Annotated in this window: 793 protein-coding genes, 9 tRNA genes, 3 rRNA genes, 6 pseudogenes and 2 riboswitches (2 of these 813 only partly in view); of the genes and pseudogenes, 311 read left to right on the forward strand and 500 right to left on the reverse strand. The window is 71.4% G+C overall.

Annotation, left to right across the window (positions count from 1 at the left end):
• Positions 1-1,203 carry the 3' portion of a RecQ family ATP-dependent DNA helicase gene (locus R2B67_RS07295; RefSeq protein ID WP_317816988.1) on the forward strand. Its footprint begins 969 nt before the window's first position, so 1,203 of the gene's 2,172 nt are visible here — the last part of the coding sequence; the start codon falls outside the window, past its left edge; its stop codon occupies positions 1,201-1,203.
• 216 nt (positions 1,204-1,419) lie between these two features.
• Positions 1,420-2,070, forward strand: a complete 651-nt coding sequence (locus R2B67_RS07300; RefSeq protein ID WP_237328277.1) for a hypothetical protein — start codon at positions 1,420-1,422, stop codon at positions 2,068-2,070.
• Between the two features lie 97 nt (positions 2,071-2,167).
• Here R2B67_RS07300 and R2B67_RS07305 read toward each other — a convergent pair whose 3' ends face one another.
• The 6 genes from R2B67_RS07305 to R2B67_RS07330 all read right to left on the reverse strand — a co-directional run bounded on the left by R2B67_RS07305 (position 2,168) and on the right by R2B67_RS07330 (position 8,022).
• Positions 2,168-2,809 (reverse strand): hypothetical protein, encoded by a 642-nt coding sequence (locus R2B67_RS07305; protein WP_317824793.1) that lies wholly within the window; start codon positions 2,807-2,809, stop codon positions 2,168-2,170.
• An 84-nt stretch (positions 2,810-2,893) separates the two neighbouring features.
• Positions 2,894-3,604 (reverse strand): ribonuclease HII, encoded by a 711-nt coding sequence (locus tag R2B67_RS07310; RefSeq protein WP_317816991.1) that lies wholly within the window; start codon positions 3,602-3,604, stop codon positions 2,894-2,896.
• A gap of 106 nt (positions 3,605-3,710) precedes the next feature.
• The gene (locus tag R2B67_RS07315) at positions 3,711-5,471 is read right to left on the reverse strand and encodes a DUF4153 domain-containing protein (protein WP_317816992.1); all 1,761 of its coding nucleotides are present in this window, start codon (positions 5,469-5,471) and stop codon (positions 3,711-3,713) included.
• 199 nt (positions 5,472-5,670) lie between these two features.
• Complete coding sequence (locus R2B67_RS07320) at positions 5,671-6,579, reverse strand: ADP-ribosylglycohydrolase family protein (RefSeq protein ID WP_018516302.1); 909 nt, start codon at positions 6,577-6,579, stop codon at positions 5,671-5,673.
• Between the two features lie 12 nt (positions 6,580-6,591).
• A complete protein-coding gene (locus R2B67_RS07325; RefSeq protein ID WP_317816994.1) occupies positions 6,592-7,251 on the reverse strand; it encodes a histidine phosphatase family protein in 660 nt (219 codons plus the stop codon).
• Positions 7,252-7,416: 165 nt separating this feature from the next.
• Positions 7,417-8,022, reverse strand: a complete 606-nt coding sequence (locus tag R2B67_RS07330; RefSeq protein WP_317816995.1) for a YdbC family protein — start codon at positions 8,020-8,022, stop codon at positions 7,417-7,419.
• Positions 8,023-8,207: 185 nt separating this feature from the next.
• Here R2B67_RS07330 and R2B67_RS07335 point away from each other — a divergent pair, with 185 nt between their 5' ends.
• Positions 8,208-8,744, forward strand: a complete 537-nt coding sequence (locus R2B67_RS07335) for a TerD family protein (RefSeq protein ID WP_317816996.1) — start codon at positions 8,208-8,210, stop codon at positions 8,742-8,744.
• Between the two features lie 122 nt (positions 8,745-8,866).
• On the opposite strand, the gene R2B67_RS07340 is transcribed toward R2B67_RS07335, so the two are convergent.
• The gene (locus tag R2B67_RS07340) at positions 8,867-11,761 is read right to left on the reverse strand and encodes a vitamin B12-dependent ribonucleotide reductase (RefSeq protein WP_317816998.1); all 2,895 of its coding nucleotides are present in this window, start codon (positions 11,759-11,761) and stop codon (positions 8,867-8,869) included.
• Positions 11,762-11,926: 165 nt separating this feature from the next.
• Entirely contained in the window at positions 11,927-12,439 is a 513-nt protein-coding gene (nrdR, locus tag R2B67_RS07345; RefSeq protein WP_237328270.1) for a transcriptional regulator NrdR, read from the reverse strand.
• 467 nt (positions 12,440-12,906) lie between these two features.
• Here nrdR and lexA point away from each other — a divergent pair, with 467 nt between their 5' ends.
• On the forward strand, positions 12,907-13,704 hold the full coding sequence (lexA, locus tag R2B67_RS07350) for a transcriptional repressor LexA (protein WP_026242273.1): 798 nt from the start codon (positions 12,907-12,909) through the stop codon (positions 13,702-13,704).
• Positions 13,705-13,784: 80 nt separating this feature from the next.
• On the opposite strand, the gene R2B67_RS07355 is transcribed toward lexA, so the two are convergent.
• The 5 genes from R2B67_RS07355 to R2B67_RS07375 form a co-directional block, all read right to left on the reverse strand.
• On the reverse strand, positions 13,785-15,755 hold the full coding sequence (locus R2B67_RS07355; protein WP_018516310.1) for an ATP-dependent DNA helicase: 1,971 nt from the start codon (positions 15,753-15,755) through the stop codon (positions 13,785-13,787).
• Between the two features lie 38 nt (positions 15,756-15,793).
• A complete protein-coding gene (locus R2B67_RS07360) occupies positions 15,794-17,695 on the reverse strand; it encodes an IucA/IucC family protein (RefSeq protein WP_317817002.1) in 1,902 nt (633 codons plus the stop codon).
• 60 nt (positions 17,696-17,755) lie between these two features.
• Positions 17,756-18,517: a GNAT family N-acetyltransferase gene (locus tag R2B67_RS07365; RefSeq protein WP_317817004.1), complete on the reverse strand. Its 762-nt coding sequence runs from the start codon at positions 18,515-18,517 to the stop codon at positions 17,756-17,758.
• Positions 18,518-18,584: 67 nt separating this feature from the next.
• Positions 18,585-20,465: an IucA/IucC family protein gene (locus R2B67_RS07370; protein ID WP_317817006.1), complete on the reverse strand. Its 1,881-nt coding sequence runs from the start codon at positions 20,463-20,465 to the stop codon at positions 18,585-18,587.
• A 29-nt stretch (positions 20,466-20,494) separates the two neighbouring features.
• A complete protein-coding gene (locus tag R2B67_RS07375; RefSeq protein WP_317817007.1) occupies positions 20,495-21,898 on the reverse strand; it encodes a diaminobutyrate--2-oxoglutarate transaminase family protein in 1,404 nt (467 codons plus the stop codon).
• 356 nt (positions 21,899-22,254) lie between these two features.
• Between R2B67_RS07375 and R2B67_RS07380 the strand changes: the two genes are divergently transcribed.
• Complete coding sequence (locus R2B67_RS07380; RefSeq protein WP_317817008.1) at positions 22,255-23,424, forward strand: trypsin-like serine peptidase; 1,170 nt, start codon at positions 22,255-22,257, stop codon at positions 23,422-23,424.
• 48 nt (positions 23,425-23,472) lie between these two features.
• Here R2B67_RS07380 and R2B67_RS07385 read toward each other — a convergent pair whose 3' ends face one another.
• Positions 23,473-23,823 carry a hypothetical protein gene (locus R2B67_RS07385; RefSeq protein ID WP_317817009.1) on the reverse strand — a complete coding sequence of 117 codons (351 nt, stop codon included), beginning with the start codon at positions 23,821-23,823 and terminating at the stop codon, positions 23,473-23,475.
• Between the two features lie 58 nt (positions 23,824-23,881).
• A complete protein-coding gene (locus R2B67_RS07390; protein ID WP_018516317.1) occupies positions 23,882-24,124 on the reverse strand; it encodes a DUF6411 family protein in 243 nt (80 codons plus the stop codon).
• 177 nt (positions 24,125-24,301) lie between these two features.
• Between R2B67_RS07390 and R2B67_RS07395 the strand changes: the two genes are divergently transcribed.
• Positions 24,302-24,751 carry an ATP-binding protein gene (locus R2B67_RS07395; protein WP_317817012.1) on the forward strand — a complete coding sequence of 150 codons (450 nt, stop codon included), beginning with the start codon at positions 24,302-24,304 and terminating at the stop codon, positions 24,749-24,751.
• A gap of 56 nt (positions 24,752-24,807) precedes the next feature.
• Here R2B67_RS07395 and hflX read toward each other — a convergent pair whose 3' ends face one another.
• The 6 genes from hflX to miaA form a co-directional block, all read right to left on the reverse strand.
• On the reverse strand, positions 24,808-26,328 hold the full coding sequence (hflX, locus tag R2B67_RS07400; protein WP_317817013.1) for a GTPase HflX: 1,521 nt from the start codon (positions 26,326-26,328) through the stop codon (positions 24,808-24,810).
• Positions 26,329-26,490: 162 nt separating this feature from the next.
• The gene (locus R2B67_RS07405) at positions 26,491-27,945 is read right to left on the reverse strand and encodes a M1 family metallopeptidase (RefSeq protein ID WP_317817014.1); all 1,455 of its coding nucleotides are present in this window, start codon (positions 27,943-27,945) and stop codon (positions 26,491-26,493) included.
• A gap of 85 nt (positions 27,946-28,030) precedes the next feature.
• Positions 28,031-30,163: a RelA/SpoT family protein gene (locus R2B67_RS07410; RefSeq protein ID WP_317817016.1), complete on the reverse strand. Its 2,133-nt coding sequence runs from the start codon at positions 30,161-30,163 to the stop codon at positions 28,031-28,033.
• A 188-nt stretch (positions 30,164-30,351) separates the two neighbouring features.
• On the reverse strand, positions 30,352-31,224 hold the full coding sequence (dapF, locus tag R2B67_RS07415) for a diaminopimelate epimerase (protein ID WP_317817018.1): 873 nt from the start codon (positions 31,222-31,224) through the stop codon (positions 30,352-30,354).
• Positions 31,225-31,306: 82 nt separating this feature from the next.
• The gene (locus tag R2B67_RS07420) at positions 31,307-31,747 is read right to left on the reverse strand and encodes a hypothetical protein (RefSeq protein WP_109979856.1); all 441 of its coding nucleotides are present in this window, start codon (positions 31,745-31,747) and stop codon (positions 31,307-31,309) included.
• A gap of 107 nt (positions 31,748-31,854) precedes the next feature.
• A complete protein-coding gene (gene miaA / locus R2B67_RS07425) occupies positions 31,855-32,793 on the reverse strand; it encodes a tRNA (adenosine(37)-N6)-dimethylallyltransferase MiaA (RefSeq protein ID WP_109979855.1) in 939 nt (312 codons plus the stop codon).
• A gap of 170 nt (positions 32,794-32,963) precedes the next feature.
• Between miaA and R2B67_RS07430 the strand changes: the two genes are divergently transcribed.
• Positions 32,964-33,230, forward strand: coding sequence for an antitoxin (locus R2B67_RS07430; RefSeq protein ID WP_018516325.1), 267 nt, complete (start codon positions 32,964-32,966; stop codon positions 33,228-33,230).
• Positions 33,231-33,295: 65 nt separating this feature from the next.
• Here R2B67_RS07430 and R2B67_RS07435 read toward each other — a convergent pair whose 3' ends face one another.
• Positions 33,296-34,009 carry a class III extradiol dioxygenase subunit B-like domain-containing protein gene (locus R2B67_RS07435; RefSeq protein WP_317817023.1) on the reverse strand — a complete coding sequence of 238 codons (714 nt, stop codon included), beginning with the start codon at positions 34,007-34,009 and terminating at the stop codon, positions 33,296-33,298.
• A gap of 178 nt (positions 34,010-34,187) precedes the next feature.
• A complete protein-coding gene (miaB, locus tag R2B67_RS07440; RefSeq protein ID WP_317817025.1) occupies positions 34,188-35,711 on the reverse strand; it encodes a tRNA (N6-isopentenyl adenosine(37)-C2)-methylthiotransferase MiaB in 1,524 nt (507 codons plus the stop codon).
• Positions 35,712-35,800: 89 nt separating this feature from the next.
• On the opposite strand from miaB, the gene R2B67_RS07445 reads away from it, so the two are divergent.
• A complete protein-coding gene (locus tag R2B67_RS07445; protein WP_317817026.1) occupies positions 35,801-36,799 on the forward strand; it encodes a TAXI family TRAP transporter solute-binding subunit in 999 nt (332 codons plus the stop codon).
• Between the two features lie 30 nt (positions 36,800-36,829).
• On the opposite strand, the gene R2B67_RS07450 is transcribed toward R2B67_RS07445, so the two are convergent.
• Both R2B67_RS07450 and R2B67_RS07455 read right to left on the reverse strand, forming a co-directional pair.
• Positions 36,830-38,227 carry a sensor histidine kinase gene (locus tag R2B67_RS07450; protein ID WP_237328256.1) on the reverse strand — a complete coding sequence of 466 codons (1,398 nt, stop codon included), beginning with the start codon at positions 38,225-38,227 and terminating at the stop codon, positions 36,830-36,832.
• Between the two features lie 18 nt (positions 38,228-38,245).
• Positions 38,246-38,938, reverse strand: a complete 693-nt coding sequence (locus R2B67_RS07455; protein ID WP_317817028.1) for a response regulator transcription factor — start codon at positions 38,936-38,938, stop codon at positions 38,246-38,248.
• A 329-nt stretch (positions 38,939-39,267) separates the two neighbouring features.
• Here R2B67_RS07455 and R2B67_RS07460 point away from each other — a divergent pair, with 329 nt between their 5' ends.
• The 9 genes from R2B67_RS07460 to R2B67_RS07500 all read left to right on the forward strand — a co-directional run bounded on the left by R2B67_RS07460 (position 39,268) and on the right by R2B67_RS07500 (position 46,869).
• Positions 39,268-40,053 carry an amino acid ABC transporter ATP-binding protein gene (locus R2B67_RS07460; protein ID WP_030571273.1) on the forward strand — a complete coding sequence of 262 codons (786 nt, stop codon included), beginning with the start codon at positions 39,268-39,270 and terminating at the stop codon, positions 40,051-40,053.
• Positions 40,054-40,099: 46 nt separating this feature from the next.
• Positions 40,100-41,023, forward strand: coding sequence for a glutamate ABC transporter substrate-binding protein (locus R2B67_RS07465; protein ID WP_018516332.1), 924 nt, complete (start codon positions 40,100-40,102; stop codon positions 41,021-41,023).
• Positions 41,024-41,178: 155 nt separating this feature from the next.
• The gene (locus R2B67_RS07470) at positions 41,179-41,826 is read left to right on the forward strand and encodes an amino acid ABC transporter permease (protein ID WP_317817031.1); all 648 of its coding nucleotides are present in this window, start codon (positions 41,179-41,181) and stop codon (positions 41,824-41,826) included.
• Positions 41,823-42,767, forward strand: a complete 945-nt coding sequence (locus R2B67_RS07475; protein ID WP_018516334.1) for an amino acid ABC transporter permease — start codon at positions 41,823-41,825, stop codon at positions 42,765-42,767. Before R2B67_RS07470 ends, R2B67_RS07475 begins: the two co-directional genes overlap by 4 nt.
• A gap of 166 nt (positions 42,768-42,933) precedes the next feature.
• Complete coding sequence (locus R2B67_RS07480) at positions 42,934-44,706, forward strand: FAD-dependent monooxygenase (protein ID WP_317817033.1); 1,773 nt, start codon at positions 42,934-42,936, stop codon at positions 44,704-44,706.
• Between the two features lie 32 nt (positions 44,707-44,738).
• The gene (locus R2B67_RS07485) at positions 44,739-44,825 is read left to right on the forward strand and encodes a putative leader peptide (RefSeq protein ID WP_311307652.1); all 87 of its coding nucleotides are present in this window, start codon (positions 44,739-44,741) and stop codon (positions 44,823-44,825) included.
• A gap of 73 nt (positions 44,826-44,898) precedes the next feature.
• A complete protein-coding gene (locus R2B67_RS07490; protein ID WP_317817035.1) occupies positions 44,899-45,525 on the forward strand; it encodes a cupin domain-containing protein in 627 nt (208 codons plus the stop codon).
• Positions 45,526-45,581: 56 nt separating this feature from the next.
• Positions 45,582-46,025, forward strand: coding sequence for a rhodanese-like domain-containing protein (locus tag R2B67_RS07495; RefSeq protein ID WP_317824794.1), 444 nt, complete (start codon positions 45,582-45,584; stop codon positions 46,023-46,025).
• A 190-nt stretch (positions 46,026-46,215) separates the two neighbouring features.
• Entirely contained in the window at positions 46,216-46,869 is a 654-nt protein-coding gene (locus R2B67_RS07500; protein ID WP_317817037.1) for a DUF6197 family protein, read from the forward strand.
• Between the two features lie 116 nt (positions 46,870-46,985).
• Here the strand turns inward: R2B67_RS07500 and recX are convergent, their stop codons facing one another.
• From recX to R2B67_RS07515, 3 genes are all read right to left on the reverse strand, one after another.
• Complete coding sequence (gene recX, locus R2B67_RS07505) at positions 46,986-47,756, reverse strand: recombination regulator RecX (RefSeq protein ID WP_317817039.1); 771 nt, start codon at positions 47,754-47,756, stop codon at positions 46,986-46,988.
• Between the two features lie 3 nt (positions 47,757-47,759).
• Positions 47,760-48,893 carry a recombinase RecA gene (gene recA / locus R2B67_RS07510; protein ID WP_237328250.1) on the reverse strand — a complete coding sequence of 378 codons (1,134 nt, stop codon included), beginning with the start codon at positions 48,891-48,893 and terminating at the stop codon, positions 47,760-47,762.
• Between the two features lie 296 nt (positions 48,894-49,189).
• Entirely contained in the window at positions 49,190-49,840 is a 651-nt protein-coding gene (locus R2B67_RS07515; protein WP_317817041.1) for a DUF6461 domain-containing protein, read from the reverse strand.
• Positions 49,841-50,166: 326 nt separating this feature from the next.
• Here R2B67_RS07515 and R2B67_RS07520 point away from each other — a divergent pair, with 326 nt between their 5' ends.
• The 7 genes from R2B67_RS07520 to R2B67_RS07550 all read left to right on the forward strand — a co-directional run bounded on the left by R2B67_RS07520 (position 50,167) and on the right by R2B67_RS07550 (position 60,179).
• Complete coding sequence (locus R2B67_RS07520) at positions 50,167-51,756, forward strand: S8 family peptidase (RefSeq protein ID WP_317817043.1); 1,590 nt, start codon at positions 50,167-50,169, stop codon at positions 51,754-51,756.
• A 336-nt stretch (positions 51,757-52,092) separates the two neighbouring features.
• Entirely contained in the window at positions 52,093-55,023 is a 2,931-nt protein-coding gene (locus R2B67_RS07525; protein WP_317817044.1) for an ATP-binding protein, read from the forward strand.
• A 28-nt stretch (positions 55,024-55,051) separates the two neighbouring features.
• The gene (locus R2B67_RS07530) at positions 55,052-56,023 is read left to right on the forward strand and encodes an SDR family oxidoreductase (RefSeq protein ID WP_317817046.1); all 972 of its coding nucleotides are present in this window, start codon (positions 55,052-55,054) and stop codon (positions 56,021-56,023) included.
• A gap of 54 nt (positions 56,024-56,077) precedes the next feature.
• Positions 56,078-57,274: a sensor histidine kinase gene (locus R2B67_RS07535; protein WP_317817048.1), complete on the forward strand. Its 1,197-nt coding sequence runs from the start codon at positions 56,078-56,080 to the stop codon at positions 57,272-57,274.
• Positions 57,271-57,936: a response regulator gene (locus tag R2B67_RS07540; protein ID WP_317817050.1), complete on the forward strand. Its 666-nt coding sequence runs from the start codon at positions 57,271-57,273 to the stop codon at positions 57,934-57,936. Before R2B67_RS07535 ends, R2B67_RS07540 begins: the two co-directional genes overlap by 4 nt.
• 167 nt (positions 57,937-58,103) lie before the next feature.
• Positions 58,104-59,393: a cytochrome ubiquinol oxidase subunit I gene (locus R2B67_RS07545; RefSeq protein ID WP_317817053.1), complete on the forward strand. Its 1,290-nt coding sequence runs from the start codon at positions 58,104-58,106 to the stop codon at positions 59,391-59,393.
• A 9-nt stretch (positions 59,394-59,402) separates the two neighbouring features.
• Complete coding sequence (locus tag R2B67_RS07550; protein WP_317817055.1) at positions 59,403-60,179, forward strand: cytochrome d ubiquinol oxidase subunit II; 777 nt, start codon at positions 59,403-59,405, stop codon at positions 60,177-60,179.
• 92 nt (positions 60,180-60,271) lie between these two features.
• Here R2B67_RS07550 and R2B67_RS07555 read toward each other — a convergent pair whose 3' ends face one another.
• Together R2B67_RS07555 and R2B67_RS07560 are read right to left on the reverse strand one after the other, a co-directional pair.
• Entirely contained in the window at positions 60,272-61,420 is a 1,149-nt protein-coding gene (locus R2B67_RS07555; protein ID WP_237329605.1) for an AI-2E family transporter, read from the reverse strand.
• Between the two features lie 194 nt (positions 61,421-61,614).
• Positions 61,615-61,809 carry a DUF3046 domain-containing protein gene (locus tag R2B67_RS07560; RefSeq protein ID WP_018516350.1) on the reverse strand — a complete coding sequence of 65 codons (195 nt, stop codon included), beginning with the start codon at positions 61,807-61,809 and terminating at the stop codon, positions 61,615-61,617.
• 80 nt (positions 61,810-61,889) lie between these two features.
• Between R2B67_RS07560 and R2B67_RS07565 the strand changes: the two genes are divergently transcribed.
• Positions 61,890-62,804: a hypothetical protein gene (locus R2B67_RS07565; RefSeq protein WP_317817056.1), complete on the forward strand. Its 915-nt coding sequence runs from the start codon at positions 61,890-61,892 to the stop codon at positions 62,802-62,804.
• A gap of 14 nt (positions 62,805-62,818) precedes the next feature.
• Here R2B67_RS07565 and R2B67_RS07570 read toward each other — a convergent pair whose 3' ends face one another.
• From R2B67_RS07570 to R2B67_RS07580, 3 genes are all read right to left on the reverse strand, one after another.
• Complete coding sequence (locus R2B67_RS07570) at positions 62,819-63,124, reverse strand: AzlD domain-containing protein (RefSeq protein WP_109163274.1); 306 nt, start codon at positions 63,122-63,124, stop codon at positions 62,819-62,821.
• On the reverse strand, positions 63,121-63,963 hold the full coding sequence (locus R2B67_RS07575; protein ID WP_317817059.1) for an AzlC family ABC transporter permease: 843 nt from the start codon (positions 63,961-63,963) through the stop codon (positions 63,121-63,123). The genes R2B67_RS07570 and R2B67_RS07575 overlap by 4 nt, the downstream gene beginning before the upstream one ends.
• 145 nt (positions 63,964-64,108) lie before the next feature.
• Positions 64,109-64,966, reverse strand: coding sequence for an AraC family transcriptional regulator (locus R2B67_RS07580; protein WP_317817061.1), 858 nt, complete (start codon positions 64,964-64,966; stop codon positions 64,109-64,111).
• A 102-nt stretch (positions 64,967-65,068) separates the two neighbouring features.
• On the opposite strand from R2B67_RS07580, the gene R2B67_RS07585 reads away from it, so the two are divergent.
• From R2B67_RS07585 to R2B67_RS07595, 3 genes are all read left to right on the forward strand, one after another.
• Positions 65,069-69,772, forward strand: coding sequence for an Lhr family ATP-dependent helicase (locus R2B67_RS07585; RefSeq protein WP_317817063.1), 4,704 nt, complete (start codon positions 65,069-65,071; stop codon positions 69,770-69,772).
• A 107-nt stretch (positions 69,773-69,879) separates the two neighbouring features.
• Positions 69,880-70,731: an Fpg/Nei family DNA glycosylase gene (locus R2B67_RS07590; protein ID WP_317817065.1), complete on the forward strand. Its 852-nt coding sequence runs from the start codon at positions 69,880-69,882 to the stop codon at positions 70,729-70,731.
• Positions 70,732-70,790: 59 nt separating this feature from the next.
• Complete coding sequence (locus R2B67_RS07595) at positions 70,791-71,564, forward strand: SDR family NAD(P)-dependent oxidoreductase (protein WP_317817067.1); 774 nt, start codon at positions 70,791-70,793, stop codon at positions 71,562-71,564.
• Here R2B67_RS07595 and R2B67_RS07600 read toward each other — a convergent pair.
• The 11 genes from R2B67_RS07600 to R2B67_RS07650 form a co-directional block, all read right to left on the reverse strand.
• Positions 71,512-71,853 (reverse strand): hypothetical protein, encoded by a 342-nt coding sequence (locus R2B67_RS07600; protein WP_317817068.1) that lies wholly within the window; start codon positions 71,851-71,853, stop codon positions 71,512-71,514. The two genes, R2B67_RS07595 and R2B67_RS07600, sit on opposite strands and share 53 nt — an antisense overlap.
• A gap of 166 nt (positions 71,854-72,019) precedes the next feature.
• Positions 72,020-72,190 (reverse strand): CsbD family protein, encoded by a 171-nt coding sequence (locus R2B67_RS07605; protein WP_018516358.1) that lies wholly within the window; start codon positions 72,188-72,190, stop codon positions 72,020-72,022.
• A gap of 36 nt (positions 72,191-72,226) precedes the next feature.
• A complete protein-coding gene (locus tag R2B67_RS07610) occupies positions 72,227-72,697 on the reverse strand; it encodes a Dps family protein (RefSeq protein ID WP_026242283.1) in 471 nt (156 codons plus the stop codon).
• A 269-nt stretch (positions 72,698-72,966) separates the two neighbouring features.
• Positions 72,967-73,350: a helix-turn-helix domain-containing protein gene (locus R2B67_RS07615; RefSeq protein WP_003965837.1), complete on the reverse strand. Its 384-nt coding sequence runs from the start codon at positions 73,348-73,350 to the stop codon at positions 72,967-72,969.
• 109 nt (positions 73,351-73,459) lie between these two features.
• Positions 73,460-73,951: a CinA family protein gene (locus tag R2B67_RS07620; RefSeq protein WP_317824795.1), complete on the reverse strand. Its 492-nt coding sequence runs from the start codon at positions 73,949-73,951 to the stop codon at positions 73,460-73,462.
• 23 nt (positions 73,952-73,974) lie between these two features.
• Positions 73,975-74,832: a CDP-diacylglycerol--glycerol-3-phosphate 3-phosphatidyltransferase gene (gene pgsA / locus R2B67_RS07625; RefSeq protein WP_317817069.1), complete on the reverse strand. Its 858-nt coding sequence runs from the start codon at positions 74,830-74,832 to the stop codon at positions 73,975-73,977.
• Entirely contained in the window at positions 74,829-76,310 is a 1,482-nt protein-coding gene (gene rimO, locus R2B67_RS07630; protein ID WP_317817070.1) for a 30S ribosomal protein S12 methylthiotransferase RimO, read from the reverse strand. The genes pgsA and rimO overlap by 4 nt, the downstream gene beginning before the upstream one ends.
• A gap of 158 nt (positions 76,311-76,468) precedes the next feature.
• The gene (locus R2B67_RS07635) at positions 76,469-77,272 is read right to left on the reverse strand and encodes a helix-turn-helix domain-containing protein (RefSeq protein ID WP_317817071.1); all 804 of its coding nucleotides are present in this window, start codon (positions 77,270-77,272) and stop codon (positions 76,469-76,471) included.
• A gap of 302 nt (positions 77,273-77,574) precedes the next feature.
• On the reverse strand, positions 77,575-80,415 hold the full coding sequence (locus R2B67_RS07640; RefSeq protein WP_317817072.1) for a DNA translocase FtsK: 2,841 nt from the start codon (positions 80,413-80,415) through the stop codon (positions 77,575-77,577).
• A 175-nt stretch (positions 80,416-80,590) separates the two neighbouring features.
• Positions 80,591-81,274 (reverse strand): response regulator, encoded by a 684-nt coding sequence (locus R2B67_RS07645; protein ID WP_018516365.1) that lies wholly within the window; start codon positions 81,272-81,274, stop codon positions 80,591-80,593.
• Between the two features lie 244 nt (positions 81,275-81,518).
• Positions 81,519-86,951, reverse strand: a complete 5,433-nt coding sequence (locus R2B67_RS07650; RefSeq protein ID WP_317817073.1) for a HAMP domain-containing protein — start codon at positions 86,949-86,951, stop codon at positions 81,519-81,521.
• A 400-nt stretch (positions 86,952-87,351) separates the two neighbouring features.
• On the opposite strand from R2B67_RS07650, the gene R2B67_RS07655 reads away from it, so the two are divergent.
• The gene (locus R2B67_RS07655; protein WP_317817074.1) at positions 87,352-89,979 is read left to right on the forward strand and encodes a SpoIIE family protein phosphatase; all 2,628 of its coding nucleotides are present in this window, start codon (positions 87,352-87,354) and stop codon (positions 89,977-89,979) included.
• A gap of 71 nt (positions 89,980-90,050) precedes the next feature.
• Here the strand turns inward: R2B67_RS07655 and R2B67_RS07660 are convergent.
• From R2B67_RS07660 to thyX, 7 genes are all read right to left on the reverse strand, one after another.
• Positions 90,051-90,123: transfer RNA gene (locus R2B67_RS07660), tRNA-Thr, on the reverse strand.
• Between the two features lie 185 nt (positions 90,124-90,308).
• Positions 90,309-90,425, reverse strand: a 5S ribosomal RNA gene (rrf, locus tag R2B67_RS07665).
• Between the two features lie 84 nt (positions 90,426-90,509).
• Positions 90,510-93,635: ribosomal RNA gene (locus tag R2B67_RS07670) — 23S ribosomal RNA — on the reverse strand.
• A gap of 297 nt (positions 93,636-93,932) precedes the next feature.
• Positions 93,933-95,458: ribosomal RNA gene (locus R2B67_RS07675) — 16S ribosomal RNA — on the reverse strand.
• Together the 16S, 23S and 5S rRNA genes with 1 tRNA gene alongside form the textbook arrangement of a ribosomal RNA operon.
• 649 nt (positions 95,459-96,107) lie before the next feature.
• The gene (locus R2B67_RS07680) at positions 96,108-97,793 is read right to left on the reverse strand and encodes a ribonuclease J (protein ID WP_317817075.1); all 1,686 of its coding nucleotides are present in this window, start codon (positions 97,791-97,793) and stop codon (positions 96,108-96,110) included.
• 139 nt (positions 97,794-97,932) lie between these two features.
• On the reverse strand, positions 97,933-98,832 hold the full coding sequence (gene dapA / locus R2B67_RS07685; RefSeq protein ID WP_317817076.1) for a 4-hydroxy-tetrahydrodipicolinate synthase: 900 nt from the start codon (positions 98,830-98,832) through the stop codon (positions 97,933-97,935).
• A 152-nt stretch (positions 98,833-98,984) separates the two neighbouring features.
• Positions 98,985-99,722 (reverse strand): FAD-dependent thymidylate synthase, encoded by a 738-nt coding sequence (gene thyX / locus R2B67_RS07690; RefSeq protein WP_018512716.1) that lies wholly within the window; start codon positions 99,720-99,722, stop codon positions 98,985-98,987.
• A gap of 198 nt (positions 99,723-99,920) precedes the next feature.
• Here thyX and R2B67_RS07695 point away from each other — a divergent pair, with 198 nt between their 5' ends.
• Positions 99,921-100,160: a hypothetical protein gene (locus R2B67_RS07695; RefSeq protein WP_018512717.1), complete on the forward strand. Its 240-nt coding sequence runs from the start codon at positions 99,921-99,923 to the stop codon at positions 100,158-100,160.
• Between the two features lie 139 nt (positions 100,161-100,299).
• Positions 100,300-100,851, forward strand: coding sequence for an SCO5741 family PH domain-containing membrane protein (locus R2B67_RS07700; protein ID WP_018512718.1), 552 nt, complete (start codon positions 100,300-100,302; stop codon positions 100,849-100,851).
• A gap of 113 nt (positions 100,852-100,964) precedes the next feature.
• Here R2B67_RS07700 and R2B67_RS07705 read toward each other — a convergent pair whose 3' ends face one another.
• From R2B67_RS07705 to eccD, 6 genes are all read right to left on the reverse strand, one after another.
• Entirely contained in the window at positions 100,965-101,429 is a 465-nt protein-coding gene (locus tag R2B67_RS07705; RefSeq protein ID WP_018512719.1) for a tetratricopeptide repeat protein, read from the reverse strand.
• 11 nt (positions 101,430-101,440) lie between these two features.
• Positions 101,441-102,193 carry a 4-hydroxy-tetrahydrodipicolinate reductase gene (gene dapB / locus R2B67_RS07710; RefSeq protein ID WP_109979829.1) on the reverse strand — a complete coding sequence of 251 codons (753 nt, stop codon included), beginning with the start codon at positions 102,191-102,193 and terminating at the stop codon, positions 101,441-101,443.
• 17 nt (positions 102,194-102,210) lie between these two features.
• Positions 102,211-103,590: a M16 family metallopeptidase gene (locus R2B67_RS07715; protein WP_317817077.1), complete on the reverse strand. Its 1,380-nt coding sequence runs from the start codon at positions 103,588-103,590 to the stop codon at positions 102,211-102,213.
• Positions 103,587-105,800, reverse strand: a complete 2,214-nt coding sequence (locus tag R2B67_RS07720; protein ID WP_317824796.1) for a polyribonucleotide nucleotidyltransferase — start codon at positions 105,798-105,800, stop codon at positions 103,587-103,589. Before R2B67_RS07720 ends, R2B67_RS07715 begins: the two co-directional genes overlap by 4 nt.
• Positions 105,801-106,113: 313 nt before the next feature.
• Complete coding sequence (gene rpsO, locus R2B67_RS07725; RefSeq protein WP_003965855.1) at positions 106,114-106,404, reverse strand: 30S ribosomal protein S15; 291 nt, start codon at positions 106,402-106,404, stop codon at positions 106,114-106,116.
• 195 nt (positions 106,405-106,599) lie between these two features.
• Entirely contained in the window at positions 106,600-108,102 is a 1,503-nt protein-coding gene (eccD, locus tag R2B67_RS07730; protein ID WP_317817078.1) for a type VII secretion integral membrane protein EccD, read from the reverse strand.
• A 350-nt stretch (positions 108,103-108,452) separates the two neighbouring features.
• On the opposite strand from eccD, the gene eccCa reads away from it, so the two are divergent.
• Positions 108,453-112,427 (forward strand): type VII secretion protein EccCa, encoded by a 3,975-nt coding sequence (eccCa, locus tag R2B67_RS07735; protein ID WP_317817079.1) that lies wholly within the window; start codon positions 108,453-108,455, stop codon positions 112,425-112,427.
• A 219-nt stretch (positions 112,428-112,646) separates the two neighbouring features.
• Here the strand turns inward: eccCa and R2B67_RS07740 are convergent, their stop codons facing one another.
• The 7 genes from R2B67_RS07740 to eccB all read right to left on the reverse strand — a co-directional run bounded on the left by R2B67_RS07740 (position 112,647) and on the right by eccB (position 119,762).
• Positions 112,647-112,946, reverse strand: coding sequence for a WXG100 family type VII secretion target (locus R2B67_RS07740; protein WP_018509534.1), 300 nt, complete (start codon positions 112,944-112,946; stop codon positions 112,647-112,649).
• Positions 112,947-112,980: 34 nt separating this feature from the next.
• Complete coding sequence (locus R2B67_RS07745; RefSeq protein WP_018509535.1) at positions 112,981-113,343, reverse strand: WXG100 family type VII secretion target; 363 nt, start codon at positions 113,341-113,343, stop codon at positions 112,981-112,983.
• A 73-nt stretch (positions 113,344-113,416) separates the two neighbouring features.
• Positions 113,417-114,664 carry a S8 family serine peptidase gene (locus R2B67_RS07750; protein WP_317817080.1) on the reverse strand — a complete coding sequence of 416 codons (1,248 nt, stop codon included), beginning with the start codon at positions 114,662-114,664 and terminating at the stop codon, positions 113,417-113,419.
• A gap of 28 nt (positions 114,665-114,692) precedes the next feature.
• Positions 114,693-116,366: a hypothetical protein gene (locus R2B67_RS07755; RefSeq protein WP_317817081.1), complete on the reverse strand. Its 1,674-nt coding sequence runs from the start codon at positions 116,364-116,366 to the stop codon at positions 114,693-114,695.
• Positions 116,363-116,812: a DUF2563 family protein gene (locus tag R2B67_RS07760; protein WP_317817082.1), complete on the reverse strand. Its 450-nt coding sequence runs from the start codon at positions 116,810-116,812 to the stop codon at positions 116,363-116,365. The genes R2B67_RS07755 and R2B67_RS07760 overlap by 4 nt, the downstream gene beginning before the upstream one ends.
• A gap of 149 nt (positions 116,813-116,961) precedes the next feature.
• Positions 116,962-118,221, reverse strand: a complete 1,260-nt coding sequence (gene mycP / locus R2B67_RS07765) for a type VII secretion-associated serine protease mycosin (RefSeq protein ID WP_317817083.1) — start codon at positions 118,219-118,221, stop codon at positions 116,962-116,964.
• A 14-nt stretch (positions 118,222-118,235) separates the two neighbouring features.
• Positions 118,236-119,762, reverse strand: a complete 1,527-nt coding sequence (gene eccB, locus R2B67_RS07770; protein WP_317817084.1) for a type VII secretion protein EccB — start codon at positions 119,760-119,762, stop codon at positions 118,236-118,238.
• Positions 119,763-119,945: 183 nt separating this feature from the next.
• On the opposite strand from eccB, the gene eccE reads away from it, so the two are divergent.
• The 9 genes from eccE to R2B67_RS07815 all read left to right on the forward strand — a co-directional run bounded on the left by eccE (position 119,946) and on the right by R2B67_RS07815 (position 131,837).
• On the forward strand, positions 119,946-121,283 hold the full coding sequence (gene eccE, locus R2B67_RS07775) for a type VII secretion protein EccE (protein ID WP_317817085.1): 1,338 nt from the start codon (positions 119,946-119,948) through the stop codon (positions 121,281-121,283).
• Positions 121,284-121,324: 41 nt separating this feature from the next.
• Positions 121,325-122,035 carry a hypothetical protein gene (locus R2B67_RS07780; protein ID WP_018509541.1) on the forward strand — a complete coding sequence of 237 codons (711 nt, stop codon included), beginning with the start codon at positions 121,325-121,327 and terminating at the stop codon, positions 122,033-122,035.
• A 97-nt stretch (positions 122,036-122,132) separates the two neighbouring features.
• Complete coding sequence (locus R2B67_RS07785) at positions 122,133-122,366, forward strand: DUF397 domain-containing protein (RefSeq protein WP_015611831.1); 234 nt, start codon at positions 122,133-122,135, stop codon at positions 122,364-122,366.
• 239 nt (positions 122,367-122,605) lie between these two features.
• Positions 122,606-125,680: an SCO5717 family growth-regulating ATPase gene (locus R2B67_RS07790; protein ID WP_317817086.1), complete on the forward strand. Its 3,075-nt coding sequence runs from the start codon at positions 122,606-122,608 to the stop codon at positions 125,678-125,680.
• A gap of 196 nt (positions 125,681-125,876) precedes the next feature.
• A complete protein-coding gene (locus R2B67_RS07795; protein ID WP_317817087.1) occupies positions 125,877-127,754 on the forward strand; it encodes an ABC transporter substrate-binding protein in 1,878 nt (625 codons plus the stop codon).
• Positions 127,755-127,757: 3 nt separating this feature from the next.
• Positions 127,758-128,849 carry an ABC transporter permease gene (locus R2B67_RS07800; protein WP_317817088.1) on the forward strand — a complete coding sequence of 364 codons (1,092 nt, stop codon included), beginning with the start codon at positions 127,758-127,760 and terminating at the stop codon, positions 128,847-128,849.
• Positions 128,846-129,775, forward strand: a complete 930-nt coding sequence (locus R2B67_RS07805) for an ABC transporter permease (protein ID WP_128852060.1) — start codon at positions 128,846-128,848, stop codon at positions 129,773-129,775. Before R2B67_RS07800 ends, R2B67_RS07805 begins: the two co-directional genes overlap by 4 nt.
• Positions 129,772-130,833, forward strand: a complete 1,062-nt coding sequence (locus tag R2B67_RS07810; RefSeq protein WP_317817089.1) for an ABC transporter ATP-binding protein — start codon at positions 129,772-129,774, stop codon at positions 130,831-130,833. Before R2B67_RS07805 ends, R2B67_RS07810 begins: the two co-directional genes overlap by 4 nt.
• Positions 130,830-131,837 carry an oligopeptide/dipeptide ABC transporter ATP-binding protein gene (locus R2B67_RS07815; protein WP_317817090.1) on the forward strand — a complete coding sequence of 336 codons (1,008 nt, stop codon included), beginning with the start codon at positions 130,830-130,832 and terminating at the stop codon, positions 131,835-131,837. Before R2B67_RS07810 ends, R2B67_RS07815 begins: the two co-directional genes overlap by 4 nt.
• Here the strand turns inward: R2B67_RS07815 and R2B67_RS07820 are convergent.
• From R2B67_RS07820 to rimP, 10 genes are all read right to left on the reverse strand, one after another.
• The gene (locus R2B67_RS07820) at positions 131,827-132,939 is read right to left on the reverse strand and encodes an XdhC family protein (protein ID WP_317817091.1); all 1,113 of its coding nucleotides are present in this window, start codon (positions 132,937-132,939) and stop codon (positions 131,827-131,829) included. The genes R2B67_RS07815 and R2B67_RS07820 overlap by 11 nt on opposite strands.
• Before the next feature lie 49 nt (positions 132,940-132,988).
• Positions 132,989-133,945, reverse strand: coding sequence for a bifunctional riboflavin kinase/FAD synthetase (locus tag R2B67_RS07825; protein WP_161265097.1), 957 nt, complete (start codon positions 133,943-133,945; stop codon positions 132,989-132,991).
• A 47-nt stretch (positions 133,946-133,992) separates the two neighbouring features.
• Positions 133,993-137,637, reverse strand: coding sequence for a serine protease (locus tag R2B67_RS07830; RefSeq protein ID WP_317817092.1), 3,645 nt, complete (start codon positions 137,635-137,637; stop codon positions 133,993-133,995).
• A 203-nt stretch (positions 137,638-137,840) separates the two neighbouring features.
• A complete protein-coding gene (gene truB, locus R2B67_RS07835) occupies positions 137,841-138,740 on the reverse strand; it encodes a tRNA pseudouridine(55) synthase TruB (protein WP_018509551.1) in 900 nt (299 codons plus the stop codon).
• Positions 138,737-139,219 (reverse strand): 30S ribosome-binding factor RbfA, encoded by a 483-nt coding sequence (rbfA, locus tag R2B67_RS07840; RefSeq protein ID WP_018509552.1) that lies wholly within the window; start codon positions 139,217-139,219, stop codon positions 138,737-138,739. The genes truB and rbfA overlap by 4 nt, the downstream gene beginning before the upstream one ends.
• Before the next feature lie 36 nt (positions 139,220-139,255).
• A complete protein-coding gene (locus tag R2B67_RS07845; RefSeq protein ID WP_015611818.1) occupies positions 139,256-139,549 on the reverse strand; it encodes a DUF503 domain-containing protein in 294 nt (97 codons plus the stop codon).
• 198 nt (positions 139,550-139,747) lie between these two features.
• Entirely contained in the window at positions 139,748-142,867 is a 3,120-nt protein-coding gene (gene infB / locus R2B67_RS07850; RefSeq protein ID WP_078533050.1) for a translation initiation factor IF-2, read from the reverse strand.
• A 152-nt stretch (positions 142,868-143,019) separates the two neighbouring features.
• Entirely contained in the window at positions 143,020-143,298 is a 279-nt protein-coding gene (locus R2B67_RS07855; protein ID WP_237328206.1) for a YlxR family protein, read from the reverse strand.
• Between the two features lie 113 nt (positions 143,299-143,411).
• Positions 143,412-144,452: a transcription termination factor NusA gene (gene nusA, locus R2B67_RS07860; RefSeq protein WP_317817094.1), complete on the reverse strand. Its 1,041-nt coding sequence runs from the start codon at positions 144,450-144,452 to the stop codon at positions 143,412-143,414.
• Positions 144,453-144,454: 2 nt separating this feature from the next.
• Positions 144,455-144,958: a ribosome maturation factor RimP gene (rimP, locus tag R2B67_RS07865; RefSeq protein WP_317817095.1), complete on the reverse strand. Its 504-nt coding sequence runs from the start codon at positions 144,956-144,958 to the stop codon at positions 144,455-144,457.
• Positions 144,959-145,134: 176 nt separating this feature from the next.
• Between rimP and R2B67_RS07870 the strand changes: the two genes are divergently transcribed.
• Genes R2B67_RS07870 through R2B67_RS07880 form a run of 3 tightly spaced genes read left to right on the forward strand, consistent with a single transcriptional unit; the run spans position 145,135 to position 147,105 of the window.
• On the forward strand, positions 145,135-145,653 hold the full coding sequence (locus R2B67_RS07870) for a hypothetical protein (protein WP_317817096.1): 519 nt from the start codon (positions 145,135-145,137) through the stop codon (positions 145,651-145,653).
• Positions 145,650-146,159, forward strand: coding sequence for a ferritin-like domain-containing protein (locus tag R2B67_RS07875; protein WP_317817097.1), 510 nt, complete (start codon positions 145,650-145,652; stop codon positions 146,157-146,159). The genes R2B67_RS07870 and R2B67_RS07875 overlap by 4 nt, the downstream gene beginning before the upstream one ends.
• 28 nt (positions 146,160-146,187) lie before the next feature.
• Positions 146,188-147,105 carry an aminoglycoside phosphotransferase family protein gene (locus R2B67_RS07880; protein WP_317817098.1) on the forward strand — a complete coding sequence of 306 codons (918 nt, stop codon included), beginning with the start codon at positions 146,188-146,190 and terminating at the stop codon, positions 147,103-147,105.
• A 62-nt stretch (positions 147,106-147,167) separates the two neighbouring features.
• Here the strand turns inward: R2B67_RS07880 and R2B67_RS07885 are convergent, their stop codons facing one another.
• The 7 genes from R2B67_RS07885 to R2B67_RS07915 all read right to left on the reverse strand — a co-directional run bounded on the left by R2B67_RS07885 (position 147,168) and on the right by R2B67_RS07915 (position 156,635).
• Positions 147,168-148,871, reverse strand: a complete 1,704-nt coding sequence (locus R2B67_RS07885; protein WP_317817099.1) for a proline--tRNA ligase — start codon at positions 148,869-148,871, stop codon at positions 147,168-147,170.
• A 69-nt stretch (positions 148,872-148,940) separates the two neighbouring features.
• Positions 148,941-149,516 (reverse strand): GNAT family N-acetyltransferase, encoded by a 576-nt coding sequence (locus R2B67_RS07890; RefSeq protein WP_076968451.1) that lies wholly within the window; start codon positions 149,514-149,516, stop codon positions 148,941-148,943.
• Positions 149,517-149,629: 113 nt separating this feature from the next.
• On the reverse strand, positions 149,630-150,472 hold the full coding sequence (locus tag R2B67_RS07895; protein ID WP_317824797.1) for a GNAT family N-acetyltransferase: 843 nt from the start codon (positions 150,470-150,472) through the stop codon (positions 149,630-149,632).
• Between the two features lie 188 nt (positions 150,473-150,660).
• Positions 150,661-151,818: a flavodoxin-dependent (E)-4-hydroxy-3-methylbut-2-enyl-diphosphate synthase gene (gene ispG / locus R2B67_RS07900; protein ID WP_026241002.1), complete on the reverse strand. Its 1,158-nt coding sequence runs from the start codon at positions 151,816-151,818 to the stop codon at positions 150,661-150,663.
• Between the two features lie 176 nt (positions 151,819-151,994).
• A complete protein-coding gene (locus R2B67_RS07905) occupies positions 151,995-153,305 on the reverse strand; it encodes a M50 family metallopeptidase (RefSeq protein ID WP_018509564.1) in 1,311 nt (436 codons plus the stop codon).
• Entirely contained in the window at positions 153,302-154,555 is a 1,254-nt protein-coding gene (gene dxr / locus R2B67_RS07910; protein ID WP_317817100.1) for a 1-deoxy-D-xylulose-5-phosphate reductoisomerase, read from the reverse strand. Before dxr ends, R2B67_RS07905 begins: the two co-directional genes overlap by 4 nt.
• A 124-nt stretch (positions 154,556-154,679) precedes the next feature.
• Positions 154,680-156,635 (reverse strand): acyl-CoA dehydrogenase family protein, encoded by a 1,956-nt coding sequence (locus tag R2B67_RS07915; RefSeq protein ID WP_317817101.1) that lies wholly within the window; start codon positions 156,633-156,635, stop codon positions 154,680-154,682.
• Positions 156,636-156,977: 342 nt separating this feature from the next.
• Here R2B67_RS07915 and R2B67_RS07920 point away from each other — a divergent pair, with 342 nt between their 5' ends.
• Positions 156,978-157,952, forward strand: a complete 975-nt coding sequence (locus R2B67_RS07920) for a D-cysteine desulfhydrase family protein (RefSeq protein WP_317817102.1) — start codon at positions 156,978-156,980, stop codon at positions 157,950-157,952.
• Between the two features lie 213 nt (positions 157,953-158,165).
• Here R2B67_RS07920 and R2B67_RS07925 read toward each other — a convergent pair whose 3' ends face one another.
• The 3 genes from R2B67_RS07925 to R2B67_RS07935 all read right to left on the reverse strand — a co-directional run bounded on the left by R2B67_RS07925 (position 158,166) and on the right by R2B67_RS07935 (position 164,084).
• A complete protein-coding gene (locus R2B67_RS07925) occupies positions 158,166-159,611 on the reverse strand; it encodes an aldehyde dehydrogenase family protein (protein ID WP_317817103.1) in 1,446 nt (481 codons plus the stop codon).
• Positions 159,612-159,796: 185 nt separating this feature from the next.
• Positions 159,797-161,371: a PucR family transcriptional regulator gene (locus R2B67_RS07930; RefSeq protein ID WP_237328194.1), complete on the reverse strand. Its 1,575-nt coding sequence runs from the start codon at positions 161,369-161,371 to the stop codon at positions 159,797-159,799.
• Between the two features lie 214 nt (positions 161,372-161,585).
• A complete protein-coding gene (locus tag R2B67_RS07935; RefSeq protein WP_317817104.1) occupies positions 161,586-164,084 on the reverse strand; it encodes an ATP/GTP-binding protein in 2,499 nt (832 codons plus the stop codon).
• Positions 164,085-164,354: 270 nt separating this feature from the next.
• Between R2B67_RS07935 and gabT the strand changes: the two genes are divergently transcribed.
• Together gabT and R2B67_RS07945 are read left to right on the forward strand one after the other, a co-directional pair.
• Entirely contained in the window at positions 164,355-165,695 is a 1,341-nt protein-coding gene (gabT, locus tag R2B67_RS07940) for a 4-aminobutyrate--2-oxoglutarate transaminase (RefSeq protein WP_076968459.1), read from the forward strand.
• 192 nt (positions 165,696-165,887) lie between these two features.
• Positions 165,888-166,730: a phosphatase PAP2 family protein gene (locus R2B67_RS07945; RefSeq protein WP_237328191.1), complete on the forward strand. Its 843-nt coding sequence runs from the start codon at positions 165,888-165,890 to the stop codon at positions 166,728-166,730.
• Here the strand turns inward: R2B67_RS07945 and R2B67_RS07950 are convergent.
• The 10 genes from R2B67_RS07950 to R2B67_RS07995 form a co-directional block, all read right to left on the reverse strand.
• Entirely contained in the window at positions 166,681-167,433 is a 753-nt protein-coding gene (locus R2B67_RS07950) for an alpha/beta fold hydrolase (RefSeq protein ID WP_317817105.1), read from the reverse strand. The genes R2B67_RS07945 and R2B67_RS07950 overlap by 50 nt on opposite strands.
• On the reverse strand, positions 167,412-167,909 hold the full coding sequence (locus R2B67_RS07955; protein WP_317817106.1) for a hypothetical protein: 498 nt from the start codon (positions 167,907-167,909) through the stop codon (positions 167,412-167,414). The genes R2B67_RS07950 and R2B67_RS07955 overlap by 22 nt, the downstream gene beginning before the upstream one ends.
• A 163-nt stretch (positions 167,910-168,072) precedes the next feature.
• Complete coding sequence (locus tag R2B67_RS07960) at positions 168,073-169,896, reverse strand: chitinase (protein ID WP_317817107.1); 1,824 nt, start codon at positions 169,894-169,896, stop codon at positions 168,073-168,075.
• Between the two features lie 117 nt (positions 169,897-170,013).
• A complete protein-coding gene (locus R2B67_RS07965; protein WP_128851337.1) occupies positions 170,014-170,478 on the reverse strand; it encodes a hypothetical protein in 465 nt (154 codons plus the stop codon).
• A 136-nt stretch (positions 170,479-170,614) separates the two neighbouring features.
• Positions 170,615-172,030, reverse strand: coding sequence for an NAD(P)/FAD-dependent oxidoreductase (locus tag R2B67_RS07970; protein WP_317817108.1), 1,416 nt, complete (start codon positions 172,028-172,030; stop codon positions 170,615-170,617).
• 23 nt (positions 172,031-172,053) lie between these two features.
• Positions 172,054-172,857: an ABC transporter permease gene (locus R2B67_RS07975; protein WP_317817109.1), complete on the reverse strand. Its 804-nt coding sequence runs from the start codon at positions 172,855-172,857 to the stop codon at positions 172,054-172,056.
• Positions 172,857-173,798, reverse strand: coding sequence for an ABC transporter permease (locus R2B67_RS07980; RefSeq protein ID WP_317817110.1), 942 nt, complete (start codon positions 173,796-173,798; stop codon positions 172,857-172,859). The genes R2B67_RS07975 and R2B67_RS07980 overlap by 1 nt, the downstream gene beginning before the upstream one ends.
• On the reverse strand, positions 173,795-174,949 hold the full coding sequence (locus R2B67_RS07985; RefSeq protein ID WP_109979791.1) for an ABC transporter ATP-binding protein: 1,155 nt from the start codon (positions 174,947-174,949) through the stop codon (positions 173,795-173,797). Before R2B67_RS07985 ends, R2B67_RS07980 begins: the two co-directional genes overlap by 4 nt.
• 83 nt (positions 174,950-175,032) lie before the next feature.
• Positions 175,033-176,280 carry an ABC transporter substrate-binding protein gene (locus tag R2B67_RS07990; protein ID WP_317817111.1) on the reverse strand — a complete coding sequence of 416 codons (1,248 nt, stop codon included), beginning with the start codon at positions 176,278-176,280 and terminating at the stop codon, positions 175,033-175,035.
• Positions 176,281-176,350: 70 nt separating this feature from the next.
• Positions 176,351-177,865, reverse strand: coding sequence for a gamma-aminobutyraldehyde dehydrogenase (locus R2B67_RS07995; RefSeq protein WP_317817112.1), 1,515 nt, complete (start codon positions 177,863-177,865; stop codon positions 176,351-176,353).
• A gap of 207 nt (positions 177,866-178,072) precedes the next feature.
• On the opposite strand from R2B67_RS07995, the gene R2B67_RS08000 reads away from it, so the two are divergent.
• On the forward strand, positions 178,073-178,621 hold the full coding sequence (locus R2B67_RS08000; protein WP_317817113.1) for a riboflavin biosynthesis intermediates N-glycosidase: 549 nt from the start codon (positions 178,073-178,075) through the stop codon (positions 178,619-178,621).
• A 97-nt stretch (positions 178,622-178,718) separates the two neighbouring features.
• Here R2B67_RS08000 and R2B67_RS08005 read toward each other — a convergent pair whose 3' ends face one another.
• Entirely contained in the window at positions 178,719-179,414 is a 696-nt protein-coding gene (locus R2B67_RS08005) for a DUF4190 domain-containing protein (protein ID WP_317817114.1), read from the reverse strand.
• A gap of 139 nt (positions 179,415-179,553) precedes the next feature.
• Between R2B67_RS08005 and R2B67_RS08010 the strand changes: the two genes are divergently transcribed.
• The 3 genes from R2B67_RS08010 (at position 179,554) to R2B67_RS08020 (ending at position 182,262) form a co-directional block, all read left to right on the forward strand.
• Positions 179,554-180,588: an adenosine deaminase gene (locus tag R2B67_RS08010; RefSeq protein ID WP_317817115.1), complete on the forward strand. Its 1,035-nt coding sequence runs from the start codon at positions 179,554-179,556 to the stop codon at positions 180,586-180,588.
• Between the two features lie 93 nt (positions 180,589-180,681).
• Positions 180,682-181,395, forward strand: coding sequence for a glycerophosphodiester phosphodiesterase (locus R2B67_RS08015; protein WP_317817116.1), 714 nt, complete (start codon positions 180,682-180,684; stop codon positions 181,393-181,395).
• Positions 181,396-181,455: 60 nt separating this feature from the next.
• Positions 181,456-182,262 (forward strand): SAM-dependent methyltransferase, encoded by an 807-nt coding sequence (locus R2B67_RS08020; RefSeq protein WP_317817117.1) that lies wholly within the window; start codon positions 181,456-181,458, stop codon positions 182,260-182,262.
• A 62-nt stretch (positions 182,263-182,324) separates the two neighbouring features.
• Here the strand turns inward: R2B67_RS08020 and R2B67_RS08025 are convergent, their stop codons facing one another.
• The 3 genes from R2B67_RS08025 to R2B67_RS08035 all read right to left on the reverse strand — a co-directional run bounded on the left by R2B67_RS08025 (position 182,325) and on the right by R2B67_RS08035 (position 185,686).
• On the reverse strand, positions 182,325-182,864 hold the full coding sequence (locus tag R2B67_RS08025; protein ID WP_317817118.1) for a hypothetical protein: 540 nt from the start codon (positions 182,862-182,864) through the stop codon (positions 182,325-182,327).
• A 54-nt stretch (positions 182,865-182,918) separates the two neighbouring features.
• Positions 182,919-184,082, reverse strand: coding sequence for a polyamine ABC transporter substrate-binding protein (locus tag R2B67_RS08030; RefSeq protein ID WP_317817119.1), 1,164 nt, complete (start codon positions 184,080-184,082; stop codon positions 182,919-182,921).
• A 164-nt stretch (positions 184,083-184,246) separates the two neighbouring features.
• Entirely contained in the window at positions 184,247-185,686 is a 1,440-nt protein-coding gene (locus tag R2B67_RS08035) for a gamma-aminobutyraldehyde dehydrogenase (RefSeq protein ID WP_317817120.1), read from the reverse strand.
• A gap of 176 nt (positions 185,687-185,862) precedes the next feature.
• On the opposite strand from R2B67_RS08035, the gene R2B67_RS08040 reads away from it, so the two are divergent.
• From R2B67_RS08040 to R2B67_RS08055, 4 genes are all read left to right on the forward strand, one after another.
• Complete coding sequence (locus tag R2B67_RS08040) at positions 185,863-186,354, forward strand: Lrp/AsnC family transcriptional regulator (RefSeq protein WP_012378816.1); 492 nt, start codon at positions 185,863-185,865, stop codon at positions 186,352-186,354.
• Entirely contained in the window at positions 186,339-187,718 is a 1,380-nt protein-coding gene (locus R2B67_RS08045) for an aspartate aminotransferase family protein (RefSeq protein WP_317817121.1), read from the forward strand. Before R2B67_RS08040 ends, R2B67_RS08045 begins: the two co-directional genes overlap by 16 nt.
• 217 nt (positions 187,719-187,935) lie before the next feature.
• Complete coding sequence (locus tag R2B67_RS08050) at positions 187,936-188,676, forward strand: ABC transporter ATP-binding protein (RefSeq protein ID WP_317817122.1); 741 nt, start codon at positions 187,936-187,938, stop codon at positions 188,674-188,676.
• Positions 188,658-189,818: a hypothetical protein gene (locus R2B67_RS08055; protein ID WP_317817123.1), complete on the forward strand. Its 1,161-nt coding sequence runs from the start codon at positions 188,658-188,660 to the stop codon at positions 189,816-189,818. The genes R2B67_RS08050 and R2B67_RS08055 overlap by 19 nt, the downstream gene beginning before the upstream one ends.
• Before the next feature lie 82 nt (positions 189,819-189,900).
• Here the strand turns inward: R2B67_RS08055 and R2B67_RS08060 are convergent, their stop codons facing one another.
• The 3 genes from R2B67_RS08060 to R2B67_RS08070 all read right to left on the reverse strand — a co-directional run bounded on the left by R2B67_RS08060 (position 189,901) and on the right by R2B67_RS08070 (position 192,763).
• Positions 189,901-190,356, reverse strand: coding sequence for an SRPBCC family protein (locus R2B67_RS08060; protein ID WP_128848210.1), 456 nt, complete (start codon positions 190,354-190,356; stop codon positions 189,901-189,903).
• An 83-nt stretch (positions 190,357-190,439) separates the two neighbouring features.
• The gene (locus tag R2B67_RS08065; RefSeq protein WP_317817124.1) at positions 190,440-191,570 is read right to left on the reverse strand and encodes a glycosyltransferase family 4 protein; all 1,131 of its coding nucleotides are present in this window, start codon (positions 191,568-191,570) and stop codon (positions 190,440-190,442) included.
• Positions 191,567-192,763 carry a glycosyltransferase 87 family protein gene (locus tag R2B67_RS08070; protein ID WP_317817125.1) on the reverse strand — a complete coding sequence of 399 codons (1,197 nt, stop codon included), beginning with the start codon at positions 192,761-192,763 and terminating at the stop codon, positions 191,567-191,569. Before R2B67_RS08070 ends, R2B67_RS08065 begins: the two co-directional genes overlap by 4 nt.
• A gap of 142 nt (positions 192,764-192,905) precedes the next feature.
• Here R2B67_RS08070 and R2B67_RS08075 point away from each other — a divergent pair, with 142 nt between their 5' ends.
• Both R2B67_RS08075 and R2B67_RS08080 read left to right on the forward strand, forming a co-directional pair.
• The gene (locus tag R2B67_RS08075; RefSeq protein ID WP_317817126.1) at positions 192,906-194,171 is read left to right on the forward strand and encodes a sensor histidine kinase; all 1,266 of its coding nucleotides are present in this window, start codon (positions 192,906-192,908) and stop codon (positions 194,169-194,171) included.
• Entirely contained in the window at positions 194,165-194,833 is a 669-nt protein-coding gene (locus R2B67_RS08080; protein WP_317817127.1) for a response regulator, read from the forward strand. The genes R2B67_RS08075 and R2B67_RS08080 overlap by 7 nt, the downstream gene beginning before the upstream one ends.
• Here R2B67_RS08080 and R2B67_RS08085 read toward each other — a convergent pair.
• From R2B67_RS08085 to rpsB, 9 genes are all read right to left on the reverse strand, one after another.
• Positions 194,830-195,879 carry an ABC transporter ATP-binding protein gene (locus R2B67_RS08085; RefSeq protein ID WP_317817128.1) on the reverse strand — a complete coding sequence of 350 codons (1,050 nt, stop codon included), beginning with the start codon at positions 195,877-195,879 and terminating at the stop codon, positions 194,830-194,832. The two genes, R2B67_RS08080 and R2B67_RS08085, sit on opposite strands and share 4 nt — an antisense overlap.
• 5 nt (positions 195,880-195,884) lie before the next feature.
• Positions 195,885-197,498: an ABC transporter permease gene (locus tag R2B67_RS08090; RefSeq protein ID WP_317824798.1), complete on the reverse strand. Its 1,614-nt coding sequence runs from the start codon at positions 197,496-197,498 to the stop codon at positions 195,885-195,887.
• 104 nt (positions 197,499-197,602) lie between these two features.
• Positions 197,603-198,703: a thiamine ABC transporter substrate-binding protein gene (locus tag R2B67_RS08095; protein WP_317817129.1), complete on the reverse strand. Its 1,101-nt coding sequence runs from the start codon at positions 198,701-198,703 to the stop codon at positions 197,603-197,605.
• A 275-nt stretch (positions 198,704-198,978) separates the two neighbouring features.
• On the reverse strand, positions 198,979-200,085 hold the full coding sequence (rlmN, locus tag R2B67_RS08100; RefSeq protein WP_018509600.1) for a dual-specificity RNA methyltransferase RlmN: 1,107 nt from the start codon (positions 200,083-200,085) through the stop codon (positions 198,979-198,981).
• A 111-nt stretch (positions 200,086-200,196) separates the two neighbouring features.
• Positions 200,197-201,282 (reverse strand): phosphatidate cytidylyltransferase, encoded by a 1,086-nt coding sequence (locus tag R2B67_RS08105; RefSeq protein ID WP_317817130.1) that lies wholly within the window; start codon positions 201,280-201,282, stop codon positions 200,197-200,199.
• Positions 201,282-201,839, reverse strand: coding sequence for a ribosome recycling factor (frr, locus tag R2B67_RS08110; protein WP_018509617.1), 558 nt, complete (start codon positions 201,837-201,839; stop codon positions 201,282-201,284). The genes R2B67_RS08105 and frr overlap by 1 nt, the downstream gene beginning before the upstream one ends.
• Before the next feature lie 116 nt (positions 201,840-201,955).
• The gene (pyrH, locus tag R2B67_RS08115) at positions 201,956-202,729 is read right to left on the reverse strand and encodes a UMP kinase (protein ID WP_018509618.1); all 774 of its coding nucleotides are present in this window, start codon (positions 202,727-202,729) and stop codon (positions 201,956-201,958) included.
• Positions 202,730-202,890: 161 nt separating this feature from the next.
• Positions 202,891-203,727 carry a translation elongation factor Ts gene (gene tsf / locus R2B67_RS08120; RefSeq protein ID WP_018509619.1) on the reverse strand — a complete coding sequence of 279 codons (837 nt, stop codon included), beginning with the start codon at positions 203,725-203,727 and terminating at the stop codon, positions 202,891-202,893.
• A 99-nt stretch (positions 203,728-203,826) separates the two neighbouring features.
• The gene (gene rpsB / locus R2B67_RS08125; RefSeq protein ID WP_006127913.1) at positions 203,827-204,741 is read right to left on the reverse strand and encodes a 30S ribosomal protein S2; all 915 of its coding nucleotides are present in this window, start codon (positions 204,739-204,741) and stop codon (positions 203,827-203,829) included.
• A 277-nt stretch (positions 204,742-205,018) separates the two neighbouring features.
• On the opposite strand from rpsB, the gene R2B67_RS08130 reads away from it, so the two are divergent.
• Positions 205,019-205,849 (forward strand): murein hydrolase activator EnvC family protein, encoded by an 831-nt coding sequence (locus R2B67_RS08130; protein ID WP_317817131.1) that lies wholly within the window; start codon positions 205,019-205,021, stop codon positions 205,847-205,849.
• Here the strand turns inward: R2B67_RS08130 and R2B67_RS08135 are convergent.
• The 17 genes from R2B67_RS08135 to R2B67_RS08215 all read right to left on the reverse strand — a co-directional run bounded on the left by R2B67_RS08135 (position 205,800) and on the right by R2B67_RS08215 (position 218,803).
• Positions 205,800-206,357: a TetR/AcrR family transcriptional regulator gene (locus R2B67_RS08135; RefSeq protein WP_018509621.1), complete on the reverse strand. Its 558-nt coding sequence runs from the start codon at positions 206,355-206,357 to the stop codon at positions 205,800-205,802. The two genes, R2B67_RS08130 and R2B67_RS08135, sit on opposite strands and share 50 nt — an antisense overlap.
• A 128-nt stretch (positions 206,358-206,485) precedes the next feature.
• Complete coding sequence (gene whiG / locus R2B67_RS08140; RefSeq protein WP_026241016.1) at positions 206,486-207,322, reverse strand: RNA polymerase sigma factor WhiG; 837 nt, start codon at positions 207,320-207,322, stop codon at positions 206,486-206,488.
• A gap of 253 nt (positions 207,323-207,575) precedes the next feature.
• Complete coding sequence (gene dprA, locus R2B67_RS08145) at positions 207,576-208,712, reverse strand: DNA-processing protein DprA (RefSeq protein ID WP_398869584.1); 1,137 nt, start codon at positions 208,710-208,712, stop codon at positions 207,576-207,578.
• A gap of 140 nt (positions 208,713-208,852) precedes the next feature.
• Positions 208,853-210,475 (reverse strand): YifB family Mg chelatase-like AAA ATPase, encoded by a 1,623-nt coding sequence (locus R2B67_RS08150; RefSeq protein ID WP_317817132.1) that lies wholly within the window; start codon positions 210,473-210,475, stop codon positions 208,853-208,855.
• The gene (locus R2B67_RS08155) at positions 210,475-210,834 is read right to left on the reverse strand and encodes a YraN family protein (RefSeq protein WP_317817133.1); all 360 of its coding nucleotides are present in this window, start codon (positions 210,832-210,834) and stop codon (positions 210,475-210,477) included. The genes R2B67_RS08150 and R2B67_RS08155 overlap by 1 nt, the downstream gene beginning before the upstream one ends.
• 139 nt (positions 210,835-210,973) lie before the next feature.
• Positions 210,974-211,282 (reverse strand): DUF2469 domain-containing protein, encoded by a 309-nt coding sequence (locus R2B67_RS08160; protein WP_003965949.1) that lies wholly within the window; start codon positions 211,280-211,282, stop codon positions 210,974-210,976.
• Between the two features lie 64 nt (positions 211,283-211,346).
• Positions 211,347-211,835, reverse strand: a complete 489-nt coding sequence (locus R2B67_RS08165; RefSeq protein WP_317817134.1) for an NUDIX hydrolase — start codon at positions 211,833-211,835, stop codon at positions 211,347-211,349.
• Positions 211,832-212,575 carry a signal peptidase I gene (gene lepB / locus R2B67_RS08170; RefSeq protein ID WP_317817135.1) on the reverse strand — a complete coding sequence of 248 codons (744 nt, stop codon included), beginning with the start codon at positions 212,573-212,575 and terminating at the stop codon, positions 211,832-211,834. Before lepB (R2B67_RS08170) ends, R2B67_RS08165 begins: the two co-directional genes overlap by 4 nt.
• A gap of 50 nt (positions 212,576-212,625) precedes the next feature.
• A complete protein-coding gene (lepB, locus tag R2B67_RS08175; protein WP_109979765.1) occupies positions 212,626-213,537 on the reverse strand; it encodes a signal peptidase I in 912 nt (303 codons plus the stop codon).
• A complete protein-coding gene (gene lepB / locus R2B67_RS08180) occupies positions 213,440-214,516 on the reverse strand; it encodes a signal peptidase I (protein ID WP_018509628.1) in 1,077 nt (358 codons plus the stop codon). The genes lepB (R2B67_RS08175) and lepB (R2B67_RS08180) overlap by 98 nt, the downstream gene beginning before the upstream one ends.
• Positions 214,509-215,282, reverse strand: coding sequence for a signal peptidase I (lepB, locus tag R2B67_RS08185; RefSeq protein WP_317817136.1), 774 nt, complete (start codon positions 215,280-215,282; stop codon positions 214,509-214,511). The genes lepB (R2B67_RS08180) and lepB (R2B67_RS08185) overlap by 8 nt, the downstream gene beginning before the upstream one ends.
• 71 nt (positions 215,283-215,353) lie before the next feature.
• The gene (rplS, locus tag R2B67_RS08190) at positions 215,354-215,704 is read right to left on the reverse strand and encodes a 50S ribosomal protein L19 (protein WP_018509630.1); all 351 of its coding nucleotides are present in this window, start codon (positions 215,702-215,704) and stop codon (positions 215,354-215,356) included.
• A gap of 130 nt (positions 215,705-215,834) precedes the next feature.
• Positions 215,835-216,656: a tRNA (guanosine(37)-N1)-methyltransferase TrmD gene (trmD, locus tag R2B67_RS08195; protein ID WP_317817137.1), complete on the reverse strand. Its 822-nt coding sequence runs from the start codon at positions 216,654-216,656 to the stop codon at positions 215,835-215,837.
• A complete protein-coding gene (rimM, locus tag R2B67_RS08200) occupies positions 216,656-217,252 on the reverse strand; it encodes a ribosome maturation factor RimM (RefSeq protein ID WP_237328157.1) in 597 nt (198 codons plus the stop codon). Before rimM ends, trmD begins: the two co-directional genes overlap by 1 nt.
• Before the next feature lie 117 nt (positions 217,253-217,369).
• Positions 217,370-217,609, reverse strand: a complete 240-nt coding sequence (locus tag R2B67_RS08205) for an RNA-binding protein (protein ID WP_003965959.1) — start codon at positions 217,607-217,609, stop codon at positions 217,370-217,372.
• Positions 217,610-217,611: 2 nt separating this feature from the next.
• On the reverse strand, positions 217,612-218,052 hold the full coding sequence (rpsP, locus tag R2B67_RS08210; RefSeq protein WP_317817138.1) for a 30S ribosomal protein S16: 441 nt from the start codon (positions 218,050-218,052) through the stop codon (positions 217,612-217,614).
• A gap of 157 nt (positions 218,053-218,209) precedes the next feature.
• On the reverse strand, positions 218,210-218,803 hold the full coding sequence (locus R2B67_RS08215) for a hypothetical protein (RefSeq protein ID WP_018509633.1): 594 nt from the start codon (positions 218,801-218,803) through the stop codon (positions 218,210-218,212).
• A gap of 450 nt (positions 218,804-219,253) precedes the next feature.
• On the opposite strand from R2B67_RS08215, the gene R2B67_RS08220 reads away from it, so the two are divergent.
• Positions 219,254-220,111, forward strand: a complete 858-nt coding sequence (locus R2B67_RS08220) for a class I SAM-dependent methyltransferase (RefSeq protein ID WP_317817139.1) — start codon at positions 219,254-219,256, stop codon at positions 220,109-220,111.
• Positions 220,112-220,192: 81 nt separating this feature from the next.
• On the opposite strand, the gene ffh is transcribed toward R2B67_RS08220, so the two are convergent.
• From ffh to nsdA, 5 genes are all read right to left on the reverse strand, one after another.
• Positions 220,193-221,746, reverse strand: a complete 1,554-nt coding sequence (ffh, locus tag R2B67_RS08225; protein ID WP_317817140.1) for a signal recognition particle protein — start codon at positions 221,744-221,746, stop codon at positions 220,193-220,195.
• Between the two features lie 345 nt (positions 221,747-222,091).
• Positions 222,092-224,554, reverse strand: coding sequence for a [protein-PII] uridylyltransferase (locus R2B67_RS08230; protein WP_317817141.1), 2,463 nt, complete (start codon positions 224,552-224,554; stop codon positions 222,092-222,094).
• A 31-nt stretch (positions 224,555-224,585) separates the two neighbouring features.
• A complete protein-coding gene (locus R2B67_RS08235) occupies positions 224,586-224,924 on the reverse strand; it encodes a P-II family nitrogen regulator (protein WP_006127894.1) in 339 nt (112 codons plus the stop codon).
• On the reverse strand, positions 224,921-226,273 hold the full coding sequence (locus R2B67_RS08240; protein WP_317817142.1) for an ammonium transporter: 1,353 nt from the start codon (positions 226,271-226,273) through the stop codon (positions 224,921-224,923). Before R2B67_RS08240 ends, R2B67_RS08235 begins: the two co-directional genes overlap by 4 nt.
• 404 nt (positions 226,274-226,677) lie before the next feature.
• The gene (gene nsdA / locus R2B67_RS08245; protein ID WP_317824800.1) at positions 226,678-228,153 is read right to left on the reverse strand and encodes a transcriptional repressor NsdA; all 1,476 of its coding nucleotides are present in this window, start codon (positions 228,151-228,153) and stop codon (positions 226,678-226,680) included.
• Between the two features lie 440 nt (positions 228,154-228,593).
• Here nsdA and R2B67_RS08250 point away from each other — a divergent pair, with 440 nt between their 5' ends.
• Positions 228,594-229,241 (forward strand): bifunctional DNA primase/polymerase, encoded by a 648-nt coding sequence (locus tag R2B67_RS08250; protein ID WP_128850756.1) that lies wholly within the window; start codon positions 228,594-228,596, stop codon positions 229,239-229,241.
• 144 nt (positions 229,242-229,385) lie between these two features.
• Here R2B67_RS08250 and ftsY read toward each other — a convergent pair whose 3' ends face one another.
• Positions 229,386-230,597 carry a signal recognition particle-docking protein FtsY gene (gene ftsY / locus R2B67_RS08255; RefSeq protein ID WP_317817143.1) on the reverse strand — a complete coding sequence of 404 codons (1,212 nt, stop codon included), beginning with the start codon at positions 230,595-230,597 and terminating at the stop codon, positions 229,386-229,388.
• Positions 230,598-230,793: 196 nt separating this feature from the next.
• On the opposite strand from ftsY, the gene R2B67_RS08260 reads away from it, so the two are divergent.
• Positions 230,794-231,774, forward strand: coding sequence for an LLM class flavin-dependent oxidoreductase (locus tag R2B67_RS08260; RefSeq protein ID WP_317817144.1), 981 nt, complete (start codon positions 230,794-230,796; stop codon positions 231,772-231,774).
• A 33-nt stretch (positions 231,775-231,807) separates the two neighbouring features.
• Here the strand turns inward: R2B67_RS08260 and R2B67_RS08265 are convergent, their stop codons facing one another.
• From R2B67_RS08265 to R2B67_RS08280, 4 genes are all read right to left on the reverse strand, one after another.
• Complete coding sequence (locus R2B67_RS08265; RefSeq protein ID WP_237328151.1) at positions 231,808-233,226, reverse strand: sugar porter family MFS transporter; 1,419 nt, start codon at positions 233,224-233,226, stop codon at positions 231,808-231,810.
• Positions 233,227-233,452: 226 nt separating this feature from the next.
• Positions 233,453-237,175, reverse strand: a complete 3,723-nt coding sequence (locus R2B67_RS08270) for a chromosome segregation SMC family protein (RefSeq protein ID WP_317817145.1) — start codon at positions 237,173-237,175, stop codon at positions 233,453-233,455.
• A gap of 394 nt (positions 237,176-237,569) precedes the next feature.
• The gene (locus tag R2B67_RS08275) at positions 237,570-237,782 is read right to left on the reverse strand and encodes a hypothetical protein (RefSeq protein WP_003965973.1); all 213 of its coding nucleotides are present in this window, start codon (positions 237,780-237,782) and stop codon (positions 237,570-237,572) included.
• Positions 237,783-238,220: 438 nt separating this feature from the next.
• Positions 238,221-238,502, reverse strand: coding sequence for an acylphosphatase (locus R2B67_RS08280; RefSeq protein ID WP_317817148.1), 282 nt, complete (start codon positions 238,500-238,502; stop codon positions 238,221-238,223).
• Between the two features lie 181 nt (positions 238,503-238,683).
• Between R2B67_RS08280 and R2B67_RS08285 the strand changes: the two genes are divergently transcribed.
• Both R2B67_RS08285 and R2B67_RS08290 read left to right on the forward strand, forming a co-directional pair.
• Positions 238,684-239,664 carry a CAP domain-containing protein gene (locus tag R2B67_RS08285; RefSeq protein ID WP_317817149.1) on the forward strand — a complete coding sequence of 327 codons (981 nt, stop codon included), beginning with the start codon at positions 238,684-238,686 and terminating at the stop codon, positions 239,662-239,664.
• An 84-nt stretch (positions 239,665-239,748) separates the two neighbouring features.
• Entirely contained in the window at positions 239,749-240,135 is a 387-nt protein-coding gene (locus R2B67_RS08290) for a winged helix-turn-helix transcriptional regulator (RefSeq protein ID WP_317817150.1), read from the forward strand.
• Here R2B67_RS08290 and mutM read toward each other — a convergent pair.
• The 9 genes from mutM to R2B67_RS08335 all read right to left on the reverse strand — a co-directional run bounded on the left by mutM (position 240,108) and on the right by R2B67_RS08335 (position 249,448).
• Positions 240,108-240,968, reverse strand: coding sequence for a bifunctional DNA-formamidopyrimidine glycosylase/DNA-(apurinic or apyrimidinic site) lyase (gene mutM / locus R2B67_RS08295; RefSeq protein WP_164238654.1), 861 nt, complete (start codon positions 240,966-240,968; stop codon positions 240,108-240,110). The genes R2B67_RS08290 and mutM overlap by 28 nt on opposite strands.
• Positions 240,969-241,085: 117 nt before the next feature.
• Entirely contained in the window at positions 241,086-241,910 is an 825-nt protein-coding gene (rnc, locus tag R2B67_RS08300; protein WP_026241021.1) for a ribonuclease III, read from the reverse strand.
• 19 nt (positions 241,911-241,929) lie between these two features.
• Positions 241,930-242,103, reverse strand: coding sequence for a 50S ribosomal protein L32 (gene rpmF, locus R2B67_RS08305; RefSeq protein WP_003965982.1), 174 nt, complete (start codon positions 242,101-242,103; stop codon positions 241,930-241,932).
• 2 nt (positions 242,104-242,105) lie between these two features.
• Positions 242,106-242,714, reverse strand: a complete 609-nt coding sequence (locus R2B67_RS08310) for a YceD family protein (protein ID WP_051104565.1) — start codon at positions 242,712-242,714, stop codon at positions 242,106-242,108.
• Positions 242,715-242,949: 235 nt separating this feature from the next.
• Positions 242,950-244,104: a F0F1 ATP synthase subunit B gene (locus tag R2B67_RS08315; RefSeq protein ID WP_317817152.1), complete on the reverse strand. Its 1,155-nt coding sequence runs from the start codon at positions 244,102-244,104 to the stop codon at positions 242,950-242,952.
• Between the two features lie 133 nt (positions 244,105-244,237).
• Entirely contained in the window at positions 244,238-244,717 is a 480-nt protein-coding gene (gene coaD, locus R2B67_RS08320) for a pantetheine-phosphate adenylyltransferase (RefSeq protein ID WP_018509651.1), read from the reverse strand.
• A 26-nt stretch (positions 244,718-244,743) separates the two neighbouring features.
• Positions 244,744-245,328 carry a 16S rRNA (guanine(966)-N(2))-methyltransferase RsmD gene (rsmD, locus tag R2B67_RS08325; protein WP_317817153.1) on the reverse strand — a complete coding sequence of 195 codons (585 nt, stop codon included), beginning with the start codon at positions 245,326-245,328 and terminating at the stop codon, positions 244,744-244,746.
• A gap of 135 nt (positions 245,329-245,463) precedes the next feature.
• Complete coding sequence (gene recG / locus R2B67_RS08330) at positions 245,464-247,677, reverse strand: ATP-dependent DNA helicase RecG (protein WP_317817154.1); 2,214 nt, start codon at positions 247,675-247,677, stop codon at positions 245,464-245,466.
• A gap of 49 nt (positions 247,678-247,726) precedes the next feature.
• The gene (locus R2B67_RS08335; protein ID WP_317817155.1) at positions 247,727-249,448 is read right to left on the reverse strand and encodes a fatty acid kinase ATP-binding subunit FakA; all 1,722 of its coding nucleotides are present in this window, start codon (positions 249,446-249,448) and stop codon (positions 247,727-247,729) included.
• Between the two features lie 255 nt (positions 249,449-249,703).
• On the opposite strand from R2B67_RS08335, the gene rpmB reads away from it, so the two are divergent.
• Entirely contained in the window at positions 249,704-249,889 is a 186-nt protein-coding gene (gene rpmB / locus R2B67_RS08340; protein ID WP_003965989.1) for a 50S ribosomal protein L28, read from the forward strand.
• 88 nt (positions 249,890-249,977) lie between these two features.
• Here rpmB and thiD read toward each other — a convergent pair whose 3' ends face one another.
• Positions 249,978-250,787, reverse strand: coding sequence for a bifunctional hydroxymethylpyrimidine kinase/phosphomethylpyrimidine kinase (gene thiD / locus R2B67_RS08345; RefSeq protein ID WP_317817156.1), 810 nt, complete (start codon positions 250,785-250,787; stop codon positions 249,978-249,980).
• Positions 250,788-250,845: 58 nt separating this feature from the next.
• Positions 250,846-251,817 carry a thiamine-phosphate kinase gene (locus tag R2B67_RS08350; protein ID WP_015611653.1) on the reverse strand — a complete coding sequence of 324 codons (972 nt, stop codon included), beginning with the start codon at positions 251,815-251,817 and terminating at the stop codon, positions 250,846-250,848.
• A gap of 240 nt (positions 251,818-252,057) precedes the next feature.
• Here R2B67_RS08350 and R2B67_RS08355 point away from each other — a divergent pair, with 240 nt between their 5' ends.
• Positions 252,058-252,291, forward strand: a complete 234-nt coding sequence (locus R2B67_RS08355; RefSeq protein ID WP_015611652.1) for an Lrp/AsnC family transcriptional regulator — start codon at positions 252,058-252,060, stop codon at positions 252,289-252,291.
• Positions 252,292-252,469: 178 nt separating this feature from the next.
• On the opposite strand, the gene R2B67_RS08360 is transcribed toward R2B67_RS08355, so the two are convergent.
• The 3 genes from R2B67_RS08360 to R2B67_RS08370 are packed head-to-tail and all read right to left on the reverse strand — an operon-like array spanning position 252,470 to position 255,439.
• On the reverse strand, positions 252,470-253,645 hold the full coding sequence (locus R2B67_RS08360) for a D-alanine--D-alanine ligase family protein (protein ID WP_026241024.1): 1,176 nt from the start codon (positions 253,643-253,645) through the stop codon (positions 252,470-252,472).
• 34 nt (positions 253,646-253,679) lie between these two features.
• On the reverse strand, positions 253,680-254,690 hold the full coding sequence (locus R2B67_RS08365) for an NAD(P)H-dependent glycerol-3-phosphate dehydrogenase (RefSeq protein WP_109979748.1): 1,011 nt from the start codon (positions 254,688-254,690) through the stop codon (positions 253,680-253,682).
• On the reverse strand, positions 254,687-255,439 hold the full coding sequence (locus R2B67_RS08370; protein ID WP_317817157.1) for a lysophospholipid acyltransferase family protein: 753 nt from the start codon (positions 255,437-255,439) through the stop codon (positions 254,687-254,689). The genes R2B67_RS08365 and R2B67_RS08370 overlap by 4 nt, the downstream gene beginning before the upstream one ends.
• A gap of 162 nt (positions 255,440-255,601) precedes the next feature.
• Between R2B67_RS08370 and cofC the strand changes: the two genes are divergently transcribed.
• Together cofC and R2B67_RS08380 are read left to right on the forward strand one after the other, a co-directional pair.
• Entirely contained in the window at positions 255,602-256,285 is a 684-nt protein-coding gene (cofC, locus tag R2B67_RS08375) for a 2-phospho-L-lactate guanylyltransferase (RefSeq protein ID WP_317817158.1), read from the forward strand.
• Positions 256,286-256,295: 10 nt separating this feature from the next.
• Positions 256,296-256,499, forward strand: coding sequence for a hypothetical protein (locus tag R2B67_RS08380; protein WP_018509660.1), 204 nt, complete (start codon positions 256,296-256,298; stop codon positions 256,497-256,499).
• A 102-nt stretch (positions 256,500-256,601) separates the two neighbouring features.
• On the opposite strand, the gene R2B67_RS08385 is transcribed toward R2B67_RS08380, so the two are convergent.
• The 4 genes from R2B67_RS08385 to leuC form a co-directional block, all read right to left on the reverse strand.
• Positions 256,602-257,264 (reverse strand): HU family DNA-binding protein, encoded by a 663-nt coding sequence (locus R2B67_RS08385; protein WP_151510409.1) that lies wholly within the window; start codon positions 257,262-257,264, stop codon positions 256,602-256,604.
• Between the two features lie 142 nt (positions 257,265-257,406).
• Entirely contained in the window at positions 257,407-257,634 is a 228-nt protein-coding gene (locus tag R2B67_RS08390) for an SCO5555 family protein (RefSeq protein ID WP_015611645.1), read from the reverse strand.
• Between the two features lie 104 nt (positions 257,635-257,738).
• Positions 257,739-258,332 carry a 3-isopropylmalate dehydratase small subunit gene (gene leuD / locus R2B67_RS08395; RefSeq protein WP_018509662.1) on the reverse strand — a complete coding sequence of 198 codons (594 nt, stop codon included), beginning with the start codon at positions 258,330-258,332 and terminating at the stop codon, positions 257,739-257,741.
• 2 nt (positions 258,333-258,334) lie between these two features.
• Complete coding sequence (gene leuC, locus R2B67_RS08400; protein ID WP_317817159.1) at positions 258,335-259,762, reverse strand: 3-isopropylmalate dehydratase large subunit; 1,428 nt, start codon at positions 259,760-259,762, stop codon at positions 258,335-258,337.
• 173 nt (positions 259,763-259,935) lie between these two features.
• Between leuC and ndgR the strand changes: the two genes are divergently transcribed.
• Entirely contained in the window at positions 259,936-260,652 is a 717-nt protein-coding gene (ndgR, locus tag R2B67_RS08405; protein WP_003966003.1) for an IclR family transcriptional regulator NdgR, read from the forward strand.
• A 98-nt stretch (positions 260,653-260,750) separates the two neighbouring features.
• On the opposite strand, the gene R2B67_RS08410 is transcribed toward ndgR, so the two are convergent.
• Positions 260,751-261,122 (reverse strand): monooxygenase family protein, encoded by a 372-nt coding sequence (locus tag R2B67_RS08410; RefSeq protein ID WP_317817160.1) that lies wholly within the window; start codon positions 261,120-261,122, stop codon positions 260,751-260,753.
• Here R2B67_RS08410 and R2B67_RS08415 point away from each other — a divergent pair.
• A pseudogene (locus tag R2B67_RS08415) lies at positions 261,121-261,582 on the forward strand (MerR family transcriptional regulator); the annotation flags it as partial. The gene R2B67_RS08410 and the pseudogene R2B67_RS08415 overlap by 2 nt on opposite strands.
• A 95-nt stretch (positions 261,583-261,677) precedes the next feature.
• Here the strand turns inward: R2B67_RS08415 and R2B67_RS08420 are convergent.
• The 9 genes from R2B67_RS08420 to R2B67_RS08460 form a co-directional block, all read right to left on the reverse strand.
• A tRNA-Glu gene (locus R2B67_RS08420) sits at positions 261,678-261,750 on the reverse strand.
• Positions 261,751-261,770: 20 nt separating this feature from the next.
• A tRNA-Gln gene (locus tag R2B67_RS08425) sits at positions 261,771-261,842 on the reverse strand.
• A gap of 12 nt (positions 261,843-261,854) precedes the next feature.
• Positions 261,855-261,927, reverse strand: a tRNA-Glu gene (locus tag R2B67_RS08430).
• 60 nt (positions 261,928-261,987) lie between these two features.
• Positions 261,988-262,060 (reverse strand) — tRNA-Glu (locus tag R2B67_RS08435).
• A 39-nt stretch (positions 262,061-262,099) separates the two neighbouring features.
• Positions 262,100-262,171: transfer RNA gene (locus tag R2B67_RS08440), tRNA-Gln, on the reverse strand.
• Between the two features lie 88 nt (positions 262,172-262,259).
• Positions 262,260-262,979 carry an HAD family hydrolase gene (locus R2B67_RS08445; protein WP_317817161.1) on the reverse strand — a complete coding sequence of 240 codons (720 nt, stop codon included), beginning with the start codon at positions 262,977-262,979 and terminating at the stop codon, positions 262,260-262,262.
• Between the two features lie 100 nt (positions 262,980-263,079).
• On the reverse strand, positions 263,080-264,555 hold the full coding sequence (gltX, locus tag R2B67_RS08450) for a glutamate--tRNA ligase (protein WP_317817162.1): 1,476 nt from the start codon (positions 264,553-264,555) through the stop codon (positions 263,080-263,082).
• On the reverse strand, positions 264,548-265,333 hold the full coding sequence (locus R2B67_RS08455) for a fumarylacetoacetate hydrolase family protein (protein ID WP_317817163.1): 786 nt from the start codon (positions 265,331-265,333) through the stop codon (positions 264,548-264,550). The genes gltX and R2B67_RS08455 overlap by 8 nt, the downstream gene beginning before the upstream one ends.
• A 94-nt stretch (positions 265,334-265,427) precedes the next feature.
• On the reverse strand, positions 265,428-265,607 hold the full coding sequence (locus R2B67_RS08460; protein WP_317817164.1) for a hypothetical protein: 180 nt from the start codon (positions 265,605-265,607) through the stop codon (positions 265,428-265,430).
• 579 nt (positions 265,608-266,186) lie between these two features.
• Here R2B67_RS08460 and R2B67_RS08465 point away from each other — a divergent pair.
• From R2B67_RS08465 to R2B67_RS08500, 8 genes are all read left to right on the forward strand, one after another.
• The gene (locus tag R2B67_RS08465) at positions 266,187-269,918 is read left to right on the forward strand and encodes a sensor histidine kinase (protein WP_317817165.1); all 3,732 of its coding nucleotides are present in this window, start codon (positions 266,187-266,189) and stop codon (positions 269,916-269,918) included.
• A gap of 9 nt (positions 269,919-269,927) precedes the next feature.
• Positions 269,928-270,341, forward strand: coding sequence for a roadblock/LC7 domain-containing protein (locus R2B67_RS08470; protein ID WP_006127850.1), 414 nt, complete (start codon positions 269,928-269,930; stop codon positions 270,339-270,341).
• Positions 270,342-270,476: 135 nt separating this feature from the next.
• Complete coding sequence (locus tag R2B67_RS08475) at positions 270,477-270,884, forward strand: DUF742 domain-containing protein (RefSeq protein WP_015611637.1); 408 nt, start codon at positions 270,477-270,479, stop codon at positions 270,882-270,884.
• The gene (locus R2B67_RS08480) at positions 270,865-271,446 is read left to right on the forward strand and encodes a GTP-binding protein (protein ID WP_015611636.1); all 582 of its coding nucleotides are present in this window, start codon (positions 270,865-270,867) and stop codon (positions 271,444-271,446) included. Before R2B67_RS08475 ends, R2B67_RS08480 begins: the two co-directional genes overlap by 20 nt.
• Positions 271,447-271,809: 363 nt before the next feature.
• Positions 271,810-275,067, forward strand: coding sequence for a sensor histidine kinase (locus tag R2B67_RS08485; protein WP_317817166.1), 3,258 nt, complete (start codon positions 271,810-271,812; stop codon positions 275,065-275,067).
• Between the two features lie 10 nt (positions 275,068-275,077).
• Positions 275,078-275,491: a roadblock/LC7 domain-containing protein gene (locus tag R2B67_RS08490; RefSeq protein ID WP_006127847.1), complete on the forward strand. Its 414-nt coding sequence runs from the start codon at positions 275,078-275,080 to the stop codon at positions 275,489-275,491.
• A gap of 90 nt (positions 275,492-275,581) precedes the next feature.
• The gene (locus R2B67_RS08495) at positions 275,582-276,232 is read left to right on the forward strand and encodes a DUF742 domain-containing protein (RefSeq protein WP_317817167.1); all 651 of its coding nucleotides are present in this window, start codon (positions 275,582-275,584) and stop codon (positions 276,230-276,232) included.
• The gene (locus R2B67_RS08500; protein WP_014048542.1) at positions 276,213-276,794 is read left to right on the forward strand and encodes a GTP-binding protein; all 582 of its coding nucleotides are present in this window, start codon (positions 276,213-276,215) and stop codon (positions 276,792-276,794) included. Before R2B67_RS08495 ends, R2B67_RS08500 begins: the two co-directional genes overlap by 20 nt.
• Before the next feature lie 274 nt (positions 276,795-277,068).
• Here the strand turns inward: R2B67_RS08500 and R2B67_RS08505 are convergent, their stop codons facing one another.
• From R2B67_RS08505 to R2B67_RS08515, 3 genes are all read right to left on the reverse strand, one after another.
• Positions 277,069-277,272: an acyl-CoA carboxylase subunit epsilon gene (locus R2B67_RS08505; RefSeq protein WP_018509673.1), complete on the reverse strand. Its 204-nt coding sequence runs from the start codon at positions 277,270-277,272 to the stop codon at positions 277,069-277,071.
• 70 nt (positions 277,273-277,342) lie between these two features.
• Complete coding sequence (locus R2B67_RS08510; protein WP_026241027.1) at positions 277,343-278,929, reverse strand: acyl-CoA carboxylase subunit beta; 1,587 nt, start codon at positions 278,927-278,929, stop codon at positions 277,343-277,345.
• 263 nt (positions 278,930-279,192) lie between these two features.
• A complete protein-coding gene (locus tag R2B67_RS08515; protein ID WP_317817168.1) occupies positions 279,193-283,071 on the reverse strand; it encodes an endo-alpha-N-acetylgalactosaminidase family protein in 3,879 nt (1,292 codons plus the stop codon).
• A gap of 400 nt (positions 283,072-283,471) precedes the next feature.
• Here R2B67_RS08515 and R2B67_RS08520 point away from each other — a divergent pair, with 400 nt between their 5' ends.
• The 3 genes from R2B67_RS08520 to R2B67_RS08530 all read left to right on the forward strand — a co-directional run bounded on the left by R2B67_RS08520 (position 283,472) and on the right by R2B67_RS08530 (position 286,355).
• The gene (locus R2B67_RS08520; protein ID WP_317824801.1) at positions 283,472-284,683 is read left to right on the forward strand and encodes a glycoside hydrolase family 64 protein; all 1,212 of its coding nucleotides are present in this window, start codon (positions 283,472-283,474) and stop codon (positions 284,681-284,683) included.
• Between the two features lie 187 nt (positions 284,684-284,870).
• Complete coding sequence (locus R2B67_RS08525) at positions 284,871-285,548, forward strand: peptidoglycan-binding domain-containing protein (protein WP_317817169.1); 678 nt, start codon at positions 284,871-284,873, stop codon at positions 285,546-285,548.
• A gap of 180 nt (positions 285,549-285,728) precedes the next feature.
• On the forward strand, positions 285,729-286,355 hold the full coding sequence (locus tag R2B67_RS08530) for a YceI family protein (RefSeq protein WP_030574777.1): 627 nt from the start codon (positions 285,729-285,731) through the stop codon (positions 286,353-286,355).
• A gap of 110 nt (positions 286,356-286,465) precedes the next feature.
• Here the strand turns inward: R2B67_RS08530 and R2B67_RS08535 are convergent, their stop codons facing one another.
• The 7 genes from R2B67_RS08535 to R2B67_RS08565 form a co-directional block, all read right to left on the reverse strand.
• Positions 286,466-287,485 carry an ABC-2 membrane transporter-related protein gene (locus tag R2B67_RS08535; protein WP_317817170.1) on the reverse strand — a complete coding sequence of 340 codons (1,020 nt, stop codon included), beginning with the start codon at positions 287,483-287,485 and terminating at the stop codon, positions 286,466-286,468.
• The gene (locus R2B67_RS08540) at positions 287,482-288,375 is read right to left on the reverse strand and encodes an ABC transporter ATP-binding protein (RefSeq protein ID WP_317817171.1); all 894 of its coding nucleotides are present in this window, start codon (positions 288,373-288,375) and stop codon (positions 287,482-287,484) included. Before R2B67_RS08540 ends, R2B67_RS08535 begins: the two co-directional genes overlap by 4 nt.
• Before the next feature lie 7 nt (positions 288,376-288,382).
• Positions 288,383-288,787, reverse strand: a complete 405-nt coding sequence (locus R2B67_RS08545) for a GntR family transcriptional regulator (RefSeq protein ID WP_317817172.1) — start codon at positions 288,785-288,787, stop codon at positions 288,383-288,385.
• Positions 288,788-289,143: 356 nt separating this feature from the next.
• Positions 289,144-290,169: an iron-siderophore ABC transporter substrate-binding protein gene (locus R2B67_RS08550; RefSeq protein WP_317817173.1), complete on the reverse strand. Its 1,026-nt coding sequence runs from the start codon at positions 290,167-290,169 to the stop codon at positions 289,144-289,146.
• Positions 290,170-290,226: 57 nt separating this feature from the next.
• The gene (locus tag R2B67_RS08555) at positions 290,227-291,084 is read right to left on the reverse strand and encodes an ABC transporter ATP-binding protein (RefSeq protein WP_317817174.1); all 858 of its coding nucleotides are present in this window, start codon (positions 291,082-291,084) and stop codon (positions 290,227-290,229) included.
• 1 nt (position 291,085) lies between these two features.
• Positions 291,086-292,156 carry a FecCD family ABC transporter permease gene (locus R2B67_RS08560; protein WP_317817175.1) on the reverse strand — a complete coding sequence of 357 codons (1,071 nt, stop codon included), beginning with the start codon at positions 292,154-292,156 and terminating at the stop codon, positions 291,086-291,088.
• Positions 292,153-293,223, reverse strand: coding sequence for a FecCD family ABC transporter permease (locus tag R2B67_RS08565; protein ID WP_317817176.1), 1,071 nt, complete (start codon positions 293,221-293,223; stop codon positions 292,153-292,155). Before R2B67_RS08565 ends, R2B67_RS08560 begins: the two co-directional genes overlap by 4 nt.
• A 213-nt stretch (positions 293,224-293,436) precedes the next feature.
• On the opposite strand from R2B67_RS08565, the gene R2B67_RS08570 reads away from it, so the two are divergent.
• On the forward strand, positions 293,437-294,033 hold the full coding sequence (locus tag R2B67_RS08570) for an MSMEG_1061 family FMN-dependent PPOX-type flavoprotein (protein ID WP_317817177.1): 597 nt from the start codon (positions 293,437-293,439) through the stop codon (positions 294,031-294,033).
• A 177-nt stretch (positions 294,034-294,210) separates the two neighbouring features.
• On the opposite strand, the gene R2B67_RS08575 is transcribed toward R2B67_RS08570, so the two are convergent.
• Positions 294,211-297,300 (reverse strand): VCBS repeat-containing protein, encoded by a 3,090-nt coding sequence (locus tag R2B67_RS08575; protein WP_317817178.1) that lies wholly within the window; start codon positions 297,298-297,300, stop codon positions 294,211-294,213.
• Between the two features lie 271 nt (positions 297,301-297,571).
• Here R2B67_RS08575 and R2B67_RS08580 point away from each other — a divergent pair, with 271 nt between their 5' ends.
• The 3 genes from R2B67_RS08580 (at position 297,572) to R2B67_RS08590 (ending at position 304,780) form a co-directional block, all read left to right on the forward strand.
• A complete protein-coding gene (locus tag R2B67_RS08580) occupies positions 297,572-303,988 on the forward strand; it encodes an RHS repeat-associated core domain-containing protein (RefSeq protein ID WP_317817179.1) in 6,417 nt (2,138 codons plus the stop codon).
• A 25-nt stretch (positions 303,989-304,013) separates the two neighbouring features.
• Positions 304,014-304,505 (forward strand): hypothetical protein, encoded by a 492-nt coding sequence (locus tag R2B67_RS08585; protein ID WP_317817180.1) that lies wholly within the window; start codon positions 304,014-304,016, stop codon positions 304,503-304,505.
• A gap of 86 nt (positions 304,506-304,591) precedes the next feature.
• On the forward strand, positions 304,592-304,780 hold the full coding sequence (locus R2B67_RS08590; protein ID WP_317817181.1) for a DUF6191 domain-containing protein: 189 nt from the start codon (positions 304,592-304,594) through the stop codon (positions 304,778-304,780).
• Positions 304,781-304,868: 88 nt separating this feature from the next.
• On the opposite strand, the gene R2B67_RS08595 is transcribed toward R2B67_RS08590, so the two are convergent.
• The 3 genes from R2B67_RS08595 to R2B67_RS08605 all read right to left on the reverse strand — a co-directional run bounded on the left by R2B67_RS08595 (position 304,869) and on the right by R2B67_RS08605 (position 307,465).
• On the reverse strand, positions 304,869-306,392 hold the full coding sequence (locus R2B67_RS08595; protein ID WP_317817182.1) for a catalase: 1,524 nt from the start codon (positions 306,390-306,392) through the stop codon (positions 304,869-304,871).
• Between the two features lie 172 nt (positions 306,393-306,564).
• Positions 306,565-306,831, reverse strand: coding sequence for a GlsB/YeaQ/YmgE family stress response membrane protein (locus R2B67_RS08600; protein WP_151510430.1), 267 nt, complete (start codon positions 306,829-306,831; stop codon positions 306,565-306,567).
• A 226-nt stretch (positions 306,832-307,057) separates the two neighbouring features.
• Entirely contained in the window at positions 307,058-307,465 is a 408-nt protein-coding gene (locus R2B67_RS08605) for a RidA family protein (protein WP_018509689.1), read from the reverse strand.
• A gap of 111 nt (positions 307,466-307,576) precedes the next feature.
• On the opposite strand from R2B67_RS08605, the gene R2B67_RS08610 reads away from it, so the two are divergent.
• Positions 307,577-308,023 carry a winged helix-turn-helix transcriptional regulator gene (locus R2B67_RS08610; RefSeq protein WP_317817183.1) on the forward strand — a complete coding sequence of 149 codons (447 nt, stop codon included), beginning with the start codon at positions 307,577-307,579 and terminating at the stop codon, positions 308,021-308,023.
• Complete coding sequence (locus R2B67_RS08615; RefSeq protein WP_317824802.1) at positions 308,023-308,499, forward strand: hypothetical protein; 477 nt, start codon at positions 308,023-308,025, stop codon at positions 308,497-308,499. The genes R2B67_RS08610 and R2B67_RS08615 overlap by 1 nt, the downstream gene beginning before the upstream one ends.
• Positions 308,500-308,514: 15 nt before the next feature.
• Here R2B67_RS08615 and R2B67_RS08620 read toward each other — a convergent pair whose 3' ends face one another.
• Positions 308,515-309,000, reverse strand: coding sequence for an RICIN domain-containing protein (locus tag R2B67_RS08620; RefSeq protein WP_317817184.1), 486 nt, complete (start codon positions 308,998-309,000; stop codon positions 308,515-308,517).
• A gap of 177 nt (positions 309,001-309,177) precedes the next feature.
• On the opposite strand from R2B67_RS08620, the gene R2B67_RS08625 reads away from it, so the two are divergent.
• Positions 309,178-309,777 carry a GNAT family N-acetyltransferase gene (locus R2B67_RS08625; RefSeq protein ID WP_317817185.1) on the forward strand — a complete coding sequence of 200 codons (600 nt, stop codon included), beginning with the start codon at positions 309,178-309,180 and terminating at the stop codon, positions 309,775-309,777.
• 31 nt (positions 309,778-309,808) lie between these two features.
• Here R2B67_RS08625 and R2B67_RS08630 read toward each other — a convergent pair whose 3' ends face one another.
• Positions 309,809-310,738 carry a S66 family peptidase gene (locus R2B67_RS08630; protein ID WP_317817186.1) on the reverse strand — a complete coding sequence of 310 codons (930 nt, stop codon included), beginning with the start codon at positions 310,736-310,738 and terminating at the stop codon, positions 309,809-309,811.
• A 305-nt stretch (positions 310,739-311,043) separates the two neighbouring features.
• Between R2B67_RS08630 and R2B67_RS08635 the strand changes: the two genes are divergently transcribed.
• Together R2B67_RS08635 and R2B67_RS08640 are read left to right on the forward strand one after the other, a co-directional pair.
• On the forward strand, positions 311,044-311,649 hold the full coding sequence (locus tag R2B67_RS08635) for a hypothetical protein (RefSeq protein ID WP_317817187.1): 606 nt from the start codon (positions 311,044-311,046) through the stop codon (positions 311,647-311,649).
• Between the two features lie 173 nt (positions 311,650-311,822).
• A complete protein-coding gene (locus R2B67_RS08640) occupies positions 311,823-312,011 on the forward strand; it encodes a hypothetical protein (protein WP_237329677.1) in 189 nt (62 codons plus the stop codon).
• A 38-nt stretch (positions 312,012-312,049) separates the two neighbouring features.
• Here the strand turns inward: R2B67_RS08640 and R2B67_RS08645 are convergent, their stop codons facing one another.
• Complete coding sequence (locus tag R2B67_RS08645; protein WP_317824803.1) at positions 312,050-313,024, reverse strand: NAD(P)/FAD-dependent oxidoreductase; 975 nt, start codon at positions 313,022-313,024, stop codon at positions 312,050-312,052.
• Positions 313,025-313,110: 86 nt separating this feature from the next.
• The gene (locus tag R2B67_RS08650) at positions 313,111-313,524 is read right to left on the reverse strand and encodes an ATP-binding protein (protein ID WP_317817188.1); all 414 of its coding nucleotides are present in this window, start codon (positions 313,522-313,524) and stop codon (positions 313,111-313,113) included.
• Between the two features lie 112 nt (positions 313,525-313,636).
• Between R2B67_RS08650 and R2B67_RS08655 the strand changes: the two genes are divergently transcribed.
• Complete coding sequence (locus tag R2B67_RS08655; protein WP_317817189.1) at positions 313,637-314,470, forward strand: helix-turn-helix domain-containing protein; 834 nt, start codon at positions 313,637-313,639, stop codon at positions 314,468-314,470.
• A complete protein-coding gene (locus R2B67_RS08660; protein ID WP_030574833.1) occupies positions 314,467-314,679 on the forward strand; it encodes a DUF397 domain-containing protein in 213 nt (70 codons plus the stop codon). The genes R2B67_RS08655 and R2B67_RS08660 overlap by 4 nt, the downstream gene beginning before the upstream one ends.
• Before the next feature lie 87 nt (positions 314,680-314,766).
• Here the strand turns inward: R2B67_RS08660 and R2B67_RS08665 are convergent, their stop codons facing one another.
• From R2B67_RS08665 to R2B67_RS08675, 3 genes are all read right to left on the reverse strand, one after another.
• Positions 314,767-315,009 carry a hypothetical protein gene (locus R2B67_RS08665; protein ID WP_109979716.1) on the reverse strand — a complete coding sequence of 81 codons (243 nt, stop codon included), beginning with the start codon at positions 315,007-315,009 and terminating at the stop codon, positions 314,767-314,769.
• A 176-nt stretch (positions 315,010-315,185) separates the two neighbouring features.
• The gene (locus tag R2B67_RS08670; protein ID WP_317817190.1) at positions 315,186-316,070 is read right to left on the reverse strand and encodes an AraC family transcriptional regulator; all 885 of its coding nucleotides are present in this window, start codon (positions 316,068-316,070) and stop codon (positions 315,186-315,188) included.
• A 169-nt stretch (positions 316,071-316,239) separates the two neighbouring features.
• On the reverse strand, positions 316,240-316,473 hold the full coding sequence (locus R2B67_RS08675; RefSeq protein ID WP_030574839.1) for a hypothetical protein: 234 nt from the start codon (positions 316,471-316,473) through the stop codon (positions 316,240-316,242).
• A gap of 158 nt (positions 316,474-316,631) precedes the next feature.
• Here R2B67_RS08675 and R2B67_RS08680 point away from each other — a divergent pair, with 158 nt between their 5' ends.
• Positions 316,632-317,639, forward strand: coding sequence for a YdcF family protein (locus tag R2B67_RS08680; RefSeq protein WP_317817191.1), 1,008 nt, complete (start codon positions 316,632-316,634; stop codon positions 317,637-317,639).
• A 44-nt stretch (positions 317,640-317,683) separates the two neighbouring features.
• On the opposite strand, the gene R2B67_RS08685 is transcribed toward R2B67_RS08680, so the two are convergent.
• The 16 genes from R2B67_RS08685 to R2B67_RS08760 form a co-directional block, all read right to left on the reverse strand.
• Positions 317,684-319,072: a hypothetical protein gene (locus tag R2B67_RS08685; RefSeq protein WP_317817192.1), complete on the reverse strand. Its 1,389-nt coding sequence runs from the start codon at positions 319,070-319,072 to the stop codon at positions 317,684-317,686.
• A 58-nt stretch (positions 319,073-319,130) separates the two neighbouring features.
• The gene (locus R2B67_RS08690) at positions 319,131-322,229 is read right to left on the reverse strand and encodes a glycoside hydrolase family 3 N-terminal domain-containing protein (protein ID WP_317817193.1); all 3,099 of its coding nucleotides are present in this window, start codon (positions 322,227-322,229) and stop codon (positions 319,131-319,133) included.
• 100 nt (positions 322,230-322,329) lie between these two features.
• Positions 322,330-323,742: a GH1 family beta-glucosidase gene (locus R2B67_RS08695; RefSeq protein ID WP_317817194.1), complete on the reverse strand. Its 1,413-nt coding sequence runs from the start codon at positions 323,740-323,742 to the stop codon at positions 322,330-322,332.
• 67 nt (positions 323,743-323,809) lie between these two features.
• The gene (locus tag R2B67_RS08700; protein ID WP_317817195.1) at positions 323,810-324,805 is read right to left on the reverse strand and encodes an ABC transporter ATP-binding protein; all 996 of its coding nucleotides are present in this window, start codon (positions 324,803-324,805) and stop codon (positions 323,810-323,812) included.
• Positions 324,802-325,809: an ABC transporter permease gene (locus R2B67_RS08705; protein WP_317817196.1), complete on the reverse strand. Its 1,008-nt coding sequence runs from the start codon at positions 325,807-325,809 to the stop codon at positions 324,802-324,804. The genes R2B67_RS08700 and R2B67_RS08705 overlap by 4 nt, the downstream gene beginning before the upstream one ends.
• A gap of 6 nt (positions 325,810-325,815) precedes the next feature.
• Positions 325,816-326,796 carry an ABC transporter permease gene (locus R2B67_RS08710; RefSeq protein WP_018509710.1) on the reverse strand — a complete coding sequence of 327 codons (981 nt, stop codon included), beginning with the start codon at positions 326,794-326,796 and terminating at the stop codon, positions 325,816-325,818.
• Complete coding sequence (locus R2B67_RS08715; RefSeq protein WP_317817197.1) at positions 326,793-327,878, reverse strand: ABC transporter ATP-binding protein; 1,086 nt, start codon at positions 327,876-327,878, stop codon at positions 326,793-326,795. Before R2B67_RS08715 ends, R2B67_RS08710 begins: the two co-directional genes overlap by 4 nt.
• Before the next feature lie 19 nt (positions 327,879-327,897).
• Positions 327,898-329,577, reverse strand: coding sequence for an ABC transporter substrate-binding protein (locus tag R2B67_RS08720; protein WP_109979709.1), 1,680 nt, complete (start codon positions 329,575-329,577; stop codon positions 327,898-327,900).
• 88 nt (positions 329,578-329,665) lie between these two features.
• The gene (locus tag R2B67_RS08725) at positions 329,666-330,640 is read right to left on the reverse strand and encodes a LacI family DNA-binding transcriptional regulator (protein WP_018509713.1); all 975 of its coding nucleotides are present in this window, start codon (positions 330,638-330,640) and stop codon (positions 329,666-329,668) included.
• Between the two features lie 310 nt (positions 330,641-330,950).
• Positions 330,951-332,558, reverse strand: coding sequence for a citramalate synthase (gene cimA, locus R2B67_RS08730; protein WP_237328107.1), 1,608 nt, complete (start codon positions 332,556-332,558; stop codon positions 330,951-330,953).
• Positions 332,559-332,865: 307 nt separating this feature from the next.
• On the reverse strand, positions 332,866-333,513 hold the full coding sequence (locus R2B67_RS08735; RefSeq protein ID WP_317817198.1) for a TetR/AcrR family transcriptional regulator: 648 nt from the start codon (positions 333,511-333,513) through the stop codon (positions 332,866-332,868).
• A 51-nt stretch (positions 333,514-333,564) separates the two neighbouring features.
• Positions 333,565-334,611 carry an agmatine deiminase family protein gene (locus R2B67_RS08740; RefSeq protein WP_317824804.1) on the reverse strand — a complete coding sequence of 349 codons (1,047 nt, stop codon included), beginning with the start codon at positions 334,609-334,611 and terminating at the stop codon, positions 333,565-333,567.
• A 170-nt stretch (positions 334,612-334,781) separates the two neighbouring features.
• Entirely contained in the window at positions 334,782-335,885 is a 1,104-nt protein-coding gene (locus R2B67_RS08745) for a branched-chain amino acid aminotransferase (protein ID WP_317817199.1), read from the reverse strand.
• 257 nt (positions 335,886-336,142) lie between these two features.
• Positions 336,143-337,186, reverse strand: a complete 1,044-nt coding sequence (locus R2B67_RS08750; RefSeq protein ID WP_317817200.1) for a 3-isopropylmalate dehydrogenase — start codon at positions 337,184-337,186, stop codon at positions 336,143-336,145.
• A 137-nt stretch (positions 337,187-337,323) separates the two neighbouring features.
• A complete protein-coding gene (locus R2B67_RS08755; protein ID WP_018509719.1) occupies positions 337,324-337,452 on the reverse strand; it encodes a hypothetical protein in 129 nt (42 codons plus the stop codon).
• Positions 337,453-337,683: 231 nt separating this feature from the next.
• The gene (locus R2B67_RS08760) at positions 337,684-338,601 is read right to left on the reverse strand and encodes a LysR family transcriptional regulator (RefSeq protein WP_317817201.1); all 918 of its coding nucleotides are present in this window, start codon (positions 338,599-338,601) and stop codon (positions 337,684-337,686) included.
• 129 nt (positions 338,602-338,730) lie between these two features.
• Between R2B67_RS08760 and R2B67_RS08765 the strand changes: the two genes are divergently transcribed.
• Positions 338,731-339,744: an NADP-dependent oxidoreductase gene (locus tag R2B67_RS08765; RefSeq protein WP_317817202.1), complete on the forward strand. Its 1,014-nt coding sequence runs from the start codon at positions 338,731-338,733 to the stop codon at positions 339,742-339,744.
• A gap of 67 nt (positions 339,745-339,811) precedes the next feature.
• Here the strand turns inward: R2B67_RS08765 and R2B67_RS08770 are convergent, their stop codons facing one another.
• Positions 339,812-340,363, reverse strand: a complete 552-nt coding sequence (locus tag R2B67_RS08770) for a GNAT family N-acetyltransferase (RefSeq protein WP_317817203.1) — start codon at positions 340,361-340,363, stop codon at positions 339,812-339,814.
• 98 nt (positions 340,364-340,461) lie between these two features.
• Positions 340,462-341,535 (reverse strand): S1 family peptidase, encoded by a 1,074-nt coding sequence (locus tag R2B67_RS08775; RefSeq protein ID WP_317817204.1) that lies wholly within the window; start codon positions 341,533-341,535, stop codon positions 340,462-340,464.
• 227 nt (positions 341,536-341,762) lie between these two features.
• On the opposite strand from R2B67_RS08775, the gene R2B67_RS08780 reads away from it, so the two are divergent.
• The gene (locus R2B67_RS08780) at positions 341,763-342,473 is read left to right on the forward strand and encodes a nitroreductase family protein (protein WP_317817205.1); all 711 of its coding nucleotides are present in this window, start codon (positions 341,763-341,765) and stop codon (positions 342,471-342,473) included.
• 180 nt (positions 342,474-342,653) lie between these two features.
• On the opposite strand, the gene pruA is transcribed toward R2B67_RS08780, so the two are convergent.
• Together pruA and R2B67_RS08790 are read right to left on the reverse strand one after the other, a co-directional pair.
• Positions 342,654-344,285, reverse strand: a complete 1,632-nt coding sequence (pruA, locus tag R2B67_RS08785; protein ID WP_317817206.1) for an L-glutamate gamma-semialdehyde dehydrogenase — start codon at positions 344,283-344,285, stop codon at positions 342,654-342,656.
• Positions 344,286-344,338: 53 nt separating this feature from the next.
• Positions 344,339-345,265: a proline dehydrogenase family protein gene (locus R2B67_RS08790; protein ID WP_317817207.1), complete on the reverse strand. Its 927-nt coding sequence runs from the start codon at positions 345,263-345,265 to the stop codon at positions 344,339-344,341.
• Between the two features lie 192 nt (positions 345,266-345,457).
• On the opposite strand from R2B67_RS08790, the gene R2B67_RS08795 reads away from it, so the two are divergent.
• Entirely contained in the window at positions 345,458-346,615 is a 1,158-nt protein-coding gene (locus R2B67_RS08795) for a PucR family transcriptional regulator (protein WP_317817208.1), read from the forward strand.
• Positions 346,616-346,661: 46 nt separating this feature from the next.
• Here the strand turns inward: R2B67_RS08795 and R2B67_RS08800 are convergent, their stop codons facing one another.
• From R2B67_RS08800 to R2B67_RS08845, 10 genes are all read right to left on the reverse strand, one after another.
• Complete coding sequence (locus R2B67_RS08800) at positions 346,662-347,444, reverse strand: isoprenyl transferase (protein ID WP_030573379.1); 783 nt, start codon at positions 347,442-347,444, stop codon at positions 346,662-346,664.
• Between the two features lie 77 nt (positions 347,445-347,521).
• Positions 347,522-348,067 (reverse strand): hypothetical protein, encoded by a 546-nt coding sequence (locus R2B67_RS08805; RefSeq protein WP_317817209.1) that lies wholly within the window; start codon positions 348,065-348,067, stop codon positions 347,522-347,524.
• 37 nt (positions 348,068-348,104) lie between these two features.
• A complete protein-coding gene (locus R2B67_RS08810; RefSeq protein ID WP_317817210.1) occupies positions 348,105-348,803 on the reverse strand; it encodes a serine/threonine-protein kinase in 699 nt (232 codons plus the stop codon).
• A gap of 80 nt (positions 348,804-348,883) precedes the next feature.
• Positions 348,884-351,343, reverse strand: coding sequence for a Tox-REase-5 domain-containing protein (locus tag R2B67_RS08815; protein ID WP_317817211.1), 2,460 nt, complete (start codon positions 351,341-351,343; stop codon positions 348,884-348,886).
• A gap of 205 nt (positions 351,344-351,548) precedes the next feature.
• Positions 351,549-353,141, reverse strand: a complete 1,593-nt coding sequence (gene serA / locus R2B67_RS08820; RefSeq protein WP_109979694.1) for a phosphoglycerate dehydrogenase — start codon at positions 353,139-353,141, stop codon at positions 351,549-351,551.
• A gap of 263 nt (positions 353,142-353,404) precedes the next feature.
• Positions 353,405-354,406: a ketol-acid reductoisomerase gene (gene ilvC / locus R2B67_RS08825; protein ID WP_003966071.1), complete on the reverse strand. Its 1,002-nt coding sequence runs from the start codon at positions 354,404-354,406 to the stop codon at positions 353,405-353,407.
• Between the two features lie 110 nt (positions 354,407-354,516).
• Positions 354,517-355,044 carry an acetolactate synthase small subunit gene (gene ilvN, locus R2B67_RS08830; RefSeq protein WP_018509735.1) on the reverse strand — a complete coding sequence of 176 codons (528 nt, stop codon included), beginning with the start codon at positions 355,042-355,044 and terminating at the stop codon, positions 354,517-354,519.
• A gap of 23 nt (positions 355,045-355,067) precedes the next feature.
• Positions 355,068-356,924, reverse strand: coding sequence for an acetolactate synthase large subunit (locus R2B67_RS08835; protein ID WP_026241039.1), 1,857 nt, complete (start codon positions 356,922-356,924; stop codon positions 355,068-355,070).
• A 232-nt stretch (positions 356,925-357,156) separates the two neighbouring features.
• The gene (locus R2B67_RS08840) at positions 357,157-359,976 is read right to left on the reverse strand and encodes a putative bifunctional diguanylate cyclase/phosphodiesterase (protein WP_317817212.1); all 2,820 of its coding nucleotides are present in this window, start codon (positions 359,974-359,976) and stop codon (positions 357,157-357,159) included.
• Between the two features lie 362 nt (positions 359,977-360,338).
• A complete protein-coding gene (locus R2B67_RS08845; protein WP_317817213.1) occupies positions 360,339-361,301 on the reverse strand; it encodes a 2-hydroxyacid dehydrogenase in 963 nt (320 codons plus the stop codon).
• A gap of 152 nt (positions 361,302-361,453) precedes the next feature.
• Between R2B67_RS08845 and R2B67_RS08850 the strand changes: the two genes are divergently transcribed.
• From R2B67_RS08850 to R2B67_RS08860, 3 genes are all read left to right on the forward strand, one after another.
• On the forward strand, positions 361,454-362,410 hold the full coding sequence (locus R2B67_RS08850) for an aldo/keto reductase (protein ID WP_018509739.1): 957 nt from the start codon (positions 361,454-361,456) through the stop codon (positions 362,408-362,410).
• 123 nt (positions 362,411-362,533) lie between these two features.
• Entirely contained in the window at positions 362,534-363,742 is a 1,209-nt protein-coding gene (locus R2B67_RS08855) for a PQQ-dependent sugar dehydrogenase (RefSeq protein ID WP_317817214.1), read from the forward strand.
• Positions 363,743-363,799: 57 nt separating this feature from the next.
• Complete coding sequence (locus R2B67_RS08860) at positions 363,800-364,009, forward strand: DUF6191 domain-containing protein (protein ID WP_317817215.1); 210 nt, start codon at positions 363,800-363,802, stop codon at positions 364,007-364,009.
• A 53-nt stretch (positions 364,010-364,062) separates the two neighbouring features.
• On the opposite strand, the gene R2B67_RS08865 is transcribed toward R2B67_RS08860, so the two are convergent.
• The gene (locus R2B67_RS08865) at positions 364,063-364,422 is read right to left on the reverse strand and encodes a DoxX family protein (RefSeq protein ID WP_317817216.1); all 360 of its coding nucleotides are present in this window, start codon (positions 364,420-364,422) and stop codon (positions 364,063-364,065) included.
• Positions 364,423-364,469: 47 nt separating this feature from the next.
• Between R2B67_RS08865 and R2B67_RS08870 the strand changes: the two genes are divergently transcribed.
• Positions 364,470-365,396 carry a sigma-70 family RNA polymerase sigma factor gene (locus R2B67_RS08870; protein WP_381074135.1) on the forward strand — a complete coding sequence of 309 codons (927 nt, stop codon included), beginning with the start codon at positions 364,470-364,472 and terminating at the stop codon, positions 365,394-365,396.
• Here the strand turns inward: R2B67_RS08870 and R2B67_RS08875 are convergent.
• From R2B67_RS08875 to R2B67_RS08950, 16 genes are all read right to left on the reverse strand, one after another.
• Positions 365,381-368,452: a helix-turn-helix transcriptional regulator gene (locus R2B67_RS08875; RefSeq protein WP_317817217.1), complete on the reverse strand. Its 3,072-nt coding sequence runs from the start codon at positions 368,450-368,452 to the stop codon at positions 365,381-365,383. The two genes, R2B67_RS08870 and R2B67_RS08875, sit on opposite strands and share 16 nt — an antisense overlap.
• Positions 368,449-368,646 carry a hypothetical protein gene (locus R2B67_RS08880; RefSeq protein ID WP_018509745.1) on the reverse strand — a complete coding sequence of 66 codons (198 nt, stop codon included), beginning with the start codon at positions 368,644-368,646 and terminating at the stop codon, positions 368,449-368,451. The genes R2B67_RS08875 and R2B67_RS08880 overlap by 4 nt, the downstream gene beginning before the upstream one ends.
• 266 nt (positions 368,647-368,912) lie before the next feature.
• Positions 368,913-369,593 carry a hypothetical protein gene (locus R2B67_RS08885; RefSeq protein WP_317817218.1) on the reverse strand — a complete coding sequence of 227 codons (681 nt, stop codon included), beginning with the start codon at positions 369,591-369,593 and terminating at the stop codon, positions 368,913-368,915.
• Positions 369,594-369,641: 48 nt separating this feature from the next.
• Positions 369,642-370,199: a GNAT family N-acetyltransferase gene (locus tag R2B67_RS08890; protein ID WP_317817219.1), complete on the reverse strand. Its 558-nt coding sequence runs from the start codon at positions 370,197-370,199 to the stop codon at positions 369,642-369,644.
• Complete coding sequence (locus R2B67_RS08895; protein ID WP_317817220.1) at positions 370,177-372,417, reverse strand: MMPL family transporter; 2,241 nt, start codon at positions 372,415-372,417, stop codon at positions 370,177-370,179. The genes R2B67_RS08890 and R2B67_RS08895 overlap by 23 nt, the downstream gene beginning before the upstream one ends.
• Before the next feature lie 192 nt (positions 372,418-372,609).
• Positions 372,610-374,721, reverse strand: a complete 2,112-nt coding sequence (locus tag R2B67_RS08900) for a phosphocholine-specific phospholipase C (RefSeq protein ID WP_317817221.1) — start codon at positions 374,719-374,721, stop codon at positions 372,610-372,612.
• Between the two features lie 123 nt (positions 374,722-374,844).
• Positions 374,845-376,104: an arsenic transporter gene (locus R2B67_RS08905; RefSeq protein WP_317824806.1), complete on the reverse strand. Its 1,260-nt coding sequence runs from the start codon at positions 376,102-376,104 to the stop codon at positions 374,845-374,847.
• Positions 376,105-376,190: 86 nt separating this feature from the next.
• Complete coding sequence (gatB, locus tag R2B67_RS08910; protein WP_317817223.1) at positions 376,191-377,699, reverse strand: Asp-tRNA(Asn)/Glu-tRNA(Gln) amidotransferase subunit GatB; 1,509 nt, start codon at positions 377,697-377,699, stop codon at positions 376,191-376,193.
• A gap of 17 nt (positions 377,700-377,716) precedes the next feature.
• Positions 377,717-377,950, reverse strand: coding sequence for a hypothetical protein (locus R2B67_RS08915; protein ID WP_317824807.1), 234 nt, complete (start codon positions 377,948-377,950; stop codon positions 377,717-377,719).
• A gap of 5 nt (positions 377,951-377,955) precedes the next feature.
• The gene (gatA, locus tag R2B67_RS08920) at positions 377,956-379,458 is read right to left on the reverse strand and encodes an Asp-tRNA(Asn)/Glu-tRNA(Gln) amidotransferase subunit GatA (protein WP_317817224.1); all 1,503 of its coding nucleotides are present in this window, start codon (positions 379,456-379,458) and stop codon (positions 377,956-377,958) included.
• Positions 379,459-379,463: 5 nt separating this feature from the next.
• On the reverse strand, positions 379,464-379,760 hold the full coding sequence (gene gatC / locus R2B67_RS08925) for an Asp-tRNA(Asn)/Glu-tRNA(Gln) amidotransferase subunit GatC (RefSeq protein ID WP_003966094.1): 297 nt from the start codon (positions 379,758-379,760) through the stop codon (positions 379,464-379,466).
• Between the two features lie 135 nt (positions 379,761-379,895).
• Positions 379,896-382,046, reverse strand: coding sequence for a putative bifunctional diguanylate cyclase/phosphodiesterase (locus R2B67_RS08930; RefSeq protein WP_317817225.1), 2,151 nt, complete (start codon positions 382,044-382,046; stop codon positions 379,896-379,898).
• A 366-nt stretch (positions 382,047-382,412) separates the two neighbouring features.
• A complete protein-coding gene (gene ligA, locus R2B67_RS08935; RefSeq protein WP_317817226.1) occupies positions 382,413-384,677 on the reverse strand; it encodes an NAD-dependent DNA ligase LigA in 2,265 nt (754 codons plus the stop codon).
• Between the two features lie 32 nt (positions 384,678-384,709).
• Positions 384,710-385,738 (reverse strand): methionine synthase, encoded by a 1,029-nt coding sequence (locus R2B67_RS08940; protein ID WP_317817227.1) that lies wholly within the window; start codon positions 385,736-385,738, stop codon positions 384,710-384,712.
• Positions 385,739-385,783: 45 nt separating this feature from the next.
• Positions 385,784-386,473, reverse strand: coding sequence for an SDR family oxidoreductase (locus tag R2B67_RS08945; RefSeq protein WP_317817228.1), 690 nt, complete (start codon positions 386,471-386,473; stop codon positions 385,784-385,786).
• 25 nt (positions 386,474-386,498) lie between these two features.
• Positions 386,499-387,038 carry an LOG family protein gene (locus tag R2B67_RS08950; RefSeq protein WP_109979677.1) on the reverse strand — a complete coding sequence of 180 codons (540 nt, stop codon included), beginning with the start codon at positions 387,036-387,038 and terminating at the stop codon, positions 386,499-386,501.
• A 106-nt stretch (positions 387,039-387,144) separates the two neighbouring features.
• Here R2B67_RS08950 and R2B67_RS08955 point away from each other — a divergent pair, with 106 nt between their 5' ends.
• The gene (locus R2B67_RS08955) at positions 387,145-387,480 is read left to right on the forward strand and encodes a DUF427 domain-containing protein (protein WP_109979676.1); all 336 of its coding nucleotides are present in this window, start codon (positions 387,145-387,147) and stop codon (positions 387,478-387,480) included.
• Positions 387,481-387,545: 65 nt separating this feature from the next.
• Positions 387,546-388,343: an alpha/beta fold hydrolase gene (locus tag R2B67_RS08960; RefSeq protein ID WP_317817229.1), complete on the forward strand. Its 798-nt coding sequence runs from the start codon at positions 387,546-387,548 to the stop codon at positions 388,341-388,343.
• A gap of 84 nt (positions 388,344-388,427) precedes the next feature.
• On the opposite strand, the gene mnmA is transcribed toward R2B67_RS08960, so the two are convergent.
• Complete coding sequence (mnmA, locus tag R2B67_RS08965; protein ID WP_161267537.1) at positions 388,428-389,561, reverse strand: tRNA 2-thiouridine(34) synthase MnmA; 1,134 nt, start codon at positions 389,559-389,561, stop codon at positions 388,428-388,430.
• Positions 389,562-389,622: 61 nt separating this feature from the next.
• Here mnmA and R2B67_RS08970 point away from each other — a divergent pair, with 61 nt between their 5' ends.
• Positions 389,623-390,390 carry an N-acetylmuramoyl-L-alanine amidase gene (locus R2B67_RS08970; RefSeq protein ID WP_317817230.1) on the forward strand — a complete coding sequence of 256 codons (768 nt, stop codon included), beginning with the start codon at positions 389,623-389,625 and terminating at the stop codon, positions 390,388-390,390.
• 9 nt (positions 390,391-390,399) lie between these two features.
• Here the strand turns inward: R2B67_RS08970 and R2B67_RS08975 are convergent, their stop codons facing one another.
• From R2B67_RS08975 to R2B67_RS08985, 3 genes are all read right to left on the reverse strand, one after another.
• The gene (locus R2B67_RS08975; protein WP_317817231.1) at positions 390,400-391,569 is read right to left on the reverse strand and encodes a cysteine desulfurase family protein; all 1,170 of its coding nucleotides are present in this window, start codon (positions 391,567-391,569) and stop codon (positions 390,400-390,402) included.
• Positions 391,570-391,721: 152 nt separating this feature from the next.
• Positions 391,722-392,096 carry a hypothetical protein gene (locus tag R2B67_RS08980; protein WP_317817232.1) on the reverse strand — a complete coding sequence of 125 codons (375 nt, stop codon included), beginning with the start codon at positions 392,094-392,096 and terminating at the stop codon, positions 391,722-391,724.
• 93 nt (positions 392,097-392,189) lie between these two features.
• A complete protein-coding gene (locus tag R2B67_RS08985; protein ID WP_203612196.1) occupies positions 392,190-392,345 on the reverse strand; it encodes a hypothetical protein in 156 nt (51 codons plus the stop codon).
• A gap of 122 nt (positions 392,346-392,467) precedes the next feature.
• On the opposite strand from R2B67_RS08985, the gene R2B67_RS08990 reads away from it, so the two are divergent.
• On the forward strand, positions 392,468-393,133 hold the full coding sequence (locus R2B67_RS08990; protein ID WP_018509765.1) for a TetR family transcriptional regulator: 666 nt from the start codon (positions 392,468-392,470) through the stop codon (positions 393,131-393,133).
• A 36-nt stretch (positions 393,134-393,169) separates the two neighbouring features.
• On the opposite strand, the gene R2B67_RS08995 is transcribed toward R2B67_RS08990, so the two are convergent.
• The 10 genes from R2B67_RS08995 to R2B67_RS09040 all read right to left on the reverse strand — a co-directional run bounded on the left by R2B67_RS08995 (position 393,170) and on the right by R2B67_RS09040 (position 403,466).
• A complete protein-coding gene (locus R2B67_RS08995) occupies positions 393,170-394,042 on the reverse strand; it encodes a thioesterase family protein (protein WP_317817233.1) in 873 nt (290 codons plus the stop codon).
• Between the two features lie 63 nt (positions 394,043-394,105).
• Complete coding sequence (locus tag R2B67_RS09000; protein ID WP_018509767.1) at positions 394,106-394,765, reverse strand: trimeric intracellular cation channel family protein; 660 nt, start codon at positions 394,763-394,765, stop codon at positions 394,106-394,108.
• Between the two features lie 18 nt (positions 394,766-394,783).
• The gene (locus tag R2B67_RS09005) at positions 394,784-395,944 is read right to left on the reverse strand and encodes an ABC transporter ATP-binding protein (RefSeq protein ID WP_317817234.1); all 1,161 of its coding nucleotides are present in this window, start codon (positions 395,942-395,944) and stop codon (positions 394,784-394,786) included.
• On the reverse strand, positions 395,941-396,933 hold the full coding sequence (locus R2B67_RS09010; RefSeq protein ID WP_018509769.1) for an ABC transporter ATP-binding protein: 993 nt from the start codon (positions 396,931-396,933) through the stop codon (positions 395,941-395,943). The genes R2B67_RS09005 and R2B67_RS09010 overlap by 4 nt, the downstream gene beginning before the upstream one ends.
• Before the next feature lie 6 nt (positions 396,934-396,939).
• Positions 396,940-397,902 carry an ABC transporter permease gene (locus R2B67_RS09015; RefSeq protein ID WP_018509770.1) on the reverse strand — a complete coding sequence of 321 codons (963 nt, stop codon included), beginning with the start codon at positions 397,900-397,902 and terminating at the stop codon, positions 396,940-396,942.
• Position 397,903: 1 nt separating this feature from the next.
• Positions 397,904-398,908 (reverse strand): ABC transporter permease, encoded by a 1,005-nt coding sequence (locus tag R2B67_RS09020; protein WP_018509771.1) that lies wholly within the window; start codon positions 398,906-398,908, stop codon positions 397,904-397,906.
• Positions 398,909-398,993: 85 nt separating this feature from the next.
• Positions 398,994-400,664 (reverse strand): ABC transporter substrate-binding protein, encoded by a 1,671-nt coding sequence (locus R2B67_RS09025; protein WP_317817235.1) that lies wholly within the window; start codon positions 400,662-400,664, stop codon positions 398,994-398,996.
• A gap of 255 nt (positions 400,665-400,919) precedes the next feature.
• On the reverse strand, positions 400,920-401,669 hold the full coding sequence (locus R2B67_RS09030; RefSeq protein ID WP_317824808.1) for an enhanced serine sensitivity protein SseB C-terminal domain-containing protein: 750 nt from the start codon (positions 401,667-401,669) through the stop codon (positions 400,920-400,922).
• A gap of 257 nt (positions 401,670-401,926) precedes the next feature.
• Complete coding sequence (locus tag R2B67_RS09035) at positions 401,927-402,697, reverse strand: enhanced serine sensitivity protein SseB (protein ID WP_317817236.1); 771 nt, start codon at positions 402,695-402,697, stop codon at positions 401,927-401,929.
• Between the two features lie 70 nt (positions 402,698-402,767).
• Positions 402,768-403,466: an AAA family ATPase gene (locus R2B67_RS09040; RefSeq protein WP_317817237.1), complete on the reverse strand. Its 699-nt coding sequence runs from the start codon at positions 403,464-403,466 to the stop codon at positions 402,768-402,770.
• Positions 403,467-403,630: 164 nt separating this feature from the next.
• Positions 403,631-403,728: riboswitch (glycine riboswitch) on the forward strand.
• A gap of 180 nt (positions 403,729-403,908) precedes the next feature.
• On the opposite strand from R2B67_RS09040, the gene gcvT reads away from it, so the two are divergent.
• The 4 genes from gcvT to R2B67_RS09060 all read left to right on the forward strand — a co-directional run bounded on the left by gcvT (position 403,909) and on the right by R2B67_RS09060 (position 408,367).
• Complete coding sequence (gcvT, locus tag R2B67_RS09045; RefSeq protein ID WP_317817238.1) at positions 403,909-405,024, forward strand: glycine cleavage system aminomethyltransferase GcvT; 1,116 nt, start codon at positions 403,909-403,911, stop codon at positions 405,022-405,024.
• 120 nt (positions 405,025-405,144) lie between these two features.
• Positions 405,145-405,522, forward strand: coding sequence for a glycine cleavage system protein GcvH (gcvH, locus tag R2B67_RS09050; protein ID WP_317817239.1), 378 nt, complete (start codon positions 405,145-405,147; stop codon positions 405,520-405,522).
• Between the two features lie 26 nt (positions 405,523-405,548).
• On the forward strand, positions 405,549-406,808 hold the full coding sequence (gene glyA / locus R2B67_RS09055; RefSeq protein WP_018509778.1) for a serine hydroxymethyltransferase: 1,260 nt from the start codon (positions 405,549-405,551) through the stop codon (positions 406,806-406,808).
• Between the two features lie 173 nt (positions 406,809-406,981).
• A complete protein-coding gene (locus R2B67_RS09060; protein ID WP_237328061.1) occupies positions 406,982-408,367 on the forward strand; it encodes an L-serine ammonia-lyase in 1,386 nt (461 codons plus the stop codon).
• A 907-nt stretch (positions 408,368-409,274) separates the two neighbouring features.
• Here the strand turns inward: R2B67_RS09060 and R2B67_RS09065 are convergent.
• Complete coding sequence (locus R2B67_RS09065) at positions 409,275-409,445, reverse strand: hypothetical protein (protein ID WP_317817240.1); 171 nt, start codon at positions 409,443-409,445, stop codon at positions 409,275-409,277.
• Positions 409,446-410,224: 779 nt separating this feature from the next.
• On the opposite strand from R2B67_RS09065, the gene R2B67_RS09070 reads away from it, so the two are divergent.
• On the forward strand, positions 410,225-412,552 hold the full coding sequence (locus R2B67_RS09070) for a tetratricopeptide repeat protein (protein ID WP_317817241.1): 2,328 nt from the start codon (positions 410,225-410,227) through the stop codon (positions 412,550-412,552).
• A gap of 43 nt (positions 412,553-412,595) precedes the next feature.
• On the opposite strand, the gene R2B67_RS09075 is transcribed toward R2B67_RS09070, so the two are convergent.
• From R2B67_RS09075 to R2B67_RS09085, 3 genes are all read right to left on the reverse strand, one after another.
• Positions 412,596-412,871, reverse strand: coding sequence for a hypothetical protein (locus tag R2B67_RS09075; protein WP_317817242.1), 276 nt, complete (start codon positions 412,869-412,871; stop codon positions 412,596-412,598).
• A 1,047-nt stretch (positions 412,872-413,918) separates the two neighbouring features.
• Positions 413,919-414,566, reverse strand: a complete 648-nt coding sequence (locus R2B67_RS09080; protein WP_317817243.1) for a hypothetical protein — start codon at positions 414,564-414,566, stop codon at positions 413,919-413,921.
• Between the two features lie 181 nt (positions 414,567-414,747).
• Positions 414,748-415,626, reverse strand: coding sequence for a glycosyltransferase family 2 protein (locus R2B67_RS09085; protein ID WP_317817244.1), 879 nt, complete (start codon positions 415,624-415,626; stop codon positions 414,748-414,750).
• 186 nt (positions 415,627-415,812) lie between these two features.
• Here R2B67_RS09085 and R2B67_RS09090 point away from each other — a divergent pair, with 186 nt between their 5' ends.
• Positions 415,813-416,688, forward strand: coding sequence for a DUF4394 domain-containing protein (locus R2B67_RS09090; protein WP_317817245.1), 876 nt, complete (start codon positions 415,813-415,815; stop codon positions 416,686-416,688).
• A gap of 16 nt (positions 416,689-416,704) precedes the next feature.
• Here R2B67_RS09090 and R2B67_RS09095 read toward each other — a convergent pair whose 3' ends face one another.
• The 14 genes and pseudogenes from R2B67_RS09095 to R2B67_RS09160 all read right to left on the reverse strand — a co-directional run bounded on the left by R2B67_RS09095 (position 416,705) and on the right by R2B67_RS09160 (position 434,897).
• Positions 416,705-417,397, reverse strand: coding sequence for a class F sortase (locus R2B67_RS09095; protein ID WP_317817246.1), 693 nt, complete (start codon positions 417,395-417,397; stop codon positions 416,705-416,707).
• Between the two features lie 79 nt (positions 417,398-417,476).
• Positions 417,477-418,301, reverse strand: a complete 825-nt coding sequence (locus tag R2B67_RS09100; RefSeq protein ID WP_317817247.1) for a GVDTG sorting domain-containing protein — start codon at positions 418,299-418,301, stop codon at positions 417,477-417,479.
• 229 nt (positions 418,302-418,530) lie between these two features.
• A pseudogene (locus R2B67_RS09105) lies at positions 418,531-418,728 on the reverse strand (TOBE domain-containing protein); the annotation flags it as partial.
• A 170-nt stretch (positions 418,729-418,898) separates the two neighbouring features.
• Positions 418,899-420,803 carry a helix-turn-helix domain-containing protein gene (locus tag R2B67_RS09110; protein WP_317817248.1) on the reverse strand — a complete coding sequence of 635 codons (1,905 nt, stop codon included), beginning with the start codon at positions 420,801-420,803 and terminating at the stop codon, positions 418,899-418,901.
• A 79-nt stretch (positions 420,804-420,882) separates the two neighbouring features.
• Positions 420,883-422,292, reverse strand: coding sequence for an MFS transporter (locus R2B67_RS09115; protein ID WP_317817249.1), 1,410 nt, complete (start codon positions 422,290-422,292; stop codon positions 420,883-420,885).
• A gap of 158 nt (positions 422,293-422,450) precedes the next feature.
• Positions 422,451-423,248, reverse strand: coding sequence for a 3-hydroxybutyrate dehydrogenase (locus R2B67_RS09120; RefSeq protein WP_051104567.1), 798 nt, complete (start codon positions 423,246-423,248; stop codon positions 422,451-422,453).
• A gap of 89 nt (positions 423,249-423,337) precedes the next feature.
• Positions 423,338-424,777 (reverse strand): 3-hydroxybutyrate oligomer hydrolase family protein, encoded by a 1,440-nt coding sequence (locus R2B67_RS09125; RefSeq protein ID WP_317817250.1) that lies wholly within the window; start codon positions 424,775-424,777, stop codon positions 423,338-423,340.
• Between the two features lie 27 nt (positions 424,778-424,804).
• Positions 424,805-426,118 carry an extracellular catalytic domain type 1 short-chain-length polyhydroxyalkanoate depolymerase gene (locus R2B67_RS09130; RefSeq protein ID WP_317817251.1) on the reverse strand — a complete coding sequence of 438 codons (1,314 nt, stop codon included), beginning with the start codon at positions 426,116-426,118 and terminating at the stop codon, positions 424,805-424,807.
• A 186-nt stretch (positions 426,119-426,304) separates the two neighbouring features.
• A complete protein-coding gene (locus R2B67_RS09135; RefSeq protein ID WP_317817252.1) occupies positions 426,305-426,967 on the reverse strand; it encodes a 3-oxoacid CoA-transferase subunit B in 663 nt (220 codons plus the stop codon).
• 1 nt (position 426,968) lies between these two features.
• Entirely contained in the window at positions 426,969-427,739 is a 771-nt protein-coding gene (locus tag R2B67_RS09140; RefSeq protein WP_317817253.1) for a CoA transferase subunit A, read from the reverse strand.
• 128 nt (positions 427,740-427,867) lie between these two features.
• Positions 427,868-430,027 (reverse strand): ATP-binding protein, encoded by a 2,160-nt coding sequence (locus R2B67_RS09145; protein WP_317817254.1) that lies wholly within the window; start codon positions 430,025-430,027, stop codon positions 427,868-427,870.
• A complete protein-coding gene (locus R2B67_RS09150; RefSeq protein ID WP_317817255.1) occupies positions 430,024-430,731 on the reverse strand; it encodes a Pvc16 family protein in 708 nt (235 codons plus the stop codon). Before R2B67_RS09150 ends, R2B67_RS09145 begins: the two co-directional genes overlap by 4 nt.
• Positions 430,728-433,940 (reverse strand): hypothetical protein, encoded by a 3,213-nt coding sequence (locus R2B67_RS09155; protein ID WP_317824809.1) that lies wholly within the window; start codon positions 433,938-433,940, stop codon positions 430,728-430,730. The genes R2B67_RS09150 and R2B67_RS09155 overlap by 4 nt, the downstream gene beginning before the upstream one ends.
• Positions 433,941-434,168: 228 nt before the next feature.
• Positions 434,169-434,897 (reverse strand): helix-turn-helix transcriptional regulator, encoded by a 729-nt coding sequence (locus R2B67_RS09160; RefSeq protein ID WP_317817256.1) that lies wholly within the window; start codon positions 434,895-434,897, stop codon positions 434,169-434,171.
• A gap of 219 nt (positions 434,898-435,116) precedes the next feature.
• On the opposite strand from R2B67_RS09160, the gene R2B67_RS09165 reads away from it, so the two are divergent.
• From R2B67_RS09165 to R2B67_RS09185, 5 genes are all read left to right on the forward strand, one after another.
• Positions 435,117-436,529, forward strand: a complete 1,413-nt coding sequence (locus R2B67_RS09165) for a COG1470 family protein (protein WP_317817257.1) — start codon at positions 435,117-435,119, stop codon at positions 436,527-436,529.
• 717 nt (positions 436,530-437,246) lie between these two features.
• The gene (locus tag R2B67_RS09170) at positions 437,247-438,794 is read left to right on the forward strand and encodes a phage tail sheath family protein (protein WP_317817258.1); all 1,548 of its coding nucleotides are present in this window, start codon (positions 437,247-437,249) and stop codon (positions 438,792-438,794) included.
• A gap of 65 nt (positions 438,795-438,859) precedes the next feature.
• On the forward strand, positions 438,860-439,300 hold the full coding sequence (locus R2B67_RS09175; RefSeq protein WP_007457189.1) for a phage tail protein: 441 nt from the start codon (positions 438,860-438,862) through the stop codon (positions 439,298-439,300).
• A complete protein-coding gene (locus R2B67_RS09180) occupies positions 439,297-439,806 on the forward strand; it encodes a hypothetical protein (protein ID WP_018509799.1) in 510 nt (169 codons plus the stop codon). Before R2B67_RS09175 ends, R2B67_RS09180 begins: the two co-directional genes overlap by 4 nt.
• Complete coding sequence (locus tag R2B67_RS09185) at positions 439,803-439,961, forward strand: DUF6760 family protein (protein WP_317817259.1); 159 nt, start codon at positions 439,803-439,805, stop codon at positions 439,959-439,961. The genes R2B67_RS09180 and R2B67_RS09185 overlap by 4 nt, the downstream gene beginning before the upstream one ends.
• A gap of 1,206 nt (positions 439,962-441,167) precedes the next feature.
• Here R2B67_RS09185 and R2B67_RS09190 read toward each other — a convergent pair.
• Positions 441,168-441,347: a hypothetical protein gene (locus tag R2B67_RS09190; protein ID WP_317817260.1), complete on the reverse strand. Its 180-nt coding sequence runs from the start codon at positions 441,345-441,347 to the stop codon at positions 441,168-441,170.
• Positions 441,348-441,516: 169 nt separating this feature from the next.
• Here R2B67_RS09190 and R2B67_RS09195 point away from each other — a divergent pair, with 169 nt between their 5' ends.
• The 13 genes and pseudogenes from R2B67_RS09195 to R2B67_RS09250 all read left to right on the forward strand — a co-directional run bounded on the left by R2B67_RS09195 (position 441,517) and on the right by R2B67_RS09250 (position 456,315).
• Positions 441,517-443,100: a hypothetical protein gene (locus R2B67_RS09195; RefSeq protein WP_317817261.1), complete on the forward strand. Its 1,584-nt coding sequence runs from the start codon at positions 441,517-441,519 to the stop codon at positions 443,098-443,100.
• A gap of 81 nt (positions 443,101-443,181) precedes the next feature.
• The gene (locus R2B67_RS09200; protein WP_018509801.1) at positions 443,182-443,607 is read left to right on the forward strand and encodes a phage tail protein; all 426 of its coding nucleotides are present in this window, start codon (positions 443,182-443,184) and stop codon (positions 443,605-443,607) included.
• Between the two features lie 46 nt (positions 443,608-443,653).
• A complete protein-coding gene (locus R2B67_RS09205) occupies positions 443,654-444,376 on the forward strand; it encodes a CIS tube protein (RefSeq protein WP_018509802.1) in 723 nt (240 codons plus the stop codon).
• Positions 444,373-446,142, forward strand: a complete 1,770-nt coding sequence (locus tag R2B67_RS09210) for a VgrG-related protein (RefSeq protein ID WP_317817262.1) — start codon at positions 444,373-444,375, stop codon at positions 446,140-446,142. The genes R2B67_RS09205 and R2B67_RS09210 overlap by 4 nt, the downstream gene beginning before the upstream one ends.
• Positions 446,143-446,195: 53 nt before the next feature.
• Entirely contained in the window at positions 446,196-446,513 is a 318-nt protein-coding gene (locus R2B67_RS09215; protein ID WP_018509804.1) for a PAAR domain-containing protein, read from the forward strand.
• Positions 446,510-446,977, forward strand: a complete 468-nt coding sequence (locus R2B67_RS09220; RefSeq protein WP_317817263.1) for a gp25 family contractile injection system sheath assembly initiator — start codon at positions 446,510-446,512, stop codon at positions 446,975-446,977. The genes R2B67_RS09215 and R2B67_RS09220 overlap by 4 nt, the downstream gene beginning before the upstream one ends.
• A complete protein-coding gene (locus R2B67_RS09225; RefSeq protein WP_317817264.1) occupies positions 446,977-448,938 on the forward strand; it encodes a putative baseplate assembly protein in 1,962 nt (653 codons plus the stop codon). Before R2B67_RS09220 ends, R2B67_RS09225 begins: the two co-directional genes overlap by 1 nt.
• Positions 448,935-449,525 carry a phage tail protein gene (locus tag R2B67_RS09230; RefSeq protein WP_018509807.1) on the forward strand — a complete coding sequence of 197 codons (591 nt, stop codon included), beginning with the start codon at positions 448,935-448,937 and terminating at the stop codon, positions 449,523-449,525. Before R2B67_RS09225 ends, R2B67_RS09230 begins: the two co-directional genes overlap by 4 nt.
• A 4-nt stretch (positions 449,526-449,529) precedes the next feature.
• Positions 449,530-449,592: pseudogene (locus tag R2B67_RS35985) on the forward strand (zinc ribbon domain-containing protein); the annotation flags it as partial.
• 372 nt (positions 449,593-449,964) lie between these two features.
• Positions 449,965-450,711, forward strand: a complete 747-nt coding sequence (locus R2B67_RS09235) for a zinc ribbon domain-containing protein (protein ID WP_317817265.1) — start codon at positions 449,965-449,967, stop codon at positions 450,709-450,711.
• A gap of 396 nt (positions 450,712-451,107) precedes the next feature.
• Entirely contained in the window at positions 451,108-452,115 is a 1,008-nt protein-coding gene (locus R2B67_RS09240; protein WP_411200868.1) for a terpene synthase family protein, read from the forward strand.
• 318 nt (positions 452,116-452,433) lie between these two features.
• The gene (locus R2B67_RS09245) at positions 452,434-454,785 is read left to right on the forward strand and encodes an N-acetylmuramoyl-L-alanine amidase (RefSeq protein WP_317817266.1); all 2,352 of its coding nucleotides are present in this window, start codon (positions 452,434-452,436) and stop codon (positions 454,783-454,785) included.
• A 42-nt stretch (positions 454,786-454,827) separates the two neighbouring features.
• Positions 454,828-456,315, forward strand: a complete 1,488-nt coding sequence (locus tag R2B67_RS09250; RefSeq protein ID WP_317817267.1) for a carboxylesterase/lipase family protein — start codon at positions 454,828-454,830, stop codon at positions 456,313-456,315.
• On the opposite strand, the gene R2B67_RS09255 is transcribed toward R2B67_RS09250, so the two are convergent.
• From R2B67_RS09255 to R2B67_RS09275, 5 genes are all read right to left on the reverse strand, one after another.
• Positions 456,312-457,427, reverse strand: a complete 1,116-nt coding sequence (locus R2B67_RS09255) for a CopD family protein (protein WP_317824810.1) — start codon at positions 457,425-457,427, stop codon at positions 456,312-456,314. The genes R2B67_RS09250 and R2B67_RS09255 overlap by 4 nt on opposite strands.
• Before the next feature lie 89 nt (positions 457,428-457,516).
• Positions 457,517-457,732, reverse strand: coding sequence for an EF-hand domain-containing protein (locus R2B67_RS09260; RefSeq protein ID WP_018509815.1), 216 nt, complete (start codon positions 457,730-457,732; stop codon positions 457,517-457,519).
• 126 nt (positions 457,733-457,858) lie between these two features.
• The gene (locus R2B67_RS09265; protein ID WP_317817268.1) at positions 457,859-458,659 is read right to left on the reverse strand and encodes a polysaccharide deacetylase family protein; all 801 of its coding nucleotides are present in this window, start codon (positions 458,657-458,659) and stop codon (positions 457,859-457,861) included.
• 435 nt (positions 458,660-459,094) lie between these two features.
• On the reverse strand, positions 459,095-459,610 hold the full coding sequence (locus R2B67_RS09270) for an ATP-binding protein (RefSeq protein ID WP_018509817.1): 516 nt from the start codon (positions 459,608-459,610) through the stop codon (positions 459,095-459,097).
• 260 nt (positions 459,611-459,870) lie between these two features.
• Complete coding sequence (locus R2B67_RS09275) at positions 459,871-460,638, reverse strand: enoyl-CoA hydratase/isomerase family protein (RefSeq protein WP_026241053.1); 768 nt, start codon at positions 460,636-460,638, stop codon at positions 459,871-459,873.
• Positions 460,639-460,892: 254 nt separating this feature from the next.
• On the opposite strand from R2B67_RS09275, the gene R2B67_RS09280 reads away from it, so the two are divergent.
• On the forward strand, positions 460,893-462,362 hold the full coding sequence (locus tag R2B67_RS09280) for a hypothetical protein (RefSeq protein WP_317817269.1): 1,470 nt from the start codon (positions 460,893-460,895) through the stop codon (positions 462,360-462,362).
• Between the two features lie 85 nt (positions 462,363-462,447).
• Here R2B67_RS09280 and R2B67_RS09285 read toward each other — a convergent pair whose 3' ends face one another.
• A complete protein-coding gene (locus R2B67_RS09285) occupies positions 462,448-463,692 on the reverse strand; it encodes a L,D-transpeptidase (RefSeq protein ID WP_317817270.1) in 1,245 nt (414 codons plus the stop codon).
• A 274-nt stretch (positions 463,693-463,966) separates the two neighbouring features.
• Complete coding sequence (locus R2B67_RS09290; RefSeq protein WP_317817271.1) at positions 463,967-465,208, reverse strand: L,D-transpeptidase; 1,242 nt, start codon at positions 465,206-465,208, stop codon at positions 463,967-463,969.
• A gap of 277 nt (positions 465,209-465,485) precedes the next feature.
• Here R2B67_RS09290 and glgX point away from each other — a divergent pair, with 277 nt between their 5' ends.
• On the forward strand, positions 465,486-467,651 hold the full coding sequence (gene glgX / locus R2B67_RS09295; protein ID WP_381074154.1) for a glycogen debranching protein GlgX: 2,166 nt from the start codon (positions 465,486-465,488) through the stop codon (positions 467,649-467,651).
• Between the two features lie 137 nt (positions 467,652-467,788).
• On the opposite strand, the gene R2B67_RS09300 is transcribed toward glgX, so the two are convergent.
• Positions 467,789-468,097, reverse strand: coding sequence for a hypothetical protein (locus R2B67_RS09300; protein WP_317817273.1), 309 nt, complete (start codon positions 468,095-468,097; stop codon positions 467,789-467,791).
• Positions 468,098-468,164: 67 nt separating this feature from the next.
• On the opposite strand from R2B67_RS09300, the gene R2B67_RS09305 reads away from it, so the two are divergent.
• From R2B67_RS09305 to R2B67_RS09330, 6 genes are read left to right on the forward strand one after another with little or no spacing between them, the layout of a single operon-like run.
• Positions 468,165-470,855, forward strand: a complete 2,691-nt coding sequence (locus R2B67_RS09305; RefSeq protein ID WP_317817274.1) for a type II toxin-antitoxin system RelB family anti-toxin — start codon at positions 468,165-468,167, stop codon at positions 470,853-470,855.
• The gene (locus R2B67_RS09310) at positions 470,852-471,952 is read left to right on the forward strand and encodes an alpha/beta hydrolase (protein ID WP_317817275.1); all 1,101 of its coding nucleotides are present in this window, start codon (positions 470,852-470,854) and stop codon (positions 471,950-471,952) included. The genes R2B67_RS09305 and R2B67_RS09310 overlap by 4 nt, the downstream gene beginning before the upstream one ends.
• A 21-nt stretch (positions 471,953-471,973) precedes the next feature.
• Positions 471,974-474,346: a hypothetical protein gene (locus R2B67_RS09315; RefSeq protein WP_317817276.1), complete on the forward strand. Its 2,373-nt coding sequence runs from the start codon at positions 471,974-471,976 to the stop codon at positions 474,344-474,346.
• Complete coding sequence (locus tag R2B67_RS09320) at positions 474,343-474,792, forward strand: hypothetical protein (RefSeq protein WP_317817277.1); 450 nt, start codon at positions 474,343-474,345, stop codon at positions 474,790-474,792. The genes R2B67_RS09315 and R2B67_RS09320 overlap by 4 nt, the downstream gene beginning before the upstream one ends.
• Positions 474,789-476,231 (forward strand): PrsW family glutamic-type intramembrane protease, encoded by a 1,443-nt coding sequence (locus R2B67_RS09325; RefSeq protein ID WP_317817278.1) that lies wholly within the window; start codon positions 474,789-474,791, stop codon positions 476,229-476,231. Before R2B67_RS09320 ends, R2B67_RS09325 begins: the two co-directional genes overlap by 4 nt.
• Positions 476,228-476,593 carry a hypothetical protein gene (locus tag R2B67_RS09330; protein ID WP_317817279.1) on the forward strand — a complete coding sequence of 122 codons (366 nt, stop codon included), beginning with the start codon at positions 476,228-476,230 and terminating at the stop codon, positions 476,591-476,593. Before R2B67_RS09325 ends, R2B67_RS09330 begins: the two co-directional genes overlap by 4 nt.
• On the opposite strand, the gene R2B67_RS09335 is transcribed toward R2B67_RS09330, so the two are convergent.
• From R2B67_RS09335 to R2B67_RS09350, 4 genes are all read right to left on the reverse strand, one after another.
• On the reverse strand, positions 476,569-477,231 hold the full coding sequence (locus R2B67_RS09335) for a response regulator (protein ID WP_317817280.1): 663 nt from the start codon (positions 477,229-477,231) through the stop codon (positions 476,569-476,571). The two genes, R2B67_RS09330 and R2B67_RS09335, sit on opposite strands and share 25 nt — an antisense overlap.
• 58 nt (positions 477,232-477,289) lie before the next feature.
• Entirely contained in the window at positions 477,290-478,582 is a 1,293-nt protein-coding gene (locus tag R2B67_RS09340) for a sensor histidine kinase (protein WP_317824811.1), read from the reverse strand.
• Between the two features lie 107 nt (positions 478,583-478,689).
• Positions 478,690-479,490 (reverse strand): ABC transporter permease, encoded by an 801-nt coding sequence (locus R2B67_RS09345; protein ID WP_317817281.1) that lies wholly within the window; start codon positions 479,488-479,490, stop codon positions 478,690-478,692.
• Position 479,491: 1 nt separating this feature from the next.
• Positions 479,492-480,409, reverse strand: coding sequence for an ABC transporter ATP-binding protein (locus R2B67_RS09350; RefSeq protein WP_317817282.1), 918 nt, complete (start codon positions 480,407-480,409; stop codon positions 479,492-479,494).
• 160 nt (positions 480,410-480,569) lie between these two features.
• On the opposite strand from R2B67_RS09350, the gene R2B67_RS09355 reads away from it, so the two are divergent.
• From R2B67_RS09355 to R2B67_RS09365, 3 genes are all read left to right on the forward strand, one after another.
• Positions 480,570-482,402 carry an ABC transporter ATP-binding protein gene (locus R2B67_RS09355; RefSeq protein WP_317817283.1) on the forward strand — a complete coding sequence of 611 codons (1,833 nt, stop codon included), beginning with the start codon at positions 480,570-480,572 and terminating at the stop codon, positions 482,400-482,402.
• On the forward strand, positions 482,399-484,294 hold the full coding sequence (locus tag R2B67_RS09360) for an ABC transporter ATP-binding protein (protein WP_317817284.1): 1,896 nt from the start codon (positions 482,399-482,401) through the stop codon (positions 484,292-484,294). Before R2B67_RS09355 ends, R2B67_RS09360 begins: the two co-directional genes overlap by 4 nt.
• Positions 484,295-484,389: 95 nt before the next feature.
• Entirely contained in the window at positions 484,390-485,916 is a 1,527-nt protein-coding gene (locus R2B67_RS09365; protein WP_317817285.1) for a serine/threonine-protein kinase, read from the forward strand.
• On the opposite strand, the gene R2B67_RS09370 is transcribed toward R2B67_RS09365, so the two are convergent.
• The 4 genes from R2B67_RS09370 to R2B67_RS09385 all read right to left on the reverse strand — a co-directional run bounded on the left by R2B67_RS09370 (position 485,833) and on the right by R2B67_RS09385 (position 491,702).
• Complete coding sequence (locus R2B67_RS09370) at positions 485,833-488,760, reverse strand: tetratricopeptide repeat protein (protein ID WP_317817286.1); 2,928 nt, start codon at positions 488,758-488,760, stop codon at positions 485,833-485,835. The genes R2B67_RS09365 and R2B67_RS09370 overlap by 84 nt on opposite strands.
• Before the next feature lie 6 nt (positions 488,761-488,766).
• The gene (locus tag R2B67_RS09375; protein WP_317817287.1) at positions 488,767-489,186 is read right to left on the reverse strand and encodes a hypothetical protein; all 420 of its coding nucleotides are present in this window, start codon (positions 489,184-489,186) and stop codon (positions 488,767-488,769) included.
• Positions 489,187-489,296: 110 nt separating this feature from the next.
• The gene (locus R2B67_RS09380; RefSeq protein WP_317817288.1) at positions 489,297-490,367 is read right to left on the reverse strand and encodes an LPXTG cell wall anchor domain-containing protein; all 1,071 of its coding nucleotides are present in this window, start codon (positions 490,365-490,367) and stop codon (positions 489,297-489,299) included.
• 258 nt (positions 490,368-490,625) lie between these two features.
• The gene (locus R2B67_RS09385) at positions 490,626-491,702 is read right to left on the reverse strand and encodes an FAD-dependent oxidoreductase (RefSeq protein ID WP_317824812.1); all 1,077 of its coding nucleotides are present in this window, start codon (positions 491,700-491,702) and stop codon (positions 490,626-490,628) included.
• A 152-nt stretch (positions 491,703-491,854) separates the two neighbouring features.
• Here R2B67_RS09385 and R2B67_RS09390 point away from each other — a divergent pair, with 152 nt between their 5' ends.
• Both R2B67_RS09390 and R2B67_RS09395 read left to right on the forward strand, forming a co-directional pair.
• Positions 491,855-492,448 (forward strand): TetR/AcrR family transcriptional regulator, encoded by a 594-nt coding sequence (locus R2B67_RS09390; RefSeq protein ID WP_317817289.1) that lies wholly within the window; start codon positions 491,855-491,857, stop codon positions 492,446-492,448.
• Positions 492,449-492,861: 413 nt separating this feature from the next.
• Positions 492,862-494,904 (forward strand): M4 family metallopeptidase, encoded by a 2,043-nt coding sequence (locus tag R2B67_RS09395; protein ID WP_317817290.1) that lies wholly within the window; start codon positions 492,862-492,864, stop codon positions 494,902-494,904.
• A gap of 110 nt (positions 494,905-495,014) precedes the next feature.
• Here R2B67_RS09395 and R2B67_RS09400 read toward each other — a convergent pair whose 3' ends face one another.
• A complete protein-coding gene (locus R2B67_RS09400) occupies positions 495,015-496,235 on the reverse strand; it encodes an alginate lyase family protein (protein ID WP_317817291.1) in 1,221 nt (406 codons plus the stop codon).
• Between the two features lie 223 nt (positions 496,236-496,458).
• Entirely contained in the window at positions 496,459-499,134 is a 2,676-nt protein-coding gene (gene glgP, locus R2B67_RS09405) for an alpha-glucan family phosphorylase (protein WP_317817292.1), read from the reverse strand.
• A gap of 726 nt (positions 499,135-499,860) precedes the next feature.
• Here glgP and R2B67_RS09410 point away from each other — a divergent pair.
• The 4 genes from R2B67_RS09410 (at position 499,861) to glgB (ending at position 507,658) form a co-directional block, all read left to right on the forward strand.
• Positions 499,861-501,879: an alpha-1,4-glucan--maltose-1-phosphate maltosyltransferase gene (locus R2B67_RS09410; protein WP_317817293.1), complete on the forward strand. Its 2,019-nt coding sequence runs from the start codon at positions 499,861-499,863 to the stop codon at positions 501,877-501,879.
• Positions 501,876-503,582, forward strand: a complete 1,707-nt coding sequence (gene treS, locus R2B67_RS09415) for a maltose alpha-D-glucosyltransferase (protein WP_018509845.1) — start codon at positions 501,876-501,878, stop codon at positions 503,580-503,582. Before R2B67_RS09410 ends, treS begins: the two co-directional genes overlap by 4 nt.
• A gap of 199 nt (positions 503,583-503,781) precedes the next feature.
• Positions 503,782-505,203: a maltokinase N-terminal cap-like domain-containing protein gene (locus R2B67_RS09420; RefSeq protein ID WP_317817294.1), complete on the forward strand. Its 1,422-nt coding sequence runs from the start codon at positions 503,782-503,784 to the stop codon at positions 505,201-505,203.
• A 58-nt stretch (positions 505,204-505,261) separates the two neighbouring features.
• Positions 505,262-507,658 (forward strand): 1,4-alpha-glucan branching enzyme, encoded by a 2,397-nt coding sequence (glgB, locus tag R2B67_RS09425; RefSeq protein ID WP_317817295.1) that lies wholly within the window; start codon positions 505,262-505,264, stop codon positions 507,656-507,658.
• 72 nt (positions 507,659-507,730) lie between these two features.
• On the opposite strand, the pseudogene R2B67_RS09430 reads toward glgB, so the two are convergent.
• The 3 genes and pseudogenes from R2B67_RS09430 to R2B67_RS09440 form a co-directional block, all read right to left on the reverse strand.
• Positions 507,731-507,838 (reverse strand): annotated as a pseudogene (locus tag R2B67_RS09430) (thiol reductase thioredoxin); the annotation flags it as partial.
• Positions 507,839-507,870: 32 nt separating this feature from the next.
• A complete protein-coding gene (locus R2B67_RS09435) occupies positions 507,871-509,217 on the reverse strand; it encodes an LPXTG cell wall anchor domain-containing protein (protein WP_317817296.1) in 1,347 nt (448 codons plus the stop codon).
• A 173-nt stretch (positions 509,218-509,390) separates the two neighbouring features.
• Positions 509,391-510,758, reverse strand: a complete 1,368-nt coding sequence (locus tag R2B67_RS09440; RefSeq protein ID WP_317817297.1) for a cation:dicarboxylate symporter family transporter — start codon at positions 510,756-510,758, stop codon at positions 509,391-509,393.
• Between the two features lie 182 nt (positions 510,759-510,940).
• Here R2B67_RS09440 and R2B67_RS09445 point away from each other — a divergent pair, with 182 nt between their 5' ends.
• The 3 genes from R2B67_RS09445 (at position 510,941) to R2B67_RS09455 (ending at position 514,173) form a co-directional block, all read left to right on the forward strand.
• The gene (locus R2B67_RS09445; RefSeq protein ID WP_317817298.1) at positions 510,941-512,614 is read left to right on the forward strand and encodes a sensor histidine kinase; all 1,674 of its coding nucleotides are present in this window, start codon (positions 510,941-510,943) and stop codon (positions 512,612-512,614) included.
• Positions 512,611-513,285 carry a response regulator gene (locus R2B67_RS09450; RefSeq protein ID WP_018509853.1) on the forward strand — a complete coding sequence of 225 codons (675 nt, stop codon included), beginning with the start codon at positions 512,611-512,613 and terminating at the stop codon, positions 513,283-513,285. Before R2B67_RS09445 ends, R2B67_RS09450 begins: the two co-directional genes overlap by 4 nt.
• A 183-nt stretch (positions 513,286-513,468) precedes the next feature.
• Entirely contained in the window at positions 513,469-514,173 is a 705-nt protein-coding gene (locus R2B67_RS09455) for a helix-turn-helix domain-containing protein (protein ID WP_317817299.1), read from the forward strand.
• Between the two features lie 27 nt (positions 514,174-514,200).
• On the opposite strand, the gene R2B67_RS09460 is transcribed toward R2B67_RS09455, so the two are convergent.
• Positions 514,201-515,226 (reverse strand): ATP-dependent 6-phosphofructokinase, encoded by a 1,026-nt coding sequence (locus tag R2B67_RS09460; RefSeq protein WP_018509855.1) that lies wholly within the window; start codon positions 515,224-515,226, stop codon positions 514,201-514,203.
• Between the two features lie 323 nt (positions 515,227-515,549).
• Here R2B67_RS09460 and pta point away from each other — a divergent pair, with 323 nt between their 5' ends.
• From pta to R2B67_RS09485, 5 genes are all read left to right on the forward strand, one after another.
• On the forward strand, positions 515,550-517,631 hold the full coding sequence (gene pta / locus R2B67_RS09465; RefSeq protein ID WP_317817300.1) for a phosphate acetyltransferase: 2,082 nt from the start codon (positions 515,550-515,552) through the stop codon (positions 517,629-517,631).
• Positions 517,628-518,899: an acetate kinase gene (locus R2B67_RS09470; RefSeq protein WP_317817301.1), complete on the forward strand. Its 1,272-nt coding sequence runs from the start codon at positions 517,628-517,630 to the stop codon at positions 518,897-518,899. The genes pta and R2B67_RS09470 overlap by 4 nt, the downstream gene beginning before the upstream one ends.
• 74 nt (positions 518,900-518,973) lie before the next feature.
• Positions 518,974-520,401, forward strand: a complete 1,428-nt coding sequence (gene pyk, locus R2B67_RS09475) for a pyruvate kinase (RefSeq protein WP_317817302.1) — start codon at positions 518,974-518,976, stop codon at positions 520,399-520,401.
• Between the two features lie 154 nt (positions 520,402-520,555).
• Positions 520,556-520,825 carry a type II toxin-antitoxin system Phd/YefM family antitoxin gene (locus R2B67_RS09480; RefSeq protein ID WP_202547486.1) on the forward strand — a complete coding sequence of 90 codons (270 nt, stop codon included), beginning with the start codon at positions 520,556-520,558 and terminating at the stop codon, positions 520,823-520,825.
• Complete coding sequence (locus R2B67_RS09485) at positions 520,815-521,297, forward strand: type II toxin-antitoxin system VapC family toxin (RefSeq protein ID WP_317817303.1); 483 nt, start codon at positions 520,815-520,817, stop codon at positions 521,295-521,297. The genes R2B67_RS09480 and R2B67_RS09485 overlap by 11 nt, the downstream gene beginning before the upstream one ends.
• A 77-nt stretch (positions 521,298-521,374) precedes the next feature.
• Here the strand turns inward: R2B67_RS09485 and R2B67_RS09490 are convergent, their stop codons facing one another.
• The 4 genes from R2B67_RS09490 to R2B67_RS09505 form a co-directional block, all read right to left on the reverse strand.
• Positions 521,375-522,748, reverse strand: coding sequence for a hypothetical protein (locus tag R2B67_RS09490; RefSeq protein WP_317817304.1), 1,374 nt, complete (start codon positions 522,746-522,748; stop codon positions 521,375-521,377).
• A complete protein-coding gene (locus tag R2B67_RS09495; RefSeq protein WP_317817305.1) occupies positions 522,738-523,307 on the reverse strand; it encodes a DUF6114 domain-containing protein in 570 nt (189 codons plus the stop codon). The genes R2B67_RS09490 and R2B67_RS09495 overlap by 11 nt, the downstream gene beginning before the upstream one ends.
• 97 nt (positions 523,308-523,404) lie before the next feature.
• Positions 523,405-524,016: a DUF6230 family protein gene (locus R2B67_RS09500; RefSeq protein ID WP_317817306.1), complete on the reverse strand. Its 612-nt coding sequence runs from the start codon at positions 524,014-524,016 to the stop codon at positions 523,405-523,407.
• 717 nt (positions 524,017-524,733) lie between these two features.
• On the reverse strand, positions 524,734-525,702 hold the full coding sequence (locus tag R2B67_RS09505) for a tetratricopeptide repeat protein (RefSeq protein ID WP_317817307.1): 969 nt from the start codon (positions 525,700-525,702) through the stop codon (positions 524,734-524,736).
• A 434-nt stretch (positions 525,703-526,136) separates the two neighbouring features.
• On the opposite strand from R2B67_RS09505, the gene R2B67_RS09510 reads away from it, so the two are divergent.
• On the forward strand, positions 526,137-526,778 hold the full coding sequence (locus R2B67_RS09510) for a TetR/AcrR family transcriptional regulator (RefSeq protein WP_317817308.1): 642 nt from the start codon (positions 526,137-526,139) through the stop codon (positions 526,776-526,778).
• 446 nt (positions 526,779-527,224) lie between these two features.
• On the opposite strand, the gene R2B67_RS09515 is transcribed toward R2B67_RS09510, so the two are convergent.
• Entirely contained in the window at positions 527,225-528,232 is a 1,008-nt protein-coding gene (locus R2B67_RS09515) for a GDP-mannose 4,6-dehydratase (RefSeq protein WP_317817309.1), read from the reverse strand.
• Positions 528,229-529,431, reverse strand: a complete 1,203-nt coding sequence (locus tag R2B67_RS09520; protein ID WP_317817310.1) for a UDP-N-acetylglucosamine--N-acetylmuramyl-(pentapeptide) pyrophosphoryl-undecaprenol N-acetylglucosamine transferase — start codon at positions 529,429-529,431, stop codon at positions 528,229-528,231. The genes R2B67_RS09515 and R2B67_RS09520 overlap by 4 nt, the downstream gene beginning before the upstream one ends.
• 64 nt (positions 529,432-529,495) lie before the next feature.
• On the opposite strand from R2B67_RS09520, the gene R2B67_RS09525 reads away from it, so the two are divergent.
• Together R2B67_RS09525 and R2B67_RS09530 are read left to right on the forward strand one after the other, a co-directional pair.
• On the forward strand, positions 529,496-530,173 hold the full coding sequence (locus R2B67_RS09525; RefSeq protein WP_203611630.1) for a response regulator transcription factor: 678 nt from the start codon (positions 529,496-529,498) through the stop codon (positions 530,171-530,173).
• Positions 530,170-531,582, forward strand: a complete 1,413-nt coding sequence (locus R2B67_RS09530) for a sensor histidine kinase (protein WP_317817311.1) — start codon at positions 530,170-530,172, stop codon at positions 531,580-531,582. Before R2B67_RS09525 ends, R2B67_RS09530 begins: the two co-directional genes overlap by 4 nt.
• Before the next feature lie 39 nt (positions 531,583-531,621).
• Here the strand turns inward: R2B67_RS09530 and R2B67_RS09535 are convergent, their stop codons facing one another.
• From R2B67_RS09535 to R2B67_RS09550, 4 genes are all read right to left on the reverse strand, one after another.
• Entirely contained in the window at positions 531,622-533,322 is a 1,701-nt protein-coding gene (locus R2B67_RS09535; protein WP_317817312.1) for a coenzyme B12-dependent isobutyryl-CoA mutase large subunit, read from the reverse strand.
• Positions 533,323-533,406: 84 nt separating this feature from the next.
• Complete coding sequence (locus R2B67_RS09540; protein WP_026241066.1) at positions 533,407-533,733, reverse strand: DUF3817 domain-containing protein; 327 nt, start codon at positions 533,731-533,733, stop codon at positions 533,407-533,409.
• A gap of 56 nt (positions 533,734-533,789) precedes the next feature.
• Positions 533,790-534,299 carry a MarR family winged helix-turn-helix transcriptional regulator gene (locus R2B67_RS09545; protein ID WP_161268193.1) on the reverse strand — a complete coding sequence of 170 codons (510 nt, stop codon included), beginning with the start codon at positions 534,297-534,299 and terminating at the stop codon, positions 533,790-533,792.
• Positions 534,300-534,309: 10 nt separating this feature from the next.
• A complete protein-coding gene (locus R2B67_RS09550) occupies positions 534,310-535,584 on the reverse strand; it encodes an MFS transporter (protein ID WP_317817313.1) in 1,275 nt (424 codons plus the stop codon).
• 82 nt (positions 535,585-535,666) lie between these two features.
• Here R2B67_RS09550 and R2B67_RS09555 point away from each other — a divergent pair, with 82 nt between their 5' ends.
• From R2B67_RS09555 to R2B67_RS09565, 3 genes are all read left to right on the forward strand, one after another.
• Complete coding sequence (locus tag R2B67_RS09555; protein WP_317817314.1) at positions 535,667-536,650, forward strand: ArsR/SmtB family transcription factor; 984 nt, start codon at positions 535,667-535,669, stop codon at positions 536,648-536,650.
• Positions 536,651-536,823: 173 nt separating this feature from the next.
• Complete coding sequence (locus R2B67_RS09560) at positions 536,824-537,876, forward strand: glycoside hydrolase family 6 protein (protein WP_317817315.1); 1,053 nt, start codon at positions 536,824-536,826, stop codon at positions 537,874-537,876.
• 88 nt (positions 537,877-537,964) lie between these two features.
• Entirely contained in the window at positions 537,965-538,255 is a 291-nt protein-coding gene (locus R2B67_RS09565; protein ID WP_317817316.1) for a hypothetical protein, read from the forward strand.
• A gap of 81 nt (positions 538,256-538,336) precedes the next feature.
• Here the strand turns inward: R2B67_RS09565 and R2B67_RS09570 are convergent, their stop codons facing one another.
• From R2B67_RS09570 to R2B67_RS09590, 5 genes are all read right to left on the reverse strand, one after another.
• Positions 538,337-538,966 carry an SMI1/KNR4 family protein gene (locus tag R2B67_RS09570; protein ID WP_317817317.1) on the reverse strand — a complete coding sequence of 210 codons (630 nt, stop codon included), beginning with the start codon at positions 538,964-538,966 and terminating at the stop codon, positions 538,337-538,339.
• Between the two features lie 57 nt (positions 538,967-539,023).
• Positions 539,024-540,979: a radical copper oxidase GlxA gene (gene glxA / locus R2B67_RS09575; protein ID WP_317817318.1), complete on the reverse strand. Its 1,956-nt coding sequence runs from the start codon at positions 540,977-540,979 to the stop codon at positions 539,024-539,026.
• 3 nt (positions 540,980-540,982) lie between these two features.
• On the reverse strand, positions 540,983-542,809 hold the full coding sequence (locus R2B67_RS09580) for a glycosyltransferase family 2 protein (protein ID WP_317817319.1): 1,827 nt from the start codon (positions 542,807-542,809) through the stop codon (positions 540,983-540,985).
• 174 nt (positions 542,810-542,983) lie between these two features.
• Complete coding sequence (locus R2B67_RS09585; protein ID WP_015611413.1) at positions 542,984-543,277, reverse strand: MTH1187 family thiamine-binding protein; 294 nt, start codon at positions 543,275-543,277, stop codon at positions 542,984-542,986.
• Positions 543,274-543,624, reverse strand: a complete 351-nt coding sequence (locus R2B67_RS09590) for a DUF3817 domain-containing protein (protein WP_018509878.1) — start codon at positions 543,622-543,624, stop codon at positions 543,274-543,276. Before R2B67_RS09590 ends, R2B67_RS09585 begins: the two co-directional genes overlap by 4 nt.
• 275 nt (positions 543,625-543,899) lie before the next feature.
• On the opposite strand from R2B67_RS09590, the gene R2B67_RS09595 reads away from it, so the two are divergent.
• The 4 genes from R2B67_RS09595 to R2B67_RS09610 all read left to right on the forward strand — a co-directional run bounded on the left by R2B67_RS09595 (position 543,900) and on the right by R2B67_RS09610 (position 546,557).
• Positions 543,900-544,532, forward strand: coding sequence for an AIM24 family protein (locus R2B67_RS09595; RefSeq protein WP_317824813.1), 633 nt, complete (start codon positions 543,900-543,902; stop codon positions 544,530-544,532).
• The gene (locus R2B67_RS09600) at positions 544,532-545,182 is read left to right on the forward strand and encodes an AIM24 family protein (RefSeq protein WP_202591728.1); all 651 of its coding nucleotides are present in this window, start codon (positions 544,532-544,534) and stop codon (positions 545,180-545,182) included. The genes R2B67_RS09595 and R2B67_RS09600 overlap by 1 nt, the downstream gene beginning before the upstream one ends.
• The gene (locus R2B67_RS09605; RefSeq protein WP_161267296.1) at positions 545,179-545,931 is read left to right on the forward strand and encodes an AIM24 family protein; all 753 of its coding nucleotides are present in this window, start codon (positions 545,179-545,181) and stop codon (positions 545,929-545,931) included. Before R2B67_RS09600 ends, R2B67_RS09605 begins: the two co-directional genes overlap by 4 nt.
• 149 nt (positions 545,932-546,080) lie before the next feature.
• Positions 546,081-546,557, forward strand: a complete 477-nt coding sequence (locus tag R2B67_RS09610) for a MarR family winged helix-turn-helix transcriptional regulator (protein WP_317817320.1) — start codon at positions 546,081-546,083, stop codon at positions 546,555-546,557.
• 74 nt (positions 546,558-546,631) lie between these two features.
• Here the strand turns inward: R2B67_RS09610 and R2B67_RS09615 are convergent, their stop codons facing one another.
• Both R2B67_RS09615 and R2B67_RS09620 read right to left on the reverse strand, forming a co-directional pair.
• On the reverse strand, positions 546,632-548,083 hold the full coding sequence (locus tag R2B67_RS09615; protein ID WP_317817321.1) for a sensor histidine kinase: 1,452 nt from the start codon (positions 548,081-548,083) through the stop codon (positions 546,632-546,634).
• Positions 548,080-548,742 (reverse strand): response regulator transcription factor, encoded by a 663-nt coding sequence (locus R2B67_RS09620; RefSeq protein ID WP_317817322.1) that lies wholly within the window; start codon positions 548,740-548,742, stop codon positions 548,080-548,082. The genes R2B67_RS09615 and R2B67_RS09620 overlap by 4 nt, the downstream gene beginning before the upstream one ends.
• A 119-nt stretch (positions 548,743-548,861) precedes the next feature.
• Between R2B67_RS09620 and R2B67_RS09625 the strand changes: the two genes are divergently transcribed.
• Positions 548,862-549,617: a PepSY domain-containing protein gene (locus R2B67_RS09625; RefSeq protein ID WP_317817323.1), complete on the forward strand. Its 756-nt coding sequence runs from the start codon at positions 548,862-548,864 to the stop codon at positions 549,615-549,617.
• Positions 549,618-549,700: 83 nt separating this feature from the next.
• On the opposite strand, the gene meaB is transcribed toward R2B67_RS09625, so the two are convergent.
• Positions 549,701-550,669: a methylmalonyl Co-A mutase-associated GTPase MeaB gene (gene meaB, locus R2B67_RS09630; RefSeq protein WP_199784449.1), complete on the reverse strand. Its 969-nt coding sequence runs from the start codon at positions 550,667-550,669 to the stop codon at positions 549,701-549,703.
• Between the two features lie 37 nt (positions 550,670-550,706).
• Positions 550,707-551,912, reverse strand: coding sequence for an acetyl-CoA C-acetyltransferase (locus R2B67_RS09635; RefSeq protein ID WP_317817324.1), 1,206 nt, complete (start codon positions 551,910-551,912; stop codon positions 550,707-550,709).
• Positions 551,913-552,057: 145 nt separating this feature from the next.
• On the opposite strand from R2B67_RS09635, the gene mce reads away from it, so the two are divergent.
• From mce to R2B67_RS09670, 7 genes are all read left to right on the forward strand, one after another.
• A complete protein-coding gene (mce, locus tag R2B67_RS09640) occupies positions 552,058-552,486 on the forward strand; it encodes a methylmalonyl-CoA epimerase (protein WP_015611400.1) in 429 nt (142 codons plus the stop codon).
• 201 nt (positions 552,487-552,687) lie between these two features.
• Positions 552,688-556,581, forward strand: a complete 3,894-nt coding sequence (gene scy, locus R2B67_RS09645) for a polarized growth protein Scy (protein ID WP_317817325.1) — start codon at positions 552,688-552,690, stop codon at positions 556,579-556,581.
• Positions 556,582-556,871: 290 nt separating this feature from the next.
• Positions 556,872-557,810, forward strand: coding sequence for a coiled-coil domain-containing protein (locus tag R2B67_RS09650; protein ID WP_018509889.1), 939 nt, complete (start codon positions 556,872-556,874; stop codon positions 557,808-557,810).
• A gap of 82 nt (positions 557,811-557,892) precedes the next feature.
• Positions 557,893-558,957, forward strand: coding sequence for an ABC transporter ATP-binding protein (locus R2B67_RS09655; RefSeq protein WP_317817326.1), 1,065 nt, complete (start codon positions 557,893-557,895; stop codon positions 558,955-558,957).
• Between the two features lie 5 nt (positions 558,958-558,962).
• Entirely contained in the window at positions 558,963-559,742 is a 780-nt protein-coding gene (locus R2B67_RS09660; protein WP_018509891.1) for an ABC transporter permease, read from the forward strand.
• 163 nt (positions 559,743-559,905) lie between these two features.
• On the forward strand, positions 559,906-561,147 hold the full coding sequence (locus R2B67_RS09665; protein WP_317817327.1) for an ABC transporter ATP-binding protein: 1,242 nt from the start codon (positions 559,906-559,908) through the stop codon (positions 561,145-561,147).
• Positions 561,144-562,007: an ABC transporter permease gene (locus R2B67_RS09670; RefSeq protein WP_317817328.1), complete on the forward strand. Its 864-nt coding sequence runs from the start codon at positions 561,144-561,146 to the stop codon at positions 562,005-562,007. Before R2B67_RS09665 ends, R2B67_RS09670 begins: the two co-directional genes overlap by 4 nt.
• Before the next feature lie 19 nt (positions 562,008-562,026).
• On the opposite strand, the gene R2B67_RS09675 is transcribed toward R2B67_RS09670, so the two are convergent.
• On the reverse strand, positions 562,027-562,356 hold the full coding sequence (locus R2B67_RS09675) for an Rv1322 family protein (protein ID WP_018509894.1): 330 nt from the start codon (positions 562,354-562,356) through the stop codon (positions 562,027-562,029).
• Positions 562,357-562,593: 237 nt separating this feature from the next.
• On the opposite strand from R2B67_RS09675, the gene R2B67_RS09680 reads away from it, so the two are divergent.
• Complete coding sequence (locus tag R2B67_RS09680; RefSeq protein WP_317817329.1) at positions 562,594-563,628, forward strand: LLM class flavin-dependent oxidoreductase; 1,035 nt, start codon at positions 562,594-562,596, stop codon at positions 563,626-563,628.
• A gap of 150 nt (positions 563,629-563,778) precedes the next feature.
• Here R2B67_RS09680 and R2B67_RS09685 read toward each other — a convergent pair whose 3' ends face one another.
• Entirely contained in the window at positions 563,779-564,171 is a 393-nt protein-coding gene (locus R2B67_RS09685) for an SCO5389 family protein (protein WP_003966234.1), read from the reverse strand.
• A 272-nt stretch (positions 564,172-564,443) separates the two neighbouring features.
• Between R2B67_RS09685 and nucS the strand changes: the two genes are divergently transcribed.
• Positions 564,444-565,115 (forward strand): endonuclease NucS, encoded by a 672-nt coding sequence (gene nucS / locus R2B67_RS09690; RefSeq protein ID WP_026241073.1) that lies wholly within the window; start codon positions 564,444-564,446, stop codon positions 565,113-565,115.
• A 52-nt stretch (positions 565,116-565,167) separates the two neighbouring features.
• On the opposite strand, the gene R2B67_RS09695 is transcribed toward nucS, so the two are convergent.
• The 3 genes from R2B67_RS09695 to R2B67_RS09705 form a co-directional block, all read right to left on the reverse strand.
• Entirely contained in the window at positions 565,168-567,723 is a 2,556-nt protein-coding gene (locus R2B67_RS09695; RefSeq protein ID WP_317817330.1) for an ATP-binding protein, read from the reverse strand.
• Between the two features lie 248 nt (positions 567,724-567,971).
• Entirely contained in the window at positions 567,972-568,295 is a 324-nt protein-coding gene (locus tag R2B67_RS09700; protein ID WP_018492200.1) for an STAS domain-containing protein, read from the reverse strand.
• Between the two features lie 223 nt (positions 568,296-568,518).
• Complete coding sequence (locus tag R2B67_RS09705; protein ID WP_018509898.1) at positions 568,519-569,367, reverse strand: 3-hydroxyacyl-CoA dehydrogenase family protein; 849 nt, start codon at positions 569,365-569,367, stop codon at positions 568,519-568,521.
• A gap of 208 nt (positions 569,368-569,575) precedes the next feature.
• On the opposite strand from R2B67_RS09705, the gene R2B67_RS09710 reads away from it, so the two are divergent.
• The gene (locus R2B67_RS09710; RefSeq protein ID WP_018509899.1) at positions 569,576-570,148 is read left to right on the forward strand and encodes a cob(I)yrinic acid a,c-diamide adenosyltransferase; all 573 of its coding nucleotides are present in this window, start codon (positions 569,576-569,578) and stop codon (positions 570,146-570,148) included.
• 11 nt (positions 570,149-570,159) lie between these two features.
• Here the strand turns inward: R2B67_RS09710 and R2B67_RS09715 are convergent, their stop codons facing one another.
• The gene (locus R2B67_RS09715) at positions 570,160-570,738 is read right to left on the reverse strand and encodes a hypothetical protein (protein ID WP_317817331.1); all 579 of its coding nucleotides are present in this window, start codon (positions 570,736-570,738) and stop codon (positions 570,160-570,162) included.
• A gap of 151 nt (positions 570,739-570,889) precedes the next feature.
• Here R2B67_RS09715 and R2B67_RS09720 point away from each other — a divergent pair, with 151 nt between their 5' ends.
• The 3 genes from R2B67_RS09720 (at position 570,890) to R2B67_RS09730 (ending at position 574,833) form a co-directional block, all read left to right on the forward strand.
• Positions 570,890-572,077 (forward strand): sensor histidine kinase, encoded by a 1,188-nt coding sequence (locus R2B67_RS09720; protein WP_317817332.1) that lies wholly within the window; start codon positions 570,890-570,892, stop codon positions 572,075-572,077.
• Positions 572,074-572,724: a response regulator gene (locus R2B67_RS09725; protein WP_109979588.1), complete on the forward strand. Its 651-nt coding sequence runs from the start codon at positions 572,074-572,076 to the stop codon at positions 572,722-572,724. Before R2B67_RS09720 ends, R2B67_RS09725 begins: the two co-directional genes overlap by 4 nt.
• A 234-nt stretch (positions 572,725-572,958) precedes the next feature.
• The gene (locus R2B67_RS09730; protein ID WP_317817333.1) at positions 572,959-574,833 is read left to right on the forward strand and encodes a glycosyl hydrolase family 18 protein; all 1,875 of its coding nucleotides are present in this window, start codon (positions 572,959-572,961) and stop codon (positions 574,831-574,833) included.
• 165 nt (positions 574,834-574,998) lie between these two features.
• Here R2B67_RS09730 and R2B67_RS09735 read toward each other — a convergent pair whose 3' ends face one another.
• From R2B67_RS09735 to R2B67_RS09860, 26 genes are all read right to left on the reverse strand, one after another.
• Complete coding sequence (locus R2B67_RS09735; protein ID WP_030569125.1) at positions 574,999-575,445, reverse strand: DUF2550 domain-containing protein; 447 nt, start codon at positions 575,443-575,445, stop codon at positions 574,999-575,001.
• Positions 575,446-575,608: 163 nt separating this feature from the next.
• Entirely contained in the window at positions 575,609-575,983 is a 375-nt protein-coding gene (locus tag R2B67_RS09740) for a F0F1 ATP synthase subunit epsilon (RefSeq protein ID WP_015611381.1), read from the reverse strand.
• A gap of 109 nt (positions 575,984-576,092) precedes the next feature.
• Positions 576,093-577,535, reverse strand: a complete 1,443-nt coding sequence (gene atpD / locus R2B67_RS09745) for a F0F1 ATP synthase subunit beta (RefSeq protein WP_109979586.1) — start codon at positions 577,533-577,535, stop codon at positions 576,093-576,095.
• Complete coding sequence (locus R2B67_RS09750; RefSeq protein WP_317817334.1) at positions 577,535-578,452, reverse strand: F0F1 ATP synthase subunit gamma; 918 nt, start codon at positions 578,450-578,452, stop codon at positions 577,535-577,537. The genes atpD and R2B67_RS09750 overlap by 1 nt, the downstream gene beginning before the upstream one ends.
• Positions 578,453-578,455: 3 nt before the next feature.
• Positions 578,456-580,027, reverse strand: a complete 1,572-nt coding sequence (gene atpA, locus R2B67_RS09755) for a F0F1 ATP synthase subunit alpha (protein ID WP_015611378.1) — start codon at positions 580,025-580,027, stop codon at positions 578,456-578,458.
• 143 nt (positions 580,028-580,170) lie between these two features.
• On the reverse strand, positions 580,171-580,986 hold the full coding sequence (locus tag R2B67_RS09760; protein ID WP_317817335.1) for a F0F1 ATP synthase subunit delta: 816 nt from the start codon (positions 580,984-580,986) through the stop codon (positions 580,171-580,173).
• Positions 580,983-581,519 (reverse strand): F0F1 ATP synthase subunit B, encoded by a 537-nt coding sequence (locus tag R2B67_RS09765; RefSeq protein WP_161265984.1) that lies wholly within the window; start codon positions 581,517-581,519, stop codon positions 580,983-580,985. The genes R2B67_RS09760 and R2B67_RS09765 overlap by 4 nt, the downstream gene beginning before the upstream one ends.
• Positions 581,520-581,556: 37 nt before the next feature.
• Entirely contained in the window at positions 581,557-581,793 is a 237-nt protein-coding gene (atpE, locus tag R2B67_RS09770; protein WP_109979583.1) for an ATP synthase F0 subunit C, read from the reverse strand.
• A gap of 94 nt (positions 581,794-581,887) precedes the next feature.
• On the reverse strand, positions 581,888-582,715 hold the full coding sequence (gene atpB / locus R2B67_RS09775; RefSeq protein ID WP_317817336.1) for a F0F1 ATP synthase subunit A: 828 nt from the start codon (positions 582,713-582,715) through the stop codon (positions 581,888-581,890).
• 200 nt (positions 582,716-582,915) lie between these two features.
• On the reverse strand, positions 582,916-583,356 hold the full coding sequence (locus R2B67_RS09780) for a Cg1360 family ATP-synthase-associated protein (RefSeq protein ID WP_018509912.1): 441 nt from the start codon (positions 583,354-583,356) through the stop codon (positions 582,916-582,918).
• Positions 583,357-583,744: 388 nt separating this feature from the next.
• Positions 583,745-584,158 (reverse strand): hypothetical protein, encoded by a 414-nt coding sequence (locus tag R2B67_RS09785; protein ID WP_317817337.1) that lies wholly within the window; start codon positions 584,156-584,158, stop codon positions 583,745-583,747.
• A 289-nt stretch (positions 584,159-584,447) separates the two neighbouring features.
• Positions 584,448-585,797, reverse strand: coding sequence for an MraY family glycosyltransferase (locus R2B67_RS09790; RefSeq protein WP_317817338.1), 1,350 nt, complete (start codon positions 585,795-585,797; stop codon positions 584,448-584,450).
• 180 nt (positions 585,798-585,977) lie between these two features.
• Positions 585,978-587,276 carry a serine hydroxymethyltransferase gene (locus R2B67_RS09795; RefSeq protein ID WP_317817339.1) on the reverse strand — a complete coding sequence of 433 codons (1,299 nt, stop codon included), beginning with the start codon at positions 587,274-587,276 and terminating at the stop codon, positions 585,978-585,980.
• Positions 587,277-587,453: 177 nt separating this feature from the next.
• Entirely contained in the window at positions 587,454-588,095 is a 642-nt protein-coding gene (locus R2B67_RS09800) for an arsenate reductase/protein-tyrosine-phosphatase family protein (protein WP_073878323.1), read from the reverse strand.
• Positions 588,092-588,739, reverse strand: coding sequence for an L-threonylcarbamoyladenylate synthase (locus R2B67_RS09805; protein ID WP_018509916.1), 648 nt, complete (start codon positions 588,737-588,739; stop codon positions 588,092-588,094). The genes R2B67_RS09800 and R2B67_RS09805 overlap by 4 nt, the downstream gene beginning before the upstream one ends.
• Before the next feature lie 52 nt (positions 588,740-588,791).
• The gene (prmC, locus tag R2B67_RS09810) at positions 588,792-589,637 is read right to left on the reverse strand and encodes a peptide chain release factor N(5)-glutamine methyltransferase (protein WP_030569164.1); all 846 of its coding nucleotides are present in this window, start codon (positions 589,635-589,637) and stop codon (positions 588,792-588,794) included.
• A 52-nt stretch (positions 589,638-589,689) separates the two neighbouring features.
• Positions 589,690-590,766: a peptide chain release factor 1 gene (gene prfA, locus R2B67_RS09815; RefSeq protein ID WP_109979578.1), complete on the reverse strand. Its 1,077-nt coding sequence runs from the start codon at positions 590,764-590,766 to the stop codon at positions 589,690-589,692.
• Between the two features lie 177 nt (positions 590,767-590,943).
• Positions 590,944-591,168 (reverse strand): 50S ribosomal protein L31, encoded by a 225-nt coding sequence (gene rpmE / locus R2B67_RS09820; RefSeq protein ID WP_003966263.1) that lies wholly within the window; start codon positions 591,166-591,168, stop codon positions 590,944-590,946.
• A 160-nt stretch (positions 591,169-591,328) separates the two neighbouring features.
• Positions 591,329-592,432 (reverse strand): LCP family protein, encoded by a 1,104-nt coding sequence (locus tag R2B67_RS09825; protein ID WP_317817340.1) that lies wholly within the window; start codon positions 592,430-592,432, stop codon positions 591,329-591,331.
• Between the two features lie 334 nt (positions 592,433-592,766).
• Positions 592,767-594,821 carry a transcription termination factor Rho gene (gene rho / locus R2B67_RS09830; RefSeq protein ID WP_317817341.1) on the reverse strand — a complete coding sequence of 685 codons (2,055 nt, stop codon included), beginning with the start codon at positions 594,819-594,821 and terminating at the stop codon, positions 592,767-592,769.
• 387 nt (positions 594,822-595,208) lie between these two features.
• Positions 595,209-596,126, reverse strand: a complete 918-nt coding sequence (gene thrB, locus R2B67_RS09835) for a homoserine kinase (protein ID WP_317817342.1) — start codon at positions 596,124-596,126, stop codon at positions 595,209-595,211.
• Between the two features lie 325 nt (positions 596,127-596,451).
• Positions 596,452-597,522, reverse strand: a complete 1,071-nt coding sequence (gene thrC / locus R2B67_RS09840; protein WP_018509922.1) for a threonine synthase — start codon at positions 597,520-597,522, stop codon at positions 596,452-596,454.
• Between the two features lie 7 nt (positions 597,523-597,529).
• A complete protein-coding gene (locus R2B67_RS09845; protein WP_317824814.1) occupies positions 597,530-598,819 on the reverse strand; it encodes a homoserine dehydrogenase in 1,290 nt (429 codons plus the stop codon).
• Between the two features lie 98 nt (positions 598,820-598,917).
• Positions 598,918-600,309, reverse strand: coding sequence for a diaminopimelate decarboxylase (gene lysA, locus R2B67_RS09850; protein WP_317817343.1), 1,392 nt, complete (start codon positions 600,307-600,309; stop codon positions 598,918-598,920).
• Between the two features lie 29 nt (positions 600,310-600,338).
• The gene (gene nrtL, locus R2B67_RS09855; RefSeq protein WP_317817344.1) at positions 600,339-601,451 is read right to left on the reverse strand and encodes an ArgS-related anticodon-binding protein NrtL; all 1,113 of its coding nucleotides are present in this window, start codon (positions 601,449-601,451) and stop codon (positions 600,339-600,341) included.
• Between the two features lie 113 nt (positions 601,452-601,564).
• A complete protein-coding gene (locus R2B67_RS09860) occupies positions 601,565-601,999 on the reverse strand; it encodes a response regulator (RefSeq protein ID WP_317817345.1) in 435 nt (144 codons plus the stop codon).
• A gap of 152 nt (positions 602,000-602,151) precedes the next feature.
• Here R2B67_RS09860 and R2B67_RS09865 point away from each other — a divergent pair.
• Positions 602,152-602,223 (forward strand) — tRNA-Arg (locus R2B67_RS09865).
• Between the two features lie 85 nt (positions 602,224-602,308).
• Here the strand turns inward: R2B67_RS09865 and R2B67_RS09870 are convergent.
• Complete coding sequence (locus R2B67_RS09870) at positions 602,309-603,202, reverse strand: phosphorothioated DNA-binding restriction endonuclease family protein (protein WP_317817346.1); 894 nt, start codon at positions 603,200-603,202, stop codon at positions 602,309-602,311.
• 216 nt (positions 603,203-603,418) lie between these two features.
• Here R2B67_RS09870 and R2B67_RS09875 point away from each other — a divergent pair, with 216 nt between their 5' ends.
• On the forward strand, positions 603,419-605,629 hold the full coding sequence (locus R2B67_RS09875; protein ID WP_317817347.1) for an ATP-binding protein: 2,211 nt from the start codon (positions 603,419-603,421) through the stop codon (positions 605,627-605,629).
• Between the two features lie 445 nt (positions 605,630-606,074).
• Here the strand turns inward: R2B67_RS09875 and R2B67_RS09880 are convergent, their stop codons facing one another.
• Positions 606,075-607,325 (reverse strand): hypothetical protein, encoded by a 1,251-nt coding sequence (locus R2B67_RS09880; RefSeq protein WP_109979571.1) that lies wholly within the window; start codon positions 607,323-607,325, stop codon positions 606,075-606,077.
• A 330-nt stretch (positions 607,326-607,655) separates the two neighbouring features.
• On the opposite strand from R2B67_RS09880, the gene R2B67_RS09885 reads away from it, so the two are divergent.
• Positions 607,656-610,844 carry an AfsR/SARP family transcriptional regulator gene (locus R2B67_RS09885; RefSeq protein ID WP_317817348.1) on the forward strand — a complete coding sequence of 1,063 codons (3,189 nt, stop codon included), beginning with the start codon at positions 607,656-607,658 and terminating at the stop codon, positions 610,842-610,844.
• Between the two features lie 404 nt (positions 610,845-611,248).
• A complete protein-coding gene (locus tag R2B67_RS09890; RefSeq protein WP_317817349.1) occupies positions 611,249-612,916 on the forward strand; it encodes a hypothetical protein in 1,668 nt (555 codons plus the stop codon).
• Here R2B67_RS09890 and R2B67_RS09895 read toward each other — a convergent pair.
• Both R2B67_RS09895 and ku read right to left on the reverse strand, forming a co-directional pair.
• Positions 612,885-614,792: a serine/threonine-protein kinase gene (locus R2B67_RS09895; protein WP_317817350.1), complete on the reverse strand. Its 1,908-nt coding sequence runs from the start codon at positions 614,790-614,792 to the stop codon at positions 612,885-612,887. The genes R2B67_RS09890 and R2B67_RS09895 overlap by 32 nt on opposite strands.
• Positions 614,793-614,869: 77 nt before the next feature.
• A complete protein-coding gene (ku, locus tag R2B67_RS09900) occupies positions 614,870-615,943 on the reverse strand; it encodes a non-homologous end joining protein Ku (RefSeq protein ID WP_317817352.1) in 1,074 nt (357 codons plus the stop codon).
• Positions 615,944-616,020: 77 nt separating this feature from the next.
• On the opposite strand from ku, the gene ligD reads away from it, so the two are divergent.
• From ligD to R2B67_RS09950, 10 genes are all read left to right on the forward strand, one after another.
• The gene (gene ligD, locus R2B67_RS09905; RefSeq protein WP_317817353.1) at positions 616,021-616,920 is read left to right on the forward strand and encodes a non-homologous end-joining DNA ligase; all 900 of its coding nucleotides are present in this window, start codon (positions 616,021-616,023) and stop codon (positions 616,918-616,920) included.
• 325 nt (positions 616,921-617,245) lie between these two features.
• Entirely contained in the window at positions 617,246-619,405 is a 2,160-nt protein-coding gene (locus R2B67_RS09910) for a PBS lyase (RefSeq protein ID WP_317817354.1), read from the forward strand.
• Positions 619,402-619,716: a zinc-ribbon domain-containing protein gene (locus R2B67_RS09915; RefSeq protein ID WP_018509936.1), complete on the forward strand. Its 315-nt coding sequence runs from the start codon at positions 619,402-619,404 to the stop codon at positions 619,714-619,716. Before R2B67_RS09910 ends, R2B67_RS09915 begins: the two co-directional genes overlap by 4 nt.
• A 94-nt stretch (positions 619,717-619,810) precedes the next feature.
• Positions 619,811-620,596: a hypothetical protein gene (locus tag R2B67_RS09920; protein ID WP_317817355.1), complete on the forward strand. Its 786-nt coding sequence runs from the start codon at positions 619,811-619,813 to the stop codon at positions 620,594-620,596.
• The gene (locus tag R2B67_RS09925) at positions 620,593-621,936 is read left to right on the forward strand and encodes a histidine kinase dimerization/phospho-acceptor domain-containing protein (protein ID WP_317817356.1); all 1,344 of its coding nucleotides are present in this window, start codon (positions 620,593-620,595) and stop codon (positions 621,934-621,936) included. Before R2B67_RS09920 ends, R2B67_RS09925 begins: the two co-directional genes overlap by 4 nt.
• A gap of 108 nt (positions 621,937-622,044) precedes the next feature.
• Positions 622,045-622,542, forward strand: a complete 498-nt coding sequence (locus R2B67_RS09930) for an SH3 domain-containing protein (RefSeq protein ID WP_018509939.1) — start codon at positions 622,045-622,047, stop codon at positions 622,540-622,542.
• A 104-nt stretch (positions 622,543-622,646) separates the two neighbouring features.
• Positions 622,647-624,038: an FtsW/RodA/SpoVE family cell cycle protein gene (locus R2B67_RS09935; protein ID WP_317817357.1), complete on the forward strand. Its 1,392-nt coding sequence runs from the start codon at positions 622,647-622,649 to the stop codon at positions 624,036-624,038.
• On the forward strand, positions 624,035-625,492 hold the full coding sequence (locus R2B67_RS09940) for a penicillin-binding transpeptidase domain-containing protein (RefSeq protein ID WP_317817358.1): 1,458 nt from the start codon (positions 624,035-624,037) through the stop codon (positions 625,490-625,492). The genes R2B67_RS09935 and R2B67_RS09940 overlap by 4 nt, the downstream gene beginning before the upstream one ends.
• A gap of 34 nt (positions 625,493-625,526) precedes the next feature.
• Positions 625,527-626,615: an amidase family protein gene (locus R2B67_RS09945; RefSeq protein ID WP_317817359.1), complete on the forward strand. Its 1,089-nt coding sequence runs from the start codon at positions 625,527-625,529 to the stop codon at positions 626,613-626,615.
• Positions 626,612-627,097 (forward strand): DUF3291 domain-containing protein, encoded by a 486-nt coding sequence (locus R2B67_RS09950; protein WP_317817360.1) that lies wholly within the window; start codon positions 626,612-626,614, stop codon positions 627,095-627,097. Before R2B67_RS09945 ends, R2B67_RS09950 begins: the two co-directional genes overlap by 4 nt.
• A gap of 68 nt (positions 627,098-627,165) precedes the next feature.
• Here the strand turns inward: R2B67_RS09950 and R2B67_RS09955 are convergent, their stop codons facing one another.
• Positions 627,166-628,059 (reverse strand): hypothetical protein, encoded by an 894-nt coding sequence (locus tag R2B67_RS09955; protein WP_317817361.1) that lies wholly within the window; start codon positions 628,057-628,059, stop codon positions 627,166-627,168.
• Between the two features lie 126 nt (positions 628,060-628,185).
• Entirely contained in the window at positions 628,186-629,091 is a 906-nt protein-coding gene (locus tag R2B67_RS09960) for an ADP-ribosylglycohydrolase family protein (protein ID WP_317817362.1), read from the reverse strand.
• 324 nt (positions 629,092-629,415) lie between these two features.
• Between R2B67_RS09960 and R2B67_RS09965 the strand changes: the two genes are divergently transcribed.
• Genes R2B67_RS09965 through R2B67_RS09975 form a run of 3 tightly spaced genes read left to right on the forward strand, consistent with a single transcriptional unit; the run spans position 629,416 to position 631,986 of the window.
• Positions 629,416-629,796, forward strand: a complete 381-nt coding sequence (locus R2B67_RS09965; protein WP_317817363.1) for a BatC protein — start codon at positions 629,416-629,418, stop codon at positions 629,794-629,796.
• A complete protein-coding gene (locus R2B67_RS09970) occupies positions 629,793-631,007 on the forward strand; it encodes a cupin domain-containing protein (protein WP_317817364.1) in 1,215 nt (404 codons plus the stop codon). The genes R2B67_RS09965 and R2B67_RS09970 overlap by 4 nt, the downstream gene beginning before the upstream one ends.
• Positions 631,008-631,047: 40 nt before the next feature.
• Complete coding sequence (locus R2B67_RS09975) at positions 631,048-631,986, forward strand: sucrase ferredoxin (RefSeq protein ID WP_317824815.1); 939 nt, start codon at positions 631,048-631,050, stop codon at positions 631,984-631,986.
• Positions 631,987-632,011: 25 nt separating this feature from the next.
• Here R2B67_RS09975 and R2B67_RS09980 read toward each other — a convergent pair whose 3' ends face one another.
• Positions 632,012-633,133: a ferritin-like domain-containing protein gene (locus R2B67_RS09980; protein ID WP_237327931.1), complete on the reverse strand. Its 1,122-nt coding sequence runs from the start codon at positions 633,131-633,133 to the stop codon at positions 632,012-632,014.
• A gap of 257 nt (positions 633,134-633,390) precedes the next feature.
• Here R2B67_RS09980 and R2B67_RS09985 point away from each other — a divergent pair, with 257 nt between their 5' ends.
• The 5 genes from R2B67_RS09985 (at position 633,391) to R2B67_RS10005 (ending at position 639,682) form a co-directional block, all read left to right on the forward strand.
• Entirely contained in the window at positions 633,391-634,353 is a 963-nt protein-coding gene (locus R2B67_RS09985) for an AurF N-oxygenase family protein (RefSeq protein WP_317817365.1), read from the forward strand.
• Positions 634,354-634,387: 34 nt separating this feature from the next.
• Complete coding sequence (locus R2B67_RS09990) at positions 634,388-635,164, forward strand: TetR/AcrR family transcriptional regulator (protein ID WP_317817366.1); 777 nt, start codon at positions 634,388-634,390, stop codon at positions 635,162-635,164.
• Between the two features lie 4 nt (positions 635,165-635,168).
• Positions 635,169-635,432: a DUF8847 domain-containing protein gene (locus R2B67_RS09995; RefSeq protein WP_018509952.1), complete on the forward strand. Its 264-nt coding sequence runs from the start codon at positions 635,169-635,171 to the stop codon at positions 635,430-635,432.
• A 97-nt stretch (positions 635,433-635,529) separates the two neighbouring features.
• Positions 635,530-638,271 carry a BamB-related PQQ repeat family beta-propellar protein gene (locus R2B67_RS10000; protein ID WP_317817367.1) on the forward strand — a complete coding sequence of 914 codons (2,742 nt, stop codon included), beginning with the start codon at positions 635,530-635,532 and terminating at the stop codon, positions 638,269-638,271.
• A 169-nt stretch (positions 638,272-638,440) separates the two neighbouring features.
• Positions 638,441-639,682, forward strand: a complete 1,242-nt coding sequence (locus tag R2B67_RS10005) for a C40 family peptidase (protein ID WP_317817368.1) — start codon at positions 638,441-638,443, stop codon at positions 639,680-639,682.
• A 40-nt stretch (positions 639,683-639,722) separates the two neighbouring features.
• Here R2B67_RS10005 and R2B67_RS10010 read toward each other — a convergent pair whose 3' ends face one another.
• Genes R2B67_RS10010 through R2B67_RS10030 form a run of 5 tightly spaced genes read right to left on the reverse strand, consistent with a single transcriptional unit; the run spans position 639,723 to position 645,702 of the window.
• Positions 639,723-640,958: a styrene monooxygenase/indole monooxygenase family protein gene (locus tag R2B67_RS10010; RefSeq protein ID WP_317817369.1), complete on the reverse strand. Its 1,236-nt coding sequence runs from the start codon at positions 640,956-640,958 to the stop codon at positions 639,723-639,725.
• A gap of 38 nt (positions 640,959-640,996) precedes the next feature.
• Positions 640,997-641,689, reverse strand: a complete 693-nt coding sequence (locus tag R2B67_RS10015; protein ID WP_317817370.1) for a GTP-binding protein — start codon at positions 641,687-641,689, stop codon at positions 640,997-640,999.
• The gene (locus R2B67_RS10020; protein ID WP_015611323.1) at positions 641,670-642,086 is read right to left on the reverse strand and encodes a DUF742 domain-containing protein; all 417 of its coding nucleotides are present in this window, start codon (positions 642,084-642,086) and stop codon (positions 641,670-641,672) included. The genes R2B67_RS10015 and R2B67_RS10020 overlap by 20 nt, the downstream gene beginning before the upstream one ends.
• Complete coding sequence (locus R2B67_RS10025; protein WP_026241085.1) at positions 642,083-642,562, reverse strand: roadblock/LC7 domain-containing protein; 480 nt, start codon at positions 642,560-642,562, stop codon at positions 642,083-642,085. The genes R2B67_RS10020 and R2B67_RS10025 overlap by 4 nt, the downstream gene beginning before the upstream one ends.
• Entirely contained in the window at positions 642,559-645,702 is a 3,144-nt protein-coding gene (locus tag R2B67_RS10030) for a sensor histidine kinase (protein ID WP_317817371.1), read from the reverse strand. The genes R2B67_RS10025 and R2B67_RS10030 overlap by 4 nt, the downstream gene beginning before the upstream one ends.
• Positions 645,703-646,065: 363 nt before the next feature.
• On the opposite strand from R2B67_RS10030, the gene R2B67_RS10035 reads away from it, so the two are divergent.
• Positions 646,066-646,857, forward strand: a complete 792-nt coding sequence (locus R2B67_RS10035; RefSeq protein WP_317817372.1) for a protein phosphatase 2C domain-containing protein — start codon at positions 646,066-646,068, stop codon at positions 646,855-646,857.
• Between the two features lie 23 nt (positions 646,858-646,880).
• Here the strand turns inward: R2B67_RS10035 and R2B67_RS10040 are convergent, their stop codons facing one another.
• Positions 646,881-647,363: a MarR family winged helix-turn-helix transcriptional regulator gene (locus R2B67_RS10040; protein WP_026241087.1), complete on the reverse strand. Its 483-nt coding sequence runs from the start codon at positions 647,361-647,363 to the stop codon at positions 646,881-646,883.
• Between the two features lie 218 nt (positions 647,364-647,581).
• Between R2B67_RS10040 and R2B67_RS10045 the strand changes: the two genes are divergently transcribed.
• On the forward strand, positions 647,582-648,448 hold the full coding sequence (locus R2B67_RS10045) for a lysozyme (RefSeq protein WP_317817373.1): 867 nt from the start codon (positions 647,582-647,584) through the stop codon (positions 648,446-648,448).
• A gap of 167 nt (positions 648,449-648,615) precedes the next feature.
• Positions 648,616-649,368, forward strand: a complete 753-nt coding sequence (locus R2B67_RS10050; protein ID WP_381074811.1) for a polysaccharide deacetylase family protein — start codon at positions 648,616-648,618, stop codon at positions 649,366-649,368.
• Between the two features lie 105 nt (positions 649,369-649,473).
• Here the strand turns inward: R2B67_RS10050 and lon are convergent, their stop codons facing one another.
• Complete coding sequence (gene lon, locus R2B67_RS10055) at positions 649,474-651,891, reverse strand: endopeptidase La (protein WP_317817375.1); 2,418 nt, start codon at positions 651,889-651,891, stop codon at positions 649,474-649,476.
• 243 nt (positions 651,892-652,134) lie between these two features.
• Here lon and R2B67_RS10060 point away from each other — a divergent pair, with 243 nt between their 5' ends.
• From R2B67_RS10060 to R2B67_RS10105, 10 genes are all read left to right on the forward strand, one after another.
• A complete protein-coding gene (locus R2B67_RS10060) occupies positions 652,135-652,743 on the forward strand; it encodes an RNA polymerase sigma factor (protein WP_317817376.1) in 609 nt (202 codons plus the stop codon).
• Positions 652,740-653,726, forward strand: a complete 987-nt coding sequence (locus R2B67_RS10065) for a zf-HC2 domain-containing protein (protein WP_317817377.1) — start codon at positions 652,740-652,742, stop codon at positions 653,724-653,726. The genes R2B67_RS10060 and R2B67_RS10065 overlap by 4 nt, the downstream gene beginning before the upstream one ends.
• On the forward strand, positions 653,723-654,490 hold the full coding sequence (locus tag R2B67_RS10070; protein ID WP_317817378.1) for an ABC transporter ATP-binding protein: 768 nt from the start codon (positions 653,723-653,725) through the stop codon (positions 654,488-654,490). Before R2B67_RS10065 ends, R2B67_RS10070 begins: the two co-directional genes overlap by 4 nt.
• Positions 654,487-655,836: a hypothetical protein gene (locus tag R2B67_RS10075; protein ID WP_317817379.1), complete on the forward strand. Its 1,350-nt coding sequence runs from the start codon at positions 654,487-654,489 to the stop codon at positions 655,834-655,836. The genes R2B67_RS10070 and R2B67_RS10075 overlap by 4 nt, the downstream gene beginning before the upstream one ends.
• Positions 655,833-656,471 carry a hypothetical protein gene (locus R2B67_RS10080; RefSeq protein ID WP_317817380.1) on the forward strand — a complete coding sequence of 213 codons (639 nt, stop codon included), beginning with the start codon at positions 655,833-655,835 and terminating at the stop codon, positions 656,469-656,471. The genes R2B67_RS10075 and R2B67_RS10080 overlap by 4 nt, the downstream gene beginning before the upstream one ends.
• A 10-nt stretch (positions 656,472-656,481) precedes the next feature.
• On the forward strand, positions 656,482-657,189 hold the full coding sequence (locus tag R2B67_RS10085; protein ID WP_317817381.1) for a spermidine synthase family protein: 708 nt from the start codon (positions 656,482-656,484) through the stop codon (positions 657,187-657,189).
• A gap of 258 nt (positions 657,190-657,447) precedes the next feature.
• Complete coding sequence (locus R2B67_RS10090) at positions 657,448-658,185, forward strand: response regulator transcription factor (protein ID WP_018509977.1); 738 nt, start codon at positions 657,448-657,450, stop codon at positions 658,183-658,185.
• Positions 658,182-659,258 carry a HAMP domain-containing sensor histidine kinase gene (locus R2B67_RS10095; RefSeq protein ID WP_317817382.1) on the forward strand — a complete coding sequence of 359 codons (1,077 nt, stop codon included), beginning with the start codon at positions 658,182-658,184 and terminating at the stop codon, positions 659,256-659,258. Before R2B67_RS10090 ends, R2B67_RS10095 begins: the two co-directional genes overlap by 4 nt.
• Before the next feature lie 291 nt (positions 659,259-659,549).
• The gene (locus R2B67_RS10100; RefSeq protein WP_317817383.1) at positions 659,550-663,374 is read left to right on the forward strand and encodes a multifunctional oxoglutarate decarboxylase/oxoglutarate dehydrogenase thiamine pyrophosphate-binding subunit/dihydrolipoyllysine-residue succinyltransferase subunit; all 3,825 of its coding nucleotides are present in this window, start codon (positions 659,550-659,552) and stop codon (positions 663,372-663,374) included.
• Positions 663,375-663,489: 115 nt separating this feature from the next.
• Positions 663,490-663,675, forward strand: a complete 186-nt coding sequence (locus R2B67_RS10105; RefSeq protein WP_003966321.1) for a DUF6104 family protein — start codon at positions 663,490-663,492, stop codon at positions 663,673-663,675.
• Between the two features lie 5 nt (positions 663,676-663,680).
• Here the strand turns inward: R2B67_RS10105 and R2B67_RS10110 are convergent, their stop codons facing one another.
• A complete protein-coding gene (locus R2B67_RS10110; RefSeq protein ID WP_317817384.1) occupies positions 663,681-664,517 on the reverse strand; it encodes a hypothetical protein in 837 nt (278 codons plus the stop codon).
• Between the two features lie 175 nt (positions 664,518-664,692).
• Here R2B67_RS10110 and R2B67_RS10115 point away from each other — a divergent pair, with 175 nt between their 5' ends.
• Both R2B67_RS10115 and R2B67_RS10120 read left to right on the forward strand, forming a co-directional pair.
• Positions 664,693-665,550: a DUF4097 family beta strand repeat-containing protein gene (locus tag R2B67_RS10115; protein ID WP_317817385.1), complete on the forward strand. Its 858-nt coding sequence runs from the start codon at positions 664,693-664,695 to the stop codon at positions 665,548-665,550.
• 1 nt (position 665,551) lies between these two features.
• Entirely contained in the window at positions 665,552-666,595 is a 1,044-nt protein-coding gene (locus R2B67_RS10120) for a PadR family transcriptional regulator (protein WP_317817386.1), read from the forward strand.
• Between the two features lie 60 nt (positions 666,596-666,655).
• Here the strand turns inward: R2B67_RS10120 and R2B67_RS10125 are convergent, their stop codons facing one another.
• The 6 genes from R2B67_RS10125 to R2B67_RS10150 all read right to left on the reverse strand — a co-directional run bounded on the left by R2B67_RS10125 (position 666,656) and on the right by R2B67_RS10150 (position 671,949).
• Positions 666,656-667,234, reverse strand: coding sequence for a Clp protease N-terminal domain-containing protein (locus R2B67_RS10125; RefSeq protein ID WP_317817387.1), 579 nt, complete (start codon positions 667,232-667,234; stop codon positions 666,656-666,658).
• A complete protein-coding gene (locus R2B67_RS10130; protein WP_006127526.1) occupies positions 667,234-667,443 on the reverse strand; it encodes a sigma factor-like helix-turn-helix DNA-binding protein in 210 nt (69 codons plus the stop codon). The genes R2B67_RS10125 and R2B67_RS10130 overlap by 1 nt, the downstream gene beginning before the upstream one ends.
• A gap of 31 nt (positions 667,444-667,474) precedes the next feature.
• Positions 667,475-668,014, reverse strand: a complete 540-nt coding sequence (locus tag R2B67_RS10135) for a GNAT family N-acetyltransferase (protein WP_317817388.1) — start codon at positions 668,012-668,014, stop codon at positions 667,475-667,477.
• Positions 667,992-669,440, reverse strand: a complete 1,449-nt coding sequence (locus R2B67_RS10140; RefSeq protein ID WP_317817389.1) for a cellulase family glycosylhydrolase — start codon at positions 669,438-669,440, stop codon at positions 667,992-667,994. The genes R2B67_RS10135 and R2B67_RS10140 overlap by 23 nt, the downstream gene beginning before the upstream one ends.
• Positions 669,441-669,505: 65 nt before the next feature.
• A complete protein-coding gene (locus tag R2B67_RS10145) occupies positions 669,506-670,474 on the reverse strand; it encodes a zinc-binding dehydrogenase (protein ID WP_317817390.1) in 969 nt (322 codons plus the stop codon).
• Positions 670,475-670,707: 233 nt separating this feature from the next.
• Positions 670,708-671,949, reverse strand: a complete 1,242-nt coding sequence (locus R2B67_RS10150) for an NAD(P)-dependent malic enzyme (RefSeq protein WP_317817391.1) — start codon at positions 671,947-671,949, stop codon at positions 670,708-670,710.
• Positions 671,950-672,474: 525 nt separating this feature from the next.
• Between R2B67_RS10150 and R2B67_RS10155 the strand changes: the two genes are divergently transcribed.
• From R2B67_RS10155 to R2B67_RS10165, 3 genes are read left to right on the forward strand one after another with little or no spacing between them, the layout of a single operon-like run.
• A complete protein-coding gene (locus R2B67_RS10155; protein WP_317817392.1) occupies positions 672,475-673,437 on the forward strand; it encodes an ABC transporter substrate-binding protein in 963 nt (320 codons plus the stop codon).
• Between the two features lie 28 nt (positions 673,438-673,465).
• Positions 673,466-674,434, forward strand: a complete 969-nt coding sequence (locus R2B67_RS10160) for an amino acid ABC transporter permease (protein WP_018509990.1) — start codon at positions 673,466-673,468, stop codon at positions 674,432-674,434.
• Positions 674,431-675,195, forward strand: coding sequence for an amino acid ABC transporter ATP-binding protein (locus tag R2B67_RS10165; RefSeq protein WP_018509991.1), 765 nt, complete (start codon positions 674,431-674,433; stop codon positions 675,193-675,195). The genes R2B67_RS10160 and R2B67_RS10165 overlap by 4 nt, the downstream gene beginning before the upstream one ends.
• 159 nt (positions 675,196-675,354) lie before the next feature.
• On the opposite strand, the gene R2B67_RS10170 is transcribed toward R2B67_RS10165, so the two are convergent.
• From R2B67_RS10170 to R2B67_RS10180, 3 genes are all read right to left on the reverse strand, one after another.
• Positions 675,355-676,164: a hypothetical protein gene (locus tag R2B67_RS10170; RefSeq protein WP_317817393.1), complete on the reverse strand. Its 810-nt coding sequence runs from the start codon at positions 676,162-676,164 to the stop codon at positions 675,355-675,357.
• Positions 676,161-676,649 (reverse strand): SigE family RNA polymerase sigma factor, encoded by a 489-nt coding sequence (locus tag R2B67_RS10175; protein ID WP_018509993.1) that lies wholly within the window; start codon positions 676,647-676,649, stop codon positions 676,161-676,163. Before R2B67_RS10175 ends, R2B67_RS10170 begins: the two co-directional genes overlap by 4 nt.
• 203 nt (positions 676,650-676,852) lie before the next feature.
• Positions 676,853-677,614, reverse strand: a complete 762-nt coding sequence (locus R2B67_RS10180; protein ID WP_317817394.1) for a class I SAM-dependent methyltransferase — start codon at positions 677,612-677,614, stop codon at positions 676,853-676,855.
• A gap of 88 nt (positions 677,615-677,702) precedes the next feature.
• Here R2B67_RS10180 and R2B67_RS10185 point away from each other — a divergent pair, with 88 nt between their 5' ends.
• Positions 677,703-678,323 carry a CGNR zinc finger domain-containing protein gene (locus R2B67_RS10185; protein ID WP_030560896.1) on the forward strand — a complete coding sequence of 207 codons (621 nt, stop codon included), beginning with the start codon at positions 677,703-677,705 and terminating at the stop codon, positions 678,321-678,323.
• On the opposite strand, the gene sodX is transcribed toward R2B67_RS10185, so the two are convergent.
• The gene (gene sodX, locus R2B67_RS10190) at positions 678,236-678,739 is read right to left on the reverse strand and encodes a nickel-type superoxide dismutase maturation protease (protein ID WP_317817395.1); all 504 of its coding nucleotides are present in this window, start codon (positions 678,737-678,739) and stop codon (positions 678,236-678,238) included. The genes R2B67_RS10185 and sodX overlap by 88 nt on opposite strands.
• Before the next feature lie 121 nt (positions 678,740-678,860).
• Between sodX and sodN the strand changes: the two genes are divergently transcribed.
• The gene (gene sodN, locus R2B67_RS10195) at positions 678,861-679,256 is read left to right on the forward strand and encodes a superoxide dismutase, Ni (protein ID WP_003966342.1); all 396 of its coding nucleotides are present in this window, start codon (positions 678,861-678,863) and stop codon (positions 679,254-679,256) included.
• A 188-nt stretch (positions 679,257-679,444) separates the two neighbouring features.
• On the opposite strand, the gene R2B67_RS10200 is transcribed toward sodN, so the two are convergent.
• A complete protein-coding gene (locus tag R2B67_RS10200) occupies positions 679,445-680,494 on the reverse strand; it encodes an aldo/keto reductase (protein ID WP_317817396.1) in 1,050 nt (349 codons plus the stop codon).
• 116 nt (positions 680,495-680,610) lie between these two features.
• Between R2B67_RS10200 and R2B67_RS10205 the strand changes: the two genes are divergently transcribed.
• The 8 genes from R2B67_RS10205 to R2B67_RS10240 all read left to right on the forward strand — a co-directional run bounded on the left by R2B67_RS10205 (position 680,611) and on the right by R2B67_RS10240 (position 688,993).
• Complete coding sequence (locus R2B67_RS10205; protein WP_317817397.1) at positions 680,611-681,084, forward strand: MerR family transcriptional regulator; 474 nt, start codon at positions 680,611-680,613, stop codon at positions 681,082-681,084.
• Positions 681,085-681,187: 103 nt separating this feature from the next.
• The gene (locus R2B67_RS10210; protein ID WP_317817398.1) at positions 681,188-682,150 is read left to right on the forward strand and encodes an alpha/beta fold hydrolase; all 963 of its coding nucleotides are present in this window, start codon (positions 681,188-681,190) and stop codon (positions 682,148-682,150) included.
• A gap of 109 nt (positions 682,151-682,259) precedes the next feature.
• A complete protein-coding gene (locus R2B67_RS10215; RefSeq protein WP_317817399.1) occupies positions 682,260-683,228 on the forward strand; it encodes an alpha/beta hydrolase in 969 nt (322 codons plus the stop codon).
• Positions 683,221-684,414 (forward strand): acyltransferase family protein, encoded by a 1,194-nt coding sequence (locus R2B67_RS10220; RefSeq protein WP_317817400.1) that lies wholly within the window; start codon positions 683,221-683,223, stop codon positions 684,412-684,414. The genes R2B67_RS10215 and R2B67_RS10220 overlap by 8 nt, the downstream gene beginning before the upstream one ends.
• A gap of 28 nt (positions 684,415-684,442) precedes the next feature.
• Positions 684,443-685,759, forward strand: coding sequence for a sensor histidine kinase (locus tag R2B67_RS10225; protein ID WP_317824816.1), 1,317 nt, complete (start codon positions 684,443-684,445; stop codon positions 685,757-685,759).
• A complete protein-coding gene (locus R2B67_RS10230) occupies positions 685,756-686,430 on the forward strand; it encodes a response regulator (protein WP_317817401.1) in 675 nt (224 codons plus the stop codon). The genes R2B67_RS10225 and R2B67_RS10230 overlap by 4 nt, the downstream gene beginning before the upstream one ends.
• A gap of 254 nt (positions 686,431-686,684) precedes the next feature.
• Positions 686,685-687,806, forward strand: coding sequence for a DUF1266 domain-containing protein (locus R2B67_RS10235; protein ID WP_381074813.1), 1,122 nt, complete (start codon positions 686,685-686,687; stop codon positions 687,804-687,806).
• Entirely contained in the window at positions 687,803-688,993 is a 1,191-nt protein-coding gene (locus R2B67_RS10240; protein WP_317817403.1) for a DUF1266 domain-containing protein, read from the forward strand. The genes R2B67_RS10235 and R2B67_RS10240 overlap by 4 nt, the downstream gene beginning before the upstream one ends.
• 49 nt (positions 688,994-689,042) lie before the next feature.
• On the opposite strand, the gene R2B67_RS10245 is transcribed toward R2B67_RS10240, so the two are convergent.
• From R2B67_RS10245 to R2B67_RS10265, 5 genes are all read right to left on the reverse strand, one after another.
• On the reverse strand, positions 689,043-689,924 hold the full coding sequence (locus R2B67_RS10245) for an NAD(P)H-binding protein (protein ID WP_317817404.1): 882 nt from the start codon (positions 689,922-689,924) through the stop codon (positions 689,043-689,045).
• Complete coding sequence (locus tag R2B67_RS10250) at positions 689,921-690,340, reverse strand: DUF952 domain-containing protein (RefSeq protein ID WP_317817405.1); 420 nt, start codon at positions 690,338-690,340, stop codon at positions 689,921-689,923. The genes R2B67_RS10245 and R2B67_RS10250 overlap by 4 nt, the downstream gene beginning before the upstream one ends.
• Before the next feature lie 22 nt (positions 690,341-690,362).
• Positions 690,363-691,946 carry a choice-of-anchor A family protein gene (locus R2B67_RS10255; RefSeq protein WP_317817406.1) on the reverse strand — a complete coding sequence of 528 codons (1,584 nt, stop codon included), beginning with the start codon at positions 691,944-691,946 and terminating at the stop codon, positions 690,363-690,365.
• Positions 691,947-692,063: 117 nt separating this feature from the next.
• Complete coding sequence (locus R2B67_RS10260) at positions 692,064-693,062, reverse strand: NAD-dependent epimerase/dehydratase family protein (RefSeq protein ID WP_317817407.1); 999 nt, start codon at positions 693,060-693,062, stop codon at positions 692,064-692,066.
• Positions 693,063-693,196: 134 nt separating this feature from the next.
• Positions 693,197-694,144 (reverse strand): LysR family transcriptional regulator, encoded by a 948-nt coding sequence (locus R2B67_RS10265; RefSeq protein ID WP_317817408.1) that lies wholly within the window; start codon positions 694,142-694,144, stop codon positions 693,197-693,199.
• 286 nt (positions 694,145-694,430) lie between these two features.
• Here R2B67_RS10265 and snpA point away from each other — a divergent pair, with 286 nt between their 5' ends.
• A complete protein-coding gene (snpA, locus tag R2B67_RS10270; RefSeq protein ID WP_018510022.1) occupies positions 694,431-695,087 on the forward strand; it encodes a snapalysin in 657 nt (218 codons plus the stop codon).
• 145 nt (positions 695,088-695,232) lie between these two features.
• On the opposite strand, the gene R2B67_RS10275 is transcribed toward snpA, so the two are convergent.
• From R2B67_RS10275 to R2B67_RS10300, 6 genes are all read right to left on the reverse strand, one after another.
• Positions 695,233-695,589: a GntR family transcriptional regulator gene (locus R2B67_RS10275; protein ID WP_109979519.1), complete on the reverse strand. Its 357-nt coding sequence runs from the start codon at positions 695,587-695,589 to the stop codon at positions 695,233-695,235.
• A 2-nt stretch (positions 695,590-695,591) separates the two neighbouring features.
• Positions 695,592-696,563 carry a DUF1648 domain-containing protein gene (locus tag R2B67_RS10280; RefSeq protein WP_317817409.1) on the reverse strand — a complete coding sequence of 324 codons (972 nt, stop codon included), beginning with the start codon at positions 696,561-696,563 and terminating at the stop codon, positions 695,592-695,594.
• 144 nt (positions 696,564-696,707) lie between these two features.
• Positions 696,708-697,448: a DUF6304 family protein gene (locus tag R2B67_RS10285; protein ID WP_317817410.1), complete on the reverse strand. Its 741-nt coding sequence runs from the start codon at positions 697,446-697,448 to the stop codon at positions 696,708-696,710.
• A 77-nt stretch (positions 697,449-697,525) separates the two neighbouring features.
• Positions 697,526-698,122 carry a GNAT family N-acetyltransferase gene (locus R2B67_RS10290; RefSeq protein WP_317817411.1) on the reverse strand — a complete coding sequence of 199 codons (597 nt, stop codon included), beginning with the start codon at positions 698,120-698,122 and terminating at the stop codon, positions 697,526-697,528.
• A 101-nt stretch (positions 698,123-698,223) separates the two neighbouring features.
• A complete protein-coding gene (locus tag R2B67_RS10295; protein WP_317817412.1) occupies positions 698,224-699,267 on the reverse strand; it encodes a family 2 encapsulin nanocompartment cargo protein polyprenyl transferase in 1,044 nt (347 codons plus the stop codon).
• Between the two features lie 92 nt (positions 699,268-699,359).
• Entirely contained in the window at positions 699,360-700,766 is a 1,407-nt protein-coding gene (locus R2B67_RS10300; protein WP_317817413.1) for a family 2B encapsulin nanocompartment shell protein, read from the reverse strand.
• A 175-nt stretch (positions 700,767-700,941) separates the two neighbouring features.
• Between R2B67_RS10300 and R2B67_RS10305 the strand changes: the two genes are divergently transcribed.
• From R2B67_RS10305 to R2B67_RS10315, 3 genes are all read left to right on the forward strand, one after another.
• Positions 700,942-701,388, forward strand: coding sequence for an RrF2 family transcriptional regulator (locus R2B67_RS10305; RefSeq protein WP_317817414.1), 447 nt, complete (start codon positions 700,942-700,944; stop codon positions 701,386-701,388).
• Positions 701,389-701,494: 106 nt separating this feature from the next.
• Positions 701,495-702,691 carry a globin domain-containing protein gene (locus R2B67_RS10310; protein ID WP_317817415.1) on the forward strand — a complete coding sequence of 399 codons (1,197 nt, stop codon included), beginning with the start codon at positions 701,495-701,497 and terminating at the stop codon, positions 702,689-702,691.
• A 34-nt stretch (positions 702,692-702,725) separates the two neighbouring features.
• Positions 702,726-703,646, forward strand: coding sequence for a 1-aminocyclopropane-1-carboxylate deaminase/D-cysteine desulfhydrase (locus R2B67_RS10315; protein WP_317817416.1), 921 nt, complete (start codon positions 702,726-702,728; stop codon positions 703,644-703,646).
• Here R2B67_RS10315 and R2B67_RS10320 read toward each other — a convergent pair.
• Positions 703,622-705,223 (reverse strand): Na+/H+ antiporter, encoded by a 1,602-nt coding sequence (locus R2B67_RS10320; RefSeq protein ID WP_317817417.1) that lies wholly within the window; start codon positions 705,221-705,223, stop codon positions 703,622-703,624. The genes R2B67_RS10315 and R2B67_RS10320 overlap by 25 nt on opposite strands.
• A 35-nt stretch (positions 705,224-705,258) precedes the next feature.
• Between R2B67_RS10320 and R2B67_RS10325 the strand changes: the two genes are divergently transcribed.
• The 3 genes from R2B67_RS10325 (at position 705,259) to R2B67_RS10335 (ending at position 707,111) form a co-directional block, all read left to right on the forward strand.
• A complete protein-coding gene (locus tag R2B67_RS10325; protein WP_030560950.1) occupies positions 705,259-705,519 on the forward strand; it encodes a UBP-type zinc finger domain-containing protein in 261 nt (86 codons plus the stop codon).
• 231 nt (positions 705,520-705,750) lie between these two features.
• The gene (locus R2B67_RS10330) at positions 705,751-706,164 is read left to right on the forward strand and encodes an ATP-binding protein (protein ID WP_018510034.1); all 414 of its coding nucleotides are present in this window, start codon (positions 705,751-705,753) and stop codon (positions 706,162-706,164) included.
• 23 nt (positions 706,165-706,187) lie between these two features.
• Entirely contained in the window at positions 706,188-707,111 is a 924-nt protein-coding gene (locus R2B67_RS10335) for an RNA polymerase sigma factor SigF (protein WP_026241107.1), read from the forward strand.
• A gap of 93 nt (positions 707,112-707,204) precedes the next feature.
• On the opposite strand, the gene R2B67_RS10340 is transcribed toward R2B67_RS10335, so the two are convergent.
• The gene (locus R2B67_RS10340; protein ID WP_018510036.1) at positions 707,205-707,654 is read right to left on the reverse strand and encodes a hypothetical protein; all 450 of its coding nucleotides are present in this window, start codon (positions 707,652-707,654) and stop codon (positions 707,205-707,207) included.
• 143 nt (positions 707,655-707,797) lie between these two features.
• Here R2B67_RS10340 and R2B67_RS10345 point away from each other — a divergent pair, with 143 nt between their 5' ends.
• On the forward strand, positions 707,798-708,766 hold the full coding sequence (locus R2B67_RS10345; RefSeq protein ID WP_018510037.1) for a diacylglycerol/lipid kinase family protein: 969 nt from the start codon (positions 707,798-707,800) through the stop codon (positions 708,764-708,766).
• 320 nt (positions 708,767-709,086) lie between these two features.
• Positions 709,087-709,344, forward strand: coding sequence for a WhiB family transcriptional regulator (locus R2B67_RS10350; protein WP_003953983.1), 258 nt, complete (start codon positions 709,087-709,089; stop codon positions 709,342-709,344).
• Positions 709,345-709,542: 198 nt separating this feature from the next.
• Here the strand turns inward: R2B67_RS10350 and R2B67_RS10355 are convergent, their stop codons facing one another.
• Together R2B67_RS10355 and R2B67_RS10360 are read right to left on the reverse strand one after the other, a co-directional pair.
• Positions 709,543-711,009, reverse strand: a complete 1,467-nt coding sequence (locus R2B67_RS10355) for a sensor histidine kinase (RefSeq protein ID WP_317817418.1) — start codon at positions 711,007-711,009, stop codon at positions 709,543-709,545.
• Positions 711,010-711,395: 386 nt separating this feature from the next.
• Complete coding sequence (locus R2B67_RS10360; RefSeq protein ID WP_018510039.1) at positions 711,396-712,478, reverse strand: SIS domain-containing protein; 1,083 nt, start codon at positions 712,476-712,478, stop codon at positions 711,396-711,398.
• A 196-nt stretch (positions 712,479-712,674) separates the two neighbouring features.
• On the opposite strand from R2B67_RS10360, the gene nagB reads away from it, so the two are divergent.
• Positions 712,675-713,460, forward strand: coding sequence for a glucosamine-6-phosphate deaminase (nagB, locus tag R2B67_RS10365; protein ID WP_030560960.1), 786 nt, complete (start codon positions 712,675-712,677; stop codon positions 713,458-713,460).
• Positions 713,461-713,688: 228 nt separating this feature from the next.
• Here nagB and R2B67_RS10370 read toward each other — a convergent pair whose 3' ends face one another.
• The 4 genes from R2B67_RS10370 to R2B67_RS10385 all read right to left on the reverse strand — a co-directional run bounded on the left by R2B67_RS10370 (position 713,689) and on the right by R2B67_RS10385 (position 718,518).
• On the reverse strand, positions 713,689-715,230 hold the full coding sequence (locus R2B67_RS10370) for a glycoside hydrolase family 3 protein (protein WP_317817419.1): 1,542 nt from the start codon (positions 715,228-715,230) through the stop codon (positions 713,689-713,691).
• A gap of 9 nt (positions 715,231-715,239) precedes the next feature.
• Positions 715,240-716,100, reverse strand: a complete 861-nt coding sequence (locus R2B67_RS10375; protein WP_018510042.1) for a carbohydrate ABC transporter permease — start codon at positions 716,098-716,100, stop codon at positions 715,240-715,242.
• Positions 716,097-717,104, reverse strand: coding sequence for a carbohydrate ABC transporter permease (locus tag R2B67_RS10380; protein WP_317817420.1), 1,008 nt, complete (start codon positions 717,102-717,104; stop codon positions 716,097-716,099). Before R2B67_RS10380 ends, R2B67_RS10375 begins: the two co-directional genes overlap by 4 nt.
• Before the next feature lie 115 nt (positions 717,105-717,219).
• Positions 717,220-718,518, reverse strand: a complete 1,299-nt coding sequence (locus R2B67_RS10385) for a sugar ABC transporter substrate-binding protein (protein ID WP_317817421.1) — start codon at positions 718,516-718,518, stop codon at positions 717,220-717,222.
• A gap of 279 nt (positions 718,519-718,797) precedes the next feature.
• On the opposite strand from R2B67_RS10385, the gene R2B67_RS10390 reads away from it, so the two are divergent.
• Positions 718,798-719,562 (forward strand): GntR family transcriptional regulator, encoded by a 765-nt coding sequence (locus R2B67_RS10390; RefSeq protein ID WP_018510045.1) that lies wholly within the window; start codon positions 718,798-718,800, stop codon positions 719,560-719,562.
• 181 nt (positions 719,563-719,743) lie between these two features.
• Here the strand turns inward: R2B67_RS10390 and R2B67_RS10395 are convergent, their stop codons facing one another.
• From R2B67_RS10395 to R2B67_RS10445, 11 genes are all read right to left on the reverse strand, one after another.
• The gene (locus R2B67_RS10395; RefSeq protein WP_317817422.1) at positions 719,744-720,754 is read right to left on the reverse strand and encodes an aldo/keto reductase; all 1,011 of its coding nucleotides are present in this window, start codon (positions 720,752-720,754) and stop codon (positions 719,744-719,746) included.
• Positions 720,755-720,756: 2 nt separating this feature from the next.
• On the reverse strand, positions 720,757-721,806 hold the full coding sequence (locus R2B67_RS10400; protein ID WP_317817423.1) for an endonuclease/exonuclease/phosphatase family protein: 1,050 nt from the start codon (positions 721,804-721,806) through the stop codon (positions 720,757-720,759).
• On the reverse strand, positions 721,803-722,960 hold the full coding sequence (locus tag R2B67_RS10405; protein WP_317817424.1) for a glycosyltransferase family 4 protein: 1,158 nt from the start codon (positions 722,958-722,960) through the stop codon (positions 721,803-721,805). The genes R2B67_RS10400 and R2B67_RS10405 overlap by 4 nt, the downstream gene beginning before the upstream one ends.
• Complete coding sequence (locus R2B67_RS10410; RefSeq protein ID WP_018510049.1) at positions 722,957-724,063, reverse strand: endonuclease/exonuclease/phosphatase family protein; 1,107 nt, start codon at positions 724,061-724,063, stop codon at positions 722,957-722,959. Before R2B67_RS10410 ends, R2B67_RS10405 begins: the two co-directional genes overlap by 4 nt.
• Positions 724,060-725,130: a glycosyltransferase family 2 protein gene (locus R2B67_RS10415; protein ID WP_317817425.1), complete on the reverse strand. Its 1,071-nt coding sequence runs from the start codon at positions 725,128-725,130 to the stop codon at positions 724,060-724,062. The genes R2B67_RS10410 and R2B67_RS10415 overlap by 4 nt, the downstream gene beginning before the upstream one ends.
• A gap of 49 nt (positions 725,131-725,179) precedes the next feature.
• A complete protein-coding gene (locus R2B67_RS10420; protein ID WP_317817426.1) occupies positions 725,180-726,301 on the reverse strand; it encodes a UbiA prenyltransferase family protein in 1,122 nt (373 codons plus the stop codon).
• 17 nt (positions 726,302-726,318) lie between these two features.
• Entirely contained in the window at positions 726,319-727,365 is a 1,047-nt protein-coding gene (locus tag R2B67_RS10425; protein WP_237327873.1) for an NAD-dependent epimerase/dehydratase family protein, read from the reverse strand.
• Entirely contained in the window at positions 727,353-728,753 is a 1,401-nt protein-coding gene (locus tag R2B67_RS10430; protein WP_051883863.1) for an aspartate aminotransferase family protein, read from the reverse strand. The genes R2B67_RS10425 and R2B67_RS10430 overlap by 13 nt, the downstream gene beginning before the upstream one ends.
• Before the next feature lie 149 nt (positions 728,754-728,902).
• Positions 728,903-730,024, reverse strand: coding sequence for a lysylphosphatidylglycerol synthase domain-containing protein (locus tag R2B67_RS10435; protein ID WP_317817427.1), 1,122 nt, complete (start codon positions 730,022-730,024; stop codon positions 728,903-728,905).
• Complete coding sequence (locus R2B67_RS10440) at positions 730,021-731,049, reverse strand: glycosyltransferase family 2 protein (protein WP_317817428.1); 1,029 nt, start codon at positions 731,047-731,049, stop codon at positions 730,021-730,023. Before R2B67_RS10440 ends, R2B67_RS10435 begins: the two co-directional genes overlap by 4 nt.
• Positions 731,019-731,399 carry a hypothetical protein gene (locus R2B67_RS10445; protein ID WP_018510056.1) on the reverse strand — a complete coding sequence of 127 codons (381 nt, stop codon included), beginning with the start codon at positions 731,397-731,399 and terminating at the stop codon, positions 731,019-731,021. Before R2B67_RS10445 ends, R2B67_RS10440 begins: the two co-directional genes overlap by 31 nt.
• A 516-nt stretch (positions 731,400-731,915) precedes the next feature.
• Between R2B67_RS10445 and R2B67_RS10450 the strand changes: the two genes are divergently transcribed.
• The 8 genes from R2B67_RS10450 (at position 731,916) to R2B67_RS10485 (ending at position 742,271) form a co-directional block, all read left to right on the forward strand.
• A complete protein-coding gene (locus R2B67_RS10450; protein WP_018510058.1) occupies positions 731,916-732,911 on the forward strand; it encodes a helix-turn-helix transcriptional regulator in 996 nt (331 codons plus the stop codon).
• A gap of 244 nt (positions 732,912-733,155) precedes the next feature.
• Complete coding sequence (locus R2B67_RS10455; RefSeq protein ID WP_317817429.1) at positions 733,156-735,381, forward strand: carbon starvation CstA family protein; 2,226 nt, start codon at positions 733,156-733,158, stop codon at positions 735,379-735,381.
• Entirely contained in the window at positions 735,378-735,581 is a 204-nt protein-coding gene (locus R2B67_RS10460; protein ID WP_018510060.1) for a YbdD/YjiX family protein, read from the forward strand. The genes R2B67_RS10455 and R2B67_RS10460 overlap by 4 nt, the downstream gene beginning before the upstream one ends.
• Before the next feature lie 191 nt (positions 735,582-735,772).
• Positions 735,773-735,895: riboswitch (cobalamin riboswitch) on the forward strand.
• Between the two features lie 134 nt (positions 735,896-736,029).
• Positions 736,030-738,444, forward strand: coding sequence for a ribonucleoside-diphosphate reductase subunit alpha (locus R2B67_RS10465; RefSeq protein ID WP_317817430.1), 2,415 nt, complete (start codon positions 736,030-736,032; stop codon positions 738,442-738,444).
• Positions 738,444-739,463, forward strand: coding sequence for a ribonucleotide-diphosphate reductase subunit beta (locus R2B67_RS10470; protein WP_018510062.1), 1,020 nt, complete (start codon positions 738,444-738,446; stop codon positions 739,461-739,463). Before R2B67_RS10465 ends, R2B67_RS10470 begins: the two co-directional genes overlap by 1 nt.
• Positions 739,464-739,644: 181 nt before the next feature.
• A complete protein-coding gene (locus tag R2B67_RS10475; protein ID WP_317817431.1) occupies positions 739,645-740,616 on the forward strand; it encodes an ABC transporter ATP-binding protein in 972 nt (323 codons plus the stop codon).
• On the forward strand, positions 740,613-741,464 hold the full coding sequence (locus R2B67_RS10480) for an ABC transporter permease (RefSeq protein WP_317817432.1): 852 nt from the start codon (positions 740,613-740,615) through the stop codon (positions 741,462-741,464). Before R2B67_RS10475 ends, R2B67_RS10480 begins: the two co-directional genes overlap by 4 nt.
• 6 nt (positions 741,465-741,470) lie before the next feature.
• A complete protein-coding gene (locus R2B67_RS10485; protein WP_317817433.1) occupies positions 741,471-742,271 on the forward strand; it encodes an ABC transporter permease in 801 nt (266 codons plus the stop codon).
• 136 nt (positions 742,272-742,407) lie between these two features.
• Here R2B67_RS10485 and R2B67_RS10490 read toward each other — a convergent pair.
• Together R2B67_RS10490 and R2B67_RS10495 are read right to left on the reverse strand one after the other, a co-directional pair.
• Positions 742,408-742,947: pseudogene (locus R2B67_RS10490) on the reverse strand (GntR family transcriptional regulator); the annotation flags it as partial.
• Between the two features lie 38 nt (positions 742,948-742,985).
• Positions 742,986-744,326 (reverse strand): NsdA family TPR-like regulatory protein, encoded by a 1,341-nt coding sequence (locus R2B67_RS10495; protein WP_317817434.1) that lies wholly within the window; start codon positions 744,324-744,326, stop codon positions 742,986-742,988.
• Between the two features lie 142 nt (positions 744,327-744,468).
• Between R2B67_RS10495 and R2B67_RS10500 the strand changes: the two genes are divergently transcribed.
• From R2B67_RS10500 to R2B67_RS10525, 6 genes are read left to right on the forward strand one after another with little or no spacing between them, the layout of a single operon-like run.
• Positions 744,469-744,702, forward strand: a complete 234-nt coding sequence (locus tag R2B67_RS10500) for a hypothetical protein (RefSeq protein ID WP_317817435.1) — start codon at positions 744,469-744,471, stop codon at positions 744,700-744,702.
• The gene (locus R2B67_RS10505; RefSeq protein WP_317817436.1) at positions 744,699-745,010 is read left to right on the forward strand and encodes a hypothetical protein; all 312 of its coding nucleotides are present in this window, start codon (positions 744,699-744,701) and stop codon (positions 745,008-745,010) included. The genes R2B67_RS10500 and R2B67_RS10505 overlap by 4 nt, the downstream gene beginning before the upstream one ends.
• The gene (locus R2B67_RS10510; protein WP_317817437.1) at positions 745,007-745,375 is read left to right on the forward strand and encodes a hypothetical protein; all 369 of its coding nucleotides are present in this window, start codon (positions 745,007-745,009) and stop codon (positions 745,373-745,375) included. The genes R2B67_RS10505 and R2B67_RS10510 overlap by 4 nt, the downstream gene beginning before the upstream one ends.
• A 42-nt stretch (positions 745,376-745,417) precedes the next feature.
• Positions 745,418-745,834: a hypothetical protein gene (locus R2B67_RS10515; protein ID WP_317817438.1), complete on the forward strand. Its 417-nt coding sequence runs from the start codon at positions 745,418-745,420 to the stop codon at positions 745,832-745,834.
• Complete coding sequence (locus R2B67_RS10520; RefSeq protein ID WP_317817440.1) at positions 745,831-746,220, forward strand: hypothetical protein; 390 nt, start codon at positions 745,831-745,833, stop codon at positions 746,218-746,220. The genes R2B67_RS10515 and R2B67_RS10520 overlap by 4 nt, the downstream gene beginning before the upstream one ends.
• Positions 746,221-746,242: 22 nt before the next feature.
• Positions 746,243-746,896 (forward strand): DUF7691 family protein, encoded by a 654-nt coding sequence (locus R2B67_RS10525; protein WP_317817441.1) that lies wholly within the window; start codon positions 746,243-746,245, stop codon positions 746,894-746,896.
• A 42-nt stretch (positions 746,897-746,938) separates the two neighbouring features.
• On the opposite strand, the gene R2B67_RS10530 is transcribed toward R2B67_RS10525, so the two are convergent.
• Positions 746,939-747,148 carry a hypothetical protein gene (locus R2B67_RS10530; protein ID WP_317817442.1) on the reverse strand — a complete coding sequence of 70 codons (210 nt, stop codon included), beginning with the start codon at positions 747,146-747,148 and terminating at the stop codon, positions 746,939-746,941.
• Between the two features lie 92 nt (positions 747,149-747,240).
• On the opposite strand from R2B67_RS10530, the gene R2B67_RS10535 reads away from it, so the two are divergent.
• Entirely contained in the window at positions 747,241-748,218 is a 978-nt protein-coding gene (locus R2B67_RS10535) for a GlxA family transcriptional regulator (RefSeq protein WP_317817443.1), read from the forward strand.
• Positions 748,219-748,254: 36 nt separating this feature from the next.
• On the opposite strand, the gene R2B67_RS10540 is transcribed toward R2B67_RS10535, so the two are convergent.
• The 7 genes from R2B67_RS10540 to R2B67_RS10570 all read right to left on the reverse strand — a co-directional run bounded on the left by R2B67_RS10540 (position 748,255) and on the right by R2B67_RS10570 (position 753,818).
• Entirely contained in the window at positions 748,255-748,992 is a 738-nt protein-coding gene (locus R2B67_RS10540) for a D-Ala-D-Ala carboxypeptidase family metallohydrolase (RefSeq protein WP_317817445.1), read from the reverse strand.
• A 156-nt stretch (positions 748,993-749,148) separates the two neighbouring features.
• The gene (gene def / locus R2B67_RS10545; protein WP_237327853.1) at positions 749,149-749,787 is read right to left on the reverse strand and encodes a peptide deformylase; all 639 of its coding nucleotides are present in this window, start codon (positions 749,785-749,787) and stop codon (positions 749,149-749,151) included.
• Between the two features lie 74 nt (positions 749,788-749,861).
• Positions 749,862-750,857, reverse strand: a complete 996-nt coding sequence (locus tag R2B67_RS10550) for a tetratricopeptide repeat protein (protein WP_317817453.1) — start codon at positions 750,855-750,857, stop codon at positions 749,862-749,864.
• A 231-nt stretch (positions 750,858-751,088) separates the two neighbouring features.
• Entirely contained in the window at positions 751,089-751,409 is a 321-nt protein-coding gene (gene rsrA / locus R2B67_RS10555) for a mycothiol system anti-sigma-R factor (protein ID WP_018510074.1), read from the reverse strand.
• Positions 751,406-752,062, reverse strand: a complete 657-nt coding sequence (locus R2B67_RS10560) for a sigma-70 family RNA polymerase sigma factor (RefSeq protein ID WP_018510075.1) — start codon at positions 752,060-752,062, stop codon at positions 751,406-751,408. Before R2B67_RS10560 ends, rsrA begins: the two co-directional genes overlap by 4 nt.
• A gap of 273 nt (positions 752,063-752,335) precedes the next feature.
• A complete protein-coding gene (locus R2B67_RS10565; protein ID WP_317817457.1) occupies positions 752,336-752,977 on the reverse strand; it encodes an alpha/beta hydrolase family protein in 642 nt (213 codons plus the stop codon).
• Positions 752,978-753,002: 25 nt separating this feature from the next.
• Positions 753,003-753,818 carry an SOS response-associated peptidase gene (locus R2B67_RS10570; protein WP_317817459.1) on the reverse strand — a complete coding sequence of 272 codons (816 nt, stop codon included), beginning with the start codon at positions 753,816-753,818 and terminating at the stop codon, positions 753,003-753,005.
• 53 nt (positions 753,819-753,871) lie between these two features.
• Between R2B67_RS10570 and R2B67_RS10575 the strand changes: the two genes are divergently transcribed.
• The 4 genes from R2B67_RS10575 (at position 753,872) to R2B67_RS10590 (ending at position 757,431) form a co-directional block, all read left to right on the forward strand.
• Positions 753,872-754,585 carry a M50 family metallopeptidase gene (locus R2B67_RS10575; RefSeq protein WP_018510078.1) on the forward strand — a complete coding sequence of 238 codons (714 nt, stop codon included), beginning with the start codon at positions 753,872-753,874 and terminating at the stop codon, positions 754,583-754,585.
• Between the two features lie 37 nt (positions 754,586-754,622).
• A complete protein-coding gene (gene aroA, locus R2B67_RS10580) occupies positions 754,623-755,963 on the forward strand; it encodes a 3-phosphoshikimate 1-carboxyvinyltransferase (RefSeq protein WP_018510079.1) in 1,341 nt (446 codons plus the stop codon).
• A 3-nt stretch (positions 755,964-755,966) separates the two neighbouring features.
• Positions 755,967-756,983 carry a ribosome small subunit-dependent GTPase A gene (gene rsgA / locus R2B67_RS10585; RefSeq protein ID WP_018510080.1) on the forward strand — a complete coding sequence of 339 codons (1,017 nt, stop codon included), beginning with the start codon at positions 755,967-755,969 and terminating at the stop codon, positions 756,981-756,983.
• Between the two features lie 124 nt (positions 756,984-757,107).
• Positions 757,108-757,431: a DMT family transporter gene (locus R2B67_RS10590; protein WP_018510081.1), complete on the forward strand. Its 324-nt coding sequence runs from the start codon at positions 757,108-757,110 to the stop codon at positions 757,429-757,431.
• Here the strand turns inward: R2B67_RS10590 and R2B67_RS10595 are convergent.
• The gene (locus tag R2B67_RS10595) at positions 757,407-757,931 is read right to left on the reverse strand and encodes a TetR family transcriptional regulator (RefSeq protein WP_317817463.1); all 525 of its coding nucleotides are present in this window, start codon (positions 757,929-757,931) and stop codon (positions 757,407-757,409) included. The genes R2B67_RS10590 and R2B67_RS10595 overlap by 25 nt on opposite strands.
• A 144-nt stretch (positions 757,932-758,075) precedes the next feature.
• On the opposite strand from R2B67_RS10595, the gene hisN reads away from it, so the two are divergent.
• Both hisN and R2B67_RS10605 read left to right on the forward strand, forming a co-directional pair.
• The gene (gene hisN / locus R2B67_RS10600; protein WP_030561033.1) at positions 758,076-758,876 is read left to right on the forward strand and encodes a histidinol-phosphatase; all 801 of its coding nucleotides are present in this window, start codon (positions 758,076-758,078) and stop codon (positions 758,874-758,876) included.
• Between the two features lie 167 nt (positions 758,877-759,043).
• Positions 759,044-759,451 (forward strand): CBS domain-containing protein, encoded by a 408-nt coding sequence (locus tag R2B67_RS10605; protein WP_018510084.1) that lies wholly within the window; start codon positions 759,044-759,046, stop codon positions 759,449-759,451.
• 71 nt (positions 759,452-759,522) lie between these two features.
• Here the strand turns inward: R2B67_RS10605 and R2B67_RS10610 are convergent, their stop codons facing one another.
• Entirely contained in the window at positions 759,523-760,992 is a 1,470-nt protein-coding gene (locus R2B67_RS10610; RefSeq protein ID WP_317824817.1) for a catalase, read from the reverse strand.
• Between the two features lie 146 nt (positions 760,993-761,138).
• On the opposite strand from R2B67_RS10610, the gene R2B67_RS10615 reads away from it, so the two are divergent.
• A complete protein-coding gene (locus R2B67_RS10615) occupies positions 761,139-761,558 on the forward strand; it encodes a Fur family transcriptional regulator (RefSeq protein WP_109979471.1) in 420 nt (139 codons plus the stop codon).
• A 132-nt stretch (positions 761,559-761,690) separates the two neighbouring features.
• On the opposite strand, the gene R2B67_RS10620 is transcribed toward R2B67_RS10615, so the two are convergent.
• The 4 genes from R2B67_RS10620 to R2B67_RS10635 form a co-directional block, all read right to left on the reverse strand.
• A tRNA-Met gene (locus R2B67_RS10620) sits at positions 761,691-761,764 on the reverse strand.
• 79 nt (positions 761,765-761,843) lie between these two features.
• Positions 761,844-763,994: a tetratricopeptide repeat protein gene (locus R2B67_RS10625; protein ID WP_317817467.1), complete on the reverse strand. Its 2,151-nt coding sequence runs from the start codon at positions 763,992-763,994 to the stop codon at positions 761,844-761,846.
• A 211-nt stretch (positions 763,995-764,205) separates the two neighbouring features.
• Positions 764,206-764,279 (reverse strand) — tRNA-Met (locus R2B67_RS10630).
• A 42-nt stretch (positions 764,280-764,321) separates the two neighbouring features.
• Complete coding sequence (locus R2B67_RS10635; protein WP_317824818.1) at positions 764,322-767,309, reverse strand: UPF0182 family membrane protein; 2,988 nt, start codon at positions 767,307-767,309, stop codon at positions 764,322-764,324.
• A gap of 136 nt (positions 767,310-767,445) precedes the next feature.
• On the opposite strand from R2B67_RS10635, the gene R2B67_RS10640 reads away from it, so the two are divergent.
• Positions 767,446-768,006 (forward strand): PPA1309 family protein, encoded by a 561-nt coding sequence (locus R2B67_RS10640; protein ID WP_234017725.1) that lies wholly within the window; start codon positions 767,446-767,448, stop codon positions 768,004-768,006.
• A gap of 80 nt (positions 768,007-768,086) precedes the next feature.
• Here R2B67_RS10640 and R2B67_RS10645 read toward each other — a convergent pair whose 3' ends face one another.
• From R2B67_RS10645 to R2B67_RS10655, 3 genes are all read right to left on the reverse strand, one after another.
• The gene (locus R2B67_RS10645) at positions 768,087-769,190 is read right to left on the reverse strand and encodes a YlbL family protein (protein ID WP_317817471.1); all 1,104 of its coding nucleotides are present in this window, start codon (positions 769,188-769,190) and stop codon (positions 768,087-768,089) included.
• Positions 769,191-769,591: 401 nt separating this feature from the next.
• Positions 769,592-770,053, reverse strand: a complete 462-nt coding sequence (locus R2B67_RS10650) for a molybdenum cofactor biosynthesis protein MoaE (protein WP_018510091.1) — start codon at positions 770,051-770,053, stop codon at positions 769,592-769,594.
• A 111-nt stretch (positions 770,054-770,164) separates the two neighbouring features.
• Complete coding sequence (locus R2B67_RS10655; protein WP_317817474.1) at positions 770,165-771,322, reverse strand: SDR family oxidoreductase; 1,158 nt, start codon at positions 771,320-771,322, stop codon at positions 770,165-770,167.
• Between the two features lie 190 nt (positions 771,323-771,512).
• On the opposite strand from R2B67_RS10655, the gene R2B67_RS10660 reads away from it, so the two are divergent.
• Positions 771,513-772,961, forward strand: coding sequence for a zinc-dependent metalloprotease (locus R2B67_RS10660; RefSeq protein ID WP_317817475.1), 1,449 nt, complete (start codon positions 771,513-771,515; stop codon positions 772,959-772,961).
• Complete coding sequence (locus R2B67_RS10665; RefSeq protein ID WP_317817479.1) at positions 772,958-773,506, forward strand: NUDIX hydrolase; 549 nt, start codon at positions 772,958-772,960, stop codon at positions 773,504-773,506. Before R2B67_RS10660 ends, R2B67_RS10665 begins: the two co-directional genes overlap by 4 nt.
• 69 nt (positions 773,507-773,575) lie before the next feature.
• Here R2B67_RS10665 and R2B67_RS10670 read toward each other — a convergent pair whose 3' ends face one another.
• The 4 genes from R2B67_RS10670 to R2B67_RS10685 form a co-directional block, all read right to left on the reverse strand.
• Complete coding sequence (locus tag R2B67_RS10670) at positions 773,576-774,331, reverse strand: AIM24 family protein (protein ID WP_317817481.1); 756 nt, start codon at positions 774,329-774,331, stop codon at positions 773,576-773,578.
• 17 nt (positions 774,332-774,348) lie between these two features.
• Complete coding sequence (locus R2B67_RS10675; RefSeq protein WP_018510096.1) at positions 774,349-775,029, reverse strand: AIM24 family protein; 681 nt, start codon at positions 775,027-775,029, stop codon at positions 774,349-774,351.
• An 11-nt stretch (positions 775,030-775,040) separates the two neighbouring features.
• Positions 775,041-776,657, reverse strand: coding sequence for a TerD family protein (locus tag R2B67_RS10680; RefSeq protein ID WP_317817484.1), 1,617 nt, complete (start codon positions 776,655-776,657; stop codon positions 775,041-775,043).
• Between the two features lie 120 nt (positions 776,658-776,777).
• On the reverse strand, positions 776,778-777,359 hold the full coding sequence (locus R2B67_RS10685) for a M48 metallopeptidase family protein (protein ID WP_204164301.1): 582 nt from the start codon (positions 777,357-777,359) through the stop codon (positions 776,778-776,780).
• Positions 777,360-777,697: 338 nt separating this feature from the next.
• Here R2B67_RS10685 and R2B67_RS10690 point away from each other — a divergent pair, with 338 nt between their 5' ends.
• Both R2B67_RS10690 and R2B67_RS10695 read left to right on the forward strand, forming a co-directional pair.
• Positions 777,698-778,843, forward strand: a complete 1,146-nt coding sequence (locus R2B67_RS10690) for a ThiF family adenylyltransferase (RefSeq protein WP_317824819.1) — start codon at positions 777,698-777,700, stop codon at positions 778,841-778,843.
• 64 nt (positions 778,844-778,907) lie between these two features.
• Positions 778,908-780,416 (forward strand): ABC1 kinase family protein, encoded by a 1,509-nt coding sequence (locus tag R2B67_RS10695; RefSeq protein ID WP_317817490.1) that lies wholly within the window; start codon positions 778,908-778,910, stop codon positions 780,414-780,416.
• A gap of 6 nt (positions 780,417-780,422) precedes the next feature.
• Here R2B67_RS10695 and R2B67_RS10700 read toward each other — a convergent pair whose 3' ends face one another.
• The 5 genes from R2B67_RS10700 to R2B67_RS10720 all read right to left on the reverse strand — a co-directional run bounded on the left by R2B67_RS10700 (position 780,423) and on the right by R2B67_RS10720 (position 784,372).
• Positions 780,423-780,626 carry a hypothetical protein gene (locus tag R2B67_RS10700; protein WP_018510101.1) on the reverse strand — a complete coding sequence of 68 codons (204 nt, stop codon included), beginning with the start codon at positions 780,624-780,626 and terminating at the stop codon, positions 780,423-780,425.
• Between the two features lie 138 nt (positions 780,627-780,764).
• Complete coding sequence (locus tag R2B67_RS10705) at positions 780,765-781,124, reverse strand: putative WhiB-interacting protein (RefSeq protein WP_237327842.1); 360 nt, start codon at positions 781,122-781,124, stop codon at positions 780,765-780,767.
• On the reverse strand, positions 781,121-781,489 hold the full coding sequence (locus tag R2B67_RS10710) for a WhiB family transcriptional regulator (protein ID WP_015611216.1): 369 nt from the start codon (positions 781,487-781,489) through the stop codon (positions 781,121-781,123). The genes R2B67_RS10705 and R2B67_RS10710 overlap by 4 nt, the downstream gene beginning before the upstream one ends.
• A gap of 164 nt (positions 781,490-781,653) precedes the next feature.
• Entirely contained in the window at positions 781,654-781,983 is a 330-nt protein-coding gene (locus R2B67_RS10715) for a hypothetical protein (RefSeq protein WP_018510103.1), read from the reverse strand.
• 166 nt (positions 781,984-782,149) lie between these two features.
• On the reverse strand, positions 782,150-784,372 hold the full coding sequence (locus R2B67_RS10720; protein ID WP_317817494.1) for an ATP-dependent DNA helicase UvrD2: 2,223 nt from the start codon (positions 784,370-784,372) through the stop codon (positions 782,150-782,152).
• Positions 784,373-784,650: 278 nt separating this feature from the next.
• Between R2B67_RS10720 and R2B67_RS10725 the strand changes: the two genes are divergently transcribed.
• The gene (locus tag R2B67_RS10725) at positions 784,651-784,905 is read left to right on the forward strand and encodes a glutaredoxin domain-containing protein (protein ID WP_317817495.1); all 255 of its coding nucleotides are present in this window, start codon (positions 784,651-784,653) and stop codon (positions 784,903-784,905) included.
• A gap of 70 nt (positions 784,906-784,975) precedes the next feature.
• On the opposite strand, the gene nudC is transcribed toward R2B67_RS10725, so the two are convergent.
• The 5 genes from nudC to R2B67_RS10750 form a co-directional block, all read right to left on the reverse strand.
• Entirely contained in the window at positions 784,976-785,932 is a 957-nt protein-coding gene (nudC, locus tag R2B67_RS10730; protein WP_317817496.1) for an NAD(+) diphosphatase, read from the reverse strand.
• 88 nt (positions 785,933-786,020) lie between these two features.
• Positions 786,021-787,415, reverse strand: a complete 1,395-nt coding sequence (locus R2B67_RS10735) for a dipeptidase (RefSeq protein WP_317817498.1) — start codon at positions 787,413-787,415, stop codon at positions 786,021-786,023.
• A 10-nt stretch (positions 787,416-787,425) separates the two neighbouring features.
• On the reverse strand, positions 787,426-790,893 hold the full coding sequence (locus R2B67_RS10740; RefSeq protein WP_317817500.1) for an ATP-dependent helicase: 3,468 nt from the start codon (positions 790,891-790,893) through the stop codon (positions 787,426-787,428).
• Positions 790,894-790,947: 54 nt separating this feature from the next.
• Positions 790,948-794,346 carry an ATP-dependent helicase gene (locus tag R2B67_RS10745; RefSeq protein WP_317817501.1) on the reverse strand — a complete coding sequence of 1,133 codons (3,399 nt, stop codon included), beginning with the start codon at positions 794,344-794,346 and terminating at the stop codon, positions 790,948-790,950.
• A gap of 204 nt (positions 794,347-794,550) precedes the next feature.
• Entirely contained in the window at positions 794,551-794,967 is a 417-nt protein-coding gene (locus R2B67_RS10750) for an MGMT family protein (protein WP_317817503.1), read from the reverse strand.
• A 221-nt stretch (positions 794,968-795,188) separates the two neighbouring features.
• On the opposite strand from R2B67_RS10750, the gene R2B67_RS10755 reads away from it, so the two are divergent.
• The 3 genes from R2B67_RS10755 (at position 795,189) to R2B67_RS10765 (ending at position 801,496) form a co-directional block, all read left to right on the forward strand.
• Positions 795,189-798,092 carry a lysylphosphatidylglycerol synthase domain-containing protein gene (locus R2B67_RS10755; RefSeq protein WP_317817505.1) on the forward strand — a complete coding sequence of 968 codons (2,904 nt, stop codon included), beginning with the start codon at positions 795,189-795,191 and terminating at the stop codon, positions 798,090-798,092.
• A gap of 123 nt (positions 798,093-798,215) precedes the next feature.
• Positions 798,216-799,817, forward strand: a complete 1,602-nt coding sequence (locus R2B67_RS10760; protein WP_317817507.1) for an alpha/beta hydrolase — start codon at positions 798,216-798,218, stop codon at positions 799,815-799,817.
• A gap of 98 nt (positions 799,818-799,915) precedes the next feature.
• On the forward strand, positions 799,916-801,496 hold the full coding sequence (locus R2B67_RS10765) for an alpha/beta hydrolase (RefSeq protein ID WP_317817509.1): 1,581 nt from the start codon (positions 799,916-799,918) through the stop codon (positions 801,494-801,496).
• An 81-nt stretch (positions 801,497-801,577) separates the two neighbouring features.
• Here the strand turns inward: R2B67_RS10765 and moeZ are convergent, their stop codons facing one another.
• The 12 genes from moeZ to R2B67_RS10825 all read right to left on the reverse strand — a co-directional run bounded on the left by moeZ (position 801,578) and on the right by R2B67_RS10825 (position 816,344).
• Entirely contained in the window at positions 801,578-802,756 is a 1,179-nt protein-coding gene (gene moeZ / locus R2B67_RS10770; protein WP_030561087.1) for an adenylyltransferase/sulfurtransferase MoeZ, read from the reverse strand.
• Between the two features lie 99 nt (positions 802,757-802,855).
• On the reverse strand, positions 802,856-803,710 hold the full coding sequence (locus R2B67_RS10775; RefSeq protein ID WP_317817511.1) for a spherulation-specific family 4 protein: 855 nt from the start codon (positions 803,708-803,710) through the stop codon (positions 802,856-802,858).
• A complete protein-coding gene (locus R2B67_RS10780; protein WP_018510116.1) occupies positions 803,698-804,663 on the reverse strand; it encodes an NAD-dependent epimerase/dehydratase family protein in 966 nt (321 codons plus the stop codon). The genes R2B67_RS10775 and R2B67_RS10780 overlap by 13 nt, the downstream gene beginning before the upstream one ends.
• Before the next feature lie 204 nt (positions 804,664-804,867).
• Positions 804,868-806,016, reverse strand: a complete 1,149-nt coding sequence (locus R2B67_RS10785; protein ID WP_317817513.1) for a hypothetical protein — start codon at positions 806,014-806,016, stop codon at positions 804,868-804,870.
• 37 nt (positions 806,017-806,053) lie between these two features.
• The gene (locus R2B67_RS10790; RefSeq protein WP_317817516.1) at positions 806,054-807,865 is read right to left on the reverse strand and encodes a DUF3492 domain-containing protein; all 1,812 of its coding nucleotides are present in this window, start codon (positions 807,863-807,865) and stop codon (positions 806,054-806,056) included.
• 190 nt (positions 807,866-808,055) lie between these two features.
• The gene (locus tag R2B67_RS10795) at positions 808,056-809,723 is read right to left on the reverse strand and encodes a dipeptide ABC transporter ATP-binding protein (RefSeq protein ID WP_317817519.1); all 1,668 of its coding nucleotides are present in this window, start codon (positions 809,721-809,723) and stop codon (positions 808,056-808,058) included.
• A complete protein-coding gene (locus tag R2B67_RS10800) occupies positions 809,720-810,709 on the reverse strand; it encodes an ABC transporter permease (RefSeq protein WP_018510120.1) in 990 nt (329 codons plus the stop codon). The genes R2B67_RS10795 and R2B67_RS10800 overlap by 4 nt, the downstream gene beginning before the upstream one ends.
• A complete protein-coding gene (locus R2B67_RS10805) occupies positions 810,706-811,716 on the reverse strand; it encodes an ABC transporter permease (RefSeq protein WP_317817521.1) in 1,011 nt (336 codons plus the stop codon). The genes R2B67_RS10800 and R2B67_RS10805 overlap by 4 nt, the downstream gene beginning before the upstream one ends.
• A gap of 20 nt (positions 811,717-811,736) precedes the next feature.
• Positions 811,737-813,461: an ABC transporter substrate-binding protein gene (locus R2B67_RS10810; protein ID WP_317817523.1), complete on the reverse strand. Its 1,725-nt coding sequence runs from the start codon at positions 813,459-813,461 to the stop codon at positions 811,737-811,739.
• Between the two features lie 259 nt (positions 813,462-813,720).
• Positions 813,721-813,816: an Ms4533A family Cys-rich leader peptide gene (locus R2B67_RS10815; protein WP_309544399.1), complete on the reverse strand. Its 96-nt coding sequence runs from the start codon at positions 813,814-813,816 to the stop codon at positions 813,721-813,723.
• A gap of 78 nt (positions 813,817-813,894) precedes the next feature.
• Positions 813,895-815,370 carry a DUF3152 domain-containing protein gene (locus R2B67_RS10820; protein ID WP_317817525.1) on the reverse strand — a complete coding sequence of 492 codons (1,476 nt, stop codon included), beginning with the start codon at positions 815,368-815,370 and terminating at the stop codon, positions 813,895-813,897.
• Between the two features lie 8 nt (positions 815,371-815,378).
• Positions 815,379-816,344: an alpha/beta fold hydrolase gene (locus R2B67_RS10825; protein WP_317817526.1), complete on the reverse strand. Its 966-nt coding sequence runs from the start codon at positions 816,342-816,344 to the stop codon at positions 815,379-815,381.
• A 137-nt stretch (positions 816,345-816,481) separates the two neighbouring features.
• On the opposite strand from R2B67_RS10825, the gene R2B67_RS10830 reads away from it, so the two are divergent.
• From R2B67_RS10830 to R2B67_RS10845, 4 genes are all read left to right on the forward strand, one after another.
• Positions 816,482-816,697, forward strand: coding sequence for an Rv3202a family protein (locus R2B67_RS10830; RefSeq protein WP_317817528.1), 216 nt, complete (start codon positions 816,482-816,484; stop codon positions 816,695-816,697).
• Positions 816,698-816,864: 167 nt separating this feature from the next.
• Positions 816,865-817,509, forward strand: coding sequence for a TetR/AcrR family transcriptional regulator (locus R2B67_RS10835; protein ID WP_317817530.1), 645 nt, complete (start codon positions 816,865-816,867; stop codon positions 817,507-817,509).
• Positions 817,510-817,690: 181 nt separating this feature from the next.
• Positions 817,691-817,918 (forward strand): DUF3107 domain-containing protein, encoded by a 228-nt coding sequence (locus tag R2B67_RS10840; protein ID WP_010061602.1) that lies wholly within the window; start codon positions 817,691-817,693, stop codon positions 817,916-817,918.
• 190 nt (positions 817,919-818,108) lie between these two features.
• The gene (locus tag R2B67_RS10845; protein WP_317817537.1) at positions 818,109-818,381 is read left to right on the forward strand and encodes a hypothetical protein; all 273 of its coding nucleotides are present in this window, start codon (positions 818,109-818,111) and stop codon (positions 818,379-818,381) included.
• Between the two features lie 25 nt (positions 818,382-818,406).
• Here R2B67_RS10845 and R2B67_RS10850 read toward each other — a convergent pair whose 3' ends face one another.
• Entirely contained in the window at positions 818,407-819,153 is a 747-nt protein-coding gene (locus R2B67_RS10850) for a ferritin-like fold-containing protein (RefSeq protein ID WP_317817538.1), read from the reverse strand.
• A gap of 451 nt (positions 819,154-819,604) precedes the next feature.
• On the opposite strand from R2B67_RS10850, the gene R2B67_RS10855 reads away from it, so the two are divergent.
• Entirely contained in the window at positions 819,605-821,827 is a 2,223-nt protein-coding gene (locus R2B67_RS10855; RefSeq protein WP_317817539.1) for a DEAD/DEAH box helicase, read from the forward strand.
• Between the two features lie 106 nt (positions 821,828-821,933).
• A complete protein-coding gene (locus R2B67_RS10860) occupies positions 821,934-822,791 on the forward strand; it encodes an alpha/beta fold hydrolase (RefSeq protein ID WP_317817540.1) in 858 nt (285 codons plus the stop codon).
• Positions 822,792-822,794: 3 nt separating this feature from the next.
• Here R2B67_RS10860 and R2B67_RS10865 read toward each other — a convergent pair whose 3' ends face one another.
• Positions 822,795-823,688: an NYN domain-containing protein gene (locus R2B67_RS10865; protein ID WP_018510131.1), complete on the reverse strand. Its 894-nt coding sequence runs from the start codon at positions 823,686-823,688 to the stop codon at positions 822,795-822,797.
• Positions 823,689-823,774: 86 nt separating this feature from the next.
• On the opposite strand from R2B67_RS10865, the gene R2B67_RS10870 reads away from it, so the two are divergent.
• Entirely contained in the window at positions 823,775-823,927 is a 153-nt protein-coding gene (locus tag R2B67_RS10870) for a DUF8834 family protein (RefSeq protein WP_317817542.1), read from the forward strand.
• Positions 823,928-824,015: 88 nt separating this feature from the next.
• Here the strand turns inward: R2B67_RS10870 and R2B67_RS10875 are convergent, their stop codons facing one another.
• From R2B67_RS10875 to R2B67_RS10885, 3 genes are all read right to left on the reverse strand, one after another.
• Positions 824,016-824,621: a MarC family protein gene (locus tag R2B67_RS10875; protein ID WP_026241124.1), complete on the reverse strand. Its 606-nt coding sequence runs from the start codon at positions 824,619-824,621 to the stop codon at positions 824,016-824,018.
• Between the two features lie 129 nt (positions 824,622-824,750).
• Complete coding sequence (locus tag R2B67_RS10880) at positions 824,751-825,617, reverse strand: PHP domain-containing protein (RefSeq protein ID WP_317817543.1); 867 nt, start codon at positions 825,615-825,617, stop codon at positions 824,751-824,753.
• 99 nt (positions 825,618-825,716) lie between these two features.
• Positions 825,717-826,394 carry a DUF6758 family protein gene (locus tag R2B67_RS10885; protein ID WP_030561109.1) on the reverse strand — a complete coding sequence of 226 codons (678 nt, stop codon included), beginning with the start codon at positions 826,392-826,394 and terminating at the stop codon, positions 825,717-825,719.
• A 170-nt stretch (positions 826,395-826,564) separates the two neighbouring features.
• Between R2B67_RS10885 and R2B67_RS10890 the strand changes: the two genes are divergently transcribed.
• Complete coding sequence (locus R2B67_RS10890) at positions 826,565-827,818, forward strand: MFS transporter (RefSeq protein ID WP_317817545.1); 1,254 nt, start codon at positions 826,565-826,567, stop codon at positions 827,816-827,818.
• Between the two features lie 14 nt (positions 827,819-827,832).
• Here R2B67_RS10890 and R2B67_RS10895 read toward each other — a convergent pair whose 3' ends face one another.
• On the reverse strand, positions 827,833-828,417 hold the full coding sequence (locus R2B67_RS10895; protein WP_030561113.1) for a suppressor of fused domain protein: 585 nt from the start codon (positions 828,415-828,417) through the stop codon (positions 827,833-827,835).
• A gap of 479 nt (positions 828,418-828,896) precedes the next feature.
• Here R2B67_RS10895 and R2B67_RS10900 point away from each other — a divergent pair, with 479 nt between their 5' ends.
• Together R2B67_RS10900 and R2B67_RS10905 are read left to right on the forward strand one after the other, a co-directional pair.
• Complete coding sequence (locus R2B67_RS10900; protein ID WP_018510138.1) at positions 828,897-830,024, forward strand: magnesium and cobalt transport protein CorA; 1,128 nt, start codon at positions 828,897-828,899, stop codon at positions 830,022-830,024.
• A 29-nt stretch (positions 830,025-830,053) separates the two neighbouring features.
• A complete protein-coding gene (locus R2B67_RS10905) occupies positions 830,054-830,575 on the forward strand; it encodes a hypothetical protein (protein WP_317817546.1) in 522 nt (173 codons plus the stop codon).
• A 17-nt stretch (positions 830,576-830,592) separates the two neighbouring features.
• On the opposite strand, the gene R2B67_RS10910 is transcribed toward R2B67_RS10905, so the two are convergent.
• Positions 830,593-831,354 carry a hypothetical protein gene (locus tag R2B67_RS10910; RefSeq protein ID WP_026241127.1) on the reverse strand — a complete coding sequence of 254 codons (762 nt, stop codon included), beginning with the start codon at positions 831,352-831,354 and terminating at the stop codon, positions 830,593-830,595.
• 163 nt (positions 831,355-831,517) lie between these two features.
• On the opposite strand from R2B67_RS10910, the gene R2B67_RS10915 reads away from it, so the two are divergent.
• Genes R2B67_RS10915 through R2B67_RS10925 form a run of 3 tightly spaced genes read left to right on the forward strand, consistent with a single transcriptional unit; the run spans position 831,518 to position 834,522 of the window.
• Positions 831,518-832,795: a magnesium transporter MgtE N-terminal domain-containing protein gene (locus R2B67_RS10915; RefSeq protein ID WP_317817548.1), complete on the forward strand. Its 1,278-nt coding sequence runs from the start codon at positions 831,518-831,520 to the stop codon at positions 832,793-832,795.
• A complete protein-coding gene (locus R2B67_RS10920; RefSeq protein ID WP_018510142.1) occupies positions 832,782-833,345 on the forward strand; it encodes a DUF1003 domain-containing protein in 564 nt (187 codons plus the stop codon). The genes R2B67_RS10915 and R2B67_RS10920 overlap by 14 nt, the downstream gene beginning before the upstream one ends.
• A gap of 43 nt (positions 833,346-833,388) precedes the next feature.
• On the forward strand, positions 833,389-834,522 hold the full coding sequence (locus tag R2B67_RS10925) for an Mrp/NBP35 family ATP-binding protein (RefSeq protein ID WP_078533073.1): 1,134 nt from the start codon (positions 833,389-833,391) through the stop codon (positions 834,520-834,522).
• Between the two features lie 60 nt (positions 834,523-834,582).
• On the opposite strand, the gene R2B67_RS10930 is transcribed toward R2B67_RS10925, so the two are convergent.
• The 5 genes from R2B67_RS10930 to sigE all read right to left on the reverse strand — a co-directional run bounded on the left by R2B67_RS10930 (position 834,583) and on the right by sigE (position 839,662).
• On the reverse strand, positions 834,583-835,248 hold the full coding sequence (locus R2B67_RS10930; RefSeq protein ID WP_030561127.1) for a hypothetical protein: 666 nt from the start codon (positions 835,246-835,248) through the stop codon (positions 834,583-834,585).
• A gap of 126 nt (positions 835,249-835,374) precedes the next feature.
• Positions 835,375-835,872 carry a sec-independent translocase gene (locus tag R2B67_RS10935; RefSeq protein WP_317817549.1) on the reverse strand — a complete coding sequence of 166 codons (498 nt, stop codon included), beginning with the start codon at positions 835,870-835,872 and terminating at the stop codon, positions 835,375-835,377.
• Between the two features lie 188 nt (positions 835,873-836,060).
• Positions 836,061-837,677 carry a S1C family serine protease gene (locus tag R2B67_RS10940; RefSeq protein ID WP_317817551.1) on the reverse strand — a complete coding sequence of 539 codons (1,617 nt, stop codon included), beginning with the start codon at positions 837,675-837,677 and terminating at the stop codon, positions 836,061-836,063.
• Positions 837,678-837,842: 165 nt separating this feature from the next.
• A complete protein-coding gene (locus tag R2B67_RS10945; RefSeq protein WP_317817552.1) occupies positions 837,843-838,907 on the reverse strand; it encodes an anti-sigma factor family protein in 1,065 nt (354 codons plus the stop codon).
• A complete protein-coding gene (sigE, locus tag R2B67_RS10950; RefSeq protein ID WP_199784463.1) occupies positions 838,904-839,662 on the reverse strand; it encodes an RNA polymerase sigma factor SigE in 759 nt (252 codons plus the stop codon). The genes R2B67_RS10945 and sigE overlap by 4 nt, the downstream gene beginning before the upstream one ends.
• A gap of 177 nt (positions 839,663-839,839) precedes the next feature.
• Between sigE and R2B67_RS10955 the strand changes: the two genes are divergently transcribed.
• Positions 839,840-840,505, forward strand: coding sequence for an O-methyltransferase (locus R2B67_RS10955; RefSeq protein WP_317817554.1), 666 nt, complete (start codon positions 839,840-839,842; stop codon positions 840,503-840,505).
• An 89-nt stretch (positions 840,506-840,594) separates the two neighbouring features.
• Here the strand turns inward: R2B67_RS10955 and R2B67_RS10960 are convergent, their stop codons facing one another.
• On the reverse strand, positions 840,595-840,762 hold the full coding sequence (locus R2B67_RS10960) for a DUF3117 domain-containing protein (RefSeq protein WP_003966491.1): 168 nt from the start codon (positions 840,760-840,762) through the stop codon (positions 840,595-840,597).
• A 316-nt stretch (positions 840,763-841,078) separates the two neighbouring features.
• On the opposite strand from R2B67_RS10960, the gene chcB reads away from it, so the two are divergent.
• Positions 841,079-841,891, forward strand: coding sequence for a 2-cyclohexenylcarbonyl CoA isomerase (gene chcB / locus R2B67_RS10965; protein ID WP_317817555.1), 813 nt, complete (start codon positions 841,079-841,081; stop codon positions 841,889-841,891).
• A 4-nt stretch (positions 841,892-841,895) separates the two neighbouring features.
• Here chcB and R2B67_RS10970 read toward each other — a convergent pair whose 3' ends face one another.
• Positions 841,896-842,489 (reverse strand): DNA-3-methyladenine glycosylase I, encoded by a 594-nt coding sequence (locus R2B67_RS10970; protein ID WP_018510152.1) that lies wholly within the window; start codon positions 842,487-842,489, stop codon positions 841,896-841,898.
• Positions 842,486-842,941: a cell division protein DivIVA gene (locus R2B67_RS10975; protein WP_076965822.1), complete on the reverse strand. Its 456-nt coding sequence runs from the start codon at positions 842,939-842,941 to the stop codon at positions 842,486-842,488. The genes R2B67_RS10970 and R2B67_RS10975 overlap by 4 nt, the downstream gene beginning before the upstream one ends.
• Before the next feature lie 65 nt (positions 842,942-843,006).
• Here R2B67_RS10975 and folP point away from each other — a divergent pair, with 65 nt between their 5' ends.
• The gene (gene folP, locus R2B67_RS10980; protein WP_317817557.1) at positions 843,007-843,879 is read left to right on the forward strand and encodes a dihydropteroate synthase; all 873 of its coding nucleotides are present in this window, start codon (positions 843,007-843,009) and stop codon (positions 843,877-843,879) included.
• Positions 843,880-844,028: 149 nt separating this feature from the next.
• Here the strand turns inward: folP and R2B67_RS10985 are convergent, their stop codons facing one another.
• A complete protein-coding gene (locus R2B67_RS10985) occupies positions 844,029-844,814 on the reverse strand; it encodes an LOG family protein (protein ID WP_076965821.1) in 786 nt (261 codons plus the stop codon).
• A 120-nt stretch (positions 844,815-844,934) separates the two neighbouring features.
• Entirely contained in the window at positions 844,935-846,014 is a 1,080-nt protein-coding gene (gene dapE, locus R2B67_RS10990; RefSeq protein WP_237327803.1) for a succinyl-diaminopimelate desuccinylase, read from the reverse strand.
• A gap of 185 nt (positions 846,015-846,199) precedes the next feature.
• Between dapE and R2B67_RS10995 the strand changes: the two genes are divergently transcribed.
• Both R2B67_RS10995 and R2B67_RS11000 read left to right on the forward strand, forming a co-directional pair.
• The gene (locus tag R2B67_RS10995; RefSeq protein ID WP_317817558.1) at positions 846,200-847,123 is read left to right on the forward strand and encodes a hypothetical protein; all 924 of its coding nucleotides are present in this window, start codon (positions 846,200-846,202) and stop codon (positions 847,121-847,123) included.
• 289 nt (positions 847,124-847,412) lie between these two features.
• On the forward strand, positions 847,413-847,850 hold the full coding sequence (locus R2B67_RS11000; RefSeq protein ID WP_317817559.1) for an ATP-binding protein: 438 nt from the start codon (positions 847,413-847,415) through the stop codon (positions 847,848-847,850).
• 75 nt (positions 847,851-847,925) lie between these two features.
• On the opposite strand, the gene dapC is transcribed toward R2B67_RS11000, so the two are convergent.
• Both dapC and fdxA read right to left on the reverse strand, forming a co-directional pair.
• Positions 847,926-849,020: a succinyldiaminopimelate transaminase gene (dapC, locus tag R2B67_RS11005; protein WP_317817560.1), complete on the reverse strand. Its 1,095-nt coding sequence runs from the start codon at positions 849,018-849,020 to the stop codon at positions 847,926-847,928.
• A gap of 115 nt (positions 849,021-849,135) precedes the next feature.
• Positions 849,136-849,456 (reverse strand): ferredoxin, encoded by a 321-nt coding sequence (gene fdxA / locus R2B67_RS11010; RefSeq protein WP_003966501.1) that lies wholly within the window; start codon positions 849,454-849,456, stop codon positions 849,136-849,138.
• Positions 849,457-849,573: 117 nt separating this feature from the next.
• Between fdxA and R2B67_RS11015 the strand changes: the two genes are divergently transcribed.
• The 3 genes from R2B67_RS11015 to R2B67_RS11025 all read left to right on the forward strand — a co-directional run bounded on the left by R2B67_RS11015 (position 849,574) and on the right by R2B67_RS11025 (position 852,366).
• On the forward strand, positions 849,574-850,584 hold the full coding sequence (locus R2B67_RS11015) for a GNAT family N-acetyltransferase (RefSeq protein ID WP_317817563.1): 1,011 nt from the start codon (positions 849,574-849,576) through the stop codon (positions 850,582-850,584).
• A 68-nt stretch (positions 850,585-850,652) separates the two neighbouring features.
• Entirely contained in the window at positions 850,653-851,534 is an 882-nt protein-coding gene (locus tag R2B67_RS11020) for a transglutaminase family protein (protein WP_317817565.1), read from the forward strand.
• Positions 851,535-851,748: 214 nt separating this feature from the next.
• Positions 851,749-852,366 carry a response regulator transcription factor gene (locus R2B67_RS11025; protein ID WP_030561164.1) on the forward strand — a complete coding sequence of 206 codons (618 nt, stop codon included), beginning with the start codon at positions 851,749-851,751 and terminating at the stop codon, positions 852,364-852,366.
• Here the strand turns inward: R2B67_RS11025 and R2B67_RS11030 are convergent.
• From R2B67_RS11030 to R2B67_RS11050, 5 genes are all read right to left on the reverse strand, one after another.
• Positions 852,335-854,179 carry an ATP-binding cassette domain-containing protein gene (locus R2B67_RS11030; protein WP_317817567.1) on the reverse strand — a complete coding sequence of 615 codons (1,845 nt, stop codon included), beginning with the start codon at positions 854,177-854,179 and terminating at the stop codon, positions 852,335-852,337. The two genes, R2B67_RS11025 and R2B67_RS11030, sit on opposite strands and share 32 nt — an antisense overlap.
• Positions 854,176-855,939, reverse strand: coding sequence for an ABC transporter ATP-binding protein (locus tag R2B67_RS11035; protein WP_317817568.1), 1,764 nt, complete (start codon positions 855,937-855,939; stop codon positions 854,176-854,178). The genes R2B67_RS11030 and R2B67_RS11035 overlap by 4 nt, the downstream gene beginning before the upstream one ends.
• 139 nt (positions 855,940-856,078) lie before the next feature.
• Complete coding sequence (locus tag R2B67_RS11040) at positions 856,079-856,210, reverse strand: SapB/AmfS family lanthipeptide (protein ID WP_031123116.1); 132 nt, start codon at positions 856,208-856,210, stop codon at positions 856,079-856,081.
• Between the two features lie 69 nt (positions 856,211-856,279).
• On the reverse strand, positions 856,280-858,940 hold the full coding sequence (gene lanKC, locus R2B67_RS11045) for a class III lanthionine synthetase LanKC (protein ID WP_317817572.1): 2,661 nt from the start codon (positions 858,938-858,940) through the stop codon (positions 856,280-856,282).
• Positions 858,941-859,194: 254 nt separating this feature from the next.
• Entirely contained in the window at positions 859,195-860,172 is a 978-nt protein-coding gene (locus tag R2B67_RS11050; RefSeq protein WP_317817573.1) for an ArsR/SmtB family transcription factor, read from the reverse strand.
• Between the two features lie 106 nt (positions 860,173-860,278).
• On the opposite strand from R2B67_RS11050, the gene R2B67_RS11055 reads away from it, so the two are divergent.
• Together R2B67_RS11055 and R2B67_RS11060 are read left to right on the forward strand one after the other, a co-directional pair.
• Positions 860,279-861,553 carry an MFS transporter gene (locus tag R2B67_RS11055; RefSeq protein WP_317817574.1) on the forward strand — a complete coding sequence of 425 codons (1,275 nt, stop codon included), beginning with the start codon at positions 860,279-860,281 and terminating at the stop codon, positions 861,551-861,553.
• 86 nt (positions 861,554-861,639) lie between these two features.
• Positions 861,640-862,206 carry a sugar O-acetyltransferase gene (locus R2B67_RS11060; RefSeq protein ID WP_317824820.1) on the forward strand — a complete coding sequence of 189 codons (567 nt, stop codon included), beginning with the start codon at positions 861,640-861,642 and terminating at the stop codon, positions 862,204-862,206.
• Positions 862,207-862,261: 55 nt separating this feature from the next.
• On the opposite strand, the gene R2B67_RS11065 is transcribed toward R2B67_RS11060, so the two are convergent.
• On the reverse strand, positions 862,262-862,825 hold the full coding sequence (locus R2B67_RS11065; RefSeq protein ID WP_317817576.1) for a DUF4265 domain-containing protein: 564 nt from the start codon (positions 862,823-862,825) through the stop codon (positions 862,262-862,264).
• Positions 862,826-863,145: 320 nt separating this feature from the next.
• Here R2B67_RS11065 and R2B67_RS11070 point away from each other — a divergent pair, with 320 nt between their 5' ends.
• Positions 863,146-864,966 carry a pectate lyase-like domain-containing protein gene (locus R2B67_RS11070; RefSeq protein ID WP_317817578.1) on the forward strand — a complete coding sequence of 607 codons (1,821 nt, stop codon included), beginning with the start codon at positions 863,146-863,148 and terminating at the stop codon, positions 864,964-864,966.
• Between the two features lie 297 nt (positions 864,967-865,263).
• Here the strand turns inward: R2B67_RS11070 and R2B67_RS11075 are convergent, their stop codons facing one another.
• The 4 genes from R2B67_RS11075 to R2B67_RS11090 all read right to left on the reverse strand — a co-directional run bounded on the left by R2B67_RS11075 (position 865,264) and on the right by R2B67_RS11090 (position 869,393).
• Positions 865,264-867,465 (reverse strand): hypothetical protein, encoded by a 2,202-nt coding sequence (locus R2B67_RS11075; RefSeq protein ID WP_317817579.1) that lies wholly within the window; start codon positions 867,463-867,465, stop codon positions 865,264-865,266.
• 175 nt (positions 867,466-867,640) lie between these two features.
• Entirely contained in the window at positions 867,641-868,162 is a 522-nt protein-coding gene (locus R2B67_RS11080) for a DUF6113 family protein (RefSeq protein ID WP_317817581.1), read from the reverse strand.
• Positions 868,159-869,058, reverse strand: coding sequence for an N-acetyl-1-D-myo-inositol-2-amino-2-deoxy-alpha-D-glucopyranoside deacetylase (gene mshB / locus R2B67_RS11085; RefSeq protein WP_317817582.1), 900 nt, complete (start codon positions 869,056-869,058; stop codon positions 868,159-868,161). The genes R2B67_RS11080 and mshB overlap by 4 nt, the downstream gene beginning before the upstream one ends.
• Positions 869,059-869,198: 140 nt before the next feature.
• Positions 869,199-869,393: a hypothetical protein gene (locus tag R2B67_RS11090; RefSeq protein ID WP_015611142.1), complete on the reverse strand. Its 195-nt coding sequence runs from the start codon at positions 869,391-869,393 to the stop codon at positions 869,199-869,201.
• Positions 869,394-869,575: 182 nt separating this feature from the next.
• Here R2B67_RS11090 and R2B67_RS11095 point away from each other — a divergent pair, with 182 nt between their 5' ends.
• Both R2B67_RS11095 and R2B67_RS11100 read left to right on the forward strand, forming a co-directional pair.
• Positions 869,576-871,702 carry a S9 family peptidase gene (locus R2B67_RS11095; protein ID WP_317817585.1) on the forward strand — a complete coding sequence of 709 codons (2,127 nt, stop codon included), beginning with the start codon at positions 869,576-869,578 and terminating at the stop codon, positions 871,700-871,702.
• Between the two features lie 218 nt (positions 871,703-871,920).
• Complete coding sequence (locus R2B67_RS11100; RefSeq protein WP_317817587.1) at positions 871,921-872,394, forward strand: DUF3515 family protein; 474 nt, start codon at positions 871,921-871,923, stop codon at positions 872,392-872,394.
• Between the two features lie 43 nt (positions 872,395-872,437).
• On the opposite strand, the gene R2B67_RS11105 is transcribed toward R2B67_RS11100, so the two are convergent.
• The 5 genes from R2B67_RS11105 to R2B67_RS11125 all read right to left on the reverse strand — a co-directional run bounded on the left by R2B67_RS11105 (position 872,438) and on the right by R2B67_RS11125 (position 878,312).
• The gene (locus tag R2B67_RS11105) at positions 872,438-873,694 is read right to left on the reverse strand and encodes an ABC transporter ATP-binding protein (protein WP_317817588.1); all 1,257 of its coding nucleotides are present in this window, start codon (positions 873,692-873,694) and stop codon (positions 872,438-872,440) included.
• A complete protein-coding gene (locus R2B67_RS11110; protein ID WP_018510180.1) occupies positions 873,684-874,661 on the reverse strand; it encodes an ABC transporter ATP-binding protein in 978 nt (325 codons plus the stop codon). The genes R2B67_RS11105 and R2B67_RS11110 overlap by 11 nt, the downstream gene beginning before the upstream one ends.
• Positions 874,662-874,674: 13 nt before the next feature.
• A complete protein-coding gene (locus tag R2B67_RS11115) occupies positions 874,675-875,652 on the reverse strand; it encodes an ABC transporter permease (protein WP_018510181.1) in 978 nt (325 codons plus the stop codon).
• Positions 875,645-876,568, reverse strand: coding sequence for an ABC transporter permease (locus tag R2B67_RS11120; RefSeq protein ID WP_018490251.1), 924 nt, complete (start codon positions 876,566-876,568; stop codon positions 875,645-875,647). The genes R2B67_RS11115 and R2B67_RS11120 overlap by 8 nt, the downstream gene beginning before the upstream one ends.
• Before the next feature lie 112 nt (positions 876,569-876,680).
• Positions 876,681-878,312 (reverse strand): peptide ABC transporter substrate-binding protein, encoded by a 1,632-nt coding sequence (locus R2B67_RS11125; protein ID WP_317817590.1) that lies wholly within the window; start codon positions 878,310-878,312, stop codon positions 876,681-876,683.
• 366 nt (positions 878,313-878,678) lie between these two features.
• On the opposite strand from R2B67_RS11125, the gene R2B67_RS11130 reads away from it, so the two are divergent.
• Complete coding sequence (locus R2B67_RS11130) at positions 878,679-879,209, forward strand: hypothetical protein (protein WP_109979418.1); 531 nt, start codon at positions 878,679-878,681, stop codon at positions 879,207-879,209.
• 267 nt (positions 879,210-879,476) lie between these two features.
• Here R2B67_RS11130 and R2B67_RS11135 read toward each other — a convergent pair whose 3' ends face one another.
• From R2B67_RS11135 to R2B67_RS11170, 8 genes are all read right to left on the reverse strand, one after another.
• Positions 879,477-880,598 carry an ABC transporter ATP-binding protein gene (locus R2B67_RS11135; protein WP_018510184.1) on the reverse strand — a complete coding sequence of 374 codons (1,122 nt, stop codon included), beginning with the start codon at positions 880,596-880,598 and terminating at the stop codon, positions 879,477-879,479.
• A 14-nt stretch (positions 880,599-880,612) separates the two neighbouring features.
• Entirely contained in the window at positions 880,613-881,674 is a 1,062-nt protein-coding gene (locus tag R2B67_RS11140) for an ABC transporter ATP-binding protein (RefSeq protein WP_317817591.1), read from the reverse strand.
• Positions 881,675-881,684: 10 nt separating this feature from the next.
• Positions 881,685-882,662, reverse strand: coding sequence for an ABC transporter permease (locus tag R2B67_RS11145; protein ID WP_317817593.1), 978 nt, complete (start codon positions 882,660-882,662; stop codon positions 881,685-881,687).
• Between the two features lie 106 nt (positions 882,663-882,768).
• On the reverse strand, positions 882,769-884,568 hold the full coding sequence (locus tag R2B67_RS11150; protein WP_109979414.1) for an ABC transporter substrate-binding protein: 1,800 nt from the start codon (positions 884,566-884,568) through the stop codon (positions 882,769-882,771).
• 97 nt (positions 884,569-884,665) lie between these two features.
• Positions 884,666-885,703, reverse strand: coding sequence for an ABC transporter permease (locus tag R2B67_RS11155; RefSeq protein WP_317817595.1), 1,038 nt, complete (start codon positions 885,701-885,703; stop codon positions 884,666-884,668).
• Between the two features lie 871 nt (positions 885,704-886,574).
• On the reverse strand, positions 886,575-886,697 hold the full coding sequence (locus R2B67_RS11160) for a hypothetical protein (RefSeq protein ID WP_317817597.1): 123 nt from the start codon (positions 886,695-886,697) through the stop codon (positions 886,575-886,577).
• Positions 886,698-886,757: 60 nt separating this feature from the next.
• Entirely contained in the window at positions 886,758-888,629 is a 1,872-nt protein-coding gene (gene typA, locus R2B67_RS11165) for a translational GTPase TypA (RefSeq protein ID WP_018510189.1), read from the reverse strand.
• Positions 888,630-889,142: 513 nt separating this feature from the next.
• Positions 889,143-891,596 carry an ABC transporter family substrate-binding protein gene (locus R2B67_RS11170; RefSeq protein ID WP_317817598.1) on the reverse strand — a complete coding sequence of 818 codons (2,454 nt, stop codon included), beginning with the start codon at positions 891,594-891,596 and terminating at the stop codon, positions 889,143-889,145.
• Between the two features lie 328 nt (positions 891,597-891,924).
• On the opposite strand from R2B67_RS11170, the gene R2B67_RS11175 reads away from it, so the two are divergent.
• Positions 891,925-892,995: a LacI family DNA-binding transcriptional regulator gene (locus tag R2B67_RS11175; RefSeq protein ID WP_317817599.1), complete on the forward strand. Its 1,071-nt coding sequence runs from the start codon at positions 891,925-891,927 to the stop codon at positions 892,993-892,995.
• Between the two features lie 143 nt (positions 892,996-893,138).
• The gene (locus tag R2B67_RS11180; RefSeq protein ID WP_317817601.1) at positions 893,139-894,332 is read left to right on the forward strand and encodes a PP2C family protein-serine/threonine phosphatase; all 1,194 of its coding nucleotides are present in this window, start codon (positions 893,139-893,141) and stop codon (positions 894,330-894,332) included.
• A gap of 18 nt (positions 894,333-894,350) precedes the next feature.
• Here the strand turns inward: R2B67_RS11180 and R2B67_RS11185 are convergent, their stop codons facing one another.
• Positions 894,351-895,364, reverse strand: coding sequence for an acetylxylan esterase (locus R2B67_RS11185; RefSeq protein WP_317817603.1), 1,014 nt, complete (start codon positions 895,362-895,364; stop codon positions 894,351-894,353).
• A gap of 329 nt (positions 895,365-895,693) precedes the next feature.
• Between R2B67_RS11185 and R2B67_RS11190 the strand changes: the two genes are divergently transcribed.
• From R2B67_RS11190 to R2B67_RS11210, 5 genes are all read left to right on the forward strand, one after another.
• A complete protein-coding gene (locus R2B67_RS11190; RefSeq protein ID WP_317817604.1) occupies positions 895,694-896,938 on the forward strand; it encodes a sugar ABC transporter substrate-binding protein in 1,245 nt (414 codons plus the stop codon).
• Positions 896,939-896,940: 2 nt separating this feature from the next.
• Positions 896,941-897,891 carry a carbohydrate ABC transporter permease gene (locus tag R2B67_RS11195; protein ID WP_317817605.1) on the forward strand — a complete coding sequence of 317 codons (951 nt, stop codon included), beginning with the start codon at positions 896,941-896,943 and terminating at the stop codon, positions 897,889-897,891.
• Positions 897,888-898,784, forward strand: coding sequence for a carbohydrate ABC transporter permease (locus tag R2B67_RS11200; protein ID WP_317817606.1), 897 nt, complete (start codon positions 897,888-897,890; stop codon positions 898,782-898,784). Before R2B67_RS11195 ends, R2B67_RS11200 begins: the two co-directional genes overlap by 4 nt.
• 96 nt (positions 898,785-898,880) lie before the next feature.
• Entirely contained in the window at positions 898,881-900,104 is a 1,224-nt protein-coding gene (locus R2B67_RS11205; RefSeq protein ID WP_317817607.1) for a glycoside hydrolase family 1 protein, read from the forward strand.
• 160 nt (positions 900,105-900,264) lie between these two features.
• The gene (locus R2B67_RS11210; RefSeq protein ID WP_317817608.1) at positions 900,265-901,728 is read left to right on the forward strand and encodes a glucoamylase family protein; all 1,464 of its coding nucleotides are present in this window, start codon (positions 900,265-900,267) and stop codon (positions 901,726-901,728) included.
• Positions 901,729-901,783: 55 nt separating this feature from the next.
• Here R2B67_RS11210 and R2B67_RS11215 read toward each other — a convergent pair whose 3' ends face one another.
• The gene (locus tag R2B67_RS11215) at positions 901,784-902,170 is read right to left on the reverse strand and encodes a hypothetical protein (protein WP_317825059.1); all 387 of its coding nucleotides are present in this window, start codon (positions 902,168-902,170) and stop codon (positions 901,784-901,786) included.
• A 185-nt stretch (positions 902,171-902,355) separates the two neighbouring features.
• Here R2B67_RS11215 and R2B67_RS11220 point away from each other — a divergent pair, with 185 nt between their 5' ends.
• Positions 902,356-902,547, forward strand: a complete 192-nt coding sequence (locus R2B67_RS11220) for a hypothetical protein (protein ID WP_317825060.1) — start codon at positions 902,356-902,358, stop codon at positions 902,545-902,547.
• Here the strand turns inward: R2B67_RS11220 and R2B67_RS11225 are convergent.
• Both R2B67_RS11225 and R2B67_RS11230 read right to left on the reverse strand, forming a co-directional pair.
• A pseudogene (locus R2B67_RS11225) lies at positions 902,514-902,774 on the reverse strand (methyltransferase domain-containing protein); the annotation flags it as partial. The gene R2B67_RS11220 and the pseudogene R2B67_RS11225 sit on opposite strands and share 34 nt — an antisense overlap.
• 54 nt (positions 902,775-902,828) lie before the next feature.
• On the reverse strand, positions 902,829-903,092 hold the full coding sequence (locus tag R2B67_RS11230; RefSeq protein ID WP_317817609.1) for a hypothetical protein: 264 nt from the start codon (positions 903,090-903,092) through the stop codon (positions 902,829-902,831).
• A 383-nt stretch (positions 903,093-903,475) separates the two neighbouring features.
• Here R2B67_RS11230 and R2B67_RS11235 point away from each other — a divergent pair, with 383 nt between their 5' ends.
• From R2B67_RS11235 to R2B67_RS11250, 4 genes are all read left to right on the forward strand, one after another.
• Positions 903,476-903,742, forward strand: a complete 267-nt coding sequence (locus tag R2B67_RS11235) for a hypothetical protein (RefSeq protein WP_317817611.1) — start codon at positions 903,476-903,478, stop codon at positions 903,740-903,742.
• On the forward strand, positions 903,723-904,241 hold the full coding sequence (locus tag R2B67_RS11240; RefSeq protein ID WP_381075154.1) for a DUF6879 family protein: 519 nt from the start codon (positions 903,723-903,725) through the stop codon (positions 904,239-904,241). Before R2B67_RS11235 ends, R2B67_RS11240 begins: the two co-directional genes overlap by 20 nt.
• Positions 904,242-904,256: 15 nt before the next feature.
• Positions 904,257-905,108, forward strand: a complete 852-nt coding sequence (locus R2B67_RS11245) for a helix-turn-helix domain-containing protein (protein ID WP_317817612.1) — start codon at positions 904,257-904,259, stop codon at positions 905,106-905,108.
• Positions 905,109-905,220: 112 nt separating this feature from the next.
• Positions 905,221-906,015, forward strand: coding sequence for a helix-turn-helix domain-containing protein (locus tag R2B67_RS11250; RefSeq protein ID WP_317824822.1), 795 nt, complete (start codon positions 905,221-905,223; stop codon positions 906,013-906,015).
• On the opposite strand, the gene R2B67_RS11255 is transcribed toward R2B67_RS11250, so the two are convergent.
• The 5 genes from R2B67_RS11255 to R2B67_RS11275 all read right to left on the reverse strand — a co-directional run bounded on the left by R2B67_RS11255 (position 906,012) and on the right by R2B67_RS11275 (position 910,677).
• Positions 906,012-906,542, reverse strand: a complete 531-nt coding sequence (locus R2B67_RS11255; protein WP_317817614.1) for a hypothetical protein — start codon at positions 906,540-906,542, stop codon at positions 906,012-906,014. The genes R2B67_RS11250 and R2B67_RS11255 overlap by 4 nt on opposite strands.
• 43 nt (positions 906,543-906,585) lie before the next feature.
• Positions 906,586-909,078 carry an ATP-binding protein gene (locus tag R2B67_RS11260; RefSeq protein ID WP_317817615.1) on the reverse strand — a complete coding sequence of 831 codons (2,493 nt, stop codon included), beginning with the start codon at positions 909,076-909,078 and terminating at the stop codon, positions 906,586-906,588.
• A 9-nt stretch (positions 909,079-909,087) separates the two neighbouring features.
• The gene (locus R2B67_RS11265; protein ID WP_317817617.1) at positions 909,088-909,528 is read right to left on the reverse strand and encodes a hypothetical protein; all 441 of its coding nucleotides are present in this window, start codon (positions 909,526-909,528) and stop codon (positions 909,088-909,090) included.
• 92 nt (positions 909,529-909,620) lie between these two features.
• Positions 909,621-910,145, reverse strand: a complete 525-nt coding sequence (locus R2B67_RS11270; RefSeq protein ID WP_317817619.1) for a hypothetical protein — start codon at positions 910,143-910,145, stop codon at positions 909,621-909,623.
• A gap of 109 nt (positions 910,146-910,254) precedes the next feature.
• Positions 910,255-910,677, reverse strand: a complete 423-nt coding sequence (locus R2B67_RS11275; protein WP_317817621.1) for a MarR family winged helix-turn-helix transcriptional regulator — start codon at positions 910,675-910,677, stop codon at positions 910,255-910,257.
• A gap of 188 nt (positions 910,678-910,865) precedes the next feature.
• Here R2B67_RS11275 and eno point away from each other — a divergent pair, with 188 nt between their 5' ends.
• Entirely contained in the window at positions 910,866-912,158 is a 1,293-nt protein-coding gene (gene eno, locus R2B67_RS11280) for a phosphopyruvate hydratase (RefSeq protein WP_317817623.1), read from the forward strand.
• 59 nt (positions 912,159-912,217) lie between these two features.
• Here eno and R2B67_RS11285 read toward each other — a convergent pair whose 3' ends face one another.
• The 5 genes from R2B67_RS11285 to R2B67_RS11305 form a co-directional block, all read right to left on the reverse strand.
• Entirely contained in the window at positions 912,218-912,604 is a 387-nt protein-coding gene (locus tag R2B67_RS11285; RefSeq protein ID WP_030561236.1) for a hypothetical protein, read from the reverse strand.
• A 114-nt stretch (positions 912,605-912,718) separates the two neighbouring features.
• On the reverse strand, positions 912,719-913,105 hold the full coding sequence (locus R2B67_RS11290; RefSeq protein WP_317817625.1) for a hypothetical protein: 387 nt from the start codon (positions 913,103-913,105) through the stop codon (positions 912,719-912,721).
• 18 nt (positions 913,106-913,123) lie between these two features.
• The gene (locus tag R2B67_RS11295; protein WP_317817626.1) at positions 913,124-913,531 is read right to left on the reverse strand and encodes a hypothetical protein; all 408 of its coding nucleotides are present in this window, start codon (positions 913,529-913,531) and stop codon (positions 913,124-913,126) included.
• Positions 913,510-913,965 (reverse strand): hypothetical protein, encoded by a 456-nt coding sequence (locus R2B67_RS11300; protein ID WP_317817627.1) that lies wholly within the window; start codon positions 913,963-913,965, stop codon positions 913,510-913,512. The genes R2B67_RS11295 and R2B67_RS11300 overlap by 22 nt, the downstream gene beginning before the upstream one ends.
• 106 nt (positions 913,966-914,071) lie before the next feature.
• Positions 914,072-914,332, reverse strand: coding sequence for a hypothetical protein (locus R2B67_RS11305; protein WP_317817628.1), 261 nt, complete (start codon positions 914,330-914,332; stop codon positions 914,072-914,074).
• Positions 914,333-914,425: 93 nt separating this feature from the next.
• On the opposite strand from R2B67_RS11305, the gene R2B67_RS11310 reads away from it, so the two are divergent.
• Both R2B67_RS11310 and R2B67_RS11315 read left to right on the forward strand, forming a co-directional pair.
• Positions 914,426-915,265 (forward strand): helix-turn-helix domain-containing protein, encoded by an 840-nt coding sequence (locus R2B67_RS11310; RefSeq protein WP_317817630.1) that lies wholly within the window; start codon positions 914,426-914,428, stop codon positions 915,263-915,265.
• Positions 915,262-915,477 (forward strand): DUF397 domain-containing protein, encoded by a 216-nt coding sequence (locus R2B67_RS11315; RefSeq protein WP_317817631.1) that lies wholly within the window; start codon positions 915,262-915,264, stop codon positions 915,475-915,477. The genes R2B67_RS11310 and R2B67_RS11315 overlap by 4 nt, the downstream gene beginning before the upstream one ends.
• A 94-nt stretch (positions 915,478-915,571) precedes the next feature.
• Here the strand turns inward: R2B67_RS11315 and R2B67_RS11320 are convergent, their stop codons facing one another.
• The 3 genes from R2B67_RS11320 to R2B67_RS11330 form a co-directional block, all read right to left on the reverse strand.
• A complete protein-coding gene (locus tag R2B67_RS11320) occupies positions 915,572-916,567 on the reverse strand; it encodes a quinone oxidoreductase family protein (RefSeq protein ID WP_317817632.1) in 996 nt (331 codons plus the stop codon).
• Positions 916,568-916,756: 189 nt separating this feature from the next.
• Complete coding sequence (locus tag R2B67_RS11325) at positions 916,757-917,146, reverse strand: hypothetical protein (RefSeq protein ID WP_317817633.1); 390 nt, start codon at positions 917,144-917,146, stop codon at positions 916,757-916,759.
• A complete protein-coding gene (locus R2B67_RS11330) occupies positions 917,143-920,910 on the reverse strand; it encodes a tetratricopeptide repeat protein (protein WP_317817634.1) in 3,768 nt (1,255 codons plus the stop codon). The genes R2B67_RS11325 and R2B67_RS11330 overlap by 4 nt, the downstream gene beginning before the upstream one ends.
• A 231-nt stretch (positions 920,911-921,141) precedes the next feature.
• Here R2B67_RS11330 and R2B67_RS11335 point away from each other — a divergent pair, with 231 nt between their 5' ends.
• Positions 921,142-921,939, forward strand: coding sequence for a D-Ala-D-Ala carboxypeptidase family metallohydrolase (locus tag R2B67_RS11335; RefSeq protein WP_317817635.1), 798 nt, complete (start codon positions 921,142-921,144; stop codon positions 921,937-921,939).
• A 115-nt stretch (positions 921,940-922,054) separates the two neighbouring features.
• On the opposite strand, the gene R2B67_RS11340 is transcribed toward R2B67_RS11335, so the two are convergent.
• Positions 922,055-922,746, reverse strand: the 3' portion of a protein-coding gene (locus R2B67_RS11340) for a YdcF family protein (protein ID WP_317817636.1). 319 nt of this gene lie beyond the right edge of the window; the window shows 692 of its 1,011 coding nt (coding positions 320-1,011); the start codon falls outside the window, past its right edge; it ends in the stop codon at positions 922,055-922,057.

Raw genomic sequence — 922,746 nt, forward strand, 5'->3', positions numbered from 1 at the left:
TTCGTCGTGCACCTGGGCTCGCCCTCCTCCCCCATCGCGTACTACCAGCAGGTCGGGCGCGCGGGGCGCGGGGTCGAGCACGCCGAGGTGCTGCTGCTCCCCGGCAAGGAGGACGAGGCGATCTGGCAGTACTTCGCCTCGGTCGCCTTCCCTCCCGAGGAGCAGGTGCGCCGCACCCTGGACGTCCTGGCCCGGTCGGAGCGGCCGCTCTCCTTGCCCGCGCTGGAACCCCTGGTCGACCTCCGGCGGACCCGCCTGGAGACGATGCTCAAGGTGCTGGACGTCGACGGCGCGGTGAAGCGGGTCAAGGGCGGCTGGATCTCCACCGGCGAGCCGTGGGTCTACGACTCCGAGCGCTACGCCTGGGTCGCCCGGCAGCGGGCCGCCGAGCAGCAGGCCATGCGCGACTACGCCACGACGACGGCGTGCCGGATGGAGTTCCTGCGGCTGCGGCTCGACGACGAGGAGGCCACCGCCTGCGGGCGCTGTGACAACTGCGCGGGCGCCCGCTTCGACGACAAGGTCTCCACCGCGGCCCTGGACGGCGCCCGTAGCGAGCTGGGCCGGCCGGGGGTGGAGGTGGCTCCCCGCAAGATGTGGCCCACCGGTCTCTCCGCGGTGGGCGTCGACCTCAAGGGACGTATCCCCGCCGGTGAACTCTCCTCCGCCGGAAGGGCGCTGGGCAGGCTCTCCGACATCGGCTGGGGCAACCGGCTGCGCCCCATGCTGGCGGCGCAGGCACCGGACGCGCCCGTTCCGGACGATGTCACGGACGCCGTGGTCACCGTGCTCACGGACTGGGCCAGGGGCCCGGGCGGCTGGGCCTCCGGGGCACCCGACGCCGCTCCCCGGCCGGTCGGCGTGGTCACCGTCGCCTCGCGCCGCCGGCCGCAGTTGGTGGAATCGCTCGGCCGGCGCATCGCCGAGATCGGCCGGATGCCGCTGCTCGGGACGGTGACCTACGCGCCGGGCACCGAGGAGCTGACGATGTCGCAGACCAACAGCGCCCAGCGGGTGCGGGCGCTGCACGAGGCCCTGACCGTCGAGCCGGAGCTGGCGCAGGCGCTGCGGTCCGCCGACGGCCCGGTCCTGCTCGTGGACGACCTGTCCGACACCGGCTGGACGCTGGCCGTCGCCGCGCGGCTGCTGCGGCGGGCCGGAGCCCAGGGGGTGTGCCCGCTGGTCCTCGCGGTTCAGGGGTGACGGGACGCGTCATCCGGGCCGGGGCTGGGCAGGGATATCAGTGTCATTCCGGCTGATTCCCGTCAGCCGCGCCAATTGCTCGTTGCCGCCTGCCGATACGCCAGGAAGAATTGGGACTGCTCCCCGCACAGTTCTCGTCGGGCCCGGAAGGGCTGTGCCGCGGCGCGCCCTCACTCGACCCTGCCCGCACCATGGGCGCGTAGCGAAGGGAGGACCATGACCTTCGGATTCGCCCCGTCCTCAGCCACTTCGATATCGGCGTTCTCGACCCCACCGGGTGGAGCGGACTCCGTCAACCGCCTTGCCCGGATGCTCGAACCCGCCGAGTGGGCCTCGGCGGGGATACCGCTGCTGCGCAGTCCGCGCGAGGTCGTCAGCGGGCTGCACTCCCGGCACCGGCCGACGCCCGCCACCGCCGTCGTCGCGGTCCTCGACCATGAGGAACGGCTCACGGCGAGCGCCTCGTTCACGCGCCGGGACACGGTGGCGGCGGACGGCTGGGACTTCCGCAACGCCCTGCTCGCCCATCTGCGGCGCGTGATCCCGCACGATCTGCGCCGGCGTACTCCGGTGCGTACGGCCGTGCTTCTCTACTGCCGCGACGGCGACGAGCGGTGGACCGAGGAGGACGGCGCGTGGATGTGGGGCCTGCGGGATGCCTGCACCCTGCACGGTCTCCGGTGCGGTGCGTACATCACGCTGACCGGCGGGGGCTGGCAGGTGCTCGGTGAGGGGCGGGGCGGGCGGCGGCCCAGCTCCCTGTCGGAGCCGGCCCCGCTGTCCGACCTCGTCACCGAGCAGCAGCCCGCGCTGACGCGGACCGGTGGCGGCTCGGCCCAGGCGCTGCGCCGCTCGGCCGCCCGGTGACCGCAGAGCACCCCGGAAGCTGAGCCCCGGCCGCCCGTGACGGCGACCGGGGCTCCTTCGTACGACTGGGTACGACGGTGACGACCGGTAGGACGGTTCAGACGCCCGCGCCGAGTGCGGAGTTGATCGTCTGCGGCTCTCCGCAGACGATCAACAGCGCGGCGGCGCGGTCACGGGCGACGGGCAGCGCACGGGCGACGGTGTCACCGGCGTCCCCGTTGACGGCCACGACGACGACGGGCCGGGGCTTGGCCCGGTCGACCGCGGAGGCGTCCGCGAAGAAGACGTCGTCACCGGCGTCCTGCTGGGCCCAGTACGCGGCGTCGCCGAAGGACAGCTCGTGGGCGGCCCACGGGTGCTGCTCGCCGGTGGTGAGCACCAGGATGTCGCCCGGCGCGCGGCCGGACTCCAGCAGCAGGTCGACCGCTTCCTCGGCCGCGTCGAGGGCTCCGCCGGCCGGGGCCGGGATCAGCTGGAGCTGGGGCGCGGAACGATTCTCCGGCCGGCTCGGAGCGCTCGTCGGCGCTACGGGAGCCGGTGCGGGCGCGGGTACGGGTGCGGGGTGTGCGCGCTGTGCCGGAGGCGTGGGGCGCGCGGGGCCGGGCACCGGACGACCGGGACGCGGCGTGGCCGCGGAACGCGGACCTGGTACGGGGCGGGGGGTCGGCGCGGTACGGCCGGCGGCCGGGGCGACGCGGGGACCCTGGGCACTCTCGGGAATCTGAGGCTCCTGAAGGATGAAGGATGAAGGAAGAGAGGCAGGAAGGTGATGGGGCGGGGCCGACGTGCTCGGTCGGCATCGCTGGTGGGCGCCTGCGCGCGATCAGAATTCGAAGCCGAGCTGGCCCCCGCTTTCGAGTGCGGCCGCCTCGGCGGAAAAACGGACCTTCTTCAGGTGCTGCCACCGGGGCAGCGCGTCGAGGTACGCCCAGGAGAGGCGGTGATGGGGCGTGGGCCCCCGCTCCTCCAGTGCGGCCCGGTGCACCGGCGAGGGATACCCGGCGTTGGCACCGAAGGCGAAGTCCGTGTACTCCTCGGACTCCCCGCCCAGTTCGGCCATCATCCGGTCGCGGTACACCTTGGCGATGACCGAGGCCGCCGCCACCGCGATGCAGGACTGGTCGCCCTTGATGACCGTACGGACCTTCCAGGGGACGCCCAGGTAGTCGTGCTTGCCGTCGAGTATCACCGCGTCGGGCCGCACCGGCAGCCCCTCCAGGGCCCGTACGGCGGCCAGCCGCAGCGCCGCGGTCATGCCGAGGTCGTCGATCTCCTGCGGGGAGGCGTGGCCCAGGGCGTGGGCGGTGACCCAGCTCTCCAGCACGGGGGCGAGCTGGGCACGCCGCAGCGGCGTCAAGAGCTTGGAATCGGTGAGGCCTTCGGGCGGCCGGCGCAGGCCGGTGACCGCGGCACACACGGTGACGGGTCCGGCCCACGCCCCGCGTCCGACCTCGTCGACACCGGCAACGGTCCTGGCACCGGTGGTAGCGCGAAGCGAGCGCTCGACGGTGTGCGTGGGTGGTTCGTACGGCATGGCGCCAGCCAGCGTACGCCGAGAGCGACGGCAGCGACACCCCGGGGCACCGTGCACACCGAGTTTCGGCCGAGGGGCGTCGCTCCGGGGTGGGATCAGCGGGGGATCAGTAGGGGTCGTAGTCGTCGTGGTCCTGCTCGTAGCCGTCCCGCTCGCCTTCCCGTACGCCGTCCGTGCCCAGGCCGTAGCAGGTGCGGTGGTCGGCGGTGGCCGGGCGCTCGCGGAGGATCTCCTTCGCCCGCGCCTCGCCCCAGCTGGTGGCGTACCAGGGGGAGTCGGAGGTGTGCAGGTCGCGCTGGATGACCCGGAGCGCGCAGGAGCGCTGCGGCTCCGGCAGCTTGTCGAGAGCCGGTACGGCGTCGGCGGAGAGGTCCTTCAGATAGTCGATGTCGATCGAGGTGCGGTCGTCCTCGAAGCGCTGGACGTTCTGCTCGGCGACCACCGCGTCCGGGGAGATCGCCCCGAAGGCCAGCACGGCGGCCGCGGCACTGACCGCGATCGCGCGCGGCAGGAACCTGGCGCCGAACACCCCGGCGGCCAGGATCAGGACGAAGACGACGCCGAGCCAGAGTTCCATCGCGGCCACGGAGATCCGGAGCCGGGTCAGCCCGTACTCCGCGACGTACAGGTCCATGCGGCGCAGCGCCGAGGCGACGACGACCAGGGTGAGCACGCAGAGGGTGCCCAGCACGGCGCGTACCAGCGTCCGGTCCCGGCTGCCGCCGCGCGGCGCCCAGCGCAGGGCCAGGGCGATCACGACGAGGGTGAGCAGGGTGGCCCAGAGCAGCTGCCAGAAGCCCTGGCGGGCGTACTCGGCGTGGTCGAGCCCGGTCTTCTCCCGCACCTTGTCGTAACCCCCGAGGAGGACGACGAGCTGGAGGGTGATGAACGCGGCGAAGAGCAGGTCGAGCACGATGAGCGGGAGCGCCCACTCCGTACGTCCCCGGGGCTTGCCCGTCTTGACGGTGAGCCCGTCCCAGCGGACGGGGGCGGCGGCGGTGCGGGCGGCGGCCAGCGCGCCCACGAGGCCGACGAGGAAGAGGAACGTCCGCAACGGGCCGTCGACGATCGACACATCGGGGGTGAGCCTGCCCAGCAGGTCGGCGAAGGCGGCGTCGGCGCTGGCGAAGAGCGTCCCGAACACCACGAGGAGCCCGACGGCAACTGCCGTGCTGCGTACGGCGGTGCCCCAGCGCCCCCGGGAGTCGTCGGCCCGCTCCCGTACCCCGCGCCAGCCCCACCGGACCCCGGCAGCGACCGAGTCCACGATGCCCACGGAGCCGATCAGCACGCCGAGCCAGCTCCGGCTGCCGTGCAGCGCGAGCGAGCCCAGGGCGAAGGCCGACACGACGGCCAGGAAGGTCGGCCAGCCCGCGTCCCGGAGCGCGGGCACCGCGAGCAGGGCGAGACCGCCGAGGGCCCAGGTGGCGGTCCAGGGGCGCAGCCGGCGCCCCGCCGCCCGGGCGGCGAAAGCGGCGGCCAGGGCGGCGGGCACCGCCACGATCAGGAGGTTCACCCCGAGGCCGTCGCCGAGCAGGAGCGCGCTCAGTACGGCGGTGGCCAGGGCGGCCCAGAGAACGGCGGGCGGGATCAGCGGGGGTGCGGCCGGGCGCAACTTGGCCGTCGCGCCGGGGCGCTTGACGGGGGGCTGCCAGGGGCGGCCGGGCTGCCAGGTCTGCTGCGCCCCCTGGGCCCGCTGCCGCTGGGCGTGAAGGTACGCGGGGGTGACCGGCGGCTCGATGCCCTGCGCCGGAGACGGCGAGGGGGACTGCGGCTGCGACGGCGTCTGCGACTGCGGCTGCGGAGTCGGTGAGGCGTCGGCCGGCGGGCCTGACGCCTTGGTCGACTCGGGCGGTTGTTCGGACATGGGACCCCTCCCCCACCGAGCATCCGCGCACACCAAGGGGGCGCGTGGTCCCGGCATCTCATTCGGCGCACGCCCATGGAGGCCGACCGTGAAGATCGACGAGGGGACGGCGTGGCCGAAAGATTAATCCCGAACCGGTGTTCGCGAACACTCAGAGTGAGGCCTGTGGCAGGACCGTGACAGACCCCCCGTCAAACGGTCAGTGCCGCGCCGGGAGCAGCCAGCCGGGCGGCTCCTCCGTCTGCGCCAGCCAGTCGGCGGGCGGCGCCCCGGCCGTACCGGCGGCGACGACTCCCCCGACGATCGCGCAGGTCGTGTCGACGTCGCCGCCCGCCTGAGCCGTCAGCCAGAAGGCCTCCTCGAAGTCTCCGAGGCTCCTGGCCGCCGACCAGAGGGCGAACGGCACGGTGTCGTGGGCGCTGGTCCGGCGGCCGTTGCCGAGGACCGCGGCGACCGTCCCGGCGTCCTGGTAGTCGAGCATGTCGCGGGCCCGGCGCAGCCCGGCGCCGACCGCGCTGCGGGGCACGAGCGCGATGACGCCGTCGAGGAGCTCCTCGGGCTTCGGCGGCCCGCCCGGGGCTGCGGCCAGCGAGGCGGCCGCCGCGACGGCCATCGCGCCGACGACGGCCTCGCGGTGCTGGTGGGTGGTGTACGAGGAGATCTCGGCCTGGTGGGTGGCCTGCTCCGGGTCGTCCGCGTACCAGGCACCGAGCGGAGCGATCCGCATGGCCGAACCGTTGCCCCACGACCCCTGCCCCTTGAAGAGCCCCGACGCCAGCTCGCGCCAGTCGCCGCCCTCCCGTACGAGCCGGAGCAGCCGGTTCACGGCGGGGCCGTAGCCCCGGTCGAAGTCGTGGTGCTCGGCGAAGGAGTGCGCGAGCGCGTCCTGGTCCACGCGGCCGTGGGCGGCGAGCACGGCCAGGACCGAGGAGGCCATCTCGGTGTCGTCGGTCCACTGCCAGGGGCCGGGCGGCAGGAGGCGCTGTTTGAGCAGCGGGTAGTTGACCGGGACGAAGAACTGGGAGCCCAGGGCGTCTCCCACGGACAGGCCACGCAGGCTGGCCAGGGCGCGTTCGAAGCGCCGCTCGGAAGCAGAATCAACGGTCATCGCCCTGCCACTCTATCCGGTACGGCCGTACGGCTCAGGGGTGCGCCAGCGCTGGAAGGGCCGGTCCAGGGTGTAGCGGCCGTTCTCGCCGAGGAGCAGGGTCCGCGCCTCGCCGTTGCCCGGGTTGGAGAGCGATTCGAACTCGGCGACCGACCAGTGGAACCAGCGCATGCAGAAGAGCCGCATCGTCAGCCCGTGGGTGACCAGCAGGACGTTCTCCGGGTGGTCCGGCTCCTCGAAGCTGCGGTGCAGGCTCTCCAGGAACGCGCCGACCCGGTCGTAGACGTCGGCGCCGGACTCACCCTGGGCGAAGCGGTAGAAGAAGTGCCCGTAGGCGTCCCGGTAGGCCTTCTGGAGCCGTACGTCGTCCCGGTCCTGCCAGTTGCCCCAGTCCTGCTCGCGCAGCCGGGGCTCCTCGCGGACCCGGACCAGGGCGGGGTCGAGACCGAAGGCCCGGAAGGTCTCGTGGGTGCGCCGGTAGGGGGAGATGTAGACGCTCACCCGCTCCCCGCCGAACTGCTCACGCAGCCGCGCCCCGGTCTCCTCCGCCTGCCGCAGGCCCGTCTCGGTGAGCCGGAGCGCGTGGTCGGGCTCCCGCTCGTAAACCGTGTCGTCGGCGTTGCCCTCGGACTCGCCGTGCCGGACGAGGACGATGCGCTGCGGTCGTGCCATGCAACGACCCTAGGGGGTGCGCGACGAATCCGCGTGATCCGTAAAGACCACGCGTGATCTGCAAAGGTCGCGCGGTGATCTACAAAGGTCGCGCGTGACCCACAGGAACCGGTGTCACACCGTCCAGGAGGGACCGGTGTCAGACCGTCCAGGAGGGACCCGGTGTCAGACCGTCCAGGAGGGTTCCAGCTCGACCACGTCCCCCGTCAGCGCCGCCACGTCCGTCTCGGTCTGCGCGCGGGCCGCCAGGCGCTCCGCCCCGTCGGCGCGGTACTTGCCCCGCTCGGCGGCCGACTTCCACATGGACAGCACGAGGAACTCGTTGCCGGGCGCCTCCCCGAAGACCCCGCGCACCATCCCGGGGGAACCGGCCATCGCCGGGTTCCACACCTGCTTCTGCATCAGCACGAAGTGCTCGGCCCGGTCCTCGTGCACGCTGCTGTGCGCGACCCTGACGACATCCGCGTCCCCGAACTCCGGCTCGAAACCGGTCTTCACATCGAACCGGCGCTCGAAGAGCATGACCTGCATGTCACGGAAGGTGCCGGCCTGCCCGGTAGCCGGGCGGTCGTGTCCGCGGGCCATGAACGAGTCGTAGAAGACGCGGTTCTCCCAGAACGCGAAGACATGGGCGACATCGGGGCGCGTTCGGCTCCACCCGCCGCTCTGCCCCCTGAACCCCGGCTCGCCGAGCAGTCCCGCCCACTTCCGCTGTCCCCGCTCGAAACCATGACGGTCCACCACGGAACAGCGAATCCACTTCACCAGCACCGCGCCATCGTACGGCGCGCAACGTGGCCGGGGTCACGGTCGCCTGCAAGGCCGTTCCCGAGCGCATGGCCCGAATCAGCCGTCCGTCCTCGGGGCAGTTGGCGGCGCGGGCCGTTCCGTACATGATCGGGTGAATCGGATGATGAGAACGGTCTCATGGACCGTCGGCCAGGAGGGGAAGTCCGGTGAGCACTCCGAACAAGGACATCGAGAAGGTCGAAGTACGGATCAAGTGGGACCCCAGCCCGCACGGTGAACCGGACGTCGACCTCGACATCATCGCGGCCACCTACCCGGCCGACGCGCCGTACGGCAGCCCCGCGTACCTGGTGCACTTCGACAGCCGCTCACCGGACGGGACCATCACGCTGAACCGGGACAGCAGGACCGGCCAGGGGTTCGGCTTCGACGAGGTGATGACGATCGAGCTGGCCCGGCTGGCGGGCCGGTACGGCCGGGTCGTGGTCGGCGTCGCCATCCAGCAGCGCGAGGGCCGCAAGACCTTCGGCCAGGTCGGCAGCACGTTGGTGGAGATCCGGGAGGGCTACACGAGCCTGGTCCAGGACGACTTCGCGAGGGTGGCGTCGTCGACGGCGGCCGTGGTCGGGGAGTTCTCCCGTACGGGGTCGGGGACGTGGGTGTTCCGCTCGGACGTACGCGGCTTCGACGCCGATCCCGACGCGTTCGCCGCGGTGATGGGTGACCGCGACGCCGGGACCTGACCCGCATCGACGAGTTCCGGCCAATGCGTGCCGGGCATACCGAAGGGGACCGGCCTCAGGCCGGTCCCCTTCGTCACTCAGCGCTCAGCGCTCAGCGCTCAGCCGGGCGTCAGCTGCACGGGTCAGCTGCAACCGCTGGTCGAGCCGCAGCCCTCGCAGATGTAGCAGGAGCCGGCGCGCTGCATCTTCGTCCCGCAGGAGAAGCAGAGCGGGGCGTCCGCGCTGATCCCGAGCTGCATCTCGACCAGCTCGGCCGAGGTGTGGGCCGTCGCCGGAGCCGGCTTCTCGGCGGACTCGCGGGGAGCCGCCACCGCCTTCAGCTCGGGCTGCACCGGGGCCGACTGGGCGAGGCTCTCGGAGTCCACGCCGTCCGCCTCGAAGGTCGGCTCGTACGAACCGGTGTCGAGGTGGCGCTGGCGCTCCTCGGCGGAGTGGATGCCGAGGGCGGAGCGGGTCTCGAAGGGCAGGAAGTCGAGCGCCAGGCGGCGGAAGATGTAGTCGACGATCGACTGCGCCATCCGCACGTCCGGGTCGTCCGTCATACCGGCCGGCTCGAAGCGCATGTTGGTGAACTTCGAGACGTACGTCTCCAGCGGGACGCCGTACTGCAGGCCGACCGAGACGGCGATGGAGAAGGCGTCCATCATGCCCGCGAGGGTCGAGCCCTGCTTGGACATCTTCAGGAAGACCTCACCGAGACCGTCGTCCGGGTAGGAGTTGGCGGTCATGTAGCCCTCGGCGCCGCCCACCGTGAAGGAGGTGGTGATGCCGGGACGGCCCTTGGGGAGGCGCTTGCGGACCGGGCGGTACTCGATGACCTTCTCGACCGCCGTACGGATGGTCTCCTCGGCCTTCGCGGTGACCTCTTCCTTCTCCTTGTCCTTGGTCTTGGCGGAGAGGGGCTGGCCGACCTTGCAGTTGTCGCGGTAGATCGCGAGCGCCTTGACGCCCATCTTCCACGCCTCGAAGTAGACCTCTTCGACGTCCTCGACGGTGGCCGTCTCGGGCAGGTTCACGGTCTTGGAGAGCGCGCCGGAGATCCACGGCTGGATGGCCGCCATCATCCGGACGTGGCCCATCGCGGAGATGGAACGCTCGCCCATCGCGCAGTCGAAGACCTCGTAGTGCTCGGGCTTGAGGCCCGGCGCGTCGATCACGTTGCCGTTCTCGGCGATGTGGGCGACGATCGCCTCGATCTGCTCCGGCTGGTAGCCGAGACGGCGCAGCGCCTGCGGCACCGTGCCGTTGACGATCTGCATCGAGCCGCCGCCGACCAGCTTCTTGAACTTGACCAGGGCGAGGTCGGGCTCCAGTCCTGTGGTGTCGCAGGACATCGCGAGACCGATGGTGCCGGTGGGCGCGATGACCGAGGCCTGCGCGTTGCGGAAACCGTTCTTCGCTCCGAGCCGGATCACGTCCTGCCAGGCCTCCGTCGCGGCGGCCCAGACCGGCGAGTCCAGGTCGTCGACGTGGATCGCCTTGGCGTTGGCGTCGGTGTGCTGCTTCATGACGCGCTGGTGCGGCTCGGCGTTACGGGCGTAGCCGTCGTACGGGCCGACGACCGCGGCGAGCTCGGCGGAGCGCTTGTACGAGGTGCCGGTCATCAGCGAGGTGATGGCACCGGCGAGCGCGCGGCCGCCGTCGCTGTCGTACGCGTGGCCGGTCGCCATGAGGAGGGCGCCGAGGTTGGCGTAACCGATGCCCAGCTGACGGAAGGCGCGAGTGTTCTCTCCGATCTTCTGCGTCGGGAAGTCCGCGAAGCAGATCGAGATGTCCATCGCGGTGATGACCAGCTCGACGACCTGGGCGAAGCGCTCGGACTCGAAGGACTGGTTGCCCAGGCCGTCGTCCTTGAGGAACTTCATCAGGTTGAGGGAGGCGAGGTTGCACGAGGTGTTGTCCAGGTGCATGTACTCGCTGCACGGGTTCGAGCCGTTGATCCGGCCGGACTCCGGGCAGGTGTGCCAGGCGTTGATGGTGTCGTCGTACTGGATGCCCGGGTCGGCGCAGGCCCAGGCGGCCTCGGCCATCTTGCGGAAGAGGGACTTGGCCTCGACCTCTTCGATGACGTCGCCGGTCATCCGGGCGCGCAGCCCGAACTTGCCGCCCGCCTCGACGGCCTTCATGAACTCGTCGTTCACGCGGACCGAGTTGTTGGCGTTCTGGTACTGGACGGACGTGATGTCGTCGCCGCCCAGGTCCATGTCGAAGCCCGCGTCACGCAGGGCGCGGATCTTCTCCTCCTCCTTCACCTTGGTCTCGATGAAGGCCTCGATGTCGGGGTGGTCGACGTCGAGGATGACCATCTTGGCCGCACGGCGGGTGGCGCCACCGGACTTGATGGTTCCGGCGGACGCGTCGGCGCCGCGCATGAAGGAGACCGGTCCCGAGGCGTTGCCGCCGGAGGAGAGGAGCTCCTTGGAGGAGCGGATACGGGAGAGGTTCAGGCCGGCGCCGGAGCCGCCCTTGAAGATCATGCCCTCTTCCTTGTACCAGTCGAGGATCGACTCCATGGAGTCGTCGACGGCCAGGATGAAGCAGGCGGAGACCTGCTGCGGCTGGGGCGTTCCGACGTTGAACCAGACCGGGGAGTTGAAGCTGAAGACCTGGTGCAGGAGGGCGTACGCCAGCTCGTGCTCGAAGATCTCGGCGTCCGCGGGAGAGGCGAAGTAGCTGTTCTCCTCGCCGGCCTTCCGGTACGTCTTCACGATCCGGTCGATCAGCTGCTTGAGACCGGTCTCGCGCTGCGGCGTACCGACCGCGCCGCGGAAGTACTTGCTGGTGACGATGTTGACCGCGTTCACCGACCAGAAGTCGGGGAACTCGACGCCACGCTGCTCGAAGTTGATCGAGCCGTCGCGCCAATTGGTCATGACGACGTCACGGCGCTCCCACGCCACCTCGTCGTACGGATGCACGCCGGGGGTGGTGTGGATGCGCTCGATACGCAGACCCTTGCTCGCCTTGGTGCCCTTGGTGCGGGAACCTCGTGCCGGGCCGCTCGCCGTCTCTGTCATGCCGCCTCCCATATGTGGGCAAAAACGCCCTGAAGTGCCCAGTTCTTCCCAGGCACAGTGTGTGTCCGTCGCCCCGCGGGCCACGTCGGGCCGCGGGAACAGGTTCTGAATCGCCCGGTCACCGGCCGGAGGACATGACTCCGGAAGGTGACGGGCAGGTGCCGCTCAGTCGGCGGCAATGGCAGGGACGGGGACCTCAAGGGTCTCGCCGCTCCCGCAGTCCTCTGCGGTGGGCCGCTGCGCGCGCAATTCCACGATGGCGGCCTCGAAGTCTTCCAAAGAATCGAACGCCCGGTAGACGGACGCGAAGCGCAGGTACGCGACGAGGTCGAGTTCCTGCAGGGGGCCGAGTATGGCCAGACCCACGTCGTGGGTGGTCAGCTCGGCGCTGCCGGTGGCACGCACCGCCTCCTCGACCCGCTGGCCGAGTTTGGCGAGGGCGTCCTCCGTGACGGGCCGGCCCTGGCATGCCTTGCGAACGCCGGAGATGACCTTGGTGCGACTGAAGGGTTCGGTCACGCCGCTGCGCTTGACCACCATCAGCGAGCACGTCTCCACCGTGGTGAAGCGGCGGGAGCAGTCGGGGCACTGGCGGCGGCGGCGGATCGACGTCCCGTCGTCGGTGGTGCGACTGTCGACGACCCGGCTGTCGGGGTGCCTGCAGAAGGGGCAGTGCATGGCTCCCAACCCTCCTTCACAGCGCGACTGAATAGCCTCTTCGGCAAGCCCTTGCGGGCCCCTCGGAGGCAGTCCCCAGCATAGGCGATGGCCCTGGTCCGAATGAACCCGGGACCACAACTTCTGGGCGGCCGGGACGATCCAACCACTAGATCTAGGGTTGAGTCGCAATTTCGGCCCGACCGCGTGTCGCGCGCCGGGCTCCGCCCGGGGGAAGCGCGGCCAGGGAAGAGGGTACGGGAATCGCGCGGTCCGCAAACCGCCGGGGCGGGAGGGCGCATGCGGGATGAAAGACTGGGCGAGGGCCCCGGCCGGACCCCGTAGGAGCCTTCCGCCCCGTGCTCATACACCTGCGGGAAGCATCGCGGCAGCCCTTTATTCGTTTTTCACTCGAACGTGTGTTTGGCGCAACCTTTCGAAAGCTACTACCGTTGTCCAGCTAGGGAGAACATTCGAGAGGGGCCGACGTGACCACGACCGCAGACAGTGCCACCATCACCGCCCGGGACCACCGCTCCCAGAGCCGACTTGAGCCGGTGCATGCCATGAATGACTCAGTCACGAACACGGACGGGCCCGAGCCCGCGCGACCCGGGCGCTCCTTGCCCGGGAGGCCGCCAGGGATCAGGGCGGACAGCTCGGGACTCACGGACCGGCAGCGGCGGGTCATCGAGGTCATCCGCGACTCCGTGCAGCGCCGGGGGTACCCGCCCTCCATGCGGGAGATCGGTCAGGCGGTGGGCCTGTCCAGCACGTCGTCCGTCGCCCATCAGCTGATGGCTCTGGAGCGCAAGGGGTTCCTCCGGCGGGACCCGCACCGGCCCCGCGCCTACGAGGTGCGCGGATCGGACCAGCCCAGCACCCAGCCGACCGACACGACGGGGAAGCCCGCCGCGTCGTACGTCCCGCTGGTGGGCCGGATCGCCGCCGGTGGGCCGATCCTCGCCGAGGAGTCGGTCGAGGACGTCTTCCCGCTGCCGCGCCAGCTCGTCGGTGACGGCGAGCTGTTCGTCCTGAAGGTCGTCGGTGACTCGATGATCGAAGCGGCGATCTGTGACGGCGACTGGGTCACCGTGCGCCGCCAGCCGGTCGCGGAGAACGGTGACATCGTCGCCGCGATGCTGGACGGCGAGGCGACGGTCAAGCGCTTCCGCCGCGAGGACGGCCATGTGTGGCTGCTCCCGCACAACGCCGCGTACCAGCCGATCCCCGGTGACGAGGCGACGATCCTCGGCAAGGTGGTGGCGGTGCTGCGGCGGGTGTGAAGAGCACCGGTCCTCGACCTCACGGACACGACGAAGCCCCGGGACGCTTTACGGCGGTCCCGGGGCTTCGTCGTGGTGACCTACTTGCCGTCCGCCTTGGCGAGCGCGTCGATCGCGGCGAGTGAGCGGCGCGCCTGGTTGCGGTCCGTGGTGTACCAGAAGTCCGGCAGGGAGGCGCGCAGATAGCTGCCGTATCGCGCGTTGGCGAGGCGCGGGTCCAGCACGGCTACGACGCCCTTGTCGCCCGTGGCCCGGACGAGACGGCCCGCGCCCTGGGCCATCAGCAGCGCGGAGTGCGTCGCGGCCACCGCCATGAACCCGTTGCCGCCGGCCTCCTCGACCGCCTTCTGGCGGGCGCTCATCAGCGGGTCGTCGGGGCGGGGGAACGGGATCCGGTCCATGACCACCAGCTGGCAGCTCGGCCCCGGCACGTCCACGCCCTGCCAGAGCGAGAGGGTGCCGAAGAGGCAGGTCTCCGGGTCGGCGGCGAAGTTCTTGATCAGCTCGCCGAGGGTCTCCTCGCCCTGGAGCAGGATCGGCTTGTCCAGCCGGCCCCGTAGCTCCTCGGCGGCCGCCTTGGCTCCCCGCATGGAGGAGAACAGCCCCAGCGTGCGGCCGCCCGCCGCCTCCACCAGCTCCGCCAGCTCGTCGAGCATGTCCGTACGGGAGCCTTCGCGGCCCGGGGTGTTCAGATGGCGGGCGACATAGAGGATGCCCTGCTTCGGGTAGTCGAACGGGGAGCCGACGTCCAGCCCCTTCCACGACGGGATGTCGTCGCCCGCCGTGCCCTCGGGGGCGAGCCCCAGGGAGGCGCCCACCCCGTTGAAGTCCCCGCCGAGCTTCAGCGTGGCCGAGGTCAGGATCACCGAGCGCTCGGTGAAGAGCTTCTCGCGCAGCAGCCCGGAGACGGAGAGCGGGGCCACCCGCACGGAGGCGCCGAACCGGTCGTGCTGCTCGTACCAGACGACGTCGTACTCCGAGCCCTGGGTGATGCGCTCGGCGACCCCGTGGATCGACTCGACCGAGGCCAGGGCCTGCTTGCGGACGGCGTTCTCGTCCTCGACCGACTTGTCCCGGGTGGCGCCGATCGCGGAGATCACCGTACGAGCCGCGTCCCGCAGCGCCATCAGCGCGTACCCCAGGTCCTCGGGCACCTCCTCAAGACGCCCCGGGAGCGCCAGCTCCATCACCCGCTCGAACCCCTCGGCGGCACTCTGGAGCGCGTCGGCGGCCTTCTCGTTGACCAGCTTCGCCGCGCGGCGAACCGCCCGGTTGACCTGGGCCGGGGTCAGCTCGCCGGTGGCGACCCCGGTGACCCGGGAGACCAGCTCGTGCGCCTCGTCCACGATCAGCACCTCGTGCGAGGGCAGCACCGGGGCGCCCTCGATGGCGTCGATCGCGAGCAGCGCGTGGTTGGTGACGACCACATCGGCGAGCTTGGCGCGCTCGCGGGCCGCCTCCGCGAAGCACTCCGCCCCGTACGCGCACTTCGACGCCCCGAGGCACTCGCGCGAGGAGACCGAGATCTGCGCCCAGGCCCGGTCCGAGACGCCGGGGGTGAGGTCGTCCCGGTCGCCGGTCTCCGTATCGCTCGACCACTCCCGCAGCCGCAGCAGGTCCTGGCCCAGCTTGCTGGAGGGCGCCGCCGCCTCGAACTGGTCGAACAGCCCCTCCTCCTCGTCCTGCGGGACCCCTTCGTGGAGCCGGTGCAGGCAGAGGTAGTTCGACCGGCCCTTGAGCATCGCGTACTGCGGGCGCCGGCGCAGCAGCGGGTGCAGGGCGTCCACCGTGCGCGGAAGGTCCCGCTCCACCAGCTGGCGCTGGAGGGCGAGGGTGGCCGTGGCCACGACGACCCGCTCCCCGTGCGCCAGCGCGGGCACCAGGTAGCCGAGGGACTTGCCCGTGCCGGTGCCGGCCTGGACGAGCAGGTGGGATTGGTCGTCGACCGCCTCGGCGACGGCCTCGGCCATGGCGGCCTGGCCGGGGCGCTCCGTACCGCCGACGGCGGTGACGGCGGCGTGCAGGAGCTCGGGGAGGAGTGGCTTCGTCATAGCCCGACCACCCTACGGCGCGCCACTGACAACGGCGGTCACTCCCGGACCCGGGCGGAGGGGTGCAGCGGATTGGGAACCGTGCCGTGGATCGCCGCGTGCGGGCGGCTGGAGCGGTCGCGGTAGCCGTCCACGTGCAGCCGGTTGCGGTTGAGACAGAGCCGTTCGATCTCGGGGGTGAGCATGTCGAACAGCTCGAACCGCTCCTTGAGCTCGGGGAAGCGGGCGTGGTGGCGGACGATCTCCGCCCGGACGAGTGACCAGAACGCGTCCTCGCTCACCCCCAGCTGCTCCTCGCAGAGCGGGGAGAGATAGCGGAAGACGCCGACGAAGAGGCCGGAGTGGATGAACTGGGTGAGGAAGGACGGCGCCTCGGTGAGGAGGACCGTGCGGACCTCCTCGGGCATGGTGTCGTGCTCCGGCAGCGGGTGGGCGCTGACGTTGACGTCGTCGACGAAGTCCTTGATCGCGAGGCGTACGGGCACGTCGTTCTCGTCGAAGACGACGATGGCGTTCTCGCCGTGCGGGGAGAACACCGTGCCGTAGCGGTAGAGGAAGTGCAGCAGGGGCGGCAGCAGGGCGGCGAAGAGGCGGGTGAGCCAGGCCTCCGGGGCGAGCCCGGAGCGCTCGACGAGTTCGGCGGTGAACGCGCGGCCCGCCGGATCCGTATGGAGGAGGGAGGCGAGCGTGCGGGCGCGTTCGCCCGGTGCGAGGCGGGGCGGCAGGGGCTCCCGCCAGATCGCGCCGAGGATTTCCTTGTACTGGTACGGGGCTTCGGGGAGGTGGTCGTAGAGCGGGTGTTCCACAGCGACGGAGGCGACCTCGCCGAGGAGGATGACCCGACAGGTGTCGCGCAGGAACGGATCGGCCTCGCACAGGCCCTGGACCCAGGCGGTGACGGCGGGGGCGGCGAGGGTCCGCTCGGTGGGCAGACCGCGCCAGACCAGGGTGTTGAGGATGGAGAGCGGCAGCTTCACCGTGTGCCGGTCGGAGCGGGACACGTTGGCGAACGTACGGACGGACTGCTGGGCGAGGCGGGCGTCGCCGTCGGTGTGGAGCGCCACGATGTCGCCGTCGGCGATGGCGGGGGCGAAGAGCGGCACGATCCATTCGTCCCACTGCCAGGGGTGTACGGGGAGGAAGAGGTAGCTCTCCGGGTCGAGTCCGCGACCGCGCAGCTCGGCGGCGAACGAGGCGCGTACGGAGGGGTCGAGCTCCTGGGCGTAGAGGTGCTCGGGGGTGGTGAGGCGGCCGACGCCCCGGTACTGCGCGATGCGGGTGCTCACGGCGATCCACGGCAGCCGGAGGGGGCTGCGGGTCTCAGGGGTGAAGCGGGCCGCGTCGGCGGCGGAGAAGCCGAGCCGTCCCTTGCTCGCGACCAGCCAGGGGTGGCCGGTCTGGTGGCCTTCGAGCTCGGCGTAGCCGACGTCGGCGAGCTCGCGCGCGGTGAGGGCGGTGTGGTCGAGCCGGGCGTCGGCGGAGAGCGTGAGGGTCAGCTCCCGGATGAGGTGGCCGAGGGTGGCACCGTCGAGGCCGAGGAGGCCGCGGGCGCGGGCGAGGAACCGCAGCGGGTCGCGGAACGGGCGGGCCGTGCCGTCCGACGTGCCGTTGGCGGCGGCGTGGCTGGAGGAAGCGCCGTTGGAGAGGGGGCTTGCGGGCGGATGGGCCGTCTCGATGGAGTCGGGGTCGACGCGCCAGCTCCCGTAGACGCCGCGGTGGGCCGAGAAGCGGAGCTCCGTACCGTCGTCGAGCGACAGCGAGTGCAGGTGGCTGTCGCCGGGCCGGCGTTCGGGCTCGATGATCTCCTCGTACGCGAACTCGCCGAGCATCTTGGCGAGCAGCCGCGCTGCGGCCCGGTCCCAGACCTGCCGGTTCAGCTCCGGGGGGCTGAGGAGCGGGTGGGGCTCGACGGAATCAGGGCTCGCGGGATATGTCGGCACGGGGACTCCTCCGGGTGGGACCGATGGGGTTCGAGCGGTGTGTACGGTGCGGCGCGATGTTCACAGGTGATCACGGTACGTTCGGTCGCGGATCATGAGGGCGGCACGTTTGTCGGGGAGGTCCACTTCCGCGGAGAAGCGGAACCCGGCGCTCAGGAATGCCGATACGGACGGGGTGTTGCGCAGGTCCGGCTCGGCGACGACCCGGCCGCAGCGCGGAAGGTTGTCCAGCACGAGATCGGCGACGGCGCGCAGCAGCGTCGTGCCCACGCCCCTCCCCCGGTTGCCCACGCCCCCGATGAGGAGGTGGATGCCGGTGTCGTGGAGGCGGGCGGGGTAGTGGCGGGCCAGCGGGTCCAGGTCGGCGCGGTAGATCTCCCAGTAGCTCATGGGTGTTCCGTCGAGGACGCCGAGGCAGGGGAGGGAGCGGCCGTCCCCTTCGAGCTGCGGCCGGAGGTGGTCGGCGGTGACGGATGCGGGCCCGGCGAGCTCCCAGAAGGCGGCGACGGCGGGGTCGTTCATCCAGCGGCTGAGGACGGCGAGATCGCGCTCCAGGACCACCGGGACCAGGTGGAAGACCCCGGCCTCGGTGGTCGCGCCAGGCCAGGTGGCCGGGTCCCCGAGCAGCTCGCCGGCGGGGTCGCGCCGACGAGCTGCCTTGTTCCGGTCCTCCGCGATGAGGGCGAAAAGTTCCTCGGTGAGTTTCAGGTCGAGAGTGTCTTCCGTGCCGGCGGGCGCGGCGGGGGTTTCCCGGTCGCCTGGCCCGGAGCCCGGTTCCTCGGGCGCCGCGTCGGGTTCGGCGGGCGCGTCGGCGGGAGGCACGGTGACACTCTCCTCTCTGGACCGGGGGCCGGGCCCCTCAGGTCTCCGGACCGGGGGCCGGGGCCCCTCAGGCGTGCAGCGGGTTGGCGATGGTGACGTAGACGGACTGGGTGTCGACCGGGCCGACCAGCTCGTCCAGGCCGTGCAGCCGGGTCAGCAGGTTGGCCTTGCAGCGCAGTTGGCGGTTCTGGAGAAGATACGCGGGCAGGGGCGAGCCCAGTTCCGCGTTCTCGGTGAGGAATTGGCGGAGGACGGTGAGGAGGGCCTGTTCGTCGGCGAGGCGCTGCGCGCCGAACGCGCCGATGAGGCCGAGGACGTTGTTGATGCCCAGGTAGTAGGCGAACCGCTCGTCGGTGACCGGGTCGGAGACGAAGGTGTCGCTGACGGTGGAGATGCCCGGGAGCCGCCGCTCCAGCTCGTCGCGGCGGGAGTCGCGGAAGTAGTAGCCCTGGTTGTCGCGGTAGCGTCCGCCGACCGGCCATCCGTCCGGGTCGAGCAGGACCAGGGTGTTCTGCTGGTGGGCCTCCAGGGCGACGCCGGCGTGGGCGTCGAGCCAGAGGACGGGGCGTACGACACGGTCCAGATAGCGCCGGAACCACTCGGCCGAGACGTCGGTGACCGGGCGCCCGGTCCGGGCGGCCAGGGCGGCGACGGCCTCCGCGAGCCGGGAGCGCATCAGGGGCTGCCCGGGCCGGGGCCGCTGTGCGGTGAGCCCGGCGATGCATACGGCGTCGTCGCCCGGGCCGAAGGGGTTCTGCCGGAGCATCACGTCGAGGCCGGTGACGGGGGTGCCCTCGGGGTCGTCGACGGCGAGCCAGGCGGGGTCGCGGACGATGTCGAAACCGGGGTGGACCCGCTGCCAGCTGTCGGCGAGGCCGGTGTTCAGGAGTCGGTGGACCTCGACGCCCCGGTGCAGCTCCTTGCGGAGGTTCTCGCGGCGGGAGTTGGTGATGCGTACGCCGAGGGAGAGCTTGAGCATCACCCGGGCGCCGGGGCGGTGGACGGTGCGGATGGACGAGGTGGGGTGCCAGTGCTCGCCGTACGGGCCGAGGTCGTGCAGCAGGCCGGTCTCCTGGAGGGCGGCGACCTGCGGGCGGCTCAGCAGGTCGGCGGCCTGCCAGGGGTGGAGCGGGAGGGCGACGGTGCCGGGCGGCAGGCGCAGCCCGTCGCGGTGCGGGGCGAGGAGTTCCTCGGCGGAGGCCGGGCCGCCGTCGCTCCAGGCGGAGTCGGTGGCGGTGAGGGTGCGGTCCACGGCGAACCAGTGGAGCGGGAAGGAGCCGTGGAGCTCGGGCGAGTAGCGCCGGGACTCCGCCTCGGAGAGCCCTTCGCGGCTCTTGGGGGTGGGGTGGAGCGGGTGGCCGAGGATGAGGGACTGCTCGGCGGTGAGGAAGAGGTCGGCACCGGCCGGGTCGGCGGGGCGGCGGCGGCGCTGTTCGACGAAGCCGGCGGTGTGGCGTACGGAGTCGGCGACCCGGGCGACCAGGTCGGCGGAGCCGTTGCGGTCGGCTTCCCGGCCGATGAGGACGGCGACGGTGACGGCGTCGGCGGCCGGGGCCTTCTCGGGGGCGCCTTCCAGGACCGGGGCGCCGAAGCGGTGGGCGCCGGTGGCGGACCAGTAGTGCACGGGGACGAGCAGGGCGGTGCCGGTGGCGGGGAAGGCGATGCGCAGGGTGTCGTCTTCGGGGCGGGGCAGGTCGTTCTCCCGGGTCCAGCACCGCAGGAGGCTCTCGGTGCCGGCGGCGTCGGCGGCCCGCAGCGGGTCCGGGTGGTCCAACGGGTCGTGCTCGCCGATGACTTCGTCGTACGAGGCGTCCAAGCCGCCTTCGTGTGCCGCTTTCTGACGGGGCACGGTCGTCGCCTCGACCGTGCCGGGGGCGGCCGGTCCGTCCTGCCCTCGGTGCTGGGGGGTTCCGGGGCCGTCGGCCTCGGAGGCGGGGGTGGGGTTCACGGCGGTCTTCCTTGTGGTGGTTCCGGGGATCAGGTGGTCGGCCCGGCCGCGGCCCTGCGGTGCGGGAGACGCTCTGCGGCTGCCAGCGCGTCGGCCAGACGGTCGACGACGGCGCTCGCCTGCTCGTCGGTGAGGGTGAGTGGGGGCAGGAGGCGGACCACGGCGCTGTGCCGGCCGCCCAGTTCGACGATGAGGCCGCGGTCCAGGCACTGCTGCTGGACGGCGCGGGCGAGGGCCGGGTCCGGCGGCGGGGCCGGGGCGTGGTCGTCGGCCTCGGCCGGCAGGGGCGCGGCCTCGGGGTCCACCAGCTCCAGGCCGATCATCAGTCCGCGCCCCCGTACGTCGCCGATCCCCGGATGGTCCGCCCGCAACTTCCGCAGGCTGTCGAGCATTCGGGCGCCCAAGGCCGCCGCCCGCTCCGCCAGCCTGTTCTCCCGGACGTACGCGAGGGTGGCCGCGCCCGCCGCCATGGCGAGCTGGTTGCCACGAAACGTACCCGCGTGGGCGCCCGGCTGCCAGAGGTCCAGCTCAGAGCGGTAGACGATGACCGCGAGCGGGAGGGAACCGCCGATCGCCTTGGAGAGGACCATGACGTCCGGGACGATGCCGCTGTGCTCGACCGCCCAGAAGGCGCCGGTCCTGCCGACGCCGGTCTGCACCTCGTCGGCGATCAGCGGGATACCCCGGGCCCGGGTGATCTCGCGCATCCTGCGCAGCCAGGCGTCCGGGGCGGGGTTGACGCCGCCCTCGCCCTGGACCGGCTCCACGATCATCCCCGCCGGGGCCGGGACGCCGCCCTTCTCGTCGTCCAGCAGGTGCTCCGTCCACCGCGCGCCGAGGGCGGCCCCGCGCTCGCCGCCGATCCCGAACGGGCAGCGGTAGTCCTGCGGGAAGGGCAGCCGGGTCACCCGCACGTCCCGGGCGCCGCCGGAGGCCTCCAGCGCCCCGGCCGTCATGCCGTGGTAGGCGCCGGTGAAGGTCAGCAGGCCGTCGCGGCCGGTCGCGGCGCGGACCAGCTTGAACGCGGCCTCGACGGCGTCCGTACCGGCGGGGCCGCAGAACTGGATGCGGGCGTTGTCGGCGAACTCGCGCGGCAGGGTGGCGAACAGCTCGGTGGTGAAGGCGTCCTTGACCGGGGTGGCGAGGTCGAGCACGTGCAGGGGGGCGCCGGAGTCGATGACCTTCCGGATGGCTTCGAGCACCACCGGGTGGTTGTGGCCGAGCGCCAGAGTCCCCGCGCCCGACAGACAGTCCAGATACCGGCGTCCGTCCGCACCCTCGATGGTGAGCCCGCGCGCCCTGACCGGGACGATCGGCAGGGACCTCGCATAGGTGCGGGCGGCCGACTCGCGCAGCGACTGGCGGCGGAGGATGCCCTCGTGCACGAGAGGCGCGGGAGGCGGTGCCACCGGAGCGGGTTCGGTCACGGACACGTCTCTTGATCCTCCTGCGGTAACAGTTGCGTTGCACGTCGGTACGTTTGCGCGCGGACGGAGTGCGGGGGTGAACGCTGTCCTGGTGTCCCCCGTACGTACCAACGACGCCGGCCGCAAGGGATCACGGGTACACCGGAACGTCCTTGCGGGAACGGAACCGTGGACCTGCCGCGAACCGTCCCCAACGGCACCGGCATAGTGGGGGCCGCGCCGAGCGCCGGAAAAGGTTGTTCCGCCGCCCCGGAGTGTCCGAAAGCTGCACGGAGTACCGAGTGACGAAGTCCCAGGGGGATCACCAGATGCGACCCATTCGCCCGACCGACACCGCACGCCGCGGCAGGCGCGTACGGCGCATGCCTTCCGGAGTGCTCGCCGCGACGGCGGCCGTCGCCGTCCTGGCGCTCACCGCCACCGCCTGCGGTCCGGAGGAGGACAACGCGGGCGGTACGACGCCCAGCGCCTCGGCCGACCGGGCCGACGGCAAGATCACGATTCCGGACGATCTCAAGGACCGGCTCAAGGAGCACGGGATCGACCCGGACAAGTGGCGGGACGGCGAGTGGAAGAACTGGGACAAGGACCAGTGGCTGCGCGAGGCCCAGGACTTCGTCAACCCGATCATCGAGGACCTCTGGGACCCGGACCGGATGCGGGAGGCCGACAAGCCCCCGGAGAACCCGGTCGACAACGACATCTCCGGTGACGACGGCGTGACGGACCCGACGCCCGCCCCCGTCCAGGCGGCCGATGTGGCGACGCCGTACCACGACAACGCGCCGGAGGCCGGGAAGCTCCTCTTCGACGGCCCCAAGGGCCCGATGGTCTGCTCCGCGACCGTGGTGAAGGACCCGGCGAACCCGGGCAAGTCCAACATGGTGTGGACCGCCGGGCACTGTGTGCACGCCGGCAAGGCGGGCGGCTGGTACCGCAACATCGCCTTCGTCCCGTCGTACAACAACGACAACCTCTCCGCGGCGGAGCTGGAGACCGCCCCCAAGGAGAAGGTCGCGCCCTACGGCCTGTGGTGGGGCAAGTGGGCCCAGACCTCCGAGCAGTGGATCGCCCAGGGTGCGGCGACCGGCGGGCAGGGCGCCCCGTACGACTTCGCGGTGCTGCATGTGACGCCGGAGAAGGGGTCGACGGGCAAGTCGCTGGAGGAGACGGTCGGTTCGGCGCTGGCGGTCGACTTCGACGCCCCCGCCGTACCGCAGATCGCGGACATGACGGCCACCGGCTACCCGGCCGCGCCGCCGTACGACGGTCAGAAGCTCCTCCAGTGCAAGGACAAGCCGGGCCGCCTCTCGGTCCGCCAGAACGAGCCGACGATGTACCGCATCGGCTGCACGATGACCGGTGGCTCCTCCGGTGGTGGCTGGGTCGCGACCGGCTCGGACGGGCAGCCCGCCCTGGTGTCGAACACCTCGATCGGCCCGGTCTCGGCGGGCTGGCTGGCCGGTCCCCGGCTCGGCAAGGAGGCCGAGGGCGTCTACCGCGCGGTCAGTGAGAAGTACGCGGGCCAGTAGGACGTCGTACGAGGTCCGGCAAGGCTCTTACCCGCCCGGGCGGCCGACTCATCCGTCGGCCGGCCGGGCGGTTCGCCGTCCGGGCTCCCCGGCGGCGTCGAGTTCCGCGGCCCCGGCCTCCCAGCGGCGGCGCCGCTCGGCGAGGGACTGCTCCCACCAGGGGGTGCCGCGTTCGCCGAGGGCCACCTTGGCCGTGTGCACCCGGCTCCGGGCCAGCTTCTCGGCCGACGGGTCCTGGTTCCGGTGCGAGGCGGCCACCCCTCGCCGGGCCGCCATGAGGTGACGGCGCAGACCGGCGGCGACGTCTTCGGGGATCTCCGGATCGGTGGCCCGCCAACGGCGGCCCTTCACCACGATGTACCGGCCGTCGGGGGTCCGCTCCGGCTGATCGGCTTCCATCCGGTCATGGTGCCCGACGGGCACGGCCACCGGCGTGAGGGCATACGGGCGCACGCCGTCAGAACGGCATGTGGCCACGGGCACGCCGACCGGCCGAGCCGCTGCGGCCGACCGCCTTGGAGCTGCTGCGGAACGGCTTGCTGAAGAGCCGTCCCAGCGGCCCCGGCGCCTTGCTGCCCGCGCGGGAGCCCAGGCCGAGCGTGCGCTGGGTGCCGCGCTCCGGATGACGCGAGAACCTGGGGACCAGGAAGGCCAGTACGGCCAGGACGACACAGACAGCGACTATTCCGACGATCATCATGATTTCCTCCTTGTGGGATGGGTGCTGCCGTCGTGTGCCCGGTGCCCGGCCCTCCAATCACCGCCACGTCCCGGACGGGCCGCGGCTCGGGCGGGACGGTGTTCTGCGTTCCGGCGGGTACACGGAGGAGAACCGAGCGCCGGACCCCCGTACGGCCACGAACCGAGAGGCACGGCGATGACCGATTCCACATTGAGGGCGGTGGGCTGGGCACAGTCCTTCCCCATCTCCGAGGGAGTGCGAGCGGGGCGCCACTGGGCGCGCGAGCACCTACAGAGCCTGGAGTGGGCCAAGAACGACCCCGACACCGTGGACTCGGTGCTCATCGCCGTCTCCGAGCTCATCACCAACGCGCACAAGCACGCGCACAGTGACGCCCAGCTCGTCCTGACGTGGGACAGCACGTGCCTGCACGTCAGCGTCCACGACTCCAGTCCGCAGCCGCCCACACCGCGCGACGCGGAGCCGGACGCGCTCGGCGGCCGCGGTATGGCCATCGTGGACGCGCTGGCCGACAGCTGGCAGCACCATCCCCAGCGGGAGGGCAAGACCGTGACCGCCTGCTTCGTGCCCCCGGGGTACGAGCAGTCCGCCGCGGCAGGGCATGAGAACCCCGGAAACGGCTGACGCCCGGCCGGGAGTCCCGGTCGGGCGTCTGCGTCACGGCCTGCGCCGTGCGGTGATCAGTGCGCGGCGGGGACGAACGTCCCCAGCTCCGCCGCCAGTTCCTCGTGGACCTGGGCCTTGAGCAGGGTGCCCTCGGCGGTGTGCTCCTCGGAGAGGACCTCACCCTCGGCGTGCACGCGGGAGACCAGCGCCCCCTGGATGTACGGCACGAGCACCTCGATCTCGACGGACGGGCGCGGCAGCTCGGCGTCGATGAGCGCGAGCAGCTCGTCGATCCCGGCGCCGGTCCGGGCCGAGACGGCGATCGCGTACTTCTCGTTGCGCAGCAGCCGCTGGAGGACCAGCGGGTCCGCCGCGTCCGCCTTGTTGATCACGACGATCTCGCGCACGTTCACCGCGCCGACGTCCCGGATGACCTCGCGCACCGCGGCCAGCTGCTCCTCGGGCACCGGGTGCGAGCCGTCCACCACGTGCAGGATGAGATCGGACTCGCCGACCTCCTCCATGGTGGAGCGGAACGCCTCGACGAGGTGGTGCGGCAGGTGCCGTACGAACCCGACGGTGTCGGCGAGGGTGTAGATCCGGCCGCTCGGTGTCTCGGCCCGGCGCACGGTCGGGTCCAGGGTGGCGAACAGGGCGTTCTCCACCAGGACACCGGCTCCGGTGAGGCGGTTGAGCAGCGAGGACTTTCCGGCGTTGGTGTATCCGGCGATGGCGACGGAGGGCACCTTGTTGCGCTTGCGCTCCTGGCGCTTGATCTCGCGGCCGGTCTTCATCTCCGCGATCTCCCGGCGCATCTTCGCCATCTTCTCGCGGATCCGCCGCCGGTCCGTCTCGATCTTGGTCTCACCGGGACCACGGGTGGCCATGCCGCCACCGCCGCCGGAACCGGCGCCGCCCATCTGCCGGGAGAGCGACTGGCCCCAGCCGCGCAGGCGCGGCAGCATGTACTGCATCTGCGCCAGCGAGACCTGCGCCTTGCCCTCACGGGACTTGGCGTGCTGGGCGAAGATGTCGAGGATGAGGGCGGTCCGGTCGACCACCTTCACCTTGACGACGTCTTCCAGGTGGATCAGCTGGCCCGGGCTGAGCTCACCGTCGCAGATGACGGTGTCCGCGCCGGATTCGAGGACGATGTCCCGCAGCTCCAGCGCCTTGCCGGAACCGATGTAGGTCGCCGGGTCGGGCTTGTCGCGCCGCTGGTACACCGCGTCCAGGACCTGTGCGCCCGCCGTCTCGGCGAGGGCGGCGAGCTCCGCGAGGGAGATCTCCGCGTCACGCACCGTCCCCGAGGTCCAGACACCGACCAGCACGACGCGCTCCAGGCGCAGCTGTCGGTACTCGACCTCGGTGACGTCCTCGAGCTCCGTGGAGAGACCGGCGACACGCCGCAGGGCGGCACGCTCGGAGCGGTCCAGCTGGTCGCCGTCGCGCGCTCCGTCGATCTCCTGGCTCCAGGCGACGTCCTCTTCCATCAGGGCGTCGGCCCGAAGGCTCTCGGTGAGGCTCTCGGGGATGTTCTCCGTGGCGCTCTGCGCGTCCTGCGCGTCCTGGGGAAGGGAAGAAGAGGAGGTCATTGGATCCTTACGTCGATAGAGGTCTTTACGTCAGTCACAACGTGTGACCTGTCCGGATGATTCCCGATCATTCCCGCCGGGAGTCCGGTGCGGTCCGCCGTGAAGACGTATCGATAGTGGCACGGCCCCACCGGGCCCGTCACCGGGGTTTTCCCCCCGCCCTCAGGGGGTGGCAGCGGTCTCGGCCGCACGCCAGTCGGGGTGGCCGGGCATCGCCGGGGTCTTCGTCCCGTACAGCCACTCCTCGAAGAAGGCGGTCAGGTCCCGTCCCGCGATGCCGGACGCCAGCCGGGTGAAGTCCGCGGTGGTCGCCGTACCGTCCCGGTGGATGCGGACCCAGGCCCGCTGCAGCCGGTCGAAGGCGGCCGCACCGATCTCCTGGCGCAGGGCGTAGAGGACCAGGGCGCTGCCGTCGTAGACGACCGGGCGGAAGAGGCTCAGCTTCTCGCCCTCGGCGGGGGTGTCCGGGCGCGCCGGGGGGCCGCCGTCCGCCCGCCAGCCGTCGGAGAGCTTGTACGCCTCGCGCATCCGCCGCTCCAGCGTCCCTCCGCCGTTCTCCTCCGCGTACATGGCCTCGTACCAGCTGGCGTGGCCCTCGTTGAGCCAGAGGTCGGACCAGGAGGCGGGCGAGACGCTGTTGCCGAACCACTGGTGGGCCAGCTCGTGGACCATCACGGAGTCGACGTACCACTCGGGGTAGGCGGGCTCGGTGAAGAGGGACCGGCCGAAGAGGGAGATGGTCTGAGTCTCCAGCGCGAAGCCGATGCGGCTGTCGGCGACGAGGACTCCGTACGTCTCGAAGGGGTAGCGGCCGACGCGCCGCTCCATCCATTCCAGCTGGGCGGGGGTCTTCTTCAGCCAGGGTTCCAGCTTCTCGCGGTCGGCGGCGGGGACGACGTCGCGCAGCGGCAGGCCGTGCGGTCCGGTGTGGTGGTGGACGTGGGAGCGGCCGATGGAGACCTGGGCGAGCTCGGTGGCCATGGGGTGCTGGGTGCGGTAGGTCCAGGTGGTGGTGGCGCCGTTACGGGTGTGGCCTGCGGGCAGCCCGGCCGCGACGGCTGTGAGGTCCTTGGGCGCGGTGATGCGGAAGGTGAAGTGCGCCTTGTCCGAGGGGTGGTCGTTGCTGGGGAAGACGCGGTGGGCGGCGTCGGCCTGGTTGGCCATGGCGAGGCCGTCGGCGGTACGGATCCAGCCGCCGTTGCCCGAGGTCCCGGACGGGTCGCTGGTGTGCCGGACGGTGATGTTCAGGGGGGTGCCTGCGGGGAGGCGGCGGGGGGCCCGGATCACCAGGTCCTCGTTCTTGCTGCCGAAGTCGGCGGCCTGCCCGTCGACCTCGACGCCCTGCACGGTGCCCCGGGCGAAGTCGAGGTTGATCCGCTCCAGCGGTGCGGTGGTACGGGCCCTGATCTTGGTGACGGCGTCCAGGGGCTTGGTGTTGCTGCCCTGGTACGTGAAGGCGATGTCGTACGAGAGGACGTCGTAGCCGGGGTTGCCCAGCTCGGGGAAGAGCCGGTCACCGATGCCGAGCGGCTCGGGGTCGGGCAGGGCGGCGGCGACGAGGGTGAGCGACGCGGTGGCCAGGAGGGCGGCCCGCAGGCGGCGGGAGAGGTGCGGCATGGACTACGGCTATCAGCGCCGGGCGCTCTCCGGGTGGTGCCGCGCGCCGCACCACCCGAACGGGGCGCTCTCCCCGGGGCGGCCCTCAGCCGGTGGCGGCCGGGTGCTGGGCGCGGCTGACGTCGTAGACCCCGGCGACATCGCGCATGGCCCGCATCAGGGCGGGCAGTCCGGCGGCGTCGGGGAGCTGGAGGGTGTAGGTGTGCCGGACGCGCTGTTCGCTGGGGGGCTCCACGGTGGCGGAGACGATGGCCGCGTCGGCCGTGGCGATCGCCTCGGTGAGGTCGGCGAGGAGCCGGGGGCGCCCGAAGGACTCGGCGACGAGCGTGACGCGGCAGGCGGCGGTGTCGCGTCCGCCGTCCTCGTCGCGCCAGCGGGCCGCGACGGGGGCGCGGCCGATCTCCCGCATCCGGGCGACGGCGGGACACTCCTGGCGGTGCACGGTGACGGCGCCGCCCCGGACCACGATGCCGACCACCTCGTCCGGGGGCACCGGCGTACAGCAGCCGGCCAGGCGGGTGGGGCTGTCCGGGCCGTCGACGACGACATTGGCGGCGCGTCCGCCGGACCGGGTGCGGGCGGGTGCGGTGGGCTGCGGGCCGTCGGCCGCCGGTTCAGCGGGGCCCTCGGCCTCGGGGCCCGGGGCGTCGGGGTGGGCGGAGAGCCAGCCGGTGATCGCGATGCGGGCGGCGGGGGTGCGGGCGTGGTCCAGCCACTCGGGTGACGGGCCGGAGGCGGTGTCCTGGGCGAGCAGCAGCTGCACGGTGTCGCCGTCGCTGAGGACGGTGGAGAGGGTGGCGAGGCGGCCGTTGACCCGGGCTCCGATGCAGGTGTGCGCCCGCTCCCCGTGCTGGGCGTACGCGGCGTCGACGCAGCTGGCCCCGGCGGGCAGGCCGAGGGTCCTGCCGTCGGTGCCGAACACGGTGATCTCGCGGTCCTGGGCGAGGTCGGCGCGCAGGGTGGTCCAGAAGGTGTCGGGGTCGGTGGCGGACTCCTGCCAGTCCAGCAGCCGGGAGAGCCAGCCGGGCCGGGTCGGGTCGGCGCGCTCGTCGGACGGTTCGGCCTGCTGGGCTGCGGTGGGGTCGGGGGCGTACGGGTTGCCCAGGGCGACGACGCCCGCCTCGGCGACCTTGTGCATCCGGTGCGTACGGATGAGGACTTCGGCGACGGCGCCCTCGGGGCCGACGACGGCGGTGTGCAGCGACTGGTACAGGTTGAACTTGGGGGCGGCGATGAAGTCCTTGAACTCGGAGATCACCGGGGTGAAGCAGGTGTGCAGCTCACCGAGGACCGCGTAGCAGTCGGCGTCCTCGCCGACCAGGACGAGCAGCCGGCCGAAGTCGGTGGGGCGCAGCTCGCCGCGTTTCCTGCGGACCCGGTGCACGGAGACGAAGTGGCGCGGCCTGATGAGGACTTCGGCGCTGATGCCCGCTTCCCGGAGCGTCGCCCGGACACAGTCGGCGATGGGGGCCAGGGGGTCGCTCCCGCCGGTCACCCCGGCGATGAGGGCGCGGGTGTCCTCGTACTCCTCGGGGTTCAGGATCGCGAAGACCAGGTCCTCCAGCTCGGTCTTGAGCGCCTGGACGCCGAGCCGTTCGGCCAGCGGGATGAGGACGTCGCGGGTGACCTTGGCGATCCGGGCCTGCTTCTCGGGGCGCATCACGGTGAGGGTGCGCATGTTGTGCAGCCGGTCCGCGAGCTTGATCGACATGACCCGGACGTCGTTGCCGGTGGCGACGAGCATCTTGCGGAAGGTCTCGGGCTCGGCGGCGGCGCCGTAGTCGACCTTTTCGAGTTTGGTGACGCCGTCGACGAGATAGCAGACCTCTTCGCCGAACTGCTCCCGGACCTGATCGAGGGTCACCTCGGTGTCCTCCACGGTGTCGTGGAGGAGGGAGGCGGTCAGCGTGGTGGTCTCGGCGCCGAGCTCGGCGAGGATCAGGGTGACGGCGAGCGGGTGCGTGATGTACGGCTCGCCGCTCTTGCGCATCTGGCCCCGGTGCGAGGACTCCGCGAGGACGTAGGCGCGGTGGAGGATGGTCAGGTCGGCGTCGGGATGGTGGGCGCGGTGCGCCTCGGCGACATGGCCGATGGCGTCGGGCAGCCGGTCGCGGGGGACGGGGCCGAGCAGCGCCACCCGGCCCAGCCTGCGCAGATCGATCCGGGGCCGGCTCCGCCTGCGCGGCACAGCGGCGGGATCGGCGGCCTCTGCACTCATGGGGCACCTCCGGCGGCGTCGACCGGCGGTGGGGAGAGGCGGTCGCTTCTCCGGGCCGGTGCTTGATGCTATCGACCCCACCACGTGGCGCAGTCCGCCTCTCGCCCAGCGTGAAACGGATCACCCATTCGAGCGAAGCCCGGACCGATCACCGTTTCGAGGAGGGGACCCTGGAGCGTGCTTGCCGGTCAGCCGGCGACCGTTTCCAGCCAGGCCGGGTCGATGGTGCCCTCGGCGACGATCACGGCGGCGCCGGTCATGTCGACCGAACCGTCCGGGTGCTCGGTGATGGTCAGGGTGCCGCCGGGGAGGTCCACCCGGTACGTCGCGGGGAGCCCGGTCACCGCCGGGTCCCTGCCGTCCCGGCGGGCGGTGGCGACGGCCACCGCGCAGGCGCCGGTGCCGCAGGAGCGGGTCTCGCCGGAGCCGCGCTCGTGGACGCGCATGGCGACGTGGCGGGGGCCCCGGTCGACGACGAACTCGACGTTGACGCCGTCGGGGTAGACCGCGGCGGGCGTGACCGGAGGGGCGGAGAGCAGGTCGCCGGCGTGGGCGAGGTCGTCGACGAAGGCGACGGCGTGCGGGTTGCCCATGTTGACGTTGCGGGAGGGCCAGCTGCGCTCCCCGACGGCGACCGTGGCGCTCGCCTCGGGCAGCAGGGCGCGCCCCATGGAGACGGTGATGTCGCCGTCCTTGGCGAGGTGGACCTGCTTGACGCCGCCCCGGGTGGCGACGGCGAGGCCGCCCCGCTCGACGAGGCCTTCGCGCTGGAGGTAGTGGGCGAAGACGCGCACCCCGTTGCCGCACATCTCGGCGATCGAGCCGTCCGCGTTGCGGTAGTCCATGAACCACTCGGCCTCGGCGGCCATGTCCTGGGCCTCGGGGTGGGCCGCGGAGCGGACGACGTGCAGCAGGCCGTCCCCGCCGATACCGGCCCGGCGGTCGCAGATCCGGGCGACGACGGACGCGGGCAGCGCGAGGGCGTTGTCCGGGTCGGGGACGATCACGAAGTCGTTCTCGGTGCCGTGACCCTTGAGGAAGGTGATCTGCGAAGTGCTCACAGGGCAACTGTACGAGCCACCACCGACACTCCGCGAAGCCGGACCCGCCGGACGTCCCCCGGGCGGCGTCCCCCGGGTGGCGTCAGCGCAGGCGGGCCACGCGCCACACGGCGAGCGCGACCAGTCCGGTGCCCATGACGACGTACAGGGCGATCACACGCCAGTCGGGGCGGTCGCCCGAGCCCCTGGCCGGCAGGCCGGGCCAGGTGTGGCCGACGCGGCGGGCCGCCATCATGGCCCAGCCGGCCGCGCAGCAGCTGATCAGGAGCCCCAGCATGGCGACCACGGCACCGCCGTCACCGAACTCGAAGGCGAGCGGGAAGGCGAACATCAGGGAGCCGACGGCGGCCAGCATGACGATGGGCGCGAGCTGCCAGATCCGCAGTTTGCGGGTGGGTCGCAGCTCGACCTCGACCTCGGGGGCCACGTCCTGCTCGTCGGGCCCGTCGGGACTCAGCCGCCCCGGGATCTCCCGCGGTGGCGGTACGTCGTGCTGCTCCGTGTCGCGAGGGCCGGCCTCCATCGCCACGCGCCCTCCCTACTCGGACTCCGCTGGTGGATCGATGCTCGATGATGGCACGGGCGCGGGTGCCGAATTGACGGCCGGAGCGTCCCGATGCCATCACGTGATCAGGCTGTGACCGCTCGTTCGACCAACGTCAGCGTCCGGTGCGGGAGTTCTTCCCGGTCACGGTGTCCGCCGGCGAGCCAGTGGACGCGCGGGTCGCGGCGGAACCAGGAGTCCTGCCGGCGCGCGAAGCGCTTGGTGGCGCGTACGGTCTCGGCTCGCGCCTCCTCCTCGGTGCACTCCCCCGCGAGCGCCGCGAGGACCTGCTGATAGCCGAGCGCCCGTGAGGCGGTGAGTCCTTCGCGGAGTCCGGACGCCTCCAGGGCGCGCACCTCGTCCACGAGGCCGGCCTCCCACATCCGGTCGACACGCCGGGCGATGCGCTCGTCCAGTTCGGGGCGCTCGACGTCGACGCCGATCTGCACGGCGTCGTAGACCGGCTCGTCGCCGGGGAGGTTGGCGGTGAAGGGCTTGCCGGTGATCTCGATGACTTCGAGGGCGCGGACGATACGGCGGCCGTTGCTCGGGAGGATGGACCGGGCGGCGCCGGGGTCCGCGGCGGCGAGCCGCTGGTGCAGGAGGCCGGAGCCGCGCTCGGCCAGCTCCGCTTCGAGCCGGGCACGCACCTCGGGGTCCGTACCGGGGAACTCCAGGGCGTCGATGGCGCCCTTCACGTACAGCCCGGAGCCGCCCACGAGGATCGGCGTACGGCCTTCGGCGAGCAGCCGGTCGATCTCCAGCCGGGCCAGCCGCTGGTACTCGGCGACGCTGGCGGCCTCGGTGACGTCCCAGATGTCCAGCAGGTGGTGCGGGACGCCCGCGCGCTCGGCGGGCGTCATCTTCGCCGTACCGATGTCCATGCCCCGGTAGAGCTGCATGGAGTCGGCGTTGACCACCTCGCCGCCGAGCTCCTGGGCGAGGAAGACCCCCAGATCGGATTTTCCGGCCGCGGTGGGGCCGACGACGGTGATGACACGGGGGGCTGAAGCGGGACGGTTCACCGGGACAGTCTCCCAAATATCCGGGGCCTTCCCGCACACCGCCGAAAGCGTGGAAGGGCATCAGGGAAACGCTAAAGGGCGAGTAAAGTCGGCAGGAAGGGACAGGTGACGGACAATGGGGGCGGGAGAACGCTCCCGCAGACCGTCCTCACTGCACGGAAGGTGACCCAATGGGGTTCCTGGACAACCTGAAGGCCAAGCTGGGACCGGCCAAGGAAAAGGTCGGCGACCTCGCGCAGCAGCACGGGGGCAAGATCGAGCAGGGCCTCGACAAGGCGGCGCGCACGGTCGACCAGAAGACCAAGGGCAAGTACAGCGACAAGATCGACACGGGTACGCGCAAGGCCAAGGAGGCCGTGGACAAGCTGGGCCAGAAGGACGGGGGCACCCCGGGGACACCCGGCACCACCCCGCCCCCTCCGCCGCCCGCCTCCTGACCTGACAGCGGCAGTCCCCGACGGCGGCACCGGTTCTCTCCGGTGCCGCCGTCGGGCTGTGCGGGTCAGGACCAGGCGGCGACGGTGTAGCCCACCCCGTAGGGCGCGTCCTCGTACAGCAGCCGGCCGCCGAGGCCCGCGCCCCGTGCGGCGCCGCTGAGCAGCTGCCAGGGGGCCCGGCCGGCCGCCTGGAGCTCGTACGCGAGTGTCTCGTCCAGCGCGTCCAGTGCGGCGAGGTCCGCGGAGGCCAGCGCCTCGGTCGCCCGGGCGTCGAAGGCCTCGGCCCGCTCGTCGAGATAGCCGGGCGCCTTGAGGGTGCGGCAGGCGCTCCCGTCGCCCATCACGAGGAGCGCGACGCGGCCGGCGCGGGCGGCCAGCTCCTGTCCGGCCCGGGCGCACTCGGCGGCGGGGTTGCGCCCGTCCACCGCGAGCCCCTCGACCGGTGCGCCGGCCCACCGGGCCCGGTCCAGCAGCCACGCGCCGACGGCGAGGGAGTCCGCGAGCGCCGGTCCCTGCGCGGCCGGGTCCGGCGCGCCCAGGGTGACGTCGAGGGCGACGCCGAAGCCCCGGAAGGAGCCGTGCCCGCCCGCCGGGTAGGCGGCGGCGGTCCGGGCGTCCGCCGGACCCACCACCACGAGCAGGTCGGGCCGGGAGGCAGCGAGCACCCCCACGGCATCCAGGCACGCGGCGCGCGCGGGGTCGAGTTCGGGTGCGGCCCCGGCGGCGACCTCGGGCACCAGGAGCGGCGGGCAGGGGCACACGGCGGCGGCGACAAGCATGCCGGTCAGCGTACTTGCCGGGCGCGGAACCCCTCGTACGGACCGGTCGGCCGGAACCGACACCGGAACCGGCACCGGAGCCGTCGGCCGGAACCGGGGCCGAAGCCGTCGGACCGAGCCGTCAGCCAGAGCCAGAGCCGGAGCCGTCAGCCGGAGCCGATGCCGTCGGCCGGAGCCGTCAGCCGATGCCGCAGGCCGGGACCGCGGCGGCCGGGAGCGGGTCCGGGGCGCCGATGGACGGGAGGCCGAGCATCACGCCGGCCGGCTTGGCGGCCGGCGCCGTGGTGCGCTTCTCCCAGGCGTCGCCCGCGCGGGTGCCCCGTACCGCGAGCGGGATGCCCTCGGCGAGCAGGTGGTGCGGGGCGGCGTAGGTGATCTCCACGGTCACCACGTCGCCGGGGCGCACGTCCTGGGCGGGCTTGGTGAAGTGGACCAGGCGGTTGTCGGGGGCTCGGCCAGAGAGACGGTGGGTGGCGCCGTCCTTGCGGCCCTCGCCCTCGGCCACCATGACCTCCAGGGTGCGGCCGACCTGTTTCTTGTTCTCGTCCCAGGAGATCTGCTCCTGGAGGGCGGACAGGCGCATGTACCGCTCCTGCACGACCTCCTTGGGGATCTGGCCGTCCATGTCGGCGGCCGGGGTCCCGGGGCGCTTCGAATACTGGAAGGTGAACGCGTTGGCGAAACGGGCCTCGCGGACCGCGTGCATGGTCTGCTCGAAGTCCTCCTCGGTCTCGCCGGGGAAGCCCACGATGATGTCGGTGGAGATGGCGGCGTCCGGCATCGCGGCGCGCACCTTCTCGATGATGCCGAGGAAGCGCTCCTGACGGTAGGAGCGGCGCATCGCCTTCAGGATGCTGTCCGAGCCGGACTGCATCGGCATGTGGAGCTGCGGCATCACGTTCGGCGTCTCGGCCATGGCGGCGATGACGTCGTCGGTGAAGTCGCGGGGGTGCGGGGAGGTGAAGCGGACGCGCTCCAGGCCCTCGATCTTCCCGCAGGCGCGCAGCAGCTTGGAGAAGGCCTCGCGGTCGCCGATGTCGGAGCCGTACGCGTTGACGTTCTGGCCGAGCAGGGTGATCTCGGACACGCCCTCGGCGACCAGGGCCTCGATCTCGGCCAGGATGTCGCCGGTGCGGCGGTCCTTCTCCTTGCCGCGCAGCGCCGGGACGATGCAGAAGGTGCAGGTGTTGTTGCAGCCGACGGAGATGGAGACCCACGCGGCGTAGGCGGACTCGCGGCGGGTGGGGAGCGTGGAGGGGAAGGCCTCCAGGGATTCGGCGATCTCGATCTGCGCCTCCTCCTGGATCCGGGCGCGCTCCAGCAGCACGGGCAGCTTGCCGATGTTGTGCGTACCGAAGACGACGTCCACCCAGGGGGCCCGCTTGACGATGGTGTCGCGGTCCTTCTGGGCGAGGCAGCCGCCGACGGCGATCTGCATGCCGGGGCGCTTGGTCTTCATCGGGGCGAGCCGGCCGAGGTTGCCGTAGAGCTTGTTGTCGGCGTTCTCGCGCACCGCGCAGGTGTTGAAGACGACGACGTCGGCGTCGCCGTCGGCGCCCTCGGGGGCCCGTACGTAACCGGCGTCCTCCAGGAGACCCGACAGCCGTTCGGAGTCGTGGACGTTCATCTGGCACCCGTAGGTGCGCACCTCGTAGCTCTTCTGGACGTCCACTGCTTCTTCGCTCCGGTTGCCGCTGCTCATGTGACCAGGGTAGGCGGTAGCCGGGCGCGCCCCGGTCCCTGCCCGGCCGGGCCTGGTCAGGGGGGCGGTGAGCTGGCAGGATCGCGCGCATGTTCCACGCTCTGTCCCGATTCGGCCGACGACGCACCCTTCAGACGGGCGCCGTGCTCGCGGTCGTGCTCGGGCTGCTCGCGTGGTGGCTCCTCCCCCTGGGCGAGCGGACGCCGAGCGGGACGCTGACCTTCTCCACGGGGGTGCCGAGCGGTGTCTACCAGCGGTACGGGGAACGGCTGGAAGGCGCCCTTGCCAAGGACATGCCCGAGGTGTCGATAAAGCTCCTCACCAGCGAGGGGTCCCAGCAGAACCTCGCGCGGGTGGCGACGGGCAAGGCCGACTTCACCATCGCCACCGCCGACGCCGTGGCCACCTACGTACGCGACGGCAGGCCCGGCGCCCACCTGCTCCGGGGCTGTGTGCGGCTCTACGACGACTACGTCCAGCTGGTCGTCCCGCGCGACTCCGACATCGCGAGCGTGGCCGATCTGCGGGGCAAGCGGGTCGGCGTCGGCCAGGAGGGCTCCGGTGTCCGGCTGGTCGCGAACCGGCTGCTGAACGCGGCGGACATCCATCCGACGCAGGACCTGACCGCAGTGTCGGCGGGGATCAACACCATGCCGAACCGGCTGGTCACCGGGGACCTCGACGCCTTCTTCTGGTCCGGCGGGCTGCCGACCGGGGCGGTGCAGGAGCTCTCGGAGCGGTTCGCGATCAAGCTGGTCCCGCTGAACCAGAACCTGATCAAGAAGTTGCAGTCGAAGGGCGGCTCCGCCCGCTACTACCGGTCGGCCACGATGCCCGCCGACGCGTACCGCTTCGCCCAGCGCGGTGTCTCGGTCCCCACGGTCGCCGTCGCCAATCTGCTCATCACCACGGACCGTACGGATCCGGCCATGACCGAGGCGTTCACCCGTACCGTGATCAACAGCCGGGACCGGATCGGCCGCGAGGTGCACGCCGCGCAGCTGGTGGACCTGCGGACGGCGATCTACACGGACCCGCTGGAAGTGCACGAGGGCGCCAAGCGCTACTACCGCTCGGTCAAGCCCTGAGCCGGGCCCTCCGGCAGGTGCTGGAGGACTTCAGGGCGCGTGCGGCAGTTCGCGCGGCACCGAGACGGTGACCCGCAGGCCGTGCGGCTCGTGGCGCTCGTACGTGATGGAGCTCCCGCCCGCCGCGAGCAGCACGCGCGAGATGGACAGGCCGAGTCCCGACCCGCTCACGTTCTGGTGGCGGGCGCTGCGCCAGAAGCGGTCACCGACGCGCTCCAGCTCCTGATCGGTGAGCCCGGGTCCCCGGTCGGCGACCACGACGGTCGTCGCGGTGGCTCCCGGGGTGACCGTGACCCGTACGTCCTCACCGGCCGGGGTGAACTTCAAAGCGTTGTCGATGACGGCGTCCAGCGCGCTGGAGAGGGCCACCGGGTCGGCCCAGGCGGTGGCGGCCGGGGCCCCGTCCTGGATGAGGCGCACGCCCTTCCCGTCCGCCATCGGGCGCCAGGAGGCGACGCGCTCGGCGGTGAGCGGGACGATGTCGGTCAGCTGGAGGTCGGCCTCGGCGTGTTCGGCCAGGGCCAGGTCGAGCAGGTCGTCCAGGACCCGGGCCAGCCGCTTGCCCTCGGTGCGTACGGCGGCGATCTCCTCGTTGCCCTCGGGCAGTTCCAGGGCGAGGAGCTCGATGCGCAGCAGGAGCGCGGCGAGCGGGTTGCGCAGCTGGTGCGAGGCGTCGGCGACGAAGGCGCGCTGCTGTTCCAGGACGTCCTCGACGTTGTCGGCCATCTCGTTGAAGGACCGGGCCAGCCGCCGCAGCTCCGGGGGGCCTCCGGCGGCGGCGACCCGTGAGCGCATCCGGCCGACGGCGATGTCGTGGGTGGCCGCGTCCAGGACCCGTACCGGCAGCAGGACCCAGCCGGTGAGCCGGACGGCGGCGCCGACCGCGACCAGCATGGCCAGGGCCTCGCCGACCGCGATCAGCAGCCAGGTCCGCAGGATCCGGGAGCGCATCTCGTCGGTGGGCGAGTCGATGACGACCACGGCCACCACGTCCCCGTCGCGCACGACGGGCGAGGCGACGACGACGCGGCCGTCCTGCCAGGGCCAGACCTGCGGGGGGTCGTGCGAACGGCGGCCGAGCAGCGCCTCGCTGAAGGCCGTGCGCCCCTCTCCCTCGGCGGGCAGCATCCAGGTGCCCGGGGCCTTCGCCAGGGCCAGGTCGTTGCGGTAGAAGACGCCGGCCCGGATCCCGTACACGGAGGCGTAGACCTCCAGGTCGGTGGCGAGCGTCAGGCGGCGCTCGTCGTGGGCCGGGACGGTGTCCGTGATGGGCTGGGCGAGGGCCGCGAAGCGGGCGGTGTCGTCGATCCGGTCGATGACCAGGCGCTGCTGCTCGGCGGCGGCCACGCTCACCGCGAGCGGAAAGCCGAGGGTGAGCAGGACGGCCGCCATGAGGGTGATGAGCAGCGGAAGGAGACGGGTGCGCACCGGGGACGTACCGGCCCGTTACGCGGACGGCGCGACGAGCCGGTAGCCGACGCCCCGCACGGTCTCGATGAGGGCGGGCAGCCGCAGCTTGGAGCGCAGGGATGCCACGTGCACCTCCAGGGTGCGTCCGGTCCCCTCCCAGCTGGTGCGCCAGACCTCGCTGATGATCTGCTCGCGGCGGAAGACCACGCCGGGCCGCTGCGCGAGGAGGGCCAGGAGGTCGAACTCCTTGCGGGTGAGCTGGACTTCGGTGCCGTCGACGCTGACGCGGCGGGTGGGCAGCTCGATCGCGACGGGCCCCAGGCGCAGGGCGGCGACCGGCGTCGGGGCGGTGTCCTCGCCGCTGGTGGTGCGCCGGGCGACCGCGTGGATACGGGCGAGCAGCTCGCCGGTGTCGTAGGGCTTGGTGACGTAGTCGTCGGCGCCGAGGTTGAGCCCGTGGATGCGGGAGCGGACGTCGGCCCGGGCGGTCACCATGATCACCGGGGTGGCGGTGCGCTTGCGGATCTTGCCGCACACCTCGTAGCCGTCCTGGTCGGGCAGGCCGAGGTCGAGGAGGATGACCCCGAAGGACTCCTTCTCCGCGGGCAGCAGCGCGCGCAGCGCCTCTTCGCCGTTGCGGGCGTGCGCGACCTGGAACCCGTGCCGGGCGAGCACGGCGGACAGGGCCGCCGCGACGTGGTCGTCGTCCTCGACGAGCAGCAGTCTCATGACCCTCCTCTCCGTCTCCCTGGCTCTTCGGGCCGTCCCCCTCGATCTTCGGGGTTTGGCCGAAACATTCCGTTCAGCGGCGCTTCACGTTCTTCTGCCGCACAGGGCATCCACTCCGATGACAGGTATGTCAGTCAAGAGGTTGCCGGTTACAGCAGGGTTTCCGTTATGCACCCGGTACGCCCCGGCGCTGCGCGTGGCGTCCCCTTCACGCGGAGTGTCCGGTTGCCGCCGGATCGTTATGCTCAATTTCCGCTCAGATGTAATGACGCTGGTCGCACCGCGTCATTAGTGTCCTTGGCACCCGAGGAGGACGGAGCAAGAAGCCGATGAGCGGAGTTTCAGTGACCAAGGCCGCCGAGAATGCCGCGCCTGCGGGCGACGACCTTGTCGTACTGAGCGACGTCAACAAGCACTTCGGCGCGCTGCATGTGCTCCAGGACATCGACCTGACCATCGCCCGTGGCGAGGTCGTGGTCGTCATCGGGCCCTCCGGGTCCGGGAAGTCCACGCTGTGCCGCACGATCAACCGCTTGGAGACGATCGATTCGGGTGCGATCTCGATCGACGGCAAGCCCCTGCCCCAGGAGGGCAAGGAGCTGGCGCGGCTGCGCGCCGACGTGGGCATGGTCTTCCAGTCGTTCAATCTCTTCGCACACAAGACGGTGCTGGAGAACGTCATGCTGGGCCAGACCAAGGTCCGCAAGACAGACAAGAAGGCCGCCGAGGAGAAGGCCCGGACCCTTCTCGACCGGGTCGGCGTCGGCGTGCAGGCCGACAAGTACCCGGCACAGCTCTCCGGTGGCCAGCAGCAACGTGTCGCGATCGCACGGGCGTTGGCGATGGACCCGAAGGTCATGCTCTTCGACGAGCCCACGTCGGCTCTCGACCCGGAGATGATCAACGAGGTCCTCGAAGTCATGCAGCAGCTGGCCCGGGACGGGATGACGATGATCGTCGTCACCCACGAGATGGGCTTCGCCCGCTCGGCCGCCAACCGCGTGGTGTTCATGGCGGACGGCAAGATCGTCGAAGAGGCCACGCCCGAGCAGTTCTTCAGCAACCCGCGCAGCGACCGGGCCAAGGACTTCCTGTCGAAGATCCTTCACCACTGACGTCCGACGACTGACGACAACGACCTACGGCATAAGGAAAACTCACATGAAGCTCCGCAAGTCGGCCGCCGTCGCGGCCATCGCCGTCCTCGCGCTGACCGCGACCGCGTGTGGTGGCAAGGAGGGTTCCGCCGGTGACAAACCGGGCGGAACCAAGCCCGGCGCCTCCGAGGCTCCCGCGCTGCCCACGTACGAGGTCGCCAAGGACGTCGCCCTGGACTCGCCGGTCTTCAAGAAGGCGAAGCAGCGCGGCAAGCTGATCATCGGTGCCAAGGCCGACCAGCCCTACCTCGGATTCGAGGACCAGTCGACCAAGGAGCGCTCCGGCTTCGACATCGAGATCGCCAAGATGATCGCGGCGGACCTCGGCTTCACGGACAAGCAGATCGAGTGGAAGACCGTCGACTCCGGCATCCGTGAGACGGCGATCTCCAAGGGCCAGGTCGACTACTTCGTCGGCACGTACACGATCAACGACGAGCGCAAGAAGCAGGTCGGCTTCGCCGGTCCGTACTACAAGGCCGGCGCCGACCTCCTGGTCCGCAAGGACGACGACTCCATCACCGGCAAGGATTCGGTGAAGGGCAAGAAGGTCTGCTCGATCGTCGGCTCCACGCCGCTCCAGGAGATCAAGAAGCCGGAGTACGGCGCGAACGTCGTCGAGCTGGCCAAGTACTCCGACTGCGTGCAGCAGGTGCTGACCAAGCAGGTCGACGCCCTGACCACGGACGACTCGATCCTCAAGGGCTACGCGGCCGCCAACCCCGGCAAGCTCAAGGTCGTCGGCAAGCCGTTCACCGACGAGCCCTACGGTGTCGGCCTGAACAAGGACGACAAGGTCCTGCGCGACGCGATCAACGACTCGCTGGACAAGCACGTCAAGGACGGCACGTACAAGAAGATCTACGAGGCCACGCTGGGCCTGTCCGGTTCGGCCTACACCGAGCCGCCGGCGCTCGAGCGCTACTGACACCGTCCGCCGTCCGACGGCTGACGCCCCGTCACTGACGCACCTCGTGTGACTCAGGCGTCCCGTACGCCGCCACCGCCCCTCAGGGGCACGGCAGGCGTACGGGGCGCCCCTTCCCCTGCCCTGATGCCGCTGACCGCCGACGCGGAGACCTCATGAACGTACTGCTCGACAATTTCCCAGAGTTCCGCGACGGCTTCATAGGAACCGTGTCGATCACCGCCGTCAGCTCGGTTATCGCCCTGGTCCTCGGTGTCGTCATCGCCGGGTTCCGGGTCTCGCCGGTGCCACCGCTGCGGTTCTTCGGCACCGCCTGGGTGACGCTGATGCGCAACACGCCGCTGACGCTGCTCTTCCTGATCTTCTTCTTCGTCGTCCCGGAGATCCTCTTCCCGGGGATGAGCCCCTTCGTCCTCGGCTCGCTGGCCCTCGGCTTCTACACCTCCTCGTTCGTCTGCGAAGCGGTCCGCTCCGGTATCAACACCGTGCCGCTGGGCCAGGCCGAGGCCGCGCGCTCGATCGGCATGACGTTCTCCCAGACCCTGAGCATCGTGGTGCTCCCGCAGGCGACGCGTACCGTCATCCCGCCGCTGAGCAGCATCTTCATCGCACTCACCAAGAACTCCGCGATCGCCGGAGCCTTCAGCGTCGCCGAGCTCTTCGGCTGGCAGAAGCTGATGAGCGACAAGGGTTACGACATCGTCCCCGTCTTCATCTGGGTGGCCCTCGGCTACCTGGTGGTCACGTTTACCATCAGCGGCCTCTTCCGGCTGCTGGAGCGTCGCATGGAGGTCGCCCGATGAGCGCCAGCGTTCTCTACGACGCCCCGGGGCCCAAGGCTCGCGTCCGCAACCGGATCTACGCCGTCGTCGGCACCCTCGCCATCGTGGGCCTGATCGCCGTCAGTCTGATACGCCTCGCCGACAAGGGCCATCTGGCCCCGGCGATGTGGGACATCTTCAACTACGCGGGCATCCGGCAGAACATCGCCGACGCCCTCGTCGCCACCCTCAAGGCCTTCGGCCTGGCGGCGGTCGGCTCGCTCGTCCTCGGTGTACTGCTCGCGGTGGGACGCCTCTCCGACCACAAGCCGGTCCGCTGGGCGGCGACCACCTTCATCGAGCTGTTCCGCTCGCTCCCGCTGCTGATCACGATCTACGCCATCTGGGTCGGCTTCCTCACCGACTACTCGATGTGGGCGCTGGCGGCCGGTCTGTCCGTCTACAACGGCTGCGTCCAGGCCGAGGTGCTGCGCGCCGGCGTCAACGCCGTCCCGCGCGGCCAGAGCGAGGCCGCGTACGCGCTCGGCATGCGCAAGACGCAGGTCATGGTCACCGTGCTGATGCCGCAGGCCGTCCGGTCGATGCTGCCGACGATCATCAGCCAGCTGGTGGTGACGCTCAAGGACACCTCGCTCGGCTTCATCATCCTGTACCCGGAGCTGCTCCAGACCGCGCGTCTGATCGCCTCCAACACGCTGGTGAACGGCCAGTACCCGTACGTCTCGACGATCGCCGTCATCGGCACGATCTACATCGTGCTCTGTCTGCTGCTCTCGTCGCTGGCGACCTGGATCGAGAAGCGCGGCCGCCGCGCGAAGACCGGCATCGCGGTGGCGCCGGCCGTCCAGGCCCCCGGAACCATCGACGCGACGGCCGGCACGTTCGGCCCGGATGCGGGGGGCGCAGGGGGCGCGGGCACCGGGTTCGACGGTGCCGGTGGGGCCGGAGTGACGAAGGACTGACCTCCACCGGTCTTTCCCGGCAGAAGCATTCGAGGCAGCGGCGCACGCGTCGCTGCCTCGGTCACTTGACGCAAGCACCCCCAGTGGGTTGCATACGTTCTGTGATCACGCACCCGGCTTCCACTGCCACGTTCCGCATGACCGTACGGGCCGGAGGACACGCGCCGTGGACCCGGTGATCGTCGTCGGCGCCGGACCGGTCGGTCTGACGCTGTCGCTGGCCCTCGCCGCCCAGGGCGTCCCGAGCGTGCTCCTGGACGAGGGACCGGGCACCGAGGAGGTCCGTCTCGCCCGCACGGTCGTGCTGCGTGAGGACACCGCCGACCTGGTCGAACGCCTCGGCGCCGCCCACCTGGAGAAGGACGGGCTGCGGTGGAGCGGGTGGCGCTCGATGCGCCGGAAGCAGCTGGTCCGCGATGTGCCGCTGGGCCCGGGGCACGACGGTCCCCATGACACGGGAACCTCCGGGGACGTCCGTGACTTCGGTGACGCCGGTGACTCTGACGCCCGGAGCGGGCCGTCCCTGCCGGCCCCTCTGCACATTCCGCAGCATGCGCTGGCCTCCGCCCTGCGCGCGGCGGTCGCGGCGGAGCCGCTGGTGAAGCTGGTACCGCAGAGCCGCGTCGACACCCTGGAGCAGGACCGGGACGGCGTCACGGTGCACACCAAGGGGCCCGGCACTACCTGGTGGCGCGGCAGCTATCTGGTCGGCTGCGACGGCGCCCGCTCGACGGTGCGCAAGCTCCTGGACATCAGGTTTCCCGGTCGTACGGCGGTGGAACGGCACGCCGTCGCCGCACTCCGGGCCGAACTGCCCTGGCCGGGCGAGGCCGTGCTGCACCGGCAGCCGCCGTGGCGCGGTGGGGGTGCCGAGGTCAGCGCGCGGCCGTTGCCGGACGGGGTCTGGCGGCTGGACTGGCTGCTCCCGCCGCGCGGCGAGCTGGTCACCCCGGAGGCCCTGATCGCCCGCATCCGGGAGACCCTGGCCGGCTGGTGCGGCAAGACCCCTCCGTACGAGCTGCTCGACACCGGCGTCCACACGCTCCACCACCGCCTCGCCCGGCGCTGGCGGGTGCGGCGGGCCTTCCTGGCGGGCGACGCGGCACATCTGCTGGGGGCGCTCGGCACCCAGGGCCTGGACGAGGGGATCCGGGACGCCGAGAACCTGGCCTGGAAGCTCGCCCACGCCTGGCACCACCGTGGCGGCGACCTGCTGCTCGACAGCTACCAGGCCGAGCGCCGGGCCGCGGTCGCCGCCCGGCTGCGCGCCGCCGACCAGTCCCTGCCGATACTGCGGGGCGGCGGCGGGCTGCGGACCCTCGTACCGGGCACGGTCCGCGGCCACGACACCCTGCTCGCCGACGGGCACCTGGGCCGTGGAGCCCTCGGTGCGCCCCCCTCGTACTCGCACTCCCCCCTTGCACCACCGCACGCGGAGGCGCACACCACGGTGGGTACGCCCCCCGGTGCGCCGGTCGCCGATGTAGGGGTGACGGCACCGGACGGGACGGCCGTACGGCTCCGGGAGCGGCTCGGGCAGGGGCATCCGCTGGTGATCCTGGTGGCGCCCGGGACCGGTGTGTGGGACCGGCGGCACTGGCTGACCGCCGGCATCATGCCGCGCCTGGTCGAGGCCGTGGAGGCGCTGCCGTCCCCGGCGGAACTGCTGGTCACGGAGAGCTATCCGCAGGCGTCGGCCCACACCGTGCTGCTGGTCCGGCCCGACGGCCACCTGGTGGCCGCCTTCGCCGGCGTCCGGCCCGCGGAGCTGCTGGCCGCGGCGCGGGCGGCGCTGGGCGGGACGCCGGGGGCCGGGGGCGGGGACGAGGACGGGGAAAGCGACGAGAACGGCGAGAGCGGCGGCGGCGAGCGGAGGGCGGCGCGCGCGCCGGGGCCTCGCGAGCGGGTTCACGCCGACCGGTCCGCCAGGATCAATTGACCGTCACGGGCGCACATGGTGTACTCCAGATCATGACCGACACCGATGTGCGCCTGTGGCGGAGGGTCCATATGGACCTCCTCCGTTACGCGGGCTGCGTGTGTCGCCCGTCCTGCTGAATCGCCTTCCTCTGCCGGTCCGTGCCGCTTTCCGCACGGCCGGCACCTCGCGCGAACTTCCAGGACGGTCCCTGTGTCTTCCCCCTCGCCCGCCGTGCCCACGGCTGCCTCCGTACCCTCTCCCGCCACCGCTCCTTCTCCTGTCGCGGCTGTGGCCTCCGCTCCCGCTGTCTCCGCGCGGGTCGGCTCGGCCCGTGCCGTCTCCGCCGGCCCGACGGTCGCCGAGCTGCTCGACTTCGTGCGCCGCGCCGCCGAGGACGAGGCGCTCATCGCCTCCCTCCCCCTCGACCCGGAGGGCCGCACCTGGGTCCGGCTCGACGGGCCCGGTGGCAGCGAGGCCTGGCTGATCGGCTGGCCGCCGGGGACCGGAACGGGCTGGCACGACCACGCCGACTCGGTCGGCGCCTTCACCACCGCGTCCGGCACCCTCAAGGAGCACTCGCTGGCCGTACGGCTGCCCACCGATGGCTGGAAGACCCTGGAGCTGAACGAAGGCGTGGACCGGTCACGGGAGCTGGCGGCCGGTCAGGGCCGGGCCTTCGGCCAGAACCACGTGCATGAGGTCCTCAACGAGTCCGACAGCGTGCATGCCGTCTCCGTCCACGCGTACTACCCGCCGCTGCCGCGGATCCGCCGGTTCAGCCGCATCGGGGCGGTGCTCCGGCTGGAGCAGACCGAGAGCCCGGAGGACTGGCAGTGAGCGGGGACGTGGCCGAGCGCGGAGACGGGGCCGAGCGCGTGGGCGGGACTGAGCTCCTGGGCGGGGCCGAGCCCGTGGGCGGGACTCAGCGCGTGGCCGCTTCGGAGCGGGTGGGCATAGACGAGCTGCTGGAGCGGGTCCGGGCCGGTTACGACCGGGTCGGCCCGCAGGAGGCGGCCGCGGCGGCGACGGACGGGGCGCTGCTGGTGGACATCCGGTACGCGGCCCTCCGGGACCGGGACGGGCTCATCCCCGGCGCGCTGGTCGTGGAGCGCAACGAGCTGGAGTGGCGGCTCGATCCGCAGGGCAGCCACCGCGCCGCCGAGGCGGTGAGCCACGACCTCCCGGTGGTCGTCATCTGCAACGAGGGGTACGCGTCGAGCCTCGCGGTGGCGTCGCTGCGGCAACTCGGGCTGCACCGGACCACCGATCTGATCGGCGGCTTCCAGGCGTGGCGCGCGGCAGGCCTCCCCGTCACTCCGGGCGCCGCCGACGGCTGATGCCGAGCTGGTGAGCCGGTGAGCCGGCGAGGGAGGGGGCGGCCACGGGCGTGACGTGGCCGCCCCCTCCCTCACTCGTGTCTGATCTCCGGGCGGGACACACCCGAACGCCACACTCCGGTGGAGCCATCACCGTGCGCGACCGACATTCGCTTCACACAGAGGCGAAATGTACGGAGATGACGCACTTATGGCGATCCTTGTTCTCACCCCCGACCAGCTGGACGCCCAGGCCTCCCAGCTGCACGACACACAGGCATGGCAGAGCATCGTCTCGGGGTGGGAGCTCACCGCCCCCGAACCCGGGCCGCCCCCGGCACCTGCACCTGCATCTGCACCCGCACCCGCACCCGCACCGGGCCGACAGCCTTCCGACTGGCGGAGCCTGCTCTCCGTCCCCGTGGACCGGCTCATCGACGACGCACTGCGGACACTGCCGGCGGCGCCCCCGCCCGAGCGCCCGCTCCCCGGCCGGCTGGGGGCGGTCCTGCCCGATCGTGTCCACGCCTGGCGACGGGTGGGCCAGGGGGATCTGCGGCCGTCCGTCCACCTCGGCTACGCACGGCAGATCCTGGTCGAGTGGGGCTGGCAGAACACCCCGTACCGGCTGCGCAACGCCCGTGGAGCCCGCTGTGTCTGTGGTGCGCTGCTCACCGCGCACCGGCTCGGCTACGGCTCCCCCACCACCGTGAACCGGGCCGGCGCCTGGCTGATCACCGAGCTCCGCTCCCAGGGGTGGCCCGGGCTGATCGGCCCGTGGAACCGCGCGCCGGGCCGCACCGCCGCGGACGCGCTGGCCCTCGTCGACGCGGCCGCCCGGCGGGCAGCCGCAGCCGGACACTGACCGCCTGACGGATCCTGCCCCCATCTCCGTGTACCTCGTCCCCCGTCCCCGGTCGCCTCGGAACGGCCACTCCTCTCAGGAAGTCCGCTCAGGGAGTCAGCCCCCCAAGGAAGCCCTCAGAAAGGCTCGTCCAGCCCCTCCGCGTCCTCGCCCTCCTCCTCCAGCGCCTGGCGCACCACCCGCAGGGCCATACCCTCCCCGTATCCCTTGCGGGCGAGCATGCCCGCGAGGCGGCGCAGCCGCTTGTCGCGGTCCAGGCCGCGGGTGGAGCGGAGCTTGCGGGCCACCAGCTCCCGGGCCGTCTCCTCCTCCTGGTCCGCGTCGAGCCGGCCGACCGCCTCGTCGATCACGGAGGAGTCGACGCCCTTCGTGCGCAGCTCGCGGACGAGGGCGCGGCGGGCGAGCCCCCGGCCGTGGTGCCGGGACTCCACCCATGCCCCGGCGAAGGCGGCGTCGTCGATCAGTCCGACGTCCTCGAAGCGCGCGAGGACTTCCTCGGCGGCCTCGTCCGGGATCTCCCGCTTGCGCAGGGCGTCCGCGAGCTGCTTGCGCGTCCTCGGCGTCCCGGTGAGCAGGCGCAGGCAGATGTTGCGCGCCTGCTCGACCGGGTCGCGCGGCTCCCCCTTGTCCCGCTGATCACGCGGCTCCCCCCGCTCGGCCCTCGACGAGGAGGGGGAGCCGCTGCTCCTGGTGCCGGAGCGGGCGCGCCGGCCCGCCCCTTCGCCGAACCCGGCGCCCGCGTCCGCTCCCCCGCGTGAGCGGCGCCCGGACCGGGCCCCGCGGCCGGTCCCCGGCTCGTAGGCGGACCCGTCCGTGGGTCCGCCGACGAATTCGGGGCCGTCTCCGGGCTCGGCGGGGCCTCCCGGCCACTCCGTACGACGTGTCACGGCCTAGCTCTTGGCCGCCGCGGTCTTGGCCGGCTTCGCCTTGGTGGCCGCGGCGGCGGTCACCGGCTTCGCCGCACCGTCGGCCGCCGCTCCCGCGGTCGCCGCTCCTTCCGCACCCGGCTCGGCGGACTCGGCCTCCGGCCGGACACCGACACCCAGCTTCTCCAGGATCTTCTTCTCGATCTCGTCGGCGAGGTCGGGGTTGTCCTTGAGGAAGTTGCGGGCGTTCTCCTTGCCCTGGCCGAGCTGGTCGCCCTCGTACGTGTACCAGGCGCCGGCCTTGCGGACGAAGCCGTGCTCCACGCCCATGTCGATCAGCCCGCCCTCACGGCTGATGCCCTGGCCGTAGAGGATGTCGAACTCGGCCTGCTTGAACGGCGGGGCCACCTTGTTCTTGACGACCTTGACGCGGGTCCGGTTGCCGACCGCGTCGGTGCCGTCCTTGAGCGTCTCGATCCGGCGGATGTCCAGGCGCACCGAGGCGTAGAACTTCAGCGCCCGGCCACCGGTCGTGGTCTCCGGCGAGCCGAACATCACACCGATCTTCTCGCGGAGCTGGTTGATGAAGATCGCCGTGGTCTTGGACTGGTTGAGCGCACTGGTGATCTTGCGGAGGGCCTGGCTCATCAGTCGGGCCTGGAGACCCACGTGCGAGTCACCCATCTCGCCCTCGATCTCCGCACGGGGCACCAGGGCCGCGACGGAGTCGATGACGATCAGGTCCAGGGCGCCGGAGCGGACCAGCATGTCGACGATCTCGAGCGCCTGCTCACCGTTGTCCGGCTGGGACAGGATGAGGTTCTCGATGTCGACGCCGAGCTTCTTGGCGTACTCCGGGTCCAGGGCGTGCTCGGCGTCGATGAACGCCACCGAACCGCCGAGCTTCTGCGCGTTGGCCACGGCGTGCAGCGTCAGCGTCGTCTTACCGGAGGACTCCGGCCCGTACACCTCCACCACACGGCCACGCGGCAGACCGCCGACGCCGAGCGCGACGTCGAGGGCGGTCGATCCCGTCGGGATGACCTCGACGGGCTCGTTGGGCCGCTCACCGAGGCGCATCACCGCGCCCTTGCCGAACTGTCGTTCAATCTGTGCGAGTGCGGCGTCCAGCGCCTTCTCGCGGTCGGTTCCTGCCATGGGTTCCACCCGATTTGCTTGAGTCGATCGCTTCACGTCAAAGACGCTAACCCCTGCCACTGACAATGGGCCTCGACGTCCTCCCGACCTGTGGACAACTCCACGGTCGGGCCCCGGAAAAACCCGGCCGAAATCCATGAGAATGGATGTTCGATTTTGGTGTCAAGCGCACCACGCGGGGCCCGGCAGGCCGGGATGCGGCTCGCCGTCGCCGGGCAGCGTCGGTGATCAGCCTCGGGCGGTGTCGGTGATCAGCCCTGGGCGGTGTCGGTAATCAGCCCCGAGCAGCACGGTAGTCAGCCCCGGGCGGTGTCGGTGATCGCCGCCGCCGGCAGCTCGGCCTCTGTCTCCTCGTAGGGGAGGTAGATGCCGAGCTCGTCCTCCAGGAACCGCAGGAACGCCACGTCGCCCACCCCGGTGTCAGGGGGGAGAAAGCCGAGCGCCGCCTCCGCCGGGACACCGTCCGTCAGGTCCGGCAGGCCCGGCTCGAACGACGTCACCGCCTTGCCGTGGAGGCCGTGGTCGACGCGGCTGAAGCCCTTCGCGTTGCGGTGCACGACGAACGCCCGGCCCCGCTCGGACAGCGCCGCGATGTAGGTGCCCGTATGGCAGCCGAACTCCTCCAGCGCGTACGCCCAGCCCGCCACCGAGCCCGCCCGCACGATGGTCTCCGGCGGAGCGGGCAGGAAGCCCGCACTCGTCAGCCGGGCCACCTCCGCCTCGTCCTCCCAGTCCAGGAAGCCGAGGTCGCTGAGGTGGCCGTCCTCGTCCCTGACCAGCAGTTCGTACGCCGCGGAGCGGGTCAGCGGGACGATGTGCCGTTCTTCGGCACCCACGCTGCGCAGCAGTTCCTCCGGTGAAAGTCCTTCGGCGAGCGTGAGGGTGAAGGTGATGTCGTAGGCGTCCGCTATCCAGCGCAGCCCGTTCTCCCCAGGTCCCCGGTTCATGAAGCCCCCCTTGCCCAGCGGTTCGCCACGGTGGCGCCCTCGCGAGCAGAACCTATCCCCACGCCGGGCCCGGACGGCCGGAACGGTTGGGTACACCTACGCATTGTTCGACCTGCCCCCAGGGATCGATTCTTCCTGAGGCGGCGGTGGCTCCGCCTCTCGTGCATCTGCCGGCCCCCCAAGTTCGGCATCCGCCGTACGAGGCCGACGTCCCCATCGTCCGGAGCCTCCGCCGTGTCCCTTCCTTCCGCCCGTACCCGGTGTTCGCCGTGCGCGGGCCCAGCCCGGACCGAGCCGGTCCGGGCCAACCCCTCAGGAGGAATCGCATGGTGTCTCAAGCTGTGGTGTGGCGTGTCGCCGCTGCCGCGTGTGCCGTCGGCGCATTGATAGCCGGCGCCGGAACGGCCGGGGCCGCACCCACGCCCCCGCCCTCCGAAGGCCGCATCCTGGGCGCCGACCGGGCCGGCGCGGTGAAGGGCTCGTACATCGTCACGTTCAAGGACTCGGTGGCGCGGACCGACGTCGACAGGACGGCGAAATTCCTCACCGGACGGCACGGCGGCACGATAGGCCACACCTACACCGCCGCCCTGCGCGGCTTCTCCGTGAAGGTGGACGAGGAGCAGGCCCGGAAGCTGGCCGCCGATCCCTCCGTCGCCCGGGTGGAGGCCGACGGAGTCGCGTACGCCCTGGGCACCCAGAACGACCCGACCTGGGGCCTGGACCGCATCGACCAGCGTGACCTGCCGGGCGACCGGAAGTTCACCTATCCGAACACCGCCTCCAACGTGACGGCCTATGTCCTCGACACCGGGATACGCACCTCGCACCAGGAGTTCGGCGGCCGGGCGGTCAGCGGCTACGACTTCATAGACAACGATTCCGTCGCCCAGGACTGCAACGGCCACGGCACGCATGTGGCGGGCACGGTCGGCGGCGCGACGTACGGTGTCGCCAAAGCGGTGAAGCTGGTGGGCGTACGGGTCCTGAACTGCCAGGGCTCCTCCGGCTCCACCTGGGCCCCGGTGCTGGCCGGCATCGACTGGGTGACGAAGAACGCGGTCAAGCCGGCCGTCGCCAACATGAGCATCGGCGGCGGGCGCACCTCCTCGGTCGACGACGCGCTGGCCGCGTCGATCGCCTCCGGCGTCAGCTACGTCGTCGCCGCGGGCAACGACGGGGCCAACGCCTGCAACACCTCCCCGGCCGCCGTGCCGAGCGCGGTGACCGTCGGCGCCACCGACAGCCGTGACGCCCGGTCGATCTGGCCGAGCGGCAAGTCCTCCAACCACGGCACCTGCCTGGACCTGTTCGGCCCCGGCTCCGACATCGTCTCGGCCTCCCACCTCAACGACACCGGCTCCCGCTCCGACGGCGGCACCTCCATGGCCTCCCCGCACGTGGCGGGCGCGGCGGCCCTCATCCTCTCCGCCAACCCGTCCTGGACGCCCAAGCAGGTCCACGACCGGCTGATCGCCGACGCCACCCCGAACAAGGTCACCGACGCGAAGACCGGTTCGCCCAACCGCCTGCTGTACGTCCCGAACGACGGCACCACGCCGCCGCCCACCGGCAAGACCTTCGAGAACACGACCGCCTACCCGATCCGCGACAACGCGACCGTCGAGTCCCCGGTCACCGTGAGCGGCATCACGGGCAACGCGCCCGCGGCGCTCTCCGTCACGGTCGACATCCGGCACACCTTCCGCGGTGACCTGCGGGTCGACCTCGTCGCCCCCGACGGCGGTGTCTTCCGGCTCAAGGACTACAACGCCAACGACAGCGCCGACGACGTACGCGGCACCTTCACCGTGAACGCCGCGTCCAAGCCCGCCAACGGGTCCTGGAAGCTGCGGGTGAGCGACAACTGGGTCAACGACACCGGCACGCTGAACTCCTGGTCGCTGAAGTTCTGACCGCCCCCCTCGGTAGCACCGGTGCCACCGGTGGCACCCCACCGAACTGCCGGTGATCCATGTCCCGAACCCTGCTGGATCCCGGCACACCTGGCCGGTGAGACCTCTCCGCGAACCTCACCGGCCGGACGGGGAGTGACGTCCGCGGCGCCCGCACATGCGCCGCGGGCGTCGCTCCCCTTTTCCAGCACCTCGCGTTCCAGCACCCTCACGCCCCTTTTCACCACCCTCACGAGGGGCCATCATGCGCGGAGAGCCATCACGAGGCCGCCGGGCGGCCGGGGGGGAACCGCCCGCCCGTCAGGCCCATGCTGCCCACGGGTGCGGAAGGAAGCCGTGAACGCCGACCCGCCGATCCCGCCTGTCCCCCTCCCCGCCGCCCTGACCGGGCGCTCCGCGCTCCTCGACGGCCTCGGCCCGGTGCTCGGCCGACGACCCTCCGTCGTGGTGATCACCGGTGAGGCGGGGGTGGGGAAGAGCCGGCTGGTCCGTGAACTCCTCACGCGGACCCGGTCGTCGGGCACCCCCACCCTGGCCGCCCGCTGCCGGGAGCCGGACGCCTCCCTCCCGTACGCACCGCTCCCGGACGCCGCCTTCCCGTACACACAACTCCCGTACACACCACTCCCGTACGCACCACTCATCGAGGCGCTGAGCCGCTGCCGGCCCCGTCCGGAAGACCTGCCGCCGGTGACCGGGGCGCTGCGCGGGCTGCTGCCCGAACTAGCGGACCTCCTGCCGCCCGCACCGCCTCCCGCGGACGATCCGCTCGCCGGACAGCACCGCGTCCTGCGGGCCCTGTGCGCGTTGACCGCATCCCTGGGGAGGGTGGTTCTGGCCGTGGAGGACCTCCAGTGGGCCGACGGGTCCACGGCCGCCTTCCTCCATGCGATCGTCGCCGACCCGCCACCGGGGCTGGGACTCGTGCTCACCGCGCGCCGCCACACCCTTCCTCACACCGGCACGGAGGGAGGCGACGGGCTCCCCTTCCCGCTGCGCCCACCGGCCCATGTGGCGGTGGCCGAACGGCACCTCGCGCCGCTGTCGGTGGCGGAGACGGGCGCGATGGCCGCCGGGCTGCTCGGTGCGCGGACGGTGCCGGAGGAGTTCGCCGAGCGTCTGCACCGGTGGACGGGCGGCCTCCCCTACGTGGTCGAAGAGGTGCTGCGGGAGTGGTCCGACTCCACGGAGTGCCCTGTCGGGACGGCGGGGCAGCCGGAACCGCCCCTGCCCGCGTCCGTGCGCCGTGCGGTGGTGGAGCGGCTGCGTCACCTTCCTTTGGACGCGCGGCGGGTGGTCACCGCGGCAGCGGTTCTCGGTGACCCCGCGCCCGTACACCTGCTGGGGGCGGTGGCGGGGCTGGCCGAGCAGGCGACCCGTCGTGCGCTCGCCGCGGCGCTGAAAGAAGGCGTCGTCCGCGCCGGGGACGGCACCTACGCCTTCCCTTACGAGCTGGCGCGCCGAGCCGCGTACGAGGCGGTCGCCGAACCGGAGCGGCCCGTACTGCACCTGCGCGCGGCCCGCGCCCTCACCCGATGTACCGGCCCCCTCCCCCTGGTCCGGGTCGCCGAGCACTACCGGTGCGCCGGCCTCCGTACCCAGGCGGTGCGATGCCTGGAGGCGGCCGCGGACCGCGCCGCCCGGGGCGGGGACGCCGGTACGGCCACGGACCGCTACCTCGACGCTCTGCGCGTGGGCCCCTCCGCCGTCGTCCGCGACCGGGTCGCGCTGAAGCTGGCCCGCGTCGCGCTGAACGCCCGCACCGGCCCGCAGGTGCCCGCCGCCCTGCGGGAGGTGCTCGACCGAAGCTCCCTGGGCCCCGGGCCGAGCGGCGAGATCCGGCTCCTCCTGGGCCTGCTGCTGCGCAACCAGTCGGGTTCCGGTCTTGAGGCGCTGGAGGAGATAGCGCGTGCCGTTCCCGATCTTCTCGCCGTCTCGACGGGACAGGCCGCGCGGGCGCTGGCGATCATCGCGATCCCCTCCCTCAAGGGCTGGCCGGTCGGTGAGCACCGGCGGCTGCTGGCCGAGGCGGAACGGCTGCTGCCCCAGGTCGACGAGGAGGACCTGCGCTCGGCCGTGCTGGCCAACCGCGCCACCGCCCTGGCGCTGATGGGCGACCCGTCGGCGTGGGGCGCGGTGGCCGATCTGCCCGAGGCCATCACCGTCGAGGCGGCGGCGAGGGTGCACGCCAACCTGGCGGGCGCCGCGACCGCCCTCGGCCATCCGGAACGCGCCCGCGCCTTCCAGGATCGGGCGTGGCAGGCCGTCCGGACGAACCAGGCCCCGTATCTCGAAGCGTTCGTCGAGACCACGGACATGCTCGCCGCCTTTACGAGCGGCCGGTGGGCGGGGTTGCTGGAGCGGGCCGAACGCGCCGAGGAGCAGTACCAGGACGTGCCCGACTTCCACGCGGAGGCCCTCCTGGTCTGCGGCCTGCTGCGCCTGCACACCAAGGGGCAGACCGATGTGGCGCGTCGCCTCCTGGACCGGGCCGTCGGCACCACCGCACTGGACACCGGCATCGTGCTGACCTCCGCCGCGGCCGCCGTGGTGCGGGTCCACCTGGCCGCCGACCGCCCCGCGCAGGCCGTCCAGGCGGTGGAGGGGGTGCTGCACCACGTCCGCCGTACCGGTGCGTGGGTGTGGGCGAGCGCCCTCGCGCCGCCGGCCGTCCAGGCGCTGATCCGGGACGGCCGGGACGGGGAGGCCCACCGCCTCGTCGCGGAGCTGGCCGACGGCATCACCCGCCGGGACGCGCCGGCCGCCCGGGCCGCCCTGCTGACCTGCCGGGCGCTGCTCACCGCGACGGACGGCCCCCAGACCGGGGCCGGCGGGTCCGACGCCCAGCACGCGGCCGCAGCGGACGCCTGGGCGGCTCTGGAGCGGCCCTACGAGGCCGCGTACGTCAGGGAGGCGTGGGGGCTGCGGCTGCTGGCCGCCGGCGCTGCGGGCGGCCGCACGCTGCTGCACGAGGCCATCGCGGCCTATCAGGACATCGACGCCGTATGGGATGTGCTGCGCTGTCAGCGCGGGCTGCGGGAACACGGTCAGGTCACCGTCCGCAGGCCCGGCGCCCTGGGGTACGGCGACCATCTCTCGCCCCGGGAGCGAGCGGTGGCCCGGCTGGCCTCGCTCGGCCTCTCGAACCGCGAGATCGCCCGCGAGCTGGTCCTCTCGCACCGGACGGTGGAGCACCACGTGGCGCGTGCCCTGCGGAAGCTGGGGGTGTCGTCCCGTACCGAGATCGGCTCGCAGCTCGGGCCCTGACGGAACGGGTGCCCTACATTAGGGCGATATGGGTCCCTCTTCGCCACCGGAAGCGCCGGACAGCTCCCCTGTACCGGACAGCGCCCCTCTTACGGGCTCCGATCTCACCGGCCGGGTGGCACTCGTCGCCGGAGGCACCCGCGGGGCGGGCCGCGGGATCGCCGTACAGCTCGGCGCCGCCGGGGCGACCGTCTATGTCACCGGGCGTACGAGCGGCTCCGAGCGCTCCGAGATGGACCGGCCCGAGACGATCGAGGAGACCGCGGCCCTGGTCGACGCGGCGGGCGGCCGCGGGATCGCCGTCCAGGTCGACCATCTGGTCCCCGACCAGGTCAGCGCGCTCGTCGCCCGCATCTCCGGCGAGCAGGGGGCCCTGCATCTCCTGGTGAACGACATCTGGGGCGCCGAGATCGAGTGGAACAAGTCGGTCTGGGAATCGTCCCTCGACACCGGGCTGCACACCCTGCGGCTGGCCGTCGACACACACGCGATCACCAGTCACTTCGCGCTGCCGCTGCTGATCGAGACCCCGGGCGGCCTGGTCGTCGAGATGACCGACGGAACGGACGAGTACAACGCGGACAACTACCGCGTCTCCTTCTTCTACGACCTGGCGAAGGCGGCCGTGAACCGGATGGCCTTCGCGCTCGCCCATGAGCTCGCGCCGCACAGTGCGACCGCCGTGGCGCTCACCCCCGGCTGGCTGCGCTCCGAGGCGATGCTCCAGGCCCACGGCGTCACCGAGGCCACCTGGCGCGACGCGATCGCGCACGCGCCGCACTTCGCGATCTCCGAGTCCCCGGCCTACGTGGGCCGGGCCGTCGCCGCCCTCGCCCGCGACCCGGAGGTGGCGCGCTGGAACGGCAGGTCGCTCTCCAGCGGGCAGCTGGCCCAGGTGTACGGCTTCACCGACGTGGACGGCAGCCGCCCCGACGCCTGGCGGTATCTGACCGAGGTCCAGGACCCGGGGCTGCCCGCCGACGTCACGGGCTACCGCTGACCGCTGACCGCCGCCCGCGTCGTCGTCCCGCGCTCCGCGCCTATCCTTCCTGACATGTCCCTCCCTTCCGGTCCACGCGGTGGCGGCCTGTCCGCGCGTACGGCCGACATCGGGGTGGCCGCAGCCGTCACGCTGCTGGTGGTCGTCTGGACGCTGCTGACCATGCGGTACGAGAACGAGCCGCTGAACCGTACGGTGATCGGCTGGGCCCTCATCGCGGTGGGCTGCGGCGCCCTGTACTTCCGCCGCCGCGCTCCCGTCGCCGTGGCCGTCGTGACGCTGGCCGTCTGCGTCGTCTATTACCCGCTGTCCGTGTACGACGGTCCTCTTATGGTCACGTTCGCGCTCGCGCTCTATACAGCGGCCGCCGAGGGGCGGTTCACCGCCGCGGTCGCCCTCGGCGTGGTCACCCTGATCGCCGTCGGCTTCGGCGAGGCGCGCCAGCACAACGGCAACCGGCAGATCGACGACATGTCGCTGTTCATGCTCGCGGGCTGGCTGGTCAGCCTGGTCGCCGTGGGCCGGGCCCAGTGGACCCGTAGCGCCTATCTCGGCGAGGTGGAGCAGCGGGCGCTGGCCGCCGAGCGGGAGCAGGAGGCGCGGGCCGAGCAGAGCGCGACCGAGGAGCGGCTGCGGATCGCCCGGGAGCTGCACGACGTCCTGGGGCACAGCATTTCGCTGATCAACGTCCAGTCGGGCGCGGTCCTGCACAAGCTGAGCAAGAAGCCGGAGCCCGCCGCGGCCCTGTCCGCCGCCGAGGAGGCCCTGGAGGCGGTCAAGGCCACCAGCAAGGACGCGCTGCGCGAGCTGCGCTCCACCCTCGGCGCGCTGCGCAAGCCCGACGAGACGGCCCCGACCTCGCCCGTCTCAGGACTCGGCCGGCTGGACGAACTCGTCGCAGGCGCCCGCTCCACCGGCATCGAGGTCCGCCTCCGCACCGAGGGCGAACGGCGCCCCCTGCCGCCCCCGGTCGACCTGGCGGCGTACCGAATCGTGCAGGAGTCGCTCACGAACGTCACCCGGCACGCCCGGGCGACCTGCGCGGTGGTGACGGTCGACTACACCGACGAACGAGCCGTACGGGTACGGGTCGACGACGACGGAGAGGGCTCACCGGAGGGCTCACCGGCCGGCAGCGGCATCCGGGGCATGGCCGAGCGGGCCAGGGCCTTCGGCGGCGAGCTGACGGCGCAGAACACCGCAGAGGGCTTCGGCGTGAGCGCCCGGCTGCCGACCGAGGGGACCGCATGATCCGCGTAGTGCTGGCCGACGATCAGACGCTGGTACGGGCGGGCTTCCGCTCGATCCTGTCCGGCGAGGACGACATCGAGGTCGTCGGCGAGGCGGCCGACGGCGAACAGGCGGTCGCGCTGGCCCACGAACAGCGCCCGGACGTGGTCCTGATGGACATCCGGATGCCCGGCACCGACGGCCTGGAGGCCACCCGCCGCATCACCACCGACCCGCGCCTGACGGCCGTCCGGGTGGTCATCCTGACGACCTTCGACATGGATGACCACGTCTACGGCGCACTCCGCGCCGGAGCCTCCGGTTTCCTGGTCAAGGACACCGAGCCGATGGAACTCCTGCACGGCGTACGGGTAGTGGCGCGGGGCGACGCCCTGATCGCCCCGGCCGTGACCCGGCGGCTGATCTCGGAGTTCGCGAACCGCCGGAAGCAGCCCGCGCCGAGCCCGCGCCTGAACGCCCTCACCGAGCGGGAGCGTGAGGTCATGGGGCTGGTCGGCGCCGGGCTCTCCAACGACGAGATCGCCGCCCGGCTCGTGCTCAGCCCCGCCACCTCCAAGACCCACGTCAGCCGGATCATGACGAAGCTCGGCGTGCGCGACCGGGCCCAGCTGGTGATCCTCGCCTACGAGTCGGGCATGATCACGCCCGGCTGGATGGCCTGAGCGACGTTCCGGGCGTGACCCTGGGCCCGGCCTGAGGCGTCAACTTCCGTAGCCTGAGGCGTCAACTTCCGTAGTACGCGGACGGCTGTGCCCACAACTCCCGTAGTAGGCCCGTTGTCCTCCCCGGACCGACGCGCACCACCGGACCGTGCACCGAGGCTCCTGGGGTGGATCCGGAGACCCTCGACCTCGCGCGGCTGCAGTTCGCCCTCACGGCGGGCGGCCACTTCCTCTTCGTCGCCCTGACGCTGGGGATGGCCCTCGTCGTGGCCTGCCTCCAGACAGCTGCCACGGTCACCGACAGGGAGCCGCATCACCGTATGGTGCGCTTCTGGGGCCAGCTGTACGTCATCAACTACGCGGTCGGCATCATCACCGGGCTGGTGATGGAGTTCCAGTTCGGGCTGAGCTGGAGCGGGCTGACGCACTACGCGGGCAATGTCTTCGGCGCCTCGCTGGCCGTCGAGACGATCGTCGCGTTCTTCGTGGAGTCGACGTTCCTGGGGCTGTGGATCTTCGGCTGGCACCGGTTCAACCGCTGGGTCCATCTGGCGACTATCTGGGTCGTCGCCCTGACCGCCTGCGTGTCCGCGTACTGGATCCTCGTCTCCAACGGCTTCCTCAACCACCCCGTGGGCCACCGCACCGAGAATGGCAAGCTGGTCCTCGCGGACACCGGGGCGCTGCTGACCAACCCCAGTGCACTGCTCGCCTTCGGGCACATCCTGGGCGGTGCGCTGCTGACGGCCGGCTTCTTCATGGCGGGCGTCAGCGCCTACCACCTCTTCCGGCGCACTCCCGAAGTGGCGTTCTTCGTACGGAGTCTGCGCATCGGGGTGTTCGTCTCCTTCCCGGCCCTGTGGGTCACGGCGGGGTTCGGCGGAGTCCAGCTCGCCTCACTGACGGATCTGCAGCCGATGAAATCCGCTGTCTTCAGTGGGAAGAGGGCGGAGATCGCCGAGCTCCAGGCGGAGATGGTCACCCGGTTCGGCCCCGGCGGCTACGTCCCGTCCGAGGTGTGGACACGGGGCGGTGCCCTGGTGATGCTGATCGCGTTCGCGCTGATGATGTACCTCGGCCTGGCGGGGGTCGTGCTCGCCTGCTTCCGCAAGGCGGTTCAGCGCTTCCGGCTCTGGCACGTGGTGCTGATGGCCGCCGTGCCGCTGCCCTACCTGGCGATGATCAGCGGCTGGGTCTTCCGGGAGGCCGGGCGGCAGCCCTGGGTGGTGTACGGGCTGCTGAAGACCGAGGACGCCGTCTCCGGCCACTCCCCCGGCCCCATGCTCGCCTCGCTGATCACCTTCACCGTGCTGTTCGCGGCGCTGGCCGTCCTCAACGGATGGCTGCTCCTGCGGCACGCGCGTCTCGGGCCGGTGGAGACGGGGCTCGGCCACGACGAGCGGGCCGCTGCGGAACCCGTCACCGCCGGACCGCCGCCCTTCACCCCCCGCTACTGAGGAGCCGTCGTGGACACGCTGGCCGTCTGCCTGCTCGCCTTCTTCGCCACCGGCTACTTCGTCCTCGCCGGTGCGGACATCGGCACCGGCATGCTGCTGCCGTACCTGGGCGGGGACGACGGCGAACGGCGCCTGGTGATCGCCGCCTTCGCCCCGTTCTTCCTGGGCAACGAGGTCTGGCTGGTCGCCACCGCGGGCGTGCTCGTGGGCTGCTTCCCGGTCCTGGAGGGCGAGCTGCTGAGCGCCCAGCTCACCGTGGTCGTGCCGCTGATCGCCGGGTGGATGGTGCGTGACGCCGGGCTGTGGCTGCGCGGTCGGGGCGGCGGGCGGCGGTGGCGGGCGGCGTGCGACGGCGCGGTGGTGTGCGGGAGCTGGGCGGTGGCGCTGGCCTGGGGCTGGCTGCTGGCCGCGCTCTTCTCGGGTACGCCGGAGCGCACGGCCGCCGCCCCGGTCGGGGCCGTGACCGCGCTCGCCGTCGCCGCGCTGTTCGCCGCACACGGTCTCGGCTTCGCGGGCCTGCGTCTGACCGGGCGGCCCTGGGAACGGGCGCGCCGGCTCGTCGGGCGTACCGGCGCGGGCAGGTCCTTCGCCCTGACGGCCGTCCTGATGGGCGCCCTGCCGCTGTTCGCGGGTCCGGCGCTCCATCCGGCGGCGCACGCGGCGGACCGGGCGACGCTCACCCTGCTCGTCCCCGTCCTGCTCGCGTTCTGCCCGCTGCTGCTCGCGGCCCAGGCGTGGACCTGGCACACCTTCCGGCACCGGGTGACGCACCCCTCGTACCTCTGACCCAGGCCGCACCTCTGACCAGGACGTACCCACGACCCAGGCCGTACCCCACGACCCAGGCCGTACCCCACGACCCAGCCCGTGGCTCCGGTTCAGCTCGGTCCGCCCGCTCCTCCGCCGCCCGTCCGGCCGGATCCGCCCAGCGCCCGGCGTATCCGGGAGAGGGCGGGCCCCCCGCGCCGCGGTCGGTGGCCGCCGTGCACCCGGGGGTCGTCGGTGACGTCGTACCGCTTCACATAGGCCCCCAGGAACGCCTGGAGCGTGGCCACGGCGGGGATGGCGATCAGCGCGCCGACGGCTCCCAGCAGGGCCGTCCCCGCGACCACCGAGCCGAATGCGACCGCCGGGTGGATGTCGACGGTCTTGGCGGTCAGCTTGGGCTGGAGGACGTAGTTCTCGAACTGCTGGTAGACCACGACGAAGCCCAGCACCCACAGCGCGTACCAGGGGTTGACCGTGAAGGCGATCAGCATCGGCAGGGCGCCCGCCAGATACGTACCGATGGTGGGGATGAACTGGGAGACGAGACCCACCCAGACCGCGAGCGCCGGAGCGTAGGGCACACCGAGGACGACCAGCAGGATGTAGTGCGCGACACCGGAGATCAGTGCCATCAGGCCGCGCGAGTAGATGTAGCCGCCGGTCTTGTCGACCGCGATCTCCCAGGCGCGCAGCACCTCGGTCTGCCGGGCCGGCGGCAGTACGGAGCAGAGCGCGCGGCGCAGCCGGGGCCCGTCGGCCGCGAAGTAGAACGAGAACAGGAAGATCGTCAGGAGCCGGAACAGCCCGCCGAGGACCGTGGTGGAGACGTCGAGCACCCCCGTGGCGCTGTTCTGGACGTACTTCTGCAGCCAGTCGGAGTGCAGGAGGCTGTCCTGGACCTGGACCCGGGAGAGCTCGGTGTGGAAGGTCTGGTTGACCCAGTTGATCACCGAGTCGATGTACTCGGGGAAGTCGTCGACCATGTCCACGATCTGGCCAGCCAGCATCGACCCCAGGAGGACGACGAACCCGGCACTGAAGATCATCAGGCCGATGAAGACGAGGAACGTGGCCAGCCCCCGGCGCATCCCGCGCGCCGACATCCGGCCCACCGCGGGCTCGATGGCGAGCGCGAGGAAGAAGGCGATCAGCACATTGGTCAGCAAACCGATGACCTGGTCGAACGCCCAGCTGCCGAGCTGGAAGCAGGCGTAGAGCGCCAGAGCCAGGACCATCGCGCGCGGCAGCCAGCCCGGCATACGGGCGGGCCCCGGGCCGGACGGTGGCGCGGGGGGCCCGGCGGGCGGGGCGTCGGGTGGCTGGGGCGGAACGGTCTCGTCTGTCGATGACACGGGACAAGTCTCGCCTACGCCACCGACAGCCGGTCCCCCGGCCGGGAAACGCCCGGGGAACGGCCGAGGTCAGCGCCGGCCGCCGAGGACGTCCGCAGGCCTCAGCGCTTGTCCGCGGGCACGTCCATCGACGCGCAGACCGCGCGCCAGACGTCCTTCGCGTCCCAGCCCGCGTCCAGCGCCTGATGCACCGTACGGCCGCCGAGTTCGGCCATCACATGGTCACGGGCGAAGGAGTCCGCGTACACGGCACCGAAGTGGTCCGCCATCCGCTCCCAGAAAATCGTCAACCGCATGCCCTCAGTATCGCGCTCCTGAGAGTGCAGCCGGTCCGCCGGGCATGTGCCGGGGCCCCTTTCCCCTCTACGGTCGGTCCATGGCTGGAACCGGAGCACATCCCCTCGTCCGCGCCGAGCACTTCATCTGGCTCACCGCCCGCGTCCTCGAACAGCGGAGGTTCGCCCACCGCTTCCTCGACGGCGCCCCGGACCCCGTCGAAACGGCCCTCGCCGCCTACCGCAACGAGGACGGCGGCTACGCCCACGCGCTGGAACCCGATCTTCGCGGTCCGGTCAGCCAGCCGCTCCACACCGCCCACGCGCTCAGCGTCCTCGACTCCATCGGCCGCTGCGACGGCCTGCGGGTGGAGCGGATCTGCCGCTATCTGAGCGACGTGTCGACCAAAGAAGGCGCGCTTCCCGCGCTGCTCCCCACCCAGCGTGGATATCCCGCCGCACCGTTCGTCCCCGTGGTCGACGACCCGCCCGCCGAACTGCTCGCGACCGGTCCGATCGTCGGACTGCTGCACCGCAACGAGGTGTGGCACGCCTGGCTGTTCCGGGCGACGGACTTCTGCTGGAGGGCCGTCGACGCCCTGGAGCAGTCGCACCCCTACGAGATCGAGGCCGCGATCGCCTTCCTGGACGGGGTGCCGGACCGGGCCCGCGCCGAACGGGCGGCGGACCGACTGGGCCGGCTGGTGCGCGGGCAGCGGCTCGCGGTGCTCGATCCGGCCCGGCGGGCGGAGTACCCGGTGGCGCCGGGCTACGCACCGGACGAGCACCACTTCCCGCACGACTACGCCCATACACCCGGATCACTGGCCCGCCGCTGGTTCACCGACGAGGAGCTGGAGCGCTCGCTCGACCATCTGGCGGCCGAGCAGCAGGAGGACGGCGGCTGGCCGGTGAACTGGCGGCAATGGGCACCGGGCACCGCCCTGGAGGGACGGCCCCTGGTGACGCTCAGAGCCCTGGAGACGTTACGGGCCTACGGCCGTCCCCCGGGCTAGGACCGGAGCCCCGCTCACCCCAGAGCACGGACGCCCGCCGTGACGACCACGGCCGCGCCCACGACCACCAGGAAGGGGGCGCGCAGGACCAGCGCGAGCGCGGCGGCGGCGAGTCCGGCGGCCCGGGCGTCCAGGACGAGCTGCTGCCCGTCGCCGAAGGTCTGCTGGGCGGTGAGGGCCGCCAGGAGCGCCACGGGCAGCAGGACCGCCATCCGCCGCACGAGCGGTCGCTCCAGCACTCCGGCGGGGACCAGCAGGCCCGCGTACTTGGCGAGGTAGCAGCTCGCCGCGGTCAGTCCGATCGCTATCCAGACGTTCATGCGTCCCGTCCGCCCTTCTTCTCCGTCGTCGCCTTCTGTGCGGCCGTCGCCTCTCCCCGCTTGCGCCGTCCCATCAGGAAGAGGACGACGGGGGCCGCGAGCGCGGACAGCAGGACCGGCACGCCGGCCGGCAGGACGGGCAGCAGCGTCAGGGCCAGCAGCACGGCGAGACCGGCGGTGACGCGTTCGGTGGTGCTCCTGAGCATCGGGGCGAGCAGGGCGAGGAAGACGGCGGGGCTCGCCGCGTCCAGGCCCCAGGCCTCGGTGTCGCCCAGCGCCTCGGCCCCCATCGCACCCACCAGGGTGGTGAGGTTCCACAGCACGTAGAGGGTGAGCCCGGTGACGGTGAATCCCAGGCGCGCGGACCGCCGGTCGGGCTGGGCCACGGTGACCGCGGTCGTCTCGTCGATCACCCAGTGGGCGGCGAAAGGGCGCGCCGCGCGCGGAAGGGCCAGCAGTTGGGAGAGCCGCAGGCCGTAGAAGGCATTTCGGACGCCCAGGAAGAACGCTCCGGCCGCCGCCGTGTACGGGTTGCCGCCCGCGGCCAACGCGCCGACCAGGGCGAACTGCGAGGCGCCGGTGAAGACGAAGAGGCTCAGGGCGCAGATCTGGAGCAGGCTGAGCCCGGAGCCGGCGGCGGTGACGCCGAAGGCGAAACCGGAGAGCCCCACGGCGATGCCGACGGCGAGCGCGTCCCGGACGACGGCCGCGTCGGGCTTGACCGGTGAGGTGCCGGGCGGCCCGTCCGGCAGGGCTCCTGGCGCCGTCGGGCCGGGCGGCCCGACGGATATGGCACCGATCGCGCCGGTGCTCTCTGGGGGTGCTGTCTGTTCTGCCACGCGCCGCACGTTACGGGGACAGCAGGGGCGCGGTCTTGTACGTTCTTGCGCACTCGCACCACCCCTAGGACACGTGCCGCGCTTCTAGGAACACGTCCGCACCCCCTAAAGACACGTCCGCACCCCCAGGGACCGTCCCGCACGCCTAGGACACGTCCCGCCCGCGCCGGTACACACCGCGCTCGCGCTGGTACGCGCCGGGCGGCACCCCCACGATCCGGGTGAAATGCCGGTTGAGGTGCGGCTGGTCGGTGAAGCCGACGGCGACCGCGGCCTCGGCGGGGGCGATGCCCTCGTCGAGGAGGCGGCGGGCGCGCCGCACCCGGGCGTCGGTGAGCCAGGTGTGCGGTGGCATCCCGTACTCCTTCTTGAAGGCCCTCAGGAGCGCGAACGGGCTGGTGCCCAGCTCGGCCGCGAGCGTCTCCAGGGTGGGCGGCGCGTCCATCCGCCCCTCCAGCGCACGGCGGGCGCGTTCGGCGTCCCGCACGCCCCCGGCCCGGGGCGTCACGCCGGGGAGCGAGCTGCCGTGCCGGGTGAGCAGGCGGACGACGAGGACCCGCAGCAGGGTGTCGGCGGCCAGCGCGTTGCCCTCCTCCGCGGCCCGGTGCACCTGGGTGATCAGCCGGGCGGCGTACGGGTCGGTCACCCGCGTCTCGGCGAACCCCACCGTGCCGCGCAGGGGCGTCACCTCGGCCGCGATGTCGTTGATCACCTGGGCGGAGGGGTAGAGCGTGTCGTACGCCCAGCCCTCGGGCTGCCCGGGGCGGGCGGTGTGCGGCACCTCCGGGTTGATCATCACGACGGTGCCGGGGATCGCGTGGACCGTGCCGCCCGGCAGCCCCACGTCCTCCACCCCGCCGGTGACCGCGCCGAAGACGTACCCCTCGTGGCTGTGCCGGGGGAAGGTGTGGCGGACGTACCGGGCGCGCAGGAGGTCGAGGTCGGGCAGCTCCGCGTACGTCCAGTGGCGTGCCCACTCCTTCGCCCGATCCGCTCCCGCCATGGCCACATTCTCGCAGGTCCCGGCGGTGCGCCGCAGGGTGAGGGGGCGGCTCCGGGCGGTGTCGCGGGCCCGTTGTCAGTGGCGGGGTGCACGATGGGGGACATGACCGGCTCCGCTCTCGACGCCTTCTCGCCCGCGACCCGCAGCTGGTTCGCCGGCGCCTTCAGCGCGCCCACCGCCGCGCAGGAGGGTGCCTGGCGTGCCATCGGCGAAGGCAGCGATGTGCTGGTGGTCGCACCGACCGGCTCCGGCAAGACGCTGGCCGCCTTCCTCGCCTCGCTGGACCGGCTGGCCTCCGGTCCGCCGCCCGCCGAGGCGAAGAAGCGCTGCCGCGTGCTGTACGTATCGCCCCTCAAGGCGCTCGCGGTCGATGTGGAGCGCAACCTCCGCTCCCCGCTGACCGGCATCCGCCAGGAGTCGGTGCGGCTCGGCCTCCCGGAGCCGGAGGTGCGGGTGGGTATCCGTTCCGGTGACACCCCGCCCGCCGAGCGGCGCTCCCTGGTGACCCGGCCGCCGGACATCCTGATCACCACACCCGAATCGCTGTTCCTGATGCTCACGTCCTCCGCCCGGGACGCGCTCGCGGGCGTCGAGACGGTGATCCTGGACGAGGTCCACGCGGTCGCCGGTACGAAGCGGGGCGCCCATCTCGCGCTGTCCCTGGAGCGCCTGGACGAGCTGCTGCCCCGGCCCGCCCGCCGGATCGGGCTCTCCGCGACGGTCCGGCCGGTCGACGAGGTGGCCCGGTTCCTGTCGCCGCAGCGCAAGGTGGAGATCGTCCAGCCGCCGTCCACCAAGGAGTTCGACCTCTCGGTGGTGGTCCCGGTCGAGGATCTGGGCGAGCTGGGCGGCTCCCCCGCCACCGACGGGGACGCCGCGCAGGCGGAGAAGCCCTCGATCTGGCCGCATGTCGAGGAGCGCATCGCCGACCTCGTCCAGTCGCACCGCTCCACCATCGTCTTCGCCAACTCACGCCGGCTGGCCGAGCGGCTGTGCAACCGGCTCAACGAGATCGCGTACGAGCGGGCCACCGGCACCGCCTTCGACCCCGACAACCCGGACAACCCCGCTCTCGACCTGCCGGAGGCGCACGCCCCCGCCGAGGTCATGGCCCAGTCCGGCGCGGCCCGGGGCGCCCCCGCGCTGCTGGCCCGCGCCCACCACGGGTCGGTCTCCAAGGAGCAGCGGGCCCAGGTAGAGGAGGACCTGAAGGCGGGGCGGCTGCCCGCCGTGGTGGCCACCTCCAGTCTGGAGCTCGGCATCGACATGGGCGCGGTCGACCTGGTGGTCCAGGTCGAGTCCCCGCCCTCCGTCGCCTCCGGTCTCCAGCGGGTCGGCCGGGCCGGGCACCAGGTCGGCGCGGTCTCCACCGGCGTGGTCTTTCCGAAGTACCGCGGCGACCTGGTGCAGGCCGCCGTCGTCACCGAGCGGATGCGGACCGGGGCGATCGAGGCGCTCCGCATCCCGTCCAACCCGCTGGACGTCCTGGCCCAGCAGCTGGTCGCCATGGTGGCGCTGGACAGCTGGCAGGCGGACGACCTGCTGGCCCTGGTCCGCCGGGCCGCCCCCTTCGCCTCACTTCCCGAGTCGGCGTTCACGGCCGTCCTCGACATGCTCGCCGGCCGCTATCCCTCCGACGCCTTCGCGGAGCTGCGCCCCCGGGTCGTCTGGGACCGGGTCGGCGGTACGGTCACCGGCCGCCCCGGCGCGCAGCGGCTCGCCGTCACCTCGGGCGGCACCATTCCGGACCGCGGCCTCTTCGGGGTCTTCCTGGCCGGCGCGGACCCGAAGAAGGGCGGCGGCCGGGTCGGCGAGCTGGACGAGGAGATGGTCTACGAGTCCCGCGTCGGCGACGTCTTCACCCTGGGCACCACGTCCTGGCGGATCGAGGACATCACTCGGGACCGGGTCCTCGTCTCCCCCGCCCCGGGCGTCCCGGGAAGGCTGCCGTTCTGGAAGGGCGACCAGCTGGGCCGCCCCCTGGAGCTCGGCCGCGCCCTGGGGGCGTTCCTCCGCGAGATCGGCGGCCTCTCCGAGGAGGACGCCCGGCTCCGGCTGCTCGCCGCCGGGCTGGATGCCTGGGCGGCGGACAACATCCTGGCCTACCTGGACGAGCAGCGCCGGGCCTGCGGCCACGTCCCGGACGACCGGACGATCCTGGTCGAGCGGTTCCGCGACGAGCTGGGCGACTGGCGGGTCGTCGTCCACTCCCCCTTCGGCGCCCAGGTGCACGCCCCCTGGGCGCTCGCCCTCTCCGCCCGCCTCGGTGAGCGGTACGGGATGGACGCGCAGGTCATGCACGCCGATGACGGGATCGTGCTGCGGCTCCCCGACGCGGACATGATGGGCCTGGACCTGCTCGACTTCGACGCCCCACCCACCGGGGACGCGACGGACGCGGCGGACGACCGACCGGCCCCGCAGACCTTTTCGTACGACAGCGAGCAGCCCCCGGTCGGTGCCACCGACGTCGTCTTCGACCAGGGCGAGGTGCAGCAGATCGTCACCGACCAGGTCGGCGGCTCCGCCCTGTTCGCCGCCCGTTTCCGGGAGTGCGCCGCCCGCGCCCTGCTGCTGCCCCGCCGCTCCCCCGGCAAGCGCACCCCGCTCTGGCAGCAGCGCCAGCGCGCCTCGCAGCTACTCCAGGTGGCCTCCGAGTTCGGTTCGTTCCCGATCGTCCTGGAAGCCGTCCGCGAGTGCCTCCAGGACGTCTTCGACGTCCCCGGGCTCACCGAGCTGATGGGTGACCTGGAGGCGCGCCGGGTCCGCCTGGTCGAGGTCACCACCCAGGAACCCTCCCCGTTCGCCCGCTCCCTCCTCTTCGGTTACGTCGCCCAGTTCCTGTACGAGGGCGACTCACCGCTCGCCGAGCGGCGGGCCGCCGCACTCTCCCTGGACTCCCACCTCCTGGCCGAGCTGCTGGGCCAGGCGGAGCTGCGCGAGCTGCTCGACCCCGAGGTCCTCACCGAGCTGGAGCAGGAGCTCCAGTGGCTCACCCAGGACCGCCGGATCAAGGACGTCGAAGGCGTCGCCGACCTGCTGCGCGTCCTCGGCCCCCTGACCGACGCCGAGCTGGCCGAGCGGGGTGCCGAGCCCTCCTGGGCGCCGGAGCTGGCCACGACCCGCCGGGCCATCCAGGTCCGGATCGCCGGGGCGGACCACTGGGCGGCGATCGAGGACGCGGGGCGGCTGCGGGACGCGCTGGGCACCGCACTCCCGGTCGGTGTCCCCGAGGCGTTCACCGAGCCGGTGAAGGACCCCCTCGGCGATCTCCTCGCCCGCTTCGCCCGGACCCACGGCCCGTTCACCGCCGCCCGGGCCGCCGAGCGGTTCGGCCTCGGCACCGCCGTCACGGACGGCGCGCTGCAACGGCTCGCCGCCTCCGGCCGGACGGTCCAGGGCGAGTTCCACCCGGCGGGTATCGGCCAGGAGTGGTGCGACGCCACCGTGCTGCGCCGGCTCCGCCGCCGTTCGCTGGCCGCGCTCCGCCAGGAGCTGGAGCCGGTGGAGCCCGCCGCGCTCGCCTCCTTCCTCCCCCAGTGGCAGCACTTCGGCTCCCACCGCCTGCGCGGCATCGACGGGCTGGCCCGCGCCGTCGAACAGCTCCAGGGGGCGCCCGTCCCCGCCTCGGCCCTGGAGAAGCTGATCCTGCCGAGCCGGGTGATGGGCTACACCCCGGCGATGCTCGACGAGCTGACGACCACGGGCGAGGTCGTCTGGGCCGGAGCGGGAGCACTGCCCGGCAAGGACGGCTGGCTCTCCCTCTACCCCGCCGACAGCGCACCCCTGCTCCTGCCAGCCCCGCACCCCTTGGAGCTGTCGGCGCTCCACGAGTCCCTGCTCACCACCCTCTCCGGCGGGTACGGCCTCTTCTTCCGGCAGATCGCCGACCAGGTCCGGGCCACCACCCACCCGGACGCCTCCGACCAGCAGCTCGCCGACGCCCTCTGGGAGCTGGCCTGGTCGGGCAGGCTCACCAACGACACCCTCGCCCCGCTGCGCTCCCTCCTCGGCTCCGGCCGGACAGCGGGCTCCACCGCCCATCGGGCCAGACGCAACGTGCCCCGCGGGCGGTACGGATCCCTCACCGCGGCCGCCCGGCCCGCCTCCCGCACCGGCCCCCCGACGGTCTCGGGCCGCTGGTCCCTGCTGCCCCCGCGCGAGCCGGAGCCGACCCACCGCGCCCACGCCCTGGCCCGCACCCTCCTCGACAGGCACGGCGTGGTGACCCGCGGCGCGGTGCAGGCGGAAGGGGTGGAGGGCGGCTTCTCCGCGACGTACCGCATCCTGGCCGCCTTCGAGGACAGCGGGCAGGCCCGGCGGGGCTATGTGGTGGAGGGCCTCGGGGCCGCCCAGTTCGCGATGGACGGGGCGGTGGACCGGGTGCGGGCAGCAGCCACGGCCCGCGACCGCCGGGACCCGGGCACCGCCCCCCAGGCCCTGGTGCTCGCCGCCGCCGACCCGGCCAACGCGTACGGCGCCGCCCTGCCGTGGCCGGAGTCCCCGGACGGCGCAGGCCATAAGCCGGGGCGCAAGGCGGGGGCCCTGGTGGTCCTCGTCGACGGAGAGCTCACGCTCTACATGGAGCGCGGCGGCAAGTCCCTGCTCGCCTGGCCCACCGACCCCGAGTCCCCGGCGCTCCTGGCGGCGGCCGAGGCCCTGGCCGCGTCCGCCCGCGCCGGAGCACTCGGCACCGTGACGGTGGAGCGGACCAACGGGGCCTCCTCCCTCACCTCCCCGCTGGGCCGGACCCTGGAGGCGGCCGGCTTCCTCGCCACCCCGAGAGGCCTGCGCCTGAGGGCATGAGAGGTCTGAGACACGTCGTCTGAGACATGAGGTCTGAGGTCTGAGGGTCCGAGAGCCTGACCCGGCAGGCGGGAGCCCAACAGGCCCGCCGGGCCCATCATGGAGGTATGCCCGAAGGAGACACCGTCCTCCAGACCGCCGCCCGGCTGCACGCAGCGCTGGCGGGGCGGGTCCTGACCCACGCCGACCTGCGCGTTCCCCGGTTCGCCACCGCCGACCTCAGCGGCCGCACCGTCCTCGACGTCACGGCACGCGGCAAGCACCTGCTGACCCGGGTCGAGGGCGGGCTGACCCTGCACAGCCACCTCCGGATGGACGGGGCCTGGCGGATCTACGCACCGGGCGAGCGCTGGCGCGGCGGCCCCGGCCACCAGATCCGCGCGGTCCTGACCAACACCGACCACACCGCCGTCGGCTACCGCCTCCCCGTCCTCGAACTGCTGCGCACCAGCGAGGAGAGCAAGGCCGTCGGCCACCTCGGACCGGACCTGCTGGGCCCGGACTGGGACCCCGGCCTCGCCGTGGAACGCCTCCTCGCCGCACCCGACCGCCCCCTCGGCGAGGCCCTCCTGGACCAGCGCAACCTGGCGGGCATCGGCAATGTCTACAAATGCGAGCTGTGCTTCCTCGCCCGCGTCACCCCCTGGCTCCCCGTCGGCGGCCTCCCCGGCGGAACGCTCCCCCGGCTGGTCGCCCTGGCCCACCGCCTCCTCGACGCCAACCGCGACCGCCCCACCCGCACCACCACCATCCGAGCCGAGCGCCGCCCCCGCCCGGGCACGCCGCCCCCCGCACCCGCCGGAAGGCCTCTCCCGCCCCTCCGGGTGCAGAACCCCCTCTACGTCTACGGCCGGGGAGGCCGCCCCTGCCTGCGCTGCGGCACCCCGATCCGGAAGTTCGACCAGGAGGACCGGCCCACGTACTGGTGCCCGGCCTGCCAAGCGGGCCCGACGCCCTGAACAGCTCAAGGCCCGCACGCTAGTTGACGCCCCGTCAGATCCGGTCGTACGGTCGCGTCATGCCCCTCTCCGCGCACGACGCTTACGACCTCACGGGCCGCTCCGCGTTCATCACCGGCGCCGCCGGCGGTATCGGCCGGGCCAGCGCCGTCCTGCTGGCCGAGGCCGGAGCGACGGTCCACTGCGCCGACCGCGACGAGACCGGCCTGCGGAGGACGTACGAGGTGATCACGAGCGCGGGCGGCTCGGCCCGCACCCACCCGCTCGACGTCACCGACCGGGACGGGGTCCGCGCGGCTGTCCGGGCGGCGGACGAGGTGGACATCCTGGTCGCCGTGGCCGGGATCATGCACACCAGCAGCGTCCTGGAGACGGAGGACGACGACCTGGACCGGGTACTGGCGGTCAATTTCAAAGGAGTGCTGTACGCCTGCCAGGAGGTCGCCCACTCCATGATCGCCCGCTCCGCGCCCGGTTCGCTGATCACGATGGCGTCCGGCGCCGTGGACTCCGCGAGCGCGGGCCTGCTCTGCTACAGCGCGGCGAAGGCTGCCGTGGTCCAGCTCACGAAGACGCTCGCCACCGAGCTGGGCCCGCACGCCATACGGGTGAACGCGGTGGCCCCGGGCTGGATCCGTACGCCGATGACCGACCGGCACGGAGCCGGACAGCAGCAACGGACGGAGGCCACGATGGCCCGGATCTCGCCGCTGGGCCGGGTCGGCGAACCCGAGGACGTCGCCCACACCGTGCTGCACCTGGCGTCCGACGCGTCGGCCTTCATGACCGGCCAGATCCTCCGCCCGAACGGCGGCGTCGCCATGCCCTGGTGAGCCCCGCCACAAGCCGTCCAGGGGCCGCCTCAAACCGCCGTGGCCCGCCCCGTGAAGCCTCCCCCTCCGGCCCCGCACACCCGACCGGCTCCCCCACACCCCCCGACGAACCCCCAAGGACCCCCGAGCCCCCCGACGCCACATGGACCGGCAGCAGGCTCAGCCCCCAGCCCCCCGCCGCCACCGCCCCCTCCACCGCACCGGCCTGCTCCGGCTGGAGCACCAGCCGCAGCACCGCCCACCACCACAACCCGCCGAGGACCAGCGCCGGTATCCACCGCCGTATCATCGCTGCCCTCCTGCGGCCGACGTCCTTTCGGGCAGTTTCCCCTGGCAGCGGCACCACTGCATCCAGAACGGACGGCCGAAGGGGCACCCGGCCCGAAACCCCGAGTGCCCCCGCCGATGACCGGCGGGGGCACTCGGGGCAGGGGGGCGCGAGGCGCCACCGGCCGCTACTTGTCGTCGCGGAGCGAGTCCGTGACGCCCTTCGCGCGGTCGCCGGCCTCGTCGACCTTGTCCTTGGCCGTGGCCTTGGCCTGGTCGGCCTTGCCCTCGGACTCCTTGCGGCGGTCGCCGGTCAGCTTGCCGACGGCCTCCTTGCCCTTGCCCTTGAGCTTGTCCATGGCGTTGTCACCAGTCACGATGTCGGTTCCTTCCGCTCAGGCACTTTCGGCCTGGAACATCCAGGCGTGCTTTTCGAGGTCTGCTGTCAGTGAGATCAGGATGTCCTGGGTGACGGGATCCGGCGCGTCGGTCACCTCGATGCGCTCCCGCATCCGGCCGATAACCACACCCAGGGCGTCCACGAGCGCCTTCACGGCGTCGGTGTCCTTGATCCAGCCTTCGGGGACGGACCGGATGGCGGTCTCCTTGGCCACGGTCGCGGAGCGGCCGTCCGGGTTGACCCCGATCGCGGAGGCTCGCTCGGCGACCGTGTCGGAGTGCTGCCGGGCTGTGACGACCACGTCGTCGAGCTGGAGGTGCACGGACCGGAAGCGCGGGCCGACCACGTTCCAGTGGATCTGCTTCGCCACGAGGGAGAGGTCGACCAGATCGACCAGCGCGCCTTGCAGCGCTTCTCCGACGAGCTTGAGATCGCTCTCGGACAGTGGGCTCTTCACCACAGACATGCACAACTCCCATCCGTCAGGCGTACTGCTGACCGTCGTCAGGCGTTTCGCTGACCGTTTCGGCGCACCACTCACGATGACACAAAAGAAACAAAACAGTCATGTTGGCCTCAACCTCCGTCTGCCCGCTCCCTCGCTCCTCACACACGAAAGCCGCACACGAAAGCCGCACACGAAGGGACACGGAAAAGCCGCACACGCGAAAGTCCCGGCCGGCCCCTGGGGGGGGCCGACCGGGACTCCGGTCGAGCGCTGTTGCCGCGCGCGGGTCAGGCGGCGACGACGTCCACCGCTTCCGCGGGCGCCTTGATGGTCACCCGTCCCGACGGCACTCCTGCGACCGACGACACGGAGACGGAATTGAGCATGGGACGAACCGGTACTGGGACCGGATCACTGGCAGCTGCCGACTCGGCCAGCTCGGCGAGCGAGAGCTCGTCGCTCACTTCCCGCATGAGCTCGGACATCCGTACGTCAAGCGCGTCGCAAATCGCGGAGAGCAGCTCGGAGGATGCCTCCTTCTGCCCCCGCTCCACCTCGGACAGATAACCGAGCGAGACCCGGGCGGACGAGGAGACTTCGCGCAGAGTACGGCCTTGGCGCTGGCGCTGCCGACGCAGCACGTCACCCAGCAGGCGACGGAGCAGAATCATCGGTGGCTCCCTCCTCGGACCGCGTAGCCGCATCCTTCACGCCCTACCGTACCGCCTTGTGCTGCGGCCGTGCGGGGAGCGATGTCGTGTTCACTCAGGGCTGCAAACATCAATTCCCCCCGATCTGTTCCGTATCCTGTGCCCGCGCATTCTCTCCGAGTTCGCCGGCCAGCAGATCGAGGGCGCTTCGTACACTCTCTCTACGGATGTCCGCCCTCGAACCATTCAATCGCAGAGCGGACACTTTCTCGACGCCGGAAGGTCCCGCGACAGCCACGTAGACCGTCCCGACGGGCTGCCCGTCCTGCGGTTCCGGGCCCGCGACGCCGGTCGTGGAGACGCCCCAGTCCGCACCGAGGGCACGGCGCACCCCCGCCGCCATCTGCCCCGCGACCTCGGAATCGACCGCCCCGCGCTCCGCCAGCAGGGTCCCGTCCACACCGAGGATCTCGCCCTTGAGGGCCGTGGCGTACGCCGTGACCGATCCCCGGAAGGACCGGGAGGCACCGGGTACGGAGGTGAGCTCGGCCGCCACCAGGCCGCCCGTCAGCGATTCGGCGACGGCGAGCGTCTCACCGCGCTCCACGAGCAGCTCCAGCACCCGGGCAGCAACGGCAGCGGCTGTCACCGCTCGGCCTCCGCGCCGTCACGCGCGCGCACGGCGGGCTCCACAGCCGTCGAACCACCGGAGACCCGCACCGCCGCCCCGGAAACACCGGCATCCGTCACACCGGCCGACCCGGCATCCGTCACACCGGAGGCACCGGCGTCCGCCGCAACGGCACCAGGAGACCCGGCCGCCTCGTTCAGCGCTTCCGCGGTCCGGCCCACGGCGGCCCGCTCGGCGGCGAGGCTCCTGCGGCGCAGGACGACGGCCTGGCGTACGTAGTCGAGACCGGTGACGACCGTCAGCACGACGGCCACCATCATCATCCAGAAGCGCAGGGTGGCCAGGGGGCCGGTGAGCACCAGGACGTACATCCCGGCCGCCGTCCCCTGCGCCAGGGTCTTGAGCTTGCCGCCTCTGCTGGCCGGGATCACCGCGTGCCGGATCACCCAGAACCGCATCAGCGTGATGCCCAGCTCACGGGCGAGGATCACCCCGGTGATCCACCACGGCAGATCGCCCAGGATCGACAGCGAGATCAGCGCGGCGCCCATGATCGCTTTGTCGGCGATCGGGTCGGCGATCTTCCCGAAGTCCGTGACCAGGTTGTACGCCCGCGCCAGATGACCGTCGAACAGGTCGGTGATCATGGCGATGGCGAAGGCCGCCCAGGCGAAGGAGCGCCAGACCGGGTCGTACCCGCCGTTGTGGAACAGCAGCAGTACGAAGCCGGGGACGAGCAGCAGCCGCACCATGGTCAGGATGTTGGCGATGTTCCACAGGCTGGCCTGGTTGACGGCCGCGGTGCCCAGCTTGCCGCCGCGGACCGGCTTCGCGCCGGAACCGCCTGCCGCGGATGCCGGGGCTCCCGTCATCTGGCCGCCTCCGCAAGCTCGTGGTGTTCGGCCACCAGGTCGACGCCCTCGGTGCCCACTGCCTTTGCCTCGACCATACGGCCCGGCACGAGTCCCTCGCGTGTGGTGAAGACCACCTGGCCGTCCGTTTCCGGGGCCTGGTGCGCGGCGCGGCCGATCGCGACCTCGCCGTCCTCGTCCGACTCGATGGACTCCACGAGCACCTGGAGGGTCTCGCCGACGCGCTCCTCGGCCCGCTGCGAGGTCAGCTCCTCGGCCAGCTGCGAGATGTGGGCGAGCCGCTCGGCGATGGTGTCGGCGTCCAGCTTGTTCGCGTAGCCGACGGCCTCGGTGCCCTCCTCGTCGGAGTAGCCGAAGACGCCGATGGCGTCGAGGCGGGCGCCGGTGAGGAAGCGTTCCAGCTCGGCGAGGTCGGCCTCGGTCTCACCGGGGAACCCGACGATGAAGTTGGACCGGGCGCCGGCCTCGGGGGCCTTGCTCCGAATGGTGTCCAGGAGCTCCAGGAAGCGGTCGGTGTCGCCGAAGCGGCGCATCGTGCGCAGCACGCTCGGGGAGGAGTGCTGGAAGGAGAGGTCGAAGTACGGGGCGACCTTCGGCGTCGAGGTGAGGACGTCGATGAGACCGGGGCGCATCTCGGCGGGCTGGAGGTAGCTGACCCGGATGCGCTCGATGCCGTCCACGTCGGCCAGCTCGGGCAGCAGGGTCTCCAGCAGGCGGATGTCGCCGAGGTCCTTGCCGTACGAGGTGTTGTTCTCGGAGACGAGCATGACCTCCTTGACGCCCTGCTCGGCCAGCCAGCGGGTCTCCTGGAGCACGTCCGAGGGACGGCGGGAGATGAAGGAGCCGCGGAAAGAGGGGATGGCGCAGAAGGAGCAGCGGCGGTCGCAGCCAGAGGCGAGCTTCACCGAGGCGACGGGGCTGGTGCCGAGCCGGCGGCGCAGCGGGGCGCGCGGCCCGGAGACCGGAGCGACGCCTTCCGGGAGGTCCTCGGGGGCCGGGGCGGGCGTCTCCTGGGCGTGGCCGGGCAGCGCCACGGCGGCGTCCTGCCGCTCGGCGGGGCTGATCGGGAGCAGCTTGCGGCGGTCGCGCGGGGTGTGCGAGGCGTGGATGCCGCCGTTGAGGATGGTCTGGAGCCGGTCGGAGATGTCGGCGTAGTCGTCGAATCCGAGGACGCCGTCCGCCTCCGGCAGGGCCTCGGCGAGGTCCTTGCCGTAGCGCTCGGCCATGCAGCCGACGGCGACGACGGCCTGGGTGCGGCCGTGGTCCTTGAGATCGTTGGCTTCGAGCAGGGCGTCGACGGAGTCCTTCTTGGCGGCTTCGACGAACCCACAGGTGTTGACGACTGCGACATCCGCGTCCGAGGCGTCCTCGACGAGGTCCCAGCCGTCCGCTGCCAAGCGGCCTGCAAGCTCCTCCGAGTCCACCTCGTTACGGGCGCAGCCAAGAGTGACAAGGGCGACGGTACGGCGTTCGGGCATGGACTCAAGACTACTTCGTCCCGGCGGCCCTCCCGCCGAGCAGGGTTGCCTGGCCCTCCGCCTGTTACTCCCCGTAGCAGGCGCGCAAGGCGGGAGAGACGCCGACGGGCGCCCGGCACGAGGCCGGACGCCCGTCGAAGGGGTGGGAAGGCGCGGGGTCAGCCGGCCTCGGGGTCACCCTTGGTGTACGTGAGCCGTTCGACCTGACCCGGCTCGAATCGGTCCTGGAGCTTCTTCCCGTTCACGAAGAGCTCGATCGCCCCGGCGTTGCCGAGGACGAGGTCGATGCGCTCCTTGTCCTGGAAGGTCTTGGACTCACCTTCGAGCAGCAGCCCGTCGAAGAGCAGCCGGCCGTTGTGGTCCTTGACGGAGATCCAGCTCTTGCCCTGGCTCGCGCCGAGCTTGACCGTCACCTTGTCCCGGGGGGCGGCGGCGATGGCACTCTCGGACGGCACGGGCGGGGGGTCGGCCGGCTTGGTGGTGGTGGGTTTGGCCGCAGTCTTGTCGGGCTTGGAGCCCTCCGCGACCGTGGCGGTGTTCGAGGGCTTGTCGTCCCCACCGTTGAAGAGGGTGAAGCCGACGAAGCCGATGACGGCGACGATGGCCGCGACCATGGCCGCGGTCCAGTTGGGCCGCCGCGGTTCGGAACGGATGCGCTCCGCTTCGAACAGCGGAGCCGCCGGGGTCGGTGCGGGACGGCCGCCGTGATCACCGTCGTAACGCTCGACCAGAGGTTCCGGGTCGATACCGACGGCACGGGCGATGTTGCGGATGTGGCCGCGTGCGTAGACGTCGCCGCCACAGCGCGAGAAGTCGTCCTCCTCGATCGCGTGCACGATGGGGATGCGCACCCGGGTGGAGCTGCTGACTTCCTCGACCGTCAGACCTGCGGCGATACGAGCCTGCTGAAGGGCACGACCGATCGAAGGCCGGTCGTCTTCGGGGGAGTTGCCGATGGACACGGGGGCGCCTTTCGAGCGTGAGCCACCTGCTGGATGTTCAGTCTAGGGGGGGTACGAAAGGGAGGGGCAACCGGGAGGGACGGCTTTGTACGCCATCGGGTTCGCCGGACGGCCCCGCGGACCGCTCCACGGACGGAGCGGGGACGGGACCGTGCCCCGATCGAGGACTGGGCAACCTGGAGTGGGCCGAACAGGGTGGGGGACAACGGGCTGGGCGGGAGGGAGGAGCATCGTTCCTCCCCTCCCTCCAACTTGACGTACGACCGCACGAAACGGTTGCCCACGAAACCTTTACGGGTGGATTACCCCTCTGGAGCGGATTCCCCGCGGATGACGGCCAACACCGCGTCGAGCTCGTCCGGTTTCACCATGACGTCGCGCGCCTTGGATCCCTCGCTGGGGCCGACGATGTTCCGGGACTCCATCAGGTCCATCAGCCGCCCCGCCTTCGCGAAGCCGACGCGCAGCTTGCGCTGGAGCATCGAGGTCGACCCGAACTGGGTGGAGACGACCAGCTCGGCTGCCTGGCAGAGCAGGTCCAGGTCGTCGCCGATGTCCTCGTCGATCTCCTTCTTCTGCTTCGTACCGACCACGACGTCGTCCCGGAAGACCGGGGCCATCTGGTCCTTGCAGTGCTGGACGACGGCCGCGACCTCGTCCTCGGTGACGAAGGCGCCCTGCATACGGGTCGGCTTGTTGGCGCCCATCGGGAGGAAGAGCCCGTCGCCCTTGCCGATGAGCTTCTCGGCGCCGGGCTGGTCGAGGATGACCCGGCTGTCGGCGAGGGATGAGGTGGCGAAGGCGAGCCGGGAGGGCACGTTCGCCTTGATCAGACCGGTCACCACGTCGACCGAGGGGCGCTGGGTGGCGAGCACCAGGTGGATTCCGGCGGCGCGGGCCAGCTGGGTGATGCGGACGATGGAGTCCTCGACGTCGCGCGGCGCGACCATCATCAGGTCGGCCAGCTCGTCGACGATCACCAGGAGGTACGGGTACGGGGACAGCTCCCGCTCGCTGCCCTCAGGCGTCTTGCACTTGCCGGTGCGCACGGCGTGGTTGAAGTCGTCGATGTGCCGGTAGCCGAAGGCGGCCAGGTCGTCGTAGCGCAGGTCCATCTCCCGCACGACCCACTGGAGCGCCTCGGCGGCCTTCTTGGGGTTGGTGATGATCGGCGTGATCAGGTGCGGGATGCCCTCGTACGCGGTGAGCTCGACGCGCTTGGGGTCGACGAGGACCATCCGGACGTCCTCCGGGGTGGCCCGCACCATGATCGAGGTGATCAGGCAGTTGATGCAGGAGGACTTACCCGATCCGGTGGCGCCGGCGACCAGGACGTGCGGCATCTTCGCCAGGTTGGCCATCTCGTAGCCGCCCTCGACGTTCTTGCCGAGCGCCACCAGCATGGGGTGGTCGTCCTCGGCCGCGTCCGCGAGGCGCAGCACGTCACCGAGGTTGACCATCTCCCGGTCGGAGTTGGGGATCTCGATACCGACGGCGGACTTCCCCGGGATGGGCGAGATGATCCGCACGTCCGGACTGGCGACGGCGTACGCGATGTTCTTGGCGAGCGCCGTGATCTTCTCGACCTTCACGGCGGGGCCGAGCTCGATCTCGTACCGGGTGACCGTCGGACCCCGGGTGAAGCCGGTGACGACGGCGTCGACCTTGAACTCGGTGAACACGTTGGTCAGCGAGGCGACGACGGCGTGGTTGGCCGCGCTGCGGGTCTTGCCGGGCCCGCCGCGCTCCAACAGGTCGAGCGAGGGCAGCGAGTACGTGATGTCGCCGGAGAGCTGGAGCTGCTCGGCACGGGCGGGCAGGTCCCCGGTCCGCTCGGGAGCGGGCTTGGTCAGATCCGGTACGCCACCGGGGTCGACGGGCCCGGAGGCGGAAGCCCCTGCCTTGCCCGTGTCCCCCCGGTCGTTGCCCGCGCCTGCCCGGTCCTTGCCCGCGGCGCCGTGCTGTCCGGCCTCCCGGGCTCCGGGCACGGGGGTGGAGCCGGTACGGTCCCGGTCCACCGAGACGCCCTGGGTCAGGTCGGCGACGACCGGCGAGGGCGAAATGCCGTTGAGCACGGCCCCGTCGAGTGCGGCGGCCGCGGCCGCGGCGACGTCCACCGCGTCCATGGTCCGGTTCATCGCGGGCTGAGCGGCGGGCCGGCGGGGCCGCCTGCGCTTGGTGAGTGCCTCGGCCTCGGCGCTGTCGTGGTCGTAGACGGCGTCGTCGTCAGGGGCCTGTCGGCGTCCGGAGCCGCGCCGCGTCCCGGCGGGCAGCGCCTCGCGCCACTGCTCGTCGTACCGCTCGTCGTCGTCCTCGTACACCTCGCCGGGCTCGTACGCGGGCTCCACGATGCCGAGGCGGACGCCGAGCTGGCGCAGCCGGCGCGGGATGGCGTTGACCGGGGTCGCGGTGACGACGAGCAGGCCGAAGACGGTGAGCAGCACCAGCAGCGGTACGGCGAGGACCTCGCCCATCATGAAGATCAGCGGCTTCGACGCGGCCCAGCCCACCAGCCCGCCCGCGTCCTGCATCGCCTCCGTGCCGTCCTCGCGGCCCGGCGACCCGCAGGCGATGTGGACCTGGCCGAGGATGCCGACGACGAGGGCGGAGAGCCCGATGACGATGCGGCCGTTGGCGTCGGGCCGCTCCGGATACAGGATCAGCCGTACGGCCATGGCGCCGAGCAGTATCGGCGCGAGCAGATCGAGCCGGCCGAACGCCCCGGTCACCAGCATCTCCACCAGATCGCCGACCGGCCCCTGGAGGTTGGACCAGGTGCCCGCGGCCACGATCAGCGCGAGGCCGAGGAGCAGGAGGGCGAGGCCGTCCTTGCGGTGGGCGGGGTCAAGTCCCTTCGCACCGCGCCCTATGGAGCGGAACACCGCGCCGACGCCGTGGGCCGTGCCGAGCCAGATGGCGCGCACCAACCGGTAGACGCCGTTGGTGGGGGACGGTGCGGGTTTGGGCGCGGGCCTCTTGGCCGGCGCCTTCTTCGCGGGTGCCTTCTTCGCGGGCGCGGTCGACTTCTTGGGGGCGGTCTTCCTGGCGGGCGCGGCTTTCTTCGCCGGCCCCGGTGTACGGCCGACGCGCTTCGCGGTGCCCGCCGTGCCCTGGGAACCCTTGCCGGACGTACGTGAGGCCATGGTGCCGAGGTTACCGTTGTCGACGCCCGTGAACACGTTCGCCTACTGGTTCACCCGACCGTGTCGCCTCCGCATGACCGGGAACTGACGCGCCCTCATGGCGAGGAGCGCTCCGGACACGGTCCGAAGCACTCCTGATCCGTACGGATGCCCCTGGTTCTCCTGCTGCGCGGCCCTAGTTCTGAGCGGGCAGGATTCCGGCGCCGCCGCCCGTGCCCGGCTCCAGCGCGTCGAGCGCGCGGCGCAGGCCGGTCAGCTTGCGTTCGAGATGGGCCGCCGTGGCGACGGCCGCGGCGTCGGCGGACTCGTCGTCGAGCTGCTTGGAGAGGGCTTCCGCCTGCTCCTCGACCGCCGCGAGCCGCGCGGAGAGTTCGGCCAGCAGACCGGCCGGCTCCTTCTCGTGCTCGCCGCCCGCGTGGCCGTCGCCCTCCAGCTGGAGCCGCAGGAGCGCGGCCTGCTCGCGGAGCTTGCAGTTCTTCATGTACAGCTCGACGAAGACCGAGACCTTCGCCCGCAGCACCCACGGGTCGAACGGCTTGGAGATGTAGTCCACCGCGCCGGCCGCATACCCGCGGAAGGTGTGGTGCGGGCCGTGGTTGATCGCGGTGAGGAAGATGATCGGGATGTCCCGCGTCCGCTCCCGCCGCTTGATGTGGGCGGCGGTCTCGAAACCGTCCATGCCCGGCATCTGGACGTCCAGCAGAATGACCGCGAAGTCGTCCGTGAGCAGCGCTTTGAGCGCCTCCTCCCCTGACGATGCCCGGACCAGTGTCTGATCGAGCGCAGAGAGGATGGCCTCCAGCGCCAGCAGATTCTCCGGCCGGTCATCGACCAGGAGGATCTTGGCCTTCTGCACCATGGCCCGTCCTCCTCGCCCCGGAAATGCACCGGGTGCCGCCCCAGAGGACGACTCCCTTACGCCGTCCGTCCTTGTGCCGGTCATGGTAGCCGCACCCCGCCCGTCACCACACCCTGTCACCGCGATGTCACTGTGCACATACCGCAAACGCGGTGGGAGACCAGAAGGTTCCCCGGATACAGGGCGTTCACACCCGTTCGCGCACAGCCGATCAACAACTCACGCCGATTCGCTCAGTATCCCATCACTCTCCGTGCATCCACTGCTCCATCACCGCCAGCAGGTGATCAGGATCGACCGGCTTCGTCACATAGTCGGAAGCTCCGCAGTCGATCGCCTTCTCCCGGTCGCCCTTCATCGCCTTCGCGGTGAGCGCGACGATCGGCAGCCCGGCGAACTGCGGCATCCGCCGGATCGCGGTCGTGGTCGCGTACCCGTCCATCTCGGGCATCATGATGTCCATCAGCACGACCGTCACATCGTCGTGCTGCTCCAGGACTTCGATCCCCTCGCGGCCGTTCTCCGCGTACAGCACGGCGAGACCGTGCTGCTCCAGCACGCTGGTGAGCGCGAAGACGTTACGGATGTCGTCGTCGACGATGAGCACCTTCTCGCCGCGGAACCGGAACGTCCGCCGGGGCGCCGGAGCCTCCTCCGTACCGGCCGGGCTCGCCTGCACCCACTCCTCCTGCGGAACGCTCTCACCGGCCGGCCGCCCGGCGGGCAGTGCGGGCCGTCGGGCCGCGTCCCCGAGGGCCTTGCGCCGCCGCCGGAACACCCCGGCGGAGTTGGCCGGGTCCCCCAGCGGGGCCGAGTCGCCGTTGGGCGACCCCTGCCCGTTCTCGGACCCGCCGCCCAGCCCCTCACTCGAACCGGAACCCACCTGCGGGTAGCCCTGGGGCGGCAGTTCGGCGCGGTGCAGCGGCAGGTACAGCGTGAAGGTGGAGCCCCGGCCCGGCTCGCTCGCCGCGTGGATCTCGCCGCCGAGCAGCCGCGCGATCTCCCGGCTGATGGAGAGCCCGAGGCCGGTGCCGCCGTACTTGCGGCTCGTCGTACCGTCCGCCTGCTTGAACGCCTCGAAGATCACCAGCATCTTGCTGGAGGCGATCCCGATCCCGGTGTCGGTGACCGAGAAGGCGATCAGATCGGCGTCCGCGTCCCGCAGCGACCCCGCCTCCAGCAGGTGCTCCCGGATCGCGTTCGGCACATCGGCGCCGGCCGGGCGGATCACCAGCTCCACCGCCCCGCTGTCGGTGAACTTCACCGCGTTCGACAGCAGGTTGCGCAGCACCTGGAGGAGCCGCTGCTCGTCGGTGTGCAGCGTCGCGGGAAGCTCCGGCGACACCCGTACGGAGAAGTCGAGGCCCTTCTCCGCGGTGAGCGGGCGGAAGGTCGCCTCCACGTAGTCCACCAGCTGGACCAGCGCGATCCGGGTCGGGCTGACGTCCATCTTGCCCGCCTCGACCTTCGACAGGTCCAGGATGTCGTTGATCAGCTGGAGCAGGTCGGAACCGGCTCCGTGGATCGTCTCGGCGAACTCGACCTGCTTGGGCGAGAGGTTGCCCTCGGCGTTGTCCGCCAGCAGCTTGGCGAGGATCAGCAGCGAGTTGAGCGGCGTGCGCAGCTCGTGCGACATGTTCGCCAGGAACTCGGACTTGTAGCGCATCGAGACCGCGAGCTGCTCGGCGCGCTCCTCCAGGACCTGCCGCGCCTCCTCGATCTCGGTGTTCTTGACCTCGATGTCGCGGTTCTGCTGGGCCAGCAGCTCGGCCTTCTCCTCCAGTTCGGCGTTGGACGCCTGGAGGGCCTTCTGCCGGTTCTCCAACTCCTGCGAGCGGTCCCGCAGTTGCTCGGTCAACTCCTGGGACTGCTCAAGAAGCTTCTCCGTCTTGGTGTTGACGCTGATCGTGTTGACGCTCGTCGCGATCATCTCGGCGAGCTGGTTGAGGAAGTCCCGCTGGATGTGCGTGAACGGCTGGAACGAGGCCAGTTCGATCACACCGAGCACCTTGCCCTCGAAGAGCACCGGCAGCACGATCACATGCGCGGGCGGCGCCTCGCCGAGCCCGGAGGAGATCTTCAGATACCCCGGCGGAACGTTGTCGACCTGGATCGTCCGCTTCTCCTCGGCCGCCGTCCCGATGAGCGTCTCACCGGGCCGGAACGAGGTCGGCATCGAACCGGCGGAGTAGCCGTAACTCCCCCGCATCCGCAGCTCGTACGCGTTGTCGTCGGCGTTGTCCGGACCCACCTCGTCCGAGTCGCCCGGCGACATGGCCAGGAAGAACGCGCCGTGCTGCGCCGAGACCACCGGCGTCAGCTCGCTCATGATCAGCGAGGCCACGTCGTCCAGATCGCGGCGGCCCTGCATCAGACCGGAGATCCGGGCCAGGTTGCCCTTCAGCCAGTCCTGCTCCTTGTTGGCGAGGGTGGTGTCGCGCAGGTTGGCGATCATCGTGTTGATGTTGTCCTGGAGGACCTGGATCTCGCCGGCCGCGTCCACATCGATCTTCAGGTTGAGATCGCCGCGGGTCACCGCGGTGGCGACGGCCGCGATGGCGCGCACCTGACGGGTCAGGTTCCCGGCCATCTCGTTCACCGACTCGGTGAGGTCGCGCCAGGTGCCGTCCACGTCCCGCACCCGCGCCTGACCGCCCAGCTGCCCTTCCGTGCCCACCTCGCGGGCGACCCGGGTCACCTGGTCGGCGAACGAGGAGAGCTGGTCGACCATCGTGTTGATGGTGTTCTTCAGCTCCAGGATCTCGCCCCGGGCGTCGATGTCGATCTTCTTCGTCAGGTCGCCCTTGGCGATGGCCGTGGTGACCGTGGCGATCTGCCGCACCTGGCCGGTCAGGTTGGAGGCCATCGAGTTCACGGACTCGGTGAGGTCCTTCCACGTCCCCGAGACTCCCGGCACCCGTGCCTGGCCGCCCAGCTCACCTTCCGTACCCACCTCACGGGCCACACGCGTGACCTCATCGGCGAAAGAAGACAGCGTCGTCACCATGGTGTTGACGGTGTCGGCCAGCTCCGCGACCTCGCCGCGCGCCTCCACGGTGACCTTCTTGGTCAGGTCGCCGTTGGCGACGGCGGAGGAGACCCGGGAGATGTTCCGCACCTGGCTGGTCAGGTTGTTGGCCATCAGGTTGACGTTGTCGCTGAGGTCCTTCCAGATGCCGGTCGCCCCGCGCACCCGCGCCTGGCCGCCGAGGATGCCCTCGGTACCCACCTCACGGGCCACACGCGTGACCTCGTCGGCGAAGTTGAGCAGCTGGTCGACCATCGTGTTGACGGTCGTGACCAGTTCGAGGATCTCGCCCTTGGCGTCGACGGTGATCTTCTTGGAGAGATCGCCCTTGGCGACCGCGGTGGTGACCTCGGCGATGTTGCGGACCTGGAGGGTCAGGTTGTTCGCCATGCCGTTGACGGACTGGGTGAGGTCCTTCCACGTACCGGACACGCCCTGCACCTCGGCCTGTCCGCCGAGGATGCCCTCCGTACCCACCTCGCGGGCGACCCGCGTCACCTGCTCGGCGAAGTTGGAGAGCTGGTCCACCATCGTGTTGAGGGTGTTCTTCAGCTCCAGGATCTCGCCGCGCGCGTCCACGTCGATCTTCTGCGACAGGTCGCCGCGCGCCACCGCCGTGGCGACCTGCGCGATGTTACGGACCTGGGCGGTGAGGTTCCCCGCCATGCCGTTCACCGAGTCGGTGAGATCGCGCCATACTCCGGCCACACCGGGCACCTGCGCCTGGCCGCCGAGCCGGCCGTCCGTACCCACCTCACGGGCTACGCGGGTCACCTGGTCGGCGAAGGCGGAGAGCTGGTCGACCATCGTGTTGATCGTGTTCTTGAGCTCCAGGATCTCGCCCCGGGCGTCCACGTCGATCTTCTGCGACAGGTCGCCCCGCGCCACCGCCGTCGTCACCTGGGCGATCTGCCGCACCTGGGAGGTGAGGTTCCCGGCCATGAAGTTGACGGAGTCCGTGAGCTCCTTCCACGTACCCGAGACGCCGTCCACCCGCGCCTGACCGCCGAGGCGGCCCTCGGTGCCCACGTCCCGGGCCATCCGCGTCACCTGGTCGGCGAAGCTGGACAGCTGCGCCACCATCGTGTTGACGGTGTTCTTCAGCTCCAGCATCTCCCCGGCCACGTCCACGGTGACCTTCTGCGACAGATCGCCGTTGGCGACCGCCGTGGTGACCTGGGCGATGTCCCGGACCTGGCCGGTCAGGTTGCGGAAGGCGGTGTTCACCGAGTCGGTGAGGTCCTTCCACGTCCCCGCGGCCCCCGGCACCTCGGCCTGCCCGCCTAGCCGGCCCTCGACGCCGACCTCCCGGGCCACGCGCGTCACCTCGGAACCGAAGGACTGGAGCTGGTCCACCATCGTGTTGACGGTGTTCTTCAGCTCCAGCATCTCGCCGGCCACGTCGACCGTGACCTTCTGCGACATGTCACCGCTGGCCACCGCGGTCGTCACCTGCGCGATGTCACGCACCTGGGTCGTCAGGTTCCGGAAGACCGTGTTCACCGAGTCGGTGAGGTCCTTCCACGTTCCCGCGGCGCCCGGCACCTGCGCCTGGCCGCCGAGGAGCCCCTCGCCACCGACCTCGCTCGCCACACGTGTCACTTCGTCCGCGAAGGTGCGCAGCGTCTCGGTCATCTGGTTGATCGTCTCGGCGAGCTGGGCGACCTCGCCGCGCGCGCTCACCGTGACCTTCTGCGTCAGGTCACCGCTGGCGACCGCCGTCGTCACCTCGGCGATGCCGCGCACCTGGGAGGTGAGGTTGCCGGCCATCGTGTTGACGGAGTCGGTGAGGTCCTTCCACACCCCGGCCACACCCGGCACGGTCGCCTGACCGCCCAGCTCACCCTCCGTACCCACCTCACGGGCAACGCGCGTCACCTCGGAGGAGAACGAGGACAGCTGGTCGACCATCGTGTTGACGGTGTTCTTCAGCTGGAGCATCTCGCCGGCCACATGGACGGTGACCTTCCGCGACAGATCGCCCTTGGCGACCGCCGTCGTCACCAGCGCGATGTCACGGACCTGGGCGGTGAGGCGGTACGCCATGGTGTTGACGGAGTCCGTCAGGTCCTTCCAGGACCCGGACATCCCGCGCACCTGCGCCTGGCCCCCGAGCTTGCCCTCGGTACCCACCTCGACGGCGACCCGGGTCACCTGCTCGGTGAAGACCGACAGCTGGTCGACGAGGTTGTTGACCGTACGGGCGACCTTCAGGAACTCGCCGCGCAGCGGCCGTACCGTCTCGTCCTGTGTGTGCGACCGCAGCTCCATCCGCTGCTCCAGGTCACCGTCGGCGACCGCCGACAGCACCCGGCCCACTTCGGACACCGGCCGCGCGAGATCGTCGACGAGCTCGTTGGAGGCGTCGATAGCGGCGGCCCAGGAGCCCTCGCAGGCCCCCGTCTCCAGCCGCTCGGTCAGCTTGCCCTCACGCCCGACCACCCGCCGTACCCGCGCCAGCTCACCCGTGAGGTGGAGATTGCGGTCGGCGACCTCGTTGAAGACCGCCGCGATCTCCGTCATCACGCCGTCGCCGGAGACGGTGAGCCGCCTGCGGAAATTGCCGTCGCGCATCGCGACGAGTCCCGCCAGCAGTCTGTTCAGAGCTGCCGCGTCGACCTCGACGGTGCCATTGCGCTGCTTTTTCACGGACTGCCCGCCTTTTGTACGCGTTTCTGAACCCCGCGCCGCCACGCCAGACTCCACCGTGTCCCTCCCGCAGGGGTTGACCGTTTCGCTCGGGCCTATCCGGAAGCTTGCCCAGCTCCACTGTGGACCACCGCCACAGCACACCGTCAACGGGTGACCGTGCGGACGTCAAATCGTTGCAACGTACCAGGCCGGAACAGGTCGGCGGGCAACCTCCCCCGCTTGCACCCCGTCACTCCTACCGGAAGACATACTCGTGCGCCCGCGCACAACTCCTGCGGCGTCCTGTCCCGATCTCGGCCCTCGTGTACCCGGCACCCATGAGATACGTCTAGCCTGGCAAGCGAATCGAAGCGGCGAGAAACGGGCACAGGACTCGGGGAAGCGACGAGACACCAATATGGGGAGTGCTGTGATCACCGCGCGCGCGGCCGCCACCTTCGAACCGGTCGGGCGCTCGGTCGCGACCGCCCGCGCCTTTGTCCGGGACACCCTCCAGGGGTGGGGATACAACGATGTCGTCGACGACGCCGTTGTCCTCACCAGCGAGCTCGTCACCAACGCCGTCATCCACGCGGGAACGGCGGCCGACGTCCTCTGCCTCCGCACCGAGGACGGCGTACGCGTCGAGGTCGCCGACCACTATCCGGAGCGTGAGGTCCCGCTCCAGAGCAACGGACTCGACTTCGGCTCCCCGGACCGCGAGAACGGCCGGGGCCTGCTGCTCTGCGCCGCCCTGGCCTCCCGCTGGGGCGTCGAGTACACCCCCACCCGCAAACATGTCTGGTTTCAGCTGGACCTCCCCGAGCGCCCGGTCGGCATCCGGTCCGCGGGACCGCTGCTGCCCACCCCACTGCTGCCCGTGGCGGACCAGCGCGTACGGGTCGCGGTCGTCCAGATCGACCACTCCGGCTCGATCGCCGCGTGGAACGACGACGCGGCGTTCCTCTTCGGGCACGGGGCGGACGAGGTATCCGGCAAGCAGCTCACCGACTTCGTGGCCTGGCCGCACACCCCCGGCACCAACACCGGCATCGCGGACGCGCTCCGGCTCTCCCGCTGGGAGGGCAGCTACGGGATCCGCTGCGCCGACGGCCGGGTCACCCCCGTCTACGCCTCGCACCTGCGGGTCCGCGACACCGACGGCGAGCCCTCCACGGTCTGCCTCCTCGTCCGCGACTACGAACGCGCGGTCCTCCAGTCCCCGGTCCGGGCCCCGGTCTCCGACTCCTCGTCCGAGAACCGCTCCACGGACCCGTTCGAGGTCTTCATCGGCTCCCCCGCCCCCGACGACCTGGACGGCCTGCTCCAGCGGACGGTGGAGCGCGCCCGCGACATGCTCGACGCCGACGCGGCGTTCCTCCTCCTCGCCACCGACGACGAGACGGAGCTGGAGGTCCGCGCCACGACGGGCCTCCCCTCGGCCCGCCAGCGCTTCGCGAGAGTCCCCGTCGAAGCCGGAACAGGACGGTACGGCTCCGCCCGGATGCCGGCGGTCCACGAGGACCTGACCGCCGTCCCCGGCGCCGTCCCGCTCCTCACCGACACCGGGATGCGCTCGGTCGTCACGGTCCCGCTGAAGGTCGAAGGCCGCCTCACGGGCTCCCTGGGCGTCGCGGCCGAGGCCCGCGGCCGCTACTCGAACGAGGAGGCCCTGCGCCTCCAGTTCGCCGCCGACCGCATCGCCCTGGCGGTGGAGTCCGCCCGCCTCGGTGAGCTGGAACGCCTGCGCCGCGGCTCCCTCTCCTTCCTCGTCGAGGCCTCCGACCTGCTGGCCGGCACGCTCGACCGCGACCAGACGCTGGCGCTGATGGCCCAGATGACGGTCCCGACCCTGGCCACCTGGTGCGCGGTCTACACGATCGCGGACCAGTCCTCGGACCCGTACCTCTCGTACGTGCTCCACGAGGACGAGGACCTCATCGACGGCCTCAAGGCCCTGCTCTCCAAGATCGACCCGCCCGACCCTGTCCCGACGCCGGGCGCCCGCATCTGGGCCGCCCCGTCCGAGGCCGGTCACCGCGCGGCGCTGTCCACCTCCAGCCGCAGCCTGGCCCACGACGCGCCGCTGAGCATGTCCACGGCCACCCGCACCATCCTCGCCACGGCCCAGGCGGTCGGCGGCGAGACGGTGGTGCTGCCGCTGGTCGCCCGCAACCGCGTGATCGGCATGCTGACGCTCGGGAAGCCCTCGGACGACCACTTCCGCCAGGAGATCCTGGAACTGGCCGAGGACCTCTCCCGCAGGGCCGCCCTGGCCCTGGACAACGCCCGCCTGTACTCGGAACGCATGGCGATCAGCCAGTCCCTCCAGCGCAGCCTGCTGCCCCCGGGCCTCCCCGACGTCCCGAACGTCGAGATCGAGGTCATCTACCGCGCCGCCGGCGAGGGCAACGAGGTCGGCGGCGACTTCTACGACGTCTTCCCGATCCACGACGGTGCGTACGGCTTCGCCATCGGCGACGTCTGCGGTACGGGCCCGGAGGCGGCCGCCGTCACGGGTCTCGCCCGCCACGCGCTGCGCCTGCTGGCCCGCGAGGGCTTCCCCGGCCCGGCGGTCCTGGAGCGCCTCAACGCGGCGATCCTCGACGAAGGCGCCCGCAGCCGCTTCCTCACGCTCCTGTACGGCGAGCTGTGGCCCCAGGAGGACGGCAGCGCCCTCCTGAAGGTGGTCTGCGCCGGCCACCCGCTGCCGCTGCGCCTGCGCCAGGACGGCTCCGTGGAGTCGGCGGCCGAACCGCAGCCCCTGCTCGGCGTCCTGGAGGACCTGGAGCTGTACGAGCAGGAGGTCACCCTGAACCCGGGCGACGTCCTCCTCTGCGTCACCGACGGCGTCACCGAACGCCGCGAGGGCACCCGCATGCTCGGCGACGACGGCCTCGCGGACGTCCTGTCGACCTGTACGGGCCTGACGGCCGGAGCCGTCGCCGCACGCATCCTGCGAGCCGTGGAACGCTTCGCCGCGGAGCCCGCCTCGGACGACATGGCCATCCTGGCCATGCGCGTCCCGGAGCCGCCCCGCGCCTGATGTCCCGCGCCTGATAGACCACGAACGCGAAAGGCCCCCGCCAGTGGCGGGGGCCTTTCGCTTTCTCTCTGAGCCCCAATGCGGAATCGAACCGCAGACCTTCTCCTTACCATGGAGACGCTCTACCGACTGAGCTATTGGGGCCTCGCTGCGCTGTGGCAACGAGGTAAACCATACACGGGATCCGGGGATGTTCATAATCGCGGCCGGCGCGACTTTTGCGGGCCTGCGGGCCCTGCCTCCGGCCGGGAGGGAGGGGCCCGGTCGCCTGGGCCTGGAACGCAGAAAAGCCCCGCACCACAAGGGTGCGGGGCTTTCCCACAAAAATTGTTCGGCGGCGTCCTACTCTCCCACAGGGTCCCCCCTGCAGTACCATCGGCGCTGAAAGGCTTAGCTTCCGGGTTCGGAATGTAACCGGGCGTTTCCCTAACGCAATGACCACCGAAACACTATGAAATTAACCAACACCGGGCCGGGCAAAAACACGGCCGTTCGTTATTTCAGAACTAACACAGTGGACGCGAGCAACTGAGGACAAGCCCTCGGCCTATTAGTACCAGTCAGCTCCACCCCTTACAGGGCTTCCACATCTGGCCTATCAACCCAGTCGTCTACTGGGAGCCTTAACCAATCAAGTTGGTGGGAATACTCATCTCGAAGCAGGCTTCCCGCTTAGATGCTTTCAGCGGTTATCCTTTCCGAACGTAGCCAACCAGCCATGCCCTTGGCAGGACAACTGGCACACCAGAGGTTCGTCCGTCCCGGTCCTCTCGTACTAGGGACAGCCCTTCTCAATATTCCTACGCGCGCAGCGGATAGGGACCGAACTGTCTCACGACGTTCTAAACCCAGCTCGCGTACCGCTTTAATGGGCGAACAGCCCAACCCTTGGGACCGACTCCAGCCCCAGGATGCGACGAGCCGACATCGAGGTGCCAAACCATCCCGTCGATATGGACTCTTGGGGAAGATCAGCCTGTTATCCCCGGGGTACCTTTTATCCGTTGAGCGACAGCGCTTCCACAAGCCACTGCCGGATCACTAGTCCCGACTTTCGTCCCTGCTCGACCCGTCGGTCTCACAGTCAAGCTCCCTTGTGCACTTACACTCAACACCTGATTGCCAACCAGGCTGAGGGAACCTTTGGGCGCCTCCGTTACTCTTTAGGAGGCAACCGCCCCAGTTAAACTACCCATCAGACACTGTCCCTGATCCGGATCACGGACCCAGGTTAGACATCCAGCACGACCAGAGTGGTATTTCAACGACGACTCCACAACCACTGGCGTGGCCGCTTCAAAGTCTCCCACCTATCCTACACAAGCCGAACCGAACACCAATATCAAACTATAGTAAAGGTCCCGGGGTCTTTCCGTCCTGCTGCGCGAAACGAGCATCTTTACTCGTAGTGCAATTTCACCGGGCCTATGGTTGAGACAGTCGAGAAGTCGTTACGCCATTCGTGCAGGTCGGAACTTACCCGACAAGGAATTTCGCTACCTTAGGATGGTTATAGTTACCACCGCCGTTTACTGGCGCTTAAGTTCTCAGCTTCGCACACCCGAAAGTGCACTAACCGGTCCCCTTAACGTTCCAGCACCGGGCAGGCGTCAGTCCGTATACATCGCCTTACGGCTTCGCACGGACCTGTGTTTTTAGTAAACAGTCGCTTCTCGCTGGTCTCTGCGGCCACCCCCAGCTCACCGAGTAAATCGGATCACCAGTGATGGCCCCCCTTCTCCCGAAGTTACGGGGGCATTTTGCCGAGTTCCTTAACCATAGTTCACCCGAACGCCTCGGTATTCTCTACCTGACCACCTGAGTCGGTTTAGGGTACGGGCCGCCATGAAACTCGCTAGAGGCTTTTCTCGACAGCATAGGATCATCCACTTCACCACAATCGGCTCGGCATCAGGTCTCAGACTTATATGCACGACGGATTTGCCTACCGTGCGTCCTACACCCTTACCCCGGGACAACCACCGCCCGGGCTGGACTACCTTCCTGCGTCACCCCATCGCTTACCTACTACAAGTCTGGTTCATCGGCTCCACCACTACCCTCAACTCCGAAGAGATCGGGCCGGCTTCACGGACTTAGCATCGCCTGATTCAGTACTGGGCGTTTCAAAGCGGGTACCGGAATATCAACCGGTTGTCCATCGACTACGCCTGTCGGCCTCGCCTTAGGTCCCGACTTACCCTGGGCAGATCAGCTTGACCCAGGAACCCTTAGTCAATCGGCGCACACGTTTCTCACGTGTGTATCGCTACTCATGCCTGCATTCTCACTCGTGAACCGTCCACAACTCGCTTCCGCGGCTGCTTCACCCGGCACACGACGCTCCCCTACCCATCCATACTCCCGTTGGGGATATGTGTATGAATGACACGACTTCGGCGGTACGCTTGAGCCCCGCTACATTGTCGGCGCGGAATCACTTGACCAGTGAGCTATTACGCACTCTTTCAAGGGTGGCTGCTTCTAAGCCAACCTCCTGGTTGTCTCTGCGACTCCACATCCTTTCCCACTTAGCGTACGCTTAGGGGCCTTAGTCGATGCTCTGGGCTGTTTCCCTCTCGACCATGGAGCTTATCCCCCACAGTCTCACTGCCGCGCTCTCACTTACCGGCATTCGGAGTTTGGCTAAGGTCAGTAACCCGGTAGGGCCCATCGCCTATCCAGTGCTCTACCTCCGGCAAGAAACACACGACGCTGCACCTAAATGCATTTCGGGGAGAACCAGCTATCACGGAGTTTGATTGGCCTTTCACCCCTAACCACAGGTCATCCCCCAGGTTTTCAACCCTGGTGGGTTCGGTCCTCCACGAAGTCTTACCTCCGCTTCAACCTGCCCATGGCTAGATCACTCCGCTTCGGGTCTAGAGCGTGCAACTCAAACGCCCTGTTCGGACTCGCTTTCGCTACGGCTTCCCCACACGGGTTAACCTCGCTACACACCGCTAACTCGCAGGCTCATTCTTCAAAAGGCACGCAGTCACGACTGCATGTGCAAGCACATACAGCGACGCTCCCACGGCTTGTAGGCACACGGTTTCAGGTACTATTTCACTCCGCTCCCGCGGTACTTTTCACCATTCCCTCACGGTACTATCCGCTATCGGTCACCAGGGAATATTTAGGCTTAGCGGGTGGTCCCGCCAGATTCACACGGGATTTCTCGGGCCCCGTGCTACTTGGGTGATTCTCAAACGAGCCGTTGATGTTTCAGCTACGGGGGTCTTACCCTCTACGCCGGACCTTTCGCATGTCCTTCGCCTACACCAACGGTTTCTGACTCGTCTCACAGCCGGCAGACTATGAAAGAGAACTCCCACAACCCCGCATGCGCAACCCCTGCCGGGTATCACACGCATACGGTTTGGCCTCATCCAGTTTCGCTCGCCACTACTCCCGGAATCACGGTTGTTTTCTCTTCCTGAGGGTACTGAGATGTTTCACTTCCCCTCGTTCCCTCCACACTGCCTATGTGTTCAGCAGCGGGTGACAGCCCATGACGACTGCCGGGTTTCCCCATTCGGAAACCCCCGGATCAAAGCTTGGTTGACAGCTCCCCGGGGACTATCGTGGCCTCCCACGTCCTTCATCGGTTCCTGGTGCCAAGGCATCCACCGTGCGCCCTTAAAAACTTGGCCACAGATGCTCGCGTCCACTGTGCAGTTCTCAAACAACGACCAGCCACCCATCACCCCGTCCGGAGACGAGTTCACTGGGGCCGGATCAGAAGGCTGCCTTACGGCCGTACCCTCAGATACCCAACAACGTGCCCGACACGATCAACCCGATTCCGTTTTCCACGCCGAAGCAGTACTCACGAAACCGTGCTCATCGTGCCGAATAGTCAACGTTCCACCCATGAGCAACCAGCACCGAACATTCGCCGGTGTACTGGCCTCTGACCAAACCGAGGCTTGGTAAGAAGTGCTCCTTAGAAAGGAGGTGATCCAGCCGCACCTTCCGGTACGGCTACCTTGTTACGACTTCGTCCCAATCGCCAGTCCCACCTTCGACAGCTCCCTCCCACAAGGGGTTGGGCCACCGGCTTCGGGTGTTACCGACTTTCGTGACGTGACGGGCGGTGTGTACAAGGCCCGGGAACGTATTCACCGCAGCAATGCTGATCTGCGATTACTAGCAACTCCGACTTCATGGGGTCGAGTTGCAGACCCCAATCCGAACTGAGACCGGCTTTTTGAGATTCGCTCCGCCTCACGGCATCGCAGCTCATTGTACCGGCCATTGTAGCACGTGTGCAGCCCAAGACATAAGGGGCATGATGACTTGACGTCGTCCCCACCTTCCTCCGAGTTGACCCCGGCAGTCTCCTGTGAGTCCCCATCACCCCGAAGGGCATGCTGGCAACACAGAACAAGGGTTGCGCTCGTTGCGGGACTTAACCCAACATCTCACGACACGAGCTGACGACAGCCATGCACCACCTGTATACCGACCACAAGGGGGGCACCATCTCTGATGCTTTCCGGTATATGTCAAGCCTTGGTAAGGTTCTTCGCGTTGCGTCGAATTAAGCCACATGCTCCGCTGCTTGTGCGGGCCCCCGTCAATTCCTTTGAGTTTTAGCCTTGCGGCCGTACTCCCCAGGCGGGGAACTTAATGCGTTAGCTGCGGCACCGACGACGTGGAATGTCGCCAACACCTAGTTCCCAACGTTTACGGCGTGGACTACCAGGGTATCTAATCCTGTTCGCTCCCCACGCTTTCGCTCCTCAGCGTCAGTAATGGCCCAGAGATCCGCCTTCGCCACCGGTGTTCCTCCTGATATCTGCGCATTTCACCGCTACACCAGGAATTCCGATCTCCCCTACCACACTCTAGCTAGCCCGTATCGAATGCAGACCCGGGGTTAAGCCCCGGGCTTTCACATCCGACGTGACAAGCCGCCTACGAGCTCTTTACGCCCAATAATTCCGGACAACGCTTGCGCCCTACGTATTACCGCGGCTGCTGGCACGTAGTTAGCCGGCGCTTCTTCTGCAGGTACCGTCACTTTCGCTTCTTCCCTGCTGAAAGAGGTTTACAACCCGAAGGCCGTCATCCCTCACGCGGCGTCGCTGCATCAGGCTTTCGCCCATTGTGCAATATTCCCCACTGCTGCCTCCCGTAGGAGTCTGGGCCGTGTCTCAGTCCCAGTGTGGCCGGTCGCCCTCTCAGGCCGGCTACCCGTCGTCGCCTTGGTAGGCCATTACCCCACCAACAAGCTGATAGGCCGCGGGCTCATCCTTCACCGCCGGAGCTTTTAACCCCGTCCCATGCGGGACAGAGTGTTATCCGGTATTAGACCCCGTTTCCAGGGCTTGTCCCAGAGTGAAGGGCAGATTGCCCACGTGTTACTCACCCGTTCGCCACTAATCCACCCCGAAAGGCTTCATCGTTCGACTTGCATGTGTTAAGCACGCCGCCAGCGTTCGTCCTGAGCCAGGATCAAACTCTCCGTGAATGTTTACCCGTAATCGGGTGCACACATCACGAGAGCGGAACAACCGGTCGGAATAAGACCCGTTGTTCACAGCGTCCTCGCTGTGTATCGCCTACCGTCACCGAAGTGAACCAGTAGGACTTTTCAAAGGAACCACCAACCTACACCAAGTGCAGGCCGGGGTATCAACATATCTGGCGTTGACTTTTGGCACGCTGTTGAGTTCTCAAGGAACGGACGCTTCCTTCGGTCCCGTTTCACCGGGGCCCTCCGTGCGCTTCCCTTCGTGTTTCTTTGTCTTGCTGTCCTGCGTTTCCGACTCTATCAGACTCTTTCGTGTCCGATTCCCGGTCGAAGCGGGCCGTGCAGTTTCGCTTTCCAGGTTCTTCGCTTTCGCGCTTTCCCTTTCCGGCGGTTCCAACTTTACCAGACTCTTTTTCGTTCCGTTTCCGGTCCGAATTTGAATTCCGGTGGCCTGTGGAGTGGCCTTGCCTTTCGGCGGATCCGACTTTATCAGAGATTCTGAGTCGGAATTCCCGCCCCGGTGGGGTGTCCCCGGCGCACGAGTGCGCGCGGTGCTTCCCGGTCGGGCGGAGCCGTAAACGTACTGGAGCGGGGCGCCCCGATGCAAATCGAGGGGCCCCGCTCCCGTACGGGCTGGTCAGGAGGGTCAGACCTCGACGACGACCGGGAGGATCATCGGGCGCCGGCGGTAGGTGTCGGAGACCCACTTGCCGACGACGCGGCGGACCATCTGCTGGAGCTGGTGGGGCTCCATGACGCCGTCCTGGGCCGACTTGTCCAGGGCTTCCTGGATCTTCGGGGTGACCCCGGTGAACGCGCTGTCGTCGATGCCGGAGCCCCGGGCCTGGATGTGGGGGCCGCCCACGATCTTGCCGGAGGAGCTGTCGACCACGATGAAGACCGAGATGATGCCCTCGTCGCCGAGGATGCGGCGGTCCTTGAGGGAGGTCTCGGTGACGTCGCCGACGGAGAGGCCGTCGACGTACACGTAACCGGCCTGGACCTTGCCGACGATCTTCGCCTTGCCGTCGATCAGGTCGACGACCACGCCGTCCTCGGCGATGACGATGTGGTCCTTGGGCACGCCCGTGAGGGCTCCCAGCTCGGCGTTGGCCCGCAGGTGGCGCCACTCGCCGTGGACCGGCATCAGGTTCTTCGGCTTGCAGATGTTGTAGAAGTACAGCAGCTCGCCGGCCGAGGCGTGGCCCGAGACGTGGACCTTGGCGTTGCCCTTGTGGACGACGTTGGCGCCCCAGCGGGTCAGGCCGTTGATCACGCGGTAGACCGCGTTCTCGTTGCCGGGGATGAGGGACGACGCCAGGATCACCGTGTCGCCGGGGACGATCCGGATCTGGTGGTCGCGGTTGGCCATCCGGGAGAGGGCGGCCATCGGCTCGCCCTGCGAGCCCGTGCAGACCAGCACGACCTCGTCGTCCGGCAGGTCGTCGAGGGCCTTCACGTCGACGACCAGGCCCGCGGGGACCTTCAGGTATCCGAGGTCACGGGCGATGCCCATGTTGCGGACCATCGAGCGGCCGACGAAGGCGACCCTGCGGCCGTACTCGTGGGCGGCGTCCAGGATCTGCTGGATGCGGTGCACGTGGCTGGCGAAGCTCGCCACGATGATGCGCTTCTGCGCGTTGGCGAAGACCGTGCGCAGGACGTTGGAGATGTCCCGCTCGGGCGGTACGAAGCCGGGGACCTCGGCGTTCGTGGAGTCCGAGAGGAGGAGGTCGATGCCCTCCTCGCTGAGACGCGCGAACGCGTGCAGGTCGGTGAGACGGCCGTCCAGCGGGAGCTGGTCCATCTTGAAGTCACCGGTGGCCACGGCCATGCCCGCGGGGGTGCGGATGGCGACCGCGAGGGCGTCCGGGATCGAGTGGTTGACCGCGATGAACTCGCAGTCGAAGACGCCGATGCGCTCGCGCTGGCCCTCGGTGACTTCGAGGGTGTACGGGCGGATGCGGTGCTCCTGGAGCTTCGCCTCGATGAGCGCGAGGGTCAGCTTCGAGCCGATGAGGGGGATGTCCGGCTTCAGGCGCAGGAGGTAGGGCACGCCGCCGATGTGGTCCTCGTGGCCGTGCGTGAGGACGATGCCCTCGATGTCGTCCAGGCGGTCCCGGATCGTGGTGAAGTCCGGCAGGATCAGGTCGATGCCCGGCTGCTCCTCCTCGGGGAAGAGGACGCCGCAGTCGACGATGAGCAGGCGGCCGCCGTACTCGAAGACCGTCATGTTGCGGCCGATCTCGCCCAGGCCGCCGAGCGGGGTGACCCGCAGGGCGCCCTTCGGGAGCTTCGGGGGGGTGCCGAGTTCAGGGTGCGGATGGCTCAAAAGACTCTCCTTAACCACACGCGCCACGTACCGCTGAGGCACGTGGCGCGCATGTCATTCGTGCACTTGCTGTTGTCTTGGGGTCGTGCTCTCGCGAGGTGCCTCGCTCGTTCTCTTCATTCAGTTGTGAAGTCTGTGGTTACAGCTGTACCCCGCCGGCGGCCAGGTCGATCTTGAGCTGGGCCGTCTCCTGGGCGGTGAGTTCCACCAGGGGCAGGCGCAGCGGTCCGGCCGGGAGGCCCTGGAGCGTCAGCGCGGCCTTGGTGGTGATGACGCCCTGGGTGCGGAACATGCCGGTGAAGACCGGGAGCAGCTTCTGGTGGATCTCGGTGGCCTTCTGGACGTCGCCGCCCAGGTGCGCCTCGACCAGGGCCCGCAGGTCCGGGGTGACGACGTGGCCGACGACGGAGACGAAGCCGACCGCGCCGACGGAGAGGAGCGGGAGGTTGAGCATGTCGTCGCCGGAGTACCAGGCGAGGCCGGACTGGGCGATGGCCCAGCTGGCGCGGCCCAGGTCTCCCTTGGCGTCCTTGTTGGCGACGATCCGCGGGTGGTCGGCCAGCCGTACGAGGGTCTCGGTGTCGATCGGGACCCCGCTGCGGCCGGGGATGTCGTACAGCATCACGGGCAGGTCCGTGGAGTCGGCGATGGCCGTGAAGTGACGCAGGAGGCCTTCCTGCGGCGGCTTGTTGTAGTACGGCGTGACGGCGAGGAGCCCGTGGGCGCCGGTGCGCTCGGCGGTGCGGGCCAGGTCGACGCTGTGGCGGGTGTCATTGGTGCCGATGCCGGCGACGACGTGCGCCCGGTCTCCGACCGCTTCGAGCACCGCCCGTACGAGCTGGTCCTTCTCCGCGTCACTGGTCGTCGGGGACTCACCGGTGGTGCCGTTGACGATCAGTCCGTCGTTGCCTGCGTCCACCAGATGGGCGGCGAGCCGCTGGGCGCCGTCGAGGTCGAGAGCGCCGTCCGCCGTGAAGGGCGTGACCATAGCGGTGAGGACCCGCCCGAAGGGGGTCTGCGGAGTGGAGATCGGAGCCATGGGTAACACGCTACTCGCTGCTCAGCGCGTGGTCCCCTCTAGGGGGACCGGGAAAGAGGAGCCCGGCACTGCCTGCTCGGGGGTTCAAGCAGTGCCGGGTCCGTTTGATCAGCCTAGATGAACTTCTCGAAACGCCGCAATACGGACACCGCTTACGGGGCTACTCGTCCATTTTTGTTGAAGGCCGCATGAGTGAGCGGCATCAGCTGCTGCCAGTGGGCTTCCATCTGCTCGCCGACCATCTCGATCTCGCGCTGCGGGAAGGACGGGACCTTCGCCAGCTCGTGCTGGGTGCGCAGGCCGAGGAAGTGCATCAGGGAGCGTGCGTTGCACGTGGCGTACATCGAGGAGAAGAGGCCGACCGGCAGGACCGCGCGGGCCACCTCGCGGGCCACGCCCTCCGCCAGCATCTCCTGGTACGCGGCGTAGGAGGCCCTGTAGGAGTCCTCCATGGCGCGGGTGGTGACGTCGTACTGCTCCTCGGTGCCCTCGACGAACTCGTACTTGCCGGGGCGGCCCTGCTGGACGAGCTTGCGGGAGGTTCCGGGGACGTAGAAGACCGGCTCCAGCTCCCTGTAGCGGCCCGATTCCTCGTTGTACGACCAGCCCACGCGGTGCCGCATGAACTCGCGGAACACGAAGATCGGGGCGCTGATGAAGAAGGTCATCGAGTTGTGCTCGAACGGGCTGCCGTGCCGGTCCCGCATGAGGTAGTTGATCAGACCCTTGGACCGCTCCGGGTCCTTGGTGACCTCTTCCAGCGACTGCTCGCCGGCGGTGGAGACCCGGGCGGCGAACAGCACGTCCGCGTCGCCCGCGGCACTTTTCACCAGCTCGACGGTGACATCGCTGCGGAAATGGGGCTTTGCGGGTTCGGGGGTGTCGGTCACCGGCGGGGGTCCTTCCAGGGGCGGCGCTCGGGGCGGCGACCACTTTACGGGCCGGGTGGGTGACGCATGCACGCGGCGGCGTCGGGCAGCCGTTCGTGGAGTCCGTCCAAGAAGTACGGCGATTCGGGCACCGATCCGGCCGTTCGTACGTCTGACTCATTAGCAGCACCCGCCACTGAGATCAAGGAGAGTTTCCTCATGTTCCGCCGGCGTGAATCCGTCCCGTTCTCGTTCGTCGCCGAGGCCGACCGATTCCGCAGTAATGTCACTCCCCCGCCCTCCCCCCGTGCCAGCGTCCCTGAGCTGCTGGGGCGCTCCCTCGTCGGGCTGACCGTGGTCGCCGGGCTCGTGGGGTCGCTGCTGCTGGGTCTTCCGGCGCTCGACTCCGGGCAGTCCGCCTCGCACGGCAAGCAGTCCGAGGCGTCGCAGGGCCGCTGAGTCACGCCCCGGGCGCGCTGAAGCAGTCCCGGAGGCGCTGAACTACTCGTACGGACCCCCTGGGGTGGTCTGTTCGGGGGCCGCCTCGGTAGCCTCACCGGGCACAGCAATCGAGCGTGCTTGTGAGTGAGGATGAGTCGTGCCCCTGCCCTTTCTGACGGCCGACCGCGCATTCGATGCGAGCGCGGAGGACGTTGCGCTGCCGTTCGACGACCACGACAGCTGGCGGCGGCCCTACCGCCCCGGTCCGTGGCGGGTCGCGGCGGCGGCCGGCCAGCTGCTGCTGGCCTCGTTCGTTCTGCTCGCGGCGATGATCATCGCTTTCGCCGGAGCGCCCTCCGGGGCCCTGGTCTGTCTGCTGCTGGCCGGCGCGCTGATCGGTGCCGCCCTGCGGCTCCTGCGGGTCGGCGCGTGGGTGAGCCGGCACGGTGTGCGGCGCGTGGGGTTCTTCCGGACCACCACGGTGCCGTGGGGGGCCACGGCCTCCGTCCGTACGGTCCAGCAGCCGGTCAAGTGGCTGGGGCTGCCCCGTACGGTGCAGGGCCAGGCGCTGATCGTGGTCCGGCAGAACGGGGAGACGCTGCCGCCGCTGGCCTCCGACCACAACGCGGACTTCCTCGGGCGCGAGGAGGCGTTCGAGCGGGCCACGGATGCGGTGGAGGCCTGGGCGGATGAGTATCGGCACGGGTGAGCCGTTGCCGGTCGGCAGTACGTGAGTGAGCCCGGGGCCGTTGGTCGGTCCCGGGCTCATCTGCGTACGGCGTGAAAGATGTCCTCAAGCGCCGGACGGGCTTGATTCTGCCCTCAAGCGCCGGACGGGCTGGATTGGGGCTTGCTCGCACGCAGCGCGATCGCCCTCTGCATGGCCTTGCGGGCCCGTGGGGTGTCCCTTGCGTCCTGGTAGGCCACCGCCAGCCGGAACCAGGCGCGCCAGTCGTCCGGGGCGTCCTCCGTCTCCTCGCGGCGCTTGGTGAAGACCGCGTCGGCGGCGTCCCGGTCGATGCGGCCGGACGGGGTGCGGGCCAGGTCGTCGACCGGGAGGCCGCCCTCCGCGTCCAGCTCGGCGGCGAGCGCGTTGGCGCGGCGGGCGAACTGGGTGTTCTTCCAGAGGAACCAGACGCCGATCACCGGCAGGATCAGCACGGCCACGCCGAACGTGACCGTGAGCAGCGTGCCGTGGCGGATGAGCATCAGGCCGCGGCCGCCGACCAGGACGAAGTAGAAGACCAGGACGGCGGCGGTGACGAAGTAGGTGATCTTTGCGCGCATGGTGGGCTCAGTCAGTTCAGGTCGAGGAAGTGTTCCAGGCCGAACGTGAGGCCGGGAGTGGTCACCACGCGGCGGGTGCCGAGCAGGATGCCCGGCATGAAGCTGCTGTGGTGGAGGGAGTCGTGGCGGATGGTGAGGGTCTCGCCCTCGCCGCCGAGCAGCACTTCCTGGTGGGCCAGCAGTCCGCGGAGGCGGATCGCGTGGACCGGGACGCCGTCGACGTCCGCGCCGCGCGCGCCGTCCAGGGCGGTGGTGGTGGCGTCCGGCTGGGGGGCGCTGCCCGCCTTGGCGCGGGCAGCCGCGATGAGCTGGGCGGTGCGGGTGGCGGTGCCGGAGGGGGCGTCGACCTTGTTGGGGTGGTGGAGCTCGACGACCTCGACGGATTCGAAGTAGCGGGCGGCCTGCTCCGCGAACTTCATGGTCAGGACCGCTCCGATGGAGAAGTTCGGGGCGATGAGGACGCCGGTCTCCGGGGAGTTCTCCAGCCAGGCGGTGAGCTGCGCGAGCCGTTCGTCGGTCCAGCCGGTGGTGCCGACGACGGCGTGGATGCCGTGCCGGACGCAGAAGTCGAGGTTGCCCATCACCGATGCGGGGGTGGTCAGCTCGACGGCGACCTGGGCGCCCGCCTCGGCGAGGGCCTCCAGCTTGTCGCCCCGGCCCAGGGCCGCCACCAGCTCCAGGTCGTCGGCGGCCTCGACGGCCCGTACGGCCTCGGAGCCGATCCGGCCGTTCGCACCGAGAACGGCTACGCGCAGCTTGCTCATCTTCATTCCTTAAGGGGTTAGGAGACCGCTTCGTGGAGACGGTCCGCCTGCTTGTCCTTGAGCGGGCCGATGACCGAGAGCGAGGGCCGGTGGGTGAGGAGCTCGCCCGCCACCTCCCGTACGTCGTCGGGGGTGACCTCCGCGATGCGGGCCAGCATGTCGTCGACCGACATCTGCTCGCCCCAGCACAGCTCGCTCTTGCCGATACGGTTCATCAGCGCGCCGGTGTCCTCCAGGCCGAGGACGGTGGAGCCGGAGAGCTGGCCGATGGCGCGGGTGATCTCGTCGTCGTCCAGGCCGTGGGTGGCGACCCGGTCCAGTTCGTCGCGGCAGATCTTCAGGACGTCGTGGACCTGGCTGGGCCGGCAGCCCGCGTAGACGCCGAAGAGGCCGCAGTCGGCGAAGCCCGAGGTGTACGAGTACACGCTGTAGGCCAGTCCACGCTTTTCTCGGACCTCCTGGAAGAGGCGCGAGCTCATACCGCCGCCGAGGGCCGTGTTGAGGACGCCGAGCGCCCAGCGGCGGTCGTCGGTGCGGGCGAGGCCGGGCATGCCGAGGACCACGTGGGCCTGCTCGGTCTTGCGGTTGAGCAGCTCGACCTTGCCGGCGGTGCGCAGGGTGCGGGAGCCCTCTCGGGGCGCCATGGGGACGGCATCCGTACGGGAGAGGGCGCCGGCCTTTTCGAAGGCGCGGCGGACCTGGCGTACGACCGTGGCGTGGTCGACGTTGCCGGCGGCGGCGACGACCAGGTGCGTGGGGTCGTAGTGCTTCTTGTAGAAGCGGGCGATCTGGCCGCGGTTCAGGTCGTTGATCGTGTCGACGGTGCCGAGGACGGGGCGGCCGAGGGGGGTGTCGCCGAGCATGGTGTGCGCGAACAGGTCGTGCACGCAGTCGCCCGGGTCGTCCTCGGTCATCGCGATCTCTTCGAGGATGACGCCGCGCTCGGCGTCGACGTCCTCGGGGGCGATCAGCGAGCCGGTCAGCATGTCGCAGACCACGTCGATGGCGAGCGGCAGGTCGGTGTCCAGGACCCGCGCGTAGTAGCAGGTGTACTCCTTCGCCGTGAAGGCGTTCATCTCGCCGCCAACCGCGTCGATGGCGGAGGAGATGTCGAGGGCGGTGCGCTTGGCGGTGCCCTTGAAGAGGAGGTGTTCGAGGTAGTGGGTCGCGCCGTTCAGAGTGGGCGTCTCGTCGCGTGAACCGACGTTGGCCCAGATGCCGAAGGTGGCGGACCGGACGGAGGGCAGGGTCTCGGTGACGATCCGCAGACCGCCGGGGAGGACGGTGCGGCGGACGGTGCCGATGCCGCCTGTGCCCTTGAGAAGCGTTTGGGTACGGGCGACGGCCCGCGCCTCCGAGGAGGTGCGGGCCGTCGTCGCGGAACTACGGGACGTCACTTGTCGGTGTCGTCCTTCTTCTCGTCTTCTTCACCCTCGATGACGGGGATGAGGGAGAGCTTGCCGCGGGAGTCGATCTCGGCGATCTCGACCTGGACCTTGGCGCCGACGCCGAGCACGTCCTCGACGTTCTCCACGCGCTTGCCACCGGCGAGCTTGCGGATCTGCGAGATGTGCAGCAGGCCGTCCTTGCCCGGCATGAGCGAGACGAACGCGCCGAAGGTGGTCGTCTTGACGACCGTACCCAGGTAGCGCTCGCCGACCTCCGGCATGGTCGGGTTGGCGATGGCGTTGATCGTGGCGCGGGCGGCCTCGGCCTGCGAGCCCTGCTGCGCACCGATGTAGATCGTGCCGTCGTCCTCGATCGTGATGTCGGCGCCGGTGTCCTCCTGGATCTGGTTGATCATCTTGCCCTTGGGGCCGATGACCTCACCGATCTTGTCCACGGGGATCTTGACGGTGATGATCCGCGGGGCGTTCGGGGACATCTCGTCCGGGACGTCGATGGCCTCGTTCATGACGTCCAGGATGTGCAGACGCGCGTCACGGGCCTGCTTCAGCGCGGCGGCCAGGACCGAGGCGGGGATGCCGTCGAGCTTGGTGTCGAGCTGGAGCGCGGTCACGAACTGCTTCGTACCGGCGACCTTGAAGTCCATGTCGCCGAAGGCGTCCTCCGCACCGAGGATGTCGGTGAGGGCGACGTAGTGGGTCTTGCCGTCGATCTCCTGGGAGATCAGGCCCATGGCGATACCGGCGACGGCGGCCTTGAGGGGCACACCGGCGTTCAGCAGGGACATGGTGGAGGCGCAGACCGAGCCCATGGACGTCGAGCCGTTGGAGCCCAGCGCCTCGGAGACCTGGCGGATCGCGTAGGGGAACTCCTCGCGCGACGGCAGCACCGGCACGATGGCGCGCTCGGCGAGCGCTCCGTGGCCGATCTCGCGGCGCTTGGGCGAGCCCACGCGGCCGGTCTCACCGACGGAGTACGGCGGGAAGTTGTAGTTGTGCATGTAGCGCTTGCGGGTCACCGGGGAAAGGGTGTCCAGCTGCTGCTCCATACGGAGCATGTTGAGGGTGGTGACGCCCAGGATCTGGGTCTCGCCACGCTCGAACAGCGCCGAGCCGTGCACGCGCGGGATGGCCTCGACCTCGGCGGCGAGCGTACGGATGTCCGTGACGCCACGGCCGTCGATGCGGACCTTGTCCTTGATGACGCGCTCGCGGACGAGCTGCTTGGTCAGCGAGCGGTACGCGGCGGAGATCTCCTTCTCGCGGCCTTCGAAGGCCGGGAGGAGCTTCTCCGCGGCGAGCTCCTTGACACGGTCCAGCTCGGCCTCGCGGTCCTGCTTGCCGGCGATGGTGAGCGCCTGCTTCAGCTCCGGCGTGACGGCCTTGGCCAGGGCGTCCAGCACGTCGTCCTGGTAGTCCAGGAAGACCGGGAACTCGCCCTCGGGCTTGGCGGCCTTGGACGCCAGGTCCGACTGGGCCTTGCAGAGGGACTTGATGAAGGGCTTCGCGGCTTCCAGACCGGCGGCGACGATCTCCTCGGTGGGAGCCTCGGCGCCGTCCTTGACGAGCTGGATGGTCTTCTCGGTGGCCTCGGCCTCGACCATCATGATCGCGACGTCGCCGTCCTCCAGGACGCGACCGGCGACGACCATGTCGAAGACGGCGTCCTCGAGCTCGGTGTGCGTCGGGAAGGCGACCCACTGGCCCTTGATCAGGGCGACGCGGGTGGCGCCGATCGGGCCGGAGAAGGGCAGGCCCGCGAGCTGGGTGGAGCAGGAGGCGGCGTTGATCGCGACCACGTCGTACAGGTGGTCGGGGTTGAGCGCCATGACCGTCTCGACGATCTGGATCTCGTTGCGCAGGCCCTTCTTGAAGGACGGGCGCAGCGGGCGGTCGATCAGGCGGCAGGTGAGGATCGCGTCCTCGGAGGGCCGGCCCTCACGGCGGAAGAAGGAGCCGGGGATCTTTCCGGCCGCGTACTGCCGCTCCTCGACGTCCACCGTGAGGGGGAAGAAGTCGAGGTTGTCCTTGGGCCGCTTGGAAGCGGTGGTGGCCGACAGCACCATGGTGTCGTCGTCCAGGTACGCGACGGCGGAGCCTGCGGCCTGCTTGGCCAGGCGGCCCGTCTCGAAGCGGATGGTGCGGGTGCCGAAGGTTCCGTTGTCGATGACGGCCTCGGCGTAGTGGGTCTCGTTCTCCACTAGTGATTTCTCCATACTCGTCGTCTTTCGTCCTGCCGCCCGTATGGCGGAGGACGGTGCGGGAGAAGCGCACCGTGTGTGCGGGCCGGTCTTCGATCGAAGCTCCCGGGCATGTTCCCGGGGGCCACTACCGAGGACCGGCGGCGGCGTCGCTGCGCCTCTCCCTCGTGTGCTGCGGTGGTGCGGTGTGACAGGTGGTGCGGTGTTACTGGTGTTCCGGTGTCCAGGTTACTGAGCTTGACACCGGTCGCGCACGTACAGAAAAGGGAGCGGTCCCCTCAGACTCGGGAACCGCTCCCTCTCCACGGCGTACTTACTTGGCGCCGCCGGCCGCACCGCGGCGGATGCCGAGGCGGTCGACCAGCGCACGGAAGCGCTGGATGTCCTTCTTGGCCAGGTACTGCAGGAGGCGGCGACGCTGGCCGACCAGGATCAGCAGACCACGACGGGAGTGGTGGTCGTGCTTGTGCGTCTTGAGGTGCTCCGTCAGGTCCGAGATCCGGCGGGAGAGCATGGCGACCTGGACCTCGGGGGATCCGGTGTCACCCTCCTTCTGGGCGAACTCGGACATGATCTGCTTCTTCGTAGCGGCGTCGAGCGGCACGCGTACTCCTCTTGATGTTCGAAGCGCCCACGAGTGCCCCTGGTCTTGTTCTCAGGGGAGCTTCCGTGACTCGGAGGCGAAGGTCCGATGAGCGCAGTCCCCAGGATGATCCGGAGAGGCGTACACAAACGGCCACTGGACAGACTACCAGCCATTCGGGTCACGCCCGGACGGTGGCCGCCTGAGGTCCGGGGGTCAGCTGGTGAGGGCGCGGATCGAGCGGTAGACGTCGAAGACCGCGAGGCAGAGCGGCAGCAGGGTGAGCAGGACGGCCGTCTCGGCGATCTCCAGGAAGCGGCCCCAGAACGGGGTCACCCCCTTGCGCGGCACGATCAGGCCGATGGCGGTGATCAGGGCCGCGACGCCCGCGACGGCGGCGGCGAGCCACACCGTACGGATGTCCAGGGCGGAGCCGTCGCCCCGCAGCGCGTCGCGCACCAGGGTGAGCGGCGGGTTGAGGGAGAGGCCGAGGCCCAGGAACACGAGGGAGCCGAGGCCCGCGGCGAGGGTGCAGCCGACCTGGGCGGTGTAGCGGAACAGGTGGGCCCGCATCAGCATGGCGACCCCGGTGGCCAGGGCGAGCAGCTGGCCCCAGACGTTGTCCGAGAAGCCGAGCACCGCGGCGGCAGCCACGGCCACCAGGGCGCAGCCGCCGACCAGGCCGAGGAGCAGCTCGTGGCCGCGGCGCGCCTGGGCGGCGATCCGTACGGCGTCGACCGGACCCTGGGGCGCCGGCTCGGCGGTGCCGTAGTCGCCGACGGCGGAGCGGGGCGGTTCGAAGCCGATGGGGAGGCGGGCGAAGCGGGTGGAGAGGCCGGGCAGGAAGGCCAGGGCGCCGACGGCGAAGGGGGCGCAGACGGCGGCGGCCTCGATGGGCGCCAGCTCCGCCGAGATCGCGATGAAGGTGACGACGAGGCCGGTGGCGCTCGCGAAGACGAACGCGACGAACGGTCCGTCGCCGCCGGGTGCGGTGATCATGAGGATGACCGCGACCACCAGCACGGCGGCGCAGGCGAGCAGGAACTGCAGCCGTCCCACGCCCTGGCCCGTGCTGAGCGAGAGCAGCCCGGAACCGGCGACCGCGGCGTTCACCATCGCGCCGGTGCCGAGCGCGATGGACGAAGCCCGGTCGTCGTAGACGCGTGCGCGGACGCAGGCGAGGGCGAGCAGGAGTACGGCGGTGACCGCGGCCAGGATGCCGGGCAGTCCGTGCATGTCGTGCCGGGGGTCGGCGGTCCAGAGCACGAAGGCGAGCAGGGTCAGCAGGACGGACCCGCCGAAGAGGCCGGCGCCGCGCATGAGGGAGTCGCCCCAGAGCGTGCGGTCCTTGGCCACGGCGGTGGCGACGGCGTCGGAGACGTCGTCGAAGACGGCGGGCGGCAGCGACTCGGCGAAGGGCCGCAGGGAGAGCAGCTCGCCGTCGAGGATGCGGTGACCGGCCAGCGTACGGGCGCTGTCCAGGACGGTGCCGTCGCGGCGTACGAGGTGGTAGCCGACGGGGGCGCCGGGGGCGGGGCTCTGTCCGGAGAGCCGGAGGATCTCGGGGTAGAGGTCCGCGACGGGCACGTCCTCGGGCAACGCCACGTCGACCCGGCTGTCGGGTGCGACGACCGTGACCCGGCAGAAGCCCGTGCCGTTGCCGGACGGAACTCCGTGACTCGGCCGGCCGGTCGTGGTGGCTGCCGCTTGGGCCGTCATTGTCACCTGCTGCTCCCCCTGTTTGTCCTGCTGTTCGTCCTGGACTTCGGCGGCGGCGCTCCGAGGTGACCGCGGCCGCTGTTCACGGCTGTTCCGGAACCTCTGTGTGCCGTTCTGGAACTTCTGCCGGAAACACCCCTGAGGGCGGCGGATCCCGCCCCGCGTCCCGAATGACCGTCTTCTTGCGGTAGTTAGCGTTCTTGCGGTAGTTAGCGGATGCGTATACGCATCGCGACACCCTACCGCCAAGCGGCCCCCGCTCCGCCAGTAGGATCCATCCCGCGGATGGAGCCCGTCGCCACGGGGGCGCCGATAGGAACACTTCCGTCCGGCAAGGGAATTGGTGAGCTGTGAGCCAGATCGTCGTCAAGCGCCCACCGCGGGCCCTGCCCTCCGAAGTGCCGGTCGAGCAGGTGCAGTTGCAACCTCCGCCGGAGCTCCCGCGGGGCCAGCAGGAGGGCATGCTCATGCAGCTCCTGCCGATGCTGGGCATGGGTGGTTCGGTCGTCTTCTTCTTCATGACGGACAAACCGATCATGCGGATCATGGGCGTGATCATGATCGCCTCCACGGTGGCCATGGCCATCGCCATGATGGTGCGCTACCGGCGGGGCACCCAGGGCCAGCTCGCGGACATGCGGCGGGACTATCTGAAGTACCTGACGCAGACCCGGCGCACGGTGCTGAAGACGGCGCGCAAGCAGCGTGACGCACAGTTCTATCTGCACCCTTCGCCCGAGCAGCTGTGGGCGCTCGTCGCCGAGGGCAGCCGGGTGTGGGAGCGGCGGGTCGCCGACGCCGACTTCGCGCAGGTGCGCATCGGTCTGGGCAGCCAGGAGCTGGCGACGCCGCTCATCGCCCCCGAGACGGCGCCGGTGGATGAGCTGGAGCCGCTGACGGCCGGGGCGATGCAGCAGTTCCTGACGACGCACTCGACGCTGGACGGCCTGCCGATGGCCGTGTCGCTGCGGGCGTTCTACCACCTGACGATCGGCGGCCACGCGGAGTCCGCGCGTTCCTCGGCGCGGGCGATGGTCGGCGCTCTGGCCTCGCTGCACTCCCCCGAGGACCTGGTGATCGGGATCGCGGCGGGCGCCGAGGCGGCCCCGCAGTGGGAGTGGGCGAAATGGCTCCCCCACGTACAGGACCGGAATGCGACCGACGGGGCCGGCAGCCGGCGTCTGATCACCGGCAGTGTCCTGGAGCTGGAGCAGCAGCTCGCGGCCCGGCTCGACGGCCGCCCCCGCTTCCAGCCCGGCGGTCAGCCGCTCCTGGAGCAGCCGCACATCGTCATCGTCCTGGACGGTGATTCGGTGCCCCCGATGTCGGTGCTCGCCTCGGCCGAGGGGCTGCAGGGCGTGACGGTCATCGAGGTCGTGCCGGGCGAGATGCAGGGGGCACGTGGCGGCCTCTCCGTCGTGGTGCAGCCGCAGTCGTTGCAGCTGGAGTCGGGGCAGGGGCTCGTCTACGAGGGGGTGCCCGACCTGCTGAGTTACGAGGCGGCGGAGGCGCTCGCCCGTCAGCTGGCCCCGCTGCACATGGCGACGGGCGGGGACGACGACGAGCCGCTGCTGGCCAACCTGGAGTTCACGGATCTGCTGAACCTGGGGGACGCGGCCTCCATCGAGGTGAGCCGGACCTGGCGCCCCCGCTCGCAGGCGGAGCGGCTGCGCGTACCGATCGGTGTCGGTGAGGGCGGCGCGCCGGTGATGCTGGACCTCAAGGAGGCGGCGCAGGAGGGGATGGGCCCGCACGGGCTGTGCGTGGGGGCGACGGGTTCCGGAAAGTCGGAGCTGCTGCGCACGCTGGTGCTGGGGCTCGCCGTCACGCACACCTCGGAGACCCTCAACTTCGTCCTCGCGGACTTCAAGGGCGGCGCGACCTTCGCCGGTATGGCGCAGATGCCGCACGTGGCCGCGGTGATCACCAACCTGGCGGACGACCTGACGCTGGTGGACCGCATGGGCGACTCCATCAGCGGTGAGCTCAACCGCCGCCAGGAGATGCTGCGCGACGCGGGCAACTACGCCAACATCCACGACTACGAGAAGGCGCGCGCGGCGGGTGCGCCGCTGCAGCCGATCCCTTCCCTCGTCCTGGTGATCGACGAGTTCAGCGAGCTGCTGACGGCGAAGCCCGACTTCATCGACATGTTCGTGCAGATCGGGCGCATCGGCCGGTCGCTGGGCGTGCATCTGCTGCTGGCCTCGCAGCGCCTGGAGGAGGGGCGGCTGCGCGGCCTGGAGACGTACCTCTCGTACCGCATCGGTCTGCGCACCTTCTCGGCGGCGGAATCCCGGGCGGCGATCGGGGTGCCCGACGCGTACCACCTGCCCAATGTGCCGGGTTCCGGGCTGCTCAAGTTCGGTACGGAGGAGATGGTGCGGTTCAAGGCCGCGTACGTCTCCGGGGTGTACCGGGCGGGGGGTCAGCCGGTCGCGTCCGGGGGGCCGCTGCCGGTGGACCGCCGGCCGGTTCCGTTCACGGCGGCGCCGGTGCCGGTGCGGTACGTGCAGCCGAGCCCGCAGGCCGCGGCCGGGGTGCCGGACCAGCGGGCGGGAGACGACGACGCGCTGGCGGACACGGTGCTGGACGTGATCGTGCGGCGGCTGGAGGGGCGGGGTGCATCGGCCCACCAGGTGTGGCTGCCGCCGCTGGACAACCCGCCGTCGCTGGACGAGATCCTGCCGGGGCTGACGGCCGTACCGGGGCGCGGGCTGACGCAGCCCGGGTTCGAGGGGGCGGGGCGTCTCGTCGTACCGCTGGGCGTGATCGACAAGCCGTTCGAGCAGCGGCGCGACACGTTGTACCGGGACTTCTCCGGGGCGGCGGGCCACATGCAGATCACCGGTGGTCCGCAGTCCGGCAAGTCGACCCTGCTCCGTACGCTCATCGCGGGCTTCGCGCTCACGCACACGCCGCAGGAAGTCCAGTTCTACGGGCTCGACTTCGGCGGTGGCGGCATGTCGTCCATCGCGGGCCTCCCGCACGTCGGCGGGGTCGCCTCGCGGCTGGACCCCGAGCGGGTGCGCCGTACGGTCGCCGAGGTGTACGGCATCCTGTCGCGGCGCGAGGAGTACTTCCGCAGCGCCGGTATCGACTCCATCGCCACCTTCCGCCGGATGCGGGCGCGCGGCGAGATCTCGGTGACGGACCAGCCGTGGGGCGACGTCTTCCTGATCATCGACGGCTGGGGCAACTTCCGTTCGGATTACGAGGCGTTGGAGAACGCCGCCGTGGACATCGCGGCGCGGGGCCTCGGTTACGGCATCCACCTGATCGTCACCGCGTCACGGTCCATGGAGGTCCGGGCCAGCCTGAAGGACCACCTCATGAACCGTCTGGAGCTGCGGCTCGGCGACGTCATGGACTCCGAGCTGGACCGCAAGGTCGCGGTCAACGTACCGGCGGGGGTGCCGGGTCGCGGACTGACACCGGAGAAGCTGCACTTCATGGCGGCTGTGCCGCGGATCGACGGCATCAACTCCGACAGCGACCTCTCCGAGGCGACGGCCGCGATGAACGCGGAGGTCGCCCGCCACTGGACGGCTCCGCCCGCGCCGCAGGTACGCCTGCTGCCGCGCTCCCTGCCGGCCAGCGAACTGCCGGCGGGCTACGCCGCTCCGGAGCGCGGTATCGCCTTCGGCATCGACGAGAACAACCTCGCGCCGGTCTTCGTCGACTTCGACCACGACCCGTTCTTCCTCATCTTCGGCGAGAGCGAGTCCGGCAAGTCCAACCTGCTGCGGCTGATCATCAAGCAGCTCACCGAGCGGTACGACGGCGACACCTGCAAGCTCTTCGTCATCGACAACCGGCGCTCCCTGCTGGACGTGACCCCGGCGTCGCACCTGGCGGAGTACATCCCCATGTCCAACAACATGGACCACCACATGGTCGCGCTGCACGACCTCATGAAGCGCCGCACGCCCTCGGCCGACGTCACGGCCCAGGAACTGCGGGACCGCAGCTGGTGGCGCGGCCCGACGGTCTACGTGATCATCGACGACTTCGACCTGGTCGCCACGTCGAGCGGCAACCCGCTGTCGTCCCTGACGGAGCTGCTGCCGTTCGCCCGCGACGTGGGCGTCCGCTTCATCATCGCCCGCAACACGGCGGGCGCGAGCCGGGCTCTGTACGACTCGTTCCTCCAGCGCATGACGGAGCTGGGCGCGCAGGGCGTGCTGCTGTCGGGCGACCCGATGGAGGGCGACATCCTCGGCGGCGTACGCCCGCGGCCGATGCCGGCGGGGCGGGGCCTGTTCGTCACCCGGCGGCGGGGGAACCCGCTGGTGCAGACGGGGTTGGTGGACGGGGGGCGGTAGGCGGTAGGCGGTAGACGGTCGGCGGTCGGCGGTCGGCGGGGAGGACGCGACGCCGAGTACGTGGAAGGGGGGCGCTGGGTGTCCGGCGCCCCCCTTCCGCATCGCTCTTCATCGCCCCTGATGATGTGCAGCGGACATGCGCCAGGGTGGACACCTCCCGCGCGTGTCCACCCTGATGTGCTGCTGAGCAGCCTGAGCCTGCTTCTCCAGCCGGATCGGCTAGTGGAAGTTGGCCGCCGCACGCTTGTCGCCACTGCGGTAGGCCGTCTCCGCGTCGCGCACGGCGCGGGAGATCTGGGCGAGGTTCTCCTTGATCCCCGTCGCCTGCGTGTCCCAGCGGCCCTGCGCGTCGCGGTAGGCCGTCTTGGCTTCGCCCTCCCACAGCTCCGAGACCGAGGCGATCATGGTCTTGATCGCCCGGAGGTCCTGGTCGAGCTGCTTGGCCTGGCGATCGATCGACGCGGCCGCGAGATCGAGGCTGGCATAAGTGACGACCGTCGTACCGTCGTTGGTGGCCATGTGGTCCTCCTTCAGTCGAGTTACGGAATACGGGTCAGAAGTTGTTCAGGTTCGAGGTACGGGCCGTGGCCGCGGCGTCGCCCGAGTAGCCGTCGACGACGTCGACGCCCTGGAGGGCAGCCTTGATCTCTTCCTCGTTGTTGCCCGAGATCGTACGGGCGGCCTTGATGGCCTCCTGGAAGCGCAGCAGCTCGTTGCCGATGCCGACCATGTTGTTGTTGATCTGAACCTGCTTCTGGTTGAACGCTCCGGCGCCGATACCCTTCCAGGCACCTTCCAGGCTGTCGATCGTCGCGTTCAGCTGCTTGAGCTGACCCTTCACCGACTCGAACCTCTCGGTGAGCTCGCCCTCGAGCCTGAGTAGGGCTGCAGCTGAGACTTTCTGGTCTGCCGACATGGCTTTCCTTTCTTTCCGGTGGATCGTGCGAGCCGACATGGTTCGCCGGCCGGTACATGTGAGGAACCTGCGGTCAGGCTGCGCCGCGTCTGCGGACGACGGCGAAGACCACTGCCCCGAGGACGGCCACGCCTGCGATGCCGCCGACGATCAGGCTCAGGGGGACGCCGCCGTCCGACGCCGCCGCCTCGGTGTCGTCGGCTGCGACGGTCTCGTCGACCTTGTCGGCGTTCTCGTTCTGGGCGGGCTGCTGGGATTCGGAGGCGGAGGGTGTGGAGTTGGGGGCCGGGGAGCTGCCGGTCCGCTCCTCGGTGAGGGGGCTGATGTCCGGGTCTCCGGGGTCGCCCTTGCCCTTGAGGATGTTCATCGCGGGGCGGATGAGGCCGTGGCCGAGGTACTTGCTGAGAGTGCCCTTCTCCCAGTCCCTTCCGGCCGTGTCGAAGAGGACGTTGAGGACCTGATTGGCGGTCCAGTCGGGGTGGGCGGACCAGACCAGGGCGGCAGAGGCCGAGGCGATGGCGGTGGCGGCGCTGGTTCCGCCGTCTCCGTCGCAGTAGCTTTGGAAGGAGTTATCGCACCAATACGGAATACTGTCCCCTGGGGCAGCAATATCCACAGAGTTACCATTCTGCGAATACTTGGAAACCTTGCCACTCTGATCCGCTGAGGCGACGCCGACAACTTGAGGATAGGATGCAGGGTAGTGATCCTTGTTGTCCGATTCCGCATTATTTCCTACGCTGGCAAAGAAAATCTTCCCTTTGCTTTCCGCGTATTTAGCGGCCTCACGCTCACGGGGCGTGGAGAACTCGCTGCTGACGGACATGCTGATGATCTTTGCATCGCTGTCAGCTGCGGCCCGGATGGCATCGGCGGTTTCGTTGGCATTCACGGAATGCTTCTTCTGAAACGCAGTGTCACTGACACGCAAGGGAATGATCTTAGCTCCTGGGGCAAGGCCTTTCAGCCCGCCCCCCTTGCCCGTACCTGCGATCAGCTCAGCCATGGTCGTGCCATGTCCGTCGTAATCGTCGGTTTCTTCTCCTGGCGCGCCCGTCGCATCCATTCCCTGAAGCACTTGCCCCTTCAGCGACGCGGTTGACGGATTCACACCCGAGTCGATGACAGCAATTTTGACGCCTTCGCCCGCCGCGACCTTCCACATTTCCTCAGCCTGCAACGCACTGAGGTACCACTGTTTGGACTGCACGCCCGCAGCTGCGGCAGGCTGTGCCGCACCAACAAAGACCACGCTCCACGAAGCGGCCACAGCCAGTGCGCTGAGTACACGCTTCTGGGAGCGGCCCATTCCTGCTGTCATCCCGACTTCCGAACCTTCCCTGGGGCTGCTACTCGACCACCGGCGGCACGGCTCCGCGCCGTCGGGCTGCCCATGTTTCTTCGTCTTCCGTCAGGTAGTCCGGACGAGTCGACCCGGTGTTCTCCTCGTCTTTCCGGTCAGTTTTCCGCCGACCGGCAGGGCCGCGGACCAGTCCTGCGCCACCGGCCGTGAAGCCCTTGGAGCCGGAGCCCGACGTCCCTCGGGCGGCGCCGACCACTCCATTGGCGCCCGAGACAGGCCCACCGCGCTGGCCGGAGCGCGGCGCATTTCCACTCGCGCCGGGTCCGCCGATCACCGTTCCTCGCGACACTCCACGAGCCCCGCCGGCCCCGGACGCCGCAGAGGTGGCCCGCTGCGGCGTACCGCCCACGATGCCGTTGCCCTGTCCCGCACGAGAGGTGCCCGGTGCCGCTGTGCCGCCGTGGGCGGCGATGGGGCGGCCGCCCGTCACGCCGGACTGACCGGCCGTTGGCAGTTGTACACCTCCGCCGGAACGCCCCGTGGCTGATGGCCCACCGGCCATCGGACTCGGGCGGCCGACAGGCGCGCCAGTGCCGCCCCTAGCGGTGGCGCTGGCACCGGTGGGGGATGCCTTTCCCAGTCCTCCCCCAGCCTGGTTCACGGACCGGGGCCCACCTACGGGGCCCGTGGCCCGCGAATAGCTTGCCGATGCCGGGTTCCCGAGACTGGGCGCCATAGGCGGCATCGGTGTGTTGACCGGGCCTGGGCCGCTGGTGGCCGGTGGCGTGAGAGGGGTACCGGTGGCCGTATTCGGAACGGTCGGGGTCGCAACACTGTTGATCTCTGTGGACGTGCTCTTGTCCAGCACCGGGGCCTGACCGAGAGCCTCAACGGGATGCTGGACAGTGGAAGTTCTGTCGCCACCCAAGGCAGATGCGGTTGCACGCTCCGGCGAGCTCTGCTCTGTCGACTGGTTACTCAAAGTCTCACCGCGCTGAGGCACGGCTCCAGGCGCTGAACGGTCAAGCCCCTGGGGCTTCGGCATGTCGACACCAAGCCGCTGATCGAACCGCGGCGGTTCCTGCCCCGCCAGCACCTCCTCCGACACCGCGTAGTATGACGCCAGCCGGTTGATCTGGTTGATGGCCTCCTGACGGTTCTTCTCCACCGTGAGAGCAGCCGCGTACTGCGGGTTCGTCTCGGTCCGGGCCGGGAACAGGATGTCGTCCACGTCCGTCTGGATCATCCGGCGGTCGCGCGGCGGCATGGAGTTGCGGACCGATGCCAGGCCGGTGCCGGCCACCGTGATCTGGGTGCCCGCCGCGTCCGCGAAGTCGCCGAGCTTCTCGGCGTGGGTGGCCAGGCTCAGGCCCCACTTACGGAACGCCTCACCGGACTCGCCCTGCCAGTCGACCCCGTTGATGTGGTCGCTCAGCTCCTTCGACGCACTCCGGATCGCGTCCCTGGCCTCCCAGAGCGCCTTGCCCGCGTTCTCCATGTCCGCCGGGTTGGCGTGCTCCACCAGGTCGATGATGGCGTTGAGTTCGTGTCCCTCGAACGAGGTACGGCCGGCTCTGCCGCCGCCTCCGAAGGGAAAGAGGCTCAGGACCTCGCGGCCCAGCTCCGTCATATCGGTGACGACCAGCTGGGTATTGACGCGGCCCTCGTCCTGCTTCTGCTGTTCGGCAGGGGTCAGTTCCGGCTGCTTCTCGTCGCTCACTTCGCTCCCCACCCGGACTCGAACTCGTCGTCGTCGCTGCGCTGCTTCTGCTTGACGGCTTCCTCGCGCTCCCGGTCCATCCGCGTCTGGATCTCGTGGAAGCGACGCCGCGTCTCGTCGTCCACGTTGTCGAAGCCGACCGCCGCCGCGTGCACGCCCAGGCTCAGGTACTCGATCTGGTCGCCCAGCGACTTCGAGAGGGAGATCAGGGACTCGTGAACGCGGTTGTACTGGGTGTAGAGGCCGTCCGCCTCTGCGAAGCGGGCGTTCGGGCCGCTCAAGGAGGCGCGCGACACCTTCTGGGCCGCCACCTTCGACTTGCCTGCGGCCGAGCCCTCCAGGTCTGCGAGCAGGGCGTCCACCCGCTTCTTGAATGTCTCCAGCGCACCTACGCCGCGCCTGAGGTCACCTGGACCGGTCCCCATGCCGTCCTCCCCGTTGTGCATCCCCGTTTGCTCGGATCGTTCCGCGTTGCTATCGCATCGATGCGATCCGAGCCCATCTCATCCGGTAACTCTAGTCACTGCGTGGCGCCGGGCCAATTGGGTTGGCGGCCACGTGACTTGTCTCATGCCTCGGCCGAGACTCTCCTCCGTCAGGCGCCGCCCGCGAGCCGCCTCTTGCGGCGTCTCGTGTCCCGTACGGCCACTGCCGCACCGGCGATCGCGGCCACCAGGACGCCGCCGCCCACGACGACGTACGTCGCGAGGCGGGCGTTGCGTTCGTCGGGCGTTTCGCCCAGGTGGAGCTGGGCCGTGGTCGGTGCTTCGCCTTTGCTCATGCCCTCGCTCGCGACCGGGCGCTCGATGGGCTTGTCGTCCTCGGTGAGGGCGCGTACCGGGTCGACGACGCCCCAGCCCACGTGGCGGTCGTGGCCCGCCACCGAGCGCTCCGCCGTCTGCTGCATCTGGGCCACGATCTGCCGCGGCGTCCAGCGGGGGTGCTTCGCCTTGATCAGCGCGGCGACTCCGGCGACGTACGGGGCGGAGAAGCTGGTGCCGTTGTCGGCGCAATGGCCGCCGCCGGGGACGGTGGAGACCATGTCCACGCCGGGGGCGGCGATACCGACGAACGGGCCGCCCTGGGAGAAGTAGGCGCGTTCGTTGTTCCGGTCCGAGGAGGCGACGGCGAGGACGCCCTCGTACGAAGCGGGGTAGGTCAGCTTCGCCTTGCCGTCCATGCCGTCGTTGCCCGCCGAGGCGATGACCACGACGTTCTCGGCCAGGGCGTGGTCGACCGCCTGCTTCAGGCGCGGTGTCGGCGCGACGGCGTCGGCGGTGTCCTGGGAGATGTTGATGATGTGGGCGCCCGCGTCGTCGGTGGCGTAGCGGATGGCCCGGGCCAGGGAGTCCGCCGTTCCGTTGCCGTCGGCGTCGTTCTGCTGGATCGGGATGATCGTCGCGTCCGGGGCGAGGCCGGCGAAGCCCGTGCCCTTCGCCTCGCGCGCGGCGATGATGCCGGCGACCTTGGTGCCGTGGCCCACCGTGTCCGTGGTGCCGTCCTCCTTGCCGCGTTCGATCTCGCGGCCGTCCTCGGTCTTGAGCTTCTTCGGCAGGAAGTTCTTGCCCGCCTTGACGTCCACGGCGGGGGTCAGCTGGGGGTTCCTCACGTCGACGCCGGTGTCGATGACCGCCACGCGTACCCCCTTCCCGGTGGACTGCTTCCACAGCTCGTCCATGAGGACGCGCTGCAACGACCAGGGGCGGCCCGGGTACTTCTTCCCGTCGAACGTGCACTGGGTCGAGTCGTCCGCCGCCGCCTGAGGGGCCGGCAGGGCGACGAGAAGGAAGCCGGTGGCCGCCGCTGTCGTCAGAAGGTGCCTGGTCGTACGAGGCAGAGGGGTGGGGCGCTTCATCGGTCCGGCGCTCCTCACGAACCCTGCGGCTGGCTCGCCGCGCCCGTCGACAGTCGCGGACCCGTCGGCAGGAACGTGGACCAGGCCGCCGGTACGGGGGTGGGGTCGACGTCCTTGTAGCCGAGGAGGTTCTGGGCCTGCTGGGCCTCCTGCCGGCGCGCCTCCCGCTCCTTCTTCGAGCCGGACGCGCCGATGCCGGAGTCGTCCTGGCCGCTGTCGCTGTTGGACTGCATCGCGTAGCGCAGTCCGGTGTCGGTGACCAGGAAGAGGAAGCCGACATCGGTCTGGGAGCCCTGGAACTGGCGGAAGAACTCGCCGGATCCGGGGGTGACGTAGGCGCTGGAGGAGCCGGTGGGGAGCGTCGCAGGGAAGCCCGTACCCACCCAGGTGGAGAGGGTGGTGGCGCCGTTGTCGGCGTCGACGTCGCGCAGGACGTTGCACACGGTGTTCCGGCTTCCCTTCGTGACGTCGGGGGAGTTGACGGCCTTCGCCTCGTTGACGGGCCAGTCCAGCTCCGCGCCGAAGGCCCGGCCCGGCGAGAACGCCGAGGCGCCCACCGGCTTCACCTGGCCGGCCTGGCCGAGCTTGTCCAGGTCCCGGCTGCTGAGCAGGAGCTTGGCGATGAAGTCCGAGACCGGGGCGACCCTGCCGGGGAGGACGACGTACTGCTGGGTCCTGGTTCCGGCGGTGGCGGCCAGGACCATGCCGACCTTGTTCGTGTCTTTGTCGAGCGTGCCGGGGACGTTCGCGGGGGTGCCGGGGACGCCGTCCAGCGTCGGGAAGGTGATCCGGTCGCCCTGGTGCAGCGTCGCCAGCCACGCGGCGGAGACCCGCTGGGGCTTGGCGCCCGGGTCGACCAGGGTGCGCAGTAGCAGTTCGTCGGCGGGGACCGGGTAGGCCTTGCCCGTGGCGTCCACGAGGTAGCGGGTCCGGTCGGGGCCCTCGACGTACATCACCTCGCCGCCGCGCAGCTTCGCCTTGCCCTCGGTCTTCTTCTCCTCGCGCTCGGCGAGGACGAAGGCGGCCTTCTGGATGGCCCGGCCGCCCTCTCCGGGCTGTTCGCAGACCGCCCAGCGCTTGGCGGCTCCGGCGTCCTTGGGGTCGGGCAGCCGGTCGGGGGCGTACGGGATGCCGAGCGTCGCGCCGTGCGGGATCGTGCCGTTGTCCAGCACCGATTCGTCGACGTTGACGACCTTGCCCTTGTCCTGGGCGAGCAGGAGCTTGGCCGAGGACATGTTCAGGACGGGGTGGAGCTGCTTCTTGCCGTCGGTCGTCAACACCACATAACGGGTGGTGGACTTGCTGGCGATAATGACGTTCTCGTTGGGGGTGTCCCAGCCCTTGGGGGCCACCGGCTTGAACATGCCCCAGGCGCCGAAGACGGCCAGGACGACGACGCCGATGATCGCCCCGGGGACGACCGCGCGCAGGGGGCGCGGTGCGCCTTCCTCGGAGCCGGTCGGGTTGGGTTGCAGGAACTGTGCGATCAACCTCCGCTTCGCAAAGGTGTAGGCGTTGAGCTCATCCCGCCGTGATGCCATGTTCCGCTGCCCCTTCTCCCCGATGGTCGACCAGGGTGCCACACACACCGTCGGCCCCTGGTGTCGCACCGGGCCCCTACTATGCCCCCAGGGGCTCGGCCCCCACTGCTCAGGTAGGGTGACCAACCGATCAACACCCGTACGGAAAACGGCGAATACGGGACACGAGGGGGCAACGCGGCAATGGGTGCAGCTACGCGCGAGCGTACCGGGCGGTCCGGCCGCCGGGCCTCCGGTCCTTCCCGTCGGCAACGCAGCAACGAGCCGGCCGCCACCGCCCCCGCCACCACGTCGAGCGCCCCCGCGGCCACCACCCTGCGCGCCACCGCGCGGACCGGCCGGGTCCGGCCGCTGCGACGGCAGCTGGTGATCATCGAGGCGGCGCTCGCGGTGGGCGTGGTGGGTGCGGCGCTCGGCGGTGCCTGGCTGGTGCCCGCCGGGGTGCTCGTCGTGCTGCTGGTGCTGCTCGCGGTGGTACGCCGCCGGGGCCGCGCGCTCCAGGACTGGCTGGCCGGCGCCCTCCTGCTCAAGGCCCGGCGGCGGGCGGCGGCGCCGGGCGCCGACGCGGAGCCGATGCTGGCCCCGGTCACGGAGAACGTGCCCGGCTTCGGCCCCCACATCTACGTCGACCGGGACCACCGCACGGTGGGCATGCTCGGCGACGGCACGTTCCTGACCGCCGCGGTGCGGGTGGAGGCGAGCGGCGAGGCGCTGCGGCCCGCGTTCGGCGCCCGCTCGCTCCCGCTGTCGCTGCTCGGCGACGCCCTCCAGGTCGACGACATCGTCCTGGAATCCGCGCAGTTGGTGCAGCAGGTACGGGCCGCTCCCGCGCCCCATCTGCCGCAGCAGTCGGTGGCCCGCCTGTCGTACGGACCGCTCCAGGACAAGACCGGGGCGCCCGCGCTCCGCATGACCTGGGTGGCGGTGAAGCTGGACCCGGAGCTGTGCCGGGAGGCCATCGAGGCGCGCGGCGGCGGGCTCGAAGGGGCCCAGCGCGCTCTGGTGCGGGTCGCGGACCATGTGGCGAGCCGGATCACGGGGGCCGGGTTCCGGGCCGTGGTGCTGGACCAGGACGAGCTGAACTCGGCGGTCGCCACGTCCGCCTGCGCCAACCCCCTGCTCTCGGGGCGCGCCGGGCGCCCGGACGCCGCACCGCAGCGGCGCACCATGGAGACCTCGCGGGTCTGGCGGTGCGACGACCGGTGGCACACCACGTACGCCGTGGACCGCTGGCCCGAGTTGGGCCGGGGGGCGACGCCGCTCCCGCAGCTGGTCGCGCTGCTGACGTCGGTCCCCGCGTACGCCACGACCTTCAGCCTGACGGTGCGGCGCGGAGCCCGGCAGGGCGAGACGAGCGTCAGCGGCCATGTCCGCGTGACCGGCGGGTCGGACACCGAACTCGTCGGCGTACGAAGGACCTTGGAGCAGGCCGCCCGGCACGCGAAGGTGGGTCTGGCGCGGCTGGACCGCGAACAGCTGCCCGGTGTACTGGCGACGCTCCCCCTCGGAGGGGCCCAGTGAGAAGCGGATCGCGGAGAGGCGGAGCGGCAGTGGCGCGTGGTGTGACGGAGCGGACCGGGGCCAGGCGCGGGCTGCTCGGCCCCCGCCACGCGGGGCACACCGTGCCCACCGACGACCTCGGCGCCCTGTCGCTCCCGGTCGGCGACGACGGCGTGATCATCGGCGACGACGCGGAGGGGCGCCCGCAGCTGATCGGGTTCCACCGCCCGGTCCCGTACGACGTCACGCTGATCGGCGGGCTGTGGACGGCGCAGGTGCTGGCGCTGCGCGCCGCGGGCACCGGTGCGCGGGTGGCGGTCGAGACCGGCCGGGTGCAGGCCTGGACCACGCTGGCGCAGGCGGCGGGCGCCGGTCTCGAGTGCGTCTCCCTGTACGACGTGGGGCGGGTCCCGCCCACCGGTGCCACGGTCGGCAGCCCCGTGGTGGTCATCCGCGACTGCGGTATGCGACCGCCGCGCGGCCGGGTGATCTCCTCCCCCTGGCAGTCCGTGCTGACGCTGCTCCCCTATCTCAGCCCCGTGGCACCCCGGTTGATGCGTTCCTCGGCGCTCGTGGGCATCCAGCGGGTCTCGCCCGACGAGGCGCGGCAGATCGGCCGGATCCTGGGGCTCGCACCGGCCGAGAGCGAGGCGCTGCCGACGCTGGCGGACGGGGTGACGCTCTGGGTGGCGGGCCGCGACCACCACTGGGTGATGACGAGTGCGACGGACGCGGAGACCGGTCTGCTGGGTACAGCTCGCCGGATGGACTGATTCCTCTCCCGTTCGCCCCTCATGCGCCCCTTTCACCAGGGAGCATGGACCCCGCAACGACACACGGTTCGACAGTTCGATCGGAAGGGACGCCGGCATGGGCACCCAGCAGGAAAAGGACGAGCTCTACGCTCTCGACATCTCGGGCGTGGAGTGGCTGAGCGCGCCCGGCACCGAGGACGTCGAGGAGCGGGTCGAGATCGCGCATCTGCCCGGGGGCGCGGTCGCGATGCGCTCCTCCCTGGACCCGGACACCGTCCTGCGGTACACGGAGGCGGAGTGGCGGGCCTTCGTCCTGGGTGCCCGCGACGGTGAGTTCGACCTCAAGTAGGCGACGCATGCGGTACGAGGGTGGCGGCCGGGCCCGGCCGCCACCCTTCGCCGTTCTTTGCCGGGCGATACGGCCTGCCGGAGTTCGCCCCATGGCGATTAGGGTGGGTGGGGCGCGGCAGAAACCTGCGAGCGGGTTGTGCGCGTCGCAAGGGGGAGAGCCGGGCGTACCGGGCCCGATGAGACCGGTCGCCCCCACCCACCACGGCACAAGGGTGCTCGACCACACCAGGAGGCATAGTGAACAGCGATCGGGACGAGATCCGCGGCGGATGGAACACGCCCGTCGACGAGTCGTCCGACGCGGATCCCGCCGAGATGACGGGTGAGTTCACCATCGACTACACCCCTCCCGCCTGGTATACGCAGAACGCGGCAGGGGACTCGTCGGGAGGCGCGGGCTCCCACCTGGCACCGCCTCCGCCACCGCACGGGGCCCCGGTGTCCGTGCCGGAGCAGCCGTCCCAGGGCGGGTTCGACCCCAACTGGGCGCCTGTTCCTCCGGCGCCGCCCGCCCAGGCGGATGCCCCCGCCCACGCGGATGCCCCCGTCGGGCCGGCCGCCCCGGAGGCGCCCGCTCCCGTCGCCGATCCGGTCGGGCCCGTCGTTCCCGGTGTGCCGGCCGTTCCGGCCGCCTCCGCCGATACCTCCGGTGACCCGGGGCCGTTCGGTGGCGGGGATGTGGAGAGCGGCGCCACGATGCGGTTCTCCCCGGCCGCCCTGAAGCGCGAGATCGCCGAGCGCGAGGCGGCAGCGGCTTCCGCGGCTGAGGGGGAGGCGGGTAAGGGTACGGACTCCGGCCTGTCCGGTACGGAGCCGGGTTCGGCTTCCTCCCGTACGGAGTCGAGCTCCACGGACGCCGACGGTACGGACGCGGACCCGCGCACGGGCGCGGACGCGGACGGCGACTCGGACGCGTCGGCCACGGCTGATGCCCCGAAGCCCGCGGACTCCGCCGACGCGGCGGACCCGGCCGACGCGGACGACCACGGGGACGCCGGTGGGGACGGTGACCGCTCCCCCGGCGCCGAGGCAGACCTCCAGGCCGACGCCGTCCCGCAGGACGCCTCTCCCCAGGGCGCCCCGCCCGCCGCCCTGCCCGGACCGCAGCCCTCCGCCGCGCCGGTCCCGTGGTCCGCGCCCGCCGAGGGCGGCGCGCTGCCGCCGCTGCCGCCCGCCTTCCAGCCGGCGGCCCCGCAGCCCAGCGCCCCGCAGCCCGCGGCACAGTGGCCCGCCCCCGTGCCGCCCCAGGAGGCCCCCGGCGGTTACGGCTTCCCGCAGGCGCATCAGCAGCCCCAGCAGTTCCCCGGACAGGGCCCCCAGGGCGCGCCCCTGCCTCCCCAGGTCCCCCAGGGCGCGGGCGGCTACGGCTTCCCGCAGCAACAGCCGCACCAGCAGCTGCCCCCGCAGGGCGCCCCAGGCGGCTACGGCTTCCCGCAGGGCCAGCCGCACCAGCAGCCCGCCCCCAACCTGCCCGCGCCCGTCACCCCGGCCACCCCCCAACAGCCGCAGCCGTACCAGCAGCAGGGCCAGCAGCCGGGCCACCCCCAGCCGCCCCACGCCCAGCAGCCGGGACAGCAGCAAGGCCACCAGCGAGGCCACCAGCCGACCCACCAAGGCAGCCCGGACCAGCCCGTCGACCCCCGTGCCGGCGGCGCCTGGCCCACCCCGGTCACCCACGACCAGCGCGAGCGTTCCGTACCGGGCGCACCGCTCGGGTACACGGCGGCGGTCGAGCTCTCCTCCGACCGGCTCGTCCGGGGCAAGCAGAAGGCGAAGAGCAGCCGCAACCCCTCCGCCGCCTCCCGGTTCAAGCTGGGCGGCAAGAAGGAGGAGGCCGAGCGGCTGCGCAAGCTGGAGCTGATCCGTACGCCGGTGCTCTCCTGCTACCGCATCGCCGTCATCAGCCTCAAGGGCGGCGTCGGCAAGACCACCACGACCACCGCGCTGGGCTCGACCCTGGCCACCGAGCGGCAGGACAAGATCCTCGCCATCGACGCCAACCCGGACGCGGGCACGCTCGGGCGCCGGGTGCGGCGCGAGACCGGGGCCACGATCCGCGACCTCGTCCAGGCGATCCCGTACCTCAACTCGTACATGGACATCCGCCGGTTCACCTCGCAGGCCCCCTCCGGGCTGGAGATCATCGCCAACGACGTGGACCCGGCCGTCTCCACGGCGTTCAACGACGAGGACTACCGGCGCGCGATCGACGTACTCGGCAAGCAGTACCCGATCATCCTCACCGACTCGGGCACCGGCCTCCTCTACAGCGCCATGCGCGGCGTGCTGGACCTCGCCGATCAGCTGATCATCATCTCCACGCCCTCGGTCGACGGTGCCTCCAGCGCCTCCACCACGCTGGACTGGCTCTCGGCGCACGGGTACGCGGACCTGGTGCAGCGTTCGCTCACCGTCATCTCGGGCGTCCGTGAGACCGGCAAGATGATCAAGGTCGACGACATCGTGCAGCATTTCGAGACGCGCTGCCGGGGTGTCGTCGTCGTCCCGTTCGACGAGCACCTGGCGGCGGGCGCCGAGGTCGACCTGGACATGATGCGGCCGAAGACCCGTGAGGCGTACTTCAACCTCTCGGCCCTGGTCGCGGAGGACTTCGCGCGCGCCCAGCAGCAGCAGGGGCTGTGGACGGCGGACGGGCAGAACCCGCCCCCGCAGTACGCCCCGCCGATGCCGGGCCAGCAGGGCTACCCGGCACAGGGCCAGCCGTTCCCCGGCCAGCAAGGTCAGCAAGGCCAGCAGAGCCAGCAGCCCCACGCCCCACAACAGCACCAGCACCCCCAGGCCCCGCACCAGCAGCCCTACCCGCCGCAGCAGCAGCCGAGCGGCCCCGGCGGCCAGCAGCCGTACGCGCCCCAGCAGCCCGCCCCCGGCCAGCCCTACCCGCCGCAGCAGCCGTACCCCGGCCAGCAGGGTCACCCCGGCCACCCCGGTCAGCAGGGTCACCCCGGTCAGCAAGCTCACCAGGCCCAGCCGATCCCGGGTCAGCAGCCTTACCCCGGACAGCAGCAGCCCCAGCCGCCGTACGGGGGATATCAGCCGAGCACTCCCCAGCCCCCGCAGCAGCCCTACCCCCCGCAGCCCGGCCCGGCCGGACAGCAGAACGGGTGGCAGCAGGCGCCCCCCGCGCAGGCCCAGTCGGGTGGGCCGGCCCCCGCCGCGCCTCCGCAGGGACAGCCGGGCGGTCAGCCGGGTGGCCAGGACAACCCGGCAGGCCAGCCCGATCTGCAGGGTCCGGTGGATCCGGCCGGGTGGCAGCAGAGGCCTCCGCAGCCGCCGCAGGCTCCTCACCAGTAAGGCGTTAGAGGTCTCGACCAATGAGGGCCCGTACCGCTCGCGCGGTGCGGGCCCTCATCGCTGTTTTCCCAGCCCACACGCGGTTTGACGGACCGTTGACCAGCCTCGCGACCGCTGATAGACCTTCGCTTCACCAGCTGGCGAACCAGAGATCAACCCGCCCTCTCAAGCGAGTGATGACGCGAGGTCCCCGTCCATGGTCACAAGAGTCTCCTCCCGCACCCCCCGGCCCGGCAGGCGCCTGCGTACCCTGCTGGCCTCGGGCGCGGCCGCCCTGGCCCTCACCGCCGGCGCCGTCGTCCCGGGAAACCCGCTCGCGCCCGCGCCCTCCGAGGCCCGCGCCGACGACGGGAGGACGACGCTCACGGTCGCCGTCGCGCAGAGCGTCGACTCGCTGAGCCCGTTCCTCGCCCAGCGGCTGCTGAGCACGAGCATCCACCGGCTCATGTACGACTACCTGACCAACTACGACGCCAAGGACAACAAGGCGATCCCGGGGCTGGCCACCGCCTGGGAGCCGTCCGCGGACAAGCTGACGTGGACGTACACGATCCGGCCGGACTCGCAGTGGTCCGACGGGCAGCAGGCCACCGCCGAGGACGCGGCCTGGACGTTCAACAAGATGATGACCGACGAGGGCGCCGCCACCTCCAACGGCAGCTTCGTCGGCAACTTCGAGAAGGTGACCGCGCCCAGCAAGGACAAGCTGGTCATCCGGCTCAAGGAGCCGCAGGCCACCATGGCCGCGCTCGATGTCCCGATCGTGCCCCGGCACGTCTGGGAGAAGGTCGAGGACTTCTCCAAGTTCAACAACGACAAGGACTTCCCCGTCGTGGGGAACGGCCCGTTCATCCTGACGGACTACAAGGTCGACAGCTTCGTGAAGCTCAAGGCCAACAAGGACTTCTGGCGCGGCTCGCCCAAGTTCGACGAGCTGGTCTTCCGCTACTACAAGGACCAGGACGCGGCCGTCGCCGCCCTGCGCAAGGGTGAGGTCTCCTTCGTCGCGGGCAGCCCCAGCCTGACCCCGGCTCAGTCCGCCTCGCTGGAGAACGCCCCGGACATCAAGGTGAACGACGCCCCGGGCCGCCGCTTCTTCGCGATCGCCGTCAACCCCGGTGCCCGTACCAAGGACGGGAAGAAGTTCGGCGACGGCCACCCGGCGCTGCTGGACCAGAAGGTGCGGCACGCGCTGTTCATGGCGGTCGACCGCAAGACGATCATCGACAAGGTCTTCCAGGGCCACGCCGTCGAGGGCGAGGGGTACATCCCGCCACGCTTCTCCGACTACTTCTGGAAGCCCTCGGACAGCCAGAAGCTCGCCTACGACCCGGCGAAGGCCGCCGCCCTGCTGGACGAGGCCGGGTACCGGAAGAACAGCGCGGGCAAGCGCGTCGGCAAGGACGGCAAGCCGCTGGACTTCCGTATCCTCTGCCACGCCACCGACCCCAACGACAAGGCGATCGGCAAGTACCTCCAGGAGTGGTGGGGCGCGCAGGGCATCGGGCTGAAGGTCGACTGCCTCGACAACGTCTCCGACCCCTGGTACGCGGGTGAGTACGACCTCGCCTTCGACGGTTGGTCCGTCAATCCGGACCCCGACTTCGTCCTCTCGATCCACACCTGCGCCGCGCTGCCGTCGAAGGCGAAGGAGTCGGCCGCGACCGACAACTTCATCTGCGACAAGCAGTACGACGAGCTCTACAAGAAGCAACTGGCGGAGTACGACCCCGCCAAGCGGGCGGATCTTGTGCGGCAACTGGAGTCGCGGCTGTACGACACCGGGTACATGAACGTCATGGCGTACCCGAATGCCGTCGAGGCCTACCGCACCGACCACATCAGGTCCATCACCACCATGCCGGCGGCCGCGGGCAACATCTACGGCCAGGACGGCTACTGGAGCTGGTGGTCGGCGGTCCCTGCCGCAGGGGCCTCCTCGTCGTCCTCGTCCGACTCCGGTGGGTCCTCCACCGGGGTGCTCATCGGGGTCGGGATCGCCGTCGTCGTCCTCGCCGGTGGCGGACTGCTGTTCGCCATGCGTCGCCGCTCCACCGCGGAAGACCGTGAATAGTCCATGAGCTCAGAATCCACTCCCGCGCTGGTCAAAGGCGCGGCGGGCGTGGAGAGCACCGCATCCGGCGGCCCGGCTCCGGCCGGGCCGCCGGCCCGCTCGCCGCGCTCCCGCTCGACGGCCGCCTACCTCCGCTATGCGGCGGGCAAGCTGGCCGGGGCGGCCGTCTCCCTCTTCGCCGTCCTCGTCACCAGCTTCTTCCTCTTCCGGCTGATCCCGGGCGACCCGGTCAAGCAGATGACCGGCGGCCGCCAGGTGTCGACCGAACAGATCGCGGCGATGCGCCGCGAGTTCGGCCTCGACCTGCCTCTCTGGCAGCAGTTCACCCAGTACTGCGGCAAGGCCCTGACCGGCGACTTCGGGACGTCGTACCAGTTCCGGGCCCCCGTCATCGACAAGATCGCCGAGGCGCTGCCCGCAACGCTCCTGCTCACCGGCACGGCGTTCGTCATCTACACGCTGCTCGGCATCTGGCTCGGCGCCCGCTCCGCCTGGCGCAACGGCTCCGCCGGGGACCGGACCAACACCGCGTTCGCGCTGACGCTGTACTCGGTGCCCTCGTTCTGGCTAGGCCTGCTCCTCATCATCACCCTGTCGGTCGGCATCGGCCCGATCCCCGGGCTCTTCCCGACCGGCGGTATGGAATCCGGCTCCACCACCGGCTTCGACCGCGTCCTCGACGTCGCCCACCACATGGTGCTGCCCGTCATCACGCTCGTCGCGGTGGAGTACGCGCGCACGCTGCTGGTGATGCGTTCCTCGCTGCTGGACGAGATGGGCAGCGACTACCTGACGACAGCCAGGGCGAAGGGGCTGCGCGACGACCTCGTACGCCGGAAGCACGCCGTGCCGAACGCGATGCTGCCGACGGTGACGCTGCTCTTCGTGAACCTCGGTACGACAGTGGCGGGGGCGATCCTCGTGGAGACGGTCTTCTCCTGGCCGGGGCTCGGCGGCCTCTTCTACCAGGCGCTCAGCGTGCCCGACCTGCCGTTGGTGCAGGCGCTGTTCTTCGTGTTCGCCTCCGCGGTGATCCTGATGAACACGCTCGCCGATGTGATCTATCCGCTGCTGGATCCCCGGGTGGGCCGATGACTGTCACGACCGACAAAGCCGCGTCCTCACCGACGGACAGCCCGCGCGCCCTCGCCCGGGCCCGGCGGCGGCAGGCCGCCCTCCGCTTCTGGCGGCAGTACCGCACGCACCGGGCCGGACTCGTCGGCCTCGCCGTGCTGGCGGTGATCGCCCTCCTCGCGCTGACCGCACCCCTGCTGGTGGGGGCCGACTCGCAGAGCGTGACCAACGCCCCGGGCGGCCCGATGGAGGCGCCGAGCGGGGAATTCCCGCTCGGCACGGACCAGTTCGGGCGCAGCCTGCTCGCCCTGATGCTCTGGGGCACGCGGGTGTCGCTCACCGTCGGCCTGCTGGCCGCCTTCCTCTCCGTGGCCATCGGCACCCTGATCGGGATCACCGCAGGCCACTTCAAGGGCTGGTACGCCACCGTCATCATGCGGGTCACCGACTGGTTCCTGGTGATGCCGACCCTCGTTCTGGCCATCGCCCTGGCCACGGTCCTCTCCCGGTCCATCTGGACGACGATCCTGGCGATCGGCGTGACGACCTGGCCGACCACGGCCCGCCTGGTCCGGGCGCAGACGCTCTCGGTCGAGTCCCGCCCGTACATCGAACGCTCGCGGGCGCTCGGCGGCGGACACGGCCACATCATGTCCCGCCACGTCCTGCCGAACGTCATGCCCCTGGTGCTGGCCCAGACCACGCTGGTGATCTCCACCGCCATCCTCACCGAGGCGACCCTCGCCTTCCTCGGGCTCAGCGATCCGACGATCGTCTCCTGGGGCGGGCTGCTCCAGGACGCCCGTGAGGCCGGGGCGGTCAGCTCCGGCAACTGGTGGTACCTCGCCCCGCCCGGACTCGCCATCGCCGTGGTCGCGCTCGCCTTCACGCTCTGCGGCCGCGCCATCGAGTCCGTGCTCAACCCCAAGCTGGGGGTGTCCCGTTGACGGCAACAACCACGACCACTCCGCCGAACCCCGATCCTTCCGCCGCGCCAGACCTCTCGAAGCCCGTCGGTGACCCGCCGCTCCTGGAGGTGCGGAACCTGACGGTGACGTACGGCGGTGGGGCCGGCGCCGTCCCGGCCGTACGGGGGGTCGATCTGCGGGTGGAGGCCGGGCAGAAGCTCGGCATCGCCGGGGAGTCCGGCTGCGGCAAGTCCACGCTGGCCCTCGCCCTGCTCCGCCTCCTCCCCGCATCGGCCGAGCTGTCCGGGGAGATCCTGCTCGACGGCGAGGACATCCTCACCATGAAGTGGGGGCGGCTGCGGGCGGTCCGCTGGGCGGGCGCCTCCATCGTCTTCCAGGGCGCGATGCACTCGCTCAACGCGGTCCACCGGGTCGGGGACCAGATCGCCGAACCGATCCTGCTGCACAGCAAGGCCACCCCGGCAGCCGCCCGCAAGCGCGCCGGGGAGCTGCTGGAGCAGGTGGGTCTGCCCGCCGCCCGGGCCCAGGCGTACCCGCACGAGCTGTCCGGCGGTCAGCGGCAGCGCGTGATGATCGCGATGGCGCTCGCCTGCGATCCGCGCCTGATCGTCGCGGACGAGCCGACGACGGCCCTGGACGTGATGATCCAGGCCCAGATCCTGCGCCTGATCGAACAACTGGTGGCCGACCAGGACGTCGGGCTCATCATGATCAGCCACGACCTCGCGGTGCTCGCCGACACCTGCGACCGGCTCTCGGTGATGTACGCGGGCCGGGTCGTCGAGGAGGGCCCGGCCCGGGAGGTGTACGCGGAGGCCCGCCACCCGTACGGCCGGGCGCTCTCCGCCGCCTTCCCGAAGATCGGGGACCTCGCCTCCCGGCGCGCCCCACGCGGACTGCCGGGCGACCCGCCGGACCCGGCGGCGCTGCCGGACGGCTGTACGTTCCACCCGCGCTGCCCGGTGGCGCTGGACTCCTGCGCCACGGAGGACCAAGAGCTGCGCGAGGCCGGCGGCGAACGGCGGGCGGCGTGTGTGCTGGTGGACACGGACGGCAAGGCTAGGAGCACCTCATGAGCACGGCCCCCCTCGTCACCACCACCCCCCTCCTCAGCGCCGAAGCCCTGAAGGTCACCTTCCCGGGCCGGCGCGGGGCCGCCACCGCCCGCGCCGTCGACGGCGTCGACCTCGACATCCGGCCCGGCGAGATCGTCGCGCTGGTCGGGGAGTCGGGGTGCGGCAAGACGACACTGGCCCGCTCGCTGCTCGGCCTGGTCCCGCCCACCGCCGGCCGGGTCACCTTCGCGGGTGCGCCGCTGGACTACGCGGGCCGGGCGCTCAAGGCGTACCGGAAGCGCGTGCAGCTGGTGCTCCAGGACCCGAGCGGCTCGCTCAACCCGCGGCACACGGTGTACGACGCGGTGGCCGAGGGCCTGCGCATCCACGGGTACGCCGGGGACGAGCGGGCGGCCGTCTCGGAGGCCCTGTCCCGGGCCGGGCTGCGCCCCCCGGAGCGGTTCTTCCTCCGCTACCCGCACGAGCTGTCGGGCGGCCAGCGCCAGCGCGTCGTGATCGCCGGGGCGCTGGTCCTGGAGCCGGAGCTGATCGTGGCCGACGAGCCGGTGGCCTCCCTGGACGCGTCGGTACGGGGCGAGATCCTGGCCCTCATGCTGCGCCTCCGCGACGAACTGGGCCTCTCGGCCCTGGTCGTCACCCATGACCTCGGCCTCGCCTGGAACATCGCGGACCGGGTGGCGGTCATGTACCTCGGCCGGATCGTCGAGACGGGCCCGGTCGAGCAATTACTGACGGCCCCTCAACACCCGTACACGCAAGCCCTGCTGTCCGTCCTTCCCGAGGCGGAGGGCGAACCGGTCGTCCTGACCGGCGAGCCCCCGGACCCCTCGAAGCTCCCGTCCGGCTGCCGCTTCCACGTCCGCTGCCAGGTCCTCGCCTCGGGCGAGGCGGAGCGGGCCGGGGTGGCGGAGGCCTGCCGCACGGTGGACCTGCCGGTGCTGAACGGCGGGGCGGACACCCAGGTGGCGTGCCACTGGGCGGCGGCGTGCGGCGCTAAGGCGTGATGCCGTGGTGGATCGCCCCCGTCAGCTCGCCGAGCGGACGCCCCGTGCCGCCCCAGCGGTGCTGAATGATCTCGGCCGCGATGGAGACCGCTGTCTCCTCCGGCGTACGGGCTCCGAGGTCGAGGCCCACGGGTGAGGCGAGGCGGGCGAGTGCCGCCTCGTCCACCCCGGCCTCGCGCAGCCGGGCGAGGCGCTCGTGGTGGGTGCGGCGGCTGCCCATGACCCCGATGTACGCGGCCGGAGTACGCAACGCGGCGACCAGCAGCGGCACATCGAACTTCGGGTCGTGGGTGAGGACGCAGATCACCGTACGGGCGTCGACGTCGGTCGCCTCCAGATAGTCGTGCGGCCAGGCGCGGACGACCTCGTCGGCGACCGGGAAGCGTTCCCGGGTGGCGAAGGCGGGGCGGGCGTCGCAGACGGTGACCCGGTAGCCGAGGAACGAGCCGATGCGGGCGGTGGCCGCCGCGTGGTCGATGGCGCCGAAGACGAGCATGCGGGGCGGCGGGGCGTACGTCCGGACGAAGACGGACACCTCGGCCATCCGGCGCTGACCGTGCGCCCCGTACCACTGGATGCCGGTGAGGCCCTGCTCCAGCAGCCCGCGGGCGTCGTCCGTGACGGCCGCGTCCAGCCCCTCCGTACCGAGCGTGCCGGAGACATCGGTGGCGCGGACGACCAGGCGGGCGCCGGTCCCGGCCGCGCCGCCGGACAGGACCGTGGCCTCCGCGACCGGCACATCGGCGGCGATCAGGTCCAGCAGCGCCGCGAGCTCCGCCAGCTCGGTTTCCGACGCGTACGCGCGCACCAGCACCTCGATCGTGCCGCCGCATGTCAGCCCGACGCCGAACGCCTCGTCGTCGCTGATCCCGTACGACACCACGCGCGGCGCCGCCCCGGCGAGCGCCTCGCGGGCGACCTCGTACACATCGCCCTCGACGCAGCCCCCGGAGACGCTGCCGAGCACCGTGCCCGCCGCGTCGACCGCCATGACGGCGCCCGGGTCGCGGGGCGCGCTGCCGTGCACGGCGACGACGGTCGCCAGGGCGAGGGGGACGCCGTCGGCGCACCGGGCACGGAGGTCGGGCAGGATGTCGCGCACCCTGTCAGCATCCGTCGTCCCGGGGCAGTCCGCACGCCCCCGGCGTACGTCAGTGGGTGCGGTCGTACGCGGCGATCAGCTCGCTGCACCGCTTCACGTCGCCGGCCATCGCCACCAGGAGGTCGTCGATCGTGTCGAACTTCAGCATGCCGCGTACGTACGCGAGGAAGTCGACAGCCACGTGCAGCCCGTACAGGTCCAGGCCGACGCGGTCGATCGCGTACGCCTCCACCGTCCGCTCGGTGCCGTCGAACTGCGGGTTGGTGCCGACCGAGATCGCGGCGGGCATCGACTCACCCGCCACCTCCAGCCAGCCCGCGTAGACGCCGTCGGCGGGGATCGCGGTGTGCGGGAGGGTCTCCACGTTGGCCGTGGGGAAGCCCAGTTCGCGGCCGCGCTGTGCGCCGCGGACCACGATGCCCTCGACGCGGTGCGGGCGGCCGAGGATCTCGGCGGCGCCCGCGACATCGCCCTCGGAGACGAGGCGGCGGGTCAGGGTGGAGGAGAACGGCTGGCCGCCGCCCGCCTCGCCGGTCACGAACAGGTCGATGACCTCGACGGTGTAGTCGTAGGTGGCGCCCAGCTCGGTCAGCAGCGCGACGTTCCCGGCGGCCTTGTGGCCGAAGCGGAAGTTGGGGCCCTCGATGACGGCCTTGGCGTGCAGCTTGTCGACGAGGACCTTCACGATGAAGTCGGCGGGCGACAGCTTCGAGAACTCCGCGGTGAACGGCAGGATCAGCACCGCGTCCACTCCCAGCTCCGCCATGAGTTCGGCGCGGCGGTGGTGCGGGGCGAGCAGCGGCGGGTGGCTGCCGGGGCGGACGACCTCGCTGGGGTGCGGGTCGAAGGTCACGACGACCGACGGAACGCCCAGCTCACGGGCGCGCTCGACGGCCCGGCCGATGATCAGCTGGTGTCCGCGGTGCACGCCGTCGTAGGAGCCGATGGTGACGACGCTGCGTCCCCAGTCCTGGGGGATGTCCTCCAAGCCACGCCAGCGCTGCACTGTGACCGCTCCTCGCCCGAACCTGTGTACGTGTGTATGTATGCCGATTACGCAGGTCTAAGACTGCCATGCTCACGCCCCGCCGCCTGCATCGGCATCGGCATCGCCCGACGTGATGTCTCCAACGCCTCCACCGTGCGCCGGGCGCTGGGGCCCACCACCGCCGCCCACTCCTGCGGGGCGTCGGCGAGCCAGCGGATCACGAGGGCGCCGAATCCGGGCACGTCCCGGGCGAGCTCGACCAGGCGGCGGTCGAAGCGGGCGGCGCCTTCGGGGGTGCGGACGAGGAGCATGCCGGCGCGGTGGACGAGGGCGCGTGTACGGATCTCCGGGCGGGCCCCCGCTCCGGCCGCGGCGGCCTGGAGGAGGGCGTCCAGGACGTCCGGGTCCCGTCCGGTGGTCTGCTCGAACTCCAGCAGGACCTCCAGCAGCTCGGCCCGCAGCGGCCGGGAGGCGGTGGACCCGGCCCCGGCGAGCACCCGGGCCAGGGCGGCGCGGACCGGCGGCGGGGCGGGACGGTCCCGCAGCAGCCCGGTGACCAGGGGGAGGAGCAGGGCGCGGGCGGCGGGGCCGTGTTCGAGGCGGAGGTCGACGTACTCGGCGGCGTGGGTGCCGTCCTCGGGGTGGGCGTCGATGTACTCGCGTACGAGCCCGGCGACGTGCAGCGCGAGTGCGGGCGTGTCGAGTCCGGCGAGGGCCCGCAGGACCGCCGCCGCGCCGTCGCCGGGGCGGGCCAGGCGGGCGCGGAGGGCGGCGAGCACCGGCTCGGGGTGGAGGGGGAAGACCTCGGCGAGCAGTTCCACGGGGAGGCGGGGGTCGCCGTGGGCGAAGAGGCGGAGCGCCTGCGGGAGGTGGCGGCCCCGGCTCTTCGGGTCCCGGACGAGGAGGGTGAGGGCGGCGGCGTGCAGCTCCCTGTCCTCGGGGCGCGCCAGCAGGATCCCGGCGGCGGACCTGAGCAGCGCCCGGTCGCCGTCGGCGGTGATCCGGGGCTGGAGGAGTCCGGCGTACCGAGCGGCGGCGGAGCGGCGGGCCGGGCGGTCCTCGTCGCGGGCCCAGCGCTCGACGGCCCGGCAGAGCGCGGTGGGCTCGTCCTCGGCAAGGGCGGCGAGCAGCTCCCCGGCCCGGGTGTGCGGGGTGGCGACCAGGGCGTCGGTCAGGTCGTCGACGGCCAGGTCGCGGCGGGCGTGGAGCAGGGCCTGCGCGGCGGCGGCCACGGTGGGGCGCAGTTCCTCGTCCGGCGCGTCGGGGCCGCCGATCAGCAGCGGGCGCTCGTCGGTGAACCAGCGGCAGAGCAGCGGCAGGACCACGGGCGCGTTGAGCGTGAGGCGGCGGGCCACGGCGTCCAGGTACCGCTCGTCGCCGTCGGTGCGGGGCACCCCGTCGGCGGGGACGAGGCGGCGCAGGAGGTCGATCCGGTCCTCCTCGGGCAGCCGGAGCCGCCGCCAGAACCAGGGCCCGAACTCGCTGTACGCCCCCGGGCCCACCGGTCCCCCGGCGGCGTCGGCCGAGCGGCGGGTGATGCGCCCGGCGAGGACCCGCAGGACACCGAGGTACGGGCGGGCGTCGGGCACCCGGAGCAGGCTGCCGCCGAGGAGGTGGGCGGCCCACCAGGCGGCGTCCTCGTCGCAGGGGCGTCGGGGACGGTGCCCTTCGCCGTGTCGCGCCTCCTCACGCTGGCCTGCGCCGTGCCGCCCCTCGTCGCGGGGGCCTTCGCCGTGGTGTCCGTCCGCCCACAGCCGGTCCAGCGCCTCGATCAGGTCGGCCATCCGGTGCGCGAGCGCGGCGGTCCCCTGGCGGCGGCCGAGGAGCACCATCGCCTGGATCACCGGCCCGATCCGGTGCCGGGGCACGGGCAGGGAGCGCGGCTCCCCCTCGGTGGGGCCGCTCGGCAGGCGCACCACCGCCCCGCTCCCCCGGTGCCAGCGGTGCACCAGGGAGCGCAGCGCCGCGTCCAGGTCCAGATGCGCGCCCTGCACCCAGTCACCCAGCTCCTCGTGGGCGAAGCGATAACCGGCCCCGGCGGGCACCAGGAGCCCCTCCGTCAGCACGGCCGAGGCCCACCCGGTGCGCCAGGGGAAGACCTCCTCGAACGCCTCCCGGTCCAGCTCCCCCTGCCCCGGGCCCAGACAGCGCCGGGCCGCCTCGTGGACCTGTCCCGCGACCCAGGCGGCCAGCCGACGGACGGCGGTGCCCCGGGGCTGTTCACCGGCGGCGGCCGCGATCCGGACCGCGATGCGCACGCACATGAGGTCCAGGTGGGCGCCGAAGACGTCCTCGGTGTCGGGGCGGCCCGGAACGCCGGGCGGCAGGGCCTCGCGGACCTCGGCGAGCAGCCGCAGGGTGAGCGGGTGCCGGTCGTGGCCGGGCGCGAGAGCGTGCGGCGGGATACCGAGGCGCTCCTTGGCCCGGTCGGCCTGGTCGGGGGTGAGGTCGGCCAGGCGCAGGGAGGGGGGCAGCGCCCGGGCGGGGCGGTGGGGGCGGTGCAGGGCGCCGGGCGGATAGAGGGCGCCCGCTGTCTCCCAGTGCTCGGGGCGGCAGGCGACGACGAGCCGGACGCCGTGCTCGCGCAGCCAGCCGGCGGTGTTCGCGGTCCATTCGGGGAGTCGGTGGGCCAGCAGCGGCGGCATCTCCTCGGGGCCGTCCAGGACCACGAGGAGGGGGTGGCCGGCGTCGGCGGCGAGCGCGGCGATCCGGTCCGCGGTGGCCGTCGCCATGTCGCCGAGGGCCCCGGCCGCGGTGACGATCCGGGCCGAGCGGGTCAGCGTACGGTCCGCCGCTTCGGCGACCGAGGTGTCGTCGGCGAGCAGGTCGGCACCGCGCAGCCAGAGCGTGGGGGCGGGCGCCGCGCCGTCGGCCCGGCGGGCGGCGAGGGCGGCCAGCTCGGTGGTGCGGCCGGTACCGGGTCCGCCGACGAGGCCCAGGACCGTGCCCGTACCGGTGGCGAAGGCGGCCAGCTCGGCGTGGATGTCCTCGCGCTCTACCGGGGCGGTGCGTGCCTTGGGCCCGTCCGCCGAGCCGACGGAGGTGGCGGTGAGCTGGAGGGCCCCGGCGAGGTTGAGGTCGGGGCCGTAGGCGGGGGCGGCGGTGGCGTTGCGCGCGAGGAGGGCGTCGAGGGCGGGGTCGGCGCCGCGCGGGATGGGGAGGGCGAGCCCGGCGGCCTCGTACGGGGTGGTGAGGGCGGTGCACAGGAGGCCGAGGACCGCGCCCGTGGCCGGGTCGGTGACCGGTCCCCCGATGGCCGCGCCGCCGGAGCGCAGGGCGTCGCGCCCGTCGGTGCCGAGGGCCAGTTCCAGGGCGGCCGGAACGGGGTGGCCGCAGCCGTCCGGGGCGGTGTAGGTGGCGGGGGCCGTGCCGAGGACCCGGGCCTCACGGCGACCGTGGGCGGCGATCCCGACGTAACTGCCGGGCTCAATCCGCTCCCGTACGGCGATGGGCAGCGGCTCCACGTCGAGGGTTCCGGAGCCGCCCGTACGCAGGAGGGCGAGGCCGAGGGCGGGGAGCGCGGTGATGTCGTCGGGGCCGACGGAACAGGTGCGGCCGTCGGTGCCGTGGAGGACGTACGGGCCGGAGGCGGCGGTGGCCTGGTGGGCGGTGACCACCGTGCCGCGGTCGTCCGCGACGAAGCCCGTCCCGCGCGGCCGGCCGGCCTGATCACAGATTCTCACCAGCGTCGACCGGTCCCCACTGCCCATGGTCCGACGGTAGGCCGCCGGTGATCTCCAGGAGCGCGCGGACGGGGAACGCGCCCCCCGCGCCCCTGGTATTCACTCCGAGCGCCCGTCCGATGGGGTGAATAGCCGTGTCCTGGCGGAGCAGAGATGGTCCCGGGGTGGGGAAGGTGGAGCGGGCACCGGGTGGGGGGTGGTGCCCGCTCCACACACCGAGCGGGAGCGGTTCAGGCGAAGACGGCGAGGCTCTTGGCCTTGCCCTTCTCCTCCTCCACGAGCACGAGGAACGTCCCGTCGGGCCCGAAGACCGCGACCGGTCCCGGGGGGTACGCGGGCATGTCCAGCCGTACGCCGTTGAGGAGCAGCTTGGCGCGCTTCTCGTCCACGTCCCAGCGGGAGAAGGCGGAGGCGGCCGCGTCCGCGACGGGCATCACCGTCAGCTCCTCCTGGTGCTGGTCCAGGGTGCGGGCCGCGTCCAGTCCGTACGGGCCGACCCGGGTGCGGCGCAGGGCCGTCAGATGGCCGCCGACACCGAGCCCGGCACCGAGGTCCCGGGCCAGTGCGCGGATGTACGTCCCCGAGGAGCAGACGACGGAGACGACCAGGTCCATGACCGGGGTGCCGTCCTCGGCGACGGCCTCGCGGACGTCGTAGACGCGGAAGGAGGAGACGGTCACCGGGCGGGCCGGGATCTCGAACTCCTCGCCGCCGCGCACCCGCGCGTAGGACCGCTTGCCGTCGATCTTGATGGCGCTGACCTTGGACGGGACCTGCATGATCGCGCCGGTCAGGGCCGCCACGCCTGCGTCGATGGACTCGCGGGTCACGCCGGACGCGTCGGTGGAGGAGGTGATCTCACCCTCGGCGTCGTCGGTGACGGTGTCCTGGCCGAGCCGGATCGTGCCCAGGTACTCCTTCTCGGTCAGCGCGAGGTGGCCGAGCAGCTTGGTGGCCCGCTGGACGCCGAGCACGAGGACTCCGGTCGCCATCGGGTCGAGCGTTCCGGCGTGGCCGACGCGGCGGGTCCGGGCGATGCCGCGCATCTTGGCCACGACGTCGTGCGAAGTGAAGCCGGACGGCTTGTCGACGATGACAAGGCCGTCCGGCGTGGTGGTCTGCTCGGTCATGCGGAGGCGGGGCCCTCGTTCTTGTCGGTCGAGCCGGGGGTCTCCGCCTCGTCGTCCTCGTCCTCGGGCTTGCGGTACGGGTCGGCGTCGCCAGCGTACTTCGCGCCCGTGGAGACCTCGCGCACCTCGGCGTCCTTGGCGCGCGCCTTGTCGAGGAGGTCCTCGATGGTGCGGGCGTTGTCCGGGAGGGCGTCCGGGACGAAGGCCAGGCTCGGCGTGAACCGGACCCCGGTCTGCCGGCCGACCTCGGAGCGGAGGACGCCCTTGGCGCTCTCCAGCGCCGCGGCGGAGGCCGCGCGCTCCTCGTCGTCGCCGTAGACCGTGTAGAAGACCGTGGCCTCCCGCAGGTCGCCGGTGACCCGGGCGTCCGTGATCGTCACGAATCCCAGCCGCGGATCCTTGATTCGCCGGTCCAGGGTCTCCGCGACCACGACCTGGATGCGATCGGCCAGCTTGCGGGCCCGCGCGTTGTCGGTCACCGGTCCGTCACTCTTCCTTCTGATTTCGCTTGCGTGTCAGTCTTCGTCACTGTGCAGCCGCCGTCTCACCGAGAGCAGCTCCACCTCGGGGCGGGCGGCCACCAGCCGCTCGCACCGGTCCAGCACGTCCGTCAGGTGTCCGGTGTCACCGGAGACCACGGCGAGGCCGATCTCGGCCCTGCGGTGGAGATCCTGCCCGCCGGTCTCCGCCGCACTCACCGCGTACTTGCGCTGGAGTTCGGCGACGATCGGACGGACGACGGAGCGTTTCTCCTTCAACGACCGTACGTCGCCGAGGAGCAGATCGAAGGACAGGGTCCCCACATACATGTGTGTCCGGATGTCCCGCCGGTTCGGGTTCGTGCCCCGCCAGAGCTTGGCGGGAACATCAGAACCGTACCGGAACGGCCGGGGCCGATCGACGGAAATACGACCCGTCGACCGGCCCCGACCGTGGTGGCCGGGCTCCGGGGGCGAACCCCCGGAACCCCGCCGAATCCCAGCGGATCCTTGCGGACCCGAGGTGGATCAGCCTCGCGGCTTCTCGCGCATCTCGTACGTCGCGATGACGTCGTCGATCTTGATGTCGTTGAAGTTTCCGAGGTTGATACCGCCCTCGAAGCCTTCGCGGATCTCGGTGACGTCGTCCTTGAAGCGGCGCAGACCGGAGATGTTGAGGTTCTCCGCGATGACCTTGCCATCGCGCAGCAGGCGCGCCTTGGTGTTGCGCTTGACCTCGCCGGAGCGGACCAGCACACCGGCGATGTTGCCCAGCTTGGACGAGCGGAAGATCTCGCGGATCTCCGCCGTGCCGAGCTCGACCTCTTCGTACTCCGGCTTGAGCATGCCCTTGAGGGCCGCTTCGATCTCTTCGATCGCCTGGTAGATGACCGAGTAGTACCGGACGTCCACGCCTTCGCGCTCGGCCATCTGCTCGGCACGCCCTGCGGCGCGCACGTTGAAGCCGATCACGATGGCGTCGGAACCCGTCGCCAGGTTGATGTCCGACTCGGTGACCGCACCCACACCGCGGTGCAGGACCCGGATGTCGACCTCTTCACCGACGTCGAGCTGGAGCAGCGAGGACTCGAGAGCCTCCACCGAACCGGACGCGTCGCCCTTGATGATGAGGTTGAGCTCCTGGACCAGACCGGCCTTGAGCGCCTCGTCCAGGTTCTCCAGGGAGAACCGGACACCCTTGCGGGCGAAGTTGGCGTTGCGCTCGCGGGCGGCACGCTTCTCGGCGATCTGACGGGCCGTACGGTCCTCGTCGACGACCAGGAAGTTGTCGCCGGCGCCCGGGACGTTGGTGAGACCGAGCACCAGGACGGGGGTCGAGGGACCCGCTTCCTGCACGTTCTGACCGTTGTCGTCGAGCATGGCGCGCACGCGGCCGTAGGCGTCGCCCACGACCATCGTGTCGCCGATGCGCAGCGTTCCGCGCTGGACCAGGACGGTCGAGACGGCACCGCGACCGCGGTCGAGGTGGGACTCGATCGCAATACCCTGCGCGTCCTGGTTCGGGTTGGCCCGCAGGTCGAGCGAGGCGTCGGCGGTGAGGACGACGGCCTCCAGCAGCGCCTCGATGTTGAGGCCCTGCTTGGCGGAGATGTCGACGAACATGGTGTCGCCGCCGTACTCCTCGGCCACCAGACCGAACTCGGTGAGCTGACCGCGCACCTTGGTCGGGTCGGCACCCTCGACGTCGATCTTGTTGACCGCGACCACGATCGGCACCTCGGCCGCCTTGGCGTGGTTCAGCGCCTCGATCGTCTGGGGCATCACACCGTCGTTGGCCGCCACCACGAGGATCGCGATGTCGGTCGACTTCGCACCACGGGCACGCATGGCGGTGAACGCCTCGTGACCCGGGGTGTCGATGAAGGTGATCTTGCGCTCTTCGTCGTTGACGTCGGTCGTGACCTGGTAGGCACCGATGTGCTGGGTGATGCCACCGGCCTCGCCCGCGACCACGTTGGTCTTGCGGATCGCGTCGAGGAGTCGGGTCTTACCGTGGTCGACGTGACCCATGACGGTCACGACCGGCGGACGGGAGACCAGGGCCTCTTCGCCGCCCTCGTCCTCGCCGAACTCGATGTCGAAGGACTCGAGCAGCTCGCGGTCCTCCTCCTCGGGGCTGACGATCTCCAGGACGTAGTTCATCTCGTCCGCGAGAAGCCGGAGCGTCTCGTCGGAGACGGACTGCGTCGCCGTGACCATCTCGCCGAGGTTCATCATCACGGCGACGAGCGACGCCGGGTTGGCGTTGATCTTCTCCGCGAAGTCGGTGAGCGAGGCACCGCGCGACAGCCGGACAGCCTGTCCGTTGCCGCGAGGCAGCATGACGCCGCCGACGGACGGGGCCTGCATGGCCTCGTACTCCTGGCGCCTCTGCCGCTTCGACTTACGGCCACGACGCGCCGGACCGCCGGGACGGCCGAACGCACCCTGCGTGCCACCACGGCCACCGGGACCACCCGGACGACCGCCGAAGCCGGGACGACCGCCGAAGCCGCCGCCGCCACCGGGACGACCGGCACCGCCGCCGCCACCGCCGGGACCGGCCGGACGGCCGGCGAAGCCGCCGCCACCGCCACCGCCGGGACGACCGGCGAAGCCGCCGCCGCCACCGGGACGACCGGCACCGCCGCCGGGACGACCGCCCGCACCGGGACCACGGCCACCGCCGGGGCCACCACCGGGACGCGGGCCGGCAGCGGGACGCTGCGGCATCATGCCCGGGTTGGGACGGTTACCGGCGGGACCGCCGCCGGGACGCGGGGCCTGCGGGCGGGGCATGCCGCCCGGAGTGGGACGGGCACCGCCCTGACCCTGACCGCCCTGGGGGCGCGGGGCGCCGCCGGGGCCGCCCTGGGGACGCGGGGCGCCGGGGCGCTCCTGGCCGCCACCGGGGCGCGGGGCACCGCCGGGACGGGGCGCCGAGGGGCGCGCCATGCCGGTGGAGCCGCCGGAGGTGAAGGGGTTGTTGCCCGGACGGGGACCGGCCGGACGGGCGCCGCCGGGGCGCGGGGCGCCCTGGCCGGCGGGACGCGCGGGGCGGTCGCCGCCACGCTGGCCGCCCTCGCGGGCTCCACCGTCACGCTGGCCGGCGTCGCGCTGACCGCCGGCCGGAGCCGGACGGGCCGGACGCGGGCCGGGGGTGGCACCCGCGGGACGCGGGGCCTGGGGCTGCTGGGGGGCGGCCGGCTGGGCCGGAGCCGGAGCCGAGAACTCGGCGGCCGGGACCGGGGTCACCGGGGCCGCCTTCGGCGCGGGCTTCGGGCCCGGACGGGGGCCCGCCGACGGCGCGGAAGGCGCCGCGGGGGTGCTGGTCTCCGGGGCCTCGGCGGCGGCCGGCTTGGGGGCCGGTGCGCCGGGCTTCGGGGCAGCGGGACGTGCCGCAGCGGCCGGGGAGGGCGCTGCGGGCTTTGCGGGCGTCGCCTTGCGGGGCGCGCCAGGCTTGGCAGCGGACTTGCCGGCGTTGCCGCCGGGCCCCTGCAGTGCGTCGGTCAACTTACGTACAACCGGCGCCTCGATCGTCGAGGACGCCGAACGGACGAATTCACCGAGTTCTTGGAGCTTGGCCATGACGACCTTGCTCTCGACGCCGAACTCCTTGGCGAGTTCGTATACCCGGACCTTAGCCACTTCGCTCCTTTTAGGTCCGGGTTACCGCCGGACCGTCGCTACTTCATGGGCGTACTCATCGCGTACTCATCGAGTGCTCATCGCAATCTCGACCTACTTCCAACTCGCGAGGTACCTGACCGCACGGGGACCCGTGCCGTTCACGTTCTTTCTTACGGTGTCACCCGCTCGACGAACCGCGTGAGTGCCGCGGTGTCGAACGGCCCCTTGGCCTTGAAGGCCCGGGGGAACGCCCGGCGGCGAACCGCCAGGTCGAGACAGACAGAGGTGGGGTGCACATAAGCACCCCGGCCGGGCAGCGTACCGCGTGGATCAGGGGCGCAGGCGCCCTCGTCCACCACGATGCGCAGCAGCTCGCTCTTGGCCACTCGCTCCCGGCATCCCACACAGGTTCGCTCGGGACAAGCGCCAGCTTGCGTCCGGCCAGACACGTTTAAGTCTACCTCCCCGCACCGACCTCACCCCTTTGGGGCAAAAATCGAACGGATGTTGTCGTGATCTCAGCGGCGTACGGCCAAGATCTATTCCCTGGAGCGGCTCCGGGTCAACGCCTTTCCGAGCGCTCCCGGGCCCGCTCGGCCCGCTCGCGGTCGGCGTTCTCGCGCTCCTCGTCCGTCTCGGTGTCGGGACGGATGTCGATACGCCAGCCGGTGAGGCGGGCGGCGAGGCGGGCGTTCTGGCCCTCCTTGCCGATCGCCAGAGACAGCTGGTAGTCCGGCACGGTGACGCGGGCGGAGCGGGCGCCGAGGTCGACGACCTCGACCTTGCTCACCCGAGCGGGCGAGAGCGCGTTGGCGACCATCTCGGCCGGGTCGTCCGACCAGTCCACGATGTCGATCTTCTCGCCGTGCAGCTCGGCCATGACATTGCGCACCCGGCTGCCCATCGGGCCGATGCAGGCGCCCTTGGGGTTCAGTCCCGCACGGGTGGAGCGAACGGCGATCTTCGTGCGGTGTCCGGCCTCGCGGGCGATGGCCTCGATGACCACCGAGCCGTCCGCGATCTCCGGGACCTCCAGCGCGAAGAGCTTCTTCACCAGGTTGGGGTGGGTGCGCGAGAGCGTCACCGACGGGCCGCGGACGCCCTTGGCGACCCGGACGACGTACGTACGCAGACGCAGGCCGTGGGTGTACTCCTCGCCCGGGACCTGCTCCTGCACCGGCAGGATGGCTTCCAGCTTGCCGATGTCGACCAGGACGTTCTTGGGGTCCTTGCCCTGCTGGACGACGCCGGTGACGACATCGCCCTCGTGTCCGGCGTACTCGCCGAAGGTCTTGTCGTCCTCGGCGTCGCGCAGCCGCTGCAGGATGACCTGCTTGGCGGTGGTCGCGGCGATACGGCCGAATCCGGAGGGGGTGTCGTCGAACTCCTTGGGCTCCTGGCCCTCTTCGAGGTCGGCCGGGTCCTCCTTGGCCCACACGGTGACGTGGCCGTTCGCGTCCAGTTCGACGCGCGCCCGGCGGTGGCTGCCGTCGGTGCGGTGGTACGCGATGAGGAGGGCCGACTCGATCGCCCCGACGAGCACGTCGAAGGGGATCTCCTTGTCCTGCGCCAAGCCCTTCAGAAGCTTCACATCGATGTCCACGGCTACGCCTCCTCTTCCTTCTTGTCCTTGCGGTTGAATTCGATCTCCACGCGCGCCTTGGCGATCTCGTCGAAGGCGAGGCGGCGGGACGTGGGCTTGCGGCCCTTGACGCCGGGCACTTCGAGGTCCAGCCCGTCCTCGTCGACGGCGAGGATGCGGGCGACCAGCTCACCGGATCCGTCGGCGGCGAGGTGGAAGCGGGCCAGCCGGCCGGTGGCGCGTACGTAGTGGCGGGGCTCGGAGAGCGGGCGCTCGGCGCCCGGGGAGCTGACTTCGAGGACGTACTCGCCCTCGCCCATCGCGTCGGTCTCGTCCAGCTTCTCGGAGATCGCGCGGCTCAGCTCCGCGCAGGTGTCCAGCTCGACGCCCTGGTCGGAGTCCACGATGACCCGCAGCACTCCACGTCGGCCGGCCCGGGACACCTCGATCTCCTCGAGGTCCAGCTGCTGCGCGCTGACGAGCGGTTCCAGCAGCCCGCGCAGCCTCTCGCTCTGGGTGGTGCTCATCCGGGTGACTCCTCGGCCGCGTGTGCTGTTGTGGGGATCGTGGTGTGTCAGGTCAAAGGGTATCCGGTCGCCAGGGGTGTTGCCGTCCGCCTGCCCTGTCACCGCGGGTACGCTCGCCTGCGGTGATCAGTTCAGGACAGATCCTGTCAGGATCGGTCCCGGCCCGAAGGAGAAACGTGCGGCGCACGGGGACGACCCGCAGGGGGGCGCTCACCGCGACGGGGGCTTTCGCACTGGGTGCGGTGCTGACCGGCTGCGGGGGCGACGAGGAGACCAAGGGCCGGAGCGGCCCCGTCCGCACCGAGGCCGAGGCGGTCCGGGTGGAGAAGGCCCTGCGGACGGCGGCGGCGCGCACCGCCGCCCTGACGCTCGCCCAATACGACCTGGCGGCCGAGGCCCATCCGGCGCTCGCGGAGGGCCTGGCGCCCTTGCGGACCGCCGTACGGGAGCACACCAAGGCCCTGTCGGCGGGTGCCCGGAAGGCCGCGGCCCCGCCCGCGCCCGGTCCGGTGTCGGCCGACGCGCGGACCGCGGTGAAGGAGCTGGCCGCCGCCGAGCGCCGCCGAGCCGACGACCACGCCGAGGCCCTGCTCACCGCGGAACCGGAGCTGGCCCGGCTGCTGGCCTCGGTGGCCGCGGCCGCGGCGGTCCACGCGTACCTGCTGACCGAGCTGGCCAAGGAGACCGCGTCATGACCCTTCCCGCCGAGGACGAAGCCCCCTCCCCCGCCCTCACCGCCACGCAGACCGCGCTGGCCGCCGAACACGCGGCCGTCTACGGGTACGGCGTGCTCGGCGGCCGGGTCGCCGGGAAGCGGCGCACCGAGGCGAACGCGGCGTACGACGGGCACCGCGCGCGCCGGGACGCGCTGATGCGCACCGTGCGCGACCTGGGCGGTGCGCCGGTCGCCGCCGACGCCGCGTACGCTCTGCCCTTCGCGGTTACCGACACCGCGTCGGCACTGCGCCTCGCCGCCGTCCTGGAGGACCGGGTGGCGGGCGTGTACTCCGATCTCGTACGGGCCACCGAAGGGCCCGCGCGCGCCGACGCGGCGGGCGCACTGCGGGAGGCGGCCGTGCGGGCGGCCCGCTGGCGGGGCGGCAACGTAGCCTTTCCGGGGCTCGCCGAGCGGGCTCCGGGCGCCGGTCCGGCCGAGAAGACGGGTCCGGTAGGGGCCGCGGGAGCCGACGGCACGGGCTGACGAAGGACGGAAAGGGAACAACGGACGTATGGGTTTCGAACCGCCGCAGCGCCTGGTGCGCGCGCTCGGCGAGATGTACGGGGACGGTGCGGCGGCCGCGTGGCTGGACCGCCTCCCCACGCTCACCGAACAGGCGATCGACGCCGCCGGGCCGGACCTCACCGTGGAGCGGGTGGCCGCCCCCGGCGGGCGCAGCGCCTTGGTGCTCCTGGTCCGGCAGGCCGACGGGACCCCGGCCGCGCTGAAGATCGCCCCGCCGCCCGCCGAACCGGAGCAGGAGCGGGCGGCGCTGGCGCACTGGAACGGCTGGGGCGCGGTGAAGCTGCTGGAGGCCCCGGAGAACGACGCGTCGGGGGCCCTGCTGCTGGAGCGTCTGCACCATGAGGTGTCGCTGCGTTCGCTGCCGGAGGCCAAGGCGCTCCTGGAGGCGGCGGGCACGGTCCGGCGGCTCTGGGTGGAGCCGCCCGCCGGGCACCCCTTCGAGACCGTGGCCGAGCGGACGGGGCGGCAGAGTGAGGGCATGCGGGCGGCGGCCGCGGCCGATCCGGAGCTGACCCCGCTGGTGGACGCGGCCCTCGCGGCCCGTACGGAACTGGTCGAGGGCTCTCCCGAACTCCTGCTCCTGCACGGCAACTTCCGCCAGAGCAAGGTGCTCTCCGGCGAGCGCGCGCCGTGGCTGACGGTGGGTCCGGAGCCGCTGGTGGGCGAGCGCGCCTACGACCTGGCGCGGCTGGTGCGGGACCGGGTGGAGGATCTGATCGCCTCGCCGGGCGGGCCGGTGACGGCGCGGCGGCGGGTCAAGAAGCTGGCGGAGTCGCTGGAGGTGGACCAGGCGCGGCTGCACGGCTGGACGCTGTTCCGGGCGGTCGAGTCGGGGACGCGTGCGCTGGCCGAGGGGCGGCGGCAGATGGGCGAGGTCAACCTGGAGTTCGCGGGCTGGCTGTAACGGTTCGCCGTACGGCGAAGGCCCCCGCGCGATCGTGCGCGGGGGCCTTTCCCATCGGCTGATCAGGCCAGGTCGGCTGTGAGGCGGGCGATCGCCTCGTCGACCGTGAGCTCCTCGCGCTCGCCGGTGCGGCGGTCCTTCAGCTCCAGGACGCCGTCGGCGGAGCGGCGGCCGGCGACCAGGATCTTGGGCACGCCGATCAGCTCGGAGTCGGTGAACTTCACGCCGGGCGAGACGCCGGGGCGGTCGTCGACCAGGACGCGCAGGCCGGCCGCGTTGAGCTTCTCCGAGACGTCGAGGGCCAGCTCCGTCTGGAGGGCCTTGCCCGCGGCGACGACGTGGACGTCGGCCGGCGCGACCTCGCGGGGCCAGCACAGCCCCTTGTCGTCGGCGGACTGCTCGGCCAGGGCGGCGACGGCGCGGGAGACGCCGATGCCGTACGAGCCCATCGTGACGCGGACCGGCTTGCCCTGCTGGCCGAGCACGTCGAGCTGGAAGGTGTCGGCGTACTTGCGGCCGAGCTGGAAGATGTGGCCGATCTCGATGGCGCGGTCCAGGGTGAGGCCGGTGGAGCACTTGGGGCAGGGGTCGCCCTCCTCGACCACGACGACGTCCAGGTACTGGTCGACCTCGAAGTCACGGCCCGCGACGACGTTCTTGGCGTGCTTGCCGTCCTGGTTGGCGCCGGTGATCCAGGCGGTGCCGGGGGCGACGCGGGGGTCGGCGAGGTAGCGGACCTTCTCCAGGCCCTGGGGGCCGACGTAGCCGCGTACGAGATCGTCACGGCCGACGAAGTCCTCGGCGGTGACCAGCTCGACGACGGCGGGGGCCAGGTGCTCGCCGAGCTTGCCGAGGTCAACCTCGCGGTGGCCGGGGACGCCGACGGCGACGATCTCGCCGTCCACCTTGACCAGCAGGTTCTTCAGGGTGGCCGAGGCGGGGACGCCCAGGTGCGCGGCGAGGGTCTCGATGGTCGGGGTGTCGGGGGTGTCCAGCTCCTCGACCGCGCCGTGCGCCGAGCCGTCGACCGGGGCGAGCGCGAAGGTCACGGCCTCGGTGTTGGCGGCGTAGTCGCAGTTCGGGCAGTCCGCGAAGGTGTCCTCACCGGCGGCGGCGGGCGCCAGGAACTCCTCGGAGGCCGAGCCGCCCATCGCGCCGGAGACGGCGGAGACGACGCGGTGGTCGAGGCCCAGGCGCTCGAAGATCTTGATGTACGCGGCCCGGTGCAGCGCGTAGGAGTGCGCGAGGCCCTCGTCGGTGGTGTCGAAGCTGTACGAGTCCTTCATCTGGAACTCACGGCCGCGGAGCACACCGGAGCGGGGGCGCGCCTCGTCGCGGTACTTCGTCTGGATCTGGTAGAGCATCACCGGCAGATCCTTGTAGGACGTGCACTGGTCCTTGACGGTCTGGGTGAAGATCTCCTCGTGGGTCGGGCCGAGGAGGTAGTCGCCACCCTTGCGGTCCTGGAGGCGGAAGAGCAGGTCGCCGTACTCCTCCCAGCGGCCGGACGCCTCGTAGGGCTCCTTGGGCAGCAGGGCCGGGAGCAGGACCTCCTGGGCGCCGATGGCGTCCATCTCCTCGCGCACGACGCCTGAGATGTTGTCCAGGACCTTCTTGCCGAGCGGCAGCCAGGACCAGATGCCGGCCGCGTTGCGGCGCACGTACCCGGCGCGGACCAGCAGCTTGTGGCTGAGCGTCTCGGCGTCCGCCGGGTCGTCGCGCAGTGTCTTGATCATCAATCGGGACATGCGCTGGACCTGGGCCATGATGAACTCCTGCTCGCAAGGGTGGTGAGCCCGAGGTTAGCCGGGGGGTGCGGGCAGGCGGAAATCCATTCAGCCCTGGGGCCGCTGGAGCGGGAGGGGCGCGCCCATGACCGCGTACGGGAGCGGGGCGCTGGGGAAGACCACCTGGCGGGCCAGGTCGCGGTAGCCGAGCGCGCGGTAGAGGGCGCGGGCGGGGCTGTCCCGGTCGATCGCGGAGAGGATCGACCGGGGGTGCGGGACGGCGTCGGTGATGCCGGTGATCAGGGTGCGGCCGATGCCGTGCTGCTGGTGGTCGGGGTGGACGTGGAGCTCGGTGATGACGAAGGAGTCGTCGAGCCAGCCGTCGGAGCCGGTGGCCCGGAGGTAGGGCTCGACGACGGTGGACCACCAGTGGGCGCGGTCGTTGGGCAGCCCGTAGACGAAGCCGACGAGCCGCCCGTCGGGGGTGAGGGCGCCGAGCGCGCGGGCCTCGGGGTGGTCGAGGTGGCGCAGGACGATGTGGCGGCGTACGTCGATCTCGTCCTGGCTGAGTCCGAAGGCCGCCGCCTGGACGTGGAGGGCTTCGTCGACGCGTGTGGCCAGGTCGATGGGGCCGACCTCGATGCCGGGGTTCGCGGGGCCGTTCCCGGTGACTGCTGGTGCCATGCGCGAACCCTACTGGCCGGGGTGGGCGGGCCGGTACGGGCGGCGGCCGGGAAGCCACCTCCGTACAGGCGACCTTGGGCACGGGCGGTACGGAAGCCTTCCGTACGCGCGGGTCAGAACAGGACGCTCATGAAGGTGCCCGTCTCGCGGAAGCCCACGCGCCGGTAGGCCTTGCGGGCGGGGGCGTTGTAGTCGTTCACGTACAGGCTGACGACGGGGGCGACATCGGCCAGGGCGTAGCGCAGGACGGCGGCCATGCCGGTCTCGGAGAGGCCCTTGCCGCGGTGTTCGGGGGCGACCCAGACGCCCTGGATCTGGCAGGCCTGGGTGGTGGCGGCGCCGATCTCCGCCTTGAAGACGACCTTGCCGTCGTCGATCCGGGCGAAGGAGCGTCCGGCGCCGATGAGTTCGGCGACCCGGGCCTGGTAGAGGAGTCCGCCGTCCCCGGCGAGCGGGGAGATGCCGACCTCCTCGGTGAACATCGCCACGCAGGCCGGCATCAGGATCTCGGTCTCGTCCTTGCGGATTCGGCGGACGAGCGGGTCGGGGGCGATATCGGCGGAGGGGCTCTCGGTGACCATGAGGGGCTGGTTGGCGCGGACCTCGCGGGCGGGGCCCCAGCCCGGCTCCAGGAGCCGCCAGAGCAGGGCGGTGGGTTCGGCGGGGCCGACGATCGAGGAGCAGCGGCGGCCGGCCCGGCGGGCCCGGTCGGCGAAGGCGCGTACGGCTTCGGGCCCGGCGCAGATGGGGACCAGGTTGGCCCCGGCGTAACAGAGGGAGCGGAGCCTTCCGTCGGCGTACCAGCCCCACATCTCGCCGCCGAGGCGCCAGGGGTCGAGCCCCGCGACCTGCACGCGGGACGTGACGAATGCGTTGGCCACGGGTTCGCTCTCCAGGATGGCGAGCGCTGCGCCGAGGTCGCTGGGTTCGAGGACCCGGGTGGTGGTCTGCGTCAACACGAGGGGGCCTCACCATGCGGTCTGCTGATTTCCGCACTGTACCCAACAAGCCTGGAGAACGCTGCCCGGGCCGGGAAGCGGACTTCTGGACAGGCCACGGACCGGCCCTGGACCGGCCCTGGATACGCCGCCGCCCCACCGGGCGCGGGGCCCGGCGGGGCGGTGAGGACGAGGAGAAGCGCGGGTCAGGCGCCGATGGAGACCTGGGGCTCGCCGGAGGCGATGCCGTCCTTCTCCATCTGCTCGGCGATCTTCAGGGCTTCCTCGATGAGGGTCTCGACGATCTTCGACTCGGGCACGGTCTTGATGACCTCGCCCTTGACGAAGATCTGGCCCTTGCCGTTGCCGGAGGCGACCCCGAGGTCGGCCTCGCGGGCCTCGCCGGGGCCGTTGACGACGCAGCCCATGACCGCGACGCGCAGCGGGACCTCCATGCCCTCCAGTCCGGCGCTGACCTGGTCGGCGAGCTTGTAGACGTCGACCTGGGCGCGGCCGCAGGAGGGGCAGGAGACGATCTCCAGGCGGCGCTGCTTGAGGTTGAGCGCCTCCAGGATCTGGAGGCCCACCTTGACCTCCTCGGCCGGCGGGGCCGAGAGGGAGACGCGGATGGTGTCGCCGATGCCCTCGGAGAGCAGGGCGCCGAACGCGACGGCCGACTTGATCGTGCCCTGGAACGCCGGTCCGGCCTCGGTGACGCCGAGGTGGAGCGGGTAGTCGCTCTGGGCGGCGAGCTGGCGGTAGGCGTTGACCATCACGACCGGGTCGTTGTGCTTGACCGAGATCTTGATGTCGCCGAAGCCGTGCTCCTCGAAGAGGGACGCCTCCCACAGGGCGGACTCGACGAGGGCCTCGGGGGTGGCCTTGCCGTACTTCTTCAGGAGCCGCGCGTCCAGGGAGCCGGCGTTGACGCCGATCCGGATCGGGGTGCGGGTCTCGGAGGCCGCCTTCGCGATCTCCTTGACCTTGTCGTCGAACTGCTTGATGTTGCCGGGGTTCACGCGGACCGCCGCGCAGCCCGCGTCGATCGCGGCGAAGACGTACTTCGGCTGGAAGTGGATGTCGGCGATCACCGGGATCTGCGACTTGCGCGCGATCGTGGCGAGGGCGTCGGCGTCGTCCTGGGTCGGGCAGGCCACCCGGACGATCTGGCAGCCGGAGGCCGTCAGCTCGGCGATCTGCTGGAGGGTGGCACCGATGTCCGACGTACGCGTCGTCGTCATCGACTGCACGGAAACGGGCGCGTCGCCGCCGACCGCGACCGAGCCGACCTGGATCTGTCGGCTGACCCGTCGGTCGGCGAGCTTGGTCGGAACGGCCGGCATTCCGAGAGAAATCGCAGTCATGCGCTGTGCATCCCCAAGGTGTGGATCAAGGTCCCGATGTCGGCGGGCTCCAGGCTTCGAGGTTACGGCACCGGAGGCGGGACGCACGCACCGTGTGGACAAGTCAACCGGATGGTGACCGACCGGACACAACGCGTGTGTCCGGTGGTCACGTCCGGGGCTCCTGTTGCGGAGGCTCAGCTGATCTTGACCGGGTTCACGATGTCGGCCACCAGGACCAGCAGCGTGAAGCAGATGAAGAGTCCGGCGACCACATAGGCGACCGGCATCAGCTTCGCCACGTCGAACGGGCCCGGGTCCGGGCGCCGGAAGACCTTGGCCAGATTGCGCCGCAGCGACTCCCAGAGCGCACCCGCGATGTGCCCCCCGTCGAGTGGGAGCAACGGCAGCATGTTGAAGAGGAACAGCGACAGGTTGAACCCCGCCAGCAGGAACAGCATCATCGCGACCTGGTTCTGGGCCGGGATGTCGAGGTTCATCACCTCGCCGCCGATCCGGGCCGCGCCCACCACACCCACCGGCGAGTCGTCGGCGCGTTCGCCGTCGCTGAAGGCGGCGTCCCACAGGGCCGGGATCTTGGAGGGCAGCGCGATGATCGCGTCGACGCCGTTCTCGATCATGTCGCCCATGCGCACGACGGAGTCGCCGAAGGAGAGCGGCACGATCTCGGTCTGGGCGGCGAAGCCGAGGTAGCCGGCCTTGACGAACTTGTTGGGGATGACCTCGCCGTTGCCGTCCTTCTCCGCCACGTCGTTCTTGAGCAGGACGGCGTTGAGGGTCAGTTCCTGGCCGCCGCGCTCGACGGTGATGGTGGCGGGTCCGATGGTCTTGCGGATGCGGTCCGAGAGGGCCGCCCAGTCGTCCACCTTCTCCCCGTCGAAGGCGACGATCTTGTCGCCCTCCTTCAGGCCCGCCGCCTTGGCCGGGGAGACCTTGTCGGTGGCCTTGCAGGTGTCGCGCTTCTCGCTCTGCGCGATCACGCACTTCTGTACGCCCGCGACCTCGGTGGTCTGCGTCTGGAAGCCGAAGGTCATCGCGACACCCATGAAGATCGCGACCGCGAGGATGAGGTTCATGAAGGGGCCGGCGAACATCACGATGACGCGCTTCCACGGCTTGCGCGTGTAGAAGAGCCGCTTCTCGTCGCCGGGCTCCAGTTCCTCGTACGCGGCGGAGCGGGCGTCCTCGATCATGCCGCGCCACGGTGAGGTGGAGCGGGCTTCGAGGCGGCCGTCGGCGCCGGGCGGGAACATCCCGATCATGCGGATGTAGCCGCCGGCCGGGATGGCCTTGATGCCGTACTCGGTGTCGCCCTTCTGCTTCGACCAGAGCGTCGGGCCGAATCCGACCATGTACTGCGGGACCCGGATGCCGAACATCTTGGCCGTGGAGAGGTGGCCCAGCTCGTGCCAGGCGATGGAGAACAGCAGGCCCACGACGAAGACGGCGATCCCCAGGACCGTCAGCAGGATCGAGGTCAGACTCATGCGCGCGCCTCCGCTGTCGCTTTCGCCGAGAGTTCCCGGGCCCGTGCGCGGGCCCAGGTTTCCGCTTCGAGGACGTCCGCGACGCTGAGCGGGGTTCCCGGGGCGGGGGTGCCGTGTTCGGACACCACAGCGGTGACCGTATCCATGATTCCGTTGAAGGGCAGCTGTCCGGCGAGGAAGGCGTCGACGCACTCCTCGTTGGCCGCGTTGAAGACGGCGGGTGCCGTGGAGCCGAGCGTACCGACATGGCGGGCGAGGCCGACCGACGGGAAGGCCTCGGTGTCCAGCGGGAAGAACTCCCACGTGGACGCCTTCGACCAGTCGAAGGCGGGGGCGGCGTCCGGGACCCGCTCGGGCCAGCCGAGGCCGATGGCGATGGGGCCGCCCATGTCGGGCGGGGTGGCCTGGGCGAGCGTGGAGCCGTCGGTGAACTCGACCATGGAGTGCACGTAGGACTGCGGGTGGACCACGACCTCGATGCGGTCGAAGGGGATGTCGTAGAGGAGGTGCGCCTCGATGACCTCAAGACCCTTGTTGACCAGCGTCGCGGAGTTGATCGTGATGACCGGGCCCATCGCCCAGGTGGGGTGGGTCAGGGCCTGCTCGCGGGTGACGTCGGCCAGCTCCTCGCGCGTACGGCCCCGGAAGGGCCCGCCGGAGGCGGTGACGACGAGTTTGCGGACATCGGAGCGCTTGCCGGCCGCCAGGGCCTGGAAGAGCGCGGCGTGCTCGGAGTCGACCGGGATGATCTGGCCGGGGGCGGCGATCGCCTTCACCAGCGGGCCGCCGACGATCAGCGACTCCTTGTTGGCGAGGGCGAGCGTGCGGCCCGCCTTCAGCGCGGCCAGCGTCGGGGCGAGCCCGATGGAGCCGGTGATCCCGTTGAGCACGGTGTGGCAGTCGCTCGCGGCGAGCGTGGCCGCCGCGTCGGGTCCGGCGAGGATCTCGGGGAGCGGCTCCCCGGCCCCGTACCGCTCACGCAGCGCCTCGCGCAGGGCGGGGACCGCGCCCGGGTCGGCGACGGCGACCGTGCTCACCCGCAGCCGGTGGGCCTGCTCGGCGAGGAGGGCGGTCCGGCCGCCGGCGGCCGAGAGCGCGGTGACCCGGAAGCGGTCGGGGTTGCGCAGGACCAGGTCGATGGCCTGGGTGCCGATGGACCCGGTGGAGCCGAGGATCACCAGATCCCGGCGGCCGTCCGCGGTGTCGAAGAGGAGATGCGGATCGGCGAGGGGGGCGGGGCTGTCGCTCATACCCCCCATTGTTGCCGCTCCGGCTGTGCGCGGGGACAGCGCGTCCCGGTGGGGCGGGGATTCGGTACGGAGGGGGCGCGCCGGGTGTACGGACGCGCCCCCTTGACGGGTTACGGGTGGTGGCTCAGCGGACCGGCCGGTGCCGGTTCTCCTCGGCGGAGGGTCCGGGGGTGGCGTCCGCGATCCAGGGGCCTTCGCCGCTGGGGTCGATGACGCCCTCCTCCAGCCACGTGTACGTACCGGACAGCACGCCGTCCACCACGCGCCGGTCCAGATCGTCGGTGTTGGACCACAGCCGCCCGAACAGCTCCTCCACCCGGACGCGGGACTGATGGCAGAAGGCGTCGGCGAGCTGGTAGGCCTCGCGGCCGTGCTCCCCGGAGCCCCGCAGATGCTCGGCGCGGACGCAGGCAGCGCTCATCGCGAAGAGCTCGGCGCCGATGTCGACGATCCGGCCGAGGAACCCTTGCTTGGTCTCCATCCGCCCCTGCCACCGGGACATGGCGTAGAAGGTGGACCGGGCGAGCTTGCGCGAGGAGCGTTCGACGTACCGGAGGTGCCCGGAGAGGTCGCGATGCCCGGCCGGGTTGAACTCACCGTACGTCAGCGGAAGTTGTCCCGCTCCGGTCACCAGCTGCGGCAGCCAGCGGGCATAGAACCCGGCGGCGTTGGCACCGGCCTTCGCCTTGTCGGCCAGTGCCTTCTCCGGATCGATGATGTCGCCGGCGACCTTGAGGTGGGCGTCGACGGCCTCGCGGGCGATCAGCAGGTGCATGATCTCGGTGGAGCCCTCGAAGATCCGGTTGATCCGCATGTCGCGGAGCATCTGCTCGGCCGGGACGGCCCGCTCCCCACGGGCGGCGAGCGACTCGGCGGTCTCGAAGCCACGCCCGCCGCGGATCTGGACCAGTTCGTCGGCGATCAGCCAGCCCATCTCGGAGCCGTACAGCTTGGCGAGGGCGGCCTCGATACGGATGTCGTTGCGGTCCTCGTCGGCCATCTGCGAGGAGAGGTCGACGATCGCCTCCAGGGCGAAGGTGGTGGCCGCGATGAAGGAGATCTTCGCGCCGACCGCCTCGTGCCTGGCGACGGGCCGCCCCCACTGCTCCCGTACGGCGGACCACTCGCGGGCGATCTTCAGGCACCACTTACCGGCCCCCACGCACATGGCGGGCAGCGAGAGGCGCCCGGTGTTGAGGGTGGTCAGGGCGATCTTGAGCCCGGCCCCCTCGGGCCCGATGCGGTTCACGGCGGGCACCCGGACCTGGTGGAAGCGGGTGACGCCGTTCTCGATGCCGCGCAGCCCCATGAAGGCGTTGCGGTGCTCCACGGTGACGCCGGGGGCGTCGGCCTCGACGACGAAGGCGGTGATGCCGCCGGGGTGCCCCTCGGAGGCAGGCACCCGAGCCATGACGACGAGCAGATCGGCGACGACCCCGTTCGTCGTCCAGAGCTTCACACCGTCCAGGAGGTAGTCGTTCCCGTCGGGCACGGCGGTGGTGGCGAGGCGGGCCGGGTCGGAGCCGACGTCGGGCTCGGTGAGCAGGAACGCGGAGATGTCGGTGGTGGCGAGCCGGGGAAGGAAGGCGTCCTTCTGCTCCTGGGTGCCGAAAATCTTGAGAGGCTGCGGTACGCCGATCGACTGATGCGCGGAAAGCAGCGCACCGATGGCGGGGCTCGCGGAGCCGACGAGGGCGAGCGCCTTGTTGTAGTAGACCTGGGTGAGCCCGAGACCTCCGTACTTGGTCTCGATCTTCATGCCCAGGGCGCCGAGCTCCTTGAGCCCGTTGACCACCTCGTCGGGGATCTTCGCCTCGCGCTCGATCCGCGCACTGTCGATATGCGTCTCGCAGAAGGCCCGCAGCCGCGCGAGGAACTCCTCGCCGCGCCGGATGTCGTCGGGCGGCGGCAGGGGGTGCGGATGGATCAGGTCGAGCCGGAAGCGCCCGAGGAACAGCTCCTTGGCGAAGCTGGGCTTGCGCCAGTCCTGCTCCCGGGCGGCCTCGGCGACCTTGCGCGCCTCACGCTCGGTGACCTTGGGTGCTTTGGGGACCTGGGGGGTGTTGTGTGGTGCGGACATGGGGGCCTCACCTCGCCGCGCATCACCAGGACGGACGGGCACCTGGGCACACGGACTGCTAGTCGCTGCCTACTGATCCGTATGTAACCCGTGTACCCGCACTTCGGCACCCGCACCAGCCCGCGCGTACGGGACGGGGCACCGGCCGCCTCAGCCGAGCCGGCCGCTCGGCTCACTGCGCACCCGCTGGTCGAGCAGCGGGCGGCAGGCCCGGGTCCGCGTGGAGACCGTCGGCGTTCGTCGCCAGCTTCGGTCCCGATGAGGGACCGGATAAGGCGGCCGGGACGACCTATCCTGAGTGATCCTTGCGATTATTTGGGCGATGCCTGCTGGAGGATCCGCGTGACCCCTGACTCGTCTGTTTCTCTTGCGAGTTGGCCGACGCCGTTGGAGGCGGCGCCGCGTCTGGCCGCTGCACTCGGTCTGCGGGAGAACGATCTATGGATCAAGCGGGATGACCTGATCGGCCTGGGGGCTGGCGGGAACAAGGTCCGCAAGCTTGAGTACACGATCGGCACAGCCCTGGCTGCCGGAGCTGACACTCTGGTCACGGTCGGGGCTCCCCAGTCCAACCATGCGAGGCTGACCGCTGCGGCCGGAGCGAAGCTCGGCCTTGACGTGGTTCTGGTGTTTCCCGGCGTGCCAGGTCGGCCGGGATCGGGGAATCTGACTCTGGACGCTCTCTTCGGGGCTCAGGTTCACTGGGCAGGCGAGGCAGATCTGCGGCAGCTCGTCGAAGTCGCGGAGGATGTCGTCGGGGTACTGCGTGGCAGAGGGGCGCGCCCGGAGCTGATCCCGTTCGGAGGATCGAACACCGCGGGTGCCCGGGGGTATGAGCAGGCCGGCAGGGAACTGCTTTCCCAGGTTCCCTCACTGGACCTGGCCGTCGTGGCGTTGGGCTCGGGCGGCACCATGGCCGGGCTGGTCGCCGCGCTGGGCGCCGACCGCGTCCTGGGTGTGGATACCGGTGCGATGGATGAGCCCGCCGCTGCTGTCGCCGCCATGGCCGACGAACTCACCGGCTCCGAGCTGCGGGACCGGCTTCGCATCCGTTCCGACCAGGTCGGTTCCGGCTACAGCCGGCTCACCGAGTCCGCTGCGGAGGCTCTGCGACTCGCGGCCCGCACGGAAGGTATCGCGCTGGACCCTGTCTACACCGCAAGGGCCATGGCAGGACTCCTCGCGGCGGTCGAAGATGGCACCATCACACCCGGTCAGACGACTGTTTTCTGGCACACGGGCGGCCTGCCCGGACTCTTCGGCCACACAGAGGCCGTCAACCATTTCGACGCCGCACTGCAGAGGTTCCCGGCATAGCCCACCGATCGGCGCGCTCCGACTGACCCCGGCTCAGCGGGATGGGCGTCCGGGAATCCGCGCCTGGTCCCCACGGGCTTCGCCCTGTGAGCAGGACCCTGGGCAGCAGGACAACGGCCGGAGCCCCCGCACAGTGGGCTCCGGCCGTTGTCTTGTGCGCCCCGCCCGCGCTCGCTGTCCAGGCGGGAGGCGCGGGTGGGGTCGTCCGGGGTGTTACAGGGCCAGGCCCGTGAGGACCAGGACGCGCTCGTAGGTGTAGTCGTCCATCGCGTAGCGGACGCCCTCGCGGCCGACGCCGGACTGCTTGGCGCCGCCGTACGGCATCTGGTCGGCGCGGTACGAGGGGACGTCGCCGATGATCACGCCGCCGACCTCCAGGGCCCGGTGGGCGCGGAAGGCGGTCTGGAGGTCGTGGGTGAAGACGCCTGCCTGGAGGCCGTACTTGGAGGAGTTGACGGCGGCGAACGCCTCCGCCTCGCCGTCGACCTTCTGGAGGGACATGACCGGGCCGAAGACCTCTTCGCAGGAGAGCTGCACGTCGTCCGGGAGGTCCGCCAGGACCGTGGGGGCGTAGGTGGCGCCGTCGCGCTTGCCGCCCGTGAGGAGTTCGGCGCCACCCTGGACGGCCTCGTCGACCCAGGACTCGACGCGCTTCGCCGCGTCCTCGCTGACCAGCGGGCCGACATCCGTGGTGGCGTCGGCCGGGTCGCCGGTGACCAGGGCCTCGACGGCGGCGACGATCTTCGGGACGAGCCGGTCGTAGACCGACGCGTCGGCGATGACGCGCTGCACCGAGATGCAGGACTGGCCGCCCTGGTAGTTGGAGAACGTGGCGATCCGGGTGGCCGCCCAGTCCAGGTCCTCGTCCGAGGCGTAGTCGGACAGGACGACCGCCGCGCCGTTGCCGCCCAGCTCCAGGGTGCAGTGCTTGCGCGGCACCGACTCCATGATCGCGTAACCGACCGGGCCCGAGCCGGTGAACGAGATGACCGGAAGGCGCTCGTCCTGGACCAGGGCGGGCATCTTGTCGTTCGGGACCGTCAGGACGGACCAGGAACCCGCCGGGAGGTCCGTCTCGGCCAGCAGCTCGCCGAGGATGAGCGAGGAGATCGGGGTCGCCGGGGCCGGCTTCAGGATGATCGGGGCGCCTACGGCGATGGCCGGGGCCACCTTGTGGGCGCTGAGGTTGAGGGGGAAGTTGAACGGCGCGATGCCGAGGACCGCCCCGCGCGGGAAGCGGCGGGTCAGGCCGAGGCGGCCGGTGCCGCCGAGGTCGGTGTCGAGGCGCTGGGCCTCGCCGCCGTTGAAGCGGCGGGCCTCCTCCGCCGCGAACCGGAACACCGAGACCGCCCGGCCGACCTCGCCGCGCGCCCACTTGATCGGCTTGCCGTTCTCCGCCGAGATCAGCTGCGCGATCTCCTCGGTGCGCTCCCCCAGCCGCCGTACGACGTGGTCGAGGGCGGCCGCCCGTACGTGCGCCGGGGTCGCGGCGAACTCGTCGCGTACGGCGTGGGCGGCGGCGACGGCCTCCTCGACCTGGGCGTCGGTCGGCACGCTGACGGTGCCGACGAGGCGTCCGTCGTACGGGTTGGTGACGTCGAAGCTGTCGGCACCGGTGGCCTGGCGGCCGGCCACCCAGAAGGCGTGGGGCGAAGTCATGGAGGTTCCGGCCCTTCGGAGGTCGTGAGGAGGAGGTACCTACGTCGTGATGTCGTAGGTCGTGGGTGCCCCCGGGAGGCTCCCGTCCGTTGTCCCACGGTAGGGCGGGGCGGCCACGATCGCGTTTAGCCGGGGTGGAGTGAGCGCGGCCTTCGCTGCTACGGATTGGCGAAGGGCACCGCGGCCTACTCCTCCGCCGGAGCCGCCGCCTCCGTCGCCTTCAGCGCCAGCCACAGCTCCATCCGGACGTCCGGGTCGTCCAGCGAGCGGCCCAGGATCTCCTCCACCCGGCGCATCCGGTAGCGCAGGGTGTGCCGGTGTACGCCCAGGTCGGCGGCGGCCGCGTCCCACTGGCCGTGGCGGGAGAGCCAGGCGCGCAGGGAGGCCACGAGGTCGCCGCGGCCCTTGGCGTCGTGCTCGTACAGGGCGCGGAGCATGCCGTCGGCGAAGGCCCGTACGGCGTCGTCCGCAAGCAGCGGCAGGACCGAACCGGCCGCCAGCTCCTCGTGCTCGACCAGGGCCCTGCCCCTGCGGCGGGCGACCGAGAGGGCCTGCTCGGCCTGCTTGTACGCGGCGGAGACCGCGATCGGGCCGCAGGGGGCGGAGAGGCCCACCACGACGTCGCTGTCCTCGGCGCCGCCCTCGCGCGGGGCGCGGTCGTCCTGGGCCTCCGCGTAGGACGCGCAGGCGGCGACCGCCGTGCCGCCGTCGGCCGCCAGGACGACGACGCGTTCGCCCTCGGGGACCATGAGCAGCGCCTCGCCGGAGCGGGCTGCGGCGGCCTCCATCGTCTCCGTGAGCAGGTCGAACCCGGCGGGCGCGGCCGCCTCCGCGATCAGCAGCCGGAAGGGGGCGTCGAGCAGTCCGCCGTACAGGTCTCCGGCGACCGCCCGGGCGTGGTCCGGCTGCCCGGCCAGCAGCATGCGCAGGACGGCGGCGCCCAGGCGCTGTTCGGCGCCCTGGAGGGAGCGGGAGCGGGCGGTGGTGAGGGTGAGCAGGGCGACGGCGGAGTGGACCGCGTACCGCTCGGCGGTGCCCAGGGCCGCTCCCGTACCGACGGCCAGTGCGCCGCGTGCCCGGCGGCCGGTGCCCAGCGACTGGAGTTCGACCCGGTCCTCGCTGTCGCCGACGACGACGCTGGCGGGCGCGGGTCTGTCCCGGAGGCGTTCGACGTCGGGGGTGAGGCGGGCGGCCCGGCGCGCGGCCCAGTCGGGGGCGGCGGCGAGCACCGCGCCGGAGGTGTCGTACAGCGCGGCCCAGCCGTCGATGTGGGCGGCGAGGCGGGCGAGGAGGTCGGCGGGGCCGTCCCCGGCGAGCGCGGCCTTCGTCAGCTCGCGCTGGGCCTCGAAGCCGGCGGTGACCGCGCGGTACTGGTCGGCGGCGATGGCGGCGGAGACGGCCTTGCTGATGGCGAGGAACGGGGTGCGGCGGGGCACTTCGAGGAGGGGCAGGCCCGCTTCCTCGGCGGCGTCGAGGAGGGCGGCCGGGATGTCCTCGTAGTTCACGCCGACCGCGAAGCCGACCCCCGCGACGCCCGCTCCGGCCAGCCGCCGTACGTACCGGCGCATCGACTCGGCGTTCTCGGCGTCCAGGTTGGTGGCGGTCACCAGGAGCAGTTCGCCGCCGTCCATGTACGGGACGGGGTCGGCGAGCTCGCTGGCGTGGGCCCAGCGCACCGGGGTGTCGAGCCGGTCCGCGCCCGCCCGCACCGTGAGCTTGAGCGCCGAGTGCTGGACGAGCGAGGCGAGCGTGGGGGGCATGGGACCGGGAACCCTCGGTGTCGGGGACGCCTGGCCGACGAAGGGATTCGCCGGCCGGATCGGTGGTGAGTGGTCGGTGATTACGCCGTCCCGTATGAACGGCTGCCACCGATTCTGCCAGGGCGGCAGAGTTCCTGTAACCGCTCTCAGTCGCCCCCGGTTCCGCAAGGGCGCTTCTCAGCCGTCACCGGTCTCCCCCACGGAGGCCCCTTCCTCAGCTGCCCAGCTCCACCAGCAGCGGCGGCGCGTGCTCGCCCTCCACCGTGGCCAGCCGGATCACCGCGTGCCCGGCCGGGACCGCGTACGCCAGCTCCGAGGCCGACCAGCGCTCCCGCTCCACCTGCCGTACGGTCACCGCGTCCGTGGTCACCGCCTTGCCGGTCACCAGCTTCCGCAGCGCGTGCAGGGCGCGGGTGAACGGCTGGTCGGCGAAGACCGTGTGCTGGGCGACCTCGCGGGTCTCCACCCACTCCTTGCCCCAGGCCTCCGCGAACCGCTTGCCGTCCCACGTGGTGATGCCGGAGAAGGCGGCCGTGCAGCCGACCGCGCCGAGCAGCGGGGTGTGCAGGGCTTCGGGCACGTCGTCGACGGTACGGAGGGTGAGGACGGCCCCCGCGTTGACCGAGCGCAGCCGGCGGATGCCGCGTACGGTCTCGGCGGTCACCGCGTGGGTCGCGTCGTCCAGGACCAGCCCGACGAAGAGCGTGGTGTCGGTGCGGGCGGCGGTGATCGCGGTGAACTGCGCGAGCAGGAGCCGGGTGAGGAGGCGGGACGCCTCGGCGTGGCCGCGCTCCGGCAGGTCGATACGGACCCGCAGCGGGTACTGGCCGAGCGAGCGCAGCGCGAAGGGGCGGGCGTCCGGGCCGGTGGCGAAGAACCCGGCGAACGCGGGCCGGTCCAGCAGCGCCACCCGGTCCGCGAGGGCCGGCGCGGGGTCGCCGGGGCCGCCCGCCTGCCGGGCCCTGGCCTCCAGCTCACGGAGCATCGCCTGCTGCCCGGCGGCTTCGAGGGCGGTGCGCAGGGCGGTGAGCGCGGCCGGGGTCCCGTCGAGGAGTTCGCGCAGTTCCGGTACGGAGGGGAAGTGGCCGTGGGCCGTCCGGTACGGGCCCAGCAGCTGCGCGAGGACGGTGGCGGCGCGGCGGCTGTCCAGGCTGCCGACATCGCCGACGAGCCCCTCCGCGAGGACGGCGGCGGCCTCGTCGGGGTCGGTGGTGCCGCCGTACAGGTCGAGGTCGTGGGCGGAGGCGGGGTTGCCGACGCGTACGACGACGTCGAAGGCCTCGTCCGGGCCGACGGGCGCGCCCGTGCCGCCGACGGCGAGGACGGCCGCCTGGCCGGCCAGGGCACGCAGCCCGAGGGCCTCCACGACGGGCCGCACCAGCCGGTCGGACTTCCCGGAGCCGGGCGGGCCGACGGCCAGCAGCGAGGTGCCGAGCAGGGTGGGGTCCAGGGCGATACCGGTGGACCGGCGGGCGTAGGGGTTGTGGGGGTCGTCCGCGCAGCGGCCGATGCGGACCTGGCCGGTGAGCACGTCGTGGCGGGCGGTGCGGCGGGGCAGGTCGCGGTCGCCGGAGGGGTGCAGGGCGGCCGCTCCCCCGGTGCGCAGGACGGCCTCGGCGAGGGGGGCGAGGCGGTCGGGGCTGCGGGTGGCCTGGGTCCAGGCGTGGCGGAGGCGGGCCACGTCCACGTCGTTCATCCGGCCGGTGCGGACCTCGGCGGTGAGGGTGTCCGCCGCGTCGGTCCAGCCGGCCGCGCGCAGTTCGGGCCACTGGTCGGCGGAGGTCGCGGTGGTGGGGGCGGGGGTGTCGTCGGCCGTCGCCGGTGCGGAGCCGCTCCGGCGGGCGGCGATCAGCTCGCGCCAGCGGCCCAGGCGGGCGAAGGGGTACAGGACGGCGGCGGCGATCAGCGCGTAGATGACGTTGACGACGGTCTGGCTCTGGTAGATCTCGCCGCCCGCGACGGCGGCGACCAGGACCAGCACCGGGCGGACGACCGGCAGGGTCTCCTTCCAGACCAGGAGCTGGGTGAGGCCCGCCGCCACGGCCGCGGCGAGGGCGAGGAAGGGCTGCCCGCGCTGGACGACATGGCGGCGAAAGAGCTCGGAGAAGTTGCCGATCCGGCCGCAGCCGTAGGCGAGCAGCCCGAAGAGGAGGGCCTCGTACACGGTGAGGGCGTCGGAGCCCTCGATGGTGCGGGGGCCGCCGGAGGTGCCCGGGTTCCACCACTCGCCCGGGGTGAAGAGCTTGAGGGGGACGAGGCGGTACGGGAGGTAGCCGTTGCGCCAGAGCGACCAGAGGAGGAGGGCGGAGAGCAGGGTGATGACGGCGCCCACGAGGAGGGAGCGGTCGGAGACCTCCTCGCCCTGCTCGGCCGGACGCGGTGTGAACCCGAACCGCCAGACGCCGGGGGCCTGCGGGGGGCGGGGCGTACGGAGCCAGGCGGCCAGGGACGGGGCCCCGGCGGATGGCTGCTCGACGGGGGGCGGCGGGGCGGCGGGACGGGCGGGGGGCGGCCCGGGCGGAGGCGGCGGGGTGGTCCACGCGGAGGGCTGCCCGAACTGTGGCGCGCCGGGCTCCCCGGCCGGAGCCCGCCCCGGCGAGGGCTGCCCTGACCAAGGCTGCCGCGGCGGCCCCGACGGCGGTGGTGGCACGGCCGGGCCGGGCACCCTGTCCGCACTCGTGCCCCGTACGCCGCGCGTGCCCTCGTCCTCCATGAACCACTGCCCCCTTGACCTGCCGGGTCCATCCGCTGCCCCGGTCAATCTAGTGCGCGCGCACGGGGAGTTCAGCAACCCGCCCGAAGAGTGACCGTCCCGGACCGGCCTGTGACCTCATCGCACCAGGTCGGCAGGGAGGTACACCGCCTTCTGTCCGCGACGGACAACGACACGCGCCCATCACTCCCGATCGGAGCATGCCCGGGTGGGGCGCCCGCCCCTAGCCTGCGAGGAGAAGCGCGTCCGAAACACCCCCAGGAGCCCCTCATGACCGCAATCCCGCAGGAGCGCCGCGTCGTCACTGCCATCCCCGGCCCGAAGTCGGTCGAGCTGCAGGCTCGCCGTGTCGCCGCCGTCGCCGCAGGTGTGGGCTCCACCCTGCCGGTCTTCACCGCCCGCGCGGGCGGCGGGATCATCGAGGACGTGGACGGCAACCGGCTGATCGACTTCGGCTCCGGCATCGCCGTGACCTCGGTCGGCGCCTCCGCCGAGGCCGTCGTACGCCGCGCCTCCGCGCAGCTCGCGAACTTCACCCACACCTGTTTCATGGTCACGCCGTACGAGGGGTACGTCGAGGTCTGCGAGCAACTCGCCGAGCTGACGCCGGGCGACCACGCGAAGAAGTCCGCGCTGTTCAACTCGGGCGCCGAGGCCGTCGAGAACGCGGTGAAGATCGCCCGCGCCTACACCAAGCGCACCGCCGTCGTCGTCTTCGACCACGGCTACCACGGCCGGACCAACCTCACCATGGGCATGACGGCGAAGAACATGCCGTACAAGCAGGGCTTCGGTCCGTTCGCGCCCGAGGTCTACCGCGTCCCGGTCGCCTACGGCTACCGCTGGCCGACCGGTGCCGAGAACGCCGGTGCCGAGGCCTCGGCCCAGGCCATCGACGCGATCACCAAGCAGATCGGGGCGGAGAACGTCGCCGCGATCATCATCGAGCCGGTGCTCGGCGAGGGCGGCTTCATCGAGCCGGCCAAGGGCTTCCTCCCGGCGATCGCGCAGTTCGCCAAGGACAACGGCATCGTCTTCGTCGCGGACGAGATCCAGTCCGGCTTCTGCCGCACCGGCCAGTGGTTCGCCTGTGAGGACGAGGGCATCGTCCCGGACCTGATCACCACCGCCAAGGGCATCGCGGGCGGTCTGCCGCTCTCCGCCGTGACCGGCCGCGCCGAGATCATGGACGCCGCGCACGCCGGCGGTCTGGGCGGTACGTACGGCGGGAACCCGGTCGCCTGCGCGGGTGCGCTCGGCGCCATCGAGACGATGCGCGAGCTGGACCTCAACGGGAAGGCCAAGCGGATCGAGGAGGTCATGAAGGACCGCCTCGCGCAGATGCAGGCCAAGCTCCCCAACGGCGACATCATCGGCGACATCCGCGGCCGCGGCGCCATGATCGCCATCGAGCTGGTGAAGTCCGGCACGAAGGACCCGAACCCGGAGGCGGCCGGCGCGCTCGCCAAGGCCTGCCACGCCGAGGGCGTCATGGTCCTGACCTGCGGCACCTACGGCAACGTGCTGCGCTTCCTGCCGCCGCTGGTGATCGGTGAGGACCTGCTGAACGAGGGCCTCGACGTGATCGAGCAGGCATTCGGCACGCTCTGACCCGTCGAGGATCCATCGAGGATCCTTCGATGGCCCTTCGATGGCCCTTCGAACTCGGGAACGTACGGCGGCGGTTCCTCGACGCCGCCGTACGGCATCCGGGTGAGGGCCTGTGAAGAAGGTGTGCGGGGGCGATGGCGGGTGGCGGCTGCGGCTGTCGGCCGCCCCTTCGCTGCCGTACGGTTTCTGCAGATGAGAGAAACACATCGCCCACGGGAAACCGCGGGTGATTCCGGGTCGGGGCTTCCCCAGCACCGTCCCGGGCGTGCCTTCGTGCACGACTCCGGAGCCTCTGGCTCCGGTACTCCTCACCGATCGGACGGCCGCCCGCCCCACACCCCCCGGGGCGCGCGGCGACCCGGTCCCGCCGGCCATCCCGGAACAACCCCCCCTGTTCCCGGGTGGCCGGCCTCTCTTTCTCTCCCCGTCTCTCTCTTTCTCGGCTCCCTGCTCGCGCTGTTCGCGCTGATCACCTGGCAGGTCGCGGCCGACGGACCGCTGCTCCGGCTGGACGAACGCGTCGGCGAGAGCCTGTTCCGGCGCGGCCCGGCCGGACTGACCCAGCTCTTCTCGGATCTCGGCGGGGTGCCGGTGGCGCTCCCGGTGCTCGTCTGCGCGATCGCGTACGCGCTGTGGCGCGGTGCGCGGCGGCTGCCGGTGTACGCGGCCCTCACCATGGCGGCCGTACCCGCGCTGGTGATCCCGCTGAAGGTGGCCACCGCCCGGCAGGGTCCGCTGACCGAGGCCGTCAACTACTACCCGTCGGGCCATACGGCGACGGCGGCGGTGGCGTACGGGGCTTCGGCGCTGCTCCTCCTCGCCGTTGCCCGGCCGACGTGGCTGCGGGCATGGGTCCCGCCCGCCGCCGCTGTGCTGCTGACGGCGGCGACGGGCGTCGGTCTGGTGCTGCACGGCTACCACTGGCCGCTGGACGTGCTGGCGAGCTGGTGCCTGGGGCCGGTGCTGCTGGCGCCGCTGTGGTGGGTCAGCCGCGGGGCCCGGCTGCGGTCAGGAGAGCCGCGAGCCACTCGGTGAGCTCCGGGGTGTCATGGCCGATCGTCGCGAAGTGAATGCCGAGCGGCTCGTCGGCGCGGACGGTGCCGGGCTCGTAACGCCGGTAGTGGATGTTCCCGCGTTCGCTGTTCGTCGCGGTGAGTTCCTCGACCAGTGCGTCGGTGCCCAGGAGCGGTGCGGGGTCGGCGCGGACGCGCTCGTCGTCGGCGGCCTGGGTGATGCGGACAGGGACGGTGAGGGGGAGGTCCGGGTTCATCGCCTCCAGTTGGCGGTCGAACTTCTGCTGGTCGAGAGTGGGCTTGGCCGGGTAGCCGGGCCGGAACTGCTCGGTGCCCTTGATGCCGCCCCAGGAGTCGGGGCGGCTCAGCCCGGCGCGGGAGCGGTCCCGTACGTGGGGCCAGAGCTCCTGGAACGCACGGGGCGAGAGAACCTGTTCCGGGTCGATCGTGGGGTCGCCGCCGAGGGCGCCGGCGAGGAGGAGCGGGGTGAACGCGAAGCCGGAGTTCACCTGGTCGAGGGTGGCGCCGCCCCGCACCAGGCCCAGGAGGTGGTTGGCGGGGGCGATCGCGGCGACGCCGGTCAGCCCTTCGACCCGTCCCGGGGCATGGTGCGCCGCGAACAGGGCCGCCTGGCCGCCCTGCGAGTGCCCGACGATCGCGAACCGCTCCCCGATCTCCCCGGGGAACAGCCTGCGGGCGGCCGTCACGATGTCGAGTACCCCCATGGCCTCGGAACGGCCGCAGAGGTACGGGTGCGCTGCGGCGTACCCGTGCCGAGCGCCTCGTAATCCGTCATCGCCACGGCCCAGCCCTGGTCCAGGAAGTGGCCGAGCAGCGTGAGCGGATAGGCGTTCATGGGCGAGGCCCCCGTGTCGCCCCGGTCCCGTGAGGGCGCGCAGCGGTTGGCCACGCCCACCGTGCCGTGGGCCCAGCTGATCAGCGGGTAGCCGCCCGCGGGGACGGGGTGGGCGGCGCGGTCCGGCAGGGCGATGATGCCGGAGGTGGCGACCGGGCTGCCGTCGGCGCCCTCCGACCGGTGCAGGACCAGCCAGTTCTCCCCGCCGGGTACGGCGGCGGCCGGGTTGTCCAGGGGGCGGGCGTGGATCGGGTCGCCGGGGGCGCCGTCGGGGAGCGGTATCGGCGGGGTGTAGAACGCGTCCCCGGCCGGGGCGTCCGTCGCGAGGTATGTACTGGTGGCCACACGCTGTCCCTTCTCGGACGCGGCGGGCTGCCGTGCCCCTCCGCGTGGTCAGACCTCGCGATCACCTTAGGACGGCATGGATGATGCCCGTCGCCGCGATCCTCTTCACCCCGGCGACGGGCATCGGTCTGATGGGCTGCCTCAGCGGTACCTCAGGGGTACCTCAGCGGCCGAAGTAGGAGTTGAAGTTCCGGCTGAACTCCCAGTTGTTGAACCGGTCCCAGTTGATCGACCAGGTCATCAGGCCACGGAGATCGGTCCAGGTCCCGTGGGTCTGGTAGGAGCCGCAGTCGGTCTTCTTGATCAGGCAGTTGAGCGCCTTGTTGACCTCGGCCGGTGAGGTGTGGCCGTTGCCCGCCTGGGTGGAGGCCGGGAGGCCGATGGCGACCTGGTCGGGGCGCAGGCCCGGGAAGACGCGGCTGGTGTTGCCCGCGACCGGGAAGCCGGCGAGCAGCATGTCGGTCATCGCGATGTGGAAGTCCGCGCCGCCCATCGAGTGGTACTGGTTGTCCAGGCCCATGATCGGGCCCGAGTTGTAGTCCTGGACGTGGAGCAGGGTCAGGTCGTCGCGCAGGGCGTGGATGACCGGCAGGTAGGCGCCGGCGCGCGGGTCCTGGCCGCCCCAGGGGCCGGAGCCGTAGAACTGGTAGCCGAGCTGGACGAAGAAGGTCTCGGGCGCCATCGTCAGGACGAAGTCGGAGCCGTACTTCGCCTTGAGGGTCTTCACGGCCGAGATCAGGTTGACGATCACCGGTGAGGTCGGGGCGCGGAAGTCGGTGTCCCCGGTGTTCAGCGAGAGGGAGTGGCCCTCGAAGTCGATGTCCAGGCCGTCCAGGCCGTAGGTGTCGATGATCTTCGAGACCGAGGTGACGAAGGCGTCCCGGGCGGCGGTGGAGGCGAGCTGCACCTGGCCGTTCTGGCCGCCGATGGAGATCAGGACCTTCTTGCCCGCGGCCTGCTTGGCCTTGATGGCGGCCTTGAACTCCGCATCGGACTCGACGTTCGGGCACTCGGCGACCGGGCAGAGCGAGAAGCGGATGTCGCCGGAGGTGACGGAGGTGGGCTCACCGAAGGCGAGGTTGATGACGTCCCAGGAGTCGGGCACGTCCGCCATGCGGGTGTAGCCGGAGCCGTTGGCGAAGCTGGAGTGCAGATAGCCGACGAGCGCGCGGGCCGGGAGCTGCCCGCCGCCGCCCCCGCCGCCCGCCGTGGTGGTCGCGGTGACGGCGGCCGACTTCGCGGACTCGCCGGCCGCGTTGGTGGCGGTGACCTGGAAGCTGTACGCGGTGGAGGCGGTCAGCCCGGTCACGGTGGCGGAGGGGCCGGTGACCGAGGCCACCTTCGTACCGCCTCGGTAGACGTTGTAGCCGGTGGCGCCGGAGACGGCGTTCCAGGAGAGGGCGACCGAGGAGGAGGTGATCGCGGTGGTGCGCAGGCCCGCGGGGACTGCGGGGACGACCACCGGGTCGCCGCCGGGGCCGACGAGGGTGAGGTCGTCGACGTAGTGGGCCGGGGTGCCGTACCAGCCGTGGGTGTAGACGCTCACGGAGGTGGTGGAGGGGCCGGTGGTGAAGCTGGTGGTGAGCTGCTTCCAGGCGCCGGTGGACTGGGTCCAGGTGGAGACGTCGGTGGTGCCGGTGCCGGTGGCGCCGAGGTAGACGGGGCTGCCCTGCACCCAGGCGCTCAGCGTGTAGCGGGAGTTGGGCTTGACCGTGACAGCCTGGGAGCACTTGGCGTTGTCGTTGCCCGCCGGGGTCCCCTTCAGCGCCTTCGTACCGCCGTGCACCGGGGTGGAGACGACCGAGCCGCTGCCTGCGGTGCAGCTCCAGCCGTCGAGCCCCGCCTCGAAGGTGCCGTTGCGCGCCACGTCCACGTCCGCCGCGCTCGCCGCCGGTGCCGTGGCGACCAGGGCACCGGCAGCGAGCACTGCGGCCGTACAGGTGGCCAGAAGTCCGGAAAATCTGACGGTTGGTCCGGTGCGTTCCACAACAGCCTCCGTGCAGGGGGGAATTGGGTGTGGCGTGCGCACAACATGGTCCAGACCAATCAGGTTGTCAAGACCTCTGGCAGTGGGGCCACCCCCTGCATGGCCTCCGAGCTGCGGTCACCCTCCTTCGCGGTCGTCCTGGGCCGCGGCTCCGGCCGCCTCGTGCATCGCCAGCTCCAGCAGCGCCGCGTCCGTGAGCGTCCCCGAACCGTCCGGCGGGATCAGCCAGCGCACTCCCCCGGCCGCCCGGCCTGGATGGGGAACGACGATCCAGGTGCCGGGGCCCGCGCCCCGGATACCGGTGCCGAGCCAGCGGGACGCCGTGCCCGGCGGGACGAAGAAGCCCATACGGGACTCGCCGAAGTCGGCGAGGACCGGGCCGGGCCGGTCGATGAGGCGGGTGAGCACGTCGAGCGTCGGATAGCCGAGCTCACCGGGGAGGATCAGCACATCCCAGCGCCTGCCGGCGGGAAGAAGAGCGATCCCCTGCGGGTTGCGCTCCCATTCCCACCGGCAGGCGCTGGGGTCCGGTGCCACCGATGTGAGCCACTCGATCGCGGCTTTCGTTTCCGGTCCCGTCATGACCAGCCTCCCGTTGACGTGAACACCGGCAGGGTCCTACCGGTGGGTACACGTGCGAGAGAGCGCTCGGCCCCGACTATGACGCGGGTTGGGGCCATGAGTGGCCGTGACGTGAGTCACATTGTTGGACAGGGTGTCAGCTGTCGAAGCCGAGCCCCAGCTTGTCCATGGTCTTCAGCCAGAGATTGCGGTGCCCGCCGTTGCTGTCGGCGCGGGCGAGCGACCGCTTGGTGATCTCGATCCCGGCCCAGGCGAACGGCTCCGGCGGGAACGGCATCGGCTTCGAGCGGACCATTTCCAGCCGGGTCCGCTCGGTCTCCTCGCCGGCGAGGAGATCGAGCATCACATCGGCCCCGAAACGCGTCGAGCCGACGCCGAGACCCGTATATCCGGCGGCGTACGCGACCCGTCCCTGATGGGCCGTCCCGAAGAAAGCGGTGAAGCGGGAACAGGTGTCGATCGCGCCGCCCCAGGCGTGGGAGAAATTCAGTCCGGAAAGCTGCGGGAAACAGTCGAGGAACTGCTCCGCGAGCTTCAGGAATGTCTCGGGACGCTGGTCCAGATCGGCGCTGAGACGGCCCCCGTACGGATAGATCGCGTCGTATCCGCCCCACAGGATCCGGTTGTCCGCGGAGAGCCGGAAGTAATGGAACTGGTTGGCGCTGTCGCCGAGTCCCTGGCGTCCCTTCCAGCCGATGGATTCCAGCTGCTCGGGCGTGAGCGGTTCGGTCATCAGCGCGTAGTCGTAGACCGGCACGGTGTACGGGCGGACCCGCTTGACGAGCGACGGGAAGATGTTGGTGCCGAGCGCGACCCGGCGGGCGAACACGCGACCGTACGGTGTACGCACCGCCATCCCGGAGCCGGAGCGCACGAGGTCGAGGCCCCGGGTGTGCTCGTAGATCCGTACGCCCAGCTCCAGGCAGGCCCGCTTCAGGCCCCAGGCGAGCTTGGCCGGGTGCAGCATCGCGACGCCGTCCCGGTCCCAGAGGCCGCCGAGGAAGGTGGGCGAGTCGACCTCGGCGCGCAAGGCGTCGCGGTCCAGGAAGTCGACACCCGTGATGCCGAGCTTCACCAGCTCCTCGTGCCATTCCCGCAGCTCTTCGAGCTGGTGGGGCTCGGTGGCGACGTCGATCTCACCGGTTCGCTCGAACTCGCAGTCGATTCCGTAGCGGGCGACGGCGGCCTCGATGGCGTCGAGGTTCCGCTCCCCCAGCTCCTCCAGCTTCGCGATCTCGTCCGGCCACCGCTCGACGCCGTTGGCCAGGCCGTGGGTGAGGGAGGCGGCGCAGAAGCCGCCGTTGCGGCCCGAGGCGGCCCAGCCCACCTCGTGCCCCTCGATGAGGACGACGTCCCGGCCGGGGTCGCGCTCCTTGGCGATGAGCGCGGTCCACAGTCCGCTGTAGCCGCCGCCGATGACCAGGAGGTCGGCGTGCTCGTCGCCGGTGAGGGCGGGGAGCGCATCGGGTTTGGCCGGGTCGTCCAGCCAGTAGGAGACCGGCTTGGCGCCGGAGAGTGATTGGGCAGCGATACTCATGGCAGCTGGGGCCATGGTTTCCAACTCCTTCAGGACTTTCAGGATCGAGCGTTGCTCTTTCGGCGGCTGGCGATGAACTGGCCGACGAGGACCATCGTTACCGCAATGATGAACATGGCGGTGCCGATGACGTTGATCTGCACGGGCGTGCCGCGCTGGGCCGATCCCCAGACGAACATGGGGAAGGTGACGGTGGAGCCCGCGTTGAAATTCGTGATGATGAAATCATCGAACGAGAGCGCGAAGGCGAGCAGGGCTCCCGCCGCGATTCCCGGGGCGGCGATGGGAAGGGTCACTCGTACGAAAGTCTGCACGGGTCCCGCGTAAAGGTCGCGGGCGGCTTCCTCCAGTCTCGGGTCCATCGACATGACGCGCGCCTTGACGGCCGTCACCACGAAGCTGAGGCAGAACATGATGTGCGCGATCAGCACGGTCCAGAAGCCGAGCTGGGCGCCCATGTTCAGGAAGAGCGTGAGCAGCGACGCGGCCATGACGACCTCGGGCATCGCCATCGGCAGGAAGATCAGCGAGCTGATCGCGCCGCGCGCCCGGAAGCGGTAGCGGACCAGCGCGAAGGCGACCGCCGTACCGAGCGCGGTGGCCCCGAGCGTCGCCCAGAAGGCGATCTGGAGCGAGAGGGAAAGGGATCCGCAGAGGTCGGCGACGCCGCAGGGGTCCTTCCAGGCGTCCAGCGAGAACCGCTGCCACGCGTAGTTGAAGCGCCCGTTGGGCTTGTTGAACGAGAACACCATCACGACGATGTTCGGCAGGATCATGTACGCGAGGGTCAGCAGACCCGCGATGACGATCAGGTTCCGGCGTATCCAGCGCAGTACGGGCATCAGACCAGGTCCTCCGTCCCGGAGCGGCGGATGTAGAAGGTGACCGTCAGCAGGACGATCGCCATGAGGATGAACGAGAGCGCGGCGGCCGTCGGATAGTCCAGGACCCGCAGGAACTGGCTCTGGATGACGCTGCCGACCATCTTGGTGTCGGTGGATCCGAGCAGCTCGGCGTTGACGTAGTCACCGCTGGCCGGGATGAAGGTCAGCAGGGTGCCGGAGACGACGCCGGGCATGGAGAGCGGGAACGTCACCTTGCGGAAGGTGGTGGCGGGCGTGGCGTAGAGGTCGCCCGCCGCCTCGTGCAGCCGGCCGTCGATCCGCTCCAGCGAGGTGTAGAGCGGCAGGATCATGAACGGCAGGAAGTTGTACGTCAGACCGCAGACGACGGCCATCGGGGTGGCGAGGACCCGGTTGGACTCGGTCCAGCCGAGCCAGCTGGTGACGTCCAGGACGTGCAGCGTGTTGAGCACGTCCACGACCGCGCCGCCGTCGGCGAGGATCGTCTTCCACGCCAGCGTACGGATGAGGAAGCTGGTGAAGAACGGGGCGATGACCAGCACCAGCACCAGGTTCCGCCAGCGGCCCGCCTTGAAGGCGATGAGGTAGGCGAGCGGGTAGCCGAGCAGCAGGCAGAGGATCGTGGCGGTGCCCGCGTACAGCAGGGACCGGATGAACTGCGGGTAGTAGTCGCGCAGCGCGTCCACGTACGTCTGGAAGTGCCAGGTGACCTCGAAGCCCTGCTCCAGGGAGCCGGTCTGTACGGAGGTGGAGGCCTGGTAGACCAGCGGCAGCGCGAAGAAGACGAGCAGCCACAGGATGCCGGGGAGCAGCAGCCAGTACGGGATGAGCCGTTTACGGGTGGAGGGCTTGCGGAGCGTGAGCTTCCGGGGCTCCTCGGGCTGTGCGGGGGGCGCGGGCGGCGCTTCGGTGAGGCTCACTCCGCGTCCTCCACGCTGGTGGCGCCCGCGTCGATGTCCTGGGCGGCGTCGAGGCCGAAGGTGTGGGCCGGGTTCCAGTGCAGGACGACCTCGGCGCCGGGGACGAGTCGCGTGTCCCTCTCGATGTTCTGCTCGTAGACCTGGAGGGCGGTCCCGGCCGGGCTCTCGACGACGTACTGCGTCGAGACGCCGATGAAGCTGGAGTCGGTGATGCGGCCGGTGACGCGGTTACGGCCTGCGGCGATGTCATCGGCGTCGTCCGCGTGGGCCAGGGATATCTTCTCGGGCCGGATGCCGAGGAGGAGCCGGCCGCCGCTGGTGGTCGGCGCCGAACATCGCTCGCGGGGCAGGGTGAGCTTCCCGCCGCCCGCGGCCACCACCAGGTCCTCGCCGGTCGACACGATCTCGCCCGCGATGAGGTTGGAGGTGCCGAGGAAGTTGGCGACGAAGGTGGTGCGCGGGTTCTCGTAGAGGTCGGCGGGGGCGCCGAGCTGCTCGACACGGCCGCCGTTCATCACCGCGACGGTGTCGGCCATGGTCATGGCCTCCTCCTGGTCGTGGGTGACGTGCACGAAGGTGATGCCGACCTCGGTCTGGATCCGCTTGAGCTCCAGCTGCATCTGACGGCGCAGCTTGAGGTCGAGGGCGCCGAGGGGCTCGTCCAGCAGCAGGACCTGCGGGTGGTTGATGAGCGCGCGGGCGACGGCGACGCGCTGCTGCTGGCCACCGGAGAGCTGGTGCGGTTTGCGGCGGGCGAAGTCGCCGAGCTGGACCAGCTCCAGCATGTCGTCGACCTGCTTCTTCACCGACTTGATGCCGCGACGGCGCAGCCCGAAGGCGACGTTCTCGGTGATGTCCAGGTGCGGGAAGAGGGCGTAGCTCTGGAAGACGGTGTTGACCGGCCGCTTGTACGGGGGCAGGTCGGTGATGTCCTTGCCGCCGAGGTAGACCGTGCCGGTGGTGGCCTCCTCCAGCCCCGCGATCATCCGCAGGGTGGTGGTCTTGCCACAGCCGGAGGCGCCGAGCAGGGCGAAGAAGGAGCCCTGCGGGACGGTCAGGTCGAGCGGCTGTACGGCGGTGAAGGAGCCGTAGGTCTTGCTGATCCCGACGAGGCGGACATCGCCGCCCGCCGTCTGCTGCTGCTGTGTCATGGGTCGCGGTCCCAGTGTGTTCGGGGGAGTTCGGAGAGAGGCGGAGGCCGGTGGGGTACCGGCGGATACCGGCAGTTACCGGGTCAGGCGCCGATGAGTTTGGCGAACTTCTCTTCGTACGCCGTCTCTTCCTCCGTGCTCAGGGAGCGGAAGGAGCGGGACTTCGCCGCCATCTCCCGGTCGGGGAGGATCAGCGTGTTGGAGGCCATCGACTCGTCGATCTTGGCGAGTTCGTCGCGTACGCCGTCGACCGGGCAGACGTAGTTGATGTAGGCGGCGAGCTGGGCAGCGACCGGCGGCTCGTAGTAGTAGTCGATGAGCTTCTCGGCGTTGGTCTTGTGCCGGGCCTGCGCGGGGACCAGGAGGTTGTCGCTGGAGGTGATGTAACCGGCGGCCGGGATCGCGAACTTGATGTCCGGGTTGTCGGCCTGGAGCTGGATGATGTCCCCGGCCCAGCCGACGCAGGCCGCGATGTCGCCCTTGCTGAGGTCGGCGGTGTAGTCGTTGCCGGTGAAGCGGCGGATCTGCTTCTTGTCGACGGCCTTCTGGAGCCGGCCGATCGCCCCGTCGAAGTCGGCGTCGGTGAACTTCCCCGGGTCCTTGCCCTGGTCGAGGAGGGTCATGCCGATGGTGTCGCGCATCTCGGAGAGGAAGGAGACGCGGCCCTTGAGCTTCGGGTCGTCGAGGAGCTGGGTGACCGAGTCGACCTTCCGGCCGCCGGTCGCCTTCGCGTTGTACGCGATGACCGTGGGGATGCCGGTCCAGGGGTAGGAGTAGGCGCGGCCGGGGTCCCAGTCGGGGGTGCGGAACTGGGCGGAGACGTTGGCGAAGGCGTGCGGGAGGTTCGAGGGGTCGAGCTTCTGCGCCCAGCCGAGCCGGATGATGCGGGCGGCCAGCCAGTCGGTGACGCAGATGAGGTCGCGTCCGGTGTTCTGGCCGGCGGCGAGCTGCGGTTTGATCTTCCCGAAGAACTCGACGTTGTCGTTGATGTCCTCGGTGTACTTGACCCTGATCCCGGTGCGCTTGGTGAACGCCTCCAGGGTGGGCCGGCTCTTCTCGTCGTCGCTGACGTCCATGTACTCGGTCCAGTTGGAGAAGGTGACTTCCTTCTCCTTCTCCGAGTGGTCGTCGGCGGCGGCCGCTCCCTCGGCGCGTCCGGCGGGCGGGATGCCGCAGGCGCCGAGGGTGGCTATCCCGCCCAGCGCGAGGGCGCCCATACCGGAGGCGCGCAGCAGGGAGCGGCGGGTGAGGGCTCCCCGGCCGCTGGTCAGGGAACGCCTCATGGCCGCCAGCTGGACCGGCGAGAGGCGCTCGGGCTCGTAACTCTCCATACGCGTATGCCCTTTCGGGTGGGAGGCCGCGGGGGCCCGTCATGGACGGGCCCCGATCGTGCGGCAGCTGCTATCGGTCCCCGAAGATCGTGCGGTGCCAGTCCTTGCGGGCGACCGCGGTGTTGTCGTACATGACGTGCTTGACCTGCGTGTACTCCTCGAAGGAGTACGCCGACATGTCCTTGCCGAAGCCGCTGGCCTTGTATCCGCCGTGCGGCATCTCGGAGAGGATCGGGATGTGGTCGTTCACCCACACACAGCCCGCCTGGATCTCGCGGGTGGCGCGGTTCGCGCGGTACAGGTCGCGGGTCCAGGCGGAGGCGGCCAGTCCGTACGGGGTGTCGTTGGCGAGGGCGATGCCCTCGTCGTCGGTGTCGAAGGGGAGGACCACGAGGACCGGGCCGAAGATCTCCGACTGGACGATCTCGCTGTCCTGGGCGGCGCCCGCGACGAGGGTGGGCCGGTAGTACGCGCCGTCGGCGAGGTCCCCGCCGGGGGCCTCGCCGCCGGTGACGACCTGGGCGTAGCCGCGGGCCCGCTCGACGAAGGCGGCGACGCGGTCGCGCTGGGCGTGGCTGATGAGGGGGCCGAGGTCGGTGGTGGCAGCGAAGGGGTCGCCGAGGCGGACGGTCTCCATGAGGGCGGCGACGTCGCGGACGAAGGCGTCGTAGAGGGGGCGCTGGACGTAGGCGCGGGTGGCGGCGGTGCAGTCCTGGCCGGTGTTGATGAGCGATCCGGCGACCGCGCCGTGCACGGCGGCCTCCAGGTCGGCGTCATCGAAGACCACGAAGGGGGCCTTGCCGCCGAGCTCCAGGTGGAGCCGCTTGACGGTGGCGGTGGCGATCTCGGCGACCCGCTTGCCGACGGCGGTGGAGCCGGTGAAGGAGGTCATCACGACATCGGGGTGGCCGACGAGGTGCTCGCCAGCCTCCTTGCCCGCGCCGGTGACGATGTTGATGACGCCGTCGGGGATGCCCGCCTCGGTGGCGGCCTGGGCGAACATCAGCGAGGTCAGCGGGGTCAGCTCGGCGGGCTTGAGGACGATGGTGTTACCCGCGGCGACGGCCGGGAGGATCTTCCAGGCGGCCATCTGGAGCGGGTAGTTCCAGGGGGCGATGGAGCCGACGACACCGATCGCCTCGCGCCGTACGTACGAGGTGTGGTCACCGTCGTACTCGGCGGCGGCCTTGCCCTCCAGGTGGCGGGCGGCGCCCGCGAAGAAGGCGGCGTTGTCGACAGTGCCGGGCACGTCGAACTCGGTGGAGAGCTTGACCGGCTTGCCGCACTGGAGGGACTCGGCGTACGCGAAGTCGTCGGCCTGCTCGGCGAGGACGGCGGCGAACCGGTGCAGGACCTCCGAGCGCTCGCCGGGGGTGGCGCTCGACCAGCCGGGGAAGGCGGCCTTGGCTGCGGCGACGGCCGCGTCCACGTCGTCGGTGCCCGCCAGCTCGTACCGCAGGACGCTCTCGCCGGTCGCGGGGTTCACCACGTCGTGGTGGCGGCCGGACGTGCCGGGGAGCAGCTTGCCGCCGATGTACTGCGCACCTTCCGCGAAGCGGTCCTGAACCTGGAAGCCGTTGCTCATGACGCTCTCCTCCGCCGCTGTACCCGCTGCGCGGGGTCGGCGTAGCCTCTTCGTGAATTGAGTGCCGATCCTGACAGAGGGGTCCAGGCCCAACAAGTGATTCCGTTGTTGCCTTTTGGTTACGCGACGGAATCTGTCGACCATGTGTCGTGTCGGTGCGGAAATCCCCGTACGGAGTGTCAGTGGCGGATGCCACACTCACATGCCATGGGACCGATCGATGAGCTTGTGGCGGACGTGGCGCGGGGCAAGCGGGTGAAGTATCTGCCGTTCTGGGGCCACCGCCCGCGCCCGGACGGCCGGCTGGGGCCGAGCTGCCTGAGCCAGTGGTGGCCGTCGCCCTTCACGGTGGACGGGGTCGCTTACGCCAGCGCGGAGCACTGGATGATGGCCGGCAAGGCCCGCCTCTTCGGTGATACGGAGGCGGAGCGGGCGGCCGTGGCGGCGAACAGCCCGGCGGCGGCGAAGCAGGCGGGGCGGCTGGTGCGCGGCTTCGACGAGGACGTGTGGATACGGGAGCGGTTCGCCCTGGTCGTGGAGGGCAGCACACACAAGTTCGGGCAGAGCCCTGAGCTGGCCGGCTATCTGCTGGGCACGGGCGACCGGGTGCTGGTGGAGGCGTCCCCGCTGGACCGGATCTGGGGCATCGGGCTGGCGGCGGACGACGAGCGGGTGGAGCGGCCGCAGGAGTGGCGGGGGCTGAATCTGCTGGGGTTCGCGCTGATGGAGGCGCGGGAGCGGCTGCGGGCGGCTTAGACCGGGTCGCATGCCTTCCGGGTACGACAGCGCCGCCCGGTCCGGCGGGGAGTGGTTCCCTGCCGGACCGGGCGGCGGATGCGGTACGTCCCGGTGGCTAGCCCCGGCCCTCGATGACCAGCGACGTGGCGAACGGGTCGTCGTCGTAGGTGTCGTCGAAGCTGGAGTCACCGTTGGCGATGGCCCAGATGATGAAGCCGAGGAGCACGGACCCGATCACGATGCCGACCGAGCCCGTGATGATCCCGGCGAGCGCCATGCCCCGGTTGGTCGCCTCGCCGCGCTTGGCCCGGCCGAGGCCGATGATGCCGAAGATCAGCGCGAGGATGCCGAGGATGATGTTCACCCCGTACATGCAGAAGCCGACGATCGAGATGATGCCGAGCACCAGCGCGGCCGTGCCGAGGCCGTTCGAGGGCTGCGGCCCCCACGGCTGCTGGCCGCCGTAGGCGTCGTAGCCCGGGTAGCCGCCGTACGGCTGCGCCGGCGGGGCCGGGTAGCCGTAGTGACCGGTGGTCGGGGGCGGCGGTGGCTGGTGGCCGGGGCCGCCCGGGCCGATCGGCGGCGGCGGTACGGCCGAGGGCGGCGGGCCGAAGCCACCGCCCGACGGTATCGGTCCGGTGGATTCCGGGGCCGGGCCCGCACTCGGCATCGACGTCACGGTCTGCTGGTCGTGGACGGCGGGCGGCGGCGGTGCCGCGTCCTGCTTGCCCAGCTCCACCCTGCTGTCCGGCGGTGCCCACGGATCGCGCGGCGCGGCCCCGCCCCCGGGCTGCTCTGTGTTGTCTGACATGGGCCTCCCCCATCGTGGTCCCGTCATGCTACGGCCCGGTTCCGCGCCGCCTCACCCCGCCTACGATGATCGGTGCAGCCGGCCGGGACCACCCCTGGGGCTCCGCCGACGTACACGCCGAACTGTGGGAGACAGACACATGACCGATCCGCACCCCTTCATCGCCGGGCTGCCCAAGGCCGAACTCCACGTCCACCATGTCGGGTCCGCCTCGCCCCGGATCGTCGCCGAACTGGCCGCCCGGCACCCGGACTCGAAGGTCCCCACGGACCCGGAGGCGCTGGCCGACTACTTCACCTTCACCGACTTCGCGCACTTCATCGAGGTCTACCTCTCGGTGGTGGACCTGATCCGCACCCCCGAGGACGTCCGCCTGCTCACCTTCGAGGTGGCGCGGGACATGGCCCGGCAGAACATCCGGTACGCGGAGCTGACGGTGACCCCGTTCAGCTCGACCCGGCGCGGCATCCCGGAGGTGGCCTTCATGGAGGCCATCGAGGACGCCCGCAAGTCGGCCGAGGCCGAACTGGGCGTCATCCTGCGCTGGTGCTTCGACATCCCGGGTGAGGCCGGGCTCCAGGCCGCCGAGGAGACGGCCCGGCTCGCGGTGGAGCGGCGGCCCGACGGGCTCGTCTCCTTCGGGCTCGGCGGGCCGGAGATCGGGGTGGAGCGCCCGCAGTTCAAGCCCTACTTCGACCGGGCCATCGCCGAGGGCCTCCACTCGGTGCCGCATGCCGGGGAGACCACCGGACCGCAGACCATCTGGGACGCGCTCACCGAGTTGCGGGCCGAGCGCATCGGCCACGGCACCAGCTCCGTCCAGGACCCGAAGCTGCTGGAGCACCTCGCCGAGCACCGGATCGCCCTGGAGGTCTGCCCGACGTCGAACATCGCCACCCGCGCGGTCACCGACATCGAGCTCCACCCGATCCGGGAGATGGTCCAGGCGGGCGTCCTGGTCACCGTCAACAGCGACGACCCGCCCATGTTCGGCACCGACCTGAACAACGAGTACGGGGTCGCCGCCCGGCTGTTGAAGCTGGACGAGCAGGGCATCGCCGGCCTCGCGAAGAACGCGGTGGAGGCCTCGTTCCTGGACCCGGCCGGCAAGCGCCGGCTGGCCGAGGAGATCGACACGTACACGGCGAACTGGCTCCGGGGCCCCGCCCGCTGACCCCGACACGTAACCGTCCCGCTGACCCGGACACGTACGCGGAAAACCGCCTCCGGCGCCCCGCCCGCCGACCCCGGTCGTCACAATGGCCCCATGGCCGACACCACCTCCCGCCTCACCGCCGTCGCGCATCGCGGCGACCCGTACCGGGCCCGCGAGAACACGCTGCCCTCGATCCGCTCCGCCCTCGACCGGGGGGCGGACGCGGTCGAGATCGACGTACGCGTGACCCGCGACGGGGTGCCCGTCCTGCTCCACGACGAGACGCTGGACCGGCTGTGGGGCCATGACCGGCGCGTCGACCGGCTGACTCACCAGGAGGTGCTGGAGCTGACCGGCGGCGGGGTGCCGACGCTGCGCGAGGCGCTGGACGTCACCGAGGGGCACCGGGTGATGGTGGACCTGCCCGGCTCCACGGACGCCTCGGTGAAGAAGGTCGTGGGTACGGTCCTGGAGTGCGGGGCGGGCGAGCGGGCGTACTACTGCGCGGGCGCGGACGCGATGCTGCGGGTGCGCGCCGTGGACCCGGCGGCGGAGATCGCGCTGACCTGGAACACGCTCGCCCCGCCGCGTCCGGTCCTGCTGGAGGCGGTGAAGCCGCGCTGGCTGAACTACCGCTTCGGGCTCGTCAGCCGCGAACTGGCCGACCGGGCGCACCGAGACGGGTTCCTCGTCTCCGCCTGGACGGCCGACACCAAGCGCACGATGCGTCGGCTGATCGAGCGGGGCGTCGACTCGATCACCACCAACCGGATCGACGCCCTGCACAAGCTGCGGTCCAACTCCCCTACGCCGAGCGGCTCTTGATCCGTCCGGCATGATGGTCGGTGCCGTGAAGAGCCGGACGGGTACCGAGGAGCAGCAGACGTGAGTGAGAGCCGACCGCAGGCAGCCGAGGCCCTGACGCGGATACGTTCCGACGTCGCGCACAACGCCCGGGTCTGGAACTACTGGCTGGGCGGCAAGGACCACTACCCGGTGGACCGGGCGGTGGGTGACCAGGTGACCGGGATGTATCCGAGCATCGGTGAAGTGGCCCGCGCGGACCGGGCGTTCCTCGGCCGGGTGGTGCGGCATCTGGCCGGGGACGTGGGCGTCGACCAGTTCCTGGACATCGGCACCGGTCTGCCGACGGCCGACAACACCCACGAGATCGCCCAGCACACCGCCCCGCACGCGCGGGTCGTCTACGTGGACAACGATCCGATCGTGCTGGCCCATGCGCGAGCCCTGCTCAGCGGTTCGCTGGAGGGCGCCACCGAGTACGTCGACGCCGACGCGCACCACCCGGAGCGGATCCTGAAGGCGGCGGAGCCCACCCTGGACCTGGGGCGGCCCGTGGCGGTGATGATGCTCGGCATCCTCAACTTCGTACTGGACACGGACGAGGCGAGGTCCATCGTCCGCACGCTGATGGCGGCCGTCCCGTCCGGCAGCCACCTGGTGCTGACCCACCCGACGCTGGAGCTGGGCGGCGAGGGCAACGAGGCGGCGATGCGCTTCTGGAACGAGACCGCCACCCCGCCGATCACCGCCCGCAGCCGGGAGGAGGTCGCGTCCTTCCTGGACGGGCTGGACCTGCTGGAACCGGGGATCGTCTCCTGCTCCCGCTGGTGTACGAACCCGCGGGAGCCGGAGGTGGCGCAGTTCGGCGTGGTGGCCCGGAAGCCGTGATGACCGGGCTCGGTGGCCTGGAAGCCGCGATGCCCGGCGTCGTGGCCCGGAAGCCGTGAGACTCAGGCGCTCGCCGGGACGGGAGCCGCAGGGGCCGGTGCCTGCTCCAGCGCCTCCAGCCGCTTGATCATGCGCCGCACGATCAGCAGCGGGATGACGCCGAAGACACCGAAGGACATGTCGATCACGGACCACCAGAACGGGATGCCCCGGATCGGGCCGCAGATCAGCGCGAGCGGGATGATCCCGGCGCAGGCGATCATGCCGAACTCGATGACCCAGATGTTGCGGACCGGGTCGCGGTAGGGCCCGTAGAAGGCGACGGCGATGACCAGGTGGGCGAAGGCCAGCCAGTCGGTGCCGTACAGCATGAAGGGCTGGTCCCGCTCGATGGTGTCGAGCCCTTCGCGGACCCGGGTGATCCACTCCATCAGGCCCGGGAGGTGTTCGGGGACCGGGGAGGCGGAGGCGCTCAGGAGGTCCTCGGCCCAGCGGAGTTCGGTGACGAGCGGGAAGGCCGTGATGCCGCTCAGCACCAGACAGACGATTAAGAAGACCAGCCACCTGCGTATACGCCGCGTGAGGGCGTGTCGCTCGCTCATATCCGCAGCGTACGCCCGCCTTTACGCCCTCTTCACGCCGCCCCTGTTACAGGCTCACAAGCCGACGATGGAGTTCCACTTCTTGGCGAAGTCCGTCCGCTCCTCGGAGGTGATGTCACGGGCGATGGCGAGCCGCTGACGCATCGTGTCGTCGGGGAAGATCAGCGGATCCTCGGCGAGCGCGGCCGTCTCCTCGTCCTTCGAGGAGGCGAGGATGTCACGGGCGGCGGGGACCGGGCAGGCGTAGTTGACCCAGGTGGCGAGTTCGGCGGCGATCTCGGGATCGTAGTAATGGTCGATCAGCCGCTCGGCGTTGCGCTTGTGGCGGGCGAGGTTGGGGATCATCAGGGACTCGGCCCACAGCTCGGCGCCCTCCTCGGGGACGACGAACTCGATGTCGGGGTTGTCGGCCTGGAGCTGGATGACATCGCCGGAGTACGCCTGGCAGGCCAGCACATCGCCGGTGGCGAGGTCCTTGATGTAGTCGTTGCCGGTGAAGCGGCGGATGTGCTTGGAGCGGACCCGGCGCTCCGTCTGCTCGCAGATCTCGTGGAAGTCGTCGGACGTCCAGCGGGTGATGTCGACGCCGTTGCCCTGCATCAGCAGCGCGAACGACTCGTCGAGGCCGGAGAGCAGCGTGACCCGGCCGCGCAGGTCGTCCGCCCACAGGTCACCGGTGGAGCGGATCTCGCGGCCGAGCCGCTTCCGGTTGTACGCGATGCCGGTGATCCCGGACTGCCAGGGGACGCTGTGGAGCCGCCCCTCGTCGAAGGCGGGCGAACGCAGCTGCGGATCCAGGTACTTGGCCACGTTGGGCTGCTTGGCCCGGTCCATCTCCTGGACCCAGCCGAGCCGGACGAAGCGGGCCGCCATCCAGTCGCTGATGACGATCAGGTCCCGGCCGGTCTGCTGGCGGTTCATCAGCGCGGGGCTGATCTTCCCGAAGAACTCGTCGTTGTCGTTGATCTCCTCGGTGTACGTGACGGAGATCCCGGTCCGCTTCGAGAAGGCGTCCAGGGTGGGCCGCTTCGACTCGTTGTCGTCGTCGGTGTCGATGTAGAGCGGCCAGTTGGCGAAGTGCAGGGTGTGGTCGGTGGCGGAGCTGTCGTGTCCGGCCCGGTCCCCCGGCTCGACGAAGGCCGCGGGCACCCCGCAGCCGGCCAGGGTGGCGCCGGCCGCTCCCGCCCCGAGGGCGCGCAGCAGGGAACGGCGGGACATGGGGTTCTTCCTGATCGCTCGCACCCGCGCAGAATGCCCGTCGGCGGTCACGCGGACAATGGACCAAGCGTCCAGCGGGACGGCCCCGCCCCGCACACGTTGTCCAGATACGCGTACGGCCCCGGGCGCGGAGCCCGGGGCCGTACACCTCAACAGCGCGGCGGTCAGTCCTCGATGGACGTCATGACGTGCTTGATGCGCGTGTAGTCCTCGAAGCCGTACGCGGAGAGGTCCTTGCCGTAGCCGGACTTCTTGAATCCGCCGTGCGGCATCTCGGCGACGAGCGGGATGTGGGTGTTGATCCACACGCAGCCGAAGTCGAGGTTCTTGGACATGCGCATGGCGCGGGAGTGGTTGGTGGTCCAGACCGAGGAGGCGAGCGCGTAGTCGACGCCGTTGGCGTACGAGACGGCCTGCTGCTCGTCGCTGAACGACTGGACCGTGATGACGGGCCCGAAGACCTCGTTCTGGATGATCTCGTCGTCCTGCTTGAGGCCGGAGACGACGGTCGGGGCGTAGAAGTAGCCCTTGTCGCCGACCCGGTGGCCGCCCGCCTCGACCTTGGCGTGGGCGGGGAGCCGCTCGATGAAGCCGCTGACCTGCTTCAGCTGGTTGGCGTTGTTGAGCGGGCCGTACGCCACGTCCTCGTCGTCCGGCTGCCCGGTCTTCGTGTCGGCGGCGGCCTTGGCGAGCGCGGTGACGAACTCGTCGTGGATGGACTCGTGGACCAGGACGCGGGTCGCGGCCGTACAGTCCTGGCCCGCGTTGAAGAAGCCCGCCTCGGAGACGCCCGAGACGGTCTTGGCGATGTCGGCGTCATCGAAGACCACGACGGGCGCCTTGCCGCCCAGCTCCAGGTGGACGCGCTTGACGTCCTTGGCGGCGGACTCGGCGACCTGGATGCCGGCCCGGACGGAACCGGTGATGGAGGCCATCGCCGGGGTCGGGTGCTCGACCATCGCGCGGCCGGTGTCCCGGTCGCCGCACAGGACGTTGAAGACGCCCTTGGGCAGGATCTGGCCGATGATCTCGGCCATCAGCACGGTCGACGCCGGGGTGGTGTCGGACGGCTTGAGCACGACGGTGTTGCCCGCGGCGAGCGCCGGGGCGAACTTCCAGACGGCCATCATCATCGGGTAGTTCCACGGCGCGACCTGCGCGCATACGCCGACGGGCTCGCGGCGCACGATGGAGGTCAGGCCCTCCATGTACTCGCCGGCCGAGCGGCCCTCCAGGAGACGGGCGGCGCCCGCGAAGAAGCGGATCTGGTCCACCATCGGCGGGATCTCTTCGCTGCGGGTCAGCCCGATCGGCTTGCCGGTGTTCTCCGACTCGGCCGCGATCAGGTCCTCCGCGCGCTCCTCGAAGGCGTCCGCGATCTTCAGCAGGGCCTTCTGGCGCTCGGCGGGCGTCGTGTCGCGCCAGGCCGGGAAGGCGGCCGCGGCGGCTTCCATGGCGGCATCGACGTCGGCCTGGCCGGAGAGCGGCGAGGTCGCGTAGACCTCTTCCGTCACCGGGCTGACCACATCGATGGTCCGCCCGTCCGCGGCGTCCCGGAACTCCCCGTTGATGTAGTTGCGCAGACGGCGCACCTCGGTGGTCATGACCACCCCTCCTGTCGGCTGTCCGATGGGTGAGACACCCACCCTAATCGTTCCGGTGACGCTTTCGACATAGGCAACCACCCCCAGCTTCGGATTCAGTCGGTTCCCCACACTCACTCAACGAATTTCATCGATCTGGGGTTGCGAGACAGACGAGTGCGGTGCAGAGTGGATGTGTGGCCAGTCGCAGCGCAGACTCCAGGACCGGGAACGGATCACCGCCAGCGGTCGATGCCGTCTCCCTCGCAATCATCGAGCAGCTCCAGGAGGACGGGCGGCGTCCGTACGCCGCGATCGGCAAGGCCGTCGGCCTCTCCGAAGCGGCTGTGCGCCAGCGCGTCCAGAAGCTGCTCGACCAAGGCGTGATGCAGATCGTCGCCGTCACGGACCCGCTCACCGTGGGTTTCCGGCGCCAGGCGATGGTCGGCATCAATGTCGAGGGCGACCTCGACCCGGTGGCCGAAGCCCTGTCGGCCATGGCCGAGTGCGAGTACGTGGTGATGACCGCGGGCTCCTTCGACCTGATGGTGGAGATCGTCTGCGAGGACGACGACCACCTGCTGGAGACGATCAACAAACGCATCCGGACCCTTCCCGGCGTGCGCTCCACCGAGAGCTTTGTTTACCTCAAGCTCAAGAAGCAGACCTATATGTGGGGAACCCGATAGCCGTGAGCAAGGACCTCAGCCGAACCGCGTACGACCACCTGTGGATGCACTTCACCCGCATGTCGGACTACGAGAACGCGCCCGTTCCCACCATCGTGCGTGGCGAGGGAACGTACATCTTCGACGACAAGGGCAAGCGCTACCTGGACGGTCTCTCCGGCCTGTTCGTGGTCAACGCCGGCCATGGTCGTCATGAGCTCGCCGAGACGGCGTACAAGCAGGGCCAGGAGCTCGCCTTCTTCCCGGTGTGGTCCTACGCCCACCCGAAGGCCGTCGAGCTGGCCGAGCGTCTCGCCGACTACGCCCCGGGCGACCTCAACAAGGTCTTCTTCACCACCGGTGGCGGCGAGGCCGTCGAGACCGCCTGGAAGCTGGCCAAGCAGTACTTCAAGCTCAAGGGCCAGCCGACCAAGTACAAGGTCATCTCGCGTGCGGTCGCCTACCACGGCACGCCGCAGGGCGCCCTGTCCATCACCGGCCTCCCGGCCCTGAAGGCCCCCTTCGAGCCGCTGGTCCCCGGCGCGCACAAGGTGCCGAACACCAACATCTACCGCGCCCCGCTCTTCGGCGACGACCCGGAGGCCTTCGGCCGCTGGGCCGCCGACCAGATCGAGCAGGAGATCCTCTTCGAGGGCCCCGAGACCGTCGCGGCCGTCTTCCTGGAGCCCGTGCAGAACGCGGGCGGCTGTTTCCCGCCGCCGCCCGGGTACTTCCAGCGGGTCCGCGAGATCTGCGACCAGTACGACGTGCTGCTCGTCTCCGACGAGGTCATCTGCGCCTTCGGCCGCCTCGGCACGATCTTCGCCTGCGACAAGTTCGGCTACGTGCCGGACATGATCACCTGCGCGAAGGGCATGACCTCCGGCTACTCCCCGATCGGTGCCTGCATCGTCTCGGACCGCGTCGCCGAGCCGTTCTACCAGGGCGGCAACACCTTCCTGCACGGCTACACCTTCGGCGGCCACCCGGTCTCCGCGGCGGTCGGCCTCGCCAACCTGGACATCTTCGAGCGCGAGAACCTCACGCAGCACGTCCTGGACAACGAGAACGCCTTCCTCACCACGCTGCAGAAGCTGCACGACCTGCCGATCGTCGGCGACGTCCGCGGCAACGGCTTCTTCTACGGCATCGAGCTGGTGAAGGACAAGGCCACCAAGGAGACGTTCACCGACGAGGAGACCGAGCGCGTCCTGTACGGCTTCCTCTCCAAGGCGCTGTACGACAACGGCCTCTACTGCCGGGCCGACGACCGCGGCGACCCGGTCATCCAGCTCGCGCCGCCGCTGATCTCGGACCAGTCGACGTTCGACGAGATCGAGGGCATCCTGCGGGCCGTGCTGACGGAGGCGTGGACGAAGCTCTGACCGTCCCCACGCCCCCTGGAAGATCATCATCCAGAGGTCATTTCATACGGTCCACCCGGCCCGGATGCGCCCTTTCGAGTGAGAAGGGGAGCGTCCGGGCCGTGTGCTGTGCGTACTCACCGGTCCGACTATCTACGGTGCCCAGTGACCGATCGGCCGCGTCCTCGTTCCCCCATACGGGGGAACGGGAAAACTCATCCGAACCGAGGTGTACGCCATGGTGGCCCCGCCGGACAACGACGTGATCTGGGCGCGTTCCCTGCACCACTCCCACAACGGATCGCCCGGTCTCGGCGGTGTCTCCGTCTCCGTCCGCGACGCCGAGATCCTGGCCGTGACCGGCCCGCGCGGCAGCGGGAAGACCACCCTGCTGCACTGCCTGTCGGGTCGGCTGGTGCCCGAGCAGGGCGAGGTCTGGTTCAACAGCGTCCCCGTACACACGATGGCTCCCCGGGTGCGCGAGCAGCTGCGGAGGGAACGGTTCGGCTGGATCGGCGCCGATCCGGAGCTCGTCCCCGAGCTGACCACCTGGGAGAACGCGGCGCTGCCGCTGCTGCTGCGCGGCGCCTCGCACCGGGTCGCGAAGAAGGCCGCCACGGAGTGGCTGGAGCGCCTGGACATCGCCGCCCTCGCCAGGAAGCGCCCGCACGCCCTGCTCCAGGCCGAGCGCCAGCGGGTCTCCGTCGCCCGGGCCCTGTGCGGGCAGCCGACGGTGCTCTTCGCCGACGAGCCCACCGCGACCCTGCACCGGGCCGAGCGCTCCCAGCTCCTGCGCACCCTGACCGCCGCGGCCCGCTCGCACGGCATCACGGTGGTCCTGGCCACCCATGACGCCGAGGTCGCCGCGCTCGCCGACCGGACCGTGCCCCTGCTGGACGGCCGCCGCGTCGCCACCGTCGCCCTGCCCGGCGTCCCCGCCGATACGGAGGGCAGCGCGGCGTGCTCGCTCTCCGTCTGACCCGCGGTACGCATCCCCTCGTCCTGGTCCGGCGGCTGCTCGTCGCCGCCGCCTCCGCCGGTGTCGGCTTCCTCCTCCTGTGCTCCCTGGGGTACGCCTCCGCGCACCCCGCGTCCGCCGGTTCGGTGCTGCGGCTGCTGTGGTGCTTCGTTCCGCTCGCCGCCACCGTGATGTTCGCCGTGGCGGTGGCCCGTACGGATCCGAGCACGCGGCCCCGTCCCGGCCTCTCCTCGGTGGGCCTCGGCCCGGTGCGGCTCTCGGTGCTGGCGGCGGTCTCGACGGCCGTCTCCACCACGCTCGGCTCGATGGTGGCGCTGCTGTTCTTCCTGCATCTGCGGGGCGATCTGACCGGGATGCCGTTCGACGGCGGAGCGGCGGAGTTCCTCGGGGCGGGCACTCCGTTGCCGCTGGCGGCGGCGCTGATGCTGCTGGCTCTCGTACCGGTCCTCTCGGCGACGGCGAGCGCGGTGGCACTGCGGTCGCGGCCCGACCCGGCGCGGGACACCTTCGGCTCCGAGGAGCTGCCGGAGCCCGCCCCGGCGCCGAGCGGCCTCCCCTGGGGCGTGGCGCTGGTGGCCCTGGGGCTGGCGGTCGAGGCGTACGCGTCCCGGGACGCGGCCGGGAGTGCTTTCCCGTTGCCGGGCCGGTTCGAGGCGACCCCGGTGGCGATGCTGGCCGGCTGGACGCTGGCGGCGGCAGGCCTGGCCGTGGCCGGTCCCGGTCTGACGTATCTGTGCGGGCGGGCGCTCCAGGCGGTGCGCCCGGGTGCCGCACGGCTGCTGGCGGGCCGGGTCCTGATGGACGAGGCGCGCAGGATCGGCCGCCCGCTCGGGATCGTCTGCGCGGTGTTCGCCGCGGTGATCGCCGCGTCGGCGCTGTACGGGGGCGACGAGCGCCCCTGGGGACCGCTCACCGCGCTCGGTGCGGTGGTGGTCCTCGGGTGCACGGTGGCGACGCTGCTGACCTCGGCTCTGGAGGCGAAGCAGGCCCGCGCCCACACCGCCGAGGCACTGCTGCGGATGGGCGCCCCCGCTTCCGTACTGCGCGCCGCGACCGCGCTGCGGGCTGCGGCGCTGCTGGCCCTGTTCGCCCCCCTGACCTGGGTGATCGCGGAGCTGGCGGCCCTGCCGCTGGCGAAGTAGGCCGCGGCGAGGCGGGCAGGGGGGCTCAGGGGTGGGTGGCGAGGGGGGCGGGGGGGCTCAAGGATGGGTGGCGGGCTGGGGCTCAGGGGTGGGTGGCGAGGCGGGCGGCGAGCGCGTCGAAGAATGCCTCCCAGCCGTCCTCGGCCGCCGCGTACTGCTCCGGTGTGAGGTTGCCGCCGCGCTGCTGGAAGGCCAGCTCGGTGGTTCCGTGGCCGAGGTCGGTAAAGGTGACGGTGATGGTCTCGCCCTCCGCCTCCTTCGGCGCGGAACCATCCTTGAGGGTGAGGACGAGACCGTCGGGCTCGCTCACCTCGCGGTAGACCCCGTGGAACGGCATCTCGACGCCCGGCATCACGATGACCAGGCTCCACGCCCCGCCCGGCCGTACGTCCATCGACACCCGGTCCAGCGGAACCTCGGCCTCGCCGCCGTACCAGGCGGCGAAGTCCTCCGGTGACGTCCAGGCCGCGAAGACCCGCCGCTGCGGGGCGTTCAGCACACGGGTGAGGTCGATGCCCTGGCGGGTGCCACCGTTCATGGTCGGGGTCCTCGTCTCGTGGTCATGCTTCGGGGTGCGCCTTCAGCTTGCCCGGCCCGCCCCGTCCTGTCCTGTCACGCCGGTCAGGGGCGCAGCAGCCTCTCCAGCGTCGCGTACGCACTGCCCCACGCCTCGCGGACCCAGGCCCGCCCCTTCTCCCCCATCGCTGCGGCGGCTTCCCGGTCCCGCAGCAGCCCGACGAGCCGGTCCGCGACGGCCTCCACGTCCCGGCCGTCCACCACATGGCCCGTCTCCCCGTCCCGTACGGCGTCGGGCGCACCGCCCGAGTCCCCCACCAGCACGGGCAGCCCGGCGGCCGCCGCCTCCAGAAAGACGATCCCGAGCCCCTCCACCTCCAGGCCCCTCCTGCGGGTCCGGCACGGCATGGCGAACACGTCGGCGGCGGCGTAGTGGCCGGGCATCTCGGCGTGCGGCTGCCCACCGGCGAGGATCACGTGGTCCGCCACCCCGGTGTCCTCGGCGAGCCGGCGCAGGGTGCGCGCGTACGGCCCGTCGCCGGTCAGCAGGAGTACGGCGCCGGGCACCGCACGCCGTACGGCGGGGAGCGCCCGGATCAGGGTGTCCTGGCCCTTGCGGGGGACGAGCCGCGCCGCGCAGAGGATCACCGGCCGCGCGCCCAGCCCGTACCGCTCGCGGATCTCCTGGTGCCCGGCCCGTACGCGGAAGGCCTCCGCGTCCACCCCCGGCGCGAGCCGCACCATCCGGCGGGCGGCGGCCGGGCCGAGCGCTGCGGCGATGGGGGCGCGGGTGGCGGCGCCGAGGTAGGTCACCGCGTCGGTACGGTCCCCGATCCGCCGGAGCAGCGCCCTGGCCCCCGGCGTACGGGCCCACCACACCTCGTGCCCGTGCGTCGTGGCGACGGCCCGCCGTATCCCGGCCTCGCGCCGGAGCCTCGCGCCCATCAGCCCGAGCGGCGCGGCGGCCCCGAACCACACGCTGTCGCAGCCGTGGCGCCGGGCCAGCTCCACGGCCCGCTCGGTGGTTCGCGGCGTCGGCAGCAGCATCCGCGCGGGGTCGCGGACCACCGGGTAGGGCAGCGCGGCGTCATGGGCGGCCGCCCCCGGTTCGGCGGAGGTGTACACGACGACGGAACCGGCGGGAAAGCGTCCGGCCATGGCGTAGACGAAGGTCTCGATGCCTCCCTGGCGCGGCGGGAAGTCGTTGGTGACGACGAGGGTGCGGCGGCGGGTCATCGTGTTGCCTGCTTCTGGATGCGTACGAACACAGGTGCGTCGACGGGGCGTTGCCGGACCACGGTCGCCCACACGGCGAGGACCAGCGGGTGCACCAGGTACCCGAACCGGGTCGCGGGCAGGAACGCGATGGCGAGGAGCAGCCCGACCGCGAGCCGCAGCGCGGCGTCCGGGGCCGTGGCCGGAGGGCGTACGAGCAGGTAGACGGCGACCAGGAGGGCACTGGCCCCGAGCAGCCCCAGGGCCAGGGTCCGGCCGCCCGGGACATGGGTGGCCAGCAGATGGCCGGGGAGCGGGCTGGCGGCGGAGGACACCGTGTCGGTCAGGCCGAGGGGGAAGGCGATGACGTGGGCGTGGAAGGCCCCGGGATCACGCCAGGCGGCGGGCAGCACCAGCGCGGCGGCGGTGAGGAGAGCGACGAACGCGCAGCGCAGGCCGGCCCGGCGACGGTCCCCGGCAGAGCCCGCCGCGAGCAGCGCGAGCGCCCCCGGCAGCGCGGGCCACGCCGTCCACTTGAGCGCGGCGGCGAGCCCGAGCCAGAGCCCCGCACGCCCGCCCCTCCCCCGGCCCGCCTCCGCCAGCCCCAGGCACATCAGGCCGACCACCGGCAGGTCCACCCCGCCGACCGCGAGCGGCAGGGCGACCAGCGGGCACGCGGCGACCCACAGCAGCGGCTCGCGCCGGGACCCCGTGGGAAGGGCGTACGCGAACGCGGCGAGGAAGGCCGCGCCCATCCAGAGCCGGGGGTCGGTGAGCGGCCCGGCCCCGGCCACCGCTTCCGGGAGCCCGAAGGCCGCCATGCCGGGCAGATACGGGTTGAAGTCCTCGGGTATCAAGGGGTGCGCGGCATACGGGGTGCCGTCCGCCAGCAGGAGCGCGGCCGACCGGGCCACCACCTCCACCTCCAACTGCGCCCGGTCCACGGCCAGGAGCACCACGAGCGGCAGCACGACCGCGCCCGTGACGGCGGCCGCGCCCACGATCAGGGCGGGGCGTCCACGTACGGCGAGGACGGCGGCCACGTAACCGAGTGCGCCAACTGTGCCCCAGACGCGGTGCGGGCCGAGCGAGGTGAAGGCGGCCAGGGCCAGGGACGCCGCCGCGCAGAACGTCCACCACCCGGGACCGCCGGGCAGCGCGAAGCGGGTCCTTCGGTGCTGGTCAAGAGGGGTGGGAAGAGCAGTCGTCGCCATGGATCCGAGGCTAGGAACCGGCCGCTGACAGGTCGTCACACCACGGTGCGGTCCTGCGGCTCAACCCGCGGTATGACACGGCCCCGCGAATTGGCCCTGTGGTCCGATGCGCCCGCCGGGGGCCGCGTTGAAGAATCGCCGTATGACACGCACCATCGAGGCGAGCGGAACAGCAGCGGCCGCCGCCGAACGCCCGCCACCGGAACGGACCCTGCGGCAGCGGCTGCGACGCTGGACATCGGCGCCCGCGTCCGCGGGGCTGACCGGTGGCGCGCTGACGCTCTTCGCCGCCGTGGAGCTGCTCCTCGTACCGGGTTCGGCGATCACAGCCTTCGCCGTGCTCGTGTGCACGGCCTCGCTGACCCTGCGGGCCGCCCACCCCGCCGTCGGGCTCCTGACCGTCGGCGCGGCGCTGCTCGGCTTCGCCACCGACGGGAACATGGCGTACGCGACGGTGGCCGGTCTGCTGATGGGCTGCTACACGCTGGGGCGGCACCGGGTGCAGCATCCGGCGGTGCTCGTGACGGCGGGTTCGCTCGCCGCGCTGACGGTCAATCTGGTGCACATCGACCGCTGGGCCCGGGACGGCTCGCCCGGCCTTCCGGTGCTCCAGGGCACGGACAGGTTCAGCCTCGGGCTGTACGCGGAGACGCTGGTGCTGACCGTGGCGATCATGGGTGCGGTGAGCGCCGGGGACGCGGTCCGGGCGCGCGAGGAGACCCGGCGCACCCGGGCCGCCGCCCAGTCCCGGCTGCTGGCGATGGAGCGGCGGCAGGCGGCCCAGGCGGAACGGGCGGCGATCGCCCGGGAGTTGCACGACATGATCGCGCACTCGGTCTCGATGATCGCGGTGCGGGCCGAGAGCGCAACGTACACGACACCGGACCTCTCCCCACCGGCCCGGGACGCGTTCCAGGAGATCGCGGGCACGGCGCGGTCCTCGATGGCGGAGCTGCGCCGGCTGCTCGGGGTGCTGCGTACGGGCACCGACACACCACCCGCCCTCACCGCTCCGCAGCCGTCGACGGCCGCGCTCGGTGAACTCCTGGACCAGCACCGGGCGGTGGACGGCTCGGCCGAACTGCGGATCAGCGGGGAGGAGATACGCCTGCCGGCGTCCTGGGAGTTGTCGGCGTACCGGATCGTGCAGGAGGCCCTGACCAATGTCCGCCGGCACGCCCCCGGCGCGCATGCGGTCGTCGAGATCGACCACCGGCCGGGGCTGTTGCGGGTCCGGGTCGGTGACGACGGGCCGGGGCCGCCCGCCACGCCGGCGCCGGAGCCCGCCGGGCGCCCCGGTCACGGTCTCGTGGGCATGCGCGAACGGGCCGCCCTGCTGGGCGGCAGGCTCACCACCGGCCGAGGCCCGGCCGGTGGCTATCTCGTGGAGGCGGAACTCCCGTGGTGATCCGCGTGATCGTCGCCGACGACCAGGCGGTCGTGAGGACGGCGTTCTCCCGGCTGCTGGACACCCAGGAGGACATCGAGGTGGTCGGCGAGGCGGAGGACGGCGAGCAGGCGATCCGGGTCGCGGCCGAACTACGGCCGGACGTAGCCCTGCTGGACATCCGGATGCCGAAGCTCGGCGGGATCGGCGCGGCCCGCGAGATCGTCGCCGCGTCGGACGGGGCGACGAAGGCGCTGATGCTGACGACGTTCGGCCTGGACGAGTATGTGTACGACGCCCTGACGGCGGGGGCCAGCGGCTTCCTGCTCAAGGACGCGACCTTCCCCGAACTGCTGCACGCGGTAAGGGTGGTGGCCGGTGGGCACGCACTGCTGGCGCCCGAGATCACGGGGCGGCTGATCGCGGAGTTCACCCGGCAGCGGGTCAGCGCGCCGCCGGCCCGCTCGGTCGAGGGGCTGACCGCGTGTGAGGCGGAGGTGCTCGTCCTCATCGCGCAGGGCCTGTCCAACGCGGACATCGCCGCCCGGCTGACCATCACCGACCACACGGTCAAGACCCACATCAACCGGCTCTTCGCGAAGATGGAGCTGCGGGACCGGGCTCAGGCGGTGATCCTGGCGTACGAGTTGGGTCTGGTGGTGGCGGGCAGGCACCCGCCCTAGGAGCCTTCGGGGTGGCGGTAGCGCTCGCCCTCCGCCAGCACCACCGTCTCCGCCGCGTCGAACCGGACGCCCACCACCGCGCCTTCGTCCGGAGTGTCCCGCAGCGCGCACTCGGCCTCCAGCACCGGCGCGTTCTCGGGGGTCAGCCGCACGGTCACATGGTTGCCGCGGAACGTGCGGACGCCGACCGTGCAGCGCAGCCCGTCCTTCTCGGCCCCGATGAGCACCCCGGCGGGCCGCACGAGCAGGTCGACCTCGCCCTGGGGGGAGCCCTCGGGGACCGGCACCTTGCCCCAGGCGGTCACCGCGGCCTGGCCGGTCACCGTCGCCGGGGTCACGTTGTCGAAGCCGAGGAAACGGGCGACGAACGCGGAGGCGGGGCGCTGCCACACGTCCAGCGGGCTGCCCTCCTGGGCGATCCGGCCGTCCTGCATCACCACCACCCGGTCGGCGAGCGCGAACGCCTCGCCCTGGTCGTGGGTGACGGCGAGCACCGTCGTACCCAGCTCCTGGAACAGGGTGCGCAGTTCGATGACGAGCCGTTCGCGCAGGCTGCGGTCGAGCTGGCCGAGGGGTTCGTCCAGCATCAGGAGCTTGGGGCGCGGGGCGAGGGCGCGGGCCAGGGCGACGCGCTGCTGCTCCCCGCCGGAGAGGGCGGCGACCGCGCGGCGTTCGGCGCCGGGGAGGCCCACCAGATCGAGGAGCTCACGGACCCGGCGCTCGGACTCCGCCCGCCCGGTGCCGTGCATCCGCAGCCCGAAGGCGACGTTGGCGCCGACATCACGGTGCGGGAAGAGCTGGTGGTCCTGGAACATGAGGCCGAGTCCGCGCCGGTGCACCGGGACGCCGCTCTGGTCCTGGCCGGCCAGCAGCACCCGGCCGCCGTCCATGGGCTGGAGCCCGGCGACGGCCCGGAGCAGGGTGGACTTGCCGCTGCCGCTGGGGCCGAGCACGCAGACGATCCGGTGGTCGGCGACCTCCAGGTCGACCGCGTCGAGGGCCGTCCGCTTCCCGAACCGTACGGTGGCTGCCTGCAAGCTCAGCATGGTGGTCAGAACTCCCCGGATCGGTCGGTACGGATGCGTTCGAGAAGCAGCAGCGACACCGCGCACACGAACATCAGGATCGTGCTGAGGGCCATCGCCTGCCCGTAGTTGAGCTCCCCGGACCGGCCCAGCAGCCGGGCGACCGCGACCGGCAGGGTCGGGTTGTCGGGCCGGGCGATGAACACGGTGGCGCCGAACTCCCCGAGCGACACGGCGAACGCGAAGCCCGCGGCGACGAGCACCGCCCGCCGCACCAGCGGCAGATCGACCTCACGCCAGGCCCGCAGCGGGGATGCTCCGAGCACCGCGGCCGCCTCGCGCAGCCGGTCGTCCACCGCGCGGAGCACGGGGAGCATGGTCCGTACGACGAAGGGGACGCCCACCAGCGCCTGGGCGAGCGGGACCAGGATCCAGGAGGTGCGCAGGTCGAGCGGCGGCTTGTCGAGGGTGATGAGGAAGCCGAAGCCTACGGTGACGGCGGAGACCCCGAGCGGCAGCATCAGCAGCGCGTCGAAGCCTCGTACGAGCCGCCCCGCCCGCCGGGTCAGGGCCGCCGCCGCGAGGCTGCCGACGACGAGCGCGATGAGGGTGGCGACGAACGCGTACTGGAGGGAGTTGCCGACCGCCTCCAGCGGCGGTACGAGGAAGGTGGAGCCACTGCCTCCGGCGGACTGGAGGGCCTCGTAGTAGCCGAGGCCGTACCCCTCCGGTCCGTCGAACGACCGCTCCACCAGCACGCCGAGCGGCAGCAGGATCAGCAGCAGCGCGGTGAGGAGCACGGCGCCGAGCAGCGCCCACTGCCCGGCGCCGTGCGGGCGGCGGGAGGTCTGCGCGGGGTCGACGAGCTTCAGCGCCCGTTCCCGGCGGCGTACGGTCACGGCGTGCAGGGCGAGGATCGCGCCGACCGCCACGAACTGGACCATGGTCAGCACGGCGGCCGTCGGCAGGTCGAGCAGCTGGGCGGTCTGGCGGTAGACCTCCACCTCCAGGGTGGAGTAGGACGGGCCGCCGAGGATCTGCACGACACCGAACGAGGTGAACGTGAAGAGGAAGACCATCAGCGCCGCTGCGGCCACCGCCGGGCCGAGCGCGGGCAGCGTCACCCGCCGCCAGGCGGTGAACCGTCCGGCGCCGAGCACCCGGGCGGCCTCCTCCTGGCGCGGGTCGAGCTGCGACCAGAGACCGCCGACCGTCCGGACGACCACCGCGTAGTTGAAGAAGACGTGTGCCAGGAGGATCGCCCACACCGTGGTGTCGAGCCGTACGCCCCACAGCTCGTCCAGAAAGCCGCCGCGCCCGAGCAGGGCCAGGAACGCGGTGCCGACGACGACGGTGGGCAGCACGAACGGCACGGTGACGACCGCGCGCAGCACCTGCTTCCCGGGGAAGTCGAAGCGGGCGAAGACGTACGCGCCGGGCAGGGCGATCAGCAGGGTGAGCGCGGTGGAGGCGAGCGCCTGCCAGGTGGTGAACCAGAGGACGTCGAGGATGTCCGGGCGGGACAGCACGTCGCCGATCCGCCCGAACTGCCAGACGCCGTCCGTCTTCAGCCCTCGTCCGACGATCGCGGAGACGGGGTAGGCGAAGAAGACGGCGAAGAACGCGACGGGCACGGCCATCAGCCCGAGCCGCACCGCCGCTCCACGCCGCCCGCCTCCGGACCGTGCGCCGCCGGACCGGGGTCCGGCGGCGGGATCGGCTTCGGCGGCCTTGGTGGGGCCGTCTACTTCACGGCGATCGAGTGCCACGCCTGGACCCACTGCTCACGGTTGGCGGCGATCTTCTCCGGGGCCACGGTGGCCGGCTTCTCGACGGTCTCACCGAACTCGGTGAAGATCTCCGGCAGCTTCGCGTCCGTCACGACCGGGTTGACGAACATGTTCAGCGGTACGTCCTCCTGGAACGTCTTGCTGATCAGGAAGTCCAGCAGCGCCTTGCCGCCCGCCTCGTTCTTCGCACCCTTCAGCAGCCCGGCGTACTCGGTCTGCCGGAAGCAGGTCCCGGTGGAGACGCCGGTGGGGGCCTCCTTGGGCTGCGGGTCGGCGTAGAAGACCTCGACGGGCGGGCTGGAGGCGTAGCTGACGACCAGCGGCCGGTCCGCCTTGGCCTTCTTGCCGCCCGCGGAGCCGGAGAACTCCTCGTTGTAGGCCTGCTCCCAGCCGTCGACGACCTTGACTCCGTTGGCCTTGAGCTTCTTCCAGTAGTCCTGGTAGCCGTCCTCGCCCTGGGAGGCGATGGTGCCGAGGAGGAAGCCGAGGCCGGGCGAGGAGTTGGCCGCGTTCTCGGTGACGAGGAGGTTCTTGTACGCGGGCTTGAGCAGGTCCTCGAAGGTCTGCGGCGGCGCGAGCTTCTTGTCGGCGAAGAACTTCTTGTCGTAGTTGACGCAGATGTCACCGGTGTCGACGGGCGTGACGCGGTGCTCGTCGTCCTGCTCGGTGCCCTTCGCGACCCGCTCCAGGCCCTTGGCCTCGTACGCCGTGAAGAGGCCGTTGTCGAGGGCGCGGGAGAGCAGGGTGTTGTCGACGCCGAAGAAGACGTCGCCGCGCGGGGAGCCCTTGGTCAGGATCTCCTGGTTGAGGGCGGCACCGGCGTCGCCGCTCTTGAGGAGTTCGACGGTGTAGCCGCTCTCCTTGGTGAACTGCTTCAGCACGTCTTCCGAGGCGTTGAAGGAGTCGTGGGTGACCAGGGTGACGGTCTTGGAGCCGCTGCCCTTGGACGCACCGGATCCGGCCGATGTGCCGTCGGAGCCGCCGCAGCCCGCGAGGACGGTGACGCCGAGCGCCGCGGCGAGCGCGGTCGAGGCGTACTTCTTGGTGGTGTTCATGTGATTCCTCCTGGAGGTGACCAGGAAGAGACGCGGCCCCGCCCGCCCCCGGAGACGTATCAGACGTACCGGAAGCGGGCAGGGCGCAACAGCTTGAGTAAGGTCCGAACTTCCTACCCGGAATGACCCGGGCGAGGTTCAGAGGGTCTGCGGCCAACCTGTCCTTGGTGCCGCACTCTCAGCGCTGTGGCGCTCCCCTGTCGGAATATGAAGTTGATTTCGCGCCCAGGCTACACCGGCGGTTTTCGGCCGGTCCGGCTAAGGTCCCCAGCGCCTCAGCGCTCGGAGGCTGCCAGCTGCCCGCAGGCCCCGTCGATCTCCTGGCCGCGGGTGTCCCGGACCGTGACCGGCACGCCGTGGGCTGCGATGGCCTCGACGAACGCCTTCTCGTCCTCGGGCCGCGAGGCGGTCCACTTGGAGCCGGGCGTCGGGTTCAGCGGGATCAGGTTGACGTGCACCCGCTTGCCCTTGAGCAGCCGACCGAGGAGGTCGCCGCGCCAGGCCTGGTCGTTGATGTCCCGGATGAGGGCGTACTCGATGGAGATGCGGCGGCCGGACTTCTCCGCGTACTCCCAGGCGGCGTCCAGCACCTCGCGGACGTTCCACCGGGTGTTGACGGGGACGAGGGTGTCGCGCAGCTCGTCGTCCGGGGCGTGCAGCGAGACGGCGAGGCGGCACTTGAAGCCCTCGTCGGCGAAGCGCAGCATCGCCGGGACGAGGCCGACCGTGGAGACGGTGATCCCGCGCTGGGAGAGGCCGAGGCCGTCCGGCTCGGGGTCGGTGAGCCGGCGGATCGCGCCGACGACACGGTTGTAGTTGGCGAGCGGCTCGCCCATGCCCATGAAGACGATGTTGGAGAGCCGGGCCGGACCGCCGGGCACCTCCCCGTCACGCAGGGCACGCATGCCGTCGACGATCTGGTGCACGATCTCGGCGGTCGACAGGTTGCGGTCGAGCCCGGCCTGTCCGGTGGCGCAGAACGGGCAGTTCATCCCGCAGCCGGCCTGGGAGGAGATGCACATCGTGACGCGCTCGGGGTAGCGCATCAGGACGGACTCGACGAGCGTCCCGTCGTGCAGCTTCCACAGCGTCTTACGGGTGGTGTCGTCGTCGCAGCTGATGTGACGGACCACGGACATCAGGTCGGGGAACAGCGCCTCGGCGAGCTTCTCACGGGACCCGGCGGGGATGTTGGTCCACTGCTCCGGGTCGTGCGCGTACCGCGCGAAGTAGTGCTGCGAGAGCTGCTGGGCGCGGAACGGCTTCTCGCCGGTCGCGGCGACCGCTTCCTTGCGCTCGGCGGGCGTGAGGTCGGCGAGGTGCCGCGGCGGCTTCTTGGCTCCGCGGGGCGCGACGAAAGTGAGTTCTCCGGGCTTAGGCATGGTTCATCCAGTGTCGCAGACATACGGGTGAGGGCCCGCCGCCCTGTGGACGACGGACCCTCGCTCGTGGAACGTGCAGGTGGGACGTGGTGCGCGCCCTCGGAAAGGCGCTCAGCCTGAGCCGACGAACAGCACCAGCAGCAGCCAGAAGACCGGCGCGGTCGGCAGGAGCGAGTCCAGCCGGTCCATGATGCCGCCGTGGCCGGGGAGCAGGGTTCCCATGTCCTTGATCCCGAGGTCCCGCTTGATCATGGACTCACCCAGGTCCCCGAGGGTGGCGCTGACGGCGACCGCGAGACCGAGCAGCAGACCCTGCCACCAGGCGCCGCCGCCGATCAGGAACTCCATGCACAGCGCACCGGCGACCATCGCGAAGGCCACGGCACCGAGCAGGCCCTCGCGGGTCTTGCCAGGGCTGATGCGCGGGGCCAGCTTGTGGGTGCCGTAGCGCCAGCCCACCGCGTACGCCCCGGTGTCGCTGACGACCGTGAGGACGAGGAAGACGAGAACCCGCCAGTGCCCGTCGTCCGCCGTCAGCATCATCGCGACGAAGGTGGCCAGGAACGGGACGTAGAACGCGGCGAACACCCCCGCCGTGACGTCCTTGAGGTAGCCGTCCGGCGGCTCGGTCATCCGCCAGACCAGTACCGCCAGGGCGGTCAGCGCCATGGCGACCCAGGCGCCCTCCGCGCCGCGTGCGTAGCCGGCGACGACCATCGCGGCCCCGCCGACGGCCAGCGGGATCAGGGGCGCCTTGATGCCCTTCTGCTCCTGGAGTCGGGAGGTGAGCTCCCAGAGGCCGACGACGACGGCGAGCGCGATCACGCCGACGAAGACGGCCTTCACGATGAACAGCGAGGCGACGATGACGGCGCCGAGCCCCACGCCGACCCCTATGGCGGCGCGCAGATCACGCCCCGCACGCTTCTTCTGCGGCGGGGACGGCAGCGGGGTGGACATGGGCTCCTGCGGCATCTCGTCACGGAACAGGGGGCCGCCGACGTGCGCGGCGTCCCCATCCCGGTTGGCGCGGCTCTGTGCGTCTCTACCTGCGTCGGGATCGTCCGGCACGTTGGGCATGGGCCGAGTCTGCTGGGCTTCATGCGCATCGTAGGCGGGACCCGCCGGAGCGACCCCCATCTCGGGGGCACCCCGGTAACCGGCTCCCTGCGGTGCACCCCAGGAAGAGTCGTTCATCAGACTTCGAGCAGCTCGGCTTCCTTGTGCTTGAGCAGCTCGTCCACCTGCGCGACGTACTTCGCGGTGGTGTCGTCGAGCTCCTTCTCGGCGCGGCGCACCTCGTCCTCGCCGGACTCCTTGTCCTTGACGAGCTTGTCGAGCGCTTCCTTGGCCTTGCGGCGGATGGAGCGGATCGAGATCTTGGAGTCCTCGGCCTTGGTCTTGGCGACCTTGATGTACTCCTTGCGGCGGTCCTGGGTGAGCTCGGGGAAGGTCACCCGGATGATATTGCCGTCGTTGCTCGGGTTGACGCCGAGGTCGGAGTCGCGGATCGCCTGCTCGATGTTGCGCAGCGCGGTCTTGTCGAACGGTGTCACGACGGCCATCCGCGGCTCGGGAACCGAGAACGAGGCCAGCTGGTTGATCGGGGTCAGCGCGCCGTAGTAGTCGGCGACGATCTTGTTGAACATCGCCGGGTGCGCGCGGCCGGTACGGATCGCGGCGAAGTCCTCTTTCGCGACGACAACGGCCTTCTCCATCTTCTCCTCGGCCTCGAGGAGGATTTCTTCGATCACCACGTGCTCCTGCGTGTCTTGAGCGGACCCGTCACCGACGGGCCCTGCGGGTCCTGCGTCGCGTCCTCACCTGCACGGTGTCCGACCGGCAGGCCGTTGTCCATCCTGGGGGGCCGTCAGGCCCGGGTGCTCTCGTCGCTGACGAGCGTGCCGATCTTCTCACCCTTGACCGCGCGGGCGATATTGCCCTCGGCGGTCAGCTCGAAGACGAGGATCGGGAGCTTGTTGTCACGGCAGAGCGTGATGGCGGTGGCGTCGGCGACCTTCAGGTCGCGCGTGATCACCTCGCCGTACTCCAGCGCGTCGAACTTCACCGCGTCGGGGTTGGTCTTCGGGTCGGAGTCGTAGACCCCGTCCACGCCGTTCTTCCCCATGAGCAGCGCCTCGGCGTCGATCTCCAGGGCGCGCTGGGCGGCGGTGGTGTCGGTGGAGAAGTACGGCATGCCCATGCCGGCGCCGAAGATGACGACGCGCCCCTTCTCCAGGTGCCGTACGGCCCGGAGGGGGATGTACGGCTCGGCGACCTGGCCCATGGTGATGGCGGTCTGGACGCGCGAGTCGATGCCCTCCTTCTCCAGGAAGTCCTGGAGCGCCAGGCAGTTCATGACGGTGCCGAGCATGCCCATGTAGTCGGACCGGGCCCGGTCCATGCCGCGCTGCTGGAGCTCGGCACCGCGGAAGAAGTTGCCTCCCCCGATGACCACCGCGATCTCCGCGCCGTCGCGAACGACGGCGGCGATCTCGCGGGCGATGGTGTGCACGACGTCGGGGTCGACGCCGAGACCGCCGCCACCGGCGAAGGCCTCACCGGAGAGCTTCAGCATGAAGCGCCCGGAAAACGTGTCGTCGCGCTTGTCGTCGGCCTGAGTGGCGTCCGCGCCCTTGTCCATGGAATTTCTCCTCGTGCACATACGAAGAAGGCCATTGCCGGTGGGTCTGGTGTCCCTACAGCGGCAATGGCCTCCTCGTCAGATCTGCGGTCGTCCGGCGTGGGTGCGGCCGTCGACTGCACCAGACCCTATCGGGTCCGGCGCTGTTCGCCCGGACGGACTCAGATGCCGACCTTGATGCGCGAGAAGCGCTTCAGGGTGACACCGGCCTCGTCCAGGACCTTCTGGACAGACTTCTTGGCGTCCAGCGCGTACGGCTGGCCGAGAAGCGTGGCCTCCTTGAAGAAGCCGTTGACGCGACCCTCGACGATCTTCGGGAGGGCGGCCTCGGGCTTGCCCTCGGCGCGCGTGGTCTCCTCGGCGACGCGGCGCTCGGCCTCGACGACCTCGGCCGGGACGTCCTCGCGGGAGAGGTACTTCGGGGCGAAGGCGGCGATGTGCTGGGCGATGCCCTTGGCCAGGTCGGCGTCGGCCTTGTCCAGCTCGACCAGGACACCGATCTGCGGGGGCAGGTCGGGCATGGTGCGGTGCATGTACACGGAGACGAAGTCGCCGGTGAACTGCGCGAAGCGGTCCAGGACGATCTTCTCGCCGAGGTTGGCGTTGGCCTCGTCCACGTACGCCTGGACGGTCTTGCCGGGCTCGATCTCGGAGGCGAGGAGCGCGGCGATGTCCGCCGGGGAGGTGGCGGCGACGTGGGCGGCGAGCGTGTTGGCGACGGCCTGGAACTTGTCACCCTTGGCGACGAAGTCCGTCTCGCACTTCAGCTCCAGGAGGACGCCGGACGTCTTGTCCTCGGAGATGAGGGAGACGACGGCACCGTTCTCGGCGGAGCGGCCCTCGCGCTTGGCGACGCCCTTCTGGCCCTTGATACGGAGCGCCTCGACGGCCTTGTCGACGTTGCCGTCGGCCTCGTCGAGCGCCTTCTTGCAGTCCATCATGCCGGCGCCGGTGAGCTCACGGAGCTTCTTGACGTCAGCGGCGGTGTAGTTCGCCATGAGTCTGTATGTCTCTCTCGAAGTCTGAAAGATCTACGGGTGAACGGCGGGGGCCGCGCTTGTGGCGCCGGCCCCCGCCGTCAGCAGCCGTGACGGGTGTCAGGCCTGCTCGGCGTCCGCGTCGGCGGCCGGAGCCTCGGCCTCGGCGACGGCCTCGGCCGGCTTCTCGGCGTCGGCGACCTTCTCGGTCTCGGCGGAGGACTGGACCTCGGCGGCAGCCGCGGTCTCGTCCTTCTTGTCGCCCTCGAGCAGGTCGCGCTCCCACTCGGCGAGCGGCTCGCCGGCGGCCTTCTCGCCCGGCTTCGAGTCACCGGTGGCGGCACCGGAGCGGGCGATGAGGCCCTCGGCGACGGCGTCGGCGATCACGCGGGTGAGCAGGGTGACGGAGCGGATCGCGTCGTCGTTGCCCGGGATCTTGTAGTCGACCTCGTCGGGGTCGCAGTTGGTGTCGAGGATCGCGACGACCGGGATGTGGAGCTTGCGCGCCTCACCGACGGCGATGTGCTCCTTCTTGGTGTCGACGATCCAGACGGCGCTGGGCACCTTCTGCATCTCGCGGATACCACCGAGGGTCTTCTCCAGCTTGGCCTTCTCACGCGAGAGGACCAGGAGCTCCTTCTTGGTGAGGCCGGAGGCGGCCACGTCCTCGAAGTCGATGAGCTCGAGCTCCTTCAGACGCTGAAGGCGCTTGTAGACGGTGGAGAAGTTGGTGAGCATGCCACCGAGCCAACGCTGGTTGACGTACGGCATGCCGACGCGCGTCGCCTGCTCGGCGATGGCCTCCTGGGCCTGCTTCTTCGTACCCACGAACATGATGGAGCCGCCGTGGGCGACGGTCTCCTTGACGAACTCGTAGGCGCGGTCGATGTACGACAGCGACTGGAGCAGGTCGATGATGTAGATGCCGTTGCGCTCGGTGAAGATGAAGCGCTTCATCTTCGGGTTCCAGCGACGGGTCTGGTGACCGAAGTGGACGCCGCTTTCCAGCAGCTCCCGCATCGTGACGACGGCCATGGCCGTACTCCTTGAGGTGCTCGGTTATCGCGACCGCAGGTTTGCGTTCGCGCCTGACGCCCCGACGCGCCGTGCCACAAGGGACCGAGGGGCGCGGCCACCATCTCGGAAGAGGGAGGTGGCGGGGCGTGCGAAGTCGACCCGGTGACCCGGATCGCCGTAAGAAGTGTACGGGACCCGCCGGGTGCCGGGTGACGGCGATATCCACAACCGGCGAGTAGTCCACAGGCGCGGACCAAGATCCCCGGAATCCAGGCCTCCGGGGGAGCGTTGGTCCATGCGATTCCTGCTCTCACCCCTGCGCACACCCGGCCCGCGCCGATGCCGCGTGCCGATGTTCCTGCTGGCCGTGGCCCTGCTGACGGCAGCGCTGCCGGTGGCATCGGCCGGTGCCCGGCTCCTGCCGGCCGCCCGGACCGGGGAGGCGCCGCCGCCGACGGAGCCGGACGCGGGTGCGGAGGCGCCCCCGCCGGCGGCCGGGCCGGACGAGGACGCGGGCGCGGGCGCAGGTGAAGGGGCGGACGCGGGTACGGGTGCGGGCGGCGGGACGTTCGCGGAGCTGGACGGTGGGCCGGTCTGGCCACTGGCCGGCAGGCCCGCGGTGTTACGGGGGTGGGAGCCGCCCGCCACGCCGTACGGGCCCGGCCACCGCGGCGTCGATCTGGCGGCCCGGCCCGGCGACGCGGTGGTGGCCGCCGCCACCGGACGGGTCTCGTTCGCGGGGCGGGTGGCCGGGCGCGGGGTGCTGGTCATCGAGCTGGCCGGGAGCGGGGCGCCCCCGCTGCGCACCACGTACGAGCCGGTGTGGGCGCTGGTGGAGAAGGGCGACGAGGTCGTCGCGGGGCAGCCGGTCGGGGTGCTGGAGACGGGGCCGTTCCACTGCGCCGGGGGCTGTCTGCACTGGGGGCTGCGGCGGGGCGATGCCTACCTCGACCCGCTCTCGCTGCTGCCGCCCGCGCTCCTGCGGCGCGGGCCGTCACGGCTGCTGCCGGTGTTCGGGGTGCCGGAACCGGAAGAGGCGGCGGCGGACCCGGGTGGCGCGCCTGGGACCGCCGCGCTCAGCCGCGTACGCCGCGCAGGATCATCGCGACGGCGGTGTCCGCGATGACGCCGGGCTCCTCCGCCACGCTCAGCTCGATACGGCGCACGGCGGCGTCCACCGATCCCTGCAGGAGCATCGCGGCGAGCCTCGGCTGGGTGTGGCCGAGGTCCCCCAGCGCTTCGACGATCATGGCGATCAGCCCGCCGTGCGCGGCCCGGATCTTCTCCCGGGCGCCGGCGTCGAGCTCACTCGCGGAGATCGCGACGACCGCCCGGTGGCGGCGGTCCCCGACGAGGTCGAGCTGTCGGCGCACATACGCCTCGATCTTCGCCTCGGGGGTCTCGGCGCGCTGCATCGCGTTCTCGACCTCGGCCGCCCAGACGGGGAAGTCGACGGCGCAGAGCTCCTCGACGACGGCGGCGCGGGAGCGGAAGTACTCGTACACGGAAGACCTGGCGAGGCCCGTGCGCTCGGCGAGTGCGGGGAAGGTCAGCGCCTCCGTACCGCCCTCGGACAGCAGGGAGCGCGCGGCGTCCAGGAGGGCGCCGCGCTGCATGGTCCGGTGCTCGGCCACGGAGGCCGCTCGAATCCTGGGCACGTATCCACTCTACGGCGGCGGCTGCCGGAGGGAAGGGCAGAGCGTCGGTCCGGGTGGCCGGAGGGACGGGATCAGCCTCGGGCCAGGTGGCCGGAAGGGGACTTTCAGCGTCCGGCGTCGGCCAGTTTGGCCCGGAGCTGGAGCACGGATTTGGTGTGGATCTGGCTGACCCGGCTCTCGGTGACGCCGAGGACGTTGCCGATCTCCGCGAGGGTCAGGCCCTCGTAGTAGTAGAGGGTCACCACCGTCTTCTCCCGGTCGGGGAGCGTGTTGATGGCACGTGCGAGCAACCGTCTGAGCTCGCGGTCCTCGGCGACCTCCACCGGATTGTCGGCGGCGGTGTCCTCCAGGGTGTCCATCAGGCTCAGCCGGTCGCCGCCCTCGCCGCCGACATGCAGCAGCTCCTCCAGGGCGACCACGTTGGCCAGGGACAACTGGCTGAAAACCGCGTGCAGTTCCTCCAGGGCGATGCCCATCTCCGAGGCCACCTCGGACTCGGACGGGGTGCGCCGCAACTGCGCCTCCAGCGTGGCGTAGGCGCGCTCCACGTTCCGCGCCTTCTGCCGCACCGAGCGGGGGATCCAGTCGAGCGCCCGCAGTTCGTCGATCATCGCGCCGCGGATCCGGGTGATGGCGTACGTCTCGAACTTGATGGCCCGCTCGATGTCGAACTTCTCGATGGCGTCGATCAGTCCGAAGACTCCGGAGGAGACGAAGTCCGCCTGCTCGACGTTGGACGGCAGCCCCACACTCACCCGGCCCGCGACGTACTTGACGAGCGGCGAGTAGTGCAGGATCAGCTGCTCCCGCAGCCGCTCGTCGCCGGTGGTCTTGTACGAACGCCACAGTTCGTCGAGCGAGGAGGGGGCGGGAGGGCGCACAGTGCCACGCGCAACCGGTGGTACTGCCGCGCGGTCAGACCCGGAGGTGTGCTGGGGCATGTGGTGCCTTGAGCCGTTCTGCCGTGAAGTGCTGGGGGACTTCTGTCTGGGGCGGAATCCTTGTGAGCGTAGCGTGACTGCGGTGTCGCAGTCCGCACAGGAGCGGAGATCCGGGCCGCGTGATTGCGTTCTGCCGTTCACGCCGCCCGCACCTGCCGGGATCCGGGGCCGTCGCCGTGGGCGAGGGCCTCCGGCAGGTCACCGATCGATCGTGCGAGGTCATCGGCTTACCTTTTCACCCGAATGCTCCAGGTCAAGAACCGCCTCGCCGCGCGTCGCCGCCGCAGGGTGACGGACGCGTCAACCGCCAGCCGTCGCCCTCTCGTTCGACGAACCCCAGTGAGTGCAGTTCGTACAGTCGCGCGAGCGTTTCGTCGGCGGACGTCCCGGCGCCGCGAGCGAGGTCACGGGTGCTGACCGGGCCGTGGTACGGGAGGGCGTCGAGGACCCTCGCCGCCACCGGGTCCAGCCGGTCCCGGGGCAGCACCGGGCCGCGGCGGTCCGGTGCGAGGTCGCCGATCTCCCCGATCAGCTCGGCGACTTCGGACGCGTCGGTGACCAGCACCCCTTCACCGCGGAGCAGTTCGTGGACACCGGCCGACAGCCCGCTGGTGGCGGGTCCCGGCACCCCCATCACGAACCGGCCGAGCCGCTGGGCCTGACGGGCGGTGACGAGGGATCCGCTGCGGTACTCGGCCTCCACCACGACCGTTCCTCTGGTCAGGGCGGCGATCACGCGGTTGCGGAGGACGAACCTGCTACGGGTGGGATGCGCGCCCGGCGGCAACTCCGCTACCACCAGGCCCTGTTGGGCCACCCGGCCGATCAACTCCGCGTGGCCTCGCGGATAGGGGATGTCGACACCGCAGGCCAGTACCGCCGCCGTCGCGCCGCCCACGGCCAGGACGCCCCGGTGCGCCGCCCCGTCCACACCGAACGCGGCGCCCGACACCACCACCCAGCCGCGCTCCGCGAGCCCGGCGCCGAGGGTCGCCGCCATGTGCGCCCCGTACGGCGTGCAGGCCCGCGCACCGACCACCGCGACCGAGCGCAGGGCCCACAGCCGCAGGTCCGGCCGGCCCCGCACCCAGAGCCCGACGGGCCGGGCGTCCCCCAGGTCGTCGAGCTGGCTCGGCCACTCCCGGTCCCCCGGGCAGACAAGGCGCCCGCCCAGGGCGGCCACCGCCGCCAGATCCCGCGCCGGCTCGGCAGCCGCCGCCCGGAGCCGGTAGCCCTCCAGCCGTAAGGCGGTCATCCCCGGCAGCCTCTCCGCGGAGCCGTCCGCGGAGCGGAGCGCCCGTAACAGCTCCACGGGCCCGGCCTGCCGCAGCCAGGCCCCCGCACGCTCGTCCCCCGGCTCCAGCACCCGCGTCAACGCGGCCCGCGCCATCCGCTCAGGCTCCGGCCCCCGTGCCTCCGATCCCATCCCATTCCCCCGGCCCGGCGGCTCCAGGCCCACACCGAGCACCGGCCCCCGCCCCAGCCCCTCGGCCTCCGGCCCTTGCGGCAGCATCTCCGCGTCCATCCCCCTCACAGCGCCCCCATCTCCATCGGCGCCCCGCGCTGGATGCCGGTCCGCAGCTCCAGGGCGACCGCGATGTCACGGTCCTCGGGTCGCGGAGCGCCCCTCAGGTCCGCCACCGTCCAGGCCACCCTCAGCACCCGGTCCAGCCCCCGGGCCGTGAGGATCCCGCGCTCCAGATCCCGCTCCGCCGCGGCCAGCGCTCCGGGGGCCGCCAGCAGCCGGGTCCGCAGCTCATGGCCGGGCACCTCGCTGTTGGTCGTCCACGGCGTCCCTGCCAGCCGCTCCGCCGCCCGCGCCCTGGCCTCCCGCACCCGCGCGGAGACCACCGCCGTCGACTCGCCCCGGCCGCCCTGCTCCAGCAGATCCGCCCGGTCGACCGGCTCCACCTCGACCCTCAGGTCCACCCGGTCCAGGAGCGGGCCGGACAGCCGTGCCTGGTAGCGGCGGACCACCGAGGGCGGGCACTCGCAGCCCGCGCCGGTGAGGGAGTGCCGCCCGCAGGGGCACGGGTTGGCGGCCAGCACCATCAGGAACCGGGCGGGCAGCCGCACCACCCCCGCCGCCCGCGCCACCACCACATGGCCCGACTCCAGCGGCTGGCGCAACGCGTCCAGCGCCTTCCCCGAGAACTCCGGAGCCTCGTCCAGGAACAGGATCCCTCGGTGCGCGAGCGAGACCGCCCCCGGCCTCGGCATCCCGTTGCCCCCGCCGACCAGCGACTGCATGGTCGCCGAGTGGTGCGGGGCGCAGTACGGCGCCCGGGAGACGAGCGGTTCACCCGGGGGAAGGATGCCCGCCACGGAGTGGACCGCCGTCACTTCGAGGGATTCCTGCCGGGTCAGCGGCGGCAGGACCGCCGAGAGCCGCTCGGCCAGCATGGTCTTGCCCGCACCCGGCGGGCCCGAGAACAGCAGATGGTGTCCCCCGGCCGCCGCAACCTCCAGGGCCTTGCGCGGCCGCGGCTGTCCCGCCACGTCCGCCAGGTCCGGGATGTGCCCCTCACCGCGCGAGGAAGCCGGGGCCAGCCCGGCGCCGAGGCCCGTGCCCGGGACCATGAGCCCGGCGAGCATCGCGTCCGGGCGCCCCCGGTCGTCGACGGGCTCGTCGGGAACCGGTTCGTCGCAGAGGATCGCGATCAGCTGGCGCAGGCTCCGGACCCCGAGGACCGAGACGCCCGGCACCAGGGCGGCCTCCCCGGCCGTCTGCTCGGGGACGATGACCTGCTGGTATCCGGCCTCGGCCGCCGCGAGGACGGCCGGCAGCACCCCCCGTACGGGACGGACACGGCCATCCAGCCCCAGCTCGCCGATCATCACGACATCGGCGATGGCGGCGGGGTCCAGCCGCTCCGCCGCGCCGAGCACCGCACATGCCACGGCGAGATCGAAACCCGATCCGCTCTTCGGGACCGAGGCCGGGGAGAGGCCCACCGTGAGCTTCTTCTGCGGCCACTCGGCCCCGGAATTGACCACGGCGGCCCGCACCCGGTCCCGGCTCTCGATCAGGCTCTTGTCCGGCAGCCCGACCAGCGTGAACGCCGCCACCCCGGGCTCCAGGTCCGCCTGGACCTCCACCACCACGCCTTCGACGCCGACCAGCGCCACGGAACACGCCCGTGCGTACCCCATCAGGACAGCCCCCGCGCGTGCTCGGTGACGGGGGCGCCGCGCCGGGGCACGATCACCCCGATCAGGTCGATCCGGACCCCGCCGGCGGGTGGCCCGCCGTGCCGCTCCAGCCAGATCTCGGCGAGCCTTCGCAGCCGGTCCGCCTTGACCGGGGTGACCGCGGCCATGGGATGTTCGAACCCGTTCGGCCTGCGGGTCTTCACCTCGCAGAAGACCAGTGCGTCGCCGTCCCTGGCGACGATGTCGACCTCTCCGGCGCGACAGCGCCAGTTGCGCTCGATCACGGCCATTCCGGCGTCGGTCAGCAGCCGTGCCGCCAGATCCTCGCCGTACCGCCCGAGTGCCCCCCGTGCGTTCATCTCTCCACCACCTCCGGCACCGACCCTGACCCGGCCGGACGGAAGTTGTGGATCTTGGTGGATAACCTTCCCGATGTGGAAAACCCGGCCACCCACACGGGTGACCGGGTCTACGGCGCGACCTACGGACCGCGCGGGGTCAGCCTCCCGGAAGTTCCAGATCGCTCTTGTTGAGCTCTTCGATATTGACGTCCTTGAAGGTCAGCACGCGGACCTGCTTGACGAACCTCGCGGGCCGGTACATGTCCCAGACCCAGGCGTCCGCCATGGACACCTCGAAGAAAACCTCACCCTGGACGGAGTGCACCTGCATCTCGTAGTCGTTGGTGAGGTAGAAGCGCCGTTCGGTCTCGATCACATATTTGAACAGACCGACGACATCGCGGTACTCCCGGTAGAGCTTCAGCTCCATCTCGGTCTCGTACTTCTCGAGGTCCTCGGCGCTCATGGCATGTTTCCCCTTCAGCCGTGCGTCCCCCCATTGTGCGTCAGCCTCCGGCGCCCCTGGACGATCAGGCGATCTCGGCGGCGAGGACCAACGGCACACGCGGGGGACCCTCGTCGAGGAGCGTGCGCAGCAGCTCGGCGAGTCTGGTCGGGTACACCGTCTCACGCGCCGCGAGAAGTTCGGCGGAAGTCCACCACCTCAGACCGGAGACGCTGCGCAGTTCGAGCTCGGTGAGGCCCTGGGGGTCGGTGGCGGTCTGTGCCGTACGGGCGAGGAAGTACCACTCGTCCTGGTCCCAGCGCCGTCCGTCGAACGGGAAGGAGCAGATCCGCTTCCAGAGCACCGGGCCCAGCTCGATGTCGGTGATCCCGGTCTCCTCGGCCAGCTCGCGGCGGGCCGCCTCCTCATGGGTCTCGTGGCCCTCCAGGCCGCCGCCGGGCGTGAACCACCAGTCGTTCCCGGGGTCGCCCGGCTCATGGCCGTGGAGCAGGAGGATGCGGTCGTCGGGGTCCAGGAGCACCACCCGGGCGACCCTGCGTACGGCGCCGGTCACCCGGTGGTCCGGCGGCGGGCGGAGCGGGCGGCGACGGGTCCGTACGCCGCTCCTCCGAGGATGAGGACCACGCCCACCAGCACGGCCCCGACCTGGAGCGGGAGCGGGCCGTCGGCGGAGACCCCGCCGGGCAGCGCGGCGAAGGAGTCGGGGCGGCCGATCATGCCGTTCATCGGCCAGGCCACCGCGTCGACCCGGGCCTGGACGGCGCTCAGGGGTACGGAGCCCTGCCCGGGGTCCTGCAGATGGACCCGGGAGTCCAGGGAGGTGGACCGCTCGTCGCCGAGGAGGAAGATCTGGCCCTTCGGCACCTTGGCGGAGAAGTCCTGCGGCGAGGCAGGCGCCCGCGTCCCCGAGGCGGCAGGGTCGCGGTGGATGTACGGCTCGTCGACGGGGGTCCCGCCGACGGTGAGCCGTCCGTCCTTGTCGCAGCAGGCGACCGTGTCCCCGCCGACGCCGACCACCCGCTTCACCATCGGGGTGTCGCCCCAGACGCTGTCGGTGAAGACCACCACGTCACCGCGCCGGACATCGCCGCCGTCTATCCGCTCGGCGAGCACCCGGTCCCCGGCATTGACCGTGGGGGACATGGAGTCAGTGGGGACGGCGTACGGCTTGTACACCACGGCTGCCCAGAGAAACCCTCCGAGGAAGAGCACACAGCCGACGGCCACGGCCAGACCCGACACCATGGTGCCGGCCCGGCCGCGGCCGTCGTCGTTGCGTTGCGTACCGCTCATCCCAGCGCTCCCCCATCGGAGATCGACAATCGCTGATCCGAGTCGGCACCCTACCCGGCGGTACGCCCGGCGGTCAGCCTCCTGCGGCGCCACAACACGAGGGGCAGCGCTCCGGCTACCCCCAGTGCGGCGGGGGCCAGCGCGGCGGCCGCGTTCAGCCCGGGCTGGTCGAACGTGCTGGGGATGGGCAGGGTCGCCCAGCGGCCCACGGGCCAGGCGACGACGATGGCGCGGCCGACGACCTCGTCGTTGGAGACGGTGCCCTGGCCGGGGAGCTCCTGGTGGTAGCGGGAGTCCAGGGAGTTCTGCCGGTGGTCGCCCATGACGAAGATCCGGCCCTCCTCGACCTTGATCGGGCCGAAAGGCTTGTCGTTGCACGGGGTGTTCCCCGGGAAGATGAACGACTTCTCGTCGAGCGCCTTGCCGTTGACCGTGACCGGCCCGTTCTCCTTGCACTCCACGGTGTCGCCGCCGATCGCGATGACCCGCTTGATCAGGTCCTTCTCCTCGGCGGAGGGCATCAGACCGATGAAGCTGAGGAACTTCTGCGCCACATTGGGCTCCGGGGTCGCGGCATCCTCCAGCCAGCCGCCCGGATCGTGGAAGACCACGACCTCGCCGCGCTCCGGCTCGGCGCCGAACCAGGGGGTGAGCTTGTCGACCAGCACCCGGTCGCCCCGCTGCAGGGTGTTCTGCATCGAGTCCGAGGGGATCGAGAACGCCTGGATCAGGAAGGTCTTGATCAACAACGCCAGGATCAGGGCGATACCGATGAGCAGCGGCAGCTCCATCCAGAAGGAGCGCTGCCTCCGGGGAGGCCTGCCGCCGCCCGGAGTGCCGTCGTCGTCGCCCGGTGAACCGCCGTCACCGCCCGGCGGCACCGCCGCCCCGCCCTCGGGAGACTCGTCGCGCCCCGGCCGGTCCTCGGGTTCGTCGTGTCCGGATCGTGCGCCGACCGCCAAATCCCCCACATCCACTCCTCAATACGTGCCACTGCCCGCGCCCGATCCGGTGCAGGCCCACCACTCCCATAACGAGCGGGAGTTCCGCAGGGGTCGGGAGCCGGACCATTCCGTCCCGATCCGGAGTGGCAACCCTATGCGACGGCCCCGGAACGGCCGCCTCCGAGCCGCTCGCCCGCGCCACCGCGGCGAAGGTCTCGCGCTCCTCCAGGGTGGTCCAGTTGGAGAGGGGCCAGGCGATCACGACGGCCCGCCCCACCACCTCCTCCTCGGAGACCGTGCCCTTGTCAGGCTCGTCGAGATGGAAACGGGAGTCGGCGGAGTTGGACCGGTGGTCGCCCATCATAAAGAGGCGGCCCGCCGGAACCTCCACCTCGAACTGCACGGCCGAGGGCCGGTCGTCCGGGTGCAGATAGGGCTCGTTCAGCGGTACGCCGTTGACGGTGACGCGGCCGTCGGTGCCGCAGCACTTCACGGTGTCGCCACCGACGGCCACCACCCGCTTGATCAGGTCCTGCTCGTCGTCGGAGGGCAGCAGGCCGATGAACTTGAGCGCCTCGGTGGCCTGCTTGACGCCGATGGGCGGATCCTCCCTGTCGGCGGCGTTCTCCTGCTGGAGCCAGCCGCCGGGATCCTTGAAGACGACGACGTCCCCGCGCTGCGGCTTCGACCCGAAGTTCGGCGTCAGCTTGTCCACCAGGACGCGGTCGCCGATCTTGATGGTCTGCTCCATCGAGCCGGACGGGATCACGAACGCCTGGACGAGGAAGGTCTTCAGGACGAGCGCGATCAGCAGCGCCAGCACGATGAGGACCGGTATCTCCTTCACCGCTGATCTGCGCCGCTTGCGCCGGACCTTCTTGGCGAGCCTGCGGCGCTCGGCCCGGGTAGGCAGCGAGCGGGGCGTGGTGGGCCGGCTCCCGGTCGGCAGCGGGACGTCGGAGGCCGGGGCGCCGCGCGGGCGCCCGCGGTTACCCATGCGCCCTGCCGGGTGCCCGTACGCCGTCGAAGGCGCCGGTCCCCTCCAGGCCGCCGATCCGGGCGGGCGGCCAGCCCAGCCAGTCCACCCGGCCGATCACACGCTCGACGGGGACCATCCCGCCGCCGGGCGATCCCAGGTGGTCGCGGGAGTCGCTGGAGCGGCTGCGGTGGTCGCCCAGCACCCAGAGCGTGCCCTGAGGGACGACGATGTCGAAGGGGGCCTCGGAGGCGGTGTTGCCGGGGTGGAGGTACGTCTCGTCCACCGGCACCCCGTTCACCCGGAGCCTCCCCCGCGCGTCGCAGCAGACGACCCGGTCACCGCCCACGCCCACCACCCGCTTCACGAAGTCGGTGTCGGGGGGTTCGGCCAGGCCCAGGGAGGAGGCCGCCCAGCGGGCCGGCGCGGCCAGCGGGTTCGCGTCCAGGTCCTCCCGTACGAAGGAGCCGGTCCCGTCGAAGACCACGACATCCCCGCGCCGGGGCTCGGCGCCCGACCGGTACGCCAGCTTGTTGACGAGCACCCGGTCCCCGACCTGGAGGGTGGGCTCCATGGAGCCGCTGGGGATCAGGAAGGGCTGGACCACGAAGGCGCTGATCAGCAGCAGCGCTGTCGTGCCCGCCACCCCCGCGACGAGGACGCGCCGCCGCCAGGGCCGTACGGCCGCGACAGCGCCCCGGACACGCGAGAAGCGCGACCCCTCCTCGGACCCGGTACGGGGTTCCGAGGAGCGATCGCGCTCCGAGTGCTCTGCTTGCGTGTCCATCGCGGCCGAATCCTATCCGGCCGCGCTGTGGACGCCAGAGGGTGCCTTGCCGGTCACCCGCCGTCGGCAGATCAGTTGTCGCGCTTCTCCTTGATCTTCGCGGCCTTGCCGCGGAGCTCACGGAGGAAGTACAGCTTGGCGCGACGGACGTCACCGCGGCTGACGAGCTCGATCTTCTCGAAGATCGGGCTGTGCACGGGGAAGGTGCGCTCGACGCCGACGCTGAAGGAGACCTTGCGGACCGTGAAGGTCTCGCTGACGCCCGAGCCCTGGCGGCGGATGACGACGCCCTTGAACTGCTGGATACGGGAGCGGTTGCCCTCGATCACTCGCACGTGGACGTTGACGGTGTCACCGGGGCGGAACGCCGGGACGTCCGACCGGAGGGTGGCGGCGTTGACGCCATCGAGCAGGGAAGACATGAGTTCTGCTTTCTTCGCCGATGCCACAGGTCATCGACGGGATGTCGAGAGGAGTGAAGGAGTGCTGATCGCGTCGGGCGGGCGTCTTTCCCCCTGTGGCAGGGGCGCACGCCGGACGTACAGCAGCGGCCTATTCTTCCACGGCCGGGGGCCTGCGCCAAAATCGGCCGCCGGGCTCCGGCGCGAAGCCGAGGATGGAGAGGATCTCGCGGTCCTTCTTGTCGAAGGCGCTCGCCTCGCACCGCTCGATCAGATCGGGCCGGTTGAGGGCGGTCCGGGCGAACGCCTGGTCCCGCCGCCAGCGCGCGATCTTCCCGTGGTGGCCGCTGAGCAGGACGTCCGGGATCCCCCGGCCGCGCCACTCGGGCGGCTTGGTGTAGACGGGCCCCTCCAGGAGGTTCGCCATGGCGCCGGGGGCGAAGGAGTCGTCGCGGTGGGACTCGGCGTTGCCGAGGACGCCGGGGAGCAGCCGGGCCACGGCCTCCGTGATCACGAGGACGGCCGCTTCCCCGCCGGCCAGCACGTAGTCGCCGATGGAGACCTCGACGACCGGGATGCGGGTGGCGTACTCGTCGATCACCCGGCGGTCGATGCCCTCGTACCGGGCCGGGGTGAAGACCAGCCAGGACTTGGCGGAGAGTTCCACGGCCAGTTCCTGGGTGAAGGGGCGGCCGCTGGGCGTGGGCACGACGAGGACCGGCGTGTGCGCGCCGGACTCGTAGCCGTCGGCCAGCGCCTGGTCCAGCGCGTCGCCCCAGGGCTCGGTCTTCATGACCATGCCGGGGCCGCCGCCGTAGGGGGTGTCGTCGACCGTGTTGTGCCGGTCGTACGTCCACTCCCGCAGGTCGTGGACGTGGACGTCGAGCACCCCGCGGGCGCGGGCCTTGCCGACCAGGGAGACGTTCAGCGGGTCCAGGTACTCGGGGAAGATCGTGACGACGTCGAGCCGCATCAGGCGTCGCCCTTCGGCGCCTCGTCCGCGTCCCCGGAGACCGCCTCACCGGCCTCCTCGTCGCGGGAGGAGGCCACCACGGCCTCGCTCTCGTCGATCAGGCCGGGCGGCGGGGTGATGACCGCGCGCTGCTCCTCCAGGTCGATCTCGGTGACGATCTCCTCCACGAACGGGATCATCACCTCGCTGCCGTCGGGGCGTTCCACGATGAAGAGGTCCTGCGAGGGCAGGTGGGAGATCTCGGTGATCCGGCCGATCTCCGTGCCGTCGGCGAGCACGACGTCCAGGTCGATGAGCTGGTGGTCGTAGAACTCGTCCTCGTCCTCCGGGAGCTCCTCCGGGTCCACCTCGGCGATCAGCAGGGTGTTGCGCAGGGCCTCGGCGCCCGTGCGGTCGCGCACGCCCTCGAAGCGCAGCAGCAGCCTGCCGCTGTGCACCCGTCCCGACTCGATCGTGAGCGGGCCGGTGGCCGCCGGGTCGGTGGCCAGGACGGCACCGGGCCCGAGCCGCAGCTCCGGCTCGTCCGTTCGTACCTCGACGGTGACCTCGCCCTTGATGCCATGGGCGCGGCCGATCCGCGCAACTACCAACTGCACGCTGTTCTCCGATTGATGGGGTGGGGCCTTGAGGAGCCGACCGGTCGGGGTGGCCGACGACAAAGGCCGGGGACGGCCCGAAGGCCCTCCCCGGCCCTGGCCGGTGTTCAACTGCGGTCAGCGGACCTGGTCCACATCGACGAGGTCGACACGGATCCCACGACCGCCGATGGCGCCCACGACGGTCCGCAGAGCGCGGGCGGTACGGCCGTTACGGCCGATCACCTTGCCGAGGTCGTCGGGGTGGACCCGGACCTCCAGCACGCGCCCCCGGCGCAGGGTGCGCTCGGCAACCTGCACGTCGTCGGGGTTGTCGACGATGCCCTTCACGAGGTGCTCGAGAGCCTCCTCGAGCATGCTCAGGCCTCGGTCGACTCGGTGGACTCGGCAGCGTCAGCCGCCTCGTCCGCCTTCTTGTCGGACTTCTTGGCCTTGGGGGTGATGGCCTCACCCTTGGCCTCGTCGCCGTCCGAGGACAGCGCCTCGAACAGGGCGCGCTTGTCAGCCTTGGGCTCCGGCTGCAGGAGCGGCGCGGGGGCCGGGAGGCCCTTGTGGGCCTGCCAGTCACCGGTGAGCTTCAGGATCGCGAGGACCGGCTCGGTCGGCTGGGCGCCGACGGACAGCCAGTACTGCGCGCGCTCTGCGTTGACCTCGATGCGCGAGGGGTTCTGCACCGGGTGGTACAGGCCGATCTCCTCGATGGCCCGGCCGTCACGGCGGGTACGGGAGTCGGCGACGACGATGCGGTAGTGAGGCGAACGGATCTTGCCCAGACGCTTCAGCTTGATCTTGACTGCCACGGAAGTGGTGTCTCCTGGTCTCTGACGTGGTTGGGCACAACTAGATGCCACGTGGGGTTGCGGTACTCGGAGTGCCCGATGGACGCGTCAGCCGGAGGAGAGAGGGGTCCTGTGCGACTGTCGAGTACAGCTAGCCATTGTGCCACACCACTTCACCTCACCCCACCGCGACCGCCGCTTCCGGGATCTGGAACGGCTTGCCGCAGCCACCGCAGACGATCGGGGCCTGGGCCAGGACCGAGGGGACGACGCGGACGTTGCGTCCGCAGTCGCAGACGGCCTTGACCCGGACACCGCCTCCGGAGGAGCCGTGCCGGGCGGCAGGGCCCCGGAAGGAGCGCTTGGTGTCGGCGGCGGTGGCGACCGTGTGCGCCTTGAGGGCGCGCTGCAGCCGTTCGGTGGTCGGGCGGTACCGGCGCTTGGCCTCGGGATTCAGCGTGACCAGCGAGAATCCGCTGCTGGGGTGGGGCTCCTCGGCATGGTCGAGGCCCAGCTCCTCGGCGATCGCGAGGAAACGTCGGTTGTGGTAGCGGCCGGCGCGGGAAGTATCACGGACTCCTCTCGCGGCAGCGATGCCGTGGACTGCCTCGTGGAGCAGTCGCTCGAAGGAGAGCTCGGCGCCACAGGCGGACGAGGACTCTCCGATCAGGGACTCGGGCGCGGCTAGATCGGGCAGCTCGGGGTGGTACCGCTGAATGTCGGCCCACGCCTGTGCCAGCTCTGCGGCAAGTACAGGTGGTGTCGTGCTCACGTCGTGACAACGAGTCCGAGTGCCCCGGTGTTCCTATTCCGGGGCATCCCAAATAATTTGCACGTACCAGTCAGTTGCTCGTGATGTGCCCTGGATGCGTCCGGAGGCGGGCGGGTGCGCCGAACTGCGGAGAAGACGCACAGCTCGCACCAAGGTGGTGCACAGCGCGCGGTCGGCCCGGCGCGCGGGATGTGCGGTGCGCCGGCGCCCGGAGCCACTTACGGGTCCGCCGGAGAGGGTACCCGGCGGGCCGCTCGACGTGCCCGGTGCCCGGTGTCGGGTAAGACTGATTCGGAGAGGCGCACGACCGGGGCACGTAAACAGTGCCCCACAACCCCTGGACGGAACGGCGGATGCGCAGTTCCCTGGCATACGGGGGGTGCGGACATACGCATACGGGGGCCGTCCACTCGGGCAAGATCGACCTCTTGGCGGATTGGGGCGCTTTCCATGACACCAACGCTCGTCCGGAACCTCCGGGACGCGGATCCCTCCGCGCCGGCGGACGCCGGTACCCGTGCCCGCGACTGGGCCGAGATCCAGGAACGCATGCTGGCACCGCTCTACGAGGCGGTGTACGACCGGCTCGAAGTCGGACCCGCCACCCGGATGCTGTCGCTCGGCTGTGGCTCCGGGCTCGCCATGCTCGTCGCGGCGGCCCGGGGGGCGCAGGTGACGGGCGTGGACTCCGACCGCGAGCGCCTGGCGCTGGCGCGTGAGCGGCTGCTTCCCAACGAAGGCACGGAAGCCGCGCCCGCGCACCGGGCCCGGCTGCACGACGGCGGGCTCCCGGCGGGCGCCGGCGCGGACGGGGCACCGTACGACCTGATCACCGTGTTCGAGCCGATCGGCTGTGCGGCCGGTGACTCCGAGGGGCTGGTGCCGGCGCTGGAGTCGGCGCTGCCGCTGGCGGCCCGGGGCGCGACCGTGGTGCTGACCGGCTGGGGCCCGCCGGAGCGGTGTGCCACGGCGCCGGTGCTGCGGGTCGCGGCCCGGTTGACGGAGTCCGCGCGTCCGCCGCGGCCCGGCGGGTGGCGGCCGACGCTCCGGGACGACCTGGAGGACGTGGCCGCGCGGGCGGGGCTGAAGCCGGACGGTTCGGGGCGGGTCTCCTGCCCGTTCGGGTACGCGGATCCGGACAGCGCGGTGCGCGGGCTGCTGTCGACCGGGCTCTTCGACGCTGCCGTACGGGCCACCGACCGCTCCCAGGTGGAGAAGGAGGTCGCGGAGGCGCTGCATCCCTACCGGCGGCCGGACGGCACGGTGTGGATGCCGAACGTCTTCCGCTACCTGGTCTGCACGACGTGAGCTGAAAGAAGCCGCCGCGAAACGCGCGTAAGGGGCGCCCTCTCTCAAGGGCACCCCTTACGCACACGTCCGGCGGGCCGGTCAGCCCATGAACTTCTTGAACTCGTCCGGCAGCTCGAAGTTCTTGTCCTCCTGCGCCGGGAGCCCGAACGCGCCGCCCTGGGCGGCGGCCTGCTCACGGCGCTCCGCGGCGGCGGCCTCCTCGGCCTTGCGCTTCATCGGGTTGCCGCTCTTGCGCTTGCCCTTGGCCTGCTTGACCTGCTTCTTCTGACGGCCGGGGCCGCCACCCATGCCGGGCATCCCCGGCATCCCGGGCATGCCGCCGCCCTGGGCCATCTTCGACATCATCTTGCGGGCCTCGAAGAAGCGCTCGACCAGGCTCTTGACGGCGGAGACCTCGACGCCCGAACCCTTGGCGATACGGGCCCGGCGCGAGCCGTTGATGATCGTCGGCTCGGCGCGCTCCTTGGGCGTCATCGACTTGATGATCGCGGCGGTGCGGTCGATGTCGCGCTCGTCGATGTTGTTGATCTGGTCCTTGATCTGCCCCATGCCGGGCAGCATCCCGAGCAGCTTGGAGATGGAGCCCATCTTGCGGACCTGCTCCATCTGGGCCAGGAAGTCGTCGAGGGTGAAGTCCTTCCCACCCTTGCTCGACTGGAGCTTCGAGGCCATTTTGGCGGCCTCTTCCTGGCTGAACGTCTTCTCCGCCTGCTCGATCAGGGTGAGCAGGTCACCCATGTCGAGGATGCGGGAGGCCATCCGGTCCGGGTGGAACGCGTCGAAGTCCTCCAGCTTCTCGCCGTTCGACGCGAACATGACCTGCTTGCCCGTGACATGGGCGATCGACAGGGCGGCGCCACCGCGGGCGTCACCGTCGAGCTTGGAGAGGACCACACCGTCGAAGCCGACGCCGTCGCGGAAGGCCTCGGCGGTGTTGACCGCGTCCTGACCGATCATCGCGTCGACGACGAAGAGGATCTCGTCGGGGCTGACGGCGTCGCGGATGTCCGCGGCCTGCCGCATCAGCTCCTGGTCGATACCGAGGCGGCCCGCGGTGTCGACGATGACGATGTCGTGGACCTTGGCCTTGGCGAACTCGATGGAGTCCTTGGCGACCTGGACCGGGTCGCCGACGCCGTTGCCCGGCTCGGGGGCGTACACCGCGACGCCGGCGCGCTCGGCGACGACGCTCAGCTGGTTGACGGCGTTGGGGCGCTGGAGGTCACAGGCGACGAGCAGCGGGGAGTGGCCCTGGCCCTTGAGCCAGAGGCCGAGCTTTCCGGCCAGCGTCGTCTTACCGGCACCCTGGAGACCGGCGAGCATGATCACGGTAGGGGCGGTCTTGGCGAACCGCAGCCGCCGGGTCTCGCCGCCGAGGATGGCGACGAGCTCCTCGTTGACGATCTTGACGACCTGCTGGGCGGGGTTCAGCGCCTGGGAGACCTCGGCGCCGCGCGCCCGCTCCTTCACGTTGGCGATGAAGGCCCGGACCACGGGCAGGGCGACGTCGGCTTCCAGCAGGGCGATACGGATCTCGCGTGCCGTGGCGTCGATGTCCGCCTCGGACAAGCGGCCCTTGCCCCTGAGGTTCTTGAAAGTCGCGCTAAGGCGGTCGGAGAGAGTATCGAACACGGCGCTCGTCGGTCCTCAGGGTCGGGGGCGGGGCAGGTCAATCGCCCTCCAGGGTATCCGGCCCCCGGAGAACACCAAGCCCTCGCCCGGATCCGGTGCCGGGCGAGGGCGGTACAAAAGCGTCGTAGGGCCTGTCGTCAAACTGCCGTCGTCGCCCGAAGGGCGGCCGGGCGGCGTCTGGTGCGTGCGATCGCAAGGCGCTGGAATGGTCTTGTAGCGGAGCTACTTGGCCATTTCGGCAACGCCGGAGGGGGTCCCTCCCTGCTCGAGCGAAGCCGAGAGCTTGGGGGAGTGCGTGCCAGGCGTCGCGCGGCAGGCGGCAGTTTGACGACAGGCCCCAGGGTGTCAGCCGAGGGCCTTCTCGACCTCCCGGGCGACCTCGGCGGCCCGGATCTGCGGCAGCGGTTCGCCGTCGGTCCCGGTGACGTAGAAGGCGTCCACCGCGTTGGCGCCGAGGGTGGAGACATGGGCGCTGCGCACCCGTACCGCGCATCCCTCCAAGGCGTTGCCGATCCGGTGCAGCAACCCCGGGGCGTCCTGGGCGCGGACCTCGATGACGGTGGCGCGCCGGGAGCCGGCCGCCGCGACGGTGACCCGGGGCGGCGGGGCCTTCACTCCTCTGCGGCGCGGGTAGGCGGCCTCCCGCTCCGCGAGCCGGGCCCGGATGTCCAGGGAGCCGTCCAGGGCGCGTACGAGGTCGGCGCGGAGCCGGACGGCCTGCGGGAGGGACCCGTACTCGGCCGCGACCCGCCAGCTGAGCAGCAGCAGGTCCGCCCGCTCCCCCACCTCGTTGGGCAGCTCCACCGCGCGCAGGTCGGCGGCGCGCACGGTGAGGCGGTGCAGGGCGAGGACCCCGGCGGCGGCGGGCAGGACGCCGGGCCGGTCGGGCAGGGCGATGAGCAGCTCGACGCCGACCGGTTCCACCTCCCCGTCCCCGGCGGGCTCCTCCGGGTGGGTGTGGAGGGTGAGGGCGGGTTCGCCGGTGCGCAGGGCTTCGATCGCGAGGCGTTCGTGCTCGGCGCTGGGCGCTGCCTCCTCCGGCTCCTCGGGGGCCTCCCCCGCGAGGACGGCGCCGACACGCTTGACCAGGTCGGTGACGAGGGAGGCCCGCCAGGTGGACCAGGCGGCGGGGCCGGTGGCGAGCGCGTCGGCCTCGGTGAGGGCGTGCAGCAGCTCCAGGGTGGAGGCGGTGGAGACGGCCTCGGCGACCGACCGCACGGTGGCGGGGTCGTCCAGGTCGCGCCGGGTGGCGGTGTCGACGAGCAGCAGATGGTGGCGTACGAGGGTGGCGATGACGCCCACGTCGTGCTTGTCGAAGCCGATCCGGGTGGCCATGTCGCGGGCGATGACCTCGCCGGCCACCGAGTGGTCGCCGGGCCAGCCCTTGCCGATGTCGTGGAGGAGGGCGGCGACGAGGAGGAGGTCGGGGCGGTGGACGCGGCGGGTGAGGGAGGAGGCTCGGACGGCGGTCTCCACCAGGTGCCGGTCGACGGTCCAGGTGTGGACGGGGTTGCGCTGGGGGCGGCAGTGGACGCGTTCCCAGTCGGGCAGCAGCCGGGTGATGATCCCTTCCGCTTCGAGCGCCTCCCAGACGCCGACGGTGGATTCCCCCGCGCCGAGCAGGGTGACCAGCTCCTCCCGGGCCTCGGGCGGCCACGGGACCGGCAGCGGCCGGACGGTGGTGGCGAGGTGGCGTACGAGGTGGCGGGAGAGCGGCAGTCCGGCCTCGGCGGCGGCCGCGGCGGCGCGCAGGGTGAGGACGGGGTCGCGGTCGGGACGGGCGGCGCGGGCGAGGACCACTTCGCCGTCGGCCTCCACCACGCCGTCGGCGAGCGGGGCGCGCTCGGGGACGGGTTTGGTTCCTCCCAGCGAGCCGCTGAGCATGGCGCGGAGCCGGGGGCGGACGGAGCGGGCGCGCAGCACCCGGTTGACCTCGCGCCAGGTGACGTCGGTGGCGTACGAGACCGTGCGCGCGGCCTCGTACACCTGGCGCAGCAGGGCGTCGGCGTCCATGAGGCCGAGCGCGCCGGCGACCTGGTCCTGTTCCTGGAGAGCGAGGCGGTCGGTGGCGCGGCCGGTGGTGAGGTGGAGGGCGTCGCGGGCGTCCAGGAGGGTGCGGCGGGCCTGGTCGAGGCCTTCGCGGGGGGCGTCGGCGACCCAGGACGCGGCGACGGCGCGCAGGGCGGTGGCGTCGCGAAGGCCGCCGCGGGCCTCCTTGAGGTCGGGCTCCAGGAGGAACTGGAGCTCGCCCGTCCGCTCCGCCCGCTCCTGGCAGAGCTCGTGGAGGGCAGGGAGGCGTTTGGGCGCCTGGTTGCGCCAGTCGGCGAGGATCGCGGTGCGCAGGGAGGCGACCAGGCCGAGGTCGCCGGCGACGGGGCGGGCGTCCAGCAGGCCGAGCTGGACCTTGAGGTCCTCGCCCGCCGTCCTCCGGGCCTCGCCGGGGGTGCGTACGGAGTGGTCGAGGGCCAGGCCCAGGTCCCAGACCGGGTACCAGATGCCGTCCGCGAGGGCGGAGACGGCCGCCGCGTCGGCGGTGCCGTCGTGCAGGAGGAGCAGGTCGAGGTCGCTGCGCGGGGAGAGCTCGCCGCGGCCGTAGCCGCCGACGGCGACGAGCGCGGCGCCGCGGACCCCGGCGTGCTCGGCCGCCGACGTGAACAGGCCGGTGAGCCAGTCGTCGGTGAGGCGGGCGAGGGCCGCACGGCGCGGCGGCCCGGACCGCGCCTCCTGCTGGAGGAGGCGCAGCCGGGCCGCCGCGTAGCCGCTGGGTCCCGAGTCTTCGCTTTCGGTGATCGCTTCGGTGCTCGTCACCCAGGTGCCTTCCGTTCGGTGGGGCCGTCGGTCAGAGGGCGTCCGGGCCGCGTTCGCCGGTCCGCACGCGGACGGCGGTGTCGACCGGGACGCTCCAGACCTTCCCGTCACCGATCTTGCCGGTACGGGCGGCCTTGACGACGACCTCGATGAGCTGTTCGGCGTCCTCGTCCTCGACGAGGACCTCGATGCGGATCTTGGGGACCAGGTCGACGGTGTACTCGGCGCCCCGGTAGACCTCGGTGTGGCCGCGCTGACGCCCGTAACCGCTGGCCTCGGTGACGGTGAGTCCCTGGACGCCGAAGGCCTGGAGGGCCTCCTTGATCTCGTCCAGCCGGTGGGGCTTCACGACCGCGGTGATGAGCTTCATGCGTCCACCTTCTTTGCCTTCGGTGCTGCCGTCGGGTCCGTCGCGGGGGCGGTGGTGCGGGAGACCGTGCCGCCGCCGGCGCCGCTGAAGTCGTATGCGGTCTCGGCGTGCTCGACCTGGTCGATGCCGGAGATCTCGTCGTCCTCGGAGACCCGCATCCCGATGGTCTTGTGGAGCACCAGGGCGATGAGGCCGGAGACGACCAGAGAGTACGCGAGGACCGCGACGACGCCGACGACCTGCTTGCCGAGCTGGTCGACACCGCCGCCGTAGAAGAGGCCCTTGGCGTCGGACTGGACCCCGCCGGTGGCGAAGAAGCCGACCAGGATGGAGCCGATGATGCCGCCGACGAGGTGGACGCCGACGACGTCCAGGGAGTCGTCGTAGCCGAACTTGTACTTCAGGCCGACGGCCATGGCGCACAGGACACCGGCGATGGCACCGACCGCGATGGCGCCGAGCGGGGAGACCGAACCACCCGCGGGGGTGATGGCGACCAGGCCGGCGACCGCGCCGGAGGCGGCGCCGAGGGTGGTGAAGGAGCCGTGGCGCAGCTTCTCGTAGACGAGCCAGCTGAGGACGGCGGCGGCGGTGGCGACCTGGGTGTTGAGGAACATGACCGCGCCGACGCCGTCGTCGTTGCCGAGCCAGGATCCGGCGTTGAAGCCGAACCAGCCGAACCAGAGGAGGGCCGCACCGAGCATGACGAGCGGCAGGCTGTGCGGCCGCATCGGGTCCTTCTTGAAGCCGATACGCTTGCCGATGACGAGGATCACGCCGAGCGCCGCGGCACCCGCGTTGATGTGGACCGCCGTACCGCCGGCGAAGTCGATGACGCCCATCTCGAAGAGCCAGCCGCCCGCGCCCCAGACCCAGTGGGCGACGGGGAAGTAGACGATGGTGACCCACAGGACGATGAACAGCGCCCACGCGGAGAACTTCACACGGTCGGCGAGCGCACCGCTGATCAGGGCCGGGGTGAGGACGGCGAACATCAGCTGGAAGGCGGCGAAGACGTACACGGGGATGGTGTAGCCGTCCCAGAGTTCGGTGACACCGATGTTGCTGAAGCCGACGTAGTCGGAGCTCCAGCCGATGACCGAGCCGACGTCGGAGCCGAAGGCGAGGCTGAATCCGTAGAGCACCCACAGGATCGTGACGATCCCGAGGCTGATGAAGCTCATCATCAGCATGTTCAGGGTGCTCTTGACGCGGACCATGCCTCCGTAGAAGAAGGCCAGGCCGGGGGTCATGAGCATCACCAGGGCCGAGCAGATGAGCATGAACCCGGTGTTGGCGGCAGACAGCTCAGGGGCGTCTGCGGCAAGCGTCGTGATGCCTGGGGGCATCGGCGTCTCCTCGTCGTCGGAGCGGCCGCGGCGTGCGGGGGAAAGCTGCGGGACCACTGGGCAAAGGTGCGGGCCGGTCAGGGGGTGTCCGGCGGATCATGGCCGGAGACCGCCTGTGCGCCATGAGATTGGCGGAGCGCCGTTTCCGGGGATGCCGCACGATGTTTCGCGAGCGTGACGAAGAGGTGGTGCGTGTTACGTCGGAATGAATCCCGGGTGGCGGGTCCGGTGCGCTGCCTACCATGCAGCCCACGCCGCATACGGTCCGGTTGAAACGCCGCCGGGCGGCCCGGAGCGACCCGGATACGCGAACCGGCCACGGCTCCTCTCCGGGTGACCAGGCGATGGGGGAGCCGAGTCGGGCTGTACGGAGGAGGTGCCGCGGCCGGGGCCGTGGTGCCGGGTCAGACCGTTTCGGCGGACTCCGGCAGCTGTTCGCTGAGCAGATCGGTGAGCCGGGCGACGTCGGCGACATCGCCGAAGTCCCTGGCAGCGGTGTCGACGGTCTTGCGCAGCCGGGTGTTGACGCGTTCGGAGCGGACCTTCTTGGCGATCTTCAGGGCCTGTCCGGCGAGCACGGTGGACTGCTCGGGCTCGCGCTGGAGCAGGTGGACGGTGGCCATGCCGATCAGGTTGAGCGCGTAGGAGCGCTGGTGCTCGTCGTCCTCGCCGAACAGCTCGACGGCCTTCTCCATGACGGGCTCGGCGAGCGAGGCGTAGGTGGGGCTGCGGCCGGCGACATAGGCCAGGTCACGGTAGGAGTGGGCGTTCTCCCCGTTGAGCTCGGCCTCGGAGAAGAAGCGGATCCAGTCGGGCTCGGGCTCGCCGTCCAGTCCGGCGTCGAGGAAGGTGTCCTCGGCCATCCGGACCGCGCGCTTGCACTTGCTGGGCTGGCCCATGTTGGCGTACGCGCGGGCCTCCATCGCATACAGCATGGCCTGGGTACGGGGGGTGGCGCAGTCGCGGCTGCCGTACTGGGCGAGGTGGATGAGCTCCAGGGCGTCGTCGGGGCGGCCCAGGTGGATCATCTGGCGGCTCATGCTGGAGAGCACATAGCTGCCGAGCGGCTTGTCCCCGGCCTCCTTGGCGGCGTGCAGGGCGAGCACGAAGTACTTCTGGGCGGTGGGCTGGAGGCCCACGTCGTAGCTCATCCAGCCCGCCAGCTCGGCCAGTTCGGCGGCGCAGCGGAAGAGGCGCTTCGAGGTCGGCCCCGGCTGCGGCTCCTGCAACAGGTCGGTGACCTCGTGGAGTTGCCCGACGACGGCCTTGCGGCGCAGCCCGCCGCCGCACTGGGCGTCCCACTGCCGGAACATCGCGGTGGTCGACTCCAGCAGGTCCAGCTCGGGTCCGGAGAGCCGGGAGGGCCTGCGGGCGGCCGCCTCCGACTCCGGTTCGCCGGGGCCCTTGGCCGGGACGGGCACCAGCCAGCGCTGCATCGGCTCGATCAGGGCGGGCCCGGCGGCCAGCGCGAGCGAGCTGCCGAGGAAGCCCCGCCGGGCGAGCATCAGGTCGCTGCGGGAGAACTCGCTGAGCAGGGCGACGGTCTGCGGGCCCGCCCAGGGCAGGTCGACACCGGCCACCGAGGGTGACTGGTGCGCCGTGCGCAGCCCGAGGTCCTCGACGGCGACCACCGCGCCGAACCGTTCGGAGAACAGCTCGGAGAGGATGCGCGGGATCGGCTCGCGCGGCTGCTCGCCGTCGAGCCAGCGCCGCACCCGGGAGGTGTCGGTGCTGATGTGGTGGGCGCCCATCTGCCGCGCCCGCCGGTTCACCTGGCGCGCCAGCTCGCCCTTGGACCAGCCACTGCGTACGAACCACGACCCCAACTGCCCGTTGGGACGCTTACCGGCATCCGTATCGCCTGCGCCGCTGCCGCTCACCGGAACGCCCCCATTCCCCGTCATCCCCGCTGAATCCTTCATCGTGCGAACCACTATCAGAATGCCGTGCGCTTCCGTTGTTCGTACGGGAGTTGGCCGCCATCGAACAGGAAACCGGGTTGCCCGAGGCATACCCATGGCTGCACATGCTCCCAGGGTTCGTGTACCGACGGTAATCCTACGATCACCCCTCTCGCGAGGGGGATTGCGGAAACGCCACCATTCGCCACCCCTTCGAATGAACCCGACTGCCTTCTGGCGCGCTTGACTTGAGCCACCACGATCGATGACGGGCGTACGGAAGCACCGAGGGGCGCACGCACCGCGCCGCACCACCTCGCGCACCACGGCGCACGCCACTCGATCGAGTTGCAGCGACGGAGGGTTACCCGAGCGCTCCGGGTCGTAACCACCGATGAGTCGGACCCGTTGGAGGGGGCATGGGCTTCACGATCGGCGGCATCCGCGAGAAACGTTCCGGCGTACGGCGGCGCGGCCGCGGCGCCGAGGCCACCGCGGTGGCCGAGTACACCGGGCTCTGGGGCTGGGCCGTGGCGCCGGGCACCCGCGCCCGCGACGGCGCCTGCTCGTGCGGGCAGCGTGCCTGCCCCGCCCCCGGCGCCCACCCGCTGGGCTTCGCCCGGGAGGTCCCGGCGGGCACCGGCCTGGACAGCGCGGCGGACGCCTGGGCCGAGACCCCGGGCGCCTCGATGCTGCTGCCGGTGGGCCGCACCTTCGACGTCCTGGACGTCGCGGAGCAGGCCGGGCGGCGGGCGCTGGTGCGGCTGGAGCGGATGGGGCTGCCGCTGGGCCCGGTGGCGGTGACACCGACCGGCCGGGCGCAGTTCTTCGTCGCCCCCGGGGCCGCCGCCGAACTGCCCGGCCTGCTCTACCGCATGGGCTGGGACGACGCGGATCTGGACCTGCGGGCGCTGGGCCCGGGCGCGCACATCACCGCCCCGCCCTCCGACCTCGGGGGCCTCGGCCCGGTCCGCTGGCTGCGGCCCCCGGTGCTGGACACGGCCGCCGCTCCCCCGCAGGCGCGGCTGCTGCTGGGGACGCTGGCGTACATCTGCCACCGCTCGTAGCGCATACGAGCACGGAAACGGCGGACGGGGCCCCAGGGGCGTACGGAAACGGCGGACGGGGCCCCAGGGGCGTACGGAAACGGCGGACGGGCGGCAGGCTCCTCGTGGGAGCCGCCGCCCGTCCGCCGTACGGGGTGAGGCGCGTCAGTCGCCGATCAGGGCGTCCACGAAGGCGCCCGGCTCGAACGGGGCCAGGTCGTCCGCCCCCTCGCCGAGCCCGATCAGCTTCACCGGTACGCCCAGCTCGCGCTGGACCGCGATGACGATGCCGCCCTTGGCGGTGCCGTCGAGCTTGGTGAGGACGATGCCGGTGATGTCCACGACCTCGGCGAAGACCCGGGCCTGGACGAGGCCGTTCTGCCCGGTGGTGGCGTCCAGGACGAGCAGGACCTCGTCCAGCGGACCGTGCTTCTCCACGACCCGCTTGACCTTGCCCAGCTCGTCCATGAGCCCGGTCTTGGTGTGCAGCCGGCCGGCGGTGTCGATGAGGACCACGTCGGCCCCTTCGGCGATGCCCTCCTTGACCGCGTCGTACGCGATCGACGCCGGGTCGCCGCCCTCGGGTCCGCGGACCGTACGGGCTCCGACGCGCTCGCCCCAGGTCTGGAGCTGGTCGGCGGCGGCGGCGCGGAAGGTGTCGGCCGCGCCGAGGACCACGCTGCGGCCGTCGGCGACGAGCACCCGGGCCAGCTTGCCGGTGGTGGTGGTCTTGCCGGTGCCGTTGACGCCGACGACCATCACGACGCCCGGGGTCTCGGCGCCGCCCTCGGTCTTGACCTCGCGGTCGAAGTCCGGGCCGAGCAGGGTGATCAGCTCTTCGCGCAGCAGGGCGCGGAGGTCTTCGGGGGTACGGGTGCCGAGCACCCGGACGCGCTCGCGGAGCCGCTCGACCAGTTCCTGGGTGGGGGCGACGCCGACGTCGGCGGTGAGGAGGGTGTCCTCGATCTCCTCCCAGGTGTCCTCGTCCAGGTTGTCCCGGGACAGCAGCGTGAGCAGCCCCTTGCCGAGCGAGTTCTGCGAGCGGGCGAGCCGGGCCCGGAGCCGGACGAGCCGGCCCTCGGTGGGCTGGGGGATCTCCAGCGCGGGCGGCGCCGGAGCCTCGACGACCGGGGCCTCCTCGGCGGGCGCGGTGGCGTCCGGGAGGGCGACTTCGTCGATGGTGCGCCGCGCTTCGTCGCGCGGCGTCTCGGCCTCCTCGCCGACCTTCGGCTCGGCGGGAGGAGTGATGGTCGGCGTGGACGGGGGCGGGGGCGGCAGCTTCCGCTTCTTGCGGCTGCCGACCACGAGCCCGCCGACCAGGCCGACGGCGGCCAGGGCGATGACTACAGCGAGGATGACGATTTCGACGAGTTCCATAACCCGTCCAGTATCGGCCACGGCCGCCGCACGGGCACGGCCCCGCACGCCGCCCGGTGAGCCACCCGACCCGTATGCACCTTTTGGCGGTAATGGCCTCTCCGGATCTCTACCCTTCTGACGGCACGTCAGCTACTGTGCGCCCCGCCCCGCCCGTCGAGCGGGCGCTGCCCGTCCGGCGAAAGGGACATTCGTCATGGCCTTCACCGTGGTCCGGTTCAATCTCGTCGATCCCGAAGCCACCCCCGTAACCCTCTCGGCCCGCTACCGCGCCGCCCTGGAGATGGCGGCGTACGCGGACGAGCACGGCGTCGACACGGTGCAGACCGAGGAGCACCACGGGGTGGCGAACTCCTGGCTGCCCTCCCCGTTCACCTTCGCCGGCGCGGTCTTCGGCGCCACCCGGCGGATCGCGGTGACGGTGTCGGCGATCATCGGCCCGCTGCACGACCCGCTGCGGCTCGCGGAGGACATCGCGGTGCTGGACCTGCTGAGCGCGGGGAGGCTGGTGACGGTCGCGGGGATCGGCTACCGGCCCGAGGAGTACGAGCGGGCGGGTGTGGAGTGGGGGCGGCGCGGCAGGCTCCAGGACGAGCTGCTGGAGACGCTGCTGGCGGCGTGGACCGGGGAGCCGTTCCCGTACCGGGGCCGTACGGCACGCGTCACCCCGCGCCCGTACACGCGGCCGCATCCACTGCTCCTGGTCGGCGGCAGCTCACGGGCGGCGGCGCGGCGGGCGGCCCGGCTGGGGCTGCCGCTCTTCCCGAGCGCGCATCTGCCGGAGCTGGAGGCTTACTACCACCAGCAGCGGGAGGCGTACGGGACGGAGGGGTTCTGCATGATGCCCGCGGCCCGGACGCCGCTGCTCCAGGTCTCCGAGGACCCGGAGCGGACGTGGGCGCTGTACGGGGAGCACCTGCTGCACGAGGCGCGGACGTACGCCTCCTGGCAGTCCGAGGACATCCGCTCGGCGGTGCGGTCGGCGGCCACGACGGTGGCGGAGCTGCGCGAGGAGGGGGTGTACCGGATCGTCACGCCGGAGGAGCTCACGGCGCTGGACGCGGATTCGCTGGTGCTGCATCCGCTCTGCGGCGGTATGCCGGTGGAGGAGGGGTGGCGGAGTCTGCGGCTGTTCTGCGAGGCCCTGAAAACGCCGGCTGCCCCGGATCGGCCATGAACCAGGGCAGCGCGTGAACATGAAAGAGGTGGGCTAGCCCATCTCCTCCAGCGTCTTGCCCTTGGTCTCCTTCACGAACTTGAGCACGAAGGGGATCGAGAGCACGGCGAAGCAGGCGTAGATGATGTACGTCCCCGAGAGGTTCCAGTCGGCCAGGCTCGGGAAGCTGGCGGTGATCGCCCAGTTGGCCATCCACTGCGCGAAGACGGCGACGCCGAGGGCCGCGGCCCGCAGCCGGTTCGGGAACATCTCGCCCAGGAAGACCCAGACGACGACACCCCACGACAGGGCGAAGAAGAGCACGAACGTGTGGGCGGCGACCAGGGCCACGACGCCCTGGGTGGTGGGCAGCTTGCCGTCGACCAGGTCGGCGGAGAAGGCCCAGGCCTCGACGGCGAGCGCGAGCGCCATGCCGACGGAGCCGACGAGGGCGAGCGGCCTGCGTCCCACCCGGTCCACCAGCACCATCGCGATCACCGTGCCGATGATGTTGATGATCGAGGTGGTGAACGAGTAGAAGAACGAGTCGGTCGGGTCGATGCCGACGGACTGCCACAGCGTCGCCGAGTAATAGAACGCGACGTTGATGCCGACGAGCTGCTGGAACATCGACAGGCCGATACCGACCCAGACGATGGGCAGGAAGAAGAAGCGGTTGCCGAGCAGGTCCTTGAAGGAGGACTTGTGCTCGCGGTGCATGGCGGTCTCGATCTCGGTCACGCGGGCGTCGAGGTCGATCTTGTCGCCCTCGACCTCTTCGAGGATCTTGCGTGCTTCTGCCTTCTTGCCGACCGAGATGAGGAAGCGCGGGGACTCGGGGATGGCGAAGGAGAGGAGCCCGTAGAGGATGGCCGGGACGACCATCACACCGAGCATCCACTGCCAGGCCTCCAGGCCCAGGATCTTGCCGCGCTGGTCGCCGTCGGCGATCTGCAGGACGGCGTAGTTGACCAGCTGGGAGACGGCGATGCCGATGACGATCGCGGCCTGCTGGAAGGAGCCGAGGCGGCCGCGGTAGGCGGGCGGGGAGACCTCGGCGATGTAGGCCGGGCCGATGACGGAGGCCATGCCGATGGCGAAGCCGCCGATGATGCGCCACATCGCCAGGTCCCAGAGCGCGAACGGCAGCGCGGAGCCGATGGCGCTGGCGGTGAAGAGCACCGAGGCGATCTGCATGCAGCGGATGCGGCCGATCCGGTCCGCGATCCGGCCGGCGGTGGCGGCGCCGATCGCACAGCCGATCAGCGCGATGGCGATGACCTGGGCGAGCGTCCCGGAGCCGATGTCGTACCGGTCGCGGATCGCTTCCACGGCCCCGTTGATGACGGAGCTGTCGTAGCCGAAGAGGAAGCCGCCCATCGCCGCGGCCGCCGTGATGAAGATGACATGGCCGAGATGGTCCGGATGGGCCGCTCGGGCTCCGGACTCCGGTCCGGTCGCTGCGCTGGTCACATGAACTCCTGATGCCTGGCCGCAAGTCAGACGTGGGGGGTGAGCCTTCCCAGTGGGGCACAACATCCGGCCCGCCACCACTTGAAGGTGAAATCAACTTTGCAGAGGTTATGCGTTCAAGAAACGAAGTCAAACAGCGGGTCCCAGCGCGTGTACCCAGGTGTGCGCGAAAGGTGCGTCGAACCTCTGATGATTCGGTAAAGAGTGGGCGGATCCGCCGACCGGGTCAGCGCAGCCGCTGGCTGATCACCTTCGACACGCCGTCCCCCTGCATGGAGACGCCGTACAGCGCGTCGGCGACCTCCATCGTCCGCTTCTGGTGGGTGATGACGATCAGCTGGGAGCTCTCCTGGAGCTCCTCCATGATCCGGATCAGCCGCTGGAGGTTGGTGTCGTCGAGCGCCGCCTCGACCTCGTCCATCACATAGAAGGGACTGGGGCGGGCCTTGAAGATGGAGACCAGCAACGCCACGGCCGTCAGGGACCGCTCACCGCCCGAGAGCAGCGAGAGCCGCTTCACCTTCTTGCCCGGCGGGCGGGCCTCGACGTCCACTCCGGTGGTGAGCATGTTGTCCGGATCGGTCAGGATCAGCCGCCCCTCACCGCCGGGGAAGAGCCGGGCGAAGACGCCCTCGAACTGACGGGCCGTGTCCCGGTACGCCTCGGTGAACACCTGCTCGACCCGCTCGTCGACCTCCTTGATCACCTGGAGCAGATCGGCCCGGGTCTTCTTCAGGTCTTCGAGCTGCTCGGAGAGGAACTGGTGCCGTTCCTCCAGCGCGGAGAACTCCTCAAGGGCGAGCGGATTCACCTTCCCGAGTTGCTGGTACGCCCGTTCGGCCGACCGCAGCCGCTTCTCCTGTTCGGTGCGCAGATACGCCTTCGGCCGGTTACGCGAATGCTCCGGGTCCTCCGGCAGCTCCTCGCCCTCGGCGGGCGGCGACGGCGGCACCAGCTGGTCCGGGCCGTACTCGGAGACGAGCCCTGCGGGCTCCACGCCCAGCTCCTCCAGGGCCTTGGTCTCCAGCTGCTCGATGCGCAGCCGCTTCTCGGCTCCCAGCACCTCGCCCCGGTGGACGGAGTCGGTGAGCTTGTCCAGCTCGCCCTTGAGGTCGCGGCCCCGGCCCCGCTCGGCGGCCAGCTCACGCTCCCGCTCGCCCTTGGCGGCCTCGGCCGACGTGCGCTCCTGATCGGCCCGTACGAGGGACACCTCGACGTGGGCCAGCAGTTGACGGGCGCCCGAGGCGACGGCGGAGGCCACGGCGGCCTCGTGCCGCAGCCGGGCCCGGCGCTGCTCGGCGCGGGCGCGGGCCTCGCGTTCGGTGCGGGCCGCCCGGTCGAGCCCGTCGGCGCGTCCGGCCAGCGACTTGACGCGTTCCTCGTGCGTACGGGCCTGGAGCCGGGCCTCCATCTCGGTCTGGCGGGCGTTGGCCCCGTCGGCGGCGAGCCGGTCCCGTACGGAGGTGTCGGGCTCCTCCTCCACCGGCGCCTCCTGGGCCACCAGCAGCCGCTCCGCCAGCTCCTCCGCCTCCTCCATCGCCCGCTCCAGGGCCTCCTGGGCGCGGGCGGCGGAGGCGGTCATCCGCTCGGCCTCGCCCGCCGCGGCCCGGGCCTGCCCGGAGAGCCGGCCGAGCTGCTGGGCGACGCCCGACTTCTCCCGCTCGGCCGCCCGCCGCCGCTCCCCCAGCTCCTCGACGAGCGCGGCCTGCTCCGTGCGCCGCTCCCCCGCGAGCCGCTGCGCCTTCGCCAGCTCCTCGCACCGCACGGCGAGGTCGGCCAGCTCGGCGGCGGCCTCGTCCACGGAGGCCTGCACCTCCAGGAGGCTGGGCGCCCCGACGGAGCCACCGTGCGCGAAGTGGGCGGAGAGCACGTCCCCTTCACCGGTCACCGCGGTCAGCTCCGGGCGCGCGGCGACGAGGGCTTCGGCATCCTCCAGGGTGGGGACGACGACGGTGTCCCGTACGAGGCGGCGTACGGCGTTCATGAGGGCGGCGGGGCCGGTCACCAGGTCGGACACGACGGGGGCGGTGGTGGTGAGGGTTTCGGTACGGCCGTGGGGCAGCGCGAGGACATCGGGGCCGCCGGGTGCGGACCCCGTACCGCCGGGTGCGCCACCCTGCGCTGGCAGCGGTCCGGGGGCCGCCTCCGAAGCCTCGTCCTGTACGTGCTCCTGTACGTGCTCGCCGCCCTGCCCCGGTACGTGGCCGGGCCGGGCGCCCTCCGCCGGCACCGCCTCCCCCAGCAGCATCGCCGCCCGCCCCGCGTCCTGTTCGCGCAGCAGCCGGATCGCGTCGGCGGCCGTGGCCGGGTCCTTGACCGCCACCGCGTCCGCAGCGGCACCGAGGGCGGCGGCGACCGGGACCTCGTAGCCGGGCCGGACGGTGAGCAGTTCGGCGGCGGGGCCGAGCAGACCCGTCAGCCGGTCGCGGGCGCCGAGCAGCGCGCCCGTACCGTCCTTGCGCCGCAGCCCCAGGGCCAGCGCCTCGTGCCGGGCCGCGACCGCCGCCCGCCTGCGCTCGGCGGCCGTCGCCTCCTCGCGGGCGGCGCTGTGGGCGGCCTGAGCCACGGCGAGGGCCTGCTTGGCCTCCTCGTGGCGGGCGGTCAGCTCCTCGTCGTCGGCGTCCAGGCCCTCGACCTCGGCCTTGAGCTGCTCGTACTCCTCCTGGGCGGTGACGGCCCGCTCCTGGGCCTCGTCGCGCGATGCGGCCAGCCGGTCGATCTCGGCCTGCGCCGAAGCGGCCCGGCTGCGGGCCGCGTTGACCTGGCCGTTCAGCCGGGCCAGGCCCTCGCGGCGGTCGGCGATGGCGCGGGCGGCGTCCTTGAGGCGGCGCTCCTCGGCGGCCAGCTCGCGCTCCAGGTCGGCGCGGTGGGCGACGGTGTCCTCCAGCGCGTGCTCGGCCGCCTCCAGGGCCGCCGTCAGCTCCGCCTCCTGCTCGCGGATCCGGGCGGCCTCGCGCTCCAGGTCCTCGGGGTCGCGGCCCCGGCGCTCCTCGCCGGGGGCCTCGGTGGCGCTCCTGACCCGGGCGTCGGCCAGCGAGACCGTGCCGCGGACCCGCTCGGCCAGCTGCGACAGCTCGTACCAGGTCTGCTGGGCCCGCTGGAGCCGGGGCGCGAGGCGGCGCACCTCGCCCTCCAGCTCGGCCTCCCGGGCGAGCGCGGCCTTCAGCTCGGCCCCCGCCGCGTCCTTCCGCTTCTTCAGCTCGGCCTCGTCGGCGATCTCGTCGCGCAGCGCGTCCCGCAGGGTGACCAGGTCGTCGGCGAGGAGCCGGAGCCGGGCGTCGCGCAGGTCGGCCTGGATGACGGCGGCCCGCCGGGCGACGGCCGCCTGCCGGCCGAGGGGCTTGAGCTGGCGGCGCAGCTCGTCGGTGAGGTCCTGGACACGGGCCAGGTTGGCGCCCATCGCGTCCAGCTTCCGGAGCGCCTTCTCCTTCCGCTTCCGGTGCTTGAGGACGCCCGCGGCCTCCTCGATGAAGGCCCGGCGGCCCATCGGGTCGGCGTGCAGGACGGAGTCCAACTGCCCCTGGCCGACGATGACGTGCATCTCGCGGCCGATACCGGAATCGGAGAGGAGTTCCTGGATGTCGAGCAGCCGGCAGGTGTCGCCATTGATCTGGTATTCGCTGCCGCCATTGCGGAACATGATCCGAGTGATCGTCACTTCGGCGTACTCGATGGGCAATGCGCCATCGGAATTGTCGATGGTCAGCGACACTTCGGCGCGGCCGAGCGGAGGCCGCCCGGTCGTCCCGGCGAAGATCACGTCCTCCATCTTGCCGCCGCGCAGGGATTTGGCGCCCTGTTCTCCCATGACCCAGGAGAGGGCGTCCACCACATTGGATTTCCCCGACCCATTGGGGCCGACGACACAGGTGATCCCCGGTTCGAACCGCAGGGTGGTGGCGGACGCGAACGATTTGAAACCACGCAGGGTCAGGGCCTTGAGGTGCACGCCGCCGGACTCTACCTTTCCCTCTCGGTTTCGGTCATGAAGGTGCAGGGCACATCAGACGGTAAGCGAGGGGTGTGCGGCGGGGGCCGGGGGGTTCAGGCAAAGAAAAAGGGACGCCGGAGCGTCCCTGTAGATCTTGGTGCGTAGATCCTGATCCTTGTGCATGATCTTGGTGCGTGATCGTGATGCGGGGATCTGCGCGGTCCTGCACAGCGCATCGCCACGGCAACCACCGGATGGTGCGTTGCCGGTGGTCCGGACACAGGCGGCCCTGTCGGTCAGGGACCCGGTCGTCCGGGGACGTCGATCCGTGACGCAGGACGGATCAGATATGGAGAGATGTACTGAGGCTGATGAGTCTGCTCAGCCCGACCGGCCCCGAGGGGGCCACCGGTCAGGTCAGCGCAGGCTCGCCCTGGGGTACGTCGATGTCGATGCTGTCGAGCAACGACTCCTGGTGCTGAGCGGCGGCGTTGAGCGCGTCGTTCTCGTCCTGGATCCGGTTGAGCTCGGATTCCAGGTCCTGGACGCGCTGCTGGAGCCGTCGCATCTCGGCGAGGAGTCGCGGGTCGGAACCGCCGACGTAACCGAGAAGCGCCTTTGCCATGATGGATGGTCCTCCACAATGAGTGACCGACCGATGCGGTGTGGGTCGTCAGGGGATCGCACCCGCGGTGCTCGGCAGGGCTCTGTCACCACTGCGGTTCTGCTGCATATCAGCTCTACCGAACAGCTAAGGTGCGCGGGGTTTTCAGCGTCTCACCAAAAAGTTTGACGGTCAACACGATCACACCCCGTGGAGCCAGGTGTCCCGGGGGTGCGCGGCCGGACGATCATGCGGCGCGACTCTCCTGCGGGACCCCGACGGGTGTGGGGATCTTCGTCAATGCCGCAGCCTTGCACGACATCCCGCATCTGGCAACCATCGGTCGCCGCGCGGTCCTTTCGCAGGTCATTTCGGGTGTGGGGCCCGACGGGGCCGGCCCGTGACCGTTCGCTCCGGCGCGTTCACCGAGCGGATCGGGGACGCCCGTGCGAGCCCCTATCAGCGGATGGAGAATCCGTCGTAACCGCCGCGCGGGGTGTCCCAGATCTCAGTGACTCCGTCCACGCGCCCGGGTGTGTCGTCGGAGCGCAGCCAAGCCAGCAGACGGTGGCAATTGTCACGTGATCCCTCGGCGACCACCTGCACCCGGCCATCGTCGAGATTGAGTGCAAAGCCCACGAGTCCGCCGATCTCCAAAGCATTTGCCCTGGTGAACCAGCGGAAGCCTACTTGCTGTACTCGGCCGCGTACCCAGATGACCAGCCGTGCCTCTTCGTTCATGCCCGAACGCTAACCGGCCAATTGCTCCAAGAGCACGGCGGCCCCTTTGAGCCATGGCGTACAGTCCCGTCGCAATAGCCTCACTCGTTCGGGTGAGTACGGGGACCAGGATCGACCAATAGGTCGACCGGTCATCGGGTGACGTCGCTGCGACGTCCGGAGCATCAGGAAGGCACAGCGCATGGGACGCCACCGACGATCCGCCGCAGGCCCCGCCGCTGAAGAAACCGCGGCCGGAGCGGCCTCGCGGCACCGGGGCACGCGCCGGAAGAAGAGGTCCGCGGTGCCCGTGCGCACCGGGCTCCTCGGAGCGTCGGCCGCGATGGCGGTCGGCGCGGTCGCCGTCGCCTCGGGCCTGCTCCCCGGCGGCGACACCTACACCTCGGGCGGCTCCACTGCGGCCGACCAGGTCCGCACCGGCGGCGCCCCCGACCTGCTGACGCAGCAGGGCGGCTCCAGCGCCCCGGCCGACCGTTCCTCCTCCCCTGCCAGCCGGGGCAGCGAGCGCCCCGAGGCCCCGTCGAAGACCCCCTCGAAGTCCCCGTCCACGACCCCGGCCAAGACGCCGTCGGAGTCGCCCTCCAGCAGCGCGTCGAAGACCCCGTCGAAGTCGGCCGCGCCCTCCGCGACCCCCTCCAAGAAGCCGGCCGCCACGCCGTCCAAGGAGTCGAAGGCGCCCACCACGGCCCCGAGGAAGAGCACCGCCCCGGCGAGCAAGGCCCCGGCCCCGCCGAAGAAGACGGTGGCTCCGCCGCCCAGCAAGAAGCCCGCCCCCTCGCCCTCCGACACCTCGGCCCGCGCCGAGGTGCTGGCCCTGGTGAACCAGGAGCGCGCGAAGGTCGGCTGCTCCCCGCTGACCACCAGCACCCCGCTCACCTCGCTCGCCCAGAACTTCAGCGAGGACATGGCGGCCCGCGGCTTCTTCGACCACACCGACCCGGACGGCGACACCCCCTGGGACCGGGCCGCCCAGGCCGGTGTGCAGGGACTCGCCGCGGAGAACATCGCCCGCGGCCAGGCCGACGCCCAGGCCGTGATGGACGGCTGGATGAACAGCGACGGCCACCGCGCGAACATTCTCAACTGCGACTACAAGACGATCGGCATCGGCATCCACGAGGGCTCCGGCGGCCCGTGGTGGGTCCAGAACTTCGGCTTCTGACCCGCAGGCCCGGACACCCGACCACCATTTACGCCCGCACAGCGCTCCCTCCGGGTGAGCGCTGTGCGGGCGTAAGCTGCTGATATGGCCAGCGACACGGACGACCTCGCCTTCGACGTCTTCTCCCGGCAGTGCCCCTCACGCTCCACGCTGGAGCACGCCACCGGCCGCTGGGGCAGCCTGACGCTGGGCGCGCTGCACGAGGAGAGCCTCCGGTTCAACGAGCTGCGCCGCCGGGTCGACGGGGTCAGCGAGAAGATGCTCTCCCAGACGCTGCACGCCCTGGAGCGCGACGGCCTCGTCCTGCGGGAGGCGCAGCCGGTCAATCCGCCCCGGGTGGATTACGAGCTGACCCCGCTCGGCCGCGAAGTCGCGGGCAGGCTCCTCGGGCTCATCCATCTCGTCGAGGGGCGGATGGACGACGTGCTCGCCGCCCGGACGCGTTACGACGAGGCGCGCGGCGGCCGCTGACAGCGCGGGCAGAAGTAGCTGGACCGGTTCATCCAGGCACGGCGGCGCATCGGCGTCCCGCAGCGGCGGCACGGCTCGCCCTCCCTGCCGTACGCGTCGAGTGACCGGTCGAAGTAGCCGGACTCGCCGTTCACGTTGACGTACAGGCTGTCGAAGCTGGTGCCGCCCTGGGCGAGGGCCGCGTTCATCACGTCCCGGGCGTGGCCGAGGAGCTCGGCGGACTTGGGGCGGGTCAGGGTCGCGGTCGGCCGGTCGTAGTGCAGCTTGGACCGCCAGAGCGCCTCGTCCGCGTAGATGTTGCCGACGCCGCTGATCAGCGACTGGTCCAGGAGCGCGCGCTTGACCGTCGTACGGCGCAGGCGCAGGGCCGTGTGGAACGCGGCGTCGTCGAAGAGCGGGTCGAGCGGGTCCCGGGCGATGTGCGCGATGGTGTCGGGCAGCCCGTCGGGGGTGAGGTCGTGGAGCGAGAGCCCGCCGAAGGTGCGCTGGTCGACGAAGCGCAGCTCGGTGCCGAGGGCGTCGTCGAACCGCAGCCGGATCCGCAGGTGCTTCTCGTCGGGCGCGTCCGCAGGCTGCACCAGCAGCTGTCCGCTCATGCCGAGATGGCCCAGCAGCGAGGAGGCGGCCTCGTCGATCGGCACCCAGAGGTACTTGCCGCGCCGCATCGCCGTACCGAACCGGACCCCGCGCAGCCGGGCCGCGAAGTCCACGCCGCCCGCGAGGTGCCGGCGGACCGAGCGCGGGTGCAGAACCTCGACATCGGTGACGGTCCGGCCGCTGACCCAGCGCTCAAGACCCCGGCGTACGACTTCGACCTCGGGCAGCTCGGGCATGGTGGACCACTCCAGACACGACGACGGTAGTACGGGGGCGCCTCTTACCGGAAGCCGCTCCCCGGGACAGGACGAACCCCCCGGTGCGCGGGGCACCGAGGGGTTCGACGTTCTGCTTCAGGCCGGAGCGGCGTCCGTGTCCGGCGACGGGTCGGCAGGGGTGTCGGCGGCCCCTCCGTCGGCAGCGGACTTCTCCGCGGCCTGCCGTGCCTCTGCGGCGGCGCTGATCTCACGCCAGGCGGATTCGGCCGCCTGCTGCTCCGCTTCCTTCTTGCTACGGCCGGTGCCGGTGCCGTACGAGACACCACCGACGCGAGCAGCAGCAGTGAAGGTCTTCTCGTGGTCCGGGCCGGTCTCCGTGACGAGGTACTCGGGGACTCCGAGGCTCTCGCTCGCGGTGAGCTCCTGGAGGCTGGTCTTCCAGTCCAGGCCGGCACCGAGGTTCGAGGACCTGTCGATCAGCGGGTCGAAGAGCCGGTGGACCAGCTCCGAGGCCGCGCTGAGGCCCTGGTCGAGATAGACCGCGCCGATCACTGCTTCCAGTGTGTCGGCGAGGATGGAAGCCTTGTCCCGGCCACCCGTGCCCTCTTCACCGCGGCCGAGCCGGATGAAGGAGCCGAGTTCGAGGCCGCGGCCCACTTCCGCAAGTGCACGCGAGTTGACCACCGCGGCCCGCAACTTGGCCAGCTGGCCTTCGGGCAGGTCGGGGTGGGTGCGGTACAGCGTGTCCGTGACCACCAGGCCGAGCACCGAATCCCCGAGGAATTCGAGCCGCTCGTTGGTGGGCAGACCGCCGTTCTCGTACGCGTACGAACGGTGGGTCAGCGCACGCACCAGAAGGGCGGACTCGAGGTGATACCCGAGCCGCCCTTCCAGAAGCGTGTGGGACGAGGCTGTGTTGACGTTGTCTGCCTGCTTCTTGGCGCTGGACAACTCAGACATCGGGCCTCTCACCAGCCGCTCAGACCTCGAGGACCTGGCGCTTGTTGTAGGTGCCGCAGCTCGGGCACGCAATGTGCTGGAGCTTCGGCTCCTGGCAACGCTCGCACGAAACCAGGGTGGGGACCGCAGCCTTCCACTGCGACCGGCGGTGGCGCGTGTTGCTGCGCGACATCTTCCGCTTCGGAACAGCCACGGCTACTTCTCCTGCTTCTCGTCGACGCCAGGTTCGGCGCCGCCCATGTTGTCCTTCTCGCCGTCCTGAACGGTCTCGGCGAGTCCTTGCAGTGCCGCCCAACGGATGTCGACGGCATCGTGGTGGTGGCCCGGGTTCTCGTCCAGCCTGATTCCGCATTCGGAACACAGACCGGCGCAGGTCTCCTTGCACACCGGCTGCATGGGCAGTGCGAGCACTACCGCGTCACGCAGCACTGACTCGAGGTCGAACAAGCCGTCCTCGAGGAAGAACCTGTCCTCGTCGTCCTCGGCGTCGTCGGCCGGGTCCGCAGCGCGGCCCCGGTCATCGGCGTCAGGGTACGAGAACATCTCCTGGAAATCCGCGTCGACCTCGACGGTCAGCGGCTCCAGACACCTTACGCACTCCCCCTCGGCGCTCGCACGGGCGGTCCCTGTGACGAGCACCCCTTCCATGACCGACTCCAGGCGGAGGTCCAGCTCCAGCGGGGCGCCTTCCGGCACACCGATGACGCCGTCGATCCCGAGGACCGGTGAACCGGGTGCGTCCACCGTGCGGGAGAGCCGCTTCAGGGCACCAGGACGCCGACCCAGCTCGCGCGTATCGAACACGAGAGGGTTGCGGTGGTCGAGGTTGCCGTTCAGGGCTTCTCCTGCTTTCGGATCATGGGTGTTGCGCGTGCTGCTGAGGGGAGGGGCCGTCTCCGGTCCTTAAGTCGTGGCGTCTCCGCTTCGTCGGACGAAACGGGCAGCCGAGATCACGGACCTATGCGCGACCGAGGATTCAGGATACTGGACGGACCGCTCAGCACCCAATCGGCCCAGAGCTTGCCCCGGGCCCCTGGGGTCAGCGGCCCTCTTCGTAGCGGCGCAGCTGCTCCAGGTCGATCATGCTGGTGTCGAAGAGGCTGGTCTCGTCCAGCGCGCCCTGGTTCTGCTGGGCGGGCACCTGGGGCTGCTGCTGCCAGTCGTACTCCGGCTGGGCCTGCGGCTGGGGCGGGTACTGGTTCGGGTCGTAGCCGGGCTGCTGGTAGGTGGCGTACGGGTCCGGCACCTGCTGGTAGCCGTACGGGTCCTGGCCCTGCTGGTGCGGCTGCTGCTGCTCCTGGTAGCCGTACGACGCCTGCGCGTACTCACCCTGCCCGTACTCGCCCTGGCCGTACTCCGCCTGCGCGTAGCTCGGCTCGGCCTGCGGCGGCCGGCCCGGGTACTCCGGCTGCTGCTCCTGGTAGAGCGGCTGCTGGGGTGCCTGCTGCGGCTCCGGGGTGGCCAGCTCGGCGAGGCCGGCCAGGTAGTCGGCGTCGCTGGTGTGGCCCTGGGCGCCCGCCGCGTCCTGGGCGGCCATGTGAGCCCCGAGGTCGTCGGAGGCGACCCGGCCGTGCAGCTTCTGCCGACCGCGGCCGACCGCCTCCAGGGTCTTGGCGAGGACCGCCTCGAAGGCGCCGAACTTGGCGTCCACGTACGCGTCGGCCCGCTGCTTCAGCGTCTCGGGGTCGGCGCTGCGCTCGGGGGCCTCGGCGAAGTCGGGGTCCTGGTAGCCCTGCTCGTCCAGGCCCTGGCCGCGGCCGAGCAGCTTCTCGCGGCCGCGGTCGACGGAGCCGATGGTCTTGGTGAGGACGACCTCGAAGTTGGCGAGCTTGCTGTCGACGTAGTCGTCGGCCTCGGCCCGGACCTCCTCGGCCTCGCGGCGGGCCTCGGAGAGGATCCGGTCGGCCTCGCTCTGCGACTGGCGGGCGATCTCGGTCTCGGCGATCAGCGAGGAGCGCTGGGCGTGGGCGGACTGGATGATCCGCTCGGCCTCCTGCCGGGCCTGCTCGGCGAACTGCTCCTGGCCACCGATCAGCTCCTGGGCGTGGGCGAGCGAGCCGGGCAGGGCCTCGCGCACCTCTTCGAGCATGGCGAGCAGCTCGGCGCGGTTGACCACGCACGAGGCCGACATGGGCATGGCCCGGGCGTTCCCGACCGCTTCGACGATCTCGTCGAGCTTCTTCTGCACGTCCACCGTGTGCTCGCCACTCTCTGCTGCTCTGTTGAAGCCGCTGCCCTGTTGAAGCCGCTGCTCTGTTGGAGACGGACGGGACGACTGTAAGGCCAGTCGGCTGCCGCCCGACACCTGGTGACGGACCGTCAGCCGCTCAGCGCTCGCCCAGCCGCTTCGTGAGAGCCTCGTGGACCGTGGGGGGCAGCAGGTGGGAGACGTCGCCACCCCAGGTCGCGACCTCCTTGACCAGCGAGGACGACAGGAAGCTGTACGTCGGGTTGGTCGGCACGAAGAGCGTCTCGACGCCGGAGAGGCCGTTGTTCATCTGGGCCATCTGGAGCTCGTAGTCGAAGTCGCTGACGGCCCGCAGGCCCTTCACGATCGCCGGGATCTCCCGCTGCTTGCAGAAGTCGACCAGCAGGCCGTGGAAGGACTCCACCTCCACGTTGCCGAAGCCGGCGGTGACCTCGCGGATCAGCTCGATCCGCTCGTCGACGGTGAACAGCCCCTTCTTGGACTGGTTGATCATCACCGCCACGTGCACCACGTCGTACAGCTTGGAGGCTCGTCCGATGATGTCGAGATGTCCGTTGGTGATGGGGTCGAAAGACCCCGGACAGACGGCGCGGCGCACTGTGATTCCCTCGCTCTCCGGTCCGGTCATCGTGCGTCTTCGCACGTAGCGGCGGCGCGACCGTACCAAAGCGTTCCCTCGCCGTAGCGACGGGCCCGCAGTGGCTCGAATCCGGCGGGCCAGCCGAATTCTCCGCCCCGGGTGCTGCGTTCCACCGTGACGAGCGCATCGGCTGTGAGCCACCCCTGAGCACGGAGTGTGAGCAGGATCTCGCGAAGATCGTCGTCGGTGACGGCGTACGGCGGGTCGAGGAAGACGATGTCGTACGGGGCCGAGGGCGCCGGCCCTGTCACGATCTGCTCGGCTCTGCCGGTACGGACCTCGGCGCCGGGCAGCCCAAGGGTGCGGACGTTGTCCCGGACCGTACGGACCGCCTTCTGGTCCGCCTCGACGAGCAGGGCGTGGACCGCGCCCCGGGAGAGCGCTTCGAGGCCGACGGCGCCGGATCCGGCGTACAGATCGGCGACGCGGACGCCTTCGAGGGTGCCGAGCAGCGCTTCCCAGGTGGAGAAGAGGCCCTCCCGCGCACGGTCGGAGGTGGGGCGGGTGCCGGTGCCGGGCGGTACGGCCAGGCGGCGTCCGCCGGCCGATCCGGCGATCACGCGGGTCATGGGTGTCGGGTCCTCGGGGTCGGGGGCGGGCACAGGGGCTCGCGCGTGGGCGCGTGCCGCCCGTACGCCGATGGGTACGGGCTGTCCGTCCACGATATGGCGTGCGGCCCGCACCGGCAGGGCGGCCCCGTGCGCTCACCCCTTGTCCAGGTACTCCTCCCGGTCCTTGTCGAGCAGGGCAGCCAGCACCGTCCGCAGCTCCGGCAGGTGCTCCAGCTCCGGGTCGGCGGCGACGATCGCGACGGCCTCCTCGCGGGCGGCGGCGATGACCTCCTCGTCGTCGATGACGGTGAGCATCCGCAGCGAGGAGCGCACCCCTGACTGGGCCTGGCCGAGCACATCGCCCTCGCGGCGCTGCTCCAGGTCGATCCGGGAGAGCTCGAAGCCGTCGAGCGTGGCGGCGACGGCGGAGAGGCGGGCGCGGGCGGGGCTCGCCTCGTGGGCCTCGCTGACCAGCAGGCAGAGCCCGGGGGCCGAGCCACGGCCGACGCGGCCGCGGAGCTGGTGGAGCTGGGAGACGCCGAACCGGTCGGCGTCCATGATCACCATGGCGGTGGCGTTGGGGACGTTGACGCCGACCTCGATGACGGTGGTGGCGACCAGGACGTCGACGTCCCCGGCGGCGAACCGGCGCATCACGTCGTCCTTCTCGTCGGGGTGCATGCGGCCGTGCAGCACCTCGACGGTCAGCCCGGCGAGGGCGCCCTTGCGGAGCTCGTCGGCGATCTCCAGGACGGCGAGCGGCGGACGCTTCTCGGGGTCCTCCTCGGGGGCCTTCTTCTTGGCTTTCCCCTTCTTCCCCTCGGCCTCCTCCGCGTCGTCGCCGATGCGGGGGCAGACGACGTAGGCCTGGTGGCCGTTCTCCACCTCCTCGCGGACGCGCTCCCAGGCGCGGGCGAGGAAGTGCGGCTTGTCCTTGGCGGGGACGACATGGCTGGCGATCGGGGAGCGGCCGGCCGGGAGCTGGTCCAGGACGGAGGTCTCCAGGTCGCCGAAGACGGTCATCGCGACCGTACGGGGGATGGGGGTGGCGGTCATGACGAGGAGGTGGGGCGGCTGCTTCCCCTTGGAGCGGAGGGCGTCGCGCTGTTCGACGCCGAAGCGGTGCTGTTCGTCGACCACGACCAGCCCGAGGTCGTGGAACTGGACCTTGTCCTCGATGAGGGCGTGGGTGCCGATGACGATTCCGGCCTCACCGGTCACCAGGTCCAGCAGGGCCTGCCGGCGGGCCGCCATGCCCATGGAGCCGGTGAGGAGCACGACCTTGGTGCCCCGGTCCGAGCCGCCCAGCATGCCGCCCTCGGCCAGCTCGCCCATCATCTCGGTGATCGAGCGGTGATGCTGCTGGGCGAGGACCTCGGTGGGGGCGAGCATCGCGGCCTGGCCGCCCGCGTCGACGACGGTGAGCATGGCGCGCAGGGCCACCATCGTCTTGCCGCTGCCCACCTCGCCCTGGAGGAGGCGGTGCATCGGGTGCTCGGTGGCCAGGTCGTCGAAGATCTCCTTGCTGACCTTCTGCTGCCCCTCGGTGAGGGTGAAGGGCAGCTTGGCGTCGAAGGCGTCCAGCAGGCCGTCGGCGACCGGGCGGCGGGCCACGGCGGGAAGCTGGGTGTCGGCGTACCGGCGGCGGGCCAGGGCGACCTGGAGGACGAACGCCTCGTCCCACTTGAGCCGGGCCTTCGCGTCCTCGATGTCCGCCTTCGTCTGCGGGCGGTGCACCTTGAGCAGCGCCTCGGGCAGCGGGGTGAAGCCGCGCCCCTCGCGCAGAGAGGCGGGCAGCGGGTCCACCGCGTCCTGCGCGCTGGGCAGTACGGCGTCGACGGCCTTGGCGATCCGCCAGGAGTCCAGCTGCTTGCAGGCCGGGTAGATCGGCAGCAGCCGTCCGGCGAAGGCGTCCACGGCCTCGGTCGCCTCGTCGGCGTCGGAGGCGTCGAGCAGTTGGTACGTGGGGTGGGCGAGCTGCATCTTCCGGTTGAAGACGGAGACCTTGCCCGCGAACATCGCCTGGCGGCCCGGGAGCAGCTCCTTGTGCGGCTTGTGGACGCCGTGGCCGAAGAAGACCAGCTGGAGGCGGCCGCTGCCGTCGGTGAGGGTGACCTCCAGCCGTTTGCCCCGGCCGTTGTTGAACATCAGGATCCGGGCGTCGGCGACCTGGGCGACGACCGTGACGTGCTCGTCCAGCGGGAGGTCGGCCAGCGCGGTCAGCTTGCCGCGCTCCTCGTACCGCCGCGGGTAGTGGTGCAGCAGATCACCGACCGTGTGCAGGTCGAGGTGTTCGGCCATCACCTTCGCGGTGGCTCCGCCGAGCAGCTTCTTGAGAGGTTCATCGAACGAGGACACGCGATCCATTGCACACCACGCCACTGACAAGCGTGGGCCGGGCACGGCGGCGGGTCCGCTACTCGACGCCGATCAGCAGCGGTGCGCGCTGGTGGCCGCCCCGGTAGACCACCGTGTCGACGGCGAGATAGCCCTCGCGTACGTGCTCCTCCAGCGCGTCCGCCATCGCGTCCGGGACGTCCTCGCCGAGGACGAGGGTGACCAGTTCGCCGCCGGCCGCCAGCATCCGGTCCAGCACGGTGCGGGCGGTGGCCGGGACGTCGGCGCCGATGACGGCCACGTCCCCGTCGATCAGGCCGAGGATGTCACCGGCCTGGCAGATGCCCGCCATGGTCCACGACTGGCGCTCGGCGACGGCCAGTTCGGCGTAGCGGGTGGCGCCGGCGGCGGCCGTCATGGCGACCACGTCCTCGTCGAAGCCGCGGTCCGGCTCGTGCACGGCGAGGGCGGCGATGCCCTGGACGGCGGCGCGGGTGGGGACGAGGGCGACCCTGACCCCCTCGGTCCTGGCCTGCTCGGCGGCGGCGGCCGCGGTGTGGCGCAGGGCCGCGTCGTTGGGCAGCAGCACCACCTCGCGGGCGTGGGCGCGGCGGATCGCGTCGACCAGTTCGCCGCTGGCGGGGGGTTCGCCGGGGCGGGCGATCACCGTGGTGGCGCCGGCCTCGGTGCAGAGCCCGGCGAGGCCGTCGCCGGGGACCACGACGACGACGGCGCGCTGGGCGGGTTCGGCCTGGACGCGGACGTCGTGGCCGCTCTCGATGGCGAAGTGGGTGATCCGGATCCGGTACGGCCGCCCGGCCTCGACGCCCGCCTCCACGGCGGCCCCGGCGTCGTCGACATGGACGTGGACGTGCCAGAGCCCGTCGCCGCCCACCACGACCAGGGAGTCGCCGAGGGCGTCGAGCCGGGTGCGCAACCGGTCCACCTGCTCGTCGCGGGCCTCCAGGAGGTAGATCACCTCGAAGGCGGGCCCGCCGCCGTCGAGGTCCTCGGGGCAGTCGAGCGGGCCCTCCCCCACAGGCGGGCCCTCCACGAGAGCGCCGCCCGCCGGAACCGGAACCCCGCCCACCGGCAGCCCCACCACGGATCCGCCGTCCACAGGGGCCGCGGCTTTCCCGGGCCCCGTACGAGGCCCCCGTACCGGAGCCTGCCCGGTCACCGCCTCCACCAGCGCCCCCAGGACCGCCACCAGCCCGCGTCCCCCGGCGTCCACGACCCCGGCCCGGCCGAGCACGGCGAGCTGCTCCGGGGTCTTCGCCAGGGCGGCGCGCGCCCCCTCGTACGCGGCGCTCACCACCGCGCGCAGCTCCCGCTCATCGCCCTGCGCGGCTTCGGCGGCCGCCGTGGCGACGGTCAGCACCGTGCCCTCCACCGGGTGGGCGACGGCCTGCCGGGCAGCGGCGGCGGCCCGGGTCAGCGCGAGGCGCAGATGGGCCGCGTCACCGCCGTCGGCCAGCACTCCGGCCATGCCGCGCAGGAGCTGGGCCAGGATCGTGCCGGAGTTCCCCCGGGCGCCGATCAGGGCGCCGTGCGCCATGGCGCGTACGGCGTCGGCGGTGGCGGGTGCGGTGGTGCCGGTCTCATGCGCGGCGAAGACCGCCTCGACGGCCGCGGCGGCGGATTCGACGGTCAGATAGAGATTGGTGCCGGTGTCCCCGTCGGCGATGGGATAGACGTTGATCGCGTCGATCTCCGCGCGCTCCCGGCCCAGGGCCTCCAGGGCCAGTGAGCACCAGGTGCGCACCGCGACGGCGTTCAGATCGTCGGGGAGCTGCGGCACCGATGGTCCTCCTTGAAGCGGCCGTGGCAACGGGCTGCACCGCAGGTTAGCCCGCCTGCCGGGGCCAGGGCAGGGACAGGGGGCGGGAGGGCGATGGGCCAACCCGTGGTAGTTTCGTATCTCCGGAGCAGGCGTTGTATGCTGCTTCGGTTGCCCGATGAGAGTCGGGCCATTCCTCCGGTACCGCCACTTCATTCAATGATTCCGGCGCGCCGGAATTCACTGTAAGTGCATCTGAAGTCTTTGGAGTGACCCGTGGCTGCCAACTGCGACGTTTGCGGCAAGGGGCCGAGCTTCGGCAACAGCATTTCGCACTCGCACCGCCGTACGTCCCGTCGCTGGAACCCCAACATCCAGCGCGTGCGTGCCGTGGTCGGTCGGACGCCGAAGCGGCTCAACGTCTGCACCTCGTGCATCAAGGCCGGCAAGGTCGCGCGCTGACGTCTCCGTCGTAGCGCAGCCTTCCGGTTGCCCAAAAAGCCGGTCCACCTCGGTGGACCGGCTTTTTGCTGTGCTCATCCGGCTGTGATCATTCAGCGAGGCGGGCCCGCCAGCCGTGGTCGACCGGGCCGATGCCGCCGCCCAGGGCGAATCCGGCCCGGATCGCGCCGGTGACGTACGCCTTCGCGCCCTCCACCGCCGTGGGCACGTCCTGGCCGAGCGCGAGCCCGGAGGCGATGGCGGAGGCGAGGGTGCAGCCGGTGCCGTGGGTGTGCCGGTTGTCGTAGCGGGGGGCGCGCAGCCAGTGTTCCGCGCTCCCGTCGGTGAGCAGGTCGACCGCGTCGCCGGGCAGGTGGCCGCCCTTGATGAGCGCCCAGCGCGGCCCGAACGCGAGGATCTCCTCGGCGGCCCGGCGCATGCCGTCCTCGTCGGTGACCGTGACGCCGGTGAGCTGGGCAACTTCGTCGAGGTTCGGGGTGGCCACCGTGGCGACGGGCAGGAGCTTCGTCCGCACGGAGTCGAGCGCCTCGGCGGCGAGCAGCGCGTCCCCGTGCTTGGAGACCCCGACCGGGTCGACGACGACGGGGGCGTCCGTCCCGGCGAGGAGTCCGGCGACGGTCTCGACGAGCGCGGCCGAGGCGAGCATCCCGGTCTTCACCGCCTGGACGCCGATGTCGTCGACGACGCTGCGGTACTGGGCGCGTACGGCGTCCACCGGGAGCTCCCACGCGCCCTGGACGCCGAGGGAGTTCTGCGCGGTGACGGCGGTGAGCACGCTCATGCCGTGCACACCGAGGGCGAGCATGGTCTTCAGATCGGCCTGGATCCCCGCACCGCCGCCGGAGTCGGATCCGGCGACGGTGAGGACGCGGGGCGGTACAGCGGTACGTATGGGCATGCGCAGCAATCTAGTACGCGCACGCGTGAGCTATAGGTTCACGGATGAGGCCTGCGCTCTAGTACGTGTCCTCGATCGCGCCGAAGTGGTCCCAGCCGCCCTTGCTGGTCCAGGGCGCCCCGTCGACGGTGACCTGGGGCAGGGCGGAGGGGTTGAGGACCTCGCCGATCACCTTCCAGCGGGCGGGGAGCTTCACGTCGGGCGGGAACGTCGCCACGATCGCGTGGTCCTCGCCCCCGGTCAGCACCCACTGGAGCGGGTCGACGCCGACGGCCTGGCCGATGTCGGACATCTGCGAGGGGATGTCGATGAGTCCGGAGCGCAGGTCGATGCGGACCTTGCTGGCCTCGGCGATGTGCCCGAGGTCCGCGACGAGCCCGTCGCTGACGTCGGTCATCGCGGTGGCGCCGAGTCCGGCGGCCGCGGGGCCCGCGTGGTACGGCGGTTCGGGGCGGCGGTGGGCCTCCACGAAGGCGCGGGGCGAGCGGAAGCCGCGGGAGAGTACGGCGTATCCGGCGGCGGACCAGCCGAGCCAGCCGGTGACGGCGACGACGTCGCCGGGGCGTGCGCCGGAGCGGGTGACCGGCTCGTGGTTGCGCAGGTCGCCGAGGGCGGTGATGGCGACGGTGATGGTGTCGCCGCCGACCACGTCGCCGCCGACGACGGCCGCCCCCGCCACCTGGCACTCGTCACGCAGCCCGTCCATCAGCTCGGCGGCCCAGGTGACCGGGAGGTCGGCGGGGACGACGAGGCCGAGGAGCAGCGCGGTGGGCACGGCGCCCATGGCCGCGATGTCGGCGAGGTTCTGCGCCGCCGCCTTGCGGCCGACGTCGTACGCCGTCGACCAGTCGCGGCGGAAGTGCCGCCCTTCCAGCAGGATGTCCGTACTGGCCACGACCCTGCGGTCGGGAGCGGCCACGACCGCGGCGTCGTCGCCGGGCCCCAGCCGTACCGCCGGAGTGGTGGTGAGCCGGGACGTGAGCTCTCTGATGAGCCCGAACTCCCCCAACTCGCCCACGGTTCCCTTCACCGAGTCTCACCTCTCATTTATCGCCCCGGACACCCGTCCGGGCCCCCGGTCGCGAGCCGTCACTGCTGTCGGTACCGTCAGGAGAGCTGCCGGCACCGTCAAGGGATACGTCAACTTCCGCACTCCGCACGCCACGCTGTGGACGTCACACGGCCCGTAGGTCTCCCCGTCACCCTCGGCGACGCGATAACGTGGCGTCCCTTTCCCCCACATGATCCTCGTGGCCGCCCTGGAGGTTCCGTGGTACAGGCGTACATCCTCATCCAGACCGAGGTGGGCAAGGCGTCGATCGTCGCCGAGACCATTTCCAAGATTCCGGGAGTCATCCAGGCAGAGGACGTCACCGGTCCGTACGACGTGATCGTGCGGGCCCAGGCCGACACGGTCGATGCACTCGGCCGCATGGTGGTCGCCAAAGTGCAGCAGGTGGACGGCATCACACGCACCCTGACCTGTCCGGTCGTCCACCTCTGACCCCCGTCCGGTGCCGCGCGTGGGACGCGCGGCCGGTTTCTCCGCCCCGGCACCGTGCTCTCCGCGCGCTGACGGGGCGATCGTACTGCGCTGCGGCGCTCCACCGTCCACGAAGACCGCTTGCCCCCACCGCCCGGAAGGCCGGGACGGCCGCCGCCGTCCCGGCCTTCCGGGTCTCTCAGCGCAGTCCGGTGGAGCGGGTCAACGCGGCCTGGATCAGCCGGTCGACCAGCTCGGGGTAGCTCACGCCGCTCTCCTGCCACATGCGCGGGTACATGGAGATCGGGGTGAAGCCCGGCAGGGTGTTGATCTCGTTGATGACGAAGGTGCCGTCCTCGGTGAGGAAGAAGTCGGCGCGCACCAGCCCCTCGCAGGAGGTGGCGTCGAAGGCGGCGACGGCGAGCCGCTGGACCTCGGCGGTCTCCTCCGCGGTGAGCGGGGCGGGCACCAGGCCGGCGGCGGAGTCGATGTACTTCGCCTCGAAGTCGTAGAACTCGTGCGCGGTGACCGGGGGGATCTCGGCGGGCACGCTGGCGCGCGGTCCGTCCTCGAACTCCAGCACGCCGCACTCGATCTCACGGCCGCGCAGCAGCGACTCCACGAGGAACTTGGGGTCGTGGCGCCGGGCCTCCTCGATCGCCGCGTCGAGGCCTTCGAGGCCGTCGACCTTGGTGATGCCCATCGAGGAGCCGCCGCGGGCGGGCTTGATGAAGAGCGGCCAGCCGTGCTCACCGGCGAAGTCCACGATCCGCTTGCGTACGGCGGAGGGGTCGCGGTCCCACTCGCGGGGCCGGACGACCTCGTACGGCCCGACCGGGAGCCCGAAGGAGATGAAGACGCGCTTCATGTACTCCTTGTCCTGGCCGACGGCGGACGCGAGGACGCCCGCACCGACGTAGGGCACCCCGGAGAGTTCGAGCAGCCCCTGGAGGGTGCCGTCCTCCCCGTACGGGCCGTGCAGCACGGGGAAGACGACGTCGACCTCACCCAGCGCCTTGGGCACCGAGCCGGGTTCGGTGTAGACGACCTCGCGGCTGCCCGGGTCCACGGAGAGCACGACGCTGCCCTCGGTGGACTCGGTGAGCCGGTCCACGTCGGGGACCTTGCGGTCGGTGATGGCCATGCGTTCGGGATCGTCCGCGGTGAGCGCCCAGCGGCCGTCCGTCGTGATGCCGATCGGCAGGACGTCGTACTTCGTCCGGTCGATGGCCTTCATGACGGCGCCGGCCGTAACGACCGAGATGCCGTGTTCGGAGCTGCGGCCGCCGAACACGACAGCCACACGCGGCTTGCGGCGCTGCTGCTCAGGGCTCTCGGGGCGCTCAGGGCTCTGGGGGAGGTTCTCGCTGCTCATATCGCGATGAGCGTACCTGCTGGTAAGGGAGGAGTCAGCGTCGCTCGGCCTTGGCGCTCCGCGACATCAGCTCCTTGACGGCGACGACCGGGGACTTGCCCTCGTGGACGATCGAGACGACGGTCTCCGTGATGGGCATGTCGACGCCGTGCCGGCGCGCCAGGTCGAGGACCGATTCGCAGGACTTGACGCCCTCGGCGGTCTGCTTGGTGACGGCGATCGTCTCCTGGAGCGTCATGCCGCGGCCGAGGTTGGTGCCGAAGGTGTGGTTGCGCGAGAGCGGCGAGGAGCAGGTGGCCACCAGGTCGCCCAGGCCCGCGAGTCCGGAGAACGTCAGCGGGTCGGCGCCCATGGCGACGCCGAGCCGGGTGGTCTCGGCGAGGCCGCGGGTGATGAGGGAGCCCTTGGTGTTGTCGCCGAGGCCCATGCCGTCCGCGATGCCCACGGCGAGGCCGATGACGTTCTTCACGGCGCCGCCGAGCTCGCAGCCGACGACGTCGGTGTTGGTGTAGGGCCGGAAGTACGGGGTGTGGCAGGCGGCCTGGAGGCGCTGGGCGACGGACTCGTCGGCGCAGGCGACGACGGCGGCGGCGGGGCGGCGCTCGGCGATCTCCTTGGCGAGATTGGGTCCGGAGACGACGGCGATGCGGTCGGCGGTCACCTTGGTGACGTCCGCGATGACCTCGCTCATCAGCTCGGCGGTGCCCAGCTCGACGCCCTTCATCAGGGAGACCAGGACGGTGTCCTGCTCCAGGTGCGGGGCCCAGTCGGCGAGGTTGGCGCGCAGCGTCTGGGAGGGCACGACGAGGAAGGCGAACTCGGCTCCGCGCAGCGCCTCGGCGGGGTCGGTGGTGGCGCGGATCGAGGCGGGGAGCTCGATGCCCGGCAGGTAGTCCGGGTTGGTGTGCGTGGTGTTGACGGTCTCGGCGACCTCGGCGCGGCGTCCCCAGAGGGTGACCTCGCAGCCCGCGTCGGCGAGGATCACGGCGAACGCCGTACCCCATGAGCCGGTTCCGAAGACGGCTGCTTTTACGGGGTGCGTCACGTGGATCCCTTTCCCTGCGCCCTGCGCCGTTGTTCAGCGCGGGCTTTGCGGTGATCGTAGAGCTCGGCGGGGGCCTTCTCCCCGCGGACGTCCTCCAGCTGGCGGGTGATCGCGGCCATGATGACCTCGGTCGCCTGGCGCAGCACGTCGGGCGTCGGCTCGACATCGTAGAAGCGGCTGAGGTCGACGGGCGGGCCTGCCTGGACCGTCAGGGTCTTGCGGGGGAACAACTGGAGCTTGTTCTCCTTGGCGTACGGCGGCATCGCGAGGTTGGCGCCCCACTGAGCGACCGGGATGACCGGGGCCCGGGTCATCAGCGCGACCCGGGCGGCGCCGGTCTTGCCGGCCATCGGCCACATGTCGGGGTCCCGGGTGAGGGTGCCCTCGGGGTAGAAGGCGACGCACTCGCCGCGCTCGATGGCGTCGACGGCGGCCCGGAAGGCGTCCAGGGCGTTGGTCGTCTCACGGTAGACGGGGATCTGGCCGGTGCCGCGCAGCATCATCCCGACGAAGGGGGTGCGGAAGAGGCCGGCCTTGGCCAGGAGCCGGGGCACGCGTCCGGTGTTGTACTGGAAGTGCGCGTAGGAGAGCGGGTCCAGGTAGGAGTTGTGATTGACGGCGGTGATGAATCCGCCGTCGGCCGGAATGTGTTCCATCCCCCGCCAGTCGCGCTTGAACAGAACCACCAATGGCGGCTTGGCGATGACCGCCGCCAGGCGGTACCAGAAGCCGATTCTGCGGCGGGACACTCGGACACCTTCCTCTAAGGACCTCATCGGAACTTTCGACCTGTTGCCGGCTACTGACGGTCAAGTCTCGCCCCAGGCCCCTCCTCTGTCGAGAACACCGTACGCCTCACCCCCGGGCCCGGACCTCCGGGTTGTCGTACCGGCAGGCGAGAATAAGTCCTCATGGTCACGGAGGGGGAGATCGCCACGAACACCGATCCGGCGGGACTCTGGTCCCTGATCATTCCGCTGAAGCCGCTCGCGCGGGCCAAGAGCCGCCTGGGGCGGGCCGCGGGCGAGCTCGCCCGGCCGCGTCTGGCCCTGGCCTTCGCCCAGGACACGGTGGCGGCGGCGCTCTCCTGTTCCCGGGTGCGGGATGTGGTGGTCGTCACGGACGACGCGGCGGCCGGGGCGGCCCTTTCGGCGCTCGGCGCCCGGATCGTGCCGGACGTCCCGGCGGCCGGGCTCAACGCCGCGCTGGCGTACGGGGCGCGCTCGGTGCGGGCCCTCGCGCCCGCCGTCCCGGTGGCCGCTCTCAACGCGGACCTGCCGGCCCTGCGCGCCGGAGAATTGGCTCGGGTGCTCGATTTTGCCTCCGCTTTTCCCCGGGCATTTCTCCGGGATGCGGCGGGAATCGGAACGACATTTCTGTCCTGCGCCGGGGGTACGGAATTGCGCCCCGTTTTCGGCGGCCCCTCCGCCGCCCGGCATCTGGCCTCGGGCGCGGTGGAAATAACGCTGCCCGGTGTCGACTCGGTGCGCCGGGACGTGGATACGGGCGAGGACCTGGAGGTGGCCCTGGCCCTCGGGGCGGGGCCGTACACGCAGCGGCTCACGGCCGCGCTCGCCTCCGCGCCGGACCGATAGGCTGCCGCCCATGCAGGCGACCTCGTACACGTACGACCCCGAGACCCGGACCGGCAGCGTGCTGCTGGACGACGGCACCCCGGTGGAGTTCGACGCCCCGGCCTTCGACGCGGGCGGTCTGCTGCTGCTGCGTCCGGGGCAGCGGGTGCGGATCGAGGGCGAGGGCGAGGGTGCCGCCCTGCGGATCACGCTGGTGACGCTGCAGACGTTCTAGACCGTACGGGGGGTGAAGTGCCCCCGGACAGCCCGCGGGCCGGGCTCCCCCGGAGGGGAGCCCGGCCCGGCGCGTTTCCTCGAAGCGAGCGGTTACCCGGTCTCACTTCTTGCGTGCGGTGGCCTTCTTGGCCGTGGTGGTGCGCGCCGTGGTCTTCTTCGCGGGCGCCTTCTTCGCCGTGGCCTTCTTGGCGGGCGCGGTCTTCTTGGCGGTCGCGGTGGCCTTCTTCGCCGGGGTCGCCTTCTTCGCGGCCGGCGTGGCCTTCTTCGCCGTGGCGGTCGCCTTCTTGGCGGCGGCCTTCTTGGCGGTGGCGGTGGTCTTCTTCGCCGGTGCCACGGCCTTCGTGGCGGTGGCCTTCTTGGCCGTGGCCTTCTTGGCGGCCGACTTCTTGGCGGCGGCGGCCTTGACCGTCGTACGGGCGGCGGAAGATCCGCCCGAGAGGCTGCCCTTGGGGGCCTTCTTCACGGCCACGTCGTTCTTGGGGAGCTTCTTGGAGCCGCTCACCAGGTCCTTGAACCCCTGACCCGCACGGAAGCGGGGCACCGAGGTCTTCTTGACCCGGACGCGCTCACCCGTCTGCGGGTTGCGGGCGTACCGGGCGGGGCGGTCGACCTTCTCGAACGAGCCGAAGCCGGTGACCGAGACACGGTCCCCGGCGACAACGGCACGGACGATCGCGTCGAGTACCGCGTCGACAGCGTCTGCGGCCTGCTGGCGGCCGCCGACCTTGTCGGCAATCGCTTCTACGAGCTGCGCCTTGTTCACGTCTTCCCCTTCGGAGACATTGCCAGAACGAAAGTGTTCAGGCTTTTTCGCACGTTAGGCAGATATATACCGCAAATCAAACACGAAACGGGCTAATCACCCTAGTGCCGCAACGAAGTCGACCGATGCGCAGTTCCACGTGTCAGTCACCTTCGGGGAATCGGCCCTCATCGAGGTCCTTCATCAACCGGTCCAGACGCCTTGCCGCGTCCGGGAGATCGTGCTTCGCCGCGGCCGTGACGACCAGCAGCTTCCGGGACAGCGCCATCCGTACGCTCTCCGGGACTTGCAGTGCACGCACCTTCGCGTGCGCTTCCTTCAATCGGTCGGCGACTTGGCCATAGAGCTTGAGTTGGCTGTCGCGTTCCATGCACCGATTGTGCCATCTGGGGCGAGTTGTCGCCCGAGGGGGGCTCAACAAGCGACTGCGCCCCCTGCCCGGAGGCAGGGGGCGCAGTCATGGAAAAGCGCTGCTCAGGCGTCAATTGTACGCGGTTTGTGGGACGGCCTGGCCGCCTCGTAAGCCGCGATGTCCGCTTCGTTCTGAAGGGTGAGGCTGATGTCGTCGAGGCCGTTGAGCAGTCGCCAGCGGGCGTTCTCGTCCAGCTCGAAGTCGGCGGTGATGCCCTCGGCTCGGACCTGGCGGGTCTCCAGGTCGACGGTGACCTCGGCGGTCGGGTCGGCCTCGGTCAGCTCCCAGAGGGCGTCGACGACCTTCTGCTCCAGGACCACGGTCAGCAGGCCGTTCTTCAGCGAGTTGCCCCGGAAGATGTCGGCGAAGCGGGAGGAGATGACGGTCTTGAAGCCGAAGTTCTGCAGGGCCCAGACCGCGTGTTCGCGGGAGGAGCCCGTACCGAAGTCGGGGCCGGCCACCAGGACCGTGGCGCCCTGCCGCTCGGGGCGGTTGAGGACGAAGTCGGCGTCCTTGCGCCAGGCTTCGAAGAGCCCGTCCTCGAACCCGTCGCGGGTGACCTTCTTCAGCCAGTGGGCGGGGATGATCTGGTCGGTGTCGACGTTGCTGCGGCGCAGCGGGACGGCCCGGCCGGTGTGGGTGGTGAAGGCTTCCATGGCTATGCGACTCCGGCGGGGGTACGGGTGTCGGACAGGTCGGCGGGCGAGGCCAGATGGCCCAGCACGGCGGTGGCGGCGGCGACCTGGGGCGAGACCAGGTGGGTGCGGCCGCCCTTGCCCTGCCGGCCCTCGAAGTTGCGGTTCGAGGTGGAGGCGGAGCGCTCGCCGGGGGCCAGCTGGTCGGGGTTCATGCCGAGGCACATCGAGCAACCCGCGTGCCGCCATTCGGCGCCGGCCCCGGTGAAGACCTTGTCCAGGCCCTCGGAGACGGCCTGGAGGGCGACCCGGACGGAGCCGGGGACGACCAGCATCCGTACGCCGTCGGCGACTTTGCGGCCGTCCAGGATGGCGGCGGCGTTGCGCAGGTCCTCGATGCGGCCGTTGGTGCACGAACCTACGAAGACGGTGTCCACGTTGATGTCGCGCAGCGGCTGCCCGGCGGTCAACCCCATGTACTCCAGGGCCTTTTCGGCGGCGTTGCGCTCCGAGGCGTCCTCGTACGAAGCGGGGTCGGGGACGTTCGCGGAGAGCGGCGCGCCCTGGCCGGGGTTGGTGCCCCAGGTGACGAACGGGGCCAGCTCGGTGGCGTCGATGACGACCTCGGCGTCGAACACCGCGTCGTCGTCCGAGCGCAGCGTCTTCCAGTACGCGACGGCTGCGTCCCACTCCTCGCCCCTGGGGGCGGCGTCGCGGCCCTCCAGATAGGCGAAGGTGGTCTCGTCCGGGGCGATCATGCCCGCGCGGGCACCGGCCTCGATCGACATGTTGCAGATGGTCATCCGGGCCTCCATCGAGAGCTTCTCGATGGCGGAGCCGCGGTATTCGAGGATGTAGCCCTGGCCGCCGCCGGTGCCGATCCGGGTGATGATCGCCAGGATCAGGTCCTTGGCGGTGACGTCCTCGGGCAGCTCGCCGTCGACCGTGATGGCCATGGTCTTCGGGCGGGCCAGCGGCAGCGTCTGGGTGGCCAGGACGTGCTCCACCTGGCTGGTGCCGATGCCGAACGCCAGCGCGCCGAACGCCCCGTGCGTGGAGGTGTGGGAGTCACCGCAGACCACGGTGGTGCCGGGCTGGGTCAGGCCCAGCTGCGGGCCGACCACGTGCACGACGCCCTGCTCGACGTCGCCCAGCGGGTGCAGCCGCACGCCGAACTCCGCGCAGTTCTTGCGCAGGGTCTCCAGCTGGGCTCGGGAGACCGGGTCGGCGATCGGCTTGTCGATGTCGAGGGTCGGGGTGTTGTGGTCCTCGGTGGCGATGGTGAGGTCGAGGCGTCGCACCGGACGTCCGGCCTGGCGCAGACCGTCGAAGGCCTGCGGGCTGGTCACCTCGTGCAGCAGGTGCAGATCGATGAAGAGAAGGTCGGGCTCGCCCTCCGCGCGCCGGACGACATGGTCGTCCCAGACCTTTTCCGCGAGTGTCCTACCCATCGCTTTCCCTCCGGCCGGCGTCTTCGCCGGCCCAACTAGAGATTCGGTGCGCCGCCGTCCGGATCCCCTGCGGGGCGGTGGCTACGGGCCGTTGTGGGGCCGCCCGTACAGGTTCGCAACTTCCGCCGAAAATTGAACTTGCGTTTCACAGAGTGAGACGGGAGTATCGTCGTATGGACAACTCTAGCGGCGTCGGCGTTCTCGACAAGGCAGCTCTGGTACTGAGCGCCCTGGAGTCCGGTCCGGCCACCCTCGCCGGGCTGGTCGCGGCGACCGGGCTCGCACGGCCCACGGCCCATCGACTGGCTGTGGCACTGGAACACCACCGGATGGTGGCGAGGGATATGCAGGGCCGGTTCATCCTCGGCCCCCGGCTGTCGGAACTGGCCGCCGCGGCGGGCGAGGACCGCCTGCTGGCCACGGCCGGACCGGTACTCACCCACCTGCGCGACATCACCGGCGAGAGCGCCCAGCTCTACCGCCGGCAGGGCGACATGCGCATCTGCGTGGCGGCGGCGGAACGGCTGTCCGGACTCCGGGACACGGTGCCGGTCGGCTCCACGCTCACCATGAAGGCCGGCTCCTCGGCACAGATCCTGATGGCCTGGGAGGAGCCGGAGCGCCTGCACCGCGGCCTCCAGGGCGCCCGGTTCACGGCGACGGCGCTCTCCGGCGTACGGCGGCGGGGCTGGGCCCAGTCGATCGGCGAGCGGGAGCCGGGCGTCGCCTCGGTCTCGGCCCCGGTCCGCGGCCCCTCGAACCGCGTGGTCGCCGCCGTCTCGGTCTCCGGACCGATCGAGCGCCTCACGCGCCACCCGGGCCGGATGCACGCCCAGGCCGTGATCGACTCGGCAGCGCGGCTGAGCGAGGCCCTGCGCCGTACGGGCTGACCCCACGGCCCGTACGACGTCTCTCCCCCTTTTCCGGAAGGCCGCCCCAGCGCCGTGGCGGCCCTTTTTCTTGCCCGGACCTCTGTCCCGGACCTTGTCTACGCGGCCCCCTCGGACGACGACCGGTGGGCGAGGCGGTCCGCCGCCCTGCGGCCCCGCGCCCGGACCGGCAGCACCTCGGTCGCCGCGGTCAGACCGTAGGCCGGCATGTCGGCGTAGATCGACTCGTAGCCGCCCTCGGGCACGATGTAGCTCTCGTGCCACAGCCCCACGTGCTGCCGGGACTTCTTCTCCTTGCGGTTGATGACCGCCCAGGCCTTGCGGTGGAACATGTCGGGCGCGGAGGCGTACGCGTACAGCTTCTCCCGCGACTCCCAGTACTGGACGACGTAGTACGTACGCGGCGAGCCGGTCAGCAGCGTGTAGCCGAGCAGCCCCCGGCTCTTGTCCTTGGTCAACTCCCGCAGCATGCGCGGCGTCCCGACGGCGACGGTCAAGTACTACCTGCGCGAGGGGCTGCTGCCGGCGGGCCGGCGGGTGAGCGCGACGCAGGCCGAGTACGACGAGGGCCATCTGCGGCGGCTGCGGCTGGTGCGGGCCCTGATTCAGGTCGGACGGCTGCCGGTGGCGACGGCACGTGAGGTGCTGACGCATGTGGACGACGAGTCGCTCGGCCGTACGATCCGCCTGGGCGCGGCCCTGTGGGCGCTGCCGCACGGGCCCACTCCGGACGAGGAGGCCCCGGAGACGGCGACGGCACGGGCCCAGGTGGCCACGCTGCTCACGGAGTTGGGGTGGTCGACCACGCTGGAGCTCGGCGAGCTCTCCCCCGTCTACCGGTCGCTGGTCGCCTCGGTGGCCACGCTGGTGAGGCTCGGATATCCGTGTGATATCGGCTACTTGAGCCGGCAGGCCCGGATCATGGAGCAGGCTGGCGCAGAGCGAGGAGTCGGCCCGCCGGTACGGCCTGTGACAGCGAGAAGGCCCTCCACCGAGGTGGAGGGCCTTCCCGTACCGCTCTGTTGTACCCCCGACCGGATTCGAACCGGCGCTACTGCCGTGAGAGGGCAGCGTGCTAGGCCGCTACACAACGGGGGCGTGGTTACTGCTGACTTGCGCTGGGCTACCAGGACTCGAACCTAGAATGACGGTACCAGAAACCGTAGTGTTGCCAATTACACCATAGCCCATGGTGTGACAAGTACCCCCGACCGGATTCGAACCGGCGCTACTGCCGTGAGAGGGCAGCGTGCTAGGCCGCTACACAACGGGGGCCCTAGCGATCCTGCATCAAGAACGTGGGTGCGACCCAGATGTTCTCGCGGGAAGGATCTGTACCCCCGACCGGATTCGAACCGGCGCTACTGCCGTGAGAGGGCAGCGTGCTAGGCCGCTACACAACGGGGGCTTGTCCTGCTGGATACTGCTGGTCTTGCTCGGTACTGCGCTGGGCTACCAGGACTCGAACCTAGAATGACGGTACCAGAAACCGTAGTGTTGCCAATTACACCATAGCCCACTGAAATGCAACCCCTGGTGGGGGCTTCACTTCTGTCTGCGCTTCCCGGTCGGATCTTCCGTCCCGCTCGGGCGGCGCAGAAAGAACATTACCCGAAGGTGTCCGGCGCTCCAAAACGGGTTTGGCCCGCCAGCAGGGCGGGGAGCTGGTCCAGCCCGGTGATCGTCACGAGATCCGGCCTCCCGCCTCTCCCCTGCCGGTCGAGCCAGATCCCCGTCAGCCCGGCCGCGACGGCCCCGCTCGCGTCGATGTCCGGCTCGTCACCGACGTACGCCACTTCGTGCGGGTCCAGGGCGAGCTCCTCGCAGGCCGCGTGGAAGGCGCCGGCCTCGGGCTTGGAGACGCCGAGCTCCACGGCGCAGACCATCGCCTCGAACCGGTCCCGGATGCCGAGCGCGGTGAGCTTGCGGTGCTGGTGCTCGCTGCTGGAGTTGGAGAGGATCGCGTGCCGGTAGGCGGGCACCAGCCGGTCCAGGACCGGGAGCACGTCCGGGAAGAGCTGCCAGGACGCCTCGTAGTGGGACAGGTGCCCGGCGAACCAGGCGTCGGCCTCGGAGTCCGTGAGCGGCCGCGAGAGGAACTCCCGCACCCGGTCCCGGCGCTGGCCGAGGAAGTCCGTCTCGCCGGCGGCGACGCGGGCCCAGTGCCGGACGGTGATCGCCTTCCAGGCGTCGAGGGCCTCGTCGACCGTCGCGTACGCCTCGGGCAGCCCCACGCCCTCCAGGTGGAGCCGCATGCCGGTGTGGTCGGCGCCCGCGTAGTCGAAGATCGTGTCGTCGATGTCCCAGAGCACGGCGCGGATCGGCATGTACGCCACGTTAGCCGCCTGCGTGCCCCCGTGGGCGGTGAAAGCCGTGGAGGGCCGCAGCCGGTCGGCTGCGGCCCTCCACGGGGCGTTCCGTGCTTGCTTACGCGGTCAGCTTGGCCAGCGCCGCGTCGATGCGGGCCAGGCTCTTCTCGCGGCCCAGGATCTCCAGGGACTCGAAGAGCGGCAGACCGATCGTGCGGCCGGTCACGGCGACGCGGACCGGGGCCTGGGCCTTGCCGAGCTTGAGGCCGTGCGCCTCGCCGGCGGTGAGGACGGCGTTCTTGAGCGACTCCGGGTCGCTCCAGTCCGCCGCCTCCAGGTTGGCGCGGGCCGTGGTCAGAAGCGCGGCCGGGTCGCCCTTCATCGCCTTGGTCCAGGACGCCTCGTCCTCCACCGGCTCGTCGAGGAAGAGGAAGTCGACGTTGTCGGTGATGTCGGAGAGCACCGTGACCCGGGTCTGGGCGTACGGGGCGATCCGCGTCCACTTCTCCGCGTCGAAGGCCTCCGGAGCCCAGGGCGCGAACGGGGCCTTCAGCCAGGGGCCGCACGCCTCGGTGAAGTCCTTCACGTCCAGCATGCGGATGTGCTCGGCGTTGATGTGCTCGGCCTTCTTGAGGTCGAAGCGGGCCGGGTTGGCGTTGACGTCCTCGATGTCGAACGCGGCGATCAGCTCGTCCACCGAGAAGATGTCGCGGTCCTCGGCGATCGACCAGCCGAGCAGGGAGAGGTAGTTCAGCAGGCCCTCGGGGAGGAAGCCGCGCTCCCGGTAGAGGTTGAGGGAGGCCTGCGGGTCGCGCTTGGAGAGCTTCTTGTTGCCCTCGCCCATGACGTACGGCAGGTGGCCGAAGGCGGGGGTGTCCTTGGCGATGCCCAGCTCGATGAGCGCCCGGTACAGGGCGATCTGGCGCGGGGTGGAGGAGAGCAGGTCCTCGCCGCGCAGGACGTGGGTGATCTCCATCAGCGCGTCGTCGACCGGGTTGACCAGCGTGTAGAGCGGGGCCCCGTTGGCGCGGACGATGCCGTAGTCGGGGACGTTCTCCGGCTGGACGGTGATGTCGCCGCGGACCAGGTCGGTGAAGGTGATGGCCTCGTCGGGCATCCGGAAGCGGACGATCGAGGTGCGGCCCTCGGCCTCGTACGCCGCCTTCTGCTCCGCCGTGAGGTCGCGGCAGTGGCCGTCGTAGCCGGAGGGCTTGCCTGCGGCGCGGGCGGCGTCGCGGCGGGTGTCCAGCTCCTCGGTGGTGCAGTAGCAGGGGTAGGCGTACCCGGCGGCGAGGAGCTTCTCGGCGACGTCCTTGTAGAGGTCCATCCGCTGCGACTGGCGGTACGGGGCGTGCGGGCCGCCGATCTCAGGGCCCTCGTCCCAGTCCAGGCCGAGCCAGCGCATCGAGTCGAGCAGCTGCTGGTAGGACTCCTCGGAGTCGCGCGCGGCGTCGGTGTCCTCGATCCGGAAGACCAGGGTGCCCTGGTGGTGCCGGGCGAAGGCCCAGTTGAACAGGGCCGTGCGGACCAGACCCACATGGGGGTTGCCGGTCGGGGAGGGACAGAAACGGACGCGTACAGGTGCGTTAGCCACGCTTGATCACCTTGTTGGTGAGAGTGCCGATGCCTTCGATGGTGACGGCGACCTCGTCGCCGACGTGCAGGGGGCCGACCCCTGCGGGGGTGCCTGTGAGGATGACGTCGCCCGGGAGGAGGGTCATGGCCTCCGTGATGTGGACGATCAGCTCCTCGATGGAGCGGACCATGTCGCTCGTGCGGCCGAGCTGCCGCTGCTCGCCGTTGACCGTCGCCTGGATGGTGAGGTCGTGGGGGTCGAGGTCGGTCTCCACCCAGGGGCCCAGCGGGCAGGAGGTGTCGAAGCCCTTGGCGCGGGCCCACTGCTTCTCGCGTGCCTGCACGTCGCGTGCGGTGACGTCGTTGGCGCAGGTGTAGCCGAGGATGACGTCCTTGACGCGCTCGCGGGGGACCTCGCGGCACATGCGGCCGATGACCACGGCCAGCTCGGCCTCGTGGTGGAGGTCGTCGGAGAAGGAGGGGTACTCGATCGCGTCGCCGGAGCCGATCACCGAGGTGGTGGGCTTGAAGAAGGTGATCGGCGCGTCGGGGACCTCGTGGCCGAGTTCGGCGGCGTGCTCCGCGTAGTTGCGGCCGATGGCCACGACCTTGTTGGGGAGCACGGGGGGCAGCAGCCGGACCTTGTTCAGCGGGACCTTGGTGCCCGAGAGCTCGAAGTCGGCGTACGGGATGCCCTTGATGATGTCGAGGACGAGGTCACCGGATTCCACGGTGCCCTGTCCCTCGACGGCGCCGAAGGCGACATTGCCGTCGATGGAGAACCTGGCGATGCGCACGGGATGCTGTCGCCCCTCACTTGCTGGCTGGCTGAAGACTGACGCTCCAGGCTAACTCCGTGGGAGGGGCACAGCTCGCGTATACCGGCGGTGGCTACTGGGCGGCCGCGACCGGGGCTTCCATGAGGATGGTGCGGCGCGGGTTGGCCGTGACGGTGGGCAGGTCGGCGGCGTGCTCCGGCAGGAAGGGCGTCTGCAGCGCTTCGGCGTCCTTGAGGTGCGCCAGCGTGGTGCGCCGGGGGTTGGCAATGTTGCGGATCGTCGTCGTCTTCATCTGCCGTCAGGACCCTGTCGGTTCGGGGCGTCGCCTCGGCGGCGCCTGCTTGTCGGATTCGCCATCCCTGTAAAGCGTCAGGCTAAACATCCGATTCCCCGCCGGAGCCGCGATGAGGCGACGATCATCATGTGAGTTTGCTCACGAAGTAATCGACAATTGGCCCATTACGGACGGGAAGCCAGGGCCCCGAAAACGGACATTACCTCTCTGAATCCATCATTCCGCTCCTGATCATCGCGACTGGGACACCCCCCACCCCTAAGCGACTCATCCCCGTTAGTCCGTTTTACCCACGAACACTCTGCACTGCTTGTTACTCGTTCATCACAACGTGTCACGCAGGTCACAGCCCGGTACATGGCCCTTGTTGGAGATCCTGCACTGTGCTGGAATTCCACGCACCGCCGCGGGTTTCAGACCGGCGCACCGGGCGCAACGCAGCGCCGAGCGGCGGCGGGAGGGGGAAGTACGCCGGTCACTCAACGACCACCATGGGGCGCGTCCAGCGCCCCACGACGCCGACACCGTTCTGTCCTTAATCCGGACGGAACGCCTGGTCCAGAGGTTGCGACGCTAGTGCAGGGACGTTTCAAGAGGGATGGCAGCGCTCCGGCGGAACAGGAGCCGCGCGGCGGGACCGACCGCGGTTCCTCGCCCCAGCACGCCCAGAACCCCGGGCCGGCCGCTGCCGGCGACAACGGCGACCGTGCCAAGCCCCCGGGCTCCGCGCCGAGCGGCGGAGCCGAGCCGAGCACGCCTTCCGCCTCCCGCGGCCCGGTCGACACGGGGTCGCGAATAGCGCTCCGTAACTGGCGCATCAGTACGCGACTGGTCTCCCTCCTCGCCCTCCCCGTGGTCGCAGCGACCAGCCTGGGCGGTCTGAGGATCAACGAGTCCATGACCGACATGCAGCAGCTGGAGCACATGCAGCTGCTGACCCAGATGACCAAGCAGGCGACCTCGCTCGCGCAGGCCCTCCAGGTGGAGCGCGACCAGTCCGCCGGTCCGCTCTCCAACGGCTCCAAGGCGACCGACTACAAGGTCTCCCAGCCCCGGGAGAAGACCGACCGGGCCAAGGACGCGTTCCTGGACGCGACCAACGAGATCGGCGACTTCGAGAACGACGACGCGCTGGAGAGCATCCACGCGAGCGTCGCCCAGATCGCCTCGCAGCTCGGCGACATCCGGTCGATCCGCAAGTCGGCGTACGAGGACGGCGCGCCGTCCCTCAACACCATCGACCAGTACAGCCAGCTGATCACCTCGCTGCTCAGCCTGTCCCAGGACATGGCCCAGGCGACCAGCAACCCGGACATGATCAAGCGGACCCGTGCGCTGGCGGCGTTCTCCTCCGCCAAGGAGTACGCCTCGATCCAGCGCGCGGTCATCGCGGCGGCGCTGCCCGGCGGCTCGGTCAAGGAACCGCACCTCAACGAGAACGACAAGCAGTTCGGCTCCAACGCCCTCGACAAGGAAACCCGCGCGATCAGCTCGTTCAAGTCGATCTACGGGTCGACCGGCGAGAGCGCGGTGGACCTGATGGCGCCGCTGGACAACGGGAACAACCCCGAGATCAACGCGGCGAACATGTACGCCAAGCACATCCTCGACACCCCGAACGGGATCGACGGGGCGAAGGTGCGCTCGTACATGGACTGGTACGACCAGTCGTCCACCAAGATCGACGCGATGAAGACGATCGAGACCACCCTCCTCAGCGACATGGAGGCCAAGGCGCGCGAGCTGCGCGAGGCCTCCCAGCGCGAGGCGATCATCAACGGTGCGGTCATCCTCCTCGTCCTCGGTGTCTCGCTCGTCGGCGCCTTCGTGGTGGCCCGGTCCATGATCCGCTCGCTGCGGCGCCTCCAGGACACCGCCACCCGCGTCGCCCAGGACCGGCTGCCCGAGCTCGTCAAGCAGCTCTCCGAGACCGACCCGCAGGACGTCGACACCTCCGTGGAGTCGGTCGGTGTGCACTCCCGGGACGAGATCGGCCAGGTGGCCGCGGCCTTCGACGACGTGCACCGCGAGGCCGTCCGCCTCGCCGCCGAGCAGGCCCTTCTGCGAGGCAACGTCAACGCGATGTTCACCAACCTCTCGCGCCGTTCGCAGGGCCTCATCCAGCGCCAGCTCTCGCTCATCTCCGAGCTGGAGTCGCGCGAGGCCGACCCGGACCAGCTCTCCTCGCTCTTCAAGCTCGACCACCTCGCGACCCGTATGCGCCGTAACGGTGAGAACCTCCTCGTCCTCGCGGGTGAGGAGCCGGGCCGCCGGTGGACCCGCCCCGTCCCGCTGGTCGACGTGCTCCGTGCCGCCGCCTCCGAGGTGGAGCAGTACGAGCGCATCGAACTCTCCGCGGTGCCCGCCACCGAGGTCGCCGGCCGCGTCGTCAACGACCTCGTGCACCTCCTCGCCGAGCTGCTGGAGAACGCCACGTCGTTCTCCTCGCCGCAGACGAAGGTCCGGGTCACCGGTCACGCGCTGCCCGACGGCCGGGTGCTCGTCGAGATCCACGACACCGGTATCGGCCTCTCCCCCGAGGACCTCGCCGCGATCAACGAGCGGCTCGCGCAGCCGCCCACCGTGGACGTCTCGGTCTCCCGCCGCATGGGTCTGTTCGTGGTCGGCCGGCTGTCGCTGCGTCACGGCATCCGTATCCAGCTGCGCCCCTCCGACTCCGGCGGCACGACCGCGCTGGTCATGCTGCCCGTCGATGTCGCCCACGGCGGCAAGCAGCCCCCGTCCAAGCAGGGCTCCGGCCAGCAGAACGGCTCCGCCCCCGGCGGCCTGCTCGCCGGCAACGGCAACGGTGCGGGCGCCGGCCAGCGTCCCGGGATCGGCGGCGGACCCGGCGGACCGGGTGCCAAGAGCCTCGGCTCGGGACCCGGCGGCCAGCGCGGCCAGGTCGGTGCGGGGTCCGGTCCGCGTGCCGCCCTCCCCGCGCGGGACAACGGCCCCGGCCGCCCGCAGGGCCAGCAGAACGGCACACAGGGCAACGGCCCGCAGAACCCCGGCAACCCGAACCAGCCCTTTCCGGGCCAGGAACCGCAACGCCAGGGCGGTGGCGGCCTCTCCGGCGCCTTCGGCAACGGCGCCCGGCTCGGTGCGCGCGGTCAGGGCGACGCTCCCGGCCGTACGGAGCCGGGTCAGCCCAACCTGTTCGGTCACGGCGCTCCGGCCTCCCCCGGCCAGAACGGCCGCTCGAACGCGTTCGCCCCGCAGAACCAGCAGGGCCAGCCGGGTCAGCAGGGTCCGGGCCAGCAGCAGGGCCGGAACCAGCCGCAGCCCGCGCAGGCCCGGCACGAGCAGAACGGCCCCGGCCAGGGCGGCTTCCAGCAGCCCGGCGGCCCCGGCCGTCAGCTGCCGCCGACCGGCGGTCCCCGGGCCGAGCTGCCCGGCGGGAACCCGCAGCAGCGCCCCCAGGCCGCCAACTGGGGCGCGGACGCCCCGCGCGGCCACGAGGAGCACGACGCGACCGGGCAGTTCGCCCGGCCGACGGGCCCCGGCCAGGACCAGGCGTTCAACGCCCCGCTGGGCCAGGACCCGGGCGCGACCTCGCAGTTCGCCCGGCCGGACTTCAACGCGCCGCTCCAGCAGAACCAGCAGAACCAGTCCTACGGCCAGCAGGCCCAGGACCCGGCGTCCACCGCGCAGTTCGCGCGGCCCGACTTCAACGCGCCGCTCCAGCAGAACCAGGGCCAGCAGCTGCCCGCGCCGCGTCAGCGCGGCCCGGAGGGCAACGGCTTCGGCGCCCCGCGTCCGTCGGCGTCCCCGGCGGGCGAGGCCCCGTACCGTCCCGCGCTCCCCCAGCAGCCGGAGGCCCTGCCGCCGGCCGGTCCCGGGGACGGTCGTACGCCGCTGTACGACACCCTGGAGACCAACTGGTTCCACGGCCCGGGCCAGGGCGGCCAGCAGGGCGCCGAGCCGCAGGCACCGGCCGCTTCCGAGCCCACCGGCGTACCCGTTCCGCCCATGCCCCAGCGTGGTGCGGCCGAGGCTCCGGTCACCAGCTCGTGGCGCGCCTCGCCCAACGACGAACTCGTACGCCAGGCCGAGCGGGTCAAGAAGCCGGCCGCCGGCGGGGTCACCACTTCCGGGCTGCCCCGCCGTGTTCCCCGCGCCAATTTGGTTCCGGGGACCGCTCAGCAGCAGAATCACCAGTCCGGACCTCAGGTTTCGCGTGCGCCCGATGACGTACGCGGTCGTCTGACCAATCTCCGCCGGGGCATCCAGCAGGGACGGCAGGCCAACAACGGCCCGTCGACCGGCAGTATCCATCTCGGCCCCACTCACCAGCAGGAGCGTTAGTTGAGCCCCATGAGTCAGGCCGCGCAGAATCTGAACTGGCTGATCACCAACTTCGTGGACAACACCCCAGGGGTGTCCCACACGGTGGTGGTCTCCGCGGATGGCCTGCTGCTGGCGATGTCCGAAGGTTTCCCGCGCGACCGCGCCGATCAGCTGGCGGCCGTGGCCTCCGGGCTGACGTCGCTGACCGCGGGCGCCTCGCGGATCTTCGAGGGCGGCGCCGTCAGCCAGACCGTTGTGGAGATGGAGCGAGGATTCCTCTTCCTCATGTCCATCTCCGACGGGTCCTCACTCGCCGTTCTCGCCCACCCGGACGCCGACATCGGTCTGGTCGGTTACGAGATGGCCCTCCTGGTCGACCGTGCGGGCACCGTCCTCACGCCCGACCTCCGCGCCGAGCTCCAGGGCAGTCTGCTCCATTAGGCGGCCGTCCTGCGGATTCACGACACGATCCCCCCAGGTAATGCCCACAACCCTCACCCGTCAGGCCGCCTTAGTCCCCTCACCGGCCCCTTGCAGACGGCAAGCCGAGAACCTGCTGTCACGCCCGGAGGATTCATGACCCCGCCACCCGCCTCACCCGATCCGTACGGCGCACTGCACCACGCGTCGTACGACGAGGGGGGCGACCAGCCGCTGGTTCGTCCTTACGCCATGACCGGTGGCCGGACCCGGCCGCGTTACCAGCTCGCGATAGAGGCACTGGTCAGCACCACCGCGGACCCGGCGCATCTGGGGACGCTGCTCCCCGAGCACCAGCGGATCTGCCACCTGTGCCGTGAGGTCAAGTCGGTGGCCGAGGTCTCCGCGCTGCTGTCGATGCCGCTCGGCGTCGCCCGCATCCTCGTGGCGGACCTGGCGGAAGCCGGCATGGTGGCCATCCACCAGCCGGGCAACGGAGAGGCCGGCGGCGCGCCGGATGTGACACTGCTCGAAAGGGTGCTCAGTGGACTTCGCAAGCTCTAGCGGCGGTACGGCCCGCGCCACTACCTCCGCGAAGATCGTGGTGGCGGGCGGTTTCGGCGTGGGCAAGACCACGTTCGTCGGTGCCGTCTCGGAGATCAACCCGCTGCGCACCGAGGCCGTGATGACGTCCGCGTCCGCGGGCATCGACGACCTGACCCACACCGGGGACAAGACGACGACCACCGTCGCCATGGACTTCGGCCGCATCACGCTCGACCAGGACCTGATCCTGTACCTGTTCGGTACGCCGGGCCAGGACCGTTTCTGGTTCATGTGGGACGACCTGGTCCGCGGCGCCATCGGCGCCGTCGTCCTCGTCGACACCCGCCGCCTCGCCGACTGCTTCCCCGCCGTCGACTACTTCGAGAACAGCGGCCTCCCCTTCGTCATCGCCCTCAACGGCTTCGACGGACACCAGCCCTACACCCCCGACGAGGTACGCGAAGCGCTCCAGATCGGGCCGGACGCGCCCATCATCACGACGGACGCGCGGCACCGTGCGGATGCCAAGAGCGGCCTGATCACGCTGGTCGAGCACGCCCTGATGGCACGTCTCAAGTAGTCCCGACAAGTAGGCGTAAGTCGTTTTTGCCATACGGAAGTTGTTGTAGTCACGCGGGGGCGGCCTGTGTCGTTTGACACGATCCGCCCCCGCGTTCATAACATTTCGACAGAGAATTGGCCCCGCGCCACCACCCGATGCATCCACGTGGTGCCACTGCGCTCACATGAGCCCCGCCTTTTGACGGGGCTCGCTCTTTATGCCCGTTTTATCTGAGGCGTGGACCACTCGGAATGATCGATTCCGAGTGTTTGGAGGGGGGCCCGTACCCGTGCTGCAATTCGTCGAACTCCCGAGTAGTTACGGCCCTGAACGAATAATCCGGCACAACGTAGGTGCCGACGCCGAGAGGTTGTTGGTCGAGTGAGGCGAAGCAACGAGGGCTCCGCGGTGCAGCCCGAGCGGGGCAACTTCACCCCGCCGTCGCACGCTGCGGCGTCCCCTGCACAGGCGCCCGAGCCGGAGCCGGCCGGTGGCAGCACCAGCCGGCTCTCCCCGCGCAACTGGCGGGTGGCCACCCGGCTGAACGCGATCCTCCTGATCCCGGTCATCATCGGCCTGATCATGGGCGGATTCCAGGTGAAGGGGTCCATCGACACCTGGAGCGAGGCCCAGGAGGCCGAGAAGATCGCGCGCGTCGTCCGCGCCGCCTCGGACTACGGGCAGGCCCTGCTCAACGAGCGCGACCAGACCGCCCAGCCGCTGCTCTCCGGCGACCGGGACGCCGACATCGTCGAGGAGGCCCGGGCCACCACGGACGAGGCGCGGACGGCCTTCGACACCGCGGTGAAGGACATGCCCGCCAAGCCGGGTCTGGAGCGCCGCCTGAAGCTCTTCAAGGTCGACGAGCCCAAGCTGCCCGAGCTCCGCAAGGCCGCCTACTCGCAGGCGCTCGACCCGGTGAAGACCGAAGAGGGCTACACGCAGGTCCAGCACTCGCTGATGCAGTTCGCCAACGAGCTCGGCCTCGGTACCGGCAACGTCACCAGCTACGGCCGTACCGTCTACGCGATCGAGCTGTCCAAGGCTGCAGAATCGCTTCAGCGCTCGATCGGCATGCACCTGCTGGTGCGCCCGAGCAAGAAGCCCGCCGTCTACAACGACCAGGTCAAGGCCTTCGGCTCGTACAACTACCTGGAGCAGATCGCCCTCGCCGAGTTCAACGCCGGTGGCACCCAGGCCGACGTGGACCGCCTCAAGCAGGTCATGGCGGGCAAGGCAGCCGAGGGCGCCAGGCAGCTCAAGGCCGCCCGCGAGCAGGCCGATGCCGCCGGTCAGCCCTTCGTGGCGCCGCCGAGCATCGACGGCTCGGTCTTCGACGGCATGGTGCAGGAGATCGGCAAGGGCCAGGAACCCGCCGAGCTGGCGAAGAAGGGCATCACGCCCGAGACCTGGATGGCCGCCGCCACCGCCAAGTTCGAGGGATACGCGACGGTCGAGAAGGAACTCGTCGACAAGGCGGTGGACGAGGCCGCGAAGATCTCCTCCGACGCCAAGTCCGACGCGATCGTCAACGGCCTCATCGTCGTCATCGCGCTTCTGGCGGCCTTCATCCTGGCCGGGCTCATGGCCCGCCAGATGAGCCGGGCGATGCGCCAGCTGCGTACCGCCGCCTTCGGTATCGCCGAGCAGCGGCTGCCCTCCCTCGTCGACCAGCTCTCCCGCACCGACCCGGGCCGGGTCGACACCCGGGTGCAGCCCATCCCGATCACCACGCAGGACGAGATCGGCGAGGTCGCCCGCGCCTTCGACCAGGTGCACCGCGAGGCCGTCCGGCTCGCCGCCGAGCAGGCCATGCTGCGGGGCAACGTCAACGCGATCTTCACCAACCTCTCGCGCCGCAACCAGTCGCTCATCGAGGGCCAGCTGACCCTCATCACCGACCTGGAGAACAACGAGGCGGACCCGGACCAGCTGGAGAGCCTCTTCAAGCTGGACCACCTGGCCACCCGTATGCGGCGCAACGGCGAGAACCTGCTCGTCCTCTCCGGCGAGGAGCCCGGCCGCCGCTGGGACCAGCCGGTGCCGCTGGTCGACGTGTTGCGGGCCGCCTCCTCCGAGGTGGAGTCGTACGAGCGCATCGAGCTGTCCGGCGTCCCCGAGGCCGAGATCCACGGCCGGGCCGTCACCGACCTCGTACACCTGCTGGCCGAGCTGCTGGAGAACGCCACCACGTTCTCCTCGCCGCAGACCAAGGTCAAGGTCACCGCGACCCGGCTGCCCGACGGCCGCGTCATGGTCGAGATCCACGACAAGGGCATCGGCCTCACCGCCGAGGACTTCGCCGACATCAACCACAAGCTGGCCAACCCGCCGACGGTGGACGCCGCGGTCTCGCAGCGCATGGGCCTGTTCGTGGTCGGCCGGCTCGCCGACCGGCACGGCATCCGGGTCCAGCTGCGCCCCTCGGGCGAGCAGGCCGGCACGACGTCGCTGGTCATGCTCCCGGACGCCATCACCCACGGTGGCGGTGGCGAATCCCTGCACGGGCAGGACGACTTCACCGTCTCCTCGATCATCCCCGAGCAGCAGAGCGCCTTCGAGCCGGCCCCGCAGCACGGTCAGATGCGTACGGCGGCGGAGCTCGGCTTCGACGACTCGCGCTACGAGGTCCAGGCCGACCCGGTCCAGCTGGACCCGGTCAACCGTTCGCTGATGCGTGAGGAGCGCCGGGCGGCGCTGGAGGCCCAGACCGGCTCCGGCTCCCCGTTCCCGGACGGCTCCCAGGAGCAGCAGGGCTACGGCCAGGAGGGTTACGCGCAGGACCAGTACGCCGGGCAGGACGCGTACAACGGTCAGCAGGGCTACGCGCAGGAGCCCTACGGCCAGGACCAGTACGCCCAGGACCCCGCCCAGCAGGCGCAGCAGGACCCGTACGCCGGCTCCTACGAGCAGCAGGGCTACGGCACCGGGAACGGCTACCCGCAGCAGCAGGAGCAGAACGGGTCCCAGCCGCAGCAGCAGGGCTACGCGGAAGCGGCATATGCCGCTCCGGAGAACCCGCAGGACCCGTACGCCGCCGACCGGTACGCTGCCCCGACCGACCAGTCCCACCAGGACGACTGGCCTGTTCAGAGCGGTTCGCAGAACACTTTTGAGCCGGTTCGGCAGGCTGAGGCGGAATCTGTTCCGAGCGTTCCCGCACCGTCGCAGGAGCGCGTAGGCTTCGACCGTCCGGGGTCCACCCCGAACGTCGGCCACGAGCTGACCGAAGCCGGTCTGCCTCGCCGCGGCGGTGCGCAGCACTGGCAGCCGAGCGGCCGCGGCAACGAACAGCCCGCTCCGGCTCCGCAGCGGCAGCCGCAGCAGCAGGAGCGGCAGGCCCCGCAGACGGACGGGGACGGCACCGACGACTGGCGCTCGACGAATGACGAGCGCTGGGAGCGGGCCGAGAAGCTCCGTGAGCCGAAGGCGGGCGGAATCACCCCCTCCGGTCTCCCCCGGCGCGTGCCCAAGGCCAACCTGGTCGAAGGCACGGCGGAGCAGACCCAGCAGGGCGGCCCACAGGTCTCCCGCGCCCCCGAGGACGTCCGCGGCAGGCTGAGCAAGCTGCGGCGCGGTGTCCAGCGGGGACGCAACGCGGGGTCGGACACCAGTACCACCTACAACCAGGAGCGTTAGTGTGAGCCCGATGAGCCAGGCGGCGCAGAATCTCAACTGGTTGATCACCAACTTCGTGGACAACACCCCCGGGGTGTCGCACACGGTGGTGGTCTCCGCCGACGGACTCCTGCTGGCCATGTCCGAAGGATTCCCGCGCGACCGCGCCGACCAGCTGGCGGCCGTGGCCTCCGGTCTGACGTCGCTGACCGCGGGCGCCTCGCGGATCTTCGAGGGTGGGGCGGTGAACCAGACCGTTGTGGAGATGGAGCGGGGATTCCTCTTCATCATGTCCATCTCGGACGGTTCGTCACTCGCCGTTCTCGCCCACCCGGATGCCGATATCGGTCTGGTCGGGTACGAAATGGCACTTCTGGTCGACCGCGCGGGCAGTGTTCTGACCCCGGATCTCCGCGCCGAACTTCAGGGAAGTCTTCTTAACTAGTAGACAGACAGTGCGTTTCTCGCCACCGCGCCATAAGGTGCGGTGGCGCGGCCCCACTGGGATCGGCGACCGGCAGTCGGAGGAGGAAACGTGGCAGCACCCACAGGCGGACACCCCTACGAGGGTGAACAGAGGGTTCCGGGTGAGCACGGTGACAACCGTTTCGGCTACCCCGCAGCATCCGGCGGCCAGGCCCCGGGGAACGCATATCAGCCATACCAGCAGCCGCAGCAGCACGGCGCCCATGGTGCGCAGGGGTCCGAGTGGCCCCAGCAGCAGCCGGGTTCGCCGTGGCCGCAGCAGCAACAGCAGCCCCAGCAGCGGTACGACGCGCCGCAGCAGCAGCGTATCCAGCCGGTGCAGCAGCGGCGGGCCCCCGAGCCCGCCAAGCCGGCGGCGCACAACCCGCTGGTCCGTCCGTACGCCATGACCGGCGGCCGGACCCGGCCGCGTTACCAGCTCGCCATCGAGGCACTGGTCAGCACGACGGCCGATCCGTCCCGGCTGCAAGGGCAGTTGCCCGAGCACCAGCGGATCTGCCGGCTCTGCATCGAGATCAAGTCGGTCGCCGAGGTTTCGGCCCTTCTCTCGATCCCCCTCGGCGTTGCCCGGATCCTCGTCGCCGACCTGGCCGAGGCCGGACTCGTCGCTATCCATCAGCCCGGCGGCGACGAGGCCGCCGGCGGCCAGCCAGATGTGACACTGCTCGAAAGGGTGCTCAGTGGACTTCGCAAGCTCTAGCGGCGGAGCGGCCCGCTCCACTACCTCGGCGAAGATCGTGGTGGCAGGGGGCTTCGGCGTGGGTAAGACCACGTTTGTCGGTGCCGTTTCGGAGATCAATCCGCTGCGCACCGAAGCCGTGATGACGTCCGCGTCCGCGGGCATCGACGATCTGACCCACACCGGGGACAAGACCACCACGACGGTGGCCATGGACTTCGGACGTATCACCCTGGACCAGGACCTGATCCTGTACCTGTTCGGTACGCCGGGCCAGGACCGTTTCTGGTTCATGTGGGACGACCTGGTCCGCGGCGCCATCGGCGCCGTCGTCCTCGTCGACACCCGCCGCCTCGCCGACTGCTTCCCCGCCGTCGACTACTTCGAGAACAGCGGCCTCCCCTTCGTCATCGCCCTCAACGGCTTCGACGGACACCAGCCCTACACCCCCGACGAGGTGCGTGAGGCGCTCCAGATCGGGCCGGACACCCCGATCCTGACGACGGACGCCCGGCACCGCGCCGACGCCAAGAGCGCGCTCATCACGCTGGTCGAGCACGCCCTGATGGCCCGCCTGCGCTAGGGGGTGTCTTGCCGATCAGGCCGGATCAGGGAGCGGGGTCTGGTGCCGTGCATCGCAAGGCGGAGGAGGGAGTCAACGCGGAGCGTTGGTGACCGACGACAACGCCGCGAGGTGCGGTGCCAGACCCCGCGAGCCCGGCGTGATCGGCAAGACACCCCCTAGGACCCTCCCGGCCGTACGAGAAGGGCCCCGCACTCCTCATGGAGTGCGGGGCCCTTCTCGTAACGCTGAGCGGCGCGGGGTCAGCCCTGCGCGACGCCGTGGGCGGCCGGTGTCAGCCCTGCCAGCTGTGCGGCGCGCGGAAGCCCGGCGTGCGCTCCAGGCGGCGCCAGCCGGCCGTGTCGCGGCCGCGGTGGGCGGGGGCGGACGGCTGGGCGGCGGCGCGGGCCATCAGGACGGCGGTGATGGCCGCCAGCTCCTCGGGGGCCGCGTGGCCCTTCTCGACGCGCAGGACGGACTCGGCGGAAGTGAGGCTCATGGTGGGGTGTCTCCGTCTTCTCGGCAGGGTGTCGTGGACCGTGCGGCGGATCGCGCCGCTGCGGCAGTGACTACTGCGGGGGGTTGCCGTGCTTGCGGGACGGCAGGTCGGCGTGCTTGGTGCGGAGCATGGCGAGCGAGGCGATGAGCACCTCGCGGGTCTCGGCGGGGTCGATGACGTCGTCGACCAGGCCGCGCTCGGCCGCGTAGTAGGGGTGCATCAGCTCGGCCTTGTACTCCTTGACCATGCGCGCACGCATCGCCTCGGGGTCCTCGGCGTCCGCGATCTGACGGCGGAAGATGACGTTGGCGGCACCTTCGGCGCCCATCACCGCGATCTCGTTGGTGGGCCAGGCGTAGGTGAGGTCGGCCCCGATGGACTGGCTGTCCATGACGATGTACGCGCCTCCGTAAGCCTTCCGCAGGATCAGCGAGATCCGCGGCACGGTGGCGTTGCAGTAGGCGTACAGGAGCTTGGCGCCGTGGCGGATGATCCCACCGTGCTCCTGGTCCACGCCGGGCAGGAAGCCGGGGACGTCCAGAAGGGTGATGATCGGGATGTTGAACGCGTCGCACATCTGGACGAAGCGGGCGGCCTTCTCGGACGCCTCGATGTCCAGCACCCCGGCCAGCGCCTGCGGCTGGTTGGCCACGATCCCGACGACCTGGCCGTCGAGGCGGGCGAGCGCGCAGATGATGTTGCGGGCCCAGCGCTCGTGGATCTCCAGGTAGTCGCCGTCGTCGACGAGCTCCTCGATCACCTGGTGCATGTCGTACGGGCGGTTGCCGTCGGCCGGTACCAGGTCCAGGAGGACGTCGCCGCGCCGGTCGGCCGGGTCGTCGCTCTCGACGGTGGGCGGGTTCTCCCGGTTGTTGGAGGGCAGCATCCCGATGAGGTAGCGGACCTCGGCGATGCACGTCTCCTCGTCGTCGTACGCGAAGTGCGCGACGCCGGAGGTCTCGGCGTGCACGTCCGCGCCGCCGAGGCCGTTCTGGGTGATCTCCTCGCCGGTGACCGCCTTCACGACGTCCGGGCCGGTGATGAACATCTGCGAGGTCTCACGGACCATGAACACGAAGTCGGTCAGCGCCGGGCTGTAGGCCGCGCCGCCCGCGCACGGGCCGAGCATCACGCTGATCTGCGGGATGACACCCGAGGCGCGCGTGTTGCGCTGGAAGATACCGCCGTACCCGGCGAGCGCGGAAACGCCCTCCTGGATACGGGCGCCCGCGCCGTCGTTCAGCGACACCAGCGGCGCACCGGCCGAGATGGCCATGTCCATGATCTTGTGGATCTTCGTGGCGTGGGCCTCGCCCAGCGCCCCGCCGAAGATCCGGAAGTCGTGCGCGTAGACGAAGACCGTGCGGCCCTCGACCGTGCCCCAGCCGGTGATGACCCCGTCGGTGTACGGCTTCTTGGCCTCCAGGCCGAACCCGGTCGCCCGGTGGCGGCGGAGCTGCTCGACCTCTTTGAACGAGCCCGGGTCCAGCAGCAGCTCGATGCGCTCGCGCGCGGTCAGCTTGCCCTTGGCGTGCTGCGCCTGGGTCGCGCGCTCGCTGGGGCCGCGCCGGGCCTGCTCACGCAGGGCCAGCAGTTCGGCCACCCGGCCACGCGTATCGCTCGGCTGCTCACCCTGGGTTTCGTCCACAACGGTCATGCATCGACCCTACGAACCCCGACCCAGAAATCGTGCCGTCGACTCCGTACAGTCTCCTGCCCGGTTTCGTGGTGGGAGTGAACAGAACCATCCCGCCGGGCACGCGATCCACCAGCGAAACGCCGCTCTACGTTGTGAGAACCCCACAAAGGGTCGATGTGCCGTGGGCCACATGCGCCTGAGGGGGCCCGAAGGCCCCCTCAGTATGGACCAGCAGTGTTCAGCTGGGCTCCACCACGCCTGGGTCATTGTTCGACCGGGGTTCAACCTCCGCAGTGGAAGCGGGCGTTGCCCCAGTCGGCGTGGTCGTTGCCGTTGCCGTCACCGCCGTCGTCGACGACCAGCTCGACGTACCGCGCTCCGGTGACGTCGGCGGTGAGCTTCCAGGCCGGGTCGGCGGCCCCCAGGACCGGTGACTTCACCTTCTCCGTCCCGTCGGCGGTGACGGAGAACCGCACGCTGCCGCGCGTGGCCTGGACGTCGTCCACCCCGACCTCGGCGGTGAAGGAGGTGCACTTCCCGCCCAGGTAGTAGCGGATCTTCGCCGGGGCGTGGGTGCCGATCCCCTTGGCGTACGCGACGCCGCCGATGCTCAGCGGCCTGCCGTCGCCGGTCCCGGTCTCCCCGTTGGACTGATCGCGCTCCACGGGTCCCCAGCCGTTCTGGGAGGCCGTCCAGTCCAGGTCGCTCGCCCAGCTGTCCTGCGTGGGCGGCGGCGGCAGGGTGCGTACGGAGGTCTGCGCGCCGAGCGTGCGCGGGGAGCCCTGGACGGCGTACGTGGCTTCCGCGCCCAGCTGGTACGTCTTGTAGGCGGCGTCCACCGGCGGGGTGACCCGCCAGCTGCCGGTGACCTTCGCGCCCGGGGCGACGGAGTCGAAGGCGACCGGGCCGACCGCCTCGGCCTGCCACCCCTCGGGCACGGTCAGCGCCAGCTTCACGCCGGTGGCGGCGCTCGCTTCGTCGTTGCCGAAGGTGGCCTTCACGGTGTTCGGGGCGCCCGGCTCCAAGGTCTCGGTGTCGGCGGCGACACCGAGCGTCCCGCAGACCGCCTCCTGCCCGGCGGGGGCGGGCCCGAGGTCGGTCACGGTGAACCCGTCGAGCACGAAGTCCGCGCCCTCGGGGGCTCCGGCCCGCTTCCGCAGCCCGGTCCAGGTGTCACCGCAGCCCGCGGTGAGGGTCTGGGTGAAGCGGCCGGTGGTGCGCTGCTGCCCGATGGGGGTGGTGCGGGTCTCGGTGGAGGTGGCCTTGCCGTCGGCGACCCGGTCGTAGCCGTCGACCCAGCTGTAGGCGCCGGCGTGGCTGGACTGGTAGTCGAAGGCGACCTGGTAGCGGTGGCCGTCCTGCATCGGGACGGTCCAGGGGGCGGTGCGGTAGACGAGCCCGGTGTTCTCCTCGTGGGACTTGAGGGACTCCTTCTCCCCGAGCACGTCGTCGATCAGCTTCCCGTTCCAGCCGGACTGCGTGTACGCGGCGTTCAGCTGGGAGATGTGGGTGCGGGGGTCGGTGGAGCCGCCCGCGTTGCCCTTGAGGAAGGGGCCCCAGCCCTGGTCGACCGCCTCGAAGTCCTCGTACACGAGGGTGCCGGGCCGGGTGGCCGGGGCGTTCTCGACGATCCGTACGTCATCGGCGCGGACCGTCGCCGGGGAGCCCGCCGCCGCCTCGATGCGCAGGGTGGTGCGGCCGTTCGCCGGGGCGGTGAAGGTGACCTTGGCGCGCTGGAAGCGGGTGCCGTGCCAGTCGGAGGCGGCGACGAAGTCCTCGGCCGTGGAGCGTTCGACGGCCACGGACTTCCCGCCCGCGCTCAGCACCGTACGGCGGGACTGGCCGGACTCCACCTCGATCAGGGCGGAGGCGGTGTACCGCTTGCCGGGCTTGAGGCCGGTGACGGGCTGGGAGAGGGCGGCCGTGGCGGTGCCGGAGAGGGCGGCGCTGTTGCGGCCCTGGCCGTCGGTGTCCCGTACGGCCGTTCCGGTCTTCGTCCAGCTCTTCAGCGTACGGTCGTTGAAGCCGGGGTCCTTGAGGGGTGTGCCCTGGCCCCAGTCGGCCGTGGCTGCCCGGGGCGCCTGGCTCGGGTAGAGGACGTAGGGCTGTCCGGCGGTGGCGGTCAGCGTGATCCTGCCGTTCACCGGGCGGACCTTGGCGGTCTTCTCGCGGCCGTTGTCGGTCAGTTCGTAGACCGTGTAGGGGCCCTTGCCGGGCACCTCCCAGGTGCTGGTGCCGCCGGTCTCGCTGTAGTGGTAGAGCTTCTTCCCGCCGTTCCACGGCAGCAGGTAGTCCGTGCCGCTGAGCACCTTGCGGCCCTGGTCGTAGAAGGTCCGCTTCCCGTCCTCGACCGTGCCGCGCACACCGCCGGTGAAGGTGAGGTCGTTGCCGTCCCAGCGGGTGATCTTCTGCTGCTGGAGGTACTTGGCGGGGAGGTTCTTCTGCCAGATGTTGGCGGTGAAGGCGTTCCAGTCGGTCTCGCCGGTCCACCCCTCGAAGTCCTCCAGGACGCTCTGGCCGAGGACCGGGTGGTTGTTCCAGATGTCCTTCTCGCCGTTGCGGATGAACCGGATGATCTGCGAGTTGAGGCCCTTGTTGGTGGCCCCGCCGTAGTTGAGGTCGTTCGCCCAGTGCGACCAGAGCGAGGCGCGCTCGAACTTGTCGGCCCACTCGGTGCCGACGGTCCAGCCCTGCTTCTGCACGGACTGGATGGTCTTGTCGGCGATCCAGCCGTGGGAGTAGTAGACGTCGATGTAGAGGAAGCTGAGGTTGCGGTCCGTCTCGTTCCGCAGTTGCTGGAAGCGCTTGGCCAGGTCGCCGCTGTTGATGTCGCGGCGCTGGTCGATGTAGTAGCTCTGGTTGAGCCAGTTCCAGCCGGGCTTGGCCTTGTCGACGAGCTGCTCGCTGAAGGCCTTGGCCTCCGGGTAGGACTCGGTGGCGTTGACGTGGACGCCGAAGGTGGCGCCCCACTTCTTGCCCTGCTTGAGGAGGGTGTTGAGGTCCTTGAGCCCGCCGGCCCGCTTGTTGTAGTTGCCGCCGTAGTCCGGGTGGGCGGAGTCATGGCCCTCGGAGCCGTACCCCTTGAGGACGGCGAGCTGGCCGAGGCCGTCGGTGGCCTGCGAGATCCGCTTGACGTCGTCGAGGGTGCGCAGGAAGGGGTGGGTGGCCTGGCTGGCGAAGTTGAACGGGATGTGGGTGACGACCCGGTCGGCGGTCTCCTCGCTGCCGGGGGCGGTGATGCCGATGGAGCGGAAGGCGATGGCCCCGTCCTGCCAGTCGACGGCCCGGTCCCCGTTGGCGTCCGGGGTGATGACGACCTTGGCCCAGGGCAGGTTCTCGCCGCTCTCCGGCGTCTGTGCGCCCTCGCCCCGGTAGGTCCACTGGCCGGAGCTGACGCCGACCCGGACGCCGCTGCCGTCGGCCTCGGTGCGGGCCTGGCGCCAGAGGCGGGAGTCGTCGCCGCCGGTGGGGCCTGAGGGCTTGTCGTAGGAGGAGTTGGACTCGACGGCGGCGGCGAGGGAGGAGGTGTTGAGGATCGCGTAGGTGGCGCCGGCGGGGGCGGGGTCGGGCTTGGTGGCGGCGGTGACCTTGGCGAAGACATCGGCGGTACGGGTGGAGTCCGGGTCCAGCGTGGTGAACGCGGTGGCGGCGCCGGGTTCGGTGGAGCCGACGGAGATCAGGTCGTGGCCGGGGATGTCGATGGTCCCCACCCGGAAGGCGGCGGTGTCGCGGACGGCGGTCACCTTGAAGGTGGTGGTCCGGCCGGAGACGGTGAGCGAGGCGTCGATCTCCACGCCGGGCAGGCCGGGGAAGGTGAGGGTGTAGCGGGCGGAGGAGCCGTTGACCTTCGGCGCGGCCTTGAGCTTCACCGGGCGGGCGGTGCCGTTGAGGGTGACGGCGGTGACCGGCCGCGTACTGCCGAGGAGCTGCTTGCCCCCGGCCCGGTCGGTGTACGAGAGGACGCGCGGGAAGTCGTCGGCCACGGCGACGGTGAGCTGGGACGAGCCGATGGTGACGGAGCCGCTGGACTTCGCCGCCCCGGCCGGTGGGGCGGAGGACGGGTCGGCGGCGGCTGCGGCGGGGAGGGCGGTCCCCACGAGCGCCAGGACGGCGGCTGAGGCGACGGCGACCAGGCCGGCGGAGGGGAATCTTGGCGACATGGCCCCTGAGTAGCCGTCGTGTCGGGACACCGTCAACGCATGTCGGTGCCAGGGGCCGTCTCCGTCCAACAACCGTGTTCCGTAAGTCCAAGTGGCCCGGGCACCGACCACGACCGGCTTCCCGTTCACCTCTTGGCCGCTGCCGCCTCCGTACGGTCACGGTTCGCACCCGCTCGGTTCCGGCAAGTACCGCTTCCGGGCGTCGAGTTGTGAGGACCCGGAATTTTTGAGAGCGCTCTCAGCCATAAGTCTTGACGGCCGCTCCACCCCTGGCGAGAGTGGTGCGCACTCCCGCAGACACCCCCACTGTCCGGTCTCTCCCCACCCCGCCCACGACCTGACCCCACGACCCGTCTGCGGCCCCCACACACTCGGGAGTTCCCTCGTGATTTCACGCCGAATGTTCCTGACCGGCGCCGCCGCCTCGGCCGCCGCGCTGACGTACCCCGCCTGGGGCACCGCCCTCAGCCCGCGCGCCTCGGCCGCGCCCGCCACCTGCGAAATCGCCCTGGAGAACAAGTCGTTGCCGGGCACGGTGCACGCGTACGTCACCGGCCATGAGCTGGGCACCGACCGCTGGGTGCTGCTCCGGCCGAACGGCGAGGTCTACCGCCCCGACTCCCCCGGCGCCCCGCAGACCCCGCTCCCGGTGGACTGCGCGATCCCGCTCAACGGCGCGGGCGCGGCCCCGGTGGTGCTGACCCTGCCGCAGATGTACGGGGCGCGGGTCTACTTCGTCCGGGACGACAAGCTGGACTTCTTCCTCAACCCGGGCCCCTCGCTGGTGGAGCCCGCCTTCGCGACGCCGACGGACCCGAACTACGGGCGGACCTGGGCGTTCGCCGAGTTCACGTTCAACACCGAGCAGCTGTACTCCAACATCAGTTACGTGGACCTGATCACCGCCCTCCCGATCGGCATCACGCTGGAGGGCGACGGCACCCATGTGGTGGCCCCCCACCCCGAGGGTGCGGCGGAGCGGATCGCCGAGGACCTCATCGCCCAGGCGGCCGCCGACGGGCAGCCGTGGGACAAGCTGATCACCCGGGGCGACGACGGCAAGGTGCTGCGGGTCATCTCGCCGCAGAACATCATGGCGCCGTACTTCGACCGGCCCGCCGAGATGCCGTTCCGGGACCTGTTCGCCGCCCAGATCGACGAGGTCTGGGAGAAGTACCGCTCCGAGGACCTGCGGATCGACCTCCAGGGCGGCCGGGGAACACTGGCGGGCCGGGTCAGCGGTGACGTGCTCACCTTCGAGGGCGGGCACACGTTCACCAAGCCGGAGTCGAAGGACATCTTCACCTGCAACCACGGGCCGTTCACGAACAACCCGGGTGACTCCGACGACAAGAAGGCGATCCTGGCGCGGCTGGCGGCGGGCTTCAACCGGTCGATCATGCTGAGCCACCCGAGCCAGCCGAACGGCACGTCGGTGTCGGACTACTACAAGACGCCGGTGACCAACCACTGGTCCCGCGTGGTCCACGCCAACAGCCCGATCGGCTACGCGTTCCCGTACGACGACGTCCGCCCGGACGGCGAGCCGGACGTCTCGGGCGCGGCGCACGACGGGAACCCGCGCCGCTTCACGGTGAGCGTGGGGGCCTGACGGCCGTCGCGACCAGCAGGTGAGTGCCCTCCGCCGGACCCGGCCGGCGGAGGGCACTCGTCTGTCCGCACGCGGTCTCCAGGGAGACGGCCTTCGGGGAAGCGGCCCTCAGGAAGGCGACACACCATCAATTCATACTATTCGCGGCATCCTTGACATTCCTTCCAGCGTCCCGGAACCGTTTCGTATGCGAAAGAACATCCGTGGCCGAAAGGCCGGACTCCCCCGCCGCACACTCGCGGCACTCGCCGCCGCCTTCCTGCTGGCGGCGCCCGCCACCGCCCACGCCACCGCACCCCCGCCGCCCACCGCGGCCCAGGGCCTGCGGGCCTTCCAGCAGAGTTACGGCCTCGCCCCCACCGGCCAGGTGGACCCCGCGACGGCCCACCTCCTCAAGACGGCCCCGGACAGCGAGCTGCGCGCCGCCTTCGCCGACCCGTCCGACCTCGGCCCGGAACAGCTCGCGCACGCGCGTACGGTCATCGGCGTCGGGAAGGGGGCGGACATCGCGGAGCAGGGCCAGGTGATCGCCCTGATGACGGCCATGCAGGAGTCGAAGTTCGTCAACTACACGACCCCGGTGGACCACGACTCGCTCGGGATCTTCCAGCAGCGCCCGAGCATGGGCTGGGGCACGGCGAAGCAGATCACCCACGTCCCGACCGCGTCGAAGTCCTTCTACGGGCTGCCGTCGCCGACCAGTAATCCGGGGCTGCTCCAGATCGAGGGCTGGGAGTCGATGGAGCCGGGCAAGGCGTGCCAGGCGGTGCAGCGGTCGGCGCACCCGGACCGATACGCGCAGTGGGAGCGGTTCGCCCGGGATCTGCTGGAGCGGGAGGGGCCGACGGTGGATCCGGTCGACTGAGCCGGTACGGATGTGGGCCGCCCTCTCCTGCCAGGGCGGCCCACACGGCGACACCCGACACTGGCTCTCCGATGCGAGGAAAGGTTGAAACTTGAACAAGATGGAGCTACAGTCAAACTCGTTGAAGGTTGAACAACACCGACGACAGCACCGCTCGCACACGTCCCCCGAGGAGGAGCCATGGCTCTGTTCACCCGCAAGTCGACCGCCGCCACCCCGACCACCGTCGCCGAGGCCCCCGCGGTGGACCCGGCACTGGCCGCCCTGACCGGCGTCTACACCATCGACCCGGCCCACAGCAGCATCGGCTTCACCGTGCGGCACGCGATGGTCACCAACGTGCGCGGCTCCTTCGGCGAGCACGAGGGCACCCTGACCCTGGACGGCACCGACCCGGCGAACTCCTCCGCCGCCATCGACGTGAAGATCGCGAGCGTCGACACCGGCATCGCCGACCGCGACGGCCACCTGGTCAGCGGCGACTTCTTCGACGCCGAGAAATTCCCCCTGATGACGTTCCGCTCGACGCGCGCCGAGCAGCTCGGCGGCGAGGCGTACCGGGTCACCGGCGACCTGACCATCAAGGACGTCACGCGCCCGCTCTCCATCGACCTGGAGTTCAACGGCTCCGCCACCGACGTCTACGGCAACGAGCGCGTCGGCTTCGAGGGCAGCGCGGACATCCTGCGCTCCGACTGGGGCCTGACCTGGAACGCTGCGCTGGAGACCGGCGGGGTCATGGTCAGCGACAAGGTCAAGCTGAACTTCGACATCTCCGCGATCAAGGCGGCGGCGCCGCAGGCGTGACCACCCGCGTGACCCCTGGCCGCACGGGGCGGCCGTAGAGTCGGGAAAGCGGCCGAAGCCAGTTGCGTTGGCTTCGGCCGCTTCTCCATGCCGCGTGGTCGCGGCACCCGTCAGGTCAGGCGGCGCCGCAGCCACCAGGCGCAGAACCCGGCGAGCAGGCCGGCCAAGGCCAGGAAGAGGCCCGTCTCGATCCACTGGAAGGCCCAGTAGCGGTCGGCCGGCTGGTACGCCACCTCCACACGCAGGTCCGATGCGGCGAAGCAGCCCATCGGATCGATCTCGCGCAGGGCACACCCCTCGGCTCCACGGGCCTCCTGCCCCTCCGCGTCGCGCACCGGGGCGGCCCCGGACGTCACCCACGTACCGGCCTTCATCAGGCCCACCGTCACCTGCGCCATCTCCCCGTCGCCCGAGAGCATGACCTGCTGGGCGCTCCACTCTCCCCCGCCGTCCCGGTCCGACGGCAGGCCACCGAGCGAGCTGAGGGCGACCTCCGTGCGCTCCGGGGTCATGAAGTGCGGGCGGATCACGTACGGCACGAGGATCTGGACCGCGACGAACAGCACGAGCGTGGCGGCCATCGCCGGGACCGTCCTGCGGATCACCAGCCCGGCGGCGGCCCCGGCCGTGAAGGCGAAGGCCGCGTAGGCGAGGGGGACGATGCCCCGGCCGTCGAAGACCAGGGGGGTGAAGCGGTCGCTGTTGACCTGGTCCAGCGGCGACGCCCACCAGGTCACCAGGGCGCTGAGCAGCCCCGTGACGGCCAGCACGACCGAGCCCACGGCGGCGAGCTTCACGGCGAGCCAGCGGGTGCGGCTGATGCTCTGGTTCCAGATCAGGCGGTGGGTGCCGGTCTCCAGCTCCCGGGCGATCAGGGGCGCGCCCCAGAAGATGCCCATGAGCCCTGGGACGGCGATCACCAGGCTGGTGACGAAGTACGAGAGGACGTCGTACTGCGTGACGAACGCGTTCCTCGCCGCCTCGCAGTCGCTCCCGCAGCCGCCGACGGTGCTGTCGTAGGTGTCCCGCATCTGGAGGCCGGTGATCAGGAGTGCCGCCGCGACCACGGCGAGTGCGGCCAGCGCCACGACCGCCTGGACGCGGCACTGACGCCAGGTGAGCCAGATCATCGCTGTGCCTCCTGTGCGGACCGGTGGGCGGGGGTGGTCCTGCCCTCGGCCATGTACGTGAGGACCAGGTCCTCCAGGTCGAGGGGGTCCAGGACCCAGGCGGGGTCGTGGACGGGGGTGTCGGCCCGCACGATGAAGGTGCTCTGCCGTTCGGTGTGCGTGGCCCGCAGGACCTGGAGCCCCGCCGGCAGGCTGTCCGCCTCGCGGCGGGCGGTGGTGAGGCGGAAGTGGCTGCCGAGCAGGTCGTCGACGTCCCCGGCGATCTGGACCCGGGAGGCGACCAGGGATATGAGGTGGTCGCAGACCCGTTCCAGGTCGGATACCAGGTGCGAGGAGAGGATGACGGAGGTGCCGTGCTCGGCGACGTACTCCATGAGTCCCTGGAGGAACTCGCGCCGGGCCAGCGGGTCCAGGGCGGCGACGGGCTCGTCCAGGATCAGCAGGTCGGGGCGTTTGGAGACGGCCAGCGTCAGGGCGACCTGGGCCCGCTGACCGCCCGACAGCCGGCCGACCCGCTGGGCGGGGTCCAGGCCGATCTCCTCGATCCGCGCCGCGGCGAGCTTCGCGTCCCAGGCCGGGTTGAGGCGGGCCCCGAGCTTCAGGTGGTCGGCGACGGAGAGCTGGGCGTACGTGGGGGTGTCCTGGGCGACGAATCCGACCCGGGCGAGCTGTGCCGCGCCGGAGCCGGGGCGTCCGCCGAGCACCTCGATGGTGCCGGAGGTCGGGGTGATCAGCCCGCACGCGAGCTGTAACAGGGTCGACTTCCCGGCCCCGTTGGGCCCGACCAGGCCGACGACGCGCCCGGGCGGCACGCTGAGGGTGCAGTCCGCGAGGGCCTGGCGGCGGCCGTACCGCTTGCCCAGGCCTCGGGCTTCCAGAATGACGGTCATCGCGTGGTCATTGCTCCTTTTCGGTGGAGGGGGGTTCGGCAGGCGTACGGAAAGTGGTCAGGAACAGGGCCTCGATGCTCTCCTCGTCCAGCCCCGCGCTCCGGGCCCGCTCCAGCCAGCGGGCGAGCTCCTGCCGCAGGGGCTCGTGCTCGGAGAGCGACGCGTCGCTGAGGGTGCTGGACACGAAGGTGCCCACCCCGGGCTTCTTGCTGACCAGGCCCTCGTACTCCAGCTCGCGGTAGGCCTTGAGCACGGTGTTGGGGTTGATCGCCACCTTGGCCGCGACCTCCTTGACCGTGGGGAGCCGATCCCCCTCGAACAGCAGGCCGAGCCGCATGGCTCGCCGCACCTGGTGGACGAGTTGCAGGTACGGCGAGACGCCGGACCGGGCGTCGAGGTGAAACTCGATCACCGTCTCCTCTATTCATCTAGGTTGCTAGCACTATAGGACTGTAGCGTCTGTGCGTCTGTCAACACCCGTCGCTCGCCGGGCTGTTGGATTCCAGCGCTCACCCCGCCAGCGGCTCAAGGCGCCCGGCGGTGGCACCTCACAGGCCGATCTGACCCTGGCCGACGGCAAGCACCTCCGCCTCCAGCTGGCCCGCGAGCACGGCGGGTGGTGGGGGTACGCGCTGGCTCCCGCCGGCCGATTCGGGGGCGTAGGCGAAAAAGCGGCGCGCCCCGCACCCGGGAGATCACGGGTGCGGGGCGCGCTGTCGTAGGTGGGAGCACAGGCGTACGGGCCTGTCATGCCCGCGCGTACGGAGGTTACTTCTTGACCTTCTCCGCGAAGAGCGGCACGACCTTCTCCAGGGCGTACGAGACGGAGAGCACGGAGTCCGTGGCGAACGCCTGCGAGATGATCTGGTCCTCGAAGATCAGCGCGTTCCCGGCCTTCACCGACGGGACCGCCTTGTACAGCGGGTCGTTGCTGATGTCCGTGGCGGGGATGCCGATCGGGGTCATCACCGTGAGGTCGGCGTCCAGGAGTTCGAGGTTCTCCTTGGAGATGGAGACGGAGAAGCCCTCGCCGGCCTTGGCCTCGACGGCCGGGCTGTTCTTGAAGCCGAGGCGCTCGACGAAGTCGACCCGGCCGGTACCGCCGACGTACGCGCCGTAGCCCTCGGAGGTGCGCGAGCCGAGCACGATCGTGGCGTCCTTGAACTCGGGGTGCGCCTTCGCCGCCGCCTCGAACTTCTTCTCGGTCTCCGCGATCAGCTCCTTGCCCTTCTCGGGCACGCCCATCGCGGCGGCGATCATCGTGGTCTGCTGCTCCCACGAGATCTTGTACTGGTCGCCGTCCTTGGGCACGCCGACGGTCGGGGCGATCTTCTTCAGGGTGTCGTACCGGGTCTGGTCACCGCTGGACTTGGTATCCAGGATGAGGTCCGGCTGGAGGGAGGCGATCTTCTCGAACTCCGGCTCCATCGTGCCGATGAGCTCGGGGGCCTTGTCGTACATGCCCTTCGCCCACGGGCCGACGCCCTCGCCGCCGAACGGCAGCCAGTCGCTCGCCCCGACCGGCTGGCCGCCGAGCGCGAGCACGGTCTCGGCGTCGCCCCAGCCGAGCGCGACGATCCGCTTGGGCTGCTTGTCGACGGTGACCTCGCCGAACTTCGTCGCGACCTTGGCGGGGAAGGCGCCTTCGGAGGCGGCGGGGGACGCTGAGCCGGACGTGTCGGAGGAGGAGTCGTCCGACGCACCGCAGGCGGAGACGCCGACGAGGAGGGCGGCGACGGCACCGGCCATCAGGACGGGGGTGCGGCGGGGGCGCCGGGAAGCGGAGGGGTTCATGCCCTTTAGGTTAGCCTCACCTAATGACAACGGTGCCATCGGGTGGGCCGTAGGGTTTCAGGCCGCCGGGTTCTTCACATGGTGGCGGCCCAGCGGTACCACCATCGGGGTGGCCGACGCCGGGTCCTCGATCACCGAGCAGCGCATCCCGAAGACCTCGCCGACCAGCTCCTCCGTCACGATGTCGACGGGCCGCCCCTCGGCCAGGATCCGCCCGGCCTTCATGGCGATCATGTGGTCCGCGTACCGGCAGGCCAGGTTCAGATCGTGCAGGACGGCGACCATCGTGACGCCGCGCTCGCGGTTGAGGTCGGTGAGCAGGTCGAGGACGTCGAGCTGGTGGCTGGCGTCCAGGAACGTCGTCGGCTCGTCCAGCAGCAGGATGTCCGTACGCTGCGCCAGCGCCATCGCGATCCACACCCGCTGGCGCTGCCCGCCCGAGAGCTCGTCCACCGGCCGGTCCGCCAGCTCCAGGACGTCGGTGGAGAGCAGCGCCTGTGCGACCGCCTCGTCGTCCTCGGCGCCCCAGCGGCGGAACCAGCCCTGGTGCGGGTAGCGGCCGCGGCCGACCAGGTCGGAGACGGTGATGCCCTCGGGCGCGGTGGGGCTCTGCGGCAGGATGCCGAGGACGGCGGCGACCTCCTTGGTCGGCATCTCCTGGATGGACCGGCCGTTCAGGAGCACCGCCCCGGCGGAGGGCGCGAGCAGCCGGGCCATGGCCCGCAGCAGGGTCGATTTGCCGCAGGCGTTGGGGCCGACGATGACCGTGATGCGCCCGGGCGGGACGGTGACGCTCAGGCCGGGGACGATCTCCCGGTCGCCGTAGCCGAGCCGGACGTCCCGGGCTTGAAGAGTGTGCTCAGCCACGACCGGGCCACGCCTTTCGTCATCCTTCTGGACTGTCTGCTTCGTCATCTCAGCCGCCACTCCCCACGCGGTTGGCGCGGGCCAGGAGCAGGAGCAGGTACGGCGCGCCGATGATGCTGGTGACCACGCCCACCGGCAGCTGGACGGAGGGCAGCATGTGCTGGGCCGCGAAGTCGGCGACGAGGACCAGCAGCGCGCCGGTCAGGGCCGCGTGGGGCAGGGCGGCGCCCCGGCCCGGGACCAGGCGGCGCGCGATCGGCGCGGCGACGAAGGCCACGAACCCGACGGGCCCGGCCGCCGCCGTGGCGACCCCCGCCAGCGCCGTGGCGCACCCGAGCAGGGCGAGCCGGCTCGGCTCCACCTTCGTACCGAGTCCGGCGGCGGCGTCGTCCCCGAGCTGGAGGGGCCGCAGGGCGTGCGCGGCGACGGCGGTGAGCGGGACGAGGAGGGCGAGCGCCCCGAGGATCGGCCAGAACTGGCCCCAGGAGCGCCCGTTGAGGCTGCCCGCGAGCCAGCGGAAGGCCTCCTGGGCGTCGGTGACGTCGGAGCGGGCCATCACGTACCAGACGACGCTGGAGAGCCCCATGCCGACGCCGATCCCGACGAGGACGAGCCGCTGCCCGGCGACGCCCTGCCGCCAGGCGAGCACGTAGATCGCGGCCCCGGCGGCGACCGCACCGGCCAGCGCGCTCGCGGAGAGGGCGAGCCCGCTGACCTGGAAGAGGAGGGAAGCGGTGACGGCGACGGCGCTGGCTCCGGCGCTGATGCCGATGAGGTCGGGGCTGGCGAGCGGGTTGCGCAGCACGGTCTGGAAGACGCCGCCGGAGAGCCCGAACGCGGTGCCGACGAGGACCGCGAGGAGGGCGCGGGGCAGCCGCAGCTCCAGCACGACGAACTGCGAGCCGCCGTCACCGCCGCCGAGGAGGGTCTCGACGACCTTGCCGATCGGCATGACCATGTCGCCGACGCTGAGCGAGAGGCCGAAGACGGCGACCACGGCGACGAGCAGGGCGGTGGCGACGGTGACGGAGCGGCGGCGCCCCCGTCCGCGTACGGCGTTGACGTGCCGTACGGCATCGGCGAGCCGGTCCGCGCCTGCGTCCTTGGCGACGAGGCTCACAGTTCCACCAGCTTCCTGCGCCGGACCAGCCAGATGAAGGGGATGCAGCCGATCGCGGCGGTGATCACGCCGACCTGCACCTCGCCGGGCGGGGCGATCACCCGGCCGATGATGTCGGCGACGAGCAGCATGATCGGGGCGAGCACCATGCTGTACGGGAGCACCCAGCGGTAGTCAGGCCCGGTGATGAGGCGGGCGGCGTGCGGGACGGCGAGGCCGACGAAGCCGATGGGCCCGGCGACGACGGTGGCGGCGCCGCAGAGCACGACCACGGCACCGGCGGAGACCATGCGGGCGACCCCGACCCGCTGGCCGAGGCCGCGCGCGAGGTCGTCGCCGAGGGAGAGGGCGTTGAGCTGCGGCCCGAGGGCGAGGGCGAGGACGGCCCCGACGAGGATGAACGGGGAGACCTGCCAGAGCACCTCGGAGGGGCGGGCGGTCAGCGCCCCGAGCTGCCAGAACCGGAACTGGTCGTAGCTCCCACGGTCCTGGAGCAGGATCGCGCTGGTGACCGAGGTGAGGACGGCGCTGGTCGCGGCGCCCGCGAGGGCCAGCTTGACCGGCGTCGCGCCCTCCCGGCCGAGCGAGCCGACCCCGTAGACGAGGAGGGCGGCGAGCAGCGCGCCGAGGAAGCCGAACCAGATGAACTGGGTGGCGACGGTGAAGCCGAGCAGCGTGATGGAGCAGACGACGGCGACGGAGGCGCCGGCGTTGATGCCGAGGAGCTGGGGGTCGGCGAGGGGGTTACGGGCGACGCCCTGCATGACGGTCCCCGCGAGGCCGAGCGCCGCACCGGCGAGCAGCCCGGCGACGGTCCGCGGGATGCGGACCTCCTGGATGACGAGCTGGGCCTTGACGGTGAGGTCGGGGTCGAAGACGCCGGGGAGGACGTCGCGGAACGGCACGTCCCCGGAGCCGACGGCGAGGCTCGCCACGACGACGAGGACCAGCACACCGAGGGCGGCCAGGAGCCCGAGGGCGAGGACGGGCCGGCTGCGCCTGGCCCGCGCTTCCTTCGTGCCGCCGCCCGCCGGTTTCTCCTTCGCCAGGAGGGTCGAGCCGCTCACGGCCCGGCCACCGGGACGGCGGCGACCGGAATACGGTTGTGCACGGTGTCTCACCCTTGCTCATCGGCGCGTTCGGGCAGGGGGCGCCCCGGCGCGCGGCCGTCCGCACCCGGGCACCCCGAAGAAGGCAGGACAGGGGGCCCAAAGTAAGGTCACCCTAACAGCGCCGGTCCGCCCCCACACCGCCGCACCCCACGAGCCCGGAGCGCTTCCTTGCCGTACGCCGCCGACCCCGACGCCGCCCCCTCGCCCTACGGCCCCTCTTCCGGCCCGCTGGCCGGGGCCGTACCCCTGGGCTCGGCGGAGGAGCTGCGCGAGATCCTGGGCACCCCGCACCCGATCGTGATCGACAAGGTCCACGACCGGCTCACCGAGGACGACCTGGACCTGCTGGCCCGCTCCCCGTTCTGCGCGGTCTCCACGTCCGACGCCGCCGGCAACTGCGACGTCACCCCGCGCGGCGACGGCCCCGGCTTCACCCACGTCCTGGACCCCGGCACCCTGGCCCTCCCCGACCGCCCGGGCAACCGCAGGGCGGACAGCTTCCACAACATCCTGTCCAACCCGCACGTGGGCCTGCTCTACCTGATACCCGGCGCGATGGACGTCCTCCGCGTCAACGGCCGCGCCCGCATCCTGACGGACGCCCCGTTCTTCGACGCGATGATGCTGAAGGGCCAGCGCCCGAAGCTCGCTCTGGTCGTCGAGATCGACGAGATCTTCCGCCACTGCTCGAACGCGCTGCGCCGGTCGGGGGTGTGGGCGCCTCAGACGTGGGAGGGGTCCGGCGACGGGCCCGCTCCGGCCTGACGGCCACGCGTCCGGCTGACGGCGCCGGACGGCAACCAACCGTCGTACCGGGCCGTCGTACCGGACCGCACGCCAGGTCGTCATGTCGGGCCGCACCGCGCGGACAGCGCAAGGCCCGGTCCACGGCGGCAGCGCGCGGACCGGGCCGGACGAGGCGGGTCGCCTCGGTGGTCCTTCTTACGAGAGGGCCTTCATGGGCTGCCACCCGCCGGTGCCCACGACCTCCGGAGCGCCGACGAGACCGGTCCTGCGGCCCGGGATGAACTCGAGGCCCGCCGTGGCGTTGGCCGTGGTGGTCCACAGGTCCGGCACACCGTCGCCGTTCGAGTCGCCGGAGGCCGTGATCAAGGGCCTGGCGGCGGTCGTCCAGCCGGTGGCGTACGCGGTGCGGTTGGCGTCGGAGGCCAGGGACGCGGGGTCGGTGCCTCCGTCCGGGATGCCGTCGCCGTCGGCATCGCCGTTGCTCCGCCCGTGGTAGAGCCACACCGCCCCGTTGGCGGTGTCGCGGACCACCAGGTCGGCGAAGCCGTCGCCGTCCACGTCGCCCGGCGATGCCAGCTGTCGGTTGCTCCAGCCGGCGGACCCGATCGGGTAGCCCGGCTGGATCGTGCCGCCGGTGTACCCCGGCAGGAACCAGAGCTGGTCACCGATGACCGCGACGAAGTCGGGGTTGGACGACTCCTCACCGGTCGACACGTCCCCGACCGACACGATCTGCTTGATGGTCTTCGGATCCAGGGCCACCTCGGTCTCCGGGTCCGCGAAGAAGTAGACCTCCTGGCGGGTGTCGTCGGTGAACTGCCCCAGCCCGTCGTTGGGGTAGAGCCAGAGCTTGCCGTCGGGCTTCCGTGCGACCAGGTCCTCGTAGTAGTCCTCGGTCCAGTCGCCCCGGTGGGTCAGCAGGGCGCCGCTCCAGTCGGCGGCGGAGTTCTGCAGCACCATGGGCTCGACCCGGCCGTTGCCGGTGCCGGCGTACATCCTCAGCTGGCTCGACCCATCGACGGCGAACATGTCCGGCAGGCCGTCGCCGTTGACGTCTCCCGGCCTGTCCACGACACCGGGGCTCTTCGCGTAGAACTTGTACGGGAGGACCGGGCCGGCGTTCTTGCCCGCGTCGAACGCCTGGACGTACAGCGTGTGCGGGCCCGGGGTGAGCGGGGTGATCCTGACCGAGACGCTTCCGCCCGCGGCGGCCGGCTTCACGGAGTTGGCGGGCGGCGTGCGGTCCAGGCCCCACCGGTACTCGACGATGTCCTTCTCACCCCCCGCTCCGAGGATGAACTCGCCTTCGGTACGCGCCAGGGCGCCCTCTTCGCCCTCGGGGAAGAGGCCGCCCACCGAGGTCACGGTCGGCAGCGCGGAAGGGGCGGTCGGGTCGAACCCGAAGCGGCAGCCGGGGGCTCCCTGCGTCGGTGTCCAGTCGGAGGCGAAATTCGCGTCCGCGACGTCCTCGACCTGGGCCTTCCAGGAGAACTGGCCGTTGCTCGCGCCCTTGTGCTGGTTCAGCAGGGCCTTGGGGACGACGATGCGGGCCTGCACGCCCTTGGAGTCCTTCGCCAGGACGGTCTTGCGGACCTTCTTGTCGAAGATGATCCCCGGAGACACGTCGTGCTTGCCGGTCGCCCAGAGGTGGAACTGCACGTTGACGTCGCCGCCGTCCGGGTCCCAGACCTGGGCGGTCAGGGTCACGTCGGTGTTGCCGAGGGTGACGAATCCGCTGCCGTTGCCGCATTCGTTGGAACCGACCTTGGTGCTGGGCGACGTGTCCAGCGCCCAGGGCGCCTTGGGCAGCCGGTTGAAGTCCACGATCAGCTTGGCGTCCGGCTTGAACTTCTTCCAGCTGTACGGGTCCCTGGCGTCCTCCGAGCTCTGCGGCGCGCGCAGCCCGAAGGTGATGTTCGTCCACTTGCCCGCCGCGGCCTTGACCGCCGCGTCCTTGGCGGTGAAGTCCACGGGCTTGTCGGAGCACCCGACGTTCTCGTTGCCGTGGGCGTAGTCCCGGCGGTCCTGGCGGGTGGACTGGGCGGGCTGCTTGTTCCAGGTGGTGGCGGAGGAGATGCCCCCGGTCAGATACAGCTCGACCGGCTTGGGGGTGCAGGACCAGGAGTGGGTCTGGGTGATCTGGAACTGCGCGTCCACGACCTTCACGCCGGCCAGGAACGTGGAGTCGACGCGGAAGTACGAACGGGCGGTTCCCCCCGTCGAGGACTCGTACCCGACGCGCGCCTCTCCGGTGGTTCCCCCGCTCCAGCCGGTGCCGTTCCAGTAGCTGTCGTTGGGGTGCGGCTTGTAGGCGATGGTCCACGCCTGGCGGTTGCCGGTCATCCGGGGATCGATGTAGACCGGGAACGTGGTCTCCGGCGAGTTGAGCAGCGCCTGGTCGGGCTTGAGGGTCAGCCGCTCCGCGGAGACCTCGACCTCGACGGTGCTGCTGTTCGTGCCGGGCGTCAGGTCGGTCGGGGTCTCGGCCGTCGCGACGGTCCTGACGGCGCTCCGGGCGCCGGACCGCGCGGGAGCGGCGGCCGTCGTGCCGGAGGAGTCCCACATCCGGGCGGTGGAGGTGGCGAACACCGTCTGACCGGCCGGGTTCAGCGCGGTGAGCGTGCCCGCCGCGGGGTCCTGCTTCATGGTGAGACCGTCCGCCCGCAGCCCGAAGTCGAGCTCGGCGAGGTCGGGGTTGTCCGCGGCTTCGGCGGTCTTGACGATGAGGGCCTGGCTGAAGCCGTCGACGCTCGCGGCGACGGCGAGATCGACCCCGGGCAGCACCTCGGGGTAGGTCGCGGTCGAGCCGTCGAGCACCGGGGCCGGCAGCGGTTGTGGCCAGCTGAGGGAGAGATCGCGGCCCTGGTCGGTCAGCGTGACCAGCGGTCCGCTGCCGCCTGCGGAGAAGGTCACCTTCCCGGCCGCCGCCTTCGGGGCGACGCGGCCGGCGACCTCGGTCAGGGTGGTGTCGATCGGCGTCCATACGCCTTCACGCTTGACCCGTACCGGAACGGTGTGCTGTGTGCGGCGGAGGTTTCCGTTCGGCAGGGCGTAGGTCTCGCTGGTGCTGGACCGCTCGGCCGTCAATTCGACCGGCTCTCCGGTGAGTTTCGCTCGTGCGAAGGCGTTTTCCTCGGCACTGGCGGCCTTGGAGACCGACCCGCGCTCCGACTGCCCGGCTGCGGATGCGGCGGTGACGCCGATGGGCGCGAGGCCCAATGAGCTGCCGGCCACCACTGCGGCCAGCGCTATTCGGACAGCACGGAGCGTCGGTCTCTTTCTCACCGTGGATATGTGTGGCATGAGCAAAGCCCCCCAGGACTCCCTGATCAACTGCAATGTCGGGCGAAGAGTACACGTCGGGGGAGGGCGAACTTTGCGGAAGGTTGACCAATCACGGCCATTCTCTGGGTTGTCTCTTGACTTGCAGTCAACTTGAGCCTCCCCCTAATGTCACCCCGTTCGTGTGATCCGTAACGTAAGGTAAGGAAGACTGGTGCGGGAACTACTCCAGCATTTGCGCTATTTGGGGCACTGGCACAGATCCGTGTCTTTGGTGACCTCACTGGTGCTGCTGATCACCTTTGTGCCGAACGATCCCGCCGTAGCGGGCACCGGCAAGGCCCGGCTGGCCGAGCTGGAGCGGGAACGCTCCGTTCCGGGCCGCGACTTCACGGCCGAGCGCCCCCGCGTCAAGAACGACGCCGCCAAGGACTGGATACCCTCCGCCGCCGCTCCCCCCGTGGGCGACTTCACCGTCCAGGTGACGCCTCAGGGCGGTACGGCCGGCGCACCGGCGGCCCGCAAGTCCCTCGCCGCGGCCCCCGAGAAGGACCTCGGCTCGCAGGCTCCCGCCTTCGACGACCTGCCCGTGAAGCTGCGGCAGGTCTCCACGAAGCAGGCCGCGAAGGCCCGTACCACCGCCGCCGTGACGGAGACCCCGGCGCAGGCGGGTACGGCGGCCGAGATCGAGATCAAGAACGGTGCCACCGCCCGGAAGGCGGGCGTCGAAGGGCTCCTGTTCACCGTGGCCCCCGCGCGGACCGAAACGGCCCCGGCGGCGTCGGGAGCCGTCGAGGTCGAGCTGGACTACGCGTCGGTCAAGGACGTCTACGGCGGCGACTGGGGCTCACGCCTGCGCCTGGTCCAGCTTCCCGCGTGTGCGCTGACCACGCCGGAGAAGTCCGAGTGCCGGTCCCGTGCCGAGCTGGGCGGCTCCAACGACGCGGCGGCGCAGACCGTCACCGCCACCGTCGATCTCCGGCAGCCGAAGGCCGCCCGCGCTGCGGCCCCGATGGTGCTGGCCGCCTCGGCCGCCGCGTCGGGCCCCGGGGGCAGCCACGAGGCCACCTCGCTGTCGCCGACCGGCTCGTGGATGGCGGGCAGCTCCTCCGGTGGCTTCGCCTGGTCCTACCCGGTGGAGGCTCCCGAGGTCCCCGGCGGCCCGCAGCCCGAGATCGCGCTGTCGTACTCCTCGCAGAGTGTGGACGGCCGTACGGCCTCCACCAACAGCCAGTCCTCCTGGATCGCGGAGGGCTGGGACTACGAACCCGGCTTCATCGAGCGGCGCTTCCGCTCCTGCTCCGACGACAAGGGCAAGGTCGACGGGAAGGCCCCGAACAACAGCGGCGAGACCGCCGACCTGTGCTGGGGCTCCGACCACGTGGTGATGTCGCTCGGCGGCTCCTCCACCGAACTGGTCAAGAAGGACGGCACGGAGAACGGCAAGGAGGAGTGGCGTCCGGCCGACGACGACGGCAGCAAGCTGGAGCGCAAGACCGGTGCGGACAACGGCGCCAAGGACGGTGAGTACTGGGTCCTCACCGGCACCGACGGTGTGCAGTACCACTTCGGCCTCGACAAGCTGCCCGGCGCGACCACTCAGCGCACCAACTCCGCGCTGACCGTGCCGGTGTTCGGCAACCACCCCGACGAGCCCTGCCACGCCTCCACCTTCGCGGCCTCCGACTGCGCCCAGGCCTACCGCTGGAACCTGGACTACGTCACCGATCCCCTCGGTGACGCCATGACCCTGTGGTGGAACAAGGACATCAACTACTACGGCCAGCACATGAAGGCCGACCAGCAGATCTCCTACACCCGCGCGGCCCACCTGGCCCGGATCGACTACGGACAGCGCGCGAGCGACCTGTTCGGCCGGCTGCCGGCCGGGCGGGTCAACTTCACCACCACCGAGCGCTGCATCCCCTCCACGGGCTTCGACTGCGCCGTGAGCAAGCGGACCGCCGCCAACGCCAAGCACTGGCCCGACACTCCCCTCGACCAGGAGTGCGCCTCCGGGGCGAAGTGCACGGACAAGTACTCACCCACGTTCTGGTCGACCAAGCGCCTGGTCAAGATCGGCACCCAGGTCCTGTCCGGCTCGGCCCTCACCGACGTCGACTCCTGGGACCTGGAGCAGAAGTTCCCGCCCACCGGTGACGGTTCGTCCCCGGCCCTGTGGCTGGAGTCCATCACCCGTACCGGTCACGGTGCCGGAGGCAGTGCCGCCATGCCGAAGGTGACCTTCGCTGGCACGCAGATGGACAACCGGGTCGACGGCGTCGAGGGCCTGCCACCGTTCTCCCGGCTGCGCGTCCACGCCATCGACACCGAGACCGGCGGACGCATCGGCGTCACCTACTCGCCGCGCGAGTGCCAGGTGCTGGCACCGCGGAAGATGCCCGCGTCGCCGGAGAGCAACACGCTGCGCTGCTACCCGCAGTACTGGACGCCGAAGGGCGCCCTGAATCCGCTCCAGGACTGGTTCCACAAGTACGTCGTCGAGCAGGTCCGCGAGGACGACCTGGTCACCGACGCACCGGACAAGGTCACCTCGTACGAGTACCTGGGCTCGCCCGCCTGGGCCTACGACGACGGGGAGTTCACCGAGAACAAGCAGCGCACGTGGTCGCAGTACCGCGGCTACGAGCGGGTGCGCACCCGTCTGGGCGCGGGCGACGAGGTCAAGCAGCTCACCGAGGACCGCTACTTCCGCGGTATGCACGGTGACAAGATGCCCACCGGCACGCGCACCGCGGCGGTCGTGGACTCCCGCGGTGGCAGCGCTCCCGACCTCGGGCACCTCCAGGGCCAGCCGCGTGAGCACATCGAGTACGCCTCCGACGGCGGCCCGGTCGACTCCTCGGTCCTGACCACCGCCTGGGCGGTCCGCACGGCCACCCGGGCCAGGCCCGGCACCACCGCGCTGGAGGCGTGGATGGCGCGCCCGGAGACCGTCTCGACCCGTGAGCGGGTCAAGGGCGAGACCTGGCGCACCTCCACCGAGACCACCACGTACGACGCCTACGGGCTGCCGCGCCAGGTGGACGAGACGTCGCCGGGCGGCAAACGCAGGTGCACGGTCACCTCGTACGCCCGCAACACCGCTCTGCACCTGCTGGAGTCGGAGTCCCGCGAACTGACCACCCTGGGCGCCTGCGGCACCAGCGGCGCCAAGGTCGTCGAGGACAACCGCACGCTCTACGACAACCTCGCCTTCGGGGCCGCTCCGGTCAAGGGTCTGCCGACCGAGGTGCAGGAGCTCAACGCGAAGGGCGACGGTTACATCACCGTCGACAGGACCGCGTACGACATCCACGGCCGTGAGACGGAGAGCTGGGACGCCGAGAACCGCAGGACCTCGGTCGTCAACACGCCGCTCACCCATGCCCGCCCGGTCAAGACGGTCACGACCGACCCGCTCGGCCACACCGAGACCACGGAGTTCGACGCCGTCCGCGGCCTGCCGGTCAAGGAGTCGGACGCCAACGACAAGTCGGCGACCATGCAGTACGACCCGCTGGGCCGACTGCTGAAGGTCTGGGAGATCGACCGGAATCCGGCCACCCAGACCCCGACGGCGACCTACGACTACGCCATCCGTCGCGAAGGCCCCACGGTCGTCACCAGCCGGACGCTCAAGGACAACGGCGAGTACGCCGTCTCCTACGAGATCATGGACGGCCTGCTGCGTGAGCGGCAGACCCAGGACGAGGCGGTGGACGGTCCGGGGCGGATCGTCAAGGACACGTTCTACGACTCGGCCGGCCGCGAGTGGAAGACCAACGACGGCTACTTCCACTCCGCGGAGCCGGAGGCAAAGCTCCTGGAGGTCGGTGACAACGAGGTCCCCTCGCAGAACCGCACCACGTTCGACGGCATGGGCGAGCCGGTCGCGGAGATCACCTACCACCGGGGCAACGAGAAGTTCCGTACCAGCACCGAGCGCGACGGTGACGTCTCCACGGCCGTTCCGCCGAAGGGCGACACCGTCACCGCGACCTTCACCGACGCCGAGGGCCGTACCGAGCGCGTCAGGGAGTACACGAACACCGAGCGCACGACGTGGCGTGACACCGACTACGAGTACGACGACTTCGACAACGTCGTGAAGGTCACCGCCCCGGGTGGAGCGGTGACCCGTTTCGAGTACGACGGGCGCGGGCGACAGGTCTCGCTGACCGACCCTGACGGCGGCAAGACCGTCCTCGCCTACGACGACGCGGACAACGTCGTCTCGACGACCGACCCGCGTAACAACGTCCTGGTCACCACCCGCGACGCCGGCGGCCGACCGACCTCGCTGCGAGTGGGCAGCGAGACCGGTCCCAAGCGGATCGAGTGGACCTACGACACGCTCGGCAAGGGTCTGCCCACGGCGGCCATCCGTTTCGAGAACGGCCGCGAGTACCGCGAGGAGGTCACGGCCTACGACAGCGCGTACCGCGTCAAGACGACCAAGACCGTCATCCCGGCGGAGGAGACCGGGCTGGGCGGCACCTACGAGTACAAGTACGGCTACACCCCCACCGGCAGTCTGGCCTTCGTCCAGCCGCCCGGCGTGGGCGGACTCGTGGGCGAGACGATCGTCTTCCGGTACAACTCGGACGACCTTCCCATCTCGATCGGCGGCACGGCGTCCTACCTCAACGACGTCAAGTACTCGGCGTTCGGTGAGGTCCTGCGCACGGACGCGGGAGTCGCGGGCAGGAAGGTCTACGGGACCCACCTGTACGACGAGTTCACCCGCCGCCTCACCGAGTCCAGCTTCGACCGGTCGGTGAGCCCGGGCCACATCGGCGCCACGCGGTACGCGTACGACGATGCCGGGAACGTCACCCGGATCAAGGACACCCCGGGCGCGGCCGCGCCGGACAGCGGCAAGACTGACACTCAGTGCTTCGTCTACAACCAGCTCCGGCAGATGACGTCGGCCTGGACGGCGAAGGACGACTGCCAGGCTCCCGCGTCCAAGGACACCGTCGGGGGGCCGGACCCCTACTGGCAGACGTACGCCTTCGACGAGGCGGGCAACCGCAAGCAGCTCGTCGACAAGGACACCACCGGCGACACCGCCAAGGACGTCACCCGAACGTACACCTACGGCAAGCCCGGCGTCGGCGGCCCCAACGCCCTCGCCGATGTCACGTCGACGGGTCCCGGTGGCACCCGGGTCCAGTCCTTCGGCTACGACGAGGCCGGCAACACCACGAGCCGGCAGCACAACGGGGTCACGCAGACCCTGGAGTGGAACGTCGAGGGGGATCTCGCCTCGGTGTCCGAGCCGTCGGGGAGCGGCGTCAAGAAGACGTCCTACCTCTACGGGGCGGATGGCGGGCGGCTGATCCGCTCGGCTTCCGACGGCAGCAAGACGCTCTACCTGGGTGAGGCGGAGCTGAAGGTCAGTGCCGACGGCACGACCAAGACGGCCGAGCGCTTCTACCCTCACCCCGACGGCTCCACCACGGTGCGCTCCACGGGTGGTGGGCGGCAGCTCGTGCTGGCCGACCACCACGGTTCGTCGAACACCTCTGTCGACATGGCGGGCGTCGGGATGAGTGTCACCCGCCGCAAGCTGATGCCGTTCGGTGAGAACCGGGGAGCCCAGCCGTCGACCTGGCCGGGGTCTCGCGGCTTCGTGGGCGGCACGGTCGACGAGGACACCGGCCTCACCCGGCTCGGTGCTCGCGACTACGACCCCGTGACCGGGCGGTTCCTCGCCATCGACCCGCTGGTCGACTACGGCGAGCCCGCCACCATCAACCCCTACGCCTACAGCAACAACGCCCCGGCGACGTTCTCCGACGCCAGCGGACTGTTCTGGCCCGTGGTGGTCGTGATCGGGCTCCGCGCGCTGCAGATCGCAGCTCGCAAGGCCGCCCAGCGGCGGCTGGCGCAGGAGGCTCTCCGCAAGAAGCTCGCAGAGCAGGCGCGGAAGAAGTTGGCGGCAAAGAAGCGGGCCGAGGCGGAGGCCCGCAAGCGCGCCAAGGCGAAGGCGGACCGCGAAGCCGCGGAGAGGCGCGCGGCTCAGAAGCGCGCTGCGGCGAAGAAGGCGGCCGAGAAGCGAGCTGCGGAGAAGCGGGCGGCCCAACGCCGGTCGGCGGCCCAGGCCAAGATCAGGTCTCAGCGCGCGGCCGCCAAACGAGAGGCGGCCAAGCGGGCGTCGGCTCGCCGGGCGGCGGCACGGCCCAAGCCGAGGTCGCAGCCGCGGAGCCAGCCCAGGCCCAGGATCAAGCCCTCCCAGGCGAAGAAGCCGGCACAGAAGACGGTGCGCAAGGCGGCCCGGGAGACGAAGTCCGAGGCCAAGGAACAGGCCGGGGAGGCTGCCCAAGAGAAGACCGCGGAGTGGAGCGAGGGACAGGAGGACCCCGCTTCAGCGGCCCGCTACGCACGTGACCTGCAGGGTCACGAGGACAAGGGCAAGCACCCCGCCTACACTGGTGGTTTCGATCCCAGTGATCCCAGCCGCGTCTTCATCGGCTGTTCGTCCAACCCCACCAACTGCGCGGAAGAGGACGTGGAGAGACAGGTGGGCAGAGGCCCGGCCGCTGTCGTCTTCACCAAGGCGTTCGGATGGCGTGCCAAGAAGTGGGTGGAGATCCCCATCTGCGTGAGGTGCCAGGCCCGCTACAAGCGCAGTCAGTTCCCGCCCGACGCCACCTACGACAAGGGCGGGGCATGGTCGCAGTGATCAACGAGAACAGGATGGTCGACCGGTGAGCAGGAATCTGGCCGAGGTGGAGATCGGCCGTTGGGCCTGGGAGGAATTCCGGACCATGGGCGACCGGTCCGCCGGTGTGCCCGACGCACTGCGCCACCTGATGGCGGCCTCGGACGAGGACGAGGCCATGGCGGCCTACTGGGACCTGGAGAACGTCGTCGTGGTGCAGGGCCAACTGCACAGCGCCGCCCTTCCCACGGTTTCCGTCCTGCTCGCGGGGCTGCTCGACGATCTGTCCGCCGACGCCCGCGACCTCGTCCTGGAACTCCTCCAGCAGATCGTCATGGGCGAGGCGGACCGGGACGAGGTCGCCCTCGGCAACACCGAACTCGGTGCACGGTGCAGGGAGGCCGCGCGCACGGGCCTCTGGCTCGTCTACCGGGAGCTGGGAACGCGGCGCCGGGAAACGGCGGAGGCGATCTTGGAACGGATCGAGGACGACAAGCCGAGGATCGCCGCGTACATGGCGAGCATCCGAGGCAAGTAGCCGGGACACCGCGCCGGCCGGCCGGGCCGCCGGGGACCGTCCCATCCGACGGCCCCCGGCGGGCGGCGCCAGGAGGAGCAGCAGCCATGATCAGCACGTTCGAACAGCTATTCGCCGCGAATCGTCGGCACACGGAGGAGGAACGCCGACGGCAGGAACTCGTCCTCCATGATGCCGGCGACGCCGATCCCGGACGGGGTCCGATAGACCTGGCCGGCGGCGTCGTCCTGATACGGCGGCCACCGGCTCCCCAGGGCGGTGCCTCGGACAGCTGACCGCGCCCCCGGCACCACGGCACAGGCCCCCCACCCCGTCGTCGGGGTGGGGGGCCTGTGCCGTGGTGCCGGGGGCGCGCCGGGCGCCTCAGGCCTTGTGCTGCATCGACGAGCGCGCCGGGTTGGCCTGCTGCGCCGCCTTGGGGTCCTTCTCGCCGGCCTTCGCGCGGACGCCCTGCTCGACGCGCTTGCCGAGCGTGCTGTCGACGTTCGACCAGTACTGGAACGCCCGCTGGAGCACCGGCTCGGTCACGCCGTTCAGCAGGTGGCCGACGATGTTGTCCACCAGCCGGTCCCGCGCCGCGTCGTCCAGGACCTCGCGGACCATGGTGCCCGCCTGGCCCCAGTCGTCGTCCTCGGCGTGGTCGACGTAGGCCGCCCGGGTGATGTCGCCGTCGGCGTACCAGCTCGGCGGGGTGCCGTAGCGCTCCGTGTCGGCCGCCGGGCCGCCCTTGGAGTTCGGGGCGTAGACCGGGTCGCTGGTCTTCCGGTACGCCATCGCTCCGTCCTTGGAGTACGTGTGCACCGGGGCGACGGGGGCGTTGACGGGCAGCTGCTGGTAGTTGCCGCCGATGCGGTAGCGGTGCGCGTCGGCGTAACTGAAGAGCCGCGCCAGGAGCATCCGGTCCGGGCTCGGGCCGATGCCGGGGACGAAGTTGTTCGGCTGGAACGCCGCCTGCTCGATCTCCGCGTGGTTGTCCGTGGGGTTGCGGTCCAGCGTCATCCGGCCGACCTCGATCAGCGGGTAGTCGCTGTGCGGCCACACCTTGGTCAGGTCGAAGGGGTTGAACCGGTAGTCCTTCGCCTCCTCGTACGGCATGACCTGGACCTTCAGCGTCCAGCTCGGGTACTCGCCGTCGCGGATGTGCTCGAACAGATCACGCGTGTGGTAATCCGTGTCCGCGGAGGCCATCTGGTCGGCCTCGTCCTGCGTGAACGTCTCGACGCCCTGGTCGGTCTTGAAGTGGTACTTCACCCAGAACCGCTGGCCCGCCTCGTTGATCCACATGTACGTGTGCGAGGTGTAGCCGTTCATGTGGCGCCAGGTGCGCGGGATGCCCCGGTCACCCATCAGCCAGGTGACCTGGTGGGCCGACTCCGGCGAGAGCGTCCAGAAGTCCCACTGCATGTCGTGGTCGCGGAGGTTGTTGTCCGCCCGGCGTTTCTGGGACCGGATGAAGTGCTGGAACTTCATGGGGTCCTTGACGAAGAACACGGGGGTGTTGTTGCCCACCATGTCGTAGTTGCCTTCGCTGGTGTAGAACTTCACCGCGAAGCCGCGCGGGTCCCGCCAGGTGTCCGGGCTGCCCCGCTCCCCCGCGACGGTGGAGAACCGGATGACCAGGTCGGTCGTGGTGCCGGGCTGGAAGAGCGCGGCCTTCGTGTACGCGGACACGTCCGAGGTCACCTCGAACTTCCCGAAGGCCCCGCTGCCCTTGGCGTGCGGCTGACGCTCGGGGATGCGTTCGCGGTTGAACTGGGCCATCTGCTCGATCAGGTACGAGTCCTGGAGCAGGATCGGCCCGCCCGGGCCGACGGTGAGCGAATGCTCGTCGCTCTCCACCGGGGCGCCGGAGTCGGAGGTGGTCGGCTTGCGCGAGGTGTCGGTCATGTCGTCGTTTCCTCTTGTTTGTCTTTCGCAGACGTGTCGGCGATGGCTCCTGCTACGGCCGCCCTGCTGACCCTCTGCCAATGTAGGCAAACACGGACGAATCGACCCGTCGAGGGCGAGGGAGGGCGAGGCAGGGCACGCTTCGGGTGCCGGGCCGGGGCGCCGGACCGCGTCAGCGGGACCGCCCGCCCGTGACCACGCGGTAGAGCAGCAGAACGATCACCGAACCGGCGATGGCGGCGATCCACGTCGACAGGCTGAAGAATCCGTCGATCGAGTCGACGCCGAAGATCACCTTGCCCAGCCAGCCGCCGAGCAGACCGCCCACGATGCCGATCACGATCGTGAGGAGACAGCCCCCCGGGTCCTTGCCCGGAGTCAGCGCCTTGGCGATGAGCCCCGCGAACAGGCCGATGAGGATCCAGGCGATGATGCTCACGAAAGTCTCCTTCTGCGTTGCCGACGTGCCGGCACCCCTGTGGCGCCCGGCCCCCTCCGCGTATCCCCGTAGCGGAAGCTCACACATGGGCCGGGCGCGGCCGCCGGCCCGGGACTCCGTCATTCGTGGGGATGCGTTACGCCGGACGGGGAGCAGCCCCGGGAGAGCGGGGGCCGATGCGGGGCCGGGTGGAGGCCCGGCGGGCGGCCGAGAGCCGGGGGCCCGCTCAGTCCAGGACCGCCGTCGCCTCGATCTCGACCAGGTGCTCCGGTACGTCGAGTGCCGCGACCCCCACCAGCGTGCCCGGCGGCACCGGGGTGACGCCCAGCTTCGCCGCCGCCCTGGCCGCACCCTCCAGGAACCGCGGCATCTTGTCGGGCGTCCAGTCGACGACGTACACCGTCAGCTTCACCACGTCGTCGAAGGTGCCGCCCGCCCCGGCCAGGGCGGTCCCGATGTTGAGGTAGCACCGCTCCACCTGGGCGGCGAGGTCGCCCTCACCGACCGTGGTGCCGTCCGCGTCCCAGGCGACCTGCCCGGCGATGAAGACGAGCTTCGAGCCCGTCGCGATGGCGACCTGCCGGTACACACCGACCTTGGGCAGTCCCTCGGGGTCCAGCAGAGTGATGGCCATGTCCGACGCCTCTCCTCGGGAAGACCTCGCGGTCTCTTGTGGTTACCCAGGAACCGTAGGAGAGTCAGCGCTGACGTGGAAGAACGCACTTTTGGGTGACGGAGGAACCTCATGGTGACCAAGCAGTTCAGCGGCTCGCCCGATGAGGCGGACCTCCGGCGCGCGGACTCCCTGGCGCGGGAGATCTTCTCGGACGTCGCCAACAAGTGGGCGCTCCTGATCATCGAGGCCCTCGGTGACCGCACCCTGCGCTTCAGCGAGGTGCTGAAGGAGGTCGACGGCATCAGCCACAAGATGCTCACCCAGAACCTGCGCATGCTGGAGCGCAACGGCCTGGTCGAGCGGACCGTGTACCCCACCGTGCCGCCGAAGGTCGAGTACACCCTCACCGAGCCGGGCCAGGGCCTGCGGGGGACGGTCCACCTCATGTGCGACTGGACCCAGCGGCACCTCGGCCATATCGAGGAGGCCCGGGGCCGGTTCACGAGCCCGTCCGACGCAACGTCCGGCCCGTCCGAAGCAACGTCCGGCCCCCTCCGCGCGTCCATACAGACGTGATCGATTTCCTTGACCCGTCCACCGAGGGCGGCGCCGCAGACGAAGAAGTGACCGTGAGACCCGGCCCGTTGTGGCGCCACGCCCTGTGGGTGGTGGGCGTCACCGCCCTCGGGGTGGGCCTGGGCTGGGCGGGCTCGCTGTTCCGCCTCGGCCCGGACGACTACGGGCTGCTCGCCGCCGCTCCGGGGTCGCCCTGGACGTACGTCGGCGTCTGGGCCGTCACCGGCCTGGCCACCGCCGGCGTCCTGCGGGCGGCGGCGGCCAGGGTGCCGGTCCCCTCCCCGGGCACGATCGCCGTCCTCCTCCTCGTCATAGGCACCCGCCTCTCCCTGGGCTGGCGCCCGGAGACACCGGAGCTGGCCGCGATGGCGGCGGCCGCGCTGGTGCTGGCGGGCGTCTGGGCGGCGATCGCCCTGCGTGCGAACGCCGTTGCGGGAAGGACACCGAAGCCGGAGGAGAGCCCCGGCGCATCCTGATGACGGATCAGCGGGTCACACCAGGGTCATGCTGATCTGCTCCCCCAGGACGGTCCAGTGCTGGCGGATCCCGGACGGGTTGCACGGCTCCACATTGACGATCCGGGTTCTCGGATAGTCGCTGGTCAGACACATGCCGGGGTGTGCGGACTGGTAGATCGCCTCACCGCTGACCGTCCAGCGCTGACGGGGCCCGGAGTTGCACGGCTCGACATTGACGATGCGGGTTCTCGGGTAGTCGCTGGTCAGACACATGCCGGGGTGTGCGGACTGGTAGATCGCCTCACCGCTGATGGTCCAGCGCTGGCTGGAACCGGAGTTGCACGAGGCGACGTTGACGATGCGGGTCGTCGGATAGTTGCTGTTCAGACACATGGTGCCGGCGGCCGGGGCGGTGGGGGCCGCCGGGGCCGTGGCGGCCGCCGCGACGGGTGACGGCAGGGCGAAGGACGTCAGAGCGAGCAGAGCGGGCACGAGGAGCTTGCGGAACACGGTGGACATGAGGGGCAACCCTTCACGGTAGGCAACTGCGGTGCTGAGGCGTTGAAAGATTCCCCTCAACTCACCTTCTCCGTAGGCCACTTGCCGGAAATGGATCGTGATCCGGCGCAAAGCCGTCGCTCTCGATCCGGCACCCCGCCCCGACCGTCCAAGATCAACACATGCAGAATGGCCTTTATGCCGATATCGAACGCTCCGCGCACGGCCACGGCCGACGACGCCCCGGACATCAGCCGCACTCTCGCCCTCGCCTTCGATGACGACCCGATGATGTGCTGGTTCTTCCCCGAAGCCGCCTCCCGCCAGGCGACGTTGGCCCGCTACTTCGCCACGATCTTCACCCGGCAGTACGTCCACCACGGCGTGTGCGAGCGCACGGAGGCGGCGGCCGCGTTCTGGGTGGAACCGGAAGCGCAGGCCAAGGCCGTTCCCGACGCGGAGACCATCCAGGAGCTCCAGAACCTCCTGGGCGACCGGGCCGGCCTGTTCCGCGACGCCGTGGAGACGGCCGCCCGCCACACGCCCCAGGAACCGCACTGGTCCCTGGCGTTGATCGGCGCCGACCCCGCCGCCCAGGGCCAGGGCCACGGCGCCCGCCTCCTCCGCTCGGGCCTGGCGAAGGCCGACGCGGCGGGGCAGCCCGTCTACCTGGAGTCCTCCAAGGCCTCCAACCTCCCCGTCTACGCACACTTCGGCTTCACCGTGCGCGAGGAGCTCCAACTCCCCGGCGACGGCGGCCCGAAGCTCTGGGGCATGTGGCGCGAGCCGCGCGGCTGAGCGACGTGGGGTACGGGAGCCGGCCCAGGCGTCAGTCCAGCGTCTGGGTCAGCTCGCTGCGGGTCCCGGTATGCACGACCCGGCCCCGCGCCCCGTTGACGATCGGCAGGTACGGCGGAACGTGCCCGCACTCCACATCGGCGATGATGGGCACGTTCAGCGAGCCGAGCGCGTCGAGCACCGCCTCGTGCTGGGTGAGCGAATCGGTGCCGGGCGCCGCGGTCCGGCCGACGAGGATCGCGTTCGCCGTGTCGAAGAAGCCGGCCAGCCGCATCCCGTGCAGGTTCCGGCAGATGGCGAAGGCGTCGTCGCCACCCGCTTCGACGTAGACGAGGAGCCCCTGCGGGGACTCGGCCCGGGCAAAGGCGGAGACGTCGAGAAAAGCCGTTCCCGCGAGGTTGCAGAGCATCTCGATACAACCCCCGATCAGGCGCCCCTCGGCCTCGACATCGCCCTCGCCGTCCAGCCGGGTCCATCCGCCGGGTGTGTCCAGCGTGTACGTGCGTACGTCGGGTCGGGTGCGGTAGTCGTCCCAGCCCGTGGCCCGGTGGCGGCCGGGCGGTATCTGCGTGAAGCGGTGCCCCACAGGCGCGGAGACGATGTCGAGCCACGACAACAGCCCCTCGGGCACTCGGTAAGGCGTGTCCATGAGGTTGTTGCCGTGCACGGTGGCCGTCCCCGTGAGCAGGGTGAATGGCGTCATGACGGTCGACAGGTCGGAGAACCCGACCAGCCAGGTCGGCTCGGCCTCACGCAGGCGGTCCCAGTCGAGCAGCGGCAGCAGGTCGATCGCCGTCTCCCCGCCCCAGGGCGGCACCACGGCCCTGATGCCGGGGTCCGTCAGCATCGCCATCAGCTCGGCGGCGCGGTCGGCCGCCGGGGCACTGACGTGACCGTCGCCGCTCATGCAGCGCCCGACCACCACCTCGTACCCCTGGGCCTCCACCTCGCGGATCGCCACGTCGAGGCGTCCCTGAAGCTCTTTCGGGACTCCGCTCGACGGAGATGTGACGCCGACACGGTCAGCGGGACGCAGGGGGCGTGGGTAGCGAACTGACATGCGGCGGATTCTGACAGGCCGCGAACTCCCCGGCACCTATTTTTCATGGACCTCCGGAGAGGAATCAGCCATTCTCGAATCCGGAAATCGCCCTGGAGGAACGGCGCGTCCACCGGGGAACTCCTGAAGTACAGGACGCGCAGCACGCACGGGACGCACAGGATGCAGTAGCGCGATCGGCTCGCAACCGGGGGGATCAGGGGATCATGGCCAGTCCAGGACCAGCACGCATCTTCGCCGCAGGCGCGACCGCCACGGTGGCGGTGCTCGCCCTCATCTATCTGCCCGTCCCCACCGAGACGTCTCCGCCCCGGACCACGCCATCGGCGAGCACCGCCGACACCGCCGAACTCACCCGGCTCGCCAGGAGTTACCTCCAGCAGCGGGCCGACATGGTGACGGCCGCCCGTCCGACGGTGGAGGCGGCGAGCGGGCGCCTGCGGACCACCCCGGCCATGACGGCCCGCGCCCGGAGCGAGCTGGCCGCGCTCGTGAAGAAGGGCCTGCGGTACGAGGACATCTCCATCGGCTACACAAGGGCCCGGGTCGACGTCGAGGTCACCTCCGCGAACGTCACCGGCCGGACGGCCACGCTCCGGCTCACCGACCACACCCGCCTGTACTTCGCGCGCACTCCGCAGCAGGTCGAGGACGGTTCACCGGAGTGCGAGGAGTCGTCGCTCCCCCGCACCATGACCTTTGCCCGGGGAGCCGACGGCGCGTGGCTGCTCGCCTCCGACCGGGTCGACGAGGCGGGCGGGCCGCTCCCGACCACCGAGGTGGACGAGGCAGGGTTCGACGCCGCCGCCTGAGTGCCCTCACCCTCTGAGTGCCCGGGCGCCTCAGCGCCCTCACCCCCTGAGCACCTTGCCGCATGAGTACCTTCCACCCCCGCCCTGAGTACGGCAGCCCCTCCACCACCGGGCCCCGCCCGTGCGAGAGTTCACCCCGGAGCCCGGGGGCTCCGGTGATGGATATGTGCGCGATGGGGTGGGGCGAAACCGTGGATCTGTTCGACGCGGAGCTGGGCGGTCGGGACGAGCCCGAGGCGGGGGACGGGGGCGGCTGCTCCTGGGTCACCGTGGTGATCATCGGGATCTTCGTGCTGCTGGCGGTGCTGATGCATGCGCTCTTCGGATGGGCGCGGGACCTCCTCTCGGCCGTGTTCTCGTAACGTCACCCGCCGGAATCCCTACGTCCGGGCGCTCGTCCTCAGCCGCGCCGCCGCGCCTCCACCGCGGTACGGGTGTCCTCGGCGATCAGGTCGCCGTTGATCGCGCCCGCCGTCATGAGCCCGGCAGCGGCGGCGCCGATGACCTGTTCGGTGAGGCGGGTGACGTTGCCCGCCGCCCAGACACCGGGCACCTCCGTCGCGCCGACCGGGTCGGTGGGGATGTACGTACCGATCACCTCACCGCCCATCTCCTGCGCAACCGGGACCAGGCCCAGCGATTCGAGTACGGCCGAGCGGGCGGTGAAGCGGGCCTGGATCACGAGGGCCTCGCGCGGAACCACCCGGCCGCCCGCCAGACGTACGCCGGTGAAGCGGTCGTCCGTGACCTCCAGGCCGGACACCTCGCCGTCCACCACGGCCACCCCGCGCGCGGCGAGCTGCTCGTACTCCTCGTCCGTCGGCTCCGGGCCCGTGTGGCGGAAGAGGGTGACGTCGCCGCTCCACTGCCGCCACATCAGCGCCTGATGTACGGCGAGGGGGCCGGTGGACAGCACCCCGATCGGGCGGTCCGCCACCTCGCGCCCGTGGCAGTACGGGCAGTGCAGCACCTCACGCCCCCAGCGCTCAGCCAGCCCCGGTACGGGCGGCAGCTCGTCCACAAGTCCCGTCGTCACCAGGAGCCTGCGCGCCTCGACGGTCGAGCCGCCCTCCAGCACCACCCGGAAGCCGCCCTCCTTCTCCCCCTCCCCCGGCAACCGCTCGGCCGAAGCCACCCGGCCCTCGACGATCTCCCCGCCGTACCCGGCCATCTCACCCCGGCCGATCGCCAGCAGCTCACCGGGCGGGGTCGACTCGCGGCCCAGGTAGTTGTGCACATGGGACGCGGGAGCGTTACGGGGCTCCCCCGCATCGATCACCAGCACCGAGCGCCGGGCCCGCGCCAGGGTCAGCGCCCCGCTCAGGCCGGCCGCCCCGCCTCCCACGATCACCACGTCGTACCGCTGCTGCTTCATGTCGGTCATACGGACCACCTCCAGTTGGTGGAGATAGTGCGCGCAGAGCAGACGTAACGACAAATGCACTTGCCGAAACGGCAAGGTCACTCGAGGTTGAACTCGCACCACACGATCTTGCCGGGGTTCCGCTCGGCCACCCCCCACTTGTCCGCCAGCGCCGAGACCAGCAGCAGCCCACGGCCGCCCTCGTCCTCCACGCCCGGCAGACCGTCCGCCATCCGGACCTCGCCGTCGCCGCTGTCGTGCAGCTCGATGCGGATCACGTCCTCCATCCGGTCCAGGAAGACCTTCACCCGGAAGCCGCGCCCGGGCGGGACGCCATGGCGGAGGGCGTTGGTCGCCAGTTCGGTTACGCAGAGCAGTACGTCGTACGCGCGCTCCTCGTACCCCCACTCGATCAGAGCCTTGCGGGTGAACTTGCGTACGACCGGGATGGAGCTGCGGTCACGGCAGTAGAAGGCCGTCTGGAAGCAGGGGAGTTGAGTTGTCTCGTTCATGCTTCCACGCTCACACAACGTGACTACGGTGATGCAGGGTGGAAGGCCGTACATCTCATTTGTACGGCTTCTGACGGGTCAGCAGCGGGATGGAACGGGGAGAAGGCACGTCATGCAACCGGGAAAGCGGAACAGGCGAGTCAGTTCGTGGCATGTGATCGGGGCGCAGGTCGCCCACTTTCGCAAGAGGGCAGGGCTGACCCAGCCGGCCCTGGCCGAGCGGCTCGGGGTCGGCGAGGACACCATCGCCTCCATGGAGCAGGGGCGTCGGGCGCTCAAGCTGGACTTCGCCATCGAGTTGGACGAGCTGCTGGACACCAAGGAGGCGTTAGAAGTGGCGGTGAGGAAGGTTCCGAGGGAGGAGCGCTACAAGGCTTTCGCTCAGGACTTCGTGGAATACGAGCGGGACGCCGTAAGCCTGTTCTGGTACGAGACCCAGCTCATCCCGGGACTGCTCCAGACCGAGGCGTACGCACGGCTCATCTTCTCCTGCCACTATCCGCCCCTCGAAGTGGAGGAGATCGAAAACCGGGTGACTACCCGACTCGACCGGCAGAAGCTGCTGGAACGCAAGCCCCGGCCGCTCCTCCACTTCATCCTGGAGGAGAGCATCCTGTACTCCGAGTTGGGCGATCCCGAGGTGATGCGTGAGCAACTTCTTCACTTGCGGCGCTGCATGGATCTGCCGTTCGTCAGCATCCAGATCATGCCTCGGAAGACACCCAAGCATGCCGGTCTCGCCGGGCCACTCGTTCTCTTGGAAACGCAGGATCACGATCAGCTCGGCTACGCCGAGATGCACATGCGCTCCGAGCTGTACGACGATCCAGCCCACGTCAGCGCTCTGATGCAGAAATATGGGATGCTGCGGTCGCAGGCGCTAACCGTTGAGGAGAGCGTCCGGCTACTGGATGCACTGCTTGCCGCACTGCTTGGAGAAACATGACCCGCGCAGCCGACCTGGCCTCCCGCTCCACCGCCCTCCGCTGGTTCAAGTCCAGCTACAGCAGCGACCAGGGCGGCGCCTGCGTAGAAGTGGCCACCCGACCCGCCGCCATCCACATCCGCGACTCCAAGGTGACCGACGGCCCCGTCCTCACCGTCGAGCCCGCCGCCTGGAGCGCCTTCATCCACGGCAGCGGCACCGCGCTCTGAGCCCGACGCCCCCACCGGCACCACACCCCCGCCCCGCCCCCGGCCACTCAGCCGGAAACGGGGCGGTTCCCATGTGTACGGGACGGCCTAGTAGCGCACCCACAGCTCGTAGACGCTCGGCTGCGCCGCGAACGGCTTACAGATGAAGAGCGGGCTCCAGATGTGGGCGGCGGCGCCGGCCGCCCCGGCGGCCTGGCACTCCGCCTGGGACGCGTAATGGCCCCGGATCGTGTAGCCGCCGCCCACAGCCGACGCGGTGGAGGCCGTGCCGAGGACCATCGCGGCTGCCGCGACTGCCGTGACCGCGAGCGCGGTGATTCGTGTACGCATGTCGGTAACTCCGTTTTCAGTCAATGCACATGACGGTGCATCAGTGAATGGGTAGAAGCGAACCGATCAGCGCGCGCCGCCAAGAGAAAGCTAGCGAGCGGCAAGCCCCCGCACAATAGGTCTGGACCAATCAGGAAGCGCATATGCCCCCTGGCCGTAAACCGGCGCTTTTCCGCCTATGCGATCGGGCCGCGATCCGTCCGCTCCACCGGGATCCAGAGCTCCGCCTCCGCCCGCTTCCCCTCCTCGTACAGCCGCACGCGCAGGATCTCCGGGCCGGGCCGGGAGGCGTACGGGTTCGAGGGGAACCACTGGGTGAACACGTCCCGCCAGAGGTACTGGAGGGCCTGCGGGAACGGGCCCTCGCTCTCGAAGACCGCCCAGGAACCGGCCGGTACGGTGAGCGAGTCCAGGTCCGCCGGAGGCTCCTGCTGCCCTGTCACCACCCCGTGGTAGTAGTCCAGTTCGGTGCCCTCCGCCCGGCTCGGGTCGAGTTGATCGCTCACCCCCACCAGCCCGGCCGGCTCCTGGTCGGAGAGGGCCGCGATACGGTCCAGCTCCTCCCGGCCGATGCCACGGATGAACTCCGCGATGGCCTGATTAGGCCCCTCGTGGATCAGGGGGACGCGTGCCTTCCTCCCCACCACCCGGAACGCTTCCTTCTCCATCAGCCTGTAGCGCATGGCACTGCTCCCTTCGACGACGAGCCGGAAGGTCAGGCGTTGCTGGGACCGCAGAACCGCACCGCTCCGCCGGGCCTCGCCCGGTCCGATGCCGTGCACCGACCGGAACGCGCGGGCGAAGCCCTCCCCCGTGTCGTAGCCGTACCGCACGGCCACGTCCAGCAGCGTCCGGTCCGGGCGGCCGAGCACCTCGGCGCCCGCGAGGGTCATACGGCGTCGGCGGATGTACTCCGCCAGCGGAACGCCCGCCAGCGCGGAGAACATCCGGCGGAAGTGGTACTCCGAGGTCATGGCGATGCGCGCCAGTTCCGCGGCCTCGATGCGCTCACCGAGATGCGACTCGATGTGGTCCATGGCCTCGTTCAGTCGTTCCAGCAACCCTGTCCCGCCTTCCTTTCCCGTTCACCGTAGGAAGGGACCAGCCTGCCGGACCCGACCGTCCGTGCCCGGATCGGTCGGTCGCTCGGGCGGGCAGGCATGCGAAAGGCGGCCCACCGGATATTCCCGGTGGGCCGCCCTGTGCCTGTCTGCCTGTCTGTCTGTCGGTTCAGCTGAACCGGGCGTCGGAGAGGGTGGTGGTCACCGTGCCCGCGGTGGAGGAGGTCGTCTCCGCCGCGCCGTCGACCACCTTGCCGAGCTCGCTGACGTTGTCCAGCGCGCCCAGGCTGATGGGCGGCTCAGCGGCGTGGGCGGTGTCCCCGCCTCCGGGGTGCGGGGCGATGGCGGCGATGACCGCTCCGGTGGCGAGAGTGACGGCGGCGAGAACGCTTCGCTTCTTCATGACGGGTTCAACGGCTCAGCCCCGGGAAAGGGCACGCCCTGAATTTGCGCCCTGAATTTTCGAGGTGCCGGACGTTCCGGTTCCGGCCCGTGTTCCGGCCCGTGCCGGAGGCTCACCTCGCCGTCGACCGCCCGCACCCCGCCCCCTACCCTGTGCCCATGCTCGTCTACGCCCCCGCGGCGCTCCTCCTCCTCGTCTTCTGCGTGAGCGTGCTGCACGACCGCAGGAAGTTCAGCAACGCCGTCGTCCTGGGGCTCGCCGTGCTCTGCGCCCTGGCCGCCTGGCTGTACGAGCTCATCCGCTCCGAGTCCACTTCGGGCGCGGTCGCCGCCTGGTCGTTGCTCGTGCTGGGGGCGGTGGCCGTCCTTCTGCTGACGTACTTCCTCTTCGTCAACGGCGTACGCATGCTGCGCAAGGAGGGCAGGAGTCCGTCCAACCTGCTCTCGCTGGCCGCCGCCCTCGCCATCGTCGGGGTCGTCGCGCTGCTGGCCGCCGCCGTGAGCGTGCGGAATCCGGTGCTGATCGGGGTGGCGGCCGCCGCCGGTGGGCTGGCGCTCTACTTCTCGTTCCTGTTCCTGTGCTTCGTCTGTTACGCGTTTCTCTACGGGCGCCTGCGCGTGCGCCGTAAGGCCGACTTCGTGGTCGTGCTGGGGTCCGGGCTCATCGGCGGCACCACCGTGCCGCCGCTCCTCGCGAGCCGGCTGAAGCGGGGCCAGGACGTGCACGCCCGGCTCGCCAGGCGCGGAGGCTCACCCCTGCTCATCACCTCGGGCGGGCAGGGGCCGGACGAGGAGCTGCCGGAGTCGCATGCCATGGCCGATCACCTGGTGGCCGAGGGGTTTCCGGCCCATCTGATCCGGCGCGAGGACCGGTCGACGTCGACCGAGGAGAACCTGCGGTTCAGCAAGGCGATCATGGAGGAGGCGAAGCCCGACTACCGGTGCGTCGTCGTCACGAACAACTACCACGCCTTCCGGGCCGCCCTCACCGCCCGCCGCGTGCAGATCCGGGGGCAGGTCGTGGGCTCGCCCACCGCCGCGTACTTCTGGCCCAACGCGACCCTCCGCGAGTTCGCCGCCGTCCTCGTCGACTACAAGCGGACCAATGCGGTGCTGTGTTCGCTGATCGTCCTCGGGGGTGTGCTCGTGTGGTGGGCGGTGCGGTAGACCCGCCCACCAGCCGGGTAGCCCCGCCCACCGGCCGGTAGCTGTCAGAAGCCGCCTCCGTCGAAGCCGCCGCCACCGAACCCTCCGCCGTCGCCGAAGCCGCCTCCGTCCCCGAAGCCGCCGAAGCCGGACGAGTCGAAGTCGGAGCCGGAGAAGTCGCCGCCGCCCCACTCGCCGCCCGCGCCGCCGAAGTCACCGCCGCCGTACTCGGAGGCGTACGCCGGGGTGGCGAGCATCGAGCCGAGCATGGTGCCGACCAGGAGGCCGGGGAGCAGGCCGCCGCCGAAGTAGCCGCCGGCCCAGGGGCCGTAGGCCGGGCCCGCCTCCCAGTACGGGCGGCGGTTGCCGTCGCCGACGTCGACCGTACGGCTCATGGGGTCCTCGCCCCGGGTCAGCCGGATCTCGTCGGCGCCGCAGACCGGGACCTCACGGGACGCGCCGCCGGAGGGGGTCCAGAGCACGTCGGTGACCGAGGGGCCGTGGCGCGGGTCGAAGAAGCAGGGTGGGCGGCGGGCCGGGATCGCCGCCCCGGTGCGGCGGGCCTCCAGGACGGCGAGGGAGTAGCGGCCGTCCTCCAGGGACTGGGTGACCCCGCGCACGTCGGACGGGTGCTCGGCCTTGGCCATCCTTCGCTTGGCGGTCTCGTAGGAGTCCAGGGCGCGTTCGTAGTCGCCGCGCATGGTGTCGTCGGCGCCCGGTTCGGCGGGGTGGAAGTCCAGGCGCTCCAGCTTCTCGCCGTACGCGGTGATGTCCTCGTCCACCACGACCCGCAGCTTGTCGAGGGCCGCCCGCTCCTCCTCCGCCTTGCGACGCTTGTTCCGGCGGGAGATCGCGTACGCACCCGCGCCGCCCGCCGCCACCAGGGCGCCGAGCGTGATCAGGCCGGAGACCGGGGCGCCGGATTCGTCGGAAGCGCCCGAGCCGCCGGACCAGGAGGCGGGGGCGGTGCCCCGGGCCTGTTCGACGGCCCGGTCGACGAAGGCGTTGAGCTGGGAGGTCGCGTCCGTGTCGGTGGCCGGGTTCTTCACCGAGGCGGTGAGGTTGTTCACCGCTCGCTCCGGCATGACCTGCGGGTCCGCTCCCGCGTCGAAGCCGTCGCCGAGGCGGACGGCGTAGACACCGGTGATGCCGGTGTCGTTGCGCAGGGTGGTGAGGAGGCCTTCCTCGGGGAAGGCCTCGGTGTCGGGCAGGACGGCGACGAAGACCGGCTTGTCCGCGTTCTGGATGGTGGCTTCCAGGGCCTTCTCGTCAGCGACGGAGAGCTGATCGCGGGCGGCCGGGTCCACATAGACCGGGTCCTCGCGCAGGGCCTGGGCGGCGTCGGTGATCGTCGCCGCGGGGGCGGCCGACGCAGGGGAGGTCAGGGCGAGTGCAGCCGCTGCGATGATGAGCAGCAGGCCCGCCAACAGCGTGGGGAAGAGCCTTTTCCTCATACTTAACGCTACTCCAGGCGGGCGACGAACGCCGTCGCCCGCCTGGAGGACCGTATGGCTACGCGGCTCTGTACGCCGTGCGCAGCTTGGCCACCGCGCCCGTCAGGTCACCCTTCAGCAGCAGATGGTCCGCCTCCGCGAAGGGCTTGGAGACGCCCTGACCGAACTTCCCGTCGATCTTCTGCTGGACCAGCAGCCGCGCCTGGTCCACGATCGCCTTGCCCGCCGGGGTCTTCCCCAGCTTCGCCTTCTCCGCGACCTGCGCGGCCACGGCGAGAGCCGCGAGGGTCAGCTCGCCGCCGGCCGGGGGCTTCTTCAGGGTGGTGAGGCCCCAGCCGTACGGGAACTGCGGGTCGTACGCCGTGTCCCCGACGTTGATCGGGAGCTGCGCCTCCGACTTCGGCCAGGTCACCGGAAGCTGGCCGGTGAAGGCCCGCTTGCCGTAGAGCACGTCGGCCACGCCGTCGCCCTCCGAGCCCGGCAGCCAGGAGGCCACCAGCGCGTTGATCTTCCCGAGCTGGTCGCCGATGAGCTGCGGGCGGCCCGAGACGATGAGGACCGCGCACTTCATGGCCGCGCAGACCTTCTCCACCGCGGCCTTGTCAGCGGCCGTCAGCTCCAGGTCGTGGCCGTTGCCGACGTCCCCGATGCCTTCGGCGTACGGCGTCTCGCCGACGACCACCACGCCCACGTCGTGACCGTCCGTGGCGGCCGAGGCGTCCTTGGAGTAGGTGACGGACTCGGGGGTCTTCGCCGCCTTCTTCATCCCCTCCAGGATCGTCGTGCCCGGAGTGGTCTTGCCGGAGGAGCCCTGCCAGCTGATCGTCCAGCCCCCGGCCTGGTTGCCGATGTCGTCGGCGTTGGACCCGGCGACGTACACCTTCTGGTTCGGCTTGAGGGGCAGGACCGCACCCTCGTTCTTCAGGAGCACCTGCGACTTCGCGACCGCCTCACGCGCCACCGCGCGGTGCTCGGCCGAGCCGACCTTCGACAGGTGCGTGGTGTCCGCGTACGGCTTCTCGAAGAGGCCGAGGCGGAACTTCTGCGTGAGGATGCGGGAGACCGCGTCGTCGATCCGGGCCTGGCTGATCCGGCCCGCCGCGACCTCTTCCTTCAGCGTCTTGGTGAAGTCCTGGTACGCGGTCGGGACCATGATCATGTCGAGTCCGGCGTTGATGGACGTACGGACGTCGCTCGGGTAGTCGCCGGGGATCTGGTCGATGGCCTGCCAGTCACTGATGACGAAGCCCTCGAAGCCCATGCGGTCCTTGAGGACGCCGTTGATCATCTCGGCGTGGGCGTGCATCTTCACCGGGCCCTGGTCGTCGCCCAGGATGTCGAGCGAGGAGTACGAGGGCATGATCGTGCCCACGCCCCGCTTGACCGACTCCGCGAACGGCGACAGGTGGACTGCCTCAAGCTCCTGACGGGTGACCTTGGTGATGCCCTGGTCGATCGTGTACGAGCCGGTGGTGGCGGAGCCGTACTCGGTGCCGCCGTCGCCGACGAAGTGCTTGGCGCTGCCGAGCACCTTGTCGTTGCGGTGCAGGTCCTTGCCGGAGGGGTCGCCCTGCATGCCCTGGATGACCGTCTCCATGGCCTCGACCAGCGCCGGGTCCTCACCGAACGCCTCGTAGCTGCGGCCCCAGCGTTCGTCGCGGGTGACGCAGACGCAGGGCGCGAAGTCCCACGGGACGCCGGTGGAGCGGACTTCCTTCGCGGTGATCGCGCCCGTCTTCTCCGCGCTCTTCGGGTCGCGGCCCGCGCCGATGCCGATGTTGTGCGGCATGATCGTCGCGCCGACGACGTTGTTGTGGCCGTGCACCGCGTCCACGCCGTAGATCAGCGGGATCTGGAAGCGGGTGGCCTGGGCGCGCAGCTGGTAGGCGTCGACCATCTTGGCCCAGGCGGCGGCCGTGTTGGGGGTGGGGACCGAGCCGCCGCCGGAGAGCAGCGAGCCGAGGTCGTAGGCGGCGATGTCACCGGGGGCGCGCAGCGCGTTGCGCTCGGCCTGGGTCATCTGGCCGGCCTTCTCGGCGGGCGAGAGCCGGGAGAGCAGGTCGGCGACGCGCTGCTTCACCGGCAGCTTGGCGTTCTGGTACGGGAGTCCGTGGGCGTCGATGACGACCTGCGGGTTCTCCTTGGGGGCCTTGGCGCCGGTGACGGTCAGCTCCAGCGGGATGGTCTTGGCCTCGGCCGGCTTGGACGCCTTCGCGGTGCGGACGGTCACCTTGTGCGTGGTGCCGGAGGCAGTGCCCGCGGGGAAGGTGTGGCTGCCGGTGACCGGGGTGTAGTCCTTGCCCGCGACCGCCGTGCCGCCCTTGGTGGCGTACGTGACGGTGACCGGCTCCTCGGTGGGGACGGAGCCGGTCGTGGCGACGGAGAGGGTGAGGTCGGCGCTGGAGCCGTTCTTCACCGGGCGCACGGCCGTGTCGGTGACCACGCTCGCGGTGAGCGCCGGGTCCGCCTTGCCGTACAGCTCGACGGCGTCCAGGGCGAAACTGCCGGGCGCGCCGCCGGGCATGGTGAAGGCGTAGCCCCACATCTCGTTCAGGCCGAGGATCTGGTCGATGCCGCCGACGGGCTGGTAGTCGGCCCGGTAGACGAAGTCGGCGAACGGGATCTCGACGAGGTGCCAGCCCTCCCAGTCGTCGGTGAAGGAGGTGGTCCACAGCTCGGAGGCACCGCCGTTGGCGCCGCCGTCCTTGATCTCGAAGTTGATCCGCTTGCCCGAACCGGGCGGCAGGGGTGCGGTGTTCTGGCCGTACCACCAGAAGCGGATGCCCTGGTGCACGGTCCAGTTCTGCGGCGGGGTGTCCACGGCGAACTCGTGGCTGAACCCGCCCCAGGCGCTGATGTCGTAGGAGCCTTCGAGGACCTTCTCGCCCTCGGGGGCGTCCGCGCGCTCGGCGAGCTTCAGCTGCGGGTGGTCGTCCGCGTCGCCGCCCCAGGTGAAGATGGCGTCGGCGGGCGGGTTGTTGCCGAGCGGCACCTCGCCCTCGAAGCGGTCGATGAGCACGGGGGCCGGGTCGTCGGCGGCGGCCTGGCTGGGCGCGGCGCCGGCGAGCAGGGTGGCCAGGACCGCGGCGGCGGCCAGGGCGGCTGTCGCGGGTCTGCTTCTGCCCTTGCGGGGGCGGGGGTACGGAGTACGAGGCATTTGTGAGAGCGCTCTCATATTGGCGACGGGTGGGCCGAACGGTGTTACGGATCAGTGGTGTTGGCGCATCACGCGGTGGGGTCCCGGGTGAGCCGGGATGTTACCGCTCCTCGCCCCGGGTGAGCCGGATCGTGTCGCGGTACCACTTGGCGCTGTCCTTGAGCGTGCGGGTCTGGGTGGCGTAGTCGACGCGGACGATGCCGAACCGCTTGTCGTAGCCGTAGGCCCACTCGAAGTTGTCCATCAACGACCAGGCGAAGTAGCCCCGGACGTCAGCCCCTTGGGCGCGGGCTGCGGCGACGGCGTCGATGTGGTCGGCGAGGTAGGCGGTGCGGTCGGCGTCGGGGACCGAGCCGTCGGCGGCCACCGTGTCGTCGAAGGCGGCACCGTTCTCGGTGATGACGGTCGGGAGCCCGTAGTCGCTCTCCAACCGGACCAGCAGGTCGGTGAGTTCGGTGGGGGTGATCTCCCAGTCCATGGCCGTACGCGGCAGATCCCGCTCCACCACCCGGACCACGGGCAGCCCCTCGGCGTCGGTCGTCGATCCGTCCTCGGTGGTACCGGAGAACTGCATGCCCCGGTAGAAGTTGACGCCGAGGACGTCCAGCGGCGTGGAGATGGCCGCCAAGTCGCCTTCCTGTACGGGGAGTTCGACGTGCTGAGCGGCCAGGTCCGCGACGATGTCCTCGGGGTAGCGGCCGTGGACGATCGGGTCCAGGTAGAGCCGGGTGCCCATGCCGTCGGCGCGGCGGCACGCGTCCCGGTCGGCCTCGCTGGGGGTCTCCGGGGCGGCGGTGCCCAGGTTGAGGGTGATGCCGAGCTCCAGCGGGTTGCTCCCCGCCGCCTCCCGCATCGCCCGCGCGGCGAGACCATGACCCAGGAGCAGGTGGTGGACGGCGTGCATCGAGGCGCCGAAGTCCTTGCGGCCGGGGGCGTGGACGCCGTACGCGTAACCGAGCATCGCCGAGCACCAGGGCTCGTTCAGCGTGGTCCAGTGCTCGACCCGGTCGCCGAGGGCCTCGTACGCGAGCGAGGCGTACTCCGCGAACCGCAGGGCCGTGTCCCGTGCGGGCCAGCCGCCCGCGTCCTCCAGCTCCTGCGGCAGGTCCCAGTGGTAGAGGGTGATCCAGGGGGTGACGCCCCGCCCCTGGAGCTCGTCGATCAGCCGCTTGTAGAAGTCGAGCCCCTTCTCGTTCGCCGGGCCCCGGCCGCCCGGCTGGATGCGGGGCCAGGCCAGCGAGAAGCGGTACGTGTCGACGCCGAGGCCCGCGATCAGCTCCACGTCCTGCGGCATCCGGTGGTAGTGGTCGCAGGCCACGTCCCCGTTCTCACCGCCCTCGACGGCGCCGGGCACCCGGCAGAAGGTATCCCAGATGGAGGGAGTGCGGCCGTCCTCGGTGGCCGCCCCCTCGATCTGGTACGAGGAGGTGGCGACGCCCCAGCGGAAGCCGGCCGGGAGCCCGCGTACCGCGGTGGGACGGAGGATTCGCTGCGGGGTGGTGGCGAGGTTCATCCGGTCTCCGTTGCGTAGGGGCCTGGTCAGGTGGGGGCCGCAGGGTCAGGCAGTGCAGGCGGCGGGGTCAGGCGTGCAGGTGGCAGGCGACCGTGCGGCGGTCTTCGGCGGGTGACTGGGCCGGGGCGGCCAGCAGCGGAACCCGTACGTCGCACGGCTCGAACGCCTTGCCGCAGCGCGGGTGGAACGCGCAGCCGGCCGGCATCGCGGACAGGTGCGGGGGTGAGCCCGGGATGCCGGTCAGCTCGCGGCGCGGGCCGTGGAGCGCGGGGAAGGAGTGGAGCAGCCCGTCGCTGTAGGGGTGGCGGGGGTCGCGGTAGATCTCCGCCGCGCCCGCCTCCTCCACGATGCGGCCCCCGTACATGATCGCGATCCGGTCCGAGAATTCGATCAGGAGCGAGATGTCGTGGGTGATGAACACGACGGAGAAGTTGAGCTGTTCCCTCAACTGGACCAGCCGCCGCAGGATCTGGCGCTGCATCACGACGTCGAGCGCGGTCGTCGGCTCGTCCATGATGACGATCTCGGGCTCCAGGGCGAGCGCCATCGCGATCATCACGCGCTGGCGCATACCGCCGGAGAGCTGGTGCGGGTAGGCGGCGAGCCGGTCGGCGGAGATCCCGACGAGGCTGAGCAACTCCTTCGCCCGGTCCGTCCGTTGGTCCCTCTTCAGGTCGGGGCGGTGGGCTTTCAGGACGTCGGTGAGCTGGCTGTGGACCGTGTGCACCGGGTTGAGGGAGTTCATCGCCCCCTGGAACACGATGGACAGCTCCTGCCAGCGGAAGGCGCGCAGCTGCTCCGGGGAGAGCGAGAGGATGTCGAGGCGGTCACCGCCCGGCCGGTGGTAGTGGACATCTCCTCCGGTGATCACCCCGGGCGGCTGGAGCAGCCGGGTCACGGCGTACGCGAGGGTGGACTTCCCGGACCCCGACTCCCCTGCCAGGCCGAGGACTTCGCCCCGGTGGAGGGTGAGGTCGATGTCCCGCAGGGCGTGCACGGCCCGCTCGTCGGTGCCGTAGTCGACGTTCAGTCCGCTGATGGTGAGGACCGGCTCGGCGCTCATGGGCGCGGCTCCTTGCTGGTGCTGGGCTCGGGTCGGGCACCGCTCAGGGGCTTGCGGGCGACGGGGGTGAAGCCGACGCGCATCTTCACCTTCCGGGAGGAGCCGGTGGCGGTGCGCAGGCGCGGGTTGACGAACTCGTCGATGCCGAAGTTGATCAGGGCGAGGGCGGTGCCCAGCAGGGCGATGCAGAGGCCGGCGGGGACGAACCACCACCAGGCGCCCTGGGCGAGTGCCTGGTTGGACTGGGCCCAGAAGAGGACCGTGCCCCAGTTCCAGTGCGAGATGTCCGCGACGCCGATGAAGGCGAGGGTGATCTCGGTGAGGACGGCGAAGATGACCGTGCCGACGAATCCGGAGGCGATGACGGCGGTGAGGTTCGGCATGATCTCGAAGAGGATGATCCGCCAGGTCGACTCGCCGGTGGCGCGGGCGGCCTCCACGTAGTCGCGGCGGCGCAGCGACAGCGTCTGGGCGCGCAGGATGCGCGATCCCCAGGCCCATGAGGTCAGGGCGATGGCGAAGGCGATGAGCAGGTCGCCGGTGTCGGGGACGAAGCTCGCGACGATGATGATCAGCGGGAGTCCGGGCAGCACCAGGAAGATGTTGGCGAGCGCGGAGAGGATCTCGTCGACGGCCCCGCCGAGGAATCCGGCGGTGACCCCGATGAGGACGGACAGCACGGTGGCGATGACCGCCGCGACGAACCCGACGATCAGGACGCCCCGGGTGCCGACCAGGATCTGCGAGAAGACGTCCTGCCCGGTGTGGGTGGTGCCGAACCAGTGGGCGCCGGAGGGCGGTTGGAGGAGCTGCTCGCTCATCGCGTCGGGGTCGTACGGGGCGATCCACGGGCCGATGACGGCCAGCAGGACGAAGAACGCGAGCATGAGCAGCCCGGTACGGGTCTTGCCCCCGCGCAGGAACCGGAGGCGGGCCCGGCGGGTGGGCGCCTCGGGTGCGGGCGCGCCGTCCAGGACGGCGACATCGGTGGCGGTGATGGACATGGCGGGCTACGCCTCCTTCCGGGTGCGGGGGTCGAGGGCGGCGTAGACGAGGTCGGCGAGCAGGTTCGCGGCCAGGACGGAGAGCGTGATGATCAGGAAGACGCCCTGCATCAGCGGGTAGTCCTTGGCGCCGACCGCCTGGAGCAGCTGGAAGCCGATGCCCGGATAGGTGAAGACCATCTCGACCAGCAGCGTGCCGCCGACGATGAAGCCGAGGGAGAGCGCGAAGCCGGAGATGTTGGGGAGGACCGCGTTGCGGGCCGCGTAGCCGAACATCACGCGCCGCTCGGAGAGCCCCTTGGCCTGGGCCACCATCACATAGTCCTCGGAGGAGACGGTGACCATCATGTTCCGCATGCCGAGGATCCAGCCGGCCACCGCGCTCAGCACGATCGTCACGCCGGGCAGGAACGCGTGGTAGAGCGCGCTGGAGATGAACGGCCAGTCGAAGGCCGGGACGAGGGCGCTGTCGTAACCGCCGGAGTTCGGGAAGAGGGACCACTTCTCCGCGAACAGGGCGATGGCGATGAGGCCGAGCCAGAAGTAGGGGATGGAGGAGATGAACGTGGTGACGGGGAGGAGCCCGTCCAGCCAGGAGCCGCGCTTCCAGCCGCTGTAGACGCCGATGCCGGTGCCGAGGAGGAAGCTGAGGACCGTCGTGACACCGACCAGGGCGAGCGTCCACGGGAGCGACTGGACGATCACCTCGCTCACCGGGGTCGGGAAGAAGGTGAAGGAGAGACCGAGGTCGCCGTCGAGGAGGTGGGCCCAGTAGTCGGTGTACTGCTGCCAGAGCGACTGCTTCTCGTCGAGGCCGAAGAGGGCCTTCAGGGAGTCGATGGCGTTGGTGTCGAGCTGGCCCTGGTAGCGGCTGAGCAGCGCCTGGACGGGATCGCCGGGCATCAGGCGCGGGATGAGGAAGTTGATGGTGATGGCGGCCCAGGCGGTGACGGCGTAGAACGCGAGCCGTTGGAGGAGGTACTTCACCGGGAGCCCTCCTTGACCGCTGCGGTCGCATGCGTACCCGTACTCGTACTCGTGCCCTCGTACAGCCAGCACGCCGCCCACTGCCCGTCCGCCAGGTCGAAGCGCGGCGGGAGTTCGGTGCGGCAGCGCTCCATGGCCTTCGGGCAGCGCGGGTGGAAGCGGCAGCCGGCCGGCGGGGCGATGAGGGAGGGTGGTTCGCCGGTGCCGGTCTCCTCCTGTTCCTCCTCGGCGACGATCCGGTCCGGGTCGGGCGCGGAGGCGATGAGGAGCTGGGTGTAGGGGTGGGCGGGGCGCTGGGTCACGGTCTCGCTGTCGCCGCCCTCGACGATCCGGCCCGCGTACATCACGAGGGTGGTGTCCGCGAAGTAGCGGGCGGAGGCGATGTCGTGGGTGATGTAGAGGATCGCGAGGTGCAGGCGCTCCTTGAGGTCGCGGAGCAGGTTGAGGACGCCGAGCCGGATCGACACGTCGAGCATGGAGACGGGCTCGTCGGCGAGGAGGACCTGCGGGTCGGCGCCGAGCGCGCGGGCGATGGCGACGCGCTGGCGCTGGCCGCCGGAGAGTTCGTGCGGGAACTTGTCGAGGTACTGGTGGGCCGGGGTGAGCTGGACCCGGTTCAGCAGATCGGTCAGGGCCTGCTCCAGCTCCTTGTCCCCGTTCCCCGCCCGGCCGTGGATCTTCAGGGCGCGGGTCAGGTGGTAGCGCACGGTGTGCACCGGGTTCAGCGAGGCGAAGGGGTCCTGGAAGATCAGCTGGACCCGGCGTACGTAGCGGCGGAAGGACCGGCCACGACCGGCCACGACCGGCTCGCCGCCCAGCCGTATCTCCCCCGAGGTGAGCGGGTAGAGCTGGGCGAGGAGGCGGGCGACGGTGGACTTGCCCGAGCCGGACTCCCCCACCAGGGCCGTCACGGTGCCGCGCCGGAGCCGGAGCGAGACGTCGTCGACGGCGTGGACGCTGCGGCGCTCGCGGGCGAACAGGTCGCGCGCGGTGCGGCGCAGGGGAAAGTGCTTGGTGACCCCGCGCGCTTCCAGCACCACGTCGGTGCCGGTGCGCACGGTCTCGGACTGATCGGTGGTCATGGCCGGTTCTTCCCCGTACTTACTTGGCGGGCGTGAGGTTCAGCACGATCTCCAGCGCGCTGGGCTGGGTGTGCTGCGGCGGGGCGTAGGGGTTGGCCTCGGTGGGCCAGCCGATCCAGTTCTTCGTGGAGTACTCGGCGCCGATCGGGGCGGCGGCGGTCGGGATCATGGGCGCCTGCTCGACGAAGATCTTCTGGATGGTGTTCAGCGCCGTGGTACGGGTCTTCTCGTCCTTGGCGTTGGCGTACTCCTTCAGGGCGTCGGTGGCCTCGTCGCTCTTGAAGCGGCCGAAGTTGCCCTGCTGGGAGCTCTTGCCGATGGGCTGGAGGAGCGCGCCGTCCATGACGTTCTGGTACATGTCGTACGGGGTGGCGCCGCTGTTGGTCCAGCGCAGGGTGGCGTCGAAGTTGCCGTTGGCCACGTCCACGCCCCAGGCCTCGGCGGTCTGGGTCTTGACCTTGGCCTCGATGCCGAGCTGCTTGATGTTGTCCTTGATGATCGCGAGACCGGTGATGTAGTCGTTCCAGCCGGCCGGGTCGGTGAAGGTGAGCGTCACCGGCTTGCCGGAGGGGTCCTTGAGCACGCCGCCGCTGAGCTTGAAGCCTGCCTCGTCGAGGATCTTCTTGGCCCCGGCGACATCGGGCTTGGTGTTGGCGCCCTGGTACTCGGGGGCGAGGAAGGGCTCACCGGCCGGGAGCGGGATGCCGGTCGGGTTGGTGATCTCCGGGTAGAGCGTGGCCTGGGCCTGGATGTGGATGGCCTTGCGGTCGACGACCATCGCCATCGCCTTGCGGAGCGCCGGGTTGTCGAAGGGCTTGCGGGCGGTGTTGAACCAGAGGCCGTGGATGCCGAGGCCGGAGGGGAACCAGAGCTTGTGGTTCTTGGGGTCCTTGTCGATGAAGAGCTGCTTGTGGTTCGGCATGAAGACGAAGGACCACTCGACCTTGCCGGTGGCCAGCGCGGTGGTGGCGGCGCTGTTGTCGTTGTACGCGGTGTAGCGCAGCTCCTTGACCTTGGTCTTGCCGTTCCAGTAGCTCGGCGTGGCGGTCAGGGTGGTGGTCTGCGGCGTGAACGTCTTGAGCTTGTACGGGCCGGAGCCGACCGGCGTCCGGTTGGGCCAGGTCTCCGGGTTCTCGACCTTCTCCCAGATGTGCTTGGGCACGATGAAGGTCTGGATGATCTTGTTCTGATTGACGAACTGGGACTCCTTGAAGGTCAGGACGACCTTGCCGTCCTCGACCGCGATCCCGTCGAAGGGGATGCCGTTCCAGTTGAGCGCCGAGTGCTTCTTCAGGAGGTTGAAGGTGAACTCCACGTCGGCCGCCGTCAGGGGCTTGCCGTCGGCCCACTTCGCCCGGGCGTCCAGGGTGAAGGTGACCTTGGTGAAGTTGGACTCCCACTGCCAGTCGGTGGCGAGCCAGGGGTCCGCCTTGTCGGTGGGCTTGATCATGTTCGTCATGGCCAGCGGCTCGTAGATCATGTACCGGTAGCCGAGGGTGGCGCCCGCCGAGGTGTTGAGGAACGGGTTGCTGTTGTTGGTCTGCGGCCCGTCCGGCTTCCCGAGGGTCAGTACGCCGGTGGCGGAGCCGCCGCCGTTCTTGTTGGCGCCCGAGTTGGCGTTGGAGCAACCGGCGGCGAGAGCGATCACGACGGTGGCTGCGGCGACCGCTCTGAGCGTGGTGCGACGGCGTGACGACATGGCGACTCCAGGGAAGGGCTGCCGGGTCGGGGCGATCCGGCGGAGGGTGGAAGGGGTGAGGCGGGGCGCGGCCGGGCGGCCGGGTCCGTCACGGCGCCGAGTGGCGCACGACCAGTTCGGTGGGCAGCACGGCCGGGCACTCGGGTACGGGCGTGCCGCCGAGGTGGGAGAGCAGCATCCGGGCGGCCGTCTCACCCATGCGGCGGGTGGGCTGGCGCACGGTGGTGAGGGGCGGTTCGGTGTGTTCGGCCATCGGGATGTCGTCGAAGCCGACGACCGCGACATCGTCGGGGACCCGGCGCCCGGCGACCCGCAGGGCCCGCAGCACGCCGGCCGCGCTGATGTCGTTGTGCGCGAAGACCGAGTCGAACGCGACGCCCCGGGCGAGGAGTTCCTCCATGGCCAGGCGGCCGCCGACTTCGGTGAAGTCCCCCTCGACGACGCGGACGTCGGGCAGGACCGAGCGGAAGCCGCCGAGCCGGTCCCGTACGCAGCCGAAGTGCTGGGGTCCGGTGAGGACGACGGGCCTGGAGCGTCCGGCGGCGAGCAGGTGGCGGGCCGCCGACGCTCCTCCCTCGTGGTTGGTGGTCACGACGGAAGGGAATGCGGGGTGGTGGCCGCGGTCGTCGATGAGCACGATCGGCAGGCCGTCGCGGTGCAGGGCGGTGAGGTGGCCGAGGGTGTTCTCCGGCTCCACGACGACGAGCCCGTCGAAGGCGCGCGCTGTCACCTGGGTGGTGAAGCGCTGGACGGACTCGGCGCCCCGGTTGCAGGTGAACAGCAGCAGCCCGTAATCGGCGGCCTCGACGGTGTCGACGACCCCCTGGAGCAGTTCGCCCATCCACGGCCAGGTCAGCGAGGGGACCAGCATGCCGACGGTACGGCTGGAGCCGCGGGCCAGGCCCACGGCTCCGGAGCTGGGCACATAGCCGAGCTGTGCGATCACTTCACGAACGCGGGCGGCGGTGGAACCGTCCACCTCGCCCTTGGTGTTGATGACCCGCGACACGGTCGTCTTGCTGACGCCGGCCTCACGGGCGACATCGGCGATGGTGACGCGCATCTGGGCCTCCGTTGGACCAGGCAGGGGCGGGCTGAGCAGAGCTGGGGCAGGGCTGGGGCAGAGCTGGGGCAAGGCTGCGGGACACAGGGGGACCGATGCGTCCGGTACCGGTTCCGGAACCGGTACCGGCGTTGCGGCAGGAGTTAACCCCGCCGACACAGGGGCGTCAATACTTCACACCGAGATTGGTCCGGACCCATCTGCTGACCAGGCAGGGCGCGTTGTGTGTTCACCTCTTGAACGCACGAGAGCCGCCGCCCCAGATGGGGCGGCGGCTCTCGTGGGCCTCTCGTGGGCGGACCGGAGGGCGCTACTCGGTGGGCTCCACGCCCGCGCGCAGCAGCCCGTAGGTGTACGCGTCCTCCAGCGCCTGCCAGGACGCGGCGATGACGTTCTCGGCGACCCCCACGGTCGCCCAGTCGGCGTCGCCGTCGCCCGTGGTGATCAGGACCCGGGTGGTGGACTCGGTGCCCGTACGGCCCTCCAGGATGCGGACCTTGTAGTCGACCAGCTCCAGCTTGGCGAGCTGCGGGTAGATCCGCTCCAGGGCCACGCGCAGGGCCCGGTCCAGGGCGTTGACCGGGCCGTTGCCCTCGGCGGTCGCGACGATGCGCTCGCCCTTGGCCCAGAGCTTCACGGTGGCCTCGTTGGCGTGGGTGCCGTCGGGGCGGTCCTCGACGATCGCCCGCCAGGACTCCGTACGGAAGTAGCGCCGGGCCCTGCCCTCCACCTCGCCGCGGAGCAGGAGCTCGAAGGAGGCGTCGGCGGCCTCGTAGGTGTAGCCCTGGAGTTCGCGCTCCTTGACCCGCTCCACGACCCGGCCGACCAGGGCGCGGTCGTCGCCGAGGTCGACGCCGAGCTCCTTGCCCTTCAGCTCGATGGAGGCACGGCCGGCCATGTCGGAGACCAGCATCCGCATGGTGTTGCCGACCCGCTCCGGGTCGATGTGCTGGTACAGGTCCGGGTCGACCTTGATCGCGGAGGCGTGCAGCCCGGCCTTGTGGGCGAAGGCCGAGACACCCACGTACGGCTGGTGGGTCGAGGGGGTCAGGTTGACGACCTCGGCGATCGCGTGCGAGATCCGGGTCATCTCGGCGAGCGCGCCCTCGGGCAGCACCTTCATGCCGTACTTGAGCTCCAGGGCGGCGACCACCGGGAAGAGGTTGGCGTTGCCGACCCGCTCGCCGTAGCCGTTGGCCGTGCACTGGACGTGGGTGGCGCCGGCGTCCACGGCCGCCAGGGTGTTCGCGACCGCGCAGCCGGTGTCGTCCTGGGCGTGGATGCCGAGCCGGGCCCCGGTGTCCGCGATGACGGTGGAGACGACCGCCTGGACCTGGGCGGGGAGCATGCCGCCGTTGGTGTCGCAGAGGATGACGACCTCGGCGCCCGCCTCGTAGGCGGTACGGACCACGGACTTGGCGTACTCGGCGTTGGCGCGGTAGCCGTCGAAGAAGTGCTCGCAGTCCACGAAGACCCGGCGGCCCTGTTCGCGCAGGTGGGAGACGGTGTCGCGGACCATCTCCAGGTTCTCGTCCAGGGTGGTGCGCAGGGCCAGCTCCACATGGCGGTCGTGCGCCTTGGCGACCAGCGTGATCACCGGGGCGCCGGAGTTCAGGAGCGCCTGCACCTGGGGGTCCTCGGCCGCGCTGCCACCGGCTCTGCGGGTCGCGCCGAACGCCACGAGCTGGGCGTTCTCGAATGCGATCTCCTGCTGGGCCCGGGCGAAGAACTCCGTGTCGCGCGGGTTGGCACCCGGCCAGCCGCCCTCGATGTACCCGACCCCGAAGGTGTCCAGGTGCCGGGCGATGGTCAGCTTGTCGGCGACCGTCAGGTTGATGCCCTCACGCTGAGCACCGTCGCGCAGTGTGGTGTCGAAGACATGGAAGCTGTCGTCGGTGGCGTTGGCCTTGGTGGTCATGCTGATCTGACTCCTGTCGGATGAGTGGATCCGGACGGTCTGGCGCTGTTCGGGGAACCCGGAACAGCGCCCAGCTCCACTTGCCCCCATCATCCCGCGCGCTCCGCCCGGCCCGGGTGCGGGCCGGAAAACGAAAAAACCCCTCGCGGGTGCGAGAGGTCTGCGCGCGGGTCTGGGGCACGATGGCCGCGCCGTACGTGGTGGTACGAGGCGGTCACTGCGGACCGGCGCGCCTGCTGCCAATAATCATGACGAACGAGGACACGGCAGAAGTCTCGCACAGTGACGCGTCCGTGACGCCGGTGTCTCAGGATGCGGTCGTGACGCTGGTCGCATCACCCGGTCGCGGCCCCGGTGTCAGCGTCTCGTCCAGGAACTCCGCCGCCTGGGCGAGCACCTGCTCCCGGCCCGTCCCCGGGATGCCGACCGTCACATGGACGCTGAACCCGTCCAGCAGCGCCCGCAGCCGGATCGCGAACCGGTCGGCGTCCACCGCCCGGAACTCCCCGCGCGAGACCCCCTCGGCGAGCAGCGCCACCAGGTCCCGGTGCCAGGCCCCCTCGATGGCGGCCTGCCGGGCGCGGGCGTCGTCGTCCGCGTTCTGCGAGCGGCCCCAGACCTCCAGCCAGAGCGTCCAGTGCGGGTCGCGGTGGCCGGCGGGCAGGTAGAGCCCGATGTACGCGTCCAGCCGCTCGCGGGCGGTCCCCGGCTCGGCGAGGAGGGCGCGGCGCTCGGCCCCGAGACGGTCCTCGCTCCACTCCAGGGTCCTCAGCAGCAGCTCGTCCTTGGTGCGGAAGTAGTAGAGCAGGTGCCCGCTGCTCATCCCCACCTCGCGCCCGAGCCCCGCCATGGTCAGCCCGTCGAGCCCGCGCGCGGCGATGGTGGCCATGGCGGCGGCCAGGACGTCCTCGCGGGGCGGGGCGGCGTGGTGGGTGCGGCGGGGGGCGGAGGGCATGGGCTGGCTCGGACCTTCGGGGTGAGTGGGACCTTCGGCTGCTGACCGGGTTCAGATCTTCGGCTGCTGCTGGGTGATGCAGTGGATGCCTCCACCGCCGGCAAAGATCGTACGGGCGTCGACGAGGGTCACCGTACGGTCCGGGAAGAGGCCCCGGAAGATCGCGGCGGCCTCCTCGTCGCGCGGGTCGTCGAAGGCGCAGAGAACCACGCCGTCGTTGCAGAGGTAGTGGTTGATGTAGGAGTAGTCGACCCACTCGCCGTCCTCGTCCCGGAGCACGGTGGGCGCGGGCACCTCGAGGACCTCCAGCGGGCGGCCCTTGGCGTCGGTGGCGGCCCGCAGGACGGCCAGCAGCTCCCGGGTGACCTCGTGGTCGGGGTGGGCCGGGTCGGGCTGGACGTGGGCGACGACCGTGCCCGGGCGCACGAAGGCGGCGACGATGTCGACATGGCCGAGCGTGCCGTACGTCCCGTAGTCGCCGGTCAGCCCGCGCGGCAGCCAGATCGCCTTCTCGGTGCCCAGGCGGGCGTGGATCTCCGCCTCGACCTGCTCCCTGCTCCAGCCGGGGTTGCGCTCCTTGCCGAGCTGGACGGTCTCGGTGAGCAGGACGGTCCCCTCACCGTCGACGTGGATCGCGCCGCCCTCGTTGACGAGCGGGGAGCTGTGCGCGGGGGTGCCGGTCAGCTCGGCGACGGCCCGGGCGATGTGCTGGTCGCTCTCCCAGCGGGCCCAGCCCTGGGCGCCCCAGCCGTTGAACGTCCAGTCGACGGCGGCGATCGTGCGGCCGTCGGTGACGAAGGTGGGGCCGATGTCCCGCATCCAGGCGTCGTCGAGGGGGCGGACGGCCAGCTCCACGTCGGGGCCGAGGAGGGCGGCGGCGCCTTCCTCCTGCCCCGGCCCGACGACCACCGTGACCGGCTCGAACCGGCGTACGGCCCGGGCGACGGCGGCCCAGGCACGGCGGGCCTCCGCCAGCTCGGCGTCGGAGGCGAAGGTGGGGTTGGGCCCGGGCCAGGCCATCCAGGTGCGCTCGTGGGGGGCCCACTCGGGGGGCATGCGGAAGGGGGCGGCGGGGGTGGGGGTGGGAGTGGCGGGCATGGGAGGCATGGGGGCTCCTGATCGCGGGAATTAGAGTGCCACTCTAACCATGCTGTGAAGCTGTACGGAAGTTTCTTGTGCTCCCGTTCGAGCAGCGCTCTATCGCTCGGGCAGGGAAAAGGCCGCACCTGCGAGGAGCCGGTGCGGCCTGATCCTGGGTGGAGGGGCGCCTAGCCGAGCGGGTGCATCCAGCCGTGGGTGTCCTCGGCGATGCCGCGCTGGATGTCCAGCAGGCGGTCGCGCAGCTTCATGGTGACCTCGCCGGGGGTGCCGTCGCCCTGGGTCCACTCGCCGTTCGCGGTCTTCACGATGCCGACCGGGGTGATGACGGCGGCGGTGCCGCAGGCGAAGACCTCGGTGAGGGTGCCCTTGGCGGTGTCGTCGCGCCACTGGTCGATGGAGACGCGGCCCTCCTCGGAGCCGTAACCGAGGTCGCGGGCGACCTTGAGGAGGGAGTCGCGGGTGACGCCGGCGAGGAGGGAGCCGGTGAGGGAGGGCGTGATGATCTTCTTGGAGCCGTCCTCCTGCTCGTACACGAAGTAGAGGTTCATCCCGCCGAGCTCCTCCACCCACCTGTGCTCGACGGCGTCGAGGTAGGCGACCTGGGCGCAGCCGTGCTGGGCGGCCTCGGCCTGGGCGAGGAGGGAGGCGGCGTAGTTGCCGCCGGTCTTGGCGTCGCCGACGCCGCCGGGGACGGCGCGGACGCGGTTCTCGGAGAGCCAGATGGAGACGGGCTTCACGCCGCCGGGGAAGTAGGCGCCGGCGGGCGAGGCGATGACCAGGAAGAGGTACTCGTTGGCCGGCTTCACGCCGAGGCCGACCTCGGTGGCGATCATGAACGGGCGCAGGTAGAGGGACTCCTCGCCGCCGTGGGCCGGGACCCATGCCTTGTCCTGCTGGACCAGCGCGTCGCACGCCTCGATGAACGTCTCGACGGGCAGCTCGGGCATGGCGAGACGCGCGGCCGAGCGCTGGAAGCGGCGGGCGTTGGCGTCGGGGCGGAACGAGGCGACCGAGCCGTCGGGCTGGCGGTAGGCCTTGAGCCCCTCGAAGATCTCCTGCGCGTAGTGCAGGGTCATGTTGGCCGGGTCCAGCGACAGCGGGCCGTACGGGACCAGCTCGGCGTCGTGCCAGCCGCGGCCCTCGGTCCAGCGGATCGTCACCATGTGATCGGTGAAGTGCCGGCCGAATCCGGGGTTGGCCAGGATCGCCTCGCGCTCCGCGTCGGACAGCGGGTTCGAGGAGGGCTTGAGCTCGATCGTGGGCGTCGTCATGAGTGCGTGTCCTTCACCGGTCTTGTGTGTGATGGACCGCGCCCACGCCCGTCCTCCTCCCGACGTTTTCCGGTCAGGTCCTAGGACGTCCGAGCTTCACCACGAGCCACGGCCCCGCGTTCGATTATCTCTTGCGGGGGGCCAGGCACGAAATGGTGGGATTGCGGTCCAGGGGTCGATGGTGGCACCCGGGGGCCGCACAGGTGAAGCCGCCGGGCGCTGATGCGACCCGGCGGCTTCGAAGTGGAGTCGTCGGGTCAGCTCGCTACGCGTACCGCGAGCGCGTCACCGATCTCGTCGGTCGTACGCGTGGCGGCACCGTCGCGCTCCGCGAGGTCGGCGGAGACGGCGCCCTCGATGCGCACGGCCTCGGCCTCGTAACCGAGGTGGCGCAGCAGGAGGGCGACGGAGAGGACCGTGGCGGTGGGGTCGGCCTTGCCCTGCCCCGCGATGTCGGGGGCGGAGCCGTGGACCGGCTCGAACATCGACGGGAAAGCGCCCGTCGGGTTGATGTTGCCGGAGGCGGCCAGGCCGATTCCGCCGGTGACGGCGGCGGCGAGGTCGGTGAGGATGTCGCCGAACAGGTTGTCGGTGACGATGACGTCGAAGCGCTCCGGCTGGGTGACGAAGAAGATCGTCGCGGCGTCGACATGCAGGTAGTCGGTGGAGACCTGCGGGTATTCGGCGGCGACCTTGTCGAAGGTGTTCTTCCACAGGTGGCCGGCGTAGACGAGGACGTTGTTCTTGTGGACCAGGGTCAGCTTCTTGCGCGGCCGGGCGGCTGCTCGCTCGAAGGCGTCCCGGACCACGCGCTCGACGCCGTACGCCGTGTTGACGCTGACCTCGGTGGCGACCTCGGCGGGGGTGCCGGTGCGCAGCGAGCCGCCGTTGCCCGTGTACGGACCCTCGGTGCCCTCGCGGACGACGACGAAGTCGATGTCGGGGCGGCCGGCGAGCGGGGTCGCGGTGTTCGGGAAGAGCTTGGACGGGCGCAGGTTGATGAAGTGGTCGAAGGCGAAACGCAGCTTCAGCAGCAGCCCGCGCTCCAGGACGCCCGACGGCACGGACGGGTCACCGATCGCGCCGAGGAGGATGGCGTCGTGGTTCTTGAGCGCCTCCAGCTCCGCGTCCGGGAGGGTGTCCCCGGTGCGGTGCCAGCGCTGGGCCCCAAGGTCGTACTCCTTGGTCTCCAGCTTCACATCCTGCGGGAGGACAGCGTTGAGGACTTTGAGGCCCTGGGCCACAACTTCCTGGCCGATTCCGTCACCGGGGATCACTGCGAGATCGATGCTGCGAGACATGCGGGAAGCCTAACGGTGCGTCCCACCCCATGACATCCGACGTCCACCATATGGACGGGAGTAAGCGTGTTCGGGGCGTGCGAGGTGCATGGGGTGGGGGGACGAGCGATGCGCGCGGGCGGGCGGGCCTCTGCGGCTCAGTGGCCGGTCGCGCCGCCGTTGTCCCGGCGGTCGAGGGCGCGCTGCAGGGCGGCGGCGGCGTTCTTGCGCTCGGCCTCGGCCTGGCCGGAGGAGTGGCGGACGCGGCGGGTGGTGGTGTTGGCCATGATGGATCGACTCCTTGAGATCGCATGGATGCCGGGGGCAGGCCGCACTGCGGGGTGCGGCGCCGAGGCCGGGCCGGGATCGGATTTCGAGGTGCCGGAAGGAGCGGGGAGCGTACGCCGCAGGGGGTGACCTGCTTCGGGGCGTGCGCCCGCAACCGCCACAGACGCTCGATCGAGCGATTCGTTCGGCTCCTACAAAGCTAGGACAGTCGGGCCGCTCTGTCTCTACAGTTAGTCGGACTTCCTACTATCTGAGACGGCCGCTCCCCCGCGCTCCGCCCGCAGTTCCCGGATCAGCGCCCGTACGGCGAGGGATCGTGCCTGCTCAGGGGTGGTGAGATAGCCGATCGAGCGGGTCGGGCGGTCCGCTCCGAGAGCGGTGATCTCGATTCCGTCGGGTGCTCCGTACAGGGACAGACCGGGCATGATCGCCATGCCGAGACCACGGGACACCATCGAGAGCACCGCTCCGTCGTCCTCGGCCTCCACGGTCGCCCGGGGGATCCAGGCCTGGGCCGCCCACCAGTCGCGGGTGTACGAGGTGCAGTTCTCGGCCCAGTCGACCAGCGGCAGCGTCCGGGGCGCGGGGTGCCCGGCCGGGTGCACCAGGGCGTACTCCTCCTCCAGCAGTACGCCGCCGACCAGTCCGGACTCCACGGCCGAGGTGGTCCCGATCGTCGCGACCGCCAGGTCGGCCCGTCCGTCCAGCACCTCACCGGCCGTCCCCCGCCCCACCTCGCGCACCATCCGCACCACGGGCTCGATGCCGGGGTGGCGGGCCCTGAGGCGTTCCAGGGCCGGCGGCAGCAGATGCAGGGCCGCACTGCGGAACGCGGCGATCCGCAGCGGCCCGCCGACCGTGTCCGCCCCACCCGGACCGGCGGCGGTCCCCCGCGCCTCGGCGCCCATCACGTCGAGCAGCCGCAGGATGCGGCGGGCGTGCGCGGCGGCCACCTCACCGGCCGGGGTCGGCGTGGCGCCCCGGCGGCCGCGCTCGAAGAGGACGGCACCGATCCTGCGCTCGCTGGAGCGGACGGAGTGGGAGACGGCGGACTGGGTCATGCCGAGCTCCCGGGCGGCGGCCGAGAACCCGCGTACGTCGGCGACGGCGACGATCACGCGGAGCTCGTGCGGGGCGAGGTCGGTCACCGCGCGGCCCGCCCCACGCCCGCGACCGGGCGAGGCACCGAAGACCCATGAAAGCTGCTCATGGAAACGGATTCTTCCATCGACGCGGCCCCCTGCCCGGCCATCGCGTTGCCTTCTACCGTCGGCGGCATGACGACACAGCGCACCGCCCGCACCCTTCACCTCGCCGCCCGCCCGCACGGCTTCCCGACGCCGGATCTCTTCACCGTCCACGAGGCACCCGTACCGGAGCCCGCCCCCGGCACGGCCGTGGTGGAGAACCTCTACCTCTCCGTGGACCCGTACCACCGCGAGGCGATGGACGACGGCGGCTGGGCGCTGGGCGTCCCGCTGGAGGGCCGGGCCCTCGGCCGGGTGACGGCCTCCCGCGCCCCCGGGTTCGCGGAGGGCGACCTCGTCCTGCACCGCGAGGGGTGGCGGACCCATTCCGTGGTGGTGCCCGGCGAGGGCGGGGTGCGCAAGGTGCCCGCGTACGAGGGTGTCCCGCTCACCGCGTACATCTCGATCCTCGGCGGCACCGGGCTCACCGCCTATGTGGCGCTGACCCGGACGCTGGAGTTCCGGGCGGGCCAGGACCTCTTCGTCTCGGCGGCGGCGGGCGGGGTCGGTACGGCGGTGGGGCGCATCGCCCGGCTGCTCGGCGCCGGGCGGATCGTCGGCAGCGCGGGTACGCCCGCGAAGGTGGCCCGGCTGACCGGGGAGCTGGGCTTCGACGCTGCGTTCGACTACCACGACGGCCCGGTCGGGGAGCTGCTGGCGAAGGCGGCGCCCGACGGCATCGACGCCTACGTGGACAACGTCGGCGGGGACCATCTGGAGGGCGCGATCTCGGTGCTCCGCGAGCACGGGCGGATCGCGTGGGTCGGCGCCATCTCCCAGTACCACTCGGCGCACGAGCCGCCGGCCGCCCCGCGCAACCTGTTCGACATCGTGGAGAAGAGCCTGCGCCTGGAAGGGGTGATGGTGCGTAACTACCGCGATGTGCAGGAGGAGTTGGAGGACTTCCTGGTCCCGTATCTGCAGAGCGGCGTGGTCGTGCCTGACGTCACGGTGGTGGACGGGTTCGAGCGGACGGTGGAGGGGTTCCTCGGGATGCTGCGGGGCGGGAACACCGGGAAGATGCTGATCCGGGTCGCCGACTGAGGACGTACGGAAGGGAGTTGACTGCCCGCCCGGCCGCCCGCCCGCCCGCCGGCAGGTCGCCGTCGCGCTACAGCAGGTCGCCGTCGCGCCAGTCGAAGACCAGCGGGTGGGCGGCGGCGGGCAGTACGTGCCCGGCGGCCGGGCGGACGTACGTGGAGCCCTCCTCCTCCGGCAGCGCCACGGTCCCGTGCGGGCCGAGGGCGGCGAGGCTCCCCGGCCACACCTGCCAGCCGCGCGCCGCGTAGAGCGCGGCGCCCGCGTCGGAGGCGGAGAGGGCGCCGAACTCGTACGCCCCGTCGACGACCCGCTCCAGCGCGCCCATCACCCGGTGGCCGAGCCCCTGGCGGCGGCGGCCGGGGCGGACGGCGACGGCTTCGACGTATCCGGCGCGCAGCGAGCGGCCGTCGTGGAGCACCCGGCGCTGGACGATCGAGCCGTGGGCGATGAGGAGTCCGCCGGTGTCGCGCACCAGGGCGTGGACGCCGCCGAGGGAGTGCTCCCAGTCGTCGTCGCCGAAGTCGCCCTCGAAGGCGGTGTCCAGCAGGGTGCGGATCTCGTCCCGTACGGCCGCGGTCAGCTCATAGGTGTGGGCGGCGTGCACCGCGGGGAGCTCGGTCATGATCCCAGTTTCCCAGGCACCCACTCCCACCAGGCACGCAGGGGCGATGCGGGGTACGGAGCCGGTCGAGTCGGCTCCGCACCCCTGGGCGCCCGGCTCTAGTACACCGAGACGCCGTACGCCTGGAGCGCCTCCACCACCGGCTGGTGGATGGCCGAGCCCGCGGTGCCGGAGCAGCCGGAGCTGCCGGAGTGGATGCCGAGGGCGACGGAACCGGCGAAGTGGGCGCCGCCGCTGTCGCCTCCGGCGGAGCAGGCGGTGGTGCGGACCATGCCGTAGACCGGCCCGTCACCGTAGTTGACGGTGACGTTGACGGCGGTGACGGTGCCGGAGGTCACCTTGGTGGTGGAGCCGCTCTTGCGGATCGCCTGGCCGACGACGGCGTTGGCGGCGGAGGCGATGTCCTGGGTGGAGCCGTTGTAGAGGTCGACGCTTCCGGCGGGCGAGGAGCCGTCGGTGTAGCGGACGATGCCGTAGTCGTTGGTCGGGAAGCTGGTGCCCTCCCGGACGCCGATGACCGAACCGCCGGAGGTGGCCGACCAGTTGGCGGAGATGTTGGTGCAGTGTCCGGCGGTCACGAAGTAACGGGCCCCGCCCTTGGTGACGTTGAAGGCGGCCGAGCAGCGGCTGCCGCCGCCGTAGATGGCTCCGCCGCCCAGCACCTCGCGGTGGAAGACGCCGGGTACGCGGCTGATGCTCACGGCTCCGCCGAGCCGCTTCGCCACGGCTTCGAGGCGGGCCATGTCCCGTGCGGAGACGGAGGAGTCGGCCTCGACGGCGACCTGGTTGGTGCGCGGGTCGATGCCCCAGGAGGTGCCGGTGATCTTCGCCTCGGCCTCCAGGGTCGCGATGGCGGAGTCGAGCTGGGCGGCGCTGCGGGCCACCCGGCGCACGGTGGCCCCGGTGGCGCGGGCCTGCTCCTCGGCCCGGTCGGTGGTGACGGTGACGACCAGCTCGCCGGTCTTCCGGTCGAGGTAGGTCCCGGCGGTGCCGGCGCCCAGCGTGTGTTCGACGGCGGCGTCGAGTGCGTACGCGGACGCGGAGGGGATCGCCGAGGGGGCAGCAGCGGCAGTGTGCGCCTCGGCGGCGGTGGCGGGGGTTGCGCCGAGGCCGAGGGCGCCGGCGACGAGCAGGAGGGAAAGGCTCAGGCGGGCGCGGGAGTTGCGTCTCATGGGGGGGGGCTCCTTCTCGGGTGACGTGTGGGGACGTACCGAGAAGGAATTTGACATGTTCATTACGTGCACCACAAGACCGCGTACGCCGGGGAGCACCCCGGGAGCGCCCCGGGACGCACGCCGGCGGACAGCCGGTCCCGGTCAGCGGACACTGACCGGGACCGGCCCCCGCCCTGGCCGGTCCCCCGCTTCCCCCGGCCGCCCCCGCCGCGCACACTGCGCCCATGTCCGACACGACACCCGCACCCCGGCAGTGGTCGCCCACCCACGGCGACCCGTACCGCCCCGCCCCCTACCGCCCCGAGCGGACCGCCCCCGAGGAGTCGCTGGCCCGCGCCGCCCGGCTGCGGGAGCGCATGGACGAGCGCAGGACCGTCCGCGCCTTCTCGCCCGATCCCGTCCCCGAGCAGGTGCTGCGCGACGCCATCGCCTGCGCGGCCACCGCCCCCTCCGGCGCGCACCAGCAGCCGTGGACCTTCGTCCTGGTCAAGGACCGCGAGGTACGCCGCCGGATCCGGGAGGCCGCCGAGCACGAGGAGAAGCTGAGCTACGACGGGCGGCTCGGCGAGGAGTGGCTCGCCGCGCTGCGCCCGCTGGGCACGGACGCGGTCAAGACCCATATGACGGACGCGCCCGCCCTGATCGTGGTGTTCCAGCAGCGCTACTGGCTCGGCGAGGACGGCACCAAGCGCAAGCACTACTACGTGGACGAGTCGGTGGGCATCGCGGTGGGGATGCTGCTCAGCGCCCTGCACCTGTCCGGGCTCGCCGCGCTGATCCACACCCCGAGCCCGATGCGCTTCCTCGGTGAGGTGCTGGGCCGGCCCGAGAACGAGAAGGCGTTCGCCGTGATCCCCGTGGGCCATCCCGCCGACGACTGCGAGGTCCCCGACCTCGTACGCAAGTCGCTGGACCAGGTGCTGGTGGAGGTCTGAGGAGCCTCCTCGGGAAGGGCCCCACACGAGGAGCCACACACGGAGAGGCATACGCGAAGAGGCACACATGGAAACCGCCCCCCGGCCGGTAGGGGGACCGGTCGGGGGGCGGTGCTCAGGGGGCCTTCGTCTAGGCCCTGGAGCCCGGGGCGTCGTGCTGCGGCGCCCCGGGGAAGGGCGTCAGCCCTGGTGGGGGTAGGTGTACTCGGTCGGCGCGACCAGGGTCTCCTTGATGGCCCGGGTGAGGGTCCAGCGCTGGAGGTTCTGCGGGGCGCCCGCCTTGTCGTTGGTGCCGGAGGCGCGGCCGCCGCCGAAGGGCTGCTGGCCGACGACGGCGCCGGTCGACTTGTCGTTGATGTAGAAGTTGCCCGCGGCGTAGCGGAGCTTGTCCATCGTGTGCGCGGCGGCCGCGCGGTCGCCCGCGATGACCGAGCCGGTCAGCGCGTAGTCGGAGACCGACTCCATCTGCTCCAGCATGGCGTCGTAGTTGGCGTCCTCGTAGACGTGGATCGCGAGGATCGGGCCGAAGTACTCGGTCGTGAAGACCTCGTTCTCGGGGTCCGAGCAGACGATGACGGTCGGACGGACGAAGTACCCCACCGAGTCGTCGTACGTACCGCCCGCGACGATCTCGCACGCCGGGTCGGACTTCGCGCGGTCGATCGCGGCCTTGTTCTTGGCGAACGAGCGCTCGTCGATGACGGCCCCGATGAAGTTGCTCAGGTCGGTGACGTCACCCATCGTGATCGAGTCGACCTCGGCCGCGAACTCCTCCTTGAAACCGGAGTTCCAGATGGAGGCGGGGACGTACGCACGCGAGGACGCGGAGCACTTCTGGCCCTGGTACTCGAAGGAGCCGCGGGTCAGCGCGGTCTTCAGCACGGCGCGGTCGGCGCTCGGGTGCGCGACGACGAAGTCCTTGCCGCCGGTCTCGCCGACGAGCCGCGGGTAGGTGCGGTAGTTGGCGATGTTGTTGCCGACCGTCTTCCACAGGTGCTGGAAGGTGGGGGTCGAGCCGGTGAAGTGGATACCGGCCAGGTCGCGGTGGTTCAGCGCCACCTCGGAGACGGCCTTGCCGTCACCGGTGACCAGGTTGATGACGCCCTTGGGCAGACCGGCCTCCTCCAGGAGCTGCATCAGCAGCACGGCGGCGTGGGTCTGGGTCGGGGACGGCTTCCACACCACGACGTTGCCCATGAGGGCGGGGGCGGTGGGCAGGTTGCCCGCGATGGCCGTGAAGTTGAACGGCGTGATCGCGTAGACGAAGCCCTCCAGCGGGCGGTGGTCCATGCGGTTCCACACACCCGGGGAGTTGGCCGGGGGCTGCTCGGCGAGGATCTGGCGCGCGTAGTGCACGTTGAAGCGCCAGAAGTCGACGAGCTCGCAGGGGGTGTCGATCTCGGCCTGCTGGGCGGTCTTGGACTGGCCGAGCATGGTGGAGGCGGCCAGCGTCTCGCGCCAGGGGCCCGACAGCAGCTCGGCGGCGCGCAGGATGATCGCGGCGCGGTCGTCGAAGGCCATCGCGCGCCAGGCCGGAGCGGCGGCGAGGGCCGCGTCGATGGCGTCCTGGGCGTCCTGCTCGGTGGCCCCGGCGAAGGTGCCGATGACGGCCTGGTGGTTGTGCGGCTGTACGACGTCGACCCGCTCGCCGCCGCCCATCCGCTTCTCGCCGCCGATGGTCATCGGCAGGTCGATCGGGTTGTCGGCGAGCTCCTTGAGCTTCACCTCCAGGCGGGCGCGCTCCGGGGAGCCCGGGGCGTAGGAGTGGACCGGCTCGTTGACCGGCGCGGGGACCTGGGTGACGGCGTCCATGAGTGCCTTGTCTCCTTGGTGTCGGCGGGGGTGTGGGTCAGCCCGGGGGCTGCTCAGCCCTTGGTGAGGATCGAGCGGCCGAAGAACAGCAGGTTGGCCGGCTTCTCCGCGAGGCGGCGCATGAAGTATCCGTACCAGTCGGTGCCGTACGCCGTGTAGACGCGCATCCGGTGGCCCTCGGCCGCGAGCCGGATGTGCTCGTCGCTGCGGATGCCGTACAGCATCTGGAACTCGTACTCATCCAGTTTGCGCCCGGTCTGCCGGCCGAGCTCCTGGGCGATGGCGATGAGACGGGGGTCGTGCGACCCGATCATCGGGTAGCCCTCGCCCTCCATCAGGATCCGGGTGATGCGGACGTACGCCTTGTCGATCTCGGCCTTGTCCTGGTGCGCGACGGAGGCGGGCTCCTTGTAGGCGCCCTTCACGATGCGGACGCGGCTGCCGGCGGCGGCCAGGCGGCGGGCGTCGTCCTCGGTGCGGAACAGGTAGGACTGGATGACGCAGCCGGTCTGCGGGAAGTCCTTCCGCAGCTCCTCGTGGATGGCGAACATCGAGTCGAGGGTGGTGTGGTCCTCGGCGTCCAGGGTGACGGTGGTGCCGATAGCGGCCGCCGCCTCGACGACGGGGCGCACGTTGGCGAGGGCCAGCTCGTGGCCGTTCTCCAGCGCCTGGCCGAACATCGACAGCTTGACGGACATCTCGGCGCGCGGGCCCAGGTCCAGGGCCTTCAGCCGCTCGATGAGCTCCAGATAGGCGTCGCGGGCGGCCTCGGCCTGCGCGGGGGTGGTGATGTCCTCGCCGACGACGTCGAGTGTGACCTCAAGACCCTTGTCCGCGGCGTCCTCGACGATCGGCACGACCTGGTCGACGGTCTCCCCGGCGATGAAGCGGTCGACGACCTGCTTGGTGCCGGGCGCGGCCGAGATGAACCGGCGCATCTTGTCGCTGCGCGATGCGGCGAGAATCACGGGACCCAGCACGGGGCACCTCCACGAATGTACGGACGAGGGGCCGCAACGGTACGAATGTGAACGGACCGGTACGGCACGGATAACCACTGTGAAATCTAGGCACCGTTCCCGGCCTGTGCCATCGACACCTGTCACGCATCCGTGGCCGCCATCTCAGACATCTGTATGAAGAATCCCGGCGAAGGGTGCGAGAATGGCCGTGTGACAGGCGATTACCAGGAACTGGTCGACGAGATCTCCGTCCTCCTCGGCGCCCCGGCCACCCTGGAGAACCGCGATTTCGGCCTGGTCGCCTTCGGGGCCCACGACAGTGACGACGACACCGCGATGGACCCGGTCCGCACCCGCTCGATCCTGACCCGCCGCTCCACCCCCGCCGTCCGCGCCTGGTTCGAGGGGTTCGGCATCACCCGGGCGACCGGCCCGGTCCGCATCCCCGCCGCGCCCGAGGCCGGGGTCTTCCGGGACAGGATCTGCCTTCCGGTACGCCATCGGGGTGTCGTCCTCGGTTACGTCTGGCTCCTCGACACCGACCCCGGCCCGACCGACGAGCGGCTGGCCGCCGCGATGGAGGTCGCCGCCCGGATCGGGGCGCTGCTTTCCGACGAGGCCCGGGCGGGCGCGGACCTCTCCCGGGAGTTCGGCGCGGTGCTCACGGCCGGGCCCGGGCGGCAGCACGACACGGCGGTCGCGGCGCTGCGGGAGGCGCTGGGGCAGGACGCGGAGGGGCTGCACGCGGTGGTGTGCGTGACCCCGTGGGGCGCGGAGGACACCCCGTCGGTACGGGGCGTGGCCTCGGCGGCCGCGCTGGCGACGATCACCGGGGCGGCGGCCGGGGGCGGCGGGGCCGCGTCACTGGCCGCGCTGATCCGGCTGCGCTCGTCGGACCGGCTGGACCCGGCGACGGGCGCCGCGGAGCGCCTGCGTACGGGGGCGGGCCCGGAGGCCACCGGGGGGATCGCGGCGCCCCGGCGGGGTCTGGACGCACTCCCGGCCTCTTGGCGCGAGGCCACGGCGGCGGCCCGCGCGGCCCGGGCCGAGACCCGCTTCGGCCCGGTGGCCCGCTGGTCGGCGATCGGCCCGTACCGCCTGCTCACCGCCCTCCCGGGCACCGGCACGGACCCGGCCGACCCGGCGGTCGCCGCCCTGCTGACCCCGCTGCACAAGGAGCTGGCGTACACGGCGGAGGTGTTCCTGGACTGCGCGGGCCAGGCGAGCCGGACGGCGGCCGAGCTGGGCATCCACCGCCAGACGCTCTACTACCGCCTCTCCCGCATCGAGCAGATCACCGGCCTCGACCTGGGCGACGGCGAGGACCGGCTGCTGCTGCACATGGCGGTGAAGCGGGCGCGGCTGTAAGCGGGGGCGGCTGTGGAGGACGCGGTTGCAGGGCTCCGCGCGGCCGTCACTTGCCGAAGCGGCGTTCCCGGTTCGCGTACGAGCGCAGGGCGCGCAGGAAGTCCACGTGCCGGAAGGCCGGCCAGTAGCAGTCCACCCAGTGCATCTCGGCGTAGGCGGACTGCCAGAGCAGGAAACCGGACAGCCGCTGCTCGCCGGAGGTGCGGATGATGAAGTCGGTGTGGTCGGCCACGGGTGAGTAGAGGTGGCGGGAGATGTCGTCGATCTCGAACCGTGCGACCAGGTCGGCGGGGTCGCCGCCGGCCGCCATGTGCTCCTCAAAGGCCCGTTTCACCGCGTCGACGATCTCGCGCCGGCCGCCGTAGCCGACCGCCACGTCCACCTTGAGCCCGCCGCGCCCGGTCGTCGCGGCGGTGGCCTCCTTGAGCACCTGGGCGCTGGCGCCGGGCAGCAGGTCGAGCGAGCCGATCACCTGGACCTCCCAGTCCCGGCCCTCGGCGGTGATGTCCCGGACGGTCTCCTCGATGACCTCGATCAGCGGGCCGAGCTCTTCGGCGGGGCGGCCCAGGTTGTCGTCGGAGAGCATGAAGAGGGTCACGTGCTCGATCCCGGCGGCCGTGCACCAGCCCAGGAACGTGGTCACCTTGGCGCCGCCCGCCCGGTAGCCCTCCCGGACGTCCGTGTGCCCGGCCTTCCGGGCCCACCGCCGGTTGCCGTCGACCATGATCCCGACGTGCTGGGGGCGCGGCAGACCCACCAGGGTGCTGGCCAGCCTGCGCTCGTACACCGCTTCGATGGGCCGCCGGAGGAACAGGGGAAGCAGCTTCATGGACCCTCTCCATCACATGCCGGGCGATGCCGCAGGACCCTACCAGCGGTCCCGGCCACGCCCGGCGGGACGGTGGTTCACCACCCCGCGTCGTCCGGTTCGGTGAGCGGTCCTTCGCTGACCAGGGCGGCCAGCACGAGCGGCGCGTCGCCGTCGCTGTGGCCGACCGTCACGGCGAACCAACGGTCGCCGGAGCCGCCCGGGCCAGCCGCACCGACCGGGCCCCAGACGGTCAGGTCCCCGTACAGGTCCACGGAGAACAGTGCCTGGAACAGGGGTTCCACGGGGGAGCCGCCGCTCAGCCACCGGCGCAGCGGAACGTGCAGTCGGACGGTGGTGTGCGGACCCCAGCGGCGGTCCAACTCCTCCGCCAGGGCGGCCAGATGGGCGTCGGCGGCCTCTTCGGCGTCGTTCCACTCGGGGGCGTACACGCCGGTCAGCGGGTCGCCCTCCCAGAGTGGGACGATGCGGAAGCCCGCGCCCTCGGTGGCGGTCCACTCGCCCGTCGCCGGGTCGCCCTGCGCGAGGGTGGGACCGGCGGGCGGTACGGGGGCGGCGAGGAGCTGTTCGGCCTCGGCCACCGCCCGGGGCAGCGCGAAGGGCTCCCCCGCCCTGGCCGTCACAGCGCGGCCCGGACGGCCGGAAAGGCGATTCCGGAGGTCACAGCACGGCCCGGTCCATCGGGCGGGGCAGCGGCGCCAGGGCCCCCGCCTCGCGCAGGCGCTCGTACGCGCGCACCACCGCCGCGCTGTCGCCGGGTGCCGCGATGCTCAACAGCTCGCCGCCATTGGGGAGTTCCTGGCGGACCGCCGCCAGATCCTCCGGAACGAGGGCGGCGCGGGCCGGGGAGAGGTAACCGGTCCGGCCCACGACCGGGTCGCCGACCGCGTACCCGGCCTCGTCCTCCAGCGCGTCCAGCACGTCGTCGTCGCTCACATCGCCGAAGTCCGGCTCCCAGACCCGGGCGAGGAGCGCGAGGATGTCCTCCTCGGGGACGGGGGCGTCGTCCGGGGCGTGGAGGATCACCGCGAGCGACTGGAGCAGGAACTCCGGCCGCCCGCCCGCCAGTCCGCTGACCTCCGCCTCCCAGCCGGGCGTGCCCGTGCCGACCAGCCGCAGCCCGGTGCCGGTCAGATCCGACCAGTCGGCCGCGCTCTGAGCGGTACGCACCGCGTCGAGCAGGGCTTTCCCGTCGGCCGTGATGGCCGTCGCGGGTCCGTTCCCGTGGACCTGGCTCCAGGCGTCCGCCGCCTGCGGGACCAGGACAGCGAGCCCGTCCAGGGTCTGCTGCCACCGGTCGGCCAGAGCGTCGGCGGACTCGGGCCTCGGACCCCAGAAGCCCCGCACTACACGTCGCATGCTGATCTCTCTCCTCCGTCGCCGGACCGCTCCGGGCCCCCACGCGTGCTCCGGGTCCCCCTCGCGTGCAGGCTACTCGGCTACTCGTCGAAGGCTCCGGGCTTCCTGGTGCTGTCGCCCGGTTTCACCGGGGTGGGGACCACCCTGATCGGCAGCCCCTCGTCCCGGAACGCCTTCCTCGCCGCCTTCGCGACCTCCGGGTCGGAGAAGTGCCACTCCACCGGCTTGCCGCCGGCCGCCTCCACCTGGGCGCGGGCCTCGGCGACGAACTTGTCCTTGCCGGACGGGGTGAGCGTGCCCGGGTCGGTCTTGGAGAGGTAGCTGCCGTAGCCGTTCTTGGCCTCCAGGTATGTCTGCCGGGAGGAGTCCCAGCCGTCGTACTCCACGGCCGGCTTGCCCTCGCGGGGGTGCGGTACGACGTACTCCTGGCCCCGGTTCGTGCCGGTGATCTGCTCCTGGTAGCGGAGCCAGGACTCGTTCTTCCAGTTGGGCGCGGGGTTGCGGTCCCGGCTCGCCCAGTAGCCGTCGCCCGCGTCCGCGTCTCCGAGCGTGCGGCTCTTGAGGTCGTCAGCCCAGGACGGCGGGTTGTAGTTGCGCGGGTCGGAGGTGTCGTTGCGCTGCGGCTCCGGGTGCTGCTTCTTCTCCAGCTCCGCCTTCCGCGCCCGCTCCGGCTCCTCCAGCCGCTTCTGCTCCAGGTGTGCGGCGCGCTCTGCCGCCCGTGCCTCCGCCGCCGCGGCCTTCGCCGCCTCGTCGCAGCCGCCGTTGGCCGCGATCACCCGGCCCGGCGAGCCTCCCGCCAGCACCCCCGTACCGTCGCCGGGGACACCACCGGCCGCCCCGCCCCCGTACCGCACCAAGGGCGGTGGCCCCGAGGCGATGGCGCAGCCGGTCCGGCGTGCCGCGTCCTCGGCGCTGTCGGCCGCCTCGTCCGCCTCCTTGGCCGCCTTGCGTACGCCGTCGAGGTCGCCCGCCTCCGCCGCCTTGCGGGCCCGCCGCGCGGCCGCGCCCGCGTCGCCCGCCGCGTCCGCGATCTCGGAGGCCACCTTGCCGATCTTGCCGAGTTTCCCGGCCTTGCCGACCACCTTGGCCACGTTGTAGCCGGGGATGAAGAGCGAGCCGACGTTCCAGATCACATCGGTGACGGCCCGGGTCTTCTCCCCGTTGTTCCAGCGCTCGCGGACCTCGTCGCCGACGAAGACGTCGTCCCCGACCGTGACCACGGTGTTGACGGAGGCCTTGCCCCAGTCCCAGATCGCGCCCAGGTAGTCGCCGTCGCTCCACTTGTCGCCCGCACCCTGGGAGTCCTTCATCCACTGGTCGCCGAGCTGACGGCCGTAGTCGGCCAGTCCGGCCCACGTCTCGGGCTTGAACAGGTCGATGATCCCGGAGATGTCGCCCCAGATGCCGTCGACCACCAGGCCCTTGAAGACCTGTGTCGTACGGTCCCAGGCGCAGCCGAAGAACCCCCAGCCGCTGCAGTCCTCCTGCTCCTCGGCCTGCTCCCCGCCGCCGTTCTCGCCGTCCCCTTCGGCGGAGGCGGGTACGTCGTAGGCGGCCTCGGGCTCCTCGTGGTCCTCGGGGAAGGTGTCCTCGCCGGTGCCGGGGCGCCCGTCGTCGTCGGGGCCGCCGGTGCCGCCGCCTGTGGTGGTGCCGGTGGTGCCGGAGGAGCCCGTGGTGCCGGTGGTGCCGGAGGAGCCCGTGGAACCGGTGGCCCCCGTCGAGCCGGAGGAGCCGGAGGTCTCGCCGCCCGTGGCACCCGTACCGCCCGTCGCGTCGCCGCCCGTGGCACCCGTACCGCCCGTGACGGTGGAACCCGCGTCCGTACCACCGGATGCACCACCCGACGTACCGCCGGACGCACCGCCCGACGTGTCCCCCGCCTCCACCTCGCCGCTGCCGCCCGAGACCGGGCACGAGCTGCCCGTCAGCGAGCAGATCGCCGACTGGAGCCCCTCCGTGATCCGGCCGCCCAGGCCCCCCACCGTCAGCGCCGCGATCAGCGCGACCACGATCAGGACCAGGCCCAGGTACTCCAGCGCGGACTGCCCCCGGTCCCGCTTCCAGGTGATCAGGTGCGGGAGCGAGAACTTCGGCGGCTCCCCGCGCTCCCGGGGCGGCAGCAGGAACCACGCCCGGCTCTGCGCCCGGCTCAGCAGCACCAGGATCACGACGGGCAGCACCAGCTGCGTGAACCCGTCCGGTGACCCGTCCGCCAGGTTGCCGAGGCCCCCGACGATCAGCCACACCTGGACGGCGACGATTGCCCACCGCACCCGCCTGCCGCCCGTCCGCAGATGCCAGGCCAGCAGCGCGCAGAGCATCCCGGGGGCGGAGGCGTACAGCAGGATGCCGAGCACCTGCGCGCCCATGGCGTCGGCGGCGATCGCGGAGCCGGAGAGGCCGATCGCGCCGAGGGCCGTCGCGCCGAGCAGGACGAGGAGCAGCACCCGTACGACGACGAGCGGGCCCGGAAGGTCACGGTGCGGGGCGGCGGCCGGAGCCGGGCCTCCCGCTACGGGTATGCCACCGACAGCAGACATACGTGATCCGACCCCCGGTGCCCATGAGTGACATGACAACCGGTCACCCTAGGGTCGGGGCGCCACACCCGTCGTGGGCCCCAGGACCCAACCCGGGGCCCAGAGGGGCGGGTTGGTCTCTGCAAAACGCAAGCGGCTGCCGGGCGCCCCCGGTGAAGGGGCGCCCGACAGCCGGGGTCGTGCGGGGTGCTGGGTGCGGGGTGCGTCAGTCGGTGAGGTTCACCGAGCGGGCCGAGGAGGCGCCGATCTCGTCGGCGATCTCGCCGAGCACCGCCTGCGGGACGGTCTCGTCGACGGTGAGGACGACCAGGGCTTCGCCGCCCTCCGCCGCCCGCGAGACCTGCATGCCCGCGATGTTCAGGCCGGCCTCGCCGAGGATCTTGCCGACCGCGCCGACCACACCGGGACGGTCCTGGTAGCGCAGGACGACCATGTGGTCGGCGAGCGCCAGGTCCACGTCGTGCTCGCCGATGGCCACGATCTTCTGGAGGTGCTTCGGGCCCGCCAGCGTGCCGGAGACCGCGACCTCCTCGCCGCCGGCGAGCGTGCCGCGCACGGTGACCACGTTGCGGTGGTCGGGCGACTCGGAGCTGGTGGTGAGGCGGACCTCGACCCCGCGCTCCTGGGCGAAGAGCGGGGCGTTGACGTACGACACGGTCTCGTCGACGACGTCCTCGAAGACGCCCTTGAGCGCCGACAGCTCCAGCACCTTGACGTCGTGCTGGGTGATCTCGCCGTACACCTCGACGTCGAGCCGGGCCGCGACCTCGCCCGCGAGCGCGGTGAAGATCCGGCCGAGCTTCTCGGCGAGCGGCAGGCCGGGGCGTACGTCCTCGGCGATGACGCCGCCCTGGACGTTGACCGCGTCCGGGACCAGCTCACCGGCGAGCGCGAGGCGCACCGACTTGGCGACCGCGATGCCCGCCTTCTCCTGGGCCTCGTCGGTGGAGGCGCCGAGGTGCGGGGTGCAGACGACCTGGTCGAACTGGAAGAGCGGGGAGTCCGTGCAGGGCTCCTTCGCGTACACATCCAGGCCGGCGCCGGCGACGCGGCCCTCCTTGAGGGCGGAGTACAGCGCCTCCTCGTCGACGATGCCGCCGCGCGCGGCGTTGACGATGCGGACCGAGGGCTTCACCTTGTGCAGCGCCTCGTCCCCGATGAGACCGAGGGTCTCGGGGGTCTTCGGCAGGTGCACGGTGATGAAGTCGGCGACCTCCAGGAGCTCGTCCAGGCTGAGGAGCTTGACGCCCATCTGCGCGGCGCGGGCCGGCTGGACGTAGGGGTCGTACGCGACGATCTTCATGCCGAACGCCGACATGCGCTGCGCGACCAGGACACCGATGCGGCCGAGGCCGACGACGCCGAGGACCTTCTCGCTGAGCTCGACCCCGGTGTACTTGGAGCGCTTCCACTCGCCGTTCTTGAGGGCGGTGTTGGCCTGCGGGATGTTGCGCGCGGTGGCGACCAGCAGACCGCAGGCCAGCTCGGCGGCGGTCACGATGTTGGAGGTCGGGGCGTTGACGACCATCACGCCGGCCTTGGTGGCCGAGGAGACGTCGACGTTGTCCAGACCGACGCCGGCCCGGGCGACGACCCGGAGCTTCTTCGCGGCGGCGATGGCCTCGGCGTCGACCTTCGTGGCGGAACGCACCAGGATGGCGTCGACGTCGGCGATCGCGGGGAGCAGCTCGGCGCGGTCGGCGCCGTTGCAGTGCCGGATCTCGAAATCCGGACCCAGAGCGTCCACCGTGGCGGGCGACAGCTCTTCAGCGATGAGTACGACAGGTTTCGAGCTCACGTGAGTCCTCACAAGTCCAGTGCGGACGGCCGTCCCGACGGCCGCAGGCGGTGGAGGGGCTAGCCGCGTGGTAGACGCACGACACTGTGGGCCCTGACGCGTGTATGTGTTGAGAAGTGTAGTGGTGCGGAGGGCCGTGCACTGCGCCCCGGTGGAAGGATCACCCGCACGAGGATGGACGTGGTGTACACCCGTACGGAACGCACCGTTCCGGTGATGCGGAGCGGGACGGGCCCGTCGGACCCGCCCCGCTCCCCCGAGGCCTAGGCCTCTTCGTCGTTCACCCAGCTCATGAGCTTGCGCAGCTCACGGCCGGTGGTCTCCAGCAGGTGGTCGCTGTCGGCCTTCTTGTACTCGTTGTACTTGGGCAGACCGTTGTGGTACTCGGCCATCCAGTTCTTGGCGAAGGTGCCGTCCTGGATCTCGGCGAGGACCTTCTTCATCTCGGCCTTGGTGGCGTCGGTGATGATCCGCGGGCCGGTGACGTAGTCGCCCCACTCGGCGGTCTCCGAGATGGACCAGCGCATCTTCTCCAGGCCGCCCTCGTACATGAGGTCGACGATGAGCTTCAGCTCGTGCAGGCACTCGAAGTACGCGATCTCCGGCTGGTAGCCCGCCTCGGTCAGCGTCTCGAAACCGGCCTTCACCAGGGCGGCGGTGCCACCGCAGAGGACGGCCTGCTCACCGAAGAGGTCGGTCTCGGTCTCCTCGGTGAAGGTGGTCTTGATGACACCGGCCCGCGTGCCGCCGATGCCCTTGGCGTACGACAGGGCCAGCTCCAGGCCCTTGCCCGAGGCGTCCTGCTCGACGGCCACGATGCAGGGAACGCCGCGGCCCTCCTCGTACTGGCGGCGGACCAGGTGGCCGGGGCCCTTCGGGGCGACCATGCAGACGTCGACGCCTGCCGGCGGCTTGATGAAACCGAAGCGGATGTTCAGGCCGTGGCCGAAGAACAGCGCGTCGCCGTCCTTGAGGTTGTCCTTGACGGACTCCTCGTAGACCTGGGCCTGGATCGGGTCCGGGACGAGGATCATGATGACGTCGGCCTCGGCGGCGGCCTCGGACGGGGTCACCACGCGCAGGCCCTGCTCCTCGGCCTTGGCCTTGGACTTCGAGCCCTCGTGCAGACCGACGCGGACGTCGACGCCGGAGTCACGGAGCGACAGCGCGTGGGCGTGGCCCTGGCTGCCGTAACCGAGAACCGCGACCTTGCGGCCCTGGATGATGGACAGGTCGGCATCGTCGTCGTAGAACAGCTCGGCCACTGGGTCTTCTCCTTGGTGTGCAGGTGTTGCGTCCCACCGTACGGCGGGGGCGTCGGGTACGTGATCGGGTCTCGCCATGCGAGCCGGAGCCAGGGGCTCCGCGGGTCAGCTCAGGCGGAGCGGTCGAGGGCGCGCAGGGAGCGGTCGGTGATCGAGCGCGCGCCACGCCCTATGGCGATGGTGCCGGACTGGACGAGCTCCTTGATGCCGTACTGCTCCAGCATCTTGAGCATCGCCTCCAGCTTGTCGGCCCCTCCGGTCGCCTCGATCGTGACGGCCTCCGGGGAGACGTCGACGGTCTTGGCGCGGAACAGCTGGACGATCTCGATGATCTGGGAGCGGGTCTCGCTGTCGGCGCGGACCTTCACCAGGACGAGCTCCCGCTGGATCGCGGCGGACGGCTCGAGTTCGACGATCTTCAGGACGTTGACCAGCTTGTTGAGCTGCTTGGTCACCTGCTCCAGGGGCAGGCCCTCGACATTCACGACGATGGTGATGCGGGAGATGTCGGGGTGCTCGGTGGTACCGACCGCGAGCGAGTCGATGTTGAAGCCGCGTCGGGAGAACAGGGCGGTGATCCGGGCGAGGACACCGGGCTTGTTCTCGACCAGGACGGAGAGCGTGTGCTTTTCGGACATGGGAGTCGTTCTCTCTCTGTCTCTCAGTCGTCTTCGTTGTCGCCGAAGTCGGGGCGGACGCCGCGCGCGGCCTGGACCTCGTCGTTGGAGGTGCCGGCGGCGACCATCGGCCAGACCATGGCGTCCTCGTGGACGATGAAGTCGATCACGACGGGGCGGTCGTTGATGGAGTTGGCCTCTTCGATGACCTTGTCCAGGTCGGCCGGGTCCTCGCAGCGGATGGCGTAGCAGCCCATGGCCTCGGACAGCTTGACGAAGTCCGGGACGCGGGTGCCCTTGGCGGGCTGGCCGTCCGTGTCCGCGCCGGAGTGCAGCACGGTGTTGGAGTAGCGCTGGTTGTAGAAGAGGGTCTGCCACTGGCGGACCATCCCGAGGGCGCCGTTGTTGATGACGGCGACCTTGATCGGGATGTTGTTGAGCGCGCAGGTGGTCAGTTCCTGGTTGGTCATCTGGAAGCAGCCGTCGCCGTCGATCGCCCAGACGGTGCGGTCGGGCGCGCCGGCCTTGGCGCCCATGGCGGCCGGGACCGCGTACCCCATCGTTCCGGCGCCGCCGCTGTTGAGCCAGGTGGCGGGCTGCTCGTAGTCGATGAAGTGGGCGGCCCACATCTGGTGCTGGCCGACGCCCGCCGTGAAGATCGTGCCCTCGGGGGCGAGCTTGCCGATGCGCTGGATGACCTGCTGCGGGGAGAGGCTGCCGTCCTCGGGCAGGTCGTAGCCCAGCGGATAGGTGTCGCGCCAGCGGTTGAGGTCCTTCCACCAGGAGCTGTAGTCGCCGGTGTTGCCGTCGGTGTGCTCGGCCTGGACGGCCTGGACCAGGTCGGCCAGGACCTCGCGGGCGTCGCCGACGATCGGGACGTCCGCGGTGCGGTTCTTGCCGATCTCGGCCGGGTCGATGTCGGCGTGGACGATCTTGGCGTACGGGGCGAAGCTGTCCAGCTTGCCGGTGACGCGGTCGTCGAAGCGGGCGCCGAGGGCGACGATCAGGTCGGCCTTCTGCAGCGCGGTGACGGCGGTGACCGAACCGTGCATGCCGGGCATTCCCACGTGCAGCGGGTGGCTGTCGGGGAAGGCGCCGAGCGCCATCAGGGTGGTGGTGACGGGCGCTCCGGTCAGCTCCGCGAGGACCTTCAGCTCGGCGGTGGCGCCGGCCTTGAGGACGCCGCCGCCGACGTAGAGCACGGGGCGCTTGGCCTGGGTGATCAGCTTGGCCGCCTCGCGGATCTGCTTGGCGTGCGGCTTGGTGACGGGCCGGTAGCCGGGCAGGTCCTGGGTGGGCGGCCAGCTGAAGGTGGTCTGCGCCTGGAGGGCGTCCTTGGCGATGTCGACGAGGACGGGGCCCGGGCGGCCGGTGGAGGCGATGTGGAAGGCCTCGGCGATGGTGTGCGCGATGTCTTCGGCCTTGGTGACCAGGAAGTTGTGCTTCGTGATCGGCATCGTGATGCCGCAGATGTCGGCTTCCTGGAAGGCGTCGGTGCCGATGGCCTTGGAGGCGACCTGGCCGGTGATCGCGACGAGCGGCACGGAGTCCATGTGCGCGTCGGCGATCGGGGTGACCAGGTTGGTGGCGCCGGGGCCCGAGGTGACCATGCAGACGCCGACCTTGCCGGTGGCCTGCGCGTAGCCGGTGGCCGCGTGGCCCGCGCCCTGCTCGTGGCGGACCAGGACGTGACGGACCTTGGTGGAGTCCATCAGCGGGTCGTAGGCGGGGAGGATGCAGCCGCCGGGGAGGCCGAACACCGTCTCGGCGCCGACTTCCTCGAGAGAACGGATGAGGGACTGCGCGCCCGTGACGTGCTCAACGGTGACGGACGGCTGTCCGCCGTTACGGGCGCGCGGCTGCGGGTGGTGGGCCCCGGTGGCCTGCTCGGTCATCGGCATTCTCTTCTCGAAGCTGAGGGTTTTCGCGGGTGGTTTTTCGCGGGTGTTTTGCAGCGTTTTGAGAGGTGTCAGTGCAACAAAAAACCCCTCGTGCCGTGAGGCAAGCGAGGGGAGCGCGCCGGGTGCGGTCCGCAGAGTGTCGTGGAGTGACTCTGCTTCAGCCGACGCGCTTTCCAAGTACGAGAATTCGGGTGCGCATGGCATTGACCCTCTCTCCGGCACGCATGACGTGTCAAGTGGGTGGGACGGGCGTCTCAGCATGTGATCCGGTGAGCAGCGGGATCGAGCCTCCCGCCATCACCGTACGGGGGCCGGGGACGCCGGGCACGGGGAACTGGCCACGCACCAGGGCGCGGCGCAGCCGGTACTCGTCGAGCGGGCCGGAGAAGGCCATCCCCTGGCCGTGGGTGCAGCCCATGGCGCGGAGCGCGAGGACCTGCTCGGGGACGTCGACCCCGTCGGCGACGGACTGGAGGCCGAGGTCGCAGGCGATCCGGAGCAGCCCGCTGGTGATCTTGTGCAGTCTGGCCGATTCCACCACCCCCTCGACCAGGTTCCGGTCGAGCTTCAGCACGTCGATGGGGAGGCGGCGCAGCGCGTTGATCGCGGCGAAACCGCTGCCGAAGCCGTCGAGGGCGATCCGCACCCCGAGGCGGCGCAAGGCGACGAGCCGCTGCTCCAGCTCGTCGAAGGAGACCCGGGGGTCGCTGTCGGCCACCTCGATCATCAGCGCCCCCGACGGCAGCCCGTGGCGGGTCAGCAGCGCCTCGATGGAGCCGAAGGGCAGGGCCTTGTCGAGCAGCCGGGTGGCGGACAGGCGTACGGAGACGGCGACCGGGTGTCCGGCCCTGGCCCGGTCGGCGGCCTGCTTCACGGCCTCCTCCAGGAGCCAGCGGCCGAGCTCGGCGGTGCGGTCGTCGTCGCCGGTGACCCGGAGGAACTCGGCGGGGGTGAAGAGAATGCCCTGGGCGGAGCGCCAGCGGGCCTGCGCGGCGACGGCGGCGACGGAGCCGCTGGCGAGGTGCACGACCGGCTGGTGCAGCAGGGCGAACTCGCCTTCGCGCAGGGCCGTGCGCAGCCGGGTGGCCAGCTCCGAGCGGCGTACGACATCGGCCTGCATCTGGGGGGCGTACAGCTCGACCCGGTCCTTGCCGCCGGCCTTGGCGCGGTACATCGCGAGGTCCGCGTTGCGCATGAGGTCGGTGGGGGTGATGCCGGGCTCGGCGAAGGCGACGCCGATGGAGGCGGCCACCCGGACCTCGCTGGGGCCGATCCGGTAGGGCTGGGAGAGGGTGAGGCGGAGGCGGTCGGCGATCTCGTGGACCTGGTACTCCCGGGCGCCCTGGTCGCGGGTGCCGTCGCCTGTGATGATCGCGGCGAACTCGTCACCGCCGAGGCGGGCCGCGGTGTCACCGGCCCGGACGGACTCCTGGAGGCGGCGGGCGGCCTGGATGAGCAGCTCGTCGCCCGCCTGGTGGCCGATGGTGTCGTTGACGGCCTTGAAGCCGTCCAGGTCGATGAAGAGCACGGCGGTGCCGGAGTCGCCGGCCCGGCGGCCGGTGAGCGCCTGGCGGACCCGGGAGGTGAACAGGGCCCGGTTGGGCAGGTCGGTGAGCGGGTCGTGCTCCGCGCTGTGCTGCAACTGGGCCTGGAGCCTGACCCGTTCGGTGACGTCCCGGCTGTTGAGCAGGAGCCCGCCCTGGTGCCGGTTGACGGTGGACTCGGCGTGCAGCCAGTCGCCGGTGCCGGAGCGGAAGCGGCACTCGATGCGGGTGGTGGGCTCCTCGTGGGGCGGGGCGGCGAGGAAGCGCCGCACCTCGTGGACGACCCGGCCGAGGTCGTCGGGGTGGATGATCGAGGAGAGCTCGGCGCCGACGAGGTCCTCCGCGTCGCGCCCGTAGACTCCGGCGGCGGCAGGGCTCACGTACCGCAGGGTGCCGCTGGGGGCGGCGATCATGATGACGTCGCTGGAGCCCTGGACCAGGGAGCGGAAGTGGTTCTCCTTCTGGGCCAGCTCCTGGGTGAGGGAGATGTTGTCCAGCAGCATGATCCCCTGCCGGACGACCAGGGCGAGGACGACCGTGCAGCCGGTGAAGATGACCACCCGGTCCACCCGGCGGCCCTCGACCACGTTGTACAGGATGCCCAACGTGCAGACGGCGGCGGCGAGATACGGGGTCAGCGCGGCCAGCGACCCGGCGATCGGGCGGCTCATGGCGCGCGGCGGGCCCGGGCGGTCGGTGCCGGGCGCCCTGCTCCGTACGCCCCAGGGCGCGTAGGCGAGGAGCAGCGAGCCGGCGAACCAGCCGGCGTCGAGCAACTGGCCCGAGTGGTAGGTGGAGCGCAGCAGCGGCGAGGTGAACACCGCGTCGCACAGAACGGTCAGCGCCAGGGCGGCGATCGCGGTGTTGACCGCGGAGCGGTTGGCCCCGGAGCGGCGGAAGTGCAGCGCGAGCACCATGGAGACGAGCACGATGTCCAGCAGCGGGTAGGCCAGCGAGAGTGCCGCCGGGCCCACGCTGGCCTCCTGGACGCCCGCCATGTGCGCGGCGTGCGCGAGGGCGAGGCTCCAGGCGAGGGTCAGCAGGGAGCCGCCGATCAGCCAGGCGTCCAGGGCCAGACAGACCCAGCCGGCCCGGGTGACGGGGCGCTTGGCGAGCACGAGCAGTCCGACGATGGCGGGCGGCGCGAAGCAGAGGAAGAAGGCGTCGGCCACCGACGGGGTGGGCACGGGGACACCGAGCACCACCTCGTACCACCCCCAGACGGCGTTGCCGCAGGCCGCCATGAGGGACGAGAGCGAGAAGAGCAGCCAGGCGGGCCGCAGCCGGCCGGCGCTCACCCGGGCGTAGAGGAAGCAGGAGACGGCGGCGACCAGCGCCGCCGCGGCGAGGCCGAAGTCCCCCATGAAGCGGGCCAGTTGCGGCGAGCCCCAGCCGACGGCCGCTCCGACCGAATATCCGGCGCAGACGGTGCCGAGCAGGATGCGGGCCCGCAGCCCCGTGGAGCCCGTGGCGGACTGCGGCGAGAGCCAGGCTCCCAGGACGCTCACCGGAGGGCTCCCCGTCCCGGCCCCGGGCGCCGGCCCAGGGTGGAATGCCTCGGGCGCCGGCCCGGGGTGGAATCCGGCCACCTGCGAGCGCCTCGTCCGGGCAGCGTCGATGGCCGCCGCAGCCCGCTCGGCCGCCTCGGATCGTCTCTCCATGGCCGGCACATCGCCCGTCGCCCCCTCGCGTTCCGATGCTCCCCCCGCGCCGCTCCTGCCCCGGCGCAGCCCTCCGGTCCGGACGATACACCAGGTTCGTCACTCAGGGCCATAGCCTCTCTACGCTCCGTGACGAAACGCGAGGTGGGCGGCACTGTGCGCATGCGGATCACGCCTCGGCGTGACCGGCCGGGGCCCTCCGGGGCGCCTCAGCCGGTGGTGCTGACGACGTTCGCGAGCGGCTCCCCCGCGGCGAACCGGGTGAGCTGCGTGGCCAGCAGCCGCTTGGCGCGCGGTTCGAACGCCGAGGTGCTGCCGCCCACATGAGGCGTGATCAAGACATTCGGAGCATGCCAGAGAGGATGGCCGGACGGCAGCGGTTCCGGGTCGGTGACGTCGAGTGCTGCCCGCAGCCGTCCGGATTCCAGTTCGGCGAGCAGGGCCTTGGTGTCCACGACTCCGCCCCGGGCGACGTTGACGAGGAGGGCCCCGTCCGGCATCGCGGCGAGGAAGTCGGCGTCCACGAGCCCCCGCGTGGAGGGGTTCAGCGGGGTGGAGAGCACGACGACGTCGGCCTCGGGCAGCAGGGCCGGAAGGTCGTCGAGCGTGTGTACGGGGCCGCGCTCGGTGGTCCGGGCGGAGCGCGCGACGCGCGCGACCCGCGCGCACTCGAAGGGCGCGAGCCGGTCCTCGATGGCCGCGCCGATGGATCCGTACCCCACGATGAGGACGGACTTGTCGGCGAGCGCCGGGTAGAAGCCGGACCGCCACTCCTCCTTGTCCTGGCCGTGGACGAAGCCGGGGAGACCGCGCAGGGAGGCCAGGATCAGGGCGAGCGTCAGCTCAGCCGTGGACGCCTCGTGCACCCCCTTCGCGTTGCAGAGGCGTACGCCGGGGTGCAGCAGGCCGAGCCCGGGCTCCACGTGGTCGATGCCCGCGGAGAGCGTCTGCACGACCTGGACGGCGCTCATGGCGTCCATCGGCCGGACGGCGACCTCTGAACCCTTCAGGTAGGGGACGACGTAGTACACGCAGTCCGCGGGGTCGCCGGGGTACTCCGGGCCCCCGTCCCAGAAGAGGTAGTTGAAGGCGTCGGGAAGCCCGTCGATCTCCTCGGCCGGAAAGGGCAGCCACACATCGGCACGCGTCGCGCCGGCAGTCGTCTCAGTCATGGTCAGGAGGCTATGCGACGGGTGTGCGAGTGCTCCAGGACGGCTGCGGGACGGCTGATCGAAGTCGTGGCCGGGCCAGAGGTTAGTTTGGGGTGGACGAGGGAGGGTTCGGGGAGTTGGAGCGCAGGACTATCGGGGCGTCGGGGCTCGCCGTGGGCGCGGTCGGTCTGGGCTGTATGCCGATGAGCTGGGGTTACAGCGCGTCGCAGCAGCACGGTGACCGCTCGGTGCGCACGGTGCACGCGGCACTCGACGCCGGTGTCCGGCTGCTCGACACCGCGGACATGTACGGACCGTTCACCAATGAGCTGCTGGTGGGGCGAGCACTGAAGGGGCGCCGCTCCGAGGCGTTCCTCTCCACCAAGTGCGGTCTCCTGGTGGGCGATCAGCACATCGTCGCCAACGGGCGCCCCGGTTACGTACGACGGGCCTGTGACGCCTCGCTGCGGCGCCTCCAGACCGATGTGATCGACCTCTACCAGCTGCACCGGGCCGACCCGGAGGTGCCGGTGGAGGAGACCTGGGGCGCGATGGCGGAGCTGGTGACGGCGGGCAAGGTGCGTTCGCTGGGGCTGTGCGCGGTGGGGGCGCGCGCCCCGCGCCGGTCGGGCGCCGGGCCGCATGCGGGAACGATCCGGCAACTGGAGCGGATCCAGCAGGTCTTCCCGGTCAGCGCGGTCGAGGCGGAGCTGTCGGTGTGGTCGCCGGAGGCGCTGGAGGAGCTGCTGCCCTGGTGTGCGGCGCGCGGGGTCGGGGTACTCGCCGCGATGCCGCTGGGCAGCGGCTATCTGACCGGGACGCTGAAGCCGGGCCAGGGGTTCGAGCCCGAGGATCTGCGGGCCCGGCACCCCCGGTTCACGGCCGAGATGATGGCGGCGAACCAGCCGGTGGTGGCCGGTCTGCGGCGGATCGCGGAGCGGCGCGGGGCGAGCGTGGCCCAGGTGGCGCTGGCGTGGGTGCTGCGGCAGGGGCCGCACGTGGTGGCGGTGCCGGGCGCGAAGCGGGAGAAGTGGGCGGTGGAGAACGCTCGGGCCGCGGAGGTGGAGCTGGACGAGGCGGACCTGGCGGAGATCGCCGGGCTGCCCCGGGCGCGGGGTTCGTGGGACTGAGGCCGCGCGCCCGGCAGGAGGCGGCGGGAGAATGGGCCGCACCGGGAACTTCTGGCAGGGCCGCGAGGTAGGAACAGGTAGGGCGAAAGAGCCAGTCGGGCAGCCGTCGAAAGGATCGGTCCAGTGCGCGGTGCTGTGTTCGGATCAGTTCAGTCCCCCGCGGTGCGCAGGGGGGTGGTGGCCGCGCTGGCGACGGCCTCGCTGGTCCTGTCCGCCGCGTGCTCCACGGGCGGGGAGGAAGGCACGTCCGGTACGGGCGCCGCCTCGCCGACCGCCTCGCGGAGCCCCGGCTCCCCGTCGCCGGGCGCGTCGGCCGATCTGCCGCCCGCCAAGGGCTCGGCGAAGGTCGTCTCGACCCTGACCGAGGAGCTGAAGTCGCCCTGGGGGCTGACCGCGCTGCCGGGCGGTGACCTGCTGGTCGCCTCGCGCGACGAGGGCACGATCCACCGGATCGACGGCGAGAGCGGGAAGCAGACCCTGCTCGGCTCGGTGCCCGGGGTCTCCCCGGCGGGCGAGGGCGGTCTGCTGGGGCTCGCGGTCCCCTCGACGTTCGCCGCGGACGGCTGGGTGTACGCCTACTTCACCACCACCTCCGACAACCGCATCGTGCGCATGAGTTACGACGAGAAGCGCCCGACCGGTCAGCAGCTCGGCGCCCCGGACACCATCCTGCGCGGCATCCCCAAGGGGAACATCCACAACGGCGGCCGGATCGCGTTCGGCCCGGACAAGATGCTGTACGCGGGCACCGGCGAGATCGGGGACACCGGGCTCGCGCAGGACAAGGAGTCGCTGGCGGGCAAGATCCTGCGGATGACCCCGGACGGGGAGCCGGTGCACGGCAACCCGGAGGCGGACTCGGTGGTGTATTCGTACGGGCACCGCAACGTCCAGGGGCTCGCCTGGGACGCGCAGAAGCGGCTGTGGGCGGCCGAGTTCGGCCAGAACACCTGGGACGAGCTCAACCTGATCGAGCCCGGCGGCAACTACGGGTGGCCCGAGGTCGAGGGCGAGGAGGGCGAGGACGGGTTCATCGACCCGGTCGCCCAGTGGAAGACCTCCGAGGCCTCGCCCAGCGGTATCGCGTACGCGGAGGGCTCGATCTGGATGGCGGGACTGCGGGGCGAACGGCTCTGGCGCATCCCGCTCTCCGGTGACTCCGCCGAGGAACCATTGGCCGACCCCCAGTCGTTCCTGGATGAGAAGCACGGCCGGCTGCGCACCGTGGTGAGCGCGGGCGGCGACCGGCTCTGGCTGGTCACCAGCAACACGGACGGCCGGGGGGAGCCGAAGTCCGGCGACGACAGGATCCTGCTCGTCGAAGTGGGGTAGACGGACACCCCGCGCACCATGTCCGGCCCGCGCACCACGTCCGGAGGGAGCACGACTGTGTTCAATTTCTTCGAGGAGCTCTTCGCCCCGGGGCGCAAGCACGGCGCCGACGAGCGGAAGAGGCTGGAGCTGAGCCGGGTGGATGTCGCCGCCGGTGATCCGGGCCGGGGCCCGATAGACCTCGCCTCCGGCAAGGTGACGGTCCGGGCGCCGGAGGCGGAGCCGGTGGACGGCCGGGGCGACGGGGACGACGGGCCGCCGGCCTAGCGGGGCCGTACACCGGAACGCCCCCTGAGCGGCCCCCGGCCGCCCGGCCGTCGTCATGGCCCGGTCGCGAAGAAGACCGTGGCGGCGACCGCCAGGAGCAGGAAGCCGCCCGGGAAGGCGAGAGTGCGGAAGACCCGTGCCCGGACGTGCGCCAGGACCGCGCCGAGGAAGAACGCGGTCAGGCCGGCTCCCGCCGCCAGGCCCAGCCGGGGATCCCCGAGCAGGCCGGCCAGCACGCCGAGCGCGCCCGCCAGCTTCAGGGTCGCCAGATACGGCAGCGCGGTGGGCGGGACCCGGACCGCTGCCGAGTTCGCCAGGACGAAGGGTGCCCGTACGTAGTCCGCGATCGCGATGGACACGTTCGCGACGGCACACACCACCGTGGCGATGATCAGTGGGGAAACGGAGCTCATGGCGTCGGAATCTCCTCGGGAGGGGACAGGAGCGGGAGGGGACAGGAATGGGTTCGATCGACCGTCCTGACGTCCGCCGGCCCGAAAACGTGACACCCCTGCCGGTCACGGTCGAGGAGTTCGAGGCGGCACGGCCACGTCTCCTGTCGGCCGCCCACCGCATGCTGGGCTCGGCCCAGGATGCCCAGGACGCCGTTCAGACCGCCTGGCTGCGGGCCGCCACCGCCCCGGCCTCACCGCCGGTCGACAACCCGTCGGCGTGGCTCACGACCGTCACCGCACGGGTCTGCCTGGACGAGCTCCGTGCCCGGCGCCGTCGCAACGAGGCACCGTTGTTCGCGGACGCCGTCCCGGCCGTGGAGCTGGCCGCGGACGAGGCGTTCCTCCGCACGGAGGACGTCTCCCGGGCGCTCATGGTCCTGTTGAGCCGGCTGACCCCGCCGCAACGGGTCGCGTACGTCCTGCACGATCTGTTCTCCCTGCCGTTCGACCGGGTCGCCGAGGTGCTGGGCGGGACGGTGGCCGGTGCCAGGCAGCACGCCAGCAGGGCCCGCCGACGCCTCGGCCCCGCCCGGGAGACGCCGGAGCGGACCGGTGCGGCGGACGGGCCGGACCCGCGGATCGTGGGCGCCTTCCTGACGGCGGCCCGGACGGGCGACACCCGCCGGATGCTCCAGTTGCTCGCACCCGACTGCGTCCGTGACGCCGACGCGGCGCTCCTGCCTCCCGGGGGCCGCACCACGGTCACCGGCGCGGCCGGCATCGCCGCCGAGACGGCGCACTTCCGTGATCGCATCGCGGCGGTCTGCACCCTCGGAGCCGCCGGCCGGCCGTTGTACGTCATCGCCCCCGGGGGACATCCCCTCGCCACGCTGGAGATCGGCACGGCCGGCGGGCGGGTCACACGCATCACGTTGCGCTCGGCCCGCGCCGATGGCCGTTTCGCCGAGGCGAGGGGTTACGGAACCGGGTAGAGCCGGAGGCGGTGGGCGAGGGCCGCCGCCTCGCCCCGGGAGGCGACGCCGAGCTTGGCCAGGATGTTGGAGACGTGCACGCTCGCGGTCTTCGGTGAGATGAACAGCTCCTCGGCGATCCTCCGGTTGGTGTGGCCGGCCGCGACCAGCCGGTGCACGTCCTGCTCGCGCGGGGTGAGCCCGAAGGACTCGACGGCGGTGGTCTCGGGGTGCGCCTCCTCGCCGGGTCCGGAGGCGTCCAGGGAGATCCGGGCCCGCGCCGCCAGCTGACGGGCCGCCTCGGCCAGCGGGCGGGCGCCGAGGCGGTCGGCGGCGGTGTGGGCGCCGCGCAGCGGGTCCGCCGCGGCGGACCGGTCGCCGGGGGCGGTGAGCAGCGCCTCGGCCCAGCGGTGGTGGGTCTGCGCCAGTTCGTACGGGCGGGACAGCGGGGCGAACGCGGCCGCCGCGCGCGCCCAGTGGTCCGGGGTGTCGGCGCCCTCGGCGCGGGCCAGTTCGGCGTCGATCGCCAGTCCGTGTGCGGCCCAGACGGGGACGAGCAGGGGCAGCCGCCGGGCGTGCCGGCGGATCAGGGCCAGCGCCGCCGGGCGCCCCGGCTCGGTGGCGGGCAGCCCGCGGGCGTCCGCCTCGATCGCGGCGGCGGCCTGGAGCAGCGGCAGCGCGTCCCGCTGGGTGCCCGTCGGGAAGCCCCGCGCGGCCACCTCCTCGAAGACCTCCCGCGCCTCGGCGGTCCGGCCGCGCGCCGCCGCCAGCAGCATGGTGTGCCGGGCCAGGGGGATCTGGTACTGGGGCTGCGGATCGCGCCGGCCGAAGTGCTTCCGGGCGAGCGCGAGCTGCTCCTCGGCCTCGGCGAGGTCTCCCCGGGCGAGGGCCAGTTCGGTACGGCGTGCGGCGGCCAGGCCCTTGGGCTCGGGAATGAGGGCGAGGCGTTCCACCGCCGCGGCCGCGCACTCGCTCCGCGCCCAGTGGCCGAGCGAGAAGAAGGACTGCGCCTGGTTGGCGTACACCCAGGCGCCGGAGTCGGCCAGGCCGTGGCGGTGGCAGACCTCGATGCCGTGGTCGGCGGCGGCCACGGCCTCCAGCGAGCGGCCCATGGCTTCGAGGGAGGAGGGCAGGTTGATGCTGACCCGGCCCACCAGGTGGACCAGCCTCCGTTCGTCGGCGCGGTCGCGGACGGCGTACATCTCGGCGAGCCCGTCCTCGACGCCCCCCGCGTCGGCGGTGAGCCAGCCCCGGGTGAGGCGGGCGTGCAGCTCGATGTACTCGTCGCCGACGAGGCGGGCGTACTCCACCGCCCGGTCGCTGTCGGCCAGTGCCTGCGGTCCCGGCTCGTGCAGCGCCCGCCAGCTCGCCACATGGGTGAGCACTTCGGCGTGCACGGCGGACGGCGGCAGGCCGCGTACGAGCTCCTGCGCGGTGGCCAGCTCCTCCCACCCGTCGCCCCGGTCGAGCCCCTGGGTCAGCCGGGAGCGCTGGACCCAGAACCAGGCGGCGCGCAGCGGGTCGCCCTCGGTCTCCAGGGTCCGCAGGGCCTTCTTGCACAGGGCCAGGGCGCGTGAGCGTTCACCGCAGAAGCGGGCGGCGACGGTGGCCTCGGCCAGCACGTCGAGGTGGCGCAGCGGGGTGGCGGCGCTCTCGTCGCCCGAGGCCGGGTAGACCTCGGCGAAGTCGAAGGGGCGCAGGGTCTCGCGTACCGCGTCGGGCACCTCGTCCCACAGCTCCATCGCCCGCTCCAGCAGCCGCAGTTGCTCGGCGTAGGCGTAGCGGCGCCGGGCCTCCACGGCGGCGTGGAGCACGGCGGGCAGGGCCTTGGCGGCGTCGTGCGCGGCGTACCAGTAACTCGCCAGGCGGGTGGTGCGTTCGTCCTCCCGGACCAGGGACGGGTCGGCCTCCAGGGCTTCGGCGTACCGGCGGTTGACGCGGGTGCGCTCACCGGGCAGCAGGTCGTCGCTGACGGCCTCGCGGACCAGGGAGTGGCGGAAGCGGTAGCCGCCGCTGTCGGGGGCGGGTTGCAGCAGGTTGGCGCCGACGGCGGCGCGGAGGGCTTCTTCGAGGTCGTCGTCGCCGAGCCCGGCGACGGCGGCCAGCAGTTCGTGCTCGACGGAGGAGCCGCCCTCGGCGACGATCCTGGCGAGCCGCTGGGCGTGGTCGGGGAGCGCCTCGACCCGCACCAGCAGGAGGTCCCGCAGCGACGCGGAGAGGCAGGAGCTGTCGCCGGAGCTCTCCATGGAGCGGGCCAGCTCCTCGACGAAGAACGCGTTGCCGTCGGAGCGTTCGAAGATCTCGTCCACCACCGCCGCCCCGGGTGTCACCGCGAGGATGGAGGTGAGCTGGTGGCCGACCTCGTCGTGGCTGAACTGGCCGAGCTCGACGCGGGTGACGGTGCGCAGCCGGTCCAGCTCGGCGAGGAGGGGACGCAGGGGGTGGCGGCGGTGGATGTCGTCGGCGCGGTAGGTCCCGACGACCAGGAGGCGGCCGCTGCCCAGGGTGCGGAAGAGGTAGGCCAGCAGGTGCCGGGTGGAGGCGTCCGCCCAGTGCAGGTCCTCCAGGACGAGGACGACCGGGCGGTCGGCCGATATCCGTTCCAGGAGCCGGACGGTGAGCCCGAAGAGGCGGGCGGTGCTGTGCTCGTCGGTCGCGTCGCGGGGGGCCTCGCCGAGCTCGGGGAGGAGCCGGGCCAGCTCGCCCTCCTGTCCGGCGCTCGCGGCGGCCATCTCCTCGGGCAGAGCGCGGCGCAGGGCGCGCAGGGCGGCGGGGAAAGGGGCGTACGGCAGCCCTTCGGCGCCGATCTCCACGCAGCCGCCGACGGCCACCACGGCACCGCGCCGGGCCGCCCGGCCGGCGAACTCCTCCACCAGCCGGGTCTTGCCGACACCCGCCTCACCGCCGATCAGCAGCGCCTGCGGTTCACCGGCCCCGGCACGGGCGAGCGCTTCGGTGAGCGCACCGAGCTCCGCGGCGCGTCCGACGAACCTGGGGCTGACTGACCTGGTCTCCACAGTCTGGAGCATCGCATACGGGTCCACGCGGACGGCACCGTTTTCCGTCCTGGCGATCATGGTCTCAGCGCGGCGCGGACGAAGCCGGCGAGGCGACCCCGGCCCCGGCCCCGGCTCACCCGCCCTCCGGGGTCGCCGCGCCCGGCACGGCGCTCGGCCCGGCGGGCGAGGCGGACCAGGCGGACCTCACGCTCGGCCTCGGCCCGGCGGATGAGCTCGGCGGAGGTGCTGCGGTACAGCGCGTCGTCGTACATGAGGTGCTCCCTGGTGCCGGTCGCAGCGGAGGCGGGGAAGCCGGCCGGCCGGTCGGCCGGGGCTCTGCTTCCGCTGTGCCTCCACTGTCGTGGGCCAGGGGGTGGGGCCACATCGGGTGAGTGCCGCATCTTCGCCGGGCGGGGGGCCTCAGGCCCCGGGGCCGGATGCCTTAGGCCTCAGGTGCGGTAGCCGGATGCCCCAGGCCCGGGGGCCGGATGCCTCAGCTCCTCCTGTCCGGGGCTCAGCGGCTCCTCGTATCCGGGGCTCAGCCCGCCGGTGTGCCCGCTACCGGCAGGGAGAGGAACAGGTCGAAGTACATGCCTGCGGAGATCAGCACGCCGAGGGTGCCGAGCGCGATGCCGGCCAGCGCGACCGCCCGGATCCAGGCGGGCTGCGGCCGTGTGGCGGGGGTACCGAAGGCGGGGCGGGCCAGGACGAAGGCGCCGACGAGCAGGGCCAGCACCGCGAAGACGCCGTTGACCAGGGCGGTGGTGTGCCAGGCGTCCCCGTAGATCTCGGAGATCTGCTGGGCCGCGCTGGAGCCGCCGGCGGTCTGGATCTGGCCCATCAGGGTCTCGCGCTCGGCGGCGACCCGGCCGGACCAGGCGCCGGTGAGGGCGACGATGCCGAGGGCGGCGGAGACGACGGCCGTGGCGCCCGCGCCAACGCCGTGGCGGGCCTCGGTGAAGGGGTCGGGCTCCAGGCCGTCGGGCTCCGGACCGTCGGACTCCAGGCCGCCGTCCTCGGCCTGGTCGGTGGCCTCTGCCGGTACGGCGGCCTCATCGCGGTCCTCCGCCGGTACGGCAGCGTCGTCGCCGGCCCCCGACGGGGTGGCGGTCGCAGTGGGGTCCTCCGTGACGGCGGCGTCGGCGGTGCTCTTCCCGGGGTCGTCGGCGGGCGCGTCCTTCTTGGACAGGTCGGTCGTCTTGGAGGGGGTGGTGTTCATGTGCCGCACGCTAGGGGTCCCGGATGAGAACCCGCTTAACGCCGGGGCTCAGCGCCCGGTGCGGGCCCGCCATTCCGGGGCCAGCACGGACCAGATCTCCGAGTCGTGGCGCACTCCCCGGTAGAGGTAGTTCTGCCGGATCACCCCGTCACGGGTCATGCCGAGCCGCTGGGCGACGGCGATCGAGCGGGTGTTGGCGGCGGAGGCGTCCCACTCGATGCGGTGCATGCCGCGCTCGTACACCGCCCAGTCGATCAGCCGCTCGGCGGCCCGGGTGATCAGGCCCCGGCCCTGGGCGGCGGGCTCCAGCCAGACGCCGATCTCGCAGTTGCCCGACTCCGCTTCGAAGATCCGGAACAGGACCCCGCCGACGAGGGTGGACTCCAGCCAGATGCCGTACAGCCGTCCGGTGTCCGCCGCCTGCTTCTCCGCGTACCGCCGGAGCAGGTCGCGTGCCGAGTCCAGGTCGGTGGCGAAGGAGGCGAACGGGATCCACGGGTCGACCAGCTCCCGGGCCCGGTCCATATGGGCCAGGAACTCCTCGGCCTGCCAGACCTCCAGCGGGCGCAGCTCGGCCTTGTCGTCACCCAGGGATATGGCGAACATCGTGCTCCTCCTTTGCCGGCGCGGCGTCCTCCTCCGTGACGCGCGCACCCGGGATCTTCGCATGATCCACCGCACTGTCGGGCGGTTCGATGCTGATCCGGGGCAGCCGGCGGTCCAGCCAGCCCGGCAGCCACCAGTTGGCGCCGCCGAGCATGTGCATCAGGGCGGGCACCAGCAGGGTGCGCAGGACGAAGGCGTCCAGGGCGACGGCGGTGGCCAGCGCGATGCCGAACATGGCGATCACGCGGTCGCCGCTGAGCACGAAGGCGAGGAAGACGGAGATCATGATCACGGCGGCGGAGTTGATCACCCGGCTGGTCTCGGCGAGGCCGACCCGGACCGAGCGCCGGTTGTCGCCGGTCTCCAGCCACTCCTCGTACATCCGGCCGACCAGGAAGACCTGGTAGTCCATGGAGAGGCCGAAGAGGACCGAGACCATGATCACCGGGAGGAAGGGTTCGATGGGCCCGGCGCTGCCGAGGCCGAGCAGCTCACTCCCCCAGCCCCACTGGAAGACGGCGACGACGACTCCGAAGGAGGAGGCGACGGCGGCCACGTTCATCACGGCGGCCTTGACCGGGATGCCGATGGACCGGAAGGCCAGGAGCAGGAGCAGGCAGCCGAGGCCGATGACGACCCCCACGAAGAGGGGCAGCTTGCCGACGATGATCTCGGCGAAGTCGTCGTAGCTCGCCGTCACCCCGCCGACGTACGTCTCCAACGAGCTGGTGTCCGTGACCGGCGGCAGCACGTCCTCGCGGATGCGGTCGACCAGCTCGCTGGTCTCCTGCGACTGGGGCGCGGAGTCGGGGACGACGGTGAGGAAGGCGGTGTCGCCGCTGCTGTTGTACGTGACCGGGCTGACCGAGGCGACGCCTTCGGTGGTACGCAGCTTCTCGGGCAGCGAGTCGAGCGCGAGCCGGTCGTCGGCGCCGTCGAGCTGGGCGGCGATGGTGAGGGGGCCGTTGACGCCGGGGCCGAAACCGTCGGCGATCAGGTCGTAGGCCTGCCGGGTGGTGGAGGTGGCCGGGTTGTTGCCCTGGTCGGAGGTGCCCAGGTGGAGACCGAGCGCGGGCAGGGCGAGGACGGTCATGACGACGGTCGCGATCACGCCGAGCAGCTTGGGGTGGCGCTCCACGAAGGCGGACCAGCGGGCGGCGAAGCCGGTGGGCAGCTCGGGGCGCGGGCCGTGCTCGGCGAGCTGCCGGCGTTCGCGGCGACTGAGGGCCCGCATCCCTATGCGGGAGAGGAGAGCCGGCAGCAGGGTGACGGAGGCGGCCACGGTGAGGACGACGGTGAGCGAGGCGGCGATGGCGACGCCGTTGAGGAAGCTGAGCCGCAGGATCAGCATGCCGAGCAGGGCGATACAGACGGTGGCCCCGGCGAAGACGACCGCGCGTCCGGTGGTGGTGACGGCGTTCTGGGCCGCTTCGTCGACCGACATCCCGCGCCGGAGCCCTCTGCGGTGCCGGGTGACGATGAAGAGGGCGTAGTCGATGCCGACGCCGAGCCCGATGAGCATGCCGAGCATCGGGGCGAAGTCCGCCACGGTCATCACATGGCCGAGCAGGACGATGCCCGCGTAGGCGGTGCCGACGGAGACCAGGGCGGTGGCGATGGGGAGCAGGCTGGCGGCGAGCGAGCCGAAGGCGAGGAAGAGGACCACGGCCGCGACGACCACGCCGATCGCCTCGGCGATATGGGCGGAGGGCGCCTCGGTGAGGGCGACGGCGGTGCCGCCCAGCTCGACCTCCAGCCCGTCCGCCTCGGCTCCCTTCGCGGTGTCCACGAGGGCCTGGGCCTGGGAGACCGGGATCTCGTCGGCGGGGCGGTCGAAGGTGACCGTGGCGTAGGCGGTGCGGCCGTCCTCGCTGATCTGGCCGGTGGACTCGGCGCCGTACGGGCCGGTGACCGCGCCGACGCCGGGCAGGGCGTCGATCGCGTGGAGGGTGCGGGTCATCGTCTGTTCGACGTCGGCGGCCCGGACCGTTGAGCCGGTGGTGTGCCAGACGACGGTGTCGGTGTCGCCGCCGAGGTCGGTGAAGCCGCGCGAGAGCAGTTCGGTGGCCCGGCCGGACTCCGTACCGGGCACCTCGTAGTCGTTGGAGTACGCGGAACCCGCGAACCCCGCCGCGGCGGCTGTGCCGCCGAGGGCGGCGAGCCAGATGAGGACGGCGAGCAGACGGTGCTTGATGCACCAGCGGGCGATGGCGGCCAACGGACGGGCTCCCTGCGGGTTCGTGGACCTTTACCCGCAGATGGATGGATCTGCCCGTAAACGTCACATGACCTGAGACCGCCACTCTCTCAGCAGAAAGTGATCCTTTGTCCGTTTCGTGGCCATGGTCACAGGGGTTGATCTCCTTCCTACATGGCGCAGACCGCCCCCGTGGCCATGGTGACGGGGGCCTCAGCCGGAGACGCTGGCCCGGCCGTTCTCGATGTGCCCCATGAGCCGCCGCCGGAAGCCGTCCTCCCCGTCGGCCGTGACGGCGAGGTCGTACCAGCCGTGGGCGTCGGCCGCCGAGTGCACGACCGTACGGCTGCGGCCCGGCTTGACGGTGACGCGGCGGGTCCAGTCCCGCAGGTCGTCCTCCTCGGCATAGCCGAGCGGCCGGACCAGGAAGGTCAGCGGACGGCGGCCGGTGTTGCGCAGGGTGAGGTGCACGTCGCGGTCGCGGATGTCGATGCGGGTCGCGACCTCGGCGCCGCCCTGGGCCGGCCCGGCGAACTCGCGCCGGAAGCCGTTCGGCCCGGTGACCGTGAAGCGGTACGCCTCCCCCGGCAGCGGGACGGTCCAGTGCCCCGAACCGCGTACGTCCTTGTGGAGCGGGGCCGCGAACTCACCTGCGTACGGGTAGAGCGTGAAGTGCGCCGAGGACCGGCCACTGTTGCTCAGCTCCACCCGCAGCGCGCCGCCGGTCCCCCGCCTGACCTGGGCGTCCGGCTGGTACGGCAGCGGGCGCGCCGGGCGTGCGCCGGGCTCCTGCTCGGGGAGGTGCTGGACGGACGGCGGCTTCGGCTGCCAGCGGCCGGTGAGCGGCGGGATGGCCCCGGGCACCTGGACGGCGGGCTGCCTGCGCGCCCGGGTGAAGTCGAAGGCGGAGGTGAGGTCGCCGGTGACGCGGCGCCGCCAGTCGCTGATGTTGGGCTCCTTCACTCCGGTCCACCGCTCCAGGAAGCGGATGACGGAGGTGTGGTCGAAGACCTCGGAGCAGACGTACCCGCCGACGGTCCACGGCGAGACGACGAGCAGCGGCACCCGGATGCCGAGGCCGGTCGGACGGCCCTCCCACTGCTCGTCGGTCACCTCGGGGGGTGCGACGGGCGGCGGGACGTGGTCGAAGAAGCCGTCGTTCTCGTCGTAGTTGATCAGTACGGCGGTGTGCCGCCAGACGTCCGGGTGCTTGCCGAGCGCGTCCAGGATCTTGTAGACGATGGTGGCGCTGTGCACGGGCGAGGAGACGCTCGGGTGCTCGGAGTCGATCGCCGAGGGCACCAGGTAGGAGACCTCCGGCAGCGTCCCGGCCGCCACGTCCTTGGCGAACGCGTCGGCCAGCGTCCCGGTCGGGACCCGGCGCAGCCCGCGCTCGAACAGGCTGCGCTCCTGCTTGGTGAGGGTCGCGACGCCCTCCTCCAGCAGCCCGAGGAGCCGGGTGCGCTCGGCCTCGGAGGCGCCGCGGACCTTGGCGTAGAAGGCCTCCATGTACGTATGGCCGCCGGTCTTGGCCAGGGCCTTGCGGGCGATGGCCTTGAAGGTGGCGTAGAACTCGATCTGGTTGTCGGTGAAGTTCTCCCACTCCGTGTACGTCCGCCAGCTCCGCCCCGCCTTTTCCAGCCGCTCGGCGTAGGTGGACCAGTCGTAGCCGGGGTGGCTGCCCTCGTTGTACGCGTCGTTGCCGACGGCCCGCTTCCCGTTCAGCTCAAAGCCGGTCTTGCCGCTCCAGAGGTGGTTGCGGTTGGGGCTGGTGGAGGTGTGGATCGAGGAGTGGTAGGCGTCGCAGACGGTGAAGGTGTCGGCCAGCTCGTAGTGGAGCGGGATGTCACGGCGGTCGTAGTACGCCATGGTCGCCGCGGTCTTCGCGCTGATCCAGCCGTTCATCCAGCCGCCGCCCCAGGCCTTCGCGCCGCCGTTCCAGGAGTGGTCGAGGGCGCCGATGTACTGGAGGTCCTTCTTCTGCTCCTCGGCCGCCCCGCGCACCGGGAACGGCAGGACGGTGGCGCCGGAGGGGCCGGGCTGCTCGAAGACGGTGCCACCGGTGGGCAGCTCGATGGCGTTACGGTCGCCGAAGCCGCGTACGCCACGCAGGGAGCCGAAGTAGTGGTCGAAGGAACGGTTCTCCTGCATCAGGATCACCACATGCTTGATGGCTCCGAGCCCTCCGCCTCCGGACCCCGCCTGGGCGGGCTGCGCGGCGATGGCTGCCTGGAGCGACGGCGGCAGGAACGATCCGGCCGCAGCGGCGCCGAGCGCGCCCCCGCCGAGGGCGAAGAGCCGCCGCCGTGACATGTCCGTGGTCAAAAGTGCCTCCCGTTTTCGGTGGTTACAGCCGGGAAGCTAGTCAGGTCAGGTGGCGTCGGGAAGGACTGCGTACGGCCCGGTGGTGAACGTCCAAGAGGTCGGACGAGAAGTCCAAGAGGCGCCCTACACCCCGATGAGGTGCAGCGATCCCCACAGCGCGAGGGTGGAAGCGAGGAGCGTCGCCGGTACGGTCGCGAGCCCCAGCCGGGTGAACTGGCCGAGCTCCGGGGCGTCCCCGTGGGCGTGCAGGATGCGGCGCCAGAGGAGGGTGGCGAGGGAGCCGACGTACGTGAGGTTGGGGCCGATGTTCACCCCGATCAGGGCGGCGAGCAGCGGTCCGGGGCCGGCCGACGCGACGATCGGGAGGAGCGCCAGGATCGCGGGCAGGTTGTTGATCAGGTTGGCCAGCAGCGCCGCGACCACGGCGACGCCGAGCAGTGCGGGGAGCGTGGAGCCGTCGGGCAGGACGGCGGCGATGCCGTCACCGAGGCCGTTGTCGACGACCGCCTTGACGACGACGCCGAGCGCGAGGACGAAGAGGCAGAACAGCGGGTTGGCCGAGCGGACGACGGCGAGCGGCGTGGTCTCGCGCTTGACGAGGGCCCGCACGGCGAGCACGGCCGCTCCCGCGAGCGCGGCCCACAGCGGCTCGGCCCCCTCGAACGAGGTGACGACGAACCCGGCCAGCGTCAGCGCCAGCACGACGAGCGTGAAGACGGGCACCGGCGTGCGCTCCGCCTCGGGGTCCGGCGCGTGGGCCCCGGCGGCCAGGTCGGCCTTGAACGCGCGCCGGAACACCACGTACTCGACGGCGATCGCGGCGAGCCACGGCAGCGCCATCAGCGCGGCGAACCGGGTGAAGGAGAGACCGCTCGCGGTGAACGCCAGGAGGTTGGTCAGGTTGGAGACGGGGAGCAGGAGGGAGGCCGAGTTGGCGAGGTGCGCGCAGGCGTAGACGTACGGGCGGGGCCGCGCGCCGACCCGGGCGGCCGTGGCGAGCACCACCGGGGTGAGCAGGACCACGGTGGCGTCCAGGCTGAGGACGGCGGTGATGAGCGAGGCGACGACGAAGACCCCGCCGAGCAGCGGCCGGGTCTGCCCCCGGCAGGCGCGCGCCACCAGATCCCCGGCGGCCCGGAACAGCCCCTCGTCCGCGCAGAGCTGGGCCAGCACGAGGATCGCGGCGAGGAACCCGACGACGGGGAGCAGCTCGCCGACCTGGTCCCGGGCCTCGGGCCAGGACACCGCCCCCACCGCCACCACGAGGATGGCGGCGGGCACGGCGACGGTCGCCTCCGGCAGGCCCCGGGGGCGTACGACGGCGAAGGCGAGGACGCCCAGGAGGAGGGCGAAGGAGACGAGCTCGGCGGTGACGGTGTTCAGGACGCTCTCTCAGGATGGGGGAAGGGGCGGTGTTCCCGTACGTACCTGCGTACGGGAACACCGCCCCTTCGGGGACGATCGGGGGATCAGCCCTCGACGCCGAGCTTCTCCAGGATCAGCTCGCGCACGCGCGCCGCGTCCGCCTGGCCTCGGGTGGCCTTCATGACCGCGCCGACGAGCGCACCGGCCGCCGCGACCTTGCCGCCGCGGATCTTGTCCGCGATGGCCGCGTTGCCCGCGATGGCCTCGTCCACGGCCGTGGAGAGCGCGCCCTCGTCCGAGACGACCTTCAGGCCGCGCTTCTCGACGACGGTGTCCGGGTCGCCCTCGCCCGCGAGGACGCCCTCGATGACCTGGCGGGCCAGCTTGTCGTTGAGGTCGCCCTTGGCGACGAGCGCGGCCACCCGGGCGACCTGCGCCGGGGTGATCGGCAGCTCGTCCAGGCCGCGGCCGGTCTCGTTGGCGTTACGGGCCAGCTCGCCCATCCACCACTTGCGGGCCTGGTCCGCCGGAGCGCCCGCCTCGATCGTGGCGACGATCAGCTCGACCGCGCCCGCGTTGAGGATGGACTGCATGTCGTGCTCCGAGACGCCCCACTCCTCCTTGAGCCGCGCCCGGCGCAGCCGGGGCAGCTCGGGGAGGCCCTTGCGCAGCTCCTCGACCCAGTCGCGCGCGGGCGCGACGGGGACCAGGTCCGGCTCGGGGAAGTAGCGGTAGTCCTCGGCGTTGTCCTTGATGCGGCCGGCCGTGGTGGAGCCGTCCTCCTCGTGGAAGTGCCGGGTCTCCTGCACAATGGTGCCGCCCGAGGACAGCACGGCGGCGTGGCGCTGGATCTCGAAGCGCGCGGCCCGCTCGACGGAACGCAGCGAGTTCACGTTCTTCGTCTCGGAGCGGGTGCCGAACGTCTCGGTGCCGTTGGGGCGCAGCGACAGGTTCACGTCGCAGCGCATCTGGCCCATCTCCATGCGCGCCTCGGAGACCCCGAGGGCCTTGATCAGCTCGCGGAGCTCGGCGACGTACGCCTTGGCGACCTCGGGGGCGCGGGCGCCGGCTCCCTCGATCGGCTTGGTGACGATCTCGATGAGCGGGATACCGGCCCGGTTGTAGTCGAGCAGGGAGTGGGACGCGCCGTGGATACGGCCGGTGGCGCCGCCGACGTGCGTCGACTTGCCGGTGTCCTCCTCCATGTGGGCGCGCTCGATCTCCACCCGGAAGATCTCCCCGTCCTCCAGCTGGACGTCCAGATAGCCGTTGAAGGCGATCGGCTCGTCGTACTGGGAGGTCTGGAAGTTCTTCGGCATGTCCGGATAGAAGTAGTTCTTCCGGGCGAAGCGGCACCACTCGGCGATCTCGCAGTTGAGCGCGAGGCCGATCTTGATGGCCGATTCCACACCGATCTCGTTGACCACCGGCAGCGCGCCGGGCAGTCCGAGGCAGACCGGACAGGTCTGCGAGTTGGCGTCCTGCTTCAGCTCCGTGGAGCAGCCGCAGAACATCTTCGTCTTCGTGCCGAGCTCGACATGGACTTCGAGGCCCATGACGGGGTCGTAGGACGCGAGCGCGTCCTCGTACGACACCAGGTCAGTGACAGTCACGGTGAAACTTTTCCCTCTCAGCCCAGCAGGACGTCGTCGTCGCCGAGACGCTTCAGTTCGCGATAGAGGATCGCGAGTCCGGTGACGATGGCGGCCGCGGAGACGGCCGCGTCGACGAGACGCAGCACGTCGTTGTCGTTGCGGGCGAGCTTCGCCTGCTTGGCGACGCTGATCGCGCCGAACGCGGTACTGCCGAGCGCGACGTACAGCCCGGTCTTGGACTTCTTGAAGTTCTGGGCCTTCTTTGCCATGGCACTCACAGCGACGGAGCCTCCTCAAGCAGCGGGTGCCCCCACTTTTCCACGAAGGCGGCCTCGACGGCGGATCCGACCTTGTAGAGCCGGTCGTCCTTCATGGCGGGGGCGATGATCTGCAGTCCGACCGGCAGACCGTCCTCCGGGGCCAGGCCGCAGGGGAGCGACATGGCGGAGTTGCCGGCCAGGTTGGTCGGGATGGTGCACAGGTCCGCGAGGTACATCGCCATCGGGTCGTCGGCGCGCTCGCCGATCGGGAAGGCGGTGGTCGGGGTCGTCGGGGAGACGATCACGTCGACCTGCTCGAAGGCCTTCTCGAAGTCCTGGGTGATGAGGGTGCGGACCTTCTGGGCCGAGCCGTAGTACGCGTCGTAGTAGCCGGAGCTGAGCGCGTACGTCCCCAGGATGATGCGGCGCTTGACCTCGTCGCCGAAACCGGCCTCGCGGGTGAGCGCGGTGACCTCCTCGGCCGACTTCGTGCCGTCGTCGCCGACCCGCAGGCCGTAGCGCATGGCGTCGAAGCGGGCCAGGTTGGAGGAGCACTCGGAGGGCGCGATCAGGTAGTACGCGGAGAGCGCCAGGTCGAAGGACGGGCAGTCCAGCTCGACGATGTCGGCGCCCAGCGACTTCAGCAGCTCGACCGACTCGTCGAAGCGCTGGAGGACACCGGCCTGGTAGCCCTCGCCGCGGAACTGCTTGACGACGCCGACGCGCATGCCCTGGACGGAGCCGTTGCGCGCGGCCTCGACGACCGGCGGGACCGGGGCGTCGATGGAGGTCGAGTCCAGCGGGTCGTGCCCGGCGATCGCCTCGTGGAGCAGCGCCGCGTCCAGGACCGTACGGGCGCAGGGCCCGCCCTGGTCCAGGGAGGACGAGAAGGCGACCATGCCGTAGCGGGAGACGCCGCCGTAGGTGGGCTTGACGCCGACCGTGCCGGTGACGGCGGCGGGCTGGCGGATGGAGCCGCCGGTGTCCGTGCCGATGGCGAGCGGGGCCTCGTAGGAGGCGAGGGCGGCGGAGGAGCCGCCGCCGGAGCCGCCGGGGATGCGGGTGAGGTCCCACGGGTTGCCGGTGGGGCCGTAGGCGCTGTTCTCGGTGGAGGACCCCATGGCGAACTCGTCCATGTTGGTCTTGCCGAGGATGACGACGTCGGCGGCGCGCAGCTTCTGCGTGAGCGTGGCGTCGTACGGCGGGACCCAGCCCTCAAGGATCTTGGAACCGACGGTGGTCGGCATGTCCTTGGTGGTGAAGATGTCCTTCAGCGCGAGCGGGACGCCGGCCAGCGGGCCGAGCTTCTCGCCCGCCTCACGCTTGGCGTCCACGGCTCGGGCCTGGGCGAGCGCGCCCTCGCGGTCGATGTGCAGGAAGGCGTGGACCTTCTCGTCGACCGCGTCGATCCGGGCCAGGTGCGCCTCGGTGACCTCGACGGCCGTCAGCTCGCCGGAGGCGATCTTCGCGGCGATCTCGGCCGCGGTGAGCTTGATGATGGTGCTGTGGTCCGTCATGGCGATTAGTCCTCCCCCAGGATCTGCGGCACCTTGAAACGCTGCTGCTCCTGGGCCGGGGCGCCGGAGAGCGCCTGCGCGGGGGTGAGCGACGGACGGACCTCGTCCGCGCGCATGACGTTGGTCAGCGGCAGCGGGTGGGAGGTCGGCGGTACGTCTTGGTCGGCGACCTCGGAGACGCGGGCGACCGCGCCGATGATGTCGTCGAGCTGACCGGCGAAGTGATCGAGCTCTTCGCCCTTCAGCTCCAGACGCGCCAGCCGGGCGAGGTGGGCGACCTCCTCGCGCGTGATGCCAGGCATGCAGCGATCCTCAGGGGTTGGTGTGTGGTTTTGGCCCCAATCCTATGGGGTCCGGTCATGGCGGGTACCCCACCCCGATCAGCCCACCCCTTTTGCCCGGACCGCCGCCGCGTTTGCCCGGACCGCCGCCGCGTCTCAGGTCGTCGCCGGGCCCGAGACCGTACGTCCCTGGGGGTGCGGCTTGGCCTCCTGCTTGCCGTTCGCCGCGGCGGCCGCCGCCTGGGCCTCCAGCTCCGCGGGGCGGCGCCAGCCGTGCCGGCCGCGGGCCCGGAGCCAGGCCGTCGTCTCCTGGGGCGGCATCGCGGCCGCCACCAGCCAGCCCTGCACCGCGTCGCACCGCAGGTCCCGCAGCCGCTCCCAGGTCTCGTCGTCCTCGACGCCCTCGGCGACGACGACCAGGCCGAGCGAGTGGGCCAGGTCGATCGTGCAGCGGACGATCTCGCCGTCCTCGTGGTCCAGGGCGAGGCGGGCCACGAAGGACCGGTCGATCTTCAGCTCGCTCACCGGCAGCCGGCGCAGATGGACGAGCGAGGAGTACCCCGTACCGAAGTCGTCCAGGGACATCTTCACGCCGTGCGCCGTCAGCCCGGCCAGGGTGTCGGCGGCCCGCTGCGGGTCCTCCAGCAGGACGTGCTCGGTGATCTCCAGCTGGAGCGCCGAGGCCGGGACGCCGTGCCGGGCGAGGCGGGCGGCGACCCCGCCCGCGAAGCCGGGGGTGTGCACGTCGCGCGGGGAGACGTTGACCGCGACCGGCACGAACAGGCCTTGCGCCCGCCACCGGGCGACCTGCGCCAGCGCCGTCTCCAGGACGTACTCCGTGAGGTGCGGCATCAGCCCCGAGGACTCCGCGATGGCGATGAACTCGTCCGGGGGGACCCGGCCGCGCTCGGGGTGCACCCAGCGCACCAGCGCCTCCAGGCCGGCCACCTGACCGTCGAAGCGGACCTTGGGCTGGTAGTGCAGCTCGACGTCGCCCGCGTCCAGCGCCCGGCGCAGATCGCCCAGGAGCCCGAGCCGGTCGGGGGTGTTGCTGTCCCGCTTCGACTCGTACACCTCCACGCCCGTACGGTCACGCTTGGCCTGGTACATCGCGACGTCCGCGCGGCGGAGCAGCCCCTCGGCGTCCAGCGCGTGGTCCGGGTAGACGGCGACTCCGGCGCTGGCCTCCAGCACGAGGACCAGACCGTCCAGGTCGAGCGGCGAGGACAGCTCGGCGACCAGGTGGCGGGCGACCCGCTGGGCGCTGGTGGTCGAGTCGGCCTGCGGCAGGAGTACGGCGAACTCGTCGCCGCCGAGCCGGGCCGCCTCGGCGCCGGGCGGCAGGGCGAGGCGGAGGCGTTCCGCTATCTGGAGCAGCAGCCGGTCCCCGGCGAGGTGGCCGAGGGTGTCGTTGACGGCGCGGAAGCGGTCCAGGTCGATCAGGACCAGCGCCGACCGGGTGCCCACGCTCTCGGCGTCCTCCAGGGCCGACCAGGTCCGCTCCAGCAGCCACTGGCGGTTGGGCAGCCCGGTCAGCGGGTCGCGCAGCTGCTCCTCGGCGCGGGCCCGGGCGATCCAGAGCGTGGAGTCGAGGGCGATCAGCGGGACCGCGAAGAGCGGCAGCACGACGGGCATGGACATCGCGACGACGCAGATCAGCGGGGCGAGGCCGAGCAGGGCCACGGCGACGAGCCCCTGGCGCAGCAGGGCGGTGCGGGCGATGGTCGGCAGCCCACCGTTCTGGGGCGCTCCGGCGTACCACAGCAGGACCCGGGTGACGAGCAGATACGTCGACGCCGTCAGGAGCAGCTCCGGTACGGCGGCGATGCCCCAGTCGAGTGGCAGCCAGGGCCGCTCCACGGTCGGCACCTCGCCGAACGCGGCCAGCACGAGCGCCGCCGCCGCGATGCCGAGGATGTCCACCGCGCCGTGCAGGAGCCCCTGCCACCAGCGGTGTCTGCGGGCGCTCCCGACGAGGACCACGACGACGAGGCTGACCAGACCCGCGGGCAGCCAGCCGTAGAGCAGCAGCACGGCGAGGGTGAGGGCGGCCCCGGAGCCGGTGCCGCCCCACCAGCGATCGCGGCCGAGCGCGACCAGATGGCCGACGATGATCCCGGTGAGCACGGCGATCGACCAGCCCACGGTGCCGTCCGGGAAGAGGGCGTGGCCGTCCTGCACGGTCCGGTAGAAGCCGGCTGCCAGAAGTAACGCGGCGATCCCGATGGTGGCGGCGCCCACGGGCGACGTGAGGCCGACGAAACCTTGCAGCCGCGACACCGGGGCGGCGCTCTCGGTCGGTTTCATTCCGTCCCTCTCACAGCCGGCGGTGCCGAAGTCCCTCGGTGGCCCCCGCTCCCTTGCTCGCACGGCCCCGGACGGGCGGCCGGTGCACGGCAGGCGCTACCCCTCAACAGTAGGCCGCGAAAGGCTTCCAGGGGCAGCGCTCTACAGCTCTTGCCGAAGGCGAACCGACGACCCGTCACCATCTGCTATGCGCCGAACGGGTGACGCCGGTGGGCCGTTCGAGGTCCGGCCGACCCTTCTTCGCCCCTCTGCCCCATTTCTTCCCCGCCCGGGGCGCGCCACGCCGGGGCCGCGTCTCGAAGTCGTCTCGATCCGGCGAACAGAGGGTGTCCGGGAGTGGCGGGCGCGTCGCCGGGGGCGGGCGGTCTACTCGGACGCGGCTTCCGGGGCCGCCGGGGCTTCCGCGTCAGCTTCCGGCGCGGCTCCCGGGGCCGCCGCTTCCGGTACGGGCAGAGCCGCTTCCCGGGCCGCGTCGGGGCCCTGTTCGAGGAGGACGGCGAACCCGGCCTCGTCCAGCACGGGGACCTTCAGCTGCATGGCCTTGTCGTACTTGGAGCCGGGGTTGTCGCCGACGACCACGAACGCGGTCTTCTTCGACACCGATCCGGTGACCTTCGCCCCGAGGCTCTGGAGCGCCTCCTTGGCGCCGTCCCGGGTGTAGGCGGTGAGGGTGCCGGTGACGACGACGGTGAGCCCTTCGAGGGGGCGGGGGCCCTGCTCCTCGTCCGAGCCCTCGTCGGCCATCCGGACCCCGGCCTCACGCCACTTGCGCAGGATCTCGCGGTGCCAGTCCTCGGCGAACCACTGCTTGACGGAGGCGGCGATGATGGGGCCGACGCCGTCCGCGTCGGCCAGCTCCTGCTCGGTGGCCTCGTCGATCCGGTCGATGGAGCGGAACTGACGGGCCAGCTCCTGGGCGGCGACGGGGCCGACGTGCCGGATGGAGAGCCCGGTGAGGATCCGGGCCAGCGGCGCCTCCTTGGCCGCGGCGATGCCCTCCAGCATGGCCACCGCGTTCTTCTTCGCCTCACCCTGCTTGTTGGCGAAGACCGTCGCGATCTTCTCCTCGCCCGTCTTCGGGTCGCGCTTGGGCAGCCCGCTGTCCTGGTCCAGGACGTACGCCCGGATCGGCAGCAGCTCCTCGATGGTGAGGTCGAACAGCCCGCTCTCGTCCTTCAGGACCGGCTCGGCGGGCTCCAGGGGCCGAGTGAGGGCGGCGGCGGCCACATAGCCGAAGTGGTCGATGTCCAGGCTCTTGCGCCCGGCGAGATAGAAGACCCGCTCGCGCAACTGGGCGGGACAGGTGCGGGCGTTGGGGCAGCGGAGGTCGATGTCGGCCTCCTTCATCGCACGCAGTTCCGTATCGCACTCGGGGCAGTGCGTCGGCATCTCGAACGCCTTCTCGGTGCCGTCGCGCAGGTCGACGACGGGGCCGAGGATCTCCGGGATGACGTCGCCCGCCTTGCGGATGACCACGGTGTCGCCGATGAGGACGCCCTTGGCCTTGACCACCTCCTGGTTGTGGAGGGTGGCGAACTCGACCTCGGAACCGGCCACTTCGACCGGCTCGACCTGGGCGTACGGCGTGACGCGGCCGGTGCGGCCGACGCCGACGCGGATGTTGACCAGCTTGGTGTTGACCTCTTCGGGGGCGTACTTCCAGGCGATGGCCCAGCGCGGGGCGCGCGAGGTGGAGCCCAGGCGGCCCTGGAGCGGGATCTCGTCGAGCTTGACGACGACCCCGTCGATCTCGTGCTCCACGGAGTGCCGGTGCTCGCCGAAATACGCGATGAACTCCCGTACGCCTGCGAGGGAGTCGACGACCTTGTTGTGCTTGGCCGTGGGCAGGCCCCAGGTGCGGAGGAGCTCGTAGGCCTGGGAGAGGCGGTCGAGGGTGAGGCCCTCGTGGGCGCCGATGCCGTGCACCACCATGTGGAGCGGGCGGGTGGCGGTGACCTTCGGGTCCTTCTGGCGCAGCGAACCGGCCGCCGCGTTGCGCGGGTTGGCGAACGGCTTGTCGTCGGCGGCCACCAGCCGGGCGTTCAGCTCCTCGAACGCCTCCATCGGGAAGAAGACCTCGCCCCGGATCTCGACCAGCGCGGGGATGTTCTCGCCCTTCAGGCGGTGCGGGATCTCCGCGATGGTGCGGACGTTGGGCGTGATGTCCTCGCCGGTGCGGCCGTCGCCCCGGGTCGCCGCCCTGGTCAGCCTGCCGTGCTCGTAGGTGAGGTTGACGGCGAGCCCGTCCACCTTGAGCTCGCACAGGAAGTGGTGGTCGGGCGTGCCGACGTCCTTGGCGACGCGCTCGGCCCAGGCGGCCAGCTCCTCGTCGTCGAAGGCGTTGTCCAGGGAGAGCATCCGCTCGCGGTGCTCGACGGAGGTGAACTCCGTGATGTAGGGCCCCGCCACCTTCTGGGTCGGGGAGTCCGGGGTGCGGAGGGCCGGGTGCTCGTCCTCCAGGGCCTCCAGGGAGCGCAGCAGCCGGTCGAACTCGGCGTCGCTGACGACCGGCTGGTCCTTCACGTAATACCGGAAGCGGTGCTCCTCGATCTGCTCGGCCAGCAGCGCGTGGGTCTCCCGCGCGTCCGCCGGGACCGAGCTCTCCTGCTCCACCCGCTCTTCGCCCGCCATCGTCCCGTCCTCCTGTTTACCCGTCGTCCCCGTCACTCAGGGTTGTCCGCGAGCGACCTCGCCGCCCGGGCGCTGTGGGCGAGCGCGGCGCGGGCATGGGCGGGCGACGCGCCCGCGAGACCGCACGACGGGGTGATCGCGACGGACTCGGCGAGAGTCCCCGGATTCAGCCCCAGCCTGCTCCACAGCGTCCTGACCCCCATGACGCTACCGCCCGGGTCTGACAATGCCGTCGTTGCCGCGTCGGTGGAGGGCACGACGCCCAGGAACAGCTGGGTGCCGCCTTCGACCGCTTCCCCGATCGTCTCCTCCTCACGCTCCGTGAGGAGGGAGAGGTCGAACGAGATTCCGTCCGCCCCGGCCCGGCGCAGCAGCGCGAACGGCACCTCGGGGGCGCAGGAGTGGACGATCGTCGTCCCCTCCTCACCCGCGGCGGCGAGGACGTCGCGCAGCGCCGACTCGACGACCTGGCGGTCGACGGCCCGGTAGGTGCGGTAGCCGCTGGCGGAGCGGACCCGGCCCAGCAGGACGGCGGTCAGGGAGGGTTCGTCCAGTTGGAGGACCACCTCGGCCCCGGGCATGCGGCGCCGCACCTCGGCGAGGTGCGCGCGGAGCCCCTCGGCCAGCGAACCGGCCAGGTCACGGCAGGCCCCGGGGTCGCCCAGCATGGCCTCGCCGCCGCGCAGTTCGAGGGCGGCGGCCAGCGTCCACGGGCCGACGGCCTGGACCTTGAGCAGCCCCTCGTACCCCTGGGTGAACTCCTCCAGGGCGTCCAGGTCCTCCCCCAGCCAGGAGCGGGCGCGGCGGGTGTCGCGGCCGGGCCGGTCGCTGATCCGCCAGCCGCTCGGCTCGACGTGTCCGTACATCTCGACGAGCATGCCGATGGTCCGGCCGATCATGTCGGCGCCCGGTCCGCGCGCCGGCAGCTCCGCCAGGTACGGCATGCCCTGGCCGTCGGCGAAGGAGCCGGTGACGGTCTTCGCCGCCTCCCTCGCGTCTCCCCCGGGCATCGAACCGATCCCGGTCGCCGGGCACCCGCTCAACTTGCTCTTCTCGCTCACGCCGGAAGCCTACGGTCCCGGGTGGGGCACCCGCGCGACCGGGCTTCAGCGGCCCGGGCGGACCGTGAGGTCGTTGACCTCGGCGTCGCGCGGCAGGTCGATCGCCATGAGGATCGTGGTGGCCACCGACTCGGGGTCGATCCAGCGGCCGGCGTCGTACTCCTTGCCCTCCTGCTGGTGCACCTTGGCCTGCATGGGGCTGGCGGTGCGCCCGGGGTAGACGCTGGTGACCCGCACCCCGTTGCCGTGCTCCTCGTGGCGCAGTGAGTCGGCGAGCGCCTTGAGGCCGTGCTTGCTCGCGGCGTACGCGCTCCACCCGGCGTGGGCGTTGAGCCCGGCGCCGGAGTTCACGAACAGGACGTGGCCCTGGGCGGCGCGGAGCTGCGGGATGAGGAGGCGGGTGATCTCGGCGGGGGCGATGAGGTTGGCGTTGAGCTGGAAGTGCCAGGCCTTGGGGGTGAGCTCGCCGACCGTGCCGAGCTCGACGACGCCCGCGATGTGCAGCAGGGTGTCGATCCGCTCGGGCATGGGCTGCTGGCCGAACGCCCAGGAGAGCCGGTCGGGGTTGCCGAGGTCGCCGACGAGGGTCCGCGCACCCGGGTAGCGGTCGGCGAACTCCTTGGCGCGGCCGGCGTCACGGGCGAGGAGGACGAGGTCGTCGCCGCGCTCCAGGAGGCGGCGGGCGACAGCGGCCCCGATGCCGGAACCGGCGCCGGTGATGAGGTGGGTAGGCATGGGGCGATCCTAGGCGGAGGCCTGATCACTGAAGCCCGGCGGACTCCTCCAGATACGCCAGCGCGCCGACGCCGTCCTTCGCGAAGAAGACCAGCTCGGTGAGGGGCAGCGGGAGGAACCCCTCGTCCTCCATCCGCTGGAACTGCTCGCGCAGCCCGTCGTAGAAGCCCGCCGTGTTGAGCAGGACGACCGGCTTGGTGTGCTTGCCGTGCTTCTTCAGCTCCAGGATCTCGGTTGCCTCGTCCAAGGTCCCGGTGCCGCCGACCATGATCACGATCGCGTCGGACTTCTCCAGGAGGAGGGCCTTGCGCTCGGCGAGGTCGCGGGCGATCACCATCTCGTCGGCGTTCGTCCGGGCCTTCGCGGCGAGGAAGTCGACCGAGACCCCCACGAGCCGCCCGCCCGCCTCCTGCACCCCGTCCGCGACGACCTTCATCAGGCCACTCTCCGAACCGCCCCAGACCAGGGTGTGCCCGCCTCTGCCGAGCAGTTCGGCGAACTCCCGGGCGGGCACGGTGTAGCGGTCGTCGAGGTCGGCGGCGGAGAGGAAGACGCAGATGTTCATGGAGCCACCGTACGACCCGGCTCGGACACTCCCCCGTTCCGGTGAGGATTCCGGTCGACGACGGCGTTCGGGGAAGTTTCCCGGCCCGTACGTCGCTGAGAGAGGCATGACTTCCACCCGAGGACACCACATCACCGTCGAGCCGGGCACCGTGCACGTCAGGGCGGTGCACGAGGGCCAGGTGCTGGCCGAGAGCCGCCGCCCCCTCATCCTGCGCGAGACGGGCTGTCCGGATCGCTACTACCTGCCGCCCGAGGACGTCCGTACCGAGCTGCTCACCCCGTCGGACACCACCACCCACTGTCCGTTCAAGGGGGACGCCTCCTACTGGTCGCTCCCCGGCGCCGCCGACCTCGTCTGGGCCTACCCGGACCCGAAGCCCGAAGTCGCCGCGATCCAGGACCACTTCTGCTTCTACGGGACGGAGCCGGTGGCCGGCTGACCTGCGCCGCGCAGGTTTTTCCGCTGGAGCGATGAGTTTCGGGAGCCGCCCCGGTCTCCCCTCCCATGGACAGGATTCTCTCCGCCGACTCCACGCCGATCGCCTACCGCCGCCAGGGCGAGGGGCCACCGCTGGTGCTGGTGGGCGGGGCACTGAGCACCGCGGCGACCGATGCGCCCCTGGCCGAGCTGCTGGCGCCGCGCTTCACCGTGGTCACGTACGACCGCCGGGGGCGCGGCGCCAGTGGCAGCGGTGCGGACGGCGTGCGCCGGGAGATCGAGGACCTGGCCGCCGTCGTGGGTGCGGCGGGCACCGGCGCCTCGGTCTTCGGCATGTCCTCCGGCGGCGCGCTGGCCCTGGAGGCGGCCGCCGCCGGGCTCCCCGTCGGCCTGCTCGCCGTGTACGAGCCGCCCTACACCCCCGGCGCCTCCGGCCTCCGCTTCAAGGCCCGCTGCACGGACCGGCTGCACGGGCTGCTGGCGGCCGGGGACCGGGCCGGGGCGGTGGAGCTGTTCCTCACGGCGACGGGCGTCGACCCGGCGACGGTGACCCGGATGCGGCGCGCGCCCCTGTGGCCGGGCCTGGAGGCGCTGGCGCACACCCTGGCGTACGACGACGCGCTGCTGGGCGACGGGGCGATCCCGGCCGAGCGGTTCGCCGCCGTCACCGCCCGCACGCTGGTGGTCTGCGGCGGCTTCAGCTCGGCCCGGGCCCGGGCGTCCACCCGGACCCTGGCCGAGGCCCTGCCGCGCGCCCGGCACCGCACGCTGACGGGCCAGATGCGCGAGGTGGCGCCGCAGGTGCTCGCGCCGGTGCTGGCAGACTTCTTCGCCCGGGACGTGTACGTACGCCAGGCGTCGTAGGCCGGTACGTACGCCAGGCGTCGTAGGCCGGTACGTACGCCAGGCGTCGTAGGCCGGTACGTACGCCAGGCGTCGTAGGCCGGCTCAGCCCGCGGTCACTCGCTCACGCCGCACCGTCGTCGCGATGGTGGCCGAGCCGACGACCCGGCTGCCGTCGTACAGCACGACCGCCTGGCCCGGGGCCACGCCCCGTACCGGCTCGGTGAAGGTGACGTGCAGCTCGGAGCCGTCCACCAGCTCGGCCGTCACCTCGGTCTCGCCGCCGTGGGCGCGGAGCTGCGCGGTGTACGAGCCCGGGCCGGACGGAGGCGTTCCGCACCAGCGCGGCTTGATCGCGGTCAGGGACGTCACGTCCAGGGCCTCGACGGGGCCGACCGTGACGGTGTTGTTCACCGGGGAGATGTCCAGCACGTAGCGCGGCTTGCCGTCGGGGGCGGGGTGGCCGATCTTCAGGCCCTTGCGCTGGCCGATGGTGAAGCCGAACGCGCCGTCGTGGGTGCCCAGCTTCGTACCGGACTCGTCGAGGATGTCGCCCTCGGCCGGGCCGCCGAGCCGGTTCGCCAAAAAGCCCTGGGTGTCACCGTCGGCGATGAAGCAGATGTCGTGGCTGTCGGGCTTCTTGGCGACGGCCAGGCCCCGGCGCTCGGCCTCGGCGCGGATCTCGTCCTTGGTGGTGAGGGTGTCGCCGAGCGGGAACATGGCGTGGGCGAGCTGCTTCTCGTCCAGGACGCCCAGCACATAGCTCTGGTCCTTGGCCATGTCGGAGGCGCGGTGCAGCTCACGGCTGCCGTCCTCGGCGAGGACGACCGTGGCGTAGTGGCCGGTGCAGACGGCGTCGAAGCCGAGGGCGAGGGCCTTGTCGAGCAGCGCGGCGAACTTGATCTTCTCGTTGCAGCGCAGGCAGGGGTTGGGCGTGCGCCCGGCCTCGTACTCCGCGACGAAGTCGTCCACGACGTCCTCGCGGAAACGTTCCGCGAGGTCCCAGACGTAGAACGGGATACCGATGACGTCGGCGGCACGGCGCGCGTCCCGGGAGTCCTCGATGGTGCAACAGCCGCGCGCCCCGGTCCGGAAGGACTGGGGGTTCGCGGACAGGGCGAGGTGGACACCGGTCACGTCGTGGCCCGCTTCGGCGGCGCGGGCCGCGGCGACGGCGGAGTCCACGCCGCCCGACATCGCGGCGAGGACACGCAGGGGGCGCTGGGAAGTCTGAGTCATAGCCCCTCCAGAGTACGGGGCGCCGGGAACCGAACGCTCGCGGATAAGCGTTGACGATCACATGGGGAACAACGGGAGCACCGGGGCGTCGGGCAAGCCCTCAGGCACGTCGTCACGCAGGGCCTCGCGGAAGAAGCCCTCCGGCGGCGTCAGCCGGCGCGCGCTGCTGATCGGCGGCGGCGGTGTGGTGGCGGCCGGCGCCGTCGCCGTGCTCGTGCGCGACGAGGTGAAGCGGGCGTGGTGGCGGGTGCCGGGCGTGGAGAAACCCCGCAAGCCCGGCGAGCTGGACTACGGGGGCGCCACCTGGGTCGCCGCGTCCGAGGCGAACTGGCGGCGGGCGGACCGCCCGGACGACTTCCGGATCGACCGCGTGATCATCCATGTCACCCAGGGCAGCTTCGACAGTGCGGTGCGGGTCTTCCAGAACCCCGCCCACCGGGCCGCGACGCACTACATCGTGGGCCAGGACGGGCGGGTCGTGCAGATGATCCGCGAGCTGGACGTGGCGTACCAGGCGGGCAACCGCTCCTTCAACGAGCGGGCCGTCGGCATCGAGCACGAGGGGTTCGTGGACCGGCCGAAGGACCTCACGAAGGCGATGTACGAGTCGTCGGCGCGGCTCACGGCGTCGATCTGCGCGCGCTACGACATACCCATCGACCGGGAGCACATCATCGGGCATGTGGAGGTGCCGGGCACCGACCACACCGACCCCGGGCCGCACTGGGACTGGGACCGCTATCTGAAGCTGGTGAAGCGGGCGGCGACGGCACCGCCTTCGCCGACCCCGTCCGCCTCGCCTTCGGCTTCCGCGACACGCGCCGAGTAACAGCCGGTCTCAGCTCAGTCCGGCCGTCCGCGCCCGCTCCACCGCCGGGCCGATCGCCTGGGCCAGCGCCTTGACGTCCTCCTCGGTCGAGGTGTGGCCGAGCGAGAAGCGCAGGGTGCCCCGGGCCAGGTCCGGGTCGGTGCCGGTGGCCAGGAGTACGTGGCTGGGCTGGGCGATCCCGGCGGTGCAGGCGGAGCCGGTGGAGCACTCGATGCCCTGCGCGTCCAGGAGGAGCAGGAGGGAGTCGCCCTCGCAGCCGGGGAAGCTGAAGTGCGCGTTGGCCGGGAGCCGCCCGGCCGGGTCCGGGTCGCCGCCGAGGACGGCGTCCGGGACGGCGTGGCGCACGGCGGCCACCAGGTCGTCCCGCAGCCCGCCGACGCGCCGGGCGAAGTGCTCACGCCCCTCGGCCGCCAGCCGCCCCGCCACCGCGAAGGAGGCGATGGCGGGCACGTCCAGGGTGCCCGAGCGCACGTGCCGCTCCTGGCCGCCGCCGTGCAGCACGGGTACGGGGGTGTGGTCGCGGCCCAGCAGCAGCGCGCCGATGCCGAACGGGCCGCCGATCTTGTGGCCGCTGACCGTCATCGCGGCCAGCCCGGAGGCGGCGAAGCCGACCTCCAGCTGACCGAAGGCCTGCACGGCGTCGGCGTGCATCGGGATCCCGAACTCGGCGGCCACCGAAGCCAGTTCCCGTACCGGCATGATCGTGCCGATCTCGTTGTTGGCCCACATCACGGTGATCATCGCGACGTCGTCGGGGTTGCGGAGGATCGCCTCGCGCAGGTCCTCGGGGTGGACCCGGCCGTAGCCGTCGACCGGGAGGTAGTCGACGGTGGCGCCCTCGTGCTCGGCGAGCCAGTCGACGGCGTCCAGGACCGCGTGGTGTTCGACGGGGCCGGCGAGGACCCGGGTGCGGCGGGGGTCGGCGTCGCGCCGGGACCAGTAGAGGCCCTTGACGGCGAGGTTGTCGGCCTCCGTGCCGCCGGAGGTGAACACCACTTCGCTGGGGCGTGCGCCGAGGGCGTCGGCGAGGGTTTCTCTGGACTCCTCGACGGTACGGCGGGCCCTGCGCCCGGCCGCGTGCAGGGAGGACGCGTTGCCGGTGACGGAGAGCTGGGCGGTCATCGCCTCGATCGCTTCGGGAAGCATCGGCGTGGTCGCGGCGTGGTCGAGGTAGGCCATGGTGGGGCCGATTCTACGAGCCCGGGGCGGGGCGCATGGCGGGCGCGTCCCGGTGCGGCGACCGCGCACGGTCGTGCCGGGGTGCGCGGACCCGCCCGGAACCCGGTCCGGAGCCCGATCCGGAACGGGGGGAGCGGCTCGGGGCGCCCGCGTCAGGCGCCGAGGTTCCAGGCGACCGTGCCGTTGACGGTGACGAGGACGGCCAGCACGACGAGGTCGGCGACGCCGAGCGCGAGGCCCAGGTAGGCGCGGCCGGGGCGGCGGGTGCGGCGGGCCAGGGAGAGCAGCGCCATCACGATCGCGGTGGGGCCCAGCAGCAGGTTGAACGCCAGCAGGCCGATGAGGCCGAGGACGAACGAGGCGACGGCGAGACCGTCCGCCTCCCGGCCGGCGGCCCGGCGCGGAGCGGGGTCGGGGGCCTGGGCGGGGGGCGCCTCGGGGGCCACCGCCTGGTCGGCGCCCTGCTCGGTGGCGTGGTCGATGCCGGGGCCCGTACGACGGGTGCGGTCGATGAGGGTGAGGGTCATGGTGCGAGCTCCTTCGGATCGGTCCGGGTGCGGCAGGCTCGGCGGGTGCGGGTGCGCGATTGCGGGTGCGGGCGCGCGGGTGGAGGGTGCGGGTCAGCGGGTGCGGCGCGCGTGGCGCTCACGTGCGGCGAAGATCAGCAGCCAGCAGCCGATCACGGCCCCGGCGGCCAGGGAGACCGGGACCGGGAGCTGCGCGACCGCCCCGAGGGCGATTCCCAGCAGAAGCAGCGCGGCGACGAGGACGAGCACGGCGGGACCTCTCTGTACGACGACGAAGACGAAAGCCGTTCGGAGTACGAGTGTTCACTGACTTGCCAGCCTAAACCTCCGACCCCTTCCGTGACTCGGAGAACGGTTGTTTACTGAATGGCATGAGTCACACCGCCGGAATCCGCCAGACCCAGAAACTGAAGACCCGCCAGGCCCTGCTCGACGCCGCGCTCCTGCTGCTGGAGCACCAGAGCCTGAGCAGCCTGGGGCTGCGGGAGGTGACGCGGGCCGCCGGGGTCACCCCCACCGCCTTCTACCGGCACTTCGCGGACACCGCCGCGCTCGGGGTGGCCCTGGTGGAGGAGACGCTGGGCAGCCTGCACGGGCTGATCGCCGCGGTGCTCGCGGAGACGGGCGACAGCCAGGAGCGGGTGGACCGCAGCGTGGAGGTGATAGCGCGGCACGTCGGCGCGCAGCCCGCGCACTTCCGGTTCATCGCGCGCGAGCAGCACGGCGGGGTGGGCCCGGTGCGCGCGGCCATCGCGGCTCAACTGCGGCGGTTCGCCGAGGAGGTGGCGTGCGCGCTCGGCCAGGAGCCGGGGTCGGCCGGGTGGAGCGAGGAGGACCTGCTGATGCTGGGCGGGTTCTACGTGGACCACATGGTGATGACCGCGTCGGCCCTGCTGGAGGCCGGCCCGGAACGCGAGCGGGAGGTGGTCCGGCAGACCCGGCGGCGGCTGCGGCTGGTCACCATCGGCCGGGCGCACTGGCTGGACGAGACGCCCGCCCCGGACCGGGAACGCGACGAGGCACCCGCCCGGGACTGAGCCGGGCGGGCGCGGGAGACGTCGTACGCGTACGCCTTACGTGGCGCGCGGGGCCTTCGCCAGCTGGCGGGACTGGGCGACGAGGCGGTCGGCGCTGTCCCAGACCTCGGCGTCCTCCTCCAGGAAGCCGCCCGCGAGGTTGCGGGTGGTGATGGAGACGCGCAGCGGGCCCGGGGCGGGGCGGCAGCGGATGTGGGTGGTCAGCTCGACCGTGGGGGTCCAGCCGGTGAGGCCCAGCTCGAACGAGGTCGGCGGCAGGGCGTCCACGGTGAGCAGCAGGGAGAGCGCGTCGGGGTCGCGGCCGTCCGCGAGGCCGAACCAGCCGCGCATCTCGCCCTTGCCGGACGGGGCGCCGACCGCCCAGCCGACGGTCGCCGGGTCGAGCTTGATGTCGAGGCGGTCGGTGATGGCGGAGCTGCCGGGGATCCTGGGCGCGCCGTCGCTCGGGCCGAGGCAGCGGTCCCGGTCGGGCATGGCGGGCGGCAGGGCGGTGGTGCGTACGTCGTCGGGGAGGGCGTCCAGGTCGCCGTAGGTGGCGAGGACCCGGATGCGCTCGATCTCGCTGCCGTCCTCCGCGTACTGGAAGAGGGAGGCCTGTCCGGTGGAGAGGGTGCGGCCGGTGCGGACGGTCTGGGTCCGGATCACCGCGGGGCCGGGGACGGAGGCGGTGAGGTAGTGCGCGGAGACCGAGAACGGGTCGGGGTGCGGCAGGGCCTCGCCCAGCGCGCGGCCGAGGAGGGCCAGCAGGTAGCCGCCGTTGACGGCGTGGATGATGGTCCAGCCCGCGGAGAGCTCGGCGTCGTAGACGCCCTCCTCGCGCAGGGTGACCGCGGTGTCGCGGTCGAACTCGCTGTCGCCGATGGTTGCCGGAGCGGTCTGTGCCGCCGCCTCTGTCGCTGCCTGTGCCATGGCATGCACGGTACATGGACTGCATTACTGAGCGGTAGCTTTTTGGGACGACCAATCCCGGACCTAGGCCTCCTCGGCCCGCGCCGATGACCGGTTGTACGCGCGCGGCGCCCGCCAGTGGAAGCGCAGGGCCAGCAGGCGCAGAGTGAACGCGGCGATGACCGCCGTACCGCTGGTGAAGGCGTTGAGGGTGTCGAAGCGGATGCACAGGACAACCATGGTCGCGCCGACGATCGCGGGCACCGCGTACAGGTCGCGGTCCCAGCGCAGCAGCGAGGGGACCTCGTTGGCCAGGACGTCGCGCAGCACACCGCCGCCGACCGCGGTGGCCAGCCCGAGCGCCGCGGATGCCGTGAGCCCGAGGCCGTACTCGTACGCCTTGACCGTGCCGGTCACGCAGAACAGGCCGAGCCCCGCCGCGTCGAAGACGTTGACGCCGGCCTGGATGCGCTCCACGTGCGGGTGGAGGAAGAAGACCAGGACGGCGGCGAAGAGCGGGGTGATGAAGTAGCCGAGGTCGGTGAAGGCGGCGGGCGGGATCGCGCCGATCATCACGTCACGGAACAGCCCTCCGCCCAGCGCTGTCACCTCGGCGAGGACCGCGATGCCGAAGACATCGAAGTTCTTGCGTACGGCGAGCAGGGCGCCCGAGATCGCGAAGACGAAGATCCCGACGAGGTCGAGCGCATGCTGGACGGAGGGCGTGAACAGTTCGGTGAGCACCGGGCAATTGTGCCGGTCCTACTCGGCGGCTCCGTCCTTCGCGGGCACGGCGACAGGTGCGTCGGCCTGGCCCGGCACCTTCGGGGCCTCCTCCGGGGCATCCCCCTCCGAGACCTCCACCGCCTCGGCCGCGACCGCCTCCGTGGCGACGACCGCCTCGATGCCGGTGGCCAGGGTCTGCTTCACCGTCCCGGCCTCGATCTCGGCCGTGAAGTGGCAGGCCACCTTGTGCCCGTCACCGGTGTCCAGCAGCGGCGGGCGCTCGGTCGCGCACTTGGTCTCCTGCACCCACGGGCAGCGGGTGTGGAAGCGGCAGCCGGCCGGCGGGTTGGCCGGGGAGGGCAGGTCGCCGTGGAGCAGGATGCGCTCGCGGCGGTCCTCGACCTCGGGGTCCGGCACCGGGACGGCCGACATCAGCGCCTTGGTGTACGGGTGCCGGGGCCCCGCGTACAGCGCGTCGCTCGGCGCCTCCTCGACCAGGCCGCCCAAGTACATCACCCCGATGACGTCCGAGATGTGCCGGACGACCGCGAGGTCGTGGGCGATGACCAGGTAGGTCAGGCCCAGGGACTCCTGGAGCTCCTCCAGCAGGTTGATGACCTGCGCCTGGACCGAGACGTCCAGCGCGGAGACCGGCTCGTCGCAGATGATCACGTCGGGTTCCAGGACCAGCGCGCGGGCGATGCCGATGCGCTGGCGCTGGCCGCCGGAGAACTCGTGCGGGTAGCGGGACATCGCGTTGGCCGGGAGGCCGACCTTGGCGAGGATCTCCTTGATCTTCTCCCGGCGCTCGGTCTGGTCCTTGCCGATGTTGTGGGCGGCCATGCCCTCGGCGAGGATCGACTCGATGTTCTGCCGGGGGTTGAGGCTGCCCAGCGGGTCCTGGAAGACCATCTGGAGGCGGCGGCGGAAGGTCCGCATCCTCTCGTCCGGCAGCTGCGCGAGGTCGGTGCCGTCGAAGACGACCGCGCCGTCGGTGATGTCGTTCAGCCGCAGCACCGCGCGGCCGAGCGTCGTCTTGCCGCAGCCCGACTCGCCGACCAGGCCGTACGTCTGGCCGGCCTCCACGCTGAGCGAGACGCCGTCGACGGCGTAGACATGGCCCACCGTACGGTCGAAGAAGAGGCCCTTCTTGACCGGGAAGTGGACTTTGACGCCGTCCAGTTCGAGCAGACTCATGCCGGGACCTCCGCCTTGGGCAGGACCGGGTTGACGCAGCGCACCTGGTGTCCGGCGGCGCGTGGTTCGGTCAGTTCGGGGGTGCCGGTGAGGCACTCCATCGTGTAGTGGTCGCAACGGGGTGCGAAGGCGCAGCCGTCGGCCCAGGCGATCTTGTCGTTGATGGAGCCGCGGATCGGGTTGAGCGGCTCGCCGCGCGGGGCGTCCAGGCGCGGGATGGAGCCGAGCAGCCCGTGCGCGTACGGGTGGGTGGGGTGGGCGAACAGCTCGCGGCGGCCCGCCGATTCCACCGCCCGGCCGGCGTAGAGGACGTTGACCTCGTCGCAGAGTCCGGCCACCACACCGAGGTCGTGGGTGATCATCAGCAGGGCGGTGCCCTCCTGGTCGACCAGCTCCTTGAGCAGCTCCAGGATCTGCGCCTGGATGGTGACGTCCAGCGCCGTGGTCGGCTCGTCGGCGATCAGCAGGCGGGGCGCGCAGGCCACCGCCATGGCGATCAGCGCACGCTGGCGCATACCGCCGGAGAGCTGGTGCGGGTACTCCTTGAGCCGCCGGTCCGGGTCGGGGATGCCGACCCGGTCCAGCAGCGACGCCGCTTCCTTGCGGGCCTTCTCGCCCTTGAGACCGCGGTGGCGCTGGAGGATCTCGGTGACCTGGATGCCGATGGGGACGACCGGGTTCAGCGAGGAGAGCGGGTCCTGGAAGATCATCGCCAGCTGGCTGCCGCGCATGTCGCGGAGCTTGCGCTCGCTGATGCCCAGCAGGTTCTGGCCGTCGAACTCCGCCCGCCCGCCGATCCGTACACCCTTGCGCGGCAGCAGCCCCATCAGGGCGAGCGAGGTGACGGACTTGCCGCACCCCGACTCGCCCACCAGGCCGACGACCTGGCCCTGGTCGACGTCGAAGGAGACGCCGTCCACGGCCGTGGCGTCCTTGCGGCCGCGCGCCGTGAAGGTGACGCTGAGTTCTTCAACTGAGAGCAGTGCCATAGGACGTCAGCCTCGCAGCTTCGGGTCGAGGGCTTCGCGCATGGACTCGCCGAGCAGGGTGAAGCCGAGCGCCGTGATGATGATCCCGATGGCCGGGTAGGCGGCCATCATCGGCTCGTTGTCGAAGAAGCGCTGTGCCTGCGAGAGCATCACGCCCCACTCGGGAACGGCCGGATCGGGGTTGCCGAGCCCCAGGTAGGACAGGGCCGCCGCCTCGATGATCGCGGTGGCGAGGCTCAGCGTCGCCTGGACGATCACCGGGCTCAGCGAGTTCGGCAGGATCTGGGTCAGCACGATCCGCTTGCGCCGGATGCCGACCGCCTTCGCGGCGAGCACGTAGTCCGCGCCGCCCTGGACCAGCATCGAACCCCGCAGCAGGCGGGCGAAGATGGGGATCTGGACGACACCGACGGCGATCATCACCGTGGTCAGCGACTGTCCGAGCACCGCGGCGATGGAGACCGCCAGCAACAGGGACGGCAGCGACAGCATGATGTCGGTGAACCGCATGACCACGGTGTCGATGCGCTGGCCGATCTTCCCGCCGAGGGTGGCGGCGGCGCCCGAGAGAATGCCGACGGCCGCACCGATGATCAGGCCGATGAGCATGGAGACCACACCGACGAGGAGGGTCTGCCGGGCCCCGACGAGCCAGCGGGAGAACATGTCGCGGCCCAGGTGGTCCAGGCCGAACCAGTTCTCGCCGCGCATGCCGACGAACTTGCCCTGGTTGGGGAAGACCTCGCTGCGCCAGTTCTGCGCGGTGGGGCCGTGCGGCGCGAGCATCGGGCCGACGATGGCGACGACGATGAACGCGGCGATGATCGCCGCGCCGATGATCGCCATCTTGCTGGAGCGCATCCGGCGGAACGCCTCGCGCCACAGGCTGGTGCCGGCGACGGACTCGGAGCTCTGGGTCAGCTCGGCGAGACGGTCGATCTTGTCTGCTTTGTTGGTCAGAAGCGTCACGTCAGTGCACCCGCACTCTCGGGTCGATGATGCTGTACGCGAGGTCGACCAGGAGGTTGATGAGCACGTACACCATCGCGATGAAGAGAATGAACCCGACGAGGACCGGGTAGTCACGACCGTCGATCGCGGTACGGATGAACGAGCCGATGCCGCCGAAGTCGAAGACGGACTCGGTGAGCACCGCACCGGAGAGCAGGCTGCCGGTCAGCAGGCCGACCGCGGTGATCACCGGCAGCAGCGCGTTGCGCAGCACGTGGCGGCCGCGGACGACGCGCTTGTCCAGGCCCTTGGACTCGGCGGTACGGATGTAGTCCTCGCCGAGCACCTCCAGGACGCTGGCGCGGGTCATCCGCACGATGACGGCGAGCGGGATCGAGGCCAGCGCGAGAGCGGGCAGGATCAGGTGCATGATCGCGTCCCAGCTCGCGTCGAACTCGCCGGTCAGCAACCCGTCCAGGACGGAGAACCCGGTGACGTCGGTGGCGTTGAGCCCGGTGGTGAGCCTGCCCTGGCTGGGGAACCAGCCCAGCTGGACGGAGAAGATCCCGCGCAGCAGCATGGCCAGGAAGAAGACCGGGATGCAGATGCCGAGCAGCGATCCGGAGACGGACGCGACGTCCAGCCAGCCGCCGCGGTGCTTGGCCGCGAGGTAGCCCATCGGGATGCCCACGACCACGGCGATCAGGATGGCGGCGACGCTGAGTTCCACGGTGGCCGGGAAGCGCAGGGCGAATTCGTCCCACACCGGCTGCCCGGTCTGGGTGGAGGTTCCGAGGTCGAGCTCGAAGATGCGCTTCAGGAAGCGCCAGTACTGGACGTGCACCGGCTCGTCGAGCCCGAGTGCACGGTTGATTCTCGCCACTTCGGCTTCGGTGGCCCGCTCGCCCAGGATCGCTGAGGCGGGTCCGCCGGGCAGTCGGTTCAGCCAGAGGAACAGCAGGACCGACAGGCCGAGCAGGGTGGGAATGAGCTGGAGAAGTCTTCTTACGACGAGTCGCAGCACCCCGCATGCCCCTTTCTCACGTGCGTCGATGCGGGTCCGCCCGGCCACCTGACTGCTGTGGCCGGGCGGACCCGCTGGTGTGCGATTACTTGAAGGAGACCTCGGCGAAGTTCTCCTGCGTCAGCGGGGAGACCTTCGGCGGGTTGACGTTCTTGGCGAACGCGATCGCCGGCGGGGACGAGGAGATCGGCACGCCCGGGACGTACTCCATGATGGCCTCGTTGGCCTTCTTGTACGCCTCGGTGCGGGCGGCCGGGTCGGTGACCTTGGAGGCCGCGTTCACGGCGTCGAAGACCTTCTTGTCCTTGAAGCCCCACTGCTTGTCGGGCCCGGCGAACCAGGTGCCGATGAAGTTGTAGCCGTCGTTGAAGTCACCGGTCCAGCCGAGCAGGTGCAGGGCGCACGAGCCGGCCTCGGTGGCGTCCAGGTAGTCCGGGGCCCACTTCATGGCCTTCGGCTTGACGGTGATGCCGGCCTTCTCCAGGTCGGCCTTCATCAGCTCGAACATGTCCTGCGGGGCAGGCATGTACGGGCGGGTGACCTCGGTCGGGTAGCAGAAGTCGATGGAGAGCTTCTCCTCGCCGGCCTGCTTGAGGAGGTCCTTCGCCTTGGCGGTGTCGAAGGGGTAGGTCTTCACCTTGTCGGAGAAGCCGGCGACCGTGTCGGGCATGAACTGGGTCGCCGCCTTGCCGCCCTCGGGCAGCTGGGTGTTGACGAGGTTCTCGCGGTCGATGGCGTGCGTGATCGCCTGACGGACCTCGGGCTTCTTCAGCGCCGGGTTGGCCGACTGGCTCATGCCCACGTAGAAGATGTTGAAGACGTCACGGGTCGGGACCTCGAAGCCCTGCTTCTCCAGCGTCGTCACATCGGCGGGGGCGACCAGGTCGTAGCCGTCGATGTCACCCGCCTGGAGCGCCTGGCGGCGGGTCTCCTCGGTGGAGATGGTGCGGAAGACCAGGTTCTTCACCTTGGCCTTGTCGCCCCAGTAGTCGTCGAAGCGCTCCAGGGAGACTTCCTTGTTCCCCTTGTTCCACTTCACGATCTTGTACGGGCCGGTGCCGGCGACCGTGCCGGCCTCCTGGCTGTACTTGGGGTACGTGATCGCGTCGCCCTTGGCGGACGCGTCCTGCTTCTCGTACTCCTTGAGCGCCTTCGGCGAGTGGATCGCGAGCGCCTGGAGGGAGAATCCGCCCGGCAGGTTCGCCGAGGGCTCGTTCACCTCGATGACGGCCGTGTTCTCGTCCTTGGCGGTGCAGGACTTGTAGTTCGCCTTGGGCGCCTCGGCGTCCTCGTTCTTCGCGAACCCGCCCATGATGGTCTGCCAGTAGTAGGAGACCGCGCTGGACTGGTACGTACCCTTCCAGTTGAACCAGTGGTCGTAGTTCGCGCAGACCGCGGCGGCGTTGAACGCCTCGCCGTCGTGGAACTTCACGCCCTGGCGCAGGTTGAACGTCCAGACCTTGCCGGCCGCGTCGCTCTCCCACTTCTCGGCGAGGCCGCCGACCAGCTTGCTGCCGCCGGGCTCGTGCTCCAGCAGCGCCTCGAAGGCCTGACGGGTGACGCGGAACGTCTCGCCGTCGCTCGCGAGGGCCGGGTCGAGGGAGCCGGGGTCACCGGATCCGGCGAAGACGAAGGTGTCCTTGTCGCCCCCCTTGGAGCCGCCCTCGTCCCGCTCGCTGGAACAGCCCGTGGCGATCAGACCGACAGCGACCGCTGTCGTGATCGCCCGGACAGCCCGGGACTTGAATATGCGCATGGGTCCACCCCTGGTTCGCCATGTGGTGAGGTTTGATGGCCGCACACTACAGACGGGGTACATCGCAAGAGAACAGTCCGGATAGCGGTGATACCTAGTCGAGACCCGGACAGTTAACAAACCGTCCAGTTCCGGGACATCCCTCCGGGCCCGGTTAACAAGCCGGACATCTGGGGGTGTTCGGCGAGGACGGTTCCGGCGCGCGGATGGGCGGAGCCGGACGGACCCGCAGCTCAGCCGGGCTGCCGGGGCGGATCAGCGGTGCTGCTGGGGCGGATATCCGTAACCGGGGGCGGCGGCCGGCGGGGGCCCGGCGGGGGCGTGCGCCTCGCGGGCGTAGAACGGGCGGGCGTTGGCGCGCAGCCACATCGCGACCGGGTCGTACTCGTCGGACATGGCGACGGTGGAGACGGGCAGCCCGTCGGGGACCGCGCCGATCGACTGCCGCATCATCGTGCGCACCGCGTCGACGGAGGCCCGCCCGGTGTCGTACAGGTCGAGCCCGATCGCAAGGTACGGGACGCCGACCGCGGGGTGCACCCAGGCGCGGCGCAACGAGCGGACGGCCGGCGTGCGGTGGGCGTTCTGGGTGAGCTGGGCGTAGAACTGCGGGAGCTCCACGGCGGGTTCGGTCAGCCGGAGCGGGCCAGCGGGCAGCCGGTCCAGGCCGGTGGAGATCCGGCGCAGGTCAAGCCAGGGGATGCCGACGCCGCCGCCGGGGGCGTGCGGGTTGAGCCAGATGCCCCAGCGGTCGGGGAAGAGGGTGCGGGCGATGTCCCGGCCGGAGACCAGCTCGTGGGCCCGGCTCCAGCCGCTGGCGGAGAGCTCCTGGGCGGAGGTGACGCACGGGGCGTACCCGAGGCCTTCGACCTCCATGGAGCCGTACTGCGCGTCCGGTGAGCCGGCCGTGCCGTGCCAGAGCAGCATCCAGACCTGGCCGTCGGCGAGGGCCGCGAGCAGCGCCTCGTAGGCGTCGTAACGCCCGGGGCTGACCTGGCGCAGCATGTGCTCGACCTGACCGGCCGCCGCAGTGCCTGACGCACTCACCCTGGGTCCCGCCCCTCATCGTTCCGTCGACGCTCCCGGGCACACGGGAGCGGCCTCGCCATCAAACCAGCTTATGCGCCACTTCTGACACCGACTTGACGCCACGGTCGGGCGGCGCCCCGGCAGCCGTGCGGTCAGCCGTACGTTCCGTGGCTTTCGCGCCGTACGTTCAGTGGCCCTCGCGCCGTACGTTCCGTGGCTTTCGCGCCGTACGTTCAGTGGCCCTCGCGCCGGTAGAACGGGCGCACTTTCTCCCGCATCCAGTCGCCCACCAGGTCCTGGGCCACGTCCAGCAGGACCAGGTTCACCGGCCAGGGCACCTCGATCCGGCCGAGCGCCCGTCCCAGGGCGTCCATGGGGGCGCTCTGGCCCGCGCCGTCCCAGGTGGCGAACTCGACGCCGACGAAGAGGACGGGGTCGCCGCCCTCGATGCTGGCGAGCGCCCGGCGGGCGGTGGAGACCACGCCGGTGGCCTCGAACTCGGCGGAGACGGCGGCGAGGAAGTCGACCGGGTCGTGCTGCCAGTCCGGTTCGTACAGCTTCACCCGGCCGCCGCTGGCGGGCCCGTCCAGGGCGGTGCGGCCGGCCCGGCAGAGCTCGGCGACGGCCGGCGGCGGCAGCGGGATGCCGACCGCGCCGCCCGGGTTCACCGCGATGCCGACCTGCGGGGGCAGGCCCCGGGCGAAGTCGCGGGCGGGGGCCACGGCGAAGGACATGTGGCTGCCGACGCAACTGAGGAACTGGCCCTCGGAGCTGAAGACGGGGACGTACGCGGCGCCGTCGATGTCCATCATCGGCAGGTCGAGGTCGGCGCTGGCGGGCGAGCCGCCGGCCGGCAGCGGGACCCAGACCGAGCTGCGGCCGAGCACCTCGACCAGGCGGCCGCCCGCGTCGGCGACGCCGAGGGAGGCGGTCAGCACCTCTTCGAGCTCGTTGGCGGGCCACGCGTGCTGGGGGTGCGCCTGGACCGGTGCCGGAATGTCCACTGCCTCTGTGCCTCTCTCAGCTGTCGTCGCCGGGCTGTCGCCGCTGGGCTGTCGCCGCTCGGCCAGAACCCTAACCGGCGCGGGCGGCCGGGGGCTCCCCGTCGCCGAACGAGATCCGGCTGAGCGCGCTCGCGGCCTCCCGGTCCAGCAGCACCGCCGAGGCGCAGCCGGGGGGCAGCGTGCCCTGCTCGGTGTCGCGGATCAGCCGGGCCACCGCGTGCCGGTGGCGGGCGAAGGCGTACCCGGAGACGCCCCGGCCGCGTTCCCGCTGCCCCTGGCGGGCCGTCGCGGGGTCCACGTCGAGCAGGAGCAGGTGCAGGGTGCGGCCCCGGCGCACGGCGTGCAGGGCGAGCCAGCGGCGTACCCAGGTCTGCGTACCGCAGTCGTGGACGACCACGGACGCGCCGGAGCGCAGGACGGCCCAGAGCCCGAGGTAATGAGCGGCGCGGACCAGGGGGCGGTAGAGGGCGTACGGCAGTAACGGGGGCAGGGCGGCGGCCCAGCGGTCGCGGGTGTCCTGGGAGTCGATGGCGGGGCCACTCACGGCCTGCCGGATCAGGGTGGACTTGCCCCCGCCGGGCAGCCCGGAGACGACCACGATGTCACCGGGGGTGAAGTCGAGGCTGTACGGGCCGTGGCCGGTGCGCCCGCGCAGATCGCGTACCACCGGCGCACGGGGTTCCAGCAGCTCGCGGCCGGGTGCGCCGGGCTGTGCGGGCATCGCGCCGTGCGCGGTCCCCGCGGTCGGTACCGACCGCTGCAACGCCATCGCCCATCCCCCTGCTGTCGGGCCACCCGAGCCTGCCCCTGAAGTGTAAAGAAATGGCAAGGCTCCACAACCGTCCTCGCTGTTCGCGCAAGCGTTGCCGACCGGCCTCCCCACTCTGCCGCAAGGCGTGCGATGATGACCCCGCCAACTGCATACCGGCCGTTCGAATCCGCGCGGGAGAGTTCCGGCCACAGTGTGAGCCGGGCGCCGAAGGAGCAAGATCCTCCCTTGAATCTCTCAGGCCCCGTACCGCGTGGATGAGGCAGATCTGAAAAGCGAGCCGCCCTGCGGCTCCACCCAAGGTGCAAGCCGAGCCCTGTGACCAGGGGCGCCCCTCTCCAGGGGCATACCCCGTCAGGGGCTATCGGCGAACCTCTCAGGTTCCGATGACAGATGGGGAGGATTTTCCGTCCTGACGTCGTCATGCCCTGGAGCCGTATCCATGAGCACTGCCCCCCGTCTCACCGCCCTCGACGCGCTGCACCGCTCGCTCGGCGCCACCATGACCGACTTCGCGGGCTGGGACATGCCCCTGCGGTACGCCAGTGAGCGCGACGAGCACAACGCCGTACGGACCAGGGCCGGGCTCTTCGACCTGTCGCACATGGGCGAGATCACCGTCACCGGACCCGAGGCCGCGGCCTTCCTGAGCTACGCGCTGGTGGGCAACATCGCCACCGTCGGCAACGGCCGGGCCCGCTACACGATGATCGTCCAGGAGGACGGCGGGATCGTGGACGACCTGATCGTCTACCGCCTGGCCGAGACGGAGTACATGGTCGTCGCCAACGCGGGCAACGCCCAGATCGTGCTGGACGCGCTGACCGAGCGGGTCGGCGGCTTCGACGCCGAGGTGCGTGACGACCGGGACGCGTACGCGCTGCTCGCGGTCCAGGGCCCCGAGTCCCCCGCCATCATGAAGGCCGTCACCGACGCCGACCTGGACGGGCTGAAGTACTACGCGGGCCTGCCGGGCACGGTCGCCGGGGTCCCGGCGCTCATCGCCCGTACCGGCTACACCGGCGAGGACGGCTTTGAACTCTTCGTCGCGCCCGAGCACGCGGAGGCCCTGTGGCGGGCCCTGACGGAGGCCGGTCAGGCGCACGGGCTGATCCCCTGCGGCCTCTCCTGCCGGGACACGCTGCGCCTGGAGGCGGGCATGCCGCTGTACGGGCACGAGCTGACGACGGCCCTGACCCCGTTCGACGCGGGCCTGGGCCGGGTCGTGAAGTTCGAGAAGGAGGGCGACTTCGTGGGCCGCGAGGCGCTCCAGGCCGCCGCCGAGCGCGCCGAGACCGCCCCGCCGCGCAAGCTGGTCGGCTTGATCGCCGAGGGCCGCCGGGTCCCCCGCGCGGGCTTCCCGGTCGTCGCGGACGGCAAGGTGATCGGCGAGGTCACCTCCGGCGCCCCCTCCCCCACCCTGGGCAAGCCGATCGCCATGGCGTACGTGGACGCGGCCTTCGCCGCGCCGGGCACCGAGGGCGTGGGCGTGGACATCCGGGGCACGCACGAGCCGTACGAGGTCGTCGCGCTGCCGTTCTACAAGCGCCAGAAGTGATATCCCGGAAGAACCCGGGCCTCTCGCTCCACTCGGGCGTCACGGAAGTGACGTACCTCCGTCTCACACCGTAAGACCACCGTTCATCAGCACTCCCCCGCGTACAGGAGAATTCAGGTCATGAGCAACCCCCAGCAGCTGCGGTACAGCAAGGAGCACGAGTGGCTGTCGGCCATCGAGGACGGCGTGGCCACGATCGGCATCACGGAGTACGCGGCCAACGCGCTCGGTGACGTCGTCTACGCCCAGCTTCCGGAGGTCGGTGACACGGTGACCGCGGGCGAGACCTGCGGTGAGCTGGAGTCGACCAAGTCCGTCAGCGATCTGTACTCGCCGGTGACCGGTGAGGTGACGGCGGCCAACCAGGACGTCGTGGACGACCCCTCGCTGGTGAACTCCGCTCCCTTCGAGGGCGGCTGGCTGTTCAAGGTGCGCGTCACGGAGGAGCCGGCCGACCTGCTCTCCGCCGACGAGTACACCGCGTTCTCCGGCAACTGAGACCTGAGACCTTAAGGGACCCCCTGATGTCGCTTCTGAACTCCTCCCTCCACGACCTGGACCCGGACGTCGCCGCCGCCGTCGACGCCGAGCTCCACCGTCAGCAGTCCACCCTCGAAATGATCGCCTCGGAGAACTTCGCTCCGGTCGCGGTCATGGAGGCCCAGGGCTCCGTCCTCACCAACAAGTACGCCGAGGGCTACCCCGGCCGCCGCTACTACGGCGGCTGTGAGCACGTCGACGTGGTCGAGCAGATCGCGATCGACCGGATCAAGGCCCTGTTCGGCGCCGAGGCCGCGAACGTCCAGCCGCACTCCGGTGCGCAGGCGAACGCCGCCGCGATGTTCGCGCTGCTGAAGCCGGGCGACACGATCATGGGCCTGAACCTGGCCCACGGCGGTCACCTGACCCACGGCATGAAGATCAACTTCTCCGGCAAGCTCTACAACGTGGTCCCGTACCACGTCGACGAGACCGGTGTCGTGGACATGGAGGAGGTCGAGCGCCTCGCCAAGGAGTCCCAGCCGAAGCTGATCGTGGCCGGCTGGTCCGCCTACCCGCGCCAGCTGGACTTCGCCGCCTTCCGCCGCATCGCGGACGAGGTCGGCGCGTACCTGATGGTCGACATGGCCCACTTCGCGGGTCTGGTCGCGGCCGGTCTGCACCCCAACCCGGTGGAGCACGCCCACGTCGTCACCACCACCACGCACAAGACCCTCGGCGGTCCGCGCGGCGGCGTGATCCTCTCCACCCAGGAGCTCGCCAAGAAGATCAACTCGGCGGTCTTCCCGGGCCAGCAGGGCGGCCCGCTGGAGCACGTGATCGCGGCCAAGGCGGTCTCGTTCAAGATCGCGGCGGGCGAGGAGTTCAAGGAGCGCCAGCAGCGCACCCTGGACGGCGCGCGCATCCTCGCCGAGCGCCTCGTGCAGCCGGACGTCACCGAGGTGGGCGTCTCCGTCCTCTCCGGCGGCACCGACGTGCACCTGGTCCTGGTCGACCTGCGCAACTCCGAGCTGGACGGCCAGCAGGCCGAGGACCGGCTCCACGAGCTGGGCATCACGGTCAACCGGAACGCCATCCCGAACGACCCGCGCCCCCCGATGGTCACCTCGGGCCTGCGGATCGGCACCCCGGCGCTGGCCACCCGCGGCTTCGGCACCGAGGACTTCACCGAGGTCGCGGAGATCATCGCCGCCGCCCTCAAGCCGTCGTACGACGCGGACGACCTCAAGGCCCGCGTGGTGGCGCTGGCCGAGAAGTTCCCGCTGTACCCCGGCCTGAAGTAGCACCTGGCCTGCGGTTCCGCGCATCCGGACGGGGCACCGCGCACACTGAGGAGAGTGAGCGCGGTGCCCCGTTCCTTGCCCCTCTCCCGTTTGTTTTCTCCCGCTTGCCCCCGCTTGTCCCCGCACCGCCCAGGCAGACAACGGCGTCTTCCAACCCCCCAAGGAGTCCTCCCGTGGCCATCTCGGTCTTCGACCTCTTCTCGGTCGGCATCGGCCCGTCCAGCTCCCACACGGTGGGCCCGATGCGGGCCGCCCGGATGTTCGCGCGCCGCCTGAAGAACGAGGGCCTGCTCGCGCACACGACCTCGATACGGGCCGAGCTGTACGGCTCCCTCGGCGCGACCGGCCACGGCCACGGCACCCCGAAGGCGGTCCTGCTCGGCCTGGAGGGCGAGTCCCCGCAGACGGTCGACGTCGAGTCCGCCGACACCCGCGTCGAGGAGATCCGCTCCACCGGCCGGATCAACCTGCTCGGCATGCACGAGATCGCGTTCGCCTTCGACGACGACCTGATCCTGCACCGCCGCAAGGCGCTCCCGTACCACGCGAACGGGATGACGATCTTCGCGTACGACACCGAGGGCGCCCCGGTCCTGGAGAAGACGTACTACTCGGTCGGCGGCGGCTTCGTCGTGGACGAGGACGCGGTGGCGGGCGAGAACCCGATCGTCCCCGACGACACGGCCCTGCGGCACCCGTTCCGCACCGGCGACGAGCTGCTGCGCCTGGCCCGCGAGACCGGCCTCTCCATCTCGCAGATGATGCTGGAGAACGAGCTGGCGTGGCGCACCGAGGCCGAGATCCGCTCCGGGCTGCTGGACATCTGGCGGGTCATGCAGGCCTGCGTCTCGCGCGGCATGTCCCGCGAGGGCATCCTCCCCGGCGGCCTCAAGGTCCGCCGGCGCGCCGCGAACTCAGCCCGCCAGCTGCGCGCCGAGGGCGACCCGCAGGCCCACGCGATGGAGTGGATCACCCTCTACGCGATGGCGGTCAACGAGGAGAACGCGGCGGGCGGCCGCGTGGTCACCGCCCCCACGAACGGCGCGGCGGGCATCATCCCGGCCGTCCTGCACTACTACATGAACTTCGCGGCCCACGGCTGCACCGAGGCGGAGAAGGAGGACAGCGTCGTCCGCTTCCTCCTGGCCGCCGGCGCGATCGGCCTGCTCTTCAAGGAGAACGCCTCCATCTCCGGCGCCGAGGTCGGCTGCCAGGGCGAGGTCGGCTCGGCCTGCTCGATGGCGGCCGGCGCCCTGGCCGAGGTCCTGGGCGGCTCCCCCGAGCAGGTGGAGAACGCCGCCGAGATCGGCATGGAGCACAACCTGGGCCTGACCTGCGACCCGGTCGGCGGTCTCGTCCAGATCCCGTGCATCGAGCGCAACGGCATGGCGGCGGTGAAGGCGGTGACGGCGGCGAAGATGGCGCTGCGCGGGGACGGCAGCCACAAGGTCTCCCTGGACAAGGTCATCAAGACCATGAAGGAGACGGGCGCCGACATGTCCGTCAAGTACAAGGAGACGGCCCGGGGCGGGCTCGCGGTGAACATCATCGAGTGCTGAGAGGGGCAGGGCCCTGGCCAGCGCGTTCTTGTCTTTCGGTGCTGTGCGGGCCTTTCCCGCTTACGCGACGGAGAGTCCCTGGAGTCTCCCTGGGACAGACGTGAAAGTCCCTGGCATGTCCCCAGCGGCTTCACTGCTTGCGGTTGAGTACGGCCGACTTCAGGACCGAGCCAGCGCTCTCGCCGCCGAGGGTATGAGTGCATCGGGTACAGCCGAGTCGCGAGACCTACGAGCTCGTAACAGGACCTTGGTGAGGCGTCCTGGCCGGGCATGACCGATGTGATGATTCGGCCGTTCGTGTTGTGTGACAACTCGGCCTTGGATCGTGGACGACGTCTTCTGGGCGCGGATCGAACTGCTGCTCCCGCCCTGGCCCCAGCGGTCACCAGGACCGAATCCGGTTTCGCTCATCAGATGGTGCTTTCTGCCCGTCTTCCGCCGATTGACCGGATGAATGAGGCACCCCGCTGTGCGTCATCACGACCGCCGCCAACGTCACCGGCATCACCCGGGTCGACGACAAAACGCCAGTCGCCGGACGGCCCGGCCGACCACGAAGGCGCCCCGGAGTCCGTCCTGGGCGACAAGGCGTAAGACTTCAACGCCGTACGCCATGAGCTGTGGCAGCGCCGGATCATGCCGGTGATCTCCCGCAAGAGCGCCCCGAACATCCAGGGCCTGAGCAAGCTCGGCTACGTCGTCGAGCAGACCTTCGCCCTGCGCCAAGTTCAGACGCCTCGCCGTCCGCCGGGAACGACGCCTCGAACTCCACGATGCCTTCGTATCGTTGGCCTTGCAGCCTGATCTGCTGGCGACGACTCAAGGAGACCGCATCCTGATCGCGTTACGAGCTCATAGCGGCGCGGGGGTGGCGAAAGCCTCCGGGGCGCTCAACTGCGGACAACTCTCAGCTCCTGACCAGTGAGATCACGACCGTGACCACAGCAACGGTGAGTGTGATGACAGCAGCGACTGTCGTGCCGGCGCGCGAGAAGGCTGTGGGGTACGTGGCTCCGGCCAGCAGCGCAATGACAAGGACGACAGCGATGGCCAGAAGAAGAACCACGATGGGCAGCATAGAAGTCTTCCCTAAGTCGACGACTGGTTGGTGTGACTGAAGGTCCCGGAAATGGTGTGCGCCGGGGTGCGCCGCGGGGAAGATGAACACAGGCGGACACCTTGAGTTCTGGAGAGCAAGCGGAAGCGAAGGGCGGGGGCTTGGACCCGGCTGAGAAACTGCGTGAACAATTGGCCAACGGTCTGGCCCGGGCCAGACTGAATCAGACACAGCTCGCAAAAATTGCCAAATTGGGGCGAACCACCGTCTCGGAGGCTCTATCGGACAGCAAGCCTGTCCCGTCGCGAGAAACGGTGGCGGCGCTGGCCGGGGCGTTGAGGCTGCCCGCGCAGGAGTTGCTTGCTTTGCAACGCGCAGCTCTGGAGAACCCGCACACCACCGAGCCCGGACCGGGTCGCCCGATTGCCGAATACGACCCACATGACCTTGAGGTTCACCCTGCCGGATCTCGCATAAGGGAGAGTGTTCCGAGCCTCGGCTCTGGTGGCACACTGCCAATGCCAGCCTATGTAGCTCGCGAGCACGACCGGGTGCTTGCTGCGGCAATGCAAGACGCTATGCACGGAAACAGCCAGATCGTGGTGCTTGTGGGGTCTTCATCGACAGGGAAAACACGGGCGTGCTGGGAGGCGGTGCAGGAGCTAAGGGGCCAGGGGTGGCGGCTATGGCATCCTTTCGATCCAACGCGTGCTCAGGCTGCTCTCAGAGATCTCTACAGAGTCGGTCCGCGCACGGTTGTGTGGCTCAACGAAGCGCAGCACTATCTTGGCGATCCGGTCTTGGGAGAGCAGATCGCGGCGGCTATCCACGGTGTTCTGACCGACATCGAGCGCGGTCCAGTTGTCGTTCTGGCCACCCTTTGGCCTGAGTACGCCAGAAGCTACACAGCCCCTCCCACACCTGGAGATCTCGATAAGCACAGTCGCACGCGGGAGTTAATTTCTGGACGCACGCTGAGCGTCCCCGATTCCTTCGACGCGCAGGACCTTATTGCCGCACGCGCCCTCGCCGAGGGGGGTGACGAGCTTATGGCAGACGCCCTGACGCGAGTCGGTTCGGACGCGCGCGTAGCACAGGACCTGGCTGGCGCCCCCGAACTGTTGAATCGTTACGTCAATGCGAGCCCTGCCGCCCGCGCGTTGCTGGATGCCGCAATGGACTCACGCCGCCTCGGCGTCAGCCTCCACCTGCCACAGCAACTACTTACAGACGCCGCCCTTGGTTACCTCAGCGAAATCGAATACAGTCACCTCTCCGACGACTGGGCGGAGCGCGCCTACGACGAGTTGTCCCAACCGGTGCACGGCAAACACGCGCCGCTACGTCGCACTGTACCCAGACAAGAACGACGCCCAGGCACCTTCTATTCAGGCGGCGTGGAGTCTTCCGAATCAGTTGTATTTTACCGGTTGGCGGATTTTCTCGAACAGTACGGACGCGCGAAGCGCCAAGTCCACTGTCCACCCAGCTCCTTTTGGGAGGCGGGGCGCGCACACCTCACAATTGCGCAAGATATAAACACTCTCTCACTTGCGGCACGACGGCGATTCCGGCTGCAATGGGCCGATGCACTGCGCCTTCGCGCAGCGGAACTGGGCAGCGCCGAGGCTCTGTGCGATCTGACCAAAGAGCGAGAGCTGGCCAGGGACTTCACGGGTGCGGAAGAGTTTGCGCATCGAGCTCTCGGCGTTGGAAGCACCGAGGCTACGAGAATGCTTGGCGGCATGAGGAGTGCAGAGTCGAGGACGCAGAGTATCGCATTTATCCAAGGCAATGAAGCGGGGTCGACGCCGACAAAGGAAGGCGTCGAGAATCTGGCCAACGTAAGGATAGGCGCGGACGAACTCTATCTCATAGCCGCTGAACACGGTGACACCGAGGTTCTAGGAATGCTGGCCATGAGGTTGGAAGCGGCTGGAGACTCTCAAGGTGCAGAAGCCTTCGCCCAGAAAGCCGCTCGGCACGGGAGTACCGATGCTGTGCTCTCTCTTGCCGACGCGCGAGATAAGGCGGGAGACTGGGAAATGGCACAGAGACTCTACAGGCAGGCAGTCGACTCCGGCAACTTGAAAGCCTTGTGCCCACTTGCCTCGATAGTAGAGAAGGCCGGATCTGGCGATGACGCGGAGGCACTTGCCGAGCGCGCGGCTGATACTGGAAATACAGACGCCATGCACTCTTTGGCCGTGATCCGCGTTGGGGCGGGTGACATTGAAGGCGCGAAAAGAATCGCGATAAAAGCGGCCCGGCTCGGGAACACAAGCGCCTTGGACGCTTTCACCCGTTCCTCTGCCGTGGCCTTCCCTATAGGAGAGATGCTATCCATGGCCCGCGAAGTCGCTGAAATCGGGGATACGACCTGTCTGCGATATGTAGCCCGAGCGGCCGCAGATTCCGGAAAATTTGAAATGTCCGAGAAAATTCTTCACGAAGCTGCACTTCTTGGGGATTTTGAGGCTATGCAGACCTTGGCATTGAGGAGATTCGAAGTCGAGGGCCAAAAAGGCGCGAAAGAGATATTTACGCAAGCAGCAAATAGAGGGAGTGTGGCAGCTCTTTCGGTCTTGTCCATCATCGCAGACAAGGAAGGCGATCCGGAGGAGGCTGAGATTCTGGCCCTCCGTGCAGCAGAAGGCGGCGACGCCAAATCGCTGCTTCTTCTTGCTCTACGGCGGGAGACAGCCAGTTATTTAAGTGCAGCAAAATCCATATACCAGAGAGCAGTAGATTGCAATGTTAGTGATGCTCCCTCCTTCTGGAGTGTCATGGAAGAGCGCAACGGCAATCCGAAAGGAGCTGAGGATCTCGCGAGAAGGGCTGCCACGAAAGGCGATTTCAGCGCTGTGGAGAAGCTGGCCCTGATGCGAGTAGAAGACGGGGATCTCCTGGGAGCGGAGAGCCTGGCTCTAGAGGCCGCACAGCAGGGAAAGATAAAAGCTCTACAACCCCTGACGGAAAAAGCGGACAAAGTGAGAGATTCAGAAATGTCAACTAGAATTTACCGACTTATTGCGGACTTGGGCGTGGACGATGGAACATTTACTGAAAAGCTGACGGTCTTGTGGCCGCAAGGTCTGGATCCCGACGGAACCCCGACGCTTGCATAGGGGAACCGCGGGCCGAATTTTTGCCAAAAATCGGCACTATCTATCACCACGTAGGCGGATGCTGCCGCAGTGGAGGGAGTGGCCGACATGGCAGTAGCGCGAGAGCTCGCCTCAGATCGTCCTCGCATGCCTCCTTGAGCCGGCCGATCTCCTCGGCCCCCAGGACGAGCGGCTCGTCGGGCGACAGTCCGGGGAATTTCTCACCGGTCGCCTCCACGTAGATCTGCGGCAGGTATTTCTCGAATTCGTGCTTCTCGAAGACTAAGATCCGCCGGATCTCCCGCAGCTCCGCCATAGAGATCAGCTCAATGTTGCGCACGTGCTCGGTTGCCTTTCGTGCGGACCTGGGCTTGACCGCGCGAGGAGCTTGCGCAGCCAGTCTTCGCGGGTTCACATCACGCTTGTGGACGCGCACTTGAGGACTCGGAGGCGAGACCGCACCTGCTTGTCCTGGGACATGAGCGTCAAGTACAAGGAGACGGCCCGGGGCGGGCTCGCGGTGAACATCATCGAGTGCTGAGGGGGCAGGTCCCTGAGCAGCGCCTTTCTGTATTCCAGCGCCTGTCAGGGCTTTCGCCGCTTGCACGACAGAAAGCCCCCGGAAAACCCTGGGCCACGTGAAAGTCTCTGCGATGCCGCCGCTCCTTCAGCACCGAGCGACTACGTCCGGCAGATCGGCGCCGGCCAAGCCTGTGTTCAGGACTCACTCGCTTGTCGAGGTTCACCAACTGCCTGCTCCGGTGGCTTCTCCGTAAAACGTAGCCACGCGCTCAGAGCCGTCTGAAGTTCGACTACCGACTGTCGGTCCAGAACCTCTCCCATCCTGCCGACACGTAGCCGAACTTCCTTCTTCGTGACAGTCCAGCCAACCGGCAGTCGTTGCGGAGAGTTGATGGGAGAGCCGTGCGCGAGAGTACGGAGCATCGCTTCCAGGCGCGGTGGGAGCGGCTGCGCACGGGGAACCCATGAGACGTTCGCGGACCGGGTGGGCAGGCCGAGGGCGGTACGGAAGGCGCCGATCGCGGTGTCGAGTGGTTGAGGTGTATTGGGAGCCGCCCCGGTGAATGCCTGGATCAATTCCCGGTGGGGCTCCGCGGGGAAGGGCGGGCGCTCCTCCACGTCGAGGCGCACGACGGACGGTGGGACAAGAGCCCGGGAGTAGCCCTTCTTCGTGTAACCGGTGTGGACCTCGCGGAGGCCGGCGATGGGGCGGGCCAGCGGGTGCTCGCCTTTGAAGAGGCTACGGCTGTACAGCGCAGGTGACGGCTCCGGCTTGGACAGCCTCGGCAGCCTCCCGTACGCGCCATGGGCGCGGTGCAGGACTCCGGACTCGGTCACCAGGACCGTCACTTGTCGACTGCTCGTGTCATTGCCCAACTGATAGCCCACGACCAGTGTTGCCACAGTGTGCCCCTCCTCCCAGCGGATAAAGACGGACGATGAGGGCCCCAAGTTGTACACGAGCAGCGCGGATTTGTTCTGCGGTCGTCAGAGCTTCGCCTGCCAGGAGAAGATCACCAGAGATTTCGCCACGCCGAACCTGACTCAGAATGTTCCTGCCATTTTCCTCGACCCACGAGGATCTCGATTCCAGGGCAGCGTCGAGCAGATCCAGGTACTCCGGCACGTAGAGGCGCATAAGATTTCGCATAGTTCTGCGCCTGGCCGCACTTCGCCTGCGCTTGCCGATGCGGTGCAATAATCGGGGGTCCGGATTCAGGATACGGTCGATTTCCGCCTTATGCCGTTTCAGAAAGCTTCGCCCGAACGGCCCGGATTGCACATTTATGCACCGGGACATCTGCTCGACTTGCTCCGGCGCAATACTCGCCCTGTCGAAAGCCACCACGTAGGTGGCGACAGCGGCTTCTTCCCACTCCCTCAGAAGCTCGTGAAGCTCCAGGAAGGCAGCCTGCGTATGCGGCCAATGGGGGGACTCCGCTGCTTTCCTCACAATTCCATGCACTATTTGAGCGCCTACGCGGGCACCCATTGATGCTTCGATCCCCGTCATCTCCGCCTCCCGGCCCAACGCTAGCCGAACAAGGCCATCACGATGGGGGATTCGACTTCACTGTTGGCCGGAGAGCAGGTGCCCCGCTCGGTCGACACGGCTGTCGGGGCCGGGCCTGCCGTTGTCCAGCAGCGGCTTCTCACTCGCCCGCTGCACCCACGTGCCGTCCGAAATGGCTGAGTCAGAAGACTGGCGGTCGCCCCGCCCTCGTGAGCCGGAACACCGTTCGCCAGGACATGGGTCGCCTCGGGCCCTGTCCACCGGAAAGTCCCTCGCGGAATCCTGCGAGCGTGACGCGGAGGGCCTGGCGGTCGCGGATGCGCCAGAGCGTGATCAGGCACCAGATGGCGAAGTTGACGGGGACGAGGAGCCGGGGCAGGTTGCGGCGGGCGACCCAGACGCGGTTACGGGCGTTGAGCCGGTAGAAGGTGTCGTGCCGGGCCGGGTTCGTGGCGGGGTGGTGGACGACGATGTCGGGCACGTACCGGCCGGTGCACCCCAGGTCCCACAACCGCCAGGCGAGTTCGACGCCTTCGTGGAAGAGGAAGAAGTGTCCGGGCCAGCCGCCGGCGCGGTCGTAGGCGTCGCGGCGGACCATGACGACGCCCTCGGCCATGACGGTGACCGTGCCGGGGCGGGCGGGGTCCGAGGCCCGCAGGCGGGGTACCCAGCGGCGGAGGGTCACGCCGGTCACGGGGTCGCTGATGCGCGGTTGTACGTAGGCAAGTTGGGGGTCGCGGCGGAGTGCGGCGACGAGCCGGGCGAGGGTGTCGGCGTCGGGCAGGTGAGCGTCGTTGTCGAAGAAGAAGAGGTGGTCGCCCTCGACACGGTCGGCCCCCACGTTGCGGCCCTCGGGGATGCCGACGTTCTCGGGCAGCGTGACCGTACGGACACCCATGGGGACCTGCTCGGGCGCGCAGCCGTTGCCGACCACGACGACATCAAGGTCGACGCCCTCCTGCGCAAGGAGCGAGGCCATGGCCCGGGGGAACTCCTGGGGCCGGTCGTTCATGGTCAGGACGACCGCGCCGACCGTGGGGCGGGAGGCGCCGGTGCTCACAAAGGTGCCCTTCTGGGACTGTTCACGAGGAGCTCAACCCTAGTGTTCGGCGCCCCCATTTCCTGATGCGTGACTCCAATGAGGTGACCTTCCAGGTGCCGACCCATCCGCGCGCACCCGGGCTCCGAAGCAGCCGTGAAACCGTTCGGCATTCCGGGCGGTACACCGCACTTCTCCTGGAGCATCATGCGTACTCGCAGAACCGTCGCCGCCGTCTCCGTCGCCGTGATCGCGGCCCTCTCCGTGCCGGCCCTGGCGTCCGCCGACGGCCACGCCGGACCCCGTACGGACCACCGAGGGCACAAGGCGCTGACCGCCATCGGGCTGACGGCCGATCAGCGGCTGGTCGCGTTCGCCGTCGACCGGCCCGCCGGGGCCTCGGCCATCGGGAAGGTGTCCGGGCTGCGCGGGGACACCAAGGTCGTGGGGATCGACTTCCGCGTGCAGAACGGGAAGCTCTACGGCGTCGGCGACCAGGGTGGGGTCTACACCCTGGGCACCTCCGACGCCCGGGCCCGTAAGGTCTCCCAGCTCACCGTCGCCCTCTCCGGTCGGCAGTTCGGCGTCGACTTCAACCCCGCCGCCAACCGGCTCCGCGTCATCAGCAACACCGGGCAGAACCTCCGGCACAACATCGACGACGGCACCGCCCCCCTGGGCACCACCGCCGACGGCACCCTCACCAACCCCACCACCCCGCCCTCCACCGCCATGGGCGTGACCGGAGCCGCGTACACCAACAACGACCTCGACGCCGCCACCGCGACGACCCTGTTCGACATCGACACCCTCGCCGACCGCGTCTCCCTCCAGTCACCCGCCAACGCCGGCACCCTCGCCCCGACCGGGAACCTCGGCGTGAACGCGGGCCCGGACGCCGGCTTCGACATCTACTTCTCGCCCAAGTACGGCACCAACCAGGGCTTCGCCGCCCTGAACACCGCCGGTGCCGCCCGCCTGTACGCGGTCGACGTGCTCACCGGGGCCGCCCGCGACCTCGGTGCGTTCCCGCAGCGCCGGCAGGTGACCGACCTCGCCCTTCCCCTCGACCAGCAGCGCTGAGCAACAGCCCGCCGGGTCAGCGGCCCCGGTGGCCGGTCAGGCTCGCGTAGACGACCACGTTGTCCGCGTAGCGGCTGTCCTTCTTGGAGAAGGCGCCGCCGCAGGTGATCAGGCGTAGTCCGGCATGGTCGAGGTTGCGGTAGACCTCGACCGTGGGGAAGTCGTCCTTGGGGTACGTGGCGGTCCGGTCGACGGTGAACACCGCCGTCGTGCCGTCCGCACGCCGGACGTCGACGCGGTCACCGGGAGCGAGTTCGGTGAGCTCGAAGAAGACGGCCGGTACTCCGTCCCAGGTGACATGTCCGGCGATCACGGAAGGGCCGATCGCGCCGGGGGTGGTCCCGGGGCGGTACCAGCCGGCCTTCGCCGGGTCCTTCGGCGTCTCCATCGCGCGGTTCTTGCCCAGCCCGAGCTGTTCGAGGTCCGACGTGACCTTGAGGGACGGGATCGTGATGCTGACGGGGCGGGAGGGCGGGAGCGGCATGGTCCGCTGCTCGGTGGGGGGTGTTGAGGAGTGTGCCGGTGTCCGTGGGGCGGTGGGCGGGGCGCCCTGGCCGGCCACGGGCGGTGGGGCGGGTTGCTGCCGGGCGGTTCCCAGCGCCAGCAGCAGCCCGCCCGTCAGGAGCAGCGCGGCGATGGCTGCGAGAGGGACCCGACGCCGCCAGGACGACGACCTGCGGGGCGGCTCCTCGTCGGGTGCCCTGTCCATCGCTTCACCTTTCCTGTTCCCGTTCCCTGTTCCCTGTGCTCGGACGTGGCAGGTCGTCGATCGGGGGCGTCGCCGGTGGTCAGCCGTCGGTACGGGCGTCCGCGGTCCGCGTCCGGCGGCGTACGGCGAACAGTCCGCCGGCCGCGAGGACGGCCGCGCCTCCGGCGGCGAGCATGCCCGGTGACTCCACGCCCTCGGTGGTCCCGCCACCGGTCTCGACACCGCCCGCCGGGACGGAGCCGACCGCGGCGCCCTTGACCATGCCGCAGTTGGCGGGGGCGGTGGCCTCCTGGGGCAGCTTCGGGTCGAGTTCGCTCTTGCCCGCGCCGAAGTCGTACTTGCCGTCGCCGTTCCGGTCGATGCCGTGCTGCACGACGTGCAGGTCCTTGATGTGGTCCGCCACGTCCTGGGAGACGGTGATCGTGCGGGAGTACGTCAGCTTGCCGTCCTTGTCCGCGACGGGCATCCGGTCCACCGCGAGGCCGCTGTCCTTGGACGTGTCGCCCTTGGTGGTCAGGGAGATGTTGATGTCCCCGTACTGCGGCAGGCCCTCGGCGGTGGAGACGATGCCGTCACCGTCCTTGTCCGCACTCTTGTCCGGGCAGCGGAAGTCGTGGCCGTCGGTGGAGCCGTGGATGTGCTGGGCGTGCGGCTGGCCGGGGACCAGCCCTTGCGCGTCGATCTTCACGGTCAGCTTGTTGCCCTCCAGGCTGACCAGGGCGGCCCCGGTGGCGCCGGAGTCGTTCAGCTGCTCCAGATCGATCTGGTACGTGTCGCCGTCGACCGCCTTCGTGGTGCCGGCGGGATGCCCCTCATGAGCCAGGGCCGGCGCGGCCACCCCGAGGGTGAGCGCGGCGGGCAGGACGAGCAGGGCGGCGAGGCGAGTTGTACGGCTGGCTATCACGAAGACACATCCCCTTCCGGAAGTCCCGGCGCGGAGCCGGAACTTCATTCGGTCGCTGATGTGATCTATTCGGAGCCGGTCACGGGATTGATTGGTCGGGGCACGACAAAGTTCGTCGGCCGTGCGTCCCGGGAGGGCCGCCGCCCCCGCCCTGGGGGGGGACGGCAAGGTGGGCCGGGCGGGCTCAGCCGACGGCCAGCGAGACCTCCGTGGACTTGACCAGCGCGGTGAGTGACACCTCAGTCGACTTCACCAGGATGCCCACCTCGCTGCCTTCCCCGAGCCCGAGATCCTTCACCGCCTCCAGGGTGATCGCGGCCGTGATGTCCTGGCCGCCCGCTAGGCGGACCTGGACGGTGGCCATGGCCTCGCCCGGGGTGACGGAGGTGACGCTGCCGGACAGCTGGTTGCGGATGCTCAGAGCCATGGATGTGCCTCACAGATGTTCGTCGGTGTTCGTTGCGGACGGACCGGCTGCGGTCGCGACGGGTCGCCCCGAGGCTAATACGTCACGAAACACCCCGTTGTGACCGCATCGCGTCTGCCAGGGCGATCACCGATACGGCATCGCAGAAGCAGAGCCGGCCGCCTTCTCCCTCACCGCCCCCGCGTCAGCCGGTGCAGGCGCAGCGCCAGTTGGATCTCCAGCGCGCGCGGCGGCTCGTTCCAGTCCGGGCCGAGGAGGCGGCCGATGCGCTCAAGGCGCTGCACCACCGTGTTCACGTGGACGTGGAGCAGGGTCTTGGTGCGGGTGAGGCTCGCTCCCTGGGCGAAGTACGCGTCCAGGGTGGTGACCAGGTCGGTGGAGCGGGCCTCGTCGTAGTCGAGCACGGGGCCGAGCGTCCTGGTGACGTACCCGCCGAGGTCGGCCTGGTCGCCCAGGAGTACGCCGATGAACCCCAGGTCCGCCGTGGCGCCGCCGCTGCCCGTGTGGCCGAGTGTGCGCAGGGCGGAGAGGCAGCGGTCCGCCTCGCTGTGGGTGTCGGGGAGTTCGGCCGGGCCGGTGGCGGGGCCCGCCGCGCCGACGGTGACGGGGCAGCCGGCCGCCTGGCCCAGTTCGGCGGCGAGTGCCTGGGCGTCGGGGCCCGGGGTGTCGGAGGGGGCGACCAGGACGACGTGGTCGTGGTGGAGGCCGGCCAGGCCGTTGCGGGTCTGGGCGCTCCGCGCGGCGGCGGCCAGCAGGCGGTGGCGGGGGGCCGCGTCGCTGTGGGCCACGAACACGCTGTGCAGGTGGCCCAGGTCGACGCCGAGGCGGCGCGCCCTGGCCGTCAGGGTGCCCGGGTCGCCGGTGCGGGAGAGCAGGTCGCCGAGCAGTTCACCCCGTACCCGGTCCTCCGTCTCGGCGACCGAGCGGCGCAGCAGCATGAGCAGGGCTGTCACCACGCTGGCCCGTTCGAAGAGCAGGCGGTCGGCGTCCGCGAGGCCCGCCCGGCCGGTCAACGCGATGGAGCCGAGGAGTTCGGGTCCGGCGAGGACCGCGCAGACCCAGGTGCCGTTGAGCGGGGCGGCCCGGCCCCGGGCCCGGGAGGCGGCGACGGCCGGGGTGGGCGGGGGCTGTGGTGCGGTGCGGGCGCGGGCGAGTTCGGCGCCGTCCGCGTCATGGATGAGGATGCCGCCGTCCAGGATGTCGGCGAGGGCGGCGGCCACGTCGTCGGCCCCGCCGCCGCGCAGAACAAGATCGGTGAGCTGGTCGTGGGCCTCCTCGGCGCGGCGCATCGCCTCGCTGTGCGTCCGGATGGTCTCGGAGGCGGCGTTGAGGTCGACGAGCGCGGCCCGGGTCTCCTCCAGCAGCCGGGCCCCGTCGATGGCGATGGCCGCGTGGTCGGCGAGCGAGGAGAGCAGCGCGACCTCCCCGGCGGTGAACTCGCGGGGTGCGCGGTCGGCGGCGTACAGGACGCCGATGATGCGGCTGCCCAGGCGCAGCGGTACGCCGAGGATCGCGCGCAGCCCCTCGTCCAGGACGGCCCTGTCGATGGTGGTGGTGTGGTGGAACCGGGTGTCGGCCGCGTAGTCGCCGGTCGCGTACGGGCGGGCCGTCTGGGCGACGAGCCCGCCGAGCCCCTCGCCCATGCCGAGCCGGACCCGCTGGAACGCCTCGGCCACCGAGCCGTCGGTGACCCGCATATAGGTGTCACCCGCCGCGTCGTCGTTGAGCGAGAGGTAGGTGACGTCGGTGCCGAGCAGCAGTTTCGCCCGGTGGACGATGGCCCGCAGGACGGCGTCCAGGTCGCGCAGGGCCGCGAGGTCGCTGGCCGTGTCGAAGAGGGCGGTGAGCTGGGCCTCGCGGACCCGGTGCTGGCTGAGGGTGCGCCGGATGCGCAGCGCCACGGTGGTGGCCTCCGCGATCTGGGCCAGCTCCGCGGCGGGGACGCCCGCCTCCCTTGCGGTGGCGGCGGGCCGGTCGAACTCCTCGGTCGCCGCGCCCTGGGCCAGCAGGTCGAGAAGGTGGCGCAGGGCCGTCGCGGAGTGCTGGGGGGCGGGGGGCGTCACGCCGGTGAGCATACGGTGATCGCCTCCCGGGGGAATGGTCTCTCCCGCGCGCTCCGGGGAGCGGGGCGCGCGGGAGAGGGGGGTCGGATGGTCAGCCGCCGAGACTGACCGAGTCCTTGCGGGTGGTGGCGGGCGGCGCGGCCGGGACCGAGTCCGCCAGGCCGTCCTTGGCCAGGTCGCGGCCCCGGGTCTCCTTCGCGATCCACACCGTCACCGCGGTGACCAGGGCGGCGAAGCAGAGGTAGAGCGAGATCGGGACGGACGAGCGGTAGTCCTTGAGCAGCTCGACCGCGATCAGCGGGGCGAGCGCGCCACCGATGATCGAGGCGAGCTGGGAGCCCATCGAGGCGCCGGAGTAGCGGACCTTCGTGTCGAACATCTCGGAGATGAAGGCCGCCTGCGGCCCGTACATCGCCCCGTGCAGCAGCAGGCCGACGGTGACCGAGAGGACGATCACCGGGAACGACTTGGTGTCGAGGAGAGCGAAGAAGCCGAAGGCCCAGACCGCCATGCCGAGCGCGCCGATGAGGGTGACCGGGCGGCGGCCCAGCCGGTCGGAGAGGGCGCCCCACAGCGGGATGGTGACGAAGTGGACCGCCGAGCCGATCAGTACGGCGTTCAGCGCGTCGCTCTTGGACATCTCCAGGTGCACGGTCACGTAGACCAGGAGGAACGCGGTGAGGATGTAGTACGAGATGTTCTCGCCGAAGCGGGTCCCGATGGCCAGGAGCACCTCGCGCCAGCTCCTGCGGAACACCTCGACGACCGGCGGCTGTTCCTTGACGCCCGCCGCCGCCTCCTCCTGTGCCTTCTTCTGCGCCTCCAGGAAGACCGGAGACTCCTCGACGGAGATCCGGATCCACAGGCCGAGCATCACGAGGACGCCGGAGAACAGGAACGGGATGCGCCAGCCCCAGGCGAGGAACGCCTCGTCGGACTGGATCGCGGCGAGCAGCGCCAGGACACCGGTGGCGAGCAGGTTGCCGCCGGGGGCTCCGGCCTGCGGCCAGGAGGCCCAGAAGCCGCGCCGCTGGTCGCCGCCGTGTTCGGAGACGAGGAGTACGGCGCCGCCCCACTCGCCGCCGAGCGCGAAGCCCTGGACCAGGCGCAGGACGGTGAGCAGGATCGGGGCCCAGACGCCGATGCTGGCGTGGGTGGGCAGCAGGCCCATGGCGAAGGTGGCGCCGCCCATCATGAGCAGGCTGATGACCAGGAGCTTCTTGCGGCCGATCTTGTCGCCGTAGTGGCCGAAGACGACCCCGCCGAGCGGCCGGGCGGCGAAGCCGACCGCGTACGTCAGGAAAGCGAGGAGCGTGCCGACGAGCGGGTCGCTGCTGGGGAAGAACAGCGTGTTGAAGACGAGCGCGGCGGCCGAGCCGTAGAGGAAGAAGTCGTACCACTCGATGGTGGTGCCGACGAGGCTGGCCGCGACGATCCGGCCGATGCGGCTGGTGCCGGGCGGGGCCGGCGTGGAGGGCTGGGCGGAGGTTGGGGAACCCATGGTGAGTCACCGCGTTTCGTTGGCAGGTGGGGCAGGGACGGGGGTGCGGGTGGGGCGGGGTGGAGCAGGTGGTGCGCCCGGCCTCGGTGGGTGCCCGGGGGGGCTTGTCGTGCTTGTCGTTGGACCGGCTTCGGTGGGGGCCGAAGACCGGTGTGGGGTCAGCGGGCGCCCCAGCCTCCGTCCACGGGGAGGGAGGCGCCGGTGATGTACGAGGTGTGGGGGGAGCAGAGCCAGACGCAGACGGCGGCGACCTCCTCGGGTTCGATCAGCCGCTTGATGGCGGACCGGTCCAGCAGGACATCGGCGACGACCTCGTCCGACGGGATGCCGTGCGCGGCGGCCTGGGCCGCGATCTGGCCCTCCACCAGGGGGGTCCGTACGTAGCCGGGGTTGACGCAGTTGCTCGTCACCCCGTGCGGGGCGCCCTCCAGGGCGGCCACCTTGCTCAGCCCCTCCAGGCCGTGCTTGGCGGCGACGTACGCGGACTTGAAGGGGCTGGCCCGCAGGCCGTGCATGCTGGACACGTTGACCAGCCGGCCCCAGCCCCCGGCGTACATGTGCGGGAGGCAGTGCCGCATCAGGAGGAACGGGGCGGTCAGCATCACCTTCTGGATCAGCTCGAACCGGTCGGCCGGGAAGTCCTCGATCGGCGCCACGTGCTGGAGCCCGGCGTTGTTGACCAGGATGTCCACGGCCCTCGGCAGCGCCCCGACCGCCTCCGCGTCGGCGAGGTCCACGACATGGGCCACCCCGCCGGTCGCGGCGGCGACGGCCTTGGCGGCGTCGGCGTCGCGGTCGGCGACGTGCACGAGGGCCCCGGCCGCGGCGAGCGCCTCGGCGGTGGCCCGTCCGATGCCGCTGCCGCCACCGGTGACCAGGGCGGTGCGCCCGCTGAGGTCCACGGCTCCGGGGCCCTGCGCGGGAGGACCGGACGCTGCGTGAAATTGGCTCGTCATGGCCGGAAACGCTAGAGACCCCCGGCCGGACATCCCATGGGCCGGATCGCCACAGTGGCGGCGGCCGGTATGGCGGCCGCCACCACTGTCTAGCCGGTCAGCGGGCAGTACGTGAGCAGCTTCCCGGCGTCCGCCCCGGCCGGCAGCTTCAGCGTGCGGCTCGACGGGGGGCGTACGCCGTGGTCCAGCCAGCGTTCCAGTGCGGTGGCCGCCGAGCGGTGGCAGGGCACCAGGGGGCGCACCCGGCCGGGGAAGGCGTCGGCGAGCGAGTCCACATGGGTACCCGCCTCGACCCGGTAGTACCGGTGGAGGTGGCCGCGACCCTCCCGCTTCACCAACTGTGCGTAGACGTCCGAGCTGCGGGAGATCGGCAGAAGGACGTCGTAGGTGCCGTGGAAGCTGATCAGCGGTTTGCCGATCCTGCCGGTGAGGGCGATCTTCGCGACGGCCTTCCTGACCTCCTTCGGCCGGTCGGCGTAGACGTAGTCGGCGTCGCAGGCCGGGGTTCCCGGTGCGCAGAACGGTGTCCCGGCCTCCGTCGCCCCGTCGAACTCCGGGTCCAGCTCCTCCCGGTAGATCCGCTGGGTGAGGTCCCAGTAGTACTGGTGGTGGAAAGGCCAGAGGAACTCCGAGCCGGCCGGATAGCCCGCCGCCGTCATCGCCCGGTGGGCCTGCTCGGCGCCCGCGCCGCCGGCCGCGTACGAGGGGTAGTGGAGCAGGGCGGGCGGCAGGAAGGTGAGGAGGTTCGGTCCCTCGGTGCGCCAGAGGGTGCCTTCCCAGTCGACGCCGCCGTCGTACAGCTCGGGGTGGTTCTCCAGCTGCCAGCGCACCAGGTAGCCGCCGTTGGACATGCCCATCGCCAGGGTGCGGGTGGGCGGGCGGTGGTAGCGGCGGGCGACGACCTGGCGGGCGGCCCGGGTGAGTTGGGTGACCCGGTGGTTGCCTTCGGCCAGGGCGTCGCCGGGGGTCTCGCCGTCACGGTGGAAGGCGGCGCCGGTCGCGCCCTTGTCGGTGGCGGCGAAGGCGTAGCCCTGCGAGACCGCCCAGTCCCCGAAGGCCCGGTCGTTGGCGTACTGCTCGCGTACGCCCGGCGCGCCGGAGACGACCAGGCCGCCGTTCCAGCGGTCGGGGAGGCGGATGACGAACTGGGAGTCGTGGTTCCAGCCGTGGTTGGTGTTGGTGGTGGAGGTGTCGGGGAAGTAGCCGTCGATCTGGATGCCGGGGACGCCGGTGGGGGTCGTCAGTCCGGCCGGGGTGAGGCCGGCCCAGTCGGCGGGGTCGGTGTGGCCCGAGGCGACGGTTCCGGCGGTGGTCAACTCGGTGAGGCAGGAGGCTTGTTGGTGGGCGGCTCCCGGGACCTTGAGCGTGTCGGTACGGGAGCAGGGGGCGGCGGCCTTGGCGGTGTCCGGGAGCGGAGGTGCGGCGGTGGCCGGGGCGGCGGCCGTCCAGGCGGTCAGCGCGGCTGCGGCGAGGGCGGCGGGGCGGAGCCACCGGCGGTGGCGGTGGCGTCTCTGGGGGGCGGGTGGCATGGGGGGCCTCCTTGAGGTCGGAGCGGGTCAGGGGCAGGAGCCGGTGGCGATCGTGTAGTGGCCCGCCGGGGACTCCTTGAGGGTGTGGGTCACGAAGGTGTTGTAGAGGCCGAGGTTCTGGCCTGAGCCCTTCGCGTACGCGTAGCCGCCGGTGGTGGTGGCGCGGCCCGCGCGTACGTGTTCGTAGTTGCTGGCGGTCCAGCAGGCGGCGGGCTCGGTGGGCGGGTCCACGGGAGGCTCGGTGGGCGGCTCGGTGGTGGTGCCCGCGAGGCCGAAGAAGCGGGTGATCCAGTAGCTGGAGCAGATCGAGGCGATGAAGTGCTGGGTGCCGGTGGCGCCGCACTGTTCGGGGCCGCTGCCCGGGGCGACCGGGGTGCCGTGGCCGATGCCCGGAACCTTGTTGACCTCGACCGCCGCCTGTCCGGGGGTCGGCCCGTACTCGCTCCTGCGGGTGTTGTTGGGGCCGAGTGTGGAGGTACGGGACGGGGTCTGGCCCAGGCCGTGGACCGCCGTCCACTGGTCCCGCAGCTCGTCGGCGTTCCTCGGGGCCACGGTCGCGTCGTTGTCCCCGTGCCAGATGGCGACCCTCGGCCAGGGTCCGGCGAACCCGGGGTGGGCGTCGCGTACGGCCTGCGCCCAGGCGGCGGGGGTGCGGTCGGCGCCGGGGCTCATGCAGCTGAACGCCGAGACCACGTCGACCCCGCAGCCGTACGGGATTCCGGCGACCACCGCGCCCGCGGCGAACACCTCCGGGTAGGCGGCAAGCAGCACCGCCGTCATCGCCCCGCCCGCCGAGAGGCCCGTGACACGGGCCTTAGCCGGGTCGGTGCCGTACGCGGTGGTGGCGTGGGCGACCATCTGCCGGATCGAGGCGGCCTCGCCCTGGCCCCGCCGGGTGTCGCCCGGCTGGAACCAGTTGAAGCACTTGTTGGCGTTGTTGGCGGTGGTGGTCTCGGCGTAGACGACCAGGAAGCCGTGCCGGTCGGCGAAGGTGTTGAGGCCGGAGTTGTCGGCGTAGAGCTGCGCGCTCTGGGTGCAGCCGTGCAGGGCGACGACGACGGGGGCCTTGGCGGGGAGAGCGGCGGGGCGGTGGACGTACATGGTGAGGGCGCCGGGGTTGGCGCCGAAGTTGGAGACCCGTTCGAGGGCGGCGGCGGCCCACGGGGCGGCAGCGGCGGTCGGGGGAACGGCCGCCTGCGCCTCGGCCGCCGGGGTGAGCAGCGCGGCTCCGGTGGCGAGCGTGACGGCGGCGGCGAGCGCCGAGACGGTGCGGCTCCAGCGCCCGCCGCGTCGCGGCCTGCGTGGTGATGGTGCCGGGTGCGATGGCGTGACGTACGGCAACGTGACCTCCCGTGGGCGGCGGCACGGGATCGCCCGTGATCCCGTGGCCCCGGCGGCCCTGTCCCGCAGAGCCTCCGAGGTCCGTCACCGTAGGAAGCGCGCGGTGGGCCGGGTAATGGCGGTGCGCGCCACAACCCGGCCCGGAACGAGGCGCCGCCACCCGTTGCGGCGGCGCGCGCCCCCCTGCTACACGCGTACGGCCGGAGCGCCGGAATCCAGCCGTACGGTCAACTCCGCACCCGTGGCCGCCCGGACCTCGTCCACCGTCACCCCGTCCGCCACCTCCCGCAGCAGGAACCCCTCGGCGGTGATGTCCAGCACCGCGAGATCCGTGATGACCTGGTGCACCACGCCCCGCCCGGTGAGCGGCAGCGTGCACTCGGCCAGCAGCTTCGGCGAACCGTCCCGCGCGGTGTGCTCCATCACCACGATGACGTGCCGGGCCCCGTGGACGAGGTCCATGGCCCCGCCCATCCCCTTGACCATCTTGCCCGGGATCACCCAGTTCGCGAGGTCCCCGGCGGCGGAGACCTGCATGGCCCCCAGGACCGCCACGTCGATGTGGCCGCCCCTGATCATCGCGAACGAGAGCGCGGAGTCGACGCAGGAGCCGCCGGGCAGCAGGGTCACGGTCTCCTTGCCCGCGTTGATGAGATCGGGCAGGACGTCGTCCTCCTCCGGGTACGGGCCGACGCCCAGCAGGCCGTTCTCCGACTGGATCACCACCTCCACGCCCTCGGGCAGGAAGTTCGGGATCAGGGTCGGCAGGCCGATGCCCAGGTTGACGTAGCTGCCGTCGGCCAGCTCCCGGGCGGCGCGGGCCGCCAGCTGCTCACGGGTCAGTGCCATCTCAGGCCTCCATGCGTACGGTCCGGCGCTCCACGCGCTTCTCAGCGCGCGGGTCACCGGGGGCGACCGGGACGACCCGCTGCACGAAGATCCCGGGCAGATGGATGTCGTCGGGGGCGAGTTCGCCGGGCTCGACCAGCTCCTCCACCTCCGCGATCGTGACGCGTCCGGCCATGGCGGCCAGCGGGTTGAAGTTGCGGGCGGAGGAGTGGAAGCGGAGGTTGCCGTGCCGGTCGCCGACAGCGGCCCTGACCAGGGCGAAGTCGGTGGTGATGCCCTCCTCCAGGAGGTGGTCCCGGCCGTCGAAGACCCGGGTCTCCTTGGGCGGTGAGGCGACGGCGACCGAGCCGTCGGCACCGTACCGCCAGGGCAGTCCGCCCTCCTCGATCCAGGTGCCCGCACCGGCCGGGGTGTAGAACGCGGGGATACCCGAGCCGCCGGCCCGCAGCCGTTCCGCCAGGGTGCCCTGGGGGACCAGCTCCACCTCCAGCTCACCGTGGAGGTACTGCCGGGCGAACTCCTTGTTCTCCCCCACGTACGAGCTGGTCATCCGGGAGATCAGCCCTGCCCGCAGCAGCAGGCCGAGGCCCCAGTCGTCCACCCCGCAGTTGTTGGACACCACCCGCAGTCCGCCCGCGCCCCGCTCCAGCAGGGCGTGGATCAGCACGCCGGGGATGCCGCAGAGCCCGAATCCGCCGACCGCCAGCGACGCCCCGGCCGGCACGTCCGCGATCGCGTCCGCCGGGTCGGCGACCACCTTGTCCACACTCATCCGTCCGTCCTCTCCCCGCCGCATCGACTGCGACGAGACTAGGAACGGAGGACGGCGTACGGCGATGGCGTCCGCCCACACATCACCGCCGGTCCGGGTGGTTGCGGGCCATGCCCCCGAGGTACGCCCTACCGCTTCCCGCGCTCCCGCTCCTTCGCCAGCCACGGTCCGAACTCGCTCTCCAGCACCAGCCGCCCCAGCTTGCGGTACTCCTGGAGCACCGCCGTGACCAGCTGGTCCATGGTCAGCGGGGCCCGTGACTCCGCCGCGAGGTAGGCGGCGGTCACCGCGCAGGCCCGGATCGAGCCGCCCGCCAGCTCGAAGCGGGCCGCGCAGAACTCCAGGTCCAGCGCCGGATCGCGCGGGATCGAGGTGCCCAGGCAGCGGTCCCAGAGAGCGAGGCGCTGCTCCGCGTCCGGGATCGGGAACTCCGCGATCACGTCCAGGCGGCGGGTGAACGCCTCGTCCAGGTTGGCCCGGAGGTTGGTCGTGAGCACGGCGATCCCGTCGAAGGACTCCATGCGCTGGAGGAGGTACGCCGACTCCACGTTGGCGTGCTTGTCGTGGGCGTCCTTGACCTGCGACCGCTTGCCGAAGATCGCGTCGGCCTCGTCGAAGAGCAGGATGCCGTTGACGTCGGAGGCCTCGACGAAGATCCGCTCCAGGTTCTTCTCGGTCTCGCCGATGTACTTGTCCACCACCGTGGAGAGGTCCACGACGTAGAGCTCCATCCCCAGTTCGCGGGCGACCACCTCGGCCGACATGGTCTTGCCGGTGCCGGACTCGCCCGCGAACAGGGCGATGACCCCGCGCCCCCGGCCGCCGCCCGGCCGCATCCCCCACTGGCCGAGCACCTGTTCGCGGTGGCGGGCGCGGAGGGCGAGTTCGGTGAGCTGGGTGCGGGTGGCCGGGGGCAGGACCAGGTCGTCCCAGCCGACGGCGGGTTCGATGCGGCGGGCGAGCCGCTCCAGACCGGCGCCGTTCTGGGCGCGGACCGCCGTGCGCAGGTCGTCCGGGTGAACCGGGCGCTGCTCCTGGGCGGCGAGGCGGGTGGCGACGGTGGCGGCCTTCCGCAGCTGGTCGGAGTCGAGCCGGTAGGAGGCGGTGGCCTCGATCAGGCGGTCGTCGTCGGCCGGTGCCTGCGCGTCCGGCAGCCCCACGGACCGGGCCGCCTCCGCGAGCGCCTGCCGCCACCGGCGGGCCGCGCCCGCCGGGCCCGGGGGCAGGACGGCGACCGGGACCGGGCTGTCCCGGGTCCACAGCGGGTCCCAGTTCTTCTTCCCGTACGCGATCAGGGGCGTGCCGCTCACCGCCGTACAGAGGGAGGCCAGCAGGCGGGCGCCCTCCGGGCGTTCGGGCGCGAGCGTCTCCAACGGGCCGAGTACGACGCCGCCGTGGGTGAGGCGGGCCTCGGCCGCCAGGGTCCGTACCAGCTCGGCCGCCCGGTCACCGGCCGCCGCGAGCGCCGCGATGTCCACGACCAGGGGGCGGCGGCCGGCGGCGGTGAGCGCCTCGACGGCCAGGCCGGAGGGGTCGCCGCCCCGGTCGAGCAGGTGCACCAGGCCGCTGCCCGTGGCGAGGGCGGCGGCGATGCGGTAGGCCTCGGGCCGGTCGTCGTCGGTGCCGTCGACGCGGTCGTCCCGGGTGCTGTCGGGGGCGGGCACCCGGACGAGGCCGCGCAGCCTCCCGTCCGGTTCGTCGTCGCCGAGGAGGTGCGCGGTGACCCGGTCGGGGACCCTCAAGGTGCGGGAGAGCAGGGGGCGTTCGGTCTCGCCGATCTCCAGGAGCCCGCCCGCGACGAGCGGCGCGGACGGCTGGAACCGGAAGCGGCCGGAGCCGGCGGCGGGCAGCCCGCAGAGCTCCAGCGCCAGGCCGATGGCGGGGCGGCGGCGGGTCAGATCGTCGTTGAGGTAGCCGTAGAGGCGCTCGAACCGGGCGTCGATGTCCGGCGCCATCGCGACCAGCAGCAGCTCCACGTCGAGCTCCACCAGACCGAAGCTCCGGGCCAGCCCGGCGAGCCGGGAGTCCGGCTCCGTGGCGTACGACGGCGGCTCAGCACCGTACGAAGGTACGGGCGCGAACGCGTCCCGCGACTCCAGGATGCGCTCCACCGCGTCCGGGGTGAGGTACTGCCCCCGGTACGGATCGTCCGGCTCCGGGTCGGTGGCGCGCCGGGCCGCCACCGCCTGCCGGACCCGCTCCTCGACGCGGGCCAGCCGCTCCCACAGCACCTCGACGTCCACCATCGCGGGGAGGCCAGGCGCGCTCTCGGTAACGCTCGCCGTCATCGCGCCGCGCTCCCCCGCTTGCGCCGGCCGGGCGGCAGCTGCCGTTCCCGGGTCGCGGCGAACCCTTCCGCGTCCAGGTCGGCCGCTCCCTCGTACCGCAGGCGGCGGCCCGGGTCGTCGGCCGCCGTGCCGTCCACGGCGGGGGCGGCCTTCATGACGAGGCCCTCGGTGACCGGCGGTCCGGCCGGGGCCCGTTCGCCGGCGAGCGGGGCGAGGACGCGCAGGTCGATCGCGGCCTTCAGCTCACCGCCGAGCGCGGACCACACGTCGGAGGCCGAGGGGCCGTCGGTGCGCGGGCCCGCCGCCTCCAGCTCCACGGTGAGGGCGAGTTCGGCGAGGCTGCCGGTGAGCATCGGGGCGGGCAGCGTGTCGTGCCGCATCAGGCAGCGCAACACCTCGGAGAGCAGCCGGTGTTCGTCCTGCGGTCGGTTGGTCCAGGCGGTGACCAGGTAGGTCAGCTCGAACCAGCGCGGCGGGGTGCGCCAGCCGATGACCATCCCGTTCTCGTCGTGCTCCTCGGCCGTGCCGGTGCGCCGCCGGCCCGCGTCCTCGCGGATGCCGTGCAGGAAGACGCTGATGGTGGGGGCGTTGCGCCGGGCCGACCAGTCCTTCGTCGGTGCGTCGAAGACCAGGTCGACACCGCTCTCCTGGAGTCCGGCGTCGACCAGCAACAGCCGGAGCGCTTCGTCGACTTCGTGGATCATCGGCGGATCACCTCGTCCGGCGGGGTGATGGTGCCGAGCACCACGAGGAAGTCCGTCGTGACCGGGGAGAAGCCGGGGCCCTTGGCCGTGATGATGCGCGGGCCCGTCTGGTCCTTGGCCAGGATGAGCAGCTGGGCGATGAACGTGCCGTCCGGGTTCGGCAGGGTCGGCGCGGCCGCCGCCGTGATCCCCGGCTTCCAGCTGAGCTTCACGGGCGCGCCGGGCGGGAAGTCCTTGCCGCGCACCGAGGTGACGAAGCCGGGCTTGCCGATGGCGGGCACCGCGATGATGCGGGGCTGGAGGATGCGCAGCGGGATGCGGGAGCGGTTGTCGCTCCGGTTCGCGTCGGTGCCGGTGGTGGTGAGCGTCGCGGTGATGGACGTGCGCAGCGCGCGGTCCGGGGAGAGGACGACGCGTACGACGGTGGAGGCGCCGGGTCCCAGGTCGGGCAGCGCGCACTGTCCGGCCGTGCAGCCTGCCGGGAGCGGGCCGGACGGGATGGTTCCGGGCAGGCCGAGCTGGAGCCGCAGGCCGGTGGCGGTGGCGTTCCGGCCGTTGCGAACGGTGTACGTGACGACGACCTTGCCGCCGACGTAGCCGGGGCTGGGCTGGGCCCGCACCACGACGCCGGGGCCGGCCAGGGGCGCGGGCGGCAGGGGGGCCGGGGGGCGCGGGGCGGGCGGGCGCGGGGCCGGGGGCGGAGGCGGTGCGGGCGCGGTGGTCGGGGGCGCCGGGGTGGGGGTCGGAGGCGTGGGAGGGGTGGGGGTCGGCGGAGTCGGAGTCGGCGGGGTGGGCGTCGGGGTCGGCGGGGGCACGTCCTGGACGGGTACGAGGGTGCCGGTGGCGTTGTCCGTGGGGTTCGGGTCGAGCACGGTGCCGGTGACGGACCAGCCGATCGGCTGGTCGCCGCGGGTGACGCCGGTCAGCTTGGCGGTGATCTCCACGCTCGCGCCGGGCGGGACGACACCCAGGTCGCACTGGGGCGAGCCGGCTCCGCAGCTCCCGGCGGGCGTGGTCAGCTCCTCCAGCCGTACACCGGGCGGGGGGTCGGCCGTAAAGACGGTCCCGGGCGAGGGCGAGGGGCCGCGGTTGACCACGGTGACCTTCACCTCGACCGAGGAGCCGACCTCCACGGCGGGCCCGGTGGGCGGGGCCGTCACGGCGAGGTCGACCGACTGCTGGTAGCTCGGCTCCTTCTGGCGTCCGGCGTGGTCGTTGTCCAGGGGCGTCAGCTCACCGGAGGCGAGGTCGAGGACGGAGAGCTGCTCCATCGAGTTGACGGCCTGCTCCCGGCGGGAGGACAGCACGATCCGGCTGCCGTCCGGCGACCAGGCCACGTCACGGGGCTGGAAGGGGCCGGTCCCGGTGGTGTCGGGGATCTCCTGGTCGCAGCCGTCGGGGTTGTCCCGCTCGGAGGAGGGCAGCACGACCCGGCAGCCGCCGCCGCGCAGGGGCTTGACGATGATGCCCGCCCGCTCGTTGATCCGGCCGCCGCCGTCCTTGCGGTTGAAGGCCACCCGCGTACCGTCCGGGGAGAACGCCGGGCTGTCGTCGATGACTTCGCAGTCGCCGGGGCAGATGGTGGCGCTGAGGTCCCGCTGCTGGCCGAGGCTGCTCACCGGCACGACCCAGATGTGCTTGTTGCCGCCGTTGCCGTTGATCACCTGGGTACGGGTGAAGGCGAGGTTGACGCCGTCGGAGGACCAGGTCGGCTGGGCGTCGCGGCCCTGCTGCTGGCCCTCGGGCGGGCGGATCTCGTCGAGGATCGCGCCGGAGGCCACGTCGGCGATGAGGATGCGGCCCGGTCCGGCCGCCTCGCCGACGCCACCGGGCGAGGTGCGGGTGAACGCGATCTTGGTGCCGTCGGGCGAGAAGGTGGGGTCGGTGTCCCAGTCGCGCTCACCGCGTCCGGCGAGCGGCAGGGCGGAGCCGTTGGTGCCGTCGGCGTCGACCATCCAGATGCGCTGGATCCGCGCGTCGTCCGGGCCCTCGAAGCGGGTCACGACGATGCGCCGCCCGTCGGGGGTGTAGTTCTGCCGCTCGGTCCACGGGTCGTACCCGGCCGCCGGGTTGAAGAGCGGGTCGAGCGCCGGGTCGGTGTTGGTGCGGGCGGCCGGGTCCTCGTCGAGGATGGTGAACCCGAGGTCGCGGGGGTCGGAGCCGTCCTGGCGTACGTCCTGGAGCGTGACGACGTTCGCGGCCGAGGCGCTGATCCGGGAGACGATGACCTCGCCCGTCGTGCTGTCGCTGCCGGTCCAGGTCGGGGACGCGACGTCGCGGTCCTCGGAGACCAGTTGATCGGGTGTCTGTTCGGAGAAGGCCGGGCCCCGGTAGACGTGGTCGAAGTCGTCGCAGCCGCAGACGTGGAAGGGGCTGAGGAAGAGGACGTCGTCGCCGTTCGGCAGCCAGGAGACGGAGTGGCTGCCCCACTCGGCGTGGCCTCCGGCCAGCAGCGGCCGGTCGGTGCCGAGGCCCTCGGTGACCCGCAGCCGGTAGCCCTTCTCCGGGTCGGGGTCGGTGATGTGGGTGTACGCGATCCGGCTCCGGTGCGTGTCGTCGTCCACCGGGTTCCAGGACGGGTCCTTGGCGTCGCCGGGCGGTCCGTCGCTGATCCGGGTCTGCTCGCCGCCGGCGAAGGCGCGCACGTAGATCTGCCAGCCGCGGGTGGCGTCGCCGTCGCAGGCGTACGCGATCCGGGTGCCGTCCGGCGAGAAGGTAGGGGACTCCTCGTTGTCCGGGGTGTCGGTGAGCCGACGCAGGTCCGATCCGTCGACGCCGACCGCCCAGAGGTCGCGCTGGACGGTACCGCCGGGGCCCGGCTCGGCGGAGTCGAAGACGACCGTACGGCGGTCCGGCGAGAGTTCGGGGTTGGCCGCGTCCCGGTCGGTGGTGAGCCGGCGTACGGTCCCGTCGGCGTCGCGCACGTACACCTGCGGCCGCACGCTGTCGCGGAGGCTGGTGAAGACGAGGACGCCGCCGCGCGCGGAGGGGTCCTCGTCGTAGTGGGTGGGCCCGTCCCCGAAGAGCGGGCCGGTGGTCTTCTCCGCGTCGGCCTGCCCGAGGCTGCGGTGCTCCGTACCGGCGAAGGCGATCCGCCCGGCCTCCGCCGGGTCCGCCGGTGACGGTGCGGCGACCGCGTCGGCCGCCCCGTGCGGGGCGGCGGCCGACCCGACCACCAGCAGCGGCGCCAGCAGCACCACGGCGCCCATCAGTCGGCCCCACCGGGAATGCTTCGCCGGGCCAGCAGTGCCGGTCACGGCCCACCTCACAGTCTGTTGATGACGCTCCACCGTCGAGCATCGCGCTCGCGCGGGGCAGGAAGACAGGCCTCAAGTACCCGGACCGGGGGAAGGAGCCGCTGCCCTTTGCGGCTGCTCCTTCCCGCCGGGGGCTCGGCCCCACAGGGGACCCGGCCCCGGCGGGAAGGCCCGGCGTGGTCAGATCAGCCCGTGCCGCATCGCGTAGCCCACCGCGTGGGCGCGGTTGCGCAGTTCGAGCCGGGTCGCGACCTCGTGCAGCACGTTCTTGACGGTGCGTTCGGAGTACGAGGTCTTCTGCGCGATCTCCGAGGTGTCGAAGCCCTCCGACACCAGCCGGATCATCTCCGCCTCCCGTGCCGTGAGGGTGGAGAGGGTGAGCCCGCGGGGGTCCAGCACCGTCCGCTGGAGGCTGCTGACATGGTCCAGGAGCTTGCCGAGGAGGTCGCCCGGGAGGACGCCCTCGCCGTTGGCCATCGCCTTGACCAGGTGGATCAGCCGGTCCTGGTCGGCCTCGCCGCGCCGCAGCACGGCGGCGACCCCGCACTCGATCATCGTCTGGAGCGCACCCGACTCGAAGAAGCCGACGACCAGCCCGGTGCGGGTGGAGGTGTTGCGCTGGAGGCGGTGCAGGAGCTGGACGGTGGCGTCGTCCACCATGTCCACCACCACCAGGGAGACCTGGGCCTTGTCGGCCTCGGCCTCCGGTATCAGCTCTATCTCCGGCCGCATCCGCAGCTGGTGGAGCATGCCGGTCTGGAGGATCAGGTCCTCCGCGTACACCGCCACGGTGACCCTGCCGCCGGACCCCGCCCCGGGGGTGGCCCGCGCGGCGGCCCGCCGGCCCGCGTCGGGCCTGCGGTACTGACCGCGCTCCGTCGTCCTGCTCGTCATGTCTGCCGTAGTCATCGTGTCTGCCGTAGTCATCGTTCCGCGCCGTCTTCCTCAGTACTTCCGCCCGATATGCCTTCTCTCCGCTGCCCACAGCACCGGTCTTCGGCAGGGGGCACGGGCGCGGGGCGGGGTCGCGGCACCACCGGACCGGTGTGCTCCCGGGGCATCCGCCCTGCCCGCTCGTTGCCCTCGCGACCCTGCTGCGCAGCCGCCGGGGCGGCTTACCGTCGCAGGGTGACCACATCTGCCGAACTCGAAATCCTCACGGTGACGGTGTCGCCCGGCGGTACCGCGACGACGACCCTGACCGTGCGCAACGACGGTGACATCGTCGAGGCCTACACCCTCGAAGTCGTCGGCGACTGCGCCGCGTGGAGCACCGTCGAGCCGGCCCGCGTGTCGCTCTACCCGGGCACCTCCGAGACGGTGACCCTCACCTTCGCCCCTCCCCGCTCCCACGAGGTCAAGGCGGGCGAGACGCCGCTGGCCGTCCGTGTACTGCCCGCGGAGCACCCGGAGTCGGTGGTGGTGCCCGAGGGCACGGTCACCGTCGAGCCGTTCCACGAGCTGCGCACCGAGCTGGAGCCGCGCCGCCGCCGGGGCTGGCTGGGCGCCCGTTTCCGTACCGCCGTGCAGAACAAGGGCAACACCCCGGTCGACGTCGCCTTCACCGGCAAGCAGGCCGGGGAGGAACTGCGGCTGGGCTTCACGCCGGGTCAGAAGCGGCTGGAACCGGGCGAGTCGGCCGAGATACGGCTCAAGGTCCGCGCGGCCAAGTTGATCTGGTTCGGCGAGCCGGTCACCTGGCCGTTCGAGGTGGAGGCCGCCGAAGCCGAGGCGCCCGTCGAGGCGGTCGCGGCGGAGGCCGGGGGCAAGGAGCCGGTACGGCCGGAGCCGGTACGGCCGGAGCCGGTACGCCCGGAGCCCGCGCAGCCGGAGACCGTACGTCCGGAGCCGGTGCCCGGCGAGTTCCTCCAGCTTCCCGTGCTGCCCAAGTGGCTGCTGATCGTGCTGGCCGCGCTGCTGGCACTGCTGCTCGCCTGGTTCGCACTGGTGCGGCCTGCGGTGAAGAGCACCGCGAAGCAGGCGGCGACCGAGGCCGCGCAGGAGGAGGCCGCCCGCGGCGGACAGCAGCAGGGTTCGCCCGCGCCGGGCGGCCCGGACAGCCCGGGCGGAAACCAGGGCCAGGGCACCGGGCCGGACGCGCCGGGCACGCCCGGCGGCAACGGCGGCTCCGGTACGGGACCGGGGGCAGGCACCGGCCCGGGCGGCACGGGCGGCGGGGGCACCGAGCAGAGCTCCGCGACGATCGACGTGGAGACCAACGCCGGGATCGAGGGCGTGGGGACGTACAAGGTTCCCGCGGGCAAGGTCTTCGGCATCACGGACATCGTGGTGGCGAACTTCCAGGGCGACGAGGGGGTGCTGACCATCTCCTTCGGGGAGCGGAAGATCACCACCATCGCGCTGGAAACCTTCCGTAATCAGGACTATCACTGGGTCACCCCCATTCAGGTTCCGGAGAACGCCACAGTCACCGCTGCCGTCACCTGTGCCAAGCCCGGCACTCCGGCGACCGGAACACAGGCTTCTGGCTGCCATCAGGTGATTAACGTCAGCGGTGTACTGAGCGATCTCGCACGGTAGAACAACAGCGGATACGGCGGCGCCGGGACGCCACGCTCCCCCTATTGGTGACGACAACAGCAGATACCCGGCCCCGGAGGAAACCCGGCGTGCCGAGCGATGGCGGATTCATCCTCCCGAATCCCCCAGAGGTCTATACCAATTCGGTCATCCGCGACGCCGACGACCTGAGAAGAATATCCGGTTGCCGCGGACCGGAGCACGAACGAGCCTGATCAGAGCCGCTGCTGACGGTTCGGCGGGAGACGCCGGGCGCCCGATCGGAACGGTCGGGCGCCCGTTTCCGTCGGCGCAACCCGGTCGGCCGACCACACCTTCTCGGCGCATTCTGGCCGAATCCCGTCAGCCCGCCACGATTGCCGGTGGACCCCCTACGGTTTTTCGCCATGTGACGTTCATCGAGAAAAAGAGATACCGAACACATCGCCGCAGGGAACCGGAACCCTAATTCCGGCGAATCCCCGGAACGACGGCCGGAGGGGAAACACTTCCGTGACCCGCTGTTCCCCTCCGCGTCATCTCAGGCCTCCCGAATACGCCCGCCGCCGCGAATGCGCGAGCGGCGCGGCCGGTCCGCCAAGGGCAGCATTCACCGTCGTACGGGTGCCCGGGAAGGCAGAGTCACTGCCCCGCGCGCAGGACTTTGAGGCCTACTCCCGGCCACCGCCACCGGGCAAGACTGATCGGTGAACGAGTGACCACCCCGAAGGAGCGAGCATGCCGTCGTACCTCACCCCCGGTGTATACGTGGAGGAGGTGCAGTCCGGAGCACGGCCCATCGAGGGAGTCGGCACCGCGGTCGCAGCCTTCGTCGGCTTCGCCGAGACGGGTCCCTTCCACCAGCCGACGCTGGTGACCAACTGGGACCAGTACGTCCAGACGTTCGGCACCTTCACCGCCGACACCTACCTCACCCACGCCGTCTACGGCTTCTTCGCCAACGGCGGCGGCGCGGCCTACATCGTGCGCATCGGCGGCCCCGCGCAGGGCGCGTCCGGCGCCACGGCCCCCGGCGCCGTCGGCCAGGCCCCGGCGCCCGTCGCCCTCGGCGGCTTCCTGGTCGCCGCCAAGTCCGGCACCGGCGCGGACCTCTCCGTCGAGATCGCCGACCCCGAGGGCGAGAACCCTCCGGAGGACCGCTTCAAGCTGCTGGTCCGCCAGGCCGGCAAGGTGGTGGAGACGTACGACGTCTCGACCCGCAAGAACGTCAAGGGCTACCTGGTCACCCAGGCCCGCGACTCCAAGCTCGTCCAGGTCACCGAGCAGCCCGGCACGGCCCAGAGCCGCCCCGAGAAGCAGACCGTCGCCCTCGCGCCCGCCCCGGCCTCCGGCACCCCCGGTTCCGGTGTCGCGCGGCTCGACGCGTCCGAGTACGTCGGCGACGCCGCCGCCCGCACCGGGTTCGGCGGCCTGGAGTCGATCGACGAGATCACCATGGTCGCCGTCCCGGACCTGATGAGCGCCTTCCAGCGCGGCGAGATCGACGCCGAGGGCGTCAAGACCGTGCAGCTGGCGGTCATCTCGCACTGCGAGCAGATGGGCGACCGGGTCGCCGTCCTGGACACCCCGCCCGGCATGAACGCCCAGCAGGTCCGCAACTGGCGCAACGACGAAGCCGGTTACGACTCGCGCTACGCCACCCTGTACTACCCCTGGGTGAAGGTCTTCGACCCGGCGGCCGGCCGCAACTCCCTGGTCCCGCCGAGCGGTCACGTGGCCGGAGTCTGGGCGCGCAGCGACGGCGAGCGCGGAGTCCACAAGGCTCCCGCCAACGAGGTCATCCGCGGTGCGGTGGACCTGGAGATCCGGCTCAGCAAGGGCGAGCAGGACCTGCTGAACCCGATCGGCGTCAACTGCGTCCGCGCCTTCCCCGGCCGCGGCATCCGCATCTGGGGCGCCCGCACCCTCTCCTCCGACCCGGCCTGGCGCTACCTCAACGTGCGCCGGCTCTTCAACTACCTGGAGGAGTCGATCCTGATCGGCACCCAGTGGGTGGTCTTCGAGCCGAACGACGACCGCCTCTGGTCGAGCATCCGGCGCAACGTCACCGCCTTTCTCACCGAGGAGTGGCGACGCGGCGCGCTGTTCGGCCGCACGGCCGAGGAGGCGTTCTACGTCCGTTGCGACCGGAGCAACAACCCGCAGGAGTCGATCGACCTGGGCCAGGTCGTCTGCGAGATCGGCGTCGCCCCGGTGAAGCCCGCGGAGTTCGTGGTCTTCCGCCTGGCGCAGTTCTCGGACAGCACCAGCCTCATCGACGAGTGACCTTCGCGGTCCTCCTCACCCCCTTCATCTCTCATCTTCACTAGCGGAACAGGTGACACACAGTCATGGCAGAGGGCGACGCTCTTTCCACCCACGTATTCGGCGTGCAGCTCGGCGGCTATCTCGTGGAGTCCATCCAGGAGATCAGCGGCATGACCGTCGAGGAAGAAGTCGTCGAGGTCCGTCAGGTGACCGCCGAGGGCAAGCAGATCATCCGCAAGCAGCCCGGCGCACGCCAGGCGGGCGAGGTGACGATCACCCGCGGGCTCGACAAGAGCAGCGAGTTCACCACCTGGATCAAGGAGACGCTCAACAACGGAGCCGTCGACACCGCGCGCCAGAACCTCACGATCGAGATCAAGGACTCGACCGGTGAGACCGTGCGGCGCATCCAGCTGATGCAGGGCTGGGCCTCCAAGTGGGAGGGCCCGTCGCTCAAGGCCGGCGAGTCCAGCGCCGCGACCGAGACGGTGACCATCACCTTCGAGGAGATCGTGGTCGAATGAGGCGCCGGACCGTATCGCCGGGCGCCGGCCTCGAAGAGGTCCTGGACACCCTCGCCGCCGCGCCCGCCCCGCGTGAGGAGGCCGCCGCCCCTGCGGCGGCGGCCCCGCCCCGCGACCGCTCCCGCGAACGCGACGCGCTCCAGACGGAGTTCGCGTTCGAGCTGCCGCGCGGGTACGTCGACGACGAGGGCCAGCTGCACCGGCACGGCACCATGCGGCTCGCGACCGCCCGGGACGAGCTGCGCCCGCAGATCGACCTGCGGGTGAAGGAGAACCCGGCGTACCTGTCCGTGGTGCTGTTGAGCCAGGTCATCACCCAGCTCGGCACGGTCACCGATGTGCACGCCGGGATCGTGGAGCGGATGTACGCCACGGATGTGGCGTTCCTCCAGGACTTCTACCGCCGGATCAACAGCGAGGGCCACACGCACGCCGCGGTGACCTGCCCGCTCTGCCACGGCTCGTTCGAGGTGGACCTCTCGGGTGGGCGCCTGGGGGAATCGTGACGTACGCGCTTCCCCGGTTGCGGGAGGAGATCGCGTACGTCGCCTACCACTTCCATTGGCAGCGTGAGGACATTCTCGACCTCACCCACGCGGAACGTCAGCAGTGGGTGCGGGAGATAGCGCGGATCAACACCCGCGTCAACGAAGGCAGGTGATCGTGTGGGGCTCGGGGACTGGCTGCGCCGCCGGACGGACGGGCAGGGGGGCGGTGTCGCCGATGCGGTGGCCGGTCCTGGGGCTGACGCTTCGGCCGGTGCCGGGGCTGGTGTCGGGGCTGACGCTTCGGCCGGTGCCGGGGGCGAGGGCGTCGGTACGGGGGTGCCCGGTGCCGGGGCTTCCGCTTCAGGGGCCCCCGCTTCCGGCGGCTCCGACTGGGACGGGGGGTGGCGTCGGGTCGCCCCACCCGCGGTGACCGTTGCCCGGTCCTCGATCGGGGTGAGCGACGGGCTGCGGTTCCGCTCCCAGCTCGCCTCCTGGCAGAACCCCGCCCTCGGCGGCGAGCTGGGCCACGCCGTCCTGCCGTCCGCCCCGGTGGGCCTCATCCATGGCGTGACCCGCCCGGGCTCCGCGCGTCCCACCTCGCCCGGTGGGCCGCTGCTGCTGCGGGCGGCCCGGCCGCAGGCGGAGGGCGAGGCGGAGGCCGGTCCGGCTGCGGTGGATCTGCCGTCGGCGTCTGGGGCTGCGGCGGCGGGGCGCGCGGGTGGCCGGAAGCCGGGGCGGAGTGCCCCGGTCCAGCGACGGGGTACGGGAGCGGGGGCCGCGCCTGGCTCACGCCCGGGCGCCTCCTCTGCTGGGGGCGCGAGCGCGGGCGCGGCAGCCATGCCGCCTGTGCAGCGGGCCGCGAAGGCCGGTGCGGCTCCGTCCTCTTCGGACGCCGTTGCCGCTGCCTCGGACGCAGCCGCTCCTTCGGCTTCGGTTCCGGCTTCGGTTCCGGCTGTTGAGCGGGCGCGTCCCGCCGCCGTACGTCCACGGCGGACCGCGCCTCCCCTGATCGTCGCCCGGCGTCCGGCGATGCGGCTGCGGCAGATCACCGGGCTGCCGCCCGCTGGCCCTGCCACCGCCACCGCCGCCACCCCCGTGACTCCTTCCGCCCCAGCCGCACCTGCCGCACCCGCCGCTCCCGGCACCGTGCAGCGGAGCACCGTGGCTCAGCCGCAGCCGGAGCAGGCGGCCGCCCCCGCGCGGCAGGACAGCCCCGGCCGAGCACCGGCTCCCGCGCCCGAGGCCGTACGCCCTCCTCTGGGCAAGCCCCTGCGGGAACTGCCCTCAGGGGCCATCCCCGCAGGCCCGGCAGGGCAAGGGCAGGCCACGCCGACTGCCCCGGCAGGGCAAGAGGCGGCGGCCATGCCGGTACTCCAGCGTCAGTCGTCGGAGACACCGACGGCAGCCGCACCGTCCTCACCGGCAGCGACACCCCCGCCGGGGCAGGCGCCGACCAGCACGTCGCGTACGCCACAACGCCCCAGCGCCCCCACCCCCACGCAGCCCGCCGACGCCCCCTCCGCCGGCCCCCGTGGCCGTACGCGAGGCGGGATCGGCACGCCCCTCACCTCCCTCCCGTCGACCGCCCGGGTCCAGCGCGACGCGCCGCTCCTCGGAGACCGTCGTCGTACGCAGCCGGGCCCTTCGGGCGCACCGGCACCGCAGTCCACACCTCCGCAGGCCACCCCAGCACCGGTCTCAACGGCCTCACCGAGCACGCCGTCCGCGATGCCGGTGCGTTCCGCCGCCGCGCCCGTACAGCGCGCGGTGGACGGCCAGCGCGCCCACCCGCGTACGCCGTCGGGCACGGTTACGGGTACGGGGTCGGGCACAGCGACGCCCGCGCCCCGAACCTCCGATTCCCCGGCCACTCCCCCGGCCCCGGTCCGTATCCGGAACATCGGCCCGCGGCGGGAGGGTGGACAGGCGCTCGCCACACCCTCCGCCGGTACCGCCGCACTGACGCCCACCGTCCAGCGTTCGCGCACCCTGCTCTCGGGCCGGGACCTGAAGGTGAACACCGGTGCGGCCGAAGGGTTCTCGGCCGCACCGACGACGACAGCGGGCGGCAGCCCGGCCCGCCCGGTCGTGGCAGCCACCTGGCGCCGCGACGTACAGCAGCCCGGGCACGGGCGTGGGACGGCCGGGTCCGGTGCGCCGGTCCCCGGTGCACCAGGGGCCGGCGGCGCACAGCCCGCGAACGTGCGAACCGGCGGCGCGCGCCCCGGCGACCCGCAGACCGGGGGGCGCCGGACGTCAGCGGGTGCGACGCCCCGGCGCAGCGCACCCCGCACCCGTACCCCCGGCGCGGCGCCGACGGCGGCCCCGGCGGCGGGCCCGATGCCCGGCGCCACCGTCCAGCGGGCCGTAGACGCAGCCCCCGCGCCCCGGCACACCGCCAGCGAACGCACCACCAGCCCTGAAGGCAGCGGACCACTAGCCACTACCGCCCCGGCCAAGAGCGGGTCCAAGAGCGGGTCCGCCATCGGTGGCGCGCTCCAGCGGCTCGTACAGCGCCGTTCGGTACGGGATACGGCGGGCACCACCCCGTCATCGCCCAGCCCCCAAGCCCGCACAGCGGGGCAGACACCGCAACGGTCGGCTTCGATGTCGCAGTCATCGCCGTCCTCGCCGTCAGGATCAACCCCCTTTCGGCACACCAGCCACAGCACCCCCAACCCGCAGTCCGCCCCGCCCGCCCGCGCGGTCCCGGTCGTCCGCCCCCATCCCCCCGTGGCGGCCGCGCCCGGGGCCACCGTCGTACCCGTCCAGCGCGTGCCGCTCCCGGTCGTGCCCGACCCCGCAGGCCCCCCGCCCGCAGGCCCGGCGCCCGGCGGCGACGCCCCCCTGGCCGGCCCTCCGGCCCTCTCCGTACGGGTTCCACCGCGCCCGCACCCATCGGCCTCCGGACCGAACGGCACCGGCACCAGCGCCGGCAACAGCGCCACCCCCGGACGGCCCCCGACACAGGCCCAGGTGCTGCAACGCGCCGCCGCCCAGGCCGGCATCACCGGCGTCCCGGTCACGGCCGTCCCGCCGAAGGGCACGCAAAAGGGCACACAGAAGAGCGCGCAGAGGAGCACACAGACCGGGGCACCCAGGCCCGTTCAGCGTGCGGCCGACGACACGTCCGGCTTCGCCCCCACCTCCGAGACGCCGGCGGAGAATGCGGCGAGCACCGCGAGCCGCATCTCCGGGGCCGAGATCGAGGAGCTGGCCCGCCGTCTCCTCGACCCCGTGAGCCGGCTCATCCGCGCCGACATGCGCCGCGGGCGCGAGCGCGCCGGACGGCTCCACGACGGCCGCCGCTGACAACGCGCACCGCCCCCGGCACGACCCGCAGCACACTCTCCACCCGCTCCACCCGCATCAGCAGAGAAGAAGAGAAACGGCATGACGGACAACATCTTCGCGACGAGCGTGTTCTTCAAGCTCGTGATCGGCGGCAGTGACCTGGGTGCCTTCCACACCTGCTCGGGTCTGGGCGCCGAGGTCGAGATGGAGACGTACGCCGAGGGCGGCAACAACGGCTTCACCTGGCAGCTGCCGGGGCGCATCACCTGGACCAACATCACGCTGACCCGCCCGGTCACCGCCGACACGATGAAGATCGCGCGCTGGCTGAACGAGACGATCCAGCGGGTCGAGCCCAAGGACGGCGAGATCGTCGCGCTGCGGCCGGACCTGAGCCGGATCATCAGCTGGCAGGTGCAGGGCATCGTCCCCGTCCGCTGGCAGGGCCCGTCGTTCGACCCGGCCAACTCCCAGGCGGCGATCGAGACGCTGGAGATCGCCCACGAGGGCCTGGAGCCTTCCTGATGCACCGTCATGTCACTCACGAAGAATCCCAGGAAGGAGGAACGCCATGTCACCCGCTCTCCGTGCGAGCCGTGCGCGCGCCCAACTGACCATCATGGAACCGCCGTCGACCGTCGGCGCCAAGCCGGGCGGCAAACTCGCCCAGCTCACCCTTCAGTTCAACCCGAACAAGCTGTCGCTGAGCAAGAGCACCGAGTGGCGGCGCACTCCGTCCCGGATGGCCGGGCAGTCCGCGCTGCCCGAGTTCGTCGGGAGCGGGCCCCGCTCGCTCTCCCTGGAGGTCTTCCTCGACGCGACGGCCACCCATGACAACTCCGTGGAGAAGGCGGTGGAGCAGCTGATGATCGCCTGCGTGCCCACGCCGACCAGCCTCGCGCGCAAGACGCCCGCGAGCCCGTGGGTGCGGTTCGACTGGGGCACGTCGAGGACGACCTCGTTCGACGGCGTCCTCTCCAACCTCTCCGTCTCCTACACCCTGTTCGACGTGGACGGGAAGCCGCTGCGCGCCACCTGCTCCCTCTCCATCGAGGAGGCGAGCGTCGATCCTGCCGGCCAGAACCCCACCTCCGGTTCGAAGGAGGCACGGCGTACGCACCGGGTCGTGGCCGGGGACAGCCTGCCGCTGCTCGCCTGGCGCGAGTACGGCGATGCCACCGCCTGGCGGACGATCGCGCACGCCAACGACATCGACGACCCCATGCGGTTGATCCCCGGCAGCGAGCTTCTCGTGCCGGGGCTCGAGGACCACCTCGCGGAGGGCGGCCGATGACCGCCTCCGCCCCGGGGCGTTCCTTCGCCGCCGATCCGATCGTGGAGATCCCCGCCGAGCTGCCGCTGGGCTGGGCCGCCCAGTTGGTGAGCTGTGTGGTCGACGAGAACGTCGGGCTGCCGGACACGGCCGTGCTGATGTACCGGGACCCGGACCACGATCTGCTGAGCGAGAGCGGGATCACCCTCGGCACGCCGCTGAAGATCTCCGTCGTCACCGTCCAGGACCGGGTCCGCGAGCGGCTGTTCACCGGTGAGGTCACGGCGATCGAACTGGACCACGACACCACCGGCACGTTCACCGTCATCCGCGCGCTCTCCAAGGCGCACCGACTCCAGCGCGGCCGGAAGGTGGTGGCGTACCGGAACATGAAGACGGCGGACATCGTCCGCAAGGTCGCCGCGAGCGCCGGGCTGACCTGCGGCAAGGTCGAGGCGGCGCCGATCACGTACAAACAGCTGACCCAGCCCAACGTCTCCGACTGGGAGTTCCTCCAGCATCTGGCGGCCGAGAGCGGCGCACAGGTGCGGGTGGACGACAAGGGCGTGCTCCAGTTCACCAAGCCGAAGCCGGCGTCCTCGGCGCCCTCGCCCGACACCCGGGCCGCCAAGAACCCGATGGTGCTGGAGTACGGGGACAACCTGCTTGCCCTGCGGGCGGTCGTGACCGGCGCGGACGGGGCGGGGGACGTGGAGGTGCGCGGCTGGAACGTCGACACCAAGACGCGGCTCGTGGCACGGGAGCAGTCCGTCCGCTCCACCACCGTGACGCCCGGGATGAACCCGTCGGTGGCGGCCGGGGCGTTCGGCGCCAAGGCCCGGGTGACCGTCGCCGACACCCCGTACCGGACCCAGGCGGAGACCACGGCGGTCGCGGGTGCGGTGGCGGCCTCGGTCAGCTCGGGGTTCGGGGAGATCGAGGCCGTCGCCTTCGGCAACCCGCAACTGCGCGCGGGCGCACCCGTGGCGCTCGGCAACGTCGGCCCGACCTTCTCCGGCCGCTACACCGCCACCGCCGCCCACCACGTCCTCGAACCGGACGGCGGGTACCGCACCACCGTGATCGTCAGCGCGTCCCCCGACCGTTCGCTGGCCGGGCTGACCGGCGGCGGGGCCCCCTCACGGGGGCCGCGCATGCCGGGGCTGGCGATCGGCGTGGTCACCGACATCCGCGAGGGCAAGGGCCAACGGGGCTGGGTGCGGCTGAAGTTCCCCTGGCTCGACGACACGTACGTGACCGACTGGGTCCGTACGGTGCAGTGGGGCGGCAACGGCGGCGGCGGGGTGTTCAGCCCCGAGGTCAACGACGAGGTGCTGGTCGGCTTCGAGCAGGGGCTGCTGGACAGCCCGTATGTGCTGGGCGGCCTGTACAACGGGATCGACCGGCCGTCCGAGCACGACGTGCCACTCGTCGACAAGACCAGCGGCAAGGTCAACCGCCGCTCCCTGGTGTCGCGTTCGGGCAACCGGCTGGAGCTGCTGGACACGCCGCGCGGCCCGTCCGGCGTGCGGCTGGCCAGTGGCAACAAGCGGCTCGAAGTCACGCTCGACGAGCGGAAGAACGAGATCGCCCTCACCGTGTTCGCCCCCGGCTCCAAGCGCCCGCAGAGCTCCGTGACGCTCTCCTCGTCGGGCATCACGCTCGACGCCGGTACGGGGAACGTCGAGGTGAAGGGGCGGTCGGTGACCATCAACGGCAAGACGGGGGTCACCCTGGACGGCGGACTGCTCGCGGTCCTGAAGGCCAAGCTCATCCGCATCAACTGACGCCCCGCCCCTCCTACCCCCAAGTCCCTTTCACAGCAAGGAGAACCCCGGCCATGCCCCCCGCAGCCCGCACGGGCGACAGCACCGCCCACGGCGGCCTCATCGGCACCCCGCCCCCGGGTGCGGTGGCCGTCGCCACCGTGCTGATCGGCGGCCGGCCCGCGGCCGTCACCGGGAGTCTGCACGTGTGCGTCGTCCCCCCGCACGCGGCGCTCGGGCCGGCGAACGTGATCATGCCCAATCCGGCGGGGGCCGTCACCGGCCAGGTGCTGATCGGCGGACTGCCCGCCGCCCGGATGCGGGACACCACCAGCTGCGGCGCGCCCATCATCAGCGGCGCGCTGAACGTCCTGATCGGGGGCCCGATGTGAGCGGCGACGGATACACCGGCGCCCTCAGGGGATCCGGAAGCGGCTTCATCGGACGCGGCTGGGGCTTCCCGCTGCGGACCGGCGCCACGGGCGGGATCGCCCTCGTCGAGCGGGACAAGGAGATCGAGGAGGCCATCGGCCTGATCCTCGGTACGGCACCGGGCGAGCGGCCGATGCGGCCGGAGTTCGGCTGCGGCATCCACGACTACGTCTTCGCGCCCGGCGACGGCGCGACCGCCGGGCGGATCGCCCAGGAAGTCCGTACGTCGCTGGAGCGGTGGGAGCCGCGCATCGAGGTGACGGACGTGGTGATCGCGTTCGACGCGATCGAGGAGGGCACGCTCTACATCGACGTGCGCTACACCGTGCGGGCCACCAACGACCTGCGCAACCTGGTCTTCCCCTTCTACACGATCCCGTCCGAAGAGGGCTCGTCGCAGGCCTCGCAAGCAGAGGTGCGCTGATGGTCCTCCCCTCCCCCAATCTGGACGACCGGCGGTTCCAGCAGCTCGTCGACGAGGCCAAGCGGTACGTCCAGCAGCGCTCCCCCGAGTGGACCGACCACAACGTCTCCGACCCCGGGGTCACGCTGATCGAGACGTTCGCGTACATGGTCGACCAGCTGCTGTACCGGCTGAACCGGGTGCCCGACAAGAACTACGCGGCCTTCCTGGACCTGCTGGGCGTGACCCTGTTCCCGCCGACCGTGGCCCGGGCCGAGGTCGATTTCTGGCTCTCCGCGCCGCAGCCGGAGACCGTGCACCTGTCGGCGGGTACGGAGGTGGCGACGGCACGCGGTGAGGCCGAGGAGCCGGTGGTGTTCACCACCTCCGAGGACCTGCCGATCGTGCCGAGCGAGCTGGTCCGGCTGGTCACCGCGCCGAAGTCCGGCGACCAGACCGACCGGACCGGGCCGCTCGGCGCGGGCAAGGACATCCCGTGCTTCTCGCCGCGCCCGGAGCCGGGGGACGCGCTGCTGTTCGGGCTGCCCGCCGCCGTACCGCGCTGCATCGTCGCCGTACGCCTGGACAGCCGGGTGGAGGGCGTGGGCGTCGACCCGCGTCAGCCGCCGCTGGTGTGGGAGGCGTGGGACGGTGCGCGCTGGGTGGAGTGCGCGACCGGGGACGACAGCACGGGCGGGCTCAACCGGCCGGGCGAGGTCATCGTGTTCGTCCCCGCCGGGCACACCGCGTCGGTGGTCGCCGGTACGCGGGCCGGGTGGCTGCGGTGCCGGGTGACACCGGCCGAACCGGGCCAGCCGTTCTACTCCGAATCCCCGACGATCCGCGAGGCCGAGATCTTCACGGTCGGGGGCACGGCGGCGGTCGAGCACGCGGAGACGGTCCTCGACGTGCCGCTCGGGGTCTCCGAGGGCGTGGCCGGGCAGCGGTTCTCGGTCAGCCGGGTGCCGCTGCTGATGGACGGCGAGCCGCCGGTGGTCCAGGTGTCGACCGCCGAGGGCTGGCAGGTCTGGACGCCCGTGGAGCATTTCGGCGCCTCCGCGCCGGGTGACCGGCACGTCCGGATCGACGCGGTCTCCGGTGAGTTCGCGTTCCCGCCGGAGGTGCGGGAGGAGGACGGCACGATGCGCGCGTACGGTGCGGTCCCGGAGAAGGGCGCCCAGCTCCGCGTCCCGCGCTACCGCACGGGTGGCGGGTCGGCGGGGAACGTGGCGCGGGGCGCGATCTCCGTGCTGCGCAGCTCGGTCCCGTACGTCGCGGGGGTCGGCAACCGGGAAGCGGCGACCGGGGGCGTGGACGGGGAGACCGTCGAGAACGCCAAGGTGCGCGCGCCCAACATCCTGCGCGTGCAGGAGCGGGCGGTCACGGCCCGGGACCACGAGGTCATCGCCCGCGAGGCGGCGCCCTCGCTGCGCCGGGTGCGGTGTCTGCCGGCCGTCGCGGGCGAGGGCGGTGCGGTACGGGTCCTGGTGGTGCCGGACGCGGTCCCCGACGAGGGCGGCCACCTCCGGTTCGAGCAGCTGATCCCCTCGGACCAGGTGCTCGCCGCGGTGGCGGAACGCCTGGACGAGCGCCGCCTGGTGGGCACCCGGCTGGTCGTGGAGCCGCCCGCCTACCAGGGCGTCACCGTGGTCGCCCGGCTGGTCGCGGCCCCGGGTGAGGTGGACCGGGTGCGCGCGGAGGCGCTGGAGGCCCTGTTCCGCCACATCGACCCGTTGCGGGGCGGTGCGGACGGTACGGGGTGGCCGTTCGGGCGGCCCGTGCAGTACGGGGAGGTGTTCGCCGTGCTCCAGGGGGTGCGGGGCGCCGGTCTGGTGGAGGAGGTCCGGCTGTTCCCGGCCGACCCGATCAGCGGGCGGCGCGGGGGCGCGGTGGACCGGGTCGACGTGGCTCCGGGCGCGCTGGTCTTCTCGCACCAGCACCAGGTGATCGTCACGGCGAGCGGGCCGGGTGAGGGCGTATGAGCCGGGCCGCCGTCCCCGGGCTGCCGAGCCGCTACCCGATCGGCGAACTGCTGCCCGCCCTGTACGCCGACGACGACCTGGCCCAGCGGTTCACGGCGGGCCTCGACACGGTCCTGGCCCCGGTCCTGTCCACCCTGGACAACCTCCCGGCCTACTTCGACCCGGCGCTCGCCCCCGCCGACTTCCTGCCGTGGCTGGCGACCTGGGTGGGCGCGGGCATCGACCCCGACTGGCCGCCGGAGCTGCAACGGGCGGTGCTGGCCCGCGCGGTGGAGCTGCACCGATGGCGCTCCACCCGGCGCGGCCTGGTCGAACACCTCCGCCTCTGCTTCGGCGTCCACGCCGATGTACGGGACGGCGGAGGCGTGGCCTGGTCGTCCGAGCCCGGTACGGCCCTGCCTCCGCCCCCGACCGGTGAACTGCTCGTACGGGTCTGGCCGGTGGCGCCCGGAGTCACGGTGGACGCGAACCGGGTCCAGGAGGTCGTCACGGCCTCGTGCCCCGTCCACCTCACGTGCCGGGTGGAGATCCTGCCGGGCCCGCCGGAAGCAGCACCCGAAGTGACACCCGTAGAGACAGGAGACTGACGCGATGCGCTCGTGTCCGGCGTGCGGTACGGCGAACCGCGAGGACGACGACTTCTGCGGCAACTGCGGGTCGTACCTGGGATGGTCGACGGAGCCGAGGCGCACCCCGCCGACACCGCTCCCGGAACCGGAAGCAGAACCGGCCCCCGAACCGGAACCGGCGCGCTCCCCGGCCCCGGAACCACAGCCTCAGCCTCAGCCTCAGCCTCAGCCGACCCCACAACAGGAACCCGAGCCCAGCCCGGACCCGGAACCGGAGTCCGAGCCGACACCGGCACCGGCACCGGTAACAGCACCCGCACTCCCGCCGGAGCCCCCGCGCCCGGCGACGGCGCCCACCCCCGTACGCCCGGCACCACCCACGACGCCTCCCGTACGCCCCGCCCAGCCCACCCCCACCCCCGAGGCGCCGATCGGTGCCGTTCAGCCGGCGAAGCCCGTGGCGCGGCGGCCCGTGGTCCGGCCGGTGGAGGAGGACGAGGCGCCGGACGGGCCGCCGTGCCCGAAGTGCGGGACGCCGAACCTGCCCGGGCGGCGGTTCTGCCGGCGCTGCGCGGCCCTTCTCCACCCCAAGGAGGAGTCCGCGCCCCTGCCGTGGTGGCGCACGGTGTGGCCGTTCCACCGCCGGGTGCGGGTCCGGTCGGGCCGGGCGCTGCGGCGGATCCTGCTGGTGCTGGCGGTCGTCGGGCTGCTCTTCGTGGGCTTCCTGTTCCTGCCGGCCGGCCGCGTGCTCTTCGAGGACGTCCGGGACAAGCTCGGCGGCACGGCGGAGATCAGCCCCTCCGGGGTGACCGCGAGCGGCGCGGCCCCCGGCCATCCGGCGGGCGCGGCCACCGACGGCCTGACCAACAAGTACTGGGGCGCACCGTCGCTGGGCTCGTCGCTGACGTGCACCTTCGCGAAGCCGTTCCGGCTGGTCGGGGTCGTCCTGCACACCGGGGCGTCGAAGGAGCCCGAGGAGTTCCGCCGGGAGCCGCGGCCGATCCGGGCGGAGCTGATCGTCACCACGGCGGACGGCACGCGCCACAAGCAGCAGCTCACGCTCAACGACAAACCCGGCGAGCAGACGGTACGGACCGGCATCAGCGACGTCACCTCCGTCCAGCTCGTCCTGCTGGAGGCGGCGGGCCGGGCCGAGGGCCGTCCGATCGCCCTCGGCGAGGTCGAGTTCTTCAAGCGCACCTGACCGGAGGGGCCCCGGTGCGACGCACCGGGGCCCCTCCGGTTGTTTCCAGTCCCAGAAGCCCCCCAACTGCTCATAGCTGCGCAGCAGTTCTGACCGATGAAGCAATTCCGGTCACATATGGGCTTCCCTCCACCCCTCCACAGGGGGTTGACTGAGCCTCACGCATGGTGACGCGATCGGTCTCGCCGGCTCGTCGACCCAGCTCCGGTGCCCCACCCCGGCGGAGGAGAGAGGACAGCGATGACCGGCTCACCTCGTACGGTCACCCCTTGGCCAGGGCATACGGACACCCGGCGGCCGCCCTCCGGCGGGAGCGCGCCCATGCGCGATCACCGGGAATGCGCGGTGCGCATCGCCCGCCCGTACTCATCCGTACTCATTCGACGAGGGGCAGCAATGAGCCAGATAACGTTACCGGCGTTTCATATGCCGTTCGCCAGCGCTGGGTGCAATCCGGGTCTGGAGAAAACCAGGGAGGCCGCCTGGGAATGGGCGGAAGCGGAGGGGCTGATTCTCTCTGTTCCGGCCCGCAGGAAGATGATCCGTACCCGGCCGGAACTCTGGATTTCCCTCATCTTCCCGAAAGCATCGCAGCACCATCTGGACCTCTTCTGCCAATGGCTGTTCTGGGCCTTCCTGGTGGACGACGAGTTCGACGACGGGCCGGCCGGCCGGGACCCCCTGATGTGCGAGGCCGCGATCACCCGGCTGGTGGACGTGTTCGACGGGGCAGCGCCGCGCGGGCCGATGGAGCAGGCGCTCGCCGGGCTGCGCGAGCGGACCTGCCGCGACCGGTCCCCGCAGTGGAACCGGCAGTTCCGGCGGGATACGGCGGCCTGGCTCTGGACGTACTACGCCGAGGCGGTCGAGCGGGCGGCCGGGCAGGTGCCGAGCCGGTCGGACTTCGTCAAGCACCGCCGGGACTCGGTGGCCATGCAGCCGTTCCTGGATCTCCATGAGATCACCGCCGGAATCGATCTGCCGGATTCCGCTCGGAGCCTGCCCGCGTACATCGCCCTGCGGAACGCGGTGACCGATCATTCGGGGCTCTGCAACGACATCTGCTCGTTCGAGAAAGAAGCCGCGCTCGGCTACGAGCACAATGCGGTACGGCTCATCCAGCGCGACCGCGGCTCCACCCTCCAGGAAGCCGTCGACGAGGCCGGAATTCAACTGGCACGTATTGCCGAGCGGGTGGTGCGGGCGGAAAAGGAGCTGATCGAGGAAATCGACGCGGCGGGGATCAGTTCCACGACCCGGGCCGCACTCGAACGCTGCGTACAGGACTACCGCAGTCTCGTACGAGGCGACTTCGACTATCACGCGCGCGCCGAGCGCTACACCCGCCCGGACCTGGTGGAGCTGGACGCGCGGAACTCGATGTCCGGGTATTTCGCCGCCTGAGAGCGCCCCGCCACACCTGCGTGAGGCCAGGGGGTTTGGAGGCGGAAGCCTTCCAAGCCCCCGGGGCCGATCCCCCACCTCCGCTCCGACCCATCAGAGGTCCATCAGGCCCGTCAGGCCCATCAGATCGATCGGATCACGTCGCGGCAGATCGAGAAGGGGCAAGCCCGGTCGGTATCGATCGCATGGAAGACTGTGCCGCGCAAGCATGTCCTGGGTCGCCCCACCGGCCGGGCCGGCCACTTCGCCATGCCCCCGGTCAGCGGCTGACCGGTCGGAATGCCCTGTCTTCCACCACAGTCCCCGGGGAAATCACACGTGAGATCACAGCGAAGAATCTGGACCACGGCTGCCGTCGCGACCGCGGCCGTGACGGGCGTCCTGGTGTTCCAGGGCGTCGGCGGCAGCTCCGCCCCCGACGGTGAGGCGGACGCCAAGTCCGCTCCCGCGAAGGTGGATGTCCACCGCACCCCGCTCAAGACCTCCAAGGACGGCACCTCCGCCTCTCTCCCCCAGCGCTCCACCGAGCGGTTCAGCCTGCTCGGCGTGACCTGGACCGACCCCGCCGCCGAGGTGACCGGCCAGGTCGAGGCCCGTACCCGCTCCGCCGCCACCGGCGAATGGACCGGCTGGCTGCCGCTGGACACCGAGATCGACGGCCGCACCGAGGCCGGCCGGGCCGGCGTCCGGGGCACCACCGAGCCGCGCTGGGTCGGCCCGTCCGACGGCGTCGAGGTCCGGATCAGCGCCGCCGACGGCGTCAGGGCCGGGCTCCCCGACGGGCTGCGGCTCGACACCGTCGACCCGGGCGGCAGCACCACTCCGCTCGCCGCCGAACCGGCCGCCTTCGCCGCGGAGCCCGCCGCGTTCGCCGAGAGGACGCCGACAGAGGAGCCGACGCCGTCCGCCGAGCCCTCCTCCGATGAGCCGACGGACGAGCCGACGGAGGAGCCTTCCCCGGAGCCTCCCGCCCCCACCCCGACGACCGCGTCCCCGACGCCGCCGGCCCCGAGCCCCACCCCGACCCTGACCGCGACTCCGAGTCCGACCCCCACCACCGCGTCGCCCACGCCGAGCGTCACGCCGGAGCCGACGCCCACCGCCACCACGACCCCGACGCTGCCGCCCGCCCCGCCGTCCACGGCCCCGCGGCCGACGATCGTCTCGCGGGTCGCGTGGAAGGCCGACGAGTCGCTCAACAACGAGTCGCCGGCCTACACGAACGCGGTCAAGGCGGTGTTCGTCCACCACACCACGCAGAGCAACACCTACTCCTGCGCCGACTCCCCGGCGATGGTGCGCGCGCTGCACGCCTACCACGTGAACGGGAGCAAGTGGAAGGACATCGGCTACAACTTCGTCGTCGACAAGTGCGGCACGATCTTCGAGGGCCGCAAGGGCGGAGTCGACCGGCCCGTGATCGGGGCGCACGCCCGTGGCTTCAACCGGGACACCACCGGAATCGCCGTGATGGGCATGCACACGAACACCCCGGCCACGAGCGCCGCGACCGCCGCGGTCGCCCGAGTCGCCGCCTGGAAGCTCGGCCAGTACCAGGGTGACCCGAACCGCACGGTGGAGCTGACCGCCGGGGAGGACGGCGGCAATCACGTGGGCAAGAAGTTCGCCGTCGGGAAGAACTACCCCTTCCAGCAGCTCTCCGGGCACCGGGACGCGTTCAACACCCAGTGCCCCGGACAGAGCCTCTACAACCAGCTCCCCGCCATCCGCTCGCAGGCCGCCGCCCTGCTCACCGACGAGGTCACCGGCCTCTCCGTCACCTCGGTGACCGGAGCGAGCGCCTCCGGCTCCACGTACTACACCAGGTCGGCCGTCACCGTCGGCTGGAAGGCGGCCACGCCCGCCGCCCTGGTGAAGAGTTACGAGCTGCTCGTCGGCGGCAAGCCGGTGGCCACCGTCAAGGGCAACGTCACCTCGGCCGCGGCCACCCTCGCGGTCGGCAAGCACTCCGTGCAGGTGCGGGCCACCCACCAGTCGGGCAAGGTCACCACATCGGCCGCCGCGACGATCGTCGCCGAGCGCACGGCCCCCGTCTTCACCACCAAGCCGGCCCTGACCCTGCGCACCGGCACGGTGAACACGGCCGCCGTCCCGCTCACCCTGACGTGGAAGGCCACCGACGCCACCGCCCTCAAGGAGGTCCGGCTCACCGCGCCCGTCGCCAAGACGTACGGCCCGACGACCGGCAGCGCCTCGCACACCGCGAAGTCCGGCGCGGCGACGGCCTGGAAGATGACGGCGTACGACCACGCGGGCAACACGGCCGCCGCCTCGGTCTCCGGCACCCCGGTGATCCTCCAGGAGACCTCCGCCACGAAGACCGGGAAGTGGACGGCGAAGTCCTCCGCCAGCTACCTGGGCGGCAAGTCCCTGACCAGCAGCACCAAGAACGCGAGCCTGACCTGGACGTTCACCGGCCGGTCAGCCGGCTGGGTGGTGTCGCGGGCCGCCACTTCGGGGCAGGCATACGTCTATGTCGACGGCAAGAAGGTGGCCACGGTGGACCTGAAGTCGGCCTCCACCAAGTACCGGGACGCGATCTGGACGCAGTCCTGGTCGACCAGCGCCAAGCACACGGTCAAGATCGTGGTGGTCGGTACGAAGGGCCGCCCGGCCCTCACCACGGACGGGCTGGTCTACCTGAAGTGACCCGCTGAAGCCACCGCACCGCGAGAGGGGTTGGCACACACCATGTCCGACATCGTGGAGGCCAGAGCCAGGACCGTGCAGGGCACGGTGCGCGGTGCGGTGGAGCGGGGTGTCGCGGTCTTCCGCGGCATTCCGTACGCGGCTGCGCCGGTGGGCGCGCGGAGGTTCCGCGCGCCGGAGCCGCCGCAGCCGTGGGAGGGGGTGCGCGACGCCCTCGCCTTCGGGCCGACGGCACCCAAGCGGCCCTACGCCCCGCCGCTGGACCGGCTGCTGCCGGACCCGGCGGTGGCGGGCGAGGAATGGCTCAACCTGAATGTGTGGACGCCGTCCACGGAGGGGCCCGCGGCCGCCGGGAAGGCCGAGGGCGCCGAGGGGCTTCCCGTCCTCGTCTGGATCCACGGCGGCTCGCTGCTGCACGGTTCCTCGGCGGTGCCGGTCTACGACGGGTGGGCCTTCGCCCGGGACGGGGTGGTGCTCGTCTCCGTCAACTACCGCCTGGGCGTCGAGGGCTTCGGCCTTTTCCCGGACGCGCCCGCCAACCGGGGGCTGCTGGACCAGCTGGCCGCCCTGGAGTGGGTGCGGGACAACATCGCGGCGTTCGGGGGCGCCCCGGACCGGGTGACGGTGGCCGGGGAGTCGGCGGGGGCGGTGAGCATCGGCGCCCTGCTGGCCACGGACCGGGCGGCGGGGCTGTTCCGGCGGGCGGTCCTCCAGAGCGGGGCGCCCGCCGCCCTCACCCCGGACGCCGCGCGCGGGACGACCGAGCTGATCGCCCGGCGGCTCGGCGTCCCCGCCACCGCCGCCGCCTTCGCCGCCGTGGACCCGGCGGCGCTGCTGGCCGCCCAGACCGAGGTGACGAGCGGCGGCAACCCGCTGACCGGCCGCAACTCCTTCCAGCTCGTGCTGGACGGCGAGCTCCTGACCCAGGACCCGGCCGAGGCGCTGCGTACGGGCTCGGCGGCGGCCGGGGTCGGCCTGCTGCTGGGGACGAACACCGAGGAGTACCGGCTCTGGTTCGTCCCGGGCGGCCTGACCGAACGGATCAGCCGGCTGAAGCTCCGCCTCGCCCTGCTGAAGTTCAAGGTCCCGAACGCGACCGCCCGCACCTACCGGGCCAACCGCCCCGACGCCACCCCCGGCGAACTCCTCGGCGCCCTCGCGACGGACCTGCTGCTCCGCGTCCCGCTCAACCGCCTGGCCGACGCGCGGGCCGGCGCCCCGGCCTCCACGTACGTCTACGAGTTCGGCTGGCCCTCCCCCGTACAGCGGCTCGGTGCCTGCCACGCGCTGGAGCTGGGCTTCGTCTTCGACACGCTCGCCCACCCCGACACGATGGCCCTGACCGGACCGGACGCCCCGCAGGAGCTGGCCGACGCGATGCACCGGGCGTGGGTGGAGTTCGCGACGACGGGCGACCCGGGGTGGCCGTCCTGGGACGCGTCACGGCCCGTGCGGTTCTTCGGGCCCGGCGCCCCGGCGCTCGTCCTTGCCCCGCGCGACGACGAGTTGCAGAGCTGGGAGCGGGGTTAGGGGCGCAGCGAGATCCAGTGCGGGTCGGGGACGACCGTGAGGATCGCCGAGACGACCACGACCGCGCCCAGCACGGCCTGTTCGCGGCGGGCCAGGCGGTGGGCGACGGCCGGGTCGGTGTCCCGGAGCATCCGCCGCCTGGCCGCCACCGCCAGCGCGCTGACCACCGCCATCAGCGCCAGCTTGACCAGCAGGGTGCGCCCGTAGGCGGAGGTGAACACCACGTCCAGCGGCAGCCGGCGCAGGGTCGATGCGGTGCCGGTGGCGGCGAGGGCCACGTACAGCCAGATCGCCAGGCGCGCGTACCGGCCGAGCAGCGCGCGGGCGGCGACGGGCGATCCGCGCCAGAGCCACATGGTCCGCAGGACGTACAGCAGGCCCCCGGCCCACAGGGACGCGGCGGTCAGGTGGACGACGGTGAGCGCGGCGCCGATCTCCGGGCTGTACGCCTCCGGGTGGGCGCGGATGGCCTCGGCGCCGATGACGACGGCGAGCGGGGCGAGGGCGAGGGCGGGCCGCTTGCTCGCGGCGCAGAGGGCGGCCAGGACCAGGCCGTTGGCGATGAGGAGGAGCAGCCCGCCGTCCCGGGTCGCGTACGTCTCGGTGATCCCGAGCCCGCTGACGGCGGCGAGCTGCACGATCTGCCCGGCCGCGGCGGCGGCCCCGGCGAGCGCGGCGTACAGGGACCAGCTCCGTACGGCGGTACGGGGGCGGCTTCGGAGGGGCCGGATGAGCTGCGGGGCGAGGAGCTCGCCGAGGTGGACGGCGAGCGCGGTGAAGAGGACGGTACGGAGGAGGGTGGTGAGCCCCGCGCCGGGTATCCGCAGCTCCCCGGTGCCGCGTGCGGCGAGCCCGGGGCCGGCCAGGGCTATGAGGAGCGCCAGGAGTCCGGCGGCTGCCAGGGCGATGGTCGCCGCGTCGGCGGGTGGTGCACCGGCTGACGGCAGACCGGGAGGAGGGGTGGCCGCCACACCAGGCCCCGGCGACGACCTGTCAGGTCCGGTCGACGACGTACCGGAGCCGGACGCCGACATGCCGGAGCCGGACGACGGCGTGCCGGAGCCCGTCGGCGGCGTCGGTGCGGCCGGATCGGCCGGAGGCCCGGAGAGGATCACGGCTCGATCGTCTCCGGCGGACACCTACCCGGCAAACCGCACAGGTCCCCCGGCCGGCCCAAGGCGGCCGGGGGTCCCGTCGCGGCTCAGGCCTTGTTCTGCGCGGCCCAGAACTCGTCGAAGGTGAGCAGGCCGTCACCGTTGCCGTCGTGGGCGTTGATGATCGCCTGGGCCACCGTCTCTGTGACGAACGGGTCGCCCAGCTGCGCCATCGCGCTCTTGTACTCGTTGGCCGTGATGAGACCGTCGCCGTTCGCGTCGAACTTCTCGAATACCGTCCGCGCCGACTCGATGTCCGCCACTGTTCCCGCCCCTTCGTGGTGCCGAATGTCGGGATCAGATTATCCGGCCGTACGGGTGACGGATGCGGCGGCCGGGGCGGGGGCCGGGGCCGGGAGCCGGCGGCCCCTGGTGCACCGGCCCTGACGTCAGCTCAGCAGCTCCGTGGCCGTCACCGCGCGCAGCCCGCGCCGCTCGATCTCGGTGAGAAGCAGGGGCAGCGCGGCGACGGTGACGGGCCGGGCGAGGCTCAGCCCCACCACGGAGCCGTGCCGGAGCTCGCCCGTCACCTTGCGCAGGACGGCCGGTACGCCGGTCGCGGCGTGGTCGAGCGACTCCACGTCGTACGAGAGGACGTGCGGGTAGCCGGCCCGCCGGGCGAGGTGCTGGACGAGCGGGGTGGCGTCGGGGCCGGGCGAGGGGCGGAACCAGGTGCCGATGGAGCCGGTGAGCCGGCGCAGCCGCCGGGCGCAGGCGGTGATCTCCTCGTACGCGGCGCGCTCGTCGAGGGCGGCGAGGTCGCGGTGGTTCTGGGTGTGGTTGCCGATCTCGTGGCCGCCGTCGAGGATCCGGCGGGCCATGGAGGGGTGTGCGTCGAGCCAGCTGCCGACGGCGAGGACGGTGACCCGGGCGCCGGCCCGTTCGATCCGGGTGAGCGCGGCGGTGGCGAGGCCGGGGTCGCCGCGGCCCTCGAAGGTGAGGGCGACGCGGGGCCGGTCGCGGGGGCCGTGGGTGATGCGGACGGGCAGGCCGGGAAAGCGGCGCGGGGCGCGTGCGGCGGTGGGCGCCGGGGTGGAGGCGTACGGGGGTGAGGGCGCGGGCGCCCCGCCGGCCACGGCCGCCGCACCCCCGGGGCTCCTCGCGCAGCCCGCCGCGAAAGCCGCCGCGAGGAGCCCGGCGCCGGTGCCCAGCGCGTCGCGGCGGCGCATCGGCGCCCTGCGTCCGTCCATCCCCGACCACCTCGCGTTCCACAGCGTCCCCGGTTTTCCCGGATTCCCCGGATCTCCGGATTCCCCGGGACACAGTAGAGGCGGAACGGGCGAAACATCCCGATTGACCGATTGTCGGAATGATCTATGAATCATTCACGCCGCGCCATAAGAATGCATGGAAAGCCAGGCGAGTGACCGATCCCACCTGTGATTCAGCTAAGAAATGACCGATTGGCCCGAGAATCACCCGAAGTGCATCTTTGGCACCGAGGTCGCCCGTCTGCCATAGTCGGATCCACGACCCCCATTGACCCGGGCCCAGGTCGTCGTAAGCGGCCGTGAACACACCCCACCTTTCACGGCCCCCACAGAAGCCCCCGCAGCGCCGCACCACGGCCGACCGGGGGCTTCTGTGCGTCCGGCACGTGTCAGCGGGTCCGGTCAGCGGCCGGATCAGCGGTCGGAGATCCGCATCTCGAACCAGGTGGTCTTGCCGCGCGGCAGCAGATCCACCCCCCACCGGTCGGAGAGCTTGTCGACGAGGAAGAGCCCCCGCCCGCTGATGTCCATCTCGCGCACCGGCATCAGGCACGGCAGTCCGCGCGAGGGATCCCGCACCTCGATCCGGATCCAGCCCCGGCGGCGCACCATCCGTAACCCGAAGACGCGGGCGCCGGTGTGGCGCACCGCGTTGCCGACGAGCTCGGAGACGAGGAGCACCGCGTACTCGGCGGTCTGCGGCGAGAGGGCCCACTGCCGGAGCACCACACAGGAGGTGAGTCGCCGCGCGGTCGCCGCGGACTCCGGCCGCGACGGCAGCCGGACTTCCCCCTCGGTCGGATTTCCGAACAACTCCAGCGCCTTGAACGCCTGTTCGTCATCCATACCCGACGTCCAGCGTGCCGCGGTCGCGCTGCTGCGCGGTCGCGGCTGATCCACACCCTCCAGGCCCGCCATGCCCACCATCATGGACGCAGAATTCGCACTCCGGGGCCGTTCCGAGGGAATCCGCCCCCCGGAACACCCTATTCCGCACAGGGCAGTTGGCATATGCCGGAGGCAGAACGAGGCGCTTCGGGGCCTCGTTGAGCTGCGGCGATGCGCGGCCCGGGCGGGATTGCCCCGAGGGATACGGCACCGGGCCTTAAGGTTGCCTTAAGGCCCGGATAATCCGCTCGGAGGGATGAACCCGCGTCAGGAGTGCATCCGGGAAAAGCGCTGGAAGAAAATCAGAGGAACTTCGCCTTCCCGGGGCCCTCCTCCACGAAGCTGCGCATCCCGCGCTCGCGGTCCTCGGTGGCGAACAGCCCGGCGAACCAGTTCCGCTCGACGGTGAGCCCGGTGTCGATGTCCGTCTCCAGCCCCGCGTCGACCGACTCCTTGGCCGCGCGCAGCGCCAGCGCGGGCCCCTTCGCCAGCTGGGCGGCCCAGGCGTGCGCCTGCTCGTAGACCTCGGCGGCGGGCACCACCCGGTCCACCAGACCGAGCGTCAGGGCCTCCTCCGCCTTGACCATACGGCCGGTGAAGATGAGGTCCTTGGCGCGGGACGGGCCGATCAGCCGGGCCAGGCGCTGGGTGCCGCCGGCGCCCGGGATCAGCCCGAGCAGGATCTCCGGCTGGCCGAGCTTGGCGTTGTCCGCGGCGATGCGGAAGTCGGCGCAGAGGGCCAGTTCGCAGCCGCCGCCGAGCGCGTACCCGGTGACGGCGGCGACGACGGGCTTGGGGATCCGGGCGACGGCGGTGAAGGAGTCCTGGAGCGCCTTGGACCGCACGACCATCGCCGTGTGGTCCATCGCCTGCATCTCCTTGATGTCCGCACCGGCCGCGAACACCTTCTCGCCGCCGTAGAGGATCACCGCGCGCACGTCCTCGCGCCGGGTGGCCTCCTCGGCGAGCTCCCGCAGCCGGTCCTGGACCGCCACGTCCAGGGCGTTCATCGGCGGCCGGTCCAGCCGGATGGTTCCGACGTTGTCGCGTACTTCGAGAGTCACAGTCATGCAGGCAGGTTAACCACTGCTAACGCGACCGGACCCGGTGCCGTCGGTCACAGCACGGGCAGGAACGATGTGGCCCCCCGGCCCCCGGCCCCCGTCCCCGGCCCCCGTGCAACAAAGTGCTTGTCTCAACCGGTCGATGACGCTTCTGTATCCACACGAGCGCCGCCGATCCGCGGTGGCGCTCCGACATCGGGGTGGGATCAGAGTTGAGCAACACGTTAGGAAGAAGCGGCCGCAGGCTGACAGCGGTGCTCATGACGGGTGTGCTGGCCGGGTCGGCGCTGACGGCGGCCACCAGTACCGCGTCGGCGACCGAAGGGACCGGGACGGCCGCCGTGGTGCCGTCGGGGCCGGGCATGGAGTTGTCGGCCGCCTCGTTCACCCAGATGACGGTGGACGAGGCCAGTCGGCGCGTGTGGATCGCCGGTGACCGGGTCGATCCGGACGGATCACGCCACGGCGAGGTGGCCGGTGTCCTCTACGGGGGCGTGGGGCCCGCCGTCGCGAGGGCTTACGGGGCCGCTCCGCTGTCCGGCGTCGCGGTGGCACCGGACGGCTCGAAGCTCTACGCCGGGCAGTCGGACCACGTCGCGAGCTACGCCCATGAGAACGGGTCCCTGTCCCCCCTCGCCCCGGTTCCCGCTCCGGCCGACGGCTGTGGCCGGGAGCTGGTGCACACCGGTGGGCGGCTGTTCTTCACCAGCCGGCCGGCCGCGTCGCCCGAGGACTGCACCGGTGCGCAGGGAAGTGTCAGCGTCGCCGCGGCATCGGCGGACGCCCCGGCCGGGGTGGTCATGTACACGGGCACCGAGGTCCATCTGGAGGGCGGTCCCGGAGGTCTGCTGGTGACCGCTCCGGAGCGCTGGTCCCCGACCGACGACCCCGACCTGGGGATCTACCGGGTGACGGACGGGGCGGACGGGAACGTGCTGGAGTTCCTGGGCGAGCGCCGGTTCGGCGAGGACGGCACGGGCCCGGGCATGGACTTCCGGGACGCCGACTTCTCCGCGGACGGCTCCGTCCTCGCGGTCGCCGACGGAGTCCGGGGGACGGTGCTGCTCGACAGCCAGGACGCCCGCTTCCGCGAGAACCCCTACGCGCCGCTGCCGCAGGGCGTGGCACCCACGGCCGTCGCCTTCAGCCCGGACGGCAAGTGGTTCGCCCAGGGCGGTGCGGCCTCGGGCGATACGGCCGACCTGACCCTGGCGTTCGCCGACCCGTCGGTCGAGCGGCAGCCGCTGCGCATCAGCTTCGAGGACGAGGGGGCCGGCCACCGTGTGGTCCCGCGGGGCATGGAGTTCTCCGGGGACGGACAACAGCTCTTCGTCGTGACCTCCGACGAGGCGGGCACGAAGTTCTGGCTGCACACGATTCAGACCCGGGAGGCCCTTGCCCCGTCGCGCATCGTGGACGTGGCACACGGCCCGGCGGTCGCCGGGGGCCCGTTCCGGGTGACCGGACGGCTGGACCTGGACGGTCTTGAGCCGACCGAGGCACCGAAGATCACGGTCCTGCGCATGAACGGCTCCGAGGTCGGCGACCTGCCGCCGGTCCCGGTCGCCGAGGACGGGACGTTCGTCCTCGAAGACGTCCTGCCGGACCAGGCCGGGCACATCCTCTACATCCTCGGCTACGCGGGTGGCGAGCACCACCAGGTCTCGGAGCACTGGCTCTCGGTGGAGACGGCCGAGGCGCCGGGCACCGTGCCCCGCGGCGGGCGGTAGACAGCGGGCCCGGTGCCGTAGGTCACGGCACCGGGCCCGCCGGGGTCCAGCTGGGGTCCAGCCGGGAAGTCGCAGGATGGCAGTCCTACTTCTTCCACTCCTCCCAGTCCATGTTCCAGCCGTTGAGGCCGTTGTCCGGCTGGATCTGCTTGTCCTTGGAGTTCTTCACGATGACCACGTCACCGATGAGCGACCTGTTGTAGAACCAGGCCGCCGGGGTCTGGTTGTCGTAGCCGCCGCGCACATCGCGCAGACCGACACAGCCGTGGCTGGTGTTGGTGGAGCCGAAGATCGAGGACGCGCCCCAGTAGTTGCCGTGCAGGAAGGTCCCCGAGGTGGAGAGCCGCATGGCGTGCGGCACGTCCTTGATGTCGTACTCGCCGCCGAAGCCGACGGTGTCGCCGTTCATCCGGGTCACCTTGAGCTTCTCGCTGATGACCATCTGACCGTTGTACGTGGTCGTCGCCGGGGCGCCCGCGGAGATCGGGATGTCCTTGAGCAGCTTGCCGTCACGGACGACCTTCATCCGCTTAGTGCTCGCGTCGACGGTGGAGACCTGGCTGCGGCCGATGGTGAACGACACCGTCTTCGCCTGCTTGCCGTAGACCCCCGGCCGTCCCTCCACGCCGTCCAGGTGGAGCTCCACGGTCACCTTGGTGCCCGGCGCCCAGTACTTCTCCGGGCGGAAGTCGAGGCGGTCGTTGCCGAACCAGTGGCCCTCGATCTCGACGGCCGGCTCGGCGGTGACCTTGATGGCCTTCTCCACCGCGGCCGGCTCGGTGATGCCCCGGGTGAAGTTGATCGAGACCGGCATGCCGACCCCGACGGTGGAGCCGTCCTCGGGCGTGTAGTGCCCGATGAACGTGTTCTCCGGCACCAGCGTGGTGAAGGTGGTGTCCTTCGCCGACTCACGGCCCTTGGCGTCCTTGGCGACCGCGTGCACCGCGTACTTGGTGGCGGCGGCGAGGTGCCGCTCCGGCACCCAGCTCGCGCCGTCGGCCGCGATCTCGCCCGCGACCGCGTTCCCCTTGGGGTCGGCGACCTTGACCGTGGTCAGCTTGCCCTGAGCGGCGGTGATCTTCAGCGCGCCGCTGGTCGCCACCGACTCCGCGCCGTCCTCCGGCGCGATCGTCACCACCGCCTGCGAGGCCGTGGTGTCCTCCGCCTTCGCGCCGGCCTTGCCGCCGCCCTTGCTTCCCGCTTCCGCGTCCCCGCCGCACGCCGTCACCAGCAACAGCATGGCGCCCAGGGCCAGGGCCAGTGGCCCCGATCCGCCGCGCCGCTTCCTGCCCGCCCCGGCCGATGCCCCCGATATCGGCTGCACGTTCACTGTGGTCGTCTCCCCTCGCTGGGCCTGGCACTGCCATGGCCCGCATCCCCCGCGCGCTGCTCATACGCGCTCCACGGCAAGATAATCACACCGTGGGCGGGGTGGATCCCCTCCGGAATGTCACCGTTCCGTCCCAAGTGGCGGGGAGAGCCGTGCAGGTGGGGCGGGGTGCGGGGCGCCCCCGGGGCAGGGGCGCCGCACCCGGGGGTCAGCGCAGGACAAGGGCGCCGTGCGCCGGGGGTCGGCGCAGGACAGGGGCGCCGGGCGCCAGGGGTCAGCGCAGGGCGGAGCCCGCCTTCCACTTCTTCCAGCCCATGTTCCAGCCGCTGAGCCCGTTGTCCGGAGCGACCTTCTTGTCCTGGGAGTTGACGACCTCCACCACGTCCCCGATCAGGGTCCGGTCGAAGAACCAGCCGCCCGGCGTGGTGGCGCTGCCGCCCTTCGCGTCGCGCAGCCCGATGCACCCGTGGCTGACGTTCTCCTCGCCGAAGACCTCCTCGTCGGCCCAGTAGTTGCCGTGCAGGAAGGTGCCGGAGGTGGTGAGCCGGATGGCGTGCGGGACGTCCTTGATGTCGTACTCGCCCTTGCCCTTCTTGTCCGTGAAGCCGACGGTGGCGCCGTTCATCCGGGTCACCTCGTGCATCTCGGAGACGACCATCTTCCCGTTGTACGTGGTCGTCTTCGGGGCCCCCGCGGTGATCGGGACCGTGCTGACCAGCTCCCCGTCCCGGCGCACCTCCATGGTCTTGGCCTCCGCGTCGACCAGGGAGACCTGGGAGCGCCCGACGGTGAACGTGACCGTCTTGTCCTGGCTGCCGTAGACCTTCGGCGCGCCCTCCACGTCCCGCAGTCCGATGTCGACGGTGACCTCGGTGCCCGGCTTCCAGTACGTACGGGGGCGGAAGTCGAGGCGGTCCTTGCCGAACCAGTGGCCGACGACCTCCACCGCCGGTTCCGCGGTCACCCGGATGGCCTTCTGCACGGCCGCCCGGTCGGCGATGGGCCGGCTGAAGGAGAAGGAGACGATCATGCCCGTGCCCACGGTGGACCGGTTCTCCGGCTTGAAGTAGCCGATGAAGCGGTGTTCGGGGACGAGGGTGGTGAACGTGGCGTGGCGGGCCGAGCGCTGTCCTGACGCGTCCACCGCCACCGCGTCGACGCTGTACTTCGCGGCCAGCGCGAGCCGGGCCGCGCCGGGATCCGGGTTCCAGGAGAGGCCGTCCTTCGCGATGCGCCCGGCCACCGTCTGCTGCTGGGCGTCCTCGATCCGCATCACCTTGACGCTCTCCAGCCGGCCGTCGGGGATCTTCACCCGGATCGGGGTCTCCGCGTCGACCTCCTTCGCCCCGTCCTCCGGAAAGATGCTGATCACATCGTTGGGAGAGCCTGGTTTGCCGTTGAGCAGGGCCTCTCTCGTATCGGTGCATCCGGTCAGCAGGACCAGCATGGTGAGCAGTCCTGCGCATGTCAGCACGGCGGCCGAGCCCGCCCGTGCGCTCTTCGCTGCGTGGTTCACGCTCCCCCAACGACCAGGGCCGCTCGGGGGAAACGTGAGTGTGGGGCCCGCGGTGGGCAGAACAGAGGGAAGGACTACCAGGAGAGGGCCGCGGCCGGGACGTCGCGCGCCCCCTTTCCGGTGCCCGTCCTCATGAGCCGCGGGAGGCGACACGGTGTCGAGCGCAGCCGAGCAGGAGGCAGTACAGGAACCGGCCGGGACGGCGGTGGAGCCCGGTCAGCCATCCGGGCGGGCCGCGCCCGTCACCGTACGTACGGAGGTCACGGGTACGGAGGCCGTGCGCGCCGAGCCCCGCGCGCCCGTCGTGTGGCCCGGGGCGCCTATGCCGCTCGGGGCCCGCTTCCGGGTCGGTCCGGACGGGGTGGCGGGCACCAACTTCGCGCTCTGGGCGGGCGGGGCCGAGGCGGTCGAGCTGTGCCTCTTCGACGAGGACGGCAACGAGACCCGCTGCCCGCTCACCGAGCTGACCCACGAGATCTGGCACGGTTTCGTGCCGGGCATCCGGGCCGGTCAGCGGTACGGCTACCGGGTGCACGGCCGCTGGGACCCGTGGACGGGCGCCCGCTGGAACGCGGCCAAGCTGCTCCTGGACCCGTACGCCCGTGCGGTCGACGGCACCTTCACCCTGCCACCCGAGGTGTACGGCCATATGAGGGACTGGCCGGACCAGCATGTCGCCGACACCGTGCGCGACGACCGGGACTCGGCTCCGTACGTCCCCAAGGGTGTGGTCGTCCACGATGACGACGACTGGGTGGAGGACCGCCGCCCCAAGACCCCGTGGGCGGACTCGGTCATCTACGAACTCCACGTACGCGGCTTCACCAAGCTCCACCCGGACATCCCGCCCGAGCTGCGCGGCACGTACGCCGGGCTCGCGCACCCGGCCGCGATCGACCACCTGACGCGGCTCGGAGTGACGGCCGTCGAACTCCTCCCGGTCCACCAGTTCGCCCACGAGGACCATCTGCTGCGGCGCGGGCTGCACAACTACTGGGGCTACAACTCGATCGGCTACTTCGCCCCGCACGCCGACTACTCCGCCTCCGGCTCGGCGGGCGGGCAGGTCGGCGAGTTCAAGCGGATGGTGCACGCCCTGCACAGCGCCGGGATCGAGGTCATCCTCGACGTCGTCTACAACCACACCGCCGAGGCCGGTGAGCTGGGCCCGATGCTCTCGCTGCGCGGCATCGACAACCGCGGCTACTACCGCCTCCAGCACGACCCCCGCCGCTACGCCGACTACACCGGCTGCGGCAACACCCTGCACGTCGTCCAGCCCCAGGTGCTGCGGCTCATCACCGACTCGCTGCGCTACTGGGTCACCGAGATGGGCGTCGACGGCTTCCGCTTCGACCTGGCGGCGGCGCTCGCCCGCTCGATGCACGACGTCGACATGCTCTCCCCGTTCCTCGCGGTCATCGCCCAGGACCCGGTGCTGCGCCGGGTCAAGCTGATCGCCGAGCCGTGGGACGTGGGCAACGGCGGCTACCAGGTAGGTGCCTTCCCTCCTCTCTGGACCGAGTGGAACGACCGCTACCGGGACGCCGTACGGGACTTCTGGCGCGGCGCGCTCCCCGACGTACGGGATCTCGGCTACCGGCTGACCGGCTCCAGCGACCTGTACGCGTGGGGCGGCCGCCGCCCGTACGCCTCGGTCAACTTCGTCACCGCGCACGACGGGTTCACCCTGCGCGACCTGGTCTCCTACGAGCACAAGCACAACGAGGCCAACGGGGAGGGCAACCGGGACGGGACGAGCGACAACCGGGCGTGGAACTGCGGGGCCGAGGGCGAGAGCGACGACCCGGAGATCAACGCGCTGCGCCGCCGCCAGCTCCGCAACCTGCTCACCACGCTGCTGCTCTCCACCGGGGTGCCGATGCTGGTGGCGGGCGACGAGATGGGCCGGACGCAGGGCGGCAACAACAACGCCTACTGCCAGGACAACGAGATCGGCTGGCTGGACTGGTCACTGCTCGAACAGCCCGAATGGCGGGAGCTGACCGAGCTGACGGCCCGGGTGCTGAAGCTGCGCCAGACCCATCCGGTGCTGCGCCGCCGCGCGTTCTTCTCCGGCCGGGCCCAGGCGCCGGACGGGCTGCGGGACCTGGCGTGGTTCACCCGGGACGGCCGGGAGATGACGGAGGGCGACTGGTACGCGCCCGCCGCCACGCTCGGCCTCTACCTCTCGGGCCGGGACATCCCGGGGCGGGACGCGCGGGGCGAGCCGGTCACCGACGACAGCTTCCTCGCCGTCCTGCACGCGGGCGCGGAACCGGTGGCCTTCGAGTTGCCGGGAGCCCCGTGGGCGGCGGCGTACGAACTGGTCCTGGACACCTCCCGGGAGGACCAGGCCGAACCGCCCGGCACGGTCCTCGAAGGCGGTACGGAGCTGACCGTCCCGGCCCGCTCGGTGCTGCTGCTGCGGGTGACGGCCTGAGGGGCGGCGCGGAAGCCGGTCGCCGGCCCCGGTAGCGCGGGATTCGGCGGAGCTCGACCAGCCGGATCAGGCCATTTCAGCCATGGCCCGTCGGCGCCGGCGGCGCTCCCGTCGGCGCGCGCGGGTGCCGTTTCGGGTCAGCGGCGCCACACGGCCACGGCCGCCGCGGCCGCCGCCAGGAACAGGCAGCCCATTCGCGTACGGAACGCGGCCCCCCGGTTCTCGACGTGGCCCCCCAGGGGCGTACCCGGGTGCTTGCGGGCGTAGTGGCCGACCAGTTGGCGCTGCCCCTCCGCCTTCTCCAGCCAGAGGGTCCTGAAGTCGCATTCGCCGCACCAGTAGCGGTTGGTCACGTCGATTCCCTGTCTTTCTCCGGGCGGCCGGGGGCTGTTCCCGTCCACGGTGGTCCCGGTGAGGGTGACCGGCCAGGTCAGGCCACCGGCCATCGATGGCCGGTGGGGCGCCGGCCGGGCACCGGTAGGCTCTCCGCCGCCGAACGGGGGGAGTGGGCGGATGGCGGAGAACGTCGGCACGTTGCTGCGCAGGCTGCGCGACCGGGCGAACCTGACGCAGGAGCAGGTGGCGCACCGGTCCGGGGTCAGCGAGCGCACCATTCGCCGGCTGGAGAGCGGCGGGTCCATGAGCCACCGCACGGACACGCTGAACCGCCTCGCCGACGCGCTGGAGCTCGGCGAGGGCGACCGGCTCCTGCTGGCGGCGACCCTGGCCGGCGGCCCGGCGGACCCCGGGTCAGGCACGGGGCCCGGGACCGCAGCCGCAGACCCGCCCGGTGCGTCGTCGCCGGGTCCCGCCCCGCCCGGAGCCTTGTCGCAGAGCCCCGCCCCGGCCGGAGCCTCGTCGCCAAGCCCCGTCCCGGCCGGGCGCGAGCCGGGGCACCGGGCACCGCCGGTCCCCGAGGCGCTCGCCGACGCCGTACGGGACCTGGCGACCGAGGTCCGGCGCCGCTGGCGCCGCGAGGAGGAGCAGCGGCGCGTCCACGACCCCTTTCCGCTGCCCGTGCGGTGGACCTCCGCACCGGCGGCCCTGGTGGACCGGGCGGAGAACATCCAGCGGCTCGGACCGGGTGAGGAGCTGGGCCGGGTCGATCTCGAAGGGGACCTGAGGAGCACCGCCGACGTCTACCGCAGGATCCCCTCCGGGCGGCTGGTGGTGCTCGGCAGGGCCGGGTCGGGCAAGTCGGTCCTGACGATCCGGCTGGCCCTCGATCTGCTCGATCCGGCGGCCCCGTACGGGCGGGTCCCGGTGATCTTCAGCGTCGGCTCCTGGGACCCGTCGGCGACTGCGCTGCGGGACTGGATGATCGGCCGGCTGCTGCGGGACCACCCGCATCTCTCCCGCCGCTCGTCCGGCGGGGCGACGCTCGCGGCCGCGCTCATCGACGCCGATCTGGTCCTCCCGGTCCTGGACGGCTTCGACGAGATCGCCGAAGGGCTGCGGCCCGAGGCCCTGGACGCGCTCAACGCGTCCTCCTTACCGCTCGTCCTCACCAGCCGGCGCGAGGAGTACGCCGAAGCGGTGCGGGCGGCGCGGTCCCCGCTCGTCTGGGCCGGGGCGGTGGAGCTCACCGACCTCACCCCCGACGACCTGGCGGACTACCTGCCCCGCACCGCCCGCGCCGTGGGCCGGGCCGACGACGACCTGTCCGAGGCACCGGCCGCGCGAGGGTCGATGTGGGACGCCGTCCTCGCGGAGCTGCGCGGGAGCGGGGACAGCAGGGACAGCAGGGACAGCGGGGACAGCGAGGGCAGCGGAGATGGCGAGGGCAGCGGGGGCCCGGCGCCCACCCGGCCGGCCGCGACCCGGCTGGCCGCGGTGCTCGCCACGCCCCTCATGGTCGTCCTGGCCCGCACGCTGTACAGCGAGAGCGCGTCGCGGGACCCCGCCGAACTGCTGGACCCCGTCCGCTTCCCCTCGGTCCGGAGCCTGGAGGAACACCTGCTGGCGGGGTTCGTACCGGCCGTCTACCGGCGCCGCGCCCCGGAGCGGGACTCCGGGGGACGGCGGCCGAAGACCCCGTACGCCGATCCCGCGAAGGCCGAGCGGCGGCTCGGCCACCTCGCGCACCACCTGGTCCGCCTCGACCACGAGCGGCAGGACCTGGCGTGGTGGCGGCTGGGCCGTTCGCTGTCGCGCTGGTCGCGGACCTGGGCCTTCACCCTGGCCACCGCCGTGAGCGTCACGCTGGCGGTCTGGATCGTCGGGCTGCTGCTCAACCCGCTGACCCTCGGGGCGGTGCTGCTGCAAGGGCTCCTGATGGGGCCGGCCGCCGGTCTCACCTTCGGCGCAGTCTACGCGCTCACCGACCGGTACAGCGGGGAGGCCTTCGAACCGACCCGGGTCCGGCTCACGCTGCGTTTCGCACACGGTGGTCCCGTCCACCGGCCGCTGCGCTCCGTGGCCCTGCGTTCCGTGCAAGGTCTGCTCGGCGGCACGGTGGCGGGCTTCGGGTGCGCGTGCGCCCTCACCCTCGAACGGGCGCTGGTCCAGCGGATACCGCTGCTCGATCAGGACGTCGTCGTCGGCACCCTGCCCAACATGGTGATCTTCGGGCTCATCTTCGGCTCGGCCGGTGGCCTCGTCTTCGGTGCCATGGGGCTGCTCGAAGCGCCGGTGGACGTCCATACGGCGGCCACGCCCGTCAGTCTGCTGGCCGCGAACCGGGCGACGGCCGCCCGGCAGTTCCTCATCCTGGCACCGGCCCTGAGCGTGACCATCGCCGTCGGCGGATACCTGATCGTCGAGCTGCTCCGCGGGGTGATGGGGCCGCTCCACTGGGAGGTGGCGGACAGCGTGCTGTTCGGGGCCGCCTGCGGACTCGGCGGCGCGGCCTCGTACGTGCTCACCTTCACCGCGTGGGGCCAGTGGCTCGTGCTCGCGCGCATCTGGCTGCCGCTGGCGGGGCGCCTCCCCTGGGACCCCGCGGCCTTCCTGGACGACGCCTACCGCCGCGGGGTGCTCCGCCAGACCGGGGCGGTCTACCAGTTCCGTCATGCCCGGCTCCAGCACCATCTGGGACGGGTCTTCCGCGAGCGGCACCCGGACTTCGCCCCCACCGCGTTCGACCGGTCAGCGATGGCCGGTCGTTTGGCCTGTCGGCCCGGCGTACGGGACACCAGCATCGAACCGTCCGGTTCCCGGCGGCCACCGCCTCGCGAACCACCCTCGACCGAAGGTTCCCGATGAAGTCCCTGCGCCTCACCGCGATCGGCGCGGTCCTCGCGCTCGCTCCCCTGACGGGTGCCGGCCTCGCGCACGCGACGGCCCCGGCCGCCCTCTTCTCGACCGCCGTCTCTGCTTCCGTCCCGGTGTTCACCGACGGCCACGGCCTGACCGTGGTGCCCGGCGGGACGGAGGTGCACAGCCCCACCGACCTCACCCTCACCGTCACCACCGGCCAGCTGTCCGGGAAGCACACGATCCGCGTCCTGCTGCCCTCCGGGTACGGGAGCGACCCCGACCGGCGCTGGCCGGTCACGTACTTCCTGCACGGAGGCGGCGGCACCGTGAACGACGTCGTGGCCGCCCCCGCGCTGCGTTCGGATTCGATGATCACCGTGGTGCCGGACGGCGGCCTGAAGGGCTGGTACGCGAACTGGGTGATGCAGAACACCGCGGAGGGCAAGGCGAACTGGGAGACCTTCCACCTCACCCAGGTCGTGCCGTTCATCGACGCCAACCTCCGCACCCGCGCCGACCGGGACCACCGGGCCGTCGTCGGCCTCTCCATGGGCGGCTTCGGCGCGCTGCACTACGCCCAGGCCCGCCCCGACCTGTTCGGCCACGTGGCCGCGCTCTCGGGCGGCATCGACTTCGGCCTGTGGCAGGTCCGGGCCGCCGTCCTGGCCACCGAGCTCAACGTCACGGGCGCCTGGTGCGCGGTGAGCAGCTCCTCCAGTTCCTCCGGCTCCGGCGAGTGCACCGGATACGGCCCCTACGTGGACAGCGACGCGATCTTCGGCTCCCCGTACCCGGTCTTCGGGGCGGACCGGGTGTGGAACGCGGTCGACCCGGCCGCGCCGTCGAACCTGGCCAAGCTGTCCCGTACCGGCATCACCCTCTACACGGGCGACAACGACCTCATCGACGTCCACACCGCGGCGGCCTCCACCACCGTCAAGTCCCGCCTGGACCAGCTGAAGATCCCCAGCCGCCTGGTGAACTACGGCGACGGCAGCTCGCTCTCGTCCACCTGCAACGGCGGGCACAACTACGGCTGCTGGGCTCCGGCCTTCACCGACTACGTCCCGCGTCTCACGGCAGCGTTCGCGTCCGCCGGCTGACCCCCCGGGAGAAGAAGAACCATGCCTGAACCACGTGTTCACGCGCGCCTCACCCGGGCGGGACACCTGCTGGCGGTGCTGGGGCTCGCCCTGGCCCTCGTCGGCGGGGGTACGGTCCCCGACGCCCAGGCGGCCCCCACGCCCAAGCCGGCCCCGCCAGGAAGCGACGTACGCCCGCCCGGGGCGGCGGACGGGCTGAACCTGTCCCGGCTGAAGGGCGTCGAGAACCCCCTGCTGCACCCCCTGCTCCTGCCCGTGGCCGACCTGCGCCAGGAGCTCTACCGCGGGCTGCTGGCCAAGGGCCAGAAGGCAGCCGCCGAAGACGCCTTCGCCAACTACCGCAACGGGGCCGTGGAGTTCATCGACCCCACCCTGGTGGATTTCAAGACGTGGGAGGAGATGCGGAACGACACCGTCGAGCCCAATCTCGACGGGCAGTTCTGGCGCTTCTCCCTGGTGCGGCTCGACTCGGTGGCGGCGTTCCTCGACCCGAAGGCGGTCGCCCGGATCCGGAAGGAATCCGGCCCCCAGCTCATCGCCATGAGCACGCTGAACGTCCTCTCCGGTGAGAGGGACGGGGGCACCACGCAGGAGAAGTCCATCCACTCCGAGGTGCTGCTCGATCAGCTCCGTACCGCCCACAAGATCCCGGATGCCGCGCGCCTCTACTCCACCTCGGAGCGCCAGCAATGCGAGCGGGGGTGCTCCCACCTGCACCCCCGGTCCCTGCCGACGGGATTCGGCTGGCCGTACGGGCTCTCCACGCGGGCGATGGAACTCAGAGCACAGCGATTCGCGCAGATCGACGCAAGTGACGCCACACCGCGGCAGCGCACGAAACTGAAGAAGCAGGTCGATGAGCGCCTGGAAGAGGACCGTTCCCTGCTCAACGCCAAGACGAAGCAGCAGCTCGGCCACGCCCTGGACCAGGTCAAGACACTGGCCGACTCCGACCGGGACAAGACCGTCAGCGCTCTCGTAGGGATGTTCCGCACCGACGCCACCCGCAGGTGCCCGCCCTCGTCCTCCGCCGGACGGCCCCCGGGCCGCGGCGCGCCCGGAGTGGCGGCGCCCGTGATGGCGCTCCGCGCCGCCGCGCCCTGCGGCGAGGCCGAGGAGGAGGACCGGGTACGGCCCGGCGCCACGGCGACGGGGCTCGGCCAGGCGCTCGCGGGTTCCGCCATGGACCCCGGAGGCATCGACTTCACCTCCATGGAGCTGCGCTACCTCGCCGACCCGGGCGACGGCAGCGGTCTGCAGTACGCCTTCGAGGCGGGCCGCGACCCGTGGCGCGGCGACGCGCGGACCAGCACCGGCCTGAGCGCGGCCACCCTCAGCTCGGACGCCTTCTTCGTCTGGCTGTCGCTGCGCCCCCAGGACTTCTGGGTCAACCTCAACCCCGACGAGCCCGACCGCATCGTCGACCGCGATCTCGGCACCACCGACGCGGGCCGGGTGCTGCTCCAGGCGGACCTGCTCATGAAGAAGACCGTGGGCAAGCTGATCCACCCCGACACCGGGGCGGGCAAGGACCTGTGGAACCGCATCAAGGGGCAGTGCCTGTCGTTCCGCACCTGGATCGTCCCCGCACCCGCCTCCGTACACCAGCAGGGCGACAAGCTGTACATCCTGGACGCGCCCCTGGACGTGAAGATGGAGACCCAGTACCTCAAGTCCCGGGGCGTGACGGCAGGCCAGAGCTGCCCGCGCCGGAGCAAGGCCGACGAGGAGCACAACGAACGGGTCTACCGCGACCTGGTGCTCTCCAAGCTGAAGAAGGCCATCAACACCGACCGCGACTACGCCGACCTGCGCCGCGTCTACCTGGCCCGGGTCGCTGCCGAGTGGTACCGCACCCTCAGCCGGACCAGGGAGACCACCTACGGCTCGCTGATCGACCGCGGCGACGCGGACGCCTGGCGGACGAAGACGTCGTGGAAGCCCACCGACACGTTCGACGCGTTCGTACGGTCCTACACCAAGGGCGAGTTCAAGGTCACCCGGCGCGCCACCCGGGGCAACGCGGAGTACGTCACCACCTACACGTACGGCGGTGTGGACCTCACCCGGGTGCCGATGCGCAACGCCCCGTCGGCGGAGTTCGCCGCGCAGGTGGAGCGGTCGCTGCGCGCGTCGGACACACCGGGGACGGGCCGGACGGCGTGGCTCGGCGCGCCCACACCCCGGCAGGCCGCCGGACTGGGCGAGCCGGCCGGCGGGCTGTCGAACTCCGCTCTGGCCCTGCGTCTCCTGCCCGCGCTCCTGGTGCCCGTCGCCGGATTGCTGTGGTGGCGCAGACGCCGCCTCAACGGCGCCGGTGCCAGTCCTCTCCGCCGCGCTGTCGCGTCGGCTCCGCGCTCGCCCCTGTGGTCACGTACTCGGAGGTCCCGATGAGCTACTTCGGCCCTGAACCGCCCGATCCGGCCGGGCACCCTGACCGTCCCGACAGCCCCGGCCCGGATCGGCAGCCGCCGCGGCGGCTCATGGCGGTCGTGGGCGGCCTCGGGGCGGCCGCGATCGTGCTCGGTGCCCTCGTGGGATTCACGAACGACCCGCCGATCCCGCTGCCGGAGAGGATGCCGACCATGCCGTCCCGCCCGGGCATGGCCCCACCGCCCTCGGGATGGCCGACGGAGCTGCCGTCGGACTTCCCGACGGAGCTGCCCTCGGACTTCCCCACGGACTTCCCGACGGGTCTGCCCTCCGACTTCCCCACGGACTTCCCGACCGGTCTGCCCTCGGACTTCCCCACGGATTTCCCGACGGGTCTGCCCTCCGACTTCCCCACAGACTTCCCCACCGCACCCCCCGGGCCCGCCCCGCAGGGAGGTACCCCATGACCTCGCCCGACTCCGTCGTCCCCTCACCCCCGCCCCGCCCGCCGGACCCGTTCCGGCGCCCCTGGCACATCGCTCTGGGCATCGCACTCGTCCTCTCCGCGGCCTTCGCGACGGCACAGGTGCTGTACTGGGCAGCACCGGAGATCACGTCGCCCCTGCCGTGGATGAGGATCTATCTGCTGCCCCAGCCCCCCGCCCTCCGGCTGACCCGCGTGCTGCTGTACTCGGGCTGGGGCGTCGCCCTGGTGCTCGCGGCGGTGCTGTACGGCGCCACGCGTGCCGGCCGCGTGCGCGTCGTGCGGGTCTGCCGGGCGGCCATCCTGACCGTGCTGCTGCTGCCGTACGCCGTGATGGCGCTCGACACGCTCGCGGGGGCTCCCCTCACCGCGCTGCTGTGCCTGGCCACCTCCGCCGTGGCCCTGCTCGCCGTGCACCGGGTCCAGCTGTACCTGCGGCTCCCGGCGCGTCTGACGCTGCTGGCCTTCGCGTGGGGCGCCCTGGTCGGGTCCGGGTTCGCCATCGTGATGAGCATGTGGTTCGGCTGGTACGCGGGCGGCTACCTGCTGGACTTCGAGCGGCCGGCGGGTTCGATCCGTACCCTGCTGGCGCTGTTCGCCCTGAACGCCGACTTCTTCTCCGAGGTGGGCAAGGCGGCGGGCGTCGCACTCGTCCTGCTGGTCTTCCGGCGGTACGTGGACGGGGTGGTCTCCGGCCTCGTCCTGGGGGCGGCCTCGGGTATCGGCCTGAACCTCACCGAGACCGTGCGCTACATGGCCGAGATCGAACCGGGCCAGCCGGCGGCACAGTTCTGGACCCGCCAGGTGGTGGGCCTGCTGACCGTGCACGCCGTCTTCAGCGGGCTGGCGGGGGCGGGGTTCGGGGCCGCGCTGCGGGCGGGGCCCGGGCGGGGCAGGGTGTCCCTGTGCCTCAGCGGACTGTTGGCCGCGTTCGGCGGGCACCTGCTGTTCGACACCCTCATGCCGCTGCTGGACCGCCGGCGCCGGGACCTGTTCTCCGGTGCCGAGACGCTGGGGGTGCTGGTCGGGGTGCCGCTGGTCACCCTGGTCGCCGCGGGCCCCTTCGTGGTTCTCTGCCTCCTGCTGCTGCGGCGGGGACTACGCGATCAGGTGGCGGTGCTGCGCGCGGCGCTGCCCGTGGAGACGGCGAGCGGAACGGGCGCCGTGACACCGGCCGAGGGCGGCCTGCTGCTCTCACCGGGGCGCCGGCTGCTGCTGGAGCTCGCGGTCTGGCGACGCGACGGGACGGCGGGGCTGCGGCACCTGATCCGCCTCCAGCAGGCCCAGTTGAGGCTCCTGCACGACCCGCTGCCGCAGCGGAGCGATGAGGTGCGGCAGCTGAAGGGCCTGCCGCCGCTCACCACGCATCCGCCGCTCTCCCCGAATCCGACATTCCCCATCGACCAGGGAGTCTCCTCATGACCCGGATCTCTCGGGCCGGGCTCGTCGCCGGGCCCACCGCCCTGGTCCTCCTCCTCGCAGCGCCGGGGCAGGCGTTCGCCCAGTGCGCGGCGCCCGACTACCGGGGCGGCCGGGCGCTGCCCAGCGGGGCCTGCCCCACCGAGACCGCCGGCGTCGCGTCCGCCGTGGTGTGGATCGTCGTGGTCCTGGCGGCGCTGGCCTGGCTTGCTCTGGCGAAGCAGCGCCGGCGGACCACCACGGAGGCGGACCTGGCGCTCGTGGACGCGGGCTTCGCGGCCGGACCAGGCCAGGAGGGCGAGGAAAGCGAAGGGGGAAGCGACGGTCCGTCGCGTACGGGTCAGCCGAGGATGCCCCGGTCGTAGCCGACGGCCACGGCCGCGGCCCGGTCCTTGGTGCCGAGCTTGGCGAAGATGTGGGTGAGGTGGGTCTTCACGGTCGCCTCGCTGATGAAGAGTTCGGCGGCGATCTCCCGGTTCGTCGTGCCCTTCGCCACCAGCACCAGCACCTCGCGCTCGCGGGCCGAGAGGGTCGCGTCGGCGGGGGCCGTGGGCGTACGGACCCGGGTCATCAGCCGGGAGGCGACGGCGGGCGACAGGACGCTGCGGCCGTCGGCGGCGGCACGGACGGCGGCGAACAGCTCCTCGCGCGGGGCGTCCTTGAGCAGATAGCCGGTGGCGCCCGCCTCGATCGCGGGGAGCGTGTCGGAGTCGGTGTCGTACGTCGTCAGCACCAGGACCTGGGAACGGGCGCCGCGCCGGGTCAGCTCGGCGATGGCGGCCACTCCCCCGCCGCCGGGCATCCGCAGGTCCATCAGGACCACGTCCGGGTCGTGGCGTTCGACCACGGCGAGGGCGTCGACGCCGTCGGCCGCCTCGCCGAGGACGTCGAAGCCGGGTTCGGCGGTGAACATGCCGCGCAGGCCGTCGCGGACGACGGGGTGGTCGTCGACCAGGACCACGGTGATGGTGCGTTCGGGGGTGTGCTCGGGGTTCTCGGTCATGGCAGGGATCACCGTACGGCCGGTCGTGGCTGCCTGGCCAGAGCCGCCGTACAGCCGGTCACGCGTGCCTGACCAGGGGAACCCGGGCCGAGACCGCCGTGCCCCCGCCCGGTTCCGACTCCACCTCCACCGTGCCCGCGATGCGTTCCGCGCGGGCCCGCATGCCCCCGAGGCCGAAGCCGCCGGTGCGGTCGGCCGGTGCGGCGGCGCCCGGGTCGAAGCCGCGGCCGTCGTCCCGTACGTCCAGGGTCAGTTCGTCGTCCATGAAGGAGAGCGTCACGCCGACCCGGGAGGCCCCGGCGTGGCGGCCCGCGTTGGCCAGGGCCTCGCCCGCGATGCGCAGGAGGGTGGCGGCGACCTCGTCGTGAACGGGTTCGGCGGTGCCGGTGACGGTGAAGTCGGCCCGTACGCGGTGCTGTTCGGCCCAGGTGGCGACCGTCTTCTCCAGGGCGCCGGTCAGTTCGTCGTGCTCCAGGGCGACGGGGGCCAGGTTGTGGACGGAGCGGCGGGCCTCGCCAAGGCTGTGGCGGGCGAGGGCGGCGGCCTTCTCCAGGTGGACGCGGGCGGTCTGCGGATCGCGGTCCGTGACGGAGGTGACGACCTGGAGCTGGGCGATGATCCCGGTGAGGCCCTGGGCGAGGGTGTCGTGGATCTCGGCGGCGAGCCGGCGCCGCTCGTCGTCGACGCCTGCCTCACGGGCCTGGACGAGGAGCTGGGCGTGCAGGGCCGCGTTCTCCGCCATGGCCGCTTCCAGCCGGAGGTTGGTGCGCTCCAGCTCGGCGATGGTCGCGGCCTGGACCCGCGCCTTCTCCTCCTCCCGAAGGCCGACCTGCCAGAAGAAGAGGGCGAGGGTGGCGTTGACGACGTACAGGACGGCGAAGGCGACCCAGTTCATCAGGGAGGCGGGCGGCAGGCCGCCGCTCTGCGAACCGGCCAGGGTGACGGCGGTGGTGAGCAGCCCGGCGCGGACGAAGCGCTTGGGCAGCAGGGGCTCGACGTCGAAGTAGCTGAGCGCCGCGTAGATCGCGAAGAACGGGTTCAGCCAGGACAGGGCGAAGGCGAGGAGGGTCCGCACGGTGTAGTAGGCCACCCCGGCCGGGGCTCCCGGAGCGGTACGCGGGCGGGCCCGGCCCCACCAGATCTGGAGCCCGTACGCGGCGACGGCCAGGGCCCCGGCCGCGTACATCTCGGTGCGGGTCATGATCAGGTCGGCGGCGACGGCGCCGACCAGGACGGCGAGGGTGAGGACGGCGTAGGGCCCGTACCGGTAGAACTGCTCCCAGCGCTGCTCGGCCGTGACGGGGGCCGCCGGTCCCGGTACGGAGGGGAAGCGGCGGGGCGAGGACGTCATACGGGCAGTCTCCCCCGGCCGCACCGGGTCCACCAGGGCCGTCTCCGCCCCGCCCACACGCACGCCCGCGTCCTCACCCACGCCCACACCCACGCTCACGCCCGCGCTCACTGCCACCGGAACAATCGGCTCGCGGCGACTCCCATCACGACGGTCCACAGGGCGAGGATCCCCAGGTGGATCCAGCCCGGCCAGCTCCCGGACGCGGCCTGCTCCAACGCCTGGGAGGCGGCCCCGAACGGGGTGATCTCGACGATGCGCCGCAGGGCGTCGGGCATCGCCTGGACGGGCAGCCACACCCCGGCGCTGAACATCATCACGAGGTAGGCGCCCGTGCCGAACGCGGTGGCCGCCTTCGCCGTTCGGGACACGGCGCAGATCATGGAGCCCAGGGTCAGCGCGGCGGCGACGGCGAGCAGCAGCGCCAGCAGGTAGCCGGGGAGTTGTTCGGGCAGCGCGACCCCGTAGGCGATCCGGCCGACGGCGGTGACGAGGAGCGCGGAGGCGAGGCAGGCCGCTCCGTGCAGCAGGATCTGGGCGGAGAGCAGAGCGGAGGGCCGCACCGGAGTGACAAACATCCGGCGCAGGATGCCGCGCTCGCGGTAGGCGGTCAGCACGGGCGGCATCGCCTGGACCGCCGCCGTGATCATGGCGAGCAGGATCGAGATGGGGACGTACAGGTCGATGACGCGCCGTCCGCCGAGGTCGTCCCGCGCCTCCTTGAAGGCGGGGATGAAGCCGAGGATCACCAGGAGGACGGAGGGGAAGGCGAAGATCCAGAACAGGTTGCCCGGTTCGCGGAGGAAGAGCCGGGTCTCGGCGATCAGGACGGCGGTGGCCGGAGCGCGTCGCCGGGCGGCGCGGGGCCCGGGGGCGGTGGCCGGTGCGGTGGTGGTCTCGGTCTGCATGTCAGGCGTCCTGTCCGGTGAGGTCGAGGAAGGCTTCGTCGAGGCTGGTCTCGGTGATGCGCAGCCGCCGGGCGGTGACGCCGAGTCCGGCGAGCAGGGAGACGAACGGGGTGACCGTCTCGTCGGTGCCGTGCACCGTGAGCGCCCCCTCGCGGTCGGGCGGGGTCACGGACGCGACGCCGGGCAGCGCGGTGAGCCTGGCGAGGTCGGGGCCGGTGAGCGCGGGAGAGGGCACGAAGGAGATGACCGTGGAGCCGGTGGCCTGCCGGATCAGCCCGGCCGGGGTGTCCAGGGCGACGACCTTCCCCCGGTCGATGACGGCGATCCGGTCGCAGAGGCGCTGGGCCTCCTCCATGAAGTGGGTGACGAGCAGGACGGTCACCCCGCCGTCGCGGATCTCCTCGATGAGCTTCCAGGTGTCGCGGCGGGCCCGCGGGTCGAGGCCGGTGGTCAGCTCGTCGAGGACGACGACCTTCGGGTCGCCGATCAGGGCGAGGGCGATGAACAGCCGCTGCTTCTGGCCGCCGGAGAGCTTGGCGAAGCGGGTGGAGAGCTTCTCGTCGAGGCCGAGCCGGGCGGCGAGCGGGCGCCAGTCGGCGGGGGCCGGGTAGAAGGAGGCGTAGAGCTCCAGCGCCTCCCGTACGGTCAGTTTGGCCTGGAGCTCGCTCTCCTGGAGCTGGGCGCCGAGCAGCCGCGTCACCCGGTCGTGGTCGGCGACGGGGTCGAGCCCGGCGACCTTGATCGTGCCCGCGTCGGGGATGCGCAGCCCCTCCACGCACTCGACGGTGGTGGTCTTGCCCGCCCCGTTGGGACCGAGGATGCCGAAGATCTCCCCCTCCTCGACGGAGAAGGAGACGCCGTCGACCACGTGGCGGCCCGCGTAGGTCTTGCGCACCTCGTTGACTTCGATGATTGCCATGCCCCCAGGGTTCCGGCGGGCGGCGGCGGGCGGTATCCGTCATCACGCTCGACGCTCCATCGACCGATCGGTTGACCCGGGCCTACGACCCCGGGACCAGGCGGGCCCCGGCCGAAATGGGGAGGACCGATGTCAGTGGTGAAACGTAGAGTCGGTTCTGATGCCCCAAAAGCCTGCAGAGCACACGGACCGGTCCGCCGTGCGCTCCCTCCTGCGTCTGTGGCCCTATGTCCGCCCGGTACGGGTCCGTCTCCTCACCGCCGCCTTCGTGGCGATCCTGGCGTCCTGTCTGTCGCTGGTGATCCCGCTGATCCTGAAGTGGATGGTGGACGGGCCCGTCGCCGACCGGGACCCGGGCGGCGTGTGGCTGGGCGCGCTGTATCTGCTGCTGCTCGGGATCGCGGAGGCCGTGCTGTTCGGGTTCCGGCGGTGGCTGGTGGCGCGTCCGCTGGCCGGGGTCGAGGCGTCGATGCGGGCCGACCTCTACCGCCATCTGCAACGGCTTCCGGTGGCCTTCCACGACCGGTGGCCCTCGGGCCAGCTGCTGTCGCGCGGGACGACGGACCTGATGCTGCTGCGGATGTTCCTGGCGTTCCCGCTGACCTTCCTGGTCGTCAACGCGGCGACGATCCTGGTCGGTTTCCTCATCCTGTTCGCCCAGGACTGGTCGCTCGGTCTGGTGCTGCTGGCGCCCGCGGTGCCGCTGATCATCCTGTGCTCGGTGTTCGAGACGAAGTACTCGCTGGTGGCGCGCAAGGCGCAGGACCAGGTCGGCGATCTGACCACGGTCGTCGAGGAGAGCGTGCTCGGCATCCGGATCGTCAAGGGCTTCGGCCGCCACCGCAGCCAGGCGAAGGCGTTCAAAGCGCTCTCGCAACGGCTGCGCTCCACGGAGCTGGGCAAGGCGCGGCTGCTCGCCGGGATCTGGGCGCTCATCACCACCATCCCGGAGCTGGCGATCGGGGCGGCGCTGGTGCTCGGCACGGTCCAGGTGGCGGACGGCTCGCTGTCGGCGGGCACCCTGGTCGCCTTCCTCTCTACCGCGCTCGCGCTGCGGTGGCCGGTGGAGTCGATCGGGTTCCTGCTGGCGATGAGCCAGGAGGCGGCGACCGCGACCGACCGGTACTTCGAGGTGATGGACGCGGCGGAGGAGGACACGGCGGGCGCCCGCGTGAAGGCGCCCGAGGCTCCCGCCGGGATGGTGTTCGAGGGCGTGGAGTTCCGCTACCCGGACGCCGAGCCGGGCTCGCCGCCGGTCCTCGCCCGGATCGACCTGCATGTGCGGCCCGGCGAGACGATGGCCCTGGTGGGCGGTACGGGCTCCGGCAAGACGACGCTCACCGCGCTGGTCCCCCGGCTGCACGAGGTGACCGGCGGGCGGATCGCGCTGGACGGCGAGGACATCGCCACGATGGAGCGCTCGCGGCTGCGGGAGCTGGTGTCGGTGGCGTTCGAGGAGCCGACGCTGTTCTCCGCGACGGTCGGCGAGAACGTGCGGATGGGGGCCGAGGGCGCGGACGAGGACCAGGTGCGCCGGGCGCTCGCGGTGGCCCAGGCCGACTTCGTGGACCGGTTGCCCCAGGGCCTGGACACGGAGGTCGGTGAGCAGGGCCTGAGCCTCTCCGGCGGCCAGCGCCAACGCCTCGCCCTGGCCCGGGCGGTGGTGGGCCGGCCGCGCTTCCTGGTGCTGGACGACCCGCTCTCGGCGCTCGACGTGCACACGGAGACGCTGGTGGAGGCGGCGCTGCGCCGGGTGCTGGAGGAGACCACGGCGGTGGTGGTGGCGCACCGGCCGTCGACCGTGATGCTGGCGGACCGGGTGGCGCTGCTGTCGGAGGGCCGGATCGCGGCGGTGGGCACGCATCAGGAGTTGCTGCGGTCGAACGCGGAGTACGCGTGGCTGATGTCGGGGGCGGAGCCTGGTGGCGGCCCCGACCCGCTGACCACCGAGAACCCCGCCCAGCAGGTACCCGTCGAGGAGGGCACCCGATGACCACGACCGCCGACGACGCCGCGCGCACCGCCTCAGGTGACGACGGCGCACCGGAGCCCGGACAGAAGGCACAGACACCCGCACCCGCCCCGGAGGTGGCCGGCGACCCCTTCGACCAGGACGACCTGCCCGCACCCCCCGGCGCGACCCGATCGCTCCTGTTCTCCCTGCTCAGGCCCATGCGCGGCCGGGTGGCGGTGGCCGCGCTGATGCTGGTCCTCCAGCAGGCGGCGATGCAGGCGGGCCCGCTGCTGGTGGCGTACGCGATCGACAGCGGGGTCCCGGCGTTCCGGGACCACGACTACGGGCCGCTGATCGCGGTCGCCGTCGGCTATCTGCTCTGCTCGGTGGGCGCGGGCGTGCTCCAGTACGCGTTCATCCGGGGCTCGGCCCGCATCAACCAGGACGCGCTGCTGGACCTGCGCGGCCGGATCTTCCGGCACGCCCAGGTGCTGAGCGTGGACTTCCACGAGCGCTACACCTCGGGGCGGCTGATCTCGCGCTCCACCACGGACGTCGAATCGCTCCAGGAGCTGCTGAGCGAAGGGCTCCAGGAGCTGATCACCGTCGTCCTCTCCTTCGTGTCGATCGGGCTGGTCCTGCTCTGGCTGGACCTCGGCATAGGAGGGATCGCCGTGCTCTCCTTCGTACCGCTGTATCTGCTGGTACGGCTCTACCGGCGGCGGGCGGCCGTGGTGTACGGGGCCAGGTCCACGGCCATCGCCTCGGTGATCGTCAAGTTCGCGGAGACCATGAACGGCATCCGGCCGGTCCAGGCGTTCCGCCGGGAGCGGTCCAACGACACCGCGTTCTCCTCGCTCAACCACGTGCACGAGCGGCGCAACGGTGACACGCTGCTGGAGATGGCGCGTTACGTGGTCGGCTCGCGGCTGGTCGCGAACACGGCGGTCGCCGGGATGGTCCTGTGGGGCGCCTACCGGGTGGCCGACGGGACGCTGGCGCTCGGGGTGCTGGCGGCGGCGGTGCTGTATCTGCGCCGGCTCTACGACCCGATCGACCGGCTGGGGATGTTCCTCAACTCCTACCAGTCGGCGGCGGCCTCGCTGGAGAAGATCGCCGGCCTGCTGGCCCAGACCCCGACGGTCCCGGTGCCGGCGGACCCGAAGGAGCTGCCCGCCCGCTCCGACGGCCGCCCGGGCCGCGAGGTCGTCTTCGACGGGGTGCGGTTCGCCTACCGTACGGGCGGCGAGGTGCTGCCCACGTTCGACCTGCGCATCCCGGCGGGCGCCACGGTGGCGGTCGTCGGCTCGACGGGCGCGGGCAAGTCGACCCTGGCCAAGCTGCTGGCCCGCTTCTACGACCCGACCGACGGCCGCGTGCTGCTGGACGGGGTGGACCTGCGGGACCTGGCCACGGCCGAGCTGCGCAAGGGCGTGGTGATGGTGACCCAGGAGGCGTTCCTGTTCTCCGGGACGGTCGCGGAGAACATCGCGATCGGCCGGCCGGACGCCACCCCGGACGAGATCGAGCGGGCGGCGAAGGCGATCGGCGCGCACGACTTCATCGCCGCGCTGCCCGAGGGCTACGACACCGACGTACGCAAGCGGGGCGGCCGGATCTCGGCGGGCCAGCGCCAGTTGGTCGCCTTCGCCCGCGCCCTGCTGGCGGACCCGGCGGTCCTGATCCTCGACGAGGCGACCAGCTCCCTGGACATCCCCGGCGAGCGGGCGGTGCAGCGCGCCATGGACACGGTGCTGCACGGCCGCACGGCGGTGGTGATCGCCCACCGCCTGTCCACGGTGGAGATCGCGGACCGGGTGCTGGTGATGGAGGGCGGCCGCATCGTGGAGGACGGCGCGCCCGCCGAACTCATCGGCGGCACGGGGCGGTTCGCGGGGCTGCACCGGACGTGGAAGGACAGCCTGGTCTGAGGGTCGGCCGGTGATCGGCTGGACCGGTCGGCGGGGCGTTCGGGAAACTGATGGTTCAGCGGTGCGCACCGCACCTGGCGAGGGGGCCCGATCGCATGCTCGACCTGCTGGACGACCGATTCCGGCTGACCGCGCGGCCACCGGCCGACGGTGAGGAGGGGTATCTGAAGGCGTGGGACCAGCAGCGCAGGCGTTCCGTGGAGTTGAAGCTGCTGGTGGACCCTCCCGTGGCGCCCGGCGACCCGGCCCGGGAGGAGGTGTTCGCGGAGGCGGCCCGGAACGCGCTGGGGATAGCGGCGCCGCATCTGACCGACGTCCATGACTGCGGGCAGGGCACCGTGGACGGCAGGTCCGCGAGGTATCTCGTGCTGGCGCCCCTGCTCGACGACACGGTGGCGGAGTCGTCGCGGAACGAGCCGCCGGAGCTGGCCACCGTGCTGGAGTGGGGCGTCCAGCTGTGCGGGGCGCTGGAGCGGGTGCACCGGGCCGGGCAGGTGCACGCGGACCTGCGTCCCGACAACGTGTTCCGCAAGAAGGGCGCGGTCACCCTGGGGGCGCCGAGCATCGCCCGGCTCGCCGCGCGGCCCGTCCCCGGCGGCGCGGTGCACTACACCTCACCCGAGGTGGCGGCCGGGCACGGTGAGGTCGGGCCGCACTCCGACCTCTACTCGCTGGGCTGTCTCCTGCACTTCCTCGTCACGGGCCGTCCGCCCTTCACGGGCAGTCGCGAAGAGGTGCTCGAACTGCTCCGCGCGAGCGAGCCCGATCCGTCCTGGCTCCACGCTCCGATGGTCCCGCAACGGCTCGACCGCCTCCTGCGGGAACTCCTGGAGAAGGATCCGGGGCGCCGCCCCGCCGACGCCGCCGAAGTCGCCCGCAGGCTACGGGAGATCGCGGACGGGCCACTGCCGAGGACCGCCCATCCGCCGGTGCCGAGCGCCTCGTCCACCCCGCCCTCCTCCCGCTCCTCCCACTCCTCCCACTCCTCCCCGGACGCGGGCGCGGGCGTCGCCACGGCGATGTTCGAGCCGGGCCCGGCCGGGGTCGATACGGCGGTGCCATCCCTCGCCACCGTGCTGATCTGCCTGTCCGTCGCGGGCGCCACCGGGGGCGTGCTGAGCGCGCTCACCTCCGTGGGCCTCCCCGCGGCGGCGGGACTCACCGCGCTCGCCCTGGCGCTCTGGTTCGGGTTCGCCCACCTCGCCCTGGGGCTGCGGCGTCAACAGACGGGCGCGTTGCAGAGCCTGGGGTGCGGCATGTTCCTGGCCTTCGCGGGTGTCAGCGCGGTGGCCGTGGCGCGGCTGCCCTGGTCCTGGTGGGCGGCCCTGCCCGTCGGTCTGCTGATCGCCGCCGCCACCAGTTTCCTCGCACTCATCGCCTATGCCGGGCTCGTCGGCTCCCCGCACGGGATCTTCCACTCGTACGGATACCCGTGGGCGCTCTCCCAGTACGCCGGGGCCGGGGCCGCCGTCATCGCCCTCGTCACCGGTGCGGCCGTGCGGTACGGGCAGGACGCCCCGTGGGACCGGGCCGTCATGTCAGGGCTGGGCGCCTGGCTCGGCGCGGGCCTCGCCCTGGCCCTCGTACTGATCGGGTATCGCGGGCGCCGGCCCGGCCTGTGACCCCGCCCCCGGCCGTCCGGCCCCCGCCAGCTCCGCGAGGTACCGGGGGATACGGCGTACGAGCGGTTCTCCGGGCCCCAGGAAGCGCTCCGCGTCGGCGGCGGCGGTCGTGAGCAGCGAGACGGCGCGATGCGTGTCCCCCGTCGCCGCATACGTACGGGCCAGCGCGGTGCGCGCCGCCACCGTGACACCGCCGCGCCGCCCGCAGTGCGCCTCGGCGTCGTAGAGGGCTCCCTCCAGCAGGGACACCGCTCGTTCCAGGTCGCCGCTCTCCCGGTACGCGCTCGCGCGGTCGACGCGTGCGACCAGAACCGGGGCCGGGCGCACGCCTGCGGCCGACTCCAGTTCCAGGAGGGCCCGCTCCAGCAGGGGCACCGCACGCCGCGTGTCACCGGCCGCCAGCAGCGCCCGCCCCAGCAGTTGCCTGAACGCCGTGGTCTCGGCATGGCTCCCGCCGAAGACGTCCTCCGCCAGCGCCAGGCCTTCCTCCAGGAAGGGGACCGCCCGCTCCTCCTCCCCCGCCCCCATCAGGGCCACCGCGAACGCCCTCTTCAGGTGCAGGACGTCCGGGTGGCGGTCGCCACGAGCGGTGATCCAGTCGGCGAGGCTCTCCTCGTGGAGGGCGAGGGCCTGCTCCGGCTGCCCGGCCCCCACCGCGACGCGTGCCCGGTGGCTGCGCATCGCGGGAACGATGAGGGTCTCGTCGAAGAGGCCCCCGGCCTCGGCGATGCCGTGATCCAGCACCTCGGCGGCCCGGCCCGGCTCTCCGGCCTCCTCGTAGGTGAGCGCGAGCCCGATCCGGCAGGCGAACACCGCAGGATGCCGAGGCCCGAACAGGGCTTCCCTCCGCGCGAGGCTCTGCCGGTACAACTCGACCGCCCGGAGCGGGTCCTGCGAAGCCGCGTAGGCGTCGGCCAGGTTCTCCCGTGCGTCACAGGTGTCGGCGTCCTGCCCGCCCAGCGCCGCCTCGGCGTCGAAGAGGTTCCGCTCGAACATCGCCACGGCGTGCTCCGGCCACCCCGCCGCCTGGTACGCGGCGGCGAGCCGGCCACGTACGCCGAGCGTCCGGCGGACATCGCCGCCACCGCTCATGACGGCGGCCAGCTCCCTCGTCAGCAGCGGGATGGCCTGCTCGGGCCGCCCCAACTCCATGTAGCAGCGGGCCAGTCGGATGAGGGAGGAACCGGTGAGACCCCGCCCACGGGGTCCGCGCCGCCGGCCCTCGTGCTCCAGGCGGTCGACGGCCCGCTCCAGCTCACCCGCGTAGATCAAGGCCTCGGTGTAGTTGCTGCTCAAGGCCGTACGGGCCGGGTGGGAGCCGCCCCAGACGATGTTCCTCCGCAGCGCAGCGTCGGCCCGCTCCAGCTGCCCGAGGACGAGCGCTCCTTCCTGCGGGCGCGACCAGCGGCTGCTGTAGTTGGCGAGCCGCACCAGGAGCACGGCGGTGTCCACCCCGTCGTCCGCCGGGCCGGCCAGCCGGAGAAGCGCCTCCAGGTGCGGCACCAACTCCCGTTCGCGCACCCATCCACGGGTGTCGTCCGGGACATCCAGAACCGCTCCCAGCAACAGCTCCACGGCCTCCTGCCGGGCGGCCCGCACACTCCGCCCTCGCGCCGGATCCGGGGTGCGGGCGACACTCTGGACCAGGCGGTGCACCTTCACCGACTCCCGGTCGAGCTTGATGAGGCTGTACGCGTGGAGCACCCCGAGCGCCCGGTCGATCTCCGGTCCGGTCAGCTCCCGGTGCGCGGTACGGCCACGTTCCTTCACCCATCCGGCGCGCTGCGCCCACCGCCGCCGCGCGTACGGGAGGGTCCAGCCCCACAGCCGCCGCGCCGTCCGCCCGGAAGGCGCCGACCTGTCCTCGCGAAGCCGGCCGAGGAGGCTGCGCGGCACCTGGTCCGGCGCGAACCAGGACAGCACCCGCAGGACGTAGGTGGCGTACGGGTTCTCGTCCTGGGCGGCGCGGAGCGAGTGCTGCCAGACGCGGGCGACGGTCCGCTCGTGCTCGTCGCGGCGCGGCCCGATGGCGAGTGGATCCGCCGAGGGGTCCCGCAGCAGCGCCAGATAGCCGGACGGGTCGGTCCTGGTCTGGTTCAGGTACGCCGCCGCCTGCTCCAGGGCGAGCGGGAGGCAGCCCAGCTCTCCCGCCAGCTCGCGGAACCGGGCGCGCTCGCCCCCGTCGACCACCAGGCGCTCCAGGAACTCCACGGCCGCGTCCTCGGGCAGCTCGTCCAGGGCCAGTGTTCCGCACCGCGCGTGCCAGCCCGTGGCCTGCCGGGTGGTGATCAGGATGCGGCCGCCGACGAGGGAGCCCAGCAGGGCGTCGACGTCCGCCGGCCGCTCGGCGTTGTCCAGGATGAGCAGCCAGCCGCCGTGGCCCTGGAGCCAGTTCTTCGCCCAGGCGGCCCGCTGGTCCGGCGAGAGCCCGCTCGGCTCCAGGAGGTGGTTGAGGTCGTCGGCGAAGGCGGCCAGCGCGGCGGTCATGCCGACGGGGCTGTCCGCCGGGAGCCGCAGGATCGGGTTGTGGTCCTCGCGGTACCGGTAGGCGTACTCCAGCGCGAGAGCGGTCTTGCCGACGCCTCCCATGCCGTGGATGACCACGGCGGTACGGCCGTCCTCGGGCCGCAGCGCGTCACGCAGGCGGGCGAGTTCCCGCTCGCGTCCGACGAACACCTGGTTCCGGGGCTCCGACAGGCGGATGAGCCCGTCGTGGGCCGCCACCTCGGCCGTGGGCAGAAAGGGCAGGTGGGTGTGGTGCTGGATGAGCCCGAAGTTGTACTTCACCGCCGTGGAGCCGATGCCGGAGGCGATGAACTGCTCCGGCCGTTCCTCCGATGCCACAGCGCCTCACCGCTCGACGGTCACATCGCCACCGGTACTGATCACCCCGTGGTTCACCCTCGCCGTCACGGCCCCCTGGCCGGAGGCCACGTACGACTCGTTCGGCCGCACCGGAGACGGCAGCAACTCCGCCAGGTCGCGGGCCAGTTCGTCGTCCTCCCGGAGCAGCCGCCTGATCTCGGCGCGCAGCCCCGCCTGGGCCTCCGTGTCCTCGGGGTCGTCGGCGACACCCTGCACGGCCCGCTGGAGGTAGGGGCGGCTCTCCTCGCGACGCCACAGGCGCTGGAGAACGCGCTGCCCCAGGGAGACGGTCGCCGTCGCCCCCTCGTCGGCGGTCCGCGTCAGCACAGCCGTGCCGTACGCCCCCACCGCGGCGCCGACGAACGGCCAGCCCTGCTCCACCAGTTGCGCCACATCGAACGTCATGCGCCCTCCCCCGCTCATGAGTTCTCCATGGTGCCAGGTTTCGGGTGCGTACGCAGGGGCGCCCCCTGCCCGGGTGAGGACAGGGGGCGCGTTCACTTCCCGTACGTACGTCAGCCGGTCGCGTCGCCCTTGCGGCGGCGGCCCAGCGCGAAGACGACACCGGCGCCGGCGAGGATCGCCAGTCCGCCGATGGTCGCGATGACCGGCAGGTTGGAGTCGGACCCGGTCTGGGCGAGGGTGCCCTCGGGCTTGATCTCCGTGTTGCCGACGGGCTTGGCCGGGACCGGCCTCTTGCCGCCCGTCTGGGGCTCGGCCTCGTTCGGCTCGCCCGCGTCGGTGCCTGCGGCCAGGACGTCGAACTCGTAGAACTGCTCGCCCTCGGGGTAGACGCAGTTGCCCTCCTCGTCGGCGTAGAGGCCGATGATGATGGCGAAGCCGTAGCCCTCGGGTGCCTTCTTGTCGACGCTCAGGCGCAGGTCGATCGAGAAGGACTCCTTGGCCCGGATGTCGGTGTAGCCGATGTAGCCGATGACCTCGTCGTCCTGGTCGAGGGAGATGTCCGACCAGGTGCCCGTCTCCGGGTCCTTGAACTGGAGCGTGAGGTGGTCGGTGTTCGGCAGCCAGTTGTCGTCGTCGACCTGGGCGGCGACGAGACCGAGGTCGACCCGCTTGTAGGCCTTGTCGCCCTTGTTCTCCACGTTCAGCTTGAAGCCGTGGAACCCGCTGCCCGCGACGATCTCGGAGGGAAGACCGGAGAGCGAGGTGCGCAGGTTCTCGTCGATCTGCTGGTCGTCCTCCGTGTCCTGGCAGATGTCACTGGGCGAGGTGACGGAGGGGGCCGGGGAGGGCGGGGTGGCGGAGGGGGAGGTGGGCTTGTCCTCGGGCTTCTCCGCCGGCTTCTCCTCCTCGCCGGAGGGCTTCTCCTCCTCCTTCTCCTTCTCCTCGTCGGCCGGGGGCTCCTCCTCGCCCTCGCCGGCAGCGGGGTTCTCCCCCTCCGGGGCGGGGGCGGTGTCGGTCTCCTCGTCCGCGGGCGGCGTCTCGGGCTCCTCCGACGCGGTGGCGGTCTCGGTCGCCTCCGGGGTGGGGCTCGGGGTGGCGAAGGCGGCCGGGGACGACAGGAGGGTGACCGGGGCGAGTACGGCGGTCGCTGCTGCGACGGCCAGAGCGCGGCGGATCTTCATACGATGAGGTCCTCTGAAGAGTCTGGGTGCCGCTGCGACGGCACGAAGGCTGGGAGGGCCGTCCGGGTTTCGGTGGGGAGGGAGACGCGGGTGAGGCCAATGCGTGTGACTGACGCCGGTGGTGCGGGGTTGCACCCGACAGGGGATCGAATCGTGTGAAGCAGCACACAGTGAGCACACAGGAAGTACACATTCCGGAACTTCCGTCCCCCTCGCCTCCTCCGATGCCCCCCTTTACCCGTTCACCCGCCCACCCCCTCACCCCGGCAGCAGCCGCACCGCCCCGTTCCGCAGCCGGGTCCGTTCCGTACTCATGAAGCGGTGCAGGGTCCGGGAGGCGAAGGCGGTCCGCTGGGCGCTGCGGCGGCGTTCGCGGTCGTAGGCGCGCAGGGCGGCGGCGAGCCCGGCGGGACCCGGGGGCGCGGCGGTGACCGCCCGGGTCAGCGCGTCCGCGTCCAGGATCGCGGTGCAGGCACCCTGGCCCAGGTTGGGCGTCATGGCGTGTGCCGCGTCGCCGACCAGCGCGACGTGGCCCGCCGAGGCGTCGGCCGAGACGAACGAGGGCAGCGCTGGATACAGGTGGCGCATCTCGTACCGGATCCAGGTGTCCGGGTCGGCGGCGTCCAGGATGCGCGGGATCGGGTCGTGCCAGCCGGCGAAGGAGGCGCGCAGCTCGTCGGCGGTGGTGACCTCGGGGACGGTGGCGTACCAGTTGGTGCGGCCCGGCTCCACCGGGGTCAGCCCGAAGAAGCGGCCACTGCCCCAGGTCTCGCCGTGGACGGGGCTCTCGAAATCGGCGATGCCGATCCACGCGACCGTGCCGACCTCACGCGGGCCGCTGCGGTCGCCGAAGCGGGAGGTACGTACGGCGCTGCGGATACCGTCGGCGCCGACCACCAGGTCCGACCCGGCGGCCAGGGCGCTCACCTCGGTGACGGTCTCCCCGAGTTTCACCGGTACGTCCCCGAAGGCGTCCAGGCCTGCGAGCAGGGCGTCGACCAAGTAGGGCCGGGAGATGAGGAGTTCGGGGCGGCCCGCCTTCTTCTCGATGCGCTCCAGCGGGAGACGGGCCAGTACGCGGCCGTCCGGGGTGCGGATGCGGGCGTCGCGGTAGGGAACCGCGTGGTCGCGCAGGGCCGCCCCGACGCCGAGGCGTTCGAGGGCCGCCTGCGCGGTGGGGTGGATGCCGAACGCGGCGCCGTACCGCTCCAGTTCGGTGCGGCGCTCCAGCACGGTCACGCTCCAGCCGGCCCGCCGCAGCCCGATCGCGGTGGCCAGGCCGCCGATACCCGCCCCGACGACGGTCGCGGTTCCGGTCCGCGCCCCTGCCCCCATCCCCGCCCCTGTTCCCGTACGCCGCGTCATGCCGTACTCCCGAAGCTCGTCCGGCCGGTGCGAAACAACCACCACATCCGTGGTACCACGCCTGGGGTAGCATCGGCAAGCATCAAGGACACCGCAGCGGTACGGGACCGAGGGAGCGCGCAATGAACCCTGACCGACGCGACCGGCTGCGCGACGCGGCCATCGCCGTCCTGGCCGAGGAGGGCGGGCGCGGCCTCACCCACCGGGCCGTGGACCGGGCGGCCGAGGTGCCGGACGGGACCACCAAGAACTACTTCCCGACCCGGGACGCGGTGCTGCGGGCGGTGGCCGAGCGCTGCCTGGAGCAGTACCTCGCGCTCACCGCCGAACTCGCCGCCGGACCGGGCCCCGCCGACCGCGAGGGACTGACCGCCCTGTTCCGCACCCTCCTGGAGAACGTCGCCGGACCCGGCCGCCCCCGCCTCCTCGCCTACCTGGAGCTCCAGGCGGAGGCGGCCCGGCGCCCCTGGCTCTCCGCCCTCCTGGACCCGATGGCGAGCGGCGACTTCGCGGGGTTCGAGGCGGCCCAGCGCTCCGCCGGACTGCCCGTCACCCCGCGGCGGGCGGCCACCGTCACGCTCGCGCTGCACGCGGCGATCCCGCACCTGCTGGGCGGCGGCCCGGGCACGCTGGCGGCGGCGGGGCTGGACGACCTGGACCGGTTCGTACGAGGACTCCTGGACGCGGTGTACCCGCCGGGCCCGGCCCCGGCCTGAGCAACACCGATCCGCCGGACGCCACCCCGGCCCGAGCACGCCGACAGGGCCACGCACGGACCGCCCCCTTCCGCTGGCGAGATCTGGCCAGAACCCGCCCCCGTCTCACCAGATGGGCTGTAGCCGCCTCCGTGCATGCCGTTCGCCTGTGCCCCCCGCGCACCGAACCTGTGCCCACCCTGTGAATACGGGCCTTCACACACCCCGGCAACATTGCGGTAATGATCGGCGAAACGTCCGCTTAACGAACATGACCTTTCCGGCAACGAACGAATTCCGGCCAACTTATTGACGCGCTCCTGACAGGCATACGGATCTCCTGCCACTCTTCACCCCGTTCTGCGCACCGCCTGCACTGTCCCGGACGGCCCATCCAGCGCCGCCGGGTAACCCCCCTCGCAGAAGGAGTCCGCGTGAGATCCACGCCCAGCCGTCGCGCCACCGCGACCGGCGCTCTGATAGCCGCAGCAGCCATGATCGCCGTCGGACTGCAGTCCGGCGCCGCCACCGCCACCCCGGCCTCGGCCGCTCCGGCCGGCGGGATCACCGCCGGTACGAAGGCCGACCCGGGTTCGCTCCCCGCCAAGCTCTCCCCCGCCCAGCGCGCCGCGCTCCTCAGCGAGGCCGACGCCACCAAGGCGGCCACCGCCAAGGAGCTCGGGCTCGGCGCCACGGAGAAGCTGGTCGTCCGCGATGTCGTCCAGGACCGGGACGGCACCACGCACACCCGCTACGAGCGCACCCTCGACGGGCTCCCCGTCCTCGGCGGCGACCTGGTGGTCCAGGAGACGACGGCCGGCAAGACCCTCAGTGTCGTCAAGGCGTCGAAGGCGACCACCGCGCAGCTGAAGGCCGTCGGCCTCACCGCCGACGTGGCCCCGGCCGCCGCCGAGAAGCAGGCGCTCGGTGCGGCGAAGACCGAGGGCTCGAAGGCGACGAAGGCGGAGAAGGCGCCGCGCAAGGTCGTCTGGCTGGGCAGCGGCTCCCCGCAGCTCGCCTACGAGACGGTGGTCGGCGGACTCCAGCACGACGGCACCCCCAACGAGCTGCACGTCATCACCGACGCGGCCTCCGGCGAGAAGCTGTACGAATGGCAGGCCGTCCACAACGGGACCGGCAACACCCAGTACAGCGGCCAGGTGACGCTGGGCACCGCGCCCTCGTACACGCTGACCGACACCGCGCGCGGCAGCCACAAGACGTACAACCTGAACCGGGGCACCTCCGGCACCGGCTCGCTCTTCACCAACTCCACGGACGTGTGGGGCAACGGCACCCCGCAGAACCTGGAGACGGCCGGCGCCGACGCCCACTACGGCGCCGCGCTGACCTGGGACTACTACAAGAACGTGCACGGCCGCAACGGCATCCGCGGTGACGGTGTCGGCGCGTACTCCCGCGTCCACTACGGCAACAACTACGTCAACGCGTTCTGGCAGGACAGCTGCTTCTGCATGACGTACGGGGACGGCGCGGGCAACGCCAAGCCGCTCACCTCCATCGACGTGGCCGCCCACGAGATGACCCACGGCCTGACCTCGGTCACCGCCAAGCTGGTCTACAGCGGTGAGTCCGGCGGCCTCAACGAGGCGACGTCCGACATCTTCGCCGCCGCCGTCGAGTTCCACGCCAACAACCCGCAGGACCAGGGCGACTACCTGGTCGGCGAGAAGATCGACATCCGTGGCAACGGCACCCCGCTGCGCTACATGGACAAGCCGAGCAAGGACGGCAGCTCCAAGGACTACTGGTACTCCGGCATCGGCAGCGTCGACGTCCACTACTCCTCGGGCCCGGCCAACCACTGGTACTACCTGCTCTCCGAGGGCAGCGGCACCAAGACGATCAACGGTGTCAGCTACGACTCCCCGACCTCCGACGGGCTGCCGGTCACCGGCATCGGCCGGGACAAGGCCTCGCTGATCTGGTTCAAGGCGCTCACCACCAAGTTCACCTCGACGACCAACTACGCCGCTGCCCGGACCGGCACGCTCGCGGTCGCCAGTGAGCTGTACGGCGCCACCAGCCCCGAGTACGCGGCCGTGGCCCACGCCTGGGCCGGCGTCAACGTGGGTGCCCGTCCCGGCGGCGGCGACCCCGACCCGGGTGGCAAGGTCTTCGAGAACAACACCGTCGTGAACATCCCGGACGCGGGCGCGGCCGTCACCAGCACGGTCAACGTCACCGGTGTCACCGGCAACGCCCCGAGCACCCTCAAGGTCGACGTGAACATCACGCACACCTACCGCGGTGACCTCGTGATCGACCTGGTGGCCCCGGACGGCACCGCCTACCGGCTGAAGAACTCCTCCTCCGGCGACTCCGCGGACAACGTGGTGGCGACCTACACGGTCAACGCCTCGTCCGAGGTGGCCAACGGAGCCTGGAAGCTGAAGGTCCAGGACGTCGCGCGGGCGGACACCGGCCGCATCAACAGCGTCAAGCTCACCTTCTGACCCCACGGGATCACCGCACCACCGCACCACCACATGACCGAACGGCCCGGCAGGGGTTCTGCTCCCCTGCCGGGCCGTTCGCCGTGCTGCCGTGCTCAACCCACCCGGGATCAGGCCGGGTTGTCGGCGTGGGTCAGCGTCTCCCAGGCCACGAAGAGATTGTTGGACCCGGCCGGACGCTGCCGCTCGGTCAGCGTCCGCGTGTTGGTCATCGCGTAACCGAGCCGGTTGGACAGGGCGTTGAACCCGACCTCGGTGACGGGACCGAGGCTGTCCTTGAGCGAACCGCCGCAGAGCGAGGACGGGACGGGGGTCCCCAGCTGGTGCTTGGCGTGCAGCCCCATCGCGTGCCGCAACCGGTCGGCGACCTCCGGGTAGAGGTCCTGGCCCTGGATCCGGCTGGTCTCCGCGATGTGCGCGATGGCCGAGATGCCGTAACCGGTGTGGGTCAGATCGCGGCAGGTCTCCTGGGAGAGCCCGTCCATGAAGGTGGACTGCCCCTGCCAGTAGTTGATGATTTTGGCCCGGGTGTCGAGCCCACTGCCCGGCGCGGTCTTGGGCAGTGCGCCATCCGCGGTCACATAGATGTACGCGGGGACCCGCCCGCGGAACTTGGAGACGGCCTTGTCGTAGGCGGCGCGGTCCTCCAGGAAGACCGAGATCCCGATCGCCGCCTCGGTCATCGACAGCTCCCAGTTGCCGTTGGAGTGGGAGCCGTTGGTGACCTTCGGCAGGTAGACGTTGCGCAGCATGGTCCCGAAACGCCCCGAGCCCGGCCAACTGCTGTACGTGTACTTGATGATCTCGGCGGCCCGCGGCCAGGAGGAGCCGGCCCAGCCGGTCTGGAGCGGCGCGTTGCTGTTGGTGTGGTCCCGGATCACGGCCGACCAGGCGTCCATGATCTCGATCGCCTTCTGCGCGTACCGGCTGTCCTGGGTGATGTACCAGGCCAGCGAGAGCGTGTACGCGGCGATGGCGTCCTCGCGCTCGTCGGTGCAGCCGTTGTTGGGGTTGGAGTACGAGCCGCACTCGACGATCGCGCGGGGCTTGGCGGTCCGGGACAGGGAGGCGTACCTGCTCCCCATCATCTGGTCGTACGCGCCCTTCCAGGGCTGGGCGCCCGCCTGCACCCTGCCCCGGACGAAGTCCAGCTGGGGGCGGCTGACGAGGACGCCGGGGTGGGTGAAGGTGGCGGGGGCGGCGGCCGGGGCGGGAGCGGGTGCGGCGGCCGGGGCTCTCTCCGCCAGGGCGGGGGCGGCGAGGGCGGTGGTGAGCAGCGCGGCGAGGCCGGCGGCGGTGCCGAGGACGCGGGGGATGGTGCCGGTACGCATGTGGGGTGCCTTCCGGAGCGGTGACGGTCCAACGGCCCTGCCTGGCACGGGAGTTTACATATATGAACGTGGGGCCGCATGGTGAACCTGTGATGTGTGAGGAACGTAAAGCCATCCCATGAACACGTCAAGGCCCTGTGTTCACTGCACGAACTCGGGCCCCTCCCGCAGCCGAAGGGCCCGGCACCGCACATCGCGGTACCGGGCCCCACGTCGACACAGCTCAGCGCATCAGGACGCCCGCGCCCTCCCCCGTCGCCTCGTTCGGCACCGCGACCAGGCCCAACTCGGCACCGGAGGCCAGCAGTTCGTGCGAGGGCAGGACGCGCACGGTGTAGCCGTACGGTCCCGTCCGGTCCAGGGCGAGCGGGCCCTCGTACAGCCAGCGGTCCTCCAGGTCATGGCCGCCCGCCGGCTTCAGCGGGAAGACCTGGGCGTCCGCGATGGCGTCGGCCGAGTCCACCCGGCCCGCCACCACCTGCACCTCGACGTCGTCCGGGTCCAGGCCGCCGAGGGCGATCCGCACCCGGAGCGACAGGGTCGCCCCCAGCTCCGCAGAGCCGCCCGCCACCGTGCCGGTGACCGACTCCACATGGTCGACGGAGACTTCTGGCCACGCCGCCCGGACCTTCGCCTTCCACTCCGCCAGGTCCCGCGCCACCGCCGGGCCGAGCGCCCGCCGGGACTGCGCGGCGGGGGCGTAGAGCCGCTCCACGTACTCACGCACCATCCGCCCCGCCAGCACCTTCGGCCCCAGGTTGACCAGGGTCGAGCGGACCATCTCGACCCACCGGTCCGGCAGCCCGGTGGCACCCCGGTCGTAGAAGCGCGGGGCGACCCGGTCCTCGATCAGGGCGTACAGGGCGCCCGCCTCCAGCTCGTCCCGGCGGTCCTCGTCGACCGCCGAGCCGTCGGCGGTCGGGATCTCCCAGCCGAAGTCCGGCTCGAACCACTCGTCCCACCAGCCATCGCGCACGGAGAGGTTGAGGCAGCCGTTGAGCGCCGCCTTCATCCCGCTCGTGCCGCACGCCTCCAGCGGGCGCAGCGGGTTGTTGAGCCAGACGTCGCAGCCCGGGTAGAGCTTCTGCGCCATGCCCATGCCGTAGTCCGGCAGGAACACGATGCGGTGGCGCACCCGCGGGTCGTCCGCGAACCGCACCAGCTCCTGGACCAGCCGCTTTCCGCCGTCGTCGGCGGGGTGCGCCTTGCCCGCCACCACGATCTGGATCGGGTGCGTCGGGTGCAGGAGGAGCTCCCGCAGCCGGTCGCGGTCGCGCAGCATCAGCGTCAGACGCTTGTACGAGGGGACGCGGCGGGCGAAGCCGATGGTGAGGACGTCCGGGTCGAGGACACCGTCGATCCAGCCCAGCTCGGCAGTGCCCGCGCCGCGCCTGCGCCAGGAGGCGTAGAGGCGGCGGCGGACCTCGGTCACCAGCTGGCCGCGCAGCTCACGGCGCAGCTCCCAGATCTCCTGGTCGCCGATCCCGCCCACCGCGTCCCAGCGGCGCGGGGTGCCCGCCCGCGGCGAGGAGGAGGCCTCGCCGTCCACCGGTCCGCCCGCCAGCACCTGGTGGGCGCGGCCGGTGCCGACCTGTCCGGCACCGAGCCGGAACACCTCGGGGGCGACCCAGGTCGGGGCGTGCACCCCGTTGGTGACGGAGGTGATCGGCACGTCGGCCGGGTCGAAGCCCGGCCAGAGCCCGGAGAACATCTCCCGGCTGACGGCCCCGTGCAGGGTGGAGACCCCGTTGGCGCGCTGGGCGAGCCGGAGCCCCATCACCGCCATGTTGAACAGCTCGGGCTCCCCGCCGGGGTAGGTCTCCCGGCCCAGGCGCAGGATCTTCTCCACCGGTACGCCGCTCAGCTCGCCGTCGTCGCCGAAGTGGCGGGCGATCAGCTGCCGGTCGAAACGGTCTATCCCGGCGGGTACCGGGGTGTGGGTGGTGAAGACGGTCCCGGCCCGGACCACTTCGAGGGCCGCGTCGAAGCCGAGCCCGTCGGCGGCCAGTTCCCGGATGCGCTCCAGGCCGAGGAAGCCGGCGTGGCCCTCGTTGGTGTGGAACACCTCCGGCTCCGGGGTCCGGGTGAGCCGGCACCAGGTGCGCACGGCGCGCACCCCGCCGATGCCGAGCAGCATCTCCTGGAGGAGGCGGTGGTCGCTGCCGCCGCCGTAGAGCCGGTCGGTGACGTCGCGCTCGCCCGGTGCGTTCTCCTCGACGTCGGAGTCCAGGAGGAGGAGCGGGACGCGGCCGACCCGGGCCAGCCAGATGCAGGCGTGCAGCGAGCGCCCGCCGGGCAGGGCGAGCACCACCCGGGCGGGGGTGCCGTCGGCCTCGCGGACCAGGTCGAGCGGGAGTTCGTTGGGGTCGAGGACCGGATAGTGCTCCTGCTGCCAGCCCTCGCGGGAGAGGCTCTGGCGGAAGTAGCCGTGCCGGTAGAGCAGGCCGACGCCGATGAGCGGGACGCCCAGGTCGCTGGCTGCCTTGAGGTGGTCACCGGCGAGGATGCCGAGGCCGCCGCTGTACTGGGGCAGTGCGGCGGTGACGCCGAACTCGGGTGAGAAGTAGGCGATGGCGGAGGGGAGTTCGGCGCCCGCGGCCTGCTGTTCCTGGTACCAGCGGGGGCCGTCCAGATACTCCTTCAGATCGGCGGAGGCCTCGGCCAGGCGGCCCAGGTACTCCTCGTCCCGGCCCAGTTCGGCCAGGCGTCCGGCGGTCAGGGAGCCGAGCAGCCGTACGGGGTCGGCGTCCGCGGGCCGCCACCCCTCGGGGTCGGCGGACCGGAACAGCTCGCGGGTCTCGGTGTGCCACGACCAGCGCAGGTTGCGCGCGAGGTCGTGGAGGGGTCGGAGGGGTTCGGGGAGGACAGGACGCACGGTGAATCGACGAATGGCCTTCACGTACTCCACCTTTACAGGGGACTTGCGCATCCGAGCGGACGCACCACGGTGTGCGTCCCTTCCGTCACCCTCGACGGTAGCGGCCGTCCGTGGCCCGCGGCCACGGCGCGTGGACGGCTCACGGAGTCCGGGAGCGAGCGCCGGGCGCCTCCCCACAGGAGCACCACGCGTACCACCGACCCTCTCCCACCCCACCCTTCACCTGCGGCTTTGGCCGATTTCGTTCCCGTACGCAGCCTTGTGGACCTTCCTGACACAGGGAAGGCTGCCGTGTGGCGCCGCAGAGCGGGTATCCGGAACCTGTGAGGGCGCTTCGGTCTCCCGTACGCCGTGGGGCGCACGCCGGGCGCCACCGGACCCTGACCCGTACCTGACCGAGCGGTTACGACCGAGTAGTTAACACGGCGCCGGATTTCCCGGGAACCAACGTGGGGAAGGCTTTCCCGGTGCCTCCCAGGACTCTTCCCGGCACTTCCCTGTACGCAGCACGACCCGGCCCGCACACCCTCCCCAGCGCATCCGAAACATGCGTGAAACCCCCGCGACCCACCCATTCGAGTGCCATTCGGGTGAACGCGGACAGGAGCGGCCATGCCCACAGCCCGTCAGCAGTCAGCTGAGCAGCTACAAAGGACAGATCCCCATCATCGCGGCACGCGCGGTCGGTCCTCCGCGTCGGCGCCGTCGCCCGTGCACGCCGAGCTCCTCCAGCCCCCAGGTGATTCCATGATCGGTCGTATTCCCGTCCTGGACGTCCGTCCCCTCGTCGACTGCGGCAGACGGCCGGCGAAGGCGGTCGTCGGTGAGACCTTCCAGGTCACCGCCACCGTCTTCCGTGAAGGCCATGACGCGGTGGCGGCCAACGTCGTCCTGCGCGATCCGAGCGGACGGGTGGGACCGTGGACCCCGATGCGCGAGCTGGCCCCGGGCACCGACCGGTGGGGCGCCGAGATCACGCCGGACGCCGAGGGGCGCTGGACGTACACGGTGGAGGCGTGGAGCGATCCGGTCGCCACCTGGCGCCACCACGCCGGGATCAAGATTCCGGCGGGCATCGACACCGATCTGGTGCTGGCGGAGGGCGCGGCCCTGCTGGAGCGGGCCGCCGCCGGCGTACCGAAGAAGAACGGGCGTGAGGCGGTGCTCGCCGCGGTGGACGCGCTGCGCGACACCGCGCACTCCCCGGCCGCCCGGCTGGCCGCGTCCCTGACCCCGGCCGCCGAGGCGGTCCTCGGCCGGTACCCGCTGCGCGAACTGGTCACCCGGTCCAAGCCGCTGGCGGTGCGCGTGGAGCGCGAGCGGGCGCTGTACGGGTCGTGGTACGAGCTGTTCCCGCGCTCCGAGGGGGCGAAGCGGGTGCCCGTGGACCCGGCCGACACCTCGCCGGACGCACCGACCCGGCTGGTGAGCGGCACCTTCCGGACGGCGGCCGAGCGGCTGCCCGCGGTCGCCGCCATGGGGTTCGATGTCGTGTACCTGCCCCCGATCCACCCGATCGGGACGACCCATCGCAAGGGCCCCAACAACACCCTGACGCCCGGTGAGCACGATCCGGGCGTGCCGTGGGCGATCGGTTCGCCGGACGGCGGGCACGACGCCATCCACCCGGAGCTGGGCACGCTGGAGGACTTCGACCACTTCGTGGAGGTGGCCCGCAACCTCCGGATGGAGATCGCGCTCGACTTCGCGCTCCAGTGCTCCCCGGACCACCCGTGGGTCAAGGACCACCCGGACTGGTTCCACCACCGGCCCGACGGCTCGATCGCGTACGCCGAGAACCCGCCGAAGAAGTACCAGGACATCTACCCGATCGCCTTCGACAAGGACATGCGCGGTCTGGTGGCGGAGACCGTACGGATCCTGCGCTTCTGGATGGACCACGGCGTACGTATCTTCCGCGTCGACAACCCGCACACCAAGCCGGTGGTGTTCTGGGAGAAGGTGATCGCCGAGATCAACGGCACCGACCCCGATGTCATCTTCCTGGCGGAGGCGTTCACCCGCCCGGCGATGATGCACACCCTGGGCGCGGTCGGGTTCCAGCAGTCGTACACGTACTTCACCTGGCGGAACACCAAGCAGGAGCTGACGGAGTACGTCACGGAGCTGTCGGGGGACGCCGCCTCGTACATGCGGCCCAACTTCTTCGTGAACACCCCGGACATCCTGCCGGGCTACCTCCAGCACGGCGGCCGCCCGGCCTTCGAGGCCCGGGCCGTGCTCGCCGCCACCCTCGCCCCGTCCTGGGGCGTCTACGCGGGATTCGAGCTGTGCGAGAACACCCCGGCCAAGCCGGGGAGCGAGGAGTACCTGCACTCGGAGAAGTACGAACTGCGCCCGAGGGACTGGGAGTCGGCGGAGCGCGAGGGCCGCACGCTGACGCCCCTGATCACCTCGCTGAACCGGATCCGACGACGTAACCCCGCGCTCCAGCAGCTGCGCGAGGTGCACTTCCACCACGCCGACAACGAGTCGCTGATCGTCTACAGCAAGCGTTCCGGTTCGAACACCGTTGTGGTGGTCGTGAACCTCGACCCTCACCACACCCAGGAGGCCACGGTCTCGTTGGACATGGAGCGGCTCGGCCTTCAGGGGCACGAGCGCGTACCGGTGCGCGACGAGCTCACCGGCGACACCTACCACTGGGGCAGGGCCTTCTATGTGCGCCTAGAGCCGGGCATCACGCCCGCGCACATCGCCGTCCTGCGACCGTCCCCGCCGACCGGAGGGTCACCCACACCATGATCGTCAATGAGCCTGTCCACGACACGTTCGAGGACACACCCGCCAAGGACCGTGATCCCGACTGGTTCAAGCGCGCCGTCTTCTACGAGGTGCTCGTCCGGTCCTTCCAGGACTCCAACGGCGACGGAATCGGCGACCTCAAGGGCATCACCGCCAAGCTGGACTACCTCCAGTGGCTCGGTGTCGACTGCCTCTGGCTGCCGCCGTTCTTCAAGTCCCCGCTGCGCGACGGCGGTTACGACGTATCCGACTACACCGCCGTGCTGCCGGAGTTCGGCGACCTCGCCGACTTCGTGGAGTTCGTGGACGCCTCGCACCAGCGGGGCATGCGCGTCATCATCGACTTCGTCATGAACCACACGAGCGACCAGCACGAGTGGTTCCAGCAGTCCCGCACCGACCCGGACGGGCCGTACGGCGACTACTACGTCTGGGCTGACGACGACAAGCAGTTCCAGGACGCCCGGATCATCTTCGTCGACACCGAGACGTCCAACTGGACCTTCGACCCGGTGCGCAAGCAGTACTACTGGCACCGCTTCTTCTCGCACCAGCCGGACCTCAACTACGAGAACCCGGCCGTCCAGGAGGAGATCCTCGCGGCCCTGCGGTTCTGGCTGGACCTGGGCATCGACGGCTTCCGGGTCGACGCGGTGCCCTACCTCTACCAGCGCGAGGGCACCAACTGCGAGAACCTCCCCGAGACCCACCACTTCCTCAAGCGGGTCCGCAAGGAGATCGACGCCAACTACCCGGACACCGTGCTCCTCGCCGAAGCCAACCAGTGGCCGGAGGACGTCGTCGACTACTTCGGCGACTACGAGGCGGGCGGCGACGAGTGCCACATGGCGTTCCACTTCCCCGTCATGCCGCGCATCTTCATGGCGGTGCGCCGCGAGAGCCGCTACCCGGTCTCCGAAATCCTGGCGAAGACCCCGGAGATCCCGAAGAACTGCCAGTGGGGCATCTTCCTGCGCAACCACGACGAGCTGACCCTCGAAATGGTCACGGACGAAGAGCGCGACTACATGTACGCGGAGTACGCCAAGGACCCGCGGATGCGCGCCAACATCGGCATCCGCCGGCGCCTGGCCCCGCTGCTGGACAACGACCGCAACCAGATCGAGCTGTTCACCGCCCTGCTGCTGTCGCTGCCCGGCTCCCCGATCCTCTACTACGGGGACGAGATCGGGATGGGCGACAACATCTGGCTGGGCGACCGGGACGCGGTCCGCACCCCGATGCAGTGGACGCCCGACCGCAACGCAGGGTTCTCCTCCAGCGATCCGGGGCGGCTCTACCTCCCCACGATCATGGACCCGGTCTACGGCTACCAGGTCACCAACGTGGAGGCGTCGATGGCGTCGCCGTCCTCGCTGCTGCACTGGACCCGGCGGATGATCGAGATCCGCAAGCAGAACCCGGCCTTCGGGCTCGGTGAGTACACCGAGCTGCCGTCGTCCAACCCGGCGGTGCTGGCGTTCACCCGCGAGTACAAGGACGACCTCGTCCTGTGCGTGCACAACTTCTCGCGGTTCGCGCAGCCGACGGAACTGGACCTCCGATCGTTCGCCGGACGTCATCCGGTGGAATTGATCGGCGGGGTACGCTTCCCGGCCATCGGCCAGTGGCCCTACCTGCTGACCCTTGCGGGACACGGCTTCTACTGGTTCCGGCTGCGCAAGGACGCGCCGCCGGCCTGATCCGCCGACCGCCGCGTGCGGGACGGTTTCCGCCGTCCCGCACGGGGCACTCTGGACGCAGGGCCCGGGCCTTCACGGTTCGGCCGTTCGAGTCCGTAAGCACCTTCCTCTCCCGACACGTCCCGCACAGCCGGACAGCCATTGCCGCAATCCGGGACACTCTTCGCATCCTGTGTGCCCGGGGAAAGGACGCGATGCCATGTCGGAGCGTGCATCCACTCACGTCGCCCTGGCGAAGAGCACGAGGAACAGCGCAACCCCCAGCAGTACGGTGGACGGCGCCCTGCTGCCGTCCCTCGCCCCCCTGCTCCATGAATGGCTGCCCCGGCAGCGGTGGTTCGCCGGCAAGGGCCGGCCGGTCACCGGGTTCGCCCTGGTCTCGGCCACCGAGATGCTGCCGCTGGACGGCACCGCGGGCCCCGGTCTGCTCCATCTGCTGGTCCGGGTCCAGCAGCCGTCGCCGTCGGCCCGCCCGGGCGACGACTGCTACCAGCTCCTGATCGGCGTACGGAGTTCGCTGCCGACCACGCTCGCCGCGGCCCTGATCGGCCGGGTGGAGCGCGGACCGCTGGCGGGGCGGACCGTCTACGACGCGCTGCACGATCCGCGCCTGGCGGACCTCCTGCTGGAACGGTTCCGCCGCCCGGGCACCCTCGGCTCCCTCCGCTTCGAGCGGACCGCCGCGATCCCGGCCGGTCTCGCGCCCCGGGTGCTGGACGCCGAACAGTCCAACTCCTCGCTGGTCTACGGCGATGCGTACATCCTCAAGATCTTCCGCCGGGTCTTCCCGGGCACCAACCCGGATCTGGAGCTGCCGCTCGCCCTGGCCCGCGAAGGGTGCGACCGCGTTCCGGCGCCGGTCGCCTGGTTCGAGGCCCCCGGCACCGAACCGCTCACCCTCGGCGTGCTCCAGCCCTTCCTGCACGGTGCCCGGGACGGCTGGCAGCTCGCGCTGACCGCGCTCACGGCGGGCCGCGACTTCGTCCCCGAGGCGCGGGCGCTCGGCCGGGCCACCGCCGAGGTGCACACCGCGCTCGCCGCGGCGCTGCCCACCCCGGCGCTGCACGGGACGCAGACCCGGCAGCTGATCGCCCAGATGACCCAGCGTCTGGAGGCCGCCGCCCAGGCGGTGCCCGCCCTCGTCCCGTACGTCCCCGCGCTGCGCACGGCGTTCGACGCCGTCACCGCGCTCGGGCACCGGGGCGGCGGCTGGGCGCAGCAGCGGGTGCACGGCGACCTCCATCTCGGCCAGGCGCTCCGCTCCCCCGACGGGTTCTGGTCGCTGATCGACTTCGAGGGCGAACCGGCCCGCCCGCTGGACGAGCGCCGCCGCCCGGCACCCCCGGTCCGCGATGTGGCGGGAATGCTGCGCTCCTTCGACTACGCGGCCCGCTCGCACCGCCCGTGGAACCCCGAGTGGGCGGCCCGCTGCCGTGCCGCCTACTGCGAGGGGTACGCGCTCGCGTCGGGCACCGATCCGCGCGGCGAACCCGAGCTGCTGCGCGCCCACGAGACCGACAAGGCGGTCTACGAGGTGGTGTACGAGGCCCGGCACCGCCCCGACTGGCTGCCGGTCCCGATGGCCGCCATCCAGCGCCTGGCCCAGTCCGCCGCGGCCTGAGCCCGCACTCCCCCGCTTCTCCCCTCCGCCCCGCGAACACTCCGAGGAGGCAGTCCCCGTGACCGCCCGCAAGCCGTCCCGTAAGGGATCCCGCAAGAACGCCGAAGCCGCCGCCCCTGAAGCCGTGAGCGTGGAGACCGCGCCCGCTCCCGTCCCGGTGGAGACCGTCGAGGCCGCCGCGACGACGACCGAGCCCGCGCCCGCACCTGCCAAGCGCGCCCGGCCCAAGCGCGCGGCGGCCGTCCCGCCGCTCCCCCGGCAGGCCGGTGACGCGAGCGCCCGTCCCGCACCGGCTCTGGACCTCGCGGACCGTGGCCGGCTGCTGGCCGGTGACCACCACGACCCGCACGCCGTGCTCGGCGCCCGGCCGATCCCGGGCGGGGTGCTGGTACGGGCGCTGCGCCCGTTCGCCCGCTCGGTGACGGTGCTGGCCGATGACGTACAGGCCGAACTGCACGACGACGGGGACGGGTTCTTCTCCGGGGTGCTGCCGGTGAAGGAGGTCCCCGCCTACCGGCTCCGGGTCGCGTACGACGACAACACCATCGAGGTGGACGACCCGTACCGCTTCTGGCCCGCGCTCGGAGACCTCGACCTCCACCTGATCGCGGAGGGCCGCCACGAGGAGCTGTGGCGGGCGCTCGGCTCGGAGCCGATGGAACACCAGGGCGTGGCCGGGACCCGGTTCACCGTGTGGGCGCCGAACGCGCGCGGGGTGCGGGTGACCGGCGACTTCACCTACTGGGACGGCACGGGCCTGCCGATGCGTTCGCTCGGCTCGACCGGGGTGTGGGAGCTGTTCCTGCCCGGGATCGGCGAGGGCGCGCTCTACAAGTACGACATCTGCCGCCCGGACGGTTCGCACACGGTCCGGGCCGACCCGATGGCCCGCCGCACCGAGGTCCCGCCCGCGACCGCCTCGGTGGTCACCGCCTCGCACCACGAGTGGCGGGACGCGGACTGGATGGCGCACCGGGGCGACCGCCCGGTCCACGAGGCCCCGTTCTCCGTCTACGAGGTCCATCTCGCCTCCTGGCGACCTGGCCTGACGTACCGTCAACTCGCCGACCAGCTCCCCTCGTACGTCAAGGACCTCGGCTTCACGCACGTCGAGCTGATGCCGGTCTCCGAGCACCCCTTCGGCGGCTCCTGGGGCTACCAGGTCACCGGCTTCTACGCGCCGACCTCCCGGATGGGGACCCCGGACGACTTCCGCCACCTGGTGGACGCGCTGCACCGGGCGGGCATCGGCGTCATCATGGACTGGGTTCCGGCCCACTTCCCGCGCGACGACTGGGCGTTGGCCGAGTTCGACGGGCGGCCGCTGTACGAGCACTCCGACCCGCAGCGCGCGGCGCACCCGGACTGGGGGACGCTGGAGTTCGACTACGGCCGCACGGAGGTCCGTAACTTCCTGGTCGCCAACGCCACGTACTGGTGCGAGGAGTTCCACATCGACGGGCTGCGGGTCGACGCCGTCGCCTCGATGCTCTACCTCGACTACTCCCGCGAGGACGGCCAGTGGTCGCCCAACGACCAGGGGGGCCGGGAGAACTGGGACGCGGTCGGCTTCCTCCAGGAGATGAACGCCACGGTCTACCGCCGCAACCCGGGCGTCGTCACCATCGCCGAGGAGTCCACCGCCTGGGACGGCGTCACCCGCCCCACCGACAGCGGCGGCCTGGGCTTCGGGCTGAAGTGGAACATGGGCTGGATGCACGACTCGCTCCAGTACGTGTCCAAGGAGCCGATCCACCGCAAGTACCACCACAACGAGATGACGTTCTCGATGGTGTACGCCTACAGCGAGAACTACGTGCTGCCGATCTCGCACGACGAGGTGGTGCACGGCAAGCAGGCGCTGGTGGCGAAGATGCCGGGCGACTGGTGGCAGCAGCGCGCCAACCACCGCGCCTACCTGGGCTTCATGTGGGCCCACCCGGGAAAGCAACTCCTCTTCATGGGACAGGAGTTCGCCCAGGGAGCGGAGTGGTCGGAGGGCCACGGCCCGGACTGGTGGCTGCTGGACCCGACGTACGAGGCCTCCTGCGACCATCGCGGGGTGCGCAACCTGGTGGGCGACCTGAACGCGGTGTACGGGGCGGTGCCCGCGCTGTGGCAGCGCGACACGGTGCCGGAGGGGTTCAGCTGGGTGGACGGCGGGGCGGCCGAGGACAACGTCTTCGCGTTCCTGCGGTACGACGCGGACGGCTCACCGCTGCTCGCGGTCTCGCACTTCTCCCCGGTGGTCCGGCACGACTACCGCCTGGGAGTGCCGGAGACCGGGACCGAGGGCTGGGTGGAGGTCCTCAACACGGACGCGGACCGGTACGGCGGCAGCGACGTACGCAACGAGGAACCGCTCAAGGCGGAGGCGGTGCCCGCACACGGCCGCCCGGCCAGCATCTCACTGACGCTGCCGCCGCTGGCGACGGTGTGGTTCCGGCCCGCGTGAGGGCCTGACCTGCAAGGAAGGGCCCGCCCCGGGTCGCTCAGGACCCGGGGCGGGCCCCTTCCGTACGTCCGGTCACGCGGCCGCGAGGGCCTCCTCCAGCTCCCGGAGCAGCTTGCGCTTCGGCCGGGCGCCGGCCATCGACGTCACCGGTTCGCCCGCCCGGAAGACCATCAGGGAAGGCCGCCGCCGGGACCGCGCGGCCGTCAGCGCCGTCAGCTCGCGCGGGCCGCCGAACGCCGGCGTACGGCCCAGACGATGCCGCCGCCCGCGAGCAGCGCGGCGCCCGCCGCGCCCGCCAGGGGCAGGGCGGAGTCCGAACCGGTCGCCGCCAGACCGCCGCCCGTCTGCGGGGTGGTTCCGCCGGAGGTGGGGCCGCTGCCGGAGGTGGCGGAGCCTCCGGTGGTGCCCGTGTCGCTGCCGCCGGTGGAGCCGGAGGTGGAGCCGCTCGTGGAGCCTGAGGTGGAGCCGCCTGTGGAGTCCGTACCGGCGTCGGAGCCGCCGGAGGTGCCGGGGGTGCCCGAACCGCCGGTGGAGGTCGTGCCGCCCGTGGACTCCGTGCCGTCGGTGGGCGGTTCGGGGGTGTCGACCACGATCTCGGCGGTGTCGTTGGCCGCGTTCTTGTCGAAGGGGCGGGACGCGCCGCCGAAGGACACCTTGCCCGTCGTCCGGCCGACGGCCTTGTCGATGCGCAGGACGAAGGAGTAGGTCTCCCCGCCCTTCGCCTCGACCCACGACTGCGAGGTCCCGCACCGGTAGTGCGTCTTGGTGACCGGGTGGCAGAACCCGTGGGCCTTGGTGACGGTGGTGCCGGCCGGGATGTGGACGTCGACGTTGGCGGCGCTGGTGCCCTGTTCCCGGTAGACGCGGGCGGGGCCCTCGTTGGTGAAGGTGACCAGGGCGGTGACCTTGTCGCCCACCTTCCCCTGGAGCTCCGCTCCGGTCAGCGCGTAGTCGGCGGTGTTGACCGCCGTGACCTCCGTCCGCGAGCCGGGCTCCGCATGGGCGGCCCGGTCGGCCGCGGTGGCCTCGCCCCGCTCGACCAGCTTCAGCGGCCCGCCGGTGCCCGGCTTGGGCTCGCGGTGGTGGATGTCGGGGTGGGGCAACGGCTCCTTGGCCAGCAGCCCCAGACCCACCTCGTCGTACAGCGCGTTCGCCCGTGCCGTGAGCGCGATGGGCTGCTCGGTCCCGTACAGCACACCCGGCTTCAACGGCTGGTCGACGGTGCAGTCGGCCCGGTGCTCCTCCGGCCACTCGCCGCCCGGGGAGAGGGTGTAGTACACGCAGTTGGAGTAGGTCTCGGCCGGAGCGATACCGGAGGAGTAGGTGTAGCTCACCCAAGCCTTGGGCAGCTCCTCCGTCCCCTTGTTGAGCAGGCTCACCGGCAGCCCGAAGCCGCTGCCCGCGGCGATCCCGGTGACCGGCGCGAGGGCACGGACCCCCAGGTCGGGCTTGGTCGCGTCCGCCTGGGCGGGTGCGGCGCCCAGCGCGATCAGGGCGGCGGTCGCTGACACTGCGGTGGCGCTCAGCAGCGTACGACGGCCGGAAGCGGCGATCCCCATGAACATCCCTTGGTCAAAGACGGTCGGCTGCCCCCCAGGGCAGTTTTTTCATCCGCAAGACATGTCCCGGCATCGAATGGTTGTACGGGCCCGCAGCGCACAGCAAGGACACCCGTACCGGGGGATACGGGTGTCCTTGGGTGGGGGGTGTCGCAGTGGCTGGAAAGGGCCGGTCAGACCTTGGCGGGCTCGGCCGCCGTCTCGCGCTGCTCGGGGACCTCGGTGGAGGTGGCCGGGCCGCCGTGGTCGTCGTCGACCAGGGTCCGCTCGTCGAACGGGAACTGTCCGGCGAGGACCTGGCCGACCCGCTCCTTGTCGATCTCCTTGGTCCAGTGGCCGACCAGAACCGTGGCGACCGCGTTGCCCGCGAAGTTGGTCAGGGCGCGGGCCTCGCTCATGAAGCGGTCGATGCCGACGATCAGGCCGACGCCGTCGACGAGTTCGGGGCGGTGCGACTGGAGGCCGCCCGCGAGGGTCGCGAGGCCGGCGCCGGTCACGCCCGCCGCGCCCTTCGAGGCGATGACCATGAAGATCAGCAGCGAGATCTGCTCGCTCGCGCTCAGCGGGTCGCCCATCGCGTTGGCGATGAAGAGCGAGGACATCGTGAGGTAGATCGCGGTGCCGTCGAGGTTGAAGGAGTAGCCGGTCGGCACGGTGATGCCGACGACGGGCTTGCTGACACCCAGGTGCTCCATCTTCGCGATGAGCCGCGGCAGGGCGGACTCGGAGGAGGAGGTGGAGAGGATCAGCAGGAACTCGCGGCCCAGGTACTTCAGCAGGGCGAACAGGTTGACCCCGGCGACCAGGCGCAGGATCGCGCCGAGCACCACGAAGACGAAGAGCCCGCAGGTGACGTAGAAGCCGATCATGATGATGGCGAGGGACTTCAGGGCGTCGAGACCGGTCTCGCCGACCACCGCCGCGATCGCGCCGAACGCGCCGACCGGGGCGCCCCACATGATCATGGCGAGGATGCGGAAGACGAGCCGCTGGATGTGGGTGATGCCCCGGATGATCGGCTCGCCCGCCGAGCCCATCGCCTGGAGCGCGAAGCCCGCGAGCAGCGCGACCAGCAGGGTCTGGAGCACCTCGCCCGCCGTGAAGGCGGAGACGATGGTGGTCGGGATGATGCCGAGCAGGAAGTCCACGGTGGACTCGCTGGCACCGGACGCCTGCTTCTCCCCGGCCTCGCGGGCCGCCTCCGTGATGTGGAGGGTGGAGCCGGGCTCCAGGAAGTTGCCGACCAGCAGGCCGATGGCGAGGGCGACGGTCGACATGACCAGGAAGTAGCCCAGCGCCAGGCCGCCGACCGCGCCGACCTTGGCCGCCTTGCGCACCGAGCCGACGCCCAGCACGATCGTGCAGAAGATGATCGGCGAGATCATCATCTTGATCAGGTTCACGAAGCCGGCGCCGATGGGCTTGAGCTCGACGGCCACCCCGGGGGCGACGAAGCCCACCAGGATGCCGAGCGCCACGGCGGCGATCACGGCGATGTACAGGTAGTGGGTACGGTCCCGCTGTTTGGCTGCCACAGCCATCGTGGGGCTCCTCGGCTCGGTCACGGCTCGCAGCCCCGTCCCTGGGGCCTCCGTCCCCCGTCCCTGGGGGCTCCGGTGACTATCCACCGCCCTGTGACCCCGGTCACCCTTGCGTTCATATCGTTCACGGGCGCTTTCGAGCCACTGGGAGAGCGCGCTCCGGCCGAGGCAGACTGTGGGGCATGCGCCTCCCCCGTACCCGCCCCCGCAGCCTGGCCGGGCAGCTCTTCGCCATGCAGGTCGTGCTGATCGCCGCGGTGGTGGCCGGGTGCGCGGTCTTCGCGTACGTCTCCGGTTCCGCGCAGGCCGAGCAGACGGCGACCCGGCAGGTGCGGGCGGCGGCCGTCGCGGTGGCCGACTCCCCCTCCGTACGGGAGGCCATCGGTACCCCGGACCCCTCCGCCGTACTCCAGCCGTACGCGGAGCAGGTGCGCCGGGACACCGGGATCGCCTTCGTCACGATCATGGACACCGAGCGGCGGCGGTGGACGCACCCCGACGCGTCGCTGATCGGCGAGACCTTCCTCGGCCACACCGAGGAGGCGCTGCGCGGAGAGACCTTCACCGAGACGTACACCGGCACGCTGGGGCCCTCGATACGGGTGGTGACCCCGGTGCGGGACGGAGACCGGATCATCGGGCTGGTCAGCGCGGGCATCACCGTGGACCGGGTCTCCTCGCAGGTACGCGAGCAGCTCGGCGCCCTCGCGCTGGCGGCGGGCGGGGCGCTGGCCCTGGGCGGGATCGGCACGTACGTGATCAACGCCCGGCTGCGGCGCCACACCCACGGGATGAACGCGGCCGAGCTGAGCCGGCTGCACGACTACCACCAGGCCACCCTGCACGCGGTGCGCGAGGGGCTGCTGATGCTGGACGGGCAGCGCCGGATCGCGCTGATCAACGACGCCGGGCGGGAGCTGCTGGGCATCGCCCCGGAGACTGAGGCGCTCGGCCGGACCGTGGACGAGCTGGCCCTGCCCGCGCCGCTGACCGGGGCGCTGCTGGCCTCGGAGGCGCGGGTGGACGAGCTGCACCTGACGGCGGAGCGGGTGGTCGTCGTCAACACCCGTCCGGTGGTGGGCGGGGAGCGCCGGGGCACGGTGGTGACCCTGCGGGACCACACCGAGCTCCAGGCGCTCACGGGCGAGCTGGACTCCGAGCGCGGCTTCACGCAGGCGTTGCGCTCGCAGGCCCACGAGGCGGCGAACCGGCTGCACACGGTGGTGTCGCTGATCGAGCTGGGCCGGGTGGAGGAGGCGGTGGAGTTCGCGACGGCCGAGCTGGAGCTGGCGCAGGTGCTGACCGACCGGGTGGTGGGGGCGGTCGAGGAGCCGGTGCTGGCCGCGCTGCTGCTGGGCAAGGCGGCCCAGGCGAACGAGCGCGGGGTGGAGCTGGAGCTCGCCGAGGACAGCCTGATCGACGACGGGGCGCTGCCCGCCTCGCTGGCCCAGCGCGATCTGGTGACGATCCTCGGCAATCTGATCGACAACGCGGTGGACGCGGCCTCGGAGGGGGACGGCCACGGTGCTGCGGGGGCCGTGCCCGCACAGCGTACGGCTGCGCAGGGTGGAGCCGGGCGGGCCCGGGTCACCGTGACCGCGCTCGCCGACGGCCGGGAGCTGCTGCTGCGGGTCTCCGACACCGGGGCGGGCATCGGCCCCGAGGAGGCGGACGAGGTGTTCCGGCGCGGCTGGTCCACGCACGGGGCGGGGCGCGGGCTCGGCCTCGCACTGGTGCGGCAGGCGGCCCACCGCAACGGCGGGTCGGTGGAGCTGGACCGGGCGCCGGAGGGCGGGGCGCGGTTCACGGTGCGGCTGCCGCTCGGGGACCGTACGGCCACCGAGGTGACCGCGTGATCCGGGTCCTGGTGGTGGAGGACGATCCGGTGGCCGCCGACGCGCACCAGATGTACGTGGAGCGGGTCGCCGGATTCACCGTGGCCGCCGTGGCCCACACCCGGGCGGAGGCCGTACGGGTGCTGGAGCGCACCCCGGTCGACCTGCTCCTGCTGGACCTGTACCTCCCCGACGGGCACGGGCTCGGGCTGCTGCGCTCGCTGCGGGCCGCCGGGCACGGGGCGGACGTGATCGCGGTGACTTCGGCGCGGGACCTCGCGGTGGTGCGGGAGGGGGTGTCGCTGGGGGTCGTCCAGTACGTCCTGAAACCGTTCACCTACCCCACGCTGCGGGACCGGCTGGTGCGGTACGCGGAGTTCCGGGGCGCCGCGGGTGAGGCCAGCGGGCAGGAGGAGGTGGACCGGGCGCTGGGCGCGCTGCGGGTCACCGAGCCGGCCGCGCTGCCGAAGGGGCTCAGCGGGCCGACCCTGGAGGCGGTGACCCGGGTCCTGCGGGAGTCCGCGGAGGGGGTGACGGCGGCGGCCGCCGGGGAGCGGCTCGGGATCTCGCGGATCACCGCGCGCCGCTATCTGGAGCACCTGGTGACCGTGGGGAGCGCGGCGCGGCGTCCACATTATGGGCAGGTCGGCCGACCGGAACTCCACTACCGCTGGCTGGCCGGCGGCCGCTGAGCCCCGGGCGTCGGCGCAGACGGCAAGCGCTTGCCGCAAGGGCGCACGGAGGCGTCGGGGCGGTGGTACCGAGGGTAAGGAAAGCGCTGGTGGGGCCCATGATTGCGTACCGCCCGCCCGGTTCGCGCTAGGAGGTTCCTACGAAGCGTGTTCTGTGCGGGACAGACCGTAGCCAGCGGCGAAATGGACTCCTACGGTGGGGCCGTGCACCCCACCCCGCCCTTCAACGCCCCCGCCGCGCGCCGCCTCCGCGAGGCACTGGGGATGGCTCCCGGACATGTCGCCTACGGCCTCGCCGCCCAGTACGGGCTCCGGATACCCGCCGACACCGTCGTCGCCTGGGAACGCGGTCTCGCGACCCCCGGTGAACGTGAACTGACCGCCCTGGCCGGTGTCCTGTGGTGCGCGCCGGGCGAGCTGCTGGCCGCCGCCGCCACCCTGCGCGAGCACCGGATGAGCCGGGAGCTCTCGGTCGACGACCTGGCGCGGCAGCTCGGGATGACCGGGGCCTCGTACCTGCGGATGGAGGAGACGGGGCGCTGGAAGGGCAACGAGCGGCAGTCCACCGCGCTGTGCCGGGCGCTCGGTCTGTCACCGGCCCAGTTCCTCACGGCGACGGGCCGCGACGAGGAGCTGGCCGAGCTGCTGACGAGCGCGGTCACCACGCGCTGGCAGGCGTACGTCCGGCCGGTGGCGAAGATCGTCCCGCTGGACCGGGGGCAGATCCAGGACGTCCTGGAGCAGCTGCACGCGGACTACCAGGCCCTGATGGTCTCCACCCTGAGCTGGAGCAGCACGGGCCAGGAACGGTCCGCGACGACGGGCGACGCGGGACGGGCGTTCCTGGCCCGGGTGGTGGACCAGTTCTGGCGGACGGCGGGGGTGTGAAACCCGTACGCCTCAGGCCTCAGAGGTCTAGAACACCGACTCCGCCTCGTACATCCGGTCCAGCGGGACCGTCTTCAGCTGCGTGACCGCGTCCGCGAGCGGGACCATGGCGATCTCGGTGCCGCGCAGGGCGGTCATCCGGCCGAAGTCGCCGCGGTGGACGGCCTCCACGGCGTGCCAGCCGAAGCGGGTGGCGAGGACCCGGTCGTACGCGGTGGGCGTGCCGCCGCGCTGGACGTGGCCGAGAATGACCGGCCGGGCCTCCTTGCCGAGCCGGGTCTCCAGCTCGACGGCGAGGCGGTTGCCGATGCCCTGGAAGCGCTCGTGGCCGAACTGGTCGATGGCGCCCTTGGCGTACGGCATGGAGCCCTCGGCCGGGTGCGCGCCCTCGGCGACGCAGATGACGGCGAACTTCTTGCCGCGGGCGAACCGCTCCTCGACCATCTTGACCAGGTCGTCGACCTCGAAGGGGCGCTCGGGCAGGCAGATGCCGTGGGCGCCGCCGGCCATCCCGGACTCCAGCGCGATCCAGCCCGCGTGGCGGCCCATGACCTCGACGACCATCACCCGCTGGTGGGACTCGGCGGTCGTCTTCAGACGGTCTATGGCCTCGGTCGCGACGCCCACGGCCGTGTCGAAACCGAAGGTCCGGTCGGTGGCGGAGATGTCGTTGTCGATGGTCTTCGGGACGCCGACGACCGGCATGCCCGCGTCGGAGAGCATCCGGGCCGCCGTCAGCGTGCCCTCGCCGCCGATCGGGATGAGCGCGTCCAGGCCGTAACGGCGGGCCAGCTCCTCGCAGTTCTCGGCGGCCTCGCGGAGCCGGTCGCGCTCCAGGCGGGCCGAGCCGAGGATGGTCCCGCCGCGGGCGAGGATGCCGCTGACCGCGTTGAGGTCGAGGGGGCGGACGTGGCCGTCCAGCAGCCCCTTGAAGCCGTCCTCGAAGCCGATGACCTCGTCGCCGTGGCCCACGACGGCCCGGTGGACGACCGACCGGATCACTGCGTTCAGGCCGGGGCAGTCGCCGCCCGCGGTGAGAATTCCGATGCGCATCGAGGTGTGTCTCCTGCTCGTTAGTCGCGCTGTTCCAGGAGGCCGACCGAGGCGGCCCCCCTGCCCTGAACCAGCTCGATTGTCCCACGCCCGGCACGGACCCCGCGCTTTCGGCCGGGCGGGGCGGAGATGTCGGGAGCGGGTAGGAGGGAATCCGGAGGCGGAAACTCCGGCGGGCGGCATAGCGGCCCGCGCAGGTATCGTCAAGAGGCAATGCAGGCCAATGGCCGCACCCCTCGGAGCGCCGGGGACAGCGCGGGGAGACCCCCCACGTCCTGGACGGACCGCGGGGAGCGGCACCGCACAACGACGGGAGAGCACGCGTGGCGCGCAGCGTGTACGTGACCGGGATCGACCGGGGGGACGGCCGGCAGGTCGTCGAGCTGGGAGTCATGGAGCTACTGACGCGTCAGGTGGACCGGGTCGGGGTCTTCCGCCCGCTGGTCCACGACGGGCCCGACCGGCTCTACGAGCTGCTGCGGGCCCGCTACCGGCTCTCCCAGAGCCCCGCCTCCGTCTACGGCCTGGACTACCACGAGGCCTCCACCGTGCAGGCGGAGAAGGGGACCGACGAGCTGGTCTCCCGGCTGGTCGACCGCTTCCACCAGGTGGCCCGCGAGTACGAGGTGGTCCTCGTCCTCGGCAGCGACTTCGCCGCCACCCAGCTCCCCGACGAGCTGGCGCTCAACGCGCGGCTGGCCAACGAGTTCGGCGCCTCGGTGATCGCGGTCGTCGGCGGCAAGGGGCAGACCGCGGAGTCCGTCCGCGCCGAGACCCGTAACGCCTACCGCGCCTACGCCGGCCTCGGCTGCGACGTCCTCGCGATGGTGGTGAACCGGGTCGCGCCCGAGGACCGGGCGGTGATAGCGGAGCGGCTGGCGGCCCGGCTGCCGGTGCCCGTCTCCGTCCTGCCCGACGACCCGGCGCTCTCCGCCCCGACGGTCGCCCAGATCACCGCCGCCCTGGACGGCACGGTGCTGCTCGGCGACGACGCGGGGCTCGCCCGGGACGCGCTGGACTTCGTCTTCGGCGGGGCGATGCTGCCCAACCTGCTGAACGCGCTGACGCCCGGCTGCATGGTGGTCACGCCCGGGGACCGGTCCGACCTGGTGGTGGGTTCGCTGGCCGCGCACAGCGCCGGGACCCCGCCCATCGCGGGCATCCTGCTGACCCTGAACGAGCGCCCCGGCGAGGAGATACTCACCCTGGCCGCCCGGCTCGCACCGGGGACCCCGGTCGTCTCGGTGGCCGGCGGCTCCTTCCCTACGGCGGCCGAACTCTTCACCCTGGAAGGGAAGTTGAACGCGGCGACGCCCCGTAAGGCGGAGACCGCGCTCGGCCTCTTCGAGCGGCACGTGGACACCGGCGCCCTGCTGGAGCGGATCTCGGTGGCCCGCAGCGGCCGGGTCACGCCGATGATGTTCGAGCACGAACTGCTGGAGCAGGCCCGCTCCGACCGCAAGCGCGTGGTGCTGCCCGAGGGCGCCGAGGAGCGGGTGCTGCGCGCGACGGATGTGCTGCTGCGCCGCGACGTCTGCGACCTCACCCTCCTCGGCGATGTGGACGCGATCCGCAAGAAGGCGGCCGACCTCGGCATCGACCTCGCCGAGACCCAGATCATCGACCCGCACACCTCCGAGCTGCGCCAGGCGTTCGCCGAGCGGTACGCGCAGCTGCGCGCGCACCGCGGGGTGACGGTGGAGCTGGCGTACGACGTGGTGGCCGACGTGAACTACTTCGGCACGCTGATGGTGCAGGAGGGGCTGGCCGACGGCATGGTCTCCGGCTCGGTGCACTCCACCGCGGCGACCATCCGCCCGGCCTTCGAGATCATCAAGACCAAGCCGGACGCCTCGATCGTCTCGTCCGTCTTCTTCATGTGCCTGGCCGACAAGGTCCTCGTCTACGGCGACTGCGCGGTCAACCCGGACCCGAACGCCGAGCAGCTCGCGGACATCGCGGTGCAGTCGGCGGTGACGGCGGCCCGCTTCGGCGTCGAGCCCCGGATCGCGATGCTCTCGTACTCCACCGGCACCTCCGGCTCCGGCGCGGACGTCGACAAGGTGCGCGAGGCGACCGAACGCGTACGGGCCGAGCGGCCCGAGCTGCGGGTGGAGGGGCCGATCCAGTACGACGCGGCGGTCGAGCCGACCGTGGCGGCGACCAAGCTCCCGGACTCCGAGGTGGCCGGGCAGGCCACCGTCCTGATCTTCCCGGACCTGAACACCGGCAACAACACCTACAAGGCCGTGCAGCGCTCGGCGGGCGCGGTGGCGGTCGGCCCGGTGCTCCAGGGTCTGCGCAAGCCGGTCAACGACCTCTCCCGGGGCGCGCTGGTGCAGGACATCGTCAACACGGTGGCGATCACGGCGATCCAGGCGCAGGGCGAGGAGCGCCCCGCATGACGACTTCCCCCATCCCCCAGCACGAAGGTACGGCCCCTGTGGAACCGCATCGCGTCCTCGTCCTCAACTCCGGCTCCTCGTCGGTGAAGTACCAGCTCCTCGACATGCGCGACCGCTCACGGCTCGCCTCCGGCCTGGTCGAGCGGATCGGCGAGGAGACCTCGCGCCTGGTGCACACCCCGCTGGCCGGCGGCGGCGCCGAGCCCCGGGAGCGTACGGGCCCGATCGCCGACCACGACGCGGCGCTGAAGGCGGCGGCCGAGGAGCTGGCGGCGGACGGGCTCGGCCTGGACTCCCCCGAACTCGCGGCCATCGGGCACCGGGTGGTGCACGGCGGGCTGAAGTTCTCCGCGCCGACCGTGATCACCGACGAGGTGCTGAAGGAGATCGAGCGCCTCGTCCCGGTCGCCCCGCTGCACAACCCGGCCAACATCACCGGCATCCGTACGGCGCAGGCGCTGCGCCCGGACCTGCCGCAGGTCGCGGTCTTCGACACGGCGTTCCACACGACGATGCCGGAGTCGGCGGCCCGGTACGCGATCGACGTGGAGACCGCCGACGCGCACCGCATCCGCCGCTACGGCTTCCACGGCACGTCCCACGCGTATGTGTCGAGGAAGACGGCCGAGCTGCTGGGCAAGGCACCGGAGGACGTCAACGTCATCGTGCTGCACCTGGGCAACGGGGCCTCCGCCTCGGCGGTCGCGGGCGGGCGGTGCGTGGAGACGTCCATGGGGCTGACCCCCTTGGAGGGGCTCGTGATGGGTACGCGCTCCGGGGACATCGATCCGGCGGTCGTCTTCCACCTGAAGCGGGTGGCGGGCATGTCGACGGACGAGGTCGATGTGCTGCTCAACAAGAAGAGCGGGCTGGTCGGGCTCTGCGGTGACAACGACATGCGGGAGATCCGCCGCCGGATCGAGGAGGGCGACGAGCAGGCCGCGCTCGCCTTCGACATCTACATCCACCGGCTGAAGAAGTACATCGGCGCGTACGCGGCGGTGCTCGGCCGGGTGGACGCGGTGGCGTTCACGGCGGGGGTCGGGGAGAACTCGGCCCCGGTGCGGGAGGCTGCCATCGCGGGTCTGGAGGAGTTCGGTCTCGCGGTGGACGCCGACCTCAACGCCGTACGGTCCGGTGAGCCGCGGCTGATCTCTCCGGAGTACGCACGGGTCGCGGTCGCCGTGGTGCCGACGGACGAGGAGCTGGAGATCGCCGGCCAGACGTTCGCGCTCGTCGCCCCGGACGCCGTGCGGGTCGACAACTGAGCACCCCCGCGCCCCTTTGTATCTTCCACCAGACGGAATATTCCGCAGCGAAACAAACCGATAGGATCCGCCTCATGCGCCGTTCCAAAATCGTCTGCACCCTCGGTCCCGCCGTCGACTCCCATGAGCAGCTCGTCGCTCTGATCGAGGCCGGCATGAGCGTGGCCCGTTTCAACTTCAGTCACGGCTCCCACGAGGAACACCAGGGCCGGTACGACCGCGTCCGCAAGGCGGCCGCCGAGACCGGCCGCGCGGTGGGCGTCCTCGCCGACCTCCAGGGCCCGAAGATCCGCCTGGCGAAGTTCGCCGAGGGTCCGGTCGAGCTCGTCCGCGGGGACGAGTTCACCATCACCTCCGAGGACGTCCCGGGCGACAAGTCGATCTGCGGCACGACCTACAAGGGTCTGCCCGGCGACGTCGCCAAGGGTGACCCGATCCTGATCAACGACGGCAACGTCGAGCTGAAGGTCGTCGCGGTCGAGGGCCCCCAGGTCAAGACCATCGTCATCGAGGGCGGTGTCATCTCCGACCACAAGGGCATCAACCTGCCCGGCGCGGCGGTGAACGTGCCCGCCCTCTCCGAGAAGGACGTCGAGGACCTGCGCTTCGCCCTGCGGATGGGCTGCGACCTGGTCGCCCTCTCCTTCGTCCGGGACGCGAACGACGTCAAGGACGTCCACAAGGTGATGGACGAGGAGGGCCGCCGGGTCCCCGTCATCGCCAAGGTGGAGAAGCCGCAGGCGGTCGAGCACATGGAGGGCGTCGTCATGGCGTTCGACGGTGTGATGGTGGCCCGCGGTGACCTGGCGGTGGAGTACCCGCTGGAGAAGGTCCCGATGGTGCAGAAGCGCCTCATCGAGCTGTGCCGCCGCAACGCCAAGCCGGTGATCGTGGCGACGCAGATGATGGAGTCGATGATCACCAACTCGCGGCCGACCCGCGCCGAGGCGTCCGACGTCGCCAACGCGATCCTGGACGGCGCGGACGCGGTCATGCTGTCGGCCGAGTCGTCGGTGGGCGCGTACCCGATCGAGACGGTCAAGACGATGTCGAAGATCGTCTGCGCCGCCGAGGAGGAGCTGCTCTCCAAGGGCCTCCAGCCGCTGGTCCCGGGCAAGAAGCCCCGTACGCAGGGCGGCTCGGTGGCCCGCGCGGCCTGCGAGATCGCGGACTTCCTGGACGGCAAGGCCCTGGTCGCCTTCACCCAGTCCGGCGACACCGCCCGCCGCCTCTCCCGCTACCGCACGGCCCAGCCGATCCTGGCCTTCACCACGGACGAGGGCACCCGCAACCAGCTGGCCCTGAGCTGGGGCGTCGAGTCGCACGTGGTCCCGCACGCGGACAACACCGACGCGATGGTCGACCTGGTCGACGCGGAGCTGCTCAAGCTCAACCGCTACAACAACGGCGACACGATGATCATCACGGCCGGCTCTCCCCCCGGCATCCCCGGCACCACGAACATGGTCCGGGTCCACCACCTGGGCGGCGAGCAGGGCTAGTCCTGCGGCCTCGGCCGACCCGAGGGGCGGTGTTCCGGAGCAATCCGGTGCACCGCCCCTCGGCGTTCGCGGGCGGTGTTCGCGCTGCTACCCAGGCATGCCATGCCGTAGCACCCTGTGGCACACCATGGCATGCGTGGGTAGCATGGTCGGCATGAGCGCCCAGCCCGAGATCACCCAACGGGACCTCCGCAACAGGTCGAAAGAGATCATGGACGCCGTGCAGAACGGCAAAGCCTTCACCGTGACACGCGACGGTCACCGCATCGGTGAACTGATCCCCCTGCGGCGGCGCAGGCGCTTCGTGCCCCGCGAGGAGTTCTCGGCGTTGTCCCGGTCGGCCCCGGACATCTCGCTCGACGCCTTCCGTGAGGATCAGGACATCACCGCCGAGCAGGGGCAGGACGACCGGTATGCCGACTGAGCCTGCACCCGACGCGTCCGCCGTCCACCAGCGGGGCCTGCTCGACACGAACATCATGATCCTGCGGAAGTGGATCTCACCGGCCGAACTGCCCGCCGAGGTGGGCATCACGACCATCACGCTCGCCGAGCTGTCCGCCGGGCCGCACGAGGTCCGCAGGAACGACGAGCAGAGCGACTACGACGAGCATGCGGAGCGGGGCAGGAGGCTCGACGTCCTTCAGCGCGCCGAGAGCGAATTCGACCCCATCCCGTTCGACGTGGAGGCCGCCCGGGTCTACGGCAGGGTGTGCGCGGCCGTCATCTCGGTGGGCCGGAAGCCGAGAAGGCGCGTGGCGGACCTGATGATCGCCTCGATCGCCATCGCCGAGGGGCTCCCCCTGTTCACGACCAACCCCGACGACTTCAAGGGATTGGACAAACTGCTCACCGTGGTACCGGTGTCGCGGCCCGCTGTTCTCCACGACAGATGACCGTGGGCTGTACCCCTCGCGAGGGGTACAGCCCACACGGCTCTGTGCGGCTCCCGGACGGGATCAGGTGGTGGCGGCTAGTTGCGGCCGCCGTCCAGGTAGTTCTTCAGGCCCGGGACCGTGAGCGTGCCGCCGAACTGGCCGGCCTGGGTCACCTTGACCTTGGTGAAGAAGGCGAAGGGCACGTTCAGGGGCGGCGGCGTCTGCGGGTTGAAGGTGATGGGGATGAGGCCGAAGAGGTTGCCCTTCAGCTCCTCCGTGTACATCGTCACCGTGCCGTTGCGGATCGTCGACGTGGAGCCCGGACGCGACTTCACGTGGCCTGTCGTGCCCGCCGGTCCGACGGTGAGCTGATGCAGGTCCTTGATGTCGATGGAGCTCGCGGTGAACTTGAGCACCTTCTTGATGGAGCCGTCCGCCCTCTTCACCTCGACGATGCCCTTGTAGTCCAGGCCGTTGAGCGTGAGCAGCGAGGACTCCAGGACCCACGGGTCGGCCGGGAGCAGTGGGATGCCGGGCTCCAGGGACGCCGCGGCGAGTGCCTCCGGGTCGGGTTCGGGGCAGGGGAAGCGCGGCTTGGCGCCGTCGGGGATGTCCTCGTCCTTCTTGGGGTCGAGTCCCTTGACGTCGTCGTCCAGCTCCTTGACGTCCTTGCCCGCCTTCTCGGCGGCCTCGCGGATGGCGTCGGCCGTCTTTCCGGCTTCTTCCTTCGCCTGGTCGGAGGCGTCCTTGGCGGGGTCGTTCGCCGGGCCCTTCGCCTCGTCCTTGGCTGCGTCCTTCTCCGGAGCTTTCGGCTTGTCGGCCAGCTTCGGGGAGTCGGCCGTGGGGCTCGGGGACGGGCTCGCCGTCTCCTCGGGCTTCTCCTCGGCCTTGTCCTTGCCCTTGTCCGGGTCGAAGAGGTCCTTGAGGGCGTCGCCCAGGCCCAGCGGGTCGAGCGGGTTCTTCGACTTGGTGGGCGTCGGGGTGGGGCTCGGCTCGTCGGCGGGCTTCTCAGCAGGCTTCTCGCCGGCCGCGTCGGGCTTCTCGCCGGCCGCCGGGTCCTCCGTGGCCGTGCCGCTCTCCGTGGGCTTCGGGGTGGCGCCGCCGCCCCGGCCCGGCTGCTCGCCCTTGTCCGGCTCGTCCGTGGGCGTCGCCGACGGGGTCGGGGTCGCCTTCGGGGACTCGGACTCGGACGGGGACTCGGACGGGTCGGGCTCGTCGGACCGGGTGACGCAGGGGCCCGGAGCGAAGGGGATGTCGGGGTTGCCGTCGGCCATGGCGAGCTTGGGCGTGAGGCCCATGCCGACGAAGACGGCGGTCGGCATCGCGGCGAGCGCGAGGGCCTTCTTGCCGTTCGGCAGGTGCAACTTGGTCAGCAGCGACTTCTTGGGGGCCGCGTGGCGGCCCCCTTTGCGTACCGGGAGAAGCTCGTCCGCGTACGCATTCGGCTGCTGTTGGTCGTCACCCCGCACGGTGGGTCCCCCCGTCGTAGCCGGAGGCCGCGTCGTGGTCACCCGCCGGCTGCTGCGGGACGGCGGAGCCGTGCAGGGCACCCTCGGGGGCGTACGCGCTCTCCGGCCGCTGTTTGTCGAGCGACAGGCGGGACGCCTCCGGGGCATGCTCGTCCGCCTGCGGCTCGCCCGGCGCCCAGGAGATGGACAGGGCTCCGCCGATGAGCGCGAGGAGGAATCCGACGACGAAGCCGCCGATGTTGGCGACCGGTATGGAGATCAGCGCGAGCAGAATGGCCGCGACCCCGGCGAACACCCGGACGATGGAGTGGAACCACATCGTCAGGCCGAGCGTGACCAGCAGGACCCCGATGATGAGGGATCCGGCGCCCGCCGTGGTGGACATGGCCAGCGTCACGTTGCCGAGATGCATGTTGGCGTAGGGGAAGTAGGCGATGGGGATGCCACCGGCCATGGTGAACAGACCGGCCCAGAACGGCCGGTTACCCCGCCAGGCGCGGAAGCGTCGCCGATAGACGCGGATGTGGTGCTCGTTCTGCCCTGTGGACTCGGGGCTCATGGAAAACAGCTCCCTGGAACCGGTATCGCTGTGAGAGGAGAAGGGTGGGCGGCCGGAAGCCGCTGAGGTGCGGGCTCCGGCCACCCGGCCGGGGTGCTTAGTAGCACTCCTTTTCGGTACCCGAGTACAGGCGCAGCTTCAGACCGCTGAGGTTGAAGGTGCCCGCCGTCGTGGCCCACGCCTTCTGCCTGACCCCCTTCAGCTTGGCCTTCTCAGCCCGCTGTGCGAAGCCGTTGGGGTTGGCCTCGGTGTTGGGCTGGATGCCCGTCTTGGTCTCCTTGCCCCCCGGGAACTTCGTCAGCGAACCGGCGGCGACACCGATATCGATGTTTTTGAACTCGGCGTCGGCGTCCAGCTCCGAGACATCGAGGTAGAGGTCCTTGGCGTAGACACGCTCGTGACCGGCGCCGCCGGCCTCCAGCCTCAGGGTGACGCTGCCGAGGTCGAACGGCAGCTTCGGCGTGACCACCGACTGGCACATGTTCGTGATGTAGGCCTCACTGAAGCCCGACACCGCGACAGGCGCGTTCATCGGCTTGCCGTCGAGCGTCTTGCCCGAGGCCACGCTGCCGTACTGGACGAAGTCCCAGCCCTCGAGCTCGGTGGCCTTGACCTTGAACTCCTGGCCGGACACGGCGAAGGACGCGGCCAGCGCGCCCTGCGCCAGGCCGATGCCCACCGCGGCCGTCGCGGCGACGCTCGGCACCATGACCAGAGCGAACCGCTTCCATCTCGTCCCACCGCGAACCTGGGAACTCATAACTTGCTCCTTCTTCTCGGACGTACATCTCCGGGCGGGCGTGAAACCCGTCCTGGGATGGGAGAAGTGCTACGTCCTCGGGAAGGAGAGCGCCCGCAGACGGAGGCATGTACCGCATCCGCCGCACCAGCGTTCACCCCCGAGCGACAACCACTGGCTGCACGGTGTGTACAGCCGGTCGGACAGGCCCCGTCTGTCGGCGGGAACCCCCCTGTCCACGGCCGGCTTAGCTGCCGCCGGCCCACTCGGTGGGGACCCAACAGGCCCCTCGGCACCGGCTGGAGACCGGGCCGAAGGTATGGGACCGAGCGTGGCCGATCGTGGTCCATTCGGCGCCGCCGCACAAGGGGGGTCGTTACTTGCCAGTAACGACCTGATAACCGTGGCGCGACGGGACGACATCATCCGGCCACACAGGGTGGCACGAAAAGGACATCAAAAGGGAGGGAAACTTGACGGAAACAGGACAGAGGGACCACACCAACTTACTGCCAGTAACACTTGGTTCCATTGTCAAGTTTTGGTAAAGCAGCGGTGACTCTTAGCGTTCGGACGGCAAAACGGCCGCGATACCCGAGGGGCATCACGACCGTCTTGTCACATCGGAACAACCGGCTCGCGAACGGGGCGATCAGCCCGCGATCGGCCGACCGTCACACTCGGCGATCAGAACAGCACGCGCGCCAGCGCGGTGCGGGCGGCCATGACCCGGGGGTCGTCCGGGCCGATCACCTCGAAGAGCTCCAGCAGCCGCAGCCGGGCGGTGTTCCGGTCGTCTCCGGTGTTGCGGCGGACCGCCTCGACGAGCCGGCCGAAGGCGTCCTCGACATGGCCGCCGACCAGATCCAGGTCGGCGGCGGCGAGCTGGGCGGTCACATCGTCCGGGTTGTCCGCCGCGTCCTTGCGGACCACGTTCGGGTCCATCGTCTGGACGCGGGCCAGCAGCTCCGCCTGGGCCAGGCCGAGCTTGGCCTCCGGGTTGGCCGGGTCGTCGGCGAGCACGTTCTTGTACGCCTGTACGGCGCCGCCGAAGTCGTTGGCGTCGAGAGCGGAGGCGGCGGCCTCCAGCAGGTGGTCGTACGGGCCGGCCGGTACCTCGGCCGGGGCGGCGTCCGGCGACGCGTTCGGGTCGACGGCGATCCCGGTGAGGCCGAACCGCTCCTCGCCGACCTGGATCAGCTGGTCCAGCGTCTCGCGGATCTGGGCCTCGGGGGCCGCGCCCTGGAAGAGCGGGAGGGCCTGCCCGGCGACGACGGCGAAGACCGCCGGGATGCCCTGGATGCCGAACTGCTGCATCAGCATCTGGTTGGCGTCGACATCGACCTTGGCCAGCAGGAAGCGGCCGTTGTACTCGACGGCCAGGCGCTCCAGCAGGGGGCCCAGCTGCTTGCACGGCTCGCACCACTCGGCCCAGAAGTCGATGACGACCGGGACCTCGGCGGAGCGCTGGAGGACATCGCGCTCGAAGCCTGCTTCATCGACATCGATCACCAGGGCGGCGGGCGCCACGGCACCGGCGCCCCCTGTACGGGCGGCCTGCGCGCGGGCCTGCTCCGCCTTGGCCTTGGCCTCGCCGGCCGCCTTGACAGCGGCGAGGTCGACGACGCCGCTCATGGACATGTTCCTAGGCTGCATACGTACATCCTCCCCCCTGAGCACGCCGTTCCGGAAAGCGATACGGGAACCGGGCCGGTCCGCGGCACCGGCCGGTGTGCCGGGCGGGCGGACGAAGGCGGTTCCCAGGGCCCTGAAGAACCCGGGCGGGGCTCCGAAAAGACCCCGGTGGAACAGAGACGGGCCCCGATGAGACCCGGTGGACCTTCCGGATCCCCATCCGGCCGTGTCCGTGCGGCCCCGGGTCCCCACCCGGCGCCTGGGGCCTCCGTGGAGGCCCTGGTGGCTGTCGCTCGTTCGTTCCGTGGCGTACGGGGCGGGCCTGCCGCCTTCCTTACGCTACGACCCGTAGCGTAACTGCCGATCAGCCCGCCGGAACAGGCCCTCCCGGTGATCTGTCTCACGGAACCCGGGGCGGAGCGGACGTGCCTACCGGCCGGTATGGTCGCCGCATCATGAGCCGCACCGACCCCCAAAACGCCCGAACAGGACGTCCTCGCTCCACCGCCGCCGATGCCGCGATCCTGGAGGCGACGCGCGCCTCCCTGGTCGACCTCGGCTGGTCGAAGCTGACCATGGGCGATGTGGCGGCCCGGGCCGGCGTCGCCAAGACGACCCTCTACCGGCGTTGGGCGGGGAAGAACGAGCTGGTGGTGGACGCGGTGGCCGTCCTCTTCGACGAGCTGGAGCTCCCCGACCGGGGCAGCCTGGCCGCCGATGTGCAGGGCGTGGTGCTCCAGTTCGCCGCCCTGCTGGAGCGGCCGGAGACCCGGACGGCGCTGATGGCGGTGGTCGCCGAGTCCACCCGGGACGACTCGCTGCGGGTGCGGATCCGGGACTCGATCGTGGACCGGCAGAAGCGGCTGGTGCTGGAAGGCCGGCAGCGTGCGCAGCGGCGGGGCGAACTGCCCCTCGAGCCGGACTCGGTGGTGGCGGACCGCACCGCCGACCTGATCTTCGACGTGATCGCGGGTGCGGTGGTGCACCGGATGCTGGTGAGCGCCGAGCCCGTCGACACGGACTGGGCCCGGCAGTTCACCCTGCTGCTGCTGTCAGGGCTGGGGGCGGGAGCGATGGAACGGCGTCCCGGGAGCTGATGCCCCCGGGACGCCGTCCCCTGTTCACGTCGGTCTCACGCGGTGCGCGGCACCGGTCACCACCGCGTCAGATGCTCCACGTCGGACACGTGGAAGCGCCCGTAGCCGAACGTCTCGCCGAGAGCCTCGTACTGGGCGTACTGGGCATCCGAGATCGGCACCCGGCACGCGCCCAACACCCTCCGAGGCGACCGTCCACACAGTGGTGATGACCTCGGTGGACAGGGAGGACTGTTCGAGGCGGACCGCGTCAGCCAGGATCGCCCAGGCCGCCTCTCCCGCCGGCTCGCCCAAGTGCCCCAGGGCGGCGTCCGCGATGGTCTCGTCGACGGTCCGCTCATGGGACCACGGCCCGAAAAAGAACTTGGTCAGCCGGCTGAGACCGAAGTCCCACTCGGTCCGGCGCGGTGCCATGGTTCCCTCTTTCAGTTCGGGGGGGCCGGTCGTCAGACCTGGTAGCGGCCCGGTGCGAAGAGGTGGAGGTGGTCCGCCACCCAGGCCGACGTGCGCTCCAGCCCCTCCTCCAGGGTGACTTCGGGTTCCCATTCTGCCCACTCACGGGCCCGGGTGTTGTCCGAGAGCAGCCGGTGCACCTCGCTGCCGGAGGGCCGCAGCCGCGCCGGGTCCACGACGATCTCGGCGTCCCGGCCGGAGGCGGCGATGAGGGCCTTGGCGAGATCCCCGATCGAAATCTCCTGACCGGTACCGAGGTTGACGCTCTCCCCCAGCGCCCGGTCGCAGTCGGCCAGCGCCAGGAATCCGGCGGCGGTGTCGGTGACGTACGTGAAGTCGCGGGTCGGGGTCAGCGAGCCGAGCCGGATCTCCCGTGATCCGGAGTGCAGTTGGGCCAGGATCGTGGGGATGACGGCACGGGCGGACTGGCGGGGCCCGTAGGTGTTGAAGGGCCGCACCACCGTGACCGGCAGCTCGAAGGCGTGCCAGTGCGACAGCGCCATCATGTCCGCGCCGATCTTGGAGGCGGAGTACGGCGACTGCGGCTGGAGCGGGTGGTCCTCGCTGATCGGGGCGGTCAGGGCGCTCCCGTACACCTCGCTGGTGGAGGTGTGCAGGAGACGGCGTACGGAGTGGCGGCGGCAGGCCTCGGCGATGTTCTCGGTGCCGACGACGTTCGTACGGACGTACGCGCCCGGCGCGTCGTAGCTGTACGGGATGCCGATCAGCGCGGCGAGGTGGAAGACCGTGTCGCAGCCCGCCACCGCGTCCATCACCCGGCCCGCGTCGCCGACGTCCCCGGCGATGAACTCGACCGGGCTGTGCGGGTCCTGGAGGTGGCGGGCGAGGTGGCCCTTGTCGGCGTACGGCTTGTAGTGGACGAACGCCCTTACTCGGGCGCCTCGTTGGACGAGGAGGTCCACGAGGGTGGAGCCGATGAAGCCCTCGGCTCCGGTGACCAGGACGGTCCGGCCGGTCCAGTCGGCGGTGGTGCTGTTCATGAGGTGAACTCCCTTGTGGTGGTGGGTTGTCCGGCGAGGCGGATGACCGTCCCCGCCAGCAGGTCGGCGGCGCGGGCGTGGTTTCCCGGGTCGGCCGCGCGCCCCATCACGGCGAGCCGCGCCGGGTCCGCGAGCAGCGGGTCGATCAGTTCGGCGAGCCGGTCGGCGGTGGTCTCGGCGTCGGGGACGAGATGGGCGGCACCGGCCTCGGAGAGGACCCGGGCGTTGTGGGTCTGGTGGTCGCCGGGCGCGTGCGGGTACGGCACGAGGACGGCGGGCACCCCGGTCGTCGCCAGCTCCGCGATCGTGGCCGAGCCCGCCCGGCAGACCACCAGGTCGGCCACCGCGTAGGCGAGGTCCATCCGGTCGAGGTAGGGCACCGCCTGCGCGACGGGGCCGGAAGCGGCGTCGGCCGGCTGCTGACGGGCCTCCCCCGGCGCGACGGCCCCCGCACCCGCGTCGACGAGCTTCCGCCGGGTCTCCGCCAGCGCAGCCGGGCCCGTCTTGATGAGCAGGTGGACGTCGCTCCGGTCCCGCCACCGGGCGGCGAGCCCCACCGCGGCCGCCGTCAGCCGGGCCGCGCCGAGGCTCCCGCCGTTGAAGAGGACCACCCGCGCGCCCTCGGGTATCCCGAACGCGCGCCGGGCCTCCGCGCGCAGCGCGGGCCGGTCCAGGGCGGCCAGCGACGCGGCGATCGGCATGCCGACGGTCAGGGCCCGCTCACCGCCCGACAGATGGGCGCGGCTGCCGTCGAAGGCGACGGTGAGGTGTTCGGTGAGGCGGGCGGCGAACTGGTTGGCCCGGCCCGGGATTGCGTTGGACTCATGGATCACGCTGGGCAGCCCGGCCATCTTCGCGCCGACGATCGCCGGGGCGCTCGGGTAGCCGCCCATCCCGACGACCACCTGCGCTTGCTGCCTGCGCAGGACCGAGCGGGCCTGGGCGCCGGAGCGCAGCAGCGCGGCCGGAAGCAGGAAACGCTTCGCACCGAGCGCGGGGTCGAAGGGGATCATGTCGACGGTGTGGAGGCGATAGCCGGCGGCCGGGATCAGGTTCGTCTCCAGACCCCGTTCGGTGCCGATGAAGGAGATGACCGCGTCCGGGTCGGCGCGGCGCAGGGCCTCGGCGAGGGCGAGACCGGGGTAGATGTGGCCGCCGGTGCCGCCCGCACCGATCACGACGGAGAGTGGTGTGCGCATGGCCGCCACTCTCGGGAGGCGGCCTAAGAAGGTTCTAAGAGTCCGGTTTGGCAGGCTTCGGGCTATGAACAGGATTCTGGTGGCCGAGGACGAGCCGGAAGTGCGGGCCGCCGTCGAGGACGGGCTGCGGATCGAGGGCTACGAGGTCCGGGGCGTCGGTGACGGGCTGGCCGCGCTGTCGGCGGTGGCCGCCTGGGAGCCGGACGCGGTGGTGCTGGACGTGATGATGCCGGTGCTCGACGGGCTCGCGGTCTGCCGGAGGCTGCGGGCGGTGGAGGACCGGACGCCGGTGCTGGTGCTGACCGCGCTGTCGTCGGTGGCCGAGCGGGTGGACGGTCTGGAGGCGGGGGCCGACGACTATCTGGTGAAGCCGTTCGCGCTGGACGAACTGGTGGCACGCGTACGGGCGTTGCTCCGGCGGGCCGCGCCGCCCGCCCCGGACGGGGATCTGGCCTTCGCGGACCTGACGCTGGATCCGGTGACGCGGACCGGGCGGCGGGCGGGGCGGCCCATGGAGTTCAGCCGCACGGAGGCCGCCCTGTTGGAGCTGCTCCTGCGCCACCCGGGCCAGGTGCTCCCGCGCGAGGTGATCCTGGAGCGGGTCTGGGGCCAGGACTTCGGGCCCGACTCCAACTCGCTGGCGGTGTACGTGGGTTACCTGCGGCGCAAGCTGGAGGCGGGCGGTGAGCCACGGCTCGTCCACACCGTGCACGGGCTCGGCTACCGGCTGGACGTGGCGTGAGCGGGGTGCGGCGGCTGGGCGCCCGGTGGCGAAGGAGGCGGCCCCTCCGTACGCGCCTCGCGCTGGCTGCCTCGGCGGCCGTGGCGCTCGTGGCGGTCGGGGTGTGCGCGGCGGCGTTCTTCGTCATCCGGTACGAGCTGCTGCACCAGCTGGACCTGTCCCTGACCCAGTCCGCGACCCGGGTGGTCCAGGAGAACCGGGGTGAGGGCCCGCAGATCATCGCCGGTGAGTGCCGCTTCCTCTCCGCGCCCGCCTGCGCCCAGGTCGTCCCCGCCGGCCCGGCGGCGGACCCGGAGGCCGCCTATCTGCTGCCCGTCTCCGCCCCCGTACGGGAGGTGGCGGCGGGGACGAGGGCCCCGTACTTCAGCAACGTCACCCGGTTCGGGCACTCCCTGCGGATGCTGACCACCCCGTTCGGGGACGGGCGGGCGCTCCAGGTGGCGCTGCGCGCGGACCCGGTGGAGCGAGGGGTGCGGCAGGCGGCGGTGCTGCTGGCGGCGGTCGGCGGGGCGGGGGTGCTGCTGGCGGGGGTGCTCGGGTACGCGGTCTCGCGCACGGGTCTCGCCCCGGTGGCCCGGCTGACCTCGACCGCCGAGCGGATCGCGGCGACCCGGGACGCGCGCCACCGTATCGAGCTGCCGCCGGGGCCGCCGGGGCCGCCGGGGAGGCAGGACGAGGTGACCCGGCTGGCGGCCAGCTTCAACACGATGCTCGGGGAGCTGGAGCAGTCGGTGAGCGCCCAGCGGCGGCTGGTCGCGGACGCCTCGCACGAGCTGCGGACCCCGCTGACGGCTCTGCGCACCAACGCGGAGCTGCTGGCCCGCGCGGACCGGCTGACGCCCGCGCAGCGCGAGCGGGCCTCGGGGGCGCTGGGGCGGCAGATCCGGGAGGTGACCGGGCTGGTGAACGACCTGATCGAGCTGGCCCGGGACGAGGAGCCGCTGCCGCTGGTGGAGGAGGTGCGGATCGCGGAGCTGGCGGAGCACACGGTGGCCATGGCCCGTACGCACTGGCCGCGCGTCCGGTTCGAGCTGGAGGTCGGCCCCGGTGCGGCGGAGGCGGTCCGGCCGGGGGTGCCGGCGCGGCTGGCCCGGCTGCTGACCAACCTGCTGGACAACGCGGCCAAGTTCAGCCCGCCGGACGCGCCGGTGGAGGTGGGGCTGACGGCGTGCGGGGGCGGGCTTGAGCTGTCGGTACGGGACCACGGGCCGGGGATCGCGCCCGAGGATCTCCCGTACGTCTTCGACCGCTTCTACCGCGCCGAGGCAGCCCGCGCTCTCCCCGGCTCGGGGCTGGGGCTCGCGATGGCCCGGCAGATCGCCCGAGCGCACGGGGCGGAGCTGACGGCGAGCGCGGCGCCGGGCGGCGGGGCGCTGTTCACGGTGGTGTTCGGCGGGGAGGGCCCGTAGGAGCCAAGGGGCTCTCAAGGGCCCTCCCTCCGTGGAGCATCAGAAGCCCGGCGGCTCCGTGTACGTGCCCCACTCCTCGCGCAGCGCCTCGCAGATCTCGCCGAGCGTGGCCTCGGCCCGTACCGCGTCGAGCATCGGCGCGATCATGTTCGAGCCGTCGCGGGCGGCGGCCAGCATCGCGTCCAGCGCGGCGCTCACCTTCGCGTCGTCCCGGGCGGCCTTGCGGGCGGTGAGCTGGCTGACCTGGTCGCGCTCCACCTCGTGGCTGACCCGGAGGATCTCCAGGTCGCCGGTGACGGAACCGTGGTGGACGTTGACGCCGACGACCCGCTTGTCGCCCTTCTCCAGGGCCCGCTGGTACTGGAAGGCGGACTCGGCGATCTCGCCGGTGAACCAGCCGTCCTCGATGCCGCGCAGGATGCCGGAGGTCATCGGTCCGATGGGGTGCTGCCCGTCGGGGTGGGCCCGGGTGCCGCGCTCCTTGATCTGGTCGAAGATCTTCTCGGCCTCGGCCTCGATCCGGTCGGTGAGCTGCTCCACGTACCAGGAGCCGCCCAGCGGGTCGGCCACATTGGCGACGCCGGTCTCCTCCATCAGCACCTGCTGGGTGCGCAGCGCGATCTCGGCGGCCTGCTCGGAGGGGAGGGCGAGGGTCTCGTCCAGGGCGTTGGTGTGGAGCGAGTTGGTGCCGCCGAGCACGGCGGAGAGGGCTTCGACGGCCGTGCGGACGACGTTGTTGTAGGGCTGCTGTGCGGTGAGGGAGACCCCGGCGGTCTGGGTGTGGAAGCGGAGCCACTGCGCCTTGTCGGTCTTGGCGCCGTACGTCTCCTTCATCCAGCGGGCCCAGATGCGGCGGGCGGCGCGGAACTTGGCGATCTCCTCGAAGAAGTCGAGGTGGGCGTCGAAGAAGAAGGAGAGCCCGGAGGCGAAGGTGTCGACGTCCAGGCCGCGGGAGAGGCCGAGCTCCACATAGCCGAAGCCGTCCGCGAGGGTGTACGCCAGCTCCTGCGCGGCCGTCGCCCCGGCCTCGCGGATGTGGTAGCCGGAGACGGAGAGCGGCTTGTAGGCGGGGATGGAGGAGGCGCAGTGCTCCATCAGGTCACCGATGAGGCGCAGGTGGGGTTCGGGCTGGAAGAGCCACTCCTTCTGCGCGATGTACTCCTTGAAGATGTCGGTCTGGAGCGTGCCGTTGAGCACCCCCGGGTCGACGCCCTGGCGCTCGGCGGCGACCAGGTACATGCAGAAGACGGGGACGGCGGGGCCGCTGATCGTCATGGACGTGGTGACGTCACCGAGGGGGATGTCCTTGAACAGGATCTCCATGTCGGCGGCGGAGTCGATGGCGACCCCGCAGTGGCCGACCTCGCCGAGCGAGCGCGGTTCGTCGGAGTCGCGGCCCATCAGGGTCGGCATGTCGAAGGCGACGCTGAGGCCGCCGCCGCCCGCCGCGAGGATCATCTTGTACCGCTCGTTGGTCTGCTCGGCGTTGCCGAAGCCGGCGAACTGGCGGATGGTCCACGTACGTCCCCGGTAGCCGGTCGGGTGCAGGCCCCGGGTGAAGGGGTACTCCCCCGGCCAGCCGATCCGCTCGAACCCCTCGTACGTGTCGCCCGGGCGCGGCCCGTAGACCGGCTCCACCGGGTCCCCGGAGAGCGTGGTGAAGTCCGCGTCACGCTTGCGGGCCTTGTCGTAACGGGCCTGCCAGCGGAGGCGGCCTTCCTCGATCGCGTCAGCGTCCATGCTTCGAATTTACTAGGACGTCCTAGTAAATGTCGATGGCAAACCGCCCGGCGCTTTGCGCGGGGCGGTGGGGTGCCGTGCCGGTCAGGCCTGCGCGGGCTCCGCGGCGGGCTTGGTGACCAGCGCCTGGGCCTCGCGGCTGACCTTCGGCTCGACGAAGAAGGAGGCGAAGGGGATGCAGCCGGCCGCCAGCACCCACAGGAGCTTGCCGAACGGCCACTTCGCCTTGGAGCCGAGATCGAAGGCGAAGATGACGTAGACGATGAACAGCACACCGTGGATCTGGGAGATCACCATGGTGTCGCCGGTGTCGAAGGCGTACTTCGCGATGATCGCCACCGTGAAGACGAGCAGCCAGATGGCGGTGACGTAAGCCATCACCCGGTAGCGGGTGAGCACGTTCTGTTTCATGGACACGAGCGTAACGGGGACACCGGGGCGATCTTCGCGCACCCCCCGGGCCGCCCTCACCCCTCGTCGAAGTCCTGCGCCGCCACCCGCAGCGGCCGGAGCATCGCGAAGATCTCCCCGCACTCCTCCGCGTCGTACACCCCGAGCCCGAAGTCCATCGCGACCAGGTCCTCGGTGGCCGACTCGACGACCTCGCGCCCCTTGTCGGTGATGGAGGCGAGCGTGCCGCGCCCGTCGTTGGGGTTGGGGCGCTTGCTGACCAGGCCGGACTTCACCAGCCGGTCCACCGTGTTGGTGACCGAGGTGGGGTGCACCATCAGCCGCTCGCCGATCTTGGACATCGGCAGCTCGCCCGCCTTGGAGAAGGTGAGCAGCACCAAAGCCTCGTACCGTGCAAAGGTCAGACCGTACGGCTTGACGACCGCGTCCACCTCCGCGAGCAGGATCTGCTGCGCCCGCATGATCGAGGTGATCGCCCCCATGGAGGGCACGGGCCCCCAGCGCTGATGCCAGAGTTCCTCGGCACGGGCGATGGGATCGAAAGGAAGGCTGAGCGGCTTCGGCACGGCACCGACCTTACCGACTGGTCATATGCCGGTCAGCCCCGTCTCGCCTTTCGGTATCGGACATCTGTCCGGGGGCCGTTCGGCGGACCTCGGCGACGACGAGGAGCGCGACGGCGGTACCGATGATTCCGGATCCGGTAACCACGTGGTGCACCGGGAAGAACTCGGCCGCGAGCCCCGCCAGCGCCATCCCGGCGCCCTGGATCGTCATCAGCCCGGCGGTGAGCAGCGTCATGGCCCGGCCGCGCAGCTCGGGCGGGACGGCGTCCACGAACCACTGGTCGAGGCCGATGACGTACGCCGCCCCCATCCCGGCCAGCGCGAGTGCGGCCAGGGCGAGCGGCAGCCCGGGCCGGACCACGTACACCACCAGCGGCAGCAGGCCCACGGCGGCGACCGGCAGCACGATCCGGGAGCGGGTACGGGGCCGGAGCGCGGACCCCACGAAGAGCTCGGCCCCCACATGCCCGACGGCCATCGCGCACAGCAGCAGTCCGAGTGCGGCCGGACCGGCGCCGATCTCGGCCACGTACGGGGCGGCCAGCGCCTCCGGGGCCACCACGAACATCGCGGGCAGCCAGAGCAGGAGCAGCAGCGCCCGGATGCGGCGGTCGCCCAGGATCAGCCGGGCCCCGGAGAGCGACTCCTTCAGCAGCGTGGCGGAGCTGCTCCCGGCGCGGGCCGGGCGGTCGCGGGTGCCGAAGCGGAGGAGCGCCGCCGAGCAGAGGAAGGTGACGACGGTGACGGTGATCGCCCCGCGCGGGGAGAGCACGGTGAGCAGCGCGCCGCCCGCGCCGAAGCCGATGAGCATGGCGCTCTGCGAGACGATCCGCAGGAGGGAGCGGCCGAGGACGTAGAGGTCGCCGTCGCCCAGTATGTCGGTGAGCGCGGCCATCCGGGTCCCGGTGAAGACCGGCGCGATGGCGGCGACCAGGCAGCGCAGGACGAGGAGTCCGGCGACCGGGGTGGCGGGCACCAGCATCACGGCGACGCAGGCCGCGCAGACCAGGTCGCAGACGACCAGGACGCGGCGGGCCGGGTAGCGGTCGGCGACCCCGGCGAACAGCGTCCCGCCGATCACGTACGGGAGCATCCCCAGCGCGAACGTCAGGGCGCTGAGCAGCGGGGAGCCGGTGAGGTCGTACACGAGGACGGTGAGGGCGAGTTCGCTGACGACGACGCCGAGGAGCGAGAGCAGGTGGGCGGCGAAGACGGCCCGGAACTCGGTGACGGCGAAGACGGCGCGGTAGCCGGCGGGCGGGGCGGTGGCAGGTCCGTGGGACATGGCAGGAGCCTGGGCCCGGTGGGACACTTCGCCGTAGAGTTTCGGCTGGGGGCGAATCTTCGACGGCGGAGTGGGGGCCGGTATGCCGTTCCAGCTGCGCTTCGGCGAGAGCGACCTGCTGCGCTGCCGGTTCGCGCTCTCGCCGCTGGTCGAGACCCAGGAGGCCGTGCGCACCCTGGCCCGCCCCTACCGGCACGGCTACCACCTCCCCTGGCTCCGGCAGATCCGCGAGGCGGCCGCCGCCCTCGATCTGGGGCCGCTGTGGCTGCTGATGCCGGACGGCGGCCACAACCCGGACTTCATCTGCCCGCCCCCGATCGGGCCGCTGGCCACCTTCGAGGAGGAGATCGCGGGTGTCCGGGCGGTCGATCCGGAGGTGGCGCGGGCGGACATGGAGCTGGCACTGTCCGAACGGCCCGGTGCCCGCGAGTCGGTGACCGGCCGACGTCTGCTCGACGACCCGGCGCGGGCCGTGCGCGAGATCGCCGATCTGCTGGAGCGGACCTGGCGGACCTTGATCGAACCGTACTGGCCCCGGCTGCGGGCGGTCCTGGAGGCGGACATCGCCCACCACTCCCGCCGCCTCGCGGACAGCGGACTCGCCGGGCTGCTCGGCGAGGTGAGCACGCAGCTCAGCTGGAACGGTTCGACGCTCACCGTGCAGGGGACCCGGGGCGACCACCACCAGGTGCTGGGCGGCCAGGGGCTGGTGCTGATGCCGAGCGTCTTCGTCTGGCCCGAGGTGGTGGGCGGCCACCTGGAGCCATGGCAGCCCGGGCTGATCTACCCGGCGCGCGGGATCGGCGGGCTGTGGAGCGCGGCCGGCGAGCGGACACCGGACGCCCTGGCCCGGCTGCTGGGGCGGGTCCGGGCGGACGTGCTGTGCGCGCTGGACGAACCGGCCGGGACGAGCACCCTGGCCCACCGGCTCGGCCTCGCCCCCTCCTCCGTATCGGCGCATCTGTCGGTGCTGCGGGGGGCGGGGCTGCTGACGTCGCGGCGGTACGGACACCAGGTGCTGTACGAGCGCACGCCGCTGGGGATCGCACTGACCGCGTCCACCTGAGCGGAGCCCGGTCACGGATGGTGTCGCGGCGCCACTCCCGGTGACCGATATGTCACGATTGCCGACGTCTGCCTCTGCCTTGCCGACGTCTGCCCGCGCTCAGCCTTCCGCTGTGCCGCCCGGCACCCCGCCGTCCCGTATCCGTGAGAGCCACCGCCGCCCGAGGGGGCTGGATGTCCGGCCGTAGAACCGTTTCCAGAAACCGCCGTGTCTTCGGGGTTGCCCCCGCCCTGGCCGCCGCCGCTCTCGCGGCCGTCCTCACGGCGGGCTGCTCCGCGCCGGGCGGGGCGAGCCCCACGGCCGCCGAGGCCGATCCCGTACGCGGTGAACCGGCGCCGAGCGCGGCCTCCCCGTACTGGGTGGACCCGGACAGCGATGCCGCCCGTCAGGTGCGCGCCTGGGACCGGCAGGGCCGGGAGGACGACGCGAAGGCGCTGCGGCGGATCGCCGACCGGCCGGTGGCGCTCTGGCCCGCCTGGGACGCGCCCGGGCCCGAGATCGTGGCCGCCGCGAAGGCCGCGGCCGAGACGAAGAAGAGCATCCTGCTCGTCGCGTACAACATCCCCCACCGCGACTGCGGGCTCTACTCCGCGGGCGGCGCCAAGGACGCGGACGCCTACCGGTCCTGGCTCGGGGAGTTCGCCGAGGCCATCGGCGACGCCCCGGCCACCGTGATCCTGGAGCCCGACGCCCTCCCCCACATCGCGGACGGCTGCACCCCGCCCGAGCACCACGCCGAGCGCTACCAGTTGCTCTCCGAGGCCGTGGACACGCTCAAGGCCAAGCTGCGGACCAAGGTCTACCTGGACGCGGGCAACCCGGACTGGATCAAGGAACCGTCCAAGATCGCCGAACCGCTGCGCCAGGCCGGGATCGACCGGGCCGACGGCTTCTCGCTGAACGTCTCCAACTTCCAGTCGAACGCGAGCGTGAAGGAGTACGGAGCCCTCCTCTCCGACGCCGTGGGCGGCGGCGCGCACTACGTGATCGACACCAGCCGCAACGGCGGCGGCCCCCTCACCGGGGACCGCGCCGAGGCCTGGTGCAACCCGCCGGGCCGGGCGCTCGGCACGCCCCCGACCACCGACACCCGCGACCTCCGGCTCGACGCCTACCTGTGGATCAAGCGGCCCGGCGAGTCGGACGGCACCTGCCGGGGCGGCCCCGAGGCGGGCACCTGGTGGCCGGAGTACGCCCTGGGACTGGCCGAGCGCGCGAAGTCCTGAAGCGCTCGGTGTCGGGGCGTCAGGAGCGTGGCGCTTCCGAAACCCCGGCACCGTACTTCAAAGATTGCGCAACCTTTAAAGTGTGGTCATGGGATTCGAATCCAGGGCAGACACGACGCACCAGGACCGGCCGCGGACGCCAGGACCGCCTGACACGGCACCAGGGAGCGTCGGCGAGGCCGCCGTGCTGGTCGGCGGCCCGGCGGACGGCACCCGGATACGGGTCACCGACCGGCCGGCCGTGGTCCAGGTCACCTACCCCTGCGAGCTGGACGGCCCGTCGGACGGCGCTCGGGCGGAAGCGCTCTACGTCTACCGCCGCGACCTGCAGGTGGAACGCGCGCCCCTGCGCTACGGAGTCGACCCGGCCAGCCCTTGACCCGGTACCGCCGGAGCCGGCCGGCGGGCCGGCGGTCACGGGGCAGGACGGTGGCCTCGGCGCACGCGCCGTCGCGCGGGCTCAGTCGTCGTCCTCGTCCCCGTCCTCATCCATGTCCTCGAACGAGGAGTGGAACAGCGCCGCGAAGCTGGGGAACCTCGTCGTATCGCCGTACTTCGGCGTGAACTCGTAAGCGGCCCACTCGCCGTCCGGTCCGACATCGGTCGGATCGAGCAGCCAGTAGTCCTCTCCCTTCGCGACCTCCACGGACCGGCGGAACAGGCCCACATCGTTCTCATTGCCGTCGATCGAGGCGTACACCTCGATCACACCGGCGCCGTCCTCGCTGTCCCGCATCCACCCGACACGACCGCTCGGATGGACACCGTCCACCCAGCCGTCCAGGTGCTCCCATCCGTCGCTCGTCAGGAAGAAGCTCCTCAGGCCCGGCGGCAGCCGCAGCCCGAGCCGCTCCTCGGCTGCCGCCAAGGCCTCTTCCCGAGCCGGTTCCGCACCCAGCCAGACGGCTATCCGCTCGCCCCGGTCCAGCGCGTCCGCCTGGTCCTCGTCCAGCAACTCGTCCGCGCCGTCATGGTTCAGCAGGTACCGCTGTCCGTACGCCTCCAGAAACGCGCGCCAGTCCTCCGGCGTGGCCGGGGCCGCGCCGACCGCATGCATCTCGGGTTCCGTTGTCTCACTCATACCGACCATGGTGGCAGGAGGGTATGACAACGCCGGCGGCCCTGCCGTGTGCGAAAGCCCCGGTTCTCAGGACGCCTTGACCCACTTCGCCTCCGACGGGACGCCGTCGGTGTCGGTGACGAAGAGCATGTACCAGCCGGGCGGGACCAGCGTCGGGTCGTCCGGCACGCTCACGCTCACCTCGCCCTTGCCCTTCTTCAGGCCCAGCTCGATGGAGCGCTGCTCCACATCCGTGGTGTGCGTGACCGCGCTCGGCCGCATCAGCCGGGCCGTCGCGATCCGGTCCGCGTCGGCGCTCTTGTACGTGACCGTCTTCCCGCGCTCGACGGCCTCGGGGCCGTCCCCGATCACCGGCCGCTTGTCCTTGCCCCGGTGCAGGGCGGGCGGGGTGTAGACCTCCATGCGCTGCTCGAACTTGCCGAGCTTGGTGTTGTCCTTGTCGCCGTAGAGCGAGTCGGAGCCGAAGGTGGCGACCCGGCCGTCGGGCAGCAGCAGCGCCTCGGAGTGGTAGTTGCGGCCGACCGTCGGCTCGGCCGCCTCCTTGAAGGTGTTGGTCTTCGGGTCGTAGGACTGCGCCTTGAGGATGTTGCTGTCGCCGCGGCCCCGGTAGTCCTCCGAGCCGCCGCTGGTGAAGACGGTGTCGTCCGGCATGATCACGCTGTTCAGGTAGCGCGTGCCCTGCGGCAGGTCGGGGCCCGGTTTGAACGCCGGGCTGGCCTGCTTGAGGTCGATGACGGCCGTACGGGCGGTGGACTTCTTGGACTCGCCGACCCCGCCGCCGCCGAGGACCATCACCTTCTGGTCCTGGACGGGCGGCAGCAGCAGCGAGGCCGCCGTCTCCAGCTCGTCGGTGTCGGTCAGCCCGGGCACCTTGGTGAAGGTGTTCTTCTTGATGTCCCAGATCCCGGGGTCGCGGCCCTTGTCGGCCGGGCCGTAACCGGCGTTGGCGCCCGGGTAGAAGAGCTTGCCGCCCTTGGTCAGGAAGAGCGCCGGGTAGGTCGGGAAGTAGTGGAAGGGGCCCTTGGCCCACTTCTTGGTGTTCGGGTCGTAGATCTCGTTGTCGCCCGGCAGGATCGCACCGACGTCGTCGAGACCGGAGACGGAGAGCACCCGGCCGTCCTCCAGGCCGACGAGCGTCGGGTACCAGCGGGCCTCCTTCATCGGGTCGACCTTGATGTACTTCTCCGCCGTCGGGTCGAACTCGTAGGCGGCCCTGATCCCCTGGAAGTCCTGCTTGTCCATGGTGATCTTCTCGGCGATCCCGTAGGAGTTGTCGGCCTCCTTGCCCTTCAGCCCGACGATCTCGTACTGGGCGGCCCCCGGCGCCACCGCCTCGACGCCGTCGTTCACCGCCTCCACGAAGACCCGCTGCTCGGCCGCCGTCACCTTCGTCTTCCACGGCTTCATCTGGCCGCTCTCGAAGTACGTGACCTCGAACTCCCGCTTCGCCTTGGGCACGGTGACGTCGAACTTGGCGACGTACTCGACACCCGCGGGCGAACGGAACACGGTGCCCTTCTTCAGCTTCAGCGGCTTGTCCGGGTTCTCGTTCTTGACCCGCATCCCGCCGCCGGCCCGCTTCACCTTGTCGTCCAGCACCTCGTAGCGGGCGGTGCCGCCGGCGATCAGCAGCCGCCCGTCCGGGAGCTGGGCGTGGCCGCCGCAGAAGAAGTCCTCGGGGGTGGGGATCTTCTGGAAGACGTTCTCGGCCGGGTCCCACAGCACGGTGTCGAAGGTGCCCGCGTCGAAGTTCTTCTCGTCGTTGCCGGAGCCCGCGACGATCAGCACCTTCCCGGTGTGCAGGAGCGCCGCGTGGATCGCGTTGGTGCGGTACTCCTTCGGGATGTCGACCCGCTCCCAGGAGCCGTACTCCGCCTTGTACTTCGGCTGGGCGATCTTGTACGCGTGGTACTGGTCCTCCGCGAAGGAGAGCGCCGCCGGCGCGTTGAGGCCCGCGAGCACGACCACAGCGCCGCCGCCCAGGAGCGTCTTCCGCATCTTCTTCGAAGGCCGGTAGGCCATGGGTCAGTTCCCTCCTGCGGTGGTGGTGGCGGTGGTACCGGCACTCGCGCTGCTGGTCGCCGGGGCGCTGGTCGTCGTCGTGGGGACGAACGCCTTCGCGGGAAGCGGCTGTACGGGGGTGGGCGCGGGGGCGGGGACGGCGGTGCGTTCCCGCGTACGCCGGTCCTGCCACCGGGTCCAGGCCCACACCGCGACCGGCGACAGGGAGATCACGAGCCCCAGCGTCGCCCAGGTCCGCATCGCCACATGGGTGTGGTCCAGATAGACGGAGGCGGCGAGCGAGGAGACCAGGACCGCGGCCCAGGCGAGGTGGATACGGAAGGTGAGCAGCCGGTCCGGGGAGACCTGGCCGCCCTTGGGTGTGACGACGAACCGGCCCTCCGTGCGCAGCACCGCCGAGCCGAGCGACTTGAGGTAGATCGGCGCGGAGAGCGCGGACATGGCCATCCCGGCGAGGCCGCCGGAGCCCTCGGGCTCGTGCGGGGAGACGTTGTGGCGCCGGTTCCAGAGGTACAGCCCGATCTGGAGGGCCGCCGCGTCGCTGTAGAGCATCAGCCAGATGGAGGCGGCGACCTGGGTGCCGGACGCCCCGAACCAGAGGAAGAGCACACAGCTGAACACGCCGAGCAGCCAGTTGACGGCCGTCATCGGGTAGTAGACGAGCATCAGCGTGTAGCTGAGGAGCCGGCCGGGCGGCACCCGGAACAGCGCCTTTCCGTACTGCTTGAACAGGGTCTCGTACGTGCCCCGCGACCAGCGCAGCTGCTGGGTGAAGAAGTCCGTCCAGGAGGCGGGCCCCTCTCCGACGGCCAGCACGTCGGGGGTGTAGACGGAGCGCCAGAAGCGGCCGGTGAAGGGGTTGCGGCGGCGGTGGATCTCGAAGCCGGTCGCCATGTCCTCGGTGATCGAGTCGTAGAGGCCGCCGACCTGGCGTACGGCGGCGACGCGGACGACGTTGTTGGTGCCGACGAACATCGGGGCGCCGTAGCGGTTGCCCGCGCGCTGGATCAGCGCGTGGAAGAGGAACTGCTGCGATTCGGCGGCCTTGGTGACGGCCGAGTCGTAGTTCCCGTAGACCTGCGGTCCGACGACGAAGGCGACGTCCGGGTCCCGGAAGTAGCCGAGCATCCGCTCCAGGAAGTTGGGCATCGGCACATGGTCGGTGTCGACGGAGGCGAAGAAGTCGTAGGCGTCGCCGTGCAGGGCGATCCAGGCGTTGTAGTTGCCGTGCTTCGTCTTCGCCTTGTGGACACCCTTCTTACGGTTCCACTCGGGCACCCCGCGCCGGGTGAAGTGGTGCACGCCCAGCTCCGCGCAGAGCATCCGGGCGGCCGGGTCGTCGCCCTCGTCGAGGAGCCAGATGTCCAGCGGCCCGGGGTGCGTCAGGCGCACCGCGCCCTTCAGGGTGGCGCGCACCATGGAGAGCGGTTCCTTGCCGGGGACGTACGTGGTGAGGAAGGCGACCCGGGTGCCCGGCTCGGGCGTCACCGGTACGGGGTCCCGGGCGACCATCGTGGCGTGCGCGATGGAGACCACGTTGACCAGCATGAAGAGCCCGATCAGGCCGATCGAGACCAGCATCGCGGTGTCGGCGACGACGAGCCACCGCTCCCCGTTCTCCCGCTCGGTCCAGTGCGAGGGCCAGACCAGGTAGAGCATCAGGGTGGCGGTGAGCACCGGGGCGAGCGTCATCAGCAGGACGGCCCTTATTCGGTGTTTCTCCGTCGAGAGCAGGGATCGGTACCGGACTCGGTATCCCTCGGGGTCCGGCTCGGTGAGCGGACCCGCGAGCCGGCTGTAGGTGTCGTAGTCGTAGCCCTCCGACCGCACCGTGCCTCCCACTGTCGAACGGGTTGATATCCCCACAGAAGGGGACAGGCAACGGCGTGTCGACTTGGCAGGTCCGAGTGAGGGGTTTTTGATCCGGCACCGGAAAAGCCCCCGGCCGTGTGGCACCGGGGGCTTATCGGGTGAACGCGGGGCGGCGGGAGGGCCGACGGGACGTCAGGGGGCGAGATACCGCTCCACCGTCTCGACCTTCGAGGTCAGACCGTCGGTGACACCGGGCCGGATGTCGGCCTTCAGTACCAGGGAGACGCGTCCCGCGCGGGCCTCGACGGCGGCCACGGCGCGCTTGACGACGTCCATGACCTCGTCCCACTCCCCCTCGATCGAGGTGAACATGGCGTCGGTCCGGTTGGGCAGCCCCGACTCGCGGACGACCCGCACGGCGTCGGCGACGTACTCGCCGACGTCCTCACCGACACCGAGCGGCGAGACCGAGAACGCGACGATCATGCGCTGACCGTGCCTTCGCGGCGGGCGCGGGCGGCGATGACGCCGTCGGCCTCGTACTTCTTGAGCAGCTTGTCGCCGTAGAGGCCGCCGAAGGGGATGACGGCGAGCAGGAAGAAGAGCGCGACGCGCTTGAGCGGCCACTTGGCCTTGATCCAGACGTCCAGCAGGAACACGACGTAGATCGTGAAGAGGATGCCGTGGATCATGCCGAGCGGCGGCATCAGGAAGTCGATGTCCGAGACCCGCATGAGCAGCGAGCCGAAGATGAGGAGCGCCGGGAAGGAGAGCGCCTCGGGAAGCGAGATCAGGCGCAGCCGGTGCAGGGCGGAGGCGGTCTTGATGTCCACAGGGGCACCTTCGGTGGGAGAGGTCGTGTGTGGGCGGGGCTGTACGGGCTTGTGAACGCGGGCACAAGCCGCCCCCATTGTGGCATCGCGCCGCGCCACCCCCGGCGCCGGGGGCCCGCACGTCCGCGGGCGCGCGTATCGCCGCATATCAGGGCCGGTCAGGGCGCGCATCATCAGGACCGGTCCAGGTGCGCATCAGGGGAGCATCAGGGGCGTAACGGTTCCGTGGGACCTGGCCGGAGCGCGGGGCGGGCGGCTACCTTCAGCGCGTGGCGATGTTCCGACTCCAAGGCAGCAAGACGCTCGCCGTCGATCTGACGGGCGATGTGGTCAAGGCGAAGAACGGCTCGATGGTCGCGTACGACGGCCGGATGAGCTTCAAGAAGCTGTCCGGCGGCGGTGAGGGGATCCGCGGGATGGTGACCCGCCGGCTGACCGGCGAACAGATGACGGTGATGGAGGTGTCCGGGCAGGGCACCTGCTACTTCGCCGACCGGGCGAGCGAGATCAGCCTGGTCTCCCTGCACGGCGACAAGCTGTACGTGGAGGCGAGCAACCTGCTGGCCACCGATTCCGGCCTGCGCACCGGGACCACGTTCACCGGCCTGCGCGGCGGGGCGAGCGGCAACGGCCTGTTCACCACCACGGTGGAGGGCACCGGCCAGGCGGCGATCATGTCGGACGGCCAGGCGGTGATCCTGCGGGTGACCCCGCAGTATCCGCTGATGGTCGACCCCGGCGCGTACATCGCCCACCAGGGCCACCTCCAGCAGAACCTCCAGTCCGGGGTGAACTTCCGGACGCTGATGGGCGAGGGCTCGGGCGAGGCGTTCCAGATCCGCTTCGAGGGCGACGGCCTGGTCTACGTACAGCCGAGCGAGCGCAACACCGTCGGGGGCGATGTCTGATGCCGTTCCGGGAGATCAACTCCAAGATGATCGAGGCCACGGTGGTGCCGGGCCAGAAGCTGTTCAGCCAGCGCGGCGCGATGCTGGCCTACCGGGGGGAGGTCTCCTTCACCCCGAACATCCAGGGCGGCCAGGGCGGCTTCGCCTCGATGATCGGCCGCCGGGTGGCGGGCGAGGCGACCCCGCTGATGACGGTCGAGGGCTCGGGCACGGTGATGTTCGGCCACGGCGGCCACCACATCCAGGTGATCAACCTGGCCGGCGACACCCTGTACGTGGAGGCCGACCGCCTCCTCGCCTTCGACGGGTCCCTCCAGCAGGGCACGATGTTCATGGGCTCGCAGGGCGGGGTGATGGGCATGGTCCGCGGCCAGGTGACCGGGCAGGGCCTCTTCACCACCACCCTGAAGGGGCACGGCGCGGTCGCGGTGATGGCGCACGGCGGGGTGATCGAGCTGCCGATCACCCCCGGCCGGGACATCCACGTCGACCCGCAGGCGTACGTCGCCCACCACGGGGACGTACGCAACAAGCTCTCCACCGCCGTCGGCTGGCGGGACATGGTGGGACGCGGCTCCGGCGAGGCGTTCCAGCTGGAGCTGAGCGGGAACGGCGCGGTATACGTCCAGGCATCCGAGGAGAAGCTTTGAGCACGCCTGTGGTCTTCGATCCGATGACGCTGCCGTCGGACGACAACGTCAACTCCTACACCTTCTGCGTGGAGCTCAAGGGGAGCCGGTGGTTCCTGCAGAAGGGGAAGATGATCGCCTACTACGGGCAGATCAACTTCGACGGCATCGGGCACGGCCGGTTCGACCGGCTGGTGCGCTCCAGCTTCCACTCGCCGCTGCACGCGAGTGACTGGGTGGTGGCCGAGGGCAGCGGGAAGATGCTGCTGGCCGACCGGGCCTTCGATGTGAACTCCTTCGACCTGGACGAGGGGAACCTGACGATCCGGTCGGGGAACCTGCTGGCGTTCGACCCGTCGCTCGCACTGAAGCAGTCGATCGTGCCCGGGTTCGTGACGCTGATCGGTACGGGGAAGTTCGTGGCCGCGTCGAACGGCCCGGTGGTCTTCATGGAGCCGCCGCTGCGGGTCGACCCGCAGGCGCTGGTGGGCTGGGCCGACTGCCCCTCACCGTGCCACCACTACGACCACGGGTACATGACGGGCGTGATGGGCGGAATCCGGTCATTGACGGGGATCGGCGGCACGTCGGGCGAGGAGCACCAGTTCGAGTTCGTGGGGGCGGGCACGGTGCTGCTGCAGTCCAGTGAGGCCTTGATGGCCGAGCAGGCGACGGGTGCGGTGCCGGGCGAACCGGGCGTTCCGGGTGGCGGATCCGCACCGCGCATGCCCGGCCAGCTGGGGGACCTCCAGCGTCGCTTCGGCTTGTGAGCGGTAGGCTGCGGAGTGTGACGTCGAACGCCTGCGCCCAGCCGCCGGTCCTTGCATGCCACCCCGTCAGTGCTCCGACGGCTCCGGGGTGCCTGTCGTCACACCCCTTAATTTCGTCCGGCTTTCAACATCTTAGGTAGAATCGATATATGGAGACCGAGACGGCCACCCGCTGGCTGAGCGACACGGAGCAGTGCGCCTGGCGCACCCACCTGGACGTCAGCAGGCTGCTGATGCACCAGCTGGAGAAGGACCTCCAGCCGTTCGGCCTGACCATGAACGACTACGAGATCCTGGTCAACCTCTCCGAGTCCGAGGAACAGCGGATGCGGATGAGCGACCTCGCCGCCGCCACCCTGCAGTCCAAGAGCCGGCTCTCGCACCAGATCACCCGGATGGAGAGCGCGGGCCTGGTCCGCCGTACGCACTGCGAGTCGGACCGGCGTGGACTGTACGCGGTCCTCACCGAGCTGGGCGCGGAGACCATGCGCAAGGTCGCCCCGCACCACGTCGAATCGGTGCGCAACCACTTCATGGACCTGCTCTCCCCGGAGGCCCTGGCGGAGCTGCACGCTGCGCTGACGCCGATCGCGGAGCACCTGCGGGGGCGGCGCGGGAAGCCGTGACGGACGCGGCCTGAGCGGGAAGCCGTGACGCGTACGGCCTGACCGGTGCCTTCGCCGGGTCGGTCAGGCCGCGTTCACGCCGCGCGCGGCAGCCACAGCCGGAAGGCCGCGCCGCCCTCGGGGGCCCGGTGGACCGTGAGCGTTCCGCCGTGGCGCGTGGCCACGTCCCGGGCGATGGCGAGGCCGAGACCGGCGCCGCCGTCGTCGCGGCTGCGGGCGTCGTCCAGCCGGACGAACCGCTCGAAGATCCGCTCCCGCTCGTCCTCCGGCACGCCCGCCCCGTCATCGCGGACCTCCACGCGCACCCCGCCCCCGTCCGCCGCCACCTGGACGGTGATCCGGTGCGCGGCGTGGCGCTGGGCGTTGTCCAGCAGGTTGCCGATCACCCGGACCAGCTGCCCGCGCGACCCGTTCACCTCATACGAAGCATCCTCGGCCACCTCCACCGTCACCGGGATCCGGTCCCCGGTCCGCTGGGACACCTCCTCGCGCACCAGCGCCCCCACCTCAAGACGGGCGGCGCCGGGCTTCTCCCCCGCGTCCAGCCGGGCCAGCAGCAGCAGATCCGCCGCCAGCACCTGGAGGCGTACGGTGTCGGCGACCGCGCCCGGGAGGTCCAGCAGCTCCGGGTGGGCCTCGGCCACCTCCAGCTGGGTGCGGAGCGAGGCGATCGGGGAGCGCAGCTCGTGCGAGGCGTCCGCGACGAACCGCCGCTGCCGCTCCACGGACGCCTCCAGGACGGTGAGCGTCTCGTTGGTCGTCCGGGCCAGCGCGGCGATCTCGTCGCGTGAATCGGGCTCCGGGACGCGGCGGGCCAGGTCCTCGGAGGCGGTGATCGCGGCCATCTCGCGGCGGATCCCCTCGACGGGCCGCAGTGCGCGCCGGGTCACCAGCCAGGTCACCCCGGCGACGACGGCCAGCAGGAGCGGCAGCCCGGTCAGCATGGCCCCGCGCACGGTGTTCACGGCCTCCTGCTCGGCGGCGAGCGGGGCGCCCGCGTGGACGGTCAGGGTGAGTCCGGCGGGGGTGGTGGCCTCGACGGCGGCGAACCGGTAGTCGGCCTGCTTGCCGTCCACGGTGGCGGTGCCGTCGGAGAAGTCCGGGTCGTCGGAGGAGACCTCGCCGCGTGCGGGCCGCGCGCTGTCGCCCCCGTCATCGTCGTCGCCGTCATCGTCGTCGTCCCCGGGCGAGGGGGTGGCGCCGGCCGAGGCGGAGGGTACGGGGCTGACGCCCGTCGAGGCGGTCCCGGAGATGGCCCGCAGCCCCTTGGAGACGAAAACCACCCGCCCCTCCTCGTCGGTCACCTGGACCGGGTGGTCCTCCTCGTCGTCCAGGTCCAGATCGGCGTAGGCGGTGTCCAGGGCCAGCTGTCCGGCCACCTCGCGGGCGGCCACCTCCGCCTGGAGGTCCGCCTGGTCGATCAGGTTGGTCCGCAGGACGGAGAGCACGGCGAGCCCGGCCGCGACCAGGGCGACGGCGACGACCAGGGTGGCGCCGATGGCGGCCCTGGCCCGTACGGACCTCATCCCGCCTCCAGCCGGTAGCCGGCGCCACGCACCGTACGGATGGAGGTGGCGCCCAACTTGCGGCGCAGGGTGGAGATGTAGACCTCCACGATGTTCGGGTCGCCGTCGTAGGCGAAGTCCCAGACGTGCTCCAGGATCTCCGCCTTGCTGACCACCTGCCCGGCGCGCAGGGCGAGTTGCTCAAGGACCGCGAACTCCTTGGCGGTGAGGGTGTATTCGTCCTCGCCCCGGTGGACGCGGCGGGCGGCGGTGTCGATGCGGAGGGTGCCTACGGTGAGGACGGGGGCGGCGGTTCCGGCGCCTCGGCGGCGCAGCAGGGCGCGGACCCGGGCGACGAGGACGACGTAGCTGAAGGGCTTGGTCAGGTAGTCGTCGGCGCCGGTGTCGAGCCCCTCGGCCTCGTCGTACTCGCCGTCCTTGGCGGTCAGCATGAGGATCGGCACCTCGTGCCCGGCGGCGCGCAGGGCACCGCAGACCCGGTAGCCGTTCATGCCGGGCAGCATGATGTCGAGGATGACCAGGTCGTAGCCGCCCTCACTCGCCTGATGGAGCCCTTCGAGCCCGTCGTGCACGACATCCACGGCGAAGCCCTCGGCGGTGAGTCCCCGGGCGAGGGACACCGCGAGACGCTTCTCGTCCTCCACGATCAACAGGCGCATGCGCACAGCCTCGCAAACTCCACCTGAAGACGCCTTCAGGTGGCTTCAGGCTGCGTTCAGCATCAGGTCGGCAGTGTGGACCCCGTCAGCCAGCACAGCAGCTCTCGGGGAGGAACCTCATGAAGCGCAACGTCACCATCGCCGCCGTCACCGCCGCCGTTCTCATCGGCGGCACGGCCGCCGCCACCGTCGCCTTCGCGGACAGCGACGGGGACCGCGACCGGTCGTCCACCAGGAGTGCGAGCACCGTGAGCCTCGCCGACGACCGGGACGACCGCGACGACCGTACGGACGACGCTTCGGACGACCGGTCGGACGACCGCGCCCCGGTTGCCGCGAAGGGCTCCGGGATCTCTCTGGACCAGGCCGTCGCCGCCGCGCTGAAGAGCGTCCCGGGCACGGTCACCCAGGCTGAGCTGGACCGGGACGACGACGACCACGACGGCCGTACGGTGTGGGAGCTGGACGTCCGAGGCTCCGACAAGAAGTGGCACGACGTCACGGTGGACGCCACCAACGGCAAGGTCCTCAAGTCCCGCGAGGACGACGACAACGACGACCGCGACGACCACGCGCCCCGCTCGTCCACGGTCACCCTGAAGCAGGCGGCGGACGCGGCCCTGAAGACCGCGCCGGGCAGCATCACGTCGATCGACCTGGACGACGATGACGATGACGACGACAAGGGCAGCAAGGGCAACGTCCTGCGCTGGGACGTCGACATCGCCGGCAAGGACGGCAAGAGCCACGAGCTGCGGGTCGACGCGAAGACCGGCAAGGTCACGGTGGACCGGGACGACGACGGCGACGACCGGGACGACAGCGCGGACGACCGCGACGACCGGAACGACGACCGCGACGGCGACGACGACTGACCGCCCGCCGCCCGGAACCCCCGCGACACCACGGCCCCCGTATCGCAGCGGCGATACGGGGGCCGTTCGGTGTCAACGCGTGCTCAGGCGCTCCCCGTCAGCCCCGCCACCAGTTCGTCCGCCGCCGCGTACGGGTCCAGGTCCCCCGCCACGATGCGTTCGGCCAGGGCGTGCAGGCGGCGGTCGCCGCGCAGGTCCGCGATCTTCTCGCGGAGCGCGGTGACCGCGATCGTCTCGACCTCGTGGGACGCACGGGCCGCGCGGCGCTCGGCCAGGACGCCGTGCTCCTCCATCCAGGCGCGGTGCTTCTCCAGGGCCTCCACGACCTCGTCGATGCCCTCGCCCCGGGCCGCGACCGTCTTCACGATCGGGGGGCGCCAGTCGCCGGGGCCACGGGACTCCCCCAGGCCGAGCATGTGGTTCAGCTCGCGGGCGGTGGCGTCGGCGCCGTCGCGGTCGGCCTTGTTGACCACGTAGACGTCACCGATCTCCAGGATTCCGGCCTTGGCCGCCTGGATGCCGTCGCCCATGCCGGGGGCGAGCAGGACGACGGAGGTGTCGGCCTGGGAGGCGATCTCCACCTCGGACTGGCCGACGCCGACCGTCTCGACGAGGACCACGTCGCAGCCCGCCGCGTCCAGCACCCGGATGGCCTGCGGGGCCGACCAGGCGAGGCCGCCGAGGTGGCCCCGGGTGGCCATGGAGCGGATGTAGACGCCGGGGTCGGAGGCGTGGTCCGACATCCGGACCCGGTCGCCGAGCAGCGCCCCGCCGGAGAACGGCGAGGACGGGTCGACGGCCAGGACGCCGACCCGCTTGCCCGCCCGGCGGTAGGCGGAGACCAGGGCCGAGGTGGAGGTGGACTTGCCGACGCCCGGCGAGCCGGTCAGCCCGACGACGTAGGCGTGGCCGGCCAGCGGGGCCAGCGCGGCCATCACCTCCCGGAGCTGCGGGGACGCCCCCTCCACCAGCGAGATCAGCCGGGCCACCGCACGCGGCCTGCCTGCTCGCGCCTGCTCGACCAGCGTGGGGACGTCCACGTCCACGTTCACCGCTCCGTTCTCGCCTTGCCTCGTCTACGTACGGTGGTTACTTGCCCGGGACGCGGATGATCAACGCGTCACCCTGACCGCCGCCGCCGCACAGCGCGGCCGCACCCGTGCCGCCGCCGCGCCGCTTCAGCTCCAGCGCCAGGTGCAGGACGACCCGGGCGCCGGACATGCCGATCGGGTGGCCGAGCGCGATGGCACCGCCGTTGACGTTGACCTTGTCCGGGGTGACGCCGAGGTCCTTCATGGACTGGACGGCGACGGCGGCGAACGCCTCGTTGATCTCGATCAGGTCGAGGTCCTCGACAGCCAGGCCGTCCTTCTTCAGGGCGTGCTTGATCGCGTTGGAGGGCTGCGACTGGAGGGAGTTGTCCGGGCCCGCGACGTTTCCGTGGGCGCCGATCTCGGCGATCCACTCCAAACCCAGCTCCTGCGCCTTGGTCTTGCTCATGACGACGACCGCGGCGGCCCCGTCGGAGATCTGCGAGGAGGTGCCCGCGGTGATCGTGCCGTCCTTGGCGAAGGCGGGGCGCAGCTTGCCGAGGGACTCCACGGTCGTCTCGGGGCGGATGCCCTCGTCCTTCGCGAAGACGACGGGCTCGCCCTTGCGCTGCGGGATCTCGACCGGGGTGATCTCGGCCTCGAAGATCCCGTTCTTCTGGGCGGCGGCGGCCCGCTGGTGGGAGAGGGCGCCGATCTCGTCCTGGGCGGTGCGGTCGAGGCCGAGGCGGCTGTTGTGCTTCTCGGTGGACTCGCCCATGGGGATGTTCTCGTACGCGTCGGTGAGACCGTCGTACGCCATCGAGTCGAGCATCTCGATCGCACCGTACTTGTAGCCCTCGCGGGACTTGGGGAGCAGGTGCGGGGCGTTGGTCATGGACTCCTGGCCGCCCGCGACCACGACGTCGAACTCACCGGCGCGGATGAGCTGGTCGGCGAGCGCGATGGCGTCGAGCCCGGAGAGACACACCTTGTTGACGGTGAGCGCGGGGACGTTCATCGGGATGCCGGCCTTGACGGCGGCCTGGCGGGCGGGGATCTGGCCCGCGCCGGCCTGGAGCACCTGGCCCATGATCACGTACTGGACCTGGTCGCCGCCGATCCCGGCCCGGTCCAGCGCCGCCTTGATCGCGAAGCCGCCGAGGTCGGCCGCGGAGAAGCTCTTCAGGGAGCCGAGGAGACGGCCCATGGGCGTCCGGGCGCCCGCGACGATCACTGAGGTGGTGGTACCGGTCGTTGCTGGCATGGGCACGGCCCCTTGGGATCGGATGTGAACGAGGGTTTACCTGAATGTACTGAGCGGTACCGCGCCCGTCATCCGGCAGCCGGTGTGACGGCGCGCACGTTGCGTAACCGTGGCGGGAGCGGGGGTGCGAAGCCATGCTGAATCCATGCTGACGCGTATCGACCACATCGGGATCGCCTGTTTCGACCTGGACAAGACGGTGGAGTTCTACCGTGCCACGTACGGATTCGAGGTGTTCCACAGCGAGATCAACGAGGAGCAGGGCGTCCGGGAGGCCATGCTCAAGATCAACGAGACCTCGGACGGCGGGGCTTCGTACCTCCAGCTCCTCGAACCGACCCGGGAGGACTCGGCTGTCGGCAAGTGGCTGGCAAAGAATGGGGAGGGCGTCCACCACATCGCCTTCGGTACGGCGGATGTGGACGGGGACGCCGCGGACATCCGCGAGAAGGGCGTCCGCGTGCTGTACGACGAGCCCAGGACGGGTTCGATGGGGTCCCGGATCACGTTCCTGCACCCCAAGGACTGCCACGGCGTCCTCACCGAACTGGTCACGAGCAGCCCGGAGCACTGACCCGGCGCATACCCGGCCCGGTAGAGTGGGTGGTTCCGGGCCGGGGCCGGGTCGGGGCCGTACCGCGTCCTCGTCGTTTGTCTGTCACCATTCCCCGAGGACAGCTCGTCGGCGAGCCGTCCTCGTGTGCAGAGTTGCGACCAGGGTTGGGGTTTCCCCTGCTCGAAGAGTTGAGAGCTCGGGGAAGGATGGGACCGCGCAGTGCGGGGCTACGAAAGCCAGGAGAGCCACCGAGCTGAAGACGACCATCTCTCGCGGTTCGAAGCCGAGATGGACCGGCTGAGGACCGACCGGGAGAAGGCCGTCCAGCACGCCGAGGACCTCGGTTACCAGGTCGAGGTCTTGCGCGCCAAGCTGCACGAGGCGCGGCGCAGCCTGGCGACCCGTCCCGCCTACGACAGCGCGGACATGGGCTACCAGGCCGAGCAGATGCTGCGGAACGCGCAGATCCAGGCCGAGCAGCTGCGCAGCGACGCCGAGCGCGAGCTGCGCGAGGCCCGGGCCCAGACGCAGCGCATACTCCAGGAGCACGCCGAGCATCAGGCGCGCCTCCAGGCGGAGTTGCACAACGAGGCCGTCCAGCGCAGGCAGCAGCTCGACCAGGAGCTGGCCGAGCGCCGGCAGACCGTCGAGTCGCACGTCAACGAGAACGTCGCCTGGGCCGAGCAGCTGCGGGCCCGCACCGAGTCGCAGGCCCGCCGCCTGCTGGACGAGTCCCGCGCCGAGGCCGAGCAGGCGCTCGCCGCCGCCCGGGCCGAGACCGAGCGGCTGGCGCAGGAGACCCGGCAGCGCGTCGGCTCGGAGGCCGAGAGCGCCCGGGCCGAGGCCGAAGCGATCCTGCTGCGCGCCCGCAAGGACGCCGAGCGCATGCTGGGCGCCGCCTCCGCGCAGGCCCAGGAGGCCACCAGCCACGCGGAGCAGCTGCGCTCCAGCACCACCGCGGAGACCTCGCAGGCCCGCCAGCAGACGGCCGAGCTGAACCGGGCCGCCGAGCAGCGGCTCCAGGAGGCCGAGACCCGGCTGCGCGAATCCCGTCTTGAGGCCGAGAAGGTCCTCGCCGAGGCGAAGGACGCGGCCGCCAAGAAGCTGGCCGCCTCCGAGTCGCAGAACGAGCAGCGCACCCGCACCGCCAAGTCGGAGATCGCCCGGCTGGTCGGCGAGGCCACCAAGAGCGCCGAGACGCTCAAGGAGGAGGCCGAGCAGGCCCTCGCCGACGCCCGCGCCGAGGCGGAGCGCGTGGTCGCCGAGGCGGCCGAGAAGGCCCGTACGGCGGCCGCCGAGGACGCCGCCGCCCAGCTCGCCAAGGCGGCCCGCTCCGCCGAGGAGGTCCTCACCAAGGCCTCCGAGGACGCGCGGTCCACGACGAAGGCGGCGAGCGAGGAGGCCGAGCGGATCCGCCGCGAGGCGGAGGCCGAGGCGGACCGGCTGCGCGGCGAGGCCGCCGAGCAGGCCGACGAGCTCAAGGGCGCGGCCAAGGACGACACCAAGGAGTACCGGGCCAAGACGGTCGAGCTCCAGGAGGAGGCCCGTCGGCTGCGCGGCGAGGCCGAGCAGCTGCGCTCCGAGGCGGTCGCCGAGGGCGAGCGCATCCGGGGCGAGGCCCGCCGTGAGGCGGTCCAGCAGCTGGAGGAGGGCGCCCGCAAGGCGGAGGAGCTGCTGACCGAGGCGCGCTCCGACGCGGACGAGCTGCGCACCAAGGCGAACGGCGAGAGCGAGCGCATCCGCGCCGAGGCCGCCGAGCGCGCGGCCACCCTGCGCAAGCAGGCCGAGGAGACGCTGGAGCGCACCCGCGCCGAGGCCGACAAGCTGCGGGCCGAGGCCGAGGAGCAGGCCGAGGCCACCACCGCCGAGGCCGAGCGGGGAGCCGCCGAGCTGCGCGAGGAGACCGAGCGCGCGGTCGCCGCCCGGCAGGACGAGGCCGCCGACGAGCTGAACCGGCTGCACACCGAGGCCGAGACCCGGCTCGCCGCCGCCGAGGAGGCCCTCGGCGAGGCGCGTACGGAGGCGGAGCGGATCCGCCGCGAGACGAACGAGGAGGCCGAGCGGCAGCGCGCCGAGGCCGCCGAGCGCGTCCGTACGCTGACCGAGCAGGCCGAGGCGGAGGCCGAGCGGCTCCGTGACGAGGCCGCGGCGGACGCCTCGCAGTCCCGTGCCGAGGGCGAGAACATCGCCGTACGGCTGCGGAGCGAGGCCGCCGCCGAGGCCGAGCGGCTGAAGACCGAGGCGCAGGAGACCGCCGACCGGGTGCGCGCGGAGGCGGCCGCGGCCGCCGAGCGGGTCGGCGCCGAGGCGGCCGAGGCGCTGGACGCCGCCCAGGAGGAGGCCACGCGCCGCCGCCGGGAGGCCGAGGAGATCCTCGGCGCGGCCCGTACGGAAGCGGGCCAGGAGCGCGAGCGGGCCCGCGAGCAGAGCGAGGAGCTGCTGGCCTCCGCCCGTAAGCGGGTGGAGGAGGCGCAGGCCGAGGCGCAGCGGCTGGTCGAGGAGGCGGACGCCCGGGCGACCGAGCTGGTCTCGGCGGCCGAGCAGACCGCCCAGCAGGTGCGGGACTCCGTCTCGGGCTTGCAGGAGCAGGCCGAGGAGGAGATCGCCGGGCTGCGCTCGACGGCGGAGCATGTCGCGGAGCGCACTCGTACCGAGGCGCAGGAGGAGGCGGACCGGGTCCGCGCCGACGCGCACGCCGAGCGGGAGCGGGCCTCCGAGGACGCCGTACGCCTGCGCCAGGAGGCGAACGAGGAGGCGGCCCGGCTCCGGCAGGAGGCCCACGACGAGACCGAGGCGGCCAAGGCGTTGGCCGAGCGGACGGTCTCCGAGGCGATCACGGAGTCCGAGCGGCTGCGCGCGGACACCTCGGAGTACAGCCAGCGGGTGCGCACGGAGGCGTCCGACGCCCTCGCGTCGGCGGAGCAGGACGCGTCGAAGGCCCGGGCCGAGGCGCGGCAGGACGCCAACCGGATCCGCTCGGAGGCGGCGGCCCAGTCGGACCGGCTCATCGGTGAGTCGACGACCGAGAGCGAGCGCATCCGCAACGAGGCCGCCCAGGCGTCCGAGCAGCTCGTCGTCGAGGCCACCACGGAGGCCAACCGGCGCCGCAAGGACGCCAACGAGCAGGCCGACCGGATGCTGGCCGAGGCCACCGAGGAGGCCGAGCGGCTCCGTACGGAAGCGGCCGAGCACCTCGGCTCCGCGCAGGAGCACGCCGCCCGCACCCGCGAGGAGGCCGAACGGCTGCGCAGCGAGGCGGAGTCGGCGGCCGAGGAGCTGAACTCGCAGGCCCGGCAGGAGGCGGACCGGGTGCTGGACGAGGCGCGCGAGGCCGCGGCCAAGCGGCGGGCGGACGCGGCGGAGCAGGCGGACCAGCTCATCAACAAGGCCCGCGAGGAGGCGCTGCGTACGGCCACCGAGGCCGAGACGCAGTCCGACACGATGGTCGGCGCGGCCCGCAAGGAGGCCCAGCGGATCACCTCCGAGGCGACGGTCGAGGGCAACACCCTCGTGGAGCGCTCCCGTACGGACGCCGACGAGCTGCTGGTCGGCGCCCGGCGCGACGCGACCCAGATCCGGGAGCGGGCGCAGGAGCTGCGGGCCCGGCTGGAGAGCGAGATCGAGGAGCTCCACGAGCGGGCCCGCCGGGAGACGTCCGAGCAGATGAAGACCGCCGGCGAGCGCGTCGACAACCTGATGAAGGCGGCGACCGAGCAGCGCGACGAGGCCGAGGCGAAGGCCAAGGAGCTGATCGCGGAGGCCAATTCGGAGGCGAGCAAGGTCCGGATCGCCGCGGTGAAGCGGGCCGAGTCGCTGCTGAAGGAGGCCGAGACCAAGAAGGCCGGGCTGATCCGCGAGGCGGAGAAGCTGCGGGCCGACGCGGCGGCCGAGGCGGAGACGACGGTCGCCGAGGGCAAACGCGAGCTGGATGTCCTGGTGCGCAGGCGCGAGGACATCAATACGGAGATCTCCCGTGTCCAGGACGTGCTGGAGGCGTTGGAGTCTTTCGAGACTCCGGGCGGCGGCGCGAAACCGGTGCCCGGCCCGTCGGGAGGCGGCAAGGCTCCCGCGGCGGCGGGCACCCGCTCGGGGGGCAAGTCCTCGGAGAGGTAGCGGTCGTACGGGGGGCGGCGCGGCGGAGAACGTACGGGGGAGCGCGGACGACGTACGGGGGGAGCAGCAGACGTACGGGGGAGAACAGAGCAGGATGTCCGGGGCGGCAGGTGTACGGGGGCGCGTGCTTCGTCATGGACATTCAAACCTTCGAGTGGCAAGCACTCCGGGGGTCAGCCACTCAAAAGGGGTGTCATTCTCCAGATCAAACCAGTATCTGCACGCTGACACGCCGCTATGGCCCCTAGGATTCCCCTATCACCTCACCGGTCTCATTCGACAGGAACCCCATGAGTGACCCTTCCTCCCCCTTCGGCTTCGAGCTCGTGCGACGTGGTTACGACCGCGGTCAGGTGGACGACCGCATTACCAAGCTCGTCGCCGACCGTGACAGCGCCCTGGCGCGCATCACGTCTCTGGAAAAGCGCATCGAGGAGCTGCACCTCGAAACGCAGAACGCCCAGGCCCAGGTGAACGACGCCGAACCGTCGTACGCCGGGCTCGGTGCACGTGTCGAGAAGATCCTCCGCCTCGCCGAGGAGGAGGCCAAGGACCTGCGTGAGGAGGCCCGCCGCGCCGCCGAGCAGCACCGCGAGCTGGCCGAGTCGGCCGCCCAGCAGGTGCGCAACGACGCGGAGTCCTTCGCGGCCGAGCGCAAGTCGAAGGCCGAGGACGAGGGCGTCCGCATCGTCGAGAAGGCCCAGGGCGAGGCGAACACGCTCCGCTCCGACGCCCAGAAGGACGCCCAGCAGAAGCGCGAGGAGGCCGACGCCCTCTTCGAGGAGACCCGCGCCAAGGCCGCGCAGGCCGCCGCCGACTTCGAGACGAACCTCGCCAAGCGGCGCGAGCAGTCGGAGCGCGACCTCGCGTCCCGTCAGGCCAAGGCCGAGAAGCGTCTCGCCGAGATCGAGCACCGCGCCGAGCAGCTCCGCCTGGAGGCCGAGAAGCTCCGCACGGACGCCGAGCGCCGGGCCCGTCAGACGGTGGAGACCGCGCAGCGCCAGGCCGAGGACATCGTGGCCGACGCCAACGCCAAGGCCGACCGGATCCGCAGCGAGTCCGAGCGCGAGCTGGCGGCGCTCACCAACCGCCGCGACTCGATCAACGCGCAGCTGACCAACGTCCGCGAGATGCTGGCGACGCTGACCGGTGCCGCGGTGGCCGCCGCCGGCTCCCCGGTGGACGACGAGCCCGCCCAGCGCGGTGTTCCGGCCCAGCAGACCCGCTGACCTGCCCCGGAACGGCTCCTTCCGCGTGCCCGGTTCCGCCTTTGTGGTGGCGCCGGGCGCGCGGCCGTTCTAGCGTGTCCGCATGATCGAGCTCGAGGGACTGACCAAACGATTCGGCAGCAAAGTTGCCGTCGACCAGCTGACATTCCAGGTCAGACCAGGCGTGGTGACAGGTTTTCTGGGGCCGAACGGGGCCGGCAAGTCCACCACGATGCGGATGATGCTCGATCTGGACAACCCGACCAGCGGTACGGTCCGCATCGACGGCAAGCACTACAACGAGCTGCAGGAACCGCTGAAGTACATCGGGGCGTTGCTGGACGCCAAGTCGATGAACGGCGGCCGCAGCGCCTACAACAACCTCCTCTGTCTGGCGCAGAGCAACCGCATCCCGCGCAGCCGGGTGGACGAGGTGCTCGGCACCGTCGGCCTGAGCGCGGTCGCGAAGAAGAAGTCCAAGGGCTTCTCCCTCGGCATGGGCCAGCGCCTCGGGATCGCGTCGGCCCTGCTGGGCGACCCCGAGATCCTGATGTTCGACGAGCCGGTCAACGGTCTCGACCCCGAGGGCATCCACTGGATCCGCAACCTGATGAAGGCGCTCGCCGCCGAGGGCCGGACCATCTTCGTCTCCTCCCACCTGATGAGCGAAATGGCTCTGACCGCCGACCACTTGATCGTGATCGGCCAGGGCAGGCTGCTCGCCGACACCTCGATGGCCGACTTCATCCAGGAGAACTCCCGCAGCTACGTACGGCTGCGCTCGCCGCAGCAGGAGCAGCTGCGGGACGTCCTCCACCAGGAGGGCTTCACCGCCGTCGAGGCGGAGGGCGGTGTACTGGAGATCGACGGCGCGACCACCGAGGCGCTCGGTGAGCTGGCCGCCCGTCACCAGCTGGTGCTGCACGAGCTGAGCGCGCAGCGGGCCTCGCTGGAGGAGGCGTTCATGCAGATGACCGCCGGCTCCGTGGAGTATCACGCGCACTCCGGTCCCGGCGGGGCGCTGCCTCTGCCGGGAGCCGCGGCGGCCGGGGCCGCCGGAGCGGTGGGCGCGGGCTGGGGCGAGGGCTGGAACAAGCCGGACTCCGACGCTCCCGACTCCACCACAGGCACCGAAGGCGCCACCGGCAGCACGAACGAGGGGGCCTGACGACCATGGCTTCGGTACCCGCAGTCCTCAACTCCGAGTGGACCAAGATCCGTACGGTCTCCTCCACCACCTGGACGCTCATCAGCGCGTTCGTCGTCACGGTCGCCATGGGCGCGGGCGTGAGCGCCTTGGTGAACGCCACGTTCGACGATCTCTCCGAATCCGAGCAGCTCACCTTCGACCCGACGCTCATCAGCTTCTCCGGGACGGTCCTCGGCCAGCTCGCCATGATCGTGTTCGGCGTGCTCGTGGTCGGTACGGAGTACAGCTCCGGCATGATCCGCACCTCGCTGGCGGCCGTGCCACAGCGCGGCACACTCCTTTTCAGCAAGATCACGGTGGCCGGTGTGCTGGCCCTCGTGGTCGGCCTGCTCACCAGCTTCGTCTCGTTCTTCCTCAGCCAGGCCGTGCTGGGCGACCGGGGCACCGACCTCGGCGCGGAGAACGTGCTGCGCGCGGTCATCGGCGCCGGTCTCTACATGGGACTGATCGCCATCTTCTCCATGGGCGTCGCGGCGATGCTGCGCAGCCCCATGCTGGCGATGGGCATCCTGATCCCGTTCTTCCTGCTGATCTCCAACATCCTTGCCGCGGTGCCGTACGCCAAGGACGTCATCCGCTACTTCCCCGACCAGGCCGGGTCGAAGATCATGCAGGTCGTCCCGGAGGCGATGGGCAGCGACCCGTCGCCGTACGGGCCGTGGGCCGGTCTCGGGATCATGGTCGCCTGGGTGGTGGCGGCGGTGCTCGGCGGCTACCTGGTCCTGAAGAACCGGGACGCGTAGCGGGGCCGACAGGCGGCCGCCGGTCCGTGTGACGGGCCGCTCGCAGGCTGTGCGGAACTTGGCCGGAACCGTCAAGGCCTGGTTATCCTCCTAACTCTTACGGGGGGTGTGCGGCCAGGTGGCCCGAGCCCCGAACGACAGAGTGAGTCGATGGGGCTGGAGAATGATCGAGGCAGTCGGCCTGACCAAGCGCTACGGCGCGAAGACGGCCGTGGACGACCTTTCCTTCCAGGTGCGGCCGGGGGCCGTCACCGGCTTCCTCGGTCCGAACGGGTCGGGCAAATCCACCACCATGCGGATGATCCTCGGCCTGGACCGGCCGACGGCGGGCCATGTGACGATCGGCGGGCACCCGTACCGGAGCCTGCCGAACGCTCCGCGCCAGGTGGGCGCTCTGCTGGACGCCAAGGCGGTGCACGGCGGGCGGACCGCCCGCGCCCACCTGCTGTCGCTGGCCCAGCTGGCCGGGATCCCGGCCCGGCGGGTGGATGAGGTGCTGGGCGTCGTCGGGCTCAGGGACGTCGCCAAGCGCCGCTCCAGCGGCTTCTCCCTCGGGATGGGGCAGCGCCTCGGGATCGCCGCGGCGCTGCTCGGCGACCCGCAGGTGCTGCTCTTCGACGAGCCGGTCAACGGTCTCGACCCCGAGGGCATCCACTGGGTCCGCAATCTGATGAAGACGCTGGCGGCCGAGGGGCGCACGGTCTTCGTCTCGTCCCACCTCATGAGCGAGATGGCCCTCACCGCCGACCACCTGATCGTGATCGGGCGCGGCCGGCTGCTCTCCGACATGAGCGTCACCGACTTCATCTCGGCGAACTCCGCCGACTTCGCCCGGGTCCGGGTCCCCGAGAACGCCCCCCAGGAGCGGGAGAAGCTGACGTCCTCGCTCATCGAGGCGGGCGGCAGCGTGATGTCCGAGCCGGACGGCGCCCTGCGTGTCACCGGCCTCCCGCTGCCGAGGATCAGCGACCTGGCCCACGGCGCCGACGTACGGCTCTGGGAGCTGTCGCCGCACCGGGCCTCGCTGGAGGAGGCGTACATGCGGATGACGCAGGGCGTCGTGGACTACCGCTCGACGGACGACGCCAAGGCCGGGCTCCTGGAGCCCCCGCAGGCGCCGTACGGGTCCTACGGGGACGCTCAGGGCGGTTACGGGGCCGCGCCGGGCCACGGGCAGCCCCAGCCGGCGGAGGCGCCGCAGCAGAGCTGGTACGCCCCGCCGCCCCCCGGACAGAACCCGTACGCCACCCCCGGCCCCGCGGCCGCACCGCACCCGGCCGCTCCCGGCCCGGCCGCCGCACCGGCCCCGGCCGCTTCCGGCCTGGCGGCCGCACAGCCCCCGGCCGCCCCTGAACCCTCCCCCGCCGACGCGGCCGGGACGAAGACCAGCGAGGACCCCCGATGACGACGCCGGCCGCCCCGCGCGCCCACGAGCAGCAGCCGCAGCCGCCGCACCCGCCGCACGGCCTGCTGGGGTACTACGAGTCGCCCATCCCGATCCGCCGCGCCACCCTCGGCGACGCGATCGCCTCGGAGTGGACGAAGATCCGCTCCGTCCGCTCCACGCTGTGGACCCTGGGCGTGATGATCGTGCTGATGGTGGCGATCGGGCTGATGTCCGCGCTGCTGATCGCCGCCGCCGACACCGACATGGCCGGCGAGCCGGTCGTGGCCCTCGGCTTCTTCGGGGTGCTGCTGGGCTCGATCTGTGTGATCACCCTCGGCGTGCTGACCATCGGCTCCGAGTACAGCACCGGCATGATCCGTACGACGCTGACGGCCTGCCCGAGCCGGGCCCGGGTGCTCACGGCGAAGGCGATCGTCTTCTTCCTGCTCGCCTTCGTCATCACCACGGTGACCGCCACGGTCGTCGCGGTGTTCCAGACGGCGATCCTGGGCGCCGGTCTCGACTCCGGCTCGGTGTGGCTGCGCGCCACCGTCGGGGTCGGGCTCTACATCGCGGCCCTCGGCCTGGTGTCGCTGGCCGTCGGCGCGATCATCCGGCACTCGGCGGGCGCCATCACGGTCATGATCGCCGTGGTGCTGCTGCCGCTGGTCCTCGCGCTGTTCATGTTCTCCGACAGCCTGCGCGGACTGCAGCGCTTCCTCTTCGAGTACTCGATCCCCAACCAGCTCGGCGCGCTCTACGGCTCGACGGTCACCGAGTCCGGCCCGTCCGGCTGGGAGCCGCTGCTGCTGATGCTGGGCATCGCGGCCGTGGCGATGGGCGGCGCCTACCTGGCGCTGGACCGGCGCGACGTGTGAGCCCACGCACGCGGGCCGCTCAGTGACGCGGCGCGTTACGGGACCGCTGCACCCGTGTGGTGCGGCGGTCCTTCGCATTCCAGCAGGCCTTGTGCCAGTGCCTGCGGTCCTCGATGCCGCCGAACTCGGGCCAGGCGACGAGGTGCGGGACGCCGGAGGGGATCTCCTGGTCGCAGCCGGGGCACCGGTACCGCTTGCCCTGGGCGCTCGCGCCGCTCACCGGTCGCACCGACCACTCCTCGCCCTGCCAGCTCTCGGTGGCCCCTCCCCCGCCGTACCGTCCCGGCGCCAGACCGGGATGTTCGTCGGGACTCTCGCCGCCACGGGGGCGGTTGCGGCGCGGGGACACAGGACACCTCACGGGGGCTGCTCGGGCACGGTTTCATCCAAGCCTAGAGGCTGGCACCTGGGGCAGGTGCCGGGTGGGGCGGGACGGCGCGGTCCCGTACGGAATCCGGCACGATCGGGCACGGGAGTGAGTTAGCGGAAAATCGCAACAACTTCTCCCCGGACCGTGCCTTTGGCACGTGTCAGACGTTGTTGCCAGTGGGGGAGACACGCGTCGGCCGCAAGGAGGCAACACGCGATGCGCATCGGAACGTTCGTTCTGGCAGCTCAGTTCCCGGGCCAGGGGCCGGGCGAGGCCCTGCACCGGGCCGTCCGGTCCGCCGAGGCGGCCGAGGAGTCCGGGCTCGACTCGGTCTGGCTCGCCGAGCACCACTTCGTGCCGTACGGGGTCTGCCCGTCCGCCACCACGCTGGCCGCGCTGCTGCTCGGCCGGACCCGGCGGATCCGGGTCGGCACCGCCGTCAGCGTGCTGCCCAACCACCACCCGGTCGCGCTCGGCGAGCAGGCCGCGCTGCTGCATCTGACCAGCGGCGGACGGTTCTCGCTCGGGGTGGGCCGGGGTGGGCCGTGGGTGGACCTGGAGGTCTTCGGCGGCGGTCTCGACGCGTACGAGAACGGCTTCCCTCAGGCGTTGGAGCTGCTGCTCGACTGGCTGCGGGAGCCCCGGGTCGCCGGGCGCGGGGAGCGGTTCGGGTTCCGCGAGGTGGCGGTGGTGCCGCGCGCGGACGAGCTGCTGGACGACGGCTCGGCCCCGGGGCCCGAGGTGATCGTGGCGTGCACCTCGCCGAAGACCGTGCGGCTGGCGGCGAGCCGGGCGCTGCCGATGCTGCTGGGCATGCACTGCGGGGACGAGGAGAAGGCGGAGATGGTCGCCCTGTGGCGTAAGGCGGCCCGGGAGGCCGGTCATCCGCCGGAGGTGGTCGAGGGGGCCGCACATGTGTCCGCGGGGGTGGCCCAGATCGCGGACGGGCCCGGGGACGCCACGGAGACGCTGGTGAAGACGATGCCCGGGTGGCTGCGCCAGGGCCTGGACGCCCATGTCACGGTCGACGACCGGCACCGCGTGATGCGGGACCCCGTCGCGTACACGGAACTGCTGTGCGGGCTGCACCCGGTGGGCCCGCCGAAGCTGGCCGCCGACCGGCTCGCGGCCACGGCCGAGCGGACCGGCATCACCCGCTTCGCCCTCCTGGTGGAGGGGTCGGGCGATCTCGCGGCGACGGAGGAGAACGTGCGGCGCCTCGGCGCGGACGTGCTGCCGCTGCTCACCTGACCTGCGCCTGTGCATGCGGAACGACCTCGCGGTGATGCGTGATGCGTGATGCGGTGGAACATGGTGCGGTGGTGCGTGGTGCGGTGGTACGGGAGCTGCCGCCCCGGAGCCAGTTGCACCTCCCGCGGCCCGAAGCGGCAGCAGGAGCGTTCAGCAGTCCCGTAGTTCGGGCGACTGGTTGAGCAACTGGCCCCTCACCGAAGTGAACTTGGCCAGCCGGTCGTCGACCGAGGCGTCCAGCGGGAACACCGCGACGCGGTGGCAGTTCTGGAAAGCGATACGCACTCCGAAGTGCCGCTGGAGCGCGCCGCGTATCGCATCACTCGCGAGCGCACGCAGCAGCTGACCACGTGCCTGCTCGTCCGGCGGCGGCGTCTGGTTGTCGGCGAACTGGCCGCCGTCCACCTTCAGCTGAGCCACCAGCGAGCTGATCATCTCCCACGCGAAAGGCAGGGAGGTCCGGACGCAGTCGACGAAGTCGGCTTCGTCGACCTCGCCTCGCTCGGCCTGTTCCAACAGCGCCGGTGAGACGTCGAGCGACATGGGTTCTCCTCTCGCGACCCCGGACGGTGACCGGGGCCTTACGGGCAGGGAAGAAGGGCGACGACGCAGCGTGCACGGGCGGCGACCTCCTGCATCCACGGTAAGTGTGCGGGGGGAGCCGCACCAGGAGATTGGGAACACAACCGGCCACGATCGAAGGGGCGCAAAGAGGGGCAAGCCCGCTGGGCCGCCCGGCGGTGAGAAGCGAGTGACAGGGGTCGACGGATGGGGAAATCGCGCCGGGCCCCCGTCGTCGAGTAGCGTTGCCGACCATGCGTCTCGTCATCGCCCGTTGCTCCGTCGACTACGCGGGCCGGCTCACAGCCCACCTGCCCTCCGCCCCCCGTCTGATCCTGGTGAAGGCGGACGGCAGCGTCTCGATCCACGCCGACGACCGGGCGTACAAACCGCTCAACTGGATGTCCCCGCCGTGCACCCTGAAGGAGGGCACCGGCGAGGAGGCGGGTGTCTGGACCGTGGTGAACAAGGCGGGCGAAAAACTGATCATCACGATGGAGGAAATCCTCCACGACTCCTCGTACGAACTGGGCGTCGACCCGGGCCTCATCAAGGACGGCGTGGAGGCGCACCTCCAGGAGCTGCTCGCCGACCGGATCGAGATCCTCGGCGAGGGCCACACCCTGATCCGCCGTGAGTACCCCACCGCCATCGGCCCGGTGGACATCCTCTGCCGCGACGCGAACGGCGGGACGGTCGCCGTGGAGCTGAAGCGGCGCGGCGACATCGACGGCGTGGAGCAGCTGACCCGCTATCTGGAGCTGCTCAACCGCGATCCGCATCTCGCGCCGGTCCGGGGCGTCTTCGCGGCCCAGGAGATCAAGCCGCAGGCGCGCGTCCTCGCGACCGACCGGGGCATCGGCTGCCTGGTCCTCGACTACGACGCGATGCGCGGCATCGAGGACGACAAGCTGCGCCTGTTCTGACCGACCGTCCACGGCCGGGTGTCCCTTGTCCGGGGCACCCGGCTTCCGTGTGTCAGGCCGCTGCCTCGGTGGGGTCGTCGCTCTCGGCCGGGGCCTCGGTGGTGGCCGTGGCGGTGGCCGACTCGGCGGGGCCGCTGGCGGAGGAGGAAGTGTCCGGCGGGGGCGGGGCCGGGGGCTCTTCGGTCGGCGTCTCGGTCGGCGGGGTCGGCTCCGGCTCCGACTCGGTGGGCGTCACGCTCGGGCTGGTGCTCGTGGACGGCGAGGGCGCGGGAGGGGAGCTCCTGGTCGGGGTGGGCGCACCCGACGTGCTGCGGCTCGGCGTGCTCGACGGCTCCCCCGTACCCGGTGAGCTGCCGTCCGGCGACGAGGGGGCCGGGGAGGGCGAGCCGGAGGTGCTGGGCGCGGCGGATCCCGAGGTGCCCGGCGTGACGGGTACCTCCTCGCCGGGCGCCCCGTCGTCGGGCGCGGGGCCGTCGTCCGGCTCGTCGGCGGGGGACGCGTCGTCGGGGGTGGACTCGGGGGACGACTGCTCGGTGGTGACGTTACGGCTGCCGCCCGGCTCCTCGGGGTCGCCCGCGGTGAGGCCGAGGGTGGCGACGGTGCCGAGCACGGCGATCAGCAGCGCTCCCGCCCCGGCGGCGGCCAGGTTGCGCCGGGCGCCGCCCAGGATCGCGCGCCCGCCGCCCGGCTTCGGCGCGACGGCCGGGAACGGGGCCACCACGGTCGGGTCCTCCTCGACCGTCTGCCGGGTGAAGAGCGGCGCGGCCGGGAGGCCGGTCGGCGGCGTACCGGCGAGGAGGTCGTGGCGCACGGCGGGCACCTCGTCGCCCGCCCGGGGCCGGACCGGGGGCGCGAAGCCGCCGGAGCGGTCCGCGACCAGGGCGAGGGCGCGGCGGCCGGCCACCGCCCCGGACTTGTCGGCGAGCGCGCCGCGCATGGAGATGGAGGTCTCCAGCTCCGTACGGGCCCGGTCGAGGTTGCCGGAGCAGAGCGCGAGGATGCCCAACTCGTGGTGGAAGTACGCCTCTTCGGCGACCTCACCGGCGATCCTGGCGGCCTCCTGGCCGGCCCTGAGCGCCTTCTCCCAGGCCCCCCAGCTCATCCCCGCCGCCAGCGCGGGAGCGGCGCTGCGGGCCAGCAGGACGGCCGCGCTGGCCTGGCCCGCCTCGCCGTCGGGGACGAGGCGGCCCATCGCGGCGACGATCGCGTCGGCCTCGGCGACGGCCCGCTGCGGGGTGACCGAGGGGTGGGAGACCCACCAGGCGTAGTGCTGGGCGGCCGTACGGGCGTGGGCGGCAGCCTCCTCCGCATACCCGCCGGCCTCCAGCTGGGCGAGGACACCGGCGGCGAGCCGGTAGCGGGGTCCGGCCGGGGAGAGCAGTCCGCAGCCCGCGAGTTCACCGAGGGCGGCGTCCGCGTGGGTGTCGCCCACGAGGGCCGGCAGATGGGCCTGGTGGGGCACCTCGCCGCCGAGCGCGACGGTGAAGCGCAGGGTCTCGCGGGCCGCCTCGCTGAGCCGGGAGGCGAGCAGGACGGCGGGCGCCGCCCCTTCGCCGAGGCTCGGCAGCGGCACGTCCAGGGTCTCGGCGGTGGGCGCTTCGGGAACCGGAGGAGCGTCGTCCGGGCGTGGCTCGAAATAGTCGTACTCGTCGAAGGCCGCGGGGTCCGTGTTGAGCCGGTCGCGCTGGCGCAGCAGCGATCCGGCCTGGACGAAGCGGAGCGGCAGCCCCTCGGACTCGAACCAGAGGTCGCCCGCCCAGTTCCGCTCGTCCTCGGTCAGCGGACGCTCGACGACCTTGGCCAGCAGCTCCAGCGAGGCGGCGCGGCCGAGGCCGGCGAGGAGGACCTCCTCCAGGTGCGCGTCGACGCCGGGCGGGGTGAGGTCGGGTGTGGTGCCGAAGAGGAAGGCGCACTCGGGGGTGGCTTCCAGGAGTCCGTCGAGGGCGGCGCCGCCGATCTCCAGGTCGTCGACGATCACGACGGCCCCGATGGAGCGGACGAGGGCGAGCAGTTCCTCGGGGCCGGGGCGGTGGAGCGGGGCGTGGTGGATGGCGTCGAAGAGGCCGTACAGCAGGTCGGCGGCGGTGCGCCGGTGGCCGCTGAGGCGGACGACGCCGTCGGGGGCCAGGTCCGTGCAGTCGGCGGCGACGGCGTCGAGCAGCGCGGTGCGGCCGGAGCCGGCCTGGCCGGTGAGGCGGACGCTGCGGCCGCGGGCCAGCAGGCTCACCAGCCGCTCGCGCTCCTCCTGGCGTTCCAGCAGGGGGAGCTGCGGGGCGGGCGGGCCCGCCGGAACGGGCGGTGCGCCGGCGCGCTCGTGGTCGGCGCGTTCGGCTGGGGTGCGGCGGACGGGCGCCTCGGGCTCCGAGCCGGGCGGGCAGGCCTCGACCTCGCTGCCGTCGACGGGGTTGACCGTGAGCAGGAGGTCCCCGACCGTGACCTGGACGACGCGGACCTGCTGCGGCGTCGGCTGGCCGAAGTCGGCGGCGTTGGACTCCCGGGACGGCCGGCGGCGGCCGTCGGAGCGGTCGGAATCGCCTGATCCGTCGAAGCCGTCGGAGCCGCCGGGGGTCCGCCCGTACTCTCCCGGCCCCTGGTGTGTCGGGTCCATCAACAAGTCCCCCAGACGCGTCGCGCTCGGTCAGTCCCTCCGGCCTCGCACGCCCCGCTGTCGCTTCCGGTCCGGTGTCTGCCTCGGGTGGGTGTCATGGGGCAGACGGCCGAACCCTAGACCTTCGCACAGTATCCACGCACGGGCGGGGTGCCATGCCGTCCGGGACGTCACATTCCGGTGAGGATTGCGCGTCTTCTGCCCCGACGGTCCGGGTACGTACTCAGACGCGCGGCTCCCTGCGTACCTCAGACGCGCGGCAGTGAATCGGCGGCGATCCCGCCCTCGATCGCCAGGATGCGGTGCAGCCGGGTGGCCACCAGGAGGCGCTGCATCTGCGGCGGGACGCCGCGCAGCACGAGACGGCGCCCGGCCCGGCCGGCTCTGCGGTGGGCCCCCATGATGACGCCGAGTCCGGTGGCGTCCCAGGAATTCAGCTCGGTCAGGTCCAGCACCAGATCGCCGGCTCCGTCGTCGACGGCCGAGTGCAGGACCGTACGGGCGTCCGCCGCGCTTCGGACGTCGAGGCGGCCCCCGACGACCAGCTCGGCGTGGTCGCCCCTGATATGCATATGCGCTCCCCTGCTCGCTCCGTGGCGAGGTCGCCTGTCCGCTCTCTGTCTGTTCTTCTCTTCCACAACTGACTGCCGCGACGACGGGGAAGTTGCCGTCTGTAAGCGAACCGATACCGAATTCACTCGGTGGAGTGACGTCGGTTCGCCGGAGACCGGACACCGCCGGGTACACTCCCCACCCCGTCGGCGGCGGGCCGGAGGGGCAGGGGTGCGGCTGCGGTCAGTACGTGTAGAAGCCCTGCCCGCTCTTGCGCCCGATGTCACCTGCGTCGACCATCCGGCGCATCAGCTCGGGAGCCGCGAACTTCTCGTCCTGCGATTCGGTGTAGATGTTGCTCGTGGCGTGGAGCAGGATGTCGACGCCGGTCAGGTCGGCCGTGGCGAGCGGGCCCATGGCGTGGCCGAACCCGAGCTTGCAGGCGGTGTCGATGTCCTCGGCCGTGGCGACGCCCGACTCGTACAGCTTGGCGGCCTCGACGACGAGGGCCGAGATGAGCCGGGTGGTGACGAAGCCCGCCACATCGCGGTTGACGACGATGCAGGTCTTGCCGACCGACTCGGCGAACTCCCGGGCGGTGGCGAGGGTTTCGTCGCTGGTCTTGTAGCCGCGTACGAGTTCGCAGAGCTGCATCATCGGGACCGGCGAGAAGAAGTGCACGCCGACGACGCGCTCCGGACGCTCCGTCACGGCCGCGATCTTCGTGATCGGGATGGCGGAGGTGTTCGAGGCCAGCACGGTGTTCTCGCCGACGACCTTGTCCAGGGCGCGGAAGATCTCGTGCTTGACCTCCAGCTTCTCGAAGACCGCCTCCACCACGACGTCCACGTCCGCGACCGCGTCGAGGTCGGTGCTCGTGGTGATGCGGGCGAGGGCGGCCTCGGCGTCGGACGCCTCCAGCTTGCCCTTGGCGACGAACCGGTCGTACGAGGCCTTGATGCCGTCCAGGCCGCGGGTCAGCGCCGCGTCGGTGACATCCCGCAGCACGACGTCCCAGCCCGCCTGGGCGGAGACCTGCGCGATCCCGGATCCCATGAGTCCGGCCCCGATGACGGCGAGCTTCCTGGCCACGTTCGCACCCCTTGTTCTCTGTCCGCCTCTGCGGCATCTGTTCACGGCGGTTCACATTGCTCTCCGGCGGAGATTAGTACCCGTCGGGGGCGCTGTGGCCGTGAAGAGATGCGCGTCACGTCTCGAATGACGGACATCACACCGAGACGCGTCATTCGGCTCCGTGCCACGCGTAGTTGAGGGTGCGGGCCTTAACTACGCTGGGCCCATGGTCAATCTGACGCGCATCTACACCCGGACCGGCGACCAGGGCACCACGGCCCTCGGCGACATGAGCCGCACCGCCAAGACCGATCTGCGGATCGCGGCGTACGCGGACGCCAACGAGGCCAACGCGGTGATCGGGACCGCCGTCGCGCTGGGCCAGCTCTCCGAGGACGTGGTGAAGGTCCTCGTACGGGTCCAGAACGACCTCTTCGACGTGGGTGCCGACCTGTCGACGCCGGTGGTCGAGGACCCGAAGTACCCGCCGCTGCGGGTCGAGCAGTCCTACATCGACAAGCTGGAGGCGGACTGCGACCGCTTCCTGGAGGAGCTGGAGAAGCTCCGCAGCTTCATCCTTCCGGGGGGTACGCCTGGGGCCGCCCTGCTCCACCAGGCGTGCACCGTGGTCCGGCGCGCCGAGCGGTCGACCTGGGCGGCGCTGGAGGTGCACGGCGACGTGATGAACACCCTGACCGCCACCTACCTCAACCGCCTCTCCGACCTCCTGTTCATCCTGGCGCGCACCGCCAACAAGGAGGTCGGGGACGTGCTGTGGGTGCCGGGCGGTGAGCGCTGAGGCCTGTCGGCCTAGAGCCGGTCGGCCGGCTCGCGTTCCACCGCCGCGTTGGCGTCCTTCGGGGCCTGCTTCGGGAAGAGCGTGTAGCCGCCGGCGATGATCACGTTGATGCCGATGACCAGGAGCATCTTCTGCTGCCAGCCCTGGAGCGAGCTGACGGCGCCGCCCGGACCGACGTACCAGACCGCCGCCTGGAGCAGACCCAGCGCGACCGCCGCGGCGAGGATCCAGCGGGCGGCGGTGCGCCACTCGTGGACGGCGCGGGCCGTGCCGTACTTCGGCGGCTTCACCGGCGGTGGGCCGCCGAACCAGCGGTGCGCGACCCAGGCGTCCACCTTCTTGATGGTGTGATGGCCAAGGCCTACGGTGAAGCCGATGTAGACGGCGGCCAGCCCGTGCTTCCAGTCGGGCTCGGCGCCGTTCCTCAGGTCGATCACCGTCACCACGAGCAGCACCACCTCCAGCAGCGGCTCGCAGAGCAGCACGGCCGCGCCGAGCTTCGGCTTCCTCGCGACGTACCGCAGGGCGAGCCCGGCGGCCAGCAGCACCCAGAAGGCGACCTCGCAGGCCACCACCAGTAGAGCGATCACAGCGTCTCTCCTCCCGTTCCCCTTCAGCCTCCCGTCCGCCGGGCGGGGATACGTCGTCGGCGGTGACGAAACGGCACTGCATCCTTCGATGTAGTCACGCCTCGGTCTGCGAAGGGAGGCCCGGCGATCGTGGTGCGTGTTGGATGGAAGGGTGTTCACCTCGATCCGCCCCCACCGCGACGACGTGGCCCTCGCCGTCTCCGGGCTGCTCGGGGGGCTGCTCCTGTGGCTGCTCGGCCTGCACACCCAGGATGGCCGCCCCCTCTCCGCGCCCTGGGTCACCCTCGTACCGGTGGCCGTGATCGCCACGGCGGAGCTGCTGCGCCGCAGCGCCCCGCGCACCGCGCTGACCGTCGCCGTGGTCGCGCTGATCGCGGACCAGTTCACCCGGGGCAGTCTGGCCACCGTCCTGATGTTCACGGACGTGATGTACGCGGCGGTCCTGTACGGGACCCCGGCCGCCGCCCGCCGTCTCCCGGTGGCCACGCTCCTGATCACCGTCGCGTCCACGATCGGTTTCCTGGCCTGGTTCCGCAGGCCCGAGGCGCTGCTGATCGGCGTGGTCATCGGGCTGGTCTCCTTCATCCCCGCGATCACCGGCGTCAGCGTCCGCAACCACCGCATCGCGGCCGAGGCCGCCCGGCTGGCCGCCGCGCAGACGGCACGGCTGGCCGAGATGGACCGGGTGCAGGCGGTGATCGCCGAGCGGGCCCGGATGGCCCGGGAGCTGCACGACATGGTGGCGAACCACCTCTCCGCCGTGGCGATCCACTCCACGGCGGCCCTCTCCATCGACGACCCGGACACCTCGCGGAACGCGCTGGAGGTGATCCGGGAGAACAGCGTGGAGGGGCTCGCGGAGATGCGCCGGCTGATCGGGCTGCTGCGCGAGGGCGGTGAGGACAGGGCCCCGGCCGCGGCGCCGACGCTCGCATCGCTGGACGCCCTGATCGAGCAGGCGAACACCAACGGCGCCCCGAGCGGGCTGGTCTGCGCGCTGGATGACACCCGGGCGGCGGGGTCCGCGGCGCTGCCGACCCCGGTCGAACTGGCCGCGTACCGGATCGTGCAGGAGTCCCTCACCAACGCCCTCAAGCACGCGGCGCCGGGGCCGGTGACCGTGCGGATCGACCTCACCGGCGACGTACTGGCGGTCGAGGTGACCAGCGTGTCCGGCAGCCGGCCGGGGCCCACCGCGCCGGGGTCGGGGGCCGGTCTGGTGGGGATGCGGGAGCGGGTGGCGCTGCTGGGCGGCTCGTTCGAAGCAGGTTGCGTGGACGGGACGTTGTGGCGGGTGCGGGCGGAACTGCCCGTACAAGAAAGGGAGATGCGGGAATGACGATCCGGGTACTGGTGGCCGAGGACCAGGCAGCCGTACGGGCGGGGCTGGTGCTGATCCTCTCCAGCGCGCCGGACATCGAGGTCGTCGGGGAGGCGGCGGACGGCGAGGCGGCGGTGCGCCTGGCGCGTGAACTCCGGCCGGATCTCGTCCTGATGGATGTGCAGATGCCCCGGCTGGACGGGGTGGCGGCGACCCGGCAGGTGGTGGCGGAGGAGCTGGCGGATGTCCTGGTGCTGACCACGTTCGATCTGGACGAGTACGTCTTCGGGGCGCTGCGGGCGGGGGCCTCGGGCTTCCTGCTGAAGAACACCGACGCCCGCGATCTGCTGGAGGCGGTACGGACGGTGGCGCGCGGCGAGGGGCTGATCGCACCGGCCGTGACCCGGCGGCTGATCGCGGAGTTCGCGGGGACGCGGTCCGTACGGGCGGCGGGTGCGGCCGATCCGGCGGTGCTGGAGGCGCTGACCCGGCGGGAGCGGGAGGTGCTGGGGTGTCTCGGCGAGGGGCTGTCGAACGCGGAGATCGCGCTGCGGCTGACGATGGCGGAGGCGACGGTGAAGACGCACGTCAGCAGATTGCTGGCCAAGCTGGGGCTGCGCAGCCGGGTCCAGGCGGCCGTGCTGGCACAGGAGTTGGGGCTCTGACGGCGGCCGGGGCCCGGGCGCGGTCCGGGGCCGCGAAAGGCCGGATTCCGGTCCGATTCCGGGCCGGTTCCGGCCCTCGATCTTTGGTCCAGACCTCTTGACGATTGGTCCAGACCTTCCTAATGTCACCCATCACACACTGCGGTGAGTACGAGAGCACCCGTACTCAGGGCGGCGCAGGGTTTGCAGTCCACGAATCATCCCCGTTTGCTGGACCTCACCCGAGGAGCACCGTTGAGCACTGATACTCCCCCACGCCGTAGCCGATTCAGATGGATACCGCTGCGGAGCGGCCGGTCCAAGGTCATCGCCGGTCTCACCGCTCTGGCCGTGCCATTCGCCGCGATGGTGGGTCTCGCGACTCCGGCCGCGGCGGCCACGTCGGCCACCGCCACGTTCACCAAGAAGTCCGACTGGGGCAGCGGCTTCGAGGGCCAGTGGACGGTGAAGAACACCGGCACCACGGCGCTCTCCTCCTGGACCATCGAGTGGGACTACCCCGCCGGGACCCGGGTCAACTCCGCCTGGGACGCCACCGTCACCAGCTCCGGCAACAGCTGGACCGCCAAGAACCTCGGCTGGAACGGCAACATCGCCCCCGGCGCCAGCGTCAGCTTCGGCTTCAACGGCTCCGGCCCCGGCGCCCCCAGTGGCTGTAAGCTCAACGGCGCCTCCTGCGACGGCTCCACCGTCCCCGGCGACAACCCGCCCTCCGCCCCCGGCACCCCCACCACCAGCGACGTCACCAACACCTCGGTGAAGCTCAGCTGGAGCGCGGCCACCGACGACAAGGGCGTCAAGAACTACGACGTTCTGCGCAACGGCGCCAAGATCGCCACGGTCACCGGCACCACGTACACCAACACCGGACTGACCGCCGGCACCGACTACACGTACGCGGTCCAGGCCCGGGACACCATCGACCAGACCGGCCCGGTCTCCGCCTCCGTCTCGGTCCGCACCACCGGCGGTGGCGGCGGCGAGGAGCCCGGCGGCGACAAGATCAACCTGGGCTACTTCACCAACTGGGGCGTCTACGGGCGCAACTACCACGTCAAGAACCTGGTGACGTCCGGCACGGCCGCGAAGATCACGCACATCAACTACGCCTTCGGCAACGTGCAGGGCGGCAAGTGCACCATCGGTGACTCCTACGCCGACTACGACAAGGCGTACACCGCCGACCAGTCCGTCGACGGCAAGGCCGACACCTGGGACCAGCCGCTGCGCGGCAACTTCAACCAGCTGCGCAAGCTGAAGGCCCAGTACCCGCACATCAAGATCCTCTGGTCGTTCGGCGGCTGGACCTGGTCCGGCGGCTTCGGCCAGGCCGTCCAGAACCCCGCCGCCTTCGCCCAGTCCTGCTACGACCTGGTCGAGGACCCGCGCTGGGCCGATGTCTTCGACGGCATCGACCTGGACTGGGAGTACCCGAACGCCTGTGGTCTGACCTGCGACACCAGCGGCCCGGCCGCGATCAAGACCATGGCCGACGCCATGCGCGCCAAGTTCGGCCCGAACAACCTGGTCACCGCCGCCATCACCGCTGACGGCTCCAGCGGCGGCAAGATCGACGCCGCCGACTACGGCGGCGCGGCCCAGTCCTTCGACTGGTACAACGTGATGACGTACGACTTCTTCGGCGCCTGGGCGGCCAAGGGCCCGACGGCCCCGCACTCCCCGCTGACCTCGTACACCGGCATCCCCCAGCAGGGCTTCACCTCCGCCGACGCGATCGCCAAGCTGAAGGCCAAGGGCGTTCCGGCCAAGAAGCTGCTCCTCGGCATCGGCTTCTACGGCCGCGGCTGGACCGGCGTCACCCAGGCCGCCCCGGGCGGCACGGCGACCGGCGCGGCCCCGGGCACGTACGAGGCGGGCATCGAGGACTACAAGGTCCTCAAGAACACCTGCCCGGCCAACGGCACCATCGCCGGCACGGCCTACGCGCACTGCGGCACCAACTGGTGGAGCTACGACACCCCGGCCACCATCGGCTCCAAGATGGCCTGGGCGAAGAGCCAGGGCCTGGGAGGCGCGTTCTCCTGGGAGTTCTCCGGTGACACCACCAACGGTGAACTGGTGAGCGCGATCAGCAACGGTCTCAAGTAGCCACCACGCCGTAACCGCACCAGCGCCACCCCCCGAAAAGCGCCGGGGAGACGGGTCCGCCCCCCGTCTCCCCGGCTTTTCGCTGTGTACGGGCCTGCGGCCCTAGGCCACGTTGACCCTCCCCCAGACTTCGTCCGGGGGACCCCCTTCCAGCGGGGCTACTTCCTACGCGACATTGACCCGCTGGCCGGGCGGCGCCGCCTCCAGCCAGGCGAGGAAGCCGGTCAGGGCGTCCTCGCTCATCGCCAGCTCCAGGCGGGTCCCCCGGTGGAGACAGCCGAGCACGACGGAGTCGGACAGCAGCGCGAGCTCCTCCTCGCCCTCCGGAAGCCGGCGGGCGATCACCTCGATCGCAGAACGCTCCAGGCCCCGGCGGGGGCGAGGAGCGTAGGAGAAGACACGGAACCAGTCGACGCGGTCGCCGCTGTAGCGGGCGACCCCGTAGACCCAGCCTTTGCCTGAGGGGTCCGGCTCCTCGGAGACGTCCCAGCGCAGCGAGCAGTCGAAGGTCCCTCCGGACCGCTGGATCAGCCGCCGGCGCAGGCCGAAGACGAACAGTCCCACCAGGACCAGCACGATGACGGACACGCCCACCCACAACGCGAGGACCATCTCCACCGACCTCCTCGCATCGTCGAGTAACGGGTAACGCGTAGCGCGTAACGGATAACGAACCGATTCGAACTGAACTGCACCTGCATCGCCTCAGCCGCGACACGGCTGGATTTCTCCAGCGCGGGCCGCGGCTGAGTAAAAACATCGCTCCGTGGGGGTGCTAGTGCACCGCCACCGCGCGCAGACGGATCTCGGCGCGCCGCTCAGCGGCGGCGTCCGCGTCCGACTTCGCGCGCTCCAGCGCACGCTCGGCTCGCTGGACATCGATCTCGTCCGCCAGCTCGACGATCTCGGCCAGCAGCGACAGCTTGTTGTCCGCGAACGAGATGAAACCACCGTGCACAGCGGCGATGACGGTACCGCCCTCGCTCGTGCGGATCGTCACCGGGCCCGATTCCAGCACACCGAGAAGCGGCTGGTGACCGGGCATGATGCCGATGTCGCCGGACGTGGTACGCGCGACGACCAGGGTGGCCTCGCCGGACCAGACACTGCGGTCCGCGGCGACCAGCTCCACATGCAGCTCAGCAGCCAAGGAGACTCCTCGGGTCACCACCCGGCCGCGCGGCCGGGTGTCGGTTCAATTCTACGGGGCGTGGTGAGGGGGGCGGGACCAGCCCCACCCCCCTCGGTGAGCCGGAGGCTCAGGAGACGCCGAGCTCCTTGGCCTTCGCCTTGAGGTCGTCCAGGCCACCGCACATGAAGAACGCCTGCTCGGGGAAGTGGTCGTAGTCCCCGTCGCAGATCGCGTTGAACGCGGCGATCGACTCGTCGAGCGGGACGTCCGAACCGTCCAGGCCGGTGAACTGCTTGGCGGCGTGGGTGTTCTGCGACAGGAAGCGCTCGACGCGACGGGCACGGTGGACAACGAGCTTGTCCTCCTCGCCCAGCTCGTCGATACCGAGGATCGCGATGATGTCCTGGAGGTCCTTGTACTTCTGCAGGATCCCCTTGACGCGGCTGGCCGCGGCGTAGTGGTCCTGGGAGATGTAACGCGGGTCCAGGATGCGGGACGTGGAGTCCAGCGGGTCCACGGCCGGGTAGATGCCCTTCTCGGAGATCGGACGGGAGAGAACCGTCGTCGCGTCGAGGTGGGCGAACGTGGTGGCCGGGGCCGGGTCGGTCAGGTCGTCCGCGGGGACGTAGATCGCCTGCATCGAGGTGATCGAGTGACCACGCGTCGAGGTGATGCGCTCCTGGAGCACACCCATCTCGTCGGCCAGGGTCGGCTGGTAACCCACCGCGGACGGCATGCGGCCGAGCAGCGTGGAGACCTCGGAACCGGCCTGCGTGAAGCGGAAGATGTTGTCGATGAAGAGCAGCACGTCCTGCTTCTGCACATCGCGGAAGTACTCCGCCATGGTCAGGGCGGACAGGGCCACGCGCAGACGCGTCCCCGGCGGCTCGTCCATCTGGCCGAAGACGAGCGCGGTCTTGTCCAGAACGCCCGACTCGGTCATCTCGTCGATGAGGTCGTTGCCCTCACGGGTGCGCTCACCGACACCGGCGAACACCGACACACCGTCGTGCAGCTTCGCCACACGCATGATCATTTCCTGGATGAGGACCGTCTTGCCGACGCCCGCACCACCGAACAGACCGATCTTTCCACCCTTGACGTACGGGGTGAGAAGGTCGACGACCTTCAGGCCGGTCTCGAACATCTCGGTCTTGGACTCGAGCTGGTCGAAGGCCGGGGCCTTGCGGTGGATCGGCCAGCGCTCGGTGATCTGCGCCTCGGCCTCCGGCTCGTTCAGGATCTGACCGAGGGTGTTGAACACCTTGCCCTTGGTGACGTCACCGACGGGGACGGTGATGCCCGTGCCCGTGTCGGTCACCGGGGCCTGGCGGACCAGGCCGTCGGTGGGCTGCATGGAGATCGCCCGGACCACGCCGTCACCCAGGTGCTGGGCGACTTCGAGGGTCAGCGTCTTGCGGGCGCCGGCCTCGGCCGGGTCGTCCACGTCGACGTGAAGGGCGTTGTAGATGTCCGGCATCGCGTCGACGGGGAACTCCACGTCGACGACCGGGCCGATGACCCGGGCGACGCGGCCCGTGGCAGCGGCCGTCTCAACAGTGGTCGTCATTACTTGTCACTCCCCGCGGTCGCGTCGGCCAGAGCACTGGCACCGCCGACGATCTCGCTGATTTCCTGGGTGATTTCGGCCTGGCGGGCCGCGTTGGCAAGCCGGGAGAGGCTCTTGATGAGGTCCCCGGCGTTGTCGGTGGCCGACTTCATCGCGCGGCGGCGGGCAGCGTGCTCGGAAGCGGCTGCCTGCAGCAGTGCGTTGTAGATACGGCTCTCGACGTAGCGCGGCAGAAGGGCGTCGAGGACGTCCTCGGCCGACGGCTCGAACTCGAACAGCGGAAGGATCTCGCCCTTGCGGGTGCTCTCCTCCGCCACCTCGTCGAGCGAAAGCGGCAGCATCCGGTCGTCGATCGCGTTCTGCGTCATCATCGACACGAATTCCGTGAAGACGATGTGCAGCTCGTCGACGCCGCCCTCGGCCGTCTCCTTCTGGATGGCCTCGATCAACGGGGCGGCGATGCGCTTGGCATCGGAGTACGCCGGGTTGTCGGTGAAGCCGGTCCAGGATTCCTCGACCTTGCGCTCGCGGAAGCCGTAGTACGCGACACCCTTACGGCCGACGATGTACGTGTCGACCTCCTTGCCCTCGCCGGCAAGGCGCTCCCGCAGCCGCTCCGCCGCCTTGATGGCGTTGGAGGAGTAGCCGCCGGCCAGACCGCGGTCGCTCGTGACGAGCAGGACCGCGGCGCGGGTCGGCGCTTCGGCTTCGGTGGTGAGCGGGTGCTTGGCGTTGGAGCCGGTCGCCACCGCGGTCACCGCACGGGTGAGCTCGGTCGCGTACGGCATCGACGCCGCCACCTTGCGCTGCGCCTTGACGATGCGCGAGGCGGCGATCATCTCCATCGCCTTGGTGATCTTCTTGGTCGCGGTGACGGCTTGGATGCGGCGCTTGTAAACGCGAAGCTGAGCGCCCATCGATCAGCCCTCGCCCAGGAGCTTGCCGTCCGAGGTCTCGAACTGCTGCTTGAAGGCGGCGATCGCGTCGGCGATCGACTGCAGCGTGTCGTCGGACATCTTGCCGCCCTCGGCGATGCTGGTCAGGAGGTCCTTGCGCTCACGGCGCAGGTACTCCAGCAGCTCGGCCTCGAAGCGACGGATGTCCTCGACCGGGACGTCGTCCATCTTGCCCGTGGTACCGGCCCAGACGGAGACGACCTGCTCCTCCATCGGGAACGGGGCGTACTGCGGCTGCTTCAGCAGCTCGACCATGCGCTTACCGCGCTCCAGCGAGGCCTTCGAGGCCGCGTCCAGGTCGGAACCGAAGGCGGCGAACGCCTCCAGCTCGCGGTACTGGGCGAGGTCCACGCGGAGCCGGCCGGAGACCTGCTTCATGGCCTTGTGCTGGGCGGAGCCACCGACTCGGGAGACCGAGATACCGACGTTGAGCGCCGGACGCTGACCCGCGTTGAACAGGTCGGACTCCAGGAAGCACTGGCCGTCGGTGATGGAGATGACGTTGGTCGGGATGAACGCCGACACGTCGTTCGCCTTGGTCTCGACGATCGGGAGGCCCGTCATCGAACCGGCACCCATCTCGTCGGAGAGCTTGGCGCAGCGCTCCAGCAGACGCGAGTGCAGGTAGAAGACGTCACCCGGGTAGGCCTCACGGCCCGGCGGGCGGCGCAGCAGCAGGGACACGGCGCGGTAGGCGTCGGCCTGCTTCGAGAGGTCGTCGAAGATGATCAGGACGTGCTTGCCCTGGTACATCCAGTGCTGGCCGATGGCCGAACCGGTGTACGGCGCCAGGTACTTAAAGCCGGCCGGGTCGGACGCCGGGGCGGCGACGATGGTCGTGTACTCCAGCGCGCCGGCCTCTTCGAGCGCACCACGCACGGAGGCGATGGTGGAGCCCTTCTGACCGATGGCGACGTAGATGCAGCGCACCTGCTTGTTCACGTCGCCGGAGCGCCAGTTGTCGCGCTGGTTGATGATCGTGTCGACGGCCAGAGCGGTCTTACCCGTCTGACGGTCGCCGATGATCAGCTGACGCTGGCCGCGGCCGATCGGCACCATGGCGTCGACGGCCTTGTAGCCGGTCTGCATCGGCTCGTGCACCGACTTGCGGACCATGACGCCAGGGGCCTGCAGCTCGAGGGCGCGGCGGCCGTCGGTCGCGATCTCGCCGAGACCGTCGATCGGCTGGCCGAGCGGGTCGACGACGCGGCCGAGGTAGCCCTCGCCGACGCCGACGGAGAGCACCTCACCGGTGCGCTGCACCGGCTGGCCCTCCTCGATACCGCTGAACTCGCCGAGAACGATCGCACCGATCTCGCGCTCCTCGAGGTTGAGGGCGAGACCGAGGGTTCCGTCCTCGAACTTCAGCAGCTCGTTCGCCATGGCGGAGGGCAGGCCCTCCACCTTCGCGATGCCGTCGCCGGCAACGCTGACCGTACCGACCTCCTCGCGCGAGGCCGCGTCCGGCTTGTACGACTGGACAAAGTTCTCCAGCGCGTCCCGGATCTCCTCCGGCCGGATCGTGAGCTCCGCCATCTGGGTTCCCTGCTCTCCTTGTTGGGCCCGAAGTTTCTTAAGGGGGTCTGGGGGCCGACCCCCAGGAATCTTCTGCAATTTCTGCACGGCCCAACCGGGCCGCTGGTCTTGCTTGTTCTGCTGCCTTGCTCTGCTGCGCTGCGTCAGCCGGCCATGCGACGGGTCGCCTCTTCGAGGCGCTCCGCGACGGTGCCGTTGATGATCTCGTCACCGACGCGCACCGAGATCCCGCCGAGGACCGCGGGGTCCACGTCCAGGTTCAGGTGCATCTCGCGGCCGTAGATCTTGGCGAGAGCGGCGCCGAGACGCTGCTTCTGCCGGTCACTGAGCGGCACCGCCGAGGTGACGACGGCGACCGCGCGGTCGCGGCGCTCCGCGGCGAGCTTGGACAGGGATTCGATCCCTGCCTCCAGGCTACGTCCCCGCGGCTGCGTCACCAGGCGGACGATGATCCGCTCGGTGACCGGCTGTGCCTTTCCGCCGAGCAGGCTGCGGAGCAGCTCGCTCTTGGCGGCGGTGGTGGCCGTACGGCTGGTGAGCGCGGAACGCAGCTCCGTGTCGGAGCCGACGATCCGGCCGAACCGGAACAGCTCGTCCTCGACGTCGTCGAGGCCGCCCGCGCGCTGAGCCGCGGTGAGGTCTGCGGTGTTCGCCAGCTCCTCGACCGAGTCCACCAGGTCACGCGACTGCGACCAGCGGGAGCGGACCAGCCCGGAGACCAGGTCGACGGCTTCGCCGCTGACCTGACCGCTGAGCAGGCGCGCGGCCAGCTCGGCCTTGCTCTCGCCGCTCTGGGCCGGGTCCGTGAGAACCCGGCGCAGCGAAACCTCGCGGTCGAGCAGCGCGGTGACCGAAGCCAGATCGTCGGCGAGGGCCGCCGCGTCGACCGACGTGTTGTCGGTCAGCGCGTCGAGCCGCTCACGTGCGGCGGCCAGTGCCTCGCGGCTCGCGCCGTTCATCGGGCGGCCTCGGCCTTCGCCTCGAGCTCGTCGAGGAAACGGTCGACGGTGCCGCTCTGCCGGGCGTGGTCCTGGAGGGACTCGCCGACGAGCTTGCCGGCCAGGTCGGTGGCGAGCTTGCCCACGTCCTGGCGCAGCGCGGAGGACGCGGCCTTGCGGTCGGCCTCGATCTGGGCGTGGCCGGCGGCGATGATCTCTTCGCGCTGCCGCTGACCTTCCGCCTTCATCTCCTGGATGATGACGGCACCCTGCTCCTGCGCCTCCTGGCGCAGACGAGCGGCCTCGTGGCGGGCCTCGGCGAGCTGAGCCTTGTACTGCTCAAGGACGCTCTGCGCCTCGGTCTGAGCCGCTTCGGCCTTCTCGATGCCACCCTCGATCGCCTCGCGACGCTCGTCCAGGGTCTTGTTGATCACCGGGAGGAGCTTCTTCGAGAAGACGAAGAAGACGATGCCGAAGCAGATCAAGCCGATGACGATCTCAGGCCACACCGGGAGCAGAGGGTCCTGCGCCTTCTCGGCTGCCAGATACATCATGGTGGACCTTTCGTCGAATGAAGCTACAGGCACAACGTCACTTGACGATGAACGGGACGACGAAGCCGATCAGGGCCAGGGCCTCGACGACGGCGAAGCCGAGCAGCATGTTCTGACGGATGATGCCGGCGGCCTCGGGCTGGCGGGCGATGGCCTGCACACCGTTACCGAAGATGATGCCGATGCCGATGCCGGGGCCGATCGCGGCGAGGCCGTAGCCGATGGTGCCGACGTTGCCGTTCACGGCCGCGAGGGTCTCGAAAGCAGCAGACATGTCTGTGGTTCCTTCTCTTGGTGGGTCCGGTGGAAATGGTCTTCGCACCGGGCGTCTGGGGAGCTGAGGGGTGAAGCCGGGGGCTTTCGGGTCCTCAGTGGGCTTCTTCGAGCGCCTGGGACAGGTACGTGGCGGTCAGCACCGTGAACACGTAGGCCTGAAGGGCCTGGATGAACATCTCGAACACGGTGATGACCAGCGTCATGACGAACGACGCGGAGGCGTAGACCGTGCCCAGGACGGTGCCGAGCATGTACCAGGTGGCGATCGTGAAGATCAGGATCAGGATGTGGCCCGCGAACATGTTCGCGAAGAGTCGCACCGCCAGCGTGAACGGGCGGACGATGACGTTGGAGACGAACTCCAGCGGCGTCAGCAGCACGTAGATCGGCTTGGGCAGACCGCTCGGGACGCAGAGGTTGCGAATGCCTCCGACGAATCCGTTCGACCGGAACGTCACCGTCATGTACGTCACCCAGACGACCAGAGCGAGGGCGACGGGATAGGCGATGACGGAGCTGACCGGGAACTGGGCGATCGGGATGAGCGCCCAGAGGTTCAGGATCCAGACGAAGAAGAACAACGAGACCAGCAGCGGGACGAAGGGCTCCCCCTTCTTGCCGATGACCTCCTTGGCGATGCCTCGGTGGACGAAGTCGTACAGCGCCTCGGCGACCATCTGCAGCTTGCCCGGAACGACCTTGGGCTTCGAGAAACCGGCCCAGAAGAAGGCCAGGATCGCGAACGTGCCGATGATCGCGAGCAGCATGGGCTTGTTGAACTCGACAGGCCCAATGGTGAAGAGCGGCTCGAAGATGAACGACCACACGCTGGGGGCCTGGAACCCGCAGTCCTTGAACAGGTGGCAGTTCGTCTCAAAGGCGAGCGTCTGGGCGTCAGTCACCAAGAGCTCCTTCTGCATGGCGCATGGATGCGGCTACCTCGTTGTGTCGGAGCGGCGGGTGGCCGCAGGTCGGCACCGGACTGGTTCTTACGGTGAGGAGGCGGCGGCCGGGCCCGAAGCCTCGCGATGAATCAAGCGACCGCCCTGTTGCCCGCGCTCGCACTACCGCAACCGAGACCGGACGATAGCAGCACGTCGAACACGGCTTTATCCCGGCCCTACTCGTCACGATCTCCCCCAGCTCCGCCCGGTCGGTTCCGGGCGTCCGCGTCGGGGTCGACGTAAAGGGTCTTGCTGCGCGCGTGCAGTACGGCCTGCGTGGTGATCCAGGTGATCACGGCCGCGACCAGCGAGAGGGCGAAGACCTGAAGGTCGAAGAGAGAGGTGTTCCGGATGCTGAGGATGAAGATCAGCAGGAGCACGAGCTGGCCCGAGTAGATCATCAGCCCCATGCCCTGGAACAGGTGAGGCATGGCCTTGGCGACCCAGTTGAGCGCCAGCAGTCCGAGCGCCATGAAGACGATCACGACCACGCAACCCACCGCGGCGCCGATCGCCCCCTCGCCGCCGGCGACGAGCCCGCCGACAAGCGTGGCGATGGCTCCCACCGCGGCGGTGGGGGTGGCGATGCGCAGTACTTCGCGCATGTCGGACTGCATGGCGGCAGCTCCACTGGTCTAAGGGAGGAATGGGGCGTCGTCATGGACGAGCTTAGGCCCGGTCCGCGAGGCGGTTTTACGGGTACGAGGACCGTCGCACTAGGGTCCTTCGGCTCCGCCACCGGGTCTCGTGAACGGTATCACAAACTATTTGATGAGGTCTTTACCTGGAAAGTGTGCCAACTGTCACACATGAGGACTACCGCGCGCGTCTGAGTGCCGAACTGGGCGGGATGTCTGGTAATGCAGGTATTTGATCAGGGCCTCGTCGGCGCCACCCGCACGAGCGACGTTCCACACGGCGTGACGTCCACGCCAAGCAGAAGGGCCGGTGGCCACGAGAGTGACCACCGACCCATGCACGCCTAGCCCGTCCCCAGCTGAAGCGTCAGCTGAACTTCACCTTACCTTCAGCGCTCTGAGCCCACGAGCGCCCGGCCTGCACCTTGAAGCAGGTCCCCTTCTTGACCGATTTCTTGAAGGTGTAGTAATCGCCCTTCTTCTTCTTGAAATCGATCCACTCGGTCAGGCCCTTGTGACCCTTGCACGTGACGAGCCGGAACCCGACGGCGTGGTTCCACCCCTTCTTGGTCACGGTGTACTTCACCTTGCCGGTCTTCCCCTTTTTGAACTTCTGCGAGGACTCCGACTTCCGGTTCGGGTAGAGCGGCGTGTCGAACTTCTTGGTTGCCTTAGCCTCGATGGGCTGCTGAGCAGCCGGCGTCGAGGCCTGGGCGACTCCAGCTCCGAGCAGGCCACTCATCATCACCGCCGACGCGATTATGCAGGCAGTTTTACGCACTGTTCCCCCTTGATGCAATCTTGGATTACCACGTCCTGGTCTCGGACGCGGCACGCCAGACGCTAGGCGAAACGCGAAGTCCACCGCAATGAGTTTTAACGCGAATAGTCAAGACCGCAAAAAGGGAATGTCTTATTCCTGTCTTTTCTCTGCCCGTACACCCTGGGCGCAGGAAACACGGCACCGAAGAGCGCTGATGGCAGGCGTGCCCACAGAGCCACGACCGAGCACGCCACCGCAGAAATCACAAACCGGCCAATGTCGCTCCGGCTGCCGTGTCGTAGGCCGCCTAGCGGCGGCTGTCGACCTTCTGCCGCGAGAGGAAACGCTGACGACCGCCCACCGCCGTGGCGCCGTTGAGGCCCGCTGTCCGGGCCGTCTGCGCGGCCTGTTGGGCCCCGGAGGTCACGAGCTCCGGCTTCTCCTCGTACGCGGAGGAGGAGGCCTGCTCCGGGGCGGGGCGGCGGTAGCGCGGCGGGACGAAGCGGTTGGCCCAGTGCGGGGTGCGGGGGGTGAAGCGCGGCATCAGGAGCAGGACCAGGCCCACCGCGCTCGCCGCGATGATCACGAAGACGATCCACATCGACGCCGAGTGCACCGAGTAGCCGACGGCGCCGAAGGCGATCAGGGCCGACCAGAAGTACATGATCAGCACGGCCCGGCTGTGCGAGTGGCCGATCTCCAGCAGGCGGTGGTGCAGGTGGCCCCGGTCGGCGGCGAACGGCGACTGGCCGTTCCAGGTGCGCCGGACGATGGCCAGGATCAGGTCCGCGGCCGGGATCGCGATGATCGTCAGCGGCAGCACCAGCGGGATGAAGACCGGGAGCATCGCGTGGGTGGCCCCGCGCTCGCTGCCCTGGAAGAAGATCTGCATGCTGTCCGGGTCGACCTGGCCCGTGATCGAGATCGCGCCGGCCGCCAGCACCAGGCCGATCAGCATCGAGCCCGAGTCCCCCATGAAGATCCGCGCCGGATGCATGTTGTGCGGCAGGAAGCCGATGCACATGCCCATCAGGATCGCCGCGAACAGCGTCGCGGGGGCCGCCGCCTCGATCCCGTACCCCATCCAGAGGCGGTACGCGTAGAGGAAGAACGCCGTCGAGGCGATGCACACCATGCCCGCCGCGAGCCCGTCCAGGCCGTCGACGAAGTTGACCGCGTTGATCGTGATGACGACCAGCGCCACCGTGAGGAGCGTGCCCTGCCACTGGGTGAGGGCGACCGTGCCGATGCCGGGGATCGGCAGCCACAGGATCGTGAGGCCCTGGATGACCATGACGGCAGCCGCGATCATCTGGCCGCCGAGCTTGATCAGGGCGTCGATCTCGAACTTGTCGTCGAGCACGCCGATCAGCCAGATCAGGGCGGCGCCGGAGAGCAACGCCCTTGGCTCGTTGGAGAGTTCGAAGACGCCCTTCAGGTTGAACAGGTGGTCGGCGACGATCAGTCCCGCACACAGTCCGCCGAACATGGCGATCCCACCGAGCCGGGGTGTCGGCTCCCGGTGGACGTCGCGCGCACGGATCGCGGGCATCGCCCCGACCGCGATGGCGAACTTACGCACCGGTCCGGTCAGCAGATAGGTCACCGCTGCCGTGACACAGAGCGTCAGCAGGTAATCACGCACGGGCTGCCCCACAGAATTCGCCGGCCATCCAAAACCCACACCCTAGTCTCAGGAACAAGGACTCCACGGTACGGGTGATGGTTGCACAGGGATCGTCTGCCCCGGATACGCCGGAGTCCACGACTCCGGAAACGGTCCGGGCGACTACACCGGGTACGGCGGATCGCGCCGCACCGGGTACGTCGGATCGCGCTACTGCGGGTACGGCGGATTGCGCGCGGCCAGTTCCCGGACCTCCGCCGCGACCGGGCTCACGTCGCCCGGCTCCCGGACCGCCGCCCCGAACAGGGCCGCGATCCTCGCCATGTCCCCCTCGTCCATCCCCTGCGTAGTGACGGCGGCGGTCCCCAGCCGGATGCCCCGGGCCTCCCCGTGCGGCAGCGCACACGTGTCCAGGACCATGCCGGCCGCCGACAGCCGCTCGCGGGCGGTGCGGCCGTCGACCCCCAGCGGGGCCGGGTCCGCGACGATGATGTGGGTGTCCGTGCCGCCCGTGGTGACCTCGAAGCCCTCGGCCTCAAGCCCCGCGGCCAGCACCCGGGCGTGGGCGACCACCTGGTGCGCGTAGAGCGTGTACGCCGGTGTCTCCGCCTCCCCGAACGCGACCGCCTTCGCCGCCACCGTATGCATCTGCGCACCGCCCTGGGTGAACGGGAACACGGCGCGGTCGATCCGCTCGGCCAGCTCCGCGCCGCACAGGATCATGCCGCCGCGCGGTCCGCGCAGCACCTTGTGCGTGGTGGCGCAGACGACGTCGGCGTACGGGACCGGGCTCGGCGCCGCTCCCCCGGCGATCAGCCCCATCGGGTGGGCGGCGTCCGCGATCAGATACGCGCCCACCTCGTCGGCGATCTCCCGGAACAGCTCGTAGTCCGGGTGGCGGGGGTAGGAGATCGAGCCGCAGACGATCGCCTTGGGGCGGCGGGCGCGGGCCAGGGCGCGGAGCCGGGGGTAGTCGATGAGGCCGCTCGTAGGGTTCACCCCGTAGCCGACGAAGTCGAACCAGCGGCCGGAGAAGTTGCCGGGCGCCCCGTGGGTGAGGTGTCCCCCGTACGGGAGTCCCATCGCGAGCACCGTGTCCCCCGGGCGCAGCAGGGCGGCGTAGGCGGCGAGGACGGCCGAGGAGCCGGAGTGCGGCTGGACGTTGGCGTGTTCGGCGCCGAAGAGGGCGGTGGCCCGGCGTACGGCGATGCGCTCGGCGGCGTCCGCGTGCTCGCAGCCGCCGTGGTGGCGGGCGCCCGGGTATCCCTCGGCGTACTTGTTGGCGAGCGGGGAGCCGAGGGCGGCCAGGACCGCGGGCGAGGTGAAGTTCTCGGCGGCGATCAGCTGGAGGCCTGCGGCCTGCCGGTTCCGCTCGGCGAGCAGGACCCCGGCGATCTCCGGGTCCTGGCGGAGCAGGGCGCCGAAGTCCTGGGGCAGGTCCTCGGGCGCGGCCGGTACGGCTGCGGGGACGGGTGCGGGAGCGGGAGCTGCGGGTGAGGTGACCGGCATGGGACGGCTCCGGGCCTGGAGGAGGGTGTGCCGGCGAGGGGGCCGGTGTCAGCTCCAATGTAGGCCGGGGCGGGGCGGTGTGCCCGCTGTCGCGGCGCCCCGTACGCCGGTCGGCGCACCGGGCGTAGCGGGCGCACCCGTACAGCGCGGGTACGTCGGTCCGTGCGCGTGCGTGCGTCAGTGCGGCGCGCGGACGCCCGTGAGCGCCGTGACCACCGGGTCCAGCGCCTGGTTGATCTCGTCGCCGATGGAGCGGAAGAAGGTGATGGGGGCGCCGTACGGGTCGTAGACCTCGTCCGCCTCGGCGGTCGGGGCCAGCAGCCAGCCGCGCAGTGCGGCGGCGGCGCGGACCAGGGCGCGGGCGCGCTCGACGACGCCCTCGTCGAGCGGGTCGGGCAGGGTGGCGGGGTCTATCGCCCGCACCAGCCGGGTGAACTCCTTGAGCGTGAAGGTGCGCAGGCCCGCGGAGTGGCCCATGGAGATGACCTGGGCGCGGTGGTCGCGGGTGGCGGTGAGGACCAGGTCGGCGCGGATCACGTGCTCGTCGAGCAGCTCACGGCCGACGAAGCCGCTGGCGTCCGCGCCGAAGTCGGCGAGGACGACCTCGGCGTTGGCCTCCATGGGGGCACCCTCATGGCCCCAGGTGCCCGCGCTCTCCACGATCAGGCCGCCGCTGAGCGGGTCGCCGAGGCGGCCCACCAGGGCATGGCGGGTCAGCCGCTCGGTGATCGGTGAGCGGCAGACGTTGCCGGTGCTGACGTGGAGGATGCGGAAGGTGTCGGTCCGCCCCGCTATGCCACGCCCCTCGGGCGCGGTCAATTGGCCACCTCGAGGTCGGGGACCACCTTGCGCAGCTCCTCGACGGAGAGCGCACCGGCCCGCAGGAGGACCGGGACTCCGCCGGTGACGTCGACGATCGAGGACGGCACGATGCCGGGCGTCGGGCCGCCGTCGAGGTAGACGGAGACGGAGTCGCCGAGCATGCCCTGGGCGGCGTCGCAGTCCTCGGGAGAGGGGTGTCCGGTGAGGTTGGCGCTGGAGACGGCCATCGGGCCGACCTCGGTCAGCAGCTCGATGGCGACGGGGTGCAGCGGCATCCGGATGGCGACGGTGCCGCGGGTGTCGCCGAGGTCCCACTGGAGCGAGGGCTGGTGCCTGGCGACCAGAGTGAGGGCGCCGGGCCAGAACGCGTCGACCAGCTCCCAGGCCTGCTCGGAGAAGTCGGTGACCAGGCCGTGCAGGGTGTTCGGGGAGCCGATGAGGACGGGGGTGGGCATGTTGCGGCCGCGCCCCTTGGCGTCCAGCAGGTCGGCGACGCCCTCGGCGCTGAAGGCGTCCGCACCGATCCCGTACACGGTGTCGGTGGGCAGCACGACCAGTTCGCCGCGGCGGATCGCGGAGGCGGCCTCGCGCAGCCCCGTGGTCCGGTCGGTGGCGTCGTTGCAGTCGTATCGCCGTGCCATCAGCCGGCCTCCTGAAGCGTGTACGGGTACGGGGTGTGGCGTCGGGGGCCGGTCACGGCATGGCCTTGCGGGCGGTGGCGAACCGGGGGCGCTTGTTGAGGTCGGGGTGGTCGGCCGCGTCGGCCCAGCCCCGCTCCTCGGTGAAGATCCACGGCACCTGGCCGCCCTGGGTGTCGGCGTGCTCGATGACGACGAGGCCGCCGGGGCGGAGCAGCCGGTGGGCGGTGCGCTCGATGCCGCGGATGGTGTCGAGGCCGTCCTCGCCGGAGAAGAGGGCCATCTCCGGGTCGTGGTCGCGGGCCTCGGGGGCGACGTACTCCCATTCGGTGAGCGGGATGTACGGCGGGTTGGAGATCACCAGGTCGACCTGGCCGTCGAGCTCGGGGAGGGCGCTCAGGGCGTCTCCCTTGTGGACGGTGACCCTGGACCCCTCGGCGTTCTTCCGGGTCCACCTGAGGGCGTCCTCGGAGAGCTCAACGGCGTGTACGCGGGAGCGCGGGACCTCCTGCGCCATGGCGAGCGCGATGGCGCCCGATCCGGTGCACAGGTCGACGACGACGGGCTCGACGACGTCCATCGCGCGGACGGCGTCTATGGCCCAGCCGACGACCGACTCGGTCTCCGGCCGGGGCACGAAGACGCCGGGTCCGACCTGGAGCTCCAGGTAGCGGAAGAAGGCGCGGCCGGTGATGTGCTGGAGCGGTTCACGGGCCTCGCGGCGGGCGATGGTCTCCCAGTACCGGGCGTCGAAGTCGGTGTCGGGCACCTGGTGCAGCTCGCCCCGCTTCACGCCGTGCACGAAGGCCGCGAGTTCCTCGGCGTCGAATCGCGGTGAGGGGACACCGGCGTCGGCCAGCCGCTGGGTGGCCTGGGCCACCTCGGCGAGCAGCAGGTTCATCGCGGTTCTCCGTACGGTTTACGTGTGCGGGGCGGGCGGTACGGTCAGCGGCTCACGCGTTGGCGAGCTTGGCGGCGGAGTCGGCGTCGACGCACGCCTGGATGACGGGGTCGAGCTCTCCGTCGAGCACCTGGTCCAAGTTGTACGCCTTGAAGCCGACGCGGTGGTCCGAGATGCGGTTTTCCGGGAAGTTGTACGTACGGATCTTCTCGGAGCGGTCGACCGTACGGACCTGGCTGCGGCGCACGTCGGAGGCCTCCTGCTCGGCGGCCTCCTGGGCGGCGGCGAGCAGCCGGGAGCGCAGGATGCGCATGGCCTGCTCCTTGTTCTGGAGCTGGCTCTTCTCGTTCTGGCAGGAGGCGACGACGCCGGTCGGCAGGTGCGTGATGCGGACGGCGGAGTCGGTCGTGTTGACGGACTGGCCGCCGGGGCCGGAGGAGCGGTAGACGTCGATACGGAGATCGTTTGCGTGGATCTCGACGTCGACCTCCTCGGCCTCGGGGGTGACGAGCACGCCCGCGGCGGAGGTGTGGATGCGGCCCTGGGACTCGGTGGAGGGCACGCGCTGCACCCGGTGCACCCCGCCCTCGTACTTCATGCGGGCCCAGACGCCCTGGCCGGGCTCGGTGGCGCCGTTGCCGCCCTTGGTCTTGACGGCGACCTGGACGTCCTTGTATCCGCCGAGCTCGGACTCGGTGGAGTCGATGATCTCGGTCTTCCAGCCGATGCGCTCGGCGTACCGCAGGTACATGCGCAGCAGGTCACCGGCGAACAGGGCGGACTCGTCGCCGCCGGCGCCCGCCTTGATCTCCAGGAGCACGTCCTTGTCGTCGCTGGGGTCGCGCGGGACGAGGAGGAGGCGGAGCTTCTCCGTGATCTCCTCGCGCTGCTTCTCCAGCTCCTTGACCTCGGCGGCGAAGTCGGGGTCGTCCGCGGCGAACTCGCGGGCGGTCTCGATGTCCTCGCCGGTCTGCTTCCAGGCCCGGTACGTGGAGACGATCGGGGTCAGCTCCGCGTAGCGCTTGTTCAGCTTGCGCGCGTTGGCCTGGTCGGCGTGGACCGACGGGTCGGCGAGCTTCTTCTCAAGACCGGCGTGTTCACCGATCAGTTCCTCGACCGCCTCGAACATTCGGGGGCTCCTGGTTGGTCTGAATTCTGCGGGCCTGCTGGAGGGCGTGACTGCCCGGTGAGATGTCCGGAGGGCCTCCCCCGGACGACGGAGGGGCTCCCCCGGACACCCGACCGGAAAAAACGCCGGTTCCGACGCCCCCGGGAAGAGGGCGCCAGGAACCGGCGCAGTGGCTCGCTACTTGCTGGCGGAGCCGGCAGCCTTGCCGAAGCGGGCCTCGAAGCGGGCCACGCGGCCGCCGGTGTCGAGGATCTTCTGCTTGCCCGTGTAGAACGGGTGGCACTCGGAGCAGACGTCGGCACGGATGGTGCCGTTGTCGATGGTGCTCCGGGTGGTGAACGACGCACCGCAGGTGCAGCTGACCTGCGTCTCGACGTACTCGGGGTGGATGTCGCGCTTCAAGGTGTCTCCTAGTTTCGGGAGGGCGCCGGGTCGTCCGCGCGGATTGCGCGGCCGTGAACCGGGGCCGACGTACCAGTCTGCCAGGACCGGCCGTATCTCCCAAAACCGGGGGCGGGCCGCAGGTATTCCCCGCGGGCCTCAGCCCGCCGTCCGTCCGGCGTCAGCGCACCACCTGTCCGGCGTCTCCCTTGTCCCCCGCGGACTTCTCGGTGGCGGAGGCGGGGATGGGCCGGTCCTGCTTCAGCGCAGCCCACACCTGCCGGCCGGCCTTCTCCTGCGGGAGGACCCGGTTCGGGTCGGCGGGGTCGTACTCCACCGGCAGGGTCACCATGTGCACGTTGTCCGCGCCGAGCCCCTTGAGGCCGTTCGCGAACCCGGTGAGCTTCTTGACCGAGCCGAGGCCGGAGTCGGTGGTGACGGCCTTGGTCGCGGCGTCCGCGAGGCCGAACAGCTTCTTCGGGCTGGAGAAGACGCCGACGCTCTTCGCCTGCTCCATCAGCGCCTTGATGAAGGCCTGCTGGAGCTGGATACGGCCGAGGTCGCTGCCGTCCCCGACGCTCTTGCGGGTACGGACGAGGCCGAGGGACTCCTGCCCGTCCAGGGTGTGGGTGCCCGGCTCCAGGTCGAGATGGCTCTTGGAGTCGTTGATGGCGGTCTTCGTGGTGATCTCGACGCCGCCCAGCTCGTCGATGAGCTTCTCGAAGCCGGTGAAGTCGACCTCGACGTAGTGGTCCATGCGGATACCGGACATGGATTCGACGGTCTTCACCGCGCAGGCCGGTCCGCCGACCTCGTAGGCCGTGTTGAACATCGCGCGGTGCTCGGCGGGGACGGTCTCGTCCGTCGTGTCACTCGCGCAGGAGGGGCGTTCGATCAGGGTGTCGCGCGGTATCGAGACGACGCTCGCCGACTTGTGGCCCTTGTCGACGTGCAGGACCATCGCCGTGTCGGAGCGGGCCGCGCCCTCGTCTGCGCCGTACTTGCCGTTGTCACCGGAGCGCGAGTCGGAGCCCAGCACCAGGATGTCCTGCGAGCCGTCGTCCACGTCGTCGGGGCGGTCGGAGCCGAGCTTGGCGTCGATGTCGATGCTGGAGAGGTTGCCGTCGAGCGTGACGTACGCGTATCCGAGCCCGGCCCCGCCGACGACCACCACGCCCGCCACCGTCCAGGCCGTGACGGCCTTGGCGCGCTGACGGCGGGTGGGCTTCCTCCGGCGGGTGCCGGTGCCGCGTATCCGCCCCGGGGTCTTCTTCTGCTCGCTCACGCGTCTCCCTCGTTACGGCGTTCCGCTGCTCCTCGCCCCCGGCGCCGCGTGACGGTTCCGGGAGGGTTTGTCATCTCTTGATCAGACGGCGAAGCAGCAAGAAGGGTTGCACAGGGCACTGTGTGTCCCGTGTGAGCGGCGACGGGCGAGAGCGGGTCGGCGGGCGGGCCGCGATTCCGCTGTCACCTGCGGTTTCGTGCCCTTGACACATATCGCCGGAGGTGCCGTGCGGCGGGCCGGCGTGTGGCAAAGGTCTCGGGGCGGGCGGCGGGAACGGCAAGGGCCCCCGGCACCGTGGTGCCGGGGGCCCTTGCCGTCAACTGCCGTGGCTGCGTCAGTCGTTGCCGTTTCCGCTGCCCGGCGTCGTCTTCTGGATCTGGAGCAGGAACTCCGCGTTGGACTGGGTCTTCTTCATCCGGTCCAGGAGGAGCTCGATCGCCTGCTGCTGGTCGAGCGCGTGCAGCACCCGGCGCAGCTTCCAGACGACCGCCAGCTCGTCGGTGCCGAGCAGGATCTCTTCCTTACGGGTGGAGGACGCGTCGACGTCCACCGCCGGGAAGATGCGCTTGTCCGAGAGCTTCCGGTCGAGCTTGAGCTCCATGTTGCCGGTGCCCTTGAACTCCTCGAAGATCACCTCGTCCATGCGCGAGCCGGTCTCGACGAGCGCGGTGGCCAGGATGGTCAGCGAGCCGCCGTCCTCGATGTTGCGCGCGGCACCGAAGAAGCGCTTCGGCGGGTACAGCGCGGTCGAGTCGACACCACCGGAGAGGATGCGGCCGGAGGCGGGCGCCGCGAGGTTGTACGCGCGGCCCAGACGGGTGATCGAGTCGAGCAGGACGACCACGTCGTGACCCAGCTCCACGAGACGCTTGGCGCGCTCGATGGCCAGCTCGGCGACGGTGGTGTGGTCCTCGGCGGGGCGGTCGAAGGTCGAGGAGATGACCTCGCCCTTCACCGACCGCTGCATGTCGGTGACCTCTTCCGGACGCTCGTCGACCAGGACGACCATCAGGTGGCACTCGGGGCTGTTGACCGTGATCGCGTTGGCGATGGCCTGCAGGATCATGGTCTTACCGGTCTTCGGCGGGGCCACGATGAGGCCACGCTGACCCTTGCCGATCGGGGCCACCAGGTCGATGATCCGCGTCGTCAGGATGTTGGAGTCGGTCTCCAGACGGAGCCGGTCCTGCGGGTACAGCGGGGTGAGCTTCTGGAACTCGGGGCGGCCCCGGCCGGACTCGGGGGCCATGCCGTTGACCGAGTCGAGGCGGACCAGCGCGTTGAACTTCTCGCGCCGCTCGCCGTCCTTGGGCTGGCGCACCGCACCGGTGACGTGGTCACCCTTGCGCAGGCCGTTCTTACGGACCTGGGCGAGCGAGACGTACACGTCGTTCGGGCCCGGCAGGTAGCCGGAGGTCCGGATGAACGCGTAGTTGTCGAGGATGTCCAGGATGCCCGCGACGGGGATCAGGACGTCGTCGTCGGCCACCTGCACATCGCTGGCGAAGTCGTCGCGGCCACGGCGGCCACGGCGGTCGCGGTAGCGGCCACGACGGCCGCGGCGGCCGCCCGCCTCGTCGTCGAAGTCGTCCTGCGGGCCGTTGTCACGGTTCTGCTGGCCCTGACCGCCCTGGCCCTGGCTCTGACCCTGGCCCTGGCGCTGCGGGCGCTGCCCGCCGCCGCCCTGCTGGCCCTGGTCGTCGCCCTTGCCCCGGCGGTCGCGCCGGCCCTCACGGCGCTCCCCGCGCTCGCCCCGGTCACCGCGCTCGCGGTCACCACGGCCCTGGCGGTCGCCACGGCGGCCCTCGGCGGTGTCGGCGGCGGCCTCGGCCTTGGCGTCGCCCTTGGGCTCGCCGCGGTCCTCGGTCTTCTGCTCGGCCTGGGGCTCCGCCTTGACCTCGGTCTTCGCCTCGGTCTTGGTCTCGGGGCTGCCCGCCTGCGCGGTGGCACGGCGGCGACGGCGCTCGCCCGTGGGCTGGTCGTCGCTGGCCGGCTGGCCCGGGATGTCGATCTGCTGCTGGGCCGCGGTCTTCTCGGCGGCGGCCTCGTCCCCGGTGCGCGCCTTGGAGGTGGCACGCCGCTTGGGCTTGCTCTCCGCCTCGGCGGCCGGGGCTTCGGCGGCCTTGGAGGAGGCCTTGGGGGCCGCGGATCCGCCGCCCGCCTGCGCCTCCTTGATGACCTCGATCAGCTGGCTCTTGCGCATCCGCGCAGTACCCCTGATGCCGAGGCCGGACGCGACCTGCTGCAGCTCGGCCAGGACCATGCCCTCGAGGCCGGTGCCGGAGCGGCGGCGCCGTGCGGTGGTGCCAGTGGCAGCACCTTCGGCGGGCGCGGCGCTGTCGACGTTCTTGTCGGCAGTGACGCCCATCAGATCGGTGGTGTCGCTCACGAAGGGTCCTTCCCTGGAGCGGACGTCGGCCTTCTGGCTCGGCGACCGGTTGTGCTGTCCGGCTGGTCTGTTGATCTTGCTGGATCGCGGACCTTGCCGGGGCGGTGGTCCGCCGGGTACGGCGGAGAGATGAACGTGCGGGGTCCGGCGCGAGATCCCCCTGCTCGGCCCACTCCTGGACGAGCGAGGGGTGTCGTGCCGGTTCCGGAGCGTGCTCGAAACTGCTCAGGCAGGCTGCTCAGGCAGTTGGGGAGGCTCCCGGAAGAATGGCGGTCCCGGAGGGGGACACGAAGCAACGCGCCTCGAAGACGTCGGTTGCAGACTTGAGATTAACACTACCGGCTCCAACAAACATTCCCCCTCTCGGCCACCGGTAATCACATGCGGTTACGCGGCCAGCGGCAGCACGGTGGCGCCCGCGGCGTCGAGGGCCAGCCGGTTCGCGGCCCAGCCCTCCCCGGCCAGCCGGGCGACCTTGTCGGCGGACCCCTCCTCCGCCAGCGCGAGCACCGTGGGGCCCGCGCCGGAGATGACCGCGGGCACGCCGTCGGCGCGCAGGCGGTGCACCAGCTCGACGCTCTCGGGCATCGCGGGGCCCCGGTACTCCTGGTGGATCCGGTCCTCGGTGGCGGCGAGCAGGAGCTCGGGGCGCCTGGTCAGCGCCTCGACGAGCAGGGCGGCGCGACCGGCGTTGAGGGCGGCGTCGACGTGCGGGACGGTCCGCGGGAGCAGCCCGCGCGCCGTCTCGGTGAGCATGGGCCGGCCGGGCACGAAGACCACCGGAACGACGGACTCCGCGGGGTCCATCCGGATCGCCCGGGCCGCTCCGCCGTCCATCCACGCGAGGGTGAACCCGCCGAGCAGACAGGCCGCGACGTTGTCGGGGTGGCCCTCGATCTCGGTGGCGAGCTCCAGCAGGGCCTCGTCGTCGAGACGGGCGTCGCCGCCGGTCGTCACGGCTCGGGCGGCGACGATTCCGGCGCAGATGGCGGCGGAGGAGGAGCCGAGGCCGCGGCCGTGCGGGATGCGGTTGGCGCAGACGATCTCCAGGCCGCGGGGCTGGCCGCCGAGCAGGTCGAAGGCGGTGCGCATCGAGCGGACGAGCAGGTGGCTCTCGTCGCGGGGCAGCGTCTCGCCGCCCTCACCCGCGATGTCGATGTGGAGCCCGGAATCGGCGACCCGGACGACGACGTCGTCGTACAGCCCCAGCGAGAGGCCGAGGGCGTCGAAACCCGGGCCCAGATTGGCACTGGTGGCGGGGACGCGCACCCTGACGGCGGCGGCTCGGAACGCGGGACCGGCCATCGGCTGGATGACTCCTTGTAAGGCGGCGGGGATTGCGGTGCGGTGGCTCTGCGGCGGCGGGGACGGGTCTGCGGCGTGGGGCTGCGGGGGTGGGGCCGGTGGCCCGGCCCGTACGCGCCGTCATGACGGCGATCGCGCCGCGACAGAGCCGTCGGGCGGATGTCGGGCGGATGGAGTACAGCTTATCGAAGGAAGGTTCCCTCGCGACATAGGGCGCACAGGAGGCGCACGATGCGTGTCGCCCGCCTCCTATGCGCTCTCCGCCCCGAAAAGAGGGCGGTTGAGCTGGTTTGTCTCGTGTTGACCCCGACTTTCGGGCGTCAGGTCAGACGAGGCCGAGCTTCTGTGCGGCGGTGGCCGCGTCGACCGGTACGGTGACCGGCTGCGGGGCGCCCGCGACGGCCCAGTCGGGGTCCTTGAGGCCGTTGCCGGTGACCGTGCAGACGATGCGCTGGCCGGGGTCGACCTTGCCCTGCTCGGCGGCCTTGAGCAGACCGGCGACGGACGCGGCCGAGGCGGGCTCCACGAAGACGCCCTCCTGGGAGGCCAACAGCCGGTAGGCGGACAGGATCTGCCGGTCCGTCACCTCGTCGATGAAACCGCCCGATTCGTCCCGGGCGGCCAGGGCGAAGTCCCAGGAGGCCGGGTTGCCGATGCGGATCGCGGTGGCGATGGTGGACGGGTCCTTGACGACCTCGCCGCGCACGAGCGGCGCGGAGCCGGAGGCCTGGAAGCCCCACATGCGCGGCGTGTGGGTGGAGACGCCGTCGCCGGCGTACTCGCCGTACCCCTTCCAGTACGCGGTGATGTTGCCCGCGTTGCCGACCGGCAGGACGTGGATGTCGGGGGCGTCGCCGAGCGCGTCGACGATCTCGAACGCGGCGGTCTTCTGGCCCTCGATACGGACCGGGTTGACCGAATTGACCAGCGCCACCGGGTAGTTGTCCGAGAGCGAGCGGGCCAGGGTGAGGCAGTCGTCGAAGTTGCCGTCGACCTGGAGGATCTTGGCGCCGTGCACGAGCGCCTGGCCCATCTTGCCGAGCGCGATCTTGCCCTGCGGTACGAGGACGGCGCAGACCATGCCCGCGCGCACCGCGTACGCGGCGGCGGAGGCCGAGGTGTTGCCGGTGGAGGCGCAGATGACGGCCTTCGCGCCCTCCTCCTTCGCCCGGGTGATGGCCATGGTCATGCCGCGGTCCTTGAACGAACCGGTGGGGTTGGCGCCCTCGACCTTGAGGTGCACCTCGCAGCCCGTGCGCTCGGAGAGGACCTGCGCCGGAACGAGCGGCGTACCGCCCTCACGAAGCGTGACGACCGGCGTCGTGGCCGTGACCGGAAGCCGGTCCCGGTACTCCTCGATGATGCCGCGCCACTGATGGGTGCCCTTGCTGGTCATGGGTCCTTTACTCCCCTTCAACACGCATGATGCTGGCGACACCGCGCACGGTGTCGAGCTTGCGCAGCGCTTCGACGGTCCCGGAGAGGGCGGCGTCGGGCGCGCGGTGGGTGACGACGACGAGGGATGCCTCGCCGTCCTTTCCCTGCTGGCGGACGGTATCGATCGATACGCCCTGCTCGGCGAAGACCGTTGCCACCTGGGCGAGGACGCCCGGCTTGTCGGCCACGTCGAGGCTGATGTGGTAGCGCGTGACGACCTCGCCCATGGGGCTGACCGGCAGGCGCGTGTAGGCGGACTCACCGGGTCCGGTGGCCTCGCCCAGTTTGTTGCGGCAGACCGCGACGAGGTCGCCGAGGACGGCCGAGGCGGTCGGGGAGCCGCCGGCGCCGGGCCCGTAGAACATGAGCTGCCCGGCGGCCTCGGCCTCCACGAACACCGCGTTGTACGCCTCGCGGACCGAGGCCAGCGGGTGGCTGAGCGGGATCATCGCGGGGTGGACGCGGGCGGTCACGGAGGCCCCGTCGGCGGCGCGCTCGCAGATGGCGAGGAGCTTGACCGTGCAGCCCATGCGGCGGGCGGAGGCGATGTCGGCGGCGGTGACCTCGGTGATGCCCTCGCGGTGGACGTCGCCGATCTTCACCCGGGTGTGGAAGGCGATACCGGCGAGGATCGCGGCCTTCGCGGCGGCGTCGAAGCCCTCGACGTCGGCGGTCGGGTCGGCCTCGGCGTATCCGAGGGCGGTGGCCTCGTCGAGCGCCTCGGAGTAGCCGGCGCCGCTCGTGTCCATCTTGTCGAGGATGAAGTTGGTCGTGCCGTTGACGATGCCGAGCACCCGGTTGACCTTGTCGCCCGCGAGCGACTCGCGCAGCGGCCGTACGAGCGGGATGGCACCCGCGACCGCGGCCTCGTAATAGAGATCGCGGCCGTACTTCTCGGCTGCGGCGTGCAGGGCCGCGCCGTCCTCGGCGAGCAGCGCCTTGTTGGCGGAGACGACGCTCGCGCCGTTCTCGAAGGCGGTGGTGATGAGCGTGCGGGCCGGCTCGATGCCCCCGATGACCTCGATCACGACGTCGATGTCGCCGCGCTGCACGAGCGCGGTCGCGTCGGTGGTGATCAGTGCGGGGTCGATGCCCTCACGCACCTTCGAGGGGCGGCGGACGGCGACGCCGACGAGCTCCACGGGTGCGCCGATGCGCGCCGCGAGGTCGTCGGCGTGCGTCGTCATGATGCGCGCCACCTCTGAGCCGACCACTCCACAGCCCAGCAGCGCCACCTTCAGCGGACGCGTACGCATCATCCGACCTCGTTTCTCATCAAACTCATGTGTGGACCAGTCTCACTCACCGGACGGGCGTTTCTGACCCCCGTCCGGATCCTGAGATGACTATTTCATCAGCCGACATCGAGACGCAGGAGATCTTCCTCCGTCTCGCGCCGGACGATGACGCGTGCCTCGCCGTCCCGGACGGCGACGACCGGGGGGCGCAGGGCGTGGTTGTAGTTGCTCGCCATCGAGCGGCAGTACGCGCCGGTGGCGGGGACGGCGATCAGGTCCCCGGGTGCCAGGTCGGCGGGGAGGAACGCGTCCTTGACCACGATGTCCCCGCTCTCGCAGTGCTTGCCGACGACCCGGACGAGCATCGGCTCGGCGTCCGAGGTGCGCGAGACGAGCGCCACGCTGTACTCGGCGTCGTACAGCGCGGTACGAATATTGTCCGACATTCCGCCGTCGACGCTGACATACGTCCGCAGCCCTTCGAGGGGCTTGATCGTGCCGACCTCGTACAGCGTGAACGCGGTGGGGCCGACGATGGCGCGCCCCGGCTCGACGGAGATGCGGGGGGTGCGCAGCCCCGCGGACTCGCATTCGCGGGTGACGATGTCGCTGAGCGCCTTGGCGATCTCGTGCGGCTCGCGGGGGTCGTCGTCCGAGGTGTACGCGATGCCGAGGCCGCCGCCGAGGTCGATCTCGGGCAGCTCGACGCCGTGCTCGTCGCGGACCTCGGCGAGCAGCTGCACCACGCGGCGGGCGGAGACCTCGAAGCCGGCCATGTCGAAGATCTGCGAGCCGATGTGCGAGTGGATGCCGATGAGTTCGAGGCTGTCCAGCGCGAGCGCCCGGCGGACGGCTTCGGCGGCCTGCCCGTCGGCGAGCGCGATGCCGAACTTCTGGTCCTCGTGGGCGGTGGCGATGAACTCGTGGGTGTGCGCCTCGACGCCGACGGTGACCCGGATCTGGACGCGCTGGCGGACGCCGTGGCTCCGGGCGATGTGGGCGACGCGGACGATCTCCTGGAAGGAGTCGAGCACGATCCGCCCGACACCGGCCTCGACGGCCCGCTCGATCTCGGCGACGGTCTTGTTGTTGCCGTGGAAGGCGATGCGCTCGGCGGGCATCCCGGCGTCGAGCGCGGTGGTCAGCTCGCCCCCGGAGCAGACGTCGAGATGCAGCCCCTCCTCCCGGAGCCAGCGCACGACGGCGCGGGAGAGGAAGGCCTTCCCGGCGTAGAAGACGTCGGCGTCCGGCCCGAAGGCCTCCGACCAGGCCCGGCAGCGGGCGCGGAAGTCGCTCTCGTCGAGGAAGTAGGCGGGGGTGCCGAACTCCTCGGCGAGCCGGGCGACCCCGATCCCGCCGACGGTGAGGGCGCCGTCCGCGTCGCGGGTGACGGTACGGGACCAGACCTTCTCGTCCAGGACGTTGAGGTCGGCGGCGGGAGCGGAGTAGTGCCCCTCGGTGAGGACGTCGGCGTGACGGGGACCGGCGGGGTGTGCGGAGCGGCTCATGGTGAGGTCTCTCGGATTCTTCGGATTCGTCAGAGGTGCGCGGGCGCGCTGATGCCGAGCAGGGACAGGCCGCCTGCCAGCACCGTCCCGGCGGCTTCGGCGAGGGCCAGCCGGGAGCGGTGGGCGGCCGAGGGTTTCTCGTCACCCGAGGGCAGCGGCGGACAACTGTCGTGGAAGTCGAAGAACGCGTGGGCGACGGCTTCCAGCTGCCGGGCGACCCGGTCGGGCGCGCGGTGACGGGCTGCGGTGAGGAGGACGCGGGGGTGGTCGGCGAGGAGATCGAGGAGGGGGCGGGCGGGGCTTTCGTACGGAGCCGCATCAGTCGCCGGCGTGAACCCGAGGGCGGCGGCGCCCCGGGTGAGCGCGCGGGTCCTGGCGTAGGCGTACCGGACCAGGAAGAGCGGGTTGGCCTCCCCCTGGACGAGCAGCTCGTCGCCGAGCAGGGCGCGGTCGTGCGAGGCGGGCCGCAGCAGCCCCCAGCGCGTGGCGTCGGGGCCGAGCCGCTCCAGCAGCTCCCGTGCGGTGGCTCCGGCGGGCACCGGGCGTACGGGGACGAGCGGGGCGGACGGGCCGGCAGGCGAGGTGACAGGCGGAGCGCCGTACGCGTCGACGGTGACGCCGAGCAGGACCCATTCCGCCTCCCCCGCCGCCGCCCCCATCTCCCCCGCCTCTTCGCAGCTGATCCGGACCCGGGCGCCCTGGGAGACGACGAGCCGGCGCACCGCATCGGCGGTGACCGCGGCGCGCACCTCGCGCGCGTGGTGGAACTGGAGGACCTCGTCCCGGAGCGCGCCCCCGTGTCCGTACGCGCTCCCCTGCTCCCGTACGGCGTCGAGCACAGCCCGGTCGCTGTCGCCGGGGGCGTCGAGGGTGAAGCTCAGAAACCCGGGCCCGGTGATCTCGACCCGCCCGATCCCGGGCTCGGCGGCGACCCGCTCGCGCAGGATCCGCGCGACCTCCAGGGCCGGCAGCCCGGCGTCCCCGGCGAGCTGGAGCGCGACCGCACAGGCGTAGTCACCGCTGCCCCCGGGCCGCGTCCTCTCCACCCGCACGCGCGCGGGCACGGGCGCGCGCAGCGCATTCTCGGCGACCGCGCGGTGCACGGCGTGCAGCACGGTCCGGGAGAGATCGGCGGGGGTCACGGGACAAGCGTATGGGAGGAGGAGGGGCACCCCGCGACCCGGTTTCGCCATGCGGTCAGGTGGTGCCGGTCACCGTGGGTCAGCCGGTGCCTGCCTCCGGAAGCCGGGGCCGGTCAGCCGGTGGTGCTGCCCGCCCGCCCGGCGCCGCTCCGTCCGTCGACCGACGGCCGGCCCTCCCCCGTCGCCAGCCGGTGCACCATCCGCACGAGCTCGCTCGGCTCGAACGGCTTCGCCAGGAACGCGTCGACCCCGGCGGAGACGCCCGCGTCCACCTCGTAGGGCGTGCAGGCGCTGATGACCGCGATGGGCACATGGCGGGTGCGGGGGTCCGAGCGCAGCACGGACGCCGTCTCCAGGCCGCCGAGCCGGGGCATCACGACATCGAGGGTGATCACATCGGGACGGATCCGGTGGACCAGGTCCAGGCAGTCGGCACCATCGGCCGCGGTCACGACCTCGAAGCCCTCCAGCTCGAGATTGACCCTGATCAGCTGCCGGATGACCTTGTTGTCGTCGACAACAAGCACGCGGCCGTACGCCCCTGACACCCTTCGAGAGTAGGTCGGCCCCGGTGACCGCGTCCGGCGTTTGCCCACTTCCGCCCCGGACGGGGGACGGGCTGACGCGACGGAATACCTGTTCACGGAGACCCGTCGGGAGCTGGTAGTGTTTCACCCGTCGCAGAGCAACACCGCGATACGCCCCCGTAGCTCAGGGGATAGAGCATCGGCCTCCGGAGCCGGGTGCGCAGGTTCGAATCCTGCCGGGGGCACTTCTCAGGAAGTGCCGACAAGACCCCGCCACCAGCGTTCACGTTGGAAGCGGGGTCTTCGCGTATCCGGAGGCGGCCACGGCCGTCAGCGGTGCCCGCACAACGCCCGGTGATAGCGGATGTGGTCCTGGTCGATGACGTGGTCGGCATGGAGCTTGAGCTCGTACTCCACGGCCCCGGTCGAATTCCTCCGCACCGTCCAGTCCTCCTCGATGTAGATGGCGAACCTGTCGAACTCGATGTGATGGTTGGGGCACAGGCACAGCAGGTTGGACAGCTGGTCGGGGCCGAGGTGGGGCGCGCCGAGCCCGCGGATGTGAGCCGCCTCGCTGTAGTGGCTGTCCACCGTCTCGACGCGGGCTCCGCACACCTGGCACGCGTCGTCGTACATCTCCTTCATGTGGCGGACGAGCCGCGTGTCCCGGTCGGGCCGGAACGAGGTGTGCCTATGGCGCGGCACGCTCCCTGCGCGGTCGGGAAGCTCACCGCTCGCGCTGGCGTATCCCGCGAGGCCGACGCGCTTCAGCAAGGCCGCCCGATCGACGTCGGGCAGGTGCCGGGAACAGATCAGGCCGATGGCCTCGGCGCGGGCCGACGAGCGACGGAGGACCTTCGCCGCGTCCTTGCCGAAGCCGGCCCTCGCACCGGCGGCGGCCAGCTGGGACGGGGTCGGCGTGCCCTCATGCGTACCGATTCCCTCCACGTCCCAGAGACCGCTGCTGCGCAGGTGCCAGAAGGGGTACTGCGGCGTGACCCGCGAGTTCGGGAGCCCGAAGTCCCGCAGCAGCGGCCCGACCTCCTCGCGGAACGTCTGCCACTCGACCAGGTGGTCTCCCGTCCGTCCCTGCTCGGCGGCCAGGCGGCCGATGGCCCAGAGGAGGGTGATGGGCTTGTGGCGTGACGGTCGCCGGTCCTTGATGTGGGTCCTCAGATTCCTCAACGTACCGAGCACGTCTGCTTCGCCACTGTTCGTCGTCACGCCGAACAGGCTAGCCAGCGGCACTGGCAGTCGGCGCAGGCCCTCGTCCGTCACTCGAATGAGTGGCATGCCCAAATCGCATATGCCATAGGCAAGGACCCCGGGGCAGAATTCGGGCCACCGGCCGCAGTCGGCCCCCGCAGGCCCGGGTGATCGAGCGCCTGTACGGAAAGGATGTCTGCAGAAGCTGGTACTCGGCTGTCCGGAGGGGGACGCATGCGGGGGCACGAGCACAGCAACAACGACCTGAGCGGTACGGTGCACGGCTTCGTGGTGCAGGCGGGGAGCGTGCAGGGGGGCATTCATGTGTCGGGAGGCGCGGCGCGGGAGGAGGTGCCGCCGCCCTGGCAGTTACCGCCCTCTGTTCGGATCACCGACCGCACCGAGGAGCTCCGTGCCCTGGAAGTGCACCGGTGCCGGGCCACGGAGGACGGGCATCCCACGCTGGCGGCGGTGAGCGGGCTCGGTGGGGTGGGGAAGACCGCGGTGGCGCTGGCCTGGCTGCACACGTTGCGGCCGGAGTTTCCCGGTGGTCAGCTGTACGCCGATCTGGGGGCCCAGGCGCCGGATGGTCCCGCCGATCCCGGCGAGGTGGTGGGGCGGTTCCTGCGGGCGCTCGGGGTTCCGACCGGTCAGGTGCCCCCGGCGCTGGGTGAACGGGTCGCGCTCTACCGGTCCCTGACGGCCGACCGGCGGCTGGTGGTGCTGCTGGACGACGCGGCGACCGCCGCCCAGGTGCGGCCCCTGCTGCCGGCGGGGCGGTGTGTGACGGCGGTGACCAGCCGGCGGCGGATGCCGGGGCTGAGCCTCGACGGGGGCCATGTGCTCCATCTGGATCCCCTCTCCCCCGAGGCGGCGGTGGAGTTGCTCGACTCGACGCTCGCCGACGGCCGGGTCGCCGCCCAGCCCGAGGAGGCGCGGGCCCTGGTGCTGCTCTGCGCGGGGCTGCCGCTCGCGGTGCGGATCGCGGGGGCGCGGCTGGCGGCCCGCCCCCGGCAGGGGATCACCGCGATGGTGCGGGCCCTGTCCGAGGAGCACGAGCGGCTGGAGGCGCTGGCCATAGAGGGCGACCATGACGTACGGGCGGCGCTGGACCTGTCGTACCAAGGGCTGCCGCCCGCCGCCGCCCGGCTCTACCGGCTGCTGGGGCTCCATCCGGGCCGGGAGTTCGGCGGGCCGGTGGCGCGGGCGCTCCTCGGTGAGGAGGCCGTCGACGCACTCGACGCGCTGTACGACGCGAATCTGCTCGTCGATGTCGCCGAGGCCTCGGGCGGTGAGCGCTACCGGTTCCACGATCTGGTGCGGCTGCACGCCGCCGCGCGGGCCGCGCAGGACGAGAGCGGTGAGGAGCGGACCGCCGCACTGCTGCGCATCGGCCACCACTATCTCGCCAACGCCCGCCGCGCCGAGGAGATCGTCGAGCCTGAACGGGCTTCCCTGGAGCGGGACTTCGAGCCGGAGTGTGTCGTGGAGGAGGACTTCGGGCAGCGCGGGGCGGAGGCGGCGCTGGACTGGCTGGAGGGGGAGCTGCCCAATCTGATGGCGGTGGTCCGCATCGCCCGTCCGGTGGGCGCCCCGGAGCTCGCCTGGCAGCTCACCGACGCGCTGTGGCCCCTGTTCCCGCGCCGCAAGCGGTACCGGGAGTGGCACGAGGCGCACCAGGAGGGGCTGCTGGCCGCCGAGGAGGCGGGGAACGAGGAGGCCGTCTGCCGGATGCTGACCTCCGGGGCGCTCGGGAAGCTCGCGTCCGGCGCCCCTGCGGAGGGGCTGGAGATGTTCGAGCGGGCCGCGGCCTCCTTCCGGGAGCGCGGGGACACCCTCGGGCATGCCCGGACGCTGAACTACCGGGGGCTGGCCCATCAGCGGCTCGGCCGGCCCGACCGTGCGGCCGAGCTGTTCGCCCGCGCGGCCAGCACCCTGCCCGCCTGCGGCGATCTCCGGGCCGGTGCGCTCGCCCGGCTCAATCTGGCCGATGTCGCCTTCTCCCAGGGGCGGTACGAGGAGGCCGTCGTCGACGCCGAAGCCGCCCGCCTCACCCTGGAGGCAGCCGGCGACCCGTACAACGCGGCACGGGCCGCCGGCCTGACCGGGCGGGCCTGTGTGGGGCTCGGCCGGCTCGGTCACGCGGAGGCCGAGCTGTCGGCGGCGCTGTCCGCGTTACGGGCGCAGGCCGCCGAGTTCGAGGCGGCCCGCGTCCTCGGAGGCCTGGCGCAGCTCTCCGAGCGACGCGGGCAGCCCCATCAGGCCCGGCAGTTCTACCGGGAGGCGCTGTCCCTGTACTCCTCCGTCGGCCGGTCGGGGTCGGCCGACGCGGAGGAGGCGCGGGCCCGGCTCGCGGCCCTGGAGCCGGCACCGCCGGCGCCGCCGGACCCTGAAGCCCCGGAGCCGAGGCCATCGGGGGAAGCCCAGGGCGATGCCGGTGAGTAGCCTCGTACGGTCCTGACGACGCGTACGGCGGCAGGGTCCCAGGCGGCCGGGTCCAGGCCGGCCACCAGCCAGACGTGGGCGACCGAGGCCCAGACCGCCCAGGAGTGTGCCGGCCACTGCGGCTCACGGACCAGCGTCCTGGCCCGGCCGCCGAACCGCAGCCAGCAGCGGGGGCCCCGGTACACGGCCACCACCAGGGCACCGGGATGGCAGTCGGCGAGTCCGGCCGCGTACCGGACGGGGTCCTCGTGCGGCGGTTGCCCCGCCGGCGGGAACTCCGCCACCAGCACATCCGCCAGCAGCGGCAGCGGATGCGGCGCGGAGAGCCGTACGCGCAGGTGCTCGTCGGTGATCCGCGCCGCGCGGTCCGGGTGGAGCAGGGTGGCCAGGGTGCGGCGGACGCCCCGTTGCGGGACGGCCTCGGTCAGGCGTACGGCCGGTGTGGTCATCGGGCGGGCCCCCGTTCGTCGTGGCGTACCGTCACCGGCAGCGCCGCGTGGTCCGTCCGGGGCCGGACGGCGGGGGCGCGCAGCCGGAGCTTGCGGTAGATCAGTGCGCGCATCCGGGTGGCGAACTTGCCCGGCTCCGAGGTGATCCGGGCCGCCACCTGCTCGTACCGCTCCGTGCGGTAGGCCGTGGCGGCGCGGGCGAGCTGGCGGTGCAGAGGGCGGTCGGGGTGCAGCCGGGGGGCGATGGAGGCCAGTTCGGCCGCGGGCGAGCCGGGGTCCAGGTCGGCCTCCGGGACGTTGCCCATGAGGACCGGGACCCCGGTCATCGCCCCGTAGAGCGAGACGGATCCGTGGTCCCCCACGATGTAGTCGGCGGCGACCAGCGCCCCGACCCAGTCGGCGTACTGGCTGACCACCAGGAGTCCCGAGCGCCCGAGGTCGGCGAGCCAGCTGCGGATCTGCCATTCGCCATGGGCGTTCCAGACGTGCGGGTGGAGCAGGAGCGCGACCCGGAAGTCCTCCCGGGGCAGCTCGTCGACCAGCCGTTCCAGCAGCTCCCACCGCCGGCCCAGGAGGGAGCCCGGTCCCCAGGTGGAGCAGCCCAGCACCAGCTGCTGCCGGGCCCCGACGCCCAGGGCGTCGCGGTAGAGCGCCCGTTGGGGCAGGCTCGCGGTGATCCGGTCGAAGCAGGGGTCGCCGACCACCTCGGCGGCGGGCAGCGCCTCGGGGCATTCGCGGCCCAGGCGGGTCAGCTCCTCGTGGTGGGCGAGCACGATCGATTCGGGCACCACCCGGCCGTCCTGGACGATCCACTGCCGGTTGAGTCCGTAGACCGCGCGCCCGGCGACGCGGCGGCCGCGCTGCCCGGCGGGGACCAGCTTGTTGTGCCCGGCGCCGTGCGGCAGCACGATCACCGGGGCGTGTAACTCCTGCAGTCCTCCGTGGGCCGCCGCGAGCGCCAGGTCGAAGGGCATCTGCACCGCCTGGTGCCAGGGCAGGACGAGACCGCCCAGCCGCTCCAGGAAGGCCGCGACCCCGTGGCTGAACACGTCGGGTGCCTGGGTGAAGAACACCTGCACCCGGGCGTCGCCCTCCAGCAGCCGTACGGCTTCGAGCAGCCGCTGGCCCGCGGTGACGGTGTGCACCACGGCCAGGACCTTCTTGCGGGTCCGCCGGGTGGCCCAGCGGTCGACGTCCAGGCGCACCGGTACAAGGGGCCGGTGCGCGTCCGGCATGGTCAGGCTCATCTGATCAGTCCCCGTTTCCGTCGCCGCGGACCGGCAGGCCCGCGGGGGCCGTGGCGAATCGCGGCCCGGGACGCATCTGCCCACCGACGTGGACGGACGGCTTGCAGGAATCCTGCGTTCCAGCTGTAGGGAGAAAGGCGCTGCGCTGTGCGCCCCGCTCACGCCCCCTGTGCGCTCTGGTCCGGGCCGGTGGCTCAGGGAACAGTGGACTGTTCCGCACAGACGTGCGGACGCTGCCGGCGGCGGCAGGAAGTGGCGCACCCATCGGGGGGCGGGATGAACCTTCTTGCTCTGGGACCCCTGGAACTATGGCACGGGGACCAGCAGCACATGCTCGGTTCAGTGAAACAGCGCTGCGTGCTCGCGGTTCTGGTACACGCGCGCGGTGAACCCGTCGCCATGGACACGTTGATGGAGCGGGTCTGGGGCGATGAACCGCCCCGTACGGCCCCGGACACCCTGCAGACCTACCTCTCCCGGCTGCGCGGCCATCTGCGCGACGCCGTGGGCCCGCTCGTCCGGCTGGACCGGGTGCCGCCCCGGCTGTACCAGCTCCGGATGAGCGACCAGAACGACCTGGACCTGGTCCGCTTCCAGCGGTTCCGCACCGAGGCCGCCGAGGCGGCGGAGCAGGGCCGGACGGACTGGGCGATCGGGCTGCTGCGGACCGCCGAGAACCTGTGGCGGGGCGAGCCGCTGACGGAGAGCTCCAGCGAGTGGGCGGCCTCGGTGCGTACGCGGCTGGTGGAGGACCACCGCCATGTCCGGGAGGAGCGCATCCGGCTGGAGCTGGAGCTCGGGCGCCATGCCGATCTCATCGGTGAGCTGCGCGAGCTGGTGGCGGAGAGCCCGCTGGCGGAGGGGGTGGTCGGCTCCCTGATGCTGGCACTCCACCGCAGCGGGCGGCACAGCGAGGCGCTGGAGCTGTACCGCAGGACGCACACCCGGCTGCGCGAGCTGGGCATGGACCCGGGTGCCGACCTGAGGGCGCTGCACCAGAGGATCCTGGAGCAGGACCGGGCGCTGACGGAGCCGCGACCGTCCGCCCTCGCCGTCACCTCCCGTAGCGCGCCACCGCCTCCTCCCCCGCCGCCCGCCGCCGGGCCGCCCGTCACGGTCCCGGCCGCCGCAGCTCCGGCCGTACAGCACCCGCCCCTACCCTCGGTCCGCAACAACCTCCCCCGCGACACCAGGGACTTCACCGGCCGGGAGCGGGAGCTGGAGCTGCTGCGCGACGGGCTCACCGGTGACGGGTACGCGCTGCCGCTCGCCGTGCTCCACGGGATGCCCGGCATCGGCAAGACCGCGCTGGCGGTGCATGCCGCGCACCGGCTGGCCAACGCCTATCCGGCCGGCCAGCTGTACGTCGATCTCCACGGGTTCAGCGGACGGCGGCCCGTCGACCCGGCCGAGGCCCTGGCCTTCCTCCTGCACGCAGCTGGGGCCCCCGGCGAGCTGCCGGAGACCCTCGACGAACGGGCGGCGGAGTGGCGGGAGTGGACCGCGCGCAACCGGGTGCTCGTGGTGCTCGACAACGCGCGGGACGCCGCCCAGGTCCGGCCGCTGCTGCCCGGCTCGGCCGGCTGCCTGGCGCTCGTGACGAGCCGCAACCGGCTCTCCGGGCTGGACGGGGCCACCTCCCTGCTGGTGGACGCGCTGCCCGGCCAGGAGGCGGCAGCCCTGTTCACGCGGATCGCGGGCACCGCCCGCACCTCCCGCGATCCGGACGCGCTGACGCTGCTGGTGGAGGCCTGCGGCCGCCACCCGCTGGCCACGACGCTGCTCGCGGGCCGCTTCCGGCACCGGCAGATCTGGGACCTGCGCCACCTCCTGGAGCGGCTGGCCCAGTCCCTCGATCCACTGGACGAGCTGGATGAGGAGGTGTTCGTCTCGGCGTTCCGGTTCTCCTACGCCGAGCTGGCGCCCGGGACGCGCCGGCTGCTGCGCCTGCTCGCCCTGCACCCGGGGCCCGACATCACGGCGGCGGCCGCCGCCGCCCTCTCGGGAACGGGGACCGGGTCCGGGGGCGCGGAGGGTGTGCGGCGCAGCATCGAGGAGCTGCTGGACTGCCATCTGCTGGCGGAGCCGGTGCTCGGCCGCTACCAACTGCACGACCTCACACGGGCGTTCGCGCTGCGCATGTGCTCCGCCGAGGAGTCGGAGAGCGCTCGCGGCGAGGCCGTCGGCAGGCTCCTCGGGTACTACCTCACCTCCGCGCACCGGGCCCACCGCCTCACCCATCCGCGCCGCAGAGCCCTGGAGCCCGAACAACTCTCCTTCTACGCTGCCGAGTTCGGCGACGAGCAGGAGGCGGTGGCCTGGCTGGAGGCCGAGCGGACCAACTTGCTGGCCGCCGCCCGTACGGCCGCCACGGAGGACCTGAGCCATGCGGCGCTCTTCCCGCACGCACTCGCCCCTTCCCTCCGGATCTGGGGCAGTTGGGCCGTCACCAACGAGCTGTACGGCGCGGCCGTGGCGGCGCTGCGCTCACGGGGCGAGCCGCTGCTGCTGGCGCAGACACTGGTGGAGGCGGCGGCCGTGCTGGCCCAGACGGGGCACGGGGAGGCGCTCAGCTGCGCGGGCGAAGCGCTGACCCTGTTCCAGGACCTCGACGATCCGGCCGGGTGCGCCGACGCCTCGTTGCAGGCGAGCCGCGCCCACCTGGCCGCCGGCCACACCGGCCCGTCGCTGCGGATGGCGGCGCGGGCCCTGGACCTCTACCGGCAACGGGGCGACCTGCACGGCGAGGCGGAGTGCCTCAATGTGGAGGGGGCGGCGCTCCACCACGAAGGCCGGTACGACGAGGCGCTCGGCCGGGCGCGCCTCACGCTCCGGATGCACGAGGGGACGGGGGACCTCCTGGGACAGATCCGCGCGCTCAACAACATCGGCGAGATCCACCGCCTCCAGGGGCGCATCGCGCACGCCCACGACCACTTCGAACGGTCGCGGGTTCTGGCCCAACTGCACAGCGGAGCGCAGGAGTTGGCGATACTGGACATGAATCTCGGTGCGGTGTCCCAGGCCATGGGCGACACCCCCCGGGCGCTGGCCGGTTTCCGGCGGGCACTGGAGAGCCATCGCGGCCGGGGAGACGCGCTGGGCGAGGCGAACGCGCTGATCAGCATGGGGTCCGCCCACGCCGACAACGGGGACGGCGGCGAGGCGCTGCTCCACTTCACCCTCGCGGAAGAGGTCGCGCGGAGCATCGACAGCGCCTACGAACGCACCCGGGCCCTGCTCGGCGTGGCCGACGTCCACGAGTCGGCGGACCGCCCGGACGTGGCGTTCGAGGTCTACGGCCAGGCGCTCGACCTGGCCGAACGCACCGGCTCCCGCCCGGCCGCGGCCCGCGCGCTGGCGGGGCTCGCCCGTACGGCACGGAGCCTGGGGCGCGACGAACCGGCCCGGGAGTACGGCAGGAGGGCGGTGGAGGTGTACCGGAGTCTGGGCTCCGAGGCCGAGGCGGAGAGCCTGCGGCGTCTGCTGCTGGGGGGAACGAGAAGGACCGGCGCCTGAGCCCTGCCCGGGTGCCGGTCCGTTCGGCCGTGATGCGGATCAACCGCCGGCAACGTGGCCCGTCGGGCCGGACAGTTTCACCACATCCACTGAAGGAGCTTGTAGAACATGTGCCTGACAACTTTCTTAATTCTGGGCCTAGTTGACCGCTCTCGGGGCGTCGATGATCCGACAACGCGATCATGGCATAGGCGGTAGGCGTACAAATACCGAACAAGGATCCCCGTTCGAGTGAATCGCTTGCGACCCACTTGGCCAACACTTGTCACTCCGGGCGCATTTCGCCACATAGGCCGTTGGCCGATACGGCAATCCGCGCGAAATGCCGATGCGGTCACGCGTGAACCGAGGTGGCCCCGGGCATGTTTTCGGCGACTTGTCGGGCTCGGCGGTGGGGGACCGTTATGGAGTCAACTGACCGGAACGGGATAGCGGGACAGGGCGCGGACGGCCCTGGGTTCGGCGGAGCCGTGCCGCCGCCTCCGTCCGCTCCGCCGACCATCGGTCCACCGCCGGCCGGGGCGGGGCTGCGGGCGGTGGCGGCCGGGCTGCTCAATCTGACCGGGCTGGGGCTCGGTTACGCGCTGTTGGGGCGGTGGGGGCGGGCCGTCGGGTGCTGGGTGGCCACTGCGGTGCTGTTGTTCGTGGCGTTGCCGGCCGACCCCGATGGGGTGCCGGCGCGGGTGCTCGTCGTCTATCTGTTCCTGCTCGTCCTCGCCGCCGCCGACGCGGCCCGGATCGCGGTGCGGTCGGCGCTCGGTGGGTCGTGGCGGCCTGTGGTGGCCGTCGGGTTGGGGGTCGCGCTGCTCGCCGTGCCGGTCGGTGGGGCCGTGGCGTACGGGGCCGCTCGGGACGAGGCGCGGGAGGAGATGCTCCTCGACCGGCTGGAGGGCGGGGACCGGAAGGTCGCGGCCGCGGCCACGCAGCCGTTCGGGACGGTGAAGGGTGAGTACGAAGGGGCGCTCGGGGCCTATCGCGCGCTCGACCGGGACCATCCCGGCTCCCGGGCGGCGAAGCTCGTGCCGGACCGGCTGAAGGAGTTCTACGACGCCGTCTCCTCGCCGTACACCGGGAAGCAGCACTGCGACGCGATCGAGCCGCTGACCTATCTGCGGACGTTACCGGGGTCGGTGGGGAAGGAGTTGCTGGGCGAGCTCGCCGGGTGGCCCGACGAGCCGCTCGCGGAGTCGCTGTACGGGTGCGGTGTCTCGCGGCTGGGCGGGGCTGCCGCCGGGGGTTCGGCGGAGTTCGGTGAGCTGTTGCGTACGTTCCCCGAGTCCGCGTCCGCGCGGCAGGTGGCCCCGGCGATCGGCGGGCGGATCGACGGGCGCGTCGAGGAGGTGGAAGGCGGCGAGCCGTGTGCGGCCACCGAGGCGTTGCGGGGGCTGCGCTCCACGGTCGCCGCTCTGCCGGCCGAGAGCGTTCCGGGGCTGAATGCCAAGGCGGGCAAGGGGATCCAGGACGGGGTGTACGCCTGCGGGGTGGACCAGTTCAAGGAGAAGAAGTTCGGCGAGGCCCGCACGACACTGGCCGAATTCGCGCGTTCCTACAAGGGGGACGGGCGGGCAGCGCAGGCGCGGAAGATCGCCATCGCCGCGGAGATAGCCGACGACCGGGCGGCGGCCGGCAGGCGACTGCCACCGTCCAAGGCGCCCGGCGGACCCCGGATGGAGCTCGTCATCAGCAATGACGCGCCCAACTCCGTCGAGGTCCTCTACACCGGGCCGGTCACCGGCACCGTCACGCTGAAGCCCTGCGGCGACTGCAAGCGCTACAGCGCCTCGGCCGGCCCACGCCTCGCCTGCAAGGCCAGTGGCCGGAGCTACCCGAAGGCCCGGCTCCAACTGCCCGCGGGCGACTACCACTTCCTCTACAAGCACGGTACGGGCGCCACGTCCCGGGTGGACAGCTACGCGGCAGGGTCGAAGGTCCAGCCCGGGTACACGTACACCAGCTGCACCTATGTCATCGAGCGCAGCCCGCTCGGGCTCGACCTGCCCACGCTGCCCGACTACATCAAGCCGGCGTCGGCTCCGCCGCTCAGCCCTTCTCGCGCGGGTTCTTCTCGATGACCCGGCCGTCCAGTTCGGCGGTGAGGAAGGCGCCGCCGTACGAGTCGGAGACGTACACGCGCAGCACCGGGCGGTCGCCGTGGAAGGGCGACGACGGGTCCACGATCACGTAACTGCTCTCCGGTTCCGGGATGTTGAGGCTCGTCCTGGCCGTCCGCAGCAGGGCGGGCAGGGCGTCCCAGTCGACGGAGTTCAGGTCGACCGCCTTGTCCCCGGACATGAGCGTGCCGCCCATGTCGTCGTTCTTCGCCTGGCCGTCGCGGTAGCTGAACCGGTCGTAGAGGCGGGAGTTGGACTTCAGTGGCGCCTGGGCGGAGGCGTGCTCGCCGTAGAGGGTGAAGTCGGTGACCTTCGTCCCGCCCATCAGCGGCTTCAGCGCGGCGATGGCCTGCCGCGCCCCTTGCGGGGTGAGCAGGTCGGCGGGGGCATCCGGTTCGTCGTCATCCCCGGACGCGCCGGACTCCTCGTCGTCCGCGACCGGTTGGCCCGCGGCGGTGGGCGGGGCGGCGCTCCGGTCGTTCGCCGGGGCGCTCGCCGTGGTGTCGGGGCGGTTGCCGCTCCCCTTCGCGCTGTCGTCGCCGTCTCCCCCGAAGAGCGTCGGGTCGACCATCCACAGGATCACGCCCGCCAGCACCGCCGTCGAGACGACGGAGGAGGCCGTGGTGATCGTCCAGGCCCGGCGCCGGATGCGGCGTCCGCGCTCGTGGTCGTCGGAGACCGTCGGCGAGGCGGACGGGGACGTGGCCGGGGCCGGGGACGTGGCCGGGCTCGCGTACGGGTTGGTCCCGTACGGACTGTTGGCGTACGGGTTGCGCGGCTGGTCGGCGGGGGTGGGGAAGGCCGGCGGGTAGCCGTAGCCGGTGGGGGTCTGGTCCGCCGGGGTCGGGGCCGGGGGCGGCGGGGTGGCCGGCTGTGTGGGTGACGGCGCGTGGGGGCCGGGGGTCGCCGGAGCCGATCCGTAGGCGCTGCGGGGGTCGGGGGTGGGCGGCGGGCTGCCGGCCGGCCCGGGCGTCGGCGTGGCCTGCGGGGCGCCGGTCGGCCGCGTCGCCTCCGCCAGCATCCGGTCCAGGGTTCCGGCGTCCGGGCGGGCCGGGATGTCCCGGGTCAACAGCGCCGTCAGTACGGGGGTCAGCGCCCCGGCCCGTACCGGCGGGGGCACCTCCTCGTCGAGGACCGCGGCCAGGGTGGCGAGCGTGGTGGCCTTGCGCAGCGGGTGGTGGCCCTCGACCGCGACGTACAGCATCATGCCGAGCGACCAGAGGTCCGAGGAGGGGTCGCCCTCGGTGCCCCGGATGCGCTCGGGAGCTATGTAGTCGGGCGAGCCGATCAGGGCGCCCGTCATCGTGAGGCTCGTCGACTCGCGGATCGCGGCGATGCCGAAGTCCGTGAGGACCGGGCGGCCGTCGGTGCGCAGCAGCACGTTGGCCGGTTTCACATCGCGGTGCTGGATGCCGGAGGCGTGGGCGGCGTTCAGGGCGGAGAGGATGCCGCGCCCCAGCTCGGCGGCCTCGGCCGGGTCCATGGGCCCTTCGGCCAGCCGGTCGTGGAGGGAGGAGCCGGCCACCAGCTCCATCACGATCCAGGGGTAGCCGTCCTCGCCCGGGTCGACGATGTGGTGGACGGTGACCACGTTGGGGTGGTCGAGGCGGGCCAGGGCGCGGGCCTCGCGCAGGACCCGGGCGCGCAGGGTGCGGGCGCCCTCGGGGTCGTACTCCGCGAGCGCCGGGTCCGGGGGCCGGACCTCCTTCAGGGCCACGTCACGGTGGAGCGCCTCGTCGTGGGCCCGCCACACCATGCCCATGCCGCCGCTGCCGAGCCGCTCCACCAGGGTGAAGCGGCCGTCGATCACCCGTCCCGAGGGGGCCTCTGCGCTCATGCGCCGTAGCGTACGGGTGCCGTACGACAGCGGGGAGCCGGGGCCGGGGATCGATGCGGGGCCGGTACGCGGCGAGGTCAGGCGGAGGCGCGTTTGCGGGGCGCGGCCGTCTTCTTCTTCGTGGTGCTCCGGCCGCTGGACGACGTCTGCTTCTTCGCCGAGTTCGCCGACGACCTGCCCTTGGAGGAGGAGGCGGACGAGGTCGACTTGGTTGTTGTCTTCTTCTGCGTCGTCTTCTTGGCCGTGGATGCCGTCGACTTCTTCGTACCCGTCGACTTGGGCGTGGACTTCTGTTGCGTCTTCTTCTTGATGGGGTGGACGTCCGCCATGTCCTCCTCGTCCTCCTCGCTCTCGGCCTCCCCCTCCCCCTCGCCCCGGGACTTCTTCGCCGCGCGGACACTGCTCTCCAGCGCCGCGATCAGGTCGATGACCTTGCCGCCGCCGCTGTCCTCCGACTCCGACGGCTGCACCGCCTCCCCGGACGCCTTCGCCGCGATCAGCTCCTCCACCGCCTCCCGGTAGTCGTCGTGGAGGCTGTCCATGTCGACCTCGCCGAGGGTGTCCATCAACGCGTCGGCCAGGTCGAGTTCGGCGTCGCGGACCGTGACGTCGCTGTCCGGGGCGACCCCCTCGGGCGCCCGGATCTCGTCGGGCCAGAGCAGCCCGTGCATCGCGATCACGTCATCGACGACCCGCAGCATCCCCAGCCGTTCGCGGCCGCGCAGGGCGTACTTCGCGACGGCGACCTTGTTGCTGCGCTTGAGCGCCTCGCGCAGCAGGGTGTACGGCTTGGCGGCCGGGACCCCGTTGGCGGAGAGGTAGTACGCCGCGTCCATCTGGAGCGGGTCGATCTCGTCGGCGGGCACGAAGGCGACGATCTCGATGGTCTTGGCCGTGGGCAGCGGGAGCTGGGCGAGATCCTCGTCGGTGATCGGGATCATCGTGCCGTCGGCGTCCTCGTAGGCCTTGCCGATCTCACCGCCCGACACCTCCTCCTCGTCCAGCTCACAGACCTTGCGGTACCGGATCCGGCCACCGTCGGCGAGGTGGATCTGCCGGAAGTGGATCGAGTGGTTCTCGGTGGCGTTGACGAGCTTGATCGGGATGCTCACCAGCCCGAAGGAGATCGCGCCGTTCCATATGGACCTCACCGTTCACCCCTTTTGGCCGCTAAGGACGGTTGAGTAGGCTCTCGCATGATTCGCGCGGTTCGTGTGACTCTTATCGTATGACGCCGATCACGGAGGTGGAGGGGCGGCGCCTCTCGCTCAGCAACCTCGACAAGGTGCTGTATCCGGCCACCGGGACCACCAAGGGCGAGGTGCTCCTCTACTACGCGGCCACCGCGGCGGGCGCGATCCTGCCCCATCTCCGCGACCGCCCGGTCTCCTTCCTGCGCTATCCCGACGGGCCCGGGGGGCAGCTCTTCTTCACCAAGAATCCGCCGCCCGGTACGCCCGACTGGGTGCGCACCACCCCCGTGCCGCGGAGCGAGGACCCCGCCGCCCGCCAGGTGATGGTCCAGGATCTTCCCGCGCTGATGTGGGCGGCCAATCTGGTGGTGGAGTTCCACACCCCGCAGTGGTGCGCCGCGGCCCCGGAGACCGCCGACCGGATGGTCTTCGACCTGGACCCCGGCTCCCCCGCGACGGTCGTGGAGTGCTGCGCGGTGGCCCTCTGGCTGCGGGAGCGGCTCGCCGCCGACGGGCTGTTCGCGTACGGGAAGACGTCCGGCTCCAAGGGGCTGCATCTGCTGGTCCCGCTGGAGCCCGCCCCGTCCGCCGAGGTGTCCGCGTACGCCAAGCGGCTCGCGGTGGAGGCGGAGAGCGCCCTGCCGGGGCTGGCCCTGCACCGGATGAAGCGCGCTCTGCGGCCCGGGAAGGTCTTCGTCGACTTCAGCCAGAATGCGGCGTCGAAGACCACCGCCACCCCCTACACCCTGCGGGCCAGGCCCGAGCCCACCGTCTCCGCGCCGGTCACCTGGGACGAGATCGAGGGGTGCCGGGAGCCGGAGGCGCTGGTGTTCCGGGCTCAGGACATGGCCGGGCGGCTGGAGCGGTACGGGGATCTGCTCGGGCCCCTGCTCGACCCGGAACGGGCGCGACCGCTTCCGGCGGGCTCCCCCTGATCCACGGTCGGGACACAGGGGTTCACGGACCGGGCACGGGGACCGGGCACGGGGACCGGGCACGGGGATTCACAGCCAATGCCCAGGTTCCCTTTCGGCCGTCCGGTCATGACGGGGTCATGACCTGGTTACGGCCTGAGGAAAGGCCACAAGTGGCGGGTGGATTGTCGGAGCCGTGGTGCACACTCTGCGCAGGCGCTTTCTTCGGGACGCGCCGCAGGGGCTTGGGGAACGGGTGTGCCTGGCGAGCAGGTGCGCCTGGGGAACAGGTGGCCGGAGACGGGTGGAGCTTCCGGACGCCGCCGTGACGTGGGGAGGGGATGGCGTGTTCTCGGGGATCGATGAGGTCGACTGGGCTTCGATGGAGCATGCCTACGGGCCCGCCGACGACGTGCCGGTGCTCCTGAGGGGGCTCGCCTCCGCCGATCCGGCGGAGCGGGAGAGCGCGCTCGACGGGATGTACGGGGCCGTGCACCACCAGGGGGACGTCTACGCCTGCACCCTCGCGTGCATCCCCTTTCTCTTCGAGCTCGCCGTGGACCCGGACGTGCAGGACCGGGGCAGCGTGGTCGAGCTGCTCACCAGCATCGGCGGCTTCGATCTGGACGAGGACGACGACGAGATCGACGAGGACGAGATCGAGGGCGCCGCGAACTACGCGATGGCGGCGGCCGCGGTCACCGCGGGGGCGGGGGTCTTCTTCGAGCTGATCGCCGATGAGGACCCCGGGGTGCGGCTGGCCGCCCCGCTGGCGCTCGCCACCCTGCACCGGCACCCCGTGCGGGTCCTCGCTCTGCTGCGGGAGCGGCTGCCGGCGGAGCCCGACGAGGAGGTGCGGCTCGCCCTCGTGGAGGCGGCCGGGCGGGTCGCCCTGCGCCACCGTCCGCTGGCAGGGCGGGTGGTCGAGTGGCTGACCCTGCTGGTGGACCGGGAGCGCGCGCCGGGGCTGCGGCTCGCCGCCCTCGCCCAGCTGGCGCGCTGCTGCCCCGACGCGCTGCCCCGCGATGTGGTGCCCGTGGTGTCGGGGCTGCTGCGCGAGCTGCGTACGGCCCCGGGCGGCGCACCGGACGCGGACCCGGACACCGAGCCGGAGGCCGACGCCGAGGTGGAGCCGGAGCCGGAGACCGACCCGGTCGGCTGTCCGGACCTCTCCCGGGCCGAGCCGGGCGCGGCGCCCACCCTGGTGGGCCAGTTGCGTGCGCTCTCCGCCCAGGACAGCGCCGGACGCGGCGCCCCCTGGGCCGCCGATCTCCTGCGCACCCTGCATGTCGGCCTGGACGACCGGGTCGGCGACCGTACGGCGCTCCTCGTCGACCAGCTCCGCAGCCCGGACCGCTGGCAGCGCATCGACGCCGTACGGATGAGCGGCGGGCTGATACGGGCCTGGCGCGGCTCGTACGGGGAGCTGGTGGCGCTCGTCGGCGATCAGCTCGCCGACCCCGAGCCCCGGCTGGCCGAGGCCGCCTCGCACGTGCTGGAGGAGCTGTTCTCGCTGGCCGCGCCCACCGCCGACGCGCTGGCGGCCCGCCTGGCGGCCGACCCCGGCGGCTGGGTGAAGGAGTGGGCCAGCGGTCCGCCGGGGCTCGGCTCCACGGTGAAGGCGCTGTCCCGGCTCGGCGACGCCCGTGCGGTGCCCGCCCTGGCGGCGGCTTTGGAGCTGCCCGAGGTGCCGCACGACGTGGGGTTCGCGGTCGCCCACCTCGGGCGGGCCGCCTGTCCGCTGGCCGCGGCGCTGCGGCGCAGACTCGCCGGGGTGCCGCTGGACGAGGGGGCGTACGACCGGGCGAGCCCGCTGCTGGCCGGGCTGACCGGGCTGCGGGCGGGCGAGGCGACGCCGGAGGTGCTGCGGGTGCTGCGCGGCGCCCCGGAGTACCGGGGCGAGTGGCTGCGTACGGCGGCGCTGCGGGCGCTCGGCTCGTTCGGGCCCGCGGCCCGGGAGGCGGTGCCCGAGCTGCGGGCGATGCTCCGCCGGCCCGGGACGGCCACGGAGGCGGCCGAGGCGCTCTGGGCGGTCGCCGGGGACCGGGACGCGGTGCTGCCCGTGCTGACCGAGGGGCTCGGGTCGGACCAGGTGCACGACCGGCGGGCCGCCGCGGCGGCGCTCGGGGCGCTCGGGCCGCAGGCGGCGGTGGTGGCGCCCCGGCTGCGCGGGCTGCTGGCCCACGAAGAGCTGTGGCTGCGGGTTGACGCGGCGATCGCGCTCTGGGAGGTGACCGGGCGGCCTGAGGAGAGCACCGAGGTGCTCCTCACCGCCTGGGAGAGGAACCGCCATGTCCGCGTCCGGGTGGCAGAATGCCTGGCACGGATGGGTCCGGTCGGCCCGGCGTCGACGGCGGCACAGGTGCTGCGCGCCGAGCTCTCCTCCGTACGCCGTCATAACGCGCTGGACGGCGGGTACGGCAGCCATGACACCTACGAGGACGAAAAGCTCCTGGCGCTGTGCCGACAGGCACTCCGGGGAACGGGGAAAGGCAGCACGGCATGATCATTTTCGGTACCAAGGGCTATCTCTACCAGTTGGCCATCCTGACGATGGTGTGCGGCTGGTGCGGCAATCCGGCGGCGCACACCCTGCGCAAGCGGGTCACGAAGTTCACGCTGTTCTTCATCCCGCTGTTCCCGTTCTCGACGAAGTACGCGACGCAGTGCACGTTCTGCGGCGGGGAGCAGCAGATATCCAAGGAGCAGGCCGACCAGCTGCTCGCCCAGCACGCGGCGGGCCCGGACGGCGGCCACGGGCAGCACCCGCAGCAGCCGGGCTTCACGCAGCCGGGGCAGAACCCGTACCAGCGCTAGAACCCGTAGCGGGCCCCGTATGGGTACGAAGTGGGCATTGCGCACCGTCGCGTCCTAGGGTGTAGGCCCCCTGTCGTCCAGAGAAGGGCCAGCCGTGCGCCCGGTCCGCGTGCCCGCCGTCGCGTCCGCCGTGGCCGCGCTCGCCCTGGTCTCCGGCTGCGGTGCGGCCGGCGGTCTGGAGAGCGCCGGCGAGGCCCCGTCGGCGGTCGAGCCGGCCCGCCTGTGGCCGGACCTGCCGCCCGCCTCGGCCGCCCCGTACGACTACGGCGAGGGCGAGACGGCCAGGATCCCCGGGATCACGGTGCCCGGCGGCGATGTGCACCGGCTGGACCCGGTCGCGGTGGCGCAGGCCGGGCTGAAGGCGAAGACCGACCGGGACAGCGGGCTGGACGAGCTGCCCGACGCCACGGTCCGGCAGATCCGCGCCTGCCGTACGGCACCGGACGACTGCCCGGTCCTGGCCCCGTACTACTTCGATCTGACCGGCGACGGCAGGGACGAACTGGTGCTCGGTGTCCGGATGCCCAAGCGCCAGTTGGCGGTGCGCGCGTACCGGGCCGACCAGAGTGACGGGGGCGGGCTGACCCGGATCATGTCCACCTCGGACGCCGTGATCAGCGTGGAGCTGGCGGGCCGGGACCTGATCCTGCGGGCCCCTTCGGTGATCTCCGGGTACGAATACCGCACCGCCTGGTCCTGGGACGACCGGCAGCAGGCGATGCTGGCCACCCGGGACGAGATCGTGCGGGTGCCGGAGCGGCGCACGGACCGCACGGCCCCCACACCGGAGAGCTCCGGCTCCGCGGCCCCCACATCGGAGAGCTCCGACTCAGCGGCCGCCACCCCGAAGAGCTCCGGCTCCACGGCGGACGGCCGATGAGGCGGCGCCGGTTCCGCCTCCCCGCCTGGGCCGCGACCCTCACCTGGAAGTCCGCGGTCTTCCTGACCGTCATGTGCTGCACCCTCGCCGCCCTCCTCGGCGTCCTCGTACACACCGCCGTCACCCGGCAGACCGTCTCCCACGCCCGGGAGAAGGCGCTGGACCGGCTGGAGGTCGTCACCGACGCGTACGAGGCCGGGGAGCCGCTGCCCCGGGGCTCCGGCATCGACCCGCCGGGGCTGCCCGCCTCGCTGCGCGCCCTGGCCGCGAACGGTGAGCGCGGCACCATGGTCGCGGACGGCCCGCACCGGCCGGGCGACCCGGACGGGCGCGGCGGCCCCGCGATGTGGGCGGCGGGCCCGGCGGACGGGCGGGCGCTGGCCACCTGGACCGACTACAGCCACAGCGCCAGCACCATCGCGGGCCTGGACCGGGCGATCATCGGCTCCTCGCTGCTGGCCATCGCCGCCACCCTGGTCGTCGGCCTCTTCGCCGTCGGCCGGGTGACCCGCAGGCTGCACCAGACGGCCCGGGTGGCCCGCCGGATCAGCGCGGGCGACCTCGACGCCCGGGTCGGCGATCCCCGTACGGCACGTCCCGTACGCGGCCAGGACGAGGTGGCGATCGTCTCGGGCGCCCTGGACACCATGGCCTCCAGTCTCCAGCGCAAGCTCCAGACGGAGCAGCGGTTCACCGCCGATGTGGCGCACGAGCTGCGCACCCCGCTCACCGGTCTCTCGGCCGCCGCCGAGCTGCTGCCGCCGGGGCGTCCGGCGGAGCTGGTGCGGGACCGGGTGCGGGCGATGCGGTCGCTGACCGAGGACCTGCTGGAGATCTCACGCCTGGACGCCCGGACGGAGCAGGTCGACCTGGAAGTGCACGATCTCGCCCCGCTGGCGGAACGGGTGGTGCGGGCCTCCGGCACGGAGACCCAGGTGCGGGTCGTGGATCCGGCGCCGGTGGAGACGGACCGGCGGCGGCTGGAGCGGGTGCTCGGCAACCTGGTGGCCAACGCCCACCGGCACGGTGGCGGCCCGGTGGTGCTCGCGGTGGACGGTCCGGTGGTCTCCGTACGCGACCATGGCGCGGGCTTTCCGGCGTACCTCCTGGAGGGCGGTCCGCAGCGGTTCCGCACGGACGGCGCAGGCAAGGGCCACGGACTCGGGCTGACCATCGCGGTGGGCCAGGCCGCGGTGATCGGGGCGCGGCTGGAGTTCCTGAATCCCCCGGACGGCGGGGCGCTGGCCCGGCTGACGCTGCCGGAGTACGTACGCCTCGGCGAGGGGGATTCCGCCGGGAACACGGGCGGCGGGGGCGCGGGGACCACCGGTTCGGCCTGACATCACGCACAGTGCGCGTTGCGGACGCTCCGTGGCCAACTTAGCGTGACGAGGGCGAGATCATCTCGCGCCCCCCACGGTCCCCCTTTCCTTTCCCATGGAGGCAGCATGTCCCCCCTGTCCCGCCCCTCGCGGTTCCGCCGGATCGGTCTCTGCGTCGCCACCGGCGCCCTCGCGGCGGTCACGGCCGCCGCTCCCGCTCTGGCGGCGGACCCCCACCCCGTCGACCACCGCGGCGAGGCCCACACCTCGGCCCCGGCGTCCGACGAGCTCTCCGCCTCGGCCCTCCAGCGCGAGTACGAGGCGCAGCAGAAGGAGGCCCGCCAGGACGCGCAGACGCAGAACCAGGCGAAGCCCCAGGCCCCCAAGAAGACCTACAAGGGCCGGGTCATCGCCAAGCCGTACCTGCTGCTGCGCGACAAGCCGACCCGCAGCAGCAAGGTCGTGGGCTCGGTCAAGTACGGCACCGTCGTCAACATCTTCTGCAAGACCACGGGCGACAACGTCGACGGCAACAACCGCTGGTACCTGCTGACCGACGGCACGTGGGCCTGGGGTTCGGCCCGCTACATCGAGAACATCGGCGCCGCGCCGCGCTTCTGCTGACCACACCGCACAGCACACCGCGTCCGCCTGGAAGCCAGTGGCTTCCAGGCGGACGCGCTATGACATAAGGGAAATACGGCACGCCTCTTGCTACGTTGCGCTCCATGACCGCAACGACGGCGGACGCTCCCCCGCCCGAGCTCCGCCTGCGCAGACGGCGTGGGGTCGAGCTCTCGCTCCTCATCGGGGCCGTCCTCATCTCCGTCTACGGTTACGCGGCCGTCGGCCTCGCCCACGACGGGGCCGTGCCCCCCGATGTCGCCGGTTACGGCGCCGGGCTCGGCATGCTGGCCCTGCTGGCCCATATGGCCGTCCGCTTCCGGGCCCCGTACGCCGATCCGCTGCTGCTGCCGATCGCGGTCCTGCTCAACGGGCTCGGTCTGGTGCTGATCTACCGGCTCGACCTGGAGACCCCGCGCGACCAGGCCGCGCCCACCCAGCTGATCTGGTCCACGCTCGGGGTCGCGCTCTTCGCCGCCGTCGTGGTGCTGCTCCGCGACCACCGGGTGCTCGCGCGCTACGCCTATCTCTCGGTGGCCACCGCGCTCGTCCTGATGATCGTGCCGATCTTCTTCCCGGCGGTGAACGGGGCGAAGATCTGGATCCGGATCGGCGGACTTTCCTTTCAGCCCGGCGAGTTCGCCAAGATCCTGCTCGCGGTCTTCTTCGCCGCCTATCTCGCCGCCAACCGCAACGCGCTCGCCTACACCGGCCGCACGTTCTGGAAGCTGCAACTGCCCACCGGCCGGGTGCTCGGCCCGATCGTGGCGATCTGGCTGCTCAGCGTCGGTGTGCTGGTGCTGGAGCGGGACCTCGGCACCTCGCTGCTCTTCTTCGGACTCTTCGTCATCATGCTGTACGTGGCGACCGGCCGGACCGGCTGGATCGCGGTCGGGCTGCTGCTCGCCGCCGTCGGGGCCTTCGTCGTCGGCTCGTTCGAGCCGCATGTGCACAGCCGGGTGGAGGACTGGCTGGACCCGTTCGCCTCGATCGACGCCGGGCGGGGACCCGGCCAGCTCGCCCAGTCGCTCTTCGCGTTCGCGGCGGGCGGCATGCTCGGGACCGGGCTCGGGGCGGGCCACTCCATCCTCATCGGCTTCGCCGCCAAGTCCGACTTCATCCTGGCGACGGCGGGCGAGGAGCTGGGCCTCAGCGGTCTGACCGCCATCTTCCTGCTGTACGCGCTCCTCGTGGCGCGCGGCTACCGGGCCGGGCTGGCGCTCCGCGACCCGTTCGGGCGGCTGCTGGCCATCGGTCTCGCCTCGATCCTGGCGCTCCAGGTGTTCGTGATCGCGGGCGGGGTGATGGGGCTGATCCCGCTGACCGGGATGGCGATGCCGTTCCTGGCGCAGGGCGGCTCGTCCGTCGTCACCAACTGGATCATCGTGGCGCTGCTGATCCGGCTCAGCGACGTCGCGCGCAGACCGGAGCCCGAGCACGTGGAGACCGGGGTCATCGCCCCGTCCGCCGACCCGTCTGCCGAGGAGGACCGGTGATCCGCTACATCCGGCGGGCCGCCGCCCTCTGTCTGCTGCTGCTCGTGGCGCTGCTCGTCAACGCGGCCCGCGTCCAGCTCTTCGAGGCCGACGAGCTGGACGACAACCCGGCCAACCGCCGTACCACCATCGCCCGTTATGACCAGCCGCGCGGCAACATCCTGGTCGGCGACCGGGCCGTGACCGGCAGCAAGGAGACCGGCGAGCAGCTCAGCTTCGAGCGCACCTATCGGCACGGCCCGCTGTACGCGCCAGTGACCGGGTACGCCTCGCAGACGTACGGCACGACCCTTCTGGAGAACGCCGAGGACGGGGTGCTGTCCGGTACGGACTCCCTGCTGGCCCCGCTGCCCTTCTGGAACGAGTTCACCCGGGGCCGGCAGCCGGGCGGCAACGTCGTCACGACGATCAAGGAGTCGATGCAGCGCGCCGCGTACGCCGGACTGAGCGGGCGGCGGGGCGCGGTCGCCGCCCTGGAGCCGTCGACGGGCCGGATCCTGGCGCTGGTCTCGACCCCGTCGTACGACCCCGAGCGGCTCTCCGGCACCGGCCCCGCGGTCACGGAGGCGTGGACCCGGCTGAACGCGGCCAAGAGCCTGCCGATGCTCAACCGGGCCATCCGGCAGACCTATCCGCCGGGCTCCACCTTCAAGATCGTGACGGCGGCGGCGGCACTGGACGCCCGGGTGGTGAAGGACCCGGACGCGGCCACGGACACCCCGTCGCCGTACGTCCTGCCGAACACCAGGACCGTTCTGCCCGACGAGGCGCGCGGCTGCGAGAAGGCATCGCTGGCGGACGCGATCCGGGTCTCCTGCAACACGGTGATGGCCCACCTTGGAGTGGAGGTCGGGCTGGAGGGGATGGCGGAGACGGCGGGGCACTTCGGCTTCAACGAGAAGGGGCTGCGGATCCCGTCCGGGGTGGCGCGGAGCAACTTCGACACCGACATGAGCGAGGACCAGCTCGCGCTCTCCTCGATCGGGCAGTTCAACACCACCGCGACGCCGCTCCAGATGGCGATGGTGGCGGCGGCGGTGGCGAACGGCGGCGACCTGCGGTACCCGTATCTGGTGGACCGGGTGACCGCCGCCGACGGGGACACGGTCCAGCAGCAGGGCTCGCGCTCCCTCGACCGGGCGATGAGCCCGTCCACGGCGGTGCAGCTCCAGCGGATGATGGTCGACGTGGTGGAGAACGGCACCGGGTCGAACGCGGCGATCGACGGGGTGACGGTCGGCGGCAAGACCGGTACCGCCCAGCACGGCGTGGACAACTCCGGCCTCCCGTACGCCTGGTTCATCTCCTGGGCCCAGGCCCCGGACTCCGGCCGCCCGGCCGTCGCGGTGGCCGTGGTGGTGGAGGACGCGGCGGCGGACCGGGGCGACATCAGCGGGGGCGGCAGCGCGGCTCCGATCGCCCGGGCGGTGATGGAGGCGGCGTTGGAGGAGTGAGCGCGTGGGGCCGTACGAGGGGGAGAGTGGGCCCATGACGAGGACACCGTCCGCCGTGGCGCGGGCCCTGGAGCGGATCGCGCGGCTGGACCCGGCGCTCAACGCGTTCACCGAGGTGTGGCCGGAGGAGGCCCTCGCCCGTGAGCCCGGAGCGCTCCGACTCCCCCTGCGCGGGCTGCCCTTCGCCGTGAAGGGGCCCTCCGGCATCCGCTCGTACGCCACCCGCCGGCTGATCGCGGCGGGCGGGGTCCCGGTCGGCGCGACCTCCGTACCCGGGCCCGGCACCTACTGGCAGACCTGGGGGCAGGGCGCCCACGGCCGTACGGTCAACCCGTGGCGGGCGGACCGGACACCTGGCGGTTCGTCGGCGGGCTCGGCGGTCGCGGTGGCGGCGGGGATGGTGGAGCTGGCGACGGGCAGCGACGGGGCCGGGTCGGTGCGCATCCCGGCCGCCTGGTGCGGCGTGTTCGGGCTGAAGACGACGAACGGGCTGCTCCCCTCCCCCGACCGGTCCGGGCTCGCGTCGGCGGGGGTGCTGGCCCGGTCGGCGGCGGGCGCGGAGCGCTACCTCCGCCATGTGCTGGACGGGTACGAGGAGCCGGCCGCCCCCTCGCTCCCGCTGCCCCTGCCGCTCCCCGCCGTGTACAGCGAGGACCTCGGCTTCGCGGAGGTGGATCCGGAGGTGGCGGCCGTCGTCCGGGCGGCGGTGGACCGGCTGGTCGCGGCGGGGACCGTCACCCTGGTGGACGCCGACTGCGCGCTGCTGGACCCGGTGCGGGCCTGGCAGGCGGTACGGGGCGGGTCGCCCGGGGACCCGGAGGCGGTGGCGGTCCGGCGGGCGAACGACGAGCGGCTGGACCATCTCTTCGCCGCCGCGCCCCTGCTGCTGACCCCGGTCACGCCGAACCGGCCGCATGGGCACGAGGGCCCGGGCGACCTCTACTCCACCGCCCTGACCTGGGCGTTCAACCTGAGCGGGCACCCGGCGGCCAGCCTGCCCGCCGGATTCACGGGGGACGGCTGCCCGGTGGGGCTCCACCTGGTGGCGGCGCGCGGTGCGGACGTCTCGCTGCTCGGAATGGCCCGCGCGGTGGAGAACTCCCTGCCTACCGTGCGGCCATGACCTCCATCGATACGGAAACAGGCTTCGCACAACATGAGTTGGCGCAGGTGAACATCGCCCGGCTCAGATTCCCGCTGGATTCACCGGAGTTGAAGGACTTCGTCGACGGGCTCGACCCGGTGAACGCGGTCGCCGACCAGGCGGAGGGGTTCGTGTGGCGGCTGCGCTCCGAATCCGGGAACGCCACGGACGTCCCGGTCTTCGGGGACGCCTGGTTGATCGTGAACATGTCGGTGTGGCGGGACGCCGAAGCGCTCACGGGCTTCATGTACGCCGGGCGGCACCGGGAGCTGATGAGCCGGCGCCGTGAGTGGTTCGAGCAGATCCGGGAGGCGATGACCGCCCTGTGGTGGGTGCCCGCGGGGGAACGCCCGACGGTCGCGGACGCCGAGGAGCGCCTGCTGCATCTGCGCGAACACGGCCCGACCGAGCGGGCGTTCACCCTGCGCACCCGCTTCCCGGCACCGGTTGGGGTGCGCTGAGACGGGGCCAAGGTTCGCTGACCTGAGCGGCCGGGCAGGCCGGGCAACCCGGCCCGGCCCCCGGCCGGTCAGCCGATCGGCTGGCGGATCTCCTCGCGGACCTTGGCGGTCTCCACCGCGGCCGCCTCCAGGTCGATCGCCGAGGGGTCCTTGAGGGCGGTCTCGGCGCGGATGATGCCCACGGACACCCCCGTGTTGTCGTCGCCCCAGGCGCACATCGGAACGTTGGCCTTGATGCCGCTCTTGACCGACTGGAGCACCTGGCACTCCATCGTGATGTCGAATCCGGCGGGGGTGAACTTCTTCGGCGGCACGACGACGGTCGCGCCGTCCCCGGCGGCCCCGCCGTCCATCATCTTGCCCGTCATCACCTCCGGGCTGGTGAACCGCCCGTACATCCCGGAGATCACCAGGGCGCCACCGTCGGCCGAGCTGTACTGCCCCACGACGGCCCGCGCGTCCCGGACGGTGGGGTCGTACATCTTCTCGATCTTCTTGCCCTCGGTCGACGACAGGTCCTGGGCCAGGGTGAACTCGCCGTCCAGCAGCTTCTGTTCCAGGACGAGCTTGTACTCGGCGTCCGGGAACGCCGCGTCCGCGGTCTTCCCGACCACCTGGGAGACCCCGAAGGCGATCCCGCCCGCCAGCACCACCGCACCGGCCACGATGCCGACGATCAGCCCGGTCCGCTTCTTCCGCGGCGGCTGCGCCCCCGGCCCCTGCGGCGGCCAGCCGGCCGCGCCCGGACCGCCCCCGCCGGGTATGCCGGGCTGCTGCTGCCCCCACCCGGGCTGCCCCCAGCCGCCGCCATGCTGGGGCGCGGCCGGAGGCTGCTGCGGGTAGCCGTAGGGCGGCTGTTGCGGCACCCCGGGAGCGGCGGCCGGCGGGCCGTAGGGGTTGTTCTGCTGCGGGTGCGGGGGCGGGCCGTACGGGCCCTGCGGCGGCTGAGGCGGGGTGGTCATGCGCTCACGGTACGACACGTTTGCGAACGGAATTTCGACGCGGCGGATATCGGTACCGGGCCGGGACAATCCCCCCGCCGGCCGGACGCCCGGCGGCTCCCCCGCACCCCGGCTCATCCCAACGACTCACCCCAACGGCTCGCGCCTGCGCAGCCATTCCTCCGGCGCCCCGGCCGTCCCGGTCGCCGCCCCGACCACCCCGCCGGTGATGGCACAGGTGGTGTCCACGTCCCCGAACCCCTCGGCCGTCGCCCAGAGCGCCGCCTCCAGGTCGCCCGGGTGGCGGGCCGCGGTCCACAGCGCGAAGGGCACGGTGTCGTCGGCCCGGATGCGCTGTCCGTTGCCGAGGAGGTCCGCGGCCCGCCACGGTTTTGTGGTGAACGGGGTCCCCGCGGCCCGCCGTACTCCCTCCCGTACCGGCCCCTCGGGCGTCCGGTCCGCGACGGCCTCCAGCGTCAACTCGCCCCGCACCGACAGCGCCGCCGCCACGGCCACCGCCACCGCGCCCGCGATCCCGTCCGGGTGGGCGTGGGTGACGGCGGCGGAGAGGGCGGCCTGCTCCACGACCCGGTCCAGGTCCTCGTGGAAGCGGGCACCGAGCGGGGCGACCCGCATCGCCGCACCGTTGCCGAGGCTGCCGCCGTCGAAGAGCCCGGGGGCCAGGGTGCGCCAGTCGGCCGGGGCGACGAGGAGCTGGGGCAGCAGGAGGTGCATGCCGTGCCCGTAGCCGCGGGCCTGGTCGGCGTCGAAGGCGAGGGCGTAGCAGAGGGCCAGGTGGTCCTGGTCGACGAGTCCGCGCTCGTCGAGGGAGCGGTGCAGGGCGAGCGCCAGGGCCGTGTCGTCGGTCCAGTGCCAGAGGGGCTCCTGCGGGGTGCGCCGGGCCCGGATCTCGTTCGCGGCCTGCTGGCGTTCCCGGAAGAGGGGGAACCAGCGCTCCCCGAACGCGTCGCCGAGCGCAAGCGCTTCGAGGCTGCGGCGGGCGGCCGCGCGTCCGGCGGCGGTGGCGGGGGCGGAGGACGGGTTCGTCGTCATACCGGCATCGTGCCCCCGGAAACCGTCGGCGTACATCGAATATCGACGACGATCACGATGTGCGAGCCCGCCGGAAATCCCTCACACTGCGCACCGGCCCTTTCCCGGACGACGCCCATGTGGCGAATGCCTTCTACGGAACTTTCCGCTGGTCAGTGGCGGGTAAACGGCTGCCCAATGGCTGGTCGGCTGTGAATGCCGGTCCCTTCACCCCGTTCCCACGCATTCCCGCGCTCGAATCGTTGCTTCCGCCCGGCGGCGATACGGTGATTACGGGCTTCGCCCACGGAGCCCGGTCTCAGTCTTTTGCTCAGAGGAGGAATTATGGCCAACCCCGAGCAGGACCCGAACCAGCAGGAGGGCCCCGCGGACGGCGGCGCGGCCGGCTCCCCCGGCGTCCATGACGGCGGAGCCGACGGAGGTGCGGACGGCGGAGCCGAAGGTCCGGCCGACGGCGGAGCGGCCGGCACCCCGGGCGTCCACGACGGCGGAGCCGACGGTGGCGCGGACGGCGGAGCCGAAGGTCCGGCCGACGGCGGAGCGGCCGGCACCCCGGGCGTCCACGACGGCGGAGCCGACGGTGGCGCGGACGGCGGAGCCGAAGGTCCGGCCGACGGCGGAGCGGCCGGCACCCCGGGCGTCCACGACGGTGGCGCGGACGGCGGAGCGGACGGCGGAGCGGGCCAGTCCGGCAGCCGCTCTTGAGCACGTCCCGAACCACGCTCCAGGACGTCGGCGCCGCATCGGGCGCCGACGTCCTGGAGACACGTCTGACACGTCTGACCGGCCTGAGCGCGGAAGAGTTCGCCCGTGACGTCTGGGCCCGGAAGCCGCTGCTCACCCGTCGCGCGAGCGATTTCTCCGACCTGTTCTCCACGGACGCCGTGGATGAGCTGATCTCGCGTCGCGGCCTGCGTACGCCCTTCCTCCGCGTCGCCAAGGACGGTTCCACCCTTCCCGAGTCGACGTTCACCTCGTCGGCCGGGGTCGGCGCCACCATCGCCGACCAGCTCGACGACACGGCGCTGTGGCGGGCGTTCGCCGACGGCGCCACGCTCGTGCTCCAGGCGCTCCAGCGCACCTGGGGGCCGGTGGGCGAGTTCGGTGCCCGGCTGAGCGCGGAGCTGGGGCATCCGGTGCAGGCCAACGCCTATGTCACCCCGCCGCAGAGCCGGGGGTTCGACGCCCATTACGACGTACACGACGTGTTCGTCGTACAGATCGGGGGAACGAAGCGCTGGCTCGTCCACGAGCCCGTACACCCTGATCCGCTGCGCGACCAGCCCTGGACCGACCACCGCTCCGCCGTCGCCGAGGCCGCGCGGGGCGCCGCCCACCTCGATACCGTGCTGGAGCCCGGCGACGTCCTCTATCTGCCCCGGGGCTGGCTGCACGCCGCCGAGGCGCAGGGCGGGGTCTCCGTCCACCTGACGCTGGGGATCCACACCTGGACGCGGTACGCGCTGGCCGAGCAGCTCGCACAGGCGGCCCTCGCCGCACTGCGCGACGACCCCTGGATGCGGAGCACCCTGCCGGTGGGGGTGGACGGACCGGACGGCGAGCTCGGCATGGTCCGCGAACGGCTCCTCGCCGCCGTCGCCGAGGCCGACTCCGCCCCGCTCTTCCACCGGGCCCGGCGCGGGCAGGGCCGCCCCGCACCGCTGGGGCCGCTGGCCCAGCTCGCCGCCGTCGACGGCCTCGGTCCGGACACGCCCGTACGGCTCCGCGCGGCGCTGGAGGCGCGTCTGGAGGGCTCGCGGCTGACCACGCGCGTCGGGTGGCTCGACTTCTCCGGGGCCGACCTGCCGTCCGTGTCCCGGCTGCTCGACGGTGAGGCCCGCGCCGCCGGTGAGCTCGGCGTCGCGCTCGTCGGACGGCTGCTGCGCGCGGGCGTGCTCGTGCCCGCCGGAGAGTGACCGGGCCGCGGTGACCATGCCGGAGAGTGACCGCACCGCGGTGACCACGACGGGACGGTTCTTCTGCGCGGACGCCGCCCGGACGCGCGGAGACTCGATCGTCGGCACGGCACCGCACGGCACCGCCTGGGTGCTGATCGAGTACCGGGGCGGCTGGCCGGCCGACGGGTTCGACGGCCTCGACCTGGAGCCCGGGACCAAGGCGCTCGTGTTCGCCGCCGCCCGAGCGGCGCGGGCCCGCGTACTCCTGGTGCGGCGCCACGGCCGCAGCGTGCCCCAGGGCCCCCCGCGCTGGGCCGTCCTGCGCTACGACGCCACCGGCGCCCACCGCCAGCACTGGGGCACCTGGGGGCGTGACGAGGACCTGGCGCAGATCGTCGAGGCCCTGCGCACGCCCGGGGAGCCCGGCGGCCGTCCCGTCGTCCTCGTCTGCGCCCACGGTCTCCACGACGCCTGCTGTGCCGTGCGCGGGCGGCCCGTGGCACGCGCCCTGAGCGAGCGCCGGCCGGACCTCGTGTGGGAGTGCACGCATGTGGGCGGTGACCGGTTCGCCGCCAACGTCGTCGTCGTGCCCGACGGCGTCTACTACGGGAACCTCGATGCCGGATCGGCCGTGACGGTGGTCGAGGAGCACCTGGCCGGCCGTATCCGCGCCGAGCACCTGCGCGGGTACACCGACCTGTTCCCGCCGCAGCAGGCCGCCGTCGCGGCCGTACTCGACCGCTTCGGCCCGGCGGGCCGGCACGACTACGCGGTCGCCCGGACGTTCCGCGACGACGACGGCTGGCGGATCCGCGTCACGGGCCGCCCGCCCGGCCCGGCCGCTGCCGACGAAGAGGCCGGGGCTGAGGCAGGGGTCGAAATCGCGATCGACGTAGACGTACGGGCCCGGCGCACACCGCAGCGCCAACTGACCTGCCGGGGCCCGGCGACGAGTTCGGCCGTGGTCTACGAAGCCGTCTCGGTCCGGCAGGGCTGACGGAGCGCCCGGGTGGACGGAGCCCTCAGGCAGCCTCCTTCCCCTCCCCAAGCCCCTCCCCGATCGCCTCCGCCACCTCCGCCACCCGGGCCTCCTCCTCGGCGGCGAAGCGTTCGCGGTCCAGCTCCTCGGCTATCTCCTCGTCCTGGGACATCAGCAGGTCCAGGTTCGAGTCACCGAGTTCGAGGACGCCCATGTCGACGTACGCCTTCTGGAGCCGCGGACCCCACAGGCCGATGTCCTTGACGCACGGCACGATCCGGCTGAACAGCAGCTTGCGGAAGAGCTGGAGGAACTCGGAGTGCTCCGAGAGGTCCTTCGCCTCCTGCTTGCCGATGCCGAAGTTCTCCAGGACCTCGACCCCGCTGAGCCGGTCGCGCATCAGGTAGCAGCCCTCGATGACGAACTCCTCGCGCTCGCGCAGTTCGGCGTCGCTCAGCTGCTTGTAGTAGTCGCGCAGCGCCATCCGCCCGAAGGCGACATGCCGGGCCTCGTCCTGCATGACGTACGCGAGGATCTGCTTGGGCAGCGGCTTGGTGGTGGTGTCGCGGATCATCCCGAAGGCGGCGAGCGCCAGGCCTTCGATGAGGACCTGCATCCCGAGATACGGCATGTCCCAGCGGGAGTCGCGCAGGGTGTCGCCGAGCAGCCCCTGGAGGTTGTCGTTGACCGGGTAGAGCATGCCGATCTTCTCGTGGAGGAAGCGGCCGTAGATCTCCGCGTGCCGGGCCTCGTCCATGGTCTGGGTGGCGGAGTAGAACTTGGCGTCCAGGTCGGGGACGGACTCCACGATCCTGGCCGCGCAGACCATCGCTCCCTGCTCGCCGTGGAGGAACTGGCTGAACTGCCAGGAGGTGTAGTGCTTGCGCAGCTCGCCCCGGTCCTTCTCCGTCATCTTCGCCCAGTGCGGGGTGCCGTACAGCGTGAGCGCCTCGTCGGGGGTGCCGAGCGGGTCGGTGGGGTCGACCTCCAGCGACCAGTCGATGCGCTTGTTGCCGTCCCACTGCTTGTCCTTGCCCTTCTGGTAGAGGGCGAGGAGGCGTTCGCGGCCGTCGTCGTAGTCCCAGCTGAACCGGGCCGCTCCGGTGGCGGGGACCTGCCAGAGCGGTTCGGACGGCGGGGTGGTGTAGAGGTCATGAGTGGACACGGACGGCTCCTTCGCCTCGACTGGTTCGACTGGCTCGACTGGCTTGGCAACTCCTGACAAGTTCTGTGACACCAGGAGCAGTTGGGCGCGTACGCCGACCGCCTCCCCTCGCAGGTTCACACGTTGGTAGACGGCGGGTCAACAAGTCGCACGGAGTCGTGCGCAAGGGATTGACGGCCTTGCTGACGAGCAGTCTCATAAGGAGTGACCGCCGGCAACTCCCGTTTCCGGCAACGCCTGTGTGAGGTGCTCCCGCCATGACGACCGTGCCGACCGTGCCGACAGAAATGTCCGCGACCGCTCGCGATGTGACCGTGCTCCGTGACGCCCTCGGCCCGCTCCGCGACCGTGAGCAGATCGCCGCGCGCCTGCTCGAATCCTCGGCCAAGCACTCCTTCGACCCGGACACCGAACTCGACTGGGAGACGGCCGTCGAGGAGGGCAAGTGGTTCTGGCCGCCGGAGCTGCTCTCGCTCTACGACACCCCGATGTGGCACCGGATGTCCGAGGAGCAGCGCCTCGACCTCTCCCGGCACGAGGGAGCGGCCCTCGCCTCGCTCGGCATCTGGTTCGAGATCATCCTCATGCAACTGCTGGTCCGGCACGTCTACGACAAGCCCGTGACCAGCAACCACGTCCGCTACGCCCTCACGGAGATAGCCGACGAGTGCCGGCACTCGATGATGTTCGGCCGCATGATCGACTGGGGCGGCGCCCCGACGTACGAGGTGCCGCGCGTGTACCACAACCTGGCCCGGGTCCTGAAGACCGTCTCCACCACGCCCGGTTCGTTCGCCGCGACCCTGCTCGGCGAGGAGATCCTCGACTGGATGCAGCGGCTCACCTTCCCGGACGACCGGGTGCAGACCCTGGTGCGCGGCGTGACCCGGATCCATGTCATCGAGGAAGCGCGGCACGTCCGGTACGCCCGGGAGGAGCTGCGCCGTCAGATGGTGACCGCCCCACGCTGGGAGCGCGAACTCACCAAGGTCAGCTGCGGCGAGGCGGCCCGCGTCTTCTCCGTCTGCTTCGTCAACCCGCAGGTGTACGAGAACGTCGGCCTGGACCGCCGGGAGGCCGTCGCCCAGGTGAAGGCGAGCGGCCACCGCAGGGAGGTCATGCAGACCGGGTCCCGGCGGCTGACGGACTTCTTCGACGACATCGGGCTGCTGAACGGCGTCAGCCGCAGGTTGTGGCGCAGTTCAGGGCTGCTGGCCTGAGGCCGTGCGCACCGGAGGCTTTAGGCTCGGGTCCATGACGTCCACCGCCGCAGCCCCGCCGCCGCCCCGCGCGTACCGCAGGCTCAGTGTCGAGGAGCGCCGTGCCCAGCTCCTGGTCGCGGCGCTCGGCCTCTTCGCCCACCGGGCCCCCGACGAGGTCTCGCTGGACGAGGTGGCGGTGGCGGCCGGGGTCTCCCGGCCGCTGGTCTACCGCTACTTCCCGGGCGGCCGGCAGCAGTTGTACGAGGCCGCGCTCGGGTCTGCCGCCGACGAGCTGAAGCTCTGCTTCACCGAGCCGCCGGTGGGCCCGCCGACCGAGCGGGTCGCCCGCGTCCTGGACCGCTACCTCCGCTTCGTCGACGAGCACGACACCGGCTTCAGCGCCCTGCTGCGCGGCGGCAGCGTCGTGGAGACCTCCCGTACGACGACCATCGTGGACGGCGTCCGGCGGGCGGCGGCCGAGGAGATCCTCAGCCACCTGGGCCGGATCGGCTCCGCCGGGGAGCGGGGCGCCGGGCCGAGGCTCCGGATGATGGTCCGCAGCTGGATCGCGGCCGTGGAGGCGGCGTCGCTGATCTGGCTGGACGAGGGCAAGCAGCCTCCGGCGGCCGAGCTGCGCGGCTGGCTGGTCGACCATCTCATCGCGCTGCTCGCCGCGACGGCCGCCACCGACGAGGAGACCGCGGCGGTGGTACGCGACCTGCTCGCCCTGGAGACCCCGGACGGCCCGGCCGGACGGCTGGCGGAGCTGGTCATCCCGGTCGTCGCCGAGGCGGCACACCTGCTGCCGCACGCCACTGCGGCAGACTGACCGGGTGAAGAGCGAGAACACCCCTTTCCGCGGCGGCCCCCTGGACGGCCGGGTGCTGCCCGTCCTGGTCGGCCCGACCGGCCACCCGCCGAAGTGGTACGAGGTCCCCGTGCCCTCCCCCGACGGCTCCCCGCCCACCGTGTACGCGTACGAGCGCGTCCCGGCCGGCTACACCAAGCGGCTCGGCCTCCAGCGCGGCTGGGTGTACGAGTACGCTCCCGGCGGCCGTAAGCGCCCCACCATCAAGTGGCCCTGGTCCAAGCCCTGAACGCCCGCTCCCCCAGGCGCAGGCCCTAAGATCGACGGTCAGGTGCCGAGGGACGGGTCACTCGGGCGCCGGAGGACCGTCACAAGGGGGGTGCGCCATGGAGGCGCTGCGTAGGGAAGATCCACGCCGTTTCGGTCGCTTCACCGTGCTGGCCCGCTTCCAGGAAGCCGCGAGCGCCGTGCAGTACGTGGCGCGGGACACCGGCACCGGCGAGCTCGCCGTGATCACCGCCGCCCGCCCCGCGCTCGCCGCGGTACCGGCGTTCCGGCGCCGCTTCCAGGCCGAGGCCCGCACCGCCGAACGTCTCGCGGGCGGCTGGGTGACGCCGCCGCTGGAGACCGGCGAGGCCGACGACCCCGAACTCCTTCACACCGCGACGGAGTACGTCCCCGCCCTGCCGCTGGCCGATGCGGTCGCCGTCGCGGGTCCGCTGCCGGAGCGCGCCCTGCGGATACTGGGCGCGGGCATCGCCGAGATCCTCTCCCGGGTCCACGCGGGCGGCTCGGTGCTCCAGGGGCTCGCCCCGGGCACGGTGCTGCTGGCCGAGGACGGGCCCCGGCTCACCGCGTTCGGCCCGCTGGGCGCGGCAGCGGCGGCCGAGGCGCGGCCGGGCGGGCAGCTCTCGGTCCGGCTGGGCTACCTGACGCCGGAGCAGGTGGCGGGCAGGGAGGTCGGCGCTCCGTCCGACCTGTTCGTGCTGGGGCTGCTGCTGGCGTACGCGGCCACGGGGACGACCCCGTTCACGGAGGGCCCGCCCGAGGAGGCCGCCCGCCGGATCGCCGAGGCCGACCCCGAACTGGACGCCGTACCGGAGGAGTTGCGCGAGCTGATCGCGGGCTGCCTGGCGAAGGACCCGGCCGAGCGGCCCACCGCCGGCACGGTCGCCGCCGAACTGGCCCTGGAGGGCGCGGCGGGCCTGGCCCGGGGCGGCTGGCTCCCCGAGCGGCTCGCGGCGGCGGTCGCGGACCAGGAGGCGCGGGTGCGCGCGCTGGAGGCGCCGGAGGAGGCCGAGGCGACCGGGACCGCCGATCCCGCCGGGGAGCCGGAGGACGCGGTGCCTGCGGACGCGGTGCCGGGCGCGGCGGCCGAAGCGCCGGAGGACGCACCGGCCACGCAGCCCCCGACCGACCCGAGGGCCACCGTGTCCACCACCGACGAGGCCCCCGGCACCAGCACCACCAACACAGCCCCCGGCACCGCCACCAACACCGGGGACACAGGGAACATCGGCGAGGACCGGGGCACCACCCGCTTCCTCAACACCGGCCCCAAGCCGCCCCAGTCCGACCGCGCCACCACCCACCTAGCCCTCCCCCCAGGCCTGCCCCCGGCCCCGGGCACCGCCCCCGCCCCCCTCCCGGCACCGGCCCACCACCACACCTACGGCAGCCCCGCCCCCTACCCGGCAGCGGCACTCCCGCCCTCCGCGACCACAGCCCCAGGCAACACCGGCAACAGCAACAGCACCGGCCCCATGGTGGCGCTGCCTCTCCCGCCCGCGCCCGCCCCTCCGGAGGGCTCCGCCACCAGCCGCCGGACCCTGATCGCCATCGCCGCGGCGGCGGTCGGCGGGCTCGTCGTGGGCGGCGGCGCGGTCGCCGCGATCGGCGGCGGGGAGACCGCGGCCGCCACGGACGCCAAGCCCCCGGCCCCCAAGCCGCGCCGTACGCTCCCCGGCCAGCCCCCCGAGCCGCGCTGGAGCTACTCCCACCCGGCCTCCGAGTCCGCCCCGCTGACCACCGCGCTCTGGCGGGACCGGCTGCTGGTGGTGACCAGCGAGAGCCAGGCGAGCGCCGTCGACGTGAGCACCGGCAAGCGGGTCTGGCAGCGCGCGGACGCCGCCAAGGGCCAGGCGGCGGTGGTCGCCGGTGACCTGTGTTTCGTGGCGAGTCCGACGGAGTTCCTCTGGCTCGCGCCGAAGGACGGCACGGTCGTGCACCGCGTGCGGTACGCGGACGGCTTCACCGACCTGCCGGACCTTCAGGTGGGACGGCTGGCGGGCCACTCCGGGACGGTGATCTGGTTCACCGGCTCGCGCACGGTCACCGTGAAGGCCCCCAAGCCGAAGAAGGGCAAGAAGAAGGCGGCGGACAAGCGGGTCGTCCAGGCGTACTTCTTCGCGTACGACATCGTCCGGCGCGCCGAGGTCTGGCGTACGCAGGTACCGGCGGGCCGCGCCCCCGGCACGCCCCTCTACCGGGTCGTCGCGGAACGCTCGGCCGATCTGCTCGTCCGGCAGGACGCGGTCACCCTGACGGCGGCCGAGGTCAAGGCGGCCAAGGGGAAGGGCTCCATCCGCTCCTTCGACCAGCAGACCGGCAAGCTGCGGTGGACCAAGCAGTACGGCACGGCCGGCCCCGAGGCGGCCGTCACGGGTGACGAGGACGGGGTCCTGTACGCGGGGGCCGGCGTCCACCTCCAGTCGTTCGAGGCGGACACCGGCAAGCCGCTGTGGCGGGTCGAGGGCACGGAGGGCTCGGCCTTCGGCACCCCGCTCGTGGCCGGTCCCGTCCTCCACACCACCGAGCGCAGCCGGCAGGTCGGCGCGGTGGAACGGGAGAGCGGGCGCCTGGTCTGGCGGCGCTCGACGGAGGTGCCGGGCATCGGAAGCGCGCCCGCCCTCACCCTGAGCGGCAGCGGAAAGACCCTGCTCGCCTCCGACGCCACCCAGGTCACGGCGTTCTCGGCGGCCGACGGGGAGCGGCTGTGGAAGTTCCAGGACATCGGGGCGGCCGAACCGAAGGGGGCGACGGTGAGCGCCCCGTACCGGACCCTGGCCGTCGGCGCGCACATCATCGTCCAGCGGGACCGGGCCTTCTACGCCTTCCCGGTGGCTTGAGCCTGAGGCGACCACGCTGATTCCGCCGTCCGGGGCATCCCCCGGACGGCGCGCCCTGCGGTGCTTGCATCACCTGACCCCGGATGACCGGATTAATCGGATTAGCTCGCTCACTTGTGGACGAGCCCGCATCTTCCGGGTCCCGTCCCTCCGTCACGGAGGTGATGTCGTGTCAGGCAGGCTCCTGCGCGCGGTCTGCGCGACCGCACTCGCCACGGCCCTCGCGGTCGCCCCCGCCACCGCCGCCCCGGCCGAGCCGGACCCCGTACCGTCGGAGGAATCCGTACCACCAGAAGACGCACCGGAGACGGACGAGCCGGAGACGGACGCGGCAGAGGTCGACGCGGAAACAGCGCTGGCCGCCCCCGAAGCCGGGGCCCCCAAGAGCGTCACGACACTCCTCCGCGACCTCCAGACCCGCTACCAGGCGGCCGAGGAGGCGAGCGAGACCTACAACGCCACCGCCGAGAAGCTGAAGCAGCGGACCGCCCAGGCGAAGAAGGTGAACGCGGAGCTGGCGAAGGCCCGGGCCGCGCTGGAGCTCAGCCGGGGGGACGCCGGGCGGCTGGCCCGGGAGCAGTACCAGGGGCGCACCGAGTTCTCCGCCTACCTCCAGCTGCTGCTGGCCCGGGACCCGCTGCGCGCCCTGGACCAGAGCCACGTCGTCGAGCGGGTGGCGGCGGGCCGCGCGGCGACGGTGGAACGGCTGACCGCCGACGCCCGCCGCGCCGACGCCCTGGCCGCGGCCTCCCGCAAGGCGGTCGACGAGCAGAAGAAGCTGGCCGCGCGGCAAAAAAAGCAGCGCGACACCGTGCGCGGCAAGCTGAAGGAGGTGGAGACGCTGCTGGCCACGCTCTCCGCCGAGCAGCTGGCCCAGCTGGCCGGGCTCGAACAGCGGGGCGTGGAGGCGGCCCAGCGCGAACTGGTCGCCTCCGGCGCGCTCAGCTCCACCCGGCCGCCGACCCGGCAGGGCGGTGACGCCATCACGTACGCGATCGAGCAGATCGGCAAGCCGTACGTCTGGGGCGCCGAGGGCCCCGGCTCCTTCGACTGCTCCGGCCTGACCTCCCAGGCCTGGGCGGCGGCGGGCCGCCCGATCCCCCGCACCTCGCAGGAGCAGTGGAAGCAGCTCCCGAAGGTGCCGGTCTCCTCACTGCGCCCCGGCGACCTGGTGATCTACTTCCCGAAGGCGACGCATGTGGCGCTGTACATCGGCGACGGCCTGGTGGTGCAGGCCCCCCGCCCCGGCACCAAGGTGAAGGTCTCCCCCGTGGCGTCCAACCCGCTGCTGGGCGCCGTCCGCCCCGACCCCGCGGGCACGCCCCTGTCCACGTACACCCGCCCGGCCCTCCCCGAGGGCGCCCGCGACGGCTCGGACACGGGGTACGGCGTGGACCGGGCGCCGGAGTAGTCCTGGTGGCCGAAGCGACGGCCACCAGGACGGCGGAAAGTCAGGTTCCGGAGACCGAGGCCAGGTACGCGTTCGTCTTCTCCGGCTCGAAGAAGAAGTTGTCGAAGTCCGCCGGGTCGTTGAACCCGTTGGCGAAGCGGTCCGCGACGGGCTGGAGCTGGCCGGCGGCGCCGATCAGGTTCAGGACGTGCTCCGGCGGGACGCCGAGCATCGCGTTGGTCCACTTCGTGACGTGCTGGGCGGTCTCCCAGTAGCGGTCGAACGTGGACTGCATCCACGCCGCGTCGAACTCCTTGTCGCCGTGGGCCAGGATCGAGTCCAGGTACGCGTTCGCGCACTTGGAGGCCGAGTTGGAGCCCTGGCCGGTGATCGGGTCGTTGGCCACGACGACGTCCGCGACGCCGAGGACCAGGCCGCCGCCGGGGAGCTGGCCGATCGGCTTGCGGACCGTGGGGGCGTACCGGCCGGCGAGGGTGCCGTTGGCGTCGGTCAGCTCGACCTTGGTGGCGCGGGCGTACTCCCACGGCGTGAACTTCTCCATCAGCTCCAGCGTCTTCGCCAGGTGCTCGGAGGGGTCCTTGATGCCCTGGAACGCGTCGAGCGGGCCGCCCGGGATGCCCTCCCAGAAGAGGATGTCGGCGCGGCCGGAGGTGGTCAGGGTCGGCATCACGAACAGCTCGCCGACGCCCGGCACCAGGTTGCAGCGGACCGCGTCGAACTCCGGGTGCTCCGGGCGCGGCCCCATCCCGTGGACGTACGCGACGGCCAGCGCGCGCTGCGGGGCGTCGAACGGCGAACGCGCCGCGTCCCGGCCGAACATGGAGACCAGCTCGCCCTTGCCCGCCGAGACCATCACGAGGTCGTACGTACGCGAGAAGTAGTCCAGGTCGGAGACGGCCGCCCCGTGGATCACGAGCTGCCCGCCGCGCTGGGCGAAGGTCTCCATCCAGCCGGCCATCTTCACCCGCTGGTCGACGGACTGGGCGTACCCGTCCAGCTTGCCGACCCAGTCGATCGCGCGGGAGGAGTCCGGGGCCGCGACGGAGACACCGAGGCCCTCGATCTTCGGGGCCTGGGACTCCCAGAAGTTCAGCTGGTAGTCCCGCTCGTGCTGGAGCGCGGTGTGGAACATGCACTGCGTCGACATGACCCGGCCGGTGCGGATCTCGTCGGCGGTGCGGTTGGACATCAGGGTGACTTCGTAACCCTTGGACTGGAGGCCCAGGGCCAGCTGGAGTCCGGACTGGCCGGCTCCGACTATGAGTATCTTCCGCATCGCGGCTCTCCGTGCTCCGTCGTTTCTGATTCGAGGCGTCAGGCAGGCGTGACGTCGAGAGCATGGCCCACCAGGGCCAGCAGTGACTCGACGACCGTGATCCTGTTACGTGCGTCCATGATCACTATGGGCACCTGCGGCGGTACGGTCAGGGCCTCCCTGACGTCCTCCGCCTCGTAACCGGGCGTCCCCTCGAAGTGGTTGACCGCCACGATGTAGGGCAGTCCGCAGCTCTCGAAGTAGTCGAGCGCCGGGAAGCAGTCCTCCAGGCGCCGGGTGTCGGCGAGGACCACCGCGCCGATCGCCCCGCGCACCAGGTCGTCCCACATGAACCAGAAGCGCTGCTGGCCGGGCGTGCCGAAGACGTACAGCACGAGGTCGTCGTCCAGGGTGAGCCGGCCGAAGTCCATGGCCACCGTCGTGGTGGTCTTCTCGGGCGTCGCGGAGAGGTCGTCGGTCTCCTCGCTCGCCTGGGTCATCAGCGCTTCGGTCTTCAGCGGCGTGATCTCGGAGACCGAGCCGACGAACGTCGTCTTGCCCACGCCGAAGCCGCCCGCCACCACGATCTTGGTCGCGGTGGGGGCGCGGGTGTGGTCGAGCTGCCAGGCCTGGAGGGATTCCTCGGCCTGGTCCTGGGGCCGTGACGGCCGGCCCTGGGGGCCTGACGCCTGGTCCCGGGGCCCCGGCTGGCGCGGGGCGAAGAGCGGCGCCTCAGAGACGGCGGAGTCCATTGAGCACCCTTTCGAGCAGTGCGCGGTCGGGCTGGCCGGTGCCGTGACCGGTTCCGTACACGCGGATCTTTCCCTGGTCGGCCAAGTCGCTGAGCAGCACCCGGACGACTCCGAGCGGCATCTTCAACAGGGCCGAGATCTCCGCGACCGTACGCATCCGGCGGCAGATTTCGACGATGGCCTGGAGCTCCGGCATGACGCGCGAGGCCAGGTTGCCGTTGGTCAGCTCGCGGCGCTCCTCGGGTGCTTCGAGGGCGGCGACGAACGTCTCGACGAGCAGGACGTGCCCGAACCGGGTGCGGCCTCCGGTGAGGGAGTACGGGCGGACCCTGGCCGGGCGCTTGTCGGCGCCGCGGACGGGGAGGCGGGGGGAGGGCTCGGCTGCGGCGGTCGTCACTGGGCGCTCTCCATCGATGTGCGCAGCTCGCTGCGGAGTTCGGGGGTGAGGACGTGTCCGGCCCGGCCGACGAAGAGGGCCATGTGGTACGCGACGACGCTCATGTCGCAGTCAGGGGTGGCGTGGACGCCGAGGAGGGAGCCGTCGCTGATCGACATGACGAAGACGCTGCCCTCGTCCATGGCGACCATCGTCTGTTTGACGCCGCCGCCGTCCATCAGCTTCGCGGCTCCGACGGTCAGCGAGCCGATGCCGGAGACGATGGTGGCCAGGTCGGCGCTGGAGCCCCTGGGGCCGTCCGACGGTCCCGCCTCCTTCGCCCGGTGATGGCCGGGGTCGGAGGAGAGCAGCATCAGCCCGTCGGACGAGACGACGGTGACCGAGTGGACCCCTGGCACCTCCTCCACGAGATTGCTCAGCAACCAGTGAAGGTTCCGGGCTTCGGTACTCAGCCCGAACGTGCTGGGCGCAGTCAACTGCGTGCCTCCTCGACTGTGTCCCCCGTCTCTCCGTTCCGGCGGTCCGTGCGGCCGCCGGTCTGCTCGGTCGTCCCTGTGTCGTGTGCGGTGCCCGTGACGGGTGCGGTGGTGGTCTCGTGCCCGGTACGGCCGGTGGCTACGCCCTCGTGGTCGGCGAGGGCGACGGAGCCGGTGGACTCGGCGATCTCGGCCTCGACATCGCGCCGGCCCTCCTTCGCCGCCTGGTGGAAGCTGCCGAGCCTGCGGCGCAGGTCGTCCTTGTCGAGGCTGCCGGTGCGTCCGGTGGTGGTGGGGGCGCCCTCGGGCCGGACCACCTTGGGGGTGCGCTTGGGCAGCCCCTTGTCGGTGACCCGCTCGGCCTGCGGCCGCCGGGGGGCGGGCACGGTGTCGGCTACGGCCTCGGCCCGGGGGGCGGGGCGGAACTCGGGCCCGTCCGGGTCCTGGCCGCCCGGGGCGCTCTCGGCCGGCCGCTCGTGACGGTCGGGGCCGATGGCGTACGGGTCGGAGGGCTGCGGGGTCTCGGGGGTCGCAGCCGGGGATGCCGGGGATGCCGGGGGCACCGGCAGCCGGACCTGCATCGTGACCTCGGAGTCCGACTCGGCGGGTGCCGGCTCCTGCGCGTCTGCCTCGTGGATCGCGCGCTCGGCGGCGGCGATCATCGGGTCGACGGCGGGCTCGGCGGCGGGCTCGGCGGCGGGTTCAACGATGGGTTCAGCGATGGGTTCGGCGGCGGGCTCGGTGGCGGACGCCTGATCAGGCTCCACAGCGGGCTCGGGCTCGACAGCGGGCTCGGGCTCGGTCGTCGCGCCGGGCACCTCGGCCACCGGCTCGGAGGCCACCCCCGCCCCGGACTCCGCCTCGGAAGCCCCATCGGCAGGCGCCCCGGACGCGGGCGGCGTCGGCTCGGCGGTCACCGGCGGCAGGATCGGCGTACGGCTCGGCAGGGCGTTGGAGTTGGCCTCGGCCACCGAGCCCGGCAGGTTGAGCGTCGGCGCCTCGCCGGGCAGCTGCACGGCGGGCGGCGGGGAGGCGGGGAGGGTGTTGGGCAGCAGGGTCTGCGGCAGGACGACGACGGCCGTCACTCCACTCCCCTTCTGCTCGCGCAGCTGGACCCGCACACCGTGCCGGGCGGCCAGCAACGAGGTGACCTGGAGGCCGAGTCCGGCCCCGTCGGCGTTCTGCTCCCCCACCTCGAAGGAGGCCGGGTCGGCCAGCCTCGCATTGAGCTCGCCCATCCGGACGCTCGACATGCCGATGCCCTCGTCCTGCACGGAGAGCATCACCTCGCCGGTCTCCAGCAGCCAGCCGGAGAGCTCGACATGGGAGTCCGGCGGGGAGAAGGAGGTGGCGTTCTCCAGGAGTTCGGCCAGGAGGTGGCTGAGGTCGTCGGCGGCGAACCCGGCGATCTGGGCGTGCGGCGGCAGGGACTGGATGGTGACCCGCTCGTACCGCTCGATCTCGCTGACGGCCGCGCGGGCCACGTCGACCAGCGGGATCGGGCCCGCGTGGCCGTGGCCGTGCTCGGCGCCCGCGAGGACGAGCATGTTCTCGCTGTGCCGGCGCATGACCGTGGCCATGTGGTCCAGCTTGAACAGGGTGGCGAGGCGCTCCGGGTCCTGCTCGCGCTCCTCCAGGCTCTCGATGACGCCGAGCTGGCGCTCCACGAGGCCGAGGTTGCGCAGCGAGAGGTTGACGAAGGTGTGGTGGACGGTGTTCTTCAGCCGCTCCAGCTGGGTGGCGAGCTCGGCTGCCTGGACCTGGAGTTCGGCGCGCTGGAGGGTGAGGGCCTCGCGGCCCGCGATCAGTTCGGCGCGCTCGGCGTTGAGGTTCTCGAAGCGGCCGGTGAACTCCTGCTGGAGGCCGGTGAGCTTGGCGTGCAGGGTGTTCATCGACCGGACGACCTGGGCGAACTCGTCGTTGCGGCCGGTGTAGCGGACCGGTTCGGCGGTCGCGGGCTCGTCCGCGAGGCGGGCGGCGCCGATGCGCAGGACGGCGAGCGGCTGGGTGAGGGTGCGGGCGACGGCGGTGGAGACGCCGACGGCGAGCAGGAAGCAGCCGCCGAGCAGGGCGATGCTCAGTTCGAGGGCGGTGACGTCGTCGTCGCGGAACCCTTCCAGGCGCTGGACCTGGGTGGTGGCGAGGGCGGACTCGACGCCGCGCATCCGGTCGACCCGGGCGGAGAGCGCGGACTCCAGCTTCTTGGCGTTGGTGGTGCGCTCGCTCTCGGAGAGCTCTGGGCGGTCGGTGAGGCGGGCGAGGTACTTCTCGGCGCTGTTGACCTCGGGGCCGGTGACGGTGGCGGAGAGCTTGTCGCGGGCGACGGGGTTGGCCGCCTGGTCGAACTCGGCGAGCGAGGCCAGCTCCCGGACCCGGGCCTGCTGGGCGGCGGCGCTCAGCTCGTCCCGGTCGCGGTCGGCCCGTTTGGTCGCGTCGTCCTCGGCCTCGACCGGCAGCCCGGTGAAGGGGTCGATCTGCGGGGCGGTGGGCTCCGGGGCCGGGACGGCGAGGGCGGCGAGGAGGAGCCCGCGGGTGGCGGAGGCCTGCTCGACGGCTCCGCCGAGGGCGAGCGGGGCGCGGGTGGCGTCGGCGGCGCGCGGCGGGGTCTTGTCGGCCAGCTCGGCGGCGATGCCGTGCAGCTTGGCGATGACCTCGGAGTAAGCCTGGTGGGCCTCCAGCGCCGAGCCCTTGCCGGTGAGGGCGTCCCGGCGCAGCGAGGGCACGGTGGAGAGGTCGCGCCGCAGGGCGGCGGGGGCCGGCTCGTGGATCTCGTCGATCTGCTGGTCGACGCGGGTGGTGCGGGTGAGGCGGCTCTGGGCACCGGCCTGGCCGTCATCGGCGCGGCCGCCCGCGATGTACGCGGTGACGGCGTCGCGCTCGTCGGCGAGGGAGTGCGCCAGGGTGACGGCCCGCTGGTTCAGCTCGGAGAGGGTCACGAGCCGCTGGGACTCGGCCAGATCGGAGGAGGCGCTCAGCGCGGCGGGGGCGCCCGCCGCGAGGACGATGACCCCGACGACGGCGACACCGGCGACCAGCCGGCTCCGTACCCGTACGGTCCGCTTGGTGGCGACCGGAGCCGGAGGCGTCGCCCCGGAACCGTCGCGCGTGCTGCCCTGGCTCCGCGGCCGCTTCTTCTGCACCGGTGCTCGCAATCTTGACTCGTCCACCCTTGAAGCAGAGGTGACGCTCGGTCACGTAGAGGGACGCCCCGCTCCTGGTATGGCTTCTGACCATTCCAGCGCTTTTGAGAGGGGGGCGCGCATCAACCGCTCCGCCACTCGAACGAGTGAACATCACTCTTGAGTTGGCGAACAAGTCTCCCCAGAGGCGCCCCTGACCATGCATAGGGCGCGGGGTGGAACTTCGGCGCCGCCTTTGGCAGGATGCCCGCCCGCACTCCCCCGGAGCCGCGCCCTCCGCGCGCGGGGCCCGCGTTGACCTGCTGGTACGGCCGGAAACCGCTCCCGTGCGGGGTCCGTGAAGACCTCGTGCAGACTGGCGTCATGCGCTGCGAACTCGTCACCGTCCCCGGCGATCCCGAACGCCCCAACGAGGACTGGGCATCGGCCGCCGTCCCCGCGTCCGGCCAGGGGGGAGTGGTGGTGGTGCTGGACGGTGTCACGCCGCCGGAGGGGGATGACGGTTGTGTGCACTCCGTCCCCTGGTTCACCGCCCGGCTGGGCGGCGCACTGGTGGAACTGTCGGGTTCACGGCGAGATATGGACCTGGCCGAGATCCTGTCGGAGTCCATCCGGCGCACCGCCGACGCCCACCGGTCGACCTGTGACCTTTCTCACGTACGGACGCCTCAGGCGACCGTGGCCCTGGCGCGTTGGGGCGAACACGCGATCGAGTACCTGGTGCTCTCCGATGCGGCGCTCCTGCTGGAGGGAGCGGACGGGGCGGTCCGGGCGGTCCTCGACGACCGGCTCGACCGCCTGCCGCCGGGCTCGCTGGCCTCGGCGGCGACGGTCGACGGCCGGCTGCGCAACAAGGAGGGCGGCTTCTTCACCGCCGCCGCCGACCCCGCGGTGGCCGCACGTGCGGTGACCGGCACCGTCCCGGCGGACCAGGTCCGCTCGCTGGCCGCGCTGACGGACGGGGCGAGCCGGTGGGCGGAGGTGTTCCGCGAGGGCGACTGGGCGGCCCTGCTGGAGCTGGTGCGCAAGGCGGGGCCCCGGGGGCTGATCGACCGGGTACGGGAGCTGGAGGGGGCCGACGCGGCCGCCGGGCGCGTACGGCTGCGGCGGAGCAAGACGCACGACGACGCGACGGCGGTGTTCGTGGAGCTGTAGGGCCGGGGGCGGCGGGCCGGACGTCACTCCTCCGCGCGGGTGTTCAGCTGGTGCAGCAGCCGGGCCAGCTCCGCTACCTCGGCCCGGTCCCAGTCGGCCAGCTTGCGGACGTACTGCCCGCGCCGGGCGTCGCGGACGCTGCGGAAACGGGCGAGGCCCTCGTCGGTGAGCCGGACGAGCCAGGCGCGGCCGTCGGCCGGGTCGGGTTCGCGGGCGACCAGGCCGAGGTCCTCCAGGGCCCGCAGCTGACGGCTCATGGTGGCCTTGCCGACGCCGAAGTAGGCGGCCAGCTCGGTGGCCCGCTGCCGGCCGGCCGACTCCAGGCGGACGAGCAAGCCGTAGGCGGCGGGCTCCAGTTCGGGGTGGACCTCGCGGGCCATCTCGCCCGAACTGGCCCGGGCGCGGCGCAGGAAGACCGCCAGCTCGCGCTCCAGCGCCAGGAATTCGTGGTCCACACCAGTCCCGGCAGTCGCGCCCGGCTCCCGCGCGCTCTCGCTCCCGTGCACGTCAGCACCCCTCGTACGGTTTCCTGCCGATGAAAGTTTCTTCCACGGCCGGTCAACGCCGCAGCTGGGCCAGTATTTCGCAGGCGTAGACCAACGGCGGCGGCCAGGCCCTCTTCCGTACTCCGGGTCTACGTGCGTAGCGTCGTCACCGGATCGTACGTATGACATGAGCACGCCACGACTGTGGGCATCCACCACCACATCCCGGAGGCACACCCATGCCCCTGCACCGTCACAGATCCGGCACCTCCCGCAGATCCGGCACCTCCCGCCGCTCGCGCCTCACCGTCGGCGGAACCCTCCTGGCCGCACTCACCCTCCTCCTCACCCTGCCGGGCGGCGCCACCGCGGCCGGCCCGGACACCGCCGACGCCCCGCCCGCCCGCGGCACCGCCAGGATGGGCCAGGGCGTCATCGAGCACGACGGCCAGGGCGGGCTGCCCCGCGATCCCCGGGTCGTCCAGACCGAGGGCGTGGACGTCAGCAGCCACCAGGGAAACGTGGCCTGGCAGACCTTGTGGAACAGCGGCGTGAAGTGGGCCTACGTGAAGGCCACCGAGGGGACGTACTACAGGAACCCCTACTTCGCGCAGCAGTACAACGGCTCGTACAACGTCGGCATGATCCGTGGCGCGTACCACTTCGCCACCCCGAACACGGCGAGCGGCGCCGCGCAGGCGAACTACTTCGTGGACAACGGCGGCGGCTGGTCCCGGGACGGCCGGACCCTGCCGGGGGTGCTCGACATCGAGTGGAACCCGTACGGCGCCCAGTGCTACGGCCTCAGCCAGGCCGCGATGGTCAACTGGATCCGGGACTTCACCACCACCTACCGGGCACGCACCGGCCGGGACGCGGTCATCTACACCGCGACCAGCTGGTGGAAGGACTGCACCGGCAACAACGCGAGCTTCGGCGCCGTCAACCCGCTCTGGGTGGCCCGGTACAACACGACGGTCGGCGAGCTGCCGGCCGGCTGGCCCGTCCACACGATGTGGCAGTACACCTCGACCGGCCCCACGGTCGGCGACCACAACCGCTTCAACGGCGCGCTCGACCGCGTACAGGCACTGGCCAACGGCTGACCCCCACCTGAACCGGCCCCGGTCACCTCTTCGCAGGTCACCGGGGCTTCGCGCCGCCCCGCACCCCACTATGCACCCGATGTATACGCACTATGTATAGTCCTCGGCGTACCGCACACCTGTGCGGAGATTTCCGCGCAGAGGAGTGGTGTGCCGTGTCGAAGAAGATGACCCTGTTCGGCGGCGGGTTGGCCGCCGCGCTGGTGACGACGCTCACACTGGCGCTCAGTGGATGCTCGATGGAGACGACGGCTCCGGCCTCGGCACGGCAGGACGCGGCGTCCGACGCCAAGGGCTCCTTCGGGCGGGCGGACTGCCGCAAGGCGAAGTGCATCGCCCTCACGTTCGACGCGGGGCCGGGCAAGGACACCCCGGAGCTGCTGGACATCCTGAAGGCGAAGAAGGTCCACGCGACCTTCTTCCTGCTGGGCAAGCACCACGTCCTCAAGCACCCGGACACCGTGCGGCGCATCCAGGACGAAGGCCACGAGGTGGCCAACCACACCTGGACGCACAAGATCCTCACCGACGAGGAGCCGGACGCGATACGGGCCGAGCTGGAGAAGACCCAGGTGGCGATCGAGAAGGTGACGGGGAAGAAGCCCCGGCTGATGCGCCCGCCGCAGGGCCGCACGGACGACGAGGTCTCCGGGATCAGCAAGGAGCTGGGGCTCTCCCAGGTGTTGTGGAGCGCCACCGCCAAGGACTACTCGACGAACGACTCGGCGCTGATCACGAAGCGGATCGTGGACCAGGCGAGCAAGGACGGCATCATCCTGCTGCACGACATCTACCAGGGCACCGTGCCCGCCGTGCCGGGGATCATCGACGCGCTCCAGAAGGACGGCTACATCTTCGTGACCGTCCCTGAGCTGATGGCCCCGGCGGTGCCGGAGCCGGGCACGATCTACCGCCCCTGAGCACCGTGCTGCGGTGCATGCGGAACGGCCCGCCCCCGTTGACTCGGGAAGCGGGCCGTCCGTACCGGCCACGTACCTGATACCGCGCCCGTCACTGCGTGGCGGTCAGGCCGCGGCCGGGATCCTTTCCGCCGGGGCCGAGGCCGGGGCAAGGGCGATCTCCAGCACCTGGCGGACGTCGGTGACCGGGTGGACGTCCAGCTTCTCCAGCACCTCGGCCGGGACGTCGTCCAGGTCGGCCTCGTTGCGCTGGGGGATCACCACGGTGGTGATGCCGGCGCGGTGGGCGGCCAGCAGCTTCTGCTTCAGGCCGCCGATCGGCAGTACCCGTCCGGTCAGCGACACCTCACCGGTCATCGCCACATCCGTACGGACGAGGCGTCCGGAGAGCAGCGAGGCCAGCGCGGTCGTGAGCGTGATGCCCGCGCTCGGGCCGTCCTTCGGGACCGCACCGGCCGGGAAGTGGATGTGCACGCCCCGGTCCTTGAGGTCCGCGACCGGCAGCTCCAGCTCCGCGCCGTGCGACCGCAGGAAGCTCAGCGCGATCTGCGCCGACTCCTTCATGACGTCCCCGAGCTGACCGGTCAGGGTCAGTCCGGACGCGCCGGTCTCCGGGTCGGCGAGCGACGCCTCGACGAAGAGGACGTCACCGCCCGCCCCGGTCACCGCGAGTCCGGTGGCCACGCCCGGCACCGCGGTGCGGCGCTCGGCCGGGTCCTGGGCGGACTCGGGCACGTGGTGCGGGCGCCCGATCAGGCCGCGCAGGTCCGCGTCGGTCACCGTGAACGGCAGCTCGCGGTCGCCCAGTTCGTGCTGGGCCGCGACCTTGCGGAGCAGCCGGGCGACGGCCCGCTCCAGATTCCGTACGCCCGCCTCGCGGGTGTACTCGCCGGCCAGCTTGCGCAGCGCCGACTCCTCCAAGGTGACCTCGTCCGTCTCCAGACCCGCTCGCTCCAGCTGGCGCGGGAGCAGGTGGTCCCGGGCGATGACGACTTTCTCGTCCTCGGTGTAGCCGTCCAGCCGGACCAGCTCCATACGGTCGAGCAGGGCCTCGGGGATGGCTTCGAGGACGTTGGCGGTGGCCAGGAAGACGACGTCGCTGAGGTCGAGCTCGACCTCCAGGTAGTGGTCGCGGAAGGTGTGGTTCTGCGCGGGGTCGAGGACTTCGAGGAGGGCGGCGGCGGGGTCGCCCCGGAAGTCGGAGCCGACCTTGTCGATCTCGTCGAGCAGGACGACCGGGTTCATCGAACCGGCCTCCTTGATCGCCCGCACGATCCGTCCGGGGAGCGCGCCCACGTACGTACGCCGGTGGCCCCGGATCTCCGCCTCGTCCCGGACACCGCCGAGCGCGACGCGGACGAACTTACGGCCCATTGCGTGCGCGACGGACTCCCCGAGCGAGGTCTTGCCGACGCCGGGCGGGCCCACCAGGGCGAGCACGGCACCGCCGCGACGCCCGCCGACGACCCCCAGCCCCCGGTCGGCACGCCGCTTGCGCACCGCGAGGTACTCGGTGATCCGCTCCTTCACATCGGCGAGACCGGCGTGCTCGGCGTCCAGGACCTCCTGGGCGCCGCGGATGTCGTAGGCGTCCTCGGTCCGCTCGGTCCACGGCAGTTCGAGGACGGTGTCCAGCCAGGTGCGGATCCACGACCCCTCAGGAGACTGGTCGCTGGACCGCTCCAGCTTCTCGACCTCCTTGAGCGCGGCCGTCCGGACGTGCTCGGGCAGATCGGCGGCCTCGACGCGGGCCCGGTAGTCGTCGGACTCGTCCTCCGGGTCGCCGTTGAGCTCGGAGAGCTCCTTGCGTACGGCGTCCAGCTGGCGGCGCAGCAGGAACTCGCGCTGCTGCTTGTCCACGCCCTCCTGGACGTCCTTGGCGATGGACTCGGCGACATCCTGCTCGGCGAGGTGCTCGCTCAGCCACTGGGTGGCGAGCTTCAGCCGCGTGACCGGGTCCACGGTCTCCAGGAGCTGCACCTTCTGCCCGGTGGTGACGAACGGCGAGTATCCGGAGTTGTCGGCGAGCGCGGAGATGTCGTCGATCTGCTGGACCCGGTCCACGACCTGCCAGGCGCCGCGCTTCTTCAGCCAGCTGGTGGCGAGCGCCTTGTACTCCTTGACGAGCTCGGCGGCGGAGCCGGGCAGCGGCTCGGGCACGACGACGTCGAGCACGGTCCCCTCGACCCACAGCGCCCGCCCCGGCCCACTGGTCCCGGCCCCGATCCGGACCCGGTCACGGGCCCGGATGAGCGCCCCCGGGTCCCCGTCGCTCAGGCGTCCGACCTGCTCGACGGTCCCCAGGACACCGGTCCCCGTGTACGTCCCGTCGATCCGCGGGACCAGCAGCACCTCGGGCTTCCCGCCGCCGGGACGGGCGGCGGCCTGCGCGGCCTCGACGGCGGCGCGCACCTCGGTGTCGGACAGGTCCAGCGGCACCACCATGCCGGGCAGGACGACCTCGTCGTCGAGCGGCAGCACGGGCAGGTCGATCGGTGTGAACGCCTTGGACTCGGTAGTCATGATCTCCCCTTCGGCAGGCAAGTTGAGCTATGTGGACTCAATGCTTGTGAGCCGCCGAATGTTCCCCGAGCGGTGTTCGCTGTGAGCGATCAAGACCTGGAAGCCTGGTGAGCCCCCTGTCCACGGGAGCGTCGGACGCGGAACGGCTATTCCCGGGGCCGGTCTCCCGCCCTGGTGAACCTCCGGGTGAATCTCCTGGTGAACCCGTGAACCGGATAGCGTCCGCCCGTCGATAGGGAGGGTGTGAGGCTGTTGCGCCCTGCGGGGGGAGACCGGAATGACGGTACGGAGGCGGAGAGCGACGACGCGGCGTTGGTGCGCGCCGTCGCGGGCGGGGACGCGGAGGCGCTGGGCGCGCTCTACGACCGGCACGCCGGGTGGCTGCACGCCCGGCTCGCCCGGCGGTGCGCGGACGCGGAGACCGTGCGCGAAGTGCTCCAGGACACCTTCGTGACCGTGTGGCGCTCCGCCGGCTCGCACCGGGGCGCGCAGGTCGGCGGGTGGCTGTGGGTGATCGCCTCCCGCCGGCTCGTCGACACCCTGCGGGCGGGCGCCCGCGCCGACCGGGCACCGGGCCCGGCCCCGGAGACCGTCGCCCCCTCCGCCGAGGACCGGGTGCTGGCGGGCCTGGAGTACGGGGACGTGGGCACCGCGCTGGCCGGGATCTCGCCGGAGCTGCGCGAGGTCCTGCGCGCCACGGTCGTGGACGGGCTGTCGACGAGGGAGGCGGCCGCGCTGCTCGGCATCCCCGAGGGCACGGTCAAGACCCGGGCGATGCGGGCCCGGCGTGAGCTGCGGGACGCACTGGAACGGCTGACGCCGGACGGCGAAGCGCTGGGAGGCACGGCATGAGGCGAGGGCGTTCGGGCCTGGGGCACCACTGGCACGTGGACGGGGAGCTGGCCGCGCGGTACGCCGCCGGTACGGCTGCCGAGAGCGATGCGTGGTCGCTGGAGAAGCACGTCGAGGCGTGCGGCGCCTGCGCGGCCGTGGTCTCGTCGGCCGTCCGGGCGGGGCCGGAGACGGGCCCGCTGCTGGCCTCCATCCGGGCGGCGGTGCTGGAGCGGGCTGTCCGGGAACCGCGCGAGAGCGTCGGCTCCCGGGCGTACGCCGACAACGGCACCGGCCCGGCCATCGGCGCCAGCACAGGCGCGGGAACCACCACCACCGTGACAGGCGCGGGGACCACGGGGGTGCCCCCGCGCCTGTCACGGGCCGCCCGGGTCGTGTGGGCCGCCGGGCCCGCCCTGCGGGGGGCCTGGCTGGTGGCGCTCGTCGCCGTCGCCCTCGGGGCCGTCGCCCTGTCGTACGGGGCCGGGCTCGGGGCCTCGGTGCGGCCGTTGCTGCTGGTGACGGCGCCGGTGCTGCCGCTCGCCGGGGTGGCCCTGTCCTACGGGCTGCACGCCGATCCGCTGTACGAGATCGCCACCTCGACCCCGTCCGGCGGGCTGCGGCTGCTGCTGACCCGGGCCGCCGCCGTCCTCGCGGTGAGCGTCCCGGCGCTGACCCTGGCCGGGGCCGTGCTGCCGGTCGCGGCGGGCGGCCCGGGGGCGGCCGCCTGGCTGCTGCCGGGGCTGGCGCTGACGCTCGCCGCGCTCGCGCTGGGCAGTTTCGTCGGCGGCCGCCGGGGGGCGGCCGCCGTCGGGGCCGCCTGGCTGGCGTTCGTCGTCGCCCCCGCCGCCGCCGGCGGGCCGGCCGGGGCCGCGCTGATGGCGGGGGCCTCCCCGTACTTCGCCGGCCCCGCCGTCCAGAGCGGCTGGGCCGCCGGGGCCGTGGCGTGCGCGCTGCTGCTCGCCGCCCGCCGCCGATCCTTCGACCATCTGGAGACGCCGTGAGCGCCAAAGTGACCGGGCTGACCGTCCGGCACCGCAGGAACACCGCCCTGGACGCCGTGGACCTGGACTTCGCTCCGGGTGTGCACGGACTGCTCGGGCCCAACGGGGCGGGCAAGACGTCCCTGATCCGGGTGCTGGCCACGGTCTCGCCCCCGGACGCCGGGCAGGTGGAGCTGCTGGGCAGCGAGGTCGGCCGGGGAGCCGATCACCGCGAGCGCGCCTCCGTACGGCGCCGGCTCGGCTATCTGCCCCAGGAGTTCGGCTACTACCCGGGGTTCACCGTCCGCGAGTTCGTCGGCTACGTGGCCTGGCTCAAGGAGATGGACGGGGCGGGGGTCGCGGCGGCGGTGGAACGGGCCGTGGACCGGGTCGGCCTCGGCGACCGGATCGACGCCAAGGTGAAGACCCTCTCCGGCGGCATGGTGCGCCGGGTCGGCATCGCCCAGGCGATCGTCAACGAACCCGCGCTCCTGCTGCTGGACGAGCCGACCGCAGGTCTCGACCCGGAGCAGCGCGTGGAGTTCCGGGCCCTGCTGCGGGAGGTGGGCCTGACCTCCACGGTGATCGTCTCCACGCATCTGGTCGAGGACGTCGCGGCGGCCTGCTCCGACGTGACCCTGATCGAGGCGGGCCGGATCGCCTACCGGGGCACCACCGCCGACCTGATCGAACTGGGCGACGCGGCGGACGGGCTCGGCGGCAACCCGATCGAGCGCGGCTACACCGCCGCCCTGCGCGCCCACCGTACGGCGGTGGGGGCATGACGGACACGTTGAGCCCGCCGGAGCCCACCGCCCCGGCCGCCGCCCCGCCCCGTATCGGCCATCCGGCGCGTGCGGCGTTCCGGGCCGAGCTGCGGCGCGGGATCGCCCCCTGGGTCGCACCCGCCATGGCCCTCACCATCGCCGTACCGATGATCAGCAAAGCCGCCCAGTGGCAGGGCAGCTGGGGCGAGACGCAGGGGCTGCTGCATTCGCTGACCACCTTGATCGGCGGCCCGCTGGCGGCGGCCGCCGGGTGCTGGCAGGGCGGCCGGGAGCACCGGCGCAGAACCGTCGGGCTGTGCCTCTCGGTGCCTCGCTCGCGGGCGGCGCAGCTGATGATGGCGGCGCTGCCGGTCGCGGTGTGGGTGGTCGTCGGCCACCTGGTGGCCGTGGCGGGGGTGCTGGCCGCCAGCTGGCCGTACGCCGGGGCCGGCGGCCCCTCGGTGGGCATGATCGTCCTGGATGCCTGGTTCTCGGTGTGTGCCGTGTTCACCGGGTTCGTGGTGGGGCGCGTGTGCCGGTGGCGGCTGGCCGCGCCGGTGCTCGCGGCGGTCACGTACCTCGTCCTGGGCGCCCCGACGTACACCTCCTCCGACCTCCGCTTCCTGAACCCGGCCGAGCAGTATTTCCTGGCCGACCGGGTGCCGGTGGCCTGGTTCGTGCCCGTGATGGTCCTGTGGACGGGCGCTCCGGTGCTCGCCCTGGTCACCGGGTACGCCGTGCGGCGCCGGTTCCTCGCGCTCGTCCCCCTGGTGGCCGCCGCCGTCGTCGCGCCCCTGATCGTGAGCAGCGGTGATGACGTGTTCCGGGAGGACCCGGTGGCGGAGAAGCTGATCTGTACGGAGGCGGTGCCGCAGGTCTGTGTGGGCGGGCTCGACGGCCCGCTGCTGTCCCCGGCGTCCGACGCCCTGGCCGGGCTGGTCTCCCGCCTGGAGGGGGTACCGGGTGCGCCTGTGCGGTACGTCCAGACCTCCGACAGCCGGCGGCTCCCGCCGGACACCTCCCGGCTGCCCTACACGTCCCGCGGCTGGACGGTGGTGCGTGACCGGATCGCCGATCCCGCCGGGTACGCCCGGGAGACGGCGCACTTTCTCACCGAACGCGACTGCCCTGAGTCCGTGACGGAGGGGGTGGAGGAAGACCCTGCCACCGTACGCATGCGGGAGACCGACGACGCCGTGGTGCACTGGCTGGCCCCCTGGGGCAGTTCGATGCTCGACCCGGCCCGGGGCGCCGTGTATCTGAACCGGCTCACCGCCATGGGCGACACCGAGCGCCGGGCCTGGCTGGGCCGCTATCTGGCCACCCGTACGAGTTGCGACCCGAAGGCGGTGCCGGCGCTGTGACGACCGTACGACTGGGGCTGCCTGTGCTCTACCTGCGCTCCCGGGCCCTGCCGGCGACCCTCGCCGCGCTGGCGGCCACCGCCGTGCTCGCCGCGTGGGCCGCCGACTGGCTCCAGGACCGTCCGGAGTTCGACCACACGGCCCGCGTCCCGGTCCTCGCGCTCGCCCCGCTGCTCGCCGCCGCCGCGATCGGCACCGGGCTCCTCTCGCACACCGAGGAGCTGGACCGCACGGCCGTACGCCGCTGGTGGCCCCGGCGGCTGACGTACCTGCTGGCCCTCACCGCGCTCACCGCCGGGGCCCTGGCGGTGGCCGTGCCGGGTCATCCGGAGCATTTCGGCGCCCCGGCGATGGTCCGCAACGTGGTGGGCGCGACGGGGGTGACGGCGGCGGCGGCCGCGCTCCTGGGGGCCCGGGCGAGCTGGCTGCCGATGACGGTCTACGGGGGCGCGGTCTATCTGGCCGCGCCCCGGACGCCGGGCGGGGCGGCGGCGTACTGGGCGTGGCCGATGCAGCCGGGGCCGGAGGTGGCGGCCTGGGTGACGGCCGGGACGGCGTACGTGGTGGGGGCGGCGCTCCTGGCACTGCGCGGCCCCCGCCCGGACCGCGATCACGCCAAGGGGTGGCCCTCCTAGAATCCGGTCCATGGAACCCGACACCCAGACCTACACCTGCGCCATGGTTCCCCCCGCGCCCGTCACCCTCGACCGCCGCGAAGGCCCCTTCGGTGAGGTCGTCCTGCGGGAGCGCGGGGAGCACTTCGAGATCATCGCCAACGGCTGCTTCCTGATGGACACCTCCGACGGGCGCTCCGAGCGGCTGCTGATCGATGCCGCTCTGGGCGCCCTGCCCGCCGGCCGGACCGGCCCGTCGGTGCTGATCGGCGGGCTCGGGGTGGGCTTCTCGCTGGTGCGGGCCGCCGAGGAGGAGCGCTGGGGGCGGATCGTGGTCGTGGAGCGGGAGCAGGCCATCGTCGGCTGGCACCGGCAGGGCCCGCTGGACCGGATCTCCGGGGCGGCGCTGGCCGACCCCCGGACCGAGGTCGTGCACACGGATCTGGTCGCCCACCTCCGTACCGCCACGGAGCGTTACGACGCGCTCTGCCTGGACATCGACAACGGTCCCGACTGGACCGTCACGGAGGACAACGGGAGCCTCTACTCCCCCACCGGTCTGGCCCACTGCCACGACCGGCTGACCCCGGGCGGAGTGCTCGCCGTCTGGTCCGCGCAGCCGTCCCCGGCCTTCGAACAGGCGTTGCGGAATGCCGGTTTCAGCGGGGTTAGGACCGAAGAAGTGACTGTTGCCCGAGGTGTGCCGGACGTGGTCCATCTCGCATCGAGAAGCCACTGAGGGGCCACCTGAGGGCCCTGGAAGCCCCCTCCCGGTATGTACGGGTCCGGTGGGAGACGGGGCAACCTTCACAAGGCCGACGATCCGCCGCCCCGCCGGAGCCGAACTCACACCCCTGGGGCAACACCCTGCGTAGCCGGGAGCCCTCCGCTGCCTTTACGCTGCTGACCGGCACATAGGGATCACCCACGAAATCCACGAGCGAAGACCGTGCCTTGCGGGGGTTCGTTCCCCGCGAGAGCGGGCAGGGGCGGGGCGATGGAACAGACACACACCACCCACAACGGCGTCGCGGCCACCCCAGGGGCTCAACGCCGGGTGCTGGTGGTCGAGGACGACGCCACGATCGTCGACGCCATTGCCGCGCGCCTGCGGGCGGAGGGCTTTCTGGTGCAGACCGCGCTGGACGGGCCCGCGGCCGTCGACGCGGCCGAGGCGTGGCAGCCCGATCTGATGGTGCTCGACATCATGCTTCCCGGCTTCGACGGCCTGGAGGTCTGCCGCCGGGTGCAGGCGACGCGCCCGGTGCCGGTGCTGATGCTCACCGCGCGCGACGACGAGACCGACATGCTGGTCGGGCTCGGGGTCGGCGCCGACGACTACATGACCAAGCCGTTCTCCATGCGGGAGCTGGCCGCCCGGGTGCACGTCCTGCTGCGGCGGGTGGAGCGGGCCGCGCTGGCCGCCGTCACCCCGCGCAGCGGGATACTGCGCCTCGGCGAGCTGGAGATCGACCACGCGCAGCGCCGGGTCCGGGTGCGCGCCGAGGACGTCCACCTCACGCCGACCGAGTTCGACCTGCTGGTCTGCCTGGCGAACACCCCGCGCGCGGTGCTCTCCCGGGAGCAGCTGCTGGCCGAGGTCTGGGACTGGGCGGACGCCTCGGGCACCCGTACGGTCGACAGCCACATCAAGGCGCTGCGCCGCAAGATCGGCGCCGAGCGGATCCGTACGGTGCACGGCGTCGGTTACGCCCTGGAGACCCCGGCCCCATGACCCGGCCAGGGTCGGGGATGCGGCCCTTCTCCATCAAGGCCAAGCTCGGCACGCTGGTCGTGGTCTCGGTGTTCATCACGACCGGGCTGCTGATCGTGGCCCTGCGGACCCGGACCGAGTTCCAGTTCATCACCGTGTTCTCGGTGATCGCGACGCTGCTGATCACGCAGTTCGTGGCGCACGGGCTGACCGCGCCGCTGGACGAGATGCGGGCGGTGGCCCGGTCGATCTCGCACGGCGACTACACGCGCCGGGTGAGCGGCGCCGGGCGGCGGGACGAGCTGGGCGACCTGGCCCAGACGATCAACCGCATGGCGGACGACCTGGAGGCGGAGGACCGGCACCGCAAGGAGCTGGTCGCCAACGTCTCCCACGAGCTGAGGACGCCCATCGCTGCGCTGCGGGCCGTGCTGGAGAACGTGGTGGACGGGGTCTCGGCCGCCGATCCCGAGACGATGCGCACGGCGCTGAAGCAGACGGAGCGGCTCGGCCGGCTGGTGGAGACGCTGCTGGACCTGTCCCGGCTGGACAACGGGGTGGTGACGCTCAAGGCGCGCCGCTTCGAGGTGTGGCCGTATCTCTCGGGCGTACTGAAAGAGGCCAATCTCGCCGCCTCTCAGCGACGCCTGTCGTCGGGATCGGGCAACCACTCCCGTACGGACGTCCACCTCCATCTGGACGTCTCGCCGCCGGAGCTCACCGCGCACGCGGACGCCGAGCGGCTGCACCAGGTGGTGGCCAACCTCATCGACAACGCGGTCAAGCACAGCCCGCCGCACGGCCGGGTGACGGTCCTGGCGCGGCGCGGGGCGTACCCGGAGTCGCTGGAGCTGGAGGTCATCGACGAGGGTCCCGGCATCCCGGAGGCGGAGCGGTACCGGGTCTTCGAGCGGTTCAACCGGGGCCAGGCCCCCTCACCGCACGGTCCGGGCAGCGACGGCGGTACGGGACTGGGGCTCGCGATCGCCCACTGGGCGGTGGATCTGCACGGCGGCCGGATCGGCGTGGCCGAATCCGCTCGGGGCTGCCGCATCCAGGTCACCCTCCCGGGGCTGTCCGAGCGACGCGGTTGACGACACGGCGAGACGTCGTTGACATAAGGTCGAACCGGAAGGGCACGTTCTCCGTGTCCAGCCCGAAGGGGATCTCTAGGGGATACGGTCAGATGGCCGTATCCACGGTCCTGCGTACCCGAAGTGCAGTGGAACCTCGCTTGTTTCCCGCCATTTCCTGCGCCGAAACCCGCGTTGCGATGTGATGTGCACGACGAAGCACCGGCCCGGTCTGCAAGGAACGGTTTGGGGGGCGTAGCCTTGATTTCCGCTGTCCATCACCTTGTGAAGCGGAAGAGGGCGGTTGCCGCCGTGTCGTCTCAGTCCCCCAGTAACTCGAGCATCTCGACCGACCAAGCCAGCCCGGGCACCAACCCGGCCGCCGCTTTCGGCGCCAATGAGTGGCTCGTCGACGAGATCTACCAGCAGTACCTCCAGGATCCCAGTTCGGTCGATCGCGCCTGGTGGGACTTCTTCGCCGACTACAAGCCGGGTTCCTCCGGCACGGCGGACAAGCCCGTTCCCGGCGCCGCAGCCTCGGGGGCTGCGGCGACCGAGACCCCGGCCGCCGCCGCACCGGCGCAGGCCGCGGCTCCGGCCACCACCGCAGCCGCTCCGGCTCCGGCGAAGGCGGCCCCGGCCAAGGCCGAGCAGGCCGAGGCCAAGGCCGCCCCGGCTCCGGCCCCGGCGAAGCCCGCGGCAGCGAAGCCCGCCACCGCGCCCGCCAAGGCCAAGCCGAAGGCCGACGACTCCACCGAAGCCCCGGCCGGCCCCGAGTACGTGACGCTGCGCGGCCCCTCGGCCGCCGTCGCGAAGAACATGAACGCCTCGCTGGAGCTGCCGACGGCCACGTCCGTCCGCGCGGTCCCGGTGAAGCTGCTCTTCGACAACCGCATCGTCATCAACAACCACCTCAAGCGCGCCCGTGGCGGGAAGATCTCCTTCACGCACCTCATCGGGTACGCGATGGTGCAGGCCCTCAAGGCCATGCCGTCGATGAACTACTCCTTCGCGGTGAAGGACGGCAAGCCGACCCTGGTCAAGCCGGAGCACGTCAACCTCGGTCTCGCCATCGACCTGGTGAAGCCGAACGGCGACCGCCAGCTGGTCGTCGCGGCCATCAAGAAGGCCGAGACGCTCAACTTCTTCGAGTTCTGGCAGGCGTACGAGGACATCGTCCGGCGCGCCCGCATCGGCAAGCTCGGCATGGACGACTTCTCCGGCGTCACCGCCTCGCTGACCAACCCCGGCGGGATCGGCACCGTCCACTCGGTGCCCCGCCTGATGCCCGGACAGGGCCTCATCATGGGCGTCGGCGCGATGGACTACCCGGCGGAGTTCCAGGGCACCTCCCAGGACACCCTGAACAAGCTCGGCATCTCGAAGGTCATGACGCTCACGTCGACCTACGACCACCGGGTCATCCAGGGCGCCGCCTCCGGCGAGTTCCTGCGGGTCCTGAGCCAGCTGCTGCTCGGCCAGAACGACTTCTACGACGAGATCTTCAAGGCCCTGCGCATCCCGTACGAGCCGGTCCGCTGGCTCACGGACATCGACGCGTCGCACGACAACGACGTGACGAAGGCCGCGCGGGTCTTCGAGCTGATCCACTCCTACCGGGTCCGCGGCCACGTCATGGCCGACACCGACCCGCTGGAGTACCGCCAGCGCAAGCACCCCGACCTCGACATCACCGAGCACGGCCTCACCCTGTGGGACCTGGAGCGGGACTTCGCGGTCGGCGGGTTCGCCGGCAAGTCGATGATGAAGCTCCGCGACATCCTCGGCGTGCTGCGTGAGTCGTACTGCCGCACCACCGGCATCGAGTTCATGCACATCCAGGACCCGAAGCAGCGCAAGTGGCTCCAGGACCGCGTGGAGCGGCCCCGCACCCAGCAGCCCGAGCGCGAGGAGCAGCTGCGCATCCTGCGCCGGCTGAACGCGGCCGAGGCGTTCGAGACGTTCCTGCAGACCAAGTACGTCGGTCAGAAGCGGTTCTCGCTGGAGGGCGGCGAGTCCGTCATCCCGCTGCTCGACGCGGTCATCGACTCCGCAGCCGAGGCCCGCCTCGACGAGGTCGTCATCGGCATGGCCCACCGTGGCCGGCTGAACGTGCTGGCGAACATCGTCGGCAAGTCGTACGCGCAGATCTTCCGCGAGTTCGAGGGCAACCTCGACCCGCGCTCGATGCACGGCTCCGGCGACGTCAAGTACCACCTGGGCGCCGAGGGCACCTTCACCGGTCTGGACGGCGAGCAGATCAAGGTCTCGCTGGCCGCCAACCCCTCGCACCTGGAGGCGGTCGACCCGGTCCTGGAGGGCATCGCCCGCGCCAAGCAGGACATCATCAACAAGGGCGGCACGGACTTCACGGTCCTGCCGATCGCGCTCCACGGCGACGCGGCCTTCGCGGGCCAGGGCGTCGTCGCCGAGACGCTCAACATGTCGCAGCTGCGCGGCTACCGCACCGGCGGCACCGTGCACGTGGTGATCAACAACCAGGTCGGCTTCACCGCCGCCCCGGAGTCCTCGCGCTCCTCGATGTACGCCACCGACGTGGCGCGCATGATCGAGGCGCCGATCATCCACGTCAACGGCGACGACCCGGAGGCCGTGGTCCGCGTCGCGCGGCTCGCCTTCGAGTTCCGGCAGGCGTTCAACAAGGACGTCGTGATCGACCTCATCTGCTACCGCCGCCGCGGTCACAACGAGGGCGACAACCCGGAGTTCACCAACCCTCAGATGTACACCCTGATCGACAAGAAGCGCTCGGTGCGCAAGCTCTACACCGAGTCCCTCATCGGTCGCGGCGACATCACGCTGGAAGAGGCGGAGCAGGCGCTCCAGGACTTCCAGGGTCAGCTGGAGAAGGTCTTCGCCGAGGTCCGCGAGGCCACCTCGCAGCCGGCCGCCCCGCACATCCCGGAGCCGCAGGCCGCCTTCCCGGTCGCCGTGGAGACCGCGGTCTCCGCCGAGGTCGTGAAGCGGATCGCCGAGTCCCAGGTCAACATCCCCGAGTCGATCACCGTCCACCCCCGTCTGATGCCGCAGATGCAGCGTCGCGCGGCCTCGGTGGAGAACGGCACGATCGACTGGGGCATGGGCGAGACCCTGGCCATCGGTTCGCTGCTGATGGAGGGCACCCCGGTCCGGCTCGCCGGCCAGGACAGCCGCCGCGGCACGTTCGGCCAGCGCCACGCGGTGCTGGTGGACCAGGTCACCGGCGAGGACTACACCCCGCTGCTGTACCTCACCGAGGACCAGGCCCGTTACAACGTCTACGACTCGCTGCTCAGCGAGTACGCGGCGATGGGCTTCGAGTACGGCTACTCGCTGGCCCGCCCGGAGTCGCTGGTCATCTGGGAGGCCCAGTTCGGTGACTTCGTCAACGGCGCCCAGACCGTCGTGGACGAGTTCATCTCCTCGGCCGAGCAGAAGTGGGGCCAGACCTCCGGCGTCACGCTGCTGCTGCCGCACGGCTACGAGGGCCAGGGCCCGGACCACAGCTCCGCCCGCCCCGAGCGCTTCCTCCAGATGTGCGCGCAGGACAACATGACGGTCGCGATGCCGACCCTGCCGTCGAACTACTTCCACCTGCTGCGCTGGCAGGTGCACAACCCGCACCACAAGCCGCTGATCGTCTTCACCCCGAAGTCGATGCTGCGTCTGAAGGCCGCGGCGTCGAAGATCGAGGAGTTCACCGTCGGCGGCTTCCGCCCGGTGATCGGCGACGACAGCGTCAAGGCGGAGAACGTCCGCAAGGTCGTGTTCGTCTCGGGCAAGCTCTACTACGACCTGGACGCCGAGCGGGAGAAGCGCGGCGACACGGAGACCGCGATCATCAGGCTGGAGCGCCTGTACCCGCTGCCGGGTGCGGAGATCCAGGCCGAGATCGCCAAGTACCCGAACGCCGAGAAGTACCTCTGGGCCCAGGAGGAGCCGGCCAACCAGGGTGCGTGGCCGTTCATCGCGCTCAACCTGATCGACCACCTGGACCTGGCCGTCGGCGCGGACGTGCCGCACGGCGAGCGCCTGCGCCGTATCTCGCGGCCGCACGGCTCGTCCCCGGCGGTCGGCTCGGCCAAGCGTCACCAGGCGGAGCAGACGCAGCTGGTCAACGAGGTCTTCGAGGCCTGAGGACCGTCACGGCCGTACGGCCTGTTCGTACGTCACCGAGGCCCGGTTCCGCGCTTGTCGCGGGGCCGGGCCTCCGGCGTTCCGGGGGCTGCCTGAGCCTCGTTATCCTGTGCGCATGTACTTCACGGACCGTGGCATCGAGGAACTGGAGAAGCGGCGCGGCGAGGAGGAGGTCACCTTCGAGTGGCTCGCCGAGCAGCTGCGGACGTTCGTCGATCTCAACCCCGACTTCGAGGTGCCGGTCGAGCGCCTCGCGACCTGGCTGGCCCGGCTGGACGACGAGGACGACGAGGACGCGTAAGCCGTCTAGCGGTCTTCGGTAGCCGCCCGGGCCCGGTGGTAGGCGAGCCCCAGCGCGCCCTGCGCCAGGAGTACGGCTCCCGCGGCCGCCCATCCCCCGCTGCGGCGGCGGGCGCCCCACAGCAGCAGCGGGAGCCCGGCCGCGAGCTGGGCGGCGGCGATGGCCCGGGCCCGGGGGCCGCGCACCCAGGGGCCGAGGCTGCTGCTCTCCACCGCGTCGAGCTCGACCCGTACGGCATCGCGCCACCCGGCCCACTCGACGCGCTCCACCCCGCGCTGCACCGCCGCCACACTGCGCAGCCGGTCGGCGCTCTCGCCCGGGCCGAGCCCGGTCGGCAGGGCGAGTCCCGTACGGGTCAGGACCGCGAGCAGGCCGCGCAGCCGGGCCTCGGCGTCCGACTCCGGGTCGGGCCGGGTCAGCTCCTCCAGCTCCTGGAGGTCCAGTACGGGATCGAGGCCGAGCCGGGCCGCGAAGGTGCGCATCGCCTCGTCCTCGCCCACGGGTGTGCCGTCGGTCAGCCAGACGTAGCCGACGGGGCGGCGGAATCCGGCGGCGAGGGTGTAGCCGGCCCGGTCGGCGTCCCACCACAGGGCGAGCACCGGCCAGCTGGAGCCGACGGCCAGGGCGGTGGCCCAGCCGCCGAGGACCCGGTCGACCGGCTCGGGGTCACCGCCGCCGGAGAGGCCGGCGCCCCGCCAGGGCTTCCCCTCCGGAACGAGAACGCTCCACTCCTCGCCCGCGCGCGTCAGCAGCATCTGCTCGCGCAGCAGGTGGGCGAGCGGCCGTACGGTCTCGGGGTCGGCGCGGCACAGCAGGAGCGCCCCCGTGGATGTCGCGTTCATGGGCCACACGCTAGGCCAATTTGCCCCACCCTGATGGTTTTTGTTCCTCTTTTCGCCACCTGAGGTGTCCAGAGGGTGCCCATGGATGGCGCTTGACTTCCCCCATCCGCGATATATCGTGTTCCTCGCGAGACGCGATATGTTGCGTTGCTGTTCTCTCCGGGAGGTCCTGTCCATGGCTGTGTCGAAGCGGACCGTCGCCGAGCCGCAGAAGCTCACGTTCGACGACCCGGTGACCTCGCTCCACGTCCGCGTCGTCGGCGGCACCGTCAACGTGGTCGGCACCGATGAGCCGGGCGCCCGGCTGGAGGTCTCCGCCATCGAGGGGCCGCCGCTCCTCGTCACCCACGAGGACGGCCGCCTGACCGTGGCGTACGAGGACCTCCCCTGGCAGGACCTCCTACGCTGGCTCGACCCCCAAGGGCGCCGCCGCAGCGCGGTCGTCTCGCTCGTCGTGCCGGCCGGCGCCTCGGTGGAGGTGGGCGTGGTCGGCGCCGGGGCCGTCGTCTCCGGGATCGGCGGCCGCACCGACGTACGCGGCATCACCGGCGACATCGCGCTCGTCGGCCTGACCGGCGCCGTCCGCGGGGACTCCGTCTCGGGCAGCCTGGAGGCCCAGAGCGTCACCGGGGACCTGCGCTTCCACTCCGTGAACGGTGATCTGACGGTGGTGGACGGGGCGGGTGCCTCGGTCCGGGCCGAGTCGATCAGCGGGGACATGGTGCTGGACGTCGACCCCTCGGGGAAGCCCACCGACATCCGGCTGACCACGGTCTCCGGCGCGATCGCGATCCGGCTGCCGCACCCGGCGGACGCCCGGGTCGAGGCCAACACCGCGAGCGGGACCGTCTCCAACGCCTTCGAGGACCTCCGGGTCGGCGGGCAGTGGGGCGCGAAGAAGATCACCGGCACGCTCGGCGCCGGCACGGGGACCCTGCGGGCGACGACCGTGTCCGGTTCGATCGCCCTGCTGCGCAGGCCCCCGGCCGAGGACGACACGCACGGTGCCGAGCCGACCGGAAAGGTTCTCTGACATGGCCCCCGTATTCGCCCACGGCCGACTGCGCCTGTATCTGCTCAAGCTCCTGGACGAGGCCCCGCGCCACGGCTACGAGGTGATCCGCCTCCTGGAGGAGCGCTTCCAGGGCCTGTACGCCCCCTCCGCGGGCACCGTCTACCCCCGGCTGGCCAAGCTGGAGGCCGAGGGCCTGGTCACCCACGCCACCGAGGGCGGCCGCAAGGTCTACTCGATCACGGACGCCGGACGCGCCGAGCTGGCGGGCCGCAGCGGCGAACTGGCCGACCTGGAGCTGGAGATCCGCGACTCCCTCGCCGAGCTGGCCGCCGAGATCCGCGACGACGTGCGCGGGGCCGCGGGCCGGCTCCGCAGCGACATGCGGGCGGCCGCCTCCGAGACCCGTACGGACCAGGGCAAGCAGTCCTCCCCCTTCGGGGACCTGGGCGACTTCGGGGACTTCGGCAACCTGGGCGACCTCACGGACAGCAAGGCGTGGCGCGCGGCCAAGGAGGAGGCGCGCCGGGCCAAGGAGGAGTGGCAGGAGCAGGCACGCCGGGCGAAGGACGAGTCCCGCCGCGCCCGCGAGGAGGCCCAGCAGGCCCGCCGCCAGGCCAAGGAGGCGCAGGACCGGGCCCGCGAGCAGATGCAGAACGCCGCCCGCCAGGTGCAGGAGCACTTCGCCCGGGGCGACTGGCCCGCCGGTGTACGGGAGGGGCTGGCCGAGATCACCGGGCAGCTCGGCGGATTCGCGCGGGCGGGCGGCTGGTCCTCGTTCGGCAGGCCCGGACCGTCCGAGGCCACGGAGACCGCTGAGGCCACCGAGGCCACCGAGGCCCGTGAGTCCGCGTCCGCCTCCGACTGGGGCACGGACGTCCCGGTCACGGATGACCCGGCCCGCGACCTGGACCGCCTGCTGGACCGGTTCCGCGACACCGTACGGGACACCGCCCGCGACCACGGGGTGACGGGGGACCAGCTGGCCGAGGCCCGCGGCCACCTGGGCGCGGCGGCGGCGCGGATCGAGGCGCTGCTGACGCCGGAGGGCGACGAGAAGGGCTGAGGAGAGTGGGCGGGGGCATGTGCAGGCCCGCCCCCGCCCCCGCCCCCGCTGTTGGCGCCCTCACCCCGCCTTGGCGTGCCCCTGCCCGTCGGCCTCGGGCCCGTACAGCGCGCGGTGCACGGTCGCGTACGTCGCCCCGTGCTCGGCGAGGACGTCGGCGACGGTTCCGGGGGCCGCCGTGAGCGCCAGGAGCAGGTGCTCCTCGCCGATGAAGCGGTCGCCGCGCCCGAGGGCGACCCGTAGCGACTTCTCCAGGATGCTCTTCGCCCCCGGGGTGAAGGGGCGGTGGCCCGACCACCACCGGCGGCTGCCTCGGCCGGCGTCGAGAGCGCCCTCCCCGTGAGCCCCTTCGACCCGGCCCACGATGGCGTCGACGTCGATCCCGATCCCCGCGAGGGCCTCGGTGTCGGCCTTCGTCAGCCCGCCCCGGCGGCGGGCCTCGGTGAAGGAGGCGTCGAGGGAGGCGCGGCGGCCGCTCAGTCCGAGGGCGGCGAGGGCGAAGGAGGCCCGGCTGCCTTCCTGTTCCAGCAGGGCGAGCAGCAGATGTTCCTCGGTGACCGATCCGGCCCCGGTGCGCTCCGCCTGCGCCACGGCTCCCTTGACGGTCGCGCGGGCCCCTTGGGTGAACCGTTCGAACATCAGCGCCTCCCGTACTTCTTGTGCACGGCCTGCCGGCTGACACCCAGCTCGGCGGCGATCTCCTGCCACGACCATCCCTGGACGCGGGCACTGCGTACCTGTACGGCTTCGAGCTGCTCCAGCAGCCGCCGCAGCGCTGCCACCGCCCGCAGCCCGACGCGCGGGTCGCGGTCACCGGCGCGTGCGGCCAGATCCGTTGCTTCGGTCATGGTGTCAACGTACATTGACACGCGAGTGCCGTCAATCAAAGTTGACAACATCGTCCGCGAGCCGGGCGTGCCGCTCGACGTCGTACCGCACGTCGCCGTAGCGCAGCTTGCCCCGCTCGATCCCCTCGGGCGCGAACCCGGCCCGTACGGCGACCCGGCACGAGGCGGGGTTGTCGGTGCGGTGGCCCAGCTCCAGCCGGTACAGGCCGAGTTCGCCGAACGCCCAGCGCGCCACCACCCGCACCCCGGCGGGGGCGACGCCCCGGCCGCGCGCCGCCTCGGTGGTCCAGTAGGAGACCCAGCCCGTGTCATGGGCCCGATTGACGGCGCGGACGGCCACGCAGCCGAGCGCCTCGCCCTCCTCCCCCACGACGGCCCAGGAGTAGCCGGTCCTGGCTCCCCTCTCCCGCGTACGGTCCGCGATCCAGGCCAGCGCGTCGGCCCGGTCGGCGACGGGCCGGTCGCTCTGGCGGTCCATCTCGGCCGGGGCGAAGGCGCGGAGTACGGCGGAGGCGTCGGCGGGGAGCCAGGGGCGCAGCAGAAACCCTTCAGGGGCGGTCAGTTCGTCCATACGGGCCAGCCTCCCGCACGGTCACCACCACCTCCGCCCCGGGCCACGCCACCACGGTCAGGCGGCCCCCGTACGGCGCCTTGCCGAGGACGCGGGCGGCCCGGCCGGTGACGGAGACGCGCCAGCCCCGGGAGGAGGGCGGGAGGGACAGCTCCGTGAGGCCCGGGCGGGTGGCCGCACGGTAGGCGAGCCGGTAGGAGCGGGCGGTGGCGTCGTACGTGTCGGAGCGGACCGTGCCCGCGACGGCGGGGGCGTACGGGGTCGCCGTCTGCTCCTTGTTCGTACGGAAGCGGCCGCGCTCGTCGACCGCGCAGTAGCCGCCGCCGTAGCACCAGACGTATCCGGCCCAGCCTGAGCTGTAGCGGTCGAGGGAGGCGACGGCCTCGCGGTAGAAGCGCCCCATGTTGGGGAGGGAGTTGTTGAGCGGCCCCCACTCGCCGACGACCACGGGCATCCGGTGGCGGGCCGGGTAGGCGGTGACGGCGGCCTCGTACGCCTCGATCCAGCCGGCCGACGGGTCGTAGTCCGCGCCCGCCTCCATGGCGGTGTTGTAGAAGTGCGGGGCGTACACGGTCCGGCTGTCGTGGATCCGGCCGAGCCCGGTGGGCACGCCCTCGCCGACGATGGGGGTCGGCTCGACGAAGAGCCAGGTGGTGCGGTCCTTCGCGCGGATGGCCCGGGCGAGCCGGTTGTACATCGGGGTGAGGTGCTCGGCCTCGATGCGGCGGGCGGCGGTCGGCAGGTCCTCGCGCTCGCGCAGCTCCCCCATCGGCTCGTTGATCAGGTCGTAGCCGATGACGGCCCGGTGATCGCGGAACCGTTCGGCGAGGACCTGCCACATGGCCGCCTGGGCGCGGCGCAGGTCGGGGTCCTCGTAGAGGTGGGTGAAGGCCCGCTGGACGGCGGGCTGGAAATACTCGGAGAACCAGTCGTCGGGGTTCGGGGTGAACGGCAGCCCGTCGGTCCTGGTGGCCCATTCCGGGATGCCCCGGTGGCCGAAGGCGGGCCCGAAGACGTCCTGGTGGGCGTCGATGAGGACCTGGATGCGGTGCTGGTGGGCCCAGCCCAGGATGCGCTCGATCTTCCGGAGGTAGCGCTCGCTGTACTGGCCGCGCCGGGGCTCCAGGTCGTCCCAGAAGACCAGCAGCCGGGCGAAGTTGAACCCGTTGGCACTGAGGTCGCGGAAGTGGCGCTCGGTGATGGCGCTCAGTGCTGCCTCGCCCCGGTTCGCCTTGTCCTCGACGTTCCAGCCGCGCAGGGTGAGGGCGCGGCCCCGGCTGTCGGTGAGGGGCGGGATGGCGTGTTCGTACGCCGACGGGGCGGCGGCCTGAGTGGATGCGGGGTGCGCCGAGGCGGCGGGGGCGAGGGCCCCCGCCGCCAGGACGGACGCGACGACAAGTGCTATGAGTGCTCTGCCCATACGCATGGGCGGCATCCCATCAGCAAAGCTGACACTTGTTCAAGTATGAGGCGCTGACTACTTGTGCGGAGTTACTCCGTCGGCCGGAGCACGATCTTCCCGAACTGCTCGCCGTCGGCCAGCCGCTGGAACCCCTCACGGGCCCGGCCCAGCGGCAGCACCTCGTCGATGACCGGCCGCACGCCGGTGGTCGCGCAGAACGCGAGCAGGTCCTCCAGCTCGTCCTTGGTCCCCATGGTGGAGCCGACGACCTTGAGCTCCAGGAAGAAGATCCGGGTCAGCTCGGCGTGCGAGGGGCGGTCGCCGCTGGTGGCCCCCGAGATCACGAGGGTGCCGCCGGGGCGCAGCGACTTCACGGAGTGGGACCAGGTGGCGGCGCCGACGGTCTCGATGACGGCGTCCACCCGCTGCGGGAGCCGCACGCCCGGCTCGTACGCGGCGAGCGCACCGAGCTCCACGGCCCGCTTGCGCCGGGTCTCGTCGCGGCTGGTGGCGAAGACCCGGAGCCCGGCGGCCTTCCCGAGGACGATCGCGGCGGTGGCCACCCCGCCGCCGGCGCCCTGGACGAGCACGGAGTCGCCGGGCCGGACCCCGGCGTTGGTGAAGAGCATCCGGTACGCGGTGAGCCAGGCGGTCGGCAGACAGGCGGCCTCCTCGAAGGAGAGCTCCTTCGGCTTGGGCAGCACGTTCCAGGTGGGCACGGTGACCTGCTCGGCGAAGGTGCCCTGGTAGCGCTCGGTGAGGATGGAGCGCGGCTCCTTCGGCCCGACCCCGTGCCCGGACTGGCCGATCACGGAGTGCAGGACGACCTCGTTGCCGTCCTCGTCGATACCGGCGGCGTCACAGCCGAGGATCATCGGAAGACGGTCCTGCGAGAGCCCCACGCCCCGCAGCGACCAGAGGTCGTGATGGTTGAGGGAGGCGGCCCGGACGGTGATGGTGCTCCACCCGGGACGCTTCTCCGGGGCCGGGCGTTCGCCCAGCTCAAGGCCGTCGAGGGGCTGGTCGGGGTCGATGCGGGCTGCGTAGGCGGCGAACATGGCTAGACGATAGGCGGGCCGGCCCGACGACGTAACCGAAAGCGCGTGTGACGCACACCAAGTGCTCCTGCGTGGCCCGACCCCACCAAGCCCCTGCGGCGTTTGAGCAGCGGAGGCCCGAACCAATCAAGCCCCTCCGGCGATTGAGGAGCGGGGTCCGGGGCAGCGCCCCGGGGGCTCCGCCCCCAGACCCCGGCTCCTCAAACGCCGGAGGGGCCGATTTCACGCCATCGTCAGCGCCGAGCCACACCCTCCGCCCGCGCAGCCGCGGCCACCGCGGCCGTGACCGCCGGCGCGACCCGCTCGTCGAACGGCGACGGGATCACGTAGTCCGCCGCCAGCTCATCGCCGACCACGTCGGCCAACGCGTTCGCCGCGGCGATCTTCATGCCCTCCGTGATCCGGGAGGCCCGCACCTGGAGCGCCCCCGCGAAGATCCCCGGGAACGCCAGCACGTTGTTGATCTGGTTCGGGAAGTCGGAGCGCCCGGTCGCCACCACGGCCGCGTACTTGTGCGCGACCTCGGGGTGGACCTCCGGATTCGGGTTGGCCATGGCGAAGACGTACGCGCCCGGCGCCATCGACGCCACCGCCGCCTCCGGAACCGTACCGCCGGAGACGCCGATGAAGACGTCCGCACCGGCGAGCGCCTTCTCCAGCGACCCGGAGATCCCGGCCCGGTTGGTGAGCTCGGCCAGCTCGCGCTTGACCTCGGTCAGGTCGTCCCGGTCCCGGCTGACGATGCCCTTGCGGTCGGCCACCGCGACATCGCCGATGCCGGCCTCCAGCAGGAACTTGGCGATGGCCACGCCCGCCGCACCCGCGCCGGAGATGACGCCGCGCAGGTCACCGAGCGTCCGCCCGGAGAGCTTGGCGGCGTTGCGCAGGGCGGCGAGGGTGACGACGGCGGTGCCGTGCTGGTCGTCGTGGAAGACCGGGATGTCCAGCCGCTCCTGGAGCTTGCGCTCGATCTCGAAGCACCGGGGGGCCGAGATGTCCTCCAGGTTCACCCCGCCGAAGGAAGGGGCGAGCCGGACGACGGTGTCGACGATCTCGTCCACACTCGTGGTCGCGAGCGCGATCGGCACCGCGTCCACGCCGCCGAACTGCTTGAAGAGGATGGCCTTGCCCTCCATCACGGGGAGGGACGCCTCGGGCCCGATGTCACCGAGGCCGAGCACGGCGGTGCCGTCCGTCACGACGGCCACGACCTGGGACTTCCAGGTGTAGTCGTGGACGAGCTCGGGGTTGTCGGCGATGGCGCTGCACACTTTGGCCACGCCGGGCGTGTAGGCCAGGGAAAGGTCGTCCTTGTCCCGGATCGGGACGGTGGACTGCACGGCCATCTTCCCTCCGCGGTGGAGGGCGAAGGCCGGATCGAAGGGCTCGTCGGCCCCGGTGTCCGCTGCGCTCGTGCGCTGGATGCCACTGTCGGTGGTGCTGTCGCTGCGAGGATTGACGATCTCCGCTGCCATGGTGTTGACCCCTTAAGTCTTCATCGTTTGAGGGTGGCCACTCCTGGTTGAGGAGGGGTGGGCGGGCACCGCGTACGTGCCCTGCGTCAAGCGGTTGGCCCGCCCTGGCAGGGAGAGGTACATACGCGCGGGCGCGCCGCACACGCGCCCTGAGCCCCGGATGAGGGGTGTAAACGTCTTTCTTACCGGACCAACCCTGTTACGCACGAGTCCATTCCGATGCGGTGACGTGACTCATAGTCGAATATCTGGACAAGTCGGCAAACCGGCATAAATGCCACCCTCCCTCGTGGCGCGCCGGAGATTCTCCGGTGGCGGGAAGGGTTCGCGACAGATGGTCCGGCCCCGAGGTACCGGCCGCGCGAGTTCGGGGGTCGCCCGTTATCCGATTTTGACATGGCTGGGCCCCTGAATGGGCCTGTCCAAATGGCAGGATGCCGTCATCAAACGAGGTGACGACACTCGAAGGTGCGTGCCAAGCCTCCCCGAAAGCACCCTCACCCTCACCTGCCGGAGGATCCCGACATGACCGCAAGCATCATGCGTCGTAAGACCGCGAAGTCCCGGATTGCGGCGGTCGGCGCCATCGCGGTCGCCGGCACCCTGCTGCTCACCGCCTGCGGAGACCAGACCGACAGCGCGTCCTCGGGGAGCGGCGACAGCACGGCCACCAAGGCCAGCGCCCCGCTCTTCTCGAAGCTGCCGGAGAAGTACCAGAAGTCGGGTGTCATCAAGGTCGGCACCAACGCCGAGTACGCCCCGATGGAGTCCGTCGAGAACGGCAAGATCGTGGGCGTCGACCCCGACATCGCCGAGGCCCTCGGCAAGCAGCTGGGCGTGAAGTTCGAGTTCACCTCCGGCTCCTTCGACGGGCTGATCACCGCTCTGAACTCCGGCCGCCACGACATCGCCATGTCGTCCATCACGGACAACAAGCAGCGCCAGGAGGGCCTGGACGACTCCGGCAAGAAGCTGGGCGAGGGCGTCGACTTCGTCGACTACTTCCTGGCCGGCACCGCCGTGTACACGAAGAAGGGCAACCCGCAGAACATCAAGTCCATCGAGGACCTCTGCGGGAAGACCGCCGCCGTCCAGCGCGGCACCACCTACGAGGAAGCCCTCAAGAAGCAGTCCAAGGCGTGTACGGACGGCGGCAAGAAGGCGGTCAAGATCGAGTCGTTCGAGAACGACACCGAGGCCCAGACCCGGGTCAAGTCCGGCGGTGCGGTCGCCGGTGTCAACGACTACCCGGTCGCGGTCGACCTGGCCCGCAAGGCCGACGGCGGCAACGCCTTCGAGGTCGTCGGCGAGCAGATCGACGCCGGCCCGTTCGGTATCGCCGTCAAGAAGGACAACACCGGTCTCCGGGACGCCCTGAAGGAGGCCGTCGACGCGATCATCGCCGACGGTTCGTACAAGAAGGTGCTCGACAAGTGGGGCGCCGGCACGGGAGCGATCGACAAGGCCGCCATCAACGGCGGCAAGTGACCGGACGCTTCACCGAAGGGCAGTCACCATGACTGACAAGTTCGACAAGACACCCCCCGGCTCACCGGCCGGCCAGGTGTCGGTCTCCAAGGGCGCCACCACGGCCCCGGAGAACATCAAGGCCATCCCGGTCCGCCACGTCGGCCGCTGGATCAGCGGCATCGTGGTCATCGGCCTCCTCGTGGCCCTCGGCTACGCCTTCTCGCAGGGCAACATCCAGTGGCAGGCCGTCGGCGACAAGCTGTTCGACGAGAACGTCGTCGCCGGAGCCGGCCGCACCCTGCTGATCAGCGTCCTGGCCATGGTGCTCGGCGTGATCCTCGGTGTGATCCTGGCCGTGATGCGGCTCTCGAAGAACCCGGTCACCAGCTGGGTCGCCTGGCTGTACATCTGGTTCTTCCGGGGCACCCCGGTCTACGTCCAGCTGCTGCTCTGGTTCAACCTGGCGCTGATCTTCCCGGTCCTGAACATCCCGTTCATCTACAAGGACGAGATGACGGACGTCATGACCCCGTTCATGTGCGCCCTGCTGGGGCTCGCCCTGAACGAGGCCGCCTACATGGCGGAGATCTGCCGCGCCGGCATCCAGTCGGTGGACGAGGGCCAGACCGAGGCGTCGCACGCGCTCGGTATGACCCAGGCGAAGACCATGCGCCGCGTGGTCCTGCCGCAGGCGCTGCGGGTGATCATCCCGCCGACCGGCAACGAGTTCATCAACATGCTGAAGACCTCCTCGCTGGTCTATGCGGTCACCTACAACGAGCTGCTCCGCTCCACCTCGCAGATCGGCTCCACGTCCTACGCGGTCATGGAGATGCTGTTCGTCGCGTCCATCTGGTACATCGTGATGACCAGCGTGTTCAGCGTCGGCCAGTACTACCTGGAGCGCCGCTACGCCCGCGGCTCGCTGCGCTCGCTGCCGCTCACGCCGCTGCAGCGCATCAAGGTGAACCTCGCCTCCTTCAGCAACCGGCCCTCCGGAGGTGTCTCCGCATGACCACCCCCATGGTGAAGGCCGAGGGCGTCCACAAGTCCTTCGGCGCCGCCCACATCCTCAAGGGCATCGACCTGGAGGTCGCCCCCCGTGAGGTGTTCTGCCTGATCGGCCCGTCCGGCTCCGGCAAGTCCACCTTCCTGCGGTGCATCAACCACCTGGAGCAGATCAACGCCGGCCGGCTCTCGGTCGACGGCGAGCTGGTCGGCTACCGGCAGAAGGGCGACAAGCTCTACGAGCTCAAGGACAGCGAGGTCGCCCTCCAGCGCCGCGAGATCGGCATGGTCTTCCAGCGCTTCAACCTGTTCCCGCACATGACGGCGCTCGAGAACGTCATGGAGGCGCCGATCCAGGTCAAGGGCGAGGCCAAGGCCGTAGCCCGGGCCCGCGCCGAGAAGCTGCTGGACCGGGTGGGCCTCGCCGACAAAGCGAAGAACTACCCCACCCAGCTCTCCGGCGGTCAGCAGCAGCGCGTCGCCATCGCCCGCGCGCTGGCGATGGAGCCGAAGCTGATGCTCTTCGACGAGCCGACCTCGGCGCTCGACCCGGAGCTCGTGGGTGACGTCCTGGACGTCATGCGCGGTCTGGCCGAGGACGGCATGACGATGATCGTCGTCACCCACGAGATGGGCTTCGCCCGCGAGGTCGGTGACGCGCTGGTCTTCATGGACGACGGCGTGGTGGTCGAGTCCGGCCACCCGCGCGACGTGCTGGGCAACCCGCAGCAGGACCGGACGAAGTCGTTCCTGTCGAAGGTGCTGTAGCCGGCTCGACCTGAGCTCCTCCTGCTCGACCTGAGCTCCTCCTGTCGGAGAGGGCAGTACGGAGAGGGCAGTACGGAGAGGGCGGTACGGAGAGAGTGGTTCGGAGGGGGCGGTACGGACACGACGTCCGTGCCGCCCTCCCGCGCGTCCGGGACGTGTTCAGGGCTTCTCCGGCAGCACCTCCGGACCGGTCAGCAGCGCCTTCAGCTGCTCGCGGGAGACCGGCGGCTCATCGAGCAGCGGCCCCTGGGTGCCGGTGCTCTCGAAGCCGGTGCTGGAGCGGACGAGCAGCTGGGAGCCGTCGCGCTGGACGAGCTGCCCTGTCAGCTCGGGACCCCAGCGGACCTCGTCGCCGCCCCGGAACGGCATCGCGCTCTTCCACAGGGTCAGCACCCGGCCGTCGGGGAGCGCCTCCCGTACGCACTCCGTACGGCTCGTCTCCTGGCCCGGCTGGGGGCAGAGGTCGGCGTCCGGATCGGCCGGTCGGCCCTCCTTCGCCGTCACAGCCTCCCGGTCCTCGTAGGTGAGGACGAGATAGCCCACGCCGCTGTCCTTGCGGAACGCGTACTGCCCGTCCAGCGGCCCGAGATGGGTCTCCTTCGCCTGCTCGGGCGGGACCCCCTTGGTGAGGGCGAGCAGCAGGACCTCTTCGATCCGCCCCACGTCCGGGGGTAGCAGCGCGGCCAGCCGCTGGGCCTTGGTGAGCGCGGGTGCCGGGGCGGCGCTCGTCGCCGGGGAGCCGCTCGGCCGGGGCGACGTCGCCACCGAGGAGTGGGCGGTGTCCCCCTGCTCACCGGCCCGGGCCACCGTGAGCGCCCCGGCCGCGACCACGGTGAGCGCCGCCGCCGAGACGAGGGCCCGGCGGCGCCGACGTATCCGGGCGGCCCTCGCGTACACCGTGCCGGTGGAGAGCGCGGGGGTGCCCGCGTCGTCGGCGGCGCGGCCGAGCAGTTCGTGGACGTCCTTCATACGAGTTCCTCCGCCATCCCGGCGCGCAGCGCCGCCAGGCCCCGAGCCGCGTGGCTCTTGACCGTGTTCGTCCGCATCCCCAGCGCCTCGGCCGTGGCCTCCACGCTCAGGTCCTCCCAGTAGCGCAGGACCAGCACCGCGCGCTGCCTGGGCGAGAGCCGGGCGAGGGCCGCCCGGACCACCAGGCCGGTCTCCGTGTCGGACACGGGCCCCTGGCGGTCGGGCAACTCTCCGTACGCCTGTTCTCTCCGCCAGAACCTCCGGCGGCTCGCGATGAAGGTGTTGACCAGCGTCTTGCGGGCGTACGCCTCGATGTTGTCGAGCCGCCCGTACCGGCGTCCGCCGAGGACGACCTTGACCAGCGCGCTCTGGACCAGGTCCTCGGCCTCGTGCCGGTCGCCGCACAGCAGATAGGCGCTGCGGAACAACGCGGTGCGTCTGCCCTCCACGAAGTCGTGCAGCGCGGCGTCGTCATCGGTCCGCATCCCGGCCCCATTCCCGGATCCGCATGGACCTCCCCCTCTCCCCCGGGCCCGCCGATGCGGACCGTCTCACCCTTCCAGTGCGTCGAGGAACCGGGCAGGTTGCAGCGCGACACGAAAGGGCGGTACGGGCCGACGACCGACCCGTACCGCCCCTGCATCCTCCGCGGCTCCGCCTCCTGCATCTCCCCCTTCCGTGCCTCCGCCTACTTCACGGCGAGGATCAGGCTGTCCGAGGGCGAGGACCAGACCGCGCGGGCCTCGCCGAAGCCGGAGGCGAGCAGGGTGCTGGCATGCCAGGCGGCGGAGGGCATGTCGCCGTCCGCGTGCTCGCCGTAGATCGCGAACCGTTCGGCGGTGGGCCCGGCGAGGACCGGGTCCTTGGCCGCGACGGCCCACCACTCGGCCCAGTCCAGGGCGCCCGCGGCCTTGGCCCGGTCCATCGCGGCATGCCGGTGGGCGCGCTCGGCGGCATTGATGCGCGGAGTCTCGGGGTCGATGGTGCGGTCGGCGTTCATGAAGACCCCGCCGTCCCGGACGAGCCCGCCGAGCTGCCCGTACAGCACAGCCAGCGGCTCGCTGTGGAGCCAGTGCAGGGCGGTGGCGGTGAGGACGGCGTCGTACGAGGTGTGGGGCAGCCGGGTGGTCCAGTCCGGGTCCTTGAGGTCGGCGGCGTGGAAAGTGACCCGGTCGTCGCCCTCGAAGGTGCCGCGGGCTATGGCCAGCAGCGCGGGGTCGAGGTCGACGCCGGTGCTCGTGGCGTCCGGGAACCGCTTGAGGAGCCGGTCCGTAATACTTCCCGTACCGCACGCGAGGTCCAGGACCCGGGGCGCGGGGCCGACGACCGCCTCGACCATGTCCAGCATCACCCGGAACCGCTCCTCGCGGTCGGGCATGTACCACTCCTGCTGCCGGTCCCAGCTCTCCTGCCAGGACTGCCAGTCGGTGCTCGTCCCCGTCTCCGTCACGCCAACCTCCAAGTAAGCCTCATGAATGTCGGCCACCTATTACACTGACCGACACCCCGACCCTAGACCGACCCGGTAAGGACTACAAGTGGAACTGGCCTATTACTCGGACTACGCCGTGCGCCTGGTCAACACCGAGGAGCCGGCCCGTAACAAGGACGCCCTCACCTCGGTCGAGGCGGTACGGGAGCTGTTCGGCGCCAACCAGCAGGCGGCGCGGCGGACGGCGGAGGCGGACGTGACCCGCTTCCGTTCCGTACGGGCCCGGCTGCGCGCGGTCTTCGAGGCGGCCGACGGCGGCGACGAAACGCTCGCGGTCGACCTGCTGAACTCGCTGCTGCTGGAGTTCCCGGTGAGCCCGCAGATCTCCGGCCACGACACCCGGGACGAGGACGGCAGGCCGGACTGGCACATGCACCTGGCCGACCACCCGTCGAACGCGACCGCCGGATACGCGGCCATCGCGGCGATGGGCCTCGCCTTCCATCTGACCTCGCACGGCGTGGACCGGCTCGGCCTGTGCGAGGCGGCCCCGTGCCGCAACGCCTACCTCGACACCTCCACCAACCGGTCCCGGCGCTACTGCTCGGACCGCTGCGCGACCCGGGCCAATGTGGCCGCCTACCGGGCCCGCAAGCGCGCGGAGGCGGACCGGACCGGCCTCACCGCCGAGACCGCCCAGCCGAGCAGCTCGGTCACCGACCGCTGACCCTTTGTCGTGCTTGCCGGGGGCCGGTAGCGGGCCCGCACCCGGGCCAGTACGAGCTCCTCGGGGACGACCCCGTAATCCGTGCTGTCCCCGCCCGCGAACGTGTTGTCGCCGCGCACCCACCAACCGCCCGGCCGCCGTTCGACCGCCCGCTTCACCACCAGCAGGTCCTGCTGGAAGGGGTGACGCAGGATCACCACGTCACCGGGGCGCACCGGAGCGCCGTACTGCACCAGCAGCAGGTCCCCGTGGTAGAGCGTGGGCACCATCGAAGGCCCCGTCACCTCCACCACCCGCAACGGCCGCCGCCGCCCGGCCCGTCCGCCTCCCGGCAACCGTCCCCACTCCGGCATCTCGGCCACCTCCCGGTCCTCCTCCGGCACACCGTCCCGCGTACCGCGTTCCGCTCCGTACATTCGGCCGACGGCCCGAATCCCACCCCGGACTTTTGACCTAAGCCCCTGGGGCAGCCACGGAAAGCGGCGCTCCACGGAGTAATGTCCCACCTGAGAAGACGATCACGAGGAGGACAGCTCCATGCTTTCCCGCCTGTTTGCCCCCAAGGTGAAGGTCAGCGCCCACTGCGACCTGCCCTGCGGCGTCTACGACCCGGCCCAGGCCCGCATCGAGGCCGAGTCGGTCAAGGCCGTCCAGGAGAAGTACCAGGCCAACGAGGACGCGGACTTCCGCACCCGCGCGGTTCTGATCAAGGAACAGCGCGCCGAGCTCGCGAAGCACCACGTGTCGGTGCTCTGGAGCGACTACTTCAAGCCCCCGCACTTCGAGAAGTACCCGGAGCTGCACCAGCTCATCAACGACACCCTGAAGGCGCTCTCCGCGGCCAAGGGCTCGAACGACCCGAAGACGGGTCAGAAGGCCCTGGACCTGATCGCCGAGGTGGACCGGATCTTCTGGGAGACCAAGAAGGCTTGATCTTCCCCGGGCCGCCCGGCACCCGCGCTCGCGCGCGTCCGGACAGCCCGCACGACCGCACCCGGTCCGCAGGCCGCCGACAACGGCGTCCATGGCGGGCCGGGTGCGGTCGTTCGCGCGGGGCCATGGGGGGCATGGGGAGCCGGGGCACGCGGGTTTTCGGGGCCGGGTCGCCCGGGTGCGGTCGTTCAGGCCGCCGCGCGTTCGGCGAGCGGACGGCGGCGCAGGGCGGTCTCGGTCAGGGACCGCGGAGGGAGCGCGGCGGCGGGGTTGTAGAGGTTCACCCCGGGCCGGACGATCTCGTCGATCCGGTCGAGGGTCGCGTCGTCCAAGGTGACCGGGGCACCCTGGAGCAGGCCCTCCAGCTGTTGCATGGTCCGCGGCCCGATGATCGCCGAGGTGATGGCGGGGTGGGCCACGGTGAAGGCCACGGCGAGCTGCGGCAGGGTGCAGCCGATGCTCGTCGCGAGTTCGACGAGCTGTTCCACCGCGTCGAGTTTGGCCGCGTTCTCGGCGATCGCGGGGTCGAAGAACGCCGGCCGGATCGCGGCCCGGCCGGCCTCCAGGTCGATGGGCCGGCCCTTGCGGTGCTTGCCGGTGAGGAACCCGAAGGCAAGAGGGCTCCAGACCAGGACGCCCATCCCGTAGCGCTCGCAGACGGGCAGCAGCGAGGCCTCGATCCCGCGGGCGAGGATCGAATAGGGCGGCTGGGCGGTACGGAAGCGGCCGAGAGCGCGACGCTCGGAGACGTGGTGCGCCTCGACGATCTCGTCCGCCTGGAAGTTCGAGCAGCCGAAGGCGCGGATCTTCCCGTTTCGCACGAGGTCGCCGAGGACCGAGAGCGTCTCCTCGATGTCGGTGGTGTGGTCCGGGAAGTGGACTTGGTAGAGGTCGATCCACTCCGTGTCCAGGCGCCGGAGGCTGTCCTCGACCGCCTTGAGGATCCAGCGCCGGGAGTTGCCACCGCGGTTGGGTCCCTCGCCCATCGCGAAGTGCACCTTGGTGGCGAGTACGACGTCGTCCCGGCGCCCCCGCAGCGCCTTGCCCACGATCTCCTCGGACTCGCCCTGTCCGTACATGTCTGCGGTGTCGACGAAGTTGATCCCGTGGTCCAGGGCCGCGTGGATGATGCGGGCGCAGTCGTCGTGATCGGGGTTGAAGCCCGCCTGGAACATCATGGTGCCGAGGCAGTGGGTACTGACCTCGATACCGGTTCCGCCGAGTGTGCGATAGCGCATGGTGATGTCCCTTGCCGAGTGACCGTCGATGCCGGGCGACGGAGGAGTCGACCGGCAATGGGAGACCCTAGGATCTAGACCTGGCTCTAGGTCAACTCCCGTTTACGCTGACCGTCATGGCTGAGATCACCCCACGTCTGAGCATCGGACAGGTCGCCGAACACACCGGCCTGAGCGTGCACGCGCTGCGCTTCTACGAGAACGAGGACCTCTTCCTCACCCCCGTACGCCGCGGAGCCGGCGGCCGCCGCGTCTACAGCGAGGACGACGTGGCCTGGCTGACCGTCTGCATCATCCTGCGCGCATCGGACATGCCCGTGCCCGTGCTGCGCCGGTACGCCGCCCTCGTCAGGGAGGGGGCGGGCAACGAGGAGGAGCGGCTCGCGCTGATGCGTGAGCACGAGGCGCGGGTCACCGGCCGGATCGGCAGGCTCACCGAGTCGCTGGACCTGATCAGGTTCAAGGCGGCGGTGTACGAGGACATCGTCGACCAGGGCAGCGCGGCCGCCCACGACTGCCACGGCCCGTCCGCCGCGGCCGAGGGGGAGGAACGCTCGCCGGAGCGGCGCCGCGAGGTGCTGGCCGAGTAGGGGGCACCGCTCCACCTGTTGATCCCCCTCGCCTGCCGTCCTCGTGCCCGCTACTATGAGCACGAAACGATACGTCTCGTCTCATAGAGCAGTGAGGTTCGCCATGGAACGCTTCGTCGATGTCGCCCCCGGTGTCCGCCTCTGGGTGGAGGACCGCGGCGCCCCCGACGCCCCTGCCCTGCTGCTGGTCATGGGCGCGCTGGCGTCCGGGCTCGGGTGGCCGGAGGAGTTGGTGGAGTCGCTCGCCGAACGGCACCGCGTGATCCGCTACGACCATCGCGACACCGGACGCTCCACCTGGTCCTTCGACGAACAGCCCTATCCGCTCACCGCACTTGCCGAGGATGGCGTGCGGGTGCTGGACGCCCTCGGGGTCGAACGGGCACATCTGGTGGGGATGTCGCTCGGCGGGATGCTGGTCCAGCTCACCGTCGCGGACCGGCCCGAGCGGGTGCTCAGCGCGACGCTGATCGGGACCGGTGCGCTCAGTTCCGTACCGTACGAGCATCCGGACGGGACCCGGATCCCGGCGGAGGAGCTGCCCGGCGCCTCGCCCGCCCTCCTGGAGCTGTGGAGCCGGCCCGTCGAGGACCACGGGCCGGAGGCGGAGCTGGAGCGGCGGGTCGAGCACTGGCGGGCGCTCGGGGGTGACCGGATTCCCTTCGACGCCTCCTACGCCCGCGAGCAGGAGCGCCGGATCATCGCGCACACCGGGCATCACCATGCCGGTACCGCGCACGCCCGGGCCGACACCTCCGGGATGGACCGGACGGAAGCCCTGGCACGGACCGAGGTCCCCACCTTGGTCATCTCCGCGCCCGCCGAACCCGTCTACCCGCCGCCCCACGCCCATCACATCGCCCAGGCGGTCCGAGGCGCGCGGCTCGTCGAGATTCCCGGGATGGGGCATGCCTTGCCCCGTGAGGTGCACGCACCGCTCGCCGCAGCGATCCTGGAGCACACCGGGCGGACGGACCGCACCGAGCGGACGGACCAGGCCAGACCGGGCGGGCGGACCGCACCGGGCGGGGCTGACGCCGCTTCGCGTACGCCGCGTCATACCTGAGAGCTACCCCGAAGATCCACTCTCCAGCGGGACGGCAACTACCCGTAGCTCTCCGTAACTTCTGTATCGGACACAGGCAGAACATCCGGTACGGAAGGACCCCACCCCCATGGCGCACCGCCCGCCCAGACGCCGTCTGCGCCGCACTCTGCTGGCCGCTCTCGTCACCTTCTCGGTGGCCGTTCCGGTGTCCGGGGCGGCCCGGCCCGCCGCTGTGCCCGCCCCCGCGCCGACCGTGCTCGGGCCGCTGCGGGACGCGAGCGCGACCGCGTTGGAGCAGCGGTACGGGGTGAGCCGGGCCGATATCCGGGCTGCCGGGCGGGCGGCCTCCGGGCACGGGGACCTCAAGCGGGCGGCCTCCCTGCGGGCGATGGCCGCGCCCGGGCGGCAGTTCCTCTCCTTCGACGGGCGGGACGGGGGCCGGAGCGTGGAGGTCGTCGGGGAGCTGTCCGGGGCCCGGCGCGTCGCGGTGCTGGTGCCGGGGGCCGGTGTCGGGCTCGACGCGTACGGGCGGCTGCGGCGCGGGGCGGTGGCGTTGCAGAGGGAGTTCGGGCAGGGCGGGGCGGTCGTCGTCTGGCTGGGGTACCGATCGCCCGCCACCGTCAGCCCGGCCTCGGTGACCGACGGCCGCGCCGCCGAGGCCGCGCCGAGGCTGCGGGAGCTGGTGGACCGGCTGGGTGCCGTGCTGCCGGGAGCCAGGATCACGCTGCTCTGCCACTCCTACGGCTCCGTGATCTGCGCCCGGGCCGCCTCCGGGATCCCGGCCGACGCCATCGTGCTGTATGGCAGCCCCGGGACCGGCGCCGAGGATGTCGCCGCCCTGCGGACCGGGGCGCGGGTGTGGGCCGGGCGGGGTGGCGGTGACTGGATCGCCCGGGTGCCCCATGTCCGGGTGCGGGTGCCGTTCGTGGGGGCCGTGGGGTTCGGGACGGACCCGGTGGCGGACCGGTTCGGGGCCGAGGTGTTCGACGCGGGCGGCGGGGGCCACAGCGACTATCTGCTGCCCGGGTCGCGTTCTCTGGCGAACCTGGCCCGGATAGCCTCCGGCCGCGCCCCGTCGGAGGCCGGTCGTGACTGACGTACGTGGACCGGCGCGCCGCCTCGTCGCGCGCATCGAGGCCGCCACCCCGCCCGGCCGCGACCGGGCCGTGGACGCCTTGCGGGCCCTGGCCATCCTGGGCGTGGTGGGCGGCCACTGGCTGGTGACCGCGCTGGTCGCCGACAGCGGCACCGTGCGCGGGGCGAGCCCGTTGACATATCTGCCGGAACTCACCCCGGTCTCCTGGGTGTTCCAGACCTTGGCGGTGTTCTTCCTGGTGGGCGGGCAGGTGGCGGCCCGGAGTTGGGCCTCGGCGCATGAGCGGGGCGTGCCGTACGGGCGGTGGGTGGGGGGCCGGCTGACTCGGCTGTTCCGGCCGGTGGCGGCGGTGGTCGTGGTGTGGTCACTCGCGGTGGGCGTGATGCTGATGGCCGGGGTGGGTGAGCCGACGGTGTCGGCGCTGGCCAAGCTGGTCTGGTCGCCGCTGTGGTTCCTGCTCGTCTTCGCCGCACTGACCGCGCTGACGCCGCTGGTGGCCCGGCTCCACCCGCTGTGGCCGCTCGTGGTGGTGCTGCACGTCGACCTCGTACGGTTCGGGCTCGGCGGTCCGCGGGAGCTGGGGTGGATCAACGTGATCGCGGGGTGGTTGGTGCCGTACTGCCTGGGGGCGCTGGTCGCCCGGGGCGGGCTGCGTGGCAGGGGGAATCGGTGGGCGCTGTTGGTCTGCGGGGGCGCGGCGGCCGGGGCGCTCGTGCTGTGGGCCGGGTATCCGGGCGCCATGGTGGGCGTTCCGGGCGGCCGCATCTCCAATCTGGATCCGCCGAGCCTGGCCGCCGTGACGTTCGGGCTGGCGCAGTGCGGGGCGGCGCTGCTGCTGCTCGGGCCGCTGCGCCGGGCGCTGCGCAGGCCGGCCGCGTGGGCAGCGGTGGCAGTGGTGAACCTGGCGGCGATGACCGTGTTCCTCTGGCACCAGACGGCGATGATCGTCGTGACGGCGAGCGCACTGCTGGTCGCCGGTGGCCCGCTGCCGGGGCTGCACACCGTGCCCGACGGCGCCGGCTGGGTGGTCGCCCGGCTGCTCTGGCTGCCGGTGTTCGCGCTGGCGCTGGTGGTGTGCTGGGCGGCGTTCCGGGGTCATGAGCAGGGCGGATGGAGGGAGGGCACACACTCCCTCCTCGTACGGGAGTCCGCACCCGAACGGAAGGGACAGGTGCGTCGTGCCTAGTCTGAGGGCGAGTGGAGCCGAGGGGGCGGTGGGGGCGGTGACGTCATCGAGGGCGGTGCGCCTGCGGGCGGCTGTGCGCCGGGCGCCGCGCGCCCTATACGAGGAGCTGTGGGGGGCGCCCGCCGACCGGGTGCCGCGCATGGGTGAGCCTGATGCGCCGGTGTGGCGGCCGTCGTTGCTGGTGCTGCTGATCATCGCGGCTGTCTGCTTCGCGGTGCCGCGCACCAACGAACTGACCGCCTACCCGTCCGGCGGGGTCAGTGGGTGGGCGGTGCTGGCCGCCGTTGCGCAGTCCGCGGCTCTGGTGGCCGGGATGATCCGGCCGGTGGGTGCCTGGTGGGCGGCGACGGTGTTGTCGGTGACCACGGTCCTGGTCACCGAGTCCGTGATGAGCCCGGACCGGTTGTTTCCCTGGAGCATCATGGGGATGGTGTTCCAGGGCGGGGCACTGTTCCTGCTGGCGCTGCGCGTCCCGCCACGCCGTGCGCTGGGAGCACTGGCCCTCACCCTGCTGGCGGGGGTGGCGCTCACCCTGCACACCACTCAGCGGCACAACATGGACCTCGACCGCTCGGCACCGGTGTTCGTCGTGGCCTTGGTCCTCGGCGCCGCGCTGCGCAGCCTGAGGCTGGCCCGTCAGGACCTGGTCGACCAGGTCGAGCTGACCGCCGACGAGCGGGCCCGGCGGACGCTGCTGGAGGAGCGCCACCGGATAGCCCGCGAGTTGCACGACGTGGTGGCCCACCACATGTCGGTGATCTCCATCCAGGCGCAGGTGGCCCCGCACCTGGTGAAGGACCCCTCGGACGAGCTCAAGGAGAACCTCACCGGAATCCGGGAGAACGCCCTGGAAGCCCTCGCCGAACTGCGCCGCGTGCTGGGCGTCCTGCGCTCGGAGGAGGCGCCCACGCAGAGCGCCCGGCACACCCCGCAGCCCAGTCTCGACCGGCTCGGCGCGCTGGTCTCCTCCGTGCGCTCCGCCGGTATGGCCGTCACCCTCGCCACCACCGGCGAGCCGCGCCCGCTGCCGCCGGGCGTCGAGCTGTCGGCGTACCGCATCGTGCAGGAGGCGCTGAGCAACGTGATGCGGCACGCCCCCGGGGCGAGCGCGCGGGTCGAGATCGGTCATCGGGCCGCCGGACTGACCGTCCGCGTCACCAACACCGCGCCGCTCCGCCCCTCCCTCGCCTCCCTCGCATCCCACGGGGTCCGGCACGGGCTGCTCGGGATGCGCGAGCGCACGACGATGCTCGGCGGCGACCTGGCCACCGGCCCCGCGCCCGGCGGCGGCTGGGAAGTCACCGCCATCCTGCCCGTCACCGGAGACACTGAGGACCTGCCATGACACCGCCCATCCGCGCAGTGATCGCCGACGACCAGATGATGGTCCGCCAGGGCTTCACGGTCCTGCTGAACGCCGAGCCGGACATCGAGGTCGTCGGGCAGGCCGTCAACGGGCTCGAAGCCGTAGCACAGGCAGGCGAACTCGCCCCGGACATCGTGCTGATGGACATCCGGATGCCCGAGCTCGGCGGCATCGAGGCGACCCGCCGGATCACCGCGGGCGAGAGCTCGACGGTGAAGGTGCTCGTGCTGACCACCTTCGACCTCGACGAATACGTGTACGAGGCGCTGCGCGCGGGCGCCTCCGGTTTCCTGCTGAAGGACGCCTCGGCCGACGAACTCGCCCATGCGGTACGGGTGGTGGCGGCGGGTGACGCACTGCTCTCGCCCAACATCACCAAGCGGCTGATCACGGAGTTCTCCCGGACGGCCGGGGCCCCGCGCGCGCCGTTGAAGGAGCGCATCGGGGATCTGACGGAGCGGGAGACGGAGGTGTTGTCCCTGGTGGCGGCCGGGCTGTCGAACGCGGAGATCGCCGGGCAGCTGATCCTCGCGGAGCAGACGGTGAAGACCCATGTGGGCCGCATCCTGGTCAAGTTGGGCGTCCGCGACCGGACCCAGGCGGCGGTCTTCGCGTACGAGTCGGGGCTGGTCCGCCCGGGCGGCCTCTGACCACCCGGGCCGGGGCACGGGGCTGACCACCCGGGGGGCGCGGGGCCGACCACCCGGGCCGGGTGCGGGGCCCGTTTCGTAGGATCGGCTCCGTGACCACGGGGAACGGGGCGGGAACAGAGGGCGGCGGAGCGGTGGCGCCGCCGCACGAGGCGTACCGGACGCTGCCACCGGCGTACGCGGGGAATCCGGGGAACCAGCCGGGGTACGCGGGGAATCCGGCGGCGTATCCGCCCACCGCGCCGCCCACCGGGATCGAGCGCGCGCTGACGGCCGCCGTCGCGGGCGGGGACGGCGGGGCGGTGGTGGAGGTGCTCGCGCGGACCCGGCTGTACGTGCTCGTCGCCCGGCTGCACGCGGACATCCCCGGCTGGACGGCCCCGCTGCCCACGATCCGCGACGAGGCCTCCCGGCGGACCTGCGTCCCGGTGCTGACCCCGGGGATGCTGCCGCCGTGGCACCCGGAGTGGGTGTTCCGGGAGGTGAGCCTCGGTGAGCTGGCCCGGACCTGGCCGTACGACGTGCGGCGGCTCGCGGTGAACCACGGCACGCCGTACGCGGCGATGGTCGACGCCCGGCCCAAGCACCTCAAGGCCTGGCTCAGGGCCGACGAGCACTCCGGCGGGCCCGAACACCGCGTGCTGCTCACCGACGGCGGCGGCCCGCTGTACGGCCCGCTCGCCCACGGGCTGGCCCTCGGCGCCCACCTGGCCGTCACCAACGGCCTCATCTGGAACCGGCTCGGCGCCGCCTACGAGGACTACGCCACCGACCGGGCCCGGCTGCGCAGCCCGTGGGGCATCCCGCACCGCGCCGAGTACCGCGACCGCCTCGCGTCGCTGATGAAGAACCAGCTGGTCGGGCGCGTCCAGGAAGCCGTCCTGCGCACCCGGCACACCCTGGCCGCCCGGCTGGGGCGTACGCCGACGCGCGAGGAGTGGGCCGAGGCGGTGGCCCGTGCCTTCGCCGCGCGCGATGCCGACGACCGGGCGCTGGCCGACCGGTCGCTGTTCTTCATCGCCCTGTACGAGGACAGGCTCCGGGCCGACGGCGCCCTCGCCCCGGACGGCCGCGTCGACACCCTGGCCGCCTTCGACCTCGGCCGGGCGGTCAACGTCGTACGGCTCGCGCTCGGCGCCCGGTACGGCGATCCGCACGAGGCCGAGCAGGACGTCCTGCGGCTCGGCGAACTCGCCCGGGAGGCCTACCCCTCATGGCCGGACTTCTCCCTCGGCTACCTCATGGCCCGCATCGTCCACCGGGCCGAGGAAGACGGCCCGGAGGCGGCGGAGCCCACGTACCAGCAGTCGCTCGCCGAGCACCGCATCCTCACCCAGGACCCCACCAGCCCCTACCGGAACATCCCCTGGTCATGAACCCGATCCCCCACCCGAACCACCCCACCGCCGCCTTTCCCGCCCCGGCCCCCTGGATTCCGCCCGGCGAGACCGAGCAGCTACTCCACGAGGCGACGCTGCGCGGTGACGCGCGGGCCCAACTGGCCGCGCTGGCCGGGGCCGAGCTGTACATCCCGGCCCCGCGCGCCGAGGTGGACGCCAGACCGGACAACGTCACCTGGCGCGCGCACCACGACCCGTCGGGCTTCGTCTGCCGGCCCGTGCTCACCCGGGGCATGCTGCCCGCCTGGCACGCGGACTGGGTCTTCCACGGGGTCTCGCTGCGCTGGGTCGCCGAGTTCGGCTGGCCGGAGGCGGGGATGTTCCTGGGGGTGAACGTGGGGACACCCGGCCAGTTGCTGCTGCCGGCGACTCCTACCGAACGGGCACTGTGGCAGCGGGCGTACGCGGAGAACGACCGCCTCCAGGAGAACCGGCTCCTCGCGCTGCGCCACGGCGCGCTGCACGGACCGCTGGCGTACGGGCTGGCCTGCGGGGCGCACCTGGCGATCGCGGCCGCGGTCCCGTGGAACGAGGTCGGCACGGTCTGCCGCGAGTACGAGAGGGAGCGCGCGCAGCTCCGCGACTCCTGGGACATCACCGATCACGCCGGGTGGCGCAGGCAACTGGACATCCTCCTCGACGCCCGCAACAGCCCGCCGGAGCCGGACTTCGTGCTGCGCGCCCGCGAACAGCTGGCGGCCGGCCTCGGCGAGCTGCCCTCCGCCGACCTGTGGCGGGAGACCGCCGCCGGTCACGCCCAGGACCTCGGGGCCGACGCGGGCGCGGTGAAGGGCATAGAGGACCTCGTACGCCGCATCATGCGGTACGAGGCCCGGTTCCGCGCGGACGGGCTGCTGGAGCCGGACGGCCGGGTGCGCACCACGGTCGCCTACGACTACGGGCGGGCGGTGAACCTGGCGCGGTGGGGGCTGTCGGCCCGCTACTGCGCCCCGGCCGAGGCCGAGCAGGCGATCGTCTACGCCGGGGCGCTGAGCAAGTCGGCCTACCGGTCGTGGGAGGAGTTCTCGGCCTCGTACGCGCTGGGGCGGGTGCTGCGGTTCGACGGTGAGTCCTACGGCCCTTTCTACGAACAGAACGTCATCGCCCACCGCCTGCTGGCGGAGAGCGAGGGCAGTCCGTGGCGCCACATCCCGTGGCGATGATTGGAGTCCCCAGGCCCCAGACCCCAGACCCCAGGCCCCAGGTCCCCGGTCAGACGCCGGGCAGCAGATGGCGGTAGCTGTCCGGGTTCTCCGCGAGGAACGCGGCGAAGCTCTTGGCCGGGTGGCCGGTGAGGGTGGGCACGGCGTCGGAGACGGCGGCCAGTTCGCCGGCCGCGATGGCCTCGTACGAGGTGACCCAGCCGGCCACCTCCCACTCCTCGGCCCCGTATCCGGCCCGGGACGCGTAGGCCTCCTCGACGGTCTCGGGGACGTAGCGGATCGAGCGTCCGGTGACCCGGCTCAGCTCCTCGGCCGCCTCGGCGAGGGTGAACGCCTCGGGGCCGGTGAGGTCGTAGCCGCGGTCGTCGTGGGCGGGCGATTCGTCCAGCAGTACGGCGGCCGCGGCGTCCGCGATGTCCTCGTGGGCGACGGCGGCGACCCTGCCCCCACCGCCCGGACCGCGCAGCACGCCGTCGGCGCCGGTCATCGCGGGCAGCCCCGCCAGGTACCAGTTGTCCCGCAGGAACGTGTGGCGCACGTCGGCCGTGCGGATGTGGGCCTCGGTGTGCCAGTGGTCGCGGGCGAAGGTGAACGTGGCGTCGGGCGCGGCGCCCTGGAAGGACACGTAGACGATCCGCTCCACGCCGACCGCCACGGCCGCGTCCACGGCGGTGATGTGCTCGCGCACCCGGTAGGGGCTCTCGTGGGCGGAGACCAGGAACAGGGTGTGCGCCCCGTCCAGGGCCCGGCGCATCGCCTCCCCGTCGCCGTAGGGGGCGGCGGGCGCGCGGTCGGCGCCGGGCAGGTCGGGCAGGCGGGCCGGGTCACGGCCCAGGAGGCGTACGGGGACTCCGGCGCGGGCGAGGCGCCCGGCGACCCGGCCGCCGACGGCTCCGCTCGCTCCGGTCACCGCGGTGAGGGGGCCGTTCACTGGGGTTCGTCTTCCTCTCGTCGGTCGTGGTGCCAGTCGTCGAGGCGCCGCACCTCCACGACCGCGTCCACCGGAAGCGGTCCGTACAGGTGCGGGAACTCCTCGCCGCCGGGCTTCATCGCCTCGTACCGGACGGGGGCGGTGAGGCGGGCGGGGTCGACGGTCAGGACCAGGAGGTCATGACCGCCGGCCCCGCCGCCATCCTCGCTCCCGTCCCCCTCCCCATCCCCGGCCCCGGCCCCGGCCCCGGCCCCGTACAGCATCCGTGCCACGCCCGGGAGTTGGTGGGGCAGGGAGAGGTGGATGAAGCCCTCCTCCTGGAGGGTGCGGCCGCGGGTGGACATCTCGTACGTCCCTGTCCCGCGGGCCGCCTCCCAGAGGGGTGCTTCGGCGAGGTGCAACAGCGGTTCGGTCATCGCACCACGCTAGCGGGCGCTGCTAGTAGGTGCGGCGGCGCGCCCGGCGGGTGGCGACGAGGACCGTACCGCCGGCGGCCACCAGCGCCGCCGCGATGGAGCCGATGATCCACTCGCCACCGCGCGATCCGGTGTCGGGCAGTTCACCCGGGTGGGACGGGGAGGGGGTCGGCTTCCACGTCGGCGTGGGGTCGGTGGGATCCGGCGTGGGGTCGGTGGGGGTGGGGGTCGGGTCCGTCGGCGTGGGAGTGGGGTCGGTGGGGGTCGGCGTCGGATCCGTCGGCGTCGGGGTGGGGTCCGTCGGCGTCGGGGTGGGATCCGTCGGCGTAGGCGTCGGGTCCGTGGGAGTCGGCGTCGGATCCGTAGGCGTGGGAGTGGGATCCGTCGGGGTCGGCGTCGGATCCGTCGGCGTGGGCGTCGGGTCGGTCGGCGTGGGCGTCGGGTCCGTCGGCGTCGGGGTCGGATCCGTGGGAGTCGGCGTCGGATCCGTAGGCGTGGGAGTGGGAGTGGGATCCGTCGGTGTCGGCGTCGGGGTCGGGTCCGGGCCACAGGTCGGGAGGTCGCCGTCGAACGGGTACGCGTGGATCTCCTGGCCGCCCGAAGCGCCCGACGAGGTGTGGGTGAGCGAACCGGCGCTGTAGAAGCGGCCGTTGGTGCCGCTCATGGAGAGCGTCGTGGTGCTGGTCGGCTGCCCGACCAGCACGCTCCCCTGGAACTGGGCCGGCCCGGTCAGCGTCAGGTCCGTCGCGTCCGGGAAGTTCCACAGCAGGCGCTCGCGGAGCCCCGGGTTGGGGAGGGTTCCCATGAACGTGGCGACCGTGCGGGCGTCCCCGTAGACATTGACGAGCACGGTCGCCCCGGCGGGAATGCCGGTGAAGGTGAACCCGGCGTTGCCGTTGGTCTCGGAGACGAGGTTCGTGTCCACGTCGAAGATCTGGATCGCCGAGGTCCCGTCCCCGGTGAAGGTGAAGGTGTCACCGACCCGCTCCCAGTCGCCGGTCGTGGCGCGGTGCGCGTCACCCTCGTACGCGTAGCACCGGCTGGCCTCGGTGAGCTGCGGGCGCAGGCCGGTGAACGGGGCGGTGGCCTCCGGGTCGGGGCGTGGGGCCGTCAGCGGGTTCACCGTACCGGTGAGGCTCCCCGCGTAGGCGACCCGGCCGGAGTTCGTACCCTCCTCGGCGAGGAGGCGCTCGCCGGCCGCGACGGTGACGTCCCCGCCGACCGTCAGGTAATCGGAGCCGTTCGGCGGCGCGACCCGCGAACCGACGCCGACGACTCCGACGTTGTACACCTGCGAGACCCCGTCCCGCTTGTCCATGTCGAACTGCCCGAGGGTGACGATCTTCCCCTCGGCTTCGGCCGCGGCCTCCCGGACCAGGAAGTCCCCGCCGACGTAGATGTTGATGTTCTCGTCGTAACCGGCGATCGGTCCGTTGTTGGGTTCGTTCCACACGTCCGGGCACCCGCTGCCGAGGCAGGGGCCCAGTCCGCCCGGCAACGGATCGGCGGCGGCGGCCGGGGCCAGCATGCCCACCATCGCCGCGGCCGTGGCCACTGTCACTGCTGCCCGGATTGCGTTGCCGCGCCTGCGCGCCTGTTGTTCCATGCCGCGCAATATGCATCTTTAATGCTAGTCATTTGTTATGACACGCCGGATTTACCCCCATGCGTCTACCTATAGGCGGGTGCCGACGTCAAGACGAGTGCCGGCCCGAGGCAGCGTTCAGAGAGCCAGCAGCTTCTCCTCCAACCGGGGATCGAGCCCGACCGCCGGCCGGTCCGGGCGCTGAGGCGCGGTGCCGCCGCGCTCGCGCAGCCAGGTCCAGGTGTCGGCGACCGTCTCGCCGACCGGCCGGCAGCGCAGTCCGGCGGCCTCGGCCCGGGCATGGCCGCCCTGGTGCAGCGCGTCGTACAGCTCCCCCTCCGGCAGCCAGACCGGCAGCCCGCTCCAGGGCTCGACCCCGGCGGCCAGCAGGGTGTCCGGGTCCGTCCAGCGCAGCTCGGCACCGGAGCCGGTGACCCGGACACAGGTGTCGAGCAGCTCGCCCATGGTGGTGTGACCGGGGCGGCTGACAGTGTTGTACGGGCCGTGCAGCCCCGCCACCGCGGCGTCCAGGATCCAGCTCGCCAGGTCGCGCGCGTCGACGTACTGGAGTCCCGCCGTACGCGGGCCGGGGGCGATCACCGGGCCGCCGCGGGCGATCCGGGTGAGCCACCAGGGCAGCCGCCCGATGTTCTCGCCGGGGCCGATGATCAGCCCCGCCCGCGCCAGCAGGGCCCGGTCACCGAAGGCGTCGAGGGCCGCCAGCTCGCCGCCGCGCTTGGCCCGGTCGTACGGCACGTCCCCCTCGTCGTCGGGAGAGGCGCCGCCCACCAGCGGCCCGTCCTCGTCCAGACCGGCGGGGGCCGGATAGGCGTACACGGAACGGCTGGAGACGTACGTGTAGTGGCCCGCGCGGTCCGCCAGCAGCCGGGCGGCGTCCCGTACGGCGGTGGGCACCCCGCTCCAGGTGTCGACCACCAGGTCCCAGTCGCCCGCGTGGTCCGCCAGCGCCGCGAGGCCCCGCTCCCCTCCCGTACGGTCGCCCGTCAGCGCCCGCACGCCCGGCGGCGGCGCGTGGTGGCCCCGGTGGAAGACGGTGACCGCCCAGCCCCGCTCCAGCGCGGCCTCGGTGACGGCCCGTCCGACGAACTCCGTACCGCCCAGCATCAGTAGCTTCATGGGCCGAGCCTGCCCGCTCCGGCCGCCCCCGGGAACACCCGCACGCTGTCAGCAGAACGGGGAACTCCCGGCGGGCTCAGGGCGTGCGCGCGAGGGGGCCGACCGGGTTCAGGGCGTACCTACGGGGGGCGGGTTCAAGGCGTGCGCGCGAGGGGGCTGCGGTGGCGCAGCAGCCAGGCGTAGTAGCCGCTGGAGCGCCGGGCCGCCTCCACATAGGCCGCCTCCAGCTCCCCGTACACCACCGAGGTGTCCGTCTCCGGCCGGGACGCCAGGAGCAGCCGCACCGCGAGGGGGTCGCCGCGCAGCGGGCGGATCGCCATGTCGTGGCGGGGCCCCGAGGTGGGCTGGCAGGGTGCGACGGCCTCGCCGAGCACGACTAGGGAGGCGGCGGTGAGGTAGTCCCCGTGCAGGACCGGCGGGTCGATCCCGGCCGCGCCCAGCACCCGGCGCACCCCGTCCCACTCGCCGTCCACCGTCGGATCGACCATCCACCGGTCGTCGGCCAGGTCCCCGAGCTCCACGACCCGGCGGCGGGCGGCGGGATGGTCCCGGGAGAGGGAGATGAACTGCGGTTCGCGGTCCAGGAGTACGCGCTGGACCAGGCCGTCGGGGAGGGTCAGCGGGAAGCCCTCCACCTCGTGCACGAAGGCGACGTCCAGCCGGCCCGCCTCGACCGAGCGCAGGAGGGCGTGGGCCGAGACGTCGACCCGCAGAGAGATCTCCGTACCGGGCAGGGCGTCCCGCAGCCGGCGGAGCCAGCTCCCGACGACCCGGCTCGCGGTGGAGCCGACGCGCAGCCGGGGCCCCCGGGACGCGTCGGCCTCCGCAAGGGCGTCGGTGACCAGGGCGCTCATCCCGTCGACGAGCGGCCTGGCCCGGCTGAGGACGGCCCGGCCCAGGGAGGTCGGGCGGCAGCCGGTGCGTTCGCGGCGGAACAGCTCGGCGCCGAGCGAGTTCTCGATCCGCCGCAACTGGGTGGTCAGGGAGGGCTGACTCACGCCGAGACGACGGGCGGCCTGATGCAGACTGCCCGCGTCGGCGATGGCGCACAGCGCCCTGAGGTGCCTCACCTCAAGCTCCATGAAGCGGAGACTACGACCGGTCATGCCCCTGACACCAGCGGCCTCAACCCCATCAAAGGGAGTTAATTCAGCGGGTGTTGGGCGGAGCTTCAGGAAGCGATGACAGGGTGGCGCGGCCCGGCCGGGCGGCGGGCGGGCGCGGGGGATAGGGCCGCGCTATCCCCGGTTGGCATCATCCCCGGCGGCCGTCCGCTCCCCCACACTCTCCCCGTACCGCCCCGCGCCCCGTCCGTTCAGCGGACAACCCCCACGGCGCGGGTTCACCGGACAGTAGGAGAAATCCCCCATGAGACACCTCAGGACCGCCATCGCCTCCGCCATCGCCGGTCTCGGCCTCGTCGCCGCGCTCGGCACGGCGCCCGCGGTCTCCGCCGCTCCTGCCCCTGCGGTCTCCACCCCTTCCACCATCGCCGCGTACACCGGGTCGGCCGAGAACGCCGCCGCGAACAAGGCCTTCTTCGACGCGGTGATGAAGTCCGTCGCCGAGAAGCGGGCCGCCAACCCGCGCGCCCTGGCCGTGACGGTGACGTACAGCGCCGCCTCCGCCCCGAGCTTCCGCACCCAGATAGCCAACAGCACGCGGATCTGGAACAGCTCGGTCAGCAACGTCCGGCTCCAGGAAGGCTCCAACGCCGACTTCACCTACCGCGAGGGCAACGACCCGCGCGGTTCGTACGCCTCGACCAACGGTCACGGCCGCGGCTTCATCTTCCTGGACTACCGGCAGAACCAGCAGTACAACTCGACCCGGGTCACCACGCACGAGACCGGGCATGTGCTCGGCCTGCCGGACACCTACTCCGGTCCGTGCAGCCAGCTGATGTCCGGCGGCGGCCCCGGCCCGTCCTGCACCAACGCCCAGCCCGACGCCAACGAGCGGGCGCGGGTGAACTACCTCTGGCAGAACGGCTTCGCCGCCGCCCTGGCGGGCACCGCCTCCTGACCCGCATCGCCGCATGACCTCATGCGTCGCATGAGGAGAGGGCCGTTCCGGACGCGGAACGGCCCTCGGTGGTGGAGCGGACTGTTGTTGTACGGGGGTGGCGTCGGCTGGGGTGAACCGCTGTCGTACGCCGGTGGCAGCGGCCTCAGGAGCCCAGTTCGGCGCGGACCAGCGTGAGCAGCTCCTCCTCCGTCAGGCCCAGCTCCCGGGCGTCCGCGACCACTTCGCGGACCCGCTCCAGGAGTTGGGCCCGGCGGGGCGAGGCACCTTCGGTGACCACCGCACCACGGCCGCGGCGCAGCTCGATCAGCCCTTCCTCGCGGAGCCGCTGGTAGCCGCGCAGCACCGTGTGGACGTTCACCCCGAGGGAGTCGGCGAGCACCCGGGCGGCGGGGAGCCGCTCGCCCGGGGTCACCGCGCCGTCGGCGACCGCGCGGCGCACCGAGGCCGCGATCTGGTCGCCGAGCGGCACGGTGGAGGTGGGGTCGACCCGGAAGAGCATGGTCAGCGCCCCGCCCGGTTCCGGTCGACGAGGGTGTTGAGCAGGGCGGCCCCGGTGCCGGAGTCCTCGACGGTGACCGCGAACTCACGGCCGCTCTTCTGCCGGGCCACGATGGCCTCGCCCGAGCGGACGATGAAGCCGGTGCGGCCGGGGCGGATGCGGTAGCCCCAGCCGCCGAACTCCGCGACCGCGTCGACCCGCCGGCTGTCCGCCGCCTCGATGCGCTCCAGCGGGACCTGCACCCGGGGCCAGGGCAGCAGGCCGGAGACGGTGAGGCCGCGCCGGTCCACGGTGACGTGGGCGCGGCTGAAGGCGAGCACCAGCAGGGCGAGGGCCAGCAAGGGGGCGCCGAGGAACCAGTTGACCCCGTAGCCGAGGCCCGTACCGGTCGCCACGATCACCAGGGCGCTCAGCGGCAGCCACCGGGAGCCGGTGGTGCGGGCCCAGCCGGCCACCTCGCCGTCGGCGAGCGCGATCCGCTCACGCTCGGCGGGGCTCTTCCCGGCGCGGGGGTCCTCCGGTGTCGGGACCAGCCGGGCCAGCAGCAGCCCGATCCCGCCGGCGAGGACAGCCGCACCGGTGGCCACGGCGAGGTGCCACAGCGGGAAGCGGCCGACCGCGGCCCCGTCGGGGGCGTCCAGGTTGACGATCAGGGTGGCGAACAGCACGTACTGGAGGAAGGCGGCCACGGCCCAGCCGCCGCCGATGAGCAGGCGGTGGGCCCGCCCGTAGAACTTTCCGCCGACCACCATGAGGACCCACAGGGCGCCGAGCACGGGCAGCACCGGGGCGGTGACCAGGACGTAGGTGGTGCGGTCGACGTAGCCGTTCACGTCTCCGGAGACGTCGAAGTGGCCGGCCAGGCGGGTGGGAAGACGGTCCTTGAGGACGAGGAAGAGGATCAGGTCGACGAGGAAGGAAAGGGCAAAGGGCAGGGCCGCGAGCGTGGCGCGGCCAAGGTTCTTGCGTGTCATGAAAACCTCCGTTGTTCGCATGCTAGTAGAACAACTAGAGGAAGGGCAATGCGGTACTCGCACTCGGGTTCCGGGAACAGCTCTGCCCCGTACCGGAGTTGCGGTACGGGGCAGAGGAGGCGTCCGTCAGGAGCGGCGTGACCGTCAGGCGGGTTCGAGGGGCCCCAGAGGCTCCAGGGATTCCCGAGGCTCCAAAGCTTCCAGGGGCTCCAGAGGTTCCAGAGGTTCTGCTGGGAAGACTCCCCGATGCCCTGTCCCCGCCCCCCGGGACGGGCGCACCTCGAACTCCTTGCAGCTCCAGATCTCCTGGACGAAGCCGGTCCGCCGGTCCCACAGGTCCAGCACCGCGTCCTCGCCCTCCACACCCCGGTAGGCGTCCTTGGCACCGCGGAAGCAGGCGAGGCCGCCGGAGAGGCCGCGGCCGGGGGCCGGGAAGTAGTCGGAGAAGGCGCAGGCGATACAGGTCTGGAGCTGGATGCCGTCCGGGAGGATGCGCTGGATCGCCGTCAGCGCGGCGGCGAAGTCGCCCTCTGCCCGGGCCGATTCGTAGGCCGCGCCGTCCAGATGGAGGGTGAGGTAGAGGTCCGGGTCGACCCGGCGCAGGGAGAGCAGGCAGCCGAGGGTGGCCTGGCGCAGGGCGCCGTCGACGAGGACGGGCAGCGGGAGGTCCCACTCCAGCACGCAGTCGGTGAGGGCACCGTCCGCCAGGGCGAACATCCCGCTCTCCGGAGGCGTGCCCGACACCGGCGCCAGGTCGTCGAAGCTCTCACCCTCGAAGTCGACGCCTCTGATCCGGATCCGGAGTTGCTGTCCGTCCGTGGTGAGAACGACGCACTCGGAACCGCCCCGGTCCCGGTACCAGCCGGCCCACGACTCATCTGTCATGAGCAGGGACTGTAGCCCCTGCCCGGCACGGGTCGGGTGCCGCCCTCCCTCTCCCCGCGGAGAGGCCGGAGGAGACGTCAACTCGTGCGTGGTTCACGCCACATGGGCCACATCGAGGGGCCGTCCGGCAGCTCGACGGCCCGGCCCAGGAAGCGGAAGCCGAGCCGCTCGTAGAGCGTACGGCTGCGGGCGCTGCTCGCCTCCAGGTAGGCGGGGACGCCATCGCGGTCGCAGCGGTCCAGCTCCGCCCGGATGAGCTCGGCCCCGATGCCCTCGCCCTGGCGCTGCGGGGAGACACCGATCATGAGCAGGTAGGCGTGGGCGCGGTCGTGCGGGTGCACCTTCCCGGTCAGCCTTCCGACCAGTTCGCACCGCTCGTTGTCGGGGTCGGCGGTCTGCCGCATCAGGGCGGGCGTGGGGTCCTCCCCCTCGGGCGCACCGGCGGGCACCGGAAGCCACAGGGCCACGGCCGCGCCGTCTTCGGCCACATCGATACGGCCTTCGGCGAGGGTGATGTCGGCGAAGACGCCGAGGAACCTGCCGTGCACCGCCCGCCGGTGCGCCTCGTCGGGGAAGACCCAGCTGCTGACCGGGTCGTGGTGGAAGGCCTCCTCCAGGACCGATACGACCAGCTCCCTGTCGTCCTGGCCCGCCCGCTGAATCCGTATGCCCATGACCGGCTTCCGCCCCTTCGCCCGCTGCTCTCGACGCTCTGCTCTCAACCGACCTCCGGAATACTAGAGTTGACGGGCGCGGGGCGGGCCGGTGCGGCCCGTCAGCTGGTGCGGCGGGTGACGAATTCGGCCAGGGCCAGCAGGTCACCGGCTCCGTCGGGGTCGGGGACCGCCCGGGAGAGGTGGTGCACCGCCCGGGCCATCCGGTCGGCCGCGCAGACCTGGGCCCAGTCCCGGCCGCCGGCCCGGTCCACGGCGTCGGCGGCGCGGTCCACCTCCGCGGCGGTGGTCAAGGGTCCCCGGTAGAGCGCGGCGAGTTCGGCGGCGGCCGGGGTGCCGGAGGTCAGGGCCGCCACGACGGGCAGCGACTTCTTGTGGGCGGCCAGGTCGGCGCCGACGGGCTTGCCGGTGCGGGCCGGGTCGCCCCAGATGCCGATCAGGTCGTCGATGAGCTGGAACGACAGGCCGGCCTCCCGTCCGAAGCCGTCCATGGCGCGGACCGCCCGGTCCTCCGCCCCGGCGTAGAGGGCGCCGAGGGCGCAGGCGCAGCCGAGCAGGGCGCCGGTCTTGGCGGTCGCCATGGTCAGGCATTCGTCCAGCGTGACCTCGTCCGGGCCGCGCTCCTCGAAGGCGCAGTCGGCCTGCTGGCCCGCGCAGAGCTCGATGACGCAGGAGGAGAGGCGGGCCGATGCCCGCTGTGCGGCCGGGTGGGTGTCCTCGGCCAGCAGTCGCTGGGCGAGGGCCAGCATGGCGTCGCCGGTGATGATTGCGTCCGGGACGCCGAAGACGGCCCAGGCGGTGGGCCGGTGTCTACGGGTGGTGTCCTCGTCGATGACGTCGTCGTGGAGGAGGGTGAAGTTGTGCGCCAGCTCGACGGCGACGGCGGCGCGCACGGCGCGTTCCGGATCGCCGCCCAGCGCCCGGGCCGCCGCCAGCACGAGGGCCGGCCGGATGGCCTTGCCCGCCTGTCCGGCGGCGGGCGTTCCGTCGGCGTTCTCCCAGCCGAAGTGGTACATCGCGATCCGGCGTATGCCACCGGGCAGCGATTCCACGGCCGATCGCAGATGCGGGTCGACGATGGCGCGGGTGCGCTCCAGCAGCGCCGCGGCCTCGTGCCCTTCCGTCGCTGCGTCCGTACTGGTCATGGTCACGGTCACTCCCTGGGGCGGTGCGATGGGGCGGGGCCCCGGCGGCCCGGCCGGTGTCGGCCGACCGGGCCGCCGGGGGTGACACGGGGTCAGCGCCAGCGGCTCACCTCCACGTTCTCCAGCACGCCGAGGGCGTCCGGTACCAGGATGGCGGCGGAGTAGTACGCAGTCACGAGGTAGGAGATGATCGCCTGCTCGTCGATGCCCATGAAGCGGACCGAGAGGCTCGGCTCGATCTCGTCCGGGATGCCGGTCTGCTGGAGGCCGATGACGCCCTGCTCGGCCTCGCCGGTCCTCATGCAGATGATGGAGGTGGTGCGGGCGTCGGTGACCGGGATCTTGTTGGACGGGAAGATCGGCACCCCGCGCCAGGCCGGCACGTGGTGACCGCCGATGTCCACGCTCTCGGGGACCAGTCCGCGCCGGTTGCACTCGCGGCCGAAGGCGGCGATGGCGCGCGGGTGGGCGAGGAAGAGCTTCGATCCGCGCCGCCGCGAGAGCAGTTCGTCCATGTCGTCGGGGCTGGGCACCCCGTCGTGCGGCTGGAGCCGCTGGCCGTAGTCGCAGTTGTTGAGGAGGCCGAACTCCCGGTTGTTGATGAGCTCGTGCTCCTGGCGCTCGCGCAGCGCCTCGACCGTGAGCCGCAACTGCTGCTCGGTCTGGTTCATCGGCTGGTTGTAGAGGTCGGCGACCCGGCTGTGCACCTTGAGGACGGTCTGCGCGACGCTCAGCTCGTACTCGCGGGGCGCGGCGTCGTAGTCGACGAAGGTGTGCGGGACGACGGCCTCGCCGACATGGCCGGCGGAGAGGTCGATCGCCGCCTCGCCGTACTTGTTGGTCCGCTGATGCGGGATGGAGAGCAGACCGGCGAGGTGGGCGCGGAGCGGCTCGGCGCGCTCCGCGAGGTTGAACACGTCCGCGCGGCTGAGCGTCAGCAGCGTGCACGCGGTGACGGCCCGGGCGGTGTACTCCCAGACGGCGTCGCCGTCGACCAGGCTCTGGTCACCGAAGTACGCGCCGTCGGCGAGGACTTCGAGCTCCGTCTCGTCCCCGTAGAGACCGGCGCCGATCTTCTCGACCTTGCCGTGCGCCAGCAGGAAGACCCGGTCCGCCGCGTCCCCCGACGTGGCGAGCACCTCCCCCGCGGCCACGTCGCGCTGCTCGCACCTGCGGGCGAGCTCGGCGAGGACCTCCTCGTCCCCGAAATTGCGCAGAGCGGGCAGCTCCCCCAGCTCGGCGGGGATCACGGCCACCCGGTCCCCGGTCTGGACGAAGGTCACCCGGCCGTCACCGACCGAATAGCTGAGCCGACGGTTCACCCGGTACGTACCGCCCTGTACCTGCACCCACGGCAGCATCTTCAGCAGCCACCGTGAGGTGATCTCCTGCATCTGCGGCGCGGATTTGGTGGTCGTCGCGAGGTTCCGCGCAGCTGCCGTCCCCAGACTCTGCTGCGGCGGCGCCTGCGTGTCGCGAACCTCTTCACCAACGGACATCTGACGTCCTTTCAATCATGGGCTGACCTGCTGGAGAAGCCTTTCAGCGGAGGACGTCGACCGCCATTACACAAAAGAGTGTGACTAATCGGCCTTCGGTCGGGGCACGTTGCTCCCCGTCGCCCTGCGGACCGCATAAGTTGCATCCAAGATGCAACTTATCTAGGGTGGAGCCATGCGGCTGACCAGATTCACCGATGTGGCGCTCCGCGTGCTCATGCGGCTGGCGGTCGCGGAGGGCGCGGACCCGCCCACCACGCGCGAGGTGGCGGACACCATGCGGGTGCCGTACACCCACACCGCCAAGGTCGTCGCCCGCCTCCAGCGCCTGGGCCTGCTCGACGCCCGCCGCGGCCGGGGCGGCGGCCTCACCCTCACCACCGCCGGGCACTCCGCCTCGATCGGCGCTCTGGTGCGGGAGCTGGAGGGCACGGACGACGTCGTGGAGTGCGAGGGCGACACCCCCTGCCCCCTGCGCTCCGACTGTCGGCTGCGCGGCGCCCTGCGGCGGGCCCAGGAGGCCTTCTATGCCTCGCTCGACCCGATCACCGTCACCGATCTCGTCGCCTCCCCCACCGGCCCCCTGCTGCTCGGCATCGGCAGCGGACCACCACCGGAGTGAGTCCGGCCCCGCCGCCCGCCCAGCACACCCAACCGCCCAGGTCGGGCATCACCGCACCCAAAAATAAGCATCTCGGATACCAATTAACACAGAGGAGCCCCTCCGCATGCTCTCCGACCGGTCCACCGCCACCGTCCGTGCCACCCTTCCCGCCGTCGGCGCGGCCATCGGGGACATCGCCGACCTCTTCTACAAGAAGCTCTTCCAGGCCCACCCGGAGCTGCTGCGCGACCTGTTCAACCGGGGCAACCAGGCCTCCGGCGACCAGCGCACAGCCCTGGCCGGGTCCATCGCCGCGTTCGCGACCGCGCTGGTCGAGCACCCCGGCACCCGGCCCGACGTGATGTTGAACCGGATCGCCCACAAGCACGCCTCGCTGGGGGTGACCCCCGAGCAGTACGAGGTGGTGCACACCCACCTCTTCGCCGCGATCGCCGACGTACTGGGTGACGCGGTCACCCCTGAGGTCGCCGCGGCCTGGGACGAGGTCTACTGGCTGATGGCGAACGCCCTCATCACCATCGAGGCGCGCCTCTACGCCCAGCAGGGCGTCGTGGCGGGCGACGTGTGGCGGGAGTGGGAGGTCGCCGCACGGGTCGAGGAGACCGAGGACGTCGCCACCTTCCACCTCCGCCCGGCGGACGGCGGTGACGCGCCCGCCTTCCGGCCCGGCCAGTACGTCTCCGTCCAGGTCGAACTGGCGGACGGGGCACGGCAGATACGCCAGTACAGCCTCTCCTCCTCCCCCGGCTCCCGGCTGCGCTCCATCACCGTGAAGCGGGTGCGCGGGCAGGAGTCCCCCGACGGCGAGGTCTCCCGCCACCTCCACGAGCACACCCGCGCGGGCGACCGGCTGCGCGTCTCCGTCCCCTACGGGGACCTGGTCCTCGACCACCTGGACGCGCCCCTGCTGCTGGCCTCGGCGGGGATCGGCTGCACGCCCGTGCTGTCGATGCTGGAGCACCTGGCCGAGCAGGGCCACGACCGCCCGGTCACCGTGGTGCACGGCGACCGCTCCCCCGCCGACCACGCCCTGCGCGCCCACCACGTCCGGCTGACGGAGCAGCTCCCGGCCGCCGAGCCGCACTTCTGGTACGAGTCCCCGGAGGCCGGCCACCCCGCCCACCGCACCGGCCTCGTCGACCTGAACGGCATCACCGTGCTGCCCGGCACCCACGCCTATCTGTGCGGCCCGCTCCCTTTCATGCGCACGGTCCGCACCCGGCTGCTGGAGGCGGGGGTGCGCCCGGCCGACATCCACTACGAGGTGTTCGGCCCGGACCTCTGGCTGGCGAGCGCCTGAGGAGGACGCCGTCGGGGCGGGCCACAATGGACACGTGAACCGCCCCGAGACCCTCCTGCGCCCCCGGGTGCCGTCCCCGCTCCAGGAGGTCCGGGACGACCGCTTCGCCCGGCGCGGGATCACGCTCCTCCTCAAGCGGGACGACGTGATCCACCCCGATCTGCCGGGCAACAAGTGGCGCAAACTCGCCCTCAACCTGGAGGCGGCCGCCGGGCGGCCCGTGCTGACGTTCGGCGGCGCCTACTCCAACCACCTCCGGGCCACCGCCGCGGCCGGCCGGCTGCTGGGCTTTCCCACCGTCGGAGTCGTACGCGGCGACGAGCTGGCACACCGCCCGCTCAACCCCTCGCTCGCCCGGTGCGCCGCCGACGGCATGCGGCTGCACTTCGTGGACCGTACGACCTACCGCGCGAAGGCCTCACCCGAGGTCCTGGAGGGGCTGCTGAGCCTCTTCGGGGACGTGGAGGTGATCCCGGAGGGCGGCAGCAACGCCCTGGCCGCACAGGGCTGCGCAGCGCTGGGGCGCGAGTTGCGCGGGCACACCGATGTGGCGGCCGTGGCCTGCGGGACCGGCGGCACCCTGGCCGGGCTCGCGGCCGGGCTGGAGAGCGGGCAACGCGCCCTGGGCGTACCGGTGCTGCGCGGCGGCTTCCTCGGGGCTGACGTGACCGCGCTCCAGCAGGAGGCGTTCGGCGGTCCGGCCGGGAACTGGTCCCTCGACGAGCGCTTCACCTTCGGCGGCTACGCCCGTACGACCCCGGAACTGGACGCCTTCGCCGCGGACTTCGAGGACCGGCACGGGCTGCCGGTGGAGCGGGTCTACGTCGCCAAGCTGCTGTTCGCGCTGACGGCCCTGGCCGAGGAGGGGGCGTTCGCGCCGGGCAGCCGGGTGAGCGCGGTGATCACGGGCACGCCCGACAGGCCGGGCCCTCAGGAGTCGTCCGTCTCCCGGTAGGCGGCCGCCTCCTCCAGATCCAGCCGGCGCAGCAGCGTACGCATCATCTCGTCGTCGATCCGCCGCTCGTCCCGGAGCCGGACGAAGACCTCCCGTTCGGCCTCGATCATCTCGCGGGAGAGCCGCCGGTAGGTGTCGTCCGCCGACTCCCCCGTGGCCGGGTCCGCCGCCCCCAGCCGCTCCCAGACGGAGTTGCGGCGCCGCTCCAGCACGTTGCGCAGCCGGTCGGCCAGCGGGGGCGGCAGGCTGTTGTGCGGGTCGGCGAGCAGCTCCTCCAGGCGGGCGTCGGCGGCGGCCGACGCCTCGCTCTGGGCCTGCGCCTCGATGAGCGTCTCGGTCTGCGGGTCGCGCCCGGGCAGCTTCAGTACGCGGACGAGGACGGGCAGGGTCAGCCCCTGGATCACCAGCGTGGCGATGACGGTGGTGAAGGTCAGGAACAGCACCAGGTTGCGGGCCGGGAACGGCTCGCCGTCGTGCGTGGCCAGCGGGATGGAGAAGGCGACGGCGAGCGAGACGACCCCGCGCATGCCCGCCCAGCCGACGATCAGGGGCGCGGTCCAGTCGGTGCCCGGTTCCCGCTCCCGTACCCGCTTCGACAGCCATCGGGGCAGGTAGGTGGCCGGGTAGACCCAGATGAAGCGGACCACGACGACCGCGACGAAGATGATCGCCGCGTAGCCGAGCGCCTCCGTCGCGCCGCCCGCTTCGAGCCCCTTGAGGACGAACGGCAGCTGGAGCCCGATCAGGGCGAAGACCGTGGACTCCAGGATGAAGGCGACCATCTTCCAGACGGCGGCCTCCTGGAGACGGGTGGCGAAGTCGACCTGCCAGGAACGGTGTCCCAGATAGAGGGCGACGACGACCACCGCGAGGACTCCGGAGGCGTGCACCCGCTCGGCCGCCGCGTACGCCACGAACGGGATCAGAAGAGAGAGCGTGTTCTGGAGAAGGGCCTCCTTCAGGTGCGTGCGCAACCAGTGCAGCGGCACCATCAGCAGCAGTCCGACCCCGACCCCGCCGACCGCGGCCAGCAGGAACTCCGCGATCCCGGCGGCCCACGTCATCCCCTCCCCCACAGCCGCGGCCAGCGCCACCCGGAAGGCGGTGATCGCGGTGGCGTCGTTCACCAGCGACTCACCCTGAAGGATGGTCGTCACCCGGGCGGGCAGCCCGACCCGGCGGGCGATCGCGGCGGCCGTCACGGCGTCCGGCGGCGCGATCACGGCCCCCAGGACGAGTGCGGCGGTCAGCGGCAGCTCCGGGATCACGAGGTACGCCAGCCAGCCCACGGCGAGGGTGGCGAAGAGGGTGTACCCCACGGAGAGCAGCGCGACCGGCCGGATGTTGGCCCGCAGATCGAGGTAGGAGCTGTCGACGGCGGCCGTGTAGAGCAGCGGGGGAAGCAGCAGCGGGAGCACGATGTGCGCGTCCAGGTGGTACGTCGGAACGCCCGGCACCAGGCCCGCGACCAGGCCCACGGCCACCAGGACGAGCGGCGCGGGAACGGGCGTGCGGCGCGCCGCTCCGGCGACCGCCGCACTGGCCGCGACCAGCGCCACCAGCGGCAGCGCGTCCATCTCACCGTCCTCGGATCCGTCGTAACCTGCCCATCATGAGCGAGTGTGCGCATGTAGCGGATCTGCCACGCCCCGAGCCCGTACCGCTCGGGGAGACCTGCCCCGAGTGCCTGGCCGCAGGCACCCATCCCGTGCAGCTGCGGCTCTGCCTGACCTGCGGGCACGTCGGCTGCTGCGATTCCTCACCCCTGCGGCACGCCACCGGGCACTTCCGGGAGACCGGTCACCCGGTGATGCGGAGCTTCGAGCCGGGCGAGAGCTGGCGCTGGTGCTTCGAGGACGGTTCGATCGTCTGACGTCTGGGTACGTCAATCCGGCGCCGGTTCTTCGTAATTGGACGCCGCAGCCCCCTAGCCACTGTGTGTACTCATAGGTTTACTATGAGTGATGGCCGGGGGATGGGGTGCGGGCGACACTGCATCATGGATCCGATAGCGTCGCCGAGCTGAGAACCGTCGACCGACCACATGGCTCCGGGCCACCCTTCCCGGAACCTCGAAAGAGTTTGTGCCACCTTGGAGGTGAGGGTGTCCCAGATCGCAGGCGAGCCCGGGAATCAGGACTTCGTAGAGGTCCGGCTGCCCGCTGCGGGTGCCTACCTGTCGGTGCTGCGAACGGCCACGGCCGGTCTCGCAGCGCGTTTGGACTTCACTCTCGACGAGATCGAGGATCTTCGTATCGCGGTCGACGAGGCCTGCGCGATCCTGCTTCAGCAGGCCGTGCCCGGCTCCGTCCTCAGCTGCGTGTTCCGGCTCATCGACGACTCTCTCGAGGTGACGGTGTCGGCCCCCACGACGGACGGCCGCGCACCCGAGCGGGACACCTTCGCCTGGACGGTGCTCTCCGCACTGGCCGGCAAGGTCGAGTCGACGGTCGCCGACGACCGTACGGTCACCATCAGCCTCTACAAACAGCGCGGCGCGGGCCCCGGGCCGGCGTGAGCGACGGGAACGGGGACGGTCCTGTGCGGGACGAGACGATCCGACCCGGGGTGGTGCGCCCAGCAGGCATCCCGGAGCAACAGGCCCGGCCGCATCCGGTGGACGGAGCGGACGGGCCCCAGGGGCTCAACGTCGCGGTGGAGCAGTCGCAGGAGCGGGCGGGCCAGATGAGCGAGCACGGGCACCACGATCCACACGACCGCAGCGGGGCCCGGGCCCTGTTCATCGAGTTGCGGGAGCTTCCCGACGGCTCCGCGGAGAAGGCGGAGCTGCGCAACCGGCTGGTCCGGATGCATCTGCCGCTGGTGGAGCACCTGGCCCGGCGCTTCCGCAACCGCGGGGAGCCGCTGGACGACCTGACGCAGGTCGCCACGATCGGGCTGATCAAGTCCGTGGACCGGTTCGACCCGGACCGGGGCGTGGAGTTCTCGACGTACGCGACCCCCACGGTCGTCGGCGAGATCAAGCGCCACTTCCGGGACAAGGGCTGGGCGGTCCGGGTGCCCCGCCGCCTCCAGGAGCTGCGGCTCTCGCTGACCACGGCCACCGCCGAGCTCTCCCAGCAGCACGGCCGCTCGCCGACCGTGCACGAGCTGGCCGAGCGGCTCGGCATCTCCGAGGAGGAGGTGCTGGAGGGCCTGGAGTCGGCCAACGCGTACAGCACGCTCTCGCTGGACGTGCCGGACACGGACGACGAGTCCCCCGCCGTCGCGGACACGCTGGGCTCCGAGGACGAGGCGTTGGAGGGCGTGGAGTACCGGGAGTCGCTCAAGCCGCTCCTGGAGGACCTGCCGCCGCGAGAGAAGCGCATCCTGCTGCTGCGGTTCTTCGGCAACATGACCCAGTCGCAGATCGCCCAGGAGGTCGGCATCTCGCAGATGCACGTCTCCCGGCTGCTGGCCCGCACGCTGGCCCAGCTCCGCGAGCGCCTGCTCGTCGAGGAGTAGAGCGGCCGGCCCTCCGCAGGGCGCCGCGGCTCCCGGAGCTCGGGCCTGCCGGTCCGCTCGGGCTTCCGGGTCAGCTCAGCCGTCCGGACCCGCTCAGGCTTCCGGGTCCGCTCCGGCGCCCCTGCGCAGGCCCAGGATCTGGGTGGTCGCCGGGTTCAGGACGAGCACCAGACCGGTCACGGCGACCGCCGCCAGGACGATCCCGGCCGGGATCAGCGCGCCCTGGGAGCGCAGCAGCGTCCACGCCACCGGCAGCGCCATGATCTGGGTGATCAGCGCCGGGCCCCGGCTCCAGCTCCTCAGCAGCATCAGGCCGCGGGCGGCGATGAGCGGGATGGCGCCCAGCGCGATCAGCGTGATGCCGACCGTCTCCGCCTGCTGCGGGCTCTCGGGTCGCCCGAGCACCCCCATGACCAGCAGGTAGAGCCCGCTGGCCGCGAGCGCGGCGCCTTCGAGGGCGTTGATCCCGGCGAGGGCGGTGATCCTTCGCGGGCGCTCCGTCGCGGCGGGCGAGGGGGTGGAGGGGGTCGCTTCAGTGCTCACGCCTTTCAGGTTGGCATCCCCGGGCCCCGGAAGTGAAGCCGGGGTGGAGCACCTGCCGGGTGGGCGTCACGGAACGTGACCGGCCCTGAGCTGAGCGAACCGCGACTTCGGTACCGAACCACCCGGTAGGTACTCTGGCGGGCATGCGCGCCCTCCTCGTGGTCAACCCGGCAGCCACCACCACCAGTGCACGCACCCGTGACGTCCTCATCCACGCCCTGGCCAGCGAGATGAAGCTGGAGGCGGTGACCACGGAGTACCGGGGTCACGCGCGGGACCTGGGGCGGCGGGCGGCCGACAGCGACGACATCGACCTGGTGGTCGCCCTGGGCGGCGACGGCACGGTGAACGAGGTCGTGAACGGGCTGCTGCACCGGGGCCCGGACGTGGACCGCGTCCCGAAGCTCGCCGTCGTTCCCGGCGGCTCCACCAATGTCTTCGCGCGCGCCCTGGGACTGCCCAACGACGCCGTGGAGGCGACGGGCGCGATCCTGGACGCCCTGGAGCACCGGAGGGAGCGCACGGTCGGCCTGGGGCTCGCGGCCGGCACCCCGGGCACCGAGGACGAGTCCGTACCCGAACGCTGGTTCACTTTCTGTGCCGGTCTCGGTTTCGACGCCGGAGTGGTCGGCCGGGTCGAACAGAAGCGCGAGGGCGGGAAGCGTTCGACGCACGCGCTGTACGTGCGCCAGGTGGTCCGGCAGTTCCTGAACGAGGCCCACCGCAGACACGGGACGATCACGCTCGACGTGCCCGGCCAGGAGCCCGTCACCGACCTCGCGCTCTCCATAATCTGCAACACCGCCCCCTGGACCTACCTGGGGAATCGCCCGGTGTACGCATCGCCGAAGGCCTCCTTCGACACCGCCCTGGACGTCCTCGGACTGAAGCGTCTGTCGACCTCGGCGGTGGCCCTCTACGGCACCCAGCTGCTCACTTCGAGCCCTGACAGAGGGCCGCGCGGGAAGCACGCTGTTTCACTGCATGACCTCACGGACTTCACCTTGCATTCAAAGGTCCCACTGCCCTTCCAGATGGACGGCGACCACCTGGGACTGCGTACGAGCGTGACGTTCACAGGCGTACGCCGTGCACTGCGTGTGATTGTGTGAGTGGAAGGGCCGAAAGTCCTTTAACTCGAACGTTTGGCCTGGCCCCCACCCCTTAGAAGTGCGGCTGTGACCTAGTCGACACCGAGGAATCAAAAAAAACTTTCCAGAAGGGGTTGTATCCGCCGCCGAGGTTTGCGAATCTCTACATGGCGATCGGGACGGCCCGCAACACCGGCCTCCACTGAGAGCCAGAACCCCTCCTCACCATCACAGACCACACCCAGTGCTTCTGGGAGTCGGCCCGTCATCTGTGGGGGGATTCGTGAAAGCGTTCACATTCACAAGCAACAAGCGTGTAATACCAAGGAGAGGTAGCAGCCATGGACTGGCGTCACAACGCCGTTTGTCGTGAGGAAGACCCCGAGCTGTTCTTCCCCATCGGCAACACCGGTCCTGCGCTGCTGCAGATCGAGGAAGCCAAGGCCGTCTGCCGTCGCTGCCCCGTCATGGAGCAGTGCCTGCAGTGGGCGCTCGAGTCCGGCCAGGACTCCGGCGTCTGGGGTGGCCTCAGCGAGGACGAGCGCCGCGCGATGAAGCGCCGTGCCGCTCGCAACCGGGCGCGTAACGCCAGCGCCTGACCGACGCCCCCCACGAACACGCCTCAGCCAGGCGGCGCGTACAGAGCGTGCGCACAGCCCCGCCTTCGAGTCGCAGCGCGCAGTACCCCGGAGCGCATCGCAACGTGAGCATCGCGGAGCGGGCCCGGACCGTCACCACGGTCCGGGCCCGCTCTGTTGTGTCCCGCCAGTTATTTGTCGCCGCTATTTGTCACCGCGCTATTTGTCACCGCGCACCGGCAGGTCCAGCACCACCTGGGTACCGCGCTCCGGCGCCGGGACCATGCCGAACGTCCCGCCCAACTCCCCCTCCACCAGCGTCCGTACGATCTGGAGCCCCAGATTGCCGGCCCGCTGCGGGTCGAACCCCTCGGGCAGACCGCGCCCGTCGTCGGTCACCGTGATGAGCAGCCGGCCCTCGGCCGGCGAGCCGCCGCGCACGGCGGAGACCTCCACCGTGCCCTGATCGGCCACGGTGAACGCGTGTTCCAGGGCGTTCTGGAGCACCTCGGTGAGCACCATGGAGAGCGGGGTGGCGACCTCGGCGTCCAGGATGCCGAAGCGTCCGGTGCGCCGGCAGGTCACCCTGCCCGGCGAGATCTCGGACACCATCGCGATGACCCGGTCGGCGATCTCGTCGAACTCGACGCGCTCGTCCAGGTTCTGCGAGAGCGTCTCGTGGACGATCGCGATCGAACCGACGCGCCGCACCGCCTCGTTGAGCGCCTCGCGCCCCTGTTCGGAATCCATCCGGCGGGACTGGAGGCGCAACAGGGCGGCCACCGTCTGGAGGTTGTTCTTCACCCGGTGGTGGATCTCCCGGATGGTCGCGTCCTTGGTGATCAACTCGCGTTCGCGGCGACGGAGTTCGGTGACGTCCCGGAGCAGGACCAGCGAGCCGATGCGGACGCCCTTGGGCTTGAGCGGGATGGCCCGCAACTGGATCACCCCGCCCTCACCCTCCACCTCGAACTCGCGCGGCGCATACCCGCTGGCCACCTTGACCAGGGCCTCGTCCACCGGGCCCCGTGAGGGCGCGAGTTCGGCGGTGGTGGTGCCGAGGTGGTGGCCGACCAGGTCGGAGGCGAGGCCGAGGCGATGGTAGGCGGAGAGGCCGTTGGGGCTGGCGTACTGCACGACCCCGTCCGCGTCCAGCCGGATCAGGCCGTCGCCGACGCGCGGGGAGGCATCCATGTCGACCTGCTGGCCGGGGAAGGGGAAGGACCCGGCGGCGATCATCTGGGCCAGGTCGGAGGCGGACTGGAGGTAGGTGAGCTCCAGCCGGGAGGGGGTGCGCACGGTGAGCAGGTTGGTGTTGCGGGCGATGACACCGAGGACCCGGCCCTCACGGCGTACGGGGATGGACTCGACCCGTACGGGAACCTCCTCGCGCCACTCCGGGTCGCCCTCGCGCACGATCCGGCCCTCGTCCAGAGCCGCGTCCAGCAGCGGGCGGCGGCCGCGCGGCACCAGGTGGCCGACCATGTCGTCCTGGTAGGAGGTGGGGCCGGTGTTGGGCCGCATCTGGGCGACCGAGACATACCGCGTGCCGTCGCGGGTCGGGACCCAGAGCACGAGGTCGGCGAAGGACAGGTCGGAGAGCAGCTGCCACTCCGAGACCAGCAGATGGAGCCACTCGAGGTCGGTGTCGCTCAGAGCGGTGTGCTGGCGGACGAGATCGTTCATGGAGGGCACCTGTGGAGCGTACCCGGGGTCAACATCCGTGTTCGAACCGATCGGCCCGGCGGGCCGTGCCGTGTGGGAGAGGGCCGCTGCCGCACCGGATGTCGATGGACAGGGCGGGGCGTACGGCCGGAGAATGTCGTGCACATGGATGGACACGAGCAATTGGTCTAGTCCACAATGAGTTCACCAAGACCTCCGTTCTCCCCGCACAGGAGAACGGACCGAGGCACCCGGCGCTCTCTGCCCTGACCGCGCCGGTGTCTCATGTGGCCGGAGGCACCGCACACCGCCGGCCAGGTAGCTCCGGGCTGCGGTGCCGGGCGGGCTGAGGGTCCCGCCCTGGCGCCGCGGCCCGCGGGTGTTTCCGGGGGCCGTTCAGACATCCTCTAGCGCGTCTCCGTGACCTTCGCCAGGGCACGCGGCGAGTCCGGGTCCTGGCCCCGCGCGATGGTGACCTCGTACGCGAGCATCTGGAGCGGCAGGATCTCCAGGATCGGCTGCAGCTCCTCCGGGACGCCCGAGGTCGGCAGTGAGAAGCCCGCCGACGCCGCTTCCACCTGAGCCTTTGGTCCGACCACAAAAAGGTCCGCGCCGCGACCGCGCAAGCGGTCCAGCACCGGCTGGAGGGCCTCGCCGCCCCGGCCGTCGGTGACCACCGCGATCACCGGGGAGATGTTGTCGACCATCGCCAGCGGGCCGTGGAGGAGGTCGGCGCCGGAGTAGGAGAGAGCGGGGATGTAGCTGGTCTCCATGAGCTTCAGGGCGGCTTCCTTGGCCGTGGGGTAGCCGTAGCCGCGCGAGGTGATCACCATGCGCTCGGCGAAGCGGTAGCGGGCGGCCAGCGCCTTGACCTCGGCCCGGCGGCCCAGGATCGCGCCCGCCAGGTCGGGCAGGGCCGACGCCGCCTCCGTACCGTCGACGCCCGCCAGGCCCTCCACGAAGAGGTACAGGGAGAGCAGGGAGGCCGTGTACGTCTTGGTGGCCGGCAGCGCCTTCTCCGGGCCCGCCAGGATGTCGATGTGGAACTCGGATACGGCGGCGAGCGCGGAGTCCGGGTTGTTGGTGACCGCGAGGGTGACCGCACCGGCCTCCCTGGCGGCCCTCGTGGAGGCCACCAGGTCCGGTGAGCCGCCCGACTGGCTGACCGTGACGACCAGGACGTCCCGCAGATCGGGCTTGGCCCCGTACGCCGTCGTGGTGGACATGGAGGCGAGGCCGCAGGGCAGGCCGAGCCGGATCTCCAGCAGGTACTTCGCGTAGAGCGCCGCGTTGTCGGAGGTGCCGCGCGCGGTGAGCAGGACGAAGCGGGGCTTCCTGGCGGCGATCTCGGCGGCCACCTCGCGGATGCGGGGCGCGCCCTGGTCGAGGATGCGCCGCAGCATCGCGGGCTGCTCGGCCATCTCGCCGGACATGATGCGGCCGGGCACATCGCGCTGGTCGTCGGGGCCGGGCGGAGGGGTGGCTGACATGGAGGTGCCTCCCGATGCGGTGTCGTACCGGACAAGTCGACCAGGCAAACGCGGGGTCCGCCAGCGGGCGGGACGGCGGGCGGGGCGGGTGGACCGAACCGTGGCCCGTTCACCGCACAGACGGCCGATTCTGCTAGATTGGGCCTTTGATTGGTCTATACCACAGGGCTCCACTCATCAGATCGGCAGGCACAGCGTGGAAGTTGTCATCGTCCCGGACGCCACGGCAGGCGGCGAACTGATCGCGGAGGCCATCGCCTCCCTGCTCAGCCGCAAGCCCGACGCCCTGCTCGGCGTTGCCACCGGCTCTACCCCGCTGCCCATCTACCGCGCGCTGGCGGCCAAGGTCGCCGCCGGGGCTGTCGACGCCTCGCGCGCCCGCATCTGCCAGCTGGACGAGTACGTCGGGCTGCCCGTGGGCCACCCGGAGTCGTACCGCTCCGTGGTCCTGCGTGAGGTCGTCGAGCCGCTCGGGCTCTCCGAGGCGTCCTTCATGGGCCCGGACGGCTCGGCCGAGGACGTCCAGGCGGCCTGTGAGGCGTACGACCGGGCGCTGGCGGAGGCCGGCGGGGTCGACCTCCAGCTGCTCGGCATCGGCACCGACGGGCACATCGGCTTCAACGAGCCGTGCTCCTCGCTCGCCTCGCGCACCCGGATCAAGACGCTGACCGAGCAGACCCGGGTGGACAACGCGCGCTTCTTCGACGACGACATCGACCAGGTGCCGCACCACGTGATCACCCAGGGCATCGGGACGATCCTGGACGCCCGGCACCCGATCCTGCTGGCCACCGGTGAGGGCAAGGCGGAGGCCGTCGCCCAGACCGTGGAGGGGCCGGTCGCCTCGATCGTGCCGGCCTCGGCGCTCCAGCTGCATCCGCATGCGACGGTGGTGGTGGACGAGGCGGCGGCGTCGAAGCTGAAGCTGGCGGATTACTTCCGCGCCACGTATGCGGCTAAGCCGGCGTGGCAGGGGTTGTAGGTCGTACGCCTGCCTGTACGTGCGGGAAGGGCCAGGACACCGTGAGGCGTCCTGGCCCTTCCCGTTGTGCCGCCCGTCCGGCGAGAGGCTTTGTCCTCAATCGCCGGACGGGCTCGTTTTTCGGCCTTGCGGCCTCGTCCTCAAACGCCGGACGGGCTTGATTTTGTCCGCCCGCCACGCTTGGTCATCGCCGGACGGGCTCGATCTACCGGCCCGACGGCCTCGTCCTCAAACGCCGGACGGGCTGGAGGTGTCCGTCACCGCTTCCGCCGCCGCCTGGCCGCAGACCCTGGACGCGCCGTGGGTGGCTATGTGGAGCGACCCCCGGGGGGTGGACGCCGGGACGCCCATCTCGACCACGATCGTGTCCGGGCGGGCCGCCAGCAAGGCGTCCAGCGCCGCGCCCATCCAGGCGTGGCGGTGTTCGTCGCGGACGACGGCGACGATGCACCGCTCCCCCGCCGCGGCGACCACCTCGGCCGCCGGGTCGGTGCTCTCGCTGGTGTACCGGCCCGACTCCGTGCCCGGCAGGAGCCGGGTGAGGCCCGCGGCGATGCCCCAGGGGGTCTCGTCGCCGACCGCGATGTTCGCCACCGCGGAGAACTCCGCGACGTAACCCGGCTCGGTCAGCCGGTCGCCGGTGCCGGTGATCTTCAGCGCGCGGCGGGCGGCCACCAGGCCGATGTCGGAGCTGACTCCGGTGCCGGGCGCGGTCCCCTCCTGCACTTCCGCGCCCGGCTCCGGGACGTCCCCCCGGGCCCCCTGCGTCCAGGACGCGAGGGCTCGTACACGGGCGGCCGCATCCGCGAGCCGCTCCTCGGCCAGGTCTCCGCTGTGCACGGCCGCCACCAGGGCGTCGCGCAGGCGCAGCACCGTCTCCTCGTCGGCCAGCCCGCCGCCGACGCAGATCGCGTCGGCGCCCGCGGCGATCGCGAGGACCGACCCGCGCTCGATGCCGTAGGTCCTGGAGATGGCTTCCATCTCCACGCCGTCGGTGACGATCAGGCCGTCGTAGCCCAGTTCCTGACGGAGCAGACCGGTGAGGATCCGCGGACTCAGGGTGGCCGGGCGGTCCGGGTCGAGTGCGGGAAGCAGGATATGCGCGCTCATCACCGATTTGGAACCCGCTGCGATGGCCGCCCGGAAAGGCAGCAGCTCACGGGCGTGCAGGGTGTCGAGATCCACATCGATGCGGGGCGTCGCCAGGTGCGAGTCGACCGCGGTGTCGCCGTGGCCGGGGAAGTGCTTGGTGCAGGCGGCGACACCGGCGGCCTGGAGCCCCTCGATGTACGCGGCGGTGTGCCGGGCCACCAGGGCGGTGTCGGCGCCGAAGGAGCGTACGCCGATGACCGGGTTGTCCGGGTTGGAGTTGACGTCCGCGGACGGCGCCCAGTTCAGGTTGACGCCGCACACGGCGAGCCGGCGGCCGAGCTCGTGGGCGACGGCCCGGGTCAAGTCGACGTCGTCGACGGAGCCGAGGGCGAAGTTGCCCGGGAACGAGGAGCCGTCCCTGACCTCCAGGCGGGTCACGTCCCCGCCCTCCTCGTCGATGGCGACGAGGACATCGTCCCGCTCGGAGCGCAGCCGCGCGGTGAGGGCGGCGAGCTGCTCGGGCGACTCGATGTTGCGGCCGAACAGCCCGACGGAGGTGAGCCCTTCACCGACGCGGCGCAGCAGCCAGTCCGGTGCGGTGGTTCCGGTGAATCCGGGCTGGAGCACCGCGAGCGCGTCGCGCGTCAGGGTGTCCGTGGTGGAAACGAGGGTGGTCATGGGCCCGCACTATCCCTTCACAGCGCCGGAGGTGAGCCCAGCGGCCATCTTCTTCTGGATGATCATGAAGAAGATGACGACGGGCAGGGCGATCATGGTGGAGGCCGCCATGAGTGCGCCGTAGTCCGTTCCGCGCTCGGTGGTGAAGGTCATCAGCCACACGTTGAGCGTGTACTTGGAGTTGTCGTTGATCAGGATGTACGCGAAGAGGTACTCGTTCCACGCGTTGACCAGGGCGAAGATCGACGCGGCGGCGAGTCCGGGGGCGAGCAGCGGGAAGACCACCTTGCGGAAGGCCCCGAAGCGGGTGAGGCCGTCGACCATCGCGGACTCCTCCAGCTCCACCGGGATATTCACGACGAAGCCGCGGATCATGATGGTGGCGAAGGGCAGCGTGGCGACCAGGTAGACGACGATCAGGCCCCAGTACTCGTCGATCCCGCCCATGGCGTTGAGCTGGGCGTAGATCGGGATGAGCATCGCCGTCGGCGGCAGCATCTGGACCAGGATCATGATCAGGAGCAGCGGCTTGCGGCCGAAGAAGCGGAACCGGCCGATCGCCAGGGCCGCCAGGGTCGCGATGATCATGCCGCCGACCACCGCCGTGACGGCGACGATCAGGCTGGACTGGATGGCGGTGGTGAAGTTCGGCTGGTCGACGGCGCGCACGAAGTTGTCGAACGTGATCGACGTGGGCCACAGCGTCTGGTTGTAGCTGCGGATCTCGCGGTTGGGCCGCAGGGCGCTGATGACCAGCCAGTACACCGGGAAGATCATGACGACGGCGATGCCGAGGCCGAGGATGTCCAGGTGGAGCCGGCTCTTCTTCCGGTCGGGACGCAGCGCCTGTGTTTTGGTCGTGCTGCTCATTCGACCTCTCCCGTCTTCATGAGCTGGCGCAGGTAGTACACGGCCACGCCGGACAGCAGCACCACCGTGATGAGGGCGATCGCGGTGCCCTGGCTGAAGGAGGTGGACTCGAACGCCTTGGAGTAGGAGTAGAGGCCGAGGGTCTCGTACTCCGGCTCGGGCTTGTTGCCGCGCAGCAGCCAGATCTGGCCGAAGACGTTGAAGTCCCAGATCACCGAGAGGGTGGCGACCATGGTGAAGACCGGCTTGATGACCGGCCAGGTGACGAACTTGTAGACGCCGTAGCCGCTGGCACCGTCGAGTGCCGCTGCCTCTTCCAGTTCCTGGGGGACCTGGGTGAGGGCGGCGTACAGGGTGACGACGACGAACGGGATGGCGCCCCAGACGACCAGCAGGGTGATGATGCCGAAGCCCTGGATCGGGTTGAGGTACCAGTTGTGTCCGAGCCAGTCCTCGCCGACGACCTTGGCGATCAGCGTGTTGATCAGCCCGTAGTCGGAGTCGGCCATGAACCGGAAGATCGAGGCGGCGACCATCAGCGGCATCGACCAGGCGGCGATCAGGGCCACCGTCAGGACGAGCCGGACCCAGGTGGAGAGCTTGCGCATGAGCAGGGCGACCAGCAGCCCGATGCCCATCGTCAGCGTCACACAGATGGCCATGAAGACGATCGTGCGGAAGGTGACCCACCAGAACTCGGAGTCACCGAGGATGTTGGTGAACTGCTCGAAGCCCACCCAGGGGGCGGGCTCTCCGGACCACAGTTCCCGCCGGCCCATGTCCTGGAAGGACATGACTACGGTCTTGCCGAGCGGGTAGAGGTAGACGGCGGCGATCGCCACGATCGCCGGGAGGATCAGGAAGTAAGGGAGGAGTTCACCCTTCTTCCGCTTCCTCTTCTGAACTCGGGGCGCGTCGTCGTCGGAGGACGACTTCCCGGTCGGCTGCGGGTCGGGTGGTACGGGGACCGGCGGCCCGACGGCCTTGGTATCAGCGGCAGACACGTGGCTGACCTTCCATCGCGGGTCCGAGGCGGGCCCCGGAATTCACGGCGTTCACTTACGAGAAGAGGGCAGGGGCCCGGCAGTGATGCCGGGCCCCCGCCTGGCGACCGGAAGGTCAGGACTTCTTGTTGATCAGGGCGTTGATCTTGTCGTCGGCCTTCTTGGAGGCGTCGGCGACGGAGGCACCCTTGAGGATCTCCAGGAGGACGTTCTCCAGGATCTCCTCCTTCTCGACGGAGGCCCAGCCCGGCGCGATCGGCGTGAACCAGGCGTCCGGCACCGCGTTGGCGATGGCGGCGGTCTCCGGCTTCGTCTTCAGCGGCTCGAGCTGCTTCTCGTTGTTCGGGAGGACGTTCTTCGACGCGAGGACGTCGCCGCCCTTGGCGTTGGTGAAGAGGGCGATCCAGTCCTGGCCGAGGTCCTGGACCTTGGACTTGGAGATCGTCGCGAGGTCCGAACCGCCGATGAAGGACGGGAGGGCCTTGCCCTCGGGGCCGGGGATACCGGCCGTGGCGATCTTGCCCTCGAGCTTCGGGTTGCCGTTCTCGCCACCCGTGACGCTGCCGGCCTCCCAGGCCTGGCCGTAGATCACGGCGGCCTTCTCGTTGGCCATGACGTTGGCGTGGTCCTGCTCGTCCTTCGTCTGGTCGGCCTTGTTGTACTTCTTGACCAGGTTGACGAAGTGCTCCAGGCCCTTCTGCGACTCGGGGGAGGAGAGCGAGCCCTTCCACTCCTTGGCGCCCTCGTCGTAGGTGGCTATCTGGCCACCGTAGGCGGCGACGTAGGACATCGCGGCGTACCAGTAGCGGCCCGGGAAGTAGAGCGAGGAGGCGCGCTTGTCCTTCTTGCCGAGGGAGGCGGAGACCTTGTCCATCGCCTTGAGGAACTCGTCCTCGGTCTGCGGGAGCTCGTCGCTGCCGGTGCCGGCCTTCAGCATGTCCTTGTTGTAGACGGCCAGACGGGCACTGGCGTAGTAAGGAACGCAGTACGTCTTGCCCTCGAAGGTGCAGGTGTCCTTCAGACCCTTGATCCAGGTGTCCGAGTTCTCGTACTTCTTGGGGTCGATTTCCCCGAGCGCACCATTGAGGATGTACTGCATGGTCTCGGTGTTGCCGAGTTCGACAACGTCCGGGAATTTGTCGCCACCGAGGGAGGTGTCAAGCTTCTTGACCTTGTCGGCCCACTGCTGGTACTGAACCTTGACCGTGACGCCGGGGTACTTCTTCTTGAACTCGGCGTTGGTGTCCTTGACCAGCTCGGGCCAGGTCGACTGGGCCTCGCCCATCAGCCAGACGGTCAGGGTCTCCTTGCGGTCCTTGGGGTCCTGCGACGATGCCTTGTCGTCGGAACCACACGCCGCGACCGAAACCAACATGCCCGCGACACCGATAGCCGCGATGAGCTTGCGCTTCACGTCAAACCCTCCTCAGGGATGCTGCAACCCCACCCACCGCGAAGACATTCGACGAGTTCTGCTGGGGCTGGACCTGGTCTTTAATGGTTTAGACCAGTACCGGGAGCTTGGCCTAGACCTTTAGGGGTGTCAAGGGTGTATAAGAAGTGCACTCGCGTCCGTTATAGGACCGACACCTAAGGGAGGGCGACGACCCGTGACCGGACCGTGCCACCATGTGAGCCGCGACAGACGGAGGAGCCGGTGACGGCAGCAACGCAAGCGTCGGAGAGGCGGGCCATGGGTGCCGACGGGGGCAGTTCGGGGAGCGAGACCGGCAACGGTACGCGCACCGCGCGCGTACCGAAGTACTACCGGCTCAAGCGGCATCTCCTCGACATGACCGATACCTTGCCGCCCGGCACCCCGGTGCCGCCCGAACGCACCCTGGCGGCCGAGTTCGACACCTCGCGCACCACCGTGCGCCAGGCCCTGCAGGAGCTGGTCGTCGAGGGCCGGCTCGAACGCATCCAGGGCAAGGGGACGTTCGTCGCCAAGCCCAAGGTCTCCCAGGCGCTCCAGCTGACCTCGTACACCGAGGACATGCGCGCCCAGGGGCTTGAGCCGACGTCCCAGCTGCTCGACATCGGCTATGTCACGGCGGACGACACGCTCGCCGGGCTGCTCGACATCTCGACGGGCGGCCGTGTGCTGCGCATCGAGCGGCTGCGCCTCGCCAGCGGCGAGCCGATGGCGATCGAGACCACCCACCTTTCGGCCAAACGCTTCCCGGCGCTGCGCCGCTCGCTGGTGAAGTACACCTCGCTCTACACCGCGCTCGCCGAGGTGTACGACGTCCGCCTCGCCGAGGCCGAGGAGACCATCGAGACCTCGCTCGCCACCCCGCGCGAGGCCGGTCTGCTGGGGACGGACGTGGGGCTGCCGATGCTGATGCTCTCCCGCCATTCCATCGATGGCCAGGGCGAACCCGTGGAGTGGGTGCGATCGGTGTACCGGGGCGACCGGTACAAGTTCGTGGCCCGCCTGAAGCGTCCGGTGGACTGAGGGACGTACCGACGTACGGATACGTACGGAGGGACGCAGGAACGCCGACAGCCGGTGGCCCGGGGGCAACCCCCCGGGCCACCGGCTGTTTCCGGTCAGAACCCCGGCCGAACACCCCTATGAATCACGGTCGCGTCACCGGTCGGGCGACTGTTCGGGCCACCGGTCCGGCCGGCCCGTGTCAGCGCAGCTCCGGGTCCGTCTCGATGACGCTGTACGGGTACGGGAGCGCCTGCCGGCTCGCCTCCGTGAGCAGCTCCGCGTCGGCCGGGTCGAGGTCCAGGTCGGCGGCGCCCAGGTTGGTCTCCAGCTGCTCCAGGGTGCGGGCGCCCACGATCGGGGCCGTCACGCCCGGCCGGCCGAGCAGCCAGGCGAGGGCAAGGACGGGCACCGCGAGGCCGGTGCGCCCGGACACCTCGTGCAGGGTGTCCAGCACCCGCCAGGTCCGCGCATCGCCTTCGTACGCGCTCCACGACTCGCCCCACCCGAGCCGCTCGGCGGTCTCCACCCGGGTACCGGAGGGCGGTGCCGTCGTGCCGCGCCGGATCGCTCCGCTCAGCCAGCCGCCGCGCAGCGGGCTCCACGGGATCACACCGAGGCCCTCGTTGCGGCTGACCTCTATCAGCTCCCACTCGGCGGAGCGGTCCAGCAGGTTGTAGAGCGGCTGGAGGGCGGTGAACGGCTCCCAGCCGTGCGCCCGGCTGAGGTCCACCGCCTTCTGGAGCTGCCAGCCGGAGAAGTTGCTCGCCCCGATGTAGCGGACCTTCCCGGAGGTGACGAGGGCGTCCAGCGTGGCGAGGGTCTCCTCCAACGGGGTGCCCGGGTCCCAGGCGTGCACCTGGTAGAGGTCGATGTGGTCGGTGCCCAGGCGGCGCAGGCTCGCCTCCACCCCGGCGATCAGGTGGTTGCGGCCCAGCCCCCGGTCGTTGGGGCCCTCCCCGGTGCCGTACCGGACCTTGGTCGCGACCACGACGTCGTCGCGGCGCTGCCCCTTCAGCCAGCGCCCGAGGATCTCCTCGGAGGCTCCGGCCGAGTAGATGTCGGCGGTGTCGACGAAGGTGCCGCCCGCCTCCGTGAAGCGGTCCAGCAGGGCGTGGCTGGTCCGCTCGTCGGCCTCGCGGCCGAACGTCATGGCGCCCAGGCAGAGTTCGCTGACCCTGAGGCCGGTCTTTCCGAGATAGCGGTAGCGCATGGTCAGATTCCTTCGCTGCGGTGTCGGGGACGGATGTCTGCGGACGTCCGGGAGTCCGGTCCGGTGAGGGACACGGTCACCTCCTGGACGCTGTGGTCGGAGAGTCCGCGCGGGTCGCGGAAGCGGTAGCTGTGCACCCGGGCACCGGGGGTCGTGAGCACCCAGTCCAGGCGCCACCAGCGCATGCCGGGGCGTGGCTGCCAGGAGGTGGGGCAGAGCCGGCCGGTCAGGGGTACGGCGTCGGCGCCCAGCCGGGCGATCCGCCGGGCGTCACCGATCGCCGCCGTGGTGTTGAAGTCCCCCGCGATCAGGGCGGGGTGGGGGCAGCCTGCCACATCGCGGGCGAGTCCGGCGTACTCGCGTGCCCGGTCCCCGGCCCGGGTACGCACCGCGCGGTAGAAGTCGGCGCGCAGCGGGCTGATGAGCCGCAGCTGCACCGGGATGTGGACGTTGAAGGTGGCCAGCCGCCCCCGGCCGCCGGGCAGTTCCAGGTCCACCCGCAGGGTCCGGCGGGCGGCGGTCTCCACGACAGCGGCCACCGGCAGCCGGGAGAGGGTGATCAGCCCCCGGGCGATGACGACCCGGTGGCCGGGGAACGTGGCGCGCAGCCGCCGTTCGTCGTCGATCAGGCGGTAGGTGCCGTCGAACTCGTCGTGGTGGTACTCCTGGAGGAGGTAGACGTCGGCGTCCAGCTCACGCAGGAAGGCATAGAACGGGTCGGGGTCGGTGGACTGGCACCAGTGCTGGGTGTTCCACGCCACGAGGCGTACGGTGCCCTCCTCGGGCGGCCGGGCCGGCCGGCGGACGAGTGCGCCGGGCACCAGGCCGCACTGGCGGGCCCCTATCAGCAGCGCGGTCCCCGCCACCGCCCCGGCGGCCACGTCCCCCGCCACGCAGGCGAGCGCCAGCACGGCGGCGGGGACCGCGGCGAACAGCGGCGGCGGGATCAGCGAGGGCAGCAGCCACAGCCACCAGCGGCCGTTGAGGGCCAGGTGGGCGGCGAGGAAGACCGCCCAGGCCACGGCGGCCCACAGCAACGGCCCGCCGGTCACGCCGTGCCCCCGCGAGCGGCCCCGGTCTCCCGGAAGAGGGCGTCGTACGCGTCGAGGCAGGCGTCCGTCCCGTACCGGGCGCTCGTCGCGCGCGCCCCCTCCGCGCGCCGCTCGGGCGGGAACGCGGCGGCCTCCGTGAGGGCGGCGGCGAGGGCGTGGGCGTCGCCGGGCGGGAAGAGGCGCCCGAAGCCGGTCTCGGAGACGGGCACCCGCATGCCGGGGGCGTCACTGGCGACGGAGGGGACACCGAGCATCATGGCCTCGGCCTGGGAGATGCCGAAGGACTCCTCGGCCACGGACGGCAGGGCGAAGGCGTCCAGCGAGGCGTAGAACTCCGGGACCCGGGCGTCGTCGAGGAAGCCGGTGAAGCGGATCCGGGTGTCGCCGCCGGCCCGGGTGCGCAGCGCCCCGACGACGCTGCCGCCCGCCACCTTGGAGTAGTCCCCCGCGATGAGCAGCCGGGCCTCCGGATCGGGGAGCGTGCGGAAGGCGTCCACCAGGTGGTGCAGGCCCTTCTCGTGGGCGATCCGGCCGAGGAAGCCGAAGTGGGGGCCGGCTGTCTCGCGGAACGTGGCGGGGGCGGGCTCGCGCCGGCGGCAGGGCGGGGCGATGGCCAGGAGCCTGCGCTCGCGCATGAGGGGCCAGTGGCGCGAGTGCTGCGCGTGGTCCACGTTGTTGACGACGACGGCGGTCGAGCGGCGCAGGGCCGCGCCCACCGAGGCGTCGACGACCTTCACCTGGAGCGGGGCTAACCGGCCGGGCGGCAGCCAGACGTCGTCGTGGTGGGTGCTCACCACGGGGGTGTCCCCGGCGAGCCGGGCGACGGCCCCGGCCTCCAGCATCGGCAGATGGATGTTGACCACCCGGGAGGCACGGGCGACGCGCCCGGCGAGCGGGGCGAACCCCGGGCTGAGCACACCGCGCCCGATCCGGGCCGCCACCGGGGCGCGGAACACCTCGACGCCGTTGACGGTCTCCCGCGCGGGATGGGCGGGGTCGTGGCGGGAGGCGACGACGGCGACCCGGCGGCCCCGGGCGGCCAGCCCCTCGGCGACCGTGCGGGCGACCTCGGTGAGGCCGCTGGTGTAGGGGAGGTAGTAGGTGAGGACGATCGCCACGTCGAAGCGGGGCGGGGGCGCGGCGCGCCTGGTCATGGCCGGTCCTTCTCGGTGGGCAGGGAGAGGCGGAGGTCGATCAGCTTGTGGGTGGAGTGCTCGGCGGGCGGGTCCTCGACGGACTGCCGGTGCAGCTCGACGGAGGGCGAGACGAACGCCCAGTCCAGCCGCCAGAGCGCCGGCCCCCGGACCGGGAAGGTGGCCGGGTGGACCGGGCCCGCGAGCTCGGCGGTGTCCCGGAGCCCGTCGAACCAGCGCAGGTCCCCGGTGCCGGGCAGCACGTTGAGATCTCCCGCGAGGACCACGGGGTGCTCGTTGGCGTCCAGGTCCTCGCGCAGGGCCCGGAAGTGGATGTCCCGCCGGTCGGAGAGCTGCTTCACCGAGCGGTGGTAGGCGGGGGTGAGGGGGTTGCGGTCGACATTCAGCAGGTCGGGCAGATGGGTGTTGTAGAGGGAGAGCGTCCGGCCGTCCACATCGATGTCCGTGCGCAGGACGCGGATGTTCCAGTAGTCGGCCCAGGAGGTGTCCGGCGGGGCGAGCCCTGACGGCCGCAACGCCCTTACGGCGGTGATGGGGTAGCGCGACAGGGTGAGGAACTCCCCCTCGGTGGCGAGGTGGTAGCCGGGGAACTCGGCCCGGAGCCTGGCGAGGTCGTCGATGGGCGCGGGTTCGTGGCCCCGGCGGTTCTGGTACTCCTGAAGGAGGTAGACGTCGGCGGAGTGGCTCTTCAGATAGGCGTAGAAGTCGTCGGTGTCGCTGTCCTCGTCCCAGAAGAAGGTGTTCCAGTTGACCACCTTGAGGGCGTCGGCGGGTACGGACGGCTGCCCGCGCAGCAGCGCCCCGGGATGCAGTCCCGTCTGCCAGGAGCCGAGGAGCAGCGAGGCCAGGACGACGCCCACGGCGAGGCGTCTGCCCCGCCGGATCAGCGCGGCGGGGATCAACAGGGCGAGCGGGACCAGCAGATGGGCGACCGGCGGGGCCAGGCCGATGCCGTTCCAGCCCCACCACCGGCCGCTGAGGACCGCGCGCGCCGCGACGAACAGCGCCCAGAGGAGGGCGACGGCGAGCAGGAGGCGGCCGGGCCACACCCTGGGGGCGTCGCGCGTGGCCTCAGGGGCGTCCAGGACGGCAGTCCGGGTCACGTCGTGGCCCGTACGGCGGTGAGGTGCTCCCCCGGCTCGTAGAGCCCGCGGAAGCGCCGGGAGGCGAGCCACTGGAGGACGCCGACGCCCGCGCCCGCCGCGATGACCGCGTTGACCACGGAGTGCGTGAAGGCGAAGTAGGCCGTGAAGAGGGGGCCCCGGCGGCGCAGGACGAAGCGGTAGAGGGCGGTGTCGGCCAGCAGCGCGAAGGCGAGCAGGGCGGCGGGAAGCAGCAGCCAGGGCACGGCGGCGAAGCCCAGCGGCAGGGTCAGTACGGCGAGCAGGGCCGCGACGCTGGCGCCCGCACGGGGGCCGGTGGCGATGCCGCCGGGGAGGTCGCCCCGGCGCACGTACAGCGGGATGTGCAGCCGGGTGCGGTGGAAGACCTTGCGGAGCACGACCCGCCAGGTGTCGTCGTGGTCGTGGCGCCCGCGCACGGTGGTGGAGCTGTGGACCTCGTAGCTCCGGCAGATCCTGGCCGCGTAGTCGCCGTCCTCGGTGTGGCGCAGCCGGGGGTTGAAGGGCCCGATCTCGGCGAAGACGTCGGCGGGCATGGCGCAGATCGCGGTGTGCAGGGTGCCGATGCGGCCTTCCGTCTCGGCGAGCCAGTAGTACTGGTGGAGGCAGCGGTACTCCTCGATCAGGCTGTCCCTGATGAGGGGTTCGGCGTCGTACGTACCGCAGACGGCGCCGATCTTCGGGTCGGAGGAGAGCAGGGCGACGGCGTTGGCGACGGCGTCCGGTTCCATCGCCACGTCCGAGTCGACGAAGACGACGATGTCTCCGCGTGCGTGGGCGGCCCCGGTGTTGCGGGTGATGGCGACCCCGCTGTTGACCCCGGTGGAGATCACCCGCACCCCGCACGCCTCGGCGACGGCGACGGAGTCGTCGGTGGAGCAGTCGTCGATCAGCAGCACCTCCATGGGGGCGTAGGTCTGGGCGAGTGCGGCGCGCAGGCAGAGTTCCAGGGCCCGGCCGTAGTTGTAGTTGGGGATGACGACGGAGACGAACGGTGTCTTCTTCTGGTTCAACGGGGGCTTCTGGTTCAACGGGGGCTTCTGGTTCATGGGGCCGCACCTTCGGACGGGTCGGACGAGTCGGGGGGGGGAGAGACGGTCACAGTCGGGAGAAGAGGAGGGCCACGGAGACGAGCACGGCCCACAGCGTCGCGTTGACGAGCGTCGCGCGGTCCCGGAAGAGGACGTGGACCGGGTTGGCGCCGCCCTCCTCCACCAGGAGGAGTTGCAGATAGCGGGCCAGCCCGAAGACCGCGCAGGGGGCGGAGAGCAGGGTGACGAAGGAGGCTCCGGCGGCCAGGGCGGCGTCGTCGCGGAGGTAGAGCACGTAGGAGACGGCCGTCAGCACGGCGACCAGGACGACGAGGTGGTCCAGGAAGGCGAGCGTGTAGCCGCGCAGAGCGGGACGGTGGGCGCGGCCGGCCGCCGTCATCTCGTGCCGCCGTTTGCCGAGGGCCAGCATCAGGCAGAGCGCGAAGACGCAGAGCGCGAGCCATTCGGAGATCCGGCCGCCCACCAGGAGCGCGCCCTGGACGAGCCGCAGGACGAACCCGCTCGCCACGATGAACGCGTCCACCAGCGGTACGTGTTTGAGGCCCTGGCTGTACGCGACGGAGAGCGCGAGGTAAAGCGCGGTGGGCCACCACTGCCAGGCGGGCCCGGCCACCGCCCAGCAGGTGAGCGAGGCGGCGATGAGGCCGGCCAGGACGGTGGCCGCGGTGGTGGAGACCCGGCCGGAGGCGATCGGGCGGTTCCGCTTGACCGGGTGCAGCCGGTCCCGCTCCCGGTCGGCGAGGTCGTTGACGACGTAGACGAGGGCGGAGGCCAGGGTGAAGCCGAGCACGGCCCACCCGATCTGCCCGAACGCGCCGGGGTGCCAGGGCCGGACGTCCAGGAGGGCCAGCGGCACCACCGCGAGGTTCTTCACCCACTGGCCGGGGCGCACGAGGGCGAGGAGGTCGCGGAGGAGGCCACGGCCGTCGGTGGGCGTGGGAGCGCTGAGCGGGACGGGGCCGGGCGCGGCGGCTTCCGGCGGCCCCGGCAGCGGGCCGGCGGCCGGCAGGACGATCTCCGGCGGCCCCGGCAGCGGGACGGTCGCCGGCAGAACGGTTTCCAGCGGCTCCGGCAGGGGAACGGCGGCGGGCAGGACGGTGAGGTCCGGGGCTTCGGGCGGTGCGGTCACCACGCGCATCGGCGCAGGCGAGGACCGGGTGATGTCCACGGCAGGGCTCCCGGGTCCTAGAAGAAGACCTTGGCGAGGCCCAGCGCGCCCTGGCGCCACGGGTCCCGGCTGGTCCGGCCGGCCCCGGGAGCGGGTGCGCTGCCCTGCCGTTGGGTGCGCCACCAGGCGTACGTACCGAGGATGGCGTCCTGGTTGGAGAGCTGGGGACGGAAGCCGAGCCGTTCGGTGGCGCGGCTGATGTCCACGTACGAGTCGTCGAGGAGCTTGAAGAGCAGCCGCCCGTAGACCGGGGAGAGCTTGGTGCGCTCCAGCAGGCGCAGGACGCCGAGGGCGGGCGCGGCGGGCAGCGGGACGACCCGCTTGCCGTGTCCGGCGGCGTCCAGGACGGCCTGGAAGTCCTCGCGCAGGGTGCCGAACTCGGCGGCGCCCAGGTTGTACACGTCGTTGGCGACCTCGGGCTCCGCGTGCAGGGCGAGCACCACCGCGTCGACCAGGTCGGCCATGCCGAACATCTGGATGCGGACGTCCCCCCGGCCCAGGACGGGGAAGTTGCGCCGCTCCTCGGCCCATTCGAAGAGCATCGCGAACAGGCCCATCCGGCCCGGCCCGAGGAAGGTCTTGGGGCGGAGCACCGGCAGGCACATCCCCCGTGCCCGGAACTCCTCGCAGACCTCCTCCGCCTCGGCCTTGGCCCTGCTGTACGGGTCGACGGGCTCGCGCGGGTGGTCCTCCGGGGTGGGGACCCGCTTGGGGAGCCCGTAGACGGCGGTGGAGGAGATGTGCACGACGCGCGGCACCCGGGCCCGGTGGGCGGCGGTCAGGACCGTACGGGTGCCGTCGACGGTGATCGAGCGGATCTGGTCCACGGGGTAGCTGGGCAGCGCGGCCGCGCAGTGCACCAGTGCGTCGGCCCCGGCGAAGGCCCGGCCGAGCACCGCGCCGTCCCGGATGTCGGCGACCACGTGCCGGGCGCCCGGGGGCGGTTGGGGGTCGTCGCGCAGGTCGATGCCGATGACGTCGTGCCCGTCGGCGGCGAGCCGGGTCACCAGATGCGAGCCGAGCATGCCGGCCGCTCCGGTGACGGCGATGGTCAGGCGGCCCATCGGGACACCGCCTTGTCCTTCAGGAACGCGGCGAGGAGCCGGTTCATGCCCCGGGCGAGGGTCTTGTCGAAGGCGTCGAGGAAGATCTCCACCTCTTCGGCCCCGGCGACCAGGGAGGGAGCCGCGACGAGCGGGCTGCGCCCGTTGAGCGTGTAGTACATGTACACGTTGTGTTCTTGGTACATCGCGTTGACGACCGCGCAGGTGATGACCTTCGTCCGCAGAAGAGGATCGCGCGCCAGCCCTCCGGGGGCGAGTTTGGCGGCGAGGTCGAGCATCTTGGGGCCGCCGTCGAGGAAGACCCCATAGAGCGCTCCGGCGCCCCGGACGTCCGCGATGATGTCGGGATACTGCTTGCGCAGCCGCTCCAGACCGGGGGCAAGGACGCGTTCGATGGCGCGGGCGCGGGCCGGATAGTCGTCCTCCACCGCGATGTTGACGGCCTCCAGCGCGGTGGCGGTCTCCTCGCCGAAGCCGTAGTAGGTGGTGCTGGTCGACTGGAGCATCGCGTCCCCGAGGCTGTCGTACGCCTGGCGGAAGACGGGTTCGCGGGCGACGAAGGCGGAGATGGAGGACTTGCCGCCGCCGAAGGACTTCGAGGTGGTCACGACGTCCGGGACGAGCCCGGGGTAGCGCATGAAGTGGAAGAGGCTGCCGGTCTTGCCCCAGCCGGTGTAGATCTCGTCGAAGATCAGCACGATGTCCTCGGCGGTGCACAGCTCCCGCAGCCCGCGCAGGAACTCCTCCGAGCACTCCGTCATGGTCGAGGCGGAGAAGGGCTCGATGAGGATCGCGTACACATCGCAGCGCCCCTTGGCGTTCCGGGCCGCCGCGACGCTCTCGCGTACGGAGTCGAGGTCGCCGTAGCGGAAGGCGGAGACGCCGGGGATGCCGGGGAAGGCGAAGGCGGTCTGGGCGCTGCCGGTGAGGCTCCCGGAGCCCAGCAGCTTGCCGTGGAAGCTGATGTCGGCGTGCAGGATCCGCTGCCGCTTGCCGCCGTGGTACTTGTACGCGAGTTTCACCGCGCCCTCGACCGCCTCGGCGCCCGAGTTGGGGAAGAACGACATGTCCAGGTCGCCGGGGAGGAGTTGGGCGAGGTTGTGGCCGAGGGCCGCGATGTAGGGCGAGAAGTAGGTCTTGTGCACCTCCATCCGGCGCTGCTCCTGGAAGCGGCGGCGGGCGGCGAGGATGCGGGGGTGGTTGTGGCCGTGGTTGAGGACGCCGACACCTCCGGTGAAGTCGAGGACGCGGCGGCCGTCGCGGGTGTGGATCCAGGAGCCCTCGGCGTGGCTGACGAGTTCCCGGCCGAAGCCGAAGGAGGTCATGAGGGAGACCTGGCTCTTGTTGACGTGCGACCGGTAGAGGTCGTGCACCCGGCGCAGCGGCATCTCCTCGCAGTCGTCCACGGTGATCAGCGGTGGCAGGCCGGTGACCGGGGGCGTGGTGTCGGAGGGCGGGAGCGTGGTGTCGGAAGGCGGGGGCGTGGTGTCGGAAGGCGGGAGCGTGGTGTCGGAGGGCGGGGGTGTTGCGGCGGTGGTCATGCGGCTCCTTCCTGGAGCGCGGGTCGGGGTGTGGGGAGGGGGCCCGCGGCGCGGGCCCAGAGCAGCGCTCCGCCGGTGGCGGCGACTTCGCTCAGCACGCAGACCAGCCGGCTGGCGATGACGGCGGCAGCCGCGGCGGAGAGCGGCATGACGGCGCTGAGGGGGCCGAGCAGGACGAGTTCGCGGGCGCCCCAGCCGTCGGGCAGGACGAAGGCGAGGCTTCCCGCGACGGTGGCGAGGGCGAAGCCGCCGACGCAGACGGGCAGGGAGAGGAGCGGCGGGGCGCCGAGGAGGACTGCGATGGCCCACAGGTGGAGCCCGGAGACCGCCCAGGAGGCGCAGGCCCAGCCGATGGAGGCGCGCAGGGCCCGGGGGGAGGACGCGGCGGCCTGGGCGGGGCGCCGGGCCAGCCGCATGGTCCACGCGACCAGCCGGCCCACCCAGCCGGGCCGGACGACGGCCGCGGCGGCGAGCAGGACGAGGGGGGCGAAGACCCACGCGTGGGCGCCGAACACCGCCGGGGCGACCAGGAGTCCGGCGGCGGCGCCGGTGGTCATGCCGATGACGAGGCCGAGCCCGAAGGCCGCGATCATCCGCTCGGGGGCGATGCCGAGGGTCTTGCCGAGCTGGACGTGGGCGAGGACGCCCCAGATCCGGCCGGGGACGAACTTGCTGATGACGCCGATGAAGAAGATCCGCGCGATGTCGGAGGTACGGGCCTTCGCGCCCTTGCCGCCCGCCTCCGCTCCCCCGTCCACGACGAGGACCCGCCAGGAGAGCATCGACAGGACGAGTCCGGCCGCGTTGGCGAGGAGGGCGGCCGTCAGCAGCAGCACGCCCCCGGGCCGTCCGGCCGCCTGCGCCATCTCCGTACCGGCTCCGCGCAGCGAACCGCCCACGGCGAAGCAGGTCGCCACGATCAGGACGAGCGCGGCGGTGAGCCGGAGGAGCCGGGCCCGCCGGGACGGCCGTACGGGGGCGGCCTCGGGCACACCGTCGCCCGGGAGGGCGTCGGGCACAACGTCGCCCGGGACGGCCTCGGCGGCACCGCCACTCGGGACGGCCTCGACGGCCTCAGCGCTCCCGGCCGTACCCTCGTCCCGCGTCGCCGTGCTCATGGCGCGACCACCGCCGACCGCCGGTCCCCGCGGCGCCGGACGGAGGGGCCGAAGCCCGGGTCCACCAGCCAGCGGACGCCCCCGAGGACCGCGCCGAGGACCAGGGCCAGGTGCACCGCGAAGTGCAGGGCGGTGAAGCGGAGGAGGAAGGGCCACCCCTCGCGGCGGGCCACGAAGCGGGAGAGCTCCACGTCCGCCAGGGCGAAGGCCAGCGCGCAGGCCAGGGGCACCAGGAGCAGCCAGGGCGTCAGCAGCGCGAGCGGGAGCGTGGCGGGGACCAGGGCGGCGGCCAGGACTCCGCCCGTGCGGTTGGCCCGCAGCCCGCCGCCCCGGCGGCGCTCGACAGCGGCGACCGGGACGAGCAGCTGGGAGCGGCGGAACTGCTCGGCGAGCATCGGCAGCAGCCGGTCCACGTCGTCGTGGCGGCCGGTGACCCGCTCGCTGAGGCGGATGCGGTGGGTGGCGGCGAGGCGGTCGCTGTACTCCACGTCCTCGGAGTCCCGCAGGTTCTCGTCGAAGGGCCCGGTGGCCTCGAAGACGCGGCGTTCGATCGCGGCCAGGGCGAAGAAGGCGGTGCCCACCATCCCGGTGCTGCGCAGCCGCCAGAAGTGGGCGTGCAGGCAGTGGTAGACCTCCACCGGCCCGTCGTCGAAGAGCGGTTCGGGGTCGAGCACCCCGTGGACGCAGCCGGTCTCCGGATCGGCGCCCAGCAGGGCGACCGCGTTCTCGATCGCGTCGGGGGCCAGCGCGATGTCGGAGTCGAGGAAGAACAGGATCTCGCCGCGCGAGGCGGCGACGCCGAGGTTGCGGGCGGCGGAGACGCCCCCGTTGTCGGGGCGGGCCACGAGGACGCAGGGGAATTCCCGGGCGATGTCGCGGGAGGAGTCGGTGCTGGCGTCGTCCACGACCACCACGTCCAGCGGGCGCAGGGTCTGGGCGAAGACGGATTCCAGACAGGCCCGCAGGGTCTTCTCGTAGTTGTGGTTCGGGATGATCACGGACACGGTGGGGTGCTCCCGTGACATGGCGGGTCGGGTCCTTTCCGTTCGGGCAGGCGGTGCAGGTCCGGGCGGCCGAGGACCGCGAGGTGCCAGCCCCTGGCGCCGGGGTCGGCGGCCAGGGAGGCGAGGAGGAAATCCAGGGCGGCCAGTTCGGCGTGGAGGGGGTCGGAGTCCTCCATGTAGAGAGCGGCGCGGACGGTCCGGCCGAGGTACGAGGCGGCGTACAGGTGGGCCGGGCGCGGACCGTCCGGGCCAGGTCGCCGCGTCCTCGCTCCGGTGCAGGAGGCCCGCAGCCGACGGGCCAGTTCGCGGGCGGTCCAGGCGGCGGGCTCCGGGGACTCGGTCCGCACCAGCAGCGCGGTCACCAGGTACACGGAGGAGGTTCCCTTCTCCCCGGGTCACCCCCAGGAGAAGCCGCTCCGGGTGGCGGGGCCGACCGTGGCCAGGAGCACCGGGGCCAGGGCGCAGGCCAGGGCGATGCGGAGGGAGAACGTACGGAATGCCTGCATGTGGGGCTCCTTCTCGACAACAGCGGGTGCATGTCTGAGCACGGCCTGAGCATGGCGTCGCGGGGGTCCAGGGGTCACGCCCTGCCGGTGGCCGGGAGTTACCGGCAGCAGGCTGCCAGCGCCCGCCGCGCCGCACATGCCCCCGTCACCTGCGGCGACGCCTCGCTGGCAGCCGGTGGCCAGGCACCAAGAGGCCACACCTTCACCACGGGATGTTCACACTCCGGACAGTGCCAGCCCGACCGCATGGCGCATTCCATCCCATGGACTTGGTCTATACCTGTCCGGCCCTTGCGGCTTAAACTCGCGCCGGTGCCGATGCGGGGACCCGGCCCGGCAGCGGCGTTCAGGTGCGGCGTGACATCGGCGGGGGAGCCAGAGATGTTTCAGGTACTGGGGTTGGACGCACGGACGGAGCTCGTGTACCGGCTCGTCCTGGAGGAACCGGAGCTGCGGCTCGACCAGATCGTCGCGCGGCTGGGCCGCAGCGAGCAGGACGTGCGCGACGCCCTCGACCGGCTCGCCGAACTCTGCCTGCTGGACAACCGCGACGACCGCTCCGCCGCCGGCGATCCGCCGGTCTTCCGCGCCCTGGACCCGGCCGCCAGCCTGCCCTTCCTGCTCTCCCGGCGGGAAGCCGAACTGGCGCGCCAGCAGCGGGGCCTGGAGGTCGCCCGGGACGCGGTCTCCGCGCTCGCCGCCCACAGCGGCCGGGGGGTACGGCGCGGGTTCGACGTCATCAAGCGGCTGGAGGGGCTCGACGCCGTACGGGAGCGGCTGACCGAACTCGCCGAACTGGCCAGGACCGAGTGCCTCTCCCTGCTGCCCGGCGGCGCCCAGGCCCCCGACACCCTGGCGGCCAGCAAGCCGCTCGACCAGCAGGCCCTGGAGCGCGGCGTCCGCATCCGCTCGATCTACCAGGACAGCTTCCGCAACGACCCGGACACCCTGCGGTACGTGAACTGGATCGGCGGACTCGGCGCCGAGAGCCGTACGTTACCCACGCTGCCGCTCATCATGGTCGTGGTCGACGCCGAGGTGGCCCTCGTCCCGCTCGACCCCGACGACGGCCGGGCCGGCGCGCTGGAGCTGCGCAGCAAGGGGGCCGTCCTGGTCGCCCGGCTGCTGTTCGAGAGCCTCTGGACCGCCGCCACCCCGCTAGGCGCCCGGCCGCCCGTGGACAGCGACGGTCTGACCCCGCAGGAGGGCGAGCTGCTCTCCCTCCTGGCCCAGGGGCACACGGACGCCACCGCCGCCCGCCGCCTGGGGGTCTCGCTGCGGACCGTCCGCCGGATGAACGCGGAGCTGACCGCCCGCATGGACGCCCGCAGCCGCTTCCAGGCCGGAGCGGAGGCGGCCCGTCGGGGCTGGGTCTGACGCCCGGCCCTCTCTCCCCACTTGGATCACGTGAACATCCTTGAGGATCGCGTGAATTTCCTCCGGTCACGCGTGAACCGATCCCCCTCACCATCCGTGCCTCAACCGCGAAACCACGGCGGTGCGGGGCCGCGCGACACCGGTGACACCTGACCGGAATGCGGACAGGGGTTCCGGAGAGAGCCCACGAGCCCCTAGATTTCGCGCACGTTACGACAGTGATCACGCGAGGGGACGGATCGAAATGCCGGAATCGCCCACACCAGCACCACCGGTTCCACAAGCACCGGGACGGCGGACACTGTCCCCGAAGTCCATAGCCGTATGGAGCCTGGTCGGCCTGGTCGGCGCGATCGGCTGGGCCACCCTCGCGCTCTCGCGGGGTGAGGAGGTCTCCGCCGCCTGGATGCTGGCGGCGGCGCTGGGCTCGTACGCCATCGCCTACCGCTTCTACTCCCGGTTCATCGCCAACCGGGTCCTGAAGGCGGACAAGAACCGCGCGACGCCGGCCGAAAGGCTGGACAACGGGGTGGACTTCCACCCCACCGACCGCCGCGTCCTCTTCGGCCACCACTTCGCCGCCATCGCGGGCGCGGGCCCGCTGGTCGGCCCGGTGCTCGCCGCGCAGATGGGCTATCTGCCCGGCACGATCTGGCTCGTCGTCGGCGTCATCTTCGCCGGTGCCGTCCAGGACATGGTGACGCTCTTCTTCTCCACCCGCCGCAACGGCCGCTCCCTCGGCCAGATGGCGCGCGACGAGATAGGTCCGGTCGGCGGGATCGCCGCGCTGATCGCCGTCTTCATCATCATGATCATCCTGCTCGCGGTCCTCGCGCTGGTCATCGTGAACGCGCTCGCCCACTCGCCGTGGGGCGTCTTCTCCATCGGCATGACGATCCCGATCGCGCTCTTCATGGGCGTCTATCTGCGCATCCTGCGGCCCGGCAAGGTCAGTGAGGTCTCCCTCATCGGCGTCGCGCTGCTGCTCCTCGCGATCGTCGCGGGCGGCTGGGTCGCCGAGTCGTCGTGGGCGGACTTCTTCACGCTGGAGCCGGGCACGCTGGTCATCTGGATGATCGTGTACGGGTTCCTCGCCTCCGTGCTCCCCGTGTGGCTGCTGCTGGCCCCGCGCGACTACCTCTCCACCTTCATGAAGGTCGGCACGATCGCCCTGCTGGCCCTCGGCGTCATCGTCGCGCTGCCGACCCTGAAGATGCCCGCGGTCACCGACTTCGCCTCCAGCGGCTCGGGCCCGGTCTTCGCCGGCTCGATGTTCCCGTTCGTCTTCATCACCATCGCCTGCGGCGCGCTCTCCGGTTTCCACTCCCTGGTCTCCTCCGGCACCACGCCGAAGATGGTCCAGAAGGAGACGCAGATCCGGATGATCGGCTACGGCGCCATGCTGGTCGAGTCGTTCGTGGCGATCATGGCGATGATCGCGGCCTGCATCATCGACCCGGGCCTCTACTTCGCCATCAACGCGCCGGTCGGCGTGATCGGCGACAGCGTCCAGTCCGCCTCCCAGGCCGTGGCCAACTTCGGCTTCACCATCACCCCGGACGCCCTGGCCCAGGCCGCGAAGGACGTCGAGGAGGGAAGCCTGCTCTCCCGGACCGGCGGTGCGCCGACCTTCGCGCTCGGCATGGCGGAGATCTTCTCCGCGGTGATCGGCGGAACCGCGATGAAGGCGTTCTGGTACCACTTCGCCATCATGTTCGAGGCGCTCTTCATCCTCACCACCGTGGACGCCGGCACCCGCGTCGGGCGCTTCATGCTCCAGGACATGCTGGGCAACGCCTACAAGCCGTTCCGCGAGGTCTCCTGGAAGCCGGGCGTCTGGTTCGCCAGCGCCGTCGTGGTCGGCGGCTGGGGCTACTTCCTCTGGGTCGGCGTGCACGACCCGCTGGGCGGCATCAACCAGCTCTTCCCGCTCTTCGGCATCGCCAACCAGCTGCTGGCCGCCGTCGCGCTGGCCGTCTGCACCACGCTGCTCGTCAAGTCCGGCCGCCTGAAGTGGGCGTGGGTCACCGCCGTACCGCTCGCCTGGGACGTGGCGGTCACCCTCACCGCGAGCTGGCAGAAGATCTTCTCGCCGGACGTGAAGGTCGGCTTCTTCGCCCAGCGCGACAAGTACCAGGCGGGCATCGACGCGGGCGAGGTGCTGGCCCCGGCCAAGAACATGGACGACATGCGGACCGTCGTCACCAACTCCACCGTCGACGGGGTGCTGTGCGCGCTCTTCGCGCTCCTCATCATCGTGGTGCTCGTGGACGCCGGCCGGGTCTGCTACAAGGCCATCCGCGACCCGGAGAGCGTCAAGCTGCACGAGACGCCGTTCGTCCAGTCCAAGTTCGTCGCCCCGGCCTCGATCTTCGCCACCAAGGAGGAGAAGGCCGAACTGGTCGAAGCCGGCGTCGGCCCCGAAGGCGGCATCCGCAAGGAGTCGGCGGGAACGGGGAGCCGGACATGACCCTCGCGGACGTACGGCGGGTGGCGGGACGGATCCGCTGGTACGTCCGGGAGCTGACCGGCGAGTCGACGTACGACCGCTATGTGGCGCACGCGAGGGCCCACGATCCGGACACTCCGGTGATGGACCGCCGCGCCTTCGAACACAGCCGCACGGACGCCCGTGAGGCGGACCCCCGCGAGGGCTTCCGCTGCTGCTGAGCACCACCGGCCGATCGGGGCCGTCGCACCCCTCCCAGGGGCGCGACGGCCCCTTTTCGTGCCCGCGCGAGGGGGCCCCTGCGCCTGGCCGATACGGAAAAAGCCGGGCGAAGAAGCCAGACCGCCATACCGACATCTGTTCACGCCGACACAACATGTGGGGGCTTCCTCATCGAGCGCCCCCCACATGTATGCTCGACCTCGCTGTCGCCGCAGGGGAATCCGGTGCGAATCCGGAACTGTCCCGCAACGGTGTGATCAGTGTGCTTTTGCACACCCGAAGTCCGAAGACCTGTCGACAGTGCGTCCGGCTCGACCGAACCGGATGCCAGACGTCCGGGCCTCGCGGATGGGCCGGTGGACGCCGTGAGCAGTGCTGCCTTCACAGGCCTCGTGCTGCCCGGCTCCCCGCTCGCCGCCGGCCCCCAGCCGAGCGAGGGAAAGCCCAGTGACCATCGCGCCCGCCGATCCGGTTTCAGCCACCGAATCCGCTGCCTCCACCACGTCCGGCGAAGGCACGAACGACGGACCCGGGACCGCCCTGCTGCGGACCCTGACCGACCTCACCGTCGATCTGCCCGACACCGACCCCGGACGGGTCGCCGCCTCCGCGCTGCGCGGGCGCAACGCCCGCTCCGACGAGGCCGAGCTGCGCTCGCTGGCCACCGAGGCGGCGGCGGGCCTGATCTCCGAGGACCCGGCGTACTCCAAACTCGCCGCCCGGCTGCTGACCCGTACGATCGCCGACGAGGCGGCGGGCCAGGGCGCCACGTCCTTCTCCGCCTCCGTCGCGGTCGGCCACCGCGAGGGCCTGATCGCGGACCGCACCGCCGCCTTCGTGGAGCTGCACGCCAAGGCGCTGGACGAGCTGGTCGAGCGGACGCTGGCCGAGGGCGCGGACGACCGCTTCGGCTACTTCGGTCTCCGTACGCTGCACAGCCGCTACCTGCTGCGCCACCCGATCACCCGCCAGGTCATCGAGACCCCGCAGCACTTCATGCTGCGCGTGGCCGCGGGCCTCGCCGAGGACGACTCGGTGCGCGCGCTGGACGAGGTCGCCGCGCTCTACGGGCTGATGAGCAAGCTGGACTACCTCCCCTCCTCCCCCACGCTCTTCAACTCCGGCACCCGGCACCCGCAGATGTCCTCCTGCTACCTGCTGGACTCGCCCAAGGACGAGCTGGACTCGATCTACGACCGCTACCACCAGGTGGCGCGCCTGTCGAAGCACGCGGGCGGCATCGGCCTCTCCTACTCCCGTATCCGCGCGCGTGGTTCGCTGATCCGGGGCACCAACGGGCACTCCAACGGCATCGTGCCGTTCCTCAAGACGCTGGACGCCTCGGTGGCGGCGGTGAACCAGGGCGGCCGGCGCAAGGGCGCGGCGGCGGTCTACCTGGAGACCTGGCACGCCGACATCGAGGAGTTCCTGGAGCTCCGCGACAACACCGGTGAGGACCAGCGCCGTACGCACAACCTGAACCTGGCGCACTGGATCCCGGACGAGTTCATGCGCCGGGTCGACGCGGACACCGAGTGGTCGCTCTTCTCCCCCGCCGAGGTCCCCGAGCTGGTCGACCTGTGGGGCGACGAGTTCGACGCGGCCTACCGCGCGGCCGAGGCCAAGGGCCTGGCCCGCAAGACCATGCCGGCGCGTGAGCTGTACGGCCGGATGATGCGGACCCTCGCGCAGACCGGCCAGGGCTGGATGACGTTCAAGGACGCCTCCAACCGGACCGCCAACCAGACCGCCGAGCCGGGCCGGGTCGTGCACTCCTCGAACCTGTGCACGGAGATCCTGGAGGTCACCAACGACGGCGAGACGGCCGTCTGCAACCTCGGCTCGGTCAACCTGGGCGCCTTCGTGGCGAACGGCTCGATCGACTGGGAGCGCCTGGACTCCACGGTCCGCACCGCGGTCACCTTCCTCGACCGGGTCGTCGACATCAACTTCTACCCGACCGAGCAGGCCGGGAACTCCAACTCCCGCTGGCGGCCGGTCGGCCTGGGCGCCATGGGCCTCCAGGACGTCTTCTTCCAGCTGCGCCTGCCCTTCGACTCTCCGCAGGCCCGCGCGCTCTCCACGAAGATCTCCGAGCGCATCATGCTGGCCGCGTACGAGGCGTCCTGCGACCTCGCCGAGCGCTCGGGCCCGCTGCCCGCGTGGTCGGAGACGCGTGCCGCGCGCGGTGTGCTGCACCCCGACCACTACGACACCGAGCTGAACTGGCCGGAGCGCTGGGACGCGCTGCGCGCCCGCGTCGCCAAGACCGGCATGCGCAACTCCCTGCTCCTGGCCATCGCGCCGACCGCCACGATCGCCTCGATCGCCGGTGTGTACGAGTGCATCGAGCCGCAGGTCTCCAACCTGTTCAAGCGCGAGACGCTCAGCGGTGAGTTCCTCCAGGTCAACGGCTACCTGGTGGACGAGCTGAAGAAGCTCGGCGTGTGGGACGCCCGCACCCGTGAGGCGCTGCGCGAGGCCAGCGGCTCCGTGCAGGGCTTCGCCTGGATCCCCGAGGACGTGCGGGCGCTGTACCGCACGGCGTGGGAGATCCCGCAGCGCGGTCTGATCGACATGGCGGCGGCCCGTACGCCGTTCCTCGACCAGAGCCAGTCGCTCAACCTGTTCCTGGAGACGCCGACGATCGGCAAGCTCTCCTCGATGTACGCGTACGCCTGGAAGCAGGGGCTGAAGACGACGTACTACCTGCGTTCGCGCCCGGCGACCCGGATCGCCCGTGCCGCGTCCGGTCAGGCGTCGGCCGCAGCCCCCATTCCCGTACAGCAGGCGTCGGCTCCCGACGCGGACGCCATCGCCTGCTCTCTTGAGAACCCCGAGTCCTGCGAGGCCTGCCAGTAATGAGCACCACCAACGAAGAGAAGAACCTGCTCGACCCGGGATTCGAGCTGACCCTGCGTCCCATGCGCTACCCGGACTTCTACGAGCGCTACCGGGACGCGATCAAGAACACCTGGACCGTGGAGGAGGTCGACCTCCACTCGGACGTCGCCGACCTCGCGAAGCTGTCGCCGGGTGAGCAGCACATGATCGGCCGCCTCGTCGCCTTCTTCGCGACGGGCGACTCGATCGTCTCGAACAACCTCGTGCTGACGCTGTACAAGCACATCAACTCCCCGGAGGCGCGGCTGTACCTGTCGCGGCAGCTCTTCGAGGAGGCCGTGCACGTCCAGTTCTATCTGACGCTGCTGGACACCTACCTGCCCGACCCGGACGACCGGGCGGCGGCGTTCGACGCGGTCGAGGAGATCCCCTCGATCCGTGAGAAGGCCCAGTTCTGCTTCAAGTGGATGGACTCGGTCGAGAAGATCGACCGGCTGGAGACGAAGGCCGACCGCCGCCGCTTCCTGCTGAACCTGATCTGCTTCGCGGCCTGCATCGAGGGGCTGTTCTTCTACGGTGCCTTCGCGTACGTGTACTGGTTCCGCTCGCGCGGCCTGCTGCACGGCCTCGCCACGGGCACCAACTGGGTGTTCCGTGACGAGACGATGCACATGAACTTCGCGTTCGAGGTCGTGGACACCGTCCGCAAGGAGGAGCCGGAGCTCTTCGACGACGCGCTTCAGCAGCAGGTCACGGACATGCTGAAGGAGGCCGTCGAGGCGGAGCTCCAGTTCGGTCGCGACCTGTGCGGCGAGGGCCTGCCGGGCATGAACACCGAGTCGATGCGCCAGTACCTGGAGTGCGTCGCCGACCAGCGGCTCGCCCGCCTGGGCTTCCCGACGGTGTACGGCTCGGAGAACCCGTTCTCGTTCATGGAGCTCCAGGGCGTCCAGGAGCTGACGAACTTCTTCGAGCGCCGCCCGTCCGCCTACCAGGTGGCGGTGGAGGGCTCGGTCGGGTTCGACGACGACTTCTAGGCCCGCTCCGGAACCTGAAAGGCCCCACCGTGCCGCTGAGCACGGTGGGGCCTTCCGCGTCCCCTGACGGCATGACGAGAACCGGCCGAACGGAAAACACTTGGACTAGACCAAGCCTCGGCGTGCACACTCTCAGATCGATCACGCCCGACCGGGCCCGGATCGCTCCAGAGAGGCGGACATGCCCGTCATAGAAGTGGCAGACCTCGTCCAGGAGTTCAGCCGACCCACACGGCAGGAGGGCCGCTTCGCGGGTCTCCGTACGCTGCTGACGCGTGAGCAGACCGTCAAGCGTGCGGTCGACGGCGTGAACTTCACGGTCCAGCAGGGCGAGATGGTCGGCTATCTCGGCCCCAACGGTGCGGGGAAGTCCACCACCATCAAGATGCTCACCGGCATCCTCGTCCCCACCTCCGGCACGGTCACGGTCGCCGGTGCCACGCCCTGGCGGGACCGGTCCCGCAACGCCCGCCGGATAGGCGTGGTCTTCGGCCAGCGCAGCCAGCTCTGGTGGGACCTGCCCCTGCGCGACTCGCTCTGGCTGATCGGCCGTCTCTACGACGTGCCGGAGGCCCGGTTCCGGGAGAGGCAGCGGCAGTTCAGCGAGGTGCTCGACCTCGGTCCGTTTCTCGACACCCCCGTCCGCCAGCTCTCCCTGGGCCAGCGGATGCGCGGCGACCTCGCCGCCGCGATGCTCTACGACCCGGACATCCTCTACCTGGACGAGCCGACCGTCGGGCTCGACGTCATCGCCAAGGAGCGGATACGCACCTTCGTCGGGGAGCTGAACCGGGAATCGGGCACCACGGTCGTCCTCACCACCCACGACCTCGACGACGTCGAGGAACTCTGCGACCGGATCATCCTCATCGACCACGGCAAGGTGGCCTACGACGGCGCGGTGGACGAGCTGAAGGCCCGCTACGCGCCGCACCGCGAACTCGTCGTGCAGACCGACCGGCTGGAGAGCGTCGAGGGCGCGGAGGTCGTCCGCCGGGAGGACGGCAGGGTGTGGCTGCGCTTCGACCCCGTACGCACTCCGCCCGCCGAACTGGTGGCGGCGGTGCTGGCACAGCACCGGGTGACCGACCTCTCGATCGTGGAACCCGAGCTGGAGAGCGTCATCCACCGGATCTACGCGGACCGCGGATGACCGCGCCGACGACGGCCCCCACGATGAAGACGGCTACGAAGCAGCCACTCAGCAGGCCGCTCCGTGCCTATCTCGCCTGTGCCCGGATGGAGTTCCGCGCCGCCCTCACCTACCGGACGGCCTATCTGTCGTCCTTCGTGATGATGCTCCTCCAGATCTGGCTGCTGACGGTGGTCTGGAAGGCCCTCTACGACGGCCGTGCGGAGGTGGACGGACTCGGTCTCACCACCATGACGGCGTATGCGACGCTGACGACGCTCCAGTACCAGCTGGTCAGCCCGTGGCGGTCCTCCCCCATCGACCAGCGGGTACGGGAGGGCAAGGTCGCCGTGGACCTGCTGCGGCCCATCGGCTTCCCCGGCCAGATGCTCGCCGGCCAGCTCGGGTGGGCATCGGCCGCCGTCCCGGTCCTGCTGGTGGCCCTGCCGTTCGCACTGCTGATCGGCGCGGGCCAGGCACCCCCCTCGGCGGCCGCGGGGCTCGCCTACCCCGTGGCCCTGCTCGGCGCCCTGCTCGTGAACCAGCTGCTCGGGCTGCTGCTCGGCATGGTCTCCTTCTGGACCCTGGAGGTGAGCGGCGCCCTCATGGCCTACCGCTTCGTCGCCCAGTTCTTCTCCGGGGCCCTGGTCCCGCTGTGGTTCATGCCAGGACCGGTCAGGGCAGCGGCGGAGTGGCTGCCCTTCCAGGCCACCGCGTACACGCCGGCGGCCGTCTACCTGGGCCAGGTCGAGGGTCCGGCCATCGTCGCCGCCCTCGGGGTCCAGCTCGCCTGGATCGCCGCGCTCGGCGCCCTGGCCGCGTTCGTCTGGTCGCGCGCCCGGCGCCGCGTCATGTCGCAGGGGGGATGAGGGGCGATGCGAGGTCCACGGGTCTATCTGCTGCTGGCCGGTGCGGCGTTCCGGGCCGAGTTCCAGTACCGGGGGAACCTGTTCATCAACATCATCGGCGGCCTGTTCTACCAGGGCGTCGGGCTGGCCTTCATCTGGGCGGTGCTGGACCGCTTCGGCCAGGTCGGCGGCTGGGGACTGGGCGAGATCGCCTTCCTCTACGGGATCAGGCTCACCGCCCACGGCCTGTGGCTGCTCCCCGGCCACCAGCTGATCCACGTCGACGAGGTCGTCATCGAGGGCGAGTACGACCGCTATCTCGTCCGCCCGGTGCCGCCGCTGGTCCAGCTCCTCACCCGCAGGGTGCGGCTGAGCTCGCTCGGCGACCTGGCGGGCGGTGTGGTCCTCCTGTCCATCGCCTCGTCCTCCGCACCGGTCGACTGGTCACCGGGAGCCGTCGGCTTCCTCCTGCTCGCCGTGGTGGGCGGTGCACTGGTGGAAGGTTCCCTGCAACTGGCCGCCTCCGCCCTGGTCTTCAGGATGAAGCGGGTCTCCCCCATCAAGTTTGCCATCGACATGATCTTCAGCGACTTCGGCAACTACCCGCTGAAGATCTTCGGCCCGGTGGCCGGCTTCGGGCTGACCTTCGTCTTCCCGCTGGCCTTCGTCGCCTACCTGCCGGCGACCGTGCTGATGGACCGGGAGGAGGAACTCGCCGTACCGGAATGGCTCGCCTGGGGCGCCCCGGCCATCGGCGTCGTGCTCATGTACGCCGCGTACCGCTTCTGGGGGCGGCAGTCCCGCCACTACGAGAGCAGCGGGCACTGAACGGGGCTGGCGGGACCGCAGCGTCCTGTTCCCTGCACGCGGGCGCTGGGGGCAGGACGCTGCGGAGCGGGACGCTGCCGCACGAGGCGGCGAGGTTGACGGCGACCTCGCCCCAGTTGCCGCCGTTGTCGGTCCGTCACGCGTCGAAGTCGTACTCCAGGACGTAGGCCGCCGCATCCAGGACCATCTCGTTGACCTCCACGGGACGGCGGCCCTCCGCCGCGAAGGCGGTCCGGCAGACGAGCATGACGGGCGTACCCGCCGGAAGACTCAGCTTCGACACCTCTTCCGGCAGAGGCATGCGAGAGCGGATCTCCTCCCGGAAGTGGACGGGCTTGTGGCCCAGTTCGGCCAACCGTGCGTAGATCCCTCCCGGCCCCGTGTCCGGCTGGGTGATGGCCGAGCCCGCGACCAGGGAGGCGGGGAGGTACGAGGTGGCCAGCAGCACCGGCTTGCCGCGCAGCACGAACCGCCGGCTCCGGATGCACGCACTCTCGCCCTCCCCCAGCCCGAGCACCCGCGCCGCATCCTCGGAGGCGGACCCTTCGTGCACCTCGACCTGATCCACCACGAGGTCCCGGTCGCCGAGGTCGGTTTCCCAGACAGAGCGTCCGGACCCCCACTGCTCATAGGCAAGCCGTTGGATGCCGCGACGCCTCAGCGGCGGGAAGTCCCGGGCCGACCCTTGCGCGTTCTGCATGTTTCCCCTGTCCGTCACACCGGGATCAGCTCAGGCCTGACGGTCTCCCGAGCCCGCTCGTAAAGGGCCTGAGCATCGTGATTCCTGATGTGCGGGCCGATGAGGGTGAACATGTCCGTCATGCGCTTGTCGATACGGCCCGAATTCACCTGGGGGTAGTCGTCCAGCGCGAGCCCCCATGTCTTGCAGGCGGCTTCGAGGTGGCCCGTCGCCAGTTGCCGTTCGGCCAGGATCGCTCGTTCCTTCACGCGCGTACGGCGATAGACGCTGTACCGCAGGCGGTCCGACTCCTGCATGGCGGCAACGGCACCGTGCACATCGCCCATTTCGAACCGCACCTGGCTGGTGTGGTAGCTCAGAGACGCAGGATCGTACGAGCCGAAGGCCTTCGCGCGAGCTTCCGCCTTGTCCATGGCGACCTCGGCTTCCTGCAAGTACAGGAGAGCCGAGCGCCGGTCACCGATCTGCGCTGCCGCATGCGCCTGCTGCCCGGCGAGGAAGGCGCGCATCCGTGGTCCGGCCTGGGGGGATGCAGCCGCTGCGGCATCCGCGAGACGCATGGCCACCGGCCCTTGCCTCAGGTCCACGGCTTGCACGCTCATCCCCCGGAGCGTGGTGCAGAACGTCAGGTGGTCCTCCGACGCGCCGGCCAACTCCAGCGCCTGGAGGTAGTAACGCTGTGCCAGCCCGTGCAGTCCTTCGTCGACCGCCATGTATCCCGTGAGGTAGCAGAGGTCCGATGCTGCCGACATCATCGCCTTGCGTACGTCCTCGGGCCCGCTGGTCCGCAGGAACGGCACGACCGTGTTCACCAGAAACGCAGCGGCGAGCGGACGAGCGGTGCGCCCCCCGAACTGGTCGTCCATCGAAGAGAGCTGCTCCGTCATGGCGGCGACGGTGTGGACATCGGACATACCGATACGGGAACGAACTCCTTGCTGCGCGGCCTCCATTCGGCCCACCACGTCCGGCCAGCCCGGCACGGTGAGGGCGACGGAGAACAGGGCAACGCCCAGCACGCTGCGGCGAGACGGGTCCATGTCCAACCTCCCCAGATCGATGATCCCGTCCACCGTACTGAGAGGCGCTGCATCGAGGGCTGGGACAGGGAAGCCCGCTTCCGACGGTGCCACGGGCCGCCCCAGCTTGCGGGCGAACGCCTCCAGGATCAGCGGCCGAGCGCCTTCGCGTGGCATGCCTCCGCTCAGCCACTGGTGCACGGAAGGAGCACGGTACTGCTTCGGGGTCCCGCGTTCTGTGCCGATTCGGTTGACGGCTTGCGCGCACTGTCTGAGCGTCCACCCTGTCTCGCGGAACAGCCGATCAAGGCTCGCGTTCGGTTCGGCGTTGCTCACGCTTGGTCAACTCCCCCTGCACAGAGCCGTCGAGGCCTTAACGCTCTTAAATCTTGTGCGCTTCCCAACACTACCGCCGAGTGCGCTCGCGATGTTGCCTGGAGTACACAGCTGATCACTAAGAGAAAGGGAGCGGGTGCGAGTGGAAACCGAACCGCTGCCGCCCACCCTGGGTGTGCTTCTGGTCGACACCAGCCGCAACAACCGTGTAGGCGAGTTCCGCGGGGCCGCCGGCCTCTACTGGTCCCTCCGCCCCATCGGCGGCGGGCGCGAGTGGGAGGTCGAGCCCCGGTACGTGCGCCCCGCGCTCCCGATAGAGCAGCTCCGCGCCCGCACCGCGCGGGCCAACGCCCGCAGTCGGGGTGAGGTGCTGTGAGCAGCCCCCTCGCCCGGCTACGGGTTCGGCTCGTCCTCCTCCTCGGGGCCGCCGAGATCCGCCTACGGCTCCGCCTCCCCCGCCTCAGGTGGGCGCTCACCCGGCGCCCTGCCGATCGCGAGAGCCCGTTCGCCGAACTCGTACGCATCGAAGCCGATCCCGCCTACCGGGCTCTGTTCTTCGCAGGGCTGGACGCCGCCCTGGAAGACCGATTGGCCACCCGCACCGCCGTCGTGGCGGAGATCGAAGCGGCGGCCGAACAGCTCCGGGACCTGGTCCAGCGCAGCGACCACGGGCGTGCCGCATGATGCGCGCCAGTTACGCAGCCGAGGTCACCGTGACCGACGGGCAGCGGTTCGCCTCGCTCGGCGGGGTCACCGTACGCAACCGGCGCCTCGTCCTTCTCTGGCTCCGGCGCCAGGCCCTCCGCCTCGCCAACGGGCACGGGAATGCCGTACGAGACGCGTCACCCGGCGACGTACGGCCCGTCCTCTTCCACAGCTCCGACGCACCCGAAGGGCTGCGGTTCTGGGCCACCGACCGCCGAAGTCAGGACGACGCGATACGGACCCTGGAAGCGGGCTTCCCCCTCCAGTTCACCGTTCTCGACCCCGCCGTCGGGCTCGGCCTCACCCTCGCCGGGTGGCACACCTCCCCGGCCGACCGCCCGTAGCCCCCTTCACAGAAGAGACCTCACGTGCTGCAGTGCACCGCCGTGACCCGGATTCCTCTCGGCGAGGTGACCGTCGCCCTCGTCACCATGGCCGGCGGACCCGGCACCCCGCCCGACGACTTCAACCTCGACCACTACGTCCTGTGCGAACTCGGTGAACACGACGCCCTCACCGATCACGCCGCACTCCTCAGCGCCGCCGACGCACCCGACCGGCCCGCCCTCTGGTTCTTCTGGACCGGCACCGACATGGACCGCACCCACAGCATCCGGACCAGGCCTTGGTGCCCCGCCACCCTCCGCAACCTCGCCGCCGACGCCCTCTTACGGTGCTCGTTCTTCAACGACCACACCACAGGGCACTCCTGGGACGTCACCGACCCTCTTGGGGACCTCGTCGCCGGACCACTCCTGTCCGACGACACCACTGACGATCCACGAGAGCGGCCCCAACCGTGAACCAGTGCACCGCCGTCGCTCTCCTCCCGCCTCCGGACCACCTCGTCGCGCTGTCGCCCGCCGGACACCGCCCCGAAGCCGGGCACGTCCTCTGCGAACTCGGCGGCGGCCATGACGGCCAGCACGCCGCGATGCTCTGGGACGAAGACGGTCGGCCCGGAAGCGCCGTCTGGGTCCGGTGGAAGGGCTCAGGGCTCGCCAAGCTCACCCCGCTCCCCTGGTGTCCCGCGCACGACACCCGTGACGAGGCCTGCGAACTCTTCGCCGCACACCCTTCCGCACACAGCTGGGACATCACCGACCCCACCCACGAAGCGATCACCCGGTTACTCGCGAAGCAGCACCCCCACCTGTTCCCCGAGTACCGGGACACGGAAGGAAACTGACGTCTCTTGGGAGAATGCACCCATGAGCAAGATCGTGAACTACAGCATGGCGAACCGCGGAGAGATCGCCCGGTTCCTTCCCGGACGGGACCTGACCGCCGACGACCTGCAACTGCTGGCCACGATGCGAGAGGTCGCCCGAGCCCGCCAGGACGATCTGGACCGCCAGGACGTGGACTGGGGCCTGCCGGTGCAGGACGCTCTGGAGCAGCTCGTCTCCGGACGTGCCGACTCCACTGCCGAATGGGCCGGCAGCGCCTACTACGCGGCTCTGCAGATCGTCATCGACCACAACGGCAGCGACTTGTCCACGCTGGCGAGCTACCGCAGTCCCATCACCGTCTTCACCACGCTGGACGACCAACTGAGCACGGCCGGCGTCGCCGCCGACCTGCTGCCCAGTCAGTACATATTCAGCGGGCCGCCGTCCGAGATCGCGTTCCACATTCCCCGGCCCTTGGAAGGCTCACCGGAGATCGGGTGCTGGCCGATGCAGCAGGCCGGGCCCGCCATCACGGCCTACCGCGAGGTGCTGGACCGGATCGACCCCGACCTCAGGTATGAGCTGAAGGAACTGATCGACGCCTTGGACGGCTGGTACTCCGAATGGGCCGACGGCGAAGGCTCCTTCTGGTGGGCCGAGGACACCTCGGTCTTCTTCTCCGTCGTCGGCTGATCAGGCATCACCTTCGGGACGGCGGACCGGCAAGGCGCTCTCCTAGGCCTTCGCCCAACCCTTCGGGTAGGAGTGCCGCGTGACCTTATAGGGTCGCGCGGTGCTCCTCCGTTCCGTACGTGCCACCTCCCCCCGTTCCGCGTCGCGCAGCTGGCGGTCGATGCGGCGCTCGCGCACCAGGCCGATGGCGGCCGGGAGGGCCACAAAAGCGAAGAGGGCGGTCACGGTCAGGTAGTTCAGGAAGAGGTTCATGGCTCTACTGTCGTCCACCAGGCCCACATCCGTCAGTGGCAGCACTGCCACACAGCATCGATTTACTGCCACACCCGTGCCACACTGACGCCATGCTGAAGAACGTCGCCGTCCTGCTGCTCGACGAGGTCCACCCCTTCGAACTCGGCGTGCTGTGCGAGGTGTTCGGCCTGGACCGCAGCGAGGAGGGGCTCCCGGTCCACGACTTCGCCGTCGTCTCCGCCCAGGGGCCGGTGCTCCAGACCCATGCCGGCTTCACCATCAGTACGCCGTACGGCCTCGACCGGCTGGAGGAGGCCGATCTCGTCGCCGTACCGGCGAGCAGTCACGCCCCGGACCGGGAGTATCCGGAAGAGGCCCTGGACGCGCTGCGGCGGGCCGTGGAGCGCGGGGCGCGGGTGCTGAGCGTCTGCTCCGGGGCGTACGTCCTCGGGGCGGCGGGCCTGCTGGACGGGCGCCGCTGCACGACGCACTGGCGCCACGCGGCGGAGCTGGCCCGGCGCTACCCGAAGGCCGTCGTGGAGCCGGACGTGCTGTACGTGGACGAGGGGTCCGTGATCACCTCGGCCGGGACCGCCTCGGGCATCGACGCCTGCCTCCACCTGGTCCGCCAGGAGTACGGCCAGGACACGGCCAACACCATCGCCCGGCGCATGGTGGTGCCGCCGCACCGGGACGGCGGCCAGGCGCAGTACATCAGCCGCCCGCTGCCCCGGAACGCCTGCGACACCGTCGGGTCCACACTGGCGTGGATGGAGCACCACCTCGACCAGGAGATGACGGTGGAGCAACTGGCGGCGCTGGCCCACATGTCGCCGCGCACCTTCGCCCGCCGCTTCCAGCAGGAGACCGGGACGACGCCGTACCGCTGGCTGCTGCGGCAGCGGGTGCTGCTGGCCCAGCATCTGCTGGAGACCTCGGACCGGACGATCGACACGATCGCCTCGCAGACCGGGTTCGGCACGGCGGCGACCCTGCGCCACCAGTTCGTACGGACGCTGGGGACGACCCCGAACGCCTATCGCCGGACCTTCCGGGGCCCGGCGGCCACCGTGCCCGACGTCGCCTGAGGGCGGACGCCGGGCACGGCCCACGACATCAGCGGATCAGATACCGCACTGTGACGCCGACCAGAAGCGACTGGGCCCCTGGTTGACGTGCACGTGGTCACCGTGGCCGGCGTAGCCCGGGCCGAGGATCCCGCGGAAGCCGTGGTAGCGGGCCTGCTTGGCCAGCGTGCACAGGGAGTGCGGCGAGGCGCCGAGGTCGACCGCGTCGCCGTACAGATGGCGGCTGTTGGTCGCCCCGCCCACGGCCGCGTTGCAGGAGGTGGAGCGGAAGCCGCTGGTGACGCGGATGGACTTGTCGCCGAGCGCGTGGCGCAGCGCCTCCAGCTTCCACATGCTGCTCAGCGCGTTGGCCTTGGCCGTGCCCGCCTCGACCTTGCCGCCCGCCCAGGTGCTGTTGCACTTGTTGAGCTCGGGGTACGTGAAGTGGATCGGCGTGCAGTCGTTGTCCTGGAGCGCGTAGATCTTGTCCTGGGTGGCCGGGCCCGCGACCCCGTCGGCGGCCAGGCCGTAGGCCGCCTGGAACCGCTTGACGGCGGCGGTGGTGGCCGGGCCGTAGGAGCCGTCGATGGCGAGCACGGAGTCGTAGCCGGGCCAGCCGGCCACCCGGATCTGGAGCTGGGTGACGTCGTTGCCGGTGGCTCCCGGCGCGAGCGTACGGGTCCAGGTGTAGCAGCCGTCGGCCTGCGCGGGCCCGGCGGTCAGCACCGCCCCGCCCAGCGCGAAAGTAATGGTCATGACAAGTCCGAGCAGAACGCGTGCGGCGCGTTTCAGCATGGGGCTCCCTCTCGGTCACGGACGCTGTGCGGCGAGCCTGGCGCAGCTGGTCTACCCGCGTCAACTACCGCAAGGGAAACGGCAGTTACCTGCCGTGGATACGCGAAAGGCCCGGCACCAGGAGTCGGTGCCGGGCCCTTCGCGCGGACGACGCCGTCAGTCGTTCGGGACGGTCTCGTAGCGCGGCGTGCCCTCTTCCATCTGCCGGAGCGCGTCCTTGCGGTCGCGCTTGGAGAGCCGGTCGATGTACAGGTAGCCGTACAGGTGGTCCGTCTCGTGCTGGAGGCAGCGCGCGAAGTAGCCGCTGCCACGCACCTTGATCGGGTTGCCCTGGGCGTCCTGGCCGCGCACCACCGCGTAGTCGGGGCGGGCGAGCGAGGCGTACGCGGTCGGGACCGAGAGGCAGCCCTCGTTGGAGTCGTCCAGCACCCGCGCCTCGGGGGCCAGCTCCTCCAGGACCGGGTTGCAGACCACGCCGGTGTGCCGCACGCCGTCGTCGTCCGGGCAGTCGTAGACGAAGACCTTCAGGTCCACGCCGATCTGGTTGGCCGCGAGGCCGACCCCCTCGGCCGTCTTCTGGCTGGCGAACATGTCGTCGATCAGCTGGGCCAGCTCGTCGCCGAACTCGGTGACGTCCTTGCACTCCTTGTGCAGCACCGGGTTGCCCACGGTCGTGATCGGACGCGAGGTGCCGCGCGCGCGGTAGGCCGCCTCGCGCTCCTCACAGTCCTCGGTGTCGACGACGAACCCCTCGTCGTCCACGTCGATCCGCCCGTCCGTCTCCTGCTGCGACATGTCCGCCGTACGCCTTCCTGCAAAACCTGGGGAACCGCACCGCGATCGGTGCGCCTACAGCCTACGGGCAGCGGTCAGCAGACTTCTTCGAGATCCCGCCACTCACGGCTGTCCGGACTGTCGGCGACCCAGCCGTCCAGCAGCCCGCGCACCAGCCCGGCGGGGGCGGCGAGACCGCATTCGCGCTCGGGCACCCACAGATCGCCGGCCCCGGCGGTGCGGTGGCCGAGCGGTCCCGGCTGGCCCGGCTCGCTGTGGTCGTGCGGGTCCAGGTGCTCCCCGTCGCCCTCGTCGCTCTCCATCCGGCTCTCCGAACAGGCCCGGCACAGCAGCCGTACGGAGGAGGACCAGTCCTCGGCGGCGAACCCGGCGTCCGAGGCGAGCTTCTCCAGCGCGTCCCGGTCCTCCTCGGTGGCCGCCTCCAGCAGCACTACCCAGGTCGGCACCGGGGAGGGCGCCCACAGCTCGATCTCGTCGAAGACCGGATACGAGGGTCCGGCGGCGGTGACCCGCTCGCCGTTGGGCACTCCGTCGTGCAGCACGACCTCGCCCCAGCGCCGCCCGGAGGACGGCAGCGGGATGGAGAGGACCTCCATCCGGGCCGGGTCGAGCCTGCGCCCCCAGACCACCTCGGCCTCGCCCTCGGGCGAGAGGCGGACAGCGGCGCTGCCCAGCTCCATGCCGGTGGGCTCGGTGGTGGCCGCGCTGTTCAGCCCGGAGCCGGGCGCCTTGAGGCCGTACGCCTGCCAGGCCCGGCGCGCCAGCGGCCAGTCCTGGAGCGCGGTGGCCGCGATGCCGACGTTCCACCAGTCCGGGGCGCCGGACTCACGGTCCAGCAACGCGACCGCCCGCAGGCCCGCCGCGCGCGCCTGCTCCCAGTCGTGCCGGAACTTGTGCAGCAGCGCCAGATTGAACCAGGACTCCGAGAGCCAGGGCTCCAGATCCGCCGCGCGCGTCAGCAGCGCCCCCGCGTCCTCGTACCGGCCGTCGCCGATCAGCGTGAACGCGCGGTCCGTGGCCTGCCGCCAAGAGGCGGACGGCCGATGCCGTACCTTCCCGAAGATCCTCACGATTCCCGCCTGTCCCGACTGGACACCCTCGTTTTTACGCTCTCCTTCGCATCCAACCATGCCCGGCCGGACGCCCGCTCATTACCCATGGGTTACCCAGCCCCGGCCCGGGTCAGACCGGCCCGGGGGAGGACTCTCGCAAGGATCTCCGCCGGGTGCGGACGGTGAGGGCGTCACCCGGGGGCGCAGGCGTGCGCGGTGAGGTCGAGGGAGCGCGTGCGGGGCCAGGTGCTATTCGCGCGCCGTCGCGGCCTGGTCCGTGCCGCCTACGGTGATGTCCTGCTCGGGCACGGCCTCGCCGGCCCTGATCAGGTCGATCCTGCCCATCACCTTGGAGCGCAGGTCGGTCGGGACCTCGTCCTGACCGCAGCAGCGCTTGACCAGCTTCTTCACGGCCTGCTCCAGGCCGTACTTCTCCAGGCACGGGGAGCACTCCTCGAAGTGCACCTCGAACTTGGTGCAGTCGCCCTCGGGCATCTCCCGGTCGAGGAACTCGTAGAGATGGTCGAGGACCTCCGAGCAATCCGTCTCGTGCGGCTCTCCGCAGCTCATGAGGTCGAGCCCTTCCGATCGTCCGAGTCACCGGCACCGGCCGCGACGAGCCCGCGCTCACGGGCGTAGTCCTCCAGCATGCCGCGCAGCTGACGGCGGCCGCGGTGCAGCCGGGACATCACCGTACCGATGGGGGTCCCCATGATGTCCGCGATCTCCTTGTAGGCAAAGCCCTCTACGTCGGCGAGATAGACGGCGATGCGGAACTCTTCGGGAATCGCCTGGAGCGCCGACTTCACGTCGGAGTCCGGCAGATGGTCGAGAGCCTGGGACTCGGCGGAGCGCAGACCGGTCGACATGTGCGACTCCGCGCGCGCCAGCTGCCAGTCCTCGATCTCCTCGGCGGCGCTGCGCTGGGGCTCACGCTGCTTCTTGCGGTACGAGTTGATGAAGGTGTTGGTGAGGATGCGGTACATCCACGCCTTGAGGTTCGTGCCCTCACGGAACTGGTGGAAGGAGCCGTACGCCTTCGCGTAGGTCTCCTGGACCAGGTCCTCGGCATCGGCGGGGTTACGCGTCATGCGCAGCGCGGCCGAGTACATCTGGTCGAGAAAGCCGAGGGCGTCCCGCTCGAAGCGCGCGTTGCGCTCGGCGGTCGTCTCCGGTGCACGGCCGTCGTCGGTCCCTGTGTCGGTCCCAGTGACCGGACCCACCTCCTCCAACGATGTGGCGGAGCCGAAACCGGACCCGCTCGCCTCGGAGAATAGTCGACCTTGCTTCGAGACGGCCTGTCGATCGGCGCCGCCCTTCGGCCGCTCGGAGGTGGTCCTCGCCGCAGGCAGGACGCTCCACTCCAGGTCAGCGGCGTTCGAGCGGCTGGGGCAGATGGTCGAACCCATGCGACGGACTCCCTCTCCACGTACGACGTTGTTGTACCGACGTCCCGAACAACAGCGCCCCCGTACGCCGCATTCCCGTGGTCCGTGTCACCCCAGGGACGCGAGCCATCCGGTGACCGCCCCGGTGAGAACCTCCATCGCCTGGGCCTCGGTGAGCCCGGACTTCTTCGGTACGGCGAAGCCGTGGTCGCCGTACGGCACCTGAGCCAGCTCGTACCCGCCGGACGGGAACTCCTCCGGTCGCCCGAACGGGTCGTTGCCGCCCTGGACCACCAGGGTGGGCACGCCCGTGCCGAGCAGCTCGTCGGCCCGGGACTTCTCCGGCTTGCCCGGTGGGTGCAGCGGGAAGCTGAGGGCGAGTACGGCCGCCGCGCCCAGCTCGGCGGCGGTCCGGCAGGCGACCCGGGCCCCGGCGCTGCGGCCTCCGGCGACGACGGGCAGCCCGGGTGCGGCCAGCGCCGGCCACAGCCCGCGCCACCCGGTGTCCAGGGTCTTCGGGGCGGGGGCCACCTTCTTGCCGGCCACCCGCCAGGGCTGCTCCACCAAGGCGACGGTGACCCCGTGGGCGGGCAGGGCGGCGGCCAGGGCCTTCAGGTCGCGGGCCTCGATGCCGCCGCCGGCCCCGTGGCTCACGGCGAGCACGAGGCGGGGCGCGGTCGCGGCGGGGACCCAGGTGATCCGGGCCTCACCGGCGTCGGTGGTGACGTTCTGCGTACGTGGTCGACTCACCGCGCCATCTTCTCCCGCCCGTCGCTCAGAACAGCGTGGACTCCTCCGGCGCGGCCAGCTCCTCCAGCAGCTCCGGCCCGTTGTTGCGGACGTTGCTGACGGCGGTGGCGACCGGGTAGGCGCGCATCAGCCCGCCGGGCGGCGGCTCAAGGAGGGCGCGCAGCTCGTCCAGGCCGCTGTGCGAGGGGTCCAGCCAGGTGTCCCAGCGGTCCGGGGTGAGCATCAGCGGCATCCGGGGGTGGATGTCGGCGAGCGCGCCGGGGCCCTCGGCGGGGGCGACGGCCAGGGGGGTGGTCTCGGCCTCGGTGGTGATCACCGAGCACGTCACCCACCAGGCGTTCTCGTGGTCGCCGGGGAGCGTCGGATCGCGCCAGAACTCGTACAGCCCGGCCATCGCGAAGACCGAGCCGTCGGCGGGGGTCACGAAGTAGGGCTGCTTGCGCGCCCGCTTCTTGCCCTTCTTCTCCTCCAGCTGCCGCTCCTCGGCCCCGGTGACCCACTCGTAGTAGCCGTCGGCGGGCAGGATGCAGCGGCGCTGGGCGAAGGCGTTACGGAAGGAGGGCTTCTCGTGGACGGTCTCCGCGCGGGCGTTGATCATCCGGGCGGCGCCCTCGGGGGTCTTCGACCAGGAGGGGACGAGTCCCCATTTCAGGGTCCGCAGCTGGCGAACCGGACGCCGGTCGTCCGCGTCCTTAACAGGACGCTCCAGTACCGCGTAGACCTCTTTGGTCGGCGCCACGTTCCAGTCCTGCTCAAGGGTCTCGGTGGGTTCCCACTTCTCGACCCCGAAAAGTCCGGTCAGGTCCTCGGGCCGCCGACTCGCTGCATACCGTCCGCACATAAGTGCCAGACTGCCACGACCGCCCACCCCTGCCGCAAGGAGTCGCCCGGCCGATGAACAGCACCGAACTGGGCGATCTGTGGGATCGCCTCACCGGCATCCAGCCCGCCCCCGAGCAGTGGCTGGTGGTGGTGACGGCCGCCCTGGCGCTCATCGCCGTCGTGCCGAATCCGATATGGCGCCTCGCACGCAACACCATCACCATCGCGCACGAGGGCGGCCACGGCCTGGTGGCCCTGCTCACCGGGCGCCAGCTTTCCGGCATCCGGCTGCACTCGGACACCAGCGGGCTGACCGTGAGCCGCGGCAAGCCGACCGGGATCGGCATGATCCTCACGGCGGCGGCCGGCTACACGGCCCCGTCGCTGCTGGGTCTGGGCGGCGCCTGGCTGCTGACCAACGGCCGGATCACGCTGCTGCTGTGGATCTCCACCGCGCTGCTCGCCGCGATGCTGGTGATGATCCGCAATGTGTACGGGGCGCTCACCGTCATCCTGACCGGTACGGCGTTCCTGCTGGTGTCCTGGCTGACCTCGTCGGACGTGCAGTCGGCGTTCGCGTACACGGTGGTCTGGTTCCTGCTGCTGGGCGGCGTGCGGCCGCCCTTCGAGCTCCAGTCCAAGCGGCGCTTCGGGGGCGCCCCGGACTCCGACGCGGACCAGCTGGCCCGGCTGACCCACGCCCCGGCGGTGCTGTGGCTCTTCCTCTTCCACGCGGTGTCGCTGTGCTCGCTGATCGGCGGAGGGCGCTGGCTGCTGGGCTGGTGAGAGCCGGGCCGGGCAGGGAGCCACTAAAGTAAGGGCCATGACCGAGAGTTCCGTGCACCCCGCCCTCTGGCCCGCACCTCACGCGACTGGAGCCGTCGACGCGACCGTCACCGTGCCCGGCTCCAAATCGGTCACCAACCGGGCGCTCGTGCTGGCTTCGCTGGCCTCCGAGCCGGGCTGGCTCCGCCGCCCGCTGCGCTCCCGCGACACCCTCCTGATGGCCGGGGCGCTGCGCGCGATGGGCGTCGGCATCGAGGAGACCATCTCCTCCAGCTCCACCGTGGCGGGCGAGCCCGACGGCTCCGGCGAGGCCTGGCGGGTCATCCCGGCGGGGCTGCACGGCCCGGTCACCGTCGACGTCGGCAACGCCGGCACCGTCATGCGCTTCCTGCCGCCCGTCGCCACGCTGGCCGACGGCCCGATCCGCTTCGACGGCGACCCACGCTCGTACGAACGCCCCCTGACCGGCGTGATCGAAGGGCTGCGGGCGCTGGGCGCGCGGATCGACGACGACGGGCGCGGGGCGCTGCCGCTGACCGTGCACGGCGGCGGGGCGCTGGACGGCGGCCCGGTGGCGATCGACGCGTCGTCGTCCTCGCAGTTCGTCTCGGCGCTGCTGCTGTCGGGGCCGCGCTTCAACCAGGGCGTGGAGGTCCGGCACACCGGTTCCGTCCTCCCCTCGATGCCGCACATCCGGATGACCGTCGACATGCTGCGGGCCGTCGGCGCGCAGGTGGACGAGCCGGAGACGGGCGGCGAGCCGAACGTGTGGCGGGTCTCCCCCTCCGCGCTGCTCGGCCGGGACCTGACGATCGAGCCGGACCTCTCCAACGCCCAGCCGTTCCTGGCCGCCGCGCTGGTGACCGGCGGCAAGGTCACCATCCCCGACTGGCCCGAGCGGACCACCCAGCCGGGTGACGCGCTGCGGGAGATCTTCACCGCGATGGGTGGCAGCTGCGAGCTGACCGAGCGCGGCCTGACCTTCACCGGCACGGGCCGGATCCACGGCATCGACGTGGACCTCGGCGAGGTCGGCGAGCTGACCCCGGGCATCGCCGCGGTCGCGGCGCTGGCCGACTCCCCCTCCACGCTGAGCGGCGTCGCCCACCTGCGGCTGCACGAGACGGACCGGCTGGCCGCGCTGACCAAGGAGATCAACGAGCTGGGCGGCGACGTCACCGAGACGGCCGACGGGCTGCACATCCGCCCGCGCCCGCTGCACGGCGGTGTCTTCCACACGTACGACGACCACCGCATGGCCACCGCCGGGGCGATCATCGGCCTCGCGGTCAAGGGCGTGGAGATCGAGAACGTGGGCACGACCGCCAAGACCCTGCCGGACTTCCCGGACATGTGGACCGGAATGCTCGGGATCTAGACCATGCGCCGCTACGGGAAGAACCCCGACGAGGACGACATCCGCGTCCGCCCCAACCGCAAGGGCAACCGGCCGCGTACGCACATCCGGCCCAAGCACGAGGACGCCGAGGACGGCATGGTCCTCACCGTCGACCGGGGCCGGCTCACCTGCCTCGTCGACGGCCGGACCGTGGTGGCGATGAAGGCCCGCGAGCTGGGCCGCAAGGCGGCCGTGGTCGGCGACACCGTCTCCATCGTCGGGGACCTGTCCGGCGAGAAGGACACCCTGGCCCGGATCGTGCGCATCGCCTCGCGGCGTACGGTGCTGCGCCGCACGGCCGACGACGACGATCCGTACGAGCGCGTGGTCGTCGCCAACGCCGACCAGCTCGCGATCGTCACCGCGCTGGCCGACCCGGAGCCGCGCCCGCGCATGATCGACCGCTGCCTGGTGGCGGCGTACGACGGCGGCCTCACCCCGCTGCTGGTGCTGACCAAGTCCGACCTGGCCTCGCCGGACAAGCTGCTGGAGGCGTACACCCCGCTGGGCGTCCCGTACGTCGTGACCAGCCGCGAGGAGCTGGAGAACGGCGGGGCGGCGGAGCGGGTGCGCGAGCAGCTGGACGGCAAGATCACCGCGTTCGTCGGGCACTCGGGCGTCGGTAAGACGACGCTGGTCAACGCGCTGGTCCCGAAAGACCGGCGGCGGACCACCGGCATCGTCAACGCGGTCACCGGGCGCGGCCGGCACACCACCACCTCCGCGCTCGCCCTGCCGCTGCCCGACGGCCGCGGCTGGGTCGTCGACACCCCCGGCGTACGGTCGTTCGGGCTGCACCACGTCGACCCGTCGCGCGTCATCCACGCCTTCCCCGACCTGGAGCCGGGCACCGAGAACTGCCCGCGCGGCTGCACCCACGACGAGAACCAGCCGGAGTGCGCGCTGGACGCCTGGGTGGCCGAGGGGCACGCGGACCCGGCGCGGCTGGACTCCCTGCGTCGGCTGCTCTCGACCCGCGAACGGCGCGAGGGCGACTGAGCCGTAGCGCATTCGGACCGTGCGCCCCGGGCATGTTTGCCGGATTCAACGACTGGTAAAGGCATAATCGCACCGTGCGGGACCAATCGGTCCGAACCGTCACCTATGCGGGAGGCAACGGACGATGGCATGGCTGCTGGTCGTGGTCGCCGGACTGCTGGAGACCGGTTTCGCCGTCTGTCTGAAGCTCTCGCACGGCTTCACCCGGATCTGGCCGACCATCGCGTTCGCCGCGTTCGCCCTGAGCAGCTTCGGCCTGCTGACGATGGCCCTGAAGAAGCTGGACGTCGGACCGGCGTACGCGGTGTGGACCGGCATCGGTGCGGCGGGGACGGCGATCTACGGCATGGTCTTCCTCGGTGACGTGGTCTCGACGCTGAAGCTGGTGTCGATCTCGCTGGTCATCATCGGAGTGATCGGACTTCAGCTGTCCGGCTCCGCCCACTGAGTCCCGGCGCCACGGGGCGGGCACGGCACGATCACGTACGAGAGCGCGAGCCGCAGGGCCCGCTCACAGCGCACCGGCGGCATCGGGTGCGACGCCGCCGCCATGCGGTCCCTGGCCAGCCCGAGCAGCTCGGCCGGACCCGGCACGTCGCGACCCGGTACATCGCGGCCCGGCCGGGGCAGCCGCTCGCCCCAGAGCCCGGTGAGCAGCCCCTTGACCAGCGGATCCGCGTCGGCGGCCCGTACGGTCCAGCGCGCCACGGCGGCCGGGTGCTCCGGCGCGGGCGCCGTCAGTGCGCGGTCCACACCGGTCAGATAGCCGTCGGCGGCCTGGCGTAGCAGGGCGGCGGCCAGGCCGCCCTTGGTGCCGAACTCGTTGTAGAGGGTCTGCCGCGAGACACCGGCCAGCGCGGCGACGTCCACCATCCGCACCGTGCGCCAGGGCCGGTCGGCGAGCGCTCTGAGGGCGGCGTCCAGCAGGGCTTCTCGCGCTGTCGGCATCGCCGCCTCCCACGCCCGGGGCCGTGCCGGGGGCCTGCGGTTCAGAGTTGAGGCGCTCATGACGGCTGTCAAGGGTCCGCGCACCGGCCGGGTTCGCGCAGGGGCCGGTGGCTCCGCCCCCGTACCGCTGGATACTGTGACGGCATGCCCGACTACCACGATGATCTGCGCCTCGCCCATGTACTGGCGGACGCCGCCGACGCGGCGACCATGGACCGGTTCAAGGCTCTCGACCTGAAGGTGGAGACCAAGCCGGACATGACCCCGGTGAGCGAGGCCGACAAGGCCGCCGAGGAGCTGATCCGGGGCCATCTGCATCGGGCCCGCCCGCGCGACGCGATTCTGGGCGAGGAGTACGGGGTCGAGGGCACCGGACCGCGGCGCTGGGTGATCGACCCGATCGACGGCACCAAGAACTACGTCCGCGGTGTGCCGGTGTGGGCGACGCTGATCTCGCTGATGGAGGCGGGAGAGAACGGGTTCCAGCCGGTGGTCGGGGTGGTCTCCGCTCCGGCGCTGAACCGGCGCTGGTGGGCGGCGAAGGGCGCCGGCGCGTACTCCGGGCGCAGCCTCACCTCCGCGACCCGGCTGCACGTGTCGAAGGTGGAGACGATCGCGGACTCCTCGTTCGCGTTCTCCTCACTGAGCGGCTGGGAGGAACAGGGCCGCCTGGACGGCTTCCTCGACCTGACCCGGGCCTGCTGGCGGACGCGCGGGTACGGGGACTTCTGGCCGTACATGATGGTGGCCGAGGGCTCCGTGGACATCTGCGCGGAGCCGGAGCTCTCGCTCTGGGACATGGCGGCGAACGCGATCATCGTCCAGGAGGCGGGCGGCCGGTTCACCGACCTGGAGGGGACCGACGGGCCCGGCGGCGCCAACGGGGCCGCGTCGAACGGTCTGCTCCACGACGAGCTGCTGGGCTACCTCAACCAGCGCTACTGAGACCTCTGCCCGCTGGGGAGTGCGGCGCGTGATCGCGCACTCCCCCGGTGCGCGCCCGGTCCACCCCTTGTCGGCCCGCCACAAGGGTGCAACTCTGAGAGTCCCCCCCACTTGTGAACTTGTGAATCGACTCACAGAGTCGGCGCACCGAGGAGGTGGCTCGTTTCATGCTCGTCCGTGACGCCATGAGCACGGTGGTCCTCACCATCGGCCCCACCCATACGCTCCGCCAGGCGGCCCGGCTGATGTCGGCCCGCCGCATCGGGGCGGCCGTCGTCCACGACCCGGACACCTGCGGGCTCGGGATCATCACCGAGCGCGACATCCTCAACGCGATCGGATCGGGCCAGAACCCCGACCGGGAGACCGCGTCAGCCCACACCACCACCGACGTGGTGTTCGCCGCCCCGGCCTGGACCCTGGAGGAGGCCGCGGAAGCCATGACGCACGGCGGGTTCCGGCACCTGATCGTGCTGGACGACAACGGGCCGGTGGGCATCGTGTCGGTGCGCGACATCATCCGCTGCTGGGCGCCGGCCCGTCGCCGTACGGTGGCGGCCGCCGGGTCGGCGTAACCCTTCAAGAACGCCCGATGGGCCGGATCCCCGCGAGGGGAGCCGGCCCACCGTCGACGGCAAGCGAGCGGTCAGCCGCGAAGGGCCTGGACCGCGGCTTCCAGCCGCTTGCCGAAGTCGCCGTCCGCCTGGCGGAAGTTGTCGATCGCGCGCTCGGCGATCTCGTCGCGCGAGACCTGGGAGATGAACCCGGCGAGGTTGTCGATCAGCCGGACCTTCTCGTCCTCGGAGAAGAGCCGGTAGAGGTTGCCCGCCTGCACGAAGTCGTCGTCCTCGGCGTGGCCGGGAGCCTCCGTGTTGCCGGTGGCGCCGCTGACCGGAACGGGCTGCCAGAGCGGGCGGTCGGTCTGGACGGGGCCGCCGAAGCTGTTCGGCTCGTAGTTCTTGGTGCCCTTGTGGCGGCCGTCGTAGAGGTAGCCGTCCCGGCTGTTGGTGCGCGCCTCGGTGGCGTGCGGGCGGTTCACCGGCAGGTGGTCGGCGTTGATGCCGACCCGGTAGCGATGGGCGTCGCCGTACGCGAAGAGCCGGCCCTGGAGCATCTTGTCCGGGGACGGGCCGATGCCCGGCACGAAGTGGGCGGGGCTGAAGATCGACTGCTCGACCTCGGCGAAGATGTTCTCCGGGTTGCGGTTGAGCTCCAGCTTGCCGATCTCGATCGGCGGGTAGTCCGCGTGCGGCCACACCTTGGTGAGGTCGAACGGGTTGAAGCGGTACGTCGCCGCGTCCGCCGCCGGCATGATCTGGACCTGCACCGTCCAGGACGGGAAGTCACCGCGCTCGATCGCCTGGCGCAGGTCGCGCTGGTGGCTGTCGGGGTCGACGCCGGAGAGCCGGACGGCCTCCTCGGTGGTGAGGTTCTTGATGCCCTGGTCGGTCTTGAAGTGGTACTTGACCCAGAAGACCTCACCGGCCTCGTTGTTCCACTGGAAGGTGTGCGAGCCGTACCCGTTCATGTGGCGCAGCGTGGCCGGGATGCCCCGGTCGCCGAAGAGCCAGGTCACCTGATGCGTCGACTCGGGCGAGAGCCCCCAGAAGTCCCAGACGTTGTCCGCCTCCTGGGAGCCGGTGTACGGGTCGCGCTTCTGGGTGTGGATGAAGTCGGGGAACTTGATGGCGTCCTTGATGAAGAACACCGGGGTGTTGTTGCCGACGAGGTCGTAGTTGCCCTCCTCGGTGTAGAACTTCAGCGCGAAACCGCGCGGGTCGCGCACGGCGTCGGCGGAGCCGAGGTTGCCGGCGACGGTGGAGAAGCGCAGGAACGTCTCGGTCTGCTTGCCGACCTCGGAGAGGAACTTCGCCCGGGTCCACTGCGACACATCGCGGGTCAGGGTGAAGGTGCCGTACGCGCCGGCGCCGCGGGCGTGCACGACACGCTCCGGGATGCGCTCGCGGTTGAAGTGGGCGAGCTTCTCCAGCAGTGCCTGGTCCTGGACGAGAACCGGACCGCCGACGCCCGCGGTCTCGCTGTTCTGGTTGTCCGCGACCGGAGCCCCGGCCTCCGTGGTGAGCGGTCCCTGTGTCACGTGCGCCTCCTGCGTCATGTCCTGCACAGCCATCTGTTTCCTGTACAGCCCTGTCCCTTGGCTAATGCCGTTACCGATCCTACAATGGACAATGTCTAAGTCAAGTGAGCATCCAAAGTCACACCCGATCGGGACTCGTTCCCTCCACTGTTAGGCTGGGCTCCATGAGCGACCTGCTGGAACGACTCCGTGGACGCGGCTGGCGCATGACGGCGCAGCGGCGTGTCGTGGCCGAGGTCCTCGACGGGGACCACGTGCACCTGACGGCTGACGAGGTCCACGCGAGGGCCGTCGACAAGCTGCCCGAGATCTCACGCGCCACCGTTTACAACACCCTCGGCGAGATGGTGTCCCTCGGTGAGGTGCTGGAGGTCTCCACCGACCGCCGCGCGAAGCGGTACGACCCGAACGCGCACCGCCCGCACCACCACCTGATCTGCGGCCGGTGCGGCGCCATCCGCGATGTGCACCCGGCGGGCAATCCGCTGGCGGACCTGCCGGCGGAGGAGCGCTACGGCTTCACGGTCTCCGGCGTCGAGGTGACGTACCGGGGGCTCTGTCCCAGCTGCGCCGCGTCTGCCTGAACCTGTGCTGGTGCTGGGCCCGTCCCGTGTGGGGCGGGCCCGGTTTTTGCGTTCCCGGACACCCGGCTTTTTCGTTCCCGGACATGACGAAGGCCCGGATCTCTGATCGAGATCCGGGCCTTCGTTCTTCAGTAGCGGGGACAGGATTTGAACCTGCGACCTCTGGGTTATGAGCCCAGCGAGCTACCGAGCTGCTCCACCCCGCGTCGGTGAATGCAACATTACGTCAGCAGGCCGAACGGCGCAAATTCCTTCGCACCGGCCTCCGGGAGGGCGTTCACGGCGTTACGCGGTGAGCTCCTGGTGGAGCGCGTCGCGCAGCCGGGCCGCCCGCTCGGCCACCTCGGCCGGGCCCAGCTCCACGGCCCGCGCGCACCAGCGCTGGCCCTCGGTGAGCTCGCCCCGGCGCGCGGCGAGCAGGGCCAGCCGCAGCGCGGCCCGCCCGTGACCGGCGTTGGCGGCGCGGGTCCACCAGAGGGCGGCCTCGCGCTCGCTGCCCTCACGGGCCAGGAGCAGCCCCAGGTTGAAGGCGCCGTTGCGGCTGCCCGCCTCGGCGGCCTCCCGGTACCAGTGGGCGGCGCTCTCCACGTCCCCGCGCGCGGCGGCGAGCATGCCGACCCGGACCTGGGCGCGGCGGTGGCCCTGCTGGGCGGCCCGCTCGTACCACTCCTCGCACTCGGTCTTCTCCGGCATCGGCTCGCCCAGCGCGGGCGGGCCCGGCGGCGGCTGCCGGGCGTCGAGCACCCCGGCCAGCCGGAACGCCGCCTCGGCGCTGCCGCCGCCCGCCGCGCACCGCAGATGGCGCTCGGCCTCCCGGTCCTCGCCGTCGCGCAGCAGGGCCATGGCGACCTGGAGCGCGGCGTCGGTGTGCCCGGCCGCCGCGGCCCGCTGGTACCAGCCCAGCGCCGTACGGTCCTCGTCGCGCCCGGCGTGCAGGATGCCGAGGTTGAAGGCGGCGTCCACGCTGCCGGCCTCGGCCGCCTTGGAGAACCAGGGCTCGGCCCCGGTGTGGTCCCCGGCCTGGAGGAGCAGCACGGCGAGCGCGTTGGCGGCCTCGCGGTGCCCGGCGTAGGCGGCGCGGCGGTACCACTGCTCGGCCTGCGGCGTACGGTCCTGGGCGGCGCAGAGCAGCCCGAGGTTGTACGCGCCGTTGACGTCACCGGCGTCCATGGCGGCCCGGTACCAGCGCTCGGCGGTCTGCTGCTCGCCGCGCGCCGCGTGCAGGGCGCCCAGCGCGTTGGCGGCGTTGCCGTCGCCGTCCTGGGCGGCGCGCAGCCACCACACGGCGGCGCTCTCCTCGTCGCCCGCGTCGCGCAGCAGGAAGCCCAGCGCGCAGGCGGCGCGGGCCTCGCCGTCCTTGGCGGCGGTGAGGTACCAGCGGCCGGCCTCCTTGAGCTCGCCGCGCTGTTCCAGGATCGCGCCGAGGTGCAGGGCGGCACGGCGGTGCCCCCGGGCGGCGGCGCGGCGGTACCACTGCTCGGCCTCGCCGACCCGGCCCGCGGCGGGACCGGCCACGGGGCTGTCGCCGGCGGCTCCGCCCTTGTTCTCCCCGGTGCCCTGCTCGCCCTTCTTCAGGGCGTCGGGGACGGCCGGGTCGGCAGACAGGCCCAGACCGCTCCGGCCGGCGCCCCGGCCCAGGCCGAAGGCGTCGTGCGGGTCCTCGACGGCGTTCCGCTCCAGGGTGCGGGCCAGCCGGTAGGCGGCCTCCCGGTGGCCCTGCTCGGCGGCGGCGCGCAGCCAGCGCTCGGCGCCGATGTCGCCGCGGTGCTCCAGGAGGTCGGCCAGCGCGTAGGCGCCCAGGGCGTGGCCCTGCTCGGCGGACTGGCGCAGCCAGTACTCCGCGCCCGGCTCGTCCCCGCGCTCGCGGAAGTGGCGGCCCAGCGCGTGCGCGGCGGCGGCGGATCCGGCCACCGCGGCGATGCGCCACCAGCCGGCGGCCTCGTCCGGGTAGCCGCGCTGGTGCAGCAGGACGCCCAGGTTGTTGGCGGCGGCCCGGTCGCCGTCGGCGGTGGCGGCGCGGAGGTAGGTCTCGGCGCCGTCCAGCTCGCCCCGGCGCAGCAGCAGGGCGCCCAGCACGCTCATGGACGCGGTGTCCCCGGCCTCGGCGGCCCGGCGGTGGCGCGCCTCCGCCTCCGCGCTGTCCGCCGCGTCGACGGCGTCCGTGGTGCCCGCGTCGGCGTCCGGGGTGACGGCGCCCGGCGTGGTCACGTGCGTGGCGCCCGCGGCACCGGTGGCGTGCACTGCGTCCGCGTCCACATGTCCCACCTCACCGGCGGTGGTGGCGTCCCGTGGTCCGGGTGTGCTCGCGCTCGCTCCGGCCGCCCCGGCGATGACGGCAGCGAAGGCCGCATCCGCCACCTTGTCCGCCTTCTGGCCGCGCCGCTGCACAAACCGCCCTGTCTCCAACAGAGTTGCCCTGTCCCCCATAAATACCATCGTCGCACCACCTGTAACCCGCGTACACCTGGTATATCGCGGTCAGTGAGGTCACTTCAGCGTTTTGTCGACATGCCCACAGAGAGACAAGTCAAACACGCCGGAACCCAACTGGTGCCCAGCGAACCGCACTTCACGCCCATGGAACAAGAAAGACACGACGGCATGACGAAGGCCCGGATCCCATAGGATCCGGGCCTTCGTTCTTCAGTAGCGGGGACAGGATTTGAACCTGCGACCTCTGGGTTATGAGCCCAGCGAGCTACCGAGCTGCTCCACCCCGCGTCGTTGTGTTCAAACCGTACCACGACGCGGGGTGGAGCTTTCTCAGGTGCCCTGGTCGCCGCCCTGCTCGGCCGCCCCGTCGCCCTCATCGGGCTTCTCGTCGGGCTTCTTGGCCGAGTCGGCTCCGTCGTCCTTCTCCGGAGTACCGGCCTTGTCGCCTTCAGCACCGCCCGTGGGCTGTGCCTTGGCCGCCCGCTCCAGAGCCTCCTGGAGCGCGTCCTGGGCCTTGCCGTAGGCGGGCCAGTCCTGCTCCTTCAGCGCCGTCTCACCGTCGTTGTACGCCTTCTGGGCGTCCGCGATGGCCTCCTTGAGCGCGTCGCTGCCGGTGGCCGGCGGCTTGGTGGTGTCACCCGGCGGCTCACTGGGGTCGGGCGGTGTGGTGTCGGCGTCGCCGTCGACCCCGAAGACCGCGTTGAGGGCGTCTCCCAGGTTGTTCTCGAAGACGATCTTCGAACCGTACGAGGCGGCCACCTTGCGCAGCAGCGGGTAGTTCTGCGTGCCACCGCGCGTGTAGACCGGCTCGATGTAGAGGAAGCCGCCTTCGAGCGGCACCGTCAGCAGGTTGCCGTACTCGATGTCGGAGTCCGTGCCCTTGAGGTTCCTCACGAACTCGGCGACGTCGTCGTTACCGTTGAGCTCACTCTGTACCTGGCCCGGGCCCTTCACCGTGGAGGTGACCCGGAGCAGTCTCATCGTGCCGTAGTCCTTGCTGGCCGCGTCCGCGTTCACCGCCATGAAGGCGCCGAGGTTCGGGCGCCCCCTCGGGGTGAACGTGGTGGTAAGCGAGAACACCTGCTGGTCCTGGCCCGGCATCTTCAGGGACAGGTAGTACGGCGGAACGGAACCCGGCTCCTTGTTGGTCGGGTCGTCCGGCACCTGCCACGCGTCGGAGCCGCTGTAGAACTGCGCGGGGTCCTCGACGTGGTAGCGGGTGAGCAGCTCGCGCTGGACCTTGAAGAGGTCCTGCGGGTACCGCAGGTGGTCCATGAGCGTCTGCGGGATCTTCGAACGGTCCTCCACCGTGCCCGGGAACGCCTTGCGCCAGGTCTTGAGGACCGGGTCCTTGGTGTCCCACTCGTAGAGCTTGACCTTGCCGTCGTACGCGTCGACGGTGGCTTTCACGGAGTTGCGGATGTAGTTGACCTGGTTCTGCTGGGCGACGACCGCGCGCTGGTTGGTGGTCAGCGAGTCGGCCGTGGTGTCGCCGAGCGTCGTCCGGGACGCGTACGGGTAGCCGTTCGTCGTGGTGTAGGCGTCGACGATCCACTGGATCCGGCCGTCGACGACCGCCGGATAGGCGTCGCCGTCGATGGTCAGCCACGGGGCGACCGCCTCGACGCGCTCCTTGGGCGTGCGGTTGTACAGGATCCGCGAGCCGTCACCGATGGCTCCCGAGTACATGATCTGCGGCTCGCTGAACGAGACCGCGTACGCGGCGCGGTTGAAGGTGTTGGAGAGGCTGACCCCGCTGTCGCCCTCGTAGCTGGTGGTCTTCTCGCCGTCCTCCTCGTAGTCGAGCTCCTTCTGGGGGCCGCCGACGATGGAGTACTGCTCGGTCTTCTCGCCGTAGTAGATCCGCTGCTCGTACTTCCCGAACTCACCGGTGGACGGCAGACCCGACTCGGTGAAGTCCGGGGACCCCGTCGGGTTGGTGCCGGTGGTGGTGCCGCGGGCCGCGATGGCGCCGTAGCCGTGGGTGTACGTGAAGTGGTCGTTGATCCAGTTCCGCTTGGGCAGGCCCTGGATGTTCAGCTCACGCAGACCGATGACGGTGTCCTGCTCCTTGCCGTCCTTGCCCTTGTAGCGGTCGACGTCCAGCGTCTTGGGGAACTGGTAGTAGTTCCTGCGCTGCTGGAGCTGCTGGAAGGCCGGGGAGACGACGTTGGGGTCCATCACGCGGTAGCTGGCGGCCGTGTTGGCGGCGGCCCTCAGCTTGGTGTCGTCGCCCGTGGTGGCCTGGCCCGAGTAGTCCTCCATCACCGCGTCGTCGATGTCGTACGCATCGCGTGTCGCGTCGATGTTCTTCTGGATGAACGGCGCTTCCTTGGCCTGCTCGTTCGGCTGGACCTGGAACTTCTGCACGATCGCCGGGTAGAGCCCGCCGATCAGGATCGCCGAGAGCACCATCAGGCCGAAGCCGATGACCGGCAGCTGCCAGGTGCGGCGCCACAGCGTCGCGAAGAACAGCACGGCACAGATCGCCGCGATGAAGAACAGGATGGTCTTCGCCGGGAGATAGGCGTTCGCGTCGACGAACCGCAGGCCGGTCCAGTTGTCCGCGGCCTTGAAGTCACTGGACTTCACCGCGAGGCCGTACCGGTCGAGCCAGTAGGCCACGGCCTTCAGGGAGACGAAGATGCCGAGCAGCACCGAGAGATGACCGGTGGCCGCGGCGGTGGCGCGGGCGCCGGGGCTGGTGATGCGCAGCCCGCCGTACAGATAGTGGGTCAGGGCGGCGGCGATCAGCGAGAGCACGGTCGCCGCGAAGCCGAAGCCCAGCAGGAAGCGGTACCACGGCAGGTCGAAGGCGTAGAAGGCGACGTCCAGCTTGAACTGGGGGTCCTTCGTGCCGAACGGCACCCCGTTGACGTACATCAGCCAGGTGCGCCACTGGCCGGAGGCGGATGCTCCGGCGATCAGTCCGACGAGCGCGGTGACGGCGAGCAGGACCCACTTCTTGAAGGGGGCGACGCTCATCCGGTAGCGGTCCAGGCTCTGCTGCTCCAGCGACATCGCGCTCAACGGCGGCCGCAGCCGGTGCGCGAGCCAGATGTTCACGCCGACGGCCAGGGCCATCAGCAGTCCGAAGACGAGGAACAGTCCGATCTTGGTCCACAGGGTGGTGGTGAAGACGGAGGAATACGCGACCGACCGGTACCAGAGCCAGTCCGTCCAGAACCCGGCGAACATGACGAAGGCCATGGCGAGAACCGCCAGGACCCCCAAGGTCATGAGCAGGGTGCGGACGCGCCGGGACGGGCGGCCGACACTGATCCGTGGCCCGGTCGGGCCTCCGCCGCGGTCCGGCATCTGGAAAGCCAACGTGCGCACCTCGAAGTTCGCGGTCGTGTGGAGCGGGCCCAGCGGTCCTAGAACCCACCTATGCAACTTACTGAAGCTTTACCTAGTTCCCGATACCGGGGCCGAAGGAGGCAGGATATTGCCCATGCCCAACGTTTCCCCCGCAGGACCCCCGATGGCAGCGAGCCCGCTCACCGTCGCCGTCCTCGAAATCGACGCCTACGCCTCCACCCTCGGCTGGGACCAGCCCGCCCGGCTGTTCGCCCTGGTCGACACCGCCCGGCTGCGGGTCCAGGAGCCGGGTCTCGCCGCTCAGCTCGGGCTGGACGACGCCGCCTCCACGACCGCTTCCCTCACCCCGATCGAGCAGGAGGAGCTGCCCGCCGGTACCGCGCTGGACGATTTCCTCGGCACCATCGCCTGGCCCGACTCCGTGGCCGGCTGCGCCATGACCGTGGAGCGGCTGATGCTGCCGCCGTCCGCCGAGGCCTCCGTACCGGAGGGGCTCAGCGACAAGAAGCTGACCCAGTGGGTCGCCAAGCACCCCGACCGGCAGGAGGTGCGGATGACGGTGGCCGTGCTGCGGGACGGGGCGCGTGAGTCGGCCGTGCGGCTGCGCGAGAAGGACTCCCCCACGGAGGTGCTGACCGGTGCGGGCCTGGTGCCGGGGCTGGCCGAGGCCCTCGCGGCGACCTTCGAGTCCTGACCGGCCTGATGTCCGAGTCCTGACCGGATCGGCTTACGAGTCCTGGCCGGGCCCGCCGTCCGCCTCCTCCCGACGCGCTGTCAGCCTGCCGAGCAGCTCGGCAGCGCGTCGGTCTTCCCTGCGCTGATCTGCTCCAGCGACTTCCTGGCGTCGTCGAGGGTCTTGACCCGGACCAGGGTCAGCCCGTCCGGGGTGTCCGAGGCGGCTGACGCGCAGTTGTCGTCGGGCGTGAGGAAGTAGCGGGCGCCCGCCTCGCGGGCTCCGACGAGCTTCATGTTGATCCCGCCGATCGGGCCGACCTTGCCCGCGTCGTCGATGGTTCCGGTGCCCGCGACGAACTTGCCGCCGGTCAGATTGCCCGGGGTGAGCTTGTCGATGATGCCCAGGGAGAACATCAGCCCGGCGCTGGGGCCGCCGACGTCCGCGAGCTCGATGTCGATCTCGAACGGGAACGTGTGGTCGGTCCCGGCCCTGATCCCGACGACCGCCCGCTCCTTGCCGCCCTCCTCCGCGGGGGGCGCCTTCTCGGTGGTGATGGTGATCTTCCGGCTGCCCTCGGGGGCCCGGCCGGCCTTCTCGGCGGCGGCCGCCTCCTTCGCCGGGACGATGGTGAAGGTGACGTTCTCGCCGGGCTGGTGCTTGGTGACGAGCTCGGCGACGTCACCGGGCTCCTCGACCACGGTGCCGTCCACGGCCTTGATCACGTCACCCGCGTGCAGCTTGCCCTCGGAAGGGCTGCCCTTGACGACGGTGGAGACCACGACCTGGGCGGCGACCGGGATGTCCAGCTCCTTCAGGGCGGCGACCTTGGCGCTCTCCTGGGACTGGCTGAACTCCTCGGCGTTCTCCTGGGTCGACTGCTCCTCGGTCTTGCCGTCCGGGTAGAGCGTGTCGTGCGGTACGACGACGCTGTCGTGGGCCAGCCAGCCCCAGACGGCCTGGCCCAGGTTCATCCGGTAGTCCGCCCCGGTGACGCGCACCGTCGTCATGTTGAGGTGCCCAGAGGTCGGGTAGGTCTTGCGGCCGGTGATCCGCAGGACCGGTTCGCCACGCGCGTCGCCCAGAGTGTTGACCGTCGGTCCGGGAGACATCTCCGAATACGGGACTTTGATCAGCAGGCCTGCGCAGAACAGCACGATGAGGATGAGTGCGGAGGCGAGCATCGTCGCGGTGCGGCGTGGCATGGAACGACAGTACGGGAAGGGCCTGTCCGTCCACCCTCGGGGCCGGTCCGTACGGGGAGCGGCCGGAGCGCGGCGGAAAGGTGGTCACGCGGCGTTCGACGGCCTCAGAGAGCCCCGGAACCGGAGTGCGACTTCTCCATCGCGTCACGGAACCTGGCGTACCCGGCGAGTTCGGTGACATCGCCGGTCGTGCGATTGCGAGCAGCCCAAGAAGCCCATATCGCACCGCCGACAGCAGCGAAAAGTGGAATCAACAGCCAAGCGAGTGCCGCCATCACGACCTCCCTACCCCGTGAGCGATCGAATGATCGATCTGCAGATTAACGATCCGGAAGACCAACGCTCACGGCAGGGGTGCGGTTACGCAAATCGGGGCTGATGCGCTCCGGTCCGGTTTGCGCTCAGCAGGCCCCGACCCACTCCTCCGTACCGTCGGAGAAACGCTGGTGCTTCCAGATCGGAACCTCGTGCTTGAGGTCGTCGATGAGCTTGCGGCAGGCGGCGAAGGCCTCCGCGCGGTGCGGACAGGCGACGGCGACGACGACCGCCAGATCGCCCACCTCCAGTTCACCCACCCGGTGGACAGCGGCGAGGCCGCGGACCGGGAAGTCGGCGACGACCTTCTCCGCCACTCGGCGCAGCTCGTCCTCGGCCGAGGGATGGCAGGAGTAGCCGAGCGCACCGACGTCCTGTCCGGCGTCGTGATTGCGCACGGTGCCGACGAAGAGGGCGATGCCGCCCGCGGCGTCGTCCCCGACGGCACGGAAGACCTCGTCGACGGAGAGTTCGCTCTCCCGGATCGCCAGCAGCCGGATGGGGTCCGAAGCCGCCTGCTCACCGGGGTGGTCCTGGGTGCGTGCCATGCCCCCATCGTGCCGTACGGCACCGACATCGCGGAATTGCCTGTTCGACCGGCGGACGCACGGCCGCGTTGGAGCCTCCTACAGACGGCTGCCGGCGCCCCGCGAGCGCGGTCAGATGCGGCGTCGGGCCTTGCGGGCGCGGCGGACGAGGGCGGCCGTGCCGAGCAGAGCGACGGTGGCTCCGGCGGCGGTGGCGGAGACGGCGGTGGCGTCCTTGCGGCCGAGGCGGCGCCCGGCAACGGTGTGGCGTCCCTCGACCTCTTCCAGGAGCGCGCCCAGGACCTCTTCGTTGGTCCACTGCGGCCGCCATCCCACGTCGTGCAGCCGGCTCACGCTGACGACCCAGGGGTGCATCGTGTACGCCAGGTCACCGGCCGGGGACGGGGTGAGCCCGATGCGGTGCAGCCGGGCGGCCGCCCCCAGGGCGACGGCGGAGGGCAGCTCCATCCGGCGTACGCCGCTGAGCTCCTCGACCTCCTCCTGTTCGAGCCAGCCGTCGCAGCCGACCGCGAACTCTCCGTCGATCTTCTCCAGGGCGGCGTACTCCAGGGCCGTCACCAGGTCGTCGACGTGGCAGAACTGCCAGGTGGGGCGGGAACCGGCGACAACCAGGAGACGCGGTGACTCGAAGTAGCGGGTGAGCGCGGTGTCCGTGCCGCCGACCAGGACGGTGGGGCGGACGACGGTGACGTTGAGCCCGGGGTGGGCGCGGGGCGCGCGGCGGCCGAGCCGTTCGATCTCCAGGAGGTCGCCGACGCCGGTGGCCTCGGCGGTGGCGCGCAGCTCGGCGTCCTCGGAGAGCGGCACGTCGTTGTCGGGGAGCGCCCCGTAGACCATGGCCGAGGTGCACAGCACGACCCGGTGGACCCCGGCGGCGGCCGCGGCGGTGAGCACGGTCTGGGTGCCCCGCACGTTGTACGCGGTACGGGCGGCGGGGTCGGTCTCCAGGTCGAGGTCGAGCGCCAGGTGCACGACGACGTCCGCGCCGCGCAGCTTCTCCGCGATGGCCGGATCACGGACGTCCAGGATGTGCCAGGTCGCCCCGGAGACCTCTCCGCGGCGCTCGTCGACCGCGATGACCTGCTTGATCTCGTCGGATGCGGCGAGGCGGGCGGTCAGCAGCTCGCCGACACCGGTCGCGGCACCGGTGACCGCGACGACGGGGCCCCGGTTCCGGGGGGACCTCGGGCGTTTCTTCTCGGGTGTGCTCTCGGGCGAGGGGTCGGTCAGGTTTCGCGCTGCGCGAACCTGCGGATCTGGGGAACTCACCGGGCGTCTCCAGCGGTTGTCTTCAGTACGTACCCGAATGACGCGTACGTACCAGGTGGCGTCCATCCTGCCGCAGGCCGGGAGTCGGCGGAGCACTGAGGCCCGAAGCGGGCGTGGTGTCTACGCTGGATGGTGATGTCGGGCAGTCGCCGTCGGTTCGAGCCGGCGGCCCTACGAGCCGAGGAAACCCGTGAGTGACACCCCATTCGGATTCGGCCTTCCGCCGGAGGAGCCGGAGAACGGCGACGAGGGCAAGAAGAAGGACCCCACCGAAGGTGGGCAGAGCGCGGGCGGGCCGGGAAACCCGTTCGGTTTCGGGCCGGGGGCGGGCGGTGACAACCCGTTCGCCGCAATGTTCGGCTCCATGAATCCGAACGATCTCGGCGCGGCCTTCCAGCAGCTCGGCCAGATGCTGAGCTACGAGGGCGGTCCCGTGAACTGGGACATGGCCAAGCAGATCGCCCGGCAGACCGTCTCGCAGGGGACGGCCGACGGCACCAAGGACGCGAGCGTCGGCGCCTCCGAGCGGACGGCGGTCGACGAGGCGCTGCGGCTGGCCGACCTCTGGCTGGACGGTGTGACGTCGCTGCCCTCCGGTTCGGTCTCCACGGTGGCGTGGAGCCGCGCGGAGTGGGTCGAGGCCTCGCTGCCGGCCTGGCAGCAGCTGGTCGACCCGGTGGCCGAGCGGGTGGGCCTGGCGATGGGCGATGTGCTGCCCGAGGAGATGCAGGCCATGGCGGGCCCGCTGATCGGCATGATGCGGTCGATGGGCGGCGCCATGTTCGGCCAGCAGATCGGGCAGGCCGTGGGCACGCTGGCCGGTGAGGTGGTCGGTTCCACGGACATCGGGCTGCCGCTGGGCCCGGCGGGCAAGGCCGCGCTGCTCCCGCTGAACGTGGCGCAGTTCGGCAAGGACCTCAGCGTCCCGCAGGACGAGGTGCGGCTGTATCTGGCCCTGCGCGAGGCCGCCCACCAGCGGCTCTTCGCCCATGTGCCGTGGCTGCGCTCGCACCTGTTCGGCGCGGTCGAGTCGTACGCACGCGGGATCAAGGTCGACACCAGCAAGCTGGAGGACGTGGTCGGCCAGTTCGACCCCTCGAACCCCGAGCAGCTGCAGGACGCCCTTCAGCAGGGCATGTTCCAGCCCGAGGACACGCCGGAGCAGAAGGCCTCCCTGGCCCGTCTGGAGACTGCTCTGGCGCTCGTCGAGGGCTGGGTGGACGCGGTGGTCCACGAGGCCGCGAAGTCCCGGCTGACCTCGTCGGACGCCCTGCGCGAGACGATGCGCCGGCGCCGTGCCTCCGGTGGTCCGGCCGAGCAGACGTTCGCCACGCTCATCGGTCTCCAGCTGCGCCCGCGCCGGCTGCGGGACGCCTCGCGCCTGTGGGCCTCGCTCACCGACGCCCGGGGCCTGGAGGGGCGCGACGCCCTGTGGGAGCACCCGGACATGCTGCCGACGGCGCACGACCTGGACGACCCGGACGGCTTCGTCCACCACGAGCAGGCCGACTTCTCCGAGCTGGACAAGATGCTCGGCGAGGCCGCGAAGGGCCCGCAGAAGCCCGCCGCGGAGGACGAGCGCAAGGGCGAGGGCAAGGGCGACGCCACGGAGGACGGCAAGGACGGCCGCGACCAGTGACCCTGCACGACGACGCCACCCTCGTACTGAAGGGTTACGCCCCTGAGCACGAGGCCGGGGCCGACGACGGCCAGGCGGAACTGCGCCAGGCCTATCTGGACCATCTGGCGCACCACCACGACGGCATGTGGAAGGCGTGCGAGGCCGGGCATGTGACGGCCAGCGCCCTGGTGATCGATCCGGAGCGGGAGAAGGTCCTGCTCACCCTGCACCGCAAGCTGCGGATGTGGCTCCAGATGGGCGGGCACTGCGAGGAGCAGGACACCACCCTGGAGGCGGCGGCGCTCCGTGAGGCGACGGAGGAGTCCGGGATCACGGGACTCACCCTGCTGCGGGGCGGGCCGGTCCGGCTGGACCGGCACCCCATCCCGTCCCCCTGCAACTGGCACCTCGACGTCCAGTACGCCGCGCTGGCCCCGGCCGGTGCTGCGGAGCGGATCAGCGAGGAGTCCCTGGAGCTGCGCTGGTTCGGCTACGAGGACGTGGCCTCGGTGGCCGACGCCTCCGTCGTACGGCTGCTGGAAGCGACACGCGCCCGGCTGTAGCGGGTAAATGTGCGTAAGGGGCGGCCTCTGTGGAGGCCGTCCCTTACCGCTGTGTTCGGTCGGTGCCGGTCAGTTCCAGGCGTTGTTCTGGTTCTGGCCGTGGGATCCCTGCTGGCCCATGCCGAACTGGGCGCGGGCGCCCTGGCCGATCTGGGCGTTCTGCGGGGGCATGACCTCGCTCGGCTGGACCAGGGCGAAGCCCTGTCCGAGGAAGCTGAGCTCCCAGCCCTCGCCGGTGTTGCCCCGGCGCCGGAAGACACCGCTGGAGTGCGTCTGGGCCTGCATCTGCACCCGCAGGGCGCTGGACCAGGCCACGATGGCGTCGGCGTCCACATTGACGTACTTCTCGGGCGTGACCTGCATCATCAGCGGCTGGCCGGAGGTCATGAGGGCGACCTTGCCGGTGCCGGTGATGTTGAGCTGGTACTTGCCGCTGCCGGAGATCCCGTACTGGCTGTCCACCGCGATGACCTCGGTGTGCAGCGAGGAGTCGAGCGCGAGGACGTACGAGCTGTCCACGGTCATCCCCTCCCGGTCGACGTCCACGACGTGGATGTACTGGGCGAGGTTGGCGAAGTAGACCGTGCCCTGACCGGAGACCCGCATCAGGTCGAGGCCCTCACCGGTGTGCGCGCGGGCGCGCCGCTGGCCCTGCGACTGGTACTCGCCGTCGAAGTCCATCAGTCCCTGGTAGGCGACCATGGCGCCCTTACGGGCCAGGATGTCGTCCTGCCCGGTCAGCGCCACCCGCAGGAGCTGCGGGTTCTGGATCGTGTACCGGTCCTGGGACTGCTGCTCGGTGTAGTTGAAAAGCGGACTCTGCATGGTGTGTTCCCCTCCCCTCAGTTCCGGATCCGCAGGCGGTCCGTACTGTCCTCGCTCGGCTGGACGACGACGATGCCCTCCCCGGAGAAGGCCATCTGGTACGCCTCGCCGCTGCCGCGGCCGATCAGCGCCCCGGCCTTGAAGCTGCGCTTGCCCTTCACCTTGAGGTTCGTGGACCAGGCGACGAGGGCGTCCGGGTCGACGTACGTCTCGTCGTCACCGCGTCCGCAGTCGACGACGATCGGGGTGCCCCGGGAGGTGATGGCCACCCAGCCGGTGCCCTGGACGACGACGTTCCACAGCCCCTGTCCGGCGAACTTGGCCATCCCCTTGACCTTCTCGACGCCCCAGGTGAGGTGCGCGTCGAAAGCGAGGAGGTTGGTGCCGTTGACCGAGATGGCCTCGTTGTTCAGGTTGATGACGACCACGTCGGCGCCGTAGTCGGCGAGGTAGAGCAGTCCGTCGCCGGAGCACTTCATGACGGGTGCGCCCTCACCGGTGATCCACTGGGAGGCGATCTGCCGGGCGGCGGGCGGGTTGGGCTCGTACTGGATGAACCCCTCGTACGCCACCATCGAGCCGGTGCGCGCGTAGAGGTCCTGCCCGGAGGCCATGGCGACCTTGAGCATGGCCGAGCCGTGGTTCTCCATCCGGGCCGTGACGGGGGTCGGGGCGAAGCCCGCGAGTTGCTGGTTCATGACGGGCTCCCTCAGACCTCGTAGGGCTGGACGACGATGAAGTTGCCGGGGGCTCCCCGGAACTGGAGGTTCACGGTCTCCCCGCTGTGTCCCGGGTACGCGTTGCGGCGCAGCCGGACCTGGCTGGAGACGATCACCTGGGAGGCTGCCGACCAGGCCACCACCGCGTTGCTGTCGGCGAACGTGGTGGGGGTGACCGGCAGGACGACCGGGGTGCCGTGGGTCTTGATGATCACGGTTCCGGTGCCCTGGAACTGCATGGTGAACAGGGCGCCGCCGGGGATGCCGTGCCCCTCGACCCGGCGGACCTCGTACTGGAGGGACTCGTCGAAGGCGAGGACGCTCTCGGCGGAGACGCAGATGGCGTCGCCCTGGAGCTCGATCGGGTGCAGGTACGAGCCCTCCTCGGCGAGGAAGACCTGGCCGCGGCCGGTACAGCGCATCAGCTGCATCTCCTGGCCGGTGGCGTTGCCGACGGCCCGTCCGACGAAGCCGGCGCTCTTGTAGCCGAAGTCGACCTTGCCCTGGTACATCACCATGCTGCCCTGGCGGGCCAGCACGCCGGCCCCGCCCATGGTCAGGTCGACCCGCATGAGCTGCTTGTTCTGCGGGGTCCAGCGCTGCCCGGTGGGCGTCTCCTTGTACAACTGGAGGGCCGCGTGGAGCCCTGCTCCGGCGGCCGGAGCGCCCTGGGGCACGCCTTGCGGAGCGCCGGGGGGCTGCTGCCCGAAGGGGGCGGGCTGTCCGTACGGGGCCGGGGCCGGCTGGCCGTAGGGAGCGGGCGCGGGCTGGCCGTAGGGCGGCGTGCCCTGGCCGGGGACCTGGCCGAACTGCGGCGGCGGGGGCTGGTGACCGGGCTGGCCGTACGGGGCCGGGGCCGGGGGCGCCTGCGGGGTGAGCGGCGCCGCGATCGTGGGCGCGGCGTGCATCGGCTGCTGCGGTGCGGGGGCGGGCGCGGGCGGGGCGCCGAAGGACGGCGCGGGCTGCGGGGCCTGGGGGGCGGGGGGTGCGGGCGGGGCGGCGAAGGCCGGGGGCGCGGTGGCCTGGGCCGGCGGGGCGAAGCCCGGGGCCGTCTGCGGGGCGGCCGGCGCCTCTTCCTCCTCGGCGACCTCGCCGCCGAAGTTCCTCAGGAGCGCGTCGAGACCGCCGTCGAAGCCCTGGCCGACGGCGGCGAAGCGCCAGACGTCCTTCAGGTAGAAGTCACCGAGCATCACCGCGCGCTCGGTGGTGAACTCCGACCCGGTGAAGGCGTATCTGACCACTTCCTCGCCGCCGGCGACGATCCGGATGTACCCGGGGCCGACCTGCGACATCTGTCCGGCACCGTCGAGCGTGGCGGTGAAGGAGAGCTTGTGGATGGTGGCCGGGATGCGGTCGAGCGTGACGCGGAAGGACTCGGTGTCGCCGGACTGCGCGCCGAGGAGCTGAATCGACTCCTCGGGCGATTTCGGCTGGTTGAAGAAGATGAAATACCGGTCGTCCGAGAGCTGTTCGTCGGCATCCAGGCCGAAGCAGCTGATGTCGAAGGTCAGTCCAGGGGCGGCGATCTGCACACCTACGTACAGATCTGTCCCCGGTGTGAGATCACTGATCTTGGCCTTGTGGCCTCGTTGGAATTCCCTGGCCATACGTAACGACCGTCCCCCATCCCGAAGGTGAATGCGTCGCGTCAGGCTAACCGCAAACCGCGACATCCGGCCAAGCCGGTACAGACCCGGTACAGAACTGACGGGAACAGCTGGCCGGGCTCACTCCTCCGGTTCGGCCGGCGAACGGGGCAGCTGGTCGGCCGCCACCACTCCTTCGAGATAGCCGCGGGCCCGCTCGGTGCGGGGATACGCCTCCAGCAGCCGCCAGAACCCCGGGCCGTGGCCAGGGACCAGCAGATGGGCCAGCTCATGGAGGAGTACGTAGTCGACGACGTACTCCGGCATGCCCTGGAGCCGGTGCGAGAGCCGGATGCTGCCCTCCGCGGGGGTGCACGAGCCCCAGCGGGTGTTCTGGTTGGTCACCCAGCGGACGGACGCGGGGCGGGCCCTGCCGTCGAAATACTGGGCGGACAGCCGCTCGGCCCGCTCCGTGAGCTCGGTGTCCCCGAGGACCCGCTTGCTCTCCTGGGCGGCGAGCTTGTCGAGCATCACGCCCACCCAGCGCCGCTCCTCCGCCTCCGACATCCGGGCGGGGATGAGCACGATCGTGCGGCCGCCCTCCCGGTAGGCGGAGACCGATTTCCTGCGCCGGGTGCTCCTGCGGACCTCGACCGCGCTCGCCACCGGGGCGCGGGGCGCACGGGCGGCCGCGCCGGGCTGATGGCTCACGGCGCTGCGCATGGGGGTCTCCCCGGCGACGCCGGGTGACGGGTCTGCGGGCACGCCCCGACGTTACCCGCTGTCCGTGGGGGAAGTCCCGCCTCCGGGTCCGTTCGCCACCGATCCTCTCCACTCCTCGCGCCTCGCTTCGCACCATGAGCCGCATTATTGAATGACTAATCCCGCTACCTGTGGATAACTCCGAGCACGCTTCGTCGCGGGCGCGCATTCTGGCAATGGTTCGACTGGCAATGGCTCGACGCGGCCGGGAATCCTCCCGAGCTCGCGGTCACGACACCGATCGGGGGAAAGCCGTGCGTCTCGGTGGAGAAGTCCGGGGAGAAGTCCGAGGAGAAGTCCTGCATCCGATGTTGAAGCCCGCGCTGCGCCGGGCATGGCGCGGACGGAACACCGTGCAATTCGGGGTGACCCCCGCCCACGCCGTGACGCTCGGCCCGGTGGACATCGCGACGGGGAGCTTTCTGGAGCTGCTCGACGGGACACGCGGCCTGCCGCTGCTGCGGGAGGAGGCCCGGACCCTGGACCTGTCGGACCGTCATGTGGACGTCCTGGTCCGGCGGCTGGCGGAGGCGGGCCTTCTCGACGATCCGCGGGCCGCCGGCCCGGAGGCGGATGTCCTGCGCCACCGGACCGAGGTGATGGAGCGTCAACGCCCCGATGTCGCCTCGCTCTCCGTCGTCCACCCCGGGCCGGGCGAGGGACTGCGCCGGATGGCGGCCCGGCGGGCGATGCGGGTCCAGGTGCGGGGCGCGGGCCGGGTCGGCGCGTCGATCGCCGCGGTGCTGTCCGGCTCGGGGGTGGGCCAGGTGGAAGTGCTGGACGGGGGCCGGGCGGAGCCGGGGGACGTGGCACCGGCCGGGCTTCCGGCCGCGGCCGTGGGGGAACGGCGGGACACCGCGGCCCGCCGGCTCGTCCGCCGGGCCGCCGCCGGGCTCGCGCCCCGGTCGACGGGGGCGGAGCGGGGTGCGGGCGACGGGCAGCCCGGTCTGTCGCTGATCGTCGTCGCGCCCCGGGACGGCCTCTCGGTGTACGCGCCGGTCCCGGACACCGCGGCTCCCTGGATCGCGTCGGGCACGCCTCATCTCTATGCGGGAGTCATCGAGGCCACCGGGGTGGTCGGGCCCCTCGTTCTTCCGGGCGGCACCGGGTGCGCGGGGTGTCTGGAGCTGCACCGCGCGGACCGGGATTCGCAGTGGCCCCGGATGCTGGCGCAGTGGCGCTCGGGGCGGCGGGGTGTGGTGCCCGCCTGCGATCTGGGGCTGGCCACAGCGGTCGCCGGGCTCGCCGCGGCCCATGCCCTGTCCTTCCTGGACGGGGAGCTGCCGGCCAGCACCGGGGCGCGCTGGGAGGCCGCGCTGCCCCTGCTGGACTGGCGGAGCGAACGGATCGGCCCCCACGCCGACTGCTCCTGCGGGGCGGCCGAGCACGCCGAGGGGGAAGGGGCCTCCGGCTCCGTTCCGGCGCAGGACACAATGGCCGGGTGACCGCCGCCGCCGGAGAGACACCGGCGGCCCCAGCGGCACGGCAGTCTGGGAACTGGAGGGGCACATGTCTGATCTTCCCCGGAAGGCGGTTACGCGTACGGCCAAGCTGGCCGCGCTCCCGCTCGGCTTCGCCGGCCGTGCCACCTGGGGTCTGGGCAAGCGGATCGGCGGCAGATCCGCCGAGCTGGTCGCCCGCGAGGTGCAGCAGCGCACGGCGGACCAGCTGTTCAAGACCCTGGGCGAGCTGAAGGGCGGGGCCATGAAGCTGGGCCAGGCCCTCTCCGTCTTCGAGTCGGCGCTGCCCGAGGAGATCGCGGGCCCCTACCGGGCCGCGCTGACCAAACTCCAGGAGGCCGCGCCGCCGCTGCCCGCCGCCACGGTCCACGCGGTGCTCGCCGAGCGGATCGGCGAGGACTGGCGGGAGTACTTCCTGGAGTTCGAGGACAAGCCGTCGGCCGCCGCCTCGATCGGGCAGGTGCACCGGGGGGTGTGGCACGACGGCCGGGAGGTCGCCGTGAAGGTGCAGTACCCCGGGGCGGGCGAGGCGCTGCTCTCGGACCTCACCCAGCTCAGCCGCTTCGCCCGGCTGCTCGGCCCGCTGGTCCCGGGGATGGACATCAAGCCGCTCATCAAGGAGATGCGCGACCGGGTGTCGGAGGAGCTGGACTACGAGCTGGAGGCGGAGGCCCAGCGGATCCACGCGGAGGAGTTCGCGGACGACCCCGATGTGGTGATCCCCGGGGTGGTGCACCAGTCCGATCAGGTGCTGGTGACCGAGTGGATGGACGGGGTGCCGCTGGCCGACGTCATCGCGGAGGGTACGGCGGAGCAGCGGGACAGGGCCGGGCAGCTGCTGGCGCGCTTCCTCTTCTCGGGCCCGGCCCGCACCGGCCTGCTCCACGCCGACCCGCACCCGGGCAACTTCCGGCTGCTGCCCTCGGCGGAGGCCCAGGAGGAGGCATCGGAGGAGACCCCGGAGAATCCGGACGGCTCGGACGAAGAGAGTGCCGAGGCCGGTGAGTGGCGGCTGGGGGTGCTGGACTTCGGCACGGTGGACCGGCTGCCGGGTGGGCTGCCGGGGACCATCGGTGAGTCACTGCGGATGACGCTGGAGGGCGACGCGGCCGGGGTGTACGGGCTGCTGCGCGAGGAAGGCTTCGTGAAGGAGTCGATCGACCTGGAACCGGACGAGGTCCTCAACTATCTGCTCCCGATCATCGAACCGGCGCAGGTGGAGGAGTTCGCCTTCTCCCGGGGCTGGCTGCGGGACCAGGCGGCCCGGATAGCCGATCCGCGCTCCCCCGCCCACCAGCTCGGCAGGCAGCTGAACCTCCCTCCCTCCTACCTCCTGATACACCGGGTCACGCTCAGCACGATCGGGGTGCTGTGCCAGCTCGGTGCGGCGGTCCGGCTGCGGGACGAACTCGAAGCGTGGCTGCCGGGGTTCGTGGCGGAGCCCGAGGAGGCCGAGGCGTCCGAGGGATCCGAGGAGGCCGAGGGATCCGAGGAGCCGGTGTTCAGGCCGGAGATCCGGGAGTCGGAGCCGGAGCCGGTCCCGGAGGGCGGCGCGTAGGGCGGGTCACCACCAGAGGGAGTCGAGGCGGCTCTCGATCGCTCTGATGTGGAGGCGGGCGCAGGTCTCGCAGAAGTGGAGGCGGCGGCCGTCCTCCACGGAGGAGAGCCAGGTCACCGGGGCCGTGTCGCCTTCGGCGGCGGTGCCGCAGCGGGCGCAGACCACCGGTCCGGCAGCCGGTTGTTCGGGGGGATGCGTGTCCTCGTCCACCTCGTGACGATATCCCCGCGCCCGGGCCCCGGCAGCACAACGCACCGCAGGGCCGTCCTCGTTCGGACGGCCCTGCGGTCGGGTGGTGGTGCTCCGGCGTGGAGCGGAGAGGCGAGGCCCCTCAGTGCGTGGCGGCCATCAGTGCATGACGGCCATGGCCAGCGCCCGGCGGGCGCGCAGCGAGGCGCGCTCCGCTCGGCGCTGCATCCTGCGGGCGGTGACGAGGCGCACCGCTTGGCGGTCCACCTGGGCCTCCCGCAGACGGTCGTGCATATGCGCACGGGCCAGGGCTTCTGGGATGAGTTGCATCTCGCGGGTCCTGTTCTGACGCGAGTCGTTCGCGCCGATGATGGTGACGTCGGGGGTGGCGGAGCCGACGGGCTCCTGCGTGGGGGTGATCATTGGTGCCTGATTCCGGGGGTCATGGGTCTGCGGACGGTCGATGGTTCCCAGGCGCAGCCACCGCGTGGGGGCGGGGGCGCCGCATTCGGCGGTCACGCCGCGACCGGGTTCTTGCGCGGACGGCCACGCGGCCGCTTACGGGCCACGACGACACCCTGGACGAAGAGCTCGCCGCCCCAGACGCCCCACGGCTCGCGCCGCTCCTTGGCACCGGCGAGGCAGGCCTCGACGAGCGGGCAGGTACGGCAGAGGGACTTGGCGTACTCGACGTCGGCCGGGGACTCGGCGAAGAAGACCTCCGGGTCGTACGAGCGGCAGGGGACGGGTACGCCGAGGTTCTCGATGGCGTCGTCGAGCGCGGTGAGCGCGGTGAGGGGGAGCAAGGTGGAGTCCTCCGTGGAGCCGGGCGGGGAGATCGAGTCGGACTGCGGTACTGACGGGGCGTGCGCTTCGAGTTGCACGGTGGGTGGTGTCCTCGTCTGGTCGTGCCGGCCTGTTGGCCGGTTGGCGGCTGGTACTGCTGGCCCGAGGCGCCTTCGGTGTGTCCCGTCCGTTCGGACAAAACAAAAGGGCCGCGGATCCCGAGTGGGGTTCCGCGGCCCTGAGGCGCCGGCCTGATGCTGCATCAGGCTGGATCGCTCCAGGGTTCAGGCCCACGGAAGGCCCACATCGTGTGGTGCTGCTGCGTCTGCTTCTTGGCTCCGGCACCGGCTGCCGCAAAGGCATAGGCCTGAGCCTGTGCATCCTTCGCTACTGCTGCCGCCGGTGCCTCGATCGGTCGCTCATTGCGCTCCCGCATCACGGGGAGGCTCGCCAGGGACAGCGGGCTGACGGCGGAGACGCCGGACAGACCGGTGGCGCGGAGCGAAGCGACCGAGGAGCGGGTGAGGCCGAGCGAGCAGGCGGAGACGACCGAAAGACCGGTCATTTTCTGGGTTTCGATGATGCTGATCACTTCAATCGCCTCCTCTCGGCGTCTAGGGTGACCGGCCGGAGCCGGTCGCGCGTATTCGGATAAGTACAGCACGGAGTCAGGGCTTCAGAGAAGTCGCTGTTCCCGTGGTTAAGAACCTATGGTGACGACTGGTGCGGGCGCAAACTATTTTCTGGACGAGTTTTTCTCAGCCCTCTCCGTCGCCCTCCTCGGGCTCCTCACCGACCGTCTCACCTGCGCAGATGGCGAGTACGTCGGCTCCGAAACGGGTCAGCTTCCGGTTCCCGACGCCGGCGATGACGACCAGCTCCCCCTCGGTGGACGGCACCGCCTCGGCGATGGCCATCAGCGTCTTCTCGGTGAAGACGCAGTAGTCCGGCTGGCTCAGCCGGGCAGCCTGGCCGGCGCGCCAGTCCAGCAGCCGGCCGTACAGCGCCTCGTCCATGTCGGACGGGCACTCCTCGCACCGCATCAGCTTCATCTCGCCCGCGTCGGTGAGGGGTCGGCGGCAGACCCGGCACCGCGCCGTCTGCCGGGTCCTGGGCTCGACGGCCTCGGTCCGCCCCGCAGCCGCCGGGGCCCGGCCGGTGCCCCGGTCGATCCCCCCGCCGCCTCCGGCCCCGCCCCGGGCGCCGAGCGCCGCCGAGCCCGGGCGCAGCCCGTTCAGGAACCGGGTGGGCCTGCGGCTCGCCCGTCCGCCGGGGGAACGCGTTAGGGACCAGGAGAGCGAGAGGTGGAGGCGGGCGCGGGTGATTCCGACGTACAGCAGGCGGCGCTCCTCCTCGACCTGCTCGTCGGTCTTGGCGTACGCGATCGGCATCATGCCCTCGGTCAGCCCGACCAGGAACACCGCGTCCCACTCCAGGCCCTTCGCCGAGTGCAGCGAGGCCAGCGTGACGCCCTGGACCGCCGGGGCGTGCTGGGCGGCGGCCCGCTCGTCCAGCTCCCGGACCAGGTCGGTGAGGGTCGCCCCCGGTTTGGCCGCCTCGAAGTCCTCCGCCAGCCGCACCAGCGCGGCGAGCGACTCCCAGCGGTCGCGCACAGCCCCCGATCCGGCGGGCGGGCGGGTGGTCCAGCCCTTCGTGGAGAGCACCGCCCGCACCTGGGACGGCAGCCCCTCCGCCCCGTCGAGCAGGGAGTCGTTGCGCCCGGCGCGGGCGGCGCCACGCAGGGCGGTGCCCGCCTCCCGGACCTCGGCCCGCTCGAAGAACCGCTCGGCGCCGCGCAGCTGGTAGGGCACGCCCGCGTCCGCCAGGGCCTGCTCGTAGACCTCGGACTGGGAGTTGACCCGGTAGAGGACGGCGATCTCCCCGGCCGGGACGCCCGCCGCGATCAGGTCGCGGATGCGCCGGGCGGTGGCCTCGGCCTCGTGGGGCTCGTCGGGATACTCCGCGTAGAGCGGCTCGGGTCCCTTGTCGCGCTGCGAGACCAGCTCAAGGCGGTGGTCGGCGGCCTTGCCGCGGGCCTGGCTCAGCAGGCCGTTGGCGAGGTGGACGACCTGGGGGGTGGAGCGGTAGTCGCGGACCAGCTTGACCACGGTCGCCCCGGGGTGGCGGGTGCGGAAGTTCAGCAGGTGGTCGGGGGTGGCCCCGGTGAAGGAGTAGATCGTCTGGCTGGCGTCCCCGACCACGCAGAGGTTGTCCCGGTCCCCCACCCAGAGGTCGAGCAGCCGCTGCTGGAGCGGGCTCACGTCCTGGTACTCGTCGACGACGAAGTGCTGATACTGGCCGCGCACGTGGTCCGCGATGTCGTGCCGGTCCTGGAGGATGCCGACGGTGAGCAGCAGCACGTCCTCGAAGTCGATCACCGACCGGTCGCGCTTGAGCTGCTCGTACGTGGAGTAGATCTGGGCGAGGACCGCCGGGTCGCGCGGGGCGTCCCGCTGGGTCTTGGCGACGGCGGCCGGATAGTCGGCGGGGACGGTCTGGGTGACCTTGGCCCACTCGATCTCGCTGGTGACGTCCCGCAGCTCGTTGCGGTCGAGCCGGAGCTCGCAGCGGGCGGCGGCCTCGGCGACCAGCTGCACCTTCCGCTCCAGCAGCCGGGGCAGCTCACCACCGACTGCTTTCGGCCAGAAATACTGGAGCTGGCGGAGCGCCGCGGAGTGGAACGTGCGCGCCTGGACCCCGGTCGCGCCGAGCTGCCGGAGCCGTCCGCGCATCTCGCCTGCGGCCCGGTTGGTGAAGGTGACGGCGAGGATCGTGGCGGGCTGGAGGATGCCCGCCCGCACCCCGTACGCGATGCGGTGGGTGATCGCGCGGGTCTTGCCCGTGCCCGCTCCGGCCAGCACGCACACCGGTCCGTGCAGGGCGAGAGCCACCTCGCGCTGCTCGGGGTCGAGCCCGTCGAGCACGGCGTCCGGGGTCTCGGGAACCTGCGGGAAGAGGGTGGAGTGCGTTGCTGCTGTCACCCCGCCATGCTGCCAGGTCCCGAGGGACGGATGCGGCGGTTGTCCACAGGGGTGAGGTATTCGTCGTACTGATGCGGGGACGTACTGATCCGGGAACGTCCTGACCCGGGGACGTACTGATCCGGGGACGCGGGGACGACGGCTCCGGTGCGGTGGTGGGAATGGTCGCCGCCTCCCGTACGTTCCACTCGGTGCGGGAAGGCGGCGCAGGCCGCCGGGCCGCATGTGACGCTGCCGGCCGCGCAGCGGGACGGACGAGACAAGGGAGCGCCACCGACATGGCGGGCACTGTGACGATGTACAGCACGACCTGGTGCGGCTACTGCCGTCGGCTCAAGAGCCAGATGGACCGCGAGGGCATCGCGTACAACGAGGTCAACATCGAGCACGACGCGGACTCGGCGGCGTTCGTCGAGAAGGCGAATGGCGGAAACCAGACGGTCCCCACCCTCTTGATTATTTCCGACGCCGGCACCGAGTCCGTGATGACGAACCCGTCGCTCGCCCAGGTGAAGCAGGCCCTGGCCGCCTGACGCCCGCGCTCGGCACACCGAGCTTCCACGAAGGCCCCCGGCTGATGCCGGGGGCCTTCGTATGTCACGTTCAGTTCGTGCGGTTCAGGCTGCCCGGCCTCGGCAGCGGCTTCCCGTACCAGCGCTCGATCAGCCGGGCGGCGATCGAGATGCCGAACGGGGGCATGACCTCGCCGGACTCGAAAGCGGCGGTGAGGTCCTCGCGGGAGAACCAGCGGGCCTCCTCGATCTCCTCGCCGTCGACGGTGATCTCCGAGGAGGTCGCCCGGGCCATGAAGCCCAGCATCAGGCTGGAGGGGAAGGGCCACGGCTGGCTGGCGATGTACTCGACCTCGCCGACGGTGACGCCCGCCTCCTCGTACACCTCGCGGACCACGGACTGCTCGATCGACTCCCCCGGCTCGACGAACCCGGCGAGCGTGGAGAAGCGGCCCTCGGGCCAGTGCACCTGGCGGCCGAGCAGCGCGCGGTCCTGGTCGTCGGTGACGAGCATGATGACGGCCGGGTCGGTGCGCGGGTAGTGCTCGGCGCCGCAGGCCTGGCAGCGGCGGATGTGCCCGGCCGCCGCGATGACGGTGCGCTCGCCGCAGCGGGAGCAGAAGCGGTGCAGGCGCTGCCAGTTCTCCAGGGCGACCGCGTGCACCATCAGGCCCGCGTCGCGGGGGCCGAGCAGCAGGCCCGCCTCGCGCAGTCCGGCCGGGCGGGCGGACTGGTCCATGCGGCCGGGCAGCGAGTCCTTCTGGAGCGCGAAGTAGCTGACGCCCTCCTCGTCGGTGCCGAGGAAGTAGCGGTGCGTCTCGGTGACCGGGGCCTCGAAGGCCGGGGTCATCACGATGGAGGTGCCGCCTTCGGGGGTGTCGTCGATCAGCACCTGCCCGCCGGAGACGACGAAGACGCGGGTCGTCGGGTGGCTCCACGCCACGGCCAGCCACGCCTCGTCGAGGCGGTGGTGCGCCGCGCGGTCGATGCCGCTGGGCGCGGTGAGGCCGATCGGGCGGTCTGCGGTGGCGTTGTCGAAGGTGCTCACAGGTGCTTCCTACTCCCCCTGGGTGGATCGGGTGTGCACAGGTTCGTGGAGGGTGTGCAGAGGATGTTCGTGGAGGTGTGCAGAGGATTCAGCGGAGTGCCGTGGCCATCTCGCCCCACAAGTACGCGGTCGTCTCCACGCCCTTCAGCAGCAGGTCCAGCTCGACCTTCTCGTCGGGGGCGTGCCAGCCGTCGGAGGGTACGGAGATGCCGAGGAAGAGGACGGGGGCACCGAGGACGTCCCGGAGGTCGGCGGCCGGGCCCGAGCCTCCCTCGCGGGTGAAGAGGATCTTCTTGCCGAAGGCGCGGCCCATCGCGCGGGCCACCGCCTGGAGGGCGGGGTGGTCCAGCGGGGTCAGACAGGGGCGGGTGGCGGGCTGGAAGGCGATCCGGTGCCGGATGCCCGCCGGAACGCGGGACTCCACCCAGGCACGGACGCTCTCCTGTACGCGGTCGGGGTCCTGGCCGTCGACCAGGCGGAAGCTGATCTTCACCAGGGCCGAGGACGGAATGATCGTCTTGCTGCCGGCGCCCTGGTACCCGCCGCCGATGCCGTTGACCTCGGCGGTAGGGCGGGCCCAGACGCGCTCCAGCGTGGAGTACCCGGCCTCGCCGGAGGCCGCCTGCGACTTCGCCGTACGCAGCCAGGTGGCCTCGTCGAAGGGGAGCTGGGCGAAAAGGGCCCGCTCGGTGTCGGTGAGGTCGGTGACCCCGTCGTAGAAGCCGGGGACAGCGACCTTGCCGTCCTCGTCGTGGAGGGCGGCGACCAGGCGGGCGATCTCGGTGGCCGGGTTGGGGACGGCTCCCCCGAACGATCCGGAGTGGATGTCCTGGGCGGGGCCGTACAGCTCGATCTCGCACTCGGCGAGGCCGCGCATGCCGGTGCAGACGGTCGGCGTCTCCTCGTCCCACATGCCGGTGTCCGAGACGATCACGGCGTCGGCGGCGAGGCGGGCGGCGTGCTGTTCGGCCAGGGCGCGGAAGTTCGGGGAGCCCGACTCCTCCTCGCCCTCGATCAGCAGCTTGAGGGTGACGGCCGGAGTCGTACGGCCGGTGGCGGCGAGGTGGGCGCGGACGCCGAGGGTGTGGAAGAACACCTGACCCTTGTCGTCGGCGGCGCCGCGTCCGTACATCCGGCCGTCGCGGATCACCGGCTCGAACGGGTCGGTGGCCCAGCCGTCCTCGCGGGCGGCGGGCTGCACGTCGTGGTGGCCGTAGACCAGGACTGTCGGGGCGTCCGGGTCCTCGCTGGGCCACTCGGCGAAGACCGCCGGGGCGCCGGGGGTCTCCCAGATCTCGGTGACCGGGAAACCGGTCTCCTTGAGCTTGGCGCTCAGCCACTCGGCGCTGCGCCGTACGTCCCCGTCGTGCTCCGGCTGCGCGGATACGGACGGGATGCGCAGCCACTCGGCGAGGTCGTCGAGGAAGGCTGCGCGGTGCTGTTCGGTGTACGTACGGACGGCGCTGTCCGGGGTCTCGCTCATGCTCTTGAGCCTATCCGTCCTCGGGGGCCGGCTCGTCCAGCAGGATCCGCTCCAGCTCGGCCCGGCCGGGCAGCCCTTGCGGGTGGACGGTCTCCCCGGTGCGTACGTAGAGGAAGGTGGCGGTCACCGCGTCGAGGGGCAGGTCGTGCAGCTCGGCCCAGGCGAGGCGGTAGACGGCGAGCTGGAGCGGGTCGGCGGTGCGGTGGCGGGTGGTCTTCCAGTCGACGATCTCGTAGGTGTCACCCGTGCGGTACACGGCGTCGATCCGGCCCCGGATCACCCGGCCCGCGAGGGTGATCTGGAACGGGGTCTCCACCCGGTACGGCGTGCGCCGGGCGTACGCGGTGCGCTCGAACGCCTCCTTCAGCTCGGCCAGGTCCCGCTCGTCGGCGATCTCCGCGTCGCTCTCGTCGCCCCCGGGCAGCTCGTCGGGGCCGAGCATGGGCAGCGGCAGCTCCTCGTACCGGGACTCCACCCAGGCGTGGAACCGGGTGCCCCGGCGGGCGGCGGGCTGCGGCGGCCGGGGCATGGGCCGGGCCAGCTCCTTGGCGAAGGCGTCGGGGTCCTCGGCCAGGCGGAGCAGCTGGGTGGCGGAGAGCGCGGCGGGGACGAGGACGTCGTGCACGGTGGCGCGGGCGCGGCGGAGCTCCCCGGCGAGGGCGTCGAGATCCCGGTCCCAGGAGGCGAGGGTGCGGGCCTCCTCGGGGGTGAGGCGGTTCGCCGGTTCCTCCTGCGGGTGGCGGGCGGCGGGGATGTGGGGGGATGCGTCAGGTGTGGTGTCCTGTACGGGCTCCGGGTCGTCCCGGGTGTCCGGCGTACCGGCAGGGCGTTCGGTGGGGAGCGCGTCCCAGTCCCAGTCCTCGTCGAACGGTGGCTCGTCCGGCGGTGCCTCATCGAGCGGTGTCTCATCGAGAGGTACGTCGTCGGGTCCGGGGGCGTACGCCGGTGGCTGCTCGTCCCCGGGGAGGGCCAGGCTCTCCAGGTGGGCCAGCACCGTGTCCCGGGCGGCGCGGCGGCGGGCGAGGGCCGTGGCGTCCAGCGGGAGCGGCCAGGCCAGGTCGGTGTCGGGCGCCGCGAGGGCCGGGTTCTCCTCGTCCTCGGCGGGCTCGTCCGCCCAGGCCTCGATCTCGCCGTGGCCCGCCACGCAGTGCTCGTACAGCGCCTCCAGGAAGGCGGACGGGCCGCGCGTCCTCTTCTGGGACGGGCCCCACCAGTGGCCGGAGCCGAGGAGGAGGGAGCGGGGGCGGGTGAAGGTGACGTACCCCAGGCGCAGCTCCTCCGTGTGCTGGTGCTCCTTCATCTCCTCCTTGAACGCCTTCATCCCCTTGGCGTCGAACGTGTCCACTTCCGGGAGCGTCGCCGCGTCGCCGCGCAGGGCGTGCGGGAGCACCTTGGCCTGGGCGGTCCAGGCGTCCCGGGCCCGGTCGCCGGGGAACTGGCCGGTGACCAGTCCGGGCACGGCGACCACGTCCCACTCCAAGCCCTTGGACTTGTGCGCGGTGAGCACCTTGACGGTGTTCTCGCCGCCGGGCAGCGCGTTGTCGAGGCCCTTCTCGTACTGCGCGGCCGTCCGCAGGAAGCCCAGAAAGGCGAGGAGCGACGCCTCGCCGTCCAGGGAGGCGAAGGAGGCCGCTATGTCGAGGAAGTTGGCGAGGGTCTCGCGGCGGCGGGCGGCCAGCGCCTGCGGGGAGGCGGACAGCTCGACCTCCAGGCCGGTGGTGGCCAGGACCCGGTGCAGGACGTCCATCAAGGGGTCCGCGAGCGAGCGGCGCAGATCGCGCAGCTCGCGGGCGAGCCGGGCGAAGCGCACCCGCGCCTCCGCCGAGAACGGCAGCCCGTCGTCCGCCGCGTCCGCCGCGATGAGGAAGGTGTCCAGGGCGTCGGCGAGCGATATCACCTCGGCCGGGTCGGTGCCCTCGACGGCCTCCGCGAGCCGCCGGTCCGGGTCTCCACCGTCCCCCTGGGCGGCCCGGTGGACGAGGAGGCGGGCGCGGCGCCCCAGGAGCGCGAGGTCACGGGGGCCGATGCGCCAGCGCGGGCCGGTGAGGAGGCGGACCAGCGACGCGTTGGCGCCCGGGTCCTGGAGGACCTCGCAGACCGCGACCAGGTCGGCCACCTCGGGCAGGTGCAGCAGCCCGGCCAGGCCGACCACCTCGACCGGGATGTCCCGGGCGACCAGGGCCGCCTGGATCTGCCCGAAGTCCCCCGCGGTGCGGCACAGGACGGCGATCTCGCCGGGCGGGGTGCCGGTGCGCACGAGGTGGGCGAGGGAGTCCGCGAGCCAGTCGATCTCCTCGGTGTGGGTGGACAGCAGGGCGCACCGGACCATCCCGTCGCGCTCGGCACCCGGTGCGGGGCGCAGCGCCTCGACGCCCTCGTGCATCGCGCGCAGCGGCTCCGCGAGGCCGTTGGCGAGGTGGAGGAGGCGGCCGCCGCTGCGCCGGTTCTCGCTGAGGCTGTAGCGGGTGGCGGGGGTGCCGTCGGCGTGCGGGAAGTGCTCGGGGAAGTCGTCCAGGTTGGCGACGGAGGCGCCGCGCCAGCCGTAGATCGCCTGGCAGGGGTCGCCTACGGCGGTCACCGCGTGGCCGGTCGCGCTCGCCCCCGTACCGCTGCCGAACAGTGCCGACAGCAGCAGCCGCTGGGCGACCGACGTGTCCTGGTACTCGTCCAGCAGCACCACCCGGAACTCGTCCCGCAGGATCTCCCCCACCTCGGGCCGGGTCAGGGCCAGCTCGGCGGAGAGGGCGATCTGGTCGCCGAAGTCCAGGAGGTCCCGGCTCCGCTTGGCGGTCCGGTACCGCTCGGTGAGGCCGAGGAGGGAGCGGCGGGCCTCGGCGGTCTCGGGGATCTTGCGCAGGTCGGCGTTGCTGAGCTTGGCGGTGGCCAGCTCGTGCAGCAGCTCGGTGTCGTACGTATCCAGCCGCTCCGGTCGTACGAGATGTTCGGACAGCTCCCCGTCGAGCGCCAGGAGGTCGCTGACGAGGGTGGGGAAGGAGCGGGTGAGCGCCGGATACGGGCCCGGGGCCTCCCGCAGCACCTTTGCTGCCAGCTGGTAGCGCGTGGCGTCGGCGAGGAGGCGCGTGGACGGCTCCAGGCCGATGCGCAGGCCGTGCTCGGTGAGCAGGCGGCCGGCGAACGCGTGGTACGTGGAGATGGTGGGCTCGCCCGGCGGGTTGTCCGGGTCGATGACCTCGGGGTCGGTGACCCCGGCGGCGACCAGCGCCTTGCGGACGCGCTCGGCCAGCTCGCCCGCCGCCTTGTTGGTGAAGGTCAGGCCGAGGACCTGCTCGGGGGCGACCTGGCCGGTGCCGACCAGCCAGACGACGCGGGCCGCCATCACCGTGGTCTTCCCCGACCCGGCTCCGGCCACGATCACCTGCGGGGCGGGCGGCGCGGTGATGCAGGCCGTCTGCTCCGGGGTGAAGGGGATCCCGAGGAGCTCCTTGAGCTGCTCGGGATCGGTGATGCGTGCGGACACGTGGGAAACGGTAACCGGAGCCACTGACAACCCGGGCCGATGCCCACGAATGCCCTACTCCACCACCTGCCGCCCCTCCGGCTGCGCGCTGCACGAGGCGCGGAACGTGCAGTGGGTGCAGTGGGTGCCGGTGGTGGGCGTGAACCGTTCGTCCAGGACCTTTCCGGCGGCCTTGGCGAGGAGGTCGGAGACCCACTCCCCGGCCAGCGGTTCCTGCGCCTGCACCTTGGGGAAGGCGTCGCCGCCCTCCTTCTTGGGGGCGGGCTGGCGGAGCTGGACCAGTTCGGCGCCGCCCGGTTCGGGCCGCCGGCCGTCGAAGACCTCGTCGACCGCGCCCTCGCGGACGGCCAGCTGGTAGACGGCGAGCTGGGGGTGGGCGGCCACCTCGTCCTTGGTGGGTGCGCTCTTGCCGGTCTTGAAGTCGACGACGTACGCCCTTCCTTCGGCGTCCTGTTCGATCCGGTCCATGGAGCCCCGGATACGGACGGCGTACTCGCCTGCCTCCAGGGTCACGTCGAAGTCGTGCTCGCTGGCGGTGGGGGTGCGGCCGCCGCGGTCCAGGACGTGCCACTGAAGGAAGCGTTCCAGGGCGGCGCGGGCCTGGTCCTTCTCCTGTTCGGACTTCCAGGGGGCGTCGAAGGCGAGGCCGTTCCAGACGGAGTCCAGGCGCTCCATGAGGACGTCGAGGTCGGCGGGCGTACGACTGGAGGCGACCTCGTCGGCGAGTACGTGGACGACGTTGCCGAACCCCTGGGCGGCGGAGGCCGGGGCGTCGGCCTTCACCTCGCGGCCCAGGAACCACTGGAGGGCGCAGGTATTGGCGAGCTGGTCCAGGGCGGAGCCGGAGAGGGTGACGGGCTGGTCGCGGTCGCGCAGCGGGACGGCGGAGCGGGTCGGCTCCTCCAGGCCCCACCAGCGGGACGGGTGGGCGGCGGGCACGAGCGCCTGGCCCTCGTCGTCAGTGAGCGCGGCGAGCCGGGCGAGGCGGTGGGCTGCGGCGTCGCGCAGGGCGTCGGAGGCCGCCGGGTCGACGGTGGTGGCCCGCAGCTCGGCGACGAGCGCGGCGACGGCGAGGGGGCGGCGCGGGCGGCCGGTGACATCGCGGGGTTCGACGCCCAGCTCGGTCAGGAAGCGGGAGGGCTGGTCGCCGTCGTCGGCGGGGGCCTTCACGGCGGTGACGACGAGGCGCTCGCGGGCACGGGTGGCGGCGACGTAGAAGAGGCGGCGCTCCTCGGCGAGGAGGGCGCCGGGCGTGAGGGGTTCGGCGAGCCCGTCGCGGCCGATCCGGTCCGCCTCCAGGAGGGAGCCCCGGCGGCGCAGGTCGGGCCAGAGCCCTTCCTGGACCCCGGCGACGACGACGAGCCGCCACTCCAGGCCCTTGGAGCGGTGCGCGGTCATCAGGCGTACGGCGTCGGGACGGGCGGTCCGCCGGGAGAGGGTGTCGGCGGCGATGTCCTGGGCGTCGACCTCTTCCAGGAAGTTGAGCGCCCCGCGCCCGCCGGTGCGCTCCTCGGCGCGCGCGGCCGTCTCGAAGAGGGCGCACACCGCGTCGAGGTCCCGGTCGGCGTTGCGCCCGCCCGCCCCGCCGCGCAGCGCGGCCCGCTCCAGCCTGCCCGGCCAGGGGGTGCCGTTCCACAGGGTCCACAGGGCCTCCTCGGCGGTGCCGCCGCCTTCGAGGAGCTCGCGGGCCTTGCGCAGGAGCGAGCCGAGGCGCTGGGCGCCGTGGGCGTACGCCGGATCGTGGGTGACCAGGCGTTCGGGCTCGGCCAGGGCGCGGGCGAGCAGCTCGTCGGAGGGGGCGGGGACCCGGATTCCGGCGGCGCGCTCCTCGTCGCGCAGGGCCCGGCCGAGGCGGCGGAGGTCGGCGGCGTCCATGGAGCCGAGGGGGGAGGTGAGGAGGGTGAGGGCGGTCTCGGTGGTGAGCCAGGGGGGCGTTCCGGCTTCACCCGGATCCTCCTCGGGGAGGCGTTGCAGGGCCGCCGTCGCCACCGTCCGCAGGGCCGTCAGCAGGGGGGCGACGGCCGGTTCGTGGCGGAGCGGGAGGTCGTCGCCGTCGACCTCCAGGGGGACGCCGGCGGAGGTGAGGGCGCGGCGGACGGCGGGCAGCGAGCGGCCTCCGGCCCGTACCAGCACGGCCATCTCGCGCCACGGGACCCCGTCCTCCAGGTGGGCGCGGCGCAGCAGGTCCGCGATGTTGTCCAGCTCCGTGGAGGCGGTCGGATAGGTGTACGTCTCCACCCGGCCGCCCTCCCGGACGGCGTGCAGCTCGCGGTGGGCGCGGACGGTGTCGGCGGGCAGCCGGGTCAGCGGCATCCGGCGGGTGAGCAGCCGGGTCGCGGCGAGCAGCTCGGAGCCGGAGCGGCGGGAGGTGGTGAGGACGCCGACGGGGGCGGGGGTTCCGTCGGCCCGCCGGAAGGTGTCGGGGAATTCGAGGATGCCGTTCACGTCGGCGCCCCGGAACGTGTAGATCGACTGGTCCGGGTCACCGAAGGCCACCAGTGTGCGCCCGGCGCCCGCGCCGCGCCCCAGGCTCCGTGCCCCGGCGCCCGCGCCTGCCACGCGCCGGCGGCCGCCCGCGCCCGCCCCGCGCCCGGGGTTTCCCGCCAGCGCGTGCAGCAGGCGCACCTGGGCCGGGTCGGTGTCCTGGTACTCGTCGACGTACACCGCGTCGTACGCCCCCGCCAGCTGCGCCGAGACCTCCGGGCGCTCCGCGAGCAGCACCGCGCGGTGGACCAGCTCCGCGTAGTCCAGCACGCCCTGGGCGTCGAGCACGTCCAGGTACTCGGCGAGGAACTGGGCCGCCGCGCTCCAGTCCGGGCGGCCCGTGCGGCGGGCGAAGGCGGTGAGCGCGTCCGGGCCGAGGCCCAGTTCACGGCTGCGGGCGAGCACGGCGCGCACCTCGTCGGCAAAGCCGCGGGTGGTCAGGCAGGCGCGCAGCTCGTCGGGCCAGCGGACGTGGGCCAGGCCCTCCTTCTCCAGGTCGAGCTGGCCCGCGAGCAGGTCGCGGACGGTGACGTCCTGCTCGGGCCCGGAGAGCAGCCGCAGCGGATCGGCGAAGAGGTCGGCGTCCTGGTGGGCGCGGACCAGGGCGTAGCAGTACGAATGGAAGGTGGTGGCCTGCGGGCCGCGCGCCGCGCCGAGCCGGGCCGCCATCCGGTCGCGCAGCTCGACGGCGGCCTTGCGGCTGAAGGTGAGGACGAGGATGCGGGCGGGGTCGGCGCCGCGGTTCACCCGGGCCGCCACGGACTCCACGAGCGTGGTGGTCTTGCCGGTGCCGGGACCCGCGAGGACGAGCAGCGGTCCGTCGGCGTGATCAACCACAGCGCGCTGGCCTGCGTCCAGGAGAGGAGGCTCCACGGAACCCGGCGGGGTGCGCACCAGTCGGTACGCGCCCGTGGTCCGCGGCCGTGACTCACGGTGCGGACTGTGCCGGGTGGAAGAGGAGGAGCTCACGTGGATCGCCGGTCCTGGTGGGTTTACGGGTCGTACAGGTCATACAGTCCGAAAAAGGTCATCCAGACGGGACAAGGGGAGGGGGCGCGCGTGGAGCGCGGTGACGACGCTACGCCAGCGGAGGCGCGGGAGGCGGCGGGTGCGCTGCGTCTCTCGTCACGTATCCGGCCGCGCCCTGCCGGACAGGGGCGGCGGTGTCCGCCGTCACCTGTGAGTTTCCTCGCCCTGACCGCCGACGGGACCGCCGTCCCAGCGCGCACGGCGCATGTCGAGCCGCGGAAGGTGGCCGTCCGCCTGGCGCGACGCCTCGCGCAGCGGGGTCCCCTCCGCGCGGTAGTGGTCCAGCGCCCGCAGCTCGTGGCCCGGGAGCAGCGCCCCGTCCGCCCGCACCACCCGCCACCAGGGCACGGCGGAGCCGTACAGCGCCATGGCCCGGCCGACCTGCCGGGGGCCGCCGTCGCCCAGCCACTCCGCGACATCGCCGTACGTCATGACCCGGCCCGGCGGGATCAGGTCGGCGACGTCGAGGACCCGCTCCGCGTACTCCGGCAGCTCGGCCGGCTGCGCCCCGTCGCTCGTCGCGTCCGTCGCGTCCGTCGCGCCCGTCTCGTCCTGGCTCATCCGCCCCATCCTGCCGTACGCCACCGACAGCCCGGCCGGAACCGTCTCGGTACGGTCACCGAGCGTGCGCGCAGGTGCAAAGGGGCGTATGTTGCGCATCCCGCGCCCGGGCGACGCACCCTGATGCCCCCCTCCGTCTCCGGGCCGTGCCACCATCATCCGGGCGGTGACCGGTGATACGAGACCACGAAGACGAACCAGAGGCGACGAAGGAGCAGGGCGTGCAGCCACCAAAGGCGGCGGACGCCTCCGATGCCGGAGAGCGCCCACCGAGTGCGCCGGAGCCCGCCGGGGAGCGCGCGGAGCCTACGCCTGACCGCGCCGGGGAGCGCGCGGAGCGTACGCCTGAGCCCGCCGGGGAGCGCGCGCCGAACGCTCCGGCGCGCGCCGAGGCGGTCCGGGCCGAAGCTCCCGTCGCGGCCACCGCGTCCACCAGCGGCCACCTCACCGGCTCCACGCTCGCCTCCGCCGAGGCCGCCCTGAGCGACCGGGTCTCCGGCGACGAGCCGCTGCTCCCCGCCCGGGTGCACCGCCCCTCCGACCTGATGCGGCTGCTCATCGGCATCGCCGCCATCGCCGTGCTGTTCGCGATCGCCGCGTTCGCCCAGGGCACCACCACCGGCCTTGAGGACGACATCTCCAAGGGCACCGAGCAGGCGCCCGATCTGCTGATCAAGATCGCCGGGCTGGTCTCCAGCATCGCCGTGCTGCTCGTGCCGGTCGCCTTCGCCATCGAGCGGCTGATCAAGCGGGACGGGCTGCGTATCGCCGACGGTGTCCTGGCCGCCGTGCTCGCCCACGGGGTCACCCTCGCCACCGATCTCTGGGTCTCGCGCTCCGCGCCCGGCACCATCCAGGAGGCGCTGACCCAGCCCCAGCCGGGCGCCGGACTGACCGATCCGGTGCACGGCTACCTGGCCCCCGTGATCGCGTACATGACCGCGGTGGGGATGGCGAGACGGCCGCGCTGGCGGGTCGTGCTCTGGGCGGTGCTGCTGCTCGACGCGTTCGCGATGCTCGTCGGCGGGTACACCACCCCGTTCTCGATCATCCTGACGGTCCTGATCGGCTGGACCGTGGCGTACGGAACGCTGTACGCGGTCGGCTCCCCGAACGTCCGCCCCACCGGCCAGCACCTGATGGCGGGGCTGCGGCACGTCGGTTTCCGGCCGGTCGCCGCGATGCGCACCGAGGACGCCCCCGACAACGACAACACCGACCAGAACGACCGGGGACGGCGGTATCTGGTCACCCTGGAGGACGGGCCGCCGCTGGATGTGACGGTCGTCGACCGGGAGCAGCAGGCCCAGGGGTTCTTCTACCGGGCCTGGCGCCGCCTCACGCTGCGCACGCTCACCCAGCGCCGCTCGATCCAGTCGCTGCGGCAGGCGCTGGAGCAGGAGGCGCTGCTCGCGTACGCGGCGATCGCCGCCGGGGCGAACGCGCCGAAGCTGATCGCCACCTCCGAGCTGGGGCCGGACGCGGTGATGCTCGTCTACGAGCACATCGGCGGCCGGTCGCTGGACCAGATGGAGGACGAGGAGATCACCGACGAGCTGGTGCGCGGCGCCTGGCGTCAGGTGAAGGCCCTCCAGTCGCGCCGGATCGCGCACCGCAGGCTGACCGGTGACGCGCTGCTGGTGGATCGTTCCGGCAAGGTGTTCGTGACGGACCTGCGCGGCGGTGAGATCGCCGCCGGTGACCTGGTGCTCCGGATGGACGTGGCGCAGCTGCTGACCACCCTGGGGCTGCGGGTGGGGGCTGAGCGTTCGGTCTCCGGCGCCCTGGCCGTGCTCGGCCCTGACGCCGTCGCGGACTGCCTGCCGCTGCTCCAGCCGATCGCGCTGAGCCGCTCCACCCGGGCGACGCTGCGCCGGCTCGCGCGGGAGCGGTCGCAGCAGGAGCGGGACGCGGTGCTGGAGGCGTCGCGGGCGGCCAAGGAGGCACGGGCACGGGACGCGGCGGACAAGGCCGCGCAGGCCGGGGCCGAGGCTCAGGCCGAGCCCAGGTCCGGCCACAAGGCCGAGCGCAAGTCGCTGCGGACGGAGAAGCAGGCGGAGAAGCAGGCCGAGAAGCGGGCCGTGGACGACGCGATGGAGGAGGCCCGGGAGGGGGACCTGCTCGCCCAGATCCGCCGCCAGGTGCTGCTGATCCGCCCGCAGGCACCGGTCGAGCCGGTCCGCCTGGAGCGGATCAAGCCGCGCACGCTCTTCAGCTTCATCGCCGGGGCCATCGCCGCGTACTTCCTGATCTCCCAGGTCACCCAGGCCGACTTCGGGGTGCTCGTGGAGCAGGCCGAGTGGGGCTGGGTGGCGGCGGCGCTCGGCTTCTCGGCGCTCAGCTACGTGGCGGCGGCGATGAGTCTGCTGGGCTTCGTGCCGGAGCGGGTGCCGTTCCTGAAGACCGTGCAGGCGCAGGTGGCCGGCTCGTTCGTGAAGATCGTCGCCCCGGCCGCCGTCGGCGGTGTGGCGCTGAACACCCGCTTCCTGCAACGCGCCGGAGTGCGCCCCGGTCTGGCCGTGGCGAGCGTCGGGGCCTCGCAGCTCTTCGGGCTCGGCTGCCACATCCTGCTGCTGGCCCTCTTCGGCTATCTCACGGGGACGGAGAAGACCCCGGACTCGCTCACCCCCTCCCGTACGGTGATCGCCGGTCTGCTGACCGTCGCGGTGCTGGTGCTGGTGGTGACGGCCATCCCGTTCCTGCGGAAGTTCGTGGTGACCCGGGTGCGCTCGCTCTTCGCCGGGGTCGTGCCGCGCATGCTGGACGTGGTGCAGCGGCCGCAGAAGCTGGTCACCGGGATCGGCGGGATGCTGCTGCTGACCGGCCTGTTCGTGCTCTGCCTGGACGCGTCGATCCGGGCGTTCAGCGGCCCGGACGTGACCCAGCTGAGCTACGCGAGCATCGCGGTGGTCTTCCTCGCGGGCAACGCGCTCGGCTCCGCCGCGCCCACTCCGGGCGGTATGGGCGCGGTCGAGGGTGCCCTGACGCTGGGCCTGATCGCGGTCGGGCTGCCGATGGAGGTCGCGGCGCCGGCGGTGCTGCTGTACCGCGTGATGACGCTGTGGCTGCCGGTGCTGCCGGGGTGGATCGCCTTCAACCAGCTGACCCGGAAGGGCGAGCTCTAGGCAGGCCCAAGGGGCGCACGGCGAGCACCCGGAAAGGCGCACTGGAAGCATCTGCGAGGGCGCACCACCCGCATGGACCGCGCCCCAGCGCGCTCCCCGGCGCCCCGCCGCACGATGGAGCCCATGAGGACTTCCCCCGCTCTGCGTGCCGCCGCCCTCGCCGCCACCGCCACCGTGCTGCTGCCCCTGGCGGGCTGCTCGGACGGCGGCGACGGGGGCGGAGAGGGCCGCTCCACGCCCTCCGGGGCCTCGACCGCCTCCCCCACGGCCACCTCCGAGGAACTGGCGTCGCAGGAGCTGGACTGGTCGCCGTGTCCGGCGCCGAACGTGGCGCAGGGCGGTGGTGAGTCGCCCTCGCCCCTGCCCGGCGGCGCGGTCTGGGAGTGCTCCTTCATGGACGTACCGCTGGATTACGCGGAGCCGGACGGCCGGACGATCGAGCTGGCGCTGATCCGGGGGAAGGCCAAGGACCAGAAGCGGCGGATCGGTTCGCTCGTGTTCAACTTCGGTGGGCCCGGCGCCTCCGGTGTCGCGACCCTGCCGGCCTTCGGCGCGGACTACGACCGGCTCCGCGGCCGGTACGACCTGGTGAGCTTCGACCCGCGCGGGGTGGGGCGCAGCGAGGGCGTGGAGTGCGCGGACGACGCCCAGCTGGATGCCCAGTACCAGGAGGACTCCACGCCGGACGACGCGGCCGAGGAGAAGGAGTTCGTCGAGGGCCAGAAGGACTTCATCGCCACCTGTAGGGAGAACTCCGGCGCCGAACTGCCCTATGTGGGCACCACGAACGCCGCCCGCGACATGGATCTGATGCGCACGGTGCTCGGTGACGACAAGCTGCACTACTTCGGCATCTCCTACGGCACCGAGCTCGGCGGCGTCTACGCCCACCTCTACCCGGACAAGGTCGGCCGGGCGGTCTTTGACGCGGTGGTCGACCCGACGAAGGACGCCGAGCAGTCGTCGCTCGGCCAGGCCCAGGGGTTCCAGCTCGCCTTCGACAACTTCACGAAGGACTGCGCCGACCGCGGCGACAAGTGCGCCCTGCCCGGCGCCACCGGCGAGGAGGTCGAGGAGTGGATCGCCGACCTCCTGGCGAAGCTGGAGAAGGAGCCGATCGACGGGCTCGGCGACCGGGCGCTGACGCAGACGCTGGCCACCACCGGCATCGCCTCCGCGCTCTACTCCAAGGAGACCTGGCCGCTGCTGGAGCAGGGCCTGGACGAGGCCGACGGGGGTTCCGGCGCCCTGCTGCTCGCGCTGGCCGACTCGCTGAACGGCCGCTCGGAGGACGGGCGGTACGACAACTCCAACGCAGCCAACATCGCGATCAACTGCGCCGACAACAAGCAGCGCTTCACCCTGGAGCAGACGAAGGCGGCCCTGCCCGCCTTCCGCAAGGCCTCCCCGATGTTCGGCGAGTACCTGGGCTGGGGCCTGATGGGCTGCACCGGCTGGCCGGTCGCGGGCGCCTGGGTGACCCCCGACGTCAGCGCTCCCGGCTCCGCCCCGATCCTGGTCATCGGCAACACCGGCGACCCGGCGACTCCGTACGCGGGCGCGAAGGCGATGGTGGAGAAACTCGGCAAGGGAGTAGGCGTCGAGCTGACCTACAAGGGTGAAGGCCACGGCGCGTACAACAGTAAGAACACGTGTGTTCAGAGGGCCGTCGACGGCTATCTCCTGAACGGTACGGTGCCGAAGTCGGGCACCGTCTGCGAGTGATCCGCCCACCGGGCGGCAGCCTTTAGCATGACGGGACATCACAAGCGCCCGATGCGTCGTCATCACCGGCTGCGGGCCACGGGGAGGGATGCCGGATCATGCGTGCGCACCAAGGGGTTCTCCGGACCGGAGCGGCCCTCCTGACGGCGGGGCTGCTCGCCGGCTGCGGCCTGCTGTCCACGGAACCGGAGCCGAGCGACCGGGCGGACGGCCGCCCCGGTGGCTCCTCCGTCTCTCCCTCCCCGGGCCTGCAGGAGACGCCGAAGACCCCGCCCCTGCCCGCCGCCCTCACCTCCCAGCGCCCCGACTGGAAGCGCTGTACGGCCCCGAGCGGCGGCAGCGCGCCCGGCTCCGACTGGCGCTGTACGAGCGTCAAGGTGCCCCTGGACTACGCGAAGCCGTCCGGCGAGACCATCGCCGTCGCGCTGATCCGCAAGCAGGCCCGGGACAAGGACCGCCGGCTCGGCTCGATGCTGTTCAACTTCGGCGGCCCGGGCGGCTCGGGCGTGGAGATACTGCCGCGCGCGGCCTCCTCGTACGAGAAGCTCAACTCCCGCTACGACCTGGTGGGTTTCGATCCGCGCGGGGTCGCCGCCAGCTCCGGGGTGAACTGCCGCACCGACGAGGAGCAGGAACAGGCCCTCCGGAGCGTCGACCTGACCCCGGACACGGCGGCCGAGGAGGCGGCGTTCATCAAGGACGGCGCGGACTTCGGCGCGGGCTGCCAGCGCCGCTCCGGCAAGGTCCTCCCGCACGTCGGCACGTCCAACGCCGCGCGTGACCTGGACCTGATCCGCGAGGTCCTCGGCGACGACAAGCTGTCGTACTTCGGCTTCTCCTACGGTACGGAGCTGGGCGGAACGTACGCGCACCTCTTCCCGCAGAACGTGGGCCGCACCGTCCTGGACGCGGTCGTCGACCCGACCGCCGACGGCATAGGGCACGCCCGCAACCAGGCGACCGGCTTCCAGCGCGCCCTGGAGAACTACCTCAAGGACCGCGGCGAGGACCCGGAGGCGGGCTCCGAGCGCATCGCCCGGATGCTGGCCCGGATCGACCGGAAGCCGCTGCCGACCGCGTCCGGCCGCGAGCTGACCGAGTCCCTCGCCGTCACCGGCATCGTCACCCCGCTCTACTCGCAGTCCGGCTGGCCCGCGCTGACGGCCGCCCTGGACGAGGCGGAGAACAAGGGCACGGGCGACGGGCTGCTCCAGCTCGCCGACTCGTACAACGGGCGCGACGAGGAAGGGCGTTACGACACCCAGGCACACTCCCAGCGGGCCATCTCCTGCGCCGACTCGAAGGCCCGCCCCACCGTGGACGAGGCCCGCGCGCTGCTGCCGGAGTTCCGCAAGCTCTCCCCGGTGTTCGGGCCGTTCCTGGCCTGGGACACGGCCGGCTGGTGCGCCCAGTGGCCGGTCGACGGGGAGCACGAGACACCCGAGACCAGTGCGCCGGGCGCGGGCCCGATCCTGGTGATCGGGACGACCGGGGACCCGGCCACCCCGTACGAGGGGGCGCAGCGGATGGCGGACGAGCTGGGCAAGGGCGTCGGCATCATGGTCACCAACAAGGGTGAGGGGCACGGGGCGTACGGCGAGAGCGACTGTGTGACCGCGGCCGTGGACGGCTACTTCCTGGACGGGAAGGTCCCGGAGGACGGCACGACCTGCGGGTGACGCGCACGGTAAAGGGGGGCCGGTCCCCCTGAGGTGGACCGGCCCCCCTTTACCTGAACCTTTACCTGAACCGCGTGACGTCTAGTAGATCGGCTTCTCCGGCTCGATCTGGTTGACCCAGCCGATCACGCCGCCGCCGACGTGCACCGAGTCGGCGAAGCCCGCCGACTTGAGGACCGCGAGGACCTCGGCGCTGCGGACGCCCGTCTTGCAGTGCAGGACGATACGGCGGTCCTGCGGGAGGTCCTGGAGGGCGTTGCCCATGAGGAACTCGTTCTTCGGGATCAGCTTGGCGCCGGGGATCGAGACGATCTCGTACTCGTTCGGCTCGCGGACGTCGATGATCTCGATCTTCTCGTCGCCGTCGATCCACTCCTTGAGCTGCTTGGGAGTGATCGTGGAGCCGGCCGCCGCCTCCTGGGCCTCCTCGGACACGACGCCGCAGAAGGCCTCGTAGTCGATGAGCTCGGTGACGGTCGGGTTCTCGCCGCAGACCGCGCAGTCGGGGTCCTTGCGGACCTTGACCTGGCGGTACTGCATCTCCAGGGCGTCGTAGATCATCAGACGGCCGACCAGCGGGTCACCGATGCCGGCGAGCAGCTTGATGGCCTCGGTGACCTGGATCGAGCCGACCGACGCGCACAGCACGCCCAGCACGCCGCCCTCGGCGCAGGAGGGGACCATGCCCGGCGGCGGGGGCTCCGGGTAGAGGCAGCGGTAGCAGGGTCCGTGCTCGGACCAGAACACGGAGGCCTGGCCGTCGAAGCGGTAGATCGAGCCCCATACGTACGGCTTGTTCAGCAGCACGGCCGCGTCGTTGACCAGATAGCGGGTGGCGAAGTTGTCCGTGCCGTCCACGATCAGGTCGTACTGGGCGAAGATCTCCTTCACGTTCTCGGCTTCGAGCCGCTCCTCGTGAAGGACCACGTTGACGTACGGGTTGATGCCCAGCACGGAGTCCTTGGCGGACTGCGCCTTGGACCGGCCGATGTCGGCCTGGCTGTGGATGATCTGGCGCTGCAGGTTCGACTCGTCGACCTCGTCGAACTCCACGATGCCCAGCGTGCCGACCCCGGCCGCGGCCAGGTACATCAGGGCCGGGGAGCCGAGGCCGCCGGCGCCCACACAGAGCACCTTGGCGTTCTTCAGGCGCTTCTGCCCGTCCATCCCGACATCCGGGATGATCAGGTGGCGGGAGTACCTGCGGACCTCGTCGACGGTGAGCTCGGCGGCCGGCTCGACCAGGGGTGGCAGCGACACAGGAACCTCAACAATGCAGGTGGTCGGATTTACGTACGTCGACTGTGCGTACGTCGACTACGTACGGTTGTTCTTCCGGTAACACTGCCACGCCCCTTCTCATTCCGAGATACCGGGTCCGATCCGCGAGACGATTTCGTCCCAGTACCTGGGCAGCGCCGCGAATGGATCGGTTTGCCCGGTCCGTCCCTCGCCGGCCCGCCCGTCACCGCTCCGCCCGCCCCGGTCCGTGAAGAAGATCGTCCCGGCGCCCTGCCAGCGGGCGACGCGCATCGCCTCGTCGAGATGGGTGCGTGGCACCCCGTGGACGAAGTGCGCGAACCGCTCCGGCGGGTAGTCCGCCGTCCACTCGGCCACCTGTGACCAGCGGTAGTCGGTCCACGGCCCCTGGAAGGTGACCAGTTGGTCGGCCGCCTCCGCGTACCCGGGGTACGGGTGGGTGCCGTGGCCCAGCACCAGGCGGCCGCCGTCGTCGGCGCTGTCGCTCTCCGCGAGGAGCGCGTGGAGGGTGCCGGTGAGACGGCGTACGCCGGGCAGCCCGGACCGCTCGGCGGGGCAGCGGGCGAGGTAGAAGCCGCCGACCCGGTACCAGTCGATGAAGGACCGGGCGTCCGCGATCAGCTCGTCGAACGGCCGGTTGCCGTAGGCGAGATCGAGGTGGCCGAGGAGCCGGCCGCCGCAGGCGCGTACGGAGTCGTCCGGGGCCTCGCCGTGCAGGGCGCGTTCCCGGGCGTTACGGAGCCGGCCGGCCACCTCCAGGCAGTGCGGGTCGGGCCGGGTGCCGGGGCCGTCCGCGATGTTGAGGACGGCCCAGTGCAGCGGGGTGCCGGGGCGGATCAGCTCGGCCCATTCGGCGGGGGCGAGCAGCGGGTGGGCGTAGCCGGGGACGCCGAAGCCGAGCTGCTCGCCGCCCGCGGTCCTGCGGGCGTCGGCGGGAGCGGTCAGATGCGGCACGCCGCCTCCATCCAGATGTCCGCGAGGGACTCCTCCAGGTTGATCCGGGGGCGCCAGCCGAGCCGGTCCCGCGCGGTGCGGACGTCGGCCTGCTGCCAGACCCCGCAGCCGTCCGGGTACGGGGACGGGGTCGCCGACAGGTGCTCCATGACCGACTCGGCGGAGGTGCGCGGCGCGCCGATGGGCAGGCGCGGGGGCGGGGAGTCCAGCTCGTGGAGCGCGCCCGCGTACCCGGCGACCCGCGCCAGGACGGCGGCGGCGTCGCGGAGGCGGACGGCGCGCCCGGTGCCGATGTTGACGACGCCCTGGGCGGCGGAGAGCGAGGCGGCGTGCACGGCCCGCGCCACATCCCGTACGTCGACGAAGTCCCGCTGCACGCCGAGGCCGCTGAGCTTGAGCTCACCGTCGCCGGACTGCATGGCCCGGCGCATCGCCTCGGCGAGCCGGCCGAGCGGGGAGCCCGCCGGGGTGCCGGGGCCGACGGGTGAGAAGACCCGGAGGACGACGGCGTCCAGGCCCGAGCCGAGGACCAGTTCGGTGGCGGCGAGCTTGCTGACGCCGTACGGGCCGCCGGGGCGCGGGATGGCGTCCTCGGCGGTGGAGGAGCCGGGCTGCGAGGGGCCGTACTCGGAGGCGCAGCCGACCTGGACGAGCCGGGCCCCGCAGCCGCTGCGGCGCAGGGCCTCGCAGACGGTGGCGACGGCGACGGTGTTGTGGCGGGTGAGGTCGCGGGCGCCGCCTCGGGTGGCGCCCGCGCAGTTGACGACGACTCCGGGGTGGACGGCGTCCAGGAAGCGGGTGAGCGCTCCCGGGCTGCCGCCGGCGAGGTCGAACCGGACGTCGGCGTCGTCGCCGCGGCCGAGGGCCGTGAGGTGGACAGCGGGGTCGGCGAGCAGCCGGTCGGCGACGAAGCGGCCGAGGAATCCGTTGGCTCCGAGCAGCAGCACCCTCATCGCGCACCGCCTCGGTGCCGACGGCGGGCTGCCGGTGCGGGGGATTGGGGGGTCATGGCGGGTTACTCCTTGGTGGGTCAGTTCGCTGGTTGGTGCGGGTGTCGGACAGGGCCCGCGGCGTCGGCTCCGCGGGGGTGGTGCGGTGGTGCGGTGGTGAGGTGGTGCGGTTCGGGGGGTGGGGGTTTTGGGGGGTACGGGGGTCGGTCACGCCCTGGTGTGGGCCGAGGCCCGGGAGAGCGCGGTCAAGGCGTGGACCAGGAGTCCGAGCGCCGCCGCCCCGCAGGCGAGGGCGGGCACGGCTCCGGTGCCGCCCGCCGCGACGAGGGCGTGGACGGGTCGGCCCAGGGGTTCGAGGCCGGGCAGCCGTCCGGCGAGGACGAGGGCGGGGGCGGCGGCCTCCAGGGCGCAGGCGGCGGCGAGGGCGACGGTGCCCGGCTCGGGCAGTCCGTGCGCGGCGAGCAGCCGGGCCAGGAAGAACAGCACGCCGAGGGCGGCGGCCGCGACCGGCGTACCGTCGCCGCCGAAGCCGAGGTCGGCCAGGAACAGCAGGGGCAGCAGGGCGCAGACGAAGAGCGCGAAGGCCGCCAGGAGGAGGGGGCGCACTCCCGCGCCGAACTCCTCCAGTGCGCGGCTCCCGGTGAGTTTGCGGTGGGCGCGCACGGTGAAGAGGTGCGCGCACCAGGCCGCCGGGGCGAGTGCCGCGGTGAGCCCGAGCAGCGGGGCGGGGGCGGCCTCCCAGAGGCCGTCCGGGCCGCCGCTGACGACCTGGGCGAGCAGCCCCTCCCCGTACACCGCGAAGCTCAGGAGCCAGCAGGCGTACATCCCTGCGCGGCCCGCTCCTTCGGGGGCGCGCAGCGGGCCCCGGCCGAGGCAGAGCCGGAGCGCCAGGCACGTGAGGAGTGCGCCGGTGACCGTCACGGCGGCCCGCGCTCCCCCGCCGAGCACCCCTTCGGTGGTCCGGAGCAGCCCGGCGGTGGCGAGGCAGGCGGCGCCGGGGAGCAGCGCGAGCAGCGTCCACCCGGCGCGGGCCTCGGTGTCGGGCCCCGGTGGCGGGGGCGCGGCCACGGCGGGTCCGGCGGGCCGGTCCGGGGTGCGGGCGTACAGCTCCTCTGCGAGGGCGAACACGTCGCGGTGGCGGTAGCGGGCGGCGGTGCGGTCGGTGAGGCCGTGGGCCTCCAGACCGGCGGCGATCTCCAGCGGGCTGACGGCCCGTTCGCACAGGTCGCGGTGGTCGTGCATGAGGGACTTCACGGGGTCGGCGGGGCCCCGGCGCGCGGGGGCGGCGGGCCTGCGCAGCTCGGGACGCGCAGGGATCTCGGCGGCTCGCGCAGGAAGTTCGGCGGGGCGGGGCATCGGGGGGTCTTCTCCGTGGTCGGGCCGGATCGGGTGGTCACGCATCGCCGTCCCCCGGTCCGCAGGCCGTCGCGCAGAGGCACCCGGGCTCCGGGGCTGACCCGGCATGCCGGGCGGCCTCCGGCTCCGCCCCGGCGGCGGCCCAGCTCGGCACCGGCGCTCCGACGGCCGCGGACTGCGGCTGGGTCCAGGGGCCGGGCAGCCGGGCCTCCGCCGGGACGGCGAAGAGCCGGGGCTCGCCGTCGGCGTCCACCGCGTCGGCCTCCCGGCGCACCGGGGCGTGCGAGATCAGCTCCAGGAAAATGCCGCGAAATGCCGCGAGGTTCTGTTCGACGGTGAAGAGTTCGAGCGCACGGGCCCGCGCCGCCGCCCCCAGTCGCGCCCGGCGCTCGGGGTCGCGCAGCAGCGCGATGCAGGCGTCCGCGAGCGCCCGGGGGTTGCGCGGGGGCACCACCAGGCCGGTGCCGCCGATGACTTCGACGACCGCTCCGACGTCGGTGGAGACGGTGGCCCGGCCGCAGAACATCGACTCGACGAGGCTGATCGGGAAGCCCTCGACGACGCTGGAGAGCACGCTCACGCCGCCCGCCGCGTAGGCCTCGGCGAGGCCGGGGACCTCGGGGCCGCCGATCTCCTCGAAGGTGACCGGGCTGACGCCTTCGGTGTGGGCGCCGGTGGCCTCGTCCGGGAAGAGCTGGGCGGCCAGCGCCCGGCAGTGCGCGAGGTACGTGGTGGCCTCGTCCCCGTCCGCCGGGGCGCCGAAGATCCGCAGCCGGGCGTCCGGTTCGGCGCGGCGGACCTCGGCGAAGGCGTGGAGCAGGGCGATCAGGTCCTTGGCGGGCTCGATCCGGCCGACCCGGACCAGGGTGTGAGGACCGCCCGCGTCGTCTTGCTCGCCGACGGCGGAGAAGCGTTCGGCGGCCATGCCCGGGTAGACCGTGCGCTGCCGGGCGGGGTCGGCGCCGCACCGCTGCTGCCAGCGGCGTACGTGGGTGTTGCCGGCGGTGACGAGCGCGGCCTGCCGGTAGACCTCGGCGGCCAGCAGCGTGTGGAAGTGGGCGAGGAGGGCACGGACGGGAGCGCCGAAGGAGGCGTCCGGCGCGGCCAGGTAGTGCGTACGGAGCGGCACGCCGTGCTCGGTGACGAGCAGCGGCACACCGAAGAAGCGTTTGGCCAGCAGCCCCGGAATGGCGGCCGCCCCGCCGGACGCCGCGTGGCAGAGGTCGACGGCGCCGAGGCTCTCCGGCTCGTACCAGTCGAGCGAGAGCGGGCGCAGGACGCGCTCCAGTTCGGCGGCGAAGGCGAGGTGGTCCACGACGGTGGCGCTCTGCACGGTCCGGCCGGCGCCCCGGGCGCGGGAGGCGGCCTCCAGGATCCGGACGGTGGTCTCGGAGCGCAGGGCGAGGTGGAGTCCGCCGCGCTCCCGGGCCAGCTCGGCCAGCCCGTAGAACCCTTCGGCGAAGAGCCCGCCGCCGTCATCGGCCGAGGCGGTGCCGGTGTCCTCGGTGGCGCAGACCGCGGTGGCCAGCGCCTTCACATGGGCGGCGAAGCGCTTGCGGTCGCGCCGCCCGTAGGAGACGCCCCCGCCGGTCACCAGCCTGGCCAGGAGGCCGCGTGCACCGCTGCCGCGCGGGGTGCCGTCCTCCGGGGTCCAGAGCGGTGCGGTGCGCACCCGGCTGACGTGGTGCGGCAGCCTGACCCAGCCCTGGTCCTCCTGGTGGGCGGAGCGGCTCAAAGCGAAGAGGTCGAACTCGTGCTGCGGCAGCCCGCGCACCAGCCGGTCGCACCAGAGTCTGGACTCACCGGTCGCATACGGATAGCCACCGTCGGTGAGCAGTCCGATCCGCACGAGTACACCCCCGATCTCCCTTGTGGGCGGCCGCCGTTGGAACGGCGACTCGCAGCGGGACGACCGTAAGCGGATACGCCGGTGGTGCGACGGACGGTTGTCCGTCGCACCACCGAAAGGGGTGAACCGTCGTAACTTTCCCGCGCCCGTCGCGTTCCGTCGCGGTACGGCGGTCGGTTGTTACGGAGGGTCAGGCTGCGGCCAGCTCCCTGCGGGCCGCCCGGCGCGCCGCCGCCAGCCCGGGATCGAGCGCCGGAACAGCCGCCAACAGCTGTTTCGTGTACGGGTCCTGAGGGTCTCCGTACACCTCGTCGGCACTCCCCTGTTCGACGATCAGGCCGCCGCGCATCACCGCGACCCGGTCGCTGACCTGCCGGACCACGGCGAGGTCGTGGGCGATGAAGACCAGGCCGATGCCCAGCTCGCGCTGGAGTTCGGCGAGCAGCGCGACGACCTGGGCCTGGGTGGTGACGTCGAGCGCGGAGACCGGTTCGTCGCAGACGATGACCTTCGGCTCGGCGGCCAGGGCGCGGGCGATCCCGATGCGCTGGCGCTGTCCGCCGCTGAACTCGTGCGGGTAGCGCTCGAAGTGCGCCGGGTCGAGCCCGACGCGCTCCAGGAGTGCGCCCGCCCGGTCCCGTACGCGCCCCTCGTCGCGCTCCCCGGCGGCCCGCAGCGGGTCGGCCACGGACTCGCCGACCGAGCGGCGCGGGTTGAGGGAGGCGACCGGGTCCTGGAACACCATCTGGAGCTCGCGCCGGAAGGGCCGCAGCTCCTTCTCCGACAGCGAGCCGATCTCCGTACCCCCGTAACGGAGCCGGCCCGCCGTCGGGTCCAGGAGGCGGACCAGCATCCGCCCGAGCGTGGTCTTGCCGCTGCCGCTCTCCCCGACGATGCCGAGCGTCTGCCCGGCGTGCACGGTGAGCGAGACCCCGCCCACGGCGGCGACCTTGCCGCTCCCCCGGCCGAATTCGCGCCGCAGGTCGACGGCCTCGAGCAGCGGAGCCGCATCCTCCGCGACACGGGGCGCGGGCACCGGCACCACCCGCCGCGTCTCCACCCTCGGCACCGCCGCCAGCAGCTCCTTCGTGTAGGCCTCGCGCGGCGACCCGAGCACCCGGGCCACCGGCCCGCGCTCCACCTCGCGGCCCTCCCGCATGACGAGCACGTCGTCCACGCTCTCGGCGGCCACGCCCACGTCATGGGTGACCAGCAGCAGCCCCATGCCCGTCTCCTGGCGCAGGGTGTGCAGGAGGTCCAGGATCTGGGCCTGGACGGTGACGTCGAGCGCGGTCGTCGGCTCGTCCGCCACGATCAGCCGGGGCTCACAGGCGAGGGCCATCGCGATCAGCGCCCGCTGCCGCATCCCGCCGGAGAACTCGTGCGGCCGCAGCCGGGAGCGGCGGGCCGCGTCCGGGATGCCGACCCGGTCCAGCACCTCGACGGCCCGGGCGCGGGCGGCCTTGCGGGAGGCGCGGTGGTGGACCCGGTAGACCTCGGCGATCTGGTCGCCCACCGGGTAGTACGGGTCGAGGGAGGAGAGCGGGTCCTGGAAGACCATGGCGGCCTTCGCCCCCCGCAGCGCCCGCAGGCCGGCGTCGTCGGCCGCGTTCACGTCCGTACCGGCGACCTTGACCGTGCCGCCGACCCGGGCGCCCGTCCCCCGGTGGAGGCCGAGCAGGGCGTAGGCGGAGGCGGACTTGCCGGAGCCGGACTCCCCCACCACGCCGAGGGCGCCGCCCACCTCCAGGGTGAAGGAGAGCCCGTCGACGGCCCGTACGGAACCGAAGTCGACGGTGAGGCCGGAAACATCGACCAGTAGCTCGCGCGTTGCCTTCAGTAGTTCACGCGTCGTCATGAAAGGACCACCCGTCGGTCGGCCAGCGCGTACAGCAGGTCCGCGGCGGCATTGGCGAGGACGACGAAGAACCCGGTCACCAGCACCATGCCGACCACCACGGGCAGGTCGACGACCTTCACCGCGTTGACCAGTTCGCGCCCGATGCCCGGGATGCCGAAGAGGGACTCGGTGAGCACCGCGCCGCCGAACATCGTGCCGAAGTCCAGCGCGCTGAGGGCGATGACGGGCGCCACCGCGCCCCGGAGCGCGTGCCGGCCGATGATGGCCCGCTCCCCGACCCCGTACGCGCGGAAGGTGCGCACATGGTCCTCGGCGAGGGTCTCCAGCATGGCGCTGCGGGTGAGCCGCGCGTACTTCGCGGACTCGATCAGCGCCAGCGACACCCAGGGCAGCAGCAGCCCCCACGCCCACTGTTCGGGGTCCTCGGCGAAGGGGACGTAACTGGGGGCGGGGAGCCACTGGAGGGTGGAGCAGAACACGATGATGAGCAGCAGCCCGATCACGAAGACGGGCGTGGCCGAGCCCGCCAGCGTCAGCCAGGTCAGAACGCGTTCGGTGAGCCGGCCGCGCCGCCAGGCGGATAGCACGCCGGTGCCGACGCCGAGCAGCAGCCAGCCCGCGAAGGCGCCGATCACGAGCGATCCGGTGACCGGGAGCTTGGCCAGGATGAGCTGGGTGACCTGCTGGTCGGACTGGTAGGAGACACCGAGGCAGGGCGCCGAGCAGTGCTCCACACCGGTGCCGGTGGAGAAGTCGCGCCCGGCGACGATGCCCTGGAGGAAGTGCCCGTACTGCACGTACAGCGGGTCGTTCAGCCGCAGCTGCTCGGTGACCTGGGCGACCTGGGCGGGTGAGCAGCGCGGCCCGCAGACGATCTGGGCGACATCGCCGGGGGCGACGTAGAAGATGCCGTAGAGGATGGCGGTCAGGGCGAACAGGACGAGGACGGCCCCGCCGAGCCGCCGGATCAGGAAGCCGGTCATGCCGCGTCCTCCTTGCTCTGCTTCGTGCCGACGCGGGTCCGCTTCGTGCCCACGCGCAGCCGGGACGCGGCGCGCGGGTCGAGTGCCGTACGGACGCCCTCGCCGAGGACGGTGAGCGCGAGGACGGTGACGAAGAGCAGCCCGGCGGGGAGCAGCAGATAGGTGGGGGCCGCCTGGTACCAGGTGTCGGCCTCGGTGAGCATCTGGCCCCAGGACGGGGTCGGCGGTTTGATGCCGACGCCGAGGAAGGACAGGGCCGCCTCCACGATGATGTTGGTGGGGAAGGCCAGGGCGGCGTACGTGATCACGGGCGCGGCGAGCGAGGGCAGCAGCTCGCGGCGGGCGATGGACCACTTTCCGCGTCCGCTGAGCCGGGCCGCCGAGACGAAGTCGAGGGACTTCAGGGTGAGCGCCTGGGCCCGCACGATCTTCGACGTACCGGCCCAGTTGATGCCCCCGATGACCAGGGCGATCAGGACGGGCCGGGGGAAGGTCTCGGGGACGATCGCCAGCAGCGCCAGGGCGATGACCATGATCGGCAGGGCCACGTTGATGTCGGTGATCCGGCTGAGGAGCTGGTCGACCCAGCGGCTGCCGAGCGCGGCGGTGAGGCCGATGATCAGGCCGAGGGTGATCTGGAGGACGGTGGCGAAGAGGGCGACGCCGAGCGAGACCCGGGCGCCGTACACGATGCGGGCGAACAGGTCGCGGCCGGTCTGCGGTTCGACGCCGAGCCAGTGGTCGGCGCTGATGCCGCCGAAGGGGCCGATGGGGACGCCGCCGGCCGCCGAGTCGACGAGGTCGGGGTGGTAGGTGTTCGGGTCCTGGCCCGCCAGTGCGGTGAGCAGTGGTGCGGCGAGTGCGACCAGGACGAGCAGGAGGACGACGAGGGCCGCGGCAAAGGCCGCGCGCTGGGCGCGCAGCCTCCGCCAGAACAGCCGGGCCCCGGAGGCGGGGGCGACGGCCGGCGCCGCTCCCGCCTCCTGGACCAGAAGGGCATCGGACATGGTTACTTGACCGCGACCTGCTACTTGACCGCGACCTGGGAGACGTCGAGGACGCCGGTCCAGTCGCTGATGACGATGTTCTTGACGTCCTGGCCGTACAGGCGCTTGTAGACGGGGTGGAACAGCGGCACGGTCAGCGCCTTCTCACCGATCTTCTTGTCGAGCGCGCCCCAGCGGGCGGCGGCGGCCTTCAGGTCGGTCAGCTTGTTGATCTCGTCGATCTCCTTGTTGACCTCGGGGTCGTTCAGGAAGCTGGTGTTGTAGTTGGCACCGTTCTCGACGATCTGCCGGCCGTCGAAGATCGGGGCGAGGAACGGACCGCCGGAGGGCCAGTCGGCACCCCAGTGGGCGAGGAAGAAGCCGGGCTCCTTCTTGGCGTCGTGGATGGTGTCGGAGTAGTCGTTGTCCTCAAGGCCCTGGAGCTTGACGGTGATGCCGGCCTTCTTGAGGGCGGCCTGGAGCGCGGTGGCGATCTCCGGGCTGGTCTCGAAGTCCTTGGCGTTGGAGTGGGTGAGGGTGACGGTCAGGCCCTTGTCGTACCCGGCCTCCTTGAGCAGCTCCTTCGCCTTCGCCGCGTCACCGGTCTTCCCGGCCGGGAAGTGGTCGTAGGGCGCGTGGCCGAAGGAGTCCCGCTCGGGGAGGAAGGTGGTGGCGGGCTCGGCGAGCGAGGAGCCGCCGGCCGCGTTGATGACCGAGGAGCGGTCGACGGCGTACGAGATCGCCTGGCGCACCTTCGGGTTGTCGAAGGGCTTCACCTTGGGGTTGAAGGCGATGTAGTTGGTGTAGCCGAAGTGGCCGGTGCCGACGCGGGCGGCGAGCTTCTTGTCGCTGCTGACCTTGGCGAGTTCGGCCGGGCCGAGGTTGGTGTCGGTGGTGACGGCGGCGGCGTCGGGGCCCTGCGAGGCGGAGAGCCGCTGGTTGATGACGGCGGCGTCGAGGCCGGAGCGGACGTCGATCCGGTCGGGGTAGGCCTTGCGCTCCTCGTCGGTCTTCGCCGACCAGTGCGGGTTGCGCTCCAGGACGAGGCGCTCGCCGTCGTTCTCGTTGGTGACGACCTTGTACGGGCCCGAGGAGACGGGGTGCTCCTCGTACTTGGTGCCGGTGTCCTTGGCCTTCGGCACCGGGGTGGTCTGGGTCTGGGTGGCCAGGTAGGGGAACTCGCCCTCGGGCTTGTTCAGCCGGAACACGATGGTCCGGTCGTCGGGCACCTCGATGGAGTCGAGGCCCTTCTTGTCCTTGTACGGGCCCTGGTAGTCGGCCCCGCCGATCAGCCAGTCCCGCAGGTAGGGGGCGCCGCCGGAGAGCTCGGGGGCGAAGGAGCGCTCGATGCCGTACTTGATGTCGGCCGAGGTGATCGCGGTGCCGTCCTCGTACTTCAGCCCCTCCTTCAGGGTGTACGTCCACACCGTGGCGTCCTTGTTGGGCTTGCCCAGGTCGGTGGCGAGGTCGGGGACGACCTGCGCGCCGTCGGCGCCGTCCTCACGGTTGCGGGTGGTGAGGGTGCGGAAGACGAGGGAGGGGATGTTGCCTCCGCCGGAGGTGTAGAGCCGGGCCGGGTCGAAGTCCTGCTGGGTGTTGCGGTTCAGGACGGTGAGGGTGCCGCCCTTCTGCGGCGTGCCCTCGGCGCCGGAGCCGCTGTCGCCGCCCTTGCTGTCCTCGGGACCGCAGGCCGCGGCACCCGCGGCGAGGACGAGGGTGACGGTGGCCGCGGCCACGCGGCGCGATATGACGGACGGTTGACGCATCGGAAGATGACCTCTCGGATGTACTGCGAAACAGACGCGGGAAGGAAAACCGGCTAGGGAAGAGAAATCCGCGCAGGCGACAGCACGAGAAAGGCCCTGGCCTGAAAAGGCGGAAAGAAGGACCGGCCGGACAAGGAAGCGCCGCGCCTGCGGACGGAGTGAGGTCCAGGCGCGGCGGTCACGGGGCCGTCGGAGCCGTTCAGGGGCTCACGGACGGGTCACGCGAAAAGGGAAAGCCGACTGCGCGCTCGGACAGGCGTCAGCGACAGAGAATGTCGGCTACGCAGTGCCCGGTCACGCCGAGAAGCGCCAGCTCAAGGGCGGCGATCTCGGAAGGTGCGGGGCTGCGTGACATGCCGAGAAATATGAACGACCGCCTTGACCGCTGTCAAAGCGGAACAAGACGGCCGTCTCGGTATGCGGACACGCGTCGTCAACTACCGGGGTGCACCCAGGGGTTGGGCTTGCACTTGATCCCGTCGATGTCCAGGGATTTGGTCTGCTGCTGCATCACCGGGGCCAGGGCGCCGGGCGTGCGGCAGCTCACATGGTTGTACCCGAGCCGGTGGCCGACCTCGTGATTGATGAGCATCTGGCGATAGGCCAGCAGCTTCTTCGGACCGAAGGTGGCGGAACCCTGAGCCCAGCGATAGGCATTGATCATCACGCGGTCGGTCGAGGCCGAATCGCACGAGACATTGTCGATCGTCGTGTCCAGACCGGATTTCGCACACCATTCACCGGTCGTCCCGGGACTGGCGAGCGTGATCACGAAATCCGGGCTCCCGGAAGAGATCCGCTCGAAGGTCATCGCACCGTTGTGCGCCCAACTCCGGTCGTCGTTCAGCGTCTTCTGGACGGCTTCGGCGAAAAGCCCGGCATCGAGGGAGAGGCCCTTCTCGACATCGATCCGGTAGCGGTACTTCTGGCCCTTGCCGGGCGCCTTCGCCAGTCCGGGGACGGCCTCGAATGTCCCGGCCGCCTTCAGGTCCGCGGCGAGCGTGAAGGGCTGCGCCATCTTCTCGCCGTACGAAAGGGGCTTGACCTCGGGGGCCCGCGTCGCGGGCTGCTCGGGGGTCGGGCGGGCGTCCGAGCGCGAGGCGCCCTCGCCGCCGTCCCGCTCCACACCGGCCGCCCGCTCCGCCGCCGTCCGGCCGGCGGAGTCCTCGGCGACCTGTCCGGCCACCACGACCGCGAGCACGGTCGTCACCGCGGCCGCGGCGATCCCGGTGAAGGTCCGGCCCTTGCCGCTCTTGGGCCCATGGCGCTCGGCGGGCTCCGCATCCGGCGCGTCGCCCGGCTCCACCGGAGGTCCGGCGGCTTCGGAGCCCGCACGGGTGTCCGGCGCATCGGCGTCGAAGGCGTCGACGAACTCCCGGCGGGGGCCCGGCATCGTCTCGGGGCCGGCGGCGGCCGGCTGACGCCCCGTCCGCCCGTCGGCGGCGCGCTGGGCGGCCTGCTGGGCGTACACCTGACGCGCCACGGCCCGTTCCCGGGCGGCGTCTTCACGCGCGGCGTCCTGGTCCGGGCGGCCCGGAGCCCCGTACGGCTGCGCGTACGCCGGGCCGCCGGGGGCCGCGGCGCCGTGATACTGCTGCCCGGCGCCCTGGGGGCCGCCGTAGGTCTGCTGCGGACCGGTGCCCCAGCCGCCGCCCGGCTCGTGCTGCTCCGGGTGGCCGCCGCGCACCTGGGGGGCGTCCTGGAAGGGCGCGGCCGGGTAGGGGGCGTCGAGGAACGCGGTGTCCCGCTGCGGTGCGTGCCCGTCGGCGGGCGGCGCGGGCCCCTGGCGCCTGCGCCGGCCGCCGCCGGAGGAGGAGGCGGGGCGGGGTACGGCGCGGAAGCCGCCCGGATCCGCCGCTGCGGCGTCCGGGCGGGTGGCCTCTGCGCCCTTTCGGCTGTGTCGTCCCACGCCCCGGATCAGCTCCCGCCGCCATCGTCGAGCAGTTCCCGGAACGCCTGGGCGACCGCCTCCGGGTACTCCATCATCGCCACGTGCCCCGCGTCGGGCAGGGTCAGCAGCCGGGCGTCGCGGAAGGCCGCGGACGCCCTGCGTGCCATCCGGTACGAGACGAGCTGGTCCCGTCCGCCGTACACGAGCTGGGTAGGTGCGAGCACCCGCTCGGCCTGGCGCCACAGTCCGTGCTGGCCGCCCAGGGTGTACGCGTCCACGATGCCCCGGGCCGAACGCGTCATCGCGTCCCAGAAGTACGGCAGCTCCAGCCGTCGCTCCATCTCGGCCACCGCGTGGCGGAAGGCTTCGTCGGAGATCCGTGCCGGATCGCCGTAACAGAGTGCCATGACTCCGCGCGTCCGCTGCTCCGCCGTCCAGCCCTTCGTGAGCCGGGCGAACAGCGGAGCAACCCCCGGTACCGCCAGAAGGCCGGTCGGTACGGCGGGCCGCTGCACCCGCCACTCGGGCAGCGCGGGCGAGATCAGAGTCAGGGTGCGCACGAGGTCGGGGCGGACGGCGGCCACCCGTACGGCGACCGCGCCGCCCAGCGAGTTGCCGAACAGATGGACGGGGCCGCGTCCACCCGCGTCGAGCAGCCGGATCACCGCACGGGCGTGCCCGGTGACCGAGTAGTTGCCGTCGTCCGGGGGCGGCGAGTCACCGAATCCGGGCAGGTCGACGGCGTCGGGCTCGACCACGTCCGCCAACAGCGGCATCAGGGCCGACCAGTTCTGCGAGGACCCGCCGAGCCCGTGCACGAAGAGCGCGGGCGGCAGTCCCGTCCGGTCGGCGGGCCGCGAACGGACGGTCAGCGTGAGCCCCGGCAGGGCCACCGAACGCAGCCGCTCGCCCTCGGCGACCCGGACGGCGCTGACCGTGGGAGCCACCGCGGCGGCGATGGCTTGGGTACCCGGCAGCTCGGTCGAAGACATGCGGCAATGTTACGAGACGATCACGCCCCCGTTCATGTGTTCGCGGTCACAGGCCGCATCGCGGGGTAGGAGTGTTGCTCCTACGCTTCAAGGGAAGCGGCCACGGACACGGCCGCGGGGGAAGAAAGGGAGTCACCATGACGGTCGACCCGAGCGACCCGGCCACCTTCGAGAGCACCGAGCCGGACACACCGGGTCCGGAAGCCCCGGAGGCGGATGCCGCCGAGCAGCGCACGGACGTCCGGCCCGAGGGCGACGAGCAGGTGGAGGACGCGGACCTGGCCACCGCCAACGAGGCCGATGTGGCGGAACAGCGCAGGGTGATCCCGCTGGACGAGGACGATTACCGGTAGAACGCCCCGCTTCGTCCTGGGCCCTGGAGAACTGTGGCTTCCACCCGCGTCCGGTCCGTGAAATTCTGCGTCCGCGCCGCGCGCACCGGGGTTACCCAAAAGTACGATGGCTGTACGGCGCAGCGTGTACGGATCGGCTGTGCTGGAACACACATTTGGGAGGCGGCGTGAGCGCCATCGAGCAGACAGAGGCAGCGCGCCCGCGGGGCACGCGTCTTCCCCGCCGCGCCCGACGCAATCAGCTCCTGGGCGCCGCGCAGGAGGTCTTCGTCGCACAGGGCTACCACTCCGCCGCGATGGACGACATCGCCGAGCGGGCCGGCGTGAGCAAGCCGGTGCTCTATCAGCACTTCCCCGGCAAGCTGGAGCTCTACCTCGCCCTCCTCGACCAGCACTGCGAGTCGCTGCTCCAGGCCGTCGTGACGGCGCTGGCGTCGACGACCGACAACAAGCTGCGCGTCGAGGCGACGATGGACGCCTACTTCGCGTACGTGGAGGACGAGGGCGGCGCCTTCCGGCTGGTCTTCGAGTCCGACCTGACCAACGAGCCCGCCGTGCGCGAGCGGGTCGACCGGGTCTCCCTCCAGTGCGCCGAGGCGATCTCCGACGTGATCGCCGGGGACACGGGGCTGTCCAAGGACGAGTCCATGCTCCTCGCGGTGGGCCTCGGCGGCGTGTCGCAGGTGGTGGCGCGCTACTGGCTCTCCAGCGGCTCCAGCATCCCGCGGGACGCGGCGGTGCAGCTGCTCACCTCGCTGGCCTGGCGGGGTATCGCGGGCTTCCCGCTGCACGGCGTCGACCAGCAGCACTGAAGCCTCCGGGCGGCGTGGACACCCGGTCGCGGCGGCGTGGACACCCTGTTGCGGCCGCGTCCCGGAGCGTGTTCGCTGCGGGCGTTGCCGGTCGGGCCGTGAGGCGTGGTCCCACCGGGCTAATGTGGCTGCGTACGGCGCGGTTCGCCGCGCAGGGACTGACCGTCGGAGGGACATAGCCGTGGAGGTCAAGATCGGGGTGCAGCACACGCCCCGCGAGATCGTTCTGGAGAGCGGGCTTTCCGCCGAGGACGTCGAGAGCGCGGTCGCCGCCGCACTGGGCGGCAAGGCGGAGCTGCTGAGCCTCACGGACGACAAGGGCCGCAAGGTCCTGGTGCCGGCCGACCGGATCGCGTACGTGGAGATCGGTGAGCCGACCACACGGCGTGTGGGGTTCGGCGCGCTGTAGTCCTCGGACGCGGTGAGCACGGGAGCGGCCCGGCGGGATCTTCCCGCCGGGCCGCTCCCGTATGCCGTGCGGCGCGAAGCCGTACCCGTAAGAGTTTCCCCAGCTCGGCGGAGGGTTGTGCGGCGTGGGCCGGGGGTAGTACCGCCTACGACCGATTTGCCCGCCCCGCACACCCCCGCGAGGTGACTTAGTGATCTGGGAATCCTTCGGCGCCACCGTGCTCGGACTCGCCCTGTCCTGGGCGGCGGTCCGCTCACTGCCCGACCGCCTCCCCTCCGCCCGTGCTGTTTATCTCACCGGCACGCTGGGAGCACTGTTCGGAGCGTTCCTCACGCATTCCGCGCTCGGCCCCGGCCACGGCGTGGCCACCCTGGTCGGCGCCGTCTCCGTCGGGGCGGTGACGCTGTCCCTGCTGATCCGCCCGCGCGGCCGCCGCCTCACGAGGTCGGCGGCGGCCCAGTAGCCCGGTGGCCCGCGGTCCCGCGGTGTTACGCGGCCAGCCCCAGCGCGGCCATGCGCTTGGTGTGGGCCTCGGTGATCCGGGAGAACATCCGGCCCACCTCCGCCAGGTCGAAGCCGTCCGCGACGCCGCCCACCAGCATCGTCGAGAGCGCGTCGCGGTCGGCGACCACCCGCTGGGCCTGCGACAGCGCCTCGCCCATCAGCCGGCGGGCCCAGAGCGCGAGCCGCCCGCCGAGCCGGGGGTCGGCCTCGATCGCGGCGCGCACCTTCTCCACGGCGAAGTTCCCGTGGCCCGTGTCGTCGAGCACGGCGAGGACCAGGGAGCGGGTGTCGGTGTCGAGCCGGGCCGCGACCTCCCGGTAGAAGTCACTGGCGATCGAGTCGCCGACGTACGCCTTGACCAGGCCTTCCAGCCAGTCGGACGGCGCCGTCTGGCGGTGGAAGTCGTCGAGCGCCTTGGCGAACGGCTCCATCGCGGCGGTCGGGTCCTCGTCGATCGTGGCGAGCCGGTCGGACAGCTGCTCGAAGTGGTGGAACTCGGCGGAGGCCATCTTCGCCAGGGCCGCCTTGTCCCCGAGGGTCGGCGCGAGTTTCGCGTCCTCGGCGAGGCGCTCGAAGGCCGCCAGCTCGCCGTAGGCGAGGGCGCCCAGCAGGTCCACGACGGCGGCACGGTACTGCGGCTCCGCGGAGGCGGTGGCCCAGTCCTGGGCGGCGACCGTGGTCGCTCCGGGCGCTTCTTCGGGGTGGTCAGTGGCGTTGTCAGGCGTCTCCATGAACCGCACAATAGCCCGCCCGACGAGGGGCGGAAGGGTCCGGTGAGGAGGGGACATCACACCGTTCCGATGAATTCGTCCAACACACATGCGCGAATCCGGGGTACAGTGGTATTGCGCTTACTGAGCATTTTCCTGTGCCAGGGGCGCGTCCTTTGAATGAGGATGCCCGGTCGGTGGCCCGATCGGCTCCGACCTGACAGCCCTCCACGCGGTGCGTACGACACGTACGACTGCAGATGAGGGGCCCCCTCAGCGGCACGAGCGCTCGAGCGACGGCAGTGGTCCCGCGCCACCCGGCCCATCCACGGCCGGATGACCAACCCCGGCACGGTACGACCCCCAGCGTTCGCCTCGGACCGCGCTTCACAGAAGAGGCAGCACCCTGACTACGTTCCGCGACCTCGGCATTTTTCCCGAGACGGCCGAAGCCCTTGAGGCGGTCGGCATCATGTCCCCCTTCCCCATCCAGGAGCTGACGCTCCCCGTAGCGCTCTCCGGCTCCGACGTCATCGGCCAGGCCAAGACCGGCACCGGCAAGACGCTCGGCTTCGGACTCCCCCTCCTGGAGCGCGTCACCGTCCCCGCCGACGTCGAGGCGGGGCGCGCCAAGCCCGAGCAGCTGACCGACGCGCCGCAGGCGCTCGTCGTCGTCCCCACCCGTGAGCTCTGCCAGCAGGTCACCAACGACCTCCTGACCGCCGGCAAGGTCCGTAACGTCCGCGTTCTCGCGATCTACGGCGGCCGGGCGTACGAGCCCCAGGTCGAGGCCCTCAAGAAGGGCGTCGACGTGATCGTCGGCACCCCGGGCCGACTGCTGGACCTGGCGGGCCAGCGCAAGCTCGACCTCTCCCACATCCGCGGGCTCGTCCTCGACGAGGCCGACGAGATGCTGGACCTGGGCTTCCTGCCCGACGTCGAGCGCATCATCACGATGCTGCCGCCCAAGCGCCAGACGATGCTGTTCTCGGCCACCATGCCCGGTGCCGTCATCAGCCTCGCCCGCCGCTACATGTCGCAGCCGACCCACATCAACGCCACCTCGCCCGACGACGAGGGCACGACCGTGAAGAACACGGTCCAGCACGTCTACCGCGCGCACAACATGGACAAGCCGGAGATGCTCGCCCGCATCCTCCAGGCCGAGGGCCGCGGGCTCGCGATGATCTTCTGCCGGACCAAGCGGACGGCCGCCGACATCGCCGAGCAGCTGGAGAAGCGCGGCTTCGCCTCCGGCGCGGTCCACGGCGACCTCGGCCAGGGCGCCCGCGAGCAGGCGCTGCGCGCCTTCCGCAACGGCAAGGTCGACGTCCTCGTCTGCACCGATGTCGCCGCGCGCGGTATCGACGTCGAGGGTGTGACCCACGTCGTCAACTACCAGTCGCCGGAGGACGAGAAGACCTACCTCCACCGCATCGGCCGCACCGGCCGCGCGGGCGCCAAGGGCATCGCGATCACGCTGGTCGACTGGGACGACATCCCGCGCTGGCAGCTGATCAACAAGGCGCTGGACCTGAAGTTCCCGGACCCCCCGGAGACGTACTCCACCTCGCCGCACCTCTTCGAGGAGCTCGGTATCCCGGCGGGCACCAAGGGTGTGCTGCCGCGTGGCGAGCGGACCCGTGCCGGTCTGCGCGCGGAGGAGGTCGAGGACCTCGGCGAGACCGGCGGCCGCGGCCGCAAGTCCGCCGCCCCCGCGCCGGCCCGTGAGGAGCGCGAGCCCCGTACCCGTACGCCGCGTCAGCGCCGCCGCACCCGTGGCGGGGCCTCGGAGGAGGGCGGCGCCGCGACGGTGCCCGCACCCGCCAAGGAGGCCACGCCGGTCACGCCGGCCGGTGACGAGGCCCCCGAGGGTCCCCGTACGCCGCGCCGCCGTCGCCGTACCCGGGTCAGCGCCGCCGACGCCGTGACCGAGACGGCCGCTGTGGCGGTCGCCGAGGCTCCGGCCGCTGTGGCCGCCGCCCCGGTGGCTGCCGTCGCCGAGACCGTGGCCGTCGTCGAGGCCGAGCCGGTCGTCGAGGCCGTCGCGGAGACCAAGCCGCGCCGTCGTCGCAGCCGCGCCGCCGCGAAGCCGGTGGCCGAGGCCGTGGCGCCGGTTCCGGCCGCCGCCGAGCCGGTCGAGGCCGGGTTCCAGACCGTGGCCGTGGCCGCGGGCATCGCGGAGCCGGTCGCCGAGCCGGTCGCGACCAGGCCGCGCCGCCGCGCCCGCATCGTGAAGCCCGCCGACGAGGTGGACTTCCAGATCGCCCCGGCGTCCGAGCCGGAGCCGCAGTCGAAGACCCGCCGCCCGGCCCGCGCCACGAGCCGGCCGAAGGCGGGGTCGAAGCCCAAGGCCGAGACCAAGCCGAAGACGGTGACCCGGCCCAAGGCCGACGCCGGTACGGCTGCCGAGTCGACGCCCAAGGCCGAGTCGAAGCCGAAGAGGGCGTCGAGGGCGAAGGCCGCGGCCCCCGCCGAGGCCGTCGCGCCGGAGGCTCCGGTCGCCGCCGTGGAGGCCGAGGCCAAGCCGCGCCGCCGCCGGGCGACCCGCAGCGTCACCTCGACCGCGACCCAGGAGGCCGCCGTGGTCTCCGAGGCCGAGGCCGTGGTGAGCGAGGCTGCCGCCGAGGCGAAGCCCCGCCGCCGCCGTGCCACCCGCGCCGCGGGTGCGGCCACGGTGACGTCCGACAGCTGACGGTCCCGCGAGACCCATCGGGCCCCGGCCCCCGCACCTGCGGGGGCCGGGGCCTTCTCGCTGCCCGGTGATGCCCCGGTCCCGTCCCGGCGATAGCCTCGGGCCCATGAGCCGCCCGCCCACCTTCACGCCGCCCGCCTGCGCCACCTCCCGGGTCCTGCGCACCGCGCGCGGCGACTTCGCCGTCCTGGACGCCGTACCGGCGAACGCTCCCGCACGCGCCACCGCCCTCCTGCTGCCCGGGTACACCGGCAGCAAGGAGGACTTCATCGCACTGCTCGAACCGCTGTGCGCGGCCGGGTACCGGGTGGTCGCCGTCGACGGCCGCGGACAGTACGAGTCCGAGGGGACGGACCGTCAGGAGGCTTACGCACAAGGGGAGTTGGCCCGCGATGTGCTCGCCCAGGCGGCGGCCCTGACCGGTGGTGAGGGCACGCTGCACCTGCTCGGGCACTCGCTCGGCGGCCAGATCGCCCGCGCCGCCGTCCTGCTCGACGCCGCCCCGTTCCGCTCGCTGACGCTGATGTCCTCCGGCCCCGCCGAGGTCGTCCCCGCCCAGCAGGAGAAGGTGAAGATGCTGAGCGACGCGCTCTCCGTGCTCACCATGGACGAGGTGTGGGAGGCGATGCGGGCCCTGGACCCGCCGCAGGACGCGGACACCGGCGACGGCGAGGACATGCGCCGCCGCTGGCTGCGCCACCACCCGGCGCAGCTGATCGCCACCGGCGCCCAGCTCTCCGCCGAACCGGACCGGGTGGACGAGCTGGCCGCCCTCGGGCTGCCCGTCCACGTCCTGTCCGGCGAGCGCGACGACGTATGGCCGGTGGAGCAGTTCGACGCGATGGCCCGGCGGCTCGGCGCCCACCGCACCACGATCGCCGGGGCCGAGCACTCCCCCAACACCGCCCGCCCGCACGAGACGGCCGAGGCGCTCGCCGCGTTCTGGGACACCGTCACCCTTTAGGCATCAGTACTGCGACTGAAGGTGCTGCCAGAACCCGTCGCGCAGCGCCCGGCGCAGGTGCGCGTGGCCGCGCAGCGAGTGCTGGAGCAGGCGTTCGGCCTCCACGAGCAGGTCCTGGTCGACGGAGCCCGGCAGATAGGGGTGGCCGGGCAGCAGGTCGGCGAGGGATTCGCGGCCGCGGGCGGCGAGCCAGGCGGCGGCGATCTGGGCGCCGACGAAGCGGACGTCCTCCCGGGAGGGGGCCGGGGTGTCGTCCTCGTACGTGGTGACCGGGCGCCGGGTGACGTACGGGCGGCAGAAGTCCAGGTCGAAGGTGCGCTGGCTGTCGACCTCCCAGAGCAGCGGTTCGGCCTGGTTGCGGCCCTCGCCGGCCTCGATGCCCCAGAGGTGGACGCGCGCGCCGTAGCCCTGGGCCGCCTCGACCGCCGAGACCAGGTCCTCGTCGCCGCCGATGAGGGCCGCGTCGCTGATGGCGCGGTGCCGGGCGAGCGATTCGAGGTCGGTGCGGATGAGGGAGTCGACGCCCTTCTGCTGGTTGTTGGCGTTGAGGTTGCCGAGCCGCACCTTGACGTCGGGGAGTTCGGCGATGGCCTGCTGCTCGGTGGTGTGGATGCGGCGTCTGGCTCCGTCGTACCAGTACACGCGCAGCAGCCGGCTGTCCGCGAAGATCGTGCGGGCCTTGTCGATGAAGGCCTCGATCAGCCCTTCGGCGTCGAGGTCGAACGAGCGGCGGTCCTCGGTGCCGGTGACGAGCAGCCCGGCCGCGGCGTAAACATAGCCCGCGTCCACGAAGATCGCGTGCGTGGAAGGGGTCTTGGAGACCTCCCCGAGCACGCGCTGGAGCAGCTCGTTGGTGCGGTCCAGACGCTCAACGATATCCGCCGGGTACTTAGACATCCAAAAAATTTCCTTAGCGTAGGGAATGTTTGTACCAGGCAAGCCGTTGTCACATGCAAGGAACCGACGAGACGAAGGGAAGCCCTGTGCGCTTCGAGATCATGCGACTCGACGACGTCGACGGTACCGCCGTGGACAGCACCGTCGTGGACGCCGCCTCCGTCAACCGGATCGTGCGGCAGGCCGCGGCCATCGGCCAGCGGATCTACATCCGGCCGGCCGAGAACGCGGCTTCGTAACACGCCACGCACCACCGAAGGCAAGCCGCCCCCGCACGGAAGGACCGTGCGGGGGCGCTGTGGTGTCCGGAGGGCACCCGTGCGGCGCTCAGGAGGTCTGGATGACCTGGGTGACGCCGTTGATGATCTGCTGTACGGCGATGGCCGAGAGCATCATTCCGGCGAGCCGGGTCACCAGGACCACCCCGCCGTCCTTGATGATCCGGATGATCACCAGCGAATAGCGCATCGCCAGCCAGAGCACCACGTGCATGGCCGCGATCGCCGACCACACCGAGAGCTGGCCGCCGAAGCCGTCGGCGTGCTGCACGGCCAGGATGACCGAGACGATCGCGCCGGGACCGGCCAGCAGCGGCATGCCCAGCGGTACGAGCGCCACGTTGACGTCCTTGGTCTGGGTCGGCTCGTCGGTCTTGCCGGTCAGCAGGTCCAGCGCGATGAGCAGCAGCAGGAGACCGCCCGCGATCATCAGGGCGGGTACGGAGACATGCAGGTAGTCGAGGATCTGCTGGCCGAGCAGACCGAAGACGGCGATCACGCCGAAGGCGACCGCGACGGCCTGGAGCGCCATCCTGCGCTGCACCTTGGCAGGGCGGCCCGCGGTGAGGGCCAGGAAGATCGGGGTGATCCCGGGCGGGTCCATAATCACAAAAAGGGTAAGAAAAAGGGATCCGAAGACAGCGACGTCGAACACAGTGAGCCTTGCGAGAGATGAGCGGGCGGTACGGGGGCGCGCGGGCCCGGTCGGGCTGCCGTCGGCGCACGACGGCAGGGGTGAGGGGCGCGCGAGGAGTGGGACGTGGTGCGGCGGAGAGCGTGGGGCCTACAGGCGGCCGGTTCCGCCCGCGCCCGGCACCGGGAAGGCTCCCGTGGCGCGCCGGGTGATCTCGCCGTAGATCTCGGGGTCGGTGGTGTACTCGCCGAGCCCGACGGTTTTTCGGCTGCCGTGGTAGTCGCTGGAGCCGGTGGGCAGGAGCCCCAGCTCCCGGGCGAGACCGCGCAGCCGGGCCCTGGTCGGCTCGTCGTGGTCCATGTGGTCGACCTCGATGCCGTCCAGCCCCGCGGCGGCGAGCGCGGCGATCGTGGTCTCGGGGACCGTCGCACCGCGCTTCGAGGCCCCCGGGTGGGCGAAGACGGTGACGCCGCCCGCCGCCTTGACGAGCCGGACCGCCTCGAAGGGGTCGAACTCGTGCTTCGCGGCGAAGGCCCGGCCGCCGTTGCCCAGCCAGTCGGGCGTGAAGGCGTCGGAGACCGTGTCCACGACGCCCAGCTCGACGAGGGCGGCGGCGACGTGCGGGCGGCCGACCGAGCCGTCCCCGGCGATCCGGGCGACCTGCTCCCAGGTGATGGGGACGTCGAGGGCGCGGAGCTTGCGGACCATCTCCTGGGCGCGCGGCACCCGGTCGTCGCGGACGAGCTCGCGCTCGCGCTCCAGGTCGGGATCGGCGGGGTCGAAGAGGTACGCCAGCATGTGCATGCTCACGCCGTCGACGCGGCAGGAGAGCTCGGCGCCGGTGACGAGGGTGAGCCCTTCGGGCAGCGCGTCGATGGCCTGCTTGTGGCCGCCGACGGTGTCGTGGTCGGTGAGCGCGACGATGTCCAGGCCCGCAGCGGCGGCGTTGGCGACCAGCTCGGCGGGGGTGTCCGTACCGTCCGATGCGGTGGAGTGGGTGTGCAGGTCGATGCGCACGACGGCTGACTCCAGGGCTCGCGGGCGGACGGGGGACCGCTCAAGGATAACCGCCGCACACCAGGCCCCCGGCCGGGATCGCCCCCGCTCCGGCGTGATCTAGCGCTCGCCCGTCGCCTGCCGGGGCGGCGCATCCGGGGCGGCCAGCAGGCGCGGAGTCAGGGCCCCGCACGGGACGAGGTCCACCTCTCCCCCGGCGTCGCGCAGGTCGGTCAAAACCAGCTCGTCGTACATCAGCAGCCCCGACTGCTCGGGCCACAGGATCGCCCACAGCCACAGGCCGCGCGCCTCGCCCGCGAAGACGGCCCGGTCCTCCGGGGCGTTGCGGACGTGCCAGAGCGGGGTGGGGCGGCCGGCGGCGTGGACCTTGGCGTCGGGGGCGGAGTCGACGTTCAGGTGGGGGCCGGGGTCGAGGCCGTCGATCCCGGCGTACCGGGCGCCGAGTCCGACGCCGAGCTCCTCGGCGACGAGCAGCAGCTCGCCCATGCCGCCCAGCGGTCCGGGGCCCGAGCAGGCGACGACGGTCGCGCGGCCGCCGCTGCGGTCGTCACCCGCGCCGGCCACCCCGGTGAACAGCCAGCCCACGGGGAGCGGCCAGGGCATCCAGACCGGCACCTGCGAGCGGTGCACCACGACGCCGAGCGCCTCGACGCTCGGCGGAACGACCGGCTGCATCGGGTGCACCTGGCCGTGCACGGAGCACTGCCAGGCGTCGGCGAAGAGACCGGGCGCCCTGACCCGGCCACCGCACTTCGGGCAACTGGGTTCGCCCCTCATAGAGCCCAACGGTCCTCCCCGCCGGTCGCCGCGTCAAGGACGATCACCCGTCCGCAGCGTGGCTGCCGCCGGGGAGGAGCGGGGAAAAATAGATGTAGCTTGCATTTATTAGGTCGTCTAACTTATTCTGTGTATGACACACCGACTTATAGGAGAGAAGGAGTCAGCCCATGCCAGGACCTACACCAGGAGAGGACCCGTTCGACGAAGGGGCCACGGCCACCAGCATCCTGCGCCAGCCGAAGGCCGTCTGGGCCACGGCGGGCGCCTCGGTGGTCGCCTTCATGGGGATCGGCCTGGTGGACCCGATCCTGCCGTCCATCGCCCAGGGCCTGGACGCCACAACCGGTCAGGTGTCGCTGCTCTTCACCTCGTACTTCCTGATCACCGCCGTCGCCATGCTCGTCACCGGCTTCGTCTCCAGCCGCATCGGCGGCCGTAAGACCCTGCTCGCCGGCCTCGCGCTCGTCGTCGTCTTCGCCGCGCTCTCCGGCACCTCGTCCTCCGTCGCCGAACTCGTCGGCTTCCGGGCGGGCTGGGGCCTGGGCAACGCCCTCTTCGTCTCCACCGCGCTCGCGGTGATCGTCGGAGCGGCGGCGGGCGGCAGCTCCGCCGCGATCCTGCTGTACGAGTCGGCCCTCGGCCTCGGCATGGCGTGCGGGCCGCTGCTCGGCGCCCTGCTCGGGAACGCCAGCTGGCGCTACCCGTTCTTCGGCACGGCGGCGCTGATGGCGATCGGCTTCCTCTGCATCGCCGCGTTCCTCAAGGAGCAGCCGAAGCCCGCCCGCAAGACCTCACTGCTCGACCCGGTGAAGGCGCTGGGCCACGGCGGACTGGCCTCGGTGGCGGCCTCGGCCTTCTTCTACAACTACGCGTTCTTCACGATCCTGGCGTTCACGCCGTTCGTGCTGGACATGACCCCGTACAGGTCCGGCGCGGTCTTCTTCGCCTGGGGCCTGCTGCTCGCGGTCTTCTCCGTGCTGGTCGCCCCGCGCCTCCAGCGCCGCTTCGGCTCGCTCAAGGTGCTCGGGGCCTCGCTCGTCCTGCTCGCCGTCGACCTGCTGGTCCTCGGGTACGGCGACCACACCACGGCCGTCGTCGCCACGATCGTCTCCGGTGCCCTCATCGGCATGAACAACACCGTCTACACCGAGCTGGCCCTCGGCGTCTCGGACGCGCCGCGCCCGGTGGCGAGCGCCGGATACAACTTCGTCCGCTGGTTCGCCGCGGCGGCCGCCCCTTTCCTCGCCCCGAAGATCGAGGAGTGGACCGACGTCCACATCCCGTTCGTGGTGGCCGCGTTCGCCGCCCTCGTCGGAGCGGCCGTGGTGGGCGTACGGCGTACGGCGCTGACCCACGAGGCCGAGGAGCTGGAGCCGGTCCACGCCCTGGAGGACAGCGTGAGCGTCTTCGCCGACCGGTGAGTAGAGCGGGTGTCTCAGTCCAGCGGTACGGACGTGCGCAGCGGGTCGCGCAGGTCCGTACCGTGCGTGAGCCAGCGCTCCTGGAGCTCCTGCGCCCCGCGCACCCGCTTCCAGGCGGCCTCGTTGGGGGTCATCGGCAGCAGCGGCAGGAAGCGGACCGGGTCCATCGGCTCGTCCAGCTCCAGGTCCTCCACCAGCCCCCCGGACTCCGCCACCAGCACCGAGGTGAACGGCGCGCCGGGCCACAGCGGGTCGCCCAGGTCCAGCGAGGCCCCCGGTGCCACGATGAGCCCCTCGACCTGCGGGGAGGCGGCCAGTACGGCGAGGGGGCGCAGCACCTGGTCGGTGTCGGCGAGCCCCACCCGTACCGAGAGGACCAGCTCGGCGCGGGGGCCCTTCACCGGGTCGGCGAGCGGCGAGGTGGGGTCGGCCATCGGCTGCCCGGACATGCCGAGCGTGGCGTAGCGCACCACATCGCCGTCGAGGAAGCGGAGCACCTCGATACGGTCCGTACCGAGGAACGTCACATCGGCGCGGGCGTCCGGTTCCCCGAGGGCCGAGCGGAGCCGGGCTTCGACCAGAGCGAGAATTTCTGCCATCCGGCGAGCATAGAGTGCGCGTGGAATGGGCAAAGTAGGGGATTCACTCGGGACGGCTGATAGCCTGGCCGCCGGTCGGGACAGCACGCAGAAGCGTCGCTCTCTTCGTCCCGACGACACGTCGTCCCCCACGGGGGACCGGCCGGAGGAGGTGGGGACTGCTATGGATCCAAGTCGACCGTGCAGTACCGATCACTCTTCCGCGCACCATTGTTCCTCTTGAGCTTCCCGCTGAACTGACGCCTCGTCGGCCACCCCCGGTGGCCCCCTGACGGTCGTCCGTCCCCGGAAGAGCACCAGGAATCCGCGGAAGAGTCTCCCGTTCTCCGCCTGTCTGCTGCGAACACCCTTTTGCCTGTCTGTTGCGAACGCCGTCATCGCGCCCGCGCGGTGGAGCCCGCTTTGCGGACGTGAGCGCACGTCCCCATTCCGGGCTGTTCCACGCCCTCGCCGACGGCCCTCCGTGAATGGAGCCAGCCATGTCGATGATCCGTGACCTGCGCGCTGCCGTGCGCCCCTCCCTGCGTCCCTCCCTCCGTAAGAACAGCGCCCCCCACAACGCGTACGACACCACCCGCGACCCGTCCGCCTCCAGCGCCGTCGTCGACTGCGCGGTCTACCGCGACGGCAGCCGCCTGGAGGGGGCCGCGACCCCGACCCCGCACGAGGCGATGCTGGAGGTCCGCGAGAAGGGCGGCTTCGCCTGGATCGGCCTGCACGAGCCGACGGAGGAGGAATTCGCGGGCATCGCCCGGGAGTTCGGGCTCCACCCGCTCGCCGTGGAGGACGCCGTCCACGCCCACCAGCGGCCGAAGCTGGAGCGGTACGACGACACGCTGTTCACCGTCTTCAAGACCATCCACTACGTGGAGCACGCCGAGCTGACCGCGACCAGCGAGGTCGTGGAGACCGGCGAGGTGATGTGCTTCACCGGCCGGGACTTCGTCATCACCGTCCGGCACGGCGGCCAGGGCTCGCTGCGCGCCCTGCGCCACCGCCTCCAGGACGACCCCGAGCTGCTCGCCAAGGGCCCGTCCGCCGTCCTGCACGCCATCGCCGACCATGTCGTCGACGGCTACATCGCGGTGGCGGAGGCGGTGCAGGACGACATCGACGAGGTGGAGATCGATGTCTTCTCCACCCCGGCCAAGGGCGGCCGGCGCGGTTCGGACGCGGGGCGGATCTACCAGCTCAAGCGTGAGGTGCTGGAGTTCAAGCGGGCCGTCTCGCCGCTGCTGCGCCCGATGCAGCTGCTCAGCGAGCGGCCGATGCGGCTGATCGACCCGGACATCCAGAAGTACTTCCGGGACGTCGCCGACCACCTCGCCCGGGTCCAGGAGGAGGTCATCGGCTTCGACGAGCTGCTGAACTCGATCCTCCAGGCCAATCTGGCGCAGGCGACCGTCACCCAGAACGAGGACATGCGCAAGATCACCTCCTGGGCGGCGATCATCGCCGTCCCCACGATGATCTGCGGGGTCTACGGCATGAACTTCGACTACATGCCGGAGCTGGAGTGGAAGTACGGCTATCCGCTGGTGCTCGGCCTCATCGGTGCGGTCTGTTTCTCCATCCACCGCATCCTGAAGCGCAACGGCTGGCTGTGAGCGGCGGCGGCCGGTCTAAGCTCCCGCCCATGACTGATGCTGCCGCCGCCCTGCTGGAGAAGGCCCTCGTCGAGGAGGCCACGAAGAAGTCCGGCCTCATCTGGGTCCGGGCCGCCGGGCCCGCCCGCGCGGTGTGGCACGTCTGGCACGAGGGCGCGGCCCACCTCGTCGGGGACGGCCTGGGTGAGCAGCCGCTGCCCGAGGGCCTGACCGACGGCGGGAGCGCCGAGGTCACCGTACGCAGCAAGGACAAGGGCGGCCGGCTGGTCGCCTGGACGGCGGCGGTACGGGTGCTGGCGCCGCACTCCCAGGAGTGGGAGGCGGCCGTCGCCGAGCTGAAGGGCAAGCGGCTGAACGCGCCGGACGCCGAGGTGATGACGGAGCGGTGGGCGCGGGAGTGCGCGGTGGTGCGCCTGACGCCGGAGGCGGTCAGCACACAGCTGCCGGACACCTCGCTGGCCGCCGCCCCGCTGCCGACCGGGGCGACCACGCGGCAGCCCGTACCGGCCGGGCTGCCCCGGCTGCTGCTGAAGCGGCGGCGCAAGGGCTGAGAGCGGGTCCCCGGAGGTCAGCCGGAGGACTTCGGGAGCTTGCCGCCGTAGTCGACGGTGTCGTCGTCCTGCGGGGCCTCCAGCGCGACCGCGCGCCCCCAGTCGGCGAGGGTGACGGTGCCCCCGCCGCCGCCGCGGGCCACCCGCACCGGGTACGGCTTGCCCTCCAGGGAGACGTCGAGCGCCCCGCCCTCGCCCTTGCCGCCCAGGAGCTGGATGGTGCGGTGTCCGGTGACGGTGTCCCGGGCCCCCTTGTTGAGGGTGCCGTGCAGCGTCAGCAGGCCGTCGAGGAGGACCTTCTTGTCGGTGAAGCCGCGCAGCTGGCGGTAGCTGGGGTCGTCCTGGGGGACCTTCACGTACTTGCCGCCGAGCTTCTCGGCGGCCTCCTGGTCGGAGCGGCCCGCCTTGCCGTCCTCCTCGTGGCTCCAGAAGTCGGCGTCGGCCTTGATGAAGAGCGCGTCCTCGATCCGCAGGAGCACGAAGCTGCGCTTCGCGGAGGAGACCGACCCCGTGCCGCCCTTGTCGCTGAGCTTCATGTTCAGCATGTAGGTGCCGCCCTTGCTGACCAGGGTGCCCGCCAGCCGTACGCCGTCGGCGCTGTCGGCCGCCGCTCTGGCCTTCGTGTCGATCTGCTCGGCCGAGAGTTTGCCGATCCCGTTGGTCCCCTTGTCCGGGTCCTCGCCCGCGCAGGCGGTGAGGGCCGCGACGAGCCCGCCGCAGAGCACGACGGCGAGCGCGGTCCGGCGGTGATTCCGGACGGCCGGGGCAAAAGAGGTCACGGGTGTACTGCCTCTCAACTGCGATCGGGGGGCAGAGCGCAGCGTACCCGGGCTCCACGCGCCGTCCGGCAGCCAGCCGTACGGACGGGTCCGCCGGGGCGCGCCAGCACGGCAGGAGCTAGCCTGATCATGGCGTACGGCTGTTCAGAGAGGGAGGCGGAGCATGGCGGCAGGGGCCCCCAGGGTCTTCGTCTCGCACCTGTCCGGGGTGCCCGTGTTCGACCCGAACGGGGACCAGGTCGGCCGGGTCCGTGACCTGGTGGCGATGTTGCGGGTCGGCGGACGGCCGCCACGCATCCTGGGCCTGGTCGTCGAGGTGGTCAGCCGGCGGCGGATCTTCCTGCCGATGACCCGGGTGACCGGTGTCGAGTCCGGCCAGGTCATCACGACCGGCGTGGTCAACATGCGCCGCTTCGAACAGCGGCCCACCGAACGGCTCGTCCTCGGCGAGTTCCTCGACCGGCGCGTGCGGCTGGTGGAGAGCGACGAGGAGGTCACCGTCCTGGACGTGGCGATCCAGCAGCTGCCCGCCCGCCGGGACTGGGAGATCGACAAGTACTTCGTCCGCAAGGGGCGCGGCGGTGCGCTGCGCCGCAAGGGCGAGACGCTGACGGTGGAGTGGTCGGCGGTCAGCGGCTTCTCGCTTGAGGAGCACGGGCAGGGCGCCGAGAACCTGGTCGCCACCTTCGAACGGCTCCGCCCCGCCGACGTCGCCAACGCCCTGCACCACCTCTCCCCCAAGCGCCGCGTCGAGGTGGCCGCCGCACTGGACGACGACCGGCTGGCCGACGTCCTGGAGGAGCTGCCCGAGGACGACCAGGTGGAGATCCTCGGCAAGCTCAAGGAGGAGCGGGCCGCCGACGTCCTGGAGGCGATGGACCCGGACGACGCGGCCGACCTGCTCTCGGAGCTGCCCGAGGAGGACAAGGAGCGGCTGCTGACCCTGATGCGGCCGGACGACGCCGCCGACGTACGGCGTCTGATGTCGTACGAGGAGCGGACGGCGGGCGGTCTGATGACCACCGAGCCGATCGTGCTGCGGCCGGACGCCACGGTGGCCGACGCGCTCGCCCGGGTCCGTCAGCAGGACCTGTCCCCGGCGCTCGCCGCCCAGGTGTACGTGTGCCGCTCGCCCGACGAGACGCCGACCGGGAAGTACCTGGGCACCGTGCACTTCCAGCGGCTGCTGCGCGATCCGCCGTTCACGCTGGTCAGCTCCATCGTCGACAGCGACCTGGTGCCGTTGCCCCCGGACACCCCGCTGCCGACCGTGACCAGCTATCTGGCCGCGTACAACCTGGTCTCCGCACCCGTGGTGGACGAGAGCGGGTCCCTGCTCGGCGCGGTGACCGTGGACGACGTCCTGGACCACCTGCTGCCCGACGACTGGCGCGAGACCGACTTCCACGGCGAGGAGGGAATCCTGCATGGCCGAACGTGAGGACCGGTCCAAGGCCTCCTCCTCGGGCTCCTCAGGGCTGATGCGCCCGCCGCGCACGCGGCTCGACCAGCCGAAGGCACCGGGGCTGAAGCTGCTGCCGGAGTACGACCCCGAGGCGTTCGGCCGGTTCTCCGAGCGGATCGCGCGGTTCCTGGGGACCGGACGGTTCATCGTCTGGATGACGCTGATCATCATCGTCTGGGTGGCTTGGAACGTCTGGGCGCCCAAGGAGCTGCGCTGGGACGAGTACCCGTTCATCTTCCTGACCCTGATGCTCTCGCTCCAGGCCTCGTACGCGGCCCCGCTGATCCTGCTGGCCCAGAACCGGCAGGACGACCGCGACCGGGTCACCCATGAGCAGGACCGCAAGCAGAACGAGCGGTCCATCGCCGACACCGAGTACCTCAGCCGGGAGATCGCGGCGCTGCGGATGGGCCTCGGCGAGGTCGCCACCCGCGACTGGATCCGCTCGGAACTCCAGGACATGGTGAGAGACATGGAGGACCGCCGGATCGTGCGCACGTCCGAGAGTGACGAAGGCGACCGCTGACGGGCTACCCGCCCGTAGGGCCCGGCGCCGTAACATCGTCTGTATGGCTACGGAAGACGCGGTGCTTGAGGCACTGGCGACAGTGAACGACCCGGAGATCCACCGCCCGATCACCGAGCTGGGCATGGTGAAATCGGTCGAGATCGATCCTGACGGTGTAGTCGCTGTCACGGTGTATCTCACGGTCTCCGGCTGCCCGATGCGGGACACGATCACCAGGAACGTGACGGAGGCCGTCTCCCGCGTGGAGGGCGTCTCCCGCGTGGAGGTCACCCTCGACGTCATGAGCGACGAGCAGCGCAAGGAGCTGGCGAGCTCGCTGCGCGGCGGCACCGCGGAACGCGAGGTGCCGTTCGCCAAGCCCGGCTCGCTGACCCGGGTGTACGCGGTCGCCTCCGGAAAGGGCGGCGTCGGCAAGTCCTCGGTGACGGTGAACCTCGCGGCGGCCATGGCGGCCGACGGCCTGAAGGTGGGCGTCGTGGACGCGGACATCTACGGGCACAGCGTGCCCCGGATGCTCGGCGCGGACGGCAAGCCCACCCAGGTCGAGAACATGATCATGCCGCCGTCCGCACACGGCGTGAAGGTCATCTCCATCGGCATGTTCACCCCGGGCAACGCGCCCGTGGTGTGGCGCGGACCGATGCTGCACCGAGCACTCCAGCAGTTCCTCGCCGACGTGTTCTGGGGCGACCTGGACGTCCTGCTCCTGGACCTGCCGCCGGGCACCGGTGACATCGCGATCTCCGTGGCGCAGCTCGTGCCGAACGCGGAGATCCTGGTCGTCACGACCCCGCAGCAGGCGGCGGCCGAGGTGGCGGAGCGGGCCGGTTCCATCGCCGTGCAGACCCACCAGAAGATCGTCGGCGTCGTGGAGAACATGTCGGGCATGCCGTGCCCGCACTGCGACGAGATGGTCGACGTCTTCGGCTCGGGCGGCGGCGCCCGGGTCGCCGAGGGCCTGACCCGGACGGTCGGCGCCGAGGTGCCGGTGCTGGGCTCGATCCCGATCGACGTACGGCTGCGCGAGGGCGGCGACGAGGGCAAGCCGGTGGTCCTGTCGGACCCGGACTCCCCGGCCGGCAAGGCGCTGCGCTCCATCGCGGAGAAGCTGGGCGGCCGCCAGCGCGGCCTGTCGGGCATGTCGCTGGGGATCACCCCGCGCAACAAGTTCTGATCTCTTCGTCCTCAGGCGCCGGACGGGCTGGTTCCGCCAGCCCGTCCGGCCACCCAGGGCTCACTCGTACGTCGTGATGTCCTTGATCACCGCGAACCCCAGCCCGTACGCGCTCATCCCCCGCCCGTACGCCCCGATGTGCACGCCCTCGTGCGCGGACCCGGCCAGCACCCAGCCGAACTCGGACTCCCGGTAGTGGAACTCCACCGGGACCCCGTCCACCGGCAGGGAGAGCGTCGACCAGGGCGCGGAGCCGAGGTCGTCGGCGAGGGTGAACGCCGTCTCGGTCTGCTGGTCGAGCCAGTCGTCGCGCAGGGTGTGGTCCATCTGCGGCGGCCACGTGTAGGCCAGCAGGCCCGAGCCGGCCAGCCAGGCGGCCGAGGAGACCGTGGTGGCGTCCAGCACCCCCGTACCGTCTCCGCTGCGTCTGACGGGGCTGGCGGCGACCGTGATGACGGCCGCGAACCGTTCCTTCTCGGCGGCGGAACCGTCCGTCTTCACCGAGGGCTCGTCACCGTGTCCGGTGGAGCCGTGCTGCACGGTGCCGTCCGCCGCCGTGCCGACCTGCATCAGCCAGCGCGGTCCTGTGAAGGCCTCGTCCAGCCCGTACCAGGGGAAAGAGGCTTCCAGGTAGCCGTCGACGGTACGCCGCCGGGCCGCCGGCACCTCCTCCGCCGTGACCGTGCCAGGGGCACCGTCCGTATCCACCCGACTCGTCGTCTCCATCTGAGCGGCCGCCTCCTCGATCAGTCCTGATCCGGAGCGGCCCGCCCCCCGCGGGCGTGGGCGTCCTCGCAACCGGACAGATGGAGAATAGCCATACCGTCCGGACGAGTCGGGATTGACCTGGCGTCAGGTGGCGTCGGCGTCGAACGGCGGACGCTCGGGCTGCGCCTGCTGCGGGGTCTTCTTCAGCAGGTCAGGGGTGGTGTCGCCGGTCTTGGTGAGGCTGGGCGAGGTGGTGGTGGACGGCGCGCCCGCCGACCCGTTCGCCGCACTGTCGGCGGAATCGGGCGCCGGCGTGCGCCCGTTGACCGCGTCGGTGACGTCGGAGAGCTCCTTGCGCAGATCGAAGCTCTCGCGGATCTCCTTCAGCCCCAGGTCGTCGTTGCCGTCCATCAGCTGCTTGCGGACGAACGTCTTGGGGTTGAGGTCCTCGAACTCGAAGTCCTTGAACTGCGGGCCGAGCTCCGTACGGATGTCTTCCTTGGCGCTGTCCGAGAACTCACGGATCTTGCGGATGGTGCGCGTGACGTCCTGGATGAGCTTGGGCAGCTTGTCGGGGCCGAAGACCAGCACGGCCAGCACCCCGAGCGTCAGCAGCTCCAGTGCGCCTATGTCATTGAACACCTAGCTGCTCCTCGTGTTCTCCGCCTGATCCCGACTGGTCCCGGACCGATCCCGGCTTCTCCGCCCGGCCCGGCCAGGTGGGACGGGTGCGCGGACCCGTCAACGGTACCTGGCCGACCTGTCCGGGCGGTACCTTGCCGTGTCGCTCACGTGCCGCTCGCCGAGCCGTTCGTTCACGTGCCGCTCGTTCATGTGCCGCTCGCCGAGCCGAGCGTCAACGTGACGGACCGCTCCTCGCCACCTCGGGTCAGCCGCAGCTCCAGCCGGTCGCCGGGACGGTGGGCGCGGATCTTCACGATCAGCTCCTCCCCACTGTGCACGCGCTGGCCCTGGACCTCGGTGATCACGTCGCCGGACCTGATGCCCGCCTTGGCGGCCGGGCCGCCCTTGGTGACCGCGGGGCCGTCCTCGGGGCCCTTCTCGCCGACCTTGGCGCCGTCGCCGGTGAACTTCATGTCCAGCGTGACGCCGATCACCGGGTGGGTGGCCTTGCCGGTGTTGATCAGCTCCTCGGCGACGCGCTTGCCCTGGTTGATCGGTATCGCGAAGCCGAGGCCGATGGAGCCGGACTGGCCGCCGCGCTCGGTGCCCTTGCCGCTGTCGGCGGCGCGGATGGCGCTGTTGATGCCGATGACATGGGCCTGGGTGTCGACGAGCGGGCCGCCGGAGTTGCCGGGGTTGATCGGGGCGTCGGTCTGGAGGGCGTCGACATAGCTGATGTCGCTGCCGTCGCCCTTCTCGCCGCCCGCGGTGATCGGGCGCTGCTTGGCGCTGATGATGCCGGAGGTGACCGTGTTGGACAGGTCGAAGGGGGCGCCGATGGCCACCACCGGGTCGCCCACCCGGACGTTGTCGGAGTTGCCCAGCGGCAGGGGCTTGAGGCCCGAGACGCCCTTGACCCGGACGACGGCGAGGTCGTAACCACTGTCCTTGCCGACGAGTTCGGCGGCGGCCGTCTCACCGCTGCTGAACGTCACGGTGATGTCGCCGCTGGATCCGGCCGGGGCGACGACGTGGTTGTTGGTCAGGATGTGGCCCCGGGCGTCGAGGACGAAGCCGGTGCCGGTGCCGGACTCGGCGGTGCCGCTGACGTGCAGGGTGACCACGCTGGGCAGGGCGCTGGCGGCGATGCCCGCGACGCTCTCGGGGGCCCGGTCGCCGTTGTCGTGGCTCGCCTGGGGCAGCTCGACGGTGGTCAGACCGCCGGTGCGCTCGACGTACGCGCCGACGCCGCCGCCGATGCCGCTGGCGACCAGGGCCAGCAGCAGCATTCCGGCGAAGGCGCCGCCGCGTCGGTTCTTCCGGCTCCCCGGCTCGGTGCCGGCCGGCGGTCCCACCTGGGTCAGCGGCTGCCCCGGCGCGCCCCAGGGGTCGTACTGGAGCCACTGCGAGGACGAGGAGGGTACGGGGGTGACCTGCGGGTGCACCGGGGACGGCTGCGGCGGCAGAGGTGCGGCCTGCGGGGGTACGGCCTGCGGGGGTACGGGGGTGCCGTGGGCCGGGGTCGGGCGCTGGACCGGCGGCGCGGGCGCCCACGGTCCGGGACCGCCGTACGGCGGGGTGCTGTACACATCGGGCTCGTGCAGCGGCGGCCCGGCCGGGCGGGACGGGACCGGCTCCTGCGGCTCCTGGCCGGTCAGGGGCGCGGGGCTCTCAGTGGGCGCGGCTCCACCGGTCGGGGCCGGGCTGTCGGGCCGCACCGAGGGGGCGTCGCCCTCGCCGCCGCCCCGGCTCTCCGGCTCGTCGCGGCCGGGCCGCCCCGTCGCGGGGCGGCTCCACCACTTCGCCTGCCTACCGTCGTCCATGCTCTCCCCGCCACTGGCCTCTGCACGCCCCACCGGGGGCGTCCCTCCCCGGATTCAACCAGGTTTGCGAATCCCCGCGCAGGGGTCCCGTCGTGGTTCGGCCAGGGCTTGTCCGGACCGGCCGGGGTTCGGACGGGGTCCGGCCGGGGTTCGGCCGGATTCCCGTCAGCGCCGGGGGGAGAGCGGGCTCGCCAGGTCGTTGGTCGGGGCGGGCTGCGCCGGTGCCGAGGGCGCCGGCGGGGTGAGCGCCTTCGCCGTCGAGCCGCTGCCCAGCACGGCCGCGAGCAGCGGTGTGGAGCCACCGGCCGGGCGTATCAGCGGCGGCACGGACACGTTCAGCGCGGGGAACGTGAAGGGGTGTCCGCCCAGGGCCGAGGTGGAGAACAGCGGCGGGGCCGTCGTCTGCGGCCGCGGGGACAGCGGTGGCTTCACCACGGGAGCGGCGGATGCCGGGGGTGCGGTGAGCGCGGGCGAGGGCCGGTGCGCACCGGTCGAGGACACATCGGCCGACCGGTTGACGGCGAGGCGGTCGCCGCCCACCGACTGGGCGCCGCCGCGGCGGCTGACCGCCGTCTCGGAGCCCCCGGCGCGGGTCTCCGCGTCGAGCGGCGTCACGCTGTTGCCGCTGCCCTCGGCGCGCAGGAGGGGGTCAGGGCCTGAGTCCAGCGGCAGGGTGCCGCCGAGCGCGATGGCCGCCAGGGACACGGCGCCGGCCGCGGCGAAGGCGAAGCGCCGGCCGCGCCAGGGCGAGCGTTCGGCGTCCCGGGCCACCTCGTGGATGCGGAAGGCGGAGCGGGATCCGCCGGGGAGGACCGCCGTGGAGCCGTGGGCCGCGGGGAAGTACCCGAAGTCGTCCAGCGGGGCGGGGGACGCGGCGGAGTCGCGGCGGGTGGCGCCGGAGGGCCGCAGCGGGGGGAAGAACTCGTCGGCGAACGGACCGCCGGAGCCGAACGGTCTGCCGGCGCCGGTGTCGTCGCCGCCAGGACCCCCGGGAAGGCCCTGCAGGCGGGCCAGGAACCCCTCGGAGGGCGAGGGTGCGGCCGACATGGCGAAGGCGTTCTTGAGGCGGCGCTGGGCGTCGGCCTCGACCTTGCACCGGGAGCAGGTCGCCAGATGGGCCAGCACCCGCTCGCGGGCGTCATGATTCAGCTCGCCGTCGACCAGCGCGGCGAGCCGGTCCCCCAGGTGCGCTTCGGCAGGGGTGGGACCGGTCGGACCTGTGCCGCTCACGCCGTTCCGCCCTCCCCCGTGAGGACCGCGTCCGCCAGGGAGCGCTGCTCGGCGCGGGCTTCGGGCGAACGGTGCTTGAGCGCCTTGCGCAGGTGCGAGCGGCCGCGGTGGATGCGGCTGCGCACGGTGCCGAGCTTCACGCCGAGGGTGGCGGCGATCTCCTCGTAGCTGAGGCCCTCGATGTCGCAGAGGACGACGGCGGCGCGGAACTCGGGCGCGAGGGTGTCCAGCGCCTGCTGCACGTCGGCGTCGAAGTGGGTGTCGTTGAAGACCTGCTGCGGGGACGGCTCCCGGCTGGGCAGCCGCTCGGCCGCGTCGTCGCCGAGCGAGTCGAAGCGGATCCGCTGCTTGCGCCGGACCATGTCCAGGAAGAGATTGGTGGTGATGCGGTGCAGCCAGCCCTCGAAGGTGCCGGGCGTGTACGTCGACAGCGAGCGGAAGACTCTGACGAAGACCTCCTGCGTGAGGTCCTCGGCGTCGTGCTGGTTACCCGTCAGCCGGTAGGCAAGGCGGTACACGCGACCGCTGTGCGTGCTGACGATCTCTTCCCATGAGGGCGGGGTCCACGCCTGGTCCGCATCGGAGGCGAAGGTCGCGGTCGGTGCGGAGTTCTCGGAAGAACGGTCAGCAATGTTGGTCACGGATTTCGGCTCACCGGCCGACCTGAGAAGGCGCCGCAGCACCCCGCCCCGATCCACAGGCGCAGCCGCACCTCCCCTATCGGCTCTGGTGGTGTCCAGCGGAGCCCCTACCATAGCCACCTCGCCCGTTAGCTCCGGATAAGACTTTTCCCTGCTGGGGCCGGGCGTCGCCCGGAACGTCCTCGCAGCTCACCGGTCCGATCCGCGGGCCGGGACACTGCGCTTTCCCCACTCCTTGCACAACGCCCGGTCCCATCTGCGGGTTCCCGGGTCCAGCGGATACAGTCACCGTTGCGCCAACTACGGGGACAGGAGAGGGTCATTACCGCCAACCGGCAGACGAGCTGGAGCCTCGCCGACGCCTTTGTCGCCGAGGACGAAGCTCTGCACCGGGCCCGGGAGCACTCCCGTGAGCTGGGCATCCGCTCGGTCTCCCCGGGCACCGGCGCCGCGCTGCGCCTGCTGGCCGGCGCCGCGGATGCCAAAGCGGTGGCGGAAATCGGCACGGGCACGGGCGTGTCCGGCATCTATCTGCTGCACGGGATGCGTCCCGACGGCGTGCTGACCACGGTGGACCCGGAGCCCGAGCGCCAGCAGTTCGCCCGCGAGGCGTTCCGCGAGGCGGGCTTCGCCTCCAACCGGTCCCGCTTCATCCCCGGCCGCGCGCTGGACGTGCTGCCCCGGCTCGCGGACGGCGGTTACGACCTCGTCTTCTGCGACGGCGACCGGCTGGAGAGCCTGGACTGCCTCGCTGAATCGTTGCGCCTGCTGCGCCCCGGCGGGCTCGTCTGCTTCGAGGGCGTCTTCGCCGACGGCCGTACCGTCGACTCCGCCGCGCAGCCCGCCGAGGTGCTGCGGCTGCGGGAGCTGCTGCGCGCGGTGCGCGAGAGCCAGGAGCTGATGCCGACGCTGCTGCCGGTCGGCGACGGGCTGCTCTGCGCGGTCCGGCGCGGCTGACCCCGTACCCGTGGCAACGCCTGTGGACGCACCACTGCCCGGTACGGAGATCCGTACCGGGCAGTGGTGAAGGTGATGGGCGTTCCGCGTCAGCCGACGACCTTCTTCAGCGCGTCGCCGAGGGCATCGGCCTCGTCCGGAGTCAGCTCGACAACAAGCCGACCGCCGCCTTCGAGCGGAACGCGCATGACGATGCCCCGCCCCTCCTTTGTCACCTCGAGCGGGCCGTCGCCCGTCCGCGGCTTCATGGCCGCCATGCTCGTTCCCCTTCCTGAAACCAGCTCATCGCAACCGGCGGCCCCATGACAGGCGCTGCCTCACCGGCATCGAACACATTGCTTCTTCGCCATTATCCCGCATCAGGGACCCCGATGACCAACATCGCTTGCATCGCTTGCGCAACGCGCTCTCCCAAAACCGCCTAATTCGGCGATCCGGCTGCGATACTGCGCCGCCCCGGGCCCCCAGGTGAGAGCCAATTGTTAGACGCAGGTCACATCTACGCCCCGCGCCGCGTCGGCCATGCTTGCCTCCAGGGGCAACGATGCCCGAGCAGTGAGGGGATGGACAGCAATGGCCGACGAGCCGGCGAACACCGTGCTGTACGACGTCAGCGAGGGTCTCGCGACGATCACGATCAACCGACCCGACGCGATGAACGCCATGAACACCGCGGCGAAGGTCGCGCTCCGGGACTCCCTGCGGGCGGCGGCCGCGGACCCCGCCGTACGGGCGGTTCTGCTCACGGCCACCGGGCGCGCCTTCTGCGTCGGACAGGACCTGAAGGAGCATGTCGCCACGCTGACGGCGACGCGTGAGGCGGGCGACGGCAACGCGCTGAGCACCGTTCGGGAGCACTACAACCCGATCGTGCGGGCCATCACGGAGATGGCCAAGCCGGTCGTCGCCGGGGTGAACGGCGTCGCGGCCGGGGCCGGGTTCGGGTTCGCGCTGGCGGCCGACTACCGGGTGGTCGCCGAGACGGCCTCGTTCAACACCTCGTTCGCGGGCGTCGCCCTGACCGCCGACTCGGGCGTCTCCTGGACGCTGCCGCGGCTGATCGGCCCGAGCCGCGCCGCCGATCTGCTGTTCTTCCCGCGCTCGATCTCCGCGCAGGACGCCCTGGAGCTGGGCCTGGTCAACCGGGTGGTCCCGGCGGACAAGCTGGCCGAGGAGGCCGCGGCGGTGGCCCGGGCGCTGGCGGACGGTCCGACGGTGGCGTACGCGGCGCTGAAGGAGTCCCTGGCGTACGGCGCCGGGCACACGCTCGCCGAGACCCTGGAGAAGGAGGACGAACTCCAGACCCGGGCGGGCGCGTCGCAGGACCACACCATCGCGGTGGAGGCGTTCCTGAAGAAGGAGAAGCCGGTCTACCTGGGGCAGTAGCCGCTCACCCGACGGTGGCGCCGCCCCGGGCCACGCAGTCCGCGAGGTGGTCGTCGACGAGGCCGCACGCCTGCATCAGGGCGTAGGCGGTGGTCGGGCCGACGAAGCGGATCGAGCGCTTCTTCAGCTCCTTGGCGAGCGCGGTGGACTCCGGGGTGACGGCGGGGACATCGCCCAGCTCGCGCGGGGCGGTCCGGCCGGCCGGGTCGGGGGCGTAGGACCAGATCAGCTCGTCCAGCTCCCCGGCCGGCCAGTCGGCGAGCACCTTCGCGTTGGCGAGGGTGGCGTCGACCTTGGCCCGGTTGCGGATGATGCCGGGGTCGGCGAGGAGCCGCTCCCGGTCGGCGTCGGTGAACTTCGCGACCGCGGCGATCTCGAACCCGGCGAAGGCCGTACGGAAGGTCTCGCGGCGGCGCAGGATCGTCAGCCAGGAGAGCCCGGACTGGAACGCCTCCAGGCAGAGCCGCTCGAAGAGGGCGTCGTCCCCGTGGACCGGGCGGCCCCACTCGGTGTCGTGGTAGGTGAGGTAGTCCTCGGTGGACAGGCCCCAGGGGCAGCGAAGCCGACCGTCGGGGGCGGGCAGGGCTCCGCCGCTCATCGGCCGTCGTCCTCGCCGCGGGCCGGGCCGCCGGTCTGCCGGTCGCCGGGCCCGGTGGGCCGGTCCCCGGGCTGCTTGAAGAGGTCGGTCCCGGTCGTCACCGCGGACGCCTGCGCCCCGGCGAGGGCGGACTCCAGCTCCGCGATCCGGGCGTCCCGCTCGGCCAGCTCCGCGCCGAGCCGGGACAGCGCCTCGTCGACGTCCGCCATCCGGTACCCGCGGGCGGCCATCGGCAGGCGCAGCGCCTCGACGTCCGCCCGGCCGACCGGGCGGGTCGTGGGCAGGGGGTCGGTGAACCGCTGGGGCTCAACGTCCTGGAGCACGGCGCTCCCGCCACCGCCGACCACCGCGAGGGTGACCGCCGTGACGACCACGACCATCGTGAGCAGCAAGAACCAGAACACGCGCATCTCCCCGGGGGCGGAAACCTCGACCGGCTCCGATGGTGCCATGCGGCACGGACAGTCAGGGCCGGGACGTTAGGGTCGCAGGCGGGCTATCGAGGAGGAAACACGGGATGCGAAGCGGTGCACTCAGGCTGGGGCGGCGGGAATTCGGTCCGCACGAGCCGGTGATCATGGCGATCGTGAACCGGACCCCGGACTCCTTCTACGACCAGGGCGCCACCTTCAGGGACGAGCCGGCGCTCGCCCGGGTCGAGCAGGCGGTGGCCGAGGGTGCCGCGATCATCGACATCGGCGGGGTGAAGGCCGGGCCCGGCGAGGAGGTGAGCGCCGAGGAGGAGGCGCGCCGCACGGTCGGGTTCGTCGCCGAGGTCCGCCGCCGCCACCCGGATGTGGTGATCAGCGTGGACACCTGGCGGCACGATGTGGGCGAGGCGGTCTGCGAGGCCGGGGCGGACGTCCTGAACGACGCGTGGGGCGGGGTCGACCCGAAGCTGGCGGAGGTCGCCGCGCGGTACGGGGTGGGGCTCGTGTGCACGCACGCGGGGGGCGCGGAGCCGCGGACGCGGCCGCACCGGATCGCGTACGAGGATGTGATGGCGGACATCCTGCGGGTGACGGTGGGGCTGGCGGAGCGGGCGGTTCAGCTCGGGGTGCGGGCGGACGGGATCATGATCGATCCGGGGCACGACTTCGGTAAGAACACGCGGCACTCTCTTGAGGCGACGCGTCGTCTTGAGGAGATGGCGGAGACGGGGTGGCCGGTGCTGGTGTCGCTGTCCAACAAGGACTTCGTGGGCGAGACGCTGGACCGGCCGGTGAAGGAGCGGGTCATCGGGACGCTGGCGACGACGGCGGTGTCGGCGTGGCTGGGGGCGCGGGTGTACCGGGTGCACGAGGTGGCGGAGACGCGGCAGGTTCTGGACATGGTGGCGTCGATCGCCGGGCATCGGCCTCCGGCCGTGGCGCGGCGGGGGCTGGCGTAGCTCTGCCACCTGCCCGGCGGGCGGGGCCTGGGGCGCTGCCCCTGGGCCCCGCTCCTCAAGCGCCGGAGGGGCTGAGTTCGGCCGGACCGGGCGGAAAAGATGTCCTCAATCGCCGGACGGGCTTGAGTTGGCCGGACGGGCTCGAGCGGCTAGCGCCCGACCTCCTTCGTCACCAGGGTCACCGCTTCGTCCACGTCGTCCGTCACGTGGAAGAGCAGCAGGTCCTTCTCCGAGGCCTTGCCGCCCGCGACCACCGTTTCGCGGAGCCAGTCGACCAGGCCGCCCCAGTAGGCGGTGCCGAAGAGGACGATCGGGAAGCGGGTGACCTTGCCGGTCTGGACGAGGGTGAGCGCTTCGAAGAGCTCGTCCAGGGTGCCGAGGCCGCCGGGCAGGACCACGAAGCCCTGCGCGTACTTCACGAACATCGTCTTGCGGACGAAGAAGTAGCGGAAGTTGACGCCGATGTCGACGTGCGGGTTCAGCCCCGATTCGAACGGCAGCTCGATGCCGAGGCCGACCGAGACGCCCTTCGCCTCCCGGGCCCCCTTGTTGGCGGCCTCCATCGCGCCGGGGCCGCCACCGGTGATCACCGCGAAGCCCGCGTCGACCAGTGCCTTGCCGATCGCCACGCCTGCCTCGTACTCCGCCGATCCGGCCGGGGTCCGGGCCGAGCCGAAGACGCTGATCGCGCTCGGCAGCTCCGCGAGGGCGCCGAAGCCCTCGACGAACTCCGACTGGATGCGCATGACCCGCCAGGGGTCGGTGTGCACCCACTCGGAGTCGCCCTCGGAGTCCAGCAGCCGCTGATCGGTCGTGCCGGGCTGGACCTGCTCCCTGCGGCGGACCACCGGACCCAGCCACTGTTCCTCCGGGGCGACCGCGCCCTCGGGGACCTCCGCACCTTCAGGGATTCGTGCGTCCTCGGCGTTGCCCATGTTCCGCTCCCTCCACCGACCTGCGTCGTCCTGGGCCGGGCTGTGTCGTGCTGCGTCCGGCCAGCGTAGATCGATGGAGGTTACGTACGGGGGAATGCCGTGCGTCGGGCGGTCGGGAGGTCAGGCGGTCAGCCAGGCGCGGAGGCGGTCCTCGCAGTGGGTGATCTTCTCGACGACCACGTGCTCGTCGCGCTTGTGGGCGTACATCGGGTCGCCGGGGCCGTAGTTCACCGCGGGGACGCCGAGGCCGCCGAAGCGGGAGACGTCCGTCCAGCCGAACTTGGGCCGGGCGGTACCGCCGACCGCCTCCATGAAGGCCTTCGCGGCGGGGTGGGAGAGGCCGGGCATGGCCGCGCCGGAGTGGTCGTCGATGATCATCTCGGCCACCCCGCAGTCGGCGAAGACCTCGCGGACGTGGGCGATGGCCTCCTCCTCGGTGCGGTCGGGGGCGTACCGGTAGTTGACGACGACGGTGCAGGCGTCCGGGATGACGTTGGTGGCCACTCCGCCCTCGATGCCGACGGCGTTGAGCCCCTCGTGGTATTCGAGGCCGTCGATGACCGGGCGGCGGGGCTCGTACGCCGCCAGCTTCGCCAGGATCGGGGCGGCCGCGTGGACGGCGTTGGACCCCATCCAGCTCCGCGCCGAGTGCGCCCGCTCGCCCGCTGTACGGAGGTGGACCCGGAGCGTGCCCTGGCAGCCGCCCTCCACCTCGCCGTCGGAGGGCTCCAGGAGGACGGCGAAGTCTCCGGCGAGCCAGTCGGGGTGGGCGGTGGCGATGTGGCCGAGGCCGTTGAGGTCGGCGGCGACCTCTTCGTTGTCGTAGAAGATGAAGGTCAGGTCGCGGTTGGGCTCGGGGACCGTCGCGGCGATCCGGAGCTGGACGGCGACGCCGGCCTTCATGTCGGTGGTTCCGCAGCCCCAGAGGATGCCGTCCGCGTCGAGGCGGGAGGGGACGTTGTCGGCGATCGGCACGGTGTCGATGTGCCCGGCGAGGACGACACGCTCGGCGCGGCCGAGGTTCGTGCGGGCGACGACGTTGTTGCCGTGGCGGTCGACGGTGAGATGGGGCAGGCCGCGCAGCGCTGTCTCGATCGCGTCGGCGAGTGCCTTCTCCTCCCCGCTGACCGAGGGGATGTCGACGAGCCGGGCGGTGAGCGCCGGGCCGTCCAGGGTCAGGTCAAGCGTGCTGTCGGACATGGCCACGACCCTAGAGGACCGAGGTGAGGGGCTGGTAGCGCCCCTGGGGGGACCCGGGTACCGGTCCCGGAGGGCCTGGGTTTCGGCCCCGGGGGGCCTGGGCATCGGCGCCTCAGGACCCGGGCATCGGTCCCGGGGCACCTGGGTATCGGTCCCCGGCCGTACCCTCCAGTACGGTGGGCCCCGTGTCCCGGACAGCCAGCCCCGCCCGTCGCCGCCGCAGCCGCCTTCTCCGCTACGCGGCCGGCTTCACCGTGCTCGCCGCGCTGGGCGGTTATCTGGCCGTTCAGTACGACTCGTCCACCACCGAGTCCGCGCCACGCTGTGTGGTCCGGGCCTCCGAGGGGGACCACACCTACGAGATGAGCCTGCACCAGGCGGCGAACGCGGCGACGATCTCCGCCGTGGGAACCACTCGCGGGATGCCGGAGCGGGCGGTGACCATCGCGATCGCGACAGCGATCCAGGAGTCCACGCTCCGCAACATCGACTACGGGGACCGGGACTCGGTGGGCCTGTTCCAGCAGCGGCCCTCGCAGGGCTGGGGCACCGTCACGGAGATCATGGACCCGGTGTACTCGGCCGGGGAGTTCTACGACCACCTCGCCAAGGTGCCGGGCTACTCGCGGCTCCCGCTGACCGTGGCGGCGCAGCGTGTGCAGCGCAGCGGCTTCCCGCAGGCGTACGCGAAGCACGAGCCGGACGCCGCACTGCTGGCCGCCGCGCTGACCGGGCGCGAGCCCGCCTCGCTGAACTGCACGCCGCCGAAGAGGACCGCCGGGAGCCCGGGGGACGCGGCGCAGGTGCGGGCCGAGCTGATCCGCACTTTCGGCAAGGACGTCCTTCCCGCGACGAAGGCGGCGGGCGCGTCGGCCGCCGCCACCGTCTCGGTGCCCGTACCGGCGTCGGCCCGGGCCAAGGCGGAGGACCGCGCTCCGCAGCGCGGCTGGGAGCTGGCGCACTGGGCGGTGGCGCACTCCGACGAGCTGCTGATCGAGCGCGTGAGCTATGCCGACCGGGTCTGGGAAGCCGGTTCCGGCTGGCGGACGGAACGTACGAAGGGCAAGGAACCGGACACCACCGCCGTCGGAATCCGGGTCGCCCAGTAGTTCGGCCCGTCACCCGTACGGACCCTGGTGCCTGCCGCTCCGGGGTTCCCGGGGCACCTTTTCGCCGGTCCGTTCATCCCGCACTGATTCCCTTGCCGTTCAAGGGAAGTGACGGTTCATCGAACGGCTTCGGAATGGATCGTTTGCCCGGGTTCCTCCACTGCGGATTATCGGACGCATTGCTTACTCTTTACCTTTGCTCGCCGCAACTTTCCCTCCCCTCGGCCCTGTTGTCAGTGCGTCCGGCTCACCGGATCCGGATCACTGACCATCCCGTCGAAGGAGCACCATGTCCCTCCCCCTGACCCGTCGGATCGCTCGTACCGCGCTGCTGATCGCCGCGGGTGCGGCCCCCGTGGTCGGTGCGGCCGGCGCCGCGAGCGCCGCAGAGCTCCCGCAGACCCCGGACCTCGGCGGTCTGACCGCGCTGGACGGTGCCGGTCTCGGCAACACCGTGGACAGCGCCGCCCAGCAGGGCACCCAGGCCGCCGGTGACACCGGCGGCCGTCTCGTCGGCACCGCCCTCCCGGCCGCGGGCCGGACCGTCGGCCAGACCGCCAAGGTCGCCGCCCCGGCCGTCCAGGACACCGCGGGCCAGACCGCGGGCAGCGCGGGCGAGGCCGTCGGCGGCATCGCCGGTGCCGCCGGCGGCGGCCTGCCGACCGACGCGCTCGCGGGCGGCCTGCCCACCGGTGGCCTGCCGCTGGGCGGTCTGCCGATCGGCTGACCCACCGCCGTACGCCGTACGTGCGAGAGGGGCCCGGGGAGTGCGCACTCCCCGGGCCCCTCTCGCACGTGTACGTCAGGACAGGCGCTTGACCGCCGCCGCGACCCGCTCGTCGGTCGCGGTGAACGCCACCCGGACGAAGCGCTCGCCCGCCGGGCCGTAGAAGTCGCCGGGCGCCACCAGGATGCCCAGCTCCGCGAGGTACGCCACGGTGTCCCAGCAGGGCTCGTCGCGGGTCGCCCAGAGGTAGAGGCTCGCCTCGCTGTGCTCGATGCGGAAGCCGTGCGCCTCCAGGGCGGCGCGCAGGGCCAGCCGGCGGTCCGCGTACCGGGCGCGCTGCTCGGCCACGTGCACGTCGTCGCCGAGGGCGGCGACGGTGGCGGCCTGGACGGGCGCGGCCGTCATCATCCCGCCGTGCTTGCGGATCAGCAGCAGCTCGCCGAGGACGGCCGCGTCGCCCGCGATGAAGGCGGCGCGGTAGCCGGCCAGGTTGGAGCGCTTGGAGAGCGAGTGGACGGCCACGATGCCGTCGTAGTGGCCGCCGCAGACGTCCGGGTGGAGCACGGAGACCGGCTCGGCGCCCCAGCCCAGCTCCAGGTAGCACTCGTCGCTGAAGACGAGGACGCCGTGCTCGCGCGCCCAGGCGACGATCCGGGTCAGCTCGTCCTGGGACAGCACCTTGCCGGTCGGGTTGGACGGCGAGTTGAGCCAGAGCAGCTTCAGCCCGGCCGGGTCCAGCTCGGTCGGGTCGTCGTAGACGACGGGCTCCGCGCCGCAGAGCCGGGCGCCGACCTCGTACGTCGGGTAGGCGAGCCGCGGGTAGGCGACCTTGTCGCCCGGGCCGAGCCCGAGCTGCGTCGGCAGCCAGGCCACCAGCTCCTTGGAGCCGACGACGGGCAGCACGTTGGCGTGGGTCACCCCGACCGCGCCGAGGCGGCCCTCCACCCAGGCGGTGAGCGCGTCGCGCAGGGCCTCGGTGCCCCACACCGTCGGATAGCCGGGGCTGTCGGCGGCGGCGACGAGCGCCCGCCGGATCACCTCGGGCACCGGGTCGACCGGCGTACCGACGGAGAGGTCCACGATGCCGTCCGGGTGGGCCTGGGCCGTCGTCTTGTACGGCGTGAGCCTGTCCCAGGGGAAGACCGGGAGGCGGGAGGAGACTGCGGACACGGGACTCTGCTTTCTCGGGTTGCTCAGGCCGTTCCCGGCCGTACGGAAAAACGCCTCGGTCCCGCACGGTGACAAGCCGTACGGGACCGGGCTGCGCACAGGGTGCCGCTGCCGCTTACTGGTTCTGCGGCGGCAGTCCGGCGACGAACGCGTGGTCGCGCTCGATGAGACCGAGCTTCGAAGCACCACCCGGGGAGCCGAGGTCGTCGAAGAACTCGACGTTCGCCTTGTAGTAGTCCTTCCACTCCTCCGGAGTGTCGTCCTCGTAGAAGATGGCCTCGACCGGGCAGACCGGCTCACAGGCTCCGCAGTCGACGCATTCGTCCGGGTGGATGTACAAGGACCGCTGGCCCTCGTAGATGCAGTCGACGGGGCACTCTTCGATGCAGGCCTTGTCCTTCACGTCGACACAAGGCTGCGCGATGACGTAGGTCACGCTGTCGTTCCTCCTCGGTAGGGCGTTGGCTCTCGCGCGGGAGCGCGGCGTCGTCGATGCCCGCCCCTAGTATCTCCGTTCTCGGGCACGATCCGAACAGGAGGGGCGGACTGAGCTGTGGAATTCACCATGGGCGGACGGCTGGAGGTCCGCATCACACCGGCTGACGTGGGCAAACGCGTCTCCGTGCGGCGGCGCTCCGCGGGGGGCGGCGCGGGCGTGGAGTTCACCGATACGGTCGGTGTTCTCACATCATGGGACGACGGTGTGGTGGCGATCACACCGAAGAGCGGGGAGTCCGTCCACATCGTGGAATCCGCCCTGGTGGCGGGTAAGGTCGTCCCCGCCGCCCCGGCCCGCAGGAGGGGCCCGGCGGCCTCCTTCGCCGAGCTGGCGGCCGTCACCGCCCGCGCCTGGCAGCCGGTGGAGAGCGAGCCGCTGGGCGAGTGGCGGCTGCGCGCCGCCGGCGGTTTCACCCGGCGCGCCAACTCCGCGCTGCCGCTCGGCGATCCGGGTCTGCCGCTCGGCGAGGCGTTCGGGCGGGTCGAGCGGTGGTACGAGGAGCGGGGCCTGCCCCCGTACATCCAGACGGCGACCGGGGCCGAGGGAACGCAGGAGACCCTCTGCGCGGAGCTGGAGCGGCACGGCTGGCGGCGCGAGGTCACCGCGGAGGTGCGGATCGCCGCGCTGGCGCCGGTCGGTGACCTGGACGCGGAGGTGTCGGCGGTGCGGCTGAGCCGTGCGCCGGACGAGGCGTGGCTCTCCCGCTACCAGCGCTTCTCCACCCCCGGCCCGCATGTGCTGCGGGTGCTGGGCGGCGGCCCGTCGGTCTGGTTCGCCACGGTGGCCGACGACGAGGACGAGGGCCGGGGCGGGGCTCCTGCGGCCATCGGTCGGTGCGTCGTGGACGGGCGGTGGGCCGGGTTCATGGCCGTCGAGGTCGCCCCCGAGCACCGGCGGCGCGGGCTGGCCACCTCGGTGATGGCGACCCTGGCCCGGCAGGCCCTGGAGGAGGGCGCCTCGGCGGCCTGGCTCCAGGTGGAGGAGGACAATGAAGGGGCGCGGGCGCTGTACGACGGCATGGGGTTCGCGGCGCACCACCGCTACCACCACTTCCGGCCCGCGTAGCGGAGTCCGGACCCGCCGGCCGGGCGGGGGCAGCCGGCAGCAGGGACGAGCAGGGGCATGGATCGCATATGAGCGCGCAGGATTCCGGTACGGCCGACCGCCGGCGGCAGTTCGCCGATGAGGCCCGGTCCGAGCGGCCGGATCTGGCGCTGCTCTGCCTGCTGATGGGCGCGGAGGCGGGCCCGGTCGGCCCCGAGGAACCGCGCCCGGTCGATCCGGCGGAGACCTCCCCCGACCCGTACGGGATCGACGCGGCGCAGATCGAGCTGGACCGGCTGGCCGGGCTGTTGCCCTACGGCGCCCGCTCCCCCGTCGCCTGGGCCTCGGCGCTGGCCGAACTGCTCGGCGAGCGGCACGAGTTCGGCGGATCGTCGGCGGACTACCAACGGCTGGAGTCCTCGCTCCTCCAGCAGGTACTGCGGCGCCGCCGGGGGCTGCCGATCCTGCTCTCGGTGGTCTGGATCGAGGTCGCCCGGCGGGCCGGCGCCCCGGTGTTCGGCGTGGCGCTGCCCGGCCATTTCGTGGTCGGCTTCGGGGACCCGGCACAGCCGGTGCTCGTCGATCCGTTCACCGGGGGCGGGCCGCTGACCGGCCAGGACGCGGACCTCCTGGTCACCGCGGCGACGGGGGCGCCGCTGGAGCCGTCCATGCTGACGCCCGCGCGGCCGCTGGAGATCGTGCTGCGGATCCTGAACAACATCAGGGCCTGGGCCGCCGCCCGCCCCGAGCGCACGGATGTCGCCCTCTGGGCGGTGGAGCTCTCGCTGCTACTGCCCTCGCACCCGGCGCGGCTGCGCTACGAGCGGGCTCAACTCCTGGTCCAGCGCGGGGAGTTCCAGCGCGGGGCGGCGGAGATGGAGGAGTACGCGGAGGTGCTCGACGCCATCGAGCCGACCACGGCCGAGGCGATCCGGCACAAGGCCCAGGCGGCCCGGGCCCTGCTGAACTGAGCCGGATCCGGCCATTCCGCCACGCCGTGCGCTCCTGTTTTACATCCGAACGCCCCCATCCGCGCCCATCAGGCACGGGAATCCGCCAATTCGTCGGCGTACCCGAATGCTCATGCGCTCCACTGGAGACCCGTCACCCGACGCGCACACGCCATCGCATTCTGCGATACGCCTGTAGTGCGCGCGCCAGGAGAGAAATGCCGAGGGCAGCTTGATGACAACCGTTCTGCTGGTCCACACCGTGCCGCTGTGGCGCGCTTCGCTGGCCTCCCTGCTCGGCGCGGGGCAGGGAATAGACGTGACGACCGCCGACCGGGGCGCGATACGTTCGGCGCTCGCCGGCATCGGGCCGGGACCAGGACCGGATGTGCTGCTCACCGACCTCGACTGTCCGGACGCGCTGGATGTCCTGGAGGAGGTGCGGTCGCTGGCCGAACCGCACGGCAGGGGCTGTCCGCTGGCGGTTCTCACCCGCAGCGACCGGCCTCGCGGGCTGCGCCGGGCCTACGAGGCGGGCGCCCGCGGCTATATCGACAAGTACCGGCCGGTGGACGACCTCTCCGAAGTCATGCACAAACTGGCCGACGGCGGGCGGCATATCGACGAGTCACTTGCCTTCAGCCTGTTACAGGTGGCCGACATGCCCTTATCTCCCAGGGAATTGAGCGTGCTCTCCCTTGCCGAGGGCGGGGAAACCGTCTCCGGAATCGCGCAGCGGCTGCATCTGACGCCGGGGACGGTGCGCAATTACCTCGCCGCCGCCATTCGGAAGTCGGGGGCGCGCAATCGGGTCGACGCGATCAGAAGAGCGAAGGAGGCGGGGTGGATATGAGCCCGTTCCCACGGCCGCTCTTGCGGGGCTCCTGGTCCGGTTCGCCGTTCTCACGGCGGGGCTCCTCGTCCGGTTCCCAGAGTCCGGCCAGGTCCCGGTAGAGGGCCGAGGTGCGCAGCAGCTCGGCGGAGGTGCCGCAGCGGGAGCGGGGGCCGTCCATCACCAGGATCCGGTCGGCGCGGCGGGCCGAGCTGAGGCGGTGGGCGACGACCACCAGGGCGCCCGGCAGCGCGGCGAAGGCACGCTCGGCACGGGTCTCGGCGGCCGGGTCCAGGCGGCTGGTCGCCTCGTCGAGGACGGTGAGGGGCGGGGCCGCCAGGTAGGCGCGGCCGAGGGCGACGAGCTGGCGTTCCCCCTGCGAGAGCCGGTCCGGTTCCAGGGGCTCGTCGAGCGATCCGAGCCGGGAGAGCAGGGGGTCCAGGCCGAGCGCGTCGATCATGGCGGCGATGGACCGGTCGCTCGCGTCGGGGCGGAGATAGCGGAGGTTGTCGCGCAGCGAGCCGGTGAACACGTAGGCGTGCTGGGGCAGCAGGACGCGTACGGAGGTGGCGTCGGCCCCGCGCACCGGCCGCCCGTGCCACAGCACCGTGCCTCCGGTGGGCGCCTCCACCCCGGCGAGGACGGCGGCGAGCGTCGATTTGCCGCTGCCGCTCGGCCCGACGACGGCCAGGTGCTCGCCGGGGGCGACGGAGAGGGAGAGCCGGTCGAGGACGGGGTGCGCGGCGGGGCCGTACGCGAAGGTGACGGCGCGGAGTTCGGCGACGGGGGCGTGGTCCCGCGGGGGTGGTCCCTGGCTGTCGCTCTCGTCCTCGGCCGGTGGCGGCGGCGCGTCCGTGAAGCGGTCCAGGACCACCAGCAGGCGGCCGCCGACCGTGGAGAGCATGGTCATCAGCGCTTGGACCGCCGGGGCGAGCGCCTGGGTGAGGTACGTCAGCGCGCCCACCAGGGCGCCGGGTGTGAGGCCGTTGCGGAGCAGCCAGGGAGCGCCGAGGAGCAGCAGGAGGGGCGGGAAGCGCCCGCAGACCGCCAGCGCCACCACCCGTACGCCGGACCAGCGGGCCAGTGAACGGGCCGCGCGGACCTGGTCGTCGGCCAGGTCCCGGGACTCCGCCACCGTACGGTCGGCGGCCCCGGCGGCGGCGAGGTCCCGCAGGTCGGCGGCGGCCTTGCCCGCGTGGGCCGCGTACGCCTCGTCGGCGGTGAGGTAGTCGCGCTGGCGGGCGGCCATCGGCAGCAGGGTGGCCAGGAAGAGGGCGGCGCCCAGGATCAGCGGGGGCAGCACGACCAGCAGGAGCCTCGGCTCCAGGGCCAGCAGCCCCGCCACCGCCCCGGCCACCGTGAACACGAACGACCGCAGCGTCAGGACGAGTCCGGCCCAGCCGTCCCGGGCGATCTCACTCTGATGGGTGACCTGGGAGAGGGAGCGGGCGGTGGTGCCGGCGGGGTGCGCGAGGGCGCCGGAGAGCGCCCGGGAGACGGCGCGCCGCACGAGTCCGTCGCGCAGCGGCTCCACCAGGTCCGCGAGGCGTCCGAAGACCCCGCGGGTGGCGAGCTGGGCGGGGAGTACGGCGACGGCGGCGACGGCCAGCCAGAGGAGGCCGGTGAGCGGGCGCCCGGCGAGGAAGCCGTGGTCCAGCGCCCGGGCGACGCCGAATCCGCCCAGGAAGGTCTGGACGAACTCCAGCAGGGACCAGCCGGCCAGCCGCAGGACGGTTCCGGTGCGGGCGCGGAGGAAGGGGCGGGCGTCGCGCGTGACGCGGGAGAGGGCGCCGTTGCGGCGGGCCGTGTTGGGTGCCGTGTGGGGTGCTTTCACCGGGCCTCCACTTCCGTACGGGCCAGGGGTACCGCCCCCGCCTCCGCCACCTCCGTACGGAACACCGCCCGGTACTCCGGATCCGCCCAGAGCTCCTCGTGCGGTCCCGTCGCCCGGACCCGGCCGTCCTCCAGCCAGAGGACCCGGTCCGCGCGGGCGGCCGAGGAGAGGCGGTGGGCCACGATCACGCGGGTGCAGCGCCCGGCCCGCTCGTCGAGGGCGCGGCGGACGTGGTGCTCGGTGACGGTGTCGAGGCCGGAGAGCGCGTCGTCCAGGATCAGCAGGCGGCCGGGGTGGGCGAACGCGCGGGCCAGGCCCAGGCGTTGCCGTTCGCCGCCGGAGAGCGGGGCGTCGGTGAGGGGGGTGGCGTAGCCGTACGGGAGGAGCCCGATGAACCCGTCGGCGCGGGCGGCCCGGGCGGCGGCCTGTACCGCCTCGGGGTCCGCGGTCCACGCCCCGAAGGCGATCGTGTCCCCGACGGTGGTGCCGGGCAGGGCGGGGCGGGCGAAGGCGTAGGCGATCTCGGGGCGCAGGAGGGCGGGGTCCATGGCGGTGAGCGGGACGCCGTCCAGCAGGACGGTTCCGGTGTCCGGGTCGAGCAGCCGTCCGGCCACCGCCGCGAACACCGACTTGCCCGAGCCGGAGCGGCCGACGACGGCGAGTGAGGTGCCGCCGGGGACGGTGAGGTGGACCTCGGTGAGCAGCGGCTTTCCGTCCGGCTTTCCGTCCTGGGCGACGCCGACGTCCCGGAATTCGAGGTGGCCCGGGCCGCCGGGGAGCGGGCCCAGCCCCTCGTGCGGCAGCGGGTCCAGGGTGAGCAGCGGGTCCAGGGTGCGGGCGGCGGCGCGGCTGCGGGCGAGGGCGCCGAGGGCTCCGGTGAGGGCGCCGATGCCGACGGCGAGGGCCGCGTACCGGGAGGCGGCGACGAGGTCGCCGACGCCGATCGCGCCCGCGTGGAGCCGGAGTCCGCCGACCGCGAGGACCAGCAGCATGAGGAGGGGCAGCAGGAGGGCACTCTGGCCGGCGGCCCGCCCGTACACGGTCCAGGTGCGGCGGCCGTGGTCGGCCAGGGCACCGAGCGGTTCGAGGATGCGGCGGTACTCGCGGGCTCCGGTGCGGGCGGCGCGGATCGTGTCGGCGCCGTCGAGGGCCTCGGTGAGGCGGTGGGCGATGACGGACTGAGCACGCTGGTAGTCGGCCCCGGCGTCGGCGGTGCGGCGGGTGAAGGTGTGCAGGAGGGCGACGAGGAGGGGCGCGCCGAGCAGGAAGGCGGCCGCTGTCCAGGGGTCGATGAGGAAGAGGCCGGTGACCGCGCCGAGCGGCAGCAGGACGCCCGCGACGGCTCCGGCTGCGGTGACGGGTGCGGCCGCCGCGTCGGCGGTGCGGGCGGTGAGCCGGGCGGTGAGGTCGCCGGTCGGTACGGCGAGGGCGTCGCGCGGTTCGGCGGCCAGCACCCGGGCGGTGGTGCGGGTGCGCAGGTGGGCGGTGAGGCGGGCGGTGGTGCTGGTGCCGAGGACGGCCGCACCCGCGTCGAACCCGGTCTCGGCGAGGGTCAGTACGGCGCAGAGCAGCAGCCCGGACCAGGGCACGGGCCCGCCGTCGATGAGCCCGTCGACGGTGTGGCCGAGGGCGGCGGGCAGGGCGAGGGCGGCGAGCGCGCCGCCGGTGGAGCAGAGGAACAGGGCCAGGAGGGCGGCGGGGTGGCGGCGGGCGAGCCGCCGGGTGCCGGATGCCGTCGCGGGGCGGGGGTTCAGCCGCACGTGGTGTTCCTTTCCGGACCCGTGCCGATCGCGTACACACGTACGGACGCCGCCGGTCCCGGGCGGACGAACCGCGCGGGACCGGCGGACGGGCCGCCCGGCCCGCCGGTAGGTCACCGGCGGAGCGGGCGGCGAGGCGTCACGGGGTGCAGAGGACCACGCTCAGCGAGCTGAACTCACAGACCAGCAGCGAGACCTGGCTGCCCGTGGCGAGCTCGCCGAAGGACTCCTCGGCCGGGGTCTCCATCGCCTGAAGGTCAAGAAGCGCCATGATGGTGTTTCCTTTCTGGGACGGTAACCGGAACCCGTTGCTCCGGCTGGATATTGAGCGGTGGTGTTGCTACGACCCCTGAAGGAGCCGGTCCGTGGGGCCGCTCGCGCGGCCGGGATGCGCCGCCTGTGGAGCGGCGGCGACCGCCTGTGGAGCTGCGGCGGCGAGGAAGGGAAGCGTGGTGGGCGGGCCCGGCGCGGTGTCCAGCGCGCTGCCCAGGGCGAGCAGGCAGCCGGCGGTCCCGGTGGCCAGGTCCATCGACATCCGCATCAACTGCTCACCGGCGAAGGCGAGTCCGCCCTCGTACGCGAGTGCGTGGCCGGCCAGGAGGCGGGTGTGGAGGCGGATCGCCCGCTGCCGGGTCTCCTCGTCGCACAGGGGCGTGGCCGCCAGGTGCATGAGGAGTCCGGCCGACCCGCGCAGCAGTCCGGGCTGGACGTAGAAGGCGGAGAGCGCGGCCGGGAGCAGGGCGCGGCCCTTGGCCTCCAGGTCGGGATCGGGGCGTTGGGCCAGGTAGGCGTCGATGACGGCCGCGATGCCGGCGCTGCCCGCTCCGAGGTAGGGCATCAGCCGCTTGCCCTCGACGACGAGGAGTTCGCCGTCGTCGCCCGCCCGGCACCGGTCCAGGTCGCGCCGGAGCGCGGCGGCCGCCAGGTCGAGGAGAGCGGGGTCGCCGGTGGTCTCGTACCGGCGGACCAGCAGCAGGGCGATGCCGGTCGCGCCGTGCAGGAGGCCGGTGCGCGGTGACGGCGGGCCGTCGACCAGGGCGCGTACGGCGAGGGCGGTGGCCCGGCCCGCGGCTGCGGCGAGCGCCGGGGCTTCGGTGGCGGAGGCGGTGCGGGCCAGGTCGTCGAGGGCGAGGCCGATACCGGCGTACCCGCTGTGCAGGCCCGGTGTCAGGCCCTCCAGGGGCTGGTCGAGGACGATCCGGATGAGGTCGGCGGCCTCAGCGGTGCGGCCGGTCCGGTGGAGCGTCCAGGCGATGCCGGTGAGGCCGTCGTAGAAGCCGAGGGGGGAGCCGGAGGCCGGGTCCTTGGCCTGCCGCACCAGCCATTCCTCGGCCGGCTCGCAGCGCGGGGCGCCGGTCTCGTGCAGGGCGTAGAGCACGCCGGCCGCCCCGTAGGCGAAGGACTGGCCGCCGGTCGCCGTGGCGAACTGGGCGATGTCGCCCGGGAAACATCGGTCCTGGCGGTCGGGCGTGCAGGAGGCGGCGATGGCGCGGGCCATCGCGGCGCGGCTCTCCGGCCAGTCACCGGGATCGGGCACCGGCGCGGCCAGCGGTTCCGCACCCCGCCGGGCCTGCTCCGCACCCCGCCGGATCTCCTCCACCGCCGGTTGCAGGCTCTCCTCCGCCACCGGGAAGACGCGGGCGATCTCGCGCGCCAGGCCGGCGGCCTTCGAGCGGTCGATGCCGAACAGCGTGGTGAGCGGCAGATACAGGGCGAGCCGCAGACAGGCCAGCGCGTACCGGTCGATCTCGGTGCCGCGCCGGTCGGACGGGGCCACGAAGGCCGGGTTGGCGACGATCTGGCGGCGCCGGTCGCCGGCCGGGGAGGCGGCCTCGAAGTCGAGGAGGAAGATCCGGGAGGTCTCCTCGTCGACCATGACGTTGCTCATGTGCAGGTCGCTGATGACGATGCCCCGGCCGTGGACGGCCTCGACGGCGCGCTCGACCTTCCCGTACAACTCCTCGGCCCACGCCGCGTGTTCGGCGAGCAGCTCGGGGGCCGGGTTCTGCCGGGCGAGCGGGAAGCGGCGGGCGAAGACGGTGTTGAGGGTGGTGCCCGGAAGGTACTGGAGGACGAGGAAGTGGTGGCCGCCGACCTCGAACGCGTCGTGCACGGCCGGTACGCAGTCGAGTCCGGCCAGCTGCTCCAGCGCGGTCCGCTCCCGCTCCAGACGGGCGACGGCGTCGGCCCCGTCGGCGGCGAGCCCGGCGTAGGGGCGGGCCTCCTTGAGGACGACCTGCTCGCCGGTACGGGTGTCGCGGCCGAGGTAGACCCCGCCGCCGTTGGAGAAGTGCAGCGCCTTCTCGACGGTGTACGGCACATCGCCGAGACCGACGGCGGCGCGGGCTTCGAGGTGCGGGCGCAGGAAGCCGGGCGGCGTCACCCAGGCGGGTATCCGGAAGGCCGGGCCCCGGTCGTCGGGGACCAGACGCCCCTGCGGGTCGGCGACGGCGGGCACGGGCCGCCCGTCGGGGCCCGTACAGAAGCGGGCGGCGAACGCCCCGTACCGGGTGTGCACCGGACCGTTCCCGCAGCGCAGATCGCTGAGGATGTACGGGCCGTGCTCGCCCTCCAGCAGCTTCATCAGCGCGGCGCACACCTCGGGGAACGTGTCCTCGGAGTGCGGGTAGACGGTGATGAACTTGCCGCTCCCCGCCCGGTCGGCGTACTTGGCGTTCCGCAGGTTCAGCAGGCCGGGCGACGGGACGCACTTGAAGGGCAGCCGGTGGGCCAGACAGTGTCCGGCGACCCGCTCCAGGACGGACGCGGCGTTGTCGGCGGCGGCCGATATGTGGATCTTCCAGCCCTGGGCCGGCAGCCGGAGCCCGTCCGGGCTGAAGGAGAGCCAGTCCCCGCGGCGGGAGCGGGTCCACCCCTGGGGGGCGGCGCCCCGGACCGGTGCGTAGAACGAACCCTCCTCAGCGCCGTCCTGGAGGGAACGGTGGGGGGCGTCGTAGAAGCGGCGGTCCGCCTGGCAGTACGCGGCGTACTCCGGATTCACGACATTCCCCCCGCTCGGTCGTTGCTGGCGAGAGAGAAATTGTCACAACGATGAGCAGCGCCAATAGTCACCGATGTCATGACTCATACATGCGCGCGATCCATGCGGACCGCACCGCCGACCGGTGATTTCCCTGGTGCGGGCAGGGGCGCGCGCGGGGCGTGTTCGGCTGGCGCCGCACAACAGCCTGTCCCCGTCCAGGTACGGAATCAGCCTGCCGCGGGCGCACCAGCCCGTCCCGTCCAGGTGCGGAATCAACCCGCCGCGCGCACCAGCCCGTCCCCCGCGGCGGTACGGAAATAGAGCACGGACCGTCCGTCCCTGCGGCGGCGCACCAGTCCCGCGTCCAGCAGAACCCGCAGATGGCGCCCGACGGACCCCAGCCCCTGCCCGGTCAGCGCCACGAGCTGGGTCGTGCTGAGCGGCGAGGCCAGCAGGACCAGGACGCCCGCCCGCGCCGGGCCGATCAGCGCGCCGAGCGCCTGCGGTACGGGGGCACGCCCGGTGTCGGCGAGCGCGCCCGCGCACGGGTAGACGACGCCGTAGCGGTGCGGGATGTCCCAGCAGACCCAGCCCACGTCGGCGGTGACGGGGGTGAACACCAGTTGGGCGCCGCCCAGTTCGCGCGGCGGGTTGTCGTACGTGTTGATCTGGAGCCGGCTCTCCCCCAGCCACCGCATCCCCGGCCGCATCCCGTCGAGCGCCTGCGCCCAGCCGCCCCGGCTCAACTGGGCGGCCCGGGCGATCACATCGGCCTCCAGGACCCGGCGCCGGGCGGGCCACTCCGGCTCCACGGCACGCGTCCACACCCACTCCAGGACATCGGCGCTCCGCCCCGCCAGGTCGTCCCGGTCCAGCGCGGCGGGCAGCGGCCGGCGCAGCGCCACGGCGAGATCGGCGCGGGCCCGCTCCGGCGGGGTCGCCCGGACCCGCGCCAGCTCCTGGGCGAAGGTGTCCGGCTCCTGTCCGGCGGGCGGGGGCACGGGGGCGGGGGTGAGGAAGTCGGCGCTCCAGCGGGGGGTGAGGGCGGCGCGGACGATACGGGCGGAGAGCGGTTCCTCGGCCCGCCGGCGCCGGTAGGCGGGCAGCCACCGCTCCAGCCAGGCGCGCTCGCGCGGATGCGCGGCGACGGCCCGCTCCAGGGTGCGCAGGCTCGCCACGGTCTCGGCCAGCGGCGAGACGACGAAGCGGCTGGTGGCGAGGGTGTCCGTACTGATCTGCCACCAGCCCACGGCCCGCCCCCGGATCCTCGGTGTTTCGCCTGCCCGCGAAAGAGTGATGTTTCGCCTGCCCGCGAAAGAATAACGAGCCCGGAGAGCACCCCCGCACACTCCGCTGATGCGCACCTACCGCGAACTCTGCCGCACCCCGGAGTTCCTCCCCTTCTTCACGACCGTCTCCGTGCAGGTGGCGGCGCAGACCGCGAGCGGCCTCGCCCTCGGCACCCTGGTGTACGCGTCGACCGGCTCACCGCTGCTTTCGGCGCTGGCGATGTTCGGCCCGTCCCTGGCGCAGGTCGCCGGGGCGCTCACCCTGCTGTCGGCGGCGGACCGGCTGCCGCCGCGCGCCACGCTGACCGGCCTGGCGCTGCTGTACGCGCTGGGCACCGGAGTGCAGGCGGTCCCGGGCCTGCCCCTGGGGGCGGTCTTCGCGGTCCTGCTGGCCCTCGGGGTGGCCTCCTCCCTGGGCGGCGGGGTGCGGTACGGGCTGCTCAACGAGATCCTGCCGCGCCACGGCTTCCTGCTCGGCCGCTCGGTGCTCAACATGTCGGTAGGCACCATGCAGATCGCCGGGTTCGCGGTGGGCGGGGTACTGGTGACCGCGCTCTCGGCGCGCGGCACGCTGCTGGTGGGGGCGGGGTTGTACGTCGTCGCGGCCGCCCTCGCCCGCTTCGGGCTCACCGCCCGGCCGCCCCGCGCCACCGGCCGGGCCTCGGTCCGGGAGACCTGGCGGACCAATGCGCTCCTCTGGTCGTCCGCACCCCGCCGCTCCGTCTACCTCGCCCTGTGGGTGCCCAACGGGCTCGTGGTGGGGTGCGAGTCCCTGTACATCGCCTACGCGCCCGGGCACGCGGGGCTCCTCTTCGCCTGCGGGGCCCTGGGGATGCTGGCCGGGGACACGCTGGTGGGCCGGTTCGTGCCGGGGCGGTGGCGCGCCCGGCTCGGCGCTCCGCTGCGGCTGCTGCTGGCCGCCCCGTACCTGCTGTTCGCCCTGGACCCCGGGGTGCCGGTGGCGGTGGTCGCGGTGGTGCTGGCGAGCGTCGGGTTCAGCGCGAGCCTGCTGCTCCAGGAACGGCTGATGGCCCTGACACCGGAGGAGATGAGCGGGCACGCGCTGGGGCTGAGCTCCTCGGGGATGCTGGCGATGCAGGGCGTGGGCGCGGCCGTCGCGGGGTCCGTCGCCCAGCTGACCTCGCCCGGGACCGGGATGGCGGCGGTCGCGGCGCTCTCGCTGGCGGTGACGGTGGCCCTGGCGCCGGGGCTGCGGGCGGGACGCGTGCCGGAGGCGGCGGCAGGCAGACTGCAAGGGGACGGATCACCCGACGGATCACCCGACGGATCGCCCGACGCACCACCCCGTACGAAGGAAACGAAGGAGACGAAGACCTCGTGACCAGCCAGGACACCCCCGACTCCCCCAACTCCCCCAACTCCCCCGAGAACGAAGCGAAGAAGGCGCCGGGCAGCCAGCGCGAGGCCATGCTCGCGGGCGAGCTCTACCTCGCCGATGACCCGGAGATCGCGGCGGACGCCCTGCGCTCGGCGCTCTTGAACGAGCGCTTCAACGCCACGTCGGCCGGCGCCCCCGAGGCCCGCCGCGCCGCGCTGGCCGAGCTGCTGGGCGAGCTGGGCGAGGGCGCCGAGATCCGCCCGCCGCTGCGGGTGGACTACGGGCACCAGATCACGGTGGGGCCGCGCACGTTCGTGAACTTCGGGGCGGTGTTCCTGGACGTCGCCCGCATCACGATCGGCGCCGACGTCCAGATGGGCCCGAACGTCCAGCTCCTCACCCCGACCCACCCCATCGATCCGGAACCGCGCCGCGCCAAGTGGGAGGCCGCGCAGCCGATCACGATCGGGGACAACGTGTGGCTGGGCGGCGGGGCGATCGTCTGCCCGGGGGTGTCCATCGGGGAGAACACGGTGGTCGGGGCGGGTGCGGTGGTCACGAAGGACCTGCCGGCGAATGTGGTCGCGGTGGGCAATCCGGCCCGGGTGATCCGGAAGATCGGCGAGGGGGCGGAGGCGGGGCCGGGGGCTTCGTAACCGTAGAGCTGGAGTCGTGGACCGGCCCGAGCCTCGTCCACGGCCCCAGGCCCCCCTACGCCTCCCCCCAAGCCTCCGTGGCGCACGAGACCTCGAAGTGCCACCACCCCTCCTCCTCGCCCCGGACGAGCAGCTCCTTGATCGCCCGGAGGTCCGCGCCGCCCGGCACGGTGAACGCGACCAGCGGAAAGTCCGCGCTGAAGACCTCGCCGCCCAGCCCGAAAGGGGCGAGCCGCTCGTGCACGGCGCGGGCGTCCCGCCCGAGCGGACCGTCCGGCAGGGGCAGCACCCGTACCGTGCAGTTCCCCGAGTCGGCCACCCGCCCGGCGGACCAGTGCACCCCGTCCGCGTCGGTCGTGAACCGTACGGTCTCGCCCTCGGCGACCCCGTCCTGGAGGAAGGGCACGTTGTCGACCCGGGCGATGTCGGCGCTCAGCCGGGTCGCCCACAGCCCCTCGGTCTCGTACGGCAGCCCGTCCTCGCGCGGGACGAAGCGGAACCAGACCTTGATCCGCCGGCCGGCATCAGGAGACGGGCGCTCATCGCGGGGCGGACGCTCATCGCGAGGCGGGCGCTCGTCTCGGGACGGGCGCGGCGGACCGGCGTCGGGCGAGCTCATGGCCCCATGGTCCCCCTTGCGCCGGACGCCCGCTCGTCCAGCGCCGCGCCACGGGGGCCACGGCACCCACGCGGGACATCAGTTCATGAAGTCAACGAGCGCCCCAACTGACCGCGAAATCGGTCAATCGCCGCACCGCTGACGTCAGTTGTTGCGAAACAGGTCCCTCGCACGAGACGCATCACGCACACCTCTTGACGCGTACAGGCCCACCGGGGAAACATCACCGTAACGAGAGAGCGCTCTCTCGCATTCTCCCCACAGGCGCTCTCCCGCCCGTCCGTCGTGCACACGTACCACGACCCAGGAGACGTACCTTCATGCATGCTCCCCCCACCGCACCAGGCACCGCACCGCGCTCCGCACCCCGCAGGCACCGCCGCTCCAGAGCTCTCGGGTTCGCCGCGCTCGCCGTATCGCTGCTCATGGCCGTCCCCACCGCCCAGACAGCGTTCGGCGAAGAGGTCCAAGGAGACCGGAAGGCCCAGGCCGCCGTCCCGGGCGGCGGTGACCTCGGGCCGAACGTCCATGTCTTCGACCCGTCCACGCCCGACATCCAGGGCAAGGTCGACGAGATCTTCAAGAAGCAGGAGGCCGCGCAGTTCGGCCTCGACCGCTACGCGCTGCTGTTCAAGCCGGGCACGTACGACAACATCAACGCGCAGATCGGGTTCTACACCTCGATCGCGGGCCTCGGGCTCAACCCGAACGACACCACGTTCAACGGCGATGTGACGGTCGACGCGGGCTGGTTCGACGGGAACGCCACGCAGAACTTCTGGCGCTCGGCGGAGAACCTGACGCTGAACCCGGTCTCCGGCACCAACCGCTGGGCGGTCTCCCAGGCCGCGCCCTTCCGCCGGATGCACGTCAAGGGCGGGCTGAACCTGGCGCCCGACGGGTACGGCTGGGCCAGCGGCGGCTACATCGCGGACAGCAAGATCGACGGCCAGGTCGGGCCGTACTCCCAGCAGCAGTGGTACACCCGCGACAGCTCGGTGGGCGGCTGGGGCAACGGCGTCTGGAACATGACGTTCTCCGGCGTCGAGGGCGCCCCGGCCAACAGCTTCCCGGAGCCGCCGTACACGACGCTCGACACCACCCCCATCTCACGCGAGAAGCCCTTCCTCTACCTCGACGGGGACGACTACAAGGTCTTCGTCCCGGAGAAGCGGGAGAGCGCCCGCGGCACGTCTTGGGCGAACGGCACGCCGGCGGGCGAGTCGATCCCGCTGGACCAGTTCTACGTGGTGAAGGAGGGGGCGGACGCGGCGACGATCAACGCGGCCGTGGAGCAGGGCCTGCACCTGCTCTTCACGCCCGGCGTCTACCACATCGACGAGACCATCAACATCGACCGCCCCGACACGGTGGCCCTCGGCATCGGCCTCGCGACGATCATCCCGGACAGCGGGGTGACGGCGATCAAGGTCGGTGACGTATCCGGTGTGAAGCTCGCGGGCCTCCTGGTCGACGCGGGCCCGGTGAACTCCGAGACGCTGATCGAGGTCGGCCCCAAGGACGCCTCGGCCGACCACGCGGCCAACCCCACCTCGCTCCAGGACGTATTCGTACGGATCGGCGGCGCGGGCCCCGGCAAGGCGACCACGAGCATCGTCGTCAACAGCGACGACGTGATCATCGACCACACCTGGGTGTGGCGCGCGGACCACGGTGAGGGCTGGGGCTGGGAGACCAACCGGGCCGACTACGGCGTCCGCGTCAACGGTGACGACGTGCTGGCGACCGGGCTGTTCGTCGAACACTTCAACAAGTACGACGTGGAGTGGTACGGCGAACGCGGCCGCACGATCTTCTTCCAGAACGAGAAGGCGTACGACGCCCCCAACCAGGAGGCGATCCAGAACGGCGACACCAAGGGCTACGCGGCCTACCGGGTCGACGACTCGGTCGAGCAGCACGAGGGCTGGGGCATGGGCAGCTACTGCTACTACAACGTCGACCCGACCATCGTGCAGGGGCACGGCTTCAAGGCCCCGGTGAAGCCCGGCGTGAAGTTCCACAGCCTGATCGTGGTCTCGCTGGGCGGCAACGGCCAGTACGAGCACGTGATCAACGAGACCGGATCCCCGACGTCCGGCACGGAGACCGTCCCCTCGCAGGTGGTGAACTTCCCGTAACGACGGGACCTGTGCGGGACATGTACGGGAGCGGGGTCCGGCTGCTGATGAGCGCCGGGCCCCGCTCCGCCGCGCCTCCCCTGTGCCCCCAGGTCCGTCCGTACCGGATGGTGTGATCGGCGAACTCCAGCGCCATCTCGGTGGTGACGGTGGGCCGGGTGCGGCTGAGGGTGCGCAGGAAGTCCTCGGTGGTGGGCTGGGCCCGGGTCCCGGTGTCGCCCGTCGGCGAGGAACGGCCGCGGCCCCCGCCCGGGGTGTCCGGGCGGGGGCCGTCGAGGGTGCGTGCGGCCGGGAGGCTCAGCCCTCGCCGGTCAGGTTGATGGTGACCGTGCGCTCTGCCGGGGTCTTGCCGGTCAGCGCCGTCTTCATCGCCTGGGCCACGTCGTCCGCGCCGACCGGGTGCTTGGTGCCGTCGGCCTTGACTGCCTCGATGCCGTCGAAGACGCCGTCCAGGAGAGTGGTGATCGCTTCCTTGTCGTAGACGTCGACCAGCCGGCCGTCGACGGCCTTCATGGAGAGGATCTGCGGCAGCGAACGCGCCGGGCCGAACTGGATCTGCTTCGGGCCGGCCTTGATGGTGATCAGGTCGGACATCGCGGGCTCCGCGAACTCCTTCATCGCCCGGTTCAGTTCGGCCTGGGTGATGGTGGGCTCCCGGGTGGCGACGGGCAGTTCGACCACCCGCGCCTGACCGGTCTGCACCTGGGCACGGTAGGCGTCGCGGACGGAGATCAGCGACTGGCCGACGTCCAGGGTCTTGCCGGGCTTGCCCGGCACCGCGACCGCCTTGTTCGGCTCGAACCGGATCGTGCCGTCCTGGGACGAACCGGCGACACCTGCCAGATCGGTCAGCGCGACGCCGAGCTTCTCCTCGTCGACCGGGATCACCGGGTCGGCGGTGCGCGCCCCGCCGAACAGCGAGCCGATCACGGACACCGGGTTGTAGTCGCTGCCGGCGGCGCCGCGCACGGTCTCCTGGCTGTCCAGGACCAGACCGGCCTTTGCCGGGTCCAGCTTCTGCTCCTTGCCGTCCACCGACAGCGTCAGCGGCGCCTGGGAACGCTCGCCGAGAGCGGCGTCCAGCTTGGTGACCGCCTCCTCCTTCGTGCCGCCGCCGATGTCGACGCCGAGCACTGTGGTGCCCTTGGGGACCTCGGAGTGGTTCAGCAGGAGCCCGGCGCCGTAGGCGATGCCGAGCAGCACGATCGCGGCCACGCCGAGGAGGACCAGCTTGGAGCGGCCCTTCTTCGCGGGGGCGGGTGCGGGAGGCGTCGGCGCGGGGCGCGCGGCGGAGCGGCCGGGCACGGGCGCGCCCGGGCCGCCGGGGCCGCCTGGTCCGTCGGCGAACGGGTCGCCGGAGCCGCCGGTGGCGCCCGGGCCGCCGGGGAAGGGACCGCCCGGGAACGGGCCGCCGGGGCCGCCCGGGCCGCCCGGCCTGCCCGGGAACGTCGAGCGGGGCTCGCTGGGCACCACGGGGATGCCGCTGGTCAGCGTGTCGCCCGAGACGTGGCCGCCGGGGCCGGAGTCGGGCGCCGGGGACTGCGGCGTGAGGATCGCGGTGTCGTCGGAGAGCCGGGGCGGTACGCCGCCGGGGGCGCCCGGGACCATCGGGCCGGGGCCGCCGAGTCCGGGGACGCCGTCGAGGTTGGGGGTCAGGGCCGAGGTGCCGGTGACCGGGCCCGTCGTGGGGCCGGACGGGCCGGGCGAACCGGGCGTACGGATTCCGGGGTCGGGCGTGGAGCGCGGGCCCGCGCCGGGGGGCTCCGTGCTGTAGCCGTCCAAGGCGCTGCCGGAGCCGCCGGGGCCGGGGAAACCGGAACCGGAGGGGCCGGGGCCGTCACCGGGGCGCGGCGCGGCGTCCGAGAAGTACGGCAGGTCGGGACGCGGCCGGCCGGCGTCGTCGGGCCCGCCACCGGGACCCGCCGAACCCGCACCGGGCGCCCCGCCGGAACCCGGCGCACCGCCCGTACCGGAAGCAGGTGCGGGCGCCGGTGCCGGGCTCTTGCGCGGGGCGAACCAGTCGCTGCCGCTCTTCGCCTTGGCCGGCTCGTCCGCGGAGGCGGAGGACGGCTCGGTGGAGCTGCCGCCGTCCCGGGGCTGCGCGGGAGACGGGGAGGCCGGGCCGCCGGACGCACCGGTTCCGGCCGACGCGCCGGCCGTCAGGCCCGACGGCGCGGACGGTGGCGTGCCGGGGCGCGAGGTGCTGCCGGTGCGCTCCCCGTCGGGGCGGCCGGTGGCGATGTCGCTCTCGGCCATCGGCGTACGCATCACGACCGGCGGGATGGGACGCGACCCGGGGATGTTGATCCGGATGCGCGTCGTCAGCGTCGTCTCGGTCTTCGGCTCTTCGGGCCGGGGCGGATCGACGGATTCCGGGGTCTCGTCCGAGCCGGCCGGCGACGAATACTGGCGGGATCCGTACGGCGGCGTACCCGACGGGTACGCGGCTCCACCGCGCCCCTGGGGCCCGGAGGACGAACTGTCAGTTTCACGACTCAAAGCAGGTTCTCCCGATTGGCTCCGCCGCCCGTACTTCCCCCATGCCGCAGGCCAGGGGACGGCTCGGCGCGCGCACCACCATACTGGCCGCCGCCGTAGGACACTCCGCGACCGGGAGAAACCTCCACCTCGGCATCACACCTGTGGGGGGCATTCCGGGCGCGGACTTAGCACTTCAGATACCGGACCGGCCGTTACGGGTGGCTGATTGCGGCACTTTGGAGGTGGTGGCGCACATCACAGCGACGGCGGTTCCGCCGAGCATGAAGAGCACCAGGCCGAGTTCGTCGCCGAAGACGTAGTCGCCTTCCGGCCGGCCGGACAGCAGAAGGAACACGGTGATGAACCAGCCGACCGCGGGCGCGAGTGCGCCGATCTGGGTGCCGGTCAGGATCCGGCCGCCGTAGAAGAGGCCCGCCGACCCGGCCAGCGCGATGATCAACCCGCCCGGGAACCAGGCCGCTTGGACGAGCGTCCCGGCGAGAGCGACCAGGGCGCCGAGCACCGCGAGCCCGAAGTAGGCCGCGATCCGGGCCGGGTTCGGCCGGGCGGTGAAGCCGGTGGACTCGGGCACCCGGGGCGGGGCGTTGGTACGTGGTGCGTTGCTGCTGGGGGCCTTACCGCGCGCGCCGGCGCGCGGCCGGTCCGTGCGCGGTCCTTGGGCGCGGTCACGGCCCTTGCCGGAGTTCGTGCTCATGCGCCCGCCTCCGGCAACCCCGCGAACAGGTCGTCCTCCCGCGCTCCCCCGCCGGCCCCCGGAACGCCCCGCACCAGCTGGTAGCACTCCGCCGTCAGCAGCGGCTGGCCCAGGTCGTTGGAGAGGGCGAAGAAGGCGTCCTCGCCGCCCACCACGATCTGGGTCGCGTGGGCGCGCATCGCCGCCGCCTTCGCCCCGGCGTACGCCGAGCCGTCGATCTCCGCCGTGATCGCGTCGCCGCCGACCACGCCCGGGACGTCGTCCACCGCCGCGATGCCAGGGAAGGTGTCCGGGGCCGTGGCGCGCAGGTGGTCGAAGGCGGCCTCCAGGACGGTCCGCTCCACCCGGTTCCAGTAGATCTTGGCGATGGTGTGCGGGGCGCCGGTCCCGTACGCCGGGTCGGCGGCCAGGTCCGCGGCGCGCATCGCGACCCGGTGGGCCTGGATGTGGTCGGGGTGGCCGTAGCCGCCGTCGGGGTCGTAGGTGACCAGGACCTGGGGGCGGACCTCCCGGATGACCTCCACGAGGGGGGCGGCCGCCTCGTCCACCGGGGTGGCCCAGAAGGCGCCGGGGCGCTCGTTCTGCTCGGTGCCCATCATCCCGGAGTCGCGGAACCGGCCCGCGCCGCCGAGGAAGCGGTGGTCGGTGACGCCGAGCTCCTTCATCGCCGCCGCCAGCTCCCCCACGCGGTGGGGGCCGAGGACGTCGTCGCGGTCGGCGGCGAGGCGGGCGAGGGCGGGCGGGATGACCTCGCCCTCCTCGCCCAGCGTGCACGTCACCAGCGTGACGTGGGCGCCCTCGGCCGCGTACCTGGCCATGGTGGCGCCGTTGTTGATCGACTCGTCGTCCGGGTGCGCGTGCACCAGCAGCAGACGGCGGGCGGGGAGGTCCTTCATGGGGACCACCCTACGAGCCCGGCGGACCCCGGTGTCCCCCGCTCCCCGCCGACCGCGTCAACGGCGGGCGTACGGGGGCGGAAAGCGGGTACACGCGGTCGGGAAGCAGGCACACGCGGTCGGAAGGCGCGTACACACGGTCAGAACTTGATGCTCCCGATCATCCCCGCAACGTTGGACGTCAGGTCCGAGATGGTCGGCGCCACGGACGAACTCGCGATGTAGAACCCCAGCAGCATGCAGACCACCGCGTGTCCGCCCTTCAGTCCGGATTTCCGGATCAGCAGGAAGACGATGATCGCCAGCAGCACCACCGCCGAAATCGAGAGCGCCACGGCGGTTCACCTCCATCAGTACGGTCGGGACGGGGACACGGGGATATCCAGAGCCGATGGGTTCTTACCCACCGAGCGCTACGGATCATAACTATCCGTGCCAACGCATTGATCGGGGCACAGCAGCACGAGGGGCGCACGGACCGCTGCCTCCATTTGCCGGTCGGGCTAAGTTCGGGGCCATGACCTCACCGAAGCTGTCCTTTCCCCGCCAGCACGCACGGACCCAGCGGTTCACTCTCGGCGCACCGCGCGCCTTCACCGTCTCACCGGATGAGACGCGCGTGATCTTCCTGCGTTCCACCTCGGGCACCGACCGGACCAACCGGCTGTGGGTGCTCGATCCGGCCTCCGGCGAGGAGCGGCTGGTCGCCGATCCGGAGGCGCTGCTGGGCGGTTCGGCTGAGCGGCTGTCGCCGCAGGAGCGGGCCCGGCGCGAGCGGACCCGTGAGGGGTCGGCCGGAATCGTGTCCTACGCGGTGGACGCGGCGGCCGAGCTGGCCGCGTTCGCCCTGTCCGGAAAGGTGTACGTGGCCGAGCTGCGGGCCGGTACGGCGCGGGCGCTGCCGGTGCCGGGTCCGGTGATCGACCCGCGGCCCTCCCCCGACGGGCGCCTCATCGCGTACGTCTCCAAGGGCGCGCTGCGGGTCGTGGGCGCCGAGGGCCAGGAGGACCGGGCGCTGGCGGAGCCGGAGGACCCCCATGTCACCTACGGGCTGGCCGAGTTCATCGCCGCCGAGGAGATGCACCGCTTGCGGGGCTTCTGGTGGTCGCCGGAGTCGGACCGGCTGCTGGTGGCGCGGGCCGACGACAGCCCCGTACAGCGGTGGTTCATCGCCGATCCCGCGCATCCGGAGCGCAAGCCGGCCGAGGTGGCCTATCCGGCGGCGGGGACGCCCAACGCCGAGGTGAGGCTCTTCGTGGTGGACCTGGAGGGGGCCCGTACGGAGGTGGTCTGGGACCGGGCGGCGTTCCCGTACCTGGCGCAGGTCCACTGGTCCTCCGCCGGCGCTCCGCTGCTGCTCGTGCAGGCCCGTGACCAGCGCAGCCAGCGGTATCTGGCGGTGGACCCGGAGTCCGGTGAGACCCGGATCGTCCATGTCGACGAGGACCCGGTGTGGCTGGATCTGTTCGGCGGGGTGCCCGCGTGGGCGCCGGACGGACGGCTCGTGCGGATCGCGGACGAGGGGGGCGCGCGGGTGCTGGCGGTCGGCGACCGGCTGCTGACCGGGGCGCAGTTGCACCTCCAGGCGGTGCTGGACATCGGTGAGTCCGACATCCTCGTCTCCGCCGTGGCGGGCGAGGAGGCGGCGGCGCCGGAGATCGGCGAGAGCCATGTGTACCGGGTCAACGAGCTGGGAATCGAGCGGATTTCCGAAGGGGTGGGTGTGCACTCCGCCGTCCGCTCGGGCGACCTGACCGTACTGGTCTCGGCCACCCCGGACGCGCCCGGATCCGCCGCCTGGGTCGTCCGGGACGGCAAGCGGCTGGTCCGGATCGCGAGCCACGCCCAGGAGCCGGTGCTCGCTCCGCGGGTCACGCTCACCGAGGGGGGCGCACGGCGGATTCCGTGCGCCGTGCTGCTTCCGTCGGAGTACCAGGAATCGGATGGTCCGCTTCCGGTCCTGATGGATCCGTACGGTGGACCGCACGGCCGCCGGGTGGTCGCCACCCACAACGCGCACCTCACCTCGCAGTGGTTCGCGGACCAGGGCTTCGCGGTGATCGTGGCGGACGGGCGCGGCGCGCCGGGCCGCTCGCCCGCCTGGGAGAAGGCCGTACGGGACAACCTGGTGCTGACCATGGAGGACCAGGTCGAGGCGTTGCTCGGGCTCGCCGAACGCTTCCCGCTCGACCTGTCCCGGGTGGCGATCCGCGGCTGGTCCTTCGGCGGCTATCTGGCGGGGCTCGCCGTGCTGCGACGGCCCGACGTCTTCCACGCGGCGGTCGTGGGGGCCCCGGTGACGGACCAGCGGCTCTACGACACCCACTACACCGAGCGCTATCTCGGCGACCCGGCCCAGCAGCCCGAGGTGTACGCGTACAACTCGCTGATCACGGACGACGGTCTCTCCGAGGCCGCCGAACAGGTGCGGCCCATGATGATCGTGCACGGGCTCGCGGACGACAACGTGGTGGTCGCGCACGCCCTGCGGCTCTCCTCGGCGCTGCTGGCGGCCGGGCGGCCGCACGAGGTGCTGCCGCTGAGCGGGGTGACGCACATGACGCCCCAGGAACAGGTGGCGGAGAACCTGCTGCTGCTCCAGGTGGACTTCCTCAAGCGGTCGCTGGGGCTGACCGGCGCCTGAGACCCCAACCGGCCGGGGCGACAAGACGACGCCCCGGCCGGTCCACGGCACCCGCACGGCCGTACGTTGTCCAGCATGCGGCGTCCGTATATCGGTGTGACGACGGTCAAGTTGCCTGCCTGTTAACGGATCCGGCGGTGGTTCGGGAGGTGACGGGCGATAGGTTTCTGCACTGATCGTCGCACTGATCACCACATCACCCGCACGGGGGAAACACCTTGACCAGGAACATCCATGGGCCGCTGCTCCTCGCCGCCGCCCTGACCGCCTGTACGGCCCTCCTCGCCGGCTGCGGTGGGAGCGGCTACAACCTCTCCACACCTCCCTTCTCGGGCAGCCCGGCGTGCGACACGCTCACCGGCGAACTCCCCGACCAGTTGGGCGGCTTCGACCTGGAGAGATCGGATGTGACCGGCGCCGCCGCCTGGGGGGACGGCGACGTCATCGTCTACTGCGGGATGCCCGAGCCCGAGGCCGGTGGTGACTGCTTCGACGAGGGCGGCGTCGACTGGGTCGCCCAGCCGCCGGCGGACGACCGGACCGCGAAGATGTTCTCCACCCAGGGCCGCGACCCCGGCGTCCAGGTCCGGCTCCGCAACGAGACCACCGACGCCTCGGCCGTGCTCTCGGCGCTCGGCCCGGCCGTGAAGTCCATCGAGGTCCGCGAGCCCTGCGCCGCCGCCGAGAGCTGAGCCGGTGCCGCGGGCCGGGGGTAGGCCCGGAGGGGGCCGCGCCTCAGACCTTCGGCGGCCCCTCCGGCCCGCCAGCGCCCGCCCCGCCCGGCTCCTCCCCCGGCTCCCCCACGTCCTCCACCCGCCGGCCACGCGTCGTCGTCCCGGGCGCCTCGACATCCGGCCCCTGCGAACGCCCCGGCGTCTCCAGCTCCCCCTCCTGCGGCACCACCTGCTTCTCCTCCGCGAAGTGGCACGCCGAGTCGTGCCGGGCCGGGGTGTCCACCAGCCGGAACTCCGCCGGGACCGCCAGCAGCGGCACCTCCAGCTCGCACCGCTCCTGCGCCTTCCAGCAGCGGGTGCGGAAGCGGCAGCCCGAGGGGATGTTGGCGGGCGAGGGCACATCGCCGTGCAGGATGATCCGCTCCCGGTGCGCGCGGGCCTCCGGGTCCGGGACCGGGACGGCGGAGAGCAGCGCCTGCGTGTACGGGTGGGTCGGGTGGTCGTAGATCTCCGCGTCGGAGCCGATCTCCACGATCCGGCCGAGGTACATCACGCCGACCCGGTCGGAGATGTGCCGCACGATGGAGAGATCGTGGGCGATGAAGACGAAACTCAGGCTGAACTCCGCCTGGAGCCGGTCCAGCAGGTTGACGACCTGGGCCTGTACGGAGACGTCGAGCGCGGAGACCGGCTCGTCGGCGACGATGATCTCCGGGTTGAGCGCGAGGCCGCGGGCGATCCCGATGCGCTGGCGCTGGCCGCCGGAGAACTGGTGCGGGTACCGGTTGATGTACTCCGGGTTGAGCCCGACCACGTCCAGCAGGTCCTGCACCTTCTGGCGCCGGCTGCCCTTGGGGGCGACCTCGGGGTGGATCTCGTACGGCTCCCCGATGATGTCGCCGACCGTCATGCGCGGGTTCAGCGAGGTGTAGGGGTCCTGGAACACCATCTGGATGTTGCGGCGTACGGCCTTCAGAGCCCGGCCGGAGAGCTTCGCGATGTCCTCGCCCTTGTAGCGGATGGCCCCGGCCGTGGGCCTCTCCAGGTGGACGAGCATGCGCGCGACCGTGGACTTGCCGCAGCCGGACTCCCCCACGATGCCGAGCGTCTCGCCCGCGTGCAGGTCGAAGTCGACGCCGTCGACGGCCCGGACCGCGCCGACCTGGCGCTTGAAGAGGATGCCCTGGGTCAGCGGGTAGTGCTTGGCGAGGTCCCGCACTTCGAGGATCGGCTCGCCTTCGACGTACGGCCGTGTGCCCTCACCCGCCTTGGACAGCAGGGTCGAGCCGGCCGCGTTCCCCGTCCGGTCAGCGTCCATCGAGCGTCTCCTTCCAGAAGTGGCAGGCGCTCCGGCGCTGTTCGTCCACCTCGTAGAGCGGCGGCACGTCGGTGCGGCACACGTCCCTGGCCATCGGGCAGCGGGGGTTGAACGCGCAGCCGGGCGGGATGTGCAGCAGGTTGGGCGGCAGGCCCTTGATCGCGTACAGCTCCTGCCCCTTCTGGTCCAGGCGCGGGATCGACTGGAGGAGGCCCTTGGTGTACGGGTGGGCGGGCGCCTTGTAGATCTCGTGGACGGGGGCGGTCTCCACGATCCGGCCCGCGTACATCACCGCGATCTTGTCGGCCACGTCCGCGACGACGCCGAGGTCGTGGGTGATCAGGATGAGCCCCATGTTCAGCTCGCGCTGGAGCTCGGCGAGCAGGTCCATGACCTGGGCCTGGACGGTGACGTCGAGGGCGGTGGTGGGCTCGTCCGCGATGATCAGGGACGGCTCCAGGGCCAGCGCCATGGCGATCATGATGCGCTGGCGCATCCCGCCGGAGAACTGGTGGGGATACTGGCCGACCCGCTCCTTCGCCGCCGGGATGCGCACCCGGTCCATCAGCTCGACCGACTTGGCCCGGGCGTCCTTGCGGGACATCCCGCGGTGGACGACGTACATCTCGCCGAGCTGTTCGCCCACGGTGAGGACCGGGTTCAGCGACGAGAGCGCGTCCTGGAAGATCATGGCCATCTCCTGGCCGCGGATCTTGCGCCGCTCCTCCCCCTTGAGCTTCAGCAGGTCCTGGCCCTTGAAGACGATCTCGCCGCCGGAGATCTTCCCGGGCGGCATGTCGAGGATGCCCATGACGGCCTGGGCGGTGACGGACTTGCCGGAGCCGGACTCCCCGAGGACGGCGAGCGTCTCGCCTTCGGCCACCGAGTAGTTGACCCCGTTGACGGCCTTGGCCACACCCTCGCGGGTGTGGAACTCCACGTGCAGATCGCGCACTTCGAGCAACATGGCAACCGGCTCCTCAGCGCAGCTTGGGGTCGAGGGCGTCGCGCACCGCGTCGCCGAGCATGATGAAGGCGAGCACGGTGATCGCTAGCGCCCCGGCGGGCCAGAGCAGCATGTGCGGGGCGTTGCGGATGTAGTTGGCGGCGGCGGAGATGTCGATGCCCCAGGAGACGGCCGGGTCCTTCAGGCCGACCCCGAGGAAGGACAGGGTCGCCTCCAGCGAAATGTACGTACCGAGCGCGATGGTCGCCACGACGATGACGGGCGCGATGGCGTTCGGGGTGATGTGACGCAGCAGCATCCGGGAGTTGGAGGCGCCGAGCGCGCGGGCCGCCTGGACGTAGTCGTTCTGTTTGGCGGTGATCACCGAGCCGCGGGCGATACGGGCGATCTGTGGCCAGCCGAGCAGGATGATGAAGCCGACGACGGGCCAGACGGTGGAGCTGGTGACGACGGAGAGGAAGACCAGGCCGCCGAGGACGACGGGGATGCCGAAGAAGACGTCGGTGAGGCGGGAGAGGATCGAGTCCCACCAGCCGCCGAAGAAGCCCGCGAGCCCGCCGAGCAGGGAGCCGAGGAGGGCGACGCCGAGGGTGGCGCAGACGCCGACAGTGACCGAGGTGCGGGTGCCGTAGACGACCCGGGTGTAGACGTCTCGGCCCTGCGGGTCGAAGCCGAAGGGGTGGCCGGGCTCGGAGCCCTTCTGGGCGTCGTCCAGGTTGGCCTGGAGCGGGTCGCCGCTCGCGATGAGCGAGGGCCAGATCGAGATGATCACCAGGAAGAGGATGACCAGCGAGGAGATGATGAAGACGGGGTTGCGCCGCAGGTCGCGCCAGGCGTCCGACCAGAGGCTGCGCGGTTTGCCGGCCGGTCCGGTGCCCTCGGGCCCGCCCGGGGTCTTCTCCAGGCTGGTGCCCTCCTCCATGGCGAGGTCCGTCGCGCCACCGGCGCCCGCCTGGGAGATCGCTTCGTCCGGGGTCTGCGGCTCAGGCATAGCGGATCCTCGGGTCGAGTACGGCGTACAGGAGGTCGACGATCAGGTTGGCCGCCAGGAAGACGAGGACCAGGATGGTGACGAACCCGACGACGGTCTGGGAGTTCTGGCGCAGGATGCCCTGGTAGAGCTGGTAGCCGACCCCGTGGATGTTGAAGATCCGCTCGGTGACGATGGCTCCGCCCATCAGGGCGCCCACGTCCGTACCGATGAAGGTGACGACGGGGATCAGGGAGTTGCGCAGCAGGTGCCGGACGACGACCCGGCGCCGGGGCAGGCCCTTGGCGACGGCGGTGCGTACGTAGTCGGCGCGGGCGTTCTCGGCGATCGAGGTCCGGGTGAGCCGGGTGACGTAGGCGAGCGAGACCGAGGCGAGGACGAGGCCGGGGACGAGGAGTTCGTCGAAGGTGGGGTCCGGGGAGACCGAGGGCTTGATGATGCCCCACTTGACGCCGAGGAGGAGCTGGAGCAGCAGGCCGGTGACGAAGGTCGGGACGGCGATGACGACCAGGGTCAGGATGAGGACCGTGGTGTCGACGGGGCGGCCGCGTCGCAGGCCGGTGACGACGCCGAGGCTGATGCCGATGACGATCTCGAAGACGATCGCGACGATGGTGAGCCGGATCGTGATGGGGAAGGCGGTGGCCATCAGCTCGGTGACCTTCTGCCCGTTGAACGCGGTGCCGAAGTCGCCGGTGAACAGGTTCCCCATGTACGTCAGGTATTGCTGCCAGACCGGCTTGTCGAGGCCGAACTCGGAGCGCAGCTGGGCGGCGGTGGCCGGATCGCACTGGCGGTCGCCGCAGAGGCCCGCGATGGGGTCGCCCATCACGTTCACCATGAGGAAGATCAGCAGCGTGGTGCCGAAGAAGACGGGGATCATCTGCAGCAGCCGCCGGATCACATAACGTCCCATGAGGGGCTCCGGGGGTCGGGGGGTGCCTTGTCGGTCAGGCCGGACGGGCGGAGTGGCTGATGGGTTCGGGGGCCGGGGCGCGTCAGGCGCCCCGGCCCCCTGCCTCAGCGGGTCAGTTGACCGTGATCTCCGTGTAGACCGGCACGCTGAACGGGTTCAGCTCCACATTGCTGACCCGCTCCGAGTAGCCCGCGCTGCCGTTCTGGTACCAGAGCGGGATGGAGGGCATCTGCTCGACGAGGACCTTCTCCGCGTCCTGGAAGGTGGTGATGGCCTTCGCCTTGTCGGTCTCGGCGTTAGCCTGGTCGACCAGGTCGTCGAAGTCCTTGTTGGTCCACTTGCCGTCGTTGGACGGGGCGTTGGTGTAGTAGAGCGGCTGCAGGAAGTTCTGGATCAGCGGGTAGTCCATCTGCCAGCCCGCGCGCCAGGGGCCCGTCATCTTCTGGGTCGAGACCTGGTTGCGGAAGTCGGCGAAGGTGCCGACCGCACCGCCGACGCAGGCCTGGTTGTTGCCCATGACGTTGTTGATGCTGTTGCAGACGGCGTCGACCCACTCCTTGTGGGAGCCGGTGTCCGCGTTGTACGAGATCTTCAGCTGGCCGCCCGGGATGCCGCCGCCCTCGTCGATCAGCTTCTTGGCCTCGGCCTTGTTGTACGTGCACTCCTTGCCGCAGAGCCCTTCCTTGAAGCCGCCGTCCTCGCCGAGGACCGGGGAGGTCCAGTCGGTCGCGGGGGTGCGGGTCTTCTGGAAGATCTGGTCGGTGATCTGCTTCCGGTTGATCGCCATGGAGAGGCCCTGGCGCACCTTGCGGGCGTTGTCGGTGTCCCACTCCTTGTCGTAGAACGGGAAGGAGAGGGTCTGGATGATGCCGGCGGGGGTGTTGATGTACCGGTCGCCGAGGTCCTGCTCCACGTTACGGAGCTGGGAGGCGGGCACGTCGTCGACCAGGTCGAGGTTGCCCGAGGTCAGGGAGGTGTAGGCGGTGTTGTTGTCGGTGAAGACCTTGAGGTCGACGCCGCCGTTCTTCGCCTTGTCGTCTCCCGGGTAGTCGTCCCAGCGGCGCAGGTTCATCGACGAGCCCTTGGCGTACGAGTCGATGGTGTACGGGCCGTTGCCGATGGGCTTGGAGAGCCAGGCGTCGTGGTCCTCGTAGAACGCCTTGGGCAGCGGGGCGAAGGCCGCGTAGCCGAGGGTGTCGGGCCAGAGGGAGAACTTCTGGCTGAGCTTGGCGGTGAAGGTCAGCTCGTCGACGACCTTGAGGCCGGAGAGCGCCTCGGCGGAGGCCGAGCCGGACTCGGGGTGGACCTTGTCGTACCCCTCGATGTACTGGAAGAAGTAGGCGTTCTTCTGGTTGTTCTTCAGCGCCGCGCCGTAGTTCCAGGCGTCCACGAAGGATTTGGCGGTGACCTTCTCGCCGTTGGAGAAGGTCCAGCCGTCCTTGATCTTGATCGTGAAGTTCTGGGCGTCGCTGGAGTCGATGGACTCGGCGAGCATGTTCTGCGCCTCGCCGGTCTTGGGGTCGTACCGGATGAGCCCCCGGAAGACCATGTCGAGGACCTTGCCGCCCTGCACCTCGTTGGTGTTCGCGGGCTCCAGCGGGTTCTGCGGGTCGCCCCAGGAGGAGCTGACGATCCCGTCGGCGCCGCTGCCGCCGCTGTCGTCGCCTCCGCCGCCACAGGCCGTCGCGGCGAGGGCGACGGTCACCGCACATGCGGCCCACCTGGTCCGTGTGGCTCCGCGCATGAAGTGCCTCCTAGAGTCATCGAGTAGCTCAATGCCTCATATCACCCCATACCACCACATACCGCATGCGGGCTTACCCCGTCCGTGGAGCGCCCGGCCGGGCGACCGGGCCCCGCGGACGCCCGATCGGCACTCCCGACGGCCGCGGGCACCCGACGGGAGTGCTCATTTTCGGAATGGACGCTTCACCCCCTTACCGAATACGGAGCAAAGCATTCCGAGAGCCGCTTCGGCAATTGCCGTCGAGGGAAAAGAAGTTAGCTCAATTCTTGCTCAACTTCTCCCCACAGCAGCGCAGTTCGGACCAGAGTTGTCGCCGACAGGCCAGCCACTGATCGGCCGGCCAACTCACGGGGAGTTTCACGCATGAGACGCATCATCAGCATTGCCCTCTCCACTGCCGTACTCAGCGGCGGCTTCGTCGCCCTGGCGTCTCCCGCCAGCGCCGCCTGCGACGACACGGGTACGAAGTTCTCCATCATCAACAAGAAGACCGTGTGGAAGAACACCAACCTCCACAGCGACTGGGGCAAGCCCGGCGTCACCCTCAGGTACGACAAGACCAAGTCGGCCACACTGAGCGCCTCGGGAACGGCCGAGGTCGGCGCCGACGCCGGAGTGATCTTCGCCAAGGCGAGTGCGTCGTTCGGCGTCACGGTCGGCAAGAGCTGGACCAAGGGCGACACCTGGAGCTACTCGGCCACGGTCAAGAAGAAGAAGGGCAAGACCCGGGGCCGCCTGATGATGCAGCACGAGGCCAAGCAGTTCACCGCACACAAGTACAAGGTGTTCACCGGTGCCGGGGGCGCCTGCAAGACCAAGACGGTTTACAAGAAGAAGCTCACGGCTCCGGTGAAGAAGGACCGGCAGAACCTGTGGGGCATTCAGTACGCCTGATTTGCTCCGGAGCGGCTACGGTTTGGCCCGACTGGTCAGAAATTCTGACTGCATCGAAATTCTGACCGGCCCGGATTTCTGCTCATTTCGCCCCGCTGGAATTCAACCGGCGGGGCGAAGTGCTGTCCGGCCTCAAGAAACTCAGAGCCTGGAGAAACTCGTAGCCTTGAGAAGCTCGGAAAGCGAGCGCGAGAACGCACGACCGCCCGGTCACCACAGAGGTGACCGGGCGGTCGTGCGGGGCGACGCGCCGAAGCGCCGTCCGCCTCAGTGCTTCGCGTCCTGCTCCTCCTCCAGCGCGACGAGCGCCGGGTCCATGACCACGTCCTCGTCCCGGGCCTCCGTGGTCGGGTCCTCGGGGAAGTGGCAGGCCGTGAGGTGACCGGCCCGGTTGCCGCCGATCTGGACGAGCGGGGGCTCCTCCGTCGCACACTTGTCCTGCGCCTTCCAGCAGCGCGTGCGGAAGCGGCAGCCGGAGGGCGGCATGATCGGGGAGGGCACGTCGCCCTCGAGCCGGATGCGCTCCTTGGCCCCGGTGTCGACGTTCGCCTCGGGCACGGCCGAGAGCAGGGCGTGGGTGTACGGGTGCCGGGGGCGGTTGTACAGGGAGTCGCGGTCGGCGACCTCCACCACCTTGCCCAGGTACATCACGGCGACGCGCTCGGAGAAGTGCCGGACGATCGCCAGGTCGTGCGCGATGAAGACGAACGCGATGCCCATCTCCCGCTGCACCTTCTGCAGAAGGTTGACCACCTGGGCCTGGATCGAGACGTCGAGGGCCGAAACCGGCTCGTCGGCGATGATCAGCTTCGGCTTCAGGGCGAGAGCACGGGCGACGCCGATGCGCTGGCGCTGGCCGCCGGAGAACTCGTGCGGGAAGCGGTTGTAGTGCTCGGGGTTCAGACCGACGAGCTCCAGCAGCTCCCGCACCCGGGCCTCGCGGCCCCCCGGAGGCTTGATGCCGTTGACCTCCATCGGGCTCTTGATGATGGTGCCGACGGTCTGCCGCGGGTTGAGCGAGGAGTACGGGTCCTGGAAGATCATCTGGATCTCGGACCGGATGGGCGCGAGTTCCTTGCGGCTGGCGTGCGTGATGTCCTGGCCCTGGTAGGTGATCTTCCCGCCGGTGGGCTCCAGCAGCCGGGTCATCATGCGGCCGGTGGTCGACTTGCCGCAGCCCGACTCACCCACGAGGCCCAGGCTCTCGCCCTCGTACACCGTGAGGTCGATGCCGTCGACCGCCTTCACGGCGCCGACCTTGCGCTTGATCGGGAACCCCCCGTAGATCGGGAAGTGCATGGCCATCTTCTCGACGGTGAGCAGCTCGCGGCGCTCGCCGGCCTTCTCCGTGGTGCCCTGCTGATCCGGCAGGGCGACGTTGTTACTCATGTCTCTGCGTCTCCCTAGCCGAGCCGAGGCTTGATCTGGTCGATGAAGATGGACTGCTTCTCCCCCTGGGTGAGGTGGCACGCGGCGCCTCTGCCCTCGGGGAGCATGGGCCTCTCGCCGCTGCACAGGGAGCCCTCGACGCGGTCGGTGAACGCGCACCGCGGGTGGAAGGGGCAGCCGGTCGGCCGGTTGAGGAGGCTCGGCGGCGATCCGGGGATCGGCACGAGCTCCTCGCTGATGTCGCCCCCCAGGCGGGGCATCGAGCTCAGCAGTCCCCAGGTGTAGGGGTGCTGCGGGGCCCGGAGGACCTCGCTGACGCTGCCGCGCTCCACGGCCCGGCCCGCGTACATCACGAGCAGGTCGTCCGCCATGTTGGCGATGACGCCGAGGTCGTGCGTGATGAAGATGATCGCGGAGCCGAACTCCTGCTGGAGGTCCTTGAGCAGGTCCAGGATCTGCGCCTGCACGGTCACATCGAGCGCGGTGGTCGGCTCGTCGGCGATCAGCAGGTCGGGGTCGCACATCAGCGCCATGGCGATCATCGCGCGCTGGCGCATACCGCCGGAGAACTGGTGCGGATAGTCGTCGAAGCGCGTCGCGGGCTGCGGAATGCCGACCTTGGTGAGCATCTCGATGGCGCGTGCCTTCGCCTCCTTCTTGGAGGCGCCCATGTGCTTGCGGAACGGCTCGGAGAGCTGACGGCCCACGGTGTAGTAGGGCGACATCGCGGTCAGCGGGTCCTGGAAGATCATCGCGACCTTGTTGCCGCGAAGCCTCTCCATCTCCTTCTCGGAGGACTTCAGGAGGTCCTTGCCCTCCAGCAGGATCTCCCCCTCGACCTGGGAGCTCTGCGGGTTGTGCAGCCCCAGGACGGCGAGGTTGGTCACGGACTTGCCGGAGCCCGACTCTCCGACGATTCCGAGCGTCTTGCCGCGTTCGACGTCGAAGGAGAGCCCGTCGACCGCCTTGACGATGCCGTCCTCGGTGGAGAACCGCACCCGCAGGTCGCGTACCGAGAGGAAGCCCTCGGGCCCGGTCGGGGCCGGCTTGTCCTCGGTCTTGGTGAGTGTGGTCACGGTCGTTCTCCTAGGCGAGGCGCACGCGCGGGTCGATGTAGGCGTAGGCGAGGTCCACGACGATGTTCAGGAGCAGGATGAAGAAGGCTCCGAACAGCATCACGCCCATGGTCAGCGGAAGGTCCTTGGTCAGCGAGGACTCCACTGCCAGGCGCCCGATGCCTGCGAGGTCGAAGGTGAACTCGGTGACCACACCGCCGGCGAGAAGTCCGCTGAGGTCCATGCCGAGGATGGTGACGATCGGGGCCAGCGAACCGCGCCAGGCGTACCGGAAGAACACGTATCTGGCCGGCATGCCCTTGGCACGAGCCGTACGGACGTGCTCCTCCTGGAGCTGCTCGATCATCGTGGAGCGCGACATACGAGTGTACTGCGCGGTGAAGATGGTCGCCATGACGGCCCACGGCAGCAGCAGCCCGACGGCCCATCCGACCGGGTCATCGGTGAACGGGATGTACTTCGGGTTCTCCATCCAGCCGGTGCTGTAGACGAAGATGCCGAGGGCGATCGGACCGAGGAAGTAGATCTGGAACGAGCTGAGCAGCATCGACGCACCGCTGACGGTCTTGTCGATCGCGGTGCCGCGCTTCCAGGCGGCGAGCAGACCGGAGCCGAGACCCAGGATCAGGAAGATGACCAGGCCACCGACGGTGAGCGACAGCGTCAGCGGGAAACGGTCCATGATCGAGTCCCACACGAAGTCACCGGTGCTGAAGGACTGACCCAGGCACGGCGCCGAGCAGTGTCCGGTCGCGAAGTCCCGGCCCATGATGATGCCGGACATGAAGTCCCAGAACTGTGCGGTGATCGGCTTGTCGAGGCCGAGGTTCTCGCGGATGACCGCAATGTTCTCCGGCGAACAGTTCTTGCCGCAGGAGAGCTGGGCGAAGTCCTGAGGGATTGTGTAGAACAGGAAGAACGTGAAGGCGCCGATCAGGAACATGATGACGACTGCGCCGGTCAACCTGCGGATGAGGAACTGAAGCATCGCGGGAGGCTGCTCTCTTCGGAAGCGGCGGGTAGTGAGGGGTGGAAGCCCGTGGGGGCGCGCTCCGCCTGGCGCGCGCCCCCACGGGATCAGGCCTGGTTCCTGGTTACGGCTTCTTCAGGAACAGGTCGTTGATGTTGATGTAGCTGGAGTTGGTGCTGTAGCGGGCACCGCCGATGTTGGAACCGAAGAGCTGGAGCTGCTTCGAGTAGTACATCGGAGCCGCCGGGTTGATCTCCTCGACGATGCGGTGGTGCGCCTCTTCCCACGTCTTCGCGGCCTGCTCGGGCTCCTCGGTGAGGGCCTTCTGGATGAGCTCGTTGACCTTGGCGTCGTTGATGTGGGAGTAGTTCGACGCGCCGTCGGCGATCAGCGAGCCGTCGTAGACGGGCGTGATCACCGTGGACGGCGAGGACCAGTCCTGGCCCCAGCCGGTGGCGTAGAGGTCGAAGCCGTTGTCGAGCTTGCCGATCTGCTCGTAGAAGCTCGCGGAGTCGATCTCCTTGGCCTGGATGTCGAAGCCGAGCTTGCCCAGCGTGTCCTTGATGATGACCTGCTGCTTCTGGCCACGCGGCGTGTTGGAGTAGGCGTAGGTGAGCTTGGTGCCCTCCTTGACGCCCGCTTCCTTGATGAGCTCCTTGGCCTTGGCCAGGTCACCGTTGGGCTTCTTCTGCTTGCCGAACGGGTCGTAGTTCGGGTCGTAGCCGGGCAGCGTCGGGGCCATCAGACCACCGGCGATCTCACCGCCGTACTTACCACCGTCGGTCTGGACGATGGCCGCGTTCGGGAGCGCGTACGTGATGGCGTCACGGATCTTCTTGTCCTTGACGCGGTCCATGTTGAAGTTCAGCTGCCACACGTAGGGCTGGTAGCCCTTGATCGTGCGCGCGTTGACCTTGGGGTCGCCGACGACGTCCTGGATCTGGGCCGGGTCGACGGAGGTCGTGAACTGGATCGCGTTCTTGGCCTCGCCCTGGTCGGCGATCAGACGCTTGGTCTGGCTGGCCTGCTCGACCGTGCTGGAGAAGTCGTAGCCGTCAACGTACTGGTGGCGCACGGCGTCGGTCTTCGGGTCCCAGTTGGTGTTCTTCACCAGCTTCATGGACTTGCCGGCCTTGTACTCGACCAGCTTGTACGGACCGAGGGCCTTGGGCGCCTTGTCGTACTTCTCCTTCGTGTCCTGCTTCTCGGGCACGATGGCGTAGCCGGCCATGGCCAGAGCCTGCGGGAGGTCCGGCTGGGGCTTCTTGAAGCGGAAGACGACCGTCTTCTCGTCCGGCGTCTCCAGGACGGTGTCCGGGAGGTGCTTGCCCTTGTACGGGCCGTCCGGCAGCGCCTTGCGGTAGTCGGAGCCGGAGAGCCAGGTCTGGACGAACGACGGACCGTCGAAGATGACCTTCGAGTAGAGGCGCTCGATGGTGTGGCGGACGTCGGCGGACGTGATGACGTTGCCGTCCTCGTCCTTGACGCCGTCCTTCAGCGTGTAGGTCCAGGTCTTGCCGCCGTCGGAGGACTTGCCGGAGTCGGTGGCGATGTCACCGACGACCGTCAGGTTGCCCTCGGCGTCCTCCTGGTAGTTCGTCAGCTTGCGGTGGATCAGGTTCGAGAACTGACCGGCGTCGCTGACGTAGATCTGGCCCGGGTCGAGGTGGGTCAGGTCCGACTGGAGGTAGACGTTGATGGTGCCGCCGGGGGTGGCGCCCTTGACGTCCTTCGCGGGTCCGGTGGAGCCGGCCGCGTCGGCGTACTGGACCGGCTTCGACTGGGCGGCGGCGTCTTCCTTGGACTTGGACTGGTCCTTGGTGTTCTTGTTGCCGTTGTCGCCGGAGCAGCCGGTGAGCACCAGCGAGCCGGCCGCGAGGGCGACGATCGCTGCGCGTGCGGAGCGCGTTCTGATGGACTTCATGAGACTCGTGTACCTGCCTGTCGGTTGATATCCAGAAGTGCTGCCTGACCAGCCGGTTGCCCGGCGCGGGGGCGGCAGCCGTCCCCGCACGTGGACGTCATCGTCCGGTCTTGGGGTCGAACGCGTCGCGGACCGAGTCACCGAGAAGGTTGAAGGCCAGGACGAAGATCACCAGGGCGAGGCCCGGGAAGAGCATGAACGCCGGGTCCTGCTCGTAGATCTTGGCGCCGATGGCGAACATCCGGCCCCAGTCCGGTGTCGGCTCGACGAAGCCGACACCGACGAACGAGAGGAAGGCGATGGAGAGGATGGCACTCGGCAGCATGTACGTGCCCTGCACCAGGATCGGGGTCACGATGTTCGGCAGGATCTCCTTGCGGACGATCCGCCAGCGCGAGGCACCGGAGACCTTCGCCGCCTCCACGAACTCCCGCTCACGCAGGGAGAGTACGGAGCTTCGCACCAGACGCGCCATACCCATCCAGCCGAGGAACCACATCACCATGATGATGGCGACGGCACGCAGGTAGGTCGGCGTCTCGTCCGTGGGCGAGACGAACAGCGCCGTCACGACCGGCATGAAGGCGATGAAGAACAGCTGGCTCGGGAAGGCGAGGAAGAAGTCGGTGACCCGACCGAGCCAGTAGTCGACCTTGCCGCCGAAGTAGCCGCTCACCATGCCGATGACGACGCCGGTGCCCACGCTCAGGACCGTCAGGGCGACCGCCATGTAGAGCGAGGTGCGCATGCCGTAGAGCAGCATGGTGAACACGTCACGGCCCAGGGTGGGCTCGACACCGAACCAGAACTCACCGGAGACCCCGCCGAAGGAGCCCGTGGGCATGGCGAAGTCGTCCAGCAGGAAGGGGTACTCCGGCTCCTGCGCGTACAGCGTGTACGGGTTCTTGCCGTAGAGCGACGCGATCACCGGAGCGAGCAGGGCGATGACGAAGTACAGGATCACCACGATCGCCGAGACCACGCCGGTACGGTCGCGCTTGAAGCGCATCCACATCAGCTGCCCCGGAGAGCGGCCGACGGGGGCCTCCGCATCCGCGGCGGTGGTCTTCGCCGCGGGCTTCTCGTCCAAGGCGACAGAGGCCGTGGCGTCCTCGGCCTCAATTGGACTGGTCATGATGTGTCCATTCACAGATGTCGGGTACCGGCGCTCCGTATCGGGTCGCGACGGTCGAGCTGACTGCGCTCGGCGCGTCTCACCTGATGCATGGCGGTCCCCTATGCCATGGATCACCCAGTGGATGACCGCGATGGCATGGCCACCGCCTGATGGAGATCACCTCAGGCGGCGCAGCCGGGAAGGAGCGCCGACAGGAGTGGATTGCACTCCCAGGAACGCGGGTTGAGCGGTTCGGACGGGCCGAGGAACGTCAGCCGAAGCTGACGGCGGGGCCGGGCGATACTCGATGAACGAAACCGGCCTGGCACATCGTCCAGGACGTCGCACCCCCACAGGTGCTCAGCGCACCGCGCATGGGTTCCTCCTCGTGAGTCCACGTAAACAGTTCTGGTACCTGCCGTCCGTCGACACCCCTGCAGACGGAAAGAGCGGTACCCCGTGCGCTCGTGAGTCGACACTCCCCACAGTGTGTGACTCATTGACCCGAGCTCAATGGAGCCAACTATTGAGTACGACCGAGCCGTAAACCACACTTATAGGGTCTCGGTTTGACAACATCAACCGTGCGCGTAGACCCGAAATTCGGACAAAGCGATACCAGACAGACACGGCCGAAACGGACCGTTAACACATGTTCCGGAGAGCAATGCCCGATAGTCGGACGGCTCGTCGCCGATATCCAGTTGCCTTCCGGAGCCCTGACTGCCAGTCTGCGGCGGCCCTGGGCAGCGTCGTCAGCCTAGGGAGAGCATCCGGAACACACAGCCCCGGTTCCCGATGTCGACACAACATCCTCGTGCGGAACAGGAAATCCCGCTTCCGGACCTCTCCGGCACGGAACCGCGCCGTAACGGCACCTGTGTGCGCTTCAACGGGCCTCGTGGCGCGACACGGTGGTCAGGGTGCCTGGCGGGTGGGCGTAGGCGGTCCAGGCCGTCCAGGCCGTCCAGGCCGTCCAGGCCGTCCAGGCCGTCCAGGCCGTCCAGGACACGAAAGCGCCCGGCTCCCCCTTCCTCGGGGAGCCGGGCGATGACGGGACTGCGGCGCTACGTCAGCGCTTGGCGCGGGAGGCGGTGCGGCCGCGCTCCTTGGCGTCCAGGACGACCTTGCGGATCCGCACGGTCTCCGGGGTCACCTCGATGCACTCGTCCTCGCGGCAGAACTCCAGGGACTGCTCCAGCGAGAGCTTGCGGGCCGGGACCACGTTCTCCGTGGTGTCCGCGGAGGCCGCACGCATGTTGGTGAGCTTCTTCTCCTTGGTGATGTTCACGTCCATGTCGTCGGCGCGCGAGTTCTCGCCGATGATCATGCCCTCGTACACCTCGGTGCCGGCCTCGGTGAAGATGACACCGCGCTCCTGGAGGTTGACCATCGCGAACGGGGTCACCGAACCGGCGCGGTCCGCCACCAGCGAGCCGTTGTGACGGGTGCGCAGCTCGCCGAACCACGGCTCGTGGCCCTCGAAGATGGAGTGCGCGATGCCCGTACCGCGGGTCTGCGTGAGGAACTCCGTACGGAAGCCGATGAGGCCGCGGGACGGCACGATCCACTCCATGCGGACCCAGCCGGAGCCGTGGTTCGTCATGGTCTCCATACGGCCCTTGCGGGTCGCCATGAGCTGGGTGATGGCGCCGAGGTGCTCCTCGGGGGAGTCGATCGTCATGCGCTCGATCGGCTCGTGGACCTTGCCGTCGATCTGCTTGGTGACGACCTCGGGCTTGCCGACGGTCAGCTCGAAGCCCTCGCGGCGCATCTGCTCGACCAGGATGGCGAGCGCGAGCTCACCACGGCCCTGGACCTCCCAGGCGTCGGGGCGCTCGGTGTCCAGTACGCGGAGCGAGACGTTACCGATCAGCTCGCGGTCGAGGCGGTCCTTCACCTGGCGGGCGGTGACCTTGTGGCCCTTGCCGCCCTTGCCGACGAGCGGCGAGGTGTTGGTGCCGATGGTCATCGAGATGGCCGGCTCGTCGACCGTGATCAGCGGCAGCGCGATCGGGTTCTCGGTGTCGGCCAGGGTCTCGCCGATCATGATGTCCGGGATACCGGCGATGGCGCAGATGTCACCGGGGCCCGCCACCTCGGCCGGCTTGCGGGTGAGCGCCTCGGTCATCATCAGCTCGGTGATGCGGACGTTGGACATGGTGCCGTCACGCTTGATCCAGGTGACGGTCTGGCCCTTGCGCAGCTCGCCCTGCTCGACGCGGCAGAGCGCGATACGGCCGAGGAAGTTGTCGGCGTCCAGGTTGGTGACGTGGGCCTGGAGCGGCGCGGCCTCGTCGAACTCCGGGGCCGGGACGTGGCTGAGGATCGTGGAGAAGAACGGCTCCAGGTTCTCGCTGTCCTGCGGGACGGTGCCGTCCTCGGGCTTGGTCAGCGAGGCTACGCCGTCACGGGCACAGGCGTAGACGATCGGGAACTCGATCTGGTCCTCGTCCGCGTCCAGGTCCAGGAAGAGGTCGTACGTCTCGTCGACGACCTCGGCGATCCGGGAGTCCGGGCGGTCGGTCTTGTTGATGCAGAGGATGACCGGCATCTTCGCGGCCAGCGCCTTGCGCAGCACGAAGCGGGTCTGGGGCAGCGGGCCCTCGGAGGCGTCGACGAGCAGCACGACCGCGTCCACCATCGACAGACCGCGCTCGACCTCGCCGCCGAAGTCGGCGTGGCCGGGGGTGTCGATGATGTTGATCGTGATCGGGTCCCCGCCGTCCTTGGGGTGGTACTTCACCGCCGTGTTCTTGGCGAGGATCGTGATGCCCTTCTCACGCTCCAGGTCGTTCGAGTCCATCATGCGGTCGTCGAGCGACTCGGCAGCGTGCGCGGCGAAGGAGCCGGCCTGCTTGAGCATGGCGTCGACCAGCGTGGTCTTGCCGTGGTCGACGTGGGCGACGATGGCTACGTTACGGATGTCGTGGCGCGTGGGCATGGGTGGCTTGCGCTTCTCTCGGATCGTGGGATCAGGCGTCTCAGTCGGTCTTCGAGTCCTCGTACGCCCGCCGGGCGGCACGCCACGGCTCGTCCCATGGTACGGGCCTTGCGCGTGCCGGGCTTCCCGGGCCGATCCGCGCAGGCGGTCTTCCCGTGTGATTCAGCCGATATTCAGCTCATGTCAAGAAGCGGCGGCGGCTGAGGAGGGGCCGCGTGGGGAGGTGCGAGGAGATGCGAGGAGGAGGGTGTGATGAGGTCGAACGGCCCGGGTCAGGACGGATACCACCTTGCCCGCCGGGGTCTCCGACGGGCAAGGGTTTTGAGCAGCATCTGAGCTTGTGCAAGGCGTTGACCTGCTGTTTTCTCCACTGACCTGCTGGTTCTTCCGGTGACCGGCCGGTAGCTCCGGTGACCGGCCGGTAGCTCCGGTGACCGGCCGGCCGGTGACCGGCCGGTAGCTCCGGTGACCCGCCGGTAGCTCCGGTGACCCGCCGGTTGCTCCGGTGACCTGCTACTTCTTGCGGTCTGCGGGGGAACCTGCCGCTTGCCGGTCCGTGAACCCGATGTCCTGGTAACGAGGGGCCGCGAATCCGAAGGCGCCGACATTCGCGAGCTTCTTGTCCACGGCGACGAGCTGCGGGCGCTGGAAGAGCGGAATCGATCCGGCAGCCGCCCAGATCCGGGCGTCCGCCTGCTTCATCAGCTCCCGTGCGGCCTTCTCGTCGAGCTCGGCGACCGCCTGGTCGAAGAGCTGGTCGATGTGGTCGGTGCCGACCCGGGTGTAGTTCTGCTCGACGAGGAGGGACCCGTCGGTGGCCGGCTCCGGCTTGGCGTAGATCGGGCGTCCGTCGGTGGCCGGGTAGGCGGTGGCGGGCCAGGAGTAGAGCGCCAGGTCGTAGTCGCCGGAGGCGATGTGGTCCTTGAAGTAGCTCTCGTCGGGGACCTTGGTGATCTCCGTACCGATCCCGATCTTCTCCAGCATCGCCGCGATCCGCTCGCCCACCCCGCGCAGCGACTGCGAGCCAGGGCCGGCGGGGAGCACGAAACGCAGGGTCAGCGTCTTGCCGTCCTTGCCGAGCGGCCCCTTGACCGAGGCGGGGGCGGGGGCGGCGGTGCCCAGGGGGGCGTACGCGCCGGCCGCGCCGCCGGGCTGCTTGTCCTGGGCGGTGGCCTTGTCCTGAGTGGTGGCCTTGTCCTGAGTGGTGGCCTTCGAGGCGGCTTCGGCGGTGGTGCCGTCCTCGCTCACGGCGCTCACGGCGCTCGCCTGGCGGAGCAGGGCGAGGCTCTGGGCGGCGGCGGCCCGGGACGGGGCGAGAACGTGGGTGGCGGTGGAGGCGTCGGGGGCCTGGACGGGTGCGGCGCCCGGCTTGTCGTCCTGGCCGACAATGTAGAGACCTTCGGCGCGGGAGGCGGCGCTGTCGTCGGAGCCGACGGCGGCGCGGTCGGCCTTCTCCTCGTCCTTGTCGGTCTTCTTCCCCTCCGCCCCGGTCTTCTCCGTGCTCTCCTTCTCCGCGTCCTTCTTCTCGTCCTCCGCGTCCTTCTTGTCGTCGGCGTCCTTCTTCTCCGCCTCGCTGCCCGCCTTGGTGTCCTTCGGCTTCTCCGCCGCACCGCCCTGGGTCCACCCCGCGTCGGCCAGGAGGGCCTGGGCCTCCTTGGTGTTCTGGTCGCCGAGCGCCCCGCTGCCGTCCTTGTACCCGGGCTGTCCGGCCAGGGCCAGGTGGCTGCCGAGCGGCTTCGCCGGGAGCCCGAGCGGCTTCAGTACGGTCTCGGCGAGCTCCTGGCGGTCCAGGGCGCGGGCCACCGCCCGGCGGACCCGGTCGTCCGCGAGCGGGCCGGACTCGCCGTTCAGCGCGAGCTGGGTGTAAGCGGGCTCCAGGGACTTGCGTACGGCGTATCCGCGCAGGGCCTTCTGCTCCGCCCCGTACGCGGCGACGGCCTTGCGGTTCTTCTCCCGGGCCGCCTGGGCGATCTCCGCCTGCTCCTCGTCGGAGCCGTGGGCCAGGGCCCAGGAGCGCAGGGCGGCGGCCGGCGTGAGGTCGGCGCCGGGGCCGTGGGTGAGCGGCTGGCCGTTGCTGCCGTCGCGGAGGGCGAGGGCGATGCGGTCGGCGGTGGTGGCGTCGACGTCGGTGATGTGCACGGTGCCGTCGGCGAGGGCCTTGGTGCGGTCCTTGGGGGCGACGGCCCGGAAGACGAGGGTGTCCAGCTTGGCCTTCTCGCCCCACCAGCGGGGGCTACGGGTGAGGGTGACGGTCCCCTTGGCCTTGCTCACGCTCTTGAGCTGGAAGGGGCCCGCGGTGTTCTTCAGGGCGGTGCGCGCGCCGTCGTTGAAGGTGTCCGGCTTTCCGGTGATCTCCTTCGGGTAGAGCGGCGAGAAGAGCGAGCGCCAGTCCGCGTACGGCTTGGCGAACGTGACCCTGACCTGGAGGTCGTCGGCGCCGCGCTCGATCTTCTCGATCCGCTCGTAGCCGGCGTTGCGGGCCGTCCAGAAGGCCGAGTCCTTGCCGCTGAGCGCCCGCCACTGGGCGACGAAGTCGGGGGCGCCGATCTCGCGGCCGTCGCTCCAGACCGCCTGCTGGTTGAGCTTGTAGAGCACGACCTGCTTCGGCTCGCGCTCGATGATCTTGGCGGACTCCAGGTAGTCCGGGTTGAGCTTCGGCTGCCCGGCCGCGTCCATCGGGAAGAGGGTGGGCAGCAGGGCCCCGGTGATCTTGGTGGTGGCGCTGTCCGCGTCCGCCTGGAAGGCGTTGAGGGTGGTGGGCATCGCGTCGACGGCCCAGTTCACCGTCGATCCGTCGGCGACCCGGTCGCGGGCGGCGGGGGCGATGTCCTGCGGGACCCCCCGGGAGGTCTCCTCGGAGTCGGAGCTGCACCCCGCCAGCGCGGGGATCGTGAGCACCCCCGCCGTGAGGAGCGCGAGCGAGCGGCGCTTTCGTACCGTCCCGCGCGGGACGCCGACGTGGGACATGGCTGATACCTCCGGGGCCGGCCCGGACCACCCCGTACCGGAATGGACCGGATAGTGCTTGTTTGGTGGCATTTGCAGTTGATCACACTGATTCCTGCCACCCACTGAAAGCGCCTCCGCGCGGGAGGGGGCGCCGACACGGCCGACGGGGACGGCAAGCTCACCCGCCCGGAGGAACGTTTCGCCCTACCTCCGACCTGGTCCCGGACGCCTCGGATCGCCTGCCTTGCTCCCCCGGCGGCCCAGGATCTAGGGTGAATGCGCTTTCACGAGCCAGAAGGGTCGGCACCAGCTGCCCAGGAGTCAGAAGAAGCGGACGGTCGGTCGAGTGAGCGCCCCCACGGTGTACGACGTCGCCGAGCGGTCGGGCGTCTCCATTGCCACGGTCTCCCGGGTCTACCGCAACCCCGACTCCGTACGCGCCCAGACCCGCGAGCGGGTCCTGGAGGCGGCCCGCGAGCTCGGTTACGTACCCAGCGGCAGCGCCCGGGGCCTGGCCAGCCGCACCACCGGCGTGCTCGGCCTCTGCTTCCCCGACTACGCCGACCCGGACGCCGAGAGCGCCGCCGCACTCAACGACGCGGACGACGACCAGGCCGTCATGCTCTACTCCGACCAGATCATCCGGGGCATGGAGCGGGCGGCGCGGCGTCACGGGTACGCCCTGCTCATCGCCGCCTCGCTGGACGGCGGGCCGGAGAGCCTGGTCGCCAAGGTCGCGGGGAGGGTCGACGGGTTCGCCGTACTGGCCCGGACCGTGCCGACCGAGGACCTGGAGGTCATCTCGCGCCGGCTGCCCGTGGTGATGCTCGCCGGGCCCCGCGAGATCGACCACCTGGACCACATCGTGGTCGCCAACGCCGACGGCCAGCGCTCCCTGACCCGCCACCTCATCGAGGACCACGGGCTGCGCCGCCTCGCGTTCATCGGCGGCGAGGACGACTCACCGGACGCGGTCGCCCGCTTCCACGGCTTCCGGCAGGCGTGCCAGGAGGCCGGGCTCCCCGTCCCCTCCCGCCCCGAACTGAGCACCGGCACCCTGACGCAGGCCGAGGGCGCCCGGGCGGCGGCGGCCCTGCTGGACCGGTCGGAGGGTACGGGGGTCGAGCGGCCGGAGGCGATGCTCTTCGTCAACGACCAGATGGCGATGGGCGCTCTCCAGGCGCTGGAGCAGCGCGGGGTGCGGGTGCCCGAGGACATCGCGGTGACCGGCTTCGACGGCATCCCGCTCAGCCGCATCGTCCGCCCGCCCCTGACCACGGTCCGGCAGCCGATCCGCCAACTCGGCGAGCAGGCGGTGGAGTTGCTGGTCCAACGCCTGGCCGACCCGGGCCGCGCCCCCGTCTCGCTGGAGCTGCCGGTCTCGGTGACACGGAGGGCCAGCTGCGGCTGCGGATGAGCCGGCACGTGTCCAGGGGCCATCGAACAGTCGGCACCTCGACCACTTCAGGGTCATTTATGTGGATAAACCAGCCGAGTTTCTCTGACGGGGCACTGAGTCAGGACTGAGAGGGCATAAGCAACGTCCTACGCGAGAAGGCTGTGGTGAACGACAGGACGGGGCTGGCCTCAGTACTGGCGGCCGCAAGGGATGCCGCGCCGGTGAATTCGCTCGATGTCGTGGCGCGCGACCTGCGCACCCGGTTCGGTGCGCGGTACGTGTCCTTCCTCTTCGTGGACGTGGTCGGCGGCCACCTGCTCCGGGTCAGCGACATGGCCGACGCCTCCTCGAAGGGCCGGACCGAAAGGGTGCCCCTGGCCGGCAGCGGCATCTACGACAAGGTGCTGCGTTCCCAGAAGCTGGTGCAGGTGGAGCAGGACGGGAAGGGCCGGCGCGTACTCGCTCCCGTGACCAACCGCGGTGACACCATCGGCGTGCTGGAGCTGTTCCTCGAAGCCGTCACCGAGGACGTGCTCGCACAGATCGAGGAGGCGGCGCACGCGCTGGCGTACATCATCGTCACCGACCGCCGCTTCACGGACCTCTACCACTGGGGCAACCGCACCACGCCGGTCAGTCTGGCGGCGGAGATCCAGCGTCAGCTCCTCCCCTCCGCCCCCTCCTGTGACGCGGCCGAGTTCGCCCTCGCCGGAGCCCTGGTACCGGCCTCCGACATCGCCGGGGACACCTATGACTACAGCCTCGACAGCAGCGCCCTGCACCTGTCCGTCACCGACGCCATGGGCCACGACGTCAACGCCTCACTGATCGCCACCCTCGTCGTGAACGCCTCGCGTGGCGCCCGCCGTGCCGGAGCGGAGCTCGCCGAGCAGGTCCGCCAGATGCATCAGGCCCTCCTCGATCACGGGAACAGCAGCTTCGCCACCGGCCAGGTGCTGCGCATCGCCCTGGACGGCAGCCGCGCCCAGCTCGTCAACGCCGGCCACCCCGTGCCACTCCGGCTACGCGACGGCGCGGTCGAGGAGATCGCTCTCCACGTCGACATGCCCTTCGGCTTCCCGCCGCAGGGTTCCTACCGTGTGCAGGACCTCGACCTGAGGCCCGGCGATCGCATCCTGCTGTTCACCGACGGCGTGCAGGAACGCGAAGCGCAGACGGTCGACCTGCCCGGGCTCCTGCTCCGGACCGCCGCCGAGCACCCGCGTGAGGTCGTCCGCGCGATGGTCAACGCCGTCGCCGACGCCTACGGCGGCAACCCGCCCAAGGACGACGCCACCGTCCTGTGCCTGAACTGGAACGGCCCCCGGAACGAGACCCGGCGCCCGCACTCCTGAGCCCGGCGGCCGGGCCCCTCAGACGGCCGGGGCCAGCCACTCCCCGAAGAACCGCGCCCGGTTCGCGTCCAGCTCCGCCGCCTCGGCCGTCATCCCCCGGTACGGGAAGTGCCCCGCGCTCAGCACCTGGAGCTCGCGCTCCCCGGCCAGCGCGTTGTATACGGCGAACTGGCCCGGCGGCGGCACCGCCGGGTCGAACAGCGCCGCCGCGACCAGTGTCGGCAGCTCCAGCCGCCCGGCCGCCGTCGCCGCGTCGAAGTAGCGCAGTACGCCGGTGACTTCGGGGTGCTCGCGGTGGTGCGCCCGCACCGCCTCGCCGCTGCCGGTGCAGGGCAGCGTCAGCCGCAGCGGGTGGTTGCCGAAGGTGGGGACGGTGAGTTGGGCGGCACCGAAGCGATCGTCCCAGGGCAGCGCGAGGGCCCCGAGCCCGCCGCCGAAGCTCTCCCCGAGGTAGGCGAGGCGCGGCCCGCCGGGGCGCCCGGCGCCCGCGAGTTCCGGGACGGCCTCCGTGAGGGCCGAGGCGGCGCACCAGAGGTCGGCCACACAGTCCCCGATGACGTACGAGTCGCGGGAGCCGATCCCGTACAGGACATGCTCGTCGGCCAGGTCCGGGATGCCGTCCGCCCGGCCCCGCTCCCCCATGCCCCGTACGCACGGCAGGATCGCGGCGGCCCCGGGCAGTGGCGGCGGGAGGTCCCGGCCCGGGTCCTGGCGGCCGCCGTACCCGTGGCCGACGACGAATCCGTACCGCACCGGCCCTTCGGTGGGCAGGGCGAGCCAGCCGCCGAGCCGGACGCCGCCCACGGAGGTGTACGTGATGCCGTGGATCCGTACGCCGTCGCGCTCCTCCTCCACCGGGCCGAGGACGGGCCGGGTGTCGACCGCGCGGGCCCGGGCGTACCGGTCGCGCCAGAACGCCGCGAAGTCCGCGGGGGCGGGCGGGGCCGGGACCTGGAGGAGCTGGTCGGGGCCGGGGTACCCGTGGGCCGGGTCGAACGGGAAGTCGTGGGCGAGGGCGACGGGTGAGGCCATGCGGCGAGGGTAGACGCCGCATCACCGCAGGGAGCCGCAGGGAGCCGCAGGGAGCCGCAGGGAGCCGCAGGGAGCCGCAGGGACCCAATGGGACCCGCCGGGTACAGGCCGACGAATCGGTCACATCACCTGTTGTTCCACAAACGGCGCGATTACGGTGCGGGAGTGGGCGTCCAGGTGTCGGCCACGTTGCACGAGTGTGACCCAGCACCCTCTTGCGGATTCCGGAACGTCTGGCGCAGAGTGATGTATGCGCTTACAGGCAGCGCATACATCGCGCAGCATCAGGATTGCTCGGATTGCTCGGATTGCTCAAGGAGGAGCCCTCCATGTCCCGCATCGCCAGAACCGCCCCCGTCGGCCTCGCGCTCGCGCTCGCCGTCACCCTCTCCGCCTGCGGCTCCTCCGGCGGAGATGTCGCCGCGGACGAGAAGCAGACGCTCACCGTCTGGGCCATGGGCGCCGAGGGCGAGAAGCTCGCGGAGGTGGCGAAGGTGTACGAGAAGGCCAACCCGAACATCACCGTCAAGGTGACTCCGGTCGGCTGGGACGTGGCCCACCAGAAGCTCGTCTCGGCCGCCGCGGCGGGCACGCTGCCCGACGTCGCGCAGATGGGCGGGAGCTACATGGGCGAGTTCGCCGAACTGGGCGTGCTGGAGCCGGTCGACACCAAGGTCTTCGACAAGAAGGACTTCTTCCCGGCGGGCTGGGAGCAGGGCGAGGTGGACGGCACCGCGTACGGCGTGCCGTGGTACGTCGACACCCGCGTCCTCTACTACCGCACGGACCTCGCCGAGAAGGCGGGCGTCGCAAAGGCTCCGACCGACTGGAAGGAGCTCCAGGACCTGGCCACCGCGTACCAGAAGAAGGCCGGTACGAAGTGGGGGCTCTCGATCCAGCCCAGCGGCCTGGACACCGTGCAGAACTTCTACTCCTTCCTCTACTCGGCGGGCGGCGAGATCGTCGACGCCGACGGCGAAGCGGTCATCGACAGCCCGGCGGCCGTCAAGGCGCTGAAGGAGTACGGCAGTTACTTCGACAAGGGCCTCGCCAACAAGTCCGTACAGCCCGGCTACGACGTGGTGAAGGACTTCGGCAACGGCAGGGTCCCGATGTTCTTCGGCGGCCCCTGGCACGTGACGCTCCTCAACGAGGGCCAGCCCCAGATCAAGGGCAAGTGGGCCATCGCGCCCGTCCCCGCCGACGCCTCCTCCACCTCCATGGCCGGCGGCTCCTCGCTCGTCATCTCCAAGGACAGCGAACACAAGGCAGCGGCAACGGAGTTCATCGAGTACCTCACCGACACCGAGGGCCAGGCCGACTGGTACGAGCGGACGAAGGACCTGCCCGCCAACACCTCCGCCTGGGAGTCCGGCAAGCTCGCCGACGACGCCTACCTCCAGGTCTTCAAGAAGCAGATGGACACCGCCAAGTCCTCGCCGTCGCTGGCGCAGTGGACGGAGATCACCGACAAGGTCGACCAGGCCATCGCCAAGGTGACGCAGGGCAAGGCGTCCGCCGAGGACGCGCTGAAGCAGGCGCAGTCCGAAATCGAAGGCCTCGTGAAGCAGTAGCCATGAGCACCACGACCGAGAAGGCAGCCGCACCACCTGTGCCCCCTGCGGGCCGACGGGTCCGCAAGCCGTCGATGGGCGTGCAGAACGCGGCGGGCTGGCTGTTCTCCACCCCGTTCCTCGTCCTGTTCGCCGTCTTCATGGCGTTCCCGATCCTCGCCACGCTGGTGATGAGTTTCACGGACTTCGGGCTGCGCAACGTGACGCGCCCGTGGGAAGCGGAGTTCATCGGGTTCGAGAACTACGTGAAGCTGTTCGGCGACGAGAAGTTCCTCAAGTCCCTCTTCAACACCGGGTACTTCGTGGTCGTCGGCGTACCGCTGACCATCGGGATCGGGCTGGTCACCGCCGTCCTGCTGAACAACGGCATCGACCGGGCGCGGACCTTCTTCCGGGTCGGCTTCTACGCCCCGGTGGTCACCACCATCGTCGCGGTCGCCGTCGTCTGGCGGTTCGTGCTCGACCCGAGCGACGGTCTGATCGCCGGCCTCTTCTCCGAAGTGGGCTGGAGCGCACCGGACTTCCTCGGCTCCGAGACGCTGGCGATGCCGTCGCTGATCGTGATGGCCGTCTGGCGGAACGTCGGAACGGTGATGGTCCTCTTCATCGCGGGCCTCCAGGCCGTGCCGACGGAGGTACGGGAGGCGGCGAAGCTGGACGGGGCGAGCGCCTGGCAGGAGTTCCGGAGGATCACGGTCCCGCTCCTGCGCCCGACGCTCCTCTACGCGACGGTGATCACGACGATCGGCTACCTGAACGTCTTCGAGGAGCCGTTCGTGATGACCCAGGGCGGCCCGTCCGACTCGACGCTCACCGTCTCGCTGAACATGTACCGCGAAGGGTTCAACTTCTTCCACATGGGCTACGCGAGCGCGATGGCGTACGTCCTGTTCGTGGTGATCATGGCCATCACGGTGCTCCAGCTCCGACTGCTGAAGGACAACACGAAATGAGCGCCACCAGCAGCCACGCACCCGCCGCCCGGAGGCCGGAGAAGAACCGGAGGCCGGAGAAGAAGGGGCGGAGCCGGGCCGCCCGCCCCCTGGTCTACGTCCTGCTCTCCCTCGGCCTGCTGGTCATGTCGGCGCCGTTCCTCTGGATGGGGATCTCCGCCTTCAAGACGCAGAGCGAGCTGTCGGCCAGCCCGCCGGTATGGATCCCGACCGAGTGGACCCTGACCAACTTCCGGCAGCTGCTCGACAAGCTGGACCTGCCGCTGTACTTCATGAACTCGGTGATCGTGGCGGTCCTGGTGACCGTCTCGAACCTGGTCTTCTGCTCGATGCTCGGCTACGCCCTGGCCAAGCTGAACTTCGTCGGCCGCAACAAGATCTTCGGCCTGGTGCTCGGCGCGCTGATGGTGCCCGGCAACCTGATGCTGCTGCCGCTGTTCGTGCTGATGAGCAAGCTCCAGCTGATCGACAGCTACGCGGGTCTGGTGCTGCCGTTCGCCGCCGGGGCCTTCGGGGTCTTCCTGATGCGGCAGTTCATGCAGTCGATCCCGGACGAGCTGCTGGAGGCGGCCCGGATGGACGGGGCGAGCGAGTGGTACATCTTCTGGCGGATCGTGATGCCGCTGGTGAAGCCCGCCCTCGCCACGCTCTCGATCTTCACGTTCCTGGGCTCCTGGAACAACTTCGTCTGGCCGCTGATCGCGACCAACGACCCCGACAAGTACACGCTCCCGGTGGCACTGGCGACCTTCGCCACGGACCCCAACAAGGCCGGCGGATCGAACGGGATGCTGATGGCCGGGGCGTTCCTGATCGTGCTGCCGGTGCTGATCGTCTTCATCGCCCTGCAACGGCACTTCACGCAGGGCATCGCCACGGCGGGCATGAAGTAGCCCCCGGGCCGCCCGACGTCACGTAACGAGGCCGCACCCCACCCCCGTATCGAAACGCGGCCACACCCCACACCACCACCAGAAAGACAAGTCGCGATGACGCACCCCCCTGCCCCGAACCCGTCGACGACCGCCGTCCCGTTCCCCGAGGGCTTCCTCTGGGGCGCCTCCACGGCCGCCCACCAGATCGAGGGCAACAACACCGACAGCGACTGGTGGGTCAAGGAGCACGCCGCCGGTACCCACATCGCGGAGCCGAGCCTGGACGCCTGCGACAGCTACCACCGCTGGCCCGAGGACATGGACCTGCTGGCCTCGCTCGGCTTCACGGACTACCGCTTCTCCATCGAGTGGGCCCGTATCGAGCCGGTCGAGGGGCACTTCTCCCGCGCCGAACTCGCCCACTACCGGCGGATGGTGGAGGGGGCGATCGAGCGCGGCCTGCGCCCGATGGTGACCCTGCACCACTTCACCGTCCCGCAGTGGTTCGAGGCGCGGGGCGGCTGGACCGCCGAGGGCGCGGTGGAGCTGTTCGCCCGGTACGTGGCGGCCTGCGCCCCGGTGATCTCCGAAGGCGTACGGCACGTCTGCACGATCAACGAGCCGAACATGATCGCGGTCATGGCGGGCCAGGCCAAGCGCGGCGACAACAGCTTCCCGCCCGCCGGTCTGCCCACCCCCGACGACGAGACGACCGCGGCCGTCATCGCCGCCCACCACGCGGCGGTGAAGGAGGTCCGGGCCCTCGACGCGGGCATCCAGGTCGGCTGGACCATCGCCAACCAGGTCTACCAAGCCCTGCCCGGCGCGGAAGACGTCACCGCCGCCTACCGCCACCCGCGCGAGGACGTCTTCATCGAGGCGGCGCGCGGCGACGACTGGATCGGCGTGCAGTCCTACACCCGTACGCGGATCGGCCCGGACGGACCGATCCCGGCGGCCGACGACGTCGAGCGGACGCTGACGACGTGGGAGTACTACCCGGGCGCGGTCGGCGAGGCGCTGCGCCACACGGCCGAAGTGGTCGGGGACGTCCCGCTGATCGTCACGGAGAACGGCATCGCGACCGCCGACGACAGCCGCCGGGTCGACTACTACACGGGAGCTTTGAGCGAGGTCGCCTCGGCGCTGGAGGACGGCCTCGACATCCGGGGCTACCTGGCGTGGAGCGCGCTGGACAACTACGAGTGGGGTACGTACAAGGCCACGTTCGGGCTGATCGCGATCGACTGGGAGACCTTCGAGCGCACCCCGCGCGACTCCGCGAAGTGGCTGGGCTCGCTGGGCCGCACACGCGAACTCCCGCGCACAGCAGCGTAATCCCGGCGCTTCCCTCCTTGCGGGAGCGCCCCCCGATACGGGGAGCCACCTGACGGCTCCCTCCGGCGCGGGAGCCGGCGGAACCTGACGACCGCCGGCTCCCGAGCCGCCCGCACGAGCACCGTTCCCCCTCCCCCTTCTGCCACCAGGAGCCGGACCGATGGACCGTCGCACGTTTCTCACCGCCGCAGGGACCGGGGCCGCGGCCCTGTCACTCGGAGCCGTAACCGCTCCGTCCGCTGGGGCGGCCACCCCGCCCGACCCGCGCCTCCTCCACCACTGGTTCCGCGACACGTACCGCTCGCTGGAGGCCATGACGACGGAGTTCGGCCTGGTCACCGACAAGATCGACCTCAGCGCCCCCGGAGCCCCGGCCCAGTCCATCCAGACGTCACCGACCAACATCGGCTGCGGCCTCTGGTCGACGGTTGCGGCCGCAGGCCTCGGGGTGATCGGCGAGAGCGCGATGGTCCGCTCCCTGACCCGTACGGTCACAGCCGTGGAGAAGCTGGAGCGCCACCACGGATTCTGGCTCAACTGGTATGACGCGCACGACGGTTCGGTGCTCACGGAGTGGCCGGGAACGGGTGACCCGGTCCGCCCGTTCCTGTCCTCGGTGGACAACGCGTGGCTGGTCACAGGCCTACGGATAGCCGCCGACGCGGCCCCCACCCTGCGCCCCCGCATCAACCGCATCCTGGCCACGGCGGGTTGGTCGTACTTCTACACGCCGTACGACCCGGCGGACCCGGTGGCGGGCCCCGGCCAACTGCGCGGCGGTGTCTGGACGGACACGGACGAGCCGACCAGCCACCACTACGGAGCCCTCAACACGGAACCGCGCATGGCCAGTTACCTGGGCATAGCCGACGGCTCGCTCCCCACCGACCACTACTGGCACCTGCTGCGGACGATGCTGCCGGAGCACGAGCAGGAGCAGAGCCCCGGCGGCGCCTACGCAACGGTCGACGGCATCCGGATCTGGAACGGCCACTACACCCACCGCGGCCGGAAGCTGATCCCCACCTGGGGCGGCTCGATGTTCGAGGCGCTGATGGTGCCGCTGTTCGTGCCGGAGCCGCAGTGGTCGCCGCGCGCCTGGGGCCTGACCCACCACCGTTACGTACGCGGCCAGATCGACCACGGCCTGCGGGAGGCGCAGTACGGCTACTGGGGCTTCTCACCCTCCAACGTTCCGGAGGGCGGCTACCAGGAGTACGGGGTCGACGCCCTCGGCCTGGCGGTCGACGGCTACGCCTCCAACACGGACCGCACCCACACGACGGACGGCAAACCGCTCCCCCCGCCCTCGGCCTTCACCAACGGAGTGGTCACCCCGCACGCCTCGTTCCTGGCCCTGCCGTACGCGGGCCGCGAGGCGGTGGCCAACCTGCGTTCCCTGGAACGGGACTTCGGCGCGTACGAGGAGGGGCTCGGCTTCCGTGACTCGGTGAACGTGTCCACGGGCCGGGTCAGCGACTTCATGCTCGCGCTCGACCAGGGCATGGTCATCGCGGCCCTGGCCCAGGAGTTGCACCCGGGCCTGCTCCAACGCCCGTTCCGCACGGGTGGGTTCCGGTCCCGGGTGAGGCCGCTGCTGGAGAGGGAGCGGTTCTCGATCTGAGGCGGAGGGCGAGGCGTGTCGGCTTTGCTGCCGCATGGCGAGCCCAGCCGACGGCCTACCCTCGGCGTCCCGTGCCCTTCACCGGCCGTCGCAGGACGGACCTCGCCTTCCACCAGAGGCGGCGGGCGGTGGAGGTGGACGTGGAGTAGCTGACGACGTACGGGCGTTCGCCACTGCCTTGCCGGTCGAGCGGGCATCCTTCATTGTCCGGGGTATCCAGCCACGGCACATGTGTGCCGTCGGGAGCAACGCTCAAACCGAACCGCTCCGGCCCCGGGCACCCGGCCCCGCGCCACCAGTCGTAGGCGGCCTCGACCAACCCCCACAGCCGGCGGGGCCCGTACTCCCACACGGTGAAGCGGTCGGAGGCAGCCGCCCCGTCCCAGTCGACGGCCGCCCAGGAATCGGCCTCCGTGGTAGCCAGCCACAGACGGGAGGCCACCCCTTCCACCTCGGGCTCGTCGTGCCAGGTCCGCCACACGAGGCAGCTGAAGCCCGAGCGCGAACTGCGCGGCCCAGTCGTCCCCGGCGACGGCCCAGGGGGACAACCGGGTCGTGGACTCCACCGGACGGTGGCTGTCCCGCACCACATCGCGGTAGATCCGCAGGTCCACGCGCTGTCCGCGCATGAGCATGAACGCCGAGTGCGGGGAGAAGAACCCGGAGGCGCCCCCGAACCCGTCCACGGTGAGCCTCAGAAGCCCCCAGCAGAACCACGGCGACTCCCACGGTGCGAGGACCACGCCACCGGGCGCGGTCTGGGCGATCCACGCCGGGGGAACGGCCCGTACGGAACAGGTCGCGACGACCCGGTCGTAAGGGGCACTGCCCGGGTGCCCACCGGCCCCATCCCCCTGAACCACCTCGGCATCCAGCCCGACACGCTCCAGGCAGCCCGCCGCCTGCGCGGCCAGCACCGGGTCCACCTCGATGGTGGTGACCAGTCCGGGCCCGAGCCGGTGCGCGAGCAGCCCGGCGTTCCAGCCCGTCCCCGTACCGATCTCCAGGACGCGGTGCCCCGGCCGTACGTCCAGCATGTCGAGCATGCGGAAGACGATGGAGGGAGCCGAGGCCGAGCACGACGCCCAGCGCTCCCCCGCCTAGGCGGCGTCCTGCCCATCATTGACCTGCGTGACGACGGCGGTATCGGCGTAGGCGTGGCACAGCCAGTCCTCGGGTGCCGCGTCCCGGGGGCACTCCACCAAGTCCTCCCCCACCCAGACCTTCTCGGGCAGGAAGGTATGCCGGGGCACCTCACGGAGTGCGGCCTCCCAGGCTGGAGCCATGGGCGCCCCGAGGCTTTCATTCACCGCACCGAGCAGACCGCGCATGGCGTCCCACCCCTCCGCTCCGATCGACTCCATCTGCCGTACGCCTACTTCCCCTTGTGCTTCGGCTCCGGCGCCGGCCTCGCGGTGTCCGTGGACGGCTTGGCGGTACCCGGGTCCTTGCCCCCGGAGTGCTTTCCGTCGCCACCGCCGCCGCCCTTGCCTGTTCCCCAACCCATGGCGGTCCCTTTCACCTTGCAGTGAGAGTCAGAGGCCGCGCCCCCGCTCTTCGGTTCGGAGGAACGACCTTAGGGAAGCGGCGAACGGGGAATCCACGTTGTTGCACGCAGTTGCACAGGCTCGCTGGAGCGAGTTCACACCATCGGTGACCGGGGCATGGACGTTCACGTCGCCCATTGACGACCCACCCCTGGCCCTGGCTGTCCGTACAGGCCACCGACACAGTGAGGGAGCACCCAATGGTCCTGACATTCCTCGGCATTTGTCCGAACACTCCAGACGACGGGTCGCCCACCATCTGGCTCGACGACACGACCGGCGATCTGATCATCCAGTCGTGGACAGCAGATGAGGCGACCGTCCGGCAGGCTCAGGAAGTCGGCTCCGTTCCTGGCCACTCCACCGACGTCCCGGACCATGAGAGCGTGATCCGACTCCCCGCGAACATGCTTCAGTTCATCCCCCGTCCGGAAAGTGAGGTCAACGGTGGCAACAGCGGTACGTGAATGCCTCGCCAAGGCGCGGCGCTCAGCCCTTCACCTGGAGATGCGGGACAGCTACATGCGGGACGACCCCGAGTTCGTCCGCTGGCAGGACGGACACCGGTACGACCCGGCGGACCGCGCGTCGTGGTGGCGCTCGTGGCTGGACGTGGTGGCCGAGACGACCGGCCGAGGCGTGGCCATACGCCGGCTGCGGGTGGTCTCGGAGCCCTTGAGCGACTACGTCCGCTACGAGTACGACGGCACGTTCACCAATGTGGCGGCGGGCGAGGACGTACGGTGGCTGCCCCGCTCGCGAGCGCGTGGCCTCCTGCTCCCGGCCCTGGACGGCTGGGTCATGGACGAGGAGGTCGTGATCCTGCACCACTTCAGCGGTGAGGGCGAGTGGACGGGTCCGCGTATGGAGGTCCACCACGATCCCGAGCTGGCCAGGCAATACGCGTCGGCGTACGAACGGGCCTGGGAGCGAGCCGTACCGCACGCGGAATACCGGCCCGCCTGACCACACCTGCACCCCATGGCCCTCTCCGCGTCCTCCAGCGCCCAGCAGGCCCGGCAAGCCCTCGCGGATCGTCTCGCGGAGCTCTGCCGGGATGCAGGCCTGACCGGAAGCGACCTGGCCGAGCGCTGCGGCTGGAGCCGGTCCAAGTCGTCCCGGATCATGAATGCCAGAACTCCCCCTTCCGCCGCTGACATTCGCGCCTGGTGCAAGGCGTGCGACGCCGTGGAGCAGACCGCCGACCTCATCGCCTCGCTGCGGACAGCCGAGGGCATGTGGGTCGGCTGGCGGCGCATGGAGCGGGACGGCCTCAAGCGGGCGCAGGAGGCTCGGCTACCGCTGTACCAGCGCACGCGCCGTTTCCGGGCCTACTCGTCATGGCTCGTGCCAGGCATGATCCAGACGCAGGCGTACACCACGGCAGCCCTGCGGGCGATCCATAAGCGTCGCGGCCTGGCGGTGGACGACGTGTCCGAAGCTGTGACCGCTCGTATGGAACGTCAACGGGTGCTGCACGAGGGAAACCGTCGGTTCGCCTTCCTCGTCGAGGAGTCGGTGCTACGGAACGGAATCGGTGGCGCCGAGGTGATGACCGGGCAGCTGGCCCATCTCGCCTCCATCGGCTCACTTCCTCATGTGAGCTTGGGAGTTGTCCCCATGGCCGCCGACCGGGAGCGCTGGCCAGCCGAGGGGTTCTGGCTCTACGACGCGGCTCAGGTCAATGTCGAGTTGATCTCCGGCTATCTCACGATCACACAGCCCGGTGAAGTCGCCATGTACGCGGAGGCGTTCGCGGAGCTGGCGTCGCTGGCTGTCTACGGAGCCTCTGCTCGCAGCCTGATCGCGGCCGCTGCGGACGCCCTTGGATAACCCGGCGCATGGTTCCGCAATCGCAACCGAGGGAGACAGTTGATGGCACAGAGCACGCCCGGGGACACCCCTGTCCACCGCCCAGGCCGCCCGCGAGGCCCTCGCGTCCCGTCTGGACGGGCTCCGGCGGGACGCCGGGCTGACCGGGCATGACCTGGCCGTGCGGTGCGGCTGGCACAAGTCGAAGGCCTCCCGCATCGCACGCGCCAGGACGGTCCCCTCGGACGCCGACATCCGCACGTGGTGCGAAGCGTGTGGAGCGGGGGACCAAGCGGCCGACCTGATCGCCGCGTCCCGGAGCGCCGAGTCCATGTACGTCCAGTGGCAGCGGATCCACCGGGACGGGATGCGGCGGGTCCACGAGAGCACGGTCCCGCTGTACGAGCGGACGGCCCACTTCCGCGTGTACGCCTCCAACGTCATGCCCGGGATGCTCCAGACCCCGGAGTACGCGACAGGACTCCTCCGGTCGATCACCGCCTTCCAGGGAACCCCCGACGACGTGGCCGACGCCGTACGGTCCCGGATGACCCGCTCCCGCGTCGTCCATGAGGGCCATCACCGCTTCGCCCTGCTGATCGAAGAGGCCGTCCTCCATTACCGGGTCTGCGAGGGACCCGAGCTGGCCGCACAACTCCGCTACCTGCAAGAAGTCATGGCCCGGCCGAACGTGTCTCTCGGGATCATCCCGCTGGAGGCCCGGCGTACCGTCTGGCCGCTGGAAGCCTTCTACGCGTTCGACGACGCCCAAGTGGCCGTGGAAACACTGACGGCTGAGGTGAACATCACGGCACCCAGTGAGGTCCACACCTACCTGAGAGCGTTCGTGGAGCTGTCCCGCATGGCGGTGTACGGAGCGGCTGCCCGCAGCCTCATAGCGAAGGCCCTTGACTCCGCTCTCTCCTAACCGATGCGTCGTACGGTGTGGTCGCCCATCGAGCACACCCAGACAGCGCCGGACACCGCGCGTGTGGCGTGCAGCCCGACGCGGTGGTCGGGGCAGAGCGGCCAGACCAGGCGGCTCCGGTCCGCGAGAAGGCATTGCAGGCCCTCCGCTGCCTCGACGTGGATGTCGCTCGGGTCGATGCCCTGCACGGGTTCGTGTCCGACGCGGACGGCACCTTCCGGCTCCCACTCAGTGGGCGGGGAGTACGGCACGGGAACGTCGGGTCGCCGCCCGGTTTCCGCGTGAACCTGCGTGAGCAGCGCGGTGACCGCCTGCTGGGCGTGCGCTTGGCGGTGCGCGCCGAGGAGAGGAGCGAAGTACGCGGGTGGCATCGCACCGTTCTCCGCGAACGCCGACCACAGGAACGCGAGGGCGTCCTGGGAGGCGAGGGCGCCTTCCGGATCTATGGTGAGGCCTTCGGCCAAGGTACGGAGCCACGTCCTGAACGCCTGGTCCGCCGGGTCGGGAGGGGGCACTGCTGCCTTCATCGTGTCCCCAACCTGGCCCGTCCGTACGTAAGGCGGTGGACGATCACCCGTTCTCCGGGAGGCTCATGCCATCGGAAGGCGGCTGGGTCTCGGCCGGGGAAAGCTTCTCCGGAGCCTCTACGGCGTCTGCGCGAGTTCGAGAAGCAGCGGCTTCCTCATCCGCGCCCGCCCGTGTGTATGCGGCAGCGGACTGCTCCCACGCCTCCCGCACCTGAGACGGATGAGCGGCCGCCGCACCCAATGTCTCGGCCACCTCGCCCCATGCCTCGCCGGTGCGAAACCAGTCCTGGGTCGCAGCCAGCGTCTCAACTGCCTGCCGACCGGCCGTAAGGGCCTCGTCAATGCGCCCCAAGTCCCGATAAATGGTGCCGAGGTTGTTGCAGTCTTTGGCTTCGCCGTGGGTGTCGCCCAACTGCCGGTGGAGACTCAAGGCCTTTTCGTGAGCACCGAGAGCATCGTCGAAACGCCCCAACTCCTGGAGAACTAGACCAAGGTTGCCCCAGGCGCTTGCCTCACCGTAGCTGTCACCGACCTTCTGGCAATGGTCGAGATCTAGTTGATGAGCGCAGAGGGCATCATCGAAACGCCTCAGCAGCTGGAGTGCGACGCCAAGGTTGTTCGATGCCTTGGCCTCGCCTTGGGCGTCGCCCAACTGGCGGTGGAGATCCAGGGCCTTTTCGTGAGCACCAAGTGCATCGTCGAAACGCCCCAACGCCTGGAGAGATCCGCCGAGGTTGTTCAAAGCGCTGGCTTCGCCGTGTGCATCGCCCGACTCTCGGTAGAGGTCCAGAGCCGTCTCCAAGGCACGGCGAGCCTCATCGAAACGCCGCATTTCTTGAAGCGCATTGCCAAGGTTGTTCAAGGCGCTGGCATTACCGCGGATGTTGCCCGACTGCCGGTAAAGCCCCAAGGCCGTCTCGTGAGCGTCCAGAGCGTCATCGAAACGCCGCAACTCTCGAAGTGCGATGCCCATGTTGTTCCAGGCGACCGGTTCATTGCTGACGTCTTGAAGTGCCTGGCAGCCGTTGAGGGCAAGCGCACGGACTACGACGAGGTCTTGGAGACGTCGCCGCCACCTCAGATAGCCGCCGAGCGCGAAGCCAAGGTGGAAGCCGGTCCGGGGGGTGATGTAGGCAGCGGCGATGAGGTTTTCGCGTTCGGCGTCGAACCAAGCCAGTGCTTGATCTCGGTCGCGGAACCGGGACGACACGGAGCCTTCCAGAGTGCCGAGATAAGTGTCGGCTGCCTCAGCATGCCGGATGTAGTAATCGATGAGCCTCTCACTGGCCTGCTCGTAGCGGCGCCGCGGAGCGCGACCACGGCCTTTGGCCGCCTCTGCCTGCTCGTGGGCGTAGGCACGTAGAAGGTCGTGCATCTGCCATCGTCCGCGGATCGTCGGATTGCGTTCGATGAGGTGACTGGCCGCGAGCCGCGCAAGGAGGCGTTCGGTAGCCGGCTGAGGCTGGTCGGCCAGGACCGCAGCGGCGGCCGTGGAGATGTCAGGCCCGGGGTTGAGGGACAGCTGACGGAAAAGGTCCTGCTCCTGCGGGGTGAGGCGTTCCAAGGACTGGTCGAACATCGCCCGCAGGCTGCGTTCGCCGTCGCTCAGGCCGTCCAGGATGCCTTCCGCGTCACCGAGGGCGTCCGCGCGTTCGGTCAGCGGCTGCCCCGGGTCCTGGGCCAGCAGAGCCGCCGTGATCTGCAGGGCCAGCGGCAGGTAGCCGCAGGCCGACGCCACCCGCTCGGCCGCCTCCGGCTCCTGCTCGACCCGCACGTCGTCCGGGTCATTGTTCTTCAGGGCCGCCTTGAGCAAGGCAACGGCATCTTCCGGCTGAAGGCTGTTGACCGTCCGCATCCGGCCGAGGCCCGGGAGGCGGTGCCGGGACGTGACGAGCATCCCGTGGTGCCCGGGCGGCAGCAACGGCTGCACCTGAGCCACGGCCGAGGCGTTGTCCGCGACCACCAGCAGCCGTTCCCCCGCCTCCTGCCGGGCGTTGAGCTGCGACCGGTACAGCGCCTCCCGCCCGGCCCCGGGTGGCGGAAGATGCTCGGGGCGCACACCCAGCGACCGCAGCAACGCTTCCAGGGCGTCCTCTGCCTGGGCGGGGTAGGGGTCGTAGCCGTGGAGGTCGACCAGCAGGACCCCCGTGTACCAACCCCGCTCCTGCGCGGCGTGCCCGGAGGCGTAGGCAAGGGTCGTCTTCCCGACGCCGCCCCAACCCGACAGGACGGCCACCGCAGGACCGTCGGTACGGTCCGGGTCCAGCACGCCCAGGATGTACGCGAGGTCATCCTCACGGCCGGTGAAGCCCGCTGGCGGCTGCGGCAGCGCGTCCAGCGCCGTCGGCACCGGCGCGTACTGCTGTACGTACGTCTTCACGGCCATGGTGCCGTTCGTCACCAGTTGGCTGTTGGTGATGTCGACACCACGGAAGTCGTTGTGGACCCCACCGGCAGGACGCCCCTGCACCTGCCCCCGCTTCTGTGGATTCCTGCTCTTCTTGCCCTTGCGCTTGGCGCCGCTCTTGCCCCCCACAGCACTGCCCTACTTGTCGTAGTTGTTCGTCACCGTCATGGTCCCGCTGCCGAGCACCTGACTGTTCGTGAACGTCGCATGGCTGAAGTCGTTGTGCACCGTCCCGGCAGGCTGAGCGGCCTCCGCCTGCGCGACCAGGGACTCCAGCTCGGACAGCACCAGCCGCTGTTCTTCCTCCGGCAGCTCCTCCAGAAGCGTCTCCAGACGGGTCTGCCACCGGGCGACCTGCGCGATCTGCACGCGCTGCGCCTCTTCACCCTCATCGGCCGCCTCCAGCACCGCCCGCGTCTGGTCCAGGCGCTCCAGCTCCACCTGCTCTCGGGCGCTCTCCCCGCGGCCGAAGAGCTTGGCGATTCCGTTGCGGACGCCGTTCCACGCGTCCGTACCCGCGGCCTGCACGATCGCGCCGCCTCCAGCGGCAGCTACGGCGATGAGTCCCTCGGCCAACATGGCGTTCCCCCTGAATCAGGATCCAACAGACATGGACCATCAGCCTAGTTCGACCACGTCGCCGCCACTGTTCAGTTCGCGACGGCGGTCTTTCAGCGCTCCACGCCACAGCGCCGCGCAAGCGCCTCAAGGCGTTCGAGTTCGCGTCGCGCCGCTGCCGGGTGGGCGAGGTCGAGGGCCATCCCGGCGCGAGCCTGGATGTAGAGGATGTCCTGACGGGTGGCGGCGTCGAGGTCGGGGGCGGCCTGGAGGCGGCGGCCCGCGACGCTCAGGAAGATCGCGATGGTGTCGAGGTCCTCGCGCAGGTCCACGGACAGCACCTGCCGCAGCTCGTCCTTGGCGTAGTCGCGTGTCTGCCGGTCCGCCGTGCGGGGGTCCGGTGACGTGGGCGCCCAGGGCAGGCCGGCGTCCCGGGCTTCGTCGTACATCTCCGCCACCAGGGTCCGTGCGCACACGCGGTCGCCCTCGGCGCCCGCCTCGCGAGCCCTCTCCAAGGTGGAGCGCAGTCGGGCACGGGCGTGGGGGTCCTCACCGGTTCTGGCGTTGAGATAGCTGGACCACACGTCGAACGCCTTGCTCAGCTCGGCGTCCAGCATGATCTCGTACACGTCCGGCACTCCGCCGCCCCTCCATCGACCCCGTCCCGGCAGGGAACAGCGGGCGGGAGCGGACACGATAGGACGAGTGCCGGTCCGGGCGCCCGTGAATTACCCCCGTACCCGGTCGTCAGTGCGCCGCCAGCCTCTCCACCAGCCCGATCCCCCGCGCCAGCAGCTCCCGCTCCTCGACCGTCAGCTCCGACTCGATCGCCCGCGCGAGCCAGTCCGTCCGGCGCCCCCGCTCCTCCTCCAGCAGCGCCTGCCCGGCGGTGGAAAGTTCGACCAGGCTCTTGCGGCCGTCGGTCGGGTGGGCGCGGCGGGTGATCAGGCCTTGGTCCATGAGCAAGCCGACGGCGCGGGCCATTGACTGCGGGCGGACGCGCTGGTCGGCGGCGAGTTCGCTGGTGGTCATCGCACCGCTGCGGTCCAGGGCGCCGAGGACGGCCACCTGGCCGAGCGGCATCTGATCCTCCAGCTTCACGCGGCGCGTGAGCTTGCCCATCGCGGTGCGCAGTTCGGCCGCGATGGCGGTGGATTCCGGAAGGGACATACCGAATTTTAACGCGGGCCGACCGCACGGCCGCTCTCCCCCACAGCTGAACTGTGCAGCTCACCTGCACAGCAAAGCTAAACAGCACAACTGCACAGCATTGCTGTAGAGTCTACGGAGCCGGGCCCCGCGCCACCGTCGCCGCAGCCGAGCCCGGCGGAACGCATGCGACAACGGGAGGGCATCCCATGACCGCCATCACCTCCGTCACCGGCCGCACCGTCCTCGACAGCCGGGGCAACCCCACCGTCGAAGTGGACGTCGAACTGGCCGACGGGTCCATCGGCCGGGCCGCAGTCCCCTCCGGCGCCTCCACCGGCGCCCGCGAGGCCGTCGAGCTCCGCGACGGCGACCCGGCCCGCTGGCACGGCAAGGGCGTCGACCAGGCCGTACGCAACGTGAACACGGAGCTGACCGCCGCCGTCACCGGGCGCGAGGCCGAGGACCAGGCCGGGCTCGACGCGGCGCTCATCGCCGTCGACGGCACCCCCGCCAAGTCCCGGCTCGGCGCCAACGCGGTCCTCGGGGTCTCCCTGGCCGCCGCGAAGGCCGCGGCCGCCGCCCACCGCCTGCCGCTCTACCGCTACCTCGGCGGCTCCGACGCCCGCCTCCTGCCCGTGCCGATGATGAACATCGTCAACGGGGGCGCGCACGCCGACAATCCGCTGGACTTCCAGGAGTTCATGATCGCGCCGATCGGTGCGGAGACCTTCGCCGAGGCCGTACGCATGGGGTCGGAGATCTTCCACACCCTGCGCCGCGACCTCCTCGCCGCCGGGCACTCCACCGGCGTGGGCGACGAGGGCGGTTTCGCCCCCTCCCTGCGTACCGCCGAGGAGGCGCTCGACTTCGTGGTGGCCGCCGTCGAACGCACCGGGTACCGGCCGGGCACCGACATCGGCCTGGTCATGGACCCCGCCACGTCCGAGTTCTTCCGCGACGGCGTCTACGACTACACCGGGGAGGGCGTACGCCGCACGCCCGCCGAACAGGCCGACTACCTGGTCAAGTTGATCGATGCCTACCCCATCGTGTCGATCGAGGACCCCATGGCCGAGGATGACCTCCCGGGGTGGCGGGAGCTGACCGCCCGCGTCGGCGCACGCTGCCAGCTCACCGGTGACGACGTCTTCTGCACCAACGAGGCCATCCTGCGCGAGGGCATCGGCTCCGGCGTCGCCAACTCCGTTCTGGTGAAGGTCAATCAGATCGGGACCCTCACCGAAGCCCTGGCCACCGTCAACGCCGCCCACCGGGCCGGCTACACCGTCGTCATGTCCCACCGGTCGGGAGAGACCGAGGACACGACCATCGCGGACCTGGCGGTGGCCACCGGCTGCGGTCAGATCAAGACCGGTTCGCTGTCCCGCTCCGACCGCACCGCCAAGTACAACCAACTCCTCCGCATCGAGGAGCAGTTGGGCGACAGTGCGCAGTACGCGGGCGCCCAGGCCCTGCGGGTCGGCACAGCAGCGAGCTGAACGGCCGAAGGGGCCGGGAGCTCAAGCTCCCGGCCCCTTCCTCATCCGACCGCGCGGGGTCAGTTGCCGATGCCGGAGCTGCCCACGCCCGAGTTGCCGATGCCGTGGCTGCCGAGGCCCGTGTTGCCGAGACCGGCGTTGCCGATGCCGCCGTTCTCGATGCCCGCGTTGCCCAGACCCCAGTTGGCGATCCCGGCGTTGCCCAGACCCGAGTTGGCGATGCCCGCGTTGCCGATGCCGGAGTTCTCGATACCGGCGTTGCCCAGGCCCCAGTTGGCGATGCCCGCGTTGCCGGCGCCGCCGTTGTAGAGGCCGGCGCTGCCGACGCCCGTGTTGCCGATGCCGGAGCTGCCCACACTGTCGGCGCTCGCCGTACCGGCGCCGCAGAGGGCCAGAGCGGCGGCGGCACCGAGCGCGGTCGTCACGCGGATGAGGGTCGTGCGCATCGTGGCATACCTCCTATTTAGGAAATCTTGCTTGCTATCCCTAGCACGCGGCCGGACCGGATACGGGGATGCCCGCCTGACACCGCCATACGCTCACCAGCGCGAGTGGTCCCCCTACGGCCCGTCCGGCGGGTCGGGCCGGGGCGCCGCGGGGTCCGGCCACCCGCCGACGTACGCGTCCAGCGCCGCCATCGTGGGGTCCACGACGTCCCAGTCGTGTACGGAAGGATGCCCGGCGAACAGCCCGCACGCGTCCCCGCTCCGCGCGTCGGTCGCGGGGCACCAGGCCAGCCCCGCCAGCCGGGCCCTGCCCCCGCTCCACCGCACCCAGACGGCCTCACGGTTCGCGTCGTCCTCCCACAGCAGGCACGCGTGGTCGTCGTCGTGGGCCTCGCCGAGTTCGCACAGGACGTACCCGGCCTGCGGCGGGCTCCCGGGCGCGGCCAGGCGCACCACATGGTCCGGCGGCGGCAGCAGGGCCACGGCGGTGCATTGCTTCATGGGGCCTCCGGTCGGCCGTCAGGGCTCGTCGTTGCCGGTGGGCGGCGCGATCAGGTCGCCGAGCGGGTCGGTCACGAAGAAGGAGTGCGGGGCGGGGTGGTGGTCGAAGTACGCGCACGAGGTGACGGTGCGCGTGGCCAGCTCGCGGAGACGGGCGGGGCAGACCGGCAGGACGGCCAGGCGGTAGACGCGGTGCGCGCCGGTACCGGTCCACAGAAGCCACAGGTCCTGGTCGACATCCGGGGTCTGGGCCGCCCAGAGGTACGCGGCGTGCTCGGCAGACTCGTCGTGCTCGCCCAGCTCGCAGAGCAGGAACTCGTCCGGGGCGAGCACTTCGGGCGCGTGCTCGGGGCCGCCCTCCATGGTGGCGAGCGCGAGAAGCGCCTCGTGGTACGGCACGTCGGTCACGGCGGTGCACTGCAGCACGGCGTCAGGTCTCTTCCCCACGGTGGCAAGTACGAATGGCGAGCACGGGTGGCGAGCGGCCGGTCCGGGCCGACCGGCCATCCGGCGAGGGTGAGGCGCAGCCCGACGGCGGGGTCGACCACCGTGAGCAGGGCGGGGCGCCCGGACTCCAGGGCGGCGAGGGCTTCGTCCTGGCGGCCCTCGTCGCCCGCCCACGCCCGCAGCCCTTCCGGGGCGTCCGAGCCGTGGAAGGTGATCTGCCGGACGTCCCGCGCCCTGAGCCACGGGGAGGCGGGCGGCAGGTCCCGCCCGTGGCCGTCCGCCAGGCGCAGCGCCTGCCTGCGGAGCCACCGGAGAACGAGCCGGCGATGGGGCACGGCGATCCCGCCGAGCCACAGGGCGCCGCCTCCGCCGGTCGTGGCGGTGACGGCGGCCACGTACTCCAGGTCCCTCATACGGCACGCCCACCGGAACCGGAGCCGTCACCCGGGCCGACCGGGCGGCGCAGGCGGGCCGCCAGAACGCACGAGCACCGTACGGGGGTCGTCCTGCCGGGTGCGTTCACAGCACCTCACCCCGGCTGCGGGCGTTGAGGCGTGCGGTACGGGCCCGGAGTTGCTCTATCAAGAGGGCGGGGCGTACGTGGCGGGGCTCGGCCTCCCACTCGATGCCGCCGCCCACGGGGCGGAGGGACCAGCGCGGGCCGGCGACGCCTCGGAACTCACCCACGCGGTCACCGCGGCTCATGTCGACCAAGAGCGCGCCGGGCGCGGGGAGTTCGGGAGGCTCCTGGGCATTCGGACGCGCGTTCTCGCCGTACACCGATAGTTCCTCTCTGTAGCTGAACGACTACCGGGGCGGCTCAGCGTGTCCTAACGTTGGATCACCTTCAACGTTTCAGGGGTGGAGAGAACGTTGGTCAACCTCAAGCCATTGAACCCGGACGCAAGCCCGGAAGCGGCCTACGGAGCACGCCTGCGCAGTGAGCGCGAGGCGCGGGGGTGGAGGCAGGACGACCTCGCCGGGCGGATCGGGTACACCGGGCGGCACGTATCCGGTGTGGAAACTTGTCACAAGTCCCCAACTCGCAAGTTCTCGATCGCTGTTGATGTCGCACTGGGGTTCGTGGGAGCGACGGAGTCGTTCGAGCGCGAGTGGCAGAGGATCGAGCACGGGGTGCTGTTGCAGGGCTTCCCGGAGTACCTGGACCTGGAGGGCCGGGCGGCGGAGATCAGGCTGTTCGAGGTGGGCGTCATTCCCGGTCTGTTGCAGACACGGGAGTACGCGCAGGCGCTGGCCGACGGAGCGGTCGACCGAGGGATCATCACGGCTGAACAGGCCGATGAACGCGTCGCGTTCCTCATGGCACGTCAGGCCGCGCTGCTGCGGGACGTGCCGCCCGTGCTGATCGCCGTGCTGGACGAGAGTTGTATCCTCCGGCCGGTCGGCAGCCCGGACGTCATGAAGGCGCAGTTGCAGTATCTGATCGACTTCGCCGCGCAGCCCCACACCACACTCCAGCTCGCCCCGTTCAGCATCGGCGAGCGTCGACCCTTCAACCGAGCGGTGAACCTGCTGACCCTTCAGGACCGGTCCGTGGTCTCCTATGTCGAGTCCGAGACGCAGGGGCACTTGGACCGCGAACTCAGCTCCGTCATTCCGCTGGTGAGGGCCTACCATCAGTTGCAGAACGTGTCTCTGTCGCAGACAGATTCCGTGGACTCGATCCACCAGCATCGGAAGGGCAGCCCGTGACGACCGAACCGACGACCCAGCAGTGGGTCAAGTCCTCCTACAGCGACAACGGCGGCACCTGCGTCGAGTGGGCCCCGGGCACCGCGACCGCCACCGGCATCGTCCCCGTACGCGACTCGAAGAACACGGCCGGCCCGGTGCTCGCCTTCCCCGCCGCCGCGTTCTCCAGCTTCGTCGCGGGCGTCCGGGCCGGAGACTTCGGCACCGTCTGACCGACGGCCGACCGGTCCTGCACCGCCTCCGCCCCACCGTGCCCAGCGCGCGGCGGGGCGGAGGCGGTTCCAGGGCCATAGGCCGCCGCCGGGCTCAGCGCCCGACCCTCAGCACCGCCTTCCCCGTGTTCTCGCCCGCCTCCAGCAGCCGCTGGGCCTCCGGCGCGTCGGCCAGGTCGTACTCGGCCGTGATGTCGATCCGTACGGCGCCGGACGCGACCAGGCCCAGCGCCGCGCGGGCGTGGCGGCGCAGGGTGTCGGGGGCGCGGCGGGAGAGGTCGCCGATGTTGTAGCCGGTCAGGGCGCGGTTGTTCTTCCAGACCGGGAGGACCGGGAGGTGCAGGTCGGGGTGGCGGGCCGCCTCGCCGTAGACCGCGACCCGGCCGAAGGGGGCCAGCGCCTCGAAGCTCGCGAGGCGCGTGGGGCCGCCGATCGGGTCCAGGATCAGGTCCACGCCCCGGCCGGACGTCGCCTTCCGCACCGCGTCCGGGAAGCCGTCCCGGAGGAAGACCTCGTCGTAGCCGAAGCGGCTCGCGTACTCCGCCTTCTCCTCCGTGCTCACCGTGCCGTACACCGCCGCCGCCCCCAGCGACCGGGCGAGCTGCGCTGCCGCCGAGCCGACCCCGCCCGCCGCCGCGTGGACGAGCACGGTCTCCCCGGCCGCGAGGTGGCCCGCCCCGGCCAGGACCCCGTACGCGGTCGTCAGGACGAGGGGGGCGGCGCCGGCCGTCCGCAGGTCCAGGCCCCCCAGCTCGGCCAGCTCCGCCAGCGGGAAGACGAAGGGCGCCGGCGCGGTGGCGTACTCCGCGTAGCCGCCGCCGTCCGGGAGGTACGCGGCGACCTCGTCGCCGACCGCCGGGCCGGTCACCCCTCCGCCCAGCGCGACGACCGTCCCCGACGCCTCCAACCCGGTCACCGTCTCGCCCTCGGACGGCCCGAAGTCGCCCAGGCGGTGCTGGACTTCGCCGTAGTTGACGCCCGCGTACGCCACCCGTATCAGCACCGCACCGGGCCCGGGCACGGGAGCTGCCAGCTCCACCGCCCGCAGCACCTCCGGCCCGCCGACTTCCTTGAACGCGACCGCCCTCATACGTTCCCCCTCCGCCCGGCCACACCGCAGCGCGGTGGCCGGTCTCCCGTGATCGTCCTCGGCTTCTCCGACGTCCGGAACTCGCACCTGGGCCGTCGTATTCCCCGGAGGGGAGGGGGAGTTACGGCTGCCGCCGCTACGCGGCCGGCGCATACAAGCTCGCGGCATCGTGCAGGCCGACCCCTGGCCCTAGGAGGGGTCGGCGTCCGGCTCGGGAGCTGCGCGGAGGGTCTCTTCGACGGTGGTGGCGATGATGCGGTCGCGGTCCGCCGGGGCGAGCGGAGGTGCGGGCGTGTCGGCCTGATCGAGTTCGAGGCGGACGCGGCGGGCGACGGTGTCGGGCGTCGGGACGGGAGCGGCCGAGTTGCGGCTGCGGATGTCGTTGAAGACCGTCCACGCCAGAGTGGCGATGCTGACGATAAGACCGGCCAGAGCCACCGGGTCGGTGTACTGGCCGGGCCTACGGTCGGCTCCCCGGTTGTGCAGCGCGACTTCCACCTCATGGGCGAGGTTCGCGTACGCCGGTGTGGTGAGGCGCTGGGCGGCTGCTCGGGCACCTTGCTCAATGGGGTCGCTCATGACTCTGTCTCCTCTGGGTCGATGTCCGTGTCAGCGGGTGGGTCGGTGGGCTGGATGAGTGCGTACGCGCGGGCGGCGGGCGGCATCGGGTTGCCTGTCTGCTGCTGCCAGGCGCCCTCGACGGCTTCGATGCCCAGGCGGGCTGTGAGCAGGCGGAGGTGTTCGGGGCCTGAACCGGTCCTCGGATGCGGGATCTCATCGAACAGGGCGACACACTTGATCACCCAGGCGAGTGCGATGTCGGAGTCGTCCTGGGCTTGGGCGAGCAGGCCCAGTGCCGCGTATGTGAGGGCCATGCCGGGCCGGTTTCCGAGATCCTCATCGATCGAGAGGCACTTGCGATACCAATCCTCCGCCTCCCCCAACCGCCCACGCTCCTGAGCCACCACGCCCAACTGGTGATAGCTGGAGGCCATACCAGGCCGCTTCCGAAGCTCCTCCTCAATGGAGAGCGACTTGCGATACCAATCCTCCGCCTCCCCCAACCGCCCACGCTGCTGAGCCACCATGCCCAACTGGTGATAACCGGTAGCCATACCAGGCCGGTCGCGAAGCTTCTCCTTGATGGAGAGCGACTTGCGATACCAATCCTCCGCCTCCCCCAACCGCCCACGCTCCTGAGCCACCACGCCCAACTGGTGATAGCTGGAGGCCATACCAGGCCCGTTCCGAAGCTCCTCCTTGATGGAGAGCGACTTGCGATACCAATCCTCCGCCTCCCCCAACCGCCCACGCTCCTGAGCCACCATGCCCAACTGGTGATAGCTGGAGGCCATACCAGGCCGCATCCGAAGCTCCTCCTCAATGGAGAGCGACTTGCGATACCAATCCTCCGCCTCCCCCAACCGCCCACGCTCCTGAGCCACCATGCCCAACTGGTGATAACAGACAGCTATGAAATGGCTTCGGCTGGGGCTGCTGGCCTGATCGTCCAAAGCAAGCAGGATGGTGCGGTACGTGTTCTCGGCTTCGTCGAGTTGCCCCGCCGCAACCTGTCGATCGGCTTGAGATCCGACCACGAACAACCAGAGGCCGCCTTCGGGCGTCGCCGCGTTCGGACGGGTTCCATCGAGTGCTTCGACGGCCAGTAGAACTCGGTCCGCCCAGGACTGAGCCTCCTGCGCCAGCCCTCTCACCTCCCAGTAACTGTCCAGTGGCTGAAGGATGGACCGAGCCTTCTCCCATTCTCCGTGGGACAGGGCACTGGCGACCATGGCTCCCAACATCCGCTGCTGATACCTGATCAGAGCAAGCGCGAGCTGGGCGTCACCGCGATGGATCTCGCCCGACAGCCAGGTTCCGAGGCCGGCGTAGACCGATACAAGGGCCTGAAGGGCGGCATCTCGTTCGTCCGCTTGGGCACCGGCCGCCCTGGTGTGCCAGCGAGCAGCCAGGTGGGCGGGCAGTGCCGGAGGGAGACGATATTGCCCGGCTCCGAGCGGGGTCAGCAGGCCGAAGGCCGCCGATTTCTCCAGCAACTCCGCCCAGTCCTGCGTAGTACGGCCCCGGAAGCGCTCCGGAGTCTCTACAAGGGACGAAAAGGCACCGAGGACATCGGCGTCGGCGACTCCGTGGAAGAGGCTCAGGACAGTGAGGGCCTCCTGGTCGTCGCGGCTCAGGTGGCGGAAGGAGTAGGCGACGCTCGCCGACAGCGACGTCTTGCGGTCACCGTCGGTGCCGCCATCTCCTCCGACCGGCAGGACGGTGGTGCCCTGGAGGCCGCTCAAAAGGTGCTGGGCGGTGCTGGTCTCCAGGTGCGGAAGAGTCAGGCGCATGCTGAGCGGGTGGCCGTCCAGCCAGTGCATGAGATCGGCGAAGGCTCTGGTCTGACGGTGCGGGCCGGCTGCGGGGTAGGGAGCCAGGATCTGGTCGGCGTAAGCGGTGGCATCCTTGCTCGTCAGCCCACCGAGCGGGATGCGGCGCACGTCGGGGCCCAGCCAGGTCTCGGGTGTACGGCTGGTGATGACCACCGCGCTCCCGCTGCTGGCGGCGATGCGGCTGAGGAAGCCCCGCATCCGGTCCTGCTCGTGCTGCGGGAGCGGCGGGGTGGCCCGGCCCGGGTCGGGCATCTCGCGGACGGATTCGAAGTTGTCCCAGATCAGCAGCAGCTTCCGGGTGGTGAGGAGTTCCTCGACCGCGGCCTGACGCTTCGCGTCGTCCAGGAGCGCGAACGGGTTGCCGAAGATCTGGAGCCCGATGTCGGTGATGACTCCGTCCAGACCGAAGGAGGCGACGCCGGGCTCGAACGAGTGCCAGAGCACCCATTCCGGCTTCTCCACGCCGCCGGTGTCGCGCCACCACCGGCCGAAGGCCTTGGCCAGCTCGGTCTTCCCCGTCCCGCCGGGGCCGTGCACCACCACGACGTGCTGGAGCCGAGCGGCGGTGTCCAGGGTGTAGAAGTCCGCGTCCCGGCCGACGAACTCACCGACCGGCTCCAGGCCGTGACCATGCCCGGCCTTGGGCTCTTCGCGGATGCGGGTCAGGATGTCCCCCACGTCCGGCACGGGTTCGCGGGCGGTGCGCAGTTCGGGGAAGTGGGCTTCGCTGCGTGTGTAGAAGACCGGGACCATCCAGTCCGCCAGGGGCAGCATCCCCTTGAGCGAGGGCCGCTTGTCGTTGAGCTTCAGCTGGGCACGTCCGGCGGTGACGGCGTCGGTCACCCGGTCTCCGGCGAACAGCCGCTCATAGAACGCGGTCATGAACTCAGCGGCGGCGACCGCGAACACGCTGTACGCCATCGCCACCACGCTCGCGCAGCCCTCCTTCAGGAGTCGGGTCGCCACCGCAGCCTCCACCTGCGATCCGGCCTCCGTCTCCAACTGGCCGGACTGGCAGGCGTTGAGCACCACCACCGGCACCTTCGCCTGTGCCAGGACCCGGGCCACACGGCCTGCGTCGACGAGGTCGCTGCCGCCGCCAGGCTTCTCGAACGCCAGCATCCCCTGCGGGCCCGGAGCGTCGTACATCACAGGCCCCCACCCGCCTCCCGCCCCGGTGGCTGACGTCTGCCCGAAGACCCCATGACCGTCAAAGTGCACGACCTGGAACGGCTTTCCGGCCTCCTGCGCTTCGGTCAGCACCTCACGGAGCCGGTCCAGGGTCGGTGGCCGCAGCACCACCAGATCCACGCTGCCGCGCACCGCCTCCAGTCGTCGCAGCAAGGGGCGGGCGATCATCTGGTACCCGACGTCGTTCGTGCCCTGCGGGCGGGAGATCACCATCAGCACCCGGAGCCGCGAGCCGGGAACGCCGACGACCTTCGCCATCCCCTCGCCCGTCAGGTTGCGCGAGACCGCTACCCCGTCCAGCGCCACCGGCACACCCCGGCCGGGGAAGGACATCAACTCCCACGGGCGCCCCAGCTGCTGGGCCGAGGACGACAGGAAGACCAGCTCCACCGGGCCGTCCTGGGCGCGCGCGTCCACATACGCGTCCCGCACCGGTCCCGCCGGGAACACCGCCGTGAAGATCTGCTCTCCCCAGGACGGCAGCAGACCCGCGACCCTGGCACCCCGCTCCTCGTAGACCCCGGTAGGAACTTCGAGGTACTGCTCCAAGTACCACCGCAGATCCGTCAGATCGTCATCCGTCAGCGGCCACACCAGATCCATCGGATCGCCGACCGGCCGCGGGTACTGCTCCCCCGCAGGCCACGACAACAGCTGCACCCGTCCGTCGGACCGTAGATCCACCAGCAACCGCTGCACCGACAACTTCGCCTCCGCGTCGCACTCGCAGTAGGAGGACGACGATAGACGTTCCATGGCATCAGTACCCAAAGGATCATCCAAGCCGCGACGCCACCCGGGACGGACACCACAGATCGAGAGTGGCAGGTTCCGGACAGCTCGTGGGCCTCGCGTGGTGCCCGAACTACCGCCAGAGCCGCAGAACTTGCACAAAGTTGTCATGCACTTGACGCACCCGCATGCCGCACAACAGGCTCGGAGCCCCCCGCTCCCTTGGACAGCCTGACGACGAAGAGGTGCACTCTCATGCGCTCACGCCCCATCGGATTCCTGCTCGCGACCCTCGCGGGCGCGACGCTCGCCCTCGGCGGCATCTCCCCCGCCTCCGCGTCCCCCGACGCCGCCACCCCCACCGCCACCACGGCTCGTACAGCCACCGCCTCCGGCGACATCGGAACCGCCGACGCCTGCTACACCTGGGGCGGCACCCTCCGCGAGGGTTCCAGCGGCGAGGCCGTACGCCAGCTCCAGATCCGCGTCTCGGGCTACCCGGGCACCGGAAACCAGATCGCCATCGACGGCGCGTTCGGCCCGGCCACGAAGGCGGCCGTGCAGCGCTTCCAGGCGGCGTACGGGCTGGCCGCCGACGGCATCGCGGGTCCCGCGACCTTCAACAAGATCTACCAGCTCCAGGACAACGACTGCACCCCGGTCAACTTCACCTACGCCGAGCTCAACCGCTGCAACTCCGACTGGTCCGGCGGCAAGGTCAGCGCCGCCACCGCGCGCGCCAACGCCCTGGTCACCATGTGGAAGCTCCAGGCCATGCGGCACGCCATGGGTGACCGGCCGATCACCGTCAACGGCGGTTTCCGCAGCGTCTCCTGCAACAGCGCGGTCGGCGGCGCCGCCAACAGCCGCCACATGTACGGGCACGCGGCCGACCTCGGCGCCGGGCCGCAGGGCTTCTGCGCCCTCGCCCAGGCGGCGCGCAACCACGGCTTCACCGAGATCCTCGGCCCGGGCTACCCGGGCCACAACGACCACACCCACGTCGCCGGGGGCAGCGGCCGCTTCTGGTCCGCGCCCAGCTGCGGCATCTGAGACCCGACACGGTGTGCGGGTTCCTCCGGTCGGCGGGCCGGAGGAACCCGCGTACCGCCGTGTCCGTAGAAGCCCGGACGCCCGCACACCGCCGTCTCCCCCCCCCGGGGGACGGCTACCAGCGCATCCCCACCACCACCGCCAAGGCCACCAGCAGTCCGCACAGGACGCCGTTGACGACCCGGTTCTCCCAGAACACCGCGACGAACTCCCGGATGGTGGCGCTCGGCCAGAAGTACGCGGCGGTCGGCGACCCGATCACCTGGCCGCGCACACCTTCCCGGCGGGCGGTCATCGCCGCCCGGAACGCGTGGAAGTTGTTGGTCACCACGACACAGACGTAACGGTCGTCGGCCTCCTCCATCATGTGGCGGCTGAAGCGCAGGTTCTCGGTGGTCGTACGGGAACGCGCCTCCTGCCGGACGAGCGCCGGGTCGGCTCCCTCCGCGACCAGCCAGCGCCCCATCGCCTCCGCCTCGGGCAGCTTCTCGTCCGGCCCCTGCCCGCCGGAGACCAGCAGCACCGGCGGCTCCGCACCCCGGTCCACCTGCTTCCGCTGGACGGCGAGGCCGGACCGCAGCCGCGAGGCGAGCAGCGGGGGGACCCGCTCGCCGCCGATGAGGCCCGAGCCCAGCACCACCACGAAGTCCACGTCGCCGCGCACCCGGATACGGCCGTACAGAAAGGCGTACGCGAGGAAGCACAGGAAGAGGAAGGACACATAGCCGGTGACGAGCACGACGGCCAGGAGGAACGACTGGTACGCGCGCGAGCCTCCCAGGTAGTCGGCGGAGACCACCAGCGCCA

Origin of the sequence: Streptomyces cyaneofuscatus, assembly GCF_033109485.1 — a bacterium.
Classification (GTDB): Bacteria; Actinomycetota; Actinomycetes; order Streptomycetales; family Streptomycetaceae; genus Streptomyces; species Streptomyces cyaneofuscatus.

Coding starts and splice junctions, on each gene's coding strand:
- R2B67_RS07300 (WP_237328277.1), top strand. CDS start 1,420: ATGACCTTCGGATTCGCCCCGTCCTCAGCCACTTCGATATCGGCGTTC.
- R2B67_RS07310 (WP_317816991.1), bottom strand. CDS start 3,604: ATGCCGTACGAACCACCCACGCACACCGTCGAGCGCTCGCTTCGCGCT.
- R2B67_RS07315 (WP_317816992.1), bottom strand. CDS start 5,471: ATGTCCGAACAACCGCCCGAGTCGACCAAGGCGTCAGGCCCGCCGGCC.
- R2B67_RS07320 (WP_018516302.1), bottom strand. CDS start 6,579: ATGACCGTTGATTCTGCTTCCGAGCGGCGCTTCGAACGCGCCCTGGCC.
- R2B67_RS07325 (WP_317816994.1), bottom strand. CDS start 7,251: ATGGCACGACCGCAGCGCATCGTCCTCGTCCGGCACGGCGAGTCCGAG.
- R2B67_RS07340 (WP_317816998.1), bottom strand. CDS start 11,761: ATGACAGAGACGGCGAGCGGCCCGGCACGAGGTTCCCGCACCAAGGGC.
- nrdR (WP_237328270.1), bottom strand. CDS start 12,439: ATGCACTGCCCCTTCTGCAGGCACCCCGACAGCCGGGTCGTCGACAGT.
- R2B67_RS07355 (WP_018516310.1), bottom strand. CDS start 15,755: ATGACGAAGCCACTCCTCCCCGAGCTCCTGCACGCCGCCGTCACCGCC.
- R2B67_RS07380 (WP_317817008.1), top strand. CDS start 22,255: ATGCCTTCCGGAGTGCTCGCCGCGACGGCGGCCGTCGCCGTCCTGGCG.
- R2B67_RS07385 (WP_317817009.1), bottom strand. CDS start 23,823: ATGGAAGCCGATCAGCCGGAGCGGACCCCCGACGGCCGGTACATCGTG.
- R2B67_RS07390 (WP_018516317.1), bottom strand. CDS start 24,124: ATGATGATCGTCGGAATAGTCGCTGTCTGTGTCGTCCTGGCCGTACTG.
- R2B67_RS07395 (WP_317817012.1), top strand. CDS start 24,302: ATGACCGATTCCACATTGAGGGCGGTGGGCTGGGCACAGTCCTTCCCC.
- hflX (WP_317817013.1), bottom strand. CDS start 26,328: ATGACCTCCTCTTCTTCCCTTCCCCAGGACGCGCAGGACGCGCAGAGC.
- R2B67_RS07405 (WP_317817014.1), bottom strand. CDS start 27,945: ATGCCGCACCTCTCCCGCCGCCTGCGGGCCGCCCTCCTGGCCACCGCG.
- R2B67_RS07410 (WP_317817016.1), bottom strand. CDS start 30,163: ATGAGTGCAGAGGCCGCCGATCCCGCCGCTGTGCCGCGCAGGCGGAGC.
- R2B67_RS07420 (WP_109979856.1), bottom strand. CDS start 31,747: ATGGAGGCCGGCCCTCGCGACACGGAGCAGCACGACGTACCGCCACCG.
- R2B67_RS07430 (WP_018516325.1), top strand. CDS start 32,964: ATGGGGTTCCTGGACAACCTGAAGGCCAAGCTGGGACCGGCCAAGGAA.
- R2B67_RS07435 (WP_317817023.1), bottom strand. CDS start 34,009: ATGCTTGTCGCCGCCGCCGTGTGCCCCTGCCCGCCGCTCCTGGTGCCC.
- miaB (WP_317817025.1), bottom strand. CDS start 35,711: ATGAGCAGCGGCAACCGGAGCGAAGAAGCAGTGGACGTCCAGAAGAGC.
- R2B67_RS07445 (WP_317817026.1), top strand. CDS start 35,801: ATGTTCCACGCTCTGTCCCGATTCGGCCGACGACGCACCCTTCAGACG.
- R2B67_RS07455 (WP_317817028.1), bottom strand. CDS start 38,938: ATGAGACTGCTGCTCGTCGAGGACGACGACCACGTCGCGGCGGCCCTG.
- R2B67_RS07460 (WP_030571273.1), top strand. CDS start 39,268: ATGAGCGGAGTTTCAGTGACCAAGGCCGCCGAGAATGCCGCGCCTGCG.
- R2B67_RS07465 (WP_018516332.1), top strand. CDS start 40,100: ATGAAGCTCCGCAAGTCGGCCGCCGTCGCGGCCATCGCCGTCCTCGCG.
- R2B67_RS07470 (WP_317817031.1), top strand. CDS start 41,179: ATGAACGTACTGCTCGACAATTTCCCAGAGTTCCGCGACGGCTTCATA.
- R2B67_RS07475 (WP_018516334.1), top strand. CDS start 41,823: ATGAGCGCCAGCGTTCTCTACGACGCCCCGGGGCCCAAGGCTCGCGTC.
- R2B67_RS07485 (WP_311307652.1), top strand. CDS start 44,739: ATGACCGACACCGATGTGCGCCTGTGGCGGAGGGTCCATATGGACCTC.
- R2B67_RS07500 (WP_317817037.1), top strand. CDS start 46,216: ATGGCGATCCTTGTTCTCACCCCCGACCAGCTGGACGCCCAGGCCTCC.
- recA (WP_237328250.1), bottom strand. CDS start 48,893: ATGGCAGGAACCGACCGCGAGAAGGCGCTGGACGCCGCACTCGCACAG.
- R2B67_RS07515 (WP_317817041.1), bottom strand. CDS start 49,840: ATGAACCGGGGACCTGGGGAGAACGGGCTGCGCTGGATAGCGGACGCC.
- R2B67_RS07520 (WP_317817043.1), top strand. CDS start 50,167: ATGGTGTCTCAAGCTGTGGTGTGGCGTGTCGCCGCTGCCGCGTGTGCC.
- R2B67_RS07530 (WP_317817046.1), top strand. CDS start 55,052: ATGGGTCCCTCTTCGCCACCGGAAGCGCCGGACAGCTCCCCTGTACCG.
- R2B67_RS07535 (WP_317817048.1), top strand. CDS start 56,078: ATGTCCCTCCCTTCCGGTCCACGCGGTGGCGGCCTGTCCGCGCGTACG.
- R2B67_RS07540 (WP_317817050.1), top strand. CDS start 57,271: ATGATCCGCGTAGTGCTGGCCGACGATCAGACGCTGGTACGGGCGGGC.
- R2B67_RS07555 (WP_237329605.1), bottom strand. CDS start 61,420: ATGCCGGGCTGGCTGCCGCGCGCGATGGTCCTGGCTCTGGCGCTCTAC.
- R2B67_RS07560 (WP_018516350.1), bottom strand. CDS start 61,809: ATGCGGTTGACGATTTTCTGGGAGCGGATGGCGGACCACTTCGGTGCC.
- R2B67_RS07565 (WP_317817056.1), top strand. CDS start 61,890: ATGGCTGGAACCGGAGCACATCCCCTCGTCCGCGCCGAGCACTTCATC.
- R2B67_RS07570 (WP_109163274.1), bottom strand. CDS start 63,124: ATGAACGTCTGGATAGCGATCGGACTGACCGCGGCGAGCTGCTACCTC.
- R2B67_RS07580 (WP_317817061.1), bottom strand. CDS start 64,966: ATGGCGGGAGCGGATCGGGCGAAGGAGTGGGCACGCCACTGGACGTAC.
- R2B67_RS07585 (WP_317817063.1), top strand. CDS start 65,069: ATGACCGGCTCCGCTCTCGACGCCTTCTCGCCCGCGACCCGCAGCTGG.
- R2B67_RS07590 (WP_317817065.1), top strand. CDS start 69,880: ATGCCCGAAGGAGACACCGTCCTCCAGACCGCCGCCCGGCTGCACGCA.
- R2B67_RS07595 (WP_317817067.1), top strand. CDS start 70,791: ATGCCCCTCTCCGCGCACGACGCTTACGACCTCACGGGCCGCTCCGCG.
- R2B67_RS07600 (WP_317817068.1), bottom strand. CDS start 71,853: ATGATACGGCGGTGGATACCGGCGCTGGTCCTCGGCGGGTTGTGGTGG.
- R2B67_RS07605 (WP_018516358.1), bottom strand. CDS start 72,190: ATGGACAAGCTCAAGGGCAAGGGCAAGGAGGCCGTCGGCAAGCTGACC.
- R2B67_RS07610 (WP_026242283.1), bottom strand. CDS start 72,697: ATGTCTGTGGTGAAGAGCCCACTGTCCGAGAGCGATCTCAAGCTCGTC.
- R2B67_RS07615 (WP_003965837.1), bottom strand. CDS start 73,350: ATGATTCTGCTCCGTCGCCTGCTGGGTGACGTGCTGCGTCGGCAGCGC.
- pgsA (WP_317817069.1), bottom strand. CDS start 74,832: ATGACGGGAGCCCCGGCATCCGCGGCAGGCGGTTCCGGCGCGAAGCCG.
- rimO (WP_317817070.1), bottom strand. CDS start 76,310: ATGCCCGAACGCCGTACCGTCGCCCTTGTCACTCTTGGCTGCGCCCGT.
- R2B67_RS07640 (WP_317817072.1), bottom strand. CDS start 80,415: ATGGCCTCACGTACGTCCGGCAAGGGTTCCCAGGGCACGGCGGGCACC.
- R2B67_RS07645 (WP_018516365.1), bottom strand. CDS start 81,274: ATGGTGCAGAAGGCCAAGATCCTCCTGGTCGATGACCGGCCGGAGAAT.
- R2B67_RS07655 (WP_317817074.1), top strand. CDS start 87,352: ATGGGGAGTGCTGTGATCACCGCGCGCGCGGCCGCCACCTTCGAACCG.
- dapA (WP_317817076.1), bottom strand. CDS start 98,832: ATGGCTCCGATCTCCACTCCGCAGACCCCCTTCGGGCGGGTCCTCACC.
- R2B67_RS07695 (WP_018512717.1), top strand. CDS start 99,921: ATGTTCCGCCGGCGTGAATCCGTCCCGTTCTCGTTCGTCGCCGAGGCC.
- R2B67_RS07705 (WP_018512719.1), bottom strand. CDS start 101,429: ATGCGCGCAAAGATCACCTACTTCGTCACCGCCGCCGTCCTGGTCTTC.
- dapB (WP_109979829.1), bottom strand. CDS start 102,193: ATGAGCAAGCTGCGCGTAGCCGTTCTCGGTGCGAACGGCCGGATCGGC.
- eccD (WP_317817078.1), bottom strand. CDS start 108,102: ATGACGGCCCAAGCGGCAGCCACCACGACCGGCCGGCCGAGTCACGGA.
- R2B67_RS07740 (WP_018509534.1), bottom strand. CDS start 112,946: ATGGCCACCAACGACGGTACGACGGTCGTCACTTATGCCAGCCTCGAT.
- R2B67_RS07745 (WP_018509535.1), bottom strand. CDS start 113,343: ATGTCGGCAGACCAGAAAGTCTCAGCTGCAGCCCTACTCAGGCTCGAG.
- R2B67_RS07750 (WP_317817080.1), bottom strand. CDS start 114,664: ATGACAGCAGGAATGGGCCGCTCCCAGAAGCGTGTACTCAGCGCACTG.
- R2B67_RS07760 (WP_317817082.1), bottom strand. CDS start 116,812: ATGCACAACGGGGAGGACGGCATGGGGACCGGTCCAGGTGACCTCAGG.
- mycP (WP_317817083.1), bottom strand. CDS start 118,221: ATGAAGCGCCCCACCCCTCTGCCTCGTACGACCAGGCACCTTCTGACG.
- eccB (WP_317817084.1), bottom strand. CDS start 119,762: ATGGCATCACGGCGGGATGAGCTCAACGCCTACACCTTTGCGAAGCGG.
- eccE (WP_317817085.1), top strand. CDS start 119,946: ATGGGTGCAGCTACGCGCGAGCGTACCGGGCGGTCCGGCCGCCGGGCC.
- R2B67_RS07785 (WP_015611831.1), top strand. CDS start 122,133: ATGGGCACCCAGCAGGAAAAGGACGAGCTCTACGCTCTCGACATCTCG.
- R2B67_RS07795 (WP_317817087.1), top strand. CDS start 125,877: ATGGTCACAAGAGTCTCCTCCCGCACCCCCCGGCCCGGCAGGCGCCTG.
- R2B67_RS07800 (WP_317817088.1), top strand. CDS start 127,758: ATGAGCTCAGAATCCACTCCCGCGCTGGTCAAAGGCGCGGCGGGCGTG.
- R2B67_RS07805 (WP_128852060.1), top strand. CDS start 128,846: ATGACTGTCACGACCGACAAAGCCGCGTCCTCACCGACGGACAGCCCG.
- R2B67_RS07815 (WP_317817090.1), top strand. CDS start 130,830: ATGAGCACGGCCCCCCTCGTCACCACCACCCCCCTCCTCAGCGCCGAA.
- R2B67_RS07830 (WP_317817092.1), bottom strand. CDS start 137,637: ATGGGCAGTGGGGACCGGTCGACGCTGGTGAGAATCTGTGATCAGGCC.
- truB (WP_018509551.1), bottom strand. CDS start 138,740: ATGACCGAGCAGACCACCACGCCGGACGGCCTTGTCATCGTCGACAAG.
- R2B67_RS07845 (WP_015611818.1), bottom strand. CDS start 139,549: ATGTATGTGGGGACCCTGTCCTTCGATCTGCTCCTCGGCGACGTACGG.
- rimP (WP_317817095.1), bottom strand. CDS start 144,958: ATGAGCACCACCCAGAGCGAGAGGCTGCGCGGGCTGCTGGAACCGCTC.
- R2B67_RS07875 (WP_317817097.1), top strand. CDS start 145,650: ATGACCCTTCCCGCCGAGGACGAAGCCCCCTCCCCCGCCCTCACCGCC.
- R2B67_RS07880 (WP_317817098.1), top strand. CDS start 146,188: ATGGGTTTCGAACCGCCGCAGCGCCTGGTGCGCGCGCTCGGCGAGATG.
- R2B67_RS07885 (WP_317817099.1), bottom strand. CDS start 148,871: ATGGCCCAGGTCCAGCGCATGTCCCGATTGATGATCAAGACACTGCGC.
- R2B67_RS07890 (WP_076968451.1), bottom strand. CDS start 149,516: ATGGCACCAGCAGTCACCGGGAACGGCCCCGCGAACCCCGGCATCGAG.
- ispG (WP_026241002.1), bottom strand. CDS start 151,818: ATGACTGCGATTTCTCTCGGAATGCCGGCCGTTCCGACCAAGCTCGCC.
- R2B67_RS07905 (WP_018509564.1), bottom strand. CDS start 153,305: ATGAGTCTGACCTCGATCCTGCTGACGGTCCTGGGGATCGCCGTCTTC.
- dxr (WP_317817100.1), bottom strand. CDS start 154,555: ATGAGCGACAGCCCCGCCCCCCTCGCCGATCCGCATCTCCTCTTCGAC.
- R2B67_RS07915 (WP_317817101.1), bottom strand. CDS start 156,635: ATGTCCGCACCACACAACACCCCCCAGGTCCCCAAAGCACCCAAGGTC.
- R2B67_RS07925 (WP_317817103.1), bottom strand. CDS start 159,611: ATGACTTCGCCCCACGCCTTCTGGGTGGCCGGCCGCCAGGCCACCGGT.
- R2B67_RS07930 (WP_237328194.1), bottom strand. CDS start 161,371: ATGCCCCCCACGCTCGCCTCGCTCGTCCAGCACTCGGCGCTCAAGCTC.
- R2B67_RS07935 (WP_317817104.1), bottom strand. CDS start 164,084: ATGGAGGACGAGGGCACGCGCGGCGTACGGGGCACGAGTGCGGACAGG.
- gabT (WP_076968459.1), top strand. CDS start 164,355: ATGACCGCAATCCCGCAGGAGCGCCGCGTCGTCACTGCCATCCCCGGC.
- R2B67_RS07945 (WP_237328191.1), top strand. CDS start 165,888: ATGAGAGAAACACATCGCCCACGGGAAACCGCGGGTGATTCCGGGTCG.
- R2B67_RS07950 (WP_317817105.1), bottom strand. CDS start 167,433: ATGGGGGTACTCGACATCGTGACGGCCGCCCGCAGGCTGTTCCCCGGG.
- R2B67_RS07965 (WP_128851337.1), bottom strand. CDS start 170,478: ATGACGGGACCGGAAACGAAAGCCGCGATCGAGTGGCTCACATCGGTG.
- R2B67_RS07970 (WP_317817108.1), bottom strand. CDS start 172,030: ATGGCCCCAGCTGCCATGAGTATCGCTGCCCAATCACTCTCCGGCGCC.
- R2B67_RS07975 (WP_317817109.1), bottom strand. CDS start 172,857: ATGCCCGTACTGCGCTGGATACGCCGGAACCTGATCGTCATCGCGGGT.
- R2B67_RS07985 (WP_109979791.1), bottom strand. CDS start 174,949: ATGACACAGCAGCAGCAGACGGCGGGCGGCGATGTCCGCCTCGTCGGG.
- R2B67_RS07990 (WP_317817111.1), bottom strand. CDS start 176,280: ATGGAGAGTTACGAGCCCGAGCGCCTCTCGCCGGTCCAGCTGGCGGCC.
- R2B67_RS07995 (WP_317817112.1), bottom strand. CDS start 177,865: ATGAGCAACGGCTTCCAGGTTCAGGACCGCTTCGCGGAAGGTGCGCAG.
- R2B67_RS08000 (WP_317817113.1), top strand. CDS start 178,073: ATGGGACCGATCGATGAGCTTGTGGCGGACGTGGCGCGGGGCAAGCGG.
- R2B67_RS08005 (WP_317817114.1), bottom strand. CDS start 179,414: ATGTCAGACAACACAGAGCAGCCCGGGGGCGGGGCCGCGCCGCGCGAT.
- R2B67_RS08010 (WP_317817115.1), top strand. CDS start 179,554: ATGACCGATCCGCACCCCTTCATCGCCGGGCTGCCCAAGGCCGAACTC.
- R2B67_RS08015 (WP_317817116.1), top strand. CDS start 180,682: ATGGCCGACACCACCTCCCGCCTCACCGCCGTCGCGCATCGCGGCGAC.
- R2B67_RS08025 (WP_317817118.1), bottom strand. CDS start 182,864: ATGAGCGAGCGACACGCCCTCACGCGGCGTATACGCAGGTGGCTGGTC.
- R2B67_RS08030 (WP_317817119.1), bottom strand. CDS start 184,082: ATGTCCCGCCGTTCCCTGCTGCGCGCCCTCGGGGCGGGAGCGGCCGGC.
- R2B67_RS08035 (WP_317817120.1), bottom strand. CDS start 185,686: ATGACCACCGAGGTGCGCCGTCTGCGCAACTACATCAACGGGGAGTTC.
- R2B67_RS08050 (WP_317817122.1), top strand. CDS start 187,936: ATGGTGGCCCCGCCGGACAACGACGTGATCTGGGCGCGTTCCCTGCAC.
- R2B67_RS08060 (WP_128848210.1), bottom strand. CDS start 190,356: ATGAACGGTGGCACCCGCCAGGGCATCGACCTCACCCGTGTGCTGAAC.
- R2B67_RS08065 (WP_317817124.1), bottom strand. CDS start 191,570: ATGACCCGCCGCCGCACCCTCGTCGTCACCAACGACTTCCCGCCGCGC.
- R2B67_RS08070 (WP_317817125.1), bottom strand. CDS start 192,763: ATGGCGACGACTGCTCTTCCCACCCCTCTTGACCAGCACCGAAGGACC.
- R2B67_RS08075 (WP_317817126.1), top strand. CDS start 192,906: ATGACACGCACCATCGAGGCGAGCGGAACAGCAGCGGCCGCCGCCGAA.
- R2B67_RS08085 (WP_317817128.1), bottom strand. CDS start 195,879: ATGCTGAGCTTGCAGGCAGCCACCGTACGGTTCGGGAAGCGGACGGCC.
- R2B67_RS08090 (WP_317824798.1), bottom strand. CDS start 197,498: ATGGCCGTGCCCGTCGCGTTCTTCGCCGTCTTCTTCGCCTACCCCGTC.
- R2B67_RS08095 (WP_317817129.1), bottom strand. CDS start 198,703: ATGAACACCACCAAGAAGTACGCCTCGACCGCGCTCGCCGCGGCGCTC.
- rlmN (WP_018509600.1), bottom strand. CDS start 200,085: ATGCCTAAGCCCGGAGAACTCACTTTCGTCGCGCCCCGCGGAGCCAAG.
- R2B67_RS08105 (WP_317817130.1), bottom strand. CDS start 201,282: ATGAACGACTCTTCCTGGGGTGCACCGCAGGGAGCCGGTTACCGGGGT.
- pyrH (WP_018509618.1), bottom strand. CDS start 202,729: ATGGACAAGGGCGCGGACGCCACTCAGGCCGACGACAAGCGCGACGAC.
- tsf (WP_018509619.1), bottom strand. CDS start 203,727: ATGGCGAACTACACCGCCGCTGACGTCAAGAAGCTCCGTGAGCTCACC.
- rpsB (WP_006127913.1), bottom strand. CDS start 204,741: ATGGCCGTCGTCACGATGCGGGAGCTGCTGGAAAGCGGCGTCCACTTC.
- R2B67_RS08130 (WP_317817131.1), top strand. CDS start 205,019: ATGCGATTCCTGCTCTCACCCCTGCGCACACCCGGCCCGCGCCGATGC.
- whiG (WP_026241016.1), bottom strand. CDS start 207,322: ATGCCCCAGCACACCTCCGGGTCTGACCGCGCGGCAGTACCACCGGTT.
- dprA (WP_398869584.1), bottom strand. CDS start 208,712: ATGGCGCGGGCCGCGTTGACGCGGGTGCTGGAGCCGGGGGACGAGCGT.
- R2B67_RS08150 (WP_317817132.1), bottom strand. CDS start 210,475: ATGGGGTACGCACGGGCGTGTTCCGTGGCGCTGGTCGGCGTCGAAGGC.
- R2B67_RS08155 (WP_317817133.1), bottom strand. CDS start 210,834: ATGAACGCACGGGGGGCACTCGGGCGGTACGGCGAGGATCTGGCGGCA.
- R2B67_RS08160 (WP_003965949.1), bottom strand. CDS start 211,282: ATGAGCGCCGAGGACCTCGAGAAGTACGAGACCGAGATGGAGCTGAAG.
- lepB (WP_317817135.1), bottom strand. CDS start 212,575: ATGAGCGGTACGCAACGCAACGACGACGGCCGCGGCCGGGCCGGCACC.
- lepB (WP_018509628.1), bottom strand. CDS start 214,516: ATGGGTAACCGCGGGCGCCCGCGCGGCGCCCCGGCCTCCGACGTCCCG.
- lepB (WP_317817136.1), bottom strand. CDS start 215,282: ATGGACACGCAAGCAGAGCACTCGGAGCGCGATCGCTCCTCGGAACCC.
- rplS (WP_018509630.1), bottom strand. CDS start 215,704: ATGTCTTCCCTGCTCGATGGCGTCAACGCCGCCACCCTCCGGTCGGAC.
- trmD (WP_317817137.1), bottom strand. CDS start 216,656: ATGCGGCTCGACGTCGTCACGATCTTCCCCGAGTACCTGGACCCGCTG.
- R2B67_RS08205 (WP_003965959.1), bottom strand. CDS start 217,609: ATGCTCGAGGAGGCTCTCGAGCACCTCGTGAAGGGCATCGTCGACAAC.
- R2B67_RS08220 (WP_317817139.1), top strand. CDS start 219,254: ATGACACCAACGCTCGTCCGGAACCTCCGGGACGCGGATCCCTCCGCG.
- R2B67_RS08235 (WP_006127894.1), bottom strand. CDS start 224,924: ATGAAGCTCATCACCGCGGTCGTGAAGCCCCACCGGCTGGACGAGATC.
- R2B67_RS08240 (WP_317817142.1), bottom strand. CDS start 226,273: ATGCCCCCAGGCATCACGACGCTTGCCGCAGACGCCCCTGAGCTGTCT.
- R2B67_RS08250 (WP_128850756.1), top strand. CDS start 228,594: ATGGGCTTCACGATCGGCGGCATCCGCGAGAAACGTTCCGGCGTACGG.
- ftsY (WP_317817143.1), bottom strand. CDS start 230,597: ATGGAACTCGTCGAAATCGTCATCCTCGCTGTAGTCATCGCCCTGGCC.
- R2B67_RS08260 (WP_317817144.1), top strand. CDS start 230,794: ATGGCCTTCACCGTGGTCCGGTTCAATCTCGTCGATCCCGAAGCCACC.
- R2B67_RS08275 (WP_003965973.1), bottom strand. CDS start 237,782: ATGGCAAAGGCGCTTCTCGGTTACGTCGGCGGTTCCGACCCGCGACTC.
- R2B67_RS08280 (WP_317817148.1), bottom strand. CDS start 238,502: ATGAACGAAGAGGCACGGCTGGTCATCTGGGTACGCGGCCGAGTACAG.
- R2B67_RS08285 (WP_317817149.1), top strand. CDS start 238,684: ATGGGACGCCACCGACGATCCGCCGCAGGCCCCGCCGCTGAAGAAACC.
- R2B67_RS08290 (WP_317817150.1), top strand. CDS start 239,749: ATGGCCAGCGACACGGACGACCTCGCCTTCGACGTCTTCTCCCGGCAG.
- mutM (WP_164238654.1), bottom strand. CDS start 240,968: ATGCCCGAGCTGCCCGAGGTCGAAGTCGTACGCCGGGGTCTTGAGCGC.
- rnc (WP_026241021.1), bottom strand. CDS start 241,910: ATGTCTGAGTTGTCCAGCGCCAAGAAGCAGGCAGACAACGTCAACACA.
- rsmD (WP_317817153.1), bottom strand. CDS start 245,328: ATGACCCGCGTGATCGCCGGATCGGCCGGCGGACGCCGCCTGGCCGTA.
- recG (WP_317817154.1), bottom strand. CDS start 247,677: ATGGATCGCGTGTCCTCGTTCGATGAACCTCTCAAGAAGCTGCTCGGC.
- thiD (WP_317817156.1), bottom strand. CDS start 250,787: ATGCCCATACGTACCGCTGTACCGCCCCGCGTCCTCACCGTCGCCGGA.
- R2B67_RS08360 (WP_026241024.1), bottom strand. CDS start 253,645: ATGAGCAGCGAGAACCTCCCCCAGAGCCCTGAGCGCCCCGAGAGCCCT.
- cofC (WP_317817158.1), top strand. CDS start 255,602: ATGGTCACGGAGGGGGAGATCGCCACGAACACCGATCCGGCGGGACTC.
- R2B67_RS08380 (WP_018509660.1), top strand. CDS start 256,296: ATGCAGGCGACCTCGTACACGTACGACCCCGAGACCCGGACCGGCAGC.
- R2B67_RS08390 (WP_015611645.1), bottom strand. CDS start 257,634: ATGGAACGCGACAGCCAACTCAAGCTCTATGGCCAAGTCGCCGACCGA.
- leuD (WP_018509662.1), bottom strand. CDS start 258,332: ATGGAAGCCTTCACCACCCACACCGGCCGGGCCGTCCCGCTGCGCCGC.
- leuC (WP_317817159.1), bottom strand. CDS start 259,762: ATGGGTAGGACACTCGCGGAAAAGGTCTGGGACGACCATGTCGTCCGG.
- ndgR (WP_003966003.1), top strand. CDS start 259,936: ATGGACAACTCTAGCGGCGTCGGCGTTCTCGACAAGGCAGCTCTGGTA.
- R2B67_RS08410 (WP_317817160.1), bottom strand. CDS start 261,122: ATGCTGCGGGAGTTGACCAAGGACAAGAGCCGGGGGCTGCTCGGCTAC.
- R2B67_RS08445 (WP_317817161.1), bottom strand. CDS start 262,979: ATGCCGATCCGCGCCGTGCTCTGGGACATCGACGACACGATCTTCGAC.
- R2B67_RS08460 (WP_317817164.1), bottom strand. CDS start 265,607: ATGAAGACGACGACGATCCGCAACATTGCCAACCCCCGGCGCACCACG.
- R2B67_RS08470 (WP_006127850.1), top strand. CDS start 269,928: ATGAGTCAGGCCGCGCAGAATCTGAACTGGCTGATCACCAACTTCGTG.
- R2B67_RS08475 (WP_015611637.1), top strand. CDS start 270,477: ATGACCCCGCCACCCGCCTCACCCGATCCGTACGGCGCACTGCACCAC.
- R2B67_RS08490 (WP_006127847.1), top strand. CDS start 275,078: ATGAGCCAGGCGGCGCAGAATCTCAACTGGTTGATCACCAACTTCGTG.
- R2B67_RS08505 (WP_018509673.1), bottom strand. CDS start 277,272: ATGAGCCTCACTTCCGCCGAGTCCGTCCTGCGCGTCGAGAAGGGCCAC.
- R2B67_RS08510 (WP_026241027.1), bottom strand. CDS start 278,929: ATGACCGTTGTGGACGAAACCCAGGGTGAGCAGCCGAGCGATACGCGT.
- R2B67_RS08515 (WP_317817168.1), bottom strand. CDS start 283,071: ATGTCGCCAAGATTCCCCTCCGCCGGCCTGGTCGCCGTCGCCTCAGCC.
- R2B67_RS08520 (WP_317824801.1), top strand. CDS start 283,472: ATGTTCCTGACCGGCGCCGCCGCCTCGGCCGCCGCGCTGACGTACCCC.
- R2B67_RS08525 (WP_317817169.1), top strand. CDS start 284,871: ATGCGAAAGAACATCCGTGGCCGAAAGGCCGGACTCCCCCGCCGCACA.
- R2B67_RS08530 (WP_030574777.1), top strand. CDS start 285,729: ATGGCTCTGTTCACCCGCAAGTCGACCGCCGCCACCCCGACCACCGTC.
- R2B67_RS08535 (WP_317817170.1), bottom strand. CDS start 287,485: ATGATCTGGCTCACCTGGCGTCAGTGCCGCGTCCAGGCGGTCGTGGCG.
- R2B67_RS08540 (WP_317817171.1), bottom strand. CDS start 288,375: ATGACCGTCATTCTGGAAGCCCGAGGCCTGGGCAAGCGGTACGGCCGC.
- R2B67_RS08550 (WP_317817173.1), bottom strand. CDS start 290,169: ATGAACCCCTCCGCTTCCCGGCGCCCCCGCCGCACCCCCGTCCTGATG.
- R2B67_RS08555 (WP_317817174.1), bottom strand. CDS start 291,084: ATGACGAAGCAGACAGTCCAGAAGGATGACGAAAGGCGTGGCCCGGTC.
- R2B67_RS08590 (WP_317817181.1), top strand. CDS start 304,592: ATGATCAGCACGTTCGAACAGCTATTCGCCGCGAATCGTCGGCACACG.
- R2B67_RS08595 (WP_317817182.1), bottom strand. CDS start 306,392: ATGACCGACACCTCGCGCAAGCCGACCACCTCCGACTCCGGCGCCCCG.
- R2B67_RS08605 (WP_018509689.1), bottom strand. CDS start 307,465: ATGGCCATCACTCTGCTGGACCCCGAGGGACTGCCCAAGGTCGGTGTG.
- R2B67_RS08610 (WP_317817183.1), top strand. CDS start 307,577: ATGGTGACCAAGCAGTTCAGCGGCTCGCCCGATGAGGCGGACCTCCGG.
- R2B67_RS08620 (WP_317817184.1), bottom strand. CDS start 309,000: ATGTCCACCGTGTTCCGCAAGCTCCTCGTGCCCGCTCTGCTCGCTCTG.
- R2B67_RS08625 (WP_317817185.1), top strand. CDS start 309,178: ATGCCGATATCGAACGCTCCGCGCACGGCCACGGCCGACGACGCCCCG.
- R2B67_RS08635 (WP_317817187.1), top strand. CDS start 311,044: ATGGCCAGTCCAGGACCAGCACGCATCTTCGCCGCAGGCGCGACCGCC.
- R2B67_RS08640 (WP_237329677.1), top strand. CDS start 311,823: ATGGGGTGGGGCGAAACCGTGGATCTGTTCGACGCGGAGCTGGGCGGT.
- R2B67_RS08645 (WP_317824803.1), bottom strand. CDS start 313,024: ATGAAGCAGCAGCGGTACGACGTGGTGATCGTGGGAGGCGGGGCGGCC.
- R2B67_RS08650 (WP_317817188.1), bottom strand. CDS start 313,524: ATGAACGAGACAACTCAACTCCCCTGCTTCCAGACGGCCTTCTACTGC.
- R2B67_RS08655 (WP_317817189.1), top strand. CDS start 313,637: ATGCAACCGGGAAAGCGGAACAGGCGAGTCAGTTCGTGGCATGTGATC.
- R2B67_RS08660 (WP_030574833.1), top strand. CDS start 314,467: ATGACCCGCGCAGCCGACCTGGCCTCCCGCTCCACCGCCCTCCGCTGG.
- R2B67_RS08665 (WP_109979716.1), bottom strand. CDS start 315,009: ATGCGTACACGAATCACCGCGCTCGCGGTCACGGCAGTCGCGGCAGCC.
- R2B67_RS08675 (WP_030574839.1), bottom strand. CDS start 316,473: ATGAAGAAGCGAAGCGTTCTCGCCGCCGTCACTCTCGCCACCGGAGCG.
- R2B67_RS08680 (WP_317817191.1), top strand. CDS start 316,632: ATGCTCGTCTACGCCCCCGCGGCGCTCCTCCTCCTCGTCTTCTGCGTG.
- R2B67_RS08685 (WP_317817192.1), bottom strand. CDS start 319,072: ATGAGGAAAAGGCTCTTCCCCACGCTGTTGGCGGGCCTGCTGCTCATC.
- R2B67_RS08690 (WP_317817193.1), bottom strand. CDS start 322,229: ATGCCTCGTACTCCGTACCCCCGCCCCCGCAAGGGCAGAAGCAGACCC.
- R2B67_RS08695 (WP_317817194.1), bottom strand. CDS start 323,742: ATGAACCTCGCCACCACCCCGCAGCGAATCCTCCGTCCCACCGCGGTA.
- R2B67_RS08700 (WP_317817195.1), bottom strand. CDS start 324,805: ATGAGCGCCGAGCCGGTCCTCACCATCAGCGGACTGAACGTCGACTAC.
- R2B67_RS08705 (WP_317817196.1), bottom strand. CDS start 325,809: ATGTCCATCACCGCCACCGATGTCGCCGTCCTGGACGGCGCGCCCGCA.
- R2B67_RS08715 (WP_317817197.1), bottom strand. CDS start 327,878: ATGACCACCGATCAGTCCGAGACCGTGCGCACCGGCACCGACGTGGTG.
- R2B67_RS08720 (WP_109979709.1), bottom strand. CDS start 329,577: ATGTCGTCACGCCGTCGCACCACGCTCAGAGCGGTCGCCGCAGCCACC.
- R2B67_RS08725 (WP_018509713.1), bottom strand. CDS start 330,640: ATGCGCGTCACCATCGCCGATGTCGCCCGTGAGGCCGGCGTCAGCAAG.
- cimA (WP_237328107.1), bottom strand. CDS start 332,558: ATGACCACCAAGGCCAACGCCACCGACGACAGCTTCCATGTCTTCGAC.
- R2B67_RS08735 (WP_317817198.1), bottom strand. CDS start 333,513: ATGCCCTCCGCCCCCCGCCGCACCCACCACGCCGCCCCGCCCCGCGAG.
- R2B67_RS08740 (WP_317824804.1), bottom strand. CDS start 334,611: ATGCCCGCCACTCCCACCCCCACCCCCGCCGCCCCCTTCCGCATGCCC.
- R2B67_RS08745 (WP_317817199.1), bottom strand. CDS start 335,885: ATGACGACGCCCACGATCGAGCTCAAGCCCTCCTCGAACCCGCTGTCC.
- R2B67_RS08750 (WP_317817200.1), bottom strand. CDS start 337,186: ATGTCTCGCAGCATCGATCTCGCAGTGATCCCCGGTGACGGAATCGGC.
- R2B67_RS08755 (WP_018509719.1), bottom strand. CDS start 337,452: ATGGCCAACACCACCACCCGCCGCGTCCGCCACTCCTCCGGCCAGGCC.
- R2B67_RS08765 (WP_317817202.1), top strand. CDS start 338,731: ATGACGACACAGCGCACCGCCCGCACCCTTCACCTCGCCGCCCGCCCG.
- R2B67_RS08770 (WP_317817203.1), bottom strand. CDS start 340,363: ATGACCGAGCTCCCCGCGGTGCACGCCGCCCACACCTATGAGCTGACC.
- R2B67_RS08775 (WP_317817204.1), bottom strand. CDS start 341,535: ATGAGACGCAACTCCCGCGCCCGCCTGAGCCTTTCCCTCCTGCTCGTC.
- R2B67_RS08780 (WP_317817205.1), top strand. CDS start 341,763: ATGTCCGACACGACACCCGCACCCCGGCAGTGGTCGCCCACCCACGGC.
- pruA (WP_317817206.1), bottom strand. CDS start 344,285: ATGGACGCCGTCACCCAGGTCCCCGCGCCGGTCAACGAGCCGGTCCAC.
- R2B67_RS08800 (WP_030573379.1), bottom strand. CDS start 347,444: ATGAAGCTGCTTCCCCTGTTCCTCCGGCGGCCCATCGAAGCGGTGTAC.
- R2B67_RS08810 (WP_317817210.1), bottom strand. CDS start 348,803: ATGCGACGTGTAGTGCGGGGCTTCTGGGGTCCGAGGCCCGAGTCCGCC.
- R2B67_RS08815 (WP_317817211.1), bottom strand. CDS start 351,343: ATGTCTGCTGTCGGTGGCATACCCGTAGCGGGAGGCCCGGCTCCGGCC.
- ilvN (WP_018509735.1), bottom strand. CDS start 355,044: ATGTCCGAAAAGCACACGCTCTCCGTCCTGGTCGAGAACAAGCCCGGT.
- R2B67_RS08835 (WP_026241039.1), bottom strand. CDS start 356,924: ATGCCGATGACCGAGCAGGCCACCGGGGCCCACCACCCGCAGCCGCGC.
- R2B67_RS08845 (WP_317817213.1), bottom strand. CDS start 361,301: ATGACTGAGACGACTGCCGGCGCGACGCGTGCCGATGTGTGGCTGCCC.
- R2B67_RS08865 (WP_317817216.1), bottom strand. CDS start 364,422: ATGAGCTCCGTTTCCCCACTGATCATCGCCACGGTGGTGTGTGCCGTC.
- R2B67_RS08870 (WP_381074135.1), top strand. CDS start 364,470: ATGGGTTCGATCGACCGTCCTGACGTCCGCCGGCCCGAAAACGTGACA.
- R2B67_RS08875 (WP_317817217.1), bottom strand. CDS start 368,452: ATGATCGCCAGGACGGAAAACGGTGCCGTCCGCGTGGACCCGTATGCG.
- R2B67_RS08880 (WP_018509745.1), bottom strand. CDS start 368,646: ATGTACGACGACGCGCTGTACCGCAGCACCTCCGCCGAGCTCATCCGC.
- R2B67_RS08885 (WP_317817218.1), bottom strand. CDS start 369,593: ATGAACACCACCCCCTCCAAGACGACCGACCTGTCCAAGAAGGACGCG.
- R2B67_RS08890 (WP_317817219.1), bottom strand. CDS start 370,199: ATGTTCGCCATATCCCTGGGTGACGACAAGGCCGAGCTGCGCCCGCTG.
- R2B67_RS08915 (WP_317824807.1), bottom strand. CDS start 377,950: ATGGCAAAGAAGGCCCAGAACTTCAAGAAGTCCAAGACCGGGCTGTAC.
- gatA (WP_317817224.1), bottom strand. CDS start 379,458: ATGACGGACCACAGCACCATCATCAAGCTCACCGCGGCCGAGATCGCC.
- gatC (WP_003966094.1), bottom strand. CDS start 379,760: ATGCCTGGCATCACGCGCGAGGAGGTCGCCCACCTCGCCCGGCTGGCG.
- R2B67_RS08930 (WP_317817225.1), bottom strand. CDS start 382,046: ATGAAACCGACCGAGAGCGCCGCCCCGGTGTCGCGGCTGCAAGGTTTC.
- ligA (WP_317817226.1), bottom strand. CDS start 384,677: ATGGCGGGCGAAGAGCGGGTGGAGCAGGAGAGCTCGGTCCCGGCGGAC.
- R2B67_RS08945 (WP_317817228.1), bottom strand. CDS start 386,473: ATGCCTACCCACCTCATCACCGGCGCCGGTTCCGGCATCGGGGCCGCT.
- R2B67_RS08950 (WP_109979677.1), bottom strand. CDS start 387,038: ATGAACATCTGCGTCTTCCTCTCCGCCGCCGACCTCGACGACCGCTAC.
- R2B67_RS08955 (WP_109979676.1), top strand. CDS start 387,145: ATGACTTCCACCCGAGGACACCACATCACCGTCGAGCCGGGCACCGTG.
- R2B67_RS08960 (WP_317817229.1), top strand. CDS start 387,546: ATGGACAGGATTCTCTCCGCCGACTCCACGCCGATCGCCTACCGCCGC.
- mnmA (WP_161267537.1), bottom strand. CDS start 389,561: ATGACTCAGACTTCCCAGCGCCCCCTGCGTGTCCTCGCCGCGATGTCG.
- R2B67_RS08970 (WP_317817230.1), top strand. CDS start 389,623: ATGGGGAACAACGGGAGCACCGGGGCGTCGGGCAAGCCCTCAGGCACG.
- R2B67_RS08975 (WP_317817231.1), bottom strand. CDS start 391,569: ATGGCCTACCTCGACCACGCCGCGACCACGCCGATGCTTCCCGAAGCG.
- R2B67_RS08980 (WP_317817232.1), bottom strand. CDS start 392,096: ATGACCCTCACCCTCATCGACCGCACCCGTCGTACGGGCCCCGGCATC.
- R2B67_RS08990 (WP_018509765.1), top strand. CDS start 392,468: ATGAGTCACACCGCCGGAATCCGCCAGACCCAGAAACTGAAGACCCGC.
- R2B67_RS08995 (WP_317817233.1), bottom strand. CDS start 394,042: ATGGCACAGGCAGCGACAGAGGCGGCGGCACAGACCGCTCCGGCAACC.
- R2B67_RS09005 (WP_317817234.1), bottom strand. CDS start 395,944: ATGAGTCTGCTCGAACTGGACGGCGTCAAAGTCCACTTCCCGGTCAAG.
- R2B67_RS09010 (WP_018509769.1), bottom strand. CDS start 396,933: ATGGCACTGCTCTCAGTTGAAGAACTCAGCGTCACCTTCACGGCGCGC.
- R2B67_RS09025 (WP_317817235.1), bottom strand. CDS start 400,664: ATGCGCATATTCAAGTCCCGGGCTGTCCGGGCGATCACGACAGCGGTC.
- R2B67_RS09030 (WP_317824808.1), bottom strand. CDS start 401,669: ATGCTGCGCCAGGTCAGCCCCGGGCGTTACGACGCCTACGAGGCGCTG.
- R2B67_RS09040 (WP_317817237.1), bottom strand. CDS start 403,466: ATGGCGTTGCAGCGGTCGGTACCGACCGCGGGGACCGCGCACGGCGCG.
- gcvT (WP_317817238.1), top strand. CDS start 403,909: ATGAGCACTGCCCCCCGTCTCACCGCCCTCGACGCGCTGCACCGCTCG.
- gcvH (WP_317817239.1), top strand. CDS start 405,145: ATGAGCAACCCCCAGCAGCTGCGGTACAGCAAGGAGCACGAGTGGCTG.
- glyA (WP_018509778.1), top strand. CDS start 405,549: ATGTCGCTTCTGAACTCCTCCCTCCACGACCTGGACCCGGACGTCGCC.
- R2B67_RS09065 (WP_317817240.1), bottom strand. CDS start 409,445: ATGCTGCCCATCGTGGTTCTTCTTCTGGCCATCGCTGTCGTCCTTGTC.
- R2B67_RS09080 (WP_317817243.1), bottom strand. CDS start 414,566: ATGACGGGGATCGAAGCATCAATGGGTGCCCGCGTAGGCGCTCAAATA.
- R2B67_RS09090 (WP_317817245.1), top strand. CDS start 415,813: ATGCGTACTCGCAGAACCGTCGCCGCCGTCTCCGTCGCCGTGATCGCG.
- R2B67_RS09095 (WP_317817246.1), bottom strand. CDS start 417,397: ATGGACAGGGCACCCGACGAGGAGCCGCCCCGCAGGTCGTCGTCCTGG.
- R2B67_RS09110 (WP_317817248.1), bottom strand. CDS start 420,803: ATGCTCACCGGCGTGACGCCCCCCGCCCCCCAGCACTCCGCGACGGCC.
- R2B67_RS09115 (WP_317817249.1), bottom strand. CDS start 422,292: ATGGGTTCCCCAACCTCCGCCCAGCCCTCCACGCCGGCCCCGCCCGGC.
- R2B67_RS09120 (WP_051104567.1), bottom strand. CDS start 423,248: ATGACGAGCCAATTTCACGCAGCGTCCGGTCCTCCCGCGCAGGGCCCC.
- R2B67_RS09125 (WP_317817250.1), bottom strand. CDS start 424,777: ATGCCACCCGCCCCCCAGAGACGCCACCGCCACCGCCGGTGGCTCCGC.
- R2B67_RS09135 (WP_317817252.1), bottom strand. CDS start 426,967: ATGGCACTGACCCGTGAGCAGCTGGCGGCCCGCGCCGCCCGGGAGCTG.
- R2B67_RS09140 (WP_317817253.1), bottom strand. CDS start 427,739: ATGAGTGTGGACAAGGTGGTCGCCGACCCGGCGGACGCGATCGCGGAC.
- R2B67_RS09145 (WP_317817254.1), bottom strand. CDS start 430,027: ATGACGGCGAGCGTTACCGAGAGCGCGCCTGGCCTCCCCGCGATGGTG.
- R2B67_RS09150 (WP_317817255.1), bottom strand. CDS start 430,731: ATGATCCACGAAGTCGACGAAGCGCTCCGGCTGTTGCTGGTCGACGCC.
- R2B67_RS09155 (WP_317824809.1), bottom strand. CDS start 433,940: ATGGGCGCCGTGGTGCTGCTGGCGCCGCTGCTGGTGGTCGGGTCGGCC.
- R2B67_RS09160 (WP_317817256.1), bottom strand. CDS start 434,897: ATGACTACGGCAGACATGACGAGCAGGACGACGGAGCGCGGTCAGTAC.
- R2B67_RS09170 (WP_317817258.1), top strand. CDS start 437,247: ATGCCGTCGTACCTCACCCCCGGTGTATACGTGGAGGAGGTGCAGTCC.
- R2B67_RS09175 (WP_007457189.1), top strand. CDS start 438,860: ATGGCAGAGGGCGACGCTCTTTCCACCCACGTATTCGGCGTGCAGCTC.
- R2B67_RS09180 (WP_018509799.1), top strand. CDS start 439,297: ATGAGGCGCCGGACCGTATCGCCGGGCGCCGGCCTCGAAGAGGTCCTG.
- R2B67_RS09195 (WP_317817261.1), top strand. CDS start 441,517: ATGCCGGTGCGTTCCGCCGCCGCGCCCGTACAGCGCGCGGTGGACGGC.
- R2B67_RS09200 (WP_018509801.1), top strand. CDS start 443,182: ATGACGGACAACATCTTCGCGACGAGCGTGTTCTTCAAGCTCGTGATC.
- R2B67_RS09205 (WP_018509802.1), top strand. CDS start 443,654: ATGTCACCCGCTCTCCGTGCGAGCCGTGCGCGCGCCCAACTGACCATC.
- R2B67_RS09210 (WP_317817262.1), top strand. CDS start 444,373: ATGACCGCCTCCGCCCCGGGGCGTTCCTTCGCCGCCGATCCGATCGTG.
- R2B67_RS09215 (WP_018509804.1), top strand. CDS start 446,196: ATGCCCCCCGCAGCCCGCACGGGCGACAGCACCGCCCACGGCGGCCTC.
- R2B67_RS09225 (WP_317817264.1), top strand. CDS start 446,977: ATGGTCCTCCCCTCCCCCAATCTGGACGACCGGCGGTTCCAGCAGCTC.
- R2B67_RS09230 (WP_018509807.1), top strand. CDS start 448,935: ATGAGCCGGGCCGCCGTCCCCGGGCTGCCGAGCCGCTACCCGATCGGC.
- R2B67_RS09240 (WP_411200868.1), top strand. CDS start 451,108: ATGAGCCAGATAACGTTACCGGCGTTTCATATGCCGTTCGCCAGCGCT.
- R2B67_RS09250 (WP_317817267.1), top strand. CDS start 454,828: ATGTCCGACATCGTGGAGGCCAGAGCCAGGACCGTGCAGGGCACGGTG.
- R2B67_RS09265 (WP_317817268.1), bottom strand. CDS start 458,659: ATGGACGGACGCAGGGCGCCGATGCGCCGCCGCGACGCGCTGGGCACC.
- R2B67_RS09270 (WP_018509817.1), bottom strand. CDS start 459,610: ATGATGGTGGGCATGGCGGGCCTGGAGGGTGTGGATCAGCCGCGACCG.
- R2B67_RS09275 (WP_026241053.1), bottom strand. CDS start 460,638: ATGACTGTGACTCTCGAAGTACGCGACAACGTCGGAACCATCCGGCTG.
- R2B67_RS09280 (WP_317817269.1), top strand. CDS start 460,893: ATGACGGGTGTGCTGGCCGGGTCGGCGCTGACGGCGGCCACCAGTACC.
- R2B67_RS09300 (WP_317817273.1), bottom strand. CDS start 468,097: ATGGCCGGTGGCCTGACCTGGCCGGTCACCCTCACCGGGACCACCGTG.
- R2B67_RS09305 (WP_317817274.1), top strand. CDS start 468,165: ATGGCGGAGAACGTCGGCACGTTGCTGCGCAGGCTGCGCGACCGGGCG.
- R2B67_RS09310 (WP_317817275.1), top strand. CDS start 470,852: ATGAAGTCCCTGCGCCTCACCGCGATCGGCGCGGTCCTCGCGCTCGCT.
- R2B67_RS09315 (WP_317817276.1), top strand. CDS start 471,974: ATGCCTGAACCACGTGTTCACGCGCGCCTCACCCGGGCGGGACACCTG.
- R2B67_RS09320 (WP_317817277.1), top strand. CDS start 474,343: ATGAGCTACTTCGGCCCTGAACCGCCCGATCCGGCCGGGCACCCTGAC.
- R2B67_RS09325 (WP_317817278.1), top strand. CDS start 474,789: ATGACCTCGCCCGACTCCGTCGTCCCCTCACCCCCGCCCCGCCCGCCG.
- R2B67_RS09330 (WP_317817279.1), top strand. CDS start 476,228: ATGACCCGGATCTCTCGGGCCGGGCTCGTCGCCGGGCCCACCGCCCTG.
- R2B67_RS09335 (WP_317817280.1), bottom strand. CDS start 477,231: ATGACCGAGAACCCCGAGCACACCCCCGAACGCACCATCACCGTGGTC.
- R2B67_RS09340 (WP_317824811.1), bottom strand. CDS start 478,582: ATGACGTCCTCGCCCCGCCGCTTCCCCTCCGTACCGGGACCGGCGGCC.
- R2B67_RS09345 (WP_317817281.1), bottom strand. CDS start 479,490: ATGCAGACCGAGACCACCACCGCACCGGCCACCGCCCCCGGGCCCCGC.
- R2B67_RS09350 (WP_317817282.1), bottom strand. CDS start 480,409: ATGGCAATCATCGAAGTCAACGAGGTGCGCAAGACCTACGCGGGCCGC.
- R2B67_RS09355 (WP_317817283.1), top strand. CDS start 480,570: ATGCCCCAAAAGCCTGCAGAGCACACGGACCGGTCCGCCGTGCGCTCC.
- R2B67_RS09360 (WP_317817284.1), top strand. CDS start 482,399: ATGACCACGACCGCCGACGACGCCGCGCGCACCGCCTCAGGTGACGAC.
- R2B67_RS09365 (WP_317817285.1), top strand. CDS start 484,390: ATGCTCGACCTGCTGGACGACCGATTCCGGCTGACCGCGCGGCCACCG.
- R2B67_RS09375 (WP_317817287.1), bottom strand. CDS start 489,186: ATGACGTTCGATGTGGCGCAACTGGTGGAGCAGGGCTGGCCGTTCGTC.
- R2B67_RS09380 (WP_317817288.1), bottom strand. CDS start 490,367: ATGAAGATCCGCCGCGCTCTGGCCGTCGCAGCAGCGACCGCCGTACTC.
- R2B67_RS09385 (WP_317824812.1), bottom strand. CDS start 491,702: ATGGGGGCAGGGGCGCGGACCGGAACCGCGACCGTCGTCGGGGCGGGT.
- R2B67_RS09390 (WP_317817289.1), top strand. CDS start 491,855: ATGAACCCTGACCGACGCGACCGGCTGCGCGACGCGGCCATCGCCGTC.
- R2B67_RS09400 (WP_317817291.1), bottom strand. CDS start 496,235: ATGCGTACCGGCACCATCCCCCGCGTCCTCGGCACCGCCGCCGGCCTC.
- R2B67_RS09410 (WP_317817293.1), top strand. CDS start 499,861: ATGATCGGTCGTATTCCCGTCCTGGACGTCCGTCCCCTCGTCGACTGC.
- treS (WP_018509845.1), top strand. CDS start 501,876: ATGATCGTCAATGAGCCTGTCCACGACACGTTCGAGGACACACCCGCC.
- R2B67_RS09420 (WP_317817294.1), top strand. CDS start 503,782: ATGTCGGAGCGTGCATCCACTCACGTCGCCCTGGCGAAGAGCACGAGG.
- R2B67_RS09435 (WP_317817296.1), bottom strand. CDS start 509,217: ATGGGGATCGCCGCTTCCGGCCGTCGTACGCTGCTGAGCGCCACCGCA.
- R2B67_RS09440 (WP_317817297.1), bottom strand. CDS start 510,758: ATGGCTGTGGCAGCCAAACAGCGGGACCGTACCCACTACCTGTACATC.
- R2B67_RS09445 (WP_317817298.1), top strand. CDS start 510,941: ATGCGCCTCCCCCGTACCCGCCCCCGCAGCCTGGCCGGGCAGCTCTTC.
- R2B67_RS09455 (WP_317817299.1), top strand. CDS start 513,469: ATGGACTCCTACGGTGGGGCCGTGCACCCCACCCCGCCCTTCAACGCC.
- R2B67_RS09460 (WP_018509855.1), bottom strand. CDS start 515,226: ATGCGCATCGGAATTCTCACCGCGGGCGGCGACTGCCCCGGCCTGAAC.
- R2B67_RS09470 (WP_317817301.1), top strand. CDS start 517,628: ATGACGACTTCCCCCATCCCCCAGCACGAAGGTACGGCCCCTGTGGAA.
- pyk (WP_317817302.1), top strand. CDS start 518,974: ATGCGCCGTTCCAAAATCGTCTGCACCCTCGGTCCCGCCGTCGACTCC.
- R2B67_RS09480 (WP_202547486.1), top strand. CDS start 520,556: ATGAGCGCCCAGCCCGAGATCACCCAACGGGACCTCCGCAACAGGTCG.
- R2B67_RS09485 (WP_317817303.1), top strand. CDS start 520,815: ATGCCGACTGAGCCTGCACCCGACGCGTCCGCCGTCCACCAGCGGGGC.
- R2B67_RS09495 (WP_317817305.1), bottom strand. CDS start 523,307: ATGAGCCCCGAGTCCACAGGGCAGAACGAGCACCACATCCGCGTCTAT.
- R2B67_RS09500 (WP_317817306.1), bottom strand. CDS start 524,016: ATGGTGCCGAGCGTCGCCGCGACGGCCGCGGTGGGCATCGGCCTGGCG.
- R2B67_RS09505 (WP_317817307.1), bottom strand. CDS start 525,702: ATGCAGCCTAGGAACATGTCCATGAGCGGCGTCGTCGACCTCGCCGCT.
- R2B67_RS09510 (WP_317817308.1), top strand. CDS start 526,137: ATGAGCCGCACCGACCCCCAAAACGCCCGAACAGGACGTCCTCGCTCC.
- R2B67_RS09515 (WP_317817309.1), bottom strand. CDS start 528,232: ATGAACAGCACCACCGCCGACTGGACCGGCCGGACCGTCCTGGTCACC.
- R2B67_RS09520 (WP_317817310.1), bottom strand. CDS start 529,431: ATGCGCACACCACTCTCCGTCGTGATCGGTGCGGGCGGCACCGGCGGC.
- R2B67_RS09525 (WP_203611630.1), top strand. CDS start 529,496: ATGAACAGGATTCTGGTGGCCGAGGACGAGCCGGAAGTGCGGGCCGCC.
- R2B67_RS09535 (WP_317817312.1), bottom strand. CDS start 533,322: ATGGACGCTGACGCGATCGAGGAAGGCCGCCTCCGCTGGCAGGCCCGT.
- R2B67_RS09540 (WP_026241066.1), bottom strand. CDS start 533,733: ATGAAACAGAACGTGCTCACCCGCTACCGGGTGATGGCTTACGTCACC.
- R2B67_RS09550 (WP_317817313.1), bottom strand. CDS start 535,584: ATGTCCCACGGACCTGCCACCGCCCCGCCCGCCGGCTACCGCGCCGTC.
- R2B67_RS09555 (WP_317817314.1), top strand. CDS start 535,667: ATGCCGTTCCAGCTGCGCTTCGGCGAGAGCGACCTGCTGCGCTGCCGG.
- R2B67_RS09560 (WP_317817315.1), top strand. CDS start 536,824: ATGTCCGGCCGTAGAACCGTTTCCAGAAACCGCCGTGTCTTCGGGGTT.
- R2B67_RS09565 (WP_317817316.1), top strand. CDS start 537,965: ATGGGATTCGAATCCAGGGCAGACACGACGCACCAGGACCGGCCGCGG.
- R2B67_RS09570 (WP_317817317.1), bottom strand. CDS start 538,966: ATGGTCGGTATGAGTGAGACAACGGAACCCGAGATGCATGCGGTCGGC.
- glxA (WP_317817318.1), bottom strand. CDS start 540,979: ATGGCCTACCGGCCTTCGAAGAAGATGCGGAAGACGCTCCTGGGCGGC.
- R2B67_RS09585 (WP_015611413.1), bottom strand. CDS start 543,277: ATGATCGTCGCGTTCTCGGTCTCGCCGCTCGGTGTCGGTGAGGACGTC.
- R2B67_RS09595 (WP_317824813.1), top strand. CDS start 543,900: ATGTTCCGACTCCAAGGCAGCAAGACGCTCGCCGTCGATCTGACGGGC.
- R2B67_RS09600 (WP_202591728.1), top strand. CDS start 544,532: ATGCCGTTCCGGGAGATCAACTCCAAGATGATCGAGGCCACGGTGGTG.
- R2B67_RS09610 (WP_317817320.1), top strand. CDS start 546,081: ATGGAGACCGAGACGGCCACCCGCTGGCTGAGCGACACGGAGCAGTGC.
- R2B67_RS09615 (WP_317817321.1), bottom strand. CDS start 548,083: ATGAGGTCCGTACGGGCCAGGGCCGCCATCGGCGCCACCCTGGTCGTC.
- R2B67_RS09620 (WP_317817322.1), bottom strand. CDS start 548,742: ATGCGCCTGTTGATCGTGGAGGACGAGAAGCGTCTCGCGGTGTCCCTC.
- R2B67_RS09625 (WP_317817323.1), top strand. CDS start 548,862: ATGAAGCGCAACGTCACCATCGCCGCCGTCACCGCCGCCGTTCTCATC.
- R2B67_RS09635 (WP_317817324.1), bottom strand. CDS start 551,912: ATGCCAGCAACGACCGGTACCACCACCTCAGTGATCGTCGCGGGCGCC.
- mce (WP_015611400.1), top strand. CDS start 552,058: ATGCTGACGCGTATCGACCACATCGGGATCGCCTGTTTCGACCTGGAC.
- R2B67_RS09650 (WP_018509889.1), top strand. CDS start 556,872: ATGAGTGACCCTTCCTCCCCCTTCGGCTTCGAGCTCGTGCGACGTGGT.
- R2B67_RS09655 (WP_317817326.1), top strand. CDS start 557,893: ATGATCGAGCTCGAGGGACTGACCAAACGATTCGGCAGCAAAGTTGCC.
- R2B67_RS09660 (WP_018509891.1), top strand. CDS start 558,963: ATGGCTTCGGTACCCGCAGTCCTCAACTCCGAGTGGACCAAGATCCGT.
- R2B67_RS09665 (WP_317817327.1), top strand. CDS start 559,906: ATGATCGAGGCAGTCGGCCTGACCAAGCGCTACGGCGCGAAGACGGCC.
- R2B67_RS09670 (WP_317817328.1), top strand. CDS start 561,144: ATGACGACGCCGGCCGCCCCGCGCGCCCACGAGCAGCAGCCGCAGCCG.
- R2B67_RS09680 (WP_317817329.1), top strand. CDS start 562,594: ATGCGCATCGGAACGTTCGTTCTGGCAGCTCAGTTCCCGGGCCAGGGG.
- R2B67_RS09685 (WP_003966234.1), bottom strand. CDS start 564,171: ATGTCGCTCGACGTCTCACCGGCGCTGTTGGAACAGGCCGAGCGAGGC.
- nucS (WP_026241073.1), top strand. CDS start 564,444: ATGCGTCTCGTCATCGCCCGTTGCTCCGTCGACTACGCGGGCCGGCTC.
- R2B67_RS09695 (WP_317817330.1), bottom strand. CDS start 567,723: ATGGACCCGACACACCAGGGGCCGGGAGAGTACGGGCGGACCCCCGGC.
- R2B67_RS09700 (WP_018492200.1), bottom strand. CDS start 568,295: ATGCATATCAGGGGCGACCACGCCGAGCTGGTCGTCGGGGGCCGCCTC.
- R2B67_RS09710 (WP_018509899.1), top strand. CDS start 569,576: ATGGTCAATCTGACGCGCATCTACACCCGGACCGGCGACCAGGGCACC.
- R2B67_RS09725 (WP_109979588.1), top strand. CDS start 572,074: ATGACGATCCGGGTACTGGTGGCCGAGGACCAGGCAGCCGTACGGGCG.
- R2B67_RS09735 (WP_030569125.1), bottom strand. CDS start 575,445: ATGGTCCTCGCGTTGTGGGTGGGCGTGTCCGTCATCGTGCTGGTCCTG.
- atpD (WP_109979586.1), bottom strand. CDS start 577,535: ATGACGACCACTGTTGAGACGGCCGCTGCCACGGGCCGCGTCGCCCGG.
- R2B67_RS09750 (WP_317817334.1), bottom strand. CDS start 578,452: ATGGGCGCTCAGCTTCGCGTTTACAAGCGCCGCATCCAAGCCGTCACC.
- atpA (WP_015611378.1), bottom strand. CDS start 580,027: ATGGCGGAGCTCACGATCCGGCCGGAGGAGATCCGGGACGCGCTGGAG.
- R2B67_RS09760 (WP_317817335.1), bottom strand. CDS start 580,986: ATGAACGGCGCGAGCCGCGAGGCACTGGCCGCCGCACGTGAGCGGCTC.
- R2B67_RS09765 (WP_161265984.1), bottom strand. CDS start 581,519: ATGATGTATCTGGCAGCCGAGAAGGCGCAGGACCCTCTGCTCCCGGTG.
- atpE (WP_109979583.1), bottom strand. CDS start 581,793: ATGTCTGCTGCTTTCGAGACCCTCGCGGCCGTGAACGGCAACGTCGGC.
- atpB (WP_317817336.1), bottom strand. CDS start 582,715: ATGCAGAAGGAGCTCTTGGTGACTGACGCCCAGACGCTCGCCTTTGAG.
- R2B67_RS09780 (WP_018509912.1), bottom strand. CDS start 583,356: ATGCAGTCCGACATGCGCGAAGTACTGCGCATCGCCACCCCCACCGCC.
- R2B67_RS09795 (WP_317817339.1), bottom strand. CDS start 587,276: ATGCCGGTCACCTCACCCGCAGCTCCCGCTCCCGCACCCGTCCCCGCA.
- R2B67_RS09805 (WP_018509916.1), bottom strand. CDS start 588,739: ATGGCACGGCGATACGACTGCAACGACGCCACCGACCGGACCACGGGG.
- prmC (WP_030569164.1), bottom strand. CDS start 589,637: ATGAACCTGCTGCTCGCCGAGGTGGCCCAGGCCACCCAGCGGCTGGCC.
- prfA (WP_109979578.1), bottom strand. CDS start 590,766: ATGTTCGAGGCGGTCGAGGAACTGATCGGTGAACACGCCGGTCTTGAG.
- thrB (WP_317817342.1), bottom strand. CDS start 596,126: ATGGCCGGTCCCGCGTTCCGAGCCGCCGCCGTCAGGGTGCGCGTCCCC.
- thrC (WP_018509922.1), bottom strand. CDS start 597,522: ATGACCAGCAAGGGCACCCATCAGTGGCGCGGCATCATCGAGGAGTAC.
- R2B67_RS09845 (WP_317824814.1), bottom strand. CDS start 598,819: ATGCGTACGCGTCCGCTGAAGGTGGCGCTGCTGGGCTGTGGAGTGGTC.
- lysA (WP_317817343.1), bottom strand. CDS start 600,309: ATGAGCCGCTCCGCACACCCCGCCGGTCCCCGTCACGCCGACGTCCTC.
- R2B67_RS09875 (WP_317817347.1), top strand. CDS start 603,419: ATGCGGGGGCACGAGCACAGCAACAACGACCTGAGCGGTACGGTGCAC.
- R2B67_RS09880 (WP_109979571.1), bottom strand. CDS start 607,325: ATGAGCCTGACCATGCCGGACGCGCACCGGCCCCTTGTACCGGTGCGC.
- R2B67_RS09885 (WP_317817348.1), top strand. CDS start 607,656: ATGCTCGGTTCAGTGAAACAGCGCTGCGTGCTCGCGGTTCTGGTACAC.
- R2B67_RS09890 (WP_317817349.1), top strand. CDS start 611,249: ATGGAGTCAACTGACCGGAACGGGATAGCGGGACAGGGCGCGGACGGC.
- R2B67_RS09895 (WP_317817350.1), bottom strand. CDS start 614,792: ATGAGCGCAGAGGCCCCCTCGGGACGGGTGATCGACGGCCGCTTCACC.
- ligD (WP_317817353.1), top strand. CDS start 616,021: ATGACGCCGATCACGGAGGTGGAGGGGCGGCGCCTCTCGCTCAGCAAC.
- R2B67_RS09915 (WP_018509936.1), top strand. CDS start 619,402: ATGATCATTTTCGGTACCAAGGGCTATCTCTACCAGTTGGCCATCCTG.
- R2B67_RS09925 (WP_317817356.1), top strand. CDS start 620,593: ATGAGGCGGCGCCGGTTCCGCCTCCCCGCCTGGGCCGCGACCCTCACC.
- R2B67_RS09930 (WP_018509939.1), top strand. CDS start 622,045: ATGTCCCCCCTGTCCCGCCCCTCGCGGTTCCGCCGGATCGGTCTCTGC.
- R2B67_RS09935 (WP_317817357.1), top strand. CDS start 622,647: ATGACCGCAACGACGGCGGACGCTCCCCCGCCCGAGCTCCGCCTGCGC.
- R2B67_RS09945 (WP_317817359.1), top strand. CDS start 625,527: ATGACGAGGACACCGTCCGCCGTGGCGCGGGCCCTGGAGCGGATCGCG.
- R2B67_RS09950 (WP_317817360.1), top strand. CDS start 626,612: ATGACCTCCATCGATACGGAAACAGGCTTCGCACAACATGAGTTGGCG.
- R2B67_RS09955 (WP_317817361.1), bottom strand. CDS start 628,059: ATGACCACCCCGCCTCAGCCGCCGCAGGGCCCGTACGGCCCGCCCCCG.
- R2B67_RS09960 (WP_317817362.1), bottom strand. CDS start 629,091: ATGACGACGAACCCGTCCTCCGCCCCCGCCACCGCCGCCGGACGCGCG.
- R2B67_RS09965 (WP_317817363.1), top strand. CDS start 629,416: ATGGCCAACCCCGAGCAGGACCCGAACCAGCAGGAGGGCCCCGCGGAC.
- R2B67_RS09985 (WP_317817365.1), top strand. CDS start 633,391: ATGACGACCGTGCCGACCGTGCCGACAGAAATGTCCGCGACCGCTCGC.
- R2B67_RS09990 (WP_317817366.1), top strand. CDS start 634,388: ATGACGTCCACCGCCGCAGCCCCGCCGCCGCCCCGCGCGTACCGCAGG.
- R2B67_RS10000 (WP_317817367.1), top strand. CDS start 635,530: ATGGAGGCGCTGCGTAGGGAAGATCCACGCCGTTTCGGTCGCTTCACC.
- R2B67_RS10010 (WP_317817369.1), bottom strand. CDS start 640,958: ATGCGGAAGATACTCATAGTCGGAGCCGGCCAGTCCGGACTCCAGCTG.
- R2B67_RS10015 (WP_317817370.1), bottom strand. CDS start 641,689: ATGGACTCCGCCGTCTCTGAGGCGCCGCTCTTCGCCCCGCGCCAGCCG.
- R2B67_RS10035 (WP_317817372.1), top strand. CDS start 646,066: ATGCGCTGCGAACTCGTCACCGTCCCCGGCGATCCCGAACGCCCCAAC.
- R2B67_RS10045 (WP_317817373.1), top strand. CDS start 647,582: ATGCCCCTGCACCGTCACAGATCCGGCACCTCCCGCAGATCCGGCACC.
- R2B67_RS10050 (WP_381074811.1), top strand. CDS start 648,616: ATGACCCTGTTCGGCGGCGGGTTGGCCGCCGCGCTGGTGACGACGCTC.
- lon (WP_317817375.1), bottom strand. CDS start 651,891: ATGACTACCGAGTCCAAGGCGTTCACACCGATCGACCTGCCCGTGCTG.
- R2B67_RS10065 (WP_317817377.1), top strand. CDS start 652,740: ATGAGGCGAGGGCGTTCGGGCCTGGGGCACCACTGGCACGTGGACGGG.
- R2B67_RS10075 (WP_317817379.1), top strand. CDS start 654,487: ATGACGGACACGTTGAGCCCGCCGGAGCCCACCGCCCCGGCCGCCGCC.
- R2B67_RS10085 (WP_317817381.1), top strand. CDS start 656,482: ATGGAACCCGACACCCAGACCTACACCTGCGCCATGGTTCCCCCCGCG.
- R2B67_RS10090 (WP_018509977.1), top strand. CDS start 657,448: ATGGAACAGACACACACCACCCACAACGGCGTCGCGGCCACCCCAGGG.
- R2B67_RS10095 (WP_317817382.1), top strand. CDS start 658,182: ATGACCCGGCCAGGGTCGGGGATGCGGCCCTTCTCCATCAAGGCCAAG.
- R2B67_RS10105 (WP_003966321.1), top strand. CDS start 663,490: ATGTACTTCACGGACCGTGGCATCGAGGAACTGGAGAAGCGGCGCGGC.
- R2B67_RS10110 (WP_317817384.1), bottom strand. CDS start 664,517: ATGAACGCGACATCCACGGGGGCGCTCCTGCTGTGCCGCGCCGACCCC.
- R2B67_RS10115 (WP_317817385.1), top strand. CDS start 664,693: ATGGCTGTGTCGAAGCGGACCGTCGCCGAGCCGCAGAAGCTCACGTTC.
- R2B67_RS10120 (WP_317817386.1), top strand. CDS start 665,552: ATGGCCCCCGTATTCGCCCACGGCCGACTGCGCCTGTATCTGCTCAAG.
- R2B67_RS10125 (WP_317817387.1), bottom strand. CDS start 667,234: ATGTTCGAACGGTTCACCCAAGGGGCCCGCGCGACCGTCAAGGGAGCC.
- R2B67_RS10130 (WP_006127526.1), bottom strand. CDS start 667,443: ATGACCGAAGCAACGGATCTGGCCGCACGCGCCGGTGACCGCGACCCG.
- R2B67_RS10135 (WP_317817388.1), bottom strand. CDS start 668,014: ATGGACGAACTGACCGCCCCTGAAGGGTTTCTGCTGCGCCCCTGGCTC.
- R2B67_RS10140 (WP_317817389.1), bottom strand. CDS start 669,440: ATGCGTATGGGCAGAGCACTCATAGCACTTGTCGTCGCGTCCGTCCTG.
- R2B67_RS10145 (WP_317817390.1), bottom strand. CDS start 670,474: ATGTTCGCCGCCTACGCAGCCCGCATCGACCCCGACCAGCCCCTCGAC.
- R2B67_RS10150 (WP_317817391.1), bottom strand. CDS start 671,949: ATGGCAGCGGAGATCGTCAATCCTCGCAGCGACAGCACCACCGACAGT.
- R2B67_RS10155 (WP_317817392.1), top strand. CDS start 672,475: ATGACCGCAAGCATCATGCGTCGTAAGACCGCGAAGTCCCGGATTGCG.
- R2B67_RS10160 (WP_018509990.1), top strand. CDS start 673,466: ATGACTGACAAGTTCGACAAGACACCCCCCGGCTCACCGGCCGGCCAG.
- R2B67_RS10165 (WP_018509991.1), top strand. CDS start 674,431: ATGACCACCCCCATGGTGAAGGCCGAGGGCGTCCACAAGTCCTTCGGC.
- R2B67_RS10170 (WP_317817393.1), bottom strand. CDS start 676,164: ATGAAGGACGTCCACGAACTGCTCGGCCGCGCCGCCGACGACGCGGGC.
- R2B67_RS10175 (WP_018509993.1), bottom strand. CDS start 676,649: ATGCGGACCGATGACGACGCCGCGCTGCACGACTTCGTGGAGGGCAGA.
- sodX (WP_317817395.1), bottom strand. CDS start 678,739: ATGTACGGAGCGGAACGCGGTACGCGGGACGGTGTGCCGGAGGAGGAC.
- sodN (WP_003966342.1), top strand. CDS start 678,861: ATGCTTTCCCGCCTGTTTGCCCCCAAGGTGAAGGTCAGCGCCCACTGC.
- R2B67_RS10200 (WP_317817396.1), bottom strand. CDS start 680,494: ATGCGCTATCGCACACTCGGCGGAACCGGTATCGAGGTCAGTACCCAC.
- R2B67_RS10205 (WP_317817397.1), top strand. CDS start 680,611: ATGGCTGAGATCACCCCACGTCTGAGCATCGGACAGGTCGCCGAACAC.
- R2B67_RS10210 (WP_317817398.1), top strand. CDS start 681,188: ATGGAACGCTTCGTCGATGTCGCCCCCGGTGTCCGCCTCTGGGTGGAG.
- R2B67_RS10215 (WP_317817399.1), top strand. CDS start 682,260: ATGGCGCACCGCCCGCCCAGACGCCGTCTGCGCCGCACTCTGCTGGCC.
- R2B67_RS10230 (WP_317817401.1), top strand. CDS start 685,756: ATGACACCGCCCATCCGCGCAGTGATCGCCGACGACCAGATGATGGTC.
- R2B67_RS10240 (WP_317817403.1), top strand. CDS start 687,803: ATGAACCCGATCCCCCACCCGAACCACCCCACCGCCGCCTTTCCCGCC.
- R2B67_RS10250 (WP_317817405.1), bottom strand. CDS start 690,340: ATGACCGAACCGCTGTTGCACCTCGCCGAAGCACCCCTCTGGGAGGCG.
- R2B67_RS10255 (WP_317817406.1), bottom strand. CDS start 691,946: ATGGAACAACAGGCGCGCAGGCGCGGCAACGCAATCCGGGCAGCAGTG.
- R2B67_RS10260 (WP_317817407.1), bottom strand. CDS start 693,062: ATGAAGCTACTGATGCTGGGCGGTACGGAGTTCGTCGGACGGGCCGTC.
- R2B67_RS10265 (WP_317817408.1), bottom strand. CDS start 694,144: ATGGAGCTTGAGGTGAGGCACCTCAGGGCGCTGTGCGCCATCGCCGAC.
- snpA (WP_018510022.1), top strand. CDS start 694,431: ATGAGACACCTCAGGACCGCCATCGCCTCCGCCATCGCCGGTCTCGGC.
- R2B67_RS10275 (WP_109979519.1), bottom strand. CDS start 695,589: ATGCTCTTCCGGGTCGACCCCACCTCCACCGTGCCGCTCGGCGACCAG.
- R2B67_RS10280 (WP_317817409.1), bottom strand. CDS start 696,563: ATGACACGCAAGAACCTTGGCCGCGCCACGCTCGCGGCCCTGCCCTTT.
- R2B67_RS10285 (WP_317817410.1), bottom strand. CDS start 697,448: ATGACAGATGAGTCGTGGGCCGGCTGGTACCGGGACCGGGGCGGTTCC.
- R2B67_RS10290 (WP_317817411.1), bottom strand. CDS start 698,122: ATGGGCATACGGATTCAGCGGGCGGGCCAGGACGACAGGGAGCTGGTC.
- R2B67_RS10295 (WP_317817412.1), bottom strand. CDS start 699,267: ATGACCAGTACGGACGCAGCGACGGAAGGGCACGAGGCCGCGGCGCTG.
- R2B67_RS10300 (WP_317817413.1), bottom strand. CDS start 700,766: ATGTCCGTTGGTGAAGAGGTTCGCGACACGCAGGCGCCGCCGCAGCAG.
- R2B67_RS10305 (WP_317817414.1), top strand. CDS start 700,942: ATGCGGCTGACCAGATTCACCGATGTGGCGCTCCGCGTGCTCATGCGG.
- R2B67_RS10310 (WP_317817415.1), top strand. CDS start 701,495: ATGCTCTCCGACCGGTCCACCGCCACCGTCCGTGCCACCCTTCCCGCC.
- R2B67_RS10320 (WP_317817417.1), bottom strand. CDS start 705,223: ATGGACGCGCTGCCGCTGGTGGCGCTGGTCGCGGCCAGTGCGGCGGTC.
- R2B67_RS10325 (WP_030560950.1), top strand. CDS start 705,259: ATGAGCGAGTGTGCGCATGTAGCGGATCTGCCACGCCCCGAGCCCGTA.
- R2B67_RS10345 (WP_018510037.1), top strand. CDS start 707,798: ATGCGCGCCCTCCTCGTGGTCAACCCGGCAGCCACCACCACCAGTGCA.
- R2B67_RS10350 (WP_003953983.1), top strand. CDS start 709,087: ATGGACTGGCGTCACAACGCCGTTTGTCGTGAGGAAGACCCCGAGCTG.
- R2B67_RS10355 (WP_317817418.1), bottom strand. CDS start 711,009: ATGAACGATCTCGTCCGCCAGCACACCGCTCTGAGCGACACCGACCTC.
- R2B67_RS10360 (WP_018510039.1), bottom strand. CDS start 712,478: ATGTCAGCCACCCCTCCGCCCGGCCCCGACGACCAGCGCGATGTGCCC.
- R2B67_RS10370 (WP_317817419.1), bottom strand. CDS start 715,230: ATGACCACCCTCGTTTCCACCACGGACACCCTGACGCGCGACGCGCTC.
- R2B67_RS10375 (WP_018510042.1), bottom strand. CDS start 716,100: ATGAGCAGCACGACCAAAACACAGGCGCTGCGTCCCGACCGGAAGAAG.
- R2B67_RS10390 (WP_018510045.1), top strand. CDS start 718,798: ATGGGTGCCGACGGGGGCAGTTCGGGGAGCGAGACCGGCAACGGTACG.
- R2B67_RS10395 (WP_317817422.1), bottom strand. CDS start 720,754: ATGCGCTACCGCTATCTCGGAAAGACCGGCCTCAGGGTCAGCGAACTC.
- R2B67_RS10405 (WP_317817424.1), bottom strand. CDS start 722,960: ATGACCAGGCGCGCCGCGCCCCCGCCCCGCTTCGACGTGGCGATCGTC.
- R2B67_RS10415 (WP_317817425.1), bottom strand. CDS start 725,130: ATGAACCAGAAGCCCCCGTTGAACCAGAAGCCCCCGTTGAACCAGAAG.
- R2B67_RS10425 (WP_237327873.1), bottom strand. CDS start 727,365: ATGGGCCGCCTGACCATCGCCGTCACCGGAGCGGCCGGCATGCTCGGC.
- R2B67_RS10430 (WP_051883863.1), bottom strand. CDS start 728,753: ATGCCGCTGCGCCGGGTGCACGACCTCTACCGGTCGCACGTCAACAAG.
- R2B67_RS10435 (WP_317817427.1), bottom strand. CDS start 730,024: ATGAGCACGGCGACGCGGGACGAGGGTACGGCCGGGAGCGCTGAGGCC.
- R2B67_RS10440 (WP_317817428.1), bottom strand. CDS start 731,049: ATGTCACGGGAGCACCCCACCGTGTCCGTGATCATCCCGAACCACAAC.
- R2B67_RS10450 (WP_018510058.1), top strand. CDS start 731,916: ATGTTTCAGGTACTGGGGTTGGACGCACGGACGGAGCTCGTGTACCGG.
- R2B67_RS10455 (WP_317817429.1), top strand. CDS start 733,156: ATGCCGGAATCGCCCACACCAGCACCACCGGTTCCACAAGCACCGGGA.
- R2B67_RS10460 (WP_018510060.1), top strand. CDS start 735,378: ATGACCCTCGCGGACGTACGGCGGGTGGCGGGACGGATCCGCTGGTAC.
- R2B67_RS10470 (WP_018510062.1), top strand. CDS start 738,444: ATGAGCACCACCAACGAAGAGAAGAACCTGCTCGACCCGGGATTCGAG.
- R2B67_RS10475 (WP_317817431.1), top strand. CDS start 739,645: ATGCCCGTCATAGAAGTGGCAGACCTCGTCCAGGAGTTCAGCCGACCC.
- R2B67_RS10480 (WP_317817432.1), top strand. CDS start 740,613: ATGACCGCGCCGACGACGGCCCCCACGATGAAGACGGCTACGAAGCAG.
- R2B67_RS10485 (WP_317817433.1), top strand. CDS start 741,471: ATGCGAGGTCCACGGGTCTATCTGCTGCTGGCCGGTGCGGCGTTCCGG.
- R2B67_RS10510 (WP_317817437.1), top strand. CDS start 745,007: ATGATGCGCGCCAGTTACGCAGCCGAGGTCACCGTGACCGACGGGCAG.
- R2B67_RS10525 (WP_317817441.1), top strand. CDS start 746,243: ATGAGCAAGATCGTGAACTACAGCATGGCGAACCGCGGAGAGATCGCC.
- R2B67_RS10530 (WP_317817442.1), bottom strand. CDS start 747,148: ATGAACCTCTTCCTGAACTACCTGACCGTGACCGCCCTCTTCGCTTTT.
- R2B67_RS10535 (WP_317817443.1), top strand. CDS start 747,241: ATGCTGAAGAACGTCGCCGTCCTGCTGCTCGACGAGGTCCACCCCTTC.
- R2B67_RS10540 (WP_317817445.1), bottom strand. CDS start 748,992: ATGCTGAAACGCGCCGCACGCGTTCTGCTCGGACTTGTCATGACCATT.
- def (WP_237327853.1), bottom strand. CDS start 749,787: ATGTCGCAGCAGGAGACGGACGGGCGGATCGACGTGGACGACGAGGGG.
- rsrA (WP_018510074.1), bottom strand. CDS start 751,409: ATGAGCTGCGGAGAGCCGCACGAGACGGATTGCTCGGAGGTCCTCGAC.
- R2B67_RS10570 (WP_317817459.1), bottom strand. CDS start 753,818: ATGTGCGGACGGTATGCAGCGAGTCGGCGGCCCGAGGACCTGACCGGA.
- R2B67_RS10575 (WP_018510078.1), top strand. CDS start 753,872: ATGAACAGCACCGAACTGGGCGATCTGTGGGATCGCCTCACCGGCATC.
- aroA (WP_018510079.1), top strand. CDS start 754,623: ATGACCGAGAGTTCCGTGCACCCCGCCCTCTGGCCCGCACCTCACGCG.
- rsgA (WP_018510080.1), top strand. CDS start 755,967: ATGCGCCGCTACGGGAAGAACCCCGACGAGGACGACATCCGCGTCCGC.
- R2B67_RS10590 (WP_018510081.1), top strand. CDS start 757,108: ATGGCATGGCTGCTGGTCGTGGTCGCCGGACTGCTGGAGACCGGTTTC.
- R2B67_RS10595 (WP_317817463.1), bottom strand. CDS start 757,931: ATGCCGACAGCGCGAGAAGCCCTGCTGGACGCCGCCCTCAGAGCGCTC.
- hisN (WP_030561033.1), top strand. CDS start 758,076: ATGCCCGACTACCACGATGATCTGCGCCTCGCCCATGTACTGGCGGAC.
- R2B67_RS10605 (WP_018510084.1), top strand. CDS start 759,044: ATGCTCGTCCGTGACGCCATGAGCACGGTGGTCCTCACCATCGGCCCC.
- R2B67_RS10610 (WP_317824817.1), bottom strand. CDS start 760,992: ATGACGCAGGAGGCGCACGTGACACAGGGACCGCTCACCACGGAGGCC.
- R2B67_RS10615 (WP_109979471.1), top strand. CDS start 761,139: ATGAGCGACCTGCTGGAACGACTCCGTGGACGCGGCTGGCGCATGACG.
- R2B67_RS10625 (WP_317817467.1), bottom strand. CDS start 763,994: ATGGTATTTATGGGGGACAGGGCAACTCTGTTGGAGACAGGGCGGTTT.
- R2B67_RS10635 (WP_317824818.1), bottom strand. CDS start 767,309: ATGCCGGACCGCGGCGGAGGCCCGACCGGGCCACGGATCAGTGTCGGC.
- R2B67_RS10640 (WP_234017725.1), top strand. CDS start 767,446: ATGCCCAACGTTTCCCCCGCAGGACCCCCGATGGCAGCGAGCCCGCTC.
- R2B67_RS10645 (WP_317817471.1), bottom strand. CDS start 769,190: ATGCCACGCCGCACCGCGACGATGCTCGCCTCCGCACTCATCCTCATC.
- R2B67_RS10650 (WP_018510091.1), bottom strand. CDS start 770,053: ATGGCACGCACCCAGGACCACCCCGGTGAGCAGGCGGCTTCGGACCCC.
- R2B67_RS10670 (WP_317817481.1), bottom strand. CDS start 774,331: ATGCAGAGTCCGCTTTTCAACTACACCGAGCAGCAGTCCCAGGACCGG.
- R2B67_RS10675 (WP_018510096.1), bottom strand. CDS start 775,029: ATGAACCAGCAACTCGCGGGCTTCGCCCCGACCCCCGTCACGGCCCGG.
- R2B67_RS10680 (WP_317817484.1), bottom strand. CDS start 776,657: ATGGCCAGGGAATTCCAACGAGGCCACAAGGCCAAGATCAGTGATCTC.
- R2B67_RS10685 (WP_204164301.1), bottom strand. CDS start 777,359: ATGCGCAGCGCCGTGAGCCATCAGCCCGGCGCGGCCGCCCGTGCGCCC.
- R2B67_RS10695 (WP_317817490.1), top strand. CDS start 778,908: ATGTCTGATCTTCCCCGGAAGGCGGTTACGCGTACGGCCAAGCTGGCC.
- R2B67_RS10725 (WP_317817495.1), top strand. CDS start 784,651: ATGGCGGGCACTGTGACGATGTACAGCACGACCTGGTGCGGCTACTGC.
- R2B67_RS10735 (WP_317817498.1), bottom strand. CDS start 787,415: ATGAGCGAGACCCCGGACAGCGCCGTCCGTACGTACACCGAACAGCAC.
- R2B67_RS10750 (WP_317817503.1), bottom strand. CDS start 794,967: ATGAGCCAGGACGAGACGGGCGCGACGGACGCGACGGACGCGACGAGC.
- R2B67_RS10760 (WP_317817507.1), top strand. CDS start 798,216: ATGAGGACTTCCCCCGCTCTGCGTGCCGCCGCCCTCGCCGCCACCGCC.
- R2B67_RS10765 (WP_317817509.1), top strand. CDS start 799,916: ATGCGTGCGCACCAAGGGGTTCTCCGGACCGGAGCGGCCCTCCTGACG.
- R2B67_RS10780 (WP_018510116.1), bottom strand. CDS start 804,663: ATGAGGGTGCTGCTGCTCGGAGCCAACGGATTCCTCGGCCGCTTCGTC.
- R2B67_RS10785 (WP_317817513.1), bottom strand. CDS start 806,016: ATGCCCCGCCCCGCCGAACTTCCTGCGCGAGCCGCCGAGATCCCTGCG.
- R2B67_RS10795 (WP_317817519.1), bottom strand. CDS start 809,723: ATGACGACGCGTGAACTACTGAAGGCAACGCGCGAGCTACTGGTCGAT.
- R2B67_RS10800 (WP_018510120.1), bottom strand. CDS start 810,709: ATGACCGGCTTCCTGATCCGGCGGCTCGGCGGGGCCGTCCTCGTCCTG.
- R2B67_RS10805 (WP_317817521.1), bottom strand. CDS start 811,716: ATGTCCGATGCCCTTCTGGTCCAGGAGGCGGGAGCGGCGCCGGCCGTC.
- R2B67_RS10810 (WP_317817523.1), bottom strand. CDS start 813,461: ATGCGTCAACCGTCCGTCATATCGCGCCGCGTGGCCGCGGCCACCGTC.
- R2B67_RS10815 (WP_309544399.1), bottom strand. CDS start 813,816: ATGTCACGCAGCCCCGCACCTTCCGAGATCGCCGCCCTTGAGCTGGCG.
- R2B67_RS10825 (WP_317817526.1), bottom strand. CDS start 816,344: ATGTCTTCGACCGAGCTGCCGGGTACCCAAGCCATCGCCGCCGCGGTG.
- R2B67_RS10830 (WP_317817528.1), top strand. CDS start 816,482: ATGACGGTCGACCCGAGCGACCCGGCCACCTTCGAGAGCACCGAGCCG.
- R2B67_RS10850 (WP_317817538.1), bottom strand. CDS start 819,153: ATGGAGACGCCTGACAACGCCACTGACCACCCCGAAGAAGCGCCCGGA.
- R2B67_RS10855 (WP_317817539.1), top strand. CDS start 819,605: ATGTCCCCCTTCCCCATCCAGGAGCTGACGCTCCCCGTAGCGCTCTCC.
- R2B67_RS10860 (WP_317817540.1), top strand. CDS start 821,934: ATGAGCCGCCCGCCCACCTTCACGCCGCCCGCCTGCGCCACCTCCCGG.
- R2B67_RS10865 (WP_018510131.1), bottom strand. CDS start 823,688: ATGTCTAAGTACCCGGCGGATATCGTTGAGCGTCTGGACCGCACCAAC.
- R2B67_RS10885 (WP_030561109.1), bottom strand. CDS start 826,394: ATGAGGGGCGAACCCAGTTGCCCGAAGTGCGGTGGCCGGGTCAGGGCG.
- R2B67_RS10890 (WP_317817545.1), top strand. CDS start 826,565: ATGCCAGGACCTACACCAGGAGAGGACCCGTTCGACGAAGGGGCCACG.
- R2B67_RS10895 (WP_030561113.1), bottom strand. CDS start 828,417: ATGGCAGAAATTCTCGCTCTGGTCGAAGCCCGGCTCCGCTCGGCCCTC.
- R2B67_RS10900 (WP_018510138.1), top strand. CDS start 828,897: ATGTCGATGATCCGTGACCTGCGCGCTGCCGTGCGCCCCTCCCTGCGT.
- R2B67_RS10905 (WP_317817546.1), top strand. CDS start 830,054: ATGACTGATGCTGCCGCCGCCCTGCTGGAGAAGGCCCTCGTCGAGGAG.
- R2B67_RS10915 (WP_317817548.1), top strand. CDS start 831,518: ATGGCGGCAGGGGCCCCCAGGGTCTTCGTCTCGCACCTGTCCGGGGTG.
- R2B67_RS10920 (WP_018510142.1), top strand. CDS start 832,782: ATGGCCGAACGTGAGGACCGGTCCAAGGCCTCCTCCTCGGGCTCCTCA.
- R2B67_RS10925 (WP_078533073.1), top strand. CDS start 833,389: ATGGCTACGGAAGACGCGGTGCTTGAGGCACTGGCGACAGTGAACGAC.
- R2B67_RS10930 (WP_030561127.1), bottom strand. CDS start 835,248: ATGGAGACGACGAGTCGGGTGGATACGGACGGTGCCCCTGGCACGGTC.
- R2B67_RS10940 (WP_317817551.1), bottom strand. CDS start 837,677: ATGGACGACGGTAGGCAGGCGAAGTGGTGGAGCCGCCCCGCGACGGGG.
- sigE (WP_199784463.1), bottom strand. CDS start 839,662: ATGGTAGGGGCTCCGCTGGACACCACCAGAGCCGATAGGGGAGGTGCG.
- R2B67_RS10960 (WP_003966491.1), bottom strand. CDS start 840,762: ATGGCGGCCATGAAGCCGCGGACGGGCGACGGCCCGCTCGAGGTGACA.
- chcB (WP_317817555.1), top strand. CDS start 841,079: ATGGCCGACGAGCCGGCGAACACCGTGCTGTACGACGTCAGCGAGGGT.
- R2B67_RS10970 (WP_018510152.1), bottom strand. CDS start 842,489: ATGAGCGGCGGAGCCCTGCCCGCCCCCGACGGTCGGCTTCGCTGCCCC.
- R2B67_RS10975 (WP_076965822.1), bottom strand. CDS start 842,941: ATGGCACCATCGGAGCCGGTCGAGGTTTCCGCCCCCGGGGAGATGCGC.
- folP (WP_317817557.1), top strand. CDS start 843,007: ATGCGAAGCGGTGCACTCAGGCTGGGGCGGCGGGAATTCGGTCCGCAC.
- R2B67_RS10985 (WP_076965821.1), bottom strand. CDS start 844,814: ATGGGCAACGCCGAGGACGCACGAATCCCTGAAGGTGCGGAGGTCCCC.
- dapE (WP_237327803.1), bottom strand. CDS start 846,014: ATGTCCGACAGCACGCTTGACCTGACCCTGGACGGCCCGGCGCTCACC.
- R2B67_RS11000 (WP_317817559.1), top strand. CDS start 847,413: ATGTCCCTCCCCCTGACCCGTCGGATCGCTCGTACCGCGCTGCTGATC.
- R2B67_RS11020 (WP_317817565.1), top strand. CDS start 850,653: ATGAGCGCGCAGGATTCCGGTACGGCCGACCGCCGGCGGCAGTTCGCC.
- R2B67_RS11025 (WP_030561164.1), top strand. CDS start 851,749: ATGACAACCGTTCTGCTGGTCCACACCGTGCCGCTGTGGCGCGCTTCG.
- R2B67_RS11040 (WP_031123116.1), bottom strand. CDS start 856,210: ATGGCGCTTCTTGACCTTCAGGCGATGGAGACCCCGGCCGAGGAGTCC.
- R2B67_RS11055 (WP_317817574.1), top strand. CDS start 860,279: ATGCGCACCTACCGCGAACTCTGCCGCACCCCGGAGTTCCTCCCCTTC.
- R2B67_RS11060 (WP_317824820.1), top strand. CDS start 861,640: ATGCTCGCGGGCGAGCTCTACCTCGCCGATGACCCGGAGATCGCGGCG.
- R2B67_RS11065 (WP_317817576.1), bottom strand. CDS start 862,825: ATGAGCTCGCCCGACGCCGGTCCGCCGCGCCCGTCCCGAGACGAGCGC.
- R2B67_RS11070 (WP_317817578.1), top strand. CDS start 863,146: ATGCATGCTCCCCCCACCGCACCAGGCACCGCACCGCGCTCCGCACCC.
- R2B67_RS11080 (WP_317817581.1), bottom strand. CDS start 868,162: ATGAGCACGAACTCCGGCAAGGGCCGTGACCGCGCCCAAGGACCGCGC.
- mshB (WP_317817582.1), bottom strand. CDS start 869,058: ATGAAGGACCTCCCCGCCCGCCGTCTGCTGCTGGTGCACGCGCACCCG.
- R2B67_RS11095 (WP_317817585.1), top strand. CDS start 869,576: ATGACCTCACCGAAGCTGTCCTTTCCCCGCCAGCACGCACGGACCCAG.
- R2B67_RS11105 (WP_317817588.1), bottom strand. CDS start 873,694: ATGGACGCTGACCGGACGGGGAACGCGGCCGGCTCGACCCTGCTGTCC.
- R2B67_RS11110 (WP_018510180.1), bottom strand. CDS start 874,661: ATGTTGCTCGAAGTGCGCGATCTGCACGTGGAGTTCCACACCCGCGAG.
- R2B67_RS11115 (WP_018510181.1), bottom strand. CDS start 875,652: ATGCCTGAGCCGCAGACCCCGGACGAAGCGATCTCCCAGGCGGGCGCC.
- R2B67_RS11120 (WP_018490251.1), bottom strand. CDS start 876,568: ATGGGACGTTATGTGATCCGGCGGCTGCTGCAGATGATCCCCGTCTTC.
- R2B67_RS11125 (WP_317817590.1), bottom strand. CDS start 878,312: ATGCGCGGAGCCACACGGACCAGGTGGGCCGCATGTGCGGTGACCGTC.
- R2B67_RS11130 (WP_109979418.1), top strand. CDS start 878,679: ATGAGACGCATCATCAGCATTGCCCTCTCCACTGCCGTACTCAGCGGC.
- R2B67_RS11135 (WP_018510184.1), bottom strand. CDS start 880,598: ATGAGTAACAACGTCGCCCTGCCGGATCAGCAGGGCACCACGGAGAAG.
- R2B67_RS11145 (WP_317817593.1), bottom strand. CDS start 882,662: ATGCTTCAGTTCCTCATCCGCAGGTTGACCGGCGCAGTCGTCATCATG.
- R2B67_RS11150 (WP_109979414.1), bottom strand. CDS start 884,568: ATGAAGTCCATCAGAACGCGCTCCGCACGCGCAGCGATCGTCGCCCTC.
- R2B67_RS11155 (WP_317817595.1), bottom strand. CDS start 885,703: ATGACCAGTCCAATTGAGGCCGAGGACGCCACGGCCTCTGTCGCCTTG.
- typA (WP_018510189.1), bottom strand. CDS start 888,629: ATGCCCACGCGCCACGACATCCGTAACGTAGCCATCGTCGCCCACGTC.
- R2B67_RS11170 (WP_317817598.1), bottom strand. CDS start 891,596: ATGTCCCACGTCGGCGTCCCGCGCGGGACGGTACGAAAGCGCCGCTCG.
- R2B67_RS11185 (WP_317817603.1), bottom strand. CDS start 895,364: ATGGCCTCACCCGTCGCCCTCGCCCACGACTTCCCGTTCGACCCGGCC.
- R2B67_RS11190 (WP_317817604.1), top strand. CDS start 895,694: ATGTCCCGCATCGCCAGAACCGCCCCCGTCGGCCTCGCGCTCGCGCTC.
- R2B67_RS11195 (WP_317817605.1), top strand. CDS start 896,941: ATGAGCACCACGACCGAGAAGGCAGCCGCACCACCTGTGCCCCCTGCG.
- R2B67_RS11200 (WP_317817606.1), top strand. CDS start 897,888: ATGAGCGCCACCAGCAGCCACGCACCCGCCGCCCGGAGGCCGGAGAAG.
- R2B67_RS11205 (WP_317817607.1), top strand. CDS start 898,881: ATGACGCACCCCCCTGCCCCGAACCCGTCGACGACCGCCGTCCCGTTC.
- R2B67_RS11210 (WP_317817608.1), top strand. CDS start 900,265: ATGGACCGTCGCACGTTTCTCACCGCCGCAGGGACCGGGGCCGCGGCC.
- R2B67_RS11220 (WP_317825060.1), top strand. CDS start 902,356: ATGAGCATGAACGCCGAGTGCGGGGAGAAGAACCCGGAGGCGCCCCCG.
- R2B67_RS11230 (WP_317817609.1), bottom strand. CDS start 903,092: ATGGAGTCGATCGGAGCGGAGGGGTGGGACGCCATGCGCGGTCTGCTC.
- R2B67_RS11235 (WP_317817611.1), top strand. CDS start 903,476: ATGGTCCTGACATTCCTCGGCATTTGTCCGAACACTCCAGACGACGGG.
- R2B67_RS11245 (WP_317817612.1), top strand. CDS start 904,257: ATGGCCCTCTCCGCGTCCTCCAGCGCCCAGCAGGCCCGGCAAGCCCTC.
- R2B67_RS11255 (WP_317817614.1), bottom strand. CDS start 906,542: ATGAAGGCAGCAGTGCCCCCTCCCGACCCGGCGGACCAGGCGTTCAGG.
- R2B67_RS11265 (WP_317817617.1), bottom strand. CDS start 909,528: ATGTTGGCCGAGGGACTCATCGCCGTAGCTGCCGCTGGAGGCGGCGCG.
- R2B67_RS11275 (WP_317817621.1), bottom strand. CDS start 910,677: ATGTCCCTTCCGGAATCCACCGCCATCGCGGCCGAACTGCGCACCGCG.
- eno (WP_317817623.1), top strand. CDS start 910,866: ATGACCGCCATCACCTCCGTCACCGGCCGCACCGTCCTCGACAGCCGG.
- R2B67_RS11285 (WP_030561236.1), bottom strand. CDS start 912,604: ATGCGCACGACCCTCATCCGCGTGACGACCGCGCTCGGTGCCGCCGCC.
- R2B67_RS11290 (WP_317817625.1), bottom strand. CDS start 913,105: ATGAAGCAATGCACCGCCGTGGCCCTGCTGCCGCCGCCGGACCATGTG.
- R2B67_RS11300 (WP_317817627.1), bottom strand. CDS start 913,965: ATGAGGGACCTGGAGTACGTGGCCGCCGTCACCGCCACGACCGGCGGA.
- R2B67_RS11320 (WP_317817632.1), bottom strand. CDS start 916,567: ATGAGGGCGGTCGCGTTCAAGGAAGTCGGCGGGCCGGAGGTGCTGCGG.
- R2B67_RS11325 (WP_317817633.1), bottom strand. CDS start 917,146: ATGAGCGACCCCATTGAGCAAGGTGCCCGAGCAGCCGCCCAGCGCCTC.
- R2B67_RS11330 (WP_317817634.1), bottom strand. CDS start 920,910: ATGGAACGTCTATCGTCGTCCTCCTACTGCGAGTGCGACGCGGAGGCG.
- R2B67_RS11335 (WP_317817635.1), top strand. CDS start 921,142: ATGCGCTCACGCCCCATCGGATTCCTGCTCGCGACCCTCGCGGGCGCG.